The organism is Plantactinospora sp. WMMC1484, from assembly GCF_049315195.1.
In the GTDB taxonomy this organism is placed as follows: domain Bacteria; phylum Actinomycetota; class Actinomycetes; order Mycobacteriales; family Micromonosporaceae; genus Plantactinospora.
Map to the genome: position 1 here is coordinate 5,310,870 of NZ_CP186055.1, position 922,746 is coordinate 6,233,615.

The window sequence follows — 922,746 nt, forward strand, 5'->3', positions numbered from 1 at the left end:
CTTGCCGTCGATCATGTCGAAGACGGTCTGGTAGGTGCCGTGGCCGCCGCTCATCCGGGGCAGGTAGTCGTAGCAGAAGTCGTTCTCCGGGGTGGCCGCCGCGCCCCAGTACGCCTTGAGCAGGTTGGCCGCGTACGCCCGGGCCTTGCCCCAGAAGCCCTTCTGGCCCGGGTGCCGGATGCTCTCGCACCACTTCTCGAAGGTCGGGTGCTGGGCGTGGTTCGGCATCGGCAGATAGCCGGGAAGCAGGTTGAACAGCGTCGGGATGTCGGTCGACCCCTGGATGCTGGCATGCCCGCGCAGCGCCAGGATCCCGCCGCCGGGCCGGCCCATGTTGCCGAGCAGGAGCTGGATGATCGCTCCGGTCCGGATGTACTGCACCCCGACGGTGTGCTGGGTCCAGCCCACCGAGTAGACAAGCATCGTGGTTCGCTCCCGGTTCGAGTTCGCCACCCAGGCCCGGGCGACCTCCTCGAACTTCTCCCGGGGTATGCCGCAGACCCGCTCGACCATCTCCGGGGTGTAGCGGGCGTAGTGCCGCCTGAGGATCTGGTAGACGCAGCGGGGGTGTTGCAGCGTCTCGTCGCGCTCCGCCCGCCCGGAGAGCGGGGGCCCGTGCGACTCGTGCTGTAGCCCGGCAGCGCTGTCCCGATCGGTGGCGGTGTCCCGCGCCCCCTCCGGCTCGTGCCCGGTGTACTGCCAGCTCGACTGGTCGTAGCTGGTCCGGTCGTCGTCGAAGCCGGAGAAGAGCCCGTCCAGGTCCTCGGTGTCCCGGAAGTCCTCGCCGACGACGGCGGCCGCGTTCGTGTACGCGACGACGTACTCCCGGAAGTCGAGCTCGTTCTCCAGGATGTAGTGGACGATGCCGCCGAGGAACGCGATGTCGGTGCCGGCCCGGATCGGGACGTAGCTGTCGGCGAGCGCGCTGGTCCGGGTGAACCGGGGATCGACGTGGAAGATCCTGGCGCCGCGCCGCTTCGCCTCCATCACCCACTGGAAGCCGACCGGATGCGCCTCGGCCATGTTCGACCCCTGGATGATGACGCAGTCACTGTTGACCAGATCCTGCTGGAAGACCGTCGCACCACCGCGACCGAAGCTGGCCCCCAGACCGGGGACCGTGGCGGAGTGTCAAATCCGAGCCTGGTTCTCGATCTGGAGCGCCCCCATCGCCGTGAACAACTTCTTGATGAGGTAGTTCTCCTCGTTGTCCAGGGTGGCCCCGCCCAGGCTGGCGATCCCGAGGGTGCGGTGCAGCGGCCGGCCCCGGTCGTCGACGTCCTCCCAGGTGGCGTCCCGGGCGGCGAGCACCCGTTCGGCGATCATGTCCATCGCGGTCGGCAGGTCCAGCTCTTCCCACTCCGTGCCGTACGGGCGGCGGTAGAGCACCCGCTGCTGGCGCAGCTCACTGGTGACCAGGTTCTTGCTGGCGGCGCCCTTGGGGCAGAGCCGGCCCCGGGAGATCGGGCTGTCCGGGTCGCCCTCGATCTGGGTCACCCTGCCGTCCGCGACGTAGACCCGTTGGCCGCAGCCGACCGCGCAGTAGGGGCAGATGGACCGGGCGACCGAGTCGGCGGTGTCGGTACGCGGGATCAGCTCCGCGGAGCGGCCCGACTGCGCCGCAGCGCCCCGACCGAGCGGGTCGGTGCCGGTGAGCTGGCGATAGACCGGCCACCCCTCGATCCAGGTGCGAACCCCCATCTGAACGCACCTCCTGAACGCGTCGAGGCCGATCGCGCGAACGACCCGAGGGTAGATCGACCAGACGGTGCCCCGCAGGAGAGCGTCGAAACCCCGCGGGGCCGGAAAGCGGCGAGAAATTTTCGAGGCGGCTTCGGGCCGTCCGGGCGAGGTTCGAGGAACCGGCCCGCCGAGCGCCACCGCCCGCCTACCGTCGGTGACGTGCGGGACGAAACGGCGGGCCGGTGAGCAACACCCGGATGTACCGCGACGGCGCCCTCGTCGACCAGGGTTTCCCGGCCACCGAGATCGGTGACCGACTCGCCGCCGACGACCGGGTGGTGGTCTGGCTGGACATCTGCCTGCCGACCGAGGACGACCTGAAGCTGCTCGCCGAGGAACTCGGCATGCACGAACTGGCGCTGGAGGACGTCGTCCAGCAGGACCAGCGGGCGAAGCTCGACCGGTACGACACCCACCTGTTCCTGAACAGCTACATGGTGCGGATGGGCGCGGCCGGTGGGCTCCTCGACAACGAGGTCTCGGCGTTCGTCAAGCCACGGGCCCTGGTCACGGTCCGCTACAACGAGCAGTTCGACATCCGGGAGGTGCTGGCCCGCTGGGACGAGACCGTCGACCTCGCCCGGCACGGCGTCGCGTACCTGCTCTACGGGCTGCTGGACACCTTGATCGACGGTCACTTCTCGGCCGTACAGCAGCTCGACGCGACGCTGGAGCGGGTGCAGGGCGCCATGTTCACCGCCGGCCGTGGGGCTGCGGAGGGCGACAGCGGCGCCGTCAACGGCCTGGCCCGCAACGAAGTGCAGAAGCGGATCTTCATCGCCCGGCGCGACCTGGTGCGGCTACGTCAGGTCACCCTCCCGATGCGGGAGGTGGTGAACGCCCTGATGCGCCCGACCATGCACACCATCGACGAGGAGATGCTGCCGTACTACCAGGACCTCTACGACCACGTGCTGCGGGTCATCGAGTGGAGCGACTCGTTGCGCGACCTCAACACGACGATGCTCGAGACGAACCTGATGTTGCAGAACAACCAGCTCAACCTGATCGTCAAGCAGGTGACGGCGTGGGCGGCGGTGATCGCCGTACCGGCGGCGGTGACGGGGTTCTTCGGGCAGAACATCGACTTTCCGTGGCGGCACACCTCGGCGGAGTTCGTCGTCTCCCTCGTGGTGACCTTCGGGCTGGCGATCGCCCTCTACGTGGCGTTCCGCAGGAAGAGCTGGATCTGACGGTTCGGGGAGGTCGGCGCCGGCCGACCTCCCCGAACCCGTTCCGGTTCGTCCTGCCGGTTGGCGTCCTGCCGGTTATCGGGACCAGACGTCCTCGACGATGTCGGCCGCCTGCTCCTCCCACTGGGCGTACGCGAACGGGTACGCCGACACCTGTACCGCCTGGGCGGCGTCGGTCAGCGGTCGGTCCCACCACCGGTCAACCCGCTTGAGCCCGTTGAAGAAGGCGGCGGACGAGTACTCGCGGTCCCTGATCTGCTCCGGCGAACCCCAGCCCGACGACGGCCGCTGCTGGAACAGCCCCAACGAGTCGTGGTCGTTCCACTGTCCCAGGTGACCGAGGTTGCGCAGCTTCGACTCCTGCAACGAGGTGGCCACGCCGATCACCGCCCCCCGCTGGCCCATGTCGAGCTTCCGGGCCACCCGGACGATCTCGCGAGCGTTGTCCCGTTGCTCGTCGTCGAGGGCGATCCGGGACTGGTAGCCCTGCACGCCGTGCGGGACCAACGTGTCCCGGGACGTGTCGTCGTCCGAGTTCCCGTGGTCGGCCGGCCCGGCCCGGTCCGCCAGGTCGGGGTCGTCGGCCCGTACCGACTGGATGTGGGCCGCCTGCTGGGTGCCCGGGTCGCCGGCGGCGGCGACCACCCCCGCCGGGCCGGCCACCGCCGAGCAGGCGGCGGCGCAGGTCAGACCCGCCACGGCGAGCGCGGACCGGCGGGCGAGCGGTGTTTCCGCGACGGCGGGAAGCCGGCGCGCCACCGGATGTGCGGCGATGGCGGGAAGCCATCGGGTACGAGCGGTCTCCGTGATGGCGGGGAGCCATCGTCCGAAGATCGGATTCATGTGATGGTTGCCCTTTCGATCTGGGTTCCGGGAGGTACGAGGTATTCGGGGTACTGCTACCGACGTGCCGGAAGGGAGCCCCGGCGCGGACACCGAAGAGGTACGCCCGCGATCCAGGGGGCTGAGCTCGCGGGCGTACCGGCAGATACAACCGGCGGGACCGGTCCGGCATTCCGGATTTGTGCCTGCGGCGAGCGGACAGACCAGCAAAATCGGGTACGGATGAACCGGATCGGCCAGCTTCGGGCTACCCTGAGCCCATGCAGTACGGCGATCCGACCGGAGCCGGCGTGGCCTATCTGGCCCGCCCGGGCCGGCCCGCCGTGGTGACGCCGACGGTGTCGGAGCTGACCGGGCCCACCCACGGGACGGTGGTCCTCCCGCTGCACCTGATGTGGGGACCGGACCGCAGCTTCGACCTGAACGATCCGGACCAGTTGCTCTGGATGTACGAGAACGTCCTGCGCGAGGCGACCCGCTCCGACGACCTGCGCCGGTTCCTCGACGGCCGGCTGCTCCGCCAGGTCTGGCCGGCGCTGAACCTCCCCCGCGGGGTACGGGCGGCCTGGGAACGGCGACACCCGTCGCTGGCCACCGCCGACCGCCGCGCGGCATGACCACCACACACCTCGACGACTTCTACCGCCAGGTAGCCCGGGTCGCCCTCTCCGTGGCCGACAAGCACGGCTTCGTCCTCGGCGGTGGGGTGGCCTGGGCCGCCCACGGCCTGGTCTTCCGGCCGACCGAGGACATCGACCTCTTCGCCGACACCGACGGCGCGGCGGCCAGCGCCGAGGCGGAGGTACGGGCGGCGTTGGCGGCGGCCGGTTTCACGGTCGCGGACGAGGACCCCTCGGGCGACCTGGCCGGACTCTTCAGCGGGTTCGAGCTGGACATGAAGGACTTCCTGGTCAGCCGGGGCGGCCGCCGACTGCGGCTCAGCCTCGGCCGGCTGGACCGGCACCGCAGCCCGGTCGTGATGGACCTCGGGCCGGTGATGCACGTCCAGGACCTGGTGGCCAGCAAGACCGCCGCGCTGGTCACCCGCCGCGAGGTCCGGGACTACATCGACGTCGCGGCGGCCCTCGACCGGTACGCCGTGGCCGACCTGATCCGCCTCGCCACCGAGTACGACCCGGCGATCGAGCCGGATGACGTCACGGCCGCCGGCCGCTACCTGGACCGGCTCTCCGACCAGCGGTTCGCCCGGTACGGCCGGGACGCCGAGCAGGTCCGTTCGATCCGAACCAAGCTGGCCGGCTGGCCCCGGTGAGGGATCCGGCCCGCTGGTCAGCTCGCCAGCACACGCCGCTGGCCGGGTCCCCGGTTGTGGGGACCCGGCCAGCGGGTTGTCTCGTGGTGGTTGTCTGCCTGGTGGGGTGTCAGCTGGTGGTCCAGGCGTCGGCGACGAGGTCGGCGGCCTGGTCCTCCCACTTGGCGTACGCGTCCGGGTAGGCCGACACCTGTACCTTCTGCGCGGCCACGGTCAGCGGCAGCTCCTGCCAGCCGTCCACCTGCCGCAGCCCCTTCAGGAACGCGGTCGTGGCGTACTCGGGGTCGGTGATCTGCTCCACCGTGCCCCAACCCGACGACGGCCGCTGCTGGAACAACCCCTGCGAGTCATGGTCGTTACGCGCACCCAGATGACCCAGGTTCTCCAACTTCGACTCCTGCAGGCTGGTACCGACCGCGATCACCGCGGCCCGCTCGTCCAGACCCGCCTTCTTCGTCGCCTTCACGATCGCCTTCACATTGTCGGCCTGCTCGTCGGAGATGTCGATCCGCGACTGCCCACCCTGCACACCATGCGGCACCAGCCTGTCCCGCGACGGCTCACCACCCTTACGGTCACCCTTGTGGTCGCCCTTGTCGCCCTTGTCGACGGTGACCGAGGCAGCCACCGGGGTACCGGCATGCTCAGGGACGGCGTGCGCCGCCACCGACGGACCGGCGACCGCACCACCGACGAACGCCAGACCAGCCACACCCAACACCGACTTACGCACGAACGAGGTCTGCGTGACGGCCGGAAGCCACCGACCGAACAACATCGTGTTCATGACGGTCCACCTTCCATTCGGGGATGAACACCCACAGCCGTAGGGGACGGCCGGAATGTCAATGGAAAAACGTCACGTCCCGAAACCAGCACACCAGCAGGTCTCCAGAGACGACATCAGGAACACCCGAGCACGACATACCACCAGAGGGACGGCTCGTACTCGGGCGAACACCACATGTAACGACCGGTGGGCCGGGATCATTCCCGGCCACCCACCCGCAAGCCCCTGCCAGACCGCGGTCCTACTCGGCCGTACGCATGATGTAACGACCGGACCCCACCCAGCATTCCCCACCGGCAATGTTGACCATGAAACGGAACCGGACATCCGACGCACTTGACCCTTCACCCGGCTCGTCCGGCACCCGATCCGCCGCTGTCCGACGGTGCTGGCGCTCCCACCGGGCTGCTGGACGGCTCGGGCTCAGCGGACCGGCCGGAGGACCGCGGCCGCCCCGCCGCCGCGCCGCACCGGTTCGGCCGCCACCACCAGGCCGTACCGGCCGGTGAACTCGATGGCGGTGGCCGCACCAAGCTCGGCGACACCGGCGAACGGCGGATGACCGAAGGCGGCGAGGTCGGCGCCGTACCGGTCGACGAAGGCCGGCTCCGCCTGCGGCGCCGCACTGTTCCGCTGCGACGCCCGGGGCGCCGCCATCGCCTCCGGCAGTGACATGCCCAGGTCGATCCGGTTGACCAGCATCTGCAGCACCGTGGTGATGATGGTGGCCCCGCCGGGACTGCCGAGCGCAAGGAACGGCCGGCCGTCGTCGAGCACGATCGTCGGCGACATCGAGCTGCGGGGGCGCTTGCCGGGAGCCGGCAGGTTCGGGTCCGGCGCCGCCCCGGGGGTCTGGGCGAAGCTGAAGTCGGTCAGCTCGTTGTTGAGCAGGAATCCGCGCCCGGGCACCACCATCGCGTTGCCGCCGGTCTGCTCGATCGTCAGCGTGTACTCCACGACGTTGCCCCACCGGTCGGCCACGGTCAGGTTCGTGGTGCTCCGCCCGGGGTCGGCCTCGACACCGGATGCGGCGGTCGCGCAGTCGCCGTACCGGCCGTCGGGGTCGCCGGGCGGCACCGGCTTCGGCGCGGCCCGGGTGGGGTCGAGCCGGCAGGCCCGCTCGGCGGCGTACCGATCGCCGAGCAGTTCACCGAGGATCCGCTGCGAGGTGCCGTCGGCGACATAGCGGTTCCGGTCGGCGTAGGCGAGGGCGCTCGCCTCCAGATAGTGGTGCAGCGCCTCGGTGACCGTCAGCGTCGACAGGTCGAACCGCTCCAGGATGTTGAGCGCCTCGCCGACCGCGACGCCACCACTGGACGGTGTGGACATGCCGTACACCTCGAAGCCACGGTAGTCGGATCGGGTCGGCGCGGGAAACCGCAGTTCGTAGCGGGCGAGGTCGGCGCGGGTCATCTCGCCGGGCCGGATCGGATACTGCCACGGCACGGCCGGATCGTCCGCGACGGGCGGGCGGCGCACGGCCGCGACGAGGTCGGCGCCGATCGGGCCGGTGTAGAAGGTGTCGACGCCGTGCCGGGCGATCTGTCGGTAGGTCACCGCAAGGTCCCGGTTGCGCTGGGTCGACCCGACCGCCGGCGGCTGCCCGCCCGGCAGGTAGAGCGCCCGGGTAGCGTCGAACTGGGCGAACGCCGCCGCATTGTCCGCGACCTGCTGCCGGAACGTCGCGTCGACCGCGAACCCCCGCTCGGCCACCTCCGCCGCGGGCACGAGCGCCGCCGACAGCGGCCGGCTCCCCCACCTGCGCACCGCCTCGTGCCAGGTGAGCAGGGTCCCGGGTACGCCGACCGACAGGCCGCTGACCCGGGCCGCCTGGAACGGGTACGGGCTGCCGGTGGCCGGGTCGACGAAGGAGTCCTCGCGCATCGAGGCGGGTGCCGACTCCCGGCCGTCGATGGTCTGCACCTGGCGGGTGCGCGCGTCGTAGTAGACGAGAAACCCGCCACCGCCGATGCCGGCCGAGAAGGGCTCGGTCACGCCCAGCGTGGCGGCTGCGGCAACTGCCGCGTCGACCGCGTTGCCGCCGCGCCGCAGCGCGTCGAGGCCGACAGCGGTCGCGGTCGGGTCGACGGTGGAGACGGCGCCGCCGTATCCGTACGCGGTGGGCGTCTTCATCGGTGCGCCGGAGTGGCCGGCGGCGGTGCGGTCGCTGGCCGCTCCTTGCGCGGCGGCGGCCGGCGCCGAGGCGGCGACCAGGGCGACGACGACGAGCACCATCCGGAACCTCGCCCTGTGCGAAAGCATCAGCGCCCCTCCACGGTCGGTTGCGTCCTTGATATGCCTTCGCGGCCGGCGAGGCAACCGGACGCGTGTGCGGTGTGGACCGACCCACTACCCGTCAGGCGTCCTAGGACGATAGGCTGTTGCGCTACCGCCGACTCGGGGCGGTGCGCTCGGCGCGGAAGCTTCCGCTAGCGGAGCCGGCGGGCGGCCAGCTCGGCGAGGAGTGCGGCGCCGTCGGCGAGCACGCTGTCGTCGTACACCGCCCGGGGCGAGTGGTTGCCGGGCGCCGTGTCCGGGTCCCCGGTGGCGCAGGCGCCCAGGAAGACGAAGGCGCCGGGCACCCGCCCCAGCACCCGGGAGAAGTCCTCCGAGCCGGTCAACGGATGGCGCATCGTGGCGAACCGTTCCGGGCCGAAGAGCTCCCGAACGGTGGTGGCGGCGTAGTCGTACTCGGCGGGATCGTTGACCGTGACCGGGTACTCCGGCTCGTACCGCACCTCGGCGCGCAGGCCGTGCGCTGCGGCGATCTGCTCGCAGAGGCGTACCGCGTGCCGGCCCAGCTCGGCATGGACCGAGGGGTCGAAGGCGCGTACCGTCGCCTCGAAGGTCGCCTCGTCCGGGATGACGTTGCGTCGGGTGCCGGCGTGGAAGGTGCCCACGGTGAGCACCACCGGCTCGAACGCGTCGAACCGCCGGGTGACCATCGTCTGCAGCGCGGTGACCATCTCACAGGCCACCGGCACCGGGTCCAGGGTCACGTGCGGTCGGGAGCCGTGCCCGCCCGCCCCGACGACCGTGACGAAGAGCCCGGCGGAGCCGGCCATCAGCGGACCCGGGCGGGAGGCGAAGACGCCACGGTCGAGGATGGACGAGAGCACGTGCAGCCCGTACGCGGCCTCGACCGGACGGCCGGCGGCGGTCAGCACGCCCTCGTCGATCATCTGGCCGGCGCCGTTGTAGCCCTCTTCCCCGGGCTGGAACATGAAGACCACGTCGCCGGCAAGTTCGTTCCGGTGCGCGGCCAGCAGCCGGGCCGCCCCGACCAGGCCGGCCGTATGCAGGTCGTGGCCGCAGGCGTGCATCACCCCGTCGTGTCGCGAGCCGTAGTCGACGCCGCTGCGTTCGGTGATGGGAAGGGCGTCCATGTCACCCCGGAGCAGCACCGCCGGCCCCGGCGCGCCGCCGCGCAGCACGGCGGTGATCGAGGAGAGCGCCGTGCCCGTATCGATCTCCAGCGGCAGCGGTTCGAGGGCGGCCAGCACGCGTTCCTGGGTACGTGGCAGGTGCAGGCCCTCCTCCGGGATCCGGTGCAGGTCGCGGCGCAGACCGACCAACTCGCCCTGGATCTCCGCCGCGTCCTCACGCAATCTCATCCGTCACCCCGTCTGGTCGTATCGGCGTCGTCGCTGCCACCGCGGTCCCGGCCGGTCAACTCAGCGGAGTCGGTGCACGCCTCCGGCCTCGGGATATCCGCGATCCTACGGTTCCGGCCCGAAGACGACGCGCTCGCGGTAGCCCCTGCCGGTCGCGGTCGCCGGCGGCGATCGCGGCAACTCGGGGCCGGTCGCGCATCGAGCGGGCGATCGATGTAGTTTCTTGCCACGAATGCGCCTGATGGCGGAAGATATTGCCGTGACCCGCCTGTCGCACGGAACGCTCCTGGCCACCCTGCTCGTCCTCGGCTCGCTGCTCGTGGTGACCCCGGCCGCCGACGCCACCGGCCCGGCGGAGCCCGACGAACTGCCGCGCACCGCGTACGTCGACGTCGCCGTCGCCACCCTCTGGGTGGCACCCGGCCGCGACCGCCCCGTCGACCTGCCGTCCACGACGAATCCCGTGGACCTGCGCGCCTGGACCGGCGGCATGACGCTGGCCGAGCGCCGGTGGTTGATCGGCGACCTGGAAACCCAGGCCACCTACGGCCAGCGGGTGATCGTCATGGCGGAGTCCGGCGACTGGGCGCAGGTGGTCGTGCCCGGCCAGCCGACCCCACGACACGAGTTGGGCTACCCCGGCTGGCTACCCAAGGTGCAACTGACCGACGGAAGGCGCTACGCCCACCTCACCGGACGACCGTTCGCCCTGGTCGAGAAGGCCACCACCTGGCTGTACGACGACCCGCGCCGCACCCGCCCGATGATGGAGCTGAGCTTCAACACCCGGCTGCCGGTGCTGGCCCGGCTCGGCCGGTCCGTGCTGGTCGCCACCCCGAGCGACGGCGTGAAGTGGCTGGCCGACTCCGACGTCTCGGTGTACGCCTCCTCGGCGCAGATCCCCCGACCGACCGGCGCCGACCTGGTCCAGAGCAGCATGATGTTCCTCGGCCTGCCGTACCTCTGGGCCGGCACCGCCGGCTTCGGCTTCGACTGTTCCGGCCTCACCCACTCGGTCTACGCCGCGCACGGCATCGTCATCCCGCGGGACGCGCAGGACCAGGCAAACGCCGGCACACCGGTCGCCCGTGACCAGCTCGCCCCCGGCGACCTCGTCTTCTACGCCCGGGAGAACGGCACCGGGCGGGTGCACCACGTCGGCATGTACGCCGGGGACGGCTACGTGATCGACGCGCCGACCAACACCGACACCGAGGAGAGCGGCGTCGAGTACGTCAAGCTCGACGAACACCGGTACGCCCACGAGTACGCCGGGGCGCGGCGGTATCTGTAGCGGGCCCTCCCGCCCGGCCGAGGGCGGTGCCGAGCCGGTCCAGGTGCTCCCTGACCGGCCCGGCGGTGAGCATCCCGCTGCCGGCCCCGGCCAGTTCGTTCGCCGCCGGTGCGAGTTCGGCAGCGGCACGTGCCATCACCACCGGCTCGTCCAACATGATGGCGGCCTGGCCGGTGAGGCACCAGAGCGCCTCGGCGAGCAGGTCACGCGGCGGCTCCGGGATCCGGTGCAGCGCCGCGGCGGCCTCGGCGGGGCGGTCCCGGGCCAGCAACAGGAGCGGCCGGGCCCAGGGTGCGTACGGGCCCCAGTCGGTGCGGTCGTCGAAGCGGGCCGGCCGCCCGTGCCAGACCCGGAGGCAGAGCAGGGCCAGCGGCAGGAGTCCCCGCTCGACGCCGGGCATCCCGGCACCGGCGAGCCGCTGCGCCGCGACGGCGTACGCCTCCTCGGCGGTCGGCGGCGATGCCCCGGTCGCGGCCAGCCGGAGTGCCCGGTACCAGGCGGTGAAGACGCCGGCCAGCGGCCGTTCGTGCTGCTGCGCGATCCCGTCCACGGCGGCGGCGTGCCCGTCGGCTCCGGCGAAGTCACCGAGCGCGCTCCGGGCTTGGAGCCGGACGAGGTGGCCGAGGAGTTCGACGGTCGCCAGCCCGTGCCGGGTGCCGAGCGCGACGAGTTCCGCGCCGATGGCGTCGCGCTCGGGGGCGAGTCCGGCGCGGTGGAAGGTCTGCATGAACACGCCGTTGAGCGCGAAGGCGAGCAGGGCGGGGTCGCCGAGCCGGCGGGCGATCCGCTCCGCCTCCCGGGCGGCCTCGGGTCCGCGCGCGGCGCGGGTGCCCCTGGACTCCAGGGCGACGGTGGCCAACAGGCGGGCCCGGACCGCGTCCGACGAGCCGGGCCGCAGCGCGGTCAGGGCGCGTTCGGCCGCCGCCACGATCCGGGCTGCCTGGTCCGGATCGTCCGAGCGGGTCCAGATCGCAGGTACGTCGTAACCGCCGATCACCCGAGCGGTGAGCTCCGGGTCACCGAGTTGCTCGGCGGCGGTGATCGCCGCGAGGCGCTGCTCGCGGGCGGCCTCCAGCCCGCCCGCGCCGGTGACGGCGAGGGTTCGGAGCAGCCCGACCGTCGATTCGAGGCGCGCCCGGGTGCCGGAGGTGAGCGCCCGGTCGTAGGCCGCGGTGGCGTCCGCCCAGACCTGCTCCGCCGCCCAGGAGGCGGGGCCGGTCTCTCCCTGCTCGGCCTGCCGGAGGATGTCGACCTCCAGGCGGCGCAGTCGGGGACCTGGATCGATGCCGAGCTGGTCGAGGAGGAGCCCTCGGGCCCGGGCCAGCACGGCCAGCGCCTCCCCCTGGCGGTCCGTGCGGTACAGGGCCAGTGCCAGTAGCCGCCACGCCTCCTCCCGCCAGGGATGCTCGGCGACGTGTGCGTCGAGCTCCGGTACGACCGCGGCGGCCCGTCCGAGCGCCAGGTGTGCCCCGGCGCGCGCCTCGATCGCCTGGAGCCGGAGTTGTTCGAGCCGCGAGCGCTCCGGGCGGGCCCACGACTCCTCGTCGAAGCCGGCATAGGCTGGCCCCCGCCACCAGCCGAGCGCCTGGTCCAGGCTGTCGACCGCCTGCTGGGCCGGCATGGTGGCGGTGGCGGCGACCATCTCCTCGAACCGCCAGGCGTCCACCGTGTCCGGGGCCGCCCGGAGGGAGTAGCCGGGTCCGTCGGTGACCAGCAGCCGGGCCGGCTCGCGGGGCGTCCGGTCCGGTTCCAGCGCGCGTCGCAGCGCCGCGACGAACGTGCGGAGCGCGCCGACCGCACCCGGTGGAGGCTCCACCCAGAGATCGTCGACGAGCCGGCCCACCGGGACGACCCGGCCCCGGGCGACGACGAGCCGGGCCAGCACCGCGCGGTGTTTCGGCCCCTTCACGTCGATCGGCGCGCCGGTGCCGTCCCAGACCGCGACCGGCCCGAGTACGCCGAACCTGACCTGCACCACCGCGTCCCCCGCGTCCTCGCCGCTGCGCCCCGGAGGTCACCGTATCGCGCTCATCGGTTGCTCATCGGCCGTCGGCACGCTGGACGGGCCCGCCTGATCAGAAGCGACCGAGATCCTCCTGATCGGGCCGACGACCAGGAGAGGACAGAACCGTGGTTACTGCTGTTTCCGGTTTCGACTACCGGCGTGTGCAGGTCGACGACGAGGTGACGCTGACCGTGGCGGTGGGAGGTTCGGGCAGCCCCATCGTGCTGCTGCACGGCTTCCCGCAGACCCACCTCATGTGGCGGCACGTCGCCGCCGCCCTGGCCGCCGAACACACAGTGATCTGCCCCGACCTGCGCGGCTACGGCGCGAGTGACAAGCCCGCCGCCCGCGACGCCGGGACCTACGCCAAGCGGACCATGGCCGCCGACGTCGTCACGCTGGCCCGCGAGCTCGGTCATCGGCGCTTCGCGCTCGCCGGACACGACCGGGGTGCGCTGGTGGCCGTCCGTGCCGGCCTCGACCATCCGGAGGCCGTCTCGCACCTGGCCGCGCTCGACGTACTGCCGACGCTGGACATGTGGGAAATCCTGCACGGGGTCGACGCCAGGGTCGCCTTCCACCTCTACCTGATGGCCCAGCCACCCGGGCTGCCGGAGCAGATGATCGCCGCCAGCCCGGACGCCTTCTTCGGCTACTTCCTGGACGGGTGGGGCCGGGATCCACACGCCATCCCCGCCGAGGTGCGGGCGGAGTACCTGCGGGCCTCGCGGGAGGCGGTCCCCTCCATCGTCGCCGACTACCGGGCCTCGGCCGGCATCGACGTGGAACACGACCGGGTGGATCGGGCCGCCGGGCGCAGCCTGGAGATGCCGGTCTCGGTCGTCCAGCAGGACTGGGGGGCGGCGCTGGGCTACGACGCCGCCGCGCTGTGGCGGGCCTGGGCTCCGGACCTGGAGCACCGCACCACGACAGCCGGCCACTTCATGGCCGAGGAGGCACCCGACGAGATCGTCACGGCGCTGCGGTCGCTGCTCGCCAGGTGAGTTTTCCGGCAGCGCCGTCCACCGCTGTCCTTACCGCCGAGCCGGACGGCCGGCGGGCCGAGTTCGGCCCGCCGGCCGATCAGCGCGTACGTGCGGCGCGGGCCCGGGCGCCGCCGCCCGACATGAATCATCAGTCTCGATCTCGAACGGTCAGCAGATCCCCCGGCTGGCATGTCAACTCGCGGCAGAGCGCGGTCAGGGTGCTGAACCGGATCGCCCGGGCCCGCCCGTTCTTCAGCACGGAGAGGTTGGCGAGACTCAGGCCCACCCGGTCGGCCAGCTCGGTCAGGGTCAGGCCCCGTTCGGCCAGCAGCTTGTCCAGGTGGACCTCGATCCGGTGCTCGTCCTCGGGCGGCATCAGATGACCGTCTCCAGCTCCGTCCGCATCGTGACGCCACGTCGCACGATCTCGGCCACCGCGAAGAACCCGAATCCCACCAGCAGGAACAGCCCGGTCTGCGCCAGGTCCACGGTGGTCGCGAACGTGCCGTCCGCGGTGACCCGCCCGGTGAGCGCGAGCGACGCGATCGCCTGGACGAGTTGCGCCAGGAGGCCGCCGCCGAGCGCGGTCCAGCCGATCGACCGCAGCCGCCGGACCGTACCGGCGGAGAACGGGTCCGCGCGGCGGGCCCGGCGCAGCGCGGACCAGAGCAGTGCGAGCACCGCCGCGCCGACGGCGAGCGTCGGCAGCCCGGTCAGGTAATACGCCACCAGGTCACCGGGTGTGGGGTCCGCCACCAGTACCTCGACATCGCCGTCGACGGCCGCACCGGAGCGCAGCCCCTCGGTGGCACCGGCCACCCCGGGCAGCGCCTCCGCCGGCACCCGGGCGACCACCGGTCGGCCGTCGATGAGGGCGACGGACTGGAACGCGACGATCCCGGCCATGACCACCAGCAGGAGCACCACGAGTCCCTGGAGTTCGGCGAGCCAGTCCGGCCTGCGCAGTCCCATGCGCCACACCTCCACTTATCGATTACCGATATCTCGATAATCGATAAGAGTCGGCGCAGTGTCAACCCCTCGATCACCCGCCTGCCCGGCGTGAACCCGGCGAGCGGGGCGAGCGATCGATCGAGGCGGGTATCGTCGGCCCGGATCGGCCCGGTCGTGCCGGCCCGCGTGCCGGCGTGCCGCCGTGGCCTGTCGGGAGCCGGTCCCGGTCAGGACCGGCTCGGCACCCTGGCGCACTCCGAGACGTGCGCGCTGACGATACGCCAGCCGACCGGCAGGCGTACCCAGGTCTGGGTCTGCCGGCCGGTGGCAGCCCCGTCGGGATAGTCGAAGAACGTGTTCACGACCGCCGTGTCCGCACCGAAGGTGCTGATCAAGGTGCCGTACAGGCGCCGGCCGGGTGGCAGCGGCGGCTGCGCCGCGCGCCACCGCCGCTGCTCCTCGATCCCGATCTGGTGGTCGGCGACGCCGAACCGGACCGTCCGGGCCGAGGCCCAGAAGTATCCGACGACCACGTCCACGTCCCCGGCGATCAGCGCCATCTCGTAGCCGGCGAACTCGGCCGCGACCTCGGCGACCACCTCGGGCCGGTCAACGTCCACCGGTGGGGGCCTCCGCCCCGGTCGCGGTCGGCGCCGCCACGTCGTCCGCCCGTTCGGTGGCACCGTCCGCCGCCGCTCCGGCGGGTTCGTCGACGGGCTCCCCGCCCGTCCGTTCGGCGGAGCCGTCCGCCGCCGCTTCGACCGGCGCGTCGACGGGCTGGTCGCGCACCGGAGCGGCGGGTGCCGCCGGAGCGGGTGCCGCGGTCACGACCGCCGGAGACTCCGCCCCGCCCCCGTGCTGCCGGTCCAGTTCCAACTCCTCGGCGTCCGGCACCCGGGGTGGAATCCTCGCCAACGCGAAGAGCCCGCAGACCACCGCCACGAAGAGATAGCCGAGCGCGACCTGACCGTTGGCGTTCCACTCGATCCGCTCGCCGTGGATGAGCCCGATGAAGGAGAGCAGCGCACCGACCCCGGCGAAGATCGCCGCCCGGAGGAACCGCTTGTCGATGATGAAGACCACCACCGCGCCGAGCACCAGGCCGGCCAGGATCGCCCCCTGGCCCAGCACCAGCAACCCGTCGTAGACGACGCCGGCGCCGGCCAGCGCCGAGTCGCCGACCTCGGCCGCCGTGGTGCCGGCCGCGGCGAGCGCGTTGTCCATCTGGCCGGTCGCCCAGGCGGCGATGTTCGGCACCAGCGCTGCCACCACGGCCGCACCGTGGATCCGGGGGGTGGCCTGGAACGCCTGCGCGCCGATCAGTAGCCCGATGTAGAGCAGGATCGGCACGATCGCAGCGGTCGGGAAGATCGTGGCGAGCAGCCCGAACATGCCGAGGAAACAGAGGACCGCGATGACCACACCGGTCGCCATCGAGTAGCCGCTCCGGCCGCCGGCCGCCTTCCAGCCCGGGTGCCCGACGTAGACGGCCGGCGGGAACGGCGAACCGAGCGCCGCGCCGATCACCGCGCCCGCCCCGTCCGCCAGCAGGACGCTGCGCAGGTTGTAGCTGTCCCCGGCGGTCGCCGCGCTCTCCACGTTGGTCATGCCCTCGGTGAAGTTGTAGACGCCGAGCGGGATCGCGGTGGCGAGCAGCGGTGCCATCTCGGAGAGGCCGTCGAAGAGGAGCCCGAACTGGAACGACGGCAACCCGAGCGCGATGTCCCCGGCCGCCGCCGAGACGTCCGGCACCGACATCGCGCCGCCGAGCCAGCCGATCGCCGTACCGAGCAGCAGGGCGGCCAGGCCGATCGGTAGGTTACCGGGGAGGCGTACGTCGGTGAGCAGCCCGATCAGCAGCAACGCGAAGACCGGCAGGGCGATCCAGGCTGCCCGCCACATCTGTCCGGCCGGGTTCATCGAGATGAAGGTGATGGAGATCCCGGCGAGGGTGCCGAGCAGCGCCGCCCGGGGCGCGTACCGCCGGATGTAGGGGCCGACGAAGGCCCCGACCAGCACGATGACGCCGATGATGAACGCCCACGCCACCCCCGCCTGCCAGGCCTGCCGGGCGTCCTGGGTACGCAGGTAGATCGGCAGCATGATCACGAAGATCACGATGAACATGTGCGGCACGCTCGGCCCGTACGGCAGCGCGGTGACGTCGGTCCGGTTCTCCCGGCGGGCGAGCCGGCGGGCCAGCACGGTGTAGTAGATGTTGCCGGCGACCAGGGCGATGCCCAACGCCGGGAGGATGGTGCCGAAGACGTCGCCCGTGGAGAGCTGGACGACGCCGAGGCAGAGAGCGGTCAGGGTCAGTACGTTGACCAGGACGTTGACGCCGAAGCCGAAGAAGGCGTTGGTGTCGCCGCGTACCCACAGCGGCAGGCTCGCGCTGGCGCGCTCGGTGGTCTTCACCATGGCTGGCACCTCGTGATCAGGAGGAGTGCAGGACGGACGGGGCCGGATCGCCGGCCGGGACCTCGGACGGCCGCACCGGGTTCGCCTCCGGGTCGACCGCCGCGCTGCGCAGCGCGGCGACCAGAGCGGCCGAGTCGGCGACCCAGCCGAAGATGCCGCCCTGGGCGGCGATCATGTCGAGGCCGACCCGCTGGAACTCGGGGAAGTAGGAGCCGACACAGTCGGCCAGTACCAGGCACTCGTAGCCCCGGTCGTTCGCCTCCCGGACCGTGGTGTGCACGCACACCTCGGTGGTCACGCCGGTGACCAGCAGGCTGGTGATGCCGCGATCGGCAAGCAGGGTGTCGAGCCCGGTGGCGTAGAAGGCGCCCTTGCCGGGCTTGTCGACCACCGGCTCGCCGACGACCGGGGACAACTCGTCCACGATGTCGTGGCCGTACTCCCCCCGGATCAGGATCCGGCCGTTGGGGCCGGGGTCGCCGATCCGCTGGCGCGGCGCGCCCCGGTTGCGCTTGGCCGGTGGACAGTCGGAGAGGTCCGGCAGGTGACCCTCCCGGGTGTGCACGACCGGCAGCCCGGCCTCCCGGGCGGTGGCGAGCAGCGCCGCCAGCGGCACGATGGTCCGACGCAGTTCGGCGACGTCGTTGCCGAGGCTCTCCCCGAAGCCGCCGGGTTCGAGGAAGTCGCGCTGCATGTCGATGACCAGCAGCGCGGTGCGGGAAAGTTCGAAGGTGTACGGATGGGGACGCGCATCGACGGTCGGCATGGGTCGTCCTCGGGTGTCGGGGTCAGTCGTCGCTGGTCGCGGCGAGCACGTCGTCGGAGGTGGCGACGCAGCCGAAGACGCCGCCCTGCATGGTCACCATGTGCAGGGCGGCGGTGTGGTTGTCCGGATCGGTCGCGCCGGTGCAGTCGGAGAGGATCAGGCACTCGTAGCCCCGGTCGTTCGCCTCCCGCATCGTGGTGTGTACGCAGACGTCGGTGGTGATGCCGGTGAGGATCAGGTGGGTGATGCCCCGGGTCCGCAGTACCAGGTCCAGGTTCGTGGCGTAGAAGGCCCCCTTGCCGGGCTTGTCCACGATCACCTCGCCGGCCACCGGGGCGACCTCGGGCACGATCTCCCAGCCGGGTTCGCCCCGGACCAGGATCCGGCCGCACGGGCCGGCACCGCCGATCTCGGCACCGATCCGGGCCGACCGCCAGCGCTTGTTGGCCGGCAGGTCGGTCAGGTCGGGGTCGTGACCCTCGCGGGTGTGCACCACCAGCAAACCGATTTCCCGGGCCCGGGCCAGCAGCCGGGCGGTGGCCGGTAAACCGGCCCGGGTCAGCCCGATGTCGTAGCCCATGCTGTCGACATAGCCGCCGGGGCCGCAGAAGTCGGTCTGCCAGTCGATGCAGAGCAGTGCGGTGCGTTCGGCGGGCGCCGAACCGTCGTACGGCCAGAGGTAGGGGTCGGCTTTGACGGGGCCAATGCGGGGCATGAGGGCTGCTCCCTTCGGGCGGGAATGGTCAACCGGTACGCGCGGCCCGCCGGTAGGCGCGCCAGCCGCCGGTGTCGGTGATGTCCTCGGCCGTGGCGGCACCGGCCGCGTACGCCTCGGCGAGGAACCCGAGCACCTCGCGGCCGTCGTGCAGGCGCAGCCAGCCGAGCGTGAGTGGTGCGGGTATCCCGGTGAGCAGGCTGCCGATCGCGCCGACCGGCACCCGCCACACCTCGATCTCGATCGCCGCGCCCTGTCCCGGGCCGACCCGGACCAGGCTCGGCAGTCCGACGCCGTCGTCGGAGGGGAGCCGGTAGAGCCGGTAGAGCGGCGCGGTCCGGGCGATGCCGGCCAGCGTGGCGTCCCGGTCGACGAGTTCGGCGTTACGGGACTCGCCGCGCAGATGCCGGCCGACGACCGCGAGCAGCACCCGCCCGTCGCCGTGCCCGGCCGGTTCGGAGACGCCGGAGGCCGCGCGCGCGCCGGCACCCGCCACCGCATCGTCCGGTGCCGCGTCGGAGAGTGCCGCGCCGCCCAGTGCCGCGCCGCCCAGTGCCGCGCCGCCCAGTGCCGCGCCGCCCAGTGCCGCGCCGCCCAGTGCCGCGCCGCCCAGTGCCGCGCCGCCCAGTGCCCTGCCGAGCCGGGCCAGGGTCGCGTCGCTGAACGCCGGCCCGACCAGGGTCAGACTGGCCGGGCGCCCGGCCCCGGTGAACCCGTTGGGTACGGTCACCGCCGCCAGGTCGAGCAGATTGGCGAACTGGGTGTAACGGCCCAGCAGGGTGTTGCGGCCGATCGGGTCTTCGTCGATCTCCGCAAGGGTGAAGGTGGTGCCGACGGTCGGCAGCACCAACACGTCGACGCGTCGCCACAGCCGCTCCGCCCAGGCGCGCAACTCCTGGAGCCGGTGGTGGGCCCGGAAGACGTCGGTTCCGGCGTACCGGCGTCCGCTCTCCAGCACGCTGCGGGTCACCGGCAGTACGGCGTCCGGCCGACGGCGGAGGAAGTCGTCCAGATCGGCGAGGCGCTCCGCCACCCACGGTCCCTGGTAGAGCAGGCCGCCGGCCTCGAAGAGCGGCCCGAGCCCGACCGGCTCGGTCTCGCCGACCAGTCCGGCGACCCGCTCCTGCCCGGCGGCGAACCGGTCGCGCTGGCCGACGTCGCCGAAGAAGTCGAGGTCCTCCGCCCGAGGTACGCCGAGACGCAGCGTCGACGGCTCGCGCCCCTCGGCCAGCCCGGGCGGCAGCGCCCGGCTCCACGGATCCTCCGGGTCGACGCCACGGGCCACCCGGAACACTTCCGTCGCGTCCTCGACGGTCCGGCTGAAGATCGAGACACAGTCCAGCGACCGACAGGCCGGCACCACCCCGGCCACGCTGAGGAGTCCTCTGGTCGGCTTCATGCCGACGATGCCGTTGCAGGCCGCCGGGACCCGCCCGGAACCGGCGGTGTCGGTCCCCAGGGCGAAGGGCACCAGCCCGGCGGCGACCGCGACCGCCGATCCCGAGCTGGAGCCGCCGGCGATCAGGCCACCACCGAAGACGCTCTCGCAGGCGCCGTAGGGCGAGCGGGCGCCGGTGAGTCCGGTGGCGAACTGGTCGAGATTGGTCTTGCCGACCAGCATCGCCCCGGCGTCGAGGAGCCGCGCCAGCACCGAGGCGCTGCGCTCCGGGCGGTAGGCGAACTCCGGGCAGCCTGCCGTGGTCGGCAGCCCGGCGGCATCGATGTTGTCCTTGACCGCGAACGGCACCCCGTACAGCGGCAGCGCGGCCAGCTCGCCCCGGCGCCGGTGCAGCTCGGCCGCCCTGACCCGGAGTTGCTCGGCCGGGACGGTGCTGATCCAGACCGCCTTCCCGGCCCGCTCCGCGAGCGCGTCGAGAACCCGGTCCGCGACCTCCACCGTGCTCAGCTCGCCGGCCGAGTACGCGGAGCGGAGCGCCGTCACCGTACCGATCGCCTCTGGCATACAAACGATTGTCGACCGTCGTGTTTCGACACATCACCGCGGACGTAACGACGATGTGTCGTGGGCCCGGACGGAGGCGTTCCTGTCGGGCGGGTCGCCGTCAGTCGAGGTAGGAGCGGGCACCGTGCGAGGCCAGCACGGCGATCACCGCCTCCGGATCGCCGTCCGCGACGGCGGCGAGCAGCCGCTCGTGCCGGTCCAGCCCATCGCCGGGCTGTGCCAGCTCGGCCTCCCTGCGCAGGTTGAGTGCCATGTAGAGCTGGAGCTTCAGCAGGATGGCCTCGTAGACGGCGGAGAGTTGCCGGTTGCCGGCGAGGGCCACCAACTCGACATGGAAGGCCCGGTGCGCCTCGGCGACCCCGAGCCGGTCGCCGGCCTGGATCGCCTCGCGCATCCCGCTCAGCGTCGCCTCGAGGCCGGCGAGTTCGACAGCCGACCGCACCGGCAGGGCAGCCCGCACGGCGTGCCGCTCCAGGACGTCCCGCACCGCGTACAACTCCTGGACGTCCCGGTCCGAGAGCGTCGCCACCCGGGCGCCGCGCCGGGGCACGTGCTCGACCAGCCCCTGCTGGGCGAGGAGCCGTAGCGCCTCCCGCAACGGGGCACGGCTGATCCCGAGCCGCCGGGTGAGCTGCTCCTCGACCAACCGCTCCCCCGGCTGCGTCTTGCCGCTCAGGATCTCGCGCCGCAGCCGGAGCACGGCCAGCTCGACGAGGCTGGCGCTCTCCAGCTCGCCGTCCACGGCCGGTCCGGCAGCACTCCGGTACGACGAAGCCGGGCCACCCCGCACTGCCGGGCCACTCGCGGCATCATCGCTGAGGCTGACGGTCCGCTCGGTTGGCTCGGTCACGCCGAAGAGTCTGCCACCCGCCGCGACCGGTCCCGTCCCGGGCGGGCCCCGGTCGGCGAAACCGGTCCCGGATACGCCGCTGGCCGGGTCCCCGGTTGTGGGGACCCGGCCAGCGGGTTGTCTCGTGGTGGTTGTCTGCCTGGTGGGGTGTCAGCTGGTGGTCCAGGCGTCGGCGACGAGGTCGGCGGCCTGGTCCTCCCACTTGGCGTACGCGTCCGGGTAGGCCGACACCTGTACCTTCTGCGCGGCCACGGTCAGCGGCAGCTCCTGCCAGCCGTCCACCTGCCGCAGCCCCTTCAGGAACGCGGTCGTGGCGTACTCGGGGTCGGTGATCTGCTCCACCGTGCCCCAACCCGACGACGGCCGCTGCTGGAACAACCCCTGCGAGTCATGGTCGTTACGCGCACCCAGATGACCCAGGTTCTCCAACTTCGACTCCTGCAGGCTGGTACCGACCGCGATCACCGCGGCCCGCTCGTCCAGACCCGCCTTCTTCGTCGCCTTCACGATCGCCTTCACATTGTCGGCCTGCTCGTCGGAGATGTCGATCCGCGACTGCCCACCCTGCACACCATGCGGCACCAGCCTGTCCCGCGACGGCTCACCACCCTTACGGTCACCCTTGTGGTCGCCCTTGTCGCCCTTGTCGACGGTGACCGAGGCAGCCACCGGGGTACCGGCATGCTCAGGGACGGCGTGCGCCGCCACCGACGGACCGGCGACCGCACCACCGACGAACGCCAGACCAGCCACACCCAACACCGACTTACGCACGAACGAGGTCTGCGTGACGGCCGGAAGCCACCGACCGAACAACATCGTGTTCATGACGGTCCACCTTCCATTCGGGGATGAACACCCACAGCCGTAGGGGACGGCCGGAATGTCAATGGAAAAACGTCACGTCCCGAAACCAGCACACCAGCAGGTCTCCAGAGACGACATCAGGAACACCCGAGCACGACATACCACCAGAGGGGGACGGCTCGTACTCGGGCGAACACCACATGTAACGACCGGTGGGCCGGGATCATTCCCGGCCACCCACCCGCAAGCCCCTGCCAGACCGCGGTCCTACTCGGCCGTACGCATGATGTAACGACCGGACCCCACCCAGCATTCCCCACCGGCAATGTTGACCATGAAACGGAACCGGACATCCGACGCAAGTGATCGCGAGGCGTCCGGCCGCCGTCGGGTGGGTCAGGCGGCGGTCAACCGGACCACGAATCGGCAACCGCCGCCGATGTTGGCCACGTCGACCCGCCCCCCGTGCGCCTCGACCAGCCCGTGCACGATGGCGAGGCCGAGCCCTCCCGAGGCACTGCCGCCGCCACCGGCCTGGCCGGGGGTGCGTGCCGGCTCGCCCCGGAAGGCCACGTCGAAGAGCCTCGGCAGGTCCGCCGCGGGAATCCCGCCGCAGGTGTCCGTCACCGCCAGCCAGGCGGCGTCCCGCTCCCGGCCCGCCTCGATGCGCACGGTGCCGTCCTCGGGGGTGTAGCGGACCGCATTGAGCAGCAGGTTGCCGACCACCCGGGCGAGTTCCGGCTCACTGGCGACGACCGTGGGCCAGCCGGACTCGGCCGCGACCAGGCGGATCCCTCGGGCCGCCGCCAGCGGCGCCGTACTCGCCAGCGCGTCCGAGACCACCTCGCCGAGGGGTACGGCGGTCAGCGACAGCCGCAACGCCCCGGCGTTGATCCGGGACAACTCGAACAGGTCGTCGACGAGCCGGGTCATCCGGTCGGTCTCGACCCGGATCCGCCGGTGATACTCACCCACGGTCTCCGGGTCGTGCACCACGCCGTCCTCCAGCGCCTCCGCCATGGCCCGCAGGCCGGCCAGCGGCGTACGCAGGTCGTGGGAGACCCAGGCGACGAGGTCGCGGCGGCCCTTCTCGAGCTGCCGCTCCCGCTGCCTGGCCTGGTCGGCCCAGACCGCCGCCGCCGCCAGCCGCCGTCCGGAGTGCCCGCCGATCGCGACGCTGACCGCGGCCGCCGCCGCGACGGTGATCAGGACCACCTCCAGGTCGTGCCGGGAGAGGAACATCTCCTCGGCGACCACGACCACGCCGCCGACGACGGCCAGCACGGTGGTGGCGAGCAGGACGTAGAGGTGCACGGTGATCGAGGCGCGACGCAGTCGCCGCAGCAGCAGCGCGCCGGCGGCCCCGACGACCAGCGCCGCGCCGAGCGCCAGTGCGAAGATCAGTAGCAGGTCACGCATGGGACCGCTCGTACCGGTAGCCCACGCCCCAGACCGTCACGATCCGCCGTGGGGCGGCCGGATCAATCTCGATCTTCTCCCGCAGTCGGCGTACGTGCACGGTCACCGTGGAGTGGTCGCCGAAGGTCCAGCCCCAGACCTGTTCCAGCAGTTCCGCCCGGCCGAACGCCCGGGAGGGATGCCGCATCAGGTGCACGAGCAGGTCGAACTCCCGCAGGGTCAGGGCGAGTTCGGTCCCGCGCAGCAGGGCCACCCGCGGACCGGTGCGTACCTCCAGGTCGCCGTCGACGAGCAGCTCCGGGAGCGGGTCCGGCCGGTCGGCCCCGACCGGGTCGCCACCGGAGCGGCGGAGCACCGAACGGACCCGCAACACCAGCTCGCGTGGGGAGAAGGGCTTGGTCAGGTAGTCGTCGGCACCCAGCTCCAGCCCGAGGACCCGGTCGGCCTCGTCGCCGAGTGCGGTCAGCATCACGATCGGTATGCCGTCCGGCCGGCGGCGCAGCTCGCGGCAGACCTGCAGGCCGCTGAGCGTCGGCAGCATCAGGTCGAGTACCACCAGATGCGGCGCCTGGTGCGCGACGGCGGCCAGTGCGGCGGCGCCGTCGCCGACGTGGCTGACCTGATAGCCGGCGTGCCGCAGATAGCGACAGACCACGTCGCCGATGGTCTTGTCGTCCTCCACCACCAGCACCCGCTGGGTCACCGCCGGCCTCCCGCTGATCCCATCCGGCCAGCGTAGCCAGGCGCCGCGCCGAGCCGGGCAACCCAGATCTTGCGGGATCCTTACGGCTGCGCCGGCACCACCGCCGCTGCCCTGACCGGCGCATATGGTGACCGGAATGCGGATACTCGTCACCGGAGCGGCCGGATTCGTCGGTTCGCACGTCGCCGACCTGCTCGTGGCGCACGGCCACGAGGTGGTGGCCGTCGACGCCCTGCTGCCGGAGGCGCACGGGGCGGCGGCGCCGCCCTGGGCGGAGCGGCACCGGGTCGTGGTCGGCGACGTGCGCGACCCCGAGTTGCTCGCCGGTCTGCTGCGCGGCGTCGACGCCGTCTGCCACCAGGCGGCCATGGTCGGGCACGGACTCGCCCCCTCCGACGCCCCCCGGTACGTCAGCCACAACGACCTCGGCACCGCGACCCTGCTGGCGGCGATGCACGGCGCGGGCGTACGCCGGCTGGTGCTGGCGAGTTCGATGGTGGTCTACGGCGAGGGGCGTTACCACTGCCCGGAGCACGCGGTGGTGCGGCCGGCCGGGCGGCACCCCGCCGACCTGGCGGCCGGCCGCTACGAGCCGGGCTGTCCGCGTTGCGGCGTGCCGCTGGTCCCGGGTCTGGTGCCCGAGGAGGCGCCCCTGGAGCCGCGCAGCACGTACGCCGCGACCAAGCTGGCCCAGGAGCACCTGGCCGGAGCGTGGGCGAGGCAGACCGGCGGCGAGGTCTGGGCGCTGCGCTACCACAACGTCTACGGCCCCCGGATGCCCCGGGAGACCCCGTACGCGGGGGTGGCGTCGATCTTCCGGTCGGCACTGGCCGCCGGCCGGCCGCCCCGGGTGCTGGAGGACGGCCGGCAGCGGCGCGACTTCGTCGCCGTCACCGACGTGGCCCGGGCCAACCTGCTGGCGCTGACCACGCCGACGCCGGAGCCGATCGTGGCGGTGAATGTCTGCTCCGGCGAGCCGCACACGGTCGGGGAGCTGGCGCGGGAGCTGGCCGCCGCGACCGGCGGCCCGGAGCCGGTGGTGGTCGGTGGCGGCCGGGCGGCCGACGTCCGACACGTGGTCGCCGATCCCGCCCGGGCGGCACGGCTGCTCGGCTTCACCGCCCGGACCGCGTTCGCCGAGGGCGTCGCCGCGTTCGCCGTCGCACCACTGCGCGAACCGGCATCGGTCAGGACACCGTCCACAGTAGGTGATTGATCGCCAGTGCGGTGCCCGCCTGGACCGCCAGCCAGCCGGTCCGCTGCCGTGCCGGCAGGTGCGCGGTGGCGACCAGCAGCCAGACGGCGAACGGTAGCCAGATCCGCTCGACCTCGGCCTTGCTCAGCCCGGAGAGGTCCGCGAGCAGCACCACCACGACGGCGGCGATCGGCAGCCACACCGTCGCGCCGCCGGCCGGTACCGTCGCGCCGCCGGCCGGTCGGGAGCGCCGCGCCGCGCCCCGGCGTCGGCGCAGGAAGGGGCGTACCGCGACCGCAGCGGCGGCGACCGCGCGCCGCAGCGCCGGTCCGACCACCGGGCCGGCGGAGAGCATCAGCGCGGCCAGGTTCGCCCAGACCCAGTAGGTGTACGGGCGCTCCGCCGCCCAACCCTGGTAGTAGCGGCGCACCACCAACTCGTAGCCGTCCCACCACCAGAAGCCGGCGGCGGTGAACCCGGCGACGACTGCCGCCACCGCGACCGCCGCGACGACGAGCACGCCGAGCCGGCCCCGGGCGCGTAGCGCCACAACGGTCAGTGCGAGCAGCCCGACGAGCGCGAAGCCGTAGGACAGGTGGAGCGCGAAGCCGAGCAGCAGCCCGCCGGGGAGCGCCGCCCACCGGCCGCGCACCGCCAGCAGGGCCAGTCCGGCGGCGACCACCCCGGCGAAGATCCCGTCCGCCGAGGCGCCCGTCCAGACCGCCCCGGGAAAGAGCACGAGGAACGGCCATACCGCCCGGGCCGCCTCCTCGGCGCCGAGCGCCCGCAGCGTCACCGGGACCGAGACCGCCACCGTCGCCCCGACCAGCACGCAGGCGAGCCCGGCGGCGGCACCGCCGCCGAGACCGATCCGGTCCAGCCAGACGAAGACCAGCAACGCCCCCGGCGGATGGCCGGCGGTGTGCGTCGACCAGGAATCGGGCTGGAAGTCGAGGATCCGGCCGGTGAAGCCGGCCAGCATCGCGGCGACGTCGGTCACCCGGGGCACCTCGTGCAGGTATTCGGCCTGCACGGTCAGCCGACTCGCCAGCCCGGCGGACCAGCCGTCGATCAACGCGAGCGACAGCGTCCAGGCCAGCGCGCCGAGGTAGCCGGCGGCGAGCAGCCGGCGCCACGGTGCGCTGCGCGCCCAGCGCACGCCGTACGCGACCACCAGGGCGGCGAGCAGCAGCGCCGCCGGCGTACCGGGGCCGGCGTGCGGCCGCCAGGTGGCGTAGAGCGGGGCGGCGTCGGCGTGCAGCCCGCCGCCACGGGCGTTGAGCAGTGCGCCGACGCCGATCGCGGCGGCGAGCAGCGCCGCCTCGACCGCGACGACGACCGCGTCGGCGTGCCGGCGAGGTGCCGACCGGTTCGGCAGGGTCATGGCGACCGCCGACGATACGAGCCCACCGGCCGGCGCGGAAGCCGGTCGGCCCGCACGTCAGGAACTCGTAAGAAACCGGTGCGGCGTAAGGGATCCGTAAGCACGCCGACCATGCCGGGCAGCGCCCGCCCCGCCTAGCGTCGGCGGACATGAGCACAACCATCGACGTGGTGCTGCCGTGCCTGAACGAGGCCGCCGCCCTGCCCGCAGTACTCGCCGCGCTGCCACCCGGCTACCGGGCCGTCGTGGTGGACAACGGCTCCACCGACGGGTCCGCCGAGGTCGCTGCCGCGCACGGGGCGCGGGTGGTCTCCGAGCCGCGGCGCGGGTACGGCGCGGCGGTGCACACCGGCCTGGTCGCCGCCGGGACGGACCTGGTCTGCGTGCTCGACGCCGACGGGTCGTTCGATCCCGGCGAGCTGCCCCGGCTCGCCGCGCCCGTGCTCGCCGACCGGGCGGACCTCGCGGTGGGGCGCCGCCGGCCGGTCTCCGCGGCCGCCTGGCCCTGGCACGCCCGGGCCGGCAACGCGGTGGTCGCCGCTCTGCTGCGCCGCCGGGGCGTACCGGTGCGCGACATCAGCCCGATCCGGGTGGCCCGCCGGGCGGCGCTGCTGCGGCTCGGCGTCGCGGACCGGGCCTTCGGTTATCCGCTGGAGCTGCTGCTGCGCGCGGCGGCGGCCGGGTGGCGGATCGTCGAGCTGGAGACGGTGTACGCCCCACGGGCCGCCGGCACCAGGTCGAAGGTCTCCGGCTCGGTGCGGGGCACCCTCCGGGCCGCCCGGGACTTCGCCGGGGTGCTCCGCACCGGTGCCGGGGCGGGCCGATGAACATCCTGCTGGTGGTCGCCAAGGCGCCGGTGCCCGGGTTGGCCAAGACCCGGCTCTGCCCGCCGGCCAGCCCCGAGCAGGCGGCCCGGATCGCGGCGGCGGCCCTGCTGGCGACGCTCGCGGCGGTCCGCGCCACCGCCGCCACCATCCCGGTACTCGCGCACACCGGCCGGTTCACCGACGCGGAGTACGCCGACGAACTGGCGGCCGCGCTGACCGGCTGGCATCTGCTGCCGCAGCACGGCGACACCCTCGCCGACCGGCTCGCGCACGCACACGCCGAGGCGGGTGCGGCCTTCCCCGGCCGGCCCGTGCTACAGGTCGGGATGGACACTCCGCAGTTGTCACCCGGCACGCTCTCCGCCGCGCTCGACCGGCTCGCCGACGCCGACGCGGTACTCGGGCCGGCCGTCGACGGCGGGTGGTGGGCCCTCGGCCTGCGCGACCCCGGGCAGGCGACCGCACTCCGGCCGGTGCCGACCTCCACGCCGCAGACCGGGCGGCAGACCCTCACCGCGCTGCGCGCCCGGGGACTGCGGGTCGCCATCCTGCCGGTGCTGCGCGACGTGGACGACTGGGACGCCGCCCGGGCGGTCGCGGCCGACCTGCCCGGCAGCCGGTTCGCCCGGGCGCTCCACGAGACCCGCACCGTCGTGACCGAGGGGGCATGACGGTGATGCCGGGGAGATCGTCGGGCAGCCTGCCGAACCGGGCCGGGCCGGGCGGCAGCCCGGCGAACGGGACAGCCTGTGTCGGTGGCTTCGACGGCCCTCGCGATGGCTTCGACGGCCCTCCCGATGGCTTCGACGGCCCTCCCGATGGCTTCGACGGGCCGCTCGCATCGCGTGCCGGGCGCGACCCCGAGACCGCCGCGCCCCAGCGCCCGCGCGGACGGCACGGCACGCCGGAGCCCGGCCGCACCGAGCACTGGCTGCTGCGTGCCGACGGGGCGGCGTACCCGCTGCCGGTGCGCCGCTGGCACGGCCCGCCGGAACCGGCCGTCGCACCGGTCGTGGCCCGCTGCCTCGGCCCGACCATCGACCTCGGCTGCGGGCCGGGCCGGTTGACCGCCGCGCTGGCCCGACGCGGCCTGGCCACGCTCGGCGTGGACGTCTCGGCGCACGCGGTACGCCTGACCCGGGCCCGTGGCGCCGCCGCGCTGCGGCGCGACATCTTCGCCCCGCTGCCCGGTGAGGGACGGTGGGCGCACGCCCTGTTGATCGACGGGAACATCGGCATCGGCGGCGACCCGGTGGCGCTGCTGCGCCGCTGCGCCGCCCTGCTCGCCCCGGACGGCACCGTCCTCACCGAGTTGGAGCCGCCCGGGACCGGGCTGTGGCAGGGGCTGGCACACGTCGACCCGGTGGGACCGGAGCGCGGGCCGGGACGGCGCGCGGTGTTCCGCTGGGCCCGGGTCGGGGTGGAGGCGGTGGAACGTGTCGCCGCCGACGCCGAGCTGCGGGTGACAGCGCTGCTCTGCTCCGGTGACCGCTGGTTCGCCGAGCTGGTACGCCGATGATCCGCCGCCCGTCGATCCCACGTCCCGAGGATTTCACCGGACCCGCGCACTCGGCGCCGGTGGCCGCCCGACTCGGCCTCTGGCTCGGCGTCGCGTTCGGGCTCTGCTTCCTCACCGGGCTGCTCAGCCACGCCATCCAGCATCCGCCCGGCTGGTTCGGCTGGCCGAGCCGGCCGGTGAACCTCTACCGGATCACCCAGGGCGTGCACGTACTCTCCGGGATCGCGGCGATCCCGCTCCTGCTGGCGAAGCTCTGGAGCGTCTATCCCCGGCTCTTCGCCCGGCCGCCGCTGCGCCGGCCCGGCCGGCTCGTCGGGCACGGACTCGAACGAGTCTCCATCCTGGTGCTGGTCTGCGCGGCCTTCTTCGAGCTGGTGACCGGGGTGTTCAACGTCGCGCAGGCGTACCCCTGGCGGTTCTTCTTCCCCGCCGCGCACCACGCGGTGGGTTGGCTGGCGGCCGGTGCGCTGCTGGTGCACGTCGGGGTGAAGCTGCCGCTGATCCGGACGGCACTGGCCACCCGGATCGGCCGGGATCCGGTGCCGGGACGGCGTGCCTTCCTGCGGACCGCCGCCGGCAGCACCGGGGTCGCCGTGCTGGGCGCCGCCGGGGTGACCGTGCCGTGGTTGCGGCACGTCTCGGCGCTGTCCTGGCGGTCGGCGACCGGGCCGCAGGGGGTGCCGGTGAACCGGACCGCGAGCGCCGCCGGCATCGCCGTACCGGCCGACTGGCGCCTGGAGGTGGTCTGGGCCGGTGGCCGGCGCGGTTTCGAGCTCGCCGACCTTGCGGTCCTGCCGCAGCGGACCGGGCGGCTGCCGATCGCCTGCGTGGAGGGCTGGAGTGCGACGGCGGACTGGACCGGGGTGCCGGTGGCCGACCTGCTCGCCGCCGCCGGCGCGCCCACCGACCGGCCGGTCCGGGTCGGGTCACTGGAGGAGGCGGGGCTCTATTCGCGCAGCGTGCTGCCGGCGTTGCACGTCGCCGACCCGCTGACGCTGCTCGCGTTGCGGGTCAACGGGGAGGTGCTGCACCCGGACCACGGCTTTCCGTGTCGGATCATCGCGCCGAGCCGGCCCGGCGTGTTGCAGACCAAGTGGGTGACCCGGCTCGAGGTCCTCGACTGAGGACGCCGATCCTCCGATCGAGCACGCTGCGGAGGAGGCGCTCCAGGTGGGGTGCGGGGATGGGATGTCCGGACGAGGTGCGTGGACGGGATGCGCGGATGAGTGGTCGCGGGATGAGTGGTGCGGCGGCACGGCGCCGGGCGGCGGGTGGGCGGACGGCGAGGATCCTCCTGGTCGGGTCGGGCGTCGCGATGGCGGCGTACGGCATCGTCCTGCTGCCTCCGCTCGACACCGTGCTCCCCTGGTTGCTCGCCGGCCCGCTGCTGCACGACGCGCTGCTCGCCCCGCTGGTCGGGCTCGCGGGTGTGATCCTCGGCCGGCTGGTGCCGGACCGGGCGACCCGGAGCTGGATCGCCGCCGGGCTCACGATGCCCGCAACCCTGCTGCTGATTGCGGTTCCACTGCTCTGGCGGCCGGCGGCCGCGGCATCCAATCCGGGACTACAGGACCGCGACTACCTGATCCAGATCGGTGTCTGGACGGTCCTCCTCTGGTCCGGGCTGGCCGCCGGGTACCGACTGTGGCGATCGGCCACGACGATGCCGCAGGCGGTACGGTCGGACCGTGGACCAGGCCGAGGAGGGCGCCCGGATCGGCGCCGCGCTGGCCGGTTGGCTCGGCCGGCTGACGTTCCACGACCAGACGAGTGACGAGGTCACCGCCCTCCTCATCGACACCGTTGTCGCCTGGGCGAGGGCGCAGGGCTGGCGGGCCTACCGGCGTGCCGCGAGCGTGATGCCGCTGCCGCCGCCGTACGAGCACCAGCACTCCATAGTGGACGTCGGCTGCGCCCGGGCGGACGGTGCGCCGGTCGTGATCGAGGTCGACCATTCCGGTCGGCGACGCTCCGTCGACAAGCTCCGGCTGGAATCCGAGGCGGGGCGGATCGCCATCTGGCTCCGCTGGGGCGAACGCAGGTTCGAGCCTCCGCCGGCGCCGATCGCGATGGTGCCGTTCCGGGTCACCTCCCGGCCGGATCCCGGCGGAGCCGGGCGGCGTTACTCGCGGCTGCCGGCGAGCGACCGCCCGGCGCCGGCACACCTGCCCCGGGACGTGGATCTCGGCGACCAGGTCGACCTGTTTCCCCGTCCGGAGGGGACCGGCCGCTCCGGAGAGGGGCCGGAGCGGGACTGACGGCCCGGAACTGGAACCGGACTGACGGGCCGGAGCGTGGGCGGGGCGTCAGCCGCGCTTCATCAGGCGTCCGACAGCGGCCATCATCTCGGTGGCCATCTCGTCGGCCCGCCCCGCCACGGCACCCTCGTGCATGCAGTGCCGGGCGTGCCCGTCGAGCAGGCCGAGCGCCACCTTGTCCAGCGCCGCCTGGATGGCGGAGATCTGGGTCAGGATGTCGATGCAGTAGCGGTCGTCCTCGACCATCCGCTCGATCCCCCGGACCTGCCCCTCCACCCGGCGCAGCCGCGCGAGCAACTGGTCCTTGCTGGCGGTGTAGCCGCGCGTCGGGGTCTCCGCAGGTGTCGTCATATCCCAAGCATAGCTAACCCCCTGGGGGTATGCTACGGTTCACGAGGGAGCGATACCCCCGAGGGGTAAATGCGCGCGAGCCATACCCCCCTCGGGTATAGGATGTGACGGGGAAGGGAGAGCTTTGATGATCACCGAGAGCTACCAGGTCAAGGGAATGACCTGCAATCACTGCGCCAACGCGGTCAGCAAAGAGGTCGGTGCGATCCCGGGCGTGACGGACGTGACCGTCGACCTCTCCGCCGGCTCGGTCACCGTCACCAGCGACGCCGCGGTGGACCCCGAGCGGCTGCGCACCGCCGTCGACGAGGCCGGCTACGAGCTCGTCGCCCCCTGACCCACCGCGCCCACCGCAGGGCAGGCGCTCGATTCAGGAGAAACCAGGCAGCACGATGAACACCGCGACGAAGTTGGGCGCCTTCGCGCTCGGGCTCGCGACAGTGCTCGGCACTGCGTACGGAGCCGGCCAGCTCGCCGGCCCCGTACGCAGTGCCGACTCCCCCACCGACTCCGCCCCCCACCCGACCGACTCCGACCACTCGACCGACTCCGACCACTCGACCGGAGGTGACACCCGTGCGAGCGGCACACCCCGACTCCCGGGCGGGCTGCTCGTCTCCGAGCGGGGCTACACCCTGGCCGCCGTACCGGGTGCCGCCGGAGAGTTCGCCTTCCGGATCGTCGGGCCGGACGGCCAGCCGGTGACCGACTACGAGGTGGCGCACGACAGGCGGATGCACCTGATCGTCGCCCGGCGGGACCTCTCCGGCTTCCGCCACGTACACCCGGAGATGGCCGCCGACGGCACCTGGCGGGTCGCCTCGCCGTTGAGCGGGCCCGGCAGTTGGCGGGCGTTCGCGGACTTCACCCCCGGCGGCGGCGATCCGCTCACCCTCGGGCTCGACGTTGCCGTGCCCGGCGACTTCCGACCCCGGCCGCTGCCGGCGCCGGCTCCGACCGCCGAGATCGACGGATACGAGGTACGTCTCGACGGTGCCCTCACCCCGGGCGGTAGCAGTGAGCTGACCCTGACCGTCAGCCGCGACGGACAACCGGTCACCGACCTGCAGCCCTACCTCGGTGCGTACGGCCACCTGGTCGCGCTCCGGGAAGGTGACCTGGCGTACCTGCACGTGCATCCCGACGGCGGGCCGGGTGACGGCGACACCCCGGCCGGCCCCGCGATCACCTTCGTCGCCGATGTGCCCTCGGCCGGCACCTACCGGCTGTATCTGGACTTCCAGCACGGGGGCACGGTCCGCACGGCCGAGTTCACAGTGGTTGCCGGCGCACCGGGCGGTCCGGTGTCGGGCGACGCACCGGGACACGGCGAGCCCGACCACGGACACGACTAGCGAGGGGAGGCGGGGATGGCAACGGCCGCCGGGCGCCCACCGATGGCGCCCCACCTGATCGAACTGACAATCGGCGGAATGACCTGCGCCTCCTGCGCCAGCAGGATCGAGAAGAAGCTCAACCGGCTCGACGGGGTGACGGCGACGGTCAACTACGCCACCGAGAAGGCCACTGTCAGCTACGACAACACCCGTACCCCGGCCGACCTCATCGCCACGGTCGAGCAGACCGGGTACACGGCGGCACTGCCGCCGCCCCGCCCGGCCGACGCGCCGGAGGCGAGGGCCGCGGCACCCGACGACGAGTTGGATAGGCTCCGGACCCGGCTGCTGGTGTCGCTGGTGCTGACCGTGCCGGTGATCGTCCTGGCAATGGTGCCGGCCTGGCAGTTCGACTACTGGCAGTGGCTCTCGCTCACCCTCGCCGCGCCGGTCGTCGCGTACGGCGGACTGCCGTTCCACCGGGCCGCCTGGATCAACCTGCGGCACGGCGCAGCCACCATGGACACGCTGGTCTCGCTCGGCACGCTCGCCGCGTTCGGCTGGTCGGTGTGGGCGCTCTTCCTCGGCACCGCCGGGATGCCGGGCATGACCCACCCGTTCAGCCTCGACATCGGCCGGGGCGACGGGGCCGGCAACATCTACCTGGAGACGGCGGCCGGGGTCACCCTCTTCATCCTCGCCGGTCGCTACTTCGAGCTCCGCGCCAAGCGCCGGGCCGGTGCCGCCCTGCGGGCCCTGCTCGAACTCGGGGCCAGGGAGGTGACGCTGCTGCGCGGCGACGTCGAGACGCGGGTCCCGGCCGACCGACTCGCCGTCGGGGACCGTTTCGTGGTCCGCCCCGGCGAGAAGATCGCCACGGACGGGCTCGTCGAGGAGGGCTCGTCCGCCGTCGACGCCAGCATGCTCACCGGCGAGTCCGTGCCGGTGGAGGTCGGCCCCGGCGACGAGGTGGTGGGTGCGACGGTCAACGCCGGGGGCCGGCTCGTCGTCCGCGCCACCCGGGTCGGCGGCGAAACCCAACTCGCGCAGATGGCGACCCTTGTCGAACAAGCCCAGACCGGCAAGGCGCAGGTGCAACGCCTGGCGGACCGGATCTCCGGCGTCTTCGTCCCGATCGTGATCGCCCTCGCGGTCGGCACCCTCGGTTTCTGGCTCGGCACAGGGGACGGCGTGACGGCGGCGTTCACCGCCGCCGTCGCGGTGCTCATCATCGCCTGCCCCTGCGCCCTCGGGCTCGCCACTCCCACGGCGCTGCTCGTGGGCACGGGCCGGGGTGCGCAGCTCGGCGTCCTGATCAAGGGGCCAGAGGTGCTGGAGTCCACCCGGCGGGTGGAGACGGTCGTGCTGGACAAGACCGGCACCGTCACCACCGGGCGGATGAGCCTGGTCGAGATCGTGCCGGCCGAGGGGCAGGACGACGCGGAACTGCTCCGGCTGGCCGGCGCCCTGGAGAACGCCTCCGAGCATCCGATCGCCCGTGCGGTCGCCGCCGCCGCCGCGGCGGATCGGCCCGGACCGCTTCCCGGAGCCGACGCCTTCGCCAACGTGGAAGGGCTCGGCGTGACCGGGACCGTCGAGGGTCGGAACGTCACCGTCGGCCGGGCGCGACTGATGACCGAACGGGGTCTCGAGCTGCCCGCCGAACTCGGGCCCGCGGTCAGCGCCGCCGAGGCGGCCGGCCGGACGGTGGTGCAGGCCGGCTGGGACGGACAGGTCCGTGGAGTGCTGGTGGTGGCCGACACGATCAAGCCGACCAGCCGCGCGGCGATCACCGGCCTGCGCCGGCTCGGCCTCACCCCGATCCTGCTCACCGGCGACAACCACGCCGCCGCCCGGACGGTAGCGACCGAGATCGGGATAGACGAGGTGATCGCCGAGGTGCTGCCGGCGGAGAAGCTCGACGTGGTCCGTCGGCTCCAGGCCGAGGGCCGGGTCGTCGCGATGGTCGGCGACGGCGTCAACGACGCCGCCGCGCTCGCCCAGGCCGATCTCGGGCTGGCCATGGGAACCGGTACGGATGTCGCCATCGAAGCCGCCGACCTGACCCTGGTACGCGGAGACCTGACCGCCGCCGTCGACGCGATCCGCCTCTCCAGGGCCACGCTGCGGGTGATCCGCGGCAACCTGTTCTGGGCGTTCGCCTACAACGTCGCCGCCCTGCCGTTGGCCGCACTCGGCATGCTCAACCCGATGATCGCCGGTGCCGCGATGGCCTTCTCCTCGGTCTTCGTCGTCGGCAACTCGCTGCGGCTGCGCCGCTTCACGCCACATCGGACCGGTCCGGTCGACGCAGTGGCGAGGAGGTAGCCGTCCGGATACGCCGCTGGCCGGGTCCCCTGGTGTGGGGACCCGGCCAGTGGGTTGGTCTGTTCTGTTGTGCTGGGGTGTCAGCTGGTGGTCCAGGCGTCGGCGACGAGGTCGGCGGCCTGGTCCTCCCACTTGGCGTACGCGTCCGGGTAGGCCGACACCTGTACCTTCTGCGCGGCCACGGTCAGCGGCAGCTCCTGCCAGCCGTCCACCTGCCGCAGCCCCTTCAGGAACGCGGTCGTGGCGTACTCGGGGTCGGTGATCTGCTCCACCGTGCCCCAACCCGACGACGGCCGCTGCTGGAACAACCCCTGCGAGTCATGGTCGTTACGCGCACCCAGATGACCCAGGTTCTCCAACTTCGACTCCTGCAGGCTGGTACCGACCGCGATCACCGCGGCCCGCTCGTCCAGACCCGCCTTCTTCGTCGCCTTCACGATCGCCTTCACATTGTCGGCCTGCTCGTCGGAGATGTCGATCCGCGACTGCCCACCCTGCACACCATGCGGCACCAGCCTGTCCCGCGACGGCTCACCACCCTTACGGTCACCCTTGTGGTCGCCCTTGTCGCCCTTGTCGACGGTGACCGAGGCAGCCACCGGGGTACCGGCATGCTCCGGGACGGCGTGCGCCGCCACCGACGGACCGGCGACCGCACCACCGACGAACGCCAGACCAGCCACACCCAACACCGACTTACGCACGAACGAGGTCTGCGTGACGGCCGGAAGCCACCGACCGAACAACATCGTGTTCATGACGGTCCACCTTCCATTCGGGGATGAACACCCACAGCCGTAGGGGACGGCCGGAATGTCAATGGAAAACGTCACGTCCCGAAACCAGCACACCAGCAGGTCTCCAGAGACGACATCAGGAACACCCGAGCACGACATACCACCAGGGGGACGGCTCGTACTCGGGCGAACACCACATGTAACGACCGGTGGGCCGGGATCATTCCCGGCCACCCACCCGCAAGCCCCTGCCAGACCGCGGTCCTACTCGGCCGTACGCATGATGTAACGACCGGACCCCACCCAGCATTCCCCACCGGCCGATGCCGAGCCATGATCGACATGGTCCGGCATCCGGCATCCGTCGCTCCGGGCCTGATCGGCGCATTCCGCACATCGCCCGCCGGGGTTCGCGGGCCGGACGGTGGTCAGGCAGCTGGCCGGTGCGGGACGGAACGCCGGGTGATGTCCCTCGTGCTCAGCCGAGCAGGGCCAGCGCCGCGCGCACGGATGGACGCTCGAGCGTGCGATCGAAGCTGGTCTCGCCCCGACAGAAGGCGGTGAAGGCGCGCCAGCCGGGTGGTGTGGCCACGGCGGCGTGGAAGACGCCGGGATGCCGGGTGAAGGCGGCGAGGATGCGGAAGCCGGCCCGCATCGGCGGGACGAGGTGCTCGTGCACGGCGCGGACGTAGCCGTCAAGGTCACCGTCGGCCGCGGCCGTGCCGGCGAACGTGCCCGAGCGCAGCGCGAAGCTGATCCCCTCCCTGGTCCAGGGCTCCAGCAGGCCGGCCGCGTCGCCGGCGACCAGCACCCGGCCGTGGCGCAGCGGAGAGTCGGCGCTGCGGCATCGGGTCAGGTGTCCGGAGTCGTGCGCCGGCTCCAGGCCGGCCAGGCCCAGCCGCTCGACGAACTGCCGCAGGTAACGCCGGGTCCGCGCCCCCTCGCCCCGACCGGCGATCACCCCGACCGTGAGCCGGTCGCCCTTCGGGAAGACCCAGGCGTACGACCCGGGCAGCGGGCCCCAGTCCAGCAGCAGCCGGCCCCGCCAGCGATCCTGGAGCGGGAGCGGGATCGGGATCTCCAACTCCAGCCCCAGGTCGACCTGCGCGTACCGCACCCCCACCCGACGTGCCGTCACCCCGGCCGAGCCGTCGGCGCCGACCGCCGACCGGGCGCGCAGTTCCGATCCGTCGGCGAGCCTGACGCGTACGCCGTCGGGGTCCTGTTCGAGCCCGCGGACCGCGACCCGTTGTCGGATCTCGGCGCCCGCGGCGACCGCGGCGCCCCGCAGGCGGTCGTCGAACTCCTCCCGCCGCACCATCGTGACCAGCTGCCCCGGCCGGTAGCGGCGGGTGAACCTCCGCCGCCCGTCGTGGGTGAAGGTGACCCGTTCGACCCGGTCGTCGGCGGGCACGTCGATCCGTGCGGCGGCGACCGCCAACGACGTGCCGATCAGGCCGCCACCGCAGGTCTTGTACCTCGGATGTGCGGACTTTTCGAGTACGACGGTGCGCGCGCCGGCCCGCGCGGCGGCGAACGCTGCGGAGAGTCCGGCGGGCCCGCCCCCGATCACGGCCACGTCCCAGATCACGGCTAGCAGCCTAGGCGACGCACCGGTCGGTTCCCGGACGGGACTCGTCGGCACGAGATGTCATCGGCTGCGCATCAACGCTTCTCCGGCGGGTAATCGCGGCCTCGCGAACTGCCCGGCGCGGGTGCGCGGGCGAGGAGGTCACCATGCAACAGCTACATCTCACCGACATCGAACAGCGGGTGTATCAGGCGGTCACCACGCTCGAGGCACGGGGACAGGTGCCCTTTCCGGAGGCCATCGCCGAGGAGGTCGGGCTGCCGCCGGAGCAGTTGGTGACGCCGCTGCACGTGCTCGGCGAGAAGAACCTCCTGCACCGCGAGGACTCCCCGCTGGAGGGCCTGGACTTCGGTCCGCGTTGGTGTTCGCAACAGCTCGCCTGAGCATCACCGCCAACGGCGGGCTGCCGGCCGAAGGGGTGACACGTCGCTGACCGGGGCGTGGGATGGTTTGGGGTATTCTGATCCCGTCGATCACCATTCGCGGCCCGCGATTCGGACGCGGCACAGTCAGCGAGGCCCGATTGAGCGCGGCAGAAGGCACCTCGGGTGGGCGGGGCGGCGAGCCACGCTCGGGCAACGGCCCAGGTGCGGCCGAGCCGGACCCACTGGCCGGTCTCGACCCGCGCACCGCCGCCCGGCGGCGCAGCCAGGCACTGGCGATCGGACTGGTCGCCGCCTTCATGACGCTGCTCGACGTCAGCATCGTGAACGTCGCGCTCCCCTCGATCGACCGGGCTGTCGGTGCCGACCCGAGCGATCTGCAGTGGATCGTCTCCGGCTACGCGCTGACCTTCGGCCTGCTGCTGGTGCCGGCCGGCCGCTTCGGCGACGCCCGCGGCCGGCGTACCGTCTTCGTCGTCGGCCTCGGACTCTTCACGCTGACCAGTGCGGCGGCCGGGGTCGCCGGGTCACCGACCTGGCTGATCATCGCCCGGCTGTTGCAGGGTGCCGCCGCCGGACTGGTCAATCCGCAGGTGATCGGGCTGATCCAGCAGCTCTACCACGGCGCCGAGCGCGGACGGCCGTTCGGCCTGCTCGGCGCCACCATCGGCGTCTCCACCGGCGTCGGCCCACTCCTCGGCGGCGGGTTGATCGAACTCGGTGGTCAGCAGCTCGGCTGGCGACTGGTCTTCTTCGTCAACGTCCCGGTCGGCATCGCGACGATCGTCCTCGCCTGGCGACTGCTGCCGGCCGGTCCCGGGCGACGGGCCGTAGACGGGCGCAACCTCGATCCGGTCGGCGTCCTGCTGCTCGGGGTCGGCGTCGTATTCCTGCTGCTGCCACTGGTGCAACAGAGGCAGTGGCAGGGGCCACTCAAGTGGCTGCTGATCCCGGCCGGACTTCTGGTACTGCTCGGCTTCGTCGGCTGGGAGCTGCGCTACCGGCGCCACCGGGTGCCCCTGTTCGACCTGGCCCTGTTCCGGCTCCGCTCCTACCTCCTCGGCACCCTGATCGGGCTGCTCTACTTCGGCGGTTTCGTGGCGATCTTCTTCCTCTTCACCCTCTACCTGCAGACCGGCCTGCGCTACACGGCCCTGCAGGCCGGGCTGGCGGTCACGCCCTTCGCAGCCGGCTCCGCCGTGACGGCGGCGCTCGGCGGTCGGATCATCAACCGGTTCGGCCGGCCGCTGGTCGCGATCGGTCTGGCCACCGTAGCGATCGGGCTCGTCGGCGTGATCGTGGCACTGCACTTCGTGCCAGGACGGGGCGCGCCGCTGGTCACCGCCCTGCCGCTGCTGGTCGCCGGGCTCGGCAGCGGATTGGTGATCACCCCCAACCAGAATCTCACGCTTTCCGAGGTGCCGGTCGCCCAGGCGGGCAGCGCGGCCGGAATGTTGCAGACCGCCCAGCGGATCGGTGCCGCCACCGGGATCGCCGGGGTCGGAATGATCTTCTTCAGCACCTTGGCCGCCACCGGCAACGGCTGGTCGCGGGCCTTCCGGGACGCACTGCTGGCCACCACGGGGTTCGTGGTGATCGCGCTGGTCGCGGCGATAGTGGACAGCTGGACCGAGCGGCCGGGCAGTCCAGCCCGGGCCGGCGGCGCCGGGTGACGGTCGCGGTGGCGTTCAGGCCGCCTCGCCGGGAGTGAGCCAGCGATAGCGGCCGCCGGTCTCTTCGCTGAGCCAGCCGTGCGCGCTCTGCAACCCCCGCGGTCGTTGAGTTGCGCGTCGTGAATGCCGTACGCCCGCTCGGGCGCCACCGCGCGCACGAAGTCGATCGCCTCGTCGGTCTTCAGCCACGACCCGTGCACCGGCACCAGCAGCGTCTCGACCGGCACCTCCGGCCGGTGCACCGAGTCGCCGGGGTGGTAGACGCGCTCCTCGACGGGTAGCCTTTGAGTGACGCAGATCACATATCTCCTCGGCTCACCGGGGTTCGACTTCGTCGCCACGGTGTAAGCCACCTCCGACCTACCGCAGCAGGATGGGGAGGAACCAATGTCCCGACAACAGTTCGGTTTCGTCATCGGCTTCCTCATCGCGGCGGTCTGGGCCATCGTCGGCTTCGGGGCGGCGGCGGGTGCGGTCCTCGCCGGACTGGTCGGGTGGCTCGCCGTACGGGTGCTCGACGGCGACCTCAACGTCGCCGGCCTGGCCGACCGGGCCGCCGCATCGCGCCGGCGCTGAACGAGGCCGACACGAACGAGGCCGACACCCCGACAGACCCAGCGGAGCGACCGGGGCCCTGATCTCCGGTAGAGACCCTCCGGCAGGAGATGGGACAGGACATGGCTGACAGCGCCACCGCCACCAGGAACGACAACCGGGCGAAGACGGACCAGCCGGGCCGCATGACCCGGCCGGACGGCGGCGGGCCGGTCCGGGCCCAGCTGACCACCGAGACCGGGCAGACCCGCATCGCGGACGGGGTGGTCGCCAAGATCGCCGGGTTCGCGACCCGGGAGATTCCAGGCGTGCACTCGATGGGTGCCGGACTCGCCCGGCGGATGGGACAGCTGCGCAGCCTCGTCCCGGGCGGCGGCGAGATGGCCGGGCAGGGCGTCTCGGTCCAGGTCGGCGAGCGCGAGGCAGCCGTCGACATCGACATCGTCACCCATTACGGCCAGAGCATCGTCGACGTCTCCGAGGCGGTACGCCGCAACGTCATCGACCGGGTGCAGGCGATGACCGGCCTCAAGGTCGTCGAGGTGAACATCAACGTCGACGACGTCCACGTCCAGGGTGACCAGGACGGCGACGACGCCAGGCAGCAGCCGCGATGAGCAGCCGGGCGACGAAGAGCGTGCCGGGCCGGATCGACCGGACCGAGAGCACCGATCCGGGCAGCGGCACGGGGACCGGCACGGCCGCCTCGGAGAGGCCGGACGCCGACGGGACCGGGTCGCAAGGTACGCCGGAGGCCGCACACACGGAGCCGGACGGCGGACGGCCCGGTGCGGGCGCGAAGCCGGAGGGCGGACGGGCCGCCGCGGTAGGAAGACCGGAGGGCGGAGGGGCCGGTGTCGGCCCCGTGCGGAAGGCCGATCCGGCCGCGGTGGCCACCAGGGTCAGGGACGCCGTCCTCCTGGTGCCCGGCGTGGCCGGGTTGACCGCCGGCAGCGGCATCGAGGCAGCCACCCAGTTCCCGGGCGGAAAGATTGTCGGAGTCCGCCTCGGTGACCCGGTCGAGGTGCACGTCGAGGTGGGGCCGGTGCCGATCGTCCCGGTGGCCGAGCAGATCCAGGCGGCGGTCCGGGGCGTACTGGAGAGCTTCGGTCGGGAGGCGTCGGTGGAAGTGATCGTCGAGGACATCGACCTGCCGACGCCGGTCGACACGGCGGCCGGAGACTGAGCATGCGCCTGGTCAACCGCTTCGCGACCCTGCTGCTCGGCGTCGCACTGCTCGGCGGCGGCCTGCTGCTGATCGCCGAGGTCTTCGCGGTGGCGTTGAACCGCGAAGGGCTGGTCGCCGACCACACGGGCTGGTACCAGACGCTGACCAGCACCCGGCTGAACGATGCCTGGGTGCGCAGCGGCTTCATCGCGGTGGGCGTGCTCGGTCTGCTGGTCCTCGTCGCCCAGTTGGCCCGCTGGAAGCCGCAGCGGTTGCCCACCCGGCTGGCCGACGGTTGGCACCTGCAACGCCGCTCCGTCGAACGGCAACTGGCGACGGCGGCGAACGGTGTCACCGGTGTCGAGGGCGCCAGCGCCCGGGTCCGCCGCGACGGCGACGGCTGGCGGACCCGGATCCGGGCGGTCAGCGAGGTACCGGTCGGACCGGAGGTGGAGTCCGCGGTCCGGCGCGAACTGGAACGCCTCGGCGCCTCGCCGGACGACCACGTGGGGGTGCAGATCGTGCGTCCGTCGAGGTCGTCGCGGGCCGGTGTACCGCGGGTGGAGACGTGACGGGCTGGGATACGACGGCCGGATGGCTCCATCCGGGACGACGCGCCGGCTTGCACGTGACGCTGTCGCACGTGACGCCGTCGCACGTGACGCCGTGGCGTGTGATCGGGGCGCGGGTGACGGGGCGGTTTGGAGGACCGGCATGACGAACGGCGCTATCCGGGTGTTCTGGACGGTGATCGGCATCGTGCTCACCGCCATCGGCGTGGTGGGGCTGATCGCCAGCCTGGGTCACCTGGCCGGGATCGACAACAGCGCACCCCTGCTCTGGTCGGGCCTGCTGCGCACCTGGCGCGCCATCGACCCGTGGGGTTTGGTGATTCTGGGCGTGCTCGGGCTGCTCGTCGCCTGGCTCGGGTGGAGAATGCTCGGTTGGGTGATCCGGGTCCGCCGATATCCGGTGCTGGGCGACCTCGACCTGCGGTCCATCACCCGGCAGACCGCCGACACGGGCCCAGCGCCGGCCGGCGTCACCCACGTCCGTGGCACCCGGCTGGCCCGTGGTCTCGAACGGGACCTCGCCCGGAATCCGCAGGTCCGGCGGGCCTCGGTCCGACTGGCTGGTACCGCACCCCAGCCGGAACTCTGGATCGAGTTACAGCTCAGCTCCCGGGCCGCGCTGACCGTCGTGCGGGAGCACGTCTCGGCGGCGGTCGAGCGGTTCCGGGCCACCTCCGGAATGGCACCGCACCGGCTGGAGGTGACGGCGCGGATCGACGCCGCCGGCCCGGCCCGGGTGCACTGACCATTCGGCCCTGGCCGATCCGACCACCTCCGGGTCCGGGTTGTCGGCACGAGCATCGGCCGGCGGCGCCAGCCTGGTCGAGACGGCCGTGGACGACGTACGGAGCACCCGGAGCTACCGGTCGTCAGGACTTACGGGCAACCGCGCCGTAGGCGTCGATGTGCTCGGCGTCGGGATCGTCGGGGCGCCACCGCGTGATCGGCACCAGTCCGGGTTCGATCATCGTCAGGTCGGCGAAGCAGTCGGCGAGCTGGTCGGGGCTGCGCAGGATGTACGGAAGCCCACCGCTCTCCACCAGCTTGTCGGCGCCGTCGACCACCGCCGGGCTGGTGTCGGTGCCGTCCCAGAGCACCAGGTGGCTGCCGGAGGCCGCAGGCGCCATCATCCTGCCGACGATGGAGCGTACGGCATCGAGGTCGGGCTCATAGCCCAGCACGCCCATGAACATCACCGCCACCGGCTTCGAGAAGTCCAGCGCCTCGCCAGCCCTCTCGAGGATCTTCTCCGGCTCGTGGTAGTCGGCGTGCACGTAGGTCGTCAGCCCCTCCGCCGAGGTGCTGGCGAGCAGGGCCCGGGCGTGCATCAGCACCATCGGGTCGTTGTCGACGTAGACGATCCGGGAATCCGGCGCGATCTCCTGGGCGACCGCGTGGGTGTTCTGCATGGTGGGCAGGCCGGTGCCGACGTCGAGGAACTGCCGGACGCCCGCCTCGGCGGCCAGGTAGCGCACGGCGCGGATGAGGAAGCGCCGGGACTGCCGAGCCATGACGACGATCTCCGGGTAGACCTCCGCCACCGCCGCACCGGCGGCGCGGTCGGCCTGGAAGTTGTCCTTGCCGCCCATCCAGTAGTTCCAGATCCGCGCCGCGTGCGGCACGTCGAACTGGAGCTTCGACGCGAGCTCGGGGTCCAGGTCGGCCATGGTAAGGCTCCTCTGTGGGGACCGTCGGGTACGAGAACCGATGCGGCAACGAGAGCAGCATCGTACCCACGCCCTCGTTTGTGAACATCTCTCACCCCAGCGGTCCGGTCCTGCCCCCGCGCCCGGGGCTGCCGGCGTGGATCGGCACGGGCCGGGCCCGCGGCGGATGGTTTCGCCACGGGCCCGGGAAGGGTGCGCCGTCAGTTCGGGGCGTGCACCCCGGTGGCGTTCCAGTCCCTGGTCGCGCCACGGACGTACATGGTCGACGACTGGTTACCGGAGAAGTACTGCTTGATGGAGCCGGCGAACGGCGTGCTCGAGACGTTACGACCGTACACGTCGGTGTAGACCGTGGTCGGGCCGCTGTTCTGCACCTGGAAGGTGCCCGGCCGGAACTCCCGCAGGGTGCCCTTGAACGGCGAGCGAGTGTCGTCCCAGGGGATGTTCTGCCCGGCCTGGCGGGCCTGGTTGCAGTAGTCACCACCGGCCAGGTTCGTGTAGCACAGGTCGATGATCCGGCCCAGGTTGTCCGGCTTGGTCGGGTCGTAGTAGCGCGACGGGTTGACCACGTAGAACAGGGGCGCGAGCCGGAAGTTCAGCCCGTTGCCCGTCACCGACGAGTCGGAGAACCAGAAGTCGTCCATGTCGGAGACGGTGAACGGCACCGGGTTCGGGTAGAGCGGGTCGTAGTGCGTACGACCCTCCCGGATCGCCTGAATGCAGCCCGGCTCGGTGATCAGCCGGCCCAGCGACCGGGTGTCCGACGGCGAGTCCGCCGGCACCGCCGGCTTGACGTTGATGAACGCGCCGCCGAAGCCCGGGCATTCGCTGGGGCTGAAGCCGCCGGCCCGGCCGAGCGGGATCATCGCGTTGTACCGCGCCTCGGTGACCTGGCCACCGTTGCTCGCGGTGCAGCGCTGGTTGAAGAGCAGCTCGTGGACGTTGTTGCTGAACGCGTCAGGTGAGTGGGTGCCCTGGTGGAACTTGAGCAGGGTGTCGCAGACGGCGATGGTGGTGCCCTGCGGCGGGAAGAAGCTGCTGCCGTTGTCACCCTGGATCACGTTCGTGTTGTTGACCGACAACACCTTGTGCCCGACATGGTCCTCGTGCCGGTGGCTGCTCTCGGGCATGCTGTCCTGCATCACCTCGCTGGTGTAGCCGAAGGCGGGCCAGCCGGCGGTGCTGTACAGGTCCGAGTTGCGCGGGTCGTCACCGTGCTCGTGGCCGAAGTTGCAGCCGCTCGGGTCCCGGGTCGGGTGCCAGGTGGGGTAGACCTTCCCGTCGGGGCCGTACGTCCAGTAACGGGCGTGGATCTCGACGGAGCACTCGCCCGACCTCGGCAGGTATCCCTTCTCGTTGGCGGTGGCGATCAGCTGGTACGCCCGGCTCAGCTGCGCGCCGGACGGCGGCAGCGCCGTACCCCAGGTGGGGTTGCCCGGAGGCGGCGTCGTCGGCGATCCGGTCGGTGGTGTCGTCGGCGGCGTCGTCGGTCCGGTGGTGGGCGGCGTGGTGGGACCGCCGGGCTGCCCGGTGCAGGTGGTCCCGTTCACGGTGAAGCTGGTCGGTGCCGGGTTGCTGCCGTTCCAGGAGCCGTTGAAGCCGAACGACACGCTGGCTCCGGTGGCGACGCTGCCGTTGTAGCTGGCGTTGCGGGCGCTGACCTCACTACCACTCTGGGAAACCGTGGCGTTCCACGCCTGGGTGACCCGCTGGCCGCCGGCGTAGCTCCAGGTCATCGTCCAGGAGCTGATCGGGTCGCCGACGTTGGTGAGGGTGACCGTGGCGGTGAAGCCACCCTGCCACTGGGAACCGACCGTGTAGGTGACGCCACAACCGGGAGCAGCCACCGCGGGTGTGGCGGCGATGATGGCCGCCCCGCCGGCGGCTACCACGGCCGCCACGGTCACGGCCGACCACAGCCGGGATCGGGGGCGATGTAGGTGCATTTCTGGTCCTCCGAACGATGGTGGGTAACCGACGTCGAACCTGCCCCCGACCGTCGACCCAGGCTGGACAGCGGGACCGTGACTGTCTCTGCTAGGTTTCGAGCGCGTGCCGCGCCGGACGCCGGGGCGACCGGACGGAACGTCCGGTGGTGGTGACGGTTCGTCATCGATTGATTTACATCTATGTTACGTCCGGCGTCAGTCGTGTCAACGCATAACGCCTGTTCTCGCCCCTATTAAATCGACAGACACAGATGCACTTGCCGATCTCGGGGACCGGTTCCGGCGTCCGGACCACCCCGAACTCCGGACCGTCGCCCGCCTCCGTCCGCCACGGCGCTTCCGTTCGCCACGGCGGACGGGTTTACCAGGACGACCGCGGGGAAGGTTGACCGCCATGGACGCGCAGCCGACCGGCGGAAGCCCGCAGGCGACCGGCGGAGACGCGCAGGCGACCGGCGGACCGGTGACTCCACGTGGTGGCACGGGCTCAGGGCTCCGGGTGGTGGTGGTCGGCGCGACCGGCAACGTCGGCACGAGTCTCGTCGAGTCGCTGGGCCGTGAACCGGCGGTCGGCACGATCGTCGGTGTGGCGCGGCGGCCACCCCGCTGGCGACCTCCGAAGACCGAGTGGGTCGAGGCGGACATCGTCGCCTCGGACCTCGTCGAGATCTTCGACGGCGCCGACGTCGTGGTGCACCTCGCCTGGCTCTTCCAGCCCACGCACCGACCGCTGACCACCTGGCGGGTCAACGCCGTGGGCGGTCGGCGGGTCTTCGCCGCCACCGCCCGGGCCGACGTGCCGGCCCTGGTCTACGCCTCGTCGGTCGGGGCGTACTCGCCGGGGCCGAAGGACCGCCCGGTCGACGAGAGCTGGCCGACGGACGGCTGGCCGACCGCCGGGTACACCCGGGAGAAGGCATACCTGGAACGGGCCCTCGACGCCTTTGAGCGGCGGCACCCGGCGACCCGGGTGGTGCGGCTGCGCCCCGGTTTCATTTTCAAGCAGGAATCGGCCAGTCAGCAGCGGCGGCTCTTCACCGGACCGCTGCTGCCGGGTCGCCTCGTCCGGCCGGGGATCGTGCCGGTGCTGCCCGACCTGCCGGGACTGCGGTTCCAGGCCCTGCACTCCGCCGACGCGGCCGAGGCGTACCGGCTGGCGGTGCTCCGCGACGTGCGCGGCGCGTTCAACGTGGCCGCCGGGCCGGTCGTCGACGGCGGGCTGCTCGCCGACATCCTGCGGGCCCGGCTCGTACGGCTACCCGCCGCTCCGGTACGGGCCGCGCTGGCCGCAGCCTGGCACCTCCACCTGGTCCCGGCCTCGCCGCAGCTCTTCGACGCGGTGCTCCGGCTCCCGATCATGGACACCACCCGGGCCAGGACCGAGCTGGGCTGGACTCCCCGGCACAGCGCCCGGGAGGCGATCGAGGACTTCCTCCGAGGGCTGCGCACGACCGGCGGGATGCCGACCGCCCCCCTGACACCCCGGCTCAGCGGTGGCCGGCTCGCCGAGGCGGGTACCGGCGTCGGCCAGCGCCCCTGAGCACCGCGTCGACAACCTCCTGAACACCGCGTCGGCGAGCGACCCGCGTTGGCGGCATCCCGGTCAGACCCGGGTGAGCCGCACCGCGTCGGCGATGACGTAGCCGGTGCCGCTGGTCCACCGGCTCACTCCGACCCGGTCGCCGTCCCCGGCGGGCAGGGTGAAGACGCCCAGTGACACCCACCGACCGCCGCTCGCGCGCTGGTTCACCCGTACGGTCTGGTTACCGGTGGTGGTGGCGACGACGAACGGGGTGGAGTCGTTGTAGTCCGGGTTGGCCGCGTACCAGACCGAGACCTCGTAGCTGGCGGTCTGCGGAATGTTCACCCGCCACCAGGCGACGTCGCTGGCCAGGACCGGATCCGCGAAGCGGTAGTCGGCGCCGTGCCGCTGGTCCGAGTAGGCCGACGTTCCCCAGTTCGCGCTGGCGGTGAATCGGCCGGCGGTGTCGTTGTCGACAATGCTGCTCCAGGCCGGCGGCGGCTCGGCACTGCCGGCGGCGACGTCGAGGTAGTTGCGGTCGATCCGGATCTGCACGCCGCCCCAGGTCTCGTAGACGTCACCGGCGTACTGGTGCAGCCGCTGGTGGTCGGCCCAGTACTCGGCCGGGGCGTACGGCCCGGCGTCGGTGTCCGCCACCCCGTTCCACCATGCGAACCAGAGGTGGTCGACCGGGGTGTACGCGGGGTCGTGGTAGGCACTGGCGACATCGGCGATCCCGGACGACCCGCTGGAGTACATGCCGGAGAGGTAGCCGAGCGCGTGCAGCCGCTCCGTCCAGCCGGAGAGGAACGAGAGCACGGCCGCCCTGCACGTGGGGTTCGACGGGTAGTGCTCGATGTCGTTGTAGATGGCGCTGCCGGCGGGGATGCCGAGGGCCTGGGCCGAACCCACCGCGTTCGTCGCGGCGGTCGCGCCCTGGGCCCGCGCGGTGGCCTGGTTGCTGGAGATCAGCAGGGTGTAACGGGTGGAGCAGGGCGCCTGCCGGCCGAGTTCGATGGGGATCAGCCGCCAGCCGTTCGCCGTCTGGTTGCTGACCCAGTTGGCGGTCAGGTTGGGCTGGGCGCACGAGCGGTTGGCACCGCTGATGTAGATCCCGACCGCCCGGTACGGCGAGCTGGCCCGCCAGGCGTTCATCGCCGACTGGGACGGTGCGGTGCAGGTGTCGAATCCCCGGCCGAGGTAGGTGCCTGGCTGCGGGCCGGCCGCCGCCAGCGGCGCCGCCGGACCCTGTGCGCGCGGCGCGGGCTCGGCCGCGGCTGGCGGCGGTTCCCCGACCGCGGCCCCGGCTCTGGGCAGGGCCGACGACGACGGCGACGCGTCCGGGCCGAGGGTGGCGGTGTCGAGGATGCGCCGGACGAGCGGCTCGGTCAGCGGCGTGTGCACCGCCGTGACGAGTACACCCGCGTCCCGGACCGCGACCTGGATGGCGTCGTCACGCGAGACCGGGACGGAGACCCTCGCCGCCCCGGGCGCCGTGCTGGCGGTCTGCGGCGTGTGCCGGGGCGCCGAGGCGGCGTCGAACGGCTCGACCAGCAGGCCTGCGGTGCGCCCGACCAACCTGGCCGGGCATTCGGCCTGGTCGCCGGGGTATCCGAGGTAAATCGTGGGCCGGTCGAACCGGAGGCACGCGTGTGGCCGGGCGGTCAGCTCGACGACCTGCCAGTTCGCCGGAATCCGCAGCCGGTAGCCCCGGTAGCTGACCGTGCGGTCAACTCCCGCGACGTCGCCCGCGACCTCCGTCCGGGCCGGCACGGTGGCGTCGGTCGCCTCGGTGGCGGCCCCGGCCGGACCGGCCGGCACGACCGCCATGCCTGTCCCGACCAGCACGGCCGCCAGGCCGGTCAGGCCCGCCACGATCCTTCTCATCCGATCCTCCCGGAGGAAATTTGCAGTCGACGGTCCTAGTTGGAAGATTCCTACCAGATATCGACATCCACCGGTAGCACCTCCAGACATCCACCGAGGGACCATCCACCGGTGGAAGCAGACGGACAGACGGAAGTCGTAATCAGCAGCTGGCGGTCAGGGCAGCCCAGTCCGCGCGATCGTTGTAGCCACCGTCGCCCGCGTCCCCGACCAGCAGGTCGAGCACCCGTACGCCGGTCAGGTCGACGTCGATCCGGCCGGTGTCGTCACGGGTCAGCACTCCGCTGTCGTACCGGAGCTGGCCGTCACCGATCACCTGGAAGGTCGCCGTCGCCCCCTCGGGCCCGACGTTGCGGACCGCGTCGTCCAGCCCGACGACCCCGGTCAGGCGGGTGCATCCACCGCCGACGTAATAGCGGATCACCGACGGCGAGGCAACACCGATCCCCGTGGGGTAGACCTGGCCGAGCAGGCTGATCGGCGAGCCGCCGCCGACACTGAGGTCGGCGGTCGGACTCATCCAGCCGCTGGTGGCGCTGACCCAGTCGTGGTGCGAGAGGACCACCTCGCCCTCGGGCGACGCCGGAGCGACCGTCACCGTCGAGACCGTCACCTGCCGCTGGCGCCCGTGTCCGGGCGGTTCATAGCTGGTGGTGGCGGTCAGTGCCGCGTCGCCCGGGGCGGCCCCGCCCGGCAGTGTCACCGCGAAGGCGAGGGTGGCCGAGCGGCCCCCGGCGATCAGCAGCGGCGAACGGCCCAGCGCCCGGACCTGCCAGCCGGCGGGAGCGGCCAGTCCGGCCCGGGGCACCAGCACCGGCAGCAGCCCGTCGTTGCGGACGGCCACCTCGACCCGGGCCTCGTCACCGCCGGCCAGCACCGGCGCGAACCCGTCCGGGACAGGAGTGCCACCGACCGAGGTCAGCTGCGGAAGCCCGGCGGTCACGTGCGGCGCCCCGGGCAGTCCACGAGCCGGGCCGACCCGGAAGAGCGCGGCCCCGTGCGCGGGCACCGCCGCGCTGATCGTGCCGGTGCTCTCGGTGACCCGGTCGGTCCAGGCGTTCTCGACGGTGAGTCTGCGGCCGGAGAGGCCGAACGACGAGGCCCTGGTGCTCAGGATCCGACCGGACTCGCCCCGGTTGAGCAGCACGACCGCCCGGTCGCCGTCGGCCAGCCGCTTCACCCAGGTCTCGGTGGTGCCGGCCGGACCGACCCGGACGGCCTGGATCCCGGCCGGGTCCTGGTTGATCGCCAGGACCTCGGGGTCGGTGAGGATGTCGACCGAGGTCCGGGAGAGCTCGCGGACGTCGCTGGCGATCACCAGCGGCGCGGCCGCGACCGCCCATAGGGTCATCTGGGTGCGGAACTCCTCGTCGGTCATCCCGAGCTCCGGGCCGAGATAGTCCGGGTCGTTGACGTGCCCCGGCCCGGCGGCCTCCGGATGCCGGGCGTTGGCGTCGTAGTTGCGGAGCACGTCCTTGAACTTGATCTCACCGACGAAGCCCACGTCGGTGTAGGTCCGCCAGGACTGCGCGATCGCCGGGGCGTAGCTCCAGGAGTACGTCGACTGCTGCTCCTCCGGATAGTTCCCCCAGTCGGGCGAGGTGACCGGGTTGCAGAGGTTGAAGATCATCGGGCGCCCGCTCGCGTTGTTCCGCAGCGCCTGGGCGAACTCCGTGTAGACGGTCTTCGGGTCGAGGTCGGCGGCGATGCCGCAGAGGAAGTCCACCTTGACCGCGTCGAACTCCCAGGCGGCGAACTGGTCGGCATCCCGCTGGTAGTAGCCGTGACTGCCCAGCCCGCACCTGCCCGGGATGTACGGTCCGGCGTCCGTGTAGATGCCGGCCCGCAGGCCCCTGCCGTGGATGTGGTCCACCAGCGGCTTCAACCCGTTGGGGAACCGGCTCCGGTCGGGCCGCAGGTCACCGGCGGCGGTACGCGGCTCCGGATCCTGCCAGCCGCCGTCGAGCCAGACGATGTCGTATCCGGCCTCGGCCAGGCCGCGCTCGACCAGGGCGTCGGCCACCTGCTTCACCGACTCCTCGGAGAACTCACCGCCGAGCCCGTAGTAGGTGTTCCAGCCCTGGTAGGGGGTTGCGCCGAGCGGCTGCCCGGCGGCGGCACCGTACGCCTGCCCGGCGCCAACGGCGCTGACCGGTTCGCCGGCGGCAGCGGCGGCGGGTGGCGGTGCGGCCAACAGGCCGGCGATGAGGGCGAACAGGCCGACGAACGCGTGTCGTCTCACGTCGTTTCCTTCGCTGTGCGGGGGTGGGGGTGGGGGTGGATCAGGCGCGCCGGAGGACGACGAGTTCCGCGTCGTGGTCGACGGTCCACCGGACCGGCAGACCCACCGTCGTGAGGTGGCTGCCGGAGTAGCGCCGGGTGTCGTGTCGATAGCTGGTTGCCGGGTCGAGGCCGGCCAGCGGGAGCCGGACCGGGCGGGACGGCAGCACGCCGGGGCCGTCGAGCCGGCCGGTGTGCCAGGCGAGCACCACGACGGTGTCGCCGTCCGGTGCGGTGTACTGGACCGCGCAGCGGGCCTGGTCCGGCCCGCCGACCAGGTGCACGGTGCCGTGCGTGACGACGTCCCGGATCTCCTTGTACCTGGCGACCCAGCCGGCCGCCTCGGCGCGCTGCTCCGGCGTCCAGTGCCGGATGTCGGCCCCGATGCCGAGCACGCCGGCCATGGCCAGGACGAAGCGGAAGGCCAGTGATCGGGGACGCGGGTCGAAGAACCCCGGCGAGTCGGTGACCCAGGAACTGAGCAGGTGCGGGGCGTTGGCGTGCAGGAAGCCGTGCTGGATGGCGAGCCGGTCCAGCGGGCCCGTGTTGTCGCTGGGCCAGAAGACGTCGGCCCGGGCGGCCATGCCGAGGTCGGTCCGCGCCCCGCCACCGGCACATGCCTCGAGCAGCACGTGCGGATGGTCGCGGCGCAGCGCCTCGTAGATCCGGTGCAGGTTCGCCACGTGCGCGCCGTCCAGGTCGGCCCGGCCGGTCGCGCCGGTCGCCGCCGGCCAGTCCCGGCCCGCCTCGGTACGCGGCCGGTTGAAGTCCCACTTCAGATAGCCGATGTCGTGGCGGTGCAGCAGCCCGTCCACCGTGGAGTGGACGAACTCGGCCACCTCGGGCCGCCCGAGATCCAGCAGGTACTGGTTGCGGATCGGGGTAAGCGGCCGCCCTCGCAGCTGGTAGACCCAGTCCGGGTGCGCGGCGTAGAGCGCCGAGCGTGGGTTGACACACTCCGGTTCGACCCAGAGCCCGAAGGTCAGCCCGAGCTCGCGTACCTGCCGGACGAAGGCGTCGAAGCCGGCCGGGAACTTCGCCGGGTCCGGGGCCCAGTCGCCCAGGCCACCGGTGTCGTCGTCGCGGCCGACGAACCAGCCGTCGTCGACGACGAACGTCTCCACGCCGAGCTCCGCCGCGATTCGGGCCAGCGCGAGCTGGTTCTCCGCGTCGACGGCGAAGTAGGTCGCCTCCCAGGAGTTGTAGAGCACCGGGCGGGGCGTGAGCCGCTCCCCGGCGAGCCGGCGCTGGTAGTCGTGCCAGACCCGGGCCAGCCCGCCCAGCCCGTCCGGGCTGTAGGCACCGGCCACCGCCGGCAGCGCGATCCGGCCGCCGGGCGGCAGGTCGAGGGGGCCGTCGGCGAGGCGCCGGCCGGTGCGTACCCGGGTCAGCCCGCCGGTGTCCCGGGTCGCGGAGATCTCCCAGGAGCCGGTCCAGTCCAGCGCCAACCCCCAGGTCGAACCCGCCGGCTCGGCCCGGTCCCGCACGGCCAGCCACGGCAGGTACGCGTGCCCCGGCACCCCCTGGCTGCTGCCGACGGTGAACTCACCGTGCCCGAGCTCGACCGAGTCGAGCTGGAACTCCTGCGCCCACTGGCCCCACTGGTAGCTGACCGTCGCGCCGTGCGGCGTCGGTACGCAGAATCCGGCGGAGCCTGCGCGGTGCAGACGCAGCGGCTCCGTCCCGGTGTTGGTCAGCTCGACCCACCGCCGCACCACCTCGGTGCCGGCCGGAATCTCGTATCCGACGTCGACGCGCAGCCCGGTCACCCGGTCGGCGAAGGCCACCACCAGCCGGGACGGTCCAGCCTGCGCCCCGGCGAACTCGACGTCGATCCGACGGTCTCCCCCGGCCGTCTCCACCACCAGGTCGGCGCCGCTGAAGGGCCGGGCGGCGTCGGTGGCGTACTCGACCGGCGCGGCGTCGCCGGCGGTGAGAAACGGGACCGGGCCGGCGTACTCCACCGGGGAGGGTCCCTCGCCGACGCCGTGCGGTCCCCAGGCGACGAGTTCGAGCCAGCGGCCGTGTGCGGGGACGGCCACGACGTATTCGGTCCGGGCGCCGCGCAACGTCCACCGTCGCGGCTCGGCGGCCGGACCCGGGGCCTGTCCGGTGGGCGGTTCCGGGACCTGCCTGTCGGTCGGGTCGGGGGTCGGGTCGGTCACTTGACGGCTCCGATCGCGAGGCCGGACACGAAGTGCCGCTGGAAGCGGAGGAAGACCAGGACGGTCGGGACCGCCGCGATGACCGTGCCGGCGGCGATGACGTTCCAGGAGGAGACGAACTGGCCCTGCAGGGCGAGCAGCGCCGGGGTGACCGGCATCCGGTCGTCGGTGCGGAGCACCGTGATCGCCCAGAGCAGGTCGTTGAAGATCCAGGTGAAGGAGAGCGCCCCGAGCGCGGCGAGCGCCGGCCGGGTCAGTGGCAGGATGACCCGGGCGAAGATCTGCCCCGGCCCGGCGCCGTCGATCACCGCCGCCTCCTGGATCTCGCCCGGCAGGTCCCGCATGAACCCGTGCAGCACGAAGGTGTAGAAGCCGAGCCCGAAGCCGACCTGGACGGCGATGAGCGCCCAGAGGGTGTCGTAGAGGCCGGTCAGCTCGCTGAACTTGCTCACCGGGATGAGCAGGATCTGCGGCGGCAGCAGGTTGCCGGCGAGCATCAGCAGCAGGATGGTGCGCCGGCCGGGGATCCGGAACCGGGCGAGCGCGAAGGCCGCGGCCGCAGCCAGTGCCAGGCTGAGCAGCACCGACGGTACGGTGACCAGCATGCTGTTGATCAGCGCCCGCAGCTCACCGCCGTCGGTCCAGGCCTGCCGGTAGGTCTCCAGGGTGAACGAGCGGGGCAGGCTGCCCACCCCGTTGGCGGCGATGTCGTCGAAGCTGCGTAGCGACATGCTGACGACCCAGGCGATCGGGCCGAGCCAGAGGAGTGCCACCAGGCTCATCCCGAGGTGGAAGCCGCCGGTGCGGAGTCTGCGGATCATGTCTCCTCCTCGCGGAAGGCCCGGACGAGGTAACCGAGGATGACCGCCAGCGCCAGCACGAAGATCACGACGGCGATCGCGGAGCCGTAGCCGAGCCGGAGGCTCTGGAAAGCGGTCGAGTACATGTACGTGCTGAGCAGCTCGGAGGAGTGGTACGGCCCGCCCCGGGTGAGCGCCCAGACGATGTCGAACGAGCGCAGCGAGTCGATGACGATGACCGAGAGCACCACCGCGTTGACCCCGCGCAGTTGCGGGACCGTCACGTGCCACAGCCGCTGCCAGCCGTTGGCGCCGTCCGTCCGGGCCGCCTCGTGCAGCGCCGGGTCGATCGCCTTGAGGCCGGCGAGGTAGAGCACCATGACGTACCCGATCTGCCGCCACAGGGCGGGGAGGATGACCGCGTAGAGCGCGGTCTCCGGGTCGGCCAGCCAGGGCCGGACCAGCTCGCCCAGCCCGACCGCCCGGAGGAGTTGGTCGGCGAGGCCGTCGGGCTGGTAGAAGACCCGCCAGACCAGGCCGGTGACGACAAGCGAGAAGACCACCGGGGTGAAGAGGGCGGCGCGGTAGAAGCCGATCCCCCGGCGCTCCTTCTGCAGCAGCAGCGCCATGCCGAAGCCGCCGAGCACCGAGAGCCCGCCGAAGAGCACCAGCCAGATAACGGTGTTGAGCAGGGCTCCCCGGAAGACCGAGTCGCCGGCCAGCTCGGCGTAGTTGGCGAAGCCGACGAACCGGGGTGGTTCGAGCCCGTCCCAGCGGGTCAGCGAGAAGTAGAAGCCCTGTAGAGCCGGCCAGAAGACCCAGATGCTCTCTATCGCGAAGGGCACGAGGACGAAGGCCGCCAGCAGCGGCGACAGGCGTCGGGCCGGTCGCCGCCGCGGGCGGGTCTGGACCGGTGGCCGCCGCTGGCGGCTCTCGGCCGGTGCGGTCGCGGTCATCAGGCCTTGAAGACCTTCTCGGCGTTCGCCTGCCACTCGCGCAGGATCGCGTCGACCTGGTCGGGTTTGTCCATGAACTTGGTAAGCGCCGTGTCGGCGGTCGGCTGGAGCGCGTCGCTGGAGTCGCGGTTGAAGAACTGGGTCAGCTCCGCCGCGCTCTCCAGCATCGCCTTGCCCTTGGCGACCAGCGGCGAGTCGGCGGCCTTCGCTCCGGGGTTGGCCGGCAGCACGATGCCGGAGCTGCTCGCGATGTACGCCTCCTGCGCCTCGACCGAGGCCAGGTAGCCCAGCAGCGCCCTGGTGGCGGTCGGGTTCCGCGTCCTGGCGCTGGCGAAGAAGCCGTCGGTGGGGCCCTCCTCGGCCACCGGCACCGCCGGGTCGATGATCGGGAACTGGAAGAAGTCGAGGTCGCCGAGGGCGTCCTTGGGCGCCGCGTCGGCGAAGAAGGTGCCGATCAGGAACATGCCGGTCTTGCCGCCCAGCAGCGCGGTGGTCGCCTCCTGGAACGGGTACGCCTTGCCCTTCGGGTCGAAGTACGGCAGCACCTCGCGCCACCGGTCGAAGACCGCCTTCACCTTCGGGTCGTCGAAGCGCTGCCTGCCGGCGAGGAGTTCCCGGTGGAACGGGGCACCGTTGATCCGGATGTTGAGGTAGTCGAACCAGGCCGACGCCACCCACGGGGTGTCGCCGAGCCCGATGCCGATCGGCGGGATGCCCTTGCCCTGCAGGGTCCGGCAGAGCGCGACGAAGTCGGCCCAGGTCTTCGGCTCCCGCACGCCCCACCTGGCGAAGTTGGACCTGCGGTAGAAGAAGCCCCACCAGTAGTTGGTCATCGGCACGAAGACCTGCCTGCCGGAGGCGTCGGTGGAGATGGTGCGCAGCGCCTCGGGATAGTCGGTCAGGCCCGACCAGATGTCGGAGACGTCGAGCAGCAGGCCCTTGCCGGCGTAGTCGTTGGCGACCGAGCCGGCGTACCAGGTGTAGAGGTCCGGCGGGTTCGCCGAGGTCAGGTAGGTCGGCAGTTGGGTGCGGTAGGTCTCCGAGGCGATGGTGTTGAGGGTCGCGGTGCCCCTGCCCTGCTTGTTGAAGCTCTCGATCACCTTCTCCATCGCGGCCTTCGCCTGCGGCGAGGAGAGGTTGGACTGCAGGGTGATCGGGCCGTCGCTGCCGCCACCGCCGGAGGTGCCGGCGGAGCTGGCGCAGCCGACCAGCCCGCTCGCGCCGAGCGCGCCGAGGCCGGCGAGCCCGAGCTGGCCGAGGAATCTGCGACGACCCGGGTCGAAGTCGCTCACGCGGTCTGTCCCTTCCTGATCGACCCGGCGCTGGTCGGGTCGCGGTGTGTCAATCCGGTTAACGCTGTGATCCAGAAGGTTGCATCCGAGGGTCGCGGCTGTCAAGATTTCTTCGTAATTAATGTTTTGATCTCGGGAGTCCGGCGGATGGCTGATCAGCAGGCACGGCGACTGGACGGCAGGGTCGCCCTGGTCACGGGGGCGTTCGGCGGGATCGGCGCGGCCACCGCCCGGCGGCTCGCCGCCGAGGGCGCGGCGGTGGGGCTGCTCGACGTACGCTCACCGGACGCGGTCGCCGAGCAGATCCGGGCGGCCGGCGGGCGGGCGTGCCCGATCGTCGCCGACGTCTCCGACGAGGCCGACTGGGCGCGGGCGGCCCGGACCCTGCGCGAGCGCTTCGGCCCGGTGCAGATCCTGGTCAGCAACGCCTACGTCAGCGAGGTGGCCCCGGCACACGAGACCAGCCGGCACTCCTGGGACCGGCAGCTCGCGGTCAGCCTCACCGGCGGCTTCCTCGGGCTCCGGGCCTGCCTGCCGGACCTGCGGTCCGGTGGCGGCGCGGTCGTGCTGGTCTCCTCGGTGCACGCGCTGGTCGGGCTCCCCGGACACCCCGCCTACGCGGCGGCCAAGGGCGGGCTGGTCGCGCTGGGCCGCCAGCTCGCCGTCGAGTACGGTCCCGAGGTCCGGGTCAACACCGTGCTGCCGGGCCCGATCCGCACCGCCGCGTGGGACCGGGTCTCCGAAATGGACCGGCGGCGCAGCGTCGCCGAGACTGTCGCCGGGCGCTTCGGCGCCCCGGACGAGGTGGCGGCGGCGATCGCCTTCCTCGCCTCGCCGGACGCCAGCTACGTCACCGGCACCACCCTGGTGGTGGACGGCGGCTGGACCGCGGTGAAAGCCTCGGCCTGACCGGGCGGACCCTCGGCCCGGCCCATCGACATCGAGCGAAGAAAGCACGGAGAGCATTGGGACAGTACGCACGCCGCGGCGTTCACGGCCAGACCGTCGAGGTCATCGCCCGGCGCATCCTCGCCGGCGAGATCGCCGAGGGTGCCACCCTGAACCTGACCGCGCTCCAGGAGGAGCTCGACGTCAGCCTCACCGCGCTGCGCGAGGCGCTCAAGGTCCTCACCGCCAAGGGGATCGTCGACGCCCGGCAGAAGCGGGGCACCTTCGTCCGACCTCGGACGGACTGGCACCTGCTCGACGGCGACGTGATCCGCTGGCAGTTCGCCGGCGGCGCCGGACAACACCTGCTCGACCAGCTGCACGAGGTCCGGACCATCGTGGAGCCCGCCGCCGCCCGGTTCGCCGCCGCGCGGGCCACCGAGACCGACCTGGCCGACCTCGACCGGGCGCTGGCCGGGATGGCCGCGGCGACCGATCCGGTCGCGGCGGTCCGGGCCGACCTGGCGTTCCACCGCGCGCTGCTCGCCGCCACCCACAACGAGCTGCTGGAGCGGATGGAGGTGGTGATGGAGACCGGGTTGGCCGAGCGGGACCGTCTGGTGCACGGTGCCGGCCAGGACGATCCGGTGCCGAGCCACCGCGCGGTGGTGGAGGCGATCCGCCGGGGCGACGCCGAGGGCGCGGAGCACGCCATGCGGCAACTGCTGGAGAAGGCCGTCCGGGACGTCCAGAAGGTACGCCGGCAGCGGCCGGGCGTCGAACGATGAACGGCACAGAGAGAGGCGGCCAGTGAAGATCGACCGGATCGAGACGTTCCTCGTCCCACCCCGTTGGCTCTTCTGTCGGGTGGAGACCGACGAAGGGCTCGTCGGCTGGGGCGAGCCGGTCGTGGAGGGCCGGGCCGAGGTGGTACGGGCCACCGTCGAGGTGCTCTCGGAATATCTGCTCGGCGAGGACCCGCTCCGGATCGAGCAGCACTGGCAGGTGCTCTCCAAGGGCGGCTTCTACCGGGGCGGCCCGGTGCTCTCCAGCGCCGTCGCCGGCATCGACCAGGCGCTCTGGGACATCGCCGGGCAGGCGTACGGCGCACCGGTGCACGCCCTGCTCGGCGGCCCGGTCCGGGACCGGGTACGCGTCTACTCCTGGATCGGCGGCGACGAGCCCGGCGAACTCGCCGACGCCGCCGCCGCGCAGGTCGAGGCGGGAATGACAGCGGTCAAGATGAACGCCTCCGGCCGGCTCGGCGCGATCCCGAGCGCCGCCGAGGTGTCCGCCGTCGTCCGCCGGGTCGGCTCGGTCCGGCAGGTGCTCGGCGACGAGCGGGACGTCGCGGTCGACTTCCACGGCCGGGCGAGCGCGGCGGCGGCCCGCCGGATCCTGCCGGAGCTCGCCCCGCTGCGGCCGCTCTTCGTCGAGGAGCCGGTGCTGCCCGAGCACCAGCAGCAGCTCGCCGGCATCGTCGCCGCCTCGCCGGTGCCGATCGCCACCGGTGAGCGGCTCTTCGCCCGGCACGAGTTCCTGGCGCCGCTGCGCGCGGGCGTGGCGGTGGTGCAGCCCGACCTCTCGCACGCCGGAGGCATCTCAGAGGTGCGCCGGATCGCCGCCCAGGCCGAGACGTACGGCGCGGTGCTGGCCCCGCACTGCCCGCTGGGGCCGATCTCGCTCGCCGCGAGCCTCCAGGTCGCCTTCGCCACCCCGAACTTCCTGATCCAGGAGCAGAGCATCGGCATCCACTACCACTCCGGGTCCGAGTTGCTCGACTACGTGCTGGACCGGGAGCCGTTCCGTTTCGTGGACGGGCACCTGCGTCGGCCGGAGGCACCCGGGCTCGGCATCACCGTCGACGAGTCGGCCGTACGCGCCGCGGCCCGGACCGGACATGCCTGGCGCAACCCCGTCTGGCAACACGCCGACGGCTCCTTCGCCGAATGGTGAGCGCGGCACACGGGCCGGGCGCCGGAAAGCCGGCGGTCGACGGGCCGGATACCGGCGTACCGGCAGTGGGCGTGTCGGAGACCGGCGGGACGTCTGTCGGCGTGCCCTTGCGGGTGGTCGTCGACCACCGGCACGGCGGACGGTGGACCAGCCTGCGCGGCGGCGGACGCGAGTGGCTCTGGCGTGGCGCCGCCGGCGGACGCGACGACGTGGTCCCGGGTTACGCCTTCGTCGACGCCGGTGGTCTGGAGGAGTGCCTGCCGACCGTCCGGGGCACTCCCGACCACGGTGACGCCTGGTCCCGCCCGTGGCGACCGATCGGCCCGGCGAGCGCGGTGGCCTGCGTGGCGATCCGGCAGCGCATCGCCGTGGTCGACTGCCCCGACTTCAGCCTCGAACGGCGGATCACCGACGAGGCCGGTGCGGTCGTGGTCCGGTACCGGCTGCGGGCCGAGCCGGGCTACCGGTTCGTCTGGGCGGCGCACGCGCTGCTCGACCTCTCCCCCGCCGCCCGGCTGGTCGCGCCGGCGGGCACACCCACCCGGCTCTACCCGGAGGCCGCCGCCCTGCTGACCGCCGGCACCTGGCCACCCGGGGCGCGGTGGCACACGGCCGACTGGCCCGAGCCGGCCGGGCTGGCACTGCACCGGCTCGGCCCGGACGACGGCACCGCGCTCGGCGCCGTCCTGGTCGGCTGTGCGGACGTCCGGGTGGTCGACGGGCCCGACGTGCTACGGCTGCGCCTGGAGTCACCGGGCCAGCCCCGATCCACCGGCCTCTGGCGCAACCTGGGTGGCTGGCCGGAGACGGCGCCGTACCGCAGCATCGGGGTCGAACCGATGCTCGGCGCGGTCTTCGACCTGGCCGAGGCGGGCGGTACCGACGTCGGCGATCGTGACGCGGCGACGGTTCCGGCCGGCGGTGAGGTCGAGTGGCAGCTCACCGTCACCGCCGAGCGCACCCGCTGAGCCGTCGCCCGCAGGCCGACCGGGCTGGCGCGGACGTTGGTCAGAGCGTGGATCACCACCGGGTCGCATGTATCGCCTGGAACAACGCGATCCACTGCTCCGGCCAGACGTACCCGACCAGGGTGTCGGCCGGCACCCGGTTCGCCCGCAGCGCGGCGTCGACCCGCCGGGCGGGATAGTCGCGCTGCAACGAGGCGCGCAGCGACCCGCCGACCCCGCCGAAGCCCAGCGCCACGAACCGCTGGTAGCCAGCGAGTTGCGACGCCGGCAGCAGGGGCACCGGCCGGCGTTCCAGCCGCAGGATGCCGGAGTCGACCCGGGGCACCGGGCGGAACCGCTCCCGGGGGATCCGGCCGGCCAGGCGCCAGTGCAGCCACGGCCAGGTCTGCACCGTCCGCAGCGTCCACCGGCCGTAGTCGCCGCAGCGCTTGCGGGCGTACTCGAGCTGGGTGACCAGGGTCGCGGTGCGCAGTCCCGGCGCGTCCAGGCACCAGTTCACGATCCGGCTGGTCGAGGCGTACGGGATGTTGCCGATTACCGCGAAGGGCTCGGCCGGCGGCCGGGACGCGACGAAGTCACCCTGCACGATCCGGACGGCCGGCTCGGCCCGGAACTCGTCGTCGAGCCGGACGGCCAGTTCCGGATCGATCTCGTACCCGACGACCCGCCGGCAGCGCCCGGCCAGTTCCCTGGTCAACGCCCCCTGGCCGGCTCCGACCTCCAGGACCAGCCCGGCCGGATCCGGGCGGGCCGCCGTGATGATCTGCGCGATCGTCCGCTCGTCGCGGAGGAAGTTCTGCCCGAGCACCCGGCGCGACCGGTCCTGCCCGGTACGCGGCGCCGTGCGGGCATGCGGTTGGTTCTCTCGACTCGAATGGTGATGCGGCACAGCCGTGTCCTCCCGCCCGGAAGCTCCGGGCCGGTTGGTGGGACAGGCGGCAGCAGCGTCGGGCACGGCCTGTCCCGGATCGGTCAGGACTCGGATGACCCTGGGCGTGCGGGGAGGGCGACGGCGCGTGTGCCCGTGTCACCGACACGGACCCGACGACCACCGTTACCGGCGACGACGCGGCGCACGCGTCGTGCGGGCAGGGTGGTGGAGGTCACGGCGCGGGGCGCCGCCGGAGGGAGACGGGCGTTCGGCGGCGCACCGCGTCAGCAGGCGCCGGCGGTCGAACGGTGAATGCTCCCGTGCTCAGCCGGCCAGGGCCGAATGCCCGGTCCGGTGGCGGAGCAGTAGCTGGATCGCCCAGTCGGCGGTGCACGTCCCGGTCAGGGACCCGCGGATCAGGGCGTGGAAGGTGCCGGACACCCAGCCACTGTAGCTCAGTGTGTGGGGACCGGATCAACCGGTTTTCGGCTCTGCCCTGCCACCATCCGGTGCAGCACGTCCGGGTAGCCGGGCCTGGCGAACCACCAGCCCTGGGCGTGGTCGCAGCCCATCGCGCGGAGCAACCGGGCCTGCTCCGCGGTCTCCACACCCTCCGCCGTCACCGTCAGGTTGAGCCCGTGGGCGAGCACGATCACGCTTGCCACTCCCCGTCCGGCGCGAACCCGCCGGTGCCAGATGGCCCGCCTGGTGCCCGTACCGGTTTCCAGAGCCGACAGCGTACCTACCGGAGCAGCGTTGGCGTACCCGCAGACATCGACACACGCGGTGGCCGTTACCGGCCCCGGGCCCCGGTGGTCGCTTCGCCGACGACCCGTCCCGCCGCCGACCTGCCGCGACACTCCGCGAGGGCGAAGTGATCACGATCCCCGGCCGGCGTTAAGGTACCCGGATGGAAAAGCCCACCGTGGGTCTGGTCGACGGTCCGCCGCCGACCGACCTTGTCATCGAGGACATCACGATCGGGACGGGCCAGGAGGTCCAGTCGGGCCAATGGGCCGTGGTGCACTACGTCGGAGTCTCGTTCGACACCGGCGACGAGTTCGACGCGTCGTGGAACCGCGGCTCACCGTTCAGCTTTCCGGTGGGTGGCGGCAAGGTCATCGAGGGTTGGGACCGGGGCGTACTCGGGATGCGGGTCGGCGGCCGGCGCAAGCTCGTGATCCCGCCGCAGCTCGGCTACGGCAACCAGGGCGCCGGCAACGTGATCAAGCCCGGCGCGACGCTCGTCTTCGTCGTCGACCTGGTCGACGTCAAATTCTGATTCCCGACGTCACGTCCTGATCCCGGCCCGGCCTACGGCATGCCAGCCCACGGGCCCCGGCCGCCGCGCGGCGGCCGGGGCCCGCGAGAGGTCATCGGCGGCGGCATCGGAAGATCACCACCAGCACCAAAAGATAATCATAGATATTGACGGCGCTTGTTCGGCGCGGACAGAATCGCGGCACCCGTGATCCCTCTGGGAGGCGCCATGACCCGTCCCCGCCTGCCGTTCCTCCGGGTAGCCACCCGGCTGGCCGCAACCCTCGCGGCCGTCACCGGCATGCTGCTCGCCACCACCCCACCCGCCAGCGCCGCCGTGCCCAGTGGACGCTATGTCGCGCTGGGCGACTCCTACACCGCCGGCCCGTTGATCCCCTCGCAGGTCGACCTGAACTGCCTGCGCTCCAACCGCAACTACCCGTCCCTCGTCGCCGGCTCCGCAAACTCCTCGTCCTTCGCCGACGTGAGCTGCTCCGGCGCCACCACCAACGACATCCTGAACAGCGGCAGCGGACAGCTCGGCATCACGGTGCCGCCGCAGCTCAACGCGGTGACCTCGGGTACCGCCCTGGTCACCGTCCAGATCGGCGGCAACGACATCGGTTTCTCCAGCATCATGACCACCTGCGCGGAGGACAGCCTGAGCAGCCCGCTCGGCTCGCCGTGCAAGGACAGGTACACCGCCGGGGGCAGCGACCAGCTGCGGGCGAGGATCGACGCCACCGCGCCGAAGGTGACCGCCGTGCTGCAGGCGGTCCGGGCGGCCGCCCCGAACGCGCGCGTCGTGGTGCTCGGGTACCCGGCGATCCTGCCCGACACCGGCAACGGCTGCTGGCCGGTGGTGCCGATCGCGTACCAGGACGTGCCGTACCTGCGCGGCGTCCAGAAGTCGCTGAACGCGATGCTCGCCGGTGTCGCGGCCGCCAACAACGCCGGCTACGCCGACGTCTACACCCCGTCGATCGGTCACGACGCCTGCAAGAGCAAGAGCACCCGGTGGGTCGAGGGGCTGGTCCCGCAGAACGCCGCCGCGCCGTTCCACCCGAACGCCGCAGGCGAGCAGGGCATGGCCAGTGCCCTGCTGGCCAGACTGAACGGCTGACCTGCACCGGTACGACAACGGTCCCGTTCCCGGCGCGGGGCGGGCAGGACGCGTCGAGTCGCGCCCGCCCGCCCCGCGCCGGGAGGCGACGAGGAGTCGGGGCGGTCCCGGTCGGTCAGAAGCCCAACGCGGTCCGGCCGCCCACCACGGGCAGGGTCAGTGCGCTCGACGCCGGTGCCACGCTCAGCCGGGTGCCGGGCAGCGGCAGCAGGGTGTAGTCCTGGTCACTGGAGAAGATCACCAGGCCGAGCCGGTGCCCGGCACGGAAGATGTAGTCCTTCGGCTCCATGCTCCAGCGGTAGTCGTACATCCGCCCCGGCCGGACCGGCCGGCCGTACGCCTCGCTGGTCCGGTTCTGCGGGTCCAGCCAGCCGCGGGTCACCACGACCGGGGAACCGGTGGCACCCGCCGGGCCGTAGTCCACGAGGTATCCGGTCAGGTTCGCGGCCGTCCGGTTGTCGATCGAGAGCCGCACCCGCAGCTCCGGCCGCCCCGAGATCCGTACGTCCCGGCGCAGCTCCCGGGAGGTGTAGACCAGCCGGTGCGGGCTGGCGGTCCCCGGCTCGCCCACGAGCTGGTTCGGGGTGTAGTCCCGACCCGCGTCGACCAGGCTCTGGATCGCCCGGCCGCGCCATCCGGAGCCGACCAGGGCACCCGGTGCCGCAGGATCGGCCGCGGAGAGCCCCAGCGACACCTTCCGGGCGGCCGGATCCGGCCAGTCCCGGTAGGTGGTGTAGGCGCGGTCCTCCCGCTGCAGCACCACCCTCGGCTCGGCCATGACGTCGTTGTCGACGCCCCAGAGCCAGTAGTCGAACCAGCGGTTCTCGGTCTGCTTGTAGGTCCAGCTCCGCCCGTCCGGCAGGGTCACCGTGGCGGCGCTGCCCGGACCGCCGTGACCACCCTGGTGCAGCCAGAGCTTGCGCGGTACGCCGTACCGGTCGAGCTGGTCCCACCAGTCGGCGAACTGACCGGTCTTGACATTCCAGTCGTTGAGCCCGTGCACGACGAAGACACTGGCCCGGACCTTCCGCACCCCGGGCAGGTAGTCCCGCTCCCGCCAGAACCGGGTGTAGTCGCCGGTGCCCCGGTCCTGCTCCTCGGCGATCTCGGCGATCTCGGCGGCACAGTCCTCCGCCGAGCGGTCGCGGCCGGCGGTGTACATCGTCAGGATGTCGGCGTCCTCGCCCTGGAAGCCGCCGGGCGCCACCACCAGACCGTTGGCGCGGTAGTAGTCGTACCAGTTGCTGATCGCCGAGACCGGCACGATCGTCCGGAGCCCGGGTACCCCGGTGGTCGCCACCATGTTCGGCAGGGTCCCGTTGTAGGAGACGCCGGTCATCCCGACCGCTCCGGTGGTCCAGCCGGCCCGCACCGGCGTGCCGCTGGCGTCGTACGCCCGGGCCCGGCCGCCCAGCCAGTCGATGATCGCCCTGGTGCCGAGCGTCTCGGCCGAGTCGCCGGTGGTCGGGCAACCGTCGGAGTCGCCGGTGCCGACGCTCTGCCCCAGCACCACCGCGTAACCCCGCGGCACGTAGTAGTCGTCGAGCTGGCCGGGCAGGTTGGCCTTTGCCCGCAGGATCCCCGGTCCGTCGGCCCGCCGGGCGGACGAGTGCCCGGAGGAGGAACCCTGCGGCAGCTCGTCGACGAGCACGCTCGGATAGGGCACGTCGCTCCAGGTGTCCTTCCGGTACGGCGAGTGTTCCAGGATCACCGGCACCCGCAGCCCCGCGGTCTCGGTCTCACGGGGCCGGGAGATGTCCGCCACGACCCGGTCACGCCGGCCGTCGTGATCGGTGTCGAGCGGAGTCTCCACCCACACCCGTTCCTCGACCGCCTCTTCCAGCGAGAAGACCGGCTGGGTCATCCCGTCCCGCACGACGATGCCGGGCGGCGGCGCATCCGGGGCAGCCTGGGCGGGCAGCGGCGCCGCGACCAGGGCCAGCCCGACGACGTACGCACCGAGGATCCTTCCGGGACCTGCTGATGGCATGTGGTTGCTCCTCTCGACCGTCCTCGATCCTAGATAGATCACCCAGGAACGTCGATTGCCGAGCCGCTTCCCACGTCACGGTCGGATCGCGTCCACCGTGCGGCCACCGGCCGGCGGGTATTCGTTGTGGTCGACCTCGGCGACGACGTGCGGTGTACCGGTCATCCGCACCCTCCCTCCGCTCCTGCGGCAGGTGGGAAGGGCAGTACCGCGACGGCGACGTTGTCGTGCCCACCCGCCTGCACCGCGAACCTGGTCAGATCCTGTGCGATCGCGATCGGCGTGCCGCCGCCCGGTCCCGGTACGCGCGCGGCCAGCGCCGCCGCATTCGGCAGGTAGTGGGAGAGCCCGTCCGAGCAGATCACCAGCCGCCCCGGCCGAGCCGGCCGGAACGTCACCACCTGCGGATCGGCGGCGCCGGAGTCCGCGCCGAGCCACCGGAGGAGCGCCTTGGAGGTCGGATCCTGTTCGGCGCCGGGTGGCACCGGTCGGCCCGCCCGGATCTGGCCGACCACCGAGTCGTCCACGGTCAGGCAGACCGCCTCGTGCACGGCACCGTCCGGGCCGAGCCAGTAGGCCCGGCTGTCGCCGATCCAGCCGACCGTGACCGATCCGGCGGTGACCACGCCGGCGACGAAGGTGCAGCTCGGCGGCACCTGCCCGTCGCCCGGCGCTGCGGTCGCCCGGGCCGCTCCGGCTGCGGCCCGGCCTGCCGCCACGATGGCTTGGGGTCCGGTCGCCCCACCCGCCAGGCCGGAGAGCGTCGCCGTCAGGCCCGACTCGGCAGCGGCGTGCGCGGCGAGGTCGGCGCGGAGCGAGGTCGACACCCCGTCACAGATGACCGCCGCGATCGTCCGTCCGAGGCGGCCCACCGTGACCGCGTCCTCGTTGCGCCGCCGCCGGGCCCGGTCGGTCACCCCGGCGACCGCTCCCAGGTCCAGGTCGGCACGGTCGCGCCCGAGCGAGGACCGCCGCCCGCAGTGAGCACAGTGCCCGGAACCACCGTCGGGAGGGGCGCCGCATTCCGGACAGGGTCGGCCGACCGCGCGCGACGAGAGCCACGGCCCGGGCGGCGGCGCGGGCTGACGGGGCCAGCCGGACGCGCCGCCGGGTGGACCGGGCCGTGAACCGGATGGGCCGGGCCGGGCATCGGGCGGTGCCGGCCATGGATGCCCGGTCACCTCCCCCAGCGGGACCCGCTGAAGCTTCCTACCGCAGACCTCGCAGTACCGGTGCTTGGGATCGTCGGGTGCGCCGTGTTCCGGGCAGGGCTTGGGCATGCTGCCGGCGCTGCCGGCCTCGGCGGCGGTCACACCAGTGTCCTCGGCCGGACGGCGTTCGCGTGGTCGACCAGCGCGATCCGCAGCTCCGGATCCCGGGAGAGCTGCGCCAGCGTGCGGTAGGTCCGCTCCAGCCCGAAGCGCAGGCCGCGCTCGGAGAGCTCGTGTCCCAGCACCCGTCCCCGGCCGGTGGCACCCGGCCGGCTCCGCACCCAGGCGAGCGCCACCTCCAACACCTCGATGGTGAGCCGGGTCTGGCGCTCGACGTCCAGCCCGAGTCGTTCGAGCCGGGCGGAGGCCCGCAGCAGATCGTCCGCCGCCCCGGTCGCGCTCAGTCCGGGCAGACTCGCCCGGACGGCGGCGACCTGTGCCGCCACGTGCTGGCTCGAACTCTCCGGCACCTGGTCCAGCACGGCGAGCGCGCCGGCACGGTCGCCGACCAGGAAGCGGATCCGGGCCAGGCCGAAGGCCGCGCTCAGGTAGCCGTGGTCGGCGCGCCACACCCGGTCGTACAACCGGGTTGCCAGTTCCCGGTCACCGGTGCACTCGGCGCTCACCGCCAGTGCCAACCTGGCCGCCGGCTCGCCCGGCAGCGCGTCGTACACCGTGTCGAAGGCGACCCGGGCCTCGGCCGGCCGGTTCCCGGTCAGCGCCGCCAGCCCCCGGTACCAGTTGACCCGCCAGTCGCACGGGTCGGCAGCGGCCAGCCGGTTAAGGTCCGCGCCGGCTCCGGCCAGGTCGCCCGCCTCGATCCGGGCCCGGACCAGCCGCAGCGCCACCTCCACGCTGCGGACCGGTGCGGCGGCAAGCTGCCGGACCAGCTCCGTCGGATCGGTCGTGCCGAGCGAGGCGAGGAAGCCGGCACCCGGGTCGAGGATGTCGACCTGCGGCAGTGGCAACGCGGCGGCGACCACCGGCGGTGCCGGGGCCAGCGCGCCGGGCCGGACCTCCCCGGTACGCCGGAGCTGGCCCGCCACGGCCGGGGTGACCTCGCCGGCCTCGGTGCCGAAGGCGCGTCGCTCCGGCGTGAACTGGCGGGACACCACCGGCCGGGGAACCCCGTCCGCGGCCGAGAGCACCTCGCGCAACACGCCGAGAAGCTGCTCGCTCATCTCGGCAGCGCTGGAGAACCGCCGGTCCGGATCGGGATGGGTGGCCCGGCGCAGCAGCCGGTGGTACGACATCTCGGCGGCGAGCAGCGGTGCGTCGGCCGGCTCGGGCAGGCGGTTGGCGTAGGTGGTCGTGAAGCCGCGGAAGTCGAGGCTCAACACCGCCAGTGCCCTGCCGACGGTGTAGATGTCGGAGGCGATCGAGGGGCCGCGCGTGCCGACCTCCGGGGCCTGGTAGCCGGGGGTGCCGAAGATGGCGCTGGCCATGTCGTCGACGTGGCGTACGGCGCCGAGGTCGATGAGTTTGAGCTGTTCCTCGGCGTGGATGACGTTGTCCGGCTTGAAGTCGCAGAAGAGCAGGTTGTGGTCGTGCAGGTAGTCGAGGGCCGGCAGGATCTCCACGCCGTAGGCGATCACCTCCGGCAGCGGCAGGGCCCGCTGGCCGGTGTCCCGCCGCCGGGTCAGCAGCATGTCCCGCAGGGAGTGGCCGCCGACGTACTCCATGACGATGTAGCCGACCGGTGTGCCGGTACGCGGATCGGGGTGCTCCACGAAGTCGTGGATCTTGACGATGTTGGGATGGTCCAGCTCGACCAGGAAGCGGCGCTCGGCGACGGCGGAGGCCATGGCGTCCGTGTCCGAGGTGTTGATCAGTCCCTTGAGGACCACCCAGCGGTCGCTGACCGTGTCGCTGACGTTGCGGTCCCGGGCGAGATAGATCCAGCCGAGCCCGCCGTAGGCGAGCGCGCCGAGAATCTCGTACCGCCCGTTGATCACATCGCCGGCACCGAGTCTGGGCAGGAACGAGAACTGCGTGCCGCAGTGCGGGCAGAAGCCCTCGGCCCGCCCGGGCCGGTCGTCCCGTCCCCGGCCCACCGGATTATCGCAGCGCACGCAGAACCGTCGCGACTCCGCGACCCTGGGCTCGGCCATCACCGCCGCTGCCGGGTCACGCAGCGGCACCCGGGCGATCTCGACCAGACCGGCGCCGAGTCCACCCCGGGCCGCGCTCCGGGACCGGGCGGAACCCCGTGAGCCGGAACTCGAGCTGCCCCGGCTCGGCACCGTGCCGCCCCCGGTCGACGCCGACTCCCGGCCGCTCGAATGGGTTGCCGGGCTGGTGGGCGCGCCGGCACCGGACGGAGTAGTGGTGTGGGGCCCGACCGCCGGTGCGGCCGGCGCCCGACGGCCGCACTCGTCGCAGTGGCCGTCGGGCAGGTAGGAGCCTGGACAGCCGGGCCGCAGGCAGCGGGTGCTCATCGTACGGCTCCCTTCTTCGTGCCGTGCGCACGACGCTCGGGCACGCGGCGGGAGCCCGTGGCGACGGCCGGCGGAAACCGGTCGCCGCCGGTGCCCCACCGCCGCACTGGAAGGTCCACGGGACACGCTAGTCCCGGTAACGCGCGACCGGTGGGGCCGGCGCCGGGCCCAACGACGTCAGCCATCGTCGGTACAGCCGGGTCCAGGTCCCGTCGGCGCGGATCCTGGCGAGTACGCCGTTGACGAACCGGACGAGTTCCGGGGACTCCCGGGAGATCGCCACCCCGTACGGCTCGTCACTGAACCGCGGACCGACCACCTCGGTGTTCGGGTCCTGGGCGGCGAGCCCGACCAGGATGCTGTCGTCGGTGGAGACCGCGACGACCTGGTTCTGCTGGAGCAGCACGAGGCAGTCGGTCCAGTTGACCACCGAGACCGGCCGGGTGCCCTTCGCGGCGATGTTCCGGATCGAGGTGCTGCCCGCCGCCGCGCACACCTTCCTGTCGCGCAGATCCTCGATCCTCCGCACCCCGGAGCCCCGGTTGACGAGGACGCGCTGGCCGGCGGTGAAGTACTCGGTGGAGAAGCTGACCTGTTGCCAGCGTTCGCAGTTGATCGTCATGGTCCGCACCACCATGTCGACGGTGCCCTCCTGGACCACCTTGATCCGATCGGCGGAGCTGATCGCCCGGAACTGGATCCGGGCCGGGTCGCCGAAGAGCCCCCGGGCGATCTCCCGGGCGATGTCGATGTCGAAGCCGGTGAGCTGGCCGGTCAGCGGATCTCGGAACCCGAACTGGTAGTTGTTCTGGTCGACGCCGACGATCAGCCGTCCACGCTGGACGATCTCGGCCATCGCCGTGCCGCCCGGCATCTGGCGGGGAGGGGGCAACGAGCCGGACGGCCGCAGGCTGGCCCGGGGGTCGCACGAGCCGGACGGCGCCGCCGGCCCGGTCGGCACGACCGCCGGATCCTGCATGCCGACCGGCCGGGGCGGCTCCGCCACCACCTGGTTGTCGGGCAGTGCCTCCTCGCCGGTGCCGCACGCGGCGAGGCCCACCGCAGCCACCGCCGCGACAAAGCCGGCGAGCAGCCGCACGGTGATCCGCCGGTGTGTCATCGGTACTCCACTATCCGCTGTTGCATGCCCACGGCGGCACCGACCAGCAGGACGAGGGTGAGGCCGGCGATACCGATGTCGACGCCGGTGAGTGCCCGCCCGGCGCCGGTCGCCTCACGTTCGAAGCGCCTCCCGTTGTGGTCGATGGCCGAGGCGAGCGCCTCGTCGAACCGGTTGAAGATCGCGGCGGTGGTCTGCTCGCCGGTGCCGACGGTGGCGGCCACCGCCTTGGCGTACTCGCCGCTGTCGTCGAGGGTCCGTACGGTGCGGTGCGCGGCCGACCACTCCCTGCTTCGGGCGATGGCGGTCTCGACCGCCTGCCGCGTGGTGTCGTCCGGAGCCGCCAGCCGGGCGCGGGCCAACAGCCCGCCAGAGCCGTCGGCGCCGGCGAGGCGCTCCATCATGACGGTGTAGTTCTCCTCGAACGCCGCCCCGTTGCCCCGGGCGACCAGGGTCAACGCCTCGTCGGCCCGGGCCTGCAACCCGGCGATCCGCGCCTCGGCCAGCAGGTTCACCTGGGCGGAACCGGAGTCCCGGCTGTCCCGGAGGTTCCCGGCGGCCACCAGCGCCGACGCGGTGAGCCAGCCGACCAGCAACAGCGCCCCGCCGGTGGCGACCAGCAGCCCCACGTTGAGCAGCCGGTTGGTGCGCCGGGTCAGGTGGATCTGCGTCAGCACCAGACCGGCGAGGGTGAGTAGCGCGAGCAGCACGGCGACCCACGGAAAGCCGGCCGCCCGGTCCCGCGCCTCGTCGAGCTCGGTCGAGGCCCCCGCATAGAGTTCCTGGGCCGCGGGCAGCAGCTCGTCGCGCATCAGGCCGGAGGCTTCCTGCAGGTAGGCGACGCCGAGCGGCAGGCCCTGCCGGTTGTAGGTGCGGGCGGTTTCCACCAGACCGGCGTAGACCGGCAGCCGCGCCGTGATCCGGGCGACCGCCCTGGCACCCCGGCTGTCGTCGGGAACGGCGGACGAGACGGCCGTCAGCGCCGAGGCCGCGTCGGCCAGGTCACGCTGGTAGCGCTCACGCAGCGCCGGTGGTTCGAGCCCGTTGGAGAGGAACGCGCTCGCAGCGGTGGCGTCGGCGTCGGAGAGCGCCCGGTAGAGGCCCTGCGCCGCCACCGCGAGTTCACCGCTGCGTGCGGTGACGTCCCTGACCAGCTCCGCGCGCTGCCGGACGCCGGCGAACGCGACCGTCCCGGCAAGCAGACCGAGCACGACGACCCCGGTCAGGATGGCGGTCAGCCGGCCGGGTGTGCGGCGCAGGAAGGTGTTCATCCAGCGCCACCGGTCCGGCGGGCGGGGTCGGGGTGAGGCGGCCAACCGCCCTGGCGGGACAGCCACCGCCGACCCGTGCGAACCCACCCGTACCCCCCAACCCGGCGCCGGGAACCCCCCGGCCGGACGTGGCCAAGGCGGTCAGATCTTGGACGACCGGCTTCAAGGTAACCAATCGGCTCAACCGGTGGGGGGTGCCGCACCGACCGCCCGGACGGTCCACGGACGTCGGCAACGGCAGCGGCACCGCCACGCGCCACCGTCCACTCTGACCCCCGCCGGGCGGCCGTCGACATCCGGCGGGGCGCTGCCGACGGGCTGCCGGACTGACGGGCCGCCGGGCGAGCCGGCAGCTACCGGACCGAAAACGTAACCTGGCCGAACACGGGCGGTCGTGTCCGTCTACCAGGGTGATAAGGCTAACCTGGATCGGACGTCCGGCATCGCCGGCGGGGTGGAAGGCGGTAGGCGGATTGTGCTTTCGCGCGGAGAACACGTGACGACGCCCTCGCGGACCGGGCGGCCGGCGGTGATGACCGACGTGGCCCGGCTTGCCGGCGTGTCGCACCAGACGGTCTCCCGGGTGATAAACGGTCATCCGCGAGTCCGTCCGGAAACCCGGGACCGGGTGGTCCGGGCGATGGCGGAGCTGAGCTACCGGCCGAACGCGATGGCGCGGGCACTGGCCAGTCGCCGCTCCCGGGTGCTCGGCGTGGTCAGCTTCGACACAATCCTGTTCGGCCCGGCCTCGACGCTGCTCGGCATCGAGCGCGCCGCCCGGGCCGCCGGTTACGGGGTCAGCATCGTCACCCTGGAGAAGGTCGACCGCCGGGGGGTGCTCAGCGCCGTCGAGGCGCTGGAGGGTCAGGGCGTGGACGGCGTCATCATCATCGCACCACAGATGGCGGCCGCCGCCGCCCTGCACAGCCTGCCCCGGGGCATGACGGCGGTCGCGGTCGAGGCCGGCCAGGACAGCGGGCTGCCCTCCGTCGCGGTGGACCAGGTGGCAGGTGCCCGGCTCGCCGTCGGACACCTGCTCGAGCTCGGGCACCGCACCGTGTGGCACGTCTCCGGACCCAGCGACTGGCTCGAGGCCGGTGACCGGATCATCGGCTGGCGCCAGACCCTGGAGGAGGCCGGCGCCGCCGTGCCGCCGATCATCTCCGGGGACTGGAGCGCCCGCTCCGGGTACGCCGCCGGCACCGCACTGGCCGGCAACCCGGACGTCACCGCGGTCTTCGTCGCCAACGACCAGATGGCGCTCGGCCTGCTGCGCGCCCTGCACGAGCGGGGCGTCCGGGTGCCGGCAGACATCAGCGTGGTGGCCTTCGACGACATACCGGAGGCGGAGTTCATGCTGCCGCCACTCACGACCGTGCGGCAGGACTTCGACGAGGTCGGCCGGCGCGGCATGGCCACCCTGCTGCAACTGCTCGACGTGGGCGGCCGGGACGGCCAGCCTACCGTCACGCTGCCCAGCACCACGCCGATCCAGCCGACGCTGGTGGTCCGGCAGAGCACCGCCGCACCGCCGGCCGGCCGGAGCTGACCGGGGACCGGAGCTGACCGGACGCCGTCGACCCCGGCTCCGCAACGCCCCCTCCGTTACGGGCCGGTTCGCCCGTGCCGACTAGCCTGGCGCTGTGTTGAAAGCCCACAGGACGAGCTTCTGGCGCAGCCGCTACGAGATAACCTTCGGCGGCCGGGTGGTGGCGACCTGGGACGATGCCTTCTGGCGCAGTGGCGGCAACTTCGAGCTGGACGGCCAGCACTACCAGGTACGCGGCAACGCCTGGGGCAACCGCTACGGCATGACCGACGCCACGGGCCAGCGGGTGGCAGCCGCGGACCGGGTCGGCCGCAAGCGCTGGACGGTCGAGGCCGGCGGGCAGACGTACCACTTCCAGCGTGCCTCGTTCTTCGGCAACGCGCAGGAGCTGCACGCCGGCGGCCGGCGGGTCGGCTCGGTCCGGCGGACCAGCTTCTGGCGCGGCGACATCGTCGCCGACCTGCCCGGGCTGCCGCTGCCGGTGCAGATCTTCGTGCTCGGCGTGGTGATCACGATGTGGGACCAGCAGGCCGCCGCGGCGGCCGCCTCCTGAACCATCCGGGCCGGCTCAACCATCCGGGCCGGCTGGGCCAGCCTTCCCACTGTTGCCGACCGGCGGCAAAAACGACAACCGGCGACCGTGCCGCGCCCCTTCCGGGCATGCTCAGGTGATGGGCGGCAAAGGGGGTACCACGGCGTGAAGGACTACGACGACGACTGGACCGAGGAGCAGCGCGCGCTCTACGACGAGTGCTACGACCTCGGCGCGGCCTGGGCCGGTGATCCGGAGACCGACGCGGAGCAGCTCCAGGACGTGATCAATCTCGCCGAGGCCGACGAGGACGAACTTGCCGACGTCGACCTCGGCTATCCCCCGCTGGTCGACGCGGTGGCCGAGGCGACCGGGGAACAGGTGACCAGTGTGACCGCCGACCGGGACGATCCGGCGTTCCGGGGCTTCGTCGACGGTGCGCGGCAGGGCGCCGAGGAGGACGTCTTCGGGCTCTGATCCCGCATCGGCGATCACGCCCTCTCCCCGGCGATCATCTCACTCGCGGGTCAGCGGCGGATCGGGCCAGCCGAGGGCGGACAGGGCTGACAGGCCGGCGTCAGGCAGGTCCGGCCGCGTCGGCCCGGCGCGCCGGCGGGCCGGGTGCGCGCAACGACGCCGGGAAGTCGGCCCGGCTGACCCGGACGTGCTGGCTGGTCAGCACTGCGACGGCGCCGGTGTAGCCGGGACCCACGTCGAGGTCGTGCAGTTGCACCGGTCCGTCGAGGGGACGGTCGGCGGCCCATTCCACCAGCCGGGCCGGCTGGTCCGGCGGCGTCAGCGTGATCTTGTTCATCGGTACGGCCAGCCCGTGCCCGGTCGCCTTCAGCAGGGCCTCCTTCCGGGCCCAGTAGCCGAAGAAGGCCCGATGGGCGGAGTCCGGCGGCTGGCCGCTCCACCAACGCAGCTCGTCGGCGGAGAGCACGGAGCCGCTCAGCGCCGCCACGTCGGTGCGGTCGGTCAACTCCTGGACGTCCAGGCCGACCGGGTCGGCGGCCACCGCGAAGGCGACCCAGTCGCCCGAGTGGGTGAGCGAGAAGTCGAGCTTGTTGTCGGCGCGGTCGATCACCGGCTTGCCGTGCCCGGCGCCACAGTGCCGGCAGTGCCGGGAAAAGCTGAGCGCGCCGGCCGGCACACCGAGATAGTGGCCGAGCAACAACCGCACCCCGACGTGACCGGCCTGGTAGCGGTCACGGTCGGCGGCCAGCCGGAACCGCGCGTGCCGCTGCCGCTCCTCCTCGTCGAGCACGTCGTGCCCGGCCCACTGCTCCGGGCCGACCGGCAGCCGCCACACCTGGCACTCGCCCGGCACCGGCGGCACCGGGGCGCCCGCTCCGCGCCACGTGCCGGTGCCCTCGCTCCCGGTGGTCCCGGTCGCAGTCCCGGTCGTCCCGGTCGTCCCGGTCGGGTCCCGGGCCCGGTCGCCGGGCAGGTCGTCGGGCGGGCGGAGGGATGCGGTCAACGGGCACCACCAGGGGTCGCGGGTGGACGGCGGCCGGGGAGGGCCGGGGCAGACTCTGCCGCGAGCATGCCAGCCGCGTGGCCGGCGCACCAGCCCGGCACACCCCGGCACGCCGACCGTCCGGGTGTGCCGACCCCGCCGGTGCGCCGGCCGCGACCCGGTACCCCGACCGGGAGCCGGTACCGACCAGCTAGACCGCCCTCAGCGCTGGCCGTAGGCGTTCTGGTAGCGCTCGTAGAGGGCGTCGACGTGCCGCTGCTCGATCGGCACCAGCGATCCGCCGGTGCGGGCGATGTGCACGGTACGGGCGACGTCCTCGCACATCACCGCCGCCTTGACCGCCGCCCTGGCGCTGGCGCCCACGGTGAAGACCCCGTGGTTACGCATCAGCACCGCCGGGGAACGGTGCCCCGTCAGGGTGGCCACGATGCCCCTGCCGATGTCGTCCCCGCCGATCAGCGCGAACGGGCCGACGGGGATCTCCCCGCCGAACTCGTCGGCCATCGCGGTGAGTACGCACGGAATCGCCTCGTCCCGGGCCGCCCACGCGGTGGCGTACGGGCTGTGCGTGTGCACCACGCCGTTCACCTGCGGCATGTGCCGGTAGACGTACGCGTGCGCGTCGGTGTCGCTGGACGGCGATCGGGTGCCGTCGACGACGTCCCCGTCGAGGGTGGTCACCACCATCGACTCGGGGGTCAGATCGTCGTACGAGACGCCGCTGGGCTTGATCACCATCAGCTCGGCCCCCGGCACCCGGGCGCTGACGTTGCCGCTGGTCCAGGTGACCAACTCCCAGCGGGTGAGCTGTTCGTGCAGTCGGCACACCTCCTCGCGGACCCGGGCGACGGTGTCGCTGAGGCTGTCCGTGATCGCACCGCTGGTCATCGGCGCACCTCCTCGCGTAGCGCGTGCAACCGGTGCAGCACGTCGTTGCCGCCCCGGCCGAAATAGTCGTGCAGCCGCTCGTACTCGGCGTAGAGCCGGTCGTAGACGTCGGCGGCGGCCGGGTCGGGCCGGTAGACCCCCCGGCGGACCTTGCCCATCACCGCCGCCGCGCTGGTGATGTCCTGGTACGCCCCGGCCGCCACCGCCGCGTGGATCGCCGAGCCGAGCGCCGGGCCCTGGTCGGAGTCGATCACCGAGAGCGGCCGGCGCAGCACGTCGGCGTAGACCTGCATCAGGAAGGCGTTCCTGAGCAGGCCGCCCGCGACGATGAACTCGGTCACCGGCACCCCGGCGGCGTCGAAGGCCGCGACGATGGTCCGGGTGCCGAAGGCGGTCGCCTCGATCAGTGCCCGGTACTGGTCCTCCGGGCGGGTGGCCAGGGTCTGCCCGACGATGACGCCGGAGAGATCGTGATCGACCAGGACCGACCGGTTGCCGTTGTGCCAGTCCAGGGCGACCAGCCCGTGCTGGCCGGGGCGCTGCGCGGCGGCCAGCTCGGTCAGGTGGTCGTGCACGCCGATGCCCCGCCGGGCGGCCTCCTCGGCGTAGGACGCCGGCACGCAGTGCTCGACGAACCAGCCGAAGATGTCGCCGACGCCGCTCTGTCCGGCCTCGTAGCCGAGCCGGCCGGGGACGATGCCGTCCCGGACCACCCCGCACATCCCCGGCACCTCGGCCAGGGTGTCGGCGACCATCACGTGGCAGGTCGAGGTGCCCATGATGGCCAGCATCTGGCCGGGCTCGACGGCGTTCGCGGCGGCGGCGGTGACGTGCGCGTCGACGTTGCCGACCGCGACGGCGATCCCGGCCGGCAGCCCGGTCAGGGCCGCAGCCTCCGGGGTCAGCCGCCCGGCCAGGCCGCCGAGCGGGGCGAGTGGGTGGGCGAGCCGGGTGTCCACGAAGTCGGCGAAGTCGGGGTGCAGCGCGGCAAGGTAGTCCCGGGTCGGGTAGTGCCCGTCCTGGTGGATGCCCTTGTAGCCGGCGGTGCAGACGTTGCGGGTCTCCTCGCCGCAGAGCTGCCAGATGATCCAGTCGGCCGCCTCGATCCACCGCTCGGTCCGGGCGTAGACCTCCGGGTCCTCGGTCAGCACCTGGAGCGCCTTGGCGAACTGCCACTCGGCCGAGATCCGCCCGCCGTACCGGGGCAGCCAGGACTCTCCGCGCTCCTCGGCCAGCTCGTTGATCCGGTCGGCGTGCCGCTGCGCGGCGTGGTGTTTCCAGAGCTTCGGATAGGCGTGCGGCCGGTCGGCGAGCCCGGGTACCTCGTTCAGCGGCGTCCCGTCGGCGAGGGTGGGCAGCACCGTGCAGGCGGTGAAGTCCGTACCGATCCCGATCACCGCCTCGGGGGCGACGGACGCGGCCGAGAGTGCCTTCGGCACCGCCTCGCGCAGCACCGACCGCCAGTCCTCCGGCATCTGCAACGCCCACCCGCCGGGCAGCGCGGCACCGGTGGCCGGCAGCCGGTCGTCGATCACCCCGTGCCGGTACTCGTGCACCCCCGAGCCGAGTTCGGCGCCGTCCGAGACCCGGACCACCACCGCCCGGCCGGAGAGCGTGCCGAAGTCGACACCCACCACGTACCGGTCCGCACCGTCAGCGCTCACTCGCGTCCCTCCTGGCTCTTCCCTCTCCGGCTCGCCGCCCATTCCGGATGTGACGGGCGGCGAGCGGCCGGCACCACCGGCGCCGCCGCTATCCTCAGCCAATCACGGTGTTAGCGCTACCACCACTGCCCGGGTACGCCGCCGCAGCGCGCTACCGTCCGCCGCCGCACTCAGCTCTGCCGCCGGGTGACGACGCGTTGCAGCACGATGAAGGCGAAGAGCAGCACCCCGATCACGATCCTGGTCCACCACGAGCTGAGATTGCCCTGGAACGTGATGATCGTCTGGATGAGGCCGAGCACCAGCACACCGAAGACCGTGCCGAGCAGATAGCCTGAGCCGCCGGTCAGCAGCGTGCCACCGATCACCACCGCGGCGATCGCGTCGAGTTCCAGACCGATCGCGTGTGTGCTGTTGCCGGAGAGCATGTAGAAGCTGAGCAGCACCCCGCCGAGCGCCGAGCAGAACCCGCTGATCGTGTAGACCCCGATCCGGGTACGCGCCACCGGTAGTCCCATCAGCAGCGCCGACTGCGGGTTGCCGCCGATGGCGTACGTGTTGCGGCCGAACCTCGTGTAGCCCAGCACGTAGATCCCGATCGCCACCACGACCAGCGCGATGACCACACTGACCGAGATGAAGAAGCCACCGAACCGGAGCCGCTGCTGTGCTATCGAGGTCCAGAAGGGATCGTCGATCGTGATCGAGGAGGTGCCGATGGTGTAGCAGAGGCCGCGGGCCAGGAACATCCCGGCAAGCGTGACGATGAAGGGCTGGATCTCGAAGTAGTGGATGATGCAGCCCATCCCGAAGCCGAGCAGGGCGCCGATCAGCAGCACCAGCGGCAGCACCAGGTACGGCGACCAGCCCCGCTCCTCCAGCAGCGAGGCGGAGAGCATGGTGGTCAGCGCCACCACCGACCCGACCGAGAGGTCGATGCCGCCGGTCAGGATCACGAATGTCATGCCAACCGCGACCACCAGCAGGAACGCGTTGTCGACGAAGACGTTCAACACGACCTGGGTGTCGGAGAACCCCTCGTAGCGCAGCACCCCGGCGCTGTACATCAGCACCAGCAGGGTGAGGGTGGCGAGCAGCGGAAGGTACTTCTGCTGCGGCCGCAGCACCCGCAACCGCCCGTTGGCCAGCGGACCCGCAGCCGCGGTCATGCTTCCTCCTCGATTCGCTCGCCGTTCATGCCGGCACCTCCACCTTCGGCCGCTCCCGGTCGGACCGCGGCAGCGGTGGCGGTTTCCGGCGCCGACGGAACACCTTGGCCCGGAAGGCCGGCGACTGCAGCAGGCAGACCACCGTGACGACCAGTGCCTTGAACAGCAGTGTGGTCTCCGGTGGGATGCCGATGGTGTAGATGGTGGTGGTCAGGGTCTGGATGATCAGTGCGCCCAGCACCGTCCCGCCGAGCGAGAACCGGCCGCCGGCCAGCGACGTGCCGCCGATCACGACCGCGAGGATGGCGTCCAGCTCGATCCAGAGGCCGGCGTTGTTGCCGTCCGCGCTGGAGACGTTCGAGCTGATCATCAGTCCGGCCACCCCGGCGCAGAGGGCCGCGAAGACATATCCGGTGAAGATGATCCGGCGGGCGTGGATGCCGGCCAGCCGGCTCGCCTCGGCGTTGCCGCCCACCGACTCGATCAGCAGGCCCAGCGCGGTACGCCGGGTGAGCAGCAGGGCGAGGACGAAGACCAGCAGCGCGATCAGGATCGAGAACGGCACCGTCAACCAGTAGCCGCCGCCGATCAGCTTGTACGGCGAGCTGTTGATCGTGATGATCTGCCCGTCGGTGATGAGCTGGGCCAGCCCGCGGCCGGCAACCATCAGGATCAGGGTGGCGATGATGGGCTGGATGCCGACCTGGGCGACCAGCAGCCCGTTCCAGGCGCCGAGCAGCAGGGCCAGCCCGAGGGCGAGGCCGACCGCCATCAGCACACCCGGCACGCTGTTCTGGTCACCCAGTTCGCTGATCCGCAGGCAGGCCAGCGCCCCGCAGATGGCCACGACCGAACCGACCGAGAGGTCGATGCCGCCGGTGGCGATCACCAGGGTCATGCCGAGCGAGACCAGGATCAGGGGTGCTCCGAACCGCACGATGTCGACCAGGCTGCCGTAGAGGTGCCCCTGGCGTACGTCGATCGCGAAGAAGTCCGGGGTGAAGAACAGGTTGCTGAGCAGCAGGATCGCCAGGACCACCAGGGGCCAGAAGAACCGGTGCCGTAGGAGATCGGCCATCATCCCTCCTCCCGGACGACGGTCACGTCCGGATCGTGCGGTGACCCGTCGGCCGGTGGCGGCGCCGCCACCGTCGAACCGTTGCCGCTGGCGATGATCGCCATGATCCGCTCGGCGGTCACCTCGTCGTCGTTGGCCAGTTCGTCGACCATCCGCCGGTCCCGCAGGACGGCGATCTTGTGACTGAGCCGGAGCACCTCCTCCAGCTCGGCGGAGATGAAGAGCACCGCCATGCCGCCGTCGGAGAGGGTGACCACCAGGCGCTGGATCTCGGCCTTGGCGCCGACGTCGATGCCCCGGGTCGGCTCGTCCAGGATCAGCAGCCGCGGTTCGGTGATCAGCCAGCGGGCCAGCAGCACCTTCTGCTGGTTACCGCCGCTGAGCTGGCCGACCAGCGCCTCCGGGTTGGCCGGCACGATTCGCAGCGCCCTGACGTACCTGTCGACGAGTTCGTCCTGCCGGCGCCTTGGCAGCGGCCGGGACCAGCCCCGGGCGGCCTGTAGTGCCAGGATGATGTTCTCCCGGACGGTCAGCTCCGCGACCAGCCCCTCGGTGCGGCGGTTCTCGGAGCAGAAGGCGATGTCGTGTGCCATCGCGGTGCGCGGGCCGCGCATGGTCACCGGCGCGCCGTCCACCGCGAGCCGGCCGTGGTCGGGGCGGTCCGCGCCGAAGAGCAGCCGGGCCACCTCGGTACGCCCGGAGCCGAGCAGACCGGCCAGCCCGACCACCTCGCCCCGGTGGATGGTCAGACTGAACGGATCCACCGCCCCATCCCGGCCGAGCCCGGTCGCCTCGACCACCGGACGGTCCCGCTCCAGGGTGGCCAGCGAGCGCCGGGGCTGCTCCTCCAACTCCTCCAGCGCGGCGAGATCCTTGCCGATCATCGCGCTGACCAGGTCGAGCTGGCTCAGTTCCCGGGTGGCGTACTCGCCGACCCGGCGGCCGTTGCGGAGCACGGTCATCCGGTCGGAGATCTCGTAGACCTGGTCGAGGAAGTGGCTGACGAAGAGGATCGCCATCCCCTCCCCCTTGACCTGGCGCATGACCCGGAAGAGCTGTGCCACCTCACCGGCGTCCAGGCTGGAGGTCGGCTCGTCCAGGACGAGCACCTTGGCGGAGATGTCGATGGCCCGGGCGATCGCGACCATCTGCTGCACCGCGAGGGAGAGGCTGCCGAGCGGGGCGGAGACGTCGACCTCCAGCCCCAGCCCGTGCAGGAGGTGCCGGGAGCGGCGCCGCAGTTCGCTCCAGTGGATGGCGCCGAAGCGGCGCGGCTCCCGGCCGATGTGGATGTTCTCCGCGACGGAGAGGTTGGCGCAGAGGTTGACCTCCTGGTAGACCGTGCTCACGCCGGCCTGCTGCGCCTGTAGCGGGCCGGTGAAGCGGACCGGGGTGCCGTCGAGCACGATCTGGCCCTCGTCCACGTCGTACACCCCGGTCAGCACCTTGATCAGCGTCGACTTGCCGGCACCGTTCTCGCCCATCAGGGCATGGACCTCGCCGGGAAAGAGCCGGAAGTCGACCCCGTCGAGTGCCCGTACGCCGGGGAACCGCTTGCCGATACCGGCCATGGTCAGGATCGCCCGGGGCTCCCCCGACGTCTCCATCCGCTCTCCTCCGTTCAGCCGTGCCGGCAGGGTCGGCGCGTCGTTCCGTCGGTCAGTGTCGTTCCGTCGGGTCGGTCAGTACTGCCGGTTCGGCAGGGCCTCCTTGGCCTGTTCCTGGGTGAACGTTGTCTCCTCGGTGATCACCCGCTCCGGCACCGACTCACCCGCGTCGACCTTCTTCACCAACTCCATGAGCTGTGGGCCGAGCAGCGGGCTGCACTCGACGATGAAGTTGATCTTGCCGTCGGCGAGCGCCTGCATCCCGTCCTTCACCGCGTCGACGGTGATGATCTTGATGTCCACCCCAGGCTTGAGACCGGCACCCTCGATCGCCTCGATGGCACCGAGGCCCATGTCGTCGTTGTGCGCGTAGAGCACGTCGATGTCCTTGTGTGCCTTGAGGAAGGCGTCCATCACCTCCTTGCCCTTGGCCCGGGTGAACTCGCCGGTCTGGGAGGCGATGACCTTGAACTTCGGATCGGCCTTGATGACCTCGGCGAAGCCGTCCCGGCGGTCGTTGGCCGGTGCCGACCCCGTGGTGCCCTGCAGTTCCACGATGTTCACCGGCTCGGTTGTGCCCTGGTACTCGGCGACCAGCCACTCACCGGCCTTCTTCCCCTCCAGCACGAAGTCCGACCCGATGAAGGTCTTGTACAACGTCTTGTCGGGAGAGTCGATCGCCCGGTCGGTCAGGATGACGGGGATGTCGGCGTCCTTCGCCTCGCGCAGCACCGTGTCCCAGCCCGACTCGACCACCGGCGAGAACGCGATCACATCGACCTTCTGGGTGATGTACGACCGGATCGCCCTGATCTGGTTCTCCTGCTTCTGCTGCGCGTCCGTGAACTGCAGCTCGATGCCGGCCTCCTCGGCGGAGTCCTGGATGGACTTGGTGTTGGCGGTACGCCAGCCACTCTCCGCACCCACCTGCGCGAAGCCCAGCGTGATCGTGCCGTCGTCGTTACCCGAGCCGGCCCCGCCGCCGTCGCCTCCGCAGCCGGCCAACGTGGTTGCCAGCAGCCCGCCGAGTACAACGGCGGAGATTCTTTTCAGCACCGTTACCTCCTCGCCTGGAACATCGTCATCTGTCGTAGTTACCGTTCACACGCAGGGCCGAGCAGCAGCCACCGACGTCTCCGGCCCGGAATCCGCTACTCGTGGATTCGGCCTAGTCCCCCACTTGGGTCGCCGGCGCTCCGGACACAGCGGACGATCCGCAGGGCTTCCTGTTTCGTGAGTGTTAACGTTCTCATGCCGGCCGTCAAGAGGTACTTCCGGCGACGGTATGGATCCGTGATGCTGGACGTCGTCGGACTCCATCGCCAGACGGCGCGGCCGAGACGAAGGAGCGGCCGTTGACAGCTGACCGTATCGACGCCGGTGACCAGCCGAGCGGCCCTCCGCCACGCATCCGCGGCTCGGTGATGCGGGATGTCGCCCGGCTGGCCGGGGTCTCCCACCAGACCGTCTCCCGGGTGCTCAACAACCATCCGAACGTACGGCCGGAGACCCGCGAACGGGTACTCGCGGCGATGCAGGCGCTCAACTACCGGCGCAACTCGGCGGCCCGCACCCTCGTCACCCGGAGGTCCCGCACCCTGGGGCTGATCGCCTTCGAGACCACGCTCTTCGGTCCCGCCTCCACCCTGTACGGACTGGAGCAGGCGGCCCGTGCCGCCGGCTACTTCGTCAGCGTGGCGAGCGTCCGGACGCTGGACCGGGAGTCGGTGTTGGATGCGGTCGACCGACTCTGCGAGCAGTCGGTCGAGGGCATCGTGGCGATCGCACCGCAGAGCAGCGTGGGTGCCGCGCTGACCCAGGCACCGGCCGGACTGGCCGTGGTCGGGGTGGGCGGCGGCGGCGAGCACGTGCCCACGGTCTGTATCGACAACGCCACCGGCGCCGAGCTGGCCACCCGGCACCTGCTCGACCTCGGCCACACCACCGTGCAGCACATCGCCGGCCCACCCGACTGGCCCGAGGCACGCGACCGGGTCGACGGCTGGCGGGCGGCGCTGCACGCCGCCGGTGCCCCGGTGCCTCCGCCCCGGCCGGGGAACTGGAGCGCGAGGTCCGGCTACGAGCAGGGCCGGCTGCTAGCCGCCGACCCGACGGTCACCGCGGTGTTCTGCGGCAACGACCAGATCGCGCTCGGCGCGTTGCGGGCGCTGCACGAGGCGGGGCGCCGGGTGCCCGACGAGGTCAGCGTGGTGGGCTTCGACGACGTACCGGAATCCGGCTACTTCCTGCCGCCGCTCACCACGGTCCGCCAGGACTTCGTCGAACTCGGCCGACGCAGTCTGGATCTGTTGATCGAACAACTCGAAAGCGGCGTCCGGACCAACCGCCGGATCTCGTTGACCCCCCGCTTCGTCGCCCGGGCGAGTTCCGGACCGGCGCCGGGCAGTTCGCCGAGCACGGCCACCCCGAGCCGATCGACCGGCGGTTCGCCCCCCGAATGCGTCCCGTCGGATTAACCGGGATAGCATGCCGGCCGGCAATCACCACCACCCGCCCGTCGTCGGGCGCTCCCACCGGCATACCGCGGACCGCGTTATGGCCCGCATAGCGCCGGCACGGGAGCGGGAAACTCGCCGGGACCTCCGCGACGCACCGGAAATGTCCAATGGCTTGCAGAATTGGCATCCGATCAGTCAAACTCGACTCCTAGCAATAAATGTTCACGAGGAGTAATCGACCATGGCGAAGCAGGTAATCACACTTCTGACCGACGACCTCGACGGCGGTGAGGCCGACCGCACTGTCGAGTTCGGCCTGGACGGCGTCAACTACACGATTGACCTCTCGGATAAGAACGCCGGCAAGCTCCGCAAGGCGCTCGACGTTTACATCCACGCGGGCAGCCGGGTAGGACGCGGCGCAGTCGATAGCCGCCGGCCGGGTCGACGCGGCACCACCACGAGCCCGACCCGAAGCGATCGCGACCTGAACCGCGCGATCCGCGAATGGGCCGTGCAGAACGGCTACGAGGTTTCGGAGCGGGGCCGCATTCCGTCGTCCGTCGTGCAGGCGTACAACAGCCGGTGATCGGATGGGTGCGGGCGATGCCCGTTCCCGATTTCCGCCCGCACACCCGCGCACCGGCCACGAGCCGGCGCGTCAGCTCCACGGGCGACCGGTCGCCCGTGGAGCTGGCGCGCTCGGGAAGACCTACCGTCCGGCACCCGACGGCGACGGTGCCGCCGGCTTGTCGGCGGCCGGCGGGCCGCCACTCGCCGGTCCAGCGGGCGGAGCCGGCGGTGCCGGCTTGATGTCGGCCGGCACCGGCAGCGCGCTGCCCTTGGTGAACTCGTCCCAGCTCACGTTCCAGGCGGTCCAGCCGTTCCCCTGGTCGAGGGTGACCTCGGTGCCCCTGATCGTCACCAGGTCGCCGATCCTGGTGGTCTCCATCAACCACTCCGAGTTCTCGTCCGACACGTTCGTGCAGCCGTGCGAGACATTGCGCTCGCCCTGGGCGCCGACCGACCACGGCGCCGCGTGGATGAACTCGCCGCCCCAGGTGAGTCGCTGCGCGTTGAAGACGGTGACCACGTAGGGGTCCGGCGAACCCGTCGTGTCGAAGACCGTGGACTCGTGCTTCTCCATGATCACCATCTTGCCGCTCGACGTCGGGGTGCTGCTCTTGCCGAGGCTGACCGGAATCTTCTTGACCAGGACGTCGTCCTTGAACACCGACATCTGCTTGGTCGCGTTGTCGATCTCCAGGAAGACCCGGTTCCCGATCTTCGCGGTGCCGGCGCGATCGGTGTCGCCGAAGCTCCCCTCACCCATCGGCACACCGTCCAGGGCGGCCCGGACGCCGATCGTCGTACCCGGTCGCCAGAAGTCGGGCGCCCGGTAGGAGACCTGGCGGCCGTTCTCGTCCCACGACCAGGCTCCCGGCTGCGGCGGATCGGTGGTGACCAGGAGCCGGCGCTGGATACCCGCCCGGGCATCCTTCGGGATGTCGGAGTCGAAAGAGACGGTTATCGGCATTGCCACGCCGTACGTCTGGTCACTCTGCAGATTAAGGTTGGTCACCGTCCGCTTGGCCGGTTTGTCCATGGTGCTGAAGGTCGTCTCCTGGGTGATCGCCTTCCCAGCGTCATTCTTCGCGGTTACCCGGGCGGTATAGGTCTGCTTGTTCGCCAACGCCCTGCTCGGCATCCAGCTCGTACCGTCGGCACGCATCGCGCCGTCGACGCGGGTGCCACCGGCATCGGTCACGACGACCTCGGTGACCTTCCCGTCCGTCACCGCCGTACCGATCTCGACACTGGTCGGCAGATCCCTGCTATCGGACGCCGGGGTAATCGCCAGCTTGGGAGGTGGCGGGGCCGGCCGCTCGGCCCGCCGGAGCGGATTGCCCGTGCAACCCGCCAGGACCAGCGGTATAGCCGTCATCACCAGCACCACCAACAACAGCGCTCGACGCCTCAGTACCATGCTCCCTCCACCCCATTCCCCCGATCCCGGTCAGAAAGGCTTTCCCCGCTCCACGGTCGAGCCGCCGCACGTTGCGGCGAGATCTGCCATTGCCGGGGAATCGCCACTCAGCCGAGGGGTAAACCCCGGGCCGGCCACTTCCGGCACACGGCGAGCGGCGGACCCCGCCGGTGGCGCGGCTGGTCACGCCTCCAGGACGACGGCCAACCCCTGGCCGACGCCGATGCAGATCGCGGCAAGGCCCAGCCCACCACCGCGACGGTGCAGTTGCCAGGCGAGCGAGCCGAGGATGCGCGACCCGGACGAGCCGAGCGGGTGGCCGAGGGCGATCGCCCCACCCTGCGGGTTGACGATCGCCGGGTCCAGTTCCTTCCACAATCCGAGGCAGGCCAGCGACTGGGCCGCGAACGCCTCGTTGAGCTCCACCACCGCCAGGTCCGACCAGCCGATGCCGGCCCGCCGCAGCGCCTCCTCGGCGGCGTGTACCGGGCCGATGCCGAAAAGGTGCGGCTCGATGCCGGCCACCGCCCGGGAGACGATCCGGGCCAGCGGGGTCCGACCGGCTGCCTCGGCCCCGGCCCGGTCGGCCAGCAGCAGGGCGCTCGCCCCGTCGTTGAGCGGCGAGGAGTTGCCGGCGGTCACGCTGCCGTCCGGCCGGAACACCGGTCTCAACCTGGCGAGCGCCTCGACCGTGGTCTCCGGCCGCACGCTCTCGTCGCGCTCCAGTTCGGTGCCGGGGACCGGGCTGACCTCGTCGGCGTACGCTCCGTCGGCCCAGGCACGGGCGGCCAGCCGCTGGCTGCGTACGGCGAAGGTGTCCTGCTCGTCGCGGGAGATGCCGTACCGCTCGGCCAGGATCTCGGTGCACTCGCCGAGCGAGGCGGTCCACGCGTCCGGCATCGCCGGGTTGACCATCCGCCAGCCGAGGGTGGTGGAGTGCAGGGTCTCGTGTCCGCGCGGGTAGCCCGCCTCCGGCTTGGGCAGCACCCACGGCGCCCGGGTCATCGACTCGACGCCGCCCGCCACGCAGATCGAGGCATCACCGACGGCGATCGCCCGGGACGCCCCGATCACCGCCTCCAGGCCGGAGCCGCAGAGCCGGTTCACCGTCGCACCGGGCACGGTCGGCGGTAGGCCGGCGAGCAGTACCGCCATCCGCGCCACATCCCGGTTCTCCTCGCCGGCACCGTTGGCGTTGCCGAGGAGTACGTCGTCGATCCGGGCCGGGTCGAGCTCCGGGCTGCGTCGGACCACCTCCCGCAGCACGTGCGCGGCAAGATCGTCGGGACGGACCCCGGCCAGGCCACCGCCGTACCGCCCGATCGGGGTCCGGACGGCGTCGAGGACGTACACGTCGCTGGCCACGCTCTCTCTCCCTACTTCCGGCGGATCGGCACGACGGTACCGCTGTCGGGAAGCAGGGATGTTGCCGGTCCACCCGACCAGCCCCGCGGAGAACGACGTCGGTCTCCGGCGAGGTCTGACCGGATGGTGCGGTTACCGCGCCGTGGCGGCCACCGTGGCGGGTTCCTCCGCCAGACCACGGCCCCGGCGCCGGGCGAGACCGGCGTCCAGCGACCAGCGCCCGCCGCCGAGCGCGGCGACCAGCAGGAAGGACCAGCAGAAGAGCGCGGCGAGCTCGCCGCCGTTGTTGAGTGGCAGCAGCGCCTCGGGCTGGTGCACCACGAAGTACGCGTACGCCATCGAGCCGGAACAGATGACGGCGGCGACCCGGGTGCTCAGGCCGACCAGCACCAGAAGCCCACCGACGAACTGGATGAGCGCGGCATACCAGCCGGGCCAGGTGCCGACCACGATCGCCTCGCCACTACCGCGGTTGCCACCGAAGATCCCGAAGAGGGAGGCCGCACCGTGCAGGGTGAAGAGCAGTCCGAGCACGACTCGGAACAGCGTGGTCGTGACATCGACGATCCGGGCATTGGGCATGGGACACTCCTTGCAGACTGGCAGTAACAACTCTGGGGTCCCACGGCATCGCCACGTTAACCATTTTCATCGATGCATGTCAATACGTTTCCTGCGCACCGCCGACGTGTATCGTCACCTCGAACCGCCGCACCGGCTGTCCGGGCGTCTCCCAGCCACGCCGCAGCGCCAGCCGCACCGACGTCCGGCCGGCTCCCACGACCGTGAACCGGAGCTGCCTGGTGCCGGTGCCACCCGACCCGGCCCCCGCCGGCCGGAACGAGTCGCCGGCCGGCGCGAGCACGTGCGCGTCCACCTCGTCGAGCTGCCACCGGTACCCTGAGCTGGGCGTCTCGTCCAACTCGACGACCACGAGATCTCCCGGCGCGGCCGGGTACGACCGGCCGGCGTCGGCCCCGGTCAGGTCAAGTCGCGGCACACCGACCCCCGGCCTCGGCGCTGTCGGACCAGCCGCCCCGACCGGTCAGTGCGGCAACTCCACCGCGCAACACGCTTCCCCCTGATCCTGGAGCAGTCCGTCGAAGTCACCACGCTTCATCTTGAACCGGCCGCCCCATCCCCAGGCCGGACCCCAGGCATTCTGGAACAGATAAGCGTCCTCGGACTCGATGCGGTCGAGCATCAGATAGCAGTGCCCGCCGGATGACGCACCGGTCGGCGTGACGAAGCCCTTCTCGTCAGGGTTGAACATGTCCGCGGTCCAGGCGGTACCCACCACGATCGACCCCTGACTGTCGATCCACTCGTCGATCTCCGCCGTCGTACGCGCGAACGCGAAGGCGGCGAGCCGACCGCGCTCCCGGACGGCGAGCGCCCCCGAGCGGACGGTGGAGCCGTTCTCCTTGCGTGGCTCGCCGTCGATCACCTTCGCCTCGTAGTAGAGGGCGTGGGCGTCGGCGTTCTGGTACGTGCCCGCGACCGGCATCGCATCCACCCAGCCCGCCCACCCGAAGCCGACGCAGTGGCCGGTCTGGCCCTGGTCGAGCTGGATGGTCAACTCCCAGGCCGGGGCCTTGTCGCGGACCGCGACGGGCTCCCGCTGGGTGCGGAGCCATCGCCAGAAGACCAGGTATGCCCGCCAGTCCGAGAAGTAGGGAGTCCCGGTCAGCACCTGCTCCACCGTCATCTGCCGGATCGACTCGGCCGGCTCGGCGATCTCCAGCAGCCGGGGGATGTCCCAGTCCCGCGGATCCGGCCGGTAGACCCGGCCGAGCAGCTGGGGGCCGGGGACGCTGCCGGCGCTCGTCTCCGGCGGATCCACCGCGTAACGTCGCTCCTGCTCCATCGACTCGCCTCCGGCCGGGCCCTGGCGGGCGGGTGTACACCGGCGGCGCCCGTCCGACTCGCGCCGCCGCAGGATCCGACCGTAGCCACCGCGGCACCCATTGTGCGCCCCGATGACAATCCCGTGGGTCCGATCGGGGCAGGTCCGTCGGCGACGGGTCACGTACGGTCGGCGTTCCCCCGCTCCCCGTCGCGGGCGGCCCGCCGTATCAGCCTGCCGGCCTCCCGGCTCGGGCAGCCGCCGGCCCGGAGGATGTCGGCGGCGGAGACCCGTAACTGGGTGACGAACGCGTCACCGTAGTTGTTCAACCCCTCGCGTCGGGCCCGACCGGCGGTCCGGGCGGCCACCACCGCCAGGCGGCGGGTGCCGCCGACGTTCCGCCCGGTACGCGACTCCCGGTGCAACTCCCGTACGGCGTCCGCCAGCATCTCGACGGCATCGGGCAGGCAACCGGGCACCTCTTCCCGATAGTCGATCATTGTTACGGCCCGGCGGGCCATGGAGCGGCTACCGCCGATAACCCGCCGCAACTCCGTCGCGCCATGCGCGTAGTGTTCGAAATCCTGCCGGCGCCCCCAGCGCACCGGCGCCAACCGGACCACCTCCTCGGCCCCGCTGACCGCCTCGTCCAGCCGCGCCAGGTCTGGATCCATCCCGCGCAACGAATCCCGCGCCCGCCGGGCCCGCTCGATGTCCCGCTCCCGCAACGCCGCCGCGACCTCACGGAGCCCCGCGCCGAGCGTGACGAAGACCGGTCCCGCCGCCCGGTTGAGCACCCGGATCGGATTGAGCGGCAGCAACAGGGCCACCACCACCAACCCGACCCCGCTGCCGGTCGCCGCCGCGACGATCCGGGGCAGCTCCAGGTCGCGTTCGCTGGACGAGAGGGTCGCGATCAGCACCGCAGTACCGCCGACCTGGCTCACCACCGTCCCACCCCGCCCCACCAGGCCGAGCGCGACACCGATGGCCAGGGCGACGATCACGCCCGTCTGCCACGGGCCGCTACCCAGGAAATAGATCAGCGCGTCACCGACGGCGATGCCGATACCGATTCCCAGCAGCAGCTCGAAGGTGCGTCGGGTGCGCTGACCGAGAGCCGCGACGATCGTGCCGACCGCCGCGGTGGGTGCGAAGACCGGGTTCGGGTTGGCCAGCAGGTTGTGTGCGATCCACCAGGAGAGCGCCGCTGCGAGCCCGGCCTGCACCGCGATCAACACGATGACCTCCATCTGCCGCATCCGCAGCTGCGTGGCCCGACCGCCCTCCTGTCGGGCCCGGCCGGCCGTGGCGCGGAGGCGACCGAGGAGAGCGATCAGCGGCGACCGCGAGGGCGGTCCGGAGCGGTCCGACATGGCGGCCGACTACCCGGCCCGGTACCGCCGAACCGTGCGCACCTGTCCAGTGGCGACATCGCGGGCGTACCGCAGGCCGCCCGGTTTCGTCCACCCATGCTCGGGTAGAGCCTCGCCGGCACACCGCACGACGGAGGTGGGCCCGGAGGGTGGAGGTGGGCATGGCCCGGCAGTGGCGCAACTGGTCGGGAAGCCTGCGCTTCGTACCCGGCGAGTACGCGACGCCGTCGACCGAGGACGAGGTCCGGGAGCTGGTCTGCCGGGCCCGGGAGCGCGGGACCCGGATCCGGCCGGTCGGCTCCGGGCACTCCTCCAGCCCGCTGGTCCGGACCGACGGCATCCTCCTCGACGTGGACCGGCTCGACGGGCAGTTCGGCTACGACCCCGAGCGTCACCGGGCCACCGTCGGGGCCGGCAGCCGGCTCCGGGAGCTCGGCGAACGCCTGTACGACGCCGGGTTGGCGATGGACAACCTCGGCGACGTCGACCTGCAGACGATCGCCGGAGCCACCGCCACCGGCACGCACGGGACCGGAACGAGGTTCGGCAATCTCTCCACCCAGGTCGCCGCGGTTCAGCTCGTCACCGGGACCGGCGAGATACTGGACGTCTCCGCCGAACGGAACCCCGAACTGCTGCCGGCGGTCCGACTCTCCCTCGGGGCGCTCGGCGTGCTCACCCGGATCACCCTCCAGCTCAACCGGGTCTACGAACTGCACCGGCAGGTCTGGTGCAGTTCTCTGGGGTGGACGCTGGACCATCTCGACGAGCTCCAGCGGGAAAACCGCAACATGGACTTCTACTGGTATCCCCGGGACGACCAGACCCAGATCCGGACGCTGAACCTGGTCGGGCACGAGCCGGACCTGCGTCCGCCGGGCCCGTGCCGGCAGAGCGTCACCGGGGCCAGCCACCGCAACATCCCCCGCCGCCGTGAACTGCGGTTCGACGAGATCGAGTACATGATCCCCTCCAGCGAGTTCGCCGCCTGCTTCGGCGAACTCCGGCGGCGGGTCCTGGACCGGCACCGGCGGTACGTCGGCTGGCGGGTACTGATCCGGACGGTGGCGGCGGACGATATCTACCTCAGCAACGCGCACGGCCGCGCCAGCACCACCATCGCCTGCCTGCAGAACAGTTCCCTGCCGCACGAAGAGTACTTCGCCGACGCGGAGCGAATCTTCCGGCAGCACGGTGGGCGTCCACACTGGGGCAAGAAGCACTCGCTCGCCGCCCGGGACCTCCGGCCGCTCTATCCGGAGTGGGAGACCTTCGCCGGCATCCGCCGCCGGCTCGACCCGGACGGTGTCTTCCTCACCCCGGATCTCGCCCGGCTGTTGGAACAGCCGTGACCGGGCCCGTCGGGCACCGGGTATGGGTGCTGCCCGCCGGCCGGATCCCGTTTCCGAGCAACGGCAGCGAGCCGGAGTTCACCAGTTTCGACGCCCTCTGCGTGCTCAACGCCGGCGGCGGACCCGCCGAGCTGGCTCTCACCGTCTACTACGAGGACGCGGAGCCGGTCGGCCCGTATCCGGTCTGCGTGCCCGCCCGGCGGGTCCGGCACATCCGGTTCAACGATCTGATCGACCCCGAGGCGCTGCGACTGGACCGCCCCTTCGGCGTCGTGGTCAACTCCAGCACTCCGGTCGTGGTGCAGTTCAGCCGCCAGGACACCAGGCTGCCCGGCTCGCTCGCCATCGCGACCACGCTGGCCTTCCCCGCCGACCCGGGCGCCCCGATCACCGTGGCCGCCGGCCCCGGTGGTGTCGGTCCCGCCGGTGCCGGCCCGGTCGGGGCCTGCGACCACGATCCGCAGGACGGCGGTTAGCCGTCGGGACGGCCGTCAGTTGTCGGACGGCCGTCAGTTGTCGGACGGCCGTCAGTTGTCGGACGGCCGTCAGTTGTCGGCCAGGTCGGCGCAGCCGGACTCGTCCGGCAGGAGCGGCCGGAGGCTCACGTTCCACCGCTGCTCGCCGGACTTCCACGGGGTCAGCGCGTTCGCCTTGCTCGCCAGGGCCAGCAACTCGGTCGCCTCGGCGCCCCGGACCTCCAGGCAGCCCACGTCGAACCCGGCCGACGGCGGCTGTCCGGGCAGCGCCGGGCCGGGCCAGGTGATCTCGGGAGGGGCCGCCACCCCGCTCTCGTCGGGACGCCAGGGCATGGCGACCGCTGCCACCGCCTCAGGCTGGTACGGCCGCGCGTCGCCGACCTCCTCCGGGCCCAGCGTCCCGGAGAGGTCGGTGAGCGCCCCGAGCAGGTCCTGCAGCTCCGCCCGGGCCGCCCGCTGCGCCTCCGTGAGCCCGGGTCCCTCCTCGGCCAACGCGTACACCTCCAGCACATCGGTGCCGCCGGCGGTGGAGACGGTGAAGCGGGTGGACGGGAGGTCCGCGACGTTCGGCCGGCCGAGATCGGCGGCGGAGTCGACGCCAGCGGCCATGGCCCGCTCGATCAACCCGTCGATCGCCTCGACCGGGATCTCCTGCTGCTGGAGGTTGGGCAGCGCCGGTGGCGGATAGATCTCGATCTGCGGGCCCTCCGTGATGACCCGCCCGTCCGCGTAGACCGTCACCACCGGCACCCGGACCAGCCGGGCGGCCGGCGCCACGAACCCGCCGACGTGCTCGACCCGGAGCACCACGCGGTCGGGATCGGCGGGAAGCGGATCGCCGCCCGACCCGCCCGGGCCGTCGCCGGCCGAGTTCCCGCCCTCCCGGGCACATGCGGCTACCAGCAGAAGCAGCGCACCGACACAGGTTATCCGGACACCTCGCCACGTTCTCATGCCAATCAGACGGGCCGGCACCTCGATCGGTTCCGGTCCGTCGCGACGGAGCCGGGGCAACGGGCGGAGCCACCCGGGGTCCCGTCGGGGGTCCGGCGGTCGACCGGAGCGCTCCGGTCGACCGCCGGACGGACCAGCCGGTGCCGGGTCCTGCGGGCTGCCGCCGGGGAGGGAGGCGGCCGCCGTGGGGCCCCGACCCGCGTACCGGCCGGTGTGGAGATGGTTCAGTTCACCGCGCCCCGCCCGGTCGCCGACCCCTGGTCGAGACGAACTGGTACGACAGCGAGGCGAAGGCGGGGTCCTTGGCGAGTTCCCGGAACCCCTGCAACTGATCCGGGGAGAGTCCGGTCGCGAGCAGCCGGGGCTCCAGCTGACGCGAGTTCGTCTCGTGCAGCGACGCCCCGGTCGACCCGCCCGACCAGCTCTGCGAGTGGGTGATGGTGTCCACGTCGGTCAATCCGGCCAGCACCATCTCGGTGTGCACGTCCTGCGCCCAGGCCAGGTCGGCACCGCGGTCCTGGAGGATGCCGAGGGTCGCCTCCATCACCTCCTGGAAGAGCTTTGCCGCGTCGTCGGTCGGCGCCGCCAGCACCCGCAGCCCGGCGGTGCAGTCGAACTCCTCGACCACCAGCCAGCCGCCCGGGGCGAGCGCACCGATCAACTCCGCCAGCACCCGCCGCCGCTCCGGCAGGTGCAGCAGGACCAACCGGGCGTGGATGACGTCGAACGGACCACCCTCCGGGGCACCGGTCCGGACGTCGTGCTGGCGGACGACGAGATTCTCCGCCGGGTCCAGCCGGGAGGGCTCGATGTCGGTCGCGATGACCAGGCCGGTGGGTCCGACGACCCGGGCCATGTGCCGGGCGATCGACCCGCCGCCGGCACCCAGCTCCCAACACGTCGCGCCGGGTGACAGGACCGGAGCGAGCCGGTCCGCCGTTATCGGGTCGAGGAAGGCCTCCAGCGCCCGCATCTGCGCCTCGGCTTCCGGTGAGCGGTTGTCGAACGCGTAGCTGCTCTTGACAGGGGTGGCAGTCACGATCGGTTACCTCCTTGTAGTGATCAGTGACGACGATCCGGCCAGGCGTCATCGCGCGTCGGCACCGGGAAAAGGCGGGGGTACCGGTGCGGACACGGAGTCAGCGATGCGACGGACGTCGGGATCCGACGGGCGTCAGGGTGCGGAAGGGGATGTGGTTGCGGCCGAGGTGCTCTCTGCCGAGGAGTCGGAATCGGTACGGATCACGCCGCCCGGGCCTCCCGTTGGCCCGGAGCGGGCGGAGTCGGGCCCGGTCGGGGCCGTCGGCTCCTGCCCGGACGGGACCGGTCCGGTCCGGTCCGGGATGGCCGCGCCCGCCACACTGAGTACCGCCTCCACCGGGGCGGGGTCGGCGCGCACGGCAGCCGTCGAGTCCGCGAAGACCAGACGGCCGTAGTCCAGCACCGCGATCCGGTCGGCGACCTCGATCGCGTGCTGAAGCTGCTGTTCGACAAGGAGGATGCACAACCCGGCCCCGGCGAGCCGGCGCACGAGCTCACGGACCCGGGCCGCGAGGTCCGGGGCGAGCCCCTCCCCCGGCTCGTCGAGGAGGAGCACCCGGGGTTGGGTGAGCAGCGCCCGGGCGATCGCCAGCATCTGCTGTTCACCACCGGAGAGCTGGTCACCCCGATGGTCGAGCCGCACGGTCAGCCGGGGCAACAGCTCCAGCACCCCGTCGACCGTCCAGGTCGGACCGGCTCGCGCCCGGCCGCGGCGGCGGACGGCGGCCGCCAGCGCGAGGTGTTCGGCGACGGTGAGCCGGGGAAACACCCGGCGCCCCTGTGGCACCAGTCCGACGCCGGCCCGCGCCACCCGGTGCGCCGGCCGGCCGGTCAGGTCGGCCCCGTCCACCGAGACGGCGCCCCGGTACGGCCGCATCAGTCCGGAGACGGTGTGCACCAGCGTGCTCTTGCCGGCACCGTTGCGGCCGACGAGCGCCTGCACCGTACCGGCCGGCACGTCGAGGTCGATGCCGTGCAGCACGGTGCCGCCGTCGTACCCGGCGAAGAGGTCGCGGATCCGCAGCATCAGCGCACCGCCTCGGCGTACGCCCGGCGGACGGCGGGGGCGTTGCGGATCTCGTCCGGCCCGCCGCTGGCGACGAGCCGGCCGTCGTGCAGCACAGTGACCGTGTCGGCGAGCGAGTACACCAGGTCCAACCGATGCTCCACCAGCAGCACCGACACCTCCCGGGGCAGTTCCGCAAGCAGTTCGGCCAGCCGGTGCACCTCGACACCGGAGAGCCCGGCCGCCGGCTCGTCGAGCAGCAGCAGCCGGGGGCGGCCGGCGAGCGCCATCGCGATCTCCAGCTGCCGCCGCTCGCCGTGCGACAGGTGCGCGGCCGTGGTCGGCGCCACGCCGGCCAGGCCGACCCGGTCGAGCAGCGCCGCCGCCGGCTCCCGCAGCCGGCGTCGGAACCGTCCCCGGGTCCCGACCCCACGGAACCCGCCGGCCTGCCGCCAGCCCGCGACCACCACGTTCTCCAGTGCGGTCAGCGACGGCCACACAGCCGGACGCTGGTGGATCCGGCCGATCCCGATCCGGGCCCGGCTGGCCGGGCCGAGCCGGGTGATGTCCCGGCCGGCGAAGTCGATCCGCCCGCCGTCGGCCCGGATCGCCCCGCCGATCAGGTCGAGCAGGGTGGTCTTGCCGGCGCCGTTCGGGCCGATCAGGGCGTGCCGCTCGCCGTCGGCGATCCGCAGGTCCACCCTGTTCACCGCGACCAGCGAGCCGTAGCGGCGGACCACCGCCTCGGCGGTCAACAGCGGCTCGGCGGTCAACAGCGGCTCGTCCGGCCGGCGTGCCGGAGATCCCGCCGTCATGGCGCCTCACCGCCGGTCGGCGCGCGGCCCGGGGCGCCGGCCGGCACCGGGCCGCGCGGGTCGCCCCGGGACGGGCGGCCCTGGATTCCCGTCCCGGGGCGATCCCCCGGCCCGGTCCGGCCCCGCGAGCGGGTTCTGACCAGGTTGGCGAGCTCGGTCGAGAAACCGGCCACGCCCCGGGGGAAGAGATAGGCGGTCAGCACGAAGAGGCCGCCGAGCAGCAGTGGCGCGTACCCGGGCAGCAGGCCGGAGAGCCAGTCCCGGACGGCGATCACCAGGGCGGTGCCGACGATCGCGCCGCCGATCGAGGTGGCACCGCCGATCACCACGCCGAGCAGCAGCAAGGCGGAGACGTCGAAGCCGAAGTCGGCAGGTGAGACGTACTGCTGGGCGGTGATCAGCAGCGCGCCGGCCACCCCCGCCACCGCCCCGGCGGCGACGAACGTCACCGCGAGGTAGCCGGTGACGCGGTGCCCGGAGGCCCGCATCCGCGCCTCGTCGTCCCGGCTCCCCCGGAGCAGCAGCCCCGCCGGCGTACGCAGCACCATCACCATGGCCGCTATCACCACCCCGACCACGACCAACGTGTACAGATAGCGTGCCCGGTCGCTGGCCAACGGGGCCATGCCCCAGACGGGCCGGATCGCCGGGATTCCGGCGAGCCCGTCGGTCCCTCCGGTGACCGAACTCCACCGACTGGCGGCGGTCACCGTCAGTTCACCGATGGCCAGGGTAATCATCAGGACGACCACGCCTCGGGCGTACACCACCAGCGGCACGGTGAGCAGCGCGAAGAGGGCCCCGGCCAGCGCACCAGCGAGCACCTGCAGCACGCCGACCGGCGCGACGTGCATCGCGACCAGGGCACCGGCGTAGGCGCCGGCGGCGTACGGCCCGGTCTGGCCGAGCGTGGGCAGCCCGGCCAGACCGGTCAGCAGTGCCACGCTCACCCCGACCAGCCCCAGCACCAGCGTGCGGGCGAGCAGTGACGTCGTGTAGGGGTCCGTCGACCAGGGCACCGCGACCGCCACGGCGAGCAGCCCGGCCCCGCCGGCCCGGAGCAGCCAACGCCGGGCGGCGGGCGTCACACCGTACTCCCGGGTCGGAGCCGGACCCACCGGCCGGGCAGCCCCCGGGCCCGGACGGCGAGCACCACGGCCATCGCCGCGAAGAGCAGGAACGGCGCGGCCGTCGGCGCCAGCGCGACGCCGAGGCTCTGGATCTCACCGACCGCGAGGGCGGCCAGCAGGGTCCCCTGGACCGAGCCGAGACCACCCAGCACCACCACGACCAACGAGAGCAGCAGCACGGTGTCACCGGTGGTCGGCGCCGGACCGATGATCGGTGCGCCGAGCACCCCGGCGGCGCCGGCCAGGGCGCCGGCCGCGCCGAGCACCCCGAGCCGGATCCGGGCCGGATTCACCCCGAGGCACGCCACCATCTCGGCGTCGTCGACCGCCGCCCGGACCAGCATGCCGGCCCGGGTCCGGGCCACCACCAGCCAGAGCAGCACCGCGATCAGGGCCGCCAGCCCGATGAAGACCAGCCGGTACGCCGCGTAGCGGTAGCCGGCCACCTCCACCGGGCGGTCCAGTGCGGCCGGGATCCGCACCGGAAGGCTGTCCGGCCCGAACGCGGTCACCAGCAGGGCCCCTCCGGCGAGCGCGACCCCGAAGGTGAGCAGCGCCTGGGTCAGGTGGTCCCGCCGGGCGACCGGGGCGAGCAGGCCCGCGAGCAGGCCTCCCGCACCGGCCGCCGCCAGCGTCCCCACGCCGAGGGCGAGCAGCAGGCTGCCCCAGCCACCGTCCATCAGCGCGGCGGCCAGGTACGCGCCGATCGCGTACAGCAGCCCGTGCGCCAGGTTGAGGATGTTGGCCACCCCGAAGCAGAGCACCAACCCGGAGGCCGCGACGAAGAGCAGCAACCCGTAGGCGACTCCGTCCAGAGCGGGGATCACGTACGGGTCGACCGGGCCGAGGACCGATGCCGCAGAGACCATCATCCGCCCACGGTCGCCAGATCACCGACGACGGTGTTGGAGAGGGCGCGCCCGTCCTGCCGGACCTGCCGCAGATACCACTTCTGCACGGGCGAGTGGGTCTCCTTCGAGAACTGCCAGGTGCCGCGCGGGCTGTCGATCTGGCCGAGCCCGGCGAGCGCGTTGTTGATCTCCTCCGGCGTGGGGTTGTCACCGGCCGCGCCGATCGCCTTGTCCAGTACCGCCGCCGCGTCGTAGGAGGCCATCGCGTAGGTGGTCGGGGAACCGTCGTGGTCCTCCTTCCAGGCCGCCACGAAGGAGCGGTTCTCGGCGTTGTCGAGGTCGGGCGAGTAGTTGAGGACGGAGTAGATGTTCCGGGCCGCCTCGCCCTGGGCATTGAGCACGCCGCCCTCGGTGAGGAAGCCGGCCGCGTAGAGCGGCAGGTCCTTGATCTCCGACTGGGCGTACTGCTTGACGAAGTCGACGGCGGCGTTGCCGGCGTAGAAGGTGTAGACCGCCGCGGCGCCGGAGGCCTCGATCTGCGCGAAGTACGGCAGGAAGTTGGTGGTCGCCGGGAACGGCGTCCAGAGCGTCTTGCCGTCCGCGTTGGCGAGCTTGCCGCCGATCTTGGTGAAGGTGTCGGTGAAGCCACGCAACTGGTCGTGGCCGCCCTGGTAGTCCGGGCCGATCGCGAAGACCTCGCCCTTGACGTTGTCCCGGACGTACTCGGCGATCGCCGCGCCGGTCTCGTCGGAGAGGTAGGAGGTGAACCAGGACCGGGAGATGTCCTTCAGCCCGGGGTTGCCGTTGGAACCGACGAACGGGATCTTCGCCTCGGCCAGCACCGGCGCGACCCCCGCCACCGAGCCGCCGCCGACGATGCCGGTGAGCACCTGCACCCGGTCCTGTTTGATCAGTTTCGTCGCCGCCGGTACGGCGGTCTGCGCCCCGTTGCCCTCGTCGGCGACGACCAGGTCGACCTTGTGCCCGCCGAGCTTGCCGTCGTGCATCCGCAGGTAGAGCTCGAAACCGTCGCGCATCTCGGTGCCGACCGCCTCGTACGTCCCGGAGAGCGAGGCGAGCAGGCCGATCTTTATCGTGCCCGGCGTGCCGCCCGCGCCGTCGCCGCTGTTGCAGGCGCTGCCGGCCACGGTCAGCCCGAGGGCCAGCACTGCGCCGAGCAGGGCGCGACGCCGGCTCGTACCGGTGGGAAAAGGCATGACTTCTCCAGTCGAAGGGTGAGGAAGGTTGTGGGGAAGATGTGCGGAAGGTGTGTGACGGCACGACGGGCCGGACGCGGCGCCGGGTGCCACGACCGTCAGCGGCCCTGTGCCACCGCGGCGCGGGCCGCCGGCGTCAGTACGTCTCCAATCCGGTTCGCCAGTTCCGTCATCTCGTAGGAGACCTTGCCGACATCACAGGTGGGGGCGGCGAGCACCAGCAGCGAGGCACCGTCGTTGAACGCCATCGAGAACATGAACCCGCCCTCGAGCTGGGTGACGTTGGAGATCACCGCACCCGCCTCGAAGAATCCCGCCGCGCCCCGCAGCAGGCTGACCAGGCCGCTGCCGGTGGCGGCGAGTTGGTCGGCCCGGTCCGGTGGCAGGTTCCGGGTGGAGGCCACCATCAGGCCGTCGCTGGAGATGGCGATCGCATGGCTGACCTCCGGGGCCCGCTCGACGAAGCTGTCCAACATCCAGCCGAGATCTCGTTGGTTCACGTAGCACTCCCTGTCGCGTCGCTTGTCGCCGAGACGTTCACGAGCTTGGGACGGCGGGCAGCCACGCCGCGGGCGTAGGCGGCCATCGCGTTGGCCACCTCGGCCGGGTCGCGGTGCTCCGAGACCGGCTGCTGTTCCGGTGGTGGGGTGACGCTGCCGGGCACCAGGTGCCGCTGCGGCTGGCGGATCGGGAGCCCGGACGTCGTGGTCCCGACGACGTCCGGGTTGACCAGCCCGGTGGCGGCCCGCCAACCCTCGTCCCCCCGGGTCTGCCAGCCCGTGGCCGGGTAACCGCCCGCACCGCCGGAGCCGTCGGTCCGACCGGACGGCACGGTCGGAGCCGGAGCGACCGTCGCCGGTGCACCTCCGCCGCCGTTGCCCGTCGGCGCCGCGACCCGGGCACCGACCCGGTCGGTGCGGAACCAGTTGTTGACCTGCTCGAAGATGACAAGTTCCTGGGTCGGGTCGTCGCCCCGGTCCATCCGCTGGGCCGGTGGCCGGAAGACCGACCCGGCGGGCAGGGCCCGCTCCGTCGCGGGCCGGCGGGCCGGGCCGTTCGCGACGGCGGTCGCGCCGGCCAGCGTGGCGGTGCCGCGCGCCCGGCCCTCCGGCATCGCCGCCAGTCGTCCGGGTGCCAGCAGTTGGGTCTCCGGCGGTACGGCCCGGATCAGCGAGGCGGGCAGCGACACCTCCGCGATGGTGCCGAGCTTGGGTCCCGGACGCAGCTCGACCGCCACGCCGAGCCGGCCGGCGAGCTGGCCGACCACGACCAAACCCATCGCCCGGACCGCCGCGACGTCGGTGGCCGGCGGCCGGGCCAGCAGGTCGTTGAGCTGGGCGAGCCGCTGCAGCGACAGGCCGACGCCCTCGTCGCTGACCTGCACGATCACCCGGTCACCGAGGCTGCGCGCGGTCACCCACGCCTCGGTCTCCGGCGGCGAGTACGCGGTCGCGTTGTCCATCAGCTCGGCGAGCAGGTGCACCACCTCGTCGACCTTGTCGGCGGCGACCGCCACGTCCGGGTCGACGACGCCGATCCGGACCCGGGTGTAGTGCTCGATCTGCGACAGTGCCGCCTGGACGACCTTCTGCATGGGCACGTCCTCGTGGCGTACCCGCCCGACGCCCACACCGCCGAGCACGAGGAGGCTGGCGTTGATCCGCCCCATCCGGGTCGCCAGGCTGTCCAGGGTGTAGAGCTGTTGCAGCCGCTCCGGGTCGGTCTCGTCCTGCTCGACCTTGTCCACCTGGGCCAGCACCGCGTCCACCAGCCGCTGCTCGCGCCGGCTGAGGTGGACGAAGATGTCGGCCGTGTTGGCCCGCATCACGGCCTGCTCGGCGGCGGTGCGTACGGCCGCCTGGTGTACCGCGCTGAACGCCTGACCCACCTCGCCGATCTCGTCACCGGCGGACGCCTCCAGTGTGGAGGCGGAGGCCCGGGCGAGGGCCTCCGGATGGATGCCGGCGCTGTCGAGGTTGCGCAACTCGGCGACCATCGCCGGCAGTTCGGTGAAGGCGACGGAGTGCGCCGCGTCCCGTAGCCGCCGCAGCCGCCGGGTGATCTGCCGGGCGACCGCCCAGGTCACCAGCACGGTGAGCAGCAGCGCGACCGCCATCGCCGCGCCCTCGGCAATGGCCCGCCAGCGCTGCTCGACCCGGGCCGCGTCCACCTCGGCCAGGACGGCCGCGTCGACCCGCTGCTGCACCTCGAAGAGCCGGGCGGCCCAGCCCTGGGTGGCGCCGATCCAGGCGTTGGTGTCGACCTCCAGCGGGGCGCCGATGTCGGCCCGGGAGACCTGGTCCTGGAGGCGTTGCAGGGCGAGCGCCTCCTTGCCGCTGCCCGCCTGCTCCCACCACACCTGCCACTGGGACGGGGCGAGACCGAGGAAGGCCAGGCTGGCTTCGGTGAAGCCGGTCCGGGCGGCGGTGATGTCCTGCTGCATCGCCGGGGTGAGTTCACCGGTGGCGATCGACCGGAGCACCGCGACCTGTTGCTGGCCGAGTGCCTCCGCGGTCTTGGAGAGCGCGGCGGCGGCCCGGATCCCGTCGGCGACGTCGGCCGAGACTACCCCCTGGGAGATCGCCTCCCGGTACGCCAGCAGGTCGGCGATGATGATCCGGTAGCTGAACGTGGTGGCCGAGACGGCCGCGTGCGCGGCGGTACGGACCTGGGTGCGCAGCGGCGCGAGGCCCGAGAGCGCGCTGTCGATCCGGGCCAGTACCGCGCCCGGCCCGCTGGCCGGCTCGGGAGCGAGCGCACGTTGCCGCTGGTAGCGGGCGACGATCTCGTCGGTCTCGGCGGCCTGCCGGACGTAGGTGTCCTGCTGCCGGGACGTGGCGGCGGTCAGCAGGTCGGCGGCGGCCGCCCGCTCCCGCTGGAGCTGGTAGGCCAGGCGGCCCGCCTCGGCGCCCAGTTGCGTCAGCGCACCGAGGTCGCTGGCCTGCTCGGCCTGCTGCGCGCTGTCGGCCAGTGCCAGCCCCGCGAACCCGACGACCGCCACCAGGGGTGCGGCCACGATGATGCGCATCCGAGAGGCGATCTTCCAACCGCGTCGCCGTACGGGCTGGGGCCGGGCCGCGTGGGATCGGGTGGTCGAGGCCAAAACTGACTCCCACGGCTCGTCATCGAGGAAATGCATCTTGCAGTTGGCAAGTCCCATTGCGCCGGACCGGAGGGACTGACAACAGGGTTAACCGTGGTACAAACAGCTCGTACCACCATCTGTACCCGGAGTTGAACAGGCAGTTACTTTCGCAGGTGGCGACGCCTGTGCGGCCGGATCTGCGGCGCGCATCCGGACTCGTACTCCTGTTTCGCGACTCAGTGTCGGCGACGCAGCGCGCCGACCCGACCCCGCCGGTGCGCCTCCGCGAACGGTCGGCGGGGCTCGCCGGCCGGCAGGTGGGACTCGGCCGCCGGGTCCCGGAGCCCGTCCGCCGGCTGCGGGCCGTCCGGTGGACGGTGGCCGCCGCGTCGCTGCACCTCCACCGCGAGGCGGTCGGCCTCCTCGGTGAGCCGCTGCGCCTCCTCGGGCCGTCGTTCGGACTCGCCCGGGAAGTGCACCCGCAACATCTGGTCGATGAGGCCGCGCAGCTCGTCGATCGCGTCCACGACGGACTGCCGCTCACCCATCGCCGGATCCGGATCGACTCGCTCTGACGACCCGGCGTCGGCACCCCGGGGCCCACGCCGCCCGTCGGCGGCGATCTGCTCGACGGCAACCTTCGGCCAGAGCGCGGTCAACAGCCCTCCGGTGCCGAGCACGTCGTCGCAGCGCACGGCGAGTTCCTGGCTGCCGTACCGGCGCCCCGCCTCCACCGCCGCCACCGTCTCCCGGCTGAACCGCACCCGGTCGGCGAGGGCGCGCTGGGTCAGCCCTCTGCGGGTGCGCCAGCGGCGCAGTTCGCGCTGGAACTCCCGGGTGGCCATCGAGTCTGCGGTGCCTGACGACGCAGCGTCCATTTGCTCACCTTCGTTGGTCAGCGATCGTTGGTCGGCGATGCGATCACTCGCACCAGACCACGGGGCCGGAAAGGATCATGACCCCGGCATTTGCCGGGGCCAATTCTTACCCTCCAGCTCCACGGTGTGAAGACGTACGCGCCACCCGTCGTTGTCGGCAGGTGAAAAACAAACCACGCCGACCTACTTGACGGTACGGAAATGATCTACGAGGCACCCCTGGCGCCACCGGCTGCCCGAATTCACCCCTTCCGCCGTGAAAGGCGAATGGCGACACTCCGCAATCACCGACCGGCGGCCGGACCGTCCGCGCGACGATCCACCAGACGATCCAGATGACGACGCCCATCGATGTGCAGTCCACGATTGGCCGCCCGCCCGCCGGGTCGCTCCGGGCCGCTCCACCGATGGACCGGAGCCGGCGTACTGCCTGGACCGGGACCGGAGTACTGCGTGGACCGGGGCCGGCATACTGCCTGGACCGGTACCGGAGTACTGCGTGGACCGGGGCCGGCGTACTGCGTGGACCGGGACCGGGTACCGGATCCGGCCGGGCCGGCGTACCGGATCGGTGCCGGCCCTTTCGCGCCGGCACCGACCACGGCGACGCGGAACCACCGCGGGCAGATTGCTCGGCGGCGGCGAATCCCCCGACTATGCGGCGCGTCCGCTAAGCCCTTCGGGTGGATCATCGTACCGTTCCCTCGGCGCGCCGGTGATATCGACGAGCGCGGGGAGCGCCTCGTGCGCCCGGAACGCGACATTGGGCTTGTAGACACTTACGTGGTCCGGCGCCAGACGGAGCCCGGGAATTGCCTCGGCCAGGCGCTGGAGCGCGATCTGGGCCTCGAGCCGGGCGAGTGCCGCCCCGATACAGAAATGTGGGCCGTAACCGAAGGAGAGGTGGTCCTTGGCGTCGTCACGCTCCGGATCGAACCGGTCGGGAGCGGAGAACGCGGCCGGGTCGCGGTTGGCGGCGCCGATCAGCAGCAGGCACCGCTGCCCGGCCGGGATGGTGACGCCGCCGATCGTCACCGGCCGCAGTGTCACCCGCAGCCAGCCGTCGATGGCCGGGCCGAACCGCAGCGCCTCCTCGAGGAACGCCGGTACGACCGTCGGATCCTCGGCGACGCGCCGCCACCGCCCCGGCACCGACAGCGCCTGCTCCAAGCCGTGCGCGAGCAGCCCGGCCGTGGTCTCGTGCCCGGCGACCAGCAGGTTGAACGCCATGCTGGCCACCTCGGCGACGGTGAGCACCTCGTCGTCACCGTCCCGATAGCGCAGGGCCCGGGAGACGAAGTCGTCGCCGGCCAGGTCACCCTCGGCCCGCCGGGCCACCAGGTCCTGGCAGTAGTGCCAGAAGTCGAGCAGTCCCTGGGCCAGCCGGACCTGCTCGGACGGCTCGGGTCGGCCCCAGACCAGCGCGATCTGGCCGTCGGCCCACTGCCGGATCCGGGCCACGTCCCGCTCCGGCACGCCGAGGATGTCCAACACGACGAGCAGAGGCAGCAGGGCGGTGAACTCCGGGATCAGGTCGACCACCTCGCCCCGGCGGACGACGAGGGCCTCGACCAGCCCGTCGACCCGGCGCCGCACGATCGGCCCGTACTGGGCGGCGACCCGGGGGCCGGTGTTGGCGAAGGTGGCCCGCAGCGCCCGCCGGGTGCGGGTGTGCACCGGGGAATCGGCCGCGGCCGTGGTCGGCGGCACGTCGAGCCGCATCACGATGGCGAGCGCCTCCGGGCACATCTCGTAGACCGGCGCCAGCGTCAACGCGTTGCCGAAACTGTCCGCGTCCCCGAACGCCTGCCGCACGTGGTCGTGCCGGCTGATCAGCCACATGCCGAGGTCCTCGGCGTAGTGCACGCCGTCGGGACGGGCGAGAAGTTCTCGCCACACCCTGGCCGGGTCCGTGAGATACGTACCAGTGAACGGGCTGAGTTCCATGGCCGCCTCCTGGCCCACTCGCGCGCTGTCGTCGAGTCCGGGGCAATACTCCGCCACACCGCGAATGAGTCGCCCCGCAACTTCCAACGACAACTGGGAATCTCACGATGCGCTGTGACGGACGGCTAAGTCAAGGTATTGGTTTGTGCCATTGTATTGCGGTGCCACCCCGGGGCCCTCGACCTCCGCAGACCGACCACCGGACCACGGATGCAAGTTGCGACCTGCAGTTGCCCCTGCATGGGCCGGCAGCCCGAGATCATCTCACCTCGCCACGACGGATTCCGTCCACCCCGCCGACCACGTTCCGCGACATCCCGCTCCGGGGCCGACGGCAGCACTCCGGAGAGGAGCGGAGGATTGCGGCTACATTAGCCCACCTGAGCGATGGTTTGGGTAGATCATCGCCAATATTAATCAGCATCGTAGGTGCGTGTTCGACGCTCGGGGGAAACGCGCGCGTTCCGGTGTGGTCACCCCGCGTCCACCCGACCGCCCGGCACGGTCGAACCGCCTCCGACCCTCGACAGATGTCGATCAACCGACCGATGTGTAATCCACTCACCTCGACGCCCCGTCAGGGGCCCGCTCACCGCCCGGGCATCTTCGCCCGCACCTCGAGGTCGGCAAACGAGGCCCGCGCCGAGTCCCAGGAGTACGCCGCCGCCTGACGTGTAAGGAAGGGCCCCCGCATATCGTTTTCTGTTGTAGCGGGGGCCCTTCCTTACACCCTCGGCGGGGCGTGTGAGGATGATCGCCATGCGGGCGGTGATCTTCGACGAGTTCGGTGGCCGACCGGAGCTGCGGAGCGTGCCCGATCCGGTGCCGAGCCCGACAGGGGCGGTGATCGAGGTCGTCTCGACCGGTCTCTGCCGCAGCGACTGGCACGGCTGGCAGGGACACGATCCGGATATCCGGCTGCCTCACGTGCCCGGCCACGAGTTCGCCGGAGTGGTGGCGGCGGTCGGACCGGCCGTGCAGGGCTGGCACCCCGGCGACCGGGTCACCGTCCCGTTCGTCTGCGCCTGCGGCGCCTGCCCGGCCTGCCTCGGCGGCAACCAGCAGGTCTGCGAGCGGCAGACGCAGCCCGGCTTCACCCACTGGGGCTCGTACGCGGAACTCGTCGCGGTCGAGCACGCGGACGTGAACCTGGTCCGGCTCCCCGAGGAGCTGAGCTTCGCCGGCGCCGCCGCGCTCGGCTGCCGCTTCGGCACCGCCTTCCGGGCGGTCGTCGCGCAGGGCCGGCTGACCGCCGGGGAGTGGCTGGCGGTACACGGCTGCGGCGGCGTCGGACTCTCCGCGGTGATGATCGGAGTGGCCTGCGGTGCCCGGGTGGTCGCCGTCGACGTCAGCCCGGCCGCGTTGGACCTGGCCCACCGGTTCGGCGCCGCCGCCTGCCTGGACGCCGGCACGCTCGCCGGACCGGGTGCGGCGGTCGCCGAACCGAGCACGGTGGCCGGCGCGGTCCGTGAACTGACCGGCGGCGGCGCGCACCTGTCGCTCGACGCGCTGGGCAGCGCGCCGACCTGTGTCGCGTCGATCGAGAGCCTGCGGCGGCGGGGCCGGCACGTGCAGGTCGGGCTGCTGCCCGCCGCGAACGGCCACCCGGCGCTGCCGATGGAGCGGGTCATCGCGTACGAGTTGGAGTTGCGCGGCAGCCACGGGATGGCCGCGCACGCGTACCCGGAACTGCTGGCGCTGGTCGGCGCGGGGGTGCTCCGCCCGGCGGAGCTGGTCACCCAGACGCTGGGGCTGGCCGAGGCGCCCGGGGCGCTTGCGACGCTGGACCGGCCGCCGGTCGGCGGTATCCGGCTGATCCGGCCGGATACCGCCGACCAGGACTGACCGTCGGACCCGACCAGGACTGACCGTCGGACCCCCCCGGCAAGGACTGACCGTCGGACCCGGCAAGGACTGACCGTCGAACTCCGACCGGGACCGATCGCCGGACCCGGTCGGAGTCTGGCGGGCCGCCACCGGTCGGGGTTCGTCAAGGCAGGTTCCGGATGCTTTCATTGGTGCCATGGCGAACCCGGTGATCTTGACGGTCGACGACGACCCTGCGGTGTCGCGTGCGGTGGCCCGGGACGTGCGGCGGCGCTACGGCGACCGCTACCGGGTGGTCCGCGCGACGTCCGGGGCGGAGGCGCTCGACGCGCTGCGGGAGATCAAGCTTCGCGGCGACCGGGTCGCGGTGCTGCTGGCCGACTACCGGATGCCGCAGATGAACGGCATCGAGTTCCTCGAAGCGGCGATGGACCTCTTTCCGACCGCCCGCCGGGTGCTGCTCACCGCCTATGCGGACACCAACGCGGCGATCGACGCGATCAACGTCGTCGACCTCGACCACTACCTGCTCAAGCCCTGGCACCCGCCGGAGGAGAAGCTCTATCCGGTGCTGGACGGTCTGCTGGAGGCGTGGACCGCGACCCCGGAGACACCGGAGAACGAGGTCCGGGTGGTCGGGCACCGCTGGTCGGCGCCCTCGTTCGCCTGCCGCGACTTTCTCGCCCGCAACCTCGTGCCGTACCGCTGGCTGCTCGCCGACGAGCCCGAGGGCAGGCGGCTGCTGGCCGCGGCCGGAGCCGACCCGGCCGACGTGCCGGTGGTGATCACGCCGGACGGCACCACGCTGGTACGCCCCTCCGAGGCCGAGTTGGCAACCCGGGTCGGGCTCGCCACCACGCCGGCCGCCGACTTCTACGACCTGGTGGTGGTCGGTGCCGGTCCGGCCGGCCTCGGCGCGGCCGTCTACGGCGCCTCGGAAGGACTGCGCACGGTGCTGGTCGAGCGGCAGGCGACCGGCGGCCAGGCGGGGCAGAGCAGCCGGATCGAGAACTACCTCGGCTTCCCGGACGGCGTCTCGGGGGCACAGCTCGCCGACCGGGCGCGCCGGCAGGCCCTGAAGTTCGGCGCCGAGCTGCTGACCGCCCGGGACGTGGTCGGCCTGGAGGCGGCCGGCGCGACCCGGCTGCTCCGGTTCAGCGACGGCAGCTCCATCGCCGCCCACACGGTCGTGCTGGCCACCGGGGTCTCGTACCGGCAGCTCGGCGCGCCCGGCCTGGCGGAGCTGACCGGTCGGGGGGTCTTCTACGGTTCGGCGTCGACGGAGGCACCGAACTGCGCCGGGCAGGAGGTCTACATCGTCGGCGGCGCCAACTCGGCGGGACAGGCGGCGGTGTACTTCGCCCGGCACGCCCGCCGGGTGCACCTACTGGTGCGCGGCGCCGACCTGCACCAGTCGATGTCGCACTACCTGATCGAGCAGATCGAGCGGATCGACACCATCGAGGTGCATCCACACTCCGAGGTGGTGGGCGGGGAGGGGACGGACCACCTCGAACAGCTCACCATCTGCGACAACCGGGCCGGCCAGCGGCGCACGGTGAAGGCGTCCTGGCTCTTCGTCTTCATCGGCGCGGAGCCGCGGACGGACTGGCTCGGCGACGTGGTGGCCCGAGACGCCCGGGGCTACGTGCTGACCGGCCTGGACCTGGCCAGCGACGGTCGGCGGCCGGCGGGCTGGTCGCTGCCGCGCGACCCGTATCCGCTGGAGTCGAGCCTGCCGGGGGTCTTCGCGGCCGGGGACGTCCGGGCCGACTCGATAAAGCGGGTCGCCTCGGCCGTCGGTGAGGGCGCGATGGTGGTCTCCCTGGCCCACCAGTACCTCGCGGCGCAGTGACCGTCCCCGCAGGCAACGGTCCTGGCATAAAAGTGCTCGGCAGGCGTTATGCAGGTGTGGGAACCGTAGCGACACGGGTCGGGTGACGAGATGACCGTTTCGGGCGAGCGGCTGGCGATCGAGGAGCTGCGGACGCTCTTCCTCTTCGAGTCGCTGGACGAGGAAAAGCTCGGATACATCCACGAGCACGGCCGGGTGCAGCGGCTGCCGGCCGGAGCCGACATCTTCGTCGAGGGCGAGGAGGCGAACTGCTTCTACGTCCTGCTCGACGGCACCGTCTCGCTGACCCGACTGGTGCAGGGCGACCGGGTCGAGATCAGCCGCACGGCCCAGCGGGGCGCGTACGGCGGCGCGACCCAGTCGTACCTGAACGAGCAGCGGGTGCAGACGTACCTGAACGGGATGCGGGCGATCAGCGACGTCACGCTTCTGGTACTGCCGGCCGAGGTGATCAGCACCGCGATGCGCCGCTGGTTCCCGATGGCGATGCACCTGCTCGACGGGCTCTTCCTCGGCATGCGCACCACGCAGACGGTGGTCGGCGAACGGGAGCGGCTGCTCGCCCTCGGGTCGCTGTCGGCCGGGCTGACCCACGAGCTGAACAATCCGGCCGCCGCGGCCGTCCGGGCCACCTCGGTGCTCCGCGACCGGGTCGCCGGGATGCGGCACAAGCTGGCCATGATCGCCGACGGGCGGCTGGACGGGGCCAAGCTGCAGCGCCTGGTCGAGCTCCAGGAGGCCGCCGTCAAGCAGGCGGCGTCGGCGCCCGCCCTCACCCCGCTGGAGACCAGTGACGCCGAGGACGCCCTGTCGGACTGGCTGGACGAGCACGACATCACCGGCAGTTGGGACCTCGCCCCGACGCTGACGGCCGGCGGAATCGACGTCGCCTGGTTGGAGCAGGTCACCCCGGCGGTACGGCCGGAGGACCTGGAGCCGGCGATCCGCTGGCTGACCTACACCGTCGAGACCGAGCTGCTGCTCGGCGAGATCGACGACGCACTGGGCCGGATCACCGGGCTGGTCGGGGCGGCGAAGCAGTACTCGCAGCTGGACCGGGCGCCGCACCGGACGGTCGACGTGCACGACCTGCTCGACGCCACGCTGGCGATGTTCAACACCAAGATCAGGTCCGGCGTACGGGTGGTGAAGGAGTACGACCGCGGCCTGCCGCCGATCCCGGTCTACGCGGCCGAGCTCAACCAGGTCTGGACCAACCTGATCGACAACGCGCTCTACGCGATCGGCGAGGAGGGCGTGCTGACCGTACGCACCGGGCGCGACGCCGATTCGATCACGGTCGATATCGTGGACACCGGGCCCGGTATCCCGGCCGAGGTGCGGTCCCGGATCTTCGAACCCTTCTTCACCACCAAGCCGATCGGCGACGGCACGGGGTTGGGGCTCGACATCTCGTACCGGATCGTGGTGAACAAGCACCACGGGGACATCCGCGTCGATTCCGAGCCGGGACACACCGTCATCCGTGTCTGCCTGCCGATCCCCGACCCGGATGCCGTGCCGGAGGCGGGTGTCGCCGCCTGATCCCGGCTGGTGGTTCTGATCCCGGATGTCGTTGATCGATCTCGGACGTTGCTGATCGATCGCGTGAGGTTGGCGCGGATCCGGCGCGTGGCCGGCGCGGATCCGGCGCGTGGCCGCGACACCTGGGTCAGCTGGGTCAGCTGGTGGAGCGGAGCCGTCGTCCGGAGCCGTCGGCCCGCATCGCCTCGACAAGATCTTCGCGGGCCCGCGCCACCCGGGACCGGATGGTGCCGACCGGGCAGCCGCAGACCTCGGCGGCCTCGCTGTAGCTCAGCCCGGCCACCTGGGTGGCGACGAAGGCCTCCCGGCGGTCCGCCGGCAGGTCCGCCAGGAGCCGGGTCAGCTCCACCTCGCCCTCGAAGCCGGTGCTCGTCCGGGAGAGTTCGGTGTCGGCGGCCAGTTGCCAGTCCGGCAACGAGGCGATCCGGGGCCGTCTCATCGCCGTGCGAATGTGGTCCACGCATGCCCGCCTGGCGATTGCCAGCAGCCAGGTCTTCGCGGCCGACCTGGCCGCGAAACGGGGCAGTGCCCGCATCGCCCGCAGGTAGGTCTCCTGGGCCAGGTCCTCCGCCTCACCGGCGCCGACCAGGTGGGCGACGAAACGGTGCACGTCGTGCTGGGTCGCCTGGATGAAGGCCACCGCCGCGGCACGGTCGCCGGCCTTGGCTGCCAGCGCCAGCTTGGTGATGTCGTCGTTTTCGACGCCAGGGGGAGGCATGCCTCAAAGCTACCCGTACCAGCACCTACCTCGAATACCCCCGGTGGGCATCCAATCGCGGTACAGCTTGCCGGACCGGCTCCCGACCGGCGAAGTGGGCCCCGGTGGGAACCAGGATCGCCCGGGGCCCGACTATGAGGTTGTGGGGTGTGAAGAGTATCGAGAAGCGCTGTCGGCCCGGCTGGACGGAGAGGCACATCCGGCCGAGCGGGCCGGCGTGGACCGCCATCTCGCCGTATGCGCCGACTGTCGGAGCTGGTTGGAGAGCGCGACGGCGCTGAACCGACTGGCCCGCACCAGCCTGGTGACGCCACCGATGGAGATCGACGACCGGATCCTCGCGGCCGCCCCCGGGCCCGGCCGGGCCCGGCTGGCCGGTACGCTGCGGATCGCGCTCGGTGTGGTCGGCGTCGCCCAGTTCCTGCTTGGCGCGGCCCAGATCGCCGGGATCGGCTCCGCGACCCACGTACACGGTCTCGAGGTCGTGCTCGGCGGCGGGCCCGACCACCTCTGGCACGAGTCGGCCGCCTGGAACGTCGCACTGGGGGCCGGCTTCACCTGGATCGCGCTGCGCCGGACCCGGCCGCTGGGACTGGTCCCCACGCTGACCGCATTCGTCGCGGTGCTGACCCTGCTCTCCGTCAACGACGTGATCGCCGGCCGGGTCGACCCGGCCCGGATCTTCAGTCACGGGCTGATCCTGGCCGGCTACGTGATCATTCTCGGTCTGTCCCGTCCGGCCCTCGAACCCGGCGATCCGCCGACCCGGCACGGGCAGCGGACCGGGTCGGGGTGGCGGGCCAGGTTCGACGAGGAGCCGCCGGCCGCGCCGCCGCGCCTCCGGCTGGTGCGAGGCCAGCCCGGCACCGCACACGCCCGCACCCATCACCGGGCCGCCTGACCGTGCGTCTGTCGGTTCGTACCCGCTCGGTCAGTGGCGGTGCGCCGGGCCATGATCAGGTGAGACGCCGAGGTCGTCGTCGCGTCCGGCCCTGATCCGCGACCACTGGGCGGTCGGGCGGCCGTCCAGCCGGAACTGACCGCCTCTGGCATCCCAACGCTGCGGCCAACCCTCCGGAGAGTCCTCCCAGAACTCCTGGCGGCCGTATACGGTCAGATCCAGCAGTCCGTACGACGGTGCCATCACTTCGTTGCCGCGACCGGTGGTCCAGTAGGTCTCGTAGACCCTGTCATCGTCTCGGAGATAGCTGACCAGGATGCCGAAGTGCCGGCCTGCGACCAGGCGGTCCACGGCTTCCTCCGGCACGGAGTACCAGGGAACCGTCCAGCCCATGAAGTCGCGGTAGCGTGAACTCTCGTCGTACGGCCCCTGGCAGAGGGTCGCATAGCTGACGTCCCGCGAGTGCAGGTAGGACAGCTCGTTGATGTGGGCCGTGGAGAAGGTGCAGCCCTCGCACTGCTGCGCCGCGACCCTGCCGGCGTGCCACATCTGATAGTAGGCGACCAGTTGGGACCGGCCGTCGAAGATGTCGATCAGCGGCACGGGACCGTCTGCTCCGACCAGCGGAGTCTGCGGATCGACTTCGACCATCGGCAGCCGACGGCGTTCGGCGGCCAGCGCGTCCCCGGCCCTGGTATGGGCCTTCTCCTTGACCCGGAGTACGTCGATCTCGGTCTGCCAGGTCTGCCGATCGACGATCTGTGGGAGAGGGCGTTCCATCGCTGGCGTCTCGGTCATGCGAACCTGTCTAGCCCAGTGGAGTGCACGGCACAACACCCCTTCAACCGATCGTGATCGGCCACTGGCGCCGACACGCCCGAGGCCCGTGCCGCCGGACGGCCCGAGGCTCAGGACTGCGAACCGCGCCCGCCGTGGGCGGATTCGGAGTGTGCGGGCGCTTGCCCAGTTGCCGCCAGTCGGACTCGGCGACCTCGATGTCGTAGCGCCTGGCCGCCGCCGTGATGTCGGGCAGACACCACCCGTCAGCGATGCATTGACATTATTAGTTAACTTTCCTAATGTTTCAGCAACTCAGCCACGTCGATCCCGACCCCGCCCCGACCGGTACGGCGCCGCACCCGCTGCCGTCGTCCCGGCAGCCGCGCGTACCCCCACGCCGGATCGGGGTCGAGTCGCTGAGGCGCCTGCGACAGAAGGGAACGTCGATGTCACCTACCAGGAGCGCCGAGCGGCCAGACCCGCCGGGACGCCGCCCCCGCGCCCGGTCCAGGTTCTTCACCGGAGTGCTCGCGCTCGCCACCGCAGCGGCCGGAACGGCGGTCGCGCTCGCCCCGCTCTCCCCCGCCGAAGCCGTCGTGCTGCCCAACAACTTCAAGAGCGTCGGTTACATGCCGAGCTGGGCCGGCGACATCAACTCGATCCAGTACAACAAGCTGACCCACATCAACTACGCGTTCGTGCTGCCCAACGCGAACGGCACACTGCGGGCGGTGGAGAATCCCAGCAAACTCTCCTCGCTGGTGTCACGGGCACACAGCAGCAACGTCAAGGTCTCGATCGCGATCGGCGGCTGGAACAACGGTGACGACTCCGCCTTCGAGTCGCTGGCCGCCAACTCCGGCAGCCGGACCACGTTCGTGAACAGCGTGATCAGCTTCGTCAACCAGTACAACCTGGACGGCGTCGACATGGACTGGGAGTATCCCGACCCGGGCACCTCGGCGAACAACTTCACCGCCCTCATGCAGCAGCTCAGCAGCCAGCTCCGCAGCCGGGGCAAGCTGCTCACCGCCGCTGTGGTCTCCGAGGGCGGCACCGTCAACGGCGTGCAGCCGGCCGTCTTCGGCTACGTCGACTGGCTCAACATCATGGCGTACGACGGCGGCAGCCCGCACGCCAACTACGACTGGTCGATCAACGCGGTCAACGGCTGGAAGGCGCGCGGCCTGCCGGCCGGCAAGGCGGTGCTCGGCGTACCCTTCTACAGCCGGCCCGGCTACTACACCTACTCGGCGCTGGTCGCGATGGACCCGGCCAACGCCAACCGGGACTGCACCACGGCGGGCGGTGCCCAGCAGTGCTACAACGGCATCCCGACGGTCAGGCGCAAGACCCAGTGGGCGCTGGCAAACGCCGGCGGGATGATGAACTGGGAGCTGTCCCAGGACACCAACAACTCCACCTCGCTGGTCAGCGCCATCTACGACACGGTGATGGGCGGCGGCACTCCCCCGCCCGGCGGCCGGACCGGCCAGATCACCGGCATCGGCGGCAAGTGCGTTGACGTCGCCGCCGCGTCCAGCGCGAACGGCGCGGCGATCCAGCTCTACACCTGCAACGGCACCAACGCGCAGCAGTGGACGGTCGGCACCGACGGCACCCTGCGGGCGCTCGGCAAGTGCGCCGACATCACCGCCGCCGCGACCACCAACGGCGCCAAGGTGCAGCTCTACGACTGCAACGGCACCGGCGCGCAGGTGTGGCAGGCACAGAGCAACGGCACACTCCGCAACCCGGCCTCCAACAAGTGCCTGGACGCCACCGACAACAGCTCGGCCGACGGCACCCGGCTGCAGATCTGGGACTGCTTCGGCGGCGCCAACCAGGTCTGGCGGCTGCCGGCCTGATCCCGGCACCGCATCCGGCCCGGCCGCCACGAGCGGCCGGGCCGGACGGCTGTTCACTCCCGGTCCCAGGCGTTGACGGTGAAGCCGTCCTGCGACTCACCCGCCACCTCGCCGGTGCCGACCGGCGTGCCCGCGGCGTCGCGCGCCTCCAGGGTGATCCCCTCAAGGTCCGGCACCGTGAGCAGCAGTGCGTCGCCGGTGACCGTCCCGCTCGCCATCTCCTGCCCGTCGCGCACCGCGCGGACCGTCCGCGATCCGGCCGGGGCGATCACCAGAAGGGTGCTGGTTCCGTCGAGCCGCACGGCAACCAGCGACCCGGGATGGGTCGGGTCGGTCCGGTTGTCGAAATCGACCCTGGCGCCGAGAATGTTGTCGGGGCCCCGCTCGTCGTACTCCACTATCACCTGGCCGGCCCATTCACCGTCGGCCGCTGGCGCGGCCACCACGGAGACGCTGCCGTCGTAGCGGCCGGACGGGCTGCCCTGGATGCGACCGGCCCAGACGAGGCCCGGCAGGGCGGTGACGCGGTTTCCCAAGGTTTCGGCCGCCATACCGAGATCCCGGCGTACCCACTCCCCGTCCGCCGTGCCGCGGGCGCCGGCGACAGCCGTCGCGGCCTGCTCGTCGGTGAGTGCGGTCGTCACGGCGACGGGCGCGGCGAGCCTGGCCCGGACGACGCCCGCACAGGTGATCTGCCACCATTCGGCACGGTGACTGCCGGGCGGGCGGACGAGGTAGTCCCCGGTCGGTTCGGGGCTCCACCGTGGCGCCGGCCCGGTCAGCTCCGCCACCGGGGCGGTGGAGAAGTCGCATCCCTCGGGTGCCACGGAGACGTGCAGCAGTTCGTCGGGGCGGGTGAGGTCGCCGAAGGTGAACTCTTCGTGTGGCGCCAGCCCGTCACTGGCGCTGCGCCCGGCCGAGGCGCGCCCCAGCTCCTGCGGGCCGGCGCCGGCCGGCGCCACGAACCAGTGCGCGGCGTTCACCCACTGGGTGCCCGGGTCCGGCGCCGCGCGAACGAACGCGGCCAGTGCGACACGGTACGGCCCGACATCGTCGACGAAGAGCACCCGCACCTCCCGGACCGGGACGGTGAGCCGCTCGAACCGGCCGGCCGCCTGTTCCGCGCGCAGTGACTCGGCGAGCGCGGCGACGTACCCGGCGTCCCGACCAACGGCACCCCGGGGCGGCGAGTCCACCAGCCGTTGCCCCCAGGCCACCATCCGCTGCCACCCGCCGGCCGGCTCGACGGCGACCGTGTCGGGGCCACCGCCCTGCCCGCGGAGTGCGACGGCGGCACCGGTGCTGGCGACGACGGCGACCGCGCAGAGACCCGCGGCCACCGCGCGCCGCCGCCGGGATCGCCGGTGCCGGGCGAGCACCCGGGCGTACGGGTCGGGCTCGGGCCTGAGGCCCTCGCTCATCTCGGTCAGTGCACGGCTGACCCGCTCGTCGAGCATCATCGCTCCGCTCCTGTCGCGTCCATCGGTCGAGGTGTCGGGCTCAGCACGTCCCGGAGCCGGGCGAGGCCCCGGGAGGCGTGGCTCTTCACGGAGCCGACGGAACAGTCGAGGGTTCTGGCCACCTCCGCCTCCGGCAGGTCGGCCACGTACCGCAGCACGATGACGGCCCGGGTACGCCGGGACAGCCGCCGCATCGCCTGGCCCAGCGCCTCGTGCTCGACCACCCGGTCGGCGACGTCCCGCCCCGGCCGCTCCGGCAGGTCTCCGGTCAGCACCTCGACCCCCCGGTAGCGCCGCCACGACGTGATGTGCTGGTTGACCATCACCCGGCGCAGATACGGCATCGGATCGTCGATGCGTTGCCAGCGCCGCATCACCTTGACCAGCGCGGTCTGCAGGAGATCCTCCGCCTCCTGCGCCGATCCGGTCAGGTGGTAGGCCAGCCGCAACAGATCCATGTATCGCGTCTCGACGAACTCCTTGAATCCGCCGTCGTCCGCTGTCATAACTCTCCGCTCCCGTCACCTATCCTCGATGACCTGAGATGGGAAGCGAAGGTTGAGGGTCGGTGGAAACTGATTTCCGGCGCCGCCTCCAGCGCGTCTTTCCTGCGCCGTTGCCAGCGCGTCCGGCGGCGGTCACCGGCAGGCGGCGACCCCACCCGCCCGGGGGAGATCAGCGCTGTCCGGGCGGGCGGGTCGCGGAACGGTGCCCGGTAATCAGCGGGCCGCGCAGCTCGGTGTGAGCCCGGCCGCGCTGCCGGTGCCCTGGAAGCCGAACTCCGTCGACTGGCCGGGCGCGATCCGGCCGTTGTAGCTCACGTTCGTGAACTCGACGGCGCCGCTGTTGCCGCTGCGTTGGGCGTTCCAGGCGTTCGTGACGGTCACGCCGCCGGGCAGGGTGAGGCCGACGGTCCAGCCCGTGGTGCCGGCCGAGCCGGCGGTGACGCGTACCGTCGCGACGAAGCCGCCGTTCCAGGAGTTGAGCGAGACCGAGGCCGCGCAGCCGGCCGGCGGGTTCGTCGGAGGGGTCGTCGGAGGGGTCGTCGGCGGATTCGTGGGACCGCCGGTCGGCGGGGTGGTGGGCGTCGGGGTCGGCGTGGTGCCGCCGTCGGTCAGGCTGCTCGGCACGGCCAGCAGGGCGTTGTACCAGGTCGTGGCCATCTTGCTGTAGCCGGTCGCGTTCGGGTGGATCCCGTCGGCCAGGTCGGCGGCGGTGAGCGCGGAGTACATGTTGACCAGGTACACCTGGCGGCCGGCGTTGGCCCGGGTCTGCACGATCTGCGGGATGGCGGCGTTGAAACTGCGTACCTGGGCGTCCGTGCTCGCGGACCCGGCCGGCACGATCGTCGCCACGAAGAGCTTCGCGTTCGGGGCCGTGGTGGTGATCCGGTCGATCAGTGCGGCCAGCCGGTTCGGAGCGTTCGGCAGGTCGCGGTTCTGGAAGACGTCGTTGGTGCCGATGTGCAGCAGGATGGTCTGCGGCTGGAAGGTGGTGAGCCAACTGACGATGTTGGCGTCGATCTGGTCGATCCGCCAGCCGGAATGCCCCTCGTGGTCCCGGTCGCCGAGGCTCGCCGGCCCGTTGGCCTGGGAGCCGACGAAGTCGACGGTGTAGCCGCCGGCCACCACCTTCTGCCACAGGTCGATCCGGTACCCGCCGGGCACGTTGAAGCCGTCGGTGATCGAGTCGCCGAGCGGCAGCACCCGGACCCCGGCGGCCGCCTCCACCCGGTGCCCGCCCTGCAGCAGGATCGCCACCGTCACCAGCACGACCGCCAGCAGTGCGCCCGCGCACCGGCGAATGGTCGTGGTCATAGGCTCTCCACCTCTCAATGCATCCATGACCTTCAATTGGATTCATTGAAGTCCCCAGCGTCGCGGAACGGCGATCAGCCGCTCGCCGCAGCGACGAACGCACTGCCGGATGCGCCGGGCGGCGCGTTCGTCGCGGCGGTGCGGCAGAGCCGAGCTCCGGCAGGGCGGCGGCCGGCCCCGACCGACGTGATCAGCCGAGCCGGAAATCCACGACCCGGATCGGGGAGGGCGTACCGCCCCCGGAGGCGCGCTGGTAGAGGATCGACAGGACACCCTCGCTCTCCACCCGGGTCCGGTCCACCACCACCTCGCCGAAGGCGTTCAGCCCCGCGCCGTCGAAGCGTACGGTCCAGTCGGTGTAGCCGCTGGCCCGGCTGGCGGTGACGATCCGGCCGTACGGCAGCACGACGTAGGCGTTGTCGGCGGCGTCGAGCACGAGTTGGGAGCGGCCCATGGCGTTCAACGGCACCGGGATCTCCGTCTTGCGCCAGGTCCCGGACGAGTTGCGGAAGAGGTGGAAGGCCCGGCCGTTGGCGCGGCGCGCCGAGGCGTACGAGGTGACGCACGAGGTGAACCGGCCCGGTACGTAACTGATCACCACGTGCGGGTTGCCGGCCGAGTCGACGTCCTGACTCTCCTGGTTGATCAGCCCGTGGTTCGGCGGCAGCGGATCGACCACCAGCCCGGGGCTGGAGATCGACACCAGGTTGCCCGAGTTGGTGGTGCCGACGAGGCTCCCGGCGTTGTTGCGCCAGGTGCGGCCCTGGTCGTCGCTGTAGACGTAGCCGGTGTCGTGGTTGGTCAGCCCGCCGCTGTTGCAGGTGACCGCCGAGTTCCCCTCCCGCCAGGTGAACGCGGCGTGCAGCCGGCCACCCGGCCCGTAGGTCAGCCCGTGCAGGTACATGTTCCGGGTGGTGCTGGTGGCACCGTTCGCGCCGTACGACCCGGTCGCCGACTGCCAGCGGCCGAGCCGGCGCCAGGTGGAGCCGTCGTACTCGGCGAGTTCGTTGGTGCCGTTGCCGGAGCGCCCGGTCCGGTAGCTGAGCTGGAGCCGGTTGCCGGGTGAGAGCCGGAACTGCGGATAGGTGATCATGCCGAGCCCGACCCCGTCCAGGCCGCGCTGCACCGCCCCGAACCGACCGGCCTGCCAACCGCGCGAGGCTGGCGAGGAGACGAGTCCGGCCTCGGACTTCACGTAGTAGATCTCGCTGTCGTGGGTGTCCATCGCGACGTGCAGCCGCCCGTCACCGGGCGATATGCCGAGCGAGATCGAGTTGTGCGAGTCGTTCGTGCTCAGCCGGTGCGGCAGCGCGACGCCCTGCCAGGCTCCGGACGGCAGTTGCCGGCGGGCCACCACCGCCGCCCGGGAGGCGGTGTACCAGGCCGCATACTGGTAGCCGGCGTGGCTGACGATGCCGTCGGCGTACGACGCGTTGTTGACCAGCCCGTCGTAGGAGACGAAGTAGAGCGCGGCCGGGTCGAGTTCGGTGTCGCCGAGCCGGGTCACCCCCGGGGCCGCCGCCGCCGGACCCGGCTGGGCCAGCACCCCGACGAGGATGCCGAGCACGACCGACGCCGCCAGGGCGGCTCGCCGGGAGGACGGGGCGGGCATGGCTGCTCCCTCGGGCCGGGCGCCATCGGGCGCTCGTCGATGAATGGATTCAATTTACATCCATACACATCGATCGGGAAGCGGTCAGCCGGAACGCGGGAATGACCGGCGTCAGGAGGGGCGGCGGGCCGAGGTCTCCTCCCGGACCACGAACCGGACCGACCTGGCCTCGGTGATGCAGGCGCGCAGCGGTGCGGCGAGTTCGCGGTGCCCCGGGCTGCGCTCCCACGCCTCGAAGTGGGCCAGCGACGCCCACTCGCTGGTGATCAACCACTGCTCGGCGTCGCTCGACGCCTGACACACCTGGTCCACCAGGTGCCCCGGCACGCCCCCGGCGACCTGGTAACGGATCTGCTCGTACGCCTTCAGGAAGTCCTCGGTACGCTCGTGCGGCACCGTGATCAGAAACAGCACCCTGGCCTTTGGCATGCCGGTCGTCCTTTCCACTCTCCCGGACCACGCCGGTGGGCTCTCGGCAGCGCACCGGTAGGCGCTCCCGGGCAGCACGTCACCTGCTCGGTCGGCGCTACGCCGGGCCGCGCCGAAGTAGCACGGCGCTGTTGAAACCGTCGAAGCCGCGCGCGCCGACGAGTGCGACGTCCACCCGACGGGGTCCGGACTCCCGGACGAAGTCCAGCTCACAACCGGGCGCCGGCCGGTCCAGCCCAGCCGTCGGCGGCAGCACGCCGTGCCAGATGCTCAGCAGCGCGGTCGCCACGTCCAACGCCGACCCGCCCTGGTGTGCCCGCCCGACCAGCGGCTTCTGTGTGGTCACCGGCGGTGGCTGCGCCCCGAAGACCGCCCGCAGCGCCTCGGCCTCGCTGCGGTCGTAGCGGGGCACTCCCAACGCGTCCGGGAAGACCACGTCGACCTCGGCCGGGTCCACTCCGGCCCGGTCCAGCGCCAGCCGCATCGCCCGGCCGTACTGCGCCGGGTCCCCGGCCGCGCGCCGGTCGGTGTGCCGGGCGTCGTGGCTGGCGCCCCAACCGGCCACCTCGGCATAACCGCTCCGCACCCCCCGGGCCCGGGCATGTTCGAGATCCTCCACCACGAAGACCGCCCCGCCCTCGCCCGGCACGTAGCCGCTGGCCGCCACGTCGAACGGCCGGTACGCCAGCCCCGGTTCCGGGCAGCTACTCACCAGGCCGCTGCGGATCTGGCAGGTCAGCGCGTACGGGCTCAGCGGGCACTCGGTGCCGCCGGCCAGCACCACCGGTGTGCCGCGCCGGATCATCCGTACCGCGTGTGCCAGGCTGTCCAGCCCGCCGGCGGACTCGGCGGCCAGCACCCCGCAGGGCCCCTTGAACTGGTGACGGATGGAGAGCTGACCGACGCTAGCGGCGTAGAACCAGGCGATCGACTGGTACGCCCCGACCGTCCGGGCCGGCCCGCGCCAGAGCCGCTGCAGCTCGCGCTGACCGAAGAGGTTGCCGCCGGAGGAACTCGCCAGGGTGACCGCGTACCCGTAGGGATCGCCGGCAACCTCCGGCAGCCCGGCGTCGGCGAGTGCGAGCCGGGCCGCCGCAAAGCCGAGGTGGGTCCACCGGTCGGTCTGCACCAGTTGCCGGTTGTCGGCGTAGTGCAGCGCGTCGAAGTCGGCCACCTCGCCGGCCAGCCGGCTCGGATAGCGCTCCGGCTCGAAGAGGGTGATCCGGCCGATCCGGTTCTGCCCGGCCAGTACGCACTTCCAGTGCGCCTCGCTGCCGATTCCGCTCGGCGCGACCACCCCGATGCCGGTGATCACGGCCCGGCCGCTCAACGGACCGGAGTCGCCCGCCCGGCCGGTCACCGGACCGGCATCGCCCGCCCGCCCGGTCACCGGTCGGCTCCGGCGAACCGGGTGAAGACCATCGCCGACTGGAACCCGCCGAAGCCGCTGCCGACCGAGAGCGCCACCCGCACCGGCAGCTCCCGGGCGGTGTTCGGGGTGTAGTCCAGGTCGCATTCGGCGTCCCGGTTGGCCCAGTTGGCGGTCGGCGGCACCACGCCGTGCTCGATGGCGAGCGCGCAGGCCGCCATCTCGATCGCGCCGATCGCCCCGAGCGAGTGCCCGACCATCGACTTGATCGAACTGATCGGCACCCGGTACGCCGCCGCGCCCAGCGCCCGCTTGAAGGCAGCCGTCTCGTGCCGGTCGTTCTGCCGGGTGCCCGAGCCGTGCGCGCTGACGTAGGAGACGTCCGCGGGATCGCAGCGCGCCTGCCCCATCGCGTCGTCGATGGCGAGGGCCATCTCGACACCGTCCGGACGGAGGCCTGTCATGTGGTAGCCGTTGCTCCGGTTGGCGTAGCCGGCGGCCTCACAGTAGATCCGCGCCCCACGCCGCCGGGCGTGCTCCGTCTCCTCCAGGACGAGCACGGCAGCACCCTCGGCCAGCACGAACCCGTGCCGGTCCCGGTCGAACGGCCGCGAGGCGTGCGCCGGGTCCTCGTTGTCGGGGGTGGTCGCCCGGATCGCGTCGAACGAGGCGACGGTGACCGGAGAGATCGGACTGTCCGAGGCACCGGCCAGCATCACGTCCGCCTCGCCGTCGGCGATGAGCTGCTGGGCGTACCCGATCGCGTCGATGCCGGACGTGCAGCCGGTGGAGACGACCTGGGCCGGGCCGTGCAGCCCGTGTCGGCAGGCGACGTCGGCGGCGAGGCTGCTCGGCATCAGGGCCTGGTAGAGGAACGGGCCGGCCCGGTCCGGGTCGACCAGCCAGTCGGCACCCGAGTCGCTGACCTGGACATATTCCCGTTCCAGCAGCATGGTGCCGCCCACCGCCGAGCCGAGCACCACTCCGGTGCGCTCCCGCGTGGCGTCGGACAGGTCCAGCCCGCTGTCGGCCACCGCCTCGATCGAGGCGGCCAGGGCGAACTGGACGTACCGGTCGGCGCGCTGCCGCTCCGGTACGCCGAGCCCGGCGCGGACCGGATCGAAGTCGCACTCGGCAGCCACCTGGGACCGGAACGGTGCAGGGTCGAAGAAGGTGATCCGGCGGGTCGCCGTGCGGCCGGCGGTGATCATCGCCCAGAACTCGTCCCGGGTCACCCCGCCGGGCGCGACCACCCCGATCCCGGTCACCACGCTTCGGCGCCGGTTCACGGTCCGGCCTCCGCCGACCCGGCCGACCCGGCCGGACCGCCGGTCGCCGCGCGACCCGCCGGCACACCGGCCGCGGTACGTCCGGCCGCAACACCCACCTCCGCACGCCCGGCCGGAACCACACCCGGTGCGGCGGCAGGTTCGGTGTCGACGTGCCCGAGTTCGGGGCGCGGTGCCAGCGGCCCGAGTTGGAAGACCACCTCGGCGGGCTCGTCGGCCACGTTGCGCAGCCGGTGCCGCACGTTGACGGCCACGTAGAGCCCTTCCCCGGTGCCGACCGGGACCGGCTCGTCGTCGAGGTCGACGACGATCGCTCCCCGAGCCACGTAGAGAAACTCCTCGCTGTACGGATGGTAGTGCTCGGCGATCCGCTCGCCCGGGGCGAGGTTCGCCACCCCGAGGAAGCCGGAGCCACTTCCCACCGTGCGCGGTCCGAGCAACACCCGGATCTCGCCGCCACGCCGTCGGTCCGGTGCGACGTCCCGGGCGGCCACCAGCCGCCGCACCGGCCCGGTCACCGCCGGCCCACTGGCATCCGGGTCACTCCCCACCGGTCCACTCACCGCGGGCTCACCCACCGCGGGCTCACTCACCGCCGGCTCCGGCGGTCGCTCCGGAGGCGGTGGCGGCCGGTGCCGACGCGGTGGACTCCAGTTCGGCGGCGATCCGCTCGATCCTGTCCCGGATGGTGTCCAACTGGATCCGGCTGTTGGCGTTGATCCGGTCGGTCATCTGGGCGGTGGTCAGGGGGGCCGTCGGACGCATCTCGAAGTCCTGGACCCAGGTCATCCGGGTGCCGCCCGGCACCTCGGCGTAACGCCAGTGGATGCGCATGAACTCGAAGGGTCCGGTCTCCACCCGGTGCGCGTGCACCTCCCCACGCTCCGGATCGGCGGTACGCTCGCTCACCCAGCTCCAGGTGACCCCGTTCTCGTCGGGATACATGGTCAACCGGAACCGTACGGTGTCGCCGCGCCGCTCGATGATCTCCACCGACTGGTATTCGGTGAAGAGCCCGGTCCAGCCCGCGACATCGTTGGTCAGCTCCCAGACCAGGTGCGACGGGGCCGCGATCAGCACACTGTTCTCGGTGTGACCGGGCCGTCCGGCGGGCGGCCCGACCCCGGGGCCGCACTGCCGGGCCACCAGCTCGGCAACCTCCGTGACACTGAGCCGTCCGGCCTCCTCCGGCAGCTGCACCCGGTAACGGTCCGCCACCACCGCCTGCAGTTCGAGCAGCGCCAGCGAATCCATGCCGAGTTCCTCCAGGGAGGCGCCCGGCGTGGCGGCCGTGGCGGCCGCGTCCAGTCCACAGTGCCGGACCAGGATCGCGGTGATCTCCGCCACCGTCACCGGCGACACGGCCGGCTCCTGGGTCTGCCCGGTCGACGCCGGGTCCTGGTGCCTGACGGTCATCTCGTCCTCCTCGGATGGTTGGCGGTGCCGGGCGGGACGCCCCGGCGGACGGCGGCTACGCCCTCGACTACTGGCCCGCCCCGACCGGCGGCGGGTCCGCCCACTCGATCTCCAGTGCCGTGTCGCCGCTGCGCAGGTGGACCCGGCGTCGCGGCCCTGCGGTCTCGGCCACCAGCCGGCCCGCCTCGCGGCACAGCTCGACCACGTCGGCCGGTCCGGTTACCCAGAGACGTCGGGGTCGCGACGCAGCCGCGCGAGGTCGAGCAGTCTCGCAGGAACGGCGGCGAATCCACGGCTGCCGGTCGCGGCCGGCGTGCCCGGTGCGGTGCGCAACGGTCGAGACTCCCCCGGTCATCGTGAGACCCCGGCGACTCCGGCCGGCGCGTCCCAGCGGTAGAAGCACCGGGCCATGGCGTCGGCCGGTGTCCGCCAGGTCGCCAGGTAGGGCGTGACGTGCGGGGCGAGCCGCTCGCTGACCCTGGCGAACTCGGGGTGATGGCGCGCGTTCTCCACGGCGGCCGGGCCCGGACTCTCGGTCTCGATCAGGTGGACGTACAGGTCGTGCAGCCGGTACAGCGAGCGGTGCCGTACGCCCACCAGCCGGGGCAGCTCGGAGCGGTCCGACTCGGCGAAGATCTCCGCGACCTGCCCCTCGGCCGCCGGCACGACCTTTGCGACGATCAGTGAGCGATCCATGGCCAGCCTCCTGTGCGTCTCCCGCGTTCCGGATGGATGACACCGGTGCCGGGCCCGCGACAAGGGCCCTCCCCCACCTGCCCCCCGACAGCGACCTCGTCTCAACGACTGGTGACCACCCTGCCGACCGGGTGTCAACGGAGTGTCACTCGATCGCATACCGGCGCTCTCCGGCGCCGTGACGCTCCGGTGACGCCGGGCCGCCACAATGCCGACCGCGGCCCGGAAGGACGCGGCGGGACGGGTCTCGGATTGATCGGGAAGAGCCGCTTATGCGCAGCTCAGACCCCATAGAGCGGAGACGAACGGGTAGGTCGGATTGTCGACCAGCCGATTGACCGAGCGTAACTGTGATTGATAATCTTCGTCACGCTTCGTGGTGACAATTGGCACCTCGGGAACGATCGGCGGCTCGGGCGTGCCGCCGGAACGTCATCGGCATATCCGGGGATGCCGGTCCGGGCGGTCCGGCCAGAGCGGACCGGTAACCCGACGTCAGGGTGCGGGAGGGTGGGCGGTGACTACTGAGGGAAGCGCGTCGAGCGGCGCAGGTCACCATGCACCCTCTCCTCCCGCCGCGGCGCCGACGGGCGGGACGATCCAGCTCCTCCTGCTCGACGGGTTCAACCTGCTGCACGACGGGGTGCCGGTGGTCGTACCCCGAGGGCTGCAACGGATCATCGCGCTGGTCGGGTTGCGACCGGGAGCGACCCGCGCGCACCTGGCCGGTCTGCTCTGGCCCGACACCCCGGAGGAGCGCGCGATGTCGTCGCTGCGCACGGCGCTGTGGCGGCTGCGGCAGGAGGGCAGCTGCCCGGTGCTCACCGCCGGCGACACGGTCCGGCTCGACCCGCAGGTACGGCTGGACATCGACGAGCTGGTCTGCGCCGCCGACCGGGTACGCGACGACGGCGACCCCCGCTGGGCGACGAAGATCCGGGGAGCGGGGCGACACGACCTGCTCCCCGGCTGGTACGACGAGTGGGTCCTGCTGGAGCGGGAACGGCTGCGCCAGCTGCGGCTGCACATGCTGGAGGAGATCGCACGCAGCCACCTGCGCGCCGGCCAGCACGGCGATGCGCTGCAGGCCGCCCTCGAGGCGGTCCGAGCGGAACCGCTGCGGGAGACGCCGCATCGCCTGGTCGTCGAGATCCACCTCGACGAGGGCAATGCCTACGAGGCGCTCCAAGCCTTCTACGTCTACCGGGACCTGCTGCTCCGCGAGCTCCAACTGGAGCCGTCCGAGACAATGTGCGCCCTGCTCAGCGACCTGCTCGCGCCCATCTCCCGGCCTCCCGGTTCGCGCCCGTCCGGCATGCGCCCGTCGCCCGCGCAGACCGGGGCGTACCGCAACCGGCCGGCTCTGCCGGCGGTGCCGGGACGGCCCTGAGCCGGCGGTGCCGGGACGGCCCTGAGCCGGCGGTGCCGATACCACCTGAACCCGGGCGTTGGACGACGCCGCGGCGCGACGTCACCGGCCCGGCGCCGGACGATGCCGCGTTCTCATCGTGCCCCCGGCCGCGTCACCCCGGCGTCACCGCGGAACGGTGGCAACGACGGATCCCGGTGACGGCCGGTTGACGTCACGGGCGGGATGGTGCTCGACGGACGGCCGGCAGGTTGTCCGGCCGCACCGGGTCGGTGGGCCGAGCCCTAGCAGCAGTGGGAGTCGAGATGAATCGCGTCCTGATCGTGGGCAGGATCGTCCCGGGAACCGAGGAGGAGATCGCGAAGATCCTCGCCGAGGCCGACGGGACCGATCTGCACACCGTCACCGGTGTGCGGCACCGCTCGCTCTACCACCTCGACGACCTCTGCCTGCACCTGATGGAGACGGAGGATTCCGGGCCGGCCCGGTTGGAACAGGCGAACCGGCATCCGCTCTTCCTCAGTGTCACCCAGCGGCTGGGCGAGTTCATCTCGCCGTACTCGCCGACCTGGCGCTCGCCGCGCGACGCGATGGCCCGCTGCTTCTACCGCTGGGACGGCCCGGCTGGGATGACGACGGCCACGATCCCGCCGGCCAGCCCGGCCGGTGCTCCGAGCTGATCGCGCCGATGCCCAACAGACCGATCCGCGTACTCGTCATCGGTGCCGGAACCGGCGGCATGTGCCTGGCGCACGGCCTGCGGCGGGCCGGCATCGGCGTCGCCGTCTACGAGCGCCACCGCCACCGCAGCGACGGGCTGCTCGGCTACCGGGTCGGGATCAACCCGACCGGCTGCCGGGCGCTGCGGGAGTGCCTGCCCCCCGAGCTGTTCACCACGTTTCTCGCCACCTGCGCCCGACCACCCCGGTATTTCAACGTCTTCACCGGGCAGTTGCACCGGACGGCGTCCTTCGCGCTGCGCCCCGAGGCCGACCCGACCAGCATCGACCAGTCGGTCTCCCGGATGACGCTGCGCCAGGTCCTGCTGACCGGGATGGACGACGTGGTGCACTTCGGCAAGACCTTCACGCACTACGAGCGCCGCGACGACGGCCGGGTCACCGCGCACTTCGCCGACGGCAGCTCGGCCACCGGGGACCTGCTGATCGCCGCCGACGGCACCCACTCCGCCGTACGCCGGCAGTACCTGCCGCACGCCGAGGTGCGGGATGCCGGCAGCATCAACATCGCCAGCAAGATCCCGTTGACCGAGCAGACCCGGAGCCTGCTCACCGACGAGATGCACCGGGGCATTTCGCTGATCTTCGGAGCGGGCGGGGTGATGGGCGTACTGCACGTGATGGAGTTCAAGTGGGACCAGCGCGGCTCGGTCAAGCCCGGTGTCGGGGTCACCGAGGCCCGGCTCATCGGGCAGTGGCCAGGGCTGCTCTTCGACAACACCCGGGACTGCATCAACCTGATCGTCTGGAGCGCCGCCGACCGCTTTCCGCCGGACGTGCTGCAGTTGCGCGGCGAGCGCCTCGCCGAGGTCGCCCGCGCGCTGACCCGGAACTGGCATCCGCACCTGCGCGAACTGCTGCGGCACGCCGACCCAAACAGCGTCATTCCGATCAAGGTCGCCACGTCGGTCCCGCTCGAGCCCTGGCCCAGCAGCAACGTAACGCTGCTCGGCGACGCGATCCACACCATGACCCCGGGGCGCGGGGTGGGCGCCAACACCGCGTTGCGGGACGCCGCGCTGTTGCACCGGCAACTGGTCGCGGTCGCGGCCGGCGCCAAGCCGCTGCCGGCCGGGGTGGCGGACTACGAGACGGAAATGCTCCGGTACGGCTTCGCCCGGGTCGCCGACTCGCTGCGGACCAACGGCACCAACGGCGACGATCCGATCTACAAGCCGGTTATCGGCCGGCTCGCCATGCTGGGCGCGCGGGGCTATTTCAGCGTGACCAGCCGGCTCCCGCCGCTGCGCCGTCGCTTCGTCGACCAGCTGTACGACTACCGGGGTGCGGAGACCTGACAGGAGGCCGGGCGACCTAACCATTGACAGAGGCAACAGATTTGCTGAAATAGTCAAATGAGTTCATCTGTCGCGCCCGCTACGCCGGGCGGATCTTCGCCCGAGGTGTCCGGGACGCCCCTGGCCCCGCAGGCCGCCGCCGTACGCGACTTCAACCGCTTCTACACCCGGATCATCGGCGCGCTCGACGAGGGACTGGTCCGCACTCCCTTCTCGCTCACCGACGCCAGGGTGATCTACGAACTGGCCCAGCGTCCCGCCACCGAGGTGCCGGCGCTCCGCCGCGAACTGGCGCTGGACCCCGGTTACCTGAGCCGGATCCTCTCCCGGTTCGCCGCCGACGGCCTCGTCGAGCGGAGCCAGTCACCGGACGACGCGCGCCGCCAGGTGATCACGCTGACCGGGGCCGGGCGGGCCGCGTACCGCCTGCTGGACGAGCGCACCCAGACCGGGACCGAGGCGCTGCTCGGCCGGGTGCCCGAGGCCGACCGGGCACGGCTGGTCGAGGCGATGCGCACGATCCGTCAGGTGCTGGGCGGGGCGGCACCGCCCCGGGCGTACCTGTTGCGACCACTGCGGGCCGGCGACCTCGGCTGGGTGGTGCACCGGCACGGCGTCCGCTACGCCGAGGAGTACGACTGGGACGCCACCTTCGAGGCTCTGGTCGCCCGGATCGTCGCCGACTACGCCGAGCACCGCGACCCCGCCCGCGAGGCCGCCTGGATCGCCGAGGTCGACGGCGCACCTGCCGGCTCCGTCTTCTGCGTCCGGCGCGACGACGCGGTGGCCCGGCTCCGGCTGCTGCTGGTAGAGCCGGAGGCCCGGGGCATGGGCATCGGCAGCCGCCTGGTCGACGAGTGCCTGCGGTTCGCCCGCCGGGCCGGCTACCGCGAGATCATGCTCTGGACCAACGACATGCTCACCGACGCGCGGCGGATCTACGAGAAGGCCGGCTTCACGCGTCGCGACCAGTCGCCGCGCCGCAGCTTCGGCCACGACCTGGTGGAGCAGACCTGGTGGCGGCGGCTCTGAACCACTGCGGCGCGCGGGTCAGGTCGGGACGCACGGGTCAGGTCGGTGGGCGGGTCAAATCGTCGCGGGTGTGCTGTCCCGGACGACCACCTCGGCGCGGATCCGGCGTAGCCGGGGACGGTCGGCCGGGGGCTGCATGACGATCTCCAGCGCGGCGGCCCCGACCTCCTCCAGTGGCAGCCGCACCGTGGTGAGCGACGGTGTGACGTCCCGGAGCGTGACGATGTCGTCGAAGCCGGCCACCGCCATGCCGTGCGGCAGCGGCACCCCGTGGTCGCGCAGTGCGGAGATCGCCCCGACCGCCATCACGTCGTTGACAGCGAAGACACAACCGGCCTGCAGACCGGCGTCGAGCAGGTCCCGCATGGTGGCGTACCCGCCGTCCCGGGTGAACTCGCCGTGCACCACCCGCGTCCTCGGCAGCGCCACCCCGGCATCGGCGAGCCCGGCCCGGAACCCCGCGAGCCGGTCCCGGGCGGTGAGCAGGTGCCGGGGTCCGGCGAGTACGGCGAACCGGCGGTGCCCCAGCTCCACCAGCCGCCGGGCGAGCAGCCGCGCCCCCTCCCGGTTCTCCAGCAGCACCGTGTCGACGGGCAGGACGTGCTGGCTGATCAGCGCGACCCGGGCACCGGCCTCCTCGATGACCCGCAGCTCGCCGCCGAGCCGATCCCGCAGCGCCCGGTCGGTGCTCCGGCTGCCGGCCAGGATGACGGCGCGGGGCCGCTGGCCTCGCAGCGTCACCAGGTAGTCGAGTTCCCGTTCGGCCCGCCCCATCGTGCTGTACATCGTGACGATGCTGCGGTGGTGCTCGGCGGCGCGCATCACGCCGGCCGCGATGGACGAGAAGAACGGGTCGGCGATGTCGTGCACCAGCAGCCCGACCACGTTGCCACGCCCCCGGGCCATCGCCTGGGCCGGTGCGTGGGCGGAGTAGTTCAGCGCGGTCGCGGCGGCCAGCACCCGGTCGGTCAGATCCGGTCGGACCTGGCGGGTACCGCTGCCGTTGAGCACCCGTGACGCGGTCGCCACCGAGACGCCGGCCCGGTGGGCCACGTCCATCAGCGTGATGGTCCCGGACGAGCGCTTGGTCATGGCTGCGGCCCCGGAAACGTGTCGAGGTGGCGTGGCGGACCGGCGACCCTGCCGGCATCCGCACCCTACCGCCGGATCGCCCCGGTCCCGTCCGGTCGGTCCCGTCCGGCCGGTCCTGAACGGCCGGTCCTGAACGGCCGGTCCTGAACGGCCGGGCGATGGCTGGGCGATGGCTGGGTCGGCCCGGCTAGGCCGCCCGGCTAGGCCGCCCGGCTGGGCCGAAAACCTTTCAGGAGCTGCTGGATCTTGACGGGGCCAGGTGGAGGCGGTTAGCTCGGGAAAGCGGTTACCGGCCCGGGCCCCATGACCGTCACGCCCCTGGAAAGGCACCATCGCTCCCATGACCTCCCCGAACAACGCCGTGACCTCAGTGGAGAGCAGCAACCCGACCTCCCCGCACGGGGTCGCCGGCACGCTCACCGTCACCCACGAACACGGCCGCCACATCGTCGTACGCACCAGCGGGGTCGAGATCGCCACCTACGTGTACGACTCCGCCACGCCGGCCTTCGAGTCACCCAAGCCCTACCTGCACCCGCTACGTACCCTCGACGGAGCCTTGGTCTCGGCATACCGGCCCAACGACCACCGGTGGCACAAGGGGCTTCAGATGACCATCTCGCACCTGTCGGGGCAGAATTTCTGGGGCGGCAACTCGTACGTGCGCGACCGGGGCTACACCAGACTCGACACCGTCGGCCGGATGCGGCACGACGCGTTCGACCTCGTCGACGTCACCCCGACCGAGCTGACCCTGGTGGAGTCGCTGACCTGGATCACGTCGACCGGCGAACACTGGGTCGCCGAACGGCGGGAGCTGCGGTTCCACGGGGTGAACGCGGCGCGCGGCACCTGGATGCTCGACTTCCGCACCGAGCTGCGCAACATCCGCGGCGCGGAGCTGCGGGTCGGCAGCCCGACCACGCACGGCCGGCCGAACGCCGGCTACACCGGCTTCTTCTGGCGAGGGCCGCGCGGCTGGACCGGCGGCGAGATCGTCACCGCCGACGGCGGCGGCCCGGAGTGCATGGGCCGGCAGTCGCCCTGGCTGGCGTACACCGCCGAGCACGACGAGGTGGACGGCGGCGGCACCGTGCTCGTCTTCGCCGGCACCTCCAGCGCGCCGGTCCCGCTGAGGTGGTTCGTCCGCAACACCCCGTTCCCCGCCGTCAACCCGTCGCCCGCCTTCGACGAGGAGGTGGTGCTCGCCCCCGACGAGACCCTCCGGCTCGCCCACCGGGTGGTCTTCGCCGACCGGGCGTGGGAGCGGGCCGAGATCGAGACCTTCGCCGCGGAGCACGCGCCGTGACCGCCGACGCCGCCGGCGGCGGCGGCACCCCACCGGCGGCGTCGGCCGGCAGTAGCACCCCGCCGGCAGCGTCCGACAGTGCCGCGCTGCCGCCATTCCCCGGGGCCGTCGGCATCACCAACCTGCGGGTCTATCCCTGGCAGACCGACGACGGGCTGCACGGCGGCACGCCGCACGTGCACCTCTGCTGCACCGAGTGCTACATCGTGGTCGGTGGTCGGGGACGGTTGCAGACCCTGACCGCGCGCGGCTTCGCGGAATCGCCGCTCGGCCCGGGTGACGTGCTCTGGTTCACCCCCGGCACCATCCACCGGGCGGTGAACGACGACGGCGCGCTCCAGGTGGTCGTCGTGATGCAGAACAGCGGACTGCCGGAGGCCGGGGACGCCGTGCTCACCCTGCCGCCGGAGCAGCTCGCCGACCCGGCGACGTACCGGCGGGCGGTCGCGCTGACCGGCCGCGACGGCACCGGCCCGCCCTCCGCCGAGCGGGCGCGGGCCCGCCGGGACCTCGCCATCGAGGGGTTCACCGAACTCCGCCGCCGGTGTGCGGCCGGCGACACCCGCGCGCTCGACGACTTCTACACGGCGGCCGCCGCCCTGGTACGCCCACAGCTCGACGCCTGGCAGGCCCGGTGGGAGCAGGGGCCGGCGGCGGTGAGCCGGCAGACCGGGGCACAGCTGGACGCCCTGCGTCGCGGCGACCACCGCCACCTCTTCGAGGCAGCCGTCGGCCGGATCAGTCAACCGGAGCAGACGACGCTGGGCATGTGCGGCTTCCTCTCCGCGTACGACCCCCACCGCCCCTCCCCTGCGACGACCACCGCGCCGGGCACGCCCGAGCGGCCCGCCACCGACTGAGCACAGCCCCCGGAACCCCCGAAGGAGCAGCTGTGGAACCCATCCGTGTCGCCGTGGTCGGTACCGGCAACATCGCCCGTCTGCACGCCGAAGCTCTCGGACGGCTCGGCGAGGAGGTACGGCTCGTCGGTGCCGTCGACGTCGACGGTGCCCGGCTGTCGGCGTTCTGCGACCGGTACGACGTACCCGCCCGGCACCCCGACCTGGCTGGCCTGCTGGAGAAGGAACAGCCGGAACTGGTACACATCTGCACCCCGCCGGGGTCGCACCACGAGCTGGCCCTCGCCTGCCTGCGGGCCGGCAGCAACGTGCTTGTCGAAAAGCCGCCAACGCTGAACCTCGCCGAGCTGGAGGAGCTGGTCGCGGCCGAGCGGCGGTACGGTGCGGCGCTGGCCACCGTCTTCCAGCACCGGTTCGGCACCGGTGCGCTGCGGCTGCGCGCCATGCACGACGCGGGTGTGCTGGGCCGGCCGCTGGTGGCGATCTGCCACACCACCTGGCTGCGCACCCAGGACTACTTCGACGTCGAGTGGCGGGGGCGCTGGGACACCGAGGGCGGCGGCCCGACGATGGGGCACGGCATCCACCAGATGGACCTGCTCTGCGCGATCCTGGGTGACTGGACCGAGGTCTCGGCCCTGGCCCGGCAGCAGGCCCGGCGCTCGGAGACCGAGGACCTCAGCATGGCACACGTCAGCTTCGCCAACGGCGCCGTGGCGAGCGTGGTGAACAGCCTGCTCTCGACCCGGGAGGAGAGTTATCTCCGCTTCGACTTCGAGCGCGCCACGGTCGAGCTGACCCACCTGTACGGCTACGGCGACGACGACTGGCGGATCACCCCGGCACCGGAGTACGCCGACGAGGTGCTGGCCGCCTGGCGGACCGGCGCGGCCGGGGTACGCAGCAGCCACCAGGCGCAGTTCGCCGAGGTGGTCCGGAGCCTGCGCGTCGGCACCCCACCGCCGGTCAGCTCTGCCGAGGCCCGCCGGACGATGCGACTGGTCGCCGGGGTCTACGCCTCGGCGTTCACCCGCCGGCCGGTCCGGCCGGACGACCTCACCGAGGAGTCGCCGTTCCACCGGCGGATGCAGGGGGACGGGCCGCGATGGAGCTGACCGTCGGCCACGACGTCGGCCGGTCGGTGCGGGTCGGCTGGCGTGGCGGCGACCTCCTCCACTACGTCTACGCACCGGCCGAGCCCCGGTCGGAGGCACCCCGGCCCTACGTCCATCCGCTGCGGACCCTGGCCGGCGCCGTCGTCAGCCTCTACCGGCCGCACGACCATCTCTGGCACAAGGGCCTCTGCTTCGGCATCTCCAACTTCGGCCCGGACAACTTCTGGGGCGGCGGCAGCTACCGGCGTGGCGAGGGCTACCGCACGCTCGACAACATCGGGATGATCGAGCACCTCGACTTTCCGGTGCTGCGCCGCGGGGCCGACGCCGCCGGCGTGGTCGAGCGGCTGCGCTGGGTCCGGCACGGTGGAGACCCGGTGGTCTCCGAGCGGCGCCGGCTGGGTGTGGCGGTCTGGGCCGACCAGGGGGCGTGGCGGCTGGCGTTCGAGACGGTGCTGCGCAACGACGGCGACGCGGAGATCACGATCGGCAGCCCCACCACCCAGGGCCGGGAGAACGCCGGCTACGGCGGCCTCTTCTGGCAGGGTCCCCGCTCGTTCCGGGGCGGCCGGGTGGTCACCGCGACCGGGACCGGCGCCGACGAGCTGATGGGCTGGCGCGGCCCGTGGCTCGGCTTCACCGGCCGACACGACGGCTTCGGCCCGCCGGAGACCCTTGCCTCGACTCTGGTCTTCCGGGACCATCCGGCGAACCCCGGCGCACCGACCCGATGGTTCGTCCGCACCGAACCGTACGGCTGTCTCGGGCCGGCCCCGTTCTTCGACCGGGAGTACGCCTTCGCGCCCGGCGCCGAGCTGCGGCTGCGCTACGACGTCGTGATCGCCGACGGCGAGCGCGACCCGGTTGGCTGTGCCGGCTTGGCCGAGCGGGCCGGTGCGACCGACCTGCTGGCCGAGGCGGCCGGGGACGGCTGAGCCGCGCACCCTCGACATCCGGAAGTCGATGGAGTGGACTTGTCGGGACCGGACCCCGTTCCGGGCCCGTCCCGATCGGACGGGCCGGCGTTCGACCGGGGCGGGCCGACACTGTGGAAGGAGGCGGCGGGTTGCGCGTCATCGGGGTGGGCTTCGGGCGTACCGGCACCAGGTCGACGAAGGAGGCGTTGGAACTGCTCGGCTTCGGCCCGTGCCACCACATGGCCGAGCTCTTCACGCACCCGGAGACGATCGCCGACTGGCTGCGGGCCGCGGCGGGCGGGCCGGTGGACTGGCCGGGACTGCTCGGCGGCTACCGGAGCGCGGTGGACTGGCCGAGCGTGTACTTCTGGCGCGAGCTGGTCGAGGTCTATCCGGACGCCAGGGTGCTGTTGACCGTACGCGACCCGCAACAGTGGTACGACAGCGTGCACGGCACCATCTACCAGTCTCGGACCATCGACCCGGCCAACGCGCCCGAAGGGCTGCGGCAGGCGTTGGAGGCCCGTCCGGAGTTGCTGGACCAGCCGACGTTGACGGCGGCGCTGATCTGGCAGGGCACCTTCGACGGCCGCTTCGACGACCGGGAACACGCGCTGCGGGTCTATCGGGACCACGTCGCCGAGGTACGGGCGACGGTGCCCGCCGACCGGTTGCTCGAGTTCGACGTGGCGCACGGCTGGGAGCCGCTCTGCGAGTTTCTCGGCGTCGAGGTGCCGGCCGAGCCCTTTCCGCTGCTCAACACCGCCGCGTCGTTCCGGGAGCGGCTCACCGATCCGGCCGCGTTGCGGGCCGGAACGGCCCCGGCGGCGGAGCGCCGGGGCACGGGCCGGGACGGTTCAGTGGTCGCGGGCCCAGGTGCAGAGCATCTCGCCGGAGCCGAAGGCTAGGTCGAGCATCCGGGTTTCGGGCGGGATTCGCGGCGCCGCGCCGAGCACGGCAAGTCTGCCGGCGTCGAACGGGTTGTGGATGCGGTGGCTGCTCTCCCGGATGGTGAAGCTACGTGGTAGGTCCACTGCTGACAGTCCTTACGTCTGGTCGGCTCAGACGCCAGGCCGGGCGGAGCCGGCCGTCCACCGGTTTCCAGCTCAGCTGGCGAAGATCTGCGACTCGTCCCGGAACGCCTTGAACTCCAGGGCGTTACCGGCCGGGTCGCGGAAGAACATGGTCCACTGCTCCCCCGGCTCGCCCGCGAACCGCAGGTACGGCGCGATCACGAACTCGGCACCGGCGGCGCGGATCCGCTCGGCCAGGGCGTGAAAGTCGTCGACGGGAAGGATGAGCCCGAAGTGCGGCACCGGTACGTCGTGCCCGTCCACCGGGTTGCGTCCCGCGTCGGCCTGCCGGGCCGCCGGTACGACGTGCGTCACCACCTGATGGCCGTGGAGATCCCAGTCGATCCAGCTCTCCGCCGACCGTCCCTCGGCCAGCCCGAGCACCCCGCCGTAGAAGGCGCGGGCCCGCGCCAGGTCGTCGACCGGAATCGCCAGATGGAAGGCGGGACGGTTGGGCCCGGTCATGGTCTGCTCCTCCCCGGCCAGGGGATCCCCCAGCCACTCCCCCATCCAAGCATGATCTTGCGTGCCGCTCCGTGGGCGGGCTCGCCGACGGCGTTCCACCGACACGCGCTCCGGCCCAGGACGGTGACGTCCCGGGCCGGAGTGGTGCGGTGGCTGTCGGTCGCGCCGATCAGCCGAAGTTCACGTCGCTACACCACATGTAGGCCTGGTCGAGGTGCGAGGCCTGCCAGATGACGAAGAGGATGTGGTGTCCCCGGTAGCCGGAGGTCGAGACGTTGAACGAGATGTTCTGTGCCGGGGCGTAGCGCCCGGTCTGCGTGATGAAGTCCAGGTTCCCCCAACCGAGACGCTGGCTGGCGGGGTTGAACCCGTTCTTGCTCACGTAGACCCGGAAGTAGTCGGCACCGTGGCTGGCCTGGTCGTACAGCTGGACGGTGAAGTTGCTGCCGACGTTGGTCATCTTCCACTGGCCAGGCTCGTTCAGGGTGTTGTTCCTGGACAGAGCGTTGCTGCAGAGCTGCCCGTCCGGCGTACGGGCCTGGAACTGCCCACCGAGACCGTCCCGCAGCGCACTCATCCAGTTCCACATGGTGTCGGGGTTCGCCTGGAACGCCCGGTAGCACATGGGGTCCTGCTGCTGCATTGCCGGGTTCGTGTGGTTGTTGCCCCAGGTCTTCCAGCACTGGTAGGCCCGGGACGCCGGGTTGATGATGGTGCCGTGTGCCTGGGCCGCACCGACCCAGGGCAGCAGGCCGACCACCATGGCGAGCACCACGGTGAGCGCTCGCAGGGGCTGGCGGGCTGCTGACCGGGCTCGCGTGCCGGATTGCTCGGGCTTGCGGAAACGCATAGCACATCCTCCGTTCTTGGGCGCGGAAGGTCGGAATGGGAGCGCTTCCAGCAGTATTACATCTACAGGCTTAAATATCAACAATGATCTATTGATGCTGGTGTGGCCCGAGTTGGCCCGAGTCACCATCATCGGCCCGGCCGTTCGGCGGAGCATCGAGGGCGGGCGGGTGGACCATCCGGAACCGTACCCGATGCCCCGGAGCGGCCTGGGCGACCAGCGGGAGGTCGTCGGGATGCAGCACGCCGATCACCGGATAGCCGCCCATGGTGGGATGGTCCGCCAGGAAGATCACCGGCATGCCGGCCGCCGGCACCTGCACCGCGCCGAGCACCAGGCCCTCGCTGCGTAGTTCCCCGCCGATCCGCCTCGGCAGCGCCGGCCCCGCCAGGCGTACACCGATCCGGTTGCTCGAGGTCGACACCTGGTAGCGCTCCGCCGCCAGCATCCGGACCGCGTCGTCGGTGAACCAGTCGGCCCGGGGGCCGAGCAGCAGGCGCAGCGTCACCTCCTCGGCAAGCGCGGCGGTAGGCGCGACGTCGACCGGCGCGGGCGGCCCGACCACGTCGCCGAGCGGCAGCCGGTCACCCGCGGCGAGCGGCGCCGGGCCGAGCCCGGAGAGCAGGTCGGTCGCGCGGCTGCCGAGCACGGCCGGTACCGCGATCCCGCCGGAGAAGGCGAGGTAGCTGCGCAGCCCGCGCCGGGCGGTGGCCACCTCGACCCGGGCACCGGCCGGCACCGCCACCGGCGCGGACCAGCCCGCCGGCCGGCCGTCCACGGTCACCGGCGCCCAGGCTCCGGTGACCGCGACAGTGCCGGCCCGACCGACCCGCACCGAGATCCCGGTGACGGTCGTCTCGATCGTCGCCGCGCCGGGCGGGTTGCCGACCAGCCGGTTCGCCAGCAGGTGCGCCGGCCGGTCGAGAGCACCGGACCGGGGCACCCCGAGATGGGCGTGTCCGGGACGGCCGAGATCCTGCACGGTGCTGAGCGCGCCGGGCCGGAGCACCTCGACGAGAGCCCCGGTCCGGACCCCCCGCCCGGACTGCCCGGCATTCATCGGCCGACCTCCCGGAACCGGACCCGGGTACCCGGGGTGAGCAGGGCGACCGGATCCCGGTCCGGGTCGAAGAGGACCAGGTCGGTGCGGCCGATCAGTTGCCAGCCGCCGGGCGAGGACCGGGGATAGATCCCGGCGTAGCCGCCGGCCAGCGCCACCGAGCCGGCCGGTACCCGGGTCCGGGGCGTCGCCCGCCGGGGCAGGTGATAGCGCTCCGGCAGACCGGTGAGGTAGCCGAAGCCGGGCGCGAAGCCGCAGAACGCCACCCGGTATTCCCAGGCGCTGTGGACCCGCCCGACCTCCTCCTCGGTGACCTGCCAGTGCCGGGCGACCTCGGCCAGGTCGGCACCGTCGTACCGGACCGGCACCTCGACCAGCGGACCCTCCGGCCACCGGGCGGCCGCCGGACGCCAGCCGGCGAGCCGCCGGGCCAGCTCCGCCGGGCGCTCCAGCCCGTCGACCAGCACGGTCACGTCCCCGGGTACGACCTCCTCGACGCCCGGCAGTTCCCCCCGCTCCCGCCACCGGTGCAGCTCCGCCACCAGCGCGGCGACGTGCACCGGCTCCGCCAGCTCGACCAGCAGCGCACACCGCCCCACCGTCAGGATGCGCAGCTGAGCGCGGTCGCCCGCATCGCCGGTCGAGTTGTGCACGTCCCACACCTCCCTCTACAGCGGCGACCACTACGGCAGGAACGGAGTCGAGCCGCACGCCGGTGCCGGTTGCCGGCCGGTCAGGCGAACGGCGCGAGCCGCACGCCGGCATCCCGCAACGCCGCGCGCACCCGACGGGCCAGCGTGACCGCACCCGGGGTGTCGCCGTGCAGGCAGAGCGATCGGGCCCGGACCGTGACCGCCGTGCCGTCGACGGCCGTCACCTGCCCGGTACCGGCCAGCGCGACACAGCGCCGGGCCACCGCCTCCGGGTCGGTGAGCAGCGCCCCGCTGCTGCCGCGCTTCGCCAGGGTGCCGTCGGCCAGGTAGCCCCGGTCGGCGAACGCCTCCGGCACGGCCGACAGCCCTTCCGCGGCGGCGTGCCGCAACAGGTGGGAACCGGGCAGGCCGAGGATCGGCAGGCTCGGGTCGTACCCGGAGACCGCCGCCACCACCGCGGCGGCCTGCTCCTGGTCGGTCACGGTCCGGTTGTAGAGCGCGCCGTGCGGCTTGACGTAGCGGACCCGGCCGCCCTCGCTGCGGGCGATCCCGTCCAGCGCGGCGATCTGGTAGAGGACGTCGTCGGCGAGCCGCTCCGGCTCCATCTCGATGGCCCGGCGACCGAAGCCGGCCAGGTCCCGGTAGCCGACCTGCGCACCGATCGACACGTCCCGGCCGACCGCCTCGGCACAGACCCGGCGCATGATCGTCGGGTCGCCGGCGTGGAACCCGCAGGCGACGTTGGCGCTGGTCACGACGGAGAGCAGGGCGGCGTCGTCGCCGAGCTCCCAGACTCCGAAGCCCTCCCCGAGGTCACAGTTCAGATCGAGGATGACCGGCATCACACCTCCCGCGGGCCGCCGCGTACGCCGTCGAGGTTGGCAGACTGTTGAACAATCCGTCAATGGTCGTGTTGACGTGTCCCCGCACTGGACATTCTCTCGATTGTGGGCCCACCGTGATGCAGGACAATGACCGCGTGACGTGGCTGGCGAGGCTCCAGGACGACCGATCGCTGCTCAGCCGGGCGAGCACCGCAGAACGGGTCGCGGAGATACTGCGGGCACGGATCACCGAGGGCGCCCTGCTGCCGGGGACCCGGCTCTCCGAGGAGATGATCGGCGCGGCGCTCGGCGTCTCCCGTAACACCCTCCGGGAGGCGTTCCGGCTGCTGACGCACGAACGGCTGGTCGTGCACGAACTCAACCGCGGCGTCTTCGTCCGCATGCTCGACGTGCAGGACGTCGTCGACATCTACCGGCTCCGCCGGGTGCTGGAGGGCGCCGCCGTCCGCAACGCCCCGGACAGCCCGGCCGAGGCGATGGTGGCACTCGACGCCGCGCTCGTCGCGGGCGAACGGGCCGCGGCGGAGGGCCGCTGGTCCGACGTGGGCACCGCCAACCTGCAGTTCCATCAGGCCATCGCGGGCCTGGCCGGCAGCCCCCGCATCGAGGAGATCATGCGTCAGGCGCTTGCCGAGATCCGCCTCGCGTTCCACGTGATGGCGGTGCCGCAGACCTTTCACCAGCCCTACCTCGACCGGCACCGGGAGCTGCTGGAGCTGATCCGGGGCGGTGATCTGGAGCGGGCGCAGGCGGTGCTCGACGACTACCTGCGGACCGCGCAACGGCAACTCATCGACGCCTACGCCGAGCGGGTACCGGCGGGGGCGGCCACGGCGCGCTGACGGTCGAGACGCATCCCGGATCCGCGCTCGTCAGACCGCGTGCAGTGCGTACACCCCGGCGTCGGTACCGGTCCCGGCCGGGCCGCCCAGCGCGGACCAGGTGCCGCCGTCCCAGGCGGCGACGTGGTTCACCGCCACGCCGCCGGCGCGGGTGAAGAATCCCCCGGCGACGAGCTGCCCGTTCCGGACGGCGAGTGCCAGCACGATGTCCTCGGTCCCACCGCCCAGCGCGGACCACCGGGATCCGTCCCACCGGGCCACGTAGTTCGCCGCCGCCCCGCCCGCCTCGGTGAACGTGCCGCCGACCACCAGTGCCGCACCGAGCACGGTGAGGGCCCGGCCCTCGGCGTCGAGGCCGGTGCCCAGGGCCCGCCACGCGGCACCGCTCCACTCGGCGACATAGCCGGCGGCGGTCCCACCGGCCTGGGTGAACCCACCCGTCGCCACCAGCGCGCCGTCGAAGACGGTCAGCGCCAGTACGTCACCGTTGAAGCCGGTGCCCAGGGTCGACCAGGCACTGCCGTCCCACCGGGCGATCCGGTTGGCCGCCCCGCCGCCGGCCTGGCTGAAACCGCCGCCGACGATCAGGGCTCCGTCGTGCACGACCAGGTCCCAGACCGAGGGTACGTCCACCCCGGCGCCACCCGGCCCGCCCAACGGCCACCACTCGGTACCGTCCCAGCGGGCGACGTGGTTGACCGTCACGCCGCCGGCCCGGAGGAACTGCCCGCCGACGATCAGGTCACCGTCGTAGACCGCCAGGGCGTCGACGAAGTCGAGCGGGGTGGTCATCACTCCGGTGCCGGAGGAGCCGGTCAACGGCTGCCAGGCGGCCCCGTCCCAGCGGGCTATGCCGTTGACCCGGACTCCGCCCGCGGTGCGGAAGCTGCCCCCGGCGATCAGGTCACCGTCGTAGACGGCCAGCGCCGTGACCGAACCGTCCGGGCCGGCGGTCGAGGCACCGCCCACCCTCGACCAGGCCGTGCCGTTCCAGGTGGCGAGGTGGTCGACGTCGACTCCGCCGGCCCGGGTGAAGGTGCCACCCGCGTAGAGCCCGGGAGCGGCCGCCGGGCCGGCCCCGGGTGGCGCGACCACCGTCGGGTGGGATCCCGCCGTCCAGCCGAATGCGGACGCGCGCCGCAGCTGGCCGAGGTCATGGGAGGAGGCGTGCAGCACCCTTCCGGTGGCGTCCCGGATCCGCAGCCGCAGGTCTCCCCCCGCGTCGGACGAGATCGGCAGCGGGACCAGGTTCACGCCGACATCGAGCAGCCGGTCGGCCACCAGGGCGGTCTTCCGGCCGGCCACCGGCTGGGAGACGCCCAGTGCGACCCCGGCCGGTCCCCGCCAGCTGACCGCGAGCTGCGGGGTGTCGACGCCTCCGGCGGCGGGCAGCAGCGTCGCGTGCAGCACGCCGGTGCCGGCAGAGCGTGCCGGGCCGGTGCCGGAGGGCAGGGCGACCGCCCCGCCCGGTGTGGGTAGCCAGCCGCCGAGCGCCGCCAGTACGAGCACGCCCAGCCCGCGTCGCAGGGTGGACGAGGCGGACATCCCCATACGCGCGCTCCCTTCGCCGGCTCCGCCCACATTCGGGCGGATCATGTTCATTGAAAATACACCAGTATCGATGCATCAAGCCGCCGAGGGTTACCTCAGCTAGCTCGGCAATGGTCACTTCGCGGAGGCGGTCTTCGAGAACTGGCAGTTCTGCCCCTCCAGCACCAAGTCAGGCCGGGCGCAGGGTCAGCAGGGTGATCTCGCTCGGCGCGAAGATCCGCAGCGGTGGCCCCCAGAACCCGGTGCCTCGACTGGTGTAGAGCTGGGTTCGGTCACCGTGCCGGGTCAGCCCCTGCACGGTCGGTTGGTCGAGCCGGACCAGGAGGTGGAACGGCCAGATCTGCCCGCCGTGGGTGTGCCCGGAGAGTTGCAGGTCGACGCGGTGCGCCACGGCGCCGTCGACCTGCTTCGGCTGATGGGCGAGGAGCACGACCGGCAACTCGGGGTCGGCGCCGGCAAGGGCCGCGGCGTGGTCGGGCCGGTGTCCGGGGCGCCCCGAGGAGCCGGCCGTGGCATCGTCGACACCGGCCAGCACCAGCCGGGAGCCGTCCCGTTCGAGCACGAGGTGCCGGTTGTGCAGCGGTTCCCAGCCGAGGTTGCGCATGTGGTCGAGCCAGCCCTGCGCCTCGCCGAAGTACTCGTGGTTTCCGGTCACGTAGGCCCGGGCGAGCCGGGCGCGCACCTCGCCGAGCGGAGCGGCCTGGCCGCGGCGCTGCGCGACGCTGCCGTCGGCGATGTCGCCGGTGTGGCAGACGATGTCGGCGTCCAGGTCGTTGACGGCCGCGACGACCCGGGCCGACCAGCCGGCCCGGTCGATCGGCCCGTAGTGGGTGTCGGTGAGCAGGACGATCCGCACCCCGTCCAGGCCCGGCCCGAGCCGGCGGATCGGCACCTCGAGCCGCCTGACCCTCGGCAGCCGCATCGCCTCGACGTACCCCCAGGCGAGCAGCACCACCGAGACCACCGCGACCGCCGTGGCGGCGACCCGGGACCGTGCCGGGTCGGCCACACCTCCGACGGCGAGCCCGACCCGGAGCAGGTTGCCGAGCGCCGCCCAGGCGAAGAGCACCCAGACCACACCGAGCACTGTGTCGCCGATCCGGGCCGCCCAGTCCTGCTGGCGGCCGTGCCCGAGGTACATCAGCACCGGTAGCGCGGCGAGCGCCAGGACGAACACGGCGGTGCCGGCGGCGAAGACGGGGGTGGGCCAGTGCGTGCCGGCGCCGACCAGCGTCCACCATGGCACGCCGAAGAGCAGGGCCAGGATGCCGGTCAGGGTCAGTCCGAACAGCAAGGGTCGGAGGAACCGTCGGGCGGGTGCGACCGGTACGGCCGGGGCCGCTTCGCTGGCTGACACAGAGACTCCTCCGCTCGGTCGGCTCTCCCGTCGCTACGCCGGATATGCCGTCGGCGTTCGTGCAGCATGACACGCGCCGCGGCGGATCGACCACGTCGCTCAGCCCGGTCACAGGCAGGGCCGCCCAAACGGTGCCGACCTAGAATCGACACCGGAACGCATCCGCTGGCCGAGGGGCAGGACGAGGAGGACGACCGATGCCGGGCAGGCACGAATCGCGGGTCGAACGCCAGATCCGCGAGGCTCAGGAGCGGGGCGAGTTCGACAACCTTCCGGGCGCCGGCAGGCCGCTACCGGGACACGGCGGCACGTACGACGAGAACTGGTGGATCCGCGACTGGGTACGCCGGGAGAACCTGACCGGCATAGGGCCGACCTCGCTCAAGATCCGCAAGGAGGCCGAGGAGTTGCCCGAGCGGTTGGACCGGGAGTCGTCGGAGCCGGCGGTCCGGGCCCTCGTCACCGCACTCAACGAACGGATCGTGCTGGCCCGGCGCGGGCTGGTCGACGGGCCGCCGGTGGTGCTGGCCACCTTCGACATCGAGCGGGTCGTCGCCGCCTGGCGTGAGCGGCGTGCCCGCCGCCCGGGCACCGGCTGACGATTCGACGAATATTCGGCGCCACTTCCGCCAGGTGTCGAAGCCTGCCACGGCAACCATTACCTACCTGGCGCGCCGGCTTCTCCTCTTCCCCGACAGGCAAAGACATAGTGTCGGTCGTCGCTGGCTTCGGGGCATCCGCGCGTACCTCTTCCGGCCGGTCGCAGCCATGACCGGTCGGCCAGGACCTAAACCGGTTCATGAGGGCCGTCGCCACCCGCGTCGGGCGGGGGTTCGGGGCGGATGCCCAGGTCGCGGAGTCCGCGTCGGACAGCGTGCCTGAACCGGTTTTTCGACTTAACAGTTCAGTTCCCACAAGGCGTTGTCACGTCGTTGACACGGCTGTAACCCGCGTGTACCTTCCCTCCAAGTCGCGACGCCTATCCCACCCTCCCCGAGGCGCGCCTCGACGCATCGTGCAATTCCAATGTGGACACCGAAAGGTGGGACGCGCATATGAGAAGGTACGCGATCGCCGGCAGCGCACTCGCGCTCGCGCTGGCCCTGGCGGGCTGCGGCGGAGGCGACGACGAGGGCGGCACCGACGGTGCCGTCACCGGCGAGATCACCGTGCTGACCCAGCGCACCGACATCGTCGACACCGTCTTCCAGGACTACAAGAAGACGTTCGAGGCGAAATATCCCGGCACCACGGTGAAGTTCGAGGCGATCACGGACTACGAGGGCGAGGTCCGGATCCGGATGAACACCGAGGAGTACGGCGACGTGCTCCTCATCCCCAACTCGGTCACCGCCGACCTGCTGCCGACCTTCTTCGAACCGCTCGGCACCGTTACGGAGCTGGAGAAGAAGTACCGCTTCGTCCGCACCGAGCAGCGCTTCGAGGACAGGGTCTACGGCCTCGCCATCACCGGCAACGCGCAGGGCTTCGTCTACAACAAGAAGGTGTGGCAGCAGGCGGGCGTCACCGCACCGCCGAAGACGCCGGAGGAGTTCCTCGGCGCCCTCGCCGCGATCAAGGAGAAGACCGAGGCGATCCCGCTCTACACCAACTACAAGGACAAGTGGCCGCTCGGCCAGTGGGAGGGCAACCGGGGCGGGATCAGCGGTGACCCGGACGCGGCGATCAAGCTGGGCCGGGACGACGCCCCGTGGGCGGCCGGCAAGGAGCACCACGTCATGGACTCGCTGCTCTTCGACGCCGTACAGCGCGGACTGACCGAGCCGGACCCGACGACGACCAACTGGGAGCAGTCCAAGGGGATGCTCGGAAACGGCAAGATCGCCACGATGATGCTCGGCTCCTGGTCCATCGTGCAGATGCAGGACGCCGCCGCCGACAGGGCGGACATCGGCTACCTGCCCTTCCCTACCCAGAGCGGCGGCACCTTCCACAGCGTCATCAGCGGCGACTACAAGAACGCCATCAACATCCACTCGAAGAACAAGGCGACCGCACGCGCCTGGATCGACTGGTTCGCCGACGAGTCGAACTACGCGGTCGACCAGGGCGGCATCTCACCGGTCATCGACCAGGGGATGCCGAACACCCTGGCCGACCTGACCGCCGCGGGCACCGAGTTCATCGAGTTCAACCCGGCGCCGAAGGGCGAGGAGGGGCTGGCCGAGAAGATCGGCAACGCCGCCGAGATCGCCCTCTACGACGGCACCTACCGGCAGCGGATCGTGGACGCGGCGCGCGGCGCGAAGGACGAGACCAAGGACCAGATCTTCGCCGACCTCAACAGGAAGTGGGCGGAGACCGGCTCCAAGCTCCGGTGACGGGCTGACCTCGGTCACCGGGCCACCCTCGGTCATCAGCGCACCGGGGCGGGTGGGTGGCGGTCGCCGCCCGGCCGCCCCGGTTGCCGCCGGCACGACGACGCGCGACCCGGACCGACCCGGAAGGTGTGGGTTTCCCAGATGGCAGCTCCGACGAACACCGCGACCCGACTTCCCCGGCTGACCGGGACGGGCCTGCGGCAGCGCCTCGGACCCGCCGGCCGGCGCCGGCCGGCGACCCGACGGCGGAGCAGTCCGACCCCGTACCTCTTCCTGCTCGTCCCCGTCGCACTGCTGGCGGTCTTCACCTACGTCCCGGTCGCCAACATGTTCGGCTACAGCGTCACCTCGTGGAACGGCCTGAGCCCGAGCAAGGAGTTCATCGGCGCCGGCAACTACGTCGAGATCGCGACCCGTCCGGAACTCTTCGGGGTGCTCCGGGTCAGCCTCTACTACATCGGCGCGTCGGTCGTGCAGATCGCGCTGGCCCTCTACTTCGCCACCGTGCTCAGCTTCAACGTCAGGTTCCGCAACCTCTTCAAGGGGATCATCTTCTTCCCCTACCTGATCAACGGCGTCGCCATCGCCATGGTCTTCCTCTACTTCTTCCAGCCCGGCGGCACCCTCGACTCCGCCCTGCGGCTCGTCGGGCTCGGCGGCGTCGCCCAGCAGTGGCTCGGCGATCCGGAGGTGATCAACTATTCGCTGGCCGGTACGTCGATCTGGCGCTACATGGGGCTCAACTTCGTGCTCTTCCTCGGCGCCATCCAGTCGATCCCGGCCCAGCTCTACGAGGCTGCCGAGATCGACGGCGCCAACCGGTGGCACCAGTTCCGCTTCCTCATCCTGCCCGGCATCCGGCCGATCGTCGGGCTCTCGTTCGTCCTGGCGATCTCCGGATCGCTGTCGGTCTTCGAGATCCCCTACATCATGACCGGCGGTGCCAACGGCAGCGAGACCTTCGTGATCCAGACCGTCGACATGGCGTTCAAGTACTACAAGGTCGGGCTCGCCTCGGCGATGGCCGTCGTCCTGCTCCTGATCATCCTGTTGCTTACCTGGATCCAGCGCCGGGTCGTACCCGACGAGAAGGTGAACCTGTCGTGAGCCCGACCGCCCTCCGCTCCCCCGGCGCGCCGCCCCGGCGACGGGCCCGGGGCGCCACCCCGCTCGGCACCCTCGGCGCCCGGACCGCCGTGACCCTCAAGTACGCCTCCCTGGTGGTCGCCTCCCTGGTGGTGCTGCTGCCGCTGCTGGTCCTGCTGATGGCCTCGTTCAAGACCAACGACGAGTTCATCAACGGTGCTCCCTTCGACCCGCCCGGCGACTGGGCCAACCTCGACAACTACGTCACCGCGTTCACCCAGGGCGGCATGCTGCGCGCCTTCGTGAACACCTCGATCATCCTTGCCGTCTCGCTCGCCGGCACCGTGTTGATCGGCTCGATGGCGGCGTACGCGCTGGACCGCTTCGAGTTCCGGTTCCGCAGGACGATCATCATGGCGTTCCTGCTGGCCACCCTGGTGCCCGGGGTGACCACCCAGGTCGCCACGTTCCAGGTGGTGGACAATCTCGGGCTCTTCAACACCAGGTGGTCGGCGATCCTGCTCTTCCTCGGCACCGACATCATCTCGATCTACATATTCCAGCAGTTCCTCCGGGGGATACCCCGGGAGCTGGACGAGTCCGCCGCCCTGGAGGGCGCCAACCACCTGACCATCTACTTCCGGATCATCCTGCCCCTGTTGAAGCCGGCCATCGCGACCGTCGTCATCATCAAGGGGATCACCATCTACAACGAGTTCTACATCCCCTTCCTCTACATGCCGGACCGGGACCTCGGGGTCATCTCCACGTCCCTGTTCCGCTTCAAGGGGCCGTTCGGGGCACAGTGGGAGGTGATCTCGGCCGGGGTCATCCTGGTCATCATCCCGACGTTGATCGTCTTCCTGCTGCTCCAGCGCTTCATCTACAACGGCTTCACCAGCGGCGCAACCAAGTGAGCCCGCGCCGGTAGCGCCGCCAGCTCCGGCCGAAGCCGGTAACGGCGCCGAAGCCGGTAACGGCGGCCGAAGCGACGGTCGGCGGTATCGTCGTCCGGTGCATCCAGACGGCATCGGGCGCAGCCGGAGCGGTCCCGCCCCGACCTCCGCCGAGCCCTCCACCCGGACCGACTCCCCCGACCGGCGTGGTCGGACACCACCCGCGAGGACGCTGCGGGTCACCAGCCGCAACGCCAGCTTCCAGCAGTGGTCGGCCCTGCTGACCAACCGGTCGAAGCGGCAGCGGGCCGGCGAGTTCCTCGTGCAGGGCGTCCGGCCCATCACCGTGGCGGTGCAGCGGGGCTGGCCGGTGCGCGCCCTGCTGCACCCGGACGGCGTACCACTCTCCGGGTGGGCCCGGGACCTGCTCGACGGCAGCGGCGGCGCCCGGTACGCGGTCGCCCCCGAGCTGCTGCACGAACTCGGCGGCAAGGACGACGACCTGCCCGAACTCCTGGCGGTGCTGGAGCTGCCGGCGGACCGACTGGACCGGATCCCGACCGGGCCGGACGCGCTGGTGGTGGTCTTCGACCGGCCGACGGCACCGGGCAACATCGGCACGCTGGTCCGCTCCGCCGACGCCTTCGGTGCCGCCGGGCTCGTCGTGGTCGGGCACGCCGCCGACCCCTACGACCCGAGGGCGGTCCGGGCCAGCACCGGTTCGCTCTTCGCGCTCCCGGTGGTCCGGGTCGGTTCGCACCGTGACGTGCTCGACTGGGTGACGACACTGCGCGATGGCGGGCTGCCGGTGCAGGTCGTCGGCACCGACGAGGCCGGCGAGGTCGAAATCGCCGAGCACGATCTCACCGGCCCGACGGTGCTGCTGGTCGGCAACGAGACCGCCGGACTCAGCACCGCCTGGCGGCAGGCGTCCGACCGGATGCTCCGCATCCCGATCGCCGGCTCGGCGAGCTCGCTCAACGCGGCGACCGCCGGCACGGTCGCCCTCTACGAGGCGGCCCGCCAGCGGCGTACGCCCTGAACCGCCCGGATGGCACGCCCCCGGACGCCGGTGGTCGTAGCACCACCGATCGGGGCCGGGCGGCCGGCAAGAATGGGCAGATGGACCACCCGCTCCAGCCGCTCACGAGCCCGCCGGCACAGTGGCTCCGACGCTGCCTGGTCCAGACCGGCCAGGGGTTGCTGCTGGCAGTCCTCTCGGTGAGCGCCAACATCGCCCTGCTGGTGCTCTCGGTGCTGGCCCTGGTCCTCAGCGTGCTGGGTGCGGGCCTGTTCATCTTTCCGGCGGTGACCGCCACGGTGCGCGATCTCGCCACCCTCAACCGGGGGATCGCCGGGCGGTGGAGCGGCCGGGAGATTCCGGTGCCCTACCGGCCGCCGCCGGCCGAGATGACGGTCTGGCGGCGCTACCGGTGGGTGATCACCGACCCGGCCACCTGGCGCGATCTGCTCTGGCTGCTGCTGTCCATACCGGTCGGTCTGGTCCTCGGGGTGCTCCCGGTCGGCCTGCTGACCTACGGCCTGGAGGGGTTGCTCGGGCTGCCGGTGCTGCTCTGGGCGCTCGGCATCCCGAACAACTACGGCACGCTCTGGCCGGTCGACAACCTCGGCATGGCACTGCTGGTGCCGCCGCAGGGTCTCCTGATCGTCCTCCTCGGCGCCGTCGCCGGTGAGCTGATCCGCCGACTGCACGCCGGCTTCGTCCGGGCGTTGCTGGCACCGACGGCGGCGGCGGCGCTCCAACAGCGGGTCCGGCACCTCGCCGAGACACGGTCCCAGGCCGTGGACGCGCAGGCCGCAGAGCTGCGCCGGATCGAACGGGACCTGCACGACGGGGCGCAGGCCCGGCTGGTGTCGCTGAGCATGAGCATCGGGCTCGCCGAGGAGCTGATGACGCGGGATCCCGACGCGGCGCAGCGGTTGATGGCCGAGGCCCGGGAGGCGAGCGTGCAGGCCCTCGCCGAGCTGCGGGACCTGGTCCGGGGGATCCATCCCCCGGTGCTCGCCGAACGCGGTCTCGGCGGGGCGATCCGGGCGCTGGCACTGAAGCTGCCGCTGCCGGTCGAGGTGGAGGCCGAGCTGCCGGGCCGGCCGCCGGCCCCGGTCGAGTCGGCGGCGTACTTCGCGGCGGCGGAACTGCTGACCAACGTGGCCCGGCACAGTTCGGCCCGGCGTGCCTCGGTACGGCTCCGGTACGCCGACGGTCGGCTGGTGCTGGTGGTCGGCGACGACGGTGCCGGCGGGGCGGATCCGGCGGGCGGGACCGGACTGCGGGGGATCGAACGACGGGTCGCCGCCTTTGATGGCACGATGTCCGTGGCCAGCCCGGCCGGCGGGCCGACCAGTGTGACCATGGAGCTGCCGTGCGAGTTGTCATCGCCGAGGACCTCGCCCTCCTCCGGGACGGGCTGACCCGGCTGCTCCAGGCCTTCGACTTCGACGTCGTCGCGGCGGTCGACAACGGGCCGGCCCTGCTGCCGGCGCTGCTCGACCAGCGCCCCGACGTGGCGGTGGTCGACGTACGGCTGCCACCGACCTTCACCGACGAGGGGCTGCAGGCCGCCATCGAGGCCCGGAGCCGGATCCCCGGTCTGCCGGTCCTGGTCCTCTCCCAGCACGTCGAGCGGCTCTACGCCGGTGAGTTGCTGGCCGACCGCCGCGGGGCGATCGGCTACCTGCTCAAGGACCGGGTCTCCCACGTCGGCCAGTTCCTCGACGTGGTGCGGCGGGTGGCGGCCGGTGGCACGGTGATGGACCCCGAGGTCATCGCCGAACTGCTGGCCAACCGCACCGGCGCCGAGCCGCTGGACGCGCTGACCGCCCGGGAGCGGGAGGTGCTCGGCCTGATGGCGGAGGGCCGATCCAACGCGGCGATCGCGGGCCGGCTCTTCGTCACCGAGAAGGCGGTCAGCAAGCACATCAACAGCATCTTCAGCAAGCTCGGCATGCCGCCCTCGGAGGACGACAACCGCCGGGTGCTGGCCGTACTGGCATATCTGGACGCCTGACCGCGGTCAGCACTCTGGGACATGAAGCCCGCCAACACCGTTCACTACCATTCGTCATCAGTGACCCACCCGGCGTCGACCGCACCCGCCCGACGGAGGGGACCCGAGATGAGGGAGGGACCCGAGATGACGGATAGCCGGCCGTTGACCGTGCCCGGACCACTACTGGCCCTGCCGGTGGCGTGGTGAGCACCGTCTGGCGGGTGAGCGTCGACCCGCACCGCTGCATCGGCTCGGGGATCTGCGCCGGCATGGCACCGGAGCACTTCCAACTCGTCGACGACCTCTCCACCCCGCTGGCCGACCAGGTCGCCCCGGCCGACCTGGTCGTGGAGGCCGCCGAGTCCTGCCCGGTGGAGGCGATCCTGGTCCGGGACGCGACCGACCAGCGACTCATCGCGCCCGGGTCCTGACGCGTGCCGCCACGGCGACGAGTCAGATGAGCGCGTCGACCGGAGTCCTGATGAAGTCGAGCAGCGCCTGGTTGACCTCGTCGGCGTGGGTCCACGGGATGCCGTGCGGCGCGCCCTTGAGGGTGATGAGCTGGCTGTTGGCCATCGCCGCGTGCATCCGCTGCCCGCACACCGCGTACGGCAGCACCCGGTCCTGGTCACCCTGGATGATCAGTGCCGGTACGTCGATCCGGGGCAGATCCTGGCGGAAGTCGGTGAGCCAGGCGGAAATGGAGGCGAGGGTGCCGATGGGCGAGGCGCCCACCGCGACGTCCCAGCTCATCCGGACGACCTCGTCGCTGACCCGGCCGCCGAGGTTTTCGTCCAGGTTGTAGAAATCGTGCAGGAACGACGTCTGGTATTTCGCCCGATCCGTGATCACGCTCTGCATGAAACCGTCGAAGAGGCTCTGGTCGATGCCCTCCGGGTTGTCGTCGGTCTTGAGCAGGAACGGCGGGATCGGCGCGATGAAGACGGCCCGGTTCACCCGGGCCGAGCCGTAGTTGGAGATGTATCTGGTCACCTCGCCGGTGCCCATCGAGTGGCCGACCAGGATCGTGTCGGTGAGGTCCAACTCGTTCATCAGGATGCTGAGGTCGGCGGCGAAGGTGTCGTAGTCGTAGCCCACGGCCGGCTGGCTCGACGAACCGTACCCGCGCCGGTCGTAGGCGATGGTCCGGTAACCGGCGTTGAGCAGCGGGTTGATCTGCTTCTCCCAGGCCGATCCGCTGAGCGGAAAGCCGTGGATGAGCACCACCGGCTGCCCGGCGCCATGGTCCTCGTAGTGCAGGTCGATGGGCGCGGAGTTCTCCACGCCGACAGTCAGATAGGGCACCCGTCTCTTCCCTTCCCCCGTGTTCGCCCCCGCCGACGGCGGGTCGCGTCGACCCGGCACGCGAGCGGCGAGGGCATGCGAACCCTCGCCGGCGATTGGCGTGCATTGTCGGATCTGCCGTCCCGGATCAGCGTAGCGAGCCGCTCCGGCCCGGTCCGGTGGGATCGCGATATTCGCTGGTGGGCCGGGTGCGGATCGGCCTAGGGTGTCCCGCGATGACGCTTTCCCACGACGTCGACGGCGCCGGTCCGGCCGTCCTGCTGTTGCACTCCTCCGTCTGCGACCGCCGGATGTGGGATCCGCAGTGGCTCACCCTGCGCGACGCCGGATACCAGGTGATCCGCTGCGACTTCCGGGGCTTCGGCGAGACCCCGGTGCCGGAGCGGCCGGACCCGGAGCGGCCGTACTCCGAGGCCCGGGACGTGCGCGACCTGCTGGACGGCCTCGGTGTCCAGCAGGTCGCGGTGGTCGCCGCCTCGCACGGCGGCCGGGTCGCGCTGGAGGTCGCGGCCCGGTGGCCGGACCGGGTGAGCGCGATGGCGCTGCTCTGCCCGGGCATCCCCGGCCATCGCCCCGGCCCGGAGCTGCGGGCCTTCGCCCGGCGTGAGGACGAGCTGATCGAGGCCGGCGACCTCGCCGCCGCCGTCGAGCTGAACGTGGCGACCTGGCTGGGGCCGGAGGCCGACGACGCGACCCGCAACCGGGTGCGCGACATGCAGCGGCACGCCTTCGAGGTGCAGCTCGCCGCCACCGCCGACGTGCCACAGCTCGATCTCGGCGAGCCCGACCTCGGACAGATCACCGCACCCTGCCTCGCCGTCTCCGGCCGCCACGACCTGCCGGACTTCCGGCAGATCGCCGCACGGCTGCCCGAGCTGCTGCCGACGGCCCGGCACGTCGAGCTGCCGTGGGCCGGTCACCTGCCCAGTCTGGAACGCCCCGCCGAGGTCACCGCGCTGCTCGTCGACTTCCTCCGCAGGCCGTCAGGTCTCGCGAGCGCCGGGTAGCCACCCCAGGAACCGGGTGGCCAGGGCGAGCGGCGCGACGTCCGGCTGGTCGGTCAGGGCGGACAGCAGCTTCTCGCCGAGATACCGGCGGAGCCCCTCCGGATCGTCCCGATAGCGGAAGAGCAGCGCCAGTCGCGCGGTCGAGCAGGGCCACCGCGCGCCACAGCCGCGACACCGGAAGAGTGGCCGCATCGGGACGTGCGGCCGACGCCGGGCGTGCGGTAGCGGAAACTCCGGCCTCACCACCGCGCCGTACGCCGGCCGCCGCGCCCGCCCTCGCCATCGACCGGAACCGCGGCGCGACCACCGACGGGCTGGATCCGATCGTTGCGCGGTCGTTGGTGTGCCCCGGCCCGGACCTGCCTCCGGTTCGCGCCGCGAGACCGGGGCGCCGCCGGGAGCGGGGGCGGATCGGGTACGACCGTCGCGGGACACCCGGCCCCGGGCGGCGGTGGCGGCGACACCGAATACGGGCACCGCCAGCGCAGCCCGCATCGACAACGCAGCCAGAGTCTCCGCCAGTCCCGCCGATGTGATGGCCTCGTCCCACGTCGCCATTTCATCGTGATCTCCTCTCGCGCAGGAATGGATTGGAGCGGGGATGCGACAACCGGCTCCACACCCTGGCCGCATCCCCGCGCGCCCCCGCCCGTCCTTTTCGGCGTATGACCGCCGTGGATCCGAGCGGAGCCGCTTGCATTCCACCCTGGACGCTCCAGCACAGGCGGCGGAAGATGGGCGGGACGCACAGCTGTCCGATAGTGCTGATCGGTCCGTGGATATGGAGGCGATAAAGATGAATACTCTTCCGGTAATCCTCAAGCGACTTCGCGCCGAGCGTGCCGTGACCCAGGACCAGGTCGCCGAGGCGGTCCAGGTCAGTGGCTCGCTGATCGCCGCCTTCGAGACGAACCGACTCGTGCCGCAGGCCGACACGGCGGAACGGCTGGACGCCTATTTCGGCACCGGTGACGAGATCCAGAAGGCATCGGCCGAGGCCCGGAAACAGGGACGCCCGTCACCGCAGTGGTTCCGCCCGTGGCGGCAGGTGGAGGACACCGCCACCACCCTTCGCTATTTCCAGCTCAGCCTGATTCCCGGCCTGCTGCAAACCGAGGCGTACGCCCGATCCATCCTCGACAGCGGTTTACGCAGCGCCCGGGAGGTCGAGGAACAGTTGGCCGCCCGGATGGAGCGGCAGCTCGCCGTGCTCGACCGCGACGATCCACCGGTCTGCTCCTTCGTGCTCGACGTCGCCGCGCTGCGCTGCGGCGACCCGCAACTGACCAAGGCCCAGTTGCTGCACCTCGCGGACACCGGCGCCCGGCCCGGGATCTTCGTCCGGGTCGTCCCGGAGACGGTGGGGATGTATCCGGGCCGCTCCGGACCGTTCGCGCTCGGCACCCTCGACAACGGCGGCATGGTCGGCTATCTGGAAGACTTCTTCGAGGGACGGGTGCTCGCCGAACCGGGGCGGGTCACCGCACTGGACCGGACGTGGCAGGCTGTCAGCGCGGTAGCGTTGCCGCGCGACCAGTCGCAAGACCTGATTCTGGGGATGGTGAGGGACCTGTGACGATCGAAAGTCCTCGGTGGCGCACCTCGCGGCGGAGCAACCAGTCCGGCGGCGACTGCGTCGAGGTCGCCGACAACCTGCCGGGCCGGGTGCTGGTCCGGGACAGCAAGGACCGCCCGGGACCACGGCTGGCGTTCGCGCCCGACGCGTGGCGCCGCTTCGTCCACGACATCGCCGTACGCTGATCGACCGCTCCGCGGAGTCCTGCCGGTCCGGCCTGTCCTGAGCCGCATGCAGGCCGTGCCGGGCAGCCCGTCGACAGCGCAGGCAGCCACCATGGTCTCGGTCCGAGCCGATCATCCTGTCTGATCAGTCGTGTGGCCCCGTCCTGTCGGCATGGACAACGCGCGACGACAAAGCACGGCCGCCTCCGGCTCGGTCCACCGCGCTACCGCGTCATCGCGCTACCCACCGCGTCACCGCGCTACCCACCGCGTCACCGCGACGGTCGCCGGCCGAGCCAGGCCGCAGGCCAGGCCAGCAGCAACAGAAACGGATACGCGAAGAGGGCGTCGACCGCCACCCGGCTCAGCGGCGGATGGGCGTACCAGTCGAAGATCCAGAGCAGCAGCGGGCCCGGCAGAACGCCGGCCGCGACGACGATGGCGAGTGCCGCACCGCGACTGCCCAGCCGCGCGGTCGCGGCGAGTGCCGCCTCGACGGCGAGGCCGGCGGCGAGGCAGCCGCCGACCAGCGTCACGAACCATACGTCGGGGTTGTGCTCCCAGTAGTAGAAGTGGACCGGGGTGCCCCAGGGCAGGTCGAAGATGTTTCGACCGGCCCGCACCACCGCGAGGCCGACGAATCCGGCGACGACGCCGGAGACCACCTGTGCGGCGAGCGCTGTTCCGCGCCGACGGGTCCAGAGCCCGGCCAGCAGTCCCGCCACGGGCAGGAGTTGCCAGGCGTAGCGGTCGGTCCAGTACGGCATCGGACCGTCGTAGCCGGCGACGAGCGGATAGGCGGTCATGGCCGCGCCCACCAGGCTGCCGAGCAGCAGCACGGCGGCGATGGCGAGCACCGGCCGGCGCGGCGTGGGTGCCGGCACGGCTACGGTCCGCCGCCCGGCGGCCGGCGCACCCGACCCTGCGTGCGCCACGACAGCCGCACCGGATGACGCACCAGCCGTACCAGGCGGCGCGGCACCCATTCCGGGCGGTGCCATCGCTGACCTGGGCAGCACCACCGCCTCCGCAGGGATCACCACCGGCGCTCCAGAGGTCACCGCTGCCGCCGGTGACACGCCCGCTGCCGCCGGTGACACGCCCGCTGCCGCCGGTGACACGCCCGCTGCCGCCGGTGACACGCCCGCTGCCCGTCCGGCCGTTGCCGGCCGGACCTCCGCCGGAGGCGGCGCGCCGGTCGCGGCGTCCTCCGGAGGGGACAGGCTACGGAGGCTGCCATACGCGACGACCAGTTCCGGCTGGTCGATGACCGTCGGCGCCACTCCGAGCGCCCGGTGCAGCATGGTCGCGACCAGCGGGATCCGGCTCGACCCGCCGACCAGGAACACCCCGGCCAGCCGGTCGGCTGCGACGCCGCTGGCGAAGAGCGTCGAGGTGGTCAGGGCCACGGTCCGGTCCAGCAACGGCCGGGCCACCTGCTCGAACTCGTCGCGGGTGAGGTGAAGGTCGCGATCCAGTCCCGGCAGGACGATCGGTGCCGCCGCGACCCGGCTGAGCTGCTCCTTGGCGGCCCGCGCCTCCTGCTGCACGTGTTGCCGCCGTCGCATCTCGGCAAGCCCCGTGCCGGGCGTGGCGAGCTCGGTGCCCACCTGGGCGACCATCCAGTCGACGATCGCGGCGTCGACGTCCACCCCGCCCACGTCGTCCAGCCCTGCGGTCGCCAGCACCTCCCAGCCACCGTCGATTCCCCGCCGCACCGCGCTGATGTCGAACGTGCCGCCGCCGAGGTCGTACACCACGAGGGTGCTACCTGCCTCCACGCGGTGACCGAGCACCTCGGTGAAGTACAGCGCGGCGGCGACCGGCTCGGCCACCAGCCGAACCTCGCCCAGCCCGGCCCCGGACGCGGCCTCGGCCAGTACGGCACGGCGCTGGGCGCCCCACGTCGCCGGGTGGGTCAGCACCGCCGGCCGGGGCGCGGCGCCGAGTGCGCGCGAAGCGGTCTGGGCGACCCGGGCGAGCACCGCCCGGACCGCCTCCGCCACCGGGATCTCGACGTGACCCAGCAGCAACGTGCCGTCGTCGATGCGGCGCTTGGGATGCGGCTCCAGGCGGCCCGGATCGACCCGGGAGCCGCGCAGCGCGTCGTGACCGATCAGCAGCGGACCGTCCGGCTGCGCGAACACCGCCGACGGCAGCAGCGGCGACGCGTCGAAGAGCAGCGACTCGATCCGGCCGCTCGGCATCCGTAGCGCGGCCACGGTGTGCGAGGTGCCGAAGTCGACGCCGAGGGCGGCAGGCGTGGCGATCACGCAACGGACGGTATCAATGGGCGTCAGGATCTGGCGCCCACGCCGCCGAGCGCGTCGAGGCAAGCCGGAGACGGCGCCGGTCGCGGTCGATCTCGGCCCGGCAACCACCCTGGTCGCGGCACCGATGTGCGGTACGTCCGGAGACACCGGATGCGCGGGGTCCCGAGGAGAGCGCCGGGCATGAGGCTCTTCAACCCTTCCCCATGGCCGACACACCGAGCCCGGCCGCGGCGCGGCGCTGGCCCGGCTCGACGTACTCGTCGGGCGGTGGACGGTGCAGCCGAAGGTCGAGGGTCGACGACGCGACCGACGAGTTCACCATGCTCTACGCCGACGGGCGCGGTGTGCAGCGGGTCTACCGGATGACCTTCGCAGAGGGCGTCTGGACGCTCTGGCGCGACGCCCCCGGGTTCCACCAGCGGTTCACCGGCACCGTCGGCACGGACGGCGACACCGTGGACGCGCGGTGGGAGAGGTCGGAGGATGGCGTGACCTGGCACGTCGACTTCGCACTGACCTACACCCGGATACGTTGACGCCCCTCCGATACGTTGACGCCCCTCCCGATACGTTGACGCCCGTCCCGGGCCGACATCCCGCCGACCCGCCGGACCCGTGGCCGGCGACGGTGCGCGCCCGTACCGCCGCCGACCGTGTCGCGTTACCGGGCCGCGCCGGCGCGGCGCTTGGTCCAGACGTCGAAGGCCACCGCCGCGAGCAGTACCGCGCCCTTGACCAGCATGACCCGCTCGCTCGGGGCCCCGATCAGGGACATGCCGTTGTTGATGACACCCATGATCAGGCCGCCGGTGATCGCCCCGACCACCCTCCCGACGCCGCCCTGCACGGCCGCCCCGCCGATGAACGCGGCGGCGATGGCGTCGAGTTCGAAGGCGTTGCCGGCGGTCGGTCCGGCCTGGTTGAGCCGGCCAGCGAAGATGATCCCGGCGAGCGCGGCCAGCACGCCCATGTTGACGAAGATCCAGAAGACGACGGACCTGACCTTGACCCCGCTCAGGGTCGCCGCCTGGAGGTTGCCGCCGACCGCGTAGATCTGCCGGCCGAAGACGGCCCGGTTGGTCAGCAGGGTGTACGCCAGCACCAGCCCGGCGAGCAGCACCAGCACCCAGGGCAGGTTCTTGAACCGGGCCAACTGCACCACCACGGTCATCACGACCACGGCCACCGCGGCGATCTTGAGTACGAAGAGCGGGAACGGCTCGACGCCCTGCTGGTACGCGAGCCGCGCCATCCGGCCGCGCCACTGCACCACCGCGAAGCCGACCACCGCGGCGATCCCGACCAGCAGGCTGAACAGGTCGGCCCCGCCCAGCACCCCGAGCCCGATGTTGCCGAGGTAGCCCTCGGTGAAGCCGTTGGCCAGGGTGCGGACCGGGTCCGGGAACGGTCCGATGCCCTGGTTGCCGAGGACGGTCAGGGTGAGCGCCCGGAACAGCAGCATGCCGGCGAGCGTCACGATGAAGGCCGGGATCCCGAAGTACGCGATCCAGAAGCCCTGCCAGGCGCCGATCAGCCCACCCACGATGAGGGTGATCAGCAGCGCCAGCGGCCACGGCACGTCGTGTTCGACCATCAGCACCGCGGCCACCGCACCGGTCACCGCCACCACCGAGCCGACGGAGAGGTCGATGTGCCCGGCGATGATGATCAGGATCATCCCGATCGCCAGGATCAGCACGTACGAGTTCTGCACGACGATGTTCGAGATGTTCTGCGGTTGCAGCAGCGCCCCGTCGGTCAGCACCGAGAAGAGCAGCACGATCAGCGCGAAGGCGACGTAGATGCCGCTCTGCCGCAGGTTCATCGACAACCGACGGCCGGGCCCGCCGCTCGCGGGCGACGGTTCGGCGAGACCGGGGCCACTCACCGCGACGTCGGCGTTGGTGGGTGCGGTGGTGCTCATCGAAGCTGCTCCTGTCCGTTCGTCGGGTCGTTCCGGTCCACGGTGCGACCCGGGTCGTCATCGCCGTTGCGGGCGTCATCGCCGTTGCGGGCGTCGCCGTGGTCGGCCTGGCCCTTGGTCATGAACCGCATCAGGTGCTCCTGGGTCGCCTCGGCCCGCGGCACCTCGGCGGTGATCCGGCCGGCGGAGAGGGTGTAGATGCGGTCGCAGAGGCCGAGCAGCTCCGGCAGCTCGGAGGAGATGACCAGGATCGCCTTTCCCTCGTCGGCGAGCCGGTTGATGATCGAATAGATCTCGTACTTGGCGCCGACGTCGATGCCCCGGGTCGGCTCGTCCAGGATCAGCACGTCGGGGTTCGTGAAGATCCACTTTGACAGTACGACCTTCTGCTGGTTGCCGCCGCTGAGCTTGCCGGTCACGCTCAACACGCTCGGCGCCTTGATACCCAGGCTGGCCCGGAACTCGTCGGCGACCTGATACTCCCGGTTGTCGTCGACCCAGCCACGCCGGGCCAGCTTGCCCATACCGGCGGCGGAGACGTTCCGCTTGATGTCCTCGATCAGGTTCAGGCCGTACCGCTTGCGGTCCTCGGTCGCGTACGCGATGCCGTGCCGGATCGCGTCCCGCACCGACCGTACGCTGATCTCCCTGCCGTCCTTGACCAGCCGGCCGGAGATGTTCGTCCCGTACGAGCGTCCGAAGACGCTCATCGCCAGCTCGGTCCGGCCGGCACCCATCAGCCCGGCCAGCCCGACTATCTCGCCGCGCCGCAGCGTCAGGTTGGCACCCGAGACCACCACCCGGCCGTGCTGGGTCGGGCTGTGCACCGTCCAGTCCTCGATCCGCAGCACCTCGGAGCCGATCCGAGGCTCGCGCGGCGGAAAGCGGTGGTCGAGGTCCCGGCCGACCATCCCGGAGATGATCCGGTCCTCGGTCACCTCGTCGGTGGCGAGGTCCAGGGTCTCGATGGTCCGACCGTCCCGCAGGATCGTGATCCGGTCGGCGATCTCCGCGACCTCGTTCAGCTTGTGCGAGATGATGACGCAGGTTATCCCCTCGTCCCGCAGCCCACGGAGCAGGCCGAGCAGGTGCGCGGAGTCCTGGTCGTTGAGGGCCGCGGTCGGCTCGTCGAGGATGAGCAGCCGGACCCGCTTGGCCAGCGCCTTGGCGATCTCGACGAGTTGCTGCTTACCGACGCCGATGTCGCTGATCAGCGTCAACGGGTTCTCGTGCAGGCCGACCCGGGCGAGCAGCGCGGCGGCCTCGTGGTTGGTCCGGTTCCAGTCGATCAGGCCCCGGCTGGCCCGCTCGTTGCCGAGGAAGATGTTCTCCGCGATGGAGAGCTGCGGGCAGAGCGCCAACTCCTGGTGGATGATGACGATCCCGCGCCGCTCGCTGTCCCGGATGTCGGAGAACGCGCAGCGCTCCCCCTCGAAGGAGATCTCCCCGGAGTACGAGCCGTGCGGGTAGACCCCGGAGAGCACCTTCATCAGCGTCGACTTTCCGGCGCCGTTCTCGCCACAGATCGCGTGGATCTCGCCCCGGCGTACCGAGAGGTCGACCTGCTCGAGGGCGCGTACCCCGGGAAAGGTCTTGGTGATGTCCCGCATCCGCAGAATGTCGTCGGTCATGCCAACGGATCGCCTCCAGCGTTGGTGGGTGGGCTGGTCTCGCCGGGCGGGCCGGCGTGCCGCGGCGGCCGCCCGGGGTACGCGGTGCGCGCCCCGGGAGACCGCCGCGACGGTACGACTACTGGTTGGCGACCGCTGTGCTACTGGAGCTGTTCCGGCTTGTAGTAGCCGGTGTCGATAAGCGCCGCCTGGTAGTTCTCCTTGTTGACGATCACCGGGTCGAGCAGGAAGGAGGGTACGACCTTGTTGCCGTTGTTGTAGTCCTGCTCGTTGTTGACCTCGGGCTTGTTCCCCTTGAGCACCGCGTCGGCCATCTTGACCGCCACCTCGGCGAGCTGCCGGGTGTCCTTGTAGATGGTCGAGTACTGCTCACCGGCGATGATGGACTTCACCGACGCCACCTCGGCGTCCTGCCCGGTCACCACCGGGTACAGCTGCCCGCCGGTGCCGTAGCCGTTGCTCTTCAGCGCGGACAGGATGCCGATCGAGAGCCCGTCGTACGGCGAGAGCACCCCGTTCACCTTCGCGCCGCCGCCGTACGTCTTGGTGAGCAGGTCCTCCATCCGGCGCTGTGCCGTACCGGGATCCCAGCGCAGGATCGCGACCGTCTTGAAGTCGGTCTGCCCGCTCTTCACCACCAGCGTGCCGTTGTCGATGTACGGCTGGAGCACCGACATCGCGCCGTTGAAGAAGAAGGTGGCGTTGTTGTCGTCCGGCGAGCCGGCGAAGAGCTCGATGTTGAACGGCCCCTTGGCGGTGCCGTCGGTGCCGTCCTGGTTCTTCACCTTCAACCCGACCAGCAGCGAGGTCGCCTGCTGCACCCCGACCTTGAAGTTGTCGAAGGTGGCGTAGTAGTCCACGTTCGGGCTGTTGCGGATCAGCCGGTCGTACGCGATGACCGGGATCTTGTTGTCCGCCGCGTTCTGCAGCTGGGTGGTGATGGCGGTGCCGTCGATCGAGGCGATGATCAGCACCTTGGCGCCCTTGGTGATCTGGTTCTCGATCTGGTTCACCTGGGCCGGGATGTCGTTCTCGGCGTACTGGAGGTCGACGGTGTAGCCGAGCTTCTCCAGGCCGGCCTTGACGTTGTTGCCGTCGTGGATCCACCGCTCGGAGGACTTCGTCGGCATGGTGACCCCGACGAGCGCCCCGGCGTTGTCGCCGGAGCCGGCCTCCTGGTCCACGGTCTTGGTGCTCGATCCGCACGCGGTGAGCGCGACGGCGAGCACGGCCGTGCTGGCCACCGCCGCGAGCCGGGCGAGTGTCATACCTTCCTCCATTCGTAGAGGTGCAAGGAAGGGCCCCCACTTATCGCTTTCTGTAGAAGAAGGGCCCCTTCCTAACACACCTCTGGTGGGTGGGTGGTGCGGGTAGGAGTGGAAGCGCGGTCAGGCTCGGCCGGGCAGCCCCTGGGCGAGTCGGTAGTACGCCTGGTTCCAGCGCAGCCGGTCGCGGAAGTCTGCCGGCGTGGTCCGCTCGTCGATGAGGACGAGCTCGGTGTGCAGCATGTCGGCGAAGTCGCGCAGCGTCGCCGACCCGACCGCCTGGGTGAGTACGGTGTGGTGCGGCCCCCCGGCGGTGAGCCACGCCTCGGCGGAGGTGCTCAGCGACGGGGCCGGCTTCCAGACCGCCCGCGCCACCGGCAACTTCGGCATCGGCTGGTCCGGCGGCACCACCTCGATCTCGTTGGCGACGAGCCGGAACCGGTCGCCGAGGTCGGCCATGCCGATCACCACGCCCGGTCCGGTTGTGGCGTCGAAGACCAGCCGGACCGGGTCCTCCCGGTCGCCGATGCCGAGCGGGTGGATCTCGCAGGAGGGGCGCCCGCCGGCAATGCTCGGGCAGACCTCCAGCATGTGCGCGCCGAGGATCTTCGGCTCCCCCGGCCCGAAGTGGTAGGTGTAGTCCTCCATGAACGAGGTGCCCCGGTCCAGGCCGGCGCCCATCGCCTTGACGGCGGCGAGCAGTGTCGAGGTCTTCCAGTCACCCTCGCCGCCGAAGCCGTAGCCGTCGGCCATCAGCCGCTGCACCGCCAGCCCGGGAAGCTGGCGCAGCCCGCCGAGATCCTGGAAGTTCGTGGTGAAGGCCCCGAACCCGCCCTCGGTGAGGAACTGCCGCAGGCCGGCCTCGATCCGGGCCGCGTACCGCAGCGAGTCGTGCCGGTCGCCGTCCTTGGCCAGTGCGGGAGCGAGCTGGTACGTGTCGGAGTACTCGCCGACCAGCCGGTCGATCACGTCCTCGGTGACTCCGTCGACCACCTCGACCAGGTCGTTGACGCCGTAGGTGTTGACCGAGACACCGAACCGCAGTTCCGCCTCGACCTTGTCGCCCTCGGTCACCGCGACGTCGCGCATGTTGTCGCCGAACCGGGCCAGCCGGAGGTTGCGCAGGTGGTCGAAGCCGAGCGCGGCCCGAGCCCACTCGTCGATCCGGGCCACCACGGACGGGTCGGAGGCGTGCCCGGCGATGGTCTTGCGGGCCAGACCGAGCCGGGTCTGGATGAAGCCGAACTCCCGGTCGCCGTGCGCGGCCTGGTTGAGGTTCATGAAGTCCATGTCGATGGACTCCCAGGGCAGCGCCTCGTTGAGCTGGGTGTGCAGGTGCAGCAGTGGTTTGCGGAGCGAGTCCAGGCCGCTGATCCACATCTTGGCCGGTGAGAAGGTGTGCATCCACGCGATCACGCCGAGACAGTCGGGATCGGCGTTGGCCTCCAGCATGACCGCGCGGATCGCCGACGTCTCGGTGAGTACGGGCTTCCAGACGATGTCCGCGACGATCCGACCGGAGCCGGTGAGCGTACGCATGATCTGCTGCGACTGCGTCGCGACCTGGTCGAGGGTCTCCGGACCGTACAGGTGCTGGCTCCCGGTGAGGAACCAGATCTGTGGGTGCTTGGCCGGCGGCATGTCCACCTCTCCTACTTCGGGCTCGGCTTCCGCCAGCCCCGATGCCGTAGCTCGCGTGCTCAGGTCGCGAGCAGAGTGTTACCGCTAACATTAAGGCAGTCAAACCGTACACCGTAACGCTTCAGTAACGGGAGAGCGGGAAATCCGCAGGTCCGGCCGAGGCGTCGAGCGGTCGCCCTGGCACGTCGAGCGGTCGGCGGCGACAGCCGAGACGGCGACGACCGAAACGGCAACAGACCGAGGCGGCAACCGCCCAGACAGCAACCGACCGAGGCGGCAACCGCCCAGACGGCAACCGCCCAGACGGCGACTGTCCGGCTGCGGGTCGGCCTAAGCTTGGCCGGTGAGCCGGATCCTGCTCGTGCCGGGACGCGGCCGCCCGAAGCCGGAACACTGGTTGCGACGCTGGGCCGACGCCAACCCGCACTACCGGTGGGCGCCCTACCCGCCCGCCCCTCCCTTCACGCTGGCGGAACGGATCGCGGCACTGCACGACGCCGTGACCGGTGGCCGGGAGGTGGCGATGACCGAGCCCGCCGTCCTGGTGGCACACAGCGCGGGTTGCCTCAGCGTCGCGGCCTGGGCCGCCGACCAGACAGGAGCGACCGCCCTGGTCCGAGCGGCCCTGCTCGTCACCCCGCCGTACATCGACCCGAGGTTGCCGTCCGAACCGGACGGCCACCCGGACGACGGTGTCTACGGCCCGGTCCCCCGCGCCAGGCTGCCGTTCCGGTCGATCCTGGTGGCCAGCCGAACCGACCCGTACACCACGTTCGCGCAGTTCGAGGAGTACGCCGCCGACTGGGGCGCCGAGCTGTTCGACGCGGGCGACGCCGGACACATCGAGACCGCGAGCGGGTACGGCCCCTGGCCCGCCGGCGAGCGGTTGCTCGCCATCCTCCACAAGGGACCCAGCTGACCAGGTACGGGCACCGGGTCAGGCTCGGCACCCTGTGTCAGCGCTCAGGTACTATCACCGGACGACTGCGGGCAATACACGACCACCGGGCCTCGCCAGGGGCCTCGGGTGCACTGGTCACGCCTCGCTAGGATCCGCACAGAGCGAAGCGGAAGTGGGTTGGGATGCAGCCAGTGGGTCCGTACCGGTTCATCGAGGCGGTCAGCCTCTGCCAGGTCGGCAGCGTCTGGTCCGCCATCGACGGACAGGGCAACTCCTACACGGTGGCCGTGCTCGACGCCGCCGTCGCGGGTGACCAGCGCTGGCGGGACGCGTTCGTGGGCACCGCGCACGCGCTGGCCCAACCCGGTTCGGGCGGGCCCCGGTATGTGCACGCCGAGTTCGCCGCCACCGCTCCCTGGGTCGCCTACGCCGCCGGCGACAGTGGCGGTGGGGAGCGGCTCTTCGCGGCGCTCGGCATGGAGTGCCGCCCTGCCCAGGAAGGGCTCGGCGACGGCGACCCGCCGACCGCGAAGACCGCCGCCACCCCGCCCGTCGAGGCGGTGGCCAACGGCTCCCCGATACCGGACGACGAGCGGCTGGCCACGCCCACGACGCGGCTGGGCCAGGACGTGCCTCCGCCGAACCCGTGGCAGGCCGGGCCACCGCAGCCGACGCCGTCGACGAACGCGACACCGACACCGACACCGACACCGACACATCAGACCTCGGCCCCGCCGCACCAGACCTCCGCACCGCCGCACCAGACCTCCGCGCAACCGGACCAGACATCGACCCCGCCGGACCAGGGGTCGATGTCCCCGCACCACAGTTCCGCTCCGCCTTACCAGGTCTCTGTGCCGCCGGACCAGAGTTCGGCGCCGCCGTACCAGAATTCCGCGCCGCCGTACCAGACCTCGGCGCCGCCGTACCAGACCTCCGGACCTCCGTACCAGACCTCGGGGCAGCCGGAACCGATCTCCGGGTCGCCGCAGCCGCTACCCGAGATGCCGCGGCCGTACTCGGCCGGGCCGTCGACGGACGATTCCTCGTACGACCCGCTCTACTCGCCGGTCAGGCACATCGTGCCCTCGGAGCCCACGCCGCGGCGCGGCCGGCTCTGGCTGCTGGTCGGCGTGGCCGTGGTGGTCCTGTTGGTCGGCGTCGGGACCGTCTACGCGATCGTCACCTCCGGCGATGATCCCGCCCCGCCGGACGCCACCCCGACCACCAGCGCCCTCCCGGAGCTACCACCGGCCACGAGCCCGCCGCTGCAACCAGGGCTGGAGCCGCCGGCCGGTGGCTCCTGGCCGGCACAGTGGCCGACCTTCACCGAACGGGACAACGTCCGCACCCTCTCCGGCCTGGAGGGTGTGGGGTTCCAGGTCAAGGTGCCGATCGACTGGGAGTGCACCCTCGGCGGCCGGGCCCAGGGGTACGTCAAATACAACTGCGGCGTGCCCGCAGGGCAGACCCCGCAGGCCGGTGGCGAGCTGATCGTCCGGGACTGCCCGCAACCCTGCGACGACTCGCAGCAGATCGCCATGCGGCAGGCCGAGGAGGCCTGGGGCAAGCGCTGGACCCGCAGCAGCCAGTTCGCCACGTACGCGGAGGCCACGTTTGTTCAGGACGGCGCGGAACGACACGGCCTGATCGTGGTCGCGTACTTCCGGGGTGGCAGCGACGGCGTGATCAACCGTCAGCTCGTGCTCCGGTTGACCGCGCCGACGAGCGGGGCGAACGATCTACGTCGGGTCGCCACCTATCTGCGCGAGACGCTGATCTTCTGATCTGCGGTTCCCCCGCTCGACCGGTAAACTCGGCTGCCGGTCACGGTCCCGGCTCGGCTACCCGGGGACGCTCTCCGCGATCCAGTCGGCCAACCGGGTCGCGAACTCACGCTCGGAGAACCTGCCTGCCTGGGCCGCGATCCGCGCCGGCTCCAGCTCATCGAGGCGGCCGAGCAGCGAGACGTAGTCACGCGGAGCCAGCGTGTCCACGAGAAAGCCGGACTCTCCGTCGACCACCGTTTCGAGCAGACCGCCCCGGCGGAGCCCGAGTACCGGCGTCCCGCAGGCCTGGGCCTCCACCGGAATGATGCCGAAGTCCTCGTGTACCGGGAAGAGCAGCGCCCGCGCTCCCCAGTAGAGTCGGCGAAGCCGCTCCCGGTCCGGCCGGACCTCGAACCCGACCGGCACACCGGCCCGGGCCGCGGCGCGGCGCAGGTGCTGCTCCTCCGGCCCCGAACCGGCGATGACCAGCGGCATCCCGGCGGCCTCGGCGATGGCGACGACCAGATCGAAGTTCTTGTACGGGATCCACCGCCCCACCCCGAGCAAGTAGTCCCGGGACTGGGCCCGGTCGGCGGCGGGAGCGGCGGAGAAGAACTCCACGTCCACCGGCGGATTGACGACCACCGCATCGCGCCGCCAGTAGCGCTGGATCCGCGCCCGGACCTCCCGTGAGTTGGCGGCATAGCTGTGCACGTGCCTGCTGAGCCGTACGTCGGTGGTCCGCAGGACCTTCCGGGGCAGCGCCAGCAGCGGGTTGTTGCCCCTGCCGTCGAAGGCCGGACTCCAGAGGTACCGTGCCGGTGAGTGCACGTAGCTCAGATATCGGGTCGGCTCCGCCCCCACCAGCCGCACCGTGTGCGCGAAGGCATGGCTGGATGAGATCACCACGTCGAAGTGCTGCCGGGTGAGGGTCCGCCAGACCAGCGGCATCACCGGCAGCGCCGCCGCCTTGGAATGCCGCAGCCAGGTGCGGGCCAACCACGACTCGCGCAGGCCCGGCTCGTCGGAGTCCCGGTCCTGCCAGAGTACGAACCGCTCGGCGTGCGGGACCTGCGCCGCGATCTGCCGGAAGACGTTTTCCGAGCCACCGGTGGCACCGAACCACTCGTGTACCACCGCCACGGAGCGGCCGACGAGCAGGCCGGCCGGCGACGGAGCGGCGGCCCGGTCCGTCGCTGCGGATAGTCGTCGTTGCATGCCGTCGCTCCATCGTCCGGGCGAACCACGCTGATTCCACATTCGGCTTGCGACGCGGGACGGTGCCCGCGCCGACGCCCGGACCCTATCGCAGGGTGTCACGTGCGATTCCGCCCCGCGACGAACTGCCGCATCCGGCCCCAGAAGGTCGCCAGGAACGTCCGCCGGAGCCCGGGAACCAGCGCCGGATATCCGATCCAGACCAGCAGGATCGCCGCCGTCGAGGCGATCAGCCGGGGCAGGCCGGGCCCGGCCAGCAGGTAGCCCAGCGCGGCGGCACCGGCCGCGCCGGGCAACAGCACCACGATCAACCGCAGGCAATCGCCGAGTACCCCGAGCAGCCGGGCCGACAGCACGAACGTCAACAGACCGCCAACCGACGCCGCGACGCCCAGCGTGATCGCTCCCCAATGCCGGAACAGCAGCAGATTGGTGACGATCGCCGCCGCGCAGGAGACCGCCATCACGAGCGCGACCCGGCGGTTCGACCCCCGGGCGTTGAGCACCTTGACCAGGGTGTAGCCGATCACCTGGGCCCAGACCCCGAGCGCGAAGCCGAGGAGCAGCGTGGCGGAAACGTCGACCGCCCGCTCGTCGAAGGCGCCGCGGGCGTAGAGCAGGGTGACGATGCCCCGGCTGTTCAGGCAGAGGACCAGGGAGAGCGGCACGGCCACGAAGAGCACCGGTGGCAGCAGCCGGCGCAGTGCCCCGGTCACCTCCTCCGGCTCCAACCTGGCGAAGGATGCCAGCCCGGCCAGGCCGAGTGGGGCGGCGAGCAGCGCCATGGCGGAGTCGACGACGAACCGGGCGTACTCGGTCGCCGCCACCACCTCGACGCCGAGCAGCGAACCGACCGCCCGCTCGACGCCGATCGACCCCTGCAGGATCACCGGGATCAGCAGCAGCGGCCGCAGCCGGCGCCAGAACTCGCCCGCCGCCACCCGGTAGGCAATCCGGGGCGGCGGTGCCGCCGTACCGTCCGGGGCGCCCGGTGAGACTCCGGCGGAAGCCGCCGCCAGGTAGCCCCGACGCCGGACCCAGAACGCCCCCCAGCCGCACAGCAGCAGGTACGGCACCGTGAAGCCCCAGGCCAGCAGGACGACCTCGCCGGAGAGGTACGCGGCGACCGTGGCGCCGATCAGACCGAGACTCTGCACCGAGGGGCGCAGGTTGATCAGCCGTACGTCGTCGTGCGCCAGACCGACCAACGTGTACAGGTTGTACTGGACGTAGCAGGGTACGGAGAGCGCCGCGATGCCCAACATCGTGGCGGCAAGCTCCGCCGTCTCCCAATCGAGCCCGGGGGCCAGCAGGTCGACCCAGTGCCGACGGCCGAGCACCAGTGCCGCCACGAGGATCAGCGAGAAGGCCCCGAGCAGGGCCCGCACCGCCCGGTAGAGCGCGAGGGCCAGTGCCGGGTCTTCCCGCCGGTACCGGACGTAGAGCGGCAGGAAGCCCGCGGTCAGCGCGTCGGCGGTGAAGAAGTTGATCGGTATCAGGGTTGCTGTCATCGCGACCCGGTTGGCGGCGACCGCCCGGCCGGCCCCGAAGAGGGCTGCCAGCAGCACCTCGCGGGCCAGCCCCAGGACCTTGCCGACCAGACCGCCGAAGACCAGCCGAAGGAAGATGCTGGTCATGGCGGCCCGGACCGACCTCGAAGTTCCTCGAAGAGGGCCAGGTAGCTCCGAGCACAGTGGTCGAGGGTGAGTTCGGCCGGCAGTAGGCTGGCCCGGCCGCCGGGCGTCCGGACGGCAGCCCGAAGCGCCTCCGCAACCGCCTCCGGGTCGTCCGGGTCCACCTGGTGCAGCACCGGTCCGAGCGACGTACCACCGATCGCTCCCGCCGGCACCACGCAGGGCAGCCCGCAGGCCAGCGATTCCAGGACGGTCATCGGCAGCCCTTCGAGTCGGGCCGTGGTGAGCAGGGAGACGTCGGCACCGGAGTGGTATCTCGGCACCTCGGTCGGGTCGACCGGTCCGACGAACGTGACCATGTCCCGGACACCGAGCCGCCCGGCCAGCCGCCGGAGCCGGGGCCCGTCCGGGCCGCCACCGACGAGCAGGAACCGGAACCGCTCGCCGAGACCCCGGTCCCGCAGCGCCGCCGCCACCCCGATCGCCCGGTCCAGCCGCTTCTGTACGTGCAGTCGACCGACGCATCCGATCGCGATCACCTCATCGCCGATCCCGAGTCGGGCCCGCACCTCCGCCCGGGCCGCCGGGTCGAAGCCGAAGTCGGCCGGCCGCACCCCGTTCGGGATCAGGCTGACCCGCTCCGGTGGCACCGACCAGCGCAGCGGCCGGCCGGTCAGCGACTCCACCACCCGCTCCCCGACCGCCACGATCCGGTCGAAGTTCCGATAGCGGGTGAAGTCCCGGGGCAACGCGAGAAGGTTCTTCGGCGAGGTGGCCAGCGACCGGAGGTTGCCGGCCCGCAGCTTCGACCCGAACTCCATCGCCGAGGTGCCGTGGGCCTGCAACACGAAGGGTGTGCCGGAGCGCCCCGAACGGGTCCGCGCTGCCCGCGCCCACGCCGCCCGCCCCGCCGAGGACACCGTCGCCGCGTGTCTCGTCCGGGCCACCGAGTACGCCCCGGCGCTCACCGACAGGACCACGTCCGGCGGTGCGGGCAGCGCCTCCCAGTACCGGCGCGACTCGGCCCACCACGCCGCCGAGTACCGCCCCGGCGCGGTGCCGGGCAGCGGCACCACCTCGACGCCCTCCGCTTCGAACGGACCGTCGGTCCCGGGTAGAGCCGTGGTGACGAGGCGAACCTGCCGGACGTGCCCGGCCAACTGCACGGCGAGGTTCCAGGCCAGCGTCTCCATCCCGCCGATGACGTGCTGGGGGGTCGAGCGGGAGAAGACCAGGATCGAGTCGATCACAACAGGCTCCGGTAGAGCGCCTCCAGCTTCGCGGTCTGCCGGCGCAGGTCGAAGCGCTCGACCACCATCTCCCGCCCGGCCCGGCCGAGGCGCGCGGAGAGATCCTGGTCGCGCAGCAATGCGAGCAACCGCTCGGCCAGCCCACCGACATCGTGCTCGGCGACGAGGAAGCCGTTGACCCCGTCGGTCACCGCCTCCGGGATCCCGCCGTGCTCTGTCCCCACCACAGGCCGGCCCAGCGCCGCCGCCTCCAGCAGCACCATCCCGAGACCCTCCCGAGCGCCCGTGGCCGCGGTCACGCTGGGCAGGCAGAGCAGCCGGGACCGACCCATCCACTCCAGCGTCTCGGCGTACGGCAGCGCGCCGAGAAACCGGACCGAGTCGCCGAGGCCGAGCTCGGCGGCGAGGGCGGCGAGCTGCTCCCGGAGCGGTCCGGCACCGATCAGCACCAGTTCGGCATCGGGCACCGCCCGGCGTACGACGGCGAAGGCCCGGAGCAGATCCGCCGTTCCCTTCACCTCCACCAGCCTCGCCACGTGCAGGATCCGGGGCCGCTCGACGACCGGGGCGGGCCGGATCAGGTCGACGTCCACCCCGATCGGCAACACCACGAGGCGGTCGTCCGGATAGCCCCACTCCAGAGCGCAGCGCCGGACGTACTCGGAGACGCAGACGAAGCTGGCCCCGGTCTCCAGGAGGTCGTCACGCCAGATCGCGTAGTTGACCCAGGAGATCCTGCCGGAGCGGAACAGCCGGGCCCGGCTCAGCGTGACGTCGAAGCCGTGCAGCGTGGTGACGAGCGGGATCCGCAGTCCTCGCGCCAACGGGGCCGCGTACGTCCCCTCGACACCGAAGTGGGCGTGCAGGAGCGCGACGTGCCGCTCGGCAAGGAGCCGCTGCAACCGCGCCGACCGACGGGTCAGGGTGTACGACAGCAGCCCGGGCCGACCGAATTCCGCAACGCTGACCGCGCCGACCCGGAGCGCGTCGGAACCCTCGCCCACCGGCACGCCGGAACCGTCACCCCGGGGGGTGCTGCCGGCTACCGGATCCCTCGCCACCAGCAGCGGCTGGAAGGTCCGCAGCGCCCGCGCCTGGTTCGCGATGAAGGTCTCCGACGGCTGGAACTGCTGGTGCCGCAGGATCCCCACGGTCGGCTGCTGGGTCATCTCCACTCGGCTCCTCGCCGTCGGGCCGGTCCCGAAGCCCGGGCCGGATGAGGTACGCGATCAGTAGGGCGACGATCGGTATGAAGTGGATGTCACCGAAGATGTCGGTGTTCTCCCCCATGCCCTGGATCACCGTCCAGGCCAGCGCCGCCCCGGCGTACGCGACGAACCGGTCGGGCACACCGAGACGGCCACCCCGGACGACGGCGCGGGCGACGAACCCGACGTACCCGAGGGTCAGCGCGAGTCCCACGACTCCGGTTACCGCCCAGGCGGCCAGCAGCAGGTTGTGCGGCGGGAAGACGCGGTAGATGTCGTGTTCGAGCGCGTACCGACCGAAGCCGATGTCCCAGCCGCCGTAGCCGAGACCGAGCAGGGGGGTTCGGCCGAACGCCTCCGCCCCGTACTGCCAGATCTCGGTACGGACGACGAATGCCTCCACGAGCGCGTCGAGGAAGCTCCGGTTGACGACCAACACGGCGATCCCGAGCGCGACCAGGCCGGCTGCCGCTCCCAGCAGGGTGCGCCGGACCACCGCGGTCATCCCGCGCCGCAACCGGTACGCCGCGAAGGCGAGCGCGGGCAGCACCACGACCAGCACCGTGGCGGACTTCGACCCGGTGAACGGCACCGCTACCAACGCGGCGACCCCGACCAGTCGTGCCCAGCGGGACCCGGTGATCGACGCCAGGGCCAGCCCGGCCAGGCCGTTGACCCCGAGAAACATCGCGGCGACGTTCGCGTTGACGAAGACGCCGCCGGACTTGGCGTCGTCGAAGACGTTGTTCGGCCGGTCCGCGTAGAGCGCGGCGACGGTGTTCTGGCCGGCGAAGAAGCCGCCGACCGAGCGGAGGAACGCGTCCTCGATACCGGGCTGGAACCGGAAGAGGAGCACCAGGGCGACCTCGGCGAGCACCCACGGCCAGTACCAGCGTTGGATCCGCCGCAGCGGCTCGGCGCCGAGGCGGGTCAGCCGCACGAAGAGCGCGATGCTGAGCAGGAACTGCCCCAGCACGATGATCGACTGAAGTCCGGCGCGGGGCTCCGGTGACCAGAGCAGCGCCGCGACCCGGATCCCGAGCAGGGCGAGGAGCACCTGGACCAGGCGGTCCCGCAGCAGTGCCCGGTCCGGTGTGCGGAGGACGCAGAGCAGCACCCCCGGCGCCAGGAGCAGCGTCCAGAAGGTACTGAGCGGGACGTCGATCAGCCCTTCGGGAAGGAGGTAGAGCTGCGGCACGGCGAGGACGAGCAGCACGCCCACCGTGACCGGCAGCTTGCCGGGCCCGATGAGCTGCCGGGCCAGGGTGCGAAACCGTGCCCGGCCTCCCCCGTCCGCAGCCCCGGTGCGCGCCGGCCCGGCCACCTCCAGCTCAGCCACGGAAGCGCCCCGCCCCGGACGAGGGGTGCTGGTCGAGACCGTCGGCGAGGATGCCCCGGAGCACCTCGCCCCTGGACCGCCAACCGAAGCCTTCGGCCTGCCGGCCCCTGCTCGCCAGCTCGGCGTCGCTGCTCGGGCCGATCATCTCGACGACGCGCGCGACGAACCCCGGGACCGAGTCGCGGACGTCGACGGCGTCGCTGCCAGCAGCGGCCCGGAGCACGTCCGGGAGCGGCGTGCTGACCACCCGGAGCCCCGCGGAGAGGTATTCGTAGCACTTCAACGGGCTGACCCCGAGCGTGTAGTCGTTGAGGGCGTACGGGATCAACCCCACCGTGCAGGTGCCGGCGACCTCGGCCAGTTGGTCGACCGTGAGCACGCCGAGGTACGTCGCGCCCAGCCGCTCCAACTCGGCGAGTTCGCGATCGAACCCGCCGCCGCCGGCGGCCAGCGGCCCGGCCAGCAGCAGCTCACCACGGCCCCGCAGACCCCGGGTCAGCGCGCGAAGCAGCGCGACGTCCAGCTTGTGCGGGGAGAGGTTGCCGGCGAAGAGCGCGGCTGGACGCCGCCGCGCGGCGGGCTGGCGGGCCGCCGCGAAGACGTCGATGTCGGCGACGTTCGACAGCGTTCTCACCTCGGGAAACTTCACCGTCCGCAGGTGGTCGGCGACGAGGTCACTGGTGGCGATGGCGAGCCGGGCCCGGTCGGCGAGGGTCCGTTCGCCGGCCGCGACGGCCACCGCGTCGATGCCGGGGAAGGCGCTCAGCAGGTCGACGCAGTGGTAGACGGTGAGGTCGGCATGCCGCTCCAGCCCGTACGTCACCGGAGTGAAGGTCCAGAGGACACGCGGCTCCGGATCCCGCCGCCACCGCGTCACCGCCCGCTCGAGCAGCAGCCGGTTGACCAGCCGGGTGGGTCGACGGTGGTACGGCACCACCAGCGGTGAGATCACGCTCGCCCCCTCCGGCACCGGGCGGTATCCGGCCCGACCGCCTCGACGGAGGGAGTTGTCTCGACGGAGGGAGTTGCGCAGCCGGGTGGCGATCCGGCGCATGTCCCGGGCGTCGGGGCGGATCCGCCGCAGTCCCAGGGACTCGACGAAGTAGGTCGGGTGTGCTCGGGCGAACTCTCGCACCACATAGTGCTGGTTCGTCGCGATCTGCGCGTTCCACTCGGCGGTGCCGAGCACAAGTACGGCAGGGTGGCGGGTCCCGCCGGACCGACGGACGTCTTCGGGTGGTGTGGTCGTCGTCAGGTCTCGTCCGACCTCGTGGGGCAGCATGTACCGCCTCTTTCGCCGTGCGGGGTGGCGCGCCGGGCTCGCCCGACGACTGGAGCAGACTACCTGTCCATCCGGGACCGGTTCGCCGCGCTCGGGGTCGTCGCCCGGCGACGCGCTCTGGCATCCGTCCCGGCCAATGTTCTCGGCGGTACGTCGCATTGCCGTCCAATCGAGCCATCGCGTATCGCAGAGCCATCGCATATCGTGCTGGCATGTCCGACCATGTCGCGCTGCTCCTGCGTCGCGCCGGTTTCGGCCCGACGACCGAGGAGCTGGCCGCGGCACAGCGGTCGGGATATCCCGCCACACTGGCCAACCTGCTGGAGCCGCGCGGTCCGGATGTCGGCGCGACCAGGGCACCGATCCCGGAGCTCGGTCCGGACCCGCACGCCTACCTGCCGAATCCCACACCGGAGCAGCACGCGAACGCCGACGCCGCCCGCAAGGAGCAGGTCGAGCTGATCCAGCGGTGGTGGCTGGACCGGATGATCGCGGCGAGCCACCAGGCGACCGAAAAGCTGATCTTCTTCTGGCACGGCCACTGGGCCACCTCGGCCGACCACGTCCGGAGTGCCCAGCTCATGCTGGCCCAGCACCGTACGCTGCGGGAGGCACGCGACTTCGCGGAGCAGGCGCACCGCATGGTGGTGGACCAGGCCCTGATCTATTGGCTGGACGGGCACTACAACAAGAGGGGCGCACCCAACGAGAACCTGGCCCGGGAGTTGTTCGAACTCTTCATGCTCGGCATCGGCAACTACACCGAGCGGGACGTGCAGGAGGCCGCCCGGGCCCTGACGGGCTGGCGGGTGGTGCTCAGCCGCCGGACGCCGGTGCACGATCCGCCGCACCACGACAGTGGTCGGAAGACCATCCTCGGCACGACGGCGAGATTCGACGCCGCCGGCCTGGTCGACCTGCTGCTGAACCAGCCACAGTGTCCACGCTTCATCGCGGAACGGCTCTGGTTCCGGTACGCCTCGGCGACCCGGCCGCTGCCGGAGGAGACCCGGGAGCGGATGGTCGCCGAGTTTCCCGTACCGGGTCGGATGCTGCGGGCGATGTTCTCGGACGCCGCCTTCCCTGCCACCGCACACACGCTGCCGAAACAGCCCGTGGAGTGGCTGGTCGGTGCGATGCGGCAACTGGGCCTGCGGATGGCATCGCTGCCGGTCGACACCGCCACCGAGATCCTCTACGACGTACGGGCGCTCGGGCAGATGCCGTTCGCGCCGCCGAGCGTCGGCGGCTGGCCGGCCGGCACCGCCTGGCTGACCTCCGCCGCCGCCGAGGTGCGGATGAGTCTCGGCGACAAGCTCGTGGGGTTCGTCGCACCCACCCGGTTGACCCCGGAGGAGGTGGCCCGACTGCTCTGCGTCGACCGGTGGAGCGACCGGACCTACGCGGTGCTGCGGGACGCCAAGGACGCCCGCCAGTTGCTGACGCTCGGACTGGCCAGCCCGGAATACCTGGTGACCTGATGGACACGCTCACCCGACGCCGGTTCCTGGTGGCCTCCGGTGTGGTCGGAGCCGGAGGGCTGGCGGCCGGTGCCACCACACTCGGCCTCGCCGAGCTGCTCCGCCGCTCCTCACGGGCCGCCGTGGTCGACCCGGAACAGACACTGGTCCTGGTCACGCTCTACGGCGGCAACGACGGGCTGAACACCGTCGTGCCGTACGCCGACGGAAGGTACCACTCGGCCCGCCCGGAGCTGGCGTACACCGGCGAGCAGGTCCTGCGCCTCGATGACACGCTGGGCCTGAACCCGAACCTCGTCGGGTTGAAGCGACTCTGGGACGCCAAGCGCCTCGCCGTGGTCCTCGGCGTCGGTTACCCGAAGCCGGATCGCAGCCATTTCCGTTCGATGGACATCTGGCAGACCGCCTCACCGGGCGTCCCGCTCTACACGGGTTGGGTCGGCCGCTGGCTGGACGGCGCGAACGCCACCGCAGAGGCTGCGGTGAGCTTCGAACCGGTGCTGCCCCCGCTGCTGGTCGGCGCGACCCGGGCCGGGGCGCGGGTCAACCTCCGCGGGCTGCGACTGCCGTCCGGGATCGACACCGCGGCGATCGCCGGGCTGGGGCGGCCGGCCGGCGGTGAACCCCCGATGCTGGCCAGGGCAGCCGCGTCCTACGCCGACCTGCTCCGGGTGGAACGGCTGGTCCGGGAGTCGAAGGAGGCCGCCGGAGCCGACGCCACCAGGCGGCCGGCCGGGCAGGCGACCGGTACCGGCGGCTCCGGCGCGCTGGCGTCGCAGATGTCGCTGGTGGCCCAGTGCATCGAGACCGGGGTGCCGACCCGCGTCTACTCGGTGAGCCTGGGCGGGTTCGACACGCACGCCAAGGAGCGGCCGGGGCACGACGCGCTGCTCCGCCAGTTGGACGGCGCGCTGACGGCCTTCGTGGAGCGGATGGCCAGGACGACGGCGGGCCGCAAGGTGACGGTCGTGGTCTACAGCGAGTTCGGTCGGCGGGTCAGGGCGAACGGGTCCGACGGCACCGACCACGGCACCGCCGGGCCGGTCTTCGTACTTGGTGGGCAGGTGTCCGGCGGCTTCTACGGCGAGCAGCCCAGCCTGACCGACCTGGACGACGGCGATCTCAGGGCGACGGTCGACTTCCGGCAGGTCTTCGGCACCGTCCTCGGTGCGGTGCTCGGCGCCGACCCGGCCCGCTACCTGGAGGGTTACCAGGTGACCCCGCTGCCGTTCCTGCCCACCGGCTAGCCCTCGTCGCACCGGCCGACGCCGGTCAGCGGCCGCCGCCCCGGAACACCTCCACGACCGTACGAAGCAGCACCTTGGTGTCCAGCCAGAGCGACCAGTTCTCGATGTAGTAGTTGTCAAACCGGGCCCGGTCGGAGATGGGGGTGTCACCGCGCAACCCGCTCACCTGGGCGAGCCCGGTCAGCCCGACCGGCACCCGGTGCCGCATCGCGTAGTCCGGGTGCTCGGCGGAGAACTTCTCGACGAAGTACGGCCGCTCGGGGCGGGGGCCGACCACGGTCATGTCGCCGCGCAGGATGTTCCAGAGCTGGGGCAACTCGTCCAACGACGTCCGCCGCATGAAGCGGCCGACCGGGCCGACCCGGCGGTCACCGGCGATCGACCAGTGTGTCCGGGACTCGATCTCGTCGGCCGGCTGCATCGTCCGAAACTTGATGACATAGAAGGGCCTACCGTACCGGCCGATCCGCTCCTGGTGGAAGAAGACCCCGCGCCCGCCCTCCAGCCAGGTCGCGACCATGCAGAGCAGCAGGACCGGGCTGAGCACCACGAGCGCGACGGAGGCGAAGAGGAGGTCGGAGGCGCGTTTGACCATCCACCGCAGACCGGAGAGGCTGGTGTGCCGGATCTGCACGACCGGGATCGCGCCGATGTGGTCGGGCAGTCCGCCCGGCGAGCGGGAACCCCAGAGCCGGGGCACGATCCAGATGTCACAGGTCGCGTATTCCGGTCGGGCCAGCAGCTCCATCAGGCGGGGCTCCGGATAGTCCGGTTCGGCGACGACCAGTACGTCGCACTCGACCAGTTGAAGCAGGCCGGGGAGCCGGTCCAGGGTCCCGAGCAGCGGTGGCGACGTCGGAGCACGCTCTGCCTCGGCGTCGACGAACCCCGCGAAACGCAGGCCGTACTGCGGATAGCGGCGGAGCAGCCGGGCGAGCTCGGCGGCGATCGTGCCACTCCCGATGACGATCGCGTTGTGCTCCACCCATCGCCGCTTGCGGGCGACCAGCACCGCTTGCCGGGTGATCGCACGCCCGACGATGACCAGCCCGGCGGAAAGCGCCACGCCGCGCATGAAGTCGGTCATGTAGTCCACCGAGCCGTGCCGCATCGCCGCGATGATCGCCACGATCGCGGACGAGGCGAGCAGCCGCCCGCAGAGGCTCGGCAGCTCGTCCAGGATGCTCATGTGCCGACGTCCCCGGTAGAGGCCGCCGGCGGCGAAGATGGTGATGGTGAGCCCTGCGGTGAAGACGGTTCCCCGCCAGTAGCGGTCGCTGATCAGCAGCGGCGCGAGCAGCGCGGCGAGGTCGACCGGCGCGGTCAGCATCCAGGCCCGCAGCCGGCGGGTCCGCACCGAGGCCCGGGAGCCGGCGTACGGCAGCACGGTCGTCGTGTCGCTGCCCGCCCGGCGCGATGGCGGCGCCTGGTGCAGCCCGGCAGGGGAAAGGGGGCCCGCCGGCAGTTCGGCCCCCGGGTCGACGAGCGCGACGGCATCGGTGGAGGGCACGGTCGCGGACCGCTCCGGCGGGCCGGTGTCGGGCAGCCCGACCGCCGGGTCGTGCTGTGCCAACGGCCACGTCGACATCTGCTACCTCCCCCGTGACGACGACCTCCCGTCGGGACGCCGGCTGCGGGATGCGGCCACGGCCGCATCCCGCCGTCAGATGCGACCGGTCACTTCGCTCCGCTCAGAATTTCGGGTACGGCGTCCCGGCGCACCGCGTCGTAGAAGGTCTTGACCTCGTCGGTCTTGGCGAACACGACGCTTTCGTCGCCGACCCGGCCGGTACCCTTCGTGGGGCTGGTGATGAAGGTCAGGTTGCCGCTGCGCAGGTGCCGCAGCTCCATCCCCATGTCGAACAGGGAGAGGGTCTTGTCCACCGAGACGGCGTCCGCGGAGGCCCTGACGAAGGAGTTCAGCTTGGCCGGGTTGGCCAGCGTGCCGCCGGAGGCGGCCTTGTCCAGGATGGCCCGGATCACCTGTTGCTGGTGCCGGATGCGGGCGAAGTCCCCGTCCTTGAAGGCGTAGCGCTCCCGGGCGTAGTCCAGTGCCTGCGCGCCGTCCATCGTCTGCGGCCCCTTCTTGAACTCGCGGCGCCCCGTCGGCAGCAGCGAGTGCGTCGAGGTGAAGCTCTCCTCGACGGTGAGCTGCACACCGCCGAGCGCGTCCACGATTTCCTTGAAGCCGGCGAAGTCGACGATCGCGACGTGGTCGATGCGGACCCCGGTGAACTTCTCCACCGTCTGCACCATCAGCGGAATTCCGCCCCAGGCATAGGCGGCGTTGATTTTGGCGTCCCGGCCGCCGTGCCGGCCGTCCTTGGACTTCGGCACGTTGACCCAGGTGTCCCGGGGGATCGAGACGAGTTGGGCGCTCGACCGGTCCGCCGGCAGGTGGGCAAGGATGATGGTGTCGCTGCGCGAACCACCGGTGTTGGACGGGTCCCGGGTGTCGCTGCCCAGGATCAGGATGTTCTTGGCATCCGTCGCCACCTTGGCCGGGCGCGACTCCTCGGGCACCTCGTCGAACGCCTCGACCCGCTCGATGCCCGACTCGAGCGACTTGACGTAGATGCCGGCCGCGACCGCACCGCCGCCGCCGAGCAATGCCAACACCAGCAGCGTGATGAGAAGGATGCGCCTGGTGCGTCGCCGTCGCTTGGGAGCCGGAGCCTTGCCGGAACTCCCGTCCGGAGTCACCGTGATTACCTCGGTGGAGTCGGACTCCGCGAGTTGGGGATGGTGTGGCATGGCTTGATGCTACTGATGTCCGCAACTATTTCTGTCCCCCGATTCCGGCTCGCTCCCACCAATGTGGTCCATCGCACTGATCCACAGGTCAGCGCCGAGTCGAACGCCGGGTCGCGGCTGCGGCACCACCTGCCCGAGTAGGTCCGAGCAGGGCGGTCAACCGCCGCCCGGTCCGGCCGCCCGACCGTTCGGCCGAGGTGCTGCACGATCGACGACAGTGCTGGTACGCCCACGGCGTGTGGATCCCTGGCGCGACGCCGGGCACGACAGACTGTGCCGGTGGAGGAGCAGCAGGTACTCGGCGGCCGCTACCGGCTGACCGACCAGCTCGGCCGGGGCGGCATGGCGGTGGTGTGGCGAGCCGACGACGAGGTGCTCGGCCGCCCGGTCGCGGTCAAACTGCTGGCCGGCCCGCACGCCCGGGACCCGGTCTCGCGGCACCGGATCCGCCACGAGGCGCGGGCCGTCGCCGCACTCTCCCACCCCAACATCGCCCAGGTGTACGACTTCGGCGAGTCGGTCACGGGACTGTCCTGCATCCCGTACGTGGTGATGGAACTTGTCGAGGGTGGCACCCTCGAGCAGCGCATCGCCGCCGGACCGCTGCCGCCGAAGGTCTCCTTCCGGATCTGCGCCGAGGTGGCCGCCGCACTGGCCGCCGCGCACGACCGTGGCCTGGTGCACCGCGACATCAAGCCCGGCAACGTGATGGTGACGCCCTCCGGAGCGAAGGTCGTCGACTTCGGCATCGCCGCCGCGGTGGGACGGGACGACGCGGACGAGTGGGGCGACGAACTGCTCGGCACCCCCGGCTACCTCGCTCCGGAACGGATCAGCGGCGGCGCCGTGGTGCCCGCCTCCGACGTGTACGGCGTCGGCGTGCTCCTCTACCGCCTGCTGGCCGGGCGAGCACCGTGGAGCGCGGAGACCGCGACCCAGATGTTGCGGGCCCACGTCTACGTCGAACCGGCCCCGCTGCCGCCGCTGCCGGGCGTACCGGCAACGGTCACCGAGCTGTGTCAGCGCTGCCTGGAGAAGGAACCGGAACGGCGCCCGGCGGCCCGGGAGGTGGCCGCCGTGCTCGCCAGGGCGGCCGGGGTGCGGGTCGTCGACGACGGACTGGCCCACTCGTTGGCCCCGGTCGCCGTCGACGGTGAGCCGTCCACGGTGCTGGTGGCCCCCGCTGCCCGCGGCCGCGGCGGTCGGCTCCGCGCCGGGGTCCTGGCCACCTGCACCGCGGTCGCGGTCACCGCGCTGCTGCTCTGGCTCGCCGATCCCCTCGGTCCGGGATCGCACCGGCGCGGTGGGGTGGCGGCGCCGGGTCCGAGCGGCCGGCCGGCTGTGGGCCCCGGGCCGTCGGGCGGAACCGCCGACGGGTCCGCGCCGCCGTCGACGCGACCGGGGCCGCTGACGTCGCTGATCGGCATGCCGGGGTTGCCGCCGGCCGGCTCCGTGCCAGGCCCGGTGACCGGATTTCCACCGGGCGGTCAGCCCGGCGGGAGCCCCGGCAGCGGCGGTCCGGGCAGCGGCGAACCGGGCATGCCAGGCGAACCGGCACCGTCGGCCCCGGAGTCGCCGCCCACCCCGACACCTACCCCTGAGCAGCGGACCCTGACGTCGGACGGCGGATCGGTCCGGGCGACCTGCGACCGTGGCGACGCCTGGCTGCTCTCCTGGGAGCCGAACCGGCCCTACCGGACCGAGGAGGTCGAGCCGGGGCCGGCACCGGCCACGATGGTCAGGTTCCGGCACGGCAACCGCGACGTGCGGATGACCATCACCTGCATCGACGGGGTCCCCTCGACCACGAACACCACCGGATGACTGGTTTCAGCACCCGGGCAGCCGCGCCACTCCGGCCGGGAACGTCAATTCCAGCCGGGCACGCTACATCCGGCCGGCCACGACAGCGGCCAGTTCCTCCAGCGGCTTCCGGCTCTCCTTCGGATCGTTCAACAGCACCAGCTTGACCGCGACCCACTGGCCGCCCTTCTGGACGAAGAAGGCCCCGTCCTCGGCGTACGCCTCGTCGCCGATTCCCGGCAGCGGCCAGATCTCGTGCCCGAGCTCACGCTCGATGTCGAGAAACTTCTTCGCCCCGTCCCCGACGTAGATCTCCACCTGGGCGGTGGGGCCGGTCACCGGCCCGGTGTAGCTGCACGTCTCCCGGATCGGGACCGCGTCGTCGAGCGGGGTGCCGGCCAGCTTCTCGGCATCCGCCTTGGTGACCAGGGCACAGGCGTCCAGTGGCGCGGCCGGCGGTGCCGCGGCGGTGGGCCCGGTCGCCGGCTCGGTCCCGGCGACGGCCGGTGGGTCGCCCCCGGCAAGGCTCGGCGGATCACCGCCACCGGACCGGCCGCAGCCGGTGGAGAGGACGAGCGCGAGCGCCGCCAGGGTCACCAGCACCAGGCGGCGGGTACGGACGATCATCACGAGTTCCTCTCAGCCCACACAGAGTGGCACGTTCGGCAGGGTCTGGGCCGCCCGATGGATCGGCCACAGCTTCTCGCTCTCGAGTTCGAACTTCAGCTTCGTCGGCAGCAGTTTCTGGAGTTCCTCGATCGCCACGGACGAGGCGGTCACCCCGAACCCGCCGCCGACCTTGGCGTTCAGGCTCGCCGAGACGCATCGGGCCAGTGGGGCGCCCAGCGCCGAGCCGTTGGTGACGCCGAGATCGACCACGAGTTTGGCGTACGGGCCGGCGAAGGCGGCCGGCATGCCGATGCCGAACTGGATCTTCGTCTCCACGGCGAAGGCGAGCCCGCTGGGGCCGATGGAGATGCCGGTGATCGAGTCCATGATGCTGCGGACCACCGAGAGGGTCGGCTTCTGCAGGGCGCCGTCGATCATGCCGATCGTGCCGTTGACCGCCCACTCTCCGGCCGCCTTGACCGTGGTGTTCCGGCCGCTCAACCCCGTGGTGACGATGAACTTCCAGGTGTTGCTGTAGACCAGCGGCTCACCGGGAACCGGTATGTTGATCTCGACCGGGACCTCGACCCGCACCTTCCGGTTGTCGTCCGCCCCGTTCGCGGCGCCGGCCGACACGTCCACCGAGATGCTGCGGATACCGTCGATGGCGAAGGTGGCCGCGCTGCCGATCCGTCCGTTGCTGATCGGCACGTCGGCCCGTACCCGTAGGTCCGCCACGTTCATCGCGAAGTCGATGTAGACCTTGAGGTTCTCGTCGGCCGCGTACCCGATCTTCAGGCCCAGCTTGCCCTGCGTCCGGTAGGGCTGTGCCTCCCAGTCGCCGACGGTGACCGCGAAGTTCCGTTCCCGCGCCGGTGGCAGCCGGCCCCCGCCGGCCGGGGCGAGCCGGACCGGACGCAGCGCGACGAGGGTGGTCGCGCCGTCACCGCTGGCGTACGAGACCGGGATCGCAGCGCCACCGCTGGTGCGGCCGATCGGGGTGACCGCGTCCTCGGGAGATCGCGTCCCGGCCGGCACGCTGACCGCCCCGGGCAACTCCGGTATCTCCTGATACACCAGGGCCGCGTCGTCGAGCCGCCGGTCGGAACGGAAGTGGGCGTCCCGGAAAACCTCGGTGAGCGTCACCGGGGCCAGCGTGACCGCCAGATCGCCCCCGTCCCGCCGAACCTGCACCACCCGGCCAACCGCCCGGCTGGTGGCATACATGATCCGACCCGGCTCCAGGTCCCCGGCGCCCGGCGTGTCGGCCTCCAGCGTCCAGGTCGTGCCGTCCGCGCTGGCCGACCGGATCGCCTCCGGTCCACCCTCGACGAGGACCACGTCCGGCTGGTAGCGGACCGAACCGTCTCGCAGCGGGCCGTACCCGTAGGTGCTTCCGGCCTCGCTCGCGCCGCCGGCTCCCCGGCCGGAGTCGACGCCGGGCCGGATCCCGCACGATCCGACGCCGACCACCAGGACGGTTGCCAGCACCAGCGACCCGTACCGCCGCCACCTCGACATCCACCGCTCCCGCCACGCCTCGGCCGGGGTCGGGGCGCGAGCCGCCGGCGACCCGGCACCCTGCCACCCGGAGGCCATGATGGCCGGCCATGTTCAGAGGCGGTTCAGGAATCCTTCAGGGCTCCGGCCCACCGGAAAGGCCGCCGGTGTTACCTCGATCTCCCGCATCCGCTCGAGGTAGTCCCGGTAGCGCCGGGCCGCCTCGCCATGCCGGCCGGCCGCCGAGAGCGCGCTGACCAGGCCCAGGTGTGCCGACTCGTCGTAGCCGTCCTCGACGGTCAGCCGCAGGTACCAGCCGACCGCCGCCTCCGGCCGGCCGGTACGCAGGCAGCGCAGGGCCAGCCGGCGGACGAGTTCCCGGTGCAGCTCCGCCAGGGCGGTACGCGGACGGTTCACCCACTCACCGGTCACCTCGCCGTCGTCGCAGAAGTCCCCGGTGTACATCGCGGCGACCGCCTCCAGCCGGCCCAGCACCTCGACGTCGCCCGCCCGTTCCCCGGCCGGGGTGCCGCCCTCCGGCCCCGGACGCCCCGGTGGCGGGCTGGCCCCGTCCGCCGCGATCGCCGCCCTGGCCGCGTCGTGGAAGTGCACCGCGTCCACCCACACCTGGGCCGGGTTGATCCGCACGGTCGCCGGGTCGGTGCCCAGGTACCGGTCCGCCGGGTGCCGCCGGTCCGGGTCGAGCACCGCCCGGACGGTGGAGACCAGCACCGACAGCCGGCGCAGCGCCACCTCCGGCGGTGTCTGCGGCCAGAGCAGGGCGGCCAGGTTCTCCCGGGCCAGCGGCCGGCCGAGCTGACCCGCCAGCACCTTGACCAGCTCTCGCGCCTTGCGGGACTGCCAGGCGGCCGCCGGTACCGGCACTCCGGCCAGCCGGACCACGAAGTGCCCGAGAGTCTGCACCGCGACCTCGGGGACCGGTGCGGGTCCGATCGCCGCCAGCGGTCCGGCGACGTGCCAGGCCCCCTCGCGTACGCCGAGCTGGTGCAGCCGCTGGTATGCGACGTCCTCGGCCGGCCGGTCCGCCGTGAGCCGGGCCCGGAGCAGCGCGTTCGTGGCGAGCGCGACCTCGTTGCCGGCATCGGCCCAGATCTGTGCCGCCTCGACCAGCCCGACGGTCGGGCGTAGTGCCGCCCGGTCGGCCGGCTCGGCCAGCGCGGCGGCGAGGGCCGCGAGTTCGATTGCCTCGGCGAGCCCGGCCGGATCGCGCCGACGCCCCGCCTCCGTCCGCGCCCGCTCCGCGTGCCGCCGGGCGGTGCCGGTGTCGCCGGCGCAGAGCGCGACCCAGCCGGCCGCGAGTTCCGCCACGGTGCGACCGTTCGCGCTGGGCATCGCCAGTGCGCGTTCCGCGTACCCGGCCGCGACCGCCGGGTCGTCGGCGTACCGGGCCCGGGCCAGCCCGGCGCACGCCTCCATCAGCACCTGCGCGTTGCCGTCCGGTTCCGCCATCGCCGACGCCGCCTCGTAGGCCGCCACCGCCCGGCTGGTCGAGCCGCAGACCCGGTGCACCCGGGCGGTGAGCAGCAGCCCGAAGGCGGCCAGCGGCGAGCCGTCCCGCTGCCAGAGGCTGAGTGCCGCGTCGGCGTCGCTCCGGGCCCGGCCCAACTCGCCGAGGCCCAGCCACGCCTCGGCCCGGTTGTGCAGGGCCAGCGCCAGCAGCAGCCGCTGCCCGGTCTGCTCACCGAGCCTGATCGCCGCGCCGAGTTCCTCGGCGGCCGCCCGGTAGCGCCCCTCCTCCACGAGCCGACTTCCGACGTTGCAGTGGATCCGCAGCTGCTGGACCAGATCACCGGCCCGCGCGGCGGCGGCGAGCGCCCGGGCGTACGCGTGCTCGTTGCCGGCCCGGTCTCCCTCGCTGAACGCGGCAAGCGCCCGGGCGACGTAGGCCGCCGCGATCGCCGCGTCGTCCCGGCTCTCCTCGGCCGTCCGGACCGCCTCGTCGGCGAGGTCGCGGGTCCGTTCCCGATCACCCCGCGCCCACCGGACCGCGGCCCGGCCCGCCAGCACCTGGGCCCGGTCCGCCAACGCCTCGGCCGGGTCGCCTGGTCCGGACGGCTCCCCCTGCCCGCCCGGGCCGGACGGCTCGTCCGGGGGCGGCCCGATGTCCGGCACCCGGTCCAGCAGCGCCTCCGCCTCGTCGAACTCGCCACGCCGGTGCAGGAGTGCGGCGAGCCGCCAGGCCAACGCCGCCGGCAGCGGCGTATCGGCCGGTACCGCCGCCACCAGCCGCAGCGCCTCGTCGTGCCGCCCGTCCCGGGCCGCCGACTCGGCCAGCACCAGATCCGCCCGACCCTCCGGTCGCGCCATGCCGATTCCCTCACTCCCCCGGAGCCGCCCAGTGCCATGATCCAACAACCCGGCAAGCGCGGGAATCGCCGCACCGGTGCCGTCCCACGACGACCGGGCGGACCGGGGAGGTCACTCCGCCGGCAGGGTGTCCATGAACGAACTGACCGAGAAGACCGCGTTGCCGGCGCCGGGCGGGCCGTAGCCGGGCGGGCTGGTCAGACCGTTCGCCTCCATCGTCGCCCGGTACGCCTCCAGCAGCCGGATGTGGTACTCCAGCGGCGCGCCCTGGGGGTTGGTCCGGCCGAGCGGCGTGGTCGGCTCCGGACACCAGGTGGTGAACCGGGGGGTGATGCCCCGGGACATGAAGAACTGCAATCCCTCGGTGGTCGACTCGATCGCCTCGTCGACGGTGCCGAAACCGAACGGCTCCGCCATCTCGATCCCGGCGACGAAGTTGGGGATGACGTTGCGCGGTCCGAAGATCTCGGCCGAGTCGAGGATCCGGCGGTGCCACTCCTCCCGGCCGACGTACCGCTCCTTACCGGGGCAGTAGAGCTCGAAGAGCCGCTTGTCCCAGACCTCGTAGTTGGGGTGGTAGATCCGGATCCCGTAGTCGTGGAAGCGCTGCACGTCCGCCTTTGGCAGCGCCTGCGCGACGACCTTGCCGATCCACCGCCCCGGGAAGCGCTCCTCGATCGCCTTGGCGTACCGGCCGTAGAAGTCGGCCTCGGTCAGCCCGTCGACCTTGGAGGTGACGCTTCCACCGGTCAGGGTGTACGCCTTGGATGCGCCGAGGGTGTCGTGCCGGTCGATGATCTCCATCGCCTCCAGCACCTCGTCCACCGGCTTCACCCCGGTGTACGGCCGGCCGGCCGCCTTGTGCTGGCGCCAGTTGTGGTTGATGTCGCAGTACTGGCACTCCTCCTTGGCGCCGAAGTACTGGCAGACCCGGAAGACGGTCAGATAGATCAGATAGCCCCACTGGATGGTCGGGGCGACCTCCATCACCGACTTGCCGCCGGCCAGGGTGTGCCGGTAGTACTCCGGCATCGGCGGCAGCCCGACGTCGGCGATCGGCCGGTCGTCCAGGTAGAGCCGGAGCATCCCGTCACCGCCGTCCCTGACCCGGTACGGCGAGTCCGGGTTGACCCGCACCGAGACGACGGTGCGGCGCAGCTCGTACGGGCCGCCGGTCAGGACGATCTCCTCCGGCGGCCGGCGCAGCGCCGCCGAGCCCAGCTCGGGCAGGGTCCGGTGGTCGAAGGAGAAGATGAAGTACGACTTCGGCTTGACCTCGCCGTCCTCGTTGTCGGTCAGCGCCGAGTCGTCGAAGGCCATGCCGCCGCGCAGCAGATCCTCTTTGATGACCGCCTCGCGCGGAATGTGCGGAAAGCGCCCCATCAGGTCCTCGACGAGATCAGTGCGGGTCTGCACGCGCGCTCTCCTCCTCCGCCACGACGCCGCCGGATCGCCCGGCGAGCCTGCCGTCACCATGGCACCCCGGGCCGGCCGCCCGGCGACCGCCTCCTGCGCGGTGTGCCCCCGACCACGCTACCCGCGCCCCCACCGGGCCAACCGAATGGATCAAGCCTCGGCGAGCCGCCGGGGCGGAATGGCGATCCGACGGGGCGGTATCGGCTCCCGGCACACGGTCAGCCCGGCAGCTGCCGCTTCTGCACCTTGCCCATGGCGTTGCGGGGCAGCGCGTCGATCAGGTGCACCCGGCGGGGCCGCTTGTGCCGGGAGAGCCCGGTGGCGACGAAGTCGATCAGCGCCTCGCCGGTCACGCCGTCACCCACGACGTACGCCACCACCTCCTGGCCGAGGTCGGGATGCGGGACGCCCACCACCGCCGCCTCCCGGACCCCCGGATGGGCGAGCAGCATGTTCTCCACCTCACCGGCACCGATCCGGTATCCACCGCTCTTGATCAGATCGGTGCTGGCCCGGCCGACGATCCGGTGCTGCCCGTCCGGCCCCACCGTCGCCACGTCCCCGGTGCGGAACCAGCCGTCCGGGGTGTACGCGGCGGCGGTCGCCTCCGGCATCCCCAGGTAGCCGGCGAAGAGGGTCGCGCCCCGCACCTGTAGCTCGCCGATGCTCTCCCCGTCGGCCGGCAGGGTCACACCGGCCTCGTCGACCAGCCGGGTCTCGACGCCGCGCAACGGCAGCCCGACGTGGCCGGGCCGGCGCTCGCCGTCGGCGCGGGTGCTGACGGTGATCAGGGTCTCGGTCATCCCGTACCGCTCGACCGGCCGGTGCCCGGTCAGCTCGGCGAGCCGCCCGAAGACCGGCTCCGGCAGTGCCGCGCTGCCGGAGACCAGCAGCCGGGCCGCGCCCAGCGCCCGGGCCGACGCCGGATCGTCCGCGACCCTGGACCAGACCGTCGGTACGCCGAAGAGCAGCGTCCCGCCGGCTGCCGCGTACCGGTCGGGGTGGGGCCGGCCGGTGTGCACCAGCCGGGAGCCGACCCGCAGCGCACCCAGTACGCCGAGGACCAGCCCGTGCACGTGGTAGAGGGGCAGCCCGTGCACCAGGATGTCGTCCGGGGTCCACGCCCACGCCTCGGCCAGGGCGTCCAGGTCGTGCGCGATCGCGTCCCGGGTGAGCAGGACGCCCTTGGGCGGGCCGGTGGTGCCGCTGGTGTAGAGGACCAGTGCGGTGGCCGTACCCGGTGGTTCGGGGATGTCGCCGGGCGGCGCATGCCCCGCCGCGCGGACCGGCTCGACCGGCACCGGCACTGGGTGCTCGGGCGGGGTCTCCGCCAGCAGCAGCGCGGCACCGGAGTCGGTGAGGATGTGCGTCAGCTCCACCGGACCGGCGTCGGCCGGCACCGGCACCACCGGTACGCCGGCCAGCAGGCCGCCGAGCACGCCGACCACTCCGGGAAACGAGGCCGTGGCGTGGACCGCGACCGCCGGTGCACCGGCCACCCGGCCGGCGACCGCGGCGGCGGCCGCCCGGAGCCTTTCCCAGGAGGCGGTCGCGCCGTCGATCCGGACCGCGTCCGGACGGTCGGGCAGCATCCCGTCGAGGGCCGGCAACAGCATCGGTTCCTCCGTCCGTCGGCTGCCGACGATCCTGCCAGCCTCCGGCCAGCCCTCGACCAGCCGCCCGGACCGGGTTCACCCCGGGCGGCGGCAGCGCCGGTTCACCCGTTGCCCGGACCCGTCTCGGACAGGATTCCGGCGGCCTGACCGACCTCGATCAGGTAACCGTCCGGGTCACGCAGGTAGCAGCGGATCTCGACGCCGTGGTCCTTCGGCTCGGTCAGGAACTCGCCGCCCCGGGACGACCACTCGGCGTGCACCCGGCGTACGTCAGTCACCCGGATGTTCATCGCGCAGCCGAGGGTTGCCGAGTCGGCCGGGGCCCGGGCCTGGACCGCGGGCTTGTCGTCCGTCGGCCCGCCTTCGGTGTTGAGCACGAGGTAGCTGTTGTGGAACCGCAGGATGCAGGGCTCGCGTTCCCGGACGCAGCCGGCACCGAGCACCCGCTGGTAGTACTCCCGGGATCTGTCGACGTCCCGGACGATCAGCAGGGTGGTGAGCACCGCGCCGTTCTCGGGCCGGAAATAGTCGGGCGCCTCGCCGGTCATCGTCTCCTCCTGACGAGGACCATCGCCAGGCGCGGTCCGACTTGTCCCGATGGTCCTTCACCTCGGGTTCTACCACGGCCTGCGGCCCCGCGAGGGACGGAACGCCGGCTGTGCCGACCGGTGGGCGACACGTCCGGGGCACGGACGGTCGCCCACCGGGCGCCGGAGGTGGCAGGCAGCGGTCAGGCCATCCCGGCCCGGGCCGCCACGGCGGTGTCCGGGTGGTCGCTGAAGACGCCGTCCAGGCCGAGGCCGTAGAAGAGCTCGTACTCGGCGATGATGTCGCCCCGGGCGTTCGGGTCGCCCCCGATCCGGAAGTCGGTCGGCAGGAACTGGTTCTCCGCCCGGAAGGTCCAGGCGTGCACGACCAACCCGGTCCGGTGCGCGTCCCGGACCACGGTGGTCGGCGCGAGCAGCTTTCCGGTCGAGTCCCGGGGCACCAGGAGGTTCTTGTTCACCCCGATGCCGTCGGCGTAGCCGTCGATCCACCGCAGGTTCTCCGGCCTGGTCAGGTCGGCGTAGCTGCGCGGGTCGCCGGAGACGGTGAAGTCGTACGGTCGCCCGGCGGCGTCCAGCAACTGGACCAGCCGGACGTCGGTCATCCTGTTGAGCTTCCGCAGGTTGGCTGTCTCGAAGGACTGGATGATCACCCCGTCCCGCTTGTCGGTGAGACCGTTGCGTCCCAGCACCCGCACCAGCGGCTCCTCCAGCGCCAGACCGATCGACTGGAAGTACGTCGGGTGCTTGGTCTCCGGATAGATGCCGATGGTCCGGCCGAGCCGCCGACTCTCGCTGCGGGCCAGGTCGATGACCTCCTGGAGGGTCGGCACCGGGAACCGGCCGTCGAACGCGGTGTTGGTCACCCGCACCTGCGGAAGCCGCTCCTTCGCCCGCAGCGTCTTCAGCTCGGCGAGGGTGAAGTCCTCGGTGAACCAGCCGGTCACCGCGACCCCGTCGATGGTCCTGGTGGTCCGCCGGCCGGCGAACTCGGTACGGGCCGCGACGTCGGTGGTGCCGGAGATCTCGTTCTCGTGCCGGGCCACCAGCACGCCGTCCCTGGTGGAGACCAGGTCGGGCTCGATGAAGTCGGCACCCATCCGGATCGCCAGTCGGTAGGCCTCCAGGGTGTGCTCCGGGCGGTATCCGCTGGCGCCGCGGTGCGCGATCACCAGCGGCCGGTCACCGGCCACCGGGCGTGACCGGTCGTCGTGCGCGGCGGCCTGGCTGGCCGGCACCGCCACCGCGGTGGCCAGCAACGCGCCGGCGATGCCGAGCACGGAAAGGGTACGTGGCAAGGTCGTCTCCCGTCGGTCGAAGCGGGCCGGTACCGCCACGGCACGCGGCGCCGCCGTCGGATCGACCTGGAATCCAACCTCCTCCGGACGACCGGAAGTCGGGCGGTGGCTGTCCGGCCGGTGAACCTCCGGGGTGTCGGCACCCGGCAGCCGATCCCGACTCCCGCTGGGACCTCGCCATCTCCGCGCCTCTCCTCGCCGCCGCACCGCATGCCCGCCGCACCGCATGCCCGCCGCACCGGCTCGTAGCGGAGCATTTCCTCGACCGCCGGCGGCGCCGGCTCACCCGGACAGGTTACGCGGCGCACCACAGCCGCGCGGCCCGGCCGACCGGTGCGCCGGATTCACCGATCCGCCGAGCGGAACGGTGATCCACCAGAATTCCGGCGAAGGGAGCGGGATCGAGCCGGAGGCGTGGCGGGGAGACAGCGGCACACCACCCCTGGTAACGTCGGCGACACTCGGCGTCCAGTCAAGGATCTCCATGTTTCACGCGGCGCCGTCGCGCAACCGCCGGTTGCCCAGACAGGGAGTTGTCGCTGCTCAGATGAGCCCTTCAGTTCTTCTCGCGTCGCGGGTGCGCAGCGCACCGGGCCGCCCGGTGGTCCTTCCCGGCGCGCCGGAGGCGGCGCCCCGGCCTTCGGAGGTGACGGGATGACCAGTCCGGTCGACGTACGGGTCCGCTACCCGCTCTCACCGGTCCAGCGTGGCATCCTCCACGGGGATCTCGACGAGGCGGATCCGGCGGCCCATCTCGAACAGGTGCGACTCGTCATCCGTGGTCGACTTCGGGTCCCGGAGTTCCAGCAGGCCTGGCATCGGGTGATCGGCCGCCACGAGGTGCTACGCACCGGCTTCGACCGGCCCGGCGGCGGGGAGGCCGTCCAGGTCGTGACGGCCGAGGTGCCGGCGCCCGAATGGCACGTCGACGACCTGCGGACCATCCGCGCCTGCCAGCGCCGTCGCGGCCTCGCCGAGTTCCTCGCCACCGACCGACGCCGGCGGTTCACCCTGGACGCCCCGCCGCTGGTGCGGTTCGCCCTGCTCCGCGTCTCCGAGACCGAGCACCTGCTGGTCTGGACCACCCACCACCTGGTCGTCGACGGCTGGAGCCTGCCGATCCTGCTGGGCGAGGTGCTGGCCGAATACCGGGCGGCGCTCGATGGCCGGGACGCCGCACTGCCGGTTCCGGCACCGCTCCGGGAGCACCTGGACCGGTCGGCTTCCGCCGACCTCGCCGAGGCGGAGGCGTTCTGGCGCTCCGAGCTCTCCGGGCGTCCGGTGCCCGGGCCGTTGCCGTGCGGGACGCCGAGCTGGCAGGGCGACCCGGCGGATGCGTTCGACGAATACTCCCTCGAACTGACCACCGAGGACACCCACCTGCTGGGCGAGACCGTCGAAGAGCAGCGCATCTCCCTGAACACCGCGATCCAGGGCTGCTGGGCCCGGCTGCTCGCCGCCCGCGCCGGGGTCGACGACATTGTCATCGGCTCGACGGTCACCGGGCGGGCTGCCTCGCCGGCTGTTGAGTCCCTGGTCGGTCCGCTGGGCACCACCGTGCCGGTCCGGGTCCGGATCCGCCCCGACCAGCCGGTCGGGGTGTGGTTGCGGGGCTTGCAGGCGCGCCGGGCGCTGGCCCGGCCGTACGAGCACGTGCCGCCGGCACTGATCCGGTCCTGGGCAGGACCACCCGTCGACGGGCCGCTCTTCGACACGGTGCTCGACTTCGAGACCTACCCGATGGACAACGACCTGTTCAGCGGTACGCCGGACTCGTCGACCCTCTCCGTACGCTTCGACGGCCGCTGGTCCGCGTCGTACCGTCCGCTCACCCTGCTCGTGGTGCCGGGCGAGCGGATCGGGCTGCACGCCCGGTATGATCTCCGCCGGCTCGCGCCGGAGACGGTCGAAGCCCTCCTCGCCGACCTCGCGATCCTGCTGAGCCTGGTTGCCACGGATCCGGACCGCCCGGTTTCGGCACTCCGCCCGCCGGACGACGGACCGGCGCCGATCGACTAGCCGCGACCGGCCGGTCGCGACCGGCCAACGGCACCGGTTCGGGCGTTCCGTGGCGTCCCGGCGGTCACGTCGACCAGGCCAGAGCTGCTCGAACGACGCCGAGGCCAGAGCTGCTCGAACGATGCCGAGGCCCCGTCGGAATCGATACCGGCACTGGCGATCGCAGCTGCTCGAGGGGCGGCACCGGCGAGGCCGGGTCGCCTCCGCCAGCGGGGACAGGGCGGGTACCCTCACCCAATGACCGACCCGCCGGAACGGCAGATCCTCCGACCGGCGGCCGGGACGGCCTTCCGCCTGCCGCGCGGGCCTCGTGACGGAGTCTGGCGTACTCCATCACCACCGGCGGCGCGGAACGGGTCGACATCCGGTCGGTCTGTCGGACGTGGCGCCATTAGCGGTAACCTTCTGGGCTGAGGGATGAGCTGGCCCAGAATGCTCGTCTCGACTATCCTGACGTGTTCCCCCGGCACACAGATGCGGAGAGAGTCTAGCCCGATGATGAATCGCGCCGTTACGTTCACCAAGCACCACACGCCCAATTCCGTGCGTGTGGTGGCGCGACGAGTGATGTGCGATGCCCACAACGCCAGGCTGCGACTCGCCGTCCCGGTGGATTCACGCAGTGACTACGAGAACATCTTCCACATCACGATTCGCAAGACCGCCAGTCAATGGATCAAGGCGATCTTCAACGACCCCGTGATCTATCGCTACACCGGATTACTGCCCTACGATCCGCGCCCCTACAAGTGGCGTTACCCGGACGCCTTTCCCACCGAGCGCATCGTCTCGTCCCTCTTCCTCTCCTACAACGGCTTCACGCGCGTGCCCAAGCCCGACAACTACCGGGTGTTCTTCATCTACCGGGATCCGCGCGACACGGTCGTCTCGAGTTACTTCTCCAACCGGAATTCACACACCGAGATGGGCGACGTTTCCGAGGTACGGAAGGCCCTGCTCGACAAGCCGTTCAAAGAGGGCCTGCTGTACATCATCGACCATCTCGCAAAACGAGGCACCTTCAAGTCGCTCCGGGGGTGGGCGACCGCTCCGGACACGGACGCGATCCGCCTGTTCCGCTATGAGGACCTGACCGGGGAGCGGCAGGCGGAGGAGATGGAGCGACTCATGCGGCACTGCGGCATCCCCATTCCGCCCACCGAGTTGGCGACCCTGCTCTCCCGATACAGCTTCTCCAACATGCAGCGCGGCAACGCCGTCGGAACGGTCTCGCACTACCGGAAGGGAAAGGGCGGCGATTGGCGCAACCACTTCGACGACGACGTCCAGGAGGCCTTCTTCAAGGCAACGGGTGACCTCGTCCAACTCCTCGGATACGAGCAGTCCCCGCGTACGGGGCGGGTCCAGGACGCCTGACCGCTGGCGCGGCCGTCAGCGGTCCGGTCCGACCGCCGCTCACCCCTCCGGGACGATCCTGCCTCTGGTGTGGAAGATCGCCACTCGTCGGCGCCCGCCGTCCCGGCACGCCGGGGCACCACGAACCGGGCACCCGGGCCGGCTAGGCCGCCGCGTCGTCCTCCCGGCGGGCGCCGGTGACGGTGGTACGGGGCAGGCGTCCCGCCCGGGAGTAGCCGGTGAGGGTCGCGCCGTCCACGACCACCTCGAAGTCGAGGTTGAGGCGCAGCGGACGGGTCACCGACTGCCGCCAGGTCACCCGGGGACCGTCGCAGGCGAGCGCGGCCAGCGGTACGGTCTCCGCCGCCGTCGACGCGGTGCCGGCGAGCACGCCGCCGGAGTCGCTGAAGACGTAGACGGCGTTCAGGGTGCCGATCGGGGTCTTCAGGCGGACGTCCCAGGTGCCGAGAATGGTGTGCACGATGACGTCCCTTCAGACGACGACGGGCGTACGGCCGGCGTCCCGCCAGACGATGCCGCGCCGCTCGTACTCGAACAGGGTCTCGACGGCGTGCGCGACCCTCGGGCCGAACTCACGCTCCAGGATGTGCAGCCCGAGATCCAGGCCGGACGTGACACCCCCCGCGCTGACGAGGTCGCCGTCGTCGACCACCCGGGCCGGCACGGCGCGGACGCCCGTCGCGTCGAGCACGTCCATGCCGAGCACGTGCGTCACCGCGTGACGGCCCTCGATCAGGCCGGCCATGGCCAGGGCGAGCGACCCGCCGCAGACGGCCGCGACGGTCACCTCCGGGTTGCGTAGGGCGGCGCCCACCAGCGGTGCCGCCGCCGACTCGGCGAACCTGGCCAGCAGCACGGGGATGGTCACCACGCCCTGGTCGGGGTCGCCGACGGTGGGCCCGCTGACACCCGGGACCACGACGTAGCCCGGTCGGTCCGGGTCGAGCCTCGCGGTCGCCCGCAGCGTCAGGCCCCGGGTGCCGCCGACCACCTCCCGCGGGCCGTCGGCGGAGACGAGCTCCACCGCCAGGGCGCCGCCGGCCGCGTCGCTCCCGGCCGCGAGCACCTCGAAGGGCGCGATGACGTCGAGCGGGTCGAACCCGTCGTACAACACGATCTGTACCAGCACGCCACCGATCATCGACCTCGGCGAGCGACACGGCGAGTGGCAAGATTGCCATCATCCGATCTATTCTTGCCACTCGTCTCGACACAGGGAGCTCCGCCGTGCACACCGTCGCCGTCCTGGCCCTGCCGGACACGATCGCCTTCGATCTGGCTACCCCGATCGAGGTGCTCGGCCGGGTGCGGCTGCCGGGCGGGCGGGCCGGCTACCGGGTGGTGGTCTGCGGCAGCGCGCCGATGGTCGGCGCCGGCCCGCTGCGTCTCGCCGTCGACCACGGCCTCGACGCGCTCGCGGAGGCCGACACCGTCATCGTCCCCGGCCGGTACGACCCGGCCACGCCCGTGCCCACCGAAGCGCTGGCGGCACTGCGGGCCGCCGCGGCCACCGGCACCCGGATCGCGTCGATCTGCGTCGGCACCTTCACCCTCGCCGCCGCCGGGCTGCTCGACGGTCGGCGGGCCACCACGCACTGGGCCGCCGCCGAGCAGTTGCGGACGGCGTTCCCGACCGTGCAGGTGGACCCCGAGGTGCTGTACGTCGACACCGGTCAGATCATCACCTCGGCCGGGGCGACCGCCGGCGTCGACATGTGCCTGCACCTGGTGCGCCGCGACCACGGCGCCGCCGTCGCCGCCGACGCCTCCCGGCAGGCCGTGGCGCCGCTGCACCGCGAGGGTGGGCAGGCGCAGTTCATCGTGCGTCCCGGCGCGGACGCCGCCGAGATCGGCCTCGGTGCACTCCTCCAGTGGCTGCAGGCCAACGCCTGCGAGAGACTGACCCTGGCCGACGTGGCCGCCCGGGCCGGGCTCAGCGCGCGTACGCTCAACCGCCGCTTCCACGAGGAGACCGGGCGTACCCCGATGCAGTGGATCACCGCCGCACGCGTCCGCCGGGCGCAGGAGCTGCTGGAGAGCACCGACCACGGCGTCGACCGGATCGCCCATCTCGTCGGTTTCGCCTCGCCGGCACACTTCCGGCTCCAGTTCAAACGGCTCAGCGGGGTCGCGCCGCAGGCCTACCGCAGCACCTTCCGGGCCCGACCGAGGGCCGCGGCGAGCACCGTCGGTTAGCGCAGCCCCGGGGTCACCAGCCCGCTCTCGTACGCCGCGATGACGAGCTGGGCCCGGTCCCGGGCACCGAGCTTGCTGAGTACGCGCCCGATGTGGGTCTTCACGGTGCCGAGCGTCACGTGCAGGTGCTGCGCGATCTCGGTGTTGGAGAGCCCGCCCGCGACCAGCGTCAGTACTTCCCGTTCGCGCTCGGTGAGGCTCTCCAGGCGCGGCTGCGCCCCGGCGACCGGCCGGGCCTGGCGGGCGAAGGTCGCGATCAGTCGCCGGGTGATCCCGGGTGCCAGCAGACCCTCACCGGCGGCGACCACCCTGATGCCGGCCAGCAGGTCGGCGGCGGTGGCGTCCTTGACAAGAAAGCCGCTGGCACCCGCCTGCAGCGCGGCGTAGACGTATTCGTCCAGATCGAACGTGGTGAGGATGAGCACCCGCACCGGAGCGGTCGCCGGATCCGCGCAGATCCGCCGCGCCGCCTCGATGCCGTCCATCTCCGGCATCCGGACGTCCATCAGCACCACGTCGGGCAGGTGCTGCCGGGCCAGCCGCACCGCCTCGGCGCCGGTACCGGCCTCGCCCACCGCGGTGTAGCCCGGCGACACCTCGAGCAGGGCCCGGAAGCTCTCCCGCAGCAGCGCGTGGTCGTCGGCGAGGAGCACCCGAACCTCCGAGGAGGATTGTCGGTCCGAGGAGGACTCCGCGGCCGTCACGCCGGCTCCTCCACCCCGGCGTACGGATCGCCGGCTGTGGCGTGGGAACTGCCGACCGCGGCGTAAGGGATCTCGGCGACCACCCGGAAGCCGCCCTCTGGCCTCGGCCCCACCGTCAGGATGCCGCCGTACATCGCCACCCGCTCACGCATGCCGATCAGGCCCTGCCCGGCCGGGAGCCGGACGGATGCGGACGGCCGGGGCGCGCGACCGTCGTCCAGGACCTCGATCCGCACCCCGCCGTCCCCGGCCCGCACCGTGACCTGGCAGCGGCCGGCCCCGGCGTGCCGCACCACGTTCGTCAGCGACTCCTGCACGATCCGGAACACGGTGAGGTCGACCGCCTGCGGCAGGCGGTCGGCGCCCTCCACGCACAGCTCCACCCGCAGCCCGGCAGAGCGGAGCCGCTCGGCGAGGTCGGGCAGGTCGGCGGTTCCGGGTGACGGGCTGAGGTCGGCGGCCGGATCGGTGACCGGGTCGGTGTCCGAGCGCAGGACGCCGAGCAGCCGCCGGATCTCGGTCAGGGCGGCCCGGCTGGTCTGCTCGATGGTCAGCAGGGCGGCTCGGGTCTCGGTCGGCCGCTCGTCGGCGATGTGGTTGGCGACGGTGGCCTTGACGGCGATCAGGCTCATGCTGTGCCCGACGATGTCGTGCAGCTCCCGGGCGATCCGCAGCCGCTCGGCGGAGACGGCGTCCCGGGCGAACTGGCCGGCGCGGTCGGCCTGGACCGTCCGGCGCCACCGGACCACGCGGCCGACGGCCCAGGCCGCCGTCACCGCCACGGCGACCATGCCGAGCTCGACCTGCCACCACAACGGCGCCTCGCTGCCCGGTGCGTCCGCCGGATCGATCCCGAACCTGTGGTAGAGCCACGGGATCGTGGCCGCCGGCCCGGCCAGGACGCCGGCCAGGACGGCCACCGCGGCGACCGGGCCGGTGGCCGCCGCCGCCGAGTAGAGCGCCACCGCGACGGGCAGGTAGGTCACCCAGATGACCCCGGTCCCCACCGCGCCGAGCGCGGTGGCTGTCGCGGCGGACACCGCCACGAAACCCAGGACCGGCAGCGGCCAGCGGCGGCGGACCGCCAGTGGAAGCCCCACCGCAGCGCCGGCCAGCCAGGCCACCCAGGCCGGGCCGGCGAGGACCGGACCCGGCGGGTCCAGCGTGGCGTACGCCGCCAGCCAGGCCAGCACGACGGCGGTCGCGGCATCCAGCACGCGACCGCGTACGCCGGGTCCGCCGGGACGTGCCCGGCCCCGGTCCTGTCCGGAACGCATGCGCCAACGCTATAGCGGTAGCCCTGGGCGGCGCGTGGGACCGTGGTCGGAGATGGCGCTGCGACCGTGGTGGCAGTCGGACTCCGGTCCGTGGTCAGACGCGCGCAACGGCCCGCGTTGGCACCATTTCCCGCATGATCGAGGTAAGGGAGCTGACCAAGCGGTACGGGCGGACGAGAGCGGTCGACCGGCTGTCGTTCACGGTCCGCCCGGGAGTGGTGACCGGCTTTCTCGGCCCGAACGGCGCGGGCAAGTCCACGACTCTACGCATCATTCTCGGCCTGCACCGCCCGACCTCCGGCGAGGCGCTGATCGGCAACCGCCGGTACGACCGGATCCGCCGCCCGCTGCACGAGGTGGGTGCCGTGCTCGACGCCGATGCCGCCCACCCGGGCCGCACCGCCCACCACCACCTCGCCTGCCTGGCCCGCAGTAACGGCATCGGAACGTCCCGGGTGACGGCGGTGCTGGAGCAGGTGGGCCTGGCGAGCGTGGCGCGCAGGCGGGTGGGCGGATACTCCCTCGGCATGCGCCAACGGCTCGGGATCGCCGGCGCCCTGCTCGGAGATCCGGCGGTGATCGTGCTCGACGAGCCGGTCAACGGGCTCGACGCGGCCGGCATCCGGTGGATCCGCTCCACCCTGCGTTCCCTGGCCGCCGAGGGGCGCACGGTGCTGCTCTCCAGCCACCTGATGAGCGAGATGGCGCTCACCGTCGACCACGTGCTGGTCATCGGCCGGGGCCGGCTGCTCGACGAGACCTCGGTGACCCGGATGCAGGACCGGTTCGCCCGCGACGTGCTCGTACGGTCACCGCGTGCCGCCGAGCTCGCCGCCGTCCTGACGGGTCTCGGCGCGTCCGTCACCGCCGGTGAGGACGGCGGCCTCGTCGTGACCGGATTGGACGCGCCCACCATCGGCGACGCCGCCGCGGCGGCGGTGATTCCGCTGTACGGGCTGACGGCGCGCAGCGCCTCCCTGGAGGACGTCTACCTGGAACTGACCGGCGAGGCGGTCGAGTACCGGGCCGCCGAAGGGACGCCACGGCCATGACCGCAGAACGGGTCCATCCGGCCCGCACCGCTGCCGCTCCGACCACCGTGCCCGCCGTACGGGTGTTCCGGGACGCGGTGGCCGCCGAGTGGTGCAAGCTCGGGACGCTCCGCTCGACGTACGCGTTCCTCGCCGGTTGCGTGGCGGCAACCCTGTTCGGAATGCTCGTCCTCTACTTCCTGATCGAAGCCTACGACCGGTCGACCGCAGCCGAACAGGCGAACTTCGAGACGGCCGACCCGACGGTGGTGGTGATGCCGATGGTGGCGTTCTTCCTCGGGTCGATCGGCGCGACGTCGATCGCGAGCGAGTTCACCACCGGCTCGATCGGGCCCGGCCTGCTGGCCGTGCCGCAGCGTCTGGTGCTGCTGGGCGCCAAGGCCGTGACGGCCGCCGCCGTGGGACTGCTCGGCGGGCTGCTCTTCGCTCTGCTGGCCGACGTCGGCGCGATCCTGTTGCTGGGTGGCCGTCCGGCACCGCTCAACCCCTGGCCGGCCTGGACGGACGTGATCCCGACGGTGTGCTGCGCGGCGCTCGTCGTGATGGTCACCGGCATACTGGGACTCGGTCTCGGGGCCGTCCTCCGCTCGACCGCGTCGACGCTGGTGAGCCTGGGCGGACTTGTCCTGGTGTCGCCGATCTTCGCGCACTTCCTGCCGACCGCGTGGCAGTTGCGGTTCGGCTCGGTCCTGCTGCCGAACCTGACACCCCAGCTCGCCGGCAGCGATCACCCGTGGCTGCTGTCGCGGACCGGCGCCGTTGCCGTACTCGTCGGGTACGTGGTCGTCGCGCTCGGCGCCGGCTCGTACAGCTTCTGCCGCCGCGACGCGTCCTGACCCGAGCGTCCTGACCGACCCGCCCCTCCGGCAGCGGTGCCGGGCGCCCGGTGGGTGCCAGGAATCGATCTCGGGGTGCCGGGGTATGTGCCAGCCATGTTCGAGGGTTTCCGGGACGAGCGGATCGACGTGGGTGAGGTGGACCTCCGTGTCCGCCATGCGGGCGAGGGACCCCCGGTGCTGCTCATCCACGGCCATCCGCGCACCGGGGCGACCTGGCACCGGGTCGCCCCGGTGCTGGTGGAGCGGGGATACCGGGTCGTCTGCCCGGACATGCGCGGCTACGGGCGGTCGGGCAAGGCCGGAATCGTCCCGGACCACGCGCAGCAGTCCAAGCGGGCAGTGGCCCGGGACATGGTACGGCTGATGCGTGCCCTGGACTCTCCGAGGTTCGCCACGGTGGGGCACGACCGCGGCTGTTACGTGGCGTTGCGGTTGGCGCTGGACCATCCGGACGCGGTCGACCGACTGGTGGTGCTGGACGGCGTACCGATCAGCGAGGCGCTGGCCAGGTGCGACGCCAGGTTCGCGCACGACTGGTACCACTGGTTCTTCTTCGCCCAACCGGAGAAGCCGGAGCGCGCGATCATGGCGGACCCGGACGCCTGGTACGACGCCGCACGGCCCGAGGCGATGGGTGCGGAGAACTACCGGGAGTTCCGGGATGCGATCCACGATCCGGACACGGTCCGGGCCATGCTGGAGGACTACCGGGCCGGCCTCGGCATCGACCGCGCACACGAGGAGGCCGACCGGCGCGCCGGGCGTACCGTCCGGTGCCCGACCCTGTTCCTCTGGTCGACCCGGGACGACATGGCCGACCTGTACGGTGACCCGCTCGCAGTCTGGCGACCGTGGGTGGACGACCTGCGCGGCGCCCCGATCGAGTCCGGCCACCACGTGGCCGAGGAGAACCCGGAGGGGCTGGCGGCGGCTCTGCACCGCTTCCTCGCCCCGGCGGCGGCGGTCGAGGCTCACCAGGACCGGTAGGGCGAACCGTCGCGACCCGCGCCGTACGCCACCACCGCCTGCCCGGCCTGCAACAAACCGGCCTGCAACAAACCTGCAAACGCGGGCCCTTGCTTTTCCGGAAACCGCTTTCCTATGATCGTTTCATAGATGTTTCGCGATGGGACGGCCATCGCGGTTCGACAGCGACGCCGCTCGTGGAGCAGAGCGCACCGGCAGCCGACTGCTCCCCTGCCCGGCCGTCGCGTTGCGGGTGACGCCGGTCGCCGCCAACTCCACGCGGAACCAGCCGGGGCACCGCGCTGCGCCGGCGGCCCGGCGACGGCAGCGGCGGCAGCGGCAGCGGCTGGCCAGCGGCGTACTGCGTTCGGAGACGGGCGTACTGCAATCGAAGACGAAGGTGAGACGAGATGAGACGACCAGTCGCACTGCGACTCCAGGCGGCACTGGCCACGGCGGCCCTCGGGGCCGCGATCGCCGTCGCTCTGCCGGTCCCCCAGGCATCGGCGGCGGTCGGCAGCGCCACCGGCTACGCGACCCGCAACGGCGGGACCACCGGCGGTGCGGGCGGGCAGACGGTGCGGGCCAGCACGGGAACCGCGATCCACACGGCTCTCTGCAACCGGGCCAGCAGCAGCACCCCGATCGTCATCGAGGTCCAGGGAACCATCAACCACGGCAACACCAGCAAGGTGTCGGGCGACAGCTGCAACACCGCCGCCGACGTGATCGAGCTCAAGCAGATCAGCAACATCACGATCATCGGTGTCGGCGGTGGGGCCGTCTTCGACCAGATCGGCATCCACATCCGCGAGGCCAGCAACATCATCATCCAGAACGTGACCGTCCGGAACGTCAAGAAGTCGGGTTCTCCCACCTCCAACGGTGGCGACGCCATCGGCATGGAGAGCAACGTCCGCAACGTCTGGGTCGACCACGTGACGCTGGAGGCGTCGGGCGGCGAGTCGGAGGGGTTCGACGGCCTCTTCGACATGAAGAACAACACCCAGTACGTGACGCTCTCCTACAGCACTCTGCGCAACTCGGGTCGGGGTGGCCTGATCGGGTCCAGCGAGAGCGACAGGTCGAACGGCTACGTCACGTTCCACCACAACCTGTACGAGAACATCGACTCCCGCACGCCCCTGCTCCGCGGTGGCATCGCGCACATCTACAACAACCACTACCTGAGCCTCCACGAGTCCGGCATCAACTCCCGGGCCGGTGGGCAGGCGAAGGTGGAGAACAACTACTTCGAGGACTCCAAGGACGTCCTGGGCACGTTCTACACCGACGAGGCCGGCTACTGGCAGGTCAACGGCAACATCTTCGACAACGTGACCTGGTCCAGCCCGGGCGGCGACACCAACCCCGCCGGCCCCAACCCGCAGTCGAACACCAGCGTCAGCATTCCGTACTCGTACAGCATGGACGGGGCGAGCTGCGTACCGGACGTCGTCCGCCAGACGGCCGGGGCCAACAAGGGCATCCGGGTCTCGGACGGCCGGTGCTCACCGCAGACCCCGGCACCGACCCCGACCCGGCCGACGCCGACGCCGCCGACCAATCCCACGCCGACCCCGAGCAACCCGACCCCGACGACCACTCCGGGCCAGCCGGGCGGGACCAACCTCAGCATCGGGGCGGGTTCGGACGGCTCCAGCAAGGCCAGCGGGACGAGTTACGGCAACGTGCGGGACGGCGACATGAGCACCTACTGGTCACCGGCCGGCTCGACCGGATCCATCTCGATCAAGTGGGACTCCGCCACCACGATCTCCAGGATCAACATCCGTGAGGCTTCGGGTGCCGTCGGCGCCATCGGGTCCTGGCGGGTCCTCAACCACGACAACGGCGCCATCCTGGCCTCCGGCAGCGGGGCGGGCGTGATCTCTTTCGCGGCGACCTCGCTGCGCAAGGTCACCTTTGAGATCACCGGATCGAACGGCACCCCGAGGGTCGCCGAGTTCGAGACCTACGCCGGATAGCAGTCGGGCTGGAATTTGACGGCGATCTCCCGCCGGTCGCCTACCGGTCTCCGCAAAACGGAGGCGGGGCCGTCAGACGCGACGGCCCCGCCTCCGATGCCGAGGGCGCACCCGCACCGGGGATCCCCACGCAGGGCGGTGCCAGCCTGGCGACTCCGTCCGGCAGGCCGACGCCGTAGCATGATCCTTCGGCGACCCGGGGAGGACGGACGAGGATGTACGCGGTATCCCTCGGCGACGACGGCGCGTTGCTCCGCCCGCTCGAACCATGGCAGGCCGAGGAGTTCCTGACCCACATCGAACGCGGCCGGGAGTTCATCGGCCAACACATCGCGCTGCCGGACGCCGTCACCGACCTGGAGTCGAGCCGCTCCTTCCTCCAGGGCTACGCGGAGAAGGCCGCCGCCGACACCGGACGGATCCACGGCATCTGGGTCGGCGGCACGCTGATCGGTGGCGTCCTGTTCCGGACCATGGACGTCCAGCAGGGCGTTGCCGAGGCCGGCTGCTGGCTGGAACCGTCGGCGGTCGGCAGCGGGCTGGTGACCCGGGCCGCTCGAGTGATCATCGACTGGGCGTTCGAGGAGCGGGGCATCCATCGCGTCGAGTGGGTGGTCTCGGCGGAGAACCAGCCCAGCATCGCGGTGGCCCGACGCCTCGGCATGACCCGGGACGGCGTACTACGGCAGCGCTATTCCTACCGCGGGAAGCGGCACGACATGGAGATCTGGTCGATCCTCGCACCGGAGTGGCGGTCCGGCGCGACGTCCCGGCACGCCCCCTGAAGCGCCCGCCTGCTCGGCTTCGATGGCCAGGGGAGCGGAGATCCCCCGGGCTAACAGTCGCGCCACAGCACCCGGCGTGGGCGGGCACCGGTGACGGCGTACTCCAGTGCGGCGTCCCGGACGGCGTCCGGGCTCACGCCCGCCACCTCGGGACCACAGGCGATCGGATCGCCACCGTAATCGAACTCGATCTCATGAACGCCGGTCGGCCATGGCGGCACCTCCGGTTCGAATCCGATACCGCCGGCCGGCCCCGTCCAGTAGAGGAACCCCCGCACCGGGTGCCCGAGCCCGAGTTGCAACGACGACGGCGACCCGCACGGTCGGAATCCCGGCTCCAGGAACGCCGGCGGATACAACCCCACCACCTGGGGCCCGACCGGGCTCACCGCCAGCCCGGCCAGCAGTCCATCCAGCTCGACGACCCCGTCAACCGCCCGCCACCTGCCCTGCCCCCACACCACCGCCACGGTCACCCGTCCGCTCCGGCATCCTCCGCAGACCCGACACCGTCACCCCGCCGGGAGGGGCCTGGCAGGGCGTCGAAACGGCCCGCCAGGACCAGCCGCTCGTACGCCCACCGCCACTCGTCACACCGACTCCGTCCACACCGCACACAGGCCCCGGTCTCGGGATCGTTGGCATGGGCGCGCATCGTGTCCCGGAAGTGCTCCGCCATCTCGTCGGAGACCTCGACGGCCGCGGACGGCCGCCAGGCCGGTCGGCCCGTCACCGCCGACCACCACCAGCGGTCCATCCGGGTACGCCCACCAGCCCTCCACCCGCAACACCACCCCACTCCGCCCTCCGGGCGGCTACCGCTGACCAGGACACCTGTGCCCTCCCGACGTCATACGACCCTGTCGACCGGATCGGCACCGAGGCGGGCGGGGTCGGTCGGCACGTCGTACAACGCGAAACCGTTGGCCGCAGCACCCGCCCCGGGCCGTAGGTTGATCGTGTCCGGGAACGCGCCGTGCCAGAATGACGCAACGTTGGTGGGACGTATACGCGAAGCTCATTGATTCGATAACCTCGTCGGGCATCCGATCGGATGCCCGACCGGCGATTCTCGTGGGGGTCCCGACATGTCCAGCGCATCCCCACCTGCCTGCCGCCGGTGCGGCACGCCATTGGCGAGAGACAACCACACGAAAGCCTGTCGGCGGTGCGCCAGCCGGACCAGCGGCTACCTTTTCGCGCCACCACCACTGCCGTCCGAATTCTGGCGGGCCGTAGAGCTACGGGAGGCCTTCGCCGAGCGCCACATCGGCCACGTCATCCGGGCGTACCGGCATCATCCCCACCACGGGCCACGACCGCTGTCCCAAGATCTCGTTGCCGGGTGGATGAACCAGACGCAGGCTCAGCTCAGCCGCCTGGAGAACGGGCCAGGGCTACGCAACCTCGATCGGCTGGTCGGTTGGGCGCTCCTACTCGGCATGCCCGCCGAAATGCTCTGGTTCGCGCTACCCAGCAGCGGGTCTCCGCAGCAACCACCCGGATCGCACGGCGTCACGCTCCCCTTCGTGCACGCGCTCCGTGCGGCCGATCGACAGGTCGGCGGCGCCCATCTGTATGCGACGGTCGCAACTCGCCTCGCCCAGTACTCGTCTGCGCCGCCATCGACCGGCCCGAACCTACGAACCCTCCCCGCCTGGGCACCAATAGCGTCCCTTGCCGAGATGGCCGGCTGGATGGCATTGGAAAGTGGCGCGAAGGCAATGGCCTCTCGGCATCTGTTGCGCGCCAGCGCGGCTGCCGCCGCAAGCGGCGATACTCAACTAGCTGCTCAGATCCACGCAAGCCTCAGCCATTGCGCCCGCCAGGACGGCGACGCGCACGCTGCTGTCTCGCACGCCGATACCGGATTCGCGCACCTTCGCAAAGGTCCTTCGCACGGTCCACTTGAGGCCCGGTTGCACGCGATGCGCGCATGCGGGTTGGCCGCGAGCGGACGGCCGGTCGAGGCTGTGGCGGCGATCACCGCCGCCGACACGGCATATCAGCGCGAGTGCAGCTCCTCCTCGCAGTGGTTGAGCCCGTTCGACGATGCATCGCTCGCCTCGGAGGCAGCCTGGTGTTTCCTCCGAGTCGGCGACTTCACCGAGGCGGCCAGGCAGTTGCACCAGGCACTCGCCGGCCGTCAAGGTGGCCAGGTGCGTAGCCGGGCCTTCGCCCAGGTCGCGCTTGCAACCGCGCTACTCGGCCAGGGACAGGCGGAAGAGGCGTGCCCGCTGATCCGCGAGGTACTCGCCTCCACCGTGAACCTCGGCTCCGCCGTGCTCGTCGCCCGTCTCACGCATGTAGCGCTGCTACTCCGATCCCACTCGAAGCGATGTGGCGAGGCTTCCGAGGTGATCGAGCAACTTCGACAGGCTCTGCTTGAACGGGCATGGATCGGTACCAGCGGCGCCCTGCACGAGCCACCAGCAGGACACCCGCCGCTATGACACCTCGGGAACAGCGACCACTCTACGAACGCGACGGCGACGCCTGGGACGCGTACCTCGCCGAAGGCAACGCCAGGCAGGCGCGCAAGCGCGTCGGTGCGGATGCGCTCATCCGGAACCATCGGGGCGAAATCCTGCTGGTGGATCCGAGTTACAAGCCCGACTGGGACCTTCCAGGCGGCATGGCCGAACACCACGAACCACCGCGCCAGGCCGCCGAGCGTGAGCTACGCGAAGAGCTTGGCCTCGAACTGTCGCTCGGGATCATGCTGGTGGTCGACTGGGTGGCCCCCCATGGGCCCTGGGACGACAGCCTCATGTTCGTCTTCGACGGCGGCGTCCTCGACGACCGACGCATCACGTCGCTACGCCCGACAGACCCGGAGATCGAGGCCTTCCAGTTCTTCTCCCTGGCAGATGCGACAACGGTACTCAGGCCGTACGTGTGGCGACGGCTGGACCGGGCAGTGGCGGCCGCCACCGACGGCGCAGCGCGTTATCTTCATACTTCGGTGCTCGCGGACGGTGATTTGTGAGTGCCGTGGCTCACGTGGACGTCAGCTCTCTCGGCTGCCGCTCCCGTCGATATCCCGTGCACAGCCGCTGAGCGCTGGCAGGAAAAGGTCGATGGCGATCGTCATCCGTGTGACGAATTCCGACCGGGTGGCCACCTCGTACTTTATGCCGGCGGCGGTGGACCGCAGCGTTCGGGCCATCTCCCCGGCCGTTCCCTCGCACCCGGCGGGAAGGACCTCCGCCAGAGCGTTCGCGACCATCTCGACGAAGCGCTGAGGATAGGCCGTGACGCTGGACCCCAGCAGGGCCGGGTTGGTCTCGATGAGCACCGCGACCTCCGCCGCCATGGAGCCGATATAGCGGCCGGTCCACAGGTCGAAGGCTTCGACCAGTCGATCCCGTAGTGGGCGCTCGGCGTCCGCCAGAACCCGGCCCGCCGCGACAAGGTCGCCCTCGATGGCGTAGACGACAGCGGCGCGGAACAGGTTTTCCTTCGAGGAGAACAGGAAGTACAGGCCAGGTCGGGAGATCTCCGCGGCGCGGGCGACATCGTCCATCGACGTCTTGCGGTAGCCATACCGGGCGAAGGTGTCGAGAGCGACCGTCAGAACGTGCTTCCGGCGGCCACCCTCGGCCCGCTCTCCTGCGACCCCGATCTCCAGCGAGACGCCCATGGCGTCAACCCTAGCAGCCACTACACTAGCTATACAACCTAAGCGGTCTGTGTATAGTTGCCATAGTGCCGAGGCAACGGCCCGGCTCCGACCACGCAACCCCTCAGGAGACGGCGTGACCGCAGCTCATCGACTCGTCACGACACGCTTCGACGTCGGCAGCACCGCCGACGACGTCGCGAGCGGCCTCGACCTCGCGGATGTCCGTGCCATCGTCACCGGCGCCTCGTCCGGGATCGGCGTCGAAACAGCGCGCTCTCTCGCGCGCGCGGGCGCCGAGGTCACCCTGGCGGTCCGCAACACCGCCGCTGGTGCAGAAGCGGCCCGGGACATCACCGGAACCACCCATAACCCCAACGTCCACGTCCGGGCGCTCGACCTGCTCGACAGGTCCTCCATCGCCAACTTCGTCGACCACTGGAGCGGGCCGCTGCACCTACTGATCAACAATGCCGGCGTCTTCCTCAGCAACCTGGCCCGAACCCCCGAAGGCTGGGAACACCAGTTCGCGGTCAACCATCTCGGCCACTTCGCCCTGAGCCTCGGCCTGCACGACGCCCTCGCCACGGGTGCGCGCGAACGTGGCGACGCCCGCATCGTGTCGGTCAGTTCAACGGCGCACATGAACTCGCCAGTCGTCTTCGACGACATCCACTTCGCGCGACGCCCGTACGACCCCCAAACCGCCTACGCGCAATCCAAGACCGCCAACTCGCTCTTCGCGGTCGAAGCCTCCCGTCGATGGGCGTCCGACGGCATCGTCGCGAACGCCGTCAATCCCGGTGGTGTCTCGACCGGCCTGCAACGGGATTTCACGCAGGAGCAGAAGGACTATCTGGCGACAGCCGAGGCCGCCGGAGCCTTCGCCTACAAAACCGTCCAGCAGGGTGCCGCCACCACCCTCGTCGCCGCGGTCGCCCCCGAGTTCGCCCACACCGGCGGTCACTATCTCAATGACGGACGCGAAGCGCACACCGTCGCCGACGACGCGGACCTGTTCCACAACAGCGACGGCGTCAAGCAGTGGGCACTCGACCCCGACGCCGCACGGAAGTTGTGGACCGTGTCGCTGGAGTTGATCGGCCAGCCGCGACCTGGCGACACCCTCCACCAATAGAGGTCCGCGCCAATCTCCGGAGCACTACGAGCGGGTTGGGCGGTTGTCTGCACCTGCATCGTGGTCCGGAGCAGCGTCCTCCGTCACGGCGAGGCGGATCACGAGCGGACCACGGCGCCCAGCGCCCACACGATGAGCGCGAAGCAGCAGAGCGCCGTCCCCGTGCTCGTGACCGCGGTCCAGCCACGCACGGACCAGAGCGTGGTCGCGGCAGCGGAGCCGATGGCAGCGCCGATGAAGTTGCCGGCCGCCAGCGCCGTGTTGAGCCGGCTGCGTGCCTCGTGGGAGAGGGCGAACAGCCGCGCCCGGTTGAGGAGGGCCTGCGTCTGGAGGGCGACATCGATCACGATGATCACGATGATCACCAGGACGACGGACCGGCCGGCGAACGTCGCCACGACGAAGGCGCCGAGGGCCAGCACCCAGGCCGTGCCGGTGGCCGGCAGCGACCAGCCGCGGTCGTGCAAACGCCCGCCGTGCAGGCCGGAGAGAACACCAGCGAAACCCACCAACCCGAACAACCCGATCACGGCTACCGGATATTCGAACGGTGGGCCGCTGAGCAGGAACGTCAGCGCCGTCCAGAACAGCGAGAACGCGGCGAACCCGGTGGCGGCCAGGACGAGCGTCCATCGGGCCGCCCGCTCGCGCATGACCACCGTGCCGACCGAGGCGATGAGCTGCGGGTATCGCATCTGGGCCCGCGGTGCCAGCGGTGGGATCGTGCGGTAGAGCAGGACCGCGAGCAGCACGGCGACGACCGCGGCGAGACCGAAGACCGTACGCCACCCGGCGGCGCCGGCGACCAACCCGCTGATCGTGCGGGATGCCAGGATGCCGGCGAGGGTCCCGGACCCGACGACGCCGACGATCCGACCGCGCTGGGCGTCGCCGGCCAGGTCCCCGGCGAGCGGTGTGAGGACCTGCCCGGAGATCGTCGTCGCGCCGAGCGCGCCCAGGGCGAGGAGAAGGACGCCGATCGACGGCGCCAGCGCGCACAGCAGCAGTGCGGCGGCCGAGGTCAGCAGCATCACCGGGACGAACCGGCGGCGGTCCAGGACGTCCCCGAGTGGCACGAGCAGCAGCACACCGACGGCGTACCCGACCTGCGTCGCGGTGACGAGCCAGCCGGCCGTCGCGGTCGCGGTGTGTAGATCGTCCGCGATGAAGCCGAGCAGTGGCTGCGCCCAGTACAGGTTGCCGATGGCCGCTCCCGCCGCCAATGCGAACAGGAACGTCATCCGATGGCTCAGGCCTGACGGCGGTGCCATACGGGGTGTTGCCAACCTGCCACGCCAGGACGTGTTGCCAACACGTGGGCGCCGCCGCCGGGCGGTGCCCGGAGGCGGCTCGAGGACACTCCCCGCTGCCTCCGATTGGCGCGGCCGGACGTAACCGAGACCGCCCGAGCGAGGGCCGGTGTCAGGATTGTGCGGCGAGAGGGCCTCCGTCGCCGAACCTCCAGGTCGGATACCGCTCCGCCATGTAACCGCGATGGCCGTCCCAGTCGGCCGGCCCGAGCGACCGCACCGGCGACACGCGCAGCCGGTCCTCCGCATCCTGCTCGTAGCCCCACGCGAAGCCGACCAGCGGGACGACGAGCCGCCGGTCGACGTCCCACGGACCGATGGTCAGGAAGCTGTGCGCCTGCCACCGCACCACCCCGGAACGCCATCGGGAAGGGGCGTCGAAGAGGGTCGGTCGAAAACCGTACCAGGCGAAGGGTGCGCTGGAGTCGGCAAACAGGTCGAAGGGGTCGATCTCGAACCCCGCTGCCGCGCTGGGTTCGCAGACCAACTGCACCCAGCCCAACAGCGACCGGTAGCCACGAGCGCTGAACTCGACAGACGCGGTACAGACCGGCATGCCCCGGTCCCGTTCGCTCTTGCCGACTGCCACCGGGTCGACGTTCGGTGCGACCTCCACCAACACCCGACCACGCTCGTCACCGACGTCGAACCGAATTTCCACTTCGGCATCCTCCCACCTCGCCGACACACCCAGCCGGTTGTCGGCGGCGGCACCGATCGCGAAGGGCTGACGCCGTTAACCGCCCGAAACATCATCTAACCGCCCACACAGGAGATCGAATACCGGCGATGGATCGGGCGCGTTCCAGAAGGCAGGAAGCGGAAATGATCTTGTAACGCCGAAGAAAGCAGCAGCTCGGACGATGCTCCTTACCCCCATCCCCCGACTGGAGGTCGCATTGTCCAGCATTCCGGATCGGCTCCGGCCGACACCCCGGCGCCTGATCGCCGTCCTGGTCCCCGTCCTCACTGCCGCACTCACCGCCACCGTCGTCTCCGTCATCGACCGCTCCCCCGAACCGGCGGCGATGGCGCTGCCACCGGTCACCGGCACCGTCGCCGGGGTCACCGGGCCGACCGAGATCCGCAGCGTCGCGTACGCCCAGGCCGTCAACGCGGCGAAGGCGAAGAAGCCCAAGGTCACCGTGATCGGCACCGGCGGCACCATCTCCGGCGTCGCCACCTCCCGCAGCAGTTTCACCGAATACCGGTCCGGCCAGATCGCCATCGGTGACCTGGTGGCCCGGCTCCAGCCGGAGATCGGCCAGGTCGCCGACGTCTCGACGGTGCAGTTCGGCAACAAGGGCTCCGGCGGCTACACCATCGCCGAGTTCCACGCGCTCACCCTGGCCGTCGAGTCGGCGCTGAAGAAGTCGGACGCGGTCGTGGTGACCAGCGGCACCGACACGATGGAGGAGTTCGCGTACTGGCTGGACCTGACCGTACGGAGCCGCAAGCCGGTGGTGATGACCGGGGCGATGCGGCCCTGGGCGGCGGTGACCCCGGACGGGCCGCAGGTGATCGGCGCCGACGGACCGGCCAACCTCTACAACTCGATCGTTCTGGCGGCCAGCCAGGCGACCTATTGCTACGGCACCGTACTGATGCTCGGCGACGAGTTCCACGCCGCCCGGGACGTCACCAAGACCAGCTCCTACCGGATGGACACCTTCCAGAGCCGGGAGTTCGGCGTCCTGGGCTGGATCGACGGGCCGAACATCAAGGTCGGCCGGGCGCCGGCCCGGGTCGAGAAGTGCGACGCGAAGCAGCGCTGGCTGACCCCGTTCGACCTGTCCAGAGTCGCCCCGACCGACCTGCCCCGGGTCGAGGTGGTCTACGGCTACCAGCAGGCCGGCGGCGAGGCGATCACCGCCTTCGCGGACGCCGGGGTCAAGGGCATCGTCACCGCCGGCACCGGCGCCGGTGGCATCTCCTCGGCGCAGAGCAGCGCCCGGAGCGCCGCCGCGGCGAAGGGGGTCGTCTTCGTCAGCACCACCCGGACCGGCTCCGGCGCGAGCTACAGCGGCAGCACCACCTCGCCGATCATCGCCGGCGACGACCTGCTGCCGCAGAAGGCCCGGCTGCTGCTCCTGCTCAGCCTCGCCTTCGCACCGGCCGATGTGGCCACGGTGCGGACCTGGGTGGGCACGCTGGGCAACCCGGAGTGGGACACCGCGCCCAAGGGCAGGCCGAAGGACTGACCGGCGCACCGGCGCACCGGCGCGAGTGGATGGCGAGCGGCCGGCGGATCACTCCGTCGGCCGCCGCCGATCCCGCGCGGCCACGGACAGCACGGCCACGGACGGCGGCGGGCCACAGACAGCGGGCCACGGACGGCAAGCGGGCCACGGACAGCGGGCCATGGGCAGCGAGCGGGCCACGGACAGCGGGCCATGGACAGCGGGGCGTCCGGCGGGTTCAATTCGTGGCCATGGGTGAGCCGAGCAAGATTCTGCTGGACGAGTCGGAGCTGCCGCGCCGCTGGTACAACATCCTGGCCGACCTGCCCGCCGCGCCGCCGCCGGTGCTGCATCCGGGCACGCTGACGCCGATCGGCCCGGACGACCTGGCACCGCTCTTTCCGGCGGAGCTGATCCGGCAGGAGGTCACCACCGACCGCTACGTGGAGATCCCGGAGGAGGTGCGGGACGTCTACCGGCTGTGGCGACCGTCCCCGCTGTACCGGGCGCATCGGCTGGAGCGGGCGCTCGACACCCCTGCCAAGATCTTCTACAAGTACGAGGGCGTCTCGCCGGCCGGGTCGCACAAGCCGAACACGGCGGTGCCGCAGGCGTACTACAACGCGGCGGCCGGAATCCGCCGGCTGACCACCGAGACCGGGGCCGGCCAGTGGGGCACCGCACTCGCCTTCGCATGCGCGCAGTACGGCCTGGACTGCGAGGTCTGGCAGGTGCGCGCCTCGTACGACCAGAAGCCGTACCGGAAGATCATGATCGAGACGTTCGGCGGAGTCGTCCACCCGTCACCGTCCGAACTCACCTCGGCCGGCCGGGCGGTGCTGGCGGATCACCCCGACTCGCCCGGCTCGCTGGGCATCGCGATCTCCGAGGCGGTCGAGGTGGCGGCCGGCAGCCCGGACACGAACTATGCGCTGGGCAGCGTGCTCAACCACGTACTCCTGCACCAGACGGTGATCGGCGAGGAGGCGCTCCTCCAGTTCGGCAAGGTCGGGCTGGCGCCGGACCTGATCGTCGGCTGCACCGGCGGCGGCTCCAACTTCGGCGGACTGGCGTTCCCGTTCCTCCGGGAGAAGCTGGCCGGCACGCTCGACGTGACGATCCGGGCCGTCGAGCCGGCCTCCTGCCCGTCGCTGACCAGGGGTGTCTACGCGTACGACTTCGGCGACACCGCCGGGATGACCCCGCTGATGAAGATGCACACCCTCGGGCACGACTTCATCCCCGACCCGATCCACGCCGGTGGGCTGCGCTACCACGGCATGTCGCCGCTGATCTCGCACATCTACGAGCTGGGCCTGATCGAGGCGGTGGCGAAGGGCCAGCGGGAGTGCTTCGAGGCGGGAGTGCGGTTCGCCCGCACCGAGGGGATCGTGCCGGCTCCCGAGCCCACCCACGCGCTCGCCGCCTGCGTCGAGGAGGCGTTGCGGTGCCGGGAGACCGGCGAGGAGAAGATCATCCTGACCGCGCTCTGCGGGCACGGGCATCTGGACCTCGCCGCGTACGGTGCCTTTCTCGCGGGCGACCTCGCCGACCACGAGTTCTCGGAGAGCCAGCTCGCCGCCGCGACCGCCGGGTTGCCGGCGGTGCCGGCCGGTTCGGCGTGACGCCACGCCGGGGCGCCGGACGGTCAGCCCCGAGACGAAATCTGCTGCACGGCCCAGCCGTTGCCGTCCGGGTCGTCGAAGAAGACGAATCCCACGTTGTCCAGCGGATCCGCGACGGGCCCCGGATTCTCGCCGAGGACCTGGATCTCGCCGACCTCGACACCTCGCTCCACGAGCTGGGCACGCGCCCTGGTCAGGTCGTTGACGACGAGCTGCAGCCCGCGCAGCGAGCCGGGCGGCATCTGCGGCACGGCGCCGGTGCCGATCACGATCGAGCAGCCCGAGCCCGGCGGGGTGAGCTGGACGATCCGGACGTCGTCGCCGATCCGGGTGTCGTGGTCGACGTCGAAGCCGAGCTGGTCGGCGTAGAAGGTCTTCGCCCGGTCCACGTCGGAGACCGGGACGACCACCACCTCCAGGGTCCAGTTCACGGCGACCGCCTTCCTGCTTCTCGACATCGGTGCGCCGGCAGACCATAGCGCCGGGGTACGACCGATCCGGTTGTGGCCTGTCCGGTCCGGCTGCAGCATGTCCGGTCCGGCTGCGGCTATCCGGCGTGGTGGAAGGTTCGGACCAGATCCTCGACCCGGGCCCGCGCCGCCAGGAACTCCGGTGCCCGCTTCAGGTCGAGGTCCCGCTCGTCCGGCAGCTCCAGCGTGAGATCGGCGGCGACCCGCCCGGGACTGCTGGCCAGCACCACCACCCGCTGCCCGAGAAAGACCGCCTCCTCCACGTCGTGGGTGACCATCAGGACGGTGGTGCCGGTGTCCCGCCACACCCGGCGGAGCAAGAGCTGCATGTCCTCTTTGGTCTGCACGTCCAACGCGCCGAACGGCTCGTCCAGCAGCAGGACGTCCGGCTCGCAGGCGAGCGCCCTGGCGATCGCCACCCGCTGCCGCTGCCCGCCGGAGAGCTGTTTCGGCAGCGCCGACCGGAGCGCGGTAAGCCCGGTCTCCTCCAGATACCAGGCGACCCGGCGGGCCCGCTCCGCCCGGTCGATGCGGAGCAGTTCCAGGCCGAAGCCGACGTTACGCTCGACCGTCCGCCACGGGTAGACCGCGCCGCTCTGCAACACCAGCCCCCGGTCCGGTCCGGGCCCGAGCACCGGGTTGCCGTCGAGCAGGATCTCGCCGCCGGAGGGGCGGTCGAGGCCGGCGACCAGGGAGAGCAGCGTGGACTTGCCGGAGCCGCTGGCCCCGACGACGCAGACGAAGGACGTCCGGGCGATCCGCAGGTCGACGTCGACAAGCGCCGGTACGTCGCGGCCGTGCCGACGGAACACCCGCCGCACGCCGACGAGTTCGAGCAGCCCGGTGGTCACGGCACCCACCGCCCGAGCCGGTCCCGCAGGATCCGGAGTACGACGTCGGCGGTCACCCCGATCAGCCCGATCACCACCAGGATCGCGAAGATCTTGTCGGTCTGGGTGAAACGCTGGGCGAGCAGGATCCGCTTGCCGAGCCCCTCCTGGCTGTTCACCAGCTCGGCGACGACCACCAGTCCCCAGGCGGCGGCGAAGTTCACCCGTACCGTGTCGACGATGCCGGGCAGTGCGTACGGCAGGATCACCTTGCGCAGCACCTCGCCGCGCCGGGCGCCGAGGGTGTAGGAGACGTTCACCAGGTCGATCGGCACCTGCCGGACCACGTCGGCGGTCATCAGCATGTTGAAGAAGACCGTGCCGATGACGATCAGGGCGATCTTCGGCGCCTCGCCGATGCCGAGCCAGATCAGCAGCAGCGGGGTGAAGGCGGCGGCCGGCAGGTAGCGCAGCAGACCGCTGGCCGGTTCCAGGGCGGAGCGGGCCGCGGCGAAGCTGCCCATCGCCACGCCGAGCGGGACCGCCACGGCCACGCCGATCCCGTACCCGTAGAGGATCCGCCGGACGGTGGCCCAGGCGTCGGTGAGCAGTTCCCCGCTGCGGGCCATCTCCAGCCCGGCCGCCCAGACCGCGCCCGGCGCCGGCAGGAACCGGGGTTCGACCGCCCCGGTCGCGCCGAGCAGCAGCCAGGCCAGCAGCGGTAGGGCGACCGAGCTGAGCACCAGGACGGTGCGGACCCGACCGGGCAGCGGCGTACGCAGTGCCAGCACCCGGCCCGGTGGCCGGTTCGGGCGGCGCCGGGGCAACGGGCCGAAGAGCTGCCGGGCGGTCGGCGGGCGCCGCACCGGCGCCCGCCCGGCAGCGCCGGGCCCGTCGGGCACGCGAGGCGCGCCGGGCCCGTCGGCCACGCGAGGCGCGCCGGGCCCGTCGGCCACGCGAGGCGCGCCGGAGGCGTCGGCCACGCGAGGCGCGCCGGAGGCGTCGGAGCTGGCCAGGCGTTCCATCAGGTCACCGCTTGCACGAACGTCGGGTCGAAGAGGCCGTCGAGCGAGGGTTTGCTCGGCGCCAGTTCGGTGCGGACCAGGAACTCGGCGATCCTGTCGGCCTGGAAGTCCAGGTGGGTGGCGTCACCGCCCGGGGAGAACGCCGCGAGGTTCTGTTCCCGGGTGAAGATCGTGGTGCCGGCGTTGTAGGTCCGGTAGTCGGCCTCGCTCACCCCACCCCGGCGGGCCATGATCGCCACCGCCTCCGCCTCGTTGGCCGCTATCCACTCCAGCGTGTCGAACCAGGTCTGCACCACCTGCTGCACCTGCTCCGGATGCTCGCGCAGGTACGCGCCGTCGAAGGCGAGGTGGTCCGGGATCGCCCCGGGGAAGTCCTTGGAGGTGGCGATGGCCCGGCTGCCGGGCCGCTCCAGCGCGGTGGTGGTGAAGGGCGCGAAGGCGCCGACCGCGTCGACCTGCCCGGCCACGAACGCGGCCGCCGCGGCATCGGTCAGCAGCGGGGTCAGCGTGACGTCCTCTTCGGAGAGGCCGGCGCGTTCGAGGGCGAGCAGCAGCAGGTAGTGGTCGACGGTGCCCTGCTCCACCGCGACCTTCTTCCCGCGCAGTCCGGCGACGTCGGCGACGTCCGGGGCGGCGATGATCTGGTCGTTGCCTGTCGAGTTGTCGTTGACCAGCACGATGGTCTGCTCCGCACCGCCGCTGACCGAGGTGAGGGTGTCGTTGAGGGTCTGGCTGTTGGCGTCGAGGTTGCCGGTGCTCAGCGCCTGGAGACTGTCGGTGTAGCTGTCGAACCAGGTCAGTTCGACGTCGACACCGTTGGCCTCGAAGAGCCCCTTCTCCTGCGCGACCTGCCAGGGAAACCAGCCGGGCCAGGCGCTGAATCCGAGCCGTACCGTGGTGGAGCCGTCCGCGCCGGAATCCGTGCCGTCGCCGCAGGCCGCCGTGGTGCCGAGCAGGGCGGCGCAGGTCGCCGTCGCGAGCAGTCGGATGAACGGGCGTCTTCTCATTGGTTTCTCCCAGGAAGATGACCGGCGCGCACCAGGCAGCCCAGGGTGTCGCAGATGACCCGGGTGGCGATCAGCGAGGTGATCTCCGCGTTGTCGTACGGCGGGGAGCACTCGACGACCTCGATGCCGGCGAGCGGCCGTTCGGCGATCAGTTGGATGAACTTGAGCACCTCGCGCGGCAGGAAACCGCCCGGCTCGGGCCAGCCGGTGCCGGGGACGAAGGCGGCGTCGAGGCAGTCGACGTCGAAGGAGAGCCAGACCGCCTCGGCGCCGTCCCAGGCCACCTCCAGGGCCCGTTCGGCGGCGGTCTCGATGCCCATCTCGACGCAGTCGGTGACGGTCATGATCGTCGTCCCCCGCTCCCGGCCGACCTTCACACCGGGCCGGGGAGCCTGCCAGCCGCCGATGCCGATCTGCACCAGGTTCTTCGGCGGGACGTTCGGGATGTCGGTGGCGTGGAACCACGGGGTGGTGTGCATCCGCTCGTCGAGATCCGTCTCCTGGGTGTCGACGTGCCGGTCGAAGTGGATGATGCCGAGGTTGCCGTCGAGGTGCTCGGCGACGCCGCGTACGGTCGGGTAGCCGATCGAGTGGTCGCCGCCGAGCACCACCGGAAAGGCGCCCGAGCCGTAGACGTGACTGACCGCCCTGGTGATCTGGTCGAAGGTCTTCTCGATGTTGCCGGGGATGGTGAAGACATCCCCGAGGTCGGCGATCGTGATCGACTCCCGCAGGTCGACGCCGAGTTCGAAGCTGTACGGCCCGTAGAGTGCGGAGATCTTCCGGATGCCCTGCGGCCCGAACCGGGTCCCCGGCCGGTACGTCGTACCGCCGTCGAAGGGGGCGCCGAGCACCGCCACGTCGTACGCGCCGCAGGTGGTGACGTCCTCGACGTACGGCGCCTTGAGGAAGGTGTTGATGCCGGCGAAGTGCGGCAGCTCGCCGCGGGAGAAGGTCGGGATGCGGCGGTCCACGATGGAGTCGGCGCCGGGCAGCCCGAGCCGCAGGCCGCGCTCGACCTCCGCCTCCCACGCGGTGGTCGGCAGTTCCGCCTCCCGGCGCACCGCGTAGCGGGCCTCGGGTCCGTGGTTGTCGTGCGGCAGCGGGTCCGGCCGACCGGGATGATCGTGTGCGAAACCCATGGGCACCTCCGGGAAGGTCGCCCGGCCGGGGAACAGCCGGGTGGTGGCTGTCTCCCGGGCTTTTGTCCCGCCGTGGAGCGGCGCCGACCGCGCCGCCGGCCCCGCCTGCACCTCTCGGACCAGTCCCGCCCGCACGGTGGGGCGGCGGAACCCTAGGCACGCCTCAATAGCTGAGTCGCCTCGAAACGTAAGGGCGGCGCGTTTCCCTCGCTTTGCCCGCCGGTTGCGGTCAGGTATCGGCCATGCCCACCACCGCTCGCAAGAAACTACCGCTTCCTTCCCTTACTGAGCTAAATTAGGGAGCGATGGGTAATGAGATGTACTCGGTGGAGCAGGTGGCCACCCGGCTCGGCCTGCATGTGCGGACGGTCCGGGGCTACATCCGCAGCGGCCGGCTCCGGGCGGTGCGGATCGGCAAGCAGTACCGGATCGCCCGGGCCGACCTCGACGCGCTGACCGGCCGGTCCGAGCCGGTCCGGCACGGACCGCCGGCGGTCGAGGTGTCGGGCATCGTGCAGGTCGACGGCATCGACCGGTCCGGTGCCGATCGGCTGGGCACCCTCCTGCTGGCCGGGGTGAACACCCACCACGACCCCGCGCGGCCGCTGCGGGTGCAGACCATCCACGACGAGGAACGGGACCGCATGAAGATCGTGATAATCGGTGACCCCGGTGCCACCGCCGAGCTGCTGCGGCTGATCGACGGCGTGCTCGACGTCGAGAACGGGCTGGTCGGCAGAGGCACCAGGGGGGTCGGTGGCGGCGCCGGGGTGGTCAGCGGCGGCACCGGAGTGGTCGCCGGGGCCGACCGGGCGCCGGGCGGGGAGGTGGCGGATGCCTGACGAGCTGCGGCACCTGGCCGGCGTCCCGGTGCTGGTCTGCGATCCGGACGGCCCGCCGGTCGCCACCGAGCAGGACGCACTGGACCTGATCGGCGCGGCCTTCCTCGGCGCCGAGGTGGTGGCGGTGCCGGCGAGCCGGCTGGACGAGAACTTCTTCTCCCTCGGCAGCCGCTTCGCCGGCGAGATCATGCAGAAGTTCGTCAACTACCGACTGCGGCTGGCCGTCGTCGGCGACATCTCCCGGCACCTCGCGGCCAGTACGGCACTGCGCGCCCTCGTCCACGAGTCGAACCGGGCCGGTCACGTCTGGTTCGTCGACGACCTCGACGCGCTGGAGATCCGGCTGCGCGCCGCGGCCGACCCGACGACCCGCCCCGCCTGACCCGACGACCCGCCCCGCCTGACCGGCCCGGACACCGGCCCCGCGATGCGCCGCGCGGACCGGCGGCGTCACCGGTTCCGCCCGGGGTGCGGGCCGACGTCGTCACTGCGCGCGCCCGGGGCACGGGCCAGCATCGTCACCTCGTCCGGGCACGGGCCGACGTCCGTCACCTCGCCGTCACTCCGTCATCCCCGCAGGTCGCGCCTGCGGTAGCCGAGGATTCCCAGCAGGACGAGCGCGGTGGCCACGGCCAGCATGAGCGTGGCCGCGCCGCCGTCCGGCGACCGGTCGGGGACCGGGGCGAGGTGCGCGAACGGGGAGAGCCGGCCGACCCAGGCGGGCGCGCCGGTGCTGTCGGCGAGGACCTGCCAGAGGAACCCGCCGGCCGTGGGCAGCACACCGACAAGGGTGACCACCCGGGGCAGCCAGCCGAGCGCCAGCACGGCCGCGCCGAGGCTCAACAGCGCCACCGGCAGCACGTTGGCGGTGCCGGCGAGGGCGGCGCCGAGGCCGAGCGGCGCGCCGACCCGGGCCGCACCGGCCCAGGAGGCCAGCCCGGCCGCGAGGGCGAGAAGCACCGCACCGGCCACGGTGACGGCCAGTTCGGCGGTGAGCAGCCGGTGCCGGGTGACGGGCTGGGCGTAGAGCAGCGCGAGCCGGCGATCGGTCTCGTCGGCGGCGAGCGCGCCGATCCGGACGGCCACGAAGGCGCCGATCGGGATCGCCAGCAGCGCGTACATGGTGGCGACGTAGCCCTCGACCGAGCCGAGGCCGCCGAATCCGGCCGCGGCCGCGAGCTCGGCGAAGCGGGTGTTGTCGGCGAGGAAGCTGGTGATCGACACCGCGACCACGCCGATCAGCAGCGCGTACCCGGCGATGCCGATGGCCCAGCCGAGCAGCGGGCCGGCCAGCCGTCGGGCGGCGAACCCGGGCAGCGAGCCGAGCAGCCAGAGCCGGGGCGGCCGGCCGGCCGGGGCAACGAACCAGCCGCCGCGCAGGTCACGGTGCCGGGTCGCCACCAGCGCCGCGCCGAGCAGGCCGGCGGCGACAGCGGCCAGCACGGCGAGCGGCAGCAGGCGGTTCGCCGCGTACGGCTGGACGAGCGCCACCAGCCCGAACGGTGACAGCCAGCGCAGCCAGCCGAGCGCGTCGACGCCGTCGCCCAGCATCCGGGCCAGCAGCCCGGTGCCGAGCAGGGCCATCGCCGCACCGCTTGCCGCGCCCCGGGTCGGGAAGAGCTGTGCGGCGAGGGCGCCCGCGGCGACGAAGTAGACCCCGAGCAGGGCCAGGCCGGCGCCGTGCAGCAGCGCCCCGTGCGGCGGGGTGCCGGCGGCGGTGAGTGCACCGGCGGTCGCGAGTCCCGCGACGAGCGGCACGGCGGCCAGCACGGTGGCGTGCCGGGTGACGATCGCGGCGACCGGCAGCCGCCCGGCGGCCAGCAGGTCCCAGCGGCCGGCGTCCTCCTCGCCCCGCATCGTCCGGGTGGCGGCGAGCAGACCCCAGATCCCGAGCAGTACCCCGAGCACGGTGCCGGTGCGCCAGACCGTGAACCCGCCCGCCTGGTCCAGGGCCACCGGGGTGCCGAAGAGGGTGCGGATCGCCGGATTCTCGGCCAGCGCGGCGAGCGCGGCGGCGTCGAGCGCGTCGCCGACCGTGCCGGCGTAGGTGGCGGCGACCATGGCGGACATCCCGGCGACCAGCACGACCACGATCACCGCGCCGCGCCGCACCTGACGCAGGGCCAGCCCGATCACCTTACGCCCGGCGGAGCCTGCCACGTCCCGTCCGGATGCGCCGTCGTCGCGCGCGGCACGGAGGTCGACGGCGGTCACCGGGACGCCTGCGAGTAGTAGTCGAGAAAGATCTCCTCCAGGGTCGGCTCGGAGATCTGCACCGCGCTCACCCCGGCCTCCGAGAGCGCCCGCAACGCGGGTCCGGGCGGGCCGGTCAGGGTGAACCGCAGCCGCCCGGGGCCGGTCTCCTGCAGCCCCTCGACCCCGGGCAGGCCGGTCAGCTCCGGCACTGGTCCGGTGAAGGTGGCCTCGACCCGGCTGCGGTGCAGTCGGCGCAGCTCCGCCACGCCGGCGACCTCGACCAGGTGGCCGGCGCGCAGGATCGCCACCTGGTCGCAGACCGCCTCGACCTCGGAGAGCTGGTGCGAGCTGAGGAAGACGGTCTGCCCGCGCTCGCGGGCCTCGGCGACGGCGGTCCGGAACTCCCGTTCCATCAACGGGTCGAGCCCGCTGGTCGGCTCGTCGAGGATCAGCAGCGGAGCCCGGGTCGCGAAGGCGGCCACCAGCGCCACCTTCTGCCGGTTACCGGTCGAGTAGGCCCGTCCGGGCGTGTCGAGGTCGAGGGCGAACCGCCGCACCAGCTCGTCCCGGTGGGCCGGGTCGACCCCCGGCCCGATCCGGCCGAGCAGCTCCAGGATCTCTGCGCCGGTCAGGTCGGGCCAGAGCGCGACGTCGGCCGGCACGTACGCGATGGAGCGGTGCGCCGCCGCCACGTCCGCGGCGTCGGTGTCGAAGATCCAGGCGCGTCCGGCGGTCGGGCGGGCGAGCCCGAGCAGCAGCCGGATCGTGGTGGACTTGCCCGCGCCGTTCGGCCCGAGGAAGCCGAAGACCTGGCCGGCCGGCACGGTGAGGTCCAGCGCCTCCAGGGCGCGGACGGAGCCGTAGTGTTTGGTCAACCCGGTGGTGCGGATGGCGGCAGCGGTCACGGAACTCTCCCCGGTCGGCGACGGACACGACAGCCGACCAGACTTCCCGGCACACCACGGCGGAGCGTACCCGCCGGCATCGACGAGCGGAAGGAGATCGGCGGGGCGGCGGTCCGGATCGGCGCTGGGCGCACAATCCGGTCGGGTTACCCCTCGCCCGCTCAGGTTCGAGGGCTCTGGTCCTCGTAGACGTCGGGCACGCCGTCGGCGTTGGTGTCGCGCTCCTCGATCGAGCAGATGCGCTGGTAGTGGCGGTTGCGCATCCGCAGGACGACGGTGGCCAGCGCCGCCGAGAGCAGCGACCCGAGCAGTACGCCGATCTTGGTGTGGTCGTCCCGTTCGGTGCCGGCGCCGAACGCCAGCTCGCCGATCAGCAGGGAGACGGTGAAACCGATCCCGGCCAGCAGCGCCAGCCCGAACACGTCCCACCAGCCGAGCCCCTCGGCGAGCCGGGCCCGGGTGAGCCGCTGCACCAGCCAGGTCGCGCCGAGCACTCCGGCGGCCTTGCCGGCGACCAACCCGACCACCACGCCGACGGCGACCGAGTCGGTCAGGGAGGCGCCGAGGCCGCCGGCGCCGGCCACCGACACCCCGGCGGCGAAGAAGGCGAAGACCGGCACCGCGAACCCGGCGGAGACGGGCCGGAAGCGGTGCTCGAAGTGCTCCGCGAGCCCGGGACCGGGGCCGGGTTTGCGCCGCAGCACCGGCACGGTGAACGCGAGCGCCACCCCGGCGACCGTGGCGTGCACCCCGGACTCGTGCACCAGCGCCCAGGTCACCGCGGCCAGCGGCAGCAGCAGCCACCAGGAGCGCACCCGGCGTTGCACCAGCACGCCGAAGATGGCCAGCGGGATCAGCGCCAGCAGCAGTGGCCCGAAGCTCAGCGAGCCGGTGTAGAAGATGGCGATGATCACGATCGCCAGGAGGTCGTCGACGACCGCGAGGGTGAGCAGGAAGGTCCGCATCGCCGCCGGCAGATGCGTGTTGATCACCCCGAGCACGGCGAGCGCGAACGCGATGTCGGTGGCGGTGGGGATCGCCCAGCCGGCCAGCGCACCGTCGCCCGCACCGGCGTTGAAGGCCGTGTAGATCAGTGCCGGCACCGCCATGCCACCGACCGCGGCGGCGACCGGCAGCATCGCCCGGCGCGGCTCGCGCAGGTCACCGGCGACGAACTCGCGCTTGAGCTCCAGCCCGGCGACGAAGAAGAAGATCGCCAGCAGTCCGTCGGCCGCCCAGGTCGCCAGGCTGAGGTCCAGGTGCAGGGCGGCGGGGCCGATCTCGAAGGCTCCCAACGCCCGGTAGGACTCGGACCACGGCGAGTTCGCCCAGGCGAGCGCCAGCACGGCGGCGACGAGCAGCAGCACCCCGCCGACGGTCTCGGTCCGGAGGATGTCGCCGACGCGGCGAACCTCGGGCCAGCTACCACGGGCGAACAGGCGCGGCATGCGGCTGCCGGGGGTGACCATCTGGGTGCCTCCGGTGGGTCGACGATTCAATCGCCGACCAGACTTCCCGGCACACCGGTACCTACCCTATCCGAACCACGATCATCGGCCCAGCCAGGAGTGGAAGCCGGCCGACGCCTCCGTCCGCCGAACGCGGAGCAGTCGCCGCTGCTACGGTGAGATCGTCGGCTGCCGGGGCCGCGAGGCGGACTGGCCGGAGGCCGCGGGACGATGACCGGCGCCGGCCACGTCGACGGCGCCGGTCACCACCGCCTCAGCGGTGTCCGCGCAGCGCGCGCATGCGCCGGTAGCTGCGTTCCGCCGCGCCGAGCGAGCCGGGCGGGTTCGGCTGCGCGTTCGGCGCGGTGTCCTGCTCCCAGAGGTAGCCGTAGCGGTACGGGTTGCCGCGCAGCGCGCCGAAGAACTCGTCGAACGGGATCTCGCCGAGCCCGAACTCCACATCCGCGTAGGAGTTGCCCTGCTGCGGGTCGGGCAGCGGCACCCCGTCCTTGACGTGGAAGAGCGGATAGCGGTGCGGGTGGGCGTTGACGTAGTCGACCGGCCGGAAGCCGGGGTACTTCCGCGCCCCGCCGTATGCCCAGAGGATGTCCATCTCCAGCGCCACCACCCGGGGATCGGTGTGCTCCAGGAAGACGTCGTAGAGGCGTACGGCCGGCTGGTCGACGGCGAAGCTGAACTCGATCGTGTGGTTGTGCTGGTAGATCGTGATGCCCCGGCGGGCGGCCCGCTCGCCCCAGGCGTTGAACTCCTCCGCCGCCGCCTTGTAGCCGTCGACGGTCCGGTCCTCCGTCGGCGCCTGGGCGGTGCCGAGGTAGCGCATCCCGAGGGTACGGGCGATGTCGAGTTCCTCGTCGAGGTTGTTCCGGAAGTCGGCGAGCCCGCGGTGGCTGCCGGAGGCGCGCAGGCCGTTGCAGTCGAGCAGGCGCCGGATCTGCCTCGGGGTGATGGCGCCGAGGCTGCCCTGGGTGTAGCCGGCGAACTCGACCTCCCGGTAGCCGATCCGGGACAGCTCCTCGAAGACCCGGGCGAAGCCGTACTCGGCGACCTTGTCCCGCACGCTGTAGAGCTGGATGCCGGTCCGTTCCTTCGGGATGAGCCGCCCTCCCCCGCCCCGGCCGCCGGAGCTGGCCAGGGCCGGCGCCTCGGCCAGCGTCCCGGCCCCGACCGCGACCGTCGTCCCGGCGAGCCCGCGCAGGAACGCGCGGCGGTCGATGCTGTGCTTACCCATTGTTCCGATCCCCTCTCAACAGCCGGCGCAGGCCGGACGGCGGGCGCAGGCCGGATCGCCGTCGCGGCCCGGCGACGGTCGGATCGCGGCGGCGGCCCGGAGCCGGTGGCTCGTCCAACTTTTGGCCGCCGAACCGAAAGTTAGGCCCAAACTATCGAAGCTTTTCGAGGGTGTAAACCTTCTTCGCATCTACCTCGCCGAATGTTTCGGCTCATGACGATGAATGTCGTCTGCCTCCGCCGGAGCCGGGCGGTAGGCTGCCGGATCGTGGATGCCTCGACCCGGTCCGGCCCACGACCGTCATCGCACTGAGCCGACTCCACCGGCCCTCACCGCAGCCGCCGCTACCCGACCTGACGGACGGTCGCACCCCAGCCCGTGGTGTCTAGAAAACTTGACATGGTGTCTATTGCTCTTTACTCTTCGAGTGTCAAGAGTTCTTTACCTCTCGGGAGTTCCGGCGATGTCGTACGAAGAGAAGGGCACCTGGGTCAGCCTGGTGGTCGCGGTGGCGGTCTACGCGGTCTATCTCGGGATCGTCCTGGGCAGACTCTCCGACACCCCCGCCACCGAGGTGCCGTACGTGTCGACGCTGCTGCTCACCATCGGCGTCTCGATCGTCGTCTCCATCGTCGCCCGCATCGCGGTGGAGATCGCCCGCCCCAGTGACAGCCACGCCAGCGACGTCCGGGATCGGGAGATCCACCGGCACGGCGAGCGCGTCGGCCAGGGCCCCCTGATCGCCGCCGCCCTGGTGGCGCTCGGCCTGGCACTGCTCGACGTCGACCACTTCTGGATCGCGAACGCGCTCTACCTCGGATTCGTCGCCTCGTCGGTGACCGGCTCCGCCGTCAAACTCGTCGCCTACCGCAGGGGCATGTGAGCGATGGTCAAGCCGACCCGGGTCACCAACTCGATCCGCGCCCTGCGGTTCGCCGCCGGCGAGATGACGCAGGCGCAGCTCGCCGAGCGGATCGGGGTGACCCGGCAGACCGTCATCGCCATCGAGCAGGGGCGGTACTCCCCCTCGCTGGAGATGGCATTCCAGATCGCCCGCGTCTTCGCGGTCCCGCTCGACGAGGTGTTCCAGTATCCCGACCCCGAAGGGGAGCAGCCATGAGAGCCGCCGTGTACCGCAGCTACGGTCCCCCGGACGCCGTCCGGGTCGAAGAGGTCCCGACGCCGACACCCGCCAACGAGGACGTTCTCGTCCGGGTGCACGCCGCGACGGTCAGCGTGACCGACGGCACCGCCCGGCGGGGCTCCCCGGGCTACTCCCGGCTCTTCTTCGGGCTCCGCCGGCCGAAGTGGACGGTGCTGGGCTCCGAGTTCGCCGGTGTGGTCGAGGCGGTGGGGCCGGCGGTGAGCCGGGTGCGGGTCGGCGACGAGGTCGTCGGCGTCACCGGGCCGGACTTCGGGGCGCATGCCGAGTACGTCCGGGTCCGCCAGGACGCCGCACTCGCCCCCAAGCCGGCGAACCTCGACTTCGCCGAGGCCGTCGCCCTGGCCGACACGACCGCGCTGGCGTTCCTGCGGGACCGCGCCCGGCTCGACGCCGGCCAGACGATCCTGGTCAACGGTGCTTCCGGCAGCGTCGGCAGCATGGCGGTGCAGCTCGCCAGGCACTACGGTGCCACGGTCACCGGGGTGTGCAGCACGGCGAACCTCGATCTCGTACGCGACCTCGGCGCCGACGCCGTCCTCGACTACACCAGGGAGGATTTCACCCGCACCGGGCAGACCTACGACGTCGTCTTCGACGTGGCCGGCACGAGTTCGTTCGGCCGCTGCCGCACGGTGCTCGGCCCGGCCGGGATCTACCTCAGCCCGGTGCCGTCACCAGGGCTCCTGGTGCAGGTGCCCTGGACGGCGGCGTTCGGCCGGCGCAAGGCGGTGCTCGCCTTCACCGGGCTACGGAAGGCGGCGGAGAAGACCCGGGACCTGCTCCTCGTGAAGGAACTGGCGGAGGCGGGCGCGCTCCGGCCGGTCATCGCGGCCCGCTATCCGCTGGACCGCATCGTCGACGCGCACCGCCACGTCGAGGGCGGCAAGCACGGCAACGTCATCCTCGCCATGCCGGAGCACGGCTGATCCACAGCCGCTGTTCGTGCCGGGCTGACCCGCAACGCTGTTCGCGCCGGGCTGACCCGCAACGCTGTTCGCGCCGGCCGACCCGCAACGCTGTTCGCACCGGCCGACCCGAACCGCTATTCGTGCCGGCTGACGCCTTCCGAGTGCATGCCGGTCTGCTCCTCCAGCGGATTGTTGCGGAGATCGTCGAGGGCGGTGTCGTCGGGGAAGAGCCTGCGCCCCGGGCCGGGATCCGCCGGCGCACCGCCCGGACCCGCCTCCGGGACGCGGGTCGGCTCCACCGGGCCGAAGCCGTGCTTGCCGGCGCCCTGCTCCCACGGCAGGCCCTGCTCCTCGTCCGCGCGCCGTTCGCCGCGCCGCGCGGGCGGCAGACCGGCCTCCTCGCTCCCCTCGTCCAGCGGGGAGTCCTCGGATGCGCCCCACGGCGCGTCCCGGTCCTCCGTGCCCCCGGTGGTCCCCCACGGCCCGACCGACTGCGGGCCCCGGTCCCGGCCGTCCGGAGCCGCCGACACAGCGCCGGCGTCGCCCCGCCCGAACTGATCGCCCGCGTCCTGGTCCACCGCTCGCTTCTTGGCGCCCATTCCACCACCTCCCGCTGACGGGTCGCCCTGCCGGGCTCTCCATGTGCTCCGGGTGATCCCCCGTGCCCGGTGACCCCGGCGCCCTGGGTGTGCCGTTCCCGGGGCGCGCCCAGACATGCCGGGGACGGGGCGGAATCTTCCACCGCGCGCATCACTGTCACGCGCGCATGACGGTCGCGATCGGGATGCGGGCCGCCCGGATGGCCGGGACGAGACCACCGAGCAGTCCGGCCGCCAGACCAGCGACCACCCCCGCGACCGCCGCCTGCCACGGAAACACCATCTCCGCCAGGAACGGCGCCCGGTCGGCGAAGAGCGTGCCGGCCGCGCGGAGGGCGAGCGCGGACGCTCCGATCGCGGCGGCCGCGGTGAGCAGGCCGGTAAGCAGCGTCTCGGCGAGGACGATGCCGGCCAGCAGCAGCCGCGAGGTGCCGACCGCGCGGCGCAGCGCGAACTCCTCGACCCGCTCCCCCACGGTCGCCAGCCCGACGTTGAGGATGCCGGCGACCCCGATGAGCAAGACCAGGCTGGCCATGCCGAGGAAGATCCACCGGGTCAGCGCCAGATTCCGTTCGATGTCCTCGCGGGCCCGGACCGTCTCGAAGTGGATCTGGTCCGCCGGCACGCCGGTCGCGGCGAGCCGCAGCACCAGCAGCCGTTCCAACTCGCCGGCGGTGGGTGCCATCATCACCTGGAGTCCCGGACCATAGTCGGCGGCTGCCGGCGACTCGGGCAGCCAGTTCGCCAGATCGTCGGCGCGGGTGTAGGCGCTCGGCTGCGGGTTGCCGTCGTCGATCACGCCGATGATCTGCGGCGTCGGGTTGGCGGTGGCGCCGTCGATGCGCATCTCCGCCGGCACCCGGTGCCGGTTGAAGCCCTTTGCCGCCTCCAGGTTGACCACCAGCCGGGGCGCCAGGGCGGGCGCCGACGAGAAGTCCAGCCACTGGCCGGCAACCCGCCGGAACGGCTTGAACTGACGGATGTCGCCGGTCAGCGTGTGCAGGACAAGTTCGATCGCCTGACCGGGTACGGCGGGCGCCGCCTCGCCGCCGGGCGACATCGGCCGGCAACCGTACTGGTCGCAGTACATCCCGCCAGCCGGCCCGTAGCCGCCCGGCTGGTCGAACGGGGCTCCGCCCGGATTGACCGGGACGACCCCCGGTTCACCGATGATCGCCTGGCGGCTGGCGACCGCCACCGCGTCCGGCCGGTCCGCCAGGGTCTCGTTGCTGACCCGGATGCTTCCCGGGCTTCCCGGCAGATACGCCTGCCGGGTGCCGTCCCTGCCGACCTGGAGTTCGAGGCTGGCCAACTGGGCCCGTTCGAGGGTCTCGGCCCCGGCCTGCACCACCACCACGGCCAGCACCCCGAGAAAGAGACTCACCATCGACAGGAAGGTACGCATCTTGCGGGCCCGGATACCCTGCCCGCCGATGATCAGTGCCGAGCGGAACCGCCCGGAAAGCCGGATCACCGCGGCACCAGTTCCGGATGGAGCACGCCGTCGTGCAGCCGGAGTATCCGTTGCATCCTGCCGGCATGGTCGCGATCGTGGGTGACCAGGATCAGGCCGCAGCCCCGCTCGGTGGCCGAGCGCATCACCTCGATCACCAGGTTGCCGGTCTCGGTGTCCAGCGCGCCCGTCGGCTCGTCGGCGAGCAGCAGGCGCGGCTCGCGGACCAGGGCCCGGGCCACCGCCACCCGCTGCTGCTCTCCGCCGGAGAGCCGGGCCGGACGGTGTTTCGCCAGGTGTGCGATGCCGACCTGGTCGAGCGCGGCCATGGTGCGGGCCCGGCGTTTGCGGCGGGGCAGCCAGCCCTGGCCGTTGATCAGGGCCATCGCCACGTTCTGCGCGGCGGTGAGGTGCCCCAGCAGGAAGAACCGCTGGAAGACGAAGCCGAACTCGGCGCTGCGCATGGCCGCCGCCCGGCGCTCGGGCAGCCGGGTGATGTCCCGGCCGCCGAGCAGATAGCGACCGCCGTCCGGCCGGTCGAAGAGGCCTATCAGGCTGAGCAGCGTACTCTTGCCCGAGCCGGACCGGCCGAGGATCGCCACACTCTCTCCAGAGTCGACGGTGAGGTCGACACCGTCGAGGATCGTCCGCGGCGCGTGCTGCCCGGTCAACGTCTTGGTGATGCCCGCCAGTTCCAGCAGTGCCGTCATTTCCCGCCCATCGGTCCGGCGGGCCTGCCCGGCTGCCCCGGTTCCGCCGGCTCGGCCGGCGGCAGGTTGGGGCCGGGGACCGCCACCGTCTCGTCCCCGGTCAGACCGGACGTGATCTGCACGACCTTGCCGTCGCTGAGGCCGAGCACCACGTCGCGGGTCTCCCGGCCGCCGTCCGGACCGACGACGTCCACCTTGCCGTTCCCCTGACCGCCGGCAACGGCCTCGACCGGGAGTACGAGTGCGTTCTCGGCCCGAGCCGTCACGACCTCGAGGGTGGCGCTCGCGCCATTGATCAGTTTGATGCCGGGCGGAGCCGTGCAGACCAGGCGCATCCCGGTCGGCTCCGAGGGCTCGACCTGCTGGTGGATGCCCGCTGGCGGGCGGACCGGCGCGACCGGAGCCGTCGACGGATCGGCAGACGAATCCGCCGACGGCTCCCGGGCCGGCGGTTCCGGGACGGTTCCGGCGGGCAACGCGGCGATGGTGCCCAGGACCTTGCAGGCGAAGGGCCCCGGCCCGTTCTTGATCTGGGCCTGCACGCTGGTGAGCGAATCCGATATCTGGTACGCCTGCGCACCGTCGATCTCCGCGACGAGTCCGTAGCCGATCCGCCTCGCCGACACCACCGGCATCCCGGCGGTGACGGTGGAGCGGTCGTCCATCAGCCGGCCGGCGAAGACGGAACCGGACGGCACGTCGACGCGGCGCGACTTGCCCCCCGCCCAGATGCTGGCCACCCGGGTCGGTCTGGTCGGGGTGCCCTCCGGCGGGTCGACGTCGCGGTAGCGGATCTGCCCGGCGACCGGGGCAACCACCCCGAAGAGCGGGTTCATCGTGACCCTGCCGGCCAGGCTCACCCGGTTGTCCAGGTCCTGCCGGGCCGGCTTCGCGGTGGTCAGGGGCGTGCCCCTGGCCGCGAGTCCCGGCGTCACCGCCTCCGGGCCCGACGCGCGGCACCCCGCGCCGGCCGCGACGAGTAGCAGGAGCACACAGGAGCCCAGCAGTAGTCGCCCTCGCACCGGCAACCCCCTCACCCACATGGTTCCGGACCGACATCTGGACAGACGCGGCCTGCCGGCAATCGGTTGCACTGTGGCGGGCGGCTGCGGCGTGACCACGGACGACCGGCAGGACGGCGGTAGCGGCGCCCACGGCACCGCTACCGCCGTATCAAACCAGAACAACCGCCGCCGTAATGTCCCGTTCCCCACCGTGTCGTGCCGTACTGTCAGCGGTAGTCGCAGACTCCGGTCGGGAAGATCTGTTCCAGGCGCCGCCGGTCGGCGTCGGTCGGGCGCCACGAGCCGTAGAGCCCGCGGGCGATCGCCACCCGGACGGGCTGCCGGTCGCAGGCGTAGACGCCGCCCTCGATCGGGCCACCGGCGACGGTCCGGGAGGTGCCGTAGAGCGGGAACCGTCGCGTGCAGGGACCGTCGGGGCGGTTGTCGAGAATGCCGTCCCAGACGTGCTCGCCCCGGGCGATCTCCGTACCGGTCGTGGTGAAGCAGCGGTCGACGGCGAGCGCCGGCCGGTTGCCGGCCACCCCGCGCCACGGGTGGGCCCGCAGGTTCGCCATCCACTCGTCGATCACCGCCAGCGCCTCCGGGGTCTGGTCGAAGGTCTCGGCCGGCCGGGCGTCGGTGAACCAGATGACCTGGTTGCCGGCGCGTCCGTCGTGCTCGCGCATCCGCTGCCGGGACGCGAACGACTGGTGGGCGTTGTGCATGTCCAACTGCTCTTCGAGGTAGTGCCGCCAGTCGACGATCGGGATGTCGATGTCGCCGGTGAAGACGCTCCCCGAGGAGTACGCGGCCCGAATCGCCGCCCGGTCCCCCGTGGTACGCGGTGCCGGCGTCCGACCGCCGTCCGGGGAGAGCCGCATGTTCCGGGACGACCAGGGGTCGAACTGGGCCGGATCGGCACAGGCCGCCGGGGTGTAGGGGCAGCCCTCCTGCACCATCTCCGACTGCGGCCTCCACGAGCCGACCCGGGCGTTCAGGTCGAGGAACTCGGTCGGGGTGATCCGACCCGAGGTCAGCGCCGACAGGCCGTACTGGACCCCGACGTTGTCCCAGGTGGAGCGGGCGTACCCGGCCGGGTCGGTGCCGTAGACGTTGACCAGGTCGGCCCAGTGCGACCACTGCACCGTCCGCTCCACGCCCGGCGGGTCCATCCGGGACCAGAGTGGGTCGCCCGGAAACCAGCGCGGGTTGAGCGCGAGCGGGGTGAGGCCGCGCCAGCCCTCGACGCACTCGGTCGAGCCCGGCGCGCCACCGCGGTACGGGTTCGGCACCGTGGCGCTGGCGTTCATGCCGATCAGCCAGGTCCGGTTCTCCCAGTCCCGCCACTTCGGGTTGGCGCCGTCGGTGACGTCCATGTAGTACTCGAGCAGCTCGCAGTCGCCGACGTGGATGGTCTGGGTCGCCATGTCCGGATACGAATATTGCGGGATTGCCGCGTCGATCACCCGGTCGCCGTGGTTCTGGCCGTAGACGTACTGCTGGATGCCGCCGCCGGAGCCGCCCACCCCGACGGTGTAGAGCGGGACGCCGTGCTCCTCGACGAAGTGTTCCTTCAGCATCAGCGCGGTTTCGCCGCCGAGCACGAGGTTGTAGTGGGTCGCGGTGCGGGTGCCGGTCGAGTAGAGGACGGCGTAGCCGAGCGAGAGCCCGTCGTGGTAGAGGTGGGCGCCGGGAAGCCGCCCCTGGTCGTGCCCGATCGCCACCCCGCCGTCGAAGTGGTAGACGACCCGCCGGTTCCAGTTGCCCTCCAGCATCGCGATGGAGTAGACGAAGCGGTTGATGGTGCCGCGCTCCCGGCGTACTACGTAGTCGACGGTCCGGCCGTCCAGGGTGCGGGTGGTGGTCAGGTCGGCCGGTCGGGAGCCGTCCGCCGGCATCGGCTTGAAGCTGCCGTCGGCGGCCCGGTAGAGCCGGTCGGTGATCGTGGCGGCGGCACAGTCCCGGCTCCAGCCGACCACCGAGCCGTCCGGGCCGAGGACCCGCATCCCCTGCCCCTCCTGGTTGTCCACCAGCGGCTGCCCGAGCCCGTTCTGCTCGGTGCGGCAGAGAAACGGATACTGCCGTGGCCCGGAGAAGATCGGGCCCGAGACGGGGTGGTTGCGGAGGACGAGGGTCGCGGCACGGGCCTGCCGGGCGCTCGCCCGGAGCAGGTTGGCGCCGTCGCGCAGCCCGCCGACCACGCCACGCAGCGACCGCCCGTCGACCCGGAACGCGCGGGTCACGTCGGCGCCGTTCCGGGTGATCCGGACGGAGCGCGGGTCGATCCGGCCGGCGAGCGTCACCCGGACCAGCGCGTCGCCGCCGCTGACCTGGTCCGGCCGGCTGGAGAGGACATCGATGTCGAGCCGCTGCCCGGCAGGACCGGTCCAGGCTCCGGTCCAGCCGGCGGCAGGACCGGTCCAGGCGGCGGCCGGCGTCGCCGCGCCGAGGGTGAGCACGGCGGTCAGGGCGACTCCGAGCCCGCCGGTGAGGCTCCGGTGGGCGTGGCGTCTCCACCGGCTCGGCAGGCCGGAACGTACGGTGTGGACGGTGCCGGAAGCTGCACGCCGGCGGTGGGCGAGGAACCTGAGCACAGACATCGGTAACTCGGTCTCCTCCCGGAGCCCCGGATGGTGGCGGACATCGACGATGTCACGACGATCGCTCGCTTGTCGAGGAGACGATCGCTCGCTTGTCGAGGGCGGGTCGCGCCGCGTTCACTCCCTGGACCGGGAGCCGGGCGGAGCGAAGCGGACGGTGCCCCATTGCCCGGGATGGTCCGCGCCGAGCCGGCGAAGCATCGGTTCCGGGTCGGCGATCGGCTCCGCCATCCCGGAGCACGGCACCGGGATCAGTCGGGCCGGTTCGTCCGGTACCGCCTCGGCGAGCACACTCGGCAGGTAGTCGAGGGCATAGGCGATCGCCCCGGCCAGGGTCGGCCGGCCCGGGAAGTCGACCTCCGTCCCCGCTGCCGCCCGCATCGGATCGGCGACGGTGACCTCGACCCGCCAGGAGAGGCAGCGGCTCTGGCCTGCCTCGTCCGGCCGGGACCACGCGTGCGACGGGTCGTCGCGTACCGAGTCGTCACGTACCGAGTCGTCACGTACCGAGTCGTCACGTACCGAGTCGTCACGTACCGAGTCGTCACGTACCGAGTCGTCACGTACCGAGTCGTCACGTACCGAGTCGTCACGTACCGAGTCGTCACGTACCGAGTCGTCACGTACCGAGTCGTCACGTACCGAGACCTCGACTGCCAGGCCGAGGCCGTGTGCGAGCCGGACCAGCTCCGGCAGCGACGGCGCCTCGGCTGGGACGGCCAGCACGATCAGCCGACCGCCGGGTCTGCCCCGGCCGGCCTCGGCGAGATACCGGGTCAACGGCTCGACCCCGTCCACCTGGCCGGAGACGTACCCGTCGCGCAGTTCGGGGTCGACCGGCCAGCCGCCGTCGGCCTCGGTGAGCTCCTCCGGCCGTACGCCGAACGTGGCGGCATGGCCGGCCAGCCGGAACCGCTCGGGTAGCCGGACCACCGGGACGCCGTCGCCATCGAACCCGACCGGCGACGCGGGCGCGGCGTCCCCGGCCCGCCAGGTCAGGTGGGCGACCCGGCCCGCCAGGTCGGTGAGGGTGACGACGAGTGCCTGATAGCTCCGGCGGCTTCCCCGGCAGGTGCGGCAGCTCGACACCCTGGTGCTCAGCCCGGTGCCGCCGCATCCGGCACAGCCCGGGTCGGTGGTGGGACCGGCCAGGGCGCAGGGGCAGAGCCGCTGGCTCTCGGCCGGATCGCAGTCCGGGCACGGGGTGGACGGGATCGCGTCGCCCAGCCAGGCCGGGTCCGGTGGCTCCCAGCCACGCCGCAGCAGCTCCGTGCGGTAGTGCACGAGCTGTCCGGTCTCCCGCTCCACCAGCCGGGTCCGTGTGCCCGGCGATCCGCAGGCTGCTGTGCCACCAGTGGCCGTCCCGCCAGATGGCGCAGGCACCGGGCAGCGGCTCCCCGGTGCGCAGATCGGTGCAGTCGGCGACGACCCGGCGTTCGATCTGGGCCAGGTCGCGGACCGGCCGCGCCCGATCCGGCCCCGCCTCGGCCGTCGGGACGAGATGGCGGGCGGGCGCAGCCAGGCCGCGCGCGGCAAGCCCCGAGATCGCGTACGGCACGGTGACGGCGCCGAGCGCGTCGGCCGGGCGGGTGGCGGTACCGCGCAGCTTCCCCGGCACCGCCGCCCCGGGCAGGTCGAACCGGACGTCCCAGAGCAGGTCGTCGTGGCGCAGCCGACGCGCCTCCAGGACCAGGTCGAGACAGAGCAGGTCGGCGAGGGCGCAGAGCTGGTCGAGTCGGCGCTGCGGCGTGAGTGGCGGCGGGGCGACGCTGCGACCGAGGAACACCTGCCAGCTTTCGCCGGGGTGGCCGGCGATGGCGCGGCTCTCCAGCGCCAACCGCTGCTCGTCGGACAGCTCGGGGCACCACTCATCCGGCAGCCGCACCGCCGTGGCCCGGCCGGCGGTCCGGAACAGGTCGTCCAGGTCGCCGCGCCGACGGCTTCGGCCAGCTCGTCGACCAGGGGTGACAGCGGCAGTTGCCAGCCGCCGTCGGATGTCGGTCGGGGCGTGAGCGCGCCCGGGACGACGCTCGCCGAGGAGATCTCACCGGTGTCCAGGTTGGCCACCGTCAGCACGAGCTGCGCCCGCCACTCCCCCCGCTGGCCGCACCGCTGGCACGGGCGGCCGACGCGACCGAGTCCCCGACAGACCCGGCAGTCCCGGTACGGCCGTCGGGGCACCGGCTCGTCGGTGACCAGGCGCCGGTCGCCGTACTCGAGGCAGGTGCAGGCGGCGAGGGTGAGGCCCAGGCCGTCGCAGCTCGGGCAGGTGGTGACCGCGGCACGGCCGTCGGTCCTCGACCGGGTCATCGTCGTACGCCCCGAGCCCGCCGGTCGTCGGCACGCCGATGATGATCGGCGCGGTGGCGGCGGGCGGAGTGAAAGTGGCAGACAATTGCGCGCACGGCAGCAGCATCCTTTCGCCGATGATTTGTCGATCGGCCCGACGGCCCGACGCGAAACCGTTTGGACGGTCGCCTTTCGCAGGCCATCTTGTAGCCTGTACCGGCGGGCTGGCAACCAATTCTCGCGAGAAACAGGCGCCAGTCATTGACTTATTTGTGGGAAACAGATAGACGTTTCAGCGGAGGCGGCAGGATGTTGCAAAATCGACCGTGGGGAGTGATCAGATGACCGAGGACATGGGTTCGACCGTGCCCCGCCGCCAACTCGGGCGCACCCTCAAGCAACTGCGCGCCGAGGCCGGTGTGACCCTGGACGCGACCGCCGGCGCCCTGGAGTGCAGCCGGCAGAAGATCTGGCGGATCGAGAGTGGACTCGCGGTCGTCCGCGCGGTGGACGTCAGGGCGATGTGCGGGCTCTACGACGTCCGGACGGATCTGGTCACCGCCCTGGTCGGACTGGCCAGCCAGACCAGGGCCAAGGGGTGGTGGCACGCGTACGGCGACGCGATCCCCGAATGGTTCGAACTCTACGTCGGCCTCGAATCCGCCGCCTCCCGCCTCCGCTTCTTCTACGACGCGATGGTGCCGGGAATGTTCCAGACCAGAGACTACGCGCTGGCGGTCTATCAACACCGGGTGACGATGAGTGAGGAGGAGCGAGACCGGCTCGTTGAGGTCCGATTGCAGCGACAATCTCTGCTGAACCGCCGCCTGCCAGCTCCTCCCAGGGCGGAGCTGATCATCCACGAGGCCGCCCTGCTGCGGATCGTCGGCAGTCGCGAGACGATGGCCGGTCAACTTCGCCATCTACTGAAGATCGCTGCTCGGCCCAACGTCTCTGTCCGCGTGTTGCCGCTGGCCGTCGGGCTGCACTACGGCGCCGTCGCCGGCACGTTCGTGATGCTGAACTTCCCGCCGGGAAATCGAAACACCCCGGAGCCGCCAGTTGTCTATTGCGAGTCACTGACCGGTGCCCTCTACCTGGATCGGCCAAGCGAGTTGGCCGCCTACGAGACCGTCTGGAGCGGGCTGACCACTCTTGCTCTGGATGAGGGACAATCGATGCACATGATCGAAAAGACTGCTGCGGAGGTCCATCATGGCTAACCTGACCGACGCCACGTGGCGCAAGAGCACGCGCAGCGGCGACAACGGAGGCGAGTGCGTCGAGGTCGCCGACAACCTGGTCGGCATCGTCGCCGTACGCGACAGCAAAGATCCCGCCGGACCGGTCCTGGCCTTCCCCCCGTACGCCTGGTCTGCCTTCCTCGCAGGAGTCAAGAGCTCGTCTTCCACCCTCTGAGGCCCGGCCCGGGATGCTCCCGCCGCCGGCCGAATCTCCGGGCCGCCACCGGGAGGTCCGGCGGAGGAGCCGCGTCGGCGCATCTCTATCTGCCTCGCGTCTGGATGACGGCAGGCTGCGTCCGGCCATATTCGCGTTTCGGGTCTTATCCCGTCTGGTGGCGTCGATGCTGGTCGACGAGGCTCTGGGTGCCCAGCACGATGGCGAGGGCGAGGCGTTCGGCGCCCTCGGTGCCCGGCTGCGGTAACGGCGGAGCGAGCGCACCAGGATCGGGACAGTCGATAGCGGTGGGAGGCAAGCGAGCGATGGCCATGCCGGCCAGGAGCTCGACGATTGTGGTTGGCGCATGTCCTGGTGCGCGGTGACCGGCCGGCACTGTTGACTGCCTTACGTCCGCTGTGCTGCTTGTGTCGGGCGTGGTGGCTCTCATGCTCGCATGATGCCTTCGTCGTGGGCTGCTCCGGCTTTGCGGGCGTCAGCCTGGCTGTTCCGGGCGGCGGGCCAGCGACGCGAGGACTATCTCCTTGGCTGCGCGAACCGTGGTCGCGAAGTCTGCCGGGTCCCGGCCGATGCGTTCGGCGCCGGCGCGCATGACCCCGGAGAGCAGCTCCACTGCGAGATCCACATCGCCGATGTCGCGGAACTCTGCGCTCGCGATGCCGTCGCGGACGACGTTCTCCACCTCGACCACGACTGCGCGGAACGGACTATGCGGCCCTTTGGGCACCTCGCCGGTCGACAGGCCGGAGGCCGGCCGAAACATCAGCTGCATGACCTGGTTCGTGAACGCCTCCAGGACCGCGTCGATGATTTCCTGCATCCGCTCCGCGGCCGGATCCTGGGACCGCGCGGCGATCGCGGCCACCCGCTCGACCGCGGGCCGGCCCACCAGCTGGGTCAGCGCGCGGACAAGCGCGCTCTTGTCCGGGGCGTAGTTGTACAGCGTGTTCCGCGCGAGCCCCGCCCGGGCCGCGATGTGGCCCATGTTGATCGAGTCGTAGTCGCGCTCGAGCAACAGCTGCCGCATCGCCTCGGCAAGGTCGGCCCACACCATCTCGTGGTGCTCCTCGATACTGGCTCCCCGGATCCGCGGCATCTGCTCGTCCTCCTCTCATCGCAGCCTGCCCCCTCGCCGCCCGGTCTGCCCTCGACTTTCGCCGCTAGCGCGCCTGCAGTTCGGCCAGGGCAAGGCTCGAAAGATGCGGATTCTCCTGGTGCGCCGACGTGAGCTTCACCCGGTTGAGACGCCAGCCGTCCGCAGTACGGACCGCCTCGTTGTCGTAGAAGCCGACCACCAGCCAGAAGTTGGGGCCGCCGCCGGCTAGTTCGCCCGGCACCCAGTGCTCTGCGCGGACGTGCGCGTGGATCGTCGCGGTGTCGCCGTCGATGTTGACGACGTGGCCGGTGATGGCGTGGTGGGTTGCCACGTAGGGCGCGAAGGCGGCGCGGAGGTTCTCGACGTAATCGCCGAGCGGCACGGTCATAGGCGCGATGTCGGCGACAGACCCGAAGTCGATCGTGAGCGGGTCGGTGAGGACCAGGCCGGGTAGCTCGGTGAACTCCTTCAGGTCCGCGATATCGGCATATCGGCCCAGCAGTTCGATGAGATCGGCGCGGTCAGCAAGCGCATTCATTGAGTAACTCCCCTGTCCGTTCCACTGCAGTGCCGTCATTATGCGACAATCCGTCGTAAACATTACGACAGGTTGTCGCATAAAGCAAGCTCCTCGAGGCCGCGCTCAGGCTGCGCCGGTGTTCGAGGGCGTCTGACCCGACGGAGGTCGGCCGGCATGTGGCGTTCTCAGGCGATCACCTGGCCCCGCTCGTCCACAACCTGGCCCTGTCCAGCCGTGCCGGGCAGGGCCAGGTTATGCCCCGCTCAGCCGTCGGCCGCCGATCTCGCGGCGCGATCGGCTTGCGTCCAATCGTCGTTGAGGGTCTCCTGCCGGCGTGGGTGGTAGTACGGCTCCCCACCGTCGATGATGCGTTCAAGCACGGCCAGTGCCTTGCCGCGCTGCCGCAGCCGTTCGATAGTGAGCAGCCTGGCGGCGATGTCGTACGCGGTCACCGGGTGACCCTAGTTCGCGGCAGGTAGCGGCTCGATGACACTCCCTGTGTCAACCTCAGGCAGCGAGCAGTTCGTTTTGTCTGGGTTGGCTGAGGCGTACGGCGTTGCCGTGCCGGCAGGGTCGTAGGGGTTCCGGTCGCTCCAGCAGCGCCAGATGACGCGGATCCAGGCCCGGGCGAGTGCGGGCGGGGCCAGAAGGCTTCCGGTGTCAGAAGGCTTCCGGTGTCAGCCGGTGAGGCCGGCGTCGTGGGCGAGTAGGGCGACCTGGGTACGGTTGTTGAGATCAAGTTTGCTGAGTATGCGGGAAATGTGGGCTTTCACGGTGGCCACGCTCATGAACAGCTCGCCCGCGATCTCGGCGTTGGACCTGCCCCGCCCGACGGCGATGGCGACCTCGCGTTCGCGTTCGCTGAGCTGATCCAGCGCGGTGGTGGCGTGCCGTTGCCGGGCGGCGGCGCCGGTGTCGCTGAGGTGGGCGATGAGCTGTCGGGTCACGGTCGGCGACAGGATGGGCTCGCCGGCTGCGACCCGCGTGATCGCGCGCAGGATCTCGGCGGGTGGGGTGTGTTTGAGCAGGAAGCCGCTGGCCCCGGCGCGTAGCGCGCGCAAGACGTGCTCGTCGGCGTCGAAGGTGGTCAGGATGATGACCTCGGGTGGGTCGGGTCGGGCGCGCAGCTGTTCGGTGGCGGCGAGGCCGTCGAGGGTGGGCATGCGGATGTCCATCAGCACCACGTCCGGGGTGTAGGCGTCGACAGCGGCGGCTACTTCGCTTCCGTCGCCGGCCTCGCCCACCACGGTCAGGTCGGGTGAGCCGCCGATGACCATCGCCAGGCCGGCCCGCACGAGCGGGTCGTCGTCGACGACGAGGACCCGCACCGCTGCGTTCACGTTGGGCTCCTTCCGCTGCCCAGCCGGGCCACCGACCGACCCTGGCCGCGATCAGAGGGTAGGCCACGTTGACATCCTCTCCGCCCTAAAGGAAGGAGATTCCCTCCACGCTGCGTGTGGAACACGCGGCGTCCGGGTGGGTTACCGCTTCTCTGCGCGCTGCCGGGACGAGTCCCGGTCTTACGTGCGCTCCACGGTCGTTGAAGTCCGCCTGTCCGGCGGCCTTGACGTTCTTGGCGGCGTTGACGTCCCGGTCGTGGTGACTGCCGCATGGGCAGTTCCACGCTCGGATGTTGAGCGCCATCTTGTCGTTGATCCGGCCGCAGTCGGAGCACATGCGTGTGGACGGGAAGAACCGGTCCACCCGGCCGAAGGTGCGCCCGTACCGGGCGGCCTTGTACTCCAACATGCTGGTGAAGCTGGCCCAGCCCGCGTCGTGCACGGACTTCGCGAGCCGGGTCCGGCCGAGACCGGTGACGCACAGGTCCTCGACGTACACCGCTTGGTTTTCGCGGATCAACGTCGTGGACAGTTTGTGCTGCCAGTCGCGCCGGGTGTCGGCCACGCGGGCGTGCGCTCTGGCGACCTTCACGACGGCCTTCTTGCGGCGATTGCTGCCCCTGGTCTTGCGGGACAGGTCCTGCTGCAACCGCTTGAGTTTGCGGGCAGCGCGGCGCAGGAACTTGGGTGCTGTGATCTTCGTGCCGTCGGACATGACCGCGAAGTGGGTCAGTCCGAGGTCGATACCGACCTCGGACTCCACCGGCGGCGGCCTCTCGGCCTGGTCGATGGTCACGACGAACGAGGCGAAGTGCCGCCCGGCCGCGTCCCGAATGATCGCCACGGACGACGGGTCCGACGGCAGGGTCCTCGACCAGCGGACGTCCAGGTCGCCGATCTTCGGTAGCCGCAGTCGGCCGTTGTCCAGGACCCTGAACCGGGAGTTCTTGGTGAAGCGGATGGCCTGCCGGTTGTCCTTGCGGGACCGGAAGCGGGGCGGAGCGAACTTGCGCCCCTTGCGCTTGCCCGTGATCGAGGCGAAGAAGTTGCGGTACGCCGTGTTCAGGTCCGCGAGGGCCTGCTGCAACACCACCGACGACACCTCGCCCAGCCACGCCCGCTCCGGGGTCGTCTTGGCCTTGGTGATGACCCGCTTCGAAAGTTCGGCGTCCGAGACGTACGGCAAGCCCTGCTCGCGGGCCTGCTGGCGCAGCCTGAGTCCGTCGTTGAACACTACCCGCGCGCACCCGAACGCCCTGGCCAGCTCGATCTGCTGGCCGGGCGTCGGGTAGACGCGAAACTGGTAACGGAGCTGCACGAGAAGCACTGTATCATGTTGGTTTATGGCTGAACTTGCAGGCATCCGTACTGGTAGACACTGTGTTTTCGCGATGCATGTCCACTTGGTTTTCGTGACGAAGTTCCGGCACAAGGTGTTCACCGATCGGCACCTCACCCGCATGGAGGCGATCATGCGGGACGTGTGTGCCGACTTCGAGGCCGAACTGCTCGAGTTCAACGGCGAAAACAACCACGTGCACCTTTTGGTGAACTTCCCGCCCAAGATGGCCGTGGCCCGGCTGGTCAACTCCCTCAAGGGCGTGTCGTCGCGCCGACTCCGGCAGGAGTTTCCCGACCTGGTCCGGCACTACTACCGGGCCAACAAACTCTGGTCGGGCTCGTACTTCGCGGGCTCCGTCGGTGGGGCACCACTGAGCGTCGTGAAGCAGTACATCGAGCAGCAGAACCGTCCCGGCTAAGGCACTGCTCGGGCCTGACAGCCCTCCCAGCGCGGGCCTTCACCCCCAGCCTGAAGGCCGGAGCACTGGCCCGCATTCCGGTAGCGTCTCGGCAGGCAGCACGCCGATCGAGCCCAGCTCTCGGCCTTCTTGTGGCCGGCCGAATTGCACTCCCACCTCTGCGCGCCGGACGGCCCGGAAGCGGGCGGTTGCCTCCTGCGTGTCACGTCATCGGAGGGACCATGCCTGCGTACATCCTCACCGGCACTCCCGGATCCGGCAAGACGGCCATCCTGCGCCAGCTTGAGGTTGACGGCCACACCGTCGTCGAGGAGGCCGCGACGGACGTCATCGCGCACCGGCATGCGCTCGGCCAGATGGACGTTCGTCCGGCGAGCCCGCTCACAGCGGCATCGCGCGCGCTTGTGGCGTGCCGATGACGACCGAGCGCGTGTCTTGGCATCCGGATCTGATGCGCGACCAACAACATCCGCCTCGCCGTCGGCTCGCCGTCCGGCGCACGTCAGCGCCAGCGGTCGCCTCGGCGGAGCAGGTAGTGCGAGTAGACGTGTCGCCATGGAATGACGGCCAGGATGACGACGACCCAGAGGATTTCCGCTGTCGTGCTGCGGGTGTCCGGGTCCATGTCATGGTCGAGCCACCGCGGCAGTGCGACGACGGCGAGCCAGGTCAGCTTCCAGGCCACCTCGAAGAGGAGGATCGGCAGGAGTTGCACCGGGTACCGGAGCCCGAGCAGGGCGAGGACCGACATCGCGACCAGGATGCAGACGACCACGCTGTCCATCAGCGGCCATGGATCGTCGTGCGCGATGAGCTGCGGCCATTTGTACACCACCAGGCCGCCGCCGAGGATCAGGTAGCCGAGCCGCAGCGCGTACAGGCGCCACAGGGGCAGCTCGGTGCGGAGTGAGGTGTCTGGTTCCGTTGTGGTGTTCATCGTCTGTCTCCGTCAGGTCGTAGGGATGTCGGGTGGTGGTGGTGAGGATTCGGTGACCGTGGGCGTCGCCCGCAGGGTGAGGACCTCGTGACCGCGTATCGCCTCGATGAAGGGCTGGAAGCTGCCCGCGACGAGGCAGCGCACGCTCTGACCCTCCCGCTCGACCGCGCTGACGCCGGACGCCCGCTCGATCCGCACCACCGGTGGTGCGCCGACGAAGCTGATCTCGACCCGATGGACCGGAAGCTGGGCTGCCATGCCGGCCACCGTAGGCGCGGTGCCGGGCGGGGCCATCCGTGGCAGCACCGAGCCGGTACTGAAGCCGGTACTGGATCGGTCCCGGCGGATCGTCCGGGTGGCGGCCGCCCGTAGTACCGTCGGGCCGTGGCCAAGCCCGCCCAGCGACCTGGCAACCTGCCTGCCGAGGCGGCGAGCTTCGTGGGCCGCCGGTCCGAGCTGGCCGAGGCCAGGACGAAGCTCGCCGCCGCGCGCCTGGTCAGCCTGGTCGGCCCGGGCGGTGTGGGCAAGACCCGGCTGGCGCTCCGCGTCGCCGTCGCGGGCAGGCGCGCCTTCACCGACGGCGCGTGGCTGGTGGAACTCGCCGACGTGCACGACCCGGCACTGGTCGGCAACGCGGTGATGGCCGCACTCGACCTGCGGGACCAGGCCGCGACCGAGCCGGCGACCCTGCTGCGGTCCTACCTACGCGACCGCGAGCTCCTGCTGGTGCTCGACAACTGCGAGCACCTGCTCGACGCGACCGCGCGGCTGGTCGACGACGTGTTGCGAGCCGCATCCGGGGTCCGCGTGCTGGCGACCAGCCGGGAGCCGCTGTCTGTGGCGGGCGAGCATGTGCTCCCCGTACCGCCGCTGGAGTTGCCACCGCCCCGCACCGAGCCACTCGCCGAAACCAGCCGGAACGACGCGGTCCGGCTCTTCGTCGAACGAGCCGTGGCGGCGTCGGGCAGCTTCCAGCTGACCGAGGCGAACCGGGCGGTCGTGGTCGACGTGTGCCGCCGGCTGGACGGGTTGCCGCTGGCGATCGAGCTGGCCGCGGTCCGGACCCGGGCACTGAGCGTGGACCAGATCCGCGACCGGCTGAGCGACCGGTTCGATCTGCTCACCGGCGGCAGCCGGGCCGCGCTGCCGCGCCACCAGACGCTGCGTACGGCGATCGAGTGGAGCTACGACCTTCTGGCGCCGGCCGAGCGGACGATGTTGACCCGGCTCTCCGCCTTCGCCGGCCGGTACACCCTCGACGATGTCGAAGCCGTCTGCTGCTCCGACGACCTGCCGCCGGCCCGGGCGCTGGACCTGCTGTCGTCGTTGCTCGACAAGTCGTTGCTGGGCCGGGAGGACGTGGCCGGCGTCACCTGCTACCGGCTGCCCGAGACGATGCGTGAGTACGCCCGGCTCAAGCTGCACGAATCCGGCGATGCGGAGACCGTGCAGCTACGCTGCGCCGACTACTACCTGTCCCGGTGCCTACAGTTCGCCGCGACCGGCCGCTACCAGTTGGTGCCGTCGTTGGCGTGGCTGGACCTGGAGATCGACAACATTCGGGGCGTCCTGCGGGCGTGCATCGCGCGCGGCGACCGCCCGCGGGCGGTCGGAATGGCAACGGCACTCATCTGGTACTGGGTCACCCGCGCCACCACCGAAGGCGTGCGCTGGCTCGACGAACTCCTGGCCGGGCCCGTCGCCAGTCCGTGGACCTACTTCGCGCGCGGCTTCCTGGCCGTACTGCAGAACGATCCCGAGGCGGCCACCCACGCCCTCGATCGTGGGGTGGGCCTGGCCCGCGCGGTCGGACCGCCGGAGGCCCTGGCGCAGACGCTGGCCATGGCCTCGATCGCGGCGGCCATGAGTGACGACCGGGCCTCCGCGCAACGACTGCTCGACGAGGCCAGCGCCGTCGCCGGAGGGCTGAACGACCTGGGCGCCACACTCATGACCCACCAGGCGCAGGCGCTCAACGGCCTCGCCGACGGCAACCTCGACGCGGCCGCGCGGGCGGCGGCCGAGGGCGCCCGGGTCAGCCGCGAGGCGGGCGACCTCTACAGCCTCGGCATGATGTTGATGAACCAGGGCTATGCCGCGCTGCGATCGGGAGCCCTGCACGATGCCGACGGGTGGCTCACCGAGGGCCTGCGGATCGCGTACCAGATCGACGACCGCGTGGCGCAGTGCTACCTCGTCGGCGCGCTCGGCTGCGGCGCGGCGGCCGACCGGCAGCCGCGGCTGGCGGCAGAGCTCCTCGGCGCGATGGAGCAGCTCCGGACCGAGATCGGCGCCACTGTCCACCCGAGCATGGCCACACCGCTGGCCCGGGCCACCCGGACCGCCACCGCCGCGCTCGGTGCCGCGAGGTTCGCCGCGGCCCACGACGCCGGCCGGCACCTGGGTCGCGACGCCGCCGTACGGCTCGCCCTGCGCGAGCTCGCCGCGGCCGAACCGGCCCCCGGACCGGGCCCCGGTGTCGAACCGGGTCCGGGCATCCTCAGCCAGCGTGAAACCGATGTCGCGCGGCTCGTCACCGACGGTCTGAGCAACCGGGAGATCGGGGCGCGGCTGTTCATCTCCGAGCGCACGGTGGAAAGTCACGTCCGCAACATCCTGACCAAGCTGGGCTTCACCTCACGAACCCAGGTCGCCGGCTGGATGGCGGCGCGGGACCGGTGATCCGAGCCCCGGCCACGACGAGCGACCGGTCGAGGACGATGGTTACATGCCGCTGTCGGAGCACGCGGCCGACACCACGGTCAGTAGGTGTTGTTCGCCGTGATCAGGCGAACCTCGCCGGCCGGCAGGGCGGGGCACACCGGGGCGCCCTTGTAGGTCGCGCCGGCCGGCGTGATCACCCAGACCGGCAGGTTGGCACCACTGCCGATCAGGTAGGTGCCGAGGTCGTTGCCGGCAAACCGGTTGTGGTACGACGAGCACTCCTCCGCCGCTTCGTTCACCTCCTCGCGGTAGTGGACCATCGACGGCGAGGACCGCACGAATCCGTTGGCACCGAACGCGTTCTGCTCGAAGCTGTTGAAGTTGCTGCCGTCGCGCACCTTGACCGGTTCGCTGCTCACGCCGGTCACCTGGTTGTTCAGGAACCGGTTGCGCGAACTCTTGTGCGTCACGTAGATGGCGTGAATGTAGCTGTTCTCGGAGTTGCGGAGATCCACGAAGTGGTTGTTCTCGATGCGGTTGTCCGACGACTCGGTGAGCACGATCCCACCGTAGCCGCACCGCTGGAAGTCGGGGTTGTCGCAGGAGCCGCCGGTGTAGGCGTTCCCGATCTTCGTGAACCGCATCCCGAAGACGGTGTTGCCGTCGAGCCCTCGGGCCGAGGGCAGGCCCGGTGCCGAGGACCGCTGGTAGCCGCCGCCGCACGAGCCCGCCGAGCCGTCCAGCGAGAGGGCCGCGCTGGCGTAGTACTCGACCCGCAGGTAGTAGAACCGCAGCCCGGACGTGCCGCCTCCGGCGAGCGGCTGGCCGGGGTTGCCGGGACAGGCGTGGATCCACGCTCCGGTGATGTATCGTCCCGACCCGCTGGCGCGCCTGTTCTGGAACACCGGCAGCGCCGCGATCCCGCCGATGCCCTCGCCGTACTCGTAGTCGTCCGGCATGAACGTGATCGTGTGGCCGGGCCGGTAGGTCTGCCAGACGATGCCCTGGGCCACGTACGTGCCGGCGTGGATGCGTACCTCGACGTCCATGTCGAGCGGGCCGGCCGCGACGAGTTGCTGCACCCGGACGAGGCTGCGGACCGCGGTGCCGGGCGTCGCACCGTCGCGCGTGTCGTCGCCGGCCGCGTTCATGTAGATCGTCTGGACGCCCTCGGCGGCGGCGGGCGGGGCGACCACCACGACCGCCGACAGCCCGATCAGCACTGCCGCGAGTAACGGCCTGAGACTCCTCATCGGACATTCCTCCCCCCGTGACAGACGGCGTCGATCGTCTGGCCGACGACAGACGTCGATCTTCGTCGCGCTGTCATGATGCCACACGCGCCGGCACCTCGCGGCTCACCCGGTGCGCTGTCCGAGTCGGAGGACGCTCAGGTAGCGGCGCGGTGCCCGGTCACCCATCCGGGTACGGACGCGTTCGGCGACGGCGTCGAGCAGCGGCTCGCGGACGGCGCGATCGAGTCTCCGGTAGAGCGACGTCGAGCGGAGCAGATCGGCAAAGCCCTTCCCGTCGAACCACTGGACGGTGGGATACCAGCGCACGACCGGCGGACCGAAGAAGTCGCCCGGGTCGTCCACCGATCCCCAGCCCCTGCCCGTGGCCGGCACCTCGGACTCCAACGGCGGATGGCACCAGCCGGGATTTCCGGGTGAGAAGCGTTGGTGCAGATCGGCGGTCTCGGCGTACACCTCGGGTTCTCCCGGCCGGCGGACGACGACGTGGCCGAGCAGCGCCGTCCAGCCGCCGGGTCTGATGATCTCGTACGCCCGCCGCCAGCCGATCGACGGGTCCACCCAGTGCCAGGCCGACGCGGCCACGAGAAGGTCGAAGCGTCTGCCGCGGTCGGCCCAGTCCTCGAAGCTCGACGTCTCGACCGTCACGTTCGGCCGGTCGGCGAGTCGTCGGCGAGCGAGTGCGGCCAGCTCCGCGCCCGGTTCGACGGCGGTCACCGCGCACCCGAGCGCCGCCAGCGAGCGGGTGGCCTGGCCGGTGCCGCAGCCCACCTCGAGCACCGACGACGTCTCGGCCACGCCGGTGACGGCGACGAGGTCCGCGAAGAGTTCGTCGGGATATCCCGGCCGGACCCGGTCGTAGAGCTCCGGCACCTCGTTGAAGACCCGACCCAGCTCACGAGGGTCCGGAGCTCGCATCACACCGTCCAGGTCCGGTAGCGCGGCCAGTGAAGCGACGACGTCCGCGGCAACTCTCGTCGCTGGTTGCCGACGATGATGGCACAGGGTGCTCAGCGGGTGTGCGGGTCGGGGGCGTTGAGCGCGGCGACGACCTGCTCGTAGTCGCCGCGCGCCTCGCCGAACCTGAGGAATTTCACGCGTTCGACGAGGATCTCGTGTGCCTCGGGGTCGGCCTCCAGGAGCGCCATGACCTCGTCGGCGAACTCTTCCAGCGGCATGGCGGTGTCCGACTCCTCCTGGCCCGGAAGGAGCGCCGTGCGGACCGACGGCGGGACCAGTTCGATCACCCGGACGCTGGTCTCCGCCAGTTGCAGCCGCAGCGTCTCGCTGAGCATGTGGATCGCGGCCTTGGTGGCGTTGTAGGAGGGGGTGATGCGCAGCGGGGCGTGTGCCAGGCCGGACGAGACCGTGACGATCGTGGCGGCGGGCCGCGTCTGCAGGTGTTCGGTGAGCGCGGCGACCAGCCGGATCGGACCGAGCAGGTTGGTGGTGACGACCTCCTCCGCGTCGGCCAGGAAGCTCGCCGTGCGCCAGTCCTCGGCGCGCATGATGCCGGCCATGGCGACGAGCACGTTCAGGTCGGGATAGCGGTCCAGGACGTTCCGCACGGCGGAGGTGACCGACCGCGCGTCGGCGGTGTCGATCTGGACCGTGCCGAGTCCGTGTTCGGCGGCCAGCTTCTCCAGCAGTTCGGTGCGCCGTCCGCCGACGACGACGGTGTTGCCCCGATCCTGTAGCCGCAGGGCGAGGGCGAGGCCGATCCCGGAGGTGGCACCGGGGACAAAGATCGTGTTTCCGGTGATGTTCATGCCTTCACGGTCTCCGCCCGGCGGCGGGGGCGGCAGAGACCTGTGGATCGGAGGACCGGCGATCCCTGGCTGAGCCGGTGTCGGAGACACATCATGGGACGCATGGACCGTGCCGCTCTTGCCGACTTCCTGCGCCGTCGCCGGGAGGGGCTGCGCCCCTCCGACGTCGGTCTGGTGCCCGGGGCGCGCCGGCGGACCCCCGGGCTGCGACGCGAGGAGGTGGCGGCACTGACCGGGATGTCGGTGGACTACTACGTACGCCTGGAGCAGCAACGCGGCCCGCAGCCGTCGGAGCAGATGCTCGCGGCGCTCGCCCGGACCCTGCGGCTCAGCACCGACGAACGCGACCACCTCTACCTGCTTGCGGGGCACAACGTGCCGCGGCGCACCCCGCAGGACGCGCACGTGGCGCCGGCACTCCTACGCGTACTGGACCGCCTGGCGGACAGCCCGGCGCTGATCCTCTCCTCGCTCGGGGAGGTACTGGTTGCCAACCGGTTGGCAACGGTGATCTTCGGCGACCACTCGCGGCTCACGGGTTGGGCACGCAGCAACGTGTATCGCTGGTTCACCGACCCGGCGACGCGCAGTGTCTACCCGCCGGAGGATCATGAACGGCAGGCGCGGAGCCTGGTCGCCACGCTGCGCGCGGCGTACGGCGCCTCCGGCCCGCGATCACGAGCCGGCGAGCTGCTGGCGATGCTCCTCGCCGAGTCGGACGAGTTCCGCACCGTGTGGGAGCGGCACGAGGTAACACGCCGCTTCGAGGACCGCAAGACACTGGTACATCCCGAGGTGGGGCACATCGACGTCGACTGCCAGGCGCTGTTCACCGAGGACCAGTCGCAGGCCCTGCTGGTTCTCACCCCCGCGCCCGGAAGCGAGGCCGAGAACAAGATCCGCCTGTTGGCGGTCCTGGGCCACGCGGACTTCCCGGCCAGCCGGTGAACGCGATCGTGCCGGCGGGGGCATAGCGGCCGTTTTCTGACCTCAATCTGGGGCAGACTCCCGGCATGGCGAACACCAGCTCGCGTACCCTCCGGCTGCTCTCCCTGTTGCAGACCCACCGCTACTGGCCCGGCACCGAACTCGCCGACCGGCTCGGCGTCTCGGTGCGTACCCTCCGCCGCGATGTCGACCGGCTGCGCGAGCTGGGCTATCCGGTCGAGGCGCACCGTGGCGTGGACGGCGGCTACCAACTCGCCCCGGGCGCCGCGCTGCCGCCGCTGGTGGTCGACGACGAGGAGGCGGTCGCGCTCGCGGTCGGGTTGCAGGCTGCCGCGTACGGCGCGGTCGCCGGCATCCAGGAGTCGTCGATCCGGGCGTTCACCAAGGTCGTACAGGTGATGCCGGCGCGGCTACGGCGCCGGGTCGACGCGCTGCGCGCGATGACCGTGCCGGCGTTCTGGGGCGACGGCACCGGGCCGACGGTGGCGGCGGCGATCCTGACCACGGTTGCCCAGGTCTGCCGGGACACCGAACGGCTGCGCTTCGACTACACCGCCCGGGACGGGCAGCGGACGCAGCGGCACATCGAGCCGCATCGGCTGGTCTCCCTCGGTCGGCGGTGGTATCTGGTCGGCTACGACCTGTCCCGGCACGACTGGCGCAGCTTCCGGCTGGACCGCCTCGCCGACCCGCGCGGCACCGGTGCCCGGTTCCATCCCCGGCGCCTGCCCGCCGAGGACGCCGCCGCCTTCGTCCGGAGCCGCATCCAGAACCTGCCGGCACCGTACCGGGTGGAGGTGCTGGTGCAGGCGCCGCTCGCCGCCGTCGAGGAGCGGCTGGCCCGGTGGGCGACGGTCGAGCACGTCGACGAGCACCGCTGCCGGTGCGTCATGACGACCGACGCCCTGGACTGGCCGGCAATGGCGCTCGGCATGCTCGGCGCCGAGTTCGAGGTGGTCTCCCCGCCCGAACTCGTGGCGCACCTCCGGGACTGGGCCGACCGGTTCCACCGTGCCACCGCCACCGCCGAGGGCACCGGAGCCGACGCCGGAGCCGACGCCGGAGCCGACGCCGGGGCGGATGCCGGCGCCGACGGCCGGGCGGGCAAGGAGGCGGATACCGGAGCGGGTACTGACGCGGGCGACTGCTGAGGCAAGCCTTTTCCCGGCCAGGTCCTTCGCACCACCTGTGCGACGGCGGCGCCGGGCGGATCGATAGGGTTCGGTGATGCGAGGCTTCCGGGAAGATGACGGCTCGGCCGACCTCGACGACGTCACGCGCCGGCTGCGGGCGATCCGGGACGACCCGGAGAAGTCGACGACGTTGCGGGAACTGGCGCAGTACCAGCTCGAACGGATCGCCGCGCTGCGCGCGGCGCGGCAGGGTGCGGGTAACGGGACACCCGCGGTCATGGTGGACCGGCTCGGCCCGTTCCGGTTCTCGGCGATCCCGGCGACCGGGATCGCCGGGATCGAGATCGACCGGGGCAGCGCCCTCGCCCCGCTGGTGGTGGTCGTGGACGCCGAGGAGGTCCGCCGGTTGATGCCGCTCTTCCAGCACGTCCGGGAGCAGATCGCGAACGGCGGGCCGATCCGGGTCGACATCCGGGAGGCGTTCCTCGAACTACTCGGCCACGACCCGTTCGGCGGCCAGCTCGACGAGCGCTGACCGAAGCGGGGCGCAGGAGGTCAGCGGGCCGGGCGGTCCCGGTCGGCGTGGGAGGCCGCCGGGCCGGGGCACCCGGCAAGCAGGGCCCCGACCGCCTCCGTCAACCGGTCCGGATTCTCCACCGGCGCCGGGAAGTCGAGGCGGACGTCCGAGTCGTGGTCGGAATGCTCCACGCGGAGCGCGATGCCGAACCGGTCCAGTGCCAGCGGCCGGATCCGGCGCGCTCCGGCCCGCCGGTGCGGCGTGATCAACATGGCGAGCCGCTCGACCGTCTCCGGGTGGTGGTCGGCGAGGTGGCAGAGCAGGTCGGCCTCGCTCTGGGCCAGTGGATCGGGGCGGGCCGCGGCGAACGCCTCCGGAGCGATCGACGTGATCGATCCGGAGGTGCGGAGCTCGGCGGTGGCCAGTTCGAACACGGCCGTGAGTTCGGTGCTCTCGTCCCCGGCGTCGCGCTCACCCTCGCCCCCGTGCTGGCTCCCGTCCCTCCCGTTGGGCGGCGCCGCGGTCAGCCAGCCGCCGAGCGTGGCCCGGGCCCGGACCCGGTCGCGGATCGGTACGGGTGCCAGGTCTGTCACCTCGACAATCGTGACCACCTCACCGGCGTGGCGCAGGTGCCGGGCCATGCAGCTCACCGCCGGAAGTTCGACGACGAGCCGCCCGTACGCGACGTGGTGCCGGCCGACGAGATCCGCCTGGTGTCCGGGCGTCTGCAGGCTCAGCGACCGGGCCGCGACGAGCAGGGAACGCAGGCGTTCGGCCGGCGTGGCGGCCTGACTGGCGGGCCGACCGGCGGCGGGCTGGTTGCCTCTCATGTACGCCTCCATTTAGGTTAGCCTCACCTTACATGAGAGGTGACGGATGAATCAGGCACGTCCCAAGGTCCGGCGGTCCCGGGCCCTCGGCATCCCGCTCACGCCCAAGTGCGTGCGCTACTTCGAGCGGCGCCCCTTCCCGCCCGGCCAGCACGGCCGTAGCCGGCGGACGCAGAGCGACTACAAGGTCCGGCTGCTGGAGAAGCAGCGGCTCAAGGCCCAGTACGACCTGCGCGAGGGACAGCTGCGGCGCGCGTTCGACAGGGCGGTACGCCGGCCGGGCAAGACCGGCGAGGAGCTGCTGACGGATCTGGAGACCCGGCTCGACGCGATCGTGCTGCGGGCCGGCTTCGCCCGCACCATCTACCAGGCCCGGCAGACCGTCGTGCACCGGCACGTCACCGTCAACGGCCGCCGCCTCGACCGACCCTCCGCCCGACTGAGCCCCGGCGACGTCGTCGCGATCGCCGAGCGCAGCCGGGGCAGGACACCGTTCCTGCTCGCCGCCGCCGGAGCACACGCACCGCAGCGCCCGGCGCCGTACCTCGACGTCAACCTGGCCAACCTGACCGCCCGGTTGGAGCGGCTGCCGGTCCGCGCCGAGATCCCCGTCGTCTGTGACGAGCAACTGATCGTCGAGTACTACTCCCGCTGACCGTCCTCGGCACATCCCCGGTCTGCCGGGTCGCGATGGGGACGCCGTCACCGCGGTCCCGAACGGCGTGGAACCGTCCGGCCGTGCACGACGACCAGTAGTAGAGACGGAGCCACACGACGAAGGACACGCACATGCTGAATTCGGCAACCTCCGGCGCGCGACGCCGGGGAGCCACGCTGGCCCTTGCCCTGATGGCGGCGCTCGCCGTCGCGGGCTGCGGCGGGACCGGCGAGACCCCGGAGGCCGCGCCGAGCCCCTCGGCGACCGCCGACCCGAATCCGTTCACGGTGCGCGACCCGTGGGTGAAGGCGGCCGACAAGGGCATGACCGCCGCGTTCGGCACCCTGGTCAACAACACCGCCGCCGACGTCACCATCACCGGCGTCAGCACCTCCGTCTCACCGATGGAGATACACGAGATGGCCATGAAGGACGGCAAGATGGTGATGCAGCCCAAGACCGGTGGGCTCACCGTCAAGGCCGGCGGCAGCCACGTGCTGGAGCCCGGCGGCGACCACCTGATGTTGATGGAGCTGAGCAAGCCGGTCCGGGCCGGCGACGAGCTCGCCTTCACGCTCACCTTTGCCGACGGGAAGACCGCCGAGTTCACCGCGGTCGCCAAGCCGTTCACCGGCGCCGAGGAGAGCTACGACCCGAGTTCGGGCATGCCGATGACTCCCGGCCAGGAGATGACCATGAGCCCGGCACCATGACCGAACGCTCCGAGACCCGCGCGGTGAGCAGGCGGCGCCTGCTCACCGGCGGCGCCCTGACGGTCGGCGGCGCCGTCGCCGGGGCCGCCGGCGGCATAGCCGCGACCGCCGCCGGACGGCAACCGGACTCACCGGCCGCCCCCGTTGCGACCGCCAGCACCGCCACCGGCACGGACGTGGAGGCGTTCCACGGCCGCCACCAGGCCGGAATCGCCACCGAGCCGCAGGCGCACGCCGCGTTCGTCGCCCTCACACTGCACGAGGGGGTGGACCGCGCCGCCCTCGGCCGGCTCATGCGACTGCTGACCGACGACGCGGTCCGGCTGACCCAGGGCCGGGCACCCCTGGCCGACACCGAGCCCGAACTCGCCGTGCTGCCCGCCCGACTCACCACCACCTTCGGGTTCGGCCCCGGGTTCTACGCGGCGGCCGGCCGGGACGACCGGCGTCCGCCGTCCGTCGTCGAGCTACCGAAGTTCGAGATCGACAAACTGCAACCGGCCTGGTCCGGAGGCGACCTGCTGATCCAGATCTGCGCCGACGACCCGCTCACCGTCACGCACGCCCAACGAATGCTGATCAAGGACTCCCGGCCCTTCGCCTCCGTCCGATGGGTACAACGCGGATTCCGGCGCAGCCGCGGGGCGCAGGCCGCCGGGCACACCCAACGCAACGTCATGGGCCAGCTCGACGGCACCGCCAACCCCCTGCCCGGAACGGCCGCCTTCGCGCAGTCCGTCTGGATCAACGACGGCCCGGACTGGCTACGCGACGGCAGCACCCTGGTACTCCGGCGAATCCGGGCCGAGCTGGAGACCTGGGACAAGCTCGGCCGCACCGACAAGGAACTCGCCGTCGGCCGCCGCCTCGACACCGGTGCGCCGTTGAGTGGGAAGCACGAGCACGACGAGCCCGACTTCTCGGCGCTCAACGAGGCCGGGCTCCCGGTCATGCCGGACTTCGCGCACGTGACCCGGGCCCGGGTCAGCGACGACCAGCTCAAGATCCTGCGCCGCCCATACAACTACGACCGGGCGCCCGACGCCGCCGGACAGGCCGACAGCGGACTGATCTTCGCCGCCTACCAGGCCGACATCGCGCGGCAGTACCTGCCGATTCAACGCCGACTCGCCGAACGCGACCTGCTCAACGACTGGATCACCCCGATCGGCTCCGCCGTCTTCGCCATCCCACCCGGCTGCCAGCCAGGGGGTTGGATCGGTGAGCGGCTACTGGCGTGACCGGCGTGATCCGTAGCACCCTCCCCCGTCTTCGGACCGGCTGTGGGCGGCCCGGACACGGGGAAACGGGAACCATCCGGCGATGCCACGCGACGCTTACCAGCGGGGATGGCAAACACGCACCAGGAAAGGGCAGGCCGTGACCGGTCGACGCATCGCGAGGACGGTGGTACTGGCGGCGCTGGGCATCGCAGCCGTGGCGGGTGGGCTGCTGGTCGCCCGCCCGGCGACGGCGCACGCCCAGCTGCTGAGCAGTGCCCCCCGGGCCGACTCGACGGTCACCGCCCAGCTCGCCGAGATCACCCTCACCTTCAACGAGTTGGTCCGGGGCGACTTCAGCACCGTCGTGGTGACCGGCCCGGACGGGACCCGGCACGACGCCGGGGAGCCCCGAGCGGCAGACAAACAGGTCCACCTGCCCGTCTCCCCACTGCGCTCCGGTGACTACCGCGTCGCGTACCGGGTGGTCTCCGCCGACGGCCATCCCGTGCAGGGACAGTTCCGGTTCACCGTCGCGCTGCCCGCGGCCGAGGAACCCACGACCGTGCCGGAGACCGCCAGCACGTCGCCGTCCGACGCCGACCCCGCGGAGTCGCCCTCCGTCGCGGTGGCGGACGAGGACGCCGGATCCGGAACCGGGCTGTGGTGGATCGCCGCGGCCGGGCTCGGCGCCGCGTTCGTCGCGGCCGGGTTGGTCGTGGTACGCCGACAGCGCCGGACCCCGGCCCGGTGAGCGCGGCGCGCCAGCCGACTCCGACCCGTCCTGCCCCGCCGGCTAACCGCCGACCGGAGCGGCTCCGACGGCTGCCCGCCGGCAGGACGCTGGTCGTCCTCGCCGTGCTGGCCGGGCTCGGCGTGCTGCTGCTCGCGCTCCTCGTCGGAAACGGGCTGAACGCCACCACGATCAGCGGCCTGCCCGACCCGGGACCACTGACCGTGTACGGTCTGCCCCTGGTCCGCCTCCTGCTCGACGTGCTGGCCACCCTCACCGTCGGGCTGGCGGTGACGGCGGCGTTCCTGCTGCCCGGCGACGGGCCCAGCGTCTCGGCGCCGGGTTACCTGCTGCTGCGCCGGGTCACCGGGCTGGCGGCCGGCTGGGCGGCAACCGCCCTGGTCCTGATCGTGTTGACCGTCTCGGACCTGCTCGGCGCCCCGCCGTCAGGACTCGGCGTCGCCGCCGTGGTCAGCTTCGCCACCTCGATCTCCCAGGGGCAGTCGCTGCTGCTCCAGGCCGGACTGGCCGCGGCGGTGGCGGTGCTCTCCTGGGTCGGGGTGTCCCGGACGGCCGCGGCGGCCACCGCCGGGCTGGCCATGGTCGCGGTGCTGCCTCCGGCGTTCACCGGGCACGCCGCCGGGGCCGGCAACCACCAGATCGCGGTGACCAGCCTGGCGCTGCACGTGCTCGCCGCCACCGTCTGGGTCGGTGGACTGGCCGCGCTGCTGATGTTGCGCCGTTCGGCCATGCTCGCCGAGGCCGCCGCCCGGTACAGCCGGCTGGCGCTGGCCTGCTGTCTCGGGGTGGCGGTCAGCGGAGTGGCCAACGCCTGGGTGCGGCTGTGCGGGTGGGACCAGCTCTGGCAGTCCCGCTACGGCTGGCTGGTCCTCGGCAAGGCCGGCGCGCTGCTGCTGCTCGGCGGACTCGGTGCCGCGCACCGCCGCCGTACGCTGCCCGCGCTGCGCGCCGGCCGGCCCGGTGTCTTCGCCCGGCTCGCCGCCGGCGAGTTGGTGCTCTTCGCCGGCACCGTCGGCCTGGCGGTGGCGCTGTCACGCAGCCCCACCCCGGTCCCGACCGATCCGGTCGAGGCGGACCCGCTGGTCGAGCTGCTCGGTTTCACCCCACCGGCCCCGCCCACCCCGGCCCGGCTCTTCGGCGACCCGCTGCCGGACATGTTCTTCCTCACCGTCTGCCTGCTCGGGGTGGCCGGCTACCTCACCGGCGTGTGGCGGCTGCGCCGCGCCGGTCACCGCTGGCCGCCGTCCCGCACGGCGAGTTGGCTGGCCGGGATGGTCCTGCTCGCCGCGATCACCGACCTCGGCATCGCCCGGTACGCCTACGTGCTGTTCAGCGCGCACATGATCCAGCACATGGTGCTCTCGATGGCGGTGCCGATCCTGCTCGTGGGCGGCGCCCCGGTCACCCTCGCGCTGCGCGCGCTACGCCGACCCACCGACCCGCAGGTGCACGGCGCCCGGGAGTGGCTCCTGCTGCTGATCCACAGCCGTCCGCTCCGGCTGCTGACCCATCCGCTGGTCGCCCTCGGCGTCTACACGGTCAGCCTGTACGGGTTGTACTTCAGCGACCTGCTCGGCACCCTGATGCGCTACCACCTCGGCCACCTGGCGATGCTCACCCACTTCGTGGTCGCCGGTTACCTGCTCTTCTGGGTGCTCATCGGCGTCGATCCCGGCCGGCCGCGACCGGCACCGCCACTCCTGGTGATCATCCACTTCGCGGCCATGATGGCGCACGGCTTCTTCGGCCTGATCCTGCTCCAGTCCACCACCGTCATCGCCCCCGACTGGTACACCGCCGTCCATCCCGACTGGGCGTCGTCCCTTCTGGACGACCAGCGTCTCGGCGCCGGCATCGCCTGGGCATTCGGCGAGATTCCCGCCGCCGTCGTGATGATGGTCCTGCTCCGCCAGTGGATCCGCGCCGACCAGCGCGAACAGGCCCGGCTCGACCGTGCCGCCGACCGGGCCGACGCCACCGGAGAGGAGGACGACCTCGCCCGCTACAACGCGTTCCTGCGCGCTGCGGCCCAGGACGACGCCGCTTCCCCGGCCCGCCGGACCGGGGAAGCGGCGTCACCGACGTGAGCGGGATCGCGCCCTACCCCGCCACGTCGGCGAGCAGCTCCAGCACCAAACCGCTGGAGTGCTGGTCCGGCCTGCTCCGGACCGCCGGTGTGCGCTCTCGACCAACCGGGACTCCCGCCACCTTCGTGGCTCGGGCGGAGGTCAGCGGTGCCACACCGTGCCGCGCCGCTGGTACTCCAGGACCTTCTCGATGCGGACCGCGAGATCGGCACCGAGGAAGCGTTCGACCAGCCAGAGGCCGAGATCCAGCCCGGAGGTGATCCCACCGGCGGTGACCAGGTCACCGTCGTCGACCACCCGGGCCTCGGTGATGAGGCCGCCCCGGGCGCGCAGGTCCTCGACGGCACCGTGGTGGGTGATGCACGGCCGGCCGGCGGTCAGCCCGGCCGCGGAGAGCAGCATGGTTCCGGTGCAGACGGCGGCGAGGGTCAGCCCGCGCCGCCGGGCGGCGGCGATCGCGGCGGGGATGACACCCCGCTGGATCTCGTACGCCACCCCCGGCGCGTCCACACGCCGGTAGCCGCCCCCCGGCACCAGCAACACGTCCGCCCCGCGCGGCGCCCACCGCCCCACCGGCCCCATCTCGGTGCCGTGGAAGCCGGTGATCGGCAGGTCACCGTCGACGGTGACCATGCTGGTGGTGATCGCCCCACCCATGCCCTTCGCCAGGCCCAGGACCTCGATCGGGCCGATGGCGTCCATCTCCTCGACACCGTCGTACATCAGGACCTGGACCCGCAGCGGCCGGTCGGTGGTGACGGCCGGCGACGCGGAGGCGCCCGCCGACGACAGTACGGCAGCTCCACTCGCGGCCGCCCCGGCAACGACCGTGGCGCGGAGGACGTCTCGACGGTCCATCAGCTGCTCCTCGACCTCAGGTGGTGGCTACGACGCATCGACGGCTACGTTGCGCCGACGGCTACGTTGCGTCGTTCGCAGAGATAGTCGTCTACCGATGCGGAAAAGTTCCGGCCCGGAGCGCCGGTCCGGGATTCACGGATGCCGGCGACCGGACGGGCGTTTCGGCGGTGCGTGACAGGCCGTCGGCTGCGACAATTCGGCAATGGGCGACGCCTTCCAGAACATCGGTGGCACCTCCTCGAGCGCGGACTTCCTGGAATGGAATTTCACGATCCAGGCCAACGGCACGCCGTGGTCGATAGAAGAGGCAATGACCCAGCTGCTCGCGTACGAGAACGCGGAGGGGTTCACCCTGCCGCTGGCCACCGCGATACAGCGCGACGGCGAGGTCATCCACGAGCTGGGCCGGCGCCGGAAGCCGACCGCCGTGGCGGCCCTGCGCGCCTTCGCCGCGATGAGTACGGTCGACACCCAACGCGAACTCGCCCGCACCTACGCCGACAAACTCGTCGCCGAGGGGCTACCGGAGCCGCCCTGGGTGGATCAGATCGGCCAGGTGCGCGTCGACGGCTGCTGGTGGGCACACGACCCGTTCGGCGAGACCGCGATCGTGCTCTGCGCCTTCTCCTACGACGGCGACGACGAGCACGGCATCCTCGCCATGATCGATCGCACCCTCGGCGGTGGACTCTTCCGAGAGCTGACCCTCGGCACGCACCCGGCCGAGTGGCTGGAGACCGTGCTCAACCCCGGCAGTGAGGGTTTCGTCGGCGAGCCGCTCGATCCGGCCTACGCCCGCCGGCTCTTCGAGGATGCCGTCGCCACCTCGGACGAGTTGATCGAGAATCGGGAGTACCAGCCCCGGCCGGTGCCGAGGGCGTACCGGAAGATGCGGGCCCTGACCCTGGCCCGGGCCCGCGCCCTGGCCGACGTCCCGGCGCCGGCGGAGTCCTTTCCCGGCACGGTGGAGCTGGAACTGCTGAAGCGGAGCTTCCTCGCCTCCGGTGCCGCGTCCGCGCTTCCCGGCGGCGACGCGACGGACCGGGCGCTCGATCTGCTGGTCATGCAATTCGTCGAGCAGGCCGCCTGCCATCCGCTCCAGCTCGGCCCGCGCCGCGTTCAGGCCATCCTCGGCCTGCCGGCGCTGGCCACCGACGCCGCCGCCGATCCCGAGGTGGCCCGGCTGCTGCCAGAGGTCGCCAGCGCGTGGATCTCCTGGACCGCCACCGAGCGCGGCCTGCCCGCCGACGCCGTCGAGCGTCTCGGGCGGATCACGGAGCAGTCCTGCGCCGACCTGCGGGCCGGCATCGCGGGTAGCGCCGGAGGGGCCTGACCCGCCGCGAGGTCGTCGCGACGGGCCGGTGCCGCCCGCCGGCACCGTGGTCCGGTCCGGCCACGGCACCGGCGTCCCGGATCTCAGGCCGTCGTGCCGGTGACGTTGCTACCCGACCTGGTGACGTGGTAGGTGACGGTCGTGCCGCTCCAGAAGTGGAAGGTGAGGGTGACCCGCTGCCCGTCGTTCACCTCGGCAAAGAACTCCGGCTTGAGGGTGATGGAGTTTCCGCTGTAGTCCGGGGCGAACGCGACGTCGAACTCCTTGAACGATGTCCAGTTGTGCGGTCCGGCGTTGCTGCCGTCGGCGTACTTCGCCTCCATCGTGGCGAGTTGGTCGCCCCGGAACTGCGTCGGTATGCCGAACGAGCCCGTCTGCCCGGTCGCGTTCGACAGCACCGGCGGGTCGTAGCTGATGATGCTGATCCGCCACGGCACACCCTGGGAGAACCGGGCCTGGATATTGGCGTTGACCCCGTACGCCCGGGAGCCGACCAGCCGGGTCACGGCGGCGGCGGTGAGCGTCAGGGTGGTGCCGGAGACCGTGTAGTCGGTGCCCCTGGCGAGGTCGGTGCTGCCCTGGCGCAGTCCGCTGAAGGTGGTGCCGTTCAGGTTGAGCGTCAGGCTCTTGCTGGTGATCGCGCCGGTCCGGGGCACGTAGACCTGGTCGCTCGACGCGGTGCCGGAGCGGGTGGTCCAGCTCGACCTGATCTGGGCGAAGAGCTCCGGATCGCTCCACTGGAACGACGTGCGGCCGAAGTGCTGCCCGTTGTCCCAGAGCTGGGTGGTGATCCGCCGCTGCCGGGCGTAGTAGCCGAGGTACTCGAAGAACTTCAGCTTCTCGCCCTGCTGGATCGTGCCGGTGTGCCGGTCGAAGCCGAGCAGCCCGTACTCGCCGATGATGACCGGGATGTTGCGCGCGACGAAGGCGTTGTGCACGCGGTCGAACGAATCGACCAGGTCTTGCTGGACGGTGGCGTCGAAGCGGGTGCCGCCGGCGACGTTCGCGCTGAAGGGCCAGTACCCGTAAAAGTGGACGGTCGCGATCAGGTTGGGGTCGTTCAGGGCGTTGAAGGTGCTCACCAGCTCGTCGACCCGGGCCTGGTCGGCCGAGGTGTGCAGGGTCGGGAGTACGAGCAGTCGGGTGGCGTTGCCGCCGCCGGAGCCGCGCACGATCCGGTGGAACGACGTGTTGAGCTCGTGCAGCAGCTCCGCGTTCTGGGCGTCGCCGGAGCTGCCGGTGAACTGCGGCTCGTTGACGCTCTCGAAGGTCAGCCGGGGCGAGGCGTCGCGGAAGGCGGTGGCGAGCTGCGTCCAGAGCGCGTTGTAGCGGTTGAGCACGCCTCCCCGGTCGGTCGGCATGGTGTTGATCCACTGCCACGAGTCGTGATGCAGGTTGATCATCACGTAGAAGCCGTCGTCGAGTGCCCAGTTGACGACCTCGCGGATCCGGTTGAGCCAGGCGGCGTCGATGGTGTAGTTCGGCGCCGCGCCGTGGTGGTTGCTCCAGGTGACCGGGATCCGGATACTGTTGAAGCCCTGTGCCCGGACGTTGTTCAGCAGCGCCTCGGTCACCCGGGGGTTGCCCCAGGCCGTCTCGTCGGCGCCGACCGCGTCGAACGAGTTGCCCAGGTTCCAGCCCGGCTGCATCGCGGCCACTGCGGCCATCGCGTTGCCGGCCGGGGGCGGCGTGGCCGGCGGCCGGGTGGTCGGCGGCGGGGTCGTCGGCGGCCGGGTGGTCGGCGGGCCGCTCGTCGGCCCGCCGACGCTGCCGGTGCAGGTGACGCCGTTGAGCGCGAACGAGGTGGGTGCGGTGTTGGCGCCGGTCCAGGAGCCGTTGAAGCCGAACGACACGGTCGCGTTGGTGCCGACCGCGCCGTTGTAGCTGACGTTCGTCGCGGTCACCTGGCTACCCGAGGAGGTGACCTCGGCGTTCCACGCCTGGGTCACCCGCTGTCCGGAGGGGAAGGTCCAGGCCAGGCTCCAGCCGCTGATCGGGTCGCCGAGGTTGGTGACCTGCACGTTGGCGGTGAAACCGCCCGACCACTGCGCCGATGTCGCGTACGCCACCCGGCAGCCGGCGGCGGCCTGTGCGCTCACCGCCACGGCCACCCCGCTGACCAGGAGCGCGGCCGCGGCGCCCGTCACCAGGCCGACCCGCCACCGAACCCTACGCAACGCGCTCTGCACACTCACCACGGCTCTCCTCGGCTGGTTCTCGGCTACATCTCGGCCGCCCGGACGGCGGGCGGGGTGCGGCGGGCAGGCGCGGGCGTGCGCACACCGTACCGGGAAACCGACACTAAGTTTGGCTTCACAACTTTGTCAATCGGCGCATGGCTATGTGTGCGATGCGGACGGCCGGCTACGCGGCGAAGAGCAGCAGCAGCCCGGCGCCGGTGTAGGCAAGCATCAACACCAGCAGCGGGAGCTGGCCGACGATCACACTCCGGCGGTCGAAGAGCCGCAGCGCCCGGTCGTGGGCGAGCAGCGTGCCGACGATGTGACCGATCACGATCACCGTCACCTGGAGCAGCGCCGTCCCGGCCGGCGAGGTCCCGAGCGCGCGGACCTGCCAGGAGCCGGTGCCGAGCCAGTCCGCTCCGATCCCGAGCGGATCGGCGAGCAGCGCCAGCGTGCGCTGCCCCTCCAGCACGAAGAGCGTGAGGTAGTGCGCGACCAGATAGCCGACTGCTACCGGGACCACCGTGTGGGCCAGCTCGCCGGCACACTCGCCCGGTGGCCGGCCGCCGAGTCGGGCGGCCAGGCCGGTCGCGCCCAGGTAGGCGGCGAGCACCACACCGATCACCAGCACCAGCCCGGCCGTGCCGAGCAGCGACGCCGGGGCCCGGCCGGCCTGGAGCAGCCGCACCCAGACCGGGGCGTTGGAGAGGCTGTCGTACATGGTGGAGCCGAGCAGCACCACCACGAACGCCACCAGCCCCGGGGCCGGTCGCAGCCCGGCGATTCCGTCGAAGGGGTGGCGCCAGACCAGCAGGCCGTCGCGACGCCGCGCCACCACCGCCAGCCGGCCTGCGACCGCGCTGTAGACCTCGAACGCGTCCGCGTGGTCGAACCACCGGGACCCGTGGACGGCCGCGCCGACAAGCATGACGGCGGCGTACGCCGCCAGCCAGCCGCCGATGACCGGCAGGCTCACCCGGTGTGGCGCCACCAGTTCGAGCCAGACGAATGCGAGGAGCCCGCCCGCCGCCGGCCAGTAGCCGAGCCCGGCCGGCAGGTCGCGCACCCCGTGCCGTGGATCCCGACGCAGCGCCAGGCAGCCCAACAGGTGCAGGGTACGCAGCGGGTTGAGACCCCGCCAGACCGGGCCGAGCAGCAGCGACAGCGCCAGCAGGCCGACCCAGAACAGCACGTAGACCACCCCGGCGGTGGGATTCTCGGCCGTGTCCGGACCGGCGAAGCCGAGCCCGAAGTAGGCGGTCGCGGCGAGGCCGACCAGCCGCCACGTCCAGGGCCACGCTCGCGCGGTCACCAGCCGCTGGACCGGCGCCGGCAGCACCCGGGTGTCGCGGAGATCCGTGCCGAGCCGTGGCTCGCGCCAGAGCGCCCCCAGCGCCACGAACGACACCGCGAGGGCGGCCAGGGCGCCGGCCAGCGCCAGACCCAGTGGGATGGGCAGGTCCTGGCGCCCGCCGACGCCGTGCGCGAGCCACAACGCCGGCTACCGGACGACCAGTTGGAACAGTTGCAGGTCCTGGCCGTGCGTCTCGACCTCGAAGAGCCCGTCGCGGTCGGCGACAAAGTCGATCGTGCCCGCGACCCCGGGCCGCAGGGTCACCGCCAGGTCGTATCCGTGCACGTGCACCATGTCGGCGACGTCACTGGTGGTGGAGATCCGGACGTTCTGGCCACGGGAGACCTCGATCCGGGCGGGCGCCGGGGAGACGGTGCCGCCCGCGATCGAGACGATGATCTCCCGGGTGCCGCTGGCGGCCGGCGCACCGTTCCCGCACGCCGTCGGTCCGATGAGGATCAGGGCGAGCAGCGCGACGACGGCGTACGCCGACCGGCGCCGCCCGGGACAGGGCAGCATCATGGTGGGGTCTCCGGGGATTCTCAGCGTTGCTTGCGGCGATTGGCGGGGGCCGGGCGGCGGGCGGACTTCGCGACCGGGGCCGGTCGGCGGGCGACGCGGAGAATCAGCACGGCCGCCCCGACGATCAGCAGCAGCGGCACCAGCCACACCGACGTGTCGATTCCCTCGTCCGGCGGCGCCGCGGCGCTCCCGGTGGTCGCCGCCCCCGATGCCGGAGCCGACGGCTCGACGGCGGGCCGCTCCTGCCCGGCAGCGGCGAGCAGTTCCGGGCTGGGCGGGTCGGTGGGGGCCTGCCAGCCGGCCGGAGCGGGTGTGGTGACGCCGGTGTAGGTGAACCGGACCTGGCCGCGAACCTCCTCACCGTCGGAGGCGACGGTCTGGTAGCGCACCACGTACCCTCCCTGGTCCGGCCAGTACGCCACCGGAACCTTCACCGAGTAACCGACGTGGTAGAGCCGGGGTTCCCAGACGCCGTCCACCCGGTGGTACTCGCGCACCGGCTCCTCGAGGCGCAACGAACCAGCGGTCGACCAGCGCCGGTCGACCCGCGCCCCGTTCGGCGCCGTCACGGTGAAGTAGGCGAACGGCACGGGCTGCTCGGTGAAGGCCAGCGAGACCGCGTCGACGGGTTCGGCCAGCGTGCCGCCGTCGGCCGGCGTGGCAACGGCGAGCTGTCCGTGCGCGTACGCCGGCTGCGGGGCGAGGAGACCGGGAAGAGCGGCGACGAGAGTCAGGACGGCGGCGGTGAGCAGGCGCGGAGCGGTGCGTCGGACCATCGCGTACCTCGGCTCTCGTGGAGGCTTTCCGCGAGGCTAGCCGCTTCTGCTCAATCTGAACAGACTTTCGAATGTTTCAACGAAACTTTGTAGTCACGTGCAGGCTACTCGGCGCCATCAACGACAAAGTAGAGCTTTCCCGACGGCGGCCGGGAGCCCTCCACCGATCACGAAGCCGACGTAGCGCCCCGACCGCATCTCCACGTGGCGCTCCTCAGATTTCTACGGTCGACACCGAACCCTAGGCGGAACCAGCCCGGCGATCTTGGACGGAATTGCTCCACGGTCGACGACGCCGGCGATGTGGCGGTCATCGATACTGTCGGTGCAGGGGAGGGAGACCGGATGACTCGCGGCACCACGCTTCTGCGGAAGATCGGCTGGACCCTGCTCACCGGCTTCGTCGGTTTCGCCGGCTCGGCACTACTCGATGACATCCTCGGGGTTACGCTCGCGGATCAGCTGATCATCACCATCGTCATCGGCGGCGTCACGCTGCTTGCGCAGTACCTGGTCGACATGGAACGTCGCTTTGCCGAGTCTGAGCGGCTCCAGGGCGAGACGACCGAAGCCCTGCGCGACATGATCCAGAGCGGCTTCGAAAGTGTCGATGAGGCGACCGAGCTGATGGCCGAGCTGGAGAAGTCGACCGTCCGCAGCGAACTGCTCAAGCAGGTGATTCGCCGCTCCGCACACCTCACCCAGGCGGCCCCGCCACTGGTGCAGTCCCTGGCGGCGAGCGAGACCCAGCGGCTCGCCGACAACCTGCAGTCGCTCTCCGACGGTCACGAAGTCTTCTACGACGGCGAGGACCGCGAGTTTCTGCTCGCCCTGACCCGCAGCACGCGGGCGTCCCTGCTCGCCACCAGCTGGGCGACGATCCAGACGGACGGCGTCGGCTTCGAGGCCGGTTTCTGGCTCAGCGACCTCGGCGCCCGATATCTCGACCTGCAACGCATGGCGCTCCGCCGTGGCGTGGTCATCCGGCGGGTGTTCATCGTCGAGTCGGCGTCGATGACCCACCCGCAGCTCAGCCGCATTCTCGCACTGCAGAAGGGCGCCGGCGTCGAGGTGCGGCTGGTCGACGCCAGCGAGGCGCCCCAGGATGGCGGACTCTCCGACTTTGTGATCTTCGACGAGCAGCTCTGTTACGACACGACGCCGGTGTCGCGTCGTGAGGCGCACGGCGCGCCGTGGCGGCTCACAACCCGGCTGGTGCTCAACGAGGAGACCGTACGGCACAGGATCGAGCGCTTTCACGAGCTGTGGAGCGCCGCCCTACCCCTGGGTCAGCCCCGCGTCCGCGAGGACGGCCCGGCCGTGGTCCCCGGTGCGAAGTCCCTCGGACCGCCGGAGGTCGGCGGCCACGTGGACCACGCGTAGCCAGCGGTCGCTGCCGTCGTAACGGGCGGTGAACGGCCGCCGCCCGTGCACGCTGCGCAGATTGTCTATGATCATGATTTCTCCGGAAGCGAGCGACACGTCCTGAAGGCTGCCGTCGACTGCCTTGATGACCGCCCTCAGGGCGTCGCCGGCCGGCCCGTGCTCGGGTCCGCAGGTCATGAACGCCGGGTCGAGCCGCACGAACGGGTGCCTGGCGTCACCGCTGAGTACGGCGACCGCGGGCGCGGCGTTCGCGGTCTCGCTGGCCACGTTCGACGAATCCGGCTCGATGTGGAAGAGCGGCTGGAACAGCAGCGACCGGGTGGACTCGTCGAGCGGGACATCGGCGATGCGGGCGAAGCTGGTCGCCGTCCGATCGGGGTTGCGCAGGCAGAGCAGGCAGATCCAGTCCGGACGGAGCGGATGGTAGGCGTCCTCGTTGTGCCACATCAGCTCGACGGAGGAGCCGGAGCCGCGCTGCGTCGTCTCGTTGCCGGGAAGCGGACTCACGTCCCGGACAAGCCGTCCCTCGTCGACCCCGGCCTGCGAGACCGGGTAGCCGAGGAACGACGCGAAGAGCAACAGCATCGCGTCGGCCCGGGCGAGTTCCTCGTTGCGTACGGGCTGCGCCGTGACCGGAGGGCTGCTGCCGAGGTCGGCGTCGATGATGGGCAGCCCGCTGACGACGAGGCCGCTGTCCCCGGAGAGGCGGAGGTCTACCAGTGCCCGGCGGAGCGCCACCGGGAGGTCCTGACTCATCACGGCGATCTGGCGCAGCCGCGCGGCGGGCGGGTCGTCGCGGAGGTCGGTCACCACTCGGCTGGCCAGCGCGCGCACGGCAGCGCTGTCCGACGGCGTGAGCAGCAGCCGTCCGATCGGGCGCGCCCCGTTGCCAGACACAGTGCCCTCCGCTGATATGTCGTAGATCCGACTCGACGCAAAAGCCGACAAACCGATCCGACCAGTTTATCTCGCAAAGGATACGCGCACCGGCGTAACAGGATTTCCCGGGACGCCGGTGCGCGATTCAGCCGCCGGAACCGTACGTCGCCCAGACCACCACCTGACGCCGGGCCCTCCCGCCTCTGCCGACACCCGGCAGACAGCTGGTTTGCCGCCGTCTGCCATGCTCGGGATGGTGACGACCGGCCATCCGCACAGCAGCCGCATCCGCCACCGTTCCCGGCGCCGCCGGCCCTTCCTGGTCGTGCTCGTGGCCACCACGTCGGCCATCCTCGTCGCCGTGGCGGTGGTCGTCGCCCTGGCGCTGCGGCCCCCTGGCCCGCGCCCGCTCTTCCAACTGCCGGTGGCCTGCGGCGAGACGTGGCAGCTCGGCACCTATCCCGGTCACGACGACTACGACGTCGACCTGTTCCCGACCGAGGGCGAGGCGTGGGGGCGGCCGGTGTTGGCCTCCTACGCCGGCCGGGTCACGGTGGCGGGGATCAACGGGTCGCTGGGCGGGCGTACCCCGGAGAATCCGGACGGTCCGCGCGGGCGCGGCGGCGGTTACTGGGTGAAGATCGACCATGGCGGCCGGTGGGAGACGCAGTACCTGCACCTGCTGGAGGAGCCGCTGGTGCGGGTCGGTCAGCGGGTCGCCCGGGGCGAACAGATCGGGCGGGTCGGCAGCACCGGCAACTCCGGCGCGCCGCACCTGCACTACGAGCAGCGCCGGGGTTGGCAGAAGGTCGAGACCTACTTCGACGGCGCGCCGTCCGGCATCACCCACGACGACGCCGAATACACCGTGACCCGGACGAGTCAGAACTGCCCGTCCGGGTCGTAGTCGACATCCCTCCCCACCGGCAGCGGGCATCTTTATGTTTATCGATGGCCTCGGCATATGCTCACGGTGCCTGCCCGCCAGCCCGACGACCGGTCCGACGCGCGGAGGAGCGACATGTCACGACGATCGCCATGGGCGCGCCGGTCATCCGGCGCCGTCGTGCTGGCGCTCGCGCTGGCGGTGCAGCCCGCACCGGCCACCGCCGCACCCGAGTCCCGCACCGTGCCGCTCGACCCGGCCGCCGGGCAGAACACCGGCCGGGCGCGGCCGGCGGACTTCACGGTCTACGGGTTCAGCCAGTCCGACGTGGACCAGGAGGATCCGCAGGTCTACGAGGTGGTCCCGGACGTGACCATCCGGGCCATCGGCAAGTGGTCCACCAACGGTGACGAGGCGGCCGACTACAACTTCGCCCAGATCCGGCGCTATCACGCCAGGGGTATCACGTTCATGGGCAGCGGAACGGCAAGCGTCATCTTTCCGCACGACTTCGCCAGCACCGAGATCTTCGACGACATGTCGACACGCGACGCCGACAACAACCCGGTGCCGCACGACGAGTTCGGGTTCCCCGTTCCGGCACGCCGGGGCAACATCTTCAACCCGGCGTACCGGACGTACCTGCTCGACTGGGCCAGGATCCAGATCGACGGCGGCGTGGACGGAATCAACCTCGACGAGGTGAACGCCGGGTTCGGCGGCGGGCAGAAATACGGCTTCAACGGCAACGAGGGCTTCGACGACTACGCCCTTTCCGACTTCAACCACTACCTCCTGGCGAAGTATCCCGGCTTCACCGCCGCCGACTGGACGTCCCGGTTCGGCATGACCGCCGACAACCTTGTCCGGTCCGACGTCCCCGCCGACGACCTGAGCCGCAACTTCAACTACCGGCGATACCTGCGGGCCAATGGCTGGAACCTCGACCCGCTCACCCCGGCCAACCCGCTGGCCGGCGAGTGGGGGCGGGTGACCGCCAACCGGATGTACGCCGACGACCACTCCTTCACCGTCAGCTACCTGCGGCGGTACTGGAAGGAGATGGTGGACGAGCTGCGGGCGTACGCCCGGCGGACCACGGGCCGGCACCTGCTGATCAGCTCCAACGGGCTGCTGCCGTACGTGGACTTCAACAGCGTGGGGATGTACCCGTGGAACCCCGACGAGCAGACGCCGGACTACCGGGGCGCCGACTACGTGCCGGTGGTCGACGGCCACCTCGACGGCGCCAGGTCGTTGCAGGCCAACTACCGGTACCTCAAGGAGCAGAGCCGGGCGATCGCCGGTGACGTGCCGGTGGCGGTCTTCATCGACTGGCCGAGCGACATGATGACCGACTACCTGAACCTGCCGCTGGCCGAGCAGAAGGACTACTGGCAGATCTTCGGTGCCGAAGCGTACGCCAACGGCATCTTCCCGGCCTTCCACCTCAAGGACACGGTCGGCAGCCCGACCGCCGAGGAGCTGGGGTTGCTCGACTTCTTCCGGGCCTACACCGGGTTCTACAAGCAGCACCGGCGGCTCTACCGCGACAACGACCTCGGGTCACAGTCCGTACGGGTTGGTACGGGCAGCGTGTCGGCGAGCCTGCTGGTGCAGCGTGGCAGCGGCGCGCGGACACTGCACCTGGTCAACCACAACTACGACCGGGGGATCATTCCCCAGACCGGCGTCACGGTCGGCATCGACCTGCCCTCCTGCCCCCGGCGGATCGCGATGGTCTCCCCCGACTTCCCGGGCACGCGGACGCCGCCCTCCTCCTGCCGGCACGGCCGGCTGTCGGTGACCGTCGACCGGCTCGACTACTACACCGTGCTGGTGCTCGGCTGAGCCTGCCCCGGCCGGCACGGGCGCCACGTTGCCTCGGGCTCCTCCGCCCTGGTGCTCCGCCCGGAGAACGCCGTCGAGGTGGTGGAGGCCCTGGCGTACGCGGGCGGCCAGCACGTGACGACCTCCGTACGCAGCGAGGGCACGAACATCAGCGACCGCTCCGCCAACGACGGCGGCATCGTGCTCGACCTGTCGAGGATGAACCGGGTCGAGGTGCTCGACCAGGCGCCCCGGCGGATCCGGCTGGAGCCGGGGCCCGCCGACGGCCCAGGCGCCGGGACGCGGCGCCCGTCGCCTGCCATGCGGAGTGCAAGGAAGGGCCCCCGCATATCGTTTTCTGTTGTACAGGGGGCCCTTCCTTGCAACGCTCCTGCCGCGCGGGGCGGTGCGGCGGCCCTCGGTCACGACATCGGGCCGGTCATGCCGCCGCGTCGAGCCGCTCGCGCTGCTCGGCGCCGAGCACCAGCGCCACCCCGGCCATCGCCTGCCCCAGTTGCTCGATTGTGCTCACCCCGACGATCGGGATGGCGGCGGGATGCCCGCCGGTCAGCCAGGCGAGGACCACGTGGTTGCGCGTCGTGCCGGTCTCCGCGGCGATCTCGTCCAGGACCGCGAGCCGCCGCTGTGTGCCGGGGTGGTCGTACTCCGCCGGCAGGGGCCTGTCCGACCGGGTGTACCGGCCGGCCAGCAGTGGTGTGTAGGCCCAGAGCGTCATCTCGGGATGGCACTCCAGGTAGTCGACAACCTCGTCGCTGACCGCGCCGAACCGGTGCACGACACTCGGCCGGGTGCCGGGGCGGGGTTGCAGGTAGGTGAGGTGTTGCTGCACCGCCGTGAACCCGGTCCGCCCGGCCGCGTGGGCGAGCTGCCGGGCGCGCTCGACCTGCCAGACGGCGAAGTTCGAGCAGCCGAGTGCCCCCACCAGACCCGCCGAGACGAGTTCGTCGAAGGCGCCGACGGTCTCCTCCAGCGGCGTACGGCGGTCCTCCTTGTGCGCCCAGTAGAGCTCGACGTGGTCGGTGCCCAGCCGGCGGAGGCTCCCCTCGATCCCGCTCTTTATCACCGCTGCCGACAGCCCCTCCGCACTCTCCGGGAACCGGCCGGCCACGGTCGGCTCGCAGCCCACCTTGGTGCTGATCCGGATCCGGTCGCGTACGCCCGGCCGCCGGGCCAGCCAACGTCCGAGCAGCGCCTCGCTCTGCCCGCCGAAGCCGCTGGGATGCTCCCAGAAGGCGTAGCAGTTGGCCGTGTCGATCCAGGTGCCGCCGGCGTCGACGAAGTGGTCCAGGATCTCGAAGGAGCGCCGTTCGTCCTGGACCGTGCCGAAGTTCATGGCGCCGAGCGCGATGTCGTAGGTCATGACTGCGACGTTACGGCGCGATCGGATGGGCGGTACGCTCCAATTCCGTGGCAGATTTCCAGACCAATTCGGCGTGGGCGACGCTGCTGGAGGTCGACCCCGGCGAGCCTGGCCAGGGTCCGCTGCACGACCGGCTCACCCGCGCGCTGCGCGCCGCGATCCGGGACGGCCGGCTCGCGACCGGCGCAGCCGTGCCGCCGAGCCGGGCGCTCGCCGAGGAGCTGGGCTGCTCCCGGTGGGTGGTGACCGAGGCGTATGCGCAACTGGTCGCCGAGGGCTACCTCGCCGCCCGGGTCGGCTCGGCCACCCGGGTCTCGTGGTCGCCGCGGAGCGCCGCGCCGCGCCGGCACGGCAGCGCGGCGCCGGCCCAACCCCCGGTCCGGTACGACCTCGCCCCCGGCCTGCCGGACCTGCGGGCCTTTCCCCGCCGCCGCTGGGCGGAGGCGGTGCACTCGGTCACCGGCTCGGCAGCCCGCTACGACCTCGGCCCGCCCGATCCGGCCGGCCACCCCGCGCTGCGCCGGACACTCGCCGACTATCTGCGCCGGTCCCGTGGGGCCGAGGCGCAGCCCGGGTCGGTGGCGGTCTGCGCCGGCATCACCGACGGACTGTTCCGGATCTGCCGGGCGCTGCGGGCCGAGGGGATCACCGACGTGGCGGTGGAGGACCCGGGGTGGGGACGGTTGCGGGAGGCCGTGATCGGCGCCGGCCTGCGGGTCCAACCGGTCCGGGTGGACGTCGACGGCGTACGCCCGGACGACCTGCGGCGCCGGGGCCCGGTCCGGGCGGTGGTGGTCGGTGCGGCGCACCAGTTCCCGACCGGGGCGATGCTCTCCCCGCGGCGGCGCGCGGAGCTGGTGCACTGGGCGCGGGCGGTCGACGGGTATGTCGTCGAGGACGACTACGACTCCGAGTTCCGCTACGACCGCCGGCCGATCGCGGCCGTGCAGGGCCTGGATCCGCGCCGGGTCTTCCTCGTCGGCTCGGTCAGCAAGACGCTCTCGCCCGCCCTGGGTCTGGGCTGGATGGTGACACCGGCCGTCCTGCTCCCGGTGCTGCGCTCGGCGAACGCGGTCGCGGCACCGCCGCCGGTGCTGGACCAGCTCGCCCTGGCCACCTTCATCGAGCGCGGCTGGTACGACACCCACCTGCGCGCCGCCCGCCGGCGCTTCCGGGCCCGGCGTGACCTGCTCGTCCGGGAGTTGGCTGCCCGGGTGCCGGAGGGCCGGGTGGCGGGCACCGCCGCCGGCCTACACGTCCTGCTGCACCTGCCGGCCGGCACCGCCACCGCCACGGTGGTGACCGCCGCGGCGGCGGCCGGACTCCGGCTGATGGAGCTGGACGCCTACCGGACGCGGCGGGAGGGTGCGCCCGCGCTCGTCCTCGGGTACGGCAACATCGCCGACGCCGAGATCCCGCCGGCGGTCGCGCTGCTGCGCGCCGCACTGGATGGGGCCCCGGCACCACCCCACCCCCACCCCCACCCCCACCCCCACCGCGGCGGGTAGGGCGGAGGTGCCGGTCAGGGCACCAGGCGCAGGTGTCCCTGCCGGCCGTTCACCTCGATGTCCCAGCGCTGGCCGAAACCCTGCACTCGGCTGAGCTGGATCCGGCCGAACCGCTCGGGAACGTCCGGGTCCAGTGTGAAGCGCCCCTCGCCGGCCTCCAGGCCGAACATCGTCCGCAGGAAGAGCAGCGGCGCCGCGCTGGCCCAGGCCTGCGGGTTGCAGGCGGTCGGGTACGGCACCGGCTTCCGGCCGAACGAGCGGTCGTACCCGGAGAACGCCTCCGGCAGCCGGTTGACCGAGTGGCGGGCCGCCTCCAGCATCGCCTCGATGATCCGGTTCGCCTCGGCCCGGAAGCCGTACCGGGCCAGTCCGTGCGCGACCAGCGAGTTGTCGTGCGGCCAGACGGTGCCCAGGTGGTAGCCGATCGGGTTGTAGCCACGGTCGCCGGTAGCGAGGGTGCGTACGCCCCAGCCGGAGAAGAGCTGGTCGGACATGAGCTGCCGGGCCACCGCACCGGCCCGCTCCGCCGGCACGATCCCGCTCCACAACAGATGCCCCATGTTGGAGGTGATCGAGTCGATGGGCCGCTTGTCGCCGTCCAGCCCGAGGGCGTAGTAGCCGCCCCGCTCCTCGATCCAGAAGTCCCGATCGAACCGCTCGGCGAGGGCGGCGGCCTCCGCACGCAGCCGCCGGGCCAGACCCGGGTCCGCGTACGGGCCGTCGGCCAGTTCGGCCAGCCGCAGCTTCGCGTCGTACGTGTAGCCCTGGATCTCGCAGGTCGCGATCGGCAGCACGGGGATCGTGCCGTCGGCGGACTGCACCCCGTTCCAGGAGTCCCGCCAGCACTGGTTGCCCAGCCCCTGGCTGGACCGGGTGGCGTACTCGACGTAGCCGTCGCCGTCGGAGTCGCCGTACTCGTCGATCCAGCGCAGCGCGGCGTAGGCGTTGTCCCGCACGTCGTGCAGGAGCTGGTCGTCACCGGTCCAGCGCCAGTACTCGGAGAGCAGCACCAGCCAGAGCTGCGTGGTGTCGGCGGCGCCGTAGTACGGCTGGTGCGGCTTGATGCCGAGCCGGGTCAACTCGCCGCCACGGTACTCGTGCAGCATCTTGCCCGGTTCCCGGTCGGTGAAGTCGTCCAGATCGGTCGCCTGGTGTGCGGCGAGGGCGAGCAGCGTGCCCCGGGCGAGTTCCGTACCGGCGATCAGCACCTGGTAGGCGGTGATCAGCGCGTCCCGCCCGAACAGCGTGAGAAACCAGGGCAGCCCGGCGGCGACGACGATGACCCGCTGCCCCGCGATCTCCTTCTCCACCCGCATCGAGACCAGGTCGTCGACGGCCTGGTGGTAGACGTCGCAGATCACGTCCGAGTCGGCGTGTATGTCGGGCCGGCTGGCCCGCCACCGGCTGGTCGCGTCGGTGCCACCGTCGGCCTGGAACACCTCGCCGAACTCCCGACGGGTCGGCACCACGTGGATGTTGCTGTAGCGCAGCGGCACGTGCAGCTCGACCATCCAGGTCTCCCCCCGGCCGACGACCAGCTCCCAGACCAGGTCGTCGCCGTCGATCCGGTTCGCCGCCGGTGTCGCCCGGACCTCGGCACCGGCCGTGAAGCTCCCGTTCCGGTAGGCGAAGCCGAGCCGAGAACCGTCGGGGGCGTGCTTCCGGGTGATCCGTCCGGAACGGTCCTGCAGCTTCTCCTTGATCTCGAAGAGGTCGGCGAAGTCGACGCCGACCGCCACCCGCAGCTCGATCGGGATCGGATCGTTGGCGAAGGACTGCACCTCGATCCGCTCGTAGAGGCCCTCGCCGACAAAACGCTGCCGGCGGATGCCGATCCGGTTGGCGGGCAGGTCGGGCTCTTCCGCGTTGGCCAGGAAGAAGGCCGCCGAGTAGGGGTCGACCACGCTGGAGCCGAGCAGCAGCGGCCGGGCGCCGTTGACGAAAAGTTCCCAGCGGCTCAGGAAGCGGGTGTCCTCGTGGACGAGCCCGCCGATCGAGCCGGGCGGCACGTCCCCGTTCGCGTCCGAGAGCATGAACGACAGCCCGTCGAGCACGCCGACCGCGTCCGGCCCGAGGTCGGGTGGCAGGTCCCGGTATGTCCCGTTCGGGGTCTGGGCGGCCGGCAGCGGCTCCGGGCTCGGGTCCGCCGGTGTGGGGCGCCGTCGGCCGATCGTGGTCACGCGCACCTCCGAGGAGGGAAAGCGGATTGCGTGCAATTATCCCGTAATGCTAGCTGTCGAAATCAAGATCAATCGCACGAACGCGCATGCCTGCCGGCCGGAAAGGTGCGGGGCCGCCGCCAGCGGGTGCTGGCGGCGGCCCCGACGATCGGTGCCGGTTAACTGTCCGGTGCCGGCTAGGGTGCCGCGGGGGGCACCACCTGCACGACCGCCCACTGGTTGCGAGGGCCGGGCTGGAGCAGGTCGAACCGGACGCCGAAGGCCACCCCGGCGTCGCCCGGGTTGCCGGTGCCGGTCACGACCCCGCCACCCAGGTCGATGCCGTACTGGCTCCGCACCGGCCGGCCGTTCTTGTCGACGATCCGGACCGAGTACGGTGCGTTCCCCTCCGACGGCACCACGACGGAGGCGTCGGGGTCGCGGAAGAAGAGCGGGCTCTCCGGGTCGAGATCCGGCCGGTACTCGACGCCCGGGTACCAGCCCTTGCGGTCGGTGAAGGACCTGACCCCCGCCTGCGACCCGAACTTCGTGCAGTAGGCGCTGAACGGCTCGTTCGGCGCCTCGTAACACTCGGTGAACGGATAGGTCCTGCCGAAGCCGAACGCCGCGTTCGACGACTGCGGCCGCGACGGCAGGTTGTCCAGCGCCGACGGATCCTTGGCCGCCGCCGCGCCCTGCCGGCGGTACGGGTCGAAGTGCGAGTCCACGATCAGCAGACCGCCCTTGCTGCCGATGCTCGGCGGGTCGAAGACGTTGTTGAGCACCAGGTTGAGGTTGCCGTAGCTGGTGTCCCGATACCAGACCAGCATGCCCGGGGCGTTGTACGGCACCCGGGTCACCTTCCACGCACCGTCGCGTAGATAGTTGGTCTGGTACGCGTACTTCAGGCCCTCGTCGAAGCCGTCGTGGTTGCGCCACTCGGCGAGGTAGTAGTGCGCGTAGCTGAACTCGCCCGGCGAGATGGTCCAGCCCGTGCCGGTGGTGTTGGTGAAGCTGCCGACCGTGGCCGTCCAGCCGTTGGTGCCGCTCTCCACGTCGTCGGACCAGACGGTGGCACCGTCGGCGGTCACCGAGAAGTCGTCGGCGAACCAGCCGGTGTCCTCGAAGCCGGCGTCGGTGGCGTAACGCAGTCGCAACCCGACGGTCTGGCCGGCGAAGCCGGTCAGGTCGACGTAGTCGTGCCGCCACTGCCCGCCGGTGCTTCCGGTCAGCCCGTACTTCTTGTCGCCGTAGTCGTGCATCCGGCCGAACGGGTCCGGGTAGCCGTCGTCGGTGGAGACGAGGTTGCCGGCGGAGTCGAAGACCTTCTGCTCCGTCCAGGTGGCTCCGCCGTCGGTGGAGACCTCGACGAAGCCGAAGTCCCAGTCCTCCTCGATGGAGTAGTTGTTCCAGAGCCAGAACCGCACGTCGTCACCGGCCGGCAGGTCGAGGGTGCGGCTCAGCCGGACGTCGGCCCAGGACTGGTCGTTGTTGGTCCACCACTGGCCCTCGCCGCTGTGCGGGGTGGAGAGGGTGATCTGCTTGGCCGGCAGGTTCACCCGGACGCCGTCCTCGGTGCCCACCGGCGTACGCGAGTTCTGCCCGATCTTGAGTCGGGCCGGGTCGTCACCGGGGTTGAGGATCGCCGGGTCGGCCCAGCCGAGCACGAACTTGTCCCAGAGACCCATGTGGGTGGGGATGCCCTGGAAGATCGGCCCGCTGTGCGAGCCCGAGGACATCAGGTCCCAGAAGTCGACGTCCGAGTCGCCGCCGGAGGCGATGTCGTACAGGTCCGGCAGGCCGAGGTCGTGGCCGTATTCGTGCGCGAAGACCCCGACGCCGGAGTCCTCCGGCTGCACGATGTAGTTGCTGATCATCTTGTCCGTGCCGGGAATGGTGTGGCCGGGCACGATCGCCGAGGAGTGCGCCCAGATCGCGTACGGTCCCTCGGCGCCGCCACCGCCGGACTTGTCCTCACCGGCGTGCACCAGCACCAGGTGGTCGACGACCCCGTCCGGCTCGTTGAAGTTGCCGTCGCCGTCGGCGTCCGCGACGTCCTCGATGTCGTAGTCGGCCCAGGGGAAGTCCGGATCCTGTGCCGCCAGCACGTTGACCGCGTCGATGCCGAGCGCGCTCGGGCCGGTGGGGTTGTCCGGGTGCCCGTTCATGTCCTGGCTCGCCCCGGCCACCCAGACGCCGTCGACCAGGGTGCAGGTGTCGGCGCCGTACCACGCCTCGGAGTGCGGCACGGTGACCCACGGGGTCGCCTGGCCGTCCACCGTGTACGCGCCCTTCGACATCTCCAGGTACATGTTGCGCATCGTGTAGCCGCGCAGGTCGATGCCGCGCCGGCCGTCCGGCCCGCGCAGGTCGGTGCGCACCCGCTCGGTGATGCCCTGCTTGCTGTAGAGCATCTTGTTGTAGAACTCGGTGGAGAAGTCCGGCACCCACATCGAGTTGTTGTCCGGGCGCGAGGCCCTGGCAGGGTTGGGGATGTTGTTGTGCAGCGGGCCGTTCTGGACGCTGCCGGGGACGCACTCGCGCTCGTTCTCCGGCGTGGTCGCGTCGTCGAAGGTCGCCTGCGGCACCATCACGCCGGTGAAGTCGTCGTCCGCCTCGGGGTTGAACTCGACCAGGATGGTCAGCAGCTTGGCGACCTGCGTCTCGTCCGCCTTCTTGTAGCGGATGTGCCGGGGGTTCTTTCCGGTCCGGATCGCCTCCGCCTCGGTCCTGGCCAGACCCCGGGCCGCCACCGGGTTGCCCTCGGAGAACTTGCGGCCGTACGCGGCGACCGGGTCCGGCTTCGCCTGCTTGACCTTGCGCTTGCCGCCGTCGACCGTCACCTCCCGGCCGTCGCTCTGCCGCTCCGCCTTTGGCTCGACGTAGTTGATGTAGTAGTCCCGCTCGCTCGGCGTGAACCGGGCCGACCGGTCAGCGGTCGCCGGTTCGGCACCGCCGACCACCATCCCGGCCGCCGCGACGAGCAGCACGGGAACCGACGCCGCCAGCGCGCGCCGTCTTCCTCCTACCCGGCCCATCCCCCCGCTGCCTGCTCGACCTTGCACGGTCCCTCCCCTTCCGCACGTCCACCGCGATGTCGTCACCCGGCGCATCCGTGCGGAGACCCGGGCATCGACAGGGACGCTATGCGACGCCACGGCCATGGACAACCGGCGCTGTCCAATCCACGGCACAGACCGCTCCAACTGCTCAGATCACGTTTCTCCGTCCATCAGGTACCTTCCCGACGATCACCGCCGCGGCCGGGCGACGAAGTCTCCTGACAATTTCCGTTACCTGGACGATCGTCGATACGTCCACTACAGTCCGGCAGCAGGAAAGCGCATTCCTGGTAACCACCACCACTCCACGCTCCCGGAGGTTCTTCCATGACACGCTCCGCAGCGGCGGCGACCGGCGTCGCCCGCCGCCGCGCCGCCAGGCGCTGGCGGGCGGCGGTCCTGGCCGGCACGACCGCGCTCGCTACCGTGGCGACGATCGGCGCGTTCGACGTCGACACCGCCTCGGCCGCCACCGTCGACACCAACACCAACTACGTGATCGTCTCCCGGCACAGCGGCAAGGCGCTCGACGTCTACGAGTGGGCCACCAACGACGGCGCCCCGATCGTCCAGTTCGCCCGCAACGACCTGGCCGTCCAGCAGTGGCGGTTCGTCGACGCCGGTAGCGGCTACTACCGGATCCGGTCCGTGCACAGCGGCAAGGTGCTCGAACTGCCGAACGCCAACGACGGCACCGGGCTGGTCCAGATGACCGACACCAACAACACCCGGCAGCACTTCCGGCTGGCCGACTCCGAGGGTGGGCACGTCCGGTTCATCAACCGGCACAGCGGCAAGGCCCTGGACGTCTGGGAGTGGTCGACCGCCGACGGCGCACCGATCGCCCAGTTTGCGGACCTGGACGGCTACAACCAGCAGTGGCGGCTGGTCGCGGTCGGCGGAGGAGGAACACCGCCGACGAACCCGCCGCCCAGCGGCTCCTGGCCGAACCCGACCGGGCAGGTCGGGGTCAACGGCACCATCTCGGTCTCCGGCACCCTCGACGGCGGGATGCGCCGGTACTGCTGCATCGGCGACGGCAGCCAGGAGGAGAGCCAGGACCCGATGTTCCGGCTGGCCTCCGGCGCCACGCTGCAGAACGTCATCATCGGTGCACCGGCCGGCGACGGCGTGCACTGCGACGGACCGTGCACGCTGCGCAACGTCTGGTGGGAGGATGTCGGCGAGGACGCCGCCACCTTCCGGGGCAGCGGCTCGCCGAGCTTCCTGGTCGACGGCGGCGGCGCGCGCAGCGCCAGCGACAAGGTCTTTCAGCACAACGGGCCCGGCACGCTGACCATCCAGAACTTTCAGGCCAGCAACTTCGGCACCTTCTACCGCTCCTGCGGCAACTGCTCGACCCAGCACCGGCGCAACGTCGTCATCCGCAACGTCACGCTGACCCGCCCCGGCAACACCGTCGCCGGGATCAACGTGAACTACGGCGACACCGCCCGGTTCACCGGCGTCACCGTCGTGAACGACTCCGGCCGGTCAATGGTGATCTGCCGCAAGTACAACGGCAACGACGACGGTGACGAGCCGACCCAGGTCGGCACCGGCGCCGACGGCACCAACTGCATCTACACCAGCTCCGACATCACCTACCGGTAGCAGCGGGACCGCAGCGGGGCGGGCCCGCCCGGCACCGCGGGTCCGCCCACGCGGTCGACCACCAGGGAGCTCCATGTCTCGACGACCTACCCGGACGGTCCTGACGGCGGCGCTGGCCACCGCGGTCGCCACCGTCACACTCACCGCGCTCGGCCCCACCGTCCCGGCCCGGGCCGCCGCCCCGATGCTGGTGGTGGCGACGAACGGCGACGACGCCAACCCCGGCACGCCGAGCGCACCACTGGCCACTTTGGCCCGGGCGGTCGACCTGGCCACCCCGGGCACCACCATCGCGCTGCGCGGCGGCACCTACCAGTTCGACGCCAACGTCCGGATCATGAAGGACGGCACCCCTACCAGCCCATACACGATCAGCAACTACCAGGGGGAGCGGGTGGTGCTCGACGGCGAGAACCTGCCGCACACCCCGGCGCCGGTCGGTGGCAGCATCCCCAACCTGGAACGCGGGGTGCTGCACATCGAGGCCGACCACTGGCGGATACGCGGCCTGGAGATCGTGCACGGACCGTACGCGATCTTCTGCCGGGACTGCAACAACAACGTCTTCGAGCGGATCGTCGCCCGGGACAACTACGAGTCCGGGCTGCAGATCCAGGGAGCGGCCAGCAACAACCAGGTGATCAACCTCGACGCATACGGCAACCGCGACCCCCGCAAGAACGGCGAGAGCGCCGACGGACTCGCCATCAAGGAGGGCAGCGGCACCGGCAACGTCGTACGCGGCGCCCGATTGTGGAACAACTCCGACGACGGCTTCGACGCCTGGCTCTTCACCTCCCCCATCCTGGTCGAGAACTCGGTCGCCTGGGGCAACGGCGTCAACCGGTGGAACCTGCCCGACTACACAGGCGACGGCAACGGCTTCAAGATGGGCGGCGGCGACCCGGACCCGCCGGCCAACCACACCATCAGGAACAGCATCGCCTTCGACAACGCCGTCGGCGGGTTCATCGACAATGGCAACCCCGGCACCATCACCGTCGACCGCAACACCGCGTGGCGCAACGGCGACAGCGGCTTCAAGTTCGCCAACTCCTCCTCCCGGCTGACCGGCAACCTCGCCGTCGCCAACGGTGCGGGGGTCTCACTCGGCTCCTCCACGGCGAGCGGCAACTCCTGGAACATCAAGAGTTCCTGGAGCGCGGCGGACCTGGTCAGCACCGACCCGACCACGCTGACCGGGCCCCGCGACGCGAGCGGCAGCATCCGCCGCTCGGACTTCCTGCGCCCGCGCAGCTATCCCCAGCTCGGCGCCCGGCTGCCGTGACCGGGGCGGCCCATCGGCCCGGCGGTTCCGTCGCCGGGCCGATGGCGTCGACCACCCGCCGGCCGCGCGACCCGGCTGCCGGGTGCGACCGGTCAGTGTGACTCGCGGGCCACCTGCTCACCGCTGGCGCCGACCAGGAAGTCCAGGTCTGCGCCGGTGTCGGCGCCGAGCACCGTGTCGACGTAGAGCCGCTCCCAGCCCCGCGCCGGCCGGGCGAACGCGGCCGTCATCGTCTCGGCCAGCGGCCGGGCCGCGAACTCGTCGGCGGGAACGTCCACGTCGAGCCGGCGCGCCGGCACGTCGAGCACGATCGGGTCGCCGGTGCGTACCCGGCCGAGCGGGCCATCGGCGGCCGCCTCCGGCGCCACGTGCAGCACCACCGTCCCGTACGCGGTGCCGCTCATCCGTCCGTCGCAGATCCGCACCATGTCGCGTACGCCCTGGCGGAGCAGCTTCTCCGGCAGCGGCAGGTTCGCCACCTCCGGCATCCCCGGATAGCCCTTCGGCCCGCAGCCGCGCAGCACCAGCACCGAGTCGGCATCGACGTCCAGATCAGGGTCGTCGAGCCGGGCGTGCAGGTCCTCCACCGAGTCGAAGACGACCGCCCGACCCCGGTGCCGCAGCAGCTGCGGCGAGGCGGCGGCGGGTTTGATGATGGCGCCGGCAGGAGCGAGGCTGCCGCGCAGCACCGCGATGCCCGCCTCCGGCATCAGCGGCGCGCCCCGGCCCCGGATCACCTCCGGATCGGTGATCTCGTGGCCGGCGAGGTAGTCGCCGATCGGCCGGCCGGTCACCGTCGGCGCCGCCGCGTCGAGCAGGTCGGCGACCTGGTTGAGCACGGCCGGCAGCCCACCGGCCCGGTGGAAGTCCTCCATCAGGAAGCGCCCGGCCGGCTGCAGGTCGACCAGGAGCGGTACGCCGCTGCCGAGCCGGTCGACGTCGTCCAGGGTGATCGGCACGCCGACCCGACCGGCGATCGCCAGCAGGTGCACGACCGCGTTCGTGGAGCCGCCCAGCGCGGCCAGCGCCACGACGGCATTCCGGAACGACCCCTCGGTCAGCACCTGGCTCGGCCGGCGCTGCTCCGCCACCATCTCCACGATCAGCCTTCCGGTGGCGTGCGAGCGGGCCAGCAGGCGGCTGTCCGGGGCGGGCAGGCCGGCCGTGCCCGGCAGGGTCATCCCGAGCACCTCGGCGAGCAGGCCCATCGTCGAGGCGGTACCCATGGTGTTGCAGTGGCCCCGGCTGCGGATCATCGACGACTCGGAGTCGAGGAAGCCCTCCGGGGAGAGCGTGCCGGCGCGTACCTCCTCGGAGAGCCGCCACACGTCGGTGCCGCAGCCGAGTGGCGCGCCCCGGAAGGTGCCGGTCAGCATCGGGCCGCCGGGCACCACCACCGCCGGCAGGTCGACCGAGGCGGCCCCCATCAGCAGCGCCGGGATGGTCTTGTCACAGCCGCCGAGCAGCACCACCCCGTCGACCGGGTTGGCCCGGATCATCTCCTCGATCGCCATCGCCGCCATGTTCCGCCAGAGCATCGCGGTCGGCCTGACCTGCGTCTCGCCCAGCGAGACGACCGGCAGGTTCAGCGGCACCCCGCCGGCCTCCCAGACGCCGTTGGCGACGCTCGCCGCGACCTCGTCCAGGTGTCGGTTGCAGGGGGTGAGGTCGGAGGCGGTGTTGGCGATCGCGATCTGCGGGCGTCCCTCGAACGCCGAGTCCGGCGCTCCGCGCCGCATCCACGCGCGGTGCAGGTAGGCGTTGCGGTCCGAGCCGGCGTACCACTGATCGCTCCGGAGTGCAGGCATACTCTCCATTATCAAGAACAACGTGGGGTACGGCCTCCGCCGCCTGTCCCGGCACCCATCGTCACTGGAGCGTCGCGCCGCCTCCGACCTGGAAGTCGTCAGCTCACGTCAGGGAAGTGCGACCGCCAGACGCCCCGTCTCGCCGTCGTGGCCCGTGGAGAGGGTCAGCAGCCGGGCCTCGTCCGGGGCGCCGGGTGCGAACCGCAACTCTTCGACATAGAGCCCGTCGTCGCCCGAGGCCGTGCCGCCGCAGCGCCGATACTGCGTCCCCACGTCGTCCCAGCCACGCCACCCCGCCCGCTCCGCGCGCGGACCGTCGCGGAACAATTCCCGGCCGGGGTCGGCCCAGGCCAGCCGCAGCACGAACATCGTCGACCAGCGTTCCAGGCTCAGCAGCATGGCGGCGGCCTCGTCGACGCGGATCACCTGACCGGCCAGGGGGATGACGCTGTGCAGCTTCGGCGGGCTGGCGGCCGGATCGTGTCCCGGCGGGCGTTCCCGCGCGATCCGCGCCGCCATGTGCTGTCGCAACGCCATCTGCTGCCGTACCGCCACCGGCGGTGGCGGCACCGTCGAGACGTCGGCGGAGGCGCTGACCCGTATCCGGGTCAGCAGACCGAGCCGTGCCAGCCGCCGCTCCAGGTCGGCGAGGATCCGGTCCATCTCCTCCTGGCCGAGGGCACCGGCCGCGACCAGTCCCACCGCCACCCCACGGATCTCGGCCGGGTCGAAGCCGAGCCGACCGCCGGCTGGCGGCCGGCCCCGGCCGTCCGCCAGCCGGTCGGCGATGTACTTCTCCAGGTATGCCCGCCCGTCCATCAGCCCATCATCCGCCCAGCACACCCTCCCAACGGTCCGGACGGCGCCGATCACCACCGTGGTTAACCATCGGGTAACACAGATTTCAGGCATCGGCACTGTCTGGTGCGGTATCCGCCTTCGATGATGGAATTCTCCGGAGGTAGGGAGACCGCAGGGTGTCGTCGGTGTACTGGCTCGCACGCTCCGGCATTGCCGTGGCGGGCAGAACGCCGCGCCGGGTGCGGAACGGGCTCGCCTCGACGGTCACCTCGGCCAGCTACCTGGGGTGGCGCTCCAAGCGCGTCGTCACCCAGGAGAACATGGCGAAGGTGCTGGGGCTGCCCGTCTCCGACCTCCGCGTCAAGCGGGCCGCACTGAGTTCGTGGAGCAACTACGGGCGGACGGCGGCATCGTTGATCTGTCTCCCCTATGTGGACATGATGGACGTCGACGCCCGCACCGAGGACCTGACCCAGGGGATGAGCTGGCAGGAGTGCGTCCAGCAGGCGATGGCGCCCGGCAAGGGTGCGATCATCACCACCGGACATTTCGGCAGTTGGGACCTTGCCGGCGCGATCGCGGCACGGCACGTACCGCTCTCGGCCATCGCGGACACCTTCAAGGATCCGCGGCTGAACAGCCTCCTCCAGGGGCATCGGCGGGACAAGAGTGTCGACATCATTCCGGTGTCGCACGCCGTACGCCGCGTCCTGCAGGAACTGATGGCGAGCAGAGCGGTGGCGATCGTCATAGACCGGCCGGTGACCCGGGAACGGGGCGTGGAGGTGACGTTCTTCGGCCACAAGACCTACGTGCCCGTCGGCTCGGCCGCCCTCGCCGTGAAGTCGGGCGCGGCGGTGATGCCCGGCTATGTCTGGTACGCGCCCCACAACGGCTACTACATCCGGGCGTTCCCGCCGATCTTCCCGCGCCCGGTGAGCAACAACGCCGAGAAGATGCGGGAGATCCAGCGCCTGACGCAGTACATGTTCGCCTGTCAGGAAGAGGTCATCCGGCAGTGCCCGACCCAGTGGTTCATGTTCCGCCGGTTCTGGCCCGCCGACGGGGAGGCCCGGGAATCGGCGACAGCGGACGCAACAGCACCCGGAGCGACGATCACCGAGGCGATGGCCGCCTGAGATCCGCGCGATGGTGTTGAACGGCAGGTCGAGGGCGGGACATGCCTGTGGTGCGATCGTGAAGACGATTTGACGGCGACGATATTCTGATCCTCCGTACCTGCGGCAGACCGTGAGTTGCGAGGGGGCCCTGCCCTCTCGACACTCAGGAGCCGCGATGCGACGGGCGCCCGCCCTCTCCTTCCTCCTCGTCACCGTCTTCCTCGACATGCTCGGGCTCGGCCTGATCGTGCCGATCATGCCGGCCCTGATGGCGGCGGTCACCGAGGACGCCACCGCTGCTGTCCGCTGGTCCGGTCTGCTCGGCTCGATCTACGGCCTGCTTCAGTTCGTCGTCTCGCCGCTGCTCGGGCGGCTCTCCGACCGGTACGGCCGACGTCCGGTCCTGCTCGCGTCGCTGACCTGCCTCGGCATCGACTGGCTGGCCCACGCGATCTCACCCGGTCCGTGGACGCTCCTGCTGTCCCATGCCCTCGCCGGTGCGGGTGCGGGCACGTACACCGTGGTCAACGCGTACATCGCCGACGTTACGGAACCCGAGTCGCGGGCTCGGGCGTACGGGCTGGTCGGCGCGGCGTTCGGGCTCGGCTTCGTCGCCGGCCCGGCCATCGGCGGCCTGCTCGGCACCGTCGACGTACGCCTACCGTTCTTCGCCGCAGCCGGGTTGTCCTTCGCCAACGTCGCATACGGCTGGTTCGTCCTGCCGGAGTCGCGGCCCGGGGACCGGACGACCCCGCTGACGCTGCGGGCGGCGAACCCGGTCGGCTCCCTCGCCGCCCTCCTGCGCCGGCCGGTACTCGGGCGGCTCGCGTGCGCCCGCCTCTGTTCCGACATCGCCCGCACGACCCACCAGTCGGTCTGGACATTCTTCCTCACGGCCCAGTTCGCCTGGAGCACCGCGCAGATCGGCGTCGTCATGGCGACGGGCGCGCTCGCCAGCGCCGTTTTCCAGGCCCGGGCCGTCGGCCCGGTCGTCCGCCTGCTCGGCGAGAAGCGTGCCGCGGTGGCCGGCAGCCTGCTCGGCGTCGGCTCGCTGGGAGGTACGGCATTCGTATCCGTGCCATGGATGCTCTACATCCTGCAGGCGGTCGGCGTGATCGGCTCGATCGGCGGTGCGGCCGTGCTGTCGTGGATCTCCCGCACCGCCCGAGCCGACGAGCAGGGAATTGTGCAGGGAGCGGTGACCGGAGTCGGGTCCGTCGCGGAGACCCTGGTACCGGTCGCGGCCGGTGCGGTCTTCGGCTGGTCACTGGCGTACGCGTCACCAGGTCTGATCTTCGTCGGTGCGGCCGTCTTCGCCGCCGCGTCGGCCATCCTACTGGTCGTAACACCCGATCTCCGGACATCGATCGAGTGAGACGGGGGTCTGCGGTCGTCCCGGCACACGCGGGACTCGGCCAACCTCCCGCGCACCGGGACGACCGCAGCTCGCCCGACTCATCGCACCTCTTGCTCGGCGGGACCGTCACCGCGACCCGGATGGCGAAGAGGAGCGGGAAGCACCATGCACGATGGTCCCCCGAAGGCTCAGCCGCGCCGGACCTGGTGCTCGCTCCGGGACGCGCGGTGCCGGCGGATCATCCGACGCGGGGGGTCGACGAACCAGCTCCACGCGCACTGCGCCACATAGGCGGCCGGATTGAGCCGGGCCGGCCGGTGCTCCTGCCCACCGGCGCGTCCGGTGCGGTCGAGGATGGCCCGGCGCAGATCGTCGGGGGTGCTCCCGGCGAAACGCGTGTAGCCGGCACCGACATGTTGCCAGAAGTGCGCGTCACTCGCGCCGATCTCGGCCAGGCCCCATTCCTCGTTCGCCGCACGCACGGCGTCGCGCCGGGACGCGTTGGCCGGGCTCGGATTGTAGATCTCGATCCCGTCGATCTCGTAGCCGGCGGTGAGGAGAGCGTCGATCTTCCGCCGGCTCAGGCTCGGCACCAGTGTGCCGAGGGGGTGCGGCACGACCACCAGCCCACCCTGTTCCTTGATGGCGTCGATGCTCTCCTCGACCGGTCGCAACGGCCTGGGCGCCCTCTCGACGAAGAGCCCGAGGAGGTGGCCCTGCCGGGTGGAGACCTCGACCCCCGTGATCATTTGCACCGGGGAGTCCCGTCGGGCCAGGAGTTCCTCGACCCGCCGGGCACCCTCGACGTGATCGTGATCGGTCACCGCGATCACCGCCAACTGCCGGTCGGTCGCGATCTGGACCAGTCGGGCCGGGCTGATCCAGCCGTCGCCCAGGTTGGTGTGCAGATGGATGTCGGCTCGGCCGACACCGGCAACCGACGAGGTGTCGCCGGACCCCGGTCGGCCAACCGTCTCGTCGTCCACGTCGTCATGGTAGGCGCGCCACCGCCGTGCCCGCCGGCCGCCCGGTTGTCCACCCCGAGCGCGCCGGCACGGATCGATCTCAGCGGCATGCGCCGGTACGCTGCCCGGCACAGCCCTCGTTCGGGCGGGAGGACGCCGGGCAGGTGTTCGGCGACGGGGTGGCGGAGGGCGTCGCCCCGCCGACCGCTCCCGCACGGCCGTCCCGTGGATTCTGCACGCTGCCACCCACGTGCGGGCCGCCGGTGACGGTGTGCTGTGCCCGGCCGGCATGGTCGTACGCGGTGACCGTCACCCGCTCCGGCCCCTGGTACTCCCCCGGGGTCTCGAAGCGGTCCGGCGGCAGCGGCGTGGCGTCCCGCTGAACCCAGAACAGCGTCCAGCCGCTCACCGCGCTCCTGGTGGTCACGGCATCTGTCCCGCGTCCCTCCGAGGCGACCGTGATGCGGTGCGCCACCCTGGTGTAGAGCCCGACGTCCAGGACCCGGTGCGGTCCGAGGGCGAGCTGCCCGCTGACGAACTGGTGGGGTGGATCGCCGGCGCGCTTTCCCGCGAGATCTCCACCCGGATCGCGGGCGAGCCCGCGGGTGTCCCACACCTGTGCGATGCCCGTCCGGCGGTCGCGGAACACCACGACCAGGCCGGGCGCGTCGCTGGTCCCGGTCAGGCCGGTCAGCACGTCGTACCGGGCGGGCACGTCCGGCACGTCGAGAACGGCGCCGGTCGCCGTCAGCGGGCCGAGCGGATCACGCAGAGCCATCGGGTCACCGGTCGGCCCCGGGCACTCCGCCGTGCTGATCCCCGGGCCGGCGACGTCGGCGGCGGGGCCTGCTCCGGCGACCAGCGTGGCGGTGGAGGCGACGGCTGCCACCACCACGGCGGCAGCGGCGACCGCCGTCCGCCGCATCCGGAGCCGGTGGGCCCGGCGACGGATCAGCTCGGCCGGCATGTGTACGGTCAGGTCCGCGGTCTCGGCATCGAGTGCCTGCCGCAGGTCGTGGATGTCTCGCATCAGGACTCCCTGGTTCGTGCCGGGGCACCGGCCCGCGGCACCCGGTCATCGGAACTCGGCGGATCGGCGAGGTCGGGACAGACGCGCAGCTTGGCCAGCGCGCGGGCGTTGGTGCTCTTCACCGTTCCGAGCGAGACGCCCAGCTCGGCGGCGGTGTCCTGTTCGGTGAGGTCGAGAAAGTAGCGCAGAACCACCACGGCCCGCTCCCGCCGGGTGAGTTGTCGCAGTGCCCGAACCACGCTGTCCCGACGGGCGAACTCGACGTCGTGGTCCGGGCGGCCCGGCACGTCCGGCAGATCCCCGGTGAGGGTCTCGGGTCGGCGCCGCAGTCCACGCCACCAGTCGGTCTGCAGGTTCACCATGACGCGGCGGGCGTATCCGAAACCGTCACCGGCCCGCACCCGTGGCCACGCGAGGTAGACCCGGGCGAGCGCCTCGGCGACCAGGTCCTCCGCCCGGTTCCGGTCTCCGCCGGTGAGCAGGCACCCGACCCGGTACAGCCGGTGCGAGCAGGCACGGACGAAGTCGTCGAAGCTTTCCGGTTCCGGCATGTGCCAGCCTCTCGCTCGGGTCTCCACCGACGTACGACCCGGGAGACCGGAAAGGTTGCGCGACCTCCCGGGGTCGGCTCCCAGCGGGGCGGGCGCAGCTGGTCAGCCGCGGTGGGGCGGCGACGAACCTCGCCTGCCCGTCCGGCATGGCCAGAGCCTCGGCGCGCACAAGCCGCGCCTTCCACACCGCTTTCCAGGTCGCGGTCGGCGCAGGCCCCTCGGGATGGACGCTGCTCGACGCGCTTCCGGGGATAACACGGGCACACCGATCCCGGCGCTGTTCACAGCACCCGGCGCAGCCATTCCTCCACCCCGGCGATGTGCACGGTCGCCCAGGCCCGGGCCAGCTCCGGCTGCCCGGAGGCGACCGCGTCCAGGATCGCCGCGTGCTGCTCGCGGGTCTTGCTCACCGCGCCCTCCTGGGTCAGCCCACGCCAGATCCGGGCCCGGGTGGTCGGACCGGAGAGGCTGTCCAGCAGCGAGGTGAGCACGTTGTTGCCGGCACAGGCGGCGATCTGCCGGTGGAACTCGAGGTCGTTGGCGACAAGCTCGTCGATGCTCGGATCGTCGCCGAGCCCGTCCAGCACCAGTCGCAGCGTCTCCACCTGTTCCTCCGTGACCCGCTGCGCCGCCAGCGCGGTCGCGGCCGGCTCCAGGATCCGGCGTACCTCGAGAAACTCCAGCACGGTGTCGTCGCGGTGGAAGTCGACGACGAAGCTCAGCGCGTCCAGCAGCAGCGCCGGGTCGAGGCTCGTCACGTAGGTGCCGTCGCCCTGGCGGACGTCGAGGACCCGGATCAGCGAGAGGGCCTTGACCGCCTCCCGCAGCGAGTTGCGGGAAAGGCCGAGCCGCTCGGCCAGGTCGGGTTCCCGGGGCAGCCGGTCTCCCGGGCGCAGTTCACCGGCGACGATCATCTGTTTGATCTTGTCGATCGCCTCGTCCGTGACGGCCACGCGCTCCTCCAACCTCCTACCCATACCGCGAAGACTAGGTGCCGGCTAGCGGCGGAGCCGGTAGGTCCGCACCGCCGTTTCGCCGAAGACCGCCGCCCGGTCCACCGTCGACAGCGGCGGCAGCACCTGGCTCAGCGCCGACAGCACCGTGCCGTATCCCGCCGCGAGCCGGCAGACCGGCCAGTCCGAGCCGAACATCAGCCGCTCCGGACCGAAGAGCCGGACCGCCTCGTCGACGAAGGGCCGCAGATCGCCGGGGCGCCACCGCCGCCAGTCCGCCTCGGTCACCAGGCCGGAGAGCTTCGCGGTGGCGTTCGGCGCGGCAGCCAGCTCCGCGAGCGGGCCGGCCCAGGCCGCCAGCCCGGCGGCGCCGTCCCGGATCGCCGGCTTGCCGAGATGGTCCAGGACGAGGCGCAGCTCCGGCACCTCCCGGGCGACCCGGGCCACCGCGGACAGCTGGTCCGCCCGGCACACCACGTCGAAGGCCAGTCCGGCGTCTGCGACGGTACGCAGCCCACGCCGCACCGCCGGCCGGTCCAGGTAATCGGGATCGGTCTCGGCCTGCAACTGTGGCCGGATCCCGACCAGCAGCTCGCCGCCGGGCAGCGCCCGGTAGCCGGCGATCGTCCCGGCCAGCTCCGGATCGGCCGGGTCGGCCCAGGCGACCACCCCGGCGATCGCCGGGCAGTCCCGGGCGTGGCCGAGCAGGATCTCCGCCTCGGCCCGGTCGCACCGGCCCCCCTCGACCAGCACCGTACGGTCCACCCCGGCCAGGGCCAGCTCGGCGACCAGGTCGGCCGGGAGGAACGAGCGGCGGATCGGCGCCAGTTCGGGTGCGTCCAGCCACCGGTAGCCGTCCTCGATCCGCCACAGGTGATGGTGCGCGTCGACGATCACGGCGTACCGGCCGGTGGGGTGGGGACCGGCGCGTCCGGGCGGAGCAGTCCCACGGTGACCAGCTCCGACCAGAACTTCTCCGGTGGCGGCTCGGCCGCGTGCAGCGCGGCGTTGCGGCGCACCTGTTCGGGGTTGTGCGCGCCGACCACCACCGAGGCGACCGCCGGGTGCGCGGCGGCGAAGGCGAGCGCCGCCGCCGGCAGCGTCGTGCCGTGGTCGGCGCAGAGCGTGGCGATCGCCCGGGCGCGTTCCAGGATCTCGGTCGGGGCGTCGGCGTAGTCGTACGGCAGCCCGGCGTGCGGCCGGTCGACGGCGAGCAGCCCGCTGTTGAAGACCCCGGCGGCCAGCACCGAGACCCCACGCCGCTCGCACTCCGGCAGCAGGCTGTCCAGTGCCGGCTGCTCCAGCAGCGTGTAGCGGCCGGCCACCATCACCGCGTCGACGTCGGTCTCGGCGACGAAGCGGTGCAGCACCTGCCACTGCTTCGAGCCGACCCCGATGGCACCGACGACGCCCTGGGCCCGCAGCTCGTGCAGGGCCGGATAGCCCTGCTCCAGCGCCTGCACCTGGTGGTCCTCCGGATCGTGGATCAGCACCAGGTCGATCCGGTCCAGGCCGAGCCGGACCAGGCTCGCCTCCAGCGACCGCCGCACGCCGTCGGCGCTGAAGTCCCAGAGCCGCCGGTGGTCGGCCGGTACGTCGAAACCCTCGTCGTCGCGGCGCCCCGCCCCGGCCCGGTCCGGTACGAGCAGCCGCCCCACCTTGCTGCTCACGGTGAATTCGTCGCGCGGCAGCGTACGCAGCGCGTCGCCGAGCCGCCGCTCGGAGAGGCCGAGGCCGTAGTGCGGGGCGGTGTCGAAGTAGCGGATGCCGCACTCCCAGGCCGCCGCCACGGTCGCCAGCGCCTCGGCCTCGCCGACGGCGGTGTAGAGGTTGCCGATCGGGGCGCAGCCGAGCCCGAGCGGGCTCACCGCCACCGTCGAGCGTCCCACCCTGTTCCCGGTCATGCCGTATCGCTCCTTCCGATGCCGGTCGGTCCGGTCAGTCCTGCGCCTTGCCGGAGGTGAGCCGGGCCAGGATCAGCGCGATCAGGATGATGGCGCCGTAGATGGCCTGGATCCACTGTGCGGAGACGCCGGCGAGGGTCAGGATGTTGTTGATCAGGCCGAGGACGACGACGCCGCAGAGCGCGCCGAAGAGCGTCCCCTTGCCGCCGTCCAGGCTGATCCCGCCGATCACCGCGGCGGCGAAGACGGTGAAGATCATGCCGTCGCCCTGTGCCGCCGCGACCGAGCCGAGCCGGCCGGTCATCAGCAGCCCGGCGAGCGCCGCCAGCAGCCCGCCGACCATCAGGATGATCCAGACCACCCGGTCGGTACGGATCCCGGCCGCCCGCGCCGCGTCGGTGTTGCCGCCGATGGCGTAGACGGCCCGGCCGTGCCGGAAGAAGCCGAGCACCGCGATGCCGACGACGAAGAGCGTGCCGCTGATCCAGATCGACGCCGGCACGCCGAGCCAGACGGCGTTGCCGAGGTAGAGCACCGACGGCGGGATGTCGAAGAGGTTCTGCCCGCCGGTGATCCCGATCTGCAGGCCGCGCAGCACGATCAGCATGCCGAGGGTGACGATGAAGGCGGAGAGCTTGAAGCGCAGGATCAGCAGTCCGTTGAAGGCACCGATCGCCATCCCGACGAGCAGGCAGAGCGGGATGGCGAGCCCGGCGGGGAACTCGGTGCCGAGCCCGTTGCTGGCGGCCGGGATGACCAGGGCCAGCGCCAGCGCCGGGGCGAGCCCGATCGTCGACTCCAGTGAGAGGTCGAACTTGCCCGCGATCAGGATGATCGCCTCGGCGAGTACCAGCAGGGCCAGCTCGGTCTGCTGTTGCAGCACGTTGGTGATGTTGGCGGCGGAGAGGAAGACCGGGTCGATCACCGCGCCCACGACGACGAGCAGCAGGATCGCGGGGACCAGGGCGAGGTCCCGGAGCCGGGCCAGCGGCACCCGACCGGCGAGGCCGGGCGGCCGGTCTCCGGCCGGTGCCGGCGGCTTGGTGATGGTCTGGCTGCCGGTCACGGCTCCCCCACTTCCTCTGCTCCCGCTACGTTCCCTGTTCCTGCCACGCCCTCCACGGCGGTCACCAGCTCGGCGTCCGCCCAGCCCCGGGAGACCTCCCGGACCACCCGGCCGTGGAACATCACCAGCACCCGGTCGCAGGAACGCAGGTCGTCGAGTTCGTCGGAGACGACCAGCACCCCGGTCCCGCCGGCCGCGGCCTGCGAGACGGCCCGCAGCAACGACTCCTTGGAGCGGACGTCGACCCCGGCGGTGGGGCTCACCATCACCAGCGCCCTCGGCTCGTTCGCCAGTGCGCGGGCCAGCACCACCTTCTGGGCGTTGCCGCCGGAGAGCCCGTTGACCGGCTGGTGCGGCCCGTCGGTCTTGATGTCGTACGCGGAGATCATGCGCTCGGCCACCGCCCGCTGCCGCCTCGGCGCGACGATCCCGACCGGCCCGAGCCGGTCGGCGATCGGCAGGGTGGCGTTCTCCGCCACCGAGAGCAGCGGCACCAGCCCCTCCCGGTGCCGGTCCTGCGGCAGGTAGCCGAGGCCGGCGGCGAGCGCGGCGGGGACGCTGCCCGGCTTCGGGACGGTCCCGGCCAGGGTGACGGTGCCGGTGTCGGCCCGGCGCAGCCCGGCGATCGTCTCGGCGAGCGCCACCTTGCCGCTGCTGCCGGAGCCGATCAGCCCGACCAGCTCCCCGGCCCGGACCCGGAGGTCGATTCCCTCGTAGTAGCCGGCGAGGCCGAGGCCGCGCACGTCGAGCACGACCGGCGCATCCGCCGGTACGGCCGGCCGGTCGACCCCGGCGGCCAGGACCGCGCCCGCGTCACCGGTCATCGCGGCGACCAGCTCCTCCCGGGGCAGCGTCTCGACCGGCCGGGTCAGGATGTGCCGGGCGTCGCGCAGCACCGTCACGGTCTGGCAGACCTCGTAGACCTCCTGGAGGTGGTGCGAGATGAACAGGAAGGTGACCCCGGCGGACTGCAGCTCGCGCATCCGGGTGAAGAGCCGGTCGATTGCGGCGGCGTCGAGCTGCGCGGTCGGCTCGTCGAGGATGATGAACCGGGCCCCGAAGGAGAGGGCGCGGGCGATCTCGACGAGCTGGCGCTGCTCGACGGTGAGGGTGCCGGCGAGCGCGGCCGGGTCGACCGCGACGCCGTACCCCGCCAGCAGGTCGGCGGCGCGGCGGCGCAGCCCGCGCCAGCCGATCGGCCCGCGCCCGGCCTGCCGGTTGAGGAAGAGGTTCTCCGCCACGGTGAGAGCCGGGATGATCGTCGACTTCTGGTAGACACAGGCGACCCGCTGCCGCCACGCGTCCCGGTCGGCCAGCGCCGGTGCCGGGGCGCCGGCGAAGCGGACCTGCCCGCTGTCCGGCCGTTGCAGGCCGGTGAGGATGGCGACCAGGGTGGACTTGCCGGCGCCGTTCCGCCCGACCAGCGCGTGTGTCTCGCCGGGTGTGACGGCGATGCCGGCGCCGTGCAGCGCTACCGTCGCGCCGTAGCGTTTCGAGATGTCGCGGGCCTCCGCGGCCGGGGCGGCGGCCCCGGCCACGGTGCCTGCGGTCTGTGCCTGACCGGTCATCACTTGCCGATCTGGTTTCCCCAGAGCGCCGGATCGTCGACGTTCTCCCTGGTGACCAGCGGTGCGGGCAGCTGGTCCTCCAGGCCGTTGCCGACGTCGATGATGGTGCTGCCGTGGTCGGTCGGGCCGGGCTGGAAGGTCTTGCCCTCCGCCGCCGCCTTGGCGTAATAGAGCGCCCACTTGGCGTAGAGGTCTGCGGGTTGCGAGACGGTGGCGTCGATCTCGCCGGAGCGGATCGCCTCGAACTCCTGCGGGATGCCGTCGTTGGAGACGATGAAGATGTGCTTCGGGTCGTCCGGCGGCACCAGCAGGTTCTTGGACTTGAGCACCTGGAGCGTCGGCGCCAGGAAGACGCCGCCGGCCTGCATGTAGACGCCCCTGATGTCGGGGTGCTGGGCGAGCCGGGTCTGTAGCGCGGCGGCGGCCTTCGGCCCCTCCCAGTCGGTCGGTTCCTCGAAGACGGTGATGCCGGGGAACGTCGTCTTCATGCACTCCGCGAAGGCCTCGGAGCGGTCCCGGCCGTTGATCGAGGAGAGTGAACCCTGGAACTCGATCACCTTGCCCTGGCCGCCGAGCTTCTCGCCGAGGAACTCGCAGGCCTTCTGCCCGTACGCCCGGTTGTCGGCCCGGACGACCATGAAGACCCGGCCCTTGTCGGGACGGGTGTCGACGGAGACGACCGGGATCTTCTTCGACTCCAGGGTGGTCAGGGTGGAGGCGATCGCGCCGGTGTCCTGCGGTGCCATCACGATCGCCCTGGCGCCCTGGCTCACCATCGCCTGCACGTTGGCGACGAGCTTGGCCACGTCGTTCTGGGAGTTGGTCGGCGACATCAGGTTGATGTCGTACTCGTCGGCGAACTGGGGGACGTACTTGGCGTACGAGTTCCAGAAGTCGGAGTCGGCGCGGGGCAGGTCGATGCCGATCTGCGGGCTCGCCCCGGCGTCGCCGCCCGGGCCGGTCGACGACGAGTCGCCGCAGGCGACCGTGCCGAGGGCGAGCGTCGCGGCCGTCGCGATCCCCGCCAGGGACTTGGCGGTATGTCTCACTGTGGTCCTCCATCCGGGTGCGGATTCGGTGGGGGTGATTCTTTGGAGGCAGTTGGAAACACGCGGGTAATACATCGGATGTCTATCAGCCCACCCCGGCCCCCGCAAGCCCCGGATCCCGGTATCTGCCGCACTGTTACCCGGCCGACGGAATCGTTACATCCGATGACCGTGCAGGCGGGCAGCCCGGAACAGGGGACCATCGCTACGTTGCCGGGCTGCAGCGGGTCTGTCCGCATCGGACAGCGGTACGCCCGGCGCCGTCAGGCCGACGGCGGGGCCGAGCGCAGCCGCAGCCCGTGCATGCCGCCGTCGACCCCGAGCACGGTGCCGGTGGTCGCCCCGGCCAGCGGGCTGGCGAGATAGCCGATCGCCGCCGCCACCTCCGCCGCGCCGACCAGCCGGCCGGTCGGCTGCCGCGCCTGGAGGGCGGCGAGTTCGGCCGCCGGGTCCTCGGCGGCGGAGAGCAGCCGGCGTACCCAGGGGGTGTCCACGGTGCCGGGGTTGACGCAGTTGACCCGGATCCCCTCCCGGACGTGGTCGGCCGCCATCGCCAGGGTCAGCGACTGCACCGCGCCCTTGGTCGCGCTGTAGAGCGCCCGGTCGGGCAGCCCGGCCCAAGCCGCGATCGAGCAGGTGTTGACGATCGCGGCGTGCGCCGACGCCCGCAGGTGCGGCAGCGCGGCCCGGGTCACCCGGACGATGCCGACCACGTTCACGTCGAAGACCCGGTGCCACTCGTCGTCCGGATTGCGCTCGACCGTGCCCCGCGCGCCGATTCCGGCGTTGTTCACGAGGACGTCGATCCCGCCGAGCGCCTCGGCCGCGGAGGCCACCGCGGCCCGTACCGACCCGTCGTCGGTGACGTCGGCGGCGAGGCCGAGCAGTGCTGCGGGGACCTGTTCCGGGTGCAGGTCCAGGCAGGCTACCCGGGCGCCCCGGGCGGCGAGCAGCCCGGCCGTCGCCAGTCCGATGCCGGAGGCCCCGCCGGTCACCACCGCCGCCAGCCCGGTGAACTCGCCGCGGCCGGCGCTCCGCTCCTCCCCCGTCACGGCTGCACTACCCCGACCGGGTCCGTCGACCAGAGTGGGCCGTCCGGGAAGGCGTACTCGGCCAGGGTCTCCGGGCGCATCGTGGCGCTGAACCCGGGCGCGGTCGGTGCGGCGTACCGGCCCCGACGGATCACCACCGGGTCGACGAAGTGCTCGTGCAGGTGGTCGACGTACTCGATGACCCGGTCCCGCATCGAGCCCGCGACCGCGACGTAGTCGAACATCGAGAGGTGCTGGACCAGCTCGCAGAGCCCGACCCCGCCGGCGTGCGGGCAGACCGGCACACCGAACTTCGCGGCCAGCAACAGGATCGCGATGTTCTCGTTGACCCCGGCCACCCGGCTCGCGTCGATCTGGGCGTAGGAGATCGCGCCGAGCTGGAGCAGTTGCTTGAAGACGACCCGGTTGGCGACGTGCTCGCCGGTGGCGATCCGCATCGGCGCCAGTTCCCGGGCGATGGTGGCGTGCCCGACGACGTCGTCCGGGCTGGTCGGTTCCTCGATCCAGTACGGGTCGAAGGGCGCCAGCTCGCGCATCCAGCGGATCGCCTCCGGCACGTCCCAACGCTGGTTGGCGTCGACGGCGATCCGCACCTCCGGCCCGCAGATCTGCCGGGCGATCCCCATCCGCCGGACGTCGTCGGCCAGGCTCGCGCCGACCTTGAGCTTGATCTGGGTGAAGCCGTCGGCCAGCGCCTCCTTGCAGAGCCGGCGCAGCTTGTCGTCGTCGTAGCCGAGCCAGCCGGGCGAGGTGGTGTAGGCGGGGAAGCCGTCCCGCAGCAGGTGTGCGGTGCGTTCGGCCCGGCCCGGCTCGGCGGCACGGAGGATCGCCAGCGCCTCGTCCGGGGTCAGCGCATCGCTGAGATAGCGGAAGTCGACCAGGTCGACCAGTTCCTCCGGGCTCAGCTCGGCGAGCAGCCGCCAGAGCGGCAGCCCGACCCGCTTGGCGCGCAAATCCCAGAGCGCGTTGACCAGCGCGGCGGTCGCCATGTGCATGACGCCCTTCTCCGGGCCGAGCCAGCGCAGCTGCGAGTCGTGCACCAGCTCGCGCCAGAAGCCGCCGAGGTCGGCCAGGACCGCGTCGACCGGCCGGGCGATCAGGTACGGCCGCAGCGCGGCGATCGCCGCCGCCTGCACGTCGTTGCCCCGCCCGATGGTGAAGGCGAAGCCGTGCCCCTCGTGCCCGTCTCCCGCGTCGGTGCGTACGACCACGTACGCGGCCGAGTAGTCGGGGTCCGGGTTCATCGCGTCGGAGCCGTCCAGTTCGCGTGAGGTCGGGAACCGGATGTCGGAGATCTCCAGCCCGGTGAAGATCATGCCTGCCCCACCGTCTGGCGTTGCCGCCCCAGCCCGTCGATCTCCAGCTCGACGACGTCGCCGGCGACCAGGTAGGGCTTCGGATCGGGCTGACCGAGCGCCACCCCGGCCGGCGTGCCGGTGTTGATCACGTCTCCCGGATAGAGCACCAGGAACTGGCTCAGGTAGTGCACGACCTCGGCCACCGGGAAGACCATGTCCTTGGTGTTGCCGTCCTGCTTGACCGCCCCGTTGACCCAGAGTCGCAGGCCCAGGTTCTGCGGGTCCGGCACCTCGTCGGCGGTGACCAGCCAGGGGCCGAGCGGGTTGAAGGTCTCGCAGTTCTTGCCCTTGTCCCACTGGCCGCCACGTTCGAGCTGGAACTCGCGCTCGGATACGTCGTGCGAGACCGCGTATCCGGCGACGCAGCCGAGCGCCTCCTCCGGGCTGTCGAGGTATCGGGCGGTCCGCCCGATCACCACGGCCAGTTCCACCTCCCAGTCGGTCCTGGTGCTGCCGCGCGGTATCAGCACCTGGTCGTCCGGGCCGACCACGGTGTCGGCGGCCTTCATGAAGACCACCGGCTCGGTCGGGAGCGGCGCGCCGGTCTCGGCGGCGTGGTCGCGGTAGTTCAGGCCGATACAGATGATCTTCCCGGGGCGCAGGGGCGGGCCGATCCGCGTCGTCCCGGGCAGCGCCGGCAGCGCCTCGACGTCGATCCCGGCGAGTCGGTCGAGGCCACCGCCGGCCAGGAACGCCGGATCGATGTCGTCGACCACCGCGCCGAGGTCGCGCCACCGACCGGCGCCGTCCAGCAGCGCCGGAGACTCCCGCCCCGGTTCGCCCACCCGCAACAGCTTCACCCGTGGCCCCCAGACCTCTCGTAACCAACCGGCAATACATCCGATGTCTATCAGGTGACCTTGCCGGGACACAAGAGCGCAGGGGAAATCGCGACCCCGCCTGCGGGCAGACCGGGTTGTGTCTCCGAGATGTCCTTTGTAACCTCGTCGCCAAACATCGGATGCATGCCGGGACGCGCGGATCGGCGCCGCGATGCCCAGCGGTCCGCCCGTACCCGCCCGCGCGTACCCGCCGCTCACTCGTGAGCGAGTTCTCCCCGCGAGTTCCCCCCGGCCCCCCTCGGACGAACCGGAGAGGTTCATGGATGACCCCAACCGGCGGCCCGCGCCGCGCCGACTCACCGCCGCCACGCTGGTCGCGGCGGTGAGCATGGTCCTGCCCGCCTGGTCCACCGGCACGCCCGCCTCCGCCGCACCCGACATCGGCCCGGGCGCCACCGCCGTCGAGACCGGCGACCCGCTCACCCTCTGGTACGACGAACCCGCCGCCGACTGGGAGACCCAGGCCCTGCCGATCGGCAACGGCGCGCTCGGTGGCATGGTCTTCGGTCGCGTCGCCGCCGAGACCGTGCAGTTCAACGAGAAGACACTCTGGACCGGCGGCCCCGGCTCGGCCGGCGGCTACAACTTCGGCAACTGGACCTCGCCCCGACCCGGCGCCATCGCGGAGGTGCAGCGGCTGATCGCCGAGCGCGGCCGGCTCAGCCCGGAGGAGGTGGCGAGCCGGCTCGGCCAGCCAAAGAGCGGCTTCGGGTCGTACAACACCTTCGGCGACCTGTCGCTGCGGCTCGCCGCGGACCCCGGGACGGTCGGCGACTACCGCCGCACCCTGGACATCGGCCGGGCGGTCGCCACGGTCTCCTACACCGCCGACGGGGTGCGCTACACCCGCGAGTACTTCGCCAGCCACCCCGACCGGGTGCTGGTGGTCCGGCTCAGCGCCGACCGGCCCGGCCGGATCGCCTTCACCACCGGGGTGACCGCCCCGGACAACCGGTCGAAGACCGTCACCGCCAGCAACGGCCGGATCACCTTCGTTGGCGCTCTCCACGACAACAAGCTGCGCTACGAGTCGCAGATCCAGGTCGCCGCCGAGGGTGGCACGGTCACCGACGGCGCCGACGGCACGGTCGCGGTGGCCGGCGCCGACGCCGCCACGGTGGTGCTCGGCGCCGGCACCGACTACGCGGGCACGTACCCGACGTACCGGGGCGCCGACCCGCACGCCGCGGTGAGCGCGGCCGTCGACGCGGCGGCCACCAAGCCGTACGCCGAACTGCTCGCCACGCACGTCGCCGACCACCGTGCCCTCTTCGACCGGGTACGCCTCGACATCGGCCAGCGGATGCCGGAGATCCCCACCGACGAGCTGCTCCGCGCCTACCGGGGCGGCGCATCGGCGGCGGACCGCGCCCTGGAGGCGCTCTTCTTCTGCTACGGCCGCTACCTGCTGATCGCCTCCTCCCGGGCCGGCTCGCTGCCGGCGAACCTCCAGGGCGTCTGGAACAACTCCACCAACCCGCCCTGGTCCGCCGACTACCACGTCAACATCAACCTCCAGATGAACTACTGGCCGGCGGAAACGACGAATCTCGCCGAGACCACCGCGCCGCTCTTCGACTACGTGGACGCGATGGTGCCGCCGGGCCGGGTCACCGCCGAGCAGATCTACGGCAACCGGGGCTGGGTGGTGAACAACGAGACCAACCCCTACGGCTTCACCGGCCTGCACGACTGGGCGACCTCGTTCTGGTTCCCGGAGGCGGGCGCCTGGCTGGCCCAGCACTACTACGAGCACTACCGGTTCACCCGGGACGAGACCTTCCTGCGCGAGCGGGCGTACCCGCTGATGAAGGAGCTGGCGCTCTTCTGGCTCGACGAGCTGGTCGTCGACCCGCGCGACGGCACCCTGGTCGTCTCGCCGAGCTACTCGCCGGAGCAGGGCGACTTCACCGCCGGCGCCTCGATGTCGCAGCAGATCGTCTGGGACCTCTTCACCAACACGGTCGAGGCGGCCGGGATCCTCGGCGGCGACGGCCGGTTCCGCCGGGAGCTGCGTGAGGCGCTGGCCCGGCTCGACCCGGGGCTGCGGGTCGGTTCCTGGGGGCAGCTCCAGGAGTGGAAGGAGGACCTGGACGATCCCGGCAACGAGCACCGGCACGTCTCGCACCTCTTCGCCCTGCACCCGGGCGCGCAGATCACCGCGCTGCGGGATCCGGAGCTGGCCGCCGCCGCGCAGGTGTCACTGACCGCGCGCGGCGACGGCGGTACGGGCTGGAGCAAGGCATGGAAGATCAACTTCTGGGCGAGGCTGCTCGACGGCGACCACGCGCACAAGATGCTCACCGAGCAGTTGCGGCAGAGCACGCTGGCCAACCTCTGGGACACCCACCCGCCGTTCCAGATCGACGGCAACTTCGGCGCCACCGCCGGGGTCGCCGAGATGCTGGTGCAGAGCCAGAGCGGTGACGTACACGTGCTGCCGGCCCTGCCCACCGCCTGGCCGACCGGGTCGGTTTCCGGGCTGCGGACCAGGGGCGACCTGACGGTCGACGCCGCATGGTCCGGCGGCGCCGCCACCGAGATCGCCGTCACCGCCGGCCGGACCGGCGAGGTCACGCTGCGCAGCCGGCTCTTCGCCGGGCCGTACCGGCTGGTCGACGCGACCACCGGCAAGCGGGTGCAGCCGCGCGGTAACGGCGAGAAGGTCACCTTCACCACCCGCAGGGGTCACCGGTACGTCGCCACCGCCCAGGTCGGCTTCGAGATCGAGGCGCCGGAGACGATGGAGGCCGGCCAGTCGGGCACGGTCTCGGTGACGGTCCGCGCCCCGGGCGACCGCACCGTGCCGGCGTCCCGGCTCAGGCTGGTGCTGCCGGCGGGCTGGAGCGCCCGGCCGGGTCGGGTGGAGGTGCCCCGGTTGCGGCCCGGTGACTGGCAGGTCTACCGGTTCACCGTCACGCCGAGCGTCGAGGCGGCGGCCGGACGCAATCGGATCGAGGCGCGGCTCGGGCACGACGACTGGCGAGCCTCGGCGGTGACGTCGATCCAGTTGCCGGTGCCGCCGCCGTGTCCACGGCCGGCACCGGGCGTCCCGCTGGTCGCCTGGGACCCGACCGCCGGGGAGACCGTCGCCGACCAATCCCCGAACGGGCGCGACGCGACGGTGCAGACCGGTGCGGCGTACGCCGACGCGGGGCCGACCGGCAGCGCACTGGTGCTGGACGGCAACCGGTTCCTGCGTACCGCCCCGACCAGCCTCGGCTACCTCGAGACCGCGACCTTCGCGGCGGAGGTCAGGGTGACCACCAGCGGCAGCTACCGGCGGCTCTTCGACTTCCAGCCCGGCGGCGACCCCGGCACCGACGGCATCCTGATCGACCTGACGCCCGGCAACCAGCTCCGGTTCATCGGCGCCGGCACCGGGGTGACCAGCGACGCCACGATCCCGGTCGGACGCTGGGTCGACCTGGTGGTCACGATGGACGACGACGGCAGCATCGTCGTCTACCTCGACGGCCAGCGGGCCGGCACGGCGAAGGTGCCGGACGGCGGCATCGTCGGCTGCGCCACCCGGGAGCTGCGGTTCGGCGCCGACCAGGACGGCGGCCAACGGCTGACCGGTGAGGTCGACCGGATGGCGATCCTGCCGGAGGCGCTCCCGGCCGACCAGGTCGGCACCTGGCAGGCCCGCGTCTTCGGCTGACCCCGACCAGCCACCCGCTCCCCCGCCGCCCGGCGGCCGGCCCGATCCGGGGCGCCCGTCGGGCGGCATCCTGTCCTGCCGGCCCTCCTACGCGGCGGTCAGGCCGCCGTCGATGGCGAGCGCTGCCCCGGTGACGAACCTGCACTCGTCGCTCAGTAGGAAGGCCACGAACGCGGCGATCTCGCGGGGCTGCCCGACGCGTCCGACCGGGTGCGTCGCACCGGCGGCACGGACGGCCGCCTCCGGGTCCGGACCCGGCATGCCACCGCGCAGCAGCGGCGTGTCGACTCCGCCGGTGACGAGCGCGTTGATCCGCACGCCCGAGGCTGCCACGTCGAGCGCGGCCGACCGGGTGAGCCCGACGACGCCGTGCTTGGCTGCGCCGTAGGCGGCCATGCCGGCCGTACCGGTGACACCGAGGTTGGAGGAGTTGTTCACGATCGAGCCGCCACCCGACGCCTGCAGGGCGGGAATCTGGTATTTCAGCCCGAAGAAGACGCTGTTCAGGTTGAGTGCCAGCTCGGCGTTCCAGGCGTCGCCGTCGATCTCGCTGACGTGGCCGTACGCGGTGGCCGCGCCGACGTTGTTGAATGCCCCGTCGAGCCGGCCGTAGTGACCGATCGCGCGCCGGACCAGCTCCGCGACCTCGGCCTCCACCGTCACATCGGTCGGCACGAAGATCGCGTCCCGCCCGGCGGAGTGCAGTTCGGCGGCGAGTGCGTCGCCGGCTTCCTTTCCGCGTGCCGCCAGGACGACCTTCGCGCCCTCGGCGGCCACCCGCTCTGCGACGGCCCGCCCCATGCCGGAGGTGGCGCCGGTGACCAGAATGACCTTGTCTGTGAAACGTGCGGACATTGATAGATCGCCTTGTCTCGAAGGTGGAATTTCGAAGTTCCAGAGGGGTTGTGAAGGTCTGCGCCGGTCGGGCGACCGCCGGCTAGTTCGTGGACGGCCTTTCCGGCAGTCCTGCCGGGCGGATCTGTGGTCCGGGCCCGTCGAGATGGGTCCGTCCGGGCGCGCGCAACCCGTCGAGCAGGAGCGTGACGACCCGCCGCCAGCCGTCAGGGCCGGCGTCGACGCCGAGACAGTGATCCGTGTCCATGCCGGCGCGGGAGCAGATCAGAATATCCTGCCAGGTCACGTCGTCGCGCAGGTAACCTGCCGCCCGCGCCCGCTCGGTCAGCCTCGCGACAGCGCCCTGGAGTGCGGCGGTCCGCTGCGCGAGTTCGGGAGACGGCGGCCGTTCGCACGCCGCGGTGACCTCGGCCAGGCCCCGACTGTCCCGATGCGCTCCGGCGAGTTCCAGCACGAACTCCGCGAGCCCGTCCCATGGATCCGCGCGTTCCATGCAGAGCCGTGCGGCCTCGCAGAGTTCGTCGTATAACCCGAGCACCACGTAGTCGAGCAGCGCCTCCTTCGTGCCGAAGCGCCGGTACAACGTGCCCACCCCCACGCCCGCCGCCGTCGCGATGTCCAGGGCCGAGACGTCGAGGCCACGGGAGGCGATCGCCTCGCGTGTCGCGGTGATCAGCTGGCGCCGGTTGCGCTGCGCGTCGGCGCGGGTGGCGGACGCGTGCTCCGGGTCAGACATCCGGAGCCCGCCTCCCGGGCCCAGATCACTCATGAGGAGCTCCCTGTCTCCGTACGCCTTCAGAAGGCCGTCACTAGACGGACGGGAATCGTCCGCTTACACGACGGTATCCGAGACGGACGACCGTCGTCCGCTTTTCCGGGGCCGACGGGGGTGATCCCGCTCACGCCGACCCAGCCCGTCCCTCATCGACCTCGGCGTGCGTCGGCGTGGCAAACGATGCCGCCGACGGGCCCGGCGCCGGGTAGGGTCTGCCGATCGGTGACGGTCCGGTTTTGACGGAGGGGAACCCCGGTTTGCGTGACAACCTGATCAGCCTCGGGATCATCGCCGGCGCGGCGGTCGGCGCCGTCATCCTGGTGACGGTCGCCTACCGGATACTGCGCTACCTCGGTCGCCGCTCGATGCTCCTGGCCGAGCTGGCCCGGCGGGCCTATCCGCCGACGGCGGTGATCGCGGCCCTCACGGCGGTCTGGCTGGCCGTTCCGGCCGCCACCAGCAACGGCTGGCACGAGCCGTTCTTCCGGATGGTCCTGCTCGCCGTGATCGCCGCCGTCGGCTGGCTGATCGCCGCGCTGACCGACGTCGCCGCCGAAACGGCGCTGCGGAAATTCCGGTTGGACGTCCGGGACAACCTCTCCGCACGGCGGGTGCACACCCAGATCACCGTGATCCGCCGGGTTGCCGTCGCCGTCATCGCGGTACTCACCATCGGGGCGATGCTGGTGACGTTTCCGCAGGCTCGAGCGGTCGGCGCCAGCGTGCTCGCCTCCGCCGGACTGGCCGGGATCGTCGCCGCGCTCGCCGCGCAGAGCATGCTCGGAAACGTCCTCGCCGGCCTGCAACTCGCCTTCGGCAATGCACTGCGGCTCGATGACGTGGTCGTGGTGGAGGGTGAGTGGGGCCGGGTCGAGGAGATGACCCTCGGCTACGTGGTCGTCAGGATCTGGGACGAGCGCCGGCTCATCCTCCCGTCGTCGTACTTCACCTCCACACCGTTCCAGAACTGGACCCGTACCGACGCCTCGGTGCTGGGGACGGTCGAGATCGACGTGGACTGGTCGCTGCCGGTGGAGGAGATGCGCCGCGAGATGCGCCGGATCGTGGAGGGAGAGTCGGACGGCCTGTGGGACGGGCGGGTCTGCGTCCTCCAGGTCACCGACGCGACCGGAGGCATGGTCAGGGTACGGCCGCTGGTCAGCGCCGCGAACAGTTCGGCCCTGTGGGATCTGCGCTGCCTGGTCCGGGAGAAGCTGGTCGCCTGGGTCCAGCGGCAGCAGCCGTCCGCGCTCCCGCGGGTGCGGGCGGACCTCGAGCCGGCCGGCGGAGGAGCGGCGCAGTTGCCGCCGACCGACGGCGATTCGTCCCCCGACGGTGGGTCGTCCCCCGCCGACGGCGCGGAGAGCGCTGCGGGCAGCACGAGGGACAGCGGAGTGGAGAGCGCCGACAGTGCCGGCAGCCCGGGGAGTCCGGATGGCGCCGACACCGGGTCGCGTCCAGCGGCGCCGGCCCAGCGCAGCGACTGACGGGCGGCGCCCGCGCATATTGCGAGCAGATCCTTACGCCGGGTGCCGCAGCGGGGTGACGCGGAACACCGGCCAGCCGATCTCGGTGCGCCACCGGTCTCGGATCGCGGTGTCCCGAGGGCCGACGAGATAGTTCTCGTTGATCGGTCCGTCGACGGCCAGGGCGTGCGTCACCACCCAGGCACCGAGGCGGCCGTAGGTGACGTCGATGTCGTCGTGCGGGCCGGCGTGGACGGTGACGGCGAGATCGGTCGCCGGGAGCTGGACGACCTGGATCCGCCCGGATGCGGCGGGGCGCCGGACGGCCCGGAAGACGGTCATGGCACCGGCGCCGTCGGTGAAGAGTTCGTTGGCGTAGCGGCCACCGGGCGGGCCGGTCCGCTCGGCCGGTGGAAACGCCGCGTCCAGTTCGGCCAGCGCGGTGTCATACCAGGCGATCGCGTCATCGAGCGCGACGTGGTCGCTGATTGCCGCGACCGTCCGGGCGGCAACGGTACGCAGTTCGACCCGCAGATCGTTCGGGGCGGGATGCAGCAGCTGCCGCAGCGACACGACGGCGGACCGGGTGCGATCCAGCTCCTGTTCGAGCCGGCGCAGATGGCCGTTGATCAGGTCGGCGCGCCGCTGCGGATCATCGGCGCGGAGGATCGACCTGACCTCGGCCAGCGGGACGTCCAGCTGGCGGAGCCGGTGGATGACCTGCGCGGGCGGGATCTGCTCGGCGGAGTAGTAGCGATAGCCGGTGAACCGGTCGACCACTGCCGGCTCGAGCAGCCCCGACTCGTGATAGCGACGAAGCGTCCGCACGCTCAGCTGGGTGAGCGTGGCGAACTCGCCGATGGTCAGGCCGGGGCGCATCCGCCCAGTCTGCCTCCTGGACTCTCTCCCTGCGGGAGGTCCCAGGGTGGGGTCATGGACGGCGTTGCCGTGCCGGTCATCCGGTCGATCATCGGATAATGGTCCCTTTTCGCCCGTAACAAGCGTAGAAAGTATTCTGGGGTATTCATCCATGAGAACGTGGTTCATTACCGGCGGCACTCCGGGCGGGTTCGGCATGGCCTACGCCGATGCCGCGCTCGACCTCGGCGACCGCGTGGTGCTGACCGCCCGGCGCCCCGACGAGCTGCGGGACTGGGCGCACGCCTACGACGACCGGGTGCTGGTGCTACCCCTGGACGTCACCGACCCGGAGCAGGTGCAGCAGACGGTACGCAAGGCCGAGGCGCACTTCGGCGGCATCGACGTGCTGGTCAACAACGCCGGCCGTGGCTGGTACGGGTCTATCGAGGGCATGGCCGACCCGGACGTACGCCAGATGTTCGAACTGAACTTCTTCGCCGTGCTCTCGGTGATCCGGGCCGTGCTGCCCGGCATGCGCGCCAGGCGCAGCGGGTGGATCGTCAACATGTCCTCGGTGGCCGGCCTGCGTGGCGTGACCGGGTTCGGCTACTACAGCGCCACCAAATACGCGATCGAGGCCGTCACCGAGGTCCTCCGCACCGAGGTGCGGTCCCTCGGCATCCGGGTGATGGCGGTCGAGCCCGGGGCCTTCCGCACCCGGGCCTACGCCGGCTTCGCCGACGAGCCCGTCACCGAGACCATCGCGGAGTACCGGCCGATGCTGGCGGAGATCCGCGCCGCAATGATCGACCAGGACGGCAACCAGCCCGGAGATCCGCGCCGTGGAGTCCTCGCGGTCGTCGCCGCCATGGCGCAGGAGTCGCCGCCACACCGCCTGGTCCTCGGCAGCCACGGGTTCGACGCCGTCGTCAGCACTCTCGAGGAGACCCTGGCCGACATCCGGGCGTCCGAGCCGCTCTCCCGAGGCGCCGACTACCCGGCCGCCCCGTAACGTACCTTCGTGGTCGACCACCGGCGGGCTCGCGCACTCGATGCGCGAGCCCGCCGGTGAGCCGCAGGCGGGCTGCGCGGCATCGGGGGCGAAGAACTTCGCCGGGGTGCGGGGCCCCGGCGTCAGACGGCGCGGGCCACGCAGATCCGGGCGCCCAGCCGGGGGCCGGCCTCGTAGAGCATGTACGACACGCCGCCGTCGGTGCCAAACGCGGGTGATGCGGTCCGCCCGTTGTCCGAGGCGATCGGGCGGTGGAAGACGCCCAGGTGCACCTCGCGGTCGAAGTTGTTGCCCACCTCCGTCAGGTACATGTTGCCGGTGTTGCCGTGATATGCCAGGTACGCGGTGCCGTTGCGCTTGAGCAGGTGGGCCGCGGAGATGTCGACGCAGCCGTCGGGGGTGGGCGAGACCAGCGGCGTGGGTGAGAACTGCCAGCCGCTCCACCCGTCCGGCGACCAGCCCCAGAAGATTTTGCGGGTGCCGGGGCCGACCGTGTGCACGGCCATGAAGACCATCACGTAGCGGTTGCCCCTGCCCGCGACCGCATGCTCGAAGACCCGCGCGTAGGAGGTCTCGGTGGTGTTCGGCACGAGGTTGGTGGAGAGGATCGGGGTCTCGTCGGTGAAGTGGACGCCGTCGGTCGACCTCGCCACCCGGGTCGTGTGGTTCTCACCGTGGAAATAGAGGTAGAACTGCCGGGTCGGGGCGTCCCACACCACGTGCGGCGACGCGACATGGCTGACCGTCACGCCGCCGGGCAGGTTGCGATCGACTATCGGGTTGCCGGCGTACTCGGTGTAGGGGCCTTCGAGCCGGTCCGCGTAGGCGAGGCAGATCCCGCCGGGGGCGTCGTGCGGGCCGTAGTAGAGGTAGTAGCGGCCGAGCCGGTTACTGATCTTGTCGTAGACCCCACGGACGCACGGAAAGATGAACTCGCCGGTCGGGTTGTAGCGCAACGGTCCGGCGAAGGCGTCGCGCACGTACCGGTAGCTGGGGAAGCCGACGGGTCCGGCCAGCGCGGGGGTGGCGGCACTCAGGCCGGCGACGGTGCCGCCGGCGACCGCGGCGGCGCCACGTAGCAGCGTGCGCCGGCTGATGTCAGGGGTACGGGCCATGGGACGGTCCTCCGGTAACCCTCGGTGATTCGGCGTCCAGAGATGGACGTCGCTCGTTGGTCGAGAAGTCAATCCCGCCGGCGGAGGCAGGTCAAGATGCTAATACGAATTAGCAAGCGCACTTCGGCGATATTTTCCTCGACCTGAGGTCTTGACGAGCGGGCGGTAGCAGTGGCTACAGTTCACGCCAACGAAACCTGATACGTATTAGCTAGAAACGGATGCGTACCCAGCGTGACTGAACCGCGGAGCAGCAGGCGCGTGACCCAACAGGACATCGCGCGGATGACCGGCGTGAGCCAGGCGACGGTGTCGCTGGTCCTGAACGGCCGCGCCGACAACGACGTCCGGATCGCGCCCGACACCCGTGCCCGGGTGCTCGACGCCATCCGCAGCACCGGCTACGTCGCCGACCCGATCGCCCGCCGCCTCGCCGCCCGGCGTAACCGCATCCTCGGCGTCTTCACCTACGAGCCGGTGTTTCCCGCCGGCACCGGCGACTTCTACCACCCGTTCCTGGTCGGCATCGAGCAGGGCGCCGAGTCGCTCGGCTGCGACCTGCTGCTGTTCACCAGCGCCCCCGTGGTCGGCGGCCGACGCCGGATCTTCCACGAGGACAACCGGCTGCGCCTCGCCGACGGCTGCGTCCTGCTCGGTCGCTCGCTCGACCGGGACGAGCTGGCCCGGCTGGTCGCCGAGGGGCAGCCCTTCGTCTCCGTCGGCCGGCGCGACGACGCCGGTGGCCCGGTGCCCTACGTCGGCGCCGACTATCCCGGGGCGACCACGGCGATCGTCGAGCGCGCGGTCGCGCTGGGGCACCGCACCCTGGCCTACGTGGGCCAGGGCAACCACCCGGCCGGCCCGGCGCCGCAGACCGGGCTCGACGGCCGGGACCGGCCGGCCGCACCGGAGTCGCACGCCGACCGCGAGCGCGGGTTCCGGGCCGCCGTCGCCGCCGCCGGGGTCACCGGCATCCACGAGCCCGTCGAGGACCGCGCCCCGGCCGAACTGCTCGACTCGCTGCTCGCCCGGGGCGTGACCGTGGCGCTGATGGAGGAGTACGCGGACGGTTTCGCCATCGTCGCCGCGGCCCGCGAGCGCGGCCTGGAGATCCCGCGTGACCTCTCCGTCGCGGCCCTCGGCGACCCGACCCGACCCGCGCCCTCCGATGTGGACTTCACGATGTTCCGGATCCCCCGGCGCCAGATGGGTTGGCAGGCGGTCGAGGTGCTCACCGGACTCATCGAGGGCACCACCGGCCCGCAGACCGGCGGAGCCCGGCCCGGCGCAGGACAGCGGCGGGACCGGACCGGGGCGGACGCCCACGACGACACCGGACGCGGCCGGCAGCACCCGTCGCAGATCCTCCTCGACTGCGAACAGGTCGAGGGCACCACGCTGGCTCCACCCCGATGACCAGCCACGCGGCAAGGAAAGGGCAACTGTTGTCAGAGTTGACGTGCGACCTGCTGGTCGTCGGCGGAGGACTCGGCGGCGTCGCCGCCGCGCTGGGCGCGCTGCGTGCCGGCCGGCGGGTCGTGCTCACCGAGGAGTACGACTGGCTCGGCGGCCAGCTCACCAGCCAGGCCGTACCGCCGGACGAGCACAGCTGGGTCGAGCAGTTCGGGGTCACCGCCTCCTACCGGGCACTCCGGGAGGGCATCCGGGACCACTACCGCCGCTGGTACCCGCTGACCGACCGGGCCCGCGCCGACCGCCACCTCAACCCGGGCGCCGGCCACGTCAGCCGGCTCTGCCACGAGCCACGGGTCGCGGTGGCGGTGCTGGAGAGCATGCTGGCGCCGTACCGGGGAAGTGGTCGGCTGGTCGTCCTCCAGCCGGCCCGGCCGATCTCCGCCGACGTCGACGGCGACCGGGTGACCGCGGTGACCGTCGCGCACCGGGACCGCGAGGTGACGATCACCGCGCCGTACGTCGTGGACGCCACCGAGACCGGCGAACTGCTGCCACTGACCGGCACCGAGTACGTCACCGGTTTCGAGTCGCGGGCCGAGACCGGCGAGCCGAGCGCCCCCGACGAGGCGCAGCCGGCCAACATGCAGGCGGTGTCGGTCTGCTTCGCGGTCGACCACGTCGACGGCGACCACACCATCGACCGGCCGGAACGGTACGAATTCTGGCGCTCCTACCAGCCGCCGTTCTGGGGCGACCGGCTGCTGTCGTTCCGGGCGCCGCACCCGCGCACGCTGGAAATCACCGAGCGCTCCTTCACCCCCAACCCGGACGACGATCCGGCCCTCGTCGTGGCCGACCAACGGCGCGACCCGGGTGACGGCAACCTCTGGACGTTCCGCCGGATCGCGGCGCGGCGCAACTTCCGGGACGGCTTCTACGACAGCGACATCTGCCTGGTCAACTGGCCGCAGATCGACTACCTGGAGGCGCCGGTCATCGACGTCGCCGACCCGGCGGCCGGGATCGCCGCGGCCCGCGAGCTGTCCCGCTCGATGCTCTACTGGCTGCAGACCGAGGCGCCCCGCCCGGACGGCGGCACCGGATTCCCCGGGCTGCGGCTGCGTGGCGACGTGACCGGGAGCGCCGACGGACTCGCCCAGGCGCCCTACATCCGGGAGTCCCGCCGGATCCGCGCCCGATACACGGTCGTCGAGCAGGACCTGTCACTGGCCGTACGCGGCGACAAGGGCGCGGCCTCCTATCCGGACAGCGTCGGCGTCGGCATGTACCGGATCGACCTGCACCCGTCGACCGGCGGCGACAACTACATCGACGTCGCGTCCTGCCCGTTCGAGATCCCGTTGGGTGCGCTGCTGCCCCGCCGGGTCACCAACCTGATCGCGGGCGGGAAGAACATCGGCACCACCCACATCACCAACGGCTCCTACCGACTGCATCCCGTCGAGTGGAACGTCGGCGAGGTCGCCGGCGTACTCGCCGACTTCTGCCTGGCCCGCCGGACCACCCCGGCCGCCGTACGCGACACCCCCGGCCTGCTGGCCGACTTCCAGAACCGTCTCACCGCCGAGGGTGTCGAGCTGCGCTGGCCCGACGTCTCGGGCTACTGAGAGGAACCGATATGAGAGCACGAACCACGGCCGCGATCGCGGTGGCGGCGCTGCTCGGCCTCACCGCCTGCGGCTCCGGCGGCGGCGCGGGCGACGACGGCCCGATCACCCTGCGGATGACCACCTGGTCGGCGAACGAGGCGCACGTCACACTCTTCCGCGAGATCGCCGACGAATACCGGAAGAGCCACCCGGACGTCACCGCGATCACCTTCGACGCGATCCCGTTCGAGAACTACACCACCACGCTGACCACCCAGATCGCCGGCGGCAACCCGCCGGACCTGGCCTGGGTGCTGGAGAACGCCGCACCCGACTTCGTCTCCTCGGGCGCGCTGGCGCCGCTCGACGACACCCTCAGGGGCACCGACGGCTACAACTTCGACGAGCTGGCCCCGGCCGCGACGAAGCTCTGGCAGGCCGACGGCAAGCTGTACGGGTACCCGTTCTCCACCTCGCCGTTCGGCATCTTCGTCAACACGGACCTGGTCAAGGCGGCCGGCGCGCAGGCACCCGCCGAGCTGATCGCCGCGAACCAGTGGAGCTGGGAGAACGCGGCGAAGCTGGCCGCTGCGATCAACGCGGAGACCGGCAAGGCCGGCCTGGTGGTGCGGGACTTCGACTACAAGGGCTGGGACAACCTGTCGACGGTGTGGACCGGCTGGGGCGCGCAGGCGTGGAGCGAGGACGGGAAGACCTGCGGCTTCGACAAGCCGGAGATGGTCGAGGCGATGCGCTTCCTGCACCGGGCGACCTTCACCGACAAGGCGTTCCCCGGGCCGGGGACGACCGCCGACTTCTTCGCCGGCGAGGCGGGCCTGACGGTCACCCAGATCTCCCGGGCCTCGCTGCTCAAGGACGCCACGTTCGGCTGGGACCTGGTGCCGCTGCCCGCCGGCCCGAAGGGCGAGTACGCGGTGATCGGGCAGGGCGGGCTGGGCGTACTCAAGAAGGGTAGGCACGCCGACGCGGCGGCCGACTTCCTCGCCTTCTTCACCAACCCCACCAACTCGGCGAAGCTCGCGCAGTTCTTCCCGCCGCCGCGCACCTCGCTGCTCACCACCGAGACGCTTGCCAAGACCAACCCGCTGCTCAAGCCGGAGCAACTGGAGGCGGTCGTGATCGACGGCATCTCCACCGGCGTCGTCAAGCCCAGCCACACCGGGCAGGCGGAGCTCTCCCAGGCGGTCCGCTCGGCGCTCGACCCGCTCTGGAAGCCGGACGCCGACGTGCCGGCCGTGCTCGCCGGCGTCTGCGCCGCGATCGACCCACTGCTGGCCGAGTAGATGGCACTGCTGACCGACGACCGCACGGCGGGCCGGACCTCGCGCCGGCCCGCCCCGGGCGGTACACGGAGCTGGTGGACCACCCGTCGCCGTGACCACCTCGCCGGCTACCTCTTCGTCGCGCCGCAGCTCGCCGGCAGCGTGCTCTTCGTGCTGGTCCCGCTCGGCCTGGTGGTCTGGTATTCGCTGCACGAGTGGAACGTGCTCGCCGACACGTTCGATTTCGTCGGTGCGGAGAACTACCGCGCCATGGTCGACGACCCCAACCTGCCCGGCGTGCTGCGGGCGACCGCGCTCTTCTCGGTCGGGCTCGTCGCGCTCAACCTGGGCCTGGCGCTCTTCCTCGCGGTGCTGCTCAACCAGCGGCTCCGCGGCACCGCCTTCTTCCGGGTCCTCTTCTTCTCCCCGGTCGTGGTGTCGCTTGTCGCCTGGACCATCGTCTGGGGCTTCCTGCTCCAGGACAACGGCGGCATCAACGGCCTGCTGGACACGGTCGGCGTCGACGGACCGAACTGGCTGCGCGGCGACCTCACCGCGATGCTCTCGGTGATCGTCGTGCAGGTGGTCAAGAACGTCGGCCTCAACATGGTGCTCTTCCTGGCAGCGCTGCAGGGCGTGCCGGGCGAACTCTACGAGGCGGCCCGGGTCGAGGGCGCCGGCCGGTGGACCCAGTTCCGCCGGATCACGGTGCCGCTGATCAGCCCGACCATCCTGCTCACCTCGATCATCACGGTGGTCGGGTCGCTCCAGGTCTTCGCCCAGATCGCCGTGCTCACCCAGGGCGGCCCGGGCTCGTCGACCACGGTGCTCGTCTACTACCTCTACCAGCAGGCGTTCCAGTTCCATCACTTCGGATACGGCGCCACCGTCTCCGTGCTCCTGTTCCTGATCGTCCTGGCGCTGACCGTCGCGCAGTGGCAGATGCGCAAGAGGTGGGTCTTCCATGAGCAGTAGGCTCTCGCCGCGCACCAAGGTGCTCCTCTACGGCACGCTCTGCGTGCTCGCCATCCCGTTCGTCTTCCCGACCTGGTGGATGGTCACCTCGTCGGTCAAGCCGGTCGCGGAGATCTTCGCCTTCCCGCCGAGTCTCGTCCCGAGCTCGGTGAGCCTCGACGGCTACCGCGACGCGTTCACCACGCAGCCCTTCGCCCAGCAGTACCTCAACTCGGCCTACATCGCCCTTGTCGTCACCGTCGGCACCCTCGCGGTCTCCTCGCTGGCCGGCTACGCCTTCGCCCGGATCCGCTTCCGGGGACAGAACGCCCTCTTCCTCGTGGTGCTGCTCGGCCTGCTGATCCCGAGCGAGGTGACGATCGTCCCGCTCTTCCGGATGTTCCACGCGGTCGGCCTGGTCGACACCCACTGGCCGCTGATCCTGGTGCCGATCCTGGGCGCCCCGAGCGTCCTGGCCACCTTCATCATGCGGCAGTTCTTCCTGGGGCTGCCGGGCGAGTTGGAGGAGGCGGCCCGGCTGGACGGGCTGGGCCGCTTCGCGACCTTCTGGCGCATCGGTCTGCCGCTGTCCCGGCCCGCCCTGGGCGCGGTCGCCATCTTCACCTTCCTGCACAGCTGGAACCTCTATCTGGAGCCGATCGTCTTCCTCTCCACGCCGGAGAAATTCACCCTGCCGCAGGCGCTGACCCAGTTCGTCGACGCCTACGGCGGCCCGATGTGGAACGTGCAGCTCTCGGCGGCGTCGCTGACCGCGATCCCCGTACTGGTCGTCTTCGTGATCGCCCAACGCCAGTTCATCGAGGGCCTGGCCCACACCGGTCTGAAGGGCTGACCCGGATCTGCTGGTCACCGTCGCGGAGCGGGGCACAGATGGTCCCGCAGGAAGGCGAGGATCTCGCGGCGCGCGGGGCGGGCGGCCGGCACCAGGCCCGGGGTGCTGAGAAAGCTGTGGGTGGCCCTCGGGTAGCAGATCAGCCGGGCCTCGGTGCCGTCCTCGTGCAGCCGTTCGACATAGCGGCGTCCGTGGTCGGCGACAGGGTCCAGCGCGGCGGTGACGACCAGTGCCGGTGGCAGACCGGCGACATCGTCGAACGTCAGCGGCGACACGCTGCGCGGGTCGAGGGTCGGCGGCACGCTCAGCCGGCGGCCCAGCCGGAGCCGCGACACCGGTAGCGTCGGGTTGTCGGCGTTGGCCGCCATCGAGGGGTAGTCGGCCATGGTCTCGGTCCAGTCCGTGGTCGGATAGAGCAGCACCTGGGCGCGGAGCGGCGGACCGTCCTTACGGGCACGCAACGCGAGGAGAGCGGCGATCATGCCGCCGGCGCTCTCGCCCATGACCGCCACGGCGGCGGGGTCGACGCCCCAGCCGGCGGCGTCGTCGACGAGCCGAACCAGCACGTCGTTGCCGTCCTCGACGGGCCGGGGCAGCGGATGCTGCGGGGCGAGGCGGTATTCCACCGAGACGACCATCGCCGGGCACCGGGCCGCGAGGTGGCTGTTGAGCCAGTCGTTCTGCGCGGCGGTGCCCATGATGAAGCCTCCACCGTGGAACGACACGATCAGCGGCAGCTTCCGGGCTGCCACGTCCTTCGGGCGGTGCACCCGCAGCGTCAGGCGGCGACCGGGGAGGTCGATGGTGGTCTCCTCGATGCGGGCACGACGGTCCGGCCGGCCGGTCACGATCCGTGCGACCCGGGAGGATCCCGCCCGGTTCGTCTTTTCACGCGCAGCGATCACCTGATCATCGGTCATCGCCTCCCAGTCGCGGGCGTCCCGCAGGATCCGGGTGCCCAGTGGAGCCCGGCCCTTCATATCGTCCCGATCCCGGGCGGGTGCGCTGGCATCAGCTCTCCCCCATCCATCCGTCCGGCCGGCGGGCGACTCGACGACCACCCCGCCGGCGGGTGTGGCTGCCAGCATCTCCGCCCCGGCCACCGGGTGTCTTGGACAAATGTTCCGCTCTCGATGGATCGACAGGCTCGTCATGGTCCTCCTTCGGCCGGCGGGGCCGGTCCGGGGATGTAGGGCCGGACGGGGATCGCCCCCGCGCTGACGCCTGTAGGGGCCAGGCTGCGGAACCACGACGCTGTCCGGCCGATTCCCGGACACCGGAAACCCGGCTCAGGTCTCCAGCTCGGTGGGGGTGCCGATCGGCAGCCAGCGGATCCGGTCGCGTACCTCGGGCGGTGCGGCGGCGAACTCCTCCTCGATGACCGAACGGGACTGCTGGAAGTGCTTCCACCCCTCGTAGTGCACCGGCACGGCGGTCTGCGGGCGTACCGCGCCGAGCAGCTTGACGGCGTCGCGCGCGGTCATCGTGTAACGGAACGGGCCGGTGACCGGGAAGCGGACCCCGCCGAGGTGCACCAGGGCCAGCCCGACCGGCACCCGGCCGGCGACCTGCTGGACGCCGCCGTAGAGCACGGTGTCGCCGGAGATCCAGAGCGCGCCGTGCCGCTGCCCCGGCCAGCGCAGGGCGAAGCCGACGACGTCGCCGACGATCGGCCGGCTCAGCGGTGGCCCGTGCCGGCAGGGCGTGGCGGTGACCTCGATCGAGGGCCGGCCGTCGCCCTCCAGCGTGGTCGTCACCCACGGCGCCAGGCCGACCGCACCGCCGCCGATCCGCGCGGCGCCGGAGGCGGTGGTGACGACGGTGCCGGCCGAGGGCAGTAGCCGCCGGCCGGTCTCGTCGAGGTTGTCGCCGTGGTGGTCGTGGGTCAGCAGCACCGCGTCGACCGGCCCGAGCGCGTCCACGGTGACGGCTGGATCGGCGAGCTTGCGGGAGGAGGTGCCCCAGCCGAACGCGTACGAACGCCCGGCCGGGTCGAAGGTCGGATCGGTCAGCAGCCGCCAGCCCGCCGCCTCGATCAGCACCGTCGGGCCGCCGATGTGGGTGAGCCGGACGACGTCAGCGGGCCTGGGCCGCACGTCAGCGGGCATGTGAGAGGGCCCAGTCGAGGGCGTGGTCGGCGATCTCCTCCCAGCCCTGCTGCGCGGGGAGCAGGTGCGCGTACCCCTGGTATTCCTTGACCTCGGTGACGGTGTCCGACTTGTAGTGCTTGGCGTTTGACTGCTGGATCGCCGGCGGCATGATGTGGTCCTCGCTGCCGGAGACGAAGAGCAGCGGTGCCCGGTCGTTGTTGTGGTAGTCGACCCAGGTGTCCTGGTGGCCGGGGCGGAAGTTGGCGAGCACTCCGCCCCAGACGATGCCGCCGCTGGCCGGGATGTGGTAGCGCTCGTAGAGCGCCCGGGACTCCTCCTCGGTGAAGGTGTTGGTGAAGGCGTACCTCCACTCCTCGAAGGAGAGTCCGACAGCCCTGTGCCGGTTGGCCGGGTTCTTCAACACCGGAAGGGTGGACTTCACCTGGGAGAGGGGGACGACCCGTACGCCCTCGGTGGGTGCGGAGTTGAGCGCGACGCCGGCCGCGCCGAAGCCGTGGTCGAGCAGGATCTGGGTGAACGCGCCGCCGGCCGAGTGGCCCATGATGATCGGCTGGCGGTCCAGCTCCCGGATGATCCCCTCGAATTTCTCGATGATCGCCGGCACCGTGACGTCGGCGATGATCTGCGGGTTCTCCCGCAGCGCCTCGACCTCCACCTCGAAGCCGGGATAGCCGGGCGCGAGCACCCGGAAGCCCTTCGCCTCGTAGTGCGTGATCCACTGCTCCCAGCTCCGTGGCGTCACCCAGAAGCCGTGGACGAGGACGATCGTGTCGGGCGTGGTCATGGCGGACTCCTCAGCTCGTAACACCCGCATGCGAACCTAGTGAGTGGAGCGCGTCGGGTCGGGGGCTGTGCGTGCACCGTTGTCGGCTCACGGTGCACATCGAGGAGCGCAAATGCGATTCGTCCTGGATACGGCGGACATTCCGCCCCACGAGCGTGTCGAGGCGGTCCACGCGGCGATGATGCAGGCGTCCGTCCCGTCGTACGTGATCCACGAGAATCCGCGCGGCGACGTCCGGACCCGCCTGGAGCTGTGGGACCTGGGTGGTGGGGCCACCATCTTCACCGCCCGGTCCACCGGCATCCGGCTGCTGCGCACCGCGAGGCAGGCCCGCCAGGACGCCGCCCCGGTCGTCGCGCTCTCCGTGCAGCGCCTCGGCGACGGCCGGCACGAGCAGTTGTGCCACCGGCAGATCGTGCCGCCCGGCGAGATGCTGATGGTCGACCTCTCCGCGCCGTACGACTTCTCCTGGTCGGACGAGGGCGCGGCCGGCTGCATCCAGGTCCCGGTCGACCAGGTCGGCCTTCCGCTCGACGTGATCCGCCGCGCCGCGGTCAACCTGCGCACCAGCCCGCTCTACGACCTGGTGGCCATGCACGTCAGCCAGCTCGTCCGGGACGCCGAACGGCTCACCGCAGATCCGGCCGCCGACGCGCTCGGCCGGGCCAGCATCGAACTGGTCCGCGCTCTGATCGCCTCCGCCGCCCACACCGAGCCACTCACCCGCACGGTCCTCGCCGAGACCCTGCTGGCCCGGATACGCGCCTACGTCCGCCAGCACCTCGCCGAGCCCGACCTGCGCCCGGCCACCATCGCGGCCGCGCACAACGTCTCGCTCCGCCACCTCTACAAGGTGTGCGCCCAGGCCGACTTCAGCCTCGAGCAATGGATCATCGGCGAACGGTTGCGGGGCGCCCGACAGGAGTTGCGGCGGCCGGAAAGCCGTGGCCGGACGATCGCGACGGTCGCCCGGCGCTGGGGCTTCACCGACCCGACCCACTTCGCCCGCCGCTTCCGCGCCACCTACGGCCTCACCCCCAGCGAGTGGCGGCGAACCTGCTCGGAGCCGGGCCGGGGCCGAGCGGAGCCGTAGCACGGCCCGCCAGGGCTTCGTGGCGGCACGCCCCGCAGAGATTCCTCACGCCCCGCAGAGATTCCTTCGGAAGTTCCGCACGCCGCGGTGCGGGTGGGGTTCGCCGAGGTAGGTTCCGAGGGCCCGACCAGATGACAGCCTGGACCAGCCGGGTGGGATTCGGGTCAGCCGGCCAGCTCGCGCACCGAGACGATCTGCGGGCGCAGCGGCGCCAGTGTCGCGGCGATCTCGGCGATGTCCTCACCCGACACTCCCAGCTCCGCCAGGGTGCTCGCGAGATGCGCGACCACGGCGTCGAAGGCGCCGTCGGTGACGTTCAGCCCGGCGTGGGCGGCGGTCATGTCCCGCCCGGCGTAGATCTGCGGCCCGCCCAGCGCCGCCGCGATGAACGCCCGCTGGTGTGCCTTCAGGCGGTCGAGCTCCACGCCCACGAAGAACGGCGCGAGCTCCGGGTCGGCCAGCACGCGCGCATAGAATCCGTCGACGGCAGCCCGTACGGATTCCGTGCCGCCGATCCTGTCGTAGATGCTCATGGCGCCTCCGTTCACTGAAGGGCTTCCGATGGCACGGCGTCTGCGGTCGTGGGCGACGGTAGGGCCGGCGCGTTGCCCGGCCGTTGTTGCCCGGCAACACCCGCGATACGAGCGCCGCACACCTCCCTCGGGCAAGTTGTGAGGATCGTGCGTGATTTTCCGCCAGGCCGATCGCCGGTGCTCGCCCTGATCGAGGAGCACGACGACCGGAGCGGCGTCGTCGTGGAGCGGGACGCCGTCGGCGTGCCCGACCGCCGAGGTACCGATCCGGCAAGGCGCCGTCCATCCGGGACGTCCTTCGACAAGCGGCCAGAAACTGACCGCTATGGTCCGTAGCGTCGAGGTCGAGAGCGAGACGAGGCACCTCCGAGACGAAGGGTGACGACCATGGCGACGACGACCTCCGCGCAGACCGTGACCGGCGAGCGGGCCGACCTCCTGGAGTCGCTGGGCCACGCGCGGCACTTCCTGCGGTTCACCGCGCGCGAGTTGAGCGACGAGCAGGCGACCACCCGCAGCACGGTCAGCGTGCTCTGCGTGGGCGGGCTGATCAAGCACGTCACGGCGGGGGAGCGGCAGTGGACCCGGTTCATCGTCGAGGGAGCCGCCTCGATGCCGGCCGGCGACGATCCGGCAACGTACGCGGCGCACGCGGCCGGTTTCCGGATGGAACCCGGGGAGACGCTGGCCGCACTGCTGGAGGAGTACGAGAACGTCGCGCGGCACACGGACGAACTGGTGCGTACCCTGCCCGACCTCGACGCCGGTCACGAACTGCCGCCCGCGCCGTGGTTCGCGCCGGGCGCCCGGTGGAGCGCGCGCCGGGTGCTGCAGCACATCATCGCCGAGACGGCACAGCACGCCGGGCACGCCGACATCATCCGGGAGTCCATCGACGGGTCCAGGTCGATGGGCTGATCGGGCGGCAGCCACCACCGGCCCTCCGGCCCGCGGCCGGAGGGCCGGCCGGGGATCACCCCTTCACGGCGCCGGTCAGCCCACCGACGATCCGCCGCTGGAAAAGGCTGAAGAACAGCAACGCCGGCAGCATCGACAGGGAGGTGAACGCCAGCACCTTTGCCGTGTCGACCGAGTACTGCGACGCGAAGGCCTGCACGCCGAGGGGCAGCGTGAAGGTCTCCTCCCGGTTGAGAATGAAGAGCGGGAGGAGGTTGGAGCCGGCATCCACCGATCGGTTGATCGGCGTACCCATCGCGCCTCGCGCCGGCCGGGCTGCGTGGTCGATCCGGCACCGGATCGCGGATGGCACGCTGCTGGTATGGCAATCATCGAAGTCGACAGCTTGGTCAAGCGCTACGGTGAGCGCACCGTGGTGGACGGGGTCAGCTTCGCCGTCGAGCCGGGAGAAATCTTCGGCATCCTGGGCCCGAACGGTGCCGGCAAGACCACCACCGTCGAGTGCGTCGAGGGCTTGCGGACCCCGGACGGCGGCACCGTCCGGGTCTGTGGCATCGACCCGCAGCGCGACACCGGTGAACTGCGGCAGCTGCTCGGCGCGCAGCTCCAGGAGAGCGAGCTGCCCGACAAACTCAAGGTCGGCGAGGCGATGGAGCTCTACAGCTCCTTCTACCGAAAGCCGACCGACTGGCGGGAGCTGATCGACACCCTGGGCCTCGGCGACAAGGTCGGCACGCAGTTCCGGCGCCTCTCCGGCGGCCAGAAGCAGCGGCTGTCGATCGCGCTCGCCCTGGTCGGCAACCCGACGGTGGCGGTGCTCGACGAGCTCACCACCGGCCTGGACCCGCAGGCGCGCCGCGACGCCTGGGACCTGATCGAGGACGTACGCAATCGGGGGGTGACGATCGTGCTGGTCACGCACTTCATGGAGGAGGCGGAACGGCTCTGCGACCGGCTCGCCCTGATCGACTCGGGCCGGCTCGTCGCGCTCGACTCCCCGGCCGGGCTGGTCGCGAAGGTCGACGACCGGCAGCGGATCCGGTTCCGGCCATCGACACCACTGGACGACGCCGTGCTGACCGCGCTACCCGAGGTGACGTCGGTCGAGCGGGCCGGCCGCCAGATCGTGGTGACGGGTACCGGAAACCTGCTGCTCGCCGTAGCCACCGTGCTCGCCCGCGACAAGGTCGTCGTCGCCGATCTGCGGGTCGAGCAGACGTCGCTGGAAGACGCCTTCATCGCGCTCACCGGCCGCCACATCGACGCCTGAGGAGATTACGTGTCCGCCCTGTCCCGGCTCACCGCCACCGAAACCAAACTGTTCTTCCGTGAGCCGATCATCGTGTTCTTCGCGCTCGCGTTCCCCCCGATGCTGCTCGTCATCTTCGGACTGATCCCGCCGTTCCAGGAACCCGACCCGTCCCTCGGCGGCCTGCGGGTGATCGACATCTACGTGCCGATCATCGTCGGGACGGCGCTGGCCATGTTCGCCCTCAACGGCCTCTCCCAGCTCCTCGCCACCTATCGTGAGAAGGGCGTGCTGCGACGCATGCGGACCACTCCGGTGAAGCCGCAGATGATGCTCGGCGCGCAGTTGCTGATGTCCACGATCCTCTCCGTGGCGACGATGGTGCTCGTCCTGGCCATCGGCCGCCTGGCGTACGACGTGCCGCTGCCCCGGCAGGTGCCGGCCTACCTGATCGGCTACCTGCTGGCGGCGCTGGCGATGTTCGCGATCGGCCTGCTCGTCGCCGCGCTCGCACCGAGTGGCAAGAGCGCCGGCGCGATCGGGTCCATCCTCTTCTTCCCGGTCGTCTTCTTCGCCGGCCTCTGGATTCCACGCAGCGCCATGAACGATGTGCTGCGGACGATCAGCGACCTCACCCCGCTCGGCGCGGGCGTGCAATCATTGCAGGACGCCACGGCCGGCCACTGGCCGCAACTGCTGCACCTGGCGGTCATGCTGGGCTGGACGATCGTGGCCGGCGGGTTGGCGGCGCGGTACTTCCGCTGGGAGTAGGTCGTGGGCATCGAGGCGGAGCTGCGTGCGGAGTTCGACCGCTGGGAGCGCCGGGAGATCGCACTCTTCAAGGTGCTCCCGTACCTCCTCCTGGCGGCCAGCGTCCTACTCACGCTGCTGCAACCGACCTGGGACACGCCGGTACACGTCCCGGCCGTGCTCGGGCTGACGCTCGCGACCACGCTCTGGATGCTCTACTTCCACACCCTCCACTCGGAGTGGCACCAGAACGGCCCGCTGATGGGCCTCTACTACACCGGGCTGATGGTGCTGGCCGCCGGCCTGGTGGCGCTCGCACCCTTCTTCGCCCTCTTCGCCTTCGTCGGCTATCCCCAGGCGTTCCTCTATTTGACGGGCCGCTGGCGCTATGCGGGCGTCGCCGCCACGGCGCTCGTCTCGGCGATCGGATATCTGGGCGGCGCCGCCGACATCATCGCCGGGGCGTGGTGGGAGGGGATCTCCGTCGCCGTCATCTGCATCGTGCTGGCCGGGGTGTTCTTCTACTTCGCCGAGTTGGCCGACGACCGCAACCAGAAGCAGCGGCGGGCGCTCACCGAGCTGCACGAGGCCAACACCAAACTGGAGGCGGCGCTGGAGGAGAACGCCGGTTTGCACGCCCAACTGCTGGTGCAGGCGCGGGAGGCCGGGGTGCTCGACGAGCGGCAGCGGATGGCCCGGGAGATCCACGACACCCTCGCCCAGGGGCTCGCCGGCATCCTCACGCAGCTCCAGGCCGCCGAGCAGACGCTCGACGACCCGTCGGAGTCAGCGTCGGCGGCGTCCCGCCGGCACGTGACGAACGCGATGAACCTGGCCCGGGAGAGCCTCACCGAGGCCCGCCGGACGGTGCACGCGGTCGAGCCGGCGATGCTCGCCGAGGCCCGACTCCCGGACGCGATCAACGACCTGGCCCGGCGCTGGGCGGAGGTGCATCATGTCAACGCGGTGCTGACCACCACCGGTGACGCCCGGCCGATGCACGCCGACGTCGAGGTGGCGCTGCTGCGGACCGCGCAGGAGGCCCTCGCCAACGTGGCGAAACATGCCCGGGCCAGCCGGGTCGGCCTGACTTTGTCCTACATGGAGGATCTGGTGACCCTCGACGTCCGGGACGACGGTGTCGGCTTCGCGCCCGGCGCCAAGCGGCCCAACGGTTGCCTGGAGGGAGGGTTCGGGCTCGGCGGCATGCGTCAGCGGGTGCAGCGGCTCGCCGGCCGGCTGAACATCGAGTCCGAGCCGGGCGGCGGCACCGCGATCTCGGCGGTCGTGCCGGCCATCCCCGCCGGAGGCACACAATGATCTCGCTGCTGATCGTCGACGACCATCCGGTGGTCCGAGACGGGCTGCGGGGCATGTTCAGCGCCGACCCGCGTTTCACGGTCCTCGGCGAGGCCGGCGACGGCGCCGAGGCCATCGCCGCCGGGGAGCGGCTCCGACCCGACGTGATCCTGATGGACCTGCGGATGCCGAGGACCGACGGGGTCACCGCCATCAAGGAACTCGCGAGACGCGGCGTGCCGGCCCGGATCCTGGTACTCACGACGTACGACACCGACAGCGACGTGCTGCCCGCCATCGAGGCCGGGGCGACCGGGTACCTGTTGAAGGACGCGCCGAGGGACGAGCTGTTCCGGGCGGTGGAGGCGGCGGCGCGGGGACAGGCGGTCCTCTCCCCCGCCGTCGCGACCCGGCTGATGGTGCAGATTCGGCAACCGGCCTCGGAGCCACTGTCGCAGCGCGAACTGGAGGTGCTGGAGCTGATCGCCCAGGGCTCGACCAACCGCGAGGCGGCCAAGCAGTTGTTCATCAGCGAGGCGACGGTCAAGACCCACCTGCTGCACGTGTACGCGAAACTCGGCGTCAACGACCGGGCGGCTGCGGTGGCCACCGCCTTCTCCCGCGGCTACCTGACACCGCGCGGCTGACGCCCTCGCACCCCCGGCTGGCACGACCGGCTCAGCGTCGGCCCCGAGCCAGCTCAGGGTCTGGCTCCGGATGGTGATCGGCGATGACCTCCTGAAGGTGGACAGGGCGTCACGCGGACAGCAACGCCGGGTCGACGCGTTCCTGCGGCGCCACGCCGGCTGAGTCGATCGGGCCACCCTGATGCGGCACCGAGCCCGAATCCGCCGCCGTCGAGTGCCCTGAGGAGCCTGAGATGCCGTATCCAGGTCATCCGATGACCTGCTCCGCAAGATCTCGATCACTCTTGGCCCGGTCGCCGGTGGTGGTGCGCTGGGGGCCCCGGGCGAGCACGTAGCCGAACAGAATGGCCATGACCACGGCTCCGACCCACATGGCGCGTTGCCAACCGTCGACGAACGACTCCTCAGCCGCCCGTACCAGTGCTTCGGTCTGCGGGCCGGCGCCGTCGGCGACGGCGACGGCGACGGCGACGGCGTTCGCGACACCCTCACGGGCGGTGTCGGCCACGTCGGTCGGGACGCCGCCGAGCCGGGAGTCGATCGAGGTCCGGTAGCCGGCGGAGAGGACGGCGCCGAGCAGGGCTACGCCGAGGGCGGAGCCGAACTCGCGGGTGACGTCGTTGAGCGCGGAGGCGACCCCCTGGTGCTCGCGCGGCAACGAGCCGGTGATCGCCTCGGTCGACGGCGTCATGGACAGGCCCATGCCGAGGCCCATGGCGAGCATGCCGGGAAGCACGGCGAGGTAGCCGCCGTCGACGGAGACGAGGCTTGCCATCAGGGCGAGTCCGACGCCGCCGAGGAGGATGCCCGAAGCCATGGTGGCGCGGCTTCCGATCCGGGCGGCCACCTGCGGGGCGAGGCCGGAGGCGAGCATCATCAGCAGGGCCGTCGGCATCATCGCCAGGGTCGCCTGTAGGGCGGACCAGCCGAGCACGACCTGGAGGAACGGGAAGAGCACCACGAAGATCCCCGCCTGCACCCCGAAGACCGCGAGCAGCGAGAGCGACCCGCTGGCCAGGCCGCGCTCGCGGAACAGCCGTACCCGGAGCAGCGGCGCCGGCTGGCGCAGCTCCCAGGCGACGAAGCCGATGGCGGCGAGGAGACCGCCGACGAGGCCGAGCACCGTCAGCGGCTCGGTCCAGCCGTACACCGGTCCCTCGTGGAGCACGAAGATCAGCGCGAGCACCGCGATGACCGAGGTCACCGAGCCCACGGTGTCGAACCGGTGCGCGGCGTGCTCACGGGAGTTCGGGACCGACCGCACGATCATCCCGGCCGACGCCAGGACGAGCGCGACGGGCAGGACGAAGAGCCACCGCCAGGAGGCGACGTCGACGAGCAGCGCGGAGAGGTACATCCCGAGGATGCCACCACCGCCGGCCACCGCTGTCCACACCCCGATGCCCTTGGAACGCTCCCTTTCGGGAAAGGTCGAGGTGATCACGGCGAGCGTGACCGGCATGATCATTGCCGCCCCGACGCCGGAGAGGAACCGGGAGGCGAGCAACATCTCCGAGGAGGTCGCCAGACCGGCGGCGACGTTCGCGACGCCGAAGACGGCCAGGCCGATCAGCAGTATCGGCTTGCGACCCCATCGGTCTCCGAGCGCCCCGAGCGGCAGGAGGAGGGCGGCGAGGGTCATGGTGTAGAGGTTGATGAACCACAGCACCTCGCTCTGCGAGGCGTCGAACTCGACGGCGAGTTCAGGCTGTGCGACGTTCAGGCCCGTCACCGAGGCGATGACGGCCATCAGCGCGACGCAGACCGCGATCAGGATCGCGCGGCGCCGGCCAGGATCGTCGATGATCGGGGCGGCGTGACCGGCCACGGTCGTGGGCGGGATCGTGTTCATCAGGTTCCTTTGCTCAGGGCGGGAGGAGGGGGCGGGAGGAGGGGGCGGGAAGAGGAGTCGCCGAGCCGATCGGCCGGGCGGAGGCGAAGGAGTCGGGTGACGGGGTCAGCGACGTCGGTTGGCTCTGACGACCACGTCGTGGATCGATGCCGGGTGGCCGTCGTGACCGGTCAGCTCCCGGCGCGACTCCTGAGCGGTCACGACCTCCCAGATGGTCGGGTCGAGCCGCGCCGTGATGTCGGCGGCTCTCACCGAGGCAGAGGCGGGCGGTTCCGTCTCGCCGTGCCCATGTCCGGCGGCAGGATCCTGATCGTGGTGGTGATCGGGGTGGTGGAGGTGGCCGACGATGAAGAGGGTGCCTGCCGGGGCGACCCAGGACGCGACACGGCCGTAGAAGTCCAGCTGCGGCATCGCGGAGTGCGCGTAGTGCGTGGTGACCAGGTCATAGCCGGCTTCCGGCTCCCACCTGGACAGGTCCGCCTCGACCCACCGCACCCGCCCGGCGACGCCCGCGGCGGCGGCGCGTTCTGCCGCGCGGGCGAGCGCTGCGGCGGCGATGTCCGCGCCGGTGACCTGCCAGCCACGGGTGGCGAGCCAGATCGTCTCGGCTCCGGCACCGCACCCGACGTCGAGGGCCGTCCCGGGCGTCAGGTCACCGACCTCGCGCACCAGGTGCGGGTTGGGCCGGCCGGCGGCCATGGCCGCGGCACGATCACCCCGCCAAATCTGATCCCAATAGTCCTTGTCGAACGAGTGCGTCATCGCCCCTCCCCTTCGGTTGCCGGTGCGTCGGCCCGCGCGGCCACCGCGCGGTCGAGGTCGTCCATCACCAGGTCGGCGATGATCTGCTGGGCCGCGCGGGCCCCTTCGGCAGCGGCCCCGCTCACCTGGGCGGAGATGTCGGAGGCGTTGCCGGCCACCCAGACGCCGGGTACCGCGGTCTTCCCGAAGGCGTCGGACTCGACGAACGCACCGGCCGGATGGCGCGTCGGCTCGATGCCGATCCCGGCGAAGGGCCCCGTGCGGGCGACCATCCGGGTGGCCACCACGACGGCGTCGACCGCGACGATCCGCCCGTCGTCCAGCCGCACGCCGCGCACGCGACCGTCGTCGATCTCCAGCCGCGCAACCCGGCCGGCGATCACCGGGACGTCGAGCGCATCCAGCTTGACGCTTTCCTCCGGCTCGAGCGTGTGGTCGCCTGCGAACAACACCACCTCGGAACTCCACTGGCGGAACAGGAACGCCTTGTGCACCGCCATCGGGTCCGTGACCAGGACGCCGATCCGGCGATCCCGGACCTCCCAGCCGTGACAGAAGGGGCAGTGCAGGACGTCGTGCCCCCACTGCTCGCGCACCCCGGGGATATCGGGCAATTCGTCGACGAGACCGGTGGCGATCAGAAGGCGCCGCGTCGGGAGGACCGCGCCGTCGCGGAGGACGACCATGAATCCGTACGACGCGCACGAGACGTCGACCACCTCGCCCGTGACGATCTCGCCGCCGTACCCGAGGACCTCGTCCCGGCCACGGGCCAGCAGCTCGGCGGGCGGCACGCCGTCCAGGGCCAGCAGCCCGTGCACGCCGCCCGCCGGGGCGTTCCTCGGCTTACCCGCGTCCACCACCGTTACGGCGCGGCGTGCGCGGGCCAATGTCAACGCGGCGCTGAGGCCGGCCGCGCCGCCCCCGACAACCACCACATCCCGGATTGTGCTTGTATGCTCCGCCATGTCCGACCTTCCGATATATCCGCGGCTGCCCGTCGGCACCCGGGATCTTTGATGGTCGGCAGCGGCAGGCTAAACGGCAAAGCTATTTGCCGAATGGCAAACTGGGAGCATGGACGACTTGACGGACCGCACCCTCGACGCCGTGGGACCCCGGCTCAAGCGACTGCGACAGCGCCGCGACATCACCCTGAACGACCTCGCCGAGGAGACCGGCATCTCGATCAGCACGCTCTCCCGGCTCGAGGCCGGCCTGCGGCGCCCCACCCTCGAACAGTTGCTGCCACTGGCCCGCGTCTACGGCGTCACCCTGGACGAGCTGGTCGACGCACCGCCGACCGGCGACCCGCGCATCAACATGCGCCCGCTGCCCAGCCGTGACGGCTCCGTCATCGTGCCCCTGAGCCGCCGGCCCGGCGGCATCCAGGCCTACAAGTTCATCCTTCCCGCCGGGCGCGACGACGCCGAGCCTGCCCTCCGCACCCACGAAGGCTACGACTGGGCCTTCGTCCTCAACGGCAGGCTCCGGCTCGTCCTCGGCGAGCGCGACCTGATCCTCGAACCCGGCGAGGCTGCCGAGTTCGACACCCGCACCCCGCACTGGTTCGGCGCCACCAGCGCGGGACCGGTGGAGTTTCTCAGCCTCGTCGGCAAACAGGGTGAACGCGCGCACGTCCGGACGGCCGTCGACCGGCACGGATCCGGTTAGCGGCGTCGCCGGGTGTTAACCTCATCCGGCCGTCCGATCTGCGCAGCCGACATCTCCCCGTTAACGACCAGATCCCTGAATGGCAGAGTTTCTGCCTGTTGACCTGGTCGTCTATCGAAAATCTATCGAGCTGATGTTCACTACTCCCGCTTCTCCTCCGGAAGCCGTGTCGCGCAATCGAAAAGGACTAGAGGGATGCCACTGAAAAGGCTCGTCAGGAACGCGGCCGCTACCATGGCGGCGGCGGCAATCATGGGAGCAATGAGTTTCGCGACACCGGCCACGGCCGCGGACGATGTGTCCGCGAACACCCTGTACAAGAAGACGGTCAGTCACGTCGAGGGGCAGTTGGAAACCGCTCCAGGAAATGGAGCAAAGGGCTGGCTCTGGATCTATGTCCCCGGTTCGATCCCGTGGGTGTCGATCCAGGGCGGTCGGCTCGAATGGAAGGATTCCGCCAGCCAGACAGTTCATAAGATGTCGGCCTCGCCGGGCCACACCAACGTCCACGACGAATGGCATCACAGCATCACGACATGGCGCGTCTGTGCGCTCCTGTGGGTTGACAGCGTCTCATGGGAAGAATGTTCTTCCTGGAGTTGAGCAAGTGACACTGCACCGACGCCGAGTCGGCGCGCTTGCCCGGTGGCCGGAAGTCGGGCCACCGGGCAAGCGCCGCTCCGGTTAGCGGGTCGCCGAATACGCCGAATAGGACCCGAGGGAGGCGTTCACGGATCCAGCGTCCTGTTACCCCTGCGCGCCGTTGTGTAGTCGGTTGAAGGGCTGTTGAGCTGGGGTTCTGGGCGGATTCTGGCGAGTTCGACGGGACCGACCTGCTGTCCACGGCTGCGAGCACCAGCGGGTTGTCGATCAACAGTCCCGAGGTAGTCCGGGAGCGGCGGTCGCTCGCCTCGCTCGACGGCGCCGAGGACGGCGGCCTCTGCGCCGGCACGGACGGGCGTACCCCGTGGCGGCGGCACGGACGGGCGTACCCGTGGCGGCGGCACGGACCAGGGCGCGCACCGCCGCCACGACTTCAAGGGTGAAGGGTGGGACTGGCTTCGAGGGTGACCGGGTGGGACTGCTGATCTACCTCGCCGCCCACGTCGCCGCGCCCTCCAGGCGTTGCCCGACAGGCATCCCGCACTGATCACCGGCCAACTGCCGTACTGGCTGCCCCGCCGTCGCTGCCCGCCGTTCGCTGCCCGCCGTTCGCTGCCCGCCGTTCGCTGCCCGCCGTATCACCCCCTGGCCCACCCTCCCGTCCCTCCCACCACCGCAGATTCAAGATCGCAGATCTTGGAACTGGAAGGTCGCTGTAGCAGCCATCCCGTTCCAAGATCTGCGATCTTGTGCGTCCTTTCGTATCGAGCAGGGCGAGGGGGCGGTGGGGGGCGGTGGGGCGGTGGGGGCGGTGGGGGCGGTGGGGGGTGTCCCTATGGGTTGTGTCAAGCAGCGAGGCGGGGTTCGTCCGCCGTTTTGGGCTGGTATGGCCGCTGGGTGCGGAGCATGGCGTGGAGGACGTCGACGCGGCGGCGGGCGAGGCAGATGAGGGCGGCGTTGTGTTTCTTGCCCTCAGCGCGTTTGCGGTCGTAGTAGGCGCGGCTGAGCGGGTCGGCGAGAGCGGCGAACGCGGACAGGAAGAACGCGCGTTTCAGCTGCTTGTTGCCACCCTTGGGTGGGTGTTCACCGCGGATGCTGGTGCCGGAGCGGCGGGTGACCGGGGCCAGGCCGGCGTACGCGGCCAGATGGCCGGGGGTGGGGAACGAGCTGCCGTCGCCGACTTCGAGCAGGATTCGGGCTGCGGTCCTGACGCCGATGCCGGGCATCGACGTCAGGACCGGGGCAAGAGGGTGCGTATCGAGCATCCCTTCGACCTGTTCGGCGACCTGGTCGCGTTGTCGCAGCAGGTCACGCAGGTTGTCGGCGAGTCGGGGAAGGACGGTCTCGGCGGCGGTGGTGCCCGGGACCACGACGGTCTGCGCGTCGAGTGCGGCGAAGATCTGCTCGACCAGGCGGGTGCCCATGCGCGGCGCGCGGGCCTTGACGATCTCGGTGAGTTTCGCCCGGCCGGCCTTGCGCAGACCGGTGGGTCCGCCGCACCGCGAGAGCGCCTCGAGTACTGCGGGGTGCTGCAGCTTCGGTCCCAGGACGCGTTCCAGGGGTGGGTGGATCTGGGTGAGCAGGCCCCGGATGCGGTTGGCCACGCGGGTGACCTCGCTGGCGAGGTCGTCGTCGTAGCCGACCATCACCTCCAGTTCGGCCAGGGTCTCGTCGCCGGTGTCGACCCGACGCAGGGTGTGGGGCAGGGTGCGGGCGGCGTCGGCGATGACGTAGGCGTCGCGGGCGTCGGTCTTCGCGGTGCCGGGGTGCAGGTCGGCCAGCCGGCGCATGACCAGACCGGGCAGGTAGGCCACTTGGTGGCCGCCGGCGCGGGCGACCGCGACAGGCAGCGCACCGATCGAGGCGGGCTGGTCGACCACGGCCAGGATCCGGCCGTGGCGGGCGAGTTTGTCGAACAGTTTCCGCAGCCCGGTCTCGGTGTTGGGCAGGGTCGCGTCGTGCAGCCGCTTGCCCTCACGGTTCAACGCGACCGCGTGGTGTCCTTCCTTGCCCACATCGAGTCCGATGAAGACGCCGAACCCGTCGTGCACAGCCTGCCCTCCTCACCGCGATGTCCTGGCTCGGCCGCTGGTCACAGCGCCGGACTGCCGGCATCCACGTTACGGAGAGACCTACCCCACGGACGGGGTGGCCGGGTCCCTATCAGCGGTCCGCCGACGCCACCCGGCCCGGCGACAACACCCCCCGGATCATGCGTACGACAGGGGCAGAAAGTCATACCGGACCGAGCGACCGAGCAGTCCCCGGATGGGGACGATCAAAAAGGTAACGGGTGGAGGGCGGGCGGCGCCGCTAGACCTCCGATGTATCTGGACGATCACGACCGTCCGCTCGGCGACAGATGGGCCAAAAAGATCGCGCCAAGGGATTGACGGATACAAGACATCCAATGTTAACTGCATGTCACAGACATGGGTCGATGGTTACCCGGGGTTGGCGCCACTCCTCCGGGCAGGCTACCGGCCTCGTCGGTCTCGACGTCGCTTCCGTTTTCGGCGGATGGGAGCTTCACCGGATCCCCCGGGGCGCGAGACACCAGCCCACCGCACGATCTGAAGGGGATCGTCGATGAAGGTGCGTACGCCGATCCGCGTCATGCTCGCCGCCCTGCTCACGGGCGGCCTCGTCGCCACCGTCCCGGCTGCCCCGGCCGTGGCGGCGCCCACCGACGCCGCGTTCAACTCGAGCACCGGCACGCTGAACGTCAACTATGCCAACTATCTGTCGAAGCACGACATCGTCTACAACCGGCCCAACACCAACCCGCTGCATGGGATGACCGTCGGCAACGGGAAGACCGGCGCGATGGTCTGGAGCCAGAACGGCCTGTCGATGCAGGTCTCCAACGTCGACCTGGCGCCGCAGTCGACGTACGCGGCCGGGAACGTCAACCTCTTTTCCAACCCACAGCTCGACTCCGGATACTCCACGTTCCAGCAGCGGCTGTCGCTCTATGACGGCACGCTGACCACGAGATATGACAACAACCGGACCATCACCATCATGGGCTCGCCCAACTCCGAGGTGATGGGGATCCACGTCGAGGACAGCCGCCCCGGCGTCACCAGCGTCGGGCTCGACCTGAGCCTCTGGGACCTGAACAGCGTCCAGAACATCGCCGACGTGCCCAACCTGACCACCTGGCGCACCGCGAGCACCTTCGCCGACTCCTCCGGCGTCGGAATCAGCCGGGGGCAGGCCGACCCGAACGGCTTCGGCTACACCCTGGCCGCCACCGTCGAGGGCGCCAGTTACACCTCGCAGACGGTCAACGGCACCCGGGTCCGGCTGAACATCACCCCGACCAGCAGCTACACCGTCTGGTTCACCGCCGCATCCCGGATCAACTCGCCGGGCCAGAACTCGGTCGCCCAGGCACGCAACCAGCTCGCCGCCGTGAAGAGCACCGGGTACGCCACCACGTTCAACAACTATCGCAACTGGTGGCACAACTTCTGGGCGAAGTCGTTCGTGCAGTATTCCAACGCGGGTGGGGACGCCGACTACCTGGAGAACGTCTACTACCTGGCCACCTACATGATCGCGGCGGGCGGCTTCGGCAACTATCCGCTGCACTTCATCAACGGGGTGTTCCGGGCGACCCAGGACAACTCCAAGTGGAGCAACGGCTACTGGTACTGGAACCAGCGCGACGTCTACAACTCGTTTCTGGCCGGTAACCACGTCGACCTGATGGCCGGCTTCAACCGGCTCTACAGCCGCAACCTTGCCGCGCTCAAGTCGTACACCACGACCCGCTACGGCAGTGACGGGCTCTGGGTGCCGGAGACGATGGGCTGGGACGGCAACGCCCGGGGCACCATCAACAGCGACTACGTCAACGACCTCTACTCCACCGGCACCGAGGCCGCCTACAACATGTACCTGCAGTACCGCTACACCAACGACGAGAACTACCTGCGGAACACCGCGTACCCGTACATGCGGGAGGCGGTGAAGTTCTACGAGGACATGCTGAGCCGGGACTCCTCCGGGCGCTACTACATGGCGAACTCGAACGCCCACGAGACCTACTGGGACGTCCGGAACGCCATCACCGACCTGGCCGCCGTCCGGCTGCTCTTCCCGCTGACGATCGCGGTCAGCCAGCAACTCGGCCTGGACTCGGGCCTGCGGGCCAACTGGCAGAACATCGTGAACAACCTGGCGCCGTACCAGATCTCGAACGGGGCGTACCTGCCGCACGATCCGCCCGCGTCGCCGACCCGCAACGGCGAGAACGTGGCGCTGGAACTCGTCTGGCCGTACGACCAGACCGGAATCGGCTACCCCGACCACCAGACCGCGGTCAACACCTGGAACGTCCGGCCGCACCCGTACGGCAACGTCTGGGCCAACGACCACGTGCACGCCGCCCGGCTCGGTCTCGGCAACCAGGCGTTCCAGGGCATGCGGACGATGCTGCAGAAATACCAGAACTATCCGAACGGGATGACCAACAACACAAACGGGGTGTTCGAGTATCTCGGCATCCACCTGGCGGCGATGAACGAGTCGCTGATGCAGTCGTACAACGACAAGATCCGGGTCTTCCCGGCGGTGCCGACCGACTCCAGCTTCGTCGGCAAGTTCACCCTGCTCGCCAAGGACGGCTTCCTGGTCAGCTCCGAACGGGAGGCCGGCGAGATCAAGTACGTCGGTCTGCGCAGCCTGCACGGCAAGCAGGCCCGGGTGGTGAACCCGTGGGGCACCCAGCAGGTACGCGTCCGGCGTACCTCGGACAACGCCATCCTGACGACCAGTTCGGCCGGCGAGATCACCTTCAGCACGGCGGCGAACACGAACTACGTGGTGGAGCGGACCGGCAAGCCGTTGTCGAGCTACGCCGGCACCACGCTGACCGGCAGCGCCAACCAGGGCGAGAAGTCGCTCTCCGGCACCGCCTCCACGCTCGGGCTCGGCGGCGGGCCCGGGAACCCGGGCGGCGGCGGGATGGTCAACAACACCCTGCTGAGCTACGACGCCAACTGGCACCTCACCACGGCACGCGGGTACGGCGACTACAACGACGACACCCACCACAGCACCACGGTCGGCGCGGTCGCCTCCTACACCTTCACCGGCACCGGCGTCGAATACCTCTCGGAGCGCAACGGCGACATGGGCAACGTGGACGTCTATCTCGACGACACGTTCCAGGCCAACGTCAACCTCTACGTCTCCGGCGGCCGGCAGGCGCAGCAGGTGGTCTGGCGGCGGACCGGGCTGGCGAACGGCCAGCACACGATCCGGATCGTCAACAGGACCACCTCGGTCGGCATGATCGACGCGCTGCGGATCCTCACCGGCGGCACCAACCCGCAGCCGGGCGGCGCGGTCGCGCTGCGGGCCCAGGCCAACGGCCAGTACGTCAGCGCCAGCAACGCCGGCGCCGGCAACCTGATCGCCAACGCCGCCGCGGTCGGCTCCTGGGAGCAGTTCGACCAGGTGGACCTCGGCGGCGGCACCATCGCGTTGCGGGCCCGGGTGAACAACCAGTTCGTCTGCGCGGAGAACGCCGGGGCCGAGCCGCTGATCGCCAACCGGGGCTCGGCCGGGTCGTGGGAGACCTTCGCCCTGGTCCGTAACTCCGACGGCACGGTCAGCCTGCGGGCGACGGTGAACAACCGGTACGTGGTCGCCGAGGACGGCGGCGCGGCGGCGCTGATCGCCAATCGGGAGTCGATCGGGCCCTGGGAGAAGTTCGACCTGGTCCCCGCCTGACGCCCCCCGGTCGGCGGATCCGCCGATGATCCGCCGGCCGGGCCGGGTCAGCTCCACCGACCCCGACCGCCACCGAGCCTTCCTGCCACCGCTCCTTCCTGCCCCCGACCCTTCCTGCCACCGTGCCGCCACCCCCGTCCCGCCTGCCCACCACCTTCGATCCGCCGGAGTCGACGATGAACCGAAGAACTCCCGCACGCCGCACCGTCGCCGCCGTCGTGCTGGCCATGGTCGCGGCGCTGCTCCCCCCGCTCGTCGCGGTCACCGCCGCCGCACCGCCGGCCGCCGCCGCACCGCCGCCAACCAGCCAGTTCGAGAAGGTCAAGCTCGACGGCGGCCTTTCGATGGGCGAGCCGATCGAGCTGTCGGTGCTCCCCGACGGCAAGGTGCTCTACATCAACCGGGGCTCCAGTTCCGGCGGCGGGCAGGTCCGGCTCTACAACCCGGCCACCGGCTCGACCACCGTCGCGCTGACGCTGCAACTCGACGCCCGGTTCGAGGACGGACTGATCGGCATCACCCTGCACCCGCGCTTCGCCAGCAACCGCTGGGTCTATCTCTTCTACTCGCCGGTCGCCACTCCGCTGGTCAACCGGATCTCGCGGTTCACCTTCAATCCGGGCACGCTGCAACTCGGTGCCGAGACGAAGCTGATCGAGTGGCCGACCGAGCGGCGGCTCTGCTGCCACTCCGCCGGCTCGATGACCTGGGACAGCAACGAGAACCTCTACTTCGCGGTCGGCGACAACACCAACTCCGGCGGCGACTCCGCCGGGATGGCGCCGATCGACGAGCGCCCCGGCCGCGACCCGCAGTATGACGCGCAGCGCACCTCGGGCAACACCAACGACCTGCGCGGGAAGATCAACCGGATCCATCCGGAGGATAACGGCGGCTACACCATCCCGGCCGGCAACCTCTTCGCGCCCGGCACCGCCGGCACCCTTCCCGAGGTCTACGTCATGGGGGTACGCAACCCCTACCGGATCTGGGTCGACAGGAAGAACTCGAACACCCTCTACTGGGGCGAGGTCGGACCGGACGCGGGGGCCACGATCGCCAACCGGGGCCCGGCGGCGTACGACGAGTACAACCGGGCCACCGCGCCCGGCAACTACGGATGGCCGTACTGCGGTGGGCCGAACGTCGCCTACAACGACTGGGACTTCGCCAGCAACTCGCCGCGCGGCTGGTTCCCCTGCGGCGGCAGCACCGGCCCGGTCAACAACTCCCCCCACAACACCGGGCTGCAACAGCTCCCGCCGACCCGGGGCGCGCTGGTCTGGGAGCAGCACGGCGGCAGCCGGGAGTGGCCGGCCCTGGACAACCCGGGCGGCTGCGGCTCGCCGAACCACGCCGAGGTCTACCACTACGACCCGAACCTCGCCTCCGAGGTGAAGTGGCCGGCGTACTACGACAACAAGCTGATCATCACCGAGTACTGCCGCAACTGGATCAAGGAGGTCCAGTTCGACAACGGCAACCCGCGTACCGGAAATCCGACGGTGATCGAGCCGGTCCTGGCCGGCATGCAGTTCGTGCACCCGATCGACATGGAGTTCGGCCCGGACGGCTCGCTCTATCTGCTGGAGTACGGCAACGGCTACTTCTCCGGTGACGTCGCCGCCGGGCTCTACAAAATCAACTATGTCGCGGGTGGACGGTCGCCGACCGCGGTCGCCTCGGTCAACCGGGACAACGGGCTCGCTCCGCTCCAGGTCAGCTTCTCCAGCGCCGGCAGCTCCGACCCGGACGGCGACCCGCTGACCTACGCCTGGGACTTCGACAGCAACGGCACCGTCGACTCGACGGCGGCGAACCCGACCCACACCTACACCAGCAACGGCGACAAGCGGGCCCGGCTGACCGTGCACGACGGCACCGGCCGCTCCGGCACCACCCAGATCGCCGTCGTGGTCGGCAACAACCGACCCACCGTCACCCTCAACGGCCTGCCGAACGGCGGCATGATCTCGTGGGACGAGAACGTCACCTCCACCGGCGCCGCCACCGACCCGCAGGACGGCACCATTCCCTGCGCCAGCGTGGTGATCCGGGCCGCCCTCGGGCACCAGGAACACGCCCACGAGGAGGGGCAGGGCACCGGCTGCGGCTTCACCGTCAACACCGGGCCGGTGCACGCCGGTCCGGACGCGGTGCTCTTCTTCGTCCTCCGGGCCAGCTACACCGACCGGGGCGCCACCGGCTCGGTGCCGCTGACCGGAGAGCAGGAGATCACGCTCTGGCCGAAGCAGTGGCAGGCCGAGCACTACGTCTCGCTGCACGGCCCCCAGGTGATCAACACCTCCGGCGCCGAGGGCGGGCGACGGCTGGGCGACATCCAGACCGGCGAGTACGTCCGGCACCACGCCGTGAGCCTGAAGGGGATCACCGGGGTACGGGCCCGGGTCTCGTCGGACAAGGCCGGCAACGCCGTCTCCTTCCGGTACGACTCGCCGACCGGCCCCGAGGTGGCCCGGGTGACCGTGCCGAACACCGGCGGCTGGGACAGCTATACCGAGGTGACCGCCCCGGTGACCAGGCCGGACGACGGCACGCACGACCTCTACGTCGTCTTCACCGGCGGCAGCGGCGGCGCCCTGCTCGACCTGGACAGCTACACCTTCACCGGCGCCGGGGTGAGCACTCCGGGCGGGGGCGCCGGGCCGCGCACCGGGCCGATCCGGGGCATGAACAAGTGCGTCGACGTCAACGCCGGCGGCACCGCCGACGGCACCCGGGTCCAGATGTGGGACTGCATCGCGGGCTCGGCCAACCAGACGTGGACGCTGCCCGGCGACGGCACGATCCGGGCGCTCGGCAAGTGCCTGGACGTGCAGGCCAGCGGCACCACCAACGGCACCCTGATCCACCTCTGGACCTGCAACGGCAGCGGCGCCCAGCAGTGGGTCTCCGGCTCCGCCGGCAGCCTGCGCAACCCGCAGTCCAACCGCTGCCTCGACATCCCCGCCTCCAACCCCGGCAACGGCCGACAACTGCAGATCTACGACTGCAACGGCACCGCCGCACAGAACTGGACGCTGCCCTGACCCCGGGCCAGCGCGCTCGGCTGACTCGTTAGGCGGGGGCCCTTCTTCTACAGAAAGCGATATGCGGGGGCCCTTCCTTTCACCCGTGAGGAGTGAGTGATGCGTGGACGACTGATGGGGGCGCTGGCCGCCGGAATGCTGCTGGTCGCCGGAGGTGCGGCGGTGCCGGCAGAGCCGGCGGCCGCGGCGCCGTTGAGCAGGGTGTTGGTGTTCAGCAAGACGGCCGGGTTCCGGCACGACGCGATCCCGGCCGGGATCGCGGCGATCCGGCAGCTCGGTGCGGCGAACGGGTTCGCGGTGACCGCCACCGAGGACGCGGCGGCGTTCAGCACCGGCAACCTCGGCCAGTACCAGGCGGTGGTCTTCCTCAACACCACCGGGGACGTGCTCGACGGCGGCCAGCAGAGCGCGTTCGAGTCGTACGTCGCCGCCGGGGGCGGGTACGTCGGGGTGCACGCCGCCGCCGACACCGAGTACGACTGGCCGTGGTACGGCGGGCTGGTCGGGGCGTACTTCGCGTCACATCCGGCGACCCAGCAGGCGACGATCCGGGTGGAGGACCGGGGCAACGCCTCGACCTCGCACCTGCCGCCCACGTGGAGCCGCACCGACGAGTGGTACAACTACCGGACCAACCCCCGGTCCCGGGTGCGGGTGCTGGCCAGTCTGGACGAGTCGTCGTACAGCGGCGGTTCGATGGGCGGGGACCATCCGATCACCTGGTGCCAGAACTACGGCGGCGGGCGCTCCTGGTACACCGGGCTCGGTCACACCCCGGAGACGTACTCCGACCCCGCCTTCACCCGGATGCTGCTCGGTGGGATCCGGATCGCCGCCGGTGCCGCCCCGGCGGACTGCCGCCCGGAGACCGGCTACACCGCGCTCTTCGACGGCACCCAGGCCAGCTTCGGGCAGTGGCGGCAGGCCGGGCCGGGCGGCTTCACTCTGGCCGACGGGACGCTCAGCTCGTACGGCGGGATGGGGCTGCTCTGGTATCCGGTCCGCACCTTCGGCAACTACTCGCTCAAGGTCGACTGGATGATGCCCGGCGACGACAACGGCGGCGTCTTCATCGGCTTTCCCGACCCGCAGGGTGACCCGTGGCGGCCGGTCGACGCCGGCCACGAGATCCAGATCGACGCCACCGACGGCGACCCGTCCCGGACCACCGGCAGCGTCTACAGCTTCTCCGCGCCGAACGCCGCCCTCCGGGACGCGGCGCTGAACCCGCCCGGCTCGTGGAACAGCTACGAGATCGGCGTGCACGGGCAGCGGGTCGAGGTCTGGCTCAACGGCGTGAAGGTCAACGACTACACGAGCAGCCGGAACATCGCCAACGGCTACCTCGGGTTGCAGAACGACGGCGCCGGGCTCGACATCAGCTACCGGAACGTGCGGATCAAGACCGACGGGCCAGCCCAGCCGCCAGCGACCGACCTGGCCCGGGGCAGGTCCGTCACCGCCTCCAGCGTCGAGCCGAACAGCCCGCACGCGCCGGGCAACGCGGTCGACGGCAACTCGGGCACCCGGTGGGGCAGCGCCCACAGCGATCCACAGTGGATCACCGTCGACCTCGGCGCGTCGTACCGGCTGGACCGGGTCCGGCTGAACTGGGAGACGGCGTACGGGCGGGCGTACCAGATCCACGTCTCGCCGAACAACGCGACCTGGACCCAGGTCTACACGACCAGCAGCGGCGACGGCGGGGTCGACGACGTGCCGATCTCGGCGAACGGCCGCTACCTACGGGTCACCGGCACCCAGCGCGGCACCCAGTGGGGCTACTCCCTCTGGGACCTCAACGTCTACGGCGGCTGACCCCGCCAGCACTCCCCGCACTCCGCCGAGAGAAGGCGCACCCCCCGCCACGAAGGAAGGTCCCCGTGTCACCGCACCCCGGACGACGACCGTGGTCGCACGCGACCGCCGCGGTCGCTACCGCCGCCGCGATCGTCGCGGCACTGCTGCCCGCCACGCCGGCCCAGGCCGACCCGATCCCCGCCGCCGACTACCAGCAGGTCACCCTCGCCACCGGCTCGGCCGAGATCGGCGAGGCGATGTCGCTGGCCGTGCTGCCGAACCGGTCGGTGGTGCACACCGCCCGGGACGGCACGGTCCGGGTCACCGACGCCGCCGGCAACACCAGGGTCGCCGGCACCGTCCCGGTCTACACGCACGACGAGGAGGGGATGCAGGGCGTCGCCGCCGACCCCAACTTCGCCAGCAACCGCTACATCTACCTCTACTATTCGCCACCGCTGAACACCCCGGCCGGGGACGCCCCGACCACCGGGACCGCCGCCGACTGGGACCGCTGGAAGGGCCACCTGCGGCTGTCGCGGTTCACCATGAACGCCGACGACACGCTCAACATGGGCAGCGAGCGGGTCGTGCTCCAGGTGCCGAACGACCGGGGGCAGTGCTGCCACGTCGGTGGCGACATCGACTTCGACGCCGCCGGCAACCTCTATCTCTCCACCGGGGACGACACCAACCCGTTCGAGTCCCACTCCTACACCCCGATCGACGAGCGGACCGACCGGAACCCGCAGTTCGACGCCCAGCGCTCCTCCGGCAACACCAACGACCTGCGCGGCAAGGTGCTGCGGATCAAGCCGCAGCCGGACGGGACGTACACCATTCCGGCCGGCAACCTCTTTCCGCCGGGCACCGCGAACACCCGGCCGGAGATCTACGCGATGGGCTTCCGGAACCCGTTCCGGATGAGCGTCGACAGGCCGACCGGCATCGTCTACCTCGGTGACTACGGGCCGGACGCCGGGGTCGGGGACCCGAACCGGGGACCGGGCGGGCAGGTGGAGTTCAACCGGATCACCTCACCCGGCAACTACGGCTGGCCGTACTGCACCGGGACGAACACCACCGCGGAGACCTACAACGAGTACACCTTCCCGTCCGGGCCGTCGCAGGGGAAGTACAACTGCGCGGGCGGGCCGACCAACAACTCGTTCCGGAACACCGGATTGACCACGCTGCCGCCGGCCAGGCCGAGCTGGATCCGGTACGGCGACGCCGGCTCACCGCCGGAGTTCGGCGGCGGCTCGGAGTCGCCGATGGGCGGGCCGGTCTACCGCTACAACGCGAGCCTCAACTCCAGCGTCAAGTTCCCGGCCTCGCTCGACGGCCGCTACTTCGCCGGCGAGTACGGGCGCCGCTGGATCAAGGCGATCGCGGTCAACGCCGACGGCTCCCCCGGGGAGATCTCCGACTTCCCGTGGCGCGGCACCCAGGTGATGGACCAGGCGTTCGGCCCGGACGGCGCGCTCTACGTGCTCGACTACGGCACCGGGTCGAACAACCAGGCGCTCTACCGGATCGAGTACATCGGCGGCGGCAACCGCAACCCGATCGCGGTGGCGAGCGCCAACCGGACCTCGGGGCCGAGCCCGCTGACCGTCAACTTCTCCTCGGCCGGCAGCACCGACCCGGAGGGCGGGGCGCTGAGTTACCTCTGGACCTTCGGCGACGGCACCACCTCCACGGCGGCGAACCCGACGAAGACCTACACGTCGAACGGGCGCTACACCCCGACGCTGCGGGTCACCGACCCGACCGGGCTGACCGGCACCGCCAGCCTGGTGATCACCGTCGGGAACACGGCGCCGACGGTGACGCTCACCGCTCCCGGTGACGGCCAGCTCTTCGCCTTCGGCGACACCGTGCCGTTCCAGGTCACCGTCACCGACCCGGAGGACGGCACGATCGACTGCTCGCGGGTACGGGTCAGCTACGCCCTCGGGCACGACAGCCACGCCCACCAGATCAGTTCGAAGACCGGCTGCTCCGGCACGATGACCGTGCCGGTCGACGGTGAGCACGACTCCGCCGCGAACATCTTCGGGGTCTTCGAGGCCAGCTACACCGACAACGGCGGGCTCACCTCCAACAGCATCCGGACCCTGCAACCGAAGCACCGGCAGGGCGAGCACTTCGGCGCCCAGTCCGGCGGGGTGCAGCTCGCCGAACACGCTGCCGCCGAGGGCGGCCGGACCGCAGGATTCATCGACAACGGCGACTGGATCTCGTACCGGCCGTACCAGCTCGGCAACGCCACCGGGTTCAGCGCGCGGGTCTCCTCCGGCGGCCCCGGCGGCACGATCCAGGTGCGGGCAGGGTCGGCCACCGGCACCCTGCTCGGCAGTGTCGCGGTGCCGAACACCGGTAGCTGGGACACCTTCACCACCGTCTCGACCACCCTGGCCAACCAGCCGAGCGGCCCGACCACGCTCTACCTGGTCTTCACCGGCGGCGCCGGGAACCTCTTCGACGTCGACTCGTTCACCTTCACCACCGGCGGCACCGGCGGCGGGGGCGGCACCGGGCTGCGGGCGACGGCGAACAACCAGTACGTGAGCGCCGTCGGCAGCGCACCGTTGATCGCCGACAAGGCCGCCATCGGCGCCACCGAACGGTTCGACCTGGTCGACCTGGGTGGCGGCAACGTGGCGCTGCGGGCACGCGGCAGCGGCAGGTACGTCTGCGCCGAGAACGCCGGAGCGGAACCCCTGGTCGCCAACCGGGACGCGGTCGGCGCCTGGGAGACGTTCGCGCTGGTCCGCAACTCGGACGGCACGATCAGCCTGCGTGCGGCCGCCAACGACAGGTACGTCGCCGCCGAGAACGCCGGCACCGAGCCCCTGATAGCCAACCGGACCGCGATCGGTCCCTGGGAGAAGTTCACCCCGGTCACCAACTGACAGTCGCCGGGGCGGGCGGTGCGGTCGACGTCCCCGGCCGTACCGCCACCGCCCCGGCGCGACCACGGAGGTATTCCATGCACCTGCGAACGCACTGGCTGCGGAGCACCGCCGCCGCCCTGCTGCTGGCCGCCGGGCTCGCCGCCCCGGCCGCCCCGGCGGCGGTCGCGGCGCCGCCCGGCCCGACCACACCCGTCGCGGCCGCGGCGCCGCCGCAGACCGCCGAGGACGTGCACATCTTCTACTACTCCTGGTACGGCAACCCGGCGCACTCCGGCAGCTACCGGCACTGGCAGCAGGGCGGGCACACCCCGCCGCAAGACGTCGGCGCCAACTTCTATCCCAGCCTCGGGGCGTACGACTCCGGGGATCCGGCGGCGGTACGCCAGCACATGGCGTGGATCAGCCGGGCCGGGGTCGGGGTGCTCGTCCACAGCTGGTGGGGACAGGGCTCCTTCGAGGACAACCTGACCCCGCTGGTGCTGGACGCCGCCGCCGAGCACGGCCTGGAGGTCGCCTGGCACCTGGAGCCGTACGCCGGGCGGAGCGCCGAGTCGACCGTCGCGGACATCACCTACATCCACAACCGGTACGGCGGCCACCCGGCCTTCCACCGGGACTCAGCGCACGGCAACCGGTCGGCATTCTATGTCTTCGAGAGTCTGCGGATCACCGACTGGACGCCGCTGGAGCAGGTCAGATCGAACAGCATCGTGCTGGCACAGACCACCGACACCACAAAGGTCGCGCACTTCGGCGGGATGTACACCTACGACGGGATCGCCGGGGCGACAGCCCCCGGCTGGGCCGACGCCAGCGCGTACTGCAGGGCGAACGGCCTGGTCTGGTCTCCGTCGGTGGCGCCCGGCTACCTCGACGACCGGGCGGTGCCCGGCAACACCACCCCGACCGTGGACCGGGCAGACGGGGCCGCCTACGACCGGCAGTGGGGCAACGCGCTGAGCGCGGCGAACGGTGGCCCGCCGACCTGGGTTTCGATCACCTCGTTCAACGAGTGGCACGAGGGCTCGACGATCGAGCCGGCCAGCAGCAGCCCGCCGGCCGGGCACGGCTACCTCAGTTACTCCGGCGCGTACGGGCAGACCGGCGCCGCCGCCGAGACCGCATACCTGGACCGGACCCGCTACTGGGTGCGCCAGTTCAACCCGGCGGTGGATTCGGGGCAGCAGCCGCAGCCGGGCGGCTCGGGCCTGCGCGCCCACGCCAACGGCCGGTACGTCACCGCCGACCCGGCCGGCACCGCCCCGCTGATCGCCAACCGGACGGCGATCGGCACGGCGGAGCAGTTCGAGGTGGTGGATCTCGGCGGCGGCATCGTCGCGCTGCGCGCCCGGGCCAACGGTCGGTACGTCGCCGCCGAGAGTGCCGGAGCAGCACCACTGATCGCCAACCGGACGGCGGTCGGCGGTTGGGAGAGGTTCCAGCTGATCCGCAACGGCGACGGCAGCGTCAGCCTGCGCGCCACGGTCAACGACCGGTACGTGGCGGCGGAGAACGCCGGAGCCGCCCCGCTGATCGCCAACCGGACCGCGATCGGGCCATGGGAGCGGTTCGACCTCGTCGGCTGACGTTCTCACGAGGATTCGCGGCGCTCTCGGGGACTCGCGGCGAAGGAACCGTGGCGGACGGTGCTCGGCCGTGTCCGGGTCCCGTCCGCCGCGCGAAGGTGGCGGTAGCCGCACATCCTGCGCTGAGCCGGGACGGTTGGTCGCGTACCCGATCCCGGTCCGGCCCGGACAACAACTCCGCTCGTCCGATGGCGTCCGGGGCGCGCAGCCGGTAGAAACGTCTGGACCCCCTTCGTGCGATGTCGCGGTGGTCGCCGGACGATTGAGAGAGCGCTCTCAGCCCTGCCCGGTCACCGCGCCACCGTCCGAAGAGGGCAGGGTCGACGACGACCGCCGCATCACCGTGCCCGGCCTCGGGTACGGCACCGCGCCAGATCCCACCACCGTCGCTGTGCCGGGGTCCCGAACCGGCCAGCGGAAAGGATGGACGAACCGCATGACGACCCACTCCCCCGGCCTCCGGCGCCGCCCCGCGCGTCACCGGCTCCGCCGGGCGCTCGCGCTCGGCCTGGTGCTGGTCATCGCCGCCACCGTCACCGGTCCGCCCGCCAGCGCCGGCCCGCCCCGGCACGGCGCGCCCGGACACGGCGCGCCCGGACACGGCGCGCCCGATCTGGGGCGCAACGTCACCGTCTTCGACCCGAGCATGCCGGTCGCGGAAATCCAGGCGACGCTCGACGCCACCCACGCCCGGCAGGTCGCCAACGAGATGGGCACCGACCGGTACGCCTTCCTCTTCAAGCCCGGCAGCTACGGCAGTCCGGAACGGCCGCTCCAGATCAAGGTCGGCTACTACACCGAGATCTCCGGGCTCGGCGCCTCCCCCACCGACGTCGTCATCAACGGCAAGGTCGAGGTCTACAACCGCTGCCTGGAGGGCGGTGGCACCGGCAACTGCATCGCGCTGGTCAACTTCTGGCGTACCCTCTCCAACCTGTCGGTCAACATCATCGCCGCCGGCCAGGACGACTGCCGCGCCTCGGCGAACTTCTGGGCCGTCTCCCAGGCGGTCTCGTTGCGCCGGATGAACATCGGCGGCGGGGGACTCTCCCTGATGGACTACTGCACCGCCGGCCCGCAGTACGCCAGCGGCGGCTTCATCGCCGACTCGCGGCTACCGGCCACCACCAACGGCTCGCAACAGCAGTGGCTGACCCGCAACAGCGAGGTGGAAAGCTGGTCCAACGCCGTCTGGAACCAGGTCTTCGCCGGCGTGGTCGGCGCACCCGACGACGCCGGATTCCCCGACCCGCCGTACACGACGCTGGAGAGCACCCCGCTGAGCCGGGAGAAGCCGTATCTCTTCGTCGACGGGAAGGGGCGCCACCAGGTCCGGGTGCCGGCCGCGCGCCGGGACACCCGGGGCGTCACCTGGGGCGAGGGCATGACGCCAGGGCGGACGATCCCGCTGCGCGACTTCTTCGTCGCCCGACCCTCCGATCCGGTACACGTGATCAACCGGGAGCTGGCGCGTGGCCGGCACCTGCTGCTCACCCCCGGCGTCTACGACATCGCGCGCAGCATCGAGGTCCGGCGCCCCGACACCGTGGTGCTGGGCATCGGGCACGCCACCCTCACCGCGGTGCACGGCGCGGTGCCGCTCGAGGTCGCCGGGGTCCCCGGCGTGGTGGTGGCCGGGGTGACGATCGACGCAGGGCTTCGGGAGTCGCCGGTGCTGCTGCGGGTCGGCAGCCGGCACGGCCGCAACCACAGCACCCCGGTCAACCCGACGACCCTCTCCGACGTCTACTTCCGGGTCGGCGGCCCGCACATCGGCCGGACGCACATCGCGCTGGAGGTGAACAGCGACCACGTGCTCATCGACCACACCTGGGTCTGGCGCGGTGACCACGGTGTCGAGGGCTTCACCGAGGGCGTCAACGGCGACACGGACCGCTGGCGCACCAACACCGGTCGCTACGGTGCCGTCATCAACGGCGACCACGTGACCGCCACCGGCCTCTTCGTCGAGCACTTCCAGCGCTACAACACGGTATGGAACGGCGAGGACGGCACCACGGTCCTCTACCAGAACGAACTGCCCTACGACCCGCCGACCCAGGCCGACTGGATGAACGGCGACGTCGAAGGCTGGGCCGGCTACAAGGTCGGCGACCGGGTACGCCGACACACCCTGCACGGCGGCGGGGTGTATGTCTTCAACCAGAACAACCCGTCGATCCACACCGAGAACGGCTTCGAGGTGCCGGTGACGCCGGGCGTCCGGTTGCACCACATCATGACCGTCAACCTCAGCGCCGGCACCATCGACCACGTCGTCAACGGCGTCGGGCGAGCCGGCCGACACGACCCGGGTCGGCGCGCCGGTCTACCTCACGGAGTATCCGGCTCCGTAGGGCGGATCCGACACGCGACGAGTGCTCGGCACCTGCCGCGGCGGCCGGTCGGCGTACCCGACCGGCCGCCCGGTCAGCTCGTCTCGTCGTCGATCAGCCCGTAGGGCGGCTGTTCGGGCCGGCGGGAGAAGCGCACGACGATCCCGGAGGCCGCGGAGAGCGGCGGGGCGTTGTCGGCCACCACGATCTGTGCTCCCGCGCCCCTGCCCGCCAACCAGGTGTCCAGGTGCCGGTAGATCTGCTCGATGGTCGCGGCGTCGGCCAGGTCGGTGCCGCGCTCCCCGGTCTGGCCGAAGTTCTTCTGCGGGCTGTCGAGCAGCAGGAAGCCGGGGTGGGACGAACGCGTCTCCCAGGCGATCTCGAAGAGCGCGAGCTGCCAGGCCAGTGCGATGAGGGTGCGACCGCCGGAGGACGCGGCGGTGTAGGGCTTGCCCCGCATGTAGGGGGTGAGGTTCTCGGCGAGGTACGCGTCCGCGATCTTCGGGTAGCGCCACTCCTCGAGTATCTGCCGGTATCGCTGGCCGACCCGGCCGATCATCGTCGACCGGTCGGTGCGGGACGGCTGGCCGCCGGCACCGGCCAACTCCTCGCGCAGCGACGCGAGCAACGCCGCCTTCCGGTCGATGTTCGCGGCGCGTCGCTCCAGGCTGTGCATCAGACGAAGGCCGCCCGCCGCCCGCTGGATGGCGGCGCTGGCATCCTCCCGGCGACGGGCGAGTGCGTCCCGCTGCGCCAGGTATGGCGTCACCAGATGGGCGGTGACCACGTCGACCTCTGCCGCCGCCCGGGCCTCGGCCTCCTGGGCACGCTCCGCCGCCACCCGCAGCTGCGGCACCTCGCGCTCCAGTTCCCCGAGGTAGTCGGTCAGCTCGCTGAGCTTCGCCTTGGCCGAGCGGAGTTCGGCGCTCACGTCCAGCGCCCCGGCCGATCCGTCGGTCCCGGTACGTGCGGTGAGATCGGACTGGCACGCCCCGCACCGGCTCTCCGAACCCGCGAGCGGGGTGAGGCAGGACGGACACGCGGTCACCCGCAGGGGCTCGAAGAGGCGGCCCGCCTCGGCGAGCATGGTCAGTTTGCTCACGTCCTCCGCGTAGGTCGTGCGGAGGGCGATCATCCGCTCCACCTGCGTTTCCCGGTCGCGGAGCATCGCGGCGGCACGGCGGGCTTCGAGCGCCGCCTCCCGGTGCCGCTCCCGCAGTTCCTCGGCGAAGGTGGTGTCGGCCCGCGCCCGGGTGTCGAGTGCGGCCACGGCCAGGGCTGCTTCCGACATCTCGTTCTTGGCGTTGCGGTGCAGTGCCTCCAGCTCTGCCCGGCCGCCCAGTCGCTGCTCCTCGACAAGTTGCTCGGCCACCCGGTAGGCGTTGCGTGCGGCGACGAGATCCGCCTCGACCGCCCGGATGCGCCTGCCCAGCTCCACCGAGTGGTCATCGTGGATGTCGAACACGACATCCACGACCTGCCGGAGCTTGAGGTGCTTCATCGTGACGTTCTCGAACAGCAGGTTCTTGTCGTCGAGCCGCTCGTTGGGCAGGAAGCAGAGCCACATCAGGTCGCGGAAGCTGAGCGGGTCGGTGTCGGCCTCGGCCCGGGTGAGATCGTCCCGGAGCTGGACGCCTTCGAGCTTGCAGTGGGACAGCAGCAGGCTGGAGAGGCTGTCGGGATGGCCGGCCGGTCGTACCGGGCGTCGCTCCGGCGGTGTGGCACCCGGTTCGTCCAGGCGCCCGGCCCGGACGTAGGCGAAGGTGGAGGGTTCGCCCACGGCCCTCTCGATCAGGTACGGCGAACCGGAGAGCTCGACCTCCAGGGTGGCGGCCCGCACCCTGGGCATGATCTCGGGATGGCGCGGATGGTCCGAGGCGCCCAGGCAGTAGTCGATAAACTCGAGGATCGTCGTCTTACCGGTGCTGACCGCCCCGGCGATCACCGACAGTGGTCGGGGCGAGTCGTCCGCGCCGCGGAAGTCGACGTCATATGTCCGGCCCTCGGCATGCAACCGGAGTCGGCGGAGCCGGATCCCGTGTGAGTGCGAGCCGCCGAGCGACGGCACCGGGTCGTCGATCATGTCCTGTCCTCCGGCCGTCTGATCTGCCCCGTCGGATCGGTGGAGGACGGAGCGTCTGGGACATGTCCGCTGTCGAGGAGGTGCGCCGGATGAAGTTGTCCGCCCGGCCGGCCCGGCGTGCTGAGCCACTGTCGCAGGTTCTCACGCAGTTTCCGCCCGCTCAGCCGTCGAGTCCGCCGGATGACGATTCGGGCGGCTGTGACGTACGCCTGAGAATACATCGCGCTGAATCGGCTGGCCATGCTCTCGCCCGCAGGGGTGAGCCGGTACCTGATCCGGCCGGACACCGTCACGCCCACGAGGCCACGGCCGACCAGGTCGGCGAGGTCGCGGGCGAGGACCAGTTGACCGCTGACGAAGCGCTGGGCGGGGCTGGCATAGCAGACCGACCTGTCGTCGAAGCCGGTGAGCCGGAGGGTGAGCCGGTCCGGATCGTCCTCCCTCCGGGCCAGCAGCAACGGATGCGCGGCCAGGAAGTCGTAGATCCCCAACCGCTCGGCGTCGACTCCCTCGGGTGCCCGCTCCGCGCTTGCGGCGAGCAGGAGCACGAGCCGGGCCTGACGGAAGACGGCGACCTCGTCCGGGTTCACGGCGCCCCCTCGGCCGCGATATCGCGCCAGCGCACCACCCAGCCCGCCCGGCGGTCCTGCACCACCCGGTGCATCAGGCCGCACCGGTGCACCGGGCCGGCGGGCAGCGCCGCCGGAAACGCCGTCGTCTCGCGGATCTCCCGCATGACGCCGGCGTGCAGGCCAGGCAGTCGTGCGTCGACGGGTTCCTGCTGGCAGGCCGCGTTGAACCGGGCCTCCCAGATGCTGTGCACGAGCCCGTCCGCCTCGCCGAGGGCGCTGAGCTCCGCGCCGACCCGCTTGTCCGCGATCTCGCGGGCGAGCAGCTCGGCGTTGAAGAACTCGCGCTTGGCGGCATGGAACTCGGTATGCCCGGCGGCGCGCAGTTGCCGCACGAAGAGTGCCCGATCCAGGTCGGTGGCGGCGCCCGGGTCCAGGTCACGCAGCGGGGTACGCGGCACCTGTGCCGGGACGTACGGGTCGTAGAAGTGCCGCCGGACGTGGCTGACGTCCGGCATGGCGAGCAGGTTCCGCAGGGTCGTCTCGTGCCAGAGGCCGATCGCCACACCGGTCGCCCGTTGACGCCGCTCCTGCCACTTGTCCCACCACTGCGCGGTGGCCGGGTCCATGCTCGACGGCACGCAGAGAATCCACTGGCTCAGTTCGTAGCCGTTGCGTTTCGCGGCCGACAGGGCAGAGTCGAACGACTCGCGGATCTGCGCCTGCGCCGATCGGGTGACCACCGGCCAGAAGTATTTCGATTGCCAGATCACGACCAGGCCCGACAATTCACCGAGAAGAATATCGATTCCCCAGTCGCCCGGGTTGGCCGCGATCGCACGGGCACCGGGATGGACCGCCTGAATCAGCATGGCGAGCATCTGCTCGAAGTCGTCGCGGGCACCCGCCATGTTGCCGGCACGGAACTGGTGGGCCGCAAAGTTGATCGGGGGCTCACCGGAGGCGAGATTCATCGCGGCCGCAGTCGCTGTCATCTCCCCTCCAGCCTGCGACGACCAGTCCTGCCGACCCCTTGATCCTTGTTACCCTCGTTCTTATCCACCCGCAATGTTCCTGCTCCAGATTGCACACTGTTTTTCGTTGCTTCACCAGGCGTTTGCCGGAGGGGCGCCCGGGACTGACACCTACCCGACACCGATCCTCACCGGATCGGCGCAATCGTCGCCGTGGCATCGACATCACACCGCCAGATCCAGGTCCGCGTAGATCGCGGCATGGTCGGATCCGGCGTGGACCTGTCGGGTCATCGTGTCGTAGATCGGCCACAGCGTTCCACGGCGGCCGCCCCACACTCCCTTGCGGAGGATCCCTCCACCCACAGCGCTGGAATAGAGCGACGGTGAAAGCAGGACATAGTCGAGTTTGTTCCGGGCGGTGCAGTAGCCGTACGTACCCGGGCGGCCACCATCGTCGAAAGCCGGGTGCGCCACGATGTCCCGGAGGTCCGTGCCACCGAGCAGAGGGGCCAGCGGCGTACTCTCGGGCGTGTCGTTCAGGTCGCCGAGCACCGCGACCAGTGGCGTGTGGTTGGTCACCAGGTCGCGATAGATCTCGGCGACCCGTCGTGCCTGCCGGAGGCGAATGGCGTCGGAGGCAGTCTTGCCGCCGTAGCCCTTGCTCTTGAAGTGGTTGACGAGGACCGCGAGGCGCCGTCCGTCCGGAACCCGGAAGTGGTACTCCGCGCAGTCCCGGCTGAATATCCGTCCCGTGGCGTCGACGTCGTCCACGTGGCTGCGCTGCGCGATGAGCGGATACTCCGTCGTGGACATCACCCCGACGTTGATTCCCCGCTCGTCGTTACCGTCGATGACCATGACGTGCGGATACCGGACCCGGTCGGCGACGGCCGGACCAGAGTCCGCGAAACGTTTGAGAGCGAGGCGGTTCTCGGCCTCGACCACCCCGAGGATGTCGGCGCCGACGTCCAGGATGACCCTCATGGTGTTGAGCATCGCCAGTTCGTCGACCCGGTCGGTGGTCAACTCCACCCAGCCCACCCAGTCGGCCCGGCCGTCGGCCACGATCTCGACGCGGCCATCGCGCGACCGTCTCAACAGGCGTCCCCGGTTCTGGCGCAGGCGGGCAAAGCGGGCCGTGTCACTCCGGTGCAGCCCGAGTCGACGCAGCTCGCGTAAGATATCGTGCTTGATCCCGGTCGTGTAGACAGGCTCCTCGAGCAGTTCACAGCTGCGTTGAAAAGCCTCCAGCGCCGGCCGCCCCTCCGCCCAGGTCCGTTGGTCGAGGGCGCGGGCTCTGTTGAACAGATTCTCCACGTTGTAGCTGGCGATGCGCACGTCGACCTCCCGCACGGCCGTCCGGTCGACCTTGCCCCACGGTATGTCCACGTTGCCAGCACGTGGCCCGTCGGCCCCGACGGACAGCTGCCCGGGCCGCCCTGTCGGTCACACCGTCGTCAGATAGCCGAGGGCGGCGCGCACCAACTCGGCCAGGGAACGCTCGGGATGGTCGGCCCAGTGCCGGTTCGCCGCGCGCAGCGCGTGCAGAAACGCACCGGCGAGCACCCGGGACCGCAGTGGCGTCTCCGGGTCGTCGGGGAGGCGTCGGGCGATCTCGGCGGCGAACTCCTGCTCGGCGGTGCCGTACGCGGCGACCTGGTGGGCGGCGAGGCTCGGATGGTTGCGCAGCAGCCGCCGTTGGGCGAGCCAGAGCGGGTCGACGTCCGCGCCCTCCCGGGCGTGCTGCTCGGCGGCCCGGGTGAGCGCCGTCCAGGGCGACTCCTCCAGCGGCCGGGCGTGCACCAGCTCCAGCAGGCGGCGGATCCGCACCACATCGAGGTGGAAGAGGGCTTCTTCCTTGTTCGAGAAGTAGTTCGAGAATGTCCGGCGGGACACGTCGGCGGCGTCGGCGATCGCCTCCACCGTCACCCGGTCGGGCCCCTGCTCCGCGGCGAGCCGGAGGGCGGCCCGGTGCAGCGCCTCACGCGTCGCGGCCTTCTTGCGTTCCCGCCGCCCCACCGTCTCATCCATCGGGAACAGCGTACCGGTGGGGTAGCTCACTTCTCATCGAGAAAACTTGCACACTGAGCAGCTAGTCGGAAACTCTTGTGTGCGGCAACCAACCGCACGGGAGGCGAGGTGGAGACGAGCGCTCGGCACACCGAGCTCGGCGACCGGCTGCGCGACCTGATGTCCACCCTGCGGATGATCCGGCACCGGCGCGAGGTCGCGCGCCCGGCCGTACCGTCCGGCATGGTCGGCATGCTGCTCCAGATCGACGAGCTGGCCGGCCCGGCGAGCGGCTGTCACGCCAAGGAGCTGGCCGACCGCTCGGGGCTCGACCCATCCACCGTCAGCCGGGCCGTGGCGACGCTGGTGGCGCGCGACCTGGTGGTCCGGCAGGCTGACCCGGCGGACCGCCGGGCGAGCTTCCTCGCCCTCACCGACCACGGACGCAGGGCGCTGGCCGAGGCCCGCGACTGGTACGGCGACCTGCTCGGTCGCGCACTCGCCAGCTGGAGTCCGGCCGAGGTCGAGGTGCTGAGCACCGCCCTCGACCGGCTCGGCAGAGACATCCAGGGCAGCCTCGACCAGCTCGGCAACATCCACGGCAGCTCCGACCAGGTGCCTGGAACGATCAACCCCCGACGAGACCTGGAGGCCGCGCGATGAGCGCACCCACCGCCCTGGCATCTGCGCCCCACGCAGAGCCGATGAGCCATCGGCGCACCCTGGAGGCGCTCAGCGGCCTGCTGCTGGTGCTCTTCGTCGCGCTGCTGAGCAGCACTGTGGTCTCGACCGCACTACCCAAGATCATCGGCGCGCTGAACGGCACGCAGACCCAGTACACCTGGGTGGTCACCGCCACCCTGCTCACCGCGACCGCGACCACCCCTATCTGGGGAAAGTTGGCGGACCTGTTCAACAAGAAGGCGCTGGTCCAGACCGCCATCCTGATCTTCGTACTCGGCTCCGTGGTGGCCGGGTTGAGCCAGAACGCCGGCCAGCTCATCGCCGCCCGCGCCTTCCAGGGCATCGGGGTCGGCGGGTTACAGGCCCTGGTCCAGGTCGTGATCGCCGCGATGATCCCGCCCCGGGAGCGGGGCCGCTACAACGGCTACCTCGGCGGCGTGATGGCGCTCGCCACCGTCGGCGGTCCGCTGCTCGGCGGCGTCATCGTCGACACCGCCTGGCTCGGCTGGCGCTGGTGCTTCTTCGTCGGCGTGCCGATCGCGATCATCGCCCTGCTCGTCCTCCAGGCCACCCTGCACCTGGTCACGGTCCGGCGGGAGAACGTCAGGATCGACTACCTCGGCGCCGGCCTGATCGCGGCCGGGGTCAGCCTGCTGCTGATCTGGATCTCGTTCGTCGACGGCTCGTTCGGCTGGCTCTCCTGGCAGACCGGCGCCATGGTCGGCGGCGCGCTGCTGCTGCTCGTCCTCGCCGTCGCCGTCGAGGCCCGCGCCGCCGAGCCGGTGGTGCCGCTCGACATCGTCCGGCAGGGCACCACGGCACTCGCGATCGTGGCCAGCCTGGCGGTCGGGATGGCCATGTTCGGCGGCGCCGTCTTCCTCGGCCAGTACTTCCAGATCGGCCGCGGTTACAGCCCGACCGAGGCCGGCCTGCTCACCATCCCGATGATGGTCGGGGTGCTCGCCTCCTCGATCGTGGTGGGGCGGCTCATCACCCGCACCGGGCGGATCAAGCCGTACATCGTGGTCGGCGCGGTCCTGCTGGTCGCCGGCTTCCTGATGCTCGGCACCATCGACCACACCACGTCGCTGGTCTTCGTGGGCGGGGCGATGCTGCTGGTCGGGACCGGGGTCGGGATGACCATGCAGAACCTGGTGCTCGCGGTGCAGAACGCCGTGCCGCTGCGGGACATCGGCGCCGCGAGCGCCTCGGTGGCGTTCTTCCGCTCGCTCGGCGGCACGATCGGGGTCTCGGTGCTCGGTGCGGTGCTCGCCCGCCGGGTCACCGAACAGATCACCCACGACCTGGCCGCCGCCGGCATCCCGGCTTCGGGAGCGGGCAACGCCGGTGGCAGCCTCAACCTGAACGCGCTGCCGGACGCCGTCGTGCACATCGTGCGGGACGCGTACGGCGACGCCACCGGGCACATCTTCCTGATCTCCGCCGCGATCGCGGTGGTCGGGGTGATCGCCGCTCTCCTGCTCAAGCCGGTCACGCTGCGGACCAGCCTCGACCTGCCGGACCCGGCGACCGGCGCCGCCACCGCGACCAGGGCCGCCACCGCGGCCGGCGCCGTCGACGGGGCGCCACCGGCGACCGGGCCGGCCGCGGACCCGGCGGTTGTCCGGCGCTGACCGCCGACCGGACCTGCTCGGCCGTTCAGCCGTTCAGCCGTTCAACCGTTCAACCGGCCGGTCTGCTGACCGGGCGGCGGTGGGGCCAGGCGGATCGCCTGGGCCCCACCGCGTGCTCCGGCTCCCGTCAGCTCGCTCCGGCTCTCCGTCAGCCCAGGTACTTCTCCCAGGGACCCGTGATGGCCAGGGTGAGGCCGGGGTCCTGCATGTTGACGAAGAGCACCCTGCCGTCGGCGGTGAAGGTCGGACCGCAGAACTCGGAGTCGTTGAGCTGGTTGCGGGCGATCGCGTAGGTAGGGCCGCCCGGAATCGCGCTGAGCACGTGCGAGGCGCCGGAGCCGTCCTCGGCGAGCACGAGGCTGCCCCACGGGGTGACTGTCACGTTGTCCGGACCGTCGAAGCTGAGGTCGGTGTACCTGACCGGCGTACCCTCCTCCGACGCGGTCTGATGCGGGAAGTACGTCACCAACTGGATGGTCTGCGCCCGGTAGTCGTAGAACCAGACCATGCCGTCGTGCGGCGCCGCATCCGCCGGGAGGTCGCCGTCCTCCCACGCGTAGGAGTTGACCACGTACAGGCCCTCGTCGGTGCCCCACACGCCCTCGAACTTGCGTCCGCGCGTGACCTGGGCATCGGTGAGCTGCTCGCGCAGGCTCGTGGTCCGCGCGTCGCGCTCGGGCACCTCGATCCAGCGCACCGGGAAGGGACGGCCCAGCTGAGCCGAGGTCAGGTAGGCGACGTCCGGCAGCACCGCGCCGTCGTCCATGATGATCTGCATGGCGGCGAGGACGCCGGCGTCCGGAGCGAGCCTGGTGAGCACGCCCGGACCGAGCCGGACTCCGCGGGGCGCCGTCCAGCGGTAGAAGAGACCGTTGGGTTCGTCGGCGTCCTCGGAAAGGTAGATCCTGGTGCGATCCCTGTCGACCGCCAGGGCCTCGTGCGAGAAGCGGCCCAGGCACCTGATCGGCCTCGGGTCCGCGCTGCCGTCGGCCCAGACCTCGAATACGTAGCCGTGGTCCTTCTGGAAGACACCGGACCGGCCGTCCTCCGCCCAGGCGTCTCCGGCCCGGTCCTCCGTCTCCTCGCAGGTCAGCCACGTCCCCCACGGGGTGGGCCCACCCGCACAGTTGGCGACGGTGCCGGAGAGGGCGACGAACTCACCGAGGTTGCGGCCCGCGCGGTCGGTCCTGATCACGGTGCAACCGCCGGCGTCGACGGCGCCGGGATCATAGACCGTGCCCCGCACGTGCGGCACGCCGAACTCGGCGCCCGGGTCGATCTCGTGGTTCTGGATCAGGGTGTAGCGGCCGCGGCCGGCGTCGTAGACGGCCATACCGTCGTGGTCGGCCGGGGTCAGGCCCTGGCCGCGGTCGAGCCGGGTCACGCCCGCCCGGGTGACGACGGCATAGCTGAAGCCCTCAGGCAGGGCGAGGATGCCGTCGGGGTCGTCCACCAGCGGCGGAAAGGGCACGTGACCGGCCCGGACCGGCGGTCCGGGCCGGCCCGGGTGGGCCTGGGCCAGGGACGGGACGCCACCGGCGACGGCGAAACCAACGCCCGCGGCGCCGGCGGTGAGCAGGGTACGACGAGATGGAGGCACGTGGATCGGCTCCTGTTCAAGGGGATGGGAACCCTCGACAAGCAACTCCTGCGGGCCGACAACGGCACGTCATCCACGCGATGGACCGGCGACGACGAGGTTAAGAATCAGGGTTGCTCAGGCATCGCCCAGGCGACGACGCCGTGCCTCCGTCCGGTCGGCGGGCGGTCGGGCGACCGGCACCAGGACGAGCGCGGGCAGCAGCACGAGCGGTACGACCAGCAGGGCCCGGAGGATGCCGACCCGATCGCCGAGCAACCCGACCAGCGGCGGCCCGGCCAGGAACGCGGTGTAGCCGATCATCGACACCACGCTGACCCGGGCCGCGGCCCGCTCCTCCTCGTCGGCGGCGGCGCTGATGCCCACCGGGAAGCCGAGCGACGCGCCGAGTCCCCAGAGGACCACGCCGGCGAGCGCGAGCGGCCACGGGTCGGCGAGCACCGTCGTCGTCGCGCCGATCGCGGCCAGCATGGTGCCGCCGAGGAGCACCGGCACCCGGCCCCAGCGGTCCAGGGCGATCGTGCCGGTGGTCCGGCCGACCGTCATCGCGGCGACGAAGACGCCGAAGGCCAGCGCGCCGAGCGCCTCGGTCACCCGGTGACCGTCCACGAAGGCCACGGCCAGCCAGTCGTTGGCGGTCCCCTCGGCAAAGGCCATCACCAGCACCAACAGGCCGATCAGCAGGGTGCGCGGCTCGCGCCAGGCGGCCAGCGCCCCGCTGCCCCGGCGGGAGCCGGTCGTCGCGTCGGCCGGCGGGGCGGATGCCGGCAGGAACGCCCGGACCGCAAGGAGCGTACCGCCGAGCGTCACGGCGGCGGCCAGCCCGAGATGCGGACCGGTGGCGGCGCCGAGACGGGCGCTGGCGGCGCCGGCCGCCGCCCCGGCGACCGTGCCCAGGCTCCAGGCCGCGTGGAACCGGGGCATCACCGTGCGGCCCAGCCGCCGCTCCACCACCGCCGCCTCGACGTTCATGGCGACGTCGCAGGTGCCCGAGCCGTAGCCGAGGGCGAAGAGCCCCACCGCCACGGCCGGTACCGCCCGCCAGTCGCTGGCGGCGACGCCGGCCAGGGCGAGTCCGAGCGCGGCCAGCCCGGTCCCGCCCGCGACCGTACGGGCCGTGCCCAGCCGGTGGGTCAGCGCTCCGGCGGTCGAGAGCGCCAGCACCGCGCCCGCGGAGAGCGCCAGCAGCAGGGCGCCCAGCCCTCCCGGGGTGAGCCCGAGCGCGTCCCTGGCGGCCGGTACGCGGGCGAACCATGAGGCGACGGCGAGCCCGTTGAGCCCGAAGACCACGGCCACGCCGGCCCGGGCCGCGACGACCTGACGCGGTACGGAGGGTGGCCGCAGTGTGCCGGCAGACCGCTTCACCTGGTTACCCTCCGCTTCCTCGACGGCGCGCACCACCGCGCCCCCGGCCCGGAGGCACGCCACCGAATCTGATCGCACCCCTGGGAGCGCTCTCGACGCAAGCCGGTAAACAGTGGGGCCGGCAAAGGTGGGGCCGGCAGCGGTGAGGTCGGTCGGTGCTGGCCGGGCGGGGTGGCACGGGGTTCGCCGGCGCCCCGTCCCTCAGGGGCCATGGCATAGTTTTTCCATGCGCCAGCACGGTCGTACCGCCGCTTCGTCCGCCGCTCCGCCGCCGCGCGCCGTTGCCGGGAGCCGGCGTGGTTAGGCCGGCGCCGCGCCGGGCCACCCTGGAGGACGTGGCCCGGATCGCGGGAGTCTCCCGGTCGACGGCCTCCCGGGTCATCGCCGGGTACGGCGCCGCCTCCGAGACCGCCCGGGACCGGGTCGTCGCGGCCGCCGCGCGACTCGGCTACGCGCCCGACCCGGCGGCCCGGGCACTCGCCTCCGGCACCGGGGTACGCCTCGTCGTGGCCGTCGCGGGCTGGGCGCCGGACGTGCTGCACGACCCCTACGTCGACCGGGTGGTGCGGGCCGCCGCCGAGGTCTGCGCGCTGCGCGAGGTCGGGGTGTCGCTGGAGTGGCTGCCGCTGCACGCGCCCGCCCGGCTGTCGCGGTTGGCCGAGGACCGGGGCGTCCGGGGTGTGCTGCTGGTCAACACCACCGAACCGATCCTGGAGGCGGTGCCGGCCGCCCTGACGGGACGGGTCGTCTCGATCGGTGTCGGCTCCCGGAGCGTACCGTCGTTCGACGTCGACAACGGGGGCGCGACCCGCAGCATCGTCGGCCATCTCCAGGGATCGGGGCGGCGCCGGATCGCCATGATCACCGGCCCGGAGTGGATGCCCTGCACCCGGCGGCCGGTGGCGGCCTACCACGAGGTGATGACGGCGGCCGGGCTGCCGGTCCGGCTGGTGCCGGGCGACTTCACCGCCGCCGGCGGCCAGGCCGCGATGCTGACGATTCTGCGCCGCTGGCCGGACACCGACGCGGTCTTCGCGAACAGCGACGCGATGGCGCTCGGCGCGCTCGCGGTGCTGCGTCGGCGCGGGATCGGCACGCCGGGAGACGTCGCCGTCGCCGGCTTCGACGACGTGCCGTTCGCCGAGCTGAGCGCACCGGCCCTGACCACGGCAAGCCACCCCGTCGAGCGGATCGCCACGGCAGCGGCGGCGGCCGCGCTCGATCGGGCCTGGGTGCCGCCGGCCACCGCGTACCCGTCCGAGCTGGTCCTGCGGGAGAGCGCCTGACGGCATCCGTCGGGTAGGCGCGGCCGGGTCGGCCGACGGCCGATCGGAGAGGGTCCGCGCACGTCAGCATCGACATCGGGTCCCAGTTTCAACTTGCACACATTGCAATGTACGCATATTTTGTTCCCGACGGCGTCGACGGCGGGAGGCTGGACACATGGGCGCGGGCCACGACCACGGCGGCCAGGCGATACGAGCGGGTGAACGCCATCGCAGGCCGCTGTGGGCAGCGGTGACGGTACTCGGCGCCGCCATGGTGGTCGAGGCGGCGGCGGCATGGTGGACCGGGTCCCTGGCCCTGCTCTCCGACGCCGGGCACATGTTCACCGACGTGCTCGGCATCGCGCTGGCCCTCGCCGCGATCACCGCCGCCAGTCGGGCGGCCCGGCACGCCCAGCGCACCTTCGGGCTCTACCGGCTGGAGGTGCTCGCCGCGCTCGCCAACGCCGTGCTCCTCTTCGGCGTGGCGATCTTCGTCCTCGTCGAGGCGGTCCGACGCTTCGGTGACCCACCGGAGGTGCTGGCCGGACCGATGCTGGTGGTCGCGGTCATCGGCCTCGCCGCCAACGTGGTCGCGTTCCTGCTGCTGCGCGCGGGCGCCCGGGAGAGCCTCAACGTCCGGGGGGCATACCTCGAGGTCCTCGGCGACCTGCTCGGCTCGGTCGGGGTGATCGTCGCGGCCGTCGTCATCGCCACCACCGGCTGGCGGTACGCGGACCTGGTCGTCGCGGTCGCCGTCGGCCTCTTCATCCTGCCCCGCACCTGGCAGTTGGCGCGGGTCGCGGTGCGGGTGCTGGTGCAGGCCGCGCCGCCGCACATCGACGTCGGCGCCGTGGCGACCTGCCTGATCGCGGTGCCGGGGGTGGCCGGTGTGCACGACCTGCACGTCTGGACCCTGACCTCCGGGATGGACGTCGCCTCGGCGCACCTCGCCCTGGCCCCGGGCGCCGACGTCGCGCCGGTGCTGGCCGCGGCGCGGGCCCGGCTGCACGACAGGTTCGGCATCGACCACTGCACCCTGCAGATCGAGCCTCCCACCACCGAGAAGGTGTGCCAGGACGCGGACTGGTGAGGGCACCGCTCACCCGGGAGGTGGGGCGGTGCTCTCGCGGACGACCAGTTCGGTGACCAGGTCGATCCGGCTGGTCGGCAGTGTCGCTCCCCTGGCCAGGTCGAGCAGCATCTGTGCGGCCGTGCCGGCCATGTCCCGCAGCGGCTGGTTGATGGTGGTCAGGGCGGGGCCGACCCAGGCGGCCACCGGCAGGTTGTCGTAACCGATCACGGAGAGGTCGGTCGGGACCGACAGGCCGAGTTGCCGGGCCGCCCGGAGCACCCCCAGGGCCTGCATGTCGGAGCCGGCGAAGATCGCCGTCGGCCGGTCCGGCCGGCTCAGCAACTCCATCCCGTGCTGGTGGCCGGCGTGGGCGGCGAACATGCCGTACCGGACCAGGTCCGGCTCGACCGGTATCCCGGCCTCGTCGTGCGCGGACCGGAACCCGGCCGTCCGGGCCCGACTGCACAGCATGTCGTCGGGGCCGGAGATGCAGGCGATCCGCCGGTGGCCGAGCTCCAGCAGGTGCCGGGTGGCGAGCAGCCCGCCGTTGTAGTTGTTGGAGCCGACGGTCGGCACCGAGGCCGAGGTCGCGCTGTCGGTGTCGATGACCACGAAGGGAATCGAGCGGCGCTGGAGCTGCTGCGACTGCGGCTCAGTCAGGTTGCAGAGCACGAGCAGCACGCCGAGCGGCTGGCGCAACAGCACCCCGTCCAGCCACCGCTGCGGCGGCCGGTGACTCCCGCCGAGCTGGGAGAGTACGACGTCGACCTTCGCCGCCTCGGCGACCGCGTCCACCCCATGGATGATCTCCGTGGCCCAGCCGGAGTCGACCTCGTGGAAGACCAGGTCGATCTGGCTCACCGCGGCCGGCTGGCGCTTCACCCGCCGCCGGTAGCGGTTCCGCTCCAGGCTGGCCTCGACCCTGGCCCGGGTCTCGGGCGCGACGTCCGAGCGACCGTTGAGGACCTTGGAGACGGTGGTGAGGGAGACGCCGACCTCGTCGGCGATGGTCGCGATCGTCGCGGCGCCTGAGCCGACGATCCGCCGGGATCTCGTCATTGACAGCCTCCCGCAAGGTCCCGAAACTTTCGGTGCGAAACCTTAACATCGGACCACCCGATCGTTGCGTGATCGTGCGGCGCGTCTCGACCAGCCATCCGGACCGTTACCGCCCGATACTCGGTCCCATCACGGATACAGCAGTTCAGAGACCCTTGACACATCTTCGTCACGACGCTTAAGTTCCCCGGCACAGGTAACGCGGACATTGCCGAAAGTTTCGATGACACGCCGGCCCGGGCTGCCCACCACCCACGTAGGACAGCGTCGCGGTCGACCCCGAAGGGATGGCATGACAGGCCAGTCGCCCGTCGCCGACGGCGCCACGACGGAGATCTCCGCTCCATGGCGCGATCCGGGGCTCTCTCCCGCCCAGCGGGCCGAGACCCTCCTTCCGCTGATGTCCCTGGAGGAGAAGGTCGCCCAGCTCGTCGGGGTCTGGGTCGGTGCGGAGGCGTCGGGTGAAGGGGTCGCCCCGCACCAGGCCGAGATGATCGGTGACGGCGTGCGGTGGCAGGACATCATCGCGCACGGCCTCGGCCAGCTCACCCGCCCGTTCGGGACCGCGCCGGTCGACCCGGTCGCCGGTGCGCGTTCCCTGGCCGCCTCGCAGGCCCAGATCGTCGCGGCGAGTCGGTTCGGGATCCCGGCCCAGGTCCACGAGGAGTGCCTCACCGGCTTCGCCGCCTGGCAGGCGACCGTCTATCCGGCACCGCTGAACTGGGGAGCCTCCTTCGACCCCGAACTGGTGGCGGAGGCGGCCGGCCGGATCGCGCGTGCCATGCGCGCCGCCGGCGTACACCAGGGGCTGGCGCCGGTGCTCGACGTGACCCGTGACTACCGGTGGGGCCGGACCGAGGAGACCATCGGCGAGGACCCCTACCTGGTCGGGACGGTGGGTGCGGCGTACGTCCGAGGACTGGAACGCGGCGGCGTCGTCGCCACCCTGAAACACTTCGCCGGCTATTCGGCCTCGCGCGGCGGGCGCAACCACGCGCCGGTGCCGATGGGCCGCCGCGAGTTCGCCGACGTCATCCTGCCGCCGTTCGAGATGGCGGTGCGGCTCGGCGGCGCTCGGTCGGTGATGAACTCGTACGCCGAGATCGACGGTCTCCCGGCCGCCGCCGACGAGTCGCTGCTGACCGGCCTGCTCCGCGACGAGTGGGGCTTCACCGGCATCGTGGTCGCCGACTACTTCGCGATCCGGTTCCTGCAGACCAACCACCGGGTGGCCGCCGAGGCCGGCGACGCGGCCCGGCTCGCCCTGCGGGCCGGGATCGACGTGGAGCTGCCCACGGTGGACGTCTACGGAGCCCCGCTGGTCGAGGCGGTACGCTCCGGCGCGGTCGACGAGGCTCTGGTCGACCGGGCCCTGCGCCGGGTGCTGATCCAGAAGGCCGAGCTCGGCCTGCTCGACGAGGAGTGGCAACCGCTTCCCGACGACGTCGAGACGCTCGACTTCGACGACGAGCGCGACCGCGCGGTCTCACTCGCGCTGGCCCGGGAGTCCGTCGTCCTGCTGCGCAACACCGGCGGCGTGCTGCCGCTCGCTCCGGAGCAGCGGGTGGCGCTGGTGGGTCCGCTCGCCGACGACCCGATGGGCATGCTCGGCTGCTACACCTTCCCCGCGCATGTCGGGGTGCAGCACCCCGGGCACGGGATGGGCGTCGAGATCCCCTCGCTGCGCGACGCGCTCGACCGGCTCCCGGTGCGGCTGCGCCACGCGCCGGGCTGCGACATCACCGGCGAGGACACCTCCGGATTCGCCGAGGCGGTCGCCGCCGCGCGGGAGTCGGACGTCTGCGTGCTCGCCGTCGGCGACCGGGCCGGCCTCTTCGGCCGGGGCACCTCCGGTGAGGGGTGCGACGCCGTCGACCTGCGGCTGCCGGGCGTGCAGGCGGAACTGGTCCGGGCCGTACTCGCCACCGGCACCCCGGTGGTGCTGGTGCTGCTGGCCGGCCGCCCGTACGCGCTCGGCGACGAGTTCGACGCGGCCGCTGCGGTCGTACACGCCTTCTTCCCGGGGCAGCTGGGTGGCCAGGCGCTGGCCGAGGTGCTCACCGGCGCGGTGAACCCGTCCGGGCGGCTGCCGGTCAGCGTGCCCCGGGACGCCGCCGGGTTGCCCACCACCTATCTGGCCCCGCCGCTGGGCCGCCGCTCGGAGGTGTCGTCGGTCGACCCGACGGCGGCGTACCCGTTCGGGCACGGGCTGAGCTACACGACGTTCGAGTGGACCGAGCCGGAGATCCTCGACGCCGGCAGCGGCGGCGGTGCCGGCACCAGTGGCAACAGCGGCGGCCAGGGCTCTCCGGTCCGGTGGCCGGTCGACGGCGAGGTGACGGTGCGGATCACGGTTCGGAACACCGGGTCGCGGGCCGGCACCGAGGTCGTGCAGCTCTACCTGCACGACGCGGTCGCCCAGGTCACCAGGCCGGTGGTCCGGCTGATCGGCTACACGCGGGTCGCGCTGGAGGTTGGCGAGGCGGCGTACGTGACGTTCGTGGTCCCGGCCGACGTTACGTCCTTCTGCGGGCTGCACGGCCGGCGGATCGTCGAGCCGGGCGACGTCGAGCTGCGGTTCGGCCGGTCCAGTGCCGACCCGGCGGCCACGCTGCGGCTGCGCCTGGTCGGCGGGGAGCGCGAGGTCGGTCCCGAGCGGCGGCTGCTGTCACCGGCCCGCGTCACGCCGGTCGCCGCACTCCCGCCCAGCACTGCGGAGGTACGAGGATGAGCGCACCGACCACGGCAGGTCCACCGCCGCGGGTCACCGTCGAGGGCGACCCGCGGCAGCCGACGCCCCGCCGCCGGTCCCGCCCACACCGCCGGACCTGGCGGCAGGCGTTCCGCCGGGACTGGCAGCTCTATTCGCTGGCGATCCTGCCACTGCTCTTCTTCCTGATCTTCCGTTACCTGCCGATGCTCGGCAACGTGATCGCCTTCAGGCGGTTCCAGCCCGGCGGCAGCATCTTCGGCGAATACTGGGTCGGTTTGCGGTACGTGAAGATGTTCCTCGGCGACCCGTCGTTCTGGAACGTCTTCACCAACACCCTGATCCTGGGCACGCTGACCCTGGTGGTTGTCTTCCCACTGCCGGTCGTGCTGGCGCTGCTGCTCAACGAGGTCCGGAATCGTAAGCTCAAGCGCTTCGTCCAGTCGGTCTCCTACCTGCCGCACTTCCTGTCGATCGTGATCGTGGCCGCGATGGTGATGCAGCTGCTCTACATCGACGGCACCGCGAACCAGATCGTGCGGCTCTTGGGCGAGGACCCCATCCCGTTCCTGCAACGGCCGGAGTGGTTCCGGACCATCTACGTCTCGTCCGAGGTGTGGCAGACGGTCGGCTGGGGCACCATCCTCTACCTCGCCGCCCTCACCACGATCGACGACAACCTCTACGAGGCGGCCCGGATCGACGGCGCCAACCGGTGGCGCCAGACCTGGCACGTCACGCTGCCGGGCATCCGGCCGACGATGGTCACGCTGCTCATCCTCAACATCGGTACGTTCATGGCGGTCGGCTTCGAGAAGATCCTGCTGCTCTACAACCCGCTGACCTACCCGACGGCGGACGTGATCTCCACGTATCTGTTCCGGATGGCCTTCCAGTCGAGCAACTTCAGCTACGCCGCCGCGATCGGACTCTTCGAAGCCGTGATCGGGCTGACTCTGGTCCTGTCCGCGAACGCGATCTCCCGTCGCACAGTGGGGACGAGCCTGTGGTGACCGTCGATTCCAGCACCGTCGATTCCGGCACCGCTGCCGACCCGGACCGGGCCACGGAGAAACTGGCCCGGCCCCGGAGGCGGCGACGGGGCATCAAGGACACCCGCGGTTACCGGATCTTCCAGGTGATCAACGCCGTCGTGCTGACCGGCGTCGTCGTGGTGACGCTCTATCCCTTCCTCAACATCGTGGCCCGGTCGCTCAGCGACGAGGCGTACATCATCGCCGGTGAGGTGACCCTCGTGCCGCGCGGGTTCAACACCGACACGTACGCGCTGGTGATGAAGGACTCGCTCTTCTGGACCAACTACCGCAACACCGTGGTCTACACCGTCGTCGCGACGCTCATCGCGATGGTGATGACCACCTGCTTCGCCTACGTGCTCTCCAAGAAGCACCTCAAGGGGCGCACCGCGCTGATCGGCATCGCGGTCTTCACCATGTTCTTCAACGGCGGGCTGATCCCCAACTACGTCCTGATCAGCAGCCTGGGCATGAAGAACACGATCTGGGCGATCGTGCTGCCCAACGCGATAAGCGTCTTCAACCTGCTGGTCATGAAGGCGTTCTTCGAGAGCCTGCCGGTGGACCTGGAAGAGGCCGCGGCGGTCGACGGCCTGAACACGTACGGGATCCTCTGGCGGATCGTGCTTCCGCTGTCGAAGGCGGTCATCGCCACGATGATCCTCTTCTACGCCGTCTCCTTCTGGAACTCGTGGTTCGCCGCATTCCTCTACATGGACCGGCAGGACCTGCTGCCGGTCACCGTCTACCTGCGCAACCTGATCGCCGGGGCCGTCGGCGCGGAGAACGTCGGCGCCATCAACGAGGCGAACGAGGTGCAGGCGGAGGCGACCCTCAAGTCCGTCACCATCGTGCTCACCACCCTGCCCATCCTGCTGGTCTACCCCTTCGTCCAGCGCTATTTCGTGTCGGGCGTGATGCTCGGCGCGGTGAAGGGATAGCCCGGCAGGCGGGTGTGAGCCGTCGCAAACCCACGAACCACCAGCGAAAGGAAGCCCGATGTTCCCACGAGCCCGGCGCCGAGCAGCGGTGGTCGCTGCCGGCGCGCTCACCCTCTCGCTCGTCGCCTGCGGCAGTGGCGACGACTCCGAGGCAACGGACCTGTCGGAGAACCGCGTCGGCGCGATGTCCGAGTACGGCGTCAACCAGCAGTTCAAGGCGACCGAGCCGGTCTCGTTCTCCATCCTCTACAACAACCACCCGAACTACCCGAACAAGAAGGACTGGCTCTTCTGGTCCGAGCTGACCAAGCGGACCAACGTCACGCTGGAGCCGGTCGAGGTGCCGCTGAGCGACTACAACCAGAAGCGGAGCCTGCTGGTCGGTGCCGGTGACGCGCCGTTCATCATCCCGAAGACCTATCCCAGCCAGGAGGACACCTTCGTCTCCTCCGGCGCGATCCTCCCGGTCAGCGACTACCTCGATCTGATGCCGAACTTCAAGGACAAGATCGAGAAGTGGAACCTCGCACCTGAGATCAACCAGCGCCGTCAGGCGGACGGCAAGTACTACCTTCTCCCCGGCGTGCACGAGAAGCCCTGGCACGACTACTCGCTGGCGGTGCGTACCGACATCCTCGCCGAGCTCAACCTCGAGATCCCCAAGACCTGGGACGACCTCTACACCGTGCTCAAGGCGATGAAGACGAGGTACCCGGACAGCACCCCGTTCTCCGACCGGTTCAGCCAGCCCAACCCGGGCGGTAACCTGCTCAACATCCTCGCCGCCTCGTACGGCCTGGAGGGCGCCGGCTGGAACTTCCAGCACATCAGCTGGGACGCGAACGCCAAGAAGCTCTTCTACACCGGCGCGAGCGAGCCGTACAAGCAGATGTTGACCTACCTCAACAAGCTGGTGAAGGAAGGGCTGCTCGACCCGGAGAGCTTCACCCAGACCGACGACCAGGCCCGACAGAAGCTCGCCAACGGCAAGTCCTTCGTGATCAGCACCAACGCACAGACGCTTGTCAACGAATACCGCCCGGACCTGGCGAAGACCCTGCCGAAGGCGACGATGACCAAGATCCCGCTGCCGATCGGGCCGGCGGGTGAGATCAACCCCTCCAGCCGGCTGGAGAACGGTGTCATGATCTCGTCGAAGGCCCGGGACAGCAAGAACTTCGTCGCGATGATGCAGTTCATCGACTGGCTCTACTACTCCGACGACGGCCAGATGTTTGCCCGGTGGGGCGTCGAGGGCACCACCTTCGTCAAGGACGCCTCCGGCAAGCCCACCCTGGCGCCGGACGTCAACGTGATCGGGCTCAACCCGGACGCACCGAAGCACCTGCAGAAGGACTTCGGCTTCTACAACGGCGTCTTCGCCTACGGCGGCAAGCCGGAGTTGGTGCAGTCCTTCTTCTCCCCGGAGGAGCAGGAGTTCCAGGCCGTGATGAACGCCCGGACGCCGCGCCCGGTGGCGCCGCCGTACCCCTTCACCGACGAGGAGCGTGAGCAGGTCTCGCTCTGGCAGACGCCGCTACAGGACTTCGTCTACCAGGCGACCCTGCAGTTCATCCTCGGGCAGCGGGACCTCGCCCAGTGGGATGCCTACGTGGCCGAGCTGAAGAGCAAGAACATGGATGCCTACATGACGAAGGTGCAGGAGGCGTACGAGCGTTACCAGAAGGAACACGGCTGACGGTTCCGGTCCGGTCGTGCCCGCGCCCCGGGCACGACCGGACCGGACGCCGGCCAGGGGGCCCTGCCCGGACCACCCGGTGCGGGTGGGGCCGCGCAACGCGGAACAGAGGACCACAATGCACATCCCCGTACCGGAGCACCCGACGGGACGACTCTCCGACGCCTGGCGGCTCTGCGTCGGGACGGGTCGCTTCGAACTCGCGCTGCGGCGCGACTACCAGGACTCGCTGGCGCTGGTCCAGCGGGAGATCGGCTTCCGGCACATCCGCGGGCACGGGCTGCTCAGCGACGGTGTCGGCGTCCACCGACCGTACGAGCACGACGGTTCGCGCCGCATCGAGCACAGCTTCACCTACGTCGACCAGGTGATCGACGCCTACCTCGACCTCGGCATCCGGCCCTTCCTGGAGCTGGGCTTCATGCCCGCCGAACTCGCCTCCGGCGCCCAGACCGTCTTCTGGTGGCGCGGCAACGTCACCCCACCCCGCTCGGAGTCGGAGTGGGCCGACCTGGTCCGGGCCACCGTGGCGCACCTGGTCGACCGGTACGGCCTGACCGAGGTGCGACGCTGGCCGATCGAGGTGTGGAACGAGCCGAACCTCGAACAGTTCTGGCAGGGCGCGGACGAGAAGGCGTACCACCGGCTGTACGAGGTGACCGCGCACGCCGTCAAGGAGGTGGACGCGGACCTCCAGGTCGGTGGGCCGGCCCTCTCCCCCGGCGCCGACGACTGGCTGCCGCGCTTCGCCGACTTCGTCGCCGCCCGGGACGTGCCGGTCGACTTCGTCAGCAAGCACGCCTACACCTCCGGGCCGGCCCAGCACGTGCCGTTCGGCGTACACCAGACCCTCAAGCCCGCCGCCACGTTGCTGGAGCAGTTCGGCACGCCCCGGGAGCTGCTCCGGGACACCGCCCTGGCCGAGCTGCCGGTGCACATCACCGAGTTCAACTCCTCCTACCGGCCGGACAACCCGATCCACGACACGGCGCTGCACGCCGCGTACCTGGCACCGGTGCTGGCCGCCGGCGGCGAGCTGGTCGACTCCTTCTCGTACTGGACCTTCAGCGACATGTTCGAGGAGGTCGGCATCCCGACCTCGCTCTTCCACGGCGGCTTCGGGCTGCTCACCCACCGCCAGATCAAGAAGCCCACCTACCACCTCTACGCCTTCTTCGCCCGGCTCGGCGACGAGGTGCTGGCGCGCGGCACGGACCACCTGGTCACCCGGGACGCCGCCGGCCGGATCGCCGTGCTCGCCTGGGCTCCGGTGGACGTCACCGGCGCGGCGCCGGTCGACCGGCACCGGGTGGCGCTCTCGATCCCGGTCGGGCCGCCGGGGGCCGCCTCCGCCTTCCTGCTCCGCTCCACGGTCAACGAGGAACTCGGCAACGCCTGGACGGCCTGGTCGGAGCTGGGCCGCCCCCGCTCACCGCGACCGGCGCAGCTCGACGCACTGCGGGAGGCGGCCGAGCCGGCCCGTACCCACCGCAGCCTGCCGATCGTCGCCGGGCGCGTCGCGCTCGACCTCACCCTGGCCCGGCACGAGGTGACCCTGGCGGAGATCACGGCGGTGGTCGACGAAACCCCGCCGTGGTGGGACGAGACCCGGCTGCTCGGCCAGCCTCCGGCGGAGGGCGGAACAGCCCGCCATGGGCAGACAGCGCGGAGGGAGCAGGAATGAACGACCTCGGCCGAGCCGCCGGCCGGTTCGGCACCGGACCGCTCTCCCGGGCCGCGGCGCTGGTCTACAGCCTGCTGCTGGTGGAGGTGCTGCTGGTGCTGACCACCCTGCCCGGCCTGGTCCCGCTCTTCCTGCTCGACCGGCACAGCAGCAACCTTCCGCTGGTCGCGCTCTGCGCGCTGCCGCTCGGGCCGGCCCTGGCCGCCGCCCTCTACGCGCTGCACCACCACCGCCCGGACCTGACCGATCTGAAGCCGGCGGTGCTGTTCTGGCGCGGCTACCGGGCGAACTTCCTGGGCGCGCTGGCGATCTGGGCCCCCTGGCTGGCCTGGCTGACCATCGTCGCGCTGAACCTGAGCAACTTCGCCGCCGCCGCCGTACCGGGCTGGTGGCGGATCCCGCTGGTCCTGGTCGCGGTCGGCGTGACGCTCTGGGGGGTCAACGCCCTGGTGATCACCTCGCTGTTCCGCTTCCGGGTCCGCGACGTCGCCCGGCTCGCGCTGCACTTCCTCGGCCACACCCCGGGGGTGACGCTGGGCACCCTCTCCCTGCTGGTGCTGGCCGCCGGGGTCGTCTGGGTCACCTCCGAGGCGGTACTCGGGCTGCTCGGCTCGGTCGTGGTGCTGGCCCTGGTCCGCAACTGCCGCCCCCTGATCGGCAAGGTGAAAGAGGAGTTCACGGCGTGAGCCGCACAGGTCTGCCCCGCATCCCGAAGATCGCCTTCGGTGGCGACTACAACCCCGAGCAGTGGCCGGAGGAGGTCTGGAAGGAGGACTACCGGCTCTTCGACGCCGCCCGGATCGACACCGTCACCCTCGGCGTCTTCGACTGGGCGCTGACCCAGCCGGCACCGGATGTCTACGACTTCTCGACGCTGGACCGGGTCGTCGGGCGGGCCGCCGCCGAGGGGCGGCAGATCTGCCTGGCCACCGGCACCGGGGCGCATCCGGCGTGGCTGGCCCGGGCCCATCCGGAGGTGACCCGGACGGACTTCGAGGGGCGCCGGCACCGGTACGGACAGCGGCACAACTCCTGCCCCAGCTCGCCGGTGTTCCGCCGGCTCTCCACCGAACTGGCCCGCCGGGTCGCCCGCCGCTACGCCGGCAACCCCGCCGTCGTCGCCTGGCACGTCGGCAACGAGTACGGCGGCGCCTGCTACTGCGACCTCTGCGCCGCCGGCTTCCGCGGCTGGCTGCGCGACCGCTACGGTAGCCTCGACGCGCTCAACGCGGCCTGGTACACGACGTTCTGGTCACACACCTTCACCGACTGGGCCGAGATCGAGCCGCCGTCGGCGCTGACCGAGCACTGGCGCGGGCCGAACCACACCGCCTTCCAGGGCATCACGCTCGACTACCTGCGGTTCATGTCGGACGCGATGTTGGCGAACTTCCGTGACGAGTTGGCGGCGATCCGCGAGTCCAGCCCGGACGTCCCGGTCACCACGAACTTCATGGGGATGTACCGGCCGATCGACTACCACCGCTGGGCGCCGCACCTCGACTTCGCCTCCTGGGACAACTACCCGCCGGACGACGACTCGCCGGCCTGGATGGCGCTGACCCACGACCTGATGCGTGGGCTCAAGGGCGGCCAGCCGTTCTGGCTGATGGAGCAGACCCCGAGCTACACCGCTTCCCGGGACGTCAACCCGCTCAAGCGGCCCGGGGTGATGCGGCTGTGGAGCTGGCAGGCGGTGGCACACGGCGCCGACGCGGTCCTCTTCTTCCAGATGCGGGCCAGCCGGGGGGCCTGCGAGAAATACCACGGCGCGGTGATCGGGCACGCCGGACGGCAGGACACCCGGGTCTTCCGGGAGGTGGCCGAGCTCGGCGCCGAACTCGACCGGCTCGGCACGGCGACGCTTGGCGCCCGGACACCGGCCCGGGTCGCCCTGCTCTTCGACTGGGACAGCTGGTGGGCGCTGGAGATCTCCGACGGCCCGTCCCGGCTGCTGCGCTACCAGCAGATCGTGCACGCGTACTACCGGGCGCTCTGGGCCGCCGGGACCGACGTCGACGTGCTGCCGGTCACCGCCGACCTCGCCGGCTACCGGGTGGTGGTCGCGCCCGCACTGCACATGCTCAAGGGCGATCTGCCGCAGCGGCTGGCCGAGGTGGCCGAGCACGGCGGCTCGGTGCTGACGACGTTCCTCTCCGGACGGGTCGACGAGAACGACAACGCCTTCCTCGCGGACGTGCCGGGCCCGCTCGGACCGCTGATGGGGATCCGGATCGACGAGTGGGACGCCCGGGGCCCCGAGGTGGTCAACCCGGTCCGGCTGCGCGACCCTGCGGCACCGGCCGGGACCGGCGCCGACGACGAGACAGGCGACGAGGCCGCCGAGCTCGAGGTCGAGGCGCGGCTCCTCTTCGAGCTGGTGATCCCGGAGGGCGCCGAGGTGCTCGGCACCTACCAGGCCGACTTCTACGCCGGCACCCCGGCGGTGACCCGGCACGCCTACGGTGCCGGTCACGGCTGGTACGTCGCCGCCGGTTTGGACCAGCCCGGTGTGGACTGGGTGGTCCGGCGGGTGCTGGAGCGGCACGACCTGGTCGGGCCGTATGCGGACGTCCCCGACCTGGAGACGACGGTGCGGGTCGCTCCGGACGGGACGCGGCTGCGTTTCCTACTCAACCATGGCACCGAGCCGGTCGAGACGGTCGCGCACACCGCCGCCACCGACCTGCTCGGCGGCGGCCGGCTGGAGCCGGGCGAGTCGATCCGACTCGACCCGCGCGGCGTGCTGCTGCTACGCGAGGAGAACCGCCTGCCCAGCACCGCCGTGGCCCGGGACAGCGAGGGAGCGCAGCGGTGACGGCCCCGTCCCGGACAGCAGCCGCCAAGGTCGGACCGGCGGGGACCCATCCGGCGTGGCTGCCGCCGGAGGCGTTCCGGGCGGTCGGCACGCGGCAGACCCTGATCAGCGGCGACGGCACGCTCGTCGACACGGTGCGCGACGAGATCGGCCGGGCCTGCGCCCGGTACGGCGGCACGGTGCGGCGGTTGCCCGGCGACGCGGCTCCGGAGCGGGGCGGTGCCGGCACCGTCGACCCCCGGCCGGGGATGTCCGCCCCGGTCGATCTCATGCTCGCGCTCCGCACGTCCGGGCCGCTGCCACCCGGTGTGGGGACCGCGACGCAGGAGATCGCGGCGACGGTCGTCACCGGGACGGCCGTGGGGCTCGGCCCGGAGGGCTTCGCGCTGGCCTGCCGGGACGGCGTCACGGTGGTGCTCGCCGACGAGCCGGCCGGGCTACTCTACGGTTTCTTCCACGTCGTCCGGCTCGGCGCGGCGGCGTTCGGGACGGACCGTCCGGTCGAGGTACACCGGCCGGCGCTGCGGCTGCGACTGGTCAGCCACTGGGACAACGTCGCCGTGGACCCACGGATGGGGCAGGTCGAACGCGGCTACGCGGGCGGGTCGGTCTTCTGGCGCGACGGCGCGCCCCGGCACGACCCCGATCGGGTACGCGACTACGCGCGCCTGCTCGCCGCCTGCGGCCTGAACGCGCTCGCGGTCAACAACGTCAACGTGCACGAGACGGAGACCCGACTGCTGACGGAGCGGCTGGACGACGTCGCGGCGCTCGCCGACCTCGTCCGCCCGTACGGGATCCGGCTGCACCTGTCGGTGAACTTCGCCGCGCCGGTCGTGCTCGGCGAGCTGCCCACCGCCGATCCGCTCGACGACGACGTGCGGGCCTGGTGGTCGAAGGCGGTCCGCCGGGTGTACGAGGCGATCCCGGACTTCGGCGGCTTCATGGTGAAGGCCGACTCTGAGGGGCAGCCGGGCCCCTTCCGGTACGGCCGCAGCCACGCCGACGGGGCCAACATGCTCGCCGACGCGCTCGCGCCGTTCGGTGGTCTCGTGCACTGGCGTGCCTTCGTCTACAACCACCGGCAGGACTGGCGCGACCGGTCGACCGACCGGGCCAGGGCGGCGTACGACCACTTCACCCCATTGGACGGCCGGTTCCGGGAGAACGTGGTCCTCCAGGTGAAGCACGGTCCGATGGACTTCCAGGCCCGCGAGCCGGTCTCACCGGTGCTCGCGGCCATGCCGGGCACCCGGCTGGCGGTGGAGTTTCAGGCGACCCAGGAATACACCGGGCAGCAGCGGCACGTCTGCTATCTGGGCCCGTACTGGAGCGAGGTGCTGCGCTTCGCCCCGTGGGGCCCGGCCGGGCCGACCGTCGCCGACCTGGTCGGCGGCGAGGCACGGGACGCCGACAAGGCGCCCGCGCGGGGCGGCGGCCTGGTGGTGGTCTCCAATGTCGGTGACGACCACTACTGGACCGGGCACCCGCTCGCCCAGGCCAACCTCTACGCGATCGGCCGGCTCGCCTGGGCGCCCGACCTCGACCCGGTGGCCGTGCTCGACGAGTGGATCGACCTCACCTTCACGCCGGCGGAGACCGGCGATCCGGAGCTGCTGCGCGGCACGCTGCACGCGCTGATGGACGGCTCGTGGCGGACCTACGAGCGCTACACCGCGCCGCTCGGCGTCGGCTTCATGGTCGTGCCGGGCACGCACTACGGGCCGGCAGTGGACGGCTACGAGTACTCGCGCTGGGGCACCTACCACTTTGCCGACCGGGACGGTGTCGGGGTGGACCGCACCCGGGCCACGGGAACCGGGTTCACCGGCCAGTACCCGCAGCCGTGGGCGGACCGGTACGAGTCGCTGGCGGAGTGCCCGGACGAGCTGCTGCTCTTCTTCCACCACGTGCCCTACCGGCACGTGCTGCGCTCCGGGTCGACGGTGGTGCAGCACATCTACGACACGCACTTCGCCGGGGTGGAGGAGGTGGTCGAGATGCGACGCCGGTGGGAGCGGATCGCCGGCACCGGGCTGGTCGACCCGGCGTTGCACGACAGGGTGGCCGAACGCCTCGCCGAGCAGCTGCGCTGCGCCGAGGAGTGGCGGGACCGGATCAACACCTACTTCTTCCGCAAGTCCGGGGTGCCGGACGCGCGGGGGCGGCGGATCCACTGAACCGCCACCCCCGTCGCAGGCTCGCCGACGGCCGGGTCAGCCGCCGTCGACCGGGCGGAACGGGTCGACCGCGTGGCGGGCCTTCGCGGTGCGGTTGGTGACCGTGTCGATCGCGTCGAACATGGTCCGGCCGAGCACCGCGTGCGCCTGCACCGCCGGATGCGTCGCGCCGTAGTTGTCGAGGTCGCCGAGGGAGTCGGCGAACATCGCGTAGGTCAGTGTCGGCGCCCCGCTGCGGTCGAACATGATGCCGGTCTCGTGCCGGGCGGCGCCCAGGTCGTCGAAGTCCGCGCCGTACTTGGTGGCGACCCGGCTGCGCTCGGCCGAGGACATGTTGCGGCGGACCCCGTCGTGGTAGCCGTTGATCCAGCGCAGGATGCCGAGCAGGAAATCGGCCGACCTGGCTGAGAGGATCGTCTTGTTGGCCAGTCGCCAGAGCAGGTCGTGGGTTTCCCGGGGCGTGGTGACGCCGAGGAAGAACCGGTTCGGGTTGGCCACCGGTTCGACGCGGGTGTGCGTGAAGCCCTTGGCGGCGAGGATCTCGTTGATCTCCAACGCCGGAACGACCCGCCCGCACATCCGGACCGCCGTGTTGTCCGAGACCAGCAGCATCGCGGTGAGGAAGTTGGCGACCGTGATGTCGTCGCCCCAGACGGTGTGCAGGAAGTAGATGCCGGTGCCGCCGAGGATGATGTCGGCGGTCAGGTCGAGCTTCTGGTCGAGCCGCAGCTCACCACGGTCGATCTTGTCCATCACCGCCACCGCGACCGCGAGTTTCTGCACGCTGTAGCCGTGGGTCACCCGGTCGATGTCGTCCGCCACGATCGTCTCCAGGGCCCCGGAGGCGTTCACCATCGCGATGTGCGAGTGCCAGACGCCGCCGGCCCGGGCCCTCTGGGTCGCGTACGCCTGCTGGATCCTCGCCTGGGCGGTGCGGGCGCCGAGCTGCCCGACCGGCCCGTCCGGCCCGGAGACCGGCGCCCGACCGACCGCGACCGTGCTGACCGGTGCGGCGGCAGCGGGCCGCCCCGTCGCCACCAGCGTGGCCGCGGCCGCGCCCATTCCGATCGCCATCCGGCGACTCACGTTTTCCGGCACTGCGCCACCCCCATGATCATCGACGGTTGCCGAAGGGAGCGTACCGATCCGGACGTGCGGCAACAACCCGGCCTATGCCGGACAACCGCCCACCGGGCGTAGGCTGAACCGCGTGGATCAAGAAGACCGGATAGCCCTCTTCCTCGACTACGAGAACCTCGCGCTCGGCGCGCGGGACCATCTCGGCGGCCTGGTCTTCGACTTCCGCCCGATCGCCGACGCGCTCGCCGAGCGCGGGCGGGTGGTGGTCCGCCGGGCGTACGCCGACTGGTCGTTCTTTGGCGAGGACCGCCGGATGCTCACCCGGTCACATGTGGAACTGATCGAGATCCCCCAGCGGATGGGTGCGAGCCGCAAGAATGCCGCCGACATCAAGATGGCGGTCGACGCCGTCGAACTGGCCTTCGAACGCGGTTACATCTCCACCTTCGTGATCTGCACCGGTGACAGCGACTTCACCCCGCTGGTGCACAAGCTCCGCGAACTCAACAAGCGGGTGATCGGCGTCGGGGTGGAGAAGTCCACCTCGGCGCTGCTCCCGCCCGCCTGCGACGAGTTCCTCTACTACGACCGCCTCGAAGGAGTCGACATCCCCGCCAGCCGGAGCCGGCGCGGCCGGCCGTCCCGGCTCGCCGGCGGGGCGCCGACCACCGAGCCGGACCAGGCCGAGGAGCCGGGGCAGCGGGCAACCCCGGAGCAGCGGGCGGAGCCGGGCGCCGAGTCCCGGCAGGAGGGCGAGGAGGCCGTACGCGACGTCGACACCCTCGCCGAACTGGTGGCCCAGACGGTGGCAGGCTTGCAGGGCAGCTCCAGCGGGGAGGTGACCGCCTCGACGCTGAAGCGCACCCTGCTGCGCAAGGATCCGACCTTCAGCGAGTCCGACTACGGGTTCCGCGCCTTCGGTGAGCTGCTCCGGCACCTCGCCGAGCAGAACGTGGTCGAGCTGACCGAGGGGCCGGCCAAGGGCGATCCCGGGGTTTCCCTGCCGGAACACGGCGACCGCGAGGTGGCGTTCGGGCTGCTCCGGACCGTGGTCCTCGATCTCGTCGGCGCCGACGGGGCGGTCGCGCTCTCCGGGCTGAAGACGCAGCTGCGCCGGGCGCGTCCCGACTTCAGCGAGAAGAAGCTCGGCTACCGAAGCTTCCTCCAGTTCTGCAAGGCGGCTGCCACCAGCGGCGCGGTCGAGCTGCGATGGAGTCCGGAGACCGACGACTATCTGCTCACCGCCCGCGCGTCCTGACCGGCGGCCGGGACGCGTCCCGGTCAGGCCGTGCGGACCGAGGGTTCAGGGCCGCCGCCGGCTGCCCGGGTCGCGGCCGGCGATAGTCTCTTGGCCCATGCGGTCGAAGCAGGAGCTGGACGCCGCCATCCGGCGTGAGCGCCGGGCGGCGCTGGTGGTCAACGCCCGCTCCCGGCGGGGCCGCCGGCTCCACGCCGAGGCGCGGAGCCGGCTGACCGCGGCCGGCTTCACGCTGCTCGGCACGTTTCCGGTCGACCGGCCAGGAGAACTCGAGGCGAGTCTGGGCGCCGCCGTCGACCTGGCCCCGGACCTGCTCGCCGTCGGCGGCGGCGACGGCACCATCGGCGCCGCCGCGCGGCTGCTCGCGCACCGCGACATCGCGCTCGGGCTGCTGCCGCTCGGCACCACCAACAACTTCGCAAGGACCGTCGGCATCCCGCTCGACCTCGACGCCGCCGTCGGCACCCTGGCCGCCGGCAAGGTGATCGACGTCGACCTCGGGCTCGCCGACGGCACTCCGTTCGCCAACCACGTCGGCGTCGGTCTCTCCGCCGACATCATGGCCCGGGCACCGGCCGGGCTCAAACGGATCGCCGGCCGGCTGGCGTACCCGGTCACGGCGCTGGCACTGCTCGCCAGGCACCGGCCGGTCCGGGTCACCGTCCGCTCCGGCGACCGGGTCAGGCAGGTCACCACCCACCAGCTCTACGTCGCCAATGGCGGCTTCCAGGCCGGCCGCCCGATCACGGCGGACGCGAACGCCGACGACCGGCTGCTGGTGGCGTACCCGGTGGGTGGGCCGACCCGGCGAGGGCTGCTGCGCGCCACGGCGCGCCACGCGGCGACCGGTCACCGCCGCACCCTCGCCGACGAGCCGTTCCTGACCGGCGGCGAGATCCTGCTCGACACCGACCGGCCGGCACCGGTCGAGGTCGACGGCGAGGTACGCGGGCACACCCCGGTCAGGATCGGGCTGGACGCCAACGCGCTGCGGGTGATGGCCCCGCCGGACGCCCCGGACCACTGAACGGCACCGCGACACCACTGCGGAGACGCACCGCGGAACGCGTCAGAAGACTCGGGAGCCTAGAGCGCGTCTGACGGATCATGGTGACTTGCGGTCGCGTTTCGCTCGGAGCCAGACGAGGATCGAGGCGATGGTGACTGTTGCCTCGTAACGACTTCTCAACTTGTCGTAGCGGGTCGCGACCGCCCGGAACTGCTTGAGTCGGTTGAAGGCGCGCTCGACCTGGTTTCGGTCCTTGTACCGTTCCGCGTTGAAGTTCGGAGGCCGGCCGCCCCGGGAACCCTTACGGGCGCGGCTGGCTCGCACATCCTCCCGCTCCGGGATCGTGTGCGGGATACCCCTGGCGCGTAGCGACCGCCGGTTGGCCTTGGAACCGTACGCTTTGTCGGCGGTGAGGTGATCCAACCTCTTGCGGTGTCGCCCCACGCCGCCGGGTCTGGGCACCGCGACCGCGTCGACCAGCGCCACCAGTTCCCTGGTGTCGGCCGCCTGGCCGGGCGTGACCCGCTTGACCAGGGCCCGGCCCTGGCCTTCGGCCAGCAGGTGCACCTTGGTGGTCAGCCCGCCTCGTGACCTGCCGAGACCTTGGACCGTGCGGGAGTCCTGCGCGGTGAGCCCCCTTTCCGAGCGCCAGCGGCGTGTTGGTGGGCGCGAACGATGGTGGAATCGATCTGCCCGCGCCAGTCCAGGTCACCAGCGGCGTCGGCCTCGGCCTGCAGGTGTTGCAGGATCCGGTCCCAGGTGCCGTCGGCTTCCCACTGCGCGAACCGGTGGTAGCAGGTCTTGTAGGGGCCGTACCGGTCCGGGACCTGGTGCCACTTCGCGCCGTTGTCGATCCGCCAGAGGATCCCGTTGAGCACTTGACGGTGATCCCGCCACCTACCACCCTGCTGGGGGGCCATGGAGGGCAGCAACGGCTCCAGCCGAGCCCACTCGTCATCAGTCAGATCACCAGCCACGCCCAGCACAACGACCGAGAAGATCCGTCAGATGCGCCCTAGTCCGGGCGGACGGCGTGGCGGATCGCCTCCGCCGCGAGCACGTGCCCGTCGTGGCTGAGTTGCGAGTACACCGAGTCCAACGTCCGCAGTGGTCGAGGGCTGCTGCGGATCGCCGCCGCCGCATCCTCCACCCGACTCCGCTCGCCGAGCAGGACGCCCGAGCGCGTCGCCGCGGTCTCGTCCTCGTGCGCCACGCTGCGTACGAGCTCGATGCCCTCGTCGGTCCGGCCCAGTCCGAGGAGCAGCTCCGCCAGTCTGACCGCCGCCGGTACGACGCCTCGGTCGACGTACCCGCGCAGCGCCGCGATCGCCTCGTCCGGGCCGCCGCGGTCGATGAGCCACTGGGTCAGGTCCGCCAGCGCGGCCGGATCTCCGGCCGCCGCAGCCGGTCGCAGCACGTCCAGTGCCTCGTCGCGCCCTCCTTCCCGGCGCAGCCACCTGGCAAGCACCACTGCCGCGGATGTCTCGCCGGCGTCGACGAACCGGCGAAGCAGCGCGAGCGCCTCGTCGTGGCGGTCGGCCGCCCGCAGCGAGTCGACCATCATGCGCGCTGCCGGCCAGTATCCGGCGGCCACCATGCGTTGCAGCATCTCGGCCGCCTCGGGATCGCGGTGCCACCGGGCGAGCGTTCGCACCAGCTGCATCCCGGCGACGTGGTCGCCGGCCGAGGCACGCTCGCGGAGTTCGTCGTGGCGGCCGTGGTGGGCCAGCAGGGCGGCGAGCATCGTCGCCGAGTGACCGTCACCGGCGTCGGCGTGCGGCCGGAGCACCGCGATCGCCTGGTCGATTCTGCCCTGGCGGGCGTGTAGATCGCTCTCCCGCCACGCGTGGTGCCGGGCCCATTCCCCGTCGCCCCACTCCTCATGTGCCCACGACCGCATGCCCCAATCGTGGCAGTCCCGCGCCAGCGGCGGACTGACGCGTCAGTGGTGGCCGGCGGTAACGCCGCTCACCGTCCGGTCCACCGCTGACCTCGGAATTTCCGGTCTGGTAGTTCTTTGTAGCGGCCATCTCGCGGGTACGAGGCTGGCGCTGCGTCGGAGGCGGCACCGGGAGGGCGAGCAGAACGACCACACCGGCCAGGCAGTAGGCCGCACCCTGAGTGGCCAGGACCGGGAGGATGCCGATGCGTTCGCCCAGGGTGCCCGCCGCGATCGTGCCGAGCAGCATCGCCGCGCCGTTCACGGCGGTCATCGCTCCGAAAATCCGCCCGCGGTGATCGTCGGTCGTCGCGTTCTGAAAGACGGTCATGCCGCCAGCGGTCAGGAGCGCGGCCGGCAGCCCGACGAGCGCGATGAGTACCGGCGCAGGCCAGAGTACGGGCGTAGCCAGCGGATACAGGAACAGCACGAGGTCCAGTGCGCCGAATGCGAGCGTTCCCCAGCCGAACATCGCGCGGGGTGCGAAATGGTGCCCGATCAGCGTCGCGACAACGCCGCCCACGATGCCGCCGACCGCCTGGGCTGCCATGATCACACCGAATGCGCGGGCGTCGCCACCCAGCACGTCGCGTACGAACGGTGCAATCAGCGTGCCCATGATCGCTTCGCCGACACCGGTGATGACGGTGAACGCCAGGAAGACCCGCAAGACCCGGCTGGCGAGCCCGATACGCATGCCTTCAGCCCATTCCCCCAGCACAGGTGTACGCCTCGCCGAGCCGGATCGCGGCCGGGTGCGGATCCGACACAGCAGCCCGGCCGCGAGCGCGAAGGTCATCATGTCCGCGAGGCTCAGCAGGGCAATGCCGCCGATTGCCGCGATCACCCCGCCCAGCGCGGCGCCGACCAGGCGGGCGACGTCGCGGGCCTGGCCGTTGAGCGAGTTCACCGTGACGAGGTGGTCGTTCGCCACCAGGGACGGCACGAGCGCCGCCTCGGCCGAGGTGAAGAACGGCGCGAGGCAGCTCTGCACCGCGATCACCAGGTAGACCAGCCAGACCTGACCCGCGTGCTGCACGGCGAGCAGTGGGAGCAGGGCCACGACCATCAGCAGGTTGGCGACGACCATGGTGCGGCGGCGGTCCCATCGGTCGGCGTAGACGCCCGCGACCGATCCGAGCGCGATCTGCGGAAGCAGCGAGGCCAGGACCGAGCCTGCCGATGCGAGCGTGGACCCGGTCAGGACATAGACCTGGTAGGCGAGCCCGGTCCGTAGGATCCAGTCGCCCGTCAGCGAGATCAGGTTCGCGCCGAGCAACAGACGCAGGTCCCTGTTGCTGGCGAGGATCCGCCAGAGCCGTCGCACTCATCCCCCCGAGGGCGTCGGACGCAGCGGCGCGGCCACGAGCGTCAGATTCACCGGCACCGCGCCGACAGGCCGTTTGCCCGCGTCACCGAGCGGCCGCCGGTGGACGAGCGGCGCCACGAGTTCGTCCCACCGCCGTCTGAGCTCGATGAACTCCTCAAGCGTCAGGTAAAGCAGACTCTGCGAGACGCCCACGTGCTCAGCCCAGCGCGGATCCTCGTCAGCGCGTCGCTGCTGCCAGTCCTCAAGTTGGGCGGCAGCCTGTTCGACGAGATGGCGGTTGAGTAGCTCGACGGGTTCCCATGCCTCGGCCGACCCGTCCGCCGCCTCGAACCGGTGCGACAGCGCGGTGATCCGCCAGGGCCGCTCGCGGTTGTCACCGGCGTCGGCGTGTTCGACAAAGCCGTACTTGGCGAGCTGACGCAGGTGATGCGAAGCGAGCGCCTGACTGATCCCGAGTTGCCGGGCGGCGTCCGCGGCGGTGAGCGATCCCTCGCGACCGACGAGAGCACAGAGCTTGAGACGTAAGGGATGCGCAAGCGCCCGCAGTGCGAGCGGATCAGTGACGACGCGCCGCTCGGGGGCTGACTCCAAAGACATGCTTGGAGTCTCGGATCGACAGCATCCGCTTGTCAAGTAAGCGCTTGGAATGTCTGGCCGGTCAGCGACGCCGGCGGCTGCCGGCCTAGATGAAACTCGGTCTGGTGAGCCGCCAGGCGGCGCCGACCAGGCCGACATGGGAGAGCGCCAGCGGGGTGTTGCCGAGGTGCGCGCCGGTGCGCGGGTCGATCTGCTCGGCGAAGAGCCCCAGATCGTTCGCCCGGGCGGCGGTCCGTTCGAAGAGCGCGGCGGCCCGCTCCTGCTCCCCGGCCATCACCAGGCACTCAACCAGCCAGAAGGTGCACGCCACGAAGCCGGCCGGATCGTCGGGCCAGCGCCGCACCAGTCCGTCGGCGTCCAGCCCGGACGCGATCGCCTCGATGGTGGCCCGCATCCTCGGGTCGGTGGCCGGCACCATGCCGCTGAAGGGGAGCACCAGGGCGGAGGCGTCCAGCTCGGTCGAGCCGATGGCGCCGGTGAAGGCGCCGACCGACTCGTTCCAGCCGGCCCGCAACACCGTGTCGCGGATCTCGTCCCGCACGGCGGCCCAGCGCCGCGGGTCGGCCCGGTCGCCGAGCAACGGTGCGAGCTGGACGGCACTGTCCAGCGCGCCCCAGCACAGCGCCTTCGAGGCCAGGTGGTGCCGCTCCGGGCCGCGCCGCTCCCACATCCCGGCGTCCGGCTCCCGCCAGTGGGTGGCCTGTTCGGCGAGGCCGACGAGCAGCGCCCGGAGCTCCTCGGAAAGCTCCCCGAGCTGGTCACGGAGCAGGTACGCGCAGAGCAGCACGTCGCCGGGCACGTCGTGCTGGGTCTGCCGCCAGGCCTCGTTGCCGATCCGGACCGGTCGACTGCCGGCGTACCCGCACAGGTGCTCCAGGGAGTATTCGGAGAGGTCCCGCTCGCCGGCCACCCCGTACATGATCGGCACCGGCTGGTCGCCGCTGCGGCCGGCCGAACGGGCGGCCCACTCGAAGAGCCGGCCGGTGTCGTGCGGGCAGGCGGCCACCCAGAGCGCCCGCATGGCCAGGAAGAAGTCCCGCAGCCAGGCATACCGGTAGTCGTAGTTGTCGCTGCCGCCGAGCCGCTCCGGTAACGAGGTGGTGACCGCAGCCACCACCGCCCCGCTGGGCTGGTAGGTCAGGCCATGCACGACCCGCATGCTCTGCTGGACGAGTTCCGGATAGCGGCCGTGGTAATGGTGCAGGTCCCGCAGCGACCGCCAGGACTCGGCGGTGTCGGCGAGCGCCGCCACCGGATCGACCTGCCGGGGCGGCGGGCCGTAGACCGGCGCGTAGGCCAGGTCGAAGCCGAGCACCTGGCCGGCGCTGACGTCGAACTCGGCGTAGGCCCGGCCGTGTACGCAGTCCAGCGGCACCGGGCTGCGCAGGACCAGGGTCAGTGGACCGGCGGTGGCGTGCACCTCGCCGCCCCGGCAGTGCAGGTAGGGGACGATCAGCCCGTACTCCGGCCGGGGCGTGAACTCGCAACGCATCCGCACCGTACCGGTGATCCCCTCGACCACCCGGGCCAGGATCGAGGGCGAGTTGCGCCCCAGGTCGTGCCCGCGGGCTCCCGGCTCGGCGACCAGTGCGTCGGTCACCACGACCTCGCCGCCGCCGGTGCGGTGCAGGGTGCGCAGCACCAGCGAACCGTCGAGGTAGGTCCGTTCGGTCCGCTGTACCGAGCCGGGCACCGGACCGAGCGCCCAGCGCCCGGCGTCCGGGTCGAGCAGCCGGGCGAAGACCGACGGGGAGTCGAACCGACCAGGACACCACCAGTCGACCGACCCGTCCCGGCTGACCAGTGCGGCCGAGGTGCGGTCGGAGAGCAGACCGTAGTCGGCGATGGCAGCCTCGGACATTCTCCGCGACTACCCGGGGCCGGCAGGGATTAGACCGGCCGTTCCGGGGGTACGCCGCGGGTGCGTCGCCGCTCAGACCGGGACCGCTCCGGTGACGGCGGCCAGCGCCTCGGTGGCGTCCTCCACCGCCGACGGCTTCGCGTACAGCCGGTCACCGATGACCACCAGGTCGAGCCCGGACGAGGCAAACGTGCGGTACGCCTCGGCACCGGCCCGCGCGGTCGGCTGGCCCTTGACGTTGAGCGAGGTGTTCATCAGCACCGGTACCCCGCAGAGCCGCTCGAACTCGTCGAGGATGCGCCAGAACCGGGGGCTCTCCGCCGCGAAGACGGCCTGCACCCGGGCGGTGCCGTCGTCGTGCACCACCGCCGGGATGGCGGGCCGGGCGTGCGGGTGCACCGCCACCGCGACGGTCATGTGCCGCAGGTTGGTCCCGGCGGGCAGCACGAAGAAGCGGCTCGCGGACTCGGCCTTCACCGCCGGGGCCAGCGGCCGGAACTCCTCCCGGAACTTGACGGCGGCGTTGACCCGGTCCCGGGCACCCCGGTCGCGCGGATCCGCCAGGATGCTGCGGTTGCCGAGCGCACGCGGCCCGAACTCCAGCCGCCCCTGCGCCCAGCCGACGATGTGGCCCCGGACGAGCAACCGCGCCACCACCCGCTCGGCGACCCCCGGCGCGACCGGCACCGACCAGTACGGCTGGTCGGCCGGCGGCCCGTCCTCGGTCACCTCGGGCCCGAGGTACGTCATCGCCGGGTAGCCGGCCCCGTCCCCGGCAGCGGGGCCGGCCACGGCGAGCGCCGCACCGACCGCACTCCCCTCGTCCCCGGCGGCCGGCTGCACGTAGATCGCGTCGACCAGCCCCGAGTACGCGAGTTTCCCGATCGCCGCGCAGTTCAGCGCGACACCGCCGGCGAACGCGACCCGGCGCAGCCCGGTCCGGCGGACCCAGTGCCCGACCAGGTGGAACAGGGCCTGTTCCAGCCGCTCCTGCGCGGCGGTGGCCAGGTCGACGTGGGCCTGGCTCAGCGGCTCGCCCGGCCCGCGTTCCGGGCAGGACTGCTCGGCGAGCCAGGCGCGGGACCCGGCGAAGGTCTCCCGGCTGCGCGGGTCGCGGTTGTGCCGCAGGATCGGCACGTCGAACCGTCCGTCCGGGCCAAGGGTGACGGCCCGGGCCATGACCGACCGGTAGCGTTCCGGGTCGCCGAGCGCGGCCAGCGCCATCACCTTGTATTCGTCGCTGTTCGGCCAGTAGCCGGTGAACATGGTGACCAGGGCGTAGAAGAGCCCGAGGCTGCTGCGGTAGTCCAGGGCGGCCAGCCGGTGCAGGGTGCCGTCCCGCCAGGCGTGCACGGTGACGGCCTGGAGTTCGCCCATCCCGTCCAGCACCACCACCAGCGCCTCGTCGAAGCCGGCCGGGATCGCCGCGGTCAGCGCGTGGGCGTGGTGGTGCAGCACCGGGCGCACCCGGTGCCCGGCCAGTTCCGGGACGAACCGGTGCAGCAGCTCGGTCTGCCGGGCGGGGGCGAGCACCTCCGCGTAGCGGCGGTGCGCGTACGGCTCGCCCCGGGCGAAGATCTCGAACCTGGTGTGGTCGAAGTTGTGCGCCACCGCGTCGACGTCGGGGAAGTCGAGGCCGGCCAGGCGCAGGCAGGATCGCATCGCGTCGATCGGAAAGGCGTGGTCGAACTTGCGGCCCGAGTACCGCTCCTGCTGGACCGCCGCGACCAGGGTGCCGTCGACCACCAGCGCCGCCGCCGAGTCCAGCCCCTGGAACAGCCGCGCCTCGCGGTCGTCCAGCCCCGGGAAGCAGGCCGCCTTCAGCTCGGCGGAGCCGTCCAGCCCGCTGTAGCCGAGGACCACCCGGGGACGTTGCGCAGCCTCCATCGGTCTCTTCCCTTCAGTCGTCGAATCTGCTGCGCCAGCGGAAGGTGCGGGCGGCGATCAGGAAGCCGAGTACGCACCAGGCGACGAGGACCAGCGCCACCCGGCCGAGTTCCCAGCTCCCGGCCGGCTCCTGGGCCTGGTAGTCGTCGGGCAGGAAGACCGACCGCATCCCCTGGGCGATCCACTTCAGCGGGAAGACCGCCGCCACCGTCTGCATCCAGCTCGGCAGGGTGGCGAAGACGAAGTAGACGCCGGAGATGAACTGGAGCACGATCGCGATCGGCGTCATGACCGCGGGCGCCGTTCGGCCGTTGCGGATGAAGCCGCTCGCGGCGATGCCCAGCATGGTGCAGGAGGCGATGCCGAGGGAGATGACCCAGAGGTAGGTCAGCCACCGGTCGGCGGTGTCCGGCAGTCGCAGGCCGAAGAAGGCCGAGCCGATGCCGAGCAGCAGCACGTTCTGGGCCAGCGCGACGAACGCGACCATCGCCATCTTGCCGATGAAGTACGCCGACCGGGGCATGGGGGTGCCGGCGAGCCGCTTGAGCGTGCCGATGTCCCGTTCGATCGGGATCGCGATGGCGACGTTCTGGAAGCTGACCCCGAAGAGACCGGCACCGATCATGCCGGCGACGAAGTACTGGGCGAGGTCGATGCCGCCCGGCAACTGCTGCCCGTGGAAGATCGCCCCGATCACGATCAGCAGCAGGACCGGGAAGAAGAAGGTGAAGACCACCGAGATGCGTTCCCGGATGAAGATCAGGAACTCCACCCTGGCCCGCGCCCGGCTGACCGCCAGCACGGCCGGCACCCGGGCGGGGATTCCCGGCGCGCTCATGCCGGCTGCCCGATCATCCGCAGGTAGATCTCCTCCAGGCTGGGCCGCTCGACGGCCAGCCCCGGCACGTCCGGCCCGTACTCGGTGGCCAGCTCCGCGACCAGCTTCGCCGGGGTGCCGGTCCGGACGCTGCGCGGCCCGTCGGGGGTGAACCAGCGGACCGTGGCGGGTGCGGTGGCCCGGCCGCCGAGGGTCTGTGGCGGGCCGACGTCCACGATCCGGCCGCCGACGATCACGGCGACCCGGTCGGCGAGATGCTCGGCCTCCTCCAGGTAGTGGGTGGTGAGCAGGATGGTCGTGCCGGACCGGGCGAGGGTGGTGATCAGGTCCCAGAACCGGCGCCGCGCCTCGGGGTCGAACCCGGTCGTCGGCTCGTCCAGAAAGAGCAGCTCCGGCCGGCCGACGATGCCGAGCGCGACGTCGAGCCGGCGGCGCTGCCCGCCGGAGAGGTACGCCGCGCGGGAATCCCGCCGGTCACCGAGCCCGACCAGATCGATCACCTCGTCCGGGTCCCGGGAGTTCGGAAAGCACGCCGCGATCGCGCGCGCCCAGTCCCGTACGGTGAGGGCGCCGCCCTGGGTCAGGTCGTCGGAACGTTGCAGCACGATGCCGATCCGGGCCTTCCAGTCCGCCCGGCCCAGCGCCGGGTCGACGCCGAGCACCCGGACGTGCCCGCCGTCCCGGCGGCGGTGCCCCTCCAGGATCTCCACCGTGGTGGTCTTGCCGGCGCCGTTCGGGCCGAGCAGCGCGAAGACCTCCCCACGCGGGATCGTCAGGTCGATGCCGGCCACCGCCGGCCGGCCCCGGTACGACTTGCGCAGGTCCACGACGTGGATGGCCGGATCGACACCGGGCACCTCGCGGGTGATGCTCCGCCCGCTCATGGTTCCATCCGGCCGTCGCCGTCGGCCAGCACCGGCTGCCGCGCCCAGGCCGCCGGGTCGGCGGGGTCCTCCGGCGGTGCGGTGCAGAAGACGTACCGCTGCGGGGTCATCGCGGTGCGGCGGCCCGGCATCGCGGCCACACAGGCGGCGTGCGCCTCTCGTGGCGTCCGGTGCGAACCGCCGACCAGGTACGCCACCAGCCGGCACCCGTCGCCGTCCGGGATCGCGAAGACCCGCCGGACCGGGGCGTCCAGCGCCTCGTCGAGGAGTCGCTGCGCCTCGGCCAGCTCGACCCAGGACGAGTCGACCCGCCGCCATCCCGGTCCGCGTTCCATCGGCTCCATACCGCTCACCTCGCCGATCCGGGAGAGCCGGAAGTCCCCCTCGGCCGCCGCCACCAGCACCCGCTCCACGCCACGCAGCAGCGGCTCGATCTCCTCCGCCGGTATCCGGTTACGGTCGTGGCTGATCACGCCGAGCACGAGCTCACCGCGCTTCTGCATCAGCCGGAACGCCAGCAGCGGCGAGATCGCCGGCCAGTCCTGCCACCAGATTCGGCTCTCACCGAGCGCCCGCCGCACCTGCGCCGGGTCGCTCGTGCCCGGGTCCGTCGCGGCGGGGGCGGGGGCGGGTTCGCTGTCGTTGAAGGTGCTGGCGTCGTTGAAGGTGGTGTCCCGGCCGTACCAGTTGCCCCGGTCGTGGTGGATCCGGTCAATCACCCGGATCCGGGCGACGTCGTCGACCATGGCCTGCCGACCCGCCCGCAGCACCGCGCCGCCGACCCGCCGCACCTGGTCGTCGTAGCTGTCGGCGTCGGCGTCGATCGGCACCAGGCTGTCCGCGGCCAGCGGGCCGATGTACTCCCGCAGCCGGCGCTCGGTCCGGTTGCTGGCCAGGGTCGGCAACGGGAAGTGCCGGTGGCCGGTGCGGCGGGCCAGCACCGCGCAGATCGCGGCGAGCACCGCCATCGACTCGCTGGCCCCGACCCGGGCGGTGATGTGCGGCAGGGCCAGCGCCCCGGCCCGGGACCAGAGCCAGCCGGAGGTGGCGCCGCCGGGTGGTGCCGTCGAGCGCGGCGCCGCCCAGGTGCACTGCGGAAGCCGTCGCAGGTGGCGCTCCCAGTAGTCGAGGGCGGTGTCGAGGCGGCGCCGGCCGGCCGGCGAGGCCTCGTACGCCGCCTGGTCGAGGGGCTGGTGGCGCGGCGGCCCGACGTCCCGGCGGGCGGGGTCGGCGACGAGGGCGGTGAATTCCCGGCCGAGCAGCTCCGCGCTCATCAGGTCGACGACGACGTGCGAGTAGACGACGGCGGCGGCGGTGAGGACACCGTCGCGTACGGCGACCGCGGTGCGCAGCGGCAGCTCCTCGGCGAGGTCGAACTCCCCCTCCCGGAGCCGATGGAAGAGCTCGTCGATCAGCGCGGCCGGGGTCGCTTGACGGTGCTCGTAGACGTCCAGGGCCAGCTCGCAGTCCTGGAGCACCCGCTGCACGCGTCCACCCTCGGTCGGGAAGAGGGTACGCAGGCCCTCGTGCCGGGCGACCAGCACGCCGAGCGCGGCCAGCACGTCGTCGACGGTGGCGCCCGGGGGCAGCTCCAGCGGCGCCGCCGCCCAGCGGCCGTACGGCTTCTCCTCGGTGATCCACTTCAGCATGCCCAGGTGCCCCAGGGTGAGTGGCCCGTCGCCACCACGGGCGCCGGCGACCTTCACGTACCGCCGCCGGACCCGGCGCAGCTCGACCGTTGACGTACGGGGACCGACGACCGGGGGCGGAAAGAGGTCGATAGGCTTTATTCCCATTGCCGTCCTCTCAGGTTGGCCGGGGTCCTGTCGGCCACCCGACCGAGCCGTCGACGCGATCACATGGGATCGTCGTTTGTCGATCGTGTGCGCGACTGTCGGACACGTTAGGCGAATTTGCCGTCCCTTGGCAATCGGGTAAACCCTGCCCTTCGTGCATTGAAGGGGGTCGAAAGAATTTCTAGGGTATTCCCCAGTTCCTCGGGGTGACCGCCGCGCATAGTCTGGCATCGCCGCGCCGTCGTCACCGATCGGGACGTGACGGCGCACCCGCCTATTTGGAGGAATCGGTGGCCGTTCACGTGGAGGAATCGGTGGCCGAGCCCGTCACGAGCCTGCTGCGCGTCGAGGGGTTCGCACCGGAACGGTCCTGGGCCGTCGAGGAGATAGCCGAGGCGAACGGGCTGAACCGGCACCAGTCACGCATGTTCCGGCGCATCCGCGGCCTCGACCGAATCCACCTCGACCCCGACATGGACCTGTTCGACCTGCTCGCCGCCCCGGCGGAGAAGGTCGTCCGCGCGGTACCCGATCCGGGTCGCATCCGGTACCTGATCTACGCGCACACCTTCCCCGACCTGACCCCGTCCTTCGTCTTCGCCGCCGACCGGCTCCGCGAGCGGCTGGGGCTGACCGACGCGGACGCCTTCGCCGTGACCCACCAGATGTGCGCCAGCAACCTCGCCGCGCTGGACGTCGCCGGGGAGCTGCTGCGGGCCGAGGGCGACCCGGGCGCGCTGGCGCTGGTGGTCACCGGGGAGAAGCCCTTCACCGGGCTGGTGCGCTACATGCTCAACGTGTCGGTCACCGGCGAGGGGTCGGCGGCGTGCCTGCTCGGCATCGACGGCACCGGCAGCCGGATCCTCTCCTACGCGGCACACACCGCCGGAGAGTTCGCCGACGGCTTCCGGATGACCGTCGAACGGCAGCGGGAATTCGACGAGACCTACAACATCCATCTGTGGGAAATGATGGAGGAGGCGCTGCGCCGGGCGGGTCTGGACATCTCCGATATCGCGATGGTGGTCCCGCACAACGTCAACCGGACACTCTGGTTGCGACTGTGCGCAAAGGTCGGCCTCGACCGGAGTCGGGTTTTTCTCGACAACATCGCCCGCTACAGCCACACCTACTGCTCCGATCCCTTCATCAATCTGGCGACGATGCGCGACCGCAATCTGCTGATCCCCGGCGAGCGTTACCTGCTGACCTCGGTCGGGGTCGGCGCCACGTACGCCGCCATGGTCATCGAATACTGACTCCAGGACGGGCGATGGACACGAGCTATCTGCGTACGCTCAAGACCAATTTGCTCGGCACACCGGACGGGCGCCTGGTCCTCGTCTGCAACTTCGAGGCCGAGAACTGGTGGGCCGAGGGACACGTCGGGCTGCCCGCGCCGCGCTTCTCCGCGCCGACCTCGGTGGTGAGCCGGATGGAGGAGCACGGCGTCCTGCTGGCCGGTGCGGACGACGTCCTGCTCCTCAAGCACCCCCTCGACCCCGGATACCGCGAGTACCTGTCCCGGCTGGGGATGCCGCTGCCGACCGTACTCGTGCCGGAGAACGTCCGCGCCGACCGGTCGACGACCGAGGACGTCCTGGACTCCCCCGAACTGCTCCGGCGCCTCTCCGCACTCGGCGCCGACGGAGCCCGGCTGCTGCCGATGGGCACGACCGTGTTGGAGCAGAAGCTCGCCGACCGGTGCGGGCTGCCGCTCGCGGTCCCCGACGCGACCACCTTCGCCCGGGTCAACGGCAAGATCTACTCGCGCCGGCTGACCGATTCCGCCGGGCTGCGGGCCGTCCCGGGCGACTGCTGCGAGACCCGGGACGACCTCGCGGCCGTGCTTCGCCGGCGGCGGCCGGCCCTCGCCGCCGGCACCCGGATCGTGGTGAAGGACGCCTACGGGGTCTCCGGCAAGGGGCTGCTCCTGTTGGACCGCCCGGAGACGGCGGACCGGCTCCTCCGGATGGTCGACCGCCGGGCCGAGCGCAGCGGTGACGACCGGCTGCATGTGGTCGTGGAGGAGTGGGTGGAGAAGAGCCACGACCTCAACTACCAGTTCACGGTCGCCGACGACGGCCGGATCACGCTCGACTTCGTCAAGCGGGCGATCACCGAGAACGGCGTGCACAAGGGACACCTCATGCCGGTCGCGCTCACTCCGGCGCAGCGCACGGAGCTGGCGCACGCCGCCGAGATCGTCGGCGTCCGGCTGCACTCCGACGGGTACGCCGGGGTCGTCGGGGTGGACGCGGTCGTCGCCACCGGCGGCGAGCTCTATCCGGTGCTGGAGATCAACGCCCGGCTGAACATGTCGAGCTACCAGGGCGGGGTGACCGAGCGCTACCAGCGCGACGGGCAGGTGGCGCTCGCCAGGCACTACCCGCTGCGGCTCGGCGCGCCGGTCTCCTTCGACGAGCTCGCCCGGACCCTCGCCCCGGTGCTGGAGCGCGACGACGCCGAGCGGTTCGTCGTCACCTGCTTCGGCACGGTCAACGCCGACGCCGACCGCCCGGCGCCCTTCGACGGCCGGCTCTACGCCCTGCTCGTCGCCGCCGACCGGGAGCGCCTGGCGGCGCTGGACCGCGCCGCGCAGGACGCCCTCGCCGATCTCTCCGCGAAGGAGCAGCGATGACCGGAATCCACGCCGAGGTGGCCGAGAGGTTCGGCACCCCCGTCTACGTCTACGACGGCGACCTGCTGCGCCGGCGGTACGCGCGGTTGCGCGCCCGGCTCCGGCCGGACGTGGACATCTTCTACTCCGCCAAGGCGAACCCGAACCTCAGCATCTGCGCCCTCTTCGGCGCCCTCGGCGCTGGTCTGGAGGTCTCCTCCCTGGCCGAGCTGGTCACCGCCGAGCGGGCCGGCGTCGACCCGGCGAACGTGATCTTCCTCGGCCCCGGCAAGTCCGCCGAGGAGCTTCGCGCGTGCTGCGAGCGCGGCATCCACGCCGTGGTCTGCGAGTCGCTCGACGAGGTCGTGGCGCTCGACGCGATGGAGGTGGCCGACGGCATCCGGGTGGTGCTGCGGGTCAACCCCGACTTCGACACCCACGGCTCACGGCTGGCGATGGGCGGCAAGCCGCGCCAGTTCGGCATCGACGAGGAGATTCTCCGGGACGGCCCGGCCGCGCTCACCGGGCTGCGCCGGGTACGCGTCGCCGGGATCCACGCCTACCTCGGCACCCGCATCCTCGACGCGGCCACGGTGCGGCACAACACCCGGGGCGTCCTGGCCACCGCCGAGACGCTCGGCAAGGCGCTCGACATCCCGCTGGAGATGGTCGACGTCGGTGGCGGCTGGGGCGTGCCGTACTTCGACAACGAAACCGACCTCGACGGCGACGCGGCCACCGACGGCGTCAACGAGGAGGTCGAGCTCTTCCGCGAGCGCCACCCGGAGACGCGGATCGTCACCGAGCTGGGCCGCTATCTGGTCGGCTGGTGCGGCACCTACGTGGTGCGGGCCCGGTACGTCAAGCGCTCCAAGGGCGAGTGGTTCGTGGTGGCCGACGGCGGCACCAACCACCACATGGCCGCCGTCGGCGTCGGCAGCTTCGTCAAGCGCAACTTCCCGATCCGGTCGCTGAGCCGGCCCGACGAACCGGCCGAGCACGTCTACCACGTCACCGGCCCGCTCTGCACCCCCGGCGACGTGGTCGGCAAGCAGGTCCGGCTCCCCGAGGTACGTCCGGGCGACCTGCTCGGGGTGGAACGCTCCGGCGCGTACGGCCCCAGCGCCTCGCCGGTGCTCTTCCTCAGCCACGGCCACCCGGCCGAGGTGCTGCTCCTCGACGGCATGGCGCACCTGATCCGCAGCCGGGACACCGTCGAGGACCTGCTCCGGCCGCAACACCTGGTCACACCCCCCGTGCCGGCGCCCGCCACCACCACCGCCGACGCGGTCACCGGCACCGGCACCGACAGCGACAGCGACAGCGCAGTCACCAACGCCACCGCCACCAGCGCCACCACCGCCACCGCCAGCGCCACCACCGCCACCGAAGAAAGGACTCCCAGCCATGGAGAACGCTAAGATCATCGCTGACATCGAGCGGGCGCTCAGCGAGGTACTCCAGCGGCCGGTCTCGGGGATGCCGAAGGAGACCAGACTCTTCGAGGACCTGCACCTGGACTCCACCTCCATCCTCGAACTGCTGATGGCGCTGGAGGACAGCGTCGGCATCGAGGTCGATCCGGAGAACCTGGAGATGTCCGACTTCACGTCGCTGGAGACGCTCGCCGAGTACGTGACCAGCAACCTGAACGACAACTCCTGATTCCCATGCCGCTGTCACTCTCATCCGCCGCCCTGGTGCTGGAGCCCGGCAGCCTCCCGTACCGGCCGGATCCCGACTGCGCGATCTTCGAACGGGACCTGCTGGTCCGGTTCGGGATCCAGCGCGACGAGGAGCGGCTCAAACAGGGCGCAAACCTCGGCTTCACCGAGCTGGCCGAAAGCGTGATCGGAGCGTTGCCGTTCCGGTTGACCAGCCCCGACCTGCTCGTCTTCGCCTTCGGGCTGCCGGACATGATCGCGCTCAAGCACGTCGCCCAGCGGGTCAGCTATCTGCTGGGCGGTGGCAGCCACTGCTTCGCCGTCTCCGAGCAGGGGCTCCGGGCGCCGTTCACCGCGCTGCGGGTGGCCGACGCCTTCGCCCGCTCCGGCCGGTGCCGCACCCTCGCCCTGATCGTCTGCGAACAGAACACCTACGCCTACCCCGACCCGTTCATCGAGGAGAACAAGGTGCCGAACTCGGCGGCGCTGCTCTACTTCGACGAGGCCGGGCAGTACGAGTTCCACGGCACGAGGATGGCGACCCGGGGCACCCCGCTGCGCACCCTGCTCGGCCACGTCACCGCCGGCCTGGAGCCCGACTCGACCCTGCTCGTCGCCGGGTCGTGGGCGGACGGCGGGGAGTTGGCCGTCACCGGGCTGCCGATCCATCGGGGCGCGCCGGGCCCGTACTGCACCGGGGTGTGGCTCGACCTCGCCCGCCACCACGAGGAGTGGAGTGCCGCGTACCGGTCGGTGGTGCTCTGCGACACCGATCCGCGTACCGGGCAGAGCCAGGCCGCCGTGCTGCGGCTGCGCGGCACCGCCCCGACCCCGAGGAGAGTGCCGTGACCAGTACGTTGACCCCGCACGTCGGTGTCACCGGATATCCCCGCGCCCTGGACGAGCTGCACCGGCGGGTCGGCTCCGGCGAGCCGGTTCCCGCGCCGACCGGCCACGTCGCGGTCCCGGTGACGGCGCCGCCCTCGGTCGAGCCGTCCCCGTTGCACCGCTTCGGCCTCGCGGTGCTGCCGGGGCCGCGGCAACCCGCACCGGCGGAGGTCGCCGCGGTCTTCGCCACCGGGCTGCTCGACCTGCACCGGGCGGTGCTGCGGCGCGCCTTCGACGAGGCCGTACGCCACCTCGGCGAGCGCAGCTCGGAGAGGGCTTCGCTGCTGGCCCGGCAGCTGGTCCAGGCGCAGCTCGCCGACATCGCGATGGCGCTGCGCGAGGACGAGGCGATGCCGCCGGAGCGGCGCAGTGCTGACGTGGCCGCCCGATGGCGTGCGCACCAGCGGCTGGTCCGGCTCGGCCGCACGGTGCTCTACCTCTTCGGTGCCGCCGGCTTCCTGCTCGACGGCCCGGCCGGCGACCTGTATCTCGCCGAGGTGACCGGAAACCTCTACCTGCATCCCGGGGCGGCGGCAGACCCGGGTCCCGCAACGCCCGAGCCGCGAACCCGCACGGAGGACTCCGATGCCTGAGCCGCTCGACGACACCCTGCGCCAGCTCGACGGGTTCTGCGCCGAGGTCTCCGCCGACTTCCGGGAGCTGGGCCGGCTGCTCGACCGCGATCCGGACGCCATCGACGACCACCTGGACCGGCCCGGGGTACGACTCTCGCGTTTCTGCGCCATCCCGCCCCGGTACTGGCCCGGCCCGGAGGCGCCGGCCAACCTGGTGGGCCTGCTGCGCACCGTGCTGGGGCAGAGCGTGGCGTGGGAGCGGCTCGCCTACGGCGACCCCAACGTCTGGCTTGCCAGCCCCGGGCCGGCCCTCTCCGGCGGCGTCGTCGACGTGCTGGCCACCCCGGAGCAGGCAGACCGCTACTACCAGCGGCTCGTCGCCGAGCCGCAGCACACCTTCTTCGGGCTGACCGAGCCGGCCAAGGGCTCCGCCGCCACCGAGCTGACCACCACGATCACCCCGGCCGAGGACGGTGACGGTTGGATCCTCGACGGCGAGAAGTGCTACATCGGCAACGGCGCCCGGGCCCAGTTCGGCATCGTCTTCGCCCGGCGTGCACCCGGCCCGCTCGGCATCGAGGCGGTCCTGGTCGAGACGGACACACCCGGCTTCAGCGGGGAGTTGCTGCCGACCGTGGGCCTGCGCGGCGCCCGGATCAGCCGGATCCGGTTCGACCGGGTCCGCGTGCCGGCCGAGAACCTGCTCGGCGCGCACCTGCGTCGCACCCGCCGCGGCCTGTACGGCGCGACCCAGGTGCTCTACCGGGCCCGTCCCACCATCGCGGCCATGGCGTTGGGCTGCGCCCAGGCCGCCTGCGACTACGTGCAGGCGCAGCGCCCGGCGCTTACCGGCTTCGACCGGTTGCACCTGGACGACGTGCTGGACCGGATCGCCGCGGTGCGCCGGCTCATCCGCGGCGGCGCCGCCGACGTCGACCGAGGAGCGATCAACAGTCACCGGCTCGGTGCCGCCAAGGCGCAGGCCGCCCGCCTCTCCGAGGAGGCCACGCTGCTCGCCGCGCGGCTGCTCGGCCCGGCGGCGCTGGTGGAGCATCCCTGGCTGGAGAAGATCTACCGCGACGTACGGGCCTTCGAGATCATGGAGGGGACCACGAACCTGCACCGGATGTCGGTCTTCCGTGGTGTGCTGAAGGGCACCTTCCTGGCCACCCCGGAGCCGAGCGGAAACGGCCATGCGGCTCGGCATTGACCTGATGGCCGTCGACGAGCTGGACCGGCTCGGCCAGCGGCCCTGGTTCACCCGGTACGCCTTTGCCGACGTCGAGTTGGCGCACGCGGACGGCCTGTCGGGGCAGCGACGGCGGGAGTTCCTGGCCGGCCGGTTCGCCGCCAAGGAGGCGGTGCTGAAGGTGCTCGGCACCGGACTGTTCGAGGGCGTGGCGCCGCGCGATGTCGCCGTGCCCTCCTGCCCGGGGGGCGCTCCGCAGGTGCGCCTGCACCGGGCGGCGAGGGCCGCCGCCGAACGGGCCGGCGTCGGGCAGGTCACCGTCTCGATCACGCACAAGCGCGGCCTCGTCGCCGCCGTCGCGATGGGCTGGTGAACCGGTCACCCAACGCATGTCGTACGCCGCCCCGTTCGCCGCCGGCCCGTTCGCCGCCGGCCCGTTCGCCGCCGGCCCGTTCGCCGCCGGCCCGTTCGCCGCCGGCCCGGTACGCCGGTCACTCGCCGCGGCCGGTCGCGTGCAGCCGCCGGGCAAGGCCGACCCGGTTACGGACGTCGAGCTTGGCGAAGACGTGCGTGAGGTGCATCTCGACGGTCTTCTCCGTGACGAAGAGCGCGGCCGCGATCTCGCGGTTGGTGAGCCCTTCGCCGGCCAGCTCGGCGACCTGCCGCTCGCGGTTGGTCAGCGCGGCCGGCAACGGACGGCCGGCCCGGCGCTGACCCCGGCGCGGGCGTACGGCGGCGGGGCGGCCGGGTCCGCGGGCCGGATCATCGACCTCGTTCTCCGGCCCGGAGGTACCGGAACGTCGGTCCGGCACCGGGATGGAGGTGGCGGGAAGGTCGAGCACGATCACCAAAGGACCGCCGGCCAGCGACGGCAGGCCGGCGGAGGAGACACGGATCTGCCCTGCCCTGGCCAGGCGTGCGATTTCGGCGAGCAGCCTGGTCCCGCTGGCGCCCGACTCGGCGGTGACCTCGACGACGTGTGTGCCGTCGCCCAGGTCACCCAGCATCTCCTCGATCCGCCGCATCCCGGCATCCGGGTGGACCTGATCCGGGTCGGTTCCGCCGGACCGACCAACGGCACACCAGAGCCCGGGGTGGCATCGGGCGGGATCCTCGGTGGTGAGCGTGGGCCTGGCCGAATCTGTCGCGGGTTCGCTGATCTCTGGCAATTCCGCCCCCGTGGGTGACATCGACAGTGCAGAGCGTAGCCAGACAAGCTGGACATCACGTGGATGCCCACTAAATGACACAGAGTTACGTCCATCGATAGATGTGGAGTCCATGATCCACATGCTGCCGACTCCCGGGACCGACGACCGGACCATCCGGTGGAACCGGCATGCCGAGGCCACCTAGTCCTTCATCCGCACCGTGACCGTGCCGGTGTCGGTGAGGCCCTCCTGGTCCAGCCGGTAGACGAAGGTGTCCGACAGCTTGTGGGAGGCGGTGCGCTGGTAGGACACCTCGTAGCGGGAATCGTGATCGGTGAGGAAGCCGTACCGGGGCGGGACGACGATGCTCAGGGTGGCAGCGGGAGCCGCGACGTCGTTGTCCCGCACCTTGATCACCTTGGCGGTGCTCCGGTACGCGTGCGCGAGGTCGTCGTTCGCGATGGGCCCGGTGCCGAAGGTGCGGTCACCCCGGTTGAGGAACGTGTGCACCCCGTCACCGCCACTGGTCCGGACGTCCGGCAGGCCGTCGGCGTTGGCGTCGACCAGCTCAACCCCCCAGCCACCATCATCGCCCTGTCGCAACCACACCTTCGTCCCGTCGTCGAAGATCACCACTACGCCGAGCGGTGGCGCACTCGGCGCGGTGTGGAAGGCGACCACGACATCCATTGCGCCGTTGCCGTCGAAGTCCGCCACCCAGTGGCTGTTGATCTCACCCTGGTCCTGCTGGATCGGCCCGGGCACCAGATGACCGGCCGCCGTGTTCAGGTAGGTACCGAATCCCGCACCCTGGTCGGTCCACCAGAAGACGTCGGTGCGGCGGTCGCCGTCGAAATCCGCCGTGCCCATACCGACGAGCTGGATGTTTCCCCTCGCCAGCACCTCGGGTACGAAGTCGCGCAGGACGAAGATCGAGCCCTGTGCGCCGACCGGCGTACCGTCGAACGAACCGACGACCAGTTCGACACTTCCGTTGCCGCCGAGGTCGACGGCGACGCCCATGTCCGGGCAGTGCGAGACCGGCACCCGGGCGCCCGGCGGCAGGTACGGCCGCTGCTCCACCTGACCGCTGCCACCCCACTGGATGGTGATGGCGCATTGCCGACCGTCGCGGGACCAGTCCGGGAAGATGCGCTCGAGTCGCCGATCACCATCGAGGTCGGCCCACATCGGGTCGCCGGGGCCGCCAGCCCGGGCGGCCGGCACGACCGTCAGCGATCCGAGCAATGCCGCAGCGGCGAGCGCCGCGAGCCGTTTCCTCCACATGGGAACTCCTTCGGCACGGTCACTCCGACGGGGTGGGATGACACCGGAGCCTATGACCACACAGAGAACATGTATAACTACTGACAGTGATCTGACATATTGTTCCGTCCTGTCGTCGTCCGATACCGAGAGGAAGAGGCGTGACACGTGGGCAAGTGGGCCGGCCCGGCCTGGCGACCGGTCTCCACAGGCCGGTGGGCACCATGTCCGCAGCGCTCTACGGCGAGCTGCACCCGCACCCGTGGCGTGACCCGGAGACCACCCAGGATGCCTACATCCTGTTCCACGACAGGTCGCTCGCGATGGGCTGGCTCGACGATCTCGGCGGGACCGTCCGGATCACCGCCGGGGGCGTCGAGGAACGCCCCACCGGCGGGCCGGGTCTGTGGGGCATGAACGACGCCGGGCAGGACCATCCGCTGGCCCTCCCCGAGAGCTCGCTGGTCGCCTGGTTCCAGGTCGGCGTCGAACCGGTGACCGGCGACCGGCCGCTGCCGGTGCAGCCCTTCCTGCGCTGTGCCGCCGACACGGTGACCCGGATCGGAGGGCTGCACCTGCGGGCGGTGCAGCTGCTCCTGCCCGTCCAGGGCATCGACGCCTCGGCGCGTCCGGCCTACGCCGAACTGCCGGCGCTGCGTACCGCCGGCTGGTTCAGCGGCGGTGACCCGCGAGCGAGGACGCGGGTGCGGGTCATCCTGGACAGCGGTCAGGACCCGTCGATCCGTATGGCGGCGCCGCGGATGCGGGAACGGATGGGCCGGCTGGAGCAGGAGGTCTTCGCCTGCGAGTCGCTCTCGCACGAGGATCCGGCCGACGACGATCCGCTCGCGTCGCGGCCTCCGTTCGAGGACCACTTCTGGAACGGACCGGCGCGGTACCGGGCGACCCTCCACGGGACGCTCGCCGAATGGTCGCCGGACGCCCTCGGCTGGCTGGGCGGCCTCCTCGCCGACCTGGCCGCCCGGCACGGGATCACCACCCCGCTGCTGCTGACCGCCACCCGCCTGGAGCCTGCGCCCACGGAGTCCCGGCGGTAGCTGTCGGCGGCCAGGCGCAGGACCGCCGTGCGCCAAAGGATGTACGGAGAAATCATCACGTCGGGTGAGGAGAACTCCGGTCGGACTCGGCACGCTGGAGCGATGGGCAAAAGGATCTTCACGGCGGTCGGGCTGGCGCTGCTGCTCGCCGCGCCGGTGGCACTGGCGCTCTCCGGCGACACCGACGTACGCACCTCCGCCGACGCCGAGGCTCCGGCCAAGCCACTGGCCGCGATCGTTGCCGCCGCGATCGCCGGCCTGCTGATGGCCCGGCTCGTGCCGCTCCGGCTCCCCGCCATGGCGCCGGCCGGGCCCGCCGAGCGCCCCGCACTCACCCGGCAGGCCACCGGGCTGGTCGGGATCGCCCTGCTCCTTCCCGCCCTGGTGCTCGCCGTCGACATCGGCGTCTGGTACGGGCCGGTCAAGCTCGCCCTCTTCTTCGGCGGCGCCGCCCTGCTGCTGCGGATCTGGCCGACCGCCTGGCGGGGCGGCCGGGAGCACCGGCGTGCCCTGCCGGACCGGTGGTACTGGCTCGGCCCGCTTCCCGCCCTGCTCGGCTGGGCCTACCTGCTCTATTACAGTCCGCTGGCCGGCACCGGGGACGTCTCCGGATACCGTCACCACGACCGGCTCTACCTGCTCGCCGCCATGCTGTTGACCTTCCTCACCGCCAGCGTCGCCGAGGAGATCTTCTACCGGGTGCTCCTGCAGACCCGGCTGGAGGCGCTGCTCGGACGCTGGCCCGCCGTCGTCGCCACGTCGCTGCTCTTCGCCGCCATGCACGCCCACCGGATCGGTGACGGTCCGCTCGGGGAGATGGTCGCGGTGGTGCTCGTCTGGAACGGCGGGTTCGGCCTTCTCGCCGGCTATCTCTGGTCCCGCTACCGCAACGTCGTCGCCGTCGTCGTGCTGCACACCGCCGTCAACTCACTCGGCCTGTTGCCACTGTTTCTCGGGTGAGCCCGGAACGTCGCCGGATGCGGTGAACCGGGCGACGAACCGGCGCTGCCAGGGTGTCTCCACCGCGCCCGGGGCGTAGTGCCGGCGCACGAAGGAGACCGCCTCGGCGGCGGGGACGCCGTCGAGGACGGCGAGGCAGGCCAGGGCCGTACCGGTGCGGCCCCTCCCGCCGCCGCAGGCGAACTCCACCCGGTCGTCACGCGCCCGCTCCCACGCCTCGCGCAGCACCGCCCGGAAGTGGGCGCGGTCGTGTGGGAGCCGGAAGTCGGGCCAGCGCACCCAGCGGCTCTCCCAGGAGGTCTCCGGCGGCATCCGGCCGAGCAGATGGACGGCGAAGGTCGGATCCGGCCCCGGTGGTGCCGGCCGCCGCAGGCCACGGCCGCGGACCAGGCGCCCGGACGGCAGGCGGAGCACCCCCGCACCCGACGGTGCCCAGGGCCCGGTCACCGGGGTACGCCGGACGGCTGCCGGTACGCCGAGACCGCGGTGAGGTCGACCGCGTCCGCCCGCAGGTCGAGGCGGACCGCGTCGGAGGTCATCCGCACCGCCACCACCCCCTCCTCGCGGGCCAGGGCGAGGCCGGCCCGGATCTGGTGGCTCCAGCCCCGCAGGGCGACATCCCGGACACCCACCATCGTCAGCACGACCTGGACGACGTTGTAGCCCTGCGCCCGCCACTTCGGCGGCGCCGGGTCGGGATAGCTCGGCAGGTCGATCCGCAGCCGTACGGACGGTCCGTCACGATGCAGCGTGATCTCGTGTACGACGACGTCGTCCAAGGCCGGCGGCGCGCCTCCGTAGATCGCGGTGATACCGCGTGCGTCCATGATCAGGTCCCACCAGTGCGACATGACAACTGCCTATCAGAAGGGATAGTGCTCCAGCGTCCCGGGCACGTGGCCGGTTCTGGTGTTTTCGGGTGGCCGCACGTTGAAGTGCGGCCCCTGGTCGCCGACGCCGCCCTCGCCGAACCGGTGCCCGGCCGCGTGGTCCTGGATGACCACCTGACTGCCGTCGGGACGGGTGTAGGTGTATTCCCTGGTCATGACGGGCTGGTTGTTCTCGCCGAGGATCCGGCGCCCGTCCCGGTCGGTCAGTGGGACCCGGTCCACCCGGTCGGGATGCTGTGCCCGGGGGATCCCGAGGTCCCGCTTGGCCTGGTTCAGCGCGCCGCTGCGCCCGGGGGCGGGATAGGGGGTCAGGCCGAGCGGGTCGATTTCGCGGGTGGGGTTGGGGACGTACGCGTGCGGGTCCGGACCGGGGTCGAGGCCGAGCGGATCCGTCGACTGGTAACGGGCGGTGGCCGGGTCGTAGTAGCGCTGGTAGTTGTAGGACGCACCGGTCTCCGGGTCGTGGATCTGGCCGGGAAAGCGCAGCGGGCAGTCGACTCCGCTGTCGCCCGCATGGGTCGGGATCCCCCAGACGGTGGTGCGCCGCTGCCAGACCACCCGCCCGTCCGGGGTGACCAACTCGGTCGGGGTCCCGGTCAGGTCGGCGACGATCGCGTAGAAGCGGCGGTCCACCTCGGCCTGGTCCACCTCGGCCTGGTCCACCGGAGCTTCCGGCCGGCCCACCATGCCCGCGTCGGTCTGGGCGATCGGGGTGAAGGTGCCGGGGGCGTACTCCCAGGTGCTGGTCTGCCGGTGGTGGCTCTGCTCGACCAGCAGCGGGCCGTCCCAGGCGTATTCGACCCGCTCGACCACGGTGCCGGCGGCGTCCAGCCGCTCCTTGCCGGCCCGCCGGCCGAGCGCGTCGTAACGGTAGCGCCAGCGGGTGCCGTCGGCGGTGGTGACGGCGACCAGCCGGTCCTCGCTGTCCCACTCGTAGCGCCACGTCGCCGGCCCGGTCGAGTGTCTCCTGCGCTGCCGCAGCACCATCCGGCCGGCCGCGTCGTACTCGTAACGCACGTTCCCGGCCCGCCGCAGCAGGGTGCCGGTGTACTCCCGCTCCCCCCGCTCCTCCCCCAGCCCCTCGCCCTCGCCCGCCCCGCTCCAGGTGGCGGCGGTGATGCTGCCGTTCCCGTCGTACGCGTACCGCTCGGTCCAGCCGGCGGCCCGCACGGCGGTGATCCGGCCGACCCGGTCCAGTTCCAGCTGACGGCCGCCGGTGAGCTGGTCGGCGATCTCCAGCAGGTAGCCGTCGATCCGGTACCGGTAGGCGCGGTGCGTGACCATCCGCGGCGGCCCGCCGCCCGGCGCCGTCCCCGGGGTGGCGGTGAGGATCTGCGCGAGCAGCCGGTGGTTCGGGTCCCAGGTCTGGGCGAGCACCAGGTCACCGACGGTACGGCGGATCTCCCGCCCGGCCGCGTCGTGGTCGAACCGGACCGTCCGGCCGGCCGTGTGCAGCGCCACCGGCCGGTGCCCGCCGTCGTACTCCCAGACGCTTCCCACCCCGGCCGGCGTACGCCGCCGCACCCGCCGGCCGAGTTGGTCGTAGCCGGAGGTGACGGCCCGCCCGTCCAGGATCTCGGCGACCACCCGGCCGAGCCGGTCCCGCTCCAGCCGCAGCTCCGCCCCGGGCGAGGCGGCCCGGCGCAGCCGGCCCATCGGGTCGTACTCGAAGGTGGTGACGCCCTCGGCGGTGCGCTTGCGCAGCACGTTGCCGGCGGCGTCGCGGTCGAGCTCGACGCGCTGCCCGGCGCCGTTGTCGCGGGCCACCAGCTGCCCGGCGGCGTCGTGGGTGTAGGTCTGCCGCCGGCCGTTGAAGTCGGTCTCGGCGACCAGCCGACCGGCCCGGTCGTAGTCGTAGTGCCAGGTCAGGCCCTGCGGATTGCTGACCGTACGCAGCCGCAGCTCGGTGTCGTAGCCGAAGGTCAGCCGGCTCCCGTCCGGCCCGGTACGCGCCGCCGGCAGGTCGAAGGGACCGAACTCGACGAGGGTGGTCGCCCCGCTCGGGTCGATGTGTGCGACGAGGTTTCCCTCGGGGTCGTAGCGCCACTCCTCGCCGGCACCGTCCGGGCGACGCCGCCAGGCGAGCCGGCCCTCGACGGTCCAGCCGAGCCGGGTGGTGCCGCCGAGCGGATCGGTCACCTCGACGACCCGGCCGGCCGGATCCCGCCGGTAGCGGGTCACCGCCCCGGTGGCGTCGACCACCTGGTTGATCAGCCCGGCCCGGTCGGTGCCGATCCGGAGGGTGTTGCCGAGCGGGTCGACCACCTCGGTGAGGTGACCGGACCGGTCGTAGCGGTACCAGGTGGTGGCCCCGGCCGGGTCGGCGAGCATGGTCAGGTTTCCACGGGCGTCGTACGCGCGCCGCCAGACCGCGCCGTCATGATCGGTGACGGTGAGCGGCTGGTGCAGGTGGTTGTACCGGGCGGTGGCCCGGGCGCCGTCCGGGCGTACCACCTCGACCAGGTTGCCGTCGTCGTCGTAGCCGTACCGGGTGGTCCGGCCGAGGGGATCGGTCTCGGAAAGCTTCCGGTCGTAGCGGTCCCAGGTGCAGGTGGTGACGTTGCCGAGGGGGTCGGTGATCCGCTCGGCCTGCCGCAGCTCGTTGAGCTGGTAGACGGTCTCGTTGCCGAGCGAGTCGACCACGGTCGTGGTCCGGGCGGCCGGGTCGTGGTGCAGCCGGCCGGTCAGGCAGCCGCCGGTGCCGGTGGTCGCGACGCAGCGACCCTCCTCGTCGTAGCCGTAGCGGTATTCGGTGCCGTTGCGGTCGGCCCACCGGGTGATCCGGCCGGCCAGGTCGTAGTCGAAGCGCAGCGGCAGCCCGGACGAGTCGGTGACCTCGGTCAGGTCACCGAATTCGTTGTAGCCGAAGCGCAGCAGTACCGTGTCCGGTCCGCCCTCCGTCCCGGCGGCCAGGGCGAGCGCGACGATGCGGTTCTCCTCGGTTGTCACCAGGACCCGGTAGCCGCCGGAATGCACCAGCTCGGCCGGTGCTCCGGTCTCGTCGTGCAGGATCTCGATCCGGTGCCCGTTGCGGTCGGTCACCGCGACCAGCGGCAACTGGGTCAGCGGGCCGCCGGCCAGCGGGCCGCCGGGCACCGGCCCGAAATGCCGGGTCCAGCCCCGGCGCGGATCGGTGACCGCCCAGCTCCCCGGCCCGGGGCCGGGCTCCAGGGTCCAGCGAGGGCCCTCCAGCGGCAGCCGGGCCGGCCGGCCCGCCCCGTCCGCCGGATAGATCAGGGTCATCCCGTCGTCGGTGGCGAGGTAGAGCCCGGTGTCGTCGACCTCGACCCGCTGGTCCAGCGTGGAGGCCCAGGACCGGCCGAACCAGCTCCCCATCCGGTACGACGACAGGTGCGTCCGGCCCAGCACCAGCGGCAGCGAGCCGGGCAGCTCGACGTCGGTCTGGCTCAGCACCATCTCGCCGCCGGCGATGTCGATCGGGTCGAGCCGGACCAGCCGGCCGAGCGCCTCGATCCCGTTGCCGCGCGGGTTGGCCAGTCCCCAGCGGGCGACCGAGAGCATGTTCCGGCCCCGGTTCGCCACCGACGAGAAGGCCTGGGCGACCCGGGTGCCCCGGAGCAACCCACCACCGACCCGGGCGAGCCGGCCGAAGGGGACGACGGTGAGCACCCCGTCGATCAGGATCGAGGTGAGGCTCCCCTGCCCGGTGGCGGCGTAGACCGAGGTGTCGATCAGCAGGGCAGCGGCTCCGGCGGCGATGGCCAGCGGCGCCATCACCGGGGCCAGCACCGGGATGAAGGCGAGCAGTCCGGCGACCAGCGACACGATCTTGAGTGCGCCGGAGAGCTGTTGCAACAGCTCCCGGTTGTCCCGGACGAAGTTGGTGAACTGGCCGCCGAGATCCCACCACTTCGGGTTCTCCGTGAACCGCATTCCCTTCGCCTCGTTCACCACCGCCACACACTCCCGTACGGCGGTGGTGAGCTCGCCGCGCAACGCGGTCGCCTGCCCGACGCAGTCGTCCCAGTCGCGCTGGGCCGCCGAGAACGCGGCGCCGGCCGCACCGCTGTCGGACCGGTAGCTGTCCGGGGCGGTCTCCTCCGGCGACCGGTCCGCGACCTCCCGCTCGTGCCGGGCATCGGCCTGCGCCGCCCGGTCGACCCGGCCCCGGGCACTCTGCACCGCGGCCCAGAGCCCGGGTGCCCGTTGCGCGAGCGGGCGCATCTGGTCCTGGAGCGTGCCGAGCCGGTCGGCGAAACCGGTCAGGCCGGCCGCCACCCTGTCGAAGGCGTCCCCGGTGATCCGCAGGTGCCGGGGCATGTCCGCGTGGAGCCCGTCCCGGAACTGGTCGCCCTCGGGACCCACGAACTGCCCCGTGTCCAGGCCGGTGATCTGCGCGCCCGCGTCGGTCGCCGCCGTACCGAAGCTCTGCCAACGGCTCGCCGACGACCGGATCGCCGAGGGATCGCCGTCCATCCTGAACAGGTGCGCCGGAAACTCCGCCATCTACACCCGGGCCCTTCCCTCGCGGCGGGCCGGTCGTCGCCCGACTCTCCTCAGGTCAGCCCTGCAGGGTGCCGCGCACCTGACCCCGCATCTCCTGCACCGACGTGGTGGTCTGGCCGAGCGCCTGCCGCACCGAGTCGAGGATCTGCTTGACGGTGTCCGCGGCAGTGTTCCACTGCGTCTGGATGCCGTTGTAGATCTCCATCTCGTCACCCTCCCAGTTGGCCTTCACCCGGGTGACGAAGTTGGTCAGATCGTCGAGACTCGCCTGCACGCCGTTGGCCACGGCGGCGATGTCGCCCTGTGCCGACCCGGCGGTCGACTCGTCGTAGCTGAACACGTCCGACATGGTCCGCAGCTCCTCCGCTAGCCCCGGAACTTCGCGCCATCCCAGTTGGCCGAGCCCATGGTCGACTGCAACTGGCTGGTCTGCTCCGAGTGGTAGGTGTCGTACAGTTGGCCGGCGGAACCGACCCGGCTCTTGATGTCGGTCAACGCCTTGTTGAGGTCGGCCATCGCCTGGTTCCACCGCTGGGTCAACTGGTCCCAGCTCTGGAACGCCGAACCCTTCCACACCGCCGGCAACGGCTCGATGGCGGTGATGAAGGACCTGGCCTGGCTGTTCAGTGCGGCAACCGAGGTGTCCAGGTTGGACGAGTGTTGGTTGACCGCGTTGTCGGTGATCGAAAACTTGGTGCTCATCGACGCCTCCCTAGCTGACGACCCGCATCCATTTCAGCACGCTCCGGCAAGAACCCACACTCAACGATCGGACCGCATGTCCCGGACGATCCGCGAGACCAGTGCGAGGACCGTCTCCCGGGTCTGCGGCGCGAGGTCTGGCCAGCGCAGCGGCCCGGGCGCCCGCAGCGCCGGGTCGTACCGGAGGCTGAAGGTTGGCACTCCGAAGACCGGCTCGGCCTTCGGGGCCAGCGCGTCGGACCGGGCGGCGTCCCGCTGGACCAGCACGTTCACCGCCACCTCCTCGATAGGCCGCCACAGCAGCGGGGCGATCCAGGATCGGCTGCGTTCCAGCCGTTCGAGCCGGCGCTCGTCGTCCGGGACCACGATCACCACCCGCTCCGCCCTGGTCAGCGCGACCGGCACCACCCGATCGGCGGTGAGCGGCGGCGTGTCGGTGACCAGCAGCGGAAACCACCGGGCCAGCGCGGTGGTGGCCGGCGCGTACTCCTGCGCGCCGACCGGGCGGTCCACGGTGCCGGGCGCCGGGGCGAGCAGCATCATCGACTCGGCCAGCGCCAGCCGCTCCCGCAGCCAGCGGTGGCTCACCGCGCCCGACCGCCGCCCGAGGTCCGCGTCGCGGATACCGAGACCGGCCAGGACGGTCCCGGTCGACCCGCCGGACCCGGCCGCCAGCCGGCCGTGCAGCCCACCGCCGCCCGCCGCGTCGACCGCCAGCACCCGGGGACCCTGATGCCGGGCCAGGGCCAGGGCGACCAGCGCGGCCACCGTGGACCTTCCAGAGTGCTGGACCGGCCCCACCACGGCGATCGAACCCGGTCGTAACGGCGCCGCCAGCGCCTCGGCCCGGAGCCGCTCGGTACGCAGCCGCGCGGTGATCCGTGGATCCAACGCCCGCCATGCCGCCAGGCCGACCGCCCGCAGCAGCGGGGCGCCGCGCTGCCCGACCCGCCCCGGCGGAACCGGCTCGGGTCCGGGGGCGGGAACGGTCGCCCGGGCCGAGACGGTCGCCATCCGGGCCGGACCGGAACGCGGCGCCGGTGGCCGGGGCGGGGTACGCGAGGGCTGTCGCTCGTCGGCCATCCGGTGGTCCCTCCGAATAGACGTGGGTTGCTAGCCTGTGAAGCGGCGATGGCTGGGAGGCGGGATGACGTACGTTCAGTATCCTTACGCGACGCTGATGAGCCTAGGGCGGAATCTGACCACCCTCAGCGAGCAGCTCGAGGCCGACCATCGCGGCGTCGTCGACTGCGACGGGCTCACCGACGACCACGCCGACATCCAGAACGCCATCTCGGACTTCCGCGACGAGTGGAAGACCAGCCTGCTGGAGCTGATGAACAACATCGGCAGCTGGGGCGGGCTCTCCACGGCGATCGGCCAGATGGTCTCCGACTTCGACAACCAGACCGCGGCGGCGCTGCGGCCGACCGAGGCGTAGCCCGGCCGTGAGCGAGGCGCCCACCCTCGGTCCGCTCCCCTCGACCGACCTGAAGCTCAACCCGCACGCCCCGCACCCGGACTTCGAGTGGCTCATCGGTCTGCCGTCCGACTGGGTGCTGCTCGACACCAACCCGGAGTCCTGGCAGCGCAGCGCCGAACGGGTGGTCGACGACCGCTTCGCCGGGCGCCGGCTCCGCGCCGCCGAACGCCGCGCCGTCCTCGACTTCCTGGAGCAGCTCGTCGCCGACTGCCAGCGCGCCGGTGCCGCGCTCAGCATGGTACAGCTCGGCGCGATGAGCAGCGGCGTCGTCGGCAGCGCCGGGCTGCACCTGGGCTGGTTCGACTCCGCACCGCGCGGCGCCGGGCTGAGCCTGGTCCGGCAGACGCTGCCGCGTACCGGCACCGTCGAGGAGCTCGACACCCCGTGCGGGCCGGCCGTGCTGCACCGGGACGTCGCCTCCACCGTGCCGCCCGGCGGGCTGACCCGGGTCCGCTCCACCGTGCTGCAGCTCTTCGTGCCGATCGCCGGCACCACCTGGACCGCCGTGCTCAGCGCCGCCACCCCGCACCCGGAGCTGGAACGCGTGCTGGGCGACGTGATCGTGGCGGTGGGCCGCAGCATCAGCCCGGCCCAGCGGGTCAGGTCGGGCGGTGTCGCGGGCGACGGGAGCGACGGAACCGCCGACCCCGACGGGCGGGGCGGGGCGGGATCGGCACCGGGCCGTGGCTGACTCCAAGGGCCGGGTGGTGGTCGAGGCGCACACGCTGCGTACCGCCACCGCCAAGGCGGCGCTGCTGCACGGGTCCCGGCGCGGGCCACGCGAGCTGCGCCGCCCGTACGCGGCGGTGATCGCCAGCCTGGTGCTCGGGGCACTCCTGCTGGTCGCGGTCTGGGCGATCACGTCGATCGGCGGGCTGCTGGCCGAGCAGCGCCGCCAGCGCGCCCTCGACCGACCGCCACCGGCCGCCGTGCTGCTACCGGCGCCGCCGGGCTCAACCGGCCGCCCAGGCGAAGCCGCCGAAGACCGCGATCACCAGGGGCACCAGGCCGAGCACCGCCACCATCTCGACCAGGTCGAAGAGCTGCCGTAGCCGGGCGGCGCCGACGTCGTCCAGCCGGGACCGCCCGGCCGCGACGACCGCCACGACGAGCAGGGCGGTCGCGCCGACCAACGCCCAGGCGGTGACCGTCGGCTCGGCACCGGCCCGGTGCAGCGTGCCGAGCACCGCCACCACCCCGGCCACCACCGGCGGCACCAGCATGGGCAGGACCTGACCGAGCCGGGTGAAGGCCCGCGACCGGAGCGCGAAGACCAGCGCCAGGACGCCGCCGAGCAGCATGCCGACCACCGAGCCGCCGGCGAGCAGCAGCACGCTGACCGCGGTGGCGACCAGGCCGATCCCGGCCACCGCCCCGGTGAGTACCGCCTGGCCGCGACCGACCGCCGCCGCCACCAGCTCCCGGCCGACCCACTGGCTCTCCTCCTGCCGTCGCAGCAGGTCGACCAGGTGGGAGGAGCCGAGGGCGAGCTGTGGGGCAAGGCCGACCGCGAAGACCACCAGCACGGCGCCGACGGCGGCGACCCGGGTGCTGTCGAGCCCGGCGACCAGCAGCACCGTGCCCAGCACCCCGAACACCGCGACCGCGAGTCCACCGGCGGCCACGGCCCGCCAACGCGCACCGGCGAGCAGCAGCAGCGCTGCCCCGGCGCCGGCACCGACGGCACCGGCGGTGACCTGGGCCGATGTCTCCCAGCTGGCGGAGCGGGCGGCCAGCGCCGCAGCGGCCGTCCAGGCGGGGACGGCGGCACCGACCAGGAAGTCACCGCCGCGACCGCGCAGCAGCCGGCCGGCGACCGCGGCCAGCACGGCGACCGCGGCCAGGGCGCCGGCCACCAGCCCGGCCGGCGCCGCCGTGACGACCAGCGCGTACGTCGCGACGCCGACCACCACCCCGGCCAGCGCGGCACAGCCGAGCATCCGGGCGTCGCCGTCCCACTCGCTGCCGTCACCGTCCAGGGTGGCCTGCACCTCGTCGACGACATCGTCCACCACCGGCGGCAGTGGCGCCTGCTCCGGCGGGGTCAGATAGAGCCGGTCCGCGTCGACGATCCCGGCCTCCTCCAGCGATCGGCGCGGATCCAGCCCGCCGCCGGACAGCGTCGAGAGTGTCCAGCGCCCCGCCTCGTACGGCGGCAGCGAGAGCAGGTCACACATCTGCGGCAGCAGCTCCACCACCGGCCGGGCCGCCGGCAGGCTGATGTCCAGGCTGCGCCGTTCGGCCACCACCGTCACCCGGGTGAATCGAGTCGCCATAACACTCCGTCCGAGCACCATCGGCCAACCGTGGACGTCACGCCGATCCTCGACCGAACGCTGTCGATCCCGTACTACTCTAGGGTTCCGCAGCACCACCGGTCGCCTGGTCGACCGGTCGGTCGTCCCCGGCCCGGAAGGTGGTCCGATGACGCAGCGGGTGGTCCACCGTCCGGCCCGGATCCCGCCCCCGGAGCCGGAACTCGGCGCGCTGGACATGGTCTCCCCACCGGCGCTCCCCGACAGCGGCGGCGGCTTCGCCGGCGTCATGCAGGTCTTCCTACCCGTCATGGGCGGGGCCGGCATGCTGCTGATGATGATGGCCAACCAGAACCCGGTGATGATGATCGCCGGGGCCGGCATGCTGACCGCCACCGTCGTCGGCGGGATCGCCGCCTTCGTCGCCCAGCGCACCGGCTCGGCCCGGCGCTTCGCCCAGCAGCGCCGCCGCTACCTGGAATACGTCGACCGGGTCCGGGACCAGATCCGGGTCGACGCCGCCGCCCAGCGGGCCGCCGCGCAGCACCGCCATCCGGTGCCGGCGGCCCTGCCGGACCTGCTCCGGGACCCCACCCGGCGCTGGGAGCGGCGACTGTCCGACCCGGACTTCCTGGTGCTGCGGGTCGGACACGGCCAGGACCGGCTCTGGCGGCGGCTGAACCTGATGGCCGACGAGCACAACCCGCTTGTCGAGCTGGATCCGGTGACCCTGGCCGCGGCCCGGCTGGTGGTCGACCGGGAGCGGCTGCTCGACGACATGCCGGTGGCGGTGCCGGTGGCCGGGGTGGTGTCGGTGATCGGCGGTCCGGGCGAGACCCGCGACCTGGTACGCGCGCTGGTCGCCCAACTCGCGGCGCTGCACGCCCCGGACGACGTACGGCTGGCCTGGTTGCTCGGCGGGATGGCCGGTCCGGAGTTCGACTGGCTCAAGTGGCTGCCGCACTGCCTGCACCCCAGTGAGTACGACGGCCCGGCACCGCGCCGCCTGGTGGCCGCCAGCGCGACGGCGCTGGCCGCGCTGCTCGCCGACACCCTCGGCGAGCGGGTCGCCGAGGTCAACCGGGCCCGCCGACTCGGCGCCCCGAACCACCGGTTCCGGGGCAGCCGCCTGGTGATCGTCGTCGACCAGCTCTCGGCCGGGCCGGTGGATCCGCTCGGGCACCTCGACCCCGACCTCGACCTGGAGAGTCTCGGCATCGCCACCGTGGTGCTGGTGCCGGACCGGCAGTCCGAGCCGTCCCACGTCGACGTGCGCGTGCTCTGCGAGGGTGGTCAGGTCACCGTCGAGGACCTGCGGCCGGTGCCGGAGACCCGGGCCGAGGAGATCCGGGCCGGGCGGGACCGGCTACGCGGTGCCGCCGCCGGCACCGTCGACCAGGTCGGTCCGGCCGAGATCGAGGCGCTGGCCCGGCAGATCTCCCCGCTACGGCTGGTCCCGGACACCGTCGAGGAGGCCCCGCTGGAGGCCGCCGTCGACCTGCGCGGCCTGCTCGACATCGGCGACGAGGCGAGCTACGAGGTGACCGCGCAGTGGGCACCCCGGCTGCTGCCGGAGTTCCTGAAGGTGCCGTTCGGGGTCGGGCCGGACGGCAACCCGGTGCACCTGGACGTCAAGGAGTCGGCACTGGGCGGGATGGGGCCGCACGGGCTCTGCGTCGGCGCCACCGGCTCCGGCAAGTCGGAGGTGCTGCGTACCCTGGTGCTGGCCCTGGCCGTCACCCACCCGCCGGAGCGGTTGAGCCTGGTGCTTGTCGACTACAAGGGCGGCGCGACCTTCGCCGGCCTGGAGCACCTGCCGCACACCTCGGCGATGATCTCCAACCTCTCCGACGACGCCGGGCTGGTCGACCGGCTGCACGACGCGGTGCAGGGCGAGATGAAACGCCGGCAGGAGATCCTGCTCGACGCCGGCAAGCTGGCGAACATCACCGAATACAACCGGCGGCGCGACGCCGGGGCACCGCTGCCGCCGCTGCCGAACCTGATGGTGATCATCGACGAGTTCAGCGAGCTGCTCACCGCCAAGCCCGACTTCATCGAGCTCTTCATCGCCATCGGCCGGATCGGCCGGTCGATCGGCATCCACCAGCTCCTCGCCTCGCAGCGGCTGGAGGAGGGGCGGCTGCGCGGGCTGGAGTCGTTCCTCTCCTACCGGCTCGGGCTGCGCACCTTCAACGAGCAGGAGAGCCGGGTCGTGCTCGGGGTGCCGGACGCGTACAAGCTGCCGCCGCTGCCCGGCTCCGGCTACCTGAAGGTGGACACCACGGTCTTCGAGCGGTTCAAGGCGGCGTACGTCTCCGGGCCGTACCAGCCGCCGGCCGGGGCGGAGCTGGTGGAGAGCCCGCCGGACCCCAGCGTCTTCCTCCTCTACAACCTGCCCCGGCAGCCCTCGCGGCCGGTTGACGAGCGGACCGCCGCCGAGGCGCCGGCCGAGGCGCCGACCGCGCCGACCACCCTGGACGTGGTGGTCCGGCGGCTGCGCGAGCACGGCCGGCCGGTGCACCGGATCTGGCTTCCGCCGCTGCCCGCCGCGCTGCCGCTGGACCGGGTCACCGGCCCGCTGGAGGTCGACCCGGCGTACGGGCTGGTGGTCCCGATGGAGCTGCGTGGCCGGCTGCGCATCCCGATCGGCCTGGTCGACCGCCCGACCGACCAGCTGCAGGAGCCGTTCCAGCTGGACATCTCCGGCGGGGGCGGACACGTCTGCGTGCTCGGTGCGCCGCAGACCGGCAAGTCGACCCTGCTGCGCACGCTGGTCGCCGGGGCGGCGCTGAGCCACACCCCGCAGGACATCGCCTTCTACTGCGTCGACTTCGGCGGCGGAGCCCTCGGCGCGCTGGCCAACCTGCCACACGTCGGCGGCGTCGCCGGGCGACTCGACCCGGACCGGGTACGCCGGATGGTGGCCGAGGTCAGCACGATGCTCGCCGAGCGGGAGCAGCTCTTCGCCGCGCGCGGCATCGACTCGATCGACACCATGCGGCAGGCGCACCGGGAGGGGCGGATCCCGGAGCTGCCGGCCGCCGACATCGTGCTGGTCATCGACAACTATCCGGTGCTGAAGAGCGAGTTCGAGGACCTCACCGACATGGTCCAGGACATCGGCGCCCGAGGGCTCGGCTTCGCCGTACACCTGGTGCTGACCGCCGGCCGCTGGGCCGACCTGCGGATGCAGTTGCAGGCGGTGATCGGGTCAAAGATCGAGCTGCGGCTCAACGACCCGCTCGACTCCAGCATCAAGCGGCAGGCGGCGGAGAACCTCCGGGCCGACACCCCCGGCCGGTGCCTGACCCAGGACGCGCTGATGGCGCACGTGGCGCTGCCGCGCATCGACGGCAGCGACGACGTGGCCACCGCGCAGAAGGGGATGGACGACCTGATCCACCGGGTGGCGACCGCCTGGACCGGGCCACCCGCACCGGCCATCCGGATGCTGCCGACGATGGTCGACTACGCCGAGGTGACCGCGAACGCCGGGGACGACGGCCGGGTCCGGCTCGGCCTGGACGAGGCCGAGCTGCGCCCGACCGTGCTCGACCTCTTCGGCGCCGACCAGCACCTGCTGGTCTTCGGCGACTCGGCCAGCGGCAAGACCTCGCTGCTGCGGCTGCTGGTCCGGGACCTGACCGCGCAGTACACCGACGACCAGGTGGTCTTCGCCGTCATCGACCTGCGCCGGACCCTGCTCGACGCCGTGCCCGAGCCCTATCTCGGCGCGTACGCCGGCACCGGCACCGCCGCCGCCGGCCTGGTGCACGGGGTCTCCGGCGAGGTACGCAAGCGGCTCCCCCCGGACGACCTCACCGTCGAGCAGCTCCGCAACCGGTCGTGGTGGCGGGGGCCGGAGATCGTGGTGCTCTGTGACGACTACGACCTGCTCGGCGGCGGGGGGCCGGGGCCGCTGGCGCCGTTCCTGGAATTCCTGCCGCAGTCCCGCGACCTCGGCTTCCACCTCGTGGTGGCCCGGCGCAGCGGCGGGGCCGGCCGGGCCATTCACGAGCCGGTGCCGCAGCGGATGAAGGAGGTCGGTTGCGCCGGCCTGCTCCTCTCCGGCGAGCGACAGGAGGGGCAGCTCTGGCCGCAGGGCTACCTATCCGTCCAGCCGCCCGGCCGGGGCCGGCTGATCCGGCGCGGCCGCCGGCCCACCCTGGTGCAGCTGGCCTACGTCGAGTAAGGCCCTGCCCCCGGGACCGGGGCCGAGGCGGTCCGGGGGCAGGGGGTCGGGGCGTGTGTTGGTTGTGGGGCCGGGGTCGGGGCGTGTGTTGGTTGTGGGGCCCGGGTCGGGGCGTGTGTTGGTTGTGGGGCCCGGGTCGGGGCGTGTGTTGGTTGTGGGGCCCGGGTCGGGGCGTGTGTTGGTTGTGGGGCCGCCTGTCGCGGGCAGGGTTCGGGGCCTACAGGCCCCGGCACTGCCCGGTGGCCGGGCCGCGCACCGTGTTGGGTACGCCGCCGTCGACCGGTGCCGGCGTGTTGCCGGTGCAGACCAGAGGGCCGGCGACCGTGTTGCCGGCGAGCAGTGGTGCGGCACCGGTGCCGGCGTCGGTGCCGGTGACCACGAGCGGGCCGTCGACCCGGACCCGCTCGACGACGAGTTGCCCGGTGGTGCCGGTGAGGGTCACCGGGCCGGCGACCGAGCCGCCGATCAGCTCCACCCCGGCCGCCCCGGCCGCCTGCACCGGGCCCCGGATCGACGCCGCCGAGGCGATCAGCGCGCCGCCGGGCCGGACCGTGACCGGACCGGAGACGGTGGCGCCGGCCAGGCAGGTCACCCCGGCCCCGGCCACCAGCGGACCACGATGCTGGCCGGTAACGGTGCGGGTGCAGGTGTCGACGGTGACAGTGAACCCGGTGCTGCTGCTGGTGCCACCCGGGCGGGTCACCGTCACGGTGGCCCGGTAGACGCCGTCGCGGGCGTACCGGTGACTGGCGGTGGCCGTGTAGAGCCCGTTGACCCGGGTGACGGTGCCGGGGGTGCCCGCCACGGTGGCCGGGGAGCTGCTGCCGTCGCCCCAGTCCACGGTCGCGGTCACCTGATCGGGTGCGGCGCCGGGCGCGGAGATCGAGGCGAGGGCGCCGTCGACCGTACGGGAGTCGCTGGCCACGTCCGGCGCGGAGACGTCCACCCGCCACGGCACCTGCGGCGACGTGTGGAAGTTCTGCCCGGCGAGCTGCCAGCGCAGGCCGTGCCCGGCGATCCGGTCGACGAAGGAGTCGAGGGTGCGCTCCGGGTGGACGTTCGGGGACCAGCCGATCTCGGCCGTCGCCGGCAGCCGGGGGAAGGCCTGGAACTCGATGTCGGCGCCGGTGCGCAGCGTCTCGGACCACATCGGCGACTCGACGCCGAGGATGTGCGCGTCGGTCACCGCCGGCAGCGTCTCCCCGCCTACCGTCCGGGCCGGAATGTAGCTGCCCGGGTCACTGCTGGTGCCGGACCAGTGGTAGAAGTGCGACACGTCCAGGATGCCGGCCCAGCCGAGCCCGAGCGGGCTCTCCGGCCACTGCCGCATGTCCAGGTAGGTGTGGTTGGCCGGTGACATGACGACCTTCATGCCCTTCTGCACCGCCCGCCGGGCCGTGTCGCCACCCGCACCGGCCGGGTTGCCGTTGTTCCAGAACTGGGCGACCGCCGGGGTTGCGCCGGGCCGGTCGAAGGTCGCCTGGGAGATCTCGGCCCAGCCGATCGGGATCTTGCCGTGCGCGGCGACCAGCTCGGCCTTGCGGTCCACGAAGTCGACGTAGCGCTCGTGCGACAGGATCGACGCCGGCACCTCGTCGCCGCCGAAGTGGTAGTACGGGCCGGGGGTGAGCGCGCTGAGCTGCGCCACGACGTCGGTGAGAATCTCCCAGGTGTGCGGGCTCTCCGGGCAGAGGGCGCTGTAGCCGACCGCCCCGGTGAGGTTCCACACCGGAGGGTTGCGGTTGCTGCAGTTGACGTCCGGCAGCACCGGGTCGGCCTCGGGTCCCGCGTACGACATGATGATCGCGTTGGTGTGGCCGGGGGTGTCGACCTCGGGGATGACGGTCATGAAGTGTTCCGCGGCATACTCGACGACATCGACGTACTCGGCCTGGGTCCAGTAGCCGCCGGGATCGTTGTCGATGGAGAACTGAGCCCCGATCTCGGTCAGCTCGGGCCGGCCGTCGATGGCGATCCGGAAGCCCTGGTCGTCGCCGACGTGCAGGTGCAACGTGTTGACCTTGTAGGCGGCGGCCTGGTCGACCAGCCGCTTGACCACGGCGGGCGGCTGGAAGTGCCGGGCGATGTCGAGCATGACGCCCCGGTAGGCGTAGCGGGGGACATCCTCGATCCGTACCCCGGCGACGGTCCACGGTCCGGGGCGGAGGGTGCGGCTCTCGATCCACGGCGGCAGCAGTTGGCGCAGCGTCTGCACCCCGTAGAAGAGGCCGGCCGGACGGGCGGCCGCCAGGCGTACCCCCTCGGCGGTGACGTCGAGCCGGTAGCCCTCGTCGCCGAGTCCGGTGGCGGCGACCAGGCGCAGTTCGATGTCGCCGGAGCGCGCCGCTCCGGCGGTGGTGACCGGCAGCGGATAGCCGGTGGCGGGGCGCAGCAGTCCCGCCAGCTCGTCGGCGACGCCGCCGACCTCCGGGCCGGCGCCCGGAGCCAGCACGATCCGGGCCCGCGGGGCGAGCGTGAAGGTCTCCCCCGGCACGGCTTCCGCGCTGGCCGGGATCGGGACGATCCGGGCCGGCCCCTCCGGTGCGGCGGCCGCCGGAGCGACCGGGCCGGCGAGCTGACCGGCGAGCAGCGCCGTCTGTGCGGTGAGGACGACCGCGAGGGCCGCCCGGCCGGGCCGGGTCGCACCGCTGCGCCCCGTACGCCCGTCGCGGGATCCTGTTCTCCGTCGGTCCGGCGTCTTCATATCACGCCCTCCTGCTCCGGCCCGGGCGGGGCGAGTGCCCGCCGTCCGCCGAATGATAGGAAGCCTTCGCTCTACTGTAAAGAGTCCTAACCCTTTGCTCCAAGTGCAAGGAAGGGCCCCCGCTTATCGTTTTCTGTTGTAGCGGGGGCCCTTCCTTACATGGCAGAGTGGGTGAGAGAGCGCTCTCTCAGTCGAATCGTCACCGGCCCGCATCCGGGCCGAAACCGTTGCGGGCCCTCAGCTCAAGGGAGCATCGATGAACAGCGCTCTGTCCCCACCCCGGTGCCGCGCGCCCGGGCCGCGCCGATGGCGGCTGCTGGCCGCGTCGGCCGTGGTCCCGATCCTGCTCGCCGGATATCTGACCGTCTCCGCCGGCACGGCCGGCGCGGCCGAGACCCTGCTGTCGCAGGGCCGGCCGGCCACCGCCTCGTCGGTCCAGTCCGCGGCCATGCCGGCGTCGGCCGCCGTCGACGGCAACACCGGCACCCGCTGGTCGAGCGCCTTCGCCGATCCGCAGTGGTTGCAGGTCGACCTCGGCACCGTCACCCCGGTCAGCCGGGTCGTGCTCAGCTGGGAGGCCGCCTACGCCAGCGCCTTCACCATCCAGACCTCGACCAACGGCTCCACATGGACGACCGTGCACACCACCACCAACGGCACCGGCGGGCGGCAGGAGATCACCGTCACCGGCTCCGGCCGCTACGTCCGGATGCACGCCACCCAACGGGCCACCGGCTACGGCGTCTCGCTCTGGGAGTTCCAGGTCTACGGCGAGACCGGCGGCACCGACTGCGGCACCGCAAACGCCGCACAGGGTCGGCCGGCGACCGCCTCCTCCACCGAGTCGGCCGCCTACCCGGCCTCGGCGGCGGTGGACGGCAACACCGGCACCCGGTGGGCCAGCGCGGCCGCCGACCCGCAGTGGCTCCGGGTCGACCTCGGCAGCAATCAGTCGATCTGCGGGGTCACCCTCACCTGGGAGGCCGCGTACGCCTCGGCGTTCCAGATCCAGACCTCGACGGACGGTACGACCTGGACCACGGTGCACACCACCGGCAACGGCACCGGCGGGACGCAGAACCTCACCGTCACCGGATCCGGCCGCTACGTCCGGATGTACGGCACCGCCCGGGCCACCTCGTGGGGCTACTCGCTCTGGGAGTTCGCGGTGCGCACCGGCGGCGGCCCGACGGCACCGCCGCCGACCACTCCCCCGCCGACCACTCCCCCGCCGACGACCCCTCCGCCGACCACCCCGCCGCCGGGCGGCAGCGTGCTGCTGTCGTACTCCAAGCCGGCGGTCGCCTCCAGCAACCAGAACGACGGCACCTGCTTCGAGTGCGTGCCCGCGCGGGCCTTCGACAACGATCCGGCCAGCCGGTGGGCGACCAGCGCCACCAGCGGATGGGTCGACCCAGGCTGGATCTACGTCGACCTCGGTGCCACCGCCGCCATCACCCAGGTGGTGTTGCAGTGGGACCCGGCCTACGCCACCTCCTACCAGATCCAGGTCTCGCCGAACGCCAGCGCCTGGACCCCGATCTACTCCACCACCAGTGGCCGGGGCTTCAAGGAGACGCTGAACGTCACCGGCACCGGCCGGTACGTCCGGATGTACGGCACCGCCCGGATCGGCCCGTACGGCTACTCGCTCTACGAGTTCAAGGTCTACGGCACCGGCGGCAACCCGACGCCCCCGCCCGCGATGCCGCCGGACCCGACGTTCCCGGCCACCACCCTGGTCTGGAGCGACGAGTTCAACGGTCCCGCCGGCAGCAAGCCCGACCCGGCGAAGTGGACGATCGACCCCGGCACCGGACAGAACAACGAGATCCAGTACTACACCAACAACGACAACGCCTCGATGAACGGCAGCGGCGCCCTGCTGATCGAGGCACGTCGGCAGACCGCCGGCGGGCGCGACTACACCTCGCACCGGATGAACACCGGCAACAGGTTCCACGTCCAGTACGGTCGGATCGAGGCCCGGATCCAGGTGCCGAAGGGCAACGGCCTCTGGCCGGCGTTCTGGATGATGGGCGCCGACTTCCTCACCGGACGGCCGTGGCCGTACAACGGGGAGATCGACATCATGGAGGTACTCGGCCGGAACACGCTGGAGGGATACTCGACGCTGCACGCGCCGCAGTACAACGGCGGTGGCGGCTACGGGCAGAAGTACCCGGCACCGGGCGGTGTCGACTTCTCCGCCGGCTTCCACGTCTGGGCCGCGGAGTGGGACAGCCGGGGCATCACGTTCACGGTCGACGGCCAGACGGTCTTCTACGCCAGCAAGGAGACGGTGGAGTCCACCCGTGGCCCGTGGGTCTTCGACCACCCCTTCTACCTCATCCTGAACCTCGCCGTCGGCGGTGACTTCCCGGGACCGGTCGACTCGACCACGCCGTTCCCGTCCCGGATGCTCGTCGACTACGTACGCGTCTACCGCTGAATCAGGGATGGCCGGTACGGCGGACCGGCCACTCCGCAGATTCCGGCCGTGCAGATTCCGGCCGTGCAGATTCCGGCCGCGGCACCGGCCAGAACGAGGGCCGGGGAGACCGCGCGACACCGGGAGATGTCGGATGCGCGGCGGCGCCGTTGGCCGGTCCCGGTGCTGGCCGGGCATCCGCGGGTCGTCGCGCTGGCCGAGGAACGCCGGATCGCGCCACGCCGGTCCCTCGACCCTGCCGGTGGTGCTCTCCGGCACCGCAGGGGTCGGCAAGGCCGCCCTGGCACTGCACTGGGCACACCACGCCCGGCAGATGTTCCCCGACGGGGAACTCTACGTGAACCTCCGTGGCTATGACGTCGACCGGCCGATGCCACCGCAGGAGGCGCTGGCCACATTCCTCCGGGCGCTCGGCGTGCCCGGCACCGAGGCCGGGTACGCCTGCGTCTGCACCGCCTGCTCGGGGTGCCCGAGCAGGCCGAGTCCCGTGAGCAGTTGGCGGCCGTCGACCCGCCGAGCCGATCGCCCCGGCGGCCGTCGACCCGCCGAGCCGAACCGACGCAGTCGTCGAACTGTCGTCATGACCGGCAGCTGTCGGTCGACGGTACGGGCCGGCCCAGCGTGCTGCCGCGCCGCCGGTGCGACAGTTCGGCGTGGTGGTGGTCGCCGGGGTGGCTGGCCGGATCGGTGTGCAGGGTGGCACCGCCGAGTCGCGGCACGGCGTGGCTGAGCTGGTGCTCGGCGTCGGCGGCGACCTCGTGTGCCTGGAGCAGGGTGAGCTCGGCGTCGACCACCAGCGTCGCCTCGGCGTGCAGCCGATGGCCGATCCAGCGTAGCCGTACCGCCGTCACCTGCCGGACGCCGGGCACCGCGAGCAGGGTCGCCTCGGCCTGGTCGACCAGATCCGGGTCGACGGCGTCCATCAGCCGCCGGTAGACCTCCCGCGCGGCATCCTTCAGCACCAGCAGGATGGCGAGCGTGATCAGCAGGCCGACCACCGGATCCGCCCACCGCCAGCCCAGCGCGGCACCACCGGCGCCGAGCAGCACGGCCAGCGAGGTGAACCCGTCGGCGCGGGCGTGCAGCCCGTCGGCGACCAGGGCGGCGGAACCGATTCGCCGGCCGACCGAGACGCGGTAGCGGGCGACCAGCTCGTTGCCGAGGAAGCCGATGAGCGCGGCGGCGGCGACGTAGGGCAGGTGCCGGACGTCCTGCGGATCCAGCAGCCGGCGGACCGCCTCGTAGCCGGCGAAGGCGGCGGAGCCGGCGATGGTGGCGACGATGGCGATCCCGGCGAGATCCTCGGCACGGCCGTAGCCGTAGGTATAGGCGCGGGTCGCGGCGCGGCGGCCGAGCAGAAAGGCGATCCCCAGGGGTACCGCCGTCAACGCGTCGGCGACGTTGTGCAGGGTGTCGCCGAGCAGCGCCACCGAACCGGACCAGGCCACGACGAGCGCCTGCAGTCCGGCGGTGACGCCGAGAACGGCGAGCGAGATCCAGAGCGCGCGCAGCCCGGCCCGGGACGACTCCAGGGCGGTGTCGACCCTGTCGACCGTGTCGTGTGAATGTGGACTCAACAGGTGGCCGAGGCGGTGCCGCAGGTCGTGCCACCAGGTGGACGGGGCTGACCGGTGTGGCCGCTGTTGCTGACTCCGGTGGCCTCCGTGCTCGTGGGTCATTGCCGTCATCACCCCTTCGTGGCGGTCGGGGCGCCGCGACCGCTGGCGTGAGGTTACGTGCTCGTGTACGCACGCGACAACGAAGCACGTGCCAACCCGTCGCAACAGCAACCGCCTGGCGGCCCGTCGCGACAGCAACCGCCTGGCGGCCCGCCGCCGGCCCCTGGCCGATCACCGGAGCCGGGGACGGCGGGCCCGGCTACTCCTCGATGGCCCCGCCGATCCGGCGCAGGTGCCGCCGGAAGCTGTACGCCGGATCGTCGGCCCGCCGGGCGAGGTAGTCCGCGAAGCCGGTCTGCTGGCGCAGCGTTTCCCCGGCCCGGATCCGGTCGGCCTGGTCACGTTCGGTGCGCCGGATCCGCTGCGCCACCGCCAGTACCTCCTCGGTCCGGTCGGCCGCGACGAAGAGCACCCCGTCGGCGTCGCCGAAGACGACATCGGCCACGCCGACCAGGTGCGTGCCGAAGCCGGCACTGACCAGCGCCTCCGGCTCCTGCTCGTCCAGGCGTACCGGCCCGGGCGGGTAGCTGCCGTAGCTGAAGACCGGAAGGCCGATCTCCACCAGCTCCGGCGTGTCGCGGTGCAGGCCCCACACCACCAGTCCGGCCAGGCCCGCCGCCCGAGCCTCCAGCACCACCAGGTCACCGACGCAGGCCTCGTCCGCCCGGCCACCGTTGTCGACGACCAGGACGTCGCCCGGGTCGGCGCCGTCCAGCGCCTCCAGGAAGATGTCGACGCTGCCGTAGTGCCGCGCCGGCAGCACGCGTCCGGCGATCCGCTGCCCGGGTACGACCGCCGCGATGCCGGACGGCGCGATCCGCAGCGGCACGTCGAGGCGTACGCAGGCGTCGGCCAGCAGGGGGGTGGAGAGGTCGGCGAAGGTGTCGTACACGTGATCTTCCTTCCTGGTCCGGCGCGATCGGCGGCGGCCGGTGCTGCCGTGGCGGTTCGCCGTCGCGTTACTCGGCGGGGCGATGCTACCGACGCTGGTCCGGTTGCCGGCCGGGCCAATTCGATGGTGGTGGCTCCGGTCGGCCTCTCCGCGCGGGCGGTCGCGGGCGCCGCGATCACGGGCGCTGGGAGAAGTGCGCCGCCGGCTCGCCGTGCAGGCGTCCGGGTGGCAGTCGGCGCCCGCAGAGCACCAGGAGCAGGTCCTGGGCGAGGCCGTGCAGCGGTGCCCCGGCGCCGTGGCTCCAGTCGAGGTCGGTGGCGTGCAGCGCGACACCGGTGAGGTCGACGCCGAAGTAGGCGACGTTCCTCGCTCGCATCCCGGTCAGCACCATGGCGATCCGCCCGGGTGGGACCTGCCGGTCCAGGCCCAGCCCGACCGTGATGTCGAGCCCGTGGATGACGTCGTGCGCGAGTGCGCCGTGCGCGCCGCCACCCGGCGGTGTCCAGGAGTGCCCGACGTTGTCGCGCAGCGAGCCCAGCAGGTCGCCGGTGCCGAGCCGGGCGGCGTCGCGGCGGGCGACGCGGTCGGCCATCCGGTCGAAGCTGCCGCGCGCCCTGAGCAGCTCCAGTATCAGCCCGCCGATCGAGGTCCGGTACGGCATCGTGGTGTGCGCGACCACCTCACGTACCCGCCAGCCGGCGCAGAGCGTGGGCGCGTCCCACTGCTCGGGGCGGAGCATGCCGAGCAGCTCCACCTGGTCCCGGCGTTCCTCCCGCACGGCGGCCCGCACGTCGTCTTCGTCCATCGTCTCTCTCCCGTCCGGCTGGTCGGCCCGTCGCGGGCCTCGGTGGTGGTACGGGGCGGGCCGCGGATACTCATCGGTCGGGGCGGCACCGAGGCGCTTCGGCTGGTGGGGACGGTGGGTATGGTCGGTCGGGTGGTGGAGACATCGACCGGGGAGACCGCGCGACTGGAGCCGTTCCGGACGGAACTGACCGGCTACTGCTACCGGATGCTCGGTTCGGGATTCGAGGCCGAGGACGCCGCGCAGGAGACGCTGGTACGCGCCTGGCGGTCCTTCGACCGGTACGACGAGCGGCGCGGGTCGCTGCGCACCTGGCTGTACCGGATCGCCACGAACATCTGCCTCGACATGCTGCGCAGCGCGCAGCGCCGGGCGCTGGCGATGGACCTGGGCCCGGCAGCCGAGGGGGCGGAAATCGGTGCACCGGTGACGGAGCGGAGCTGGATCCAGCCGGTTCCGGACGGCGCGGTGCTGCCGTCGTACGGCGATCCGGCGGAGCTGGCGGTACGGCGTGAGACGGTCCGGCTGGCCTTCGTGGCCGCGTTGCAGCACCTGCCGCCCCGGCAGCGGGCCGTGCTGATCCTGCGCGACGTGCTCTGCTGGCGCGCCGAGGAGGTGGCCCGGTTGCTGGAGACCACGGTCGCGTCCGTGACCAGTGCCGTGCAGCGGGCGAGGGCGACGCTGCGAGCCGTGGGCCGGGCTGCGGGCGAGCCGCTGCGGCCGGACGATCCCGGCCAGCGCGACCTGCTGCTCCGCTACTGCGACGCCTTCGAGCGGCACGACGTGGCCACGCTCGTGGCGCTGCTGCACGAGGACGCCACGATGTCGATGCCGCCGTTCCGGTGGTGGCTGCGCGGCCGGGACCGGATCCGGCTGGCGCTGGAGGATCCGGCGGCGTCGTGCGCGGGTGCCCGACTCGTTCCGGTCGCGGCGAACGGGTCGCCGGCGTTCTGGCAGTTGCGGCCGGGGCCGGACGGCGGCTACCTGCCGTTCGGCCTGGTCCTGCTGGACGTGGTCGACGGGCTGGTCGTGGGACTCACGACGTACCTGGACGTCGAGCGGCTGCTCGTCCTCTTCGGGGAGCCGGCGAAGGTCCAGGTCCGGGCGGTCGGGCGATGAGATCCGCCTCCACCGTCCGGGCTGGAGCGGTGGACCGGAGCAGCGGGGGTTCGAGCAGCGGACTTCGAGCAGCGGGCCGGAGCGGCGAGGGCCGGCGCCCGGGGGTGAGGCGCCGGCCCTCGCCCGTTCAGCAACCGATCACCCAGTGGGCGGGACCGGTCTGCTTGAGCGTCGTGCTGGCGAAGACGTTGTAGAGACCCATCCTCGCGTTGGAGCCGAGCGCGTAGGCGTAGCCACCGGAGTGGTAGGCCCGGCCCGCCTGGACGTGTGCGTAGTTGCTCGCCGTCACGCAGACCGGGTCCTCACCGGGGTCACCGGGATCACCGGGGTCGCCCGGATCACCGGGATCGCCGGGATCGCCCGGGTCGGTGCCGGTGCCGAGGCCGAAGAAGAGCGCGTCCCGGTAGGCCGAGCAGATGGTGTCCAGGAAGTAGGCGGCGGCGGTGCCGCACTGGTCGGCGCCGGAGCCCGGGTCGACCGGGGTGCCGTGCCCCATGCCGGAAACCCGGTAGAGGCGCACCCGGTCGGCCCCGTACGTCTCCAGGGAGGTGCCGGCCGGCAGCGTCGACGTACTCGTCGGGGTCTGCGACACCCCGAGGACGTTGGTCCACTGGTCACGGGACTCGGTCGCGTTGGCGGTGCCGACGGTGTAGTCGGCGGTGCCGTGCCAGATCGCGATTTTGGGCCGGGTGCCGGAGTAGCCCGGGTACGCGTTGCGGACCAGGTCGCCCCATTGCGCGGGGCTGCGGTCGACGCCCGGGTTCATGCAGCTGAACGCGTTGATCATGCTGGTGGCGCAGCGGTACGGGATGCCGGCGACGATCGAGCCGGCCGCGAAGGTGTCCGGGTAGGTGGCCAGCATCGCCGCCGCCATGGCGCCACCGGCGGAGAGACCGCTCACGTAGACCCGGTTGGCGGCGATGCCGAAGTTCGTCCGGGCGTGGTCGACCATCTGCTTGATCGAGAGCGCCTCGCCCTGGCCCCGGGCCGTGTCACCCGGCTCGAACCAGTTGAAGCAGGAGGTGGAGTTGTTCGCCGACTTCTGCTCCGGCACGATCAGCGCGAAGCCCCACTGGTCGGCGTACTTGCGCCAGCCGGAGTTGCTGAAGTAGCCGTTGGCGTTCTGCGCGCAGCCGTGCAGCAGGACGACGGCGGGCGCGTTGCCGGGCAGGTTGTCGGGCCGGTAGGCGTACATGGTGAGGTTGCCGGGGTTGGAGCCGAAGCTGCCGACCTGGTTGAGGGTGGCGGCCTGGGCGGGCGCGGCGACGGCGAGCACCCCCACGGCGGCGAGTACGGGGACGAGAGCGGCCCGCGCGAGGCGGGCCAGGACGGGTCTGCGGAGCATGGTGGGCCTCCGGGCGACGGTGTGGGCTGGATCACGCTGAAGTTGCCGCGACGTTACGGCGCTGCGACGAACCGGCGACATGGCGCGCAGTCACACATTTCCGGACATCGAAGTGATGGTGCTCGCCATGGTCCTCGAGCTGCTACCGCTTGGGCCACTGCCAGGCCGGCTCGTCGAGACGGCCGCGCCCGGCCACCCGGGTCTCGCCGAAGTCCTTCACCAGCTCGACCGTGGTCAGCTCGGCGGCGTCGCGCTCCAGCGCGCCGGTGAGTGCCCGGGCGTGGCTGACCACCACCACCTGGGTCCGGGCCGCGCCGGCCAGGATCAACCCGGCCAGCGGTCGCAGCAGCTCCGGATGCAGGCTCGTCTCCGGCTCGTTGAGCACCAGCAGCGCCGGAGGGCGCGGGCTGAGCAGCGCGGCGACCCAGAGCAGGTAGCGCAGCGTGCCGTCGGAGAGTTCGGCGGCGGCCAGCGGCCGCAGCAGGCCGTGCTGGCGCAGCCGCAGCTCGAAGCGCCCCGACTCGACCCCGATCTCCACGGTGCTGCCGGGAAAGGCCGCGTCGACGGCGGAAACGAGCGCCTCGGCGTCACCGGTCTCCCGGATCGTCTGGAGCGCGGCGGCCAGGTCCCCACCGTCCGGGCCGAGTACCGGGGTCCGGGTGCCGATCCGCGCCTGCCGTGCCGGCGCGGCCGCGTCGGTACGCAGGTGGTCGTAGAAGCGCCAGGAGCGGATCCGCTCCCGCAACGTGAGCAGTTCCGGGGCGCGCTCCGGATCGGTGTACTCGCTGAGCATGCTGTCGAACGGGTGCACCGCGTCCGGCACCGCCCGAAACGCGCGGCCGTCCCGGATCCGCAGCGCGCTCCCGGCCCGCTCGGCGAGCAGCGTCGACGGGCGCAACAGCGGGCCGGCCCAGACCGCCTCCCGCTTCACCTCGGGGTCGAGGCCGAAGGCCGAGCGCTGCGACGGTGGCGGCAGGCCGAAGTCGACGGCGTACCCGAAGTCGGGCCCCGCGAAGCCGAGGCGGAGGCTGACCGGACCGCGCCGCACCGTACCCTGCACCGGATGCTCGCCGGCCCGGACCGCCCGACCGATGGTCTCCGGCCCGGCCCAGAGCGTCGACGGCAGCCCGCCCTCCCGGGCCAGCGCCGCGACCGCCCCGTTGCGGGCCGAGTCGGCCAGCAGCCGCAACGCCCGGTAGAGACTCGACTTGCCGGTGCCGTTCGCCCCGGTCACCACCGTCAGCCGACCCAGCTCCAGGACCAGGCTGCGCAGCGACCGGTAGTTCTGCACGGCCAGGGTGCTGATCACCGCACCAGGTTACGGCGACCCGGGTGCGCCTGCGGTGGTGCTGGCCGCAGGCGCACCCGGGACCGGCCGAAACTCAGTCGACGGCCGGTTTGCGCGGTTGCCGGGGCGCCGGCTGGGCGCCGGTGATGGTGAAGCTCGATCCCGGCTCGACCACGATGTTGCCGGTGGCCGAGTTGGTGATGGTGACGTTCGACAGCGTCGCGCTGCCGCGTGCACCGTTCATCGCCAGGATCCCGGCGCCGTTGTTGGACCGGTCGATCCGGACGTTGCTGATCACCACGCCCGGCATGTTGCCGCCGCCGGACTTGAACTGGATCCCGTCGTACGTCGAGTCGACGATCTCGGTGTCCCGGATGGTGACCCCGACGATGTCCCGGGTCGCCGGGAAGAGCGTGATCGCCCCGAACTTCTGCTGCTCGCCCCAGAAGGCGCCACCGGTGCGGTAGAGCCCGTTGTTGGCGATCAGCGTCTGCCCGGAGAAGGGCAGCGGGTCGTGGTCGGTGGCGAGCATGATCCCCGGGTAGTTCATGGTGTCGTAGATGAGGTTGTTCTCGATCCGGTTGCCGTAACCGCCGTAGATCGCGATGCCGTTGGCCCGCCAGGGCAACTGGATGGTGTTGTTGACGAAGGCGTTGGAGTGGCCGACGTCGACCGAGGTGTCCCGGACGTAGCGGCTGGCCCAGACCGCCAGTGAGTCGTCACCGGTGTTCCGGAACGACGAGTTGAAGACCCGCGAGTTCCGGGTGCCGTTTGTGAAGTTGATCCCGTCGGCATAGGTGTTGCGGATCCGCATCCCGGTGAACTCCAGCCCGTCGCCGGGCCCCCAGAGCGCCGGGATGTTGTCGTAGTCCCGGCCGACCCAGACCCCCACGTTGGCGTGCTCGATCCAGACGTTGCTGATCCGGGTGTTCTCGCCGAACCGGCCGTTGAGCCCCACGCCGCCCTCGGCGCCGCCCGGTCCACCCCGGATCCGGCCCGAGCCGAAGATCGCGATGTCGGAGATCTGGGTGTTGTCGTCGATGTCGAAGCCGAAGTTCCCCTCGTGCGGGTGGTTGATCCCGCCGACCACCAGGTGCGGCTCGGTGAGGGTGTAGAGCTGGGAGTGCCACATCCCGGCGCCCCGGATGGTGACGTTGCTGATCCCGACCTGGTTCCACTGGCCCCGGTCCAGCGGGTCGTCGGTGAGGATCTTCTGCTCCTGCCGCCACTGCCCCGGCGGGATCCAGACGCAGCCGATCACCCCGTTCTGGTCGTCGGTGACCGCCCGCTGGATCGCGGCGGTGTCGTCGAGCCCGTCGTTCGGCACCGCACCGTACTGGGTGATCGACGTGCAGCCGGCCGGCTGGCTGGTCGGCGGGGCGACCTGCTCCAGGTCGATCATGTCGATGACGTAGAACGGCGCGCTGTCGTTCGCGTCGCGTTGCAGCCGGAACCGGGTGCCGGCCGGGTACGACTGGCTCAGCAGCGCGTTCGCCTCGTCGAAGAGCCGCCGCGCGTCGGCCTGCGGGGTGTTGGTCAGCCCCTCCGGGTCGTCGGTGTTGCCGTAGAGCCAACTGTGCCGGGAGGAGAGTGTCAGCTTACGCAGGAAGGTGTCGTTGACGTAAAGGCTGATCGTCGCCTCGATGCCGCCGCCGCCCGGCGCGTCCGGGATGGAGTTGCGCACCACGATCGAGTTCGCCGCGTTGGTGGAGGTGAACTCGACGAACTGGCCGGTGCTGTTCAGCCGCACCGACCTGCGTCCGGAGGACTCGGTGGCGAAGTTGGTGTGCCCGAAGGTACGCAGCGGGTCGGCCTCCAACAGGGTGCCCTGGTAGCGGGCGGCCTCCGCCTCGTACGAGACGTACGGCACCGCCGCACCGCGCCCGACGACGATCGACTGGGTGCGGACGTTGTTGCCCTCGTTGGTCTCCGCGACCGTGTTCGTGGCGTCGGCGGTGGCGGTGATGGTCGCGCCGCCGCTGGTGGCGGTCCAGCTGCCGCCGATCGCCACGTTGACCGTGGCGCCGGCCGCGATCGACGGGGTGTTGGCGTTCAGCGTGGTGCCGCCGACAGTGACCCGGGTGACGGTGGTGGCGCCGGTCGCGACGGTGCCCCGGTTGTTGACCGCCACGGTGAAGGTGACGGCCGCCCCGACGGCCGGGTTCGGCGGGTTGCTGGTGATGCCGAGCACCTGCAGGTCCGGGCCGGGCGCCTGGCCGACCACCAGTGGCGACGGCGCGGTGTAACTGTTGTTGGCGTCGTTCTGCTCGACTATCGCGTTGGTCGGGTCGACCACCGAGGTGACCGGGTAGCTGCCCTGCGGCCGGGTGCCGGCGTTGACGGTGACGGTGGCCGAGGCGCCGGCGGCCAGCGCGGTGACCGGGGCGCTGCCGGCGACGGTGCCACCGAGGCTGACGCTGACCGTGGTCGCGGCGGCCGCCGCCGACCCGCTGTTGCGGACGGTGGCGGAGAGCACGATCGGGGTGGTCTCGGTCGGCGCGGCCGGCGTCCAGGTGGTCGAGGCGACCACCAGGTCCGGGTTGGGTGCGGGGGTGCCGCAGACCTCCAGCTCGGCGACCTGGCCGGAGGGCGCGCCGGTGTTGGAGTTGAACTGGAGCCGCAGGTCCGCCGTGGTGGCGGTGACCGGGATGGTCACCGCGTTGTTCCCCTGCACGAACTGGTAGTTCGTCGCCGGCACCAGGCTGGTGTATCCGGTCGCGGCCTGGTCCCGGCCGAGGACCTGGAAGTTCTGGGTACGGGTCCCCCAGGCCGGATCGGGGTTCAGCCTGACCTGCACGGCCGTGATCGCGTGGTTGGCGCCGAGCGCCACCGTCAGGCTCTGCGGATAGCCCGGCGCCCCCTCCCAGTACGTGCCGAGCGAGCCGTCGACGGCGTTCGCCGGCACGAAGCTGAAGGTGGAGCCGGTGGCGGTGACCGGCCTGCCCCGGGCCACGTTGGTGCAGCCGGGCGGCTGGCTGCCGGTACGGGTGACGGTGTTGCTGTTGCCGGAGAGGTTGCCGGCCACGTCCCGGGCCCGCACGAAGTACGACACGGTGGCGCTGGCCGGCTGGGTGTCGGTGTAGCTGGTCACGGCGCCGAGCGAGGCGACCTGTGCCCCGTTGCGGTAGACGTTGTAGCCGGCCAGGCCGCTGCCGCCGGGGTTGTCGGTCGAGGCGCCCCAGTTCAGGGTGATCGACTGCCCGGACGCGGTGTAGGAGAGCGTGCCGGGGACTCCCGGCGGGGTGGTGTCGGTGCCGCCGCCACCGTCCGGGCCGTAGACCTCCAGTTCGGAGACCTGCCCGGCCGGCCATCCGCTGTTCGCCGTGACATGGATGCGGAGATAGCGGGTGCCGGCCTGCCCAAAGGTGATCGTCACCGAGTTGCCGTCGACCGCGGGGTTGAAGGTGTAGGTCCGGGAGGCCACCAGGTCGCCGAAGGACGAGCCGTTGGTGCTGCCCCGCACGCTAAGCGTCTGGGTACGGGTGCCCCAGCCGGCGGTGGGCAGCTTCAGGACGACCCGGTTGACCGGTACCGACGAGCCGAGGTCGACCTGTATCCACTGTGGAAAGGCGTGGTTCACGCTCTCCCAGTAGCTACCCTGGTTGCCGTCGACGGCCCGGGACGGGTCGTAGACGTCGGCGTGGCCGCTGGCCTGGGTCGGGCGTCCCTGGGCGAGGTTGACCTCCGCCAGCTCGGCGGCGGTGTCAGGCCGGCCGAGCCGCTCGGCCGCAACGGTCTGTTGGCGTGCCGGGGCGGTGTGTTGGCCTGCGAGGGCGGTGTGTTGGTCTGCCGGGGCGGGTGCGGCTACCGCGGGCGCGGCGGGCGCCCCGAGTGCGGCGAGCACAGCAGCGGCGACCGCCGCCGCCGTCACCGGGACCAGATCTGAGCGTCTCATCACTGTCCTTTTCGCTGTGGACGGTTCTGCCGGTGGCGTGGCCACGGGCACGGTGGTGGGGGTTGCCGGGATTGCGGTCGGGCGGGGACCGCGCAGCCGGTCCGGTTGTCCGGAAGCCGACAGGGCCGATCTAGTACGGAAGTTCCGGTCTCCAGTAGCAGATTTAGCAGTGATCTGCTCTGTTCTTGCGGAAGGTTGGCCAAAGGTTACCGTCGTGCTATCGGGACGTCAACGCTTCCACCGCGATCGATGTGACTCGCCGCACTACCGGCACGGTGTCCTAGGAGGATAGGAACTTAGCTACGCTTCCGAGCGGCCCGGCGCAGAACCGGCCGAACCGGCGGTGGCGACAATCTGTACCCACGTTGTCACGCGTCTCGGAGCGCCGGACGCTGAAAAACCGAAACCGTCGGGGCACACTGCGTGCATGACTCATCACGGTAGGCAGGTGCCGGACCATCTGCTGATCCGGATCGCGCAGCAGGGCGATCCGGTGTCGGCGGTCTCCGAGGACGACGCCCGGCGCCGTTCGATCGCCTATCCGAAGTTGATGTGGGGTACGCCGGTCTTCGGGCACGCCGAGGAGGTGGCCGGCGGCTGGCGGATCCTCAGCCTCAGCGGCGACCATCCACAGGGCAGCCGCGACGCGCTCGGCTCGCACCTCCGCCGGCTGCGCAGCAGGACGCCGGAGACCGCCGACCACGCGGCCGAACGACGGGAATACCAGGCGGCGATCCGGCTGCTCGACTGGGAGGTGGTCGACGACCTCACCGTGCACGGCCGCCGCTACCGGATCATCCGGGTCCAGCCCTTCATCCGGATGGGACCGGACGGTCCCGAGCCGCCCCGGCCCACCGACCCGGATCCGTACCCGGCCGGCCAGACGAGGGACGTGCCGCCACCGGAGGACGGCTTCGTCATCGATCCGGCCGCCACCACCGGCCTCTCCGACGGGCTGTTGCGGATCGAGATGGCGCCCGCCTTCTACAAGGCCGGGATCGTCGCCGACGACGTACGGGCCGACTCGCGCCGGGCACTGGTCACCCATCCGAACGTGGTGCTGCTGCCGGTCGTCTTCACCATCGGCGAGTATCTGGACCAGACCTGGCAGCCCCGGTCGTCCGCCACCTACCCCACGCCACAGGCGGCCCGGGACTCCGCGGCCTTCCGGTTCAGCGACGTAGTCCCGCACGAGGACGCCACACTGGAGGAGATCAGCGCCGCCTACACCAGGGCGCTGGAGGAGTTCGAGGCGCCCCGCACCGACGAGTTCGAGATCAAGGGTGTGCGCTGCCGGGTGACCCGGGTCGAGCGGTTCGTCCGGATCGGTCCGGACGGCCCGGAGGGACCCCGTCCGTCCGACCGGGATCCGGAACCACCACCGGAGCTGCACTGTCAGCAACTGCGGGAACAGGGCCTGCTGCCCGAACTGGACTGAGCCGCCGACGCGCCGCGACGAGCCCGAGTCCGACGAGCGCCGCCGCCAACAGCGTGCCGGCGACAAGCATGCTCCGCCGCGAGGTGTCGGCGGCCGGTTCCGGCGCCACCCGGGATCCGGCCGGCACGGCCGCACCGCTTCCCTCCGCCGCCATACCGCTCCCCTCCGCCGCCGCTCCGGTCAGCACGCTGAACGGGTTCCGGTCCTGGTCGACCTGGACCGCCGGCGGTCGGATCGGGCCGGGCCAGTGTTTCGCGGTCTCGACCGGTCGCAGCGGTGCCGGCACACCGAGCACCGCCAGCCCGCCGGGGACGGTCAGCGTCCCGACATGGTAGTCGGGGAACCCGCCCTGCTCGGCCACCACCGTCCAGACGCCGGGATGCGGGACCGCGACGGCCGCGGCGTAATGGGCCGGCTCCGGCAGCACCGCCGCCGGGAACGACACCGACTCGCCGTCGCGATCGACGAGCCGCAGCGCGACGGGTCCGAGCTCACCCTCGAACGGATGGAAGCCGTGCTGGAGCACCCAGAGACCGACCGTGTAGGCGCGACCCGGCTCCAGCCGCTCCGGCAGCGGATCCAGCAGCGTGACCGCCCAGTTGCCGGCCAGGGCGGGTGCCGGTGCGAGGAGCAGGGTGCCGGCCAGCCCGACCAGGGTCGCGGCGACGGCGGCGAGGGTGCGACGGGCGCGCATCGTGGACCACCTCCACCGGGGACGAGCCGCGCCTCCACCGTCCGGTTCCCGGGCCTGCCGGATCCGGCGCCCTGTCGTCTCGGGACACCGCGCCCGGCCCCGGCACGCCGGGACCCGGCGCCGCCGTGCGGCGCCGGGTCCCGCCTGCTCCGGCCGGTCTTCCCCGGTGCTTTTCGGGTGCCGGTCAGCGACGCGGCAGCGGCACCCGGGACCAGTCGAGGTCCGAGCCGAGGTAGAAGCTCGGGTACGACGGCTGGTTGTAGGTGGTCTGCTGCCGGGCCACCTCGACCCGGTACTGCGGATCGTGCATCAGGGTGTAGAGCTTGCGGTCGGTCAGTTCGGTGCTCAGGTGGATCCGGATTGCCGAGCTGTCCAGGGTCCGGGTCAGCAGCTCCTCGCGCCAGTCGCCGAGAATGTCGGCGACCAGCCCGGGGTTGCCCTTCGTACCGTTGTTGGTCCGGGTGCCCTCGGCGGTGAGCAGCCGGCCGCGCCGCCAGTCGTCGATGCTCGGGGTGACGTCCCCGGCACCGTTGACGATCTGGGTGGTCATGTCCGCCGCCCACCTGATGCTCTGGTTCGTCCCCGGGATCACCGTGCTCAGCAGTTCACCGTCGGCGGTACGCAGACCCGGCCCGTCCGGCTGGCCACCGACGACCGTCGCCCAGGTCTCCAACCCCGGCTCCTCCGGCACCACGTCGCCGACCATGCCGCGCCCGGTGTCGACCCCGGTGTAACCGCCGTAGATCACCTCGCCGGTCTCGGCGTCCCGCAGCGCGTAGCCGTACGGCGCCCAGCTCGCGCCCTCGTGCACCATGAAGATCTCCAGCCCGGGCCGGGCCGGGTCGATGTCGGTGACGTGCATCGCGTCGCCGTGCCCGAGCTTGGCCCGCGCGCCCGGATCGGCGCTGCCGGGTGGCAGGACCCCGTAGGAGCTGTAGAGCAGGCTGCCGTCGTGGTCGATGGTGGCGCTGCCGTAGATGATCTCCTGCTTGCCGTCGGCGTCCACGTCGGCGACGCTCAGCGAGTGCGCGCCCTGGGTGGTCAGGGTGCCGTGCTCCGGGTCGGTCCCCTCCCGGCCGTGCGGGCCGTCGTTGAACGGGTTGGTCATCGGCACCCAGCCGCTGTCGACGTACCAGTCCTCGCGCAGCCGCCGGCCGTCCCAGCGGTAGGCGACCAGGGTAGCCCTGGTGTAGTAGCCCCGGGCGAAGATCGCCGACGGGTGGCGGCCGTCCAGGTACGCCACGCCGGCCAGGAACCGGTCGACCCGGTTGCCCGGCTCGATCCGGCTCATCGCGTAGTCGCCCCACATCAGCCCGTCGTCGTGCCGGCCGGGCTTGTAGTGGATGGTCTGCAGCTCGCGGCCGGTCGATCCGTCGAAGACGGTGAGGTATTCCGGACCGTCCACGATGAAACCCTGGAACGACCGGAGCGCGTTACGGCTGCTCCGGGCCGGTGCGTACACGTCGATGAAGTAGTCGACCAGCGCCTCGGCGTCGGGCCGGGCGAGCGGGTAACTGTACGCCGGCGCGATACCGAAGGCCTCCTCCAGGGTTGCCGGCCAGCGTCCGGCCACCACCTCCGGATGCCGGTGCCAGCCGAGGAAGAGGTCGACCAGCTTCTGCCGGTACTCCTCCGGGCTGAGCCGGTAGTCGTCGCTGTGCGAGTATCCGGCCCGCACGTCCTCGCGGGGCATCGTGATGTACCGCTCGGAGACGGCCCGGCCACGACGGTCGTACCGGGTGACCTTGGTGCCGGGAGCGGTCTTGAACATCATCTCGGCGCGGCCGTCGCCGTCGAAGTCGTAGACCAGGAACTGCGTGTAGTGCGCACCGGCCCGGATGTTGACGCCGAGCGAGACGCGGTGCAGCAGGGTGCCGTCGAGCTCGTAGGTGTCGATGTAGACCTCGCCGGTGTAGCCGACCTGGGAGACGTCCTTGGAGTTCGACGGGTCCCACTTGACGACGTACTCGTACTGCCCGTCGCCGTCGACGTCACCGACGCTGAGGTCGTTCGCCGAGTAGGTGTAGGTCTCACCGGTCGGGGTCACCCCGTCGGCGGGTTTACGCAGCGGCAGGTCCCGATGGCCGTCGGCCCACGGTGAGACCGGTGCGCTCCGGCCAGCCGGCCGGCCACGGAGCACGGCCGCGACCTGGTATTTCGCGTTGGCCGTGCCGGCGCGGTCGAGGTAGTTGGTGCTGTCGGTGACGGTCGCGATCCGCCGTCCGTTCCGGTAGACGTGGAAGTCGGCTCCGGTCAGGCCGGTGCTGCCGCGTCCGGTGGCCTCGGCACCCAGCAGCCGCCAGCTCAGGAAGACGCCGTCGGTGGTGGCGACCGCGACCAGGCCGCGGTCAAGGCGTTCGAGGCGCGGTCCGGCCGGACGGTGGCCGGAACCGCTCGGCTGGGCGGCGACGGCGGCCGGGGTGCCGAGCAGCAACGCGGTCACCGAGACGCCCGCGACGGCGGCCCGGGACAGGGTTGCGAGAATGCGCTTTCCCCTGGTTCGAGAACTCATGGGTCTCCAAATATGCATACGACCCGGTCTGTGGTGGGCGAGGGTGCGACCGGGGCTGAAACGATACAATCAACCGAGGATTGTGGATGCCACGCGAGCTTGTCAAGGCGGGGCCGGTGGCCGATAGCGGACGACCGCCGGGCCGCCGGGCGCGGTGTCCGAAGCCTGACGGCGCTAACCGGGTCGGCCGGGCCGCCCGGTGCCGGCCGGCGGCCGAGGGTCGCCAGCGCCTGCCGCTATCTCGCTCCGTCGGGGACGAGATCCTCCGGTTCGGGGACGGCGGCGGTCAGCCGGAGCCGCCAGTCCTGCCCGTCCCCGGCCAGCCGGACGACCGCCAGCGGAGCCACGTCCAGCCGCCAGAAGGTGGCGGCGGGCAGCCGCAGCGCCCGGACCAGCGCGGCGCGGAGCACCACCGGATGGGTGACGGCGACGAGCCGGCCGCCCCGGTCGAGTTGCCCGGCCAACCAGCGGTCTATCCGCTCCAGCAGCATGGCGACGGACTCACCGCCGTGCGGCGCCGCCTGCGGCTCCGTGAGCCAGTTCCGCAGCGCCTCCGGCTCACCGGTGACGACCTCGGTCAGCGGACGCCCGGTCCACCGGCCGTAGTCACAGTCGGCCAGCGCCGGCTCCGCGACGGGGCGCAGACCCAGCGCGTACGCGGTCTGCCGGCCCGCCTCGGCCGGGGTGCTCAGGCAGGTGTCGACCCGGCCGAACGGCCCGGGCCGCCCCGGCCCGGCCGGGGCCAGTGCGCGGGCCGCCCGCAGGCCCCCGAAGTCCAGCCCCTCGTCACCGCCGCCGAAGACCGCGCGGCGCAGGGCGGCGGTGTGCGCGTGGGCGACCAGGTGCAGGCTGGTCCGGCTCACCGCCCTGCCGGCGCGTCCGCCCCCTCCGGCATCCCGGCGGGCCGCCCCGGTCCGGTCGAGCCGCCCTCGACGGCCGGCCCGTCCCCGACGGTCGAGCCGCCGTCGACGGCCGGCCCGTCCCGGCCCGCCGACCGGAAGGTCCGGCCACCCCGGCCGACCAGGATGGCGAAGAGCAGCCCGATACCGGTCCAGAGCACCACCTGGGTGCCGAGCGAGGCGATCCGGAACTCCCAGAGCAGGGTGGCCGGGAAGTCGTCCGGCACCTCCGAAAAGGACGGCAGCACGGTGTACGCGACCGCCGTGACCAGCAGGAACCCGCCGACCGCCGCCGCGGCCCGCAGCCCGTACGGCGCGGACGGGCGGACCGAGCGGTGGCCGAGGGCGGCGGCCCAGACGGCCACCAGGCCGAGGAGCACCAACAGCAGGTAGCTGCCGGTGCGCTGGTTGATGGTGTCCGGGTTACCGACGGCCGGTGGGTTCGCCGGATACTTGCCGAACGGCACGATCACGGCGCCGAGCAGTGCCGCACCGGCGAGCAGCAGCGCCGCTTGGCCGTCGTCGGCGGTCCGCAGCCGGCGGCGGAGCAGGACGTACCCGATGGCGAGCAGGCCCCCCATCGCGGCACCGAAGAGGCCGGTGGCCAGGAAGAGGCCGGCCCGCTGCCCGTCGCGGCTGACCAGCGCCTCGTCCTCGGCGTGATGGTCGCCCCCGGCCCCGGGCTCGGAAGCGGCCGCCTGTTCCTCGATGGCGATCGCGGCGTCGACCCGCGGCTCGCCCGCGACGTAGGCGAAGGTCCCGGCGACCAGACCGGCGACCAGACCTGCGAGCAGGCCACGCAGCAGCAGTGCGAAGAAGTTCGGCACGGCGGTCGCCCGATCAGTGGCAGGGTACGCCGAGCAGGTGCCGGCCGTCGTGCATCAACTCGTGCAGGAACATCCCGCTGCGGGAGACGGCCCCCTGGTCGAACGCGACCAGGTAGGTGAGCAGGGCGAGCACGGCGACGACGGCGAGCGCCGTCCACAGTAGCCGGGCGGAGACCGCCGGGTGGGCGAGCGGCCGGGCCGGAGTGGGGCTGGACATGCGCGTGGGACCTCCTCGGGGATGACGCGTCCCCTTCGACAGGCTGCGACGGCCGAGCGTCCTGGCTCGCGGCACCCGAGGCATCGCCCCGGACCGCTCACAGTGGCGCGACCGCGCCGGACTTGCACCGGCTTCCCTCACACCGCCGCAGATGGCAAGTTGACGGTATCCGGGCCGTACCCGCCGGTCAACCGGTGCGTCCGCCGGCCACCGCGCGGTGCGGGCCGGCGCACGGGGACCGGGAACAGCGTCGCCCGGCACGGCGGTAACGGAGGTGGTGGAGGTCACGAGCCGACGGCCGCCCGGTTGTCCCAGGCCGGAGCGGCCGATACGGTCGCGCCGTGACGACCCGGGTGCTGCTGCTGGGCGGCACGGCCGAGGCGCGGGATCTGGCCGCCGCACTGGTCGACCGCCCCGGCACGGTGGTGGTCTCCTCGCTGGCCGGCCGGGTCGCCGATCCCCGGCTGCCGGCCGGACAGGTCCGGATCGGCGGGTTCGGCGGGCCGGCCGGACTCACCCGATGGCTGACCGAGCACCGGGTCGACGCCCTGGTGGACGCCACCCATCCGTACGCGGCCCGGATGCGGGTGTCGGCGGTCGAGGCGGCCGGGGCGACCGGGGTGCCGTACCTGCGGTTGGAGCGTCCCGGCTGGACGGCGGGCCCCGGGGACCACTGGCACCGGGTGCCGGATCTCGCCGCCGCGGCGGCCCTCGTGCCCCGGCTGGGCCGCCGGGCCTTCGTCACCACCGGCCGGCAGGGCCTGGACGCCTTCCTGCACCTGACCGGAAACTGGCTGCTGGTGCGGGTGGTCGACGATCCGGCGATGCCCCTGCCGGGCAACGTGACGGTGCTGCGCGACCGGGGCCCGTACGAGGTCGCGGCGGAACGGGAACTGCTGGTGACGCACCGGATCGACGTATTGGTGAGCAAGGACAGCGGCGGCGCGTACACGGCGGCGAAGCTGGCTGCCGCCCGCGACCTGGGGCTGCCCGTGGTGCTGGTGGACCGGCCGGCCCCGGTCCCGCTGCCGGCGATGGTCACCGAGGTCACCGCGGCGCTCGCCTGGCTGGAGACGGCGCTGCCGCCGGCCCGGCCCGGCGCCGGGCGGTCCCCGCAGACCGCCCGGTGACGCTGCGCGGATCACGGGTAGTACTGGACGTACAGGTAGGTGGTCCACCAGCCGTTGTCGCGGCACTCGTACGCCTTGTACGCCCCGAAGGCCACCCCGATCTGCCCCGTCCGGTTGCAGATCTCCCAGCCATCCTCGAACGGGAACGTCGTCCACTGGTCGATCGGACCCACCCACTCGTCCGCCGTCACGGCCCGCTCGGCTCCGGCGGCCGGCACGGCCCGCTCGACCCCGGCCGCCGGCACAGCCCGCTCGACCCCGGCCGCCGGCACAGCCGCCACGGCTGGTCCGCCGGCCGCCAGCCCGGCCACGAGCAGCCCGCCCAACGCCACGACCGTCATCAATCCTCTCCGGACCATCCCCAGCTCTCCTTCCGGCTCGACACCCCCCCGTCGAAGGTGCGGTCGACACAGCCTCGCCCCGGCCAGCTTCAATCCGGATTCACCCCGACGAGCACCGGACTCAGCTCGACGAAACTCAGCTCGACGAGCGGGTGGGCCCGGGGCCGTGCCGGCGGTCAGCCCGGATAGCTGCGGGGCGTCCAGACGACGGTCGAGCCGTCGGCGCGCCGGTCCCATCGGGTGGTGGAGGAACCGACGATCAGGAGGCAGCGCATGTCGACCTCGGCTGGGTCGAGGTCGGCCAGCGGCACGACGGTGACCCGCTCCCCCGGCCGCCCGACGTCCCGGGCGATCACCACCGGGGTGCCCGGTTGCCGGTGCCGGAGCAGGGTCTGCCGGGCCGCCTCGACCTGCCGGCGCCGGCTGGCCGACGCCGGATTGTAGAGCGCCAGCACCAGATCGGCGGCGGCAGCCGCGGCCAACCGCCGCTCGATCACCGCCCAGGGTTTCAACCGGTCCGACAGGGAGAGCACCGCGAAGTCGTGACCGAGCGGGGCACCGATCCGGCTCGCTGCGGCCTGCGCGGCGGTCAGGCCGGGCAGCACCCGTACCGGGACGACGCCGAACCGCTCGTCGGTGGTGGCGACCTCCAGCACCGCCGTTGCCATCGCGAAGACCCCGGGGTCACCGGAGGAGACCACGGCGACCCGGGCGCCGGAGAGGGCGAGTTCCAGGGCGTGCCGGGCCCGGTCGATCTCGACCTGGTTACCGGAGGTGTGCCGGTGCTGGCCGGGACGGTGCGGCACCCGGTCGACGTACGGGCCGTAGCCGACCAGGTGCTCCGCCTCGCGTAACGCCTGGCTCGTTTCGGGGGTGAGCCAGCGACTGCCGGCGGGGCCGAGGCCGACCACCGTCACGCCGCCGGTCGGCACAACCGCCCCGCCGCCCCGGCGGCCCGCCCCGGGCCCGCCGCTGCCGCCCGGGCCGACACCCGCGGCCACGGCGGCGCCGGTGGGGCTGGTCAGCACCGCCAGCGAGAAGTAGGGCACCCCGGCCGGCTCGACCTCGGCCAGCGGCAACTCCCGCCCGTCCCGGCCCGTGGCGCGCTCGACGTACCAGGCGGCGTCCAGCCGTCCGGCATCCTCGAACGCCGCCCGTACCTGCGGAAACGTCCGCCCCAGTTTCAGTACGGCGGCGGCGTCGGTGTCGGCCAGCCGCCGGGTCAGCTCGTCGGCCGGCAGGGTGCCCGGCAGTACGGTGAGCACCTCGTCCCGCTCGACCAGCGGCCGGCCGAGTACGGCGGTGGCGGCGCTGATCGAGGTGACCCCGGGTACCACCTCGGCGGGGAACCGGTGTGCCAGCCGCTCGTGCAGATACATGTAGGAGCCGTAGAACATCGGGTCGCCCGCGCAGATGACCACCACGTCCCGGCCGGCGGCGAGGTGCCCGGCCAGCCGTTCGGCGCTGGCGTCGTAGAACTCGGTGATCGCCGCCTCGTAGCCGCCCGGATGGTCGGTGGTCTCGGTGGTGACCGGGTAGACCAGCGGCTCGTACCGCTGCCCCTCCCGCAGGTAGGGCTCGGCGATGCTCCGGGCGATGCTGCGGCCGTGCCGGGCCGAGTAGTAGGCGACCACGTCGGCGGCGCCGATCAGCCGGGCGGCCTTCACCGTCACCAGTTCGGGGTCGCCGGGGCCGACACCGACACCGCGCAGCGTCCCCGGCCGCCGACCGTCCGGCCGCTCGCCGCCCGCGGTGTCCGGGCCGCTCTCGCCCACCGTCGCGCTCACTCGACCTCGCTCGCGATCGCGTTGACGGCGGCGGCGGTGATGGCGCTGCCGCCGCGCCGACCGTGCACCACCAGGTAGGGCACTCCGGCGCCGTGCGCGGCCAGTGCCTGCTTCGACTCGACGGCGCCGACGAAGCCGACCGGCACGCCGACGATGGCCGCCGGCCGGGCGGCACCCTCGTCGAGCATCTCCAGCAGCCGGAACAGGGCGGTGGGGGCGTTGCCGACCGCCACCACGGCGCCGTCGAGCCGGTCCCGCCAGAGTTCCAGGGCCGCCGCGCTGCGGGTGGTGCCGAGCCGCCGGGCGAGTTCGGGCACCTCGGGGCGGCGGAGCGTGCAGAGCACCTCGTTGTCCCGGGGCAGCCGGGCCCGGGTGATGCCGGCGGCGACCATCGCCGCGTCGCAGAGGATCGGCGCTCCGGCCCGCAGCGCCACCCGGCCGGCCCGCACCAGGTCGGCCGAGACCTCGACGTCGTCGACCAGGTCGACGCTGCCACAGGCGTGGATCATCCGGACCACCACCGGGGCGATCTCCGGTGGCAGCCCGGAGAGGTCGGCCTCGGACCGGATCGTCGCGAACGACCGCCGGTAGATCTCCGCGCCGTCGCGGACGTACTCGTAGCTCACGTCTGCCTTCCTGCCCGCGCGGCCAGGGCGGCCGGTGGGGTCCCGTGCCAGCTCTGGCCGCCCGCCTCGATCCGGTATCCGGTGCCGGTGGCGACCGCCAGCACGGCCTCCCCGGCCGGCCTGCCGCAGCAGCGGTCACATCCGACGACGTGCACCGGCAGCGGCTCGCCGACCGGCGGATCCGTGCCGACCGACACGTCGGCCCCGACCGGCGGATCCGTGCCGACCGACACGTCGGCCCCGACCGGCGGATCCGTGCCGACCGACACGTCGGCCCCGACGGGCGGATCCGTGCCGCCCGGCACGGCCGGGGCGGTCAGCGCCTCGGTGACGTCCCGCCGCACGTCGGCCAGGGCGCTGCCGCAGCCGGGCCGGCCGGTGCAGGCGGTCACCCCGAGCCACGGCGACGCCGGGTCGACCAACAGCCCGGCCGCGGCCAGCCGGCCGACGATATCCGGTCCGTCCGTGTCGAGCACCAGGCTGCGCCACGGGGTGACGATGATCTCGTCCGTGGTGGCGATGCCGGCCAGCAGCCTGGCCTGGTCGGCGGTCAACCGGCCGAACCGCGCGCCGGCCACCGCCACACCGCCGGGGTGGGCGCCGACCGGTGTCGGACGATCCCGCCTGACCACCGGCAGCCTCTCCGCCCGGGTCGGGCGCGCGTCGTCCGGCGTCTCAGCCGGACGGTCGAGGGCGGCGGTGACCTGCGCCGGCCCGTCCAGCAGGTCCGCGAGCCGCCACAGGTCGCGGCGGTCGCCGCGTACCCGGAGGAAGGCCCGGGCGGCGGCGATCAGCAGCTCGACGGCGTCCGGCGGACCGGCGCGCAGCCCGGTGTCGGTGCCGGCCAGCCAGAGGACCCCGGAGCCGCCGGTCCAGCAGAGGTCGGCACCGAGGGCGGCAACGTCGTGCCGGCCGTCGTCGAGGGCGAAGAGGAACCGGCCGCTCAGCGACGCCAGGTCGGCGGCACCACGCAGCGCCGCGTCGAGGTCCCGCACCAGCGGGCGTACGTCGAGCCGCCCGGCCCGGTCGCGCCCGCTCAGCGGCGAGGCGAGCAGGTTGCGGACCCGCTCGTGGGTGGCGGTGGGCAGCAGCCCGGCGGCGGCGATCCGGTCGGCGACCCGGCGTACCGCGGCGTCGTCGGGGAGGGCGCGGAGCTGGAGGTTCGCCCGGGAGGTCAGCTCCAGGCCGCCGCCGGCCTCCACCTCGGCCAGCCCGGCGAGGACCCGCAACTGTTCGGGGCGGAGTTGGCCGCCGGGGAGCCGCACCCGGACCAGAAGCCCGTCGGCGGCCCGGTGCGCCCGGAGCGCGCCGGGGCAGCGGTCCTCCGGTGGCCGGGCGGACGCGGTGGCGGGGGTGGGCACCGGCTCATCGTAGAGTCGGTGTCCTCGCCGCCGGCCGGCGGCGAGACGAGCGAGAAGAGCATCACGCGGTGGACCCGGAGGAACCCGGTGCGAGTCCGGGGCGGTCCCGCCACTGTCACCGGCCCGCGGTCGCGGGTCGGGAGCCAGACACTCCGGACCACCGTCGGCGACGGACCACGACCACGGGCGCGGACCCGGGGAGGAGCCACCCATGCCTGCGGCGGACGCTGCGACCACCATCCTGCTCTTGTCCACATCAGACACCGACCTGCTCTCCGCGCGGGCCGGTGGCGCGGCGTACCGGCTGGCGAACCCGGCCCGGATCGACCCGGCCGACCTGCCCGACCTGGTCGACGGCGTCGACCTGGTGGTGGTACGCATCCTCGGCGGCTTCCGGATGTGGGAACAGGGGCTGACGGCGCTGCTCGGCGGCGCCCGGCCGGTGGTGGCGCTCGGCGGCGAGCTGACCCCGGACGCCGACCTGATGGCCCGCTCCACCGTGCCGGCCGGCACCGCCGCCCAGGCGCACGCCTACCTGGCCCAGGGCGGGCCGGAGAACCTGCGCGAACTGCACGCCTTCCTCTCCGACACGGTGCTGCTGACCGGCCACGGTTTCGCCCCGCCGGCCGCGCAGCCGAACTGGGGTGTCCGGTCCCGCCCGGCCGGCCGCACCGGTGGGCCGGTCGTCGGGATCCTCTACTACCGGGCGCACCAGCTCAGCGGGAACACCGGATTCGTCGACGCACTCGCCGACGCGGTCACCGAGGCCGGTGGCCAGCCGCTGCCGGTCTTCTGCGCCAGCCTGCGTACCCCGGAACCGGAGCTGCTGGCGACGCTCGGCGAGGCGGACGCGTTGCTGGTCACGGTGCTGGCGGCCGGCGGTACCCGGCCGGCGGACGCCGCCGCCGGTGGCGCCGAGGAGTCCTGGGACGTCGCGGCGCTGGCCGCGCTGGACGTGCCGATCCTGCAGGCGCTCTGCCTCACCTCGTCCCGGGCGACCTGGTCGGCCAGTGACGACGGGCTCTCCCCGCTGGACGCGGCGACCCAGGTCGCGGTGCCGGAGTTCGACGGGCGGCTGATCACCGTGCCCTTCTCGTTCAAGGAGGTCGACAGCGACGGGCTGCCCCGCTACGTCGCCGACCCGGAGCGGGCGGCCCGGGTGGCCGGCACCGCGGTCCGGCTGGCCCGGCTCCGGCACACCCCGGTACGGCAGCGCCGGCTCGCCCTCGTGCTCTCGGCCTATCCGACCAGGCACGCCCGGGTCGGCAACGCGGTCGGGCTGGACACCCCGGCCAGCGCCGTACGCCTGCTCCGGGCCCTGCGGGACCTCGGCTACGACGTCGGGCCGGCCGACGGCCCGGACGCGCTGCCCGGACTGACCCCGGCGCCCGCCGCCTCCCCCGACACCACGTTGCCCGACACCGCCTCCCCCGACACCGGGTTGCCGGACGGTGATCGGCTGATCCACGCGCTCATCGCCGTCGGCGGCCACGACCAGGAGTTCCTCACCGAGGAACAGCTCGCCGCCAACCCGGTACGGATCCCGCTCGCCGACTACCGGCGGTGGTTCGAGGCGCTGCCGGCGGAGTTGCGCGAGGCGATGGTGGCGCACTGGGGGCCACCGCCGGGAGAGCTCTACGTGGACACCTCGCGGGATCCGGACGGTGAGATCGTGCTCGCCTGCCTGCGCGCCGGCAACGTGGTGATCATGATCCAGCCGCCGCGTGGCTTCGGCGAGAACCCGGTCGCCATCTACCACGACCCCGACCTGCCGCCGACCCACCACTACCTGGCCGCCTACCGCTGGCTGGACGAGAGCTTCGGCGCGGACGCGGTGGTACACCTCGGCAAGCACGGCTCGCTAGAGTGGCTGCCCGGCAAGACCGCCGGGCTCTCCGCCTCCTGCGGGCCGGACGCGGTGCTCGGCTCGTTGCCGCTGATCTATCCGTTCCTGGTCAACGATCCCGGGGAGGGTGCCCAGGCGAAGCGGCGGGCGCACGCGGTGATCGTCGACCATCTGGTGCCGCCGATGGCCCGCGCCGAGAGCTACGGCGACATCGCCCGGCTGGAACAGCTTCTCGACGAGCACGCCAACATCGCCGCCATGGATCCGGCCAAGCTGCCGGCGATCCGGGGCCAGATCTGGACGCTGATCCGGGCCGCCCGGCTCGACCACGACCTCGGCCTCGACGAGCGGCCGCACGACGCCGAGTTCGACGACTTCCTGCTGCACGTGGACGGTTGGCTCTGCGAGGTGAAGGACGCGCAGATCCGCGACGGCCTGCACGTGCTCGGCGAGCCGCCGACCGGCGAGGCCCGGGTCAACCTGGTGCTGGCGATCCTGCGTGCCCGGCAGGTCTGGGGCGGCCGGGCCGGCGCCGTCGACGGTCTGCGCGCCGCGCTCGGGCTGGACGAATCCGGCGGAACCGGCGGGGCCGACGGAACCGACGGAACCGGCGGAACCGGCGGGGCCGGCGGGGCCGGCGGAGCCCCGGACGGCGACCACGCGCGGACCGCCGCGGTCGACCGGATCGAGGCGGTGGCCCGCGCCCTGGTCGAGGCGATGGAGGCCCGGGACTGGGCGCTCGACGCCGTGCCGGCGGTCCTGGCCGACGTGCTCGGCGCCGACCACCCGCGCACCCCGGCGGTACGCCCGGTGCTGGAGTTCGCCGTCACCGAGGTCGTCCCCCGGCTGGCCCGGACCACCGACGAGATCACCAACCTGCTGCACGCCCTCGACGGCGGCTACGTGCCGGCCGGTCCGAGCGGGTCGCCGCTGCGCGGGCTGGTCAACGTGCTGCCGACCGGCCGCAACTTCTACACCGTGGACCCGAAGGCGATCCCGAGCCGGCTGGCGTACGCGACCGGGCAGGCGATGGCGACCTCGTTGGTCGAGCGCTACCGGCGGGACACCGGTGAGTGGCCGCGCTCGGTCGGGCTCTCCGCCTGGGGCACCTCGGCGATGCGGACCGCCGGCGACGACGTGGCCGAGGTGCTGGCCCTGATCGGGGTGACGCCGACCTGGGACGAGGCGTCGCGCCGGGTCGACGGTTTCGAGATCGTGCCGCTGGCCGAGCTGGGCCGGCCCCGCATCGACGTGACCGTGCGGATCAGCGGCTTCTTCCGGGACGCCTTCCCGCACGTGGTGCTCCTGCTCGACGACGCGATCCGGGCGGTCGCCGCCCTCGACGAGCCGGACGAGCAGAACTTCCTGCGCGCGCACGCCCGCGCCGACCTCGCCCGGCACGGTGACGAGCGGCGGGCCACCAGCCGGATCTTCGGCTCCAAGCCCGGCGCGTACGGTGCCGGGCTGCTGCCGCTGATCGACAGCGGGAACTGGCGCGACGACGCCGACCTCGCCGAGGTCTACACGGCCTGGGGCGGCTTCGCCTACGGGCGCGGGCTGGAGGGCCGGCCGGCCCGGGAGGAGATGGAGGACGCGTACCGGCGGATCGCGGTGGCGGCGAAGAACACCGACACCCGGGAGCACGACATCGCCGACTCCGACGACTACTTCCAGTACCACGGCGGGATGATCGCCACGGTGCGGGCGCTGACCGGGCGGGCGCCGAGGGCGTACATCGGGGACAGCACCACCCCGGACGCCGTCCGCACCCGCTCGCTGACCGAGGAGACCGCGCGGGTGTTCCGGGCCCGGGTGGTGAACCCGCGCTGGTTGGCGGCGATGCGCCGGCACGGCTACAAGGGCGCGTTCGAGCTGGCCGCCACCGTCGACTACCTCTTCGGCTACGACGCCACGGCCGGTGTGGTCGCCGACTGGATGTACGAGGACCTGGCCCGGACGTACGCCCTCGACACGGAGAACCAGGAGTTCCTGCGCCGCTCCAACCCGTGGGCACTGCGTAACATCATCGAACGCCTCTCCGAGGCCGCCGACCGGGGCCTGTGGGCCAGGCCCGACCCGGCCACCCTGGAGGCGCTGCGGGAGGCGTACCTTCGCCTCGACGGGGACCTGGAGGACACCGGAGCCTGAGAGCGGCGGATGCCGGTGACCGGCGGACGAGACCGGCTGGCGGACGACCGGTGGCTGGCGGACGAGGAATGTGGGGACAGCATGGATGCGACGGCGACGGACTCGGTCCGGGCCTATCTGGACGCGACGGCGCAGCGCCTGCAGGCCGACGGTTGCGAGGTGCGGACCGAGGACTGGAACGGCCTGCCGGTGCTGGTCGGCTACCGCGCCGACTTCCGGCTCCAGTGGATGGCCACCAAGCTGCATCTGTTCACCGTCGCCGCGCCCGCGCCGCTGGTCACGGCGAGCGCGATCGAGGAGTTCACCACCTCGGCGTTGGACTACGTGGTGGCCCGCAAGGGGCAACTGCGCGGGATGCAGAGCGGGGTCGCGGTCCTTCCCGCGCTGGTGAGCACCCGGGTCGAGCCGGAGGCGGCGGCCTGGGTGCAGCGGGGGCAGGTGGTCCGGTTCGCCGCGATGGCCCGCCCGGTGGTGGTGGACGCCGGCACGGGAGCGGTCGCCTGCTTCCTGGGCAGTGCCGCGCTCGGCCTCCTCTACTCGGCCCACTTCCGCCGCAAGCTCGCCGCCTACTTCCCCGCCCGGTGACCGGGCCGCTCGGTCGCCGGGCCTGACGCCACCGCCGCACCGAAGCGGGTGGCGAGCCCCGGATGGCCGGCCCAGTGCACGTGCAGGTAGGAGGCGTGCACGTTGCCGTCGACCACGCCCTCCTCGACCTCGGCGCCCACGCCGTGTGCTCGGGACGGTCGGGGCCGGAAGCGCCACGCCGGCACCCGGCCGGGTGCGTACCCGACCTGGGTGCGGTGGAACTCGTGCCCGGTCACCACCGCACCGGGCTCGGCCAGTGGGCCGGCGCCGACCGCGACCGCCTCCCGGTAGCCGAGGGTGAGCCTGCCGGTCATCCGGGCCGAGGCGGCCAGCACCCCGGCCATCGGGTGCCCGTCGAGGTCCCGGCAGAGGTAGAGCAGCCCGGCACACTCGGCCAGCACCGGCACCCCGGCCCGGACCGCCCCGGCCACCGCCGTGCGCAGCCGCACGTTGGCGGCGAGGTCGGCCGCGTAGACCTCCGGGAAGCCGCCGCCGAGGTAGAGCCCCGCGCAGCCGTCCGGCAGCGCCTCGTCCCGGAGCGGGTCGACGGGTACGACCCGGAGGCCGGCAGCCGCGAGGAGTTCGTCGGTTTCGGCGTACCGGAAGGTGAAGGCCGAGCCACCGGCGACCGCGACCGTCGCCGGTGGTAGCCGGGGCACCTCGTCGGCCGGGCGCCACTGCCCGGCGGGGAGTTCGGGGGCCCGGCGGGCGACGGCGAGCACCGCGTCGAGGTCCACCGCCCGGGTGACGTGCGCGGCGAGCGCGTCGACGGTACGCCGGGCCGCCGCCGCCCGCTCGGCCGCCGGGACGAGTCCGAGGTGCCGGCTCGGGGTGTCCAGGGTGGTGTCCCGGCGCAGCGCCCCGAGCACCGGTACGCCGGTGCGGGCAACCGCCTGCCGCACCTCCGCCTCGTGCGTCTCCGAGCCGACCTTGTTGAGGATCACCCCGGCGACGGTCAGCCCGTCGTAGCCGGCGAAGCCGTGCACCAGCGCGCCGATGCTGCGGGAGGCACCGGAGACGTCGACCACCAGCAGCACCGGACTGCCGGTGAGCCGGGCGACGTGCGCGGTGGAGGCGAAGCCCTCCCGGCCGATGGCGCCGTCGTGCAGCCCCATCACGCCCTCGATCACCGCGACGTCGGCCGGTGCCGGCACCGTCGCGCCGTGCCGGAGCAGTCCGACGATCCGCTCCTCGCCCTGCAGGTGCGGGTCGAGGTTGCGGCCCGGCCGTCCGGTGGCCAGGGCGTGGTAGCCGGGATCGATGTAGTCGGGGCCGACCTTGTGGCCGCTGACCGCCAGACCACGACCGCGCAGCGCCGCCATCAGGCCGGTCGCCACCGTGGTCTTGCCCTGCCCGGAGCCGGGTGCGGCGATCACGACCCGGGGCAGTCGGGACGGGCCGGGCGGCGCGGACGAACCGCTCACCACTCGATCCCCCGCTGTCCCTTCTGGCCGGCATCCATCGGATGCCTCACCTTGGTCATCTCGACCACCAGGTCGGCGGCCTCGACCAGCCGGGGGTCGGCGTCCCGGCCGGTGACGACGACGTGCTGGGTGCCGCGGCGGTCCCGGAGGGTCCGCACCACCTCGTCGACGTCGACCCAGCCCCACTTCATCGGATAGGTGAACTCGTCGAGCACGTAGAGCTGGTGCCGTTCGTCCGCGAGCCGGCGCTGAATCTCCCGCCAGCCCTCGAGGGCGTCGGCGGCGTGGTCCGGCTCGCTGCCGGGTTTGCGGCTCCAGCTCCAGCCGGAGCCCATCCTGTGCCACTGCACCGGGCCGCCCTCGCCGGTCTGCTCGTGCAGCCGGCCGAGCGCGAGCAGGGCGTTCTCCTCGCCGACCCGCCAGCGGGCGGACTTGACGAACTGGAAGACCGCGATCGACCAGCCCTGGTTCCAGCCCCGCAGGGCCAGTCCGAACGCGGCGGTCGACTTACCCTTCATCGCTCCGGTGTGCACCATCAGCAGCGGGCGGTTGCGGCGCTGCCGCGTGGTCAGCCCGTCGGCGGGTACCGTCTCCGGCCGTCCCTGTGGCATCAGGCGGCCCTCCCCTGCCGGCTCCCGCCGCTGCCGGGCCCGACCCCGGCAGCGGCGTCGGGGGTACGGGTGCCGGTGCGGCTGCGGACGGCGCTGGCCAGCGTGCCGGCGGCGACCTGCTCCAGCGGCAGGTGCTCGGCGCCGAGGGCGCCGGCCAGCGCGGCGGCCAGTCCGAGCCGGATCCGGCCCGCCTCGCAGTCGACCACCACCGCGCGCACGCCGTCGGCGGCGAGCAACCGGGCGGCGTGCCGGGATCGGGCCACCGCGTCCGGGCCGGCGGTGGCCCGGCCGTCGGTCAGCACCACCAGCAACGCGCGGCGGCGCGGATCGCGGATCCGTTCGACCCGCAGCGCCGCACCAGCCCGGAGCAGTCCCTCGGCCAGCGGGGTACGACCACCCGTCGGCAGCTCGGCGAGCCGGGCGGCGGCAACGTCCACACTGGAGGTCGGTGGCAGCAGCAGGTCGCCCCCGTCGCCCCGGAAGGTGACCAGGCCGACCTTGTCCCGCCGCTGGTAGGCGTCGAGCAGCAGGGCGAGCACGGCCGTCTCGACCTCCCGCATCCGCTGCCGCGCCGCCATCGAGCCGGAGGCGTCGACGCAGAAGAGGATCAGGTTCCCCTCCCGCCCCTGCCGCACCGCCACCCGGACGTCCTGGGGGCGCACCTCCAGTCCCGGGCCGCGCCGGCCGCGTGCCCGCTGGTGCGGGGCGGCCGCCCAGAGCGTGGCGACCGGATGCGGCCGGTTGCCCGGCCCGGCCCCGGGCGGCACGGTCCGGATCGTCTGCCCGACCGTGGTGACCGCGGGTGACCGGCGGCCGGCGACCCCTGCCCCGACCCCCGGTACGACCAGCAGCCTGGCCCGGTACGGGCGGTCGGCGGCAAGAGGCCGGCTTGCGCCATCCGGCGCACGTCCCCGGCCGTCCTGTCCCGCCGAGCCGTCCGGGACGGCCGGCACCGGGGCCGGCTCCGCACCGTCCGAACCCGCCCTGTTCCAACCGGCACTGTCCGGTCCGGCGCCGTCACCCGGCCCGCCGGCGGCCCCGGACGCGGGATCGGCCGCCGCCGCGTCCCCCGGTGCCGGGCCGGGCTCGTCGGGCGGCGGCGCCCCACCCGGCCCCCCGGGATCCGGACCCTCGGGACCGGATCCGCCGGTGTCGGGACCGCCCGGCGGTTGAGCGCTGCCCGGGGGCGGCTCCCCCTGCTGGTCCAGGCCGGCGTCGGCGAGGGCCTGGTCGAGCCGCTCCTGCTCGATGCCGGGCGGGTCGAACGGGTCCCGCCGGCGTCGGTGCGGCAGCGCGAGCCGCGCGGCGGCCCGGATGTCCGACCCGGTGACCGTGTTCCGCCCGCACCACGCCGCGTGCGCCATCGCCGCGCGCGCCGTCACCAGGTCGGCACGCATCCCGTCGACCTCGAACGAGGCGCAGACCATGGCGATCCGGTGCAGGGTGTCGTCGTCGAGCCGGACCTCGGGAAGCAGCCGGCGGGCGGTGGCGATCCGGGCGGCCCGCTCGGCGTCCGCCGCCGCGTACCGGTCGGCGAACCCGTCCGGGTCGGCCTCGTAGCGGAGCCGCCGCCGGGTCACCTCGGCGCGGACCGCCGGGTCGCGGCTGGCCGCCACCTCGACGGTCAACCCGAACCGGTCCAGCAGTTGCGGACGGAGCTCCCCCTCCTCCGGGTTCATCGTACCGACCAGGACGAACCGGGCGGCGTGCGCGACCGAAACGCCCTCCCGTTCCACAGTGACCCGCCCCATCGCCGCCGCGTCGAGCAGCACGTCGACCAGGTGGTCGTGCAGCAGGTTGACCTCGTCGACGTAGAGCAGCCCCCGGTGTGCCGAGGCGAGCAGTCCGGGCTCGTACGCGGTGACGCCGTCGCGCAGCGCCCGTTCCAGGTGCAGGGAGCCGAGTACCCGGTCCTCGGTCGCACCGACCGGCAGCTCGACGAGCCGGGCCGGCCGGATCACCGCCGCCACGGGCTCGTGCGGACCGTCCGGGCACTCCTGGTCCGGTGCGGCCGGGTCGCAGGAGAAGCGGCAGCCGGACGCGACGGTGACCGGCGGCAGGAGCCCCGCCAGCGCCCGGACGATCGTCGACTTGGCGGTGCCCTTCTCACCCCGGATCAGCACTCCGCCGATGGCCGGCGAGACGGCGCTGAGGGTGAGCGCGAGTGCCATGTCGTCCATCCCGACGACGGCGGAGAACGGGTACGACCGCACGGGGCCAACCTCCTACCTCGCGGGTGTCCACGCCCGCGACCGGTCCGGGGCCGGGCCGCCCGGAGGGTCGACCCGGGACGGGGGCGGAGTGTCTGGCTCCCGGCCTCGCGGCCGGTCACAGTGGCGGGACCGCCCCGGAGTCGCCGGTCCCCCTGGACCGGCCCACCGGTGTTCCTCGCCGCGCCGTCGCCGCCGATGATGGCACAGCCGACCGCCCTCCGACACCGCCGACCACCCTCCGGCCCAGCCGACGGGCCCTCCGGCGGGGCCGACCGCCCTCCGGCACGGGCGGCGGTGGCCGGACCGGGCATCCCCGCGGCGGACGATGACACAGCTCACCCGATTGGACACGGGCGGCGGCCGGTCGACTAACGTTCCGGCTCGTGACCGTGACGAGCGCCGGCCCCGGCCCGACCGGGCGGGGACCCCGGCTGACCGTTGTCGGCATCGGCGCGGACGGATGGGCCGGGCTGGGTGAGGCCGGTCGCCGGGCGGTCCTCGCCGCCGAGGTCGTCGTCGCCGGGCGGCGGCAACTCGACCTCCTCCCCGACGAGTTGCCGGCACAGCGGGTGAGCTGGCCGAGCCCGCTCCTGCCGGCGCTGCCCCACCTGCTCGACGCGCACGCCGGCCGCCGGCTCTGCGTACTCGCCAGTGGCGATCCGATGTGGTTCGGGATCGGGGCGCGGATCGTCGACCTGGTCGGCCCCGAGCGGGTCGAGGTGGTGCCGCAGCCCTCCTCGATCACCCTGGCCTGCGCCCGGCTCGGCTGGCCGGTCGAGCGGGTCACCGTGCTCAGCGCGGTCGGTCGCGACCTGGCCCGGGTACGCCGGGTCCTCGCCCCCGGCCGGCGGATCCTGGTGCTCAGCGCCGACGCCTCCACCCCACCCGCCCTGGCCGCCCTGCTGACCGGCGCCGGCTACGGCGCAAGCCCGCTGACCGTGCTGGAGTCGCTCGGCGCAGGGCACGAGCGGCGGCTCGACGGGACCGCGGAGGACTGGCCACACCCACCCGGTGACCCGTTGAACGTCGTGGCGGTGCGGGCCACGGCCGGGCCGCAGGCCGTACTCCGGTCGGCGGTGCCGGGGCTGCCGGACGAGGCGTACGCGCACGACGGGGCGCTGACCAAGCGGGAGGCTCGGGCACTGGCGCTGGCCCGGCTCTCCCCGGGTCACGACGAGCTGCTCTGGGATGTCGGCGCCGGGTCGGGAAGCATCGGCATCGAGTGGCTGCGGGCCGAGCCGAGCTGCCGGGCGGTGGCGGTCGAGGCCCGGCCGGAGCGGGCGGAACGGATCGCCGGCAACGCGGCGGCGCTCGGCGTGCCGGAGCTTCGGGTCGTGCTCGGCGCGGCGCCGGACGCGCTGGCCGGGCTGCCGACGCCGGACGCGGTATTCGTCGGCGGCGGGCTGGCCGCCGAAGGGGTGCTGGAGAGCTGCTGGGCGGCGCTGGTGCCGGGTGGCCGGCTGGTGGCGCACGCGGTGACGATCGAGGGGGAACACGAGTTGACGAGGAATGCCGCCCGGTTCGGCGGCGACCTGACCCGGCTCGGTGTGGAGCGGGCCGCGCCGCTCGGCGGCTTCACCGCCTGGAAGCCGGCCCGCGCCCTGGTGCAGTGGGCGGTGTGCAAGCCGTGCCGGTGACCTTCATCGGCGCCGGACCGGGTGCCGCCGACCTGATCACCGTACGCGGGCAGCGGGTCCTGACCCGCGCCCGGCTCTGCCTCTACGCCGGCAGCCTGGTCCCGGCGGAATTGCTGGAGTCGTGCCCGCCCGACGCCGAACTGGTCGACACCGCCGACCTGACCCTGGACGAGATCGTGGCCCGGATGGTCGACGGGCACCGGGCCGGCCGGGAGGTGGCCCGGCTCTGCTCCGGCGACCCGTCGATCTACAGTGCCGTGGCCGAACAGCTGCGCCGGCTCGACGACGCGGGCGTACCGTACGAGATCGTCCCCGGCGTGCCGGCCTTCGCCGCCGCCGCCGCGACGCTGCGCCGGGAGCTGACCGTGCCGACGGTCGGCCAGACGGTGGTGCTGACCAGGGCCCGGTCCCGGTCGACGGCGATGCCGGCCACCGAGGAGCTGGCGGTGCTCGGTGCGAGCCGGGCGACCCTGGTGCTGCACCTGGCGGTCGGTCGGACCCGCGAGCTGGTCGGGCAGCTCGTCCCGCACTACGGTGCGGACTGTCCGGTGGCGGTGGTGGCTCGGGCCAGCCGCTCCGACGAGCTGGTGCTGCGCGGCACCCTGGCCGACATCGCCGACCAGGTCGAGCAGGCCGGCGTACGCCGCACCGCCGTGATCGTCGTCGGCCGGGTGCTCGCCGCCGAGGGCTTTCCGGACAGCTACCTCTACTCGCCCGGCCGCGACCGCTCGGCGAAGCGCTAGGGACGGCCGGCGGTGCGAAGGATCCTGGTCATCGGCATCGGGGCGGGCGACCCCGAACAGCTCACCCTGGCGGCGGTCCGGGCGATCGCCGAGGTCGACGTCTTCTTCGTCCTCGACAAGGGCGCCACGAAACAGGACCTGCTCGGGCTGCGGCAGGAGATCCTGCGCCGGCACCCGACGAAACCGGGGCACCGGGTGGTGGAGGTGACCGACCCGGACCGGGACCGGAACACGCCGGCCTATGCGGCGGCGGTGGACGAGTGGCGGCGGCGCCGGGCCGAGCTGCTGCGCGGCCTGGTCCGCGACGAGGTGCCGGCCGACGGGTGCGGCGCATTCCTGGTCTGGGGCGATCCGGCGCTCTACGACAGCACGCTCGGGGTCATCGAGGAGATCCTGGCGGACGGGACGGTCGAGTTCGATCACGCGGTGATCCCGGGGGTGAGCAGCGTGTCGACGCTGGCCGCCCGGCACCGGATCGGGCTCAACCGGGTCGGCCGGCCGTTCCAGGTCACCACCGGCCGGCTACTCGGGCAGGGCTGGCCGGCCGGGGTGGACGACCTGGTGGTGATGCTCGACGCGCACTGCACGTTCATGCGGGTGGACGAGCCGGACGTGCAGATCTACTGGGGAGCCTACCTCGGCACCCCCGACGAGATCCTGGTGGCCGGCCCGCTCGCCGAGGTCGGCCCGGAGATCGTCGAGAAGCGCCGGGCGGCGCGCGAACGCAAGGGCTGGATCATGGACACCTATCTGCTGCGTCGCCGGCCGAGCTGATCTTCCCGGCGACTCGCCGGCATCGCACACAGCAGGACTCAGGATGCCGAGGACCGCCATCGGTGGGTGATCGCAAGGATGCGGTCGGCCACGGCGCGTGGATCCACCACCTGGTGCAGGTGCCGACCCGAAAGGTGGTCGACGGTCCAGCCGCGTTGCCGCGCATCGTCGGCGACCGGCTCGTACGGCGGGCTGAAGCGCAGGTAGCCGCAGGGCCGATCGTCCCAGCCGGCCGGGTTGGGCACGAGTTCCTGGTAGTAGCCCAGCGGCAGCCGGGGTTGTTCGGCCGAGACGGCGTCGCGGGTCCGCACATCCGGGAACATCGGCGCGACCTCGGACTCCTCCCACCACTCCGTCCACTGCGGTAGCCGGCCGCCGACCGCCTTCGGGCGCAGGAAGTCCAGCAGCTCGGGTGGGGCGACCGGGGTCGGTCCGGCCGGCGACGGCAGCGCCGCGTCCACGAAGACGCAGCCGACGACCCGACGGGTGGTGGCCGCCACGACGACCGGCACGAAGAGCCCGGCGTTGCTGTGCGACACGATCACGACGGGCCGGGTCTGTGGTAACCGGTCCATCGCCGCCGTGACCGTCCCGGCGACGGCCCGCCAGTACGGCGGACACGCGTCCGCGACGCCGGTCAGGGACGGCACGATGGCCGGCGCCCCCGACGCTTCGAGCATCTGGGCCGTCGACGCCCAGGTCAGCGGCCCCACCGACGGACTGTGCACGAGTACGAACGTGGCATCCATGGCCACACCCTTGACGATCCGGCCCGCGGTACACCACCCCGCCCGTCACGCTGGCGGCGAACAGGCGACCGTCACAGGGTTGCCCGTATATCGGGAGACCGAAAGCGCCGAGGCCGAGCGGGCCTGGCGGGCGTACGGCATCGGCCGGGCCGACCGGGTGGCACTCGCCGCCGACCTGCGTTCCGACCTGCGGGCGGCGGCCGCGGACGGCGGCGACCCGGCGCAGTTGCTCGGCGGCGACGTGCCCGGCTTCGCCCGCCGCCTCGCCGACGAGGCCGGCGTCCGACGGGTGCCCCGGCACTACGGCCCCCTACTCGGCACCGCACTGACCGGTGCGGCACTCGGCAGTGTCGTCGGCTACGCCGTCCTGGCCGTGCTCTCCCCCGTCTTCGTGCGCCTGGTGGACATCCCCCGCTCGGTCGAGATACCGATCCAGTTCGCCGTCGCCGCCTACTACGGCGTGCCGGCGGCCGTGGTGGTCGCGGGTGCGGTCGTCGCGGTCCGGCTCCGGCTGCGCGACGTGCCGCGGATCAGACGGACCGCGTGGATGATGAGCCTGCTGCTTCCGGTCGCCGGTATCGTCGTCACGCCGGTCACCATGGGATACGCGTGGTCAACGGGCTACAGCACCGCGCCCGGGGTCGTGCTCACCGAGGCCGCCATGGTGCTGGCCGCCCTCGCCGGCGCCACGATCCTGTCCCGCCGCCTCTCGCTCGGCGGCAGGCAGGCGACGTCCGGCAGCACGTCCCCGCGCCCCGCTCCCCCGCACTCCACGCGGACCAGGTCGGCCTGAGCGGACGGCACCGGGCCGATGGCAGGATCTGGGGCATGGAGTTCGCCGAGGTGATCCGCCGCCGCCGGATGGTGCGCCACTACGCCGACCGGCCGCTGAGTCCCGACGTCGTCGACAGGATCCTGGCCAGTGCGCTGCGCGCGCCGTCGGCCGGCTTCTCGCAGGGCTGGGCCTTCCTCGCCCTCACCGACCCTGCCGACCGGGCCAGGTTCTGGCCCTTCGTCCCGACCCGGGTCGCGCAGACACCGACCATGCAGGACGCGCCGCTGGTCGTGGTGCCGCTCGCGCACAAGGCGGCATACCTGTCCCGCTACGCCGAGGCCGACAAGGGCTGGACCGACCGGGACGAGGCCCGCTGGCCGGTGCCGTACTGGTACGTCGACACCGGCATGGCCACGCTGATGATGCTGTTGACCGCCGTCGACGAGGGCCTGGGAGCCTGCTTCTTCGGCATCATGCCGCTGGCCGGCGACGACGTCGACCCGACGGTGGCGGTCCCCGCGCACACCGCCGCGTTCAGGGCCGAGTTCGGCATCCCCGACGAGTACACGCCGATCGGCGGCATCTGCGTCGGCTACCGGGCCGACGACCTGCCTCCGCAGAACCCCACCATCGCCGGCCGCCGCCGCGGCCGGGAGACGGTGGTCCATCGCGGACAGTGGGGCCGCCGGGCGTGAGTCCAGGTCCGCCCGGCGCTGGAGCGGCTCGTCCCGGCACGGCTGGCACTAGCGGAGGAAGCTGACCCGTTCGGCCGTCTCGGTCAACTGGAGGGCGAAGTCGCCCGAGTCCAGGCTTCCCGCCGTGCGGTCCAGAGCCCGCGCCATGGCGTCGGCCAGCGCCCGTACCGGGACGGTGCGCCGGGCTCCGAGCGGTAGCGGGCCGACCGGTGGTGGGGTGCCGCCGCCGCTGCCACCGGGAGCGCGCAGCGTCTTGCGCACCGTCGGCCCGGTCGCCGGGTCGTCGATCTCCAGCTCGACCGCCAGGTGCTGGTGCTCCGGCGGCTGGTGCAGGTCCAGCCTGGCCAGTTTCCCGGCGAAGAGGCAGAGCAGGATGTCCGGGGTGAGCCGGTCGACCCGCCACGGGTGGAGCGGATTGCGGCCGTCGGCGTCGTCGTAGCCGTCGACCAGCAGGCCGGGATATCCGCCGATCACCTCGGAGCGGATCAGCGCCCCGGTGACCTCCGGAAAATCCAGCGGTAGCGGCGTCGCGGCGTCACGCTCCACGTCGGCCGGGCCGAGCCGGCCGACGCTGTAGGCGCCGTCGACCAGGTGCCGTACCCAGCCCTGGTCGAGGCCGAGGAACCGGATGCTCTCCACCGGCAGCAGCCGCGCGTCCGGGAGCAGGTAGCGCAGCGGCACCCCGTCCAGTCGGGTCAGCCCGCGCAGCCAGTCGAGCAGGTTCTCCGGCAGCGTGTCGTCGACCGGCGGCACCGCCAGCGGGTAGTCCGGGTCGACGGGTTGCCGAGCGCGCCGGCTCCGCCGCCGCCAGCTGTTCAGCCCGGTGCCGACGTCGGCGGCGGCAAGCGCGAGCAGCCGGCCGAGCTGCCAGGCGGCGGCCGGGCCGAGGTCGAACATGCCGAGTTCCGGGTCGAAGCGGAGCAGCCCGTCCGGGGTACGCCGCGGCGGCACCGGCCCCGGGTCGCGTGGCCCGGCGGTCAGCGGCCCCCGGTACCAGCCGACGCCCTGACCGCCCTGGCGCTGCCGGTGCCGCACCGGGACGTACCCGTCCCGCAGGTAGCGGTCGGCCTCCGGTTCGCCGCTCTCCGGCAGGCGCAGCGTCCCGCCGTCGTCGGCGAGCCGGTGGACCAGAGCCGGGAAGCTGTGCGCGTCGCTGACGCAGGCGAACCGCCAACTGGCGAGGCTGACCAGCGGCACCGTCGGGACCGTCGTGACGCCGCGCCCGGGATGCGGCAGGTGGAACGCGCCACCGGGCAGGTAGCGCCCCTCCAGCGAGACCAGGTGCACCGTGCTGGTGGCTCCGGCCGCCGGCAGCCGGCAGCCGACCAGCACGGCCGTCTCGGTCGCCGGGTCGTCGTCGCTGCCGCTGCCCCGCCGGACGTGCGCGAGCAGGTGCAGGTCCCGGTACGCGGGCAGCGACTCCGTCAGCAGCGGCACCGGTACGTCGATGACCGTGACCGGGTCGTCGTCCGACTCGTACCGCTCCGGCGCCGGCTGCCCGGACGGTAGCGCGTCGTCGTTGCGCAGGTCGGCCAGGGTGATGGTGCGGGGTGCGGGGCGTTCCTCCTCGGTGAAGAGCAGCAGCGCGAGCCAGGGTGGCTGCCCGCCGTCGGCCGCCCCGCCACCGGTCTGTCGCTCCCACGGCAGGGTCGGGCGGTCCAGCACCAGGTGCGGCAGGGTGTTGCTGTGGTCGCCCAGGCTGCCGTCGGGCGGGAAGACGTACCGGATCGCCGCCGGCGGGAGGGCGACGCGCTCCGCGCCGATGCCGAACCGGTAGCTACTGGTGAAGTCGCCGGACTCCCGGTCGACGGTCTGGCTGACGGTGATCTGGTAGTCGCCCGCGACCAGGGCCGGTCGGCGGTAGGCGCTGAACGTGACGGTCTGCTCAGGCATGGACGGCCACCTGGGGGATCTCGTGGAATTCGGTGATGTCGAAGGGCGTCAGGTCGACCGCCGCATCCGGCAGGACGGCGGCGGCCACCCGGGTGTGCGCGGCGCGGACGGTCGGCATGCCGATGCTGCTGGCGATCGTCCCGGCCCGCTCGGCCGGCGAGCTGTCCCGCACCCTCGGGTCCGGCGGCGGGTCGAGCCGGATCACCCCGGCCCGGCGGTAGAGGTCGGTGCCGAGCTGCAACTCGGCCCGGTCGACCCAGGGCGAGTTCGCCGGTACGGCCGGGGCGTGCGGTCGCACGACGTAGCCGGTCAGCAGGTTCTCCACCAGCGCCGGGTCCCCGGCCGACGGGGTGGGCCGGCCGCCCCACTGCGCGTACGGCAGTCCCTTCAGCACGGGGACGTAGTCGAAGTCGCCGTCGGCGGGGAGGCTGTTGCGGGTGATCGTGATCCGGTGTGTGCTGGTGATCCCGCCGGGGGCGATGCCGAGCGGGCCGACTCCGAACCGGGTGTCCGCGGTGCCGGTGGAGAGCGCCGTCTCGGCACCGGGCGCGCCGCGTACCGCCCGGGTGGCCGGGATGGCGCTGTCGGTGGTCAGTTCCAGGGTGGCCGGGTCGGCCAGCCCGAGCTCGTCGGCGTCGGCACCCTCGGCGGTGCGCAGGGCGGTGGCCCGTAGGGTGACCGTGGTGGTCCGGTCCCGTTCGGGCAGCAGGGTGTCCCGGAACCGGGTCCAGTCGACCGGGTCGGGCCGGCCGGCCGGCCCGGCGCCGAAGCCGATGGTGATCGAGGTGACGCCGAGGTCGATCGTCGCGGCGCCGCCGAAGTTCGGACCCCAGAGCCGGACGTCGGTGCCGACCTGCACGTTGATCGTGTGTGTGCCGAAGAAGTGGTAGGTGTACGAGGCGGCGATCCGGACCTGGAGCGACGCCTCGTAGTGGTACGGCTGCCAGGCGATGAGGAAGTCCATCGCGGCGTCGAACGACGCGCGCAGCGAGCCGTCCTGCCAGATGGCGCTGACCGTGCCGCCGGCCATCAGGGTGCTCGGGGTGAGCGCGTAGTAGGCGGTGCCGCTCAGGCTGAACTGGTCGGAGACCTTCCAGGCGAAGCCGAGCCGGGGCACCGTCGGATAGTGCGCCGGGACGGCGAAGTGCGGATGGTAGCCACCGGCGGTGATCGCGAAATCGCCGTCGTGCGGGCCGTCGAACCAGGTGGAGAAGGCGAACCCGCCGCTGAGGTGGCAGTCCCGGGAGAGCACGTACGAGTCGCGCGTCAACTGCGCCAGCACGGTCAGGTAGCCGTCCTCCGGTACCAGGCTGGCCCGCAGCGCAAGCTGCACCTGGGCGACCGGGGTGACCGGCGGCGCCTTGTCGTCGTGCGCCGGCAGGGTCAGGGTGGCCAGGCCCAGCAGGTCGAGCTCGAACCGGTGTCCGAATGCGGCGGTCAGTAGGACGAACGAGTCGACCATCTTGAACGAGTCGAAGTGCACCCCGGCGGCGAGCAGCAGGTCGCCGGTGGACGGCGGCAACCAGTCGGCCAGGGCGTGCAGCTCGTCGGCGAGGGTGGCGCCCCGGGTACGGAGGCCGATGGCCTCGGCGACGAGGGGGAAACTGGCGATCTCGGTGACCGGGGGGAGCACCAGCCGCCGGTGGTAGCCGAATCCGACGGCCAGACCCTTGACGTGGAAGAAGGGCGGGCCGCCGAGGGGGTAGTCCAGCCAGGCGTAGACGAAGACCGAGGGCCCGGACGGCAGTCGGGTGTAGGAGCCGATCGCGGACAGGGAGAGCTCGTGGTAGCGCAGTTGGGCGGCACCGCCGTACGCCGGCAGGGTCTGCCCGGCGTAGCTGATCTCGGTCTTGAGGAAGGCGCCGTCGATGGCCAGCCCACCGTTGCGGTAGGCCAGGCCCAGCCCGGCCAGGTCGAACGAGGGTGGGCTGGCCGGCCGGGCGGCGGAGAGCCCCGCGGCGAGCCCGCTCAGCGCCAGCGTCAGCCCTCCGGCGGTGAGGGTGGCGTCCAGCAGCACCGCGATCCGCGGGTCGTCGCCGTCCTGCTGCTGCCAGGCCAGGCCGATCCGGTTCACCTGGACCGGCCCGAACGTCCGCTGCACCCTGAGCCAGACCGCGTTGTCCCCGGTGCGGGTCTGGTTCGCCGGAGGATTCGGCACCCCGCCGGCCGGCGGCGGGCTGGCGCCGGGTGCGCCGGAGACCGGCAGGGTCACCGGGGTGGCGGCGGTGCCGAGCCGCAGGGTGGCGTCGACGGTGAAGCCCGCGGCCAGCCCGGCGGCCGGCAGCCCGGCCACGTCGGCCGGGAGCAGCGCGTTGAGCGCGGCCACCTCGGTCCCGGTCAGGGCGGCGGTGGCGGCCAGCAGCCGCAGCGGCGCCAGCCCGATGGCCGCGTCGCCGCCGAGGTGTTCACCGACCACCGGCAGCCCGGCCAGGTCGAGGGTCGCGTTCAGGTCCACCGCGAAGGCGTACGCCGAACCGCCCGCCGCCGGTGTGCTCTGCGCGACGACCAGGCGGCGCAGGTCCACCACCACCCGGTCGGGCAGGTATCCGACCGCCGTGTGCGAAACCGCGCCCACCAGCGCGCGCAGGCTCGGCAGCGGGTCGGTGTCACCGTGCCGGTAGCTGGCGGCGAGCCGGCGGGCGGTCGGATCGGCGGCCAGGTGCAGATCCAGTCGGGGCTGGAAGACGCCGCCGTCGACGGGCACCTCCAGCGCCAGTTGGCCGGCGAAGCTGCGCCGGTCGGTGTCGACCGTCAGGGTGAGCGCCACCTCGGTGCCGTCGACCGGGAAGCGGAGCTGGCCGGTGGCGAAGAGCCGCCCGGAGCCGGTGGAGAACTCCACCCCGAGGTCCTCCACCACCAGTCCGGCCAGCGGCGCCGGCAGGGTCAGCCCGCGATACCGCTCGGCCAGTGACTCGACCAGGGCGCCGAGCGGGATCTGCTGGCCGGGGCCGGTGCTGCCGGCGAACTCCCACTGCCGGGTCGGCGCCGGGTCGTAGTCGGTCTCGACCGTGATCGTCACATCGTGTACGACGAAGTCCGCCCGCCCGTGGAAGGTGGTCGCCTCCGGGGTGTGCGCCAGGTCGAACTCGACGTCGTGCACGTCGATCCCGTCCGCGACCGGCCAGCTTCCGCTGAGCACGATCTCGCCGGCGAAGCTGCCGCCCCGGGTGCCCTTCTCCGGAAGTTCGGCGTTGGCCTGGAACTTCAGCACGTCCAGCGTGGGCAGATGCCCGGGATCGGACTTGGTGAAGTGCCGGTAGACCTCGCGGATGCTCAGCGGTTCGTCGCCGTCGCGCAGGTCGCCACCGATGGCGCGGTCGCGGGCGTCGATGGCCAGCTCCAGCACGCCGCTGTCGCCGATGCCGAAGAGGCCGCTGACCAGCACCGCCACGTACGGGTCGGCCAGGTTGCCGACCCGCACGTTGAGGTCGATCTGTTCCAGGGTGAGCAGGTCCTCGATGATCGTCCATTCCGCCTCGGTGAAGACGGTCATCGTGAGGTAGTCGACCGGTGGGGAGGCGGCCGGGTTCACCGCGATGCTCACCCGGTCCAGCACGACCCCGGGGCCGGGTTCGATGCCGAACGGCACCGGCAGGTCGTCCAGGCCGGCGAACCGGGCGACGTCCCGCACGGTCACCGGGCCGAGGTCGCTGAAGTCCGCGGTCAGCACCATCCGGCCGGTCCAGCCGCTGACCTTGCTGGTGATCAGGACCCGCCGGGTCTGCGTGACGCCCGGCGCGACCGTCACCTGCACCGGGACGGCACCGGTGACCAGTAGGTATCCGGCGACCTCGTGGTCGACCGTGTAACGGTTGAGCCGAGGTTGGCCGACCAGTTCGTAGCGCAGCTCCCGCACGGTGGTGATCCCGAGGTCCAGGTCGTGACCCTGGGCGCCGAAGAGCACCACCAGCGGCACCAGCGGGGTGCGGACCGGCACGGCGGGCGGGGCGACCGCGAGCATGGTGATCTCGCCGGTCATCGGGTGCACCAGCACCCCCGGATGGTCGGGATGGCTCTCGCCGGGAAAGAGCAACGCGATGGCGGCCATCGCACCGGTGACCCGCAGCGAGCCGGTGAAGGTCATCGGCGCCTCGACCGGGTCCGGCGCCGGCCCGGAGGTGGCGGACAGCCGGCCGCTGTCCAGCTTCAGGACCGGCTGGTCGAAGCGCAGGTCGGCCAGCATGGTCCCGGCGAGGCTCGGGAAGGCGTCCGCCAGGGACCAGGCGGCGCCGGCGGCGGCGGTGACCGTGACCGTGTCGACGGTGTCGCCGGTCAACGCGAAGCGGACCGTGACCGTCATCCGGATGAACGGCGCGGTCGTGCCGGCGCCGGTGACGCTGACCGCGCCGGGCGCGGTGTCGTCCCGGGAGACCCCGGCCAGGGTCAGGCGTCCCAGGGGCACGAACCGTCCCAGGTACGTCGCGACCGGCGCGCCGAAGCGGTCGACCGGCAGGTCGAGTTGGCCACCCGTGCTGCCCGAGAGCAGCGCCTCCAACTCGGCCCGGCTCAGCCCTACGCCGGCCATGTGATGTCCAGGTGGGATTCGTCCGAGGTCGCGGAGATGTCCGAACCGGTGGCGTAGATCGGCACGGAGACGGCGAAGTCCTTCGGGGCGGCGTCGTCGCCCGGCCACCAGCAGGAGATCGGGTGCGCGTCGGCGGTACGGGCCGGCGGGGTGCCGAACTGCTCCTGGTAGAGCTCCACCACCTCCTTGCTCGGCAGGTGGTGCTCCTTCCGCCCGGTCTTGCCGGCGCTGATCACCGCGCGCTCCCGTGGGTTCACCAGTTCCAGGAACTCCTCGCCGGAGGAGGTGCGTGCGCTGCCGTGGTGCCCGACCTGCACCACGTGCACCTTCTCCAGGCGCGGCTTGATCTGTTTGGCGTACTTTCCCTTCTCGTAGAGGTACTTCTCGGTCGACCGGGTGGCGTCGCCGCAGAGCAGCAGCACCTTGTCGCCCACTTTGACCAGGGTCACCACGCTGCCCCGGTTGTTGCCGGGGTCGTTGTCGGAGTCGTAGTTCTCCACGACGGTGCCGGCGAGCAGCGTGACGGTGCACCCGACGCCCCCGGTCTCGGCGACGATCCGGATCCCGCCCTGGCCGTCCAGGCAGTTGACCTCCTTCGGATCCGTGCTCGCGGTCGTGAGCCTGTTCCGCTCGTATTTCGACGCGGTGGGCAGGCGGTAGTCCAGGCTGACCTCGCTCTCCGGCACCTTCGGGTCCTCGTTGTGCACCACCCGGTATTCCCTGGCGTCATCCTGGAGAACCTGGGTGACGAAGTTGCGGGGGCCGGCCTGGTATTTGGTCAGGTCGAAACTGTGGTAGAAGCTACCGATGGTGATCGTCTGACCCCCGTACGTCAACACCTCCCGGAGCTTGTTGATGTGGTCCTTGTCCGGGTGGGTCAGGATGAGGATGTCGATGTGCTGGTCCTGCTTGAGGAACCGGTCGATGAAGAGGCTGTCGTAGGCGAACGCCAGGCGATTCGCCGAACTCATTCCGTCCGGGTCGATCGTGCCGCAGTCGACGAGGATCATCTTGCCGCCCGGGGTCTTCAGCGCGATGCAGTCGCCCTGCCCCATCCGGATGAATCGGGCGTAGAACTTGTTGTCGGTGCGGGAGCCGGGTGGAGAGACCGGATTCCGGATCGCCCGGGCAACCAACTCGGTCTCCGCGTCGGCGGCCGCCGACGCGTCCTTCGTCACCTCCGCCTTCAACCTCTTCGTGAGCTCGTCCGGCTCGCCGGCGAGGTCGGTGACGTCCGTCACGCTGGCGCTCCGGTTCTTGCGCTTGGGTGGCATCGGGATTCCTCCTCGTCGAACATCGCTCCGTGCTGTCCGTTACGGCTCAGCGCAGCTGCCCGGTGGCGACCAGCCGGGCCAGCACCGACAGTTCGCGCTGGGTGATCAGCACTCCGCCCACCCGCAGCGCGGTGAAGTGGCCCTCCGCCGCGTAGACGTTGACCAGTTGGTCGCCGGGGAGCGACCCGGTCTTGAAGGCGATCCCCTCGGGGCGGCCCTCGATCCGGTTCCAGAACTTGTCCGGGTGGTGGAACCGGATGCTCGGATAGGTGATCACCCCCTCGCCGGTGTGCGTCTGGTACAGCTCCAGGAAGAGCCGCTGGCCACCGGTCGGCTCGTCCCGGCGCAGTTGCAGGTGGTCCGAGGCCGCCTGCACGGTGAGCCGGGCCGGTGGGGTCGTGGTGCCGATCCCGACGTTGTTGCCGACCGGGTTGATGGCCAGCGGTGACGGCCCGTGCGACTGCACCCAGGCGTACGTGGTGTGGTAGCCGAGCCGCAGGTTCGGCTGGTTCGTCGGGCCGACGATCAGGCTGCCCTGGGTGCCGTCGCTGTTGACGTCCTCGATGTGCAGCCGGGCGCGCGGAGCCGCCGTGCCCAGCCCGGCCCGTCCGGCGTTGAAGAGCAGCGGAGCGCGCTCCACCTCGGCGGTGACGAAGCCGTCCTGGTAACCGGGGATGTTCTCGTAGGCCAGCACGACCGGGGCGTGCCCGGTCGCGCCCAGGCCGTAGATCGACCTGATGGTCAGGTCCAGCCACGCCCCGGCCGCCAGGCTGGTGTCGGCGGGCGGCCTCAGGGTCCACTGGACCCGCTCGTCGTCGATCACCCTGGTGGGCGCCTCCCACCCTGCGGCGGCGCCGCCGAGTTCGAGGGTCAGCGATCCGGCCCGCGTGGAGTCGGTGAGCGCCCAGGTGCGGGACTCGTTCGCCAGTTGCACCTCGAAGGAGAGCACCAGTTTCGACTCGCCGCCCGCGGTCCCCGGACCGGCGAGCGGGATGGCGACGTCCCGGGAGATGTTCGCCACCCGCAGCCGCAGGTCACTCGGGTCCGTCCCGCCGCTGAGCACCCGGTCGCCGTCGACGAAGCCGATGTCGAGCGGGATGTCCGGCCGGCCCCGGTGGTTCACCACCTCCAGCACCTGCTGGCGGGTCCCGGTGATCTCGCTCGTCTCCCGGACGTAGCCGAGTTGCCGGTAGCCGAGCTCGACCCGGGTGCCCCGGGTGCCGTCGGTGCCGTCGACCCGCAGACCGGTCAGCGGAAGGTCGACCGAGGTGCCGGCCGGGATCCGGGCCGAGGCCGGACCGAGGAGGTAGAACGCGGTGCGGTCCGGAGTGGCCAGCATGCTCCAGCCGGTCGCGGCCAGCCCGACCGGGCTGATCGTGGCCAGCGTGCCGGCCCGCCAGCGCAGTGCCAGGTGGTGGTTGGTTGCCGAGACCGGGCCGGAGAGCGGCCAGAGGGTGATGTCGTGCCGGGCGGAGTTGCTCACCCGCAGCGTCATGGTCTGACTGGACGCGCCGTCGTCGATGTAGAGCACCGGCTGCTGGTCGACGTTGGCCAACTCGAAGTCGAGCGGGTAGGTCCGGACGAACGCGCCGAGTGTGGTCTCGTCACCGGCGGTGAGTTGCCGTATCTCCTCGGCGGTGAGCGCACCGTCGTGCACCCGGACACCTGCCACCGCTCCGGTGAGGTACCCGCCGGGGTTCTCCGGCTCCCGACCGAGCACCAGCTCGCCCCTGGCCTGGACGAGCGGCAGGTTGGGCTGGCGCTGGTACACCTGGGCGCCGTTGACGTAGATGCGCAGATCGGTGGCGTCGCGGGTGACCGCGACGTGGTTCCAGGTCTGGTAGGTGAGGACGCCCGGGTCGGTCTGGAAGATCATCCCGCCGGTGCCGGCCTTCGGCAGGACGCACTGGAGGATGCCCTTGCCGCCGGCACGGAGGTTGAGCGTGCCGCGCCCGACGATCGAGGTCGACACGGTCAGCGGCGGGAGCCGCACCCAGGCGGAGATGGTGAACGCGGTGAACCCGGGCAGGCCGGACGACCTGACCGCGTCGCCGGTGCCGTCCAGCAGGAGGCAGGCGCCGAACTGCTCGTCCGGTAGCACGGTCGGATTGCCCTCGACCCGGCCGTCGAGCTGGCGCTCGGAGTAGTCCGGCATGATCCCGCCGGGCGCGATGTCGTCGAGCTGCCAGTACAGCAGCAGGTTGGCGGTCACGCCGGTCTCGCCACGGTCAGGCCGGCGCGCTCGCCCTCGCGGAGTGCCTGCGGCGACCCGGCACCGCCGGCGGGCCGGTTGGTGACCGGCTGCACCTGCGGGGCCGCCTGCTGGCCGATGAGCTCGATCAACTCGTAGACCTGCGCGTACGGCAGTTGGCCGAGGGCCTGCAGGATGGTGTTGGTCTGGTCCAGGGAGAGCGTGAGGGTGATCTGGGGCATCGGTACGTCCTCGCTCCGTCGGGGTCTGCGGATGCTTCGTCGCCGCCGGGTGGCGGGTTCCTGGGCGGCGGCCGGTGGAGTTGCCTGTCGACTCGGGATGGACCGTGCTCCGTCTTCACGGACCGCCCGTCGGTCCGGGACGGACCGTTGGTCAGTTCGTCGGTGTCTCGCGGAGGGAAAGCCAGCCCTCCCGGGCGGTGAGGGTGGCCGGGATGCCGTCCCTGAGCGCGGGTGGATCGCCCACCTCGGTCCAGGCCGTCCCCACCCGCTCCCGCCAGGTCCAGGTCCGGCCCGGCGGGCTGGACCGGACCAGGTCGACCGTGTCGGCCTCGGTCAGCACCGGCGCGGCGAGGAACCCGGTCTCGAGCCCGGCGAGCGCGGCGTGCATCTGGTCGTCGGTCAGCCGTACGCTGCCGGTCGGCAGGATCCCGCTGGTGGCATGGATCGACCCGGTCGGGGCCAGCAGCACGGTGAGCGTCCGGTCCGGCAGGTCGATCCCGAGCTCGACCGGGGAGTCCGCGCCTGCCGCGGCCAGTCGCGCCGGGTCGTGGTATGTGGTGCCGAGCCCGTCCTCCTGCTCCAGCCAGTAACCCAGGGTGCCGTCCCCCAACCGGCCCGGCTCGCCGACCCGCACCGGGAAGCGGACCAGCGGGTAGTCGTTCGTCTCCCAGCCGTTCCGGTTCAGGTCCTGCCGGAACACGTTCCAGTCCTGATGGGTCGCGGAAAGCCCGGCGGCGTGCAGGCCGACCGCCAGCCGCAGCACCGCGACCGGCCGGCCGAGCAGGGCGGCCCAGGCCCGCTGCTGTGCGGGCTCTTCCGGTTCCACCGACTCCAGCGCGTCGTCCAGGCCGCCGAGGAACGCCGCCAGCCCGTCCGGCCCGCGCGCACGCAGCCACTGCACCACCGCCCGCAGTCGCGGGTTGGCGATCCCGTCCACGGTGTTCGCCGTCCCCGGGGCCGGCGCCCAGTACGCCGCCGCCGGCCGGACCGGGTCGGGCAGTGGATAGAGCGTGCCGAGCCAGTCACCGGTCCCGGCGTACGCCCGCAGGCCGTCGTCGAGGGTGTCCGGCAGCAGCCAGCCGCAGATCGGGGAGGCGGTGGGCAGCCCGGCACAGGGCCGGTCCGGCTGCTCGGCGTCGAGCAGGTCCAGCCGCAGCCGCGCGGGTACGGCCAGCCGGGGCGGCAGCGCCACCCAGGTCGGCCGGTTCGCCACCCGGAGTCGGGCGGTGGTGTGCGGGGCGGTGGTGTCCACGTCGTACCCGACCCCGAAGCTGTCCACGATGCGCAGCCGGCGCAGCCGCATCGCCCCGGCCCGGATCGGGTTGAAGTCACTCATCGGCACCGGGGCGCGCCGGCCCTGCCCGCCGACCGCCGCGTCGACCAGCGCCGCGAGGTCCTGACCGCTGCGGAACCCGAGCGGGTCGGCGATCGGGAGCTGCCGGACCAGGCGGAGCATCAGCAGGGCGTCGTTGAACCCGCCGAGGCTCTGCGCCAGGTTGCTCTCCTCGTGCGCGAGCAGGTGCCGGTACGCGACCGCGAGGGTGCGCAGCCGGGCCTCGCCGGCCGGGCCGGCGCACCAGTCCAGCAGTATCGTCGGGTCGGCGTCGATCTGCTCGGGGCTCAGCGGCGGCTCGTCGACCTCCCGCCGCGCGTCGTTGAAGCCGGCCAGCGGGCTGCTCTTCAGATAGCGCAGGATGCGCCCGGTCAGCAGCGGCCGGGTGGACGAGGAGAGCACGGTGCTGCCGGTGTAGACGTTCGCCGCCTTGTCCAGCACCTCGGCGCCGCGCGGGCGCAGTTCGGTGTCACCGTCGGCCAGCCGGTAGGTGTCGGTGACGAAGCCGGGGTCGAAGTTGCGGTCGGCGGGGTCGAGGTTGTTTCCCTCCCGGCTGGGGAAGAACTCCACCTCCCAAACCATCAGCACCGGGTGCCACGGCTGGGCGGTCCAGCGCCGCAGCGCCGGATGCGGGTCCGGCAGCTTCTCCGCCAGCCGCGCCACCTGGTCGGCGAGCGTGCCGATGCCGGCGGCGGTGGCCAGGTCCGCCGGCGTGACCCGGTCGGCGTCCAGCACCTGGCAGGGCAGCAGGCCGTCCGGCTGGTCGTCACCGTCCTGGCCGTAGCGGTCGGACGGCGTGGCGGCCGGGCCGGTGAGCAGCACGACCGGCTCGTTCGGCAGGTGGTACGGGTCGGCCGGCACCGGTACCGGCAGGAACCGGCTACCGGCCTGCTCGGCGAGCGCGTTCACCGCGGTCAGCGCCCGCTCCACGGCCGTACGGGCGGCGAGCAGCCGGTGCGCCAGGCTCGTGCCGGGGCCGACCGGCGGATAGCTCCCGGTGAGCCGGGCCAGTGCGGTCAACTCCTCGACCCCCTGACGCAGGCGCAGCCCGACCAGCGCCGGATCGGGGTAGTCCGCCCGCCCCTGGTCGGGCGGGTAGGCGCAGGCGAGATAGCGGTGCCAGTCGGCGAAGAGCCGCTCCCGCAGGGAGGTGGCGTGATTGACCGCGTCGTCGTAGGCCGACTGCGCCGCGGTGAGCGCGGCCAGCAGATCGTCGATGCCCTCCGGTAGCCGCAGCCCCTCCCGGCGCTGCCGCTGCTCGGCGGTGATCGGGCGGGCCGTCCCGTCGGGGGCCGTGCCGACCGGGTCGTCGTGCCGGCGTACCGTCCAGGCGATGCCGGCGGCGACCGGGGTGAACGAGGCGGTGTGCCGGGCCTCGGCGAGCCGGTCGACCAGATCCAGCGACGCGCTCTCCAACTCGTCGGCGACGGTGAGCGCCTCCAGCAGGTTCTCCACCTGATCCTCGGTGACGCCGGGCAGTGCGGCGCCGAGGTGTGCGGCGAGCGCCTCGGTGGCGGTGTCGGCCACCCAGAGGCCCGCCTCCGGATCCGCCGCTGGCGCCGACCCCGAGGGGTTACCGGGGGCGAAGGTCAGCCGTCCGAAGCAGAGCAGCCGGTCGGGTGCCGGACCGGCGCCGACCGGCACCGACCAGGACAGCCGGTTGGCCAGCAGGTCCCACCACTGGCCACCGCCGGCGGCCAGCACGGTCAGCAACTCGTCGTCGGAAGGGTCGGCGTACCAGCCCAGCACGTCGTACCGGAGGCCCTTGAGCGGTCCGGTGCCGGTGGCCGGGTCGGCGCCGAGGTCGTCGTCGTGGAAGCCGAAGACGCTGTGCGAGTTGGGATAGAAGGCGGCGAAGGTGGGCTCCCCGTAGCCGATCGCGGTCAGCCCGCCGAGCCGGTCCGCCGGGCCGCCGGGCCAGGCCGACAGCGGCAGGGTGCGGCCCAGGAAGCGGTACGGGCGCCCGGTGCCGCCGCGTGGGTCGCCGGCCAGCGGCGGGTACGGCACGCCGCCCCGGTCGATGTCGGAGAGGGCGTCGCTCTCCACCACCCAGCGGTCCTGGGCGCCGCCCGGCCGGGAGCGGGTGACCAGCCACCGGTTCGGCACCCGGGGCAGGTCGACCTCGGGGCGGTCGCCGGTGGCCCCGCCGGGCTGGTTGCCACTGGTGGCCGCGCCGGGCTGGTTGCCACTGGTGGCCCCGCCGGGCTGGTGCACAAGCCTGGTGAGCGCGTCCGGCAACGACCAGTGCAGGTGCAGGCCGGCCCGCAGCCGCAGACCCTCGGTGAACGGGTCGGGCAACAGGGCGCCGCTGAGATACGGCTCTTCCGGGTGGACGTCGTGCCCGGTGATCGCGTCGACATAGGGTAGACGGGTGAAGTCCGCGGAGGGACCTGCGACATTCTGATCGTGGGTGAGCCAGAGACCGTCGACCTTGATGGGCACAGCGACAAAGCGCATGGGACATCCCTGTATCTCGACGAATCGGGATGAGGCTTGACCAAACTGTAGGGTGCCCCTCAGCCGCGCGGACGGACGCATGTCCGACAGTCCGCTGACTGGCGAGTCAGGAGTCGAAAGTGGTATCCGGTCAGCCATCCCCCGACCCGCGGGAGCATCGGCACGTCGCCGACCTCGCCGTCGCGGCGGCTGAGCACGGCGTCACGGCGGCTGAGCACGGTGGCGGCACGTGCGGGTGACGATGGCGACTGCCCCGGCACACCCCGGCCGGGTGAACGAGGACTTCACCGGCGCCCTGCCCACGGCGGCGGTACTGGTCGACGGCGCCGGCATCCCGGGTGCCGACGCGATCTGCCGGCACGGGGTGGCCTGGTACGCCAGTCGCCTGGGCGCCGCCCTCCTCGGCCTGCTGGCGCGCCTGCCGGAGCACAGCCTGCCGGCACTGCTCGCCGAGGCGATCGAGCAGGTGACGGCGGCTCACCGCGACACCTGCGACGTCGCCGACCCGATCAGTCCGTCGGCGACGGTGGCGCTGCTGCGCGTCACCGGCGTTCTCGCCGAGCACCTGGTGCTCGGCGACTCCGTCGTCCTGCTCGACCGGGCCGGCGGCGCGCCGCTGGTCGTCTCCGACCCCCGCGAGGTGGTCGTCGCCCGGCCCTACGAGACCGCGCTCAGGGCCACCGTCGAGGGCGGCGAGGAGCACCGGCGCCTGCTGCGGGAACTGCGCGCCAACCGGAACCGGCCGGGCGGCTTCTGGGTCGCCAAGGACGACCCGCAGGCGGCGGAGGAGGCGGTGACCGGTCGTTCGCCGGTTTCCGAGCTGTCCGGTGCCGTCCTGCTCAGCAACGGCGCCAGCCGCATCGTCGACCGGTTGCACCTGACGGACTGGCCGGGGGTGCTGACAATGCTGGCGGCGGGTGGGCCCGCCGAGGTCATCGACCGGGTGCGGCGGGCGGAGGCGCAACAGGCGATGGCGGCGGACGACGCGACGATCACACACTGCACCGATCTCAGTGCGGCGCTCCGGCGGCGCTGAGCCGGGCCAGCCGGGCCGGGGTGGGCCAGCGCACGTCGTACGCCTGGCCGGTCTTCTCGAGCAGCCAGATGACCCGGGCAGAGATGTCGATCTGGCCGGGGCGTACGCCGTGCCGGGCGCAGGTGGGGTCGGCGTGGTGCAGGTTGTGCCACGACTCGCCCATGCTGAGGATCGCCAGCGGCCAGACGTTCGCCGACCGGTCACGGGCGGCGAACGGCCGCTCGCCGATCATGTGGCAGATCGAGTTCACCGACCAGGTCACGTGATGCAGCAGCGTTACCCGGACCAGCCCGGCCCAGAAGAACGCGGTCACAGCGCCCCACCACGACCAGGTGATGAGGCCGCCCATCACCGCCGGCGCGACCAGCGTGACCACCGTGCAGAGGCCGAAGAGGCGGTGCACCGTCCGGATGTCCCGGTCCGCGAGCAGGTCGGGCACGAAGCGCGCCTGGTTGGTCAACTTCCGGTCGAGCACCCAGCCGAGGTGCGCATGCCAGAAGCCGCGCACCAGCGCGACCGGCGAGGTGCCGAAGAGCCAGGGCGAGTGGGGATCACCCTCCCGGTCGGAATAGGCGTGGTGCCGCCGGTGGTCCGCGACCCAGTGCAGGATCGGGCCCTGCACGGCCATGCTCCCGGCCAGCGCCAGCGCGATCCGCGTGCCGCGGCGCGTCTTGAAGGAGCCGTGCGTGAAATAGCGGTGGTAGCCGACGGTGGCGCCCAGGCAGGTGAAGACGTACCAGCCTGCCGTCAGGGCGACGTCCACCCAGGTAAGTCCCCAGCCCCACGCGAAGGGGACGGCGGCGACCAACGCCAGGAACGGCACGATCACGAAGAGGTAGACCGACACGTGTGCCGGCAGCGGACGCCGCCCGCCGATCAGGTTCTTCGCGCCCCGTCCGGCCTGGGGCGGTGGTTGCTCGCTGGCAGCAGCGTCCGACGGCATCGCATCCTCGCCTCAGTTCGCCCCGTACGTACGGCCCAGGCGGTCGATGTGGTCGAGCCGGGCCGAGGCGACGAGTGCCGGTGAGACCCTCGACGTCGACCACCTGAACCACACCACAGCCTGAGCAGGACCGTAGCCGGGTTGGAGAACCGGCACCTCGCCAGCAGACGAATCGCTTCCGCACGCCGGATTAACCCGCGTCGGTAGGACGACACCGAGCCTTCGCACCGAGCCTTCGCACCGTGCCCAACTCACTGTCCAGCCGCCCTCAGGCGACCGCGGCCCTCATTATCGCTCCGGCGCGTCGGCCTGTTCCTGAACCGCGCCGACGCGGGCCGCCTGGTCCACCGAGATCTCGACCAGCCGGTCCCGAAGGGTCGTCTCGACCATCAGCGTCTCGTCCAGCCGCACACGTACGGTACGGGCCACCACCTCCGACGAGGGTCGCGCCTTGTCCTGCCGAAGGCCAAGGTAGACCGACCACACCAACGACGCGATGCTGACGACGAGGTTCGCGACGTCCATCGGCTCCAGATATCGGTCGGTGTCCCGGTTCTCCTGCGCGCTCAGTGCGGCCTCGACCTCGCTTACCAGATCCTGGCCGTACTCGGCGGAGAGTTGCTGCGCCGCGGCACGGGCGATCTGATCGATCGGATCGGCCATGGGGCTCTGATCACCTCCCGTGGAAACCTGCGCCGCGCTGATGAGTTCACGCACGGCCTCGGGAACAGTCTCGCCGGTCACCGCAAGCCAGGCGCGGTCCAGAGATCCGGGGTCGACCCGCGCGGCGATTCTGGCCAGGTTCGCCAGGCCCGGTCCGGTCGACGGCCGGGCCTCGCTCCCGGACACGATCACGGAGCGGACGAGCCATTCCAGCGCCTGCTGCCGGTCACCGCGAACCTCGGCGAGCAGGCCGAGCTGGCCGTAGGAGAAGGCTGTCCCGGGCCGGTCCCCCAGTTCCTCCTCAATCGCCAGCGACCGGCGGTACCACTGCTCCGCCTCGTCGAAGTGCCGGTCGTGCGCCTGGGCGATGATTCCGAGCTGGAAGTAGGTCTTCGCCATCAGGGTCCGGTCGCCAAGCTCCTCCGAAATCGCCAGGGACCTGTGGTACCAGAGCCTCGCCTCGTGCCACCGTTCGCGGTGTCCCTCGATGACGCCGAGTTCGTGGTAGCTGGACGCCATGCCGGGGCGGTCCTGGAGTTCTCGCCAGATGGCGAGCGAGCCGTGCTGCCAGGCCTCCGCCTCCGCGGTCCGGTTCCGCCGGGCGGCGAGCACGCCCAGCGAGTGGAGGCAGACGGCCGAGCCGCGGCGGTCACCGACCTGGTCCAGCAACGCCAGGGTCCGTCGGCGCCACGTCTCCGCCTCGTCCCAGCGCCCGCGGAGTGTCGCGACACCGCCGAGGAGGTCCCACGTCCTGGCCATGTTCGCGCGGTCGCCCGGCGGGCCCGCGACCGAGAGCGCCTGGCGGGCCCACTTCTCGGCCTCGTCAGCTCGTTGCCGGAGGAGCGCGATCTGGCCCAGTTGGCGGTAGGCGACCGCGAGCCGGTCCCGATGTTGTGGTGCCGCCGGATCCGCCGTCAGTTGCTCGCACATGGTGGTGAATACCTGTTCGGCGTGGTCCAGGTGGCCGGCGTCCATATCCCGGATACCTTGCGCGTTCATGAAGTAGAGCCACAACGCTCCGGCGGGGGTGGCAGGTCCGGGTGGAGTACCCGCGGCGTCCTCCAGCGTCAGCCGGACCCGGTCGGTCCAGCGCCGTGCCTCGTCGACGAGGCCCCGGCTCCCCCAGTACCGGTCGAGCGGGTCGGCGACGGCGTACGCGTGGTTCCACATCTCGTGGCGGAGTGCGTAGCTCAGTAGGCTGCCGAGAGTACGGCGCTGATCGCCGACGATCGCGAGGGCCGTCCTGGCGTCGCCGGAGTCGATCTGGTCGCGCAGCCAGCCTCCGAACCGGGCGTGTGCTTCCAGCAGCGCCCGCTCGGCGGCCGCCCGCTCGGCGGGGTACCCGGTCGGGTCGTCAGCCTGCCAGAGCTGCGCGGCGAACGCCGGCAGGGCGGGGTGGATCCGGTACTCGCCAGCGGTCATGGTCCGCAGCAACCCGAGCCGGGCGGCCTCTTCGAGGGCGTCCCGCCAGGCTTCGGCCGGGTAGCCCGCGAACCGGCCCGGCACACCCTCGGTCACCGAGAAGGCGCCGAGGACGTCGACGTCGGCTACGCCGTACAGGAGAGTGAGCACGACCAGCATCTGCCGGGTCGGCTGGCTCAGATGAGCGACCGAGTAGGTGACGCTGGTGTCGAGGGACGTGGTCCGGGTGTCGCCGTACCCGGTGGGCAGGGGCACGGTGCCGGTCAGCGCGGCCAACAGGTCGGCCGGCTCCGTACTCTCCAGGTGTGGCAGCACGAGGCGCATGCACAGCGGATGGCCGTCGAGCCACGTCATCAGATCGACGAAGGCAGGTAGTGCACGCCGGGGCCGCGCCGCCGGGTACGGCGCGAGCACCTGGTCGGCGTATTCGACGGCTTCGGCGGGGGTGAGGCCGGCAACGGCGATCCGCCGGACCGGGCCCAACCACGGCTCCTCGGTCCGGCTGGTGATGATCACCGCGCTGGCACCGGAGGCGCCGACCCGGTCCAGGAACGATCGCATCTCCGCCTGCTCGGCCGCGTCCAGGGCCGGTGTGGCGCCGGTCGGGTCGGGCATCGTCCGTACGGATTCGAAGTTGTCCCAGACGAGCAGGAGCCGGCGGGTGGTCAGTAGCTCGATGACGACCTCTCGTCGCTTCGAGTCCTCCAGGCGGGCGAACTCGGCGCCGAAGACCTGCAGGCCGATCGCGGCGACGACGCTGTCGAGCCCGAAGCTGGCGACGCCGGGTTCGAACGAGTGCCAGACGACCAGCGACGGGTGGGCCACCCCGCCGGTGGCCCGCCACCAGCGACCGAACGCCTTGGCGAGTTCGGTCTTGCCGGTGCCTCCTGCGCCGTGCAGGACGACCACACCCTGCCACCGGAGCGCCTGCTCCAGCGTGTAGATGAGGCTGTCCCGGCCGACGAACTGGTCTACCGCGGCCAGCGGACCGCGCCGGTCGTCTCCGTCGGCCTGGTCGGCGCGAAGCTGGTCCAGTACCGCGTCCAGGGAGAGCGGGGCGTCGCGGTTGACGCGCAGATCCGGGAAGCGTACGTCCCGACGGGTGTAGTGGACGGGAACCATCCAGTCGGCCAGCGGGATCGGGCCCCGGGCGCTGGGCCGCTCGTTGCGCTGGGCGAGCCGCCGCCGGCCGGCGGCAACTGCCTCGCCGACTCCGCCGCCGGTGAAGAGCCGCTCGTACAACTCGGTCATGAACTCGGCGGCGGCGACCGCGTACACGGCGTACGCCATCGCCACCACACTGGCCGCGCCCTCCTGGAGGAGCCGGGTGGCGACCGCCGTCTCGAGTTCCTTCCCGACGGCTCCGGACTGGCACGCGTTCAGCACCACCACCGGGACGGCTCCCTCGGTGACCACCTGGGCGACCGTTGCCGCCGGTACGTCGTCACGTCCTCCGGTGGCGCTCTCGAAGAGCAGTACCGCCTGCTCCTGCCGCTGCTGCCCGGAGAGCGACGAACCCTTCTCGGTCCGCTCGCCCGGAGCGGCGAGCCCGTGGCCGTCGAAGTGGACGATGTGGAACGGCTCACCGGCCCGCCGGGCGTCGGTCAGCACCTGCCGGAGCCGGTCGATCGTCGGTGGACGGAGCACCACCAGGTCGACGGCGCCACGAACCGCCGCCAGTCGCTCCAGCAGAGGTCGGGCGATGATCCGGTACCCGATGTCGTCAGGGCCCGATGGACGCGAGATGACCATCAGCACGCGTAGCCGCTCTCCCGCGACCAGCAACGGATCGGCGAATCCGGCCCCCGGCAGAGCCCGGCTGATTCCCACCTGGTCGAGCGCCAACGGCGACGGTCGGTCGGGGTCGTGCATCAGCTCCCACGGCAGACGTAGCCACTCCGGCGCCGACGACCGCACGACGACCTCGACCGGTGCGTCGCGGGACCGGAGCCACCGGTACGCGGCGCCGGCCGCCTCCGAGCCGAAGATCATTGCGAAGCCGGCGTGCCCCCACGCCGCGATCTCGCCCGCCACCCGAGCGCCGTGATCGCCGTAGACCCCGTACGGGGTACGGAGATAGTCCTCCAGGTACCACCGCAGATCCGCCAGGGCCGAGGAATCCATCGGCCAGTCCACCACGGTCGGCGCGGCCACCGGCTCGGCCGGCTCCTCGCCGCCGGGCCAGATCGAGACGGAGATCCGGCCGCCCGCCGCGACCTCGATCAGCAGCCGGTCGGTCATGTCGCCGTCGGACACGCCACACACCTCACTGACAGCGACCTCCTCGACCACGGTGACAGGCTCCACCCTAGAACCGGACGGAATCCCGAACCGGCGCCGCACACGGCGCACACCGGGTCCTCCCGGAGTCCGGCGCGGGCTCTGGCCGTAGTCTCCGCAGCCCAAGCCGACTCAGCGGCCCAAGCCGACGCACCACTCGTGGGCCTCGTCGCCGCACGGCGCATCGAAGACCCCGCGGGCGCATCGAAGACCCGCGGGTGCATCGAAGACCCCGCGGGTGCGGACTCAGGACAAGCGCGGCAGGAGCCCGGACCGTGGCAGGTGCGTGAGCTCGGACGCACCCGCCACGGTCGGCGGTCGACGGTTCAGCGCCAGCGGCCGGAGAGGGGGACGTCGTCGAAGTTGCCGAAGACGATCGCGAGGTCGGCCGGAGCGTTGTCGTTACGGTTCTTCAGATAGAACGTCCGGTTACCGGGCCGGTACACACCGATCGTGTCGTACGGATCACCGTCCCAGTTGCCAGCCATCGGCACGTCACCGTCGTTGCCGAACACGAACGCACCATCGGCATTGCCGGAACTGTTGCTGTTCTTCAGATAGAAGGTGCGGTTACCCGGCCGGTACATGCCGATCGTGTCGACACCGTCACCGTCCCAGTCGCCGACGAGCGGGATGTCGCCGACATTACCGAACTGGAACACCAGGTCGGGGGCGCCGCTGTTGTCGTTCGAATTCTTGAGATAGAAGGTGCGGTTGTCCGGCCGGTACACACCGATCGTGTCGTAACCGTCACCGTTCCAGTCCCCCACGATCGGCACGTCACCCGAGTTACCGAAGACGAACGCGCCGTCCGCGTCACCGGAGCTGTTCCCGTTCTTCAGATAGAACGTCCGGTTATCCGGCCGGTAAACACCGATCGAATCAACACCGTCCCGGTTCCAGTCACCGGTCACCGGAACATCGCCCACACTGCCCAACCGAGCGGTCGCACCATTACGCAGATAGAACGTCGCATTGTCGGGCCGGTACACACCAATCTCGTCGGCACCGCGGCCGGCAAGACGGTTGGCCACGTCGCTGCGTAACTGCGGCAGCATGGCGTAGAAGCGGTCGCCGGGGCACTGGGTCGCGGAGAAGTCGCGGTGCCCGTAGATCTGGGTCGGCGCGATCCGGTACTGCTGGCACATGTACGCACAGAGGCCGACGAGCCGGTTGTAGAGGGTGGCCGGTGGTACCCCGTCGATGTACGTACCTTCGTTCTCGATGCCGATCGCCTGGTTGTTCTGGCCGGGGCAGTGGGTCCCCTCGACCATGCGGCTGCCCGCCTGGAGCGTGGGCAGGCTGTGGTGGCGCCCCTCGAGGATGTGCCCGCCGCGGCTGATCGTGAAGTGCTGTCCCGAGTCAGGCCAGCCACGGTCGTCCATGTGAAAGTTCTGGATGCTGCGGGCAAGGGCGTGGGCGTGCGCGACCGAGGTGTCGTTGCTGTTCGACCCCGCGGTGTGGTGGATGAGGATCTTGTTGGGATTGTTCGACAGAACGTTCAGCGGTCGTGGTGCCCGGGCTCCCCAGGCCGGGCAGGGAATGATGCCGGGCGCGGGAACGGCCGCGCCGGCCGGCTGGGCCGGCATGAGCAGCGGTGTCATGGCCAAACCGACCCCCGCCGCCGTCCCGCGCAGCAGCGAGCGCCGCGTCACCTGGTACGAAGGGACATCCATCGTGCCTCCTGTTCGAGGAGCTGTCGTCAGCGCCAGCGGCCGGAGAGGGGGACGTCGTCGAAGTTGCCGAAGACGATCGCGAGGTCGGCCGGAGCGTTGTCGTTACGGTTCTTCAGATAGAACGTCCGGTTACCGGGCCGGTACACACCGATCGTGTCGTACGGATCACCGTCCCAGTTGCCGGCCATCGGCACGTCACCGTCGTTGCCGAACACGAACGCACCATCGGCATTGCCGGAACTGTTGCTGTTCTTCAGATAGAAGGTGCGGTTACCCGGCCGGTACATGCCGATCGTGTCGACACCGTCACCGTCCCAGTCCCCCACCACCGGCACATCGCCCGAATTGCCGTACGAGAACACCACGTTGGCCACACCACTGTTGTCATTCGAGTTCTTCAGATAGAACGTCCGGTTGTCCGGCCGGTACACACCGATCGTGTCGTAACCGTCACCGTTCCAGTCCCCCACCACCGGCACGTCACCCGGATTACCGAAATAAAACGCACCGTCCGCATCACCGGAACTGTTCCCGTTCTTCAGATAAAACGTCCGGTTATCCGGCCGGTACACACCGATCGAATCAACACCGTCACGATTCCAGTCACCGGTCACCGGAACATCACCCACACTGCCCAACCGAGCGGTCGCACCATTACGCAGATAGAACGTCGCATTGTCGGGCCGATACACACCAATCTCGTCCGGACCGCTGCCACCGCCGCAGTTGCCGCTGGTGTGGGTGGCGGGCTCCGGGCTGTAGCGCAGCGCCACGCCGTCGATGACGATCCTCTGATTGACGTTGTTGAGCTCCTGCTCGTAGTGCAGGTGCGGCCCGGTGGACTGCCCGGTGCTGCCCACCTTGCCCAGTTCTCGTCCCGCAGCCACGGCCTGCCCCTGGCTGACGCTTATCGACTGCAGGTGGGCGACCAGCGTGGTCCAGCCTCCGCCGTGGGACACGCGCACGTAGTTGCCGTAGCCGGCGTCGTTGTGGACGGTCTGGGTCACCGTACCGGCGGCAGAGGCGAGTGCCGGCGTACCGAGGTCGGCACTTCCCGGAAGATTGAAGTCGATGGCGTTGGTCACCTCTGTCGAATGGTGGTAGTACTGGCGCTGCTGGCCGCAGGGCCAGGGCGCACGGAAGTTCGGGGCGGCTGCGGCCGGTGCGGCGGCGACGGCACTGCCAGCCGCCACGGCGAGGCCGATGAGGACGGAAGCCAAAGTCTTGCGCACGACGCTCCTTTGTGAACTTTATCCGAGATCGGTATCGGGATCGGGTTCAGCGCCAGCGGCCGGAGAGGGGGACGTCGTCGAAGTTGCCGAAGACGATCGCGAGGTCGGCCGGAGCGTTGTCGTTACGGTTCTTCAGATAGAACGTCCGGTTACCGGGCCGGTACACACCGATCGTGTCGTACGGATCACCGTCCCAGTTGCCAGCCATCGGCACGTCACCGTCGTTACCGAACACGAACGCACCATCGGCATTGCCGGAACTGTTGCTGTTCTTCAGATAGAAGGTGCGGTTACCCGGCCGGTACATGCCGATCGTGTCGACACCGTCACCGTCCCAGTCCCCCACCACCGGCACATCGCCCGAATTGCCGTACGAGAACACCACGTTGGCCACACCACTGTTGTCATTCGAGTTCTTAAGATAGAACGTCCGGTTGTCCGGCCGGTACACACCGATCGTGTCGTAACCGTCACCGTTCCAGTCCCCCACCACCGGCACGTCACCCGGATTACCGAAATAAAACGCACCGTCCGCATCACCGGAACTGTTCCCGTTCTTCAGATAAAACGCCCGGTTATCCGGCCGGTACACACCGATCGAATCAACACCGTCACGATTCCAGTCACCGGTCACCGGAACATCACCCACACTGCCCAACCGAGCGGTCGCACCATTACGCAGATAGAACGTCGCATTGTCGGGCCGATACACACCAATCTCGTCCGGAGCGCCGGCACGGGCCTCGGCGAGCAACTGCCGCGCCTTGGTCTCGGCCTGGTCGTACCGCTCCGGATGGGCCGAGCGCTGCACCCGCTGCGCGATCTGCCCGGCGGTGCAGGCGGCACAGTTGCGGTCCTCGACGACGGCACGGTCGAGGAACCTGTTGGTCGCGTAGCGGACATCCATGATCTGCGCCGGGGTGCCCCAGCCCTGACTCGGCCGCTGCTGGAAGACACCCAGGGAGTCCGCGTCGCCGCACGGCAGGTTGTTCATGTGCGACTCGACCCAGCCTGCCTCGAAGGTGGCCAGCATGACCCGGGCAGACACGCCCCGGCCGGAGGCGACCTGGTAGACGATGCGGATGACGTTCGGGTCGTGGGTGGAGGGGATGGACGGGCAGGCGAAGGTGCCGATCGGTTCCTCGGCCGCGGCTGCCGGCGTCGGCGCCATGATCACTGTCCACGCCGCAACAACCGCCGTCAGCGGGATCAGCCGCCGCCAGCAGGAGCCGAGCCTGAACCCGTTCATGAAATTTCCTCTCGGACGAAGGAGGCAGCATCCATCGACATCCATCGACATCCATCGACGACCTGAGCGGGGGAAGGGCGGAGGCTGCGAGTGCGGCCAAAGTATGTCCATGACCGGCCGCGGGTACGAGGCAGCGGACCGGCAAGGGGCCGGCATTCTCCCCGCACCGGCAATGCGGGCGGTCAGCTCGGCTCTGCGATCTCCCCGAGGCGGCGCCGGATCTCGCCGGCCTCCCGCTCGTCGCTGGCGTCCAGGATCGTCAGGGCCTGCTGCCACGCCAACCGGGCGGCCGCGAGGTCGCCGGTCGCCCGGTGCAGGTCGCCGAGCCGGACCAGCGTGTCCGCCTCGCTGGACCGGTCACCCAGCTCCCGGTAGAGCGCCAACGCCCGCTGGTAGGCGCTGTCGGCGGCGGTCTGCTGGCCGAGATGGTGGTAGGCGTAGCCGATACTGTCCCAGGTGTCCGCCTCGCCGAACCGGTCGCCGGTCCGCCGGTGACGCGCCATCGCCCGCAGGCAGTACCGCAGGCACCTGTCGAAGTCGCCGAGATGCGCGTGGTACCAGCCGATCGAGTTGAGCGTGCGGGCCTGCCCCGCCTCGTCGTCTCCTGCCTCGAAGAGCGGCATCGCCCTGTGCAGCTCGGCGATCGCGTCGTCGTGGCGGCCGTCCCGAGCCATCACCCAGGCATGGTTACGGTGGGTATGCGCCAGGGAGCCGATCAGCTCGAGTCTCCGGTACGCCGCGATCGCGTACCCGAAGTTCCGCTCGGCCGCCGTGGTGTCGCCCAGCCGTGCCTGCACCTGGGCGAGACTGCGGCGACAGTGCGCCCGGACCAGGTCGTCGCCGACGCGGTCCGCGGTGTCCAGAGCCTGCTCGGCGACGGCCAGCCAGGCCTGCCACAGCGCCGCTCGACGGTCCCAGAAGTCGAGCATCGTCCACACGAGCCGCCAGACATGCTCGGTGAAGCCCTCCCTGACGGCCACCGACACCAGCGCGAGGATCGTCGGATGCTCGGCGGTGAACCAGGCCACCGCCGTGTGCAGATCGACGATGTCGGCACAGATGGTCCCGTCGGCGGCCGGGGCCAGCGTGATCGTCTCACGATGCGGGTCGAGCTGCAGGGCCGCGCGGTAGGCGGTGTGCAGATAGTGGTCGAGCAGGCGGAGCGTTGCCGCGCGGCGGGCCGCCGGCGAGTCCACCAGGTCGACCAGCTCGGTCGCGAAGACGTGCAGCAGGCTGTAGCAGGTGTACCGGCCGGGACGGTGCTCGTCGAGAAGGTTGGCAACGGCCAGCTCGCGCAGCAGTGCCGCCGCCCGGGCAGCGTCGATTCCCGCCAGGCTGGCCGCTGCGGACCTGCCCACCTCGGCACCGGGGTGCAGGCCCAGGAGCCGGAAGAGCCGGGCCGCCTCGGCATCCAGCGACTGGTACGACCACGACATGACCGCCCGCACGTCGGCGATCGCGTCAGGCCCGCCGAGGTGGTCCAGCCGGCCGCGTACGTCACGCAGCTCGGCCGCCAGGTCGGCGAGGGCGAAGCCGCGATGGGTCGCCGCGCGGGCGGCCACGATGGACAGGGCCAGCGGCAGCCGCGCACAGAGCCGTACGATCTCCGCCGCCGCCTCCGGTTCGGCCCGCACCCGCTGCTGGCCCAGCCGGCGGTACAGCAGCAGGTGGCTGTCGGCCTCGTTGAGCTGACGGAGCGTCATCGGGTGGGCGGCCTCCACCGCGACCAGGCTCATGAGATTGTTACGGCTGGTCACCACGACCGCCACGGTGCTGCTGCCGGGCAGCAGCGGCCGTACGTGCTCGGCGTCCGCCGCGTTGTCCAGCACCAACAGCACCCGGCGGTCCGCCAGCACCCGCCGATACAGCTCCAACTGCGCGTCGAGGGTGGGCGGCATCCGCTGCGGAGGTATGCCGAGCGCCTCGATCAGGCCGCGGACCGCCTCACCGGGCTCCATCCGCACCCCTGTGGGGTGGAACCCGCGCAGGTTCACGTAGAACTGACCACCGGGGAAGCGCTCCGCGACCCGCTGCCCCCAGTGCACTGCCAGCGCCGTCTTGCCCACCCCGGCCGAGCCCAGGACAGCCACGACCGGCATCGGCCCCCCACCGGCCGCGTCGAGCAACCCGTCCAGCTCACGCATCTCGTCCGCCCGCCCGGCGAAACTCGCGATGGCCGCCGGCAGGCGTCCCGGTGGGGCGGCCGGCATCGGCGACCACGTCGGCCCGCTCTGCCGTACGGGCGCCGCCGGTGCGGGTGGAAGCTGGGCGTCGGCCGCGGCGTCCAACCGCTGGCGGTCGTCCGCGTCCAGACCGAGGCTGTCGGCGAGCCGGCGCACCGAGTTGAACCGCAGCCGGGCAGCACCGTCCCTCTCGGCGTTGCGCACCGTCCGCACGCTCAGCCCGGACCGGTCGGCGACCTCCTCCTGGGTGAGACGGGCGCGGTGCCGGTAGCGGCGCAGCAGGATCGCGAAGGTGTCCACCGAACCGGAGCCGCTGCGGGCGCCGGCGTCACCGCCGTCGAAGCCGGCGCCGCCATTGTCGGTCTGCTCTGGTCGATACGACGAATGAGGAGGAAAACGCATCGTCGCCCCCGCTGAACCCGCGGCCGGACCCTTTGACCCGGCGGGAAGAGGCTATCGCGCCTTCCTGCGGATCGCTACACGGCGCGATCGGCACCGGAATGCCGCCGTCCCGAGAAAGAGCGTCGACTTCCAGGTGGCAAGGGCTCCGGTGCCTCGCTCGGCCGCGTCTGCGAACCGTTCGACGGGACGTGAAGCCGAGTTGAAGCCTTCTGCTGCTTGGCTGGGTCGGTCCTTAGGGGAGATCCGACAGAGAGGGAAACGATGAAAATTGTGTCAAGCGTTGTGCTGCGGATGCGGGTGCTGCTTCTGGCGCTCGTAACGTTGTTCGCTTCGGCCGCCGCCGTGTCGCTGACGGTGACTCCGGCCAACGCCGCCCCTACCTCGGACGTCGGGGTCCTCTACACCTGCTCGCTCAACATCGTCAGCGCGACCAGGGCCAGCGTATCCTGCACCGACACCGGCAACACCAGGTACCGCGCGAGGGCTGAGTGCCGCAACGGTCGGGTCGCCTATGGGAGCTGGGTCTACGCCCGCAGCACCAGCACCGCGGACTGTGGTTCCTCCAACGTCACCCGATACGGGCCCCAGTTCGAGTGCGAGGTGGTGTGCGCTCCGAGCCCCGTGACCGAAGCGAGGTACGCGCGAGTCAGGTAGGAACCACGTCATGATCCGCGCCCTCCGATTGCTCGGCGTCGGAGGGCGCGGCGGGGTGTCCAACCGCCCCGCGGGCCTGCGGGGTGTCCAACCGCCCCGCAGGCCGGCGGGCGGGTACGCCTCCGCCGGTCAGGCGTCGACCGGCTTTCCCGCCGGTCAGGCCTCGGCCGACGCCTGCGCCGCACCGTCGCCGGGGAAGATCATCCTCTGGCCACCGGCGGTGACGCAGCCGCCCGGCCCGGTGATGAGTGTGGCGCCGTCCAAACGGTGCACCTGCCGGCCGGGGAGTCCGTAACCGTTGGCCGGGTTGACCAGACACGCCGTGCCGCCCTGCCGGGTCCAGGCCGACGACACCGGGCGGTCCAGGGCGTCGGCGGCGACGTCGACCTGGTTGGTCTGGAAGCCGTCGACCCCACGCGCGCGACCGGCCTGGATCTGCGCATACTCCTGGTCTGCGCCCTCGTCGTAGCTGTGCGGCACGGCGATGCCGCAACCGTCGTGGATGGCGGAGAGCCGTGGCGCGGTGAACGCCGCGAGTTCCGAGCCGAACGAGAAGTCCCTGCCCCTGGCGCGGTTGTAGAGTCCCTGCGGCGTCTCGATCCCGAGCAGGTTGTAGTTGAAGCGGGCGTCCGGGTCGACGCCCTGGATCGCGGAGATCAGCGGCACCTCGAGATCGCTGTAGTACTGCCAGATCGTCTTCTCCATCAGCCCGGCGGCGGCGACGGCGGTGGCCACCTCACGGTACGGTCCGCCGAGCAGGTGGAAGCTCTTGAACTCGATGTCCAGGCCCACACCGGCCTGCCCGGCTATCGCCAGGACCTCGGCGAAGGTCTGGTAGCGGGCCGGATCGAAGGCCGTGCCGGCCCAGCTTCCGGTCGCCGCGTTCCACGCCTTGAACTCGGCGAGGGTGACCTGGTGCAGTGCCCGCCCGTCGGGACCCGCGTCGTCGTGGAAGATGACCATGGTGCCGTCCCTGAGCCGACGCAGGTCGACCTCGATCACCGTGGCGCCGAACGCGATGGCGCTGCGGTAGGCCTCGGCGGTCTGCTGTGGAGCCAGGTTGGTGCCGCCACGGTGCGCGGAGAGGAACGGCACGGCGAGCGGCGGGCCGGGGTCCACCCCGGGCGGCCACGGAGAGTGCGTCGGGTTCGGCACGCAGACCGGGTCGGCCGCGTCGGTGGCGTGGGTGGCGCCGGCAGCGTGGGCGGCGGGACCGACTGCCGTGCCGGCAATCAGCACGGCCAGCAGCGCGACATTGAGGGTTCTCATTCAGTCGTTGTAGAGCGCAGCCGTGAACCGTCGATGAACGCGTCCCGAGGAGCGGCGCGGCCGGCCGTGAACCCTGAGCGGCCCGTTTCAGTCCGCCGCCTGTGTCAGTCCCGCCGCCTGTGTCAGTCCCGCCGCCTGGTTCAGTCCGCCGGCTGTTTCAGTCCGCCGGCTCGAACCCGCCCGGAACGCCGTCGCGAAACGGCCAGCTGATCCGCTCCGCCCGCAGGTCGTCCACCAGACCGCGTACGTAGCGCAGCTCGGCGTCGACGACCTGGCGCTGGTATTCCGCCTCGATGACGAAGAGCCGGGGCAGGAACCTCGCCACTTCGGCAATCTCCCGGTCCAGAGCCGCGAGCCGCTCCGCCTGCCGGGTCATCCGCAGGGTCAGCGCCTCGACCGCGTCCGCCGGGGAGAGGTTCGGCAGGAACGACAGGGCGGCGGGAAGCTCGGGGTATTCGGCGGCCGGGGTGGAGAGCATGGCGCGCAGCCAGTCGGCCAGGGTCACCCGACCGGCATCCGTGATCCGGTACGTCGTGCGCTCCGGCCGCCGCTCGGCACGCTCGGTCGAGGCGACCGCGACGAGACCGTCCCGGACCAGCCGCTGGATTGTCTGGTAGACGCTGTTGCGCTGGCTGACGTTGACCACGTCGTCCTTACGCCGCTCCTTGATCAGCTGCTGCATCCGGTACGCGTGCATCGGCTCCTCGGTGAGCATCGAGAGCACGGCCAGCGCGAGTACGGAGCGGCGCGGTGCGGACACCCGCCGAGCCTAACCGCCCGCTCGTTGATAGACATAAGATGTATAGTCATTCTATGACTATCTCCCCTCGCGTAGGTCTTCGCGGTTCTCGTCCACTGGCCGGGTGGCTCGCCCTCGGCGCCGTCGCCGGGCCGGTGTTGTTCACCCTCACCTGGCTCGTGCTCGGCGCCGTGAGCCCCGGCTACACCCTCTTCGGCCACCGGTTCACCGACTACTCGCCGATCAGCCAGCCGATCAGCGGGCTCGGGATGGGCGTGACCGCGCCGTACATGAACACCGCCTTCGTCGTCGGCGGGCTGCTGCTGGTCGTCGGCGTGGTCGGAGTGTTCGGCACCCTTCCGCCCGACCGGCCGGCACTGCGCCGCTGGTCGGTCGCGCTGCTGGCGTGCAGCGGGCTCGGTCAGGCCGTTTGTGGCATCTTCAATCTGGAGGCGGTGCTGCCGCACACCGTCGGCTTCGTCCTCGCCATCGGTACGCCGGTCCTCGGCTTCCTGGTCGCCGGCCGGTATCTCCGGGGCATCCCCGGGTGGCGAAGGTTCGGCAGCTGGCTGCTGCTGGGCAGCCCACTGACCCTGGTCCTGCTGGTCGCCTTCTTCGCCACGTTCCAGCCGACCGCCGACGGTGCGGAGCAGGGCGTCGCCGGACTGGTGCAGCGGCTCGGCATACTGGAGCTGCACGCCTGGTTCGTGGCGATGGGCTGGCTCGGGTACCGGCGTACCCCGGTCGACCGGGCGGCGGGGTTGACGGCGAACGACCCGGCGGACGCCTCCGCCGCTCTGCCGGAGAGGGACAGCCGCAGTGAGCCCGCGTCACCCAGATATACCGGGTGAGACGCGCGGGCGACATCCCGTGACCTACGACCTCAGTCGAAATGGATGCGCATCAGTCTGCTGTCAGCCCAGTCCGCCAACCTTGTCGGCCGTATGGTGCCGGGGTCATGGGGCTGGTTGAGGTCGTCGACGATGGCGGTGAGGACCGCCGCTCGTTCGGCCGGGTCGGTGACGGTGGTGGCGTGGGCCGGTAGGTCTGCCTTGACGCCGTTTTTCAGGTGGAAGGTGAAGGCGGGGTTCGCGCGTAGGTTTGCGTTCCAGCCGGTGGGGCCTCCTCCCGCGCCGCTGCACAGGTAGGTGGCGCCGTGGGCGCGGTAGAAGAAAATCTCGATGCGGCGGGGGCGTCCGGTGCGTCGCCCGGTGGTGGTGATGTCCACGATTCGTTCGCGGGTGCCTGCCGCGGGCGTGATCTCGATGGCCCGCCTGATCTCCGGTGGCAGTTGCGAGAGTGACGTCATGCGGCCTCGTCCTTCAGGGCGGGTCCGAGGAGCAGCCCGCCGTCGACGATGTGCTCGGCGCCGGTGATGAAGGCCGCCTGGGGCGAGGCGAGGAACAGCAGCGTTGCCGTGATGTCGGCGGGTTGTCCGAGCCGGGGGACGGCGAACGGCTCGGGAGAGTAGAAGTCGGCGATCGGGGCGTCGGCGCCGGCTGCGGGTTCGGTGATGAACGCGGTGGCGACGACGCCGGGGTGGATGGTGTTGACGCGGATGTTGTCGCGACCCAGTTCGAGGGCGGCGGTCTGGGTGAGCCCACGGACGGCCCACTTGCTGGCGACGTAGGGCGCGTAGAAGGCGGTGCCGCCGGTGCCCATGGTGGAGGCGATGTTGACGATGGCCCCGCCGCCCGCTCGCCGCAGCGCGGGTGCGGCGGCCTTGATGCCGAGGAACGTGCCGGTGAGGTTGATGTCGAGGATGCGGGTCCAGATGGCCTGGTCGGTGGACTCGATGAGGGCCGGCGGGTTCTGCACTCCGGCGTTGTTGACCAGGATGGTGAGCGCACCGAACGCTTCTTGGGTCGCCGCGACGGCGGAGGCCCACGACTTCTCGTCGGCGACGTCGAGGCGGACAAAAAGCGCTTTGTCCCCCAGTTCGGCGGCGAGGGCGGCGCCGCGCTCGGCGTTGATGTCGCCGATGACGACGTTGGCGCCCTCGGCGTGGAAGGCGCGTACGTGGCTGGCGCCTTGTCCACCGGTACCGCCGGTGACGAGAACGGTTTGCGAGGTGAAGCGGGACATGCGGTCCTCCGACAGCGAAGCGAATGGTGAGTCAAGCGACTCACCATGAGAACCGTACGTCACCGCGAGTGGTGAGTCAACCCACTCACCTCGCTATGATGGCCACATGACGACCTATCACCAGCGGGTGGCTCAGCAAAAGCGCGCGCTGATCGTGCAGGCCGCCACGCAACTCTTCCTCGAGCTGGGCTATGACCGGGCGTCGTTGGCACGCATCGCCGAGGAAGCCGGGGTGTCGAAGGCGACGTTGTTCAAGCAGTTCCCGACGAAGGCGGCCTTGTTCGATGCCATCGTCGTCGACTCCTGGGCCGGTGGTGATGACGCCGAGGTGCCGTCCGTGGGTGACCTGGCAGCAGGCCTGACCGCCCTCGGGCGGCATTATGCGGCGCTGTTGGGCCGGCCGGGAATGGTGGATCTGTTTCGCATCGTCATCGCCGAGTTGCCCCGCTTTCCTGAGCTGGCCAAGGCGCACTTCACAGAGGGCAAGCTGCCGTACTTCGAGACGGTTCGGACCTACCTCGTGGCTGAGCGCGACGCGGGGACGGCGGACGTCGCGGACCCGCAGATGGCCGCCACGCAGTTCCTTGGGATGATCTCCAACTACGTGTTCTGGCCGAGCCTGCTGGTCCCGGGATGGGCGGTGACCCCGGAGCGCGTGATCGCGGTGGTCGACGACGCCGTCCGCACCATGGTTGCGCGGTACGACCGGCATGGAAACCGCTAGAAACGGCAGCTCGGGGTCCAGGCAGACGCGCAGTCAACCGGGCCACGCAGTCAACCGGGCCGCGCAGCACGTAGACGATGTACGCCCGCAGAAGCTCCCGCTCGTCGGTGTCTCGTCGTGGCCGCCGATTGCCACGGCGCGCCGGATGCCTAGCACAATGGGCGGCTCCCGAAGACCCGCCCACAGAAAGGGCAGACGGGACCCTGGGATCGAAATTCATGCCCAACCCGGACCAGTATTGACGCCCAGAACCAGTGAGGATCGCCCCCGCGTGCGCGGGGAGCAGACGCAGCCGACATGGTCTCGCCACACGGCTTCGCCGGCCCCACCGAACTGCGCAGCCGCTTCCTCTACCCCGACGGCGTCGGCCAGGCGTGCCGATTCGTCGGCACGCTGCCGTAATAGGCTCCCCGCACCATCGCACGAGCCGAAAGGGTCCCCCGTGTCTCTGATCCCGACGACGTCCGTGCCACGGGTGGTGGTGTTCGGCCTCGGCGGCACCATCGCCATGACCAGCAGCAACGGCGGCGCGGTGAGCCCCACCCTGTCTGCCCGGCAGCTCATCGACGCCGTTCCCGGGCTCGCCGAGACCGGAATCCAGCTCGAGGTGGTGGACTTCCGCCGCCGACCCGGCGCGTCCCTCACCTTCGCCGACATCACCGACCTCGCCGGCAACGCGACGGACGTGTTGGCCAGCGGCGGAGCGACCGGGGTTGTGATCACCCAGGGTACCGACACGATCGAGGAGACCGCCTACCTGCTCGACCTGCTGCACCAGCGCCCCGAACCGATCGTCGTCACCGGAGCGATGCGCAACCCCACCCTGGCCAGCGCCGACGGGCCCGCCAACCTCCTCGCCGCCATCCACACCGCCGCCGCCCCGCACGCGCGCGAACAGGGCTGCCTCGTCGTCCTCGCCGACGAGATCCACGCCGCCCGCTGGGTCAGCAAGACCCACTCCACCAGCGGCGCCACCTTCCGATCCCTCGACAGCGGCCCGCTCGGCTACGTCCTGGAAGGCGAGGTACGGATGCTCACCGCAATGCCGTACCGGCTCACCGTCCCCGCCCCGCACTCCGGCGGACACGCCCGCGTCGGCCTGCACACAGTCACCCTCGACGACGACCCCACCCTCCTCGACGCCATCGGCGCCCGCGTCGACGGGCTCGTCGTCGCCGGCTTCGGCGTCGGCCACGTCCCCGAACCCCTCGTCGACACCCTCACCACCCTCGCCCAACGGATCCCGGTCGTCCTCGCCTCCCGCACCCCCGCCGGGCCCACCCCTCACCCACACCTACGGCTTCCCCGGCTCCGAGCAGGACCTCATCACACGCGGCCTGATCCCCGCCGGCTGGCTACACCCCTACAAGGCCCGCATCCTGCTCCGCACCCTCCTCGCCGCCGAAGCGAAACCGCAGGACATCGCCACAGCGATCACCACCGCAGGCGGCCTCACCGGCCCCACCTCCTGGCCTTGGTCCACGCCTATCAGTAGCGATCATCAACCGGAGGCGAGCACGACGGATGCGTAGCCACGACCTCGCTCCCGGCCGCATGATCGGCGTCGCGGCCCTGCCTCGGCAGGGATGGCTGCACCCAGAACATCAAGGCCACGCTGCCGGCAGGCTATAGGTTGACCGTGTATCAGATACGCCCGAACAGGGGCGTACGCGCCTGGCTGTTCGATGGAACCGGGGAAGGGATCGCCGATAATCGAAGCTGACGAGTACCCGGTCCGGGGCGAAGAAGCTGCCGTGGCGGACCTACACGAGCGGGCGCACAGCCTCGATACCCCCGCACGGACGGCGCACGCACTGTCGCTGGGAATACATCCTCCCGATGCCCGGCCCGGCTGGCTCATCGTTCTCGAATACGACGAAGATGGCGCCGACAGAGGTCTGTTCTGGGTCGGGCCGGACGACCAATAGCAGCGATCTTAGCCACACGTACCATGCAAGAATTCGCCATCTGCCGCGGGAGCAGTTGAACTCGCTGTTACAACTGTTGTTGGTCCGGGATCACCCTCGCCTACGGCAGGCCATGTGTGAGGTGTCATGGTGGTGATCCGGGTTCACCCCCACGTGCGCGGCGAGCAGATGGCCGGCATGGCGCTCGCCCCCCTCGTTACGGGATCACCCCCGGTGTGCGCGGGAGCAGCGCCAGAATTCCCGGCGGCGATCGCGGAGCCAAAGACGGCCGTGACCAGGCAATGGTCGACGGAGACTTGGCCGGATTGTCGCTGTCCCGGCAGATGCACCCGGTACGTCATCGGCACGAGCGACTCAGCAACCGTGGTCAGGATGAAGTCGATGAGCTGACCGCCGCCCTCCTCCTCACCGTGGTTGACCGTGGGCCGGTACGCCTGATGGTGGGCTGACCCGCTGTGCCAGGCGAGGTCCGGGGCGGCGTGGAAGCCGCAGCCGCCGACCCGTTCCCGTGGTCGTCGGACCAGGCGCCGATGAGATGGTCGACGGCCTCCGTCTGGTCGATCCAGGTGCCGTCAGCGCGTAGCCGGGCCTGCTGACTCCGGGCGCGATAGTCCGCCGACTCCCAGTTACGCCCTGGATACGAGGGCCCGGAGGCAGTTTCGTTGAGGTCCCCCATCACGAGCATCGGTAGTCGGTACCTGCCCGTACCGGTCGATGCGGGCGGCCTGGCGCAGCCGGGTCGCCCCGGAGCGGGGGTCCCAGTGCTCGACGAGGACACCGAACTCGACACCGGTGGCCCGGACGCGGAAGTGGGCCAGTCCGCGCTTGTCGTCGTGGGTCGGATAGCCGGTGTCGCTGTACCAGCTGGTGAGGGCCACCACCGTCGGGTCGTAGAGTAGGGCCGGTTCGATGGGTCCACGCTCCCGCCAGCCGAGCTGCCCGACGTACGGGCGGTCGAGCTGCTGGGCGAGAGCGTTGGTGGCGGCAAGCAGTCCGCGATTGCCGTCACGCGCCCACTCCTTCGCCTCGTTGATCGCTATCAACGCTGGCGCCTGGTCGAGGTGCCGAAAGGCGCGACAGAGCCGATCGAAGTCGAAGCCGCCGTCAGCCAGCAGCCCGCCACCCTCGAAGTTGAACAACGCCACCCCGACGTGTCCCATGCTTCCCGTCACGTTCATTCCCTCGCCGTTCATCGCTACGGTGTGGCCTTCGGTCGCGGTGGCCCGGGTGGGCGCAGGTGGACTCCGGCCTGTCGTAGCCGGTTTCCGATGTAGAAGCCGGACACTCCGCCGGCTGCGGCGAGCGCGGATATGGTCTCCCCGGCGCGGTAGCGCGCGACGATCTGCTCGTCAGGGATGGCGGCCTGTCGTCGTGGGACCGGGCCGGGCCGCATGCGCACCCGGGCGGCCAGCAGCCGGTCTCGGACGTAGCCGCGTGACATGCCGGTGCGGTAGGCGATCCAGCCGGTCGACTCGCCCGCCTCGTAACGGGCGACGATCTGCTCGTCGGTCGGGATGTCCCGTACGCGTGGCCGGCGCCCCTGCTTGCGGCGGGGAATCTCCAGCGCGACCAGGAGGTGGTGGACATGGCCGTGCGAACAGCCGATCGTCGCGGCGATTTCCTTGATCGACCACCAGTCCACGAGGTAACGGTCCACCAGGTAGCGGGTGACGATCCGGGCGGCCCACGAGGGCAGCGGGGTGATCAGCCTCGTCCGCGCGATCGCCGTCGCCGCACCGTCGGCCCGTTGCGCGAACACCTCGTCCGCCTCCCGCGCCGGGCCTGCCTCCACCCCGTCGTCGGCTGCGACCCGTTCATCCGGGACAGGACCGGTGGGACGGGAGAGGTCGCGGCGCTGTGATAACCCCAGCTCTATCAGGAGGTTGTTGACCTGGCCGTACGGGCACCTGACCGACCGCGCGACTTCCATTACCGACCACTCGTCATCCAGATACCGGTCGGTGAGGTAGCGGACGACAATGGTCACCGCCCAGGCTGGCAGGTTCGCGAGCGAGCACGCTCCCGCCGGCCGTTGCACGCCCTCGTCGCGGTGGCCGGTCCGTGCGGCCGGAGTGGTCGTCGGTGGCCGCTGGCCCGGTCTGCGGCGGGGTATCCCGGCCTCGACCATCAGCCGGTGGATGTGCACCTGAGTGCATCCGGTCGAGTTGGCGATCTCGGGGATCGTGCACCCGTCGACGAGGTACCGGTCAACCAGGTGGCGGGTCACGATGCGGGCCGCCCAGTCGGGCACGCCGGCCAGGGAGTTCGTCCACGTCCAGCCCGGCGGCGGTTCGGCTGCGGTGGCGCCGTCCGGCCAGGCGATCCGATCGGCCGGTACCGGGCCCGACCTGGGCCGTTCGCCCCGGTTGCGCCGGGGTATCCCCGCCTCCACCATCACGCGGTGGAGGTAGCTGGCCGAGCAGTCGACCGACCTGGCGATCTCCTCGATCGTCCACCGGTCGAACACGTACCGCTCGGCAAGGTGCCCGACGACGATGCGGGCCGCCCAGTCGGGCACCGGCGCCAGCACACTGACTCTCCCGCGTCGTGGCGAGGTTGCCGCAGCCCGTGAGCTGTCCGGCACCGGGTGGCCCCCGGAGCCCGGCTGCTCGTGGTCGGTGACGCGGTGTGCCGGTCGGCTCGGTGTCGTCGCGTTGGCCGGAGCGTTGTCGAGAGCAGTCATGGTCAGCTTTTCCATCAACGGTGTGCTGGTAGCGAGGCGGGGTGGCGCGGGCCGCAGCCGAGCAGGAGTTGCACGGCCGTGGTCCCGCGCTGGGGTAGCTGGCCGACGGGTAGCCACTCGCTGCCCTGCCGGGTGAAGCCGAGGTCGGCGAGCCCGGCCGCGACGCGGGGCAGCACCTCGGGGGCGCAGAGCAGGACGCCGTGCCCGTCGTCGCGGCGCAGGGCGTCGAGAGCGGCGGTCGCCCGCCGGGCCAGCAGGGCCGGATGTGCGCCGAGCCGGTCGGTCCGGCCGCACCGGGCCTCTCGCCGCGCGGCGGTAGCCACACGCAGCCGGTGCAGGCTCGGACCGCGACGGCTGCCGTCCGCCCAGTCCAGCCGACGCAGGGACTGGCGGACGTACCGGTCGATCCAGCCGGCCCCGGTAAGGCTGACCGCGTCGACGGTCGAGACGGGGTGGGCGTGCCAGTCGCTGTCCGGGCGGAGGGCCTCCCGGGCGTCGACCCAGCCGAGCACCCCCGCACGCGCGATCCGGAGGACCTCCCACTCCCCGACGCGGTCGATCACCCGCCGCACGTCCGGGTGCAGTACGCGGCGCTCCCCTCCCGACGGGCTGAGCAGCTCCTCGTAGTACACCCGCGCGCCGCCGGTCCGGCCGCGGTTCGCGATGGTCCGCACGGTGAGGAAGTACGCAGCCTCGCCCTGCGGATGGACGGCCACCACGGTGATCCAGCGGGTGACCGCCGAATGCCGGTAGTACCAGACCACCGACTCCAACGTCCGACGCCGCCGCACACGCAGCACGTCCATCCCGGCCGTACTCCTTTCTCCAGTCAGTGTCGCGGTCACAGAGATCTCCGGCAGGGGTGCCGGGGCCGGCGGGCTCACGAGGTCGTCTCCGCCGCCCAGCGCAGCGCCGACCGTTCGACGGCGACGAGGCCGCCGAAGAGCGCGGTGCTCAGCAGCGCGAGCAGCGTGACGGCGGCGAACGCGCGCGGGGTGTCGGCTGTCGTGCCGGCGGTGAGGATGACGGCGCCGAGTCCGCTGCCGGAGCTGGAAAGCTCGGCGACGACCGCCCCGATCACGGCGAGGGTGACGCCGGTCTTGAGCCCGACGAGGACCTGCGGCAGCGCCCACGGCAGGCGGATCTTCACGAACGTCTGCCAGCGGGAGGCGGTCAGGGAGTGGGCGAGGTCGGCCAGCTCCCGTGGTGTCGAGGTCAGCCCGGCCACCGCCGCCAGCATGATCGGAAAGAAGGCGACCGCCAGGACCAGCGCGATCTTCGGTCGCGCTCCGAAGCCCAGCCAGACCACCAGCAGCGGCGCTATGGCGATCTTGGGTACGGAGTGCAGGGCGACGAGGATCGGCAGGACCGCCCGCTCGACCAGCCGGGACGTGGCGATGACGGCGGCGGCGAGAAGCCCGGCGGCCGTGGCCAGGCCGAAGCCGGCGAGCGTGACCGCAGCCGTCGCCGCCGTCTCCCGGAGCAGGTAGCCGGGGGCGGCGACGAACGCGCGCACGATATCCGGTGGCGACGGCAGGAAGAACGGATCGATCGAGAAGAGTACGGACGCCAGCCACCAACTGCCGACCAGTCCCGCTGCCGCGAGGCCCGGCAGGGTACGGCCGAGGATGTGCCTCGCCCGTCCCGCGACCCGTCCTGTGACAAGTGCTAAGACGACGTTCGATCTCATGGGTGCCCCCAGGCGTTGTCGGGCCGTGTGTGAGAGCGGCATTCGGCAGGGCGGGCGCCGCTCTCGGGGGGAGAGAGACGACGCCCGCCCACGGCCGGCGTCAGCCGGGACGCCGACCGCTGGTGATGTAGAGCGGGTGGCCGTGGATCACCAGGCCCGGGTCGTCGAGCAGGTCGAGCACGGTGTCGAGCTGCTTACCGGTCATGCCGGCGGCCAGCAGACGGGGCCGGACCTGCCGTAGGACGGCGCCGACGAACCGGGTGCCGACGCTGCCGCCGGTCCAGTACTCGGCACTGACGGTCGTCCGCACGTCCACCAGTCCGGCGGCCAGCATCAGCGGATACACGCGGCGGGCCCAGGTGCGGTCGGTACCGGCCGCCTCGAAGACCTCCGTGCCCACGATCTGCTGGTAGGCCGCGTACGCCTCGGCAGCCGCCGCGCTCGGCGCGGCCACGACGACCTCGTCCCGGCTACGCAGGCTCGCCCAGTCCGCGACCAGCAGAGTCCCGCCGGGCGCGAGGTCCGCCACCAGGCGGTGCAGGATCGTCTCCCGCTCCGGCAGGTGGCTCAGGACCAGCCGGGCCACGGTCAGATTCTTCGGCCCGCCCGGCAGCAGATCGCCGCTGCGAAGGTCGTGCCGGACACAGAGCAGACGCCGGTGGTGCGGGAGCCGGCCGAGGTCCGTGTCGGTGGCGAGGACCCGGCCGTCGTCGCCGACCCGGTCGGCGAGCCACCGGGCGAGACTGCCGCCGCCGGCTCCGACGTCGAGACAGGTGGCGCCGGTCCAGTCACCCAGCTCGGCCAGCCGGGCGGTGGTGACCGGATCCAGGAGGTCTGCGAGCGCGGCATGATGGTCCGGCGAGTGCGGATCGGCGTTGCTCATCGGATAGGGCCCCGCACCGATCTCGGCTGGCGCGCCGATCTCGGCTGGCGCGCCGATCTCGGCTGGCGCGCCGATCTCGGCTGGCGCGCCGATCTCGGCTGGCGCGCCGATCTCGGCTGCCGCGCTCACCGGAGGCTCCCCGCGAAGTCGACGTCGACCACCTGCCGGGGCAGCTCCGGGTTCGCCCCGCCGGGCAGCAGGCCGACCGACTGCAGCAGCGCCACGCTCCGCACCACCCGCTCCTCCTCCATGGTCCCGACCGGGGCGCCGGAGGCCGGGATCACGTAGGGGCGCATGAGCCGGAGTTCCTCGGCGGCCAGGCGGGCGTCCTGACCCTTGACCGCCCCGGCCAGGATCCGGCCCGCCTCCTCCGGATGCGCCACCGCGTACTCGGCGCCCCGGAGCAGTGCCCGGACGAACCGCCGGAGCAGGTCGGGATTGCCGGTGATGGTCTCCTTCTGCGCGACCACCACACCTCCGAAGAGGTCGCGCAGATACTCGCTGTACGGCAGCGCCGACACGGGCCGCTTCGCGGCAGCGGCGACACCGGGCTGACCGACCAGGAAGATCCCGATCCCGTCGACCCGGCCGGCGGCCAGATAGGAGTTCAGTTGGGGCGCCGACCCGTACTGCCAGCTCACCTTCGACGCGTCGATCCCCGCCAGCCGGGCATAGGCGGGGAACAGCACCTCTGGCGCCGCCCCTTTCACCGTCGCCAGGGTGCGGCCCGGCAGGGCGTGGGCGTTCGTGATACCCGACGCCTCCAGGGACACGATGGAGAGCAGCGTCTGCTGGTGGATCGCCGCCAGGATCTGGAAGCTGGTGTCACGGCCGCTGCCGTAGCGGACCAGCGCCCCGGCCGCGTCCACGACGGTGACCTGGGCCTGCCCCGACCGGATCATCTGATGGTTGTAGTCGCCGGCCTGACCAGGCTGGATATCCACCTCGATACCCACCTCGGCGAAGAACCCCTTGTCTCTCGCGACAAACCCGTACGCGTCCCGCCCCTGCGTTCCCAGGGTCGTCACGAAACGCACCCTGTCTCTGCTGGACCGGCCGGCACCGTCCGAACTGCCGCAGGCGGCCGACACCAACGTGCCGCCGGAGACGGCACCGGCACCGGCAACCAGGGCGGCGCGGCTGAGGGCCGCCCGGCGGCTGATGACGGTGGGGCCGCCGACAGTCCGCAGGGCCGGCCGCTGATGCTGGTCGGCCGAGGGCTCCCGAACCAGCGGTATCGTGGGCATTACCTGGAACCTCCCAGTGCAATGGATGCGAGCCGAAATGGTTGTCCCGCTCGGCGGCAAGGTAGGGAAGGCACCGGACCGACGTGCACAATCGACGGTGGATCTCCGGAAATTTGCGGCGACCCGATGCCGCCCACAACAAAACCCGACCGTGAATGCGCGTAGAAGATCCCAGGAAAGGCGGAGCCGGCGGCACGAAGGTGCACCCGAAGAGGTACGCGGCGGGAACGGCTACGTCAAAGCCAACCTGACCACATCTACGCCCCGAGCCGGCACCGAAGTCGGCGAAGCAGCCGTTATCCCTCTCCTCGAAGCGGAAGCACGAGCTGGTCCATGCACGGAGCTTCGGGGGTGTGCTGGGCAGTTCCTATCTGCTTCCAGCCCCAGCGGGCGTACATGGATCGGGCCGGCGAGTCCGGCGTGGTGGTGAGGATGGCGAAGGGCTCTGGCCGGTCAGTCAGCAAGAGGTCGAGAAGGCGCCGCGCAAGCCCTCGCCCACGGAAGGCGCCAGCGACGTTCAGTTCGATCACGGCGAACTTCGGCGCTTCGAGCACGTCAACCGGAGGATCGTCACGTCGGTGCGAGGCCCACCAGACGCCCGACGGAAAGGGCAGCCCGAAGGCGAAACCCGCCAACTCGCCGGCAGCACCGTGCCTGGCAAGCGTGGCGGCGAAGCCGGGCTGCACCGCCTGCCGGTTGGTTCGCTTGAGGAACGTTTCACGGGCGTACAGCGGTGAGTCTCCCTGCGGTCCCGCATGGTGTACGGCGGCGTAGAGCGCGGTCACGTCGTCGCGCATGGCCAGGAAGACCGGACCGTCGACGCGCTCCAAAACTAATGCGTCGCTCACCGCGCCTCCGTTCGCATGCTCGTGGATGCCCCAACGGCTGCTCGTCGGTTGTCCCCAAGCCTATTTCCCGGGCTCGGCGAGCAGGCCCGAGCCGCTGCCTACATTTCCCAGCCTCACGGGGAGGTAGGGCCTGTTACCAAGAGCCGTAGCCGTCAACCTGTAAAGAAACCGAGCCTGGCAGATGATCGACCCTTAACGAGCCGACGCTGCGAGATCATCTTGGTTGAAAGGTATTCCTGAGTCCGTTGATCGCCTCTGACAGCGCTGTCCACGGGAACAAGTCGGCTGCGGACGGACCTACGTTGGGAGACGGTAGCGGATAGAGTTCGGGATCGAAGAGGATCTGCACACCCCACGACCGCAAACGCGTGACGCTTTCCTCGAATGCAGGGTGCTTAGCCAGTGCGGAGCTTGGGGTCGGCACCGCGACGACGGGAAGTTCAAGTCCGATGGCCTCGTTGAGTAGGCCCAGGGCCAGGGTGTCGCTGGTTCCGTGCGCCCACTTGTTGATTGTGTTGAAGGTGGCGGGCGCGACGACAATTGCATCGGGGGGCGGCAGCACATCCGGGTCATCCGGCTGTTTGTAGTTCGAGCGCACCACTCTGCCGGTCAACTCGGACAGCGCCAAAGTGTTCACGAACTTCAATGCAGAAGGAGTGGCGACAACGCACACGTCCCAGCCCTCCGCCAGGCGTTCCGAGACGAACGGCGCGAGGTCGCCAGCGGGCCGCCCACCGCAGGCGATTATGTACAGCACAGGTTTATGCGCCTCCGCGTTCATTGGACTCCCCTGCCATCGAAGCCGATGCGATTTGCGAGGGCCCGCAGCTCTGAACCGCGACCACCTCCGGGGTAGCCGAGCAGTCTGCGGACAATCTCGTGGGCGTCGAGGCTCAGCCGGACCTCTTGCGGCGCAACCCGTTCAGCGTTGACGAGCGCGGCGGTCGCGGCGATCGCATCGCCCGTGAGGAGATTCGCGTGCGCAAGATCGATGAGGAACTGGCTGCGTCGTTCGACAAGGCTGGCCGGAAGCCCGGTGGGGTTGACGCATTGACTGCGTCGAATTGCTTCCTTGCCGTCCCCGATTTCAACCGCGACCTGCACACCATGGATCGCCACGTTCGTGGGTCCAAATATGGCATACATGTCCGCATGATCCTCGCCGAGGAGACGCCCGGCTGCTCTGGCGCTCCCAAGGAGTTCCCATGCTCGTGACTGATCGGATTTCCGCGCCGCAGCCACTGCTGCGGTAAGTAGGAGACCACCCCAGGTGGCAATATTGCGCTTCGCATGGGAACGACCCGGGTCAACAAGGTCCGCGGCGGCGAGCGCCACATCATATGCCTGATCAGGTCTTCGGCCTGCCAGGAACACGTTCGCCAGGCGATATTGCGCGGCGGCGATAAGGGCAGGCTCGTCGAGCCTTCTCGCCGCTCTGGCCGCACGGTCGGCGGCGATTACGGCAAGTGAGTCGTCGCCAAGTCTCTTAAGGAGCGACGACGCTGCGTTGTAGGCATGCACCATCGCCGCGCCAGCCTGCCAGGCATCCTCACCACTCAACTCGGCCGCACCCGCCTCCGCGCGGGGAATGAGGTCCGACAGCAGCGCCCCGAGCGCGTCGTACTGGGCTTGCTGGCGAAGTAGCCACGCTTTTGCCGCAGTGTCGGCCAAGCAGGCCGCAGACAGATGCTCGATCCCGGTACCCGGCGTCGGGGCCAGAATGGTACGGCGGAGCAGGGTAGCCACGTCCGCCATATCGGACAGGGGTGGGGCAGCCCCGCCTCCTTCTGTGGCCGAGACGGTAGCCGACGCCAGCGCGCCAACCATGACCACGCCCCCGGCGCTCAGGAAGTGGCGTCGGTTCACAGCATCAGCCTCGCCGGCAAGTATTGCCTCGAACCGCTCCCGGACGTCGTCCGAGGCGCGGTCAAGGTCAATATCGAGTAGCTGCTGGGTCTCCGTGTTGAGCCGAGCGCCTTCGCCCCTCCTGTCCCAGTTCGACACCGTAGCGACGGCAACGCCGAGCCGTGCGGCGTACGCACGGATGCTCATGCGCCGCGCCTCGCGGAGGGCCCGAGCCTCCCGGCCGGACCACCTCGCCACCGTAGTCATCGCACCCGGGGATCAGTCAGCTGTGGTCATCGCTGGTTGCACATGGATCTAGTTCCGTCGGTCCAGCTTGCAACGGTAGCCCTGCCGGAAGCTTGACAGGCAGTACAAGACGAGGACAAGACCGGTACACCTTAGCGTTCCCAACCCGCTTTGAGGATCCGAGGATCGTCATTACAGAGGGGAAGTTGGTGATCGCGAATGCCGCCGCCTACCGTCCGGCCGGACGAGCGTCCTGAGACCGAGGTTCCCACGGCGAGTGCGTACGGGCCGGGCGATCGAGTCTGGGTCTACCGTGGTGGTTCCTGGCGCCCGGGGAGGGTGGAGCAGTCCTCGGCGCTGGCGGTGTTGGCGACGTACTGTCCGACGGATGCGCGGGGAACCAGTGTCGACACCGTGACGGCAGCGTACGTTGCCAAGCGGGCCGACGCGGACACCGTCGCGGCGGTCGACCGGATGGCCCTGGCAAGCCGACGCGTGACCACGGTGATCGACACCGCAGCAACCGGGGACCGGTGTCTGCCTTGCCTGTGCTCGTCACGGTTTGGAGAAGTCTTCTGATGTTCTTGCCGGCAGACGTGGCCAACCAGGTCCTCGCCGTTCTGGTCAACGGATCGGGATACACCACGATGACGCACGTCGCCTCCGCGATGAACGACCTCGGACGGAAGAAGTACGGCCTCGACCTCGGCTACGACCACAAATGCGTCAAACGCTGGCTCCAAGGCCGCGACAGCGACCAACCCGACCTCCTCGCCGAAGTCCTCGCCACCGCCTGGGGCGCCGACATCACACCAGCACTCATCTGGCCCCACACCCGCAACGGCAACCCACCACTACCCGCCCACCACCACCCCATCGTCGCCACCCGCACCCTGCAAGAACTCGCCACCCTCGTACGCCGCGACATGCTCTGCACCACCGCCACCCTGACCAACCTGATACCCGCCACCACCGGACCCGCCTACGCCGACGCGACCATCCGCTGGCACACCGCCGACACCATCGGACTACCCACCCCCGACACCACCGGCACCCACCACATCGACACGTCCACCATCGACGCCATCGACACCGCCACGACCCGACTGGTCGAGTACGACCAGGAATTCGGCGGAATGCTGGCCCGCGACGGCGCGGTCGGACACCTCAAAACCGCCGTCGACCTCCTCCACCACACCACGTACGACACCACCACCGGCAACCGACTCCTCGCCACGATCGCCACACTCGCCGCCGCGGTCGGCCGGATGTCCCACGACGCCGGCCTCGACGGACCAGCACAGCACTACCTCACCTACGCCCTCCACGCCGCCCGCGAATCCACCCACCACCACGCACCCCTGACCAGTGTGGGCATCCTCGCCGACATGGCCCGCCACCTACACACCCTCAACCAACCCCAACCCGCCCTACGACTGGTCGACCACGCCATCAGCATCCTGCCCGGACAACACACCCACACCAGAGCCATGCTGTGGAACCTCAAAGCACACGTCCTCGCCGCCACACCCACCAACAGACTCAGCGAGATACGCGGCATGCTCGACCTCGCCGCGAACCTGCACACCGAAGCCGACGACGAACCCAACCCGGAACACCACCACACCCACACCCACCACCGCACCGACGCCGACCACCACCGCGAAGCCGCCAGCACCTACCTACACCTGGCCACCATCCACCCCACCCACGCCGAGGACCTCGCCAACCACGCCGAAACCGAAACCCTCACCGCACTCGCCACCTACCGCCCCCACCAGCGCCGCGAACGCGCCCACAGCCACATCGACCTCGCCCACGCCCGACACCTCAAAGGCCACACCGAACAAGCACACACCGACACCCAAGAAGCCATCCGACAAACCACACTGGTCCCCGGCTCCACCCGACTCCGCACCCAACTCCACCAACTGCTCGCCAACACCGCTCAATCGGAAAGGACGATCGGCAACGTGCCAAAGCGTCAGGAGTAGTCACGGGCACAGACCCCACTCCTGCTCGACATGCACCTGACACTTCACCGCGTCAGCAAGATCCAGCTTGGCCGACGAAAAGCACCGGCCTGGACGGCCGCTAACACTCGTCGTCCGGTCACAGCGAGGACGGAAAGTATGCGTTCACCCGCCTTGTCGGGCTGGAGCATCCGGCCGCAGACCTCACGCCCGTGCCGGAGACACTACGGCTGATCGACAAGGTGGTGCTCCCGTCGGAGTTCGCCCGGCGGCTGTTCGAGGTTGGCGGGAAATGGATGTTGACATCCATGCTATCCGACCCACAAAGAATCGGTGTGATTTGCCGCGATTCTGGCGAAAATCCCGTATCACTGACGCCAACCGGTCGACTACGTCGCTACGATTCGCCTGACAATGAGTTCCTTGCCCGATCCCCAATCCTCGCGACTGGATGACCGTTGATCAACAAGAGGATGCAGCGACACGCCGCGCCCGACTGCACGACCGAAGGTTCGCTGCAAAATGTCCCGGCCGCACGGCCACCAAAGCCTTCTTGACCAGCCACTTAAGGTTGGGGTTCTCATCGCCCCTACCAGGGGTCGCAACGCGGGCCGGTCACCGACACCTTCTACCGGGCCACCTGGAGTTCTCATCGCCCCTACCAGGGGTCGCAACAGCTGCGTACCGCGCGCCTCGGCGAGCCGGCGGCGCAGTTCTCATCGCCCCTACCAGGGGTCGCAACGTGATCAGGAACTCGCTGTGTCGGTACGGGGCGAGGTTCTCATCGCCCCTACCAGGGGTCGCAACCGTCGACCCGCTCACTGGTCGGCGTGGCGGACTCGAGTTCTCATCGCCCCTACCAGGGGTCGCAACGTGCGGTGGCGGATGGCGGTGGGGCACTGGCATGGGTTGTTCTCATCGCCCCTACCAGGGGTCGCAACAGGACATCCAGGCGCAGTTCTGCGCCCGCCGGAACCGCGTTCTCATCGCCCCTACCAGGGGTCGCAACCGGAGCCGGCCGTCCTGGAGCGCCTGGATCGTGTGGTTCTCATCGCCCCTACCAGGGGTCGCAACAGCAGCCGGGGGGTCTGCTCGACAACGACGACCCGGTAGGTTCTCATCGCCCCTACCAGGGGTCGCAACCCGAGACAACTGACGACGAAACCCCTGACGAGGCGGTTCTCATCGCCCCTACCAGGGGTCGCAACCCACTGTCGGTGCTGCCGGTGCCGTCTCCGTCGCCGGGTTCTCATCGCCCCTACCAGGGGTCGCAACATGCCCATGCACTGGACGTACGGCGACGCCGGGTAGGTTCTCATCGCCCCTACCAGGGGTCGCAACAACTGCGTCAGCCCGACGGCCGTCCGGCGGCGGCGCAGTTCTCATCGCCCCTACCAGGGGTCGCAACAACGGAGACCCAGACATCGGCGGTCACCGCGTCGCCCGTTCTCATCGCCCCTACCAGGGGTCGCAACGCGGCGAGTCGGACGGGGTCGACGGGTGTCGCGGTGGAGTTCTCATCGCCCCTACCAGGGGTCGCAACAGCACGAGGTCGCCGGGCCAGGTGTAGAAGGTGATGGTCGTCATCGCCCCTACCAGGGGTCGCAACGCGATGCGGTGGAGTTCGGCGGCGAGACGCCGACCCGGGTCGGCCGGGGTCGGCGTCCGCCGTGGTGTCGTCATCGCCCCTACCAGGGGTCGCAACTCCAGCAGGCGAGGGCCAAGTACCAGATCCCACCGTCGTCATCGCCCCTACCAGGGGTCGCAACAGCTCACCGGCGGCGGTGTCGTTCTTCGCCGTCCAGTCGTCATCGCCCCTACCAGGGGTCGCAACTCGCCGCCTGCTCCGCGCACACCTTGTGGCAGGGCCGTCGTCATCGCCCCTACCAGGGGTCGCAACCCACGCGACCGCAGGACTGGGCACCGGTAGCCCGCGTTCTCATCGCCCCTACCAGGGGTCGTAACCGGCTCGCGAGGGTCTGCTCCAGGTAGGCGATCCGCTGTTGTTCTCATCGCCCCTACCAGGGGTCGCAACTGGGCGACGCTGGCCAGCAGCCGGGCCGCCTCCCCGGTTCTCATCGCCCCTACCAGGGGTCGCAACCATCCACATTGCTATGACCTGCGCCAACTTCCCGAAGTTCTCATCGCCCCTACCAGGGGTCGCAACACGGGTATGTCCCTAGCAGGGTCTGTCGTTAGAAGGGTGTAAGACCTGACAAAGGAGACACCCGATGGGGACGTTGAAGATTGCGGCGGCGGCCGGTGTGGTCGACGGGCCGGCAGTGCCGGCGCAGCAGGGCGTGGCCGGCGTGGAGCCTGAGGTGACGGCGGAGGCGTTGGCCGAGGCCCTCGACCCGCAGTTGGTCGCCAGGCTTGCCGCGCAGGCCAGGTCGCAGGGCGTGTCGCTGCTGGGCCGTGATGGTCTGCTGCAGCAGCTGACCAAGCGGTTCCTGGAGGCGGCCCTGGAAGCGGAGATGGACGAGCACCTGGGTTACGACAAGCACGCCCCGGCCGGGCGAAACGGCGGCAACAGCCGTAACGGCAAGCGGTCCAAGACGTTGTTGACCGAGGTCGGTCCGGTGGGCATCGATGTGCCGCGCGATCGGGATGGTTCGTTCGCGCCGGAGATCGTCAAGAAGCGGCAGCGGCGTTTTGGTGGGATCGATGACCTGGTCATCAGCCTGACGGCGAAAGGCCTGACGACCGGTGAGGTGGCCGCGCATCTGGCCGAGGTGTACGGGGCGCAGGTGTCCAAGGACCACATCTCCACGATCACCGAGCGGGTGATGGAGTATCAGGCGGAGTGGCAGTCACGGCCCCTGGACACGGTCTATCCGGTGATCTTCATCGACTGCATCCATGTGAAGATTCGTGACGGTCAGGTCGCGAACCGGCCGATCTACGTCGCCCTGGCCGTGACCGCCGACGGTGGCAAGGACGTGCTCGGGCTGTGGGTCGGTGACAGCAACGGCGAGGGCGCGAAGTTCTGGACCCGGGTGCTGACCGAGCTCAGAAACCGCGGCGTGGCCGATGTGCTGATGGTCGTCTGTGACGGGCTCAGGGGCCTGCCCGACGCGATCGGCGTCGTCTGGCCGCAGGCCGTCGTGCAGACGTGTCTGATCCATCTGCTGCGCAACTCGTTCAAGTACGCGTCGAAAGCTGATTGGGGCCAGATCGCCAAGGACCTCAAGCCGGTCTACGGTGCACCGAGTGACTCGGCCGCTCTCGACGCGTTCGCGGAGTTCAGCGAGAAGTGGGAGCGCAAGTATCCGGCGATCGTCCGGCTCTGGGAGAACGCGTGGGCGGAGTTCACTCCGTTCCTGCAGTTCAGCCCCGAGATCCGGAAAATCGTGTGCAGTACGAACGCGATCGAGAGCCTCAACGCCCGGTTCCGGCGCGCGGTCAACGCCCGCGGGCACTTCCCGACCGAGAACGCCGCGCTGAAGGTGCTCTACCTGACCGTGTGCGGCCTCGACCCGACCGGTAAGGGCCGTACCCGCTGGTCGAACAAGTGGAAAGCCGCGATGAACGCGTTCGACATCGCCTTCGACGGGCGTCTGACCGCAGCACAACGTTGACAACCAAAGATCATCAATCTAAAGAATCCTAATTACACCTTTTAGGTGACACACCCGTCGCTATCGCCCCTTGAGGCGCGCGACTTGTCACATTTGTACGGTTGCCGCCGCGCTTGGCTGCCGTGGTTCGAGCCATCGGCGTCGTTGTCTGTCGGGCATGCGACTCCGGGGCTCATGTTGTCGTAGGGGGGCCCTAGGGTGGCCGGCGTCTCAGGGCTAATAGGAGGACGTGTGCGGCTGCGGATCGAGGTCGTTACCCGAGCGTCGGAGATTCCCTGGTCGGTGGTCCTGGCGCCGGGACGAGGTATCGCCTACCAGTTGCTCGCTGGTTCGGCGCCGGAGCTGGGGAATCGATTGCACGACGGGGGTCTACCCCCGCATGGGATGGTGCCCTTCGGCTACGGCACGCCGGTCTTTCCTGGTGCGGAGCGTCGCCGTGGTCGGTATGCATCGGGTGGCACCGGAGTGGTGGAGTTCGGTAGCCCGCTGCCGGCGCTTGTGGAGGCGTGGGCGCTGGCATTGAGACGAACGGAGTTGCTCGACTGGGGTGGGGTGGCGCTGCGGGTCGCCAATGTCAGCGCGGTGTCGCCGCCGGACTTCTCGGAGGGCCGGGTTCGGATGCGGACGGTGACGCCGGTGGTGATGAAGCGCAGCGGGGTTGCCCCCGGTAGCGATGAGCGGGTGTGGCTTCTGCCGGATGAGCCTGAGTTCGCGGCCTGCCTCCAGGGGAACCTGGCGCGGAAGGTGGAGACGCTCGGGCTGTCCGGCAAGGTGCTGCTGGAGGGGGTGACCTGGGTCGGTCCGAAGCGGTCCTTTGCGGTGGGTGGTGGGGCGAAGCCGGGAGCGGCGGTGGAGGTGGAGCTGAGCGGCGATGCCGAGGCACTGCGGGCCGTGTGGAGTTGGGGCCTGGGGCAGGCAAACTCGGCGGGCTTCGGCTGGATTTCGGCGTGACGGCGGTGGTCGCGACCAGTGTGCCGGTTGGAGGAGCGGTGTTGACGGCCCACCCGTTGCAGCGGATCGGAGCGCATGCCCTGGCGGCACTGTCGGGTGTCGACTCCCCGGCCGGAGTCCTGGACGCCGAGCTTGAACGGGCAGCGCAGCAGATGATGGTAGATGCCGCCGAGGCGGCTACGCGGGACACGAAGGCGCCCGACGGGTTTTGGTTGAAGTGCAGCCTGTCGTTTTTTCCGAACTCGCCGATGAACCATCCGAGCAACGGCAAGAAGGCCCAATCCACCGTCCGGGCCGCTATCGAAAGCTGGCGGGCGCGGCCTGACGCAGCCCGTGCGCCAGGTGTGCCTTGTGTGTTGTGCGGTCGACCGGCGGTCGGGTTCTACGGCAAGGTTGATGTTCCGTTGGCGGAAAGTGATCAATATCGCAACAGTACCCCGCGGGGACATGCGGGGATGGCAATCTGCTGGCCGTGCCTGTGTTGCTTTCACGCGTTGCCGTACGGCAGTCAACTGACCGGCGGCCCGGCCCGCGCTCTACATAGCTGGGATGACGACTTTCTCAACTGGTCGGTGCGGACCCAGGTGCGGCGCAACCGCCAGGAGATCCTGGTCGGGCGACGTGCACCTCGGCAGCCCTTGGCTGCCGAGGTGCTGGCGTTGGAAGCGCTGCGAAAGTACGACGACGAGCTGGTGGCCGGCGTGGAACTGCTGGTTTACAGCAACAACAATCGTGGCCAGACGTTGGACGTGCACGTGCTCGATCAGCCTCTGGCAGAGTGGCTCCGCAGGTCGGTGCGGCTGCCCGAGCGCCGGACGGGCTATAGGGCCTTGTTACGCGCTCACCGTACGGCAAACCGGGCCGGTGTGGTGGCCTTGGCCCGTAACGCGTTCCGTGCCCCTGGCGCGGTCGTCACCACTGCGGGTCGCTATCTGGGGCAGTGTGCCGCCGCCGGACGGTTGCCAGAAAACACTGGGCCGTTGGTTGCCTTGATGATGTCCTACGTCGACGAGGTCATGGGAATGGATCAAAAGGTACTGTCCGAGATCACTGCCACTGCTGATCGGGTCGGTGAGTTGCTCAGCCAGCGGTCGGCTGGCGAGTTCAACAAGTTTCGCAGCGCGTTCCGCAGGTCGGCGCTGTTGCGGTCATGGCTGCGCCGCGAGGCGGTGAACTGGACGCTGCAACATCATCAAGGTGATGGTGGGGTAGCTGACCCCTTGGTGAGCACAAGGGCTTACGAGCTGCTCTTTGACCCTGGGTTTGACGGTCAGGCGTGGTTTCACCGCGAGCTGTTTTTCTTTGCGGTTCTGGAGAAGCTGCACCGACGTCAGTGGCGGCCGGCCGACGCCGATCAGGCGGCCAAGGAGCTGGCGGACGAGGACGAGGCACCCGAGGATCGGGAATACCTCGATGGTGAGGAGGATCGGTGACCTACCTGGTAGGCAAGATCGCGATCGACGTAGTGGCGGGTGCACCGAACAACGGTGTCGGTGAGGACAATGTCGCCAAGACCAAGGTGATGCGTATCGGTCGTGACCGGTACCCGTACGTGTCGGCGCAAGCCTTCCGTCGCTGGTTGCGGGACTCGTTACCGGCGGGCGAACCGCGTTCCGGGGTGACCCGCTCCGGCACGGGCAAGAAGCAGCAGGCGTACACCGAAGGGCGGCCGGACCGCTATCTGGACGATGACCTCTTCGGTTACATGGTGGCGCTCAAGGGTTCGAAGGACACCTGCCAGCGGGACACGGTGTTGGCGACCGGCACCCTCGTCGCGGTGACGCCGCGTCAGCCGGAGGAGGACTTCGGCACGATGAGCCGGGGCTTCGCGGCGGGAGAGAGCCCGGTGTTGCACGCGCACGAGTTCTACAGCGCTGAGCTTGCCGCCGATCTGTTGCTGGACCTGCCGAGGGTCGGTGTGTTCGAGGTTGACGGGTCGGGGCTGAAGGTGGCCCTGACCGAGCAGGCCGCAGCGCAGGCGCGGGCGGAGGGTGCGGAAGAGATCGAGTTCCGAGACATCGCCAGCGTACGTCTGCCACTGGCGGAACGGCGTCGCCGGATCGCTGTCCTGCTGCGCACGTTGGCAGCGCTGCGCGGGGGCGCGAAACGATCTCTGCATTACGGCGACCGCACCCCGGCGCTGCTGCTACTCGCCCCGATGAAGGGTGGCGTGAACCCGTTCACCCGGATCATCGCCGGCCAGGACGGGCGGGCGGTGTTCCGTGCTGACACGTTGCGGGAAGAGATCGAGGCATGGGGCGACGAGTTGGACGGGCCGGTCCAGCTTGGTTGGGCACCGGGGTTCCTCGGTGACCAGCGTGACCGGGCGACGGCCGACCTGGACGACCTGATCCAAACCGGCAGGGTAATTCTCGATCATCCTCGGACGATGCTGCGGCGCCTGGCCGACCAGATCGACAGCGGCGAACACGACGCGTGGCTCGAAGAGTCGAAGCGCTGATGCCGGAATCGGTCGACGCGCTGGAGGTGACCGTCACCGGGCCAGTTGCCTCTTTCCGAAACCCGCTGTACGCGGGGGTACAGCTGACCCTGCCGTGCCCGCCGCCGGCAACGGTCGGTGGGCTGCTTGCCGCAGCGGCCGGCGGTTGGCGGCAGGTTGCTCCAGAGTGCCAGTTCGCGATGGCGTTCCATGCCTGGGGAGTCGGCGAGGACCTGGAGACGTACCATCCGTTGGCCGCGACCGGCCGCAAGGCCGAGCCGACTCCGCGTCCGCGCCAGTTCCTTGCCGACGTCACTCTCACCGTCTGGCTGCTCGACGATGTCGACGGCTGGCGGCGTCGGCTACGCCGCCCGGTCTGGCCGCTACGCCTGGGACGTAGTCAAGACCTGGTCGGGGTCACCACCCGCGACGTGACCCTCGACCAGGGCGACGGCCGGCAAGGGCGAGCGCTGCTGCCCGGCGCGGTTACCAGGGCCGGCACCCTGTTGCGGCTGCCGACCGCAGTCGCACTCGACCGCGCCCGGACCCGTTGGAACGACTACCGGTATGCCGCAGGCGGCGCTGTTCAGCAGCTTTCCGGGCAGTGGGTCGACCCGTCCGGGCAAGCCGTGGTCCTGCTACCGCCAACCCACCCGGCTCATGCCGCCCAAGCCGTCCCCGTCTAGTCCTGAGGATCCTCTGCGCGGGATCCTGGCCAAGAGCCACCAGGCCGGTCGTCCCACCGAAGAGTTGACCGATCACCTAATGGACGCATTTCACGGGGTGCAGGCATTGCGGCATCGGATCGGCCGGATCAACGTGGCCGAGAGGGCACTCGACGGACGGTTCTGGCCGGTGGCGGCACTCGCGGCGCTCACCCACGATGCCGGGAAAATCCCGCCGGGCTTCCAGGAGATGGTTCATGGCCGCACCCGGAGTTGGGGTGAGCGGCACGAGGTCCTGTCCCTCGGCTTTCTGCCGCCGTTGGTACCGGACGATCGACTCCTGACCTGGGTAGCGGAGGCGGTACTGACCCATCACCGGCCGCTGACCGCCCAGCAACCTGGCCGAAAGCAGCCGATCCGGAGCCTCTACGGCGGCAGCGATCTGGCGGAGTTGCGAAGCCGGTTCGGCAAGGTGGATCCCGTCGTGGCGGCTCGGCTCGCCGCCTGGCTTGCCGCAACTGGGGGCCACCTTCTCGCCCCTGGCCCGACAGCGGCTGGTCAGTTCGTCACGGCATCCGACATCACCGGAGCGGTGCGCCAGACCACTGGCGAGCCGGTGGATGTGGTCGCGCAGGCGCACGCGGTGTTGACTGCTGTGCTCGACCGGTGGCGACGCCGATCTGCCCCCGACGATGAAGGGCTGGTCGCCGTCCTGTTGCAGGGTGCGGTCACTCTCGCCGACCATCTCTCCTCCAGCCACGGCATGTTGCATCCTGAGCAGCCGATCGGGTCGCGGTTTCCTGCCCTGCTACGGGACCGGTTCAACGCGCAGGGTGGCCGCCTTCGTCCGCACCAGATCGAGGCTGGCGCGGTGCGCGGTCACCTACTGCTGCGGGCCCCCACCGGCAGCGGCAAGACGGAGGCGGGACTGCTCTGGGCCGCGCAACAGGTCGCGGAGCTGATCGCGGACAAGCGCGGGATACCCCGGGTGTTCCACACCCTGCCGTACCTCGCCTCGATCAACGTGATGGCCGACCGGCTCGGTGACCTCCTCGGCGACCGGGGTCTGGTGGGAGTCTCCCACTCCAGGGCCGCCTCATACCATCTGGCGAACGCGATCGAGGACGAGCCGGCACCGGAAGAACTGGGGCAGCAAGCGGCCTCGCTGACCCGCGCGGCGCGCAAGGCCGTGTCCCGCGCCGCCGCCACCCGCCTGTTCCGCGAGACGGTACGGGTAGGCACGCCCTACCAACTGCTGCGCGGAGCGCTTGCCGGCGCGGCGCACTCCGGCATCCTGCTCGATTCCGCAAATTCCGTCTTCGTCTTGGACGAGCTGCATGCCTACGATCCCAAGCGGCTGGGGTTCATCCTGGCCTCGGCATCGCTCTGGGAACGGCTCGGCGGCCGGATCGCGGTCCTCTCCGCCACCTTCCCGACCGCTCTCGGCAACCTGGTGCGGGAGACGCTCACTCAGCCGGTCACACTGGTCGAGGCGCCGCCGGGGCTGACCAAACCACGCCATCGGCTGCTCACACGCCCGCACCATCTGACAGACGACGCTGCGCTAGACGAGGCCCGTGAACTGCTGGACGCAGAGCGATCGGTGCTCGTGGTGGCAAACAACGTCGCCCACGCGCTGCACCTGTTCGAGCAGCTTGCGCCAGAAGCCGTACGGCAGCACGGCGACGGCTCCGCGCTCCTGCTGCACTCACGATTCAAGCGCCAGGACCGCAAGCGCATCGAAAACCGGATCATGGAACGGTACGGCACGACGCGAACCCGCGAAGATCGACGATCCCCCGGACTGGTCGTGGCCACGCAGGTCGTGGAGGTCTCACTCGATGTTGACTTCGACGTCCTGCTGACCGCCGGAGCGCCGCTGGAGGCCCTGCTGCAACGCTTCGGCCGGATCAACCGTGTCGCCTTCCGGCCGCCGGCCGAGGTGATCGTCCATCAACCGGGAATCGGCACCCGGCGGCGCGGCGCTGAGGAGTACGCCGACGGCGTATATCCCGCAGCGCCAACCCTCACCAGTATGCAAATCATCGTCAGGCATGAGGGGCAGCAGGTCGACGAGGAACAGGCCACCGCGTGGCTGGACGAGATATACGCCAGCGAGTGGGGAAAGGACTGGCGGCAGGAGGTGACCCGGTGGTGTTCAGAGTTCACGGAACAATTCTTATCCTTCACGCACCCGTTCGATGATCGCAGTCATCTCGCCGGTGCCTTCGACGATCTGTTCGACGGCACCGAGGCTGTCTTCCATGCAGACCTGCCCGCCTACGAGGCCATGCTGGTCGGAGCAGCCGACCACCCGTCCGGTCGACTACTCGCCGCCGAATACCTCCTCCCCCTGCCGGGCTGGGCGACAGGTCTGGCGAGCTACGACCGTCGTCTCGGGATCGCGGTGATCGACGGCGACTACGACCCCGACCGGGGTCTCGCGGCCTTACGCGGGGTCGGTGCTGATCGATATCAGCCGGGTGAGGTGATCTGATGCAAGAGGCGGACGTCGGCGGAGTGCACGTCAAGTACCTCTACCATTGCCGTCGTCAACTCTGGCTCTACGCCCGCGGGGTCCGCCCCGAGCACCTCAACGCGACTGTCCAGCTCGGCGAGGCTGTGCACGACACGTCATACCAGCGCAGTTCCCCTGTCGATCTGGGGGCCGCGAAGCTGGACCACGTCGATGGCCACCAGTGGGTGCACGAGATCAAGTCATCGTCTCGGGCAACGCGCGCCGACGAGGCGCAGGCGATCCACTACTGCTATCGGCTACACGAGGTCGGCGTGCCCGCCGAGGGCGCCATCCTGCACTATCCGAGGACTCGCAGGACCAAGCGGATCCACTACGGGGCCGCCGAAGCGACCCGGGCCCAGAGCGACATCAAGGAGGTACTCGCCGTGGTCGCCGCCGCCTCGTCCCCGTCCAGGCTTGCCCACTCGGCGTGCCGGGGATGCAGTTTCCTCGACTACTGCTGGAGCGACTGATGCCCGCCGCGAGCCGTACCTATTGGCTGACGACCGCATGCCGGATTCGTCGCCAAGATCAGTCGCTGGTCGTCGAGCGCGAGACCGGCGACAAGGTCCACATCCCGATCACCGACGTACGGGATGTCGTCGCCTGCGCCACCGTCGATATCAACACCGCCGTTGTCTCCCTGCTCAACCGCCATCGAATCAACATCCACTTTCTCAGCCACTATGGCGACTACGCGGGCTCGCTACTCACCAGCGACACCAGTACGTCCGGAGATACTGTCATCGCGCAGGCCCGCATCGCCGGGGATTCACAGGCAAGCCTGGCGATCGCCCGAAGTCTGGTGACGGCGACCGCGTTCAACGTCCGGCGAGTCATCGACCGCGACCTGTTGACCGCTCCTTACGAGACCTTGAAATCCTCGGTCCGTGGCGCCGCAACAGCGAGCCAACTGATGGGCGCCGAAGGGACCTTCCGGCGCTCTGCATGGGACGTACTGGACACGCGGCTGCCAGAGTGGCTCCAGCTCGGCGGGCGACACCGCCGACCACCCCGCAACGCCGGCAACGCCTTCATCTCGTACGTCAACGGCATCGTCTACGCCCGCGTGCTGACCGCACTGCGGCTAACGCCGCTGCACACCGGCATCGCCTTTCTGCACAGCACGATGGAGCGGCAGCGCCACTCACTCGTCCTCGACCTTGCGGAGGTGTTCAAGCCGTTGTTCGCTGAGCGGCTACTGCTGCGGATGGTCGGCCGCGATCAGCTCAAGCCCCACCACTTCGAAAGCGACGTCAACCAGGCCATGCTCAGCGACGCAGGGCGGAAACTGGTCGTGCAGACGGTACGGGACGAGCTGGCCACCACTGTTCAACACCGCAGCCTGCACCGCCGAGTCGCATACGACGAACTGCTCTACCTGGAAGCGCTCCGACTCTCCCGCCACTGCCTGGAGAACGAGCCGTACAAGCCGTTCCGAATCTGGTGGTGAGCCAACATGTACGTCATCGTCGTCTACGACACCGCCGTCGAACGCAACCCCAAAATCCTCCGGACCTGCCGGCAGCACCTACACCACGTCCAGCGAAGCGTCTTCGAAGGCGAACTCTCCGAAGCGCAGCTCCGCCGCTTTCGCCACGCAGTCGAAGCCGTCACCGACTCCAGCTACGACAACATCCTCGTCTACACACTCCCACCCGGCACGAACCCCCATCGTCAGGAGTGGGGACGCCCGCAGACCGCCCCCACCGACATACTCTGACTGGAGGGTTGATCAGCCAACGGCCGCAACGTTTGCACGACGCGCAGCCTGCCGGCAGGAAACAGGAGACTAGATCAACATGGGTTTGCAGCGACACACCGGGCTGGATTGCACGACCGGAGGTTCACTGCAAAACCGCCCGCCAGCCACCCCGGTACAGCCTCTCTGACCAGCGACTTAAGCTTCGGGTCGTCATCGCCCCTACCAGGGGTCGCAACGCGTGCCCGGATGACAGTTGTGGCTGCGACGGCTGGTCGTCATCGCCCCTACCAGGGGTCGCAACATGTCCGGTGACGTCGGCGCGGCCCCACCGGGTCGTCGTCATCGCCCCTACCAGGGGTCGCAACAATGCCAGAACCCGGACTGCCGCAAGGTCTTCCGAGCAGGTCGTCATCGCCCCTACCAGGGGTCGCAACCGTCACTGTGGCGGGCGAAGGTGTTGAAGCGCTGCGGAGTCGTCATCGCCCCTACCAGGGGTCGCAACGTGCTGGTGCGGGATCCGGCGGTGGCGTGGCAGGTGATGGTCGTCATCGCCCCTACCAGGGATCGCAACAGTACGACCTTGCCCGGGTCGCTGTGCCCGTCGGTCGTCATCGCCCCTACCAGGGGTCGCAACAGCAGAAGATTCAGCGCCCGGGCAGCCGCCGGTGCATGTCGTCATCGCCCCTACCAGGGGTCGCAACGTCGACGAGCGGACGGCCGGTGAGTGACGCTAGAGGTCGTCATCGCCCCTACCAGGGGTCGCAACAGGTCGGCGAGAAGCCGGCGGCCGCCTGATGTCCACGCGTCGTCATCGCCCCTACCAGGGGTCGCAACCCGTCGTACCCGCCTACAACGAGGCCGCGACCATGTCGTCATCGCCCCTACCAGGGGTCGCAACGGCCACAGCAGTGCGAGCAGGTCTGCGGCGGTCGCGTCGTCATCGCCCCTACCAGGGGTCGCAACCAGCCCATTCGGGCAACCCACTGGCCGGTGTCGTACAGTCGTCATCGCCCCTACCAGGGGTCGCAACCCCGCGAGGCGCTGGACGGATGGGCGGCGGCCGGCAACGGTCGTCATCGCCCCTACCAGGGGTCGCAACGGTAGGTCTCCCGGCTTGGGGGTGCCAGCGCGGCGTCGTCATCGCCCCTACCAGGGGTCGCAACTCTACCTGGACGACAACGTCTCGCCGCACACCAATCCCGGGTCGTCATCGCCCCTACCAGGGGTCGCAACGTGATGTGCTCGGCGTGCGGGTTCGGCTCCCGCAGTCGTCATCGCCCCTACCAGGGGTCGCAACGCCTGTCCTGATGTCCGGGGTGACCGGGTGGCCCGGTCGTCATCGCCCCTACCAGGGGTCGCAACCTGAAGAGCAGGTCGGCGGAGGCCGAGGCGATGTCGGGTCGTCATCGCCCCTACCAGGGGTCGCAACACGAGCCGGTCGACGATCCGCGACCACTCGAAGAGTCGTCATCGCCCCTACCAGGGGTCGCAACGTGCGCCACCAGGCGACGCCGAGGCCGATCACGGTGAGGTCGTCATCGCCCCTACCAGGGGTCGCAACAGGGCGTCGCGGCCGGCGTCGGTCAGGTCGTACCGGTCGTCATCGCCCCTACCAGGGGTCGCAACGGGTGACCACCCTCCGGCCGCCGGCCACGGCCACGCGGTCGTCATCGCCCCTACCGGGGGTCGCAACCGGTCGGTCCGGTCATGCGTCCCTCCCGAGGGTCGACAAGTCGTCATCGCCCCTACCAGGGGTCGCAACGCCTCAACGCCTTGAGAGGGGGATCAGTGACGCGTCGTCATCGCCCCTACCAGGGGTCGCAACGGGTCGATCTGCTCCAGAAACGGGCTCCGGACGATCTCGTCGTCATCGCCCCTACCAGGGGTCGCAACGGGCTACGGCGGTGTCGTGACCGAGGCGTGGCCGGAACGGACCAGGGTGAGGCCATCCACAGCCCGTAGCGCTGCGCGCGAGTTCCTCAGTAGCGGCAGGCGTCCGGACAACCTTTCGTGGGACGTGGTGAAGTAGGGCGGCATAGGGCGACAGCTACCACGGCCGCTGCTCACAGCCCCAGGACGCTGCGCCGCACCTCCGGGCTGTCCCGCAGCTCGTCCGCCGGCCCGGTCAGCACCACCCGTCCCTCGCCCAGCAGGTACGCCCGACCCGCCACCGCGAGCGCCCGCTGCACGTCCTGCTCCACCACGACCACGCTCACCCCACCCGCGTTGATCCGGACGATCGCGTCGTAGACCTCGTCCACCCGCACCGGCGCCAGCCCCAACGACGGCTCGTCGAGCAGCAGCAGGCGCGGCCGGGCCATCAACGCCCGCCCGATCGCCAACATCTGCTGCTCTCCCCCGCTCAGGCTGCCGGCGAGCTGACCAGCCCGTTCCGAAAGCCGGGGAAAGATCGCATAGACCTCGTCCAGGGTGTTGCGGTGCTCTCGCCGGGCACCCCGCCGGTAGGCGCCGAGCACCAGGTTGTCCAGCACCGTCATCCGGGGAAAGATCCTCCGCCCCTCCGGGACGACCGCCACACCGTGCCCGCAGACCCGGTGGCCGCGCAGCCGGGTGATGTCGGTGCCACCGACGCTGATCTCGCCCCGGTACGCCGGATGCAGTCCCGCGATGGCGTTCACCAGCGTCGACTTGCCGGCACCGTTCGGGCCGACGACGCAGACCGTCTCCCCCTCCTGCACCTCCAGGGTGACGTCCCAGAGCGCCTGCGCGTCGCCGTAGCGCACCTCGAGGTCCCGCACCCGCAGCAACGGTTCAGACATGGGCTTGCCTCCCCAGGTAGGCGCGGACCACGGCCGGGTCGTTCAGCACGGTCTGCGGGTCGCCGTCGGCGAGGCAGCTGCCCCGGTCGAGCACGACGAGCCGGGTGGCGAGCTGGTTGAGTACCCGCAGCAGGTGTTCGACGATGACGATGGTGATGCCGCTGTCGTGGATCCGCCGGACGACCCGTACGGCGTTGTCCACCTCGGCCGGGTTGAGCCCGGCCAGCGCCTCGTCCAGCAGCAGCACCCGGGGATTGGCGGCGATCGCCCGCGCCATCTCCAGCAGTTGCCGCTGGTGCAGGTTGAGGCTTCCCGGGTACGCGTCCGCGAGGTGCTCCAGCGCGACCGTACGCAGGTGACGGTCTGCCATCGGCCGGGCCCGCTGCAACGAGGTTGGCGTACGCCCGAACATGATCGCCATCGCCACGTTGTCCCGGACGGTCATCGAGTCGAACGGCCGGGGGATCTGGTAGGTCCGCGCCATCCCGACGTGTGCGATCTTGTGCGGGGGCAGTCGGGTGATGTCCTGCCCGTCGAGCAGGATCGTGCCCCGGGTCGGCCGGATCGCCCCGGAGAGCAGGTTGACCAGCGTCGTCTTGCCGGATCCGTTCGGCCCGACGAGCCCGACCAGTTCACCTTCCCGGATCTGCAGGCTCACGTCCTCCAGCGCGTGTACCCCGCCGAAGTATCGCGCCACCTGCCGGCACTCGACCAGCACCTTCGCACCCTCGACCGGCGCCGGCCGCCGGCCGCCGCCGGCCCCACCCCCGGCACCGCCGTCAGCATCGGCGACGACAGCCCCGGAACCACCCTCGGGCACGCCACCCTCGGCGGCCTCGAGGGCGGCACCAGCAGAGGGAACTGCGCGCCGGGTCGCCGTCGCCGGCCCACCACCCCCACCCGGTCGCAGGCCGAGCCGGGCGGCGACCGGCGCCGCGCCGAGCACGATCGCGACCAGGCTCGCGGCGAGCATCCCGACGAGCAGCCAGTCCAGCAGCTCGCCCCAGAATCGGAGCACCGCCAGGCCGCCGCTCACCACGACCAGGGTGCCGAGCGCGATCAGCGGGCGGCCCCGGAGCCGCGCGTAGAGGCCGTCGGGGGCGAGCGCCACGAGCAGCGCGAGGACCCCGCCAAGGATGATCAGGTTGTACGCGTCCAGCCCGTATGACGAGAGCCGGTCCTGCAACATCACGATCAGCACCGCGCCGATCACCGGGCCGAGCCAGTGGTGCCGCCCGCCGAGCACCCCCATCACGATCACGAAGAGCGGAATGGTCAGCCCGAAGACACTCTCGACGGTCACGAAGCCGATCTGCAACGCGTACACGCTGCCGGCGACACCGCCGAGCACCCCGCTGAGCAGCATCGCCAGCATCTTGTAGCGGAAGGTCGCCACCCCGGTCACCTCGGCGACGTCCTCGGCGTCCCGGATCGCCGCCAGCGCCGCACCGGTCCGGGTCTGCTGGACGACGTACGCGACGGCGACCGCCGCGGTGGCGACCGCCAGCGCCAACAGGTATTGAAACTGCTGGAACGAGCCGATCGCGGCCGGCAGCTCCGGGACCGGGACGGTGGCGCCCTGTCCACCGTCGATCGACCGGTTGATCCGGGCGAAGGCGGCCAGGATGAACGGCACGGCGAGGGTCAGCAGCGCGAAGATCTCGCCGCGCAGCGAGCCGAGCCGGAACGCGACCGCACCGATGCCGAGGGCGAGCAGGCCGGAGAGGACCGCCGCGATCGGCAGGGTGAGGAAGAGGTCGACGTCGTGCCGGCCGGCGAGCACCGCCGTGGTGTAGGCGCCGACCCCGACGTACGCGGCCTGCCCGAAGCTGAAGTAGCCGCTGTAGCCGGAAAGGATGTTCCAGCTCGTCGCCTGGGCGATCCAGAAGCAGATCGAGCCGAGCAGCACCAGGTGGAACGAGGCTATCCCGAGCTGGTCGGCGAAGGCACCGAGCGCGGCCAGCACCAGGAACGCGACAAGCAGCCCGGCCCCGCCCCGGCGCATCACCGGACACCTCCGGCGCCGGCCACCGTGAAGAGTCCCTGCGGGCGCAGCAACAGGGCGAGGATGATCGCGGAGAAGAGCACGAACGGCGCGGTCGCCGGTGACCAGACGGCGGCGACGACGCCGGAGAGGACCCCGACCAGGATGCCGGAGGCGAAGGTGCCGACCACCTCGCCGATCCCGCCGAGGATCACCACCGCGAAGACGGTGCCGAACCACTCGTACGCGGTCTCCGGCGTCAGCGCGTTGGAGAGCGCGAAGACCATCCCGGCGAGTGCGGCGGTCGCCCCGACCACCCCGCCGAGCAGCACGCTGAGCCGCCGGTGGTCGACGCCGAAGGCACCGGCGACCGCCCGGTCCTGGGCCATCGCCCGCATCGCCCGGCCGGCGAAGGTGCGCCGCAGCACCAGGTGTGCCCCGACCACCACCAGCAGGGCGAGGCCGAACGCCATCAGGGTGGTGACCGGGAAGACCAGCCGGCCGAGCGTGACCGAGCCGGTCGCGTACGGGTTGATCTCGGCCGGCATCCGCTGGAAGTCGGCGCTCCAGATGTTGCTTGCCACCTGGATCGTGATGCTCAGCAGTCCGAAGCTGACCAGCAGCGAGTTGAACTCGCTCAGCCGTAGCTTGTCGAAGAGCCACTGGATCGCGGCGCCGGCCACGAAGAGCGCCGGCACCGTCACCACCAGGGAGAGGATCGGGTCGATCCGCCAGGAGACGGCGATCTGGAAGGTGAGATAGGCGCCGACCAGGATCAGTCCGAAGTGGGCCAGGTTGATGACGCGCAGCACCCCCCAGGTGACGGAGAGGCCGGTGGCCATCAGGGCGTAGAGGCCACCGATCAGCGCTCCGCTGAGCGTGGCCTGGATGACGTTCATTCGGGGTGTCGCCTCGGCTTCTGGTCGGTCAACGGTCATCGGGTGGGGCGCGGCCGGGCCCGGAACGGGGGCACCGGGCCCGGCCGCGCGTTCGAAGGGTGGCGGCTCGGGTCAGCCGCGGGCGGGGGCCAACTGCCCGGCGGCCCGGTCGGCCGGCCAGACGGTGACCCAGTCACCCTGCTGGATCTGCTTGATCGCCTGGGTGGTCGGCCAGAAGTTCTGCACCTTCGGGTCGAAGCTGAGGTGTCCGCTGAAGGTGGTGTCGGCACCCTTCTCGTGCAGGGTGTCGCACATCTTCTCCTGGTCCGTCCCGCCACTTTCCCGCACCGCGGCGGTCAGGATCTCCCAGGCGTTCCAGGAGGCGGCGGCCTGGGTCTCGAAGACCGTGTACGGCAGCCCGGCCTTCTCGGCCCGCGCGGTGAAGTCGGCGACGATCTCGGTGGCCGGCGCGCCGAGCCGGTCCAGGGTCGGCTTGTTCGGCTCGAACATCGACACCGACAGCACGCCCTCCGACACCTCGCCGAGGTCGAGCAGCGGACCGGGGGCCGGGAAGAGGCTGAACATCCGCTTCGGGTGGTAGTTGAGCTGTGCCATCGCCTGGAGGATGTTCACCGCGTCCACCCCGAGACCGTTGTTGATCACGAGGTCGGGGTTGGCGTCCCGGACCTGGGTGGCGATCGGCGCCCAGTCGGTGGTGGTCGGCGGGTAGTGCACGTCGACCACCACGTTGATGCCGCGCTCCCTGGCGATGCTCAGCGCGCCGGTCTTGTCCTCGCCGAAGCCGTCGGAGACGAAGGCGGCCGAGCCGCTCTGGCTGGTCAGCACGGCGACCGTCTTCGGCGGGTCGGGCTGGGCGGCGAGCGCGTCGAAGAGCTGGGTCGGGATGAACTGGTTCGGTGTCGGGCCGATCGACCAGGCCGGGAACTGGCACTCGTATGTCAGCTGCGGGGCGAGCACGGCGGTGTGCTGCGGCATCACGTACCCGTGCCGCTGGGCGACAGCCATCGCGGAGAGGATGTTCGGGGTGGCGTACGGGCCGATGATCAGGTCGACCCGGTCCTGGCTGATCAGCCGTTCGTAGAGCGAGCTGACCTTGGACTGGTCGGACTGGTCGTCGACCACCTTCCACTCCACCTGCCGGCCGAGCAGCCCACCGGCGGCGTTGAGCCGCTCGACGTACGCCTCACCGGCGAGCTTGTGTATCTGGCCGGTCGCGGCGAACGCGCCGGTCAGGGAGAGGGTCGAGCCGACCACGATCGGGTCGTCGTCACCGGATCCGGAGCCGGAACCTGAGCCGCTGCCGCAGCCGGCGGCCGCCACGCCGAGCGCCAGCACGGTGGCGACGGCGGCAAGGGAACGCTTACGCATCTGTCGGATACCTTTCGTCGCTGTCGGGGATGGTTCGTCGCTGTCGCTCTCGTTGTCGCTGTCGCGGGGCGCCGGGGAGGCGGATCGGCGGGCGGGCACGGCCGGCACTCACCGCTGACGGTCGTCGGCGTCGTGCACGACCGCGCCGCCGACGACGGTGAGGTCGGCGCGCAGCCGGCGCAGCCGCTCGACCGGCACGGTGAAGTAGTCGTCGTCGAGCACCACCACGTCACCGAGCCGGCCCACCTCCAGCGAGCCGAGCAGCTTCTCGTCGGGGCCGCCGAGGAACCACTGGTTGGCCCGGGTGTAGAGGGTGAGCAGCTCCCGCCGGCTGATCTGCTGACCGTCGTTGATCACCTCGCCCAGGGCGTTCCGGCCGGTCACCGCGTAGTACGCGTGGATCCACGGGTTCATCGGCGCGATCTGCATGCCGTCGGAGCTCATCCCGGCCGGGATGCCGCTGTCGAGAATGGTCCGGAACGGCGGGCCGGCCGCCGGGCCCCGGCCGGCCAGGTACTGCCAACCGGTCAGGTTGACCCCGCCGCCGAGCGCCCGGAGCCGGGCCAGGTAGTCCGGGGTGATCCGGGGTACGTGCGCGATCACCCAGCGCAGGTCGGAGACGGGTGTCTCGGCGTGCACCGTCTCGAACGCCTGGATCTGGGTCTGGAAGTCGGTGCCGGTCAGCGAGTGCACCTCGATCCGCCAGCCGGCCCGTGCGCTGCGCCGGGCCGCCTCCAGGAAGACCGGGCCACCGGAGTAGCTGGCCGCGATGAACTCGCCGATCGCGCCGGTCCGCACCATGTCGTCGCCGAAGAACGGGTACGTGTGCCGCAGCCGCGCCGTCAGCTCCGGCACCCCGGCGTCGGTGTCCTGGTGCAGGTAGTTGATGCGCAGCCGGACGATCCCCTGGTTGCGGGCGTAGACGGCGAGGAACGGCAGGTGCATCGCGTGGTTGTCCTCGTGTGCCGCGCCATCGGCCGGGGTGCCGGTGGCCTGGAAGGCGCCCTGGTCGAGGTGGGTGGTGACGCCGAGGCTGGCCGCGTACGTCATCGCGTCGAGCGCGCCGCGTTCGCGCTGCTCGGCGCTGAGGGTGCGGCGCAGCGCCAGGGTGGCCCTGCCGGTCTCGGTGCCGGCGGCGATCGACCCGTCCGGGCCGACGGCCACCGGCAGCTCGGCCGCCTCGAAGAAGCGCCGGCCGAGACTGTTCGTCACCGAGGGCCCGGCGAAGCCGACCGAGAGGTACGCCGGATGGTGCGGCAGCGCCTCGTCCAGCTCGGCGAGGGTCGGCAGCCGCCCCTCGGTGAATTGGTTGGGGTGGAAGCCGCCGATGGTGGTGACGAACTCGCCGCGCGGCACCCGGCGGGCCCGCGCCCGGTAGCCGGCCCGCACGTCGGCGACGGAGTAGGCGTTCTCCAGTGGAGTGTGGTGGCCGGGCCGGTTGCCCATCAGCACGATGTGGTTGTGGCAGTCGATCAGGCCGGGGACGGCGGTGCGCCCGCGCAGGTCGATGGTGCGGGGCCGGCCGTCGAAGCCGTGTGCGGCGGCCCGGCGGTCGTTGCCGACGTAGACGATCCGGCCGTCCCGGATCGCCACGACGCTGGCCACCCGGTGGCGCCGGTCCATGGTGTGGATGCGCCCGTTGTGCAGTACCAGATCGGCCCGGATCGCGCCGTCGCGGTAGTGCGCGGCGACGCCGGCCGGACCGGTCGCGGCGCCGACCGCGGCGGCGGTGCCGGCGACGGCACCGCCGCGCAGCACGCTGCGCCGGGAGACTCCTCTGCGTTCCTCGTTGCTCATGCGGGGGTCACCTCTCGGATGCGGCGCCGGCCCCACGGTGGGGGCCGGCCGCCGGCACGGCGGTGGTAACGGTGGGGTGAGGGGTCGGGGGTGGTGGTGGGGTGAGCGGGGCCGGTGGTCGGGACGGCGGCGGGTCAGTCGCCGGCCGCGAGGGCGCGCCGGCGGCGCAGCAGCGGGGGTACGCTGCCGAGCAGCCCGACGGCCAGGGCGAGGGTCCCCCAGCCGTAGCCGGCGAACCCGTCCAGCCCGATCAGGTGGTCGACCGACCAGGCGCCGGGGCCGGTGTAGGCGAGCACGACGGCGAGGGCGGCGTAGACGAAGGCGACCTCGTAGCCGCCGAGGTGCGCCCAGAGCCCGTGGGGGACGTTGACGGAGGCGGCCACCACCATCGTGCCGAGCACGACGGTGGCGCCGAGCGGGGTGAGCAGGCCGAGCGCGATCAGTGCCGCGCCGACGAGTTCGGCCACTCCGGCCAGCACCGCCATCTGGCGGCCGGGCCGGAAGCCCCAGGTGTGGAAGAGGGTGCCGGTGCCGGTGGGTCCCTGGCCCCGGAACCAGCCGAAGAGCTTCTGGCTGGCATGGCCGAAGAGCAGCGCCGCGAGGAGGAGCCGGAGCAGCAGCAGGCCGAGGTTCATGCCGCACCTGCCGGGTCCGGTCCGGCGGTCCGGCCGGCGGTGGAGCCGCGGGTGGCGACGGGATGCGGGAGCACGGTCGATGGCGCCATAACTCACCTCCGAGGGCTGGATCCTGCGCTACCATTTCTGCGGACGAACGTCCGCTACACGGACGCGGCGCACATCACAATCTCCGCCCGCACCAGGGAGATGTCAAGACTCATGCTGGAAACAATTGCGTCCCGAGGCGGACTGGTGTTCGCTTGACGGTCAGAGGTCCGGGGCGGGCGAGACACGTCCGGCACCCGGACGCCCCGACGACCGCCCCGACGACCGCCCCGGCCACGGATCGGGCCACGGATCTCGGCCACCGCTTCGGCGCCGCCCGGACGCTCCGTCCAGAGCGCCGTCCGGCACCCTGGACGGGCCCGTGGTGAACTTGTGGACGCCCGACTCCGCCCCGCTGCGCGGGGCCGGGCGGCAGGTGGGCGCGGGCAGCGGCAGGTGGGCGTGGCACCGGAACGGCGACGACGGAGCGAGGCGGACGATGGCACAGCGCGGCGAAGGACCCGACTTCATCGAGGCCCTGGCCCGAGGGCTCAAGGTGATCACCGTCTTCCACGCCGACCAGCCCCGGCTGAGCCTCAGCGAGGTCGCCGCCGCCGCCGGGCTGGCCCGGCCGACCGCCCGGCGCTTCCTGCTCACCCTGGAGGAACTCGGCTACGTCCGCGCCGACGCGGGCGGCTACGAGCTGACCCCCCGGGTACTGGAGCTCGGCATGGCGTACGTCGGCGCGCTCTCGCTCTGGGACATCGCCCGCCCGCACATGCAGGACCTGGTCGCCGCCACCGGCGAGTCCAGCTCGATGGCGCAGCTCGACGGCTCGGACATCGTCTACATGGCCCGGGTCGCGGTGCCGAAGATCATCGCGCTGCGGGTGCAGATCGGCACCCGCTTCCCGGCGGCCGTGACGTCGCAGGGAAAGGTGCTGCTCGCCGCGCTCGACCCGGACGCGCTGACCACCACGCTGGCCCAGCCGAGCCGCTCCGGCGTGCAGCCCCGGATCCGGCACGCCCGGCCGGCACTGGACGCCATGCTCCGGGAGGTCCGGGCCCGGGGCTGGGCGCTCGCCGACGACGAGCTGGCCCCGGGCATCCGCTCGGTCGCCGTGCCGATCCGGGACGGCCAGGGCGAGGTGCGGGCCGCGATGAACGTCACCGTCAACTCGGCCGAGACCAGCGTCAAGACCCTGGTCGAGCAGCACCTTCCCCAGCTCATCCGGGCGGCCAGCGCGATCAGCGCCGACTGGGCCCGCTGGCAGTCCCGGCCGCAGGTCGAGGTGGGCGGCGGCGGCGCGCTGGACGCCGTCACCGCCGCCCAGCGCTGAGCAGGAACGCGGGTCGCGGCACCGCCCGTCAGGTGGCGATGTCCGGGTACGGCATCGAAAAGTGCGCCAGCCGGGCCGCGTACTGCTTCTGGAAGCCGAGCGGCTCGTCGTGGTCGCGTTCGAACATCGCGATGAACAGGGTCAGGGTGAGGAACGGGTGCGCGCCCAGCTCGAAGAGCCTGACGTAGTCGTGGCTGGCCAGCGCCTCCCGCTCGGCGTCCTCGAAGCGCTGCCAGGTGCTCGCCTCGCCGGTGTGGCAGTTGAGCACCGCGTTGGCCCGCTCCGCCTCCCACCACTCGACGGTGCCACGCGGGTCGTCGCGGTAGCGCTCGACCAGCTCGGAGTCCCGGTCGACGGTGTAGAGGAACTTGTTCAGCAGGTACTTGCTCATCGGGAGGTCACCTCCGCCGCGCCCGCCGGTACGCCGTTCGGATACCAGGTGAAGTAGGCCTCCATGGTGTGGAAGAGGTCGAGGGTGTCGACGTGGTCCGCCTTCGCCCCCGCCCCGGCGACCCCCATCATCAGCATGAAGTCCATGAAGCCGTGCGTGGCGTTGCCGGGCGAGTGCAGGCTCTCCAGGGTCACCTCGGCGAGGCAGCGCTCCAGGTCGCCGGTGGCGATCCACTCCACCGCCCTGCGGTCGAACTCCGGGTCCGGGCCGTGCGGGCCGAACTGGCGGGGGCCGCCGAGCTCCAGCGAGAGATGCCCGGTGCCGATGATCGCCACCCGCAGGTGGCTCGGCCACGACTCGACCAGCTCCCGGATCGTCTGGCCGAGCTGCACGAACCGCTTCGGCTGCGGCAGCGGCGGCGCGAAGATGTTGGTGTAGACCGGCACGATCGGCAGGTCCGCCTCGGGCCGCAGCGTGATGATCGGGCAGGTGATGCTGTGGTCGATCCGCAACTCGTTGCTGAACGCCAGGTCGAAGCCGGCGTCCAGCCCCTCCCGCAACAGGTGCGCCGAGAGCTCCTCCTGACCGCGCAGCAGCATCTTCGGCAGGCCGAACTCGCGCTCCTCGTTGTACCAGTTGGCGTCGTAGAAGGGCGCCTTGCCGACCAGGAACTGCGGCATGTTGTCCAGCCAGAGCTGGTGGAAGTGGTCTGAGCCGACCATCACCAGCACGTCGGGGTTGGCCCGGGTCAGCGTCTCCCGGAAGGCGAGGATCTTGCTCACCCACTCGTCGGCGAAGGGCGGCCGGTCCTCGCCCTGCGCGGTGCTGGCCCGGTAGTAGAACGGATGGTGGGTGGAGGCGATCACCGCGGCGATGGTGGCCATCGCGGCTCCTCTCTCAGGCGAGGTCGGGGCTAGGAGGGGTCGGGGCTAGGAGGGGGCAGGGCTGGCGGGGTCGGCGGAATCGGGGGGTACGTAGCGGGCGTTGCGGTCGACGGTGCGGTAGATCTCCATGCCGACGCCGGTGCGGCGCTCCTCGGCGAGGTGGCCGAGCAGCCCGGCGGCCCGGGCCAGCAGCGCGAAGCCGCGCAGCAGCTCCGGCGGGAGCCCGAGGTCGGCCAGGGCGGCACCGCAGACTCCGGCGCCGTTCAACGGCAGCGTACGGCCGAGCACCTGCGGATGGACCCGGCCGATCGCCTCGAAGAGCCGCAGGTGCGGGCCGCGCAGTCCCTCCTGTTCGGCGAGGGCGATCAGCACCGGCGTACGCGGGTCCCGCACCTTGTGCACCGGGTGCCCGAGCCCCGGCACCAGCCGGCGTTCGGCGCGGGCCCGGGTCACCGCCCCGAGCGCGACCTCGTCCCAGCCCGCGTCGTCGGTCGGCGCGTCGGTCAGCTCCGCCAGGGTGGCGGCGAGGAACCGGCCGCTGTCCTCGGTGACGCCGAGAAACCGGGAGCCGCCGCCGAGCAGGCCGGCCGCGAGCGCACCCTGCAACGACTCCGGCGCACTCTGGTACGTCACCCGGGCGGCGATCGCGGTCGGGGTGAAGCCGTGGTCGGCGAGGGCGACGAGCACCGCCTCGAAGACGCGCACCTGGGCCGGGGTGGGCCGGTGACCGGCGACCAGCCAGAAGGCCAGCTCGCCGAAGCCCACCCTGCCCATCAGGTCGGCGGCCAGGTCCTGGCCGAGCAGCCGGATCTTGTCGGCGTCGGAGGTGCCGATCGAGGTGGGGAAGCTGAGCCCCTTCCCGTCACCCGGTCGCTTCTCGTCGCTCAGTTCTTGGTCAGCCACGCGCGGATCTCCTCGCCGTGTTCGTCGAGCCCCGGTGGGGGCAGGTCGTACCGGGAACGGGTGCCGGAGAAGGTGATCGGGTTGCGGACCATCGGCACCGCCGAGGCGCCCTCCCCCACCGTCACCACCGGGTCGAGGCCGAGCTGTTCGGCGAAGGCCACCCCGCGGTCGATGGTGTTGATCGGCGCGCACGGCACCCCGGCGGCGATCAGGTCCGCGAACCACTCGTCCCGGGTCCGGGTACGCAGCTTCTCGACAAGCAGCGGACGGAGTTCCTCGCGGTTGGCGGTGCGGTCCTGGTTGCGCCCGAACCGGGGGTCGTCGACCAGCTCCGGCAGCCCGAGCACCTCGCAGAGCCTGCGGAACTGCCCGTCGTTGCCCGCGATGACGATCAGCTCCCCGTCGGCGACCGGCAGTGGCTCGTACGGGAAGAGGCTCGGATGCGCGTTGCCCATCCGGTACGGCACCGCCCCGCCGGCCACGTAGCCACTGCTGTGGTTGACCAGCCCGGAGAGGGCCGAGGAGAGCAGGTTGACCTCGACGTGCTGACCTCGCCCGCTGCTCGTGCGGTGGTGCAACGCGGCCAGGATGCCGATGTTGGCGTGCATCCCGGCCATCACGTCGAAGACCGAGATGCCGGCCCGGTAGGGCGAGCCATCCGGATCGCCGGTCAGGCTCATCAGCCCGGAGATCGCCTGCACCATCAGGTCGTAGCCGGGCAGCGAGGCGCCGGCACCGGTGCCGAAGCCGCTGATCGAGGCGTAGACGATGCCGGGGTTCTCCGCCGACACCGACGCGTAGTCGAGGCCGAAGCGGCGCATCCCGCCGGGCTTGAAGTTCTCGATCATCACGTCGGCGCGGGCCGCGAGGGCGCGGGCCACGGCCAGGTCCTCGGGTGACCGCAGGTCGAGCGCGATCGAGCGCTTGTTGCGGTTGATCCCGAGATAGTAGGTGGCCACCCCGTCCCGGACCGGGGGCATCCAGGTCCGGGTGTCGTCCCCGGCCGGTCCCTCCACCTTGATCACGTCGGCGCCGAGATCCGCCAGCAGCATCGTGGCGTAGGGTCCGGCGAGGATCCGGGAGAAGTCCGCCACCACCAGCCCGGCCAGCGGTCCCGACGCTCCACCGCTCGGCTCCGACGTCCCGCCGGTCGGTCCCGGAGCGCCACCCGTCGGTCCCGGAGCCGCGCCGGTCGGTCCCGGCGCGTCGCCGGTAGCCGGCTGATCCGCCATACTCCTGCCTCCGTCCGTCTCGCGGACGTTTGTCCGTCGCCGACAGTCTGTGCGTGCCCGCCAACCGTGTCAACTGCCGGCGACCCCCGGCGCGGGCCGGCACGGCGTCGCTCTCCGACCCTACGTCGGAGCGGCGGTCCCGGCCGGTCAGCCCGGGTAGGCGCCGGTCGTTGACAGCCACGAAACACCAGGACAATAATTGCGCCACAAATTCGCGCCCGCTATACGGACGATCGTCCGCGTAGATCACTCCGCCGACAGGAGTTGACGATGGCAACGAACGAAACCGACCGTCCGGTGCTGCTGCGCAACGGGCTGGTGCTCACCATGGACGACGCGCACACCGTGCTGACCGGCGGCGACGTACTCGTCGTCGGGGACCGCATCGCGGAGGTGGGCGTCGGGCTGACCGCCCCGGACGGGGCCCTGGAGATCGACGCCAGTGGCGGCATCGTCATGCCCGGCATGATCGACACCCACCGGCACATGTGGCAGACCGCGATGCGCGGCTACGGCGCCGACTGGACCCTGACCCAGTACTTCGTCTGGTACTACCTCGAGTCCGGCAAGCTCTTCCGGCCCGAGGACGTCTACGCCGGCAACCTGCTCGCCGCCATCGAGGCGATCGACGCCGGAGTCACCACCACCGTCGACTGGTCGCACGGCCTACAGACCCCGCAGCACGCCGACGCCGCCGTCGACGCCCTGGAGGCGGTCCCCGGCCGCTTCGTCCTCGCCTACGGCAACCTCCAGCAGGGCCCGTGGGAGTGGGCGACCAGCCCCGACTTCCACGACTTCGTGCAGCGGCGGCTCGCCGGCAAGGGTGACATGCTCGGCTTTCAGATGGCCTTCGACGTCACCGGCGACCCCGCCTTCCCGGAACGGGCGGCCTTCGAGGTGGCACGCGAGCTGGGCGTGCCGGTCACCACCCACGCCGGGGTCTGGGGCGCCACCAACGACGACGGCATCCGGCTGATGCACGAGAACGGCTTCATGACCCCGGGCAACGTCTACGTGCACGCGGCCACGCTGACCCGGGACTCGTACAACCGGATCGCCGCCACCGGCGGCTCGGTCTCGGTCTCCACGGAGAGCGAGCAGAGCGCCGGCCAGGGCTACCCGCCCACCTGGCAGCTCCGGCACCACGGCATCCCGGTCTCGCTCTCCATGGACACCAGCGTCTGGTGGAGCGGTGACCTGTTCAGCGCGATGCGCAGCACGCTCGGCGCGGACCGCTCCCGGGAACACCTGGAGGCGCACGGCCGGCAGGAGACCATCACGCACTGCCACCTGCGGGCCGAGCAGGTGGTCGAGTGGGCCACCCGGGGCGGCAGCCGCGCGCTCGGGCTGGACGACGTGGTGGGGAGCCTGACCCCGGGCAGGAAGGCGGACATCGTCCTGATCAAGAACGACGCCTCGCCGGTGATGTTCCCGATCCTGCACCCGTACGGGCACGTGGCGTTCCAGGCGCAGCGCGGCGACGTGCACAGCGTCCTGGTCAACGGCAGGCTGGTCAAGCACGAGCACAGGCTGGTCGGGATCGACCTGGACCGGGCCCGGCGCGAGGTGGAGCGGACCGTCGAACACCTGCTCGACTCGATGGGCCGGGAGGCCTTCGACAAGGGCATGAACCCGGACATCCCAGAGACGAAGGTGCTGGACAACCCCTACACCTACACGGAGTGGGACGCCGGCTCGGCCCAGTGGAAGCGGTGACTCCGCCGCACCCCCGGACCCACACCCGACCGATCCGCACCCAATAGATCCGTTCCGCCACCCGCCGTCGCCGCTGGCCAGCACGATAGGTGTTAGGAAGGGCCCCCGCTACAACGGAAAGCGATAAGGAGGGGCCCTTCCTTCAGGGGGTGTCGTGGAAGCGCTGGTGCTGATGGTGGTGCTCGGCGCCACCGTGCTGGTCGGCACCACGCTCGGCGGGCGGTACCGGGTGGCACCACCCGTCCTGCTGATCGGCGCGGGCGCGCTGCTGGCGCTCGCGCCGCCGCTCTCGCACGTCGTGCTCAAACCGGACGTGGTGCTGCTGCTCTTCCTGCCCGCGATCCTCTACCGGGAGAGCCTCACCATCAGCCTGCGGGAGATCCGCAGCAACCTTCTGGCCATCTCGCTGCTCGCCGTGGTGCTGGTGGCGGCGACCATGGCCACGGTGTCGCTGACCGCGCAGGCGCTCGGGCTAGACCCGGCCGTGGCCTGGGTGCTCGGAGCGGTCCTCGCCCCGACCGACGCGGCGGCCGTCGCCGGGCTGGCCAAGCGGGCGCCCCGGCGGTTCCTCACCGTCATCCGGGCGGAGAGCCTGATCAACGACGGTACGGCGCTGGTCCTCTTCGCCGTCGCGCTGGACCTGATCGTCCGGCACACCGTGCCCGGACCGGCGCAGCTCGCCGAGCGATTCGCCATCTCGCTCGTCGGCGGCGTCGCCGCCGGCCTGGTCGTCGGCGGCGCGGTGATCCTGATCCGCCGTCGCCTCGACGACCCGCTCCGGGAGGGTGCGCTCAGCGTCCTCACCCCGTTCAGCGCGTTCCTGCTCGCCGACGAGATCGGCGCCAGCGGCGTACTGGCCGTGGTGGTGGCCGGGCTGATGATCGCGTACGCCAGCCCCAAGGTGATCGGCGCCCGCGCGCGGGTGCTGGCGCTCTCCTTCTGGGACCTGACCACCTTCCTGGTCAACGGCGCGCTCTTCGTGCTGCTCGGCATGCAGATCCCGCGCGCGGTGCGCGGCGTGACAAGCATTTCGCTGGGGCGCGCGGTGACCGTCGCGGTGTTGGTGACCGTCGTGGTGGTGGTGACCCGGATAGCCTGGCTGCACGTCTCGACGGGCTTCCTGAGAGTGGTGGACCGCCGGAGGTCGCAACGGGAGCTGCGGGTGGGGTGGCGAATCCGTACGGCCGCCGGCTGGGCCGGTTTCCGGGGCGCGGTGTCGCTGGCGGCGGCGCTGGCGGTCCCGCTGACCACCTCCGCCGGCCAGCCGGTGCACGAACGCGACCTGATCATCTTCTGCACCGCGACGGTGATCCTGCTGATCATGTTGATCCAGGGCACCACCCTGCCGTTGGTGGTCCGCTGGGCCGGGCTGGTCGGCGACGAGCAGCGCCTCGACGAGGTACGGACGGCGCGGCTGCGCGCGACCGAGGTCGGGCTGGCGAGGCTGCCGGCGTCGGCCCGGGAGCTGGGCGCCCCGGACGAGATCGCCGAACGGGTCCGCGCCGACTACCAGGACCACCTCGACGCGATCCGGGCCGAGGACGACGACCGTGCCGCCCAGCAGGACCGGGAGGCCGAGCGCCGGCTGCGGTTGCGGATGCTCGAACACAAGCGCCGGGAGATCATCAGGCTGCGCAACACCAACGAGATCGACGACATCGTCCTGCAGGAACTCCAGGCCGCGATGGACATCGAGGAGATCCGGCTGCTCGGCCCGCCCTCGTCCGACTGAGGACCCCCGCTACGAGATCCGACTGAGGACCCGCCACGGGAGTTGCCGGGCTGGCGCGGACGGGGTCACGGGGCGAGCACGAGGGTGCGCAGCTCGTCGTCGACGGCGTTGCTGTCGAGCCCGCCGGGCCAGCCCCGCAGCAGCGCGCCACCCCTGGCGACCAGGATCACGGCCGGCGGCTCCCGGACCGCGTACGACCGGGCGATGCTGCCGTCGGTGTCCACCAGCACCGGATACTCCACCCGGTGCTGCCGCAGGAACGCCTGGACGCTCTCCTCGTCGTCCTCGCCGGCCACCCCGACGAAGACCACCCGGTCGCGGTAGCGCGCGGCCAGCTCACTGAAGCCGCCCTGCCGATCGCCGCAGAGGTTGCACCAGGAGCTGAAGAAGGTCAGCACCACCGGCCGGTCGGCCCAGAGGTCGGCCAGGGCGAGCGGGCTGCCGTCGGTGAGCGTGCCGGTGACCTTCGGCGCGACCGGGGAGTCGGTCGGCGCGGGCCGGAGCGCGAGGTCGTCCGGCACCGGACCCGGCAGGACGGCCGCGCCACCGGCCGGCGCCGGGGTCGGCCCGCCCTCCCCGCCGCCGTCGTCTCCGGTGCAGGCGCCGGTGCCCAACCCGACCAGCCCGACGGCGACGGCGACCGCGACCGCGAGCCCGACGATCCGGAGACGCCCGGCGTGGGCGGTCGGGCCGGTCACGACGGCACCACCGCGACCAGCGCCGGTCCCTCGGCGTCGTTGCGGGTCAACGCGATCGGCCGGTGGTCGTCCACGATCAGCCGGTACGCGTCCCGCTCGGCCACGGTGACCGGGACGGTGAACTCGCAGTACGTCGGGATGCGCGGCACTTCCAGGTCCTCCTCGAAGGCGCGGACCGACCTGCCGGGCGGCAGGGCACCCTCGGCCAGGACCTCGCCGTCGCCGTCGACCACGCGGTAGGCCGCCCGGTTGTGGAAGTAGGTGTAGGGCCCGGTGCCGGCGCACTCGACGCCCTCGGACCGGATGTTGATGTCCCGCACCAGCACCCGCACGGTCATCGCGGAGCGCGGCTCCTCGTCACCGCCACACCCGGCGAGCGGGCCGAGCAGCAGCAGCGACAGCGCCAGGGGCAGCGCCCGGGGCACGGCGTGCGGCACGCCGTGCCCCGGGTTCGCCACCGGCCGCGTCAGGACTTCTCGACGCGGCACTGCTTGGTCACGGTCTTCGTGGGGTCGCTCTCCGACGTCGCGGTGAGCTTGACGATGCCGGTCTGGGTCGCCGACGGGGTCGCCCCGACCGAGACCCGGACCGTGCCGGACCTGCCGAAGCCGGCCGTGGCCAGCGCGTTCGGCAGTTCCACCCGCCAGCCCTTGCCGCCGACCGAGGCGGAGAGCCGGTACACGTCGGACGTGAGATAGCGCGTCACGTCCTCCGGGTGCGCCTGACCGCCGGCCGAATACGCGCCGGTGTTGGTCAGGGTGAACGAGCAGGTCACGCCCCGCTTGGTCGACCGGCCCGCGGTGGTCACCTCGCCCTTGGACATCGCCACGCCGTGGCTGCTCGGCCCGGCCCCGTCCAGGGACCGCACCGCCACCGTGTACGACAGCACCCCGTCACCGTTCCGCTTCAGGTCGAGGACGTAGAAGTGCAGCCGGTTGGCCTCGTCGACGTACTCGTACTCGCTGCCCGACCGGGTGCCGGCGTGGAAGAGCGCGTCGGAGAGCTGCCGGTAGTCGCCCATGGTGATCTTCTGCGGGGTCCCGTTCGGCTGGTAGAAGTCGACCATGTCGATGTCCTGCGGGTTGGCGTCGATCACCCAGACGAAGGGCGCGCTGTCGGCGTTCTTCGTCTTCGACAGCAGCACGCCGCTGTCCGGGGTGAACGAGTCCGCACCCATCCGGTCCACGACCTCGACCGTGTAGTTGTTGAAGTTGCCGCCGTCGCAGAGCGGCTCGGTGCTGGTGTTACAGGCCGGCGAGCGGTCCCGGTTCATCGCGATGTTGATCCCGGTGAGGCCCTTCGGACCGGCGTCCACCGCCCGGGCGGTCACCGTCGCGACCACCATGCCGGAGGTGGCCAGCGCCTCCCGGTTCAGCCGCAGCAGGTGCTCCTCACCGAGCAGACCGATCTTGATTTTGTCACGCACGCTGTGCAGCGAGCCCATCGAGCCGCCGTTGACCGGCGGGATCTGCCAGCGGGTGTGCGGCCCGCCCGGCCCGTTGAACGAGCCGCGGGACATCATGCCCCAGATGCCGGTGTACGACCGCCGCAGCGGCACGCCGTACGGGTTGTTGTAGTTGTCGCCGATGCTGAGCAGGTGGCTCAGCTCGTGCGCGTACACACCCATCCCGGAACTCTCCGCCTGGGTCGACGAGCCGCCACCGGCGTTCGGCCAGATCGTCGACGCCGCCTTCCAGGAGGTCCACTCGACATACCGGGTACGGGCGTGGTTCGGCAGGTTCGGGTCCGGCGGGCCCCAGGCGTCCGGCACGTCCTCCTTGGTCTGGAACATCATCTGGCCGAACTCCTGCCAGGTGGAGGACTCGTCCTGGCCGGCGGAGAGGATGAAGACCAGCTCGTACGAGTCGGCCACCTCGTCGCCGACCGCCGCCCGCCAGGCACCCAGCCCGTCGGTGCGGATGTTGCGGGCACACTGCTCGCCGCTGGGGCAGGCGCCCGGGTTGAAGCCGTTGTCGATGCCGTACTGATAGGACTTGGCCGGCATCTCGTACGGGCCGAAGCCGGTCAGGTCCACCCCGTACCGCCCGCCCGAATCCTGCATCCAGTACTCGTGCAGGGTGTGCCCCCGGTTCAGCTCGTTGGGGGTGTTGAGAAAGTCGGTGTAGAAGCCGGCGACCTGGTCCCGGGGGATGTTCGCGGCCGTCGACTGGGGGTTGCCGAAGACCGTCGAGCGGGGCCGCTGGGTGACCACGAACGGCTGGTCCGGATAGTCGAGGGTGACCAGGGCGATGTCGAAGTTGCGGACCGATCCGGCGACCGCCGGGTCGGCCCAGTTGGTGTTCGGCGGAGTGACGTAGTCGTCCCAGGTCATCCCGTCCGGGTTCTCCCAGGCCTGCGGGTCGAGCACGTCGAACGGGCCGGTGCCACCGGCCGCGTTCCCGGGCGCCGCGGCGGCCGGCGTCGTCCCGCCGGCAGCGCCGGCGACCAGCGTGGCCACGAGGCCGGCGGCCAACGCCGACCGCCACGCCACGCGCCTGGTGGGGAGTAGCTGCATCCAGTCACCTCTCGTTCCGATCGGAGCGTAAGGAAGGGCCCCTTCTTATCGCTTTTTGTAGATGCGGGGGCCCTTCCTAACACCTCCGGCGTGAGCATCCATGATCATGCCGGAGGGTCAGATGTGGAAGCCCTCGGGAAACGGGTCGTCCGGGTCGAGCAGGTACTGCGCGGTGCCGGTGATCCAGGCCCGGCCGGTCACCGTCGGCAGCACCGCCGGCAGGTCACCGACCAGAGTGGTGCCGACCAGCCGGCCGGTGAACCTGGTCCCGATCAACGACTCGTTGACGAACGGCGTGTCGAGCCCGAGCAGGCCACGCGCGTGCCGCTGCGCCATCCGGGCCGACGTGCCGGTGCCGCAGGGCGACCGGTCCACCCAGCCGGGATGGATCACCACCGCGTTGCGCGCGTCGGCCCCGCCGGCACCGGCCTGCACCACCTGCACGTGCCGGCAGTCGTCGATGCCGGGAATCGTCGGATGCCGGGGCGGGGCCTGCGCGTTGACCGCGTCCATGATCCGCAACCCGCGCCGGATCAGCTCGGGCACCGCCGCCGGCTCGACCGGCAGCCCCAGCTCGGCGGCGTCCACGATGGCGTAGAAGTTGCCGCCGAACGCCATGTCGTAGCGGATGGTGCCGACCTCCCCGCCCACCTCCAGCTTGCGGTCGGCGGCGAGCAGGAACGACGGCACGTTCCGCAGCGTCACCCCGGCCGCCCGGCCGTCCCGGACCGCCACCTCCACACGCACCAGCCCGGCCGGGGTGTCCAGCCGGACGGTGGTGACCGGCTCGACGACCGGCACCATCCCGGTCTCGACCAGCACCGTGGCCACCCCGATGGTGCCGTGGCCGCACATCGGCAGGCAGCCGGAGACCTCGATGAAGAGCACCCCGACGTCGGCGTCCGGCCGGGTCGGCGGCTGGAGGATCGCCCCCGACATCGCCCCGTGCCCGCGCGGCTCGCACATCAGCAGCCGGCGCAGGCCGTCGCGGTCCCGTGCGAAGAGCCGCCGGCGCTCCAGCATCGTCTCGCCGGGCAGCACCCCGACGCCGCCGGTGACCACCCGGGTCGGCATCCCCTCGGTGTGCGAGTCGACGGCGTGCAGGACCAGCCGGCTACGCATCGACGTCGGCCTTCAGCGCCCGCTCCATCTCCCGGGTCACCCGCATCCGGGCCGGCTCGGCCAGCGCGCCGCGCGGCGGACGGCACGGGCCGCCGTACCGGCCGGCCAGCTCCATGGCGAGCTTGATGGCCTGGACGAACTCCGGCCCGGAGTCCCAGCCGAAGATCGGGTGTAGCTCTGTGTAGAGCGGCAACGCCGCCGCCAGGTCGCCGGCCCGGCAGAGCTCGTAGAGGCGTACGGAGAGCCGGGGCAGCGCGTTCGGGAAGCCGGCGATCCAGCCGGTGGCCCCGCAGACCACCAACTCCAGGAGTACGTCGTCGGCCCCGGCCAGGACGTCGAGGTGCGGCACGAGGTCGCGGATCCGGTGCAGCCGGCGGACGTCCCCGCTGAACTCCTTCACCGCCACCACGCCGTCGGTCTCGGCCACCGCCGCCAGCAGCTCCGGGGTGAGGTCCACCCGGGTGTCGAAGGGATTGTTGTACGCCACCACCGGCAGCCCGACCGAGGCCACCTCCCGGTAGTGCGCCAGCACGTCGACGTCCCGGGCCCGGTAGGCGTTCGGCGGCAGGGCGAGTACGGCGTCCGCACCGGCGGCCCGCGCCTGCTCGGCCCAGTGCCGGGACTGCCGGCTGCCGTACCCGCCGACCCCCGGCACGACCGAGAAGCCGGGCGGGGCCGCCTGCACGGTGGCCCGCACCACGTCGACCCGCTCGGTGTCGGAGAGGGTCTGGTACTCCCCCAGCGAGCCGCATGGGGTCACCCCGTGGCAGCCCTCGTCGGCCAGCCACCGGACGTGCTCCTGGAGCCGGTCCAGGTCGACGGAGAGGTCGTCACGGAAGGGCGTGGGGATGGCGACCACGACGCCCTGCCAGGGCTTGCGAGCTGTCACAGTGGTGGTCCTTCCTCGGCGACGGCGCCCAGCGGCACCGGCAGCGCGATCTGGCGCTTGGCGAAGTCCTCGAGCGGCTGGTCCCGGCCGCAGGCGGCGCCGAGCAGCACCGCGGCGGCCCGGCCGCAGATCCGGCCCTGGCACAGCCCCATCCCGACCCGGGTGACGAGTTTCAACGCCCGGATGTCGTCGAGGCCGTACGCGGTCACGTCGGCCCGGAGCCGGCCGGCGGTGACCTCCTCGCAGCGGCAGAGCACGGTCTCCGGGCGCAGCCATTCCGGCCAGCCCTCCTGATCCCGCTCCGGCACCCGGTACACCCGGTGCATCGCGGCGGCGAATCGGCGCTGCCGGGTGGCCCGACGCCGCACCGGCGCGGCGGCCCGGGCCAGCTCGGTGTCGGTGAGCAGCCCCAGCCGGTGCGCGGCGGCGAGCCCGGCGAGGTGCCCCTCGGCGGCGGCCAGCGCCGCACCGCCCACCCCGGTTGCCTCGCCGGCCACCAGCACCCCCGGTACGCTGCTGCGGCCCAGCTCGTCCACGGTGACCACCAGGCTCCCGTCGGCCGGGTCGGTACGGGTGGCACAGCCGAGCGCGACGGCCAGTTCGACCGACGGGGTGAAGCCGTGCCCGACACAGACCGCGTCCACGGTGACGGTGCGGGTCACCGGCCCGGCCCGCCAGCCGGCGTCGACCCGGCGCACCATGGCGGATAGTTCCGCACCGTGCTGGCGTACCTCGGTGACCGCCTGGCCGCGCCAGAGCGGCACCCGGGGCCGGCGCAGCGCGGCGAGGAGCCGAACGGCCTCGGTGAGCCGCCCCGGCGCCCCGGCGATCGCCGCCGGATGCCGGAGCCAACGCCGCAGCGGAGCCGCCTCGACGATCCCGGCGACCCGGGCACCCGACGCCGCCAGTCCGGCCGCGACGACGAGCAGGAACGGGCCGGTGCCGGCCACCAGCACCCGCCGGCCCACCAGCACGCCCTGCCCCTTGGCGAGCGCCTGTGCGCCCCCGGCGGTGACCACGCCGGGCAGGTCCCAGCCGGGGAAGGGCACGACCCGGTCGTACCCGCCGGGGGCCAGCACCACGGCGGGCGCGGCCAGGGTGGTCGGTCCGGCCGGGCCGAGCAGCCGCAGGACGACCTCGCCGGCGGCGGCGGCCCCGGCCGACCAGACCTGCTGTCCGGGGTGGATGGTGATCCGGGGGTTCCGGGCGGCCCGGCGCAGCAGGTCGGCCGGGCCGCCGGAAGCCGCCGACCGGCCATGGTCCGGCAGGTGACCGCTGCGACCACCGACATCGGGAAGCGGCCGGGCGCCGGCCACGGTGGACTGCCGGAGATACTGGCCGCCGGGGCGCTGGCCCAGGTCGACGACGACGACCTCGGCTCCGACCTCCGCCGCCGCGACCGCAGCGGCGAGCCCCGCAGGACCGGCGCCCACGACGGCCAGGCGCACGCATCCGCCGGCTGCGGCGCGGCTCCCGGCAACGGCGCGGCTGTCAGCAACGGCGCGGCTGTCGACAACGGCGCGGCTCCCGGCAACGGCCCGGCTCCCGGCAACGGCGGCGCCGCGCTCCCGGGCTGGCCGCCCGGCCGAGCCCTCCTCTCGGACCGCGGACCCCTCGTCGGTCCCGGTCACACCTGCGGGGCGCCGGCCGGCCCCCGCCACCGTTGCCGGGTGCCGGCCGGTGTAGACGACGTCACCGGGCTCGGCCGGGCGCAGGCAGGCCCGCACACCCGGTACGCCGTTGCACACGACGACGCAGTCGAAGCAGATGCCGATGCCGCAGAAGACGCCGCGCGGCCGACCGGCGAACCTGGTCCGCCGCAGCGTCCGGCAACCGCCGGCCAGCAGTGCCGCCGCCAGCGTCTGACCGGCGCGCGCGGCGACGGGTTCACCGTCCACCGTCAGGGAGAAGGTGGCCGGTCCGGTGACGCCCTCCCGGCCGGCACCGGAGGTGGACGACGCGTGCCCGACGCCGGCCTCAGACGACGCCTGCCCGACGCCGGCCTCAGACGACGCCTGCCCGGCACCGGCCTCAGGCGACGGCACGGTCGTCCTCCATCGTGGAGCGGAACCGTGCCGGGTCGAACGGACCCAGTGGCAGGTCGGGCGTCTCGCCCAGCACGACCTGGGCGACCAGGTGCCCGGTGGCCGCCGCCAGGCCGATGCCGGCCCCCTCGTGCCCGTGCGCGTGCACCAGGCCCGGCGCACGCGGGTCGGCGCCGATCACCGGCAGGTGGTCCGGGGAGAACGGCCGGAAGCCGTGGTAGACGCGCATCGCCCGGATCTCCGCCAGCGCCGGGAAGAGCCGTACGGCACCGTGCGCCAGTCGGCGTACCGCCTCGGCGTGGTACCGCCGGTCGAAGTCGACAAGTTCCCGGGTGGCACCGATCAGGATGGTGCCGGCCGGGGTACCCTCGACGACCGTCGAGGTCTGCAGCCCGGCGCCCCCGCCGGCGACGTTCGCCAGGTAGTCCGCCGAGTAGACCTTGTGCCGGACCATCGGCGGGACGACCGGCTCGGTGACCAGGACGAAACCCCGGCGCGGCACGACCGGCACCGGCGTGCCGGCCAGCCCGGCGAACCGGCCGGCCCAGGCCCCGGCCGCGTTCACCACGCCCCCGGCGGACACCGGACCGGCGTCGGTCCGTACCCCCACCACCCGGCCGGCCCCGTCCCGGCGCACGCCGGTGACCTCGGTACGCAGCCGGACCTCGGCACCGTGTTCCCGGGCGGCGGCCAGCAGCGCGACCGTGGCCTTCGCCGGCATGAGCTGCATGTCCTGCGGATAGAAGAGACCGCCGGCCAGCTCCGGGGTGATCGCCGGCTCGCGGTCGCACACCCCGAGCGGGTCCAGCGTCTCGACCAGCACGCCCGCCGCCGCCTGCGCCTCGGCGGTGGCCTGGAGTCCGGCCAACGCCGCTCCGGCATCGGCGGTCCGCCCGACGCCCGTGACCACCAGCCCGCCCTTGGCCTCCAGCTCGATGTCGCCGTACCGGTCGCCGAGTTCGGCCGCCCAGCGCCGCCAGAGTTCGTTGCTCAGCAGCGCCAGGTCGAGCTCCGGGCCGGGCAGCTTGTCCGAGACCAGCAGGTTTCCCTCGCCGGCACCGGTGGCTCCGGCGAGCAGACCGGCCCGTTCCAGCACGGCTACCGTCAACCCCCGCCGCGCACAGGCGTAGGCGCAGGCCGCACCGACGATGCCGGCGCCGACCACCACCACGTCGAAGCTGCCCGCCATGCCGTCCTCTCCGCCGGCCCGTCCGCCCCACCAGTTCCGTCCCTCGCTGCCGGCCCTGGCGGGACAGGTCGCAAGCACGGTACGAAGGCCGGCGTTTCCGGGTCTTCGGACAAGTGCAGGAAGCCCACCGTGGTGATCAGGACTTCTGTCGGGGGACTCGTGCCGCACCGGCCGGACCTCTTGCGTACCGGCCGGCGCCGTCAGAGGGTAAGGACCGGCGGCACCGATGCCGACGGCTCCGCACAGCGGGGCGATCGGAGTCCCGCCGCCGGCCGGTCACGCGGAGGACCCGGGGGAGGCATGCACGCGGAGCTGCAACGCATCGTCGACGCGGTGGCGGCCCGGGTCGGCCGGCCGGCGCTGATCGAGGACCGCCGGCAGCGGGTGGTGGTGTACAGCGAACACACCGGAGTGATGGACGACGTGCGCCGGACCTCCATCCTGCGCCGGCACACCACCCCCGAGGTCATCTCCTGGTTCCAGGGCGTCGGCATCATGCAGGCCCGTACGCCGCTGCGCACCCCGGCCTGCCCCGAGCTGGACCTGCTGCCCCGGCTCTGCGTGCCGATCTGTCACCACGACGTGCTGCTCGGCTTCGTCTGGTTCATCGACGCCGACGGCGGCATGACGGATTCCGACATCCAGGCCGTGACCCGGGCGATGTCGGAACTCTCCCTCGCCCTCTACCGGGAGAACCTGCTCGGCGAACTGGCGTCGCAGCGTGAGGCCGAGGCGGCCCGGACACTGCTGGTCGACAGTCCGGAGATCCGCACCGAGGCGGTCCGTTCGCTGCTCGCCGAGGGTGTGGTCGCCGCCGACGGGCCGGCCAACGCGGTGGTGGCGCAACTCGTGCCGGCCCGGGGGCAGGTGCTGGACGAGGTGGCCCGGATCGCCCTGGAACAGGTGCTGGTGGCCACCCGCAGGTGGATCGGGGTACGCGAGGCGCTGCACCTGGTCCGGCACGACCAGGGCGTACTGCTGATCTGCGGCGGCCGGGGCGGCGGCCGGCCGTCCACCGAGGCGATCGCCCGTCACCTGAGCCAAGGGCTGCACAGGGCGACCCGGAACCTGCCCCCGGTGGCCCGGGTGGTGGTCGGGACCGGCGAGCCCCGCCCCCGGCTCGCCGACGTCGTGCACGCCTACGACGAGGCCCGCCAGTCGGCCCGGGTCGGCGGGCAGCTCTCCGCGCTCGGGCCGGTCGTCGCCTGGTCGAACCTCGGCATCTACCGGGTGCTGTCCCGGCTGGACGGCCGGCACCTCGACGTCGCGGGCGTCCATCCGGGGCTGGAACGGCTGCTGCGCGACGACTCCCACCAGGTGTTGCTGGAGACGCTGGAGGCCTATCTTGACCTGGCCGGAAACGCGCACGCCACCGCCGAGCAGCTCCGGCTGCACCGCACCACGCTCTACTACCGGCTGCACCGGGTGGAACAGCTCGCCGAGACCGATCTCAAGGACGGCACCGAGCGGCTCTGTCTGCACCTGGCGTTGAAGCTGGGCCGACTCACCGGCCACTACCGACCGACGACCTGACCGCTCCGGCTGACGACCTGACCGCCCCGGCCGACGACCTCACCGCCCCGGCCGACGACCTCACCGCCCGTCCACCCTCGACCGGGTTCGGGCGCCCCGGCACTGTACGGCGACCACGACATGGTCGTCGATGGGTAGGATGCGGCTCGATCGTCGGTGCGCCGTGGCGCCCGCCGCGCGAGGCGGGCGGCACACTCCGGCAACAGATGCCGACTACGGGGGATTCATCATGAGCATCTTGATCGTGCACACCGCGAGTCCGAGCAGGCGACCACACTTCGCCCGGGCCCGCGACCACGCGACCAGCCTCGGCGAGCGACTGGTCCTGCTGATGGCGCAACCCACCTGGGAAGGGGAGTTCGTCGACGCCGTCGTACCGGTCGACACCGCCAGCATCCCGCTGACCGTGGCGGCGGCCCGGCAGCTCGCCGCCACCGAACCGGAGCCGCTACGCGGGGTGGTCACGTTCGTCGAACACAGCGTCTCCGTCGCCGCGGCGGTCGCCGCCGCGCTCGGTCTTCCCTTCGTCAGTGAGCACACGGCCCGGCTTGCCCGGGACAAGTACGCGATGCGCCGCGCCTTCGCCGGTGCCGGCATCCCGCAGCCACGCTTCGCGCTGGCCCGTACCACCGCCGAGGCTCGGGCGGAGAGCGAACGCCTCGGGTTTCCGCTGGTGCTCAAGCCGATACTCGGCGGAGGCAGCAAGTACGTGCTGCGGGTGGAGAGCCCCGATGCGCTGGCGGAGCACTTCGGCGCGATTCGCGGTCAGGCATGGGACACGTTCGGCTACGACCCGCTGCGGGACTCGGCGCGCGAGGAATACCGGGGCGCGGTGCTGCTGGAGCAGTACGTTCCCGGTGGCGAGATCAGTGTGGAGTCGGTGGTGCAGGACGGCCGCACCGAGGTGGTGGCCATCCACGACAAGCCGTTGCCCATGGTCGGGCCCTCCTTCGAGGAGGTCTACACCGCGACACCGACCGTGCTCTCCACCGAGGTCCAGACCAGTGTGCGACGGTTGACGGCGGCGGCCCACCGGGCGCTCGGCATCGACAGCGCCGTCACGCACACCGAGTTCCGGGTCCGCCCGGACGGCAGTCCGTCGATCCTGGAGACGGCCGCCCGGATCGGCGGCGGACCGATCTACCGATCGGTGCTGCTCAGCCGCTCGGTCGACCTCGTGGAGGCGGCCATCGACCTCGCTCTCGGCCGGGAGGTCCACCTGGCGCCGCGGCCCGACCCGGTGCCGATCGGCATCTTCGACCTCTACGCGAAACGGCCCGGCCGGGTCGTCGCGTTCCGGGGCGTCGACGCGGCCACCGCCGACCCGTCCGTGCACGAGGTGGTCCTCTACCGCCGGGTCGGCGACCGGGTCGACGTGCCACCCCATGTCGCCCAGTCGAACGGGCACGTCATCTTCACGGCGGAGTCCCGGCAGCGGCTCGACGACGCCTGCGGCAAGCTCGCCGCGACGATCGAGGTCGAGGTCGGGTAGGGCGTCCAGATGCACGTACTCGTCGTCGGCGCCTGGCCGGAGCTGGCGAGCCAGCTCGTCGGCCTGCCCGCCAGGATGTCGCTGTTCCAGCTGCCGGAGCTGGCGAACGACCGCGAGGCCGACTGGGTGTACCGGTACCAGCAGGTCGACTACCGCGACCCCGGCGCCGCGCTGGCCGCCGCGAGCCTGCTGCACGCCGCCGACCCGTTCGACGCGGTGGCCGGGTTCCGGGAGTTCGCGCTCGCGGCCGTCGCCACCATCGCCGGCGGGCTCGGGCTGCCCTGTCTGCCCGGTCCGGCACACACCCTCGGCCAGGACAAGGCGGTGGTACGCAAGCAGCTCCACCACGGCGGCTGCCGGACCGTGGCCCACCGGTTGTGCGACGGCCCGGCCGACATCGTCGACCTCGCCGAACAGGTCGGGTTCCCGGTGATCGTGAAGCCCGTGGCCGGATCGGCCAGCGAGGGCGTCCACGCCGTCGGGTCTCCGGGGGCGGCGGAGGCAGCCTGGGCGCACGCCGCCGCCGTCGACGGCGGCGCCCGGATACTCGCGGAGCAGTTCCTGGACGGTCCGGAGTACAGCGTGGAGACGCGGACCGTCGACGGGTGGCACGAGGTGGTGGCGATCACCGAGAAGCTCACCACCGGTGACCCGCACCGGGTGGAGACCGGCCATGTCATGCCGGCAAGGGTCGGCCGCCGGACAGCGGCGGCCCTTGCCGACGAGGCGGTACGCGGACTCTCCGCGATCGGGCACCGGCTCGGGCCGTCGCACGTCGAGCTGATCGTGACATCCTCGGGTCCCGCGATCGTCGAGATCAACCGCAGGATCGGCGGCGACCGCATCTGGGAGCTGCTCATGCTCGCCACCGGTCGCAACCTCATGCGGGAGTCCCTGCTGGATCTGGTCGGGACGGCCCGGACGCCGCCGGCACCGGTGCGGAGTCGCGGCGCCGCCATCCGCTTCCTCACCGCTGCCCGGCCGGCGCGGCTCGCCGACCCACTGCCGGTCGGCGCCGCGCGGGGCGTCGGCGGAGTCGTCCGCGAGCGCCTGACCACGCCCGGCCCCGGCGCCATTGTCCGGCCGCCCAGGTCGTCGGACGACCGCCTCGGCTACGTGGTCACGGTCGCCGCGACCCCGGAGCAGGCGGCCTCGGCCGCCGACGCGGCGCACCGGCGGGTGGCGGCGCGGCTCTTCGCCGACGCGTCGATCCCGGTCGGGGACGGGCCGCGCGACGGGGACGGAACGCCCGGCGAGGACGGAACGCCCGGTGGGGAGGGGGCCGAATGACCACGGACGCCGGCTACGTCGCGGTCGGCTACTCGCGTGGAACACTGACCGATCTCGACGGTCTACTACCGCCGGCCACCGTCACCGTGCTGGAGGAACCGGAGGTCATCGAGTCCCGCTCGGTGCGAACCGCCGTGGCACACCATCGGTGCGTCGCGAGCCTGGTGGCCGCGCCGACCCAACTCGAGGGCGATGCCGGCGCCCTGGTCGCCGCCGTCGACCGGCCACCGTCGGTGCGGGCCGTCCTGCCGACCGTGGAATACAGCGTGGTAGCCGCGGCCGCCCTGGCCGAGGCGTGGCGGCTACCGGGTGCCGGGCTGGCCGCGGCGCGGGCCTTCCGCGACAAGTCCCTGCTCCGCCGCACCGCCGACGCCGCCGGCCTGCCCCAGCCGCGATGGCAACCGGTCACCTCTCCCGACCAGGTCACCGCCTTCCGCGCGCAGCACGACGGCTGGTGCGTCCTCAAGCCCGCGAACCTGCAGGCCAGCATCGGCGTGCAGGTCCTGGGTCCGGACGACCCGGTCGGCCCGGCCTGGCGGCACACGACCGGGGCCGACGACGTGAAGCTGCGGGCGCGACGGCCGCTGCCCCCGCGCTACCTCGTCGAGGAGCGACTCACCGGGCCCGAGATCAGTGTGGAGACCCTGGTGGCCGACGGTGAGCTGCTCTTCAGCAACGTCACCGGCAAGTCCGTGCTGCCCGGACGGTTTCCGGTGGAGATCGGGCACGTGGCGCCCGCGGCGCTCGACGGAGCGTTGACGAGGACGATCACGGAACTCGTGGCCGGACTCGTCGAGGCGACCGGCTTCGGCTCCGGACTGCTGCACTCGGAGTGGATCCTGGTCGGTGGCGACCAGCCGCACCTGGTGGAGTGCGCCGCACGGGCACCGGGTGACCGGATCGACCAACTGATCGATCTCGCTTACGGCGGCAGCCTCATCGGCGACCATGTGGCGGTCCTGGAAGGACGGCGTCCACCACGCGCCGACATCGCGCCGCGGGCAGCGGCGATCCGCTTCCTGCACGCGGGTCCGGGCGTGGTGACCGGGGTGACCGGCACGGCGTATGCCGAGCGGGCCGACGGGGTCCGGGAGGTGTCCGTGACCGCTCGGCCCGGCGACGTCGTCGAGGCGCTCACCACCTCGTGGCAGCGCGCCGGGTACGTCCTCGCGGTCGGCCGCGACGCCGCCGAGGCCGTGGCCCGCGCCGAGCACGCCGTCCGCCTCGTCGACGTGACGACGAGCGATCAGGCATGAGATGGCTGCGCGCGATGCTCGGCGGGGACGGCGAGATTCCCCGGGTCTTCGTCGTCGTCGCGCTGGTCGACTCGATCGGCACCGGCATGTTCCTCGCCGGGTCGACGATCTTCTTCGTCCGCTCCGTCGGCCTGACCCCGGCACAGGTCGGCCTCGGCCTCGCCGTCGCCGGTGCGGTCGGCTTCGTCTCGGCGGTGCCGATCGGGGCGCTCGCCGACCGGCTCGGCTCCCGCCAGGTGCTCGTCGCCGTCCAACTCTGGCGGGCGGCGTCGCAGGTCGGGCTCGCCTTCGCGGCCGGACCGCTCGCGTTCACCGTACTGGCGTCGTGCCTGGCCGTGGCCGACGGCGCCGCCTCCGGCCTGACCCAGAGCGTCGTCTCCGACGCCGTGGGGCCGCAGCGGCGGGTGCCGACGATGGCGGCGATGCGGGCGTTGCGCAACGTCGGGTTCGGCGTCGGCGCGCTGGCCACCGCCCCACTGCTCGCGGCCGGCACCGAGTGGACATACCGCTCGGTGATGCTCGGCGACGCACTCTCGTTCGTGGTCGCCGCCGTGCTGCTCTCCCGGGTGCGTACCAGCCGCCCGAGACCGGACGGCCGGCCCCGGCAGTCGCCGCTGCGCGCGCTGGCGAGCGTGCGGGACCACCGCTACCTCGCGCTCGCGGGCCTCAACGGCGTGCTCTGCCTGCACATGACCGTGCTGGCGGTGCTGATCCCGCTCTGGACGATCGAGTCGACGGCAGCTCCGGCGGCCGTCGTGCCGTTCGCCGTCGTGGTCAACACGGTGCTCGCCGTCGTACTCCAGGTCCGCTTCTCCCAGGCCGCCCGAGGGGTTTCCGGCGGCGCACGGGCACTGCGCTGGTCCGGCGTCGCCATGGCCGGCGCCTGCCTGCTGATCGCGGTCACCGGCCGGACCAACGTCTGGCTCAGCGTCTGCGTGCTGGCCGTGGGTGTCCTGCTGCTGACCTTCGGGGAGCTGTGGCAGTCGGCCGGCGGCTGGGAGCTCTCCTACGCGTTCGCCGACCAGGAGACCCTCTCCACACACCTCGCCGTGTTCAACCTTGGCACGACCGCCCAGAGCATCCTCGGTCCGGCTCTGCTGGCGCCGACGGTGCTGTCCGGCGACGGCGTGGGGTGGCTGGCACTCTCGGTGGTGTTCGTCGTGGTGGCCACACTGGTGGCGCCGACGGTCACGGCACTCACCAGAGCGCTACCCGAGCCGGTCCCGCTCGCGGCGCATCGATCACCGTCTTGACCTTCGGGAGCGCGCTCCAACATACTTGAGCAACCGGTGGGCGCGTGACCCACCGGTCCGGAGCCAGTGATGATCGGGGACATCACTCGCCCCCCGCCCCCTGCGGGAGCCGATGGACTGTCGCCATCATCGATGACTGCCAGCGCCGAGCTGCCGTCTGGCCCCAGAGCAGCGCCAGGTCAGTCGAGTCGAATGGAGAAGCGATGAGTGGCATCGACAACCTCGTCCGGCAAGCCCGCGAAGACCTGTCCGCCAGCCGCGACCTGCCCCAGACCGGTGTGAAGGACGCGCCGGGGGTCAAGGACGCGCCGACGGTGCGGGGGCGGGTCAAGGACGCGCCCACGGTCCGGCGCCCCGCCTGCTGACCGCCGTCCGGGTGCGGCCGGCGAGCGTCGCCCGCACCCGGACCTGTTCCTCCGAGGGGTCGGACATCCCTCGGAGGGGTCGGACATCGTAGGCACGACGAAAGCGCACCGTCCGCGTTCGGCGCACACACCTATGAGCACGGGGGTTCCGATGTCGCAACAGCGTTCCGTCTCACTCGTCACGCTCGGCTGCGCACGCAACGAGACCGACTCCGAGGAACTCGCCGCCCGGCTGGAGGCCGCGGGTTGGCAGGTCTCCGACGGCGGTTCGGACGCGTCCGGCAGTGCCGTCGTCGTCGTCAACACCTGCGGATTCATCGAGGCCGCCAAGCAGGAGTCCGTGACGACCGTGCTGAAGGCCGCCCAGTCCGGCGCAAAGATCGTCGCTGCCGGCTGCATGGCCGAGCGCTACGGGAAAGAACTGGCGGCGGCCCTACCCGAAGCGTCGGCGGTGCTGTCGTTCGACGACTACCCGGCGATCGCCGACCGTCTCGACGACGTGCTCGGCGGGCGCGAGATCGAAGCACACCAGCCGCGGGACCGCCGCCGGCTGCTGCCGCTCACCCCGGCGGCCCGTCCGCACAGCCAGGACGCGCACGTGCCGGGTCACGGGCACCGGCCCGGCCCCGGCCCCGGTCGGGGTCCGCAGCCGCTGCGCAAGCGCCTCGCCGGTGCCGCAGCGGCGCCACTCAAGCTGGCCTCCGGCTGCGACCGTCGCTGCAGCTTCTGCGCCATCCCGTCGTTTCGCGGCGCATTCGTATCCCGCCATCCGGACGAGCTGGTCGCCGAGGCGGAGTGGTTGGCCGGCGAGGGCGTGCGGGAACTCGTCCTGGTCAGCGAGAACACCACCTCCTACGGAAAGGATTTTGGCGACCTGGCCGCGCTGGAGAAGCTCCTCCCCCGGCTCGCCGGCGCTGTCGACCGGATCCGGCTGCACTATCTCCAGCCCGCCGAGCTGCGACCGTCGCTCATCGCCGCGATCGCCTCGACGCCGGGCGTCGCACCGTACTTCGATCTGTCGTTCCAGCATGCCAGCGGGCCGATACTTCGCCGCATGCGCCGGTTCGGCGATCGGCAACGCTTCCTCGACCTCGTCGGGCAGATCCGCGACGCCGTCCCCGCAGCCGGCCTGCGGTCCAACTTCATCGTCGGCTTTCCGGGCGAGTCCGACGCCGACTTCGACGAGGTGATGCGCTTCGTCGAACAGGCCCGCCTCGATGCCGTCGGCGTCTTCGGTTACTCGGACGAGGACGGCACCGAGGCCAGCGGCTTCACCGACAAGACCGACCCGGCCGTCATCGGCGAACGGGTCGCGCAGCTGACCGCGCTGGCCCGCACCACGATGGCCAGCCGCGCCGCGGAGCGCGTCGGCTCCACCGTCGACGTGATCGTCTCGGCCGAGCACGAGGGCTGGGCCGGACACCAGGCACCGGAGATCGACGGCCTGGTCCGGCTGCCGTCGAACACCCTCCGCCCCGGGGATCGATGCGCGGCGACCGTCGTCGGCTCCGACGGTGTCGACCTCGTGGCGGAGATCTCCGCAGTGGCACCGGACCGGTCGGCGTCTGCCATGGCCGGCCAGGCGTAGCCGGCCAGTTGGGCGCGGTGCATCGTCACCGGCCGAGGTCGGACCGGCGGGAACCCAGGGACGACTGCTGTCGCTGGCAGCACTCGAACGTGCCGGAGGCGGACTGACAGGAACTGCGCGCATGACAGGAAATGCTGGCGTGACAGGAAATGCCCGCGTGACAGGAAATCAGGCGGCCGGCACGTACCTCTCGAGATCGTCGAGGATCTTGCCGGCCGCGGTGACACCGATACCGGTCATCCAGGTCTCGTCGGCAACCACGTACGCCCGGCCGGCCCGGACCGCCGAGAGGTTCTTCCAAAGGCTGCCGCCGGTCACCCTGGCCTGCTCGGCGGCGGCCTTCTCGCCGAACGCCGTGACGAAGATGACGTCGCCGTCGACCTCGGCGATCCGCTCCGGACTCACCTTGTCGAACCGCTTGTCCTCCTTGTCCGCCAGCAGCTGCCGCTCCGGCCGGCCGAGCCCGACGTCACCGAGGACGAGCCCGGAGAAGGAGTCCGGACCGTACACCCGGATCTCGGTGGGTCGGAACCGGACGATGGAGATCTTCCGCGCGGCGGCGTCACCGAGCGTGCTGCCCAGGTCCCGGGCCCGCTTCTCGTACGCGGCCAGCAGATCCTTCGCCTCCTGTTCCCTGCCGAGCGCCGTACCGTCGAGGAGGAAGTTCTCCTTCCAGGTGATGCCGACCCGCTCGGTGAAGACGGTGGGGGCGATCGCGGAGAGCTCGTCGTAGAACTTCTCCTGGCGGAACCTGCTGCCGAGGATCAGGTCCGGCCGCAGCGCGGTGATCGCCTCCAGGTCGGGCTCGGTGAGGAGGCCGACCCGCGTGATCCCGGCGACCTGGTCGGCGCCGAAGTACGACGGCCAGCCGGCGACCTCACCGGTCTGCGCGGCACCGACCGGCACGACGCCGAGCGAGAGCGCGGTGTCGATCTTGTCGGTGTCGAGCACCACCACCCGCTTCGGCTGGGCCGGCACCTCGGTGCTGCCCATGGCGTGGGCGATGGTCCGGGTCTCCGACCCGGTGGCCCCCTCCCCGACCACCGGATCGCTGCTGGTGCATCCGGTCAGGCCGGCGCCGAGTGCGGCGACGGCGAGGAGGGTGGTGAGTCTGCGGCGCATGACGAACCTTTCTTCAGCGAGAGCGTGCCGAGCGCCGGGACGACAAGTGGCGCCCCGGTCACCGGGCAGGGCACGACGACACAGTCGAGCCCGAAAACGTCGCGGACCAGGTCCGCGGTGAGGATCTGCCGGGGCGGCCCGGCGGCGACGACCGCGCCGTCGCGCATCGCGACGAGGTGGTCGGCGTACCGGGCGGCCTGGTTGAGGTCGTGCAGTACGGCGACGACGGTGCGGCCCCGCTCGGTACGCAACCGGTGCAGCAGGTCCAGCACCTCCACCTGGTGGGCGAGGTCGAGGAAGGTGGTCGGCTCGTCGAGCAGCAGCGCCTCGGTGTCCTGGGCCAGCGTCATGGCGATCCAGACCCGCTGCCGCTGCCCGCCGGAGAGGGTGTCGACGGGCCGTTCGGCCAGCTCCTCGATGTCGGCGAGTGCCATCGCCTCGCGGACCGCGACCTCGTCGGCCGGCGCCCACTGCCGCCACCAGCGCTGGTAGGGCTGCCGTCCCCGGCCGACCAGGTCGGCCACGGTCACCCCCTCGGGCACGAGCGGACTCTGCGGCAGGACCGCCAGCCGGCGGGCGACCGCGCGGGTCGGCAGGGTGCGGATCGCCTCGCCGTCCAGCAGCACGGTGCCCCGGCGCGGGGTGAGCAGCCGGGCCATGGTGCGCAGCAGGGTCGACTTGCCGCAGGCGTTCGGGCCGACGATCACGGTGAACGCGTCGGCCGGCAGGGTCAGGTCGAGGCCGTCGATGACGGTCCGGTCCTCGTAGCCGACGGCGAGGTCGCGGGTGGACAGCATCTAGGAGACCTTCCGTCGACCGCGGAGCAGCAGGTAGATCAGGTACGGACCGCCGAGGGCGGCGGTCAGCACCCCGGCCGGTAGCTGGGTCGGTGCGAAGAGCCGGCGCCCGGCCAGATCGGCGAGGACCACCAGCAGCGCGCCGACCAGGGCGGCACAGAACAGCGGTGGCCGCTCCGCCCGGACCAGCCGCCGGGCAAGTTGCGGTGCGGCCAGCGCCACGAAGTCCACCGCACCGACCTGCGCGGTGACCATCGCGGCGGCCAGTACCCCGGTGGTGGCCAGGCCGATCCGGCGGGTGACCGGGCGCAGCCCGATGCCGCGCGCGGTGTCGTCGTCCAGGGCGCTGCCGTGCAGCGCCCAGCCGGCCCAGAGCAGCACCGGCAGCAGCACCAGCAGGGTCACCCCGAGGTACGCCGTCTCCTGCCAGCCCTTGCCGGCCAGCGTGCCGACCAGCCAGAGCTGTGCCCGGATCCCGTCGATCGGGTCGGCGGAGATCATCACCACCTCGGTCAGCGCCCGCAGCGCCACCGCGACGGCGACGCCGGCCAGCACGAACCGCTGCGCGGCCAGCCCGTGCCTCAGCCCCAGCAGCAGCACCGCGCCGGCGGCGGCCAGGCCGCCGAGCAGCGCGGCCGGTGCGATCAGCACGGCACCCGCCCCGCTGGTCAGCGCCACGGTGGCGGCGAGCCCGGCCCCCTGACTGACCCCGATGACGTCCGGGCTGGCCAGCGGGTTGCGGGCGACGCTCTGGATCAGGGTGCCGGCGATGCCGAAGACCGCCCCGACCATCACCGCCAGCACGACCCGGGGCAGCCGCAGGTCGAGGACGACCAGGTCGTAGCGGGTGCCGCCACCGGCCAGCGACCGGAGCACGTCCTGCGGTGCGACGTACGGAGTGCCGAGCGACAGCCCCAGCACCACGGCGGCGGCGAGCAGGAGCAGCAGCACTCCGCCGACCGCGAGGGGCCGGTGCCGGACGGCGAGCCGGGCCGGGCCGAGCCGGATCAGGCTGCGCCCCACCGGCACCGCCGGGGAGCGGGGTCCTGCTACCGCCGCAGCAGGAGGCCGAGCGGTGGGGCGTACCCGCGACACGGTCATGCGGTCACCACCCGGGCCCGTCGGATCAGCACGACCAGCAGTGGCGCGCCGAGCAGCGCGGTGACGATGCCGGCCGGCACCTCGCCGGGCGGCGCGACGAGCCGGCCGATGACATCGGCGGCGAGCAGCAGCGCCGGGCCGAGCAGCGCCGCCACCGCGAGCGCCCAGCGGTGGTCGGCGCCGACCAGAGCGCGGGCCAGGTGCGGCACCGCGAGCCCGACGAACGCGATCGGCCCGGTTGCCGCGACCGCCGCCCCGGTCAGCAGCACCGCGCCCGCTCCCCCGGCGAGCCGGACCAACCCGACCCGGTGGCCCAGCCCTCGGGCGACGTCGTCGCCGAGTGCCAGCGCGTCCAGGCCACGGGCGGCGAACGCGGCCAGCAGCACGCCGGCCAGCACGAAGGGCGCCACCTGCGCGGCGACCCCGGCGTCCCGGCCGGTGAGGGCGCCGACCACCCAGAAGCGGTACTCCTCGAAGGTGCGGGCGTCGATGGTGAGCAGGGCGACGACGGTGGCGCCGAGGCTGGCGTCCAGGGCGACGCCGACCAGTGCCAGGGTCACCGGGCTGGCGCCCTCCCGGGCACGGTTGGCGATGCCGTAGACGAGCAGGCCGGCGAGGAGTGCGCCGACGATGCCGAACCAGACGTAGCCGGCCAGCGTGCCGATCCCGAACACCGCGATCGCCAGCACCACGCCGAGGGAGGCGCCGGCGCTGACCCCGAGGATCCGGGGCTCGGCCAGCGGGTTGCGGGTCAGCGCCTGCAGCAGCAGCCCGGCAAGGGCCAGCGCGGGGCCGACGAGCAGCCCGAGCAGCGTACGCGGGACGCGCAGCTCCCGCACGATGGTGCTCGCCTCACCGCCGTCCGGTGCCACCAGCGCGTGCCACACCTCGGCCGGCGGGAGCGGCTTGCTGCCGAGCGCGAGACTCGCCAGTACCGCCACCAGCAGCAGCACCGCCGCAGCGGCGGTCGCCCCGATGCGCCGGCCGGCCCGTCGGCGCGGCCGGACCCCGGCCCCGGCCGGCCGGCCCGCTAGCGTCGTCACGATCGTCCCCGTGGGTTCCTGAATTAGGGTCGGCTAACCTTACGATCTGCTGGTCACGCCGCCTACCCGGCATGACGGATCTCACCGCCGACTACCCTGGACTCGTGATCCCGTTCGCGTGATGCCGAGACTGTGAATCTCACCGACGGCCAGGGTGACGGAACTCAGGCGTCGTCGGCGCGGCCGAGGATCGGTGGCGGGGCGTCGCCCTCGGCGTCCCACTCCAGGCTCCCGTCCGCCGCCCATCCCGTGCCATCGGTGGCGAGCCGGGGATCCGTGATCGAATAGCCGTCGGCCGGGCGGCCGCCGAGACCGGCGGCGCCGGCCGCACCCACCATCGGCGCCGCGCCCGCCCCGGTGGCCGCCGCGCCCTGGTTCCCCGCGCCCTGGTTCGCGGTGCCGGAGCCGGCGCGCCCCTCGGCACCGGCCGCACGGGTGATCAGGTGGTTGCCGAGGCCGGCCAGGGTCGGCCCGGCGCCGCTCAGCGAACTGGCCGGCTGCGGTGCCGACGACGGGGACGGGGCGGCGGCCAGCGCGCCCATGCCACCCGGCGCGTCACCGAAGCTTCCCGCACCGGCCAGCGCGGTGGTGTCGACCGGCTGCTCCGCGTCGAGCAGCGGCGCCGGATCCGGCACCGAGATCGCCGACGGTAGCTCGAGGTCGCCGATCAGCCCGCCGACCACCGGCAGGTCGCCCGGCTCGACCGGGATCATCGCCGGCCAGCTCCGGTGGTCGGTGACCGCGTACTCGGCGGCGAGCCGGGCCACCTGTGCCGAGACCCGCTCCCGCGCCTTGGCCCGCTCCTCTTCGGACATGACCCGACCGAAGACCCCGGACATCTCGTCGACCCCGGCCCCGGCGAGCTCGGGGCGGTCCCGCTCGACCTGCCGCTGCGTCTCGCCGAGCGCACCGGCCATCACGGTGAGCCCGGTGCGCATCGCCGCCGCCTCCTCGGCCAGCTTCGCGGCATAGCTCACGATCAGACCCACCCGGTAATGGAACTCCCGGCTGCCCGGCCCCGTCCAGGTGGCGAGCATCCGGGTGAGATCGTCGTGCAGCCCGGTGGCGATGCCGCCGAGGATCTCCTCGACGCTGTGCCAGGCGTCGGCGATGCCGTCGACCTGCGCCGGCAGCCCTGCCATCAGCAGCCGGTAGAGCTCCTCGTGCGTCTGCTGCCGGTAGCGCTCGTGGTACTCGTCAACCATCGCGTCGGCCACCATGCAGAGCCTCACTCACCGCGCCGAGGGCGCCTGCGATCCGTCTGGCATTCGTCTCGCTCAGCTCGTCGACGCTCCGGTAGCTCTCGACGATCTGCGCGGTGGCCGCCTGCGCCACCGTGAGCGCGGTGGCCAGCCGGCGCAGCCGGGCCACATATTCGTCGTGCAGTTCCTGGTGCCGGTCGGCGGTCCGCTGCGCGTCGTGGAACCCGCCGAGGGCGGGTCGGTCGCTGCCGGGCGCCGTGGTCAGCGCGGTCAGCGCGGCGAGCGCCGCCTCGACGCGGGGCTGGAGGCTGCGCCGGAAGTCGTGCAGCGACAGGAGATCGACGGCGAACTCATCGGCGGCCATCGTGCAACCTTCCCCAAACGCCGAACGGGAACGGCAAGTCTAGCCAACGGAGCGGAGGGTGCCGGGAGACTCTCCGTATAGTATCCCGGGTCGTGGAGGTCACCGAGGCCCAGTCTCGCCTTCCGGGCGCTCGTGAGGGTGCCGCGGGCACCGTCCTGTTCCGCCGGCCGCCCCGCCAGCCCTCGCCGCCGCTGCCCCGGGGCGAACTCGTCCTCGAACCCCCGCCCGAACTGTCGGATCCGCTGCCCCGCAGCCCGCTCCAGATGCTGATGCTGGTGCCGATGGTGGCCGGCGTCGCCGCGATGGCGATCCTCTACAGCGGCCGGGGCGGCGGCGTGCTCACCTACGTCGTCGGCGGCCTCTTCGGACTCTCCATGCTGGGCATGGCCGCCACCACGATGGGCGGTGGCGGGCACGGCAACAGCCGGGCGGAGGTGGACGCGCAACGCCGCGACTACCTGCGCTATCTGACCCAGGCCCGGCGGAAGGCCCGCAACGCCGCCGCGCAGCAGCGCACCGCCCTGCTCTGGCGGCATCCGGCCCCGACCACGCTCTGGTCGGTCTGCGCCTCGCGGCGGATGTGGGAGCGGCGGAGCACCGACGACGACTTCGCCGAGGTACGGGTCGCCTCCGGCACCCAGAAGCTGTCGGTGCGGATCGTCCCGCCGGAGACCCGGCCGGTCGAGGACCTGGAACCGTTGACCGCGATGGCGTTGCGCCGCTTCGTGCGGGCCCAGTCCGTCGTGCCGGACCTGCCGCTGGCGATCCAGCTCCGCTCGTTCAGCCGGCTCGTGCTGCGCGGCGACCGGGATCCGGTGCTCGGCCTCGCCAGGGCCCTCCTCGGCCAGCTCGCGACCTTCCACTCCCCCGACGACCTGCGAATCGCCGTCGTGACCACGGCGCAGCGGCGACCGGACTGGGACTGGGTCAAGTGGCTGCCGCACGCCCAGGACGACCGGGTCGGCGACGGTGCCGGGGCGGTCCGGATGGTCTTCGAGTCGACCGCCGCGCTCGAGGAGGCGTTCGCCGAGGAGTTCACCCCCCGGCCGCGGCACTCGCCGGACGCCCGGCCGCTGGCCACCGCGGCGCACCTGCTGGTCGTACTCGACGGGGCCGAGGTGCCGGCGACGTCGCAACTGCACGGTGCGGGCGTACTCGGCAGCACCGTGCTGGACCTCTCCGGGATGGTGCCCCGGGACGCCGGCCGCTGGCTGCTCTGCCTCGACGTCACCGCCGAGACCCTCGCCGTGGACCGGGGCGACCGGAGCATGCCGCTCGGCGTGCCGGACCGGCTCAGCGTCGAGCAGGTCACCGGACTGGCCCGGCAGCTCGCCCCGCACCGACTCTCCCGGCACGTCGAGACCGAGGAGGCGACGGCCCGGGTAACCGAGCTGCCCGAGTTGCTCGGCTTCGGTGACGCCGGCGCGGTGGACCCGGCCAGGAGTTGGCGGCCCCGCCCGGACCGGGACCGGCTGCGCATCCCGCTCGGCATCGGCGCGGACGGCTCCGTGGTGGAGCTGGACTTCAAGGAGGCCGCCCAGGACGGCATGGGCCCGCATGGCCTGATCATCGGCGCCACCGGCTCCGGCAAGAGCGAGTTGCTCCGCACGATCGTGGTCTCGCTCGCCGTCACCCACTCCTCCGAGGAGCTGAACCTGGTCCTGGTGGACTTCAAGGGCGGCGCCACCTTCGCCTCCCTGGACGTGCTGCCGCACACCAGTGCGGTGATCACCAACCTCGCCGACGAACTGGCCATGGTGGACCGGATGGAGGACGCCGTCGCGGGCGAGCTGGTCCGCCGGCAGGAGCTGCTCCGGGCCGCCGGCAACTACGTCTCCCGGTACGAGTACGAGAAGGCCCGCCGGGCCGGTGAACCGCTCGCCCCGCTGCCCAGCCTGCTGATCATCTGCGACGAGTTCAGCGAGCTGCTGGCGGCCAAGCCGGACTTCATCGACCTCTTCGTCACGATCGGCCGGCTCGGCCGCTCGCTCGGGGTGCACCTGCTGCTGGCCAGCCAGCGTCTGGAGGAGGGGCGGCTGCGCGGGCTGGACACCCACCTGTCGTACCGGATCGGGTTGCGGACCTTCTCGGCGATGGAGAGTCGGGTGGTGCTCGGCGTGCCGGACGCGTACGAGTTACCGAACGCGCCCGGGCACGGCTACCTGAAGGCCGGCACGGTGCCCATGCTGCGCTTCCGGGCCGCGTACGTCTCCGGGCCGTACCGCGCGGCCGGCGGCACCGTCCCGCGGGTCCCGCAGGCCCTGGTACGCCGCCGCATCATGCCGTACGGCACCGTCCCCGTGCCGGTCCCGCCCGAGCTGCCGGCACTGCCCGAGCAGCCGGTGGGCACGGCGGAGGGCCCGGCCGAGGCCGGACGGCAGACGACGATGCTCGACGTCATCGTGGCGCGGCTGCGGCACGGCCCGCCGGCGCACCAGGTCTGGCTGCCGCCGCTGGACGTGGCGCCGAGCCTCGACGCGCTGCTCGGCGAGGCGGTCGTCGACGAGCAGCGCGGCCTGGTCACCCCCGCCTGGCCGGGTGTCGGGCGGCTCGCCGTGCCGGTCGGCATCGAGGACCGCCCCTACGAGCAGCGCCGCGACCCGTTCCTGGTGGAGCTGGCCGGGGCGGGCGGCAACGTGGTGATCGTCGGCGGTCCGCGAACCGGCAAGAGCACCCTGCTCCGCTCGATGCTCTGCGCCCTCGCGCTCACCCACAGCCCGCGCGAGGTGCAGTTCCTCTGCCTCGACTTCGGCGGCGGCACGCTGCGCTCCCTGGAGGGGCTGCCGCACCTGTCCGGGGTGGCGGTGCGCCGCAACCACGAGGCGATCCGCCGGACGGTCGCCGAGGTGAGCGTGCTGCTGGACGAGCGGGAGGCGCGCTTCGCCGAGCGCGGGATCGAGTCGATCGACGCGTACCGGGCGATGCGGGCCGGCGGCGAGATCACCGACGACCCGTTCGGCGACGTCTTCCTCGTCGTCGACGGCTGGGGCGTCGTACGGGAGGAGTTCGAGCAGCAGGAGGAGATCATCACCCGGCTCGCGGCCCGCTGCCTCGGCTTCGGCATCCACGTGGTGCTCACCGCCACCCGCTGGTCGGAGATCCGCTACAACGTCCGGGAACTCTTCGGCACCCGGCTGGAGCTGCGGCTCGGCGACCCGGCGGACTCCGAGATCGACCGGCGGGCCGCGGCGAACGTACCGGCGGACACCCCGGGCCGGGGCGTCACCCGGGACAAGCTCCAGTTCCTGGCCGCCGTGCCGCGCATCGACGGCCGGGCCGGCGCCGACGACCTGGCGACCGGCGCCGCGAGCCTGGTGGAGCGGGTCCGGGCCGCCTGGCAGCACGAGCCCGCCCCGGCGGTACGCCTGCTCCCCCGGGAGCTGCCGGCGGCCCGGCTACGCGAGGTCGCCGGGCCGGGCATCCCGATCGGGCTGAACGAGACCCACCTGGCCCCGGTGCGGCTGGCCTTCGACACCGAGCCACACCTGCTGGTGCTCGGCGACGCGCAGTGCGGCAAGACGAACCTGCTCCGGCTGATCGCCCGGACCATCGTGGAACGCCACCCGCCGACCGAGGCGAAGCTGGTGATCGTCGACTACCGGCGTACGCTGCTCGGCGTGGTCGAGGGCGAGCACCTGCTCGACTACACCCCCTCGGCGCAGACCACGACGGCGATGGTGGGCGGGATCGCACAGGCGCTGACCGCCCGGCTGCCCGGCCCGGACGTGACGACCGAGCAGTTGCGCAACCGCTCCTGGTGGAGCGGGCCGGAGATCTTCGTCCTGGTCGACGACTACGACATGGTCGCCACCAGCAGCGGCAACCCGCTGGACGGGCTGGTGGACCTGCTGTCGCCGGCCCGGGACATCGGCCTGCACCTGATCCTGGCCCGCCGCTGCGGCGGCATCGGCCGGGCGATGTACGAGCCCGTGCTGCAGACCCTCACCGACCTGAACACGCCCGGACTGCTGATGTCCGGCAACCCCGACGAGGGCGCCGTACTCGGGCACCTCCGCCCCAGCCCGCAGCCGGCGGGGCGCGGGACCCTGATCCGGCGCAGTGACGGGGTGAACCTGGTGCAGACGGCGTGGCTCGCCCCGGAGTGAAACTCGCCCCACAACGAGCAGCGGCGGCATCGATCACCATGGGTGAGCGGATAGCACGTGGACGGTGCGACTCGGTGCGGCCATCGGCTACCCTGGCCGAATAGCGACGCCGAGGATCGGGCGTCCCGCCTCTGCCTATTTCCCGGAGGGAAGCGTGGCACAGACATTCACCCACGACGAGGGTAACGCCCAGCGCGCCGCAGCGCTCGTGGACCAGGCCCGCGGCATGATCGAGTCTCAGGTCAAGAACATCGACCAGTCGGTGCAGCAGCTCAGGAGCCGGGGCTGGGAGGGCGAGGCCGCCACGAAGTTCTACGCCGTGGCCGCCGAGATGGTCGCCGGGGCCCGCCGCCTGCAGAACAAGATGGACGAGATGCGGGGCGGCCTGGAGCAGGTCGACCGGACCTTCTCCGGAGCGAACGAGACGATGACCGCCTCGGTCAACACGATAAACGTCTACAACATCGGCTGATCCTGCGCGACCGGTCGCACCCGAGGGTGGCTCGTCTCCACCCGGTCACATCCAGGCGGACGGAACGGTCCGAGCGGAGGAACCCATGAGCAACCAGATCCGGATGGTGCACGCCGAGGCAGAGGCCGCGGCCATGCAGCTCAAGAAGTACGGCACCAACATCGAGGGCATCACCAAGAACTTCGTCGGCGACATCGCGAAGATCCCGTGGGACAGCGACGCCCGGGCCGAGTTCGAGGTCTGGAAGGCCCAGATGGAGCAACTGTGGAACGAGTTCCACCAGGTGGTCCTGAAGGCCGGCACCGTGGTCAGCGACGCGAGCACCGCCATCCGGCAGGCCGACAGGCAGGCGGCCCGGACGATGCAGCAGAGCGGTCGCTGAGGTCCGACCCACGCACCCGGCGGCCGCGACTCGCGTTGCCGGGTGCGTCGTGTCTGCGCCACCCTCTGCCGCCCTGCCCGGCTGACCCCGGGTCCGGCTGACCCCGGGTCTCACCGCCACCGGGCCGGCCGGTGCGTCAGCCGATCACTCCGTCCGGCGCGTCGCCGGAGGCCCACGGCTCGCCATCCTCGACCAGCCAGTCCGCGCCCTCGTGCTCGCGGGAGTCGCCCCCCGCGCCGGGGTGACCGGCGGCGAAGCCGCCCACGCCCATCGCGGAGGCGCCCCCGGCCGCCCGCCCCGCCCCGGCCCCGGCGGCGGCACCCGCCGCCGTGCCGATCCCGGCCATCCCGACAGCGGCCGCACCACCCTGCAGCGGGACGGCGCCGGTGCCGGCGGCCGGTGCGCCGCTCAGACCGAGCCCGGCCGCGCCGACGCCGAGCGTGCCGGCACCGCCGAGCGGCCCTCCCCCGGTCCCCGCCCCTGCCAGGGCGGTCGAACCGGTCAGCTCGGTCCCGGACCCGACGTCCGCCCCGATGCCGGCGGGCAGCGCCGTCGGGGCGGCGCCGATCGGCGCGCCACCGCCCGGCGCCGGAATGGTCGGCGCCGCAACGGGCGGCGGCGCCGGGATCTCGGGTACGGGCGGCAGCGCGGTCGTGGCCGCGCCCGGCTCCTTCTGGAACAGGCTGGTGAGATAGTCGCTGGCCAGCTTCACCAGCGCGGCGGTGAGCTGGGCGTCCAGGGTCGACGCCTGGCCGGTGGTGGCGGCGATCTGCGCGGTGTACTGCGCGGCCCTCGCCTGGTACATCGCCCACCTGGCGGCGCCGCCGTGCGACCAGGTCGCCTTGCAGTACGCCCGCTGCGCGGCGCTCGGCGTCACCTGCCCGGTCGGCAACACCTGGTAGCCACCCGCCGTCGCGCTGGCCACGATCGCGTCGAGCTGTGTCTTGGTCGCCTGCAACTGGGCACTGCCGGTGCTGGTCGTCATCTGCGCCTGGGCCACCGTGCCGATGACCTGCTGGAGTGCGTTCAGCGCGACGGTCCGACGGTCCTGCTGGGCGACACCGGTCTCACCGACGAGGTTCGGCAGGGTGGCGGCGGTGCCGAAGCTGGCTCTGGTGTTCGTCATGTTCTGCACGAGGGTCTGCACGACCGGGGTGAGGATCGACTGGACCACGGCCGGCTGCGACAGCCGCAGGCCCATGAAGGACACCGCGCCCATCACGCCACCCCCGGCGGCATCCGGTCGTCGAAGCGCAACGTCGCGGCCCGCTGCCGCTGTTGCAGGTCGACCTCCTCGAAGTGCTGCGCCACCTGGCGCACCTGCACCGCCTGGGTGTCCAGCTCCTCGGCGACGGTCCGGACCGCCGCCGAGAGGGCGACTGTGAAGAACTGCGCCATCGTGCCGAAGCTGGGCAGCCCCGCGTTGCCGGCCACCGCGCCCTCGACCGCACCGCCGATCGGTGTGAAGGAGCTGCGGTACTCCTCGGCCAGGCTGGCGATCTGGTTCGCCGCCACCCGCATCTCCGGCAGGTGCGCCTGGAACTCTGCTGCGCCGGCGGGCCCGGAGACCGGCGCGCCGACGGGACCGGAACCGTCCGGAATGCTCAACGCCATCCTCCCAGATTGTCGCTTCTGCTGGCACGGAGGACCATCGGATCGGCCTTCGTAAAATATTATGCCTACCGGGGTCGAGGTCCCAATGCCTGCGGAGGTTGCGATGCCGACGGACGACCCGCCCGACCCGACGACGATCACCGCCCCGGGTGCCACCCCCGCCGACCTCGCCGAGCTGGAGGCGTCGATCGCGCGGACGGAGGCGGAGTGGCAACGGCTGCGGGCCGGCAGCTACGAGGGCAGCGATCCGGCCCGGCTCGTCACCTGCGTGGTCGACGGCGAGGGCCTCGTGGTCAGGGTGACCTTCGCGCCGGCGGTCGCCCGGCACGATCCGGCCGTGGTCGAGGATGCCGTGCTCGCCGCCGTCGCCGCCGCCCAGCAGCGCCTCGGCGACGCCTGCGCCGCCCTCGCCGCCGGGGCCACACCCCCCGCCACGGCTCCCCCCTCGGCCCCGGTCGACGGTTCCGACGACATGGTCGGGGACCGGAGCGGCGCCGATGGCTGGCGTACCGCAGGGGCGCCGCCGGGGGGCGGGGTGGAGCTGCCGGAGCTGCACGGCGGGGTGCTGGGAGGCGAGCCGCGATGACCGGGCGCGACGACCGGGACGACGGCGTGCCGCTGCGCTACTCGCCGCACGACGAGGCACGATACGAGGACCTGGCCCGCCGGGCGCTCGCCGCGCTCGACACGATGGACGGTGAGCTGCAACGGCTGGCGAGCGCGCCGGTCGAGGGGCAGAGCCGGGACGGCCGGGTCGCCGTCCGGGCGACCGGTGCCGGCGCGGTCATCGAGGTCCGGTTGCGGGGCGGGGCGGTGCAGCAGTACCACCACGTCAAGCTCGGTGAGGTGGTCACCCGGGTGCTGCGGGCCACCCAGCAGCGGGCCCGCGCGGCCTACGAGGAGGCGGTCGCGGAACTCGCCCCGCCCGAGGTCGCCGAGTGCGAGCGGCTGATCCGGGGCTCGGAGCGGCCCGCGCCGTAGCGCCACGCCACCTCCCCACCGACCGGAGGCCAGCCTCCCGGCACGGACCCGACGGACCCGACGGCAGGTCGATACGGACCCGACGGCAGGTCGATACGGATCCGACGGCGGTCAGCTCGGGCCGGGTGCCGGGGTGCCGGGGCCGCCGGCCGGTCCGCCACCGGCCGGTGCGGCGGTCGGCGGCGGCGCGAGCCGCAGCGCGGCCTCCGGATCGAGCGCCACCCCGGTCGGCACCAGCGCCAGGATGCTCGCCGGCACCTGCACCGGCCGGATGCCGGCGTAGCCGAGCGAGCTCTGCACCTTTTCCAGGTCCGGGCGGGCCAGCGGCAGCTTCAGCCCCTGGTCGGTGACGAGGTAGACGTTGCCGGCCGCGTTCGCGCCGATCGGGTTGGCGGCACGGACCAGCGCCGCGTGCCCGCCCGGCAGCGCGATCCGGTCCGCCGGCCGGACCCCGTCCACCCCGATCCCGACCGCCGTCGCCGGCTCCTCGACCGGTGGCACCTCGCCGGGTACGCCGCCGAAGGTCTCGATGGTGACCGGATGTTCCGCCGCACCGCCGTCGTCACGGTAGCTCGCACAGACCACCGGGGTCGGGGCCTGCGCGCCGCGTACCCGGGGCACCTCGTCGGGCAGGCCGGGCGGCTCGGCCGTACCGTCCACGATCAACCGTCCGGCCTGCTGGGCGGAGATCTCGTTGACCGCCCGGCCGGCGGCCTCGAGCAGCCGGGCGGTGACCGCGCCGATCGGGACCAACCCGTCGGGCAGCATCACGTACGACCGCCCCGCCGCCCGGAAGAGCTGCCCGATCCGGGTCTGCTGGCCGGCGATCGTCGGCCGGGCGGGCGAGCCGGCACCGGGCAGGGCGAGCGGCACCAGGTCCGGCCCCGGCGGCACGGAGTTGAGGAAGGCCTCACCGACCGCGACCGGCGGTATCCCGGCCCAGCCCAGGGCGGCGAGGACGGCGTTGCCCCGGATCCGCAGCCGGTGCTCGTCCCAGAGCAGGTAGCGGTCGCCACCGTCCACGCTCACCAGTAGTCCCTGCCGGCCGACCGGGGTACCTCCGGCCGGGGCCCGGCCGAGGAGCAGATGGGTGGCCCGGGCGACCGAGGTCAGCGACCGGGGGGCGCTGCAGACGCTGATCGGCAGCCCCACCAGGGCCGACCTCGGCGGTAGCGAGTCGGGTGCGTCGGGAATCCCGATCGGCAGCCCGCGCGGCACCGCGCGCAGCGAACTCTCCGACATGGTCCGTACCGCCGGCTCCGGCTGACCGAGGATCAGCAGCGCGGAGGTCCAGTTGAGCACCGGGTGCAGCCGGCCCTGGGTGTAGACGAACTTCGCGCCGGTGCCCCGCTCCACGATGATGGCGTTCTCGACCGGTTGCCGACCACCCGGCCGGAGCAGGCCGTAGACGCCGAAGCCGGCGACGAGCAGCACCGCGACGAGCAGTCCGCCGAGCATCGCGAGGGCGAACCGCCGCATCGGCAGCTCGTTCGTCTCGGGCTCGCCGACGAGCAGCGCGGAGACGATCCGCCGGAGGAGGAACCGGTACGCCTGGACCTGTTCCCGACGACTGCGCATCATCACCCCGCCTTCGCCCGATGCGACATCTTAGCGCCGGCACGTATGGTGTGGACCATGCCGGAGTTGATGGCTGTCGGCCGGCCCACCGGCCGGTTCGGCACGGTCCAACTCGTCGCCGTCGAGCTGGCGCTCTTCGCGGCCGGCGCCGCCGCCCACGCGCTCGCCCCCGTGCCGGCTGTGCTGGCCGGGACCGCCGCCGCCGTCCTGCTCGTCGCCACCTTCGGCCGGTCCGGCGGCCGCTGGTGGTACGAGGTCCTCGGTGCCCGGCTGCGGCTGTCCGGCCGCCGCCGCGCCGCCCGGCGGGCACAGCGCCGGGCCGGCGCGGAGGGGGCGGACGACCTGCTGCTGGCCATCCTTCCGCCGGGCCCGCGCACCAGCACGGTCACCGACCGGTCCGGCACGATCGGCGTCGGCGAGGATCCGCTGGGCTGGTTCGCGGCGATCGCGGTGCGCCACCCCGACGCGCTTTCCGGCGGCCACCGCAGTGCCCTGCCGCTCGACTGGCTCGCCGAGCTGGTCGCCGATCCGGCACTGCCGGCCAGCACCCTCCAGGTCGTGCTCCGGCACTCCTCGCTGCCGGTCGCCGCCGTCCACCCGCACACCGCCGCCGCGCAGTCCTATCTGGAACTCTGTCGGGTCCTGGCGGTGCCGGTGCACCACGACCTCTGGATCGCCGCCCGGCTCGCCACCCGGGACGCGGCGACGGTGGCGGCGGATCGTGGGGGCGGGACGGCCGGCGTACACCGGGCGCTCGCCGCCGCGCTCGCCCGGGTCGGCACCGGGCTGGCCAACCTCGGTCTCGAACACAGCGTGCTGGACGGGGAGGGCCTGCGGCAGGCCGTGGCGTACTCGTGCGGTGTCGACGGGCTCGACGGCGCCGCCACACCACCCGGGCCGGTCCGGGAACGGTGGTCGCGCTGGCAGGGCCGGCGCCGGGTGCAGGTCTGCTTCGCGGTACGCGCCTGGCCGATGAAGGCCGGCGCAGACCCGCTCAGGGCACTGACGCAGGTCCCGTCGGCCCTCGACGTGAGCGTCGCGGTGGTGTTCGGCCGGCGTGGCGATCCCCGTTCCCCGGGCGGCCGGCCGGCGGCCCGGACCCTGGTGCGCCTCACCGCGCTCCCCGAATCCGTCGACGCCTGCGTACGGCAGTTGCGGGCCGGTGCCGCCGGTGCGGGGATCCGGCTGGTCCGGCTCAACGGCGAGCACGCCACCGGCGTGTACGCGACCGCGCCGACCGGGGCGACCGTGGGACTGGTCGCCCGGTGAGCGCCTGCGGAGCGGCGGCAGGGACGGGGCCGGCAGCAGGGGAGCGGCCGGGTGACGCGGCCACGGAACAGCCGGGCGACGCAGCGAGAAAGCCGTCGGGTGTGACCGGAGGGAAGGCGGGCGATGCCGACCGGTGACCCGAAGACCGTCGCGCCGGAACGCCCGCTCGTCGGCGACCTGCTCGGCCGGCTCAGCCTGGATCTGGACGCGATCGGCGTGCTGCTGGGCCGGGACGGCGCGAACCAGCCGGTGCTGCTGCGTCTGTTCCGCCCGGAACCGCTGGCCGTGGCCTTCGTCGGTGACTGGTGGACCACCCAGGTGTTGCTGTTCCGCTGCCTCGGCCAGGGCGCGCGGGTGGCGGTCGAGGCCGTGGACGCGGTCAATCCGGCGGCGGCCGGCACGATCGCCACGATGGCGCACTGGCTGGCGCTGGACCGGGCGGCCGGCGGTGCCGGTGACCGGGTCTGGCGCTCGGCCTACCCCGGTGGCGACGAGCCGGCCGGCCCGACCCGGCCGCTGTTACGACTCCGCGACGTCGGCGTGCACGGGCCGGAGCGACGGCCGCCGACCCGGGCCTGGGAGACCCAGCTCACCGTGCTGCCTCGGCTGACCCCGGCCGGCGTACCCGTGCTGGCCGGCGCCGACGTGGTGCTGGCGCAGCGGCTGACGCAGCCCGAGGCGGCGCTGGTCGGCTCGGCGCTCGGCCTGGCCAGGGAACTCTGGGCCCCGCTCGCCGCGATGCAGCCCGAGATGGTCGCCGCGTTCGGCGGAGGCTCCGCCCGCTACCTCTGGCTCACCCCGACCCGCCTGGAACGCCAGCTATTCGGCTGACGCTCCCGGTCGACCCGCAACCCGGCCCACCCCGGACGGACACGGCGGTGAGCGCGGGTCAGCCGCGGATGGCGCGGATCCAGCCGAGGAGGCCGCTGACCCAGACCGCCAACGGAAAGACGGCGAGGATGAGGAGCATCTCGATGATGTCCAGAGTGCGTCCCCAGATCGGTGAACCCGGCCGGCGCCCACTGGTCAGGGCGAAGCCGATGCTGATCGCGGCGACCACCAGCAGGGCGCCGAGCAGCGCCGTCAGCCGCCACACCAACCCGAGATCGTCGTAGGCGGCGACGAGAGCGGCGCCCAGGGCCACCGTACCGGCGCCGAGCAGTGGCAGCCGCTGCGCCCGGCCGAGGAACCAGCGGCCCCGGGCCGTCATCGTCAGCCCGAGTACGACGCAGAGGGCCAGTCCGCCGATGCCGGCGGTGGAGACGGCCACGGCCGCCACCGCCCCGATCACGGCGAGCGCGCCCAGCATGCCGGCGAGGAACGCGTCCGCCCGGTCGGAGCGGGCGAACGTGTCGAGGCCGTCGACCGCCTGCCCGTCCTGGCGGAGGTGTTCCGGCTCGGTGGGCACCGACGGGTCCGGCAGCCGGCCGAGCCGGTAGGCGGCCATCGGCAACAGCGGAAGGGTGGCGAAGACCAGCGTCACGGTGACGGCCGCGGCGGCCGGCGTACCGACGGCGAAGAGCACCCGGATCGCGGCGGCGACCAGCAGTGCCACCGCGCACACGGCGCCACAGAGGAAGACCGGGCCGGCGTCGCCGACACCGATCGCGGCGGCCGCCGCCACCAGCACCATGGCGGTCGCGGCGACCAGCACGTGCGGCGGGGCGAGCTGGCCGAGGGTCCGGTCCCCGGCGAGCACCAGCAGCCCACCGACGGCCGCGTAGCAGAGCGCGACCAGGGCGAGGATGGTGGCGCTGCGCGCGTCACCCACCGCGCGGGCCAGCACCACCGCGCCGATCAGCAGCGCGGCGGAGAGGCCGAGCGCGACAAGGCCACCGGGAAGCTGCGGCGGGCCGGCGAGCAGCACCGCGACGGCGCCACCGAGCAGCGCCAGCGCCCCGAGCGTGAGGCCCAGGGTCCGGGTGGTGGCCGGACTCCACCGGCCGGTGCGCTCCCGGGCGGCCGTGGCGACGGCGTCCACCACGTCGTCGAAGACCGGTAGCGGCGCCTCCTCACCCCGGGGCCGCAGGTAGAGCAGTTCGCCGTCGCGCACCTCGAGCTGGGCGGGACTGCGCGAACTGTCCAGGGCCGAGCCACCCATCCGAGAGAGCGTCCAGCCGTTGCGCGCCGCCGGGTCGTCGGCGAGCCCGTCGCCCGCATAGCCGAGCACCGTGGGCAGCAGGTCGGCCAGGGGTACGTCGGCGGGCAGGGCCAGATCGACACGGCTGCGTGGCGCTACCACCGTGACCCGGCTGAACCCACTGGCCACGCCCGCACCTCCGTGTCGACGATGCCGGGACATTATCACCGGAACGGGTGCGCCCGTGGCCGGCACCAGGTCGACAGTGGAGTCCGGGCGGAGCGATCGGCGCTCACTTCCGGGTCGTCCGCCAGCCGCGACGCCGTCCCCGCCGGATGACCGGCACGGAGGCCAGCAGCAGCAACGCCAGCGCGACGCCGACCACGGCGATAACCGCCGAGGCGACACTGACCGCGCGCAGTGGAGCCGGCCGGGCCGCCGGGCGCGGCACGCTGCCGGCAGTGGCCGGAGCCGGGGCAACGGCCGGCCGCACGGCACCGACCGCCCGTACCGGATTGACCACACCGTGCCCGACCTGCGGGTTCCACAGCCCGTCGGGGTGGTCGGCGGTCCGGAAGATCCGCTCGGCCACCTGGCTCGGCGACAGCGTCGGATCGTACGCCCGGATCAGCGCGGCGAGCCCGGAGACGTACCCGGTGGCGAAGCTGGTGCCACCTTCGGCGGTGAACAGGTACCCCCCGCCGGCGGCCGCCGGGCCGGCGATCCGCTCGCCTGGCGCGGCAACGTCCACGAACTCGCCGCTTGTCGAGGTCTGCACATGCTCGTCGTCGGCGTTCACCCCGGCGACCGCGATGACCCCCGGATAGCCGGCCGGGAAGGTCGGCCGGCCCGCCTCCACACCGGAGTCGCCGGAGTTGCCGGCGGCGGCGACCACCACGACCTGCCGGTCGAGGGCGTACGCGACGGCGGACTGCAACTGCCGGGTCGGTGGCGTGGTCAGCGACAGGTTGAGCACGTCGGCGTCGCCGGAGTCCACCGCCCACCGGATCGCCTCCGCGATCCGCTCGGAGAGGTCGGCCTCGACCGACCTGCGCTGGTCGCGCAGGACGCGTACCGGCACGATCTCGGCGCCGGGTGCGACCCCGTAGAACCGGAATCCGGCGCTGACCGCCTCGCGGCCGGCGATGATCCCGGCGATCAGCGTGCCGTGCCCGTTCTCGTCGCACTGGCCGTCGCCGCCGGAGGACGCCAGCAGGTCGCGGCCGGGCAGCACCTTGCCGGTCAGGGTCGGATGGTCGGCGGAGACGCCGGAGTCGACCACCGCCACTCTGATCCCCGCGCCGGTGCTCAACGGCCAGGCGAGGTCGGGTCGCAGCCGGGTCAGCGGCCAGGGTGCGGCGGAGAGCGGATCGGTGACGCTCGGGCCGCAGCGCGCGGCGTCCACGGATCGGGCCGACGGGGCCGCCGCGGCGGGGGCGCCGCCGGTGGCGACCAGGCCGGCCACCAGCGCCGCCAGCACGGCCGCCGGTCGCCGTTGCCGATGCCGATGCCGACGCTCATGCCGATGCCGATGCCGATGCCGATGCCGGGCGGACGGAGAGCCGGGCTGCGGCGCGGTCGCCGGTGGCACCGGTGGCAACGGCACCGGTCGTGCATCCCGATCGGCTCGCACCTCCGCATTATGCCGCCCGGTGCGCAGCATTCCGCCACCCGCGAATTACCCGGCGCGCTCCAGCGACTCGCGGTTGGCAATTACGAACGATCGTGCTATCACTGACGGGTGAGCAAGGGGGAGGCCACCCGCCAGGCGGTACTGGCGGAGGCGACCGAGATCGCCAGCCGGCTCGGTCTGGGTGGTCTCACCATCGGCACCCTCGCCGCCCGGATGGAGATGTCCAAGAGCGGGCTCTTCGCGCACTTCCGCTCCAAGGAGGCGCTGCACCTGCAGGTCCTCGACCACGCCCGGGAGTCCTTCACCGCCGAGGTGATCCGCCCGGCGCTGCGCGCACCCCGGGGCGAGGCCCGGATCCGGGCCCTCTTCGAGAACTGGTACGCCAGCATCCAGGTCCCCGGCGCCTGCCTCTTCGTCTCGGCCTCCACCGAGTTCGACGACCAGCCCGGACCGATCCGGGAAAACCTGGTCGCCGCGCAACGCGACCTGGCCGACGTGATCGCCCAGATCTTCCGCACCGGCATCGCCGAGGGTCACTTCGACAGCGCCGCCGACCCCGAACGATTCGCCCACGACCTGCACAGCGTCATGCTCGGCGCCTTCCACGCGGAGCGCCTGCTGCACGATCCGCGGGCCGAGACCTGGACCCGGCAGGCCTTCGAGGCACTGCTGGACGCCGCACGACCGAAGTCCGACTGAGCGCAGCACAACGACCCGAGGAGCCGCCATGACCACTCCGTACGTCCGGCGCAAAAAAAGCACGACCGTTCGTCTCATTGTTCGTGCCGTCTCGGGCCTCGGCCTGCGGGTCGCGTTCCGGGTGCTCGAACACCTCGCCCCGGCCGCCGGTGGCCGGCTGGCGCTGCGCCTCTGGTGCACCCCTCCCCGGCGACGGGGCACGGTCGCCACCGTGCGGGTGGGGCGCGGCGGCGCCGGCACCTTCACCGGCCCGTACGACGGCACACCGTTCACCGTCGCCGTCAACGGCAGTACGGTCACCGGCCGGGCCTGGGGCAGCGGCCCGCTCGTCTACCTGGCGCACGGCTGGGGCGGCTCCGCCACCCAGCTGCACGGATTCGTACCGCCGCTGGTGGCGGCCGGCTACCGGGTGGTCGCCTGGGACGCCCTCAGCCACGGCCGCTCCGCACCCGGCGCGCTCGGCCCGCACCGCGGCACACTCGTCGAGTTCGCCGACGCGCTGACGGCGGTCGTCCGGGCACACGGTCCCGGGCACGCCGTGATCGCGCACTCGCTCGGCGCGAGCGCGACCGGGCTCGCCGTCCTCGACGGGCTGCCGGTACGTCGGCTGGTGCTGATCGCACCGCTCGCCGATCCGCTCCCCTATCTCGGGACGTTCCGCCGGACGCTCGGGATCGGCCCGGCGACCGCCGACCGGTTCATCGCGGAGCTGGAATCGCTGGCCGGCCGCCCCATGGCCGACTTCCACCTGCCGGAGCGGGCCCGGCGGCGGGTCGGCGGGCTGCCTCCGCTGCTGATACTGCAGGACCGCGACGACCGCGAGGTGGCCCCGACCGACGGCGCCGCCCTGGCCGGCGCCTGGCCGGGGCGGCTGCACCGCACCAGCGGGCTCGGGCACGCGCGCATCCTGGCCGACCCCGACGTCGTGCTCCGGGTGGTGGACTTCGTCGGCGAGTCCGGGACCGGCACCGGGTCCCGCCCCGCCCCCACCCCCGGCACCAGCACCGGCACCAGCACCAGCACCAGCACCAGCACCGGCACCGGCACCGGCACCGGCACCGGCGAGGTTGCGCCGGTCAGCCCGGCGGACCCGCACCCGCCGGGGCGGGAAGCACCGCTGCCGGTGCCACAGGAGGCGGCGGGCGGGCCCTCGTCCCGCTGACGGCTGATCCCCGCCGCATACCGGCTCGAAACGTGAAACCCCGTGGCACACTTGCCGAATGCGACGGCTGGCGACCTCGGTGCCGGCGGGGGTGGCCTCGGTGCTGGCGGGAGTGCTGGTCCTCCCGGCCGGCGGCGTCACGGCCCGGCCGGCCGCGGGACAGGCGCCCGGGCAGCCGGCGGCCGGGGTCCGCGCCGCCGCCGGCACGCCCGTCTGCACGGTCGACGACGAACGACTACCCGAGATCTCCGGGCTGGCCGCCACCGGCGACGGCTACGTGGTCGTCAACGACGGCTCCGACGTGGACAACCGGCGGCGGATCTTCTTTCTCGGCCGGGACTGTGCGGTCACCCGGTCCGTCCGCTATCCGTCCCGGCCCCGGGACACCGAGGACCTGGCCCGGGCGCCGGACGGCACCATCTGGATCGGTGACATCGGCGACAACGACCGGGTACGGGACACCGTCGCCCTCTGGAAACTGGCCCCGGGTGCCGGTGCGCCGGTGCTGCACCGGGTCAGCTACCCGGACGGCGCGCACGACGCCGAGGCCCTGCTGCTCTCCGGCGACGGCACGCCGATCATCGTGACCAAGGATCCCGGCACGCCGGGCCTCTACACCCCGGACGGGGCGCTGCGGCCCGGGCAGACGGTGCCGCTGCGCAAGGTCGGTCAGTTCACCCTGCCGAGGAGCACCACCAGCAACCCGTACTCGATCTTCGGCCCGCAGCTCGTCACCGGTGGCGCGGTCGCCCCGGACGGCAGCCGGGTGGTGCTGCGTACCTATGCCGACGCCCTGGAGTTCGACGTCACCGACGGTGACGTGGTCCGGGCCGTCGTCACCGGCACGCCCCGGATCGTCCCGCTGCCGGACGAACCGCAGGGCGAGGCGATCAGCTACAGCCCGGACGGCACGGCGCTGCTGACCCTCTCCGAGAAGGCGGAGGGCGAGTCCGCCGCCGATCCGGTGCTGCTGCGCTATCCGGTGGCGGACCGGGATCGGTCGGCACCCTCCTCCGCCACCCCGAGTGCCGTACCGCGCGCCGCACCCGGCGACCCCGAGGTCGGCCGCGAGCGGCCGGCGGGGTCCAGCCAGGATGTCACAGCCCACTTCGTCGCCGCGGTGGCGGCCACCCTGCTGCTCCTGGCGGCGGTCGGCGGATTCGCCGTCTGGCGGGCCCGCCGCCGCCCGCCGGGCCGGGCACGGTAGCGACGCGGAAGCCCGTCCGCCGGGTGGCGCCCGATCAGCTCGCCGCGTCGCCCTCGAAGAGTCGGCGGTACTCGCCGTAGCCCTCGCGTTCGAGGTCGGCCAGCGGCACGAAGCGCAGTGCGGCGGAGTTCATGCAGTACCGCATTCCGCCCCGGTCCCGTGGGCCGTCGTCGAAGAGGTGGCCGAGGTGGCTGTCCCCGTGCGCCGACCGCACCTCGGTGCGGACCATGCCGTGACTGGTGTCGGCGATCTGGACGACGTTGCCGGCGTCGATCGGGGCGGTGAAGCTCGGCCAGCCGGTGCCGCTGTCGTACTTGTCGACGGAGGCGAAGAGCGGCTCGCCCGAGACGACGTCGACGTAGATGCCGGGCTCCTTGCTGTCCCAGTAGGGGTTCCGGAACGGCGGCTCCGTTCCGTTCTCCTGAGTGACGTGGTACTGCTGCCGGGACAGCCGGGACACCGCCTCCGGGTCCTTGCGGTACTCCTTCGACACCACCGGATCCTCCTCTCCCGCGGAGCCACCTACCCGGCCAGCCGTGCCGGAAACCTGGCGACCGGCCCGGACGCGACCTCGGCGCGGCCCACCGTCCGGCAGCCGTTCGCGTGCGGTTGAGGTGGTGGTCACCGAAGCCGGGTGATCAGGCAACGTCCGGTCGGTAGACCTTCGACGGACCGGAGTTGGACCCAGATTCGGAGGACCGATGAGCGCACTTGATCGGCGTACCCTGCTTCGCGCCGGCCTCGCCACCGGAGCCGGACTCGCCGGCGGCGCCCTGCTCGGCGGCGCCGCCGCGCCCGCCACCGGACGGGCCGGCTGGCCCGGCACGCCCGGCTGGCACCCGGGCGGGCGCCCCGTGCTGACCCACGGGGTGCAGAGCGGCGACGCGACCGCGCACTCCGCCGTGGTCTGGACCCGGGCGGACCGGGCCGGGCGGCTGCACCTCGAGGTGGGCCGGCGTCCCGACCTCCGGGGCGCCCGCCGGGTCCGCGGCCCGGTGCTGGACCCGCGCAACGACTTCACCGGCAAGGTACGCCTGACCGGCCTCCCGGCCGGGGAGCGACTGTACTACCGCGCCCGGGTGGAGAGCCTGGACCGGCCCGGCCTGTCCAGCGAGGCGCTGCACGGCTCGCTGCGCACCGCACCGGGCCCGTGGGACCGGCGCGACGACATCCGGTTCGTCTGGACCGGCGACATCGCCGGCCAGGGCTGGGGCATCGCCCCCGACCGCGGCGGCATGTCGATCTTCCGCGCCATGCGGGCGGTACGCCCCGACTTCTACCTCTGCAGCGGCGACACCGTCTACGCCGACGGCCCGCTGGCCGAGACGGTGACCCTGCCCGACGGGAGCACCTGGCGCAACATCGTCACCCCGGAGAAGAGCAAGGTCGCCGAGACGCTGGACGAATACCGGGGCCAGTTCGCCTACAACCTGCTCGACGAGCACTTCCGGGCGTTCGTCGCCGACGTGCCGCAGGTCAACCAGTGGGACGACCACGAGGTGACGAACAACTGGTATCCCGGCGAGATCCTGGACGACGCCCGCTACACCGAGCGCCGGGTCGACGTCCTCGCCGCCCGGGCCCGCCAGGCGTTCCACGAGTGGGTGCCGACGTCGTCGTCCGGGCGGCTCTACCGGCGGCTGCCGTACGGGCCGCTGCTGGACCTCTTCGTGCTGGACATGCGGACGCACAAGGACCCCAACGACGGCAACACCTACGCCGACCCGAGGCGCGGGCTGCTCGGCGCCGAGCAGCGGGCCTGGCTGATCCGGGAGCTCAAGCAGTCGCGGGCGACCTGGAAGGTGATCGCCGCCGACCTGCCGATCGGCCTGGTGGTTCCGGACGGCGCGACCGCGCAGGAGGGCATCGCCCAGGGCGACGGCGGGGCGCCGGCCGGGCGGGAGCTGGAGTTCGCCGAGATCCTCCGGGCCGCGCACCGGGCCGGGGTACGCGGCATCGTCTTCCTCACCGCCGACGTGCACTACACGGCGGCCCATCACTACGACCCGGCCCGGGCGGCGGTCGCCGACTTCACCCCGTTCTGGGAGTTCGTCTCCGGCCCCGCGCACGCCGGGGCGTTCGGGCCGAACACCCTGGACGGCACGTTCGGACCGCAGGCGGTCTTCGTGCACGCGCCGCCCCGCGCCAACACCTCGCCGGCCGAGGGCTTCCAGCACTTCGGGGAGGTCGCCATCGACGGCCCGTCCGGAGCGCTCACCGTGCACCTGCGGGACCAGGACGGGCGGTCGCTGTGGACGACGACCCTGCCGGCACCGCGCTGACCGGGCGGTAGCTCGGCCCTCTGCGACCTGGACAGAGGTTCTCCTGGAGGTGGACGGCCCATCGCTTGCCTCCGGTGGAACCGTCAACGGCGGCGATAGCGTTCGATGAGTTGGCCGTCCTCGGCGCAAAAGAATCGCCAGCCGTTGGTCTCGGGGCGTTTGCGGCCCGGGTTGAGGTGGCGGACCGTTTCGACAGCCGCCTGGCTGGGGGACTTGAAGGTCCGCACGAGGTCTGAGTGAGGTGCTTCGGTAATTCGGAGCCTTTCCGAATCGAGATCGAGGTAGCCGGTGACGCGTCGCCCCAGGTAGGTCGCGGTCACTTTGATCTCATCCTGGCGCTGCTCGGACGCCGACGGCTCAGGTTGGGGATCGTCCGAGGCGGCCGCTTGGGTGGACGTGCCGAACACGCGATCGACCGCTTCTGTGAGTGACACCCCGGCAATCTTGGCAGCGAAGGCCAGCTTCTCGTATGCGGCATCACTGAACTCGACCGTAGGCATGCGGCACTCCCTTTAGGTAGCTGATCTAACTATAGAGAGCTTGACGCTACCTAGATGTTGTGTCAAGGTGCATCCAGGCCAGCAGACCGGACCGCACCCACGGCGGCGCCGGTTGTTGTCGCGCAGGTAGGCGTTGACATGGCACGCTTGGGGCAGCATCCGCCGAGAGGTGAGGCGATCCGATGAGCGTGGCAATGCTGGAGCACCCGGGACCGTGGAGCGAAGACGAATACTTCGCGCTCGGCGAGACCCCGAACCGGATCGAGCTGATCGATGGGAGCTTGTGGGTGAGTCCCGCGCCGAGTAAGCGGCATCAGCACATCGCGCTCCTGCTTGCTATGGGACTCTACGCCCCGGCTGAGCAAGCCGGACTGCTGGTGCTGCAGGACGTCAACCTCCGGCTGGCCAGCGGCCGTATACTGCAGCCGGACATCGTCGTGGCCGATACCGACGATGTCGGCAACACGGTCGAGGCCGTCGAGGTCAAGCTTGTCGCCGAAGTGGTATCGCCAAGCAACGCCGGAACGGACAGGCTGCTGAAGCCGCAGCTGTATGCAGAGGCCGGGATTGGCTGGTATCTGCGGGTGGAGCAGCCGCAGGACTCGGTCGAACTGCACCTTCAGAGACTGGACGGCGACCACTATGTTCCGTACGTCGTGGCAGGTTCCGGCCAAGCGCTCGTTTCGGAGGAGCCGTTTTCCTTCCGGGTCGAAGTAGCGTCTCTGTTGGACCGCCGCCGCCGTGACTGACACCCTGGATTTTCGGCCTTCGTAGTAGAAATGGGGGCCGCCTGCGGAGAAGACCTGGATTTGCGGTTCGCGCGGCGACGCGTCCGGCCCGGGCGGTACGGGTCACCAGGACACCAGGTCGGGCCCGACCGCGATCACGTCACCCATCTGCTCCAGCGCGGCGAGCTTCGTACGCACCCGGCCCGCCTCCACCTGATCCACCCCGGCGAGCAGTGCCAGCGCCTCCCGCCAGGCGTCCCGGGCGGCCGGAAGGTCACCGAGACTCTGCTGGGTGTCGCCGGAGTGCGACAGCGTGATGCCCTCCAGGTGACGGTCGCCGAGCGCCCGGAACAGCCGCAGGGCGTGCCGGTAGCACTCCAGCGCCCGGGACGGCTCGCCCAGGTGGTGGTGGGCCCGGCCCAGGCTCTCCCAGGTGTTGGCCTGCCCCAACCGGTCGCCGAGCTCCTGGAGCTGGTCGAGGGCCTGCTCACAGTAGGTGAGCGCCGAGGCGTGGTCGGCAAGGAGCGTATGGCACCAGCCGATGGCGTTCAGCGCGCGGGCCTGCCCGTGCCGGTCGCCGGCGGACCGGAACAGCTCGAGTGCCCGCCCGGCGTGTGCGAGCGCCTCGGCGGGGCGGTCCCGCCGCTCCGCCAGCAGCGACAGGTTGAGCTGGGTCAGCCCCTGCCCGGCCTCGTCGCCGGAGTGCCGGTAGAGGTCGAGGGCGTACCGGAGCTGGGTCTGCGCGTCGTCGAGACGGTCCAGCCGGGTGTAGGCGCGGGCGAGAAAGCGGTGCGCGACGGCCTGGGCCGTCGGGTCGGCCATCCGGCGGGCGGCGGCCACCGCCGTCCGCTGGGTCCCGACCAGGTCGTACCAGTGACCTGCCCGGTCCAGATAGGTGCCGAGGGAGCAGGCGAGCTGCCAGGTCGGCAGGTCCAGCCCGGCGCCGGCCGCGTCGCCCAGGACCGCCAGCAGCACGGTGCGTTCGGCGGCGAACCAGTCGATCGCCGCCCGGCCGTCGGCGGGGCGCTCGGGGGTGACCCCGGGGCGGGGCGGGCCGAGCGAGACCGGACTGCTCTGTTTGGACCGCAGCAGCACGTCGGCGGCGTGCCCACTGTGCAGGTAGTGGTCGAGCAGCCGCCCGACGGCGGCACGACGGCGGCGGTCGGAGTCGACCCGCTCGGCGTCCTCGGCCGCGTACGCCCGCAGCAGGTCGTGCAGGGCGTAGCGGCCGTCGGAACGCTGCCCGACGAGGTTGGCCCGGGCCAGTTCGGCCAGGGTCTGGCGTACCTCGGGCACCGGGCGGCCGGCCAGGCTGGCCGCCGCGCCGGCGGTGAGGTCCGGACCCGGATGAAGGCCGAGCAACCGGAAGAGCCGGGCGGCGGCCGGGCTGAGCGAGCGGTACGACCAGGAGAAGACCGCCCGCAGGTCGGTGGTCGGGTCGCCGGTGGTCAGCGCGTCCAGCCGACCGGCGCCCCGGCGGAGCTGGTCAGCCAGGTCGGCCAGGGAGAGGTCCCGGTCGGTGGCGACCCGGGCCGCCACGATCGCCAGCGCCAGTGGCAGGCCGGCGCAGCAGGAGAGCACCTCGGCCAGCGCCTGCGGCTCGTCGCCGGCCCGCTGCCCACCGATCCGCCGGACCAGCAGTTCCCGGGCCTCCAGCCCTGGCAGCGGGTCGACCGGCACCGGCCAGGCGCCCTCGATGGCGACCAGGTCCGCCAGCCGGGTCCGGCTGGTGACCACGACCAGACAACCCGGGCCGCCGGGCAGCAGCGGCCGGAGCTGGGCGGCGTCCCGGGCGTTGTCCAGCAGCACCAGCATCCGCCGGGTGAACATCTGGCTGCGGTAGAGCGCGGCCTGGGCGTCGAGGTCGGTCGGGATCCGTTCGGCGGGCACCTGGAGCGCGTCGAGGAAGCGCCGTACCGCCTCGGCCGGGTCCACCGCCGCGCCGCTCGGGTCGAAGCCGCGCAGGTTGACGTAGAGCTGCCCGTCGGGAAACCGGTGTGCCACCTGGTGCGCCCAGTGCACCGCCAGGGTGGTCTTGCCGACGCCGGCCGTACCGGAGACGACGGCGATCGCCGTCGCGGTCGTGCCGGCCGACGGGTCCGCGCGGTCCAGCAGGCTGTCCAGCCGGGCCAGCTCGGTCGTCCGGCCGGCGAAGTCGACCAGATCCGCCGGAAGCTGCGCCGGCGTCGGGACGTTCCGGGGCAGGCCGTCGGCCGCCCCGGGAAGACCACCTCCAACCCGGTGCCGAGCGGTAACGGGGCCGGTCGGGCGGGTGGCCGGTTCCTCGTCGTGCAGCAGCGCGGTGTGCGCCTCCGCCAGCGCCGGGCCGGGGGCGACGCCGAGGTCGTCGGCGAGCCGGCGCCGCACCTCGTGGTACGCGGCGAAGGCCTGCCCCCGCCGTCCGGCCGCATGGTACGCCCGGATCAGCCAGGCGTGCGCCGCCTCGTCCAGCGGGGCGGCCACCGCTGCCTCGGCCAGGACGGAGAGTGCCTCGGGGGCGCGACCGGCGGCGATCATCACCTCGCCGTACCGGCCGAGTGCGGCCTGCCGCTCGCTGGTCAGTGCGACGACCTTCGGATGGGTCGCCAGGGTGGGTATGTCGGCCAGCGGTGGACCGTGCCACAGCGCCAGGGCCTCGCCGAGCAGGTCCGCCGCCTCGGCGAGCTCGCCGCGTCGCTGCGCGGTCGCGGCCGCCTCGACGCACTGCCGGAATCGCGCCAGGTCGAGCGCGGCGGCGGGCAGGTGCAGCGCATAGCCGTCGCCGACCAGCCGCAGCATGGTGCCCCGGTCCCGCGGGCGCCGGTCCGGCTCCAGCAGCCGGCGCAGGTGTTTGACGTGCGTCTGGATGACGTTGGCGGCGCTGGTCGGCGGCTCCCGGTCGTACCAGAGTCCGCTCATGAGCTCGGCCCGCAGCAGCGGCTTTCCTCCGGCGAGCGCGAGGAGTCCCAACACCACCCGGCGGGCCGCGGGACCCAGGTCCAGCTGTTCGCCGTCTCGCCAGGCCCGCACCGGACCGAGCAGCTGAATACGCAAGGGCGCCCCCCGCCGTCCACGCGTCGCCGCCGCGACGGAGCGATCGGTGCGGCGGTCAACCGGCCTCGAACTTAGATCAGCGTCACTTGACGGAGCAATCGGACAGACGGTCGGTCATCGGGCCCGAACATTGTTTTCCGGCCCGCCGAGCCGGCCCGGCGGTCGCGGCGTGCCCCGGCGGCCGTCTCCTCGCGGACCCGGCCGCCAGGGCACCCCGGCTAACCCGCTCCGTTCCAGTCGACGAGCTGCACGATCACGCCGTTGGGGTCGCGCACCTGGAAGGCGCGCTCCCCCCACTCCTCGACGGTGAGCGGCATGGTGATGGTCACGCCCTCGGCCTGGAGGCGGGCGAGTTCGCCCTCCAGGTCCTCGACGACGAAGGCCAGGATGAGCCCTCGGGCGTGCTCGTCGCGCTGGTCCGCCGGCAGCGTCGGCAGGCCCAGGCGCAGGAAGACGACGTTTGTGCCGACGTCGTCCCGGCGGAGCGACGCGAACCCGTCGGCGGCCATCTCCTCGCGGAACCCGAAGTGCTCGACGAGGAAGCGACTGGCGGCGGCGACGTCCGCCACGTTCAGCGAAACGGCGGTGGAGGTGACTTTCACAAGCGGCTCCCGGCGGTAGAAGTAACTCCGTACATCGTACGCTGTACGGCGTACGGATATTCCCGGCGCACCGGGCTCGGATGCCCGGGCGCGACCGACCCGCCGTGGACACGCGCCGCCCCCACCCGCCGGTTCGCACACCTGTCGGGTAACTTCTCTTCTCGGCCGTCGCCCGCCGAGGAGCAGATGCCAGGCGAGGAGCAGGTGTCAGGCGGCCACGGCCCGGACAGGAGAGCGCAGGCATGGGTAAGCGGACCGTTCACGTCTCCGACTTCAGCGGCAAGGTGCTGCGCGGCGCCGACGAGGTGGTAAGGATCGTGGTGCTCGACCACCCGGACCTGGTCGCCGGGCCGGTGCAGTTGGAGGCCGAGCCGGCCGAGGTCGAGAGCATCGACGACGCGGCGCTGGATGTCGCGGTCGTGGAGATCCACGACGGCCGGCCGGGCGAGGCTCCCCGCCGGGTGGTCCTCACCGCCAGCGAGTTCGACGCGCTCGCCACCGACGTGCCGATGGCGCAGTTGCTGCGCACCGCCGAACGGGTCCGGCCGGCCAGGGCGAGCCGGGAACGCGTCGGCTACGCCAGCCTGGAACACGCCGGCAAGCCGCACCGGGGCCGGGTCACCGAGGAGGAGGCCCGGCTGGTCCGCGAGCACCTCGACGAGGTCAACAAGCGCCTCGCCGACGAGGGACTCCGACAGATCGACCCGACCGACCCCGAGCACGCCTCCCGGTACGGCTTCCCCATGCCCTGACGACGACCGGGGCGCGGCCGGGCGCGGCTATCCGACCGCCCCGACCCGTACGCCGGCCGCGCTCGACTCCGGACGCAGCGGGAAGTGACAGGCCACCCGGTGCACGTCGCCGGCCAGCGGCGGCTCGATCCCGCAGATCTCGGCGGCGATCGGGCACCTCGTGCGGAACCGGCACCCGGTCGGCGGATTCACCGCACTCGGCAACTCGCCCCGGATCGACCCGCTCCTCGGCTGCGCGGCGGCGTCGGGGCTGGCGGACGGGACCGCGTCGATCAACGCCTGGGTGTACGGGTGCCGGGCGGACCGGACCACGTCGTGCGCCGGGCCCACCTCGACGAGCTTGCCCAGGTACATCACCCCGATCCGATCCGACATGTAGTCGACGACCGAGAGGTCGTGGCTGATGAAGACGTACGCCAGCCCGAGTTCGCGTTGCAGGTCCCGCATCAGGTTGAGCACCTGTGCCTGGATCGAGACGTCGAGCGCGCTCACCGGCTCGTCCCCGACGATCAGCCGGGGTTGCAGGGCCAACGACCGGGCCAGGCCGATCCGCTGCAACTGGCCGCCGGAGAACTCGTGCGGATAACGCTCAAGCACCCGACGGGAGAGACCGACCTGGTCGAGCAGGTCCGCGATCCGCGCCCGGCGGGCCGCTCCGTCGCCGACCTGCTGGATCTCCAGCGGCTCGGCGAGGATCGCGTCGACCCGCATCCTGGGATTCATCGCCGCATAGCTGTCCTGAAACATCAACTGGACCTGCCGGTGCATCCGGCGGCGTTCCCGCCGCCGCAGGCCGGCGATGTCGGTGCCGTCCAGGACGATCCGGCCGGCGGTGGGGCGCTCCAGCCCGACCATCATTCGTCCCACCGTGGACTTGCCGCAGCCGGACTCGCCCACCAGCCCGAACGTCTCGCCCGGCTGGACGTCCAGCGACACCCCGGCGACCGCGCTCACCTGCCCGGCGGCCCGGCGCAGCAGGCCGCCACCACCGGCGGGATAGTTCTTGACCAGGTCCCGGACCGACAGGATCGGCGCCGGACGGTCACCGACAGCGCCGGCCGCACCGTCGAGCGGCGCGCCCGACTCGGCGACGGCAGCCACGTCGCGTGGTGCGTCGGCCGGCACGTCCGGTGGTACGGCAGCCTTCGTATCGGCCGGCACGTCCGGTGGGACGGCGGCCGGCACGTCCGGGCGCCGGGCCAGGGCCGTGGCCGGTGCGTCGGACGAGATGGTGGCCGGTGCGGAGACCGGGTGCAGGCAGGCGTACCGGTGCCGGCCGGCCGGGGTCAGCACCACCTCGGTGCTGCGGCACTCGTCGGTGGCGTGCCGGCAGCGGGCGGCGAAGCGGCAGCCGGTGAGCGGGCGGGAGAGGTCCGGCGGCAGGCCGGGGATGCTGTAGAGCCGGGCCTGCTCGTGGCGGACCGCCGACTCCGGCAGCGCCTCCAGCAGTGCCTCGGTGTAGCGGTGCCGGGGCGACCGGAACAGCTCACCGGTGCCGGCCACCTCGACGACCCGGCCCGCGTACATCACGGCGACCCGGTCGGCCCGGCCGGCGATCACGCCGAGGTCGTGGGTGACCAGGACGACCGCCATCCCGAACTCCGCCCGCAGGTCGTCGAGGAGTTCGAGGATCTGGCGCTGGGTGGTCACGTCGAGCGCGGTGGTCGGCTCGTCGGCGATGAGCAGCCGGGGCGAGCAGACCAGCGCCATGGCGATGGCGACCCGCTGGCGCATCCCGCCGGAGAGTTCGTGCGGGTAGTTCTGCACCACCCGGTCCGGGCGGGGCATCCCGACCCGGCGCAGGATCTCGATCGCCCGCTCCCGGGCCTGCGCCCTGCCGAGCCGCTGGTGCACCCGCAGCGGCTCGGCGACCTGGGTGCCGATCCGCATCGTCGGGTTCAGCGAGGTCAGCGGGTCCTGGAAGACCATGCCCATCCGGACGCCCCTGATTCGGCGTACCTCCTCGGGAGGCAGCGAGCGCAGGTCGCGGCCCTCGAAGCGGATCTCGCCGCCGACCACCTCGCCGCCCGGCGGCAGCAGCCCCATCACCGACAGCGCGGTCATCGTCTTGCCGCTGCCCGACTCGCCGACGATGCCGAGGGTCTCCCCCGGCCGGACCGCCAGGCTCACCCCGTCCAGGGCGTGCACGGTGCCGCGCCGCAGCGCGATGTCGGTACGCAGCTCCCGCAGCTCCAGCAGCGGTGCGGTCATCGTCCCACTCCTAACGTCGCCGGAGGCGGACCTCGAAGGCGTCCCTCAGCCCGTCGCCGATGAAGTTGAAGGCGAGCACGATGAGGATGATGGCGATCCCCGGCGGGTACAGCAGCCACCAGTGCCCGCTGTAGGTGTCCGCGAGGCCGTCGGAGAGCATGCCGCCCCAGTTCGCGGCCGGCGGCGGGACGCCGAGACCGAGAAAGGAGAGGTAGGCGACGTAGAGGATCGCGTCGGCGACCTGGAAGGTCGCGTTGACGATGACCGTGCCGATGGCGTTCGGCACGATGTGCCGGCGGACCGCCCGGCCGCCGGTGCCGCCCATCGCCCGCATCGCCTGGACGTACTCGCGGGTGCGCAGGCTCAGCGCCTCGCCCCGGACCAGCCGGGCCGGACCGAGCCAGGCGAAGGCGCCGATGATGAGGATCAACATCGACACGCTCGGCGTGACGATCGCGGCCAGCAGCATGAAGAGGAAGAGCGACGGGATCGACATCATCGCGTCGACCACCCGCATCATCGCCGCGTCCACCCAGCCGCCGACGAAGCCGGCGACCGCGCCCCAGACCGTGCCGAGGAAGGTGGCGAGGACTCCGGCCGCCAGCCCGACGATGATCGAGGTCTGGCCGCCGAGCATCAGCCGGCCGAGCTGGTCGTAACCGACGCCGTCGGTGCCGAGCGGATGCCCGGCGCCCGGTGGCAGGTGCACCCTGGTGAGATCGGTGTGCACCTGGTCGGTGTGGTAGAAGAGCGGCCCGAGGAAACAGACCCCGGCCAGCAGCACGAAGAGGCCCAGCCCGACCAGGGCCAACCGGTTCTCGCAGAAGACCGCGAAGCCCTGCCGCCACAGGCCGCGCAGCGGGGCATCGTCGGCGGCGGCCGGTTGTGGTGCGCGTACGGGTGGTGGGGCGGCCACCTCGGGAAGGGTGGTCACGACGTGCTCCCCCGGAGTCGTACCCGCGGATCGACCGCGGCGTAGAGCAGGTCGGCGACGAGCGCCCCGAGCACCGTCGCCACTGAGATGATCAACGTGACGCCGAGCAGGATCGGGAAGTCCCGCTTGAGCGCCGCCTGCCAGAAGAGCTGCCCCATGCCGGGGAAGTTGAAGAGCGACTCCACCACCAGGGCACCGCTGAACAGTGCCGGCAGATACATCCCGAGCAGGGTGATCACCGGGAAGAGCCCGTTGCGCAGGGTGTGCCGGAGCACCACCCGCCGCTCCGACAGCCCCTTGCTGCGGGCGGTCCGCACGTAGTTCTCGTTGAGGTTGTCGACCATCGAGGAGCGGACGTAGCGCGAGTAGACCGCAATGGTGACGATCGCGAGGGTGACGGTGGGCAGCACCAGCCCGGCGGGGTCGGCGAGCACCTCGGCCACGGTGAAGCCCTGTGGCGCCTCCGGCGGCAGGATCGGCCAGAGCTGCGAGAAGACGATGATCAGCATCAGGCCGAGGAAGAAGATCGGGGTGGCGTACGCGAGCAGCGAGAGCGAGGTGATCGCGTAGTCCGGCCAGCGGTTGCGGCGTACCGCCTGGATCACCCCGAGCGGGATGGCGACCGCGATCGCCAGCAGGGTCGAGAGCAGCGACAGCACCATGGTCTTCGGCAGCCGCTGGCCGACCGCCTCGGTCACCGACTGATTGAGCTGGAACGAGTAGCCGAGGTCGCCGTGGAGCAGGCGTTGCACGTACATCCCGTACTGCTGGATCCAGGGCCGGTCGTAGCCCATCTCGTGGTTGAACGCCGCCAACTGTTCGAGCGTCGCCTCCTTGCCCAGGGTGGCCCGAGCCGCACCGCCGGGCAGCAGGTGCAGCAGCAGGAACGCGATCACGGTGACGAGCACGACGACGACGAGCGCCTGACCCAGGCGGGTGACGAGGTACCGGACCACGGGCGGATCCCTCCCGGTCGAGGGGCTCCGGCGGCGCGGTGCGGCGCCGCCGGAGCCGGGACGGTCAGTGACTGCCGGCTACTTCCAGGACCAGTCCTGGAAGTACATGTTGTTCATCGGGTCCTGCGGCTCGACCCCCTGCAACCCCGACCGGTACGCCGAGATCTGGAAGACCGGGTTCGGCATCCAGAGCACCGGCAGGTCCCGCGCCAGGAAGTCGTTGTACGCCTTCAGCGCGGTGTCGTCCGCGGAGAACTGCGTCGCCTCGATGAGCTGGTCGGCCTGCGGGTCGCTGTAGCTGCCCAGGTTGACCGGCGCGTCGGTGGCGAAGAGCCGCTCGCCGCTGGCGAAGGCCGGGTAGTACCAGCTCCCCTGCGAGCCGAAGAAGGACATGTCCCAGGTGCAGTTCGCCTCGGTCGGCTCGCAGGCCGGGGTGACCGCGACCGAGTCGGGCACCTCCCTGATGGTCAGCTCGATGCCGAGCTTGGCCATCTGCGACTTGATCTCGGCGAACATCTTGGTGGTGGCGGCGAACCCGCTCTGGCTGGTGACGGTGAAGGCCAGCGGCGTGCCGGCGGCGATGCCCGCGCCGCACTGGTTGGCCCCGGTGCCCGCCGACAGGCAGGTGGTCTGCCCGTCGGGGGTCACCTGCCAACCGTGGCTCTCCAATACTTCCTTCGCTTTGTTCGGGTCGAAGGAATAGACGCAGCCGTTCTCGCCGGAGCCGGCGGTGCCCGGCTTGAGCGGCACCGGACCACAGGTCGGAGCGGCCATGCCGGACCAGATGACCTTGTTGATGGTCGGCTGGTCGATCAGCATCTGCATCGCCTGCCGCAGGTAGTCCTGCTTGAAGAGCACGCCCGTGGTCGGGTTGTTGAAGTTGAGCTGGAGGTAGGTGATGGACCAGCCGTACCAGGGTGCGATCGTGTAGCCCCTGGACTCCAGGTAGGACTGCTGGGAGAGGTTGGCCGCCGGGACGTAACCGTAGTCGATCTCACCGGCCCGGAGCACGTTGAACTCCGCGTCGTCACCGGTGAACGGGCGCAGCACGATCTTGGACAGCTTCGGCTTGTCGGTGCCGGAGTACGTCGGCTGCGCGGCGAGCACGACCTCGCCGTTCGGCACGTACTTCTCCAGCTTCCACGGACCGCTGTTGACCTTCCAGAGGTCGTTCGTCGCGTACGTCTTGGGGTCCTTCGCCGCCGCGGTGAGGAAGTCGAAGACCTTCTTCGCCCCCTCCGGCGTCCGGTCCAGGTCGCCGACGCTCGCGGCGGCCGAGTCCTTGTCCCAGACGTGCTGCGGCATCGGGGTGATCCGGTTGAGCTGGTTACCGACGAACCAGGCGGTGTTGTAGACCTGGGTCGTGGTCAGCGAGAAGGTCTTCTCGTCCTTGATCGTCCAGTTGGCGACGTTGTCCGGGAAGCCGCCCTTGCGGTAGGACGCCCACTTGTCCTTGTTGGCCGTGACGACGTTCCACCAGAAGTCGACGTCCCGGGTCGTGATCGGCTTGCCGTCGGACCAGGTGTTCTCCTTCAGCGTGATCGTCAGGGTCCGGCCACCGTCGCTCACCTCGGGCGGGTCGGCCAGCGAGCGTTCGGTGTCGATGTTGTACTTCGCCGTGCCGTCCAACCGGTACTGGTAGAGCGGCCGGTACTGGGCGTTGCCGAAGATGGCGTTCTCGCCCTGGGTGAAGCCGGGGGCCGAGATCGGCAGGATCCAGTTCGGGGTCCGGAACGCCACGGTGGCGGTGTCCCTGCCCTGGCTTCCGCCCTGCCCCGACGAACTGCCGTCGCCGCTGCAGGCGGCGAGCCCTGTCCCGAGGGCGAGCGCACTGGCCACGGCCACGGTGCCGCGCAGTGCCCGCCGGTGGTATCTGCTCCTCATACGTCTCCTCGATCAACACGCGGGGGCTTCCCGGGCGGTCAATGCGGAGAATGTATAGGCGATGAAGTTTTGAGTCAACGAAACTAACCCACTTCCTTCGCTGACTTCTGACGGGCTAGGATCAAAGCCGCCGAAGCATCTTCCGATACCCTTCGCGGTGGTGTCCCGTCCCCGGCAACCGCACGGGGAGCGGCGGATGACCGGCCAGCAGAAGGAGAGGTATGTCGGACTCGTCGATCTCCGCCACCCTGCGCGACCAGACGCTCAGCCTGCTCGCCAGCGGCGAGGCGACCTCCCGGGCCGAGCTCGTCGAGGCGCTGCAGGTCGCACCCTCGACCGTCACCGGGTTGGTGCGGCGCCTCCTGGCGGAGGGCATGATCCTGGAGGAGGGCGTCGGCCGCTCCACCGGCGGCCGGCGGCCCCGGATCCTGCGCCTCCGCGAGCCGGAGGGGGTCTTCGCCGTCGCCGAGCTCGGCGCCCGGCACGCCCGGATCGGTCTCTGCACCCCCGACGGCCGGCTGCTCGCGACCGAGGAGGTCGCGATCGACATCGCCGCCGGCCCCGGCGAGGTGTTCGACACCGTCGAGGCCGCCTTCACCCGGATCCGCGCGGCGACAGCGCCCGGTCAGGCGCTGCTCGGCGTCGGCGCCGCGCTCCCCGGCCCTGTCGACTACCCGCGCGGCCGGCTCGTCGGGCCCGCTCGGATGCCCGGCTGGAGTGGCGTCGACGCGCGGGCCGAGCTCGGGCAGCGTTTCGAGGCACCGGTCGCGGTCGACAACGACGCCCGGGCGGCGGCGATCGGTGAATACGTGACCCGGGGCCGGGACAGCGGGGACATGATCTACGTCAAGGCCGGCACCGGCATCGGCGGCTGCCTGGTCAGCGCCGGTCAGGTCTATCGGGGCGGCCGCGGGCTCAGCGGCGACGTCACCCACGTGCGGGTGGCGGACAGCGGCGGCGAGCGGCACTGCTCCTGCGGCAGCCGGGGCTGCCTGGAGACGGTGGCCAGCGGCGCCGCCCTGGCCGCCCGGCTCACCGAGCAGGGTCAGCCGATCGCCACCACCCAGGACGTCATCACCGCCGTCGTCGACGCCGAGCCGGCCGCCGTCACCCTGGTCCGGCGCGCCGGTGGGCTGCTCGGGGTCGCCCTCTCCGGCCTGGTCAACTTCCTCAACCCCGACGCCGTCGTCATCGGCGGGGCCCTCTCCAGCCTCGACGTCTACGTCGCGGCGGCCCGGGGCATGCTCTACGAGCGCTGCCTGCCCTCGATGACCCAGGCCCTCTCCATCGAGGCCAGTGCCGCCGGCCCGGACGCCGCCCTGGTCGGCCTCGGGCACCTGGTACGCGCCACGGCCGACACCCGAACCACCTGAGGAGTTCCATCCGTGCACCGTCCGCTGCGGATCGCCATCGGCGGCATCCACATCGAATCCAGCACCTTCTCACCACACCTGAGCACCGCCGACGACTTCGAGGTGACCCGGGGTGAGGCGCTGCTGGCCCGCTACGCCTGGCTCGCTCCGCTCCAGCCGTGGGCCGGCGGCGTCGAGTGGCTGCCGCTGGTGCACGCCCGGGCGCTGCCCGGCGGAGCGGTCGATGCGGCCAGCCACGACGCCTGGACCGCCGAGATCGTCGACGGGCTCGCCCGGCTCGGGCCGGTCGACGGCGTGCTCCTCGACATCCACGGCGCGATGAGCGTGGTCGGGCGCGAGGACGCCGAGGGTGACCTGGTCACCGCGATCCGCTCGGCGATCGGGCCCGAGCCGTACGTCTCGGCGGCGATGGACCTGCACGGCAACGTCTCGCCGGTGCTCTTCGCCGGGTGTGACCTGCTCACCTGCTACCGCACCGCACCGCACGTCGACGTCTGGGAGACCCGGGAGCGGGCCGCCCGCAACCTGGTCGAGGCGCTGCGCCGGGGGCGTCGCCCGGACAAGGCCCTGGTACACGTGCCGATCCTGCTGCCCGGCGAGATGACCAGCACCCGGGTCGACCCGGCCCGCGGCCTCTACGCCCGGATCCCCGAGATCGAGTCGCGGGCCGGGATCGTCGACGCGGCGATCTGGATCGGCTTCGCCTGGGCCGACCAGCCCCGCTGCCGGGGCGCGGTCGTGGTCACCGGCACCGACGCGGCGGCAACGACCGGCGCGGCCCGGGAACTCGGCGAGCAGTTCTGGGCCGCCCGCGACGAGTTCGGGTTCGTCGCGCCGACCGGCAGCCTGGACGACTGTCTCGACACGGCGCTGGCGGCGGTCGCCGACCCGGCCCGGCGGCCCTTCTTCGTCAGCGACTCCGGGGACAACCCGGGTGCCGGTGGCGCCGACGACGTCACGTTCGCGCTGGCCCGGATGCTGGCCCGTCCCGAGATCGTCGGCGGTGCGGTCCGCGCGGTGCACGCCTCGCTGGTCGACCCGGACGCCGTGGCGAAGGTCGCCGACGAGCCGCCCGGCACGCCGGTCAGCGTCACGGTCGGTGGTCGGATCGACCCCCGGGACCCCGGTCCGGTACGCCTGGACGGGATCCTGGAGGCGGTCGCCGACGACCCGGCAGGCGGGCGCTGCGTGAGCGTACGGGTCGGCGGGCTGAGCGTCTTCGTCACCTCGCGCCGGATGCAGTACCGGGAACTCGCCTCGTACGCCCGGCTCGGCGTCGCGGTCGACGCCGTCGACCTGGTGGTGGTGAAGATCGGCTACCTGGAGCCCGAACTCTACGATGCGGCCGGCGACTGGTTGCTGGCGCTGACTCCGGGCGGTGTCGACCAGGACCTCGCCCGCCTGCCGTACCGGCACCTGGTGCGACCGCTCTTCCCGCTCGACCGCGACTTCGTCGCGGACCTCACCGTGGCGACCGCGTGATCCCGCTCGTCACCGGTTCCGGGGTCCTCGCCGTCGATGTCGGAGGGACGACGATCAAGGGGGCGGCCCTCGACGAGGGCGGCCAGGTCCGGCACTCGGTCGTGGTGCCGTCCCGGGCCGACGGCGATCCGGTCGGCGCGCTCCGGGCGCTCTGCCGGCGGCTGCGCGACGAGGCGCTCGCCGTCGGCGTCGCGCCGGCCGGGATCGGCGTGGTCACCCCCGGCATCGTCGACGAGGCCGCCGGACTCGTGCGGTACGCCTCGAACATCCGGTTCCGCGACGTGCCGCTGCGAGCCCTCGTGCACGACGAGCTCGGGCTGCCGGTGGCGGTCGGGCATGACGCGCGGGCGGCCGGGGTCGCCGAGGCGGTGGCCGGAGCAGGTCGGGGTCTGGCCAACTTCGTGCTGCTGCCGCTCGGCACCGGCATCGCCGCCACGGTGGTGCTGGGCGGTGAGCCGGTGCCCGGCACGGCCTGGTCGGCCGGGGAGGTCGGACACATGCCGGTGTATCCCGGCGGTGAACCCTGCAGTTGCGGCCAGCGCGGCTGCCTGGAGGTGTACGCCTCGGCCGGTGGCCTGTCCCGGCGCTATCTCCGGCTAGGCGGTGCCCCCGGACTGGACAGCCGGGCCATCGCCGCCGCCGCCTCGACCGACCCGCTGGCCGGCGAGGTCTGGAACGCCGCAACGCAGGCGCTGGGCGTCGCCCTGGCCACCCTCACCCTCACCCTCGACCCGGCCCGGATCGTGCTCGGCGGCGGTCTCGCCGAGGCCGGTGCCCAGCTCTTCGACCCGGTCCGCGACGCACTGCGTGCGGCACTGGCCTGGCGGAGCGCTCCCGAGGTCGTCCCCTCCGCGTTCGGCACCCGGGCCGCCCAGGTGGGCGCCGCGATCCTGGCCCGCCGGGCGGCCGGCCTGCCGGTGCCGGAGGGCTGGGGCGCACCCGTGCCCGTTGCCGGCCGGGGCTGAACGACCGGGGTGCGGCAGTGCCGACGGTCGATGACCGACAGCGCCGACGGTCGATGACCGGCGGAGCCGATGGTCCATAATCTGTGCGGTGCCGGCGTACCGGCACCCGCATCCGCCGCCGCCCGGTGGACCGATTCGGAGGTGCCGTGAGCGACACGACCAGTCCGGCCGCCGGACCGGACCGGACAGGTCCGGCCGGCAGGGTGGACACCACCGTGGCGCATCCCGCCCGCCGCTACAACTACTGGCTGGGTGGCAAGGACAACTTCGCCGCGGACCGCGCCTCCGGCGACCAGGTGGCCGCCGTCTTCCCGACGGTGAAGCGGGCCGCCCGGGAGAACCGCACGTTCCTGCGACGGACGGTCGGCTTCCTGGCCCGGGAGGCCGGCATCCGGCAGTTCCTCGACATCGGCACCGGCCTGCCGACGGCCGACAACACCCACCAGATCGCGCAGCGGATCGCGCCCGAGTCCCGGATCGTCTACGTCGACAACGACCCGCTCGTGATGTCCCACGCCCGCGCCCTGCTGACCTCCTCCCCGGAGGGCAGGAGTGCCTACATCGAGCGGGACCTGCGCGAGCCGGGGTCGATCCTGGACGCCCCCGAACTGCACGCGACCCTCGACCTGACCCGGCCGGTCGGCCTGACGCTCGTCGCGATCCTGCACTTCGTGCGCGACTTCGAGGATCCGTACGGCGTGGTCGGCCGGCTCGTCCGCGCGCTGCCCGCCGGCAGCTACCTGGTGATGTCGCACGGCACCTACGACGGACTGCCGGCGGAGGCCGTCGCAAAGCTGGAGGCGGCCAACGCCGCGACCGGCGGGCTGAGCCAGCCCCGCAGCCGGGAGGAGTTCAGCCGGTTCTTCACCGGTCTCGACCTGGTCGAGCCGGGCGTGGTGCCGGTCGGCGACTGGCGACCGGAGTCGGGCGCCGAGCCGCCGGAGCCGGTCGACATCTGCATGTACGGGGCCGTTGCCCGCATCCCGTGACGACCCGCCGGACAACCCTGCCGGTGCCGGCGGCATCACGGGCGTCGCCGGGCCGCAACCATCTCGACCAGGAGGGTGACCAGCAGGACGAGGTCCCCCACCAGCATGACTCCCACCGGCGGCAGCAGGAACATCGCCGGGCCGACCAGGGCCAGCACGCCGATCGCGGCCGCCCGGGTCCGGGGAGTCCGGCCGGTCACCACGTGGTCGAAGAAGCAACTGCCGAGCAGCACGAGCGCCGGGCCGCCGAGGAGGACGGGAATCCAGGCGGCCGGCGACCCGGCGTCCGGGTGTTCGAGCACGAGGGTGGTGCCGGTGGAGATCAGCAGCACGCCGCCGACCATCGTCAGGTGGGTGTAGGAGGTGAAGATGCCCGGCCGTATCCGCTCCACCACGGCGTGCCGGCGCTGCAGGCGCCGCACCTGCCCGAGGTAGAGCAGGAACAGCAGCACGGCGCTGCCGAAGGACACCGCGCAGACAGCCACCTCCCGGGCCGTGAAGTCACTCTGGGCAAGGCCGACGCCGACGGTCAGCACCAGTTCGCCGAGCGCGATGAGGAAGATCTCCCGGTGCCGTTCGGCCAGATGCGTGCCGGTGAAGGGCTGGATGGTGGGGTCGGTGCGGCCGAGCCACGGTGTGGGCCACCTGATCCGGGGCGCGTTGAGCTCCACGGCCACCGCGACCGCCCAGAGCACCAGCCGGAAGAACTCGTCCGCGAAGGCTCCGGCGACCCAGAGTGGCGCGGCGATCAGGAACCAGAACAGGATCCGGATGGTGGGGGCCTGGATGGTCCGGTTGACCCTGGTACCCGGGATGAGCACGCCGGCGCGGACGAGTTGGATGCCGAAGTACGCGGCGACGAAGAGATGGGCGCGGTCGGTGAAGGCGGCCGGCACCGCCACCGCCATCAGTAACGCGCCGAACATGATCACCAGGGTCGTGGCCTGGATGATCGCCAGACGGGGGTTGAAGATGTCGGTGAGCCAGGCGGTCAGCACCCACACCCACCAGGCCACGCAGAACAGGACCGCTGTCTGGAACACGCTGCGGGCGCTGAGATCGCCGGCCAGCCCGGTGGAGAGCCGGGAGAGCATGAAGATGTAGACGAGGTCGAAGAAGAGTTCCAGGAACGTCGGATATTCGGGCTCGCCCCGCTTGCGAAGGATCCGGGGCAGCTCGGCGGTCGTCACGACGGGGAGCCTCCTGGGTACCTGTTCCGGTAACCGTACAAAGCTCGACGAGGCTTCCGTGGCCGAACGCCGGTACGCACCGTGCCGATCTCCTATCCTCGAAGGGGAAGGATGCGCGGCGCTTCGCTCTCCACCGTGCCGGCGACCGGAACGGGCGATCGATGGCGGCGGACGACGACGGCGGAGCGACGGAACCGGTCCACGAGACGCCGAACCGTCCCGCGCTCCTGGAACTCTTCTTCGACCTGGCCTTCGTCTTCGTGCTGATCCTGCTGACGACGAGGTTGTTCGACGAGCTGACCTGGGTGAACGCCGGACAGACCCTGATACTGCTGCTCGCCTTCGCGCTGCTCTGGGCGCTGACCGCGTGGGCGGGCGATCTGTTGAGCCCGGCGCTCCTGCTGCCGCGGGCCATCGGTTCCATGGTGGGCATCCTGCTGATGGGCGCCACGGTGATGGACGCGTACGGGTCCCGCGGGTTGCTCTTCGCGGCCACGTACGTCGGGGTCACCCTCGGCACCGGCCTCTACATGAGGATCCTGGGTCCGCCCGCCCTGCGGCTGCGGACCGTCCGGATCTTCTGCTGGTTCGTCCTCTCCTCGGCCGGCTGGCTCGCCGGCGGCACCCTGTCGGGCACCGCCCGAGGCGCGCTCTGGGCGGCGGCGATCACGATCGAGTACGTCGGGGCGACGCTCGGCTGGCCCGTACCGGGATCGTGGCGCCGCGTGCCCCGGCACAACCAGCGACTCGTCGGCGAGCGGATCGCCGAGCGCTACCGGCAGTTCGTCATCGTCGCGCTCGGCGTCTCGATCTATGTCACCGGCAGCGCCTTCACCACGACCACGTACACGATGGCGCACACCGTGGCGCTGGTCGTGGTCTTCGCGGTCAAGGTGATGATCTGGCGGATCTACATCGGTGGCGCCGGGGAACTGATGGCCGCCACCATCGCCCGGTCCGCCGATCCGATCCGGCTCAGCCAGCTCACCGCGCTGCTGCATCTGGTCATGGTGGCCGGCATCATCGGCACGGCCGTCACCAGCAAGCTCGTCATCGGTCGCCCGTTCGGGGACACCCCGGGCTCCTGGACGGCGGTCGTCGTCGGCGGTCCGATGCTCTTCCTGATCGGTCGTGGCGCGCTCGGCTACATCGTGTTCGCGCGGGTCAGCTGGGCCTTCGTGATCGGACTGCCGCTGCTGGCCGCCCTGGCCGCCGCCGCCCCGCTGGTGCCACCGGTCGCGTTGGCCCTCGGCGTCCTGATCATCCTGACCGGCGTCGCGGTGCAGAACACGGTCTCGTGGCGCAGGCGCCCGCTCGTCCCGACGGTGCGCGGCCGCTGAGCCCGGTGGAGCGATGACGATTCCGGCCGATGGTGCTGGTCCGGCCGGTCCGGCCTACGATCTGCCGATGCGCACCAGGACCGCCTCGGGGCTGATCGTGACAGTGCTGACCGCAGTCGGCCTGACCGGCTGCGGCTCCGCAGCGGGTGAACAGGCCGCGACCCCGCGGTGGGATTCGTCGGCCCCCCAAACCGCCGCGGCGACACCTGCGTCGTCCCACACCACCACGCTGCCGGCGACCCCCACCCCCTCGCCCCGGTCGGTGCCCACGCTGCCCGGACCGGGCAACCCCAGGGGCCGGGCCGCCGTCCCGGCCGAGGCCCGCGCGGTGCAGACGTCCCGCCCCACCAGCGTGATCGGCAACGGTACGCCGGCAAGCTGCACCTCGGAGGCGGTGGTCTCGGCGGTGGCCAAGGGCGGCATCATCACCTTCTCCTGCGGTCCCGCGCCGGTCACCATCACGATGAAGGCAACCGCGAAGATCAGGAACTCGACCGGTCCCCGGATCGTGCGCGACGGCGGCGGCAGGGTAACGCTCAGCGGCGGTGGTAAGCGCCGCATCCTCTACATGAACACCTGCGACAAGGCGCAGGGCTGGACCACCTCGCACTGCCAGGACCAGGACCACCCGCAACTCACCGTGCAGAACCTGGTCTTCGCCGACGGCAACTCCACCGGCGACCGGGCCGAGGGCGGTGGCGGCGGGGCCGTCTTCGTCCGGGGCGGCCGGTTCAAGGTGGTCAACTCGCGCTTCGTCCGCAACCGCTGCGACCAGACCGGCCCCGACCTGGGCGGCGCGGCGATCCGGGTGCTCAGCCAGCACCGGAACCTCCCGGTGTACGTGGTGAACAGCACCTTCGGCGGCGCCGCCGGCCAGGGTGGCAGCTGCGCCAACGGCGGCGCGCTGAGCAGCATCGGCGTCTCCTGGGTGGTGCTGAACAGCGTGCTGACCCACAACCGGGCGGTCGGTCGGGGCGCCAACCCGGCCCGGGGCGGTACGCCCGGCGGCGGCAGCGGCGGCGCCGTCTACACCGACGGCAACCGGTTCACGGTGACGATCGCCGGCAGCATCGTGACGGACAACCGCGCCAACGAGGGCGGCGGGGCGGTCTTCTTCGTCAGCAACGACCGGACCGGGACGATGACGATCGAAGCTTCGACGCTGCGCCGCAACCCCAGCGACGGCTTCGAGACCCGGGGCTTTCCCGGCATCTTCTTCCTCGGCGCCCGCAATCCCACGGTGACCGGCTCGACGCTGCGGTGACGGCCGGCCCCGGGCGGATGATGATCGACATGGCCCACCGCAGCACCGTCCTGCTGGACACCGGCATCGGCAACGACATCGACGACGCCGTCTGCCTGGCGTACCTGTCGCGCGGCTCCGGTCGGTTTGGCCCTCTTCGTGGTAAGAATCGGACATCCTGGAACCTGTTGATGGCCGGTTCGGTCGTCGCCACACTCCCCACGATCATGACCTTCCTGGTGTTCCCGCGCCGGTTCATCCAGGGCATATCGATGACAGGACTCAAAGGATGACCGGAGACGACGACGCGGCACCGGCCGGTGCGGAGACCGCCTCGGCCAGGGACCTGGTCGAGGAGCTGCTCAACGACGGCAACGGGGTGCTCCGGCTGGCGCCGGCCTTCGTCGCCCGCGACCTGGTGCCACCCGGCCGGCGGTTCGGCCTGCCGGAGCAGGCGTACGACCTCGGCGAGCGCGGTTTCGTCTGCGAGCGCTGGCTCGGCTCGACCACCCGGGCCGACAACCGGATCGGGCCGCCCGACGAGGGGCTCGGCCACGTGGTGGACCGCGACGGGCGGCCGCGGCTGACGCTCCGCGACGCCGTCCGGGCCGACCCGGCCGCCGTGCTGGGCGCGACGTACGCGGCGACGCATCCGCAGGGGCTCGGCCGGCTCGCCAAGCTGCTCGACTACGGCGCCCGGATCCCCTACCACATCCACCCACCGCAGCGCTTCGCCGAGCTGGTCGGGCGGCGCTCGAAGGACGAGGCCTACTACTTCCCGACCGGGGTGGAGCCGGGCCCGCATCCGGAGACGTTCTTCGGGGTGCACCCGTGGATCGTCCGGGAGCGGGCCTACGAGGTGCTGCTGCCGTACCTGGTCGACTGGGACAGCGATCTGATCCTCCGGCACGCTCGGGCCGAACTCCAGGTGCCGGACGACGGGTTCCAGGTGCCCTCCGGGGTGCTGCACGCCCCCGGCACCGCGCTGACGGTGGAGCTACAGGAGGACTCCGACGTCTTCGCCATGTTCCAGGCGCTCAACGCCGGCCGGATCATCTCCAAGGAGCTGCTCTACAAGGACGTGCGGCCGGAGGACCGGCAGGCCCACGCCGAGCGGTTCCCGCTCCGGTTCGTCGAGTGGGAGCTGAACGGCGATCCGTACCTCTACGAGAACAACCACCTGGCGCCGCGCCCGCTCGAGCCGGATGGTGCGACGGACGGCGGCCGGGAGTGGTGGATCTTCTACAACACGCCGAAGTTCAGCGGAAAGAAGCTCGTGGTGCCGCCCGGCCGGACGCACCGGTCGACCGAGCGCGGGGTCTACTCCATCCTGGTCTGGTCGGGCAGCGGGCGCTACTGCGGCCACGACGTACGCGGCGGCGACGCCGACCGCGACGAGCTGCTCGTCTCGCACGCCACCGCGACGGCGCCGCACCTGGTGGAGAACACCGGCGGCGACGATCTGGTGGTCTTCACGTTCTTCGGCCCCGACATCAACGACAACGCGCCGACGATCCCCCGCACCGGATCGGCCTGACGAAGCCGCAGGTCGGCAACGCCTGACGGTGGGCGCCGCTGCCACGCCGTCGCCTCTCCCGTCCTCTCGTCCGGGCGAGGTCTCGTCCCGACGAGGTCAGGCTTGTCAGCGCCATGTGAGATTGCATACTGTAGTCAGGATAACGCATACGAACGAAGGGCACGCCGCTGCTGCGTCGCCTCGACGCCGTGCGGACGTCGTACGAGAAGGGAGCAGCCCGTGCGAGTTGCTGTGCTCGGAGCCGGCGCCATCGGCGCGTACGTCGGGGCGTCCCTGTGCCGGGCCGGGGTGGACGTCCAACTGATCGCCCGCGGCGCGCACCTGGCCGCACTGCGGGCAGACGGGGTCCGGGTGCTGAGCCCACGCGGCGACTTCGCCGCACACCCGCACGCCACCGACGACCCGGCCGAGGTCGGGCCGGTCGACTACGTGTTCCTGGGCCTCAAGGCGCACTCCTACGCCTCGGCAGGGCCGCTGCTCGCCCCGCTGCTCGGCCCCGAGACCGCCCTCATCGCGGGACAGAACGGCATCCCGTGGTGGTACTTCCACAAGCTCCCGGGGCCGTACCAGGGTCATCGCATCGAGGCCGTCGATCCCGGCGGCGCGACCTCGGCGGTGATGGCGCCGGAGCGGGCGATCGGTTGCGTGGTCTATCCGGCGACCGTGATCGAGTCTCCCGGCGTGATCCGGCACCTGGAGGGGACCCGGTTTTCCATCGGTGAGCCGGACGGCACGGTCTCGGAGCGCTGCCTGCGGTTCAGCGCGGCGATGGTGGCCGGCGGCCTGAAGTGTCCGGTCGAGCCGCGACTGCGCGACGACATCTGGATCAAGTTGATGGGGAACGTCTCGCTCAACCCGATCAGCGCCCTGACCCGGGCCACGATGGCGGAGATCTGTGAGAGCCCGGGGACCCGCCGGGTGGTCGAGCAGATGATGGCGGAGACCCTGGACATCGCGCACCGGGTCGGCAGCACACCCGAGATCTCGATCAGCAAGCGGGTCGAGGGGGCCCGCCGGGTCGGCCACCACAAGACCTCGATGTTGCAGGACCTCGAGGCGGGCAAGGAGATGGAACTCGACGCCGTCGTCGCCGCCGTGGTGGAGATCGCCGACATCACCGGTGCGCCGGCACCGACCCTGCGCACCATCTACGCCGCGACCGAGCTGCTGGCCAAGACCGTGGCCAGGCCGGCGCCGGCTCCCAGCATGACGGCCGCCTGACCGGCTGCCTCCCACTTCCGTAGCAGATCCGAGGCCCTGGAGGCTCCCGTGACCCTTAGCGGCAACGTCCCCACCCACGCGTACGACCCGGAGGTCTGAACCATGGCCAAGATCCCCTGCATGGACGCGGTCGTCTCGGTGCTCGCCTCCGAGGGCGTCGACATCGCGTTCGGCTGCCCAGGCGCCGCGATCCTGCCGCTCTACGCCGCGCTGCGACGCAGCGACATCCGGCACCTGATCGTCCGGCACGAGGAGGGCGCCACGCACATGGCCGACGGCTGGGCCCGGACCAACGGCCGGGTCGGGGTGGCGATCGGCACCTCCGGGCCGGCCGGCACCAACATGATCACCGGGCTCTACACCGCACAGGCGGACTCCATCCCGATGGTCTGCATCACCGGCCAGGCGCCGACCGGCAAGCTGCACCAGGAGGCGTTCCAGGCGGTCGACATCGTCGAGATCGCCAAGCCGGTGACGAAGTGGGCCGTGCAGGTGAAGGAGGCGGCCCAGGCACCCTGGATCTTCCGGGAGGCGTTCCGGATCGCCCGTTCCGGGCGACCGGGGCCGGTCCTGATCGACCTGCCGATCGACGTGGCGCGCCAGGAGATCGAGTGGGACGCCAGCATCGACGCCCCGCTGCCGGTGTACCGGGTCGAGCCGCACCCGCCCCGGGTCGAACGGGCCCTGGACATGCTGCTCGCCGCCGACCGGCCGCTGATCCTGGCCGGCGGCGGAGTCATCATCGGCGAGGCCGCCGACCTGCTCCGGGAGGTCGCCGAGACGCTGGAGATCCCGGTCCAGGTGACCCTGATGGGCAAGGGCGCGATCCCCGAGGACCACGACCTCTTCGCCGGGATGACCGGCATCCAGACGACGCAGCGCTTCGGCAACGCGTCCTTCCTGGAATCCGACCTGGTGCTCGCGCTCGGCGCCCGCTTCGGCGACCGGCACACCGGCGACCTGGAGACCTACCGGGGCGACCGGACGTTCATCCACGTCGACATCGAGCCGACCCAGCTCGGCAAGGTCTTCGGCCCGGACCTGGGGGTGGTCTCGGACACCGGGGCGTTCCTCGCCGCGCTGCTCGACGCCGTACGCCGCCGCCGTGGGGTGCGACGCGACCGGACCGGTTGGGTGTCCCGGGTACGCGAGCTGCGCGCGACGCTGCGCCGCCGGGACGACTTCGACGCCGTACCGATCAAGGCGCCCCGGGTCTTCAGGGAGATCAACCAGTTCTTCGGTCCGGAGACCTACTTCGTCACCGCGATCGGGCTCTACCAGATCTGGTCGGGGCAGTTCCAGAACGTCTTCAAGCCCCGGCACTACCAGGTCTGCGGCCAGGCCGGCCCGCTCGGCTGGGAGATCCCGGCGGCGATCGGGGTGAAGTCCGCCAGGCCCGACGCCGAGGTGGTCGGGGTGGTCGGCGACTACTCCTTCCAGTTCCTCGTCGAGGAGCTGGCGGTCGCCGCGCAGTACAACATCCCGTTCGTCCTCGTCATGTTGAACAACGAGTACCTGGGGTTGATCCGGCAGGCCGAGATCGGCTACGGGATGAACTACGAGGTGGACATCCACTACGACGAGTACGGCACCGACAACGTCAAGGTGATGGAGGCGTACGGCTGCGCCGGCCGCCGGGTGCTGCACCCCGACGAGATCGCCGACGCCCTCGCCTGGGCCAGCAAGGAGGCCCGGCGGACCAGCCGTCCGGTGCTGGTCGAGGTCATGATCGAACGGGAGGCGAACACCGCGCACGGGCTCTCCATCGCGCAGGTCAACGAGTTCGAGCCGGTGCCGGAGGTGGAGTACCGGGACGCGGTCTCGGGCTGAGCGCGGGCGAGGCGCGGCGGGACGGGCGCGGGACTCCGCGGAGCCGCAGGTAACCTCGGCCGCATGCAACTTACCGACGCCGGCCTGGTCCGTGCGGCCCAGGCGGGCGAGGTCAGCGCCCTCGGCCTGCTTCTCACCCGGCACCGGCCGGCCCTGCTCGCCGTGGCGTACGGCGTCCTCGGCTACGGTGCGGACGCCGAGGACGCCGTGCAGGAAACCGCCGTGATCGCCCTGCGCCGCATCGGCGACCTGCGCGACCCCGAGGCGGTCGGTCCCTGGCTGCGGATGGTGGTCCGCAACGCCTGCCGGATGCGGCTACGGGCCGCCGGCCCGGTGCCGCTCGACGGACTGGCGAGCCTACCGTCGGCCGAACCCGACCCGGCCGACCTGCTGGACCGGCACGCCGTCCGGGACTGGGTCTGGCACGCCCTGGCAGACCTGTCGCCGCCGCTGCGCCTGGTGCTGATGCTGCGCTACTTCACCGGCGTCACCGCGTACCAGGACATCGCGGACGCCTGCGGGGTGCCGGTCGGCACCGTGCGTAGCCGGCTCGCCGACGCCCGAGGCAAGCTGGCGCGGGCCCTGCTGGCCACCGCGGACGCCGCCCACGACGACGTCCGGTCGCTGGCCAGGTCGCGGCGGCAAGAAGCCGAGGAGACGCTCGATGCGGCGCGCCGGGGCGACTTCGCCGTGGCGCTCGCGGCCTACTGGTCACCGACGGTCGAGTCGAGCTGGCCGCGCGGTCATCGGACCACGGGCTACGACTACCTGGTCCGGGTTATGGAGAACGACCTCGCCGACCGGGTGCAGCAGCGGTTGACCAACGTCGTGGCCGCACGGGACATCACCATCTGGGAGGTGGACCTGGTCAACCCGCCCGACGACCCGTTCCACTGCCCGCCCGGCGCGGTCTGGGTGCAGCACCTCGCGGCCGGCCGGGTGCAGCGGTTCCAGCTCCACCACGCCCGCCGGCCGACGCCGGTGCCGGCGCTTCCGGGGTGAGTGGCGTCACAGCCGTTTTCCCGAACTTCCCGCGCGGTGTGCCCATCGTGGGTAGGTGAGCAACCCTTCCACAGCAGAGATGGCCGCCCTGGCCGAATGGTCCGAGGCGGAGTTCATGTACGGGCTCGAGACCCTGGCCCCGCCCTCCGTCCGCGCCCGGCTCGGGATCGCCGGCACCCGGGTCGGCGGCGGCGTCGTCCTCGCCATGCGCCACGACCCCGTCCAGTACTGGAGCAAGGCCCTCGGGTTCGGCGTCACCGAACCGGTCACCCGGGACGTGCTGGACGAGGTCGTCGCGTTCTACCGCGACCAGGGCACGCCGAGCGCGGTCATCCAGATCGCGCCGCAGTTCCTGCCGTCCGACTGGGACGAGATCATCGCCGCCCACGCCCTCGCGCCGGTCTCGTCGTGGGTGAGACTCATGGCCCCGAGCGACCGGGTCCGCCCCGCCGTCAACACCCGGCTGCGGGTCGGGCCGGTCGGCGAGGACGACGCCGAGGAATGGGCCTCGGTGCTGGTACGCGGCCACGGCATGCCGGCCGACGGGCTCGCCGAGATGCTGCTTTCCGCCTTTGCGGACCCGAGCTGCCATCCGTTCGCCGTCTGGGACGGGACCGACGTGGTCGGCGGGGCCACCCTGTCGGTACACGACCCGGTCGGCTCGCTCCACTCCGCCTCGGTGCTGCCCAGCCACCGCAGGCTGGGCGGGCAGACCGCGTTGATCGCGGCCCGCGCCGAGGCGGCGCGCAGCCTCGGCTGCCGCTGGCTGGCCTCGGAGACCGGTAACCTCACCGACGGCAGGGTCAACCAGTCCCTGAACAACATGCGGCGCGCCGGGCTGCGCGTCCAGTACGTCCGGCAGAACTGGCGCTGGCGGGCCGAGTCCTCGCCGCGCGGCGCCGTCTGACCTTCCCGCACCGGCAGCCAGCTGATCGCCGCGTGTCGATACGACACGCGGCGATAACTGCATCTGGACTACTGTATGCTAAAACCCACAACGGCGCGCCCGCGCCCGCTCGATTCCTCGCAGCCGGAGGTGGTCCATGACCGACTGGGACGGCTCGACCTCGCCCGCCGGCGGCAGTGGCGGTCGACGACGGCTCGCCTCGGCCCGTCGCGAACCACGGGCCGCCCGGCAGCCCCTGGAGCGGCCGGCACCGCTGCGCCAGGCGGTCTACGACGTCATCGCGGAAATGATCATCAACCGCGAGCTGCGCCCCGGCGAGCACCTGGTCGAGAACGAGCTCGCGGCCCAGCTCGGCGTCAGTCGGCAGCCGGTCCGCGAAGCGCTGCAACGGCTGCAGAGCGAGGGCTGGGTCGACCTGCGCCCGGCGCTCGGCGCCTTCGTCCACGTGCCGACCGAGGAGGAGGCGGACCAACTCCTCGCCACCCGTACCCTGCTGGAGTCGGAGTCGGCCCGGCTCGCGGCCCGGCAGGCCACCGCGGAGCAGATCGAGCGGCTCCGCGAGCTTCAGGAGGCCGGCGAGAAGGCGCTGCGGGACGACGACCAGGTGGAGTTGGTCGCGGCGAACGCGGCCCTGCACGCGTACGTCGTGGAGATGTCCGGCAACAAGGTCCTGGCCGAACTGATCGCGATGGTCGACCGGCGGGTCCGCTGGTACTACGCCCCGATCGCCCGTTCCCGGGGCCGGGAGGCGTGGGACGAGCACGCGGAGCTGATCGAGGTGATCGCCGGCCGGAACGCCCGGCGGGCCGGCGAGATGATGCGCCGGCACACCGAGCGGACCCGGGAGAGCTACCACCAGCGCCGCAAGGAGGCCGCCGAGCGGGAAGCCCTGAGCTGATCTACGGCACCTCGGGCGACGACCACGCGCGGAAGACCGACCACGAGATCCCGATCCTTTCGCTCACTCCGCTGGATGGCTAGGTCCCTTCACATGCGGATGGATTTCTTGTTCATGAACTCCTCGATGCCGGCCGCGCCGAGCTCCCGGCCCATCCCGGAGCGCTTTATGCCGCCGAACGGCAGGTCGGCCTGCGACCCACCGGCGCTGTTCAGATACACCATGCCGGACTCGATCTGCCCGGCAACCCGGCGCAACCGGTCGGGATCCGTGCCCCATACGCTGGCGCCGAGCCCGAACGGCGAGTCGTTCGCGATCGCGACCGCCTCCTCCTCGGTCTCCGCGCGGAAGACCAGCACGACCGGGCCGAAGATCTCCTCGTAGTAGGCGTCCATCTCGGGGGTCACGTCGGTGAGCACGGTCGCCTCGAGATATGCGCCGGGACGGTCGATGCGACGCCCACCGGTGCGGAGCGTCGCGCCCTGCGCGACCGCCTTCTCGACCTGACCGGCCACCTCGTCGGCCGCCGCGACCGACGCCAGCGGCGGCAACTTCGTCGCGGGATCGCCGGGGTCGCCCGGCACGAAGGTCTCGGCCACGTGCGTGGTCAGCCGGTCGACGAACTCGTCGTAGATGTCGGCGAGCACGATCATCCGCTTCGGCGAGTTGCACGACTGGCCGCAGTTGCGCATCCGGGCGGTCGCGGTGGCCCGCACGGTGCTGTCCATGTCGTCGGTGTCCAGCAGGATCAGCGGATCGGAGCCGCCCAGCTCCAGGACGACCCTCTTCAGGTTCTTTCCGGCCTCGGCGGCGACCGAGATGCCCGCCCGCTCGCTGCCGGTCAGCGAGACTCCCTGGATGCGGGGGTCCGCGAGCATCCACGGGACCTGCGCGCTGGAGGCGAAGATGTTCACGTACGCGTCCTCGGGCACCCCGGCGTCGTGCAGGATCCGCTCGATCGCCGCCGCCGACCGGGGGCAGATCGAGGCATGCTTCAGCAGGATCGTGTTGCCGAGGACCAGGTTCGGCGCCGCGAACCTGGCGATCTGGTAGCAGGGGAAGTTCCACGGCATGACGCCGAGCAGCGGCCCGATGGGGTTCTTGGTGATCACGGCCCTGCCGCCCCTGATCTCCAGCGGCTCGTCGGCCAGCAGCGCGGCGCCGTTGTCGGCGTAGTAGCGGAAGATGTCGACGACCACGCCGATCTCACCGCGGCCCTCGTTGATCCGCTTGCCCATCTCCAGCGTCATCGTCGCCGCCAGCTCGTCGGCGCGCTCGGCGAAGAGGTCCGCCGCGCGCGACACGATCGCGGCCCGCTCGGGGACCGGGCGGCGCCGCCACGACGAGTACCCGCGGTGGACGCGATCGATCGCCGCCCGGACCTCTACGTCGGTCGCGTTCTCGATCTTTTCGATCAGTTCACCCGTCGCCGGGTTGGTGACTGTGTACATGGGAATCCAAGCCTTTGGTCGGCGCGGTGGGGCGCGGTGATCGATGTGCACCCGGGGGTGCGGGGGGCGGCGCTCGTCCTCACCGCTGCACCGTGATGCCCTTGGGATTGAGGTGGGAGATGTTGCCGCTCTCGGTCCCGTCGGCGGGGTCGATGACGCAGTCGATGAGCGCGGGCCTGCCCAGCGCCAGGGCCTCGCGCAGGGCGGCAGTGACCTCGTCCGGCGTCGTCGCCCGATAGCCTCGGCCGCCGAACGCGGCGATCATGAGGTCGTGCCGGGCCCGGAGGGCGGTCGGTGCCGGGTCCCCGGAGGTCGACGCGTCGTCGCCCCGGTAGACGCCGCTGTTGTTCAGCACGACCGTGACGACGGGCAGGTCGTAGCGGCAGATCGTCTCCAGCTCCATGCCGCTGAACCCGAACGCGCTGTCGCCCTCGATGGCGACGACCGGGTCTCCGGTCTCGACAGCGGCGGCGATCGCGTATCCCATGCCGATGCCCATCACACCCCAGGTGCCGCTGTCCAGACGGTGTCGCGGCACCTGCATGCCGATCGTGTTGCGCGCCAGGTCCAGCGCGTTCGCCCCCTCGTTGACGACGTACGTCCGCGGGTTGGCCCGCAGGACGTCGCGGATGGCCTGCAGCGCGCCGAGGAACCTCATCGGATGTGCCGCCTCGGCGGCCTTGAGGCGCTTGGTCATCTTGCCGACGTTCTCGGCGGAGCGGGCCGACAGCTCGTCCCGCCACTGCGGCGGGACGGCGATCCGACCGGGTTCGGTCCGGTCGGTCAGGGCCTGCAGCACCGAGCCGACGTCACCGACGAGTGGCGCCGCGATGGGCTGGTTGCTGTCCAGCTCGGTGCTGGCGATGTCCACCTGGATGAACTTGGCGTCGGAATTCCACTGCGGTGCGTCGCCGTGCCCGAGCAGCCAGTTCAGGCGCGCACCGACGAGCATCACGACATCGGCCCGGCGGATGGCCAGGGACCGGGCACTCGCCACCGACTGCGCGTGGTCGTCGGGGAGCAGACCCTTCGCCATCGACATGGGCAGGTAGGGCAGACCGGTGAGTTCCACGAACCGGCGGATCTGGTCGTCCGCCTGCGCGTACGCGGCGCCCTTGCCGAGCACGACGAGCGGCCGCTGGGCGCCCGCGAGCAGATCGATCGCGCGATCGAGGGCGGCGGGGTCGGGCACCTGACGCGGTGCCGGGTCGACGACCCGCCACAGGGACGCCGCGCCCAGGTCCGCGTCGATGACCTCGCCGAGGACCGCGGCCGGGATGTCGAGGTAGACCCCACCCGGTCGTCCGGAGACGGCGGTACGGATCGCGCGGGCCACGCCGCGACCGATGTCCTCTGCCCGGTGGACCCGGTATGCCGCCTTGGCGAACTGTCGGGCCGCCGCCAGCTGGTCCATCTCCTCGTAGTCGCCCCGCTGCAGGTCGACGAGGTGCCGCTCGCTGGACCCGGAGATCTGCACCATCGGGAAGCAGTTCACGGTGGCGTTGGCCAGGGCTACCAGCCCGTTGAGGAAACCCGGAGCGGAGACCGTCAGGCAGATTCCCGGCTTCTTCGTCAGGAACCCGGCCGCCGCCGCCGCGTGCCCGGCGGCGCTCTCGTGCCGGAAGCCGATGAAGCGGATGCCGGACGCCTGCGCCAGGCGGGCCAGGTCGGTGATCGGGATGCCGACGACTCCGTAGATGGCGTCGATCTCGTTGAGCCTGAGCGCGTCGACGACCAGATGGATCCCGTCGGTGAGCTTCTTCGCACTCACGGGGCCGTCAGCCTCTGACTCCCGGACGGAAGCGATGGTCATGATCAGAGTCCTCCATCATCGTCGTGCGAGCGCGCAGGGGATCGGCGATCTCCCCTCGCTGTCGTCGAAGTGCATACCGTATGGGGTAGGCAATAATCGTGGACCATGTAACAGCGGGGTGTCTAGGGGGTAGCAGCGGCGTTTTCCGGGCAGGCCGGCCCTGCCGACGCCAGGCTGGTGGACGTGGACCGGTGGTGGCGCGGTGGCTTTGGTCACTACATCGTTTTTTGTATACCGAAGGCGGTATCCTGAAGTCGTCGAACAACGGCCTGTCGCCGGACAGGACGAACACGAGGGTTTGTGGTGACACGGCACCGGGTAGCTCCACAGAGGAGACAGCGACTCACCGTCGTCACCGTGGTCCGGGCCGCGACACCGCGGCCCCGCACGACCGCCGCGGGCAACCCCCCGCCGGTCACCGCTCCGGCGACAGAGATGGATCCGGCCGCCACGCGACGAGGCGTGACGGCGGAAGATCCGGCGACCCGGGTGTGCCCGGCCCCACCAGGCACACCCGGATGTCCTGCCGGACCACCGTCCCGGACGGTCTCATATCGTCCGGTCCGGTGCGCACGGTCCCGGGAAGCGTCGTTTCCCGGGAAGGCCGACAAGCAGGAGTGATGCTGTCATGACCACCTGGCGAGCGTTCTCACGTTCCCTGACCCGACTCTCCGACCGGCTGGCTCTGCCGACCGGGTTCCCGGCTGACGGACGCTCCCTCGGGCTGGGTCTGGCGGCGGCGCTGGAGGCCCAGCGCCGGGCCGCCCGGCCCAGCGACGAGGAGATCGAGCGCTTCCTCCGGGGCTCCGCCACGGAGGGTGACCTGGCGAAGGTCTGACCTCACGGTCAGACCCCGTCCCGATCCGCCGTCACGGAGGTCGGAGCACCGACGGCATCGGTCTCCGTCTCCATCCCCTCCGTGGCGGCGGTCGGCCGCCGGAGCCGGTCCCGCCGCGACTTCAGCAGGCTGGCCACGGTGGTGACGGTCAACGTACCGACGATGACGCCGAGCGAGACGGCGATCGGCACCGTCGGGGCCCACTCGACCCCGTCGTGGTGCAGCGCCTCCAGCATCAGCTTGACGCCGATGAAGGCCAGGATGAACGCCAGGCCCTTGCTGAGATACACCAACCGGTCCAGCAGCCCGCCGATCAGGAAGTAGAGCTGCCGCAGACCCATCAGCGCGAAGGTGTTCGCGGTGAAGACCAGGTACGGCTCCTGGGTCAGCCCGAAGATCGCCGGGATGGAGTCGAGCGCGAAGAGCAGGTCGGTGGTGCCGATGGCGACCATGACGATCAGCATCGGCGTCACCATCAGCCGGCCGTCCACCCGGGCCAGCACCGAGGCCCCCCGGTACGACTCGGTGGTCGGCAGGAGCCGCTTCGCCGTACGCAGCGCGATGTTCTCGGAGAACTCGTCCTCCTGTTGCGGCCCCACCAGCTTGATGGCGGTGTAGACCAGGAAGGCGCCGAAGACGTAGAAGAGCCAGTCGAACCGGGTGATCGCCTGGGCGCCGGCCGCGATGAAGGCGCCCCGCATCAGCAGCGCCAGCACGATGCCGATGAGCAGCACCTTCTGCCGGTACTTCAGCGGCACCGCGAACCGGCTCATGATGATGATGAAAACGAAGAGGTTGTCGACGCTGAGCGAGTACTCGGTCAGCCAGCCGGCGAAGAACTGGCCGCCGTAGCCGACCCCGGCCGTCGCCATCAGGACCAGCCCGAAGACGACCGCGGCCAGCACGTAGAAGCTCACCCAGGCGACGCACTCCCGGAAGGACGGCTCGCGCGGGTTCCGGGCGACCAGGTAGAAGTCGAACGCGATCATCCCGAGGAACGCGACGATCGTGACGGCCCACACCCAGAGCGGCAGGTTCACAGCTCTCCCTTCGCGCGGTTCGGAGTCAGCCGCCCGGCGGCCCGCCGGGCGGCCCTGGCCTGCCGGCGGCTCTCCCGGGCCTTCCACTGCGCCTCGGCATGCCGCAGATAGAAGGCGAAGAGCCGGTCGGCGGCCGGATTGCGGTGCCGGATCCGGCGCAGCCAGCCCGGCGCGATCCGCTCGTGCAGCCAACTGAAGCCGAGCGCGAAGCCGAGACTGACGATCGCCTGGTAGGCGAGAAAGCCGAGCAGGTCCGGCGGGAGGACCGGCCGCCCCACGACCATCAGACCGACCAGCGCCTCGTGTACCACCCTGGCGACCGGGAAGCCGACGAACCAGTAGAGCGCGGCCGGGGCGAAGACGCCCGGCGGGACGCGGCCCGAGCCGAGCAGCAGCCCGAACCCGCCGCCGAGCAGCACCAGGGGCAGGCCGAGTCCCAGGCCGTTGGCCAGGGCCCAACCGATCGGTTGGCCGGCGAGCAGGGCGAGCCCGCCGGCCGCCACCCCGGCGGCCGCCCCGATGCCGGCAGCCGGCAGGGCGAGCTCACCGAGGTGGCGTACATGGTTGCCGGTCATGCCGCTGTCCCGTTCGGTCCGTGCGGGATGGTGTGGCCGGTCATATGACCACCCCGAACCGGATCAGGCTGTAGACCAGCATGCCGAGGTAGAAGACCGCGCCGAACCCGATCACCGCGTTCTGCAGGATCCCGGGGCGGATCGGCTTGGGCAGCATCCGGTTGTTCACCAGCAGCAGCACGACGCAGTACGCGCCCATCGCGAAGGTGGAGAGGAAGGCCAGCACGTCGAGGATCGCCCCCGGGCCGTCGGCCGGCCCGAAGTTGAGGATCAGGATCCCGAAGGTGATGACACCCCAGAGGAACCCGGCGTAGAGCTTCGACATGCTGAACCGCTTGGCCCCGGGTACGAAGTGGTAGGTCATGTCCGCCTGGCCCCGGGAGAACGAGTCGAAGAGCCCGAGCGTGGCGTTCAGACCGATCAGCGCGATGAAGCCGAGGAAGACCCCGTGCAGCACCGGCGCACCGGCGGAGGCGAACGCCTCGGCCATCGCGGTCAGCGCCACCTCCCGCTCGCCGTCCCGGATCACGTCACCGACGCCGGGGTTCTCGCGGACGGCGGTCTGGGCCAGCACGGTGAACGAGATCGTGACCAGCATCGTCACGCCCCAGAAAAGCAGCAGGGCGTCGAAGGTGACCCAGCGCCGCCAGCCCTTCCACTTCCGCATCTCCGCCGGGCTGTCGGTGTCGAACATGAAGCCCCGGGAGGGCATCTCCTCCTGCTGACCCGCGTGCCGCAGTCCGCGGATCTTCGGGATGTGGGCGCCCATGCCCGCTCCGGAGTCCCGCAGGTGCAGCGTGTACCACATCTGCTGCATCCCGGAGGGGCCGGCGAAGGCGATCGCTCCGACGATCACCGGGAACCAGGCCGCCGACATCGCCTCGTCCGGCAGGTAGCCGAAGTGGAACATGCCGCCGAGGGTGGCGGTGACGTCGCTCCACTGCCCGACGATCGAGGCGACCACCGAGGTGCCGATCACCAGTACGCCGATCAGGAGACCGAGCAGACTCTCCAGCAGTGGATAGATCACCTTGGCCAGGCTGAAGACGATGCCGACCAGGATCAGGCCGACACAGGCGCTGACCGTCCAGGGTATCCCGGTCACCTCCTCGAAGGCGGCCGCGCCGGTGGAGAGGTGCCCCGGCCAGATGTAGACCAGGATCGCCACGCTGAAGAAGAACCACATCAGCGGTTTGAAGACCCGGGCGGCGCCGAAGAAGATGCTCTCCCCGGTCGCCATCGCGTACCGGGCCATCTCGAGCATCACGAAGGCCTGCAGGGTGACACCGATCAGGAAGAGCCACCGGATCTCCGGCCCGAAGATCAGGACCAGCCGGGGCCACATGTACGACTCCCCCATGCCCACGCCGAGCGCGACGAGGAAGACGGTCGGGCCGAGCAGGTGGATCGAGGGCGGAGCCTTGGGCAGCTCCCGGATCGGCATCGGTTCGAGCTTTCCGGCCCGCCACACCCGTTCCTCGGTGGTGGCGGGCGCCGGGCCGGCACCGCCGGGCGGCTGCTCCGGCAGCGCGGCGGTGCCGGCCGCCGGTGTCGTACTCGTCGGCTGGGTTGGGTAAGGGCTGTTCGAAGCGTCCACGCTTGGACCTCCTCGGGACTGTGACGTCGTACGGAACCGGAGGACGGGCCGGTTCCGACGCATGTGTCCGTTGACCCCTGGCCGCGGAGCGGGTCGCCGTGTCGCTAGTGGCCCCTCCAACTGCCTGGTCGGGTGGAACTGCCGTGCATTGCTCAGCGGCCCTCCGGTGTGCCGTTGAGCAGACCCGCGGAGCGGGCCCACCGGTACTTGGCGCCGAGCACCGCGACCGGCTTCTCCGTGGTGTACGGATAGGCGACGATCCCGTGCCGGTAGAGGTGCTCGCTGGCCTCCTCGACCTCGACGTCTCCGGCGAGTGAGGCGACCACCGGCTTGTGGATGCCCCTGGCCCGGAACTCCTCGACCACGTCGACGACCAGCTCGGCGAAGACCATCGGCGGGGTGACGATGGTGTGCCAGTAACCGAGGATCAGCGCGTGGATGCGGGGGTCGGTCAGGCCCAGGGCGATGGTGTTGCGATAGGTGGCCGGCGGTTCCCCGCCGGTGATGTCCACCGGGTTGCCGGCCGCGCCGAACGGCGGGATGAAGGCACGGAACGCCTCGTCGAGGTCCGGCGGGATCTCCATCAGAGTGAGGCCGTTGTCCACGCAGGCGTCCGAGAGCAGCACCCCGGAACCGCCGGCGCCGGTGATGATGACGACGTTCTCGCCCTGCGGGGTGGGGAGCAGCGGGATGCCGCGGGCGTACTCCAGCAGGTCGTTCAGGCCGGGGGCCCGGATGACGCCGTTGGAGCGGAGGATGTCGTCGTAGACCCGGTCGTTGCCGGCCAGCGCGCCGGTGTGCGAGCTGGCCGCCTTCGCGCCCTGCTGGGTGCGGCCGGCCTTGAGCACCACCACCGGCTTGCTCTTCGAGACCCGGCGGGCGGTGTCGGCGAAGGAGCGGCCGTCCTTGAGGTCCTCCAGGTGCATCGCGACGAGCTGGGTGTTCGGGTCGTTCTCGAAGAAGGTCAGCAGGTCGTCCTCGTCGATGTCGGCCTTGTTGCCGACCCCGACGATCGCGGAGACGCCCATCCGGGCGGCCCGGCTGAAGCCGAGGATGGCCATCCCGATGCCGCCGCTCTGCGAGGAGAGCGCCACCCCGCCCTTGACGTCGTACGGGGTGCAGAAGGTCGCCGAGAGGTTCTCCGGGGTGTAGTAGTAGCCGTAGATGTTCGGCCCGAGGATGCGTACGCCGTGCTCGCGGGCGATCCTGACCACCTCGGCCTGCAGCTCGTGGTTGCCGGTCTCGCCGAAGCCGGACGGGATCAGGATCGCCCCGGCGACGCCCTTGGCGCCGGCCTCGGCCAGGGCCTGCGGCACGAACCTGGCCGGGATGGCGAAGACCGCCACGTCGACCGGGCCGGGCACCTCGGCGATGCTTCCGAACGCCTTGCGGTCCAGGATTTCGCTGGCCTTGGGGTTGATCGGGTAGATCTCGCCCTGGTAGCCGCCGTTCACCAGGTTCTTCATCACCGAGTTGCCGATCTTGCCGGCCTCGGCGGAGGCGCCGATCACCGCGACCGAGGCGGGCCGCATGATCCGGTTCATGCTGGCCAGGATCTCCTCGTCGGAGAAGCGCTCCGGCTGCGCGGCGGCGTCCGGGTCGACCAGGATCCGCACGTCCACCGCGGTGGCGCCGGTGGCGGTGGCCAGCACCGGGTTGAGGTCCACCTCGGCCAGCTCCGGGAAGTCGGTGACCAGGTCCGACAGCCGAACGATCAGGTCGGCCAGGATCTCCCGGTTGGCCGGCTCGGCGCCGCGTACGCCGCGCAGGATCTCGGCCGCGGCGATCCCGTCGATCATCGACAGCGCGGTCGGGGTGTCGGTCGGGGCGAGCCGGAACGTGACGTCCTTGAGCACCTCGACGAGTACGCCGCCGAGGCCGAAGGCGACCACCTTGCCGAAGGTCGGGTCGGTGACCGTACCGACGATGACCTCGTGCCCGGCGTCGAGCTGCTGCTGGACCTGCACCCCGATGATCTTCGCATCCGCCCGGTACGCCCCGGCGTTGGCGATGATCGTGTCATAGCCTGCGGCCACCTCCGCCGGGGTGCGCAGCCCCACCAGGACCCCACCGGCCTCGGTCTTGTGCAGGATGTCCGGCGAGACGATCTTCAGCACGACCGGCAGGCCGATCCGCTCGGCCAGCGCCACCGCCTCGTCGGCGCTGCCGGCCAGCCCTTCGCCCGGAGTGGCGATCCCGTACGCCTCGACCACCAGCCGCCCCTCGGGGGCGGTCAGCGAACTCCGGCCCTCCGCGCTGGCCTGGTCCAGCACCCGCCGCACGGCCTCGCGGTCGTAGTTGCTGTCGGAAGATGGCATGTGCGTCGTCTCCTTAGGAAGGTGCTGCGGGATCAGATGGCGCCGGCGGCGCGCAGCTCGCCGACCTGCTCCGCGGAGTAGCCCAGCTCACCGAGGACCTGGAGGGTGTGCTCGCCGAGCAGCGGGGAGCGCCCCACCTCGACCTGCGAGTCGGAGAGCTTGATCGGGTTGCCCACCGTCTTGTACGCCCCCCGGGCCGGATGGTCGACCTCGACCACCGAGCCGAGCTGGGCCAGCGTCTCGTCCTCGATCAGCTCCCGGGTCGACATGATCGGCCCGCACGGGATGTTGTACGCGTTGAGCTTCTCCATGACCTCCTGCTTGGTGTGCCGCTCGGTCCACTCCTCGATCAGCGCGAACGCCTTGTCGAGCTTGGAGAGGCGCACCTGCGGGGTGTTCCAGGCCGGGTCGTCGGCGAGCTCGGGTTTGCCGATCAGCTCGCAGATCGGCTTCCAGCCCACCGGCTGGATGATCACGTAGATGTAGTCGTTCGGACCGCCCGGGGCGCAGCGCACCGCCCAGCCGGGCTGGCCGCCGCCGGAGGCGTTGCCGGAGCGCGGCACCTCGTCGCCGAAGCTCTCGTTGGGGTACTCCCCCAGCGGGCCGTGCGCCAGCCGCTGTTGGTCGCGGAGCTTGACCCGGCAGAGGTTGAGCACCGCGTCCTGCATGGCGACCTGGACCCGCTGTCCCCGCCCGCTGTGGGTGCGCTGGTAGAGCGCGGCGAGGATGCCGGCGACCAGGTGGATGCCGGTGCCGGAGTCGCCGATCTGCGCCCCGGTGGCGGTCGGCGGCCCGTCCTCGAAGCCGGTGGTGCTCATCGCCCCACCCATCGCCTGGGCGATCACCTCGTATGCCTTGAAGTTGGCGTACCGGCCGGGGCCGAAGCCCTTGATGGAGGCGTAGATCAGCCCGGGGTTGATCTCCTGGAGCCGTTCCCAGGGAAAGCCGAACCGCTCCACCACGCCGGGACCGAAGTTCTCCACCAGGATGTCCACCCCGGAGACCAGCCGGGTGAAGACCTCTCTGCCCTGGTCGTGCTTCATGTTCAGGGTGATGCTGCGCTTGTTGCCGTTGAGCATCGTGAAGTAGAGGCTGTCCACCTCGGGGATGTCGCGTAGCTGGGAACGGGTGATGTCACCCTGGCCCGGCGCCTCCAACTTGATCACGTCCGCACCCAGCCATGCCAGGATCTGCGTGGACGAGGGGCCGGACTGCACGTGCGTCATGTCGAGGACCCGTACGCCCTCCAGTGCCTTACCCATTGCCAACCTCCTGTGCGCGCCCCGCCGTGCATCTCGGGATTGCATACCGTATGGGGTAGGCAATATCGTGGCCCATGTAACAGCGGAGTGTCTAGGGGGTAGCGGGACGTTTTCCGCCCGTCCGGCCCGCCGAGGGGTGGCGAGGCAACCCACCGAAGGTCGAGAAGAAGGGAGGCCCGGTGGACCTGTTGGAGCACCAGGCACAGGAACTCTTCGCCAAGCACGGCGTACCGGTCAGTCGCAACCGCGTGGCCGGCACCCCGGACGAGGCCCACGTGGCAGCCGCCGAGCTCGGCGGACGTGTGGTGGTCAAGGCCCAGGTCAGGACCGGCGGCCGGGGCAAGGCCGGCGGAGTGCGGCTGGCCGACGGACCGGACGACGCCCGGGACGTCGCCGACGCGATCCTGGGGATGGACATCAAGGGCCACACCGTGCACCGGGTGCTGGTCACCGAGGCCAGCGACATCGTCGACGAGTACTACGTCTCGTTCCTGCTCGACCGCTCCCACCGGTCGTTCCTCGCCCTGGTCTCGGCGCGGGGCGGCGTCGAGATCGAACAGGTCGCGGCCGAGAGCCCGGAGGCGCTCGCCCGCGCCTGGGTGGACCCGGCCGGCGGTTTCGACCTGGATGCCGCACGCCGGCTCACCGTCGCCGCCGGCCTGCCCGACGAGGTACGCGAGGACGTCGCCCGGGTCCTCGTGCGGCTCTGGAACGTCTTCCGCTCCGAGGACGCCACCCTGGTCGAGATCAACCCACTGGCCCGGCTGGCGGACGGCAGCGTACGGGCGCTGGACGGCAAGGTGACACTGGACGACAACGCCCGGTTCCGCCAGCCGGGGCACACGCGGTACGTCGACGTCACCGCCACCGACCCGCTGGAGGCGCGGGCCGCCGAGAAACACCTCAACTACGTCAAGCTGGACGGTTCGGTGGGCGTGATCGGAAACGGCGCCGGCCTGGTGATGAGCACCCTGGACGTGGTCGCCTACGCGGGCGAACGGTACGGCGGGGTCCGGCCGGCGAACTTCCTCGACATCGGCGGCGGCGCCTCGGCCGAGGTGATGGCGGACGGCCTGGAGATCATCCTCGGCGACCCCGACGTGCGCAGCGTCTTCGTCAACGTCTTCGGCGGGATCACCGCGTGCGACGCGGTCGCCGACGGCATCGTCGCGGCGGTCGGGCTGCTCGCCGGGCGGGGCGAGGCGATCAGCAAGCCGCTGGTCGTCCGGCTCGACGGCAACAACGCCGCCCGGGGGCGGCAGATCCTCACCGAGGCCGCGCTCCCCGGCGTACGGCTGGTGGACACGATGGACGGTGCGGCGACCCTCGCCGCCGAACTCGCCGGCAAGGGGGCGTGACGGTCATGGCAATCTTCCTCACCGAGCGGAGCAGGGTGCTCGTGCAGGGCATCACCGGCACCGAGGGGACAAAGCACACCCGCCGGATGGTCGCCGCCGGCACCAACGTCGTCGCCGGGGTCACCCCGGGCAAGGGCGGCCGGGACGTCGACGGGATCCCGGTCTTCGACACCGCCGCCGAGGCGGTCCGGGCGACCGGGGCGGACGTGACGGTGGTCTTCGTGCCGCCCCGGTTCGCCAAGGGCGCGGTGGTGGAGGCGATCGACGCCGGACTCGACCTGGCCGTGGTGCTCACCGAGGGCATCCCGGTGCACGACACCGCCGAGTTCTGGGCGTACGCGCGGGCCACCGGCAACCGGACCCGGATCATCGGGCCGAACTGCCCCGGGCTGATCAGTCCCGGTCAGTCCAACGCCGGCATCATCCCGGCAGACATCACCAAGCGGGGCCGGATCGGCCTGGTCAGCAAGAGCGGCACCCTCACCTACCAGATGATGTACGAGCTGCGCGACTTCGGCTTCTCCACCTGCGTCGGCATCGGCGGTGACCCGATCGTCGGCACCACCCACATCGACTGTCTCCGGGCCTTCGAGGACGATCCGGAGACGGACGCGGTCGTGATGATCGGCGAGATCGGCGGGGACGCCGAGGAGCGGGCGGCGGCGTACATCGCGGAGCACGTCAGCAAGCCGGTGGTCGGCTATGTCGCCGGGTTCACCGCTCCGGAGGGCAGGACCATGGGGCACGCCGGCGCGATCGTCTCCGGGTCGGCCGGCACGGCCCTGGCCAAGCAGGAAGCGCTGGAGGCGGTCGGGGTCCGGGTCGGCCGGACCCCGTCCGAGACCGCCGCCCTGATGCGCGAGACGCTGCTGGCGCGCTGAGCCTGGAACGTTGCCGGCACACCGAGCCACGGAACGTTGCTGGGCACCCTGATCGCCGACGGTCACGCCGGATGCCGAGGGCGGGCGGACGCCGCCGGCACCCGGCGGGGCGTACCCGAGGTCGGCGCCGGTCCGGGCGGAGTCCGACACCTCCGCCCGGACCTCGCGCACCCCGGACCGCCGGCCCTCCCCCGACCGTGCCGGAGCCGGTGTGGTCAGGCCGGCAGCGTGCTCGGGGTAGGCCGCTTCAGCCGGTGTGCTCCGGCGTAGACGTTCATCGAGGCGCCGCGGAGGAAGCCGACCAGGGTGAGCCCGGCGTCGTCGGCGAGGTCGACGGCGAGCGAGGAGGGTGCGGAGACCGCGGCCAGCGCCGGTATGCCGGCCATCACCGCCTTCTGCACGAGCTCGAAGGAGGCCCGCCCGCTGACCATCAGCACGGTGCCGCGCAGCGGCAACCGCCCGTTGCGCTGCGCCCAGCCGACGACCTTGTCCACCGCGTTGTGCCGCCCGACGTCCTCGCGCAGGCAGTGCAACCGCCCGTCGGCGGAGAAGAGCGCCGCCGCGTGCAGCCCACCGGTCCGGTCGAAGACCCGCTGGGCGGCCCGCAGCGTCTCCGGCAACGTGCTGACCACGTCGGGGTCGAGCCGCAGCGGATCGTCCCGCACCGACCAGGCCGCCACGGTACGCACCGCGTCCAGGCTGGCCTTTCCGCAGAGGCCGCAGGAGGAGGTGGTGTAGAAGTTGCGCTCCAGCGAGGGATCCGGCGGCGCCACTCCGGCCGCCAGCACCACGTCGACCACGTTGTAGGTGTTCACCCCGTCCGCGGTGGCGCCCGCGCAGTAGCGGATGCCGGCGACGTGCCCTGCGGACCGCACCACCCCCTCGCTGACCAGGAAACCGGCGGCCAGGTCGAAGTCGTCGCCCGGGGTACGCATCGTCACCACCAGCGGGCGCCCGTGCACCCGGATCTCCAGCGGCTCCTCGGCCGCCAGCGTGTCCAGCGGCTCGCTGACCGTCCCGTCGACGATCCGGACCAGCCGTCGCCGGCTCGTCACCCGTCCCATCGCGCTAGAGCCGGTCGGCGGAGAGCGGCGACGGAAGCCGGACCACGGCGAGTCCGGGCTGGCGCATCCAGCGGGTCAGCGCCGCGCCGAAGAGGCCGAGCGAGCCGGCGACCAGGAACGGGAGCACCGACTCCGGGGTGCTCACCACCAGGGCGGCGAGCACGATGCCGAGCAGCCCGCCGAGCGCCTTGCCGCTGTAGACGATGCCGTAGTTGGCCACCGTGGCGGCGTCGCCGAACCAGTCCCGGACCATGCTGACCAGCAGCGAGTAGCCGGCTCCGGTGCCCGCACCGGCCAGCGCGGCGAAGCCGACCACGGCGGCGGCGTGGTTGTCGTTGGCCGCCGCCGCGAGCAGGCCGAACTGGGCCACCCCACCGACCAGCAGGGAGAGGCCGAGCGTGCCGCGCCGGCCGATCCGGTCCGAGAGCGAGCTGGTCACCGCCCGGCCGAGCCCGTTCGACGCGGCCAGCGCGCCGATCCCGGCCACCAGGGTCAGCGCCGGCAGCCCCAGCGTGTACGCGGCACCGGCCAGGTACGCGATGTCGAAGAGCGCCATCGTCGCGGTGAGCACCACCACCACGAACATCATCGGCAGCATGCCGCTGCGCACCGCCGCCCTCGGCGGGAAGGGGCGGGCGGCGGGACGGTTGTGCGGGATGCTGCGGTTGAGCCGCCGGTCCACCGCCCAGCGCTGCGGATCGATCTGTGCCGGCCACCAGTTGCGCGGCGGCTTGCGCATCAGCACGCCGCAGGCGGCCACCACCGCGAAGACGGCGAGCGCGGTGCCGCCGAGCAGGGCCTGTCGGTTGCCGGCGTCGAGGCGGTAGCCGGCGAGCACCACGAACGGGATCGACCCGTAGCCGAACGCGGCGCCGACCACCGCCACCCGGCCGGCGATCCGCTCCGGGAACCACTCGGTGACGCAGGCGATGCAGGTCATGTAGACGATTCCGGCCCCGATGCCGCCGAGCACCCCGTAGCCGAGCAGCACGGTGGCCAGCTCGGTGCGGTACGCCAGGGTGAGGAGCGCGACCAGGCAGCAGGCCGCGCCGACAAGCATCGGCGCGACGAGCCGGCCGCGCACCCGCCGGTACCACCAGCCCGCCAGCGGCGAGCTGGCCGCCTGGCAGACCACCCAGACGCCGAGCACGGCGAACGCCTCGGTCAGCTGCCAGCCGTTGCCGACGACCAGGGTGGGCAGGGCGGCGCCGAAGCCGTACTGGAACAGGCTGATCGCCAGCATCGCGGCCCAGGGCAGCACCAGCATCCAGCTCCTGGACCGGCCCAGCAGGGCCCGATCGGTCTCGCCGATCCGGTAGCGGCGGCCGTAGAGGTCGCTGATCTCACGCACCGCCGTGTCGTTGCTGGAGTCCGTCATCTGGTGCCCCCAAACCGACAACTGTATACTGTATGTCTTGTGCAGTATTGTCCATCACATTCGGGCGGCTGTCCAGGCCGGCCGGACAGAGACGAGGAGACGGCATGAGCGTGCTGGACGAGTGGACCCGGCAGGCCATCGACGACCGGCTCGGCCGGCTGGCCGAGGAGTGGCCTCGGCGGGACGCCGGACGATGAGCGCCGTCACCTGGCCCGAGGCCCGGCGGCACGCCCGCGAGGCGGCCCGGCCGCTCGGCCGCGTGCGACGCCCGCTATCCGGGACGCTCGGCTGCACCCTGGCGGTGCCGCTCGTCGCGCTCTCCCCACTGCCGGCCTACGACGCCGCCGCGATGGACGGCTACGCGGTGGCCGGCCCCGGCCCGTGGCAGCTCACCGGGCGGGTGCTGGCCGGCGATCCGGGCCGGCCCACCCCGCTGGCCCCCGGCGAGGCGGTCGAGATCGGCACCGGTGCCGTGGTGCCGGCCGGCGCCGACGCCGTGCTCCGCTACGAGCGGGCCAGCCGCACCGGCCGGACCGTCGACGGCGCAGTCGAGCCCGGCCGGCACATACGCCGCCGGGGCGAGGACTGCCCGGCCGGCCACGAGGTGCTGCCCGCCGGCACGGTCGTCAACCCGGTCGTGCTCGGGCTCGCCGCCAGCCTCGGGCACGACACCCTGACCGTGCACCGCATGCCCCGGGTCGGCACGGTGCTCACCGGAACCGAGCTGCGCACCGCCGGCATCCCGGCGGCGGGACAGGTCCGGGACGCCATCGGGCCGATGCTGCCAGGGTTGCTCCGGGCCGCCGGGGCCGAGCCGGCCTGGGAGATCCGGATCGCCGACGACGCGTCCACACTGGTCGCCGCGTTGCTCCGCTCCGACGCCGATGTGCTGGTGGTCTGTGGGGCCACCTCGGCCGGGGCCGCCGACCACCTGCGACGGGCCCTCGACACACTCGCCGCCGAGGTGCCGGTACGCGGCGTCGCCTGCCGGCCGGGGCATCCGCAACTGCTCGCCATCCTGCCGGACGGCCGATTCGTCGTCGGGCTGCCCGGCAACCCGTACGCGGCCCTGGCCGCCGTGCTGACCCTGCTCCACCCACTGCTCGGCCGGTTCGCCGGCCGGACCGAACCGCCGACGCTGACCGCCCGGCTCGCCGCGCCGGTGATCCCGCACGACCGGGACACCCGGCTGGTCCCGGTCGTCCGGATCGGGTCGGGTGCGCTTCCCGTCGGGCACGACCGGCCCGGATCGCTGTGGGGCGCCGCCGGGGCGGACGCGCTCGCGGTCGTGCCGCCGGGCTGGTCCGGCGCCGAGGTCGAACTCCTCCCGCTCCCCGCCGCCGGGAACGCGCTTCCGGCGCCGGACCCGGTGGCACACGAGGCACCGGAGCCGGCATCGCGGCCGGTGCCGAGCTCGGCCGCCGGGCCGCCGGTCGCCGCCCCGTCGGCCGGAACGGCTCGCCACTGCGACACCGTCGTCCGGGTGGCGGCGTCGCCGTAGCCGGACCTGCTACGCCGTCACGTGCCTCTGGCAGGCGGCAGGTCAACTGCCATCGGGCGGTCCGGCCTGGGCCGGACCCGACCGGCCTCGCCCCCGGCGTCGACCCAGCAGCCTGGCGACGAGCACGGGCAGCAGGTGCAGCACGACGAGGAGCACGGCCGTCAGCCAGACGATCTGATTGATCGCAAGGCCCTGCAGCGCCAGCACCGCCCCCGCGAAGACGACGGTGAGTAGTAGATATCCTGCGATCTGGAACGGTGACGAGGAATCCGCCCCCTCCGCGTCCGCCGTGTCGCCGCTGGTGGCATGCTGCCACAGCGCGGTCAGCACCGACGCGATCGCGTGCAGGACGGCGAACTGCACCGCCCAGAAGGCCGTCCTTCCGACACCGGCTCCGTCGGTCGTCGAAGGCACGGCGACGGTCATGGCCGCGAAGACGGCGAAGGCCGGTACCCAGGTGAGGACGAGGGGCGCCAGCCCCGCCACCGCGAGCTTTCTCGGCAGGCTGATCCGCGGCTGGACCTGCCGTCTGATCTGGGTGATCACCTGGTCGGAGGCCCACACCAGCTTCCGAGGCGAACCCGTGTCGGGGGACGGGTGTGACATGCGGGCCAGCCTAGTGCTGCCGCTGGGAGTTGGCGAGGACGCGCTCGCGGGTCCGCAGTGGACGGCTCCGGCGCCGAATGACCCATTCCGCGACGGCCACGTTGATCAGCCAGGCGACGGCCATGGTGCCGGTCCTGCTCGCCGCGGTGAGCGCGCCGACCGAGACGATCCAGGCCACCTGCGTGAAGAACTGCGTACCGGCACCCATGGCGATCGCGTAGCCCCGGATCATCCACGCCCGGTGTGTGCCGAAGTCGCGCCGCCGGACCGCGAGGAAGCCGAGGAGCAGGGCCGCGGCCAGATAGCTGCTCACCACCACCCGGATGACCGCCAGCGCCCTGCTGTCCACGGCCGCGGGCGGCAGGAAGAGGGTCAGCCAGAGACCGGTCAGCGCGGTGAGCAGGCCGGCCGGGACCAGCAGCAGCCGCCCGGCGAACCGGTGCCAGCGCCGGTGACGCCGACGGAAGCCGGGCGCGAACTGGAAGGCGCCGAGAACGCTGAACACCGTGACGGAGACGATGTGCAGCAGCACCGGCACCGGTGCCGAGCCGATCCGGTCACCGTCCGACAGCACCTGGGCGCCGCCGGCCAGCTCGACCAGCCGGAGGCCGCCGGCGAGCACCGGTACGGCGGCGAGCAGCAGCAGGCCGGTCAGGATCAACCGGTCTGACCTGGCGGAGTGTGTCACGGCGGAGTCCCTTCACACGGTGCGCGAGCCCACTTGGGTCGTCACCTGTCGATGGTCGCGGGACGCGCGGCGGGACTCATCGGAGCGCGGGCCGGGGCCGCCCCGGCCATTGGTCGGGGAGCCGAGCCGTACTTTGGGCCAATCCGCCGGCCGCGCGGGCTGCGTACCATCGGGGCGTGCGCGAGCTGCTCCGCTCCGTCTGGACCGAGCCCCGGGCCGCAGACCCGCCGGTGCGGGTCTGGCGGGACTGGGCGCTCGTCGGCGTGGTCGCACCGCTCGTGATCGTCGAAGGACTCTTCCGGCCGGACCTGCCGGTCTCGACGCGCGGCTACGCGTTGACCGTCGCGCTCGCCCTGGTGCCCACGCTGTTGTGGCGCCGGACCAGGCCGCTGCCGATGGTCGCGGTCGCCTTCACCACCACCGGCGTCGCCCCGCTCCTCCTCGGCCACGAGCCGGATCTGGTCAGCGGGGCGTACCTGCTGCTCCTGCCGTACGCCCTGTTCCGCTGGGGTTCCGGCCCGGAGATGGTGGCCGGCGGAGCGATCGTGCTCGGCAAGATCTGCCTCTCGGCCGCCCTCGGCCACCTCGGCCTCGCAGACGTGGTAGCCGGCTTCGCGGTGATGCTCGCGGCCCTCGCCCTCGCCACCACGTTCCGCTACCGGGCACGGCTCTGGGCCCGCGGGCTCGACCAGGCCAAGCTGCGCGAACGGGAGCGACTCGCCCGCGACCTGCACGACACCGTGGCCCACCACGTCTCGGCGATGGCGATCCGGGCCCAGGCCGGGATCGCCGTGGCGCAGGCGCGGCCGGAAGCGGCGGTCGACGCGCTCCGGGTGATCGAGGCCGAGGCGACCCGGGCGCTCGCCGAGATGCGTACGATGGTCCGCGCCCTGCGCCACGCCGAGCCCGCGGAGCTGGCGCCGAGCCCGGGCATCCCGGAGATCGCCGGTTTGGCGAGCCGTGCGGCGCCCGGTCCCGTGGTCGACGTGGAGCTGCTCGGCGACCTCGACGGCATCCCGTCGACCATCGGCACCGCGATCTACCGGCTCGCCCAGGAGTCGGTGACCAACGCGCGACGGCACGCCCGGCGCGCCACCCGGATCGAGGTCCGGGTCGCGGCCGACGCCGGGTCGGTGCGGTTGCAGGTCAGCGACGACGGCGACCTCGGCCCGGTCCGACCCTCCGGTCCGACCGGTCCCGGCGGGTTCGGCATCGTCGGCATGACGGAGCGGGCCGGTCTGCTCGGCGGCACCTGCGAGGCCGGTCCCAACCCCGACCGGGGCTGGACGGTGACGGTGGCGCTGCCCCGCACCGGGACGCCCGCCGGAGCCGCCGGATGATCGGGGGATGACCATCCGGGTGCTCGTCGCCGACGACCAGGAGATCGTCCGCACCGGGCTGGCGATGATCCTCGACGCCCAGCCGGGGATCGAGGTGGTGGGCGAGGCCGCCGACGGCCACCGGGCCGTCGAGCTCGCCCGGCGGCTGCGCCCGGACGTCTGCCTCTTCGACATCCGCATGCCCGGCATGGACGGCATCGAGGCCACCCGCCGGCTCGCCGGACCCGCCGTCGCCGATCCGCTCGCCGTCGTCGTCATCACCACCTTCGACCTCGACGAGTACGTCTACGCGGCGCTCCGCGCCGGTGCGCGTGGGTTCCTGCTCAAGGATTCCGGCACGGCCCTGCTCAGCCAGGCCGTGCACGCCGCCGCGGACGGCGAGGCACTCATCGCGCCGACCGTCACGACCCGGCTGCTGCGGGCCTTTGCCGACGCCGGGCCCGGCACACCGCCGAGGCAGCCGGTCGACCCGCTCACGGAGCGGGAGGAGGAGGTGCTCCTCGCCGTCGCACGCGGCCGCACCAACGCCGAGATCTCCGGCGAGCTGCACATCAGCCTCAGCACCGTCAAGACGCACATCGCGAGCCTGATGGCGAAGCTCGGCGCCCGTAACCGGGTCGAGATCGCCATCTGGGCGTACGAGACCGACCGGGTCAGGAGGCGGCTGGGCTAGGACCGCCGTCGGCGATGGGACGATGCCACCGGCTCCAGCCAGTCGGCAGCCACCCGCTCGGCGGTCGCCGCCACCAGGTCGGCGGCCCGGTCGAGGCAGGCCGCCGGGTCCGGTTCGAGGTCGGTCAGCGGATAGACCGCCCGGATACCGGCGTCACGCAGCCCGTCCGGGCCGACACCGAGCTGCCCGACGACCGCCACGACCGGTACGCCGGCCCGCGCCGCCGCCCCGGCCACCCCGACCGGCGCCTTGCCGCGCAGACTCTGCGCGTCCAGCGAGCCCTCACCGGTGATCACCAGATCGGCGCCGGTCACCGCCGCCGCGAAGCCGAGCAGGTCCAGCAGGTACGCGATGCCGGCCCGGAAGCGAGCCCCGAGGAAGCCGAGCGCGGCGAACCCGACCCCGCCGGCCGCACCCGCTCCCGGCCAGTCGCGCACCGGCCCTGCCGCCGCGGCCGGCCCGAGCAGCCCCGCCTCGCGTACCGCCGGTTCGGCCAGGTCGGCCCAGCGGTGCAGCCCTGCCTCGAGTACCGCCACCTCCTCGCCGGTGGCGCCCTTCTGTGGGCCGTAGACGGCGGCCGCACCGGCCGGGCCGAGCAGCGGGTTGTCCACGTCCCCGGCGACCACGAACCGGGTACGCCGGACCGCCGGATGCAGTCCGGCCAGGTCCAGCCGGCGCAGGTGGCGCAGTGCCGCACCGCCGGCCGGCAGCTCCGTGCCCCGGTCGTCGAGCAGCCGCACCCCCAACGCGCGGACCAGCCCCGCCCCGCCGTCGGTGCTCGCGCTGCCGCCCAGCCCGAGCACCACCTCCGGGCAGCCGTGTTCCAGGGCCGCCCGGACCACCTCGCCGGCGCCCCGGCTGCTCGCGTGCAGCGGCTCGGGCCGCCCCTCCGGCAGGCGGCGCAGCCCGCAGGCGTCGGCCAGCTCGACCACGGCAACGCCGTCGGCGTGCGCGAAGGCCGTCCGGACCGGGGCGCCGGTCGGCCCGGCCACGGTGACCGGTATCCGGCGGAAGCCGGCCGAGACCGCCGCGTCGAGGGTGCCTTCGCCGCCGTCGGCGACCGGGAAGCCGCGTACTTCGATGCCGGGTGCGGCCCGGCGGAGGCCGACGGCCAGGTGCCGGACAACCTCGGCGGCGGTCAGCGAGCCCTTGAACTTGTCCGGCGCCAGCAGCACGTGTCCCATCGGCGCGACCGGGTCAGCGGGTCGGCCGGCCGGAGAGCTGTTCGACGAGCTTGAGCAGGGCGCTGTGGTCGAGGCCGCCGTCGCCCTGTGCCCTCAGTGCCGCGATGAGCTGGGCCACCGCCGCGCCGAGCGGGATCACCACCCCGGCCTCCCGGGCCGCCGAGGTGACGATGCCCATGTCCTTGTGGTGCAGGTCGATCCGGAAGCCGGGTTGGAACTGCCGGGCCAGCATCCCGGCCGCCTTGCGGTCCAGGATCCGGTTGCCGGCCAGCCCGCCGGCGAGCACCTTCACCGCCGCCTCGGTGTCCACCCCGTACGCCTCGAGGAAGACGATCGCCTCGGCGACCAGCTCGATGGTGCCCGCGACGATGAGCTGGTTGGCCGCCTTCACGGTCTGGCCGGCGCCGGCCGGGCCGACGTGCACGACGGTGCCGCCCAGCACCTCCAGGATCGGCCGGGCCGCCGCGAAGTCCGTCGGCTCGCCACCGACCATGATGGAGAGGGTGCCCTCGACCGCGCCCGCCTCGCCGCCGCTGACCGGGGCGTCCAGCACCCGCACCGAGCGGGCCCGGCCGGCCTCGGCGACCTGCCGGGCGGTGGTCGGCGAGATGCTGCTCATGTCGACGTGGAGCTGCCCGGGGCGAGCGTTGGCCAGGATGCCCTGGTCGCCGAGGGCGACCGCCTCGACGTCGGCCGAGTCGCGGACCATGGTGATCACCGTGTCGACCTGTCGCACCAGCTCGCCGATGCCGGCGGCGACCTTGCCGCCGGCCTGTTCGAGGGCCACGTTGCGGGCCGGGCTGACGTCGTAACCGACGACGTCGTAGCCGGCCTTGATCAGATTGACGGCCATCGGACCGCCCATGATGCCGAGGCCGATCATCCCGATGCTGGTCATCTCAGCCATCCCCTTCGTTGGTCTGGTCGGCGCCGCCACCCCGGCGGTGCCGGGGCAGCCAATCGAAGCTCTCCGCGCTCGGTCCGCTCGGCAGGTATTCCAGGCCGACCCAGCCGCGGTAGCCGGCCCGTTCGAGCTGGCCGAGCTGGCCGTCGAGGTCGATCTCGCCGGTGCCGGGCTGGTGCCGGCCGGGCGCGTCGGCGATCTGCACGTGGCCGATCCGGTCGGCGTACTCGGTGAGCACCTTGGGCACGTCGTCGCCGTTGACGGTCAGGTGATAGAGGTCGGCGAGGAACGCGAGGTTCCGGATGTCGCGCTCGACCAGCAGTTGGTCGAGTACGGCGACGGCGTCGGTCGCGGTGCGTAACGGGTAGGGTTGCGGCCCGCTCACCGCCTCGACCAGCACGGTGCCGCCGATCCGGGCCACGGCGGAGGCCGCGAAGGCGAGGTTGGCCACCGCGGTCTCCTCCTGGGTGCCCGGGTGGATGTCCGGAATCCGGTTGCCGTAGAGGGCGTTGAAGGAGCGGCAGCCGGTGGCGGCGCCGATCATCGCCACCAGCTCGACGTTCTCCCGGAACTCGGCGGAGCGGGTGGGCCAGGACACGACGCCCCGGTCGCCGCCGGGCATGTCGCCAGCGAAGAAGTTCAGCCCCACGAGTTGCACGTCGGCGTCGGAGAGCGCCGCGAGAAACGCCTCCACCTGCGAGGCTGGCGGCACGGCCTCGGCGAACGGCCACCAGAACTCGACCGCGTCGAAACCGGCCGCCCTGGCCGCCGCCGGGCGCTCCAGCAGGGGCAGTTCGGTGAAGAGGATCGAGCAGTTCACGTCGTAGCGGAGCTCGTGTCCGGGCACGGCGCCTCCCTGGCAGGCTCGATGACACCTAGTACCTACAGAATTCTGTATGCAGTATGGAAAGCAAGTCAAGAACCCGGTTTGGTCCCGCCGGCAGTTCACCCGCCCCGTAACACTCGTCACCGGGTCGTGGCCCCGCGCCGGATGCGCGGGGCCACGACGGAGCGAAAACAGTGGTTGCGGTTACAGCTGCCGGGCGGCGGCCAGGGCGAGCGGGTCGAGCGCCTCCGGCTCGGCCTCGGCCCGGTGCACCAACTCGGCCCGCATCCGGGGGTCCCAGAACGCCCGGATGTGCTCGGCGATCGCCGCCGCCGCCCGCTCCGGCGCCTGGTGCTGGAACTGCACGGCGATCTCGTTGGCGAGCCTGACCTGTGGCGACATCGGCTCAGTCCGCCATCGCCGGGAGCCGGTGCTCCGCCCCGGTCGCGCCGACCGGTGCCGGCGGATTCTTGAGGCCGACCTGGACCGCCGTCACCTTGTATTCCGGACAGTTCGTCGCCCAGTCCGAGTTCTCCGTGGTGACCACGTTCGCCCCGGTCACCGGGTGGTGGAAGGTGGTGTAGACCACTCCGACCGGCATCCGGTCGGAGAAGACGGCGCGCAGCGACGTCGCGCCGACCCGGCTGGCCAGGGTGACCTCGTCACCGTCGTTGATGCCCCGGACCTCCGCGTCGTGCGGATGGATCTCGAGTACGTCCTCCGGGTGCCACGCCACGTTCCCGGTCCGCCGGGTCTGCGCCCCCACGTTGTACTGGCTGAGGATCCGCCCGGTGGTCAGGATCAGCGGGAACTTCCGGGTGCTCCGCTCCCGGGTCGGCACGAACGGCGTCTGCACGAACCGTCCTCTCCCCCGGACGAAGCCGTCGACGTGCATGATCGGGGTGCCCTCGGGTGCGGCGTCGTTGCAGGGCCACTGCACGCTGCCCAGCTTGTCGAGCTTGTCGAAGGAGACCCCGGCGAAGGTCGGGGTGAGGGCGGCGATCTCGTCCATGATCTGGCTCGGGTCGTCGTACCGCATCGGATAGCCCATCGCCTGGGCGATCTCGGCGACGATCTGCCACTCGTGCTTGCCGGTCTTCGGCGGCATCACCGGGCGCACCCGGTTGATCCGCCGCTCGGCGTTGGTGAAGGTGCCGTCCTTCTCCAGGAAGGAGGTGCCGGGCAGGAAGACGTGCGCGAACTTCGCCGTCTCGTTGAGGAAGAGGTCCTGCACCACCACCAGCTCCATCGCCGCCAGCGCGGCGTGTACGTGCCTGGTGTTCGGGTCGGACTGCGCGATGTCCTCGCCCTGCACGAAGATCGCCCGGAAGGTCCCGTCGATCGCCGCGTCGAACATGTTCGGGATCCGCAGCCCCGGCTCGGGCAGCAGGGCGCTCCCCCACATGTTCTCGAAGACGCCCCGGACCACGTCGTCGGAGATGTGCCGGTAGCCGGGCAGCTCGTGTGGGAACGACCCCATGTCGCAGGAGCCCTGCACGTTGTTCTGCCCGCGCAGCGGGTTGACCCCGACGCCCTCCCGGCCGATGTTGCCGGTCGCCATCGCCAGGTTCGCCATGCCCATTACCATTGTCGAGCCCTGGCTGTGCTCGGTCACGCCGAGGCCGTAGTAGATCGCCGCGTTGCCGCCGGTGGCGTAGAGCCGGGCCGCCGCGCGCAGCTCCTCGGCCGGCACCCCGGTCAGCTCCTCCACCGCCTCCGGGCTGTTCTCGGGGCGCCCGATGAAGTCGGCCCAGCCGTCGAAGTCCTCGCAGCGCTCCGCGACGAAGCTGCGGTCGACGAGTCCCTCGGTGAGCACCACGTGCGCCATCGCGTTCACCACCGCCACGTTGGTGCCGGGAGCAAGCTGGAGGTGGTGCGCGGCCTCGATGTGCGGCGAGCGGACCAGGTCGATCCGGCGCGGGTCGACCACGATCAGCTTGGCGCCCTCACGCAGCCGGCGCTTCATCCGGGAGGCGAAGACCGGGTGCCCGTCGGTCGGGTTCGCACCGATCACCATGATCACGTCGGACTTCGCCACCGAGCGGAAGTCCTGGGTGCCGGCGGAGGTGCCGAAGGTCTGCTTCAGGCCGTACCCGGTCGGCGAGTGGCAGACCCGGGCGCAGGTGTCCACGTTGTTGTTGCCGAACGCCGCCCGGATCATCTTCTGCACCACGTAGACCTCCTCGTTCGTGGTACGCGAGGAGGTGATGCCGCCGATCGCGCCGACACCGTGCCGGGCCTGGATCTCCCTGAGCTTCGTGGCGGTGTAGGAGATCGCGGTCTCCCAGTCGACCGGGCGCCACTCGTCGGTGACGCTCTCCCGGAGCATCGGGGTCAGCACCCGGTCGGGGTGGGTGGCGTAGCCGAAGGCGAACCGCCCCTTGACGCAGGAGTGCCCCTCGTTGGCCCCGCCGTCCTTGTGGGGCACCATCCGGACCAGCTCGGCACCGCGCAGCTCCGCCTTGAACGAGCAGCCGACTCCGCAGTACGCGCAGGTGGTGACGACGCTGCGGGTCGGCATCCCGAGCTGCACCACCGACCTCTCCTGGAGGGTCGCCGTCGGGCAGGCCTGCACGCAGGCGCCGCAGGAGACGCACTCGGAGCTCATGAAGTCGGTGCCGCCGGCCGAGACCTTGGAGCCGAAGCCGCGCCCCTCGATGGTCAGCGCGAACGTCCCCTGCACCTCACCGCAGGCCCGCACACAGCGGGAGCAGGCGATGCACTTGGACGCCTCGAAGTCGAAGTACGGGTTGCTGGAGTCGGTCTTCTCGTCGAGGTGGTTGGCGCCGTCGTAGCCGTACCGGACCTGGCGCAGCCCGACCACGCCGGACATGTCCTGCAACTCGCAGTCGCCGTTGGCCGAGCAGGTCAGGCAGTCCAGCGGGTGGTCGGAGATGTAGAGCTCCATCACGCCCTGGCGGAGCTTCTCCAGTTTCGGCGACTGGGTGCGCACCCGCATCCCCTCGGCCACCGGGGTGGTGCAGGACGCCGGGGTGCCGCGCCGGCCGTCGATCTCCACCAGACAGAGCCGGCAGGAGCCGAACGCCTCCAGGCTGTCGGTGGCGCAGAGCTTCGGGATGTCGATTCCGCGGAGCGCTGCCGCCCGCATCACCGAGGTGCCCTCGGGTACGACGACAGGGTGCCCGTCCACCTCGACGGTGACGGTCGCCGGGCCGGGTCGGGCCGGCGTACCGAGATCGGGTTCCTTCAGCAAACTCATGACGCCACTCCGCTCCGTCCCGTGCCGCCATGGGGCACGTCGGCACCGAGCTGGCTGGTTCGCTCGCTACGCTCGCTCACGATGGTCTGGCCTCCTCGTATCGGCCGGCGGACGTCTCCCCCCTGGCGGTGAAGTCGTCCGGAAAGTGCAGCAGTGCGCTGCGTACCGGCATCGGTGTCAGGCCGCCCATCGCGCAGAGCGACCCTTCGGTCATCAGCTCGCAGAGGTCACCCAGCAGGGCCAGGTTGCCGTCCGGGTCCTGGCCGGCGGTGATCTTGTCGATCACCTCGACGCCCCGGACCGCACCGACCCGGCACGGGGTGCACTTGCCGCAGGACTCCTCGGCGCAGAACTCCATGGCGAAGCGGGCCATCGCCGCCATGTCCACCGTGTCGTCGAAGACCACGACGCCACCGTGCCCGAGCATCGCGCCGGCTGCGGCGAAGGCCTCGTACTCCATCGGCAGGTCCAGCCCGCTCGCCGGCAGGTACGCCCCGAGCGGCCCACCGACCTGCACGGCACGGACCGGCCGACCGGTGCGGGTGCCGCCGCCGTAGGTGTGCACGAGGTCGTGCAGGGTCATCCCGAAGGCGGTCTCGAAGATGCCGCCCCGGGCGACGTTGCCGGCCAGTTGGAAGACCTGGGTGCCCCGGGACCGCTCCACCCCGAACGCCTGGTACGCCGCCGCCCCCTCGGCGAGGATCACCGGGACCGAGGCCAGGGTCAGCACGTTGTTCACCACCGTCGGCCGGCCGAAGAGACCGGTGATCGCCGGGATCGGCGGCTTGGCCCGGACCATGCCGCGCCTGCCCTCCAGGCTCTCCAGCATCGCGGTCTCCTCGCCGCAGATGTATGCGCCGGCACCGACCCGGACGTGCAGGTCGAAGCGGATCCCGGAGCCGCAGACGTCGCCGCCGAGCCAACCCTCTTCGCGGGCGATGCCGATGGCCTGGCGCATGGTGCGGATGGCGTCGGGATATTCGGAGCGGATGTAGACGTAGCCCTCGGTCGCGCCGACCGCGTACGCGGCGATCGCCATCCCCTCGATCAGGGTGAAGGGATCGCCCTCCATCAGCATCCGGTCGGCGAAGGTGCCGCTGTCGCCCTCGTCGGCGTTGCAGCAGACGAACTTCAGCCCGCCGGGGGTGTCGGCGACGGTCTTCCACTTGATCCCGGCCGGAAAGCCGGCGCCGCCCCGGCCGCGTAGCCCGGACTCGGTGATCTGGGCGACCACCTCGGCGGGGGACAGTTCGAGGGCCCGGCGTAGCCCGGCCAGGCCGCCGTGCGCGACGTAGTCGGACGGGGAGAGCGGGTCGGTCACGCCGACCCGGGCGAAGCAGAGCCGGGTCTGGTCGCGCAGCCACGGCAGTTCGGCGACGACGCCCTGGCAGAGTTCGTGGTCGGCACCGTCGAGCAGCCCTGCGGCGACGAGGTCGGCGACCGCTTCCGGCGCGACCGGACCGTAGCCGATCCGGCGGCCCGCGGTCACCACCTCGACCAGCGGTTCGAGCCAGAGCATGCCGTGCGAACCGTTCCGGACCACCCGGACGGCCCGGCCGGCCTCGGCCGCCGCCCGCTCGATCTCGGCGGCGACCAGGTCGGCGCCCATCGAGAGCGCGGCCGAGTCGCGAGGTACGTAGACCGTCACCGGGGCCGTCATGCGTCCACCGCCTTTGTCAGCAGGGCGTCCAGCCGGGCGGGGGTGAGCCGCCCGTGGACCCGCTCGTCGATCTGGCCGGCCGGGCCAAGTGCGCAGTTGCCCAGGCAGAACACCTGCTCCAGGGTGACCGAACCGTCCGGTGTGGTCTGTCCGACCTTGACGCCGAGCGTCCGCTCCGCGTACGCGACCAGCGCCTCGGCGCCGACCGACTGGCAGGCCTCGGCGCGGCAGAGCCTGACCACGGTCCGTCCGGCCGGTTCGGCACGGAAGTCGGTGTAGAAGGTGACCACGCCGTGCACGTCGGCGCGGGAGATGTTCAACTCGGCCGCGAGCACCGGCACGACATCGGAGTCGACGTAACCGAACTCGTCCTGGATCCGGTGCAGGATGGGCAACAGCGCACCGCGGTCACCGCGATGTGCGGCGACCAGTGCCCGCACCCGATCCGTCATCGAGGCGTCCGGACTGGCCATGGCAACCCCACCTCCATCCGCGTCGACCGGAACTCCACCATACGTCGCGGTGGATACCGTATGCAATATCGCCGGGACCGGTTGATCAACAGGTGGTCCCGGTTGATCACTACTCAGTATCGTCGCTGCGAAGGCGTCCGGACAGGGGTCGCGCCGCGCACGTCACGCCCGCGCCAGGTGAGGCAACGCCTGCGTCGCGCCTCCGACCCTCAGGCGATCGTGGGACTGCGGCGCTCCAGCAGGACCACGTCGCGCCACTTGCCGTGGTGGCGCCCGACCCGTTCCCGTACGCCGACGACCCGGAAGCCGACCCGCTCGTGCAGGGTCAGGCTGGCCGCGTTCTCCGGAAAGATCCCGGACTGGATGGTCCAGATCCCGGCGGCCTCGGTCGAGACGATCAGCGCCGCCATCAGGGCCCGCGCCACGCCCCGGTTCTGGGCGGCGGGGTGGACGTAGACGGAGTGTTCGACGACTCCGGCGTAGACGGCCCGGGCGGAGACCGGCGTGACCGCCACCCAGCCGAGTACGCCACCATCGTCCTCCACCGCGACCAGCCGGTGCACCGGGAGGCGGCCGGAATCGAACGCTGGCCAGGTCGGCGCCTCGGTCTCGAAGCTGGCCTGCCCGGTGTCCAGCCCGGCCTGGTAGATCGCCAGCACCTCGGCGGCGTCGCCCGGCTCCATCGCCCGGATCCGCATCAGCCCCTCCCGACCCGCGCCGGCCGGGCGACCCGGGCGGCCCCGCGCGATCCCCGCCGTTCGGTCATCGGCTGAAGTGCGGATTGCCGGCGGTGAGCCGCAGCGTGAAGGCACTCGGGGCGCGGTTGAACGTCACGTGGTTGCACGACTGGAAGGTGATCCACAACCCCAGACCGCCCGCGCCGTCGGCCGCCGCCGGCAGCAACCCGGCAAAGGGGTCCTCCGGCCCGCCACCGCCGTCGCTGACCGCGACGATGATGCGGTCGGTGCCGCTCCACAGCCGGAAGCGTACCGGTGGACGGCCGTGCCGCAGGGCGTTGGTCACCGTCTCGCTCACCGCGACGACCAGGTCCTCGATCTCGTCGGCACGCAGGGTGCCCGGATCGGTCCCGTAGACCGCGTGCCGAGCCTGGGTCGGCGACGGGTCGACCAACTCGACCAGCGGCGTCGTGGACTGGAGCGGATCGGGCAGCAGGGCACGGTCCTCGGAGAGGTACACCTTCGGCTCGGTGTAGGTCTCGCTCGGCCGGTGCTCCCCGTCCGCCGTGGCCACCCGGGGATGCGTACGCAGCACGTCCGCCAGCACCGGCGCCGGAGTGATCCGGGTGTCGTACGCGCACATGCTCCAGAGCGGAAAGCTGTCGTACGCGTGGTTGACCGCCGACTCGTACCGGGCCCACCAGTCCCAGGTCGCGCCGAGGGCCGCTCGGGGCACCTCGCCGATGATCCGGATCTGCTGGGCGCCCTCGGCGACGTATCCGGCCAGCATCCGCTGGTAGGACCGGATCGCGACGGCCGGACGGGCGTAGAGGTCGCCACCGGGCAGAAACGTGACGGCCGAGTCTGCCGGGACCGCGGCCCGGACCAGTGCCGCGGTGCGCTCGCCGAAGGAGACCACCGTCGGCTCTCCCGCGGCGACCCCGCCGAGCAGGAAGGGCAGCGCGACGGCAAGCAGTTCCTCGTCGGAGTGGTAGGGCACGGCCTCGTGGTAGTAACCCTCGTGACCGGCGGCGGCGCCTGTCCTCATCGCACCGCCTCGACCCGCAGGCCGGTGAGACCCAGCAGCTCGACGAGGCGAGCGGCGGCGGTCCGCTGGGTCCGCAGCACCGCGGTGGCGGCCCGGCCTCCGGCGTAGTCGCGCAGTTGGGTCAGGCAGTGGTGGTCGATGAAGCGGAGCTCCCCCGCCCCCACCACCAGCTCACCGCCGACCGGGCTCAGGTCGGCGTGCTCCAGCGCGGTGGCGAACTGCTGGTGGCTGAAGACGTCCAGCTCGCCGGCGAGTGCGGCGGCGCCGTCACCCGGGGCACAGGCGTAGAGCCGGAAGAGCACCTCGGCGACGTTGTTCACCGGGTGCAGGCAGGCCAGCGCGGCCACCGTCCGGTCGCCCAGCTCGGCCCGGTGGTAGCCGCACATCGCCGAGAGTGGCCGGATCCGCATGTATCTGTCGACGGCATGCTCGTAGCGGGCAAACGCCGCAAGCTGGGCGGGAGTACGCACCAGGCGTGTCGCATCAGCAGCCACCCGCAGCCCGGCGTAGCCGGCGGCCACCGCCTCGTCGGTCGCGGCCGCGTATCTCTGCAACTGCCCCAGCGGATCGACCACGCCGCCCGGATATGTTTCACCGAGCGCGACGACCTGCGCGGCGCCCCGCCGCAGGGCCTCGGAGAACCCGGCGCTGCCGCGCAGCCGCTCGACGACCCGCTCCGGCGACCCGGTCGCGACATACCAGACCCGCTCACCGGCCGCGAGCCCCTCGGCAAGGAAGTGCCGGGCGCGGTGCTCGAAGACCGCCGGGTCGTCGTAGGCCCAACAGACATGACCGTACGGCGCGACCGGAGCGAGGCCGCTGATCATGCCGGGTACCCCATGCTCACGAGTCTAGGCCGCCGGGGCCCGACGGTCATCCAGCGGGTGGCCGGGCGGCGGCCCAGCCACCCGCCCGGGCGGCGTGCCCGGCGGTTTGACGGCCTTCCGCCCGGGTAGCCGGCTGTCTCCCAGTACGGTCACCGGTCGAAAGGAGCCTGCGATGAGCGGTCCGGGCCACGCCGTGGGAAGCCAGCCATGGCTGCACCAGCAGGACGGGCGGATCCAGGAGTTCGGCACCGTCCGGCAGTTCCCGCTCGGGCTCTCCTCGGACGCCCGGATGTACTCCTGCGAGCGGCTCAACAGGGTCCTGGCCGACACCCAGATCCTGTACGCCCTCTACAAGAAGCACCACTGGCTGATGCGCGGACCCACCTTCTACCAACTCCACCTGCTGCTCGACAAGCACGCCGGCGAGCAACTCGCACTTGTCGACATGATCGCCGAGCGGGTGCAGACGCTCGGCGGTGTGGCGGTCGGCGATCCCCGACACGTCGCCGAGATCACCCGGATCCCCCGGCCACCGAACGGCGCCGAGCAGGTGCCGGTGATGCTCTCCCGGCTACTGGAGGCACACGAACTGATCCTGATCGATGTTCGCGACGCCGCCGGGCGGGTGGCCGAGATGGGCGACGACGGCAGCAACGACCTGCTGGTCTCGAACGTGCTCCGCACCGGCGAACTGCAGGCCTGGTTCGTCGCCGAGCACCTGGTCGAGGTCCCGCTCGCCAGGGCCTGAGCGGATCACGGCCGGACGAATCCACGTCATCCCCGTTCCGGCCGCCGCCCCCGGCGCGGCTGGAGCCCGGCCCGGGCCCGGGCCAGCTTGACCTCCCGGGTCAGGGTCTCGATGTCGTACGCGCCGTAGTGCCGACGATCGTTGATGAAGAAGGTCGGGGTGCCGGAGACCCCGCTCAGATCGGCCGACTCGATGTCGTCGGCGATCCGGGCGGCGTGCACGTTCGCCATCAGGTCCGCCTCGAACCGCTCCTGGTCGAGACCGAGTTCGCGGGCATGGTCGACCAGGTCGGTGGTGCGCAGCCGGTCCTGGCGGTCCAGCAGCAGGTCGTGCATCTCCCAGAACGCCCCCTGGGCGGCCGCCGCCTCCGCCGCCTCCGCCGCGAGCTGTGCCTGCGGATGCACGTCGGTGAGCGGCAGGTGCCGCCAGACGTAGCGCAGGTCGGCGTCGGTGAGCAGTTCGCGCACCACCGGTTCGGCCTGCCCGCAGTAGGGGCACTGGAAGTCGCCGTACTCGACGACCGTGACCGAGGCGTCCGCCGGGCCACGAACGTGGTCCCGCCGGGGGTCCACCGCCGGGACGAGGTCGGCGAGCTGGTCGGCGTCGCCCAACAGCGCGCGGGCCCGGGCCGCCTTCGGCAGCGCGGCGGTGATCCGGAAGACCGCCCAGGTGAGCAGGGCGCCGATCGCCGCCGCGACAAGTACCCCGATCTTGGCTTCGGCGAGCTCGGGGCCGTCGAACGCCAGGGTGGCGATCAGGAACGACACGGTGAACCCGATCGCGGAGATGGTGCCACTGCCGAGGATCCCCGCCCAGCCGACCGCCGGACGGATCCGGCCCCGGGTCATCCGGTCCAACAGCCAGGAGACCCCGACGACCGCGACGGGCTTGCCGACGACGAAGCCGAGCACGACGCCGAGGGTCACCGGGGCGGTGACGGCCCGGGAGAGGAACTCGGCGTCCAGGACGATGCCGGCATTGGCGAGGCCGAAGAGCGGCACGAGGAGATAGCTCGTCCACGGGTGGTACATCCGTTGGAGCCGGTCGTTGGGTGACAGGGTCCGGGTCAGGCCGATGCTCGCGCTCCGGGCCAGGTCGGGGGTGGGTTGCTCGCGGAACAGCTTGAAGAGCCCGCTGGCGTTCTCCAGGGCGCCACGGGCCGGCGTGTAGGCGGGTGCGGTGAGTCCGATGGCGAGCCCGGCGACCACCGGTTCCACCCCGCCGGCCAGCAGCGCCGCCCAGAGGGCGACGCAGAACGGCAGGTAGGCCAGGCCGCGCCGGATGCCCAGGGCCCGCAGCCCGAACAGCGCCGCGAAGAGCCCGACCGCCACGAGCAGCGGCAGCACGTCGACGTGCTCGGTGTAGACGACGGCGATCACGATCAGTGCCACCAGGTCGTCCACCACGAAGACGGTCAGCAGGAAGATCCGCACCTGGTCGGGGACGCCGCGCCCGAGCAGCACCAGCAGACCGAGCGCGAGCGCGGTGTCGGTCGACATGGCCACGCCCCAGCCGTGCGCGCCCGGCCCGCCCCGGTTGACCAGGAGGAAGAGCCCCACGGGCAGCGCCATGCTGAGCACGCCGACCACGAGCGGAAGGGCGAACCGCCGCCGGTCGCGCAGGTCGCCGAGGTCGAACTCCCGGCGCGCCTCCAGACCCACCACCAGGAAGAACAACGTCATCAGCCCGCTGTTCACCCAGGTGCGCAGGTCGAGCGCGACCCCGGCACCGTCGATCTCGATCGCCAGGTCGGTGGTCCAGACCGCCTCGTAGGAGTGGTTGTCGATGTTCGCCCAGACCAGCGCCGCGACAATGGCCGCGATGAGCACCCCGGCGCTGGCCGACTCGGTACGCGCGAACCGGCGCAGTGGCGCGGAGATCTCGTGTGCCCAGGCCGTCCGACCGGACATCCGGGATGAGGACGGATCAGTCACCGCATATCCCCCGTCCGGTCAGCTACCTCCGCCCGGGGACGGAACCGCATCCCGAGATTTACCACGTGACACCCGGCCGGCCGGGCCGCTCGGCCGAACCCCGGCCGGGGAATCCGGCCCCCGGCACCCGGCGTTGACCACCTGTGGGAAACGGCGGAAAACCGCCGACAGGAGCGGAGAGGAATCGTCATGAAGGTCCGCAGCTCGCTACGGTCGTTGAAGCGGAAGCCGGGTTCGGTGGTGGTACGCCGGCGTGGCCGGGTGCTCGTGGTCAACCGCGGCAACCCGCAGTGGAAGAGCCGCCAGGGCTGATCGTGGAGGGCCCGGCGACACCCGGGTTTCGGCGGTGCCCGGCCGGGCTGCCGATCGCGCTGCCCGGCACCCGACATCCGCCGCCCGGGGCAGTGGCGGACTCAGCGGTGCACCCGGCGGCCGAGCAGATAGCCGAGCAGCACCCCGAACGCCACCAGCGCCGGCGCGACCACCTGGCCGCGCAGCTGGCGTAGCCCCTGCTTTGGGTCGACGACGGTGCCGGCGGCGGTGCCGGCCGTACCGGTCACCATGTCACCGATCCGTCCGTGCGACATGCCCGTTCCCTTCGACGTGGAGCTCCGGCCCGGCGACCGCCCCTGCGGGACGCGACCGCCAACGACACCTCCGATTATCCCGGCGACGGGCGGGCAGGCGTCACGAACAGCGAAACCGGGCCGGCCGGCGGAGGAGGGCAGTAATTTCACCAATACTCCCGCGACCGGTCGCATCGGTAGGTTCGACTCGCCCGAGGACGTGAGGAGAAGCCGTGACGGCGTCTGTGCCCCAGCTCGGCGAGCGCGCCGGCTCGTCACCGGCCACCGCGGGATACACGATCGACGGCCTCGCCCGGCTGGTCGGGATGTCGCCGCGCAACATCCGGGCGCACCAGGCCCGCGGTCTGCTTCCGCCACCGACCAGGTACGGCCGGACCGCCTACTACAGCGCCGCCCACGTACGCCGGCTGGCGAGCATCACGTCGCTGCAACGGCAGGGGTTCAACCTGGTCGCCATAGAGGCGATGCTCGGAGTACGCCATCCGGCCCCGCCGCCCGCCGAGCCGCTGACGGCGGCACTTGGCCGGATCGCGTCCGAGCACCCCGCCCTGCTGCACAGCCTGGTCCGGCACGGCGTGCTGGCGCGGGCCGAGGACGGCTCGGTCACCGCGACCCGGCCCCGAACGCTGCAACCAGCGCTCGACCTGCACCACGCGGGGATACCGGTGCCGGCCGCGCTGCGGCTGCTGGCCGAGATGCTGGACCGGCTCCGTCCGGTCACCGACGAACTGGTGCCGGCCGCCGTCACCCGGCTGGCGCCGCTGCGCCGCACCCAGGTTCCGGCGGGCCACCACGGCGGCGCGCCGGCCGGCTGCCGCCTGCCGCTGCACGACCACGAGACAGCGGCGCCGACCCAGGGCCACGAGACAGCGGCGCCGACCCAGGGCCACGAGACAGCGGCGCTGACCCAGGGCGTGGTCCGGCTGCTGGCCGAGGCGTTCCGGGCCGTCGCCGAGGACTCCTGCGCCGGCCGGGCGGGCGGTACCGGGACCGCTGCCGCACCGCCCGACGGCACGCTGCCGCCCGCCGACCCGTCGCCAGCCGACGGCCCCGGCCCGTCCGGTCCGGTCGCGTTCGCCGATCGCTGACCGCCGTCAGCTCCGGCCGCCGGCCCGGGCGTAGCGGGCCGGAGTGATGCCGACGTGCCGGACGAAGTGCCGGTGCAGATGCGCCTGGTCGTGGAAGCCGACCGCCACGGCCACCCCCGCCGGCCGCTCGCCGGCCAGGAGCAGCCGCCGGGCCCGGTCGACGCGTCGGCCGGTCAGGTACGCGTGCGGCGGCAGCCCGTACGCCCGGGTGAAGGACCGGATCAGGTGACTCGGATGGGCGCCGAGGATCGCCGCCGCCTCGCCCAGCGACAACCCGGCGGAGATCCTCGCGTCCAGCAGTTCCCGCAACCTGCCGGCCAGCCGGTTCGACCCGCACTCGGGCGGGGTGGGTGCGAGCGCGTCGAGGTGGGCGCGCAGCCGGTCGCGGATCAGGGACAGTCGGGACTCGGCCTCGAACGCGTCGCCGGGATGGCCGAGCGAGGCGTGCAGCCGGTCGACCCGGTGTCGCAGCACCTCGTCGTCGAGGATCGGACCGTCCACCGCGCTGCCGGCCAGGTGCTCCGGTAGCACGGTCGTGTCCAGATAGAGCACCCGCTTGCGGAAACCGGCCGGGGTGACGGTCCGGCCGTCATGGGTCACCCCGGGCGGGAGCAGCAGCACGGTGCTCCGGCCGGTCATGCCGTGTCGGTGCCGGTCCAGGGCGAAGTCCACCGACCCACCGTCGAGGATCATCAGGTCCCAGGTGTCGTGGGTGTGCGCCGGATAGGCGTGCGCGGTGAAGTGCGCGTGGAGGACCTCGGCGATCCCCGGCACCGACGGCCGCCAGGCGGTGATCGTTGCACCGGGCCGCTGCGCTGCCATGTCAGGAACGTACAAGACCGGCCCGGGGCGGCGGCGGGACCCTCGGGCGGGGCCGGCAACCGGCCGCCCCGGACCCGACCGATCCGCACGGAGGCAGCGTGCCCGACAGTCCCGTACCCGTCAATCTGGCCGAGCGGCTCGCCCGGTTCGCCGACCTGTGGGCGCAGAAGAAGGTGGCCGAGTTCAACGACTACGAGATCAAGCTCGCCAAACTGAAGGGCGAGTTCGTCTGGCACGACCATCCGGAGACCGACGAGCTGTTCCTCGTCCTCGACGGCCGGCTCACCATCAGGCTGCCCGACGGAGAGGTCTCGCTCGGTGCCGGCGAGCTCTTCGTGGTGCCCCGCGGCGTGCAGCACTGCCCGGTGGCCGACGAGGAGACCGCCGTCCTGCTGATCGAGCCCGCCGGGACGGTCAACACCGGAACCGCGGGCGGACCGCTGACCCGGCCCGCCGGAACCCTCGACTGACGCTGAACATCCCGGGGCCGGGCGGGCATGCCGGGGCCGGCCGGGCGGGCGCCCGCAACGCTCACGTCCGGGCCAGCAGGCCGACCAGGGCGGTGCGGGAGGCCACCCCGAGCTTGCGGTAGATCCGCATCAGGTGTGCGTCGACCGTCCGTGGGCTGATCTGGAGCTGCCGGGCGATGATCCGGGACGTGGCACCCGTGACGGTCAGCTCGGCGACCTCCCGTTCGCGGGCGGTCAACAGCTGCCGGGGATCCACCGTGTCCGGCGCCGCACCGGGCCCGTCCGCCGGGGCGGCACGCCGGGCAAGTCGGGCGGCCAGCCGCCGCTGTCTGCGGTCGGCCTGCCCGGCCAGCCAGCGCGCGCCGGACCCGGTGAGCAACTGCTTGGCCCGGCCGAGTTGCTCACGGGCCGACTGTGGATCCCCGGCCGCCTCTCTCACCTCGGCGAGCAGCAGCCGCGCCTGCCCCTCGGCGACCGGCATGCCGGCCACGGCGAGCTGGCCGACGGCCGTCGCCACCCCCGCGTCCGCATCCCGGACGGCGCCGTACGCCAGGGCCAGGCTCGCGCCGGCCACGCCCACCAGTCCGAGCCGCCCGGGCAGGTCGCCGGCGACTCCGGAGGCCCGGGCCAGCCAACGTCGGACCTGCGGCGGTGGGCCGGCCGGCCCGGACCGTGCCGTTCCGGCACGGGCGGCACCGGCGGCACCGGCGGCACCGGCGGAGAGCGCCCGCAGGGCGAGCACAGCCGCCTCGGCCGGCCCGAGACAGCGGTAGGTCTCCACGTCGTCCAGCAGACGCTGGCAGCCCAGGTGGTCGCCGATCGCGTGCGACGCCTCGGCCAAGTGCATCCGGACCACCGCGCGGTACAGGATGGAGCGCGGCGCGGCGCTGCCCCGTAGCCGCTCCAGGGCCGGGCGTACGGCGTCCGGCCCGGCGAGCCAGAGCAACGGTCGGAGCCGGACCGCCGCCGCCAGGGTCGCCGCCTCGGCACTCCGCTGCCACCGCGCGATCTCCTCGGCCTCCTCCGCGTCCCGCAGCGCGTCGTCGACCCGGCCGACGGAGCCGTACAGCACGGAGCGCGCCGCGTAGAGCAGCGGATGGACGTGGATCCGACCGAACCGCAGCCCCACCTCGATGCCCCGCTCCGCGTGGGCCAGTCCGTCGTCAAACCGGTCCAGCATCAGCTCGATCCAGGCGAGCAGGGCGACCGCGCCCAGCTCGTCCCGGAGCGCGACATCGCCGAGCGCGTCGACCATCCGGGTGGCGTACGAGATCCGGAGCCGGGCGGCGGAGAGCGGCTCCCTGGCCACCGCGCAGGCGGCCAGTACGCTGCTCGCGGCGGCCTCGACGCCCCGGTGCCCGCCCTGCCGGGCCCGGTCCATCGTCTTCTCCGCCTGTCTGGCCCCGGCCCGCCAGCGACCGGCCAGCATCTCCGTCACGGCGAACTCCAGTCGCAGCATCGCCTGCGTCGCACCGGTGGCAGCCGCCGGCTCCGGTGACCCGTCGGGAGCCTCCTGCCCTCCCCCGTGACCGGCGACCCCGGCCGCAGCACCGACGCCGGACCCAGCGGCGACCCCGGCCGCAGCACCGACGCCGGACCCAGCGGCGACCCCGGCCGCAGCACCGACGCCGGACCCAGCGGCGACCCCGGCCGCAGCACCGACGCCGGACCCAGCGGTGACGCCGGCCGGAGTGCGGGAGCGGGGCTCGCCGGGCCGGCAGTAGTCCAGCTCGGTGCTGAGCAGCGCGCTGGCCACGTCCAGCCGGCCGGCCAGCCGCTCCACGACGGCGAGCTGCTCGACCGCGGCGTGCCGTTGCGGGCCGGCAATCGCGACGAGGTCGTGCAGCACCCTCCGCGCCTCGTCGAACCGGCCGGTGACGCCGAGCGCCTTGGCGAAGAGCAGCCGCAGTTCGGCCCGGCGCTCGGCCCGGTCGGGGGCGTCGGGCAACGCCGACAGGGCGGCGCGCAGCCAGGCGGCGCTGGTGCTCGGCGCCGTACCCATGGTGGTCGTGGCGGCGGCGGCGAGTATCCCGGCGGCGGCCTCGTCGCCGGGCCGGATCGACCTGGCGAGGTGGTGTGCCCGGAGCGCGAGCGGGGCGCCGGCGCGTTCGAGGTGCGCGGCGGCCCGGCGGTGTGCGGCCAGCCGCCACGCCGGGCCGGCCAGCCAGTACGCCACCGCCCGGACCAGCGAGTGCCGGAAGTCCAGCTCGGCACCGTCCTGGCGAAGCAGATTGCGCGCGACCAGCGCGTCGAGCGCGACGGTGGTCAGCTGCGGGTCGATTCCGGCGGCGGCGGCCACGGCGCCGACGTCGAGACCGGGGCCGGGGCCGACCACCGCGATGGCCTGGAGCACGAGCCGTTCGGTCGGACCCAGCCCGCGGATCTCGATCGACATCGCGCCGTGCAACGCCCTGGTCACCGGCTCGTCGGGGCAGTCGCCGCTGCGCAGCGCGCCGAGGACCTGGTCCGAGGTGCCGGCGAGCAGTTCCAGGTAGAGCGGGTTGCCGCCGCTGACCTGGTGCAGCAGCCGGCGCCGGGCGGTGGGCTCGGCCGGAAACCACTGGTCCACGTCCGCGGGCGTCAGCGGGCCGAGCCGCAGCCAGCTCGGCGGCGGCGCCAGCCGAGCGAGTTCGTCGGCCAGCCGCGGCGGGCACTGTTCGGACCGGAACGCGAGCACCACGGTCAGCCGGGCGTCCGGTGGATGCCGCAGCAGGTAACCGAGGAACTCGACGGAGGCGTCGTCGGCCCATTGCACGTCGTCGAAGACCAGCAGCGCGCCGGCCGGCCGGGCGGCGGCGGCGAGGAGGCCGCGCAACCGGCGATGCCGCTGGTGCCGCTCGACCGCGGCGGTCGCCGGCCCCGGACCCGCCGGCCCGTCGAGGTCACGCGTGGCGAGGGTGTCCAGCTGCGCGTGCAGGTCGGCCCGATGATCGGGTACGCCGGCCAGCGCGTCCAGCAGCATCCCGTACGGGAGGGAGCGCTCGAATTCGGTCGCCCGGCCGACCAGCACCGTACGGCTCCGGTTGCGGGCCTCCCTCGCCAGCTCGGCGACGAGCCGGCTCTTGCCGATGCCCGGTTCACCGTGCAGCACCAGGAAACCCGGCCGCATCGCGTCCCGGTGGAGGAGACCGAGCATCCCGGCCAGTTCCTCGGCACGCCCGACCAGCGCGGCGGGGGCCGGCACCGGCGGTACCGGCACGGCCGTCGGTTCCGATGGCGGTCTGACCGGCACCCGTGACCTCCGTGGCATGTGTTAACCCTCGGTTTCCGAGGTAACCGCGTTGAGCGGTATCCATGCCAGACCATCGGGGTCGAACAATGGCAGTCATCAGGCCGTTGACAGCGGGACGACCACGTCGTAAGGGCAGCGGGAAAACCACGTAGGCGGTCGCTCCGCGCAGAGTCTGCTACCGGTCACGCAGCTTCGCGACCGCCAGTCGGGCCGCCCGCGCCCCGGCCATCCCGGGCATCGCCGATCCGGCGATCCGCCGCACACTCTTGGTCGTCAACTGGGGAATCGCCTTTCCGGCCCGACCGGCTCCGCCCTTGCCGACCGCGCCGCGCATGCCCTTGCCGGCCATGCCTCCCATCCGTCCCGCCCCGCCCCGCACGCTGTGCATTCTGGCCAGCATGCCCCGAAAGACCTGCCCCGGCTTCTGCTGCTCGCCCGCGAGCGCGGTGACGACGATCAGCCCACCGGTGAGGGCGGGAATCACCCACTGCAACACCCGCAACTGCCGCTGCCGCGCCGCGACGTCCGGCGGCGTACCGTTCAACGGTGCGGTCCCGGCCACCACCGGCGCCTCGGTGCGCTTCTGCAACTGCATGCCGAGCACCCGGCTGTACCCGGTCGCCGCGAGCGCGGCCACCGTCAGCCCGGTCTTGACGACGCTCATCCGGCCCACCCCGGCCTGGACGAGCATCCGGGGACTCTCGGTGATCAGTTCACCGGCGGCGCCGGCCACGTGGCTGCCGATCGCCGCCGCGTTGACCGGTGTCCACCTGGCCCAGCCGGCCGAGGCCACTCCGAGCCGCTGCCGCGAGTCGCTCACCGTCGCCGCCGCGCCGTTCACCCCGATCGCCCCCATCAGGGAGCCACCGAACCAGGCAGCAAGGCCGAGATCGTGCATCGAACGCAGTACGGTATGCCGCTGCGACATCTGCCACCCCCGTCGTAGAGAACCGCCGCGTACCCGCGCGGCACGGTTCCAACCCCGGACCGCCCATGCCGAGAGTTGGTCGAGGACGATTCAGTCGAGGACGATTCAGTCGAGGACGATTCAGTCGAGGACGATGTCGTCGTCGGGTACGCCCAGGTCCTGGACCTGGTGGTCGATGCTGTGCAACGGCAGGTTCCGCACGAAGAAGATCCGCGACGGCAGTCCACTCGACTGCCGGGCGCCCTGGGTGATCCCGGTGCCGGTGAAGCAGAGCCAACTGATGCCCAGCACCTCCCGGATGAAGTAGTCGGTGCCCCGCGGGGTGTACCGGCGCTCCCGGGTGGTGCAGCTGGCGTACCACGCCTGCTGGTCGTCGGAGTAGTAGTTTCGGGGCGGACGACCGAGCAGGGTGCGTTCCTCGTCGGTCGCGGAGAAGCAGCCCGCCCGGGTCGGATCGGAGAGGATCCGGAACGCCGCCTTCCAGGTGGCGGGCAGCAGATCCAACTTGCGCCGGTTCACCTCGCCCAACTCGAAGGTCAGGGCCAGCCAGGGCCCGTTCGAGTTGTCGACGTGCTCGAAGGCGTCCCCGATCCAGAGGTTGCCGAGGATCTGCCGAAGCGTACGGTGCCGCTGCTCCTCGTAGTCGCCGACGAAGACGTACTTGCGGCTGCTCAGCCCGAGTTTCCCGGTGGGATCGAAGCCGTGCCGGGGCACCAGGCGGACGGCCCGCTCGACCGTCGTCCGCTCCTCGTAGCGGCGCAGCAACTCGGCCGCGGGCAGCGCGAGGCGGTGCCGCAGGCTGCTCCGGAGGCGCTCGGCGACCTGCGCCAGCCCGCCGGAGTCGGTCACCGGAACGGCCTCTTCGAGCCGCAGCCCGTACGGAAGCCGGTCGGTTCCGTCCGCACCGTCCAGGAGGATCGGGACGACCCGGCGCAGTCCGTTCTGCCGCCGGGACACCTCGATGGCCCGGACTATCTCCTCCCGCTCCGCGTAGGCCCGGTCCGGGCCGGCCGAGAGCAGCACCAGCGTGATCGCCGCCTGCCGCTGCACCTCCGGCAGGCGGTTGCCGTTCTCGTCGGCGGGCGGCAGACTCCGCGGGTCGAGGAAGACCCGGAAGTGCGGGCGGAGCAGGCCGTACAGTTCCTCGGCGGCGGCCCGGTCCGGGTTCGCGTACGCGATGAAGAAGTCCCAACGGTCCTCTCGGCTCACCAGCCCTGCTCCCTCCTCGGCCCCATCACCGACCGGGATCGCACCGACCTCCCATCCAAGCAGGCCGCCCGGCACCCGTCGACGCGGACACTGGCACCATGGTCGGCAGTTGACCGGCCGACCAGCCGGTCCCCGGTCGGTCGCTCGGTGGGCGTGGACCACGGCGGACGACCCGGTGTGCCACACTCCGAGGCGCGATTGCGCCCGATCCCGGTCCGCCGGCCACACCGCGCCGGTCACCTCCAGATATCGGTCACCTGCAGATACCGGTCACCTCCAGACGAAGGAAACCTCCCCGATGCAACTCGACGTCCTCCAGTCCCAGCGCCAGTTCCACGTCCGGCAGCGGATCCGGTTGATGGTCAACCAGTACCAGGTGCACGCCGTCAACCCGGACGGTTCCGAGGGCGAGATGCTCGCCTTCGCCCAGCAGAAGCGGCTCGCCTTCAAGGAGCAGGTGACGCTCTACACGGACGACACCAAGCAGCAGCCGGTGCTCGGTTTCAAGGCCCGTCAGGTGATGGACCTCGGCGCGACGTACGACGTGACCGACGCCGCCGGTGCTTCGATCGGGCTGTTCCGCAAGGACTTCAAGTCGTCGTTGCTCCGCTCCACCTGGCACGTCGAGCAGCCCGGTCTCGGGCGGGCCATCGGCCAGGAGCGGAGCCTGCCGGTCGCGCTGCTGCGCCGGTTCGTCGAGTCGCTCTCCTGGCTGCCGTACCACTTCGACTTCACCATCGACGGCCAGCCTGCGTTCTCCGTGGTGAAGAAGTGGGGCCTGCGCGACCGGTACGTCGTCGACGTCCACCTGCAGCAGCTCGACCGCCGCCTGGTCATCGCGATGGCCGTCGGCCTGGACGCGCTGCAGAGCCGCTGAGCCGACGGGCAGGAGCCGCTGAGCCGGCCGACAGAGCGCTGAGCCGGCCGAGCGCTGAGCCGGCCGAGCGCTGAGCCGGCCGAGCGCTGAGCCGGCCGAGCGCTGAGCCGGCCGACAGAGCCGCGCCCGGGATCGGGTGGGCGGCGCCGAGCCCGGCCGCCGGTCCCATCGGCGTCGATGGGGCCGGCGAGGTTCGACGGCTGCCCCGACGTCCCGGGCTGGCGCGGCACCCCGTCGAGGGGGCAGCATGGCGGGCGTGTCTCAGCCCCCACAACTTGCCGCCGTGCAGGGCCGTGCCCGGGCACTCCGCGACGGCGGCGACCATCCGGCCGCCCGGCGGCTGCTCGCCCAGGCCCTCGACGCGGCCCGGCCCGCCTACGGCAAGGATCACCCGGAGGTGCTCGCCACCACCCAGGTGCTGGCCCAGTGGCACCGGGAGGCCGACGACCCGGCGACGGCCCGACGCCTCCTCGAAGAGGCGCTGATCGACGGCCAGCACCGGGGCGACGCCGACCCGTTGATGCTGGCGCTCAGTTTCGAACTCGGGGCGGTCGCCGAGGAGTTGGGTAACCGGCACGAGGCCCGCCGCAACTTCGGCCGGGTGGCGTCGATCGGGCCGGGTGTGCTCGGCGACGACCACTGGCAGGTCCGGGCGGCCCGTGACTACCTCGGCGAGGCCTCCGGGGCGGCTGTCCACCCGCAACCGGTCGGGCCCGCACCCGTCGCACCGCCAGCGGCACCACCCGCACCACCACCGGCGCAACCTCCAACGCCGGCCCTGATCTCGGCACCGCCCGCACCACCACCGCCCCTACCGCCACCGCCCGCACCACCACCGGTCGCGCCGGCACCCGTCGGACCACCACCGGTCGCGCCGGTACCCGTCGGACCACCACCGGTCGCGCCGCCCGGAGGCGCACGGCCGGACGGGCCGACCGGTGGCGGGTTGTTCCAGTCGGCGGCCACCTCGCCGGCCTACCTGCCGAGCGCCGGGCCGGCGTCGTCGACGTACCCGCCGTACTCGGCGCAGTCGACGGCACAGGTCGCGTCGTACCCGGTCACACCCGCACCCGCCCCGCCACCGCCACCGGCTGCGGCCGCCGAGTCGGGCCGGGGTCGCGGGTCGACGGTCGCCGCGGCGATCGCGGCGGGCGCCGCCGTGCTCGCCGCGATCGTCGTGGTGGTCGCCGTGCTCGTCGATCGGGGCGGTTCCCCGGAGACCGGGCCGGTCGACGAGCGCGGCGAACCCGTCGTCGCGGGCGAACCGCCGACCGATCTCAAGCTGCTCGACGAGGGCTCGGCGATCACCATCACCTGGTCTGATCCGAGCGGCGGGACGGTGCCGTTCGTCGTGGCGGGCGCCCGGGAAGGCCAGCAGACCAAGCCGATGAGTACGCTCAGTGCCGGCGAGACCACGTTCACGGTGAACGCGTTGAACCCCAAGCTCGATTACTGCTTCTCGGTGCTCGCCGTCTATTCGACCAACGAATTCGCGCCATCGGATCTTGTCTGCACGGATCGGGACGGCGCCGGCGCAAGCCCACGCTGATCACAATTCAACAACCGTCCCTACCGCACTGACCTGCTAAGACGGTCGACGATCAGCAGGCATATCCACAATTCGCGCTCGCGCTGTCCACAACGGCACGTTCCGGGTCCCCGCCGGCAAAGCCCGGGCCCTATGATGGCACGCGGTTTCGGGAGAGATTCGCTGACGACGGCGGTCGGACAGGACCGTCCACGGGGTGGGGAGGCGGCCGGCTGTGGTCACCACAGACAACGGCTTCACAGGCAGTGACGGCAGCGGCGGGAGCGAACCCGCCGGGGTGGCGCCGGGCGCGCCACCGGCCCGCCGCCGGTCCCGCCTCCGGGGCGGAGTGGTCACCGTCGCCACCGTGGCGGCGCTGGCCGCCGCGATGGGGCTGACCGTCCTCGGTCTGGGCGCGGCGGACAACGCCGTGGCGAGTTTCGACGCGAGTTCCTGGCTCTGGAGTTCGGCCAAGAGCGAGCTGGCCCGGGTCAACGGGGTCACCGGCCGGGTCGACACCCGGGTGCAGGTCCCGCAGGGCCGCAGTCACCGGATGCAGGTCGTGCAGACCGACCGGCTGCTGATCCTGCGCGACCTCAACACCGGGCAGGTCAGCTCGCTCGACCTGGCCACCCTGCAGGTCATCGCGACGACCAGGACCACCGCCGGGATCGGGGTCAACGTGGCCCTGCACGAGGACGCGGCCTTCGTCGTCGACGCGGTCCAGGGGATCGTGCGGCAGCTCGACCCCCGGTCACTGACCCCGGTCGGCGAGCAGATCAACTATCCGCCGGGGATCACCGGCGGCGAGTTCGACGGCGAGGGTCGACTCTGGATCGCGGTGCCCAGCGAGGGGACGGTCTCCGCCATCACCGCCGCGAAGCTGCCGGAGTCCGGCAGCGGTGGCACGGGCGGCGGAGTCAGCCCGGAGCAGATCCGCAACGAGGCCGTCGCCGACCCGAGTCACGACCTGAAGATCTCCACCCTGGACGACGGCGTCGCGGTGCTGGACCGGACCACCGGCACCCTGACCACGCTGATCGGCGACGCGATCAACCCGGTCAGGTTGCCGCTCACCGGGCCCGGCGCGATGCCGCCGAGGACCACCGGCCTGCGGGTCCCGGTGACCGTTGTCGACGACCGCAACATCGTGGTCGCCGACAACGGTGCCGTCGGCCGGCAGTTCCGGGTGCCCGGCGCGGGGACCCGGCTCAGCCCGGCCGTGGCCTGGGCCAACCGCTTCTACTGCGCCGACGACGACACCGGCACGGTCTACTCGTTCGACCCGGCGGGGCAGTTGCTCGAGAAGATCGAGATCCCGGGCGCCAACGGGCCGCTGGAGCTGGAGGTCCGGGAGAACCACCTCTTCATCAACGCCCCGAATTCGGCGCTCGCCCGGGTCGTCGACGACAAGCACCAGGTCAAGACCGTCAACAAGTACGCCAACGACATCCTCGGCGGCGACCCACCACCGAACCCGCCGCCGCCACCGCCGCCACCGAAGCCGGTGGTCAGGAAGCCGGGCCCACCGAAATCGGTCACCGCTGCCGCCGGCAACGCCCAGGCCCGGGTGAGCTGGCGACCGGCCGCGGCCAACGGCGCCGCGATCACCCGCTACGTGGTGGAGGGCGCCGGCCGCACCTTCCAGGTGGGCGCCGACCAGCGGTCGCTGGAGGTGACCGGCCTGACCAACGGCGAGACCTACCAGTTCTCGGTGCACGCGGTGAACGCCAAGGGCGCCGGCCCGGCGAAGAAGAGCAACCCGGTGGTGCCGACCTCCGAGGTGCCGGATCCGCCGGCCAGCGTCACCGCCGAGGAACGGCCGGACGGCACGGTGCTGGTCAGGTGGCCGGCCGCCAACGGGCAGGGCTACAAGATCCGTAAATACGCGGTGACCGCCATCTCGGCCGGTGCCAACGCACCCGTCGGCGAGTCGACAAAGACCGAGCTGGTGGTCCCGGCCGGCGAGCTCGACTACGGCAACCAGTACGCCTTCACCGTCGTCTCGATCAACGAGAAGGGCGCCGGCTCGACCGCCTCGCCGGCCAGCAACAGCGTCGTACCGTTCACCACGCCGGAGGCACCGCAGAGCCTCCAGGCGAGGACGGTCGGCGGCTCGCGCGGCACCGTCTCGATGAGCTGGAGCCCGCCCGCCGACAACGGTCGGCCGATCACGAAATACCTGGTCGACGCGGGCGGGAGGAAGAGCGAGGTGACCGACACCCAGGCCACCGTGGGAGATCTGGGTGACGGTCAGAACGTCATCGTCCGGGTGCAGGCGGTCAACGAGGCCGGGCCCGGTGCCGCCGCCACCGACACCGCCAGCACCGTGGCAAAGCCCAGAGTCACCGTCACCGGCACCAGTTCGGACGCCACAAGCGTGACGGTCACCTTCACCGTGGACGCCGGAGGCGGCACGCCGAGCTGTTCGGTCACCCCGAACGGTCGCGCCAAGGTCAACGGCAACTGCTCCAGCATCCGGGTCACCGGGCTGACCCCCGGCACCGACTACAGCTTCACGGTCACCGCGACCAACGCCGCCGGCAACGGCACCGCGTCGGCCAGCCGGGCGACCGCCGCCGTCTACGGCATCGCCACCTGCAACAACGGCTCCTCCGGCGACCAACGGACCTACTGCAACTCCGACCGGCCGGGCCGCAACGGCAACGAGATCTTCAAGGTGACCCGGCAGGACGACGACCAGCAGGCCGGCTGGGCCAAGCCGGGCACCCGGATCAAGGCGCTCTGCAAGAAGTCCGGCGAGGAGGTCTACGCGTTCGTCTACAACGACGACAAGCGCAGCACCTGGTGGGTCCGGATCGAGTGGAACGGCGGTAAGCCGTACATCCCGTTCGCCTGGCTCAACCTCGAGGGGGGCGACAATATCAACGTCCTGCCGACCTGTTGACCGGCCCGGCCGATAGCAGAGGCACCTCCGGCACCACAGGGAGCAGCACGACCGTGAACACCCACGAGCCGCTCACGCCGCAGCATGTGCAGGGCTTCGCCAGCCTGGCCGCCCGGATCGCCGACAACATCAACTCGGTGGTGCTGGGTAAGCCGCACGTGGTCCGGCTGGCGCTCACCGCGCTCTTCGCCCAGGGCCACGTCCTGTTGGAGGACGTCCCCGGGGTCGGCAAGACCACCCTGGCCCGGGCGATCGCGGCGACCGTGCACGGCCAGTGGCGGCGCATCCAGTTCACCCCCGACCTGCTCCCCGCCGACGTCTCCGGGGTGACCATCTTCAACCAGGCGAGCCGGGGCTTCGAGTTCCACCCCGGCCCGGTCTTCGCCAATATCGTCATCGCCGACGAGATCAACCGGGCCTCACCGAAGACCCAGTCGGCGCTGCTGGAGGTGATGGAGGAGCGCAACGTCACAGTGGACGGTGTCCGGCACCCGGTGCCCCGGCCGTTCCTGGTGGTCGCCACCCAGAACCCGGTCGAGATGGACGGCACATACCGGCTGCCCGAGGCGCAGCTCGACCGGTTCCTGGTGAAGCTCTCGGTCGGCTACCCCGACGAGCTGGTCGAGATCGAGGTGCTCCGGGGCGCCCCGTTGCGCTCCCCCGAGGCGTTGGAGCCGGTGACCGACACCGCCACCGTCGGGGAGATGGTCCGGATGGCCCAGCAGGTGCACATCGCCGACCCGCTCTACGCGTACGCGGTCCGGCTCGCCTCGGCGACCCGTAACCACCCGCAGGTCCGGGTCGGGGTCAGCCCCCGTGGCGTGATCGCGTTGACCCGGGCCGCCTGCGCGTACGCGCTGATCGACGGGCGCGGTTGGATCATGCCCGAGGATTTGAAGACGCTCGCCGAACCGGTCTTCGCGCACCGGATCCTGCTCTCCCCCGACGCCCAGGTCCGGGGTGTCACCACGATCGAGGTGCTGCACGAGGCGGTCGCGTCGGTCCCGGTGCCGCTCCCCTCGGGGCAGCTCGCCCCGGCCGGCACCTGACCCGAGCACCATGACGAAGACGGCGCACCCGACATCATGACGATCACCTCGCGCGGCGTCGGCCTGCTCGTCGGTGCCGGCATCCTCCTGGTCGCCGGCTTCCGCTTCGGCTATCCCGAGCTCGCCCTGCTCGGCACCGCCGCGGCGATCGCGGTCGGCTGCGCCGCCGGCAACGCCGCCTGGCGGCCCCGGCTCGACGTCACCCGGGTCGCCGACCCCGACCGGGTCGGCCGGGGCGAGCCGGCCAGCATGACCCTGACGGTACGCAACGACGCCCGGCTCCGCTCCGCCAACCTGATCGCCGAGGACCGCTGCGGCAACCGCCCGGTGCCGGTGCCGCTGCTCCGGCTCCGGCCCGGCCGGGACACCACGGTCGGCTATCCGGTCCCCACCTCCCGGCGCGGGGTGATCGCGGTCGGACCGCTGCGGGTCACCGGGCGGGACCCGCTCGGGCTGATCACCGTCGCCCGGTCGCACGGCGACACCGCGCAGGTCTGGGTGCACCCCCGGATCCATCCGCTGACATCGGTGCCGGCCGGGGTGGCCCGGAGCATGGACGGGCGGATCGACAGGGTGCCGCAGGGCTCGATCACCTTCGACTCGCTCCGGGAGTACGTGGTCGGTGACGAGCTCCGGCGGGTGCACTGGCGCACCAGCGCCAGGGTCGGCGAGCTGATGGTCAAGGAGCAGCTCGACACCAGCCTGCCCCGGATCGTCGTCCTGCTGGACAACCGGGCCGGTGCCCATCCGGGGCGGGTCGACGGGGTCGCCGAGACGTTCGAGTCGGCCTGCGAGGCGGCCGCCTCGGTCGTGGTGGCCGCCCGCCGGGAGGAGCTGCCGGTGACCCTGCTGCTGGTCGCCGACCGCGACGGCTCCGGGGAGTTCCTGGACCGGCTCGCCGCCGCCGACCTGGTACGCGGGCCGCAGGGCACCGACGGCGACCCGCTGCGCACCGCGACCCTGCGGCTGCGGCAGGAACGGCTCGGCGACACCCTGGTCTTCCTCACCGGTCCCGGCGCCGCCGCCGACCTCGGTTACGTCGGCGCGCTGCGGCCGGCGTACCCGTCGGTGGTCGCCGGGGTCTTCGGGGCCGGCGGCCAGACCCCGGCCGGCGCCGCCGGACTGGTCGTGATCGACGCGGCCGACGGGGCGGAGTTCGCGGCCGAGTGGGACGGGGTACGCCGGTGGTGAGGGTGCTCCGGGCGCTGCCGGTGCCGCTGGCCCTGGTGGCGATGATCGGCCTGGCCGGCGTGGTGCTCGGCGGGGTGTACGCCGATCCCCTGGCGAGCCGGCTCGTCCTCGGCGCGGCGGTCGGTTCCGTCGGGGTCAGCCTGGCCGCCCGGCGGCTCCCGTCCTGGCTGGTCGCCCCGCTCTCGGTGCTGGGCCTGCTCGGCTACACCGCCGCCGCGCTCTGGTTCACCGCGCAGCGGGCCGACCTGCCCGGCCCGCTCGGCACCGTGGCGGCGGATGCCGCCCGCAACGGCATCCCCCGGCTGCTCACCGCGCTGATCCCGGTCGAGCCGATGCCGGACACCGTGATCGTGCCGGTCGTCGCCGCCTGGTTGGCCGGGCTCGCCGGTGCCGAGGTCGGGATCCGGGCCGACCGGGTGCTGCTCGGTCTGACCGCCCCCGTCGCCCTGTACGCGGGCGCGCTCTACGTGGTCGGCCCGAACGCCGACTCGACGCCATGGCTGACGGTCGCGTTCGCCGCCGCCGGGGCGGTGGCGCTGGCCGCCGGAGGACGGCCGGCCGGGCCGGGGCGAAGCGGCCCGGCCGATCCGGGCGACGGCCTGGCTCCCGGGGTGCGGGCCGCCCTGCGTGCCCGGACGCTCGCCAGCACCGCGCTCGGCCTGGTCGTGGTGCTCGGGCTCGCCGCGCTGGTCGCCCCGGTGGTGGCCCGACAGGTCGGCACCACCCCTGTCGACCCCCGCCGTTACGTCCAGCCACCGCAGGTGGAGAGCCTCGACGAGAACCCGCTGATCCGGATATCCGGCTGGGCGCTCAACCCCGACCAGAAGCTGCTCGACCTCGTCACCACCGGACCGGGCGCGCCGGTGGCGGCCGGTGCGCCGCCCGGCGGTGCCGCGCCGCCGCCCGACGGCGAGGGCGAGGAACCCACCGACGAGGAGGAGCCCGTTGGCGAGGAGGACGATCCGCGGGCCGGCCGCCGGATCCGGCTCGCCGTGCTCGGCGACTACGACGGGGTGACCTGGCGGGTCGGCGCGACGTACCGGAACGCCGGGCGGGTGCTTCCCGAGCCGGAGCCGCTGCCGGATGCCCGGGTGACGGAGGTCGTGCAGCGGATCACCGTCGACGGTCTGACCGGCCGGCTGCTTCCGGCGGTACCCACCCCGCGCGAGGTGACCGGCGCCCGGGTGGCGTACGACCAGGCGAGCGGGACACTGATCCGGCCGGAGGGGCTGAGCCGAGGGCTGACCTACTCGGTCACCTCGCGGCGGGAGGAGGCCGACTACGGCCTGCTGCCCTCGGCGAGCGTGCCCGCCGGTGCGGAGGTGGCCCGGTTCCTCCGGGTCGAGCCGGGTGCCCCGGAGCAGATGCAGCAGCTCGCCGCCCAGCTCGCCGAGGACAACGGAGCGCCGTACGCCCGCGCCGACGCGATCGCGACCTTTCTCGCCGAGCACTATCGGGTAGTGGCCGACGCGCCCAGCGGGCATGCCTATCCCAACCTCAACTTCTTCCTCTTCGGCCCGGTCAACGGTGGCGGGCAGCGCGGCACCTCGGAACAGTTCGCCGCCGCGTTCGCCGTGCTCGGCAGGATGACCGGGCTGCCCACCCGGGTGGTGGTCGGCTTCCAACCCCCGTCCGGCACCGGGCCGGTACGCGGTGCGGACGCCCTCGCCTGGCCGGAGGTGCTCTTCGACGGGCTCGGCTGGGTGTCGTTCGATCCGCTGCCGAAGCCGAACACCCGACCCAAGCCGGTGGAGCAGGACTTCCGGCCGGAGCCCGAGGATCCGACTCCGCCACCGGAGGAGGCGACGGAGAGCCCGGAGGCCACGCCGAGCACCACCCCCGATGCGCAGTCGGCCCCGCGCCGGGGCACCGGTCCGGGAACTCCGGTCCTGGTCGGGAGCGGCACGGGCGGCCTGCTGCTCCTGCTGACCGGGCTGGCCGCACTGGTCGTCGGGTTGCGTCGGGCCCAGCGGCGCCGCCGGCTCGCCGAGGGGTCGCCCGCACAGCGGATCGCCGGGGCCTGGCGGGAGGTGACCGACGCGCTACGCCTGGCCGGGCGGCCGGTTCCGGAGCACCTGGCGGCCACCGAGGTCGCCGAGCACGCCCGGTCCAGCCTGGACGGCGCGCCCGCACGGCACCCAGGGACGGCACGGCACCCAGGGACGGCACAGCACCCAGGGACGGCACGGCAACAAGGGACGGCACAGCAACCGGGGGCAGGGCGGCGACCCGGAGCAGGGCAGCCGTCCGGGACGGGCCGGGCCGGGCCGGCGTCCGGGTCCCCGGGGCCGCTGCGTCGGTCGGTGCCGACCGTCGACGACCTGGCCACGCTGGTCAACCTGGCCGCGTTCGCCCCGGGCCACGCCACCGACGACCAGGCGCGGCGGGCCGGCGAGCTGGCGGTGGCGTACGCGGCGGAGCTCCGGGCGGGCCGGCCGTGGTGGCGGCGGCTGCTCTGGTCGCTGCATCCCGGCCCGCTCCGCTGGCGGCGCTGACGGGGAGGCAGCGACGGGCCGGTCCGGTCCGGCTTACCGGCAGGGCCGGGTCAAGGCCCACCGGCAGGGCCGGGTCAGGCCACCGGCAGGGCCGCCGGGCCGCCACCGGCAGCCTCCGGCGAACCCGGGCCCGGTCGGCCAGGCAACGCCGGACCGCATCCACCCAGCGACGCCGGGCTCGATCCGCCAGCCGCCGGGCCCGATCCGCCAGCCGGAGCGGTCGCCGGTCCGAGCTGGGCGATCATCGTGGTCAACGCGGCCGCACCACCGGCCGCCAGTTCCGGGGTCGGCAGCAGGGCGAGCACCGGGACGTCCACCCCGGCCGCCACGTATTGCCGCACCCGCGTCCGGCAGACCTCGGGACTGCCGTGCACGACGAGGGCGTCGACCAGTTCCTCCGGGACCAGGTCACCGGCACCCCGGCGGTCGCCGGCCGCCCATGCCCGCCACATCGGGGCGATCAGCGGCTCCCGGCCGAGCCAGCGGTGGAACTCCGCGTACGCCGGCACGGTCAGGTAGGTGGCGATCAGGCGCCGGGCGAGCTTCCGGGCGTACCCGGCGTCCTCGGTCGGACAGACGAAGATCCTGGCCACCACCTCGAAACCGGGGCGGCGCTCCCCCAGTGCGGCGAGCACCGTCGGCACGTCGCCGTCGGTGAGCCAGTTGAGGATGGTTCCGTCGGCCTCCGCACCGGCCAGCCGCAGCATCCGGGGGCGCAGCGCGGCGAGCAGGATCGGCGGTGGCACGGCCGGCGGACGCTCCAACCGGAACCGCCGCACCGTGAACGTGTCGTAGACCTCGTCGACCACCTCGCCACGGAGTGCCGCGCGCAGGAAGCGCAGGACATCCCGGGTACGCCGGAACGGCTCCTCGAATCGGGTCGCGTTCCACTCCTGCACCAGTACCGCCGAGGAGGCGCCGATCCCGAGCGAGAACCGGCCCGGCGCGGCTTCGGCCAGCGCGGCGGCGCTCATCGCCAGCAGCCCGGGTCCCCGGGTGAAGACCGGGGCGACGGCGGTGCCCAACCGCAGTGCCGGCTGCCAGGCGGCGAGTGCCAGCGGGGTGAAGGCGTCGCTGCCGGCCACCTCGGCGGACCACAGATCGGTGAAGCCCGCCCCGGCGAGTGCGGCGTAGATCGCGTCGTGCCCGTCGAGCGGCACAGCGCTCAGCGGCACCGTCATCCCCCAGCGTGTCGTCATCGGATCGATGGTGCCCGCTTGATCGCACCCGGGCAACAGCATCGTCGGATCGCACCGGGAGCCGCATGGCCAGATCTTGTAGCCTCGCCGGGTGACCTTCTCGATCGTGGCGCGATCCGACGACGGCCGGCTGCACGGTGTCGCGGTCGCGAGCAAGTTCCTCGCGGTCGGTGCCCTGGTGCCGGCCGCCGAGGCGGAGGTGGGTGCCCTGGCCACCCAGGCGCGGGCCAACCTGGCCTACCGGCCGCAGGGGCTCGCCTTCCTGCGCACCGGCCTGGCTGCGGGGGACGTGCTGGCCGGACTGGTCGCGGCCGATCCGGAACGGGCGCAGCGGCAGATCGGGACGGTCGACGCGGCCGGTGCGGGTGCCACGTACACCGGCGCCGAGTGCCACGACTGGGCGGGCGGGCAGGCCGGCGCCGGATGGGCGGTGCAGGGCAACATCCTGGCCGGCCCGGAGGTCGTCGACGAGATGCGGGACGCCTGGCTGGCCGGTGCGGGCCGGCGCTTTCCGGATCGGCTGCTCGACGCGCTCCGGGCCGGTGACCTGGCCGGTGGCGACCGGCGGGGTCGGCAGAGCGCCGCGCTGCTGGTCGTCGGCCGTGGCGGTGGGTACGGCGGCGGCAGCGACGTGGTGGTGGACCTGAGGGTCGACGACCACCCCGACCCGGTGACCGAGCTGGCCCGGCTGCTGGAGGTGCACCGGATGCTCTTCGAGCGGCCCGACCCGGAGACGCTGCTGGATCTGAGTGGTGAGCTGGCCGACGAGGTGTCCCGGCTGCTCGCCGGGCTGGGCTATCCGGAGGAGGAGGGTGCCGGGTTGGACGCCCGGCTCGCCGCCTGGGCCGGCGTGGAGAACCTGGAGGAGCGGCTGGCACCGGCACGGATCGATCCGGTGGTGCTGTCGGCGCTGCGTGCCCGGTTCTGACGGGCCGCCCGTCCCGGGGGCGGCCCGCATACCCGCGGTCAGCCAGGCGGGCCTCAGTGCATCGATCAGCCGAGCGTGGGCCGGTCAGCCGAGCGTGACTCCACCGGTCAGCCGAGCGTGAGCCAGCGCACGCCGCGCCGCTCGATCTCGGTCCGCTCCCGCGCGGTGAGCGGCTGCCGGCCGGTGGCCTTGGCGACCAGGGTCAGCCGGTCCCAGTGCAGGTCGGCGGCGAGCCCGTCGCCCGCCGGACCGGCGGACCGGGTCAGCAGTCCGGCGACGAGTTCGGCGGCCGGTGCGGTCAGCCAGGGCGGACGATCGAGGGCAGCCGCCAGGTCCAGCCCGTGCACCCCCAGCTCCACCACCCGGGTCGCCAGGAAATCCTCCAGGGTCATCGGGTCGCCGTGCCGGGTCCTTACCAACCGGCCCGGCGGCGCCGCGCAGGTGGCGTCGTAGGCGGCACGCCAGGTGGCCGCGAAGTTCTCGGCCAGTTTCCGGCCGCTGCCGAAGCCCGCCCCCTCCCGGCGCGCCGTGTCGATCCGGGCCCGGTCGATCTCGGGGGCGAACTTCGTCGGGCCGAAGTATCCGGCGGCGTCGACCCGCGCGCGAGGTGGTGCCGGCTCGGCGAGCATCCCGAGCACCCGACCTGCTCCGGTGTCGACGTGCGCCACGAGGTCGCGCACGCTCCAGGGTGGACAAGGGGTCGGTCGCGCGAAGTCCGGCTCGGTCAGCTCGGCCAGCACCTCCGCGAGGCGGGCGGCCTCGCCCCGGAACACCTCGCCGGTGGCCCCGCTCCGGACGGTCCCGTCGATCCGCACCGCACCAGGTTAGCCGGCGAGCGGCACGTCAGTCCCCGGTCGGCACGGCGCCCCGACCGGTGTGTCGGGGCACCACCCGGTGCAGGGTGAGCAGCACCAGTGCGGTCACCAGGGCCGCGGTGCCGGCGATCCCCGCCGCACTGCCTCCGTACGCGACCAGGAGCTGGCGCCGGTCGAAGTCGGAGATCGGCGTCGCGCGCATCCCGTCGGTCCAGCCGAGCGCGACCGCGGCCACCAGCAGCAGTCCCAGGCCGGCCACGGCCAGCACCGCCGTGACCTGGTGGTTCCCGTCCTCGGAGGCGACCTGGGCCGTGTCGCGCTGGGTGAGCAGCAGCACCAGACTGGCCGCCGACGCCCAGGCGCCGACCACCAGCAACGCCGCAACGGCGTCGCTGGGCCGGTGCCAGCCTGCCGACATGGTCCCGACGCCGGCCGCTGCGGCGTATCCGGCGCCGACCAGCGCACCCCAGCCCCGTACCCGGGGTGGTAGCACCATGACCAGCGCGATCGCCACCGAGGCGGCCACCGTGGTGTGCCCGCTGGGCAGGCTGTTGCCCGCCGCCTCCCGGGCCTCGTCGACATCGAAGTCGGGCCGCTCGATAAAGAACTTGAGCGCCTGCGTGCTGATGTTCGCGCCCACGATCAGCAGGACGGTCACCACGGCGAGGGTGATCCTGACCCGGATCAGCGCGATGAAGCCGATCACCGCCGTGGCGACCAGCAGCGAGAGCAGGGAGACGGCGTTCAGCACGCCGCCGACGATGCCCTCGATCCGGCGCTGCCCGATCGAGTTGCCCGTCAGGGCGATCGTGTCGAGGAGTTGGCCCTGCTCGGTGCCGACCGCGAACCGCCAGACGACCACGAATGCGAGTATCTGCGCGGCGGTCAGGAGGACCAACCAGGACGCAGTCAGGATGACGCTTCGGCCACGCACGCCGGACACCGTATCGGACGCACCCGGGATAGTTGACGCGGCACCACCGTCAGACGGTGGGCGGGAGAAGACAAGAAGCGGGAGGGGCCGCCACGGGGGAAGCGGCCCCTCCCACTACCGCAAGGATACTCCGGATTGACTTCCGGGGCACCCCGGGGCTGACTGAAAACTCAGTTCCTTACCGGGCCGCGCCACGAAGATTCCCGCCATACGGCGGGCTCCGGTTGGCGGAGTCCGGACACGGGCCGGGCGGGCGGCACCGGATGGTGCCGCCCGCCCGGAGGACGCTGGTTGCCGCCCCCGTCGTCGCGGGAAAGGGAGTGGCGGGCCGGCCGGATCGCTGCGTTGGCCAATCCGGCCGACCCGCCACGGTTGGCCTGACCGTGGGAATCAGGCCCGCTCGGTGACCGGGATCAGCCGATCAGCCGGTCGTAGTCGTGCAACGCCATCGCCACGTCGATCTGCGCCCAGAAGCGGTGGTAGGTGAACGTCGGCACCGCGCCGCCGTTCAGGTACGACTCCACCTTCGGCCAGTCCGGGTCGTCCTCGAGGAACGAGCGGATGCTGAGGAACGTGGAGTTGGAGTTGATCGGGTCGCCGTTCGGCATGGTGCCGGTGAAGCCGGACGGGATGTAGAGACCCTGGCCGGTGCTGGCGTTGTAGGTGTCGTCGAAGCGGTTGTAGTCCGCCTTGGTCTCCGGCACCGCGACGCCCAGGTTGTCCTTGTGCTGGAGGACCGCGTCGAGCAGCGCCTTCGCGGTCGTCTTGGCCGCCGCGTGGTTGGCCTTGGCACCGTAGTAGATCAGCGTGCGCGCGTAGGCGCCCGCCACACCGACGTCCTGGGTGTGGTCGACCACCGAGACCCGCAGGTTGCTGTTGTTCACCGAGGTGGTGCCGGAGGTCCAGTTGCCACCCGGCTGGCCGCTCCAGCTCAGCGTGGACGGGATCTGGTAGTTGGCACCGTTCACGGTGGTGTTGGCGATGGCCCAGTTGACCCACTTGTCGAGCAGCGCCTTGGCCCGCGCGTCACCACTCTCGTGGTAGTACTCCGCGACCCGCTCCATGCTCCACGCCTGGAAGCCGAACCACTGGTTCGACGGCGGGTCGTGGTAGACCGGCTTGACGTCGTACACCATGCCGTAGAAGGTCGGCACACCCGACGGGCGGGCGCTGTAGTCGCCGTTCCAGCTGTTGGTCGCGCCACCGGCGATCGCACCGTCGGCCGACTGCAGCCAGGTGTAGAAGTCGATCTGCCGGGTGAGGCTGGTCGCCCAGTCGGTCCGCGCGGTCGGCGACCGCGGGATCAACTCGGAGACCGTGGAGAGGGCGTACGCGGCGAACGGGTTCTGGTAGCCGCCGTGGTTGTGGCTGGAGCCGATCCGCCAGGACCAGCTGCTGCTGCCACCCTGCGAGCCGCCCCAGGCGTAGTACCAGGAGAGCAGGTAGGCGGCGCTGTTCTTGCCGGTGCCGGCCGCACAGGACGGCGAGGCGCACCCGGGCTGCTTGAAGTACTTGTCGTACATCGCGTAGCGCAGGTAGTCACCCATCTTGGCGGCGTTGGCGATGGTGGCCGAGATCTGGCCCTCCGCGCCCTGCTCCTTGGCCCACTTCAGCGCCCAGTAGGCGGCCTGCACGGCCCGGGCGTCGGCGTCGGGAGCGTTGGTGTAACGCCACTGCTGGGCGTAGGAGGAGTCACCGATGAAGATCGGCAGGTAGCCGTTCGGGCCGCCGTGCGCGAAGGTCTCGCAGGAGGGGTGCGGCACGGTCTCGAAGACCGACTCCTGCGGACCGCGCTGGTAGGTGTTGATGTACGCCGGCTTGGTGGTGCCGTCGCCGCACCTGCCGTAGCCGTAGACGTTGTCCACATCGAGCAGCCAGTGCATGCCGTACACCCGGCCGCTGTTGTAGGTCGACTGGAGCTCCGCGGCGATCGGATCCTGACCGACCCGGACGCTGGAGTCGAGCTTGCCGCCCTGCTGCGGGTAGAGACTCGGCTGGTTCGCCTCGGGGGCGTAGTCCGCCGGGTCGCTCGCGTTGTAGTTGGACTGGGTCTCGGACGGGATGATGTACCGGTCCATGATCCGCCAGGCCTCGTTGAACGGCCCCCACTCACCGGTGGTCCTGCCGTACATGGCCTCCAGGAAGAGCCAGTAGCTGAACGCCTCGGAGGTGGTCTCGTGACCGTGGTCCGGGGCCTCGACCAGCAGCGTCTCCACGGAGTGGTACGGCACACCCTCGGGGCTGAAGTATCCGCTCGACGGCGCCTTGATCTTCCGGTAGAGCTCCAGGAACTCCTCGCCGTACTCGCCGGCCGGTCCGCCGCCCTCGTCGTCGGTGACCGTCACCTGGGTGGTGCCGGGGGTACGCCCGCTGGCGCTGGCGGTGATGGTCGCGGTGTCGTTGACGTCGTCACTGTCCTGTGCGGCGTTGACCTGGACGTTGACCCCCGTGTTCCAGTTCTGCGGGGTGATCGTCGCGGTGCTGGCGCCCAGCGTCACGTCCGCGTCGCCGGTCTTGGCCAGGCTGACGGTGACGTTGCTGGTCGGCGCGGCGCTGAGCCGGACGTTCAGTGCGGCGTTGCCCCCCTCGGGCACCGTGAGCGTCGCCGGGACCACCACGCTGGCCTGGCTGCTGCCGGTGACGGTGAAGGCGACCTCGTCGACGGCGCTCAGCCCGGCGCTGTCGTACGCGCGGGCCTGGGCGGTGTACGACCCGGCCGGCAGCGCGCTGTTGGTGTAGCTGTACGGCGAGCTGGTGTCGGTGCCGACCAGCATGCCGTTGCGGTAGAACTCGACCCGGTCGACCGGTCCCTCGGCGTCGCTGGCGGTGGCCGAGACGGTGACGTTCGCCGGTGCGGTGAAGCTGGCGCCGTTGGCCGGGCTGGTGATGTCCACGGTGGGCGCCGTGTTCTGGGCACCGTTGCAGGGGTTGCCGTTGATGGTGAACGCGGTCGGGCTGGCGTTGGTCCCCGAGTAGGAGCCGTTGAACCCGATGCTGGTCGAGGCGCCGGTGGCCAGGTTGCCGTTCCAGGAGAGGTTCGTGGCGGTCACGTTCGCGCCGGACTGGGTCCAGTTCGCCGACCAGCCCTGGGTGATCCGCTGGTTGCCGGGGAAGGTGAACCCGAGACTCCAGCTGGTCAACGGGTCGCCGACGTTCCGGATGGTGATGGACGCGCTGAACCCGGAGCCCCAACTGTTGGCGGTGTAGGTGACGTCGCAGCCGGGAGCGGCGTAGGCGGTACCGGGGACGACGGCAACACCTCCGACCACCAGAATGCCGGCGGCGGCCATCGCCACTCGGCGTCTCGCTAACCTCAACTTCATGTCGTGAGTTCTCCTCGCGGACCGGGCCGCGGTGCTGCCGCGGCTGGGGCGCCTGCTGCGCGTCGGTGTGGGGCTGCGCGCTGGTGGGTAGGCGCCGGAATGGTGGTGATCAACCCGTCCCGGACCGGGGGTCGGCGGAGGCCGGAGGAGGCGCCGGACGTGGCGGCTCCGATCGGTGCAGGGGCGCCGTACCGAGGAACTCGGGTGCCCTGGCGGCCCACGATCGCGTCAGCTTGTGGCTCCCTACCGCGATAGTTCGACAGTGTTGCATGGGAGCGCTCCCGCAGCAAGTAGAGCCTGATTGCCGGTCCACTACGTACGGTCGGAAAGGGCACTGACCTGCCCGGAGAGTCGATCGAGCGGACCACGGGACAGTTTCGCCGGCGTTGGCCCGATGTTTCGATCTTATTTTGGGTCTTTCACAAACCCGTGACGCGGGCTACAGTCCAACCAACGTCGATGGGAGCGCTTCCATCGATCGAGGTGTAAGTAGCTTGGATCGCACCACCTGGGGCTGCGAGGTTCCGGCCCGCCGGATCGTACAGACCCCTGTTGGGTGGGCTACGGCAGATCGTAGCTCGCCGACCGCTCAGCCACAGGGCTGACGACGGGCCAGCCCGGACTCCGCCGTCAGCCAGCCACCACCGCTCGGAAGGAGGTGGAACCAGAGCCACTCGCGTGGCCCGGCTCCCGCGCGGCACGCACGACCTGGACGCCAATTCCGCTCGTGCGTGTTTGTAACTCACGGTGGGGACGGGGGTTGCCCTCCCCGTCCCCACACTAAACCCCCGCCAACGACGGGAAAATCGGTCATCGGTACAGCGTCTCGGCGCCGAACCGGTCGATCGGCGGCGTCATCGGCATCACGGACGGCGACCGGCATCGTCGCGACGCGACGAGCGGTCGCCGTGGTCGTGATGCACGTGGGGACGGGCAATGGACGAGGCCCAGACCCGCCATTGCCACCCGAACATCCTCTACGCAATCGCCAGGTGGATCGCTAGGCTCCCCTATGGGAGCGCTCCCGGGCGTCGCGCGGAGGGCCCCACTCACGAGGAGACAGCATGTCCGTACTGACTCGGCGGCATCTGCTGCGCCACGCCGCGTTATCCGCCAGTGCCGTCCCGGCCGGTCGCCTGCCGATGGGCACCGCGACCGCCGGCGTCTCCGGCGCAGCGGCAACGGCCGGCTGCGATGCCGACTCCGAGGCCGACGACGAGCGGCGCACGGCGCCCGAGGCGCAGCTCGGACTCCGCTTTCCGGACGGCTTCGGGTGGGGCGCGGCGACCTCGGCGTACCAGATCGAGGGCGCGGCCAAGGACGACGGACGGGGCGAATCGGTCTGGGACACCTTCAGCCACACCCCCGGCCGGGTCCGCGGCGGCGACACCGGCGACGTGGCCGCCGACCACTACCACCGGTACGTCGAGGACCTGGACCTGATGCATGACCTGGGACTGGGGACATACCGGTTCTCCATCTCCTGGCCCCGGATCCAGGCCGACGGCACCGGCACGCCCAACCAGCGCGGCCTGGACTTCTACCGGCGACTGGTGGACGGCCTGCACGACCGGGGCATCGCCCCGATGGCCACGCTCTTCCACTGGGACCTGCCGCAGGCGCTCCAGGACATCGGCGGCTGGGAATCGCGAGATGTCGCCTACCGCTTCGCCGACTACGCCGAGGCGGTCTTCGAGGCGCTCGGCGCCAGCGTGCCGGTCTGGCTGACCATCAACGAGCCCAAGACGGTGGTGCAGAACGGCTACCTCGGCGGCCACCACGCCCCCGGCCTGCGCGAGCCCGCCGCGGCCTACCTCGTCGCGCACCACCTGCAACTCGCACACGGCCTGGCGGTACGCGCTCTGCGCGCCACCGGCAGCGGCTCGCGGATCGGCCCGGCGCTGAACCTGCACCCCTGCTACCCGGCAGACGACACCCCGGCAGCGGCGGCGGCCACCCGGCTCTACGACGGCTACGAGAACCGGCTCTACCTCGACTCGATCTTCAAGGGCGCCTACCCGGCGGACGTGCTGGACGACCTCGGCCCGGACGACCGGATGGTGCGGGGCATCCGGGACGGCGACCTCGGGATCATCTCCGCGCCGGTGGACCTGCTCGCCGTGCAGTACTACACGCCGATCTACGTCACCGGCGACGGCGGCACGATCACCAGATGGCCGACCTCGGAGGCGAGCTGGCAGCAGATCTTCCCGGACGGGATGTACGACATCCTGACCCGGGTCACCCGGGACTACGGCGACGTGCCGCTCACCATCACCGAGAACGGCCTGCCCACCCCGGACCGGCTCGGCACCGACGGCACGGTGGACGATCCCGGTCGGATCACCTTCCTCCGCGACCACCTCGCCGCCGTGCACCGGGCCATCTCAGACGGCGTGCCGCTGGAGAGCTACCACGTCTGGTCGCTGATGGACAACTTCGAGTGGAACGAGGGGTACGAGCAGCGCTGGGGGCTGATCTACGTCGACTTCCCCACCCAGCGACGAATCCTCAAACGCAGCGCACAGTGGTACCGGCGGGTGATCGCGCAGAACTGCGTCTGATCGTGGAGATCGTGAGTTCCACCAGAAGGCACATCACCGAGGCCGAGCTCCGGTCGCTGGTCCACCGCGGCTTCGGCGACCGGACCGGCATCACCTCCTGGCAGGAACTGACCGGCGGCACCTACAACGCCGCCTACGCGGTCACCCTCGGCGAGAGCACCGAGCTCGTACTCAAGGTCGCACCTCCGCCGGAGCTGAAGCTGCTCAGTCACGAGGTCGACCTGATGCGTACCGAGGTCGACTTCTACCGGCGGGCCGCCCGGGTGGTGAGCGTCGTGCCGGACGTGGTCTACGCCGACTTCGACCGGGACCTGATCGGCACCGACTTCGTCTTCCTCAGCCGGGTGGCCGGGACGGACCTGCAGCACAGCCGCGACGAGCTGACCCCGGCGCAGCTCGCCGCCGTGCGCGGTGAGATCGCCGCACACGCGGCCCGCCTGCACACGGTCACCGGCCCGGCGTACGGCTATCCGCTGCGCGGCAGCCGCAGTTGGCAGCCGTCCTGGCGGGCCGCCTTCGGGGCGATGGTCGACGACATCCTCGCCGACGCCGTCCGGTTGGGCAGCCGGCTACCCGCCCCGCCGGACCGGATCGGCGCGATGATGCGCCGGCACGCCGACCTCCTCGACGACGTACGCCGCCCCGCACTGGTCCACTTCGACCTCTGGGACGGCAACGTCTTCGTCGCCGCCGACCCGTCCGGCACCGTCCGGGTGACCGGCCTGATCGACGGCGAACGGGCCTTCTTCGGCGACCCGCTGGCCGAACTGGTCTCGATGACCCTCTTCCGCGACCTGGCGGCCGAACCGGAGATCCTCGCCGGTTACGCCGCTGCCGGACGCGACCGGATCGAGCTGACGGCGTCGGCCCGCCGCCGGCTCACCCTCTACACGATCTATCTCTATCTCATCATGTGCATCGAGGGCGCCACCCGGGGTTGGGACGGCCCCGAGCGGGCCGGGTACGAACAATGGCTCGCGGAACAGCTCGATGCCCAGCTCGGCCGGCTCGACCGGGTTTCGCCGGCATGAGCGCCCCATGGTCGGCGACTCACTCCGGTGGTCGGCGATCGACGCCACACCGTCGGTACGGCGGCGATCCCGGATACCGGTCAGCGGGGCAGCGCCTGCTGGAGTTCGGCGCGCAACGCCGGGGTCAGCATCTCACCGGCCGCCTTGGCCAGCTTGGCCATCTCGTAACCGACCACGCCGATGTCGGCGTCGTTGGCGGCGAGAGTGGCCAGGATCGAACCGTCCCGGATCTGCATCACCAGAAAATATCCCCGACCCATCTCGACCACCGTCTGCTTGACGATGTCGCCGTCGAACATCTCCGCCGCACCGGTGGTGATGCTGGACAGGCCGGAGGTGACCGCGGCGAGCTTGTCGGCGTGGTCGCGCGGCAGGTGCTCCGAGACCGCGACCAGCAGGCCGTCCGCGGAGACGACGATGGCGTGCGCCACCCCCGGCACCCGTTCGGTGAACCCGCTCACCAACCAGTTCAGATCCCGTGCCTCTTGACTGAGCGTGCTCAATACTTCTCCTCTTCGGTGCGCGCGCCGGCCGGCGCCATCGGTATCACGATCGTGTCCTCCGCCTCGGCCCGCCGTAGCCCACCGTAGTAGCGGGACAGCATGCCGCCCACCTGCTCCGGATCGGGCTCCGGTCGGTGTGCCGACGGCCCGGGCCGGACCGGCTCGGACTTCACCCGCAGCTGGGCCATCGGCACCCGGATCGGCAGTCCGCTGGCGTTGACACCGCCGGTCACCGGCACCGCCGGTGGAGCGTTTCCGGAGGCCGGCGGGGGCGACGGCGCGCTCTCGAGAGCAGGCGGCGCCGGTGCCTGGGCGGGGGCCGCCGTAGCCGCGCCCCGCCCCTGCCGGGACCACCATGTGCTGCCCGGCGCGGAGCCGGCGCCGACGGCCATCCCGAGCACGTCCTCGGCCCGGGTCGGCGTCTCCCGGCGCCCCGCCCGCCGGGAGAGCCCGGCACCTGCGGCCGGCTGCGGGTCGGCCGCCTGGTGCGTGCCGTTCGGGCCGGCCACGGCACCCGCGACGAGCTCCAGCCTCCGCCGTCCCTGCACCTCGCTCGGATCCGGCGCGGGGGCGGCGGCGAGCAGGTTCGCCGGCAGCCGGACCACCGCCACCAGGCCACCCTGCCCGGTGGGAAGCAACCGCACCCGTACGCCCTGCCGGGCGGCGAGGTGGCTGACCACGAAGAGACCCATCCGCTCCGACGCGGCGACGTCGGCGGCGGGTGGTACCGCGAGAATCTCGTTCGCCTGGTCCAGGGCGGTGGGGCTCATGCCCAGACCCTGGTCGACGATCTCCACGAGTACGCTGCCGTCCGGCTGACCGGCGGCGTCGACCCGGACGACGGTGTCGGGCCGGGAGAACGAGGAGGCGTTCTCCAGCAGCTCGGCGAGCAGGTGTACCAGGTCGGCGACGGCGTGCCCGACGACGTGGAACTCGCCGGCGATGCGGTGCCGGATCCGCTGGTACTGCTCGATCTCGGCGACCGCCGCGAGCATCACCGTGGCCAGTTGCACCGGACGGTTCCACCGCCGGGTGGCCTCGGTGCCGGCGAGCACCAGCAGGCTGTCGTCGTTACGCCGCATCCGGGCGGCGAGATGGTCCAGCTTGAAGAGGTTCTCCAGCTGGTCCGGGTCGCTCTCGTCCTGCTCCAGTTCGTCCAGCAGTTCCAACTGCCGCTCGACCAGCACCTGGCTGCGCCGGGCGAGGTTGACGAACATGGCGTTGACCCGGCGACGCATGACCGCCTGCTCCAGCGCCACCGTCACCGCGCTGCGGTGCACCGCCACGAACGCCTCGGCCACGTCGCCGATCTCGTCCATCGACCGGACGTCGGCCGGCGGTACCTCGAACTCGGATGCGACCGGATCCACCGTGCGCAGCCGTTCCAGCGTCTCCGGCAGCTCCACCTGGGCCACCCGCAACGCCTGACCGCGCAGCATCCGCAGCGACCGGGCGATCGAGCGGCCGATGACGATCGATGTCAGCAGCGCGGCCAGCAGCACGGCGAGTACGCCGCCCGCGGTGAGCAGGGTCTGGCGCAACTGCTCCGCGCTGCGCGAGTCGGCCAGGGCGACCGCGTCACCGACCGCACCCTCCTCGACCTGCCGGAGCAGGTCCTGACGCTGCTGGCTGACCGTCCACCAGCGGCCCGGTTCGAGCACGGCGGCGGTCCGGTCGCCGGCGGAGAAGGTGCTCTCCTCCAGCCTGAGCGCGGCCACGAAGTTCGGATCGTCCACCGCCCTGTCGTACCGCTCGATCTGCCGGTCGGTGGCGGAGGCCCGGAAGCTGGCGAGCCGGGTGAGCTGCTGTGCCCGCAGGTCGGCCAGCTCCACCACGTCGGTCTGGTTGTAGCGGCCTGCCCGGGCGGCGGCGTAGAGCTGCCCCCGGATCCGTGAGTTGATCTCCTTGACGTTGGCGAACTCGACGTAGCGCAGCACCGCGTCGGTCAGGTCGGGGCGGTCCACCCCGGGCGACGGCTCGGCGAGCAGGACCAGCAGCACCTCGATCGTCCGGTCGTACTCGGCGAGCACCGGCTCGGGGGTCAGCCCGGCCGCCGGGACCGAGGCCCGGATCTCCGGGAGCCGCTCGAGCGCGTCGTCCACCCGGTTGAAGGAGATCCGCCACGATGCCTCGCCCCGGGCCAGCGGCGAGGCCGCCGCGCGGAACCGGTCGATCGCGCTGTCGGCGACGGGGTAGACCTTTTCCAGCGCCGGCAGCGGCCGGCCCGGCTCGACCTGCGGGGACGCGCCGCTGGCGAGCGCCGCCAACTCACCCGCCGTCTGGTCCCGCTCGCGCTGCAACTCGTGCACCAGCGCGCCGATCTCCCGACCCACCCGCACCTGGTCGGCAAACTCGCCGAGCAGGTCGGCCTGGCTCACCAGCGCGCCGGTCTGCGCCCCCGCGAGGACCAGGAACGCGACGGAGGGCACCACGAGGACGGCGCCCAGTTTGGTACGCATCCGCCAGTCCCGCAACCGGAACGGCGACCGGCGGCGGTGTGGCACGATCCGGACGTCGAGCCGGCGCCGGCGGTGACGCGAGACGGCGCCGTGTGACGGGTCCGGGGCAGTAGCCACCATGCCTCCTACCGTCCTCGATGCGGGGGCGCGCCAAGGAGCGGAGCTATTTCAATCTAGGCCCTGACCTGCTGTCAATGATCTGTCAGGCGGAACAGCTCAGGAAGGATACTGCGGGCGATCAGATCTTGTCGCTGTCGCCGACTCGTCCTCATCCGTCCGGCCGATGCGTTCGAGCCCGGACGCACCGTCGAGCCGGCCGATCGCCACCAGCGCGGCACCGACCGCACCGATTTCGGGATTCCGGACGTAGTGCACCTCACGCGGCGCCAGCGCGACCGCGAAGGCGCGCCGCCACCACCGGGACGCGGCGACGGCGCCACCGCCGAGGACGACCTCGACCGACCTGTCCAGGGTGGACTCGATCGCCGCGACGTTCACCGCGACCTGGGCACAGAGCGCGTCCATCAGGCCGGCCAGGATGTCCACCGCGGTGGTGTTGAGCCCGAGCCCGGAAAGTACGCCGGAGCCGGCCGGGGCGAGCCCGGGTGGACGGTCGCCGCCCAGCCGCGGATCGGCCGGTACGCCACCGCCCGGCGGCACCTCGGCCAGGGCACGGTCCAGTTCCGGCCCCTCGGGCAGCCTCATCTCCCGGCGGGCCCAGGCGTAGAGGTTGCCGCCGCCGGAGAAGGCGGCACCGGTGACGACGTGCTCGTGGTCCACCCGGTACCGCCAGAGCTCCTCGGGCAGCGGCGGCAGCTCGGCACCTGGCGGGGCGGGCTGGACCAGCCGGACCGCCGCCGAGGTGCCGACGGTGACCGCCGCCCGCCTGCTGTCGTAGCAGCCCGAGCCGACGTTGGAGGCGGCGCCGTCGCCGCTGGGCAGCGCCCACCGGGCCTCCGCCAGCGCCGGCCAGCGGCGGGCGTACCCGGCCCGGAGCCGGCCGCACCAGTCGGGCGGCGCCAGCGCCGGCAGCTCGGCCGGGCGCACTCCGGCCAGCTCGCACGCCTCCGGATCCCAGTCGACGGTGCGCAGATCCAGCAGGCCGGTGCCGGAGGCCTGGGAGACGGACATGACCGCCTCGTCGAGGAGCGTGTTGAAGACGTACTCGACCAGGCCGGCGAAGTGGATCTTGCCGCCGCCGAACTGCTCCCGCAGCCAGGGCAGCCGTACCGACCAGTAGAAGCGGTGCCACCAGGCACCGGTGCGCCGGTGGAAGTCGTCCGGGTCGGCCGGCCCGGTCATCCCGGCCGGCGCGGTGGGGCGGGTGTCCAACCAGGTCAGCACCGGGCCGAGCGGGGTGCCGGCGGCATCCAGCGGTACCACCGAGTGCCACTGCCCGGAGGCGACCACCAGTCCGACGTCGCGCAGCAGGTCCAGCGCCGCCAGCTCGTCGAGGCACTCCGCGAGCGCGGCGAGGTAGCCCGGCCCGTCCAGCGTGGCCCGGCCGTCGTCGCCGATCGCGACCTCCACCTTCCGCCGGGCCAGCGCATCGGGCAGCGGCCGGGCGGCCTCGTCCAGCACCAGGCCACGCACCGACGACGTGCCCAGGTCGAGCGCGAGAATCCTCATCGCCGGAAACCGTACCCGTTCGGCGGTGCCGACCAGGGCGGGTGCCGGGCGGAGCAGCCGGACGGGCCGCGGTCCGCCCCGGGGCGCCCAACTGGTGGGCGGTTGCCCGGAAGGGGTGCCGGCAGCGACGCCGCTGCCCTAGAATCATCCCGTGCTCGCGCGACTGAACTCCTGGTGGCCCGCCATCCCGGCGGCCGACCTCCGCGCGTAGCTCTTCATCCACGCGGCCGCCCCACGCGGCGGCCGCCAGCGTTCCTCCAGCCCGTACGGCCACTGCCCCGGACGGCCCCACGCTGTGAGGGACGGATCCGATGACCCTGCTGGACCACCTGCTGGACACGATCACCACCGGTGCCGACCCCGGCCCGTTCGCGCTGGTGCGGCGGGACGGTGCCGCCGGCCTGGACGTCTGCGTCGGCCTGCCACGCCGCGTCGCCAGGCTCGCCGACATCCCCCTGCCGACCGGACCGGCCGGGCCGCACACGCTGGCCGTGGTGCCGTACCGGCAGGTCGCCGAGCGCGGCTTCGCCTGTGTCGACGACGGCGCCCCGCTGGAGTGCCTGATCCTCACCGAGGTCGAGCGGGTGCCGCTGGCCCGGGCGCTGGCGGCCCTGCCCGGAGAGCCGCTCGTGGTCCACGACGCCGGCTTCGACCTCACCGACGCCGAGTACGCCGAGATCGTCGGACGGGTCCTCCGCGAGGAGATCGGCCGGGGCGAGGGGGCGAACTTCGTGATCCACCGGTCCCGCCTCGGCACCCTGGCCGGACCACCGCTGCCGGCGGCCCTGGCCGCGCTGCGGCGGCTGCTCACCGGTGAGCGCGGCGCCTACTGGACGTTCCTGGTCTACACCGGCACCCGGATCCTGGTCGGCGCCTCGCCGGAACGGCACGTCAGCGTCGAGGACGGGCTCGTGATGATGAACCCGATCAGCGGCACGCTGCGCCATGCCGGCCGGCCGGCCGAGCGGGATGCGCTGCTGCGCTTCCTCGCCGACCCGAAGGAGATAGACGAGCTGTACATGGTGCTCGACGAGGAGCTCAAGATGATGGCGACCGTGGCGGAGCAGGGTGGGCAGGTGATCGGGCCGTACCTGAAGGAGATGGCGCACCTCACCCACACCGAGTACCTGCTCGCCGGCCGGGGTTCTCTCGACGTGCGGGAGGTGCTCCGGGAGACGATGTTCGCGCCCACCGTCACCGGCAGCCCGATGGAGAACGCCTGCCGGGTGATCGCCCGGCAGGAGCGCCGTGGTCGGGGCTACTACGGGGGTGTCCTCGCGCTGCTCGGTGTCGACGACACCGGCCGGCAGACCCTGGACGCGCCGATCCTGATCCGTACCGCCGAGATCTCTCCCACCGGAGCCCTGCGGGTGCCGGTCGGCGCGACCCTGGTGCGGCACTCCACCGCCGCCGGTGAGGTGGCCGAGACCCACGCCAAGGCGGCCGGCGTGCTGACCGCGCTGGGCCTGCGGCCCGAGCCGGCCGCACCCACCACCCGGAGCGGCGGACCCGCCCGCCCGGGCGTCCGGAGCGGCGGACCCGGCGGTCCGGCACCGGTCGGCCCGGTCCCGGCGGCGGAGGTCCGGCTCGCCGAGGATCCGGCGGTACGGGCGGCGCTCGCCGCCCGCAACGCGGGACTGGCCCGGTTCTGGCTGGAGCAGCGGACTCCGGGCGCCACGGTACGACCCGAGCTCGCCGGCCGGCGGGCGGTGGTGGTCGACGGCGAGGACACCTTCACCGGGATGCTCGCGCACCAGTTGCGGGCGCTCGGCCTGCGCGTGACGGTGCGCCGCTGGACCGAGTTCACCGACCCGGCCGGGCTCGACCTCGGCACCGCCGAACTGACCGTGCTGGGTCCCGGACCGGGAGACCCGGCGCATCCGACGGACCCGAAGATGGTCGCCCTGCGTGCTCTCGCCGGCCGGCTGCTGGACGCCGGGTCACCGACCCTCGGCGTCTGCCTCGGCCACCAGTTGCTGGCCGCCCGGCTCGGCCTGGCCCTGCACCGGCGCACCGCGCCCTACCAGGGGCTCTGCCGCGAGGTCACGCTCTTCGGCACCGTCGCGCGGGTCGGCTTCTACTCCAGCTACACCGCACTGGCCGGCGCCGACGAGCTGACGACGGCGTACGGGCCGGTGCGGCTGGCCCGGGACCCGGCCGACGGTGCGGTGCACGCGCTGCGCGGGCCGGCGTACGCCGGGGTCCAGTTCCATCCCGAGTCGGTGTTGAGCCGGGACGGCATGGCGGTGCTGGCCGAGGTGCTGGGCCGGCTCCTGCCGGACGGCCCGGTCCCGCCGGGACCGGGCCACCCGGACATCGCCGGGACGCATACTTCCCGGCATCCCGGGTAGGCCTTGGCATGCCGGTGGTCCGGGCGGGTTGAGAGCCCCCGTCCGGGCCACCGGTCCGGCATGCCGAGCCTGTCCCCCGTGCCGCGGGTCAGGACGTCAGCGTCTCCGTGTCCCCGCCGTCGTGCAGGGTGAGATTGCGGCCGTTCGCCGGGTCGAACAGGTGAATCTTGTCCAGGTTGAACCAGATCCGGCGGTTCTCACCCTCGGTCACCGTCGACTCGGCCGAGAGCCGGGTCACCAGGTTGGCCCCGTTGCCGCCGAAGTCGTCCGCGCCGGAGTCGGCGGCAAGTTCCTCCAGCTCCGCCGCACTCGCCCGCTCGCCCTCGACGGTCAGATAGACGTACTTGTCGGAGCCCATCGACTCGACGATGTCGACCGGCGCCTCGAACTCCGTCCCCCGACCCCGGGTCTGCTCATCGACGAGCGCGGCATCCTCGAAGTGCTCCGGGCGGATGCCGAGGATCAGCTCCCGGGGAGCGTCCTCGGCGGCCAGTTCACGCCGGATGCGGTCGCCGAGGGGCAGGTCGCCGACTGCCGTCCGCAGCGTGCCGTCCTCGACCGCCGCGTGCAGGAAGTTCATCGACGGCGAGCCGATGAACCCGGCGACGAAGAGGTTGGCCGGACGGTCGTAGAGCTCCTGGGGCGGGCCGACCTGCTGCACCGCGCCGCCCCGCATGATCACCACCCGGTCACCGAGGGTCATCGCCTCGGTCTGGTCGTGCGTCACGTACACCGTGGTGGTGCCGAGCTGCTTCTGCAGCCGGGAGACCACGGTACGCATCTGTACCCGCAGCTTGGCGTCGAGATTCGACAGCGGCTCGTCCATCAGGAACGCCTTCGGGCTCCGAACGATCGCCCGGCCCATCGCCACCCGCTGCCGCTGCCCGCCGGAGAGGTTCGCCGGCTTGCGGTCGAGCAGGGCGGTCAGCTCCAGCACCTTGGCCGCCTCGTTGACCTTCTGCTCGATCGTCGCCCTGTCCAGCTTGGCCAGCCGGAGTGGAAACGCCATGTTCTCCCGGACGGTCATGTTCGGGTAGAGGGCGTACGACTGGAACACCATCGCGATGTCCCGGTCCCGGGGGGCCCTGTCGTTGACCCGCTGGCCACCGATCCTCAGCTCGCCGGAGCTGATGTCCTCCAGCCCGGCGATCATGTTTAGGGTGGTCGACTTCCCGCAGCCCGACGGGCCGACCAGGATGACGAACTCGCCGTCGGCGATCTCCAGGTCGACGTCCCGAACCGCGACGGTCCCGTCCGGGAAACTCTTGCTCACCTTGTCCAGCACGATGTCAGCCACTGCGATCTCACCCCTTGACGGCGCCGGACGTCAGGCCCGACACGATGCGACGCTGGAAGAACAGCACGAACAGAATGATCGGAATCGTGATCACCACGGCGGCGGCGCAGATCGCGCCGGTCGGATCCTCGAACTGGGACTCCCCGGTGAAGAACGACAGCGCCACCGGCACCGTGCGGGACCGCTCGGTGGAGGTCAGCGAGATCGCGAAGAGGAAGTCGTTCCAGCAGAAGATGAAGACCAGGATCGCGGTGGTGACGACCCCGGGCGCGGCCAGCGGGGCGATCACCCGGCGGAACGCCTGCGCCGAGGTGGCGCCATCCATCTTGGCGGCCTTCTCCAGGTCCCACGGGATCTGCCGGAAGAACGCCGAGAGCGTGTAGATGGCCAGCGGCAGCGAGAAGGTGATGTACGGCAGGATCAGCCCTGGCCAGGTGTCGAAGAGCCCGAGCGACCGCTCGATCTCGAACAGCGGCGAGACCAGCGAGACCTGCGGGAACATCGCGATCAACAGCGAGACCCCGACCAGCGCCCGCTTACCGGGAAAGTCCAGCCGGGCCACCGCGTAGGCAGCCATCGTGCCGAGCACCACCGCGATGAAGGTGGCGATCAGGGCGATCCCGATCGAGTTGCCCAGGGCCCGGACGAACATGTCGGTGGAGAAGATCGTCCGGTAGTTGTCCAGGGTCCACTCCCGGGGGATGAAGTTCCCGTCGGTGAGCGTGGCAGTGGTCTTGAACGACAGCGAGGCGATCCAGAGCACCGGGATCAGCGCGAAGACCACCACCACGACGTCCAGCAGTCCCCATCGCCACTTTGCCGTGGCGGTGGTGTCGGCGGCCGCCATCAGCGCCTCCCTTCGTCGGCGCCGCTACCGGGCGCGGCGGTGCCGAACAGCTTCACGAAGACGAACGCGAGGATCGCCACGGTGATGAAGATCAGCACCGACATGGTCGAGCCGATCCCCAGGTTGAGACCGCGCATGAGATTGTTGTAGGCGAGCATCGATACGGACGACGTCTCGTTCGACCCGCCCGTCAGCACGTAGATGTTGTCGAAGACCCGGAACGCGTCCAGGGTCCGGAAGAGGAGCGCCACCAGGATCGCCGGCTTCATCACCGGCAACATCACCTTGATGAACCGCTGCCACGCGGTGGCGCCGTCCATCGAGGCCGCCTTGAGCAGATCCTCCGGCACCAGGGCCAGACCGGCCATCAGCAGCAGCGCCATGAACGGGGTCGTCTTCCAGATCTCCGCCAGCATGATGATCGCCAGCGCGCTGGCCCGCTCGGTCAGCGGGGCCCCGTCGCTGAAGAGCGTGGCCAGGTATCCGGTGCCGGGCGTCCAAGCGTACCGCCAGGAGAAGGCCGCCACGACGGTGACGATGCCGTACGGAATCAGCGCCGAGGTCCGGACCAGCCCGCGCCCGACGATGGTCCGGTGCATCACGATGGCCAGCCCCATCCCGAGCACCAGCTCGACGGCGACCGTCACGACGGTGATCAGCATGGTCACCCCGAACGCGGTCCACCAGTAGTCGTTGGTCAGCACCGTGACGTAGTTGGAGAGCCCGATGAACTCCCGCTCCTCGGGGAACTTGAGGTCGAAGCGCTGCATCGACAGCCAGACGGAATAGAGGATCGGATAGGCGGTGACGGCCAGCATCACCAGCGCGGCCGGCGCGCAGAGCAGCCAGGCCAGCCGGCGCTCGGCCCGCTTTCCCTCGCTCAGCGCCGGCCGGCCGGCGCGGCCAGGCCGGCCGCGCCGCGGCGCGGGCACCGCGCCCTCCGCGCCGTCCCGGTCCACGGCGGTCGTGGTCTCGGTCTCGGTGCTCACGGCAACACCCCCTTCGAGTCGAGCGCGTCCTGCGTCGCCTCCCGCATCCGCTCCGCGGTCTCCCGCGGGTCGATCGACGACGGCGGGGAGAGCATCGCCGACAGCACGGTCGAGATGTTCTGGTACGCCGGGCTGCGCGGCCGGGTCGCCGCGTCCTTCAGCTCCTCCAGGATGGTGTCCCGCATCGGGTACGCCTCGGCCATCTCCGGCTCGGCGTAGACGCTCTCGATCGTCGGCGGCACCCCGTCGTTGATCGCCGAGAACTTCTGGTGCTCGGCGTTGCGGATGCATGCGGCGGCGTCGAAGGACTCGTCCGGATGTTGGGTGTAGCGACTCACCCCGAGGTTGAACCCGCCGATGGTCACCCTGCTCGGTGTGCCGGGGTCGATCCCGGGATAGCGTGCCCACCTCACCTTCTCCGCGAGCTCCGGAGCGGCCTCCTGCATCGCCGGATAGACGAACGGCCAGTTGAGCTGGAACGCACCCTGCCCGGACTGGAAGTCGAGCCGGGCCTGGTCCTCGATCGTGTTCGAGAAGGAGGACGTGGTGATCCCGGCGGTGGCGAACCGGTGCAGTACCTCGAGGGCCCGGACGGCGCCCTCGTCGAAGACCGCCCTGGTGCCGTCATCGTCGATGATCCGGCCTCCGGCGCTGGCCACCAGGGTGTTGTAGAGGACGACCAGCCCCTCGTACTGGGCGCCCATGGTGACCACCCGGTACGGGTGGCCCTGCCCCCGCAGTTCCTGGGCCATCCGGATCATCTCGTCCCAGGTCCGGGGAGGCTGCTGCACCAGGTCGGAGCGGTACCAGAGCAGTTGCACGTTGGTGTTCTTCGGCGCGGCGTAGAGCCGGCCCTCGTACCGGGCCGTCTCCAGGGGCCCGGCCAGCGTGCCCCGCTCGGCCTCGGCCCTGCGCTCGCCGGTCCACTCCAGCAGCCAGCCCGCGCTGGCGAACTCCTGGGTCCAGGTCACGTCCAGCCCGAGGATGTCCATCCCGGTGTCCTCGGCCGCCAGCCGGCGGACCAACTGGACGCGCTGGTCGTCCGCGGCCCGGGGCAGGACGCGGTAGACGATCCGGTACCGTCCGCCCGCCTCGGCGTTGCAGTCGTCCACCACCTTCTGGATGTTCTGCTCGGTGGTGTAGTAGAGGTTGATGGTGGGGATACCGCCGTCGTCGCCGGCGCCGCAGGCGGCGAGTGGCGCCAGCAGCGTCACCGCGACCGCCGCCGCCCCGAGCCGGACCCGGTGGGCCCGGCGTCCCCGGTCCGGCTCAGCCATGACCGCACTCCACCGGGCCGGCCCCGGCCACTCTGCCGACGTCGGCGTCCGCCCATCGTGACCGCCGATGACATCTCACGTCGCGCATCCGGTGATCGCTCATCACGCCGCCTCTCTCTCCACGACGGCCGGGGCGTACCCGTCCCGGCACACGGCGAAAGCACCCCGCCTCAGGCCGCCGGCCGATGCGGGTCGCCACGGGCGGACCCGTGGGCTGCCGGACCCGGCAAGGGTGTCGAATGTCCCCACTGCCCCGCCGCCCGGCGAACGAAACATCGACGATCATCGGCCGAAACATGAGCGGCACGACGCGACCGTGCAGCCGCGCAGCCGCGCAGCCGCGCTGTGGGCGCCCGGCGACCGGCTCGCGGGCAGGAATCCACTGTGATATTCCGGAGGGCCGCCGCCTCGACTACCGTGGGTGCTGCCTCCGGCGCCAGCAGGTCGCCGTCGACGCCGACACGCTCCCGGACCGGCCTCTCACCTACCGCCGGCCTTCGCCGCCGGCCGGTCCGAGGCGGTCCGGTCCGAGGCGGCAGGTTCCGATAGGCGAAACGCGCCCCGTTCCCGCGATCCTTGGGCAGGATCGTCCGCAAGAGGAGGTGCCGCCGTGCAGAACACCCGGACGCTCACCCTGTCCTTCGAGGTCAGCGGGCCGCCACCGGTCAGGACCGAAGCGCTGTCGATCTTCGCGGCCGGTCACCGGCAGGCCGCCCGGGTCCGTACGCTGCTCCAGGCCGCCTGCGCGGCGGCGCAGCGCAGCGGCTGGACGGCGCTGACCGAGCCGGTCGCCCTGGAGGTCGTGCTGCGCCGCCCACCGGGTAGCCGGACCTCCGACGCGGCAACCCTGCTCGGCGGGATCGGCGCCGTGCTCCAGGACAAGAAGCGCGCCGCCGACATCGGCCTCGCGCACCTCGGCGTCCTTGCCGACGTCGCGCTCTACGTCGACGACCGGCAGATCCAGCAGATTTCGTACCGGGAGGAACCGGCCGACGAGGTGTCGTACCTGGTCCGGGTGACCACGCTGCCGTCGGTGGTGTGATCCGTGGACTTCCGTCGGCCGGCCGCCCACCGTACCCCGGCACGCGCGGCACCGGGCTCCACCGACGCGAACCGGTTTTACCAGCGGCTGCCGCTGGGTACGCGGACGATCACCGGCGGCTGACGGGGATCCGGCGGTGACGACACCGGCGACGGAGGGAGCGGGCCATGTCGGAGCCACACGTGACACTCGACGGCACCGGGCTGGAGGCGACGCGGCAGCGTCTGCGGGGGCCGCTGGAGGAGCAGCTCACCTCCGCGCTGCGTACGGCGACCGACCGGGTTCGCGCCGACTACGCCGGCGAACCCGTGGACGAGGTCTGCCGCCGGCTGCTCGACGAGACCAGGGCCGGGCTGCACCCCGACATCGCCGAGGGCTTCACCCCGGACATGGACGAGTTCTGCCGGGTGGCGGTGGCGATCGTCCGGCAGGACGCACCCGGGCTGTCCTGACGCCGTCCCGCGACGATGCCCCGTCCGACGCGGCGCCGCCCAGCGATCGACGCTGGCCGTCGGCGTCTGACCTCCGTACACTCGGTGCGCCGTTACGGCCGGCCGTGCGCGTCCCGCGTGCCGTGCACCGGATCCAGCCGATCACTACGGGAGGCCACGTGTCCGCACTGCCGTCCAGTGTGCCCACCGCGGTGCTCGACACCACCTCCACCGCCCTGCTGACCACCTCCGAGCAGGGCGAGGTGACCTGGTACAACCGCGCCGCACAGCGGCTCGGCCAGCTGGTCGGCGCGGACATCGGCTCGCTGCCCTTCGCCACCGCCACCCCGGACGGCCCGCCGGTCGAGCTGCGCTGCCCGACGGCCGACGGTCAGGTCCGGCACCTGCGAGTGACGTGCCGGCGGCTGCCGCCGCTGCCGCGCAGCGCACCGGAGCCGGACGCCCGGTTGGTGTACGAACTGACCGACGTCACCGAGCAGCGCGCCGACCGGCGCCGCGCCGACGACTACGCCTGGCGGCTCTCCCGGATCGAGCAACTGGCCCGGGTCGGCACCTGGGAGTGGCACCTCCCCACCGACCAGGTGGTCTGGTCACCCACCCTCAAGGCGATGATCGGGCTGGCTCCGGAGACGGCCCTGGACTACCCGACCTACCGGACGATGATCCATCCCGACGACCTCGGGATGATCGAGGCGGCCCTGGACCGGGCGATCCGGGAGGCGGCACCCTTCACCTACACCCACCGGATGTACCAGGCGAACAGCCGGCAGATGCGGATCCTGGAGTGCTACGGCGAGGTCTTCACCGACGAGTCCGGCCGCCCGCTGCGGATGCTCGGTACGGCGCACGACATCACCGAGATCCGGAAGGTCCAGGACGAGCTCGCCTACCTGGCCGAACACGACCCGCTGACCGGCCTGCCGAACCGGCGGGCCCTGACCGCCCGGATGAGCGAGCTGACCGCCGCCGGTGCACCGGCGACCGCGGCACTGCTCCTGATCGACATCGACAACTTCAAGGACATCAACGACCTGCGTGGCCACACGGTCGGCGACGAGGTGCTCCGGCTGCTGGCCCGCCTGCTGACCCGTCACCTGCCACCCGATGCGGTGCTCGGCCGGCTCGGCGGGGACGAGTTCGCCGTGCTGCTCCCCTGCTGCGACGCCGACCGGGCGCTCGCGATCGGGGCCGGCCTCTGCGACCTGGTCGCCCGTACCCCGCTCGCGGTCCGGGGTGAGCCGCTGCGGGTGACGCTGAGCATCGGAGCCGCCCCACTCGACAGCGCCGAGGACGACACCCTGCTGCTCGCCCACGCCGACCTCGCGCTTTACCAGGCCAAGGGAGAGGGCCGCAACCGGGCCCGGCTCTTCGCCCCGGAGCAGCACCGCGTGGCGGCCCGCCGGGTCGACCTGCTCTCCCGGGTACGCCAGGCACTCGACACCGGCCAGTTGCAGCTCGACGCGCAGCCGATCATCGACCTCGCGGACGCCCGGGTACGCAGCTACGAGCTGCTGATGCGGGTACGCGACAACCAGCACCGCCAGATCGGTCCCGGTGACTTCCTGCCGGCCCTGGAACGCGGCGACATGATCTACGAACTGGACCGCTGGGTGGTGGAGACCGCCACCTCGGCACTCGCCTCGGCCCGGGCGGTCGGGGTGGAGCTGCGGCTGGACGTCAACATCTCCAGCCGCTCCCTGGAGGATCCGAGCTTCGGCGACTGGGTGGTCGGCACGCTGGCCGCCGCGGGCGTACCCGCCACCCAGCTCGGTCTGGAGATCACCGAGACCACCGCCATCGCGAACCTGGCCGCCGCCCGCCGGCTCGCCTCCACGCTCACCTCGGCCGGCTGCCGGTTCAGCCTCGACGACTTCGGCGCCGGGTACGGCTCCTTCGTCTATCTCAAGCACCTGCCGTTCAGCGCCGTCAAGATCGCGGGTGAGTTCGTCCGCCAGGCCGACCACGGCGGCTCGGACCCGATCCTGATCGACGCGGTGGTACGGGCCGCGCACGGGCTGGGAATGCGGACGGTCGCCGAGCACATCGACCGGCCGGAACTGGTCCCGGTGCTGCGCAGGCTCGGCGTCGACCGGGGGCAGGGCTACCACCTCGGCCGGCCCGAGCCGCTGCACGTGCTGATGGCCCGGACCACCGCCCCGGCGCCTCGACAGAACGCCGCCAGCCCCGCCGCCAGCCCTGGCCGCGCCGAACTGGCCCCACCGGGCTAGGCCCCACCTGGTTCTGTGCCGGCGAGCGCCACGACCTCGTCGGCGCAGCCCCAGGCCAGGGTCACCCCGGCACCGCCGTGCCCGTAGTTGTGGATCAGTCGGACCGGGCCGGGCAGCCCCGGCGCCTCCTCGGCGACCCGGGCGCCGCCGTGCCGACCGGGCCGCAGCCCGGCGAGTTGCCCGAGCACCGGCGCCCCGGCCAGCTCGGGGACCAGCGCGACGCAGCGGGCCACGATCGCGTCACCGGCCGCCTCGTCGGGCCCGGTCTCCGTCCGGTGCGGCTCGTAGCTGCCCCCGAGCACCACGTCCCGACGGCGCGGATGCACGTACGTGACCCCGGCCGGATTCGCCTCGTCCCGCACCGAGGTGGTGAGGCCGGGGTTGGCGACCAGGACGATCCGCCCCCGGATCGGGTGCACGGCCGGGTCTCCGGCGAGGTCTCCGGCGGCCAACCCGGTCGCATTGACCACCAGCGCCGGCCGGGCGGCCGACGTCACCGCCCCGACCGCCCCGGTGGCGGCGTCGACCAGCCGGTCCACCCGGTGCCGGCGCACCGGCACGCCGAGCGCGCCGAGCCGGTGGACCAGCCACTCCAGGTACGGTCCCATCTCGACCGCCGGCACGGTGAACCGCCACTGTCCGGCGTACCCCTCGGGAGGCGGGACGGTGCGGAAGTCGGTGACCGCCGGGGCCCACCAGGGATCGCCGGCAGTCACCGGTGCACGCAGCAGCATCCGGGTCGGCCGCATCACCACGCCGGGCACACCCTGCCGGGCCTGCTCGGCGAAGGTCTCGAAGGTGCGGCGCGCCCAACCCAGCACCCGAGGATCGCCGCTGGTCCGGGTCGGATACCACACCGCGGCGGCGACCCGGGAAACGGTGTCGGCCGGGTCGTGCGCGGTCAGCACCGTCACCCGGGCACCCGCCTCGGCCAGCCGGACCGCAGTGGTCAACCCGACTATCCCGGCGCCCAACACCACCACGCCGCGCATCCGGTCAGCCTGTCGTCTCGGGGTCTCGTGAAGCCTGCGGTGGGGGATTGTCGGATGGATCGGGACCACACACCATCCCGCAGGGTAGCGGCATTCTCACCCGAGGTCCATACAGGAAGACCCCCAAACCGCGCCGGAACCCCGTAAGTAAATAAAGACCCCTGACCAGGGACCAATAAGGGTTTCTGCGCACGAAAGGTACGACTATTCTCGGAGCCGTGCAGGAAGAGATGGACCGAGGGCTCAGCCCTTCCACCCGCATCCAGCGCTACGTGGTGGTCTCCGAGGTCGTGGTCGAGGTGGAGAACGACTACCGGCTCAGGGCGGCGGCACTGGGCAAGCTGGAGGCGATCGCGGCCAGCACGCCGGAAGGGCTGGAGCGGATGCGCGCCCGGATCGAGGGCGACACCGCGGTGGCGCTCGACTTCCTCACCGATCCGGTCGCCGCCATCGCCGAGGCGGACGGCATCCGTGCCCGCGGCCACGGCATCCGGGTCCGCCGATACCTCCCGGCGGACGACGGCGACGGCCGCGGCGACCGCGAGAGCTGAGCCCTAGCAGGAGAGGAGCCGCTCGACCAGCAGCGGCACCAGCCGGTCCGCCTGGTCGTCGAGATAGAAGTGGCCGCCGGGCAGCGAGTGCACATCGAGTCCGGCGCTGGTGTGCACCACCCAGTGCCGCGCGTCGGCGGTGGTGAACGTGTGGTCCCGATCCCCGACGATCGCGGTGACCGGGCAGGTCAATGGCTCGCCGGAGGCGTACCGGTAGGTCTCGATCAGCCGCAGGTCGCCTCGGACCATGGGCAGCGTCAACTCCCGGATGTCGGGGTTTTCCAGCAGCTCCGCGCCTCCGCCGCCGAGTTCCCGGAGGTACGCGACCACCCCGTCGTCGTCCCGCAGGTGCACCCCGAGCGAGCGCCGGGCCGACGGCGCCGGACCGGCCGACGCGAAAAGCCGGCGCACCGCGACCGGAGCGCCGCCCCGCAGCCGCCGGGCCACCTCGAACGCCACCACAGCGCCCATGCTGTGCCCGAAGAACGCCACCGGGCCGGCCAGCTCACGGTTGACCGCCGCGACGACCTCGTCGACCAGTACGGTCATGTCGTCGATGACCGGCTCGCCGTAGCGGTTCTGCCGGCCGGGATACTGCACCCCGATCACCTCGATCGACTCCGGGACCAGATCCGCCCACTGCCGGAAGACGCTCGCGCCGCCACCGGCGTGCGGAAAGCAGACCAGCCGGAGCGTGGCCCGCCTGGCCGCGCCGAAGCGGAGAAACCAGGCGCTCGCCACGCCGCTGTACGTGCTCACCGTTCGGCTCCCTTGTCTCGGGCGGGTACCCCGGGACGGAGCCCGGCGCTCATCGGTTCTCCTGGGTGCCGGGGTCGGGCCACCGCCCGCCGAAGACCCGGTCCAGGGCCGCGTACCGCTCGTCGGCCGTCTCCTCCCCGGCGGCCTGCTCCAGGGCGAGCGCTCGGACCAGGTCGTGGAAGAGGTACCGGACCTGGCTCGCCCCGTCGACCTGGACGACGTCCAGCAGCCGGGCGTCGACCAGCTGCTCCAGCAGTTCCCGGGCGGTGCCGAGCGTGACGTCGAGCAGCACCGCGGCGGTCCAGATGGCGAATCGCGGCACGTCCAGGAGGGCGAGCAGCCGGAACGCCCGGCGGGCCGGCTCCTCCAGGCCCTGGAGGCTCAGCGCCACGCTGGCCCGGACCTCGAGATCACCGATCCGGAGTTCGTCGAGCCGGCGGCGCTGGCTGGAGAGCCGGTCGGCGAGCCGGGCCAGCCGCCAGTGCGGCTTGGCGGTGAGCCGGGCGCCCGCGATGCGTACGCCGAGCGGCAGGTAACCGCAGAGCCGGACGATCCGGACCGCCGCCTCCGGTTCGGCGGCCACCCGGGCCGCACCGACGATCTTGGAGAGCAGCTCCAGTGCCTGCACGTGTTCGAGGACGTCCAGGTCGATCAGGGGTACGCCCTCCAGCGCGGCCAGCCGGGCCCGGCTGGTCACCATCGCCGCGCAGGTGGGACTCTCCGGCAGCAGCGGGCGCACCTGCTGCTCGCTGGCGGCGTTGTCGAGCAGCACCAGCACCCGCCGCCCGGCCAGCCTGCTCTGGTAGAGCTGGACCCGCTCGGCCGTGGACGGCGGCACGGCCGACGCCGGCAGGCCCAGCGCCTGCAGAAGGGTGCCCAGCAGGTCGGCGGAGTCCGCCGGCTGTGGCCCGGCGCCGCGCAGGTCCAGGTAGATCTGTCCGTCCGGGTAGGACGGGCGCAGCAGGTGGCCGACGTGGATCGCCAACGCCGTCTTGCCCAGCCCGGCCATTCCGCCGATCACGCAGGCCAGCCGTCGGCCGCCGCTGTCCCCGCTGCTACGCAGCAGCGCGGCCACCTGGGCGGCCTCCCGGTCCCGGCCGGTGAAGTCCGCCACGTCCGGTGGTAGCTGGGAGGGCGGCGATCCGACCGGGGCGCCCCCGGCCACGACCCGCTGCTCCGCCACAGGCAGGGTGAGCGACTCCTCGGCGGCCAGCACGGACTTGTGCAGGTCCTGTAGCTCGCGTCCCGGGTCGATGCCGAGTTCCTCCGCGAGCAGGTGCCGGTAGTCCTGGTAGCTGGCGAGCGCGTCCGCCTGCCGCCCGCAGCGGTAGAGGGTCAACATGAGTTGACCCCGGAACTGCTCACGCAGCGGGTCCGCGGCGACCAGCCCGGTCAGCTCGACGACCAGCCGGGCGTGCTGGCCCAGCGCCAGCTCGGCGTCGATCCGGTCGCCGAGCGCGGCGAGTCGGGCCTCCTCCAGTCGGGGACGCTCCGCGTCGCCGAGGAACTCGGTCACCCCGGCGAGTGCGGGGCCGCGCCAGAGTGCGAGCGCGCCGCGCAGCGCCTGCGCGGCCTCGGCCGGCCGACCGTCGGCGAGGGCGTCCCGGCCGTACGCCGCGAGCCGCTCGAAGCGCACCAGGTCGAACCGGTCGGGCGCGACCCGCAGCACGTATCCGGGGCGCTGCCGGACTATCTCGGCGTCGGGGGCGAGCTTGGCGCGCAGCCGGGAGACGTAGGTCTGGATCTGTGCGGCCGCGGTGACCGGCGGGTCGTCTCCCCAGAGCAGGACGGCGAGTCGCGAGTCGGAGACCACCCGGCCCCGGGCGAGCAGCAGCGCGGCCAGCACCGTGCGTACCTTGGCGGCGCTGAGTTCGACCGCGCCGGTCGAGTCGACCACCTCGACCGAACCGAGGATCCGGAAGTCCATCTGGCAGGGGTGACCGGCCGGGTCCGCGGTGGTGCCGGGGAGCGGCGCCGGGATCGACGGGTGCCCGTCCATCAGGACCTCCCGCCCGTCACCGAGAGGCCCTGTCTCGTCGGCGCCGCGAGGGGTCGACCGACGGTGCGGTAGCGGCGCTGCGTCTCGATGTCCAGATCCTCGTAGACCGGATCCAGGGCGTCGGCCATGAACAGTTCCCGCATCAGCGCCCGCTGCACCTTGCCCCCCGGCGACTTGCGCACCTTGCCGGGGCGCAGGAAGGCGACGTTGGCGACCCGCACCCCGAAGCATCGGCTGAGCCAGTCCTTGACACTGCGGGCCAGGCAGGAGAGTGCGGCCGGATCCGCTGGCTCGCCGCGCACCTCGTGCAGTACCACGATCTCCTGCCGGGGCGACGGCACCGCGAAGACCGTGCCGGTGAGATCGGCGAAGCGGATGTGGGAGGTGCGTACCGCCTTCTCCATGTCGTACGGGTAGAGGCTGCGCCCGCCGATCACGAGCATCTCCCGCATCCGGCCCAGGACGTACAGCCCGGCGCCGGCCCAGACGCCGACGTCACCGGTACGCAGGTAGCCGCCCTCTCCGGCGGCCGTGGTCGCGCCGAACACCCGGTCGGTCTCGGGCTCCCGCCGCCAGTAGCCACGGGCCACGCTCCGGCCCCGGATCCAGATCTCGCCGAGCCGGCCGTCGGGCAGTACCGCGCCGGTCTCCGGGTCGACGATCCTGACGTCGAGATCGTTCACCACGCCACTGCTGACGAGTGATCTCGCGCTGGGCGTATCGACCGCCGCCGGCAGCAGGACGTTCTGTTCCAACCGGCTCGGATCGAACCGTTCCACGGCGAGTGGACGACCGGGTCGGGTGCCGGAGACGAAGAGCGTGGATTCGGTGATGCGGTAACCGACCCGCACCGCCTCGCGACGGAAGCCCGCCGCGGCGAACCGGTCGGTGAATTCGATCAACGGCTCCGGCTCGATCGGGTCCGCGCCGCCGACCCAGGCATGCTCCCAACGACCCAGGTCGACGCCGCTGACCTGCTCGTCGGTCAACTCCCGCGCACAGCGGCGGTATGCGAAACCCGGGGCCGAACTGACCCGGACATCGTATTTGTCGATAGCCTTCAACCAGCGGGACGGATCTGCGAAGAAATCGTCAGGTGACATTAGAAATGTGGTGGCGCCGCGATAGAGCGGCTCGAGCAGCATTTCGATCAGACCAGCGCTGTCGTGCAACGGAAGCCAACTGAGGCAGCGGTCCTCCGGTGTCAGGGAAAGGGCCTCCCGGAATATGCCGAAGTTGTGCGCCAAATTTTCGTGGCTGACCATCACGCCTTTCGGATCGCTGGTGGATCCGGTGGTGTAGCTCAGCAGCGCGAGCGCCTCGGCGCCGATTCGCGGCGAACCGTCCCAGCTGCCCGAGGTGTCCGCGACGGCGATGTCGGTGGCCGTACAGAGCAACCGGTCCAGCCCGTCCTGGCTCATCCAGTCGGAGACCGTCACCAGGCTCGCACTGTCGGTCAGCACGATGCGCGGATCCGAGTCCAGCGCAATCCCGGTCGCCCGCATCAGGTGGTGCTTGTCCCCGTCCGGTAATGGCGCCGGCACCGGCACAATTCCGGCATACATGCACCCCAGGATGCTTTTGACGAACTCGAGGCCGGTCGGATAGAGGAGCAGGGCCCGGTCACCGGGACGGCAACGGTCCCGCAGCCGACCGGCCAGCACCCGGGCCGCACGGTCCAGTTCGCCGTAGCGCAAGGATTCTGAATGCTCTTCACATTCACTCCAGCGCAGGCAGACGACCGCCTCCCGGTCCGGATCCCGGCCGGCAAGCCGGGCGACCCGCTCCACGACACCCACGATTCCCACCCGCATTTCCCCCCAAATGTTGGCTGCGGGAAGCGTAGACCGGCCACGGCGGGCCACCGAATGAGCCACGCCCTCTCGGCAACCACGACCGCGGACGCCAGCTCTCCCAAACGCTCACGGACGGTTCCGCCTACAATATCGGCGCCCGCATATGCAATCAAGTCGGGTTGGAGACACCGACAAGAACTTCGAGCGAAACATCAGGAAAACGTCACTCGCCAATCCTGACGGGAGTCTTCTCCGAGGTAAGGGCGGTCGGTCACCGTTGCCGCGATGTCCCTGTCAGCAGGACAATTGACCCGGACAGCCGGGAAACCTACCGCTTCATTGCCGACCCCGAACGCCATAATCGCAGGTCGTCGGGATATGGAGTCCCGACCAAAAGACAAGCAACTTTCACGTACTCGCGCGTAACCCAGACAATCGCGGCCGGAACAGCCCTAAACAAGCCGGAAATAGTTCATGGGATACGAAAGCCCGCCCCGGGCGGCCTGACGGCCGCCCGGGGCGGGCGCTCGCTTGCGTCGGTATCAGCCGTGCGACGGCTCCGCCATCGCCACCGCGATCTGCCGCGGGCCGGTGAAGGGCTCACGGCCGTGCGCCGCGAGCATGTTGTCGACCACCAGGACGTCGTCGTACTGCCAGTCGAACCGGACCGTCGCGGCCCGGTAGCAGTCCCGCAGGTGGCCGATGACGTCGTCCGGGATCCGGGCGCCGTCGCCGTAGTAGGTGTTGGTCGGCAGGTCCTCCTCGTCGAAGATCTCCAGCACCCCCTCCCGGACGTCGGCCGGCAGCGTCGTGACGTGGAAGAAGGTCGCGTGGTTGAACCACACCGTCTCGCCGCTGACCGGATGGGTGTGCACGGCCCGGCGGACCGCCCGGGTACGCAGCCCGCCGCCGTCGCGCCACTCGGTCTCGATCCCGTTCGCCGCGCAGTACGCGGTGACCGCGTCCCGGTCGTCGGTGTTGAAGACCTGCTGCCACGCGGTGCCGAACGAGGCGTGGAAGTTGCGCACCACCATCCAGCCCCGCCGGACGAACTCCTCCCGGACGGTCGGATCGATCGCCCGGTAGACCTTCCGAATGTCCGCCAGCGGCGTCGCGCCCCGGGTCGCCGGCGCCTGCCGGCAGTAGAAGTACAGGGTCAGCGGCCAGACCGCCTGGTAGGAGTTCTCGTTGTGCAGGAAGATCTCCTCGTTCGGCGGGTAGTCGGTCGAGGTGTAGACCTGGCCCTTGATGGTGCTGCGCGGCGAGGAGCGCTCGGAGTAGGTCAGCGGCGGGCCGGAGAGCGCGCGTACCACCGCGTCGAACCCGTCGACGCCGCCGACGGAGAAGCCGCGCAGCAGCAGCGCCCCCCGCTCCTGGAGGATTCGCCGCAGGTCGGCCCGCTCGGCCGCGATCAGCTCCCCGATCTCGACCCCGACCGACTCGCGGGTGCGCACGCACGGCATCGTCGGCAGGTTGGTGGTCGCGGCGGTGTCGGTAGTGGAGAGAGTCATGGTCCGGCCCTTCGAGGGAGGTTCAGTCGGACATGGCGACCAGGACCCGGCGCCGCCCGGTGAACGGACGCCGGCCGTGCCCGACCAGTACGTTGTCGATCAGCAGCACGTCGCCCTGCCGCCAGTCCACGTCGACCGCGCTGGACAGCCCACGGTCGCGCACCTGGATGACGTAGTCGTCCGGGATCGGGCTGCCGTCGGCGAAGGTGACCGACTGTGGCAGCTCGTCCGGCGGCAGCACCTCGGCCAGCGACCTCGCGGTCTCGTCACCGAGTGCGGCCGGGTGCCACTGGTCGGACTGGTTGAACCACACCTCGACCCCGGTGCTGGGGTGCCGGGTGGTGGAGGGGCGGTCCTGGGTCACCCGCAGTCCACCGTCCGGCTTCCACTCCCAACTCGCCTCGGTGCTGCTCAGGAACGCCTCGACCTCGTCGCGGTCGGCGGTCTCGAAGGTGTCCTGCCAGCTCTTGCCGAGGCCGAAGCCGTCGTGCAGGTTCTGGGTGTAGCGGACCCCGTCGGCGTAGGCGGCCCGGACCTCCGGGTCCAGGGACTCCAGCCACCGGACACCGTCCACCACCGGGGTGGCGCCGCCGGTCTCCGCCGCCGTGTGGCAGAAGAACATCAGCCGGGCCGGCCACTGGTGTGCGTACGACAGCTCGTTGTGCATCGAGATGGTGAACTCGGGCGGGTACTCGGTCGAGGTGTAGACGTTCTTCCCCACCTTGGTACGCGGCGAGTTGCCGTGCACGTACGCCAGCCGGTTCGGCAGCAGCCGGTCCATCACCGGGTCGAGCGTCTCCTCGGTCACCTGGAAGCCGCGGAAGACCAGCGCCTTCTCGGCGGTCAACAGCTTCGCCAGGTCCGGCATGCTCGCGAGGTAGTCGACCAGCCCCTGCGGGCTCGCCTCGACCCCGACGGCCGCCGGGTCGATCTCCGTCGGTCTCCAGGTCTGGTGACCTTCCATCGGGCTCTCCCTTCGAGAGGACTCCCGCGAGGCTGGAGACCGGCGGCGGGAATCAGAAGGTAATGCGTTGGTGACACAGCCGTCATCCAGTCCAAGGATGGCGGCAAGATCTATACTTTTCCGATACTCCGGCTGGCCGTGCCGCTGCCCTGGCCGGCGCTGTGGCTCCTCCGGCCGGCGCTGCGGCGGCGGACCAGTCGGGTGTTCTCCTCGGTGGCGGCGATCCCCCGCACCGCCGGGCTCAGCACGGCGAGCACGACCAGCGACACCATCACCGCGCCGAGCCCGAGCACCGTCACCCGGAGCCCGGCAACGCCCAGCAGCAGCCCGCCGCCGAGCGCACCGACGAAGTTGGCCCCGGAGGCGAGCAGCGTGGCGACCGCGCCGACCCGCCCCATCAACGGGTCGGGAGTGATCCTGACCAGGTAGACCCCGCCGACCACGTTGAACAGTCCGCCGACGTAGCTGTTGGCGGCGAAGATCGCTGCCAGTGCGACCGGGTCGGTGGTGAAGGCCATCGCCGGCACCGTCACCGCCCAGGCGGCCAGCCCGCCCACCACCAGGGCCCGCAGGGTGGCCCGGCGCAGCCACCACATGCCGCTGAGCGCGCCGAGCATCCCGCCCAGCCCGCTGACCCCGATCACGGCGCCGACCACCGCGCCCGAACCGCCGCCGTTGCGGACGGTGAGCATCAGCGCCAGGGTCAACGCCTGGAAGACGGCGTTGCTGACCGCGACGAAGCCCAGCACCGTACGGAGGAACCGCTGCCGCCACAGCCAGGCAACGCCCTCGGCGATGTCGGCGCGCAGCGTCGTCGGCGCGGCCGGCCGGGAGTGCTGGAAGGGGCGGCGGATCAGCAGCAACGCGACCAGGGAGCCGAGATGCGCGACGGTGGTGAAGAGGAACGGCGCCCACCGCGCGACGGTGAAGAGCAGGCCGCCGACGGGCTGGCCGATCAGCACCGCGGCCCGGCCCCGGGTCTCGTTCTGGGTCAGCGCGGCCGGCAACTGCTCGGCCGGCACGAGGTGCCGGACGGCGGCCCGCTCGGCGAGCTGGTAGAGGACGCTCAGGCTGGTCTGGACGAATGCCACCACGATGAGCTGGGGCAACCAGATCCGGTCGAGCAGCACCGCCAGTGCCACACTTCCGGTGGCGAGGAGGCAGCCGAGATCGCAGAGGATCATCAACCGGCGCCGGTCCCAGCGGTCGACGAATGCGCCGGCCGGCAGTTGGACGAGCAGGTGTGGCAGGAGCGCGGCGGCGCCGACCAGGCCCGCCTGCCCCGCCGACCCGGTGTACCAGAGCACCAGCAGCGGATACGCGATCGAGGTGATCCGCGCACCGACCAGCGTTCCGGCGGCCCCCGCCCAGAGCAGCAGGAAGTCCCGGTTGCGGCGCAGCGGCGGTGGCCCGGAAGCCGTCCCGGCGGCCGTCGCCCCGGAAGGCCGCGCCGCAGCCGAGGGCCGCGCCGCAGCCGAGGGCCGCGCCGCAGCCGAGGGCCGCGCCGCAGCCGAGGGCCGCGCCGCAGCCGAGGGCCGCGCCGCAGCCGAGGGCCGCGCCGCAGCCGAGGGCCGCGCCGCAGCCGAGGGCCGCGCCGCAGCCGAGGGCCGCGCCGCAGCCGGGGGTCGCGCCGCAGCGGACGGGGCGGCAGCCGACGGCGCCGTGCCTCCGGTAGGCGGGCCGGGCTCCTCGACGAGGCTCACGATCCGGTCCCCGGCGGCCCGCCGACCGGGCCACGGCGGCACCACTCCAGCACCGCCATCGCGCTGTGCAGCTTGTTCTCCGCCTGCGCGAAGGCGATGCTCGCCGGGCCGTCCAGCACCTCGGCGGTGACCTCCTCGCCCCGGTGCGCCGGCAGGTCGTGCAGGAAGACCGCGTCCGGACTGCCGCCCCAGAGCCCGACCCCGACCTGGAACGGGGCGAAGATCTCCCGCCAGTCCGGATCGGGCTTGCTGGTGCCGGTCGTCTGCCACCGGGTGGTGTAGATGACGTCGAAACCACCGGGCAGCTCGGCCATGTCGTGCCGCTCGCAGATCGTCGCCGTGCCCCGGGCCGCCTGCGCCACGGCGGTCGCCGAGATCTCCCCGGTCAGCCCGTAGCCGGGCGGCGTACGCAGCTCGAGGTGGGTACCGGGGTAGCGGGTGAGCGCCAGGGCGAGGGCGGCGGCGGTGTTGTTGCCCTCGCCGACATAGAGCACGCGGAGCCCGTCGATCCGGCCGAAGTGGTCGAGCAGCGTGGTCAGGTCGGTCAACGCCTGGGTCGGATGCTCGTCGGCGCTCATCGCGTTCACCACCGACATCCGGTCCTGGGCGGCAAGCTGCCGCAGCTCCGCCGGGTCGCCCGCGGTCCGGGCCACCAGCACGTCGAGCATCCGGGACATCACCCGGCCGGTGTCCGCGTGCGTCTCGCCCGTGTTCACCTGGAGGTCGTCCGGCCCGTACGCGACGATCTGCGCGCCGAGCCGCAGCGCCCCGCTGGAGAAAGCGGTCCGGGTGCGGGTCGAGGTCTTCCGGAAGTAGATCCCGATCACGTCGCCGTCGAGCGGCCGTTCCCGACGCGCCGCTCCGGACCGGAAGCGGACCCCCCGGGCGACGATGGCGTGCAGGTCCTCGTCCGTCAGGTCGTTGATCGAGATCAGATGCCGGACCATCCGCGCCTCCCGTGTCGCCGCGTCCGCACCCGCGCCGGCGATTGGCTGCGCGTCCCGGAGCCAGTCGGCGGCGAACCCGGCAGCGCCGCCGTCCCGCTCGCCCCGCCCCGCCTGCTCGACCTGCTCGACCTGCTCGGTCTGCCCTGACTGCGCGGCTCGTTCGGTCCAGCCCGCCAGCTCGGTGGCGACGAACGACTGCACCGCCTTGCCGGACTCCGAGTTGGTCAGCACCACGAATCCGTCCCCGGATCGGATCCGGCCCAGGGTCATCGCCCGGTAGCCGACCGTCTCACCCGGGTGGCCGAACTCCAGGTCGGGAGCGGTGTCGTCGACGACCGTGCCGAGGCCGTAGAAGCTGCCCGGGTGCGCGATCGCGACCAGCTCGGCGGCGAGGTCGGGGGTGAGCAGCGTCCCGTCGCCCCGGTGCGCGCGGTGGATCTCCACCAGCACCCGGGCCAGGTCCGCGGCGGTCGACCAGAGACCGCCGGCCGCCAACGCCGGCCGGTGGCGCCACCCACCGGGTACGGGCACCCCGTGCCCGTCGTGGCCGAGCGCCACCCGGCGGCCGGGGTCGGCCGGGAAGGCCGGGTCGAAGCTGCTGCCGGTCATGCCCAGCGGCGCGAACACGAGCCGCCGCATCAGCTCCGGGAAGGACTCCCCGGTCAGGTCGACAAGCACCTGCTGGAGGACCGCGTAGTGGCTGTTCGTCTTCCGGAACGACTCCCCCGGCGTCAGCTCGGGCCGGATCGGCTCGGAGGTCGCGGGCGGGCGGCCGTGCAGCACGTCGAGCAGGGACGGTGCCGGCTCGTCCGGCGCGTACCCGGTGTTGGGGCTGGTCGAGAGGCCGGAGAGGTTGGCCAGTAGCTGCCGTACGGTGACCGGGCCGGGTCCGGCCGGCACCCGCCAGGCGGTCAGATAGCGGTTCACGTCGGCGTCCAGCGCCAGCCGCCCCTCCCGGACCAGCCGGAGCACCGCGAGGGCGGTCACGTGCTTGCTGATCGACGCGACCTGGAACGGGGTCTCCGGGGTGACCGGCTCCGATCCACCGGCGGCGAGCACGCCGTAGCCGCGTACCCCGACGACCTGGCCGGCCCGGACCAGCGCGACGCTCGCGCCCGGCACGTGGTGTTCCGCCATGGTGGGCAGCGGCGACGGCCCGGCGGGCGCGGCCGGCGCAGGCGCCGGCTCGACGAGCGTGCTGGCCGGAGCCGGGTCGCCGAGCGCGGCCGCCAGGGCGGCGACGGTGCCGTGCTGGTAGAGCATGCGCAGCGACACCGGCAGGCCGGCCCTCCGGGCGGCGGTGACCAGCTGCACGATCCGCATCGAGTCGGCGCCGAGGTCGAAGAAGCCGTCGTCCGCGCCCACCCGGTCCAGGCCGAGCACGTCCGCGCAGACCTCGGCGATCCGTCGCTCGGTCCCGTTGCGTGGCGGCACGAACTCGCGATCGCCGCCGAAGGCGGTCCGCTCCGGCGCCGGCAGCGCGCGCCGGTCCACCTTGCCGGCCGGGTTCAACGGCAGGGCGTCCAGGGTGACGAAGGCGGCCGGCACCATGTAGCCGGGCAGCGCCGCGGCCAGGAAGTCGCGCAGCTCGGCCGGGTCGACCGGCCGGCCGTCCACCGGTACGACGTAGCCGGCGAGCCATTTCTCCCCACCCGCGTCCTCGCGGGCCACCACCACCCCGTTGCGGACGTCCGGATGGGCGAGCATCCGCTCCTCGATCTCCGGCAGCTCGATCCGGTGTCCCCGGATCTTCACCTGGTGGTCCGCCCGACCGAGAAACTCCAGGTTGCCGTCCGGCAGATAGCGGACCAGGTCACCGGTGCGGTACATCCTGGCCCCGGCGGCCCGGCCGAACGGCTCCGGCAGGAACTTCTCGGCGGTCAGTTCGGGGCGGTTGACGTACCCCCGGGCGACGCCGTCACCGGCGATGTGGAGCTCGCCGACGACGCCGACCGCGACCGGCTGGAGGTCGCGGTCCAGCACGTAGGTCCGGGTGTTGGCGATCGGCCGCCCGATCGGCACCACGTCGACGTCGCCGGGCACGTCCCAGCTGGTCGACCAGATGGCGGTCTCGGTCGGGCCGTAGACGTTGACCAGCCGCTTCACCCGGCCGCGCAGGTCACCGGCGAGGGCCGGCGGCAACGCCTCACCACCGACGAGCGCGACCACCGGCCGGTCCGCGAAGCCCGCGTCCAGCAGCAGTTTCCAACCCGACGGGGTGGCCTGGACGTGCGTCACCGGATGGCGGTCGAGCAGGCCGAGCAGCTCCGGGCTGTCCCCCACCTCGTCGTCGTCGGCCAGCACCAGCCGGCCGCCGGTGACCAGCGGCAGATACAGCTCCAGCCCGGAGATGTCGAAGGAGAGCGAGGTGGCGGCGAGCCAGACGTCGTCGGTGCCGGCGTCCAGCAGCCGCCGCATCGAGAAGAGCAGGTTCAGCAGCGCCCGGTGGGAGATCTGCACACCCTTCGGCCGCCCCGTCGAGCCGGAGGTGAAGATGATGTAGGCCAACTGGTGCTGGTCGTCGCGGCGGGGCACCGGCTCCGCCGGCCGGGACTCGATCTCGGCCTCGTCCCGGTCGGCCAGGACGTACCGGCCGGTGAAGACCCCGGCCAGCCGGTCGGCCAGCGCGGAGGTGCTCACCACCAGTTCGGCTCCGGCGGTGTCGAGCATGTAGCCCAGCCGTTCGGCCGGCAGCTCCGGGTCCAGCGGCACGTAGCCGGCGCCGGCCTTCCAGACCGCCAGCAGCCAGGCCAGCAGCGACGGTTCCCGGGGCAGCAGCACCCCGACCACCGACTCCGGCCCGATCCCGACCGCCCGCAGGTGCTGGGCGTACCGGTTCGCCAGGGCGTCCAGGTCGGCGTAGCGGATCCGTTCGCCGCCCTGGACCACCGCCACCGCCCTCGGGGTGGCGGCGGCCTGCGCCTCGACGACGTGGTGCACCGATCGACTGCTGCTCATCACCACTCCACGGCCGTGTCGTTCCAGTCGGTCAGCACGGTCGCCCGTTCCGCCGCCGGCATGTACGTCGCCCGCGCGTCGCCGTCGGCGCCCGCGGCCATCGACTCCAGCACCGCCCGGTACATCGCCACGACCCGCTCGGCGTTCTCCGCCGTCAGTGCGGAGCGGCGGACCCGTAGCATCAGGTGACCGGGGCCGGTCGAGACGGCGAGCGCGAACTCGTTGGCGGCGTCGCCGACCCCGGCCCGCACGTCGACGCGCCCCGTGTCGACCTGGTGGAAGTCCTGGTAGCTGAACATCACCTCGACGAGCTGCCCGCCGCCGACCTGGCGCTGGATCGCCGGCATCGGATAGCGGCGGTGCGGCCAGAGTTCGACCTCCCGGTCGAAGACCTGCCGGACCAGGTCGCCCCAGGTGGCGGCCGAGCGGTCGTGCGCGAACGGGAGGGTATTGAGGTACATCCCGTAGACCCGGTCGGCGCCGTCGACCTCGGGGCGGGCGCTGCAGACGAGTCCGGTGAAGAAGGCCGGCTCGTCGGTGAGCTGGCTCAGCACCTTCAGGTGCGCCGCGTGCAGCACCGCCTTGAGTGACGTACGGGTCGCGGTCGCCAGTGCCCGCAGTTGCGGCTCCAGCTCCGGGAAGGGCACCGGGATCCGGAAGCTGCCGGTCTCGTCGGCGGCACCGCCCCAACCGGCGGGCATGGCGAACCGGGCGTGCCCGGTGACGATCCCGTGCCAGTAGTCGCGGTCCGTCGTCGAGGCGAGCGAGTCGAGTTCGGCGGCGATGAAGTCCGCGTACCGGACCTCGGGGGTGGTGGCCGGCTCCGGCGTCGTGCCGGCGGCGAGCTGCCGGTAGAGGTCCAGCACCTCCATCAGCAGCGACTGCTGGCTCCAGCCCTCGGTGATGGCGTGGCACTGGGTGAAGCCGAGCCGCCAGGCGTCGTCGCTCTCCACGAATCCCGCCATCCGGAGCAGCGGCGGGCTCTCCAGGTCGAAGAGCTCGGCCCGCTCCCGGACCACCAGCTCGTGCAGCGCCTTCTCCTTGGCCGGATCGTCCAGCTGCCGTACGTCGCAAACCTGGACCGGCATCTCGGCGGTGCCGTGCACGAGCTGCATCGGCACCGAATAGGTGGTCAGGTCGAACGAGGTGCGGAGCAGCTCGTGTCGCTGGACCACGATCCGGGCCGCCTCGCGCAGCGCCGCCGGCTGGAAGGGCCGCTCGTCACGGATCCGGTAGAAGCTCGTGTTGTGGTAGCGGTTGCCGCCCACCCCGCCGAGCATCTGCACGACCATGCCGAGCTGCACCTGTGACAGCGGGTACGCGTCGACCACCCCGGCCGGCAGCGCCGCCCGGTCCTCGGCGGAGACCAGCGCGAACGGCGGCACCGGACCGGCTTCGGCCGACGGTCCGGCAGCGGACTGGCCGGAGACCGCCTCGGCGAGTTCGGCGATCGTGCGGTACTGGAACACATCCCGCACCGCCACCTCGAACCCCGCCGCCCGCAACCTCCCCACCAACGCCACCGCCCGGATCGAATGCCCACCCAGATCAAAGAAACTCTCCGTCACCCCGACCCGATCCAACCCAAGCACCGCACACCACACCGCCGCGATCCGCTCCTCCACCCCGGTACGCGGCCCCACGAACACCGAACCCACATCCACCGACACGGCATCCGGATCCGGCAACGCCCGACGATCCACCTTCCCGTTCGCGTTCAACGGCAACGCATCCAACGACACGAACACCGCCGGCACCATGTACTCCGGCAACCGACCCGACACCTGCGCCGTCAACCCCGCCACATCCAACTCACCGGAGCGCGGCACGCAATACGCCACCAGCCGCCGGTCCGACGCAGAACCCACCGCCACCACCACCGCATCCCGGACAGCCTCATGCTCCAGCAACACCGACCGGACCTCACCCAACTCGATCCGATACCCGTGCACCTTCACCTGGTCATCCACCCGACCCACGAACTCCACATCACCGCTCGACAGCACCCGCACCAGATCACCGGTCCGGTACAACCGCCCACCGGCCGGACCGAACGGATCCGGCACAAACCGCTCCCCCGTCAACTCCGGACGGTTCACATAACCCCGCGCCACCCCGACCCCACCGACAAACAACTCACCCAACACACCCACCGGCACCGGCGACAACTCCGCATCCAGCACATACATCGCCATCCCCGGCAACGACCGCCCGATCGGCACCACCTCCGAACCAACCGTGCCGGTGACCGGGAAGACGCAGGTGCCGACCGACGCCTCCGTCGGGCCGTACTCGTTCACCAGGCGGCCGTCGCCGAGGATGCCGCGCCAGTGCTCGGCGACCGGGCCGGGCAGGGCCTCGCCGGCCACGACGACGATCCCGGCCAGCGCGGCGAGCTGGGCGGGCTCGGCCTGCTGGCCGATGATCTCCAGGTGGCCGGGGGTGAGCTTGAGGAAGCTGAACGGACCGGCACCCACCAACTCCCGGCCCAGATCCGCCATGTCCAGATCCGGACCCGCCAACCACACCCGCTGACCCGTCACCAACGGCGCCCACACGTTCGGCACCACCAGATCGAACGCCACCGACGAGAACAACGCCGACCCACCACAACCCCGACCAGCCAACTCCCGCGCCGCCCACGACACGTGGTTGACCAACCCACGATGCGACACCGCCACACCCTTCGGCCGACCCGTCGACCCCGACGTGAAAATCACGTACGCCAACCGGTCCAGGTCGGCCGGTTCGTCGATCGGGGAGGCCGGACGGTTTCCGATCTCCAGGCGCTCGGTGTCGACGAGGACACAGTCCAGCGTCGGGTCGAACCGGTCCGCGTGCCGAGACCGGGTGACCACCACCCGGGCACCGGCGTCGGCGAGCATCGCCGTCACCCGGTCGGCCGGGAACGACGGGTCGAGCGGCACGTAGGCGCCACCCGCCTTCCAGACCGCCAGCATCGCCACCACCAGCTCCGGACCCCGGTCCAGCAGCACCCCGACCACCGACTCCGGAAGCACGCCCCTGGCACGCAGGTGCCGGGACAGCCGGTTCGCCCGCTCGTCCAGCTCCGCGTAGTCGAGCTCCAGCTCGCCGAGGACGAGTGCGGTCCGGTGCGGATGCGCGGCGGCGGTCTCGGCGACCAGCTCCGGCACGGTGCGCGTCGGCGCCGCCGTGGGGTTGACGGCGTACTCGTCGAGCAGCCGCTGCCGCTCCTCCGCCGGCAGGTGGTTCTCCCGGGCGTCGCCGTCGACACCGCCGGCCGCCATCGCGGCCAGCACGGCCCGGTACATCGCGGCCAGCCGGGCCGCATCCGGCCGGCTCAGCACGTGCGTGTCGGCGGTCAGCACCAGGCTGCCGGTCATGGCCGCGACGGCCAGGCCGAACTCGGTGGCTCCCTCGCCGAGCCCGGAGTCCACGTCGACCAGTTCGGTGTCGACCGCGTCGAAGTCCTGGAAGCTGAACCGCACGTCGAGCAGGCGCTGCCCGTCGGCCAGCTCGCGCTGGATCGCCGGCATCGGATAGCGGCGGTGCGGCCAGAGTTCGACCTCCCGGTCGAAGACCTGCCGGACCAGCTCACCCCAGGTCGCCGCCCCCCGCCGATGGGCGAAGGGCAGGGTGTTGAGGTACATCCCGTAGACCCGGTCGGCGCCGTCGACCTCGGGGCGGGCGCTGCAGACGAGCCCGGTGAAGAAGGCCGGCTCGTCGGTGAGCTGGCTCATCACCTTCAGGTGTGCCGCGTGCAGCACCGCCTTGACGGAGGTACGCGTCGCGGTCGCCAGCATCCGCAGTTGCGGCTCCAGGTCGCGCAGCGGCACGGTGACCGAGTACGGCTCCCGGGGCGTCGCCGGATCGCCGGCCCAACCGGTCGGCAGTGACAGCCGGGCGTACCCGTCGACGATTCCCCGCCAGTAGTCGCGGTCCCCGGTCGACTCCAGCGAGTCGAGTTCGGCGGCAATGAAGTCGGCGTACCGGACCGCGGGGCGGGTCACCGGTGCGGGAGTGCCGCCGGCCCGGAACTGCTGGTAGAGGTCCAGCAGCTCGGTGAGCATCGCCCGGTGGCTCCACCCCTCCGTGATCGGGTGCGAGACGGTGACCGACATCCACCACGCCTCGTCGCTCTCCTCGTGCACGGTGAACCGCAGCAGCGGCGCCACCCCGAGGTCGAAGAGCTCGGCCCGCTCCGCCGCCGTGAACTCCCGAATCGCCTGCTGCCGCCGCTCGGCGTCGAGCTGCCGCACGTCACGCACGACGATCGGGATCTCGGCGGTGCCGTGCACGAGCTGCATCGGCACCGAATAGGTGGTCAGGTCGAACGAGGTGCGGAGCAGCTCGTGTCGCTGGACCACGATCCGGGCCGCCTCGCGCAGCGCGTCGAGCCCGAACGGCTGTTCGGTGCGGAGCCGGAACGAGGTGACGTTGTGGTATGCGTGCAGCTGGCTGTCGGCCAGCATCTCCACGACCATGCCGAGCTGCACCTGTGACAGCGGGTACGCGTCGACCACCCCGGCCGGCAGCGCCGCCCGGTCCTCGGCGGAGACCAGCGCGAACGGGGCCACGACCGGCCCGTCGACGGTGGTGTCCGCGACCGTCGAATCCGGCGCCGGGCCGGCGAGCTTCTCGGCGAGTTCGGCGATCGTGCGGTACTGGAACACATCCCGCACCGCCACCTCGAACCCCGCCGCCCGCAACCTCCCCACCAACGCCACCGCCCGGATCGAATGCCCACCCAGATCAAAGAAACTCTCCGTCACCCCGACCCGATCCAACCCAAGCACCGCACACCACACCGCCGCGATCCGCTCCTCCACCCCGGTACGCGGCCCCACGAACACCGAACCCACATCCACCACCGCAGCATCCGGATCCGGCAACGCCCGACGATCCACCTTCCCGTTCGCGTTCAACGGCAACGCATCCAACGACACAAACACCGCCGGCACCATGTACTCCGGCAACCGACCCGACACCTGCGCCGTCAACCCCGCCACATCCAACTCACCGGAGCGCGGCACGCAATACGCCACCAGCCGCCGGTCCGACGCAGAACCCACCGCCACCACCACCGCATCCCGGACAGCCTCATGCTCCAGCAACACCGACCGGACCTCACCCAACTCGATCCGATACCCGTGCACCTTCACCTGGTCATCCACCCGACCCACGAACTCCACATCACCGCTCGACAGCACCCGCACCAGATCACCGGTCCGGTACAACCGCCCACCGGCCGGACCGAACGGATCCGGCACAAACCGCTCCCCCGTCAACTCCGGACGGTTCACATAACCCCGCGCCACCCCGACCCCACCGACAAACAACTCACCCAACACACCCACCGGCACCGGCGACAACTCCGCATCCAGCACATACATCGCCATCCCCGGCAACGACCGCCCGATCGGCACCACCTCCGAACCAACCGTGCCGGTGACCGGGAAGACGCAGGTGCCGACCGACGCCTCCGTCGGGCCGTACTCGTTCACCAGCACCGCGTCGGGGGCGCACTCCCGCCAGCGCTCCAGGGTGTGCCGGGTGAATGCCTCGCCGGCCACCACCGTGACCGCGGCGAGCCCGGCGGCCTGGCCCGGGGCGAGTTGGTGGGCGAGCACCTCCAGGTGCCCGGGGGTCAGCTTCAGGAAGCTGAACGGGCCGGCGGCCAGCAGCTCGCGACCGAGGTCTGCCATGTCCGCATCGGACGGCAGCAGCCACACCCGCTGGCCCGACACCAACGGCGCCCACACGTTCGGCACCACCAGATCGAACGCCACCGACGAGAACAACGCCGACCCACCAGAACCCCGACCAGCCAACTCCCGCGCCGCCCACGACACGTGGTTGACCAACCCACGATGCGACACCGCCACACCCTTCGGCCGACCCGTCGACCCCGACGTGAAAATCACGTACGCGAGACGGTCGGGGTCGGCCGGAACCGCGAGCGGCGTCTCGGGCTGGTCCGCGATGGCGGCCGCGTCCCGGTCGACCAGGACCCGCACCGGGACGTCGGGGAACCGGTCGGCGTAGCCGGAGCCGGTCACCACCACCCGGGCACCGGCGTCGGCGAGCATCTCGGCGATCCGCCCGGCCGGATGTGCCGGGTCGAGCGGCACGTACCCGCCACCCGCCTTCCAGACCGCCAGCATCGCCACCACCAGCTCCGGACCCCGGTCCAGCAGCACCCCGACCACCGACTCCGGCACCACCCCGCAGGCACGCAGATGCCGGGCCAGCCGGTTCGCCCGCTCGTCCAGCTCGGCGTAGCCGAGCCGCTGCCCGGCGCACTCCAGTGCCACCGCGTCCGGGGTCGCCGCCGCCTGCGCGGCGAACCGCTCCGGCACGCTCGGCCCGGCCGGTTCGGCGGTGGTGCTGTTCCACTCGACCACCAGCCGCTGCCGTTCCTCGTCGGCGAGGAAGGTGCCCCGGGCGTCGCCGTCCGGGTCGGCGGCCATCGCCTCGAGCACGGCCCGGTACATCGCACCGATCCGGTCGCCGTTGGCCCGGCTCAGCACCCGGGGGTTGACCGCCATGGTGACGTAGCCGAGCCGGACCGCCACGGCGAGCGGGAACTCGGTCGGGCTGTCGTCGATGCTGGCCATGTAGTCGACCAACTCCCGGTCGACCTGGTCGAAGTCGTGGTAGCTGAACCGCACGTCCATCAGCCGCTGGCCGTCGCCGAACTCGCGCTGGATCTCCGGCATCGGGAACCGTCGGCGCGGCCAGATCTCCACCTCGCGGGCGTAGGTCCGCTCCACCAGCTCCCGCCAGGTCCGGGCGCCCCGGTCGTAGCCGAAGGGGAGGCTGTTCAGGTACATCCCGTAGATCCGGTCGGCACCGGCGACCTCCGGCCGGCCGTGCAGGACCAGGCCGGTCAGGAAGGACTCCTCGGCGGTGAGCTGGCTCATCACCTTGAGGTGCGCGGCGAGCAGCACCGTCTTCAGCGACGCCTTCGCCCGGCTGGCCAGCGCGCGCAGGGCGGACTCCAGGTCGTGGAAGGGCACCCCGAGCATCAGCGACTCGCGCGGCGCCGCCTCGTCGCCCCAGCCGGTGGGGAGGGAGAACCGGGCGTACCGGCCGACGATGTCCCGCCAGTAGTCCCGGTCCTCCGCCGAGGCGAGCGAGCGCAGTTCGGCGCCGATGAAGTCGGCGAAGCGCAGCGCGGGCGCCTCCACCGGGGCCGGGGTACCGCCGTCGCGGATCTCCCGGTAGAGCTCGAGCAGCTCCATCAGCAGCGAGTGGTGGCTCCAGCCCTCGATGATGGCGTGGCACTCGGTGACCGAGAGCCACCAGGTCTTGTCGTCGCAGACGTGCGCGTGCAGCCGCATCAGGGCGGGCTCGGCCAGGTCGAAGACGTCGGCCCGCTCGACGGCGGTGAACTCCCGCAGCGACCGGTCCAGCTCGGCGGCGTCCAGGTGCCGCAGGTCCCGCTCCCCCACCGGCATCTCGGCGGTCGGGTAGACGAGCTGCATCGGCACCGAGTAGGTGGTCAGGTCGATCGCGGTCCGCAGCACCTCGTGCCGCGCCACCACGATCCTGGCGGCCTCGCGGAGCGCCTCCCGCGCGAACGGCCGCTCGTCGCGGATCCGGAACGAGGTCACGTTGTGGTATGCGTGCAGCTCGCCGTCGGAGAGCATCTCCACGACCATGCCGGCCTGGACCCGGGAGAGCGGGTACGCGTCGACCGCCCCGGCCGGCACTCTGGCCCGGTCCTCGGCGGAGATCAGTTCGAAGGGCGCGACCGGGCGCTCCGGCTCGGCGGGCGCGGATCGGCCGTCGAGCGCCCCGCAGAGTTCGGCGACGGTGCGGTGTGCGAAGACGTCCCGGACCGAGACGTCCAGGCCGATCGCGCGCAGCTCCCCGACCAGGGCGACCGCCCGGATCGAGTGCCCGCCGAGGTCGAAGAAGCTGTCGGTCACCCCGACCCGCTCGACCCCGAGCACCTCCCGCCAGACGGCGGCGACCCGCTCCTCCACCGGGGTACGCGGGGCGACGTAGGTGTGCCCGCCGTGCAGGTCGGCGCGGTCCGGCGCCGGCAGCGCGCGCCGGTCCAGCTTGCCGTTGGCGGTCAGCGGGATCTTCTCCAGGGACACGAACGCGGCCGGCACCATGTATTCCGGCAGGCTGCGGGCGAGGAACTCGCGCAGCTCGGCCGGGGTCGGCAGCTCGCCGTCGGCCACCAGGTAGCCGGCGAGCCGCCTGTCCCCGGGCACGTCCTCCCGGACCACCACGACCGCGTCCCGGACGGCCGGGTGGCCGGCGAGGACGGTCTCGATCTCGCCCAGTTCGACCCGGTAGCCGCGGATCTGCACCTGGTCGTCGATCCGGCCGAGGAAGTCCAGCCCGCCGTCGGGGCGGCGCCGGGCCAGGTCACCGCTCCGGTACATCCGGGCACCAGGCTCGGTCGCGAAGGGGTCCGGCACGAACCGCTGCGCGGTCAGCTCCGGCCGGTGCAGGTAGCCCCGGGCCACGCCCGGCCCGCCGACGTGGATCTCCCCGGGCACGCCGACCGGCACCAGGTTGCCGTACCGGTCGAGGAGGTAGATCCGCAGGTCACCCAGGGGATAGCCGACCGGGTTGCCGGGGTCGGTGAGGTCCGCCGGGCGTACCTGGTGGTAGCTGGAGTGCACCGTGGTCTCGGTGATGCCGTACATGTTGAGCAGTGCCGGGCGGTCCAGGCCGAACCGGTCGGTCCATGGCGCCAGCTCGGCCATCTCCAGCTTCTCCCCGGCGAAGACCACCGCCCGCAGGTGGAGGTCGGCCAGCCGGGGGTCGTTGTCGCGGGCGAAGCCGACCAGGGCCCGGAACGCCGACGGCGTCTGGTTGAGCACCGTCACCCGCTCACGAACCAGCAGCTCCAGGAACTCGTCCGGCAGCCGGGTCACCTCACGCGGCACCACCACCAGCCGGCCGCCGTAGAGCAGCGCCCCCCAGAGCTCCCAGACGGAGACGTCGAAGGCGTACGAGTGGAAGAGCGGCCAGACGTCGTCGGCGGAGAACCGGTAGTGGGTGTCGCCGACGGTCAGCAGCCGCAGCACGTTGGCGTGGGTCAGGCAGACCCCCTTGGGCCGCCCCGTCGACCCCGACGTGTAGATCACGTAGATCAGGTTCTCCGGGCCGGTGACCGGCGCCGGGTTCTCCGCCGGCAGCCCCGACAGATCCTCCTCGTCGAGGTCGAGCACGGCGCCGCCGTGGAAGCCGGTGACCGTGCCGGCCAGCGACGACTGGGTCACCACCACCGAGGCGCCCGCGTCGGCGACCATGAAACCCAACCGGTCCACCGGCTGCGCCGGATCCAGCGGCAGGTACGCGGCCCCCGACTTCAGCACCCCGAGCAGGGTCGGCACCAGGTCGAGCCCTCGCTCCAGGCAGACCCCGACCAGGGACTCGGGACCGGCGCCGAGGCTCCGCAGCCGGTGCGCCAGCCGGTTCGCCCGGACGTTCACCTCCGCGTACGTCAACGAGACGCCCTCGAAGGTCACCGCCACCGCCTCCGGGGCGAGTAGCACCCGCTCCTCGAAGGCCCGGTGCACGGTCCGGGCCGGCGGCACGGCGTCGATCCGGAACGGGTCGGCGGCACCGGTCACCTCGGCCCGCTCCGCGTCGTCGAGCAGCTCGACCGCGGAGAGCGCCCGCCCCGGGTCGGCGGCGACTGCCTGGAGCAGCCGGACCAGGTGCCGGCCCAGCCGCCGCACGGTGGCGGCGTCGAAGAGCGCGGTCGCGTACTCGATCGAGGCGCGCAGCCGGCCGTCGGCCGCCTCCTCGACCTGGAGGGTCAGGTCGAAGCGGGAGACCTGGGAGAGCGCGTCCAGCGCCGAGACGTCCAGCCCCGGCATCGCGTACGCCCCGGCGCCCGCCTCGTGCATCGTGAAGGCGACCTGGAACAGCGGGGTGCGGGACATGTCCCGCTCCGGCTGGAGCTCGTCGACGAGCTGACCGAACGGCACCTCCTGGTGGTCGAAGGCGGCCAGCACCGTCTCCCGGTTGGCGGCCAGCAGCTCGCCGAAGGTGACGTCGGCACTCCACCGGGCCCGCATCACCAGGCTGTTGATGCCGTAGCCGATCAGCCGGGACAGCTCGGGCCGGTTGCGGCCGGAGACCACCGTGCCGACCGGGATGTCGGTGCCCCCGGTGTAGCGGGACAGCAGCGTCTGGTAGCCGGTAAGCAGCACCATGAACAGCGTCGCGTCGTGCCGGCGGGCCAGGTCGCGGAGCTGTCCGCCGAGCCCGGCCGGCAGCTCCAGCTCGACCGTCGCGCCGGACCAGTCCCGGGTGGCCGGGCGGGGGCGGTCGGCCGGCAGGTCCAGCGGCGGCACCCCGGCGAGCTGGCCGCGCCAGTAGTCCAGGTGCCGCCGGTGGTCCGCCTCGGAGCGGTTCCGCTCCCAGGCGGCGTAGTCGGCGTACTGCACCGGCAGCGGGGTGAGGGTGTCGGGGCGGCCGGCGAGCGCGGCGGCGTACAGCTCGCTGAGTTCCTCGGCGAAGATCCCGACCGACCAGGCGTCGCAGGCGATGTGGTGGAAGACCACCACCAGCAGGTGGTCGTCGTCGGCCAGCCGGAGCAGCCGGGCCCGGACCGGCCACTGGGTGGCCAGGTCGAACGGGGTCGCCGGCTCCTGCGCGGCCAGCGCGAAACCCCGGCTCTCCCGCTCCGCCGCCGGCAGGTCGGTCAGGTCCGAGACCGCCAGCTCGACCGGCCCGGCCGGGTCGATCACCTGGGTCGGCTCGCCGGCGACCAGCGCGTACCGGGTCCGCAGGATCTCGTGCCGGCCGACCAGGTGGGTCAGCGCCCGGCCCAGCGCGGCGGCGTCCAGCGCGCCACGCAGCCGCAGCGCCAGCGGCACCAGGTATTCCCAGCTTCCCGGGTCCAGCCGGCTCAGGAACCACATCTGCTGCTGTCCGAAGGAGAGCGGCAGCGGGCCGCTCCGGTCCACCGGGGCCAGCGCCGCGCGGCGGCCGCCGCGCAGCCGCCCGGCGAGGCGGGCCCGCAGCAGTTCCTCCCGGACCGCCCCGGCGCCACGCTCGATCGTGCCCTCGCCCGTGCTCATCCCTTTTGCTCCTTCAGCAACGCCAGGCCGGCCAGCAGGTCGGAATCGGAAAGCTTGTCGATCTCGGCGCGGATCCGCTCCTCGACCGCCTCGGCGATCCGCGCGATCGTGGGCCGCTCGAAGACGGTCCGGACCGGAAGGTCGATCTCGAACTCCTCCTGGAGCCGGGAGGCGAGCCGGACCGCGAGGATCGAGTGACCGCCGACGGTGAAGAAGTTCGTGTGTGCGCCGGCCTCGACGTCGAGCAACTCGGCCCAGATCTCGGCGATCCGCTCCTCCACCGCGCCGCGCGGCGCGACGTGGTCCGCGGCGTCCACCTCGACCACGGTGCGGGCCGGTGCGGGCAGCGCCCGGCGGTCCAGCTTGCCGTTGGCGGTCAGCGGGATCGTCGCCAGCGGCACGAAGGCTCCCGGCACCATGTAGTCGGGCAGCCGGGTGCCGCAGTGCCCGGCCAGGGCGGCGACGGTCGGTGCCGCGCCGGCCTCCGGCACGTAGTAGGCGACGATCCGCAGCCGGCCCGGGTCCGGCTCGTCGGTCAGCACCACCGCGTCCCGGACCTCCGGGTGGCTGGCGAGGACCGTCCCGATCTCGCCCAGCTCGACCCGGAAACCGCGGATCTGCACCTGGTCGTCGATCCGGCCGAGGAAGTCCAGCCCGCCGTCGGGCCGGCGCCGGGCCAGGTCACCGCTCCGGTACATCCGGGCACCAGGCTCGGTCGCGAAGGGGTCCGGCACGAACCGCTGCGCGGTCAGCTCCGGCCGGTTGAGGTAGCCCCGGGCCACCGACGGCCCGCCGACGTGGATCTCGCCGGGCACCCCGACCGGCACCAGGTTGCCGTAGCCGTCCAGCAGGTAGATCCGGGAGTCGCTGAGCGGGTAGCCGATCGGGTTGCCGGGGTCGGTGAGGTCCGCCGGGCGTACCTGGTGGTAGCTGGAGTGCACCGTGGTCTCGGTGATGCCGTACATGTTCACCAGGGCGGGGTGCTGCAGACCGAACCGGTCGGTCCAGGGCGCCAGCTCGGCCATCTCCAGCTTCTCCCCGGCGAAGACCACCACCCGCAGCCGGAGGTCGGCCAGCCGGGGATCACCGTCGCGGGCGAAGCCGACCAGGGCCCGGAACGCCGACGGCGTCTGGTTGAGCACCGTCACCCGCTCACGAACCAGCAGCTCCAGGAACTCGTCCGGCAGCCGGGTCACCTCACGCGGCACCACCACCAGCCGGCCGCCGTAGAGCAGCGCACCCCAGAACTCCCAGACCGAGAAGTCGAAGGCGTACGAGTGGAAGAGGGTCCAGACGTCGTCGGCGGTGAAGCCGAACCGGGGATGGCTGGTGGTGAAGAGCCGCAGCACGTTGGCGTGGGTCAGGCAGACCCCCTTGGGCCGCCCCGTCGACCCCGACGTGTAGATCACGTAGATCAGGTCGTCGGGGCCGGTGACCGGCACCGGGTTCTCCGTCGGCAGCCCCGACAGATCCTCCCCGGCCAGGTCGATCACCGTGCCGTCGAAGAACTCGGCGACGGTGCCGAGCAGCGACGGCTGGGTCAGCAGTACCGGGGCGCCCGCGTCGGCGACCATGAAACCCAACCGGTCCACCGGCTGCGCCGGATCCAACGGCAGGTACGCCGCCCCGGACTTCAGCACCCCGAGCAGCGCCGGCACCAGGTCGAGCCCTCGCTCCAGGCAGACGCCGACCAGCGAGCCGGCGCCGACCCCGCTGCCGCGCAGCTTGTGCGCGAGCCCGTTCGCCCGGACGTTCACCTCCGCGTACGTCAACGAGACGCCCTCGAAGGTCACCGCCACCGCCTCCGGGGCGAGCAGCACCCGCTCCTCGAAGACCTGGTGCAGGCAGCCCTCCGGGGTGCCGGTGCGGAACGGGTCGGTCCGGCCGGTGCCGACCAGCTCGTCGACCGGGTCGAGGAAGTTGACGGCGCCGAGCCGCAGCTCCGGGTCGGAGGTGACCGCCGTCAGCAGCCGGACCAGGTGCCCGCCGATCCGATCCACCGTGGAGCGGTCGAAGAGCGAGGTCGCGTACTCCAGGGCGCCGAGCATGGTGCCGTCGGCCTGGACCCGGACGAAGAGCGTCAGGTCGGTCTTGGCGATCTGCCACGCCCCGGTGAAGGCGGCCAGGTCGTCCGCCCGGACGGCACCGCCGGTCAACCCCTCGTCGTGCAGGTCGAACGCCACCTGGAAGAGCGGGGTCCGGGACATGTCCCGGTCCGGCTGGAGGTCGTCGACGAGTTGCTCGAACGGGAGTGTCTGGTGCGCGAACGCGCCCCGGCAGACCTCCCGGGTCGCCTCCAGCGCCTCGCCGAACCGCATCCCGGGACTGAGGTTCGGCCGCAGCACCAGCGAGTTGAGGAAGAATCCGACCACGTTTTCCAGCTCGGGGCGGTTGCGGCCGGCGACCGGGGTGCCGACGGCGACGTCCCACTGCCCGGCGTACCGGGCGAGCAGCGTGCTGAACGCGGTCAGCACCGTCATGTACGGGGACGCGCCGTACCGCCGGCCCAGGTCGCGGATGGCGGTGGCCAGCCCGGTCGGGATGGTGAACGGGGCCAGCGCGCCCCGGGGATCCCGGCGGGCCGGTCGGGGCCGGTCGCTCGGCAGGTCCAGCGGCCCGAGCCCGTCGAGGGTCTTCCGCCAGTACGCCAGCTCGGTTGCCAGCACCTCGCCGGTCAGCCAGCCCCGCTGCCAGCTCGCGAAGTCCGGGTACTGTACCGGCTGTGCCGGCAGCTCCGTGGCCCGCCCGGCGGCCAGCGCCGCGCAGAGTTCCCGGAGCTCCCGCTCCAGCACCACCGACGACCAGCCGTCGCAGGCGATGTGGTGCAGGGTGAGCAGCAGCACCGACTCGCCTGCCGGGGCGCGGCCGGCGGTGGCCGGGATCCGCACCGAGGTCGGCGGGGTCGGCGCCGCCGTGCCCGGCAGCCGGACCAGCAGCGCCCGCCAGACCGGCCCGGCGGCGAGGTCGAAGCCCCGCTCGAACTCGGTCCGGAAGACCGTCTCCAGGTCGGCGGAGCCGGCCTCGACCACCGGCAACTCGACCGGCGCGGCCGGGTCGACCAGCTGGCGGGGCTCGCCGTCGGACTCGACGTAGCGGGTGCGGAGGATCTCGTGCCGCTCGGCGAGCGCGTCCAGCGCCCGCCGGACCGTCGCCGGGGAGATCTCCGGGCCGAGCCGGAGGAAGAGCGGGGCGACCCACTCGGTGTTGCCCGGTTCGAGCCGGTCCAGGAACCAGAGCCGGCGCTGCCCGAACGAGAGCGGCAGCGGCCCGGTCCGGGGCACCGGCAGCAGCGGCGGGCCGTCGTCGGCGGGCACGGCGATCAGCTTCGCCTGCTCCGCCACGGTGGGCGCCGAGAAGAGGCCGCGGAGCGCGACCTTGCTGCCGGAGGCCGCCCGCAGCTGGTTGGCGAGCCGGGTGAGCAGCAGGGACGAGCCGCCGAGCGAGAAGAAGTCGTCGTGCGCGCCGACCCGGTCCACCTGGAGCAGCTCCGCCCAGGCGCGGGCGACCAGCCGTTCGGCGGCGGTGCGCGGCGCCACGTAGGGCGGGCGGCCGTCCTCGGCACCGACCTCCGGGACCGGCAGCGCGGCCCGGTCCACCTTGCCGCTGCTGTTCAGCGGAAACGCCGGCAGCGCCACGAAGGCGGCCGGGATCATCGGGTCGGGCAGCCGCTCCCGGAGGAAGGTACGCAGCCGGTCGGCGGCCGGCACGTGCTCGCCGGTGACGTACCCGACAAGCCGCTTGCCGCCCTCGGCCGTCTGCACGGCCAGCACCACGGCGGCGCTGACCTCCGGGTGGGCGACGAGTGCCGACTCCACCTCGCCCGGCTCGATCCGGACCCCGTTCACCTTGACCTGGTGGTCGAGGCGCCCGATGTATTCCAGGGTCGCGTCGGCGCGCCACCGGACCAGGTCACCGGTGCGGTAGAGCCGGGACCCCGGCGGCCCGTACGGGTCGGGGACGAACTTCTCGGCGGTCAGGTCCGGCCGGCCGAGGTAGCCCCGGGCCACTCCGACCCCGCCGGCGTGCAGTTCTCCGGCGACCCCGACCGGCACCGGGTCACCGTTCGGGTCGAGCACCAGCACCCGCAGGTTGGCCAGGGGGCGGCCGATCGGCACCGGGCCGGTCGGCAGCGCCGGGTCGTACGGGTGCGCGGTCACGTCGATGGCGCACTCGGTCGGCCCGTACGTGTTCCAGAGGCTGACCTTGAGCCCGTCGGTGAGCCGCCGACAGAGCTCGGCGTGCAGCGGTTCGCCGGCCGAGAAGAGCAGCCGCAGCGAGGTGCAGTCCCGCCAGCCCGGATCGTCGGCGACCAGCCGGAGCACCGACGGCACGCCCTGGAAGACGGTGACGCCGTGCCGCTGGATGGCCCGGACCAGCGCCGCCGGGTCGTGCTCGGCGCCGACCGGCGCCAGCACGACGGTGCCGCCGCTGACCAGCGGGGCGAAGAACTCCCAGCAGGCGGCGTCGAAGGTCAGCGCCGTCTTCTGCAGGATCCGGTCGTCCGGGCCGAGGCCGTGCTGCCGGACGGCCCAGTCGACCCGGTTGGCGATCGCCGCGTGGCTGATCATGACGCCCTTGGGCCGCCCGGTGGAGCCGGACGTGTAGATCGCGTAGGCGAGGTGCTCCCCGGTCGCCAGGTTCTCCGACGCCTTCCCGGCAGGTCCGGTGGGCGCCTCCCCGGGCAGCCCGGCGGGTTCGGTCACCAGGTCATCGAGGCGGAGCACCCGGATCTTGCTGTCGGCGGGATCGAACGGAGCCGATCCGGTGAGCACGACCGTGGCGCCGGTGTCGGCCAGCACCCAGTTGACCCACTCCCTCGGGTGGTCCGGGCTCAGCGGCACGTAGCCGGCACCCGCCCTCCAGACGCCGAGCAGCGCGACGACCAGATCGACCTCGCGGGACAGGCAGACGCCGACCAGCGCGTCCGGTCCGACGCCGAGGCCGCGCAACCGGTGGGCCAGCAGGTTGCTCCGGCGGTCCAGCTCGGCGTAGCTGACCTCGACGTCACCGGCGCGCACGGCGACCGCGTCGGGGGTGGCCGCCATCTGGCGGGCGACCAGCGCCGGCAGGGTGTCGGCGGACCCGGCGGCGGTCGCCGGCCCGCCGGAGTCGCCGTCGGTCCGGCTTCGATCGGGGTTCATCGGGTGCTCCTCACCTCGTTGCGGCGGCCGGGGCGGTCAGCTCTGCGCCGCCGCCATCCGCTGGCGCAGGCTCAGCGGGCGCATGTCGGTCCAGACCTCGCCGATCCGGGCTAGGCAGTCGGCACGGGGGCCCTCGGTCCCCTCGGCGTGCCAGCCCGCCGGCAGGTCCCGGTCGGCGGGCCAGATGGAGTACTGCTCCTCGTCGTTGCGGACCACCCGGTAGACCCGGTCGTCGCTCTGCTCGTCAGCCATCGAAAACTCCTCTGTGGTCGGTCACGGCTTGGCTTGGGTTGGCTCCGGCTCGCCACCCGGGGCGGGCAGGAAGTCGTCGACGCGGATGCCGAGGCCCCGCTCGACGGCGGCGGCCCGGACGAACTCCGCGAGGGCGATGTCCAGGGCGCCGAGGCCGAACGGCGAGAAGACCACCGTCCGGTCCGGATCGCGGCGGAAGCCGCCGGTGCCGCGCAGGATCTGGCCGATCGGCGCGTCGATGAAGTCGCGGTGCCCCACCTGCTCCTCGGCCAGGTGCAGCGAGGTCCGCTCCCGGCACACGTGGTCGGCGTCGTCCACCACGTTCTGGCTGGCCAGGATTGTCGCCGGGACGAGATCGCGGAGCGAGACGTGCAGCACCGTGCCGGCGCGTGCCGGACCGAGCTCGAGGTGCGGCTCGGCCGCCGTGGTGGCGATCGAGACCAGGTCGTGTGCGGCGAGGGCCCGACCGGCGTCGGCCGCCAGTGTCACGTGCATCCCGGGGGCCAGCTCGGCGCAGCGCCGGGCGAACGACGCCGCCCGCGCGCAGTCGGTGTCGAAGAGCGTCACCTCGGTCAGCGTCGGCAGCGCGGCGACCAGGAAGCGGAGCACCGCCAGGTTGATCAGGCCGCAGCCGATCAGCGTCACACCGCTCGGGCCGGGCTCCCGGACCAGCAGCCGGGCGGCGAGCGCGGCGCTGGCCGCGGTCCGCGCGGCCGAGATCAGCGAGCCTTCGAGCAGCGCGGACGGCCGACCGGTGTCGAGATCGTTGATCACGATCGCGGCGCTGGCCCTCGCCAGCCCGGTGGCGATGTTCCCGGGCCAGGAGGCGATCCACTTCATCCCGGCCGCCGGTGCCTTGCCGCCGACGTACGCGGGCAGCCCGATGATCCGATTGCGGGGCTGCTCGGGAAAGCGGAGGAACGTCGAGTGCGGCACCGAGGTGGCGCCCTCGTCGTGCAGCTTGTACGCCTCGCCGACCAGGTCGATCAGCGCGAGTTCGCGCCCGGCCAGGATCTGCCGCACGTCGTCATGTCCGAGGATCAGCATCAGCCCTCATCACCACCGGTGGCTTCCTTCCAGAGATGCGAAACCTCGCCGAACCGGCTCCGCACCCAGTCGTCGGAATAGATCGTGTCGAGATAGCGGTCACCACCGTCGGGAAAGATGAGCACGCAGGTCGCGTCCTGGGGGATGCGCGGGGCGCGCCGTTCCAGGGCCGCGACGGTGGCCCCGGAGGAGCCACCGGCCAGAATCGCCTCCCGGGCGGTGAGCCGCCGGCAGGCGGCGACACACTCCAGGTCGGTCACGTGCACGACCTCGTCGGCGGCGTCCGGGTCGAAGAGTCCCGGTCGCAGCGAGGCGCCGTGCCCGGGCAGCAGTCGCTCGCTCGGCCGCTGCCCCTCGAAGATCATGCTGCCGACCGCGTCGACAGCGATGATCTTGGTGCGCAGCCCGTGCTGTCGGATGTAGTCTGCGCAGCCGCGCAGGGTGCCACAGGAACTGACCGCGCAGAACAGGTAGTCGACGCCACCGTCGAGGGCATCGACGATCTCGCCCATGGTCTGCCGGTGCGCGACCGGGTTGAGCGGGTTCGCGTACTGGTTGGGCCAGAACGCGTGCGGGATGTTCGAGACCAGCTCGCGGACCCGGCGTACCCGCACCGGCAGGTATTCGCCGCTCTCCGGATCGGGTCGGCTCACCACCTCGACCGACGCGTGGTACGCCCGCAGTATCGCGAGATTCTGTTCGGTCGTCTTGGCGTCCACCACGCAGACGAACCGGAGCCCGAAATAGCGGCAGATCTGGGCCAGCCCGACCGCCAAATTTCCCGAACTCGACTCGACCACCACCGAACGGCCCGGCTGAAGCTCACCGCTGCGGATCTTCGCCAGCAGCATGCTCAGCGCGGTCCGATCCTTGACGCTGCCGCCGGGATTGAACCGCTCCAGCTTCGCGAACACCCGAATGCGAGAGTCGGGTACCAGACGTTCGAGTTCCACCAGGGGCGTGTTCCCGACGGCCGCCAGTATGCCCTTCAGCGCATGCGTTGAACCTTGGTTCGTTGGCACGGCTTTCCCTTCGCGGGTCAGTTACGTTCCCGGAAGACGTCCACCGACGAGTGCCGTTCTCCGGTTGGCGCCGCGCTACTTCTCGGCTCCTCGCCATCCTGCGACCCGCGGCTATACCGGCCCCATATCGAAACTATCTTCGAAAACGAACCGGGCCCCGCCGCCCGCCGTGCTGGCGGAGGTACGGGGCCCGGAGGGGTCCGATCAGGACTATTCGCGTACGCCGGCCAGCTCGACCGCGCGGGATCGGAGCGCGAGCCGCACCGGGAGCACCGCACCGAGTACGGCCAGCCCGGCACTGACCAGCGCGATCACCGCGACGGTCCCCCAGGGCACGCTGACCGGGGTCGCCCCGACGAGCTGCCCGAGGGCGAGCCGCAGCCCGGCCAGGTTCACCGCCGACGCCCCGACCGCGAGCAGGATGCCGACCCCGGCCACCAGCAGCGACTCGGCGGCGAAGATCCGCAACACCTGTGGCGGGGTGGCGCCGGCCAGCCGCAGGATCGCCAGGTCGCGGAGCCGGTCCGAGGTCGCCATCACCAGCGTGTTCACGATGGCGATGAAGCAGAAGACGATCGCGATGCCGAGCACGAGCAGCATGCCGAGGGCACTGGTTTCGCTGTTTTCGCTGCTCTCCTCGCCGAGCCACTCCTCGGCCGGGATCGCCCGGACCCCAAGCCCGGTGGTGGCGCCCTCCAGGGCCGTCCGGACGGTCGCCGGGTCGGTGCCGTCGCGCACCGAGACGTAGACCCGGCGGGCCAGGCCGGTGAAGGCGTACCGGGCGGTGTCGGCGTACCTGGTGCTGAGGTAGGCGACGTCGTTGCTGCCCGAGGTGGTGTTGAGCACCGCCACGACCCGCAACGGCACGATGCCGCCGTCGGCCATGTGCACCTCGACGGTCTCGCCGACCCCGACGCCCCAGTCGTCGTTGACGACGATGGTGTCGTCGCGCAGCTCGGCCGGGTCCCCCTCGTCGACCGGCAGGGTGAGGGTGCTGGCCAGTGCCGAGGGGTCGACGGCGAGAGCCTCGTAGTCGGCGAGCCGGGCGTCGTCCCGGGCGTAGACCATGGTGGGCAGCGCGGCGAGCACGTCGACGCCGGGGATCGCCCGGAGCCGTTCGGTGACCGCCTCGTTGACCCCGGGTGTGCCGTCCGGGGTGACCACGAAGTCGGCGACCACCTGGTTGCGCCGGCCGCTGTCCTTGGCCCGGTCGATGGTGGCGGCGGCGCCGAGCAGCGAGATGGAGAGCCCCACGGTGAGCAGCACCGGCGCGGCGGTGGCCGCGGTACGCCGCACCGCGGTCAGCGCGCTCTCCCGGACCAGCATCCCGGCGGCCCCGCCGAGCCGGCCGAGCGGCCAGGTGATCAGCCGGGCGATCGGCTTGACCACCACCGGGGCGAGCAGCGCGAAAGCGAGGATCGGGAACATCAGCACCCCGATGTAGCGGGTCGGCGCCATCACCATGCCGGGGTTCACCACCGCCACCCAGCCGATGGTGACCAGGCCGAAGGCGAGCGCCAGCAGCCCGTAGAGCCACCGGCCGGAGGTCATGGTGCGGGAGTCCACGGCCGCGTCCCGCAGCGCCTCGATCGGGCGTACGTCGCCGGCCCGGCGGGACGCCGCCCAGACCCCGGCCAGCGCCACGCCGAGGCCGGTGACGAAGGCGATCAGCAGTGGCACCCAGACGGCCGGCCCGGTCGAGATCTCGACGGTGAACCACGGCGGCGCCAGTCCGAGGTCCACCATCCAGCTTGCCAGCAGTGGTGCGGTGGCCAGTCCGAGGGCGCAGCCGGCGACGGCGGAGGCGAGCCCGACCACGGCGGCCTCGGCGAGCACCATCCGGCGTACCTGTCGGGGCGTGGCGCCGACGGTGCGGAGCAGGGCGATCTCCCGTCGCCGCTGGGCGACCGCGAAGGCGAAGGTCGAGGCGACCAGGAAGATCGATACGAAGCCGGCGACCACGGCGGTGATCGGCAGCAGCGTCTGGGTGTTGTCGATCGCCTCCCGGTCGGCGTTGTGGCTCGGGTCCAGCACGCCGCGCCGGTCCCCGGTGAGCACCTCGGCGTCGCCGCCGACGGCCTGCCGCACCGCCTCCGGCGCGGCGTAGCTGACCAGCGCCTCGACCCGGGGCGAGAGCCGGGCCGCCTCGGCCTCGGTGAAGAAGACGGCGGACTCGAAGTCGACCGGCGCGGTGACCCCGACGACGGTGTGGTCGCGCGGCCCACCGGCGGTGAAGACGGTGACCCGGTCGCCGGGGACGGCGGCGCCGTCCGGCACCACGACCTCGGTGTCGGCCTGCGGCGCCCGGCCGGCGGCGAGCGTGTACGGGGCGAACTCGGCGCTCGACCAGCCGTGCCCGACCTGGTCGTCGGGGCCGCCGTCGAGCTGGGCGTAGAAGGAGCGGACCGGCACGGTGCGGCCCAGCGCACCGACCTCGGCGGCAAGCGCGTCGGAGATGCCCCGGGCCTGGATCAGCGAGCGGCTGCCGGGGTCGTGCCGGGCCGGGTCCCACTCCGGGTCGAGGGCGGCGACCACCACCGGGGCGGCGGCGAACCGCTGCGGTGCCCGCTCGGGGAGCCCGAGGGTGGCCCCGATCTCCAGCCCCATCACGGCGATCATGCCGGCGCCGAGGGTCAGCGCGACGAAGGTGCCGACGAAGGCGGCCCAGCGGACCCGCAGGGTCTGCCAGGCGATGCTCAGCACGCGCCGACCTCCATCCGGGTCATCCGGGCGGCGATCGCCTCCGGCGTCGGGTTGACCAGCTCGCCGGCGAGGACACCGTCGGCGAGGAAGACCACCCGGTCCGCCATGGCGGCGGTCACCGGATCGTGGGTCACCATCACGATGGTCTGCTGGTGTCGGTCGACCAGGCCGCGGAGCAGGGCCAGCACCTCCCGGCTGGTGCTGGTGTCCAGCGCGCCGGTCGGTTCGTCGGCGAAGAGCACCGCCGGCCTGGTCACCAGGGCGCGGGCGATCGCGACCCGCTGCTGCTGGCCGCCGGAGAGCTCGGCCGGCCGGTGCCGGCCCCGGTTGCCGAGCCCGACCTCGGCGAGCACGGCCGCCACCGCCGACCGGTCCGGCCGGCGACCGGCCAGCCGCAGCGGCAGCGCCACGTTCTGCTCGGCGGTCAGCGACGGCAGCAGGTTGAACGCCTGGAAGACGAAGCCGATCTTGTCCCGGCGGAGCAGGGTCAGGGCCGTCTCGCTGAGTCCGGTCAGGTCGGTGCCGGCGATCACGACCCGGCCACCGGTGGGCCGGTCCAGGCCCGCCGCGCACTGCAACAGGGTCGACTTGCCGGAGCCGGAGGGTCCCATGATCGCGGTGAAGCTGCCGGCCGCGAGGCTGAGCGACACGTCTCGCAACGCGGGGACCGCGTTCTGGCCCGAACCATAGGTCTTGCTCAGCGACTCCAGTCGCACAGCCTGCTCCATAGCGAGCATCCAATCACTGATCGTCAGATCGACACAGAAGAAACCACCCTGAGAACCCCCGGAGCGGCGACCCTGAGCTGTCCCGGGTTCCGGGCCGTCCGGGCGGCGTCACCGAACCGTGGTGACCTGGGTTCACTGTCCCGGGCGGACCCCACCGGTGCCCAACGCGAGCAACTGTTCGAGTTGAGCGCTGTCGACCAGGGAGACCCGGTCGATCCGGCGCGTCGGGTCGGCGGTGGCCGCCTCCAGCAACCGGCAGTAGTGCCCGGTGAGCCGCTCCATGGTCGCAGCATCGAACAGATCCGTGTTGTACCGGAAGGCACCGGTGAGTGAAGCGCCGGCCTGGCGCAGCTCGACATTGAGGTCGAACTGCCCCTCCAGCTGCGGTACGTCGAACGCTGCCAGCCGCAGGTCCGCATAGGAGATCTCCGGGCCGACGACGGCGCCCTCCGGCACCAACGGCAGCGGTGGGTCGAACCGGTCCGCCGCCACCATCGTGAAGGCGATCCGGAACAGCGGCGCTCGGCTGGCGCCCCGGGCCGCGCCGAGCATCCGGTCCAGCAGCGGGAACGGGTAACCGACGTGGGCCAGCCCGGCGAGGAGCTCGCGGTGCGCCGCCGCCACCGCGTCGGCGAAGGTGGCACCGGGCGCGAACGACGAGCGCAGCACCAGCGTGTTGACCAGATAGCCGACCACGTCCCGCAGCCCCCGACCGTGCCGGGTCGCCACCGGGCAGCCCAGTGCGAAGTCGTCCTGGCCGCCGTACCGGTAGAGGGTGGCCTGGAAGACCCCGAGCAGGAAGGCGAACGGGGTGACCCGGGCCGCCGTGGCCGCCGACCGCACCCGGGCGGCCAGCTCGGCGGAGAGCCGCAGCTCGTGGGTTGCCCCGGCGAAGGTCTGCCGCTCCGGCCGGGGCCGGTCGACGGGGATCACCCCGGCCGGCACCCCGGTACAGCGCTCCCGCCAGTACCGTTCCAGCCGCTCCCGCCGGGGCGAGTCGAGCAGCGCCCGCTCCGCCTCGACGTGGTCGCGGTAGCTCGCGCTCAGCGGCGCCCAGTCCGGAGGGCCGCCGGCCGCAATCCCCCGGTATCCGGCCAGTAGGTCGCGCAGGAGCAGCCACTGCGAGGTGGCGTCGCTGACGATGTGGTGGGTGACCAGGACCAGGGCGGCGTCGTCGGCGGCACGGCGCAGCAGCACCACCCGGAAGACGTCCCCGGCACCGAGCCGGAACGGCATCGCGCCGACCGCCCGGGCCAGGCCGAGCAGCCCCTCGTCGGTGCACGCCGGCACGTCCCGGATCTCCAGCCACGGCACGCTCCCCGGAGCGGTGCCGTCCGGCGCCCGGGAGTCGTCGGCCGGCCCGGCGCCCGGCGCAGACGCGCCCGCCGGGGACGCGGCCGCGGCGGGCGGCAGGGCCGGCGCCGTGACGAACTGCCGGGGTACCCCGTCGACCTCGGCGAAGGCGGCGGCCAGCACGGGATGGCGGGCCACCAGCGCGGCGACGGCCCGGCGAAGTGCCGCGTCGTCCAGCGCGCCCCGGACCCGGACCGCGAGGGTGATGTTGTATGCCGGGCTCTCCGGCGCGAGCCGGTAGAGGAACCAGAGCGCCTGCTGCCCCACCGACAGCGGCTCCCCCGGCGGGGACGGCATCCCCACCGGGGCGGCGGCGGTCCGGCCGGTCATCCCCGGGATCCCAGTACGCCGTGCAGGTAGCCTGCGAGGGCGTTGACGGTCGGGTGGTCCCAGGCCATCGTCGGCTCCACCTCGATGTCGAACCGCTCCTCCACGTCCCCGCTCAGGGTCATCGCGTACACGGAGTCGAGGCCGATCTCGACCAGCGGGATGTCATGGTCGATCTCCTCGGCCGGCCGCTGCAGGTAGAAGGCGATCCGGCCGCCCAGCCAGCTGCGGATCGCGTCGACGGAGGTGTCGTGGATGATCCCGGACATGGTGCACTCCTTCAAGGACGGACGGTGTCGTCAGCCGGCGAGACACCGGTCGACGAGATCGAAGCTCCGGCTCTGCTCGTGCCGCGCCAGCAGCTCGGTGCAGAGGTGTTCGCGCGACCCGTCCGGTGTCGTACCCGGGTGCAGCCCCAGCCGCCCGGCCAGCCGGGCGAGCGCGGCGAGCAGCCACCGGGCGTCCCCCAGGAACGGGTCGTCCTGCTGGTGTTGCCACACCCCGAGGCAGGCGGCGGCGGCCAGCACGGTCGCGTACCGGTCGGTCAGGTCGAAGCTGCGCCGGCCGGCGACCACCGTGCGGTCCCGGGGCGGCAGCTCGGCGCAGACCTCGGCGAGCCGGCCCAGCTCCGTGGCGAGCAGTCCGCAGAGCCCGACGACCGCCCGGTCGGCTCCCGGCCGCGTGCCGTACTCCCGCAGCGTGCCGGCCAGGTTGTCCACGCCCCGGGCGGAGAGCCCGAGACTGCCGAAGTCCAGCGGCGGCAGCGGAGCGGAGAGCCGGAACAGCGCCGGCGGCGCGGGTGGCGAGTGCCGCCAGCCCTGCCGGGCCAGCCGGGGCAGCTGCGGGATGATCGTCGCCTGGCAGACCGCCGCGCTGGCGTGGGTGAGCGTCGCGGCGAGCAGGTCCCGGAGGTTCTTCTGGAAGATCCCGTACGGCCCGTCCCGCAGGTAGGAGCGGGCACCGAGGACGACGGCCAGCCGGTGCGCCGTTTCCTGCAACAGCTTCGGCACCAGATACTTCGCCGCGGCGCTGTACACACTGGTCTGGTCGGGGAGCACGTGCAGGGCCCGGGCGGCGACGGTGGACAGGCAGTCGGAGATCAGCAGGTCCAGGAAGCCGTCGACCAGGGTGGTCCGGGCGTGCGGCAGCTCGGCGACCGGCAGCCCGTAGAGCCGGCGGTCGAGGGCGAACCGGAGCACCGTACGCAGTTGGGTGTCGACGATCCCGACCGCCATCCCCGGCAGCACGCTCCGGGTCACCTGGAACGCCCGCAGCACCGTCTCCAGCGCGCCGCCGAGTTCCCCGACGACCGCGTCGGCCGGCACCGGGCAGTCGGTGAACTCCAGCCCGCCGAGCAGCACCCCGCGCACACCGGCGGTGCGGTGGCGCCGCAGGTGGCGACGGTGCCCCGGCGGCAGCGCCGCCATCTCCAGCAGCAGGTGCGAGTGGCTGCGGCTGCCCGGCCGGTCGTCGGTGCGGGCGAAGAGGGTGACCGCGTCCGCGCGGGCCAGGTTGCCGACCATCTCCTTACGGCCGGTGACCAGGAAGCGCTTCCCGTCGCGCCGGGCCCGCAGCTCGGCCCGGCCGAAGTCGGTGCCGTGGGCCAGCTCGTTGTAGCCGGCCGACGCCTTGCCGTGCCGCAGCAGCAGTTCCGCCATCCAGCGGCGCTGCTCGGCGGTGCCGTCGGTCCAGACCGGGGTGGCGGCGATGAAGGTGGTGACCCCGTAGCCGACGCCGAGGGTGGTGTCCCGGCGGAACACCGCGCGCAGCACCCGGGCCAGCCGGTCTGCCCGGTCGAACCGGCCGCCGAGGGCCCGGGGCACGAACTCGGCGTTCAGCCCGTAGCCGTCGAGCGCCCGCTCGCCCTCGGCGAGCAGGTCGCCGCGCTCGTCGGCGGCGAGCACCGCCGGATGACCCAGCGGGTTCGCCGGGTCGTGCGGATCACCGAGGTACGTCTCCAGGTCCGGCTCGGGCAGCCCGGCCGGAACCGTCCCGGGTGCGGCAGCGGCGTCGACGGTCATCGGACCCCCTCGAAGGTCGGCGAGCGGGCCGGATCGGCGGCCGGTCCGGCGACCGCCTCGGCGAGCCGGGCCGGCAGCAGGGAGAAGAGCCGGCCCTCCCGGTGCTGTGCCCGCAGGTCCGGCAGGAGGCGGTCGTACTCCTCGCCCCCGTCGCCGGTGTCGCCGTGGCCGGTCGGGCCGTCGCCCGGCGAGGTCGCCTGTAGCTGGCCGATCAGCCGGTGCAGGCAGGCGCGCAGCCAGCGGGCGTCCGCCCAGAGCGGCGCGGTCGGGCCGTCGGCGAGCCAGTGCCGGTTGCGCAGCCACAGCTGCAGGCAGCCGGCGGCGGCGAAGACGAGCGCGTACTCCCCGGCCAGCTCGAACGCCTCCGCCGGCACCCGCCGGGGCGACGGCCGGTACGCGGCCATCCGCTCGTGTATGCCATCGACCAGCCCGGCCAGCGACCCGGCCTGCTCGGCCAGCACCGCCGGGGCGATGCCGGCGTCAACCAGCTCCAGCACCTCGGCGACGGCGGCCGGCAGTTGCTGCACCACGCTGCATCCCGTCCGGGAGAGCAGGGCGAGCCGGCCACGGTCGAAGTCGGGCAGCGGCCGGGCCAGTTCGACCGTTGCGGTGAGCCCCGCGTCGACAACGCTCCGCCGGTAGCCCCGGACCAGCCCGGCGAACTGGTTCACCAGGGTGTTCAGGTTGACCAGGGTGTTGCCGTCGAAGATGCCGACGATCCGGTGGTCCCGCTCGATCTTCTGGAAGAGCCCGTCCGCGTGGTCGGAGGTGAGCAGGGCACGCGCCCCGAGCACCTGGCCCAGCCGGGGGATGCTCCGGTCCATCATGGTCGGCACCAGGTATTTGGCGATCGCCGAGGTGACGCTCAGCTCGCCGGGCGTGGCGTGGATGCCGCGAGCGGTCAGCAGGCTGACGACCTCGCCGATCAGCAGGTCGACGTACGCCTCGGTGAGGGTGCGGTTGGCGTGCGGCAGCTCGACCAGCGGCCGGTCGTAGAGGCGGTGCCCGGTGGCGAAGTCGAGGACCAGCCGGAGCGCCTGGTCGGCCAGGCCGAGCGACATCGCCGCGCACATGGTGCGGGTGAGCTGCACGCTCTTCAGCACGATCTCCGGACCGGCGCCGGCCGGGCCGAGCAGCGCCTCGGCCGGCACCTGCGCGCCGTGGAAGGCGATGCCGCTGATGTCCGCCCCGCGTACCCCGTGGGTCCGCTCCTTCGGCAGGCAGCGGAAGGTGTCGGGGGCGAGCCGCCGCTTGTCGACCACCAGCAGGCTGAAGCCCCGGGTGCCGCCGGCCGGCTCGGTCCGGGCCAGTACGCAGAGCAGGTCCCCCCGGCTGGCGTTGTTGATCAGCCACTTTTCGCCGTCGACCCGGTAGCCGTCCCCGGCCGGCACCGCCGTGACCTCACCGGCGAGCAGGTCGCTGCCGTGCTCCCGCTCGGTCAGCGCCAGCGAGATCACGGTGCCGGCGAGCACCTCGGCACCGATCCGGCGGGCCTGCTCCGGGGTACCGCCCACCCAGGCGGAGACCGCACCGAGGTAGGTCTTGCCGTGTCCGATCGCGACGGTCAGGTCGCGCCGGGCCAGGATCCGCACGGCGTGCAGCAGCTCCTCGTAGCTGCGCAGCTCGCCGCCGAACTCGGCCGGCACGTACCACCGGGGCAGCCCGAGCCGGTCCAGCTCGGCGCAGATCTCGGCCGGGAACTCCTCCCGGGCGTCCAGCGCCACGCAGCGGGCGAACGAGGCCGGCCGGCCCGGGTCGCGGGGGTCGCCGAGGCCGTGGTCGAGGTGTTCGGCGAGGGCGAAGGCCGGATAGCGCATCCCGGTCACCCCCGCCCGGCCGGCACCGGCGCGCCGGCACGCTCGGGCCGGTAACGCCGACGGAGCTCCGAGTCGAGATCCTCGTACGTCGCGTCGAGCACGCCGGAGACGAAGAGTTCCCGCATCATGGTCCGCTGGATCTTGCCGCTGGTGGTCCGGCGCACCTGGCCGACCCGGACGAAGACGACGTTCGCCACCCGCAGCCCGAGGATCCGGCTCAGCGCCGCCCGGACCGCGCCGGCCAGCCCGGCAATCTCGGCGGCGTCCCGGCCCCGGCTGCGGAGCTCCTGGACGACCACGATCTCCTCCCGGGGCGCCGGCACCGAGAAGACCGCGCAGGGCAGCCCGGCGAACGCCGCCGAGACCTCCCGGACCTCGCGCTCCACGTCGTGCGGGTAGAGGTTCCGGCCGTGCACGATCATCATTTCCTTGATCCGGCCGGTGACGTAGAGCTCGCCGCCGTCGAAGACGCCGAGGTCGCCGGTGCGGAGAAAGCCGCCCTCGCCGTCCGCGCCCACCGCGCCGAACGCCCGCCGGGTCGCCACCGGGTCACCCCAGTAGCCCCGGGTCACGCTGCCGCCCCGGATCCACACCTCGCCGACCCGCCCGTCCGGCACCCGACCGCCGGTGCCGGGGTCGACGATCCGCACGTCGAGGGCGTTCACCCGGCCGCTGCCGACCAGGGCCAGCCCGCCGGGGGTGCCGGGCGGCAGCGGGGCGAGGGCATGCCGGGCCAGGGCCTCCGGGTCGACGTACACGGTGACCGGCCCACCGCTCGGTCGGGCCCCGGTGACGCAGAGGGTCGCCTCGGCCAGCCCGTACGTCGGCAGGAACGACTCGTAGCGGAAGCCGGCCGGGGCGAACCGGGCGGCGAAGCGCTCCAGGGTGGCCGGGTCCACCGGCTCGGCGCCGTTGCAGGCGTACCGCCACCGGGAGAGGTCCAGCCCGGCGACCTGCTCGTCGGTGAGGAGCCGGGCGCAGAGGTCGTACGCGAAGTTCGGCGCGCAGGCCACCTCGGCCCCGTACCTGTCGATCGCCGCCAGCCACAGGTGCGGACGCTTGAGAAAGTCGTTGGGGCGGATCAGCACGGCGGTGCTGCCGAGCAGCAGCGGCGCGATGAGCATCGCGATCAGACCCATGTCGTGATACAGCGGCAACCAGCTGCAGAACCGGGTCCGGTCGGTCCAGCCGAGCGTGCGGTGCACCGAGCCGATGTTGTGCAGCACGTTGCCATGGGTGACCATCACACCCTTGGGATCGCTTGTCGACCCGGAGGTGTACTGCAGAAACGCGATGTCGTCGGGTCGGCCCGGATAAGGCCGCCAGTCCGGCCGCTCCGCCTCGACCGCCCCGGCTTCGGTGAGGTCGGTCGCCGCCAGGGCCAGCTGGTCGAGTCCCTCCTGGAGCATCCAGTCGGCGACCACCCCCAGGTTCTCCGGGTCGGTCAGCACCGCCGCCACGTCCGCGTTCCGGGCGATCGCGCTGGTCCGGTCGGCGTGGTGCCGGTAGTTCGCCGGCAGCGGCACCGGCACCGGCACCGCGCCCGCGTAGAGACAGCCGAGGAAGCCGGCCACGAACTCCAGCCCGGTCGGATAGAGCAGCAGCACCCGGTCGCCCGGCCGGCAACGCCGGCCCAGCCAGGCCGCGGTCGACCGGGCCGCCCGGTCGAGCTCGGCGTACGTCAGGCACGACTCGGTGAACCGCTCCCCCGCGGCACGGCAGAAGACCACGGCCTGCCGCTCCGGCGATCCGGCGACGTGCTGCCGGACCGCCTCGACGATGCTTCCCTCGGACACGTTTGCTTCCCCGGCCTTCCGCGCCATCGGCGCTTTCCGTGCCAGACCGTACGGTCGGCGTCTCTATTCGGGCTATATCGACGGCTCCACGCCCACGCGGCTGCCGGAGCGGCTGCCTCGCCGCAACCAGCTCAGCCGCAGCCAGCTCAGCCGCAGCCAGCTCAGCCGCAGCCGCCGGCGTGGCCCTCGTCGGTCCGCCCCGCCGCGGGCGCAAGGAAGGGCCCCCGCTTATCGTTTTCTGTTGTAGAAGGGCCCCCGCCTAACCGGTCTGCCACCGAGGCGGCGAATGCGGCCAGCCGGTCGACTCCCCAGAAACGTTCGAAGCCGTGCACGAAGAAGGGCACCCCGAAGACGCCGTCCCGGTGGATGTCGAGCAGCGCGGCGACGCCCTGGCGGCGTACCTCGGGATCGTCGGCCGCCCCGGAGACCTCGGCCGGGTCGAGCCCGAGCTCGGCGGCGATCCCGGCGACCGTGGCCCGGTCGCAGATGTCCCGCCCCTCCTGCCACCGGGCCCGGTACGCCCGCTCCACGTACGCCGGCCCGGCGCCGTGCCGCCGCGCCACCAGGTAGCCCAGGTGCGGAATCTCCCAGACCGGATCCCGGTCGACCGGCCAGGTGACGGAGAGCCCGCGCTGCGCGCCGAGCCGGCGCACGTCGGCGAGGACGTAGAGGTGCTTGGCCCGGGACATCGGGGTGTAGACGAACTCGCCACCGGCCTCGGCGAGCAGCTTGCCGCTCAGCTCGTCCGGCTCCCAGAACGGCACCCACTCCAGCTGGGCCGCCAGCCCCGGGTACCGCTCGTGCAGGTCCCGGTGGGCGAGCCAGGAGTACGGGCTGCGCAGGCTGAAGTAGAACCGTGGGGTGCGGCGCACCGCCATGGCGGACTCCTCGGGTGTTTGGGGCGCGGCTGGCTAGAGCGCGATCCCGCCGTCGACGTGGAAGACCTGGCCGGTGACGTAGGAGGCCCGGTCAGAGGCGAGGAAGCCGACCAGTTCGGCGGTCTCCTCCGGCCGGCCGAACCGGCCCAGCGGGATCCGGTCCAGCATCTGGCGGGTGACCGGGTCCGACAGCCCGGAGGTCATGTCGGTCTCGACGAAGCCCGGCGCCACCACGTTGGCCCGGATGCCGTACCGGCCCATCTCCTTGGCCAGCGCCTTGGTGAAGCCGATGATCCCGGCCTTGGAGGCGGAGTAGTTGGTCTGGCCGGCGTTCCCGGCCACCCCGGCGACCGAGGAGAGGGTCACGACCGCACCGCGCCGGCGCTTCATCATGGCGAAGACGGCGGAGCGGCACACCGTGTACGTGCCGTCCAGGTTGGTCCGCAGCACGCCGTGCCACTCCTCCTCGCTCATCAGCACCAGTGGCCGGTCCCGGGTCACCCCGGCGACCGTGACCACCGCCTCGATCGGGCCCAGCTCGGCCTCGGTGGCGGCGACGAAGTCGCGCACCTGGGCCAGCTCCACCACGTCGACCTGCCGGGAGAGCACCCGGGCACCGGCGGCCCGGGCGGCCTTGGCGGAGAGCTCCGCCGCCTCGGCGTTGGCCTGGTAGCAGAAGGCCACGTCGTAGCCGTCGGCGGCGAGCCGGGCCACCACGGCCCGGCCGATGCCCCGGGACCCGCCGCTGACCAGCGCGACGCGTCGTCCGTTCTCGGTCATTTCACTCCTCATCCCGCAACCGGGGCCAGTTCCGCCGGACGCAGCGCAGTCACCGGGCGCTGGGTTTCGACGAACTGCCCGACCCGCATCACCGTCCGGTCGCCGACCACGGTCTCGCCCTCGAGGATCACCGTGTCGCCGACGACCTTGACCAGCCGGACCCGGTGCTCCAGGAGGTCACCGGGATAGGCCGCAACGCCGAAGCTGACGTTGTTGATCGCCCCGGCCAGGCCGACCATCCCGACCAGGACGTCGGGATTGGGCTTCTCCCAGGTGGCGAGGAGGACCCCCGCCTGCGCCCAGGATTCGACGATCAGCGTCGCCGGGTACGCGTAGTCGTGGTCACCGGCCCCGTCACCGAGCCCCTGGTAGCACGCCTCGGTGCAGCTCACCGCCTTCACCGCGGTCAGCCGCTCCCCCGGCACCAGCTCGACCACCCGGTCGAGCAGCAGGATCGGGTACCGGTGCGGCACCACCCGCCTGATCTCGGCCACCCCGAACGTCATTCTTCCCCCGAGCGGTACCGCAGACATCACTTCTCCTCCGGGCGGTAGCGCAACCGCAGCTCGGCGGTGCGCCCCCGCTCGCCGTGCACGGTCGCGGTGCAGCGCAGCTCCGGGCCGGACCACTGCATCGCCACCTCGATCCGGAGTGGGTCGCCGGGGGCGACCGGGCTGAGGAAGCGGCACCGGTCCAGCGCGGCCAGCTCCGGCCGGTAGCCGGCGCCGCGCAGCGCGGCCCGGACGGTCTGGCCGACCAGTTCGACCAGGTAGACCCCGGGCAGCAGCGCGAAGCCCGGGAAGTGGCCGGCGAAGACGGGATCGCCGGGATCCACCGTGGCGGTCGCGACCGCCGAGTTCGGGCCGGCCTCGACCAGCTCGACCTGGTCGGCCATGGGTGCGCAGCGCAGCGTCACGACCCGGCCCGCAGCTTGCCGTCGAGGAGTTCGTAGGTGCTGTCCAGCGTGCTGACCGCGACCAGCTCGCTCTCCTCCATCTTCACGCCGTACCGCTTTTCCAGCCGGACGGTGATCTCCAGCGCCATCAGGGAGTCCACCTCCAGGTCGTTGACGAAGTGCGCGTCGTCGGTGACCTCGGCCAGGTCGACGTCGATGGTGTCGGCGATGAGCTGCCGCAGGTCTTCCCTGTCGAGCGTCGTGGTGATCTGGTCAGACATGGCTTTCCGTCCTCTCGGTGTGCATCTCGTGGTCTGTGCCGGCGCCGGCACCGCCGGCGACCGGCTCGGCGAGTACGGACTCGACGACGCCGAGCTGGTAGTCACCGGCGCGGAAACCGGGGTGGCGCAGCAGCCGGCGGTGGAAGCCGACGTTCGTGGTCACCCCCGCCGACCGGTACTCGGCGAGCGCCCGGTCCAGCCGGCGCAGCGCCTCCTCCCGGGTCGCGCCGTGCGTGACGACCTTGGCCAGCAGCGAGTCGTAGAACGGCGGTACGACGTAGCCGTCGTAGAGGTGGCTGTCCACCCGTACGCCGGGACCGGCCGGCATCCGCAGCCCGTGCACCCGGCCGGTCGAGCCGGCCCAGTCCCGGTCGACGTCCTCGGCGTTGATCCGCGCCTCGACCGCGTGCCCGTCGAACCGGACGTCGGCCTGGGTCAGGTCGAGCGGTTCCCCGGCGGCGATCCGGATCATCCAGGCGACGATGTCGAGCCCGGTGCGTACCTCGGTGATCGGGTGCTCGACCTGGAGCCGGGTGTTCATCTCCATGAAGTACGCCGCACCGTCCGGCGCGACCAGGAACTCGAAGGTGCCGGCGCTGACGTAGCCGATGTCCCGGGCCCCGGCCACCGCCGCCGCGCAGAGCCGCTCCCGCAGCTCCGGGTGCAGCGCCGGAGAGGGCGACTCCTCGACGAGCTTCTGGTGCCGGCGCTGGACCGAGCAGTCCCGCTCGCCGAGGTGCAGCACCGTGCCGTGCCCGTCGGCCAGCACCTGCACCTCGATGTGCCGGGCCGAGGGCAGGTAGCGCTCAAGGTAGACCCGGTCGTCACCGAAGATGGTCCGGGCGGCGGCGCGGGTCGTCTCGTACGCCAGCGGCAGGTCCGCGGCCCGGTGCACCACGGCGATGCCCCGGCCGCCACCGCCGGCCACCGACTTGACGATCAGCGGGAAGCCGATCTCGCCGGCCGCCGCCACCGCCTCGCCGAGGGAGTCGACGGTGCCGTCCGAGCCGGGCAACACCGGCACCCCGGCGGCGCGCATCGCCGACCGGGCCGCCACCTTGTCGCCCATCAGCGCGATGTGTTCGGCGGCCGGGCCGACGAAGGTGAGCCCGACGCCCCGGCAGGAGGCGGCGAAGACCGGGTCCTCGGAGAGGAAGCCGCAGCCCGGATGCACCGCGTCGGCGCCGGACTTGGCGGCGGCGTAGAGGATGGCCGGGATGTTGGTGTAGCTGCGGGCGACCGGTCCGGGCCCGATCTGGACCGCCTGGTCGGCGAGCTGCACCGCCAGACTCTCCCGGTCGGCGGAGGAGTGCACCAGCACGCTCTCCAGGCCGAGGTCGTGGCAGGCGCGGAGGATCCGGACGGCGATCTCGCCCCGGTTGCAGATGAGTACCCGGTTGACCATCTCCGGCACCTCAGCCCGGCTCGATGCTGAGCAGCGGCTGGTCGTACTCGACGACGTCGCCGTCGGTGGCGTGCACGGCCCGGACGATCCCGCCCCGGTCGGTGACGACCGGGTTCATCATCTTCATCGCCTCCACGATCGCGACCTGGTCACCGGCCTCGACCCGCTGACCGACCTCGGCGAAGGGCGGCTGGTCCGGGCCGGGGCAGCGGTAGAAGACCCCCATCAACGGCGCGGTCACCGCCACGGTGCCGCCCGGCGGAGCGGTCACGCCGGCAACAACACCCACCCGGTCAGTAGGAACGGTGGTACCGGGAACAGCGGCACCGGGAACGGTGGTACCGGGAACGGTGGTACCGGGAACAGCCGCACCGGGAACAGCCGCACCGGGAACAGCGGCACCGGGAACAGCCGCACCGGGAACAGCGGCACCGGTCTGCGGAGCCGGGCCCGGGTCGGCCCGCTCGACCTCGATCAGGACGTCGGCCACGGTCAGCCGGACCCGCCGGATCGCCGGGTCGCGGACCAGCTCCGCCACCTCGGCCGCGGCCCGTACCGCCGTGCGCAGCGCGGCGTCGGTGACCACCGGCGGTGTCTCGGCCCGGTCGACGGCCGGCGGCAGGGTGCCGTTGGGCGCCCGGAGGACGGCCGGCTCGGGGACGTGCTCAGACATGCGCGCCTTCCTTCCACGGTTCCGCCGCCGGCCGCCCGGCGGCGGCGCCCGGCGCCAGCACGCCGTAGCCGCGCAGCCGGCGGTAGCGGGCGGCGAGCAGTTCCTCGACCGGGACCCCGGCGAGCTGGCGCAACGACCGGGCCACGGCCTCGGCGACGAGCCCGGCGGCCCGCTCCGGGTCACCCGGCGGCTCCGACAGGATCTCGTCGACCACACCGAGCCGGCCGAGGTCCTCGGCACGCAGCCGTAGCACGCGGGCCGCCACCGGGGCCTGTCCGGCGTCGCCGAAGAGGATCGCGGCACAACCCTCCGGACTGATCACCGAGAAGATGCCGTTCTCCTGGATCAGCAGCCGGTCCGCCACCGCCAGCGCGAGCGCGCCACCGCTGCCGCCCTCGCCGGTGATCACCGCGACCACCGGGGTCCGCAGCCCCGCCGCCAGGGCGAGGGTCTCGGCGATCGCCCCGCTCTGGTTGCCCTCCTCCGCCGCCAGCCCCGGGTACGCCCCGGGGGTGTCCACCAGGGTCACCACCGGTACGCCCCAGCGCTGCGCCAGCTCGAAGAGCCGCATCACCTTGCGGTAGCCGGCCGGGTGCGGCATGCCGAAGTTGTTGGCGACGTTCTCCCGGGTGTCCCGCCCCTTGGCGTGCCCGACCACCACCACCGGTGCCCCGTCCAGCCGGGCCAGTCCGCCGACGATCGCGGAGTCGTCCCGCTCCCAGCGGTCGCCGTGCAGCTCGACGAAGTCGCCGAAGATCCGTTCGACGTGCTGCCGCACCGTCGGCCGGTCGGCGGCCCGGGCCCGGCCCACCGCCGTCCAGGCGTCCACCGATCCCGCTGTCCCCGCCGGCCGTGGCGGCCGTGGCGGCCGCACGTCGTGCCTGGAGCCGCGCGACCGCAGCCCGGCACCGCCGGGCGGGTGACCGACCGGATCCCCGACCGGCTGCCCCGGCGCGCCGCCGGCACCGGCCGCGACGCAGAACCCGACGAGCCGGCTCAGCACCCCGCGCAGTTCCGCCCGGCGTACCACCAGGTCGACGTGGCCGTGCTCGTGCAGGAAGCGGGCGGTCTGGAAGCCCGCCGGCAGCGGCTGCCGGATCGTCTGCTCGATCACTCTGGGGCCGGCGAAGCCGGCCCGGGTGCCCTCCTCGGCGACGATCACGTCACCGAGGCTGGCGAAGGAGGCCGCCACCCCGCCGTAGACCGGGTCGGTGAGGACGCTGAGATACGGCACCCCGGCGTCCCGGAGCAGCCGGATCGCGGCGGCGGTCTTCGCCATCTGCAGCAGGGAGAGCACCCCCTCCTGCATCCGGGCGCCGCCGGAGGCGCTGACCGCGACCAGCGGCACCCCGTGGTCGAGGGCGGTCTCGGCGGCCCGGGCGACCTTCTCGCCGACCACCGAGCCCATGCTGCCGCCGAGGAACGCGAAGTCGAGTACGACCAGGACGACCCGGTGCCCGCCGATCGTCGCCAGCCCCAGCACCGCGCCGTCGGCCCGGCCGGTCCTGGCCCGCGCCCGGGCCAGCCGTTGCGGGTACGGCATCCGGTCGGTGAACTCCAGCGGATCGGCGGCGGCGAGGTCGGCGTCGTGTTCGACGAAGCTGTCCGGGTCGACCAGCAGGGCGATCCGCTCGTCGGCGGGGAGCGGCAGGTGGTGGCCGCACTCCGGGCAGGTGTGCAGGGCCCGGGCCAGCCGGTCCCGGTGCAGCAACGCCGCACAGCGCGGGCACGGCCGCCAGACGCCGTCCGGTAGCCCGTTGATCAGGTCCAGTGTGGAGGCCGACACGGCTCAGCCCGCCGAACCGAGCAGGGTGCAGCCGACCTGGCCGTCCCGGTCCACCCCGGTCACCAGCGCGACGCCGTCGGGACGGACGGTGGCGGGCCCGGCGAGTTCGGCGAGGGCGGCGGCGAGCTGGAACGCCGACGACGCCGCGCTGGTGTCGCCGAGCAGGGCCCGGCAGCGCACCCGGGCCGGCCGGACCGGGCCGAGCACGTCGACCAGGGCGGCCTCCTCCTGCGCGCCGAGTTCACCACCGCTGTCGGAGGCGGCCAGCACGGTCACGTCGGCCGCGCGCAGGCCGGCGGCGGCGAGCACCTCGTCGACGCAGCGGGCCAGTGCGGTGCGTATCGCCGCCAGGTCGGTGAAGGCGGCGAACCGGGAGCCCCGGACCGCCGCCAGCGGCCGGCGCTGCTGCCGGAGCGCGTTCGCCCGCGACTCGAGCAGGAAGATCGCGCAGCCCTCGCCGAGCGGTCCCGCCAGCTCGACGACCGGTTCGGCGCCGGGACCGGACCGGGCGTGCCACTCCAGCCAGCCGCGCTGCACCGAGTACTCCTCGACGGCGCCGCAGAGGATCGGCTCGCCGTGGCCACAGCGGTGCAGCCGTGCGGCGTAGTTCAGCGCCAGCAGGCCGGTCAGCGCACCGCCCGCGATGGTGGTGTTCGGTCCCTTCAACCCATACCAGATCGCGCTCTGCCCGGCGGCCCGGTTCATCACCGTGTTCGGGAAGCGGGCCGGGTCGACGTGGAACGGCTTCGCCCCGGTCAGCGACTCCCGGGTGAAGTCCATGATGCTCTGCACGCTGCCGGAGCCGGTGCCGAGCACCAGGCCGAGCCGCTCCGGCTCGCCGAGCCGCTCCCGCCCGTACGCGTCCAGCAGCATCCCGACTGTGGCGATGGCGATCCCGGTGGCCCGGTCCATCGACCGGGTGCCCTTCTTGCCGAGCACCCCGGCGACGTCGAAGCCGGGGATCAGTCCGGCCCGGTCGTACGGTCCGGGCCAGGCCGCCCGGTCCAGCAGGGTGACCGCGCCGGTGCCGGCCCGCAGGCCGGCGGTGAACCGGTCGGCGCCGAGCCCGAACGCGGACGCGGTCGACCAGCCGGAGAGCACCAGTTCGTCCGCTGCGACAGTGGTGACGGTCATCTGCTTCTCCTCCCCCTCAGACCCGGGCAGCCACGGCGGCCGGCTCCGGCGCGGCGTCCGGCTCGGGCTCTTCCGGCGCGGTGGCCTCGGCGCGGCGCGGATTCCAGGCCGGGATCCCGGCGATGTTCTCGGCCCCGTCGACCCCGATCGTGTTGCCGGTGATCCAGGACGAGTCGGTACGGGAGAGCAGCAGGATCGCCTCGGCCACGTCCTCGGGCCGGGTCAGCCGGCCGTGCGGGTTGGTGGCGCTGGCCTGGGCGACGAACTCGGCGTGCTCCGGTATCCGCTCCAGGGCCGGCGTCACGGTCACCCCGGCGCAGAGCGCGTTCACCGCGACCCCGTACCGGGCCAGCTCGCAGGCGAGCTGCCGGACGTGGGACTCCAGCGCGCACTTGGCCGCCGAGACCGCGCCGTAGCTCGGCATCACCGAGCCGGCGCCGGAGCTGGTCATCGCGTACACCTTGGCGCCCCGCGGGAGCAGCTTCGCCGCCATCAGCTCCTGCACCCAGTAGACGAGGCTGTGCGCCATCACGTCGACGGTCATCTCCAGGTGCCGCTGGCCGAGGGTGCGGTCCCAGCCCGCCCGGGGCAGGTACGGCAGCAGCGACCCGAACGCCAGCGAGTGCAGGACGACGTGCAGCCCCCGCCCCCCGGTCAGCTCGGCGATCGTCGGCAGCAGGCCGGCCCGCGCCGACCGGCTGGCGGCGTTGACGTTGAAGAAGTGCGCCTGTACGCCGTACCCGCGCAGCTCCGCCTCCAGTGCCCTGGCCTCCGCGGCCCGCTCGCCCATGTCCAGGTGTACGCCGAGCACGTTGCCGCCCTCCCGGGCCAGTGCCAGCGCGGTCGCCCGCCCCATGCCGCTGGACGCGCCCAGCAGCAGACTCCAGGTGCCTTCCAGGGGAATCAGCATTCCGCGCTCCTTCTCGTCGATCCGGCCGTCCGCCAGATCCGGACCATCGCCACGTTTCCGGTGCCGGCCGCGGTGACCAGCAGGCTGTTCCCGTCACCGGCGCGCAGCCGCTCGGCCAGCCGGAGCATCGGGGCGAGGCTGCCGGCGGCCGGCGGGCCGGCGTCCCGGACCGGTCCGACAGCGGCCGGGACCGCCCCGGCCACCAGCTCGCTGACCGGCGAGTCGTCGAGCAGCGCGTACACCGGCACCTGCGCGGCGCCGAGTTCGCCCGCTGCCGCACGGATGGCGGCCACCGCCCGGCCCCGGGCCGCTCCGGTGTCCAATGCCGGTGGCAGCAGCAGGGTCCGGACGGCGCACCGGCCGTAGCCGGTGGCGCCGCGCGCCCGCGCCCGCGCCGGCGGTTCCAGCACCAGCACCACCGCGCCCTCCTCCGGTGCCGCCGCCTCCGGTGCCGGCACCGCCTGCTCCATCGCCCCGGCGAGCAGCAGGGCGGAGCGGCCGGCCGCGAAGGCCCGCGCCCCGACCTGTACGGCCTCCAGGCCGGCGACCAGCGGCGAGGTCAGGGTCAGGCTGATCCCGGTGAAGCCGTGCTCCATGGAGAGCCGGCTGGTCAGCACGTTGACCGCGCCGAAGGGTGCGGTGACCGGGCTCAGCTCGCCGGCGTGCTCGGCGATGACGGTGCGGTCCTGCTCGTCGTGCAGCGCCGCCACCCCGTTGTTGGTGCCGACAACCACGCCCCGGCCCTGCCCGGCGGCGCCGTCGGGGCGGCCGGTCTGGTCGCCGGGGCGGCCGGCCGGGTCGCCGGGGCGGCCGGCCGGGTCGCCGAGGCAGCCGGTCGCGTCGTCGAGCGCCTGCCTGCCGGCCACCAGCAGGTACTGGCACGCCGCCGGCAGGTACTTGTAGCCGCGCCGGCCGAGCTGGCTGCGGACGTCGAACCAGGCACCCCCGGCGGCCGGCCGTTCCGGTGGCGCGCAAACCCCGATCCCGGTGACCACGACGTCGTTCATCCGCCGGCCCCCGCGAGCACCAGCGAGACGTTGTTGCCGCCGAAGGCGTAGCCGTTGACCATGACCCGGTCGGATTCGAGCGGGGTGGGCAGGCCCTGCGGCAGCCAGACCCGGCACTCCGGGTCCTGCTCGGCGATCGGCACGTTCGGCGGGACGGCGCGGTGCCGCAGGATCAGTGCCGCGGCCACCGCCGCGACCGCCGCCGCCGCGCCGCCGGTGTGCCCGATCAGCGCCTTGAGGCTGTAGAGCGGCACACCGGCACCGAGTACCTCGTGGAGGGCGCGGCTCTCCACCACGTCGTTGAGCTGGGTGCCGGTGCCGTGCGGCAGGACACAGCCGACCGGCCCGGCGCCGCTGCCGTCCAGCGCGGCACGCATCGCCCGGACGATCTGGGTTCCCTGCGGCTCCGGCGCGGTCAGGTGGTAGGCGTCGCAGGTCCAGCCGGAGCCCTCGACCAGCGCGTGTACCGTCGCGCCCCGGGCCCGGGCGTGCGCCTCCGACTCCACGACCAGGGCGCCGGCGGCCTCGCCGAACGACGTACCCCGGCGGTGCAGGTCGAAGGGGCGGCACCGGAGCGGGTCGACCGCGCCCATCCGGTTGAAGCAGGCCAGCATCACCCGGCTGTACGCGTCCGCGCCGACCGCGAGCACCACGTCCGCCTCGCCGGAGCGGACCAGGTCGGCGGCGGCGCCGAGGGCGAAGCCACCGGCCGCGCAGGCGTTGCTGATCGTCGTCGTGACGCTCAGCGGCCCGAGCCGGTCGGCCACCTCGGAGGTCACGCCGAGCGCCGAGGTGAACCGGGCGGCCGGCTTGCCGCCGTCGGCCCGCCACTGCTCGTGCAGGCCGGAGTCGCCCATGCAGGTGCCGAGGGCCAGCCCGGTCCGGGCCCCGGCCAGGCCGCCCGGCGGCAGTCCGGCGTCGGTGACCGCCTCGTCCACCGCCGCCAGCGCCAGCCGGCTCGTCCGGGCCAGCGCCCGCGACTCGGCCGGCAGGTCGGCGTCGGAGACCACCTGCACCGCCGGGGTGTCCATGTTGGCGTACGGGTCCGGCACGGCGGCCGGGTCGGTGACCGGTGCCGCCATCATCGCGTCCCACAGCGCGCGCGTACCGCTGCCGTGACAGGTGACGACACCGAGGCCGGTGATGGCGACGCCGGTCATCGGGGTGTCTTCGGGGCGACCGGCGCCCCCTCCAGCGCACCGGCGAGGCGGTCGTCGAAGTCCACCAGGCTCCAGTCGCGGCGGTTGCCGATCACCGCGTACCCGTGGGTGATCTTTCCGGTCGCGGTCGGCACCAGGATGCCGTCGCGCAGCACGTAGCAGTCCATCCGCGCGGTGTAGGTGAGCCGCTTGAAGACGTGCTCGACGGTGAAGACGGTGTAGAGCTCCTCCTCCATCCGCGCCTCGTCCAGCAGGGTGATCCGGGAGTGCGGCACCACCGGGATCCAGTCCTGCTCGTCCAGGAGCGTCTTGATCGAGACGCCCCGGTCGGCCAGGAAGAGGTCCACGACCTCCTCCATCTGGCGCAGGTAGCCGGACATCTGCATCCGCTCCGTGAAGTGGCAGTAGAAGTACGGGATCCGCCACTTCCAGGCGTACGCGTTGCGGCCGGCGGTGAGCGCGGCCAGCACGTCGCCCCCGGGCGCGGCACCGGCGGCGGCCGGCCGGGTCACCTTGACCGGTGCCTGTCCCAGCCGCGCCACCGCGTACGGGGCCAGCTCGTCCGGCACCGGCTGCGCCGGGTGGCCGTGCGGGTCGAGGCGCAGCTCCACCCGGACCTTGGCGGAGACCGCCTTGACCGGGGGTGCGCCGTCGACCGCGATCTCGACCGCGAAGGCGAGCGCGTCGCCGGGCAGCGGCCGGACCTCGGCGGTGGCCTCGTCGTCGATGTGGAAGGCGTGGGTGATCCGGCTGTCGATGTCGACGACGTCGACGCAGAGGCCGTGTCGCTCGTAGAGCCCGCCGGGGGCGAAGCCACGCTGCCGCAGGTGGTCGAGGACTGCCTCCTCCACCAGGTAGTTGACGTGCTTGAAGCCGATCCAGGTGCAGATGTTGGACCCCTCGTACCGGGGCCGAAGCCGCACCCGGGTCACCCCGTCGCCGGTCGGGACGGTGGCGGGACGGGGTGCCAGGGTCGTCGAGTTCACGTGCGCTCCAGGTGTGTGTCGAGGATCTGTTCCGGCGCCGTGTCGGCGGCCGACAGCGGGCGGGCGAAGTCCGCCACCAGGGCGGCGAACCGGTCGGGGTGCTCGACCATCGCGAAGTGACCGCAGTCGGCGAGCAGGGCGTACCGGCCGTCCGGTGCCGCCTCGGCGAGCGCCCGCCCGTCACCGGGCCGGGCGGCGAAGTCACCGTCGCCGGCGACCACCAGCAGCGGCAGCGCCAGGTCGGCGACGGGCAGGAACGGGGTACGCAGGTATGCGTCGAAGAAGCGCATCCAGCCGTACGGGCCGATCCGCTCCCGGACCCGGCACCCCATTGCCGCGCGGATCTCGGCAGGCAGCCCGGCCGGGGCGCTGACCCGGATCCCCTCTTCGAGGATCCGGTGGAAGTCGTTGAGGTAGTAGTCGATCGCGGCCCAGTCGAAGTCGCCGGTGCCGGGCCGGTAGAACGGGGAGACCAGCACCACCGCCCGGGGCAGCGGCACCGTGGGCGCGGCCGGTGCCATCGCCGGCCGGACGCTCTCCGGGCCGGTCGCCGCCCCGGCCCGGCCCAGCAACTCCAGCAGCATGCTGGCGGCGAACGAGTGCGCGACGACCAGGTCGGCACCGCCCGGCACGGCGGCCAGGGCCCGCGCCGCCGGGCCGGTGGTGTCCGCGTGGTGACTCCAGCCACTGTCACCGGTGCTCGCCCAGGGCAGCTCGGCGTCCCACAGCTCAAGCCACGCCGGCGCCCGGGACTCGAAGCGGTCCCAGATGGCCCGGCTGCTGCCGAGGCCGTGCAGCAGCAGGGTGCGCACCGGCCGGGTTCCCGTACCTGGCCGGCGGCACCGGACCGGTACGCCGGGCCGGACGGGTGTCGCCGACGCCACTGCCGGGCCCACCCGTGCGCCCGCGCGCGGCGGTGCGAACATGCTCATCGTCGGCTCCCGGCGGTGAGCAGCAGCGCCGCCGCCGCGTCCGAGCCGCCGCCGTTGGTACCGTCGCCGTTGACCTCGGCGTCGGCGCCGGCCAGCACGGCGCCCCGATCGTGCCCGGTGAGCCAGGCGGTGCCGGCGACACACTGAAGCACGCCCAGCGCGCCGGAGCAGTGCCCGTGGTAGGTCGTCAGGTCGTAACTGGTCTGCACGGCCGTCCCGGTCGGCTCACCGGGACCCGAGCCGAACCAGACGTCCACCGGGCGCGGGTCGCTCCGCCGGACCGCCGCCACCGCCGCCGGCCGGTCCGCCCTGCGGGCGTACGGGCCGAGGGTGGCGAGCGCCTCGACGCCCCGGTCCCGGGCCGCCGCCGCCGACTCCAGCACCAGCGCCGCCGCACCGTCGAAGAGCCGCAGGTCGCTCTCGCTGTCGATGTGGCTACCACCGTCGGCGCGGCTACCACCGTCGATGTGGCTACCACCGTCGATGTGGCTACCACCGTCGGCGTGGCTGCCGGGAGTGCTCTCGCGGCCGCCGGTGACCAGGTGCCGGACCGGCGCGTTGGCCGGTTCCACCCCGACCACCAGCACCCGCCGCACCCGGCCGGCACGCACCAGCAGCCGGCCCCAGTCGACCGCGTCCAGCCCGGAGGTCGACCCGTTGCAGAGGGTCAGGTTCGCGCCGCGCAGTCGGAACCAGATCGCCAGCCAGGAGGCGATCACGTTGCTGGCGGTCGCCGGCAGCGCCATCGGGCTGAGCCCGGCGTACGTCTCCCTGGCGATCGTCGACACCGTGTCGCAGATCGTGTCGACGTTGCCGTAGTTGGAACTGACCACCACGCCGACGCTCTCGCTCGGCACGGTCAGGCCCGGGTCGGCGAGCAGGCCGGCGTCGGCCAGCGCGTCCCGGCCGGCGCAGAGGGCGAGCCGGGTGGCCCGGTCCTTGTACCGCAGCCCCTTGCCGGTGAGCCGGCGGGCCGGATCGTCCCCGTCACCGGCGACCGGGGTACGCCGGAGCAGGTCGTCGGGGCCGGCGATCCCGGAGACCGCCACGCCCACCCCGCTGACCACCACGTCGACGGTCATGAGGTCACCTTCTCCACGATCGCGACGGCGTTGAGGCCGCCGAAGCCGAAGGAGTCCACCTGAGCCACCCGCATGGCGGCCAGCTCGGCGTGTCCGCGTACCAGTCGGAAGCCCTCGACCTCGTCGATCGGGTTGTCCAGGCCGAGGATCGGCGGCACCACCCCGCAGCGCAGCGCCTCGACCGCCACGACCAGGCTGTGCAACCCGGAGGCACCGGCGGTGTGCCCGGTCATCGACTTGATCGCGGTCATGTACGGCGTCGGCGCGACCCCGGAGAAGACCTCCCGGACGGCCTGCGCCTCCGCCTCGTCGTTGAGCGCCGTCCCGGTGCCGTGCAGCATCAGCAGGTCGACGTCGGCCGGCTCCACCCCGGCCCGACGGTGCGCCTCCCGGGTGACGAGCGCGATGCTCTTCGCGTCCGGCGCGGACGGGTGGTAGGCGTCGCAGTTCATCGCCACGCCCCGGACCCGGGCGTGCCGGTGTCCCTCGCCCGGCCCGTCCGCCTCGCGGCGCAACACGACGGCGACCGCGCCCTCGCCCTGGAGCATCCCCCGGCGGTCCCGGTCGAAGGGGCGCACCCGCTCCGGCGCCTCCGGGTAGCAGCGATCGAGCAACCCGTAGGTGCTCTCGGTGATGGTGTCCACCCCGGCCACCACCACGGTGTCGGCGGCGCCGACGTCGAGCAGGTCCATGCCGAGCCCGAGGGTGTAGAGGGAGGCGGAGCAGGCGTTGGCCACGGTGTGTGTGTTCGTCGCCCCGAACCGCGTCCGCAGCGCGGTGCCGAAGTGCAGGTCGCGTACGTCGAACGGCACCCCGTCGCGCCAGCTCAGCTCGACCGAGCGCAGCTCGCGCAGGGTGGTGCCGACCAGCACCGGGATGTGTCCGAGATCGTCGTCCATGCCGGCGTCCCGCAGCGCGGCGCCGACCGCCTGCTCCAGCCACCGGCTGGCCCGCAGGGTGGTGTCCCGGCCCGGCGCCGGCCGGTCGTCGATCTCATACGCGTGCTGCGCCCGGTAGCGGCTGCGGTCGAAGCCGCGCAGCTCGGCCAGCCCGCTGTAGCCGGCGCAGAGCGAGTCGAAGAACTCGACGGTGGTGGCGCCGATGCTGGCCACCGCGCCCATCCCCACCACCAGCGCGGTCACGGTGCCACCTCGTCGTAGCGGCCGAGGATCAGCACGGCGTTGTTGCCGCCGAAGGCGAGCGCGTTGTTCTGCACCACTCGCAGCACGGCCTCCTGCGCCACGTTCGGTACGCAGTCGAGCCCGCATTCGGGGTCGGTTTCGACGTGGTTGACGGTCGGCGGGATGAACCCGTGTGTGATGGCGAGGGCGCAGGCCGCCGAGGCCAGGGCGCTGGCCGCCCCCATGGTGTGGCCGATCATCCCCTTGATCGAGACGGTACGCGGCGGCCGCTGCCCGAAGACCTGCCGGATCGCTCCGGCCTCGGTCACGTCGTTGGCCTTGGTGCCGGTGCCGTGCGCCGAGATGAAGTCGATGTCGCCCGGCTTCACCCCGGCGTTGCGGTGGGCCAGCTCGATGCAGCGGGCGATGCTGTTCTGGTCCGGCGCCACCGGGTGGTACGCGTCGCAGTTGAGCCCGTATCCGAGCACCTCCGCGTAGATCCGCGCGCCCCGGGCCCGGGCCGAGTCGAGGCTCTCCATCAGCAGGATTCCGGCGCCCTCGCCGGTCAGGATGCCCTTGCGGTTGCGGTCGAACGGCTGGCACGCCTCCGGGGCGATGGTGCCGAGCCGGTAGAAGCCGGTGAAGGTCTTCCGGCAGAGCGCGTCGGCGCCACCGCAGAGGGCGACCTCGACGTCGCCGGAGCGGATGGCGTCGAAGCCGTAGCCGACCGCATAGTTGCCGGCCGCGCAGGCGGTCGGGATCGTCACCGTCTCGACGTCGGTCAGCCCGAGTTCGGCGACGATGCTGGCGGAAAGCCGGCCGGCGGGGATCCGCCGGGCCACGACCGGGTCGAGGTGTTCGGCTCCGCTGGCCACCTGCACCCCGACGAGCTGGTCGAGGTCGTGGGACTCGCCGTCGGTGGTGCCGACCGACACCAGCGCGCGGCGGGACCGCAGCGCCTCGACCGGCATACCCGCGTCCGCGACCGCCATCCCGGCGGCGGCGGCCGAGAGCTGGCTCGCCCGGCCGAGCTGCGCCGGGTCGACGCGGTGCAGCCAGCGGGCCGGCTCGAAGTCGCTGATCTCGCACCCGTTGGCATGCGCGAACCCGGTCGTGTCGAACGCGGTGATCGGCTTGACCCCGCTCCGACCGGCCCGCAGCCCGGCGAGGAACTTCTCGACCCCGATGCCGATGCTGGTCACCACGCCGAGCCCGGTGACGACCACCCGGCGGGGCGATCTGGCATCGCCTGGCAGAACGCTCATCATCGCGCCTCACTCACCTCTGGTCTCCGACCGACTCCGCCCTCCGCGCCGCGCTCAGCCGTTCTGCGCCTCGGCGATGACCGCGTAAACGCCCGCCAGGTTCACCATTCGGCTCAGTTCCGCCTGGTCGATGGTGACGTGCAGACTCCGTTCGAGTGCGGCGAGAATTTCGATGGCCAGCAGCGAGTCGGCACCGTGGTCCTCTTTGAAGAGACTGGTCTCGGTGACCTCGCCGGCATCGATTTCCAGAATTTCGCAGACGATCTCCTTGACCTGCCCGCGGTCGATGTCGGTGCTGGTCGTCGGGGTCGTGCTGGTCATGTCGCCTCCAGGAACGGATCGGAAGAGTAGAATCTCGATGGCTACCCGCGCCGGTGGCGGGATGCGCCTCATTGCCCGATACCGTTTGCCGGTCGGCCGTCTGGCAGCACCATCGGATCGCGGTACTGTCCCGAGTCTGTGAGCCGCGACTATATTTCTCCTATATGGTGGCCGGCCCTCCGCCATATCGGGGGCGACCGGCCGTTTCCACCGGCACGATCACCAGCAGGCGGGGAAGGCAGGGTGTGGCCGTGGCGGTCGACATCGTCTACGAGACGCACGCGACGACCACCGACAACGAGGCCGGACTGGCCACCGGCTGGCAGCCCGGCCGGCTCTCCGACCGTGGTCGGGCTGCCGCCCGGGAGTTGGGTGAGCGGCGTCACACCGACAGGCTGGCCGCCGTCTTCTGCTCCGACCTGGCCCGCGCGGTCGAGACCGTCGAGATCGCCTTTCCGGCCCGGAAGCTGCCGGTGCACCGCGACACCCGGTTGCGCGAGTGCGACTACGGCGAGCTGACCGGCCACCCGGTGGCGGAGCTGGCCGCGCTGCGCCTCCGGCACCTGGACGAGCCCTTTCCGGGCGGGCAGAGCTACCGGCAGGTGGTGGAGCAGACCCGCGGCTTCCTCCGCGACCTCGCCGCCGCCTGGGACGGCTGCCGGGTGCTGGTCGTGGCGCACTCGGCGAACCGGTGGGCCCTCGACCACCTACTGCGCGGGATCCCCCTCGCCGACCTGCTCGGCGCGCCGTTCGAGTGGCGCCCGGGCTGGTCGTACCGGCTGCCGTCGCGCTGGGGCGCCGACCGCCCCCCGCCGGCCCGGCTGCAACCCGGGCAGCCGGCACCGGAGCACCGGTAGCGCCTCCCGGCGAGACGGCCGAGACGGTTGGTGACCGGGTGCCGGAGTACCGGCAGCCGGGGCCGCGCCGTCGGTAACTCACGGGCGGTCGCCGGCCGGGCCTGCCTATCCTTGGCGACGACATGCACACTCCACCGCCCGCCCCTGCCGTGCCCGCCGCCGACCTTCCCGCGCTCCGGGCCCGGCTGCCGGAGCTGATGTTCCGCGACCAGCGCCGGATCCGGCGCCGGATGGAGGGCCTACCCAAGATCCGCGACGCCGGTCGGCGGCAGGCGGCGACCGCCGAGATCGCCGCCGAGATCGGTACGGCCGAGGAGCGGCTCGCCCGGCGCCGGGCCGCCGTGCCGGTGATCACCTATCCGGCCGGGTTGCCGGTGAGCGAGCGCAGGGACGACCTGCTCGCCGCGATCCGCGACCACCAGGTGGTGATCGTGGCCGGCGAGACCGGCTCCGGCAAGACGACCCAGCTGCCGAAGATCTGTCTGGAGCTGGGCCGGGGCGTGCAGGGGCTGATCGGGCACACCCAGCCTCGCCGGCTGGCCGCGCGTACGGTGGCGGACCGGATCGCCGACGAGCTCGGCACCGAGCTGGGCGGGGTGGTCGGCTACAAGGTCCGCTTCACCGACCAGGTCGGCGACGGGACGCTGGTCAAGCTGATGACCGACGGCATCCTCCTTGCCGAGCTGCAGCACGACCGGATGCTCCGGCAGTACGACACGCTGATCATCGACGAGGCGCACGAGCGCAGCCTCAATGTCGACTTCATCCTCGGGTACCTCCACCAGCTCCTCCCCCGCCGGCCCGATCTCAAGGTGGTCATCACCTCGGCGACCATCGAAACGGAGAGGTTCGCCCGGCACTTCGCCCTCGACGGGGAGCCGGCTCCGGTGCTGGAGGTCTCCGGGCGGACCTATCCGGTGGAGACCCGCTACCGGCCGCTGGTCGAGCTGGGCGACAGCGAGGACCCGGACGACGACGGCGAGACCGTGCGGGACCAGGTCCAGGCGATCGGCGACGCGGTGCAGGAGTTGGCCGCCGAGGGGCCCGGGGACATCCTGGTCTTCCTCAGCGGAGAGCGGGAGATCCGGGACACCGCCGACGCGTTGGGCAGACTCGTGCAGAACCGCCCGCTGCTGCGGGACACCGAGATCCTGCCGCTCTATGCCCGGCTCTCCGCCGCCGAGCAGCACCGGGTCTTCCAGCCGCACCGGGGCCGCCGGGTCGTGCTGGCCACCAACGTCGCGGAGACGTCGCTGACGGTGCCCGGCATCAAGTACGTCGTCGATCCCGGCACCGCCCGGATCTCCCGATACAGCCACCGGCTCAAGGTGCAGCGGCTGCCGATCGAGCCGGTCTCGCAGGCGTCGGCGAACCAGCGCAAGGGGCGCTGCGGGCGTACCTCGGACGGGATCTGCATCCGGCTCTACGACGAGCCGGACTTCCTCGGCCGGCCGGAGTTCACCGATCCGGAGATCCTGCGCACCAACCTCGCCTCGGTCATCCTGCAGATGACCGCGATCGGGTTGGGCGACATCGCCGCGTTCCCGTTCATCGATCCGCCGGACCGGCGCAACATCGCCGACGGGGTCAACCTGCTACGCGAGCTGGGTGCACTGGAGGGCGACGGCGGTGCGGAGCCGGGGCACCGGCTGACCCCGCTCGGCCGCCGGCTGGCGCAGCTTCCGGTCGATCCCCGGCTGGCCCGGATGGTGCTGGAGGGCGAACGGAACGGCTGCGCGGCCGAGGTGTCGGTGATCGCCGCAGCCCTCTCCATCCAGGATCCCCGGGAGCGCCCCGCCGACAAGCAGGCCCAGGCCGACCAGGCGCACGCCCGGTTCACCGACAAGGAGTCGGACTTCGCCGCGCTGCTGCAGCTGTGGCGATATCTCCAGGACCGGCAGCGGGAGCTCTCCTCCAGCGGATTCCGCCGGATGTGCAAGGCCGAATACCTCAACTACCTGCGGGTCCGGGAGTGGCAGGACATCCACGCCCAGCTCCGCCAGGTGCTGCGCACCACCGGCGGGCCCGGGAACGAGGGGGACCGGGGACGCGGCGGCCGGGCCGACGGCCGGGAGCGCGGCGGTGCCGGCGAGCAGCAGGCACGCGGCGGCCGGCCCGACGAGACCGACACCGGGATCGACAGCGACCGGATCCACCAGTCGCTCCTCGCCGGCCTGCTCTCGCACGTCGGCCTCAAGGACCCGCAGAAGCACGAGTACCTCGGTGCCCGGGGGGCCAAGTTCGCCCTCTTTCCCGGCTCGGCGCTGTTCCGCAAGCCGCCGCGCTGGGTGATGGCCGCCGAGCTGGTCGAGACCTCGCGGCTCTGGGGCCGGGTCGCCGCCCGGATCGAGCCGGAGTGGGTCGAGGCGCTCGCCCAGCACCTGGTGAAACGCAGCTACAGCGAGCCGCACTGGGAAAAGAAGCAGGCCGCGGTGCTGGCGTACGAGAAGGTCACCCTCTACGGTATCCCGCTGGTCAGCGGGCGGAAGGTGAACTTCGGCCGGATCGACCCGGCGTTGAGCCGGGAGCTTTTCATCCGGCACGCGCTGGTGGAGGGAGACTGGCAGACCCCGCACCGGTTCTTCCACCACAACCGGGCGTTGCTGGAGGAGGTCGAGGAGCTGGAGCACCGGGCCCGGCGCCGGGACATCCTGGTCGACGACGAGACCCTCTACGCCTTCTACGAGCAGCGGATCCCCGCCGAGGTGGTCTCCGGCCGGCACTTCGACTCCTGGTGGAAGAAGACCCGGCGGGACCGGCCCGACCTGCTCACCTTCGACCGGCAGATGCTGGTCAACGAGGGGCGGGGCGGCGTCGACGCGGCCGACTACCCCGACGAGTGGCACTCCGACGGGGTGGCGTTGCCGTTGACGTACCGGTTCGAGCCGGGGACCCCGACCGACGGGGTGACGGTGGACATCCCGCTGCCGATGCTCAACCAGGTCGACGCGGAGAGTTTCGACTGGCAGGTGCCGGGGCTGCGCGAGGAGCTGGTGGTGGCGCTGATCCGGTCGCTGCCGAAGGCCGTACGCCGAAACTTCGTCCCGGTGCCGGACTTCGCCCGGGCGGCGCTGGCGGCGATCACGCCCGGTCGGGAGCCGCTGCTCGACGCGTTGACCCGCGAGCTGCGCCGGATGACCGGAGTGACGGTCCCCCGGGACGCCTGGGACCTCGACCGGCTGCCGGCACACCTGCGCCCCACCTTCCGGGTGGTCGGCGAGGAGCGGCAGACCGTCGCCGAGGGCAAGGACCTGCCGGCGCTGCAACGCCAGCTCACCACCCAGGTACGCCGGATGGTGGCCGCCGCCGCGCCGGATGTCGAACGCTCCGGCCTGCGGGAGTGGAGCATCGGCACGTTGCCGCGCTCGATCGAGCAGGACCGGGCCGGCTACCTGGTCACCGCCTATCCGGCGCTGGTGGACGAGGGCGACAGTGTCGGCGTACGGGTCTTCGAGACCGAGGCCGAGCAGCGTCACCAGATGTGGGCCGGCACCCGCCGGCTGCTCCGGCTCACCCTCGGCTCGCCGCAGAAGTTCCTCTCCGGCCGGCTCTCCAACGAGGCGAAGCTGGCGCTGAGCCGCAACCCGCACCGCAGCGTGCCGGAGCTGCTCGACGACGTCGCCGACGCGGCGGTGGACAGGCTCGTCGCCGATGCCGGCGGACCGGCCTGGGACGCGGAGGGCTTCGCCGCGCTGCGCGACCGGGTCCGGGCCGGGCTGGTCGACACCACCGTCGAGGTCGTCGAGCGGGTCCGCCGGGTGCTGGCCGCCGCACACGCCATCGAGCAGCGGCTCACCCGCACCTCCGACCTGAGCCTGGTCGCCGCGCTGACCGACATCCGCGACCAGCTCTCCGCCCTGGTGCACCGGGGCTTCGTCACCGAGACCGGTTATGCCCGCCTGGCCGATCTGCCGCGCTATCTCGGCGCCGTCGAACGCCGCCTCGACCGGCTGTCCGGCAACCCGCAGCGCGACCGCGAGCAGCAGGCCCGGGTCGACCAGGTGCGACAGGAATACGAGCAGATGCTCGCCGCCCTGCCCCCGGCCCGCCGCGCGGACGACGCGGTCCGGCAGATCCGCTGGATGATCGAGGAGTTCCGGGTGAACGTCTTCGCCCAGGCGCTCGGTACGCCGTACCCGATCTCCGAGCAGCGGATCTACCGGGCGATGGACCTGGCCGAGGGACGCTGACCGGGAACGCACGAGATCAGGAAAGAAGATTGACTATTTCGAATAGGTTCCCGTAGGCTGGCCGGGTCGGCGGCGGTAAGCGCTTTCCATTTCCCGATTCCTGCGTCTCCGGGAGCGCCCATGCGACGCCACCGCACGACCACCCTCGCCCTGCTCGCGATCGTGACCCTGCTGCTCGGTACGGCCCCCGTCCCCGCCTCGGCCGCGCCCCGGTTCCGGGTCCTGGTCTTCTCCAAGACGACGAACTACTACCACGACTCGATCCCGGCCGGCATCGCCGCGATCGAACGGCTCGGTGCCGCGCACGACTTCGAGGTCGAGGCGACCACCGACGCCGGTGCCTTCACCGACGCCAACCTCGGCCGCTTCGACGCGCTGGTCTTCAACAACACCAACTCCACCCCCGAGTCCGGCGACCTGCTCGACGCGGCGCAGCGCAGCGCGTTGCAGAACTTCGTCCGGGCCGGCGGTGGCTGGGTCGGGCTGCACGCCGCCTCGGCCAGCGAACGCGACTGGGACTGGTACGCCGGCCTGGTCGGCACCATCTTCGACGTCCACCCCGACTTCTCCTCGACCGGCGGCACCTACCCGGGCCGGATCAAGGTGCTGGACGGCGCACATCCGTCCACAAGGGACCTGCCGGAGCTCTGGGAGCGCAACGAGGAGTGGTACAACTGGCGGACCAACCCGACCGGCCGGGTGCACACGCTCGCCCAGGTCAAGGTCCGGGACGGCATCCCCGGGCTGGACGAGGGGCACGACCACGCGTACTCCTGGTGCCAGGACTACGACGGCGGCCGCTCCTGGTTCACCGCCGGCGGGCACGCCGGTTCCGCCTTTGCCGAGCCGGCGTTCCTGGCCCACCTGCGCGGCGGCATCGAGTGGGCGGCCGGAGCCGTCCCCGGCGACTGCGGCGCCACCCGGACCGGCAACTTCCAGCGGGTGCCGCTGGTCACCGAGGACCTGGCCGACCCGTTCGAGCTGGCCGTGGCGCCGGACCGGCGGGTCTTCTACATCCAGCGGACCGGCGCGGTGAAGGTGATCGACCAGGAGACGCTGGGCGTCCGGACGCTGATCGACTTCGCCTACACGCCGGCCCAGACCAGCCAGTCCGACGGACTGCTCGGGATGACCCTGGACAACGACTTCGGCACCAACAACTGGATCTACCTGCTCTGGTCGGACAGGACCGCGAACCAGCTCAACCTGTCGCGGTTCACCGTCACCGGCGACACCATCGCGACGAGCAGCGAGAAGCGGCTGCTGACCATTCCGACCTACCGGGGCGAGGGGCGGGCCAACTCGCACATGGGCGGTTCGCTGGCGATGGACCGGCACGGCAACCTCTACGCCGGGATCGGCGACAACACCGACCCCTTCGAGTCCAGCGGCTACGCCCCGATCGACGAGCGGCCCGGCCGGCGGGCCTGGGACGCCCAGGCGACCGCCGGCAACACCAACGACCTGCGCGGCAAGATCCTGCGGATCACGCCCCGCCCCGACGGGACGTACGCGGTGCCCGCCGGCAACCTCTTCGCCTCCGGCACCGCCCGGACCCGGTCGGAGATCTACGCGATGGGGATGCGCAACCCGTTCCGGATCACCGTCGACCCGCTGACCGACGCGCTGCTGGTCGCCGACTACGGGCCGGACGCCCGGTCGGCCGACCCGAACCGGGGTCCGGAGGGGACGGTCGAGTTCAACCGGATCACCAGTGCCGGCAACTACGGCTGGCCGTACTGCACCGGCGACAACGTGCCGTTCAACGACTACAACTTCGCCACCTCCACCGCCGGGCCGAAGTTCACCTGCGGCGCCCTGGTCAACAACTCCCCCAACAACACCGGACTGACCACCCTGCCGGCGGCCCGCTCCGCACTGGTCTGGTACGCCTACTCGGCCTCGGCCCGCTTCCCGGAGCTGGGCACCGGGGGTGGCGGCCCGATGAGCGGCCCGGTCTACGACTACGATCCGGCGAACCCGAGGCCGACGAAGTTCCCGGAGTACTACGAGGGCAAGTGGATCGTCTACGAGCTGACCCGGCAGTGGTGGAAGACCCTCTCCGTGCACGGGACGGCGCAGACCTTCACCGACCCGAGATTCGGCCCGACCCGGGTCGGCGACCTCCAGTCGATCAACGGGATCTTCGGCGACATGAGCTGGATCCAGCCCTTCGAGGCCGAGTTCGGCCCGGACGGCTCCCTCTACGTGATCGACTTCGGGGTCGGCAGCGGCAGCGGCCGGGGCGGCAGCAACGAGGGCGCCGGGATCTACCGGATCGACTACGTGGCGAACGGCCGGCCGCCGGTGGCGAGGCTGGCCACGGATCGGGACAGTGGCCCGGCGCCGCTGACGGTCCGGTTCTCCAGCGCCGGCTCCACCTCCGGGGACGGCACCCCGATCGCGTACGCCTGGGACCTCGACGGCGACGGTGACACCGACTCGACGGCGGCGAACCCGACCCACACCTACCGGCAGCGGGGCCGCTTCACCGCCCGGCTGACGGTGAGCAGCGCCCGAGGGCTCAGCTCGGTGGCGACCGCACAGATCACGGTCGGCAACACCCGGCCGGCGGTGAACCTGAGCGTGCCGGACGGCGGATTCTTCGACTTCGGCGACCAGGTGCCGTACGCGGTGACGGTCACCGACCCGGAGGAGGGCACTGTCGACTGTGCCCGGGTGGTCACCCAGACCCAGCTCGGGCACGACAACCACAGCCATCCGCTGGACAACTACGTCGGCTGCACCGGCACCGTCGACACCGAGGCGAACGGCGGGGACGGGCACGGGCCGGGCCAGGACCTCTACACGGTGCTGACCGCCCAGTACACCGACGGCGGCGGCCCCGGCGGGGTGCCGGCGCTGGTCGGCTCGGTCCGGCACGAGTTGCAGGCCAAGAACAAGGAGGCCGAGCACTTCGACGGGGCCAGCGGCATCCAGGTGCTCGACCGGGCGACCGCCCGCGCCGGCCACCGGGTCGGCGACGTCGACCACGGCGAGTGGATCAGCTTCGCCCCGGTGAACCTGACCGGGATCGGCTCGGTCACCGCCGGGGTCAGCTCGGGCGGCCCCGGCGGCACCATCGAGTTCCGGGCCGGCTCGCCGACCGGGCAACTGCTCGGCACGCTGCCGGTCGGCAACACCGGCGGCTGGGACAACCTGGTCTCCCCCACGGTCAACCTGAGCAACCCGGGCGGGACCTTCCCGCTCTATCTGGTCTTCGTCAACCCGGCACAGTCGAACGGCACCCCGGACCTGCTCTCGCTGGACTGGCTACGCTTCAACGGGGCGGGCGTGAAGCGGGAGACCGGCGGCAGCGTCTCGGTCACCGCCACCCCGCAGGCCGGCTCCGCGCCGCTCCCGGTCGCCTTCACCGGTACGGCGAACGCGGCGCCCGGACGGACGATCACCGACCGGGCGTGGGACTTCGGTGACAACTCCCCGGTCGTGCACGGCGCCTCGGCGACGCACTCGTACGCCCGGCCGGGCAGCTACACGGCGCGGCTCACCGTCACCGACAACACCGGGGCGACGATGTCGAGCCACCTCACCGTCACGGTTCGCTGACCGGCAACCGGGGCACGATCGTCAGCCGCGCGGCTCGACCGGAGAAACGGTCAGCCGCGCGGCCTGGCCGGAAGGGCTGCTCAGCCGCGCGGCCCTGACCGGAAGGGCTGCTCAGCCGCGCGGCCCCGACCGGAAGGGCTGCTCAGCCGCGCGGCCTGACCGGGAGGGCCGTCAGGCCGCGCAGCAGCAGGCTGGAGCGCCAGCCGATCTCCTGCGGCGGCACCGCCAGGCGCATGTCGGGAAAGCGGCGGGCCAGCGCGCCGAAGGCGATCTGCCCCTCCAGCCGGGCCAGCGGCGCGCCGAGGCAGTAGTGGATGCCGTGCCCGAAGGCGAGGTTGGGGGTGGTCGGGCGGTCCAGGTCGAGCCGGTCCGGCTCGGCGAACCGGTCCGCGTCCCGATTCGCCGACAGCAGGGCCACCAGCACCAGGGCGCCCTGCGGGATCGTCTGGCCGCCGAGCTCGACCTGTGCCGTGGCGGTCCGGAACGAGGCGTTCTGCACCGGGCCCTCGTAGCGCAGCACCTCCTCGACCGTCCCCGGCAGCAGCTCCGGCTCGGCCACCACCCGGGCCCAGCGCTCCGGCTCGGCCAGCAGCACCAGCATCCCGTTGCCGATCAGGTTGACGGTGGTCTCGTGCCCGGCGATCAGGAACAGATAGACCATGCCGACGAGTTCGTCGTCGGTGAGCCGGTCGCCCTGCTCGTGCACCGCGATCAGTGCGGAGAGCAGGTCGTCGGCCGGCTGTTCGCGCTTGGCCACCAGCAGCTCACGGATGTAGCCGACGATCGCGGTCAGCGCGGGCGGCAGCCCGGCCGGGTTCATCTGTCCGGTGACGATCGCGTCGGTCCAGCCGCGGAAGTCGGCCTGGTCCTCGGCCGGCACTCCGAGCAGCTCGCAGATCACCTGGATCGGCAGCGGGAAGGCGAAGCGGTCGATCAGGTCCACCTGCTCGGCGTCGGCGATGTGGTCCAGCAACTCCTCGGCCAGCTCCTCGATCCGGGGGCGCAACGCGGCCACCCGACGGGCGGTGAAGGCGCCGGAGACCAGCCGCCGCAGCCGGGTGTGGTCGGGCGGGTTCAGCGCCAGCATGTGCCGGCCCACCGCCCGGGCCACGTCGTCCGGGATCATTCCCCGGTAGGTGAACCCGCCCGCCGAGGTGGCCTTGGCCAGCCGCGAGTCGCTCAGCGCCCGCTGGGCATCCGCGTAACGGGTCACCAACCAGGCGGTGACGCCGGTCGGCAGCGACACCTCCACCACCGGACTGTCCTGGCGCAACTCGGCGAGCAGCCGGTGCAGGTCCGCGGTGGACCCGTAGGGATTCGCAACGGTGCTCGACATCGCCTTCTCCCCCATCCGACGAGCAGACCCCTCCAACCTATCGCTGCGCCGACCCCGTCGCGGCGACGCCGACCTTTGCCAACCTGTCGCAACGATGCCGACCTTCCGCGGCGAGGCGAACCAGGCGGGGCGACTGGGTCGCGGCGCGGGATCACGTGGCACGGCGTCGGCGCCGGCTACGATCTTGCGCATGGCGCTTCTGCACCGGGCCCGGCTGCACCCGGGCAAACTCGAACTCCTGGCGGCATGGCTGCCCGGCCGCCCCTGGTACCAGGGGCCGGTGCCGGCCGACGTCGTCCGCGTCGCGAGCTTCCGGTTCGACGATCCGGACGGGGCGGTCGGGATCGAGACGATGCTGGTCAGCCCCGGCGAGGGGGTGGTGTATCAGGTGCCGCTCACCTACCGCGACGCACCCCTGTCCGGTGGCGACGACTGGCTGGTCGGCACCGCCGAGCACACCGCGCTGGGCCGCCGCTGGGTCTACGACGCCTGCGGCGATCCGGTCTACGCCAGCGCACTGGCCGCGGCGATCGTAACCGGTGGCAGTCAGGCGGAGGAGTTCTTCGAGGTCGACGGGGTGCGCGAGACCCGCGAGCCGAGCATGACCGTGGCCGGCAGCGGCACCCCGGGCAGCAGTGTGCCAGCGGTCCAGGTGATCCGCCGGGTGGTCGAGGGCGGGTCGACGACCATCGTCACCGATTCCGTGGAACTCGCCGTCGTACGCCGCCCCGGAGCCGGGGACGGCGGGTTGGCCGGCGACGCACTCACCGGCACCTGGCCCGGCCAGCCGACTCCGCTGCCACTCGCGTACGCCGTCGCCCGCTGACCGCGACCACCGGCCCGCCAGGCGACAGCCCGGCGGGCCGGGACGCCCGCCGGGTGCCGCGCTGGGGGATGCCCCGTCACGAGTGGTCCCAGCAGCGGCAGATCCCGCAAGATCGTCCTTGAAGTTCCTGGTCACGGGCGTGGCAGACTGGTCGGATCAGCTGGCAGGGGTGGCAGGGGGTGGCGCAGGGATGATCGAGATCCGAAGCTTCGCGGAGACTGACCGCGCCGCGCTGCGGGAGCTGTTCGGCCGGGCGGGCGAGGGCTCTCCGTCGTCCCTGCTGTGGGGGCACGAAGATTCGGAGGCGGCCATGTACCTGGAGCCGTACATGAGCCGGGAACCGGACTCGTTGTTCGTCGCCGAGACGGGCGGCCAGGTCGTCGGCTACCTGGCGGGGTGCCTGGACAGTTCGACCTTGCCCAGCGAGCGGAAGCGCATGGAGCGGGCGATCGCGAGGTATCGGTTGGTCTTCCGCCCCAGGCCCGCGGCCTTCCTCGCTCGTGGCATGGTCGACATGGCGTCGGCCGCGGTCCGGCGCAAGCCCACCGCAAGCGGCTTCGACGACGCCCGTTGGCCGGCTCACCTGCACATAAACGTGGCGCCCCGGGCGCGGGGAACCGGTGCCGCCGACGGTCTGATGAGGCGATGGTTCGATCGACTCGTCCAGACCGGCTCACCCGGCTGCCATCTGCAGACCGTGGCCGAGAACACCCGCGCGGTGCGGTTCTTCGAACGCGTCGGCTTCGCCAGGCACGGCCCGACTCCGTTGGTCCCGGGTGCCCGACACGGCGGCAGGCGACTCCACCAGCAGACGATGGTCTGGCAGCCGTGACCGGCCCGGGGGGGTCCACCCTCGGACGACGGTGCCCTCAGCGTCGTCACAGCGGTTCTACCGCATGGTGTGGGGATGCGAGCGGTGATGTTCCAGGCGTACGGCCCGCCCGAGGTGCTCACACAGGTCGACCTGCCGACGCCCGTGCCTCGTGCCGACCAGGTGCTGATTCGGGTGCATGCCACCACGGTGACCTCGGCCGAGTGCGGGATGCGCCGTGGCGAGCCCCGGTGGGGGCGGGTCGTCATTGGTCTGCGCCGCCCCCGCAGGCGCGTCCGGGTGCTCGGGTTGGAGCTCGCTGGACAGGTCACGGCGGTCGGACCGACGGCGAGCCGGTTCCGGGTCGGTGACCGGGTCTTCGGCTTCACCAGCTTCGGCGCCGGGGCGAACGCCGAGTACAAGTGCCTGTCGGAGCGGGCCTCCATCGCCCGGATGCCGGAGAACGTAACGTACGCACAGGCCGCGGCCACCGTCGACGGGTTCACCACCGCCTGGCACTTCCTGCGGGATCTGGCCGAACTCCAACCCGGGCAGAAGGTGCTGGTCATCGGCGCCTCCGGCAGTATCGGCACGTACGCCGTCCAGCTCGCCACGCACCTCGGCGCCGTGGTGCACGGCGTGTGCGGCGCCCGGAACGCGAAACTGGTCGAGTCGCTCGGCGCGAACCGGGTGTTCGACTACACCGTCGAGGACTTCACCACCAGCGGCGAGCGCTACGACGTGATCCTGGACACCGTGGGCCGCAGCTCGTTCACCCGATGCCGGCCGTTGCTGGCGCCGCGCGGCTGCTATCTGCCGACGACCGGCCTGGTGAACAGCCTGCTCGCGGCCCGCACCGCCGTCACCGGCGGCCCGCGGGTCCGGACCGGGATGTCGGTGCGCAAGCACGCGGCCCTGGCCGCGCTGCGGGACCTGCTCAGCCAGGACCGGCTCCAGATCGTCGTCGACCGCACCTATCCGATGGCCGAGATCGTCGAGGCACACCGGCACGTCGATACCGGACACAAGGTCGGCAACGTCGTGATCACCGTCGTGGAGGACTGACCGCTGCCGATGAGCGGGGCACACTCGTCGCGATCGGCGTGGCCGTCGTCGCACTGCACCAACGCGACAGCACTTTCTCGAGCAGCCGTCGTCGCGACGCCGTCACCGCCCGTCGGCCCGGCGGACCATCGCGTCCATCTCGGGGTCGGGCATGAGCAGCCTGACCTCTTGCGCGCAGCGGCAGGCGACGGCGAACCTGGCAGCCCACGCCAGCGCCTCCTCGCGTGAGACCACATCGACGACCACGAACCCGCCGATGACCTCCTTGGTCTCCGGGTAAGGGCCGTCGGTGACCGTCCCGTCCGTGGCCACGACGCTCGCCCTCTGCCGTTGCAGTCCGGCGCCGAACACCCACACGCCGGCGTTCACGGCCTCCTGGACCACCGCGTGCGCCGCCTTGCCCACGTCCGGCAGGTCCTCGTCCGGGATGGGGTCCATCGCGCCGTCGTCGAACGAGATCAAGTACCGGGTCATCCCATAGCTCCTTTGTCCCGGCAGCCTCCTCCGGCCGCCTGTCACCTGTGCTACGAACGACCCACCCCGTATTCGACACTATGCCAAAGGTTCTTCACAGGTCTTCCGCCGCTCGACGCCTGCGGGTGTCACTTGCAACCCCCGTCCGCCGTCGTCCGTGTGCCGCAGCGAGCCCATGTGCGGTCGGCCTCAGTCGACGTGCAGCTCGGCGTCTCGCTCCTCCACGGGTCGAGGTGGCGGTTCGAACCGCCGGGACTTCTCGTACCGGACGGCTCGAACCGCGTCCCATCAGGTGCCGGACGGCACGATCGCGGGGCACCTCGTGCCCGGAGCCGGCGGCTGTCCTGAGATCAGGTACTCGTGGATGGCGGAGTCGATGCAGGGGGACCGGCCGTGCGCGATGTGTCCCCAACCCTCGTAGGTCAGCAGTACGGCTCGGCTGCCGTACTGTGCTGCCATGCCCTGCGCCCACTGGTATCCGGTCGACGGGTCGTGCAGGCTGTTCACCAGTAGCACCTTGGCGGTGTTCCGGGCGACCAGCCTGTGCGGCGGATTGGTCGGCGCGGTCGGCCAGCCGAGGCAGACCGAGTGCGCCGGAGTCCGAACCAGGTCGGGTGCCGCAGCCCGGATCGCGGCCATCAGGCTGGTCCACTCCGCGTACGTCGAGGCGGGACGGGTCCAGTCCTGGCACCACACGGGCAGTTGGACAAATGGGAAGGTGATGTCTGGCTGTCCCGGCACGCCGGGCGCAAAGCCGACCGAGCGCCCTGACGGCCGACCCTCGTCCAGGCTGACCAGCTCGGCCGCGATCTCCGGCCACACCCTCGGATCGTGGTACAGCTCACCGACCACATAGCCGATAAGGTTGGTGGGCCTGATCTCCGCGTCCGGATCGTCGGCATCCAGCAGCTCACCACGGGTGGCGCGGTCGAGCAGCCGGGTCCAGAACTGGCGGATGTTCCGGCCGTACAGAGGGCAGCTCGGGTTGCTACCGCAGCCGGCGACGAACTCGTTGAACGCGTCCTGCTCGGCTGCCGCCGTGGTAACGGCATAGCTGCGGCCGTCCAGGCTGTGGTCCAGGTTGCTGTCGGCCACGATCGCCCGCACCTTGTCCGGATAGGTCTCTGCGTACTGGTGGGCCATCATCGTGCCGTACGACCCGCCGTAGAACGTCAGCCGCGGATCGCCGACCGCGGCCCGAAGCGCGTCGATGTCGTAAACCGTCTGCCGGGTGTCCATATGGTCGAAGACGGAACCGCTCCGCGCGCGGCAGTCATCGGCCAGGGCACGGCTCTGCGCCACCACGTGGTTGAAGTCGGCCTGGCTGCTCATTGCGTCGATGAGTGGGCCGAGCTGGTTGGCCCGGTCCAGCGAGCACGCGATCGGGCTGCTCTGTCCCCAGCCGCGCGGGTCGAAGCTGAGGATGTCGAAGCGTCGCCGCACCTCCTCGGTGAAACCGCTGCCCCCGTTGATCGCGAGAGTACGGCCCGGGCCGCCTGGTCCGCCCGGGCCGAAGATGAGTGTCCCGATCCGCGCGGACGGGTCGGTGGCAACGCGGCGGGCGACCACCAGATCGATCTTCGGCCCCTTCGGGTGCGCCCAATCCACCGGCACCTGGAACGTGCCGCACTGCGCGCTCGCGTCCTCCACGCACGGCGCCCAGCTGATGGACTGCGGCGCCGGTGCGCCCGAGGCCGTTGCCGGGACCGCCGCGACGATCAGCGAGGCGAGCATCGCCAGCGCGCCGCCCGCAGAAAGTATTCGGGATTGTTTCCAACGCATAACAGTTCTCCCAAGATCTTGCCACTTGCGGAAAAGCCGCCAACGTCCATAGCAAACTGTCATGATCGAGCACGGAGTCGGCCGGTAACACCACGCTAGGTGCGCGGCGCACGCGCCAGCAGATCCCAGATGAAGGACGCCATTTCCCAGATGATCGCCGTACCCTTTCGGGGACTTGTCGTGGGCGACATCGTGGCTTGTCGAGTGCCGACGAAGTGGTGGCGATGACACATGGCGACCGGTTCCAGCGACGTACGATTTTACGCATGGTTCGACGTCCCTCCTCGGACATTTCCCCTGCGATCGCGCGCCCAGACCACGGTCACAACGGTCGACCGATCCACGTTGCCGTCGTCGCCGCCGCACCGCTGACCCGGGCAGGCGTGTGCCAGTTGCTCGCCGACGAGCCCTCGGTGCACGTGGTCGGCACGGCTGCCTCCGTCAGCCACCTGGACCAGCACCTCACCCTTGACGTCGTGGTGTTGGTCGACCCCGAGGACCGTCTGCGTGCCGGGCCGCTGCCTGCGCACCGCCGTCCGCTGCTGCTGGTGGTGCCCAAGGACTCCCGGATCATCCTGCGAGACGTGCTCAAGGGACAGGTGCGCGGCATCGTGAGCACGAGCATCGGGGCGGCCGACCTACGCTGGGTGCTGCGTGTGATCGCGATGGGCGGCATCCATATCGGACACGAGTACGTGGCGGGTCTGCGCGACCAACTGGACGATGGCGGATCCAGTCCGGACGTGGTGCTCACCCCACGCGAGACGCAGACCCTGCGTGCGGTCGCTCAGGGCCTGACCCACGCCCAGGCGGCGCGCCGGCTCGGGGTGACCGAAGCGACCGTCAACACGTACGTCAAACGGCTGCGGGCCAAGCTCAACGCGGGCAACAAGGCCGAGCTGACCCGAATAGCCATCGAGCGCGGCCACATGCGCACACGCCCGCCGCATCCGCCCTCGCCGGCCACCGGCGTCGTCCGGTCACCGCCTGACGGCGACATGGAGCCGGCGCTACCTGACCCGAATTTCCGTGGCGCCGGCTTACGGCATCAGCAGGGTGCCGGTGCCTTCACACAGCATGCGTAATAGCGCCGTCAGGACGCGCTGTTCCTCGTACTCAGCCTGCCTTACGCGCGACCGCCCCGTACATGGCGATGTCCTTGTCTGCGATCCCTGGAGCCTCGGACCCGTCCGGGCGCCACTTGTGGACCTGGACCAGCCCTGGTTCGACCAGATCCAGGCCGTCGAAGAACCCCAGCGCAGTGGCACGGTCGCGGAAGACGAGGGTCTCACCGAGCCTGTTGTACTCCCGCTGGACCTCGGCCAACGGGACCGGGTCGAACTCATCGGTCGCGATGGACATCGCCAGGTAGCTGCCCGCCGGCAGCACGTCCAGCACCTGGCGTACGACCCGCCGTGCCTCCGCGTCGTCCTCGATGAAGTGCACGATCGCGATCAGCAGCAGCCCGACCGGCTGCTTCAGGTCGAGGGTCTGCAGGAACTCCGGCGCGGAGATGATGGTCCGGGGGTCGCGCATGTCCGCCGACACGTAGGCCGTGTGTCCCTGTGCCGTACCGACCATCAGGGCCTGCGCGTGCACGAGCACGAGCGGGTCGTTGTCGGTGTAGACCACACGTGCGGTCGGATCAACCGACTGGACGACCTCGTGGAGATTCGGTGATGTGGGCAGTCCGGTGCCGATGTCGAGGAACTGCCTGATCCCACACTCGGTGGCCAGGAAACGCGCCACCCGGTGCATGAAGGACCGGTTGGCCTGCATGTGCACCCGCAACGCGGGCCATATCCGCAACGAACCCTCGCCGGCCTCGCGGTCGACGGCGAAGTTGTCCTTGCCGCCCAGGATGTAGTCGTAGATCCGTGCGCCGTGCGCCCGGTCGGCTCGCAGTTCGACCTCGCGAGCATCTTCGCCCCGATGTTCCACCAAGCCTCCGCACAACGCTGCCGTCGCTCGTGCAGGCGACCCTACACCGGCCACCCTCCGTAGCCGCCTCCGGCTGAGGGCCGCCGCCGAGGGTGTCGGCGGCGGGCCCAGCGCCCCTGATCGCCTCAGTCGGTGGGGGTCAGCCCGGTCGAGGCGCGCAGCGAGCCGTCCATCTCGAACGGCACGGACTCGTGCTCGTGTGTCACCAGCCAGCGCCCGTCGATGCGGCGCAACCCTAGCGTCACGCGGAACCACAGGCTGAAGCTCTCGGTCGAGCCGCGAGGCACAGCGGTCAGGCAGTCGAGGCTTGTCGCGAACGCCACGTCGCCGTCCGCGGTGATCTCCAACCGGGTGACCTCGCGGCGCGGCGGCGCCTCGAAGGTGGCTATCCAGGCCGCCAGCGCGGCCGGGTTCCGGCCGTCGCCGGGCTGACGCAGCGGCGGGGCGAGGCTGTACTCGACAAAGCTGGGCGCGTAGTACGACAGGATGGCCCTGGCGTCACCTTTCTGCAGCAGCGCGGCCTTGCTCTCGATGACTTCCCGGATCTCGTCCATGACAGGTCCTACCTTTCTCTCTTGCCGGGATGTCGAAACCGGCCGGCTCGGTTTCGACATCCCGGCAGGAGAGAAGGAGAGAAGCCATGAAATACCTGATCCTGATCCAGTCGAACCCGCAGTCGCTGGCCGTCTGGGAGACGCTGACCGAGCGGCAGCGGACCGACTTCGGCCTCGGTCACCTGCGGCTGACCGAGGAGATGCGCGAGGCCGGCGTGCTGGTGGTCAGCGAAGGGTTGGGCGACCCGGCCCTGGCCACCCAGGTCTGGGTGCGCGACGGTAGGACGATCACCTCCGACGGCCCGTACGCCGAGGTCAAGGAGCACCTGGCCGGCTTCTACCTGATCGACGTCGCGGACCTCGACGAGGCGGTCGGCTGGGCCGCGAAGGCGCCGGACGCCGCGTACACCCGGGTCGAGGTGCGCCCGATCCTCGATATGAGTACATGGGACTCGATGTGAGCACATGGGAGCTGTGACCGGACTGCCGGACCTGCTGCGCGAGTGCGCGCCGCAGGTCCTGGCCGCCGTGGTGCGCCGCTATGGCGACTTCGAGGCCTGCGAGGACGCGGTGCAGGAGGCGCTGATCGCGGCCGCCGGGCAGTGGCCGGACACCGGCGTCCCGGCACAGCCGCGGAACTGGCTGATCACCGTGGCGAGCCGTCGGCGGGTGGACCTGCTGCGCAACGAGACGGCCCGCCGGCGCCGCGAGGAGGCGGTCCGGCACGAACCCGCGCCGCAGGTCCGTGGCGACGACGAGCTGGCGTTGCTGCTGCTCTGCTGCCATCCCGCGCTGAGCGTGCCGGCGCAGGTCACGCTCACCCTGCGGGCGGTCGGCGGGCTCACCACCGCGGAGATCGCCCGGGCGCTGCTGCTGCCGGAGGCCACCGTGAGCCAACGAATCAACCGGGCCAAGCAGCGGATCCGGGACACCGGCACCCGGTTCGAGATGCCCGCGCCGGGCGAGCTCGACGAGCGTCTCACGGCGGTCTGCCACGTGCTCTACCTGATCTTCAACGAGGGCTACACGGCCAGCTCCGGCGACGCCTTGAACCGGGTGGAGCTGACCCGGGAGGCGATCCGGCTGACCCGGCAGCTGCACCGGCGCCTACCGGACGACGGCGAGGTGGCCGGGCTGCTCGCGTTGATGCTGCTCACCGACGCGCGCCGGCCCTCGCGTACCGGGCCGGACGGCACCCTGGTCCCACTCGCCGAGCAGGACCGGCGCCGCTGGGTCGCGGCCTCGATCGCCGAAGGCGTCGCGATCATCACCCACACGCTGGCCCGGGCCCGAATCGGCCCGTTCCAGCTGCAGGCCGCGATCGCGGCGGTGCACGACGAGGCAGCGCGCGCCGAGGACACCGACTGGCCGCAGATCCTCGCCCTGTACGGGATGCTGCACGCACTCGCCCCGAGCCCGATGGTCACGCTGAACAGGATCGTGGCGCGTGCCATGGTCGACGGCCCGGAAGCCGGGCTCGCCGATCTGGACCGGATCGCCGAGGATCCGGTGCTGGCCCGGCACTACCGGACCGCGGCGGTGCGGGCCCATCTGCTGGAGCTGTCCGGCGACCGGGCCGGGGCGCAGGAGCATTACCGGCTGGCGGCGCGGCTCACGCTCAGCCGGCCCGAGCAGCGCTATCTGGAGTCGCGGGCCGCGCGGCTCTGCTGTGAATCTTCTGCAACCTGACATCTGGCCGAGCAAGTTGGCTTTCCGACGAGCCCGCGTGCACTGTCCAGCCGACCACTTCCAGCGGACGTTTCCGCAGGTGCGGCTCGACGCGGACGTGCTCTTCGTCGACGACGGGCAGGTGCTGACCGCCGCGGGCGTCGCCTCCGGCGTCGACCTCTGCCTGCACCTCGTACGCCGCGACCACGGCAGCGCCGTCGCGAACCGGGTGGCCCGGCTCTGCGTCGTACCGTGGCGCGAGGGCGGGCAGGCGCAGTTCGTCGACCGCCCGGTGCCTGAGCCGGCGACCGCGACCACCGCCGAGGCCCGGCAGTGGGCACTCGGGCAGCTGCACCGGCCGATCGCCCTGGCCGAGCTGGCCCGGCAGGCGGGGATGAGCGTCCGGAGCCTCTCCCGCCGCTTCCGGGACGAGGTTGGCATGACGCCGGTGCAGTGGCTCACCCGCCAGCGCATCGAGCACGCCCGGCACCTGCTGGAGACCACCGAGCTGCCGGTGGACCGGGTCGCCGCCGAGGCCGGCTTCGGCACCGCCGCGTCCATGCGCCAGCACCTGTCCGGCGCGATCGGGATCTCGCCGACGGCGTACCGGAAGACGTTCCGGACCGCTGGACGGCCCCTCCGGGGTCAACCTGAAGCCGGAGGGGCCGCCGGCCTGCTCGCCGCGGCGGCTACGCCGGGAGCGTCCCGTCCCTCAGCGACGCCGTGAAGGTCGTCCAGGCGGCCGGGCCGAACACCAGCACCGGACCGGACCGGTCCTTGCTGTCCCGCACCGCGACAACCGCCCCGACCTTGTCGGCAACCTCGACACAGTTCCCGTTTGCGCCGGACCGGCTACTCGTGCGCCACTTGGCGTCGGCGGAGTCAAAGACGTGCATCTTTCCTCACCTCCCTCCATCAATCCTGCTCGGCGGTACGAGTGATCAAGCGGACCGAGGCCGCCGGGTCGAGCGCCGCCGCGCGTAGGTGTTCGAAGAGATCGGTGTAGCTGGCGATGTCGGTGTCGCGCTCGAGGAAGAGAGCGTTGACCCGGTTCTCGATGTAGACGAGATCGGAATCGGCCGGATCCGGAAAACCCATGATCGCAAATGCGCCGTACATTCCGGGATGCGCGCCAACCTCGAAGGGCAGCACCTGAACAGTGACGTTGGGAAGCTTGGTCAGCTTGGCCAGATGCTGCAACTGGTCCCGCATCACTTCCGCGCCTCCGACCCTCCGGTGCAACACGCTCTCGTCGAGGATGGCCCACACCTTGAGCGGTTCGTCCCCCGTGATCGAATCCTGGCGTTTGAGTCGCGCCTCGACTCGCCGTTCGACCTCCTCCTCGGTGCCGTCGGGCAACAGGCCGGAGGTGACGGCTCGGGCGTACGCCTCGGTCTGGAGCAGGCCGGGGACGAAGAGCGACTCGTAGTTGCGGACCGTCTGGGCCTCGGACTCGAACGAGATGTAGGTGCTGTACTCGTCGGGCAACTGGTCCTCGTACGCCTGAAGCCACCCGAGCTGGCCGGCGTCCTTGGCGAGGTCGACCAGTTCGAGCCGGCGCTCCAGATCGGTGACGCCGTAGACGTCGAGCAGGCCGAGCAGGGTGCGACGCTGGGGTCGGGCCCGCGCGGTTTCCAACCGCCAGAGGGTGGCGGGGTTCATGTGTGTCCGCTCCGCGACGTCCTCCCGGGTGAGGCCGGCCCGGTGCCGCAGGGCGCGGAGTTCCGCCGCCAGCCGGCGCAGTCTGACGGTCGGCGGTTGCTTTCGTGCGGCCACGGCCATGCTCCTTCGCTCCTTTCCAGTCTCGAATGGCTTGCGTTTGCAAGGCAATGGAAAAACGGCGCGATGTGAACAGAGCGGCCTCTTCGCAAGCTTTGCGTTAGCCCAATAGCTCCCAGCAACATGACCCAGAGTACGGTCAACGCCTGGCGCCGACGGATGACGGTCGAGGTCCTGCTGGCACTGACCGACCTGCTCGATCCGCTCGACGATCCCGACGGTGGGCAGGGTGACGCGAATGCCACCGGATCGTCGATCCCCGATTGACGACGGCACCGATAGCATGCGTCCCGTGACCGACTCGATGAGTCCCGCGCCCCACCCTCAGCTCGGCGGGTTCGTCCGGACCTACCCTGCCGACGACCGTCGCAGGGTCGGCACCGCGATCGGCATGCTGGTCGTCGGCGCACTGAGCGCCCTGATCGGCATCCCCATCTTTCAGGCCCGCCAGGAGCAGATCTCGTCGCAGGGCGGCAGCCCCGGCAGCCCGTTCGCCAACGCCATCACCGGCTTTCCGCTCTTCGGCGGCCTGCTGCTGGTCGCCTTCGCCTGCTGGCGGCTCGGACACGCCGTCGCCAACCGGGGCGAACGGTTCGACGAGTACGAGCGCGGTTTCGTCCACAGCCGGCGCGGCGCCAGCGATCCCGTCGAGTGGTCGGCGGTGCGCCAGGTCCGCCAACTGGGCGAGGCCCGGGAGGGTTGGCGTCACACCCTCGGCATCGACTGCCGGTACGTCGTGCAGCGCCACACCGGCCGGACGATCCGGTTCAACACCCTCATCGAGGATGCGGACGTGCTCGGCAACCACATCGAGCGGGCCACCCGGCCGGGCTCGTCGGGCTGACGTCCGGCCGCACCGGGCCGGGCTTCTGTGCCGGCCGGGCTTCTGCACCTGTCGACCGAACCCGTAGTGTTGTTCGGGTGAGTGGTGACGTGGTCCCGCCAAGGCGGGAGGTGCGCATCTCCGACGCCGAGCGGGAGACCGTGATCGCCCGGTTGAGCGCCGCGGTCGCGGAGGGCCGGCTGACCCTGCCCGAGTTCGAGGAGCGGGTTGACGGCGTGCTGCGCGCCCGGACCGACGGCGAAGTGGAGCCCTTCGTCGCCGACCTGCCGGCCGTGGCTCCGGCCGTAGCCCCCGACGAGGTCGTCGAGCTGAGCAGCCACGCCGGGCAGATCAAGCGTTCCGGCAGGTGGGCCGTGCCCCGGCGGCTGGTGGTGCGGAGCAAGGCCGGCATGGTCAAGCTCGACCTGCGGCACGCCGTCATCGTCCACCGGGTGGTCGAGATCGACCTCGCCACCCAGGCCGGCTCGACGACCATCGTGCTGCCCGCCGGTGCGACCGCCAACATCGACGGGGTCAACACCAGCGCCGGTACCGCGACGACCAAGGTGCCGTCCACCCCCGAGCCCGGGTCGACCGCTCCGCACATCGTCGTCCGCGGCAGCACCGCCGCCGGCAGCCTGGTGGTGCGCTACGAGCGCCGCTTCTGGCGCTGGAGCTGGTAGTGCGGGAGCGCCCACATCCACGCCCTTGGCCCGCTCGCTGGCGTCGGCGGCGGCCCGGTGCGGGACGCCCGTGCGGCTTCAGATCCAGCTGGTGGCCAGCCAGGCGGTGGCGGCAGCGGTGACGAGCAGGGCTATGTTGAGTCCGATCTGTCCGGCCTCGTCGCGGGACAGGTGGACGCCGACGCCACCGATCTGAATCAGGACGAGGCCGATCGCCGCGGCGATGGCGAGCCAGGGCGCGATGCCGGTCAGCGGTGGCAGGATCAGGCCGGCCGCGCCGAGGATCTCCAGCACCCCGATGGTCCTGACCAGTGGCATGGGGACGCGGTCGACCCAGCCCATCATGGGCTGGAGCTGCTCCCGGCTCTGGACGGTCTTCTTGCCTCCGGCATACAGATAAAACGCGGCCAACAGCGCAGCGATGATCCAATAGGCGAGTTCCATGAAACCTCTCCAACGACAAACCTGGTGGTTGCGGAAGGAAGTAGCCACATCATCAGTCAGTTTCGAGCGGCTTACAAAAGGCACATGGGTGTGCGTGAGGCACAGGGGGTTGTCATGTCGCAGTACGAACACACCTGCATGATCCGCGGAGACGGCGGCCGGACAGTCCGGGCAATCCTGGATCGGATAGCCAACAAGTGGACGCTGCTGATCGTGGCGACCCTCGACCAGTCCGCGCTGCGCTTCACCGACCTGCACCAGCAGATCCCAGGTGTCTCCCAGCGCATGCTGACGCTGACCCTGCGGAACCTCGAACGCGACGGCCTGGTAGCTCGGACGGTGTACGCGGAGGTCCCACCACGGGTGGAGTACGCGCTGACCCCCACCGGCAGGAGCCTCATCCCGCCAGCGCTTGCCCTCGCCGGCTGGGCCGTCGAGCACGTCCCACACATCGAAGCCAGCCGGGCGGCCTACCGAAGGCGGACCGGCTGACCCAGCCCTCAGCTCCACGACGAAACGACGTCCCCGGCGCTGCGGCCCCCGCCCCCCGGGGCGAGTGGTCGCCGGTGCCGTCGCCGGATCGGGTCAGGATCCACGCCTGTTCGGCAAGCATATCCAGGTCGATGCCGATCGGCCGGCGCCGCGTCCGGTCAGCTCGGCGACCGCCCGCCCGGTGCCGCAGCCGACGTCGTCGTCGAGGCTCGCGCCCCCTCGCGGGTCAGTACGGCGTGACGCCGGACGGCAGGGTCGCGTTCGCGGCGGCCGTACCGATGTAATCGAGCAGAATCCGCCGGAAGGCCCGGGCCGCGTGCGTCGGCTCCGGCTCGCGGCGCCGGGCCAGCGCGATCGTCCGGTGCACCCCGGGCGGGGCGAGCGGGGTGACCCAGAGCCTCGGCCGGCGCGCCACCACGATGCCGGGCACCAGGGCGGCGCCCAGCCCCGCCTCCACGAAGCTGAGTACCGCGTCCATCTCGCCGCCGTCCACCGCCAGCGACGGCTCGAAGCCCGCCTCCCGGCAGGCCCGTAGCGTGGCGTCGCGCAGGTCGTAGCCCTGCCTAAACATCACCAGCGGCTGGTGGCGCAGGTCGGCCAGGTGCAGGGTGCCGGCCGAGTCGGTCATCGGCAGCGGGTTGAGCGAGGCGATCACCAGGTTGTCCCGGAGGATCGGCTCGGCGACCAGCGCCGGATCGGCACCGGTCGCCGGCAGGATGATCAGTGCCAGGTCCAGCTCACCCCGGAGCAGGTCGCGGACGAGGTCCTGCGAACCGCTCTCCTCGACCCGCAGGTCGACGCCGGGGTGGGCGTCCCGGAACCGGCGCAGCACGGTCGGAGCGAGCGAGGTGGCCAGGCTGGGGGTGGCGCCGAGGCGTACCCGGCCGCGCCGGACCCCGACGAGTTCCTGCACCTCCCGGCGCGCGGTGTCGACGTCTGCCAGGATCCGGGTGGCGAGCGGCAGCAGCACCTCGCCGGCCGCCGTCAGGCCGACATTGCCGCGTACGCGCTCGAAGAGCGGGGCGCCGAGTTCCGCCTCCAGGGCGTGAATCTGCTTACTCAGCGAGGGCTGGGTTATCCCGACGTTGTCGGCGGCATGAGTGAAATGCCGGGTTTCTGCGACCGCCACGAAGTATCTCAACTGCTGGAGCTGCACCGTTCATAGCCTACAGCTATCGTGACTGAGCGTTTGATGCATTGGACGACTAATCAGAGCTCTCCTAGCGTCTTTGACGTGACAGCTGTATCGACGCGGTCGCCGATCCGGTCCAGCATCGGCCTGAAGGCCGTGATGGCGGTGACGGGCATCCTGCTGGTGCTCTTCCTCATCGCGCACATGCTCGGCAACCTCAAGATCTTCTTCGGTCCCGCGTCGTTCGACCACTACGCGCACTGGCTGCGGACCATCGGCGCGCCCGTGCTGCCGGACACGTGGTATCTCTGGATCCAGCGGGCCGTGCTCGGCGTCGCCCTGGTCGCGCACATCTGGTCGGCCACCGTGCTGGCCCGGCGCGCCCGGGCCGCACGCCCCGTCCGGTACGCACACCGCCCCCGGGTGCAGGGCAGCTACGCGGCCCGGACGATGCGCTGGGGCGGCGTGATCATCGCCCTCTTCGTCGTCTACCACCTCCTCGACCTGACCACCGGGGACCTGAACCCGGTCGGCGACCCGCGCCGGCCGTACGCGAACGTCGTTGCCGACTTCGCGCCGGAGCGCTGGTACGCGACCCTGGTCTACGTCATCGGGATCGTCACGCTCGGCTTCCACCTGCGACACGGGATGTTTAGTGCGTTCCGCAGCCTCGGTCAGCAGACTCCCCGGGGTGAGTCCCGGGCCCGGGCACTCTCGCTCGGTTTCGCCGTCGCCCTCTGCGCCGGTTACCTGGTCGTCCCCTTCGCCGTGATCGCGGGATTGGTGCGCTGATAATGAACTCCACCACTGGACCGGGGACGAACGGACCGGGGACGAACGGACCGGGGACGAACGGACCGGAGACGAACTCCTCCGGTGGACCGCAGACGAACTCCGCCAACGGGCTGGACCTCTTCACCGTCGGCGAGCCGATCGCCGACACCAGGGCCCCGGACGGGCCGATCGAGACCCGCTGGCAGCGCCGCCGCTTCGGCGCCAAACTGGTCAACCCGGCGAACCGGCGCAAGCTGACGGTGATCGTGGTCGGCACCGGACTGGCCGGCGGCTCCGCCGCCGCGACCCTGGGCGAGCAGGGCTACCAGGTCAGGTCGTACTGCTACCAGGACAGCCCGCGCCGGGCTCACTCGATCGCGGCCCAGGGCGGCATCAACGCGGCCAAGAACTACCGCAACGACGGCGACTCGATCCAACGGCTCTTCTACGACACCGTCAAGGGCGGCGACTTCCGCTCCCGGGAGTCGAACGTACGCCGGCTCGCCGAGGTCTCGGTGGAGATCATCGACCAGGCGGTGGCCCAGGGCGTCCCGTTCGCCCGGGAGTACGGCGGCCTGCTCGACACCCGCTCCTTCGGCGGCGCCCAGGTGCAGCGCACCTTCTACGCCCGGGGCCAGACGGGACAGCAGTTGCTGCTCGGCGCGTACCAGGCGCTGGAGCGGCAGATCGGGCTCGGCCGGGTGGAGATGCACAGCCGGCACGAGATGCTGGAACTGATCGTGGTCGACGGCCGGGCCCGGGGCATCGTGGTCCGCGACCTGGTCACCGGCGAGATAACCACCGACTTCGCCGACGCCGTGGTGCTCGCCTCCGGCGGCTACGGCAACGTCTTCTACCTCTCCACCAACGCCAAGGGCTGCAACGTCACCGCCACCTGGCGGGCGCACCGCAAGGGCGCGCTCTTCGCCAACCCCTGCTACACGCAGATCCACCCGACCTGCATCCCGGTCTCCGGCGACCACCAGTCGAAGTTGACGCTGATGAGCGAGTCGCTGCGCAACGACGGCCGGGTCTGGGTGCCGGAGGAGGCCGGCGACGACCGGCCGCCCCGGCAGATCCCGGAGGAGGAGCGGGACTACTTCCTGGAGCGGATGTACCCGTCCTTCGGCAACCTGGTCCCCCGGGACATCGCCTCCCGGGCCGCCAAGAACGTCTGCGACTCCGGCCGGGGCGTCGGGCAGACCGGGCTCGGCGTCTATCTCGACTTCGCCGACGCGATCGACCGGCTCGGCCGGTCGGCCATCGCCGACCGCTACGGCAACCTCTTCGAGATGTACCAGCGGATCACCGGCGAGGACCCGTACGAGGTGCCGATGCGGATCTATCCGGCGGTGCACTACACCATGGGCGGGCTCTGGGTCGACTACGACCTCCAGTCGACCATCCCCGGCCTCTTCGTGATCGGCGAGGCGAACTTCTCCGACCACGGCGCCAACCGGCTCGGCGCCTCGGCGCTGATGCAGGGCCTCGCCGACGGCTACTTCGTGCTGCCCAGCACCATCGCCGACTACCTGGCCGCCGGGCCGTTCGAGGCGCTCACCGACGACCATCCCGAGGCGGTGGCGGCCCGCGACGACGTCACCGACCGGCTGGCCCGGCTGCTCGCCTGCCAGGGCGACCGGACCGTCGACTCGTTCCACCGCGAGCTGGGCCAGATAATGTGGGACCACTGCGGCATGGAGCGCAGCGACGCCGGGCTGCGCAAGGCACTGGCCGAGATCCGCGGCCTGCGGGAGCAGTTCTGGCAGCGGGTCAGGGTGCCCGGCGACGGCGAGGGGCTCAACCAGGCACTGGAGAAGGCCGGCCGGGTCGCCGACTTCTTCGAACTGGCCGAGCTGATGTGCATCGACGCGCTGCACCGGACCGAGTCGGCCGGCGGGCACTTCCGGGCCGAGAGCCAGACCCCGGACGGCGAGGCGCAGCGCGACGACGAGCACTTCAGCTACGTGGCCGCCTGGGAGTTCACCGGCGCCGACCGTCCGCCGGTGCTGCACCGGGAAGACCTGCGGTTCGAGTACGTCCACCCCACCCAGCGGAGTTACAAGTGAACCTGACCCTGCGGATCTGGCGGCAGTCCGGACCGGACGACAAAGGTCGGATGGTCAGCTACCAGGTCCCGGACGTCTCCCCCGACATGTCGTTCCTGGAGATGCTGGACGTGCTCAACGACCGGCTGACCCTGGACGGCGAGGAGCCGGTCGCCTTCGACCACGACTGCCGCGAGGGCATCTGCGGCGCCTGCGGCATGGTGATCAACGGCGTGGCGCACGGCCCGGAGCGGGCCACCACCGCCTGTCAGCTCCACATGAGACACTTTCGGGACGGCCAGACCATCGACATCGAGCCGTGGCGGGCCAGGGCGTTTCCGGTGGTCAAGGACCTGGTGGTGGACCGGAGCGCATTCGACCGGATCATCGCGGCCGGTGGCTACATCACCGCACCGACCGGTGCCGCACCGGAGGCGCACGCCCAGTTGGTCCGGAAGTCCGATGCGGACGCCGCCTTCGAGTCCGCCGCCTGCATCGGCTGCGGCGCCTGCGTCGCCGCCTGCCCGAACGGCTCGGCGATGCTCTTCACCGCCGCCAAGGTGAGCCACCTGAGCCTGCTGCCGCAGGGCCAGCCGGAGCGCTCCACCCGGGTCGTCGGGATGGTCGACGCGCACGACGGGGCCGGCTTCGGCGGCTGCACCAACATCGGCGAGTGCACCGCCGTCTGTCCCAAGGGGATCCCGCTGACCAGCATCGGCCGGCTCAACCGCGACTATCTGAGGGCCACTCGGGACCGGGACGGCGCACCCGGCACCTGACGGTAGATCGTCGAATCCGCTCCCGCCGATGGACTGCCACGCCGCCCGGGGTCCGCGGTCTGCTCCGGAGTCGCCTATCGTTACCGGTCGACACGCCGCAGATCCGGCAACCGCCCGCGCGGGCCCGCCCCGGCCGGGCGGCTCCGGGGCGGCGACCTCGAGCCCCGACGGGAGACCACGCAGTGAACAGGGTAAATCGCAGGACCGCGCTCGGGATCGGCACGGCGGCCACGGCCGGCGTGGTACTCGGGACCGCCACCCCGGCGATGGCCGCGCCGAGCAGCGGCCGAGGGCTCGAGACCCCCAGCCGTGCCCGGGCGGACGAGGTCGCCGCGATCTACCAGCGGGAGAAGACAAAGGCCGGCGGGAACTGGTACGCGTACCTGAGCGTGGCCAACGGGACCAACCCGGCGCCGCTGCCGGCGGTACGGGAGCACCCCGACACCGTCGTCGAGGCGTACAGCGTCAACAAGATCGCCGTGGCCACCGCCGTGCTGGACAAGGTTGACCGGGGCCTGCTCAGCCTCGACCAGCGGGTCGAGGTCACCGAGGGGATCGTGGTCCCCGGCGGTGACGGCATCTTCAGCCTGGACGGCGCCTATCCCAGCCTGGTGACCCTGGGGCACGTGCTCGCGGCGCTGCTGACCGTCTCCGACGACACCGCCGTGCGGCTCTGCGGCCTGGTCTGCCCGGCGGCCGAACTCAACCAGATCCTGGTCGGCAAGGGCTTCCCGAAGACCCAGGTCGAGCCGGTCGCCAACCCCAACCGGTTCTACCTCGGCACCAGCACCGCCCGGGAGACCCACGACCTGCTCCAGGCGCTGGTCCGGGGCACCCTGCTCTCCACCGGCTCGACCAGCTTCCTGCTCAACCAGCTCCGCGCGCCGATCGCCTTCACCGACGGCATCCGCCGCACCATGTCGTCGGCGGAGCGGGCCCGGATTGCCACCAAGGCGGGCTGGTTCGCCGACGCCCGGCACGAGGCCGGGCTGATCTTCGACCCGGCCGGTCGGCCGGTGCTGACGTACGTGCTCTTCGCCGACGGCCAGGCCGGCTCGGACAACTTCGGCTCGACCCATCCGGCGGTGCAGGCGCGGGCGGCGATGGGTCCGGCCTTCCTCGAGGCGGTCGACGGCCTGACCAGCCTGGGCGTGCCGGCGCGCCGGCCGAAGATGTACCAGCCGAGCAACGGCGGCTGAACCGCGATCCACAGCACGTCGGTGCAGTTGGGCTGCGGCGGCACGGGCCTGCCTCTCCGCCAGCGGCCGCGTTCGGGGCGTCCGCGCAGGACGCCGCGGCCTGGGCGGTCCGGGACGTGCCGGCCGCCCTCGGCCGGCTTCCCGAGGATGGGCCGCCCGGTCCACCCGCCACCGGTGGACGGTTGGTGGCGGTCGCTCGGCTGAGACCGCCGGCCGGGCAGGCGACGCAGCGGGTACGGCCGGCCACGTGCCGCAACAGAAGATCGACCGATCACGACACCCGACCACGCAGGGCTCGGGCGGGTTGAACGGACAGTGCCCATGCCGTACCGTCCAGCATCGACATTGTGCAGTGACCGACCCGGCACGCTGGCCGGCCGGCCGAGGATGACGATGACCGACTACCCTGGCTCACCCACCGAACGGCTGGCCGACGAACTGTTCCTCATCGCGCACGATGACTACAGCGGCAAGCTGCTCGCCGCGGCGAATCTGGTGGATGCCGCCCTCTCCGGCGCGCTCCTCGCCGAACTGCTCTTCGACGGCCGCATCACCCTGGCCCAGTCCTCGGTGTACGTCGCGGACAACCGGCCCTGGCAGGAGCCGGTCACCGACCGCGTGCTAGCCGAGATGGTGCGGCGGGGCAACGGGCATCCGGCCCGGTCCTGGGTGGAGTTCCTGGCCAGCCGGGCCCGCGACCACATCGGCGACCGGCTGGTCAGTGCCGGTGCGGTCCAGCGGGTAACCGGTCGGGGGCTCAGCCTCCGGATGACGGTGCGCTTCCCCGGGTTGGACCCTAACCGGGTCGCCCGGCCCCGGGTCCGGCTCAACGCCGTCTTGGAGCGGTCCGACCGCCCGCTGGATCCGCGGACCGCGACGCTGGCCGGGCTGGTCCGGGCCGCCGGTCTGATCCGGGCGCTGCTCTCGACCAACCGGTCGATGGTGGCGGAGCGGATCGCCGCCGGCCGCCGGCTGCTCCCCACCGAGCTGGCCGACCTGCTCAACGCGGTCGACGCGGCGGTCGCGGCCACCACGCTCACCCTGCGCCGCTGAGCGGGCCGGCTCACGCTGCGCCGCTGGGCGGGCCGGCTCACGCTGCGCCGCTGACCGAAAGTCGGGCGCGTCCGGCAGAATGCTTCCCGGCACCCAGTGGCCCGCGGCCGAGCCCGGCGGCGTGCGCTGGCGAACCCGAGTGGAGAAGGCGGAACAGGACGTGACAACCTCTGCGCAGCCGCGCTCTGTGCACCAGCGGATCGCCGAGGAGCTCGGCGTACACGAGCGGCAGGTCCGGGCCGCGGTCGGCCTGCTCGACGGCGGGGCGACCGTGCCGTTCATCGCCCGTTACCGCAAGGAGGCCACCGAGTCGCTCGACGACGCGCAGCTGCGCGCCCTGGAGGAGCGGCTGCGCTACCTGCGGGAGCTGGAGGAGCGCCGGGCGGCGGTGCTGGAGTCGATCCGGAGCCAGGGCAAGCTGGACGACGCTCTGGAAGCGCAGATCATGGCGGCCGACTCCAAGGCCCGGCTGGAGGACATCTACCTGCCCTACAAGCCGAAGCGGCGGACCAAGGCACAGATTGCCCGGGAGGCCGGGCTGGAGCCGCTGGCGGAGACGCTGCTGGCCGACCCGACCCAGGACCCGCGCACGGTGGCAGCCGGTTTCGTCGACCCGGACGCCGGGGTCGCCGACCCGACCGGCGCGCTGGACGGCGCCCGGGCCATTCTGGTGGAGCGCTTCGCCGAGGACGCCGACCTGATCGGCTCGCTGCGGGAGAAGATGTGGTCGCGCGGCCGGCTGGTCTCCCGGGTACGCGACGGCCAGGAGCAGGCCGGCGCCAAGTTCGCCGACTACTTCGACTTCGCCGAGCCGTACCCGAAGCTCCCCTCGCACCGGATCCTGGCGATGTTCCGGGGCGAGAAGGAGGGCGTGCTCGACCTGACAATGGACCCGGAGGAGGCCGAGGCCCCGGCGGGTGCCCCGGTCGGCCCGAGCCGCTACGAGCAGGAGATCGCCGCCCGGTTCGGCGTCGCCGACCAGGGGCGGCCGGCGGACCGCTGGCTCGCCGACACGGTGCGCTGGGCGTGGCGGACCAGGATCCTCATCCACCTCGGCGCCGACCTGCGGATGCGGCTCTGGCAGGCGGCCGAGGACGAGGCGGTCCGGGTCTTCGCCACCAACCTGCGGGACCTGCTGCTCGCCGCGCCGGCCGGCACCCGGGCCACGATGGGGCTCGACCCGGGGCTGCGCACCGGGGTGAAGGTGGCGGTGGTCGATGCCACCGGCAAGGTGGTGGCAACCGACACCATCTATCCGCACGAGCCGCGCCGGCAGTGGGACGCCTCGATCGAGACACTGGCCCGGCTGGCCAGGGCGCACAGGGTCGAGCTGGTGGCGATCGGCAACGGCACCGCCTCCCGGGAGACCGACAAGCTCGCCGGTGACCTGATCAAACGGTACGCCGACCTCAACCTCACCAAGATCGTGGTCTCCGAGGCCGGCGCCTCGGTCTACTCCGCCTCCGAGTACGCCTCCCAGGAGCTGCCCGGCCTGGACGTCTCGCTGCGCGGCGCGGTGTCGATCGCCCGCCGGTTGCAGGACCCACTCGCCGAGCTGGTGAAGATCGACCCACGCTCGATCGGGGTCGGTCAGTACCAGCACGACCTCTCCGAGGTGAAGCTCTCCCGCTCGCTGGACGCGGTGGTCGAGGACTGCGTCAACGCCGTCGGCGTGGACGTCAACACCGCCTCCGCGCCGCTGCTGACCCGGGTCTCCGGGATCGGCGCCGGACTGGCGGAAAACATCGTGCTGCACCGCGACGCCAACGGCCCGTTCCGGACCCGGCAGGCGCTCAAGCAGGTGCCGAGGCTCGGCCCGAAGGCGTTCGAGCAGTGTGCGGGCTTCCTGCGTATCCCCGGCGGGGACGACCCGCTGGACGCCTCCAGCGTGCACCCGGAGGCGTACCCGGTGGTCCGTCGGATCCTCACCAGCACCGGCACCGAGCTCTCCGCGCTGATCGGCAGGACGGCCGTGCTGCGCAAGCTCAGGCCGGGCGAGTACGTCGACGAGACCTTTGGGCTGCCGACCGTCACCGACATCCTCCGGGAGCTGGAGAAGCCGGGCCGGGACCCCCGGCCGGCGTTCCGGACCGCGACGTTCGCCGACGGTGTCGAGACGATCGCCGACCTCACCCCGGGGATGCTGCTGGAGGGCGTGGTCACCAACGTGGCGGCGTTCGGCGCGTTCGTCGACGTCGGGGTGCACCAGGACGGCCTGGTGCACGTCTCGGCGATGTCCCGGACCTTCGTCAAGGACCCGCGCGACGTGGTCAAGTCCGGTGACGTGGTCCGGGTGAAGGTGCTGGACGTGGACGTACCCCGGAAGCGGATCTCCCTCACCCTGCGCCTGGAGGACGAGGTCGGCGCCGGTCCGCGCCCGTCCGGCGGCGGCTCGGACCGGGGCGGTCCCGACCGGGGTACCCGCGGCGGCGGCCAGCCCCGGCAGGGGCGCGGCGGCGGCCAGCAGCAGTCCCGCCCGGGGCGGGGTGGGTCGGGCGGCTCCGCCGGCTCGGGCGGCGCGGGCGGCGGCGCGATGGCCGACGCGCTGCGTCGCGCCGGCCTCGCCTGACGGCCCCCGCTCCGTCGCTCCCCGCTTCCGCTCCCCCGATCCGTCGCGGGCGGAAGCGGAGGCGGCGTCGGCGGTGGACGGCCGGCGGGCAGGGGCCAGGGGTGAGCGAGGTTCAGGCCGCTGGACCAGCAGGGTCAGCACCCCGGCGACCACGATCGCGGAATAGTTGATCAGCAACTGGACCAACGACCCGAGTGCCTCGTCGACGACTCACCCCTCCCCCGGCCCTGCTGGACCGCCCGGCGAAGACTCTGGTGCTCGACCTAGGAAGCCGGGTGTGCGGAAGCGGTGCAGAACGTGTGCCCGGCGCATGCGGATCGCCCGCTGACCGTTTCCGGATGCCGCCTTCATCACTTCTTCACCGCCCCGGCGCTCTAATCGATGCCGCCCGGAGCAGGCAGAATGGGGAAACATGAGTGCGCGGATACTCGTCGCCGAGGACGACCCGAAGCAGGCCAACCTGGTCCGGCTCTACCTCGAGCGGGAGGGCCACAGCGTCCTGGTGGTCGGCGACGGGCGCGCCGCCCTGGAGCAGGCGCGGGCCCGTCGGCCCGACCTGGTGGTGCTGGACGTGATGATGCCGGTGCTGGACGGGCTCGACGTGTGCCGGATCCTGCGGGCCGAGTCCACCCTGCCGATCCTGCTGCTGACCGCCCGGACGACCGAGGACGACGTGCTGCTCGGCCTGGACATCGGTGCCGACGACTACCTGACCAAGCCCTACAGCCCACGGGAGCTGGCCGCCCGGGTGCGTGCCCTGCTACGCCGCTCCGGCGTGCTCAGCTCGGGCAACCAGGCGGTGCTCCGGGTCGGCGACCTGGAGGTCGACCCGGGCCGGTTCGAGGTGCGGATCGGTGGGCGGCCGATCACGCTCACCGCGAAGGAGTTCGGCATCCTGGAGGTGCTGGCCGCCGAGCCCGGTCGGGCGTTCACCCGGGCGCAGATCATCGACCGGGCCTTCGGTTTCGACCACTACGTGCTGGAGCGGACCGTCGACGCGCACGTGATGAACCTGCGCCGCAAGATCGAGGTCGATCCCGCCGAGCCGCGCTACCTGCAGACCGTGTTCGGCCGCGGATACCGGCTGGCCGAGTCGACGACCGCTCAGCCCTCTCCGCCGGAGGACGCCGCACAACCCAATTCGGCGGAAACCGCCGACGGGCCGGCTCCGGCGAAGAGCGCCGGGGCGGAACGGTCGGCGTGAGTTTCCGGCTCCGGGTACTCGGCCTGGTGATGCTGGTCGCGGTCAGCGCGACCGCCGCAACCCTCTGGCTGGTGCTCCGCCAGGCGTCCCGCCAGATCGACGAGTCCGACGCCGCCGGCGCCGCGCTGGACCGGGTCACCGCCGCGCTCAGCGACTACGGCCGCCGGCACGGCACCTGGGAGGGCGTCCGGGACCTGGTGGTGCGCCTCGGCGCGCAGACCGGGCAGCGGATTCACCTGGTCACCGAGTCCGGCCTGGTGCTGGTGGACACCGACCGCGAGGCCCGCCCGCACGAGGCGGTACGCCCGCTCGGCACCGTCTTCGGCTACGTCAATCCCCGACCGACGCTCGACCTCTCCCGGGTCGATGCCAATGCGGCGGCGGTCGCCGTCGAGGAGCTGTACCGGTATCGCGCCGGTGTCCGGCTCGCGGCCTGCCTGACCCGTCGCGGTGTCGAGCCGGTCCAGACCCCGGGCCGGCACGGGGTGCCCGGCTTCGCGATCGACCCGACCCGGGCGATCGACCCGGCATTGGTCCGGACCTGCACCGACCAGGCGCACGAGTCGGAGCAGACGGCCACGACGGACCTGGTCGAAATCGAGCAGACCTGCGCCGAGGACATCGGGACGGAACAGCAGAACTACTGCCTGACCGAGGCATTCAACGCGCGGATCGCCGAGGTGGCACCGCAACCGGCCCGGGTGATCCTCGGGGTCGGCGACGACGGCGGGCGGACGCTGGTGGTCGGCCCGCTGCTGGCCGCCGCCGCCGGGGTGGCGGCGGTGGCGATCATCGCGACCGCCCTGCTCAGCCACCGGGTGCTCCGGCCGATCGGGATCCTGACCACGGCCAGTGCCCGGCTCGGCCGGGGTGACCTGACCAGCCGGGTGCCGGTGCAGGGCAACGACGAGATCGCCACCCTGGCCCGCTCCTTCAACCGGATGGCCGACTCCCTGCAACGCGGCGAGGAACGCCAGCGCCGGCTCGTCGCCGACGTGGCGCACGAGCTGCGTACGCCGCTGGCCAACCTGCGTGGCTATCTGGAGGCACTCTCCGACGGCGTGATCGAGCCCGATCCGGAGCTCTTCGCCTCGCTGCACGAGGAGACGGTGCTGCAACAGCGCATCGTCGACGACCTTCAGGACCTCGCGCTGGCCGAGGCGGGCAGCCTGGCGTACCACCGGACCGGCGTCGACCTGGCCGAGCTGCTGGAGACGTGCCGCACCACCCACGGGGCCAGCGCCGACGCGGCCGAGGTGGCGCTGACGGTCAGCGCCGAACCGGTCACCGTGCACGCCGACCCCGACCGGCTGCGCCAGGTGATCGGAAACCTGATCACGAACGCGCTCCGGGCCACCGGCCAGGGCGGCCAGGTCACCATCACCCTCCACCGCGACGGCGAGTCGGCCGTGGTCCGGGTCGCCGACACCGGCTCCGGGATCGCACCCGACGCGCTCCCGTTCGTCTTCGACCGGTTCTGGCGGGGCGACTCGGCGCGCGGCCGGAAGACCGGCGGCAGTGGTCTGGGCCTGGCCATCGTTCGGCAGATCGTCACCGACCACGGCGGCGCCATCCGGGTCGCCAGCGAACTCGGCACCGGCACCACATTCACCATCACGTTGCCGATTCCGCGCCGCTGAACGCGTTCGTGCCGTCGGCGGAGCCGAATTCTTTTTCTATTCGTCACCGACAGGCGGCAACTGACGTTCACCTTGACGGGAGGCCTTACCACGTCGGCACAGCGAGTCGGGCGGCCTGTTCCCGTGTTACTTCCGTGAACGGAGGACCATCGTGAGTGCCGTCGATTTCGGCAGCCAACAGCAGCGCCGTACCGCGACCGGCCAGGGCCGGTGAACGCCACAATATATCTCTCCGCGCCGGACATCGGGCCGCTGGAGGAATCGTATCTGCTGCGCGCGCTGCGGTCGGGATGGGTGGCACCCGTCGGTCCGGAGATCGACGGCTTCGAGCGGGAAGCGGCGCACCGCGTCGGCGCGGCCGGTGCCGTCGCGCTGAGTTCCGGCACCGCCGCGCTCCACCTGGGCCTGCTCGGTCTCGGTGCCGGTCCCGGCACGGTCGTCGTCGTGCCCACCCTGACCTTCGTGGCCACCGCCAACGCCGTCTCCTACACCGGTGCCGAGCCCGTCTTCGTCGACTGTGACCCGGCCGACGGAAACATCGATGTCGACCTGCTCGCCGCCCTGCTCAAGGAGTACGAGGCGGCCGGGCGGCGGGTGGCCGCGGTCGTTCCGGTGGATCTTTTCGGCAGCTGCGCCGACTACGCCCGGCTGCTGCCCGTCTGCGACGCCGCCGGGGTGCCGGTGCTGGAGGACGCGGCGGAGGCGCTCGGCGCCACCCGGGGCGGACGGGCTGCCGGCTCGTTCGGCCATGCCGGGGTCTTCTCGTTCAACGGCAACAAGATCGTCACCACCTCCGGCGGCGGGATGCTCGTCTCGGACGATCTGGAGCTGGTCGAGCGGTGCCGCTACCTCTCCACCCAGGCCCGGCAGCCGTTGCCGTACTACGAGCACACCGAGACCGGATTCAACTACCGCCTGAGCAACCTGCTGGCCGCCGTGGGCCGGGCGCAGTTGCGCCGCCTCGACCTCATGATCGCCCGCCGTCGCGAGCTGCGGGTACGCTACGCCGAGCTCTTCGCCGCGGTGCCGGGAGTACGGCTGCTCGGGGAGAGCGATCCCGGCGCCAACAACTGGCTGACCTGCATCGTCGTCGATCCGGACCAGGCCGGTTGGCACGCACGGGAACTCGCCGCCCACCTCGCTGGCGCGCAGATCGAGACCCGACCGGTGTGGAAGCCGATGCACATGCAACCCGTTTTCGCGGGCCACCGCAGCATGCTCACCGGCGTCGCGGAGCGGCTCTTCGCCACCGGCCTCGCCCTACCCAGCGGCTCCGGGCTGAGCGACTCCCAGATCGCGCGCGTGCTGAGCACGACCGCGGACTTCCTGGGGACACGGGCGTGACCGCCGAGCGCCGCCCGTACGACCGGTCGAAACGGATCATGGACGCGGCTGTCGCCGCCATCCTCCTGGTGCTCCTCGCACCCGTCATCGTCGCGGTGGCCGGTGCCGTGGCCCTGGCCCTGGGCCGACCGGTGCTGTTCCGGCAGGCCAGGCCGGGCCTGCACGGTAGGCCGTTCACGCTCTACAAGTTCCGCACGATGCATCCCGTCGGGCCGGGCCGGACCAGCGACGGCGAGCGGCTGACCCGGCTCGGGTCCTGGCTCCGCGCCACCAGCCTGGACGAGCTGCCGACCCTGTGTAACGTGCTGCGCGGGGAGATGAGCCTGGTCGGGCCGCGCCCGCTGCTCCTGGAATACCTCGACCGGTACACGCCACAGCAGGCCCGCCGGCACGAGGTCCGGCCGGGCATCACCGGCCTGGCGCAGGTGAACGGCCGCAACACCATCAGCTGGGCGGAGCGGCTCAGCCACGACGTCTGGTACGTCGACCGGCGCTGCCTCGGTCTCGACCTGCGAATCCTGCTGAAGACGGTCGGCCGGGTGTTGCGCCGGCACGGCATCGCGGCCGACGGCAACGCCACTATGCCGGAGTTTCTCGGCACGCGGCGGGCGCTCGCCGGCGCCGCCGGCATGACCGGCACGAACAGCAGCGCCGGCAGGAACAGCACCGCCGGCAGGAACAGCTCGGCGCAGGAGGCACGGCGGTGAGCGTCGACGTCGTGATCGTCGGCTGCGGCGGGCACGGCCGGGAGATCGCCGAAATCGTCCGGGCGGTCAACGAGGTCACGCCGGCCACGCGGCGCTGGCGGTTGCGCGGCTTCGTGGACGACCGCCCGGCGGAGGCGAACCTCAAGCAGGTGCAGCGCCTCGACGTGCCGTACCTCGGGCCGGTGACCTGGTTGCGCGACGCCCCGGCGGGCACCCACGTCGTCCTGGGGGTCGGCGACCCGCGGGTCCGCCGCGGCCTGGGTGCGCGCGTCGACGGCTACCGGCTGCCGGGCGCGGTGCTGGTGCATCCGGACGCGACGCTCGGTCCGGCGAACACCGTCGGTGACGGCGTGGTGATCTTCGCTGGCGCCCGGGTCACGACCAACGTCCAGCTCGGCCGGCACGTGCACCTGAACCAGAACTGCACCGTGGGGCATGACAGCTCGCTGGCGGACCACGTCTCGGTGAACCCGCTGGCCGCCGTCTCCGGCAACTGCGTACTCGAACCGGGCGTCCTGATCGGCACCACGGCCGCCGTGCTCCAGGGTCTGCGGGTCGGTGCCGGCAGCGTGGTCGGCGCCGGCGCCTGCGTCGTCCGGGACGTCCCGGCCGGCGTCGTCGTCAAGGGGGTACCGGCCAGGTGAGCCTCCACTCGGGTGAGTCCGGTGGCGCCCGTCCGTCCGGGCAGGACCGGCCCAGAGGGGAACGGGACGGACAGGAACGGGACGGACAGGAACGGGACGGCGCGGGCCGGGACCGGCTGCGCGTCGTGGTCCTGTTGAAGACGAACAGCGGGGGGTTGTGGATCATCCCGCAGGTGACCGAACTCCGGCGGCGGGGGCACGAGGTCCTCGTGGTGCTGCCGCCCGGCCCCGGCAGGTTGACCGCCGAGCTGACCCGCCGGGGCTTCCCGGTGCTCGACTCCCCCTTCGACTTCGGCTTCCGACCGCGCCCGGCGACGCTGCGCGGCCTGTGGCGGCTCCGCCGCCTCCTCCGCCGGCTCCGGCCGGACGTGCTGCACTACCATCTCTACGCGTCGGCCCTGGCGGCCCGGCTGAGCACGCCGGGACTTCCGGTACGCCGGGTGCACATGGTCGCCGGGCCGCTCTTCCTCGAGTCCGCGCTGATCCGGCCGGTCGAACGGGTGCTGTGGCGGTTGGATCACCTCACCATCTGCGGCACCGAACACACCTCGCGGCGCTACGGGGACCTCGGTTGTCCGGCGCCCCGCCGTCCGGTCGCGACCTACGGGGTGGACCCGGCGCACTTCGCGCCCTCCTGGTCCATCGCTGACCGGGACGGTACCGCGACAGCCGCACCGGCCAGCCGCGAGGTGCTGCGGGCGAAGATCCGCGCCGACCTCGGCATCGACCAGGATGCATTCCTGGCGGTGATGGTGGCCTACGTCTATCCGCCGAAGCGCCTGGCGCACAACGGCAGGGCCATCAAGGGCCACGACGTCCTCCTGGCCGCCTGGCGCACCTTCCACGGCCGGCACCCCCGGACGCATCTGTTGCTGGTCGGCAGCGGGTGGACCGCCGCCGGTGAGGCATACCGGCGCGAACTCGTCCGACGGTTCGACCTCGACGCGGACCCGAGCGTCACCTGGATCGAGTCGATGCCGGACGTGCGACCCTGCTACGAGGCCGCCGACCTGAGCGTCAGTCCGTCCCTCTCCGAGGGCCACGGAGCCGCCTGCGAGGCGAGCGCGATGAACCTGCCGAGCGTGGTCAGCGACGCCGGCGGGCTCCCCGAGACCATCGACGAGGAGACCGGCTGGGTGGTGCCCCGGGGCGACGCGCCGGCCCTGGCCTCGGCGCTGGAGGCCGCGTACCGCGAGTTCGAGGCCGGCGGGCTGCGGGCGCGAGGTGATCGCGCCCGCGACCGCGCCCTGCGACTCTTCGACAACCGGCTGGCCGCCATCCGGGTGGCGGACGCCATCGAGCGGGCCGCCGGCGGTGGCACGGGCGGCGGACCCGGCACGGAAAAAAGTTCTCACGAGGAATTCTCGTCAATTTATCCGGCGGCCGACCCAGACCGAACTCGCCTCCATTAATACGACCGCCCGAATACCGTTATATGCGCTTCCAGTACGCCGGAGCCGGGTAGGATCTGCATTTGTTCCGACACTCTATTGACGTTTGCAGGTCACGGCCGGAGAGGTCTTCAGTGACGGCTCACCCGAGGTCACAGACATGGCCACCACCGCCGTTTCCCGCCGGCCGGTTCACCATGCCGCCCCGTGCCCACCGGCGCCTGGCCTGGCCACTCATCTCGCTGGTGGCCGGTTGCCTGGTCGGATATCTGGTGGTCGCGCATCCGCTCGCGGCGGGCCTGGCCGTGGTGGTCGCCGCGGCCGTGCCGATCGTGCTGGGCCGCCCTGACCTACTCATCCTCTCCGTGGTGCCGTTGAGCGTGGCCCACCTCTCGTTCGTGGCGGACGACGTGCGCGGGGTCCTGCTGGTGAGTCTCGCCGTCGGGCTGGTGCTGGTGCCGACCCTGCGGTCGCCCGTCGGGCGCACCCGCCCGCTCCGGATGGGCTGGCCCGCGCTCTGCGTCGCCGCCCTCGCCGGTCTGCTCCTGCTCAGCACGACGGTCCGGGACAACGCCTGGACGCCGGACCTGCCCGGCAGGTTCTCCGGTCTGACCCATCTCATCGTGGTCATCGGTGGCCTGGGTCTGCTGCTCGCGGTCACCGTGTGGCCGCCGAAACCGGCGGACGTCGCGCGGCTGGTGGCGCTGACCGGTGGCATCGTCGGCCTCTACGCGCTGTTCGACGGGCACTACAACGGTGGCCGGCTCGAGGCTCTCGGCATCAACTCCAACTACCTCGCGGCGCTGCTGGCCCCCTCGGTGGGCACGGGCGTCGCCCTCGCGCGCCAGCCTCGCCGGCTCTACTACCTCGTGCCGGCCGCGATCTGCCTGGTGGCGGTGCAGCAGACCCAGTCCCGGGCGGGAGTCCTGGCCGCGGTGGCCGGCGTGCTGGTGGCCGTGATCTCGAACCGGCCGGCACGGCAGCGGTTCATCGGAATGGCGATCAGCGGAATTCTGGCCGCCGCTGTCTACGTGTTCCGCAAACCGATCTGGACGGTGGTGTTCGACGAGCGCCCGATGTCGCAGCTCACCGACGACTCCGGGCGGGCCGGCGTACTCAGCGCGACGCTGAGCGCCATTACCCAGCATCCGTTCAACGGTATCGGCTACCGCATGTTCCCCTACTACGCCATGAACCATCCGGATGTGGGCCGATTCCTGAAGACCCACAACGACTATCTGGGCCTGGCGGCGGAGGCCGGCATCCCGGCGGCGTTGCTCCTGATCACCCTGGTGGTCGCGGGACTGGTCGTCCGCGGTGACGCGCTGCTCACGCCGTTGCGTGCCGCCGTGGCGGGCGGAGCGGTGACGCTGGCGTTCGCCAACGTGCTCGTCTGCCCGGTCGTCATCGTCGGGTTCTGGATCTGCCTCGGCTGCCTGCTCGCCAACCGCCGCCGCACGACCGACGACGCCGCTGCCGGTGCCGACACTGGCTCGGCCCTCGGCACCGGCCCAACCGTCGGCACCGAACAGGTCCTGCGTCCACATCCGCACAGGGAGGAAGCCCATGCTCGATAGCAGGAGCGAGGTCGCCGCCGGTCGGCGGTTCGGCTTCGGCGCCAACTGGAAGTCGTTCGTCCAGGTGATGGACGACGACCGGATCGCCTCGGCAACCGCCTCGTTGACCCGGGCGCTGGCCGTCCCGGATCTCGCCGGCAGGTCGTTCCTTGATATCGGCTGTGGCAGCGGGCTCTTCTCCCTGGCGGCGCACCGGCTCGGTGCCACCGTGCACTCCTTCGACTTCGATCCCGACTCGGTGGCGGCCACCACCGCGCTCCGGCAGCGGTACGCGGCCGACGGCGACTGGACGGTCGAGCAGGGTTCGATCCTCGACCGGGCGTACGCGGCCAGACTGGGCCATTTCGACGTCGTCTACTCCTGGGGCGTGCTGCACCACACCGGCGACATGTGGAAGGCCCTGGCGGCGGCCGTCGACCTGACCCGGCCGGGCGGCCGGCTCTTCGTGGCGATCTACAACGACCAGGGCCCCGCGAGCCGGGTCTGGCGCTGGGTCAAGCGCCGCTACAACTCCTCGGGACGGCTTGGCCGGATGCTGCTCCTCGGGCTCAGCACCATGTACCTATACCGGCGAGTTCCGCTCCGGAAGCTCCTGCAACTCGTCATGCCCCGCCGGTTTCCGCCTCGGCCGATCCGCCGGGGCATGTCCCGGAGTCACGACCTCGTCGACTGGGTCGGCGGCTATCCGTTCGAGGTGGCGCGGCCGGAGCAGATCTTCCGGTTCGTCCGGGACCGGGGCTTCGAGCTGACCCACCTCACCACCTGCGGCGGCGACCTGGGCTGCAACGAGTTCGTCTTCCGGCGGCACGGCGGCGACTGACCCCCGCACCCGCCGGCCGGCCGGCCCGGCGGCGGCCCGGAAGCGCCGGTTCCGCCCGGTCGACCGGTTCCGCCCGGTCGACCTGCACAGCATCCGCCCGGTCGACGTGAGCAGCAACTGCCGGAGCATGGCCGTCTCGGCCGCCCCCGGCAACAGTCGCCGCCATCGGACCCCGGCCATCCGGCAGAACCGGACCACCTGCGCCAGGGTCAGCGTGGCATAGCTGACCGATGCGGCGAGGGCACAGCCGACGATCCCCCACCGCGGGATCAGGACCAGGTTGAGCGTGATGTTCAGCGCGAGCGCCGCTGCGGGGAACGCGGAGACGACCAGCGGCCGGTCGCAGCGGATCAGGTACGCACCGATCTGCCGACCGGCGTGCATGAGGAAGAGCCCGGGGCCGAGCGCGTACATCGCCTGGACGCTGCCGGCGAAGGCGGCGCCGTACGCGAGCGGAATCAACACCGGTGCGGTCGCGCAGAGCCCCCCGACGGAGATGGCGGCCAGCAGGGTGGAGATCCGGGTGGCCCGGGTGGTCGCCTCGACGGCGTCGACGAGCTCGCCCTCGGCCTGGCGGGACAGGAAGGCCCCGCGGACCGCCTCGGCCGGGATCCGGGCGAATCCTCCGACGGTGACCGCCAGGGCGTAGAGGCCGACGGCCGCCGGCGAGGTGAGTGCGCCGAGGATGAAGACGTCGAGGCGGAGCGCCAGGTTCAACGCGGCGGAGCCCGGATGGAAGCGCATGCCCAGTGAGATCGCCTGCCACGCCAGCGCCGGATTCCAGTACCTCAGCCGCGGGCGTTCGCCGGCGAGCAACACCAGCAGCGCGGAGGCCGAGGAGGCGCTCCAGATCGCCACCACCCAGCCGGGCGTGAGCCATCCCCCGATCGCGAGCAGGGCCGTCGCGCCGAACTGGAGGACGGCGACGTACAGCATGGAGCGGGTGACCAGGGCGATCTGTGCGTCCAGGGTCAGGGCGCCGTTGAGGTAGAGCGCGGTTATCCCCGCCGGCACCGACGCCAGCGCCATGGCCAGCAGCTCGGGGCTCGCGATGGTGATGCCGAACCGGGTACCCGCCCAGAGCAGCAGCGCGGCGCCGAGCGCGGCGAGGATGCCGACGGCGGGCCCGAGCAGCACGCTGTTGGCGAGGATCTCGTCACGGCGGCCCGCCCAGAGCCGGACGTGCGACTGCTCCACGGAGAGATAGCCGAGCGCGATGGTGGTGGTCGCGGTCGCGATGACCAGCGCGGTCACGCCGCGCCCCTCCGGCAGCAGCGCGCGGGCCACCAGGACCCCGCTGACCGCGTTGAGCCCGAGCACCAGCACCCGGGCGACGGCGTTCCAGGTCGCCTGGCGCAGTGTCGACCGCTGCCGGGCCGGCGTCCCGGTCCGGCCGGTCACGACTGCCGGGCGAGCAGATCGTGGTACGGCGCTGCCGCCGACGGGGTGCCGGCGCGGTCCAGCCAGTTCCGGTGCCAGAGCTCGAACTGGACAAGTGCCCAGATCCGGTGGCTCTCGTCGTCGCCCCGGTCGTGCCGCTCCAGCAGCGCGGTGACCGCCTCGGGCCGGAACAGCCCGCGCGACCGGGCCGTCTGGTCGGTCAGCAGGCCCCAGGAGAGGTCGCGCAGCTCGCCCCGGAACCAGCGGCCCAGGGGCACGCCGAAGCCCATCTTCGGCCGGTTGACGATCTCGTCCGGCAGCCAGGGCGCGACCGCCCGCTTGAGCAGGTACTTCGTCGTGCTGCCTCGGATCTTGAACCGGGTCGGCAGGTGCGCCGCCCACTCCATCAGGTGATGGTCGAGCAGCGGCGACCGCGCCTCCAGGGAGTTGGCCATGGTGGTGATGTCGACCTTGGGCAGCAGGGCGCCCGGCAGGTAGGTCTGCACGTCGGCGTCGATGAGCCGGCCCAGCCGGTCCGCCGCCCGGGAGGCCGCGTACGCCTCGCCGAGCGGCGCCCAACTGTCCACCCCGGCGAGGTGCTCGCGCAGCTCGTCGGTGTAGAGGGCGACCTGCTGCGCCGGCGGGAAGACGGAGATCAGCGAGGCGTACCGGGCCAGCGCCGGTTGACCGAGCAGCTGGAGGATCCGGCCAACGGCACGGGGCCGGGAACCGGTGTTGGTGTGCGCCACGAGCCCGTCGCCGACCCGGTGCAGTACCCGTGGGGTGGCCCACTCCGGCACCCGGTCGAGCGCCCGGATCAGCGCGTACCGGCGGTAGCCGCCGAAGCACTCGTCGCCGCCGTCCCCGTTGAGCACCACCGTGACGTGCTCGCGGCTCAGTTGTGCCACGTAGAAGCTCGGTATCGCCGACGAGTCGGCGAAGGGCTCGTCGAAGTGGTGGGTGAGCGTCGGCAGCAGGTCGACGCAGGAGGGAGTGACCACCAGCTCGTGGTGGTCGGTGCCGTACCGCCGGGCGACCAGCCGGGCATGCTCGCGCTCGTCGTAACGCGCCTCGTCGAAGCCGATGCTGAAGGTCCTGACCGGTCCGTCCGAGCATCTCGCCATCGCGGCCACCACCGCCGAGGAGTCCACACCGCCGGAGAGGAAGGCGCCGAGCGGGCGTTCGCTGACCATCCGGACCCGGACGGCGTCGAGCAGCCGCTCCCGGAGCTGCTCCGCTGCCTCGTCCTCGTCCGGCACCGCGTGCGGCGTGCAGTCGAGTTTCCAGTACCTGCGTATCTCGGCCGTGCCGTCCTGCCAGCTCAGCAGGTGGCCGGGGGGAAGCTTCCGGATCCCCTGGTAGATCGACCAGGGGGCCGGCACGTACTGGTAGCTGAGATAGTGGTGCAGCGCCACGAGGTCGAGCCGGCGTTCCAGGCCCGGATCCTGCAGCAGCGACTTCGCCTCCGAGCCGAACGTGATGGTGGCGTCGTCGGCCCACCAGTACAACGGCTTCTTGCCGACCCGGTCCCGGCCGAGCAGCAGCCGGCGCCGGCGGGTGTCCCAGATGGCGAAGGCGAACATGCCGCGGAGCCGGTGCACCAGGTCGTCGCCGTGCTCCTCGTAGAGGTGGACCAGGCACTCCGAGTCGCCGTCGCTGCGCAACCGGTGTCCCCGGCGGATCAGGTCGGCGCGGAGGGCGGCGAAGTTGTAGATCTCGCCGTTGAAGACCGCGACCACCGTGCCGTCCTCGTTCCGCACCGGCTGCTGGCCACCGGCGACGTCGACGATGGCGAGCCGGCGCATTCCCATGGCGCACCCGTCGTCCACGTGCAGACCGGCGCCGTCCGGACCCCGGTGGCTGATCACGTCACACATCCGGTGCACCAGCGCCGGATCGGGGCCGACGGTCGAGACGACTCCGGCTATGCCGCACATGGGTGTGCCGCCGTCCCGTCGTGCCGGGCGCCGGGCAGCGACCGGCGGTACATCGAGAGGTGCGCCGAGGCCGCCGCCTCCAGGGTGAAGACGCTGGCCCGGAAGGCCCGGACGGCGGCCTCCGGGTCCCGCTCCCGGGACGGCAGGACCGCCCGCCCGATCGCCTCCGCCCACTCCGCCGGCGGCGCGTCCCGGCCCACGACGGTGACACCGGGCAGATGCCGGGCGATGAAGCGCACGCCGGGCAGGTCGGCGGCGACGACCACGGTCCCGACCGCCAGGGCCTCCAGCACCACGCCGGGCAGGCCCTCCCGCTCGGAGGGGAGGACGACGACGTCGGCCTGCCGCATCAGGTCACCGACGTCCTCCCGGACGCCGAGCAGGTGTACGCGGTCGACGACCCCGTCCGCCTCGGCCGCGCGCAGCACCCGGGCCTCGTCGCCGGCATCGCGCGCCCCGACCAGCGCGCCGCGGCTCGGGCGACCGCTCGCGGTCAGCGCCGCGACGACCTGCGGGACGACCCAGCGCCGCTTCTCCGGTGCGGGGCGGCCGACGTGCAGGCAGACGATCTCGCCGGGTGCCGCGCCCACGCTGGCCCGGAGGTCGAGGTCGCCGCGGCGGGCGAGCCGCCCGAGATCGAGGCCGTTGGGTATGACCCGGCAGCGCGGGTCCGACTCCCAGGACGGCCGGTACGCGTTGCTCAGCGCGCCCGGCGCGACCCCGACGATGTCGGTGGCGAAGAAGCCGATGAGCTTCCGCATCACCCACCGCTGGATGCGGCGCCGGAGGGTGCTCGGGCGGCCGTCACCGTCGCTGCGGAAGTGTGCGATCCGGACCGGGACTCCGGCCAGCGCCGCCAGCAGCACGAGCGCGCCGGAGAAGGTCGAGACGTCGGAGTGCACCACCCGCACCTCCAGCCGCCGGAGTAGGCGCAGGAATCGGAACGGAAACCGGGGGTCCAGCGGGAGCGGATGCACCGTGGCGCCCATCCGCTCGACGACCGGGGCGAGCACCCCAGCCCGCCCGCTGAGCGTCACGAAGTGCAGCACCGCACCCGCCTCGGTCAACAGCGGCATGAGTTCGATCGTCCGGCGCTCCGCTCCCCCGACGTCCAGCGACCCGAACACCCGGACCACGTGGTAGCGGGCCGGTTCTCCCGCCGTCCCGGCGGCCGGCTCGTCGGTCGCCCCGTCGACCGGCTCATCGGCCGGCTCTCCGGCCTGGCCGGACGTGTCGCGGGCGGCGCCGTCGACTGGTCTGGACACCATGCTGCTCCTGTCGCGCTATCCGGTGACGTGCAGAACCGGACGGTGGCCGCCCCGGGCCGTCGCGGCGGCCACCGCCCGGTAGTAGGCGGTCCGCCGGCGGGCGAGCGTGTCGGCGGAGAAGTCGCGTGACCGGGCCAGGTTGCGTGCGGAGGCGGCGGTCATCCGCTCCGGGTCGGCCAGCATCCTGCCGATGGCGGTGGCCAGTGCGGCCGGGTCGTCAGCTGGAACCAGGTCCTCGGTGGCGAGCAGCTCCGGGATGCCGCCGACGGTCGTGCCGATCGCGGGCAGGCCACGGGCCATCGCCTCGATCAGCGCCTGGGGCAGCCCCTCCGTACGCGAGGGCATCACGAAGAGGTCCGCCGCGTCGAGGTGCCGGCGGACCGCCTCGCCGGTGGCGACGACACCGGCGAACGTCACCCGGTCCGCCACGCCGAGCCGGTCGGCGAGGCGTTCGAGTTCCGGGCGGAACCTGCCGTCACCGAGGTGTACGAGCCGGGGCCGGAGACCGGCGTCGGCGAGCCGGGCCAGTGCGGCGAGGAGCGTGTCGACGCCCTTGTAGAGCTGCGCCAGCATGCCGACCGAGACGATCGTGCCACCGCGAGGGCCGTCGAAGACGCGCGGCTCCCCGAGGTACGCGTCCGGCGGAAGGTTCACGCTCGACACGTGCGTACTCGGCACGCCCTCGCGGACCGGATACCGGCGTTGCAGGTAGTGCTCGGTCACGTAGGCGGCGCCGACCGCCGTCCGGCACTGGTGCCGCAACCGTCTGGTGCTCAGGTGCCGCAGCACGGGCCGGAGCGGATGCCGCACCGTGCCGGGCGCGAAGACGTCGTAGGGGTCACCGATCACCTCCAGCGCGTACGGCAGGCCCTGCCGTTCCCGCGCCGTGGCGAGCAGCGACCCGACCGGGGAGGGCACCCGCAGGATCACCGCGTCGCCTGCGTCGGCGGCGGCAGCCACGGCCCGCCTGACCGCGCCCTGGCGGCGCAGGTATTCGGCGGGTCCCTGGTAGTGCGGCACCGGCCAGACCTCGACGCCCTCCCCGTCCACCCGGGACGCCCCGCCGGGCACCTCCGGGACGTCCCGCACCCTGGCGACGACCCGGACACTCCGGAAGGCGGCCAGGTAGCGGCTCCAGTTCGGATAGCTCGGTCCCGCGTGGATCCACACCCGCGCGTCCGGCGTCCGCAGACACCGCGACTCCGTGGTGACCACCACCCGCATCAAGGTTCTCCCTGCCGCGACGCCAAGCGCTGTCCCTTCTTTTCTTTCTGCGGCACCCCGCCGCTGCGGGTCGCGCGTCTGACTAACGGCGGAGTCCGCGCAAAGGTGACGGAGTCCGCGGTTCACCCGTTATGGTGGGCGCGAGTAACGGCACCCGGACGCACCGACAACCGGACCGGATCATTGCAGCGCCCGGTCGACGGACCGCGATTCCGGAAACCTTTCACAGCCGTATTCGAAGGGATCTCATGACAGCTCCGCCTACCGGTGCGGACGCCCGCCGTGCGGCCTCCGCCGGACCCGATTCCCTGCCCGGTCCACCCGGACCCGCCGGCCGTACCCCGGCGGCGCCGCGCCTGTTGATCGTCTCCCACTGCTTCCCACCGTCGGAGATGGTGGGCGGCAGGCGGCCCGCCGCGCTGGCCAGGATCGCCGTGCGAAGCGGCTGGGACGTGCGCGTCCTGACCGCGACGCCGTCGGACCGGAACGCCCCCGGCATCGATATACCGGAATGGCAGGTGGTACGGGCGGCGCCGCTGTTCCACTGGCCGCAACTCGGCGCCGGGCCGCGACCGGTGCCGGACGGCGGTACGCAACGCGCTCGCCCCGCGCCACTCCGCCTCGCCCGCCTCCGCTCGACGGCCACCCGTTCCGCCAAATTCCTCGGGCGCGAGGCACTCATGTTTCCGGACGGGGAGTCGACCTGGATCGTCCCCGCCGTCACCGGCTTTCTCAGGGCGCAACGGAGTTGGCGCCCCGACGTCATATTCGCGACCGGGCCACCATTCTCCGGATTCGTCGTGGCCGCCGCGCTGGCCCGGAAACTCGATGCGCCCTGGGTCGCCGACTATCGCGATCTGTGGACGGTCGGCAACGAATACCGGGTGCCGAGCCGGGTAGCGCTGCGCCGCCGGGCCGACCACTGGCTGGAGCGGCGCCTGCTGCGGTCGGTCGCCAGCTGCGTCACGATCTCCGCCCCGACGGCGCAGACCCTGCGTACCACCTTCGGGGTCGACACCGAGGTCGTCATGAACGGCATCGACCGCCGCGCGGAGCCGGTGACGTCCCCGGGGGCGACGGGCACCTGCTGGCCGACCGGAGTGACCGGCCCGCAGAGCCTGCGGCTGGCTCACACCGGACTCCTCTATCCCGGCAAGCGCAGCCCGCGGCCGCTCCTCGACGCGATCGCGCTCCTCGGCGACGACGCGCGACGCGTCCACTTCGTTCAGGCCGGCCCGGACAACGGCGTCGCCGTCGACGCCGCCGGACGCAGCGCCGTGCCGGAGGCCGTCACCGTGCTCGGCCACGTGCCGGCGGAGCGGTCGTGGCGCATCCAGGCCGAAGCCGACGTGCTGGTACTGCTGATGTGGAACGACCCGCGCGACGCCGGCACCGTACCCGGGAAGTTCTTCGACTATCTGCACGCCCGGCGGCCGATCCTGATGATCGGCCACCGGGACGGGGTCGTCGCGGACCTCATCCGCTCGCGCGGCGCCGGGGTGGTGCTGGGTGAGCCGGCGGAGATAGCGGATCAGCTACGGCGCTGGCTGGCGGTCAAGGACCGCGACGGCCGGCTTCCGGCGCTATCGGCTGCCGTCCAGCAGGGCCTGTTCCGGGAAGATCAGATGACGAGGTACCTGGAGCTGCTCCGCGAGACCGGCGCGCGGCACCGCGCCCGCACGGCCTGACCGACACGGCCCGGACCGACACGGCCCGGTCAGGCCGGTACGGTGCTCGGCTCGGCGGCGCCGGTGCGCCCGGCCGGGGCGTAGTGCGCCTGGTACCACGCCACCGTCGCCCGCAGGCCGTCCGCCAGCGAGGTCGCCGTCACCTCGGGGAAGAGCTGACGCAGCACCCGGTTGTCCGCGCTGGAGTGCCGGACGTCCCCGGTCCGTTCCGGCGCCGTCTCCCGGGCGATCGGGCGGGCCAGCAGCACTTCCAGCTCGGCCACCACCGTGTGCAGGTCGGTCTGCGTCCCGAAGGCCAGGTTCACCGGCTGCGGGTGGTGCACCCGTCGCCGTACCGCGTCGAGCAGCACGGCGCAGACCGTGTCCACGTACGTGAAGTCACGGGTCTGGCGGCCGTCCCCGAAGAAGGTGACCGGCTGCCCGTGCAGCGCGGCGTGCACGAACCGCGGGATCACCGCCGCGTACGCGTGGTCGTGCCGTTGCCGCGGCCCGTAGACGTTGAAGAACCGGAAGGCGAGGGTGGGTAGGTCGTAGCAGGCCTGATAGGCCAGGGCGTACGCCTCGGTGGCGAGCTTGCTCGCCGCGTACGGGCTCAGCGGCCTGGTCCAGCCGAGTTCGCTCTTCGGCAGGTCGGGGTTGGCTCCGTACACCGAGGAGGAGGAGGCGACCACCACGTGCCGTACGCCGTGCCGGCGCGCCGCCTCGAAGACCGACACCGTCCCGGTCGCGTTGACCCGGTGCGAGGCCACCGGGTCGCGGACCGAGCGCGGCACGCTCGGCAGCGCCGCCAGGTGCACCACGGCGTCCCGGTCGGCGACCGCCCGGGACAGCACCCGCTCGTCGAGGATGGAACCCGCCACCAGCTCGACATCGAGCCCCGCCAGGTTGCTCCGGGTGCCGGTCGACAGGTCGTCCACCACCCGGACGTCCGTGATCGTGGGGTCCGCCAGCGCGGCCCGGGTCAGGTTCGCACCGATGAAGCCGGCGCCGCCGGTCACCAACAATCGCATCGTGTCAACCTCTTCTTCGCCGAGCGCCGATACGCGGCCGCCGGGCGCACTTTCTGGGCAGGCTGCGGCGTCTCACATCAACGTCTGACTAACGCATCATCGGCACCGAGGAGACGGCTGCACCGCAGCACATATGACAATGGCGCAGGATGCGAGGAATATACGCAAGACCCCTGCGGCTTACGCGAATACGAAACAGATCCGGAGCTTTTAAAAAGGTGAAACAACAGCAGCATGCGAGAAATTCGGCTAGATAATACTTAGCCTGGCGAGGAGTCATCCGGCCCTGCGTCAGGGCAGCCCGACGCAGGGAGCCGTAGATGCAGCAGAGTGCAGCCACGCCCACCACCACCGACGCCACCACCCCGTGGCGGGGAGCGCACCGCCGCTCCCTGGCACTGGTGGCCACCGACACCGCGGGGTGGTTGGGCGGCTTCGCGGCGGCGGCATGGGCGCGGCACGAGTTCGACGTCACCGTCGACGAGCTCACCAGGGTGATCTACGCCGGACTGATCGCCGCCGTCCTGAGCGGTCTGCTGACCCGGCTCCGGCACCGGCACTGGGGCCGACACCCGCTCGGCAGCCTCCAGGACGCCCGAGCTCTCGCCGGCACGGTCGGCTGCGTCGCGGCGGTCATGCTGCTCGGCGTACTCACCATGTCGCCCCGGCCGGTCCCGGCCAGCACCCCACCGGTCGGAGCGGCGCTGGCTCTGCTGCTCATGCTCTCCGTCCGGGTCGCCTACCGTCAGCAGCGCGACAGGTCGCTCCGCCCCACCGTCCAGTCGGCCATGCCGGTCCTGCTCTTCGGGATGGGCTCCGCCGGCCAGGCGCTGCTCCGGGCGATGCTGAGCGACCCCCGGGGCCGCTACCTGCCGGTCGGCCTTCTCGACGACGATCCGGAGAAGCGGCACCTCCGCTTCGACGGCGTGCGGATGCTCGGCGGTCGGACCGAGATCGCCGAGGCGGTCGGCCGGACCGGCGCCGGGACGGTCATCTTCTCGGTCGCCAACGCCGACGCCGAACTGATCCGCGAGGTCCGGACCGCCACCCTCGCCGCCGGGGCCGCCTTCAAGATCCTTCCTCCGGTACGCGAGCTGGTCGATCACCGGATCAGCGTCGCCGACGTACGCGACGCGGACATCGACGACCTGCTCGGCCGCCGGCAGGTGGCGACGAACCTGAAGAGCGCCGACAACGGCCTCGCCGGGCGCCGGATCCTGGTAACCGGCGCCGGCGGCTCGATCGGCTCGGAGCTGTGCCGGCAGATCGCCCAGGCCGACCCGGCCGAGCTGATGATGCTCGACCGGGACGAGTCGGCCCTGCACAGCCTCCAGCTCTCGCTCTCCGGCCGGGCCCTGCTGGACAGCTCCGAGCTGATCCTCGCCGACATCCGCGACGCCGAGCGGCTCAACCGGATCATGGCCGACCGCCGCCCGGACATCGTCTTCCACGCCGCCGCGCTCAAGCACCTGCCGCTGCTGCAGCAGCACCCGGGCGAGGCGGTGCAGACCAACGTCTGGGGCACCCTCGCGGTCCTCGACGCGTGTCGCGGGGTGGAGAAGTTCGTCAACATCTCGACCGACAAGGCCGCGAACCCGATAAGCGTGCTCGGCTACTCCAAGCGGATCACCGAGCGGCTCACCGCGTACGCCGCCGCCAACTCGGCCGGCACCTTCCTCAGCGTCCGTTTCGGCAACGTGCTCGGCAGCCGGGGCTCGGTGGTGACGGCGTTCCGGGCGCAGATCGAGGCCGGGCTGCCGGTCACGGTCACCCACCCCGAGGTGACCCGCTATCTGATGACGGTGCAGGAGGCGGTGCACCTGGTACTCCAGGCGGCGGCGATCGGGCGGGACGGCGAGGCGCTGGTGCTCGACATGGGCAAGCCGGTCGGCATCGACGACCTTGCCCGACAGCTCGCCGCCCAGGCGTCCCGGCCGCCCCGGATCGTCTACACCGGACTCCGGGCCGGCGAGAAGCTGCACGAGGACCTCTTCGGTGCCGGTGAGGTCGACGTACGGCCGCTGCACCCACTGATCTCCCACGTCCCGGTGCCGGCCCTGAATCCGACGGACATCATCGGGCTGGATCCGTTCGACGATCCGGAGAAGCTGATCGAGCGTCTCGCCTCGCTCTGCGAGCAGGTGGAGCAGAATCAACCGTCCATGACGCTGGTGCCGACCACCAGGAATGCTCGGTCACAGTCCTCGCACCCGATCTGAACGTCGACCGCGACGGCGGATCCGAGTCGGGAAACGGACAGCCGGCTGGCGGGTCGCGGCCCGGCCATTGCACGATCCCGACTAATTGCAGGCAATCGCGATGACCCATTCTCGATAATCGATTCCAGGAATCGATTCGTCTCCGTGGGGCGGCGACAGCCAACGGTGCGATCCAGTGGAGGTCTGCGTGACCGGAGAGTTGGCCCTCATCGGCTTCGGTTACTGGGGCACCAACCTCGCCCGTAACCTCGACAGCCTCGCGCAGTCGCGGTGGCGTTACGTGGTCGACGCCAGCCCCGAACGGCGCCGGGCCGCAACGGAGCGCTACCCGGGGCTGCGGGCCACCGACGACCTGGCGGCGGTGCTCTCCGACGACCGGGTCGAGGCGGTCCTGGTCGCCACCCCGGCGCCGAGCCACGCGCCGCTGGTCCGGCGGGTGCTGGCCGCCGGCCGGCACGTCTTCGTCGAGAAGCCGCTGGCGATGTCGGTCACCGACGCGGTAGCCCTGGCCGAGACCGCCGACCGGGCCGGCCTGGTGCTGATGGTCGGCCACACCTTCGAGTACGTGCCCGCCGTGGTGCGGATGCACGAGTACGTCCGCTCCGGCGAGATCGGCGACGTCCTCCACCTGCACTCCCAGCGACTCAACCTCGGCCGGATCCAGAGCGACCTGCACACCTTCTGGTCCATCGGGCCACACGACGTCTCCATCGCCAACTACCTGCTCGGCACGGGGCCGCAGTGGGTCGCCGCGCAGGGCGGGCGGTATCTGCACGACGGCGTCGAGGACGTCGTCTTCGTCACCATGGGGTATCCCGGGGACGTGGTGGCGCACATGCACGTGAGCTGGCTGGATCCGGCGAAGACCCGTCGCACCACCGTCGTCGGCACCCGGCGGATGCTGGTCTACGACGACCTGAACACCGAGGCCCGGCTGACCGTCTTCGACAAGGGCGCGGAGCCGCTGGAGCCGGACGGGCACGGCATCCGGCGGTACCGGCTGCGCGACGACGCGGTGCACGTGCCGGCGCTGTCGATGGTGGAGCCGCTCGAACTGGAGCTGCGGCACTTCCTCGACTGCGTACGCACCGGCGCCCGGCCCCGGACGGACGGCTGGAACGGCGCCCGGGTGGTGGCGGTGCTGGAGGCGGTGGACGCCTCGCTGCGGGCCGGCGGCGCGACCGTGGCCGTGCCGCAGGTCACCGACCGGCGGACCGACCTGACCACTGCCCTGCACTGATCATCAGGAGCCCAGATGTCCCGAATCCCCCTGGTCGACCTGGCCGCCTCCTACGACCGGCACCGGTCGGCGATCGACGCGGCGATGCGGTCGGTCGTCGAGGAGACCCGCTTCATCCTCGGCCGCGACGTCGGCGAGTTCGAGTCGGCGTTCGCCGCGTTCTGCGGCACCGGACACGCGGTCGGGGTCGCCTCCGGCACCGCCGCGATCCACCTGAGCCTGGCCGCGCTCGGGATAGGCCCCGGCGACGAGGTGGCCGTGCCGGCGCACACCTTCGTCGCCACCGCCGAGCCGGTGAGCTGGCTGGGCGCCCGGCCACGCTTCGTCGAGGTGGACGCGGAGACCGGCGGGATGGACCCGGACGCCCTGAAGGCGGTCGTCGACCGGGTCCGGGCGGTGCTGCCGGTCCACCTCTACGGGCTGCCGGTCGACCTCGCCGCGATCGGCGCGCTCGCCGCCGCGGCCGGGGTGCCGCTGGTGGAGGACGCCGCCCAGGCGCACGGCGCCGAGTACGTCCAGCCGGACGGCTCGGTGGTGCGGGCCGGGGCGTACGGCCGGGTCGGCTGTTTCTCGTTCTATCCCGGCAAGAACCTCGGCGCCTTCGGCGACGCCGGTGCGGTCACCACCGCCGACCCGGAGCTGGCGGACCGGATCCGGCGGCTCGCCAACCACGGACGGACCAGCAAGTACGAGCACCTCAGCGTCGGCTACGCGGAGCGGCTGGACACCCTCCAGGCGGCGGTACTCGCGGTGAAGCTGGAGACCCTGGCGGAGGGTAACCGGCGCCGCCGCGAGCTGGCCGCCGCCTACCGGGCCCGGCTGACCGGGGTCGGCGACCTCGTGCTCCCCGTCGAGCCGCCGAACCGCCGCAGCGTCTACCACCTCTTCGTGCTGCGCAGCGGGCACCGGGACGGGCTGCGGGCGTATCTGCGGGAGGCCGGGATCGAGGCCGGGGTGCACTATCCGGTCCCGTTGCACCTGCAACCGGCGTACGCCTCGCTCGGGCACCGCCCCGGCGACCTGCCGGTGACCGAGGCGTGGGCCCGGGAGTGCCTCTCCCTGCCGATCTATCCCGAACTCTCCGACGGCCAACGGGAGCGCGTGGTCGCCCGGGTACGCGACTACTTCGACACCGCCGCACACCGGCGCTGAGCCGGTGCCGGCTGCGCGGCAGTCGGCGGGACGACCCGGCCGGCGTCACCGGCGGATCGTTGAGTCGTTGAACGAACCGTCCAGCCGGGATCAGGGAGAAGGACCATGGATCTGGCCGTCCAACGCGCCGAACTTCGCAAGTCGCCCCAGGAACGGGAGCGGATAGACGACCTCTTCCGGCTGATCCCGGCCGGCGGTGGCGTGGCGCTGGACGCCGGTGCCTGGGACGGCCATCTGGCCCGCCGGCTCGCGGACCGCTACGACCGGGTGGTCGCGCTCGACCTCACCACGCCGACGGTCGACCACGAGCGCGTCGAGTGCGTCCAGGGTGACGTCACCGCCCTGGACTACCCGGACGACAGCTTCGACCTCGTCCTCTGCACCGAGGTGCTGGAACACGTCCCCGCCGACCGCCTCACGGCGGCCTGCACCGAGCTGGCCCGGGTGGCCCGGCGGGACGTCATCATCGGTGTGCCCTTCCGGCAGGACCTGCGCCTCGGCCAGACCACCTGCCGGGACTGCGGCCGGCGCAACCCGCCGTGGGGGCACGTGAACTCGTTCAGCCTGGAGAAGCTGCGGGACCTCTTCGGCGGCCTGCGGGTCGAGACCAGTTCGCTGGTCGGCCAGCGCGTCGACACCAACGCCCTGGCCGCCGCCGTCACCGACCTCGCCGGCAACCCACGCGGCACCTACGGCCAGGAGCAGGGCTGCGTGCACTGCGGCGCCAAGCTGGTACGCCCGCAGTGGCGGCTGACGACCAAGGCGCTCGCCGCGCTCGGGATCGCACTGCAGAAGCCCACCGTCTGGTGGCGCGGCCCGCAGCCCGGCTGGATGCACGTCCACTTCGTCAAGGAGTGACCGGTGGAGGCAGCGCAACAGGCCTGACCGGGGTTCCATGGATCACGCCTCCCTCAGGCGGCGTCGGTCCGGCCCCGGCCCGGCGACCTCGTCGGAGTCACTCGCCGCACTGCCGCTCCCTGCCGCCCATGCCGGTGATCCGGCGCAGGTCCTCCGGGGTAGGCGTCGCCGACGGCAGCAGGATCCGTACCGACGCCGGCACGTAGTCGTCGCCGACGACCTCCAGCCACGTCCCGGCAAGTTGGATCCGGCCGCAGTCCGGCAGGCCGCACGGCCGGCAGCCGTCTACCCCGCGCGGCCAGTGCGCGTTGAGCACCTGCCGGGCCACCACGGTCACGAGCTGGCGCCGCCGCGGATCCCGGCCGACAAGCTCGTCGGTGATGACGACCCACAGCGCCCACTCCGCCGTCGGGCACCAGGCGCCCCGGCAGCCGCCGCAGTTTCCTTGCTCGGCATGGGTGGTGAGCGTCCCCCACGCCCAGTCGGCGGCCAGGCCCGGGGCGCTCTCCGGGACGCTCACCGGACCCGCTCCAGCGCCGTGCGCACGTCCCCGGCGGTGACCGCCGCCGGCAGCGTCCCGCCGAGCAGCACCCGCACCGCGTGCTCCCGCCGGTGGACCTCGACCGCCCACGACCACAGCGGGCAGCCGTCCGGCCCGCACCGGCCGCACTTCCGCAGCGCGTGGGTGCCGAGGACGAGGCGGGCGAAGGCGCACTCCACCGGCACCGGCCACTCCACGGTCAGCCACCGCTGGACCAGGCGGATCACACCAGCCTCCCGAGGCCGGTCCGGATCGTGCCGGTGCTGGCCTGGTCGATGCGCCGGTGGACGGCGGCGAGCAGCACCACACAGCCGCCCCGGGGCCCGCATTCGATACACCGGCCGCCGTCCTGGTGCTGTTCCTCGATCCGGCGGTCCGCCTGCCATCGGTCCATGAGATCCACTGTCGCGTCACCTCCCGGGTCGTGGCGCTCCGGAGACCAGTCGCGGAGCACCACTCTCAACCTGATCCGGCGCCGGTCCGGAGCGTCCGGGGGAACGAAGCTCCGGACCGGCCGGGGCGCCCGGTTGCGACCGGTGGCTCGACATCCACCGCCGGATACCCGTAACGCGGACGCTACGGAGAGCATCGGGACGGCTAAACGGCGCCTGGGACGCTTCAGTGGACGTTTTGACGTACCGGAAGCGTCCCACATCCGGTTGTACCGTCGTAGTTGTGAACGACAGGCTGCGGGCAGCCATGCTGCGAGCCGAGGTGGACTCCGCCGCGCTCGGCCAGCGCATCGGCGTGGACATCAAGACCATCGACCGGTGGATCGGCGGCCGCGTGCCTCACCGCCGCAACCGGCTCGCCGTCGCCGCCGCACTCGGCGAGGAAGAGGCCGCGTTGTGGCCGACCGCCCGGCCCGACCAGGCGCCCGGGTTCGCCTCGACCGGCGAAGTCGTGTCGGCCTACGCACACCGGGCGGAAGTGCCGACCGACCTGTGGATAGGACTTCTGACCGGCGCCCGGGAACAGATCGACATCCTCGCGTACGCCGCCCCGTTCGTCTTCGAGCTGATGCCCCGCGTACACGACATGATCGCTGAGAAGTGCGCAGCCGGCGCCCGGGCCCGGATCGCGCTCGCGGACCCGGACTGCGACCACGTCAAGGAGCGGGACGAGCTGGAGCAGCTCGGCGGCACCCTGCCCGGCCGGATCCGGAACGCGTTCACCATGCTCGGCCGCACCGCCGACCTCGACGGCGTACAGGTCGGCACGCATACCGTGCACCTCTACAACTGCTGGTACCGGTTCGACAACCAGGCCATCGCCACGCCGCACCTGTTCCGCTATCGCGGCTACCAGCAACCCGCGCTGCACCTGCGCAGGTTGTCCGCCTTCGGTATCTTCGAGACCTTCGCGGAGCAGTTCCTACAGATTTGGGACACGGTGCAGATGCGGGAGGCCAGCCGGTGAGCCAACGGGTGGACTACTTCGACGACCCGTCCGCCCCGGCGGCGACATCGCTGGTGCCCGGCGGGTCCGCGCTGGTCGCCGACGAACAGGGCCGGATCCTGTTGCAGCGGCGCACGGACTCCGGGAACTGGTCGCTGCCGGGCGGCACTATGGAGCTCGGCGAGACTCTCGGCGACGCGGTGATCCGGGAGACCCGGGAGGAGACCGGGCTCGACATCGAACTGACCGGCATCCTCGGGATCTACACCGACCCCCGGCACGTGATCGCATACGCCGACGGCGAGGTGCGGCAGGAGTTCGTGGTCGCGTTCACCGCCCGCCCGCTCGGCGGGGAGTTGGCGGTCAGCGACGAATCGACCGAGGTTGCCTGGTTCGACCCGGCCGACATCGCGGACATCCGGATGCACGAGTCCGTCCGGCTCCGGATCGGACACTGGCTGGCCGGCACGGGGCCGCACATCGGGTAACCGTAAACACCGGGTTCCCGGCAGGAGCAATGCTCAGGGCCTGTGGATCAGCTCCCCGGGACCGTCGCAGCCTGGTCACACATCATCGAAGGACACCGATTGACGATCGTTCCCGCCGCTCGCCTACTTGACTTCCGGCTTCTCCAACGCGGGACATTGTCGCCGGCTTGGTATCGGCCACGCTCACATTCAGCGGCTTCAGCCAGACCCGGCACCTGGCCGCCGCCGACGGTGGCCACCTGGTGATTCACCCCACAATTAGCTAGGTTGCCCTCACCTCGACCGATTCTCACAGGGGAGTGGCGGCCGTGCGGCAAGAGCACAAGACCTTCCAGGCGATCGAGGTCGGCGACGGTGGCGACGGGCGGTGGGCCGCCTACGCCCGGGGCCTGTGGCAGGAGATGGAGGGCCTGCTGACCGAGGAGGGCCGGACTCCGCAGGGCGCGGACCGTGTTCGGGTGCTGTTCCGTACGCACATGCCGGAACTGGTCCCGGTTTTGGACCGCCTGGCCGGCCAACTCGACCGGCCCGAGGCGGAAGCCTTCCTCACCCACGCGGCACTGCGGCCGTTTACCCAGTCCTGCACCCAAATCGGCCAGAACGGCACTCTGCTGCGCAACTACGACCTACGGCCCGATCAGTGCGAAGGGACCATCGCCTCCTCCTGCTTCCTGCGCCCCGTGATCGGGATGCAGGACATGCTGTGGGGCTTGCTGGACGGGATGAACGACGCCAGTCTCGCGGTCTCGCTCACCTGGGGCGGACGTTCCGCCTACGGACGCGGTTTCGCCATTCTCATCGTGGTGCGCTACCTGCTGGAAACGTGCGACACCGTCGATGAGGCGGTCGGCAGGCTGCGATTTCTACCGGTCGCCGTCCCCCAGAACCTCACCCTTGTCGATCCCACCAAGGCGGTGACCGTGTTCGTGGGGCCGGATATGTCACCGACGGCGGCGCCGGATGCCTGCGCCGCCAACCATCAGCACCTGCCGGTGACCGACGATCAGGAACGGACCATGCGGACGCGGGAGCGGCTGCGCGCCATCCGCGCCGCGGGCGCGGACGTGGCGGCGATGCTGAAGCCGCCGCTATACCAATCCGTCGACGAGCAGGGGTCGAGAACGCTCTACACAGCCCACTACCGGCCCGTCGAGGGCCGTGTGACGTACTACTGGCCCGGTGAGTCCTGGCAACAGTCCTTCGGCGACTTCACACCCGGATCCCGCACCGTGACCTTGGACCGGACCAGCCGAGAGGCTTTCCGGACCCCTGCTCACCCTGCATGAAGATCCGGCAAGAACGTGATGTCACCCGCCACCGACAGGCCCTCCCTCGGCCCGCCCCGCCACGGCCGCAGGTCGACCCTGCGCGGACCGCCGCATCCAGTTGATGACCGAACATCGTTGCAGCGAACGCGAGCGAAGGTAGGGTTTGTGCCCCTACTGCGCGAGGCCGACCTGCACGGCGAGATCGTGGGCACGGCGACGGTGGGCGGCGGGACCTCCATCACCTCCAGCACGATCGACCGCGCGTACCCGTTGCAGCGGATCGTCTCCCGGGGCCGTCTCGTACGCCTGGTCGAGAGTGCCCAGCTTCGCGATCCGGCAGCCGAGCTCGGCCAGGCACACGGACGCCACAGCCACCAGGTTGTCGCGGGGTGCGTCTCGGCTGATCTGTCGGGATCCGGACGAGTTGCGGCGGCACACCGCGTCCGGCGGTCGCAAGTGGATAGCGTGAGGGACATGACCAGGCCACGGCGACACGCCCCGGAGCAGGCGGCGGAGGCCGAGCGGATCCGCGACGAGAACCGGCTGACGGTCGAGCTGACCGGCCTCGTCCGGGACCAACCGGAGCGGATGATCCGGAACCCGTGCGGCGACCCGGCGGCGTGCACGCACGGGCACTGCTACGGGAATCCGGCCGAGGCCGAGCACGTGCGCCGGACCGGCCTGCCGAGCGACTGACGGGGGCGGATCATTGCTGCACTTCGTCAGGGAGTGACGGGGCCGCACACGCGGTGCGGGGCCCAGCCGTCGAGCCGGGCCCCGCACCGTCGGGCGGAACGTGTCGCGGAAATCAGCGCAGGCCGTTGCGGATCGCCACCGCCACCAGCCGCTCCGGGTAGTCGGTGATGATGCCGTCCACCCCGAGGTCGATCACCCGCTGCATGATCTGCGGATCGTCGACGGTGTAGGGGACGACCTTAAGGTCGTACCGCCGCTGCAGGTCGGCCACGCGCGGACCGTGGAAGTACGCCGGGTCCTGCCGCAGGTACCAGTCGGCCGACGGCACCGTGCCCTGCTCCGGGTCGTGCACCTGCCAGTTGGACGAGACCGTGCCGGCACCGGCAGCCCGGACCAGCTTGCCCAGGTCCCTGTAGCGCCACCAGTCCAGACCCGCCGTCCAGGGGCTCTTCACCGACGGGTTGTCGTAGACCGCCCGCAGCGAGCACTCGTCGGCGAGGCCGGCGCACTCGGTCGGGCCGTACTGCCAGACCAGGGCGACGGTTTCGATCCGCCGGTTGAGGTCGCGGGCGAAGGTGATGGTCCGCCAGTCGAACGACTGGATCGTGACCCGGTCGACGAAGCGGGCCCGCTCGATCGCCCGGACCAGCTTCGCGGTGAAGCTGCGGTACGGCTCGGTGTCGGCCACCAGCGGGCTGATCTTGGTTTCGATGTTCAGCCGCACGTCGTGCCGCCCGCTCCGCCTGACCAGATCGAAGACCTCGTCCAGGGTCGGGATCCGGGCACCCGGCACCGCCACCTGCTCCGGCAGCTCCGGCAGGGTCTTCGAGCCGCAGTCGAGGGTGCGGATCTGCGTGAGCGTCAGGTCGTGCACGAGCTTGCCGACGTACGGGAACTCCCGGTCGCCGGGCCAGGCCGGGCGGGTGTCCACGCAGTGGCTGCCGTTGACGGTCCGGTCGTGCGAGACCACCAGGTGCCCGTCGGCGGTCACCCCGGTGTCCAGCTCCAGGGTGGAGATCGCCGGGTTGGCCAGGGCGTTGGCAAAGGCCGGCAGGGTGTTCTCCGGCCGGGTCGCCCGGCCGCCCCGGTGCGCCTGGATGTCGAAGGGCGCGGCGTGCCCCTTCGGCAGCCTGTAGCCGCGCTGGGCGAGCAGCGTCCGCAGCCGGTCCGGGTAGTCGGTGATGATGCCGTCCACGCCGTCGTCGATCAGCTTCGCCATCGTCGGTACGTCGTCGATGGTCCACGGCACGACCTTGATCCCGTTGCGGTGCGCGTGCGCGACCATCTGCTTCGTCACGTACGGCTGGTAGCCCGGGTCGCCGATCGTGCCGTTCTGCGGGAAGCCGTGCACCGGGGAGAAGGCGCTGGCGCCGAAGGTCTTGATCGCCTTGATCGGGTCGCCGCCGAAGTCGTCGATGTCGAGGCCGCCGAGCCAGGGCGAGGCGCCCGGCTGCCCGGTCTGCAGGAAGTCGTAGTTGGTGAGCGCGATCAGCGGCAGCCGGGGCTCGACCTGACGCATCCGCATCAGGGCGCCCCAGTCGAAGCTCTGGATGGTGACCTGCTTGAGCAGCCCGGCCGCCCGGACCTCGGCAGCGGTGAGCTGCACGAACTGCTCGCGGGGTGCGGTCTCGGTCGGCGCGCCGGCCTCCACCTTGGTCTCCACGTTGAGCTTGACGTCGTCCGCGCCGTAGCGCTTGACGAGCGCGAAGACCTCGCGCAGCAGCGGCATCCGGGAGCCGGGGACGGCGAGCTGGCCCGGCTTGTCGGCCAGGGTCTGCGAGCCGCAGTCGAGGGTACGCACCTGGGCCAGGGTCAGCGTGTTGACATACTTGCCGACGTAGGGGAACTCGGGGTCGCCCGGGGTGGCCGGTGCGGTGTCCGCGCACTTGGTGCCGCTGACCCGCCGGTCGTGCGTGACCACCAGCTGCCGGTCCTCGGTGACCTGCACGTCCAGCTCGAGGGTGGTGACCCCGAGCTGGAGCGCGTTGCCGAAGGAGGCGAGGGAGTTCTCCACCCGCAGGCCGAGCCCGCCCCGGTGGGCCTGGATGTCGAAGCTCCGCCCGTGCTCCGGTCGGTGGCGCTCGCCGGCCTGGACGCCGGTCGGCATCACGGCCAGTACGGCCGCCGTCACCAGCAGCGCGCCGAGTAGTTGGCGCCGTCGGGACATGGGATATCACCTGTTTCAATCTGTGCCGCGGCTGTCCGGTCGACCGGGTTGCCGCAGCGCTGTCGAGGTCGGCCGGGTCGGGCCCGGCGATCGGGGCACAGCATCACGGCGGCCGGCGGCCGGTAGGCGTGCGAGGGGCGACATCGGCGTGAACCGGGGTCGACGGCCGGCGGCGGATCGGACGAACCGGCCGGCGCCGCCGACCGGCCGGCGCTGGTCACGGCGGCAGGCGTACGTCCGGCGGCAGGCTTACGTCCGGCGGCAGGCGTACGTCCGGCGGCAGGCGTACCGTCCTGGTGTGCGGCAGCCGGATGGGTCCAGGGAGTGGGCGGAGCAGCGACGGCGGGCGATCGCGGCGCAGGCCGAGGCCGACCGGCGTCGCCGGGACGCCGAGCAGGAGGAGGCCGGGCGGCTCGTCGCGTCGTTCGCGGCGCAGGCCGCGGAGCGCGGGCTGCGCCGGACCAGGCTGGCCGCGCTCGCCTACAACGGGCGTACCCGCTACCGCACCAACCTCAACGGCTGGTACCTCGACCTCGCCCGGCTGCACGCGGTGGACGCCGCCGGCAACTTCTACCTGCTGACGGTCCCGACCAGCCTGCGTGCCCGGTTGACCGGGGTGACGCTCCGGCCGCAGCCGGCAAAGCTGGTCGTCGGCGAGGGCGGCCCGGACGGCCAGTCGATCCCGCTCGCCGCGCTGCTGCGCAAGCGGCTCGACGCCGGTGACCGGTGGCCCGAGGACGAGCCCGGGGCGCGGCCCGGCTGACCGCACCCCTTTCCCGCCGGGCCCGCCGGACGCGGGCCCACTTTCCGGGTACGCCGGTCAGGCCGCCTTCAGGACGTCGGTGATCAGCGCCTGCGCCTCCTCCTGGAGCCGCCGGAGGTGCTCCGGTCCCTGGAAGGACTCGGCGTAAATCTTGTAGACGTCCTCGGTGCCGGAGGGGCGGGCAGCGAACCAGCCGGATCCGGTGCTGACCTTCAGCCCGCCGATCGCCGCGCCGTTGCCGGGCGCCTCGGTCAGGGTGGCGGTGATCGGCTCCCCGGCCAGCTCGGTCGCGCCGACCTGCTCCGGGGAGAGGCGCCCGAGCACGGCCTTCTGCTCCCGGTCGGCCGGCGCGTCGATGCGGGCGTACGCCGGCTCGCCGAACCTGCGTACCAGCTCGGCGTAGTGCTCGCTCGGGCTCCGGCCGGTCACCGCGATGATCTCGGCGGCCAGCAGGCAGAGCAGGATGCCGTCCTTGTCGGTGGTCCAGGTGCTGCCGTCGCGGGCCAGGAACGACGCCCCGGCGCTCTCCTCGCCACCGAAGCCGATCGAGCCGTCCAGCAGCCCCGGCACGAACCACTTGAAGCCGACCGGCACCTCCAGCAACGTCCGGCCCACGTCGGAGGCGACCCGGTCGATCATCGAGGAGGAGACCAGGGTCTTGCCGACCGCCGCCCCGGCCGGCCAGTCCGGCCGGTTGCCGAAGAGGTAGGAGATCGCCACCGCGAGGTAGTGGTTGGGGTTCATCAGCCCGCCGTCCGGGGTGACGATGCCGTGCCGGTCGGCGTCGGCGTCGTTGCCGGTGGCGACCTGGTAGTCGGCGCGCCGGGCGATCAGCGAGGCCATCGCGTGCGGGGAGGAGCAGTCCATCCGGATCCTGCCGTCCCCGTCCAGGGTCATGAACCGCCAGGTCGGATCGACAAGCGGGTTCACCACGGTCAGGTCGAGGCCGTGCCGGTCGGCGATCTCGCCCCAGTAGGCAACGCTCGCCCCGCCCATCGGGTCGGCACCGATCCGCACCCCGGCCTCGCGTACCGCCGCCAGGTCCAGTGCCGAGGGGAGGTCGTCGACGTAGCCGGCGAGGAAGTCGTACCGGCCGGTGGTCTCGGCGGTGCGGGCGCGGGCGTACGGGATGCGCCTGACCTCGCGCAGGCCGTCGGCGAGCAGCGCGTTCGCCCGGTCCTGGATCCATCTGGTCGCATCGGTGTCGGCCGGGCCGCCGTTCGTCGGGTTGTACTTGAAGCCGCCGTCCGGCGGCGGGTTGTGCGACGGGGTGATCACGATCCCGTCGGCGAGCCCGCCGCCGCGCCCGGCGTTGTGCCGGAGGATGGCGTGTGAGAGCGCCGGGGTCGGGGTGTAGCCGTCCCGGCTGTCGACAAGCACCGTCACCTCGTTGGCGGCCAGCACCTCCAGGGCGCTGACCTCGGCCGGCGCGGAGAGCGCGTGCGTGTCGCGGGCCAGGAAGAGTGGCCCGTCGACGCCGTGCTCCCGCCGGTAGTCGCAGGTCGCCTGGCTGATCGCCAGGATGTGGTCCTCGTTGAAGGCGCCCCGCAGGCTCGACCCCCGGTGCCCGGAGGTGCCGAAGGAGACCTGCTGCGCCGGGTCGGCCGGATCCGGGTGCTCGGCGTAGTACGCGGTGACGAGCCGCGGCACGTCCACCAGGTCCTCGGGCTGGGCGGGCTGGCCGGCGCGGGCGTGGACCGACATGGGGCCTCCTTCGGGCGCGGTGCGGGGCACGGGGACCGGGGGCGCCCGGCCGCCGTGCGGACGGCCGGTGCCGCCGGATCCTCGCGGGTGGTCGTCGACGGGTCAGGGATCGATGCGCTGTCCCTTGCCGAGGACCACGATGCCACGGTCGGTGACCGTGTAGCGTTCGCGGTCCCGTTCCAGGTCGACGCCGATCTCCACGCCCTCCGGCACCACCACGTTCTTGTCGAGGATGGCGTTGCGGACGACGGCGTGCCGCCCGACCTCCACCCCCTCCATCACCACCGAGCCTTGCACGTGGGCCCAGGAGTGCACCCGGACATTCGGCGACACGACGGAGTTCTCCACCAGCGCGCCGGAGATCACCACGCCCGGGGAGATCATCGAGTCGACCGCCCGGCCGACCCGCTCCTCCAGGTCGTGCACGAACTTCGCGGGGGGCCACGGCGGGTGGTCGGTGTAGATCGGCCACTCGTAGTTGTAGAGGTTGAAGACCGGGTGGACGGCGATCAGGTCCATGTGCGCGTCGTAGAACGAGTCCAACGTCCCGACGTCCCGCCAGTACGCCCGGTCCCGCTCGGTGCTGCCCGGCACCTCGTTGTCCCGGAAGTCGTAGACGTTCGCCTCGCCCCGCTCGACCATCATCGGGATGATGCTGCCGCCCATGTCGTGCTTGCTGGCCTTGTCCGCCGCGTCGGTCTCGACCGCCTCGCAGAGCAGCTTGGTGGTGAAGATGTAGTTGCCCATCGACGCGTAGATCTCGTCGGGCGCGTCCGGCAGGCCCTTCGCGTCCGTCGGCTTCTCCCGGAATGCCTGGATCCGCCGGCCGTCCCCGGCCACCTCGATCACGCCGAACTGGTCGGCGGAGGTGAGCGGCTGCCGGATGCCGGCGACCGTCACCCCGGCCCCGGAGGCGATGTGGTCGTCCAGCATCTGCCGGGGATCCATCCGGTAGATGTGGTCGGCGCCGAAGACGATGACGTAGTCCGGCTGCTCGTCGTTGATCAGGTTGAAGCTCTGGTAGATCGCGTCCGCCGAGCCGGCGAACCACCACGGACCGCGCCGCTGCTGCGCCGGCACCGGGGTCACGTAGTTGCCGAGCAGGTTCGACATCCGCCAGGTCTTGGTGACGTGCCGGTCGAGCGAATGCGACTTGTACTGTGTCAACACCACGATCTTGAGGAACCCGGCATTGGCCAGGTTGGACAGCACAAAATCGATCATGCGGTACATGCCACCGAACGGCACGGCCGGCTTGGCCCGGTCGGCGGTCAGGGGCATCAGTCGCTTGCCCTCTCCTCCGGCCAGGACGATCGCGAGGACTTTGGCTGACATGTTCCGACGGTAACGGAGCCGGCAGCCAGCCGCACGTGGCTCGTCGGCTTCGTCCCACCAAGATCTTTAACCGCCCGTTTCACCCGACTTCCGCGGGCCAGGTCTTTCCGACCCGGGCTGGTCGAGGCTCTCGGCCGCAGCAGCGGCCACGCATTCGGCCAGTACGTCGAGAAGCCGGGAGTCGAGCCGCCACTGCTGCCAGTAGAGCGGCACCTCGACCACCACCTCCGGATCGATCGGCACCAGGGTGCCGGCCGGATACCGGACGCGCTGCTGCTCCGGGACCATCCCCCAGCCGATCCCCAGCCGGATCGCCTCCGGGAAGTCGCCGGAGGAGGGGACGTAGTGGCACGGCGGGTCCCAGGCCCGGCGCGCCCGCCGCCGCAGATAGCGCTCCTGGAGGTCGTCCTGCCGGTCGAAGACCAGCATCGGCGCCCGGGACAGGCCCTCGACCGTCGGGCCCTCCGGCAGCCAGGTCCGGAGGAATTCCGGGCTGGCCATCGGCCAATAGCGCATCCGGCCGAGCGGACGTACGGCGCAGCCCTGCACGGGGCGGGAGTCGGAGGTGACGGCGGCCATCGCCGTACCCTGCCGGAGCAGTTCGACGGAGTGGTCCTGGTCCTCGCGGTAGACGTCGACACAGACCCGCTCCCGCGCCGCCGCCGCCAGGGCCGGCAGCACCCAGGTGTTCAGCGAATCGCCGTTGACCACGATCGGGATCCGGCTGAACTCCACCGGGTCCGCCGCCGGGTCGACCGAGTCCTGCCCCAGCTCCCGGAACGCATCGGTGGCAAGCAACGCGACCTGCCGGGCCAGCCGGAGCACGACCCGGCCCGACGGCGTCGGCCGGGCCGGCTTGGCGCGCTCGACCAGCACCCGGCCGATGGTGCTCTCCAGCGCCTTCATCCGCTGGCTGACCGCCGACGGGGTGACGTGCAGCCGCCGGGCCGCCGCCTCGAACGACCCGTGGTCCACCACGGCGGCAAAGGTGCGGAGCTGCTCGAGATGGAGGTCCATGTTAAGAGATCCTAATGATGCGTCAGAAAGATTAGCTGGAGTGATCCGAGCCGTTTTCCTAGGGTCAGGCCCGTGACCCTAGCTAAACGCCGAAGGTTAGAGGCTAACGCAGACAGCCATCGATGTGACTGCCAGGCACGGAAGTGCCGAGCAGCCTTGCTGGGGTCGAGTGAGCCTGCTACGTTGCAAGTCATGGCCGGCTAGCCAGAATAATCGATTGCGATATCCGGGGACCGTCGCGAACGATTAATCAACTCCCAGGTCTCCTGGGGAGGATCGGCGTCTTCAGTTACACTTGCGGCACCAATTATCTAAGCGGAATTGGATGCACCGGACCTAGCGCAAGTAGAGACACTGGGGATCAGCGAGATCCTATCGCCTTCACCGTTCCCAGGGTGGCTCCATGGCTTTGAGACAAACCAGGCAATCACTTGGAGCGGCCACGGGGGGGGCTGGGGCGATGAAAGCCGGCTGCTTGCTGCCACATTGCTGCCACAGTCCTGAATCAACGACACTATCACCGGAAGGTGGAGTGAAGACAAGTGAAAGCAGACGAAGTGATGCACGAAAGCCACAGGGCCCGCCGCGCACAGGCTTTTGTGCGGTCGGGGGTATTCGTCGCCTTGTTCTCGGTGCTCTCGGTCATCGCTATTCCTGCCGCACAGGCAGCCAGTTACAAGTACGCCGATTCCATTGATACGGCCGAAGGCCAGCCTCGTTACTCCGGGCTTCGTTCGAGCATCACAGGCGGCCAGGTGGCTGCGACTCTGGGCGTAGGAACGAGTACAGTAATCACTTATTACGATTACCCCGGATATAGCGAGGTCGGTTATGCATCCGGCCCCAACCCGTATATTGTCACTCTGACCCATCAGCCGTACTCCACACTCCATAGCAAGTGCTACTGGGAAGCTTACGGCGTCGGCGGCTCGACCGAAATTGACTGTTGGGTGCTGTGGTGATCCCCAGCCGATAATCACATTCGGCCATCCAGTTCTACGAGTCGCTCGGTGAACTCATGGATTATACATGCACACTATAGGAAGTCGATGGTAAAAATGAGAAGCTCATGGAGATCAGCCGGTGCACTACTGGCGATTGCGGTAATGCTGATCGTTACCGCCCCGGCGGCGCAAGCAGCCAGTTACTACTACGCCAACGAGACCCCGAGTGTCGAATGGGAGTACCGCTATTCGGGGGTTCGCCCGGCAATTAGTGGAGGTCGAGCGTTTACAGAACCGTTCAGTGCAGACGGCGGCAACGTGACCGTCATGATCGAGACATACTATGACTATCCTGGTTATACGACGGTAGGATATGCGGACAGCACCGGGGGAGACGTTTATCTCAGTCACAGCAACGCTTCCAACTCAAAACAGAAGTGTGTTTGGCAATGGCCTTGGGCAGACCCTGACATAAGTGGCGCCTTAGACCTGACCTGTTATGCGACATCCTGAGCCACAAGCAGAGATCGAGAATGGGGATTTCAATGAACCGCAAGGCTCTACGGGCTACGGTAGTTGCAGCGGTATTGGTCGTCACGTCTGCTGCTCTTCCCGCCACAGCTAACGAAAAGGTCGGGGTAGAGGAAATGCTGCCGGTCTTGGGTGCTCCTCAGGTCCCGGGCGATCGCATCCCAGGAGGAATTGACTTGGATGCGATCGGTGGTGTTCGGCCGGAGACCGTGCGGCGTCTCGGGTCAGATGACGTGGCGGAGTACTGGGTCGGGCGTCTGGGCTCGTCGAGCACCTGTCTGATACTTCATATCGCCGGCGGATCCGAAGTGACTGCAGCCGCGTGTGGATCCATCACGGACTTCTACAACAAAGGTCTTGCACTTCAGGCCGGTGAGAGTCGGAACAATCCCACCCGTTCCGCACATGCATACCTTCTGCCTGCGGACGTAGACGCAACAGCACTCAGCCCGATGCTGACCAAGGTCTCATCGGCAAGTGACAGCACCGGACCGAATCTGCTGTCGCGGCAACCACAGGATGCGGCACCCTTGCAGCCCACTGATCTGAAGCGAGACAAGGGGAACATTTTCACCTTCAGGCCGCTCTCGAACGTGACCGGGCGGTGATGGCTGGAGAAAGCCCCAAATTTGCTGTCTCACCGCAGGGTGCATGATCGAGGGTAAGCACAGCGTGCGGGAGATTCTTTCGCAACGTTGATTGGGAGGGCCTACCGGATCCACGGCTCGGCGGGCCTGAGTGCTCTGAGCGCGGCCGAGGGCGCCGACATTCTCGGCTGATAGACTCGGCGAGCGATCGCCCCAAACGCCCGCGCGACAAACGAGAGTGGCTGGATAAACTTCCGACGGCTTCGAGCAAAAGGGACCCATTTGCTTTTGAATTGTCACCTAATGATGGAAGGCTCGCCTTATGAAGACTATTGCCTGGGCTGTTGGCGGCGTGGCGTTGGGGATTGTGTACGTTCTGCTGGTCGGCATACTTGGCATCCAAATAATCGGCGCACGCGCAGGTGCCGTCTTTGATCTGAACAACGAGTTGGTCGCAGTTACCTCTCCAAGTGTTCCGGTGCTCCAAATGATCGCAAGCGCGTTGCTGAGCGGCCTGGTATTTTACGTCGTAACCATCGGACTTCAAAAGCGTACTGCCCGGATAAGGGTCTCGACCGTGGCAGGCTTTGTCGTTGCGGTCACCTCGCTGGTGATCTGGTCCTTCGTGATCGCACCAGATGCTGTACCCCTGGGCGGCGCCTCCACTGAAGGTATTGCAATTGGATGGGAAGGCTGGATCCAGGAAGGCGGAGTCAATCCCGCCGTCCACGTGCTCATCGTCCTGGTGCTCGGCGCGCATTGGCCGTTCTGGTCGACTCCGTCAACGAAGACGCATCTTGCAAGGACGGAGAGCGTCTCCAAGGGAAATGGATCGGAGCCAAAGCAAAGTTAGTTAACCCTCGCTTGAATGGTGCCCTGCCGGCACGCCGACGCGGCGGCCTACTGGCTGGCTGCCGCTGCCGCTGCCGAGCGACTCGACGAGCACCTGACCCACGCCCGGTCACCGTAGGGCGGGGGCGCCGCCCCACGCTGCACGACTCCAGCAGGCAAGACATGAGCGTGGTTCGTCCGTGGCAGCTATCGACCTGATAACGCACCGAGGCGTCGGCCGGTTCGCACTCGTCCGGGCAGCTCTTTACGGGTAGGTTGCACACCGTGGAGGAGACCGATCGGGCGATCGTGGCGGCCCTGGCCGCCGACGGGCGGCTGTCGTACTAGCCTCCGCCGGCACCGGCGCCGCCGGTCTGATCCCCGTCGTCGTCACCGGGTTCGGTGTCGGCCTGTCGCTTATCGTGGCGATCGGCGCCCAGAACGCGTACGTGCTCCGCCAGGGCGTACGCGCCCAGCACGTGCTGCCGGTCGTGGCGGTCTGCGCCGTATCCGACGCGGTGCTGATCCTGGCCGGCATCACCGGGGTCGGGGCGGTGGTCGAACGCGCCCCGGTCGCGCTCACCGTGCTCCGGTGGGCCGGTGCCGCCTTCCTGATCGGCTACGGCCTGCTGGCGGCCCGCCGGGCCTTCGGCACCCGGAGCCTGCATGCCAACGGCACCGGCACCGGCACGCTGCGCAGCGCCGTGCTCACCGTGCTGGCGTTGACCTGGCTGAACCCGCACGTCTACCTGGACACCGTCCTGCTGCTCGGCTCGATCGCCAACACCCACGGCCGGTCCGGGCGCTGGTCGTTCGGCGCCGGAGCCGTGCTCGCCAGCGTCGTCTGGTTCGCTGCGCTCGGCTACGGCGCCCGGCTGCTCGGCCGCGCCTTCGCCCGGCCGGCCGCCTGGCGCCTCCTCGACGCCCTGATCGCCGCCACAATGCTCGCCATCGGCGTCAGCCTGATCGTGGCCGGCTGAGCCCCACCCCCGCGCAACTGACGGGACGCCACTTCCGCGCAACCGGCCGGACGATGCACTCCCCGCGCAACCGGCCGGACGATGCGGCGGGCACGTTGCCGGGCGGGGCGCGGCGGGCTGCACTAGGGTGCCGGCTGTGACTGATTCCGCACCCGAGGACCGGCGGATCCGCGTCGACCTGCTGACCCGGGAGTACCCGCCCGAGGTGTACGGCGGGGCCGGGGTGCACGTCGAATACCTGGCCCGGGAACTGCGCTCCCGGGCCGACACCCGGGTGCACTGCTTCGGGGCACCGCGCCAGCCGCCGCACGACGGGCCGGGCGTCACCGCGTACCCGGATCCGGTGGAGCTGGCGCACGCGAACGCCGCGCTGCGCACCATGGGGGTGGACCTGGCGATAGCGGCCGGCACCGCCGGCACCGACCTGGTGCACAGCCACACCTGGTACGCCAACCTCGCCGGCCATGTCGCCAAGCTGCTGCACGGGGTGCCGCACGTGGTGACCGTGCACAGCCTGGAACCGCTGCGGCCGTGGAAGGCCGAGCAGCTCGGCGGCGGCTACGCGCTCTCCTCCTGGTGCGAGCGGACCGCGATCGAGGCCGCCGACGCGGTGATCGCGGTCTCCGCCGGGATGTTGCGGGACCTGCTCGCCGCCTATCCGGCCGTCTCGCCGGAACGGGTCCGGGTGGTGCACAACGGCATCGACACGCACCAGTACTCCCCCGATCCCGGCACCGACGTGCTGGAGCGGCTCGGCGTCGACCCGGGCCGGCCCAGCGTGACGTACGTCGGCCGGATCACCCGGCAGAAGGGGCTGCCGTACCTGCTCCGGGCCGCCCGTACGCTCCCGCCGGAGGCGCAGCTCGTGCTCCTGGCCGGCGCCCCCGACACGGCGGAGATCGCCGCCGAGGTGGAGGAGTTGGTCACCGAGCTGCGGGCCGCCCGGGAGGGCGTGGTCTGGGTCGCCGAGATGCTGCCGAAGCCCGAGGTGATCCAGATCCTCACCCACAGCACCGTCTTCGTCTGTCCCTCGGTCTACGAGCCGATGGGCATCGTCAACCTGGAGGCGATGGCCTGCGAGACGGCGGTGGTCGCGACCGCCACCGGCGGCATCCCGGAGGTGGTCGCGGACGGCTCGACCGGGCTGCTGGTGCCGATCGCCCAGGCCACCGACGGCACCGGCACGCCGCTGGACCCCGACCGCTTCGTGGCGGACCTCGCCGCCGCGATCACCGACCTGCTGGACGACCCGAAACGCGCCGTCGAGTTCGGCCGGGCCGGCCGGCGCCGGGCGGTCGAGCACTTCTCCTGGGACGCCATCGCCGACCGCACCATGACGGTCTACCGCGAGGCACTCGCCGCCTACCGCGAGGCACTCGCCGCCGCATAGCCCTCGCCCCGCCACGCCCCGCCGGTTAGGAGGGGGCCCTTCTTCTACAGAAAACGATATGCGGGGGCCCTTCCTTACCCGCCGGGCGGAGGTCGATCATTCACAGTAGGTTGGGCAGGGTGAGTGGACGGATCCCGATCGAGGACGTGACGCCGTCCGTGGCGTGTGGTCGGTACCCGGCCAAGGCTGTGGTCGGCGAAGTGGTGCCGGTGAGCGCGCGGTCGTATCGGGAGGGGCATGCGGCGATGGGCTGCCAGGTCGCCTGGCACGACCCGGACGGCGTACCCCGGCCGGTGGTCCGGATGCGGCCCGGTCCGCACGGCGACGACAGGTGGCACGCCGCCATCCGCCCCGACGCGGTGGGCGGGTGGAGCTTCACCGTGCAGGCGTTCGACGATCCCTACCTGACCTGGCGCGACGCCGTGGTCAAGAAGGTGGACGCCGGTCAGGGGGCGGCGGAGCTCGCCAACGACCTGGCCGAGGGCGCCGAGCTGCTGGAGCGGGCCGCCGAGGGCGTACCGGTGGGGCGGCGGGAGCGGGTGCGGGAGGCCGCCGCCGCGCTGCGGGACGGTGACCGGCGGCCGGCGGAGCGGATCTCGCCCGCGCTGGGCCTGGCCGAGCTGCTCTGGGAGCATCCGGTCCGCGAGTTGCTGACCGACGCCCCGGCCGCCGGGACGATCTGGGTGGACCGGCCGAGGGCGCTCTTCTCTGCCTGGTACGAGTTCTTCCCGCGCTCGGAGGGGGCGGTGCTGGCCCGCGACGGGGAGCCGGCCCGGTCGGGAACCTTCCGCACCGCTGCCGAGCGGCTGCCCGGGGTCGCCGCGATGGGCTTCGACGTGCTCTACCTGCCGCCGATCCACCCGATCGGCCGGATCAACCGGAAGGGCCGGAACAACAGCCTGGTCGCCGAGGCGGACGACGTCGGCTCGCCGTGGGCGATCGGCGCCGCCGAGGGCGGGCACGACGCCATCCACCCCGATCTGGGCACGCTCGAGGACTTCCGGGCCTTCGTCGCCGCCGCCGGGCGGGTCGGCATCGAGGTGGCGATGGACCTGGCGCTCCAGGCCGCGCCGGACCATCCGTGGGTACGCGAGCATCCGGAGTGGTTCACCACCCGGGCGGACGGGTCGATCGCGTACGCCGAGAACCCGCCGAAGAGGTACGAGGACATCTACCCGATCAACTTCGACAACGACCCGGCGGGGATCCGGGCCGAGGTGCTGCGGGTGGTGCTGCACTGGGTGGCGCAGGGCGTCCGGATCTTCCGGGTGGACAACCCGCACACCAAGCCGTTCGACTTCTGGCACTGGCTGATCTGGGAGGTCAAGCGGCACGACCCGGACGTGCTCTTCCTCGCCGAGGCGTTCACCCGGCCGGCGGTGATGCACGGGCTCGGCAGGATCGGGTTCACCCAGTCCTACACCTACTTCGCCTGGCGGACCAGCCCGGCCGAGCTGCGGGAGTACTGCACCGAGCTGGTCGCCGCCGCCGACCACATGCGACCGAACTTCTGGCCGAACACCCCGGACATCCTGCCGGAACACCTCCAGCACTGCGGGCCGCCGATGTTCAAGATCCGGGCGGTGCTGGCCAGTCTCCTCTCCCCCTCCTGGGGGATCTACGCCGGCTACGAACTCTTCGAGCACGTGGCCCGGCCGGGCGCCGAGGAATACCTCGACAACGAGAAGTTCGAACTGCGTCCCCGGGACTGGGCGGCGGCCGAGGCGGAGGGGCGCTCGCTGGCACCGTTTCTCGCCCGGCTCAACGCGATCCGGCAGGCGAATCCGGCCCTGCACTGGCTGCGCAACCTGGTCTTCCACGAGATCGACAATCCGGCGCTGCTCTGCTGGTCGAAGCGGGATCCGGCCAGCGGCAACACCGTGCTGGTGGTCTGCTCGGTCGACCCGGCGCAGGTGCAGTGGGGCAACACCGTGCTGGACATGCCGGCGCTCGGCTTCGACTGGCACGAGCGCTTCGGCGTGCACGACGAGCTGACCGGCGCCCGGTACGACTGGGGGCAGCACAACGCCGTCCGGCTCGACCCCTATCTCGTCCCCGCACACGTCTTCACCGTGCACCGCTACGGCGGCCACATCGAAACCGACAGCACTGCCGGCATCGGCGGACCGGAAGGCGTGGGATGGACGAGCTGATCAGCGGTACGGCGTACGACCCGCACGCGCTGCTCGGCGCGCATCCGGAGGGCGACCGGACGGTGATCCGGACGCTGCGCCGGGGCGCCGGCACGGTGGAGCTGCTGGTCGGCGGGGAGCGCCACCCGATGCGCCGGGTGCACGACGAGGGGATCTTCGAGGCGACGGTACCCGGCACCGTGCTGGACTACCGGGTGCTGGCCGACGGCGGCGAGCCGCGCGACGACCCGTACCGCCACCCGCCCACCGTCGGTGAACTCGACCTGCACCTGATCGCGGAGGGCCGGCACGAGCGGCTCTGGACGGCGCTCGGCGCCCGGCCCGCCCCCGGCGGCGGGGTGTCGTTCGCGGTCTGGGCGCCGAACGCCCGGGGTGTGCGGGTGGTCGGCGACTTCACCGGCTGGGGTGCGCACGAGGGGTGGCCGATGCGCTCGCTCGGGCGCAGCGGGGTCTGGGAGATCTTCGTGCCGGAGGCGGCACCCGGGCAGCGCTACAAATACCGGGTCCTCTCTCCGGACGGGCAGTGGCGGGACAAGGCGGATCCGCTGGCCCGGCGGACCGAGGTGCCGCCGGCCACCGCCTCGGTGGTGCACGAGTCCCGCTACGAGTGGTCCGACGCCGAGTGGCTGGCCCGGCGGGCGCGGCGCCAGGCGCACCAGGAGCCGATGAGCGTCTACGAGGTGCACCTCGGTTCGTGGCGGCCGGGGCTCTCCTACCGGGAGCTGGCCGACCAGCTCACCGCGTACGTCGTCGACCTGGGCTTCACGCACGTCGAGTTCCTGCCGGTGATGGAGCACCCGTTCGGCGGCTCCTGGGGCTACCAGGTGACCGGCTACTACGCCCCCACCGCGCGCTTCGGCGACCCGGACGACTTCCGTCACCTGGTGGACCGGCTGCACGCCGCCGGGATCGGGGTGCTGCTGGACTGGGTCCCGGCGCACTTTCCCCGGGACGACTGGGCGCTGGCCCGGTTCGACGGCACCCCGCTCTACGAGCACCCCGACCCGCGTCGCGGCGAGCACCCCGACTGGGGCACGTACGTCTTCGACTACGGCCGCCCGGAGGTCCGCAACTTCCTGGTCGCGAACGCGCTCTACTGGTGCGACGAGTTCCACGTGGACGGCCTGCGGGTGGACGCCGTCGCCTCGATGCTCTATCTCGACTACTCCCGCGACGAGGGCGGATGGCTGCCCAACCAGCACGGCAGGCGGGAGAACCTGGAGGCGATCGCCCTGCTCCAGGAGGTCAACGCGACCGTCTACCGGGAGCATCCGGGCGTGCTGATGGTGGCCGAGGAGTCGACCGCCTGGCCGGGGGTCACCCGCGCCACCGACTCGGGCGGGCTCGGCTTCGGCTTCAAGTGGAACATGGGCTGGATGCACGACACCCTGACCTACGTCGGCAAGGACCCGATCTACCGCCAGCACCACCACAACGACCTGACCTTCTCCCTGGTGTACGCCTGGAGCGAGAACTACGTGCTGCCGATCAGCCACGACGAGGTGGTGCACGGCAAGGGGTCGCTGCTCGGCAAGATGCCCGGCGACCAGTGGCGGAGGCTCGCCGGGGTACGCGCGCTGCTGGCGTACATGTGGGCGCATCCGGGCAAGCAACTGCTCTTCATGGGCAGCGAGCTCGGCGACGACCAGGAGTGGAGCGAGACCCGGGGGCTGGACTGGCGGCTGCTCGACGATCCCGGCCGGGCCGGACTGCACCGGCTGCTCCGGGACCTGAACCGCGGCTATCGGGAAACCCCGGCGCTCTGGTCGCAGGACACCACGCCGGCCGGCTTCCGGTGGATCGTCTCCGACGACTCGGCGAACAACACCGTCGCCTTCGTCCGGATCGCCACCGACGGTTCGCCGCTGGTCTGCGTGGCGAACTTCGCCGCGCTGCCGCACGAGGGCTACCGGATCGGGTTGCCGCTGGCCGGCCGCTGGACCGAGGTCCTGAACACCGACGCGGACTGCTACGGCGGTTCCGGGGTGGGCAACCTCGGCGGGGTCACCGCCGAGGACCTGCCCTGGCACGGCCTGCCCGCCTCGGTCGCGCTGCGGGTGCCGCCGCTCGGCGTGCTCTGGCTGCGCCCCGGCTGAGCCGGCCTGGAGGGCACTGCTCGACAGCCCGGAGGCCGAGCTCCGCCAGGCGGCAGAACGTGGTCGGGCCAGGAGCCTGCAAGGCAGCGTGGAGGAGGGCTACAGCTCGTCCGAACTTGACGCGACAATGGGCCACGGGTTGACTTACGGCTATGGGCGCCGCCTCAGCAGAAGACCAAGAACTGTTCGCCCGGTCAGATGTGACTGACCGCCAGATTGTCGTTCCCTGGTGGTATTATTCGATAACCGGAGTAATCACAGGCGCTGCAGTCGTGGCAACTGCTCTTCTGCCGCAGCAGATCTCGGGCTTCTTTCTCGTCGCCGCAGTCCTACTTGTGGGAGTGATCAGCCGGGTGACCGGCCGGATCGTGGGGAAAGCCTGGGGAACTCGTCTGCCTTTTCCGACCGGCGCTGCCGGCGTCGGTTATCTGGTGGCCCTGGCGGTCGTGGTGATCGGGTCCTTGATCGTTGCATGGATCGTGGTTCGTCCCAGCGGTCCTTCCTGGCTCGCCTGGATGCTTGCCGCTCTCGTGTTTGTGGTCACACTCAGCGGGAGATGGGTGGCGACGACGGGGCGTGCGGCATAGGCCAAGCGCAGCATGCCCCATGCCGTGGTCCGCACCGGCCCCGCCGCAACCCCTACCAGGGGCGCGGAGCGTCGCGGCGCGCCCCGGCGACCAGCACTCCCAACAGGGTCAGCCCGGCGAGGGCGGCGGCGGCCAGGAACACGCCACTCGGCGAGGTGACCGCCTCGACCGGTCCGAAAACCAGCGGCGCGACGAACTGGCTGGCAAAGGTGACCGTGCCGAGCAGCGCGGTGGCCTGGCCGCGCCGACCGGCCGGGGCCCGCTCGGCGAGCAGCACCGTCAGGGCGGGCACGGCCAGGCCCATGCCGGCGCCGAGGACGACCGGCGGCAGGACCAGCAGCAGGATCGGTGAGGTGCCGAGCGCCAGGACCACCAGCGCCGCCGTCCAGGCGGCGAAGGCGAAGACCAGCAGTCCCGAGCTGTGGTGCCGGCCGCGGAGCCGGGCGAAGCGGAGCCCGGTCAGGCTCATCACCAGGGAGAGGAGCGCGTTGAAGAGCGCGACCAGGAAGCTGTCCCGGAGGCCGAGTTCCGCGAGACGCGCCGGCAGGAAGACCAGCACGCCGTAGAGCAGCGTGCCGCTGACCGCCTGCAGCCCGTAGATCCCGACCAGTGCGGGCCGGCCGCGCAGCAGTGGTTCGGGTGGAACGGACCCGCTTCCCGGGCCGGCGCCGGAGGGACGGACCAGCCGGTTCCTCGGGGGAAGCGTCCGGAGAACGGCCAGCCCGAGCGGGAGCCCGACGAGGTAGACGACGAACGGTGCGTGCCAGGAGATCGTGCCAAGGGCGCCGCCGAGCAGTGGCCAGAGCACGCCACCGAGGCTGATCGCGCTGGTGCGCCAGCCCATCATCCGGTCCCGGGCCGCGCCCTCGGCGAGGTCGAGCAGCCCGAGGGTGGTGCCGGTGAAGACGGCGGCGGCACCGACCCCGAAGACCAGGCGGCTGGCGACCAGCGCGACGTAGTCGTCGAGCACCAGGCCGGCACCGCCGGCCAGACCGTAGATGAGCAGTCCGGCGGCGAGCGGCCCGCGCACGCCCCACCGGTCCACCGCCCGGCCGACGGAGGGCCCGACGAGGGCCAGGGAGAGTCCGTGCGCGGTCACCACCAGCCCGGCGGCACCCGGGCTGATGCCCAGGTCCGACCGGAGCAGCTCGACGACCGGCGTCAGCACCGCCCCGGCCAGCACGGTGAGGGTGGAGGCGGCGAGCAGGATCCGGAGTGGACCTCCCGCCGGGCGCGTCCGTGTCCCGGCGGCACAGGGCCGGCCGCGTTCCGGGGTGGCGGTCATGCGGACAGGATCGGCGCTCAACCGTGGTCGAGGTCAACCACGGTCACTCCGCGCCTCGTGATCCGTTGGCGCGGCGTACCGGGTCGCCGCCGGCCTCGACAGGCCGCGTCGCAGGGCGGACCGTAGATCATGATCTCACCTGTACTCACCCGGTCTGCGACGGAAGTGCGGAGGAACGGGCATGTTCGACGACAGTGCGTTACTGCGGCCGCAGGAGGAGCAGGCGTACCGGCTGCTGCTGCGCCTCTCCGCGGCCCGACCCGCCGATCTCGCCCGGCTCGCCGAGGTGTCGGTCGACGACGCCGCCGGCCTGCTGGAGGGTCTGCGGAGCAAGGGGCTGGTCACGGCGCGCCTCGGCCCGGACCCGGTCTTCGAGCCGCTGCCGCCGGACGTGGCGCTGGGCAACACCCTGCTGCGCCGGCAGGAGTCGCTGGAGACCGCCCGGCAGGCGGTCGCCGCGCTGACCGAGGAATACCGGGCCAGCGCCCGGCGCCGCGACGCCGACCATCTGGTGGAGGTGGTGGTCGGCGCTTCCGCACTGCGCGAGCGGCTGCGCGACCTGCAGGAGTCGGCCCGCGAGGAGATCCTGTGGTTCTGCCGGGCCAACCCGCTGGCGATGTCCGGCACGGAGAACGCCGAGGAGTCCGGGGCGCTGGCCCGCGGGGTGCGCTACCGGGCGATCTACGAGCGGGCGCTGCTGGAAACACCGGGCGAGCTGGAGAGCGTCGCGGAGGGCGTACGCGGCGGCGAGGAGGCCCGGACCCTGCCGGCGCTGCCGGTCCGGCTCGCCATCGCCGACCGGTCGACTGCGATCTGCCCGCTGGTGCCGGACGCCGAACGCGACGTCGGGGAGCCTACCGCCGCGCTGATCGGACGCAGTGAGTTGCTGGACGCGCTGCTGGCGCTCTTCGAGAGCCACTGGGACCGGGCCACCCCGCTGCGCTGGGACACCGAGCGCGGCGAACTCTCGGAGACGGCGGCCGACGACGCCCTGGACGACGGGGAGCGGTTCCTGCTGTCGCTCTTCGTCGCCGGTTTCCCCGACAAGTCGATCGCGTCGCAGCTCGGCGTCAGCCGGCGGACGGTGCAGCGCCGGCTGGAACGGTTGATGGCGCTGGCGGGCGTGGACACCCGCACCGGGCTGGCGTTCCAGGCCGCCCGTCGGGGATGGCTGTGACGCCACACCGGCGCCTCGTCCGGCGGCAGTGCGGGCGTCGGACGGGCGGGACGGCGCGCGGCACCGTCCCGCCCGGATGCGCTCAGCGCAGGCCGTACGCCCGGATCACGGTCTGGGTGACCGCGTTGCCGGACCGGTCGGTGGCGCGGACCCGCAGCGACACCGTGCCCCTGCCGCCCGGGATGCCGGCCCGGTACGCGTTGCCGTGCCCGGTCACCCGGACCGGCCGCCAGCTCGCGCCCTCGTCGAAGGAGACCTCGGCGGTCAGGCGGGTCCCCCGCGCGGCGGGATGGCCGTCCTGGTGCCGGACGGTCAGCCCGACGGTGTGCGGCCGCCCGCTCGCCCGACCGGTCAGGTCCACCGGCGCCGCGTAGTCGAGCTGCAACAGCGACAGCGGCCGGGCCTCGTCACCGGGCTGGTGTCCGGAGCGGAACTGCCACACCGTCTCGGTACGGGTGCCCCAGACCCACTCCTCGCCACCGCGCTCGGTGGTCAGCGCCAGCCGGTAGCCGGCCTCCGGCCCGGTGGTGGCGACGTCCTGCCGGGCGTCGGAGAGCTCGGCCAGGAGCTTCCCGTCGCGCCACAGCCTGGCGCCGGCCTGGAACGTCTCGCCGATCGTGTAGTGCCCCTCGGCATCGACGAACTCCGGGACCCGCAACTCCAGGGTGTCCCCGGTCCGGGTGGAGACCAGCTCCGGTGTCCCGCGCGGGGATGCCGGGCGGACGACCGGGGCGAGCCAGGTCTCCTCGGACCTACGGGCACGGTAGCTGGTCGGCGGCTCGAGCATGCCGGTCGCCAGCGCGCCGAAGTCGTTCCACGGCCAGTCGTGGCTCACCCGGTGCTGCCAGACCGAGTCGCCGGAGGTGACCCACTCCTCGCGCTGCTCCGGTGTCGCCACGAACCGGGACGTGTCGTTCCATGCATAGGTCTGCCAGGGGCGCCATCCGAACCGCTGCTCCTTTGCCCAGGGGAATCCGCCGTTGTCGGCGTACCGCGTGGTGATCCGTGCCGAGTTGGCCGGGGTTACCCGGTAGACGACCCGGTCCGGGATCCGGTTCCGTTCCACGTGCTGCACGTCGTAGAGGTAGGGGCTGGAGGTGGTGAGGGTGAGGTCCAACGTCGCCCGTCCCCGGTGGGCCCGGGCGATGAGCCGCTGGCCGTCGTCGTGCGCCACCGCCAGCATCGGGATGGGTTCCCGGTCGCCGGTGGGTCGCCACACCGTCCACGCCGACCAGTCCGCCGGACGCACCATCAGGGTCACCGCCGCACCGGCCTTCGCCGCCGCCGCGGTCACCTCACTCTCGCTCGGCGCCTCCTCACCGGCCGGTTCGTCGCCGGACTCGATCAGGACCGCCGCGCCGCGCACCCCGGCCCTGGCGAGTTCGGTCGGGCTGCCACGACCGGCGTGGACGAGCCGGAAACGCCGGGTGCCGTCGTAGGCCGGGGACTGCCCGGTCAGGTTGACGTCGAGCGGGCCGGCAACCCCGGGAACCTCGGCGCGCACCATCGGCGCGACGAGCTGCCAGCGGGACGAGAACTCGTACACCCCACCCGTCGGCTTCCGGGTCGGGGTGACGTTGACCTGCTGCACCGTGCTGAAGTGCATGGTGCCGTGGCTGATCGTCCGGCCGGTGCCGGTCACCCGGTGCACGTAGTAGCTCAGCACCGCCTGCTGCTCGGCCGGCTTCGGCGTCTCGATCCGGATCGGGGTGCCCCGGCGGGCGTCCAGCAGCACCTCGACGTCCCGGTCCACCCGCAGCTCGGGATCGGTGATCAGGGTCGCCTGCTCGTCGAGGACGCCGCCGTCCTCGATGAGCGCGTGCAGCAGGTACGCGCCCTCGGCCACCTCGATGCGCTTCGTCTCCCCCGCCCAGATGAAGTTGAGGTTGTCCCAGCGGCTGCTGTCACCCATCAGCGCCAGCACCGGCACCGTGACCGGCCGGCCGTCCCGGCCCACCGCCCGGAAGGTGATCGTGTGCCGGGGACCGTCCAGGGCGATCCCCACCGCGGTGGTGGTCCGCACGCCACCCGGGGCGGTCGCGGTGACCCAGCCGCCGAAGACTCCGGGATCGAGCCTGCTCAGGTCGACGGTGACCGGTACCTCCACCGATCCGCCGGCCGGCACGGTGACCGGGCCGGTGCCGACGGTGACCGCATCGGATTCCGTCGCCCCGGTGGCGACGTTCTCCAGATCGACGGCGAGGGTGAGGGTGACCGGCGCCGGCCCGTCGTTGGTGTAGGTCAGCACCCTGCCGACCGGCGCCACTGCCCCGCCGACGGGCGCCGCTGCCCCGCCGGCCGGCGCCGTCGTAGCCGCCCGGCCGGCGGGTGCGGTGGCGGGGTCGGTGTGCAGGCCGAAGTCGAGCTGACCGCTGGCCCGGACCGGCTGCGCGACCGCGCGGGCCACGTCCACCCGCCCGGTGCCCTGCGCGAAGACCGAGAGTTCCGGGTTGTGCCGGGCGGTGCTGACCAGCGCGTCCTTCAGCCGTGCCGCCGGCCAGTCCGGGTGCGCCTGGGCCAGCAGCGCGGCAGCACCGGCCACGTGCGGGGTGGCCATCGAGGTGCCGGAGGCGGCGGTGTAGTGGTCATCGACCGGCCGGCCCATGGCGGTCCCGGTCGCGCGGGCGGCGACGATGCCCACGCCCGGGGCGGTGATCTCCGGCTTCAGCCCCTCGTCGCCGAGCCGCGGGCCCCGGCTGGAGAAGTCGGCCAGCGACTCGTCCCGGTCCACCGCGCCGACGGTCAGGGCGGCGGGGGCCGCCCCGGGGGCGCCGACGCTGTAGTCCGCGCCCTCGTTGCCGGCGGCGACCACGAAGAGGGTGCCGGTATCGGCGGTGATCCGGTCGACCGCCTCGCTGAGCGGGTCGGTGCCGTCGGTCGCCCCGCCGCCGAGACTCAGGTTGACCACCGCCGCGCCCTGCTCGGCCGCCCACTCCATCCCGGCGATGATCCAGGAGTCGTAGCCGCTGCCCTGGTCGTCGAGCACCTTGCCGGCGAGCAGGGCAGCGCCGGGGGCGACGCCCCTACGGGTACCGCCGGAGGCGGCGCCGGTGCCGGCGACCGTCGCCGCCACGTGGGTGCCGTGTCCATGGTGGTCGGTGGTGTCCGGGCTGCCGGTGAAGTTCCGGGCCAGCGCCACCCTGCCGACCAGGTCCGGGTGACTCTGGTCGACGCCGGTGTCCAGCACCGCCACCTTCACCCCGGTGCCGTCGAGGCCCGCCTGCCAGGCGGCCGGGGCACCGATCTGGGCGACGCTGCGGTCCAGCACCGGACGGACCCGGCCGTCCAGCCAGATCCGGCTGATCCCGCCGCCGAGCGCAGGGGCTCCACCGGTGCGGGCCGCGCCGGGCGCACCCGCCGGGCCGGCCGGGCCGACCGTCCGCCAGAAGTCGGCCAGCGAGTCCTTGCCGGCAGCGAGCGCGGCGCCGCCGATGCTGGTCAGGGGTCGGGCGGCGGTCGTACCGGCCGGGGTGCGGGCTGTGGCGGCGGCGGCCGGGTCGCGGTAACGGACGATGAGCGGCAGGCTGGCCGCGCCGCCGTCCGCGTACCCGTCGGCGATCAGCTCCTCGACGTCGAAGAGGTCGGCGTCGAGGGTGCCGGCGGAGACGTACGGCACGACGTCGCTGGGCAGGACCCGCAGCCCGCCGTCCACCTCCACGGTGTGGAAGGTGACCCGTTCGCGGCCGGCGGCCGGGCGGACCGCGGCCGCGTAGCGGCCGGCTCCGGCCGGCGACACCTCGACGACGTCGCCGGTGATCAGCGTGACCCGCGCGGCGGCCGCGGATCCCCCGCCGGCGGCCGGCGGCCCGGTCAGCGGCGGTACGGCCGTCGGCGGCGCGGCCGCCGCCGGCGGCGGCCCGACGGCGGCGAAGGCGAGCACGGCCACCAGACCGGCGGCGGTACGGCGCAACGGAAACGACATGGCACCAGCTCCCTCGACTTCCCCAGGACGCCGTCGACGGCGACAGTCGGAAGTCTGTGGTCGGACCATCTCGCTGGTCACCACCCCTGCCGTGCCGTAGAGGCGACATGGCGCCAAGTGGACATCCGGCCGCCGCCGCGGCGATCCCCGGCGGCCACCGCGTCGACGACCCGACCGGCTATCCGACGTCGGCCACCCCTGGCGATGCCGGATAGACATGTGACAATGTCTTTCGACACCCACCACCCCGTCCGTCCGATCGGAGTGAAGCCATGCCTCGACCGATCCGCCGCTCGGCGGTCGTCCTCGCCACCACGCTGCTCGCCCTCGGCACCATCCTCTCCGCCCCCGCCGGGGCCGCCGTGGCAGACCGCACCGATCTCGCACCGCAGCAGTTCGCACCACAGCAGTTCGCACCACAGCAGTTCGCACCACAACAGTTCGCACCACAACAGTTCGCACCACAACGGTTCGCCGCCGACAGCGGCGACAGTTGTCGCTACGGCGTCAGCGAAGGGACCCTCGAATGGTTCCCGGTCACCGCGCCTCCCGGGCTCGGCTCGGTCAGCGTCACCGGCACCGTCGCCGACCGCCCGTACGAGCGTGACCCCGGCCCGGTCTGCGACAACGACGGCCTATACAGCTACGTCACCTTCTATGCCTACGGCAACGGCCGCCTGATCACGCGGGCGGCGGAGAAGGTGGACAACGACATCCTGAAGTTCACGTTCCGGCTGGCCCCGATCACGCCGTCGATCGGCGTCGACACCCTCGTCGTGCAGGTCTGCCGCGATTCGCTGACGGGGGCCCGGCCGACCGGCTACTGCGGGGTGCCCCAGGTCTACTCGTCGTACTGGAACTGACCGTCGTACCGGAGCCGACCGCGTACCACCCGTCCACCACCGCACCGGTCCGGCCCTCCCGCCCGAGGTGGGTCGGCCGGACCGGGCGGTTCCGCCGACCCGATCGCGTGGTCCCCCGGCGCCGGAAACTCCGGTAGGTTCCCGGCATGACCGTGCTGCGAGATCTCGTTGCCGCGCTCGCCACCGGCCGGGTCGAGGTCGTCGACCTCACCGCCCCGCTCTCGGCGCAGACGCCGATCCTGACCCTACCGGAGCCGTTCGGCCAGACCGCGCCCTTCAAGCTGGACGAGATCAGCCGGTACGACGAGCGTGGCCCGGCCTGGTACTGGAACAACTTCACCACAGGCGAGCACACCGGCACCCACTTCGACGCGCCTGTGCACTGGGTGAGCGGGCAGCACGGCGACGACGTGTCGCAGGTGCCGGCGCGCCGGCTCGTCGCCCCGGCGGTGGTGCTCGACCACGCCGCCGAGGCCGCCGCCGACCCCGACTTCCTGCTCGAGGTCGAGCACGTCCGGGCCTGGGAGGCCACGCACGGTCCGCTGCCGGCCGGCGGCTGGCTGCTCTACCGGACCGGCTGGGACGCGTACGGGGACGACGCGCAGCGCTACGGCAACGCCGGCCGTACCCCCGGCATCTCCCCCGCCTGCGCGAAGTGGCTCGCCGAGGAGTCCCCGATCCAGGGCGTCGGGGTCGAGACGGTCGGCACCGACGCGGGCGGCGCACACTCGTTCGACCCGCCCTTTCCCTGCCACTCCTTCCTGCTCGGCGCCGACAGGTACGGCCTCACCCAGCTCCGCAACCTGGCGCAGCTTCCGCCGACCGGTGCGGTGGTGATCGCCGGCCCGCTGCCGATCGTGCGAGGCTCCGGCAGCCCGTGCCGGGTCCTCGCCCTCGTCGAGCGGTGACGGCGGACGTCGCGGTGGGCGTGCACGCGGGCGTCCCCGGGATGAGGGTCGCCGAGGTGGTCGGCCGGGTGCTCGCGGCGTGCGGGGTGCGGCACGTCTTCGGGGTGGTCGGCAGTGGCAACTTCCACACCACCAACGCGCTGGTCGCGGCGGGGGCCCGGTTCGTGGCCGCCGCACACGAGGGCGGCGCGGCGAGCATGGCGGACGGGTACGCCCGCACCTCCGGCTCGGTCGGAGTGCTTTCGGTGCACCAGGGGCCGGGGGTGACCAACGCGCTGACCGGGATCGTCGAGGCGGCGAAGAGCCGTACCCCGATGCTGGTGCTGGCGCCAGAGGCCACCGCGCCCCGGTCCAACTTCTTCATCGACCTGCCACACACCGCGGCCGCGCTCGGCGTCGACTACCGACCCGTACGCCCGGAGCACGCCGCGGCGGACGTCGCGCACGCCTACCGGACGGCGGCCCTGGGCCGGACCGTGGTGCTGGGGCTGCCGCTGGACGTCCAGGCCCGCAAGGTGCCGGCCTGGCCCGGCCCGCTCGCGTCCCGGCCAGTGCCCGGCAAGCCAGTGCCCGACGAGCCAGTGCCCGACGAGCCAGTGTCCGACGAGCCGGTCCCCGATGTCGGGCCGCTGGTCGAGGCGCTGAGCACGGCCCAGCGCCCGGTCTTCGTCGCCGGCCGCGGCGCACGGGCGGCCCGGGAGCCGCTGGCCCGGCTCGCCGACGAGTGCGCCGCGCTGCTGGCGGTCTCGGCCGCCGCCAAGGGGCTCTTCGCCGGCGACCCGTGGTATCTCGACGTCTCCGGCGGGTTCGCCACCCCGCTCGCCGCCGAACTCATCGGCGAAGCCGACCTGGTCGTCGCCTGGGGCAGCTCGCTGAACATGTGGACGACCCGGCACGGCAGGCTGATCTCCCCGTCGGCGACGGTGGTGGCCGTTGACGACCTGCCGGCCGGGGCCGAGCTGAACCCCCGGGTGCAGCGGCACGTCAGCGGGGATGTCGCCGTGGTCGCCCGGCACGCCCTGCGCCGGCTGGAGCGGGAGCCGGCCGCGACCCGGCCGATCCGCACCCAGCGCACCCCGGAGTTGAAGCGGCGGATCGCCGAGCAGGGACGCTGGCGCAACGTCGCCTATCCGGACGCGGGCGGCGGCGGCCGGATCGATCCGCGTACGCTGAGCATCGCCCTGGACGACCTGCTGCCGGCCGAGCGGACCGTGGTGGTCGACTCCGGCAACTTCATGGGCTACCCCTCGATGTTCCTCTCCGTGCCCGACGTGGCCGGATTCTGCTTCACCCAGGCGTTCCAGTCGGTCGGACTGGGACTGGCCAGCGCGCTCGGCGCCGCCGTGGCCCGACCGGACCGGCTGACGGTGGCGGCGCTCGGCGACGGCGGGTTCCTGATGTCGGCGACCGAACTCGTCACCGCCGCCCGACTCGGCCTGCCGCTGCTGGTGGTGGTCTACGACGACGCGGCGTACGGCGCCGAGGTGCACCACTTCGGACCGGACGGCCATCCGCTGGACCTGGTCCGATTCCCCGACACGGACCTCGGCGCGATCGCCCGGGGCTACGGCTGCGCCGCGCTGACCGTACGCGGCGTCGACGGCCTGGCGCCGCTGCGGGACTGGCTCGCCGGGCCGAAGGATCGGCCGCTTGTGCTCGACGCCAAGATCACAGATGACGGCGGCTCGTGGTGGCTGGCGGAGGCGTTCCGCGGGCACTGAGAAGCCCGATGGCGCCCCGCGGTGTTCAGGGCGTCGGACGACGCTGGGCGCGTACCGCACGGGTTGGTCTCGGCGTGGAGACGCAGAGCATCCCGTTCGAGATCAGAGCGCAGGACGAAGGGTGCTGAGCGCCCCCGGTCCGGGGCGTGACCCGTCCGTCCAGCTGGCAGCTGCTCCCGCTCCCCGTCATCGACCGGTAGGCGTCCGACCCTGTCTGCTCGGCGGCAACGGCCGCAGGTCGCCACCGGGCCCGCGGTGCACCGACCCGGCGCGGGCCGCCCGGCGCTGGTGGACCAGCCGGGTCAGATAGAGCAGCGCGCCGGCCAGGACGCCCATGTCGTCGAGGTAGATCGGATCGGGCAACACGTCGACCGGCAGCACCGTGTAGATCAACGCGCCGTAGAACGCCACCTTGCCGCCGGCACCCAGCTCGCCGAGCAGCTTGCGCGTGCGCAGCACCCGCACCGCGAGCACGACGGCTCCGGCCAGCGTGGCGACGGCCACGAGGCCACCCAGCACCAGGATCACGGTCCACGTCTCCCCGGACATGCCGCAACGGTAACCCGGCGGACCCTCCGCCGCCCGATGGCATGGCCGTACGACAACACCGAGGTCGTACGACAACACCGAGGTCGTACCACAACACCGCCGCCGTACCACAACACCGCGCACGGCGCGGGTCCGCCGGATACCCCGACGGACCCGCGCCGCCCCCTCGTGCAGACGTCGACCGAGATTCAGACTCGTATCCGGGATTCAGACGTCGACCGAGATGCTGCCGATCGCGGGCAGCGGAGTGAAGTTAGAGTGTCCGCTCTCGTCGTGGCAGCTCTGGGAGCTGCTGCTGTGCATACCGAGCGCGATCCGGGTGCCGTCGGCGTTGAACTCGTACCACCCGCCGCCGCTGTCGCCGCCGCAGGCATCCTCGTTGTCGACGCGCACCATGCCGCGCCGCTGCGCGTCGCTCACCGACCCGATCACGCCGCAGCGGTTCGTCCCGGTCAGGTCGGTGGCGTTCGCGGCCAGGCACGCCGTCTCGCCCACCACGAACTGCGCCATCGATGTCGCGGCGCCGTTGAGCCGGACGAACCGGTTGGCCGAGGTGTGGGAGTAGAGCCGGCCGATGCTGTCGTTGGCGTAGGTGGGGTTGGTGACCTCGATGAAGGACACGTCGACCCGCCCGCTGTTCGTGGCGCCGCGCAGCGGACCGATGTTCGTGCCGCCGGTCGACCAGGTGACCCCGACGCCGGTGGAGCAGTGGCCGGCGGTCATGAGCCACCGCACGGAGGGCGTACGGGTGTCGTGCGCCATCCAGCCGAGCGAGCAGCCTGACGGCGCGAGAATGAGACCGGCCCGGAGGCTGTCGTTGCAGTTGCTGCGCGAGGTGCAGACGTCCGGCACGTCGCGCACGGTGCTCTGCGCCACCACCGTCACGCCGTCCGCCGACGGCACGGACCGCAGCGCGGCCATCCGTCGCGCCGGCACGGCGACCACGACGCGGTTGTCCTTGACGTCGATGCCCACGTTGCCGTCGGCGGCAGAGCCGAGGGCGTCCGTCCCGGCGCGCAACGCGTCCGCCGAGCGCTCGAGCTCGGCGAAACTGCGGCCGACGAGGCGGGTCTGCACGCGGATGCCGAGGTCCCGGCCGAGTGCGGCCGTGGCCGACCCCGCGGCCGTGGTCGTCACCGCGACGTGCAGTACGCCAGACGGCGGGTCGAACCACGCGCCGCCGAACGTCGCCGGATCCTGCGTGATCTTGCTCAGCAGTTGCCTGCGCCTGGTCTGCTGTGCGGCCGCGCCGAGCGCCGCCGCGGGCGACATCTCGGGATGCGCCTCGCGGTAGGCGCGGGCGATGGTCTCCAGCGCCGCGCCGGGTATTCCCTGGTCGACCGCGGGTCCGGTCAGCGCCGCGTCCGACGGGGCCGCGTCCGACGGGGCCGCGTCCGACGGGGCCGCGTCCGCGGGTCCTACCAACAGTGCGGCGATCAGCGTGGTCGCGCCGACGGCGATCGTCAACCCGCGCAGGCGACCGCGCGGAACGGTGGTCCTCGGTTCCATACGGTGTCTCCTCCTCAACCGTCCATCGGCAAGGCCCGATGGGCTGGGCTTCAGGATGGAGGCGTCGCGGCGCGCGCGGCAGCGGTCGGCCCCGTCAGGACTGTCGCTGACAGTCAGCCAGGCGCCCGCGCCTGCCGGGAATGCGACTGACACCCGGACGGGGAGCTGGGATACGTTATCGACGGACGTCTCTGCGGGTTGTGCTGGGGGTGGCACCGATAGGACGGCTCAGGATGCCACTGGTGCCGGACGGGCCGGTCCGGCTCTTCTACGAGCGGCTGCATGACCTGCACGCGTCGGCAGGCTGGCCGAGCATGCGCGAGTTGCAGCGGGCCAGCCGCAGCGAGCGCCGGCCACGGGGGATCAACCCGACCACCATCCACGACGCGTTCAGCCTGCCCCGCCTCGCGCGGTGGGAGGTGGTGGAGGAGATCGTGATCCGGCTCGGCGGCGATGTCGACGGGTTCGGACGGTTGTGGCGGCATGCCCGGGAGGTGCAGGCGCGCGAGGCGGACCTGGCAATCGTCGCTCCCGGCGGGGCGCCGGTGCCCGCCTCCGGGCCGCCGGTCTCCATCTCCGGGACGCCAATCGCCGCCTCCGGGCTGGTGTCTGGCTCCACCCCCGTGCCGAGGGAGCTGCCGCCGGAGGTGTTCGGCTTCACGGGCCGTGGCGACCAGCTCAAGTGGCTGGACGAGCTGGCGACCGGCGGCGGGACGCCGGTGCTCACGGTGATCGCCGGTACGGCGGGGGTGGGCAAGACGGCACTCGCCGTACACTGGGCCCACCAGGCCGCAGAACGATTCCCGGACGGCCAGCTCTACGCGAACCTGCGCGGCTATGCGCAGGGCGATCCGGTACGGCCGATCGAGGCGCTCGTCCAGTTTCTCCGCAGCCTCGGCGTGCCGGCCGACGAGCTGCCGACAGAGGAGGACTCGGCGGTCGCGCGGTACCGCTCGTTGCTGGCCGACCGCCGGGTGCTGGTGGTGCTCGACAACGCCGCGGACGCCGCGCAGGTGCGGCCACTGCTGCCGGCCGGCGCGGGATCCCTGGTGCTGGTCACCAGCCGGGACCGGCTCTCCGGCCTGGTGGCACGCGAGGGCGCCCGCCGGTTGAGCCTTGACGTGCTCGGCGCCGACGAGGCCTACCTGTTGCTGGCCCGGATCCTGGGCGCCGAGAGGGTGGCCGTCGAGCCGGACGCCACCGGCGAGCTGGCACGGGCGTGCTCGTTCCTGCCGCTGGCGCTTCGCCTCGCCGCGGCGGCGGTGACCGACCGTCCGGAGCGCCGCATCGCCGACTACGTCGCCGACCTGCACCGTGACGCCCTGGCCGGCCTGGAGATCGACGACGAGGAGTCCGGGACGCGGGCGACGTTCGAGTTGTCGTACCGTGCATTGGCCCCTGACGTGCGGCGGCTGTTCCGGTTCTCCGGGCTGGTACCCGGCTCCGACCTCACCCCGGAATGCGCCGCCGCGCTGGCCGGTACGACGGAATCCGCCGCCGGCCGGCTGCTGGAGCGGTTGGCGGCGGCACACCTGCTCACGGAGCATTCGGCGGGCCGCTACGCCAGCCACGACCTGCTGCGCCAGTACGCCGCCGACAGGTCGCGGACGGAGGACGCCGCGCAGGCCCGGCAGGCTGCGCTGCGCCGGCTGTTCGACAGGTACCTGCGCGGGGCCGACGCGGCGGCGCGGCGGCTCTACCCGCACCGGTTGCGTCTTCCGGTCCCGTTGTCGTCGTCGGCTCCTGCATCCGACTCCGACGACGACACGACCGCGTCGGTCCCGGTATCCCACTTTGACGACGACGCGGCGGCGTTGGCCTGGCTCGACGCCGAGCGGGGCAACCTGGTCGCCGCCATCGCGTACGCCGCCGACCACGGCCCCCGGCCAGTCGCGTGGCTGCTGGCCGACACGCTGCGCAGCTACTTCTGGCTGCGCATGCGGACCGTCGACCTGGTCCGCGCCACGACCGACGCGTGGCGCGCCGCCGAGGCCGACGGTGACCCACACGCCCGGGCCATGACGCTGCTCAGCCTGAGCAACATCGACCACCGTCGGCGGCGGTACGCCGAGGCAATCGAGCACTGTACGGGTGCCCTCGCTCTCGCCGAACGCGCCGGGTGGGAACAGGGGCAGGCCACCGCCTTCGGCATTCTCGCCACGGTGTACCGCGACGCCGGCAAGCTGGAGCAGGCCGCCGAGGTCTACGGTCGCGCGTTGACGCTGTACCGTCGGGTGGGTTCGCTCGACGGCGAGGCGCTCACCCTCGACCACCTCGCCCGGACGTACTGGTATCTGGCCCGGTTTCCGGAGGCTCTCGAGTCGGCCTCCCGAGCACTGACGCTGCGACGGCAGGCCGGATCACGCCAGGCCGAGGCTGCCGCGCTCGACACCCTCGGCGAGATCTGCCACGCCGCCGGCCGGCTCGACGAGGCACTGGACCATCTCAGCCTCGCCCTGACGCTGAACCGGCAGGTCGGCGACCGCGGCGCGGAGGCGTACACCCTGCGCGACCTGGCCGAGGTGTACCGCGACCGCGGTCAGTCCCGGCAGGCGCTGGATCTGGCACGTACGGCGGTCGCCCAGGCCCGCCTGCTCGGCGACGTCCGGATCGAAGCCGACGCGTTGAACACCCTCGCCGCCGTCTACCACCACCTCGGTCAGGAGCGGGACGCCGTAGCGCACCACGAGCTGGCTCTCGAACAGACCGATGCCAGCCGCGACCCCTTTCCGCGGATCGAGGCGCTGATCGGTCTCTCCGCCGCCTGGCACGCTATCGGCCATGCAGTGAAGGCTCGTGAGTACGCGCACCTCGCGCTTGCCGAGGCCCGCCGGACCGGGTTCCGGATCCTTGCGGAGCGGGCCGGGAAGCTGGCCGACCCACGGGCGCAGGGCGACCCGTAGCCGCCCTCCGCTGGCCGCGTCGGTGGAGACCGCCCGAGCCGTACGCGACGGCTCCGCCGTACGAGTGGGCCTTCCGTCGTACCCGCAGGTCAACGCCGAAGCCGGCTCCTCGGCACCGGCCCGGGATGCCGATGCCACGACGGCGACCAGCGGATCCTCAAAGTGGTTCTGAGAACCGCGCCGTACGCTGCCATCCGCAAGGGTGGCGGTCGATCGACGGCAATGCCGATGATTGGTGGTGGCCGCCCGTCCAACGAGTTTCTGGGAGGTCTCTTCGATGTTCCGATCGATCCCCGGCCTCGCCCGGCTGGTGCTCGGGCTGGTCACCGCAGTGATGCTCACGCTGGCTGCCAGTCAGCCGGCCTTCGCCGCCAAGAGGGCTACCGGCACGTCGCCGACCACGTGGCAGCTGACCAACATCGGGCAGCGCATCTGCATTCCGGCGGGCGAGTCCTGGTGGACGTACTTCTGGATCACCATCGACGGGGAGTGGTCGACGCCCATCGAGGTCGGTGCGCGGGACCTGCCCGCCGGCACGACCACCAGCCTGCCGCACGTGCCGATCCCACCCGGTTCGAGCAACGGTCGCACCGCGCTCAATCTGATCGCGATGACCCTGCCGCCGCTACCGTTCGGGATCTACCAGCCGGAGCTGACGGCGTCGGACGGGGTGGTGACGCAGAGCGTCCCCGTCACGATCAAGGTACAGGAGCGTTGGGGCTGCGCCTGAGCACACGACGCCGCACTGAGAACCCTCCGCTCGTCACCCGTTGCGGGTGACGCTTCGCCCATCACCCGTTGCGGAGTGACGCTTCGCCCGTCACCCGCTGCGGCGTGACCACGACGCGGCCGCCGCCCACCGACCAGGGCGACGGCCGCGTCCGGCCGCGTCCCGTCCGGTCACGTTGGCAGCGGAACCAGGTGTCGTGCGCCCGGTAGTCGTGGCCCGGCAGGGGTATCCACCGTGAGGTGAGGGCAGGATCTCCTCGGCCCGATCGTCGGCGCCGGCTCGGCGGTCACGCCCCTGATCCCTCCCGTGCCGCAGTGTATGACGGCGCGGACGGCGCACCCCGCCACCTTCAACGTATAGCGGAGCGGGGGACTTGCGGCAAGACCCCGGTCGTGCCGCAGAATCGTCGGCCGAGCCCAGAACCTGCGAAAACAGGGGCGGGCACGTGTTGTTGTCGGCGTACGGAAGATGCGGGAGGGCCGGTGACTCGGCCGGCCAGCGCGGTGCATCGGAGTACGTTCCCCGGAGGTGACGCGGTGAGCGAGCAGTACGTGTTGGGTCTTCAAGAGATCGACGAGACGCAGGTCGCAGTCGTTGGCGGCAAGGGCGCGCATCTCGGAGGCCTGTCGCGGATCGGAGGCGTCCACGTGCCGGACGGCTTCTGCCTGACGACAGCCGCCTTTCGACGGGTCGTGGCGGAGGCGCCGTCGGTCGAGGAGCGGCTCGACCAGCTGTCGCGCCTGGACCCGGAGGACCGGGAGCCAATCCGCATCCTCAGCGCGGAGACCCGCCGGGCGATCGAGGGCGTCGCCATCCCGGGTGATCTCGCTGCGGCGATCCTCCGCGCCCTCGCCCCGCTCGGCGAGGAGGCCGCCTACGCCGTCCGATCCAGCGCGACGGCGGAGGACCTGCCGACCGCCTCCTTCGCCGGCCAGCAGGACACGTACCTGAACGTCGTGGGCCCGGCCGCGATCCTGCGGCACGTCAGTCGCTGCTGGGCCTCGCTGTTCACCGAGCGGGCCGTGACCTACCGCCAGCGCAACGGCATCGACCACCGGGATGTCCAGATGGCCGTGGTCGTGCAGCGGATGGTCTTCCCGCAGGCGGCCGGCATCCTGTTCACGGCCGACCCCGTCACGTCCAACCGACGGATCGCCTCCATAGCGGCCGGCTTCGGCCTCGGCGAGGCCCTGGTCTCGGGTCGGGTGAACGCGGACGTCTTCACGGTGCGCGACGGCGCAATCGTCGCCAGGACGGTCGGCACCAAGCGGTTCGCCCTGCACGCCGTACCGTCCGGCGGGACGCGGGACGTGGCGATCGACCCGGAGTGGCAGGAGCGGCCCGCGTTGACGGATGCGCAGATTCTGCGGCTGGCGCAGCTCGGTCGGCGGATAGAGGAACACTTCGGCCATCCCCAGGACATCGAATGGTGCCTGGTCGACAACGACTTCCAGATCGTCCAGAGCCGGCCGATCAGCACGCTGTTTCCCATCCCGGCGGCCGACGACGGCGAAAACCACGTCTATGTCTCCGTCGGGCACCAGCAGATGATGACCGACCCCATGAAACCGCTCGGACTCTCCTTCTGGCAGCTCACGACACCCCGGCCGATGGCCGAGGCCGGCGGGCGGCTCTTCGTCGACGTCACCCGGGTCCTGGCCTCGCCGGCGGGCCGTCCCGGCTTCCTGGAGGCCGTGGGCAGGTCCGATCCGCTGATGGCGGATGCGCTGGAGACGCTCCTCCAGCGTGACGACTTCATACGGCCGGTTCCGGACGGGGGCCCTGGCTGGACGCCGCCGGGCAGCGGCGCCTCCGCCCCGATCGAGACCGATCCGGCCGTCGTCACCGAGTTGATCGAGCGTGGCCGGGCCTCCATCGCCGCCGCGCAGCGCGACATCGGGACCAGGTCCGGAGCGGCGCTGCTCGACTTCATCCTGGCGGACATCCAGGAGCTTCGGCGGGTCCTGTTCGACCCGTGGAGCCTTCAGGTGATCATGGCGGGCATGGAGGCCGCCTGGTGGCTCAACGATCAGCTACAGGCGTGGCTGGGTGAGAAGAACACCGCCGACACGCTCACACGGTCTGTACCCCACAACGTCACCGCCGAGATGGGCCTGGCGCTCCTCGACGTCGCCGACGTGATCCGCCCGCATCCGGAGGTGGTGGCCTTTCTGCGCGACGTCGAGGACGACGGCTTTCTTGACGATTTGGCCACGCTCGAGGGCGGCGCCGACGTGCGGGACGCGATCCGGGCCTTCCTCGACCGGTACGGCATGCGCTGCGTCGGCGAGATCGACATCACGAGGCCGCGGTGGAGCGAACGCCCCGGCATGCTCGTGCCCCTGCTCCTCGGCAACGTCAGGAACTTCGCGCCGGGGGCCGGCAAGCACCGCTTCGAGCAGGGGCGACAGGAGGCGGAGAAGAAGGCACGGGAGGTCCTGGAGCAGTTGCGGGCGCTGCCGGACGGGAAACGCAAGGCCGACGAGACCAAGCGGATGATCGACCGGGTCCGCACCTTCAGCGGGTATCGGGAGTATCCGAAGTACGGCATGGTCAGCCGCTACTTCCTCTACAAGCAGGCTCTGCTGAAGGAGGCCGATCGCCTCGTGCGGAGCCACGTCCTCCGCGACAGGGAGGACATCTTCTACCTCAGGTTCGAGGAACTGTACGACGTCCTGCGCACGAACCAGGTGGACCACCGGCTCGTCGACGAACGCAGGGACGCCTTCAGGGCGTACGAGGGGCTCACCCCACCCCGGGTGCTCACATCGGATGGCGAGGTCATCGCCGGGGCGTACCGGCGTGACGGCGCGCCGACCGGCGCGCTGCCCGGCCTACCGGTCTCAGCCGGGACCGTCGAAGGGCGGGCCCGCGTCATCCTGGACATGGCACAGGCCGATCTCGAACCTGGCGACATCCTCGTCACGACCCACACGGACCCGAGCTGGACTCCCCTGTTCGTCGCCGCCAGAGGCTTGGTGACGGAGGTCGGCGGTTTGATGACCCACGGCGCGGTGATCGCACGGGAGTACGGCCTGCCCGCCGTCGTCGGCGTCGTGGACGCCACCCGGCTGATCGCCGACGGGCAGCGGGTCCGCGTGCACGGAACCGACGGGTACGTCGAGGTCCTGCCCTGACCGGGCGTCAGCGGTTGGGGTCGGCCACGGCTCGGTCTGGCGGTGCTGCCCTCACTCGGGTTCGACCCGTTTGCTGGTCGCGTGGGTCGGTGCGGGGCCGGTGGCGTACGTGAGGCTCGTGCCGCCGACCGTGCGCCCCACCGGCCTGGAGTGCTCTGGCGTCGCCGACAGCCGCTATCGCCGTGGGGGTGCGCGCGGTCAGCGGTGGCTGGCGACGTCGGCCAACGTGCCCCCGGGCCGGGAACAGCCGCCGCACCGGGCAGGTGCAGCACCGTCGTCGACGGCTGGCCACCGGGCTGAGCCGGCGAGCGTGGCCCGGACCTGTCGATCTTCCATTTCCCCGTTGTTCGGTGCCGCGTCGACTCGAGTCGATACTGTGCGCTGGCCGCCACCGACGGCGGTCTCGTGCGGAGGGAAGTCGATGCGCAGGACAACACCCTGGCCAGCCCGCGCCCTGGGCGCTCTCGCGGGCGTGGTCGCGCTGGTGGCAGCTCTGCTGCCGGCCGCACCGGCGGTCGCGGCGAACGTGACCTTCAAGGCAGCGACACTGAACATCTACAACGGACTGAACCAGACCGACTTCGTACACGACCTGAACCTCATCGCGTCCAGGGCAGACCTCATCGGGCTCAACGAAGTCGGCAACCGCAAGGCCCTTCTGCAGAGCTGGGCCGCCGACAACGGCTGGTGGTGGTACGCACCGGGCGGCACCAACCAGGCCGGCGAGACACTGATCGCCAAAAAGAGCATGTTCGACGTACTCGACAAGGGCTCAATCTTCGTCTGTGACACCAACGGTCCGGGCGAGGTGCCGCCCGCGCGGTACAACAACTGGGTCAAGTACCGGCACAAGGCCAGTGGCCGCAACGTGACACACATCAACGCCCACGCGGTGGCCAGCATCGAGACCGCCGGCCGGCCGGAGGACCTGCCGCGCACCAGGTGCGCCGAGGCGCAGTTCCAGGGCCTCAAGGACCTGGCGGTCGACAAGCAGGACGAGGGCCAGGTCATCGTCAGCGGCGACCTCAACGTCGACTTCAGCGCCGACCGGAGCTACGGGTACGCGAAGTTCCCGTGGCAGGTGTTCGAGGCCAACGCACTGCCGAACCTGCGCTCCACCTACAACCTCTACGGCGAAAAGGGCACCGGAACGCACGGCAACCGGCACATCGACTACATCTACTTCTGGAAGCGGCTGCCGGAGTACCAGCTCATGTGGATGACCGGCTACGACATCGTCAGCGGCACGAGGTCCGACCACAACGGCGTCGTCGCGACCTTTTCCATCCAGAACTGACCCCTCGCCTTCCGCCGGCTACGAGTCCGCTTCTGCTCTTGGCGCGACGGTACCGTCAGCACGATGTGATCCGTCCCGGCCGACTTCCGAGTGAGACCACATGAAGGAGACGAACTGGACGATAGCCTGTCCGCCAGGCTTCCGTCATCGATGCCGGGAGTCGCGCTGGCGGCGATGGTGTCTCTGCTCGTGGCCCATCAATGCTAGATGTTCCTGGAGCCGGGAATGACGGAACTGATAGACAGCCCCAACCTGCCGTAACACCCCTCGTCGATGAGCGTCCTCCAGAAAACGCATCAACGACCAGGGAAGCTGCCCTCGAATGCCGAGCCAGCATTGAGCTATGACGAATCTCGCCCACGCACTTCCCGTCCCGGGACGGAGGCCAACCACACCTATGCGGCGCGAGACGCGATCAAACAAGAGCCGAGGAGCCAGCCCGAGCCCGAGCCCAGAGAAGAGGCCGATCATGAGTGCGGCGGCTGGCCCAGGTATCGATACCGGCAGAGCCGCCATGCCGCTCCCGTAGGCAAGGCCAACGATTACCCCACCCACAAGCCCAATCGCCAGGAAGACAGTTCGGTCGTCACGCAGCGTCGAGCGAGGGTCGAGAAGTTCGGCCTCTGTGGCCTTGGCTCCGAATCCGAACAGCAAGCCGGATCCCAGCGCGAACCCGAGTCCTATCAGCAGACTGGGCTGCAGCGTGAGGCCGGATGTCAGCGCATGCAGGTATCCCACGGCGAGCCCGCCAAGAACACTGATCAACAGCCGCCACAGCCGGAATCGCATGCGGCTCGGCGAGCCATCAGAAAACCACAACCCGGCCGGAATCCCAAACCCGAGCGTGAAGCCAAGCCACGCCAGGATTCCGGACGACCTTTCGAAGACCACTCCCATTCCGACCCCGAAACCGAGTCCCATCCCCGAACCAAAGATGAACCCGAGAGCCGGCTTATAGTGAGGAACGGCACGAATAAGCCGCCACCAGGCCAGATCAGACGTATTCTGCCGACCTAGATGCCAAGCCAGGAATGACAGCCAACGCTCGGACTTCCCGAACGGGTACGCGGACGGCGGTACGTGCGCGGTACTGTCGCTCCAAGCGGGTTCCTGTCTGTAGACGGCGGGAAGATAGGCGTTCAGCAGACGAGTCTCGATGGCGGCCGGGTCAGAGTGGCCGATCAAATCGGACGGATCAGTGCTGGGAGACGTATAAGCCGTTCGGGCCAGGTACACCATCAACGGGGTAGATAGCGTCTGCGCCAGGGCCCCTCCGGGGTGGTCGCTCAGTTCCATGATTACCGATGCCCACCTACGTGGACCATCGGGTTGCCCTGCCGGTAGGTACTCAATCGCATCCGCAGCCGTGACCGGCGCGATCTCCACCACTGCCGCGCGACCCAATGAATTGCCAATCGCACCTATCGCGGCCTGATATTCATCAGCCCGGCAGGTTACTACCAGGGGGCGATGCTGCCCCACCGCATCTGTCAACGCCCTGACAGCGGCGACGTGCACACCGTTGGGCATCTCATCCAATCCGTCCAGGATCGGAAGGACACGACCCTGATCTACTACAGCGGTTGAATGGCTGGGGTCTGGCTCGGTCGATCGCCTGTGATCAACCACTATGGACGACCGGTCGGTGTTGATCTATACCTGGGGTGTGAGGTACGCCGATAGTGGTGGCCTGTCCGCTGCCGGACGGGCCAAGCGGGAGCAGGTACGGATGCAGGCCGCGCGGATGTTCGCCGTCGATGTGCCGGCGGCGCAGGTCGCGGCCCGGCTACGGGTGTCGACGAAGTCGATCTACCAGTGGCGACGCCGCTGGCGTGCGGGTGGGATGACCGCCCTGGCCTCGACCGGCCCGGGTGGAAACGTCTCCCGGCTCTCACCGGACCAGCTACTGCGGCTACGAGCGGAGTTGGACCTCGGCCCGGCCGCACACGGCTGGATCGAGGACCAACGCTGGACCCTGGCCCGGGTCGCCACCCTGATCGGCCGACTGTTCCACGTCTCCTACACCCTGCGCGGCGTGTCCTACCTGCTGCACCGCATGGGCTACACCCCTCAGGTACCCACACACCGAGCCGTCCAGCGCGATGAGGACGCGATCGCCGACTGGCGGGCCACGACCTGGGCCAAGGTACGAGGCTAGCGGCGGCGACCAGGGCGTGGATCGTCTTCGAAGACGAGGCCGGACAGACCCTGCGCCCGTCCAGGGCCCGAACCTGGGCCCGCACGGGCCACACACCCACCGTGCGGGTATCGGGCAAGGGCTCAGGCCGAATCTCGATCGCCGGACTGATCGCCTACAAACCCGGCCAGCGCGGCCACGTCTTCTACCGCCTGCGCGTCCACCGCAACCGTACCGGCGAGCGCCGCAGCCTGTCCGAGGACGACTACGCCACCCTGATCACCGCCGCGCACCACCGGCTCCACGCCCCGATCATCCTGATCTGGGACGGAGTCAACACCCACACCAGCACCGCGATGCGCCAGCTCATCGCCGCCCGCCACCGGTGGCTGACCGTGGTCCAACTACCCGCGTACGCACCCGACCTCAACCCCGTCGAGGGCCTGTGGTCAACGATGAAGTCCAGCCTCGGCAACCTCGCCGTCGACGGCGTGGACCACCTCGCCGCGATCATCCGCAACCGACTCAAGCGCATCCAGTACCGACCCGACCTGATCCCCGGCTTCCTCGCCCAGACCGGACTCAGCCTGGAACCGGAACCACCATGACCGAAACAGACCCCAGACTTTCAACCGCTGTAGCCGTCTTGCCGAACTCAGGCCATACTGGCCGCGCTCACGAAGAAATGGATACTGTTCGACGAGGCAACCGGCCAGCCAGGTATCGAAGTGTTGTTGGCGCGGATTCCACGACGCGAGGGTTAGCAGAACCGGCACCGGCGCCCCGGGCGTCCACTCTCGGCACAGCCCGATGGTCAACAGGACCGCAAGGGCCGACTTGCCGGACCCCGGTCCGCCGAGGACCACCAACTGTCGTGAGGGAAGCTGCCGAAATGCTGCCACTGTTGCGGTCACGTCGCCATGCATCCGCAGTCGTATCGGCTTCCCCGCGATTAGATCAGGGCCGATGATCTCTCCGACTGATGGCGCGACCAGACGCGTGGTCGACGACCAGCGGACTCGCAGCGCGGCCGGACGTAGCAGCCGTATCGCCGCCTCCCGCTCCCACTGGCGTCCGACAAGACGGGCAAGGTCCTCAGCAGCAGCCTCCAGCTTGGCCGAGGGATCGGTGGACACGCTCAGCGAACGCCGACTCAACCGCATGGCCGTGACGCTGACCACGAGACCCACGGCCGTCAGAATCAAGCTGCCGATGCTGGCCAGCTTGTCCGTTCGGTCCAGCCGCTGCTCGGGACCTAGGGCGCGTTTCATAAGCGGTCAGAGCCATTCGTTGATCGCGGCGACGTGGATGGTTGCCTGGTAGCGGACTGCGAGCTTGTCGTAGCGGGTGGCCAGGCCGCGGTGGCGTTTGAGCCGGTTGATGCCGCACTCGACGGCGTGGCGCTGCTTGTAGATCTCGGGGTCGAACCTCGGCGGCCGTCCGCCCCTCGACCCCTTCTTACGCCGGTTCGCGGCCTGGTCGACCTTGATCGGGATCGTCGCCTTGATCCCGCGTTTTCGTAGGTGCTCCCGGTTCGCGGCCGAGCTGTACGCCTTATCGGCCAAGACCCGGACCGGGCGGGTACGCGGACGTCCGCCACCAGGCCGCGGCACCCGGATACGAGCCAGGACCCAGGTGAACTGCGGGCTGTCACCACGCTGCCCACCGGTCACCACCACCGCGAGAGGCTTCTGGCCCTGCTCACATGCCAGGTGCAGCTTGGTGGTCAACCCGCCACGAGAACGACCCAGGGCATGGTCGGCGGGCTCGTCCGCGACACCGCCGGGCAGCTCCTTCTGCTCCTGCGGCCGGGTCCGAGCACCGGCGGCGTGCTGATGAGCGCGGGTGACCGTGGAGTCGACGCTGACGTCCCAGTCGATCAGCCCGGCCGCGTCAGCGTGGGCTTGCAGGCCGGTGAGGATCCGCTGCCAGATCCCGCCGCGCTGCCAGCGGCGGAACAGCCCATACACGGTCTGCCAGGGTCCGTACAGTGCGGGCACGTCCCGCCACGGGCAGCCAACCCGCACCCGCCAGCGGATCCCGTCGATGAGCTGGCGTTTATCCCACTTCGGCGGACGGCCCGGCTTCTTGCCCTTGGGCAGCAGCGGCTGCAGCGCCGCCCACTGGGCGTCGGTCAGGTCGTGCCGCCTCGCCGCCGGTATGGTGCCCCCGAGGTCTCCGGTTTTCGTTCTTCTTGGTCGTTGAACGGTCTACCGGAGACCTCGCTGTCTATCTATCAGCGACACACCACCTGATCAGGCTTCCCGATACCGGTGGTACGAGTCAGCGCCCACTTCTGAAACGCGCCCTAACTGGACGTTTGCTTCGCGTTCGCGTCGGTAGCGACCGATTCACATCTCGGCCTCGGTGACGCAGAATGCCGGACCTGACCTGGAATGGACGCATCCGGTCCAGCTCTGCCCTGACCGGAATCAACGCGTTTCACCTTGCGATCGTGTCTGATTCACTTACGCCCTGGAATCAGCGGACATAACGTCCGCCGAGCCGGCCTCCAGACACCGTACGACCACACCATGACCGCACGGCGAGCCTACCCATCCGACCTGTCCGACGCCCGCTGGGCCCTGATCGCGCCCCGCCTGACCGCCTGGCGACAGGCCCGCACCGACGCCGGCGTCAGCGGCCGCGTCCCCACCCACGACCTACGCGAAATCTTCAACGCCATCCTGTACGTCAACCGCACCGGCATCGCCTGGCGCTACCTACCCCACGACTTCCCGCCCCACGCGACCGTCTACGGCTACTTCGCCGCCTGGAGCAAGGAAGGCATCTTCACAGAACTGAACTACAACCTCACCGGCCTCGTACGCGACCACCACGGCCGCACCATCCACCCCACCGCATCCATCATGGACAGCCAAAGCGTGAAGACCTCCACCAACGTCCCACTGTCCACACAGGGCACCGACGCCGGAAAGAAGATCGTAGGCCGCAAACGCGGCATCATCACCGACACCCTCGGTCTCCTGTTGGCCGTGATCGTCACCGCCGCCAGCGCCAGCGACAACACCATCGGCATCGACCTACTCGACCAGGCCACCGCCGCCTACCCCACCCTGACCAAAACCTGGGTCGACGCCGGCTTCAAAAACCGCGTCGTCGAACACGGCGCCCAACTCGGCATCGACGTCGAGACCGTCACCAAAGACCCACAAACCAAAGGATTCAGCGTCGTCAAACGACGTTGGGTCGTCGAACGCACCCTGGGATGGCTCATGCACCACCGCCGACTCGTACGCGACTACGAAGCACGACCCGACAACTCCGCCAGCATGATCACCCTCGCCATGATCGACAACCTCGCCAAACGCCTCACCGCCGAAACCACCCCAACCTGGCGATACGGCTAAACCCACATAACCGACGAAGTACGTGAATCAGACGTCCTCTAAGGCCAGGAAACCGAAGAACGCTGCGGCGGCTAGGACAAAGGCGGCCCCAGCGATCCATTGCCACGACTTCCACCGGTTGCCGAGATGCCCCACCGCGTCATCATCGTCGGCCGACGCAACCGTGACACCATGCGCGCAGTCAAGCGGCGAGTCACAGTGGGGACCTCCCCAGCTGCCTCCTCACTGAAACACGCCGACGGAGATCGCGACATCTACGGGCACGAAGATCCTCATCAACGCCGTCTGCCCAGGCTTGGTCGCGTTGACGCTGGGCATCCTCGTCTGGCCGGGCCACGGTCGCAGGTCAATGAAACAAGTAGCCGCCGACCGAGCGTGTTACCTGCTGGCGACGCGCGAGCGGCGAACAGGCCCCGACCCCGCGTACGCTGCCGTGGTGCAGATCGACGTGGTTGCTCTGATTGTCGAGGAGTATGACCCGGCGATCGCGTTCTTCACCGCCGTACTCGGCTTCGACCTCGTCGAGGACTCCCCGTCGCTGACGGATGACGGGCGACCCGACCTGTCGCTCGCAAACATGGACTACATCGACTTCGCGGCCTCAGCGGACGCGGACGGTGTCTTCCGAGGCTTCTGACCCAAGAGCAGGAATACTCTCATGCCGCGGTCGGGTCGTCACGCAGTGCAACTTTGTTGTGAGCGGAGGCAAAACGTTCCCTTCTGTGTTCAGCTCGGCATCCTCAGGTAGATTCGCCGCCGCGACGGCCGACGACGGGGAGGGTCAGCGGGGGATGGACGCCAGTACCGAGGAACTGCGGGACGCGCACAACGTGCTGTCGGAGTGGTATGCGGAGAACCTGGTCGGGGTGCTGGAGAGCATGCCGGTCGAGCGCACGATGCTCGACCTGTTCGCCGAGCTGACCTTGGCCGTGGGCACGGAGGTCGCGGACGTGGGCTGCGGCACCGGGCGACTTCTTCCGTACCTCGCGGGTCGGGGTCTGTCGCCGCGCGGCGTGGATCTGTCGCCGGGGATGGTGGAGGTGGCGCGGCGGGAACATCCGGGTTTCGCGTGTGAGGTCGCCGATCTGCGGGAGCTGCCGTTCGGGGACGCGTCGCTGGCCGGGGTGGTGTGCTGGTATTCGTTGATCTTCCTGGCGCCGGACGCCCGGGGACGGGCGTTCGCCGAGCTGGCCCGGGTCCTGCGGCCGGGCGGCTACCTGGTGGCGGCGTTCAAGCACGGCGACGGGACAGGGCATCGTAACGGTCCCGGCAGCCGCGTCGGCAGTCTTGGCATCGACTTCGACCGGTACTGGCTTTCGGCCCAGGAGATGGAGGACCGCTTCACCGCCGCCGGTTTCGCCCTGGTTTTCCAGGGCAGCACCCCACCTGAAAGGGCAGAGCCCCCGCACGGATACATGCTGGTTCGCAAGACAGGCTCCGCGGACGCGTAGTGCGCGGATCTGCCGCCGACCGTGCGCGCCATCGCCATTATCGGCGTACCTCAAATCGACGCTCGCGGCGAAGTACCAACGCACGAATCTGCCCCGAACAAGGTGCCCTCCGGCCTACAAGAAGCGCTCAGGGTCGAAGGTTTCGAGATCGATGATGCGAACCCGAGGAAGGGCGTTGGTGAAGCAGCCTGCGTCCTCCTCGATGTCGAATACCTGCAGGCGCGGCACGTCGGCGAAGCCGGCGTTGAGGAACTCCTTGAACCCGACGATCGCGACCTGATGATCACCTCGCAGGAGCTCGCCGACCTGCGGCAGGAAATCGCCGTCGTGGCTGGCGAGCATCACATTGCCCGAGCGCCGGGCGATGGCCTCCAACGTCCGCTGGATGCCGATGTCCACCACCTTCTGATCTGATGATCCAGCGAGCGGGATGGGCCGGTATTCCATGCTCAGGAGCGCCCGGACGAAGGGCATCGGCAGACCGCCACCCGAGGCGTTGAGGAAGAACAGTCCCTTCACCGGCCGCTGCCACGTGTCCCGCGCGAATTCCCGTAGACGCTCCCACCGGGGTCGCTCCGCTGGGGCCGGCCGGCGCTCCAGAACACTGTTGCCGAGAGTGGCATCGATGTTCTCCCCGTCCACGATGAGGTACGTGACGGGTTCCGATGTACCGGGCATAGGCGTACCTCTCGAGTCGAGCAGCGAGCGCGGACCAATCGAGCCTGAGCGTGTGACGTGCCGGAGGGAGCCCTGCTCATGGTCAAGGGTATTGCCTACCAGCTCTTGCCGGCAGACAGCATGCAACTCTCATGCCGCTCCGGGTGGACTGGCGTCCATCGCCGGTGGTGACACACGGTAATGCATGACTACCTCTCCTGGTTGCGCCATCAGTGCCGTACCGGCCGACCAACTCGTTCTGCGCGCCGCGGTGTCCGCCTTCCTGGGCCGCTACCGTCGCCAGACCCGGGGGTACGTGCGCTGGCTGCAGGATGTCCGCTGCTACCAGCCTCGACGTCTCGCGGCGCCTGTCGGAATTCGCGTGGGTCGTCTGGCGGCAAGGCGCGTCGACGATGTCGTCGAAGTGCCCACCATGGCCGGGATAGTGGAAACCGTGCTCGGCATGCTCGTACTCCATCAGGGTGCAGTCATTGCGGCGGGAAGGCGAGCAGATCCAGACCTGCCGGGTTGAGGGCCACGACGGCAGCGACGCCGGGTTCGGGCGCGTGTGCCGGCCCGCCAGGGGCGATCATCGCGGCGAGCAGGGCGAGATGTGCACCGGCCGAGCTGGCGCCCGAGACCAGAGATGCAGTCGTCGATGCTCACCACACCCCGGCCCAGCAGCCGAGATATCCGGCAGACACAGCGAGGATCCCGCGCGACGCCAATTGTCGGCAGTGCGGAGCCAGACCGTTGGGCGATCCCGCGCGCTGTCGGCGACGCGTGAAAAATTCAGACGTCGTTGACACGCGCAGGGCGCCGCCGTGGAACAGAACGATGCCGGCCGCGCTGGCCACGGCCACTCGTCTCCTATGATCCGAGCGACCAAGGTCAGGTACACACTTCTGACGTCGTCCGTGCGCCCCACCAGCAGCCGGAGCGATGGGCCAGCAGAGGAAGAGCGATCAGCCTGGCATGCGGGAAATGTTAGGGGCCTCACCAGACGGCATAGATCCGGTCACCAACCAGGCATTGACATCGTCGTGGCGAGCCGACGCCGACCGGCCGCCACCAGGGCACCCGCCTCAGCCTGCGTTCACCTCGACTCGCAGGATCCGGTCGTCGCCCGCCCGCGGGTCGGTGCCACCCCACGTGGCGCGATCGGTATTCGATGTGACGATCCACAACGATCCATCGGGGGCGACCTCCACGGTACGGATCCGGCCGTATTCGCCGGCGAAGTGGGCGATGGGGTCGGCCGTAGCAGCCCTGCCTCCGACGGGAAGCTGCCAGAGCCGCTGGCCGCCCAGCGCACCGATCCAGAGAGACCCGCGCGCGTACGCGACACCCGACGGGCTTGCGTCGTCCGGGTGGATCGTGGCGATCGGAGCCTCGCCCGTGGACCCGGCGATGCCCTCGGTCTCCGGCCAGCCGTAGTCGGCGCCCGCGCGGAGGACGTTCACCTCGTCCCACGTGCGATGCCCGAGTTCCGATGCGTACGCCGTGCCGTCAGGCCCGAAGGCGATCCCCTGGACGTTGCGGTGGCCGCTGGAATAGATCGGTGATGATCCCGGATTGTCGCGCGGAACGGAGCCGTCGAGCGCGATGCGCAGGATCTTGCCGTTGAGCGACTCGTCGTCGGCGGCGTTCTCGGGCTCGAAGGCGTCGCCCGTGCCGATCCAGAGGTGCCCGTCCGGACCGATGACGATCCGACCGCCATGATGGCGGTCGGCGGTCTGGATGCCGTCGAGCAGCACACGGTCGACGGTCAGCGAACGGTGGTCGTCGGCGATGGTGAGCGCCACGACGCGGTTCTGGTCCGCTCCGGAGACGGCGGCGTAGACGGTGCGGTCGGTCGCGAAGTCGGGAGAGGCGACGATGCCGAGCAGCCCACCTTCCGCGCTCACCTGCACGTCGGGCACGACGCCGACGGTTTCCGGGGCACCTCCCTGGGCGGGGATGCGCAGGATCTGCCCGGTGATGCGCTCGGAGACGAGTGCGGACCGGTCGGGCAGGAAGGTGAGTCCCCAGGGGGCCTCCAGTCCGGTGGTGAGCTCGGCCGGCTCACCGAGGGTCGCGACTCCGGCGGCCGGTGGTGCGGCGGCCGGTGGTGCGCTGCTCGGTCGTGCCGCCGGGGGCCCGTCGGAGGAGGCCGCGCATCCGCTCAGCACTCCGGTGATCGACGCCGCGACGACTGCCGTACGCCACCGCGCGCCGCTCTCCACTGCCTGGTTCCTCGTCCGGTAGGTCATCGTCTGAGCTCCAATGTCTCGGCGAAGCCAAGGCGCCGCACGAATGCCTCGCGGGTCAGGTCGCTGAAGGCCATGACGTGCTCGACGCCCGCCTCGGCGGCGTCCACGACAGATCGGAATGGCTTGCGACCCATCGGAAGGGAGAGGATGCGCACGATCTCGTCGGCCACGCTCTGCGGGTCGGCCGTCCTCCCCGGTCCGAAGAGCTGCTCGTGCGCGTGATGGGTCCGTTCGACGAGCGGGTCCAGCCTGGCGTACTGCGCTGCCACGCGCTCGTCCGTGGCGCTGCTGGCGTGCCGGAAGCTGCCGACGTAGACGAGGGTGCCGGCGCCGCGTTCGCGCAGGTGCGGCAGGACTGCGCGGTTCACCCGGTGCGCCCCGACCGCGTTGACATCGAGCAGTCGGGCCAGGTCGTTGTCGGTGAACGCCTCGACGTAGCCGACGAACAGGTGGCCGGCGTTGTGCACGACGGTATCGATGTCGCGTACACGGTGTGCCCGGCGGCGGCGAGCGTCTCGGCGGTCAGTCGTCCGATTCCGGAGGAGGTCCCGGTGACAAGTACGGTGGACATGCCAGTCTCCTTCCCGGGCGGTTTCCTAGGGCGCATCTGACGGATCTTCTCGGTCGTTGTGCTGGGCGTGGCTGGTGATCTGACTGATGACGAGTGGGCTCGGCTGGAGCCGTTGCTGCCCTCCATGGCCCCCCAGCAGGGTGGTAGGTGGCGGGATCACCGTCAAGTGCTCAACGGGATCCTCTGGCGGATCGACAACGGCGCGAAGTGGCACCAGGTCCCGGACCGGTACGGCCCCTACAAGACCTGCTACCACCGGTTCGCGCAGTGGGAAGCCGACGGCACCTGGGACCGGATCCTGCAACACCTGCAGGCCGAGGCCGACGCCGCTGGTGACCTGGACTGGCGCGGGCAGATCGATTCCACCATCGTTCGCGCCCACCAACACGCCGCTGGCGCTCGGAAAGGGGGCTCACCGCGCAGGACTCCCGCACGGTCCAAGGTCTCGGCAGGTCACGAGGCGGGCTGACCACCAAGGTGCACCTGCTGGCCGAAGGCCAGGGCCGGGCCCTGGTCAAGCGGGTCACGCCCGGCCAGGCGGCCGACACCAGGGAACTGGTGGCGCTGGTCGACGCGGTCGCGGTGCCCAGACCCGGCGGCGTGGGGCGACACCGCAAGAGGTTGGATCACCTCACCGCCGACAAAGCGTACGGTTCCAAGGCCAACCGGCGGTCGCTACGCGCCAGGGGTATCCCGCACACGATCCCGGAGCGGGAGGATGTGCGAGCCAGCCGCGCCCGTAAGGGTTCCCGGGGCGGCCGGCCTCCGAACTTCAACGCGGAACGGTACAAGGACCGAAACCAGGTCGAGCGCGCCTTCAACCGACTCAAGCAGTTCCGGGCGGTCGCGACCCGCTACGACAAGTTGAGAAGTCGTTACGAGGCAACAGTCACCATCGCCTCGATCCTCGTCTGGCTCCGAGCGAAACGCGACCGCAAGTCACCATGATCCGTCAGACGCGCTCTAGGCGGCGCCGCCGTTGACATACAGCACCTGGCCGTTGACCCAGCGGGCCGGACCGGCGAGGAACGCGACCGCCTCGGCGATGTCCTCGGGGATGCCGAGTCGACCCATCGGGTTCATCGAGGCGATCTGGTCGATCGCCTGCTGGCTCTTTCCCTCGAAGAACAGCGGTGTGGCGGTGGGGCCGGGCGCGACCGCGTTGACGGTGATGTCCCGGCCGCGCAGTTCGCGCGCGAGGATCAGCGTCAACGCCTCTACGGCGCCCTTGGAGGCGGTGTACGCGCCGTAGCTGGGGATCTGTAGCCGGGTGACCGAGGTGGAGAAGTTGACGATCGCGCCACCGTCGCGCACCCGCCGGGCGGCGAGCTGGTCGACGACGAAGGTCCCCCGAACATTGGTACGCAGAATGCGATCGACGGTTTCCAGGCTCATCTGCGCCACGGGCGCGAGCGGCATGATGCCCGCGGTGTGCACCACGACGTCGACGCCGCCGAAATGCCGCACGGCGGCGTCGAAGATCGCGGCCATCTCCGCCTCGTCCGCCACGTCCCCGCCCGCCACGATGGCCCGGCCTCCGGCGCGCGCCACCGCACTCGCCGTCTCCTCGGCGCGATCCTTGCCGCTCGCGTAGTGCACGACGACGGAGAAGCCGTCGGCGGCCAGTCGTTCGGCGCTCGCCCTGCCGATGCCGCCGGACCCGCCGGTGACGATCGCGACGCGACCTGCGTTGTTCTCCATGATCTACCTCCGCTAGTATATGTACAGCCTGTACATTACTGCGGCGCACGTAAATGTACAAGTAGTCCACAAGAGGAGACCACGGGATGTCCGAGAGTGCTACCGCCCGACGGGGGCGCGGCCGCCGACCGGCCGCCGAGGTACGCGCAGCCGTGCTCGCCGCGGCAGGGCGCATCCTGCTGCGGGACGGCATGCGAGCAGTCACCTTCGACCGGGTGGCGGCCGAAGCGGGGTCGAGCAAGATGACTCTCTACAAGTGGTGGCCCTCACCGGGAGCGCTCGCGGCCGAGGCATATTTCACCCAGAGCCGCAGCGCGTTGGATTTTCCCGACACCGGGGATCTGCGCGCCGACCTGATCGCGCAGGTCAGCGCCTTCGTGCGCCTCTTGAAGCAGGAGGGCGCGGAGAAGCCCGTCTCGGAACTCATCGGAGCGGCCCAGATGGACCCCGACCTTGCCCAGGCGTGGTCGGAGAGTTACGCGCTGCCCCGCCGCGAACTCGCCCGGGTACGCCTCCGGACCGCCCAGCACCAGGGCCAGCTACGCCACGATGCGGACCTCGACATCATCGTCGACCAACTGTGGGGCGCCTGCTATCACCGGCTGCTCGTCCTCAGGGTGCCCTTCGACGAGTCGATCGTCGCGCGCCTGGTCGACCACGCGCTCTACGGCGCCGCACCGCGCAACGGGTGACAGCACGGGTCTGCCGGCACAGGTGACGTTCGACGCGCCGACCACCGGGGTATAGGACAGGCGTTCGAGAACGTGATCAAGAGGGGGATCGAGCGCCATGACCGACCGCAACCCGGAGAAGGAGCCCGAGGAGTGGGTGACCGGCGACGAGCCGCCGACCGGGCCGCAGGAGTCGTACCTTGCCACCCTCGCCCGTGAGGCCGGCCGGGACGTCCCGGACGACCTGACCAAGGCGGAGGCATCGCAGCTCATCGACGAGCTACAGGAGCAGACCGGCCGCGGTGGACCCGGGTGAGCCGCGCCTTCGACTCGAAGATCAGCACCGGCCCGGCCTGGTCCCTGCCGTCCCGGACGGCGACCACACCGGGCAGGTTGCCGGCCACCCCGACACAGTTGCCGCCGGCTACTCCCCCGGCTCCGGGATGGTGACGGCGCCGTCGAGATATCGGCGGTAGCTGCCGCGCAGGCGTACCCGATCGCCGTCGACATCGCAGTGCACGGTGCCGCCCCGGGCCGAGAGCTGCCGGGCGGTCAACCAGGTCCGGCCCAGCCGCTCGGCCCAGTAGGGCGCGATCTGGCTGTGCGCGGAACCGGTCACCGGATCCTCGAAGGCGCCCGCCCCGGCACCGAACCAGCGGGAGACGAAGTCGACCCCGTCGCCGTCGCCGGGCGCGGTCACGACGGCGCCACGTACCGCAAGTCCGGCCAGGACGGTGAAGTCCGCCGCGATGGCCCGGACCTCGGCGGCGCTCCGGACGACGTACACCAGGTCGGTGTCCCGGAAACTGTGCTCCGGTTGGATCCCGAGCGCGGTGGCTGCCACGGTGGCGGTCTCGTCTCCGTCGGGCACGACCCGGAGCCGGCCGGCCGGAAAGCTCAGCTCCAGCTCGCCGTCCCGGTCGCCCCGGCCGACCGGCAGCCATCCGCTGCGGGTCCAGAAGAGCAGCCGCCGCGCGTCCGGATGGACGTCGTCGAAGAGGTGCCCGGCGGTGGCCAGGGTGGCGTGCCCGCAGAGGTCGACCTCGACGGCCGGAGTGAACCAGCGCAGGTGATAGGCGGGATCGTCGCCGGGTGGCGGAGCGGCGTCGGCCGGCAGGTCGGCCGTGTAGAACGCGGTCTCGGAAAGATTGTTCTCCTCGGCGATCGCCTGCAGGAGGGGGTCGGGCAGCCAGGCCGGCAGTGGCATCACCGCCGCCGGGTTGCCCTGGAAGACACGGTCGGCGAAGGCGTCGATCTGGATCAGGCGGAGCCGCATCGGACCTTTCTAACAGCACCGGTAATGTCGACCGGACCGCTCCCCACTCGGCGTTAAACTCCTCTTATATAAGTGAACGCTGAAAGGATGGCGACGTGCACGCGTTCGACGTTCTCGGCGATCCCGTCCGGCGGCGCATCCTGGAGTTGCTCGTCGACGGTGAGCGATCGGCCGGTGAGGTCAGCGCGGTGATCCAGGAGGAGTTCGGCATCTCCCAGCCGGGCGTCTCACAACACCTGCGGGTGCTCCGGGAGAACGGGTTCACCACCGTCCGCGCCGCCGGCACCCGGCGGCTCTACGCGATGGACCCTACACCGCTGGAGGAGATCGACCGGTGGCTGGAGCGGTACCGGGGGTTCTGGACCCAGCGGCTGGACGCGCTGGGCACCGAGGTCGCCCGTGGCCGGCGCGAACGCCGCCGAGCGGACCGGTCGACAGGTCGCCCCACGAGACCGGACGCCCGGGGCGCCTGACGCCCAGGGCGCCTGACGCCCGGGACAACACCTTCTGGGACAACAGCCGTCCGGGACCACCGACCACCGGACGGCTCAGACCAGGTTCGCCTCCCGGAGCAGCCGCCACAGTCCGGCGCCGTCCGGCGCACAGAACCAGCGGTCGCCGAGCAGGCCGGCCGTCGAGGCGTTGCCGTCGGCGCCGTCGGCCGGTGCCGGGAAGCCACCGGCCAGCACCGCCTGGGTCGGAGAAAGCCGGCGGATCAGCACCGCCGCCACGTTGTCCGGATGCTTCGCCGCGAACTCGGCGTAGATCTCCTGGTCGTGCTGGCCGTCGTCGCCGATCAGCAGCCACCGGATCTCGGGAAACTCGCGGACCAGCCGGGCCAGGGTGGCCCGCTTGTGCTCCCGCCCGTTGCGGAACCAGCTGTCCGCCGTCGGGCCCCAGTTCGTCAGCAGCAGCGGGCCGGCCGGATAGAGATGCCGGGAGAGAAAGCGGGTCAGGGTCGGTGCGACGTTCCAGGCACCGGTGGAGAGGTAGAGTACCGGTGCCCCCGGGTACGCGGTGACCAGGCGCTCATAGAGCACCGCCATGCCGGGTACCGCCATCCGGGCGTGCTCGTCGAGCACGAAGGTGTTCCACGCGGCCAGCAGCGGTCGGGGCAGTGCGGTGACCATCACCGTGTCGTCGATGTCGGAGAGCACCCCGATCTTCAGCTCCGGGTCGACGATCCGGACCGGCGCATCCACCGGGTCGGCGCCGGGGCTGGAGAGCCGGACGCTCTGCCAGCCGGGCGCCAGGTCGGTCTCGACGACCAGGTCGACGAAGCCGCTCCGGTCTGACCGGGCCTCGTGGCGGCGACCGCCCGCCTCGATCACCACCGGCGCGTGCTGCACCGGCAGGGTGGCGAAGCTACGCCAGCCGCGTACCTTCTCCGGCCGCCGGCGGGGCCGGCGCTGGAGCCGGGTCAGCAGAACCCTGCCCAGCACGCGGACCCAGCCCGGGGCGCCGTAACCGGCATACGGGATGATCGTGACATCCCACCCGCCCTGTCCCAGTCGACGCTCGATGAACTGGTGCACCGCGTCCTCGATCCGGGCCGCTCGGTGCAGCCGGGGCGCGGGCGCCGAACCGGCGGGTATCAGCGACACCTAGCCACCCTGCCACAGAGCACCCGGTCCGGCTACGAGACAGATCAACTATCCCGCCGGGAAAGTGCCGGCACCGACCTCCAGCCCTCGGGTACGACGTCGGCGACCTGCGCCGATCCGGACTTCCGGCGTGCCGTACCGTGCAAGACTTTTCAGACGGGACGGCGACGGGGGCGCGCTTGTGTCGGTGGCGGTGCCGCGCGGGGGACGGCTGGTGCGATCACTCGACCGGCCCGGCGCGGTGGCGCTCGGGCTCGGCCTGCTCGGCCTCGGCTACCGGCTGGTGCTGGTCCTGCTGACCGTCCCGGGCTCGAACAGTGACGAGGCCACCTTCGGGCTCGCCGCGCTGCACATCGCCGCCGGTGAGGAGCTGCCGGTCTTTCTCTACGGCCAGCACTACATGGGCACCGTGCAGAGCTATCTCGCCGCGCCGCTCTTCCTGCTCTTCGGCGCCGGCTGGGTCCCGCTGCGGATACCGCTGCTCCTTCTGTACGCCGCCTTCGTCTACCTGACGTACCGGCTCACCCGCCGGCTCTACTCCCCCTGGCTGGCCACCTTCACCGTCGGGGTGCTCGCCCTCGGCGGCGAGCGGGTGGTCCGGGACCAGATCACCGCGGTCGGCGGCCGTCCCGAGGTCAAGCCCGCCGTACTCGGCCTGCTGCTGATCGCCCTCGCCCTCGGGCAGCGGCGGAGCCGGCACCGGTGGTGGGGTTTCGGCCTCTTCGGTCTGCTCACCGGGCTCTGCGTCTGGGACGACTGGCTGATCCTGCCCTACCTCGCCGTCGCCTTCGGGGTCCTGCTGCTGGGCTGCTGGCGGGAGCTGGTCAGGCCGGCCGGCGCGCTCCTGGTCGGCGGCTTCCTGCTCGGCGTCGCACCGCTGATCGTCGACAACGTGACCGCGCCGGACGGGCAGGACTCGATCTCCGTACTGCGGCAGGTCAGCGCCGGCGAGACGGAGTCGACCCCGGGCCAGGCCCGCCTGCATGGTGCGCTGCTCGTCGGCGTACCGCTCGCCACCGGGCTCTGCCGGCCGGAACGCTGCGACCCCGTGGAGATGTCCTGGGGCGGGATCTACCTGGCCCTGCTGCTCGCCGCCGGGACACTCGCGGTGCGGGGACTGGCCCGGCCCGGCGGAGGGGAGGGCGCCCCGGCCGGGGGTGCCTGCGACGCGGTCCGGGCCACCCGGATCGGGTACGCCACCCGGCTCGCGCTGGTCCTCGGCGCCGCCCTCACCCTGGCGGCGTACGCCCGCAGTTCGCTCGCCGGTGACACGCCGCTGGCCAGTGCCCGCTACCTGTCGATCCTGCAGATCTCCCTGCCGGCCGTGCTCTGGCCGCTCTGGCTGCTCGCCCGCCGGGCGGGGCGGCTCGCCGCCGGGCCCGTGACGCGGATCGGCGGCATACTCGCCAGCGCCGTTCTCGCCCTGCTGATGGTGCTGCTGCTCGGCACCACCGCACACCTGATCGGCGAGATCGGGACGATCCGGGCCGAGGAGCGGCAGCAGCGGGAACTCGCCCGGACCCTGCAGCGGGCCGGCGTCGAGGCCGTGTACGCCGAGTACTGGACCTGCAACCGACTGGTCTTCGTCACCCGGGAACGGGTGGCCTGTGCGGTGCTCGGTGCGGACCTGCGGCCGGGGCAGGACCGCTATCCCGCGTATCCGCGCCGGGTGCGGGACGCCGGGCGCCCGGCGTACGTCTTCGAGGTGGGAACGCCGGCGGAGGCCGCCGTCCGGGCGCACCTGCGCCGCTCCGGCGTCGCGGCGCGGGTGATCCAGGTCGGGCGGCACCGGATCTACCTGCCGGCGGCGACGCTGCGGCCACCCGGCTGACCCGGCCCGCTCCCCTCCCGTATCCTCCGGAACCGTGACTTCAGCGAAGAACGAGCCCTCGGCCCTGCCCGACACGGTCTTCGTGCACCCCTCGGCCGAGGTCGACGAGGGCGCGCGGATCGGCGACGGCACCAAGGTGTGGCACCTCGCCCACGTCCGCTCCACCGCCCAGGTCGGTGCGGGGTGCGTGATCGGACGGAACGTCTACGTGGACGCGAACGTCGTCGTCGGCGACCTGGTCAAGATCCAGAACAACGTCTCCGTCTATCAGGGCGTGACCATCGAGGACGAGGTCTTCGTCGGCCCCTGCGCGGTCTTCACCAACGACCTGCGGCCGCGGGCGCAGAATCCGGACTGGCAGATCACCCCGACCATGGTGCGTCGGGGCGCCTCGATCGGGGCGAACGCCACCCTCGTCTGCGGGATCGAGATCGGCGAGTACGCGATGATCGCCGCCGGCTCGGTGGTCACAAAGGACGTCAAGCCCTACCAGTTGGTGGCCGGCAACCCGGCCCGGCCGAAGGGCTGGGTGGACGCCCGGGGCGAGATCGTCTCGCGGGACCCGGAGCGCCCGCCGGCACTGGCCGACGTCGAACTCCGCTGACCTGCGCCGCAGGCTGCGCCCGGTGGGTGCCGGGCTCAGCCTGCGGCGCGTGCGGCGCGTCGCCTGTGTCGTGTTTCGTTCAGCCGCCGATGACCACGCGGCGGACGCCGGACCAGCGGGTCGGGTCGGTCACCCGACGCCCGTCGACCAGCACCTGCACGCCGGGCAGGTCCGCCGCGCCGAGGGTACGGTACTCGGCGTGGTCGGCTTGGATCACCGCCGCGCTGACCGACTCGCCGGAGTACGGCGGCAGGCCCAGCGCGGTCAGCTCCTCGCGGGAGTACATCGGGTCCGAGACGTAGGGCCGCGCGCCCCGGCGGCGCAGCGCCTCCACGGTCGGGAAGACGCCGGAGAAGGCGGTCTCCTTGACCCCACCCCGGTAGGCGGCGCCCAGCACCAGCACCTCGACCCCGGTCAGGTCGCCGACCGCCGCCGCGAGCAGGTCCACGGCGTACTCCGGCATCGCCGCGTTCGCCTCCCGGGCCGACCGTACGACGGTGGCCGCCGGATCGTTCCAGAGGTACATCCGGGGGTAGATCGGGATGCAGTGCCCGCCGACCGCGATGCCCGGCGAGTGGATGTGGCTGTACGGCTGGGTGTTGCACGCCTCGATCACCTTGATGACGTCCACCCCGACGCTGTCGGCGAAGCGCGCGAACTGGTTCGCCAGCCCGATGTTGACGTCCCGGTAGGTCGTCTCGGCCAGCTTCGCCAGCTCCGACGCCTCGGCCGAACCGAGGTCCCAGACGCCGTTCGGACGGGGCAGGTCGGGGCGCTCGTCGAAGTCCAGCACCGCCTCGTAGAACTCGACACCGCGCCGGGCGGACGCCTCGTCGACCCCGCCGACCAGCTTGGGGTAGCGGCGCAGGTCGGCGAAGACCCGGCCGGTCAGCACCCGCTCCGGGCTGAAGACCAGGGTGAAGTCGCGGCCGACCGTGAGCCCGGAGCCCTCCTCCAGCATCGGCGCCCAGCGGTTGCGGGTGGTGCCGACCGGCAGCGTGGTCTCGTAGCTGACCAGGGTGCCCGGCTTGAGCCCGGCCGCGATGGACCGGGTCGCGTCGTCCATCCAGCCGAAGTCCGGCACGCCCTCGGCGTCCACGAAGAGCGGCACGACCACGACCACGGCCTCGGACCCGGCGACCGCCGTGGCGGTGTCGGTGGTGGCGGAGAGTCGGCCGGCCGCCACCGCCTCCTTGAGCTTGACGTCGAGGTCCGCCTCGCCCGGGAACGGCACGGCACCATCGTTGACCAGCTTCACGACCCGCTCGGAGACGTCGGCACCGATCACGGTGTGCCCCTTGTCGGCGAACTGCACGGCGAGCGGCAGCCCGATCTTCCCGAGCGCGACGACGCAGATTTTCATGCCTACTACTTTCCTCCCTGGGGCAGCCTGCGCCGCAGCCGGGCCAGGACCCGGCGGGGCGTGACAGGTGCGATGGCGATCACGAGTTGGCCTCGGTGACTCGTTGTCGGGGTGAGCACGAAGAACCGCATCCCCCGGCGGAGCATAAATCGTGACACGGCGGGCCGGGTCGGCGCCCGTAGCGCCGCGCTGCCGACCCCGCCGAAGGCGGTCAACTGGGAGCGTACGGGAAGCAGCGACCCGCCGGTCGTCGTGGCGCCGCCGAGCAGCAGACCCACCCGGAACTGGGCCCGGACCGTGCTGCCGGTGCCGTCCCGGCTGGTCTCCAACGTGGTGCCGGTGACGTCACCGGCGGTCATCCCGATCGGGCCGGAGGTCAACGACGCCAGGTCCCGCCGCGGGGTGCGGGCGGTGACGGTGAGCGCCCGTTCGCCGTCGGCGCAGGTCTCCCAGTCGACGGAGACCACCTCCAGCCGGGCGAGCCAGTCGGCGGCGGCACCGGAGACGTCGAACCAGTCGTCCGGCAGTTCCAGCCGAGGGTCCCGGAAGCCGGGGTAGCCGGCGTACCAGCGCTCCCCGTCCACGATTGTCGGCGGTACGCCCTGCTCGGCGTCCTGCCGGATGACCGCGAGCACGTCGTCGATGTCGCCCCGCCAGGCGGTGCCGATCCGCAACCGGGCCTCGATCGGCAGCTGGACCCGGATCCGGTCGGTGAGATAGCGCTCGGCGAGCTGCCGGACACCGGCCACCACCTGCTCCTGGACCGCCCGGTCCAGCTCCAGGAAGTCGTCCTCCAGCAGCCGGGCGACCTCCCAGGTGAAGTGCCGGACCAGGATCGCGTCGCGCCGTTCGCCGGGCGCGATCAGGCCGGCCACGAATTCCATGATCGATTCGACGCAGCGGAGCCGCTCGACGTGCCGGGACCGATAGGTGATGTTGCGGGCGTTGAGCCGGCGTACGGCGTGGTAGAAGTCGTAGTCCGCCAGCACCGAGATCCGCTTGGCCCGGAGGCACGCCTCCAGGGTGAAGGGCTGGTCGCTGCCGACCGGCATGTCCTCGGGGTAGCGGAGCTGATGGCGCTCGATCAACTCGCGCCGGAACAGCTTGGTGTTCGCCAGCGACCAGGGCAGCGCCGAGTCGAAGAGGTCGATCTCCGCCTCGTTGCGGGCGAAGACCGCCTGGTGGATGTTGCGGCTGTTCACCCCGACCGCCCTGCCGAGGACCACGTCGGAGTCGTACTCGTCGGCCGCCCGTACCAGCCGCTCCAGCGCCTCCGGACCCAGGTAGTCGTCGGCGCCGACGAAGAAGACGTACCGGCCGGTGACGTGTGCCAGGGCCCGGTTGCTCGGTACGGCCGGGCCGCCGGAGTTCTCCTGGTGGATCACCTTGACGGTCTCCGGGTAGAGCCGGGCGAAGCGGTCCAGCTCCCGCCCGCTGCCGTCGGTGGAGCCGTCGTCGACCGCGACGACCTCCAGCCGGTCCCGGCCGATGGTCTGCCGGACCAGCGAGTTCAGGCACCTGGTGAGGTAGGGCATGGTGTTGTAGACCGCCACCACCACGCTGACGTCGGGCTCCCGGGTCATCGTGCGCCGGCCTCCACCGGCCGCGAGCGTGCCGGGCCGGCAGGCGACTCCGGCCCGGGCGACTCCGCGACGGGCGACTCCGGAGCCGGCGCGTCCGGCGACGACTCCGCCTCGACCGGTTCGGTCGGCTCGGCCAGTAGCCGCCGGTACACCCCGGCCAGGACCTCGGCCTGGGCCTGCCAGGTCCAGGCCGCGAGCAGCTCTGGACGGTCGTACGCGGCCCGGTAACGCGCCGGGTCGGCGAGTACGGCCCGGACCGCCCGGACGTAGTCGTCGACCTCCTCGGCCCGGAACACCTCACCCTGGCCGGTGGAACGGACCGTCTCGGCCATCGTGCGCACGTCGCTGACGACCAGCGGCAGCCGGGCGTGCGAGTACTCGAAGAACTTCGTGATCAACGCGATCTCGTGGTTCGGCCAGTGCTGGATCGGGATCACCCCGGCATCGGCGCCGGCCAGGAAGGGCACCACCTGCCAGTGCGGCACGTACGGCAGCACGTGCAGCCGCTCCGCGACGCCGAGCGCGGCGGCCCGGGAGCGCAGCCCCTGGACGTACGGGCCGTCGGGCTTGTTGACCACCAGTGCAACGTGTACCCCGGTGAGCTGCGGCAAAGCCTCGATCATCGTGCCGAGGCCGCGCTTGGGTGCGGCCACCCCGCTGTAGACCAGCAGCGGCACCTCCGGTCCCAGGCCGCACCGGGCACGCAGCTCCGGCGCCGACTGATCGGCGTCAGCCGCCGCAGCGGCGTCACCGGCCGGAACGGCGTTACCCGCAGGAGCGGCGTCGTCGGCCGGGGCAGGCTCACCGGGCGCGGGCACGTCCGGCGCGTTGAGCACCACCGCCGGCAGTTCGGCCAGCCCGTGCTCCCGGCGCAGCATCTCGGCCAGGGTCGGTGAGACGGTGATGGCGGCGTCGGCGTACGGGACGAACTCCCGCTCGTGCGCCCGGTGTGCCGGCAGCCAGCGGGCGTTGTCCTGCCACGGCTGGACCCCGGGCAGGAACTCGTGGGCGTCCCAGACGAGCTTGACCTCCCGGCCCGCCACGGCGGCCCGGACCTTGGCACGGGCGCCGACGCCGATCATGCGGAAGTCGTGCGCGTGGATCAGGTCCGGCGCCAGCTCGTCGACGACCGGCCCGAAGGCCAGCTCGTAGTCCCAGAGTCCCGGCTCCAGCCGGCGCCACGCCCTGCCCCCCTGCACCGTCGACCAGAACCAGGTGTAGAGCCGGTCCCAGGGGCTGCGCAGCCGGCGGCCCTTGCGGGCCCGGGTCAGCATCCAGTAGCGCAGCGAGACCCAGCGCCGCAGCAGGTGCGCGGCACTCCGCTCGACCCGCAGCCGGCGGCGGCGCCGCTCCCGCGGGCGTCCGGCCAGGCCGGCCCGGGCGGCCAGGGTGAGTTCTGCCTCACGCTGCCGGATGTCGGTCTGCCAGGCCTTCACCCACTGGGCGCGGTGCGCGGCGATCCCGCTCGGCGGGTACGCCAGCGGCCAGCGTAGCCAGGCCCGCCGGAACTCGTGACGGCGCCGGGCCAGCGGATCCGGCATCGGCAGCAGTCGGACCTCGGCCGGGCCGAGCTGCCAGCGCTCCGCGCCGCCGTGCGGCGAGCGGCCGAGCAGGGTCACCTCCCAGCCGGCCTCGGCCGCCGAGCGGGCCACCTTCTGCACCCGGGAATCACCGTGCACGCCGTTGTCGACCAGCATCACCACGCGACCGCGCCGACCTCGCGTCACGGAGGTGCCGTCAGAACCCGTTCCGCCCATGCTCCGCCTCTTCCGGTCCTGCCGCGAACGCGGGCGAGTCTACGTCAACGCCCGCCGGAGCCCGGCGTCGTGTCACCGGCCGTCCCCACGTGCCCGGTATTGGTTGGTAGGCTTCGCGCGTCCTACCTGGATCACCCTGCGCCTCGTCCCAGGGCGGGGTCGTGCGGCCTTCAGGACATGGCAGCTCCGCTCGGCCCGGTCCCGGCGCCACGCACCGCTCACCACCAGCTCACCCCTATCGGTTCGGCCTGGACAGGGACGAAGTTGACGACCGTAACAGCAGAGGTCACACCGGCACACAGCAGCACACGAGGTGGTCGACTCCTGGCAGCGGCCAGGCATGCCGCTCCGGCACTCGCCGGCTACGCGGCGATCAAGGTGTTCGGCGTCCTGACCATCGTCGTTTGGGGCCTCGCGGTCGACCGGCAGCCGGCGCAACTCCTCGCCAAGGCCGACGGCGGGTGGTATCTGCGGATCGCCCAGCACGGCTACGACATGGGCGAACGGCTGCAGAGCGACATGGCGTTCTTTCCGCTCTATCCGGGCCTGATCGCAGCCCTCGACCCGCTCACCCCCCTCAGCCCCCGGGGTACCGCTCTCGTGATCGGCTGGCTCGCCTCGCTCGCGGCCGCCTGGGGCATCTTCGCGATCGGGGACCACCTCTTCGACCGGCGGACCGGTGTGCTGCTCGCCCTCGTCTGGGGTGCGCTGCCGCACGCGATCGTGCAGTCGATGGCGTACACGGAAGGGCTCTTCACCGCGTTCACGGCCTGGACGCTGCTCGCCCTGCTGCGTCGGCAGTGGCTCACCGCCGGGGTGCTCTGCCTGCTCGCCGGCCTCACCCGGCCGACCGCGACGGCCCTGATCGCGGTCGTCGGCCTCGCCGCCCTGATCGCGGCCGTCCGCCGCCGGGACGGCTGGCGCCCGATCGCCGCCATGCTGCTCGCCCCGGCCGGCTGGGCCGGCTACCTGGCCTGGGTCGGCTGGGTCACCGGGCGCCTGGACGGCTGGTTCCACATCCAGCGCGAGGGCTGGAACATGGCGTTCGACGCCGGCGCCAGCACCCTGGAGCGGGGCAGCAGCCTGCTGTTCGCCAACGCGTCGGCACTGGACTACTACGTGGTGACGCTGGTGATCGTGCTGGCGGTCATGCTGCTGGTGCTCTGCCTGCTCGACCGGCAGCCGTGGCAGCTCGTGCTCTTCAGCGCCCTGCTGCTGGCGAACACGGTGGCCGCCGCCGGTTATTACCACGCCAAGGCGCGGTTTCTGCTGCCCGCCTTTCCCCTGCTGCTGCCGGTGGCTGTCGCCCTGGCCAGGACGGGACGGGCGAAGGCCGGCACGATCGTGGCGACCCTCGTGCTCATCTCGGTCTACCTGGGCGGGTACCTGCTGGTCATCTGGACGCACTCGCCCTGATGGTCCGCTTCCTCGCCCTGATGGTCCGCTTCCGGACCGAGACGCCCTAGAGCCGGTAGGACTCCTCGCCGGTGGTCACGCCGCGGGTGTCGAAGAACCGCCGGGCCTGCCGGGCCAGCTTCTCCGCGTCGTACACGTGGTGGTTCTGCACCAGGATGGCGAGATCCGCCTCGGCCACGGCACTCTCCGCGTCCTCGACCCGCCGCACGTCGATGCCGGAGGCACTCCAGTTCGTCACGTACGGGTCGTGGTAGCTGAGCTTCGCGCCGAGTCCGGCGAGCAGCCGCGCCAGCGGTACGGCCGGCGACTCCCGCTGGTCGGCGATGTCGGGCTTGTAGGTCACGCCGAGCAGCAGGATGTTGGCGCCGTTGGTGGCCATGCCGGCGTCGTTGAGGATGTTCTGCGCCCGCCGCGCCACATAGCTCGGCATGGTCGCGTTGATCTCCTGCGCCAGCTCCACGAACCGGAACGGATAGCCGAGCCGCATCCGGACGTTGTGGCTGAGGTAGTTGGGGTCGATCGGGATGCAGTGCCCCCCGACTCCCGGACCCGGATAGAAGGGCTGGAACCCGAAGGGCTTGCTGCTGGCCGCCCTGATCACGTCCCACAGGTCGATGCCGAGTTCGTGGCAGAACCGGGCCATCTCGTTGACGAGTGCGATGTTGACGTGCCGGTAGGTGTTCTCCAGCAGCTTCGCCGTCTCCGCCTCGCGGGTCCCCTTGGTCCGCACGATGCGCTCGACGAACCGACCGTAGAACTCGGCGGCCCGTTCGGTGCAGGCCGGAGTGTGCCCGCCCACGACCTTCGGGGTGTTGCGGGGACCGAAGTCCTTGTTGCCCGGGTCGATCCGCTCCGGGGAGAAGGCGAGGTGGAAGTCGACCCCGGCCTTCAGCCCGGACTTCTCCAGGATCGGCCGGACGATCTCGTCGGTGGTGCCGGGATAGGTGGTCGACTCCAGGATCACCAGCATGCCGGGGCGGAGGTTGCGCGCCACCGCACCTGCTGCGGACTCGACCGCCGCCAGATCGGGCCCGCCGTCCTCGGCCAGCGGGGTCGGTACGCAGATCAGCGCGGTCGACGCCGTGGCGATCTCGGTCTCGTCGGTGGTGGCCCGGAAGCCCGCCGCCACCATCTCGGCGATGTCGGCGTCGGAGAGGTCATCGACGTGCGAGGCCCCGGCGTTGAGGCCGTCGACCACGCGCCGGCTGACGTCGAACCCGAGGACCGAGGCCCCGGAGCGCACCGCCTCCCGCGCCAGCGGAAGCCCCACGTAGCCAAGTCCCAGAATCACGACATCTGTCATTGCTCGTCCCTCACGCCGCGGTGGGTCTCCTGGACTCCGCCTGCACCGAATCCGCCTACAACAACCTGCGAATGCTATCCCACGACGCCGTCTGCCCCGAATTGCCACAATCCGGGGCGGACGGAGACCTCGGACACGCCAGTGCCCGGCCGCCGGGGATCGCCTGTCAACCCCGGGCCGGGGCGCGCTCCGGCAACAGCCGGCGGTAGAGCGCCGCCTGCACCTCCGCCTGCACCTCCCAGGTCCAGGCCGCCAGGTCGATGGACTCGTACGCCTTGCGGTACCGCTCGGGATCGGCGAGCACCGTCCGGGCCGCCCGCACGTAGCCCTCGACGTCGTCGACCCGGAAGACCTCGCCCTGGTCGTTCGCCCGGACCGTGGCCGCCATCGTCTCGACGTCGCTGACCAGGATCGGCAGCCGCGCGTGCGAGTACTCGAAGAACTTCGTGATGAGCTGGATCTCGTGGTTGAGCCAGTGGTGGATCGGGATGACCCCCGCCGTCGCCGAGGAGAGGAAGCCGACGACCTGGGAGTGCGCGACGTAGGGCAGGATGTGCAGCCGGTCCGCCGTGCCGAGCTTCGTGGCCCGCTCGATCAGGCTCTTGATGTAGGGGAGCTGCGGATCGTTGATGACGAACGCCACGTGCGCCTCGGGGAGGTGGGGCATCGCCTCCACCATCACGCCCATCCCCCGGTGGGCCGCCGCCGCTCCACTGTAGACGAAGAGCGGCGTGTCCGGCCCGAGCCCGCACGCGCTGCGGATGTCCGGGGCGTCCGCGTCCCACTCGACGTCGGCCGCGTTCGGCGTGTTCAGCACGACCGACGGCAACTCCGGCAGCTTGTGGTCCCGCTTCAACAGCTCGGCGAGCTGGGTCGAGACCGTGATGACCGCGTCGGCGTACGGCGAGAACTCGTGCTCGTGCGCCATGTTCGCCGTCATCCACCGGGCGTTGTCCGACCTCGGCTTCACACCGGGAAGGTACTCGTGCACGTCCCAGATCAGCTTGATCGACCGGCCCTTGCTGCGGGCCCGGATCTTCGCGCGGGCACCGACGCCGAGCATCCGGAAGTCGTTGGCGTAGATGATGTCGGGCTTGAGCTGGTCGACGACGGGCCCGTAGGCGAGCTCGTAGTCCCAGAGCTGCGGCTCCAGGCGGCGCCACGACCGGTCACCCATCGCCCGCCGCCAGAACCACGTGTACGCCCGGTCCCACGGGCTGCGCAGCCGGTTGCGGTAACCGAGTCCCTTGGTGTGCTGCCAGTAGCGGAACGACACCCACTTCTTCACGACCTTGGCGGCCAGCGACTGGACCTGGAGCAGCCGTCGCCGCACAGCCTTCCCGGCGGAGGGCTCGGCGGTGGCCAGCAGCGCCCGCTTGATCGTCAGGTCGGCCTGCCACGCCCGGACCGCCTGGGCCCGGTGCGCGGCGATCCCGGTGGGCGGGTAGCCGAGCGGACCGAAGATCCAGCGGCGCCGGTATTCGTGACGCCGCTGCCGCAGCGGGCTGGGCATCCGGACGAGCTGGACCGTGGCCTCACCCAGTTGCCAGCTCTCCGGCCGGCCGTGCGGCGAACGGCCGAGCAGGATCACGTCCCAGCCGGCGTCGGCGGCCGAGCGGGCGGTCTTCTGCACCCGTGAGTCGCCGTTGACTCCATTGTCGACGAGTATCACGATGCGGGCGGGCGCCGTCGGCTCGTTCGTCCCCGTCGCGACCATTGGTTCTCTCCTCTTCATAGAGGTCGATCGCCCGCCGTGCGGACGGGACACGACCTCGTATGCCCACGCTGTGAAAGGTCGGGTTACCGCGCTATTTCCCGCCGCCGGGGCTGCCGCCCGCCGTCGCGACGGCCATACCGTACACGAGGTCGTCGAAGTGGTTCTTGACGATCTCCCAGTCCCAGGTGGCGATCGCGTGCTCCGCCGCGGCCTCGCCGGCCGAGCGCCACGCCTGCTCGGTGGCGGTCAGCGAACGGATCCGCTCGGCGGCCTCCTCCGGCGAGTCCACCACCCAGTCCGGCGGGAAGAGGCTGCGGGCGCTCGCCGGCCGGCCGGCGAAGAAGGGCCAGTCCCGGACCACCGGCACGGCCCCGCTGGCAGCCCCCTCCACCAGGGCGCAGTGGAAGCTCTCCCGGACCGAGCTGCTGACGACGACCCCGACCTCCCGGAACGCCTCCGGCATGTCCTCGGTCTGCCCCATCCGGACCACCGCGCCGGCCGCCTCCAGGTCGGCGATCTCGGCCAGCAGTTCGTCCCAGAACCGCCGGGCGTCCGGGCTGGCGTCCGCGTTGAGGTCATGGCCGTACAGGGCGAGCCGGTAGCGGTCGTCGTGGGCGCGCAGGTGGCGCAGGACGCGTACCGCCCAGCCCGGGTCCTTGGCGACCGCCTTGATCCCGACGACGCCGAGGGTGAACCGGGCCTCCGGGTTCTTCGGCCGGCGGTACGACCGCAGGTCCATCGCGTTGCTGATCACGTGCAGCCGGGTGCCGGCAGCGGCCATTCCCGGGACCGCGGCGACCGCGAGGTCGCGCAGGTGGTCGGAGACGAAGACGAGGTCGTCCACCCGGGAGAAGTCGACCAGGTGCGGCCAGTGCGCGAAGGCCTCGAAGCTGTGCAGCCGGACGATGACCCGGGTCGACCCCGGGTCCAGCAGCGAGAAGAGCACCGCCATCGCCGCGCACCAGTCGACGAAGACGACGTCGGCCCACTCCAGCTGCGGCCCGAGCCACTCCCGAACCCGGTCGCCGTAGCTGGAGCGCCCGGCCAGGATGTGCTCCATCATCGCCCGGCTGTTGTTGAGCAGCGGCACGTGCGTGCCGTCCTCCCCCGGGTCCAGGAAGCGCACCTCGACGTCCGGTCGCTGCTCGAAGTGCCGGCGGATGGCGTTGAGGAAGCCGTGGTTGCCGTAGGTGGCGATGAGCAGCCGCAGCGGGCGGTCGGTCGGGACCGGCCCCGGGGCGCCGCTGCGGCCCCTGGGCGCCGAGAGCGCCTGGACCGTGGCGCTTGCGTGCCACGGCGCGAGAAAGCCTGCCGGGTCGTCGGCGAGCGGCGACGTCATGCGGTCGAACTGGAGCCGCCGGTGGAACAACTGCCGGTGCACGGTCTGCACGGCGAGCACCGCCCCCCGGCGGTCCCCCTTGGCCAGCAGGCCGTCGGCGACCGCGAGCTCGGCGGAGACGGCGGCGGGCAGGCTCGGCGGAGTGCCGGCCTCCAGCTCGGCGCCCACCTGGCGCATCAGCAGGTCGGCCCGGAACCGGCGGTTCCGGATCCGGCGCAGCGCGGCGTCGGAGGTGCGGAGGGCCTGCTCCGTCCGGCCGGCGCGCAGCAGGCTGTCCTGGACGTGGCCGGCGAGCCTGCTGCGGGTCCCCTCGGGGATGCCGGGGCTGGCGAGCGCCACTCCCCAGAGCCCGGAGACGACGCGGGAGCGCAGGAGCGTCGGCGAGGTGGTCCAGCCGAGTCCGACCTTCGCCGAGCGTGCGACCGTCCGCCGGACCTTCCTGGCGACACCGCCGCCGGGACTCATCGCCGGGCCTCGGAAGGGTTCGCCCGTACCCACGGAGGATCGGAGATCATTGCGGCACGGCTCCCTGATGCTGGTGTTTCCCACGGCGATGCTGGCGTTTCCCACGGCGATCCCATGGCGGTGAGCGCGTCGCAGTCTGCCACAGCGGACGGAGCAGCGGCAAACACCAACGGACACCGGCTCAGGAACGGGCAGCGGCGGCACGGAGCAGGCGGAAACATGGCTTAGGAGCCGATATGCCGCCGTACCGGGCGGGGCTGGCGTACCCTGCGGCTTACCGGGGGACGTACCTGCCGGGTACCGGAGCACGCGGCGGCGGTGACTACACTCCGAGCGCCGACCGCACTCCACGCGCCGGCCGCGCCCGGGGCCCTCGCCCCGCCGGTCCGCCCGGCCCTTCCTCGACAAATTTGGAGATTCGCCACGTGAAGGTCGTAAGTATCGTCGGGGCCCGTCCCCAACTGGTGAAGCTGGCCCCGATGGCCGCCGCGTTCGCGGAGACCGCGCACCGGCACGTCATCGTGCACACCGGTCAGCACTACGACGCCGACCTCTCCGACGTGTTCTTCTCCGGGCTCGGCATCCCGCAGCCGGACGTCCACCTCGGCATCGGCTCCGGCACGCACGGCGAACAGACCGGGCGAACCCTCGCGGCGCTCGACCCGGTGCTCGCCGCCGAGAAGCCGGACTGGGTGCTCGTCTACGGTGACACCAACTCGACCCTCGCCGGCGCGCTCAGCGCGGTGAAGCAGCACCTGCCGGTGGCGCATCTGGAGGCCGGGCTGCGCTCCTTCAACCGGGCCATGCCGGAGGAGCACAACCGGGTGCTCACCGACCACGCGGCGGACCTGCTGCTCGCGCCGACCGAGGAGGCGATGCGGCACCTCGCGTCGGAAGGGCTGGCGGCCCGGGCCCGGATGGTCGGCGACGTGATGGTCGACGTCTGCCTCCGGGTCCGTGACTCGGTGCTGGCCGGGCAGCAGCCGCCGGGCGAGCTACCCGAGGGCATCGACGCCGGGGCGCCCTACCTGCTCGCCACGATGCACCGGGCCGAGAACACCGACGACGGCAAGCGGCTCGCAACCCTGGTGGAGGCGCTGGCCGCCCTGCCGGTGCCGGTGGCGCTGCTCGCCCATCCCAGGCTGGTGGCCCGGGCCGACGAGCACGGCGTCAAGCTGACCCAGGGCGCGATCCGGGTCGGCCGGCCGCTGCCCTACGCGGGCATGGTGCGCGCGGTGCTCGGCTCGGTCGGCGTGGTCACCGACTCGGGCGGACTGCAGAAGGAGGCCTACCTGCTCGGTCGCGCCTGCACCACACTCCGCCCGGAGACCGAGTGGTCGGAGACGCTCGACGGCGGCTGGAACGTGCTCGTCCCGGACCCGGGCGCGATGACGGCGGACGCCTGGGTGCGGACCGCCACCCGGGAAGCGCCCACCGCCGGGCGCACCGAGCCGTACGGCGACGGGCGCGCCGCCCGGCGCGTGGTGGAGGTCCTGGCCAGCACCCCGACCTGACCGTCTCCACCGGCACCTCCCACCGGCACCTCCCACCGGCACCGTCACGTCCACGGCGGTCGGCGCACGATGCGGTCGAGCAGGTTCCGGGTGGCAATCTGGATCTTCTGGTCGCGGTAGCCCTGCCGGTTGAGCCCGAGGGTCCAGTGCAGCGTGCCGGCGTCGAAGACCACGGCGCCGCGCGGGGTTTCGTACAGGTGGGTGTTCTGCTCGCGTAACGTGCCGTTGCGCAGCGGATACGGCGAGGCGGAGAGGATCGTGCCCTGCACCCCGGCCGGGGCCGGCATCGCCGGGTTGTAGCCGTCCGCCTCGCCACCGACCAGCCGGGGCAGTTCGGTGCCCTCGGTCACGTTGCAGCCGGCCCAGAACCAGTGGTCAGCGGCGCTCACCACCAGCGGCTTCGTGGCGGCGACGATGCCGTTGTACTGCACACCGAGCAACCCCTGCTCGGCATGCTCGTGGTGGCCGCCGATGTCCCGCCACCGCACGGTGGCGCCACGACCGCCGAGGCCGTGTAGCGGATCCGGTGTCGTCTTGTAGCAGGTGATGGTCCGATGCTCGCGCCCGTCGCTCGACGGATCCAGCCGGATCTGCCAGTACAGGTTGTTGGCGGCCAGGAAGGCCAGGCTCACGCCCCGCTCCACCGCCTCGCTCGCCCGGTGCCGCATCTGGGCCGACCAGTATTCGTCGTGCCCGCAGAAGACCAGGCCGTGGTAGCGCTTCGGATCGATCCGGCCGGCGTGCAGGTCCACCGTCGACGCGTACGTCACGTCGTAGCCGCGGCGCTCGACCCACTGCACGAAGTCGTGGTCGCGGTCGAACTGCTTCGGCCAGCCGCCCCCCGAGTAGGGGCGGTCGAACGACACCCGCACGGCGCGGTCGGCATAGCTGATCGGCCCGCCCGGCAGTGGGAAGCCGTAGTAGAGGCTCTTTCCCCGCCGCCCGTCCAACGGCCACTGGTTGTATGCCTGGTAGGTCGAGAAGGGCAGCACCACGCAGAGTTCCGCGATATGCCGGTCGTCGCGGACCACGAACGGCGTGCAGCTGCGACGGCCGCCGGCACCGGTGAAGACGGCGACATAGACGCCGGACATCCAGTCGGCCGGCACCGTCACCCGCCACGTGGCGGGCCAGTGGCACTCGATCACGCCGGTCAGCGGATCGGCCGGCGGCACCGGACGGACCCGGCCGGGCAGCGGTTCGCTGGTCTGCACGAGCCGGCCGCCCGTGCCGTCGTACCAGCCGAGCCGGTAGATCGAGATGGTGATGCTCTGTGGGGTGTCCACAGTGACGTGGAAATCGATCGGCTCTCCGGCGGCGGCGCTGGTCACCGAGGCGTACCCCTGGATCTGCGACCGCCCGTCGTCGGCGTCACCCAGACCGCCGCTGCCGGAACGCCAGGCCCGCGTGCCGGGGAGCCGGTTCTCGGCCCGCACCGCGTCGCCCCGGGCCACCAACGGCGGCGCCACCTTCGATGCCCGCGAACCCTGGCAGGCAGAGAGGGCGAGGACGCTTGCCGGCAGGCCCACCGCCAGCATGCCGAGCGCCGAACGCCGGGCGAGAGGCGACATCGATCTCCCATCTCGGGTGCTGTGGGAAGGCGGGACGGAGCCAGCGCCACCCGACGCCAGAACTGCGCGGCCCCGCATCGTAGCGACCTACCGGCGCCGGGCGCCGCCCCGGCGGTGCGGCACGACAGAAGGCCCAATCAAGGACTATCGCCGCAGACTCCGCGAAGGATGGATTTCCGCGTCGATCACCCCGTGCGGCAAGGAGCCGCCGAAGTCTGGCACAGCACCCGGAGGCACGACAAACCACGCGGGAGACGCATCATCGGGCCGGCGATGGACGGTGGTGAGAACCCACTAGACTCCGAACGGCCGGCCTCAGCCACCCGCCCTCTGGTCACGTGCCGGTCGTCCGCGCCCGCAGAGCGAACCTGGGAGTATCACCACGTGAAGGTCGTAACCGAGGCAGCCCACCAGGTGGTCCGGAGCCTCGAAGTCGTGATCGCGCAACCGGGCCGGGAAAGCGGACGATGACAATGCTCAGACACCTGGCAACCCCACTGACCGGCCGGCGCCGACGCCCCACCTCTGGCGGTGCCGGCACGGCGTCCACGGGCGAGCGTCCGCACGTCATCTACCTCGCCATCGGATTTCCACCGGCGGCCAAGAGCTGCGCGTACCGGATGCGGGAGACCGCCAACCAGTTCTGCCGGCTGGGCTGGGACGTCACGGTCGTCACCATCTGTCAGGAGGCGTGGGAGCGCGAGTTCGGCCTGGACCACACCCTCTCCGACGGGGTCGATCCGCGGGTCAAGGTGGTGGAGCTGCCGCTGGTCCGGGAGGACCTGGAAACGGACATCCGGAAGTTCTCGGAGGCCCGCACCCTCAACCCCCGGGGGTGGGTCACCGAGCTGCACCAGCGCAACCAGCGGAGCTTTCCCGAGGCCGTCTTCGGCGGCTGGCGCATGCCGCTCGAGGAGGGGCTGCTCAGGGTCCACCGGGAGCACCCGGCCGACCTGCTGCTGACCACGTGTGCGCCCTACGTCAACCTGGCGGCCACCTGGCGGCTCTGGGAGGAGCACCGTGTGCCGTACGCGGTCGACTTCCGCGACGGGTGGTCGGTGGACGTCATCGGCGGTGGTGAGGCGTTCACCCGGGACTCCGAGGCCGGCCAGTGGGAGGCACGGGTCCTCGCCGAGGCCCTCGCCATCTGGTGCGTCAACGACCCCATCGCCGGGTTCTACCGGGAGCGCTATCCGGAGCTCGCCGACCGGGTGCAGGTGGTACGCAACGGCTTCGACGAGGAGAGCATCCCGGAGCGGATCGGCCCGCCCGACCCCGGTCGCGGACTCACCTTCGGCTACCTCGGCTCGGTCAACTTCCCGCCGGCCTTCCTCGACTCGGTGCTGACCGGCTGGCGGCTCGCCCGGCAGCAGAGCGAGCTGCTGGCCCGCTCCCGCTTCGAGGTACGCGGGCACATCGGCGCCGGCGCCGCCCGGGAGGCCAACCGGCACATGGACCTGTTGAAGGCGGCGGCGCCGGACGGCGTGACGTTCGGCGGGCCGGTGCCCAAGGCCACCCTCGCCGAGACATACCGCAGTTGGGACGCGCTCGTCCTGATGCTCGTCGGCGGCCGGTACGTCACCTCCGGCAAGGTGTACGAGTTCATGGCGACGGGGCTCCCGGTCGTCTCCGCGCACAACGTCGACCACGACGCGAGCAAGGTGCTGGTCGGCCATCCGCTCTGGACGGGCGCGGTCGGTCTGGCGCCCCGGCAGCTCGCGAACTCCTTCCTCGAGGCGGCCCGGCTGGCGGTCGACAGCACCGAGCAGGACCGGGAGGCGGCCCGCGCCTTCGCGGCGCGCTTCACCCGGAGCGGTCAGCTCGTCCCGGCCGTCCGGCACCTCGCCGACCTCGTCCGCCCGGACGGCGCGGGCGCACAATCCGGGCAGGCCACGGACCGGCGGGTACTCGCGGGGGATGCCAGGTCATGACCAATGTGCTTCTGATCGCCGTCGCCCCTCCGCTGGAGCGGACGGTTCTCGTCGACGCGGTGCGGCGCATCCACGAGACCGGCGCCACCGTGCGGCTGGCCTGTTTCTTCGACGTGGAGCCACTCGCGCTCGACCCCGGCATCGCCGAGGTGCACTCGTTCGCCCCGAAGCAGAGTGAGGACGCGCGGTTCCGCCGCAAGGTGCAGCGCGCCCAGCAGGGCCGGCGCCCCTGGCTCTACGCCCGCCGGAGCGGCTGGATCCAGCGGTACGCACGGCAGGCGGACCTGCTGGTGGCGCTCGACCCCCGGGCGGTCAACACCGTCTGGGAACTCGCCCAGCGCAACAGCCGGGCCACCGCCGTCTCCGGCACGGCACCCGCGCTACGCGTGTTGACCAGGAGTTCCACGACCGGCAGCGGTGGGGCCTCGGCGCCCGGCGGCATCGGCCAGTTCGGACGGCGACTCAGGCTGACCACCCTGATCGGGGTACGCGGTGCCCGCCGGCTGGTCGTCGACACCGGCCGGAACACCCTGCTGAACGCGACCGGCACGCAGGTGATGCGGATGCCGGCGGGTGCCTGGCTGTGGAGCCGGGCGCTGCAGGCTCCACACATCCCCGACCGGCTCCGCAGCAAGGTGGCACTGCGGGTGCACACCAGCATGGTGCGGGCCGGCCGCTCGTCCATCGCGGCCAGCACCTCGGCTGCGGTGGTCACCCGGATGCGCGGCGCCGAGGCGCGAGCCGCGCTGCTTGCTGACGAGGCACTGGCCGAACTCGACCTCGGCCGGGTGCCGACCGGTCTGCGCGCTGCCGTCGCCGCCCAACTGGCGTACGCCGAGTCCCGGGTCGGGAAGGACCCGGGACGTGCGGTCGAATCCCTTCACCTGGCCTGGGAACTCCTCACCCACCGGGTGCTGCACCAGGACCGCCTCCAGTCTCCACTGGTCGCGGATCCCGCCGCCTTCCTCGGGCCGGTACGCGCCAGCGCGGTGGCCCGGCGGCTCTTCGCGCCCCGGGGCCGGGCGGCCGGGCCGGAGCCGGCACCCACCGGCAGGCCGCTGCGCCTGCTCCTCGCCGTCCCGGTGCTCGACGGGGACGCGGAAACTCTCCGCCGGCTCTGCGCGGAACTCGCCGGGGTCGAGGTACGCGTACTCGAGGTCAACGCCGGCCCGGAGGGCCCGAACGTCAGCCGGGACATCAAGCCGGTCATGGAGGAGATCCTCACCGGCACGTCCCCGTTCGGGGCGCGGATCGGGGAGTGGCTCCAACCGCACCTGGAGTGGGCCGACACCGTGCTGATCGACCGCTGCCGAGCGGCAGCGGCCCTCTGCACGCTGCAGGACCCCGGTACGACCCGGGTCGTGGTACGGCTGAACGGTCCGGAGATCTTCGAGGTCTGGCCGCACCTGGTGGACTTCTCCCGGGTCGACTCGGTGGTCCTGCCCTCGGCACACCTGCGGGATCTGGCCGGCACCGTGCTACCGCAGTTGACCGTTGCCGGAGCGCCGCGGCTCGACGTCATCGGCGTACCCCAGGATCTCCGCTCGTTCGACCGGCCGAAGCCGCCGGAGGCGCGGTTCACCGTGGGACTGGTCGGCTTCAACGCCGTGACGAAGGATCCGCGGTGGGCCGTCGAGGCCCTGCGTGAGCTGCGGAAGCGGGACGACCGCTACCGGCTGTCGATGATCGGTCCGGGCCTGAGTGCCAAGTTGAGCGCCGCCGCCAAGCAGTACAGCGACCGGCTCCGCCGCGACTTCGCCGAGTTCGAGGCGTCGGGGGCGATCGAACGGGCCGGCGACGACCTGGCGCAGGCGCTCACCGGGATGGGCGTGATCCTCGACTCCTCGGTCTACACGGGCTTTCCGGACGTACTCGTCGCGGGGGCTGCGAGCGGTGCCGTGCCGCTGACCCGGGACTGGCCCGCCTTCGCCGGCAAGTCGCAGGGGGCGGGGACGTTGTTGCCCGCCGAGTGGGTGGCGGCGACACCGGCGGAGGTGGCGGAGCGGGTGCTCGCCGCCACCGCCACCGAGGAGCGCTGGCGGAAGCTGGGCCGGGAGGCCGCCGCGCACGCCTACGCGAGTTGGGACTGGCCGATCGTCCGGGACGGCTACGGCCGACTGCTCGGGCTCGCCGTGGACGCCTCCGCCGGTCCGGGCCGGTCCGCGCCGCAGCGGAACTAGTCGGGCGGGTCTGGCGGACCGGACTCGGGACCGGATCCGCCAGACCGCCGGCTCCCGGTGGTGCCGGGAGCCGGCGGCTCAGCAGAGGTGCGGCGGACTCAGAGGTGCGGGAGGAAGCTCAGACCCGCTCTTCGACTCGTGCTCCGGGGGCGCTGGCAGCCGCGGGCGCAGGCTGCGCGGGGACCGGCGCCGGCCGGGAACGGCCGGGCAGGAGGGTGCCGTACAGCTCGTCGAGGATCTCCGCCTGTGCCTCCCAGGTCCATCCCGCCAGCAGCCCCGGATGGTCGTAGGCGGCCCGGTACCGCTCGGGATCTGCCAGCACGGCCCGCACCGCGCGCAGGTAGTCCTCCGCGTCCTCGGCCCGGAACACCTCGCCCTGGCCGGTCCGGCGTACCGTCTCCGCCATCGTCCGGACGTCGCTCACCACGATCGGCAACCGGGCGTGGGAGTATTCCAGGAACTTGGTGATCAGCGCCAGTTCGTGGTTGAGCTGGTGGTGGATCGGGATCACCCCGGCGTCGGCGGCGGAGAGGAAATCGGCCACCTGCCAGTGCTTCACGTACGGCAGCAGGTGGACGCGGTCGGCCACCCCCAACCGCGCGGCCCGAGCCCGCAGTTCCTCCGAGGGGGAGTTGTTCGCACTCGGCGAGAGCGTCACCAGCGCGACGTGCAGCTCGGGAATGGCCGGCAGGGTGTCGATCATGATTTCGATGCCCCGGGTCGGGTTTACCCCGCCGCAGTAGACCAGCAGCGGGGTCGCCGGATCCACCCCGCAGAGTTGCCGCAGGTCAGGTGCTGATGCCCCCGGTTCGGCGGCGGGCGGGGTCACGACCGGCGCGTTGAGCACCACGTGTGGCCGGGTCGGCAGCCGGTGGGTCTGCTGGAGCAGCTCGGCGAGGGTGTCGGAGACGGTGACCACGGCGTCGGCGTGGGAGATGTACTCCTCCACGTGCGCGACCTGCGCCGGTAGCCATCGCACGTTCTCCTCCCGGGGCATCACCCCGGCGACGAACTCGTGCGCGTCCCAGACCAGCTTGACCTGCCGGCCCTCGGCACGCGCCCGGCGGGCCGCCCGGACGCCGACCCCGAGCATGCGGAAGTCGTTGGCGTGGATCAGATCGGGCTTCAGCTCGTCGATGACGGTCCGGAAGGCCAGTTCGTACATCCAGAGTCCGGGATCCAGCCGCCGCCAGCTCCGCGGGCCGAGCACTTTCTGCCAGAAACCGATGGAGAGCCTCGTGATCAGCGTCTTCGGGTCCTGCTGGTTGCGGGTCAGCCGCTGCAGTTCACCGGCCCGGAACCGAGCCCAGCGCGCCAGGACCTTCGCGGACAACCGGAGCGGCAGTTGGAGCCCGTCGAGGACGGCCGCACGCAGCTTCCCGCCCCGGAGAGCCCGGGAAATCCGCCGCTCGTGCATGGCCGCCTGCCAGGCCGCGACCTTCTGAATCCGGTAACCGGCCTCGAAACCCGGCGGGTACGCCAGTGGCCGGCGCAACGATCGCCGGAACTGGGTGGGGTGCCGGCCGAGCGAGCGGCGTACCGGGACCAGCCGCACCTCGGCCGCGCCGATCTGCCAGCGCTCCACCGCGGAGTGCCCCAGCACGCCGACCAGGACGACGTCCCAGCCCGCCTCGGCGGCGGAACGCGCCGTCTTCTGTACCCGCGAGTCGCCGTGGACGCCGTTGTCGACAAGCATCACCACCCGGCCACGGCTCGGCGGCGTGGACGTGTTCGGCCCGGATGTCATCGGATGCCTGGTCCTTCCTGTCGTTCTTCGCGGAGACTGCCGAACCTGGACTCGTCTGCCGGCCGGTGCCCGGTCATCGAAGGAACTCGTCGAAGACCTGGGCCGTCCGGCGTCCGTCGTGGTGTTCGCGGACGTATCCGACACCCTCGGCGGCGAGCCGGGCTGCGGCGGTACGGTCGTCGAGCAGCGACTCGATCGCCTTCACCAGGGTGGCGGGGGTGGCGCTGGTGATCGGCGGGCGGATCTGCACCGCCCGCATCGCGTCCTCACTGAGATAGGAGATCACGGCCTTCCCGGCGGCCATGCCCTCGCAGGCGAAGGTGCAGTACGAGCCCATCACGAGCTGGTCGACGATGATGTCGGCCTCCTGCACCATGCGCCGCATCTCGCTCCAGGGAACGCCCTCGACCAGCCGGAAGTCGATGACCCGGCGGTCGTGCAGGGCCTGGAGTTCCGGCAGGATCAGGTCGGTCCCCTTCGTCCACCGGGTGGAGGGGGCGTGCAGGACGATCGGCCGGGGCCGCTCGAGCACCGGGCGGTCGCAGCTCCACGCCTCGACGTCGAGGACCAGCGGCGCCCAGGTCGCCCACGGCACGTCGGCCAGCAGGTCCGGCGTGGTCACGAAGATCGGCAGCTCACTCTCCCGGGCGATCCGCGCGTTCTTCTCGGTGACCGTGCCGAGGCGCTCGACGAGTTCCTCGGGTGCCTGCCGGAAGCCCGACTCCGGGTGCCGGTCGAGGTGGCTGGCCGGGTGCCGGATCTCGCTGCCGTGTGCCAGCAGGGCCGTTTTGATCTTGGCCTGGCGAAGCGCGGGCAGATCGGCGGAGATGTCCTCGCCGTTGAGCCGCCCGAGCACCGGGCGGAAGGCGTCGACGACGAGATGGGTGTAGGTGCCGAGCACCCGCCGGACCTGGTCGAGCTGGACGTCGAGCCGGCGTTCGGTCGGAAAGTGCAGGTAGGCGTCGGCCGGGTACCGGAACGAGGCCACCGGCTTCGCCATGACGAGCTCGGCCGAGACGTCGGGACGGGCGGCGCAGATCGCCCGGGCGAAACTGGAGAGCTGTCCGGCGTAGTTCGCCGTGCCGAGCCCGAGCCGGATCGGCGTGCTGCCGATCCGGCTCCACTCCGGCGGTGCGTCCGGCTCGGTGGACGGCGTCGGCGGCCGTCCGGCGGGCCGCTCGGTCCGGACCCGCCGCACCGAGGTGGCGAACGACGCCGCCGAGCCGAGGGTGAAGACCACGCCGGCCTCGTGCTGCGCGAGGTACTCCCGGATGGTGCGGATGTTGCCGGCCACGATCCGCAGGCCGGCGGCGCGGTACTCGTCGAGCTCCTCCGGCACGAGCGGGCCGCCGGAGACGACCGGCTGATAGCCGGAGACGCCCAGGTCCGCGCTGGCCAGGAAGGCCGGGGCCATCCCGCGCGGCCGGGCCAGCACGTGCAGCCGGTCCCGGACGCCCACCGTCTCCGCCCGGCGCAGCAGCGCGCCGGCGGCGTCCCGCTCGGTGCTCGGGCAGACCAACGCCAGGTGGAATCCGGGCAGGTGGGACAGGGCGTCCACCATCACGGCAGCGCTGCGGTCCGTGCTGATCCGTCCGGTGTGCACCATCAGCGGCGTGCCGGCGCCGAGCCCGCAGGCCGCCCGTACCGAGTGCCGGGCCCGGGGCAGGGCCGCGGTCCGGCGCAGCGTCCGGCGTACGGGTGAGGGGATGCGGCGCCCCATCGTGGCCACCACCCGTCGCGCCTTCGAGGCGGTCATCGCAGCGCCGGCTGCGCCATCGTGTCGCCCGGGGCCACCGAGACCGTGGTGCCGTCCGTCGCCGACTCCAGCAGGGCGGCGGCGACCTGGACCGTACGGAGGCCCTGGCGCAGGGTGACGATGCTGCTCTCCTTGCCGTCGACCGCGTCGCGGAACCGCTCGTGCTCCACCAGCAGCGGCTCCCGCTTGGGGATCGCGTAACGGACCATGTCCCCCTCGGCGACGCCCCGGAACGCGCGCAGCGCCTCCCACTCGGTGTCGATGGCGCCGTTGGCGTAGAAGGTGAGGTCGGCGGTGAGCGTGTCGGCGACGAAGCAGCCCCGGTCGCCGGTGATCACCGTGGAGCGCTCCTTGAGCGGGCTCAGCCAGTTGACCAGGTGGTTGACCATGGTGCCGTCGGCGAGCTGCCCGACGGCGGCGACCATGTCCTCGTGCAGCCGCCCGCTGCGGGAGACCGTACGGGCCGAGACCGAGGTGTATTCCTGGCCGGTGACCCAGCTGGTCAGGTCGATGTCGTGGGTGGCGAGGTCCATCACGACCCCGACGTCGGCGATCCGGTGCGGGAAGGGGCCCTGGCGGCGGGTGACCACCTGGAAGACCTCGCCCAGCTCGCCGGCCTCGAGCCGGGTCCGCAGGTTCTGCAGCGCGGGGTTGTAGCGCTCGATGTGTCCCACCCCGGCGACCAGCCCGGCCGCCTCGAACGCCTCCACCAATCGGGTGGCGGTCTCCACCGACTGCGCGAGCGGCTTCTCGATGAGCGCGCAGACGCCGTTCGCCGCCAGCTCCAGGCCGACCTGCTCGTGCAGCGCGGTCGGGCAGGCCACCACGGCGTAATCGATCTTGAGTGCGAGCAGCTCGGCGACGGTGGGCAGCACCGGCGCCCGCAGCATGCCGGTGCTGTCCCCGGCCGGGTCCACCACACCGACCAGCTCGACACCGTCCAGGCCGGAGAGGATCCGGGCGTGGTTGCGCCCCATCGCGCCGAGGCCGATCAGGCCGGCACGCAACGTGTTCCCGCCGCTCACCGGGCACCGCCCAGGCTGTTCGTGGCATCGGCGATCCGCTCCAGGTCGCCCTGGCTCAGCGCCGGGTGGATCGGCAGCGAGATCACCTCGGCCGCCGCCCGCTCGGTCTCCGGCAGCTCCCACGGGCCGGGCCTGCCGTCGGCGGTCAGGTACGGCTTGAGCCGGTGGATCGGGGTCGGGTAGTAGACCGCGTTGCCGACGCCCCGGTCCAGCAGCTTCTGCTGGGCGGCGTCCCGGTCACCGGAGACCCGCACCGTGTACTGGTGGTAGACGTGCCGCGCCGCGTCGGCCACCGGCGGGGTCACCGCGCCGGTGATCCGGGAGTCCAGGAACTTCGCGTTCGACCGGCGCTGCTCGGTCCACTCCGGCAGCTGCCGGAGCTGCACCCGGCCGATCGCCGCGGCGACATCGGTGAGCCGCATGTTCGCCCCGACGATCTCGTTCGCGTACCGCTGCTCCATGCCCTGGTTGCGCAGCAGCCGCAGGGTGCGGGCGAACTCCGCGTCGGGGGTGGAGATCATGCCGCCCTCCAGGGCGTGCATGTTCTTGGTCGGATAGAAGCTGAAGCAACCGGCGACGCCGAAGGAGCCGACCGGCTGGCCGCCGAGCGCCGCGCCGTGCGCCTGCGCCGCGTCCTCGACGACGGCCAGGCCGTGCCGCTCCGCGATCGGCGTCAGCCGGTCCATAGCGGCGGGGTGGCCGTAGAGGTGCACCGGCATGATCGCGGCGGTACGCGGGGTGACGGCCGCCTCGACCGCGGCCGGGTCAAGACAGAAGCTGCCGGCCTCGATGTCGGCGAAGACGGGCTCCGCGCCGACCAGCCGGACGGCGTTCGCGGTGGCCGCGAAGGAGAACGACGGCACGATGACCTCGTCACCCGGGCCGAGGCCCAGGGCGAGCAGGCTGAGCTGGAGCGCGGAGGTGCCCGAGTTGACCGCGACGCAGTGCCGGCCGGCCACCAGCTCGGAGAACTCCTCCTCGAACGCCGCCACCTCCGGCCCCTGCACCACCCGGCCGCTGCGGAGCACCCGGACGGCCGCCTCGACCTCGGCGTCTCCGATGACTGGTTTGGCGGGTGGTATCAGGTCTGCGTTCTGCCCAGACATGGGCATCCTCCTGTCGATGAGGGCATCGCAATCGGCAGCGATGCTAGCTCGTTGTTCCGTGGATGGATCGAGTGGTACAGGGGGTCGCGGCCGGCGGCGGAGCCGGGCCCTACGGGTCACGGCCTCCGCGACCGCCATCTGGTCGGGGGTGGTGGTGGACGTGGGTGGCGCCGCGCGGCGCGGTCAGCTCGAGACCGGAGCGTCGACACTCCCTCCGGCCGGGGCGTCCCGGACCACCGCCGCACCGACCGCCTCCGGCACGCCCACCGTCTCCGGCACGGCGACGTGCGCGCCGAGCCCGGCCGCGACCGCCGCGGCCAGCCGGGACAGGTAGGCGTCCGGCAGGGCGGTGCGGGAGACGGCGAGCCGCCAGTAGAGGGGACCGACGATCAGGTCGACCGCGAGGTCCGGATCCGTTCCGGCGGGCAGCTCGCCCCGGGCCACCGCCCGGTCGATCAGCTGCCTGCCGACGTCCTGTTGGTTCGCCCGCAGCGCCTGCTGGAGGGTCCCCGCGATCTCCGGGTTGCGGGCCGCCTCGGCGAGCAGGTCCGGAACGATCTGCGAGGCCAGCCGGTGTCGCAGCGCCCGGGCCACGATCCGCAGCAGCACGTCGAGATCTCCGGTTAGGCTCCCGGTGTCCGGTAACGGTAGGCTCTGGCCCGCGATCCGGGTGACGATCTCCAGCACCAGTTCGAGCTTGGAGTTCCAGCGCCGGTAGATCGCCGTCTTGCCGACCCCGGCCCGGCGCGCGACCGCCTCGATCGACAGACGTCCGTAGCCGACCGCGGCGAGTTCCTGCAGCACGGCCTGGCGGATAGCGACGGTGATCTCGTCTCGGAGCACCGCCGCTCCCGCTGGAGCACGCCGGTTGTCGGTCGCCACGTCGGCCAATATAGCGCGACGACGCTACGGTTGCGTCCCGACGCAGTTATGGACTACTTTCCACGGAGCGACGACCATCGGCGTTCCACCGCTCGAGCACGGTCGACACGTCGCGCGCCTCCCACAGCCCGAACAGATCGGAGCGCCCACGCTATGGCCATCACGGCGGTAGCCAACCCCGATTCAGAGCTCAGCCAGGCAGAGCTGGCCGCCCGGTACGGACTGACCGTGGCCGGAGCCCGGCCCACCCTTCCGGCCTACGCCCGGCAGCTCTGGTCCTACCGGCACTTCATCACCGCCTACGCCAACGCCAAGCTGGTGGCCTCGTTCAGCACCGCGCGGCTGGGGCGCATCTGGCAGGTGCTGACCCCGCTGACCAACGCGGCGGTCTACTACCTGATCTTCGGTGTGGTGCTGGGCACCAGCAGAGACGTCGAGAACTTCATCGCCTACCTCTGCACCGGGCTGTTCGTCTTCACCTTCACCCAGACCGCGGCCAGCGGCGGGGTCACCGCGATCAGCGGCAACCTCGGACTGATCCGGGCACTGCACTTCCCCCGGGCCGCCCTGCCGATCGCGATCACCCTGACCCAGTTCCAGCACCTGCTCGCCTCCATCGTCGTGCTCGCCGGCATCGTGCTGGTCGACGGCGAGCCGCTGACCATCCAGTGGCTGCTGGTGATCCCGGCGGTGCTGCTCCAGTCGGTCTTCAACGCCGGGCTGGCGATGGCGCTGGCCCGGGTCGGCTCGAAGATCACCGACATGAGGCAGGTCCTCCCCTTCGTGATGCGCACCTGGATGTACGCCTCCGGCGTGCTCTACAGCGTGGCGTACTTCGAGCAGCACCTGCCGGAGTGGGCCGCCTTCATGGTGCAGCTCAACCCGCTGCTGGTCTACATCGAGCTGATGCGGCACGCCCTGCTGGAGTCGGCGCCGGTGACCGCCTCGGCGACCCAGTCCTGGGCGCTCGGCATCGGCTGGGCGGCGGTGACCGGGCTGCTCGGGTTCATCTACTTCTGGCGCGGTGAGAAGGAGTACGGCCGTGGCTGAGCCGATCGACCCCCGGACCGGGACCCCTGCGGGCGCGACCACGGTGGCGCCGGTCCCCCGGATCCCGACCGTCGTCGTCGACGACGTCCACGTGATCTACCGGGTGCACGGCGCCAACTCCGGCAACAACAACCCGGCCGCCGCACTGCGCCGGATGCTGACCGGTCGCAAGAGCGGCACGGTCCGCGAGGTGCACGCGGTCAAGGGCGTCACCTTCACCGCCTACCAGGGTGAGGCGATCGGCCTGCTCGGCAGCAACGGGTCCGGCAAGTCGACCCTGCTGCGGGCGATCGCCGGGCTGCTACCGGCCAGCCGGGGCACGATCTACACCCACGGCCAGCCCTCCCTGCTCGGCGTCAACGCGGCGCTGCTCAACGACCTCTCCGGGGAACGCAACGTGGCGCTGGGGTGCCTGGCGATGGGCATGACCCCGGCCCAGGTGCGCCAGCTCACCCCGGAGATCGTCGAGTTCTCCGGGATCAACGAGCGCGGCGACTTCAGCTCGCTGCCCATGCGGACGTACTCGTCCGGGATGGCCGCCCGGCTGCGCTTCTCCATCGCCGCCGCGAAGAAGCACGACGTGCTGCTGATCGACGAGGCGCTCGCCACCGGTGACGCGCGGTTCCGGCGCCGCAGCGAGCAGCGTGTCCGCGAGCTGCGCGCCAGCGCCGGCACGGTCTTCCTGGTCAGCCACAGTATCGGCTCGATCCGCTCCACCTGCGAGCGGTCGATCTGGCTGGAGTCGGGCGTGATCCGCGCGGACGGGCCGACCGACGAGGTGGTCCCCGAGTACGAGAAGTTCATGAACCGGAAGTGAACCGGAGCCGAACCCGGGCCGACCGGCGGAGGACCGGTTGTCGACCTGGGGGTTCGGCGTCCGGCCGATGCCGGGCTAGGGTCCTATGGGTCGCGGCTCCGGGCGGGCCGCGGACGGAGACTCGGCGAACGACTGCGGCGACCAGCCGCAGTCAGTGAGGATCGGCAATGGCACAGAATCCGGCGACGCGGCCGGACGGCCGGACGGCACCGGAGCCCCGGAGCGCCGTACCGGCGGTGTGGCGACCCCACCGGACCGTGGCGGTGGTGCTCGCCGGCGGCACCGGCACCCGGGTCGGGCTCGGCATACCCAAGCAACTGCTCAAGATCGCCGGCAAGCCGATCCTCGAACACACCGTCGCGGTCTTCGAGGCCGCGCCCGAGATCGACGAGATCCTGGTGATGATGGCACCCGGCTTCCTCGACGAGGCGCAGCAGATCGTCGACAGGGCCGGGTTCCGCAAGGTCGGCAAGGTGATCGAGGGCGGTGACACCCGGAACGCCACCACCCGGCTGGCGCTGGACGCGATCGGTCCGGACGACTGCAACATCCTCTTCCACGACGCGGTCCGGCCGCTGCTGAGCGGACGGATCGTCCGGGAGTGCGTGAACGCGCTCTGGACGCACTCCGCGGTCGACGTGGCGATCCCCTCCGCCGACACGATCATCCAGGTGGACGAGGACGACTGCATCACCGACATCCCGGTTCGGGCCCGGCTGCGCCGGGGGCAGACGCCGCAGGCGTTTCGCTCGGGCACCATCCGGGCCGCGTACGCGCGCGCCGCCGAGGACCCCGAGTTCAGCGCCACCGACGACTGCGGGGTGGTGCTGCGCTACCTCCCCGAGGTGCCGATCAAGGTCATCGAGGGCTCGGACGAGAACATCAAGGTGACCCACCCGGTCGACGTGCACCTGGCGGACAAGCTCTTCCAGCTCGCCGCCGCCCAGGCGCCCCGGCTGGTCGACGAGCGGGCGTACACCGAGGAACTGAGCGGCCGGACGGTGGTGGTCTTCGGCGGCAGCCACGGCATCGGGCAGAAGCTGGCCGAGCTCGCCCGGCACTACGGCGCGGAGGTCTTCCCGGTCAGCCGGTCCCGCACGGGCACCCACGTGGAGCGGGCCGAGGACGTCGCCGCCGCGCTGCGCGCCGCGTTCGAGGCGACCGGCCGGATCGACCACGTGGTGGTCACCGCCGGGGTGCTCCGGACCGGTGCGCTCGCCGAGATGGACGAGTCGACAATCGCGCAGATGCTCCAGGTCAACCTCGTCGCCCCGGTGGAGATCGCCCGCCAGGCCCTGCCCTACCTGCGCCAGACCCGGGGCCAACTGCTGCTCTACACCTCCAGTTCCTACACCCGGGGCCGGGCCCGCTACGCCCTCTACTCCGCCACCAAGGCCGCCGTGGTCAACCTCACCCAGGCGCTCGGCGACGAGTGGTCGGAGTTCGGCGTACGGGTGAACTGCGTCAACCCCGAGCGGACCGCGACCCCGATGCGGACCCGGGCGTTCGGGGAGGAGCCGGTGCACACCCTGCTGGCGGCCGACACGGTGGCCCGGGTCTCGCTGGACGTCCTCCTCTCCGGGCTCACCGGTCAGGTGGTCGACGTCCGCCGCTCCCCCGGCGTGCCGGGCGCCGAGATCGCGGCCCCCGAGATCGAGCCGGTCGGTCCGGACGGCGTGGCGAAGGAAGGAAGCGCATGCGTGGCGACCTGGTCAGGAAACTGACCGTCCGGTGTCTCAGTGCCGGCCTGGCCGTGCTCTCCTTCCTGGTCCTCGCCCTGGCAACGGCGAAGCTGGCCGGTCTCGCCCTGGCGGTGGCCGGTGCGGTCGCGGTCTGGGTGGAGCGGCGGGTCAACCCCCGCGCCGGCCTCGTCGCCGAGCCCGTGCTGCTGATCGGCGGGGTGCTGGTCGGCTACGTCCACCGGGTCCCCGAGGCCCGGTGGAGCTGGCTGACGCTGGCGGTCACCGGAGCCGCCCTGCTCGGGCTGACCCTGGCCGAGAAGCCGCTGCGGGACGCCGCCGAGCTTGAGGTGCGCGCGGCCAACCTCGGCGTACGCTCCTCGCCGCTGCTCGTCGCCGACCGGCTCGGCCCGGCGGTGCTGGCCCTGCTGGTCCTGCTCGCCGCGAGCGCGGCGCTGCGCCTGCCGGCCTGGCCCGTCCTGCTCCTCACCCTGCTGGTCGGTGCGGCCGCCGCGGCCGGCGCGGTCGGGCCGCTCGCGCTGCGCCGGCTCCGCCCCTCGGCCCGGCAGAGCGCGGTCACCCAGGCGCTGCGCCGGCACCAGCCCGAGTTCCTGCTCTACTTCTCCGCGCCGCCCGGCTCGGAATACCAGGTCATGATGTGGCTGCCGTATCTGGAGCGGATCGGCCGCCCCTTCGTGGTGCTGCTGCGGGAGCCGGACTTCCTCGGCCCGGTCTCCGCCGCCACCCGCGCGCCGGTGGTGGTCTGCCCGACACCGCGCTCGATCGACGAGGCGATCGTGCCGAGCCTGCGGGTCGCCTTCTACGTCAACCACGGCGCCAAGAACAGCCACTGCATCCGCTTCACCCACCTGACCCACATCCAGCTGCACCACGGCGACAGCGACAAGGCGCCGAGCGCCAACCCGGTCTCCGCGATCTTCGACCGGATCTTCGTCGCCGGGCAGGCGGCGATCGACCGGTACGCCCGCAACGGCGTGACCATCCCCGCCGAGAAGTTCACCATCGTCGGCCGCCCGCAGGTGGAGGCGATCGAGGTGCGTCGGGAGCCGATCCGGGACCGGGCCGACAAGGTGGTGCTCTACGCCCCGACCTGGACCGGGCACAACGCCGACGTCGACCACTGCTCGCTGCCGGTCGGCGAGACCCTGGTCCGGCGCCTGCTGGACCGGGGCGTGACGGTGATCCTGCGGGCCCACCCCTACACGTCGCAGAACCCGGCGTCGGCCCGGCAGCTCGCCCGGATCGAGCAGCTGCTCGCCGAGGACCGCGCGGTCAGCGGGCGGCCGCACGTCTTCGGCGCCGAGGCGGCCCGGAAGATGAGCCTGGTCGACTGCGTCAACGCCTCCGACGCTCTGGTCTCGGACGTCTCGGCGGTGATCTCCGACTACCTCTACTCCGGCAAGCCGTACGCCATCACCGACCGGGTCGGCGAGGGGGAGCGCTTCGTCGAGGGGTTCCCGCTGGCCGGCTCCGGTTACGTGCTGACCTCGGATCTGTCCAACCTGGACGACGTGCTGGACCGGCTGCTCGACACCGATCCGCTGGCCGAGACCCGCTGGCGGACCCGCACCCGCTATCTCGGCGACTTCCCCGAGCAGCGGTACGCCGACGGCTTCCTCGACCAGGCCCGCCGGGAGCTGGACGGCGCCGTCGGGGCCGGGCCGACCGTCCCGTCACCCCGCCCCGCACCGGCAGCCCGCTGAACGCCACCGCTCTCCGGCCGGCTCTCCGCTCTCCGGCCGGCTCTCCGAACGCCGGCGTGGGCTGTGCCATGATGCATCGGTGACGATCATCAGGGCCGGCCACGACCGGAACGAGCTGGCCGGCCTGCTGCGCCGCGACCCCCACCTGCACGCGTACGAGCTCGGCGACCTCGACGACTTCTACTGGCCCTACACCACCTGGTACCGGCTGGACGACGCGGTGGCGTTGCTCTACCACGGTGGACCCACGCCGGTGCTGCTGGCGCTGCACCGTTCCGCGGAGGTGGTGGCCGAGCTACTGACCGGACTCCTGCCGCTGCTGCCCCGGCACTTCGAGGCGCACCTCTCCCCCGGCGGCGCGGAGGTGCTGGCCCGGCAGTTTCCGGTCCGGTCGCGGGGCCCGCACCTGAAGATGGCGTTGACCGATCCGGATCGGCTGGTCCGGGTGGCGCCCGGCGGCGAGGTGCTCACCGAGGCCGACACCGCGGAGCTGACGGCCTTCTACCGGCGGTCCTACCCCGGCATCTGGTTCGATCCCCGGATGCTGCGCACCGGGCACTATCTCGGGATGCGCCGCGACGGCGGGCTGGTCGCCGCCGCCGGGGTGCACGTCTGGTCGCCCCGCTACGGGGTCGGCGCGCTCGGCAACGTCACCACCGCACCGGAGCACCGGGGGCAGGGGCTGGCCAGCACGCTGGTGGCGGCGCTCTGCCGGCGGTTGCTGGCCGAGGTCGAGACGGTGGCGCTGAACGTGCACGCGGAGAACACCGCCGCATACAAGCTCTACGACCGGCTCGGCTTCACCCCGGTCGCCGAGTACGTCGAACACGTCGTCGGCGAGCCTGCGTCGTAGCACCGTCCGCGCCGCCTCTGTCCCTTGTAGAGCGGCTGTCGATCGCGCCGATCCGGCTCCTGCCAACCGATCCGGCTCTTGCGAACCGATTTCGGCTCTTGTCAACGGTCGGCACCCCGGGCACCATGTCAACGTTCTCGAAAGCGCACGATCCGATCCGTCGCCGAGGAGGCGCCCGTGCTCGAGGAGTTCATGGGCATACCCGCCCATCCCCTGCTGGTCCACGCGGCGGTGGTCTTCGTCCCGCTGCTCGCCGTGGCCGCCGTCGGTTACGCCTTCGTCCCGTTCCTCCGCCCGCACCTGCGCCTGGTAACGGCGCTGCTCGCGATCGCCACCCCGGTCGCGGCGCTGCTGGCCAAGCTCTCCGGCGACGAGTTCCTCGCCCGGCTCCAGGCGGGCAACCGGGTCAGCCCGGAGTACGTGCCCCGGTTGGCCGAGCATCAGGAGTTGGGCGGCAACACCCTCTACGCGACGATCGCGCTCGGCGTGCTGACCCTGTTGCTGGTCCTCTTCGTCCGCCCCCGCGCCGCCGCGGCCCCACCGACCGGCAGCACAGGCACGGACGGCAGCACAGGCACGGACGGTGGGACCGGCGGCGGTGTCGGCGGGGGCGGCGGAACCGGGACGGCCGTCCGGGCGCCGCGTACCAACTCCCCGGCCCTGACCCTGGTGCTCGGGGTGCTCTCGCTGGCAGCGGCCGGAGTCGCGCTCTACTACGTCTACCGCACCGGGGACTCGGGCGCCCAGGCGGTGTGGCAGGGCCAGTGACGCACCGCCCGGGGCCCTCAACCGTTGACCGCCTCCGCGATCCGCAGGGCGACCTGGGCGGGCATGAGGTGCGTGGTATCGACGACCTCGGCCTCGGCGTGCAGCCACGTGCGGGCCGCCTCGGCGTAGGGCCCGAGGTACCTGAGCCGGAACGGGGAGGGCACGGCATGCTCCCCCTCGATACGCGCGCGCAGGGTGTCCTGGTCGGCGTGCAGGACGAAATGCCGTACCGGGATGGCGTGCTGGGCGAAACCACTGCTGATCTCTCGCCAGTACCGCTCGACCAGGACAGTCATGGGCATCACCAGAATGCCGCCCGTGTAGTCGAGTACTCGGCGGGCGGTCTCGACGACCAGTGGCCGCCACGGCGGCCAGTGCTGGAAGTTGTCCGTCTCGGGTAGCCCCGGCGTGATGTCCATGAGAGTCTCGCCGATTTTCTCGGCGTCGAACACCCGCGAATCCGGGATCAGTGGCCGCACGAGCGCACTGGTCGTCGTCTTACCCGCGCCGTGGGTGCCGTTGAGCCACACGATCATGGAATCAGACGTTACATGTGGTGCGTCTGCGGCCACGGAAACCTGCAGAGCGGACATCCAACGTCCCGCAGAGCGTCACCGGAAGGCCGTGACAGCCGGCGTCCGACGACGCCGGCCCGCCCCACGTCCGGTCGGCACGGGTCGTCCGGGGGTGGGGCGGGCCGGCGTGTCATCGGCCACCGGCGCCAGAGCGGCGCGCAGGCCCGTGCCGGCGGGAACGGATCAGGACGAGTAGCCCCGGGTGGCCGCCCAGTTCGCCAGGTCGATGGTGCTCAGCCAGTAGGTGCTGTCCGCACCCGGGATGGCCGGGTCGGCGATCTTCACCGTACGGCCGTCGTCGCGGTAGCCGACCACGGTCAGGTAGTGCCCGCCGGGGTAGCTGTGCCAGCCGCCGTCGAGGTCGGTGACGGAGCCGGCGATGTTGACCACCACGGCGTACCCGCTGGTGACGGCGTGCACCACGTCGGCCTGGAGCCGGTCCATCTGGGCCGGGGTGGCCGCGCCGCCGGGGATGGCGGTGGTGCGGTAGAAGTCCGTCCCGATCAGGTCGTTCAACACCCGGGTGGTGTCCTCGGCCGAGTTCGTGCCGCTCGTCGTGGTGCCGAGAGCGCCGGCGACCGCGTCCTGGCTCGGCCGCTTGTCGCGGACGGTCAGCGCGATCCGGGTGGCGGCCGGGCCGCAGTACCAGCCGTTGATCTGGGCCTGGAACTCGTAGTCCAGCAGCTTCGACTCCGGCGGTGCCGGCGGCTCGGTCGTCTTGGCCGGGGCCGCCTTGGCCGCCTTGACGGCCGGGCTGGTCTGCTCAGGGCTCGCCGGGGTCGCCGGTGCGGTCGTCTCCGCCGCGGCCGACTCCGGTGCCGTGGTCCCCGGCGCGGTGGTCCCCGGCGCGGTGGTGTCGGCGGTGCCGGGCTCGCCGGTGCTGCCCGGTGCACCGGGCGCCGGGGAGCCGACTTCGGCGACGGCCACGGTCGAGGGCTCAGGCACCTCCGCCGAGCCGGTCGACGCCAGAACGCCACCGGTGGACGCGGCGGCGGCGAGCACCGCCGCCGAGGCGAGCGCCAGCCGGTTGCGCCGACCGGAGAGGGCGGTCCTGAACCGCCCGTAAATTGCGTGCTTCAACGTTGTCCTCCAGGGGAATGCACGTCACCATCGCCGGGGGCGAAAAATGACGCGACGTTTTCGTCCGCTGGTGGGAATGCGACGCGAAATTGCGCTCAGAACGCGCAGGAGAGGTCCGTCGATCGAATCGACGACGCGAGCGGCGATGTGCCGCCCGGCGGAGAGCGCCGCTGTCGGCGTACCGGTGGAATCAGCGCCGCCGCGACCTGCCGTCGCCGACCCGCGGGTCTTTCCGGACGTGCCGGCCATCCGGCCGGCGACCCCGGCGTGCCCGCGTCGACGACGTCCGCGTCACAGCCCTCGAGCGGTCCGCTATCGGGCCAGGGTCGGGTACCTGTCGAGGGCTGCCCGGTGCCGGCCGGGGGCCGGGCGGACCGGAGCGGTCGCGGTGACCGGAGGCCGGACCGCGACGCGGCGAGCTGGGACGCGGCGAGCTGCCTGGGGGGATGGGCCGGAGCCCGGGTGGTGCGGCACGAACACGTACTCCTTCCGACACCGCCTACCGGGTTAGCTGACGGATTCGGGCGGGAAGGCCGCCCTACCGCGGGCCAGAGGCTCGCGGATTCACCCCGAATAACTGTGGGTCCCCGGCTCGTTACCGAACGACTCGGCGGGTCTGTTCCGGTGTCACCGGCGTGGCGACCAAGGGGCCGGACCAGACTCGCCGACATTACTGGCCGCCTTCTGCCGTTGCCAACCCTTCTGAACAGCGAAAACAGTGCCCGACACCGCGAATCGGACGGCCTGGGACCGGTTGCTGGACCACCGAACGGGGTCGAGATAAACCAGCATGATCATGTACGCGTACGGTATGACGGAAATGACCGGCTTGGTCGGGTGGTTCCAGAATGGGACGACAACGCGCAGGAGGCCCCTTTCGATGACAACGGTGCACGAAGCAACCTACGACCTGCTCCGTTCCCTCGGTCTGACCACCCTCTTCGGCAACCCCGGCTCCACCGAGGAGCCATTCCTGAAGAACTTTCCGGCTGACTTCGCGTACGTCCTGGCGCTCCAGGAGGCGTCGGCGGTCGCGATGGCGGACGGCTATGCCCAGTCCAGCGGTCGGCCGGTACACGTGAACCTGCACACCGCCCCGGGCACCGGAAACGGGATGGGCAGCCTGGTGACCGCCTGGCACAACAAGACCCCGATGATCGTGACGGCAGGACAGCAGACCCGGACGATGAATCTGTTCGAGCCGATGCTGACAAATGTGCGGCCGACACAACTTCCCGAGCCGTACGTCAAATGGAGTCACGAACCATTACGCGCCCAGGACATCCCTGAGGCTTTCATGCGGGCGCACGCCACCGCCGTACAACCGCCGGCCGGACCGGTGTATCTCTCGCTACCCCTGGACGACTGGGACGAACCCGCCAACGGCACCCCGGAGGTGCGCCGGGTGAGCACCCGGGTCGCACCCGACCCTGCGGTGCTGGCCCGGTTCGCCGAGATCCTGGCCGGCAGCCGGCAGCCGATGTTGGTGATCGGCTCCGGGGTGGACCGGGCCGGCGGCTGGGCCGAGGCGGTCGCCCTCGCCGACCGGAGCCGGGCGCCGGTCTGGCAGCCCCCGTTCGCCGACCGGGTCGGCTTCCCACAGGACCACCCGCAGTTCCAGGGGTTGCTGCCGCCGGCAATCGGGCCGCTGGCCGAGAAACTGGTCGGCCACGACACCGTGCTGGTGATCGGTGCCCCGGTCTTCCGCTACTACCCCTACGTGCCCGGCCGGCGCGGATACCTGCCGGAGGGCACCCGGCTGTTGCACATCACCGACGACCCGGCCGAGGCGGCCCGCGCACCGGTCGGGGAGAGCCTGGTCGGCGACGTTACACTGGCCTGCGCCGCCCTCACCGAGCTGCTGCCCGCAGCCGACCGGCCGATGCCGCCGACCCGGCCCGCCGCGCCGGACGGGGCGGCCGGGGCGCCCGGCACCCCGCTGAAGCCCGAGACCCTCTTCGGGGCGCTGGCCGCCGAGTGGCCGGCGGACGGGATCGTGGTGCCCGAGACCCCCTCCAACCTGAGCGCGCTGCACCGGCAGCTCACCATCGTCCGGCCCGGGTCGTACTTCAAGATGGCCAGCGGGGGCCTCGGCTTCGCGCTGCCGGCGGCGGTCGGCATCGCCCTCGCCCAGCGGGACACCCGGCGGCACCGGCCGGTGGTCGCGGTGATCGGGGACGGCTCGTTCCAGTACTCACCGCAGGCGCTCTGGACGGCGGCCCAGCACCGGCTGCCGGTCGTCTTCGTGGTGCCGGTCAACCAGGAGTACGGGGTGTTGAAGGCATTTGCCGAGTTGGAGCGGGCGCCGGGGGTGCCCGGCCTGGAGCTGCCCGGCCTGGACATCCCCGGCATCGCCCGGGGCTACGGCTGCACGGCCCACCAGGTCGAGTCGGTGGACGAGTTCCGGACGGCGTTCCGGGCCGCGCTCGGCACGGAGGGCCCGACCGTGCTGGCGGTGCCGATCACCCGGGACGTCGCACCGCTGCTCTGACCGTGAGCATGCCGGGACGCCGCGCCGCCGCTCCGGCCGTGAGCATGCCGGGACGCCGCGCCGCCGCTCCGGCCGTGAGCATGCCGGAGTCGGCTCAGCTCGCCATCACCCGCTGGTGCAGTGCGGTGACCACCGCGCGGGCCGAGACGAACGAGCCGTGCTGCCAGGCCACCTCGTGGCTCAGCCAGTCACCGGCGAAATAGACCCGGCCGGCGGGCCGGAGCAGCAGGTCGTAGCCGGCGCTGCCGTGCGGCGGCGAGGTCCAGGCCCCCTCCAGGTAGCGGGTCCGGTCCCAGGCGTGCGAGTACGCCGTCACCAGCTCGCTGCGGTACTTCTCGCCGTGGATCTTCACGCCCTGCATGACCGCCCGCTCCTGCCGCTGCGCCGGGGTCAACGCGCTGTACGCCCGCGCGTTCGCCCCGGTGTTGTAGTAGCCGACGATCACCCCTCGCCGGCCGTGGAAGCCGTACGACGGGTACCAGATGTGCGACACGTCGAGGTCGGTCTCCGTGATGCCGCCGTAGATGCGCTGGTCAAGCTCCCACCAGCGGCTCCGGTACTCCAGACCGATCTTGCCGGAGGCGGTGGCCGGGAAGCTGCCGAGCGCCGCCGTCACGTCCGCGCCGAGATTGTGCGGCACCCGGGCCATCAGGTGTGGTGGCAGTGTCGCCACGCAGTAGTCCGCCCGGACCATCCGCTCCCGGCCGCCGTGCCGGTAGGTCACCTCGACCTGGCCGCCCCGGTCGGTCACCCCGGTCACCTCTGCGCCGAGCGTGATCCGGTGCTTGCCGATCGCCCGGGCCAGGGCTCGGGGGATCTGGTCCATCCCGCCGACCGGCTGGAACATCAGCATGGCCTGGTCGTAGCCGAGCTCGAAGGAGAAGTACCGCCCGACGTTGCTGGCGAAGACGTCTGCCAGCGGCGGCGGTGCGCCGAGCAGGCTCCCGCCGTCGTTGCCGGCGCCGGGATAGCTGGCGAAACCCCGCCGGCTGGTGCCGGTGTAGGCCCAGCCGCTGGTGCGCCCGCCGATCGCGCCGTAGCTCTGCAGGAAGGACAGCAGCCGTTGCTTGTCGTCGGCGCTGAGCCGGTCGTCGAGGGCCCCCTGGTCGGTCGCCTTGGCGAGCAGTTCGGAGACGTAGCCGTACACGTCCGCCTTGGCGGTGCGGTAGCGGACCGGCGCGGTCATCCCGGCGGACTCGTTGTAGATCCAGGCGTCCGCGTTGGCGTTGGTGAAGACCTCGACCGGTACGCCCAGCTCGCGGCAGTAGTCCATGGTGACCATCCACTGTGCGATCCGGGCCGGCCCGGCGTTGAGGTAGCCGCCGTCGGAGAAGCGGGCCCGCTGGGTGTGCCCGTCGAGATCGGTCTCCACGTCACCACCCCGGATGGTCAGGTTCCGGCCGCCGGCCCGGGAACGCGCCTCCAGCACCGTGCAGTCGTAGCCCGCCTTGCCCAGTTCGTAGGCGACCGCGAGGCCGGCGACGCCGCCACCGAGCACCACCACCCGGGCCCGGCGGCGGCCGGTCAGGTTGAAATCGGAGTGGGTCGGCGCCTGGAACGGTGGCGCGGCCGAGGCGGCGGTCGGGGCGAGCCCGAGCGCACCCATGGTGGCGAGCATCGCGCCCGCACCACCGCTGACCCCGACCGCGCGCAGGAAACCCCGCCGGCTGACCGCAGACTGCTCGGACTGGTTCATGCCGCCCCCTTTTCGAAGATCGACCCGATTTCACGATCCGTCTGTCGAAGATCCACTGGGGCCGAGTCTGTAGAGGGTGTGTTTCGGCGAGCTGACAGAGACGATTGCCGATATGTTTCGGATGCCGGGGCACCACCGTGGACGACCAGGGGATTCCAGCCCCGACCGGCACCGGCCGACCGGTACGGTGGGGCCATGTCCGGTACCGCCCTCGCCGCCCTCGCCTCGGCCGACATCCCGCACCGGGTGCTCCGGCACGGCCCGGTGCGCAGCGTCGCCGAGGCCGCCGACGCGCTCGGCGTCGAGGTCCCGGACGTGGTGAAGACCCTCGTCGTACGCCGGGCCGAGCAGGACTACGTCTTCGTCCTGGTCCCCGGCGACCGGGTCATCTCCTGGCCGAAGCTGCGGTCACTGCTCGGCGTCAACCGGCTCTCCCTGCCCGGCGCCGACGAGGCACGGTCGGCGACCGGCTACGAGCGCGGCACGATCACGCCGTTCGGCTCCCGCACCGCGTGGCCGGTCGTCGCCGACGAGCGGATCCGGGGCCGGACAATCACGCTCGGCACCGGCGAGCACGGCAGCGCCGTCGCACTCGACGCCGACGCGGCCCTGGATGCCCTCGACGGGACGGTCGCCGACGTCAGCGACCCCGAGCCGCCGGGCCCGCCAGGACCCTAGAAGCCTGGTGTAGACCGGTGATCGGGCCGTGGGTGCGATGGGAGCGGCACGCCGCACGGCGACGGCTGGCGGCGGCCCCGCTCGGAGCAGCACCTACCCGGAGACCGGTACGCCTGCCTGGTATGCGAACACGACCGGCCCTGCCACGATGCCCGCCTGGCCCTACTGCGCAGCTTCAACGGCAACCGGGTCGGACTGACGATGTACCTCGCCGCGCACCTCGCCCGCGCACTGGAGGCACTTCCCGACCGTCACCCCGCCACGATCGTCGGACAGATCATCTAACGGGTTCCCCGCCGCCGTTGACGCCGCTCCGGCACCCCCAGACGTCGGCACCGGCCTTCGCCTCTTCCCCGCGCGTCACCAGGGCCGGATCTGACAGGAAAGCGCCCCCGGCCGTTCGTCCCCCCTTCGAAGCGGCCCCAGGACGCGCCCAACCCTTGGCCCTAGCCACCCCCTCACGGATCCGAGTCCACCAGTGATCAATCCGACCGCAGCTGCCGTCGAAGATCTTGATTACTTGTTGTCGTTCTGACAACAACAAGTAATCAAGATCTGGCGGACCTGGCAGAGCTGGCAGGCGCGCACACGGCCGGGGACACGCTCGGGGAGGACGACGCACTGATCCTGCTTCCGTCCCCGGTCATCCAGCGGCACCTCTGGCGGCCTGGCCGGAGAGCAGCAGCGGACCATGACATGCGGAAGCGCCCAGGGGGACACAGCCCCGGGGCACACAGCCCCGAGGCCCCACCCCGGGACCCCAGCGCAGAACTCCCCGGTGTCTCTCACCGGAGCTGGTCGAGCAGGGCGTCGACCACCTCCCGGGTGCCGGCGGTGCCGCCCAGGTCTTTGGTCCGGGTGGCCGGATCCCGCAGGCAGGTCTCGATCGCCCCGACCACGTCGGCCGCCGCGGCCGGCGCACCCAGATGATCGAGCATCAACGCCGCCGACCAGACCGCGCCGAGCGGGTTGGCGACACCCTGACCGGCGATGTCCGGCGCCGAGCCGTGCACCGGCTCGAACATCGACGGGAAGGTTCCGGTCGGGTCCAGGTTGGCCGAGGGTGCGATCCCGATGCTGCCGGCCACCGCCGCGGCGAGGTCGCTGAGGATGTCCCCGAAGAGGTTCGATCCGACGATCACGTCGAACCGCTCCGGTTGCAGCACCAGCTTCGCCGCGAGCGCGTCGATGTGCTCGGCGTCCCACCGCACGTCGGGATGGCCGGCGGCCCGCTCGGCGACGATCTCGTCCCAGAACGGCATGGTGTGCACGATCCCGTTCGACTTCGTCGCCGAGGTGACGTACGAGCGGCGGGTCCGGGCCAGCGAGAAGGCGTAGTCGACGATCCGGCTCACCCCGACCCGGGTGAAGACCGCCTCCTGCACCGCCATTTCCGCCGGATCGCCCCGGTGCAGCCGGCCACCGATCTCGCTGTACTCCCCCTCCACGTTCTCCCGGACCACGACGAGATCGACCTCGCCCGGCCGGGCGTTCCGGACCGGACTCTGCACTCCCGGGAAGACCCGGATCGGCCGGAGGTTGACGTACTGCCGGAACGTGCGGCGGATCGGGATCAGCAGCCCCCAGAGCGAGACGTGGTCGGGCACACCCGGCCAGCCGACGGCGCCGAGGAGGATCGCGTCGGCCGGCCGCAGCCGGTCGAGGCCGTCGGGCGGCATCATCGCGCCCTCGGCCAGATAGCGCTGGCAGGACCAGTCGTACTCCTCGTACGCCAGCCGGAGCCCGTGCCGCCGGGCCGCCGCGTCGAGCACCTGCCGGGCCGCCCCGGTCACCTCGACGCCGATGCCGTCGCCGGGAATCACCGCGATCCGCCGCACGTCCGACCCGGATTCTCCGGCCGCCATCAGCCACCGAGCCCGACGAGCGCGATCATCAACGGCAGGAGCAGCAGGATCAGGATCGCACCGAGCACGTCGAAGGAGAATCCGGAGCGGATCATCCGGGTTATCGGCACGACGCCGGAGCCGTAGACGACCGCGTTCTGCGGTGTGGAGACCGGCAGCATGAAGCCGAACGAGGCAGCGAAGGTCGCCGCCAGCGCCGGCACGAACGGATCCACCCCGGCGGCCACCGCCACCGGAATGATGATCGGCACCACCACGGCGGCGGAGGCGGTGTTGCTTGTCGTCTCGGAGATGAGCACCGCCAGCACCACGGCGAAGGCGGTGATCGCGAAGGCGGTGCCCAGGCCGAGCAGGCCGGCGCTGCCCTCGCCGATCGTCTCGGCCAGGCCGCTGCCGCTGAGCAACGCGCCGAAGATGATGCCGGTGCCGAAGAGCAGGACCGTGCCCCAGTCGATCCGCGCCGCGTCGGACCAGTTCAGGGTGAACTCGCGGCTCCGCCAGTCGGTGGGGAGCAGGAAGAGCAGCGACGCACCGAGCACCGCCACGATCCCCTCGTTGAGCCGCCCGCCGATCAGGTCGTACTGGCTGGAGTCGCTGCCCCAGATCAGCGCCACCACGCCGGGGGTGATCCAGAGCACGACCGTCACGGTGAAGGCGACCAGGGTGTTCCGCTCGGCCCGGGAGAGCGGACCGAGCGCGGCCCGCTCGCTGGCGACGTACTCGGCGACTCCCTCGATGCGGCGGATCTCGGGCCGGTTCAACAGCAGCAGCACCGTGGCGAGGGCGACGAACATCAGCGCACAGATCGGGGCGGCGACGACCATCCACTCGGCGAAGGAGATCCGCTCCCCGGTGGCCTCCTCGATCAGGTCCCGGCCGATCAGGTTCGGCGGGCTGCCGACCGGGGTGAGCAGGCCGCCGACGCTGGCGCCGTAGGCGAGCATCAGCATGAGCGCGACCCCGACACGCAGCCGGGTGGGATCGAAGTCGGCGGCGGCGATGCCCCGTTCCTGCATCAGTTTCGCGATCACCGCGAGGATGCCGAGCGCGGTCGGCAGCAGCATCGCCACGGTCGCGGTGTTGGAGACGAAGGCGGAGAGCAGGGCGGTGATCAGCCCGAAGGTGATGACGACCCGGCCGGCGGTCCGGCCCACCCCGGGCAGCGACAGCATCCGGAACGCGAACCGGCGGGCCAGCCCGTGCTTGAGCATCGCCTGGGCGAGGATGAACGCCCCGATGAAGGTGAAGACCGTCGAGGAGCCGAAGGGTTCGAGCACGTCGCCGGCGGGCGCCACCCCGAGCACGACGACGGCGGCGACGCCGAGCAGTCCGCCGATCGGGATCGGCACCGGCTCGGTGAGCCAGAGCACGATGACGCCGAGCAGGATCCCGGCGAGGGTCTGCTGGTTGCCGGGCATGTCGAGCGGGAGCGCCAGGAAGACGACCGCGACGAGCGGGGCGAGCCAGAGGCCGGTGGTGCGGCGGCCCCGCTCGAACCGCTCCTCCGCCGGCGAGAGGCGCTGCTCGCCGAGACTCCGGTAGGTACTCCCGCCGAGCAGCGCCTTCTCCACATCGGTCCGGACCGGCGCGCCGCCGGTGCCGTCGGTCCCGCTGGCGTCGTTGCTTCCGCTGGTGTCGTTGCTTCCGCTGGCGTCGCTGGTGTCGCTGGTGGTGGTCACGACGGCCTCCATCGATCTGCGTTGGTGCCGGATACAGGGGTAACTATCCCTCATTCCCACCGGACCGGCCGGTTGAGGCCGAATTCGGGCGCACCGTGTCGACAGTCGCCGACCGCTCAGACCGTCCCCAGCACCGCGAATCAGACCGTCGCGAGCACCGCGAACGGGTCGGCCGCACCGCCGTTGTCGACCGCGACTATCCGCCGCCGCAGCACGAAGGTCCCGCCCGGCTCCAGCGTCACCTGCCGCTGGCTCATCACCCAGTTGTAGGCGGCGTACGCGACGAAGCCGGCCTCGGTGTAACAGAGCCCGTAGGTCTGCCGGTCCGAGCCGGTCATCCCGATCCAGGGCGCGGCCGGCGGGTAGTCGGCCGGGGTACTGCTGGTGATGGTGCCGTGCCCGGGCACACCGCTGCGCTGTCCCGCGCCGTCGTGGTCGAGCGCGTCGCCGGTCCAGAAGGTACGCGGCTCCGCCCCGCCGTTGCGGAAGACGGTCTCCGCCATCAGCCACGGCTCCCCCGGCCGGACGCTGTACGTGGTGACCACCGCGATTTCCGGCAGCTCCGTGCTGACCCCGGTGGCCCGTACGCTCGCCACCGGCCCGGCCGCGTCGAGCACCTCGACGCCGGTCGACCGGACGGTGCGCTGCTGCCAGGCGTTGCCGCCGCGCGGCTGGGCCGCCGAGGCGTACGGCAGGTTGATCCAGTCGAGCTGGTCGAGGTGCCCGACCGCCGCCACGTCGAGCGGCTTGCCGACGGTCACCCCGGCCAGTTGCGGGTCGTCGGTGCCGGCCGAGACGGCCATCGCGACCAGGTCGTTGCCGAGCACCAGGTCGGTGCCGTCGGCCGAGGACTGCGGTCCGGGGACGGTACGGCCGGTGCCGGCCCAGACCGCCGCCCGGGTCAGCCGCAGGTCGAGCCGGGTCGGCCGGCCGGCCCGGACGGCGACGCCCCGGCTGACCGGCTCGTAGCCGACCCCGTTCGCGGTCACCGTGTAGTCGCCGGGCGGCGCGAAGGCGAGCACCTCGCCGGCCGGGTCGGTGGTGCTGGCCACCAGCTGGCTGCCGTCGGCCCGGAGGACCGCCACCTCGACGTTCGGCAGCGTCTCGCCGGTGGCGCGGTCGGTGACCCGGCCGACGATGCCGTCCCCGGCGTCGATCCGGCGCGCACCCGGGATCCCGTCCCGCACCTCGAACGCCGCGATCGTGTACGCCGGCGAGGCGGCGTCCCGGGCGTCGAGCACGATCCGCAGGTCGCTCCGCCAGCGCCGCTCGGTGACGTCGCAGATCACGTACCCCCGGTAGCTGCCGTTGTAGAACTTCACGTGCGGGTTGGCGGCCAGCCCGGCCCGGACGTCGGCGTCCCAGCCCGCGCCGGACGAGATGGACGTGCCGACGAACTCGGTGGCGACGGTCCGGGAGCGCGGGTCGGCGAAGTCGGTCTTCAGGTCGTTCACCCAGTGGGTGTGCCAGTCTCCACTGAGGACGACCGGGTTGGCGATCCGGTGCCGGTCGACGAAGTCGAGGATCCGGGACCGGGCCGGCGGGTAGCCGTCCCACTGGTCCAGGTTGACGATCTGCCCCGGCCCGAGGTCGTAGTCGAAGGCAGCCATGATGGTCTGCTGGGCGATCACGTTCCACCGGGCACCCGAGTGCCGCAGCCCGTCCAGCAGCCATTGCTCCTGCTCCGGGCCGGTCATCGTCCGGGCCGGGTCGAAGACCTCGCCGGTCGGTTCCTTGCGACCGTCGCCGAGGGCCTGGTCGCTGCGGTACTGCCGGGTGTCGAGCACGCTGAACCGGGCCAGCCGGCCGACGTCGAAGCGGCGGTAGAGCAGCATGTCCGGGCCGTCCGGCCGCTGCTCCGGGCGGAGCGGCAGGTGCTCGTGGTACGCCTGGTAGCCGTTGGCCCGCCGCTCCAGGAACGGCCGGCCGTCACCGGCGGAGCCGGCGACCGGACCGGCGTAGTTGTTCTGCACCTCGTGGTCGTCCCAGGTGACGAAGAACGGAAACCGGGCGTGCGCGGCGCGCAGGTCGGGGGAGGTCTTGTAGAGCGCGTGCAGCCGGCGGAACTCGGTCAGGCTGCCGTCGGTGGTCTCGTAGATGTAGTCGCCGAGGTGCACCACGAAGTCCAGCTCCTGCTCGGTCATGTCCCGGTAGGCCGGGTACGGGCCGCCGGCCCAGGACTGGCAGGAGGCGAAGGCGAACCGCAGGTGGTCGACTCTCGCGTACGGCTCGGGCATCGTCCGGGTCCGTCCGGTGCGGCTGGTCGCCTCGCCGACCCGGAAGCGATACCAGTACCAGCGGTCCGGGAGCAGGTGGCGCACCACCACGTGCACCGAGTGGGCCGACTCGGGCAGCGCCGTCACCTCACCGGTCCGGACCAGGTGCCGGAAGTCGGGGTCGCGGGCCACCTCCCAGCGCACCCGCACCGGCTCCGCCGGCATTCCGCCGTCGGCCGCGTCCAGCGGGTCCGGGGCGAGCCTGGTCCAGAGCACCACGCTGTCGTGATCCGGTTCGCCGGAGGCGACCCCGAGGGTGAACGGCGCGGAATCCAACTCCGCCGCGTACGCCTCGGGCAGCTCCGCGACGAGTTGTCCCACCGCCACGACCCCGGCGGCGCCACCCGCGATCGTCAGGAACCGCCGCCTGCTTATCGGATTGACGTCCATCGTTGTCGCACCTGTCCCCATCACCGACGATGTCGCCGGTCAGTGTGGACAGGTCGGCCGCCCGGATCCTGAAGGTCACGTGAAGCCCAGCGGTACTCCGAATGGCGGATCGCCGCTCAGCCCTTCGGGCATCGGCAGCCGGACAGGTAGCGGATCGCCGTACGGGCGGCTCTGCCGCGCCCGATCGTCAACCGCGTTCGATCAGGTGACCCACGGTGTCGGGGCCGAAGATCGCCGCGCCGGAGCCGTCCCGGCGCTGGTCGGGCTCGGGCAGCGCCATCGGCTCGCCGCGCTTGCTGATGCCGACCGGTCGTGGCCCGATCCAGGCGACGACCAGCCGGGACTCTCCCTTGAGGAAGCGCTGCGCCCGGACGCCGCCGGTGGCCCGCCCCTTTGTCGGGTAGAGCGCGAACGGGGTGACCTTGACGCCGCTGCCGGTCGAGGTGACCACCATCGGCTCGCCCTGCTCCGGATCGTCGGTGCGGATCGCACCGAAGAAGACCACCTCGGCGCCGGAGCCGAGGTTTATCCCGGCCATGCCGCCGCCCTTCACCCCCTGCGGGCGGACCAGCGTGGCCGGGAAGCGCAGCAGCGAGGCGTCCGAGGCGACGAAGGCGAGCGTCTCCGCCCCGTCGGTGAGCCAGGTGGCCCCGACCACCTCGTCGCCGTCGCGCAGGCTGATCACCTCGAACTCGTCCGCCCGGACCGGCCACTCCGGGGCGCAGACCTTGACCACGCCCTGCCGGGTGCCGAGCGCCAGACCCGGCGATCCGGCGCCGCGCTCGCCGAGCGGCGCCAACCCGACCACCGTCTCGCCAGGCCCCAGGGAAACCAGCTCGGTGCTGGACATGCCGCCGGAGAGCGAGACCGTGCCGGCCTGCTCCGGCAGCACCGGCAGTGGCAGCACCTCGGTCTTGAACGCCCGCCCGGCGCTGGTCACCAGCAACACCTGGCCGCGCGCGGTGGTGTGCACGACGGCGCGTACCGCGTCGTGCTTGGTCCGGCCGTTGCGCCGCCGCCCCTCGGCGGCCTCCTCGGACTCGGCGGCGGTCCGGGCGACCAGCCCGGTGGCCGAGAGGATCACCTGACACGGGTCGTCGGCGACCTCCAGCGGCCCGGCCGGCGCCGACGCGGCCAGCACCTCCTTGAGGTCCCCGTCGATAAGCGTGGTACGCCGTCGCACCGCGAACTCGTCGACCACCGCGGCCAGTTCGTCGGAGACGACCCGACGGAGCACCCGGTCGTCGTCGAGGATCTCGGTCAGTGCGGCGATCTCGTCGCGCAGCCGCTCCCGCTCGACCTCCAACTCGATCCGGTCGAACTTGGTGAGCCGGCGCAGCGGGGTGTCCAGGATGTAGCTGGCCTGGATCTCGGAGAGCCCGAACTGGCTCATCAGGCCGTCCTTGGCGGCCTGCGCGTTCTCGCTGGCCCGGATCAGCCGGACCACCTCGTCGATGTCGAGCAGCGCCATCAGCAGGCCGTCGACCAGGTGCAGCCGGTCGGCCCGCTTCTGCCGCCGGAACGTCGTACGTCGGGTCACCACCTCGTAGCGGTGCGCCAGGAAGACCTCCAGCAGGCGCTTGAGCCCGAGCGTCTGCGGTTGCCCGTCGACCAGGACGAGGTTGTTGACCCCGAAGGACTGCTCCATCGGGGTGAGCCGGTAGAGGTCGGCGAGGAGCGCCTGCGGGTTGACCCCGACCTTGCACTCGATCACCAGCCGGGTGCCGTTCTCCCGGTCCGTGAGGTCCTTGACGTCGGCGATGCCCTGGAGCCGGGCCGCCTGCCGTTGCCCCTTGCGCGGGCCGGAGGTGATCAGCTTGCCGCGCACCTCGTCGGTGATCGCCTCGATGATCTTCTCGGCGCCGATCCCGTACGGCAGCTCGACCACCGTGATCGCCTGCCGGCCCCGGCTGCCCTCCAGCGGGCCGGTCTCGACCCGGGCACGCATCCGCACCACACCCCGACCGGTCTCGTACGCCTTGCGCACCTCGTCCAGCCCGAGCAGCTGGCCACCGGTGGGCAGGTCGGGGCCGGGGACGAACTCCATCAGCTTGTCCAGGTCGGCGTCGGGGTGGTCGATCAGCCAGCGGGCCGCCGCGACCACCTCGCCGAGGTTGTGCGGGATCATGTTGGTCGCCATCCCGACCGCGATCCCGGACGTGCCGTTGACCAGCAGGTTCGGGAAGGCAGCCGGCAGCACCGAGGGCTCGGTCAGCGAGCCGTCGTAGTTGGGCTTGAAGTCGACGGTCCCCTCGCCCAGCTCGCCGACGAGCAGCATCGCCTCCCGGGACATCCGGGCCTCGGTGTAACGCGCGGCGGCCGGTCCGTCGTCCTGAGACCCGAAGTTTCCATGCCCGTCGATGAGTGGGGCGTTCAGCGAGAAGTCCTGGGCCAGCCGGACCAGCGCGTCGTAGATGGCGGTGTCGCCGTGCGGATGGAAGCGTCCCATCACGTCGCCGACGACGCGGGCCGACTTCACGTGCGCCCGGTCGGGGCGGTGTCCCTGCTCGCTCATGGAGTAGAGGATCCGCCGGTGCACCGGCTTGAGTCCGTCGCGCGCGTCCGGGAGCGCGCGGGAGTGGATCACCGAGAAGGCGTACTCCAGGTAGGAGTCCTCGACCTCGGTGGCCAGGGGGTTGTCGAGGACCCTCGCCCCCGCCTGGTCGAAGGCGGAGAGGTCGACCTTCGGTCCCTTGCCCGTACGGCGTGCCATGGCGTGACGTGCTCACTTTCCTCGCTGGCCGGTGCACCGGCCGCTGTCGTACCCGCGTCTGAGGTCCACCCGGCGGGTCAGGCGTCGATCGCCTCCTGGTCGACCCGGTTCGCCGAGTCGATCAGCCAGTTCTTCCGGGGCTCGACCTTCTCGCCCATCAGCAGTTCGAGGACCTGCTCGGCGGCCTCGACGTCGTCCAGGGTGATCCGCCGGACCATCCGGCTGGCCGGGTTCATCGTGGTCTCCCAGAGCTCGTCGGCGTCCATCTCGCCGAGCCCCTTGAACCGGGGAATCGGGGTGACCACCTGCCGGCCCGCCTTCTCCAGCCGGGTGACCGCGGCGGCCATCTCGGCCTGGGTGTAGGTGTAGTGCGTCTCCGGGTTCTTGCCCTTCGTGCTGATCTTGTGCAGCGGCGGCACCGCAGCATAGAGCCGGCCCGCCTCGATCACCGGCCGCATGTACTTGGCGAAGAGGGTGATCAGCAGGGTCCGGATGTGCGAGCCGTCGACGTCGGCGTCCGCCATGATCAGGATGCGGCCGTAGCGGAGCGAGGCCAGGTCGAAGGTACGCCCCGAGCCGGCACCGAGCACCTGGACGATCGCCGAGCACTCGACGTTGTCCAGCACCTGCTGGAGGCTGGCCTTCTGCACATTGAGGATCTTGCCCCGGATCGGCAGCAGCGCCTGGTATTCGCTGGAACGGGCCATCCGAGCGGTGCCGAGCGCGCTGTCCCCCTCGACGATGAAGAGTTCGCTGCGCTCCACCCCGGTCGAGCGGCAGTCGACCAGCTTCGGCGGCATCGCCGCGCCCTCCAGCGCGGTCTTGCGCCGGGCGGCGTCCTTCTGCTGCTTCTGGGTGAGCCGGACCCGGGCCGCGTCGACGATCTTCTGGAGCACCGTCCGCGCCTCGGCCCGGGTCTTGCGATCCTCCAGCCAGGCCCGGATGTGCTGCTCGACGACGGTCTGCACCACCTTGGTCACCGGGGCGGTGGAGAGCTCGTCCTTGGTCTGCGAGGTGAACTGCGGCTCCGGGATCCGGACGTGCACCACCGCCGTGATGCCCTCCAGGATGTCGTCCAGGACCGGCGCGTCCTCCTTCGGCTTGAGCAGCCCGCGCGCGTTGCGGATCGCGTCGACCAGGGCCCTGGTCGCGCCCCGTTCGAAGCCCTTGCGGTGGGTGCCGCCGTGCACGTTGCGGATGGTGTTGGTGAAACACTCGACGGTGCGGTCGTAGCCGGTGCCCCAGCGGAACGCCACCTCGACCTCGGCGCGACGCTCCACATTGCTCTGCATCACGCCGTTGGCGTCGGCGGCGTTCTCCCGGTAGGTGCCCTCCCCGCCGACCAGCAGCGTGCCGGAGACGGGCTTGTCGCCGGCCGGTGCGAGGTAGTCGACCATGTCGGCCAGTCCGTTCGGAAAGTGGAACGTCTCCGCGCTGATTGCCCCGCCGGTGGCGTCGCGCAGCACGTAGGTCACGCCGGGCACCAGGAACGCGGTGTGCCGCAGCTTGGTGCGGACCGCCTCGACGTCGAGCGCGGCGCCGGCCTCGAAGTAGCGCGCGTCGTGCCAGTAGCGGATCGAGGTGCCGGTGGACTCCCCCCGCTTGACCTTGCCGAGCAGGCGCAACCCGGGGTGCGGCGTGAAGGCGGCCCCGGCGCCGGAGCCGTCGAACATTCCCGGTACGCCGTGCTGGAACGACATCTGGTGGACCTTGCCGTCCCGGCGGACCGTCACGTCGAAGCGCCGGGAGAGCGCGTTGACCGCCGAGGCACCGACGCCGTGCAGGCCGCCGGAGGTCTTGTAGCCGGAGTTGCCGAACTTGCCCCCGGCATGCAGCCGGGTCAGCACCAGCTCGACCCCGGAGAGCCCCGACTTGGCGTGCACGTCGGTCGGGATGCCCCGGCCGTCGTCGTCGACCTGCACCGAGCCGTCGGCGTGCAGGGTGACCTCGACCCGGGTCGCGTGACCCGCGACACCCTCGTCGGTGGAGTTGTCCACGATCTCGTTGAGCAGGTGACCCACGCCACGGCCGTCGGTGGAGCCGATATACATGCCGGGGCGCTTGCGGACCGCGTCCAGACCCTCGAGGTGGGTGAGGTCGTCGGCCCCATACAGGATGTCAGGCTGTGCAGTCAACGAGGTGAACTCCCAGGGTTGCCGGTCGTGCGCCGCTGGTCGGCGGGGCTGGCGCCGGGGCAGGCGGGCCCCACGCCGGTAGCGAGCGTACCCACTGCCGGCACCGGGGGCCGGCAGCGTCCGGCCCGACCGGGCCGCGTGGCGAGGAACATCACCCGATTGTCGCCTCCGGGTACGACAGGAGTCACCCCGAGGCCACCTGAGCCCGGGCAGGCGCAACGGCCGGTACCGCCGGTACCGCCGGTACCGCTGGTGCCTGTGTGCTCCCTGGTGCCGCCGGGCAGCCGGGGTCAGCCTTCCGAGCCGGTCGCCGTGACGTCGTGGATCCGGTACGCCTCGACGAGCCGGTCGTGCAGCGTGTCCAGCCGCGCGTCGACCCGCTGCCGGGCCGGGTCGGCGTCGTACCAGTCGACGATCTCCCGGGCACCCTGCGCGAACGGCACGGACGCCACGAAGTCCGGCACCAGCCGGCGCAGCTTGGTGTTGTCGAAGATCATCGAGTGGGCCTTGTCGCCGAGGAGCGCGGCACCCCACTCCGGATCCGTCGCCGCGATCACGTCCGAGGGCACGTGCACGATCCGGGCCGGGACCCCGGCCGCGGCGGCCAGCGTCTCGGCGATCTGGTTCCAGGTGAGCACCTCGTCGGAGGTGATGTGGAAGGTGTCCCCGACGGCGGCGGGATGCCCGAGCAGCGGCACCAGGCCACGGGCGAAGTCGGTGTGGTGGGTGAGCGTCCACAGTGATGTGCCGTCGCCGTGCACGACGAACTCCCGGCCCCGGCGCATCCGGTCGACCACCGTCCAGCCGCCGTCGAACGGCACCAGGGTGCGGTCGTAGGTGTGCGACGGCCGGACGATCGTGGCCGGAAAGGCGTCCTCGCGGTACGCCCGGACGAGCAGCTCCTCGCAGGCGATCTTGTCGCGCGAGTACTGCCAGTACGGGTTGCGCAGCGGCGTCGACTCGACGATCGGCAACCGGGCCGGCGGGGTCTGGTAGGCGGACGCCGAGCTGATGAAGACGTACTGGCCCGCCCGGTCCCGGAAAAGCTCGATTCCGGTCCGGACGTGTGCCGGGGTGAAGGCGATCCAGTCGACCACGGCATCGAACTCGCGGTTGCCGAGTGCGGTTCTCACCGCGTCCGGATCGCGGATGTCGGCGCGCAGCACGGTGACCCCGGCCGGCAGCGGTCGCCGGGTGGTGCTGCCCCGGTTGAGCACCGTCAGGTCGATGCCGTGCGCGACGGCGAGCTGGGAGCAGGCGGAGCTGATGATCCCGCTGCCGCCGACGAAGAGAACCCTGCGAGCGCTGATGGTGTTACCCCCTGACCTCCGGCGAGGCTGCGCGGCCCCGGGACCCGGGCTACCGCTCCCGGCGGGCTGCCAGTATGGCCGCCGAGCCGGCGGGCCACAATCTCGGCGGCCCGCGACCGCCCCGACTCAGGGCCCGCCCCGGGTCAGGGCCCGGCGAGGGTCAGGGCCCGGCGAGGGTCAGGGCCCGGCGAGGGTCAGGGCCCGGCGAGGGTCAGGGCCCGGCGAGGGTCAGGGCCCGGCGAGGGTCAGGGCCCGGCGAGGGCGCGGCCGCCGTTCACCAGGGACACGGCCATCAGCGAGTCGGGCACGAGCGCCAGCCCCACCGCCCGCCAGTGGTCGGCCGCGGGTGGCGGCGCTTCGGCGGGTGTGGTCTGCGCTCCTGTCACGCACCGAGCATGACATCGACCCGACGGCGGAACATGGGTAGAAGCCGCGTAGATTTCTCCGGCCGGACCAACGGTCACCCGACGATCCGGCCGGCGGAGCACCCCGCCGTGTTCACCCGGCGGGACGTCCTGGCGACGGAGTTATTGGGTGACCGTGCGGCCGGCCCTGCCGATCAGGTCGGCGACGGCGCCGGGCTCGGCGACGGTGACCGCGTGCGAGGCGTCGATCTCCACGGTGTATGAGCCAGCCCGCTTCGCCATGAAGCGCATCGAGTCGGCGGGGATGGCGAGATCCTGTTTGGTGACCATCGTCCACGACGGGATGCTCCGCCAGGCGGCCCTGGTGGCCTGGTCCTCGAGCGCGGTGGCCGCGATGGGGCGTTGCGTGGCCGCCATCAGCTCGGCGACGTCGCGGGGGACGTCCGCGGCGAAGACCCTGCGGAACTCGTCCTGCTTGATGTAGAGATCGGTGCCCGTGTCGCCGCCGGGCAGCGGGAAGGGCACGGGGTTGAGGGCGGGGCCGAGTTGGCCGCCCGGGAACCTGGCGGCCAACTCGGCGGTGCTTTCGCCCTTGTCGAGGCTGAAGCTGGCAATGTAGACGAGCGCCCTGACGTCCGGGTGGCCGTCGGCGGCCTCGCCCATCACCGACCCGCCGTACGAGTGGCCGGCGAGCACGATCGCACCGTCGATGCTGTCCAGGACGCTGCGCAGGTACCCGGCGTCGCTGTGCAGACCGCGCAGCGGATTGGCGACGGCGACGACCGGGTAGCCGTCGCGCTTGAGCCGCTTGACCACGCCGTTCCAGCTCGACGAGTCGGCGAAGGCGCCGTGCACCAGTACGACCGTGGGCTTCCTGCCCGGCGGGCGCTGCCCGATAGCCGCGCCGGCGGTGGTGGCGAGGAGCGCGACCGCCGCGACGCCGGCGGTCACACCGGCCAGCGTGACCGCCCGCCTGGTGGGGCGGCGCAGGAACTCGATGTTCATCGGTATGTCCTTCCGATCCAGGAGCGAGGGGCCGCCCGACCGATCCGACGAGCGGGCGGTACGCGACATGCGATATATTGCATGTCGCTCGCCTCGGATGTCAAGAGACCACGGGTGGGCGGACGCGCATTTGACACTGGCGCCACGGCGTGACCAACATGTTGCATGCCGGTACCACGGGGTCGCGGCCTCGTCTCCAGATCACTCCTGCGCGAGGACGCCTACCGGGCGATCCGGGACGCGATCGTCGACGGCACGCTCGCACCCGGCGAACGCCTCAACGACACGGACCTGGTCGAATGGCTCGGCGTCAGTCGGACCCCGGTGCGCGAAGCACTGGCCCGGCTGGAGCAGGCGGGCCTGGTCCAGACCAAACCGGGCCGATACACAATGGTCAGCCCACTGGACGTCCGCGCCGCCCGCAACGCCCAGTCAGTCACGGCGGTGATGCACGAACTCGCCGTCCGGGAGGCCCTGCCCAACCTCTCCGGCGCCGAGCTCGACGCCATGCGCGAGGCCAATACTCGGTTCGCCGACGCCCTGCGCCGCGCCGACGTCGACGCGGCGATCGCCGCCGACGACGATTTCCACGGTGTGCTCGTCACCGCCTGCGCCAACGGCGCTCTCCAGGACGTCCTCGAGCGGTACACGCCGGTGCTCCGGCGCCTGGAACGGCTGCGCTTCTCCTCGCTGAGCGGCCGGGAGTCGGTGGCGCAGCACGACCGGATCATCCAGCTCTGCGCGGCCGGTGACGCAGCAGGGGCGGCGGCCGCCACCCGGGCCAACTGGGAGACCCTCGCCCCGCTGCTCGAAACCCCGTCCACCGACGATGATCCGGGCCGGCTTGGCCCGACAACCGCCCCACCCACCGGAGACGGGTGAGGCTCTCGACCGTCCGTCGGGGCCGGCGGCGCTGCCGACGGGCGCCGTTTCCACCTGACGACCGACCGTCAACCGGGACACATGGACCGGTGGTGGATTGCGGAATCGCGCAACGAATTCTTCAACGATCTTGCGGAATGCAGACATCGTCGTGTTCCGGTGCTTGTATCGCTGCGTACCGCGGTCTGTCGGTTCGGGGGAGGGTCCTACATGGCAGGCAGAAAAACGGGGGTGCTCGCGATCGGTAGGGCCGTGCCGGCGCTGGTCCGCTGGGGTGTCTCGGCGGACGCCGATCTGGTGTACCGGTGCCTGCTGACCTTCGGGCCGCAGGCCGCCGGGAAGGTCGCGGCTGAGCTTGGCCTGGGGATGCGGAGGGCCCGGACCGCACTGGACGAACTCCTGGCTGTCGACATCATCACGGTGGAACGCGAGCCGTCGGGGCACGGCGCGGACGCCTCGATCTGGCGGGCACGGCCCGCGGCTGCGGTGGTGATGACCCTGCGGCGCCACGCGCTGCGGCGCGCCGCAGCGGCTGCCGGGAGCGATCCCGAGCCGTGTGAGCGGGTCGCGCTTTCGGCGAGGCACCTGCCGGACCGCGAGTCCCGCCGCCGGCGCATAGCCGAGTTGGCGGCGCTGGAGCGAGTCGAGCACCTGTCCATGCAGCCCGAGCAGGCTTTCAGCACAGACGAACTGGCGGTCGGCGCGCCGCTGGATGTCGCTGCCTTGCGTCGCGGCGTCCGGATGCGCACGCTGAGCCGCCCGCCCGCGGACGGCGACCGCTCGGCGCAGCACGCGATCGATTTCGGCCGGCTCGGTGGCGAGTATCGGGAGGCGGCGCGTCTACCGCAGAAGCTCATGATCTTCGACCGACGCGTGGCGCTCCTTGCCGTCGATCCCCTTGACCTGGAGCGCGGCACGTGGGAGATCGTCGACCACGCGGCGGTCGATGCGCTCGTCAGGCTGTTCACCCGTCACTGGAGCGACGCGGTGGACCCGAGCCGAAACGGAGTACCCGCGATCGTGTTGACATCACGCGAGAAAGCAATTGTCGCACTGCTCGCCCAGGGTTATACCGACGCCGCCTCCGCGCAGGAGATCGGCATGTCCACCCGCTCCCTCACCTACACACTGAGGGCGTTGATGGACCGTCTCGGCGTCGACAATCGCTTTCAGCTGGGTCTCGCGCTCGGCGCGCTGAACGTGGCGACGCCACCGGGCCCGTCCACACCCGCCGCCACCATCGATGGGGGAAACCGATGAGATACCTGGCTGTGTTCGCCGCCGCGGTCGTCGCGCTGTTCGGCGCCGGTCCCCCCGCCGCGGCGGATGACGGATGGGAACGCATCCCGTGCTTCTCCGGAGCCATCGAGCGAGCGGAGATCACCGCTGGCGACTACGTAACGTTGACCGGCCATCTGGACTGCGGCGTGCCGGAGAACAGCACCGGGCCACGGTGGGGGTACGCCGCCTTCATCGCGGGCCTGCCCTACGGCACCCTGAACGATGCGGACCTGCAGACGTACTCCCACGGGGACAGGACGGCGTTCTCCGACCGGATGCGGGTGGACCGGCTCCCGGAGCTGGGGATCTGCGTCGTAACGGACTACGAGGTGCGTATCGCGTGCGTCAAAGTCACCCGGAAGAGCCCCACATCGCCGATGCTGGTAGGCCCGACGGACGTCGACGACGAACTGGTCGACCGGCCGCTCGAACGCCGCTCCGAGGGTGCTCCCAATCCGGTCTGTGGCCATTGCTAGGGGTCCTCGATGGTGGACAACCAGGCGTGTCTATGTGATCGAGGTCGATGGGTCCGATAGGCCGGGAGGATCGGCCGCCCGGCGCAGGTTCGGCGGCGAGGCACGGTCACCGCGAAATCGGCTTCGGCGCGCCAGGGCGCAGATCCCAGGTGGCGAAGCGGTGTGACTGGCACAACCCGGCCGCGAGCGCGTCAGCGTCGACATCAGCCAGCGGGTAACCGCGATCGGCACCGAAGCCGACCACCACGACCCCGTCAGCCACACGAACCCCGCCCAGACCCGTCACGACCCGACAGCCACCCCGGCTACCGGTGGCCTGCCCGACCAGGCCCGTCAGCGCACAGCGGATTCACCGCCTTCGCAGGCCGCGCCTGGGTACGCGTTTCAGGTGGGCGATACTGGGATCGAACCAGTGACCTCTTCGGTGTGAACGAAGCGCTCTCCCGCTGAGCTAATCGCCCTCAGCGCGCACGACTGTACCCGATCGCGCCGATCCCGCGCATCTTCGGGGTCAGTGCGTCGCGAGGTAGGTCATGAAGCGGGCGATGAGGTCGATGCCGAGGCTGGCCCGGACCGACAGCCACAGCACGAGCGCGATGAAGACCAGCCCCACGGAGCCGAGGACGAATCTCACCGGGAGGGACTGCTCGCGTACCCAGCGCGCCCAGCCCTGCACGTGCCGACGGGTAAAGCTGAGTAGCCGTTTGGCCCAGTGGAATTCCACCGCCCAGATACCCAACCCGCCGATGACGATCAGCCAGCCGGGCCCGGGCAGCGGGATCAACGCGAGACCGAGTGTGACGACGATCGCACCGGCGAGCGCCACGAAGACCTTCAACGCGAAACGGCCCGTGGGATTTGCCCGGATGATCTCCAGTGTCCGCCGGATCCGCTGACGCCGGTTCTGCATGACAAAGGGCTCCAGCGGGTCCTCGCCGCCCACGCCCGGCGGCGACTCCGTCGCAGGTCCGAGCCGGTCCCCCCGCATGACGCGCTCGTCTTCCGGCACGTCGTACCTCCGCTCCTCCGCCCTCCCCGTCGCACCGGGGCGGACCCCGACGCCGGCACCGTTCACCCTCGACGCCCCGGCAGAGCTGATTTCTCCATTGAGGATGGATTCGTAGCCATCTCAACTCCCAGTGTGGCCCCGGCCCGTCACTCAACAGGACGACTGGACGTTACCGGAGTGAGTCGACGACTGAACCACCTGGCGTCGGGTGGGCTCGAGTACCTGGGCAGAACTGGACATCCTACATAAAGATTCGATTTCGATCGGGAGTTAGGAAGCCTCTTCCCACTACTGGGTGATATCAGCGTATGGCGGAGCGTAATCATGAAGTAGCAGCTGAGGATGGGAACGGCGGGACACATACGTCCCGCAGCGGTGCCGGGGGGAGAACGTCCATGAGTGTCATCCGACCTACCACGGTCGAGGTCGAGACGTCGTTAAGGCTCGTTGCACCTGACGCCACGGCTCTGCCCGTGCGTGCAAGCCTGCGCTACGACCCAGCCGACCCGTATGCGGTCCATGTCCTGTTCCATGCGGAATCCGCCGGAGGCGAGGCGGTGAGCTGGTCCTTCGCGCGGGAGCTGCTCGTCACCGGTCTCGACGAGCCGGCCGGGATCGGCGATGTCCGGGTCTGGCCCTGGGCCACACCCCGGGGAGACTTCGTCGCGCTCGCGCTGTCGTCACCGGACGGTAACGCACTGTTCGAGGTGCCGCGTAGCGTCCTGGTCAGGTTCCTGCGCCGGACCTACGTGGTGGTGCCGCGCGGGCGGGAGGGGGACCACCTCGACGTCGACACCGCGGTCAACCGACTGCTGGCCGGCCGCTGACATTCCGCGACGCGTCGACGCGCATCGCGGGAAAGCCTCGACCGGAAGAGAACCACCGCGCCGCGCGGACCCTGCCGAGGTCCGCGCGGCGTCTGCACACCGGTGGGCGCCCACAGGGCCCTGCCCGAACTGCCTGAACTGCCTGAACTGCCCGGGTTGAGGGCCGCTCGGACGCCTCAGCCGTGCGTGGTGACTCCGCCGTCGACCGGAATGACCGCACCGGTGAGATACGCCCCGGCCCGCGAGGCGAGATAGATCGCCGCTCCGGCCATGTCGTCGGGTCTGCCGATCCGGCCGAGCGGCACCTGGTGCTCGATCGTCGCCCTGGTCGCCGGGTCGTCCAGGGCGAACGCCATCATCTTGCTCTCGAAGGGGCCGGGCGCGATCGCGTTCACCGTGATGTGCTCCGGGGCGAGCTGGTGCGCGAGGCTCCGGGTCAGCATGTGCACCGCCGCCTTCGTCGCCGAGTAGGCGTAGACCTCCATCCACGGCACCCGGATGCCGTCGATCGAACCGATGTTGATCACACGGGCCGGGTCGTCCGCGCTCGCCGAGGCCCGCAACGCGGGCAGCAGAGCCGTGGTCAGCTGGAAGACCGCCTTGACGTTGACCGCCCAGAGCTTGTCGAAGGCGCTCTCCGGATAGGCCTCCAGCGGCGCACCCCAGGTCGCTCCGGCGTTGTTGACCAGTACGTCCAGCGCCGGCACCCGGGCCAGGACCTGCTCGGCGAGCCGCGCCGCGCCTGTCGCGGTGGAGATGTCGGCCGGGATCGCCTCACACCGGCCGACCGCAGAGAGCCGCCCGGCCGCCTCGGCACAGACGTCCGCCTTCCGCGACGAGATGATCACCTGGGCGCCGGCCTCGACGAATCCCCTGGCGATCATCAACCCGATCCCCCGGGTCCCGCCGGTGACCAGCACCGCCTTGTCCTCGACCGAGAACAGACCTGGCATGCGCACCCTCTCCGGCCGTGTCATGGGCCGGCCAACGTCCGGCGCGCCCGCTGCTCTGGCGGCGGCGTCGCCGGCGTACCTTCCGCACCGATCGCCGTCGCCGCACGCGCCGACCGACCCCACTCGCGTACTGCCCGGTAACCTAATCCCGGGCGACCCGATCGGACAACTCCGCTGGCCGCGTCGGGCCGGGAATGGGCGGTCACGGGCGGGCCGTCACGTTGTGCGGCGGGGTTCGGTACCGGCGATCAGGGAGCCGTCCAGGTAGACGGTGATCCTGCCGTTCGCCTCGTAGCCCGGGCCGGCCGGTCGCCAACTGTGGTCGTCGGCTTCGAGGAACCGGGACCGGTCCGCCTTGGTGAGCCGCAACTCGATCGGGCCGGTCTGCCCCGCCGCCGGCAGCATCCCGGCGTCCCGGGCGAAGCCGACCTCCAGATAGCCGTCCGCCCCGCGCCGGGGCCCCGGCAACGTCACCACCCGCCGGCTGACGCCGGCACAGCCGATCTCGGCCCGCACGCACGCCGCCCGCACGGCACCGCGACCACCGTCCCGGGTGAACCAGTACCGGATCGTCACCCGGGACAGGTCGACCGGCGCCCGGCCGGGGTTGTCCAGCACGAGCGCCGGGCGGATCTGCTGGTCGACCGGCCACCGGTCCAGGTTGCGGTGCAGCACCGCCAGCGGCGGGGTGGTCGGCGCGCCGATCACGAAGAGGGTCACCGAGTCGGCGGGGTAGGTGTGCGAGAGGATCCCGTCCGGCGCGCCGGCCACCGGCGGCGGCACCGAAATCGGCTGGTCGGCCTCGCGCACGATCGCGCCGAGATTGCCGGCGCCGTACCGGTGGACCTGCGCCGTCGGTGCGGACCGGCCGCGCAGGGCCAGCGACGTGCTCTGCTCGACGCCGCTCTTGTTCACCACCATCACGGTGAGCGCGCCGTCGGCGCGGCGCTCGGCGGCGTACACCGAAAGCTTCTCCTGGTCGGCGGAGGTCGCCCGGACTCCGACGTCGCCGAACCGGCCGCCGGCGCCGTCGTAGTTGCGGTACATCCGGAAGGCGTACGCGCCGGGCTCGGTCGCGGCCGGCGGCGCCCAGAGAGTGGCCAGGTCAAGCCCTTCCCGACCGAAGATCCCGAGGATGTCCGCCTGGGCCAGCGCGCCGTTGACGTGGTCCAGCGCCCCCCAGTTGTACTCGGTGATCGCCGTATTCGTCCCCGGATAGTTTGCGGCCACCAGCTCCCTCATCCGGGGCACCAGCCGCACCTGCGTGTTGATCCAGCTCTCGTCGGTGTAGGTCGGGTCCCAGAGCGCCCGGGTCGAGCGCAGCCGCAGCGCGTTGGTGGCCGGGTCGTCGCCGTTGCCGAACGCCACCCCGGAGGCCTGCGGATAGAAGTGCATGTCGAAGTAGTCGAGCACCCGCTGCCCGTGCTCCGCCTCGTAGTCGCGCATCTGCTGCAGGTACCAGGTGGTGAGGGGCAGGCCGTCCCGGGCCGGCCGGTCCGGCGGGTCCGCCCAGCATCCGGTACGCCCGCAGACCTCCTGGTCCAGTCCGGAGTAGTCCCACGAGGTCCAACCCCAGCCGACCGGGCCGAGCGTCGCCGCCGTGGGGTCGACCTCCTTGATCGCCGCGCCGATCGCGTACGCCCGGTCGCGTAGTTCCACCGCACTCGCCCCGGCCGGGTGCACGTCCCGGTGGGTGGAGTGCCAGATGTCCGGCTCGTTGTCCAGGTTGTAGAACCGCACCCCGCCCTCGGCCGCCATGCCGTACCTACCGGTGAGGTGGCGCAGCCACTCCCGGACGTACTCGGGGCCGACCTCGACGCTGGTGTCGTGCGGGTCGTTGCCGGTCACGAGGGTGCCGTCGGGCCGGATCCCGTTGCCGCAGTCGGGTCGCCACTCGTCGGTACGCTCCTGCGGGCCGTACTTGGCGACCGAGAAGCCGCAGGAGCCGTCCCGCGCCTTCGGCGCCCACCCGATCAACGGCACCGTGAGCACGGTGTCGGTGCCGGTACGCCGGTCCTGCTCGACGAAGCGGTCGGTGGACGATCCGTCCGGCAGCGCCTCGGGGTTGTCGTTGGCCTCCGCGATGTTCTCGAAGAACCAGTCCGAGGCACGGTTGGTGGTGTCGTAGCGGTAGTGGTAGCGGGTGGTCGCGTTGCCGCCCCAGCGGCGTACCGGCAGGGCCAGCTCCTCCGCCAGGGCCTCGTCGGTGAAGTTCATCCCGTAGATGTGCGGGCTGATCGGATGCCGGTCGGCGACCAGGTCCACCTCGAGGGCCGGCCCCGGTGCGGCCAGTGCCGGGGAGGGAGCGACGAGGACCACTCCCCCGGCGGCGACGACAAGCAGTGCGTTGGCGGCGATGGACGGCAGGCTTCTTCTGCGACGCATGCGAAATCTCCGGACCTTCATCGGCTTGTCCTGCCCTGGGGCGGACGCGGCAAGATCGTGCCCGCGTGGACCCGTCGTTCCTGCCGCACGCGGTGGTCGTGGCCCGGACCGGGGTCAGGCTATCGACCGACCGGTCACATGGTCAACGACATGAGTCAATCTCTGCTGCCCAGGGGTGCAGAGCCGGCCGCTGACCGCTAACGTCGCAGGTGATGGTCCGATTCGGTCAGCTTTCCCACGACCCGGGTGAGGTGCGGTCCCGGCCCGACTGGGCCGGCATCCGCACCTCCACCCTGCGCGACCACGTGCTCGATCCGGCCCACCGCGAGCCGTCGCTGGTCGATCGACATCTGCTCATCCTGGTCACCGTCGGACATGGTACGCAGGAGGTCGACTTCCGCACATATCCGTGCCGGCCGGGTTCGCTGCTCTGGGTCCAGCCCGGTCAGGTCGTCCGGCACAGCGGGCAGGGCGGGCTCGACGCGATCATGGTCTCCTGGACGCCGAAGACCATGGGCGAGCTCGGGCTCACGCCGCCCACGCCCCCGTACGCAGCCGGATACTGGCAGCTCGCCGGCGAGGACGAGGACGCGGTGATCAGCGAGGTCAGCCAGCTCGTGGTGGACTGCCAGCGCCACCACAGCGGCACCCTCGCCGGCGACCTGCTCCGGCACCAGCTCGCCGTCCTGCTGCTCCGGCTCGCCCTGCTGCCCCGCGATCCGCTCGGTCCCGGCCCGACCCCACAGCCAGCCCACCCGGCAGCGTCCCGGCCCGCCCCACCCAACGGGACGTCGCCGGCCGCCTGCCTGGACGGCGTCGACTCGACCGGGACCTTCTGGCGGCTGCGGCACGAGGTCGAACGCTCGTACGGGCAGACCCGGCGGGTCGAGGACTACGCCGACCGGCTGGAGTGCTCGGTACGCACCCTGACCCGAGCCTGCCTCGCCGCGACCGGGCGCAGCGCCAAACAGCTCATCGACGACCGGGTGGCGTTGGAAGCCCGGCGGCTGCTCGCCGCGACCGACCTCTCGGTGGCCGACGTCGGCCGGCGGCTCGGCTTTCCGGAGCCGACGAATTTCGGCCGGTTCTTCCACCGGGAGGTCGGGCACAGCCCGGGCGCCTTCCGGGCCGGCCTCACCGACCGGCACCGACCGTCCCGGGCCGATCGGCCCGGGACGGCGCCGACCACCCCACCGGGCACCTGACGGTCACACCGGCCTCCGCTTCCGGCAGCCACACTTCCGGCGTCCGCTCGGCAGAGCATGCACCCACCACGCCAGACGGTCCAGTGCGGAGCGTCGGCGTGTGCGGAAGGCGTTTGCCGAACGTGCGTACGGGGAATCTCGTCGCCACCCCCGGAAGCAAGCACTTGTCTCGAAGGGAGCGGGGCCGTGGGTCTGATTTTCCGTAAGCGTAAGAAGTTCGGCCCGTTGATCCTCAACTTCACCGAGAACGGATTCTCCTCCTGGAGCATCAAGATCGGCCGCTGGTCGTGGAACTCGCGGGCCCGTGCCCACCGGGTCGACCTGCCCGGCCCGCTTTCCTGGAAGCAGGACAAGTCCCGTCGGTGAGGCAACGGTGGTGCGGACGGGGATGCCGGCTGACGCGGTCGGTGTCCCTCTGCGCACCCTCGGGGCGGCGTCCCCGTGACGCCTCGTCAGGACGGCTTGGCGGTGATGGTGACGTCGCCGCCGAGCCGACCCGCCGCCGGATCACGGCTCACCAGTCCGGTGGCGAGCAGCGCGGTGAGCACCCGGTTGGTGTCCGCGGGTCGATAGACCGTCCGTTCGGCGGTGAACTGCCGTAGCTCGGTGACGGAGGCAGCGCCGACGGTCGCCAGCCGGCCCAGGATCTCCCGCCGCAGCGGCCCCGGGTGCGGACTCAGTGAGATGTCCAGCAGGTGTCCCTCCGGGTCGCCGGGGTCGCGGTAGCGCACCCCGGCGTACTCGTCCACCGCCCAGAGCGCGTTCTTGAAGGCGTCCAGCCGCTTTCCGGCGGCGGTGGCGAATACCAGCACCTCGGACCGGGCCAGCACCTCGGACCGGGCCGAAGCGTCGGCGACCAGTTCGACCTCGGTGACCAGCGGCAGTCCGGCCTCGGTCAGCCGGCCCCGGAGGTCCGCTCCGGACCAGGCCGGCGGGTCGAGCGCCAGCAGCAGCTCGCCGGGGCGACCAGCGGCCACCGCCGCGAGGACGTCACGACCCGGCGCCCCACCCTCCGAGCCCTCCGACCCCACATTGCCCGCACCGCCCGGCGCGGCACCGCCCGCGCCGTCCAGGTAGGCGAAGATCGGTGCGCCGGCCGCGGCGGCCGCCTTGAGCGCCACCGGCAGCCGATCGACGCCGCCCGGCATCAGGTGTGCGGTCAGCCCGGCGGGTGACTCCGACTCGACGGTCGCGTGCCGGGCCGGAAGATTTCCGTCGTCGAGCCGGCCGATGCTCAGCGCGGTCATCCGGCGCCCGCGCAGCAGGTCGGCGAAGTCCGTGAAGACCCGCAGCGCGGCGTCCACCGCACCGCGGTCGTCTCCGGCGTACGCCTGGACGAAGGTGGCCCGGCGGGAACGGTGCAGCGCGGCCGGCGCCCAGGAGTCGAGCTGACGTACCAGCAGTTCCCGCTTCACGACGCCGATCGGATCCCCGGACATGCAACGGTTGTATCCTGCCCGGCCGGCCCCTGTCACCTCGGCGACCACACGCTCGGCCGGCCCGGTCAACCGCTCCGGCCGGTCGGACGGCGTCGATGGTACGGCTCAGGACGGAACGGAGACGCCGACCCCGCCACGGGTCTGCCCGCCGTACCGCCGCTTCTCTCGGTCGAGATCCAACCGGGAGATCCGCCGGCGCGCCGCCAGGGTCTGCTCGTCGAGATGGTCTGCCGGGACCAGCCAGACCACCTCGAACTCCAGTCCGTCCGGGTCCCGGCCGTAGAGGCTCTTGGTGCTGCCGTGATCGGAGCTGCCCGCCAGCGCGCCCGCCCCGGCGAGCCGGTCGGCGACGACCGAAAGCTCGTCGAGAGTGTCCACCTCCCAGGCGAGGTGGTAGAGGCCGACGGTGGTCCGCCCGGCGCCGGAGGGCCCGGCGGCGGCACCGACCTCGAAGAGCCCGAGGTCATGGTCGTTGGTGGAGCCGGGTGCCTGGAGGAAGACGGCGCCGTCGAACCCCTCCGGTGTCATCTCGACCCGGCGGAAGCCGAGGACATCCCGGTAGAACGCGACGCTGCGGACGAGATCGCGGACGAAGAGTACGGCGTGGTTGAGCCGGTGGATCGCCATCCCTCCACGGTAACCGCGACCCCGGACGCCCGACATCATGACCAAACTGCCGCCACCTCCCTCTTGTACTCAACGTCGCCGGGCACGCACGATGGGGCGTGGCTTCCGGCTTCGCTGAACTCATCCGGCAGGCGAACGCGCTCGTGGCCGCCGGTGACCTGACCGGGGCCCGGAATCTGCTGGGTCCACCGCTGGACGGTGCCGACCCGAGCCCCGGGCACGCCTCGGAGGAACTGACCGAGGCGGTCGGCCTCCAGGCCCGGGTGCTCGTCTCGCTCGGCGACCCGCACGCCGCCCGGGGCTGGGCGGCGTTCGCGTACTCGGCGAGCACCCGACTGTACGGCCCGGCCGACGCGCGTACGGTGGCCAGCGCCGCCACCCTCGCCGCCGTACTGCACCGGGTCGGTAGCCATGCCCGGGCCGCCCGGCTCTACCGAGACGTGATCATCGAACTCACCGCTACGGACGGCCCGGAATCGCTGCGGGTCCTCGCCGCACACGCCGACCTGGCCACCGTCGAGTACGCGCAGGGCGAATGCACGCTGGCCCGCAACCGTCTCGAGGACGCCTGGGAGTTGCACCGGGAGGTCTACGGCGACGGGCATCCCGGCGGGATCCGGATGCTCGCCCGGCTCGGTGCGATGGAGCGTGACTGTGGACTCTTCACCCGGGCGCACGAGCACCTGGCCCTGGCCGTGGAGCTGTGCCGGGAACATCTGCCGGCCCATCATCCACTGGCGGCCCAGGTCGGTACGCTCGCCCGGGCCGCGGCCGACCCCGACCACGTCTGCACCGACGCCGGACCGGAGACGCCGTACGACGAGCCGCCGCCCCACCAGCCCGAGCCGCAGCCCCGTGGGCCCGAGCCGCAGCCACCACAGTTCCACGAGCCACAGCTCCACGAGCGGTATGCCGACGGTTCGCCGGGCGGCTCCCCGTACCGTACGGAACATCCGCCCGACATCGAGTTGCCACCGCGCGACGAGCCGCCGCCGTTGCGCCGCCCACCGCCACCGCCCCGGTCGACCGGGGGTGGTACGGAGGCTCCGCAGGTGCCGCCGCCCCGACTGCCTCCCGCGCCCCTGGTCGAGCCGCCGCCCCGGTGGGCCAGCCCGGCCCCGGCCGGTCCGGCGGTCGCGCCGCCCCGGACGGCGACGGATCGGTGGAGGTTGGAATCCGCCTCCGGCCCGCCCGGCGCCCGAACCGACGACGGTCCCGACGACGACCCGGAGCACGGCTGGTGGCCGCCGGACGTGGCCCGGCGGAGCCCGGACGGGGAGGACGCCGCGGAAGCCGGAGCGCTAGGCGCCGCCCTGGACTCCCCGCACCGGTGGCGGCCGGAGAGCCGGCCCGGATCCGCCCCACTCGCCGAGCGGGTGCACCAGGAACCAGCCGGAGCCGGAGCCGGGACCGGGACCGTCGCTCTCGCCGCGGGCGCCGGCGGATCGGCGCAGGCCCGGAACCTGCCCGAGCCCCGGTCGTCCCGGTTGCCGGTACGGATCCACCGTCCGGGGCCGGCTGCCCGCTGGAACCCGCTGTTCGTCGTCGCCGGGCTGGTGGTGTTGGTCCTGCTCGGCACGGCCGTGGTGGCGCTGGGCTTCGGCCTGAGCGGTGACGACGAGCCGGCGCCGCCAGCCCCCGGGCCGGCGACCAGTGCCCCGGCCGCCGCTCCGGCCACCCCGCCGCCCGCCTCCCCCGGCACCCCACCCGGCTCGGTGACCCTGGACGACAACCGGAGCAGTGTGACGCTGGGCTGGAGCTATCCGACCGGCGCGCCCGGGCCGGTGGTGCTGGCGGGCGGGCGCGCCGGCCAGCAGCTTCGGCCGTTCCAGGAGCTGCCGGCGGGCTCCACCGGATACGTCGTCTACGGGCTGGACGAGCGGGGCGACTTCTGTTTCTCCGTCTCGGTCGTCTACTCGCCGGACGTGGTCGGCGAGGCCGAGCCGGTCTGCACCGACCGGCCCGGCGGGTCGCCCGCCGCGCGCTGAACCGGCGGATGCCCGGCGACCGGCAGGCGCACCTCGACCCGCAGACCCGGGCCGGCGTCGCCGAGCGTCACCGTGCCGCCCTGGCGGCGTACCAGTTCCCGGACGATGGCCAGGCCCAGGCCGGCGCCGCCCGCGTCCCGGGTCCGCGCGTCGTCGAGCCGGGTGAACCGGTCAAAGACCCGGTCCCGCTCCGCTGCCGGGATGCCCGGCCCGTCGTCGGTCACGGTCACCAGGTGGTACGCGCCGCCGGTGTGCCGCGCCCCGCCGGTGTACGGCGTTCCGTCGGTCGACCCGCCCGGTGCTGTCACCGGCAGCACGTCCCTGCCGCCGTGCGCGGCCGGCAGCACGTCCCTGCCGCCGTGCGCGGCCGGCAGCACGTCCCTGCCGCCGTGCGCGGCCGGCAGCACGTCCCTGCCGCCGTGCGCGGACGGCAGCACCGCGTCGCCGGTGTGTGCGGACGCCAACACCACGTGGCTGTTGGTGTGCCGAAGCGCGTTGTCGAGCAGGTTGCCCAGGATCCGGGCCAGCGCGTCCGGTTCGGCCCGGACCCAGAGCGGCTGTCCGGGCGGCACCAGCCGCAGCAGCGGTGACGGAAACCGCTCGGCAATCTCGACCAGCAACTCTCCCAGCTCGACCGGTTCGGCCGCCCGGGGCGGCCGGGCGCCCGCCTCGTCCAGGCGGGCGAGCAGCAGCAGGTCGTCGACGAGCCGACCGAGCCGGGACGTGTCCGCCAGCAGGTCCTCGGCGACCGCCGGCCAGTCGGTCGCCGGACCGAGCCGCTGCGCGACCTCGAGCTGGGTCCGCAGGTTGGCCAGCGGGCTGCGCAGCTCGTGCGCGGCGTCGGCGACGAACGCGCGCTGCCGGGTCCGGGCCGACTCCAGCCGGGCCAGCATTCCGTTGAGGGTCACCGCCAACCGGTGGATCTCGTCGTGCGAGGCGGGCACCGGCAATCTCCCCGGCCGGGCTCCGCCGGTGATCTCCTCGGCACCGGCCCGGAGCGTCTCCACCGGTCGCAGGGCGGCGCCGATCACCCGCCAGGCGACCGCGGCCAGCGCGAGCAGCAGCAGCGGGAAGCTGATCAGCAGGATGGTGCGGACCACGGTCACGCTGCGCCGCACGTCGGCGGTGGACTTGGCCACCAGTACCGTCTGCGGGTCGGCGGCCGGTCCGGCGGGCACCGCGACGACCCGGATCGGGCCGTCCAGGCCGAGTCTGCGTCCGGGCAGGTAGAACCGATCCCGCTCCCCCGCGCGGAACTGTCGCAGCTCGTCCGGGTAGAGCATCGGGACCAACCGGTCGGCGTCGATCGAGGCGGCGCGGATCCGGTCCTGGCCGTCGAGCACCTGGACCCGTACCTGGCCGCCGGCCACCGGCAGCGGATCCGGCAGCGCGTTCTGGCCGGCCAGCCGGGCCACCGCCTCGGCGGTCTTCAGCGCCTCGGTGTCCACGGTGCGCTGCAACGCGTATCCGAGCGCGCCGATCAGCACCAGCCCGCCGACGGCGAGCCCGACCGCGAGACCCGCCGCGCTGATGATGGTGAGCCGGGCGCGCAGGCTCAGCGTCAGCCACGGTCGCCGCCAGCCGCGCCGCCCGAACCAGCCGCGCCGCCCGAACCAGCCGAACGGCCAGCCGCGCCGCCGGGGTCGCCGCCCCGCGCGGTTCATGTCACCAGCCGGTAGCCGGCTCCCCGGACCGTCTCCAGCCGATCCCGACCGATCTTGCGGCGCAGGTAGCCGACGTAGACCTCGACGGCATTCGGCGCGGTCTGCAGGGCCGCGTCCCAGACGTGGTCCAGCAGCTCCGTCTTGGAGACCACCTCACCGGCCCGGCGCAGCAGGTACTCCAGCAGGGCGTACTCCCGCGCGGTCAACTCGATCTCCGCCCCGTCCCGGGTCACCCGGCGGCGGGCCGGATCGAGGCTCAGGTCGCCGGCGACCAGCACCGCCGGCCGGCGCGGTGCCCCCCGGCGGAGCAGGGCACGCAACCGGGCCAGCAGCACCACGTACGAGAAGGGTTTGGTCAGGTAGTCGTCGGCACCGCAGTCCAGACCGTCGGCCTGGTCGTACTCGCCGTCCTTGGCGGAGAGCATCAGGACGGGCAGCCAGTGCCGTTCGGCCCGCAACTGGCGTACCACGCGGTAGCCGGAGAGCCCGGGCAGCATCACGTCCAGGATCATCGCGTCGTATCCGCCGTGCCGGGCCAGGTCGAGCCCTTCCGGGCCGGTGCCGGCCACGTCGACGACGAACCCCTCGGCCCGCAGGCCGCGCTGCAGGGCCGTGGCCAGCCGCGCCTCGTCCTCCACCACCAGCAACCGCACCGGACAAGCGTGCCATCCCCCACCGCCCGCAACCACACCCGGCTGAGTGAGCCCACAGCACTTCTCAGGGGCTTCACAGTGGGTGGGGCGCAGGATGGACGCCAGGAGGTACGAACATGTCTGTCTTCCAGACCCGGCCCACGCTGCGGTGGCTGGTCCCGACCGGGGCCGCCCTGGCGGTTCTCGGCGGGGGTGCCGCGATCGGCACATTCGCCTCGGCCGCCACGCCGAACCTGCCCGAGCGCAGCGCCGCCCAACTCCTCGTCGACCTGCAGACCGCCCACCTGGACGGCCTCTCCGGCACCGTGATCAAGCGGGCCGATCTCGGGCTACCGAGCCTGCCGGGGCTCGGCGGCCAGGGCAACGCCGAACTCACCTCGCTGGTCTCGGGCACGCACACGCTGCGGGTCTGGCACGCCGGCCCGGACCAGACCCGGGTCGCCCTGCTCGGCACCCTCGGTGAGACCGACGTCATCCGCAACGGCAAAGACGTCTGGGTCTGGGACAGCCAGGCGAAGCAGGCCGAGCACAGCACGCTGGACGGCTCGTCCCGTCCGGCCGGTCAGCTCCCGACGACTCCCCAGGAGGCCGCCGAGCAGGCCCTGGCGGCGGTCGCTCCGAGTACCCGGGTCAGCGTCGGGCGCTCCGCCACGGTCGCCGGCCGGGACGCGTACGAGCTGGTGCTCGAACCGCGCGAGTCCGCGTCGCTGGTGGGCCAGATCACCATCGCGATCGATGCCGCCGAGCACGTGCCGCTGCGCTTCCAGGTGGTGCCCCGGGGCACCAGCAAGCCGGCCTTCGAGGTGGCGTTCACCCAGGTCGACTTCACACGTCCCGACCCGGCCCAGTTCGTCTTCAATCCGCCGCCCGGCACGGTGGTGACCGAGGGCTCCCACTCGGCGGGCCGGCCGGCGCCGCCGGCGGAGCTGGAACGGCCGACGGTGCTCGGCAGCGGATGGACGAGCGTGCTGGTGGCGAAGGTCCCGCAGCTCGCCGCCGATGCCGGGCCGGAGACCGGTGACACCAACGCCGATCTGGCACGCGGTCTGCTGGGCGGGCTGCCCGAGGTGAGCGGCGCGTGGGGCGCGGGCCGGATCCTCAGCGGGAGTCTCTTCACCGCCCTGCTCACCGACGACGGCCGGCTACTGGTCGGCCCGGTGACGCCGGAACGCCTCTACGAGGTCGCACAGAGCACCAGATGAACGGCGACGGCCGGATCCCCGGCTGACAGGGTGGCACGGTGAGCGTCGCGTCCGGCCGGCACGCCCGGCCGGACGCGACCGTGTCGCCCGGACGATTTCGCCCGAGCGGGTCGCCGGCCCTGGCCGCCGCCCGGACGTGTCACCCGGGCCGCGTACCCGGCGGACAGCGTCCCGGCCGTCTCCCCCGCAATCGAGGCTCCCTGCAATCGACGCTGACCGATTCGAGCAGCGACGCG

At 71.9% G+C, this 922,746-nt stretch carries 748 protein-coding genes, 1 tRNA gene, 11 pseudogenes, 2 CRISPR repeat arrays and 4 riboswitches (1 of these 766 cut by a window edge); of the genes and pseudogenes, 334 read left to right on the forward strand and 426 right to left on the reverse strand.

Going from position 1 to position 922,746, the window contains the following annotated elements; all coding sequences use genetic code 11:
* Positions 1 to 1,701 carry the 5' portion of a formate dehydrogenase gene (gene fdh, locus ACN28C_RS23080; protein ID WP_422769613.1) on the reverse strand. It extends 1,599 nt beyond the left edge of the window, so the window shows 1,701 of its 3,300 coding nt (coding positions 1-1,701); it begins with the start codon at positions 1,699 to 1,701; the stop codon falls past the left edge of the window.
* 224 nt (positions 1,702 to 1,925) lie between these two features.
* Here fdh and ACN28C_RS23085 point away from each other — a divergent pair, with 224 nt between their 5' ends.
* Positions 1,926 to 2,936, forward strand: coding sequence for a magnesium transporter CorA family protein (locus ACN28C_RS23085; protein ID WP_422769614.1), 1,011 nt, complete (start codon positions 1,926 to 1,928; stop codon positions 2,934 to 2,936).
* Positions 2,937 to 3,011: 75 nt separating this feature from the next.
* Here the strand turns inward: ACN28C_RS23085 and ACN28C_RS23090 are convergent, their stop codons facing one another.
* Positions 3,012 to 3,779, reverse strand: coding sequence for a hypothetical protein (locus ACN28C_RS23090; RefSeq protein ID WP_422769615.1), 768 nt, complete (start codon positions 3,777 to 3,779; stop codon positions 3,012 to 3,014).
* Between the two features lie 260 nt (positions 3,780 to 4,039).
* Here ACN28C_RS23090 and ACN28C_RS23095 point away from each other — a divergent pair, with 260 nt between their 5' ends.
* Both ACN28C_RS23095 and ACN28C_RS23100 read left to right on the forward strand, forming a co-directional pair.
* Positions 4,040 to 4,396, forward strand: a complete 357-nt coding sequence (locus ACN28C_RS23095; RefSeq protein WP_422769616.1) for a hypothetical protein — start codon at positions 4,040 to 4,042, stop codon at positions 4,394 to 4,396.
* On the forward strand, positions 4,393 to 5,052 hold the full coding sequence (locus tag ACN28C_RS23100; protein ID WP_422769617.1) for a nucleotidyl transferase AbiEii/AbiGii toxin family protein: 660 nt from the start codon (positions 4,393 to 4,395) through the stop codon (positions 5,050 to 5,052). Before ACN28C_RS23095 ends, ACN28C_RS23100 begins: the two co-directional genes overlap by 4 nt.
* Before the next feature lie 109 nt (positions 5,053 to 5,161).
* On the opposite strand, the gene ACN28C_RS23105 is transcribed toward ACN28C_RS23100, so the two are convergent.
* The 3 genes from ACN28C_RS23105 to ACN28C_RS23115 form a co-directional block, all read right to left on the reverse strand.
* Positions 5,162 to 5,830: a hypothetical protein gene (locus ACN28C_RS23105; protein WP_422774780.1), complete on the reverse strand. Its 669-nt coding sequence runs from the start codon at positions 5,828 to 5,830 to the stop codon at positions 5,162 to 5,164.
* A gap of 435 nt (positions 5,831 to 6,265) precedes the next feature.
* A complete protein-coding gene (gene ggt, locus ACN28C_RS23110; RefSeq protein WP_422769618.1) occupies positions 6,266 to 8,104 on the reverse strand; it encodes a gamma-glutamyltransferase in 1,839 nt (612 codons plus the stop codon).
* Positions 8,105 to 8,271: 167 nt separating this feature from the next.
* A complete protein-coding gene (locus tag ACN28C_RS23115; protein WP_422769619.1) occupies positions 8,272 to 9,456 on the reverse strand; it encodes a M20 metallopeptidase family protein in 1,185 nt (394 codons plus the stop codon).
* 259 nt (positions 9,457 to 9,715) lie between these two features.
* On the opposite strand from ACN28C_RS23115, the gene ACN28C_RS23120 reads away from it, so the two are divergent.
* Positions 9,716 to 10,750 carry an NlpC/P60 family protein gene (locus ACN28C_RS23120; protein ID WP_422769620.1) on the forward strand — a complete coding sequence of 345 codons (1,035 nt, stop codon included), beginning with the start codon at positions 9,716 to 9,718 and terminating at the stop codon, positions 10,748 to 10,750.
* On the opposite strand, the gene ACN28C_RS23125 is transcribed toward ACN28C_RS23120, so the two are convergent.
* Complete coding sequence (locus ACN28C_RS23125; protein WP_422769621.1) at positions 10,692 to 12,725, reverse strand: BTAD domain-containing putative transcriptional regulator; 2,034 nt, start codon at positions 12,723 to 12,725, stop codon at positions 10,692 to 10,694. The genes ACN28C_RS23120 and ACN28C_RS23125 overlap by 59 nt on opposite strands.
* 155 nt (positions 12,726 to 12,880) lie before the next feature.
* Here ACN28C_RS23125 and ACN28C_RS23130 point away from each other — a divergent pair, with 155 nt between their 5' ends.
* The gene (locus ACN28C_RS23130) at positions 12,881 to 13,759 is read left to right on the forward strand and encodes an alpha/beta fold hydrolase (protein WP_422769622.1); all 879 of its coding nucleotides are present in this window, start codon (positions 12,881 to 12,883) and stop codon (positions 13,757 to 13,759) included.
* A gap of 130 nt (positions 13,760 to 13,889) precedes the next feature.
* On the opposite strand, the gene ACN28C_RS23135 is transcribed toward ACN28C_RS23130, so the two are convergent.
* The 11 genes from ACN28C_RS23135 to ACN28C_RS23185 form a co-directional block, all read right to left on the reverse strand.
* The gene (locus ACN28C_RS23135; protein ID WP_422769623.1) at positions 13,890 to 14,117 is read right to left on the reverse strand and encodes a helix-turn-helix domain-containing protein; all 228 of its coding nucleotides are present in this window, start codon (positions 14,115 to 14,117) and stop codon (positions 13,890 to 13,892) included.
* Entirely contained in the window at positions 14,117 to 14,713 is a 597-nt protein-coding gene (locus tag ACN28C_RS23140) for a DUF2975 domain-containing protein (protein WP_422769624.1), read from the reverse strand. Before ACN28C_RS23140 ends, ACN28C_RS23135 begins: the two co-directional genes overlap by 1 nt.
* A gap of 209 nt (positions 14,714 to 14,922) precedes the next feature.
* Entirely contained in the window at positions 14,923 to 15,315 is a 393-nt protein-coding gene (locus tag ACN28C_RS23145) for an AtzH-like domain-containing protein (protein WP_422769625.1), read from the reverse strand.
* Entirely contained in the window at positions 15,305 to 17,116 is a 1,812-nt protein-coding gene (locus ACN28C_RS23150) for a regulator (protein WP_422769626.1), read from the reverse strand. The genes ACN28C_RS23145 and ACN28C_RS23150 overlap by 11 nt, the downstream gene beginning before the upstream one ends.
* Before the next feature lie 16 nt (positions 17,117 to 17,132).
* The gene (locus tag ACN28C_RS23155) at positions 17,133 to 17,882 is read right to left on the reverse strand and encodes a cysteine hydrolase family protein (RefSeq protein ID WP_422769627.1); all 750 of its coding nucleotides are present in this window, start codon (positions 17,880 to 17,882) and stop codon (positions 17,133 to 17,135) included.
* A gap of 22 nt (positions 17,883 to 17,904) precedes the next feature.
* Positions 17,905 to 18,597 (reverse strand): cysteine hydrolase family protein, encoded by a 693-nt coding sequence (locus ACN28C_RS23160; protein ID WP_422769628.1) that lies wholly within the window; start codon positions 18,595 to 18,597, stop codon positions 17,905 to 17,907.
* 28 nt (positions 18,598 to 18,625) lie between these two features.
* On the reverse strand, positions 18,626 to 20,560 hold the full coding sequence (gene atzF, locus ACN28C_RS23165) for an allophanate hydrolase (RefSeq protein ID WP_422769629.1): 1,935 nt from the start codon (positions 20,558 to 20,560) through the stop codon (positions 18,626 to 18,628).
* Between the two features lie 100 nt (positions 20,561 to 20,660).
* On the reverse strand, positions 20,661 to 21,410 hold the full coding sequence (locus ACN28C_RS23170; RefSeq protein ID WP_422769630.1) for a GntR family transcriptional regulator: 750 nt from the start codon (positions 21,408 to 21,410) through the stop codon (positions 20,661 to 20,663).
* Between the two features lie 150 nt (positions 21,411 to 21,560).
* The gene (locus ACN28C_RS23175; RefSeq protein ID WP_422774780.1) at positions 21,561 to 22,229 is read right to left on the reverse strand and encodes a hypothetical protein; all 669 of its coding nucleotides are present in this window, start codon (positions 22,227 to 22,229) and stop codon (positions 21,561 to 21,563) included.
* Between the two features lie 384 nt (positions 22,230 to 22,613).
* Positions 22,614 to 23,636, reverse strand: a complete 1,023-nt coding sequence (locus ACN28C_RS23180; RefSeq protein WP_422769631.1) for a sensor histidine kinase — start codon at positions 23,634 to 23,636, stop codon at positions 22,614 to 22,616.
* Positions 23,629 to 24,339 carry a response regulator transcription factor gene (locus ACN28C_RS23185; protein WP_422769632.1) on the reverse strand — a complete coding sequence of 237 codons (711 nt, stop codon included), beginning with the start codon at positions 24,337 to 24,339 and terminating at the stop codon, positions 23,629 to 23,631. Before ACN28C_RS23185 ends, ACN28C_RS23180 begins: the two co-directional genes overlap by 8 nt.
* 136 nt (positions 24,340 to 24,475) lie before the next feature.
* Here ACN28C_RS23185 and ACN28C_RS23190 point away from each other — a divergent pair, with 136 nt between their 5' ends.
* The gene (locus ACN28C_RS23190; protein WP_422769633.1) at positions 24,476 to 25,555 is read left to right on the forward strand and encodes an NAD-dependent epimerase/dehydratase family protein; all 1,080 of its coding nucleotides are present in this window, start codon (positions 24,476 to 24,478) and stop codon (positions 25,553 to 25,555) included.
* Here ACN28C_RS23190 and ACN28C_RS23195 read toward each other — a convergent pair.
* Positions 25,527 to 26,918 (reverse strand): hypothetical protein, encoded by a 1,392-nt coding sequence (locus tag ACN28C_RS23195; RefSeq protein WP_422769634.1) that lies wholly within the window; start codon positions 26,916 to 26,918, stop codon positions 25,527 to 25,529. The two genes, ACN28C_RS23190 and ACN28C_RS23195, sit on opposite strands and share 29 nt — an antisense overlap.
* Before the next feature lie 149 nt (positions 26,919 to 27,067).
* Here ACN28C_RS23195 and ACN28C_RS23200 point away from each other — a divergent pair, with 149 nt between their 5' ends.
* The 6 genes from ACN28C_RS23200 (at position 27,068) to ACN28C_RS23225 (ending at position 31,522) form a co-directional block, all read left to right on the forward strand.
* Complete coding sequence (locus ACN28C_RS23200) at positions 27,068 to 27,745, forward strand: glycosyltransferase family 2 protein (RefSeq protein WP_422769635.1); 678 nt, start codon at positions 27,068 to 27,070, stop codon at positions 27,743 to 27,745.
* The gene (locus ACN28C_RS23205) at positions 27,742 to 28,416 is read left to right on the forward strand and encodes a TIGR04282 family arsenosugar biosynthesis glycosyltransferase (RefSeq protein ID WP_422769636.1); all 675 of its coding nucleotides are present in this window, start codon (positions 27,742 to 27,744) and stop codon (positions 28,414 to 28,416) included. Before ACN28C_RS23200 ends, ACN28C_RS23205 begins: the two co-directional genes overlap by 4 nt.
* Positions 28,413 to 29,264, forward strand: coding sequence for a class I SAM-dependent methyltransferase (locus ACN28C_RS23210; protein ID WP_422769637.1), 852 nt, complete (start codon positions 28,413 to 28,415; stop codon positions 29,262 to 29,264). Before ACN28C_RS23205 ends, ACN28C_RS23210 begins: the two co-directional genes overlap by 4 nt.
* Positions 29,261 to 30,388 (forward strand): molybdopterin-dependent oxidoreductase, encoded by a 1,128-nt coding sequence (locus tag ACN28C_RS23215; RefSeq protein ID WP_422769638.1) that lies wholly within the window; start codon positions 29,261 to 29,263, stop codon positions 30,386 to 30,388. The genes ACN28C_RS23210 and ACN28C_RS23215 overlap by 4 nt, the downstream gene beginning before the upstream one ends.
* Positions 30,389 to 30,486: 98 nt before the next feature.
* The gene (locus ACN28C_RS23220; RefSeq protein ID WP_422769639.1) at positions 30,487 to 31,038 is read left to right on the forward strand and encodes a hypothetical protein; all 552 of its coding nucleotides are present in this window, start codon (positions 30,487 to 30,489) and stop codon (positions 31,036 to 31,038) included.
* Positions 30,953 to 31,522, forward strand: a complete 570-nt coding sequence (locus tag ACN28C_RS23225) for a hypothetical protein (RefSeq protein ID WP_422769640.1) — start codon at positions 30,953 to 30,955, stop codon at positions 31,520 to 31,522. The genes ACN28C_RS23220 and ACN28C_RS23225 overlap by 86 nt, the downstream gene beginning before the upstream one ends.
* 48 nt (positions 31,523 to 31,570) lie before the next feature.
* On the opposite strand, the gene ACN28C_RS23230 is transcribed toward ACN28C_RS23225, so the two are convergent.
* A complete protein-coding gene (locus ACN28C_RS23230; RefSeq protein ID WP_422769641.1) occupies positions 31,571 to 31,873 on the reverse strand; it encodes a metal-sensitive transcriptional regulator in 303 nt (100 codons plus the stop codon).
* Positions 31,874 to 32,000: 127 nt separating this feature from the next.
* Between ACN28C_RS23230 and ACN28C_RS23235 the strand changes: the two genes are divergently transcribed.
* From ACN28C_RS23235 to ACN28C_RS23245, 3 genes are read left to right on the forward strand one after another with little or no spacing between them, the layout of a single operon-like run.
* Positions 32,001 to 32,210, forward strand: a complete 210-nt coding sequence (locus ACN28C_RS23235) for a heavy-metal-associated domain-containing protein (protein WP_422769642.1) — start codon at positions 32,001 to 32,003, stop codon at positions 32,208 to 32,210.
* Positions 32,211 to 32,265: 55 nt separating this feature from the next.
* A complete protein-coding gene (locus ACN28C_RS23240) occupies positions 32,266 to 33,228 on the forward strand; it encodes a hypothetical protein (protein WP_422769643.1) in 963 nt (320 codons plus the stop codon).
* Between the two features lie 15 nt (positions 33,229 to 33,243).
* Positions 33,244 to 35,538 carry a heavy metal translocating P-type ATPase gene (locus ACN28C_RS23245; RefSeq protein WP_422769644.1) on the forward strand — a complete coding sequence of 765 codons (2,295 nt, stop codon included), beginning with the start codon at positions 33,244 to 33,246 and terminating at the stop codon, positions 35,536 to 35,538.
* Positions 35,539 to 35,618: 80 nt separating this feature from the next.
* Here ACN28C_RS23245 and ACN28C_RS23250 read toward each other — a convergent pair whose 3' ends face one another.
* Together ACN28C_RS23250 and ACN28C_RS23255 are read right to left on the reverse strand one after the other, a co-directional pair.
* Positions 35,619 to 36,287 carry a hypothetical protein gene (locus ACN28C_RS23250; protein WP_422774780.1) on the reverse strand — a complete coding sequence of 223 codons (669 nt, stop codon included), beginning with the start codon at positions 36,285 to 36,287 and terminating at the stop codon, positions 35,619 to 35,621.
* Between the two features lie 466 nt (positions 36,288 to 36,753).
* A complete protein-coding gene (locus ACN28C_RS23255) occupies positions 36,754 to 37,866 on the reverse strand; it encodes a geranylgeranyl reductase family protein (protein WP_422769645.1) in 1,113 nt (370 codons plus the stop codon).
* Positions 37,867 to 38,012: 146 nt separating this feature from the next.
* Between ACN28C_RS23255 and ACN28C_RS23260 the strand changes: the two genes are divergently transcribed.
* The 7 genes from ACN28C_RS23260 to ACN28C_RS23290 all read left to right on the forward strand — a co-directional run bounded on the left by ACN28C_RS23260 (position 38,013) and on the right by ACN28C_RS23290 (position 42,962).
* On the forward strand, positions 38,013 to 38,249 hold the full coding sequence (locus ACN28C_RS23260) for a hypothetical protein (protein WP_421492791.1): 237 nt from the start codon (positions 38,013 to 38,015) through the stop codon (positions 38,247 to 38,249).
* Positions 38,250 to 38,473: 224 nt separating this feature from the next.
* Entirely contained in the window at positions 38,474 to 39,922 is a 1,449-nt protein-coding gene (locus tag ACN28C_RS23265) for an MFS transporter (protein ID WP_422774781.1), read from the forward strand.
* A 387-nt stretch (positions 39,923 to 40,309) separates the two neighbouring features.
* Positions 40,310 to 40,498, forward strand: coding sequence for a hypothetical protein (locus ACN28C_RS23270; RefSeq protein ID WP_422769646.1), 189 nt, complete (start codon positions 40,310 to 40,312; stop codon positions 40,496 to 40,498).
* A gap of 101 nt (positions 40,499 to 40,599) precedes the next feature.
* Positions 40,600 to 41,094: an Asp23/Gls24 family envelope stress response protein gene (locus ACN28C_RS23275; protein WP_422769647.1), complete on the forward strand. Its 495-nt coding sequence runs from the start codon at positions 40,600 to 40,602 to the stop codon at positions 41,092 to 41,094.
* Positions 41,091 to 41,663 (forward strand): hypothetical protein, encoded by a 573-nt coding sequence (locus ACN28C_RS23280; RefSeq protein WP_422769648.1) that lies wholly within the window; start codon positions 41,091 to 41,093, stop codon positions 41,661 to 41,663. Before ACN28C_RS23275 ends, ACN28C_RS23280 begins: the two co-directional genes overlap by 4 nt.
* Positions 41,664 to 41,665: 2 nt before the next feature.
* Positions 41,666 to 42,217 (forward strand): hypothetical protein, encoded by a 552-nt coding sequence (locus tag ACN28C_RS23285; RefSeq protein ID WP_422769649.1) that lies wholly within the window; start codon positions 41,666 to 41,668, stop codon positions 42,215 to 42,217.
* 142 nt (positions 42,218 to 42,359) lie between these two features.
* Complete coding sequence (locus ACN28C_RS23290) at positions 42,360 to 42,962, forward strand: hypothetical protein (protein ID WP_422769650.1); 603 nt, start codon at positions 42,360 to 42,362, stop codon at positions 42,960 to 42,962.
* Between the two features lie 124 nt (positions 42,963 to 43,086).
* On the opposite strand, the gene ACN28C_RS23295 is transcribed toward ACN28C_RS23290, so the two are convergent.
* Positions 43,087 to 43,884, reverse strand: coding sequence for an SAM-dependent methyltransferase (locus ACN28C_RS23295; RefSeq protein WP_422769651.1), 798 nt, complete (start codon positions 43,882 to 43,884; stop codon positions 43,087 to 43,089).
* Positions 43,885 to 44,084: 200 nt separating this feature from the next.
* Positions 44,085 to 45,830 (reverse strand): cellulose-binding domain-containing protein, encoded by a 1,746-nt coding sequence (locus ACN28C_RS23300; protein ID WP_422769652.1) that lies wholly within the window; start codon positions 45,828 to 45,830, stop codon positions 44,085 to 44,087.
* Positions 45,831 to 46,227: 397 nt separating this feature from the next.
* On the opposite strand from ACN28C_RS23300, the gene ACN28C_RS23305 reads away from it, so the two are divergent.
* Entirely contained in the window at positions 46,228 to 47,373 is a 1,146-nt protein-coding gene (locus tag ACN28C_RS23305) for an NAD-dependent epimerase/dehydratase family protein (protein WP_422769653.1), read from the forward strand.
* 63 nt (positions 47,374 to 47,436) lie between these two features.
* Here ACN28C_RS23305 and ACN28C_RS23310 read toward each other — a convergent pair whose 3' ends face one another.
* From ACN28C_RS23310 to ACN28C_RS23335, 6 genes are all read right to left on the reverse strand, one after another.
* A complete protein-coding gene (locus ACN28C_RS23310) occupies positions 47,437 to 49,242 on the reverse strand; it encodes a glycoside hydrolase domain-containing protein (RefSeq protein WP_422769654.1) in 1,806 nt (601 codons plus the stop codon).
* Between the two features lie 142 nt (positions 49,243 to 49,384).
* Positions 49,385 to 51,484, reverse strand: a complete 2,100-nt coding sequence (locus tag ACN28C_RS23315) for an NPCBM/NEW2 domain-containing protein (RefSeq protein WP_422769655.1) — start codon at positions 51,482 to 51,484, stop codon at positions 49,385 to 49,387.
* A 40-nt stretch (positions 51,485 to 51,524) separates the two neighbouring features.
* Positions 51,525 to 53,687, reverse strand: coding sequence for an alpha-galactosidase (locus ACN28C_RS23320; protein ID WP_422769656.1), 2,163 nt, complete (start codon positions 53,685 to 53,687; stop codon positions 51,525 to 51,527).
* On the reverse strand, positions 53,684 to 54,508 hold the full coding sequence (locus ACN28C_RS23325) for a carbohydrate ABC transporter permease (RefSeq protein ID WP_422769657.1): 825 nt from the start codon (positions 54,506 to 54,508) through the stop codon (positions 53,684 to 53,686). The genes ACN28C_RS23320 and ACN28C_RS23325 overlap by 4 nt, the downstream gene beginning before the upstream one ends.
* On the reverse strand, positions 54,505 to 55,443 hold the full coding sequence (locus ACN28C_RS23330) for a carbohydrate ABC transporter permease (RefSeq protein WP_422769658.1): 939 nt from the start codon (positions 55,441 to 55,443) through the stop codon (positions 54,505 to 54,507). The genes ACN28C_RS23325 and ACN28C_RS23330 overlap by 4 nt, the downstream gene beginning before the upstream one ends.
* The gene (locus ACN28C_RS23335) at positions 55,443 to 56,735 is read right to left on the reverse strand and encodes an ABC transporter substrate-binding protein (RefSeq protein WP_422769659.1); all 1,293 of its coding nucleotides are present in this window, start codon (positions 56,733 to 56,735) and stop codon (positions 55,443 to 55,445) included. Before ACN28C_RS23335 ends, ACN28C_RS23330 begins: the two co-directional genes overlap by 1 nt.
* A 147-nt stretch (positions 56,736 to 56,882) precedes the next feature.
* Between ACN28C_RS23335 and ACN28C_RS23340 the strand changes: the two genes are divergently transcribed.
* Genes ACN28C_RS23340 through ACN28C_RS23355 form a run of 4 tightly spaced genes read left to right on the forward strand, consistent with a single transcriptional unit; the run spans position 56,883 to position 60,547 of the window.
* A complete protein-coding gene (locus ACN28C_RS23340; protein WP_422769660.1) occupies positions 56,883 to 57,644 on the forward strand; it encodes an SDR family NAD(P)-dependent oxidoreductase in 762 nt (253 codons plus the stop codon).
* Between the two features lie 56 nt (positions 57,645 to 57,700).
* The gene (locus ACN28C_RS23345; RefSeq protein WP_422769661.1) at positions 57,701 to 58,411 is read left to right on the forward strand and encodes a FadR/GntR family transcriptional regulator; all 711 of its coding nucleotides are present in this window, start codon (positions 57,701 to 57,703) and stop codon (positions 58,409 to 58,411) included.
* 22 nt (positions 58,412 to 58,433) lie between these two features.
* Positions 58,434 to 59,579 (forward strand): galactonate dehydratase, encoded by a 1,146-nt coding sequence (gene dgoD / locus ACN28C_RS23350; RefSeq protein WP_422769662.1) that lies wholly within the window; start codon positions 58,434 to 58,436, stop codon positions 59,577 to 59,579.
* Positions 59,573 to 60,547, forward strand: coding sequence for a hypothetical protein (locus ACN28C_RS23355; protein WP_422769663.1), 975 nt, complete (start codon positions 59,573 to 59,575; stop codon positions 60,545 to 60,547). Before dgoD ends, ACN28C_RS23355 begins: the two co-directional genes overlap by 7 nt.
* A gap of 52 nt (positions 60,548 to 60,599) precedes the next feature.
* On the opposite strand, the gene erm is transcribed toward ACN28C_RS23355, so the two are convergent.
* Both erm and ACN28C_RS23365 read right to left on the reverse strand, forming a co-directional pair.
* On the reverse strand, positions 60,600 to 61,355 hold the full coding sequence (gene erm, locus ACN28C_RS23360) for an ErmE/ErmH/ErmO/ErmR family 23S rRNA (adenine(2058)-N(6))-methyltransferase (RefSeq protein WP_422774782.1): 756 nt from the start codon (positions 61,353 to 61,355) through the stop codon (positions 60,600 to 60,602).
* Positions 61,356 to 61,873: 518 nt separating this feature from the next.
* Positions 61,874 to 62,089, reverse strand: a pseudogene (locus ACN28C_RS23365) (EAL domain-containing protein); the annotation flags it as partial.
* Between the two features lie 239 nt (positions 62,090 to 62,328).
* Between ACN28C_RS23365 and ACN28C_RS23370 the strand changes: the two are divergent.
* Both ACN28C_RS23370 and ACN28C_RS23375 read left to right on the forward strand, forming a co-directional pair.
* The gene (locus tag ACN28C_RS23370; RefSeq protein WP_422769664.1) at positions 62,329 to 62,700 is read left to right on the forward strand and encodes an FKBP-type peptidyl-prolyl cis-trans isomerase; all 372 of its coding nucleotides are present in this window, start codon (positions 62,329 to 62,331) and stop codon (positions 62,698 to 62,700) included.
* Between the two features lie 207 nt (positions 62,701 to 62,907).
* A complete protein-coding gene (locus ACN28C_RS23375) occupies positions 62,908 to 63,801 on the forward strand; it encodes an SGNH/GDSL hydrolase family protein (RefSeq protein ID WP_422769665.1) in 894 nt (297 codons plus the stop codon).
* 115 nt (positions 63,802 to 63,916) lie between these two features.
* On the opposite strand, the gene ACN28C_RS23380 is transcribed toward ACN28C_RS23375, so the two are convergent.
* The 5 genes from ACN28C_RS23380 to ACN28C_RS23400 all read right to left on the reverse strand — a co-directional run bounded on the left by ACN28C_RS23380 (position 63,917) and on the right by ACN28C_RS23400 (position 71,831).
* Positions 63,917 to 65,791, reverse strand: coding sequence for a Xaa-Pro dipeptidyl-peptidase (locus tag ACN28C_RS23380; RefSeq protein WP_422769666.1), 1,875 nt, complete (start codon positions 65,789 to 65,791; stop codon positions 63,917 to 63,919).
* A gap of 161 nt (positions 65,792 to 65,952) precedes the next feature.
* On the reverse strand, positions 65,953 to 66,708 hold the full coding sequence (locus ACN28C_RS23385) for a PP2C family protein-serine/threonine phosphatase (RefSeq protein WP_422769667.1): 756 nt from the start codon (positions 66,706 to 66,708) through the stop codon (positions 65,953 to 65,955).
* Positions 66,709 to 67,100: 392 nt separating this feature from the next.
* A complete protein-coding gene (locus tag ACN28C_RS23390; protein ID WP_422769668.1) occupies positions 67,101 to 69,440 on the reverse strand; it encodes a tetratricopeptide repeat protein in 2,340 nt (779 codons plus the stop codon).
* A 127-nt stretch (positions 69,441 to 69,567) separates the two neighbouring features.
* Positions 69,568 to 70,560 carry a glutamate ABC transporter substrate-binding protein gene (locus ACN28C_RS23395; protein WP_422769669.1) on the reverse strand — a complete coding sequence of 331 codons (993 nt, stop codon included), beginning with the start codon at positions 70,558 to 70,560 and terminating at the stop codon, positions 69,568 to 69,570.
* Positions 70,557 to 71,831: a hypothetical protein gene (locus ACN28C_RS23400; protein WP_422769670.1), complete on the reverse strand. Its 1,275-nt coding sequence runs from the start codon at positions 71,829 to 71,831 to the stop codon at positions 70,557 to 70,559. Before ACN28C_RS23400 ends, ACN28C_RS23395 begins: the two co-directional genes overlap by 4 nt.
* Before the next feature lie 532 nt (positions 71,832 to 72,363).
* Here ACN28C_RS23400 and ACN28C_RS23405 point away from each other — a divergent pair.
* The 3 genes from ACN28C_RS23405 to ACN28C_RS23415 all read left to right on the forward strand — a co-directional run bounded on the left by ACN28C_RS23405 (position 72,364) and on the right by ACN28C_RS23415 (position 74,389).
* A complete protein-coding gene (locus ACN28C_RS23405) occupies positions 72,364 to 73,380 on the forward strand; it encodes a LacI family DNA-binding transcriptional regulator (protein ID WP_422774783.1) in 1,017 nt (338 codons plus the stop codon).
* A 94-nt stretch (positions 73,381 to 73,474) separates the two neighbouring features.
* On the forward strand, positions 73,475 to 73,933 hold the full coding sequence (locus ACN28C_RS23410; RefSeq protein ID WP_422769671.1) for a hypothetical protein: 459 nt from the start codon (positions 73,475 to 73,477) through the stop codon (positions 73,931 to 73,933).
* Between the two features lie 144 nt (positions 73,934 to 74,077).
* On the forward strand, positions 74,078 to 74,389 hold the full coding sequence (locus ACN28C_RS23415; protein ID WP_422769672.1) for a hypothetical protein: 312 nt from the start codon (positions 74,078 to 74,080) through the stop codon (positions 74,387 to 74,389).
* Positions 74,390 to 74,489: 100 nt separating this feature from the next.
* On the opposite strand, the gene ACN28C_RS23420 is transcribed toward ACN28C_RS23415, so the two are convergent.
* The 7 genes from ACN28C_RS23420 to ACN28C_RS23450 all read right to left on the reverse strand — a co-directional run bounded on the left by ACN28C_RS23420 (position 74,490) and on the right by ACN28C_RS23450 (position 82,854).
* Positions 74,490 to 75,392 carry a 4'-phosphopantetheinyl transferase family protein gene (locus ACN28C_RS23420; RefSeq protein WP_422769673.1) on the reverse strand — a complete coding sequence of 301 codons (903 nt, stop codon included), beginning with the start codon at positions 75,390 to 75,392 and terminating at the stop codon, positions 74,490 to 74,492.
* A 201-nt stretch (positions 75,393 to 75,593) separates the two neighbouring features.
* The gene (locus ACN28C_RS23425) at positions 75,594 to 76,280 is read right to left on the reverse strand and encodes an L-ribulose-5-phosphate 4-epimerase (RefSeq protein WP_422769674.1); all 687 of its coding nucleotides are present in this window, start codon (positions 76,278 to 76,280) and stop codon (positions 75,594 to 75,596) included.
* Positions 76,277 to 77,986, reverse strand: a complete 1,710-nt coding sequence (araB, locus tag ACN28C_RS23430) for a ribulokinase (protein ID WP_422769675.1) — start codon at positions 77,984 to 77,986, stop codon at positions 76,277 to 76,279. Before araB ends, ACN28C_RS23425 begins: the two co-directional genes overlap by 4 nt.
* A 128-nt stretch (positions 77,987 to 78,114) precedes the next feature.
* Positions 78,115 to 79,113 (reverse strand): galactofuranose ABC transporter, permease protein YjfF, encoded by a 999-nt coding sequence (gene yjfF / locus ACN28C_RS23435; RefSeq protein WP_422769676.1) that lies wholly within the window; start codon positions 79,111 to 79,113, stop codon positions 78,115 to 78,117.
* A gap of 25 nt (positions 79,114 to 79,138) precedes the next feature.
* Positions 79,139 to 80,191 (reverse strand): ABC transporter permease, encoded by a 1,053-nt coding sequence (locus tag ACN28C_RS23440; protein WP_422769677.1) that lies wholly within the window; start codon positions 80,189 to 80,191, stop codon positions 79,139 to 79,141.
* On the reverse strand, positions 80,191 to 81,798 hold the full coding sequence (locus ACN28C_RS23445) for a sugar ABC transporter ATP-binding protein (protein WP_422769678.1): 1,608 nt from the start codon (positions 81,796 to 81,798) through the stop codon (positions 80,191 to 80,193). Before ACN28C_RS23445 ends, ACN28C_RS23440 begins: the two co-directional genes overlap by 1 nt.
* A gap of 75 nt (positions 81,799 to 81,873) precedes the next feature.
* Entirely contained in the window at positions 81,874 to 82,854 is a 981-nt protein-coding gene (locus ACN28C_RS23450) for an ABC transporter substrate-binding protein (RefSeq protein WP_422769679.1), read from the reverse strand.
* A 368-nt stretch (positions 82,855 to 83,222) separates the two neighbouring features.
* On the opposite strand from ACN28C_RS23450, the gene ACN28C_RS23455 reads away from it, so the two are divergent.
* Positions 83,223 to 84,275: a LacI family DNA-binding transcriptional regulator gene (locus tag ACN28C_RS23455; protein ID WP_422774784.1), complete on the forward strand. Its 1,053-nt coding sequence runs from the start codon at positions 83,223 to 83,225 to the stop codon at positions 84,273 to 84,275.
* A gap of 223 nt (positions 84,276 to 84,498) precedes the next feature.
* Positions 84,499 to 84,846: a histone-like nucleoid-structuring protein Lsr2 gene (locus ACN28C_RS23460; protein ID WP_422769680.1), complete on the forward strand. Its 348-nt coding sequence runs from the start codon at positions 84,499 to 84,501 to the stop codon at positions 84,844 to 84,846.
* A gap of 123 nt (positions 84,847 to 84,969) precedes the next feature.
* Here the strand turns inward: ACN28C_RS23460 and ACN28C_RS23465 are convergent, their stop codons facing one another.
* The 6 genes from ACN28C_RS23465 to ACN28C_RS23490 form a co-directional block, all read right to left on the reverse strand.
* Positions 84,970 to 86,244, reverse strand: coding sequence for an Ig-like domain-containing protein (locus ACN28C_RS23465; protein ID WP_422769681.1), 1,275 nt, complete (start codon positions 86,242 to 86,244; stop codon positions 84,970 to 84,972).
* A 183-nt stretch (positions 86,245 to 86,427) separates the two neighbouring features.
* Entirely contained in the window at positions 86,428 to 87,609 is a 1,182-nt protein-coding gene (locus tag ACN28C_RS23470) for a thiolase family protein (protein WP_422769682.1), read from the reverse strand.
* 132 nt (positions 87,610 to 87,741) lie between these two features.
* Positions 87,742 to 88,191 carry a DoxX family protein gene (locus ACN28C_RS23475; RefSeq protein ID WP_422769683.1) on the reverse strand — a complete coding sequence of 150 codons (450 nt, stop codon included), beginning with the start codon at positions 88,189 to 88,191 and terminating at the stop codon, positions 87,742 to 87,744.
* A 79-nt stretch (positions 88,192 to 88,270) separates the two neighbouring features.
* Positions 88,271 to 88,609 (reverse strand): protease inhibitor I42 family protein, encoded by a 339-nt coding sequence (locus ACN28C_RS23480; protein WP_422769684.1) that lies wholly within the window; start codon positions 88,607 to 88,609, stop codon positions 88,271 to 88,273.
* 45 nt (positions 88,610 to 88,654) lie between these two features.
* Complete coding sequence (locus tag ACN28C_RS23485; protein WP_422769685.1) at positions 88,655 to 89,476, reverse strand: hypothetical protein; 822 nt, start codon at positions 89,474 to 89,476, stop codon at positions 88,655 to 88,657.
* 158 nt (positions 89,477 to 89,634) lie between these two features.
* Positions 89,635 to 90,717 carry an FUSC family protein gene (locus ACN28C_RS23490; RefSeq protein ID WP_422769686.1) on the reverse strand — a complete coding sequence of 361 codons (1,083 nt, stop codon included), beginning with the start codon at positions 90,715 to 90,717 and terminating at the stop codon, positions 89,635 to 89,637.
* A 275-nt stretch (positions 90,718 to 90,992) separates the two neighbouring features.
* Here ACN28C_RS23490 and ACN28C_RS23495 point away from each other — a divergent pair, with 275 nt between their 5' ends.
* Positions 90,993 to 92,183 carry a D-arabinono-1,4-lactone oxidase gene (locus tag ACN28C_RS23495; protein ID WP_422774785.1) on the forward strand — a complete coding sequence of 397 codons (1,191 nt, stop codon included), beginning with the start codon at positions 90,993 to 90,995 and terminating at the stop codon, positions 92,181 to 92,183.
* Complete coding sequence (locus ACN28C_RS23500) at positions 92,180 to 92,659, forward strand: sensory rhodopsin transducer (RefSeq protein ID WP_422769687.1); 480 nt, start codon at positions 92,180 to 92,182, stop codon at positions 92,657 to 92,659. Before ACN28C_RS23495 ends, ACN28C_RS23500 begins: the two co-directional genes overlap by 4 nt.
* Positions 92,660 to 92,728: 69 nt before the next feature.
* On the opposite strand, the gene ACN28C_RS23505 is transcribed toward ACN28C_RS23500, so the two are convergent.
* The 11 genes from ACN28C_RS23505 to ACN28C_RS23555 all read right to left on the reverse strand — a co-directional run bounded on the left by ACN28C_RS23505 (position 92,729) and on the right by ACN28C_RS23555 (position 105,583).
* Positions 92,729 to 93,613, reverse strand: coding sequence for a hypothetical protein (locus ACN28C_RS23505; protein ID WP_422769688.1), 885 nt, complete (start codon positions 93,611 to 93,613; stop codon positions 92,729 to 92,731).
* Between the two features lie 229 nt (positions 93,614 to 93,842).
* On the reverse strand, positions 93,843 to 94,652 hold the full coding sequence (locus ACN28C_RS23510) for a class I SAM-dependent methyltransferase (RefSeq protein ID WP_422769689.1): 810 nt from the start codon (positions 94,650 to 94,652) through the stop codon (positions 93,843 to 93,845).
* 135 nt (positions 94,653 to 94,787) lie between these two features.
* Positions 94,788 to 95,681 (reverse strand): ABC transporter ATP-binding protein, encoded by an 894-nt coding sequence (locus ACN28C_RS23515; protein WP_422769690.1) that lies wholly within the window; start codon positions 95,679 to 95,681, stop codon positions 94,788 to 94,790.
* Entirely contained in the window at positions 95,681 to 96,475 is a 795-nt protein-coding gene (locus tag ACN28C_RS23520; RefSeq protein WP_422769691.1) for an ABC transporter ATP-binding protein, read from the reverse strand. Before ACN28C_RS23520 ends, ACN28C_RS23515 begins: the two co-directional genes overlap by 1 nt.
* Positions 96,472 to 97,563, reverse strand: a complete 1,092-nt coding sequence (locus ACN28C_RS23525) for a branched-chain amino acid ABC transporter permease (RefSeq protein ID WP_422769692.1) — start codon at positions 97,561 to 97,563, stop codon at positions 96,472 to 96,474. The genes ACN28C_RS23520 and ACN28C_RS23525 overlap by 4 nt, the downstream gene beginning before the upstream one ends.
* The gene (locus ACN28C_RS23530; RefSeq protein WP_422769693.1) at positions 97,560 to 98,477 is read right to left on the reverse strand and encodes a branched-chain amino acid ABC transporter permease; all 918 of its coding nucleotides are present in this window, start codon (positions 98,475 to 98,477) and stop codon (positions 97,560 to 97,562) included. Before ACN28C_RS23530 ends, ACN28C_RS23525 begins: the two co-directional genes overlap by 4 nt.
* On the reverse strand, positions 98,474 to 99,673 hold the full coding sequence (locus ACN28C_RS23535; protein WP_422769694.1) for an ABC transporter substrate-binding protein: 1,200 nt from the start codon (positions 99,671 to 99,673) through the stop codon (positions 98,474 to 98,476). The genes ACN28C_RS23530 and ACN28C_RS23535 overlap by 4 nt, the downstream gene beginning before the upstream one ends.
* A 98-nt stretch (positions 99,674 to 99,771) precedes the next feature.
* The gene (locus ACN28C_RS23540) at positions 99,772 to 100,149 is read right to left on the reverse strand and encodes a roadblock/LC7 domain-containing protein (protein WP_318396450.1); all 378 of its coding nucleotides are present in this window, start codon (positions 100,147 to 100,149) and stop codon (positions 99,772 to 99,774) included.
* Positions 100,150 to 100,169: 20 nt separating this feature from the next.
* Positions 100,170 to 102,701: a nitrate- and nitrite sensing domain-containing protein gene (locus ACN28C_RS23545; protein ID WP_422769695.1), complete on the reverse strand. Its 2,532-nt coding sequence runs from the start codon at positions 102,699 to 102,701 to the stop codon at positions 100,170 to 100,172.
* Positions 102,702 to 102,994: 293 nt separating this feature from the next.
* Entirely contained in the window at positions 102,995 to 103,636 is a 642-nt protein-coding gene (locus ACN28C_RS23550) for a helix-turn-helix transcriptional regulator (RefSeq protein WP_422769696.1), read from the reverse strand.
* Positions 103,637 to 104,290: 654 nt separating this feature from the next.
* The gene (locus ACN28C_RS23555; RefSeq protein WP_422769697.1) at positions 104,291 to 105,583 is read right to left on the reverse strand and encodes a cytochrome P450; all 1,293 of its coding nucleotides are present in this window, start codon (positions 105,581 to 105,583) and stop codon (positions 104,291 to 104,293) included.
* Positions 105,584 to 106,342: 759 nt separating this feature from the next.
* On the opposite strand from ACN28C_RS23555, the gene ACN28C_RS23560 reads away from it, so the two are divergent.
* From ACN28C_RS23560 to ACN28C_RS23570, 3 genes are all read left to right on the forward strand, one after another.
* Positions 106,343 to 107,428 carry a zinc-dependent alcohol dehydrogenase family protein gene (locus tag ACN28C_RS23560; protein ID WP_422769698.1) on the forward strand — a complete coding sequence of 362 codons (1,086 nt, stop codon included), beginning with the start codon at positions 106,343 to 106,345 and terminating at the stop codon, positions 107,426 to 107,428.
* 178 nt (positions 107,429 to 107,606) lie between these two features.
* The gene (locus ACN28C_RS23565; RefSeq protein WP_422769699.1) at positions 107,607 to 109,265 is read left to right on the forward strand and encodes an FAD-dependent oxidoreductase; all 1,659 of its coding nucleotides are present in this window, start codon (positions 107,607 to 107,609) and stop codon (positions 109,263 to 109,265) included.
* A gap of 90 nt (positions 109,266 to 109,355) precedes the next feature.
* Complete coding sequence (locus tag ACN28C_RS23570) at positions 109,356 to 110,810, forward strand: ATP-binding protein (protein WP_422769700.1); 1,455 nt, start codon at positions 109,356 to 109,358, stop codon at positions 110,808 to 110,810.
* A 136-nt stretch (positions 110,811 to 110,946) separates the two neighbouring features.
* On the opposite strand, the gene ACN28C_RS23575 is transcribed toward ACN28C_RS23570, so the two are convergent.
* The gene (locus ACN28C_RS23575; RefSeq protein WP_422769701.1) at positions 110,947 to 111,528 is read right to left on the reverse strand and encodes a sigma-70 family RNA polymerase sigma factor; all 582 of its coding nucleotides are present in this window, start codon (positions 111,526 to 111,528) and stop codon (positions 110,947 to 110,949) included.
* Between the two features lie 142 nt (positions 111,529 to 111,670).
* On the opposite strand from ACN28C_RS23575, the gene ACN28C_RS23580 reads away from it, so the two are divergent.
* Positions 111,671 to 112,429, forward strand: a complete 759-nt coding sequence (locus ACN28C_RS23580) for a zf-HC2 domain-containing protein (protein ID WP_422769702.1) — start codon at positions 111,671 to 111,673, stop codon at positions 112,427 to 112,429.
* Between the two features lie 30 nt (positions 112,430 to 112,459).
* On the opposite strand, the gene ACN28C_RS23585 is transcribed toward ACN28C_RS23580, so the two are convergent.
* Positions 112,460 to 113,227, reverse strand: a complete 768-nt coding sequence (locus ACN28C_RS23585) for a DUF899 family protein (RefSeq protein WP_422769703.1) — start codon at positions 113,225 to 113,227, stop codon at positions 112,460 to 112,462.
* 428 nt (positions 113,228 to 113,655) lie between these two features.
* Here ACN28C_RS23585 and ACN28C_RS23590 point away from each other — a divergent pair, with 428 nt between their 5' ends.
* Entirely contained in the window at positions 113,656 to 115,077 is a 1,422-nt protein-coding gene (locus tag ACN28C_RS23590) for a glycosyl hydrolase family 18 protein (protein WP_422769704.1), read from the forward strand.
* A 53-nt stretch (positions 115,078 to 115,130) separates the two neighbouring features.
* Here ACN28C_RS23590 and ACN28C_RS23595 read toward each other — a convergent pair whose 3' ends face one another.
* The 11 genes and pseudogenes from ACN28C_RS23595 to ACN28C_RS23645 form a co-directional block, all read right to left on the reverse strand.
* Positions 115,131 to 116,537 carry a hypothetical protein gene (locus ACN28C_RS23595; RefSeq protein WP_422769705.1) on the reverse strand — a complete coding sequence of 469 codons (1,407 nt, stop codon included), beginning with the start codon at positions 116,535 to 116,537 and terminating at the stop codon, positions 115,131 to 115,133.
* A complete protein-coding gene (locus ACN28C_RS23600; RefSeq protein WP_422769706.1) occupies positions 116,534 to 117,043 on the reverse strand; it encodes a SigE family RNA polymerase sigma factor in 510 nt (169 codons plus the stop codon). Before ACN28C_RS23600 ends, ACN28C_RS23595 begins: the two co-directional genes overlap by 4 nt.
* Positions 117,044 to 117,256: 213 nt before the next feature.
* Positions 117,257 to 118,354: a GDSL-type esterase/lipase family protein gene (locus tag ACN28C_RS23605; RefSeq protein ID WP_422769707.1), complete on the reverse strand. Its 1,098-nt coding sequence runs from the start codon at positions 118,352 to 118,354 to the stop codon at positions 117,257 to 117,259.
* A gap of 190 nt (positions 118,355 to 118,544) precedes the next feature.
* Positions 118,545 to 119,966, reverse strand: a complete 1,422-nt coding sequence (locus ACN28C_RS23610) for a BNR repeat-containing protein (protein WP_422769708.1) — start codon at positions 119,964 to 119,966, stop codon at positions 118,545 to 118,547.
* A gap of 111 nt (positions 119,967 to 120,077) precedes the next feature.
* Positions 120,078 to 120,395, reverse strand: a complete 318-nt coding sequence (locus tag ACN28C_RS23615) for an antibiotic biosynthesis monooxygenase family protein (RefSeq protein ID WP_422769709.1) — start codon at positions 120,393 to 120,395, stop codon at positions 120,078 to 120,080.
* Between the two features lie 97 nt (positions 120,396 to 120,492).
* A complete protein-coding gene (locus ACN28C_RS23620; protein WP_422774786.1) occupies positions 120,493 to 121,725 on the reverse strand; it encodes a beta-ketoacyl synthase N-terminal-like domain-containing protein in 1,233 nt (410 codons plus the stop codon).
* 56 nt (positions 121,726 to 121,781) lie between these two features.
* Complete coding sequence (locus ACN28C_RS23625; protein ID WP_422769710.1) at positions 121,782 to 123,053, reverse strand: beta-ketoacyl-[acyl-carrier-protein] synthase family protein; 1,272 nt, start codon at positions 123,051 to 123,053, stop codon at positions 121,782 to 121,784.
* 140 nt (positions 123,054 to 123,193) lie between these two features.
* Positions 123,194 to 123,571, reverse strand: a pseudogene (locus ACN28C_RS23630) (cupin domain-containing protein); the annotation flags it as partial.
* Between the two features lie 67 nt (positions 123,572 to 123,638).
* Positions 123,639 to 124,469: an SRPBCC family protein gene (locus ACN28C_RS23635; protein WP_422769711.1), complete on the reverse strand. Its 831-nt coding sequence runs from the start codon at positions 124,467 to 124,469 to the stop codon at positions 123,639 to 123,641.
* A 67-nt stretch (positions 124,470 to 124,536) separates the two neighbouring features.
* A complete protein-coding gene (locus ACN28C_RS23640; protein WP_422769712.1) occupies positions 124,537 to 124,674 on the reverse strand; it encodes a hypothetical protein in 138 nt (45 codons plus the stop codon).
* 146 nt (positions 124,675 to 124,820) lie between these two features.
* A complete protein-coding gene (locus tag ACN28C_RS23645) occupies positions 124,821 to 125,165 on the reverse strand; it encodes a TcmI family type II polyketide cyclase (RefSeq protein ID WP_422769713.1) in 345 nt (114 codons plus the stop codon).
* A 598-nt stretch (positions 125,166 to 125,763) separates the two neighbouring features.
* Here ACN28C_RS23645 and ACN28C_RS23650 point away from each other — a divergent pair.
* The 4 genes from ACN28C_RS23650 (at position 125,764) to ACN28C_RS23665 (ending at position 129,604) form a co-directional block, all read left to right on the forward strand.
* Positions 125,764 to 126,555 carry an AfsR/SARP family transcriptional regulator gene (locus tag ACN28C_RS23650; protein WP_422774787.1) on the forward strand — a complete coding sequence of 264 codons (792 nt, stop codon included), beginning with the start codon at positions 125,764 to 125,766 and terminating at the stop codon, positions 126,553 to 126,555.
* Between the two features lie 284 nt (positions 126,556 to 126,839).
* Positions 126,840 to 127,214 (forward strand): TcmI family type II polyketide cyclase, encoded by a 375-nt coding sequence (locus tag ACN28C_RS23655; protein ID WP_422769714.1) that lies wholly within the window; start codon positions 126,840 to 126,842, stop codon positions 127,212 to 127,214.
* A gap of 8 nt (positions 127,215 to 127,222) precedes the next feature.
* A complete protein-coding gene (locus ACN28C_RS23660) occupies positions 127,223 to 128,572 on the forward strand; it encodes an FAD-dependent oxidoreductase (RefSeq protein WP_422769715.1) in 1,350 nt (449 codons plus the stop codon).
* Between the two features lie 105 nt (positions 128,573 to 128,677).
* Positions 128,678 to 129,604: a bifunctional helix-turn-helix transcriptional regulator/GNAT family N-acetyltransferase gene (locus ACN28C_RS23665; protein WP_422769716.1), complete on the forward strand. Its 927-nt coding sequence runs from the start codon at positions 128,678 to 128,680 to the stop codon at positions 129,602 to 129,604.
* A gap of 54 nt (positions 129,605 to 129,658) precedes the next feature.
* Here the strand turns inward: ACN28C_RS23665 and ACN28C_RS23670 are convergent, their stop codons facing one another.
* Entirely contained in the window at positions 129,659 to 130,696 is a 1,038-nt protein-coding gene (locus ACN28C_RS23670) for a LacI family DNA-binding transcriptional regulator (protein ID WP_422769717.1), read from the reverse strand.
* A gap of 340 nt (positions 130,697 to 131,036) precedes the next feature.
* On the opposite strand from ACN28C_RS23670, the gene ACN28C_RS23675 reads away from it, so the two are divergent.
* From ACN28C_RS23675 to ACN28C_RS23695, 5 genes are all read left to right on the forward strand, one after another.
* A complete protein-coding gene (locus ACN28C_RS23675) occupies positions 131,037 to 132,005 on the forward strand; it encodes a PmoA family protein (protein ID WP_422769718.1) in 969 nt (322 codons plus the stop codon).
* Positions 132,002 to 132,865, forward strand: a complete 864-nt coding sequence (locus tag ACN28C_RS23680; RefSeq protein WP_422769719.1) for a cupin domain-containing protein — start codon at positions 132,002 to 132,004, stop codon at positions 132,863 to 132,865. The genes ACN28C_RS23675 and ACN28C_RS23680 overlap by 4 nt, the downstream gene beginning before the upstream one ends.
* A 32-nt stretch (positions 132,866 to 132,897) precedes the next feature.
* Positions 132,898 to 133,980, forward strand: coding sequence for a Gfo/Idh/MocA family protein (locus ACN28C_RS23685; protein ID WP_422769720.1), 1,083 nt, complete (start codon positions 132,898 to 132,900; stop codon positions 133,978 to 133,980).
* Complete coding sequence (locus tag ACN28C_RS23690) at positions 133,971 to 134,915, forward strand: PmoA family protein (RefSeq protein WP_422769721.1); 945 nt, start codon at positions 133,971 to 133,973, stop codon at positions 134,913 to 134,915. Before ACN28C_RS23685 ends, ACN28C_RS23690 begins: the two co-directional genes overlap by 10 nt.
* Before the next feature lie 131 nt (positions 134,916 to 135,046).
* Positions 135,047 to 135,805: a sulfotransferase family protein gene (locus ACN28C_RS23695; RefSeq protein ID WP_422769722.1), complete on the forward strand. Its 759-nt coding sequence runs from the start codon at positions 135,047 to 135,049 to the stop codon at positions 135,803 to 135,805.
* On the opposite strand, the gene ACN28C_RS23700 is transcribed toward ACN28C_RS23695, so the two are convergent.
* The 6 genes from ACN28C_RS23700 to ACN28C_RS23725 all read right to left on the reverse strand — a co-directional run bounded on the left by ACN28C_RS23700 (position 135,755) and on the right by ACN28C_RS23725 (position 139,840).
* Positions 135,755 to 135,931, reverse strand: a complete 177-nt coding sequence (locus tag ACN28C_RS23700; RefSeq protein WP_422769723.1) for a hypothetical protein — start codon at positions 135,929 to 135,931, stop codon at positions 135,755 to 135,757. The two genes, ACN28C_RS23695 and ACN28C_RS23700, sit on opposite strands and share 51 nt — an antisense overlap.
* Before the next feature lie 72 nt (positions 135,932 to 136,003).
* Positions 136,004 to 136,480: a VOC family protein gene (locus ACN28C_RS23705; protein WP_422769724.1), complete on the reverse strand. Its 477-nt coding sequence runs from the start codon at positions 136,478 to 136,480 to the stop codon at positions 136,004 to 136,006.
* 124 nt (positions 136,481 to 136,604) lie between these two features.
* Positions 136,605 to 137,285: a lytic polysaccharide monooxygenase auxiliary activity family 9 protein gene (locus tag ACN28C_RS23710; RefSeq protein WP_422769725.1), complete on the reverse strand. Its 681-nt coding sequence runs from the start codon at positions 137,283 to 137,285 to the stop codon at positions 136,605 to 136,607.
* A gap of 88 nt (positions 137,286 to 137,373) precedes the next feature.
* The gene (locus tag ACN28C_RS23715; protein WP_422769726.1) at positions 137,374 to 138,345 is read right to left on the reverse strand and encodes a biotin-dependent carboxyltransferase family protein; all 972 of its coding nucleotides are present in this window, start codon (positions 138,343 to 138,345) and stop codon (positions 137,374 to 137,376) included.
* Positions 138,342 to 138,998 carry a 5-oxoprolinase subunit PxpB gene (pxpB, locus tag ACN28C_RS23720; protein WP_422769727.1) on the reverse strand — a complete coding sequence of 219 codons (657 nt, stop codon included), beginning with the start codon at positions 138,996 to 138,998 and terminating at the stop codon, positions 138,342 to 138,344. The genes ACN28C_RS23715 and pxpB overlap by 4 nt, the downstream gene beginning before the upstream one ends.
* A gap of 80 nt (positions 138,999 to 139,078) precedes the next feature.
* A complete protein-coding gene (locus tag ACN28C_RS23725; RefSeq protein ID WP_422769728.1) occupies positions 139,079 to 139,840 on the reverse strand; it encodes a LamB/YcsF family protein in 762 nt (253 codons plus the stop codon).
* Positions 139,841 to 139,977: 137 nt separating this feature from the next.
* Here ACN28C_RS23725 and ACN28C_RS23730 point away from each other — a divergent pair, with 137 nt between their 5' ends.
* The gene (locus ACN28C_RS23730) at positions 139,978 to 140,685 is read left to right on the forward strand and encodes a GntR family transcriptional regulator (RefSeq protein WP_422769729.1); all 708 of its coding nucleotides are present in this window, start codon (positions 139,978 to 139,980) and stop codon (positions 140,683 to 140,685) included.
* 30 nt (positions 140,686 to 140,715) lie between these two features.
* Here ACN28C_RS23730 and ACN28C_RS23735 read toward each other — a convergent pair whose 3' ends face one another.
* A complete protein-coding gene (locus tag ACN28C_RS23735) occupies positions 140,716 to 142,236 on the reverse strand; it encodes a hypothetical protein (RefSeq protein WP_422769730.1) in 1,521 nt (506 codons plus the stop codon).
* A gap of 169 nt (positions 142,237 to 142,405) precedes the next feature.
* On the reverse strand, positions 142,406 to 143,593 hold the full coding sequence (locus ACN28C_RS23740) for a metallophosphoesterase (protein WP_422769731.1): 1,188 nt from the start codon (positions 143,591 to 143,593) through the stop codon (positions 142,406 to 142,408).
* Between the two features lie 197 nt (positions 143,594 to 143,790).
* Here ACN28C_RS23740 and ACN28C_RS23745 point away from each other — a divergent pair, with 197 nt between their 5' ends.
* The 8 genes from ACN28C_RS23745 to ACN28C_RS23780 all read left to right on the forward strand — a co-directional run bounded on the left by ACN28C_RS23745 (position 143,791) and on the right by ACN28C_RS23780 (position 151,359).
* Positions 143,791 to 144,192 (forward strand): DUF1992 domain-containing protein, encoded by a 402-nt coding sequence (locus ACN28C_RS23745; RefSeq protein ID WP_422769732.1) that lies wholly within the window; start codon positions 143,791 to 143,793, stop codon positions 144,190 to 144,192.
* A 456-nt stretch (positions 144,193 to 144,648) separates the two neighbouring features.
* Positions 144,649 to 145,935 (forward strand): ABC transporter substrate-binding protein, encoded by a 1,287-nt coding sequence (locus ACN28C_RS23750; RefSeq protein WP_422769733.1) that lies wholly within the window; start codon positions 144,649 to 144,651, stop codon positions 145,933 to 145,935.
* 141 nt (positions 145,936 to 146,076) lie between these two features.
* Positions 146,077 to 147,042, forward strand: a complete 966-nt coding sequence (locus tag ACN28C_RS23755; RefSeq protein WP_422769734.1) for a carbohydrate ABC transporter permease — start codon at positions 146,077 to 146,079, stop codon at positions 147,040 to 147,042.
* A complete protein-coding gene (locus tag ACN28C_RS23760) occupies positions 147,039 to 147,938 on the forward strand; it encodes a carbohydrate ABC transporter permease (RefSeq protein WP_422769735.1) in 900 nt (299 codons plus the stop codon). Before ACN28C_RS23755 ends, ACN28C_RS23760 begins: the two co-directional genes overlap by 4 nt.
* A gap of 211 nt (positions 147,939 to 148,149) precedes the next feature.
* On the forward strand, positions 148,150 to 148,959 hold the full coding sequence (locus ACN28C_RS23765; RefSeq protein WP_422774788.1) for an RNA methyltransferase: 810 nt from the start codon (positions 148,150 to 148,152) through the stop codon (positions 148,957 to 148,959).
* A gap of 80 nt (positions 148,960 to 149,039) precedes the next feature.
* A complete protein-coding gene (locus ACN28C_RS23770) occupies positions 149,040 to 150,350 on the forward strand; it encodes a sensor histidine kinase (protein ID WP_422769736.1) in 1,311 nt (436 codons plus the stop codon).
* Positions 150,302 to 150,946 (forward strand): LuxR C-terminal-related transcriptional regulator, encoded by a 645-nt coding sequence (locus tag ACN28C_RS23775; RefSeq protein ID WP_422769737.1) that lies wholly within the window; start codon positions 150,302 to 150,304, stop codon positions 150,944 to 150,946. Before ACN28C_RS23770 ends, ACN28C_RS23775 begins: the two co-directional genes overlap by 49 nt.
* 185 nt (positions 150,947 to 151,131) lie before the next feature.
* Positions 151,132 to 151,359, forward strand: coding sequence for a ferredoxin (locus tag ACN28C_RS23780; protein WP_422769738.1), 228 nt, complete (start codon positions 151,132 to 151,134; stop codon positions 151,357 to 151,359).
* A gap of 22 nt (positions 151,360 to 151,381) precedes the next feature.
* Here ACN28C_RS23780 and ACN28C_RS23785 read toward each other — a convergent pair whose 3' ends face one another.
* Positions 151,382 to 152,233 carry an alpha/beta fold hydrolase gene (locus ACN28C_RS23785; RefSeq protein ID WP_422769739.1) on the reverse strand — a complete coding sequence of 284 codons (852 nt, stop codon included), beginning with the start codon at positions 152,231 to 152,233 and terminating at the stop codon, positions 151,382 to 151,384.
* A 215-nt stretch (positions 152,234 to 152,448) separates the two neighbouring features.
* Here ACN28C_RS23785 and ACN28C_RS23790 point away from each other — a divergent pair, with 215 nt between their 5' ends.
* The gene (locus tag ACN28C_RS23790) at positions 152,449 to 153,240 is read left to right on the forward strand and encodes an alpha/beta fold hydrolase (RefSeq protein ID WP_422769740.1); all 792 of its coding nucleotides are present in this window, start codon (positions 152,449 to 152,451) and stop codon (positions 153,238 to 153,240) included.
* Here ACN28C_RS23790 and ACN28C_RS23795 read toward each other — a convergent pair.
* The gene (locus tag ACN28C_RS23795) at positions 153,217 to 153,483 is read right to left on the reverse strand and encodes a 3CxxC-type zinc finger protein (protein WP_422769741.1); all 267 of its coding nucleotides are present in this window, start codon (positions 153,481 to 153,483) and stop codon (positions 153,217 to 153,219) included. The genes ACN28C_RS23790 and ACN28C_RS23795 overlap by 24 nt on opposite strands.
* A 553-nt stretch (positions 153,484 to 154,036) precedes the next feature.
* On the opposite strand from ACN28C_RS23795, the gene ACN28C_RS23800 reads away from it, so the two are divergent.
* Together ACN28C_RS23800 and ACN28C_RS23805 are read left to right on the forward strand one after the other, a co-directional pair.
* Positions 154,037 to 154,816 (forward strand): helix-turn-helix domain-containing protein, encoded by a 780-nt coding sequence (locus ACN28C_RS23800; protein WP_422769742.1) that lies wholly within the window; start codon positions 154,037 to 154,039, stop codon positions 154,814 to 154,816.
* Positions 154,813 to 155,001, forward strand: a complete 189-nt coding sequence (locus ACN28C_RS23805; RefSeq protein ID WP_422769743.1) for a DUF397 domain-containing protein — start codon at positions 154,813 to 154,815, stop codon at positions 154,999 to 155,001. The genes ACN28C_RS23800 and ACN28C_RS23805 overlap by 4 nt, the downstream gene beginning before the upstream one ends.
* A 251-nt stretch (positions 155,002 to 155,252) precedes the next feature.
* Here ACN28C_RS23805 and ACN28C_RS23810 read toward each other — a convergent pair whose 3' ends face one another.
* Positions 155,253 to 157,253 carry an Hsp70 family protein gene (locus ACN28C_RS23810; RefSeq protein ID WP_422769744.1) on the reverse strand — a complete coding sequence of 667 codons (2,001 nt, stop codon included), beginning with the start codon at positions 157,251 to 157,253 and terminating at the stop codon, positions 155,253 to 155,255.
* Between the two features lie 203 nt (positions 157,254 to 157,456).
* On the opposite strand from ACN28C_RS23810, the gene ACN28C_RS23815 reads away from it, so the two are divergent.
* A complete protein-coding gene (locus ACN28C_RS23815) occupies positions 157,457 to 157,789 on the forward strand; it encodes a hypothetical protein (protein ID WP_422769745.1) in 333 nt (110 codons plus the stop codon).
* Positions 157,790 to 157,914: 125 nt separating this feature from the next.
* Here the strand turns inward: ACN28C_RS23815 and mmsB are convergent, their stop codons facing one another.
* The 4 genes from mmsB to araA all read right to left on the reverse strand — a co-directional run bounded on the left by mmsB (position 157,915) and on the right by araA (position 163,714).
* A complete protein-coding gene (gene mmsB, locus ACN28C_RS23820) occupies positions 157,915 to 159,177 on the reverse strand; it encodes a multiple monosaccharide ABC transporter permease (protein WP_422769746.1) in 1,263 nt (420 codons plus the stop codon).
* Complete coding sequence (gene mmsA, locus ACN28C_RS23825; protein ID WP_422769747.1) at positions 159,174 to 160,808, reverse strand: multiple monosaccharide ABC transporter ATP-binding protein; 1,635 nt, start codon at positions 160,806 to 160,808, stop codon at positions 159,174 to 159,176. The genes mmsB and mmsA overlap by 4 nt, the downstream gene beginning before the upstream one ends.
* Before the next feature lie 140 nt (positions 160,809 to 160,948).
* Positions 160,949 to 162,076, reverse strand: a complete 1,128-nt coding sequence (gene chvE, locus ACN28C_RS23830; protein WP_422769748.1) for a multiple monosaccharide ABC transporter substrate-binding protein — start codon at positions 162,074 to 162,076, stop codon at positions 160,949 to 160,951.
* Between the two features lie 120 nt (positions 162,077 to 162,196).
* The gene (gene araA, locus ACN28C_RS23835; RefSeq protein ID WP_422769749.1) at positions 162,197 to 163,714 is read right to left on the reverse strand and encodes an L-arabinose isomerase; all 1,518 of its coding nucleotides are present in this window, start codon (positions 163,712 to 163,714) and stop codon (positions 162,197 to 162,199) included.
* 343 nt (positions 163,715 to 164,057) lie between these two features.
* Here araA and ACN28C_RS23840 point away from each other — a divergent pair, with 343 nt between their 5' ends.
* Both ACN28C_RS23840 and ACN28C_RS23845 read left to right on the forward strand, forming a co-directional pair.
* Complete coding sequence (locus tag ACN28C_RS23840) at positions 164,058 to 164,633, forward strand: RBBP9/YdeN family alpha/beta hydrolase (RefSeq protein ID WP_422769750.1); 576 nt, start codon at positions 164,058 to 164,060, stop codon at positions 164,631 to 164,633.
* Positions 164,634 to 164,797: 164 nt separating this feature from the next.
* Positions 164,798 to 166,402 (forward strand): hypothetical protein, encoded by a 1,605-nt coding sequence (locus ACN28C_RS23845; RefSeq protein WP_422769751.1) that lies wholly within the window; start codon positions 164,798 to 164,800, stop codon positions 166,400 to 166,402.
* A gap of 57 nt (positions 166,403 to 166,459) precedes the next feature.
* Here ACN28C_RS23845 and ACN28C_RS23850 read toward each other — a convergent pair whose 3' ends face one another.
* The 6 genes from ACN28C_RS23850 to ACN28C_RS23875 all read right to left on the reverse strand — a co-directional run bounded on the left by ACN28C_RS23850 (position 166,460) and on the right by ACN28C_RS23875 (position 174,315).
* The gene (locus ACN28C_RS23850) at positions 166,460 to 167,602 is read right to left on the reverse strand and encodes a glycosyltransferase (RefSeq protein ID WP_422769752.1); all 1,143 of its coding nucleotides are present in this window, start codon (positions 167,600 to 167,602) and stop codon (positions 166,460 to 166,462) included.
* Between the two features lie 98 nt (positions 167,603 to 167,700).
* On the reverse strand, positions 167,701 to 169,239 hold the full coding sequence (locus ACN28C_RS23855) for a lipid II flippase MurJ (RefSeq protein WP_422769753.1): 1,539 nt from the start codon (positions 169,237 to 169,239) through the stop codon (positions 167,701 to 167,703).
* Positions 169,236 to 170,486, reverse strand: coding sequence for a glycosyltransferase family 4 protein (locus ACN28C_RS23860; protein ID WP_422769754.1), 1,251 nt, complete (start codon positions 170,484 to 170,486; stop codon positions 169,236 to 169,238). The genes ACN28C_RS23855 and ACN28C_RS23860 overlap by 4 nt, the downstream gene beginning before the upstream one ends.
* Positions 170,483 to 171,547 carry a glycosyltransferase gene (locus ACN28C_RS23865; RefSeq protein ID WP_422774789.1) on the reverse strand — a complete coding sequence of 355 codons (1,065 nt, stop codon included), beginning with the start codon at positions 171,545 to 171,547 and terminating at the stop codon, positions 170,483 to 170,485. The genes ACN28C_RS23860 and ACN28C_RS23865 overlap by 4 nt, the downstream gene beginning before the upstream one ends.
* Complete coding sequence (locus ACN28C_RS23870; protein WP_422769755.1) at positions 171,507 to 173,033, reverse strand: O-antigen ligase family protein; 1,527 nt, start codon at positions 173,031 to 173,033, stop codon at positions 171,507 to 171,509. The genes ACN28C_RS23865 and ACN28C_RS23870 overlap by 41 nt, the downstream gene beginning before the upstream one ends.
* The gene (locus tag ACN28C_RS23875; RefSeq protein WP_422769756.1) at positions 173,026 to 174,315 is read right to left on the reverse strand and encodes a glycosyl transferase family 1; all 1,290 of its coding nucleotides are present in this window, start codon (positions 174,313 to 174,315) and stop codon (positions 173,026 to 173,028) included. Before ACN28C_RS23875 ends, ACN28C_RS23870 begins: the two co-directional genes overlap by 8 nt.
* 212 nt (positions 174,316 to 174,527) lie before the next feature.
* On the opposite strand from ACN28C_RS23875, the gene ACN28C_RS23880 reads away from it, so the two are divergent.
* Both ACN28C_RS23880 and ACN28C_RS23885 read left to right on the forward strand, forming a co-directional pair.
* Complete coding sequence (locus ACN28C_RS23880) at positions 174,528 to 175,796, forward strand: DUF1800 domain-containing protein (RefSeq protein ID WP_422769757.1); 1,269 nt, start codon at positions 174,528 to 174,530, stop codon at positions 175,794 to 175,796.
* Positions 175,796 to 177,043, forward strand: a complete 1,248-nt coding sequence (locus ACN28C_RS23885; protein WP_422769758.1) for a DUF1501 domain-containing protein — start codon at positions 175,796 to 175,798, stop codon at positions 177,041 to 177,043. The genes ACN28C_RS23880 and ACN28C_RS23885 overlap by 1 nt, the downstream gene beginning before the upstream one ends.
* 25 nt (positions 177,044 to 177,068) lie before the next feature.
* On the opposite strand, the gene ACN28C_RS23890 is transcribed toward ACN28C_RS23885, so the two are convergent.
* Together ACN28C_RS23890 and ACN28C_RS23895 are read right to left on the reverse strand one after the other, a co-directional pair.
* Positions 177,069 to 178,373 (reverse strand): sugar transferase, encoded by a 1,305-nt coding sequence (locus tag ACN28C_RS23890; RefSeq protein ID WP_422774790.1) that lies wholly within the window; start codon positions 178,371 to 178,373, stop codon positions 177,069 to 177,071.
* Positions 178,374 to 178,720: 347 nt separating this feature from the next.
* Complete coding sequence (locus ACN28C_RS23895; RefSeq protein ID WP_422769759.1) at positions 178,721 to 179,797, reverse strand: LCP family protein; 1,077 nt, start codon at positions 179,795 to 179,797, stop codon at positions 178,721 to 178,723.
* A 279-nt stretch (positions 179,798 to 180,076) separates the two neighbouring features.
* Between ACN28C_RS23895 and ACN28C_RS23900 the strand changes: the two genes are divergently transcribed.
* Positions 180,077 to 181,621 carry a protein kinase domain-containing protein gene (locus ACN28C_RS23900; protein ID WP_422769760.1) on the forward strand — a complete coding sequence of 515 codons (1,545 nt, stop codon included), beginning with the start codon at positions 180,077 to 180,079 and terminating at the stop codon, positions 181,619 to 181,621.
* 63 nt (positions 181,622 to 181,684) lie between these two features.
* Here the strand turns inward: ACN28C_RS23900 and ACN28C_RS23905 are convergent, their stop codons facing one another.
* The 7 genes from ACN28C_RS23905 to ACN28C_RS23935 form a co-directional block, all read right to left on the reverse strand.
* Positions 181,685 to 182,227 carry a hypothetical protein gene (locus ACN28C_RS23905; protein WP_422769761.1) on the reverse strand — a complete coding sequence of 181 codons (543 nt, stop codon included), beginning with the start codon at positions 182,225 to 182,227 and terminating at the stop codon, positions 181,685 to 181,687.
* Positions 182,228 to 182,239: 12 nt separating this feature from the next.
* Positions 182,240 to 183,730, reverse strand: a complete 1,491-nt coding sequence (locus ACN28C_RS23910; RefSeq protein ID WP_422769762.1) for a hypothetical protein — start codon at positions 183,728 to 183,730, stop codon at positions 182,240 to 182,242.
* A gap of 93 nt (positions 183,731 to 183,823) precedes the next feature.
* Positions 183,824 to 186,037 carry a BTAD domain-containing putative transcriptional regulator gene (locus ACN28C_RS23915; RefSeq protein WP_422769763.1) on the reverse strand — a complete coding sequence of 738 codons (2,214 nt, stop codon included), beginning with the start codon at positions 186,035 to 186,037 and terminating at the stop codon, positions 183,824 to 183,826.
* 111 nt (positions 186,038 to 186,148) lie between these two features.
* Positions 186,149 to 187,453 (reverse strand): radical SAM protein, encoded by a 1,305-nt coding sequence (locus tag ACN28C_RS23920; RefSeq protein WP_422769764.1) that lies wholly within the window; start codon positions 187,451 to 187,453, stop codon positions 186,149 to 186,151.
* Between the two features lie 218 nt (positions 187,454 to 187,671).
* Positions 187,672 to 189,069, reverse strand: a complete 1,398-nt coding sequence (locus tag ACN28C_RS23925) for an acyl-CoA synthetase (RefSeq protein ID WP_422769765.1) — start codon at positions 189,067 to 189,069, stop codon at positions 187,672 to 187,674.
* 101 nt (positions 189,070 to 189,170) lie between these two features.
* Positions 189,171 to 189,617, reverse strand: coding sequence for a VOC family protein (locus ACN28C_RS23930; protein WP_422769766.1), 447 nt, complete (start codon positions 189,615 to 189,617; stop codon positions 189,171 to 189,173).
* A 182-nt stretch (positions 189,618 to 189,799) separates the two neighbouring features.
* Positions 189,800 to 190,912 (reverse strand): glycerophosphodiester phosphodiesterase, encoded by a 1,113-nt coding sequence (locus tag ACN28C_RS23935; RefSeq protein ID WP_422769767.1) that lies wholly within the window; start codon positions 190,910 to 190,912, stop codon positions 189,800 to 189,802.
* Positions 190,913 to 191,566: 654 nt separating this feature from the next.
* On the opposite strand from ACN28C_RS23935, the gene ACN28C_RS23940 reads away from it, so the two are divergent.
* Positions 191,567 to 192,931, forward strand: coding sequence for a condensation domain-containing protein (locus tag ACN28C_RS23940; protein WP_422769768.1), 1,365 nt, complete (start codon positions 191,567 to 191,569; stop codon positions 192,929 to 192,931).
* 495 nt (positions 192,932 to 193,426) lie between these two features.
* Positions 193,427 to 194,308, forward strand: a complete 882-nt coding sequence (locus ACN28C_RS23945) for a sulfotransferase domain-containing protein (protein ID WP_422769769.1) — start codon at positions 193,427 to 193,429, stop codon at positions 194,306 to 194,308.
* 142 nt (positions 194,309 to 194,450) lie between these two features.
* On the opposite strand, the gene ACN28C_RS23950 is transcribed toward ACN28C_RS23945, so the two are convergent.
* Both ACN28C_RS23950 and ACN28C_RS23955 read right to left on the reverse strand, forming a co-directional pair.
* A complete protein-coding gene (locus tag ACN28C_RS23950) occupies positions 194,451 to 194,768 on the reverse strand; it encodes a hypothetical protein (protein ID WP_422769770.1) in 318 nt (105 codons plus the stop codon).
* A 12-nt stretch (positions 194,769 to 194,780) separates the two neighbouring features.
* Positions 194,781 to 195,437 carry a DJ-1/PfpI family protein gene (locus ACN28C_RS23955; RefSeq protein ID WP_422769771.1) on the reverse strand — a complete coding sequence of 219 codons (657 nt, stop codon included), beginning with the start codon at positions 195,435 to 195,437 and terminating at the stop codon, positions 194,781 to 194,783.
* Positions 195,438 to 195,535: 98 nt separating this feature from the next.
* Here ACN28C_RS23955 and ACN28C_RS23960 point away from each other — a divergent pair, with 98 nt between their 5' ends.
* Entirely contained in the window at positions 195,536 to 196,504 is a 969-nt protein-coding gene (locus ACN28C_RS23960) for a GlxA family transcriptional regulator (RefSeq protein WP_422769772.1), read from the forward strand.
* Here the strand turns inward: ACN28C_RS23960 and ACN28C_RS23965 are convergent.
* Both ACN28C_RS23965 and ACN28C_RS23970 read right to left on the reverse strand, forming a co-directional pair.
* Positions 196,501 to 197,208, reverse strand: coding sequence for a response regulator (locus ACN28C_RS23965; RefSeq protein ID WP_422769773.1), 708 nt, complete (start codon positions 197,206 to 197,208; stop codon positions 196,501 to 196,503). The genes ACN28C_RS23960 and ACN28C_RS23965 overlap by 4 nt on opposite strands.
* The gene (locus ACN28C_RS23970) at positions 197,205 to 198,485 is read right to left on the reverse strand and encodes a sensor histidine kinase (RefSeq protein WP_422769774.1); all 1,281 of its coding nucleotides are present in this window, start codon (positions 198,483 to 198,485) and stop codon (positions 197,205 to 197,207) included. Before ACN28C_RS23970 ends, ACN28C_RS23965 begins: the two co-directional genes overlap by 4 nt.
* 134 nt (positions 198,486 to 198,619) lie before the next feature.
* Between ACN28C_RS23970 and ACN28C_RS23975 the strand changes: the two genes are divergently transcribed.
* The 5 genes from ACN28C_RS23975 to ACN28C_RS23995 all read left to right on the forward strand — a co-directional run bounded on the left by ACN28C_RS23975 (position 198,620) and on the right by ACN28C_RS23995 (position 204,115).
* The gene (locus tag ACN28C_RS23975; protein ID WP_422769775.1) at positions 198,620 to 199,537 is read left to right on the forward strand and encodes an ATP-binding cassette domain-containing protein; all 918 of its coding nucleotides are present in this window, start codon (positions 198,620 to 198,622) and stop codon (positions 199,535 to 199,537) included.
* Positions 199,534 to 200,373 (forward strand): ABC transporter permease, encoded by an 840-nt coding sequence (locus ACN28C_RS23980; protein ID WP_422769776.1) that lies wholly within the window; start codon positions 199,534 to 199,536, stop codon positions 200,371 to 200,373. Before ACN28C_RS23975 ends, ACN28C_RS23980 begins: the two co-directional genes overlap by 4 nt.
* Before the next feature lie 96 nt (positions 200,374 to 200,469).
* Positions 200,470 to 201,363, forward strand: a complete 894-nt coding sequence (locus tag ACN28C_RS23985) for an alpha/beta fold hydrolase (protein ID WP_422774791.1) — start codon at positions 200,470 to 200,472, stop codon at positions 201,361 to 201,363.
* A gap of 389 nt (positions 201,364 to 201,752) precedes the next feature.
* Positions 201,753 to 203,330 carry a pectate lyase family protein gene (locus tag ACN28C_RS23990; RefSeq protein WP_422769777.1) on the forward strand — a complete coding sequence of 526 codons (1,578 nt, stop codon included), beginning with the start codon at positions 201,753 to 201,755 and terminating at the stop codon, positions 203,328 to 203,330.
* 215 nt (positions 203,331 to 203,545) lie between these two features.
* Complete coding sequence (locus ACN28C_RS23995; protein WP_422769778.1) at positions 203,546 to 204,115, forward strand: GNAT family N-acetyltransferase; 570 nt, start codon at positions 203,546 to 203,548, stop codon at positions 204,113 to 204,115.
* A 50-nt stretch (positions 204,116 to 204,165) separates the two neighbouring features.
* Here ACN28C_RS23995 and ACN28C_RS24000 read toward each other — a convergent pair whose 3' ends face one another.
* Together ACN28C_RS24000 and ACN28C_RS24005 are read right to left on the reverse strand one after the other, a co-directional pair.
* Positions 204,166 to 204,591, reverse strand: a complete 426-nt coding sequence (locus tag ACN28C_RS24000) for an Imm1 family immunity protein (protein WP_422769779.1) — start codon at positions 204,589 to 204,591, stop codon at positions 204,166 to 204,168.
* On the reverse strand, positions 204,588 to 204,848 hold the full coding sequence (locus tag ACN28C_RS24005; protein WP_421492651.1) for a hypothetical protein: 261 nt from the start codon (positions 204,846 to 204,848) through the stop codon (positions 204,588 to 204,590). The genes ACN28C_RS24000 and ACN28C_RS24005 overlap by 4 nt, the downstream gene beginning before the upstream one ends.
* 616 nt (positions 204,849 to 205,464) lie before the next feature.
* Here ACN28C_RS24005 and ACN28C_RS24010 point away from each other — a divergent pair.
* Both ACN28C_RS24010 and ACN28C_RS24015 read left to right on the forward strand, forming a co-directional pair.
* Positions 205,465 to 206,568, forward strand: a complete 1,104-nt coding sequence (locus ACN28C_RS24010; RefSeq protein WP_422769780.1) for a DNA-binding protein — start codon at positions 205,465 to 205,467, stop codon at positions 206,566 to 206,568.
* Complete coding sequence (locus tag ACN28C_RS24015) at positions 206,565 to 207,104, forward strand: NUDIX domain-containing protein (RefSeq protein WP_421492649.1); 540 nt, start codon at positions 206,565 to 206,567, stop codon at positions 207,102 to 207,104. Before ACN28C_RS24010 ends, ACN28C_RS24015 begins: the two co-directional genes overlap by 4 nt.
* Before the next feature lie 21 nt (positions 207,105 to 207,125).
* Here the strand turns inward: ACN28C_RS24015 and ACN28C_RS24020 are convergent, their stop codons facing one another.
* On the reverse strand, positions 207,126 to 207,758 hold the full coding sequence (locus ACN28C_RS24020) for a TetR/AcrR family transcriptional regulator (RefSeq protein ID WP_422769781.1): 633 nt from the start codon (positions 207,756 to 207,758) through the stop codon (positions 207,126 to 207,128).
* A gap of 115 nt (positions 207,759 to 207,873) precedes the next feature.
* Here ACN28C_RS24020 and ACN28C_RS24025 point away from each other — a divergent pair, with 115 nt between their 5' ends.
* Positions 207,874 to 208,875 carry an SDR family NAD(P)-dependent oxidoreductase gene (locus ACN28C_RS24025; protein ID WP_422769782.1) on the forward strand — a complete coding sequence of 334 codons (1,002 nt, stop codon included), beginning with the start codon at positions 207,874 to 207,876 and terminating at the stop codon, positions 208,873 to 208,875.
* A 98-nt stretch (positions 208,876 to 208,973) separates the two neighbouring features.
* Here ACN28C_RS24025 and ACN28C_RS24030 read toward each other — a convergent pair whose 3' ends face one another.
* Together ACN28C_RS24030 and ACN28C_RS24035 are read right to left on the reverse strand one after the other, a co-directional pair.
* A complete protein-coding gene (locus ACN28C_RS24030) occupies positions 208,974 to 210,116 on the reverse strand; it encodes an MFS transporter (RefSeq protein ID WP_422769783.1) in 1,143 nt (380 codons plus the stop codon).
* Between the two features lie 181 nt (positions 210,117 to 210,297).
* Positions 210,298 to 210,846, reverse strand: coding sequence for a hypothetical protein (locus tag ACN28C_RS24035; protein ID WP_422769784.1), 549 nt, complete (start codon positions 210,844 to 210,846; stop codon positions 210,298 to 210,300).
* 238 nt (positions 210,847 to 211,084) lie between these two features.
* Between ACN28C_RS24035 and ACN28C_RS24040 the strand changes: the two genes are divergently transcribed.
* Positions 211,085 to 212,386 carry an asparaginase gene (locus tag ACN28C_RS24040; RefSeq protein ID WP_422769785.1) on the forward strand — a complete coding sequence of 434 codons (1,302 nt, stop codon included), beginning with the start codon at positions 211,085 to 211,087 and terminating at the stop codon, positions 212,384 to 212,386.
* A 230-nt stretch (positions 212,387 to 212,616) separates the two neighbouring features.
* Positions 212,617 to 213,990: a TrpB-like pyridoxal phosphate-dependent enzyme gene (locus ACN28C_RS24045; protein WP_422769786.1), complete on the forward strand. Its 1,374-nt coding sequence runs from the start codon at positions 212,617 to 212,619 to the stop codon at positions 213,988 to 213,990.
* 23 nt (positions 213,991 to 214,013) lie between these two features.
* Here ACN28C_RS24045 and ACN28C_RS24050 read toward each other — a convergent pair whose 3' ends face one another.
* The 5 genes from ACN28C_RS24050 to ACN28C_RS24070 form a co-directional block, all read right to left on the reverse strand.
* Positions 214,014 to 214,421 carry a VOC family protein gene (locus ACN28C_RS24050; RefSeq protein WP_422774792.1) on the reverse strand — a complete coding sequence of 136 codons (408 nt, stop codon included), beginning with the start codon at positions 214,419 to 214,421 and terminating at the stop codon, positions 214,014 to 214,016.
* A gap of 116 nt (positions 214,422 to 214,537) precedes the next feature.
* Positions 214,538 to 215,311 carry an ABC transporter ATP-binding protein gene (locus tag ACN28C_RS24055; protein ID WP_422769787.1) on the reverse strand — a complete coding sequence of 258 codons (774 nt, stop codon included), beginning with the start codon at positions 215,309 to 215,311 and terminating at the stop codon, positions 214,538 to 214,540.
* On the reverse strand, positions 215,308 to 216,192 hold the full coding sequence (locus tag ACN28C_RS24060; protein ID WP_422769788.1) for an ABC transporter permease: 885 nt from the start codon (positions 216,190 to 216,192) through the stop codon (positions 215,308 to 215,310). The genes ACN28C_RS24055 and ACN28C_RS24060 overlap by 4 nt, the downstream gene beginning before the upstream one ends.
* Before the next feature lie 122 nt (positions 216,193 to 216,314).
* Positions 216,315 to 217,322: an ABC transporter substrate-binding protein gene (locus tag ACN28C_RS24065; protein WP_422769789.1), complete on the reverse strand. Its 1,008-nt coding sequence runs from the start codon at positions 217,320 to 217,322 to the stop codon at positions 216,315 to 216,317.
* Positions 217,319 to 218,464, reverse strand: a complete 1,146-nt coding sequence (locus ACN28C_RS24070) for an agmatinase family protein (protein ID WP_422769790.1) — start codon at positions 218,462 to 218,464, stop codon at positions 217,319 to 217,321. The genes ACN28C_RS24065 and ACN28C_RS24070 overlap by 4 nt, the downstream gene beginning before the upstream one ends.
* A 49-nt stretch (positions 218,465 to 218,513) precedes the next feature.
* Positions 218,514 to 218,631, reverse strand: a riboswitch (guanidine-I (ykkC/yxkD leader).
* Positions 218,632 to 218,769: 138 nt separating this feature from the next.
* Here ACN28C_RS24070 and ACN28C_RS24075 point away from each other — a divergent pair.
* Positions 218,770 to 219,306: a helix-turn-helix domain-containing protein gene (locus ACN28C_RS24075; protein WP_422769791.1), complete on the forward strand. Its 537-nt coding sequence runs from the start codon at positions 218,770 to 218,772 to the stop codon at positions 219,304 to 219,306.
* Positions 219,299 to 219,688, forward strand: a complete 390-nt coding sequence (locus tag ACN28C_RS24080) for a DUF4180 domain-containing protein (protein ID WP_422769792.1) — start codon at positions 219,299 to 219,301, stop codon at positions 219,686 to 219,688. Before ACN28C_RS24075 ends, ACN28C_RS24080 begins: the two co-directional genes overlap by 8 nt.
* A gap of 185 nt (positions 219,689 to 219,873) precedes the next feature.
* Here the strand turns inward: ACN28C_RS24080 and ACN28C_RS24085 are convergent, their stop codons facing one another.
* The 4 genes from ACN28C_RS24085 to ACN28C_RS24100 form a co-directional block, all read right to left on the reverse strand.
* Positions 219,874 to 221,520 (reverse strand): hypothetical protein, encoded by a 1,647-nt coding sequence (locus ACN28C_RS24085; protein WP_422769793.1) that lies wholly within the window; start codon positions 221,518 to 221,520, stop codon positions 219,874 to 219,876.
* On the reverse strand, positions 221,517 to 222,407 hold the full coding sequence (locus ACN28C_RS24090) for an ATP-binding cassette domain-containing protein (protein WP_422769794.1): 891 nt from the start codon (positions 222,405 to 222,407) through the stop codon (positions 221,517 to 221,519). Before ACN28C_RS24090 ends, ACN28C_RS24085 begins: the two co-directional genes overlap by 4 nt.
* A 161-nt stretch (positions 222,408 to 222,568) precedes the next feature.
* Positions 222,569 to 223,876 carry a Na+/H+ antiporter NhaA gene (gene nhaA / locus ACN28C_RS24095; RefSeq protein WP_422774793.1) on the reverse strand — a complete coding sequence of 436 codons (1,308 nt, stop codon included), beginning with the start codon at positions 223,874 to 223,876 and terminating at the stop codon, positions 222,569 to 222,571.
* 253 nt (positions 223,877 to 224,129) lie between these two features.
* Positions 224,130 to 225,104 (reverse strand): sugar phosphate isomerase/epimerase family protein, encoded by a 975-nt coding sequence (locus ACN28C_RS24100; protein ID WP_422769795.1) that lies wholly within the window; start codon positions 225,102 to 225,104, stop codon positions 224,130 to 224,132.
* Positions 225,105 to 225,567: 463 nt separating this feature from the next.
* Here ACN28C_RS24100 and ACN28C_RS24105 point away from each other — a divergent pair, with 463 nt between their 5' ends.
* The 3 genes from ACN28C_RS24105 to ACN28C_RS24115 are packed head-to-tail and all read left to right on the forward strand — an operon-like array spanning position 225,568 to position 227,195.
* On the forward strand, positions 225,568 to 225,987 hold the full coding sequence (locus tag ACN28C_RS24105) for a hypothetical protein (protein ID WP_422769796.1): 420 nt from the start codon (positions 225,568 to 225,570) through the stop codon (positions 225,985 to 225,987).
* A gap of 3 nt (positions 225,988 to 225,990) precedes the next feature.
* Complete coding sequence (locus ACN28C_RS24110) at positions 225,991 to 226,224, forward strand: helix-turn-helix transcriptional regulator (RefSeq protein WP_421492630.1); 234 nt, start codon at positions 225,991 to 225,993, stop codon at positions 226,222 to 226,224.
* A complete protein-coding gene (locus ACN28C_RS24115) occupies positions 226,221 to 227,195 on the forward strand; it encodes an NAD(P)-dependent alcohol dehydrogenase (RefSeq protein ID WP_422769797.1) in 975 nt (324 codons plus the stop codon). The genes ACN28C_RS24110 and ACN28C_RS24115 overlap by 4 nt, the downstream gene beginning before the upstream one ends.
* A gap of 116 nt (positions 227,196 to 227,311) precedes the next feature.
* On the opposite strand, the gene ACN28C_RS24120 is transcribed toward ACN28C_RS24115, so the two are convergent.
* The 6 genes from ACN28C_RS24120 to ACN28C_RS24145 all read right to left on the reverse strand — a co-directional run bounded on the left by ACN28C_RS24120 (position 227,312) and on the right by ACN28C_RS24145 (position 234,851).
* Positions 227,312 to 227,776 carry a hypothetical protein gene (locus ACN28C_RS24120; RefSeq protein ID WP_422769798.1) on the reverse strand — a complete coding sequence of 155 codons (465 nt, stop codon included), beginning with the start codon at positions 227,774 to 227,776 and terminating at the stop codon, positions 227,312 to 227,314.
* A gap of 157 nt (positions 227,777 to 227,933) precedes the next feature.
* A complete protein-coding gene (locus ACN28C_RS24125) occupies positions 227,934 to 229,250 on the reverse strand; it encodes an ABC transporter permease (RefSeq protein WP_422769799.1) in 1,317 nt (438 codons plus the stop codon).
* Positions 229,247 to 229,939: an ABC transporter ATP-binding protein gene (locus tag ACN28C_RS24130; protein WP_422769800.1), complete on the reverse strand. Its 693-nt coding sequence runs from the start codon at positions 229,937 to 229,939 to the stop codon at positions 229,247 to 229,249. The genes ACN28C_RS24125 and ACN28C_RS24130 overlap by 4 nt, the downstream gene beginning before the upstream one ends.
* Positions 229,936 to 230,961 (reverse strand): efflux RND transporter periplasmic adaptor subunit, encoded by a 1,026-nt coding sequence (locus tag ACN28C_RS24135; RefSeq protein WP_422769801.1) that lies wholly within the window; start codon positions 230,959 to 230,961, stop codon positions 229,936 to 229,938. The genes ACN28C_RS24130 and ACN28C_RS24135 overlap by 4 nt, the downstream gene beginning before the upstream one ends.
* A gap of 209 nt (positions 230,962 to 231,170) precedes the next feature.
* Complete coding sequence (locus tag ACN28C_RS24140) at positions 231,171 to 233,543, reverse strand: DUF6351 family protein (RefSeq protein ID WP_422769802.1); 2,373 nt, start codon at positions 233,541 to 233,543, stop codon at positions 231,171 to 231,173.
* Between the two features lie 117 nt (positions 233,544 to 233,660).
* Complete coding sequence (locus tag ACN28C_RS24145) at positions 233,661 to 234,851, reverse strand: hypothetical protein (protein WP_422769803.1); 1,191 nt, start codon at positions 234,849 to 234,851, stop codon at positions 233,661 to 233,663.
* A 1,322-nt stretch (positions 234,852 to 236,173) separates the two neighbouring features.
* Here ACN28C_RS24145 and ACN28C_RS24150 point away from each other — a divergent pair.
* Together ACN28C_RS24150 and ACN28C_RS24155 are read left to right on the forward strand one after the other, a co-directional pair.
* The gene (locus ACN28C_RS24150; protein WP_422769804.1) at positions 236,174 to 237,055 is read left to right on the forward strand and encodes a helix-turn-helix domain-containing protein; all 882 of its coding nucleotides are present in this window, start codon (positions 236,174 to 236,176) and stop codon (positions 237,053 to 237,055) included.
* Positions 237,048 to 237,251 carry a DUF397 domain-containing protein gene (locus tag ACN28C_RS24155; protein ID WP_422769805.1) on the forward strand — a complete coding sequence of 68 codons (204 nt, stop codon included), beginning with the start codon at positions 237,048 to 237,050 and terminating at the stop codon, positions 237,249 to 237,251. The genes ACN28C_RS24150 and ACN28C_RS24155 overlap by 8 nt, the downstream gene beginning before the upstream one ends.
* 475 nt (positions 237,252 to 237,726) lie before the next feature.
* Here ACN28C_RS24155 and ACN28C_RS24160 read toward each other — a convergent pair whose 3' ends face one another.
* From ACN28C_RS24160 to ACN28C_RS24180, 5 genes are all read right to left on the reverse strand, one after another.
* Positions 237,727 to 238,347, reverse strand: a complete 621-nt coding sequence (locus ACN28C_RS24160; RefSeq protein ID WP_422769806.1) for a TetR/AcrR family transcriptional regulator — start codon at positions 238,345 to 238,347, stop codon at positions 237,727 to 237,729.
* Between the two features lie 64 nt (positions 238,348 to 238,411).
* Positions 238,412 to 238,924, reverse strand: coding sequence for a nuclear transport factor 2 family protein (locus tag ACN28C_RS24165; RefSeq protein WP_422769807.1), 513 nt, complete (start codon positions 238,922 to 238,924; stop codon positions 238,412 to 238,414).
* 206 nt (positions 238,925 to 239,130) lie between these two features.
* Positions 239,131 to 239,319, reverse strand: coding sequence for a hypothetical protein (locus ACN28C_RS24170; RefSeq protein ID WP_422769808.1), 189 nt, complete (start codon positions 239,317 to 239,319; stop codon positions 239,131 to 239,133).
* 225 nt (positions 239,320 to 239,544) lie between these two features.
* The gene (locus ACN28C_RS24175; protein ID WP_422769809.1) at positions 239,545 to 240,207 is read right to left on the reverse strand and encodes a response regulator; all 663 of its coding nucleotides are present in this window, start codon (positions 240,205 to 240,207) and stop codon (positions 239,545 to 239,547) included.
* An 85-nt stretch (positions 240,208 to 240,292) separates the two neighbouring features.
* Positions 240,293 to 241,648, reverse strand: coding sequence for an RNA-guided endonuclease InsQ/TnpB family protein (locus ACN28C_RS24180; RefSeq protein ID WP_422769810.1), 1,356 nt, complete (start codon positions 241,646 to 241,648; stop codon positions 240,293 to 240,295).
* Here ACN28C_RS24180 and tnpA point away from each other — a divergent pair.
* A complete protein-coding gene (gene tnpA, locus ACN28C_RS24185; protein ID WP_422769811.1) occupies positions 241,551 to 241,967 on the forward strand; it encodes an IS200/IS605 family transposase in 417 nt (138 codons plus the stop codon). The two genes, ACN28C_RS24180 and tnpA, sit on opposite strands and share 98 nt — an antisense overlap.
* A 221-nt stretch (positions 241,968 to 242,188) precedes the next feature.
* Positions 242,189 to 242,386, forward strand: coding sequence for an AAA family ATPase (locus ACN28C_RS24190; protein WP_422769812.1), 198 nt, complete (start codon positions 242,189 to 242,191; stop codon positions 242,384 to 242,386).
* An 83-nt stretch (positions 242,387 to 242,469) separates the two neighbouring features.
* Here the strand turns inward: ACN28C_RS24190 and ACN28C_RS24195 are convergent, their stop codons facing one another.
* On the reverse strand, positions 242,470 to 242,904 hold the full coding sequence (locus ACN28C_RS24195) for a hypothetical protein (protein ID WP_422769813.1): 435 nt from the start codon (positions 242,902 to 242,904) through the stop codon (positions 242,470 to 242,472).
* A 12-nt stretch (positions 242,905 to 242,916) separates the two neighbouring features.
* A complete protein-coding gene (locus tag ACN28C_RS24200; RefSeq protein WP_422769814.1) occupies positions 242,917 to 243,162 on the reverse strand; it encodes a hypothetical protein in 246 nt (81 codons plus the stop codon).
* Positions 243,163 to 243,288: 126 nt separating this feature from the next.
* On the opposite strand from ACN28C_RS24200, the gene ACN28C_RS24205 reads away from it, so the two are divergent.
* Entirely contained in the window at positions 243,289 to 245,586 is a 2,298-nt protein-coding gene (locus ACN28C_RS24205; RefSeq protein WP_422769815.1) for a helix-turn-helix transcriptional regulator, read from the forward strand.
* Between the two features lie 80 nt (positions 245,587 to 245,666).
* Here the strand turns inward: ACN28C_RS24205 and ACN28C_RS24210 are convergent, their stop codons facing one another.
* The 3 genes from ACN28C_RS24210 to ACN28C_RS24220 form a co-directional block, all read right to left on the reverse strand.
* Positions 245,667 to 246,821 carry a right-handed parallel beta-helix repeat-containing protein gene (locus ACN28C_RS24210; protein WP_422769816.1) on the reverse strand — a complete coding sequence of 385 codons (1,155 nt, stop codon included), beginning with the start codon at positions 246,819 to 246,821 and terminating at the stop codon, positions 245,667 to 245,669.
* Positions 246,822 to 246,926: 105 nt separating this feature from the next.
* On the reverse strand, positions 246,927 to 247,739 hold the full coding sequence (locus ACN28C_RS24215; protein WP_422769817.1) for a class I SAM-dependent methyltransferase: 813 nt from the start codon (positions 247,737 to 247,739) through the stop codon (positions 246,927 to 246,929).
* 92 nt (positions 247,740 to 247,831) lie between these two features.
* Positions 247,832 to 248,590, reverse strand: a complete 759-nt coding sequence (locus tag ACN28C_RS24220; protein WP_422769818.1) for an SDR family oxidoreductase — start codon at positions 248,588 to 248,590, stop codon at positions 247,832 to 247,834.
* Between the two features lie 102 nt (positions 248,591 to 248,692).
* On the opposite strand from ACN28C_RS24220, the gene ACN28C_RS24225 reads away from it, so the two are divergent.
* From ACN28C_RS24225 to ACN28C_RS24235, 3 genes are all read left to right on the forward strand, one after another.
* Entirely contained in the window at positions 248,693 to 249,538 is an 846-nt protein-coding gene (locus ACN28C_RS24225; RefSeq protein ID WP_422769819.1) for a helix-turn-helix transcriptional regulator, read from the forward strand.
* A gap of 65 nt (positions 249,539 to 249,603) precedes the next feature.
* The gene (locus tag ACN28C_RS24230) at positions 249,604 to 250,689 is read left to right on the forward strand and encodes a helix-turn-helix transcriptional regulator (RefSeq protein WP_422769820.1); all 1,086 of its coding nucleotides are present in this window, start codon (positions 249,604 to 249,606) and stop codon (positions 250,687 to 250,689) included.
* Between the two features lie 76 nt (positions 250,690 to 250,765).
* On the forward strand, positions 250,766 to 251,206 hold the full coding sequence (locus tag ACN28C_RS24235) for a hypothetical protein (protein WP_422769821.1): 441 nt from the start codon (positions 250,766 to 250,768) through the stop codon (positions 251,204 to 251,206).
* Positions 251,207 to 251,226: 20 nt separating this feature from the next.
* Here ACN28C_RS24235 and ACN28C_RS24240 read toward each other — a convergent pair whose 3' ends face one another.
* Positions 251,227 to 252,018, reverse strand: coding sequence for a DUF2470 domain-containing protein (locus ACN28C_RS24240; protein WP_422769822.1), 792 nt, complete (start codon positions 252,016 to 252,018; stop codon positions 251,227 to 251,229).
* A gap of 46 nt (positions 252,019 to 252,064) precedes the next feature.
* Between ACN28C_RS24240 and rpsD the strand changes: the two genes are divergently transcribed.
* From rpsD to ACN28C_RS24265, 5 genes are all read left to right on the forward strand, one after another.
* Entirely contained in the window at positions 252,065 to 252,673 is a 609-nt protein-coding gene (rpsD, locus tag ACN28C_RS24245) for a 30S ribosomal protein S4 (protein WP_422769823.1), read from the forward strand.
* A 134-nt stretch (positions 252,674 to 252,807) separates the two neighbouring features.
* Positions 252,808 to 253,389, forward strand: a complete 582-nt coding sequence (locus ACN28C_RS24250; RefSeq protein ID WP_422769824.1) for a copper chaperone PCu(A)C — start codon at positions 252,808 to 252,810, stop codon at positions 253,387 to 253,389.
* Positions 253,386 to 254,630 carry a Dyp-type peroxidase gene (locus ACN28C_RS24255; protein WP_422769825.1) on the forward strand — a complete coding sequence of 415 codons (1,245 nt, stop codon included), beginning with the start codon at positions 253,386 to 253,388 and terminating at the stop codon, positions 254,628 to 254,630. Before ACN28C_RS24250 ends, ACN28C_RS24255 begins: the two co-directional genes overlap by 4 nt.
* Positions 254,631 to 254,769: 139 nt before the next feature.
* The gene (locus ACN28C_RS24260) at positions 254,770 to 255,363 is read left to right on the forward strand and encodes a copper resistance CopC family protein (RefSeq protein ID WP_422769826.1); all 594 of its coding nucleotides are present in this window, start codon (positions 254,770 to 254,772) and stop codon (positions 255,361 to 255,363) included.
* On the forward strand, positions 255,360 to 257,450 hold the full coding sequence (locus tag ACN28C_RS24265) for a cytochrome c oxidase assembly protein (RefSeq protein ID WP_422769827.1): 2,091 nt from the start codon (positions 255,360 to 255,362) through the stop codon (positions 257,448 to 257,450). Before ACN28C_RS24260 ends, ACN28C_RS24265 begins: the two co-directional genes overlap by 4 nt.
* A 141-nt stretch (positions 257,451 to 257,591) precedes the next feature.
* On the opposite strand, the gene ACN28C_RS24270 is transcribed toward ACN28C_RS24265, so the two are convergent.
* On the reverse strand, positions 257,592 to 258,308 hold the full coding sequence (locus ACN28C_RS24270) for a DJ-1/PfpI family protein (protein WP_422769828.1): 717 nt from the start codon (positions 258,306 to 258,308) through the stop codon (positions 257,592 to 257,594).
* A gap of 205 nt (positions 258,309 to 258,513) precedes the next feature.
* Here ACN28C_RS24270 and ACN28C_RS24275 point away from each other — a divergent pair, with 205 nt between their 5' ends.
* Positions 258,514 to 259,644, forward strand: a complete 1,131-nt coding sequence (locus tag ACN28C_RS24275; protein ID WP_422769829.1) for a hypothetical protein — start codon at positions 258,514 to 258,516, stop codon at positions 259,642 to 259,644.
* 83 nt (positions 259,645 to 259,727) lie between these two features.
* On the opposite strand, the gene ACN28C_RS24280 is transcribed toward ACN28C_RS24275, so the two are convergent.
* The 4 genes from ACN28C_RS24280 to ACN28C_RS24295 form a co-directional block, all read right to left on the reverse strand.
* Complete coding sequence (locus ACN28C_RS24280) at positions 259,728 to 261,839, reverse strand: cellulase family glycosylhydrolase (protein ID WP_422769830.1); 2,112 nt, start codon at positions 261,837 to 261,839, stop codon at positions 259,728 to 259,730.
* 169 nt (positions 261,840 to 262,008) lie between these two features.
* Positions 262,009 to 263,322, reverse strand: coding sequence for a hypothetical protein (locus ACN28C_RS24285; RefSeq protein ID WP_422769831.1), 1,314 nt, complete (start codon positions 263,320 to 263,322; stop codon positions 262,009 to 262,011).
* Positions 263,323 to 263,328: 6 nt separating this feature from the next.
* A complete protein-coding gene (locus tag ACN28C_RS24290; protein WP_422769832.1) occupies positions 263,329 to 263,703 on the reverse strand; it encodes a hypothetical protein in 375 nt (124 codons plus the stop codon).
* A 20-nt stretch (positions 263,704 to 263,723) separates the two neighbouring features.
* Positions 263,724 to 264,479: a copper resistance CopC family protein gene (locus ACN28C_RS24295; protein WP_422769833.1), complete on the reverse strand. Its 756-nt coding sequence runs from the start codon at positions 264,477 to 264,479 to the stop codon at positions 263,724 to 263,726.
* Between the two features lie 204 nt (positions 264,480 to 264,683).
* Here ACN28C_RS24295 and ACN28C_RS24300 point away from each other — a divergent pair, with 204 nt between their 5' ends.
* Complete coding sequence (locus ACN28C_RS24300) at positions 264,684 to 265,862, forward strand: DUF6879 family protein (protein WP_422769834.1); 1,179 nt, start codon at positions 264,684 to 264,686, stop codon at positions 265,860 to 265,862.
* Here ACN28C_RS24300 and ACN28C_RS24305 read toward each other — a convergent pair.
* Entirely contained in the window at positions 265,758 to 266,762 is a 1,005-nt protein-coding gene (locus tag ACN28C_RS24305) for a hypothetical protein (RefSeq protein ID WP_422769835.1), read from the reverse strand. The genes ACN28C_RS24300 and ACN28C_RS24305 overlap by 105 nt on opposite strands.
* Before the next feature lie 226 nt (positions 266,763 to 266,988).
* On the opposite strand from ACN28C_RS24305, the gene ACN28C_RS24310 reads away from it, so the two are divergent.
* The 3 genes and pseudogenes from ACN28C_RS24310 to ACN28C_RS24320 form a co-directional block, all read left to right on the forward strand.
* Entirely contained in the window at positions 266,989 to 267,651 is a 663-nt protein-coding gene (locus ACN28C_RS24310; protein WP_422774794.1) for a M23 family metallopeptidase, read from the forward strand.
* A 114-nt stretch (positions 267,652 to 267,765) separates the two neighbouring features.
* Complete coding sequence (locus ACN28C_RS24315; protein ID WP_422769836.1) at positions 267,766 to 269,481, forward strand: hypothetical protein; 1,716 nt, start codon at positions 267,766 to 267,768, stop codon at positions 269,479 to 269,481.
* Positions 269,482 to 269,562: 81 nt separating this feature from the next.
* Positions 269,563 to 269,676: pseudogene (locus ACN28C_RS24320) on the forward strand (hypothetical protein); the annotation flags it as partial.
* A gap of 223 nt (positions 269,677 to 269,899) precedes the next feature.
* Here the strand turns inward: ACN28C_RS24320 and ACN28C_RS24325 are convergent.
* On the reverse strand, positions 269,900 to 270,841 hold the full coding sequence (locus tag ACN28C_RS24325; protein ID WP_422769837.1) for an aldo/keto reductase: 942 nt from the start codon (positions 270,839 to 270,841) through the stop codon (positions 269,900 to 269,902).
* A gap of 47 nt (positions 270,842 to 270,888) precedes the next feature.
* Here ACN28C_RS24325 and ACN28C_RS24330 point away from each other — a divergent pair, with 47 nt between their 5' ends.
* A complete protein-coding gene (locus tag ACN28C_RS24330) occupies positions 270,889 to 272,349 on the forward strand; it encodes a PLP-dependent aminotransferase family protein (RefSeq protein ID WP_422769838.1) in 1,461 nt (486 codons plus the stop codon).
* 14 nt (positions 272,350 to 272,363) lie between these two features.
* Here the strand turns inward: ACN28C_RS24330 and ACN28C_RS24335 are convergent, their stop codons facing one another.
* Together ACN28C_RS24335 and ACN28C_RS24340 are read right to left on the reverse strand one after the other, a co-directional pair.
* A complete protein-coding gene (locus ACN28C_RS24335) occupies positions 272,364 to 274,529 on the reverse strand; it encodes a glycogen debranching N-terminal domain-containing protein (protein WP_422769839.1) in 2,166 nt (721 codons plus the stop codon).
* 176 nt (positions 274,530 to 274,705) lie between these two features.
* Positions 274,706 to 277,573 carry an immune inhibitor A domain-containing protein gene (locus ACN28C_RS24340; protein ID WP_422769840.1) on the reverse strand — a complete coding sequence of 956 codons (2,868 nt, stop codon included), beginning with the start codon at positions 277,571 to 277,573 and terminating at the stop codon, positions 274,706 to 274,708.
* Between the two features lie 324 nt (positions 277,574 to 277,897).
* Here ACN28C_RS24340 and ACN28C_RS24345 point away from each other — a divergent pair, with 324 nt between their 5' ends.
* Positions 277,898 to 279,184, forward strand: a complete 1,287-nt coding sequence (locus ACN28C_RS24345) for a pectate lyase (protein ID WP_422769841.1) — start codon at positions 277,898 to 277,900, stop codon at positions 279,182 to 279,184.
* Positions 279,185 to 279,257: 73 nt separating this feature from the next.
* Entirely contained in the window at positions 279,258 to 280,472 is a 1,215-nt protein-coding gene (locus ACN28C_RS24350) for a right-handed parallel beta-helix repeat-containing protein (protein ID WP_422769842.1), read from the forward strand.
* 92 nt (positions 280,473 to 280,564) lie between these two features.
* Here ACN28C_RS24350 and ACN28C_RS24355 read toward each other — a convergent pair whose 3' ends face one another.
* Both ACN28C_RS24355 and ACN28C_RS24360 read right to left on the reverse strand, forming a co-directional pair.
* The gene (locus ACN28C_RS24355) at positions 280,565 to 282,280 is read right to left on the reverse strand and encodes a dihydroxy-acid dehydratase (RefSeq protein ID WP_422769843.1); all 1,716 of its coding nucleotides are present in this window, start codon (positions 282,278 to 282,280) and stop codon (positions 280,565 to 280,567) included.
* Between the two features lie 108 nt (positions 282,281 to 282,388).
* The gene (locus ACN28C_RS24360) at positions 282,389 to 283,099 is read right to left on the reverse strand and encodes a hypothetical protein (RefSeq protein ID WP_422769844.1); all 711 of its coding nucleotides are present in this window, start codon (positions 283,097 to 283,099) and stop codon (positions 282,389 to 282,391) included.
* Between the two features lie 167 nt (positions 283,100 to 283,266).
* Here ACN28C_RS24360 and ACN28C_RS24365 point away from each other — a divergent pair, with 167 nt between their 5' ends.
* On the forward strand, positions 283,267 to 284,220 hold the full coding sequence (locus ACN28C_RS24365) for a lysophospholipid acyltransferase family protein (RefSeq protein ID WP_422769845.1): 954 nt from the start codon (positions 283,267 to 283,269) through the stop codon (positions 284,218 to 284,220).
* A 157-nt stretch (positions 284,221 to 284,377) separates the two neighbouring features.
* Entirely contained in the window at positions 284,378 to 285,577 is a 1,200-nt protein-coding gene (locus ACN28C_RS24370; protein WP_422769846.1) for an MFS transporter, read from the forward strand.
* 170 nt (positions 285,578 to 285,747) lie between these two features.
* Here ACN28C_RS24370 and ACN28C_RS24375 read toward each other — a convergent pair whose 3' ends face one another.
* The 12 genes from ACN28C_RS24375 to ACN28C_RS24430 all read right to left on the reverse strand — a co-directional run bounded on the left by ACN28C_RS24375 (position 285,748) and on the right by ACN28C_RS24430 (position 297,855).
* Positions 285,748 to 286,545, reverse strand: a complete 798-nt coding sequence (locus ACN28C_RS24375; protein ID WP_422769847.1) for a PHP-associated domain-containing protein — start codon at positions 286,543 to 286,545, stop codon at positions 285,748 to 285,750.
* Positions 286,546 to 286,624: 79 nt separating this feature from the next.
* Complete coding sequence (locus tag ACN28C_RS24380) at positions 286,625 to 287,554, reverse strand: hypothetical protein (protein WP_422769848.1); 930 nt, start codon at positions 287,552 to 287,554, stop codon at positions 286,625 to 286,627.
* Positions 287,554 to 288,105, reverse strand: coding sequence for a SigE family RNA polymerase sigma factor (locus tag ACN28C_RS24385; RefSeq protein ID WP_422769849.1), 552 nt, complete (start codon positions 288,103 to 288,105; stop codon positions 287,554 to 287,556). The genes ACN28C_RS24380 and ACN28C_RS24385 overlap by 1 nt, the downstream gene beginning before the upstream one ends.
* A gap of 281 nt (positions 288,106 to 288,386) precedes the next feature.
* The gene (locus tag ACN28C_RS24390) at positions 288,387 to 289,058 is read right to left on the reverse strand and encodes a FadR/GntR family transcriptional regulator (protein WP_422774795.1); all 672 of its coding nucleotides are present in this window, start codon (positions 289,056 to 289,058) and stop codon (positions 288,387 to 288,389) included.
* Positions 289,059 to 289,103: 45 nt separating this feature from the next.
* The gene (locus tag ACN28C_RS24395) at positions 289,104 to 289,955 is read right to left on the reverse strand and encodes an amidohydrolase family protein (RefSeq protein WP_422769850.1); all 852 of its coding nucleotides are present in this window, start codon (positions 289,953 to 289,955) and stop codon (positions 289,104 to 289,106) included.
* Positions 289,952 to 290,962 (reverse strand): aldo/keto reductase, encoded by a 1,011-nt coding sequence (locus tag ACN28C_RS24400; RefSeq protein ID WP_422769851.1) that lies wholly within the window; start codon positions 290,960 to 290,962, stop codon positions 289,952 to 289,954. Before ACN28C_RS24400 ends, ACN28C_RS24395 begins: the two co-directional genes overlap by 4 nt.
* A gap of 34 nt (positions 290,963 to 290,996) precedes the next feature.
* Positions 290,997 to 292,028, reverse strand: coding sequence for an ABC transporter permease (locus ACN28C_RS24405; protein ID WP_422769852.1), 1,032 nt, complete (start codon positions 292,026 to 292,028; stop codon positions 290,997 to 290,999).
* Positions 292,025 to 293,596, reverse strand: coding sequence for a sugar ABC transporter ATP-binding protein (locus tag ACN28C_RS24410; RefSeq protein WP_422769853.1), 1,572 nt, complete (start codon positions 293,594 to 293,596; stop codon positions 292,025 to 292,027). The genes ACN28C_RS24405 and ACN28C_RS24410 overlap by 4 nt, the downstream gene beginning before the upstream one ends.
* Complete coding sequence (locus ACN28C_RS24415; protein ID WP_422769854.1) at positions 293,596 to 294,645, reverse strand: sugar ABC transporter substrate-binding protein; 1,050 nt, start codon at positions 294,643 to 294,645, stop codon at positions 293,596 to 293,598. The genes ACN28C_RS24410 and ACN28C_RS24415 overlap by 1 nt, the downstream gene beginning before the upstream one ends.
* Positions 294,646 to 294,908: 263 nt before the next feature.
* A complete protein-coding gene (locus ACN28C_RS24420; RefSeq protein WP_422769855.1) occupies positions 294,909 to 295,697 on the reverse strand; it encodes an SDR family NAD(P)-dependent oxidoreductase in 789 nt (262 codons plus the stop codon).
* The gene (locus ACN28C_RS24425; protein ID WP_422769856.1) at positions 295,694 to 297,013 is read right to left on the reverse strand and encodes an L-fuconate dehydratase; all 1,320 of its coding nucleotides are present in this window, start codon (positions 297,011 to 297,013) and stop codon (positions 295,694 to 295,696) included. The genes ACN28C_RS24420 and ACN28C_RS24425 overlap by 4 nt, the downstream gene beginning before the upstream one ends.
* Positions 297,010 to 297,855 (reverse strand): fumarylacetoacetate hydrolase family protein, encoded by an 846-nt coding sequence (locus tag ACN28C_RS24430; RefSeq protein WP_422769857.1) that lies wholly within the window; start codon positions 297,853 to 297,855, stop codon positions 297,010 to 297,012. The genes ACN28C_RS24425 and ACN28C_RS24430 overlap by 4 nt, the downstream gene beginning before the upstream one ends.
* 301 nt (positions 297,856 to 298,156) lie before the next feature.
* Between ACN28C_RS24430 and ACN28C_RS24435 the strand changes: the two genes are divergently transcribed.
* Positions 298,157 to 301,561: a glycosyl hydrolase family 95 catalytic domain-containing protein gene (locus ACN28C_RS24435; RefSeq protein WP_422769858.1), complete on the forward strand. Its 3,405-nt coding sequence runs from the start codon at positions 298,157 to 298,159 to the stop codon at positions 301,559 to 301,561.
* An 87-nt stretch (positions 301,562 to 301,648) separates the two neighbouring features.
* On the opposite strand, the gene ACN28C_RS24440 is transcribed toward ACN28C_RS24435, so the two are convergent.
* Entirely contained in the window at positions 301,649 to 302,416 is a 768-nt protein-coding gene (locus tag ACN28C_RS24440) for an SDR family NAD(P)-dependent oxidoreductase (protein ID WP_422769859.1), read from the reverse strand.
* Between the two features lie 82 nt (positions 302,417 to 302,498).
* Positions 302,499 to 303,185 (reverse strand): TetR/AcrR family transcriptional regulator, encoded by a 687-nt coding sequence (locus ACN28C_RS24445; RefSeq protein WP_422769860.1) that lies wholly within the window; start codon positions 303,183 to 303,185, stop codon positions 302,499 to 302,501.
* Between the two features lie 263 nt (positions 303,186 to 303,448).
* On the opposite strand from ACN28C_RS24445, the gene ACN28C_RS24450 reads away from it, so the two are divergent.
* On the forward strand, positions 303,449 to 304,678 hold the full coding sequence (locus ACN28C_RS24450) for a mechanosensitive ion channel family protein (RefSeq protein WP_422769861.1): 1,230 nt from the start codon (positions 303,449 to 303,451) through the stop codon (positions 304,676 to 304,678).
* 33 nt (positions 304,679 to 304,711) lie between these two features.
* Here the strand turns inward: ACN28C_RS24450 and ACN28C_RS24455 are convergent, their stop codons facing one another.
* Positions 304,712 to 305,536, reverse strand: a complete 825-nt coding sequence (locus ACN28C_RS24455) for a MerR family transcriptional regulator (RefSeq protein WP_422769862.1) — start codon at positions 305,534 to 305,536, stop codon at positions 304,712 to 304,714.
* A 151-nt stretch (positions 305,537 to 305,687) separates the two neighbouring features.
* On the opposite strand from ACN28C_RS24455, the gene ACN28C_RS24460 reads away from it, so the two are divergent.
* Positions 305,688 to 306,530, forward strand: coding sequence for an SDR family NAD(P)-dependent oxidoreductase (locus ACN28C_RS24460; RefSeq protein WP_422769863.1), 843 nt, complete (start codon positions 305,688 to 305,690; stop codon positions 306,528 to 306,530).
* Positions 306,531 to 306,652: 122 nt separating this feature from the next.
* Here ACN28C_RS24460 and ACN28C_RS24465 read toward each other — a convergent pair whose 3' ends face one another.
* A complete protein-coding gene (locus ACN28C_RS24465; RefSeq protein WP_422769864.1) occupies positions 306,653 to 307,645 on the reverse strand; it encodes a hypothetical protein in 993 nt (330 codons plus the stop codon).
* A gap of 261 nt (positions 307,646 to 307,906) precedes the next feature.
* On the opposite strand from ACN28C_RS24465, the gene ACN28C_RS24470 reads away from it, so the two are divergent.
* Genes ACN28C_RS24470 through ACN28C_RS24490 form a run of 5 tightly spaced genes read left to right on the forward strand, consistent with a single transcriptional unit; the run spans position 307,907 to position 313,761 of the window.
* The gene (locus tag ACN28C_RS24470; RefSeq protein WP_422769865.1) at positions 307,907 to 309,061 is read left to right on the forward strand and encodes a LacI family DNA-binding transcriptional regulator; all 1,155 of its coding nucleotides are present in this window, start codon (positions 307,907 to 307,909) and stop codon (positions 309,059 to 309,061) included.
* Between the two features lie 29 nt (positions 309,062 to 309,090).
* On the forward strand, positions 309,091 to 310,689 hold the full coding sequence (locus ACN28C_RS24475) for an FAD-dependent oxidoreductase (RefSeq protein ID WP_422769866.1): 1,599 nt from the start codon (positions 309,091 to 309,093) through the stop codon (positions 310,687 to 310,689).
* 11 nt (positions 310,690 to 310,700) lie between these two features.
* Entirely contained in the window at positions 310,701 to 311,975 is a 1,275-nt protein-coding gene (locus tag ACN28C_RS24480; RefSeq protein ID WP_422769867.1) for an ABC transporter substrate-binding protein, read from the forward strand.
* Complete coding sequence (locus ACN28C_RS24485) at positions 311,976 to 312,929, forward strand: carbohydrate ABC transporter permease (protein WP_422769868.1); 954 nt, start codon at positions 311,976 to 311,978, stop codon at positions 312,927 to 312,929.
* Positions 312,919 to 313,761, forward strand: coding sequence for a carbohydrate ABC transporter permease (locus ACN28C_RS24490; RefSeq protein ID WP_422769869.1), 843 nt, complete (start codon positions 312,919 to 312,921; stop codon positions 313,759 to 313,761). The genes ACN28C_RS24485 and ACN28C_RS24490 overlap by 11 nt, the downstream gene beginning before the upstream one ends.
* Before the next feature lie 14 nt (positions 313,762 to 313,775).
* Here the strand turns inward: ACN28C_RS24490 and ACN28C_RS24495 are convergent, their stop codons facing one another.
* The 3 genes from ACN28C_RS24495 to ACN28C_RS24505 all read right to left on the reverse strand — a co-directional run bounded on the left by ACN28C_RS24495 (position 313,776) and on the right by ACN28C_RS24505 (position 316,656).
* On the reverse strand, positions 313,776 to 314,915 hold the full coding sequence (locus ACN28C_RS24495; protein ID WP_422769870.1) for an alpha/beta hydrolase fold domain-containing protein: 1,140 nt from the start codon (positions 314,913 to 314,915) through the stop codon (positions 313,776 to 313,778).
* A gap of 135 nt (positions 314,916 to 315,050) precedes the next feature.
* A complete protein-coding gene (locus ACN28C_RS24500; protein WP_422769871.1) occupies positions 315,051 to 315,857 on the reverse strand; it encodes an MBL fold metallo-hydrolase in 807 nt (268 codons plus the stop codon).
* Position 315,858: 1 nt separating this feature from the next.
* On the reverse strand, positions 315,859 to 316,656 hold the full coding sequence (locus ACN28C_RS24505) for an alpha/beta hydrolase (RefSeq protein WP_422769872.1): 798 nt from the start codon (positions 316,654 to 316,656) through the stop codon (positions 315,859 to 315,861).
* Between the two features lie 112 nt (positions 316,657 to 316,768).
* On the opposite strand from ACN28C_RS24505, the gene ACN28C_RS24510 reads away from it, so the two are divergent.
* A complete protein-coding gene (locus ACN28C_RS24510; protein ID WP_422769873.1) occupies positions 316,769 to 317,749 on the forward strand; it encodes a helix-turn-helix domain-containing protein in 981 nt (326 codons plus the stop codon).
* A gap of 164 nt (positions 317,750 to 317,913) precedes the next feature.
* On the opposite strand, the gene ACN28C_RS24515 is transcribed toward ACN28C_RS24510, so the two are convergent.
* Positions 317,914 to 318,282, reverse strand: a complete 369-nt coding sequence (locus ACN28C_RS24515; RefSeq protein ID WP_422769874.1) for a group I truncated hemoglobin — start codon at positions 318,280 to 318,282, stop codon at positions 317,914 to 317,916.
* Positions 318,283 to 318,669: 387 nt separating this feature from the next.
* On the opposite strand from ACN28C_RS24515, the gene ACN28C_RS24520 reads away from it, so the two are divergent.
* Positions 318,670 to 319,200 (forward strand): DinB family protein, encoded by a 531-nt coding sequence (locus ACN28C_RS24520; RefSeq protein ID WP_422769875.1) that lies wholly within the window; start codon positions 318,670 to 318,672, stop codon positions 319,198 to 319,200.
* A gap of 55 nt (positions 319,201 to 319,255) precedes the next feature.
* On the opposite strand, the gene ACN28C_RS24525 is transcribed toward ACN28C_RS24520, so the two are convergent.
* The gene (locus ACN28C_RS24525; protein ID WP_422769876.1) at positions 319,256 to 319,495 is read right to left on the reverse strand and encodes a hypothetical protein; all 240 of its coding nucleotides are present in this window, start codon (positions 319,493 to 319,495) and stop codon (positions 319,256 to 319,258) included.
* 66 nt (positions 319,496 to 319,561) lie between these two features.
* Between ACN28C_RS24525 and ACN28C_RS24530 the strand changes: the two genes are divergently transcribed.
* From ACN28C_RS24530 to ACN28C_RS24545, 4 genes are read left to right on the forward strand one after another with little or no spacing between them, the layout of a single operon-like run.
* The gene (locus ACN28C_RS24530; protein WP_422769877.1) at positions 319,562 to 320,470 is read left to right on the forward strand and encodes an ABC transporter ATP-binding protein; all 909 of its coding nucleotides are present in this window, start codon (positions 319,562 to 319,564) and stop codon (positions 320,468 to 320,470) included.
* A 9-nt stretch (positions 320,471 to 320,479) separates the two neighbouring features.
* Positions 320,480 to 321,220: an ABC transporter permease gene (locus tag ACN28C_RS24535; RefSeq protein ID WP_422769878.1), complete on the forward strand. Its 741-nt coding sequence runs from the start codon at positions 320,480 to 320,482 to the stop codon at positions 321,218 to 321,220.
* Positions 321,221 to 321,223: 3 nt separating this feature from the next.
* A complete protein-coding gene (locus ACN28C_RS24540; protein ID WP_422769879.1) occupies positions 321,224 to 322,519 on the forward strand; it encodes a histidine kinase in 1,296 nt (431 codons plus the stop codon).
* A complete protein-coding gene (locus tag ACN28C_RS24545) occupies positions 322,516 to 323,145 on the forward strand; it encodes a response regulator (RefSeq protein ID WP_422769880.1) in 630 nt (209 codons plus the stop codon). The genes ACN28C_RS24540 and ACN28C_RS24545 overlap by 4 nt, the downstream gene beginning before the upstream one ends.
* A gap of 247 nt (positions 323,146 to 323,392) precedes the next feature.
* Here the strand turns inward: ACN28C_RS24545 and ACN28C_RS24550 are convergent, their stop codons facing one another.
* From ACN28C_RS24550 to ACN28C_RS24560, 3 genes are all read right to left on the reverse strand, one after another.
* Positions 323,393 to 324,997 (reverse strand): MFS transporter, encoded by a 1,605-nt coding sequence (locus tag ACN28C_RS24550; protein ID WP_422769881.1) that lies wholly within the window; start codon positions 324,995 to 324,997, stop codon positions 323,393 to 323,395.
* A gap of 105 nt (positions 324,998 to 325,102) precedes the next feature.
* The gene (locus ACN28C_RS24555) at positions 325,103 to 325,759 is read right to left on the reverse strand and encodes a class I SAM-dependent methyltransferase (protein WP_422769882.1); all 657 of its coding nucleotides are present in this window, start codon (positions 325,757 to 325,759) and stop codon (positions 325,103 to 325,105) included.
* Positions 325,756 to 326,727: an NAD(P)/FAD-dependent oxidoreductase gene (locus ACN28C_RS24560; RefSeq protein WP_422774796.1), complete on the reverse strand. Its 972-nt coding sequence runs from the start codon at positions 326,725 to 326,727 to the stop codon at positions 325,756 to 325,758. Before ACN28C_RS24560 ends, ACN28C_RS24555 begins: the two co-directional genes overlap by 4 nt.
* Positions 326,728 to 326,836: 109 nt before the next feature.
* Between ACN28C_RS24560 and ACN28C_RS24565 the strand changes: the two genes are divergently transcribed.
* Complete coding sequence (locus ACN28C_RS24565) at positions 326,837 to 327,433, forward strand: helix-turn-helix domain-containing protein (RefSeq protein ID WP_422769883.1); 597 nt, start codon at positions 326,837 to 326,839, stop codon at positions 327,431 to 327,433.
* Positions 327,434 to 327,628: 195 nt separating this feature from the next.
* Complete coding sequence (locus tag ACN28C_RS24570) at positions 327,629 to 328,036, forward strand: hypothetical protein (protein ID WP_422769884.1); 408 nt, start codon at positions 327,629 to 327,631, stop codon at positions 328,034 to 328,036.
* Between the two features lie 845 nt (positions 328,037 to 328,881).
* Here the strand turns inward: ACN28C_RS24570 and ACN28C_RS24575 are convergent.
* Positions 328,882 to 330,087 (reverse strand): IS110 family transposase, encoded by a 1,206-nt coding sequence (locus ACN28C_RS24575; protein ID WP_422769885.1) that lies wholly within the window; start codon positions 330,085 to 330,087, stop codon positions 328,882 to 328,884.
* 538 nt (positions 330,088 to 330,625) lie between these two features.
* Here ACN28C_RS24575 and ACN28C_RS24580 point away from each other — a divergent pair.
* The 6 genes and pseudogenes from ACN28C_RS24580 to ACN28C_RS24605 all read left to right on the forward strand — a co-directional run bounded on the left by ACN28C_RS24580 (position 330,626) and on the right by ACN28C_RS24605 (position 345,495).
* A complete protein-coding gene (locus ACN28C_RS24580) occupies positions 330,626 to 333,781 on the forward strand; it encodes a glycosyl hydrolase family 95 catalytic domain-containing protein (RefSeq protein ID WP_422769886.1) in 3,156 nt (1,051 codons plus the stop codon).
* Positions 333,782 to 333,957: 176 nt separating this feature from the next.
* Positions 333,958 to 336,831 carry a ricin-type beta-trefoil lectin domain protein gene (locus ACN28C_RS24585; RefSeq protein WP_422769887.1) on the forward strand — a complete coding sequence of 958 codons (2,874 nt, stop codon included), beginning with the start codon at positions 333,958 to 333,960 and terminating at the stop codon, positions 336,829 to 336,831.
* Between the two features lie 99 nt (positions 336,832 to 336,930).
* Entirely contained in the window at positions 336,931 to 338,649 is a 1,719-nt protein-coding gene (locus ACN28C_RS24590) for a ThuA domain-containing protein (protein ID WP_422769888.1), read from the forward strand.
* Between the two features lie 65 nt (positions 338,650 to 338,714).
* Entirely contained in the window at positions 338,715 to 341,549 is a 2,835-nt protein-coding gene (locus tag ACN28C_RS24595) for a carbohydrate-binding protein (protein WP_422769889.1), read from the forward strand.
* A gap of 77 nt (positions 341,550 to 341,626) precedes the next feature.
* Positions 341,627 to 343,138, forward strand: a complete 1,512-nt coding sequence (locus ACN28C_RS24600; protein WP_422769890.1) for a hypothetical protein — start codon at positions 341,627 to 341,629, stop codon at positions 343,136 to 343,138.
* Positions 343,139 to 343,574: 436 nt separating this feature from the next.
* Positions 343,575 to 345,495: pseudogene (locus tag ACN28C_RS24605) on the forward strand (adenylyl cyclase).
* Positions 345,496 to 345,568: 73 nt separating this feature from the next.
* Here the strand turns inward: ACN28C_RS24605 and ACN28C_RS24610 are convergent.
* The 5 genes from ACN28C_RS24610 to ACN28C_RS24630 all read right to left on the reverse strand — a co-directional run bounded on the left by ACN28C_RS24610 (position 345,569) and on the right by ACN28C_RS24630 (position 351,134).
* On the reverse strand, positions 345,569 to 347,557 hold the full coding sequence (locus tag ACN28C_RS24610; protein ID WP_422769891.1) for a DNA recombination protein RecN: 1,989 nt from the start codon (positions 347,555 to 347,557) through the stop codon (positions 345,569 to 345,571).
* Positions 347,554 to 348,147: a hypothetical protein gene (locus ACN28C_RS24615; RefSeq protein ID WP_422769892.1), complete on the reverse strand. Its 594-nt coding sequence runs from the start codon at positions 348,145 to 348,147 to the stop codon at positions 347,554 to 347,556. Before ACN28C_RS24615 ends, ACN28C_RS24610 begins: the two co-directional genes overlap by 4 nt.
* Entirely contained in the window at positions 348,144 to 349,121 is a 978-nt protein-coding gene (locus ACN28C_RS24620) for a hypothetical protein (RefSeq protein ID WP_422769893.1), read from the reverse strand. The genes ACN28C_RS24615 and ACN28C_RS24620 overlap by 4 nt, the downstream gene beginning before the upstream one ends.
* A 204-nt stretch (positions 349,122 to 349,325) precedes the next feature.
* Positions 349,326 to 350,492: an endonuclease/exonuclease/phosphatase family protein gene (locus ACN28C_RS24625; RefSeq protein WP_422769894.1), complete on the reverse strand. Its 1,167-nt coding sequence runs from the start codon at positions 350,490 to 350,492 to the stop codon at positions 349,326 to 349,328.
* 57 nt (positions 350,493 to 350,549) lie between these two features.
* Positions 350,550 to 351,134, reverse strand: coding sequence for a TetR/AcrR family transcriptional regulator (locus tag ACN28C_RS24630; RefSeq protein ID WP_422769895.1), 585 nt, complete (start codon positions 351,132 to 351,134; stop codon positions 350,550 to 350,552).
* A 108-nt stretch (positions 351,135 to 351,242) separates the two neighbouring features.
* Between ACN28C_RS24630 and ACN28C_RS24635 the strand changes: the two genes are divergently transcribed.
* Positions 351,243 to 351,776 carry a MarR family winged helix-turn-helix transcriptional regulator gene (locus tag ACN28C_RS24635; RefSeq protein ID WP_422769896.1) on the forward strand — a complete coding sequence of 178 codons (534 nt, stop codon included), beginning with the start codon at positions 351,243 to 351,245 and terminating at the stop codon, positions 351,774 to 351,776.
* Positions 351,773 to 353,431, forward strand: a complete 1,659-nt coding sequence (locus tag ACN28C_RS24640) for an MDR family MFS transporter (RefSeq protein WP_422769897.1) — start codon at positions 351,773 to 351,775, stop codon at positions 353,429 to 353,431. The genes ACN28C_RS24635 and ACN28C_RS24640 overlap by 4 nt, the downstream gene beginning before the upstream one ends.
* Positions 353,432 to 353,579: 148 nt before the next feature.
* Here the strand turns inward: ACN28C_RS24640 and ACN28C_RS24645 are convergent, their stop codons facing one another.
* Both ACN28C_RS24645 and ACN28C_RS24650 read right to left on the reverse strand, forming a co-directional pair.
* Positions 353,580 to 355,031 (reverse strand): alkaline phosphatase PhoX, encoded by a 1,452-nt coding sequence (locus ACN28C_RS24645; protein WP_422769898.1) that lies wholly within the window; start codon positions 355,029 to 355,031, stop codon positions 353,580 to 353,582.
* Positions 355,032 to 355,148: 117 nt separating this feature from the next.
* On the reverse strand, positions 355,149 to 356,396 hold the full coding sequence (locus tag ACN28C_RS24650) for an MFS transporter (RefSeq protein WP_422769899.1): 1,248 nt from the start codon (positions 356,394 to 356,396) through the stop codon (positions 355,149 to 355,151).
* Positions 356,397 to 356,692: 296 nt separating this feature from the next.
* On the opposite strand from ACN28C_RS24650, the gene ACN28C_RS24655 reads away from it, so the two are divergent.
* Positions 356,693 to 357,682: a LacI family DNA-binding transcriptional regulator gene (locus tag ACN28C_RS24655; protein ID WP_422769900.1), complete on the forward strand. Its 990-nt coding sequence runs from the start codon at positions 356,693 to 356,695 to the stop codon at positions 357,680 to 357,682.
* Between the two features lie 157 nt (positions 357,683 to 357,839).
* A complete protein-coding gene (locus ACN28C_RS24660; protein ID WP_422769901.1) occupies positions 357,840 to 358,754 on the forward strand; it encodes a cation diffusion facilitator family transporter in 915 nt (304 codons plus the stop codon).
* 9 nt (positions 358,755 to 358,763) lie between these two features.
* Here ACN28C_RS24660 and ACN28C_RS24665 read toward each other — a convergent pair whose 3' ends face one another.
* The gene (locus tag ACN28C_RS24665) at positions 358,764 to 359,795 is read right to left on the reverse strand and encodes a LacI family DNA-binding transcriptional regulator (protein WP_422769902.1); all 1,032 of its coding nucleotides are present in this window, start codon (positions 359,793 to 359,795) and stop codon (positions 358,764 to 358,766) included.
* A 292-nt stretch (positions 359,796 to 360,087) separates the two neighbouring features.
* Between ACN28C_RS24665 and ACN28C_RS24670 the strand changes: the two genes are divergently transcribed.
* The 8 genes from ACN28C_RS24670 (at position 360,088) to ACN28C_RS24705 (ending at position 372,864) form a co-directional block, all read left to right on the forward strand.
* The gene (locus tag ACN28C_RS24670) at positions 360,088 to 362,526 is read left to right on the forward strand and encodes a glycoside hydrolase family 3 N-terminal domain-containing protein (RefSeq protein ID WP_422769903.1); all 2,439 of its coding nucleotides are present in this window, start codon (positions 360,088 to 360,090) and stop codon (positions 362,524 to 362,526) included.
* The gene (locus ACN28C_RS24675; protein WP_422769904.1) at positions 362,523 to 363,518 is read left to right on the forward strand and encodes an ABC transporter permease; all 996 of its coding nucleotides are present in this window, start codon (positions 362,523 to 362,525) and stop codon (positions 363,516 to 363,518) included. The genes ACN28C_RS24670 and ACN28C_RS24675 overlap by 4 nt, the downstream gene beginning before the upstream one ends.
* Positions 363,515 to 364,483, forward strand: a complete 969-nt coding sequence (locus ACN28C_RS24680) for a carbohydrate ABC transporter permease (protein WP_422769905.1) — start codon at positions 363,515 to 363,517, stop codon at positions 364,481 to 364,483. Before ACN28C_RS24675 ends, ACN28C_RS24680 begins: the two co-directional genes overlap by 4 nt.
* Positions 364,484 to 364,541: 58 nt before the next feature.
* Entirely contained in the window at positions 364,542 to 366,182 is a 1,641-nt protein-coding gene (locus tag ACN28C_RS24685; protein WP_422769906.1) for an extracellular solute-binding protein, read from the forward strand.
* 118 nt (positions 366,183 to 366,300) lie between these two features.
* Positions 366,301 to 367,866 (forward strand): GH39 family glycosyl hydrolase, encoded by a 1,566-nt coding sequence (locus ACN28C_RS24690; RefSeq protein WP_422769907.1) that lies wholly within the window; start codon positions 366,301 to 366,303, stop codon positions 367,864 to 367,866.
* The gene (locus tag ACN28C_RS24695) at positions 367,863 to 368,552 is read left to right on the forward strand and encodes a DUF624 domain-containing protein (RefSeq protein ID WP_422769908.1); all 690 of its coding nucleotides are present in this window, start codon (positions 367,863 to 367,865) and stop codon (positions 368,550 to 368,552) included. The genes ACN28C_RS24690 and ACN28C_RS24695 overlap by 4 nt, the downstream gene beginning before the upstream one ends.
* Positions 368,549 to 370,684, forward strand: a complete 2,136-nt coding sequence (locus ACN28C_RS24700) for a beta-galactosidase (RefSeq protein ID WP_422769909.1) — start codon at positions 368,549 to 368,551, stop codon at positions 370,682 to 370,684. The genes ACN28C_RS24695 and ACN28C_RS24700 overlap by 4 nt, the downstream gene beginning before the upstream one ends.
* Positions 370,681 to 372,864, forward strand: coding sequence for an alpha-glucuronidase (locus ACN28C_RS24705; protein WP_422769910.1), 2,184 nt, complete (start codon positions 370,681 to 370,683; stop codon positions 372,862 to 372,864). The genes ACN28C_RS24700 and ACN28C_RS24705 overlap by 4 nt, the downstream gene beginning before the upstream one ends.
* A gap of 36 nt (positions 372,865 to 372,900) precedes the next feature.
* On the opposite strand, the gene ACN28C_RS24710 is transcribed toward ACN28C_RS24705, so the two are convergent.
* Positions 372,901 to 373,938 carry a serine hydrolase gene (locus tag ACN28C_RS24710; RefSeq protein WP_422769911.1) on the reverse strand — a complete coding sequence of 346 codons (1,038 nt, stop codon included), beginning with the start codon at positions 373,936 to 373,938 and terminating at the stop codon, positions 372,901 to 372,903.
* Between the two features lie 136 nt (positions 373,939 to 374,074).
* Here ACN28C_RS24710 and ACN28C_RS24715 point away from each other — a divergent pair, with 136 nt between their 5' ends.
* Both ACN28C_RS24715 and ACN28C_RS24720 read left to right on the forward strand, forming a co-directional pair.
* Positions 374,075 to 375,202, forward strand: a complete 1,128-nt coding sequence (locus tag ACN28C_RS24715; RefSeq protein WP_422769912.1) for an NYN domain-containing protein — start codon at positions 374,075 to 374,077, stop codon at positions 375,200 to 375,202.
* A gap of 97 nt (positions 375,203 to 375,299) precedes the next feature.
* Complete coding sequence (locus tag ACN28C_RS24720; protein WP_422769913.1) at positions 375,300 to 376,229, forward strand: diacylglycerol/lipid kinase family protein; 930 nt, start codon at positions 375,300 to 375,302, stop codon at positions 376,227 to 376,229.
* Positions 376,230 to 376,307: 78 nt separating this feature from the next.
* Here the strand turns inward: ACN28C_RS24720 and ACN28C_RS24725 are convergent.
* From ACN28C_RS24725 to ACN28C_RS24765, 9 genes are all read right to left on the reverse strand, one after another.
* Positions 376,308 to 377,131, reverse strand: a protein-coding gene (locus tag ACN28C_RS24725) for an IS5 family transposase (protein ID WP_422774737.1) whose coding sequence is annotated in 2 segments (ribosomal slippage) — positions 376,308 to 376,829 and positions 376,832 to 377,131 — 822 coding nt in all. Because the reading frame shifts where the segments join, the coding sequence is not laid out codon by codon here.
* 95 nt (positions 377,132 to 377,226) lie between these two features.
* Positions 377,227 to 378,111 carry a tetratricopeptide repeat protein gene (locus tag ACN28C_RS24730; protein WP_422769914.1) on the reverse strand — a complete coding sequence of 295 codons (885 nt, stop codon included), beginning with the start codon at positions 378,109 to 378,111 and terminating at the stop codon, positions 377,227 to 377,229.
* Entirely contained in the window at positions 378,092 to 379,477 is a 1,386-nt protein-coding gene (locus tag ACN28C_RS24735; RefSeq protein ID WP_422769915.1) for an MFS transporter, read from the reverse strand. The genes ACN28C_RS24730 and ACN28C_RS24735 overlap by 20 nt, the downstream gene beginning before the upstream one ends.
* Positions 379,478 to 380,077, reverse strand: a complete 600-nt coding sequence (locus ACN28C_RS24740) for a helix-turn-helix domain-containing protein (protein ID WP_421492513.1) — start codon at positions 380,075 to 380,077, stop codon at positions 379,478 to 379,480.
* An 85-nt stretch (positions 380,078 to 380,162) separates the two neighbouring features.
* Entirely contained in the window at positions 380,163 to 381,938 is a 1,776-nt protein-coding gene (locus ACN28C_RS24745) for a glycoside hydrolase family 15 protein (protein ID WP_422769916.1), read from the reverse strand.
* Positions 381,939 to 382,010: 72 nt separating this feature from the next.
* The gene (locus ACN28C_RS24750; protein ID WP_422769917.1) at positions 382,011 to 383,825 is read right to left on the reverse strand and encodes a carbamoyltransferase; all 1,815 of its coding nucleotides are present in this window, start codon (positions 383,823 to 383,825) and stop codon (positions 382,011 to 382,013) included.
* 13 nt (positions 383,826 to 383,838) lie between these two features.
* Positions 383,839 to 384,663: an ABC transporter permease gene (locus ACN28C_RS24755; RefSeq protein ID WP_422769918.1), complete on the reverse strand. Its 825-nt coding sequence runs from the start codon at positions 384,661 to 384,663 to the stop codon at positions 383,839 to 383,841.
* Positions 384,660 to 385,547 (reverse strand): ABC transporter ATP-binding protein, encoded by an 888-nt coding sequence (locus ACN28C_RS24760; protein ID WP_422769919.1) that lies wholly within the window; start codon positions 385,545 to 385,547, stop codon positions 384,660 to 384,662. The genes ACN28C_RS24755 and ACN28C_RS24760 overlap by 4 nt, the downstream gene beginning before the upstream one ends.
* Complete coding sequence (locus ACN28C_RS24765; protein WP_422769920.1) at positions 385,544 to 387,343, reverse strand: condensation domain-containing protein; 1,800 nt, start codon at positions 387,341 to 387,343, stop codon at positions 385,544 to 385,546. Before ACN28C_RS24765 ends, ACN28C_RS24760 begins: the two co-directional genes overlap by 4 nt.
* A gap of 314 nt (positions 387,344 to 387,657) precedes the next feature.
* Here ACN28C_RS24765 and ACN28C_RS24770 point away from each other — a divergent pair, with 314 nt between their 5' ends.
* The 8 genes from ACN28C_RS24770 to ACN28C_RS24805 are packed head-to-tail and all read left to right on the forward strand — an operon-like array spanning position 387,658 to position 394,652.
* Positions 387,658 to 388,602: a 3-oxoacyl-ACP synthase III family protein gene (locus tag ACN28C_RS24770; RefSeq protein ID WP_422769921.1), complete on the forward strand. Its 945-nt coding sequence runs from the start codon at positions 387,658 to 387,660 to the stop codon at positions 388,600 to 388,602.
* A 14-nt stretch (positions 388,603 to 388,616) separates the two neighbouring features.
* A complete protein-coding gene (locus ACN28C_RS24775; protein ID WP_422769922.1) occupies positions 388,617 to 389,984 on the forward strand; it encodes an ATP-grasp domain-containing protein in 1,368 nt (455 codons plus the stop codon).
* Positions 389,981 to 391,384, forward strand: a complete 1,404-nt coding sequence (locus ACN28C_RS24780) for a diaminopimelate decarboxylase (protein WP_422769923.1) — start codon at positions 389,981 to 389,983, stop codon at positions 391,382 to 391,384. Before ACN28C_RS24775 ends, ACN28C_RS24780 begins: the two co-directional genes overlap by 4 nt.
* Positions 391,371 to 391,628: an acyl carrier protein gene (locus tag ACN28C_RS24785; RefSeq protein ID WP_422769924.1), complete on the forward strand. Its 258-nt coding sequence runs from the start codon at positions 391,371 to 391,373 to the stop codon at positions 391,626 to 391,628. The genes ACN28C_RS24780 and ACN28C_RS24785 overlap by 14 nt, the downstream gene beginning before the upstream one ends.
* A gap of 5 nt (positions 391,629 to 391,633) precedes the next feature.
* The gene (locus ACN28C_RS24790) at positions 391,634 to 392,476 is read left to right on the forward strand and encodes a hypothetical protein (RefSeq protein ID WP_422769925.1); all 843 of its coding nucleotides are present in this window, start codon (positions 391,634 to 391,636) and stop codon (positions 392,474 to 392,476) included.
* Positions 392,473 to 393,108 carry a hypothetical protein gene (locus ACN28C_RS24795; protein WP_422769926.1) on the forward strand — a complete coding sequence of 212 codons (636 nt, stop codon included), beginning with the start codon at positions 392,473 to 392,475 and terminating at the stop codon, positions 393,106 to 393,108. The genes ACN28C_RS24790 and ACN28C_RS24795 overlap by 4 nt, the downstream gene beginning before the upstream one ends.
* A complete protein-coding gene (locus tag ACN28C_RS24800) occupies positions 393,101 to 394,300 on the forward strand; it encodes an acyl-CoA dehydrogenase family protein (protein ID WP_422769927.1) in 1,200 nt (399 codons plus the stop codon). Before ACN28C_RS24795 ends, ACN28C_RS24800 begins: the two co-directional genes overlap by 8 nt.
* Positions 394,284 to 394,652: a holo-ACP synthase gene (locus tag ACN28C_RS24805; RefSeq protein WP_422769928.1), complete on the forward strand. Its 369-nt coding sequence runs from the start codon at positions 394,284 to 394,286 to the stop codon at positions 394,650 to 394,652. The genes ACN28C_RS24800 and ACN28C_RS24805 overlap by 17 nt, the downstream gene beginning before the upstream one ends.
* Before the next feature lie 118 nt (positions 394,653 to 394,770).
* Here the strand turns inward: ACN28C_RS24805 and ACN28C_RS24810 are convergent, their stop codons facing one another.
* Complete coding sequence (locus ACN28C_RS24810) at positions 394,771 to 395,304, reverse strand: helix-turn-helix transcriptional regulator (protein ID WP_422769929.1); 534 nt, start codon at positions 395,302 to 395,304, stop codon at positions 394,771 to 394,773.
* Between the two features lie 327 nt (positions 395,305 to 395,631).
* The gene (locus ACN28C_RS24815; protein WP_422769930.1) at positions 395,632 to 396,717 is read right to left on the reverse strand and encodes an FG-GAP repeat domain-containing protein; all 1,086 of its coding nucleotides are present in this window, start codon (positions 396,715 to 396,717) and stop codon (positions 395,632 to 395,634) included.
* 140 nt (positions 396,718 to 396,857) lie between these two features.
* Here ACN28C_RS24815 and ACN28C_RS24820 point away from each other — a divergent pair, with 140 nt between their 5' ends.
* Positions 396,858 to 397,754, forward strand: coding sequence for a hypothetical protein (locus tag ACN28C_RS24820; RefSeq protein WP_422769931.1), 897 nt, complete (start codon positions 396,858 to 396,860; stop codon positions 397,752 to 397,754).
* 102 nt (positions 397,755 to 397,856) lie between these two features.
* The gene (locus tag ACN28C_RS24825) at positions 397,857 to 398,714 is read left to right on the forward strand and encodes a lysostaphin resistance A-like protein (protein ID WP_422769932.1); all 858 of its coding nucleotides are present in this window, start codon (positions 397,857 to 397,859) and stop codon (positions 398,712 to 398,714) included.
* Here ACN28C_RS24825 and ACN28C_RS24830 read toward each other — a convergent pair.
* Genes ACN28C_RS24830 through ACN28C_RS24855 form a run of 6 tightly spaced genes read right to left on the reverse strand, consistent with a single transcriptional unit; the run spans position 398,682 to position 405,856 of the window.
* Positions 398,682 to 399,161 carry a protein-tyrosine phosphatase family protein gene (locus ACN28C_RS24830; RefSeq protein ID WP_422769933.1) on the reverse strand — a complete coding sequence of 160 codons (480 nt, stop codon included), beginning with the start codon at positions 399,159 to 399,161 and terminating at the stop codon, positions 398,682 to 398,684. The two genes, ACN28C_RS24825 and ACN28C_RS24830, sit on opposite strands and share 33 nt — an antisense overlap.
* Positions 399,158 to 399,565, reverse strand: a complete 408-nt coding sequence (locus ACN28C_RS24835; RefSeq protein WP_422769934.1) for an Imm50 family immunity protein — start codon at positions 399,563 to 399,565, stop codon at positions 399,158 to 399,160. The genes ACN28C_RS24830 and ACN28C_RS24835 overlap by 4 nt, the downstream gene beginning before the upstream one ends.
* Before the next feature lie 12 nt (positions 399,566 to 399,577).
* Entirely contained in the window at positions 399,578 to 404,071 is a 4,494-nt protein-coding gene (locus ACN28C_RS24840; protein WP_422769935.1) for an HNH/endonuclease VII fold putative polymorphic toxin, read from the reverse strand.
* Between the two features lie 55 nt (positions 404,072 to 404,126).
* Positions 404,127 to 404,420 (reverse strand): WXG100 family type VII secretion target, encoded by a 294-nt coding sequence (locus ACN28C_RS24845; RefSeq protein WP_422769936.1) that lies wholly within the window; start codon positions 404,418 to 404,420, stop codon positions 404,127 to 404,129.
* A gap of 17 nt (positions 404,421 to 404,437) precedes the next feature.
* The gene (locus tag ACN28C_RS24850) at positions 404,438 to 404,773 is read right to left on the reverse strand and encodes a WXG100 family type VII secretion target (protein WP_422769937.1); all 336 of its coding nucleotides are present in this window, start codon (positions 404,771 to 404,773) and stop codon (positions 404,438 to 404,440) included.
* A gap of 60 nt (positions 404,774 to 404,833) precedes the next feature.
* The gene (locus ACN28C_RS24855) at positions 404,834 to 405,856 is read right to left on the reverse strand and encodes a hypothetical protein (protein WP_422769938.1); all 1,023 of its coding nucleotides are present in this window, start codon (positions 405,854 to 405,856) and stop codon (positions 404,834 to 404,836) included.
* 64 nt (positions 405,857 to 405,920) lie between these two features.
* Here ACN28C_RS24855 and ACN28C_RS24860 point away from each other — a divergent pair, with 64 nt between their 5' ends.
* From ACN28C_RS24860 to ACN28C_RS24870, 3 genes are read left to right on the forward strand one after another with little or no spacing between them, the layout of a single operon-like run.
* Complete coding sequence (locus tag ACN28C_RS24860) at positions 405,921 to 406,214, forward strand: hypothetical protein (protein ID WP_422769939.1); 294 nt, start codon at positions 405,921 to 405,923, stop codon at positions 406,212 to 406,214.
* A 7-nt stretch (positions 406,215 to 406,221) separates the two neighbouring features.
* Positions 406,222 to 406,947 (forward strand): hypothetical protein, encoded by a 726-nt coding sequence (locus tag ACN28C_RS24865; protein WP_422769940.1) that lies wholly within the window; start codon positions 406,222 to 406,224, stop codon positions 406,945 to 406,947.
* Complete coding sequence (locus ACN28C_RS24870) at positions 406,940 to 407,308, forward strand: hypothetical protein (RefSeq protein ID WP_422769941.1); 369 nt, start codon at positions 406,940 to 406,942, stop codon at positions 407,306 to 407,308. Before ACN28C_RS24865 ends, ACN28C_RS24870 begins: the two co-directional genes overlap by 8 nt.
* Here the strand turns inward: ACN28C_RS24870 and eccD (ACN28C_RS24875) are convergent.
* On the reverse strand, positions 407,210 to 408,532 hold the full coding sequence (gene eccD / locus ACN28C_RS24875) for a type VII secretion integral membrane protein EccD (RefSeq protein WP_422769942.1): 1,323 nt from the start codon (positions 408,530 to 408,532) through the stop codon (positions 407,210 to 407,212). The two genes, ACN28C_RS24870 and eccD (ACN28C_RS24875), sit on opposite strands and share 99 nt — an antisense overlap.
* Positions 408,533 to 408,680: 148 nt before the next feature.
* On the opposite strand from eccD (ACN28C_RS24875), the gene eccCa (ACN28C_RS24880) reads away from it, so the two are divergent.
* Positions 408,681 to 412,706 (forward strand): type VII secretion protein EccCa, encoded by a 4,026-nt coding sequence (gene eccCa / locus ACN28C_RS24880; protein WP_422769943.1) that lies wholly within the window; start codon positions 408,681 to 408,683, stop codon positions 412,704 to 412,706.
* A gap of 217 nt (positions 412,707 to 412,923) precedes the next feature.
* On the opposite strand, the gene ACN28C_RS24885 is transcribed toward eccCa (ACN28C_RS24880), so the two are convergent.
* Positions 412,924 to 415,410, reverse strand: coding sequence for a family 20 glycosylhydrolase (locus ACN28C_RS24885; RefSeq protein WP_422769944.1), 2,487 nt, complete (start codon positions 415,408 to 415,410; stop codon positions 412,924 to 412,926).
* Positions 415,411 to 415,666: 256 nt separating this feature from the next.
* Between ACN28C_RS24885 and ACN28C_RS24890 the strand changes: the two genes are divergently transcribed.
* The gene (locus ACN28C_RS24890; protein ID WP_422769945.1) at positions 415,667 to 417,862 is read left to right on the forward strand and encodes a discoidin domain-containing protein; all 2,196 of its coding nucleotides are present in this window, start codon (positions 415,667 to 415,669) and stop codon (positions 417,860 to 417,862) included.
* Between the two features lie 578 nt (positions 417,863 to 418,440).
* Here the strand turns inward: ACN28C_RS24890 and ACN28C_RS24895 are convergent.
* From ACN28C_RS24895 to ACN28C_RS24905, 3 genes are all read right to left on the reverse strand, one after another.
* Entirely contained in the window at positions 418,441 to 419,439 is a 999-nt protein-coding gene (locus ACN28C_RS24895; protein WP_422769946.1) for a cation diffusion facilitator family transporter, read from the reverse strand.
* Positions 419,440 to 419,740: 301 nt separating this feature from the next.
* Positions 419,741 to 420,433, reverse strand: coding sequence for an RraA family protein (locus tag ACN28C_RS24900; RefSeq protein ID WP_422769947.1), 693 nt, complete (start codon positions 420,431 to 420,433; stop codon positions 419,741 to 419,743).
* Between the two features lie 175 nt (positions 420,434 to 420,608).
* Entirely contained in the window at positions 420,609 to 421,238 is a 630-nt protein-coding gene (locus ACN28C_RS24905) for a maleylpyruvate isomerase family mycothiol-dependent enzyme (protein WP_422769948.1), read from the reverse strand.
* A gap of 132 nt (positions 421,239 to 421,370) precedes the next feature.
* Here ACN28C_RS24905 and ACN28C_RS24910 point away from each other — a divergent pair, with 132 nt between their 5' ends.
* Positions 421,371 to 422,357, forward strand: coding sequence for a sigma-70 family RNA polymerase sigma factor (locus ACN28C_RS24910; RefSeq protein ID WP_422769949.1), 987 nt, complete (start codon positions 421,371 to 421,373; stop codon positions 422,355 to 422,357).
* Between the two features lie 127 nt (positions 422,358 to 422,484).
* On the opposite strand, the gene ACN28C_RS24915 is transcribed toward ACN28C_RS24910, so the two are convergent.
* From ACN28C_RS24915 to ACN28C_RS24925, 3 genes are all read right to left on the reverse strand, one after another.
* A complete protein-coding gene (locus ACN28C_RS24915) occupies positions 422,485 to 423,702 on the reverse strand; it encodes a PHB depolymerase family esterase (RefSeq protein WP_422769950.1) in 1,218 nt (405 codons plus the stop codon).
* A 142-nt stretch (positions 423,703 to 423,844) separates the two neighbouring features.
* Complete coding sequence (locus tag ACN28C_RS24920) at positions 423,845 to 425,011, reverse strand: AAA family ATPase (protein WP_422769951.1); 1,167 nt, start codon at positions 425,009 to 425,011, stop codon at positions 423,845 to 423,847.
* A gap of 73 nt (positions 425,012 to 425,084) precedes the next feature.
* Entirely contained in the window at positions 425,085 to 428,885 is a 3,801-nt protein-coding gene (locus ACN28C_RS24925; protein ID WP_422769952.1) for a CARDB domain-containing protein, read from the reverse strand.
* Between the two features lie 427 nt (positions 428,886 to 429,312).
* On the opposite strand from ACN28C_RS24925, the gene ACN28C_RS24930 reads away from it, so the two are divergent.
* A complete protein-coding gene (locus ACN28C_RS24930) occupies positions 429,313 to 430,323 on the forward strand; it encodes a DUF5954 family protein (protein WP_422769953.1) in 1,011 nt (336 codons plus the stop codon).
* Positions 430,324 to 431,201: 878 nt separating this feature from the next.
* Here ACN28C_RS24930 and ACN28C_RS24935 read toward each other — a convergent pair.
* The 4 genes from ACN28C_RS24935 to ACN28C_RS24950 form a co-directional block, all read right to left on the reverse strand.
* Positions 431,202 to 433,529 (reverse strand): rhamnogalacturonan lyase, encoded by a 2,328-nt coding sequence (locus tag ACN28C_RS24935; protein ID WP_422769954.1) that lies wholly within the window; start codon positions 433,527 to 433,529, stop codon positions 431,202 to 431,204.
* 236 nt (positions 433,530 to 433,765) lie between these two features.
* Complete coding sequence (locus tag ACN28C_RS24940; RefSeq protein WP_422769955.1) at positions 433,766 to 434,392, reverse strand: histidine phosphatase family protein; 627 nt, start codon at positions 434,390 to 434,392, stop codon at positions 433,766 to 433,768.
* Positions 434,389 to 435,255: a CbtA family protein gene (locus ACN28C_RS24945; RefSeq protein WP_422769956.1), complete on the reverse strand. Its 867-nt coding sequence runs from the start codon at positions 435,253 to 435,255 to the stop codon at positions 434,389 to 434,391. Before ACN28C_RS24945 ends, ACN28C_RS24940 begins: the two co-directional genes overlap by 4 nt.
* A 13-nt stretch (positions 435,256 to 435,268) precedes the next feature.
* Entirely contained in the window at positions 435,269 to 435,472 is a 204-nt protein-coding gene (locus tag ACN28C_RS24950) for a CbtB domain-containing protein (protein WP_422769957.1), read from the reverse strand.
* 33 nt (positions 435,473 to 435,505) lie between these two features.
* Positions 435,506 to 435,634, reverse strand: a riboswitch (cobalamin riboswitch).
* A 179-nt stretch (positions 435,635 to 435,813) separates the two neighbouring features.
* Here ACN28C_RS24950 and ACN28C_RS24955 point away from each other — a divergent pair.
* Positions 435,814 to 436,602 carry a cobalt-precorrin-6A reductase gene (locus tag ACN28C_RS24955; protein ID WP_422769958.1) on the forward strand — a complete coding sequence of 263 codons (789 nt, stop codon included), beginning with the start codon at positions 435,814 to 435,816 and terminating at the stop codon, positions 436,600 to 436,602.
* Positions 436,603 to 436,613: 11 nt separating this feature from the next.
* On the opposite strand, the gene ACN28C_RS24960 is transcribed toward ACN28C_RS24955, so the two are convergent.
* The 4 genes from ACN28C_RS24960 to ACN28C_RS24975 all read right to left on the reverse strand — a co-directional run bounded on the left by ACN28C_RS24960 (position 436,614) and on the right by ACN28C_RS24975 (position 440,717).
* Positions 436,614 to 436,961, reverse strand: coding sequence for a hypothetical protein (locus tag ACN28C_RS24960; protein WP_422769959.1), 348 nt, complete (start codon positions 436,959 to 436,961; stop codon positions 436,614 to 436,616).
* Positions 436,962 to 437,119: 158 nt separating this feature from the next.
* Complete coding sequence (locus ACN28C_RS24965; RefSeq protein ID WP_422769960.1) at positions 437,120 to 438,730, reverse strand: precorrin-2 C(20)-methyltransferase; 1,611 nt, start codon at positions 438,728 to 438,730, stop codon at positions 437,120 to 437,122.
* Positions 438,727 to 439,356 carry a precorrin-8X methylmutase gene (locus tag ACN28C_RS24970; protein ID WP_422769961.1) on the reverse strand — a complete coding sequence of 210 codons (630 nt, stop codon included), beginning with the start codon at positions 439,354 to 439,356 and terminating at the stop codon, positions 438,727 to 438,729. The genes ACN28C_RS24965 and ACN28C_RS24970 overlap by 4 nt, the downstream gene beginning before the upstream one ends.
* Positions 439,353 to 440,717 carry a precorrin-3B synthase gene (locus ACN28C_RS24975; protein ID WP_422769962.1) on the reverse strand — a complete coding sequence of 455 codons (1,365 nt, stop codon included), beginning with the start codon at positions 440,715 to 440,717 and terminating at the stop codon, positions 439,353 to 439,355. Before ACN28C_RS24975 ends, ACN28C_RS24970 begins: the two co-directional genes overlap by 4 nt.
* 77 nt (positions 440,718 to 440,794) lie before the next feature.
* A riboswitch (cobalamin riboswitch) is annotated at positions 440,795 to 440,870 on the forward strand.
* 58 nt (positions 440,871 to 440,928) lie between these two features.
* Between ACN28C_RS24975 and cobN the strand changes: the two genes are divergently transcribed.
* Together cobN and ACN28C_RS24985 are read left to right on the forward strand one after the other, a co-directional pair.
* Entirely contained in the window at positions 440,929 to 444,711 is a 3,783-nt protein-coding gene (gene cobN / locus ACN28C_RS24980; RefSeq protein WP_422769963.1) for a cobaltochelatase subunit CobN, read from the forward strand.
* Positions 444,712 to 444,726: 15 nt separating this feature from the next.
* Positions 444,727 to 445,296 carry a levansucrase gene (locus ACN28C_RS24985; RefSeq protein ID WP_422769964.1) on the forward strand — a complete coding sequence of 190 codons (570 nt, stop codon included), beginning with the start codon at positions 444,727 to 444,729 and terminating at the stop codon, positions 445,294 to 445,296.
* Here the strand turns inward: ACN28C_RS24985 and ACN28C_RS24990 are convergent.
* The 3 genes from ACN28C_RS24990 to ACN28C_RS25000 are packed head-to-tail and all read right to left on the reverse strand — an operon-like array spanning position 445,278 to position 449,511.
* Positions 445,278 to 446,720, reverse strand: a complete 1,443-nt coding sequence (locus ACN28C_RS24990) for a cobyrinate a,c-diamide synthase (protein WP_422769965.1) — start codon at positions 446,718 to 446,720, stop codon at positions 445,278 to 445,280. The two genes, ACN28C_RS24985 and ACN28C_RS24990, sit on opposite strands and share 19 nt — an antisense overlap.
* On the reverse strand, positions 446,717 to 447,331 hold the full coding sequence (cobO, locus tag ACN28C_RS24995) for a cob(I)yrinic acid a,c-diamide adenosyltransferase (protein ID WP_422769966.1): 615 nt from the start codon (positions 447,329 to 447,331) through the stop codon (positions 446,717 to 446,719). The genes ACN28C_RS24990 and cobO overlap by 4 nt, the downstream gene beginning before the upstream one ends.
* The gene (locus ACN28C_RS25000; protein WP_422774797.1) at positions 447,331 to 449,511 is read right to left on the reverse strand and encodes a VWA domain-containing protein; all 2,181 of its coding nucleotides are present in this window, start codon (positions 449,509 to 449,511) and stop codon (positions 447,331 to 447,333) included. The genes cobO and ACN28C_RS25000 overlap by 1 nt, the downstream gene beginning before the upstream one ends.
* Before the next feature lie 416 nt (positions 449,512 to 449,927).
* On the opposite strand from ACN28C_RS25000, the gene cbiE reads away from it, so the two are divergent.
* Genes cbiE through cobF form a run of 3 tightly spaced genes read left to right on the forward strand, consistent with a single transcriptional unit; the run spans position 449,928 to position 452,698 of the window.
* Positions 449,928 to 451,181, forward strand: coding sequence for a precorrin-6y C5,15-methyltransferase (decarboxylating) subunit CbiE (gene cbiE, locus ACN28C_RS25005; protein WP_422769967.1), 1,254 nt, complete (start codon positions 449,928 to 449,930; stop codon positions 451,179 to 451,181).
* Positions 451,163 to 451,924, forward strand: a complete 762-nt coding sequence (cobM, locus tag ACN28C_RS25010) for a precorrin-4 C(11)-methyltransferase (protein WP_422769968.1) — start codon at positions 451,163 to 451,165, stop codon at positions 451,922 to 451,924. Before cbiE ends, cobM begins: the two co-directional genes overlap by 19 nt.
* A gap of 12 nt (positions 451,925 to 451,936) precedes the next feature.
* The gene (gene cobF / locus ACN28C_RS25015) at positions 451,937 to 452,698 is read left to right on the forward strand and encodes a precorrin-6A synthase (deacetylating) (RefSeq protein ID WP_422769969.1); all 762 of its coding nucleotides are present in this window, start codon (positions 451,937 to 451,939) and stop codon (positions 452,696 to 452,698) included.
* A gap of 38 nt (positions 452,699 to 452,736) precedes the next feature.
* Here the strand turns inward: cobF and ACN28C_RS25020 are convergent, their stop codons facing one another.
* Entirely contained in the window at positions 452,737 to 453,447 is a 711-nt protein-coding gene (locus ACN28C_RS25020) for an alpha/beta hydrolase (protein ID WP_422769970.1), read from the reverse strand.
* A gap of 79 nt (positions 453,448 to 453,526) precedes the next feature.
* On the opposite strand from ACN28C_RS25020, the gene ACN28C_RS25025 reads away from it, so the two are divergent.
* Entirely contained in the window at positions 453,527 to 454,240 is a 714-nt protein-coding gene (locus ACN28C_RS25025) for a hypothetical protein (RefSeq protein WP_422769971.1), read from the forward strand.
* Positions 454,241 to 454,275: 35 nt separating this feature from the next.
* Positions 454,276 to 454,917: a nitroreductase family protein gene (locus tag ACN28C_RS25030; protein WP_422769972.1), complete on the forward strand. Its 642-nt coding sequence runs from the start codon at positions 454,276 to 454,278 to the stop codon at positions 454,915 to 454,917.
* Between the two features lie 48 nt (positions 454,918 to 454,965).
* On the opposite strand, the gene ACN28C_RS25035 is transcribed toward ACN28C_RS25030, so the two are convergent.
* From ACN28C_RS25035 to ACN28C_RS25060, 6 genes are all read right to left on the reverse strand, one after another.
* Entirely contained in the window at positions 454,966 to 456,810 is a 1,845-nt protein-coding gene (locus ACN28C_RS25035) for a hypothetical protein (protein WP_422769973.1), read from the reverse strand.
* Complete coding sequence (locus tag ACN28C_RS25040) at positions 456,803 to 461,335, reverse strand: DUF6603 domain-containing protein (protein ID WP_422769974.1); 4,533 nt, start codon at positions 461,333 to 461,335, stop codon at positions 456,803 to 456,805. Before ACN28C_RS25040 ends, ACN28C_RS25035 begins: the two co-directional genes overlap by 8 nt.
* Positions 461,323 to 462,609: a ComEC/Rec2 family competence protein gene (locus ACN28C_RS25045; RefSeq protein ID WP_422769975.1), complete on the reverse strand. Its 1,287-nt coding sequence runs from the start codon at positions 462,607 to 462,609 to the stop codon at positions 461,323 to 461,325. Before ACN28C_RS25045 ends, ACN28C_RS25040 begins: the two co-directional genes overlap by 13 nt.
* A gap of 46 nt (positions 462,610 to 462,655) precedes the next feature.
* The gene (locus tag ACN28C_RS25050; RefSeq protein WP_422769976.1) at positions 462,656 to 464,821 is read right to left on the reverse strand and encodes a LamG domain-containing protein; all 2,166 of its coding nucleotides are present in this window, start codon (positions 464,819 to 464,821) and stop codon (positions 462,656 to 462,658) included.
* Positions 464,818 to 465,042: a hypothetical protein gene (locus tag ACN28C_RS25055; protein WP_422769977.1), complete on the reverse strand. Its 225-nt coding sequence runs from the start codon at positions 465,040 to 465,042 to the stop codon at positions 464,818 to 464,820. The genes ACN28C_RS25050 and ACN28C_RS25055 overlap by 4 nt, the downstream gene beginning before the upstream one ends.
* Positions 465,043 to 465,193: 151 nt before the next feature.
* Complete coding sequence (locus tag ACN28C_RS25060) at positions 465,194 to 468,832, reverse strand: hypothetical protein (RefSeq protein ID WP_422769978.1); 3,639 nt, start codon at positions 468,830 to 468,832, stop codon at positions 465,194 to 465,196.
* 241 nt (positions 468,833 to 469,073) lie between these two features.
* Between ACN28C_RS25060 and ACN28C_RS25065 the strand changes: the two genes are divergently transcribed.
* Complete coding sequence (locus ACN28C_RS25065) at positions 469,074 to 469,868, forward strand: hypothetical protein (RefSeq protein ID WP_422774798.1); 795 nt, start codon at positions 469,074 to 469,076, stop codon at positions 469,866 to 469,868.
* On the opposite strand, the gene ACN28C_RS25070 is transcribed toward ACN28C_RS25065, so the two are convergent.
* From ACN28C_RS25070 to ACN28C_RS25105, 8 genes are all read right to left on the reverse strand, one after another.
* Positions 469,843 to 470,811, reverse strand: a complete 969-nt coding sequence (locus ACN28C_RS25070; protein ID WP_422769979.1) for an acyl-CoA desaturase — start codon at positions 470,809 to 470,811, stop codon at positions 469,843 to 469,845. The two genes, ACN28C_RS25065 and ACN28C_RS25070, sit on opposite strands and share 26 nt — an antisense overlap.
* Positions 470,812 to 471,099: 288 nt before the next feature.
* The gene (locus tag ACN28C_RS25075) at positions 471,100 to 475,152 is read right to left on the reverse strand and encodes a tetratricopeptide repeat protein (protein WP_422769980.1); all 4,053 of its coding nucleotides are present in this window, start codon (positions 475,150 to 475,152) and stop codon (positions 471,100 to 471,102) included.
* Positions 475,153 to 475,502: 350 nt separating this feature from the next.
* Positions 475,503 to 476,765 carry a peptidoglycan recognition protein family protein gene (locus ACN28C_RS25080; RefSeq protein WP_422769981.1) on the reverse strand — a complete coding sequence of 421 codons (1,263 nt, stop codon included), beginning with the start codon at positions 476,763 to 476,765 and terminating at the stop codon, positions 475,503 to 475,505.
* Between the two features lie 113 nt (positions 476,766 to 476,878).
* Positions 476,879 to 478,084 (reverse strand): M23 family metallopeptidase, encoded by a 1,206-nt coding sequence (locus tag ACN28C_RS25085; RefSeq protein ID WP_422769982.1) that lies wholly within the window; start codon positions 478,082 to 478,084, stop codon positions 476,879 to 476,881.
* Between the two features lie 46 nt (positions 478,085 to 478,130).
* Positions 478,131 to 479,384 (reverse strand): hypothetical protein, encoded by a 1,254-nt coding sequence (locus ACN28C_RS25090; protein ID WP_422769983.1) that lies wholly within the window; start codon positions 479,382 to 479,384, stop codon positions 478,131 to 478,133.
* Positions 479,385 to 479,515: 131 nt separating this feature from the next.
* Positions 479,516 to 481,918 carry an ATP-binding protein gene (locus ACN28C_RS25095; RefSeq protein ID WP_422769984.1) on the reverse strand — a complete coding sequence of 801 codons (2,403 nt, stop codon included), beginning with the start codon at positions 481,916 to 481,918 and terminating at the stop codon, positions 479,516 to 479,518.
* Between the two features lie 810 nt (positions 481,919 to 482,728).
* Positions 482,729 to 483,841, reverse strand: coding sequence for a glycerophosphodiester phosphodiesterase (locus ACN28C_RS25100; protein WP_422769985.1), 1,113 nt, complete (start codon positions 483,839 to 483,841; stop codon positions 482,729 to 482,731).
* Positions 483,842 to 483,998: 157 nt separating this feature from the next.
* Entirely contained in the window at positions 483,999 to 484,601 is a 603-nt protein-coding gene (locus tag ACN28C_RS25105) for a PadR family transcriptional regulator (RefSeq protein ID WP_422769986.1), read from the reverse strand.
* Between the two features lie 53 nt (positions 484,602 to 484,654).
* Between ACN28C_RS25105 and ACN28C_RS25110 the strand changes: the two genes are divergently transcribed.
* Positions 484,655 to 485,431 (forward strand): DUF998 domain-containing protein, encoded by a 777-nt coding sequence (locus ACN28C_RS25110; protein WP_422769987.1) that lies wholly within the window; start codon positions 484,655 to 484,657, stop codon positions 485,429 to 485,431.
* 32 nt (positions 485,432 to 485,463) lie between these two features.
* On the opposite strand, the gene ACN28C_RS25115 is transcribed toward ACN28C_RS25110, so the two are convergent.
* Both ACN28C_RS25115 and ACN28C_RS25120 read right to left on the reverse strand, forming a co-directional pair.
* Entirely contained in the window at positions 485,464 to 485,889 is a 426-nt protein-coding gene (locus ACN28C_RS25115) for a nitroreductase/quinone reductase family protein (protein ID WP_422769988.1), read from the reverse strand.
* Positions 485,886 to 486,665 carry an SDR family NAD(P)-dependent oxidoreductase gene (locus ACN28C_RS25120; protein WP_422769989.1) on the reverse strand — a complete coding sequence of 260 codons (780 nt, stop codon included), beginning with the start codon at positions 486,663 to 486,665 and terminating at the stop codon, positions 485,886 to 485,888. Before ACN28C_RS25120 ends, ACN28C_RS25115 begins: the two co-directional genes overlap by 4 nt.
* A 106-nt stretch (positions 486,666 to 486,771) precedes the next feature.
* Between ACN28C_RS25120 and ACN28C_RS25125 the strand changes: the two genes are divergently transcribed.
* The 4 genes and pseudogenes from ACN28C_RS25125 to ACN28C_RS25140 all read left to right on the forward strand — a co-directional run bounded on the left by ACN28C_RS25125 (position 486,772) and on the right by ACN28C_RS25140 (position 489,766).
* Entirely contained in the window at positions 486,772 to 487,389 is a 618-nt protein-coding gene (locus ACN28C_RS25125; protein ID WP_422769990.1) for a TetR/AcrR family transcriptional regulator, read from the forward strand.
* 508 nt (positions 487,390 to 487,897) lie between these two features.
* Positions 487,898 to 488,921 (forward strand): annotated as a pseudogene (locus ACN28C_RS25130) (asparaginase).
* An 83-nt stretch (positions 488,922 to 489,004) separates the two neighbouring features.
* Positions 489,005 to 489,112, forward strand: coding sequence for a hypothetical protein (locus tag ACN28C_RS25135; protein ID WP_422774799.1), 108 nt, complete (start codon positions 489,005 to 489,007; stop codon positions 489,110 to 489,112).
* A 420-nt stretch (positions 489,113 to 489,532) separates the two neighbouring features.
* Entirely contained in the window at positions 489,533 to 489,766 is a 234-nt protein-coding gene (locus ACN28C_RS25140; RefSeq protein ID WP_422769991.1) for a hypothetical protein, read from the forward strand.
* A 177-nt stretch (positions 489,767 to 489,943) separates the two neighbouring features.
* Here ACN28C_RS25140 and ACN28C_RS25145 read toward each other — a convergent pair whose 3' ends face one another.
* The 9 genes from ACN28C_RS25145 to ACN28C_RS25185 all read right to left on the reverse strand — a co-directional run bounded on the left by ACN28C_RS25145 (position 489,944) and on the right by ACN28C_RS25185 (position 498,720).
* Positions 489,944 to 490,510 carry a hypothetical protein gene (locus ACN28C_RS25145; RefSeq protein ID WP_422769992.1) on the reverse strand — a complete coding sequence of 189 codons (567 nt, stop codon included), beginning with the start codon at positions 490,508 to 490,510 and terminating at the stop codon, positions 489,944 to 489,946.
* Between the two features lie 2 nt (positions 490,511 to 490,512).
* On the reverse strand, positions 490,513 to 491,847 hold the full coding sequence (locus tag ACN28C_RS25150) for a hypothetical protein (protein WP_422769993.1): 1,335 nt from the start codon (positions 491,845 to 491,847) through the stop codon (positions 490,513 to 490,515).
* 167 nt (positions 491,848 to 492,014) lie between these two features.
* Positions 492,015 to 492,806 carry a hypothetical protein gene (locus ACN28C_RS25155; protein WP_422769994.1) on the reverse strand — a complete coding sequence of 264 codons (792 nt, stop codon included), beginning with the start codon at positions 492,804 to 492,806 and terminating at the stop codon, positions 492,015 to 492,017.
* Positions 492,807 to 492,880: 74 nt separating this feature from the next.
* Complete coding sequence (locus tag ACN28C_RS25160) at positions 492,881 to 493,690, reverse strand: ABC transporter permease (RefSeq protein ID WP_422769995.1); 810 nt, start codon at positions 493,688 to 493,690, stop codon at positions 492,881 to 492,883.
* A gap of 100 nt (positions 493,691 to 493,790) precedes the next feature.
* Positions 493,791 to 494,702, reverse strand: a complete 912-nt coding sequence (locus ACN28C_RS25165) for a methyltransferase domain-containing protein (protein ID WP_422769996.1) — start codon at positions 494,700 to 494,702, stop codon at positions 493,791 to 493,793.
* Positions 494,699 to 495,601 (reverse strand): ABC transporter substrate-binding protein, encoded by a 903-nt coding sequence (locus ACN28C_RS25170; RefSeq protein WP_422769997.1) that lies wholly within the window; start codon positions 495,599 to 495,601, stop codon positions 494,699 to 494,701. Before ACN28C_RS25170 ends, ACN28C_RS25165 begins: the two co-directional genes overlap by 4 nt.
* Positions 495,602 to 496,116: 515 nt before the next feature.
* Positions 496,117 to 496,668: a GNAT family N-acetyltransferase gene (locus ACN28C_RS25175; protein WP_422769998.1), complete on the reverse strand. Its 552-nt coding sequence runs from the start codon at positions 496,666 to 496,668 to the stop codon at positions 496,117 to 496,119.
* Positions 496,669 to 496,882: 214 nt separating this feature from the next.
* Positions 496,883 to 497,449 (reverse strand): flavoprotein, encoded by a 567-nt coding sequence (locus ACN28C_RS25180; RefSeq protein WP_422769999.1) that lies wholly within the window; start codon positions 497,447 to 497,449, stop codon positions 496,883 to 496,885.
* Positions 497,446 to 498,720: a hypothetical protein gene (locus ACN28C_RS25185; RefSeq protein WP_422770000.1), complete on the reverse strand. Its 1,275-nt coding sequence runs from the start codon at positions 498,718 to 498,720 to the stop codon at positions 497,446 to 497,448. The genes ACN28C_RS25180 and ACN28C_RS25185 overlap by 4 nt, the downstream gene beginning before the upstream one ends.
* Before the next feature lie 617 nt (positions 498,721 to 499,337).
* Here ACN28C_RS25185 and ACN28C_RS25190 point away from each other — a divergent pair.
* The 11 genes from ACN28C_RS25190 to ACN28C_RS25240 all read left to right on the forward strand — a co-directional run bounded on the left by ACN28C_RS25190 (position 499,338) and on the right by ACN28C_RS25240 (position 514,618).
* Positions 499,338 to 500,753 (forward strand): hypothetical protein, encoded by a 1,416-nt coding sequence (locus ACN28C_RS25190; protein ID WP_422770001.1) that lies wholly within the window; start codon positions 499,338 to 499,340, stop codon positions 500,751 to 500,753.
* 555 nt (positions 500,754 to 501,308) lie between these two features.
* A CRISPR array of direct repeats spans positions 501,309 to 502,899; the repeat unit is 30 nt; unit sequence GTCGTCATCGCCCCTACCAGGGGTCGCAAC.
* Positions 502,900 to 503,041: 142 nt separating this feature from the next.
* The gene (locus ACN28C_RS25195; RefSeq protein WP_422774800.1) at positions 503,042 to 504,310 is read left to right on the forward strand and encodes an IS256 family transposase; all 1,269 of its coding nucleotides are present in this window, start codon (positions 503,042 to 503,044) and stop codon (positions 504,308 to 504,310) included.
* Positions 504,311 to 504,541: 231 nt separating this feature from the next.
* Entirely contained in the window at positions 504,542 to 505,261 is a 720-nt protein-coding gene (locus ACN28C_RS25200; protein ID WP_422770002.1) for a CRISPR-associated endoribonuclease Cas6, read from the forward strand.
* Positions 505,258 to 506,694, forward strand: a complete 1,437-nt coding sequence (locus ACN28C_RS25205) for a hypothetical protein (protein WP_422770003.1) — start codon at positions 505,258 to 505,260, stop codon at positions 506,692 to 506,694. Before ACN28C_RS25200 ends, ACN28C_RS25205 begins: the two co-directional genes overlap by 4 nt.
* Positions 506,691 to 507,722 carry a type I-B CRISPR-associated protein Cas7/Cst2/DevR gene (gene cas7i / locus ACN28C_RS25210; RefSeq protein ID WP_422770004.1) on the forward strand — a complete coding sequence of 344 codons (1,032 nt, stop codon included), beginning with the start codon at positions 506,691 to 506,693 and terminating at the stop codon, positions 507,720 to 507,722. Before ACN28C_RS25205 ends, cas7i begins: the two co-directional genes overlap by 4 nt.
* Positions 507,722 to 508,387, forward strand: coding sequence for a CRISPR-associated protein Cas5 (gene cas5 / locus ACN28C_RS25215; RefSeq protein ID WP_422770005.1), 666 nt, complete (start codon positions 507,722 to 507,724; stop codon positions 508,385 to 508,387). Before cas7i ends, cas5 begins: the two co-directional genes overlap by 1 nt.
* Entirely contained in the window at positions 508,362 to 510,863 is a 2,502-nt protein-coding gene (cas3, locus tag ACN28C_RS25220) for a CRISPR-associated helicase Cas3' (protein ID WP_422770006.1), read from the forward strand. The genes cas5 and cas3 overlap by 26 nt, the downstream gene beginning before the upstream one ends.
* A complete protein-coding gene (locus ACN28C_RS25225; protein ID WP_422770007.1) occupies positions 510,863 to 511,357 on the forward strand; it encodes a CRISPR-associated protein Cas4 in 495 nt (164 codons plus the stop codon). Before cas3 ends, ACN28C_RS25225 begins: the two co-directional genes overlap by 1 nt.
* Positions 511,357 to 512,337 carry a type I-B CRISPR-associated endonuclease Cas1b gene (gene cas1b, locus ACN28C_RS25230; protein WP_422770008.1) on the forward strand — a complete coding sequence of 327 codons (981 nt, stop codon included), beginning with the start codon at positions 511,357 to 511,359 and terminating at the stop codon, positions 512,335 to 512,337. Before ACN28C_RS25225 ends, cas1b begins: the two co-directional genes overlap by 1 nt.
* A gap of 6 nt (positions 512,338 to 512,343) precedes the next feature.
* Entirely contained in the window at positions 512,344 to 512,607 is a 264-nt protein-coding gene (gene cas2 / locus ACN28C_RS25235; protein WP_422770009.1) for a CRISPR-associated endonuclease Cas2, read from the forward strand.
* A 188-nt stretch (positions 512,608 to 512,795) separates the two neighbouring features.
* Positions 512,796 to 514,482: a CRISPR direct-repeat array (repeat unit 30 nt; unit sequence GTCGTCATCGCCCCTACCAGGGGTCGCAAC).
* 46 nt (positions 514,483 to 514,528) lie between these two features.
* The gene (locus ACN28C_RS25240; RefSeq protein ID WP_422770010.1) at positions 514,529 to 514,618 is read left to right on the forward strand and encodes an Imm1 family immunity protein; all 90 of its coding nucleotides are present in this window, start codon (positions 514,529 to 514,531) and stop codon (positions 514,616 to 514,618) included.
* Positions 514,619 to 514,652: 34 nt separating this feature from the next.
* Here ACN28C_RS25240 and ACN28C_RS25245 read toward each other — a convergent pair whose 3' ends face one another.
* The 6 genes from ACN28C_RS25245 to ACN28C_RS25270 form a co-directional block, all read right to left on the reverse strand.
* The gene (locus tag ACN28C_RS25245) at positions 514,653 to 515,369 is read right to left on the reverse strand and encodes an ABC transporter ATP-binding protein (protein ID WP_422770011.1); all 717 of its coding nucleotides are present in this window, start codon (positions 515,367 to 515,369) and stop codon (positions 514,653 to 514,655) included.
* Positions 515,362 to 517,374 (reverse strand): ABC transporter permease subunit, encoded by a 2,013-nt coding sequence (locus ACN28C_RS25250; RefSeq protein WP_422770012.1) that lies wholly within the window; start codon positions 517,372 to 517,374, stop codon positions 515,362 to 515,364. Before ACN28C_RS25250 ends, ACN28C_RS25245 begins: the two co-directional genes overlap by 8 nt.
* Positions 517,374 to 518,252 (reverse strand): branched-chain amino acid ABC transporter permease, encoded by an 879-nt coding sequence (locus ACN28C_RS25255; RefSeq protein WP_422770013.1) that lies wholly within the window; start codon positions 518,250 to 518,252, stop codon positions 517,374 to 517,376. The genes ACN28C_RS25250 and ACN28C_RS25255 overlap by 1 nt, the downstream gene beginning before the upstream one ends.
* Positions 518,253 to 518,363: 111 nt before the next feature.
* A complete protein-coding gene (locus tag ACN28C_RS25260; protein ID WP_422770014.1) occupies positions 518,364 to 519,620 on the reverse strand; it encodes an amino acid ABC transporter substrate-binding protein in 1,257 nt (418 codons plus the stop codon).
* A 108-nt stretch (positions 519,621 to 519,728) separates the two neighbouring features.
* Positions 519,729 to 521,417 (reverse strand): amidohydrolase, encoded by a 1,689-nt coding sequence (locus ACN28C_RS25265; RefSeq protein WP_422770015.1) that lies wholly within the window; start codon positions 521,415 to 521,417, stop codon positions 519,729 to 519,731.
* 134 nt (positions 521,418 to 521,551) lie between these two features.
* Positions 521,552 to 522,052, reverse strand: a complete 501-nt coding sequence (locus ACN28C_RS25270; protein ID WP_422770016.1) for a DoxX family protein — start codon at positions 522,050 to 522,052, stop codon at positions 521,552 to 521,554.
* Between the two features lie 409 nt (positions 522,053 to 522,461).
* On the opposite strand from ACN28C_RS25270, the gene ACN28C_RS25275 reads away from it, so the two are divergent.
* Entirely contained in the window at positions 522,462 to 523,418 is a 957-nt protein-coding gene (locus tag ACN28C_RS25275; protein ID WP_422770017.1) for an IclR family transcriptional regulator domain-containing protein, read from the forward strand.
* Positions 523,419 to 523,446: 28 nt separating this feature from the next.
* On the opposite strand, the gene ACN28C_RS25280 is transcribed toward ACN28C_RS25275, so the two are convergent.
* From ACN28C_RS25280 to ACN28C_RS25295, 4 genes are read right to left on the reverse strand one after another with little or no spacing between them, the layout of a single operon-like run.
* Positions 523,447 to 523,809 (reverse strand): hypothetical protein, encoded by a 363-nt coding sequence (locus ACN28C_RS25280; RefSeq protein ID WP_422770018.1) that lies wholly within the window; start codon positions 523,807 to 523,809, stop codon positions 523,447 to 523,449.
* On the reverse strand, positions 523,806 to 524,693 hold the full coding sequence (locus ACN28C_RS25285; protein WP_422770019.1) for an extradiol ring-cleavage dioxygenase: 888 nt from the start codon (positions 524,691 to 524,693) through the stop codon (positions 523,806 to 523,808). The genes ACN28C_RS25280 and ACN28C_RS25285 overlap by 4 nt, the downstream gene beginning before the upstream one ends.
* A 45-nt stretch (positions 524,694 to 524,738) precedes the next feature.
* Positions 524,739 to 525,596: a citryl-CoA lyase gene (locus ACN28C_RS25290; RefSeq protein ID WP_422770020.1), complete on the reverse strand. Its 858-nt coding sequence runs from the start codon at positions 525,594 to 525,596 to the stop codon at positions 524,739 to 524,741.
* Positions 525,578 to 526,828: a CaiB/BaiF CoA transferase family protein gene (locus ACN28C_RS25295; protein ID WP_422770021.1), complete on the reverse strand. Its 1,251-nt coding sequence runs from the start codon at positions 526,826 to 526,828 to the stop codon at positions 525,578 to 525,580. Before ACN28C_RS25295 ends, ACN28C_RS25290 begins: the two co-directional genes overlap by 19 nt.
* 270 nt (positions 526,829 to 527,098) lie before the next feature.
* On the opposite strand from ACN28C_RS25295, the gene ACN28C_RS25300 reads away from it, so the two are divergent.
* Together ACN28C_RS25300 and ACN28C_RS25305 are read left to right on the forward strand one after the other, a co-directional pair.
* Complete coding sequence (locus ACN28C_RS25300; RefSeq protein WP_422770022.1) at positions 527,099 to 528,544, forward strand: amidohydrolase family protein; 1,446 nt, start codon at positions 527,099 to 527,101, stop codon at positions 528,542 to 528,544.
* A gap of 154 nt (positions 528,545 to 528,698) precedes the next feature.
* Positions 528,699 to 530,276: a Na+/H+ antiporter gene (locus tag ACN28C_RS25305; RefSeq protein WP_422770023.1), complete on the forward strand. Its 1,578-nt coding sequence runs from the start codon at positions 528,699 to 528,701 to the stop codon at positions 530,274 to 530,276.
* A 65-nt stretch (positions 530,277 to 530,341) separates the two neighbouring features.
* Here the strand turns inward: ACN28C_RS25305 and ACN28C_RS25310 are convergent, their stop codons facing one another.
* The 7 genes from ACN28C_RS25310 to ACN28C_RS25340 form a co-directional block, all read right to left on the reverse strand.
* Entirely contained in the window at positions 530,342 to 530,974 is a 633-nt protein-coding gene (locus ACN28C_RS25310) for a TlpA family protein disulfide reductase (RefSeq protein WP_422770024.1), read from the reverse strand.
* Positions 530,971 to 531,432, reverse strand: coding sequence for a hypothetical protein (locus ACN28C_RS25315; protein WP_422770025.1), 462 nt, complete (start codon positions 531,430 to 531,432; stop codon positions 530,971 to 530,973). Before ACN28C_RS25315 ends, ACN28C_RS25310 begins: the two co-directional genes overlap by 4 nt.
* Before the next feature lie 8 nt (positions 531,433 to 531,440).
* Positions 531,441 to 533,489: a M6 family metalloprotease domain-containing protein gene (locus tag ACN28C_RS25320; protein WP_422770026.1), complete on the reverse strand. Its 2,049-nt coding sequence runs from the start codon at positions 533,487 to 533,489 to the stop codon at positions 531,441 to 531,443.
* Between the two features lie 117 nt (positions 533,490 to 533,606).
* Entirely contained in the window at positions 533,607 to 534,611 is a 1,005-nt protein-coding gene (locus ACN28C_RS25325; protein WP_422770027.1) for a proline racemase family protein, read from the reverse strand.
* The gene (locus tag ACN28C_RS25330) at positions 534,604 to 535,500 is read right to left on the reverse strand and encodes a dihydrodipicolinate synthase family protein (RefSeq protein WP_422770028.1); all 897 of its coding nucleotides are present in this window, start codon (positions 535,498 to 535,500) and stop codon (positions 534,604 to 534,606) included. The genes ACN28C_RS25325 and ACN28C_RS25330 overlap by 8 nt, the downstream gene beginning before the upstream one ends.
* Positions 535,497 to 537,545 (reverse strand): 2Fe-2S iron-sulfur cluster-binding protein, encoded by a 2,049-nt coding sequence (locus ACN28C_RS25335; RefSeq protein WP_422770029.1) that lies wholly within the window; start codon positions 537,543 to 537,545, stop codon positions 535,497 to 535,499. Before ACN28C_RS25335 ends, ACN28C_RS25330 begins: the two co-directional genes overlap by 4 nt.
* Positions 537,532 to 538,734, reverse strand: coding sequence for an NAD(P)/FAD-dependent oxidoreductase (locus tag ACN28C_RS25340; RefSeq protein ID WP_422770030.1), 1,203 nt, complete (start codon positions 538,732 to 538,734; stop codon positions 537,532 to 537,534). The genes ACN28C_RS25335 and ACN28C_RS25340 overlap by 14 nt, the downstream gene beginning before the upstream one ends.
* A 300-nt stretch (positions 538,735 to 539,034) precedes the next feature.
* Between ACN28C_RS25340 and ACN28C_RS25345 the strand changes: the two genes are divergently transcribed.
* From ACN28C_RS25345 to rimO, 7 genes are all read left to right on the forward strand, one after another.
* Positions 539,035 to 540,267, forward strand: a complete 1,233-nt coding sequence (locus tag ACN28C_RS25345) for a PucR family transcriptional regulator (RefSeq protein WP_422770031.1) — start codon at positions 539,035 to 539,037, stop codon at positions 540,265 to 540,267.
* 229 nt (positions 540,268 to 540,496) lie between these two features.
* Positions 540,497 to 541,759, forward strand: coding sequence for an ATP-grasp domain-containing protein (locus ACN28C_RS25350; RefSeq protein WP_422770032.1), 1,263 nt, complete (start codon positions 540,497 to 540,499; stop codon positions 541,757 to 541,759).
* A gap of 9 nt (positions 541,760 to 541,768) precedes the next feature.
* On the forward strand, positions 541,769 to 543,049 hold the full coding sequence (locus ACN28C_RS25355) for an ATP-grasp domain-containing protein (RefSeq protein WP_422770033.1): 1,281 nt from the start codon (positions 541,769 to 541,771) through the stop codon (positions 543,047 to 543,049).
* Positions 543,046 to 544,305: an ATP-grasp domain-containing protein gene (locus ACN28C_RS25360; protein ID WP_422770034.1), complete on the forward strand. Its 1,260-nt coding sequence runs from the start codon at positions 543,046 to 543,048 to the stop codon at positions 544,303 to 544,305. Before ACN28C_RS25355 ends, ACN28C_RS25360 begins: the two co-directional genes overlap by 4 nt.
* Positions 544,302 to 545,558, forward strand: a complete 1,257-nt coding sequence (locus ACN28C_RS25365) for an MFS transporter (RefSeq protein WP_422770035.1) — start codon at positions 544,302 to 544,304, stop codon at positions 545,556 to 545,558. Before ACN28C_RS25360 ends, ACN28C_RS25365 begins: the two co-directional genes overlap by 4 nt.
* Positions 545,559 to 545,761: 203 nt before the next feature.
* Positions 545,762 to 545,923 (forward strand): hypothetical protein, encoded by a 162-nt coding sequence (locus tag ACN28C_RS25370; RefSeq protein WP_422770036.1) that lies wholly within the window; start codon positions 545,762 to 545,764, stop codon positions 545,921 to 545,923.
* A 133-nt stretch (positions 545,924 to 546,056) separates the two neighbouring features.
* Positions 546,057 to 547,511, forward strand: coding sequence for a 30S ribosomal protein S12 methylthiotransferase RimO (rimO, locus tag ACN28C_RS25375; RefSeq protein WP_422770037.1), 1,455 nt, complete (start codon positions 546,057 to 546,059; stop codon positions 547,509 to 547,511).
* Positions 547,512 to 547,679: 168 nt separating this feature from the next.
* Here the strand turns inward: rimO and ACN28C_RS25380 are convergent, their stop codons facing one another.
* The 6 genes from ACN28C_RS25380 to ACN28C_RS25405 all read right to left on the reverse strand — a co-directional run bounded on the left by ACN28C_RS25380 (position 547,680) and on the right by ACN28C_RS25405 (position 553,140).
* Entirely contained in the window at positions 547,680 to 548,633 is a 954-nt protein-coding gene (locus tag ACN28C_RS25380) for an ABC transporter substrate-binding protein (protein WP_422770038.1), read from the reverse strand.
* Positions 548,579 to 549,430: an ABC transporter ATP-binding protein gene (locus ACN28C_RS25385; protein WP_422770039.1), complete on the reverse strand. Its 852-nt coding sequence runs from the start codon at positions 549,428 to 549,430 to the stop codon at positions 548,579 to 548,581. Before ACN28C_RS25385 ends, ACN28C_RS25380 begins: the two co-directional genes overlap by 55 nt.
* On the reverse strand, positions 549,431 to 550,531 hold the full coding sequence (locus ACN28C_RS25390) for a FecCD family ABC transporter permease (RefSeq protein ID WP_422770040.1): 1,101 nt from the start codon (positions 550,529 to 550,531) through the stop codon (positions 549,431 to 549,433).
* Complete coding sequence (locus tag ACN28C_RS25395; RefSeq protein ID WP_422770041.1) at positions 550,528 to 551,574, reverse strand: FecCD family ABC transporter permease; 1,047 nt, start codon at positions 551,572 to 551,574, stop codon at positions 550,528 to 550,530. Before ACN28C_RS25395 ends, ACN28C_RS25390 begins: the two co-directional genes overlap by 4 nt.
* A 164-nt stretch (positions 551,575 to 551,738) precedes the next feature.
* Positions 551,739 to 552,779, reverse strand: coding sequence for a hypothetical protein (locus ACN28C_RS25400; RefSeq protein ID WP_422770042.1), 1,041 nt, complete (start codon positions 552,777 to 552,779; stop codon positions 551,739 to 551,741).
* Complete coding sequence (locus ACN28C_RS25405; protein ID WP_422770043.1) at positions 552,772 to 553,140, reverse strand: hypothetical protein; 369 nt, start codon at positions 553,138 to 553,140, stop codon at positions 552,772 to 552,774. Before ACN28C_RS25405 ends, ACN28C_RS25400 begins: the two co-directional genes overlap by 8 nt.
* Positions 553,141 to 553,232: 92 nt before the next feature.
* Between ACN28C_RS25405 and eccCa (ACN28C_RS25410) the strand changes: the two genes are divergently transcribed.
* From eccCa (ACN28C_RS25410) to ACN28C_RS25420, 3 genes are all read left to right on the forward strand, one after another.
* Entirely contained in the window at positions 553,233 to 557,246 is a 4,014-nt protein-coding gene (gene eccCa, locus ACN28C_RS25410; protein WP_422770044.1) for a type VII secretion protein EccCa, read from the forward strand.
* Positions 557,247 to 557,400: 154 nt separating this feature from the next.
* Positions 557,401 to 557,718: a WXG100 family type VII secretion target gene (locus ACN28C_RS25415; protein ID WP_422770045.1), complete on the forward strand. Its 318-nt coding sequence runs from the start codon at positions 557,401 to 557,403 to the stop codon at positions 557,716 to 557,718.
* Between the two features lie 85 nt (positions 557,719 to 557,803).
* Positions 557,804 to 558,100: a hypothetical protein gene (locus ACN28C_RS25420; protein ID WP_422770046.1), complete on the forward strand. Its 297-nt coding sequence runs from the start codon at positions 557,804 to 557,806 to the stop codon at positions 558,098 to 558,100.
* A gap of 136 nt (positions 558,101 to 558,236) precedes the next feature.
* Here ACN28C_RS25420 and ACN28C_RS25425 read toward each other — a convergent pair whose 3' ends face one another.
* Both ACN28C_RS25425 and ACN28C_RS25430 read right to left on the reverse strand, forming a co-directional pair.
* Positions 558,237 to 559,319 (reverse strand): hypothetical protein, encoded by a 1,083-nt coding sequence (locus tag ACN28C_RS25425; protein ID WP_422770047.1) that lies wholly within the window; start codon positions 559,317 to 559,319, stop codon positions 558,237 to 558,239.
* On the reverse strand, positions 559,319 to 559,714 hold the full coding sequence (locus ACN28C_RS25430) for a hypothetical protein (RefSeq protein WP_422770048.1): 396 nt from the start codon (positions 559,712 to 559,714) through the stop codon (positions 559,319 to 559,321). Before ACN28C_RS25430 ends, ACN28C_RS25425 begins: the two co-directional genes overlap by 1 nt.
* A gap of 103 nt (positions 559,715 to 559,817) precedes the next feature.
* Here ACN28C_RS25430 and ACN28C_RS25435 point away from each other — a divergent pair, with 103 nt between their 5' ends.
* Positions 559,818 to 560,300 carry a YbaB/EbfC family nucleoid-associated protein gene (locus tag ACN28C_RS25435; protein WP_422770049.1) on the forward strand — a complete coding sequence of 161 codons (483 nt, stop codon included), beginning with the start codon at positions 559,818 to 559,820 and terminating at the stop codon, positions 560,298 to 560,300.
* Positions 560,297 to 560,695 carry a YbaB/EbfC family nucleoid-associated protein gene (locus ACN28C_RS25440; protein WP_422770050.1) on the forward strand — a complete coding sequence of 133 codons (399 nt, stop codon included), beginning with the start codon at positions 560,297 to 560,299 and terminating at the stop codon, positions 560,693 to 560,695. Before ACN28C_RS25435 ends, ACN28C_RS25440 begins: the two co-directional genes overlap by 4 nt.
* Positions 560,696 to 560,806: 111 nt before the next feature.
* Here ACN28C_RS25440 and eccB read toward each other — a convergent pair whose 3' ends face one another.
* Entirely contained in the window at positions 560,807 to 562,276 is a 1,470-nt protein-coding gene (gene eccB / locus ACN28C_RS25445) for a type VII secretion protein EccB (protein ID WP_422770051.1), read from the reverse strand.
* A gap of 54 nt (positions 562,277 to 562,330) precedes the next feature.
* Between eccB and ACN28C_RS25450 the strand changes: the two genes are divergently transcribed.
* Both ACN28C_RS25450 and ACN28C_RS25455 read left to right on the forward strand, forming a co-directional pair.
* On the forward strand, positions 562,331 to 563,542 hold the full coding sequence (locus ACN28C_RS25450; RefSeq protein WP_422770052.1) for a type VII secretion protein EccE: 1,212 nt from the start codon (positions 562,331 to 562,333) through the stop codon (positions 563,540 to 563,542).
* Between the two features lie 123 nt (positions 563,543 to 563,665).
* Positions 563,666 to 564,373, forward strand: a complete 708-nt coding sequence (locus tag ACN28C_RS25455) for a hypothetical protein (protein ID WP_422770053.1) — start codon at positions 563,666 to 563,668, stop codon at positions 564,371 to 564,373.
* A gap of 58 nt (positions 564,374 to 564,431) precedes the next feature.
* On the opposite strand, the gene eccD (ACN28C_RS25460) is transcribed toward ACN28C_RS25455, so the two are convergent.
* Together eccD (ACN28C_RS25460) and mycP are read right to left on the reverse strand one after the other, a co-directional pair.
* Positions 564,432 to 565,811, reverse strand: a complete 1,380-nt coding sequence (gene eccD, locus ACN28C_RS25460) for a type VII secretion integral membrane protein EccD (RefSeq protein ID WP_422770054.1) — start codon at positions 565,809 to 565,811, stop codon at positions 564,432 to 564,434.
* 103 nt (positions 565,812 to 565,914) lie between these two features.
* The gene (gene mycP, locus ACN28C_RS25465; protein ID WP_422770055.1) at positions 565,915 to 567,102 is read right to left on the reverse strand and encodes a type VII secretion-associated serine protease mycosin; all 1,188 of its coding nucleotides are present in this window, start codon (positions 567,100 to 567,102) and stop codon (positions 565,915 to 565,917) included.
* A 261-nt stretch (positions 567,103 to 567,363) separates the two neighbouring features.
* On the opposite strand from mycP, the gene ACN28C_RS25470 reads away from it, so the two are divergent.
* The 3 genes from ACN28C_RS25470 to ACN28C_RS25480 are packed head-to-tail and all read left to right on the forward strand — an operon-like array spanning position 567,364 to position 570,323.
* Complete coding sequence (locus ACN28C_RS25470) at positions 567,364 to 567,954, forward strand: TetR/AcrR family transcriptional regulator (RefSeq protein WP_422770056.1); 591 nt, start codon at positions 567,364 to 567,366, stop codon at positions 567,952 to 567,954.
* A gap of 28 nt (positions 567,955 to 567,982) precedes the next feature.
* Complete coding sequence (locus ACN28C_RS25475; RefSeq protein ID WP_422770057.1) at positions 567,983 to 569,116, forward strand: alpha/beta fold hydrolase; 1,134 nt, start codon at positions 567,983 to 567,985, stop codon at positions 569,114 to 569,116.
* Between the two features lie 58 nt (positions 569,117 to 569,174).
* The gene (locus ACN28C_RS25480) at positions 569,175 to 570,323 is read left to right on the forward strand and encodes a hypothetical protein (RefSeq protein WP_422770058.1); all 1,149 of its coding nucleotides are present in this window, start codon (positions 569,175 to 569,177) and stop codon (positions 570,321 to 570,323) included.
* Between the two features lie 34 nt (positions 570,324 to 570,357).
* Here the strand turns inward: ACN28C_RS25480 and msrB are convergent, their stop codons facing one another.
* Positions 570,358 to 570,819: a peptide-methionine (R)-S-oxide reductase MsrB gene (gene msrB, locus ACN28C_RS25485; RefSeq protein ID WP_422770059.1), complete on the reverse strand. Its 462-nt coding sequence runs from the start codon at positions 570,817 to 570,819 to the stop codon at positions 570,358 to 570,360.
* 205 nt (positions 570,820 to 571,024) lie between these two features.
* On the opposite strand from msrB, the gene ACN28C_RS25490 reads away from it, so the two are divergent.
* Positions 571,025 to 572,605, forward strand: a complete 1,581-nt coding sequence (locus ACN28C_RS25490) for an alkaline phosphatase D family protein (RefSeq protein WP_422770060.1) — start codon at positions 571,025 to 571,027, stop codon at positions 572,603 to 572,605.
* Between the two features lie 83 nt (positions 572,606 to 572,688).
* On the opposite strand, the gene ACN28C_RS25495 is transcribed toward ACN28C_RS25490, so the two are convergent.
* Entirely contained in the window at positions 572,689 to 573,105 is a 417-nt protein-coding gene (locus ACN28C_RS25495) for a hypothetical protein (RefSeq protein WP_422770061.1), read from the reverse strand.
* Between the two features lie 182 nt (positions 573,106 to 573,287).
* On the opposite strand from ACN28C_RS25495, the gene ACN28C_RS25500 reads away from it, so the two are divergent.
* On the forward strand, positions 573,288 to 573,854 hold the full coding sequence (locus ACN28C_RS25500; protein ID WP_422770062.1) for a Uma2 family endonuclease: 567 nt from the start codon (positions 573,288 to 573,290) through the stop codon (positions 573,852 to 573,854).
* Positions 573,855 to 573,956: 102 nt separating this feature from the next.
* Here ACN28C_RS25500 and ACN28C_RS25505 read toward each other — a convergent pair whose 3' ends face one another.
* Together ACN28C_RS25505 and ACN28C_RS25510 are read right to left on the reverse strand one after the other, a co-directional pair.
* A complete protein-coding gene (locus ACN28C_RS25505) occupies positions 573,957 to 576,866 on the reverse strand; it encodes an AfsR/SARP family transcriptional regulator (RefSeq protein WP_422770063.1) in 2,910 nt (969 codons plus the stop codon).
* A gap of 218 nt (positions 576,867 to 577,084) precedes the next feature.
* A complete protein-coding gene (locus ACN28C_RS25510; RefSeq protein WP_422770064.1) occupies positions 577,085 to 577,468 on the reverse strand; it encodes a VOC family protein in 384 nt (127 codons plus the stop codon).
* A 242-nt stretch (positions 577,469 to 577,710) separates the two neighbouring features.
* On the opposite strand from ACN28C_RS25510, the gene ACN28C_RS25515 reads away from it, so the two are divergent.
* Positions 577,711 to 578,220, forward strand: coding sequence for a hypothetical protein (locus tag ACN28C_RS25515; protein ID WP_422770065.1), 510 nt, complete (start codon positions 577,711 to 577,713; stop codon positions 578,218 to 578,220).
* Between the two features lie 27 nt (positions 578,221 to 578,247).
* Here ACN28C_RS25515 and ACN28C_RS25520 read toward each other — a convergent pair whose 3' ends face one another.
* The 4 genes from ACN28C_RS25520 to ACN28C_RS25535 form a co-directional block, all read right to left on the reverse strand.
* Positions 578,248 to 580,431, reverse strand: a complete 2,184-nt coding sequence (locus ACN28C_RS25520) for a dipeptide ABC transporter ATP-binding protein (RefSeq protein ID WP_422770066.1) — start codon at positions 580,429 to 580,431, stop codon at positions 578,248 to 578,250.
* A 10-nt stretch (positions 580,432 to 580,441) separates the two neighbouring features.
* Positions 580,442 to 581,347, reverse strand: a complete 906-nt coding sequence (locus ACN28C_RS25525) for an ABC transporter permease (protein WP_422774801.1) — start codon at positions 581,345 to 581,347, stop codon at positions 580,442 to 580,444.
* A gap of 14 nt (positions 581,348 to 581,361) precedes the next feature.
* Positions 581,362 to 582,321 (reverse strand): ABC transporter permease, encoded by a 960-nt coding sequence (locus ACN28C_RS25530; RefSeq protein ID WP_422770067.1) that lies wholly within the window; start codon positions 582,319 to 582,321, stop codon positions 581,362 to 581,364.
* A gap of 78 nt (positions 582,322 to 582,399) precedes the next feature.
* Positions 582,400 to 584,205, reverse strand: a complete 1,806-nt coding sequence (locus tag ACN28C_RS25535) for a peptide ABC transporter substrate-binding protein (protein WP_422770068.1) — start codon at positions 584,203 to 584,205, stop codon at positions 582,400 to 582,402.
* 221 nt (positions 584,206 to 584,426) lie between these two features.
* Here ACN28C_RS25535 and ACN28C_RS25540 point away from each other — a divergent pair, with 221 nt between their 5' ends.
* From ACN28C_RS25540 to ACN28C_RS25555, 4 genes are all read left to right on the forward strand, one after another.
* Positions 584,427 to 585,578, forward strand: a complete 1,152-nt coding sequence (locus ACN28C_RS25540) for an ROK family transcriptional regulator (RefSeq protein WP_422770069.1) — start codon at positions 584,427 to 584,429, stop codon at positions 585,576 to 585,578.
* A 12-nt stretch (positions 585,579 to 585,590) separates the two neighbouring features.
* Positions 585,591 to 587,060, forward strand: coding sequence for a M81 family metallopeptidase (locus ACN28C_RS25545; protein ID WP_422770070.1), 1,470 nt, complete (start codon positions 585,591 to 585,593; stop codon positions 587,058 to 587,060).
* Positions 587,057 to 588,025 carry an ROK family protein gene (locus tag ACN28C_RS25550; protein ID WP_422770071.1) on the forward strand — a complete coding sequence of 323 codons (969 nt, stop codon included), beginning with the start codon at positions 587,057 to 587,059 and terminating at the stop codon, positions 588,023 to 588,025. The genes ACN28C_RS25545 and ACN28C_RS25550 overlap by 4 nt, the downstream gene beginning before the upstream one ends.
* A 146-nt stretch (positions 588,026 to 588,171) precedes the next feature.
* Positions 588,172 to 589,014 (forward strand): SAM-dependent methyltransferase, encoded by an 843-nt coding sequence (locus ACN28C_RS25555; protein WP_422770072.1) that lies wholly within the window; start codon positions 588,172 to 588,174, stop codon positions 589,012 to 589,014.
* 35 nt (positions 589,015 to 589,049) lie between these two features.
* Here the strand turns inward: ACN28C_RS25555 and ACN28C_RS25560 are convergent, their stop codons facing one another.
* Positions 589,050 to 590,204, reverse strand: coding sequence for a low temperature requirement protein A (locus ACN28C_RS25560; RefSeq protein WP_422770073.1), 1,155 nt, complete (start codon positions 590,202 to 590,204; stop codon positions 589,050 to 589,052).
* A gap of 161 nt (positions 590,205 to 590,365) precedes the next feature.
* On the opposite strand from ACN28C_RS25560, the gene ACN28C_RS25565 reads away from it, so the two are divergent.
* From ACN28C_RS25565 to ACN28C_RS25605, 9 genes are all read left to right on the forward strand, one after another.
* Positions 590,366 to 591,544 carry a low temperature requirement protein A gene (locus ACN28C_RS25565; protein WP_422770074.1) on the forward strand — a complete coding sequence of 393 codons (1,179 nt, stop codon included), beginning with the start codon at positions 590,366 to 590,368 and terminating at the stop codon, positions 591,542 to 591,544.
* A 67-nt stretch (positions 591,545 to 591,611) separates the two neighbouring features.
* Positions 591,612 to 592,808 carry a hypothetical protein gene (locus ACN28C_RS25570; RefSeq protein ID WP_422770075.1) on the forward strand — a complete coding sequence of 399 codons (1,197 nt, stop codon included), beginning with the start codon at positions 591,612 to 591,614 and terminating at the stop codon, positions 592,806 to 592,808.
* Positions 592,809 to 592,837: 29 nt separating this feature from the next.
* Complete coding sequence (locus tag ACN28C_RS25575; RefSeq protein WP_422770076.1) at positions 592,838 to 593,080, forward strand: hypothetical protein; 243 nt, start codon at positions 592,838 to 592,840, stop codon at positions 593,078 to 593,080.
* Complete coding sequence (locus tag ACN28C_RS25580; protein WP_422770077.1) at positions 593,077 to 594,324, forward strand: hypothetical protein; 1,248 nt, start codon at positions 593,077 to 593,079, stop codon at positions 594,322 to 594,324. The genes ACN28C_RS25575 and ACN28C_RS25580 overlap by 4 nt, the downstream gene beginning before the upstream one ends.
* Before the next feature lie 219 nt (positions 594,325 to 594,543).
* Positions 594,544 to 595,545: a 2-dehydropantoate 2-reductase gene (locus tag ACN28C_RS25585; RefSeq protein ID WP_422770078.1), complete on the forward strand. Its 1,002-nt coding sequence runs from the start codon at positions 594,544 to 594,546 to the stop codon at positions 595,543 to 595,545.
* 102 nt (positions 595,546 to 595,647) lie between these two features.
* The gene (gene gcl / locus ACN28C_RS25590; protein WP_422770079.1) at positions 595,648 to 597,375 is read left to right on the forward strand and encodes a glyoxylate carboligase; all 1,728 of its coding nucleotides are present in this window, start codon (positions 595,648 to 595,650) and stop codon (positions 597,373 to 597,375) included.
* Between the two features lie 63 nt (positions 597,376 to 597,438).
* Positions 597,439 to 598,377, forward strand: a complete 939-nt coding sequence (locus ACN28C_RS25595) for an RNA polymerase sigma factor (RefSeq protein ID WP_422770080.1) — start codon at positions 597,439 to 597,441, stop codon at positions 598,375 to 598,377.
* Positions 598,378 to 598,432: 55 nt separating this feature from the next.
* The gene (locus ACN28C_RS25600) at positions 598,433 to 599,284 is read left to right on the forward strand and encodes a GNAT family N-acetyltransferase (RefSeq protein ID WP_422770081.1); all 852 of its coding nucleotides are present in this window, start codon (positions 598,433 to 598,435) and stop codon (positions 599,282 to 599,284) included.
* A gap of 136 nt (positions 599,285 to 599,420) precedes the next feature.
* Complete coding sequence (locus ACN28C_RS25605; protein ID WP_422770082.1) at positions 599,421 to 600,182, forward strand: GntR family transcriptional regulator; 762 nt, start codon at positions 599,421 to 599,423, stop codon at positions 600,180 to 600,182.
* A gap of 89 nt (positions 600,183 to 600,271) precedes the next feature.
* On the opposite strand, the gene ACN28C_RS25610 is transcribed toward ACN28C_RS25605, so the two are convergent.
* Both ACN28C_RS25610 and oxc read right to left on the reverse strand, forming a co-directional pair.
* Positions 600,272 to 601,633 carry an NAD-dependent succinate-semialdehyde dehydrogenase gene (locus tag ACN28C_RS25610; protein WP_422770083.1) on the reverse strand — a complete coding sequence of 454 codons (1,362 nt, stop codon included), beginning with the start codon at positions 601,631 to 601,633 and terminating at the stop codon, positions 600,272 to 600,274.
* Positions 601,634 to 601,712: 79 nt separating this feature from the next.
* Complete coding sequence (gene oxc / locus ACN28C_RS25615) at positions 601,713 to 603,446, reverse strand: oxalyl-CoA decarboxylase (protein ID WP_422770084.1); 1,734 nt, start codon at positions 603,444 to 603,446, stop codon at positions 601,713 to 601,715.
* A 628-nt stretch (positions 603,447 to 604,074) separates the two neighbouring features.
* On the opposite strand from oxc, the gene ACN28C_RS25620 reads away from it, so the two are divergent.
* Positions 604,075 to 604,284 carry a hypothetical protein gene (locus tag ACN28C_RS25620; protein WP_422770085.1) on the forward strand — a complete coding sequence of 70 codons (210 nt, stop codon included), beginning with the start codon at positions 604,075 to 604,077 and terminating at the stop codon, positions 604,282 to 604,284.
* 8 nt (positions 604,285 to 604,292) lie between these two features.
* Here the strand turns inward: ACN28C_RS25620 and ACN28C_RS25625 are convergent, their stop codons facing one another.
* The 5 genes from ACN28C_RS25625 to frc form a co-directional block, all read right to left on the reverse strand.
* Positions 604,293 to 605,324 (reverse strand): TerC family protein, encoded by a 1,032-nt coding sequence (locus ACN28C_RS25625; RefSeq protein WP_422770086.1) that lies wholly within the window; start codon positions 605,322 to 605,324, stop codon positions 604,293 to 604,295.
* Positions 605,321 to 605,899, reverse strand: a complete 579-nt coding sequence (locus tag ACN28C_RS25630) for a hypothetical protein (protein ID WP_422770087.1) — start codon at positions 605,897 to 605,899, stop codon at positions 605,321 to 605,323. The genes ACN28C_RS25625 and ACN28C_RS25630 overlap by 4 nt, the downstream gene beginning before the upstream one ends.
* Positions 605,900 to 605,939: 40 nt before the next feature.
* A complete protein-coding gene (locus tag ACN28C_RS25635; RefSeq protein ID WP_422770088.1) occupies positions 605,940 to 607,496 on the reverse strand; it encodes an Nramp family divalent metal transporter in 1,557 nt (518 codons plus the stop codon).
* A 152-nt stretch (positions 607,497 to 607,648) separates the two neighbouring features.
* Positions 607,649 to 609,814: an acetate--CoA ligase family protein gene (locus ACN28C_RS25640; protein ID WP_422770089.1), complete on the reverse strand. Its 2,166-nt coding sequence runs from the start codon at positions 609,812 to 609,814 to the stop codon at positions 607,649 to 607,651.
* Between the two features lie 32 nt (positions 609,815 to 609,846).
* On the reverse strand, positions 609,847 to 611,076 hold the full coding sequence (frc, locus tag ACN28C_RS25645) for a formyl-CoA transferase (RefSeq protein ID WP_422770090.1): 1,230 nt from the start codon (positions 611,074 to 611,076) through the stop codon (positions 609,847 to 609,849).
* Positions 611,077 to 611,255: 179 nt separating this feature from the next.
* On the opposite strand from frc, the gene sucC reads away from it, so the two are divergent.
* A complete protein-coding gene (gene sucC, locus ACN28C_RS25650) occupies positions 611,256 to 612,434 on the forward strand; it encodes an ADP-forming succinate--CoA ligase subunit beta (protein WP_422770091.1) in 1,179 nt (392 codons plus the stop codon).
* A 5-nt stretch (positions 612,435 to 612,439) separates the two neighbouring features.
* Positions 612,440 to 613,315: a succinate--CoA ligase subunit alpha gene (sucD, locus tag ACN28C_RS25655; RefSeq protein WP_422770092.1), complete on the forward strand. Its 876-nt coding sequence runs from the start codon at positions 612,440 to 612,442 to the stop codon at positions 613,313 to 613,315.
* 215 nt (positions 613,316 to 613,530) lie between these two features.
* Here the strand turns inward: sucD and fdhD are convergent, their stop codons facing one another.
* Both fdhD and ACN28C_RS25665 read right to left on the reverse strand, forming a co-directional pair.
* Positions 613,531 to 614,379: a formate dehydrogenase accessory sulfurtransferase FdhD gene (fdhD, locus tag ACN28C_RS25660; protein WP_422770093.1), complete on the reverse strand. Its 849-nt coding sequence runs from the start codon at positions 614,377 to 614,379 to the stop codon at positions 613,531 to 613,533.
* 4 nt (positions 614,380 to 614,383) lie between these two features.
* The gene (locus ACN28C_RS25665) at positions 614,384 to 615,757 is read right to left on the reverse strand and encodes an MFS transporter (protein WP_422770094.1); all 1,374 of its coding nucleotides are present in this window, start codon (positions 615,755 to 615,757) and stop codon (positions 614,384 to 614,386) included.
* Positions 615,758 to 615,950: 193 nt separating this feature from the next.
* On the opposite strand from ACN28C_RS25665, the gene ACN28C_RS25670 reads away from it, so the two are divergent.
* Positions 615,951 to 617,258 carry a molybdopterin molybdotransferase MoeA gene (locus tag ACN28C_RS25670; RefSeq protein WP_422770095.1) on the forward strand — a complete coding sequence of 436 codons (1,308 nt, stop codon included), beginning with the start codon at positions 615,951 to 615,953 and terminating at the stop codon, positions 617,256 to 617,258.
* A 42-nt stretch (positions 617,259 to 617,300) separates the two neighbouring features.
* Here ACN28C_RS25670 and ACN28C_RS25675 read toward each other — a convergent pair whose 3' ends face one another.
* Together ACN28C_RS25675 and ACN28C_RS25680 are read right to left on the reverse strand one after the other, a co-directional pair.
* Positions 617,301 to 617,864: a hypothetical protein gene (locus tag ACN28C_RS25675; RefSeq protein ID WP_422770096.1), complete on the reverse strand. Its 564-nt coding sequence runs from the start codon at positions 617,862 to 617,864 to the stop codon at positions 617,301 to 617,303.
* Between the two features lie 10 nt (positions 617,865 to 617,874).
* Positions 617,875 to 618,552, reverse strand: coding sequence for a DUF2306 domain-containing protein (locus ACN28C_RS25680; RefSeq protein WP_422770097.1), 678 nt, complete (start codon positions 618,550 to 618,552; stop codon positions 617,875 to 617,877).
* A gap of 176 nt (positions 618,553 to 618,728) precedes the next feature.
* On the opposite strand from ACN28C_RS25680, the gene ACN28C_RS25685 reads away from it, so the two are divergent.
* Positions 618,729 to 619,892, forward strand: a complete 1,164-nt coding sequence (locus tag ACN28C_RS25685) for a sensor histidine kinase (protein ID WP_422770098.1) — start codon at positions 618,729 to 618,731, stop codon at positions 619,890 to 619,892.
* Positions 619,893 to 619,899: 7 nt separating this feature from the next.
* Complete coding sequence (locus ACN28C_RS25690) at positions 619,900 to 620,565, forward strand: response regulator (protein ID WP_422770099.1); 666 nt, start codon at positions 619,900 to 619,902, stop codon at positions 620,563 to 620,565.
* Here ACN28C_RS25690 and ACN28C_RS25695 read toward each other — a convergent pair.
* The 10 genes from ACN28C_RS25695 to ACN28C_RS25740 form a co-directional block, all read right to left on the reverse strand.
* Positions 620,562 to 621,749 (reverse strand): glycerate kinase, encoded by a 1,188-nt coding sequence (locus ACN28C_RS25695; protein WP_422770100.1) that lies wholly within the window; start codon positions 621,747 to 621,749, stop codon positions 620,562 to 620,564. The two genes, ACN28C_RS25690 and ACN28C_RS25695, sit on opposite strands and share 4 nt — an antisense overlap.
* A 13-nt stretch (positions 621,750 to 621,762) precedes the next feature.
* On the reverse strand, positions 621,763 to 622,647 hold the full coding sequence (locus ACN28C_RS25700) for a 2-hydroxy-3-oxopropionate reductase (RefSeq protein ID WP_422770101.1): 885 nt from the start codon (positions 622,645 to 622,647) through the stop codon (positions 621,763 to 621,765).
* 1 nt (position 622,648) lies between these two features.
* The gene (locus ACN28C_RS25705) at positions 622,649 to 623,500 is read right to left on the reverse strand and encodes a hydroxypyruvate isomerase family protein (protein ID WP_422770102.1); all 852 of its coding nucleotides are present in this window, start codon (positions 623,498 to 623,500) and stop codon (positions 622,649 to 622,651) included.
* A gap of 183 nt (positions 623,501 to 623,683) precedes the next feature.
* Positions 623,684 to 623,881 carry a formate dehydrogenase subunit delta gene (locus ACN28C_RS25710; RefSeq protein WP_422770103.1) on the reverse strand — a complete coding sequence of 66 codons (198 nt, stop codon included), beginning with the start codon at positions 623,879 to 623,881 and terminating at the stop codon, positions 623,684 to 623,686.
* 4 nt (positions 623,882 to 623,885) lie between these two features.
* On the reverse strand, positions 623,886 to 626,699 hold the full coding sequence (gene fdhF, locus ACN28C_RS25715) for a formate dehydrogenase subunit alpha (protein ID WP_422770104.1): 2,814 nt from the start codon (positions 626,697 to 626,699) through the stop codon (positions 623,886 to 623,888).
* Between the two features lie 76 nt (positions 626,700 to 626,775).
* Positions 626,776 to 628,359 carry a formate dehydrogenase beta subunit gene (locus ACN28C_RS25720; RefSeq protein ID WP_422770105.1) on the reverse strand — a complete coding sequence of 528 codons (1,584 nt, stop codon included), beginning with the start codon at positions 628,357 to 628,359 and terminating at the stop codon, positions 626,776 to 626,778.
* Positions 628,356 to 628,832, reverse strand: a complete 477-nt coding sequence (locus ACN28C_RS25725) for a formate dehydrogenase subunit gamma (RefSeq protein WP_422770106.1) — start codon at positions 628,830 to 628,832, stop codon at positions 628,356 to 628,358. Before ACN28C_RS25725 ends, ACN28C_RS25720 begins: the two co-directional genes overlap by 4 nt.
* A 209-nt stretch (positions 628,833 to 629,041) precedes the next feature.
* On the reverse strand, positions 629,042 to 629,530 hold the full coding sequence (locus tag ACN28C_RS25730) for a GNAT family N-acetyltransferase (RefSeq protein ID WP_422770107.1): 489 nt from the start codon (positions 629,528 to 629,530) through the stop codon (positions 629,042 to 629,044).
* Positions 629,531 to 629,594: 64 nt separating this feature from the next.
* Positions 629,595 to 630,557 (reverse strand): anti-sigma factor RsbA family regulatory protein, encoded by a 963-nt coding sequence (locus tag ACN28C_RS25735; protein WP_422770108.1) that lies wholly within the window; start codon positions 630,555 to 630,557, stop codon positions 629,595 to 629,597.
* Positions 630,554 to 631,384: an MEDS domain-containing protein gene (locus ACN28C_RS25740; protein ID WP_422770109.1), complete on the reverse strand. Its 831-nt coding sequence runs from the start codon at positions 631,382 to 631,384 to the stop codon at positions 630,554 to 630,556. Before ACN28C_RS25740 ends, ACN28C_RS25735 begins: the two co-directional genes overlap by 4 nt.
* 172 nt (positions 631,385 to 631,556) lie before the next feature.
* Here ACN28C_RS25740 and ACN28C_RS25745 point away from each other — a divergent pair, with 172 nt between their 5' ends.
* Positions 631,557 to 632,132, forward strand: coding sequence for a Dps family protein (locus ACN28C_RS25745; RefSeq protein WP_422770110.1), 576 nt, complete (start codon positions 631,557 to 631,559; stop codon positions 632,130 to 632,132).
* Between the two features lie 26 nt (positions 632,133 to 632,158).
* Here ACN28C_RS25745 and ACN28C_RS25750 read toward each other — a convergent pair whose 3' ends face one another.
* The gene (locus ACN28C_RS25750; protein WP_422774802.1) at positions 632,159 to 634,042 is read right to left on the reverse strand and encodes a Na+/H+ antiporter NhaA; all 1,884 of its coding nucleotides are present in this window, start codon (positions 634,040 to 634,042) and stop codon (positions 632,159 to 632,161) included.
* Positions 634,043 to 634,255: 213 nt separating this feature from the next.
* On the opposite strand from ACN28C_RS25750, the gene ACN28C_RS25755 reads away from it, so the two are divergent.
* Positions 634,256 to 634,378, forward strand: coding sequence for a 50S ribosomal protein L36 (locus ACN28C_RS25755; protein WP_421492338.1), 123 nt, complete (start codon positions 634,256 to 634,258; stop codon positions 634,376 to 634,378).
* Between the two features lie 101 nt (positions 634,379 to 634,479).
* Here the strand turns inward: ACN28C_RS25755 and ACN28C_RS25760 are convergent, their stop codons facing one another.
* Complete coding sequence (locus ACN28C_RS25760; RefSeq protein ID WP_422770111.1) at positions 634,480 to 634,653, reverse strand: hypothetical protein; 174 nt, start codon at positions 634,651 to 634,653, stop codon at positions 634,480 to 634,482.
* A 212-nt stretch (positions 634,654 to 634,865) separates the two neighbouring features.
* Here ACN28C_RS25760 and ACN28C_RS25765 point away from each other — a divergent pair, with 212 nt between their 5' ends.
* Positions 634,866 to 635,741 (forward strand): MerR family transcriptional regulator, encoded by an 876-nt coding sequence (locus ACN28C_RS25765; RefSeq protein ID WP_422770112.1) that lies wholly within the window; start codon positions 634,866 to 634,868, stop codon positions 635,739 to 635,741.
* Between the two features lie 6 nt (positions 635,742 to 635,747).
* Here the strand turns inward: ACN28C_RS25765 and ACN28C_RS25770 are convergent, their stop codons facing one another.
* The gene (locus ACN28C_RS25770) at positions 635,748 to 636,563 is read right to left on the reverse strand and encodes a helix-turn-helix domain-containing protein (protein ID WP_422770113.1); all 816 of its coding nucleotides are present in this window, start codon (positions 636,561 to 636,563) and stop codon (positions 635,748 to 635,750) included.
* A gap of 98 nt (positions 636,564 to 636,661) precedes the next feature.
* Between ACN28C_RS25770 and ACN28C_RS25775 the strand changes: the two genes are divergently transcribed.
* The gene (locus ACN28C_RS25775) at positions 636,662 to 637,033 is read left to right on the forward strand and encodes a cupin domain-containing protein (protein WP_422770114.1); all 372 of its coding nucleotides are present in this window, start codon (positions 636,662 to 636,664) and stop codon (positions 637,031 to 637,033) included.
* A gap of 61 nt (positions 637,034 to 637,094) precedes the next feature.
* Here ACN28C_RS25775 and ACN28C_RS25780 read toward each other — a convergent pair whose 3' ends face one another.
* From ACN28C_RS25780 to ACN28C_RS25790, 3 genes are all read right to left on the reverse strand, one after another.
* Positions 637,095 to 640,232, reverse strand: a complete 3,138-nt coding sequence (locus ACN28C_RS25780; RefSeq protein ID WP_422770115.1) for a helix-turn-helix transcriptional regulator — start codon at positions 640,230 to 640,232, stop codon at positions 637,095 to 637,097.
* A gap of 208 nt (positions 640,233 to 640,440) precedes the next feature.
* A complete protein-coding gene (locus tag ACN28C_RS25785; RefSeq protein WP_422770116.1) occupies positions 640,441 to 641,193 on the reverse strand; it encodes a hypothetical protein in 753 nt (250 codons plus the stop codon).
* 120 nt (positions 641,194 to 641,313) lie between these two features.
* Positions 641,314 to 642,402: a toll/interleukin-1 receptor domain-containing protein gene (locus ACN28C_RS25790; protein ID WP_422770117.1), complete on the reverse strand. Its 1,089-nt coding sequence runs from the start codon at positions 642,400 to 642,402 to the stop codon at positions 641,314 to 641,316.
* Positions 642,403 to 642,700: 298 nt separating this feature from the next.
* Here ACN28C_RS25790 and ACN28C_RS25795 point away from each other — a divergent pair, with 298 nt between their 5' ends.
* The 6 genes from ACN28C_RS25795 (at position 642,701) to ACN28C_RS25820 (ending at position 652,450) form a co-directional block, all read left to right on the forward strand.
* Positions 642,701 to 643,279 (forward strand): hypothetical protein, encoded by a 579-nt coding sequence (locus tag ACN28C_RS25795; RefSeq protein ID WP_422770118.1) that lies wholly within the window; start codon positions 642,701 to 642,703, stop codon positions 643,277 to 643,279.
* Positions 643,280 to 643,535: 256 nt separating this feature from the next.
* Positions 643,536 to 644,828, forward strand: a complete 1,293-nt coding sequence (locus ACN28C_RS25800; RefSeq protein ID WP_422770119.1) for a tetratricopeptide repeat protein — start codon at positions 643,536 to 643,538, stop codon at positions 644,826 to 644,828.
* Between the two features lie 277 nt (positions 644,829 to 645,105).
* Positions 645,106 to 647,715: a fibronectin type III domain-containing protein gene (locus ACN28C_RS25805; RefSeq protein WP_422774803.1), complete on the forward strand. Its 2,610-nt coding sequence runs from the start codon at positions 645,106 to 645,108 to the stop codon at positions 647,713 to 647,715.
* 53 nt (positions 647,716 to 647,768) lie between these two features.
* Positions 647,769 to 648,764 (forward strand): AAA family ATPase, encoded by a 996-nt coding sequence (locus tag ACN28C_RS25810; RefSeq protein WP_422770120.1) that lies wholly within the window; start codon positions 647,769 to 647,771, stop codon positions 648,762 to 648,764.
* Positions 648,765 to 648,800: 36 nt separating this feature from the next.
* A complete protein-coding gene (locus tag ACN28C_RS25815) occupies positions 648,801 to 649,955 on the forward strand; it encodes a DUF58 domain-containing protein (protein ID WP_422770121.1) in 1,155 nt (384 codons plus the stop codon).
* 41 nt (positions 649,956 to 649,996) lie between these two features.
* Positions 649,997 to 652,450 (forward strand): transglutaminaseTgpA domain-containing protein, encoded by a 2,454-nt coding sequence (locus tag ACN28C_RS25820; RefSeq protein ID WP_422774804.1) that lies wholly within the window; start codon positions 649,997 to 649,999, stop codon positions 652,448 to 652,450.
* Positions 652,451 to 652,677: 227 nt separating this feature from the next.
* Here ACN28C_RS25820 and ACN28C_RS25825 read toward each other — a convergent pair.
* Positions 652,678 to 653,631: pseudogene (locus tag ACN28C_RS25825) on the reverse strand (LLM class F420-dependent oxidoreductase); the annotation flags it as partial.
* A 109-nt stretch (positions 653,632 to 653,740) separates the two neighbouring features.
* On the opposite strand from ACN28C_RS25825, the gene ACN28C_RS25830 reads away from it, so the two are divergent.
* Positions 653,741 to 654,577 carry a DUF1028 domain-containing protein gene (locus tag ACN28C_RS25830; RefSeq protein WP_422770122.1) on the forward strand — a complete coding sequence of 279 codons (837 nt, stop codon included), beginning with the start codon at positions 653,741 to 653,743 and terminating at the stop codon, positions 654,575 to 654,577.
* 107 nt (positions 654,578 to 654,684) lie between these two features.
* On the opposite strand, the gene ACN28C_RS25835 is transcribed toward ACN28C_RS25830, so the two are convergent.
* From ACN28C_RS25835 to ACN28C_RS25845, 3 genes are all read right to left on the reverse strand, one after another.
* A complete protein-coding gene (locus tag ACN28C_RS25835; RefSeq protein WP_422770123.1) occupies positions 654,685 to 655,392 on the reverse strand; it encodes a maleylpyruvate isomerase N-terminal domain-containing protein in 708 nt (235 codons plus the stop codon).
* Positions 655,393 to 655,420: 28 nt separating this feature from the next.
* The gene (locus tag ACN28C_RS25840) at positions 655,421 to 656,326 is read right to left on the reverse strand and encodes a phosphatase PAP2 family protein (RefSeq protein ID WP_422770124.1); all 906 of its coding nucleotides are present in this window, start codon (positions 656,324 to 656,326) and stop codon (positions 655,421 to 655,423) included.
* Positions 656,327 to 656,739: 413 nt separating this feature from the next.
* Positions 656,740 to 659,649, reverse strand: coding sequence for a glycoside hydrolase family 48 protein (locus ACN28C_RS25845; protein WP_422770125.1), 2,910 nt, complete (start codon positions 659,647 to 659,649; stop codon positions 656,740 to 656,742).
* Positions 659,650 to 660,713: 1,064 nt separating this feature from the next.
* Here ACN28C_RS25845 and ACN28C_RS25850 point away from each other — a divergent pair.
* Together ACN28C_RS25850 and ACN28C_RS25855 are read left to right on the forward strand one after the other, a co-directional pair.
* Complete coding sequence (locus ACN28C_RS25850) at positions 660,714 to 662,213, forward strand: GH1 family beta-glucosidase (protein ID WP_422770126.1); 1,500 nt, start codon at positions 660,714 to 660,716, stop codon at positions 662,211 to 662,213.
* 11 nt (positions 662,214 to 662,224) lie between these two features.
* Positions 662,225 to 663,244, forward strand: a complete 1,020-nt coding sequence (locus tag ACN28C_RS25855; protein ID WP_422770127.1) for a phosphotransferase family protein — start codon at positions 662,225 to 662,227, stop codon at positions 663,242 to 663,244.
* An 80-nt stretch (positions 663,245 to 663,324) separates the two neighbouring features.
* On the opposite strand, the gene ACN28C_RS25860 is transcribed toward ACN28C_RS25855, so the two are convergent.
* The 3 genes from ACN28C_RS25860 to ACN28C_RS25870 all read right to left on the reverse strand — a co-directional run bounded on the left by ACN28C_RS25860 (position 663,325) and on the right by ACN28C_RS25870 (position 667,835).
* A complete protein-coding gene (locus ACN28C_RS25860; protein ID WP_130462551.1) occupies positions 663,325 to 663,747 on the reverse strand; it encodes a roadblock/LC7 domain-containing protein in 423 nt (140 codons plus the stop codon).
* Positions 663,744 to 666,326 (reverse strand): nitrate- and nitrite sensing domain-containing protein, encoded by a 2,583-nt coding sequence (locus tag ACN28C_RS25865; RefSeq protein ID WP_422770128.1) that lies wholly within the window; start codon positions 666,324 to 666,326, stop codon positions 663,744 to 663,746. The genes ACN28C_RS25860 and ACN28C_RS25865 overlap by 4 nt, the downstream gene beginning before the upstream one ends.
* Before the next feature lie 96 nt (positions 666,327 to 666,422).
* Positions 666,423 to 667,835 carry an FGGY family carbohydrate kinase gene (locus ACN28C_RS25870; RefSeq protein ID WP_422770129.1) on the reverse strand — a complete coding sequence of 471 codons (1,413 nt, stop codon included), beginning with the start codon at positions 667,833 to 667,835 and terminating at the stop codon, positions 666,423 to 666,425.
* A gap of 311 nt (positions 667,836 to 668,146) precedes the next feature.
* Between ACN28C_RS25870 and ACN28C_RS25875 the strand changes: the two genes are divergently transcribed.
* Positions 668,147 to 670,186, forward strand: a complete 2,040-nt coding sequence (locus ACN28C_RS25875; protein ID WP_422770130.1) for an anthranilate synthase family protein — start codon at positions 668,147 to 668,149, stop codon at positions 670,184 to 670,186.
* A gap of 88 nt (positions 670,187 to 670,274) precedes the next feature.
* Here ACN28C_RS25875 and ACN28C_RS25880 read toward each other — a convergent pair whose 3' ends face one another.
* Genes ACN28C_RS25880 through ACN28C_RS25895 form a run of 4 tightly spaced genes read right to left on the reverse strand, consistent with a single transcriptional unit; the run spans position 670,275 to position 674,596 of the window.
* Entirely contained in the window at positions 670,275 to 671,483 is a 1,209-nt protein-coding gene (locus ACN28C_RS25880; protein WP_422770131.1) for an ABC transporter ATP-binding protein, read from the reverse strand.
* Positions 671,484 to 671,490: 7 nt separating this feature from the next.
* Positions 671,491 to 672,330 (reverse strand): carbohydrate ABC transporter permease, encoded by an 840-nt coding sequence (locus tag ACN28C_RS25885; protein ID WP_421492315.1) that lies wholly within the window; start codon positions 672,328 to 672,330, stop codon positions 671,491 to 671,493.
* Positions 672,330 to 673,319, reverse strand: a complete 990-nt coding sequence (locus tag ACN28C_RS25890) for a carbohydrate ABC transporter permease (RefSeq protein WP_422770132.1) — start codon at positions 673,317 to 673,319, stop codon at positions 672,330 to 672,332. Before ACN28C_RS25890 ends, ACN28C_RS25885 begins: the two co-directional genes overlap by 1 nt.
* Positions 673,316 to 674,596: an ABC transporter substrate-binding protein gene (locus ACN28C_RS25895; protein ID WP_422770133.1), complete on the reverse strand. Its 1,281-nt coding sequence runs from the start codon at positions 674,594 to 674,596 to the stop codon at positions 673,316 to 673,318. Before ACN28C_RS25895 ends, ACN28C_RS25890 begins: the two co-directional genes overlap by 4 nt.
* A 610-nt stretch (positions 674,597 to 675,206) precedes the next feature.
* Here ACN28C_RS25895 and ACN28C_RS25900 point away from each other — a divergent pair.
* The 3 genes from ACN28C_RS25900 to ACN28C_RS25910 all read left to right on the forward strand — a co-directional run bounded on the left by ACN28C_RS25900 (position 675,207) and on the right by ACN28C_RS25910 (position 678,318).
* Positions 675,207 to 675,638, forward strand: a complete 432-nt coding sequence (locus ACN28C_RS25900; protein WP_422770134.1) for a hypothetical protein — start codon at positions 675,207 to 675,209, stop codon at positions 675,636 to 675,638.
* 167 nt (positions 675,639 to 675,805) lie between these two features.
* Positions 675,806 to 676,090 carry a hypothetical protein gene (locus tag ACN28C_RS25905; protein WP_422770135.1) on the forward strand — a complete coding sequence of 95 codons (285 nt, stop codon included), beginning with the start codon at positions 675,806 to 675,808 and terminating at the stop codon, positions 676,088 to 676,090.
* A gap of 158 nt (positions 676,091 to 676,248) precedes the next feature.
* Complete coding sequence (locus ACN28C_RS25910) at positions 676,249 to 678,318, forward strand: putative bifunctional diguanylate cyclase/phosphodiesterase (RefSeq protein WP_422770136.1); 2,070 nt, start codon at positions 676,249 to 676,251, stop codon at positions 678,316 to 678,318.
* Here ACN28C_RS25910 and ACN28C_RS25915 read toward each other — a convergent pair.
* Positions 678,315 to 679,310, reverse strand: coding sequence for an FAD-dependent oxidoreductase (locus ACN28C_RS25915; protein WP_422770137.1), 996 nt, complete (start codon positions 679,308 to 679,310; stop codon positions 678,315 to 678,317). The two genes, ACN28C_RS25910 and ACN28C_RS25915, sit on opposite strands and share 4 nt — an antisense overlap.
* A gap of 218 nt (positions 679,311 to 679,528) precedes the next feature.
* On the opposite strand from ACN28C_RS25915, the gene ACN28C_RS25920 reads away from it, so the two are divergent.
* Entirely contained in the window at positions 679,529 to 679,861 is a 333-nt protein-coding gene (locus ACN28C_RS25920) for a hypothetical protein (protein WP_422770138.1), read from the forward strand.
* 3 nt (positions 679,862 to 679,864) lie between these two features.
* Here ACN28C_RS25920 and ACN28C_RS25925 read toward each other — a convergent pair whose 3' ends face one another.
* The 38 genes and pseudogenes from ACN28C_RS25925 to ACN28C_RS26110 all read right to left on the reverse strand — a co-directional run bounded on the left by ACN28C_RS25925 (position 679,865) and on the right by ACN28C_RS26110 (position 738,363).
* Positions 679,865 to 680,620, reverse strand: coding sequence for a thioesterase II family protein (locus ACN28C_RS25925; RefSeq protein WP_422770139.1), 756 nt, complete (start codon positions 680,618 to 680,620; stop codon positions 679,865 to 679,867).
* Between the two features lie 49 nt (positions 680,621 to 680,669).
* A complete protein-coding gene (locus tag ACN28C_RS25930; protein WP_422770140.1) occupies positions 680,670 to 682,619 on the reverse strand; it encodes a BTAD domain-containing putative transcriptional regulator in 1,950 nt (649 codons plus the stop codon).
* Positions 682,619 to 684,427, reverse strand: a complete 1,809-nt coding sequence (locus ACN28C_RS25935) for a fatty acyl-AMP ligase (RefSeq protein ID WP_422770141.1) — start codon at positions 684,425 to 684,427, stop codon at positions 682,619 to 682,621. Before ACN28C_RS25935 ends, ACN28C_RS25930 begins: the two co-directional genes overlap by 1 nt.
* 530 nt (positions 684,428 to 684,957) lie before the next feature.
* Positions 684,958 to 685,926, reverse strand: a complete 969-nt coding sequence (locus ACN28C_RS25940; protein ID WP_422770142.1) for a TauD/TfdA family dioxygenase — start codon at positions 685,924 to 685,926, stop codon at positions 684,958 to 684,960.
* A 22-nt stretch (positions 685,927 to 685,948) separates the two neighbouring features.
* A complete protein-coding gene (locus tag ACN28C_RS25945) occupies positions 685,949 to 686,890 on the reverse strand; it encodes a TauD/TfdA family dioxygenase (protein WP_422770143.1) in 942 nt (313 codons plus the stop codon).
* Between the two features lie 110 nt (positions 686,891 to 687,000).
* Entirely contained in the window at positions 687,001 to 688,290 is a 1,290-nt protein-coding gene (locus ACN28C_RS25950) for an MFS transporter (protein WP_422774805.1), read from the reverse strand.
* A 299-nt stretch (positions 688,291 to 688,589) separates the two neighbouring features.
* Entirely contained in the window at positions 688,590 to 689,540 is a 951-nt protein-coding gene (locus ACN28C_RS25955) for an ornithine carbamoyltransferase (protein WP_422774806.1), read from the reverse strand.
* A gap of 219 nt (positions 689,541 to 689,759) precedes the next feature.
* Positions 689,760 to 692,498, reverse strand: a pseudogene (locus tag ACN28C_RS25960) (non-ribosomal peptide synthetase); the annotation flags it as partial.
* Positions 692,498 to 703,540, reverse strand: a complete 11,043-nt coding sequence (locus ACN28C_RS25965; RefSeq protein ID WP_422770144.1) for an amino acid adenylation domain-containing protein — start codon at positions 703,538 to 703,540, stop codon at positions 692,498 to 692,500. The gene ACN28C_RS25965 and the pseudogene ACN28C_RS25960, both read right to left, overlap by 1 nt.
* Positions 703,537 to 708,681, reverse strand: coding sequence for an amino acid adenylation domain-containing protein (locus ACN28C_RS25970; RefSeq protein WP_422770145.1), 5,145 nt, complete (start codon positions 708,679 to 708,681; stop codon positions 703,537 to 703,539). The genes ACN28C_RS25965 and ACN28C_RS25970 overlap by 4 nt, the downstream gene beginning before the upstream one ends.
* Before the next feature lie 36 nt (positions 708,682 to 708,717).
* Complete coding sequence (locus ACN28C_RS25975) at positions 708,718 to 708,933, reverse strand: MbtH family protein (RefSeq protein ID WP_421492299.1); 216 nt, start codon at positions 708,931 to 708,933, stop codon at positions 708,718 to 708,720.
* A gap of 21 nt (positions 708,934 to 708,954) precedes the next feature.
* The gene (sbnB, locus tag ACN28C_RS25980) at positions 708,955 to 709,980 is read right to left on the reverse strand and encodes a 2,3-diaminopropionate biosynthesis protein SbnB (RefSeq protein WP_422770146.1); all 1,026 of its coding nucleotides are present in this window, start codon (positions 709,978 to 709,980) and stop codon (positions 708,955 to 708,957) included.
* Positions 709,980 to 710,972, reverse strand: coding sequence for a 2,3-diaminopropionate biosynthesis protein SbnA (gene sbnA / locus ACN28C_RS25985; protein WP_422774807.1), 993 nt, complete (start codon positions 710,970 to 710,972; stop codon positions 709,980 to 709,982). Before sbnA ends, sbnB begins: the two co-directional genes overlap by 1 nt.
* 240 nt (positions 710,973 to 711,212) lie before the next feature.
* A complete protein-coding gene (locus tag ACN28C_RS25990; protein ID WP_422770147.1) occupies positions 711,213 to 713,705 on the reverse strand; it encodes an FtsX-like permease family protein in 2,493 nt (830 codons plus the stop codon).
* Entirely contained in the window at positions 713,699 to 714,442 is a 744-nt protein-coding gene (locus ACN28C_RS25995; RefSeq protein WP_422770148.1) for an ABC transporter ATP-binding protein, read from the reverse strand. Before ACN28C_RS25995 ends, ACN28C_RS25990 begins: the two co-directional genes overlap by 7 nt.
* 123 nt (positions 714,443 to 714,565) lie before the next feature.
* Positions 714,566 to 716,116 (reverse strand): condensation domain-containing protein, encoded by a 1,551-nt coding sequence (locus ACN28C_RS26000; protein WP_422770149.1) that lies wholly within the window; start codon positions 716,114 to 716,116, stop codon positions 714,566 to 714,568.
* Positions 716,113 to 716,382, reverse strand: coding sequence for an acyl carrier protein (locus tag ACN28C_RS26005; RefSeq protein ID WP_422770150.1), 270 nt, complete (start codon positions 716,380 to 716,382; stop codon positions 716,113 to 716,115). The genes ACN28C_RS26000 and ACN28C_RS26005 overlap by 4 nt, the downstream gene beginning before the upstream one ends.
* A gap of 30 nt (positions 716,383 to 716,412) precedes the next feature.
* On the reverse strand, positions 716,413 to 718,134 hold the full coding sequence (locus tag ACN28C_RS26010; RefSeq protein WP_422770151.1) for an acyl-CoA dehydrogenase: 1,722 nt from the start codon (positions 718,132 to 718,134) through the stop codon (positions 716,413 to 716,415).
* A complete protein-coding gene (locus tag ACN28C_RS26015) occupies positions 718,131 to 719,951 on the reverse strand; it encodes an acyl-CoA dehydrogenase family protein (RefSeq protein WP_422770152.1) in 1,821 nt (606 codons plus the stop codon). Before ACN28C_RS26015 ends, ACN28C_RS26010 begins: the two co-directional genes overlap by 4 nt.
* A 5-nt stretch (positions 719,952 to 719,956) precedes the next feature.
* On the reverse strand, positions 719,957 to 721,747 hold the full coding sequence (locus ACN28C_RS26020; protein WP_422770153.1) for a fatty acyl-AMP ligase: 1,791 nt from the start codon (positions 721,745 to 721,747) through the stop codon (positions 719,957 to 719,959).
* A 161-nt stretch (positions 721,748 to 721,908) separates the two neighbouring features.
* The gene (locus ACN28C_RS26025) at positions 721,909 to 722,625 is read right to left on the reverse strand and encodes a 2-hydroxychromene-2-carboxylate isomerase (protein ID WP_422770154.1); all 717 of its coding nucleotides are present in this window, start codon (positions 722,623 to 722,625) and stop codon (positions 721,909 to 721,911) included.
* A gap of 33 nt (positions 722,626 to 722,658) precedes the next feature.
* A complete protein-coding gene (gene fabG, locus ACN28C_RS26030) occupies positions 722,659 to 723,405 on the reverse strand; it encodes a 3-oxoacyl-[acyl-carrier-protein] reductase (protein WP_422770155.1) in 747 nt (248 codons plus the stop codon).
* Between the two features lie 8 nt (positions 723,406 to 723,413).
* Positions 723,414 to 723,938: a 3-hydroxyacyl-ACP dehydratase FabZ family protein gene (locus ACN28C_RS26035; protein WP_422770156.1), complete on the reverse strand. Its 525-nt coding sequence runs from the start codon at positions 723,936 to 723,938 to the stop codon at positions 723,414 to 723,416.
* A complete protein-coding gene (locus tag ACN28C_RS26040) occupies positions 723,938 to 724,300 on the reverse strand; it encodes a 3-hydroxyacyl-ACP dehydratase FabZ family protein (RefSeq protein ID WP_422770157.1) in 363 nt (120 codons plus the stop codon). Before ACN28C_RS26040 ends, ACN28C_RS26035 begins: the two co-directional genes overlap by 1 nt.
* Before the next feature lie 17 nt (positions 724,301 to 724,317).
* Positions 724,318 to 724,581, reverse strand: coding sequence for an acyl carrier protein (locus tag ACN28C_RS26045; RefSeq protein ID WP_422770158.1), 264 nt, complete (start codon positions 724,579 to 724,581; stop codon positions 724,318 to 724,320).
* Complete coding sequence (locus ACN28C_RS26050; RefSeq protein ID WP_422770159.1) at positions 724,574 to 725,986, reverse strand: acetyl-CoA carboxylase biotin carboxylase subunit; 1,413 nt, start codon at positions 725,984 to 725,986, stop codon at positions 724,574 to 724,576. Before ACN28C_RS26050 ends, ACN28C_RS26045 begins: the two co-directional genes overlap by 8 nt.
* Before the next feature lie 10 nt (positions 725,987 to 725,996).
* Entirely contained in the window at positions 725,997 to 726,659 is a 663-nt protein-coding gene (locus ACN28C_RS26055; protein WP_422770160.1) for an acetyl-CoA carboxylase biotin carboxyl carrier protein, read from the reverse strand.
* A complete protein-coding gene (gene accD, locus ACN28C_RS26060) occupies positions 726,652 to 728,445 on the reverse strand; it encodes an acetyl-CoA carboxylase, carboxyltransferase subunit beta (protein ID WP_422770161.1) in 1,794 nt (597 codons plus the stop codon). The genes ACN28C_RS26055 and accD overlap by 8 nt, the downstream gene beginning before the upstream one ends.
* 3 nt (positions 728,446 to 728,448) lie before the next feature.
* Entirely contained in the window at positions 728,449 to 729,579 is a 1,131-nt protein-coding gene (locus tag ACN28C_RS26065) for a beta-ketoacyl synthase N-terminal-like domain-containing protein (protein WP_422770162.1), read from the reverse strand.
* A 16-nt stretch (positions 729,580 to 729,595) separates the two neighbouring features.
* On the reverse strand, positions 729,596 to 730,489 hold the full coding sequence (locus ACN28C_RS26070) for an SDR family oxidoreductase (protein ID WP_422770163.1): 894 nt from the start codon (positions 730,487 to 730,489) through the stop codon (positions 729,596 to 729,598).
* Positions 730,483 to 731,496, reverse strand: coding sequence for a beta-ketoacyl synthase N-terminal-like domain-containing protein (locus tag ACN28C_RS26075; protein ID WP_422770164.1), 1,014 nt, complete (start codon positions 731,494 to 731,496; stop codon positions 730,483 to 730,485). The genes ACN28C_RS26070 and ACN28C_RS26075 overlap by 7 nt, the downstream gene beginning before the upstream one ends.
* On the reverse strand, positions 731,493 to 732,656 hold the full coding sequence (locus tag ACN28C_RS26080) for a beta-ketoacyl-[acyl-carrier-protein] synthase family protein (protein ID WP_422770165.1): 1,164 nt from the start codon (positions 732,654 to 732,656) through the stop codon (positions 731,493 to 731,495). The genes ACN28C_RS26075 and ACN28C_RS26080 overlap by 4 nt, the downstream gene beginning before the upstream one ends.
* Positions 732,653 to 733,642 (reverse strand): thioesterase, encoded by a 990-nt coding sequence (locus ACN28C_RS26085; RefSeq protein ID WP_422770166.1) that lies wholly within the window; start codon positions 733,640 to 733,642, stop codon positions 732,653 to 732,655. The genes ACN28C_RS26080 and ACN28C_RS26085 overlap by 4 nt, the downstream gene beginning before the upstream one ends.
* Positions 733,639 to 734,454, reverse strand: coding sequence for an alpha/beta fold hydrolase (locus ACN28C_RS26090; protein WP_422770167.1), 816 nt, complete (start codon positions 734,452 to 734,454; stop codon positions 733,639 to 733,641). Before ACN28C_RS26090 ends, ACN28C_RS26085 begins: the two co-directional genes overlap by 4 nt.
* Before the next feature lie 116 nt (positions 734,455 to 734,570).
* Positions 734,571 to 735,656: a beta-ketoacyl synthase N-terminal-like domain-containing protein gene (locus ACN28C_RS26095; protein WP_422770168.1), complete on the reverse strand. Its 1,086-nt coding sequence runs from the start codon at positions 735,654 to 735,656 to the stop codon at positions 734,571 to 734,573.
* Complete coding sequence (locus ACN28C_RS26100; protein ID WP_422770169.1) at positions 735,653 to 736,798, reverse strand: beta-ketoacyl synthase N-terminal-like domain-containing protein; 1,146 nt, start codon at positions 736,796 to 736,798, stop codon at positions 735,653 to 735,655. Before ACN28C_RS26100 ends, ACN28C_RS26095 begins: the two co-directional genes overlap by 4 nt.
* Complete coding sequence (locus tag ACN28C_RS26105; protein ID WP_422770170.1) at positions 736,795 to 738,042, reverse strand: beta-ketoacyl-[acyl-carrier-protein] synthase family protein; 1,248 nt, start codon at positions 738,040 to 738,042, stop codon at positions 736,795 to 736,797. The genes ACN28C_RS26100 and ACN28C_RS26105 overlap by 4 nt, the downstream gene beginning before the upstream one ends.
* Before the next feature lie 54 nt (positions 738,043 to 738,096).
* On the reverse strand, positions 738,097 to 738,363 hold the full coding sequence (locus ACN28C_RS26110; protein WP_422770171.1) for an acyl carrier protein: 267 nt from the start codon (positions 738,361 to 738,363) through the stop codon (positions 738,097 to 738,099).
* A 251-nt stretch (positions 738,364 to 738,614) separates the two neighbouring features.
* On the opposite strand from ACN28C_RS26110, the gene ACN28C_RS26115 reads away from it, so the two are divergent.
* The 3 genes from ACN28C_RS26115 to ACN28C_RS26125 all read left to right on the forward strand — a co-directional run bounded on the left by ACN28C_RS26115 (position 738,615) and on the right by ACN28C_RS26125 (position 746,977).
* A complete protein-coding gene (locus tag ACN28C_RS26115; protein ID WP_422770172.1) occupies positions 738,615 to 739,220 on the forward strand; it encodes a histidine phosphatase family protein in 606 nt (201 codons plus the stop codon).
* A gap of 122 nt (positions 739,221 to 739,342) precedes the next feature.
* Positions 739,343 to 743,410: an ATP-dependent RNA helicase HrpA gene (gene hrpA, locus ACN28C_RS26120; protein WP_422770173.1), complete on the forward strand. Its 4,068-nt coding sequence runs from the start codon at positions 739,343 to 739,345 to the stop codon at positions 743,408 to 743,410.
* Between the two features lie 120 nt (positions 743,411 to 743,530).
* Entirely contained in the window at positions 743,531 to 746,977 is a 3,447-nt protein-coding gene (locus ACN28C_RS26125; protein WP_422770174.1) for a ThuA domain-containing protein, read from the forward strand.
* A gap of 142 nt (positions 746,978 to 747,119) precedes the next feature.
* Here the strand turns inward: ACN28C_RS26125 and ACN28C_RS26130 are convergent, their stop codons facing one another.
* On the reverse strand, positions 747,120 to 748,313 hold the full coding sequence (locus tag ACN28C_RS26130; RefSeq protein ID WP_422770175.1) for a cytochrome P450 family protein: 1,194 nt from the start codon (positions 748,311 to 748,313) through the stop codon (positions 747,120 to 747,122).
* Between the two features lie 190 nt (positions 748,314 to 748,503).
* On the opposite strand from ACN28C_RS26130, the gene ACN28C_RS26135 reads away from it, so the two are divergent.
* From ACN28C_RS26135 to ACN28C_RS26145, 3 genes are all read left to right on the forward strand, one after another.
* Positions 748,504 to 749,139: a CG0192-related protein gene (locus tag ACN28C_RS26135; RefSeq protein WP_422770176.1), complete on the forward strand. Its 636-nt coding sequence runs from the start codon at positions 748,504 to 748,506 to the stop codon at positions 749,137 to 749,139.
* 118 nt (positions 749,140 to 749,257) lie between these two features.
* The gene (locus tag ACN28C_RS26140; protein ID WP_422770177.1) at positions 749,258 to 749,971 is read left to right on the forward strand and encodes a GNAT family N-acetyltransferase; all 714 of its coding nucleotides are present in this window, start codon (positions 749,258 to 749,260) and stop codon (positions 749,969 to 749,971) included.
* Between the two features lie 75 nt (positions 749,972 to 750,046).
* Positions 750,047 to 751,015: an NAD(P)-dependent alcohol dehydrogenase gene (locus ACN28C_RS26145; protein ID WP_422770178.1), complete on the forward strand. Its 969-nt coding sequence runs from the start codon at positions 750,047 to 750,049 to the stop codon at positions 751,013 to 751,015.
* A 102-nt stretch (positions 751,016 to 751,117) separates the two neighbouring features.
* Here the strand turns inward: ACN28C_RS26145 and ACN28C_RS26150 are convergent, their stop codons facing one another.
* A complete protein-coding gene (locus tag ACN28C_RS26150; RefSeq protein WP_422770179.1) occupies positions 751,118 to 751,489 on the reverse strand; it encodes a YciI family protein in 372 nt (123 codons plus the stop codon).
* 288 nt (positions 751,490 to 751,777) lie between these two features.
* Positions 751,778 to 753,271, reverse strand: a complete 1,494-nt coding sequence (locus ACN28C_RS26155; protein WP_422770180.1) for an alpha/beta hydrolase — start codon at positions 753,269 to 753,271, stop codon at positions 751,778 to 751,780.
* Between the two features lie 266 nt (positions 753,272 to 753,537).
* Between ACN28C_RS26155 and ACN28C_RS26160 the strand changes: the two genes are divergently transcribed.
* Positions 753,538 to 754,356, forward strand: coding sequence for a response regulator transcription factor (locus ACN28C_RS26160; RefSeq protein ID WP_422770181.1), 819 nt, complete (start codon positions 753,538 to 753,540; stop codon positions 754,354 to 754,356).
* Between the two features lie 31 nt (positions 754,357 to 754,387).
* On the opposite strand, the gene ACN28C_RS26165 is transcribed toward ACN28C_RS26160, so the two are convergent.
* On the reverse strand, positions 754,388 to 755,212 hold the full coding sequence (locus ACN28C_RS26165; protein ID WP_422770182.1) for an SAM-dependent methyltransferase: 825 nt from the start codon (positions 755,210 to 755,212) through the stop codon (positions 754,388 to 754,390).
* Positions 755,213 to 755,337: 125 nt separating this feature from the next.
* Entirely contained in the window at positions 755,338 to 755,766 is a 429-nt protein-coding gene (locus tag ACN28C_RS26170) for a YybH family protein (RefSeq protein WP_422770183.1), read from the reverse strand.
* Between the two features lie 86 nt (positions 755,767 to 755,852).
* Between ACN28C_RS26170 and ACN28C_RS26175 the strand changes: the two genes are divergently transcribed.
* From ACN28C_RS26175 to ACN28C_RS26185, 3 genes are read left to right on the forward strand one after another with little or no spacing between them, the layout of a single operon-like run.
* A complete protein-coding gene (locus tag ACN28C_RS26175; RefSeq protein ID WP_422770184.1) occupies positions 755,853 to 756,227 on the forward strand; it encodes a YciI family protein in 375 nt (124 codons plus the stop codon).
* A 4-nt stretch (positions 756,228 to 756,231) separates the two neighbouring features.
* Positions 756,232 to 757,455, forward strand: a complete 1,224-nt coding sequence (locus ACN28C_RS26180; protein WP_422770185.1) for an RNA polymerase sigma factor — start codon at positions 756,232 to 756,234, stop codon at positions 757,453 to 757,455.
* Between the two features lie 37 nt (positions 757,456 to 757,492).
* Positions 757,493 to 758,161, forward strand: a complete 669-nt coding sequence (locus tag ACN28C_RS26185) for a GlxA family transcriptional regulator (RefSeq protein ID WP_422770186.1) — start codon at positions 757,493 to 757,495, stop codon at positions 758,159 to 758,161.
* On the opposite strand, the gene ACN28C_RS26190 is transcribed toward ACN28C_RS26185, so the two are convergent.
* Positions 758,124 to 758,330: a DUF397 domain-containing protein gene (locus tag ACN28C_RS26190; protein ID WP_422770187.1), complete on the reverse strand. Its 207-nt coding sequence runs from the start codon at positions 758,328 to 758,330 to the stop codon at positions 758,124 to 758,126. The two genes, ACN28C_RS26185 and ACN28C_RS26190, sit on opposite strands and share 38 nt — an antisense overlap.
* Before the next feature lie 19 nt (positions 758,331 to 758,349).
* Entirely contained in the window at positions 758,350 to 759,216 is an 867-nt protein-coding gene (locus ACN28C_RS26195; protein ID WP_422770188.1) for a helix-turn-helix domain-containing protein, read from the reverse strand.
* 120 nt (positions 759,217 to 759,336) lie between these two features.
* Here ACN28C_RS26195 and ACN28C_RS26200 point away from each other — a divergent pair, with 120 nt between their 5' ends.
* The 3 genes from ACN28C_RS26200 (at position 759,337) to ACN28C_RS26210 (ending at position 760,719) form a co-directional block, all read left to right on the forward strand.
* A complete protein-coding gene (locus ACN28C_RS26200) occupies positions 759,337 to 759,480 on the forward strand; it encodes a hypothetical protein (RefSeq protein ID WP_422770189.1) in 144 nt (47 codons plus the stop codon).
* A 25-nt stretch (positions 759,481 to 759,505) separates the two neighbouring features.
* Positions 759,506 to 760,057, forward strand: coding sequence for a hypothetical protein (locus tag ACN28C_RS26205; RefSeq protein ID WP_422770190.1), 552 nt, complete (start codon positions 759,506 to 759,508; stop codon positions 760,055 to 760,057).
* Positions 760,058 to 760,134: 77 nt separating this feature from the next.
* A complete protein-coding gene (locus tag ACN28C_RS26210) occupies positions 760,135 to 760,719 on the forward strand; it encodes a DUF1707 SHOCT-like domain-containing protein (protein WP_422770191.1) in 585 nt (194 codons plus the stop codon).
* Between the two features lie 78 nt (positions 760,720 to 760,797).
* On the opposite strand, the gene ACN28C_RS26215 is transcribed toward ACN28C_RS26210, so the two are convergent.
* Positions 760,798 to 761,163, reverse strand: coding sequence for a DoxX family protein (locus ACN28C_RS26215; protein WP_422770192.1), 366 nt, complete (start codon positions 761,161 to 761,163; stop codon positions 760,798 to 760,800).
* Between the two features lie 114 nt (positions 761,164 to 761,277).
* On the opposite strand from ACN28C_RS26215, the gene ACN28C_RS26220 reads away from it, so the two are divergent.
* Positions 761,278 to 761,655, forward strand: coding sequence for a winged helix-turn-helix transcriptional regulator (locus tag ACN28C_RS26220; RefSeq protein ID WP_422770193.1), 378 nt, complete (start codon positions 761,278 to 761,280; stop codon positions 761,653 to 761,655).
* Positions 761,656 to 761,881: 226 nt separating this feature from the next.
* Here the strand turns inward: ACN28C_RS26220 and ACN28C_RS26225 are convergent, their stop codons facing one another.
* On the reverse strand, positions 761,882 to 762,811 hold the full coding sequence (locus tag ACN28C_RS26225) for a LysR family transcriptional regulator (protein WP_422770194.1): 930 nt from the start codon (positions 762,809 to 762,811) through the stop codon (positions 761,882 to 761,884).
* A 36-nt stretch (positions 762,812 to 762,847) separates the two neighbouring features.
* On the opposite strand from ACN28C_RS26225, the gene ACN28C_RS26230 reads away from it, so the two are divergent.
* The 14 genes from ACN28C_RS26230 to ACN28C_RS26295 all read left to right on the forward strand — a co-directional run bounded on the left by ACN28C_RS26230 (position 762,848) and on the right by ACN28C_RS26295 (position 780,536).
* Complete coding sequence (locus tag ACN28C_RS26230; protein WP_422774808.1) at positions 762,848 to 763,579, forward strand: succinate dehydrogenase cytochrome b subunit; 732 nt, start codon at positions 762,848 to 762,850, stop codon at positions 763,577 to 763,579.
* A gap of 113 nt (positions 763,580 to 763,692) precedes the next feature.
* Complete coding sequence (locus ACN28C_RS26235) at positions 763,693 to 765,630, forward strand: fumarate reductase/succinate dehydrogenase flavoprotein subunit (protein ID WP_422774809.1); 1,938 nt, start codon at positions 763,693 to 763,695, stop codon at positions 765,628 to 765,630.
* Positions 765,627 to 766,388 carry a succinate dehydrogenase/fumarate reductase iron-sulfur subunit gene (locus tag ACN28C_RS26240; RefSeq protein WP_422770195.1) on the forward strand — a complete coding sequence of 254 codons (762 nt, stop codon included), beginning with the start codon at positions 765,627 to 765,629 and terminating at the stop codon, positions 766,386 to 766,388. Before ACN28C_RS26235 ends, ACN28C_RS26240 begins: the two co-directional genes overlap by 4 nt.
* 182 nt (positions 766,389 to 766,570) lie before the next feature.
* Positions 766,571 to 767,587: a metallo-hydrolase family protein gene (locus ACN28C_RS26245; protein WP_422770196.1), complete on the forward strand. Its 1,017-nt coding sequence runs from the start codon at positions 766,571 to 766,573 to the stop codon at positions 767,585 to 767,587.
* 393 nt (positions 767,588 to 767,980) lie between these two features.
* Positions 767,981 to 768,640: a GOLPH3/VPS74 family protein gene (locus tag ACN28C_RS26250; protein WP_422770197.1), complete on the forward strand. Its 660-nt coding sequence runs from the start codon at positions 767,981 to 767,983 to the stop codon at positions 768,638 to 768,640.
* A 160-nt stretch (positions 768,641 to 768,800) separates the two neighbouring features.
* The gene (locus ACN28C_RS26255) at positions 768,801 to 771,209 is read left to right on the forward strand and encodes a Tex family protein (protein ID WP_422770198.1); all 2,409 of its coding nucleotides are present in this window, start codon (positions 768,801 to 768,803) and stop codon (positions 771,207 to 771,209) included.
* A 412-nt stretch (positions 771,210 to 771,621) separates the two neighbouring features.
* A complete protein-coding gene (locus tag ACN28C_RS26260) occupies positions 771,622 to 772,413 on the forward strand; it encodes a response regulator transcription factor (protein ID WP_422770199.1) in 792 nt (263 codons plus the stop codon).
* Positions 772,410 to 774,053, forward strand: coding sequence for a sensor histidine kinase (locus ACN28C_RS26265; RefSeq protein ID WP_422770200.1), 1,644 nt, complete (start codon positions 772,410 to 772,412; stop codon positions 774,051 to 774,053). The genes ACN28C_RS26260 and ACN28C_RS26265 overlap by 4 nt, the downstream gene beginning before the upstream one ends.
* Before the next feature lie 210 nt (positions 774,054 to 774,263).
* A complete protein-coding gene (locus tag ACN28C_RS26270) occupies positions 774,264 to 775,397 on the forward strand; it encodes an aminotransferase class I/II-fold pyridoxal phosphate-dependent enzyme (protein ID WP_422770201.1) in 1,134 nt (377 codons plus the stop codon).
* A complete protein-coding gene (locus ACN28C_RS26275; protein ID WP_422770202.1) occupies positions 775,394 to 776,104 on the forward strand; it encodes a sugar transferase in 711 nt (236 codons plus the stop codon). The genes ACN28C_RS26270 and ACN28C_RS26275 overlap by 4 nt, the downstream gene beginning before the upstream one ends.
* A complete protein-coding gene (locus tag ACN28C_RS26280) occupies positions 776,101 to 776,748 on the forward strand; it encodes an acetyltransferase (protein ID WP_422770203.1) in 648 nt (215 codons plus the stop codon). The genes ACN28C_RS26275 and ACN28C_RS26280 overlap by 4 nt, the downstream gene beginning before the upstream one ends.
* Positions 776,745 to 778,160, forward strand: a complete 1,416-nt coding sequence (locus tag ACN28C_RS26285) for a glycosyltransferase family 4 protein (RefSeq protein WP_422770204.1) — start codon at positions 776,745 to 776,747, stop codon at positions 778,158 to 778,160. Before ACN28C_RS26280 ends, ACN28C_RS26285 begins: the two co-directional genes overlap by 4 nt.
* A 176-nt stretch (positions 778,161 to 778,336) precedes the next feature.
* The gene (locus tag ACN28C_RS26290; protein ID WP_422770205.1) at positions 778,337 to 779,716 is read left to right on the forward strand and encodes an O-antigen ligase family protein; all 1,380 of its coding nucleotides are present in this window, start codon (positions 778,337 to 778,339) and stop codon (positions 779,714 to 779,716) included.
* Positions 779,706 to 780,536, forward strand: a complete 831-nt coding sequence (locus ACN28C_RS26295; RefSeq protein ID WP_422770206.1) for a class I SAM-dependent methyltransferase — start codon at positions 779,706 to 779,708, stop codon at positions 780,534 to 780,536. The genes ACN28C_RS26290 and ACN28C_RS26295 overlap by 11 nt, the downstream gene beginning before the upstream one ends.
* 165 nt (positions 780,537 to 780,701) lie before the next feature.
* Here ACN28C_RS26295 and ACN28C_RS26300 read toward each other — a convergent pair.
* The 4 genes and pseudogenes from ACN28C_RS26300 to ACN28C_RS26315 form a co-directional block, all read right to left on the reverse strand.
* Positions 780,702 to 781,937: pseudogene (locus ACN28C_RS26300) on the reverse strand (lipopolysaccharide biosynthesis protein); the annotation flags it as partial.
* The gene (gene asnB / locus ACN28C_RS26305; RefSeq protein ID WP_422770207.1) at positions 781,934 to 783,853 is read right to left on the reverse strand and encodes an asparagine synthase (glutamine-hydrolyzing); all 1,920 of its coding nucleotides are present in this window, start codon (positions 783,851 to 783,853) and stop codon (positions 781,934 to 781,936) included. The gene asnB and the pseudogene ACN28C_RS26300, both read right to left, overlap by 4 nt.
* Positions 783,841 to 785,121: a glycosyltransferase family 4 protein gene (locus tag ACN28C_RS26310; protein ID WP_422770208.1), complete on the reverse strand. Its 1,281-nt coding sequence runs from the start codon at positions 785,119 to 785,121 to the stop codon at positions 783,841 to 783,843. Before ACN28C_RS26310 ends, asnB begins: the two co-directional genes overlap by 13 nt.
* Before the next feature lie 15 nt (positions 785,122 to 785,136).
* A complete protein-coding gene (locus ACN28C_RS26315; protein ID WP_422770209.1) occupies positions 785,137 to 786,345 on the reverse strand; it encodes a glycosyltransferase in 1,209 nt (402 codons plus the stop codon).
* A 248-nt stretch (positions 786,346 to 786,593) separates the two neighbouring features.
* Here ACN28C_RS26315 and ACN28C_RS26320 point away from each other — a divergent pair, with 248 nt between their 5' ends.
* The gene (locus ACN28C_RS26320) at positions 786,594 to 788,033 is read left to right on the forward strand and encodes a glycosyltransferase (RefSeq protein ID WP_422770210.1); all 1,440 of its coding nucleotides are present in this window, start codon (positions 786,594 to 786,596) and stop codon (positions 788,031 to 788,033) included.
* A 29-nt stretch (positions 788,034 to 788,062) separates the two neighbouring features.
* On the opposite strand, the gene ACN28C_RS26325 is transcribed toward ACN28C_RS26320, so the two are convergent.
* Entirely contained in the window at positions 788,063 to 789,043 is a 981-nt protein-coding gene (locus ACN28C_RS26325; RefSeq protein ID WP_422770211.1) for an NAD-dependent epimerase/dehydratase family protein, read from the reverse strand.
* Positions 789,044 to 789,363: 320 nt separating this feature from the next.
* Between ACN28C_RS26325 and ACN28C_RS26330 the strand changes: the two genes are divergently transcribed.
* From ACN28C_RS26330 to ACN28C_RS26345, 4 genes are all read left to right on the forward strand, one after another.
* Positions 789,364 to 791,262 carry a polysaccharide biosynthesis protein gene (locus tag ACN28C_RS26330; protein WP_422770212.1) on the forward strand — a complete coding sequence of 633 codons (1,899 nt, stop codon included), beginning with the start codon at positions 789,364 to 789,366 and terminating at the stop codon, positions 791,260 to 791,262.
* A gap of 187 nt (positions 791,263 to 791,449) precedes the next feature.
* Entirely contained in the window at positions 791,450 to 792,502 is a 1,053-nt protein-coding gene (locus tag ACN28C_RS26335; protein WP_422770213.1) for a Gfo/Idh/MocA family protein, read from the forward strand.
* A gap of 15 nt (positions 792,503 to 792,517) precedes the next feature.
* Positions 792,518 to 793,654: a DegT/DnrJ/EryC1/StrS family aminotransferase gene (locus ACN28C_RS26340; RefSeq protein WP_422770214.1), complete on the forward strand. Its 1,137-nt coding sequence runs from the start codon at positions 792,518 to 792,520 to the stop codon at positions 793,652 to 793,654.
* 105 nt (positions 793,655 to 793,759) lie between these two features.
* Positions 793,760 to 794,512, forward strand: a complete 753-nt coding sequence (locus ACN28C_RS26345) for a class I SAM-dependent methyltransferase (protein WP_422770215.1) — start codon at positions 793,760 to 793,762, stop codon at positions 794,510 to 794,512.
* Positions 794,513 to 794,609: 97 nt separating this feature from the next.
* Here the strand turns inward: ACN28C_RS26345 and ACN28C_RS26350 are convergent, their stop codons facing one another.
* The 3 genes from ACN28C_RS26350 to ACN28C_RS26360 are packed head-to-tail and all read right to left on the reverse strand — an operon-like array spanning position 794,610 to position 795,447.
* A complete protein-coding gene (locus ACN28C_RS26350; RefSeq protein WP_422770216.1) occupies positions 794,610 to 795,032 on the reverse strand; it encodes a hypothetical protein in 423 nt (140 codons plus the stop codon).
* Positions 795,029 to 795,280 (reverse strand): hypothetical protein, encoded by a 252-nt coding sequence (locus ACN28C_RS26355; RefSeq protein WP_422770217.1) that lies wholly within the window; start codon positions 795,278 to 795,280, stop codon positions 795,029 to 795,031. The genes ACN28C_RS26350 and ACN28C_RS26355 overlap by 4 nt, the downstream gene beginning before the upstream one ends.
* Positions 795,277 to 795,447 carry a hypothetical protein gene (locus tag ACN28C_RS26360; RefSeq protein ID WP_422770218.1) on the reverse strand — a complete coding sequence of 57 codons (171 nt, stop codon included), beginning with the start codon at positions 795,445 to 795,447 and terminating at the stop codon, positions 795,277 to 795,279. Before ACN28C_RS26360 ends, ACN28C_RS26355 begins: the two co-directional genes overlap by 4 nt.
* A 305-nt stretch (positions 795,448 to 795,752) precedes the next feature.
* Between ACN28C_RS26360 and ACN28C_RS26365 the strand changes: the two genes are divergently transcribed.
* From ACN28C_RS26365 to ACN28C_RS26375, 3 genes are all read left to right on the forward strand, one after another.
* Positions 795,753 to 796,472 carry an XRE family transcriptional regulator gene (locus ACN28C_RS26365; protein WP_422774810.1) on the forward strand — a complete coding sequence of 240 codons (720 nt, stop codon included), beginning with the start codon at positions 795,753 to 795,755 and terminating at the stop codon, positions 796,470 to 796,472.
* A complete protein-coding gene (locus ACN28C_RS26370; protein WP_422770219.1) occupies positions 796,469 to 796,939 on the forward strand; it encodes an NUDIX domain-containing protein in 471 nt (156 codons plus the stop codon). The genes ACN28C_RS26365 and ACN28C_RS26370 overlap by 4 nt, the downstream gene beginning before the upstream one ends.
* Before the next feature lie 308 nt (positions 796,940 to 797,247).
* Positions 797,248 to 798,225, forward strand: a complete 978-nt coding sequence (locus ACN28C_RS26375) for a C45 family autoproteolytic acyltransferase/hydolase (protein ID WP_422770220.1) — start codon at positions 797,248 to 797,250, stop codon at positions 798,223 to 798,225.
* 153 nt (positions 798,226 to 798,378) lie between these two features.
* Here the strand turns inward: ACN28C_RS26375 and ACN28C_RS26380 are convergent, their stop codons facing one another.
* Positions 798,379 to 798,576 (reverse strand): hypothetical protein, encoded by a 198-nt coding sequence (locus ACN28C_RS26380; protein WP_422770221.1) that lies wholly within the window; start codon positions 798,574 to 798,576, stop codon positions 798,379 to 798,381.
* Positions 798,577 to 798,681: 105 nt separating this feature from the next.
* On the opposite strand from ACN28C_RS26380, the gene ACN28C_RS26385 reads away from it, so the two are divergent.
* Positions 798,682 to 798,903, forward strand: a complete 222-nt coding sequence (locus ACN28C_RS26385) for a hypothetical protein (protein WP_422770222.1) — start codon at positions 798,682 to 798,684, stop codon at positions 798,901 to 798,903.
* Positions 798,904 to 799,015: 112 nt separating this feature from the next.
* Here the strand turns inward: ACN28C_RS26385 and ACN28C_RS26390 are convergent, their stop codons facing one another.
* A complete protein-coding gene (locus ACN28C_RS26390) occupies positions 799,016 to 801,070 on the reverse strand; it encodes a glycerophosphodiester phosphodiesterase family protein (protein ID WP_422770223.1) in 2,055 nt (684 codons plus the stop codon).
* 298 nt (positions 801,071 to 801,368) lie between these two features.
* On the opposite strand from ACN28C_RS26390, the gene ACN28C_RS26395 reads away from it, so the two are divergent.
* Positions 801,369 to 801,833 (forward strand): hypothetical protein, encoded by a 465-nt coding sequence (locus tag ACN28C_RS26395; protein ID WP_422770224.1) that lies wholly within the window; start codon positions 801,369 to 801,371, stop codon positions 801,831 to 801,833.
* A gap of 57 nt (positions 801,834 to 801,890) precedes the next feature.
* On the opposite strand, the gene pgm is transcribed toward ACN28C_RS26395, so the two are convergent.
* The 3 genes and pseudogenes from pgm to ACN28C_RS26410 form a co-directional block, all read right to left on the reverse strand.
* Positions 801,891 to 803,537 (reverse strand): phosphoglucomutase (alpha-D-glucose-1,6-bisphosphate-dependent), encoded by a 1,647-nt coding sequence (pgm, locus tag ACN28C_RS26400; RefSeq protein ID WP_422770225.1) that lies wholly within the window; start codon positions 803,535 to 803,537, stop codon positions 801,891 to 801,893.
* Positions 803,538 to 803,639: 102 nt separating this feature from the next.
* Positions 803,640 to 804,875 (reverse strand): annotated as a pseudogene (glgC, locus tag ACN28C_RS26405) (glucose-1-phosphate adenylyltransferase); the annotation flags it as partial.
* Between the two features lie 63 nt (positions 804,876 to 804,938).
* The gene (locus ACN28C_RS26410) at positions 804,939 to 805,889 is read right to left on the reverse strand and encodes a LysR family transcriptional regulator ArgP (RefSeq protein ID WP_422770226.1); all 951 of its coding nucleotides are present in this window, start codon (positions 805,887 to 805,889) and stop codon (positions 804,939 to 804,941) included.
* Positions 805,890 to 806,431: 542 nt separating this feature from the next.
* On the opposite strand from ACN28C_RS26410, the gene ACN28C_RS26415 reads away from it, so the two are divergent.
* The 8 genes from ACN28C_RS26415 (at position 806,432) to ACN28C_RS26450 (ending at position 815,988) form a co-directional block, all read left to right on the forward strand.
* Positions 806,432 to 806,851, forward strand: a complete 420-nt coding sequence (locus ACN28C_RS26415; protein WP_422770227.1) for a hypothetical protein — start codon at positions 806,432 to 806,434, stop codon at positions 806,849 to 806,851.
* Between the two features lie 527 nt (positions 806,852 to 807,378).
* Positions 807,379 to 807,972: a hypothetical protein gene (locus ACN28C_RS26420; protein WP_422770228.1), complete on the forward strand. Its 594-nt coding sequence runs from the start codon at positions 807,379 to 807,381 to the stop codon at positions 807,970 to 807,972.
* Positions 807,973 to 808,273: 301 nt separating this feature from the next.
* Positions 808,274 to 808,804 carry a hypothetical protein gene (locus ACN28C_RS26425; protein ID WP_422770229.1) on the forward strand — a complete coding sequence of 177 codons (531 nt, stop codon included), beginning with the start codon at positions 808,274 to 808,276 and terminating at the stop codon, positions 808,802 to 808,804.
* Between the two features lie 352 nt (positions 808,805 to 809,156).
* Complete coding sequence (locus ACN28C_RS26430; protein ID WP_422774811.1) at positions 809,157 to 809,762, forward strand: LysE/ArgO family amino acid transporter; 606 nt, start codon at positions 809,157 to 809,159, stop codon at positions 809,760 to 809,762.
* A 166-nt stretch (positions 809,763 to 809,928) separates the two neighbouring features.
* The gene (gene glgA / locus ACN28C_RS26435; protein WP_422774812.1) at positions 809,929 to 811,152 is read left to right on the forward strand and encodes a glycogen synthase; all 1,224 of its coding nucleotides are present in this window, start codon (positions 809,929 to 809,931) and stop codon (positions 811,150 to 811,152) included.
* Positions 811,153 to 811,271: 119 nt separating this feature from the next.
* Positions 811,272 to 813,305 (forward strand): alpha-1,4-glucan--maltose-1-phosphate maltosyltransferase, encoded by a 2,034-nt coding sequence (locus tag ACN28C_RS26440; RefSeq protein ID WP_422770230.1) that lies wholly within the window; start codon positions 811,272 to 811,274, stop codon positions 813,303 to 813,305.
* Positions 813,293 to 815,401, forward strand: a complete 2,109-nt coding sequence (glgB, locus tag ACN28C_RS26445) for a 1,4-alpha-glucan branching protein GlgB (RefSeq protein ID WP_422770231.1) — start codon at positions 813,293 to 813,295, stop codon at positions 815,399 to 815,401. Before ACN28C_RS26440 ends, glgB begins: the two co-directional genes overlap by 13 nt.
* A gap of 152 nt (positions 815,402 to 815,553) precedes the next feature.
* A complete protein-coding gene (locus ACN28C_RS26450) occupies positions 815,554 to 815,988 on the forward strand; it encodes a hypothetical protein (RefSeq protein WP_422770232.1) in 435 nt (144 codons plus the stop codon).
* 52 nt (positions 815,989 to 816,040) lie between these two features.
* On the opposite strand, the gene ACN28C_RS26455 is transcribed toward ACN28C_RS26450, so the two are convergent.
* Positions 816,041 to 817,273 (reverse strand): MFS transporter, encoded by a 1,233-nt coding sequence (locus ACN28C_RS26455; protein ID WP_422770233.1) that lies wholly within the window; start codon positions 817,271 to 817,273, stop codon positions 816,041 to 816,043.
* A gap of 181 nt (positions 817,274 to 817,454) precedes the next feature.
* On the opposite strand from ACN28C_RS26455, the gene ACN28C_RS26460 reads away from it, so the two are divergent.
* On the forward strand, positions 817,455 to 818,450 hold the full coding sequence (locus tag ACN28C_RS26460; protein WP_422770234.1) for a helix-turn-helix domain-containing protein: 996 nt from the start codon (positions 817,455 to 817,457) through the stop codon (positions 818,448 to 818,450).
* Between the two features lie 82 nt (positions 818,451 to 818,532).
* Here the strand turns inward: ACN28C_RS26460 and ACN28C_RS26465 are convergent, their stop codons facing one another.
* Entirely contained in the window at positions 818,533 to 822,372 is a 3,840-nt protein-coding gene (locus ACN28C_RS26465) for a S8 family serine peptidase (RefSeq protein WP_422770235.1), read from the reverse strand.
* A gap of 272 nt (positions 822,373 to 822,644) precedes the next feature.
* On the opposite strand from ACN28C_RS26465, the gene ACN28C_RS26470 reads away from it, so the two are divergent.
* The 3 genes from ACN28C_RS26470 to ACN28C_RS26480 all read left to right on the forward strand — a co-directional run bounded on the left by ACN28C_RS26470 (position 822,645) and on the right by ACN28C_RS26480 (position 825,864).
* On the forward strand, positions 822,645 to 823,235 hold the full coding sequence (locus tag ACN28C_RS26470) for a hypothetical protein (protein WP_422770236.1): 591 nt from the start codon (positions 822,645 to 822,647) through the stop codon (positions 823,233 to 823,235).
* A 146-nt stretch (positions 823,236 to 823,381) separates the two neighbouring features.
* Positions 823,382 to 824,143: a cyclase family protein gene (locus tag ACN28C_RS26475; protein ID WP_422770237.1), complete on the forward strand. Its 762-nt coding sequence runs from the start codon at positions 823,382 to 823,384 to the stop codon at positions 824,141 to 824,143.
* On the forward strand, positions 824,140 to 825,864 hold the full coding sequence (locus ACN28C_RS26480) for a thiamine pyrophosphate-binding protein (RefSeq protein WP_422770238.1): 1,725 nt from the start codon (positions 824,140 to 824,142) through the stop codon (positions 825,862 to 825,864). The genes ACN28C_RS26475 and ACN28C_RS26480 overlap by 4 nt, the downstream gene beginning before the upstream one ends.
* A gap of 186 nt (positions 825,865 to 826,050) precedes the next feature.
* Here the strand turns inward: ACN28C_RS26480 and ACN28C_RS26485 are convergent, their stop codons facing one another.
* Entirely contained in the window at positions 826,051 to 826,413 is a 363-nt protein-coding gene (locus ACN28C_RS26485; protein WP_422770239.1) for a hypothetical protein, read from the reverse strand.
* A 207-nt stretch (positions 826,414 to 826,620) separates the two neighbouring features.
* On the reverse strand, positions 826,621 to 827,922 hold the full coding sequence (locus tag ACN28C_RS26490) for a trypsin-like serine protease (protein ID WP_422770240.1): 1,302 nt from the start codon (positions 827,920 to 827,922) through the stop codon (positions 826,621 to 826,623).
* Between the two features lie 233 nt (positions 827,923 to 828,155).
* On the opposite strand from ACN28C_RS26490, the gene ACN28C_RS26495 reads away from it, so the two are divergent.
* The 4 genes from ACN28C_RS26495 to ACN28C_RS26510 all read left to right on the forward strand — a co-directional run bounded on the left by ACN28C_RS26495 (position 828,156) and on the right by ACN28C_RS26510 (position 835,989).
* The gene (locus ACN28C_RS26495; RefSeq protein WP_422770241.1) at positions 828,156 to 830,825 is read left to right on the forward strand and encodes an ATP-binding protein; all 2,670 of its coding nucleotides are present in this window, start codon (positions 828,156 to 828,158) and stop codon (positions 830,823 to 830,825) included.
* Between the two features lie 277 nt (positions 830,826 to 831,102).
* Positions 831,103 to 831,555, forward strand: coding sequence for a DUF5980 family protein (locus tag ACN28C_RS26500; RefSeq protein ID WP_422770242.1), 453 nt, complete (start codon positions 831,103 to 831,105; stop codon positions 831,553 to 831,555).
* Between the two features lie 536 nt (positions 831,556 to 832,091).
* Positions 832,092 to 834,692 (forward strand): rifamycin-inactivating phosphotransferase, encoded by a 2,601-nt coding sequence (gene rph, locus ACN28C_RS26505; protein ID WP_422774813.1) that lies wholly within the window; start codon positions 832,092 to 832,094, stop codon positions 834,690 to 834,692.
* 421 nt (positions 834,693 to 835,113) lie between these two features.
* Complete coding sequence (locus ACN28C_RS26510) at positions 835,114 to 835,989, forward strand: endonuclease/exonuclease/phosphatase family protein (protein WP_422770243.1); 876 nt, start codon at positions 835,114 to 835,116, stop codon at positions 835,987 to 835,989.
* 144 nt (positions 835,990 to 836,133) lie between these two features.
* Here the strand turns inward: ACN28C_RS26510 and ACN28C_RS26515 are convergent, their stop codons facing one another.
* Entirely contained in the window at positions 836,134 to 837,519 is a 1,386-nt protein-coding gene (locus ACN28C_RS26515) for a hypothetical protein (RefSeq protein ID WP_422770244.1), read from the reverse strand.
* Positions 837,520 to 837,655: 136 nt separating this feature from the next.
* Here ACN28C_RS26515 and ACN28C_RS26520 point away from each other — a divergent pair, with 136 nt between their 5' ends.
* Both ACN28C_RS26520 and ACN28C_RS26525 read left to right on the forward strand, forming a co-directional pair.
* Entirely contained in the window at positions 837,656 to 838,147 is a 492-nt protein-coding gene (locus tag ACN28C_RS26520; RefSeq protein ID WP_422768684.1) for a winged helix-turn-helix domain-containing protein, read from the forward strand.
* Positions 838,148 to 838,167: 20 nt separating this feature from the next.
* On the forward strand, positions 838,168 to 838,734 hold the full coding sequence (locus tag ACN28C_RS26525) for an IS630 family transposase (protein ID WP_422774814.1): 567 nt from the start codon (positions 838,168 to 838,170) through the stop codon (positions 838,732 to 838,734).
* A gap of 669 nt (positions 838,735 to 839,403) precedes the next feature.
* Here ACN28C_RS26525 and ACN28C_RS26530 read toward each other — a convergent pair.
* Positions 839,404 to 840,288: an IS5 family transposase gene (locus ACN28C_RS26530; protein ID WP_422774736.1), complete on the reverse strand. Its 885-nt coding sequence runs from the start codon at positions 840,286 to 840,288 to the stop codon at positions 839,404 to 839,406.
* A gap of 372 nt (positions 840,289 to 840,660) precedes the next feature.
* Between ACN28C_RS26530 and ACN28C_RS26535 the strand changes: the two genes are divergently transcribed.
* The 4 genes and pseudogenes from ACN28C_RS26535 to ACN28C_RS26550 all read left to right on the forward strand — a co-directional run bounded on the left by ACN28C_RS26535 (position 840,661) and on the right by ACN28C_RS26550 (position 842,948).
* A complete protein-coding gene (locus ACN28C_RS26535; RefSeq protein ID WP_422768978.1) occupies positions 840,661 to 841,497 on the forward strand; it encodes an IS5 family transposase in 837 nt (278 codons plus the stop codon).
* Positions 841,498 to 841,930: 433 nt separating this feature from the next.
* Positions 841,931 to 842,056, forward strand: a pseudogene (locus tag ACN28C_RS26540) (VOC family protein); the annotation flags it as partial.
* A 3-nt stretch (positions 842,057 to 842,059) separates the two neighbouring features.
* Complete coding sequence (locus ACN28C_RS26545) at positions 842,060 to 842,134, forward strand: DUF6924 domain-containing protein (RefSeq protein ID WP_422774815.1); 75 nt, start codon at positions 842,060 to 842,062, stop codon at positions 842,132 to 842,134.
* Positions 842,135 to 842,288: 154 nt separating this feature from the next.
* A complete protein-coding gene (locus ACN28C_RS26550) occupies positions 842,289 to 842,948 on the forward strand; it encodes a class I SAM-dependent DNA methyltransferase (RefSeq protein WP_422770245.1) in 660 nt (219 codons plus the stop codon).
* 114 nt (positions 842,949 to 843,062) lie between these two features.
* Here ACN28C_RS26550 and ACN28C_RS26555 read toward each other — a convergent pair whose 3' ends face one another.
* On the reverse strand, positions 843,063 to 843,590 hold the full coding sequence (locus ACN28C_RS26555) for a nuclease (protein ID WP_422770246.1): 528 nt from the start codon (positions 843,588 to 843,590) through the stop codon (positions 843,063 to 843,065).
* 1,100 nt (positions 843,591 to 844,690) lie between these two features.
* Entirely contained in the window at positions 844,691 to 845,647 is a 957-nt protein-coding gene (locus ACN28C_RS26560; RefSeq protein ID WP_422774816.1) for a PQQ-dependent sugar dehydrogenase, read from the reverse strand.
* A 7-nt stretch (positions 845,648 to 845,654) separates the two neighbouring features.
* On the opposite strand from ACN28C_RS26560, the gene ACN28C_RS26565 reads away from it, so the two are divergent.
* Positions 845,655 to 845,852, forward strand: a complete 198-nt coding sequence (locus tag ACN28C_RS26565; RefSeq protein WP_422774946.1) for a hypothetical protein — start codon at positions 845,655 to 845,657, stop codon at positions 845,850 to 845,852.
* 1 nt (position 845,853) lies between these two features.
* On the opposite strand, the gene ACN28C_RS26570 is transcribed toward ACN28C_RS26565, so the two are convergent.
* On the reverse strand, positions 845,854 to 846,324 hold the full coding sequence (locus ACN28C_RS26570) for an SDR family NAD(P)-dependent oxidoreductase (protein ID WP_422770247.1): 471 nt from the start codon (positions 846,322 to 846,324) through the stop codon (positions 845,854 to 845,856).
* A 228-nt stretch (positions 846,325 to 846,552) separates the two neighbouring features.
* On the opposite strand from ACN28C_RS26570, the gene ACN28C_RS26575 reads away from it, so the two are divergent.
* Positions 846,553 to 847,376 (forward strand): IS5 family transposase gene (locus ACN28C_RS26575; protein ID WP_422774737.1). Its coding sequence is split into 2 segments (ribosomal slippage): positions 846,553 to 846,852 and positions 846,855 to 847,376, totalling 822 coding nucleotides; the frame shifts between segments, so codons are not numbered across the junction.
* Between the two features lie 15 nt (positions 847,377 to 847,391).
* On the opposite strand, the gene ACN28C_RS26580 is transcribed toward ACN28C_RS26575, so the two are convergent.
* Positions 847,392 to 848,129, reverse strand: a complete 738-nt coding sequence (locus tag ACN28C_RS26580) for an SDR family oxidoreductase (RefSeq protein WP_422770248.1) — start codon at positions 848,127 to 848,129, stop codon at positions 847,392 to 847,394.
* A gap of 86 nt (positions 848,130 to 848,215) precedes the next feature.
* Here ACN28C_RS26580 and ACN28C_RS26585 point away from each other — a divergent pair, with 86 nt between their 5' ends.
* Together ACN28C_RS26585 and ACN28C_RS26590 are read left to right on the forward strand one after the other, a co-directional pair.
* A complete protein-coding gene (locus tag ACN28C_RS26585; protein ID WP_422770249.1) occupies positions 848,216 to 848,821 on the forward strand; it encodes a TetR/AcrR family transcriptional regulator C-terminal ligand-binding domain-containing protein in 606 nt (201 codons plus the stop codon).
* A gap of 97 nt (positions 848,822 to 848,918) precedes the next feature.
* A complete protein-coding gene (locus tag ACN28C_RS26590; protein ID WP_422770250.1) occupies positions 848,919 to 849,116 on the forward strand; it encodes a DUF3072 domain-containing protein in 198 nt (65 codons plus the stop codon).
* Positions 849,117 to 849,224: 108 nt separating this feature from the next.
* Here ACN28C_RS26590 and ACN28C_RS26595 read toward each other — a convergent pair whose 3' ends face one another.
* The gene (locus tag ACN28C_RS26595) at positions 849,225 to 850,076 is read right to left on the reverse strand and encodes a PhzF family phenazine biosynthesis protein (RefSeq protein ID WP_422770251.1); all 852 of its coding nucleotides are present in this window, start codon (positions 850,074 to 850,076) and stop codon (positions 849,225 to 849,227) included.
* 95 nt (positions 850,077 to 850,171) lie between these two features.
* On the opposite strand from ACN28C_RS26595, the gene ACN28C_RS26600 reads away from it, so the two are divergent.
* A complete protein-coding gene (locus tag ACN28C_RS26600; RefSeq protein WP_422770252.1) occupies positions 850,172 to 850,549 on the forward strand; it encodes an ArsR/SmtB family transcription factor in 378 nt (125 codons plus the stop codon).
* A gap of 75 nt (positions 850,550 to 850,624) precedes the next feature.
* Here ACN28C_RS26600 and ACN28C_RS26605 read toward each other — a convergent pair whose 3' ends face one another.
* Positions 850,625 to 851,680: an App1 family protein gene (locus ACN28C_RS26605; RefSeq protein ID WP_422770253.1), complete on the reverse strand. Its 1,056-nt coding sequence runs from the start codon at positions 851,678 to 851,680 to the stop codon at positions 850,625 to 850,627.
* A gap of 181 nt (positions 851,681 to 851,861) precedes the next feature.
* Here ACN28C_RS26605 and ACN28C_RS26610 point away from each other — a divergent pair, with 181 nt between their 5' ends.
* Both ACN28C_RS26610 and ACN28C_RS26615 read left to right on the forward strand, forming a co-directional pair.
* Positions 851,862 to 853,511, forward strand: a complete 1,650-nt coding sequence (locus tag ACN28C_RS26610; protein ID WP_422770254.1) for an ArnT family glycosyltransferase — start codon at positions 851,862 to 851,864, stop codon at positions 853,509 to 853,511.
* Between the two features lie 34 nt (positions 853,512 to 853,545).
* A complete protein-coding gene (locus ACN28C_RS26615) occupies positions 853,546 to 854,115 on the forward strand; it encodes an acyltransferase (protein ID WP_422770255.1) in 570 nt (189 codons plus the stop codon).
* 79 nt (positions 854,116 to 854,194) lie between these two features.
* On the opposite strand, the gene ACN28C_RS26620 is transcribed toward ACN28C_RS26615, so the two are convergent.
* The 3 genes from ACN28C_RS26620 to ACN28C_RS26630 are packed head-to-tail and all read right to left on the reverse strand — an operon-like array spanning position 854,195 to position 858,758.
* Positions 854,195 to 855,478, reverse strand: coding sequence for a nucleotide sugar dehydrogenase (locus tag ACN28C_RS26620; RefSeq protein WP_422770256.1), 1,284 nt, complete (start codon positions 855,476 to 855,478; stop codon positions 854,195 to 854,197).
* A 5-nt stretch (positions 855,479 to 855,483) separates the two neighbouring features.
* Entirely contained in the window at positions 855,484 to 857,061 is a 1,578-nt protein-coding gene (locus ACN28C_RS26625; RefSeq protein ID WP_422770257.1) for a glycosyltransferase family 2 protein, read from the reverse strand.
* Positions 857,058 to 858,758, reverse strand: coding sequence for a glycosyltransferase family 4 protein (locus ACN28C_RS26630; RefSeq protein WP_422774817.1), 1,701 nt, complete (start codon positions 858,756 to 858,758; stop codon positions 857,058 to 857,060). Before ACN28C_RS26630 ends, ACN28C_RS26625 begins: the two co-directional genes overlap by 4 nt.
* A gap of 324 nt (positions 858,759 to 859,082) precedes the next feature.
* On the opposite strand from ACN28C_RS26630, the gene ACN28C_RS26635 reads away from it, so the two are divergent.
* Entirely contained in the window at positions 859,083 to 860,234 is a 1,152-nt protein-coding gene (locus ACN28C_RS26635) for a hypothetical protein (RefSeq protein ID WP_422770258.1), read from the forward strand.
* 46 nt (positions 860,235 to 860,280) lie between these two features.
* Here the strand turns inward: ACN28C_RS26635 and ACN28C_RS26640 are convergent, their stop codons facing one another.
* The 3 genes from ACN28C_RS26640 to ACN28C_RS26650 all read right to left on the reverse strand — a co-directional run bounded on the left by ACN28C_RS26640 (position 860,281) and on the right by ACN28C_RS26650 (position 865,058).
* The gene (locus ACN28C_RS26640; RefSeq protein WP_422770259.1) at positions 860,281 to 861,537 is read right to left on the reverse strand and encodes a nucleotide sugar dehydrogenase; all 1,257 of its coding nucleotides are present in this window, start codon (positions 861,535 to 861,537) and stop codon (positions 860,281 to 860,283) included.
* Between the two features lie 166 nt (positions 861,538 to 861,703).
* Positions 861,704 to 863,254, reverse strand: coding sequence for a glycosyltransferase family 4 protein (locus ACN28C_RS26645; RefSeq protein WP_422770260.1), 1,551 nt, complete (start codon positions 863,252 to 863,254; stop codon positions 861,704 to 861,706).
* A gap of 91 nt (positions 863,255 to 863,345) precedes the next feature.
* Positions 863,346 to 865,058: a glycosyltransferase gene (locus ACN28C_RS26650; protein WP_422770261.1), complete on the reverse strand. Its 1,713-nt coding sequence runs from the start codon at positions 865,056 to 865,058 to the stop codon at positions 863,346 to 863,348.
* Positions 865,059 to 865,483: 425 nt separating this feature from the next.
* Here ACN28C_RS26650 and wecB point away from each other — a divergent pair, with 425 nt between their 5' ends.
* Positions 865,484 to 866,572, forward strand: coding sequence for a non-hydrolyzing UDP-N-acetylglucosamine 2-epimerase (wecB, locus tag ACN28C_RS26655; protein ID WP_422770262.1), 1,089 nt, complete (start codon positions 865,484 to 865,486; stop codon positions 866,570 to 866,572).
* Positions 866,573 to 866,616: 44 nt separating this feature from the next.
* Here the strand turns inward: wecB and ACN28C_RS26660 are convergent, their stop codons facing one another.
* On the reverse strand, positions 866,617 to 868,143 hold the full coding sequence (locus tag ACN28C_RS26660) for a N,N-dimethylformamidase beta subunit family domain-containing protein (RefSeq protein ID WP_422770263.1): 1,527 nt from the start codon (positions 868,141 to 868,143) through the stop codon (positions 866,617 to 866,619).
* A 467-nt stretch (positions 868,144 to 868,610) separates the two neighbouring features.
* Here ACN28C_RS26660 and ACN28C_RS26665 point away from each other — a divergent pair, with 467 nt between their 5' ends.
* Together ACN28C_RS26665 and ACN28C_RS26670 are read left to right on the forward strand one after the other, a co-directional pair.
* Positions 868,611 to 870,074 carry a glycosyl transferase gene (locus ACN28C_RS26665; RefSeq protein ID WP_422770264.1) on the forward strand — a complete coding sequence of 488 codons (1,464 nt, stop codon included), beginning with the start codon at positions 868,611 to 868,613 and terminating at the stop codon, positions 870,072 to 870,074.
* On the forward strand, positions 870,071 to 872,254 hold the full coding sequence (locus ACN28C_RS26670; protein WP_422770265.1) for a glycosyltransferase family 1 protein: 2,184 nt from the start codon (positions 870,071 to 870,073) through the stop codon (positions 872,252 to 872,254). The genes ACN28C_RS26665 and ACN28C_RS26670 overlap by 4 nt, the downstream gene beginning before the upstream one ends.
* A gap of 118 nt (positions 872,255 to 872,372) precedes the next feature.
* Here ACN28C_RS26670 and ACN28C_RS26675 read toward each other — a convergent pair whose 3' ends face one another.
* The 5 genes from ACN28C_RS26675 to ACN28C_RS26695 all read right to left on the reverse strand — a co-directional run bounded on the left by ACN28C_RS26675 (position 872,373) and on the right by ACN28C_RS26695 (position 878,770).
* Positions 872,373 to 874,001, reverse strand: coding sequence for a glycosyltransferase family 4 protein (locus tag ACN28C_RS26675; protein ID WP_422770266.1), 1,629 nt, complete (start codon positions 873,999 to 874,001; stop codon positions 872,373 to 872,375).
* Positions 874,002 to 874,074: 73 nt separating this feature from the next.
* Positions 874,075 to 875,757: a glycosyl transferase family 1 gene (locus ACN28C_RS26680; RefSeq protein ID WP_422770267.1), complete on the reverse strand. Its 1,683-nt coding sequence runs from the start codon at positions 875,755 to 875,757 to the stop codon at positions 874,075 to 874,077.
* Positions 875,754 to 876,782: a Gfo/Idh/MocA family protein gene (locus ACN28C_RS26685; RefSeq protein ID WP_422770268.1), complete on the reverse strand. Its 1,029-nt coding sequence runs from the start codon at positions 876,780 to 876,782 to the stop codon at positions 875,754 to 875,756. The genes ACN28C_RS26680 and ACN28C_RS26685 overlap by 4 nt, the downstream gene beginning before the upstream one ends.
* Positions 876,779 to 877,888, reverse strand: a complete 1,110-nt coding sequence (locus ACN28C_RS26690) for a DegT/DnrJ/EryC1/StrS family aminotransferase (RefSeq protein ID WP_422770269.1) — start codon at positions 877,886 to 877,888, stop codon at positions 876,779 to 876,781. Before ACN28C_RS26690 ends, ACN28C_RS26685 begins: the two co-directional genes overlap by 4 nt.
* Positions 877,889 to 878,071: 183 nt before the next feature.
* A complete protein-coding gene (locus tag ACN28C_RS26695; RefSeq protein ID WP_422770270.1) occupies positions 878,072 to 878,770 on the reverse strand; it encodes a TetR/AcrR family transcriptional regulator in 699 nt (232 codons plus the stop codon).
* Positions 878,771 to 878,923: 153 nt separating this feature from the next.
* On the opposite strand from ACN28C_RS26695, the gene ACN28C_RS26700 reads away from it, so the two are divergent.
* The 6 genes from ACN28C_RS26700 (at position 878,924) to ACN28C_RS26725 (ending at position 885,661) form a co-directional block, all read left to right on the forward strand.
* Entirely contained in the window at positions 878,924 to 879,820 is an 897-nt protein-coding gene (locus tag ACN28C_RS26700) for an ABC transporter permease (RefSeq protein ID WP_422770271.1), read from the forward strand.
* Positions 879,813 to 880,637, forward strand: coding sequence for an ABC transporter ATP-binding protein (locus tag ACN28C_RS26705; RefSeq protein WP_422770272.1), 825 nt, complete (start codon positions 879,813 to 879,815; stop codon positions 880,635 to 880,637). The genes ACN28C_RS26700 and ACN28C_RS26705 overlap by 8 nt, the downstream gene beginning before the upstream one ends.
* Before the next feature lie 167 nt (positions 880,638 to 880,804).
* Positions 880,805 to 882,361 carry an SDR family NAD(P)-dependent oxidoreductase gene (locus ACN28C_RS26710; RefSeq protein WP_422770273.1) on the forward strand — a complete coding sequence of 519 codons (1,557 nt, stop codon included), beginning with the start codon at positions 880,805 to 880,807 and terminating at the stop codon, positions 882,359 to 882,361.
* Positions 882,334 to 884,040 carry a CDP-glycerol glycerophosphotransferase family protein gene (locus tag ACN28C_RS26715; RefSeq protein WP_422770274.1) on the forward strand — a complete coding sequence of 569 codons (1,707 nt, stop codon included), beginning with the start codon at positions 882,334 to 882,336 and terminating at the stop codon, positions 884,038 to 884,040. The genes ACN28C_RS26710 and ACN28C_RS26715 overlap by 28 nt, the downstream gene beginning before the upstream one ends.
* Positions 884,041 to 884,119: 79 nt before the next feature.
* The gene (locus ACN28C_RS26720) at positions 884,120 to 884,893 is read left to right on the forward strand and encodes a GNAT family N-acetyltransferase (RefSeq protein ID WP_422770275.1); all 774 of its coding nucleotides are present in this window, start codon (positions 884,120 to 884,122) and stop codon (positions 884,891 to 884,893) included.
* Between the two features lie 177 nt (positions 884,894 to 885,070).
* Positions 885,071 to 885,661 (forward strand): hypothetical protein, encoded by a 591-nt coding sequence (locus ACN28C_RS26725; protein ID WP_422770276.1) that lies wholly within the window; start codon positions 885,071 to 885,073, stop codon positions 885,659 to 885,661.
* Positions 885,662 to 885,678: 17 nt separating this feature from the next.
* Here ACN28C_RS26725 and ACN28C_RS26730 read toward each other — a convergent pair whose 3' ends face one another.
* Both ACN28C_RS26730 and ACN28C_RS26735 read right to left on the reverse strand, forming a co-directional pair.
* Positions 885,679 to 886,254, reverse strand: a complete 576-nt coding sequence (locus ACN28C_RS26730) for an ATP-binding protein (RefSeq protein ID WP_422770277.1) — start codon at positions 886,252 to 886,254, stop codon at positions 885,679 to 885,681.
* Positions 886,255 to 886,419: 165 nt separating this feature from the next.
* On the reverse strand, positions 886,420 to 887,316 hold the full coding sequence (locus ACN28C_RS26735; RefSeq protein WP_422770278.1) for a C39 family peptidase: 897 nt from the start codon (positions 887,314 to 887,316) through the stop codon (positions 886,420 to 886,422).
* A gap of 481 nt (positions 887,317 to 887,797) precedes the next feature.
* Positions 887,798 to 887,939: riboswitch (cyclic di-AMP (ydaO/yuaA leader) on the reverse strand.
* A 257-nt stretch (positions 887,940 to 888,196) separates the two neighbouring features.
* On the opposite strand from ACN28C_RS26735, the gene mdlC reads away from it, so the two are divergent.
* Positions 888,197 to 889,807, forward strand: coding sequence for a benzoylformate decarboxylase (mdlC, locus tag ACN28C_RS26740; protein ID WP_422770279.1), 1,611 nt, complete (start codon positions 888,197 to 888,199; stop codon positions 889,805 to 889,807).
* A gap of 94 nt (positions 889,808 to 889,901) precedes the next feature.
* Here the strand turns inward: mdlC and ACN28C_RS26745 are convergent, their stop codons facing one another.
* The gene (locus ACN28C_RS26745; protein WP_422770280.1) at positions 889,902 to 891,503 is read right to left on the reverse strand and encodes a flavin monoamine oxidase family protein; all 1,602 of its coding nucleotides are present in this window, start codon (positions 891,501 to 891,503) and stop codon (positions 889,902 to 889,904) included.
* 195 nt (positions 891,504 to 891,698) lie between these two features.
* Between ACN28C_RS26745 and ACN28C_RS26750 the strand changes: the two genes are divergently transcribed.
* The gene (locus ACN28C_RS26750; RefSeq protein WP_422770281.1) at positions 891,699 to 892,181 is read left to right on the forward strand and encodes an aminoacyl-tRNA deacylase; all 483 of its coding nucleotides are present in this window, start codon (positions 891,699 to 891,701) and stop codon (positions 892,179 to 892,181) included.
* Between the two features lie 785 nt (positions 892,182 to 892,966).
* Here ACN28C_RS26750 and ACN28C_RS26755 read toward each other — a convergent pair.
* From ACN28C_RS26755 to ACN28C_RS26790, 8 genes are all read right to left on the reverse strand, one after another.
* Positions 892,967 to 894,019: a tartrate dehydrogenase gene (locus ACN28C_RS26755; RefSeq protein ID WP_422774818.1), complete on the reverse strand. Its 1,053-nt coding sequence runs from the start codon at positions 894,017 to 894,019 to the stop codon at positions 892,967 to 892,969.
* Between the two features lie 26 nt (positions 894,020 to 894,045).
* Positions 894,046 to 895,725, reverse strand: a complete 1,680-nt coding sequence (locus ACN28C_RS26760) for an SLC13 family permease (RefSeq protein WP_422770282.1) — start codon at positions 895,723 to 895,725, stop codon at positions 894,046 to 894,048.
* Between the two features lie 140 nt (positions 895,726 to 895,865).
* Positions 895,866 to 898,391, reverse strand: coding sequence for an alkaline phosphatase D family protein (locus ACN28C_RS26765; protein ID WP_422770283.1), 2,526 nt, complete (start codon positions 898,389 to 898,391; stop codon positions 895,866 to 895,868).
* A 187-nt stretch (positions 898,392 to 898,578) separates the two neighbouring features.
* Complete coding sequence (locus ACN28C_RS26770) at positions 898,579 to 901,104, reverse strand: DNA gyrase/topoisomerase IV subunit A (protein WP_422770284.1); 2,526 nt, start codon at positions 901,102 to 901,104, stop codon at positions 898,579 to 898,581.
* Positions 901,105 to 901,181: 77 nt separating this feature from the next.
* A complete protein-coding gene (locus tag ACN28C_RS26775; RefSeq protein ID WP_422774819.1) occupies positions 901,182 to 903,302 on the reverse strand; it encodes a DNA gyrase/topoisomerase IV subunit B in 2,121 nt (706 codons plus the stop codon).
* 227 nt (positions 903,303 to 903,529) lie between these two features.
* Positions 903,530 to 904,549 carry an SDR family oxidoreductase gene (locus tag ACN28C_RS26780; protein WP_422774820.1) on the reverse strand — a complete coding sequence of 340 codons (1,020 nt, stop codon included), beginning with the start codon at positions 904,547 to 904,549 and terminating at the stop codon, positions 903,530 to 903,532.
* A 245-nt stretch (positions 904,550 to 904,794) separates the two neighbouring features.
* The gene (locus tag ACN28C_RS26785) at positions 904,795 to 904,935 is read right to left on the reverse strand and encodes a hypothetical protein (RefSeq protein WP_422770285.1); all 141 of its coding nucleotides are present in this window, start codon (positions 904,933 to 904,935) and stop codon (positions 904,795 to 904,797) included.
* A gap of 141 nt (positions 904,936 to 905,076) precedes the next feature.
* A complete protein-coding gene (locus ACN28C_RS26790; RefSeq protein WP_422770286.1) occupies positions 905,077 to 905,919 on the reverse strand; it encodes an alpha/beta fold hydrolase in 843 nt (280 codons plus the stop codon).
* Positions 905,920 to 906,084: 165 nt separating this feature from the next.
* Between ACN28C_RS26790 and ACN28C_RS26795 the strand changes: the two genes are divergently transcribed.
* The 3 genes from ACN28C_RS26795 to ACN28C_RS26805 all read left to right on the forward strand — a co-directional run bounded on the left by ACN28C_RS26795 (position 906,085) and on the right by ACN28C_RS26805 (position 908,558).
* A complete protein-coding gene (locus ACN28C_RS26795; protein WP_422770287.1) occupies positions 906,085 to 906,801 on the forward strand; it encodes a GntR family transcriptional regulator in 717 nt (238 codons plus the stop codon).
* 210 nt (positions 906,802 to 907,011) lie between these two features.
* The gene (locus ACN28C_RS26800; protein WP_422770288.1) at positions 907,012 to 908,061 is read left to right on the forward strand and encodes a LuxR C-terminal-related transcriptional regulator; all 1,050 of its coding nucleotides are present in this window, start codon (positions 907,012 to 907,014) and stop codon (positions 908,059 to 908,061) included.
* A gap of 11 nt (positions 908,062 to 908,072) precedes the next feature.
* Positions 908,073 to 908,558, forward strand: coding sequence for a hypothetical protein (locus tag ACN28C_RS26805; protein ID WP_422770289.1), 486 nt, complete (start codon positions 908,073 to 908,075; stop codon positions 908,556 to 908,558).
* A 92-nt stretch (positions 908,559 to 908,650) separates the two neighbouring features.
* Here the strand turns inward: ACN28C_RS26805 and ACN28C_RS26810 are convergent.
* The 3 genes and pseudogenes from ACN28C_RS26810 to ACN28C_RS26820 form a co-directional block, all read right to left on the reverse strand.
* Positions 908,651 to 908,814 (reverse strand): annotated as a pseudogene (locus tag ACN28C_RS26810) (SAM-dependent methyltransferase); the annotation flags it as partial.
* A gap of 133 nt (positions 908,815 to 908,947) precedes the next feature.
* Positions 908,948 to 909,019: transfer RNA gene (locus ACN28C_RS26815), tRNA-Val, on the reverse strand.
* A gap of 50 nt (positions 909,020 to 909,069) precedes the next feature.
* Positions 909,070 to 909,546: a TIGR02611 family protein gene (locus ACN28C_RS26820; protein ID WP_422774821.1), complete on the reverse strand. Its 477-nt coding sequence runs from the start codon at positions 909,544 to 909,546 to the stop codon at positions 909,070 to 909,072.
* 416 nt (positions 909,547 to 909,962) lie between these two features.
* On the opposite strand from ACN28C_RS26820, the gene ACN28C_RS26825 reads away from it, so the two are divergent.
* Entirely contained in the window at positions 909,963 to 910,394 is a 432-nt protein-coding gene (locus ACN28C_RS26825; protein WP_101365276.1) for an SsgA family sporulation/cell division regulator, read from the forward strand.
* Positions 910,395 to 910,570: 176 nt separating this feature from the next.
* On the opposite strand, the gene ACN28C_RS26830 is transcribed toward ACN28C_RS26825, so the two are convergent.
* Positions 910,571 to 911,347, reverse strand: a complete 777-nt coding sequence (locus ACN28C_RS26830; RefSeq protein ID WP_422770290.1) for an SDR family oxidoreductase — start codon at positions 911,345 to 911,347, stop codon at positions 910,571 to 910,573.
* Between the two features lie 216 nt (positions 911,348 to 911,563).
* On the reverse strand, positions 911,564 to 913,732 hold the full coding sequence (locus ACN28C_RS26835) for a glycoside hydrolase family 44 protein (RefSeq protein ID WP_422770291.1): 2,169 nt from the start codon (positions 913,730 to 913,732) through the stop codon (positions 911,564 to 911,566).
* Positions 913,733 to 913,944: 212 nt separating this feature from the next.
* Here ACN28C_RS26835 and ACN28C_RS26840 point away from each other — a divergent pair, with 212 nt between their 5' ends.
* Together ACN28C_RS26840 and ACN28C_RS26845 are read left to right on the forward strand one after the other, a co-directional pair.
* Entirely contained in the window at positions 913,945 to 914,937 is a 993-nt protein-coding gene (locus ACN28C_RS26840) for an AraC family transcriptional regulator (protein WP_422770292.1), read from the forward strand.
* A gap of 186 nt (positions 914,938 to 915,123) precedes the next feature.
* Positions 915,124 to 915,303: a DUF4236 domain-containing protein gene (locus tag ACN28C_RS26845; RefSeq protein WP_421492114.1), complete on the forward strand. Its 180-nt coding sequence runs from the start codon at positions 915,124 to 915,126 to the stop codon at positions 915,301 to 915,303.
* Positions 915,304 to 915,389: 86 nt separating this feature from the next.
* On the opposite strand, the gene ACN28C_RS26850 is transcribed toward ACN28C_RS26845, so the two are convergent.
* Positions 915,390 to 916,376, reverse strand: a complete 987-nt coding sequence (locus ACN28C_RS26850; protein WP_422770293.1) for a hypothetical protein — start codon at positions 916,374 to 916,376, stop codon at positions 915,390 to 915,392.
* A 105-nt stretch (positions 916,377 to 916,481) separates the two neighbouring features.
* Positions 916,482 to 917,003, reverse strand: a complete 522-nt coding sequence (locus ACN28C_RS26855; RefSeq protein ID WP_422770294.1) for a VOC family protein — start codon at positions 917,001 to 917,003, stop codon at positions 916,482 to 916,484.
* 98 nt (positions 917,004 to 917,101) lie between these two features.
* Between ACN28C_RS26855 and ACN28C_RS26860 the strand changes: the two genes are divergently transcribed.
* Entirely contained in the window at positions 917,102 to 918,991 is a 1,890-nt protein-coding gene (locus ACN28C_RS26860) for a tetratricopeptide repeat protein (protein WP_422770295.1), read from the forward strand.
* Here ACN28C_RS26860 and ACN28C_RS26865 read toward each other — a convergent pair.
* The gene (locus ACN28C_RS26865; protein ID WP_422770296.1) at positions 918,916 to 920,655 is read right to left on the reverse strand and encodes an ATP-binding protein; all 1,740 of its coding nucleotides are present in this window, start codon (positions 920,653 to 920,655) and stop codon (positions 918,916 to 918,918) included. The genes ACN28C_RS26860 and ACN28C_RS26865 overlap by 76 nt on opposite strands.
* Complete coding sequence (locus ACN28C_RS26870; protein WP_422770297.1) at positions 920,652 to 921,308, reverse strand: response regulator transcription factor; 657 nt, start codon at positions 921,306 to 921,308, stop codon at positions 920,652 to 920,654. Before ACN28C_RS26870 ends, ACN28C_RS26865 begins: the two co-directional genes overlap by 4 nt.
* A gap of 116 nt (positions 921,309 to 921,424) precedes the next feature.
* On the opposite strand from ACN28C_RS26870, the gene ACN28C_RS26875 reads away from it, so the two are divergent.
* On the forward strand, positions 921,425 to 922,510 hold the full coding sequence (locus tag ACN28C_RS26875) for a LolA family protein (protein WP_422770298.1): 1,086 nt from the start codon (positions 921,425 to 921,427) through the stop codon (positions 922,508 to 922,510).
* The last annotated feature ends 236 nt before the right edge of the window (positions 922,511 to 922,746 follow it).

Coding starts and splice junctions, on each gene's coding strand:
- ACN28C_RS26290 (WP_422770205.1), top strand. CDS start 778,337: ATGCCGCCCCGTGCCCACCGGCGCCTGGCCTGGCCACTCATCTCGCTG.
- ACN28C_RS25045 (WP_422769975.1), bottom strand. CDS start 462,609: ATGCCACCCAAGCGCAAGAACCGGAGCGCCAGCGTGACGGACGTCACC.
- ACN28C_RS24460 (WP_422769863.1), top strand. CDS start 305,688: ATGAGAACGTGGTTCATTACCGGCGGCACTCCGGGCGGGTTCGGCATG.
- ACN28C_RS23560 (WP_422769698.1), top strand. CDS start 106,343: ATGCGGGCGGTGATCTTCGACGAGTTCGGTGGCCGACCGGAGCTGCGG.
- ACN28C_RS26485 (WP_422770239.1), bottom strand. CDS start 826,413: ATGTCCGGGGAGACGTGGACCGTGATCCTGGTGCTGGGTGGCCTCGTG.
- ACN28C_RS24410 (WP_422769853.1), bottom strand. CDS start 293,596: ATGACCGGTCAGGCACAGACCGCAGGCACCGTGGCCGGGGCCGCCGCC.
- ACN28C_RS23090 (WP_422769615.1), bottom strand. CDS start 3,779: ATGAATCCGATCTTCGGACGATGGCTCCCCGCCATCACGGAGACCGCT.
- ACN28C_RS26080 (WP_422770165.1), bottom strand. CDS start 732,656: ATGACCGGCGTCGCCATCACCGGCCTCGGTGTCGTCACCTGTCACGGC.
- ACN28C_RS24695 (WP_422769908.1), top strand. CDS start 367,863: ATGAACGACCTCGGCCGAGCCGCCGGCCGGTTCGGCACCGGACCGCTC.
- ACN28C_RS23215 (WP_422769638.1), top strand. CDS start 29,261: ATGATCCGCCGCCCGTCGATCCCACGTCCCGAGGATTTCACCGGACCC.
- ACN28C_RS26215 (WP_422770192.1), bottom strand. CDS start 761,163: ATGGAACTCGCCTATTGGATCATCGCTGCGCTGTTGGCCGCGTTTTAT.
- ACN28C_RS25895 (WP_422770133.1), bottom strand. CDS start 674,596: ATGGCTGAGCCGGACCGGGGACGCCGGGCCCACCGGGTCCGGCTCGGG.
- ACN28C_RS24925 (WP_422769952.1), bottom strand. CDS start 428,885: ATGAGACGCTCAGATCTGGTCCCGGTGACGGCGGCGGCGGTCGCCGCT.
- ACN28C_RS24150 (WP_422769804.1), top strand. CDS start 236,174: ATGACCGAGGACATGGGTTCGACCGTGCCCCGCCGCCAACTCGGGCGC.
- ACN28C_RS26680 (WP_422770267.1), bottom strand. CDS start 875,757: ATGACCGCCTCGAAGGCGCGACGGGTGGTGGCCACGATGGGGCGCCGC.
- ACN28C_RS25120 (WP_422769989.1), bottom strand. CDS start 486,665: ATGTCCCGCTTCACCTCGCAAACCGTTCTCGTCACCGGCGGTACCGGT.
- ACN28C_RS23190 (WP_422769633.1), top strand. CDS start 24,476: ATGCGGATACTCGTCACCGGAGCGGCCGGATTCGTCGGTTCGCACGTC.
- ACN28C_RS23725 (WP_422769728.1), bottom strand. CDS start 139,840: ATGCCGGTCATCCTCGATCTGAACTGTGACCTCGGGGAGGGCTTCGGA.
- ACN28C_RS26770 (WP_422770284.1), bottom strand. CDS start 901,104: ATGGCACGCCGTACGGGCAAGGGACCGAAGGTCGACCTCTCCGCCTTC.
- ACN28C_RS26055 (WP_422770160.1), bottom strand. CDS start 726,659: ATGTCTGAGCACGTCCCCGAGCCGGCCGTCCTCCGGGCGCCCAACGGC.
- ACN28C_RS26795 (WP_422770287.1), top strand. CDS start 906,085: ATGCCGGTACCACGGGGTCGCGGCCTCGTCTCCAGATCACTCCTGCGC.
- ACN28C_RS24270 (WP_422769828.1), bottom strand. CDS start 258,308: ATGGACCGTCGAGACGTCCTCCGCGCCACGGTCGTTGCCGGGGCGGCC.
- ACN28C_RS24065 (WP_422769789.1), bottom strand. CDS start 217,322: ATGAGAAGACGCCCGTTCATCCGACTGCTCGCGACGGCGACCTGCGCC.
- ACN28C_RS26510 (WP_422770243.1), top strand. CDS start 835,114: ATGCGCAGGACAACACCCTGGCCAGCCCGCGCCCTGGGCGCTCTCGCG.
- ACN28C_RS25640 (WP_422770089.1), bottom strand. CDS start 609,814: ATGCCATCTTCCGACAGCAACTACGACCGCGAGGCCGTGCGGCGGGTG.
- ACN28C_RS24225 (WP_422769819.1), top strand. CDS start 248,693: ATGGACCGTGCCGCTCTTGCCGACTTCCTGCGCCGTCGCCGGGAGGGG.
- fabG (WP_422770155.1), bottom strand. CDS start 723,405: ATGACCGAGAACGGACGACGCGTCGCGCTGGTCAGCGGCGGGTCCCGG.
- ACN28C_RS26105 (WP_422770170.1), bottom strand. CDS start 738,042: ATGAGCGTTCTGCCAGGCGATGCCAGATCGCCCCGCCGGGTGGTCGTC.
- ACN28C_RS26495 (WP_422770241.1), top strand. CDS start 828,156: ATGCCACTGGTGCCGGACGGGCCGGTCCGGCTCTTCTACGAGCGGCTG.
- ACN28C_RS23340 (WP_422769660.1), top strand. CDS start 56,883: ATGGCTGATCAGCAGGCACGGCGACTGGACGGCAGGGTCGCCCTGGTC.
- ACN28C_RS26715 (WP_422770274.1), top strand. CDS start 882,334: ATGCGTGGCGACCTGGTCAGGAAACTGACCGTCCGGTGTCTCAGTGCC.
- ACN28C_RS26590 (WP_422770250.1), top strand. CDS start 848,919: ATGACCGACCGCAACCCGGAGAAGGAGCCCGAGGAGTGGGTGACCGGC.
- ACN28C_RS24885 (WP_422769944.1), bottom strand. CDS start 415,410: ATGAAGACGCCGGACCGACGGAGAACAGGATCCCGCGACGGGCGTACG.
- ACN28C_RS26145 (WP_422770178.1), top strand. CDS start 750,047: ATGCGAGCGGTGATGTTCCAGGCGTACGGCCCGCCCGAGGTGCTCACA.
- cas3 (WP_422770006.1), top strand. CDS start 508,362: ATGCCGCCCAAGCCGTCCCCGTCTAGTCCTGAGGATCCTCTGCGCGGG.
- ACN28C_RS23945 (WP_422769769.1), top strand. CDS start 193,427: ATGATGAATCGCGCCGTTACGTTCACCAAGCACCACACGCCCAATTCC.
- ACN28C_RS23535 (WP_422769694.1), bottom strand. CDS start 99,673: ATGCCTTTTCCCACCGGTACGAGCCGGCGTCGCGCCCTGCTCGGCGCA.
- ACN28C_RS25520 (WP_422770066.1), bottom strand. CDS start 580,431: ATGACCGCACCGCTGCTGGAGCTGCGGGAGCTGCGTACCGACATCGCG.
- ACN28C_RS24775 (WP_422769922.1), top strand. CDS start 388,617: ATGGACACGAGCTATCTGCGTACGCTCAAGACCAATTTGCTCGGCACA.
- frc (WP_422770090.1), bottom strand. CDS start 611,076: ATGGGTAAGGCACTGGAGGGCGTACGGGTCCTCGACATGACGCACGTG.
- ACN28C_RS26315 (WP_422770209.1), bottom strand. CDS start 786,345: ATGCGGGTGGTGGTCACCACGGAGTCGCGGTGTCTGCGGACGCCGGAC.
- glgB (WP_422770231.1), top strand. CDS start 813,293: ATGGACGAGCTGATCAGCGGTACGGCGTACGACCCGCACGCGCTGCTC.
- ACN28C_RS25940 (WP_422770142.1), bottom strand. CDS start 685,926: ATGACTCTCTCCACTACCGACACCGCCGCGACCACCAACCTGCCGACG.
- ACN28C_RS24825 (WP_422769932.1), top strand. CDS start 397,857: ATGGGCAAAAGGATCTTCACGGCGGTCGGGCTGGCGCTGCTGCTCGCC.
- ACN28C_RS24015 (WP_421492649.1), top strand. CDS start 206,565: ATGACACCTCGGGAACAGCGACCACTCTACGAACGCGACGGCGACGCC.
- ACN28C_RS25995 (WP_422770148.1), bottom strand. CDS start 714,442: ATGCTCGCTATGGAGCAGGCTGTGCGACTGGAGTCGCTGAGCAAGACC.
- ACN28C_RS25750 (WP_422774802.1), bottom strand. CDS start 634,042: ATGTCCGGTCGGACGGCCTGGGCACACGAGATCTCCGCGCCACTGCGC.
- ggt (WP_422769618.1), bottom strand. CDS start 8,104: ATGCTTTCGCACAGGGCGAGGTTCCGGATGGTGCTCGTCGTCGTCGCC.
- ACN28C_RS26345 (WP_422770215.1), top strand. CDS start 793,760: ATGGATCTGGCCGTCCAACGCGCCGAACTTCGCAAGTCGCCCCAGGAA.
- ACN28C_RS24250 (WP_422769824.1), top strand. CDS start 252,808: ATGCTGAATTCGGCAACCTCCGGCGCGCGACGCCGGGGAGCCACGCTG.
- ACN28C_RS26180 (WP_422770185.1), top strand. CDS start 756,232: ATGGGAGCTGTGACCGGACTGCCGGACCTGCTGCGCGAGTGCGCGCCG.
- ACN28C_RS25595 (WP_422770080.1), top strand. CDS start 597,439: ATGCAACTTACCGACGCCGGCCTGGTCCGTGCGGCCCAGGCGGGCGAG.
- ACN28C_RS26340 (WP_422770214.1), top strand. CDS start 792,518: ATGTCCCGAATCCCCCTGGTCGACCTGGCCGCCTCCTACGACCGGCAC.
- ACN28C_RS23100 (WP_422769617.1), top strand. CDS start 4,393: ATGACCACCACACACCTCGACGACTTCTACCGCCAGGTAGCCCGGGTC.
- eccD (WP_422769942.1), bottom strand. CDS start 408,532: ATGGCGACTCGATTCACCCGGGTGACGGTGGTGGCCGAACGGCGCAGC.
- ACN28C_RS25295 (WP_422770021.1), bottom strand. CDS start 526,828: ATGGCGGATCAGCCGGCTACCGGCGACGCGCCGGGACCGACCGGCGCG.
- ACN28C_RS26500 (WP_422770242.1), top strand. CDS start 831,103: ATGTTCCGATCGATCCCCGGCCTCGCCCGGCTGGTGCTCGGGCTGGTC.
- ACN28C_RS25730 (WP_422770107.1), bottom strand. CDS start 629,530: ATGCGGATCCGGGCGATGGAGCCGGGCGACGCCGCCGAGGTGCTGGCG.
- ACN28C_RS25450 (WP_422770052.1), top strand. CDS start 562,331: ATGCCGGAGTTGATGGCTGTCGGCCGGCCCACCGGCCGGTTCGGCACG.
- ACN28C_RS26840 (WP_422770292.1), top strand. CDS start 913,945: ATGGTCCGATTCGGTCAGCTTTCCCACGACCCGGGTGAGGTGCGGTCC.
- ACN28C_RS26075 (WP_422770164.1), bottom strand. CDS start 731,496: ATGAACGACGTCGTGGTCACCGGGATCGGGGTTTGCGCGCCACCGGAA.
- ACN28C_RS23155 (WP_422769627.1), bottom strand. CDS start 17,882: ATGCCGACCGTCGATGCGCGTCCCCATCCGTACACCTTCGAACTTTCC.
- ACN28C_RS24610 (WP_422769891.1), bottom strand. CDS start 347,557: ATGATCGACGACCCGGTGCCGTCGCTCGGCGGCTCGCACTCACACGGG.
- ACN28C_RS23380 (WP_422769666.1), bottom strand. CDS start 65,791: ATGCCATCAGCAGGTCCCGGAAGGATCCTCGGTGCGTACGTCGTCGGG.
- ACN28C_RS23400 (WP_422769670.1), bottom strand. CDS start 71,831: ATGAACACCTTCCTGCGCCGCACACCCGGCCGGCTGACCGCCATCCTG.
- ACN28C_RS23975 (WP_422769775.1), top strand. CDS start 198,620: ATGATCGAGGTAAGGGAGCTGACCAAGCGGTACGGGCGGACGAGAGCG.
- ACN28C_RS26710 (WP_422770273.1), top strand. CDS start 880,805: ATGGCACAGAATCCGGCGACGCGGCCGGACGGCCGGACGGCACCGGAG.
- ACN28C_RS23735 (WP_422769730.1), bottom strand. CDS start 142,236: ATGGGGATGTCCGCCTCGTCCACCCTGCGACGCGGGCTGGGCGTGCTC.
- ACN28C_RS24010 (WP_422769780.1), top strand. CDS start 205,465: ATGAACCAGACGCAGGCTCAGCTCAGCCGCCTGGAGAACGGGCCAGGG.
- ACN28C_RS26465 (WP_422770235.1), bottom strand. CDS start 822,372: ATGTCGTTTCCGTTGCGCCGTACCGCCGCCGGTCTGGTGGCCGTGCTC.
- ACN28C_RS25915 (WP_422770137.1), bottom strand. CDS start 679,310: ATGCGCGGCGTGGTGGTGTTGGGCGCCGGGATAGTCGGGTTGACCACT.
- ACN28C_RS24930 (WP_422769953.1), top strand. CDS start 429,313: ATGACTCATCACGGTAGGCAGGTGCCGGACCATCTGCTGATCCGGATC.
- ACN28C_RS24255 (WP_422769825.1), top strand. CDS start 253,386: ATGACCGAACGCTCCGAGACCCGCGCGGTGAGCAGGCGGCGCCTGCTC.
- ACN28C_RS25945 (WP_422770143.1), bottom strand. CDS start 686,890: ATGGAAGGTCACCAGACCTGGAGACCGACGGAGATCGACCCGGCGGCC.
- ACN28C_RS26535 (WP_422768978.1), top strand. CDS start 840,661: ATGACCGCACGGCGAGCCTACCCATCCGACCTGTCCGACGCCCGCTGG.
- ACN28C_RS23135 (WP_422769623.1), bottom strand. CDS start 14,117: ATGCCGCCCGAGGACGAGCACCGGATCGAGGTCCACCTGGACAAGCTG.
- ACN28C_RS24670 (WP_422769903.1), top strand. CDS start 360,088: ATGACAGGCCAGTCGCCCGTCGCCGACGGCGCCACGACGGAGATCTCC.
- ACN28C_RS25760 (WP_422770111.1), bottom strand. CDS start 634,653: ATGTCGCACGGACGGATCGGTGACATGGTGACCGGTACGGCCGGCACC.
- ACN28C_RS23490 (WP_422769686.1), bottom strand. CDS start 90,717: ATGCGGCAGATGGAGGTCATCGTGTTGATCGCGGTGCAGGCCGGGCTC.
- cas2 (WP_422770009.1), top strand. CDS start 512,344: ATGTACGTCATCGTCGTCTACGACACCGCCGTCGAACGCAACCCCAAA.
- ACN28C_RS25255 (WP_422770013.1), bottom strand. CDS start 518,252: ATGAACGTCATCCAGGCCACGCTCAGCGGAGCGCTGATCGGTGGCCTC.
- ACN28C_RS25320 (WP_422770026.1), bottom strand. CDS start 533,489: ATGCAGCTACTCCCCACCAGGCGCGTGGCGTGGCGGTCGGCGTTGGCC.
- ACN28C_RS25720 (WP_422770105.1), bottom strand. CDS start 628,359: ATGACGGCCCCGGTGACGGTCTACGTACCTCGCGACTCGGCCGCGCTC.
- ACN28C_RS24860 (WP_422769939.1), top strand. CDS start 405,921: ATGACGTACGTTCAGTATCCTTACGCGACGCTGATGAGCCTAGGGCGG.
- ACN28C_RS25125 (WP_422769990.1), top strand. CDS start 486,772: ATGACGACCTATCACCAGCGGGTGGCTCAGCAAAAGCGCGCGCTGATC.
- ACN28C_RS25040 (WP_422769974.1), bottom strand. CDS start 461,335: ATGGCCGGCGTAGGGCTGAGCCGGGCCGAGTTGGAGGCGCTGCTCTCG.
- ACN28C_RS26330 (WP_422770212.1), top strand. CDS start 789,364: ATGCAGCAGAGTGCAGCCACGCCCACCACCACCGACGCCACCACCCCG.
- ACN28C_RS23930 (WP_422769766.1), bottom strand. CDS start 189,617: ATGACCGGCGAGGCGCCCGACTATTTCCGGCCCGAGAACGGCGCGGTG.
- ACN28C_RS24140 (WP_422769802.1), bottom strand. CDS start 233,543: ATGTCTGTGCTCAGGTTCCTCGCCCACCGCCGGCGTGCAGCTTCCGGC.
- ACN28C_RS23455 (WP_422774784.1), top strand. CDS start 83,223: ATGCGGGATGTCGCCCGGCTGGCCGGGGTCTCCCACCAGACCGTCTCC.
- ACN28C_RS23200 (WP_422769635.1), top strand. CDS start 27,068: ATGAGCACAACCATCGACGTGGTGCTGCCGTGCCTGAACGAGGCCGCC.
- ACN28C_RS25970 (WP_422770145.1), bottom strand. CDS start 708,681: ATGAACCCCGATCGAAGCCGGACCGACGGCGACTCCGGCGGGCCGGCG.
- ACN28C_RS24315 (WP_422769836.1), top strand. CDS start 267,766: ATGTCACGACGATCGCCATGGGCGCGCCGGTCATCCGGCGCCGTCGTG.
- ACN28C_RS23690 (WP_422769721.1), top strand. CDS start 133,971: ATGGAGCTGACCGTCGGCCACGACGTCGGCCGGTCGGTGCGGGTCGGC.
- ACN28C_RS24445 (WP_422769860.1), bottom strand. CDS start 303,185: ATGAGTGATCTGGGCCCGGGAGGCGGGCTCCGGATGTCTGACCCGGAG.
- ACN28C_RS26250 (WP_422770197.1), top strand. CDS start 767,981: ATGACCGACTACCCTGGCTCACCCACCGAACGGCTGGCCGACGAACTG.
- ACN28C_RS24165 (WP_422769807.1), bottom strand. CDS start 238,924: ATGACGGCACTGCAGTGGAACGGACAGGGGAGTTACTCAATGAATGCG.
- ACN28C_RS23230 (WP_422769641.1), bottom strand. CDS start 31,873: ATGACGACACCTGCGGAGACCCCGACGCGCGGCTACACCGCCAGCAAG.
- ACN28C_RS25480 (WP_422770058.1), top strand. CDS start 569,175: ATGCGACGGCTGGCGACCTCGGTGCCGGCGGGGGTGGCCTCGGTGCTG.
- ACN28C_RS24810 (WP_422769929.1), bottom strand. CDS start 395,304: ATGCGGCGGATCGAGGAGATGCTGGGTGACCTGGGCGACGGCACACAC.
- ACN28C_RS23175 (WP_422774780.1), bottom strand. CDS start 22,229: ATGTTGTTCGGTCGGTGGCTTCCGGCCGTCACGCAGACCTCGTTCGTG.
- ACN28C_RS25865 (WP_422770128.1), bottom strand. CDS start 666,326: ATGGTGGCTACTGCCCCGGACCCGTCACACGGCGCCGTCTCGCGTCAC.
- ACN28C_RS25725 (WP_422770106.1), bottom strand. CDS start 628,832: ATGGCCAGTCCGGACGCCTCGATGACGGATCGGGTGCGGGCACTGGTC.
- ACN28C_RS24290 (WP_422769832.1), bottom strand. CDS start 263,703: ATGATGCTGCCCTGTCCCGGGCGGCGCCGGTCGGCGTACGCCGTCGTC.
- ACN28C_RS23925 (WP_422769765.1), bottom strand. CDS start 189,069: ATGCTGTTGCCGGCCCTCGACGGGATGCTGCCCGACCGTCCGGACGCG.
- ACN28C_RS23195 (WP_422769634.1), bottom strand. CDS start 26,918: ATGACCCTGCCGAACCGGTCGGCACCTCGCCGGCACGCCGACGCGGTC.
- ACN28C_RS25535 (WP_422770068.1), bottom strand. CDS start 584,205: ATGAGGAGCAGATACCACCGGCGGGCACTGCGCGGCACCGTGGCCGTG.
- ACN28C_RS26130 (WP_422770175.1), bottom strand. CDS start 748,313: ATGTCGAGCACCGTTGCGAATCCCTACGGGTCCACCGCGGACCTGCAC.
- ACN28C_RS24195 (WP_422769813.1), bottom strand. CDS start 242,904: ATGAACACCACAACGGAACCAGACACCTCACTCCGCACCGAGCTGCCC.
- ACN28C_RS24070 (WP_422769790.1), bottom strand. CDS start 218,464: ATGGGTTTCGCACACGATCATCCCGGTCGGCCGGACCCGCTGCCGCAC.
- ACN28C_RS24350 (WP_422769842.1), top strand. CDS start 279,258: ATGTCTCGACGACCTACCCGGACGGTCCTGACGGCGGCGCTGGCCACC.
- ACN28C_RS26580 (WP_422770248.1), bottom strand. CDS start 848,129: ATGGAGAACAACGCAGGTCGCGTCGCGATCGTCACCGGCGGGTCCGGC.
- ACN28C_RS25225 (WP_422770007.1), top strand. CDS start 510,863: ATGCAAGAGGCGGACGTCGGCGGAGTGCACGTCAAGTACCTCTACCAT.
- ACN28C_RS26295 (WP_422770206.1), top strand. CDS start 779,706: ATGCTCGATAGCAGGAGCGAGGTCGCCGCCGGTCGGCGGTTCGGCTTC.
- ACN28C_RS24490 (WP_422769869.1), top strand. CDS start 312,919: ATGAGCAGTAGGCTCTCGCCGCGCACCAAGGTGCTCCTCTACGGCACG.
- fdhF (WP_422770104.1), bottom strand. CDS start 626,699: ATGAGTTTGCTGAAGGAACCCGATCTCGGTACGCCGGCCCGACCCGGC.
- ACN28C_RS25300 (WP_422770022.1), top strand. CDS start 527,099: ATGGCAACGAACGAAACCGACCGTCCGGTGCTGCTGCGCAACGGGCTG.
- ACN28C_RS23710 (WP_422769725.1), bottom strand. CDS start 137,285: ATGCGTTTCCGCAAGCCCGAGCAATCCGGCACGCGAGCCCGGTCAGCA.
- ACN28C_RS25350 (WP_422770032.1), top strand. CDS start 540,497: ATGAGCATCTTGATCGTGCACACCGCGAGTCCGAGCAGGCGACCACAC.
- araB (WP_422769675.1), bottom strand. CDS start 77,986: ATGGGCGGCGAGCCGGAGAGGGAAGAGCCAGGAGGGACGCGAGTGAGC.
- ACN28C_RS25020 (WP_422769970.1), bottom strand. CDS start 453,447: ATGGATGCCACGTTCGTACTCGTGCACAGTCCGTCGGTGGGGCCGCTG.
- ACN28C_RS26490 (WP_422770240.1), bottom strand. CDS start 827,922: ATGGAACCGAGGACCACCGTTCCGCGCGGTCGCCTGCGCGGGTTGACG.
- ACN28C_RS26640 (WP_422770259.1), bottom strand. CDS start 861,537: ATGACAGATGTCGTGATTCTGGGACTTGGCTACGTGGGGCTTCCGCTG.
- ACN28C_RS24720 (WP_422769913.1), top strand. CDS start 375,300: ATGCGGTCGAAGCAGGAGCTGGACGCCGCCATCCGGCGTGAGCGCCGG.
- tnpA (WP_422769811.1), top strand. CDS start 241,551: ATGGCTGAACTTGCAGGCATCCGTACTGGTAGACACTGTGTTTTCGCG.
- ACN28C_RS23275 (WP_422769647.1), top strand. CDS start 40,600: ATGGCTGACAGCGCCACCGCCACCAGGAACGACAACCGGGCGAAGACG.
- ACN28C_RS25740 (WP_422770109.1), bottom strand. CDS start 631,384: ATGATCAGCGGCCTCGCTCCGGTCGCGCCGTACGGTCATGTCTGTTGG.
- ACN28C_RS23570 (WP_422769700.1), top strand. CDS start 109,356: ATGACCGTTTCGGGCGAGCGGCTGGCGATCGAGGAGCTGCGGACGCTC.
- oxc (WP_422770084.1), bottom strand. CDS start 603,446: ATGACCATCGCTTCCGTCCGGGAGTCAGAGGCTGACGGCCCCGTGAGT.
- ACN28C_RS26650 (WP_422770261.1), bottom strand. CDS start 865,058: ATGAGTCCCGGCGGCGGTGTCGCCAGGAAGGTCCGGCGGACGGTCGCA.
- ACN28C_RS26460 (WP_422770234.1), top strand. CDS start 817,455: ATGTTCGACGACAGTGCGTTACTGCGGCCGCAGGAGGAGCAGGCGTAC.
- ACN28C_RS25400 (WP_422770042.1), bottom strand. CDS start 552,779: ATGGTTGACGAGTACCACGAGCGCTACCGGCAGCAGACGCACGAGGAG.
- ACN28C_RS23615 (WP_422769709.1), bottom strand. CDS start 120,395: ATGCCAAAGGCCAGGGTGCTGTTTCTGATCACGGTGCCGCACGAGCGT.
- ACN28C_RS26470 (WP_422770236.1), top strand. CDS start 822,645: ATGCCTCGACCGATCCGCCGCTCGGCGGTCGTCCTCGCCACCACGCTG.
- ACN28C_RS24600 (WP_422769890.1), top strand. CDS start 341,627: ATGCACCTGCGAACGCACTGGCTGCGGAGCACCGCCGCCGCCCTGCTG.
- ACN28C_RS24485 (WP_422769868.1), top strand. CDS start 311,976: ATGGCACTGCTGACCGACGACCGCACGGCGGGCCGGACCTCGCGCCGG.
- ACN28C_RS23575 (WP_422769701.1), bottom strand. CDS start 111,528: ATGCCTCCCCCTGGCGTCGAAAACGACGACATCACCAAGCTGGCGCTG.
- ACN28C_RS23605 (WP_422769707.1), bottom strand. CDS start 118,354: ATGACCACGACCATTCGCCGGTGCGCGGGCGCACTGCTGGCGGTCGTG.
- ACN28C_RS26385 (WP_422770222.1), top strand. CDS start 798,682: ATGACCAGGCCACGGCGACACGCCCCGGAGCAGGCGGCGGAGGCCGAG.
- ACN28C_RS25490 (WP_422770060.1), top strand. CDS start 571,025: ATGAGCGCACTTGATCGGCGTACCCTGCTTCGCGCCGGCCTCGCCACC.
- ACN28C_RS24620 (WP_422769893.1), bottom strand. CDS start 349,121: ATGACAGCGACTGCGGCCGCGATGAATCTCGCCTCCGGTGAGCCCCCG.
- ACN28C_RS23660 (WP_422769715.1), top strand. CDS start 127,223: ATGCCCAACAGACCGATCCGCGTACTCGTCATCGGTGCCGGAACCGGC.
- ACN28C_RS26005 (WP_422770150.1), bottom strand. CDS start 716,382: ATGTCCGGGATCATCCACGACACCTCCGTCGACGCGATCCGCAGCTGG.
- ACN28C_RS24155 (WP_422769805.1), top strand. CDS start 237,048: ATGGCTAACCTGACCGACGCCACGTGGCGCAAGAGCACGCGCAGCGGC.
- ACN28C_RS23970 (WP_422769774.1), bottom strand. CDS start 198,485: ATGCGTTCCGGACAGGACCGGGGCCGGGCACGTCCCGGCGGACCCGGC.
- ACN28C_RS23585 (WP_422769703.1), bottom strand. CDS start 113,227: ATGACCGAGACGCCAGCGATGGAACGCCCTCTCCCACAGATCGTCGAT.
- ACN28C_RS25975 (WP_421492299.1), bottom strand. CDS start 708,933: ATGGCTGACGAGCAGAGCGACGACCGGGTCTACCGGGTGGTCCGCAAC.
- ACN28C_RS23405 (WP_422774783.1), top strand. CDS start 72,364: ATGACCGACGTGGCCCGGCTTGCCGGCGTGTCGCACCAGACGGTCTCC.
- ACN28C_RS25430 (WP_422770048.1), bottom strand. CDS start 559,714: ATGGCGTTGAGCATTCCGGACGGTTCCGGTCCCGTCGGCGCGCCGGTC.
- ACN28C_RS23895 (WP_422769759.1), bottom strand. CDS start 179,797: ATGCCACACCATCCCCAACTCGCGGAGTCCGACTCCACCGAGGTAATC.
- ACN28C_RS25185 (WP_422770000.1), bottom strand. CDS start 498,720: ATGAGCATCCGTGCGTACGCCGCACGGCTCGGCGTTGCCGTCGCTACG.
- ACN28C_RS23670 (WP_422769717.1), bottom strand. CDS start 130,696: ATGACCAAGCGCTCGTCCGGGACCATCACGCTGATGGACGTGGCCCAC.
- ACN28C_RS26745 (WP_422770280.1), bottom strand. CDS start 891,503: ATGAACCAGTCCGAGCAGTCTGCGGTCAGCCGGCGGGGTTTCCTGCGC.
- ACN28C_RS25115 (WP_422769988.1), bottom strand. CDS start 485,889: ATGACGTCACTCTCGCAACTGCCACCGGAGATCAGGCGGGCCATCGAG.
- ACN28C_RS25355 (WP_422770033.1), top strand. CDS start 541,769: ATGCACGTACTCGTCGTCGGCGCCTGGCCGGAGCTGGCGAGCCAGCTC.
- ACN28C_RS24495 (WP_422769870.1), bottom strand. CDS start 314,915: ATGACGAGCCTGTCGATCCATCGAGAGCGGAACATTTGTCCAAGACAC.
- ACN28C_RS24075 (WP_422769791.1), top strand. CDS start 218,770: ATGGGTAATGAGATGTACTCGGTGGAGCAGGTGGCCACCCGGCTCGGC.
- ACN28C_RS25870 (WP_422770129.1), bottom strand. CDS start 667,835: ATGAGGATTCTCGCGCTCGACCTGGGCACGTCGTCGGTGCGTGGCCTG.
- ACN28C_RS26135 (WP_422770176.1), top strand. CDS start 748,504: ATGGCGCTTCTGCACCGGGCCCGGCTGCACCCGGGCAAACTCGAACTC.
- ACN28C_RS24550 (WP_422769881.1), bottom strand. CDS start 324,997: ATGAACACGATCCCGCCCACGACCGTGGCCGGTCACGCCGCCCCGATC.
- ACN28C_RS25700 (WP_422770101.1), bottom strand. CDS start 622,647: ATGACCAGCATCGGGATGATCGGCCTCGGCATCATGGGCGGTCCGATG.
- ACN28C_RS26320 (WP_422770210.1), top strand. CDS start 786,594: ATGACAGCTCCGCCTACCGGTGCGGACGCCCGCCGTGCGGCCTCCGCC.
- ACN28C_RS26110 (WP_422770171.1), bottom strand. CDS start 738,363: ATGACCAGCACGACCCCGACGACCAGCACCGACATCGACCGCGGGCAG.
- eccCa (WP_422769943.1), top strand. CDS start 408,681: ATGACGCAGCGGGTGGTCCACCGTCCGGCCCGGATCCCGCCCCCGGAG.
- ACN28C_RS26050 (WP_422770159.1), bottom strand. CDS start 725,986: ATGGTCAACCGGGTACTCATCTGCAACCGGGGCGAGATCGCCGTCCGG.
- ACN28C_RS25770 (WP_422770113.1), bottom strand. CDS start 636,563: ATGGCAGCGCAGCGGCCCGGTGCAACGATCACCGCCTGGCGGCCGTCG.
- ACN28C_RS26450 (WP_422770232.1), top strand. CDS start 815,554: ATGGGCGCCGCCTCAGCAGAAGACCAAGAACTGTTCGCCCGGTCAGAT.
- ACN28C_RS24745 (WP_422769916.1), bottom strand. CDS start 381,938: ATGTCCGAGGCTGCCATCGCCGACTACGGTCTGCTCTCCGACCGCACC.
- ACN28C_RS24640 (WP_422769897.1), top strand. CDS start 351,773: ATGAGCGCACCCACCGCCCTGGCATCTGCGCCCCACGCAGAGCCGATG.
- ACN28C_RS25070 (WP_422769979.1), bottom strand. CDS start 470,811: ATGCCGTCGGACGCTGCTGCCAGCGAGCAACCACCGCCCCAGGCCGGA.
- ACN28C_RS26585 (WP_422770249.1), top strand. CDS start 848,216: ATGTCCGAGAGTGCTACCGCCCGACGGGGGCGCGGCCGCCGACCGGCC.
- ACN28C_RS23460 (WP_422769680.1), top strand. CDS start 84,499: ATGGCGAAGCAGGTAATCACACTTCTGACCGACGACCTCGACGGCGGT.
- ACN28C_RS24370 (WP_422769846.1), top strand. CDS start 284,378: ATGCGACGGGCGCCCGCCCTCTCCTTCCTCCTCGTCACCGTCTTCCTC.
- ACN28C_RS23235 (WP_422769642.1), top strand. CDS start 32,001: ATGATCACCGAGAGCTACCAGGTCAAGGGAATGACCTGCAATCACTGC.
- ACN28C_RS26095 (WP_422770168.1), bottom strand. CDS start 735,656: ATGACCGTCGACGTGGTGGTCAGCGGGGTGGGCGTGGCGGTCTCCGGG.
- ACN28C_RS24665 (WP_422769902.1), bottom strand. CDS start 359,795: ATGACGAGATCCCGGCGGATCGTCGGCTCAGGCGCCGCGACGATCGCG.
- ACN28C_RS25340 (WP_422770030.1), bottom strand. CDS start 538,734: ATGGCGGGCAGCTTCGACGTGGTGGTGGTCGGCGCCGGCATCGTCGGT.
- ACN28C_RS25785 (WP_422770116.1), bottom strand. CDS start 641,193: ATGTCGCAGCGGCATACCGTACTGCGTTCGATGCACGATCTCGGCCTT.
- ACN28C_RS25265 (WP_422770015.1), bottom strand. CDS start 521,417: ATGAGCAACGAGGAACGCAGAGGAGTCTCCCGGCGCAGCGTGCTGCGC.
- ACN28C_RS25440 (WP_422770050.1), top strand. CDS start 560,297: ATGACCGGGCGCGACGACCGGGACGACGGCGTGCCGCTGCGCTACTCG.
- ACN28C_RS25370 (WP_422770036.1), top strand. CDS start 545,762: ATGAGTGGCATCGACAACCTCGTCCGGCAAGCCCGCGAAGACCTGTCC.
- ACN28C_RS23885 (WP_422769758.1), top strand. CDS start 175,796: ATGGACACGCTCACCCGACGCCGGTTCCTGGTGGCCTCCGGTGTGGTC.
- ACN28C_RS25325 (WP_422770027.1), bottom strand. CDS start 534,611: ATGCGTAGCCGGCTGGTCCTGCACGCCGTCGACTCGCACACCGAGGGG.
- ACN28C_RS25665 (WP_422770094.1), bottom strand. CDS start 615,757: ATGACGGACTCCAGCAACGACACGGCGGTGCGTGAGATCAGCGACCTC.
- ACN28C_RS23245 (WP_422769644.1), top strand. CDS start 33,244: ATGGCAACGGCCGCCGGGCGCCCACCGATGGCGCCCCACCTGATCGAA.
- ACN28C_RS25695 (WP_422770100.1), bottom strand. CDS start 621,749: ATGGGACACGTGCTGCTGGCGCCGGACAAGTTCAAGGGCTCGCTGACC.
- gcl (WP_422770079.1), top strand. CDS start 595,648: ATGGCCAAGATCCCCTGCATGGACGCGGTCGTCTCGGTGCTCGCCTCC.
- ACN28C_RS26425 (WP_422770229.1), top strand. CDS start 808,274: ATGAAGACTATTGCCTGGGCTGTTGGCGGCGTGGCGTTGGGGATTGTG.
- ACN28C_RS26160 (WP_422770181.1), top strand. CDS start 753,538: ATGGTTCGACGTCCCTCCTCGGACATTTCCCCTGCGATCGCGCGCCCA.
- ACN28C_RS25955 (WP_422774806.1), bottom strand. CDS start 689,540: ATGGTCCGGCATCTGATCTCGATCAACGACCTGACGGACGAGGACCTG.
- ACN28C_RS23940 (WP_422769768.1), top strand. CDS start 191,567: ATGACCAGTCCGGTCGACGTACGGGTCCGCTACCCGCTCTCACCGGTC.
- ACN28C_RS25875 (WP_422770130.1), top strand. CDS start 668,147: ATGACCCTGCTGGACCACCTGCTGGACACGATCACCACCGGTGCCGAC.
- ACN28C_RS24560 (WP_422774796.1), bottom strand. CDS start 326,727: ATGGCGGAGCATACAAGCACAATCCGGGATGTGGTGGTTGTCGGGGGC.
- ACN28C_RS23475 (WP_422769683.1), bottom strand. CDS start 88,191: ATGCCCAATGCCCGGATCGTCGATGTCACGACCACGCTGTTCCGAGTC.
- ACN28C_RS24115 (WP_422769797.1), top strand. CDS start 226,221: ATGAGAGCCGCCGTGTACCGCAGCTACGGTCCCCCGGACGCCGTCCGG.
- ACN28C_RS25675 (WP_422770096.1), bottom strand. CDS start 617,864: ATGTCACACCCGTCCCCCGACACGGGTTCGCCTCGGAAGCTGGTGTGG.
- ACN28C_RS24455 (WP_422769862.1), bottom strand. CDS start 305,536: ATGCGCCCCGGCCTGACCATCGGCGAGTTCGCCACGCTCACCCAGCTG.
- ACN28C_RS24120 (WP_422769798.1), bottom strand. CDS start 227,776: ATGGGCGCCAAGAAGCGAGCGGTGGACCAGGACGCGGGCGATCAGTTC.
- ACN28C_RS24230 (WP_422769820.1), top strand. CDS start 249,604: ATGGCGAACACCAGCTCGCGTACCCTCCGGCTGCTCTCCCTGTTGCAG.
- ACN28C_RS24110 (WP_421492630.1), top strand. CDS start 225,991: ATGGTCAAGCCGACCCGGGTCACCAACTCGATCCGCGCCCTGCGGTTC.
- ACN28C_RS23880 (WP_422769757.1), top strand. CDS start 174,528: ATGTCCGACCATGTCGCGCTGCTCCTGCGTCGCGCCGGTTTCGGCCCG.
- ACN28C_RS25250 (WP_422770012.1), bottom strand. CDS start 517,374: ATGCGCCGGGGCGGGGCCGGGCTGCTTGTCGCGTTCCTGGTGCTGGCC.
- araA (WP_422769749.1), bottom strand. CDS start 163,714: ATGCCGCCGGCCAAGCACCCACAGATCTGGTTCCTCACCGGGAGCCAG.
- asnB (WP_422770207.1), bottom strand. CDS start 783,853: ATGTGCGGCATAGCCGGAGTCGTCTCGACCGTCGGCCCCGATCCGGCG.
- ACN28C_RS23590 (WP_422769704.1), top strand. CDS start 113,656: ATGTCACCTACCAGGAGCGCCGAGCGGCCAGACCCGCCGGGACGCCGC.
- ACN28C_RS23495 (WP_422774785.1), top strand. CDS start 90,993: ATGGCCCGGCAGTGGCGCAACTGGTCGGGAAGCCTGCGCTTCGTACCC.
- ACN28C_RS25735 (WP_422770108.1), bottom strand. CDS start 630,557: ATGAGGACAGGCGCCGCCGCCGGTCACGAGGGTTACTACCACGAGGCC.
- ACN28C_RS25180 (WP_422769999.1), bottom strand. CDS start 497,449: ATGAACGCGGAGGCGCATAAACCTGTGCTGTACATAATCGCCTGCGGT.
- ACN28C_RS24235 (WP_422769821.1), top strand. CDS start 250,766: ATGCGAGGCTTCCGGGAAGATGACGGCTCGGCCGACCTCGACGACGTC.
- ACN28C_RS26065 (WP_422770162.1), bottom strand. CDS start 729,579: ATGACCGTCACCACTGTCGCAGCGGACGAACTGGTGCTCTCCGGCTGG.
- eccB (WP_422770051.1), bottom strand. CDS start 562,276: ATGATGCGCAGTCGTCGGGAACAGGTCCAGGCGTACCGGTTCCTCCTC.
- ACN28C_RS24030 (WP_422769783.1), bottom strand. CDS start 210,116: ATGACGTTCCTGTTCGCATTGGCGGCGGGAGCGGCCATCGGCAACCTG.
- ACN28C_RS25670 (WP_422770095.1), top strand. CDS start 615,951: ATGAGCGCCGTCACCTGGCCCGAGGCCCGGCGGCACGCCCGCGAGGCG.
- ACN28C_RS23540 (WP_318396450.1), bottom strand. CDS start 100,149: ATGTTGGACAGCTTCGTCGAGCGGGCCCCGGAGGTCAGCCATGCGATC.
- ACN28C_RS24785 (WP_422769924.1), top strand. CDS start 391,371: ATGGAGAACGCTAAGATCATCGCTGACATCGAGCGGGCGCTCAGCGAG.
- ACN28C_RS25455 (WP_422770053.1), top strand. CDS start 563,666: ATGCCGACCGGTGACCCGAAGACCGTCGCGCCGGAACGCCCGCTCGTC.
- ACN28C_RS24190 (WP_422769812.1), top strand. CDS start 242,189: ATGCCTGCGTACATCCTCACCGGCACTCCCGGATCCGGCAAGACGGCC.
- ACN28C_RS23980 (WP_422769776.1), top strand. CDS start 199,534: ATGACCGCAGAACGGGTCCATCCGGCCCGCACCGCTGCCGCTCCGACC.
- ACN28C_RS25100 (WP_422769985.1), bottom strand. CDS start 483,841: ATGAGAACCCTCAATGTCGCGCTGCTGGCCGTGCTGATTGCCGGCACG.
- ACN28C_RS25845 (WP_422770125.1), bottom strand. CDS start 659,649: ATGAAGTTGAGGTTAGCGAGACGCCGAGTGGCGATGGCCGCCGCCGGC.
- ACN28C_RS26665 (WP_422770264.1), top strand. CDS start 868,611: ATGACAATGCTCAGACACCTGGCAACCCCACTGACCGGCCGGCGCCGA.
- ACN28C_RS25540 (WP_422770069.1), top strand. CDS start 584,427: ATGTCGGACTCGTCGATCTCCGCCACCCTGCGCGACCAGACGCTCAGC.
- ACN28C_RS25090 (WP_422769983.1), bottom strand. CDS start 479,384: ATGTCGATGGATGTCGATGGATGCTGCCTCCTTCGTCCGAGAGGAAAT.
- ACN28C_RS23715 (WP_422769726.1), bottom strand. CDS start 138,345: ATGAATGCCGGGCAGTCCGGGCGGGGGGTCCGGACCGGGGCTCTCGTC.
- ACN28C_RS23115 (WP_422769619.1), bottom strand. CDS start 9,456: ATGAGATTGCGTGAGGACGCGGCGGAGATCCAGGGCGAGTTGGTCGGT.
- ACN28C_RS26195 (WP_422770188.1), bottom strand. CDS start 759,216: ATGGCCGTGGCCGCACGAAAGCAACCGCCGACCGTCAGACTGCGCCGG.
- ACN28C_RS26690 (WP_422770269.1), bottom strand. CDS start 877,888: ATGTCTGGGCAGAACGCAGACCTGATACCACCCGCCAAACCAGTCATC.
- ACN28C_RS23465 (WP_422769681.1), bottom strand. CDS start 86,244: ATGGTACTGAGGCGTCGAGCGCTGTTGTTGGTGGTGCTGGTGATGACG.
- ACN28C_RS25690 (WP_422770099.1), top strand. CDS start 619,900: ATGACCATCCGGGTGCTCGTCGCCGACGACCAGGAGATCGTCCGCACC.
- ACN28C_RS24200 (WP_422769814.1), bottom strand. CDS start 243,162: ATGGCAGCCCAGCTTCCGGTCCATCGGGTCGAGATCAGCTTCGTCGGC.
- ACN28C_RS26850 (WP_422770293.1), bottom strand. CDS start 916,376: ATGTCCGGGGATCCGATCGGCGTCGTGAAGCGGGAACTGCTGGTACGT.
- ACN28C_RS25710 (WP_422770103.1), bottom strand. CDS start 623,881: ATGTCGCCACAGGTCAGGCTCGCCAACGAGATCGCCGTGCAGTTCCAG.
- ACN28C_RS26515 (WP_422770244.1), bottom strand. CDS start 837,519: ATGCCCAACGGTGTGCACGTCGCCGCTGTCAGGGCGTTGACAGATGCG.
- ACN28C_RS23300 (WP_422769652.1), bottom strand. CDS start 45,830: ATGCACCTACATCGCCCCCGATCCCGGCTGTGGTCGGCCGTGACCGTG.
- ACN28C_RS25745 (WP_422770110.1), top strand. CDS start 631,557: ATGAGCGGTCCGGGCCACGCCGTGGGAAGCCAGCCATGGCTGCACCAG.
- ACN28C_RS23205 (WP_422769636.1), top strand. CDS start 27,742: ATGAACATCCTGCTGGTGGTCGCCAAGGCGCCGGTGCCCGGGTTGGCC.
- mmsA (WP_422769747.1), bottom strand. CDS start 160,808: ATGACCGACGACATTCTGCGGATGCGGGACATCACCAAGACCTTTCCC.
- ACN28C_RS25380 (WP_422770038.1), bottom strand. CDS start 548,633: ATGCGCCGCAGACTCACCACCCTCCTCGCCGTCGCCGCACTCGGCGCC.
- nhaA (WP_422774793.1), bottom strand. CDS start 223,876: ATGGTCACCCCCGGCAGCCGCATGCCGCGCCTGTTCGCCCGTGGTAGC.
- cobN (WP_422769963.1), top strand. CDS start 440,929: ATGCCTGCGGCGGACGCTGCGACCACCATCCTGCTCTTGTCCACATCA.
- ACN28C_RS25385 (WP_422770039.1), bottom strand. CDS start 549,430: ATGCTGTCCACCCGCGACCTCGCCGTCGGCTACGAGGACCGGACCGTC.
- ACN28C_RS23140 (WP_422769624.1), bottom strand. CDS start 14,713: ATGGGACTGCGCAGGCCGGACTGGCTCGCCGAACTCCAGGGACTCGTG.
- ACN28C_RS23270 (WP_422769646.1), top strand. CDS start 40,310: ATGTCCCGACAACAGTTCGGTTTCGTCATCGGCTTCCTCATCGCGGCG.
- ACN28C_RS23290 (WP_422769650.1), top strand. CDS start 42,360: ATGACGAACGGCGCTATCCGGGTGTTCTGGACGGTGATCGGCATCGTG.
- ACN28C_RS24805 (WP_422769928.1), top strand. CDS start 394,284: ATGCGGCTCGGCATTGACCTGATGGCCGTCGACGAGCTGGACCGGCTC.
- ACN28C_RS26310 (WP_422770208.1), bottom strand. CDS start 785,121: ATGGTGTCCAGACCAGTCGACGGCGCCGCCCGCGACACGTCCGGCCAG.
- ACN28C_RS24160 (WP_422769806.1), bottom strand. CDS start 238,347: ATGCCGCGGATCCGGGGAGCCAGTATCGAGGAGCACCACGAGATGGTG.
- ACN28C_RS23790 (WP_422769740.1), top strand. CDS start 152,449: ATGACGCTTTCCCACGACGTCGACGGCGCCGGTCCGGCCGTCCTGCTG.
- ACN28C_RS24080 (WP_422769792.1), top strand. CDS start 219,299: ATGCCTGACGAGCTGCGGCACCTGGCCGGCGTCCCGGTGCTGGTCTGC.
- ACN28C_RS24815 (WP_422769930.1), bottom strand. CDS start 396,717: ATGTGGAGGAAACGGCTCGCGGCGCTCGCCGCTGCGGCATTGCTCGGA.
- ACN28C_RS25080 (WP_422769981.1), bottom strand. CDS start 476,765: ATGCCGGCCCAGCCGGCCGGCGCGGCCGTTCCCGCGCCCGGCATCATT.
- ACN28C_RS25605 (WP_422770082.1), top strand. CDS start 599,421: ATGACCGACTGGGACGGCTCGACCTCGCCCGCCGGCGGCAGTGGCGGT.
- ACN28C_RS26630 (WP_422774817.1), bottom strand. CDS start 858,758: ATGCTGGTCGACAACGGCGTGCACGGTGATTCCCGGGTGCAGAAGGTG.
- ACN28C_RS26475 (WP_422770237.1), top strand. CDS start 823,382: ATGACCGTGCTGCGAGATCTCGTTGCCGCGCTCGCCACCGGCCGGGTC.
- ACN28C_RS25155 (WP_422769994.1), bottom strand. CDS start 492,806: ATGGACGTGCTGCGTGTGCGGCGGCGTCGGACGTTGGAGTCGGTGGTC.
- ACN28C_RS25755 (WP_421492338.1), top strand. CDS start 634,256: ATGAAGGTCCGCAGCTCGCTACGGTCGTTGAAGCGGAAGCCGGGTTCG.
- ACN28C_RS25405 (WP_422770043.1), bottom strand. CDS start 553,140: ATGGCCGCCGATGAGTTCGCCGTCGATCTCCTGTCGCTGCACGACTTC.
- ACN28C_RS25495 (WP_422770061.1), bottom strand. CDS start 573,105: ATGCCTACGGTCGAGTTCAGTGATGCCGCATACGAGAAGCTGGCCTTC.
- ACN28C_RS23250 (WP_422774780.1), bottom strand. CDS start 36,287: ATGTTGTTCGGTCGGTGGCTTCCGGCCGTCACGCAGACCTCGTTCGTG.
- ACN28C_RS25815 (WP_422770121.1), top strand. CDS start 648,801: ATGACGATCACCTCGCGCGGCGTCGGCCTGCTCGTCGGTGCCGGCATC.
- ACN28C_RS24800 (WP_422769927.1), top strand. CDS start 393,101: ATGCCTGAGCCGCTCGACGACACCCTGCGCCAGCTCGACGGGTTCTGC.
- ACN28C_RS24220 (WP_422769818.1), bottom strand. CDS start 248,590: ATGAACATCACCGGAAACACGATCTTTGTCCCCGGTGCCACCTCCGGG.
- ACN28C_RS26410 (WP_422770226.1), bottom strand. CDS start 805,889: ATGGACCTCCATCTCGAGCAGCTCCGCACCTTTGCCGCCGTGGTGGAC.
- ACN28C_RS24790 (WP_422769925.1), top strand. CDS start 391,634: ATGCCGCTGTCACTCTCATCCGCCGCCCTGGTGCTGGAGCCCGGCAGC.
- ACN28C_RS24755 (WP_422769918.1), bottom strand. CDS start 384,663: ATGAGCGCGCCGGGAATCCCCGCCCGGGTGCCGGCCGTGCTGGCGGTC.
- ACN28C_RS23550 (WP_422769696.1), bottom strand. CDS start 103,636: ATGGACGCTGCGTCGTCAGGCACCGCAGACTCGATGGCCACCCGGGAG.
- ACN28C_RS25095 (WP_422769984.1), bottom strand. CDS start 481,918: ATGCGTTTTCCTCCTCATTCGTCGTATCGACCAGAGCAGACCGACAAT.
- ACN28C_RS26865 (WP_422770296.1), bottom strand. CDS start 920,655: ATGAACCGCGCGGGGCGGCGACCCCGGCGGCGCGGCTGGCCGTTCGGC.
- ACN28C_RS26730 (WP_422770277.1), bottom strand. CDS start 886,254: ATGTCCGCTCTGCAGGTTTCCGTGGCCGCAGACGCACCACATGTAACG.
- ACN28C_RS23440 (WP_422769677.1), bottom strand. CDS start 80,191: ATGGCCGATCTCCTACGGCACCGGTTCTTCTGGCCCCTGGTGGTCCTG.
- ACN28C_RS24740 (WP_421492513.1), bottom strand. CDS start 380,077: ATGTCTTTGGAGTCAGCCCCCGAGCGGCGCGTCGTCACTGATCCGCTC.
- ACN28C_RS26420 (WP_422770228.1), top strand. CDS start 807,379: ATGAACCGCAAGGCTCTACGGGCTACGGTAGTTGCAGCGGTATTGGTC.
- ACN28C_RS25570 (WP_422770075.1), top strand. CDS start 591,612: ATGCGCACCAGGACCGCCTCGGGGCTGATCGTGACAGTGCTGACCGCA.
- ACN28C_RS23855 (WP_422769753.1), bottom strand. CDS start 169,239: ATGACCAGCATCTTCCTTCGGCTGGTCTTCGGCGGTCTGGTCGGCAAG.
- ACN28C_RS25620 (WP_422770085.1), top strand. CDS start 604,075: ATGACCACCTGGCGAGCGTTCTCACGTTCCCTGACCCGACTCTCCGAC.
- ACN28C_RS24730 (WP_422769914.1), bottom strand. CDS start 378,111: ATGCGGTCGTGGGCACATGAGGAGTGGGGCGACGGGGAATGGGCCCGG.
- ACN28C_RS23890 (WP_422774790.1), bottom strand. CDS start 178,373: ATGCTGACCGCGCCGGTCGACCTCGCCGCGCTGCTCGCGCCGCTGCTG.
- ACN28C_RS25145 (WP_422769992.1), bottom strand. CDS start 490,510: ATGAACGGCGAGGGAATGAACGTGACGGGAAGCATGGGACACGTCGGG.
- ACN28C_RS26835 (WP_422770291.1), bottom strand. CDS start 913,732: ATGCGTCGCAGAAGAAGCCTGCCGTCCATCGCCGCCAACGCACTGCTT.
- ACN28C_RS26175 (WP_422770184.1), top strand. CDS start 755,853: ATGAAATACCTGATCCTGATCCAGTCGAACCCGCAGTCGCTGGCCGTC.
- ACN28C_RS25965 (WP_422770144.1), bottom strand. CDS start 703,540: ATGAGCACGGGCGAGGGCACGATCGAGCGTGGCGCCGGGGCGGTCCGG.
- yjfF (WP_422769676.1), bottom strand. CDS start 79,113: ATGACCGCGGCTGCGGGTCCGCTGGCCAACGGGCGGTTGCGGGTGCTG.
- ACN28C_RS24660 (WP_422769901.1), top strand. CDS start 357,840: ATGGGCGCGGGCCACGACCACGGCGGCCAGGCGATACGAGCGGGTGAA.
- ACN28C_RS26070 (WP_422770163.1), bottom strand. CDS start 730,489: ATGCTGATTCCCCTGGAAGGCACCTGGAGTCTGCTGCTGGGCGCGTCC.
- ACN28C_RS24585 (WP_422769887.1), top strand. CDS start 333,958: ATGAACCGAAGAACTCCCGCACGCCGCACCGTCGCCGCCGTCGTGCTG.
- ACN28C_RS26595 (WP_422770251.1), bottom strand. CDS start 850,076: ATGCGGCTCCGCCTGATCCAGATCGACGCCTTCGCCGACCGTGTCTTC.
- mmsB (WP_422769746.1), bottom strand. CDS start 159,177: ATGAGCACCACCGCACCCACCAACGCCGACGTCGCGGTGAGTGGCCCC.
- ACN28C_RS24105 (WP_422769796.1), top strand. CDS start 225,568: ATGTCGTACGAAGAGAAGGGCACCTGGGTCAGCCTGGTGGTCGCGGTG.
- ACN28C_RS25630 (WP_422770087.1), bottom strand. CDS start 605,899: ATGACCGGCAACCATGTACGCCACCTCGGTGAGCTCGCCCTGCCGGCT.
- sucD (WP_422770092.1), top strand. CDS start 612,440: ATGGCAATCTTCCTCACCGAGCGGAGCAGGGTGCTCGTGCAGGGCATC.
- ACN28C_RS24020 (WP_422769781.1), bottom strand. CDS start 207,758: ATGGGCGTCTCGCTGGAGATCGGGGTCGCAGGAGAGCGGGCCGAGGGT.
- ACN28C_RS24570 (WP_422769884.1), top strand. CDS start 327,629: ATGCCACTGAAAAGGCTCGTCAGGAACGCGGCCGCTACCATGGCGGCG.
- ACN28C_RS25420 (WP_422770046.1), top strand. CDS start 557,804: ATGAGCAACCAGATCCGGATGGTGCACGCCGAGGCAGAGGCCGCGGCC.
- ACN28C_RS24400 (WP_422769851.1), bottom strand. CDS start 290,962: ATGACCGGGAACAGGGTGGGACGCTCGACGGTGGCGGTGAGCCCGCTC.
- ACN28C_RS26365 (WP_422774810.1), top strand. CDS start 795,753: ATGCTGCGAGCCGAGGTGGACTCCGCCGCGCTCGGCCAGCGCATCGGC.
- ACN28C_RS24850 (WP_422769937.1), bottom strand. CDS start 404,773: ATGAGCACCAAGTTTTCGATCACCGACAACGCGGTCAACCAACACTCG.
- ACN28C_RS26390 (WP_422770223.1), bottom strand. CDS start 801,070: ATGTCCCGACGGCGCCAACTACTCGGCGCGCTGCTGGTGACGGCGGCC.
- ACN28C_RS23150 (WP_422769626.1), bottom strand. CDS start 17,116: ATGGTGAAGACCACCGAGCGCGCCAGCGCGAGCCTGCCGCTGTGGGTA.
- ACN28C_RS23210 (WP_422769637.1), top strand. CDS start 28,413: ATGACGGTGATGCCGGGGAGATCGTCGGGCAGCCTGCCGAACCGGGCC.
- ACN28C_RS24505 (WP_422769872.1), bottom strand. CDS start 316,656: ATGACCACGCCCGACACGATCGTCCTCGTCCACGGCTTCTGGGTGACG.
- ACN28C_RS24855 (WP_422769938.1), bottom strand. CDS start 405,856: ATGGCCGACGAGCGACAGCCCTCGCGTACCCCGCCCCGGCCACCGGCG.
- ACN28C_RS25475 (WP_422770057.1), top strand. CDS start 567,983: ATGACCACTCCGTACGTCCGGCGCAAAAAAAGCACGACCGTTCGTCTC.
- ACN28C_RS23635 (WP_422769711.1), bottom strand. CDS start 124,469: ATGACCGTCAGGCACCAGGACCCGGCGTCGACCGGGCAGACCCAGGAG.
- ACN28C_RS24630 (WP_422769895.1), bottom strand. CDS start 351,134: ATGGATGAGACGGTGGGGCGGCGGGAACGCAAGAAGGCCGCGACGCGT.
- ACN28C_RS23305 (WP_422769653.1), top strand. CDS start 46,228: ATGGACGCGCAGCCGACCGGCGGAAGCCCGCAGGCGACCGGCGGAGAC.
- cobO (WP_422769966.1), bottom strand. CDS start 447,331: ATGCCACAGGGACGGCCGGAGACGGTACCCGCCGACGGGCTGACCACG.
- ACN28C_RS25280 (WP_422770018.1), bottom strand. CDS start 523,809: ATGAGCAAGTACCTGCTGAACAAGTTCCTCTACACCGTCGACCGGGAC.
- ACN28C_RS24890 (WP_422769945.1), top strand. CDS start 415,667: ATGAACAGCGCTCTGTCCCCACCCCGGTGCCGCGCGCCCGGGCCGCGC.
- ACN28C_RS24835 (WP_422769934.1), bottom strand. CDS start 399,565: ATGTCGCACTGGTGGGACCTGATCATGGACGCACGCGGTATCACCGCG.
- ACN28C_RS25850 (WP_422770126.1), top strand. CDS start 660,714: ATGTCCGTACTGACTCGGCGGCATCTGCTGCGCCACGCCGCGTTATCC.
- ACN28C_RS23310 (WP_422769654.1), bottom strand. CDS start 49,242: ATGAGAAGGATCGTGGCGGGCCTGACCGGCCTGGCGGCCGTGCTGGTC.
- sbnB (WP_422770146.1), bottom strand. CDS start 709,980: ATGCTGATCCTCGGACATGACGACGTGCGGCAGATCCTGGCCGGGCGC.
- ACN28C_RS25065 (WP_422774798.1), top strand. CDS start 469,074: ATGGCGACTGCCCCGGCACACCCCGGCCGGGTGAACGAGGACTTCACC.
- ACN28C_RS24530 (WP_422769877.1), top strand. CDS start 319,562: ATGGCAATCATCGAAGTCGACAGCTTGGTCAAGCGCTACGGTGAGCGC.
- ACN28C_RS24590 (WP_422769888.1), top strand. CDS start 336,931: ATGCGTGGACGACTGATGGGGGCGCTGGCCGCCGGAATGCTGCTGGTC.
- ACN28C_RS24950 (WP_422769957.1), bottom strand. CDS start 435,472: ATGTCCAGCCCCACTCCGGCCCGGCCGCTCGCCCACCCGGCGGTCTCC.
- ACN28C_RS24510 (WP_422769873.1), top strand. CDS start 316,769: ATGCGATTCGTCCTGGATACGGCGGACATTCCGCCCCACGAGCGTGTC.
- ACN28C_RS23330 (WP_422769658.1), bottom strand. CDS start 55,443: ATGACCGCGACCGCACCGGCCGAGAGCCGCCAGCGGCGGCCACCGGTC.
- ACN28C_RS26550 (WP_422770245.1), top strand. CDS start 842,289: ATGGACGCCAGTACCGAGGAACTGCGGGACGCGCACAACGTGCTGTCG.
- ACN28C_RS23280 (WP_422769648.1), top strand. CDS start 41,091: ATGAGCAGCCGGGCGACGAAGAGCGTGCCGGGCCGGATCGACCGGACC.
- ACN28C_RS25930 (WP_422770140.1), bottom strand. CDS start 682,619: ATGGACGGGCACCCGTCGATCCCGGCGCCGCTCCCCGGCACCACCGCG.
- ACN28C_RS24780 (WP_422769923.1), top strand. CDS start 389,981: ATGACCGGAATCCACGCCGAGGTGGCCGAGAGGTTCGGCACCCCCGTC.
- ACN28C_RS25580 (WP_422770077.1), top strand. CDS start 593,077: ATGACCGGAGACGACGACGCGGCACCGGCCGGTGCGGAGACCGCCTCG.
- ACN28C_RS24385 (WP_422769849.1), bottom strand. CDS start 288,105: ATGCCGGAACCGGAAAGCTTCGACGACTTCGTCCGTGCCTGCTCGCAC.
- ACN28C_RS23705 (WP_422769724.1), bottom strand. CDS start 136,480: ATGGGGGAGTGGCTGGGGGATCCCCTGGCCGGGGAGGAGCAGACCATG.
- ACN28C_RS26830 (WP_422770290.1), bottom strand. CDS start 911,347: ATGCCAGGTCTGTTCTCGGTCGAGGACAAGGCGGTGCTGGTCACCGGC.
- ACN28C_RS26455 (WP_422770233.1), bottom strand. CDS start 817,273: ATGACCGCCACCCCGGAACGCGGCCGGCCCTGTGCCGCCGGGACACGG.
- ACN28C_RS23520 (WP_422769691.1), bottom strand. CDS start 96,475: ATGACGGCGGGATCTCCGGCACGCCGGCCGGACGAGCCGCTGTTGACC.
- ACN28C_RS26125 (WP_422770174.1), top strand. CDS start 743,531: ATGCGACGCCACCGCACGACCACCCTCGCCCTGCTCGCGATCGTGACC.
- ACN28C_RS24675 (WP_422769904.1), top strand. CDS start 362,523: ATGAGCGCACCGACCACGGCAGGTCCACCGCCGCGGGTCACCGTCGAG.
- ACN28C_RS24310 (WP_422774794.1), top strand. CDS start 266,989: ATGCTCGGGATGGTGACGACCGGCCATCCGCACAGCAGCCGCATCCGC.
- ACN28C_RS23565 (WP_422769699.1), top strand. CDS start 107,607: ATGGCGAACCCGGTGATCTTGACGGTCGACGACGACCCTGCGGTGTCG.
- ACN28C_RS24215 (WP_422769817.1), bottom strand. CDS start 247,739: ATGCGAGCTCCGGACCCTCGTGAGCTGGGTCGGGTCTTCAACGAGGTG.
- ACN28C_RS26790 (WP_422770286.1), bottom strand. CDS start 905,919: ATGAACATCGAGTTCCTGCGCCGCCCCACCAGGCGGGCGGTCACGCTG.
- ACN28C_RS24710 (WP_422769911.1), bottom strand. CDS start 373,938: ATGGCGATCGGAATGGGCGCGGCCGCGGCCACGCTGGTGGCGACGGGG.
- ACN28C_RS23595 (WP_422769705.1), bottom strand. CDS start 116,537: ATGATGCTCGACGAGCGGGTCAGCCGTGCACTGACCGAGATGAGCGAG.
- ACN28C_RS23445 (WP_422769678.1), bottom strand. CDS start 81,798: ATGGAGACGTCGGGGGAGCCCCGGGCGATCCTGACCATGGCCGGTATC.
- ACN28C_RS25285 (WP_422770019.1), bottom strand. CDS start 524,693: ATGGCCACCATCGCCGCGGTGATCGCCTCCACCCACCATCCGTTCTAC.
- ACN28C_RS23515 (WP_422769690.1), bottom strand. CDS start 95,681: ATGCTGCGGATCCGCGACCTCTTCGCCGGGTACGACGGCGGCACCGTG.
- ACN28C_RS25345 (WP_422770031.1), top strand. CDS start 539,035: ATGCACGCGGAGCTGCAACGCATCGTCGACGCGGTGGCGGCCCGGGTC.
- ACN28C_RS25270 (WP_422770016.1), bottom strand. CDS start 522,052: ATGAACCTCGGCCTGCTGCTGCTCCGGCTCCTCCTCGCGGCGCTGCTC.
- ACN28C_RS24440 (WP_422769859.1), bottom strand. CDS start 302,416: ATGTCCGCACGTTTCACAGACAAGGTCATTCTGGTCACCGGCGCCACC.
- ACN28C_RS25190 (WP_422770001.1), top strand. CDS start 499,338: ATGTTCTTGCCGGCAGACGTGGCCAACCAGGTCCTCGCCGTTCTGGTC.
- ACN28C_RS25260 (WP_422770014.1), bottom strand. CDS start 519,620: ATGCGTAAGCGTTCCCTTGCCGCCGTCGCCACCGTGCTGGCGCTCGGC.
- ACN28C_RS24525 (WP_422769876.1), bottom strand. CDS start 319,495: ATGGGTACGCCGATCAACCGATCGGTGGATGCCGGCTCCAACCTCCTC.
- ACN28C_RS26700 (WP_422770271.1), top strand. CDS start 878,924: ATGGCCATCACGGCGGTAGCCAACCCCGATTCAGAGCTCAGCCAGGCA.
- ACN28C_RS24480 (WP_422769867.1), top strand. CDS start 310,701: ATGAGAGCACGAACCACGGCCGCGATCGCGGTGGCGGCGCTGCTCGGC.
- ACN28C_RS24520 (WP_422769875.1), top strand. CDS start 318,670: ATGGCGACGACGACCTCCGCGCAGACCGTGACCGGCGAGCGGGCCGAC.
- ACN28C_RS26260 (WP_422770199.1), top strand. CDS start 771,622: ATGAGTGCGCGGATACTCGTCGCCGAGGACGACCCGAAGCAGGCCAAC.
- ACN28C_RS26360 (WP_422770218.1), bottom strand. CDS start 795,447: ATGGACCGATGGCAGGCGGACCGCCGGATCGAGGAACAGCACCAGGAC.
- ACN28C_RS24100 (WP_422769795.1), bottom strand. CDS start 225,104: ATGGGTAAGCACAGCATCGACCGCCGCGCGTTCCTGCGCGGGCTCGCC.
- ACN28C_RS23555 (WP_422769697.1), bottom strand. CDS start 105,583: ATGGAACTCAGCCCGTTCACTGGTACGTATCTCACGGACCCGGCCAGG.
- ACN28C_RS25425 (WP_422770047.1), bottom strand. CDS start 559,319: ATGGGCGCGGTGTCCTTCATGGGCCTGCGGCTGTCGCAGCCGGCCGTG.
- ACN28C_RS25565 (WP_422770074.1), top strand. CDS start 590,366: ATGGCGGCGGACGACGACGGCGGAGCGACGGAACCGGTCCACGAGACG.
- ACN28C_RS26035 (WP_422770156.1), bottom strand. CDS start 723,938: ATGTCTGCGGTACCGCTCGGGGGAAGAATGACGTTCGGGGTGGCCGAG.
- ACN28C_RS24915 (WP_422769950.1), bottom strand. CDS start 423,702: ATGCTCCGCAGACCCGTCCTGGCCCGCCTCGCGCGGGCCGCTCTCGTC.
- ACN28C_RS26750 (WP_422770281.1), top strand. CDS start 891,699: ATGTCCGGTACCGCCCTCGCCGCCCTCGCCTCGGCCGACATCCCGCAC.
- ACN28C_RS24325 (WP_422769837.1), bottom strand. CDS start 270,841: ATGACCTACGACATCGCGCTCGGCGCCATGAACTTCGGCACGGTCCAG.
- ACN28C_RS23095 (WP_422769616.1), top strand. CDS start 4,040: ATGCAGTACGGCGATCCGACCGGAGCCGGCGTGGCCTATCTGGCCCGC.
- ACN28C_RS25820 (WP_422774804.1), top strand. CDS start 649,997: ATGATCGGCCTGGCCGGCGTGGTGCTCGGCGGGGTGTACGCCGATCCC.
- ACN28C_RS23530 (WP_422769693.1), bottom strand. CDS start 98,477: ATGATGGTCTCTGCGGCATCGGTCCTCGGCCCGGTCGACCCGTACGTG.
- ACN28C_RS25390 (WP_422770040.1), bottom strand. CDS start 550,531: ATGACCGTGTCGCGGGTACGCCCCACCGCTCGGCCTCCTGCTGCGGCG.
- ACN28C_RS25030 (WP_422769972.1), top strand. CDS start 454,276: ATGGAGTTCGCCGAGGTGATCCGCCGCCGCCGGATGGTGCGCCACTAC.
- ACN28C_RS24555 (WP_422769882.1), bottom strand. CDS start 325,759: ATGACGCACTCGTTCGACAAGGACTATTGGGATCAGATTTGGCGGGGT.
- ACN28C_RS24360 (WP_422769844.1), bottom strand. CDS start 283,099: ATGGACGGGCGGGCATACCTGGAGAAGTACATCGCCGACCGGCTGGCG.
- ACN28C_RS23850 (WP_422769752.1), bottom strand. CDS start 167,602: ATGCAACGACGACTATCCGCAGCGACGGACCGGGCCGCCGCTCCGTCG.
- ACN28C_RS23645 (WP_422769713.1), bottom strand. CDS start 125,165: ATGGATCGCTCACTGATCGTCGCAAAGGTCGTGCCGGCGGCCGAGGGG.
- ACN28C_RS24045 (WP_422769786.1), top strand. CDS start 212,617: ATGGGTGAGCCGAGCAAGATTCTGCTGGACGAGTCGGAGCTGCCGCGC.
- ACN28C_RS24690 (WP_422769907.1), top strand. CDS start 366,301: ATGCACATCCCCGTACCGGAGCACCCGACGGGACGACTCTCCGACGCC.
- ACN28C_RS24760 (WP_422769919.1), bottom strand. CDS start 385,547: ATGAGCGGGCGGAGCATCACCCGCGAGGTGCCCGGTGTCGATCCGGCC.
- ACN28C_RS25575 (WP_422770076.1), top strand. CDS start 592,838: ATGGCCCACCGCAGCACCGTCCTGCTGGACACCGGCATCGGCAACGAC.
- ACN28C_RS24845 (WP_422769936.1), bottom strand. CDS start 404,420: ATGTCGGACGTGTTCAGCTACGACGAGTCGACCGCCGGGTCGGCACAG.
- cas1b (WP_422770008.1), top strand. CDS start 511,357: ATGCCCGCCGCGAGCCGTACCTATTGGCTGACGACCGCATGCCGGATT.
- ACN28C_RS24765 (WP_422769920.1), bottom strand. CDS start 387,343: ATGGGAATAAAGCCTATCGACCTCTTTCCGCCCCCGGTCGTCGGTCCC.
- ACN28C_RS26800 (WP_422770288.1), top strand. CDS start 907,012: ATGGCAGGCAGAAAAACGGGGGTGCTCGCGATCGGTAGGGCCGTGCCG.
- ACN28C_RS26625 (WP_422770257.1), bottom strand. CDS start 857,061: ATGACCCGGGAGCCCGACGTCAGCGTGGTGGTGGCGGTCTACAACACC.
- ACN28C_RS26645 (WP_422770260.1), bottom strand. CDS start 863,254: ATGGTCGCGACGGGGACGAACGAGCCGACGGCGCCCGCCCGCATCGTG.
- ACN28C_RS24515 (WP_422769874.1), bottom strand. CDS start 318,282: ATGAGCATCTACGACAGGATCGGCGGCACGGAATCCGTACGGGCTGCC.
- ACN28C_RS26010 (WP_422770151.1), bottom strand. CDS start 718,134: ATGACCGTCGACGCCGCTGCCGCACCCGGGACGGTTCCGGCCGGGCTG.
- ACN28C_RS26015 (WP_422770152.1), bottom strand. CDS start 719,951: ATGCGCTATCCGGCCTTCGCCCTCGCCGAACACCTCGACCACGGCCTC.
- ACN28C_RS23285 (WP_422769649.1), top strand. CDS start 41,666: ATGCGCCTGGTCAACCGCTTCGCGACCCTGCTGCTCGGCGTCGCACTG.
- ACN28C_RS25885 (WP_421492315.1), bottom strand. CDS start 672,330: ATGGCGGCCGCCGACACCACCGCCACGGCAAAGTGGCGATGGGGACTG.
- ACN28C_RS23600 (WP_422769706.1), bottom strand. CDS start 117,043: ATGACAGCGGACGACGGCGGATTCAAGGAGTTCGTCGAGACGCGATAC.
- ACN28C_RS26230 (WP_422774808.1), top strand. CDS start 762,848: ATGCATTGGACGACTAATCAGAGCTCTCCTAGCGTCTTTGACGTGACA.
- ACN28C_RS25795 (WP_422770118.1), top strand. CDS start 642,701: ATGCAACTCGACGTCCTCCAGTCCCAGCGCCAGTTCCACGTCCGGCAG.
- atzF (WP_422769629.1), bottom strand. CDS start 20,560: ATGCCAGAGGCGATCGGTACGGTGACGGCGCTCCGCTCCGCGTACTCG.
- ACN28C_RS26000 (WP_422770149.1), bottom strand. CDS start 716,116: ATGACCGGCCGGACCGCCGCCGCCCCGGTGGGGATGCCGTCCCCGCCG.
- ACN28C_RS23425 (WP_422769674.1), bottom strand. CDS start 76,280: ATGACCAGCGGTGCGATCACGGACAGCCTCAGCGACACCGTCGCCCGG.
- ACN28C_RS24380 (WP_422769848.1), bottom strand. CDS start 287,554: ATGCGAGACATCCACGACCTGCGGCAGGCACTCGATGCCGAGACCGCG.
- ACN28C_RS24425 (WP_422769856.1), bottom strand. CDS start 297,013: ATGATCTTCACCGGGCTGGAGATCTCCGACATCCGGTTCCCGACCTCA.
- ACN28C_RS26200 (WP_422770189.1), top strand. CDS start 759,337: ATGACCCAGAGTACGGTCAACGCCTGGCGCCGACGGATGACGGTCGAG.
- ACN28C_RS24355 (WP_422769843.1), bottom strand. CDS start 282,280: ATGCCTGCACTCCGGAGCGATCAGTGGTACGCCGGCTCGGACCGCAAC.
- mdlC (WP_422770279.1), top strand. CDS start 888,197: ATGACAACGGTGCACGAAGCAACCTACGACCTGCTCCGTTCCCTCGGT.
- ACN28C_RS25060 (WP_422769978.1), bottom strand. CDS start 468,832: ATGCGCTTTGTCGCTGTGCCCATCAAGGTCGACGGTCTCTGGCTCACC.
- ACN28C_RS24935 (WP_422769954.1), bottom strand. CDS start 433,529: ATGAGTTCTCGAACCAGGGGAAAGCGCATTCTCGCAACCCTGTCCCGG.
- ACN28C_RS23395 (WP_422769669.1), bottom strand. CDS start 70,560: ATGACACACCGGCGGATCACCGTGCGGCTGCTCGCCGGCTTTGTCGCG.
- ACN28C_RS25110 (WP_422769987.1), top strand. CDS start 484,655: ATGACTATCTCCCCTCGCGTAGGTCTTCGCGGTTCTCGTCCACTGGCC.
- ACN28C_RS24465 (WP_422769864.1), bottom strand. CDS start 307,645: ATGGCCCGTACCCCTGACATCAGCCGGCGCACGCTGCTACGTGGCGCC.
- ACN28C_RS25610 (WP_422770083.1), bottom strand. CDS start 601,633: ATGTACACAGTCACCAACCCGGCGACGGGTGAACTGATCGAAAAGATC.
- hrpA (WP_422770173.1), top strand. CDS start 739,343: ATGCACACTCCACCGCCCGCCCCTGCCGTGCCCGCCGCCGACCTTCCC.
- cas5 (WP_422770005.1), top strand. CDS start 507,722: ATGCCGGAATCGGTCGACGCGCTGGAGGTGACCGTCACCGGGCCAGTT.
- ACN28C_RS26660 (WP_422770263.1), bottom strand. CDS start 868,143: ATGTCGCCTCTCGCCCGGCGTTCGGCGCTCGGCATGCTGGCGGTGGGC.
- ACN28C_RS26170 (WP_422770183.1), bottom strand. CDS start 755,766: ATGGACGAGATCCGGGAAGTCATCGAGAGCAAGGCCGCGCTGCTGCAG.
- ACN28C_RS23610 (WP_422769708.1), bottom strand. CDS start 119,966: ATGCCCGCCCCGTCCTCCCGGCGAGCCGCCCTGGCGGCGTCGGTCGTG.
- ACN28C_RS24210 (WP_422769816.1), bottom strand. CDS start 246,821: ATGAGGAGTCTCAGGCCGTTACTCGCGGCAGTGCTGATCGGGCTGTCG.
- ACN28C_RS24130 (WP_422769800.1), bottom strand. CDS start 229,939: ATGACGGCACTGCTGGAACTGGCGGGCATCACCAAGACGTTGACCGGG.
- ACN28C_RS26765 (WP_422770283.1), bottom strand. CDS start 898,391: ATGGACGTCAATCCGATAAGCAGGCGGCGGTTCCTGACGATCGCGGGT.
- ACN28C_RS25515 (WP_422770065.1), top strand. CDS start 577,711: ATGGGTAAGCGGACCGTTCACGTCTCCGACTTCAGCGGCAAGGTGCTG.
- fdhD (WP_422770093.1), bottom strand. CDS start 614,379: ATGGGACGGGTGACGAGCCGGCGACGGCTGGTCCGGATCGTCGACGGG.
- ACN28C_RS26855 (WP_422770294.1), bottom strand. CDS start 917,003: ATGGCGATCCACCGGCTCAACCACGCCGTACTCTTCGTCCGCGATCTC.
- ACN28C_RS26220 (WP_422770193.1), top strand. CDS start 761,278: ATGTCGCAGTACGAACACACCTGCATGATCCGCGGAGACGGCGGCCGG.
- ACN28C_RS23260 (WP_421492791.1), top strand. CDS start 38,013: ATGCAACAGCTACATCTCACCGACATCGAACAGCGGGTGTATCAGGCG.
- ACN28C_RS24750 (WP_422769917.1), bottom strand. CDS start 383,825: ATGGAGGCTGCGCAACGTCCCCGGGTGGTCCTCGGCTACAGCGGGCTG.
- ACN28C_RS24435 (WP_422769858.1), top strand. CDS start 298,157: ATGGATGACCCCAACCGGCGGCCCGCGCCGCGCCGACTCACCGCCGCC.
- ACN28C_RS25000 (WP_422774797.1), bottom strand. CDS start 449,511: ATGGACGACATGGCACTCGCGCTCACCCTCAGCGCCGTCTCGCCGGCC.
- ACN28C_RS23770 (WP_422769736.1), top strand. CDS start 149,040: ATGGACCACCCGCTCCAGCCGCTCACGAGCCCGCCGGCACAGTGGCTC.
- ACN28C_RS25435 (WP_422770049.1), top strand. CDS start 559,818: ATGCCGACGGACGACCCGCCCGACCCGACGACGATCACCGCCCCGGGT.
- ACN28C_RS24345 (WP_422769841.1), top strand. CDS start 277,898: ATGACACGCTCCGCAGCGGCGGCGACCGGCGTCGCCCGCCGCCGCGCC.
- ACN28C_RS26670 (WP_422770265.1), top strand. CDS start 870,071: ATGACCAATGTGCTTCTGATCGCCGTCGCCCCTCCGCTGGAGCGGACG.
- ACN28C_RS23545 (WP_422769695.1), bottom strand. CDS start 102,701: ATGCGCATCATCGTGGCCGCACCCCTGGTGGCGGTCGTCGGGTTCGCG.
- ACN28C_RS23375 (WP_422769665.1), top strand. CDS start 62,908: ATGACCCGTCCCCGCCTGCCGTTCCTCCGGGTAGCCACCCGGCTGGCC.
- ACN28C_RS25055 (WP_422769977.1), bottom strand. CDS start 465,042: ATGCCCCAGATCACCCTCACGCTCTCCCTGGACCAGACCAACACCATC.
- ACN28C_RS25360 (WP_422770034.1), top strand. CDS start 543,046: ATGACCACGGACGCCGGCTACGTCGCGGTCGGCTACTCGCGTGGAACA.
- ACN28C_RS24275 (WP_422769829.1), top strand. CDS start 258,514: ATGGGCGACGCCTTCCAGAACATCGGTGGCACCTCCTCGAGCGCGGAC.
- rimO (WP_422770037.1), top strand. CDS start 546,057: ATGAGCACGGGGGTTCCGATGTCGCAACAGCGTTCCGTCTCACTCGTC.
- ACN28C_RS26620 (WP_422770256.1), bottom strand. CDS start 855,478: ATGAAAATCTGCGTCGTCGCGCTCGGGAAGATCGGGCTGCCGCTCGCC.
- ACN28C_RS23990 (WP_422769777.1), top strand. CDS start 201,753: ATGAGACGACCAGTCGCACTGCGACTCCAGGCGGCACTGGCCACGGCG.
- ACN28C_RS26820 (WP_422774821.1), bottom strand. CDS start 909,546: ATGCGGGGGGACCGGCTCGGACCTGCGACGGAGTCGCCGCCGGGCGTG.
- ACN28C_RS23845 (WP_422769751.1), top strand. CDS start 164,798: ATGCAGCCAGTGGGTCCGTACCGGTTCATCGAGGCGGTCAGCCTCTGC.
- chvE (WP_422769748.1), bottom strand. CDS start 162,076: ATGACACTCGCCCGGCTCGCGGCGGTGGCCAGCACGGCCGTGCTCGCC.
- ACN28C_RS23240 (WP_422769643.1), top strand. CDS start 32,266: ATGAACACCGCGACGAAGTTGGGCGCCTTCGCGCTCGGGCTCGCGACA.
- ACN28C_RS23220 (WP_422769639.1), top strand. CDS start 30,487: ATGAGTGGTCGCGGGATGAGTGGTGCGGCGGCACGGCGCCGGGCGGCG.
- ACN28C_RS25905 (WP_422770135.1), top strand. CDS start 675,806: ATGTCGGAGCCACACGTGACACTCGACGGCACCGGGCTGGAGGCGACG.
- pgm (WP_422770225.1), bottom strand. CDS start 803,537: ATGTCGGTCCACGCCCGCGCCGGCCAGCCCGCCCAGCCCGAGGACCTG.
- ACN28C_RS23675 (WP_422769718.1), top strand. CDS start 131,037: ATGACCTCCCCGAACAACGCCGTGACCTCAGTGGAGAGCAGCAACCCG.
- ACN28C_RS24905 (WP_422769948.1), bottom strand. CDS start 421,238: ATGGACGAAGACGACGTGCGGGCCGCCGTGCGGGAGGAACGCCGGGAC.
- ACN28C_RS26040 (WP_422770157.1), bottom strand. CDS start 724,300: ATGGCCGACCAGGTCGAGCTGGTCGAGGCCGGCCCGAACTCGGCGGTC.
- ACN28C_RS23815 (WP_422769745.1), top strand. CDS start 157,457: ATGGCCGACACACCGAGCCCGGCCGCGGCGCGGCGCTGGCCCGGCTCG.
- ACN28C_RS23985 (WP_422774791.1), top strand. CDS start 200,470: ATGTTCGAGGGTTTCCGGGACGAGCGGATCGACGTGGGTGAGGTGGAC.
- ACN28C_RS23995 (WP_422769778.1), top strand. CDS start 203,546: ATGTACGCGGTATCCCTCGGCGACGACGGCGCGTTGCTCCGCCCGCTC.
- ACN28C_RS23800 (WP_422769742.1), top strand. CDS start 154,037: ATGAATACTCTTCCGGTAATCCTCAAGCGACTTCGCGCCGAGCGTGCC.
- ACN28C_RS26150 (WP_422770179.1), bottom strand. CDS start 751,489: ATGACCCGGTACTTGATCTCGTTCGACGACGGCGCGATGGACCCCATC.
- ACN28C_RS23325 (WP_422769657.1), bottom strand. CDS start 54,508: ATGATCCGCAGACTCCGCACCGGCGGCTTCCACCTCGGGATGAGCCTG.
- ACN28C_RS26325 (WP_422770211.1), bottom strand. CDS start 789,043: ATGCGATTGTTGGTGACCGGCGGCGCCGGCTTCATCGGTGCGAACCTG.
- ACN28C_RS24240 (WP_422769822.1), bottom strand. CDS start 252,018: ATGAGAGGCAACCAGCCCGCCGCCGGTCGGCCCGCCAGTCAGGCCGCC.
- ACN28C_RS26045 (WP_422770158.1), bottom strand. CDS start 724,581: ATGTCTGACCAGATCACCACGACGCTCGACAGGGAAGACCTGCGGCAG.
- ACN28C_RS23750 (WP_422769733.1), top strand. CDS start 144,649: ATGAGAAGGTACGCGATCGCCGGCAGCGCACTCGCGCTCGCGCTGGCC.
- ACN28C_RS24545 (WP_422769880.1), top strand. CDS start 322,516: ATGATCTCGCTGCTGATCGTCGACGACCATCCGGTGGTCCGAGACGGG.
- ACN28C_RS26025 (WP_422770154.1), bottom strand. CDS start 722,625: ATGGCGGTGCGCCGCACCCCACGGTTCTACTTCAGCCTGCGCAGCCCG.
- ACN28C_RS23390 (WP_422769668.1), bottom strand. CDS start 69,440: ATGAGCACCCGCTGCCTGCGGCCCGGCTGTCCAGGCTCCTACCTGCCC.
- ACN28C_RS24960 (WP_422769959.1), bottom strand. CDS start 436,961: ATGGTCCGGAGAGGATTGATGACGGTCGTGGCGTTGGGCGGGCTGCTC.
- ACN28C_RS24685 (WP_422769906.1), top strand. CDS start 364,542: ATGTTCCCACGAGCCCGGCGCCGAGCAGCGGTGGTCGCTGCCGGCGCG.
- ACN28C_RS23755 (WP_422769734.1), top strand. CDS start 146,077: ATGGCAGCTCCGACGAACACCGCGACCCGACTTCCCCGGCTGACCGGG.
- ACN28C_RS23905 (WP_422769761.1), bottom strand. CDS start 182,227: ATGATCGTCCGTACCCGCCGCCTGGTGCTGGTGACCCTGGCGGCGCTC.
- ACN28C_RS25035 (WP_422769973.1), bottom strand. CDS start 456,810: ATGCCTGAGCAGACCGTCACGTTCAGCGCCTACCGCCGACCGGCCCTG.
- ACN28C_RS23915 (WP_422769763.1), bottom strand. CDS start 186,037: ATGGCGCGACCGGAGGGTCGGGCGGATCTGGTGCTGGCCGAGTCGGCG.
- rpsD (WP_422769823.1), top strand. CDS start 252,065: ATGAATCAGGCACGTCCCAAGGTCCGGCGGTCCCGGGCCCTCGGCATC.
- ACN28C_RS23295 (WP_422769651.1), bottom strand. CDS start 43,884: ATGGCCGACCTGGACCCCGAGCTCGCGTCGAAGCTCCAGTTCGACGTG.
- ACN28C_RS25500 (WP_422770062.1), top strand. CDS start 573,288: ATGAGCGTGGCAATGCTGGAGCACCCGGGACCGTGGAGCGAAGACGAA.
- ACN28C_RS23745 (WP_422769732.1), top strand. CDS start 143,791: ATGCCGGGCAGGCACGAATCGCGGGTCGAACGCCAGATCCGCGAGGCT.
- ACN28C_RS23485 (WP_422769685.1), bottom strand. CDS start 89,476: ATGGAGCAGGAGCGACGTTACGCGGTGGATCCGCCGGAGACGAGCGCC.
- ACN28C_RS26675 (WP_422770266.1), bottom strand. CDS start 874,001: ATGACATCCGGGCCGAACACGTCCACGCCGCCGAGCCGTGGCCGGGTG.
- ACN28C_RS23875 (WP_422769756.1), bottom strand. CDS start 174,315: ATGCTGCCCCACGAGGTCGGACGAGACCTGACGACGACCACACCACCC.
- ACN28C_RS23160 (WP_422769628.1), bottom strand. CDS start 18,597: ATGCCCCGCATTGGCCCCGTCAAAGCCGACCCCTACCTCTGGCCGTAC.
- ACN28C_RS23505 (WP_422769688.1), bottom strand. CDS start 93,613: ATGAGAACGTGGCGAGGTGTCCGGATAACCTGTGTCGGTGCGCTGCTT.
- ACN28C_RS24840 (WP_422769935.1), bottom strand. CDS start 404,071: ATGGCGGAGTTTCCGGCGCACCTGTTCAGGATGGACGGCGATCCCTCG.
- ACN28C_RS23105 (WP_422774780.1), bottom strand. CDS start 5,830: ATGTTGTTCGGTCGGTGGCTTCCGGCCGTCACGCAGACCTCGTTCGTG.
- ACN28C_RS23180 (WP_422769631.1), bottom strand. CDS start 23,636: ATGCGTGACCTGCTACTGATCTTCGCACTGGCGCTCGGCGCGGCGCTG.
- ACN28C_RS26875 (WP_422770298.1), top strand. CDS start 921,425: ATGTCTGTCTTCCAGACCCGGCCCACGCTGCGGTGGCTGGTCCCGACC.
- ACN28C_RS23370 (WP_422769664.1), top strand. CDS start 62,329: ATGGAAAAGCCCACCGTGGGTCTGGTCGACGGTCCGCCGCCGACCGAC.
- ACN28C_RS25245 (WP_422770011.1), bottom strand. CDS start 515,369: ATGTCTGAACCGTTGCTGCGGGTGCGGGACCTCGAGGTGCGCTACGGC.
- ACN28C_RS25365 (WP_422770035.1), top strand. CDS start 544,302: ATGAGATGGCTGCGCGCGATGCTCGGCGGGGACGGCGAGATTCCCCGG.
- ACN28C_RS25160 (WP_422769995.1), bottom strand. CDS start 493,690: ATGAGATCGAACGTCGTCTTAGCACTTGTCACAGGACGGGTCGCGGGA.
- ACN28C_RS24295 (WP_422769833.1), bottom strand. CDS start 264,479: ATGGTCCGACGCACCGCTCCGCGCCTGCTCACCGCCGCCGTCCTGACT.
- ACN28C_RS24580 (WP_422769886.1), top strand. CDS start 330,626: ATGAAGGTGCGTACGCCGATCCGCGTCATGCTCGCCGCCCTGCTCACG.
- ACN28C_RS26155 (WP_422770180.1), bottom strand. CDS start 753,271: ATGCGTTGGAAACAATCCCGAATACTTTCTGCGGGCGGCGCGCTGGCG.
- ACN28C_RS23910 (WP_422769762.1), bottom strand. CDS start 183,730: ATGTCGAGGTGGCGGCGGTACGGGTCGCTGGTGCTGGCAACCGTCCTG.
- ACN28C_RS24565 (WP_422769883.1), top strand. CDS start 326,837: ATGGACGACTTGACGGACCGCACCCTCGACGCCGTGGGACCCCGGCTC.
- ACN28C_RS26825 (WP_101365276.1), top strand. CDS start 909,963: ATGAGTGTCATCCGACCTACCACGGTCGAGGTCGAGACGTCGTTAAGG.
- ACN28C_RS26190 (WP_422770187.1), bottom strand. CDS start 758,330: ATGCACGTCTTTGACTCCGCCGACGCCAAGTGGCGCACGAGTAGCCGG.
- ACN28C_RS23355 (WP_422769663.1), top strand. CDS start 59,573: ATGGTGAGCGCGGCACACGGGCCGGGCGCCGGAAAGCCGGCGGTCGAC.
- ACN28C_RS23655 (WP_422769714.1), top strand. CDS start 126,840: ATGAATCGCGTCCTGATCGTGGGCAGGATCGTCCCGGGAACCGAGGAG.